Consider the following 922,746-nt stretch of genomic DNA (forward strand, 5'->3'; position numbering starts at 1 on the left):
AAGCCAATACACACGGTCACACTGCCGCTGATCACAATATTCTTTCACTTTCGCGATCAGCGCCTTGCCAATACCCTGCCCGCGATATTCTTCAAGCGTATATAAATCTTGCAAATAGGCATAAGGCTGCAATGTCCAGCAGCTCTCATGTTCTATGACATGCACGATCCCAACCACTTGATGTTCAATTACGGCTGCAAAGCCATACATATGTTCGCAGTCAGCAGCATTTAACCTGTGCCACGTTCGCTCGGTCACTGCATCCGCCACCTGACTTTTATAAAATTCTAAATACAGCTCCCAGAGCGGCTGCCATTGGCTTTTTGAAATTTCAGTTAAATTTTTAATTTGTATTTGCACGTTCAATGGCTTTTTTAAATGATCACTGGATTTTTATAACTGAAATAAAGCTTTTTGTGTTGAAAACACTGTATTTTATGCGCTCTTTTTAAACATGATGAGTCTTGAAAGAACATTTTCTTATCTGTTTTATAAATACGATAGGCAAATAAAAAGCCCGAAGATTCGGACTTTTTAACCATTCAGCTTATAGCTTTTCAACCAAGATCCGATCTACCTGCTTTAAACCTGTATGCTTTTCATGGTTCTTACGGCGAATCTTAATCACTTTGTCTTCTTGCAAGTCTTGCAACATCAACTCTACTGCAACCATTGCTTCAAGCTCTAAGTCTGTGCCAATCCATTTCTGTTCACCAGCATCCATCAGTACAATTTCATCATTTATCTGATCGTAAAGGCTCATCGTTTCCTCACTTGGGGCAACATTGCACCCGTGGCTGAATACTGCATGAATGAATTAATTTTAAACCAATGCTTTAATTCATTCGTTACAAATCGTTATTTCACAATTAAAAAATATATTTAATCTCTGCAATAAAAAACGCCCCTTCTCTGGGGCGTCTTTTTTACGGTTAATCTTTATGAATTAAGCGGTAATTTCTTTCACTGCAGCAACAACAGCATCAGCTGTGATACCGAAGTGTTGGTACAAGTCTTTTGCTGGAGCTGATTCACCGTAAGTCGTCATACCGATTACACGACCATCAAGACCAACAAATTTCCACCAGTAGTCCACATGCGCAGCTTCAACAGCAACACGCGCACGGATCGCAGCAGGAAGAACCGCTTCACGGTAAGCAGCGTCTTGTTTTACGAATTCTTCAGCACATGGCATAGAAACAACACGTACACCTTCAAGCTGTGCATAAGCATCCATTGCCAATGAAACTTCTGAACCAGTCGCAATGATGATTGCTTTCAATTCGCCTTTTTCTTTTGCAAGTACATAACCGCCTTTCGCAACATCAGCAATTTGATCTGCTGTACGTGTTTGGAATGGCAAGTTTTGACGAGAGAAGATTAACGCTGTAGGGCCTTCTGAACGAAGTAGCGCAGATTTCCAAGAAATAGACGCTTCTACAGTGTCACATGGACGCCAAGTATTTAGGTTTGGTGTACCACGTAAAGATGCAATTTGCTCTACAGGTTGGTGTGTAGGACCATCTTCACCTAGACCAATTGAGTCATGGGTATACACATGAATTACACGCTGTTTCATCAATGCAGACATACGTACTGCATTACGCGCATATTCCATAAACATCAGGAATGTTGCTACATAAGGAACGAAACCGCCATGAAGTGCAACACCGTTAGCAATCGCAGTCATACCGAATTCACGTACGCCGTAATGAACGTAGTTACCCGCTGGGTTAGATTCAACGCCTTCTGCGCCTTTCCATAAAGTCAGGTTAGAGCCTGCAAGGTCAGCAGAACCACCTAGAATTTCTGGAAGCTGTGGTGCAAAAGCTTGAATGGCATTTTGGCTAGCTTTACGAGTAGCGATTGTTTCAGCTTTAGCATTTACTTCAGCAATATAAGCATCCGCTTTTGCTGTGAAGTCAGCAGGAAGGTCACCAGAAAGACGACGTTTTAGTTCAGCTGCTTCTGCTGGATATTTAGCAGCATAAGCAGTAAATGTGTCGTTCCAAGCAGATTCAGAAGCAGTACCTTTGGCTTTTGCATCCCAAGCTGCATAAACATCAGCAGGAATTTCAAATGGACCTTCTGTCCAGCCCAAAGCTTCACGAGTTAAAGCGATTTCATCATTACCAAGCGGCGCACCGTGGCAATCTTCTTTACCTTGTTTGTTTGGTGAACCTAAACCAATAATGGTTTTACAGATAATTAATGTCGGTTTTGCAGTTTCAGCTTTTGCTTCAACAGTTGCCGCACGGATTGCATCTGCATCATGGCCGTCAACTTTAAGTACTTGCCAGCCGTATGCAAGGAAACGCTGTTCTGTATCATCAGAGAACCAGCCTTCTACTTCACCGTCAATCGAGATGCCGTTGTCATCGTAGTAAACAACTAATTTACCTAGACCCAAAGTACCAGCCAATGAACATGCTTCGTGAGAAACACCTTCCATTAAACAGCCATCACCTAAGAAACAGTAAGTGTTGTGATCTACAACTGTGATGTCTTCTTTGTTGAATTGAGCCGCTAAAGTTTTTTCAGCAAGTGCAAAACCTACAGCGTTTGCAATACCTTGACCCAATGGACCAGTCGTTGTTTCGATACCCGGTGCATAGCCCAATTCTGGGTGACCAGGAGTTTTAGAATGCAATTGACGGAAAGATTTCAAATCTTCAATAGACAGGTCATAACCTGTTAAATGCAATAACGCATATTGCAACATAGAGCCATGGCCGTTTGACAATACGAAACGGTCACGGTTTGCCCATTGTGGGTTTGCAGGGTTGTGGTTGAGGAATTCACGCCATACCACATCAGCAATATCTGCCATCCCCATTGGAGCACCTGGATGTCCTGAATTTGCTTTTTGCACAGCATCCATTGCCAATACACGAATTGCGTTTGCAATACGACGTTCGTTAAGCGGGGTTGTCATAGGTCAGAGTCCAAACAAATGGTTTAAAAGAGTAAGATGAATAAGAATTCAAAGATGCGCATATTGTCTTAAAAAAAGCGGAATGGGTAAAGCCTCAGGGGCAAATTTTCGCTAATTATTCCTGCACCACCTGTATTTTGGGCGCTTATTGCTCAATTTCAAGCCTATGCATGTCGTTTATTTTGTATACAGTGACGCTTTTATATGGCGAATCAATGACAGCGCAATGCATATTTAGAGTTTAGTGGCGAAAGCAAACGCTTCGTAATTGATAAAAGTCCAATACATCGAATGGAAATTGTGAATATAAATAGCAGCCAAAGCCGATCCAGATAAATGGCCATTAGAAATATGAAATATGAAATATGAAATATATTCAATAAAAAAACCTATGAATATTTATGAAACTCTAAGAGCATACTCATCCCTGTGAAATCAACACTGATCCAATATCTTCGAGACCCTAGATACAGAACTTTAGATACCACGACATGTAGCAGGTAAATTTCGCTGCGAAATATCATCCGATTGACAATTCCAAGCACCATTTAAATCATCTGGAATATTAAAATAGATCTGCTTTGAGCGAAGAGCAAAATTGACATCTGTTGATTTAAACGTAAAAACCACTGAACACGTTCCTGCCACATCAATAATGTCACTACTCGCAATATATTTGGTACTGATACTTTCATTCAGCGCTGTATTCAAATCTACACAGCTTTGTTCCTCTGAATAATTTTCAATCAGTTTCAATTTATAGGATGAAATCATTGTTAATACTTCAGCTACTTGCGCCCGAGCGACATAGCCATTGTAAGATACAGTAGCAATTGCAGCCAAAATACCGATGATTGCCACCACGATCATAATTTCAATGAGTGTAAAACCAGACTGTTTCATTACGTTTCCCCATTCAACGTAATGACAAATAGGCAATTTGCGTACCAAGCCTCAAAAGCCCGCACTTATTGTGTTTTATTTTTCAAATTAAACGAATAATTGTCGTTTACAGTCATATTCTGGCAGTTCATGATATTCATTATTGATAAATCTCAGGATATTGATTTGATTTTTTCTTATAATTGATTCACTTAAAATGCCACTTTAGGCATTTTAACGCCTAATCACATTGTTGCTTGTGCCAAAACAAAATATCTCAGTTTTATCTCATCATAAAAAATTAAATTGAGAAATCCATTGCTCATATCAATTTTTTAGATGCCTATATCAATTAAAAAGTCATTGAAATGAATTAATTTCATCCAATTTGGTCATGTTAAGCTAGTCCTAAACGCTTTCTCGATGTAACATATTGCGTCTTTAAATTTAACTGTGATAGGACTTATGCGCGAGTACGCTGTATTTACCTCGGAATCTGTAAGCGAAGGCCATCCGGATAAAATGGCTGACCAAATCAGTGATGCTATTTTGGATGCAATCTTAAAAGAAGACCCATATGCACGGGTTGCTTGTGAAACGCTTGTAAAAACGGGTGCGGTTGTACTTGCCGGTGAAATCACAACAACTGCAAATGTTGACTTTGAAGCGATTGTTCGTAATACCGTAAATGGTATCGGATATCATCATTCAGATCTTGGCTTTGATGGCTCAACATGTGCCGTGATCAACATGATCGGTAAACAATCACCTGAAATTGCTCAAGGTGTAGACCGTCAAAAACCTGAAGATCAAGGTGCAGGCGACCAAGGTTTAATGTTTGGTTATGCAAGTCGTGAAACTGATGTGCTTATGCCGGCACCTATTTCATATGCACATCGCTTAATGGAAAAACAAGCTGAACTACGTAAACAAGGCAAACTTGCTTGGTTACGTCCTGATGCAAAAAGCCAAGTAACATTTGCTTATGAAAATGGCATGCCAGTTCGCTTAGACGCAGTTGTACTTTCAACTCAGCACGATCCAAAAATTACCCAAGCTCAATTAAAAGAAGCGGTAATTGAAGAAATCGTGAAAAAAGTGATTCCTGCTGAAATGTTCCATGCAGACACTAAATTCCACATCAACCCAACAGGTATGTTCGTCATTGGCGGCCCTGTAGGTGACTGTGGTTTAACAGGCCGTAAAATCATTGTAGATACTTATGGTGGTATGGCTCGTCACGGTGGTGGTGCGTTCTCTGGTAAAGATCCATCAAAAGTGGACCGTTCTGCTGCTTATGCAGGCCGTTATGTTGCTAAAAACATTGTGGCTGCTGGTCTAGCTGACAAATGTGAAATTCAAGTGTCATATGCGATTGGTGTTGCAGAACCAACATCTATCTCGATCAACACATTCAATACTGCAAAAGTATCTGAAGATTTGATTATTGCACTTGTACGTGAACACTTTGACTTACGTCCATACGGTATTACTCGTATGTTGAACTTGATCCAACCGATGTACCAACAAACTGCTGCGTATGGTCACTTCGGTCGTGAAGGTTCTGATACCGCATTTACATGGGAAAAAACTGACAAAGTGGAAGCGCTTAAAGCATCTGCTGGTCTTTAATCTTAATAGATTAATTTCTCAAAAAAGCCTGCATTGATTGCAGGCTTTTTTATGGCCCGTATGTCCATAACTAAAACATCTAGGATAAAAATAACGAGTGTAAAAAATATTGACTAAAATTTACGCCTAGCTTATTCATAAAACACCAAAATCATTTAAGAACAATATGATGCCCTTTCCATTAGACTTAAAATTTATTACTGCAACTGAAGAACAATTAGGATTTAAGTTTCCAGAAAAATATAAAGCCAAAATGCAAATTGAAAATGGTGGCGAATTCGGCATTAGTTTTTCTAGCGCGGATGAATTTAAAGATGGTGATGACATCGAAGCATGGTGGCTTTTTCCCTTCCAAGACACCAGCGATGTGAAAAGAATAAAGCGTACAATGAATCATCTAGCCGCAGAACATCAATCCATCAGTGAAATTGAAGACTTCCCTGAAAACAGCATTGCTATTGCACATAACGGCGATGGCGATTATTTATTGATGCGTACGATAGACGATACACAATTGGGGGAAGAAATATATTTATGGCGCCATGAAGACAGTGAATTTATCTATCTACTTGTGACTTCAATTGAAGAATTATTTACTCAAAACCCTTAACGCCATAAGCAGATATAAAGCCTTTCAAACTACAAAATAAGCTGGATAAAATTACACTAAATCAACAATTTTTGATCAAATATCGAATATTTTTTCAGCTAATATAAATTCAGCCCATGCTACGGGCATAACAAAAAAAGGAAAGATCAAAATGAATAAATTACTTGTTGCTTTAGGTTTGGCTGCAACTGTTGCACTTGTTGGCTGTAATAAAGACAAAGCGCCAGAAACAGGTGCAACAACTGGTGAACACTTAGAAAACGCTGCTGACCAAGCAGGCCATGACATCGCTGATGCAACTTCAGATGCGGCAACTGCGACAGCTACTGCTGTTGATAATGCTGCAACTGCAACTGCGACAGCAGCCGAAAATGCTGCAGAAAATGCTGAAGCTGCTGCACACAATGCCAAAGAAGCAGCTAAAGACGCAACTGCTGCAACAGCAGGTGCTGTTGAACAAGGTGCAGCAAACGTGAAAGAAAAAGCGCAGCAATAAGCATTTTATAAAAAAAGCACCTTCGGGTGCTTTTTTTACATCTGTATTTTATTCAATTTACTGTTTCAATCTATTTTTAACTTGAAATTTAACTGATGTCAGGTCAATCTTATGAGGTCATATAAATAACAAACTTAGAGAAAATAATGTCTTACTCACATCATGCCGAAAAACATTTTATGGAACGTACAGGTTGGCTACGTGCATCTGTACTCGGTGCAAATGATGGCATTATTTCCGTTACTAGTTTAATTATGGGCATGGCTGCAAGTGGTGCTTCTAGCCATACCTTACTCATTACCTGCATTGCAGGACTCATCTCTGGTGCAACCTCTATGGCGGCGGGCGAATATATCTCTGTGAAATCTCAAGAAGACGTCGAAAAAGCAGATCTTCACATGGAGCATAAAGAACTACAAAAGAACCCTGAGCTAGAACTTAAAGAACTTACCCAAATTTATATTCAACGTGGTTTAGAGCCTACACTGGCCCATGAAGTCGCAGTCCAATTAACTGCACATGATGCACTTGAAGCCCACGCCCGAGATGAAATTGGAATCCATGACAATACAGCAGCAAAACCCGTTCAAGCAGCGCTATCATCGGCTTTAGCCTTTTCAATTGGTGCAATATTTCCGATGGTTGCGATCTTGATCAGTGCTGACATGCATATTGAAAAAACCGTTATGGCCGTTGGCGTGATTTCTCTAGCACTACTCGGTGCCTTAGCCAGTTATGCAGCAGGTACTTCTATGTTGAAAGGCAGTCTACGTGTTGCACTCTGGGGCATTGCAGCCATGTTATTTTCAAGTTGGATTGGTTCTTTATTTAATGTAAATCCAGTTTAATGTTTCTTTTATCAGTTTTACAAATATTGAAAATCGATTATTCACAGCAATGATTGTGTGAATTCTAAACAATATTAATTTTTACAATATATAAAAACCGTAAAATAGAAATACATTTTTTAAGCTTTTTTCTCCATGTCTGTTATTGCTGCGCCAGCCAATCGATCCAATGTATCGATTTGGGTGGCTTTTGTTTTATTAATTTTAGGCACCATTGGTGCTTATCTGGTTGTAGGCGTTAACCAAGCATTGCTATTTTTAATTGGCAGTGCTTTGGGTATGACGCTTTATCATGCGTCTTTTGGTTTCACCTCGAGTTGGCGTGCCTTTATTAAAGAGCGTCGTGGTCGTGGCTTGCGTGCACAAATGATCATGTTGGCTTTGGCTGTATTGCTCTTCTTCCCTGCTTTAGGTGCGGGTGAATTATTTGGCAACCCAGTCAAAGGTAACGTTAATCCTGTTTCAATGTCCGTGATGATCGGTGCCTTTATTTTTGGTATTGGTATGCAACTTGGCGGCGGCTGTGCATCAGGGACCCTGTACACTGTGGGCGCAGGTAGCGCACGTATGATTGTAACGCTGATCTTCTTCTGTATAGGTTCATTGATTGCAACTTCGCATATTCAATGGTGGTTTGACCTTCCCCACTTTGAGCCGATTTCTTTAGTCAAAAGCTTTGGTGTAGTCCCTGCACTGGCATTAAACTTTGTGCTCTTTATATTGATTGCCGCAGCAACAGTTTACTTTGAAAAGAAACGCCATGGTCAGCTTGAGGTTGAGCCGCAAGCAATGCAACACGGCTTGAAACGTTTTCTACGTGGACCATGGCCATTGGTTTGGGGCGGAATTATCCTAACTTTACTGAACTTTGCCACACTCGCACTTGCAGGCCGTCCTTGGGGCGTGACCTCTGCCTTAGCCGTTTGGGCCGCAAAATCAGCAAGTATCATGGGGATCGATGTTGCATCTTGGGCATATTGGCAGCAACCTGCAAATGCCAAAGCACTGACCGAATCATTATGGTTTGATATCACGTCGATGATGAATTTCGGCATCATGCTCGGTGCATTACTTGCAGCGAGCCTAGCAGGCAAATTTGCACCGAACTTTAATATTCCAAAACGTTCACTGCTAGCAGCTGTGATCGGTGGTTTGATGTTAGGTTATGGCGCACGTTTAGCATACGGCTGTAACATTGGAGCGTATTTCAGCGGTATTGCTTCAGGTAGTTTGCATGGTTGGTTATGGTTAGTATTTGCCTTCATTGGGAACGGTATCGGCGTCAAACTACGTCCAATCTTCTTCCCTGGCGAACGTCCACAACCTGAAAAACTTACAGGCTGCTAATTTCTGTGAAATAAAAAGCCCCTCAAATGAGGGGCTTTTTTTAATCTTTCAGTGCGCCTTTTAGATTACAACCATATTGCATGGTTTCTTGTGCCTGTTTGTATGTGGTATAGCGGTTGATAATAAAATCATAAAATTGGTCAGCATTCGCAAACACCTGACTCAAATCTTCGTTTGCGGCATTTGGCAGTTTAACGTCTTTCACCAAGGCCAAGTTCACATGTCCGAGATGATACATTTCAGAAAAATAATGATTCATTACTTCGCAATAGGCAATTTTGGAGCTTTTTAAAGCGGTATTAGCAACAAAATGCTGATTTAAAGTTTTTAAGTTCTGAACATCTAAAGCGGATTGATCTGAAAAAGCCATACTTTCTACTTTTTTTAGTTGACTAAAATCGGCTGCTAGAGTCTGATTTAATTGTTCAAAGCGTTGTTGTAATCCCGCTGTATCGGCAACTTGATAACTTTGCGGATTGAATGTTTTCTTTTCTTGTTCATTTGCAGAACACGCCGTTAATGCCATTGTCGTCAGAATGGTCGTAACAAGAAATAATTTCATCAAAGTCTCACTTAAACAATCAAAAGCGCAATCATTATGCCCGAAAATTGCTAGATGATTCGCACCTAAATCGCTTTTTCATTCATATAACGCCAATAACGACGTGGCACATACTGCACATGTAATTTCATATTACGTCGGGCTTCAATATTGACACTTCTAAAATAATCTTTCCAAAGCTGATCATACAAAACCTCATCATCATCCAGTTCGATATTAAAGGATTGACTATGGCCTGATTGTATTTGCCTATCTATGGTTGTGGCATCCATATCCACTTGATGCACCAGTTTTAAATCATAATAAATGCCATAATTGCGTTTTTCATCGTAAATCAGCCAACGTTGATCTTGATAGCGTGATTTAAAATGCCGTTCGATCAAAGGCAATACATTAAAGTCAGGTGAGACTAAACTGATAAACAAGCCATCCTGACATTTTTTAAAGCGCACAAAAGCTTCCATTCGGTGCTTTTCACGCCCCACTTGCTTCGCCCACTGACTCATCCCTAATACATCAGCATGACCATAGTTTTTAGACACATCACGCTGTTGCTGGAACACATAAATCGCAAAATTAAAACAATGCTGAAAAGCCTGCTGCTGCTCGGATAAAAACGCATAATAAAACTGCTTCAAAGCACTTTCAGATGCTTTGAGCTTTAATCCTTGCCATACTCGCTGTGCTTGTTCATCATGACTAGCTACATCAATGACTTCGGCGAAAAGACCTGCCTGCACTTGCCCATCTGTACAAATCTGAATGTCAAATTGCTTAAATTGAAAGGCCCGAAAAACACAGCTTAACAATCCTGTCATCGTGCCATCAAAGACATAAATACTCACGACTGTATCCTAAAAACCGAAGTTCAATTGTGGAGAAATTTGCTGCGTATATTTCGACTGGCCACTTTGCAAAATCTGCTGTCTTATTTGATGAGGCTGTTGTTCACGAATAAATTTAGGTGAATCTTCACAGCGTATAAAATGTTGTGCTCTGTTGTAGGAAATACCCATACGTTTTAATTGGTCGATATGAATTTTACCAAAACGTCGTGCTTGAACAATTTTTTTAGCAGAACGCACACCGATGCCCGGCACACGTAAGATCATTTGATATTCAGCACGATTGATATCCACGGGAAATTGCTCGGGATGACGCAGTGCCCACGCTAACTTAGGGTCAATATCCAATTCTAAATTTGGATGCTCTTCATCGACCAACTCTGTCGCTTCAAATCCATAAAAACGCATTAACCAATCACTTTGATACAGCCGATTTTCTCGTAATAAAGGTGGCGCAGACCCCACAGCTGGCAGCGCACGCTCCTCTTCATTAATGGGAATATAACCTGAGTAATACACACGCTTGAGCTTAAACTCTTTGTAATGACGGTCTGCCATCAGTATTACATCACGGTCAGACTCTTGATGTGCGCCCACCACCATTTGCGTCGTTTGTCCTGCGGGTACAAATTTAGGGACTGTACGTATTATTTTTCGTTCATCTTTGAATTGAATCAAACGATCTCGCACAATACCTAAGTCTTTTTGGACTTCGACATGACTTTTTTCAGGTGCAAATTTTTTTAAACCATCTTCTGTCGGCATTTCTAAATTAATGCTCATACGGTCAACATATAAACCTGCTTCGGTAATGATTTCCTGAGATGCCCCCGGAATAGTCTTCAGATGAATATAACCATTAAAATTTTCTTCTAAACGCAGTTTTTTTACCACCTGCAACATACGTTCCATGGTGTAATCCGCCGATTTAAAAATCCCCGAACTTAAAAATAGCCCCTCAATATAGTTCCGACGATAAAAATTCATAGTCAAATCGACCACTTCCTGTACCGTAAATGCTGCGCGCTTTACGTCGTTACTTCGACGGGACACACAATATGCGCAGTCAAAAATACAGACATTGGAAAATAGAATTTTTAATAACGAAACGCAGCGGCCATCTTCTGTATAGCTATGGCAAATACCGTTTCCAGTATTACCCAGACCTTTGTCTTTATTTTGGCGCTTACTACCACTCGAAGAACATGAGACATCATATTTGGCAGCATCGGCTAAAATTTGCAGTTTTTCACGGATACGTTCAGACATGGGAGAATTATAAAATTTAAAGTGAACACAGCATTATTTTAAAAGGATCCACCTCAAAAGTCGGGTCATACATCATTACTACGACACGAGGTGTCGCTTAATTTCAAGTACAACTTTCGTGTAAGCATAAGACCATTTTGATATGAAATAACGAATATTATTTGCTTAATTTCACTCGCTTGGGCAAAGTATTTAGAGTGATTGGAGTATGCACATGACTTTATTAGAAAAACTTGGCATCAAACACCCTATATTTCTTGCCCCAATGGCAGGTGTTTCTACACCTGAACTTGCTGCAGAAGTGTCAAATCAAGGTGGACTTGGTTCACTGGGTTTAGGTGCAAGCAGTGTTGAGAATGCACGTCAACAAATATTACAAACTCAAGAACTCACTGAACAACCTTTTCAGGTCAATTTTTTTTGTCATGACACAGTAGAACTCGATGAACAAGTTGCTGCCAAATGGATCATGCAATTTAAATCACGCTTTGCTCAATATAATGCAGAAGCTCCAGAAGCACTGAACTGTATTTATCCAAGCTTTAAAGATAATGACCATTTTCTAAACCTCTTACTGGAAACGCGCCCTAAAGCGGTAAGCTTCCATTTTGGTATTCCACATCCACATCAAATCCAAGCCTTGAAACAAGCGGGTATTTTGACTCTAGTTTCTGCAACCAACTTAGCAGAAGCTAAACTGATCGAAGCTGCAGGCATTGATATCGTGATTGCTCAAGGTATTGAAGCTGGTGGTCACCGTGGCATTTTCAATGAAAACTTTGATAGCAGCGTTAAGACACGTGACTTGGTTCAGCTCTTGAAACGCCATATTCAATGCCCCGTTGTTGCTGCTGGCGGCATTATGAATGGACATCAGGCCTATCAAATTATGGAGTTGGGTGCAGATGCTGTTCAATTGGGCACTGCTTTTGTGCAATGCAAAACATCAAATGCAAATGAAGCTTATCGCAAAGCATTATTTGATGCACCCATCACGCAGATTACATCAAGTATTTCAGGCCGCCCTGCTCGTGGCATTATCAATAACTGGCACACCGATATTGACACACCAACACGCCCGACCGTTCCGGCTTACCCATATAGCTATGATTTAGGCAAACAATTACATGCCGCTGCTAGCAAGCATGGTATACATGAATATGGTGCTTTTTGGGCGGGAACCAACGTCTCTCAAATACGTGAATTGGAAGCACCTGACTTGATCAATCAATTGGTTTTAGAAATGCGCTTTAACTAATACTTAGCTCAACGCGTCATTCAAACATGAATGCCTAAAAAAGCCCTCTAAAACGAGGGCTTTTTATATGTAATTTAGGCCATCATCGATGCACAATTCAAGAATTGTTTCAGATCATGTGAATCAAGTTAGTTAAATCTATTTCAAATAAATCCAGCTAATTTAAGTCGACCTACTTTGTATCGAATTGGACATATCTATTTCGTTTGGCTTTCAGTTACTTGGTTTCAAGCAAATTAACCTGATCAACTTGAACATCACTCATGATCTGACCATGATCAAGTAAGTGATTAAAATAGTTCTCGACGACTTTATATTGATCTACTGTAGATTCAACTTTATACATATTTTGGCGGAACTCATTACTAGAGCGTAAACCCTTGGTGTACCAAGCAATATGTTTGCGTGAAATTCGACAACCTGAATATTCACCATAAAAACCATATAATTCAGACAAATGTCCAAGCAATACGTCACGAACCTCCATAATACTTGGCGCCGCCATATGCTCACCTGTCGTCAGGTAATGTCCTATTTCACGGAATATCCATGGGCGACCTTGAGCTGCACGACCAATCATGACTGCATCGGCACCGGTATAATCCAATACATATTTAGCTTTTTCAGGTGTATCAATATCACCATTGGCAATCACAGGAATATTGATCAACGATTTCACATCTTTAATTAAGCTATAACGCGCCGTATTCAGATACATATCTTCACGTGTACGACCATGAAGTGCCAATGCAGCAATGCCAGCTTCTTCGGCGCGTTTCGCAACGCGCATAATGTTTTCATGACCATTGAGATAGCCCAAACGGGTTTTTAAGGTCACGGGCACATCAACTGCATCAACCACAGCATCTAAAATGCGAGCCACCAAGTCTTCATCTTTGAGCAGCGCGGAACCTGCCAATTTATTACAGACTTTCTTCGCCGGACATCCCATATTAATGTCGACAATTTGCGCACCATTTGCTACCTGATAGCGCGCAGCTTCAGCCAGCTCAGCTGGATCTGACCCTGCAATTTGAGCAGAAATAGGCGCTATTTCACCATCAAAATTGGCACGATAAAGACTCTTTTTACTCATGCGTAACGTCTTATCTGCCGTCATCATTTCACTGACAGCATGACCTGCGCCAAAATATTTGCAAAGTGTACGAAATGGGCGATCTGTAACCCCTGCCATAGGTGCCACCCACAGTTTTCTCTCGATGGGACGATCGAATAATTCTTGAATGACAGGATGTTGACTCAATGTTTTAACCTCTAGCTATATTTAGCAAATGATGCCTGAACCACATTCGAAATCTTCCAAGCCACTTTTACAATGCTAAATTCAAATCTATGTTCGCAAAATCAGTTGAGCGTAAAAACGTTTCATGGCAATGATTATGCAATTGAATGATGACAATGAATATCAACATTGCTCAACGATTGAATTGAGGAATTTGAAGCTTCGGAATTGGACGGCAAATTTGCAATGCGATAGTTTAGTAATTCCAAACAAAAATTTCTACGCTTTTGCTTAAGAGTCGTTGAAAGTTATGCATCTGCCATGTAGCTAACGTACTATCGATTCAACATCAGACTTTCTGCGTATCTGCCGATACTGGTGTTACTATACAGGGATACTGTTAAAATCATCGAAAACTTAAACCCTATAAATTCACATCAGTGAGTTGAACTTTATGAAAAAATTGAAAATTCTCTCTTTTATATTTTTCGCTACTTTTCTGACTGCCTGCCAACAACCGAATGACGAGGTGGCTGCAGCTGAAAGCCAAAACGCTGATTTAACAACGGAACAAGCGACTCAACAATTTGAGCAGTCAGATGCGCAAATCAGTCAATACCTTGATGTTTTAGATGCTCCAAGCACATCAATCAAGGAAAAAACCCAAGTCTTATGTCATGACTACCCTCATGAATATAAAACTAACTACATGCCTGCCATGCTCAAACTCGCAGCCAAAGACTATACTCAAGATAAAATGTTAAATGATTTGAAGATTGCACAGGACTATTACAAAGAAAAACTCAAAATTGCATGCCCTGCTGAATAACCTCCGTTTCATCATGGCGTCATAATTGTGCGATAAATTGTTATTAAGCGAAAAGTGTGTAAGTTTCGCTGTAATAACAACGTAAAATACACTTCCCGATTTATTCGGGTTTTTCTTTTTTTAAAGTCTTTAAAATATTAAACGATATTTGAATGACACATATTATTTTGTGATGGATTTCAAAATATTGATTTATTGTGATAAATTTTTTGTAAAAGTTCACAATCTAGACACATAACAACCTATTTTAATTACACTTTTATCATGATTAATACATTAAGTTGTTTTTTCAAAAAAAATAGACTGAAGATTGAATCATGAAAACTTTAAACAAAGTACTTTTCGCTACACTTATCTCTGCTGCTGCTGCAACTACATTTGCTGCTGAAGAACAAAAAGTTGAAGCTGCTGCATCTGAAGCTCAAACAACTGAAGTTGCTCAAGACGCAACTGAAGCGGCACCTGCTTCTGAAGCTGTTGCAAAATAATTGAGCAAAAATTTAAAAGCCCACAGATTGTGGGTTTTTAAATTCACAGACATTTTAAGTCTTTAGCAGCTTTCAATGAATTTGACTTCAATTATTTAAAATATAAACGTTGAATTTGACGTGCCCGCCGGTTTAAACCTAATACTTCTTTTCTTTGTAAAATGTCTTCTTCACTAAATCCCAAGCGCTGGATTAATTCAGACATAGCTAAATCTGCATGTTCGATCAACACGGCATCTTGTTCCGTTGACCAAATCACGTTTGAAACCGTTAATTTGTGCTGGCGTTTTAAATTTCTCATTTTCACAGTATAAAAGACTTTGGACACATCGACAAAAAAGCCCACACGATGTGAGCTTTTTGCAAAGACTGTGTATTCATCATCTATTGGATTGAAAAATAGATTTACTGAACGATGATGTTAAAGATTTTCATCCTTCGTGATCATCACTGAGGTTAAAATTGGAATGGCAAAACAAGGTAGTAAGAGTAAGATCCAATATTCCACCATCGGTTTAGCCACAACAAAGTTAATAAAGATTGCCCCCAATACCATAACGAACGCAATCAAACCCAAGAATCGACTGAAAAATTTAGCTGGCATAATAATCCCCTTAAAAAATTATGGATTTCAGCTAGTATATACCTTCATTTTTTATAATCTGTTGAAAATGATATTGGAATATTCATCTATTTAGCTCAAAAAGCATTCTTTTTCCAATCATCCTAACCAAACTGCTTGTTTTTACACGCGTAGATCTCCATAAATAGATTGACAGTCCCCTATGTGGCATATACATATTTATTCATTACTTATGTATTTTGCATAGTATACTGCTCCTGCTTTGTCGCCCCCATATGGCTGAGTTTATTGGAAAATATGAACAAAACTTTTTCGACCACATTATGCTTTAAATCCCTTTCTGTACTGGCTTTATCCATTGGCTTAGCTGCCTGTGGTAATGGTTCATGGTGGAGCAAAGATGAACCCACTATGGAAGCAGAACAGATTAAAAAAGCCATTCCACCTCGCGTGAATGAACGTCTTTCATGGGCCAATGATATCTATGACATTAGTGATCAGCTCGGTATTCCGACCACGAAAGAAAATGTCTGTACGATTGTTGCTGTGGTCGATCAAGAGTCCAATTTTGTTGCTGACCCACATGTGCCAGGACTCGGTGAAAAAGCCGTCAAAGAAGTTCAAGATCGTCTTGAAGAAAAGTTTAAAGATAAATTGGGTGATGGCATCGGTGGTACAGTCGCTGGCTATTTCCAAGATGTGTTAAAAAATCAGCCGAGTCCGGAAGATAACTATCTGAGCCAAATGCGCCGTGTTCAAACTGAACGTGAGCTAGACGAGCTGTATCGTGAAATTTTTGACTATATGTCTAAACATTATCACGTGAGTGCATTAACAGGCGCGGCGAAACTGGTCGGACAGGATATTGGTGAAAAGCTCAACCCAATTACCACTTTGGGGTCGATGCAAGTCCATATAGGCTATGCCAAAGACCACAAACGCCAAGGTGGAAATATTGCTGCACTACGCACAGACATGTATAGCCAATATGGCGGTTTGTATTATGGCATTCACCGTTTAATGATGTATCCAGCTGAATACAACAAACCGATTTATCGTTTTGCAGATTATAACTCGGGTCGTTATTCGAGTCGTAATGCGGCATTCCAAAGCATGTTAAATGACTTAACCCCTGCTGAGCTCGGCTTAGATGGTGACCTCTTACTTTATAATAAAGATGGTTCTCCACGTTCAGCAAAAAGCCAGTCTGAAACCGCGCTGATTGCCGTTTTTGCAGAAAACAATGTGATCGCGACGCCACGTCAAATTCGTTCAGATCTTAAAAAAGAAAAAGATCAGGACTTTGAAGATACTTTGACGTATAAAGCGGTCAAAAAGTTGTACCAAGAAAAGACCGGAAAAGAACCATTTTATGCCATGATGCCTGAAGTCGTAATTTCTGGGCCGAAATTAAGCCGTGATTACAATACCAATTGGTTTGCCACACGAGTCGATGGACGTTATCAAACATGCATGCGCCGCATCAAAAACCTAAAACTCTAGCCTTATTTGATTTTGACGGAACCCTGTGTAATAAAGACAGTTTTACAGGGTTCATCTTCTATTCTCTGCTTAAAAGGCATATCGTGCGCCAAGGGATTAAAATTCTCCCTTGGATTCAAGGCTATTATCTCAAGCTATATCCTGCACATGCAATGCGTCCTCGCCTATATGCCGCAATGTTTAGCCAAGCCAATCATGAGCAGGTTTTAAATCAAGCAGCGCAATATGCTGAACATTTGATGGCAGAACTCAATCCTTCACTGTATGAACAATTACAGCAACACCAAAAACGCGGTCATGAAGTCGTATTGGTTTCTGCATCCGTCGATTTATATCTTAAACCTGTGGCCAAAAAGCTTGGGGTCAAACTGATTTGTACCGAAACAGCAGCCAATGACCAAATACTGACTGGTTTGTATCAAACCTTAGACTGTAGTGGCGAGCAAAAGAAAATTCGCGTTTTGGAGCAATTTAACCTTCAAGACTATGAGCATGTTTATGCCTATGGAAATAGCGATGAAGACCTCGCTATGTTTGAATTGGCCACCCACCATTTCATGAATGGAAAGGATAAACGCCTACCTGAACTCGACTAAAGTCGAGTGATTTAGTTTGTTTTATTAATCAAAGTTAACAATCACAATCTTAAATTTAAGTCGCTCTAATATATGACTAAATTTTGAAAATTCTGCTTTTATTTTGACTTTATAGTGTGCTATTTTTCTCATTAATTATAAATAATGCGGTCAAATATTAAAAGCGGGAAAAGAATATGAATCAATTCAATCCACCGAAATATGTCAAAGGCCTCCATATTAAATTTGGCGAAAATCCATTTGTACTCCTTGCTCAATTTGCCTTCTCAGCCACTCGCCAGATGTGGACGAAAGAAGAAATTGAATTGGTCATTCGTATGGCTAAAAAAGGAAATTATATGAATTTGATTAAGATCCTCAAATTACATATCAAAAAGTAAAATAGATATTTCCCCAAAGTTAATATAAAAAAGCCATGCAATTGCATGGCTTTTTTGATCCAGTAACTCAAGCGTAGCTTTTATTACTTTTTAAATGGAAACGCATATTTCACAATACGTTTTAGTACACTGCCGTACTGTTTCACTAAGCTTGCGTTGTTATAGTTCAAACCATATTTTTCACATACGGCCTGTACTTTTGGCGCCATTTTACGATAACGACGCGCAGGAACATCTGGGTATAAATGGTGTTCGATCTGATGGCTTAAATGCCCTGTCAAAATGTGAAATGCTTCTGAACCAGTAAGGTTTGAAGAACCACGGATTTGACGCATGTACCAATGTCCACGGCTTTCATTTTCAAGTACTTTTTTCGGGAAAACTTCAACATCTTTGGTAAAGTGACCACAGAAAATAATACTAAATGTCCAAATATTACGAAGACCATTCGCAACGAGGTTCCCTGTGAACACAGGTAATGCTGCCGGCCCTGCAATAAGCGGGAAGAACACATAGTCTTTAAATAATTGCTTGCCGATTTTGGCTTGCATTGGCTTCCATTCTTCTTTGGTCTGCTGTTTTGTTTTGCGACCTTTAAAGTATTTACCCAATTCAAGGTTTTGAATGGCAACCCCCCATTGGAACAATAAGCAAAATGGAATGCTATAAATCGGTTGTAATAGATAGCCCGGCTTCCAACGCTGTTCTGGGAATAAACGAACGAGACCATAACCAATATCATCATCCATACCTTTAATGTTGGTATAGGTATGATGTTTAAAATTGTGAGTTTGGCGCCAGTTATCTGCAGTACCCACGATATCCCATTCATAAGTCTGACCATTGAATTTAGGATCATTCATCCAGTCATATTGACCATGCATGACATTATGACCTAATTCCATGTTTTCCATGATTTTGGCAAAACCTAAAAGACCTGTGCCTAAAATCCACGCTGGCGGAAACCAACCTGCAAACAATAATGCACGACCTGCCATAGATGAATATCGAATAGTCGAATACACACGACGAATGTATTTCGCATCCTTTTCACCTAAGTCATCTAAAACTTCTTGCTTAATCGCGTCAAGCTCACGCGCAAGTTCATCTAATTGCGATTGGGTTAACTCACGGTTTTTAGGATTTTTAAAATATTCAATTTTTACAGGCATGTTCATATTTTTTCTACCTTATAAATCAATAACGAGATCTGACTGTGCTGAGTTCACACAAATTTTGAGTAAATTACCCGGTTCTGTATTTTGGCTACCATTGACCATATTTTTAGTCGAACCTTCAACTTTGTTGCAGGCACATTTATTACAAATGCCCATACGGCAACCGTGGTTTGGTTTGATATTTTGCTGTTCAAGACTGGCTAGAATTGATTGGCCTTTTGGAATACTGACGGTTTTATTGGATTGCGTAAGCGTGACATTCACAAAACCAATGTCATCCGTTGCAATTGGACTCATGCTAAATGCTTCACTCATAAAGCATTGTGCATGATCAAATAACGCTTCGGCCTGAGTGACGAAACCCGATGGACCACATGCAAACACAGTACTGTGCTCAATGTTGTCAAATTGAGCAGCGTGAGCGGCATTTAATCGTGGATCGGGAACATCTTCTTGGGTAAAGAAAATTTGAAATTTAAAGTTTGGATATTGATTTGCCAAAGCTTCGAAGCGTAATTTGAATGCGGCATCATCGTGATACTTAACCCAATACATTAACTGAATTGGTTGCTCCGCAATTTGCTTGGTTTTGCTCATCGCTTTCAACAAACTCAACATTGGCGTAATACCACTACCCGCAGCCAATAGTAGCAACGGCGCAGAATTTGACACCAAAGTCATATCACCAAAAGGCTGACCAAATTCTAAGATGTTACCCACTTGTGCTTGTTCTACGAGCCAAGTACTCACGATACCCGTATTCACTTTTTTTACGCTAAGCAATACGTGTTGATCATCCAACTGAGTCAAACTATAAGTACGTTCGTAACGGATACCATTTACGCAAGCAAAAACAGGATGATGCTGACCAGCTTCGCCAATTTTAAATAAACGGTTCACCTGTATGGTTAGGCTGACCATCTCATTTGCTGCATTTTCTTTTTGTACAATTTTGCCGAGAGCCTGATTACCAGACCATAACGGATTAAATTTCTGCAACCAGAAATTTACCGCATTGACGTCTACAACACTGTCTTTGAGTGCGTTTAAAGGCTTTTTCGCTTTTTCGAGTACATGCATAATCAAATACAACTCATGGGAGGTTTTTAATTATTATACACATGTATATATATTTGTATATACGATTGTACATTTAATCGACATTTTCACAAAAGCTATTAGCAGACGCTATAATATGTTAATGTTTTTAATCTATTAAAAAATATGACTCAGTCTGCACAGACGAATATGGTTAACATGTACCAGGAAGAATTACATTCTGAAGCTGAAACTCCACTTGCAGTTCGCACTGTAGGTCGTAAAGCAACAATTACCAAGGAAGAACTGTTTCAGGCAGCGCTTAATTTAATTGGTCCACAAAAAAGTATTTCATCACTGAGTTTGCGTGAAGTTGCACGTGAAGCTGGCATTGCTCCAAATAGTTTTTATCGTCACTTCAAAGATATTGATGAATTAGCCATTGAGTTGATTGATCGAGCTGGTGGTGTGTTACGTCAAATTTTGCATGAAGCACGCCTTCAGGCATCACGCCAAAGCAGTATTATTCGTAGTTCAGTTGAAGTATTTATTCAGCAGCTAGATGCCGATGAAGGCAACTTAAGCCTTTTACTTCGTGAAGGCTATACTGGTTCGCATTCCTATAAAAATGCAGTTGAGCGTCAACTTAACTATTTCCAACAAGAATTAAGAGAAGATTTAATCGTCCTAGAACGTTTAAATCAAAGCAAGTTGGCTCATCCTGACATCGTGGCACGTGGTATTACCCAATTGGTGTTTAACATGGGTGCAAAAGTCATTGATCTACCGACAGAACAACGCAAAGAAGTTGCCGAACAAACCATGATTATGATTCGTATGATCCTGGAAGGCGCTCGCCATTTAGACGAAGCACAGATTCGCTAAAAGTTAACGGTCAAAAAAAGGAGACGTTCAGGTCTCCTTTTTTATGAGCAAAATTTATTTTTCTAATGCTGTAAGTACTGCATGACGTGTAGCGCTGTCTGTTTCGGCTGCTCAAGTGGAAACATGTGCCCACCTTCAACTACACTATAATCTATACCATAGGTTTTCTTCATTCCGTCAGGCAAACCTTGTTTATAAAAATGGCTGTTATCTGCGGTGATAAGGTGTACAGGCATTTGAGGGGCTTTTCGTGGAGTACGCCACCACCATGCAGGTACTGTACGGAAAATTTGCGCTTCCACGGCTTTTGGAATGCTGAGGGTCACGCCACCGCGTTTTTCATCAGTGCGAACACCTTGTGCAAAATAATCCTCAAAACATTGCGGATCAAAACTTTTAAATAAACGATTATTCCGTAGTGCCGTATAGGCTTCATCCAAATTTGGCCAATGGTCATTACGCTTCAATGTAATTGCCGCTGGGGTAATTTTATCCACAGCTTTGAGCTTTAATTTTTGCATACCTTCAAAAATGGCAGACTTAGGACCGATTACGAAAGGTGGATCCATAATAATCAGTTGTGAAAACAAATCTGGACGTTTATAAGCCGCCATAAGAGTGACTAAAGAACCAAAAGAATGTCCAAGCCCAATCACTTTTTGTTTTGGAAATTGGTGCTCGATATCTGCGATGACTTGTTCGACCAAATATCGCCAATCTTTGGTGATCGGATAGCGCTCATCCATACCAATAAGCGGAATCGCCTTCACATCAAATTGCGGTGCAAAGTAGGATAAAAACTTTCGATAACTTGCAGCAGGAATACCATTGGCATGGGTAAAATGGATCGCGCTTTTCATCTAAAACTCATCCAATCAACTGATGATGCCACATCATAAAGAGATCTATACGATTTAAACAGGACTCAATGAGTTTATCTATATGACCCCAAAGTCAGTTTGCAGATTATTTTTGTGAACCGACCATTGATTGATTCGGTAAAAATGTTGCGCCACAAGTGGTTTTATCTCCAGCAACCACAACACCTCGCCCCTTTACCGTTGTACTTTGATCTGCCGCGATCGCAGCCACAGTCGAATTACATTTCGGGCAATAATGTTTCATGCCGTTTAAATGCACCGCAATACCATTAATCACAAATGAAGGTTCACATTCTGAAACCACACCACCGTGTGACGTTTTACTACCTAAGGTAATTAAGGATTTCATATTTTTATTTTCTTCTAACGAACTGCTGAAATTTGAAGCATTTTAACGGAACTACCCACAACTCGCTAGCATCGACGTATAAATTTAACCAAGCCAAAACTTTACTTAACTAAATCATCAAAAAACGACATTAAGGCAGTTCGTGATCAATCATTTGAACATGATGTTATCGCTATATGTCCAAATACATTTAATCATTTCACTTTCATAATTCAATCGACATCAATCACGACAGCTTATGTCGCGATGCCGATTCTTTTACTAATCAAAGCATGTATATTGAGTCTAGCAATGACCATGAAGCAAAGCGCCCCATTTTACAATTTCAGTATTTAACTGAGCTTCGAATCAGAAAATGGTGCTTTTCTACGCCATGATTAACTTAAGAACATTCTTAGACTAAACACATTATTCAAAACTATTTTTATAAATTTTAGATTCCAAACGTAGCACCATTTCATTTTATAACGCAGATAAATAAAGCATAACCATTCTATTTTCAGGAGGTTTTATGATTTTAATAAATGACTTTGATTTAACCCAACCACAAAAAGTCATCGTGTTAGACCATACACTAGATGAAACAACCCTATTAACAGAAATACTGGCCTTGTGTAAGACTGCAGACCCAGAGCTCATCGTGGCGGAAAGCAAAGAGGCTGATTTAGTTCTACGCTTATTACCTGAAATACATGATTATTGTGGTGCCATTGCCTTAAAACAGCCGCTATGTAATGACATCGACTTTGATTTACTTAGTGTTCATTATGTAACACGCAGCCAAGCAGACCGCTGTACGATCCAAATTCAGTTAGCAAAAAATCATCCAAAGTGTACAAAGCTCGATGGCATATTTTATATGTTGGATGAACATGAAGATTTTAATCAAGCTGTAGAATTGCTGAAAAATAGTTACTTTTTTTATGCCGATGTCGACAATTTATATTAAAAATAAACAATACAAAACCTAGACTTAGCTTAGATCTGTAGTAAGTGATTTTGCAGCTATAAATATAGCCATAAAAAAGCACCCGAAGGTGCTTTTTTGAAAATTTAAAATTATGGCTTAACCACTACCATAATTTGAATCGCTTCTGGTGTAACCGCCAGACCATCAAGCAGTGTTAAACCTTCTTTTTGCAGTTTTTGTAAACGTGCAATTTCATCTTCACGAATACTTGGGTTGAACTGCTTCAAATAAGTCAAGCGGTCAATTTCATATTGCCATTTGCTACCATAGATTTCTTTGGCTTGTTGTTTAAAGCCCGGTAATGCACCACGAGCAATTTCAAGCGCTTGCGTATAACGCTGTTCAATGACATCACGACGCGCCTTAACCACTTGGCGGCAACTGTTACCATCAAGATGATGTAAATAAGGACGTAAAATTTCAGGTGCAATTTTTTGCGATAAATCCTGACCTTTTTCACTCAGTAATACACGAACCAACTGTTGTGGCAAACTTGACGGCAAATTCAATGCTTTTGGTGCAACCACATCGACTTTAAACCACACTTCCATTAACACAGAACCTTGTGGTAAAGCTGCTGATTTCAATACAGCAACGTTGGTACTACCAAAGCTTTGTGTATTAATCATTTCCATCACACTTTCAGTGAATGGATGCTCAAGTGTTAAATACTGAGCATCTTCACGAATCTGTGCTTGGTCACGATAGAACGTCGCCGTCATGCCTTCTTCGTCCAAAGTTAGACCTTGAACTTGCATTTGATCCGTTGGCTTGATGATCACAGTACCATTACTTTGCTCATCAAAATCAATGTTTGTAGACGCCATGAAGCGCTTCATAAACATTGGCAAGGTTGTATTGTCGTCGTAGTCTTCAAGTGCAGTCACAATTTCTTGCGCTACAATTGGACGGCAAGAGTTGTACTCAAGTAAACGGTCACGACCTTCTTGAAGTTCAGCTTCAAGTGCTTCACGTTGTACACTCACCGCTTCGAGCAAATCTTCAAACTCTTGGCCTTTATCTGCCAACAAACAATCTTTCAGATTGACGATAAAGTTTTCTTGTAAGGTTTGCGCAGTCGGCGAGATATTACAGAAAATATTTAATGCTTCGTTATACCAACGGAACATACGCTCTTGAGCAGTACCAACCAGATAAGGTACATGAATTTGAATACGATTTTCTTGACCAATACGGTCTAAACGACCAATACGTTGTTCAAGTACGTCTGGGTTAGCAGGTAAGTCGAATAACACTAGGTCAGATGCAAACTGGAAGTTACGACCTTCAGAACCAATTTCTGAACATAGTAAAATTTGCGCACCGTATGACTCTTCAGCAAAGTAAGCTGCTGCTTGGTCACGCTCTAATAAGCTCATGCCTTCATGGAACATCGCAGTGCGAATACCCGCATGCAAACGAAGTGCATTTTCTAAAGACTCAACCACTGGACCACTACGTGCAATCAATAACACTTTTTTGTGTTTCAGGTCTGTACGCAGACGTTCCATCAACCACATCACACGTGGGTCTGTTTCCATCCACGAGCCATCAATCTGCGCTTCTTCAGGCCACATTTGTTCACGTAGCTTGCCATCTTTAGACCAGTTTTCTGGTGCAGGTAATGGCGCAGGCTGACAGTCACGACCTGGGAAGCCTTGAATCGCTTCACGTGTATTACGGAATAAAATACGGCCTGTACCATGACGGTCTAATAATTCGTGAATGGCACGGAAGCGTTGTTCTGGCTCGTCAGTAATTCGATGACCTAATAGGCTTTCAATCGCTGCCAAATGCCCTTCTTCGAGTGGTAGATCAGACATGAGTACTTCAGCAATTTTAGCTGTTTGGTGATACTGCTCTTCTTCATCCAAGAAACGATCTAGCGAACTAAAACGCTGTGGATCGAGCAGACGCAAACGCGCAAAGTGACTTTCCACACCTAATTGTTCAGGCGTTGCGGTTAATAACAAGACACCCGGCGTTTTTTCAGCAAGTTCTTCAACAAGGTCATAACGGTCATTGCCGCCTTCTTCTTCTGACCACATTAAATGATGAGCTTCATCGACTACGAGCAAATCAAACCCAGCTTCAAGGGCTTGTTCACGCAAGTCATCATGGTCGATCATCAAATCGACACTCGCAATGATGCATTGTTCTGTTAAGAATGGGTTGAGATCTGGATCGTGTTCTTTAATTGATGCTGTACGTGTCAGATCAAATAATGAGAACTCAAGATTGAAACGACGACGCATTTCAATCATCCATTGATATTGCAATGAATCAGGTACTAAGACCAAGATACGTTCTGAACGACCCGTTTTGAGTTGCTGATGAATAATCAGACCTGCTTCGATGGTTTTACCAAGACCCACTTCATCAGCAAGTAATACACGAGGAGCAAAACGTTTACCCACTTCATGCGCAATATACAGTTGGTGTGGAATGAGACCCACACGTGAACCTACCAAGCCACGTAGAGGGCTAGACTTCATATTGGCTTGAAGAAGCAGTGCTTCGATACGCAGGTCATACCATTCTTTATAGTCCACTTGGCTTGCAAGCAAACGATCTAATGGTTTTGCTAACTGAATACTTGCACCAATACGTGTTTCATTCAGTGCTTTACGCTCTTCTGTGCCATCGGCAAGTTTACGTACCGCGTTATAACGAACCACACCACCACGGTCTTCAAGAGATTCAACAATCCAAATTTGACCTTCTTGATCTTGGACTTCGTCATTTACATTGAAAACAATACGAGATAAAGGTGCATTGTGACGGGCATAGACACGAGTTTCATCACTTTTCGGGAATAAAATGCTGACCGATCGCTCATCAACATCAATAAGAACACCTAAACCCAGTTCCGTTTCTGTATCTGATAACCAACGTTGACCAATAGCAAACTGCTGCAATTTTTCCACCTTTTTCTCAAGTTCGGTCTGAAAATATTATGCTCAAACTGTGAACGTTATTTGAGCAAAAATCTAGACCATAAAGCAATATATTTTGACATAAAGCCCACTAAATAGTGAGCAGAATTCTTAGGAATTTAAATGATTTTCCTAAAATGGTACAGGACAGTGAAATTCCACTGTTTGCTCTGTTTCAGGATGGTTAAAGCTCAAACGCTCAGCATGTAAACATAAGCGCGGCATCAGCTGTTGTTGTTCAAGTGTTGCATACAAAGTATCTCCAACAATAGGATGACCTAAATATTGCATATGAACGCGAAGCTGATGTGATCGACCGGTAATAGGAGTTAAAACTACACGTGTTACGGCTTGCCCCTGAATCTCAAAATGTTCAGTGGCTTTCCAATGCGTAAGCGCAGGCTTATTGTGTGCAGGATCGGCAATATGCAGTGGCGGATGTTCTGGGTCATATATGACCGGTACATCGACAGTACCTTCACCTTCGAGCGTACCCGCAACCAATGCCTGATATGTTTTTGAAGTTTGACGTTCTTGGAACTGGCGTGAAATTCGATTTTGCCCTTGACGGGTTAATGCAAAAACCAAAATACCTGAGGTATCACGATCCAAACGATGGATGAGCAAAGTATTCGGCTCAATTTGTAATAATCGATTGATAACACAGTCTTGTAAATCTGCTGTTTTTCCCGGAACTGTGAGTAAACCTGCTGGTTTATGGATCACCATAAAGTCAGTGTCACGATGTATCAGGTGTTCGGTTAGAAAATTACTCAAAGTTCAATCCAGTTCTGATCTCGAAAAACAAGGCGGCAATAATAAAAAGCTTAGCCAACAATTACAATGCACAAAGGCATATTTCCCGACGTATTTTCCGATTTAGAACAAAAATAATTCCAATTGGCTTTGTTTAGTCTGTACTGAGCAATTTTTCTAACAATGCTTTTAAACTCGCATCAACTAAAAAGTCTTCATAACGAATGTTTGCACCATTGGCACGCCACAACCCAATTAAGCTGACCATGGCAACGGAATCGAGTCCATAACTACGTAAATCGATTAAGGGATCTATTTCCAATGCATCCATATCTAACTGCTCTGCGATAGCCAATAATATGCCTTTGGCTGACAAAACGAATTCCGTTGGCGCTGACAGATTCCAAAGCCGCATCAAATTATAACTACTCATATGATGAATCCCTTGGCCTGACATGGAGTCCACCCACTGAATATGCTGTTCCTGATTATTCAGCACAATTGCGTCATCAACAATACAGATTTGCTCTGTTACGCTGTATAGATGCGGCAAGATCTGTTTCAGCATAGGCGTGATTTGCCCTGCAAAGATGAGCTGAGGGTGTATGGTTGCATATTCCCCGAGCTGCTGCATGCCTTGAAGTAAATCATCCCCATATAAATCGACAATGGGAATCTCTAAAGCTTTGGCTTTATTGGTCAGTTGGATCAAATTTTCCATCAACTGCGTATCTTGTATGCCCTGCTGCATGCGTAGATTTTGTAAACCATCCAGCACCAATACCGACTGTGTTGATGACAGCTGCCATTTCGCTTGAGATGGTGCAAATTGGATTTTTTTGGGCATTGGGTACAGCATGGGAGATGAGTCAACTAATTATTAATAAATTAAATTTATGCTAGCGTAGATACACAAAAGTAATAAGTTCTTTGCTATTTACCTATGTAAACATAAACATTTCGTACAATCTTCATTATATTAAATGGATTTAATTTTGCTAAGCCTTATATTCTTTAAATGCTTGAAGCATTTCCTCTTTCTTTTCTTTAGAGGCATCTAGATATGAGTAAAATCTTTCATAATCTGTTCCAAATTGGCTACTTTCAATTCTTTTTGCCAAGCCATCAATAAAACTTTTTCCTTGAGTCTGATACTGCTGAATCGCTTGTTCATCTAGGCAGATAGTTTTCTCCCAAGAAATTGCACTTATATTTATAAAAACATTGAGATATATATTTTCGCTATCCTCATATAGTTCCCAAAAATAAGGTTCTATTTCTATTAGCTGCATTCTACTAGTATTCCTAAACTTTTAATTATTTTTACAATTAACATAATAAACGTTATACGAAACTCTTAAAATTTTAATATAAGTATCAACAACTTAACTAAATCCACTCCAATAAACAGTGCACTGGAACGGTTTTTTTGTGATTATTCATGTTCGACGCATCATTGGCTATGAAACTATGAATTTTCAATATAGCTAAACTTAAAAATCTCTAAGTAAGTTTTATACTTGCGCCAAAAACTTCTCAATCGCCTGCTGTGCAATTTCTGCATCCTGAAAAGACTTTACGCCAGACACGCCCATCGCACCCACCAACTGCCCTTCGTACAAAATCGGCTCACCGCCTTCCAACATACCATTAAACGTCTGCATGGTTAAGAAACCCATCTGCCCGCCTTTTATCAAGTCTTCAAATAATTTAGATGGGCGCTTACTGATGGCTGAACATTTGGCTTTTTCTAAGCATAGATTTGCTGTCATTGGCGATGCGCCATCCATACGTTTCATTGCCAACAAATTACCTGTCTCATCCGTAACCGCAATGCTGACATAAAAACCATTTTCTACTGCATAAGTATGTGCTGTGTTTAGTAAAAATTCTGCATCTGCCAAAGTTAAATAATGCTTGGTTTTCATTTAAAAATCCTTTTCTTAAAAAACTGAACTTAAAACAACAAAAAAAGCCCACAGCAGGCTGCGGGCTTTATTCTAAAGCAGAAATTACCAATTTAAATGAAAATTACTTCATTTCAGCAAAAACTTCTTTCGCCATTTCAATGGTAAATGCAATATCTTCATCGCTATGTGCGCTTGAGAAGAAACCGGCTTCAAATGCAGACGGTGCAAGGTTAACACCACGTGTCAGCATGCCATGGAAGAAAGTGCGAAACGCATCTACATCACATTTCAAAATTGAATCAAAACCAGTGATTTCAGTTTGATCTGTAAAGTAAATACCAAACATACCGCCCACTTGCTGAGTAAAGAACGGAATGCCCGCTTCGTCTGCAGCAGCTTGTAAACCAGCAAGCAAACCTGCCAATTTTTCAGTCAAAGTTTCATAGAAGCCCGGCTTACGCAGATGTTTAAACATCTCAATACCGGCACGCATAGCCAATGGGTTACCAGACAATGTACCTGCTTGATACACCTTGCCCAGTGGTGCGATGCATTCCATCACTTCGCGTTTACCGCCAAATGCACCAACTGGCAGGCCTGCACCAATGATCTTGCCTAATGTGGTCAAGTCAGGCGTAACGCCATAATGCGCTTGCGCACCGCCAAGACCGACACGGAAACCTGTCATTACTTCATCAATGATAAAGACCGAACCATGCTCATCGCATACATCGCGAATTGTTTGCAAGAAACCATCAATCGGTTTCACCAAGTTCATGTTGCCTGCTACAGGTTCTACAATCACACCTGCAATTTCTGAACCGAATTTTGCAAAGCATTCTTTCAGCATCGCAATATCGTTATACGGCAGTGTTAAAGTGTGTTTTGCAAAATCAGCCGGAACACCTGCAGAAGTCGCTTCACCTTCACCCTTGGTCAATAAGCCAGAACCTGCTTTCACTAAAAGCGAATCTGAATGGCCATGGTAGCAGCCTTCGAATTTTACAATCTTGTCACGGCCGGTGTAGCCACGAGCAAGACGGATGGCGGTCATAGTCGCTTCAGTCCCTGAGTTGGTCATACGAACCAATTCAATAGACGGCATAATTTCGCAAATAATATCCGCCAAAGTCGTTTCATGAACGGTTGGCGCACCAAAACTCAAACCATCAACAGCCGCTTCTTGAACCGCTTTAATAATGTCGGGCTGCGCATGACCTAAAATCATTGGCCCCCAAGAGCCGACATAGTCGACATAGCGTTTTCCGTCTACGTCATAGAGATATGCGCCTTGCGCTTTTTCGATAAATACCGGTGTACCGCCTACACCATTAAATGCGCGTACAGGAGAGTTTACGCCGCCAGGAATATGCTTGCTGGCTTGTTTAAATAATTGTTCTTGCTTAGCAGATAAGCTCATAAAAATTCTCTACTTATTCAATCTAAAAAAAATTAAGCTTGTTCAGCAAAAAGCTCAGACCATTCATAAACACGACTGCTAACAGCAGACATTGAACGACCTAATACATCACTAATCACAGCACAAAGATCAGCACCTGCTTCAATGACTTCTGCTGAATTTTCTACAGTTAAACCACCAATTGCACAAATAGGTACATTTAGTTTCGCTTTGGCTTGTTTTAGCGTTTCTAAGCCAATATTGCCTGCTTCAGGCTTAGTTTCAGTTGCAAAAATGGCACCAAAAGCCACATAGTTTGCACCGTCTGCAATTGCCTGCTCAGCCAGTTCTAAAGAGTTATTGCAGCTTCGACCGATCAAAACATTTTTAGGTAAGCGTGCTACAGCTTCAGCAATTGAACCGTCATCTTGCCCTAAATGGACACCCACACCATATTGAACTGCAGTTTCGAGATCATCATTAATGACAAAAGGCACTTTGTACTGATTACACATATTTTTCATGTACTCAATTTCATAAGCCTGATCTTCCTTTGCCACTTTTTTACGACGATATTGCAAAACAGCAACTTCATAAGTTGCCATCGCGCCTTCAAGCTTGGCTAAAAGCAATTCGATAGGATCATCATTGGTAATGAGGTATAAACCACGCATAGTTCAATCACAACTTAAAACTTTTGAATATTATAACGATTAGGTCTGTGAAATGTTGCTTGGGGCATAAAATTTTAATGCTTTGCTGCTGAGAAAGTTATATTCCTTTTCACAGGACTACTTATATAAATGTTTAATTAAATTTTCTGTAGAAAATGGCAAAAAATACCTATTTTCAGGTATAGAACAAAACTGATACAAATTATTTAATAGTGCACCAGAAGAACTCAAAACTCAGCGCATAAAAACACAACACTTTTATAAAAATAAAAATGTGTAACCTATTAGACTTTTTGGTGCTTGGTAAGAAGCGTTTTGGGGAGCGTTCAGAGCATCAAAAAGTCTAACCTATTTTATAAAAGTTTTTATTGTTATATATTTCAAACAATAGACTTTTCTAAGGCCATAAAAAAAGCCTAGAGAAGGTCACTCTAGGCTCGGAAAACTGGGGTTTATAGACTATTCATGTTTTAGATAAGAATTAAATAAACAATATGAACATTATTAGACTAATCACTCTAATTTTGCAAGTCATTTACTCAAAAAAATCACACCCATATCCATAAAAATTAAGCGTTTGATTAATAAACAATTAACTATCAATCTTATCTAAATTACGGTGTTTTAAGCTTAAGTTCCCCTTCACAATATCAGACAGCATGCGCCAATCGGAAATAAAACTGTACAAAGGTTGCTTGAAACTAGCTGGCTTATTTTTTTCAAAGAAAAAATGTCCGACCCATGCACAGGCATAGCCTGAAACTAGACCATAAGCAAAATACTTCGGTTGTCTTTTTAGAATTGCTTTTGCGAAGAAATAGAGGCCTATACTGCTGCCGGTGGCATGTAAACGTCGACTCATGATATTTCGATGTTCAGTCAAATAAAACCGATAAAATTGCGAATAGTCACGAATAGGTAACTGAAATTCGGGCTTTAAATCTCGATTAAACTCGGGTTGTACTTGTGAATTCATGTTGTGCTCATCCTGAACTTATTTTAATCAACATAGCTCAAAACTCACCCACTTTAAAGGCGTAAAATTTTATTTTGTTCCAATGAAAATTGAACTATTGTGAATTATACAATGGATGGAATATCCATCTTTTAAAACTTTTCTTTGGGCAAAATCAGCGCTTTCAAATCAGTCAAGTCTTACTTCTCAACTGTTTTTCGCTACAATCGAAACGCGTTTAGCTCATAGAAAATTTACGTACGATTTAGTTTTTCATTTTTATAAAAATTTAGAGATCGCTTCATGCCAGATTATGAAGTTGTAACATCAGGACAGAAAACCATGGTTGAAGTTGAATTAAAGTTCCAGATTCCAGAAGCACGTCGAACTGCATTATTAAAGGCACTCGATCCAAAAAAATCGGAACAAATTCAACTTAAAGCTAAATATTTTGATACCCCAGATCGAAAAATGGCACAGCAGCATGCAGCTTTGCGTCAACGTTTAGAAGGAACGCGCTGGATTCAAACCTTGAAAGCTGCAGGTAAAAGTCACATTGAACGGTTTGAACATAACTTAGATTTGGGCGAGCATGAACAAGCCCCTGCCCTAGATTTATCGGTCTATGCCAATGAAGCTGAAGTTCAGTTAGTTTTAAAAACCACTTTAGGTGATCAGCAAGATTCGCTACAACTTCAGTTTGAAACTGACATTCTGAGAACTTATCGTGTCATAGAGTTTGAAGATGCCAAGATCGAAGTTAGCTTAGATATCGGCTGTATCCGTAGCAACAATACAGAAACAGAGGTTCACGAAGTAGAATTTGAGCTTAAAACTGGCTCTATTCAATCACTCCTTGCCTTTAGTTTTGAATGGGTTAAAAAGTACCATTTGTGGTTAGACGTTCGCAGTAAAGCGGAAATCGGTAACTTGCTGGCATTGAATCAAACTGTGAGTCCAGCAGTTGAGGCTAAAGAATTTCAACTCAGTAAAAAAGACACTGCCGCAAAAAACTTACGACTTTTAATTGCACAGGAAATGCAGCATCTTCTGCCTAATATTGCCGCAATTTCTGCAGGTGTGGCTCAGGCTGAGCACATTATACAAGCTCAGAAAGCACTCCATCATTTACAATTAACCATTTCGCTGTTTAAAGATTGGAACAGTGATATCGTTGAAAAATGGGCATTGCAATTAGGCGCATTTAAACAGCAGTTTGAACAATTACATCATTTTGAGCACATGCAAAATACTTTGGGAGGCTTTTTACAAAACCCAACGACTTCAGAAAATTTAACCAAAGATATTTTGTATGCCAAAGAGAAGTTAGGCAATTTAGTTAAATCGACTCAAAATGTGCATCATTATCTTGAGCTTTTAATGTTTAGTTTGAAAGTGGAGGATGCACCGCAGCAACACGATTTTAAATGGTATGCTCAAACAACCCTGCAAAACCAATATAAAGCCCTCCAAGAGGCTTTAAATGATGCCGACATTAACAATTTTGAAAGCTTAGACGTGCTTTCTCAACGCATACAAGAGCTTAAATTTAGCTTCCCAGTTTTGACGTCGATTTACGATGTAAAAAATTTGCAGAAATACAGTAAAGCACTCAATGATGCACAAGTTGCGGCACAGGAATACCAAGTCCTTTCCTCTTCTGCACAGTATATTCAGCAAACAGAGCTGGAAGCTAGCGATTGGTTTGTTCTCGGTTGGTTGACTGCAAAGCAAGAGGTTTATGCAGATAAACTTTTAGAAGCGACAGAGCAATTCCTTGTCAGCCGAAAACTCATTAAATAAAACCTAAGGGAGATTGAATGAGTCTCCCTTTTTATTTGCATCCCACATTGTCATATAGATATTCATTTGTTGAACATTCAGATTCAAAGTCGGTTAATTTCAATTCATCATTTCTTTAGTTTGACTCAGTTACATTGAAATATTTTGAGAAGCTATTATTTTTGTTTTTTGAGTAAAAACTTTTAAAATAAGCTATCTGAAAAATTAGATTCAGGGTGGTTTTATGTTGAATAGTCACATACCTATAATTCATCCCCTATTTTCATTTTCACTTATATTTATCCTTTTCCCATTACTAAGTGCTTGTAGTGAACAACATAAGCCTGTGCAAAGCACCGAATTAAGGCGCACGGCATCCTTACAAGTAGAAAAGCCGCTTTCTCCAACTCAAAACTTTGATCAGACACGACGAACCTTTAAAGTCCTGCGCAATAATAATGAGGACTATGGTGATGAGTCTTACCAAATCAAAACCGATGCTGGCACACTGAGTATTTATAGTATGAACTTGAATCCGCAGCAAGGTCAGCTACTATCCAGCGTCAAGTCTGGAGAATGTCTAACTCTATCGAGTCAAAGTGATAATTTAATTGCGGTTGATGGTTATATCAGTGTGATGGAATTAGGCGACATCAAAATTCACCCCTGCAAATAAACTTCAGCATAGTATTTGCATATTAGTCATTCAAAAAAACTAAGAAAATTGCCTTAAGGCTACGCTGCTATTGGGGGTTTAATTCATAATCCATACTGATTTGACCTTGTGCTAATAATCCCCATGATTTCATCGCATTACTCACCATACGCTGTAATTGCGTCAAGGCCATACCATCACGTGCTTGTATGGTCATCCCTTGCAATAAGGTCATATAAAAATCAGTCAATTGCTCTGCATGAGCCAAACTTTCAATTTCCGAATTTTGCACGCCTATAGCGAGCCGATCCATAATTTTTGTTTTGGTATAGGCACGACGTTGTTTGAGCTGTTCTTGTACGGTTTGGTTTTGCTGTGAACAATTCATTGTTGCCACCACCACCATACAACCTTTAGGTTTATTGGCTTGTACCAAATGCTGAATACTGTCATATAGGTACAATTCCATCGCAATTTTAGCCGTTTGACCTGCTTGTAGAATTTTTTCTGCAGGCTGAACTTCGTGTTCACTGTAGTATTCAATACATTTTTCAAAAAGCGCCGTTTTGTCGCCAAATGTGCCATATAGGCTAGGTGCGGTGATATTCAAAGCTTGAGTTAAATCACTGATGGACGTTCCTTCATAGCCAAATTGCCAAAACAATATCATCGCCTTTTCCAAGGCTTGCTGTTCATTAAAACATTTAGGTCGTCCACGCTTCTTGACCGAATCGGCTGGATTAGCGTGCTGATTTTCTTGCTTTGAATCATTCATCATAAGCTAATATTTATATTTTATAACGTTCACTAATAAAATAATTGACGCTCACAATTTAATCAAATAATTTATTTTTATAACAGTCACTATTAAATTAAATAATTAAGGTGTAACGCTATGAATCCGCATGCTACAGCTTTAAAACCAGATGAACAGTTAACGCAGCAGCCTGATGAATCTCCCCCCAATCAAGGGAATTGGTTTGCAATCCTCACAGTTGCCATTACAGCTTTCGCCCTTGTCACCAGTGAGTTTTTACCCATTGGCGTCTTAAATGCCATCGCTCAGGATTTAAAGATTAGTGTAGGTACCGCAGGTTGGGTGATTACCCTCCCTGGCATTATGGGTGCGGTCGCAGCGCCGCTGCTTTCTGTTGCAGTGAAGCAACTTGACCGTCGTATCTTACTGATTGCTTTAACCGTGATTATGGTCATTTCTAATTTTATAACTGGCTTCGCAGAAAGCTTTGCGCTGTTGTTGTTTAGCCGTTTTCTACTGGGTATTGCTATCGGTGGATTCTGGGCAACAGCCATAGCCTTAAGCGGACGTGTCGCACCCAGTCATCTCGCCATTGCCAAAGCCACTGCGATCGTCATGGCAGGAGTTACCTTAGCGACGGTTTTAGGTGTTCCATTAGGTACATGGTTGAGTGACTGGTTAGGTTGGCGTAGTGCGTTTCAAATCATTGCAGCGATTGGCATCGTCATTTTAGTTTTAGAAATCAAATTTCTCCCAAAACTTCCACCCACTTCGGCTATTCGATTTAGTGATTTACCTGCACTGATTCAACATGATAAAGCACGTAAAGGACTGATTATTATTTTATTAATTGGTTTTGCTCATTTTTCTTCTTATAGCTATCTCGCCCCATTTTTTAAAAATCATGCAGGCTTTGATGCGACCACCATCAGTTCATTATTATTGATCTACGGCATCGCAGGTTTCTTTGGTAATTTATTTGCGGGTTATAGCAGTAACATCAATGTCCGCTATACCCTTGTTTTTGTCGCCTTCAGTTTTATCGTGGTATTTTTTAGCTTTCCACACTTTGCAGTTCACTTATTCGGTGCATATCTTTTAACCGCATTATGGGGTTTCGCCTTTGGTGCATTTCCTACAACGGCCAATATCTGGATGTTTGTACATGCCCCTGAAGCTGTTGAAAAAGGCATGCCGCTGTTTATTGGTATTTTCCAACTCATGATTGCGTGTGGCTCTCTATTTGGCGGCTATATTGTCGATCATTTTAATGCCAATACCTTATTGTATTCGGTGATGATCTTTGTCGCCTTCGCCATAGTGGCTATATTCACTTTAGGGCGTGGATTAAATAACCCGAAGCTTCCTTGTACAGCGAACTAAGTCCACGCTCTAAGTGATATCGTCAATACATTTGATTAACGATATTTCCCAAAGATTTTCCACGTATTGTTATCGGCTAAAGGGTCGCTATAGCTATCACTACGGGCTTTACGTGGTTTGTCACGGGCATCCACCAATTTAAAGTCGTTTTCGACACTGAGTACAATGCCATTCACATAAAAACGGGTACGGGTGTAATCACTTTGCCCATGTTGAAATACATAGGTTCTGAGGTCGATAAATTCACGGTGTGCGACCAAAGCTGCCGTGTCATCGCTGTCCAGCCATAGTCGCATCGCTTGAATTTGATCAGCTTCAAACTGCCCACATTTTTCAACTAAGCTGGCAATACCCCGAAAGGTTTTAGATTCTTTCGCACGTGTTTTGTTGATTCGAATACGATCCACGTGAAAATAAAAAAGCGGCAGATTCAAATGACTCGGCAAATGGACTGCATCGAGGACTTCATCTTCCATAAAGGGCTGAAATAAGTCCTGAGCACGTTCAATTAAGCCAGTCCACTGCGCATAATATTCGGCTACTTCAGATTGTGTACCATAATAAATGGGCAGCCCTTCTACATTGGCTAAGGTTGAGGGCGGCCAAACATTTTGTCGAAGTAATGCAATATCACTTTTCAGACTTTGCACTGCGATTGCATCTTGCATGGGGTATTTCACTTTACTTAGGCTATTTTTTTAGATTAAGTCAAAGGTTTAGTTTCTGCAAGGCTTTGCCTATAATACTGCATTAGATTTTTATGCTAGGACACATTCATGGTTCAAAAGATTGAAGCTACTGATGTAACCGAAGAAGAAGCGTTGAATGCAGCTTTCTTTGAACGTGCGGATGAATTTATTAAACAAGCCAATGAATTTTGTCGTGTTGAAAAGGGTTCTCAAGTCAAACCGGCAGAAATGCGCGGTCAAGTGAGCGCTGCCATGTTATTTGGTACCGCTCGTTTTAATACTTGGGTTGCTGCAAATGGCTTCAAAGATGGCAAAGAAATGCGTGATGCCAAAGATCAAGTGATGTCTTATATTCTTCAACAATTTCAAATGATGCTTGAAGATAATTATGATGAATATTGCGAACAGTTTGAAAACTATCTTCGCTTCCGTCATAACGAAGAATTCCATGCAAATAAGCATGATCACGACCACGATCATCAGCATTAATCAAAAGCCCTTCGGGGCTTTTTTTATACAACTTCTCTTTCACAAAGCTTTGATTTAATATTTAGTCATAACGTTGTATTTTCATCATTCATGCTATTTTCAGTGCCTCGCGTATTCGAAAATACAATGAAATACGCAAGAAATGGACATGGTTTTAAGGACAAGGATAGCAATGCAGACGCTCGATTTTGCCATCGTGGATTCACATATACATCAATGGGATCCATACAATACCCCACATGCCGCTTCACTTGCCGTGAAATTATTGGGTAAACATCCCTACTTGCTCGACAAAATGATGCGCTTGGTTAAGCCGCAAGAATTAATTGACACGGTTGGCTTAACCAAACATGTGACGACACCGTATTTGCCTAAAAATTATAAGCAAGATGCAGGACATTATTTGGTTGATCAAATCGTACATGTAGAAGCAAGCTGGCATGACCATAAAGGCAAAGGGGTGGTTGGTGAAACCAAGTTTATTGAATCTTTAGACTTTAACGCTCAAAAAATTAAACTTGGCGCCATAGTCGGCACTGCAGACCCATGTGACAGTAGTTTTAAGAAAATTCTTAAAATGCATAAACAAGCCTCCCCACATTTTCGTGGCATACGAAAAATGGCAGCTGTACATGAAGACCCAAAAGTTCATGCATGGACCAATGAACCCCATCTCTATACCAATAAAAAATTTATGAAAGGTTTTGAAGCCCTTGCTCAAATGAATTTAAGTTTTGATGCATGGGTTTATTCAGACCAAATTCGTGATTTAACCGCTTTAGCACGTGCTTTCCCTGAAACATCTATCGTGCTGGACCATTTTGGGACACCTGTCGGTGCCTTTGGACCTGTCGGCTCACATACAGGCTTAACCCAAACTTCACGTGACAATATCTTGTTTCGTTGGAAAGATGATTTAGCTGAACTGGCAAGTTGCCCAAATGTTTATACCAAAATGTCTGGATTATTCATGCCTGTGCTGGGTCATCAATTTCATAAAGAACAACGCCTTGCATCTAAACAAGAGATTTTCGATTGCGCCTTTCCGCTTATTTCTCATGCTCTACAATGCTTTGGGAAATACCGTGTGATGTTTGGCTCTAACTTCCCGATGGATAGTGTGAGTGCATCCTTGGTGAATATTATTGACGCCTTTTCAGATGCGGTCGCGAGTTATGATCCTGATGCATTGACTTTAGTCTTCCAACAAAATGCCCGTCAGTTCTACCGCCTATAAGTTCGTTAAGATAATCTTGCAATCAAGTCATACAATGTAGCTCAAAAAAAATCCTCCAGATGGAGGATTTTTTTATTAAGTTTATATTTGAGTAGATTTTACAGCTTGACCATATTGGTCAGCCATCACCTCAACCAAATGCTCAGGTTGAATATATTTTTTGATGACAGCATTAACATCCGCTTTGGTCAAACTAGCAATGCGTTGATCACGCTTTTCACGATAGTTTAAATCACGACCTTTTTCTAACTGTGGAATCAACATACTATGAATGCGACGGTCATCTTCAAGTGCAGTTAAACGCTTTTTCAAAATACTGGCTTTGGCTGCTTCTACTTCCTGTTCCGTCACGCCATTTTTCAATAAGTTTTGCAACACTTTATGAACAGACTGAGAAACTTGTGCTGATTTACCCGCAGTGTAGTTTGCATCAATACTCAGTACACCTGAATTCACCCATTCATCAAAATTAATGTCTGCACTAAAACCATAAACCAGTGCATTCTTTTCACGTAACTCTTGAGCTAAACGTGAAGACAACTGTGAATCACCGAGTATGTGGCGTAATACTTGTAACGCAGGAGAATCGGTATGCTCTACACCTACAGGTAGAGTCATAATGGCTTGGTAACTACCAAACTCACGCTGTTCAGACAATGCATGCACTTTCTGTGCAGGATACGCTGTAAATGTAGACTCTAAGCGTTGATATGGCTCGCTGGTTTTCCAATCTGCAAATTCTTTTTTCAGAATTTTTTCTATTTGCTTAGTATCAAAATCACCTGTTACCGCAATTTGTGCGTGATGTGTTTTAAAGAATTTCTGATGTAACTGCTGCACTTGATCACGTGTAGCCGATTCAATTTGTTTTTTCGCAAGTTCAGGTTCGAAGTGATAACGAATATCCCCCGGCTGATAGATCTCGACAATACGCGACAGCGTCATTGCAGCAACGGTATCCGGCTCTGTATAAGGTCGATCTAAACTCGATAAACTTTGCGCTTTGATTAAATCAAATTGTGATTGTTCAAATGCTGGCGCTTTAATAACATCAATGACATATTGCAAAAATTCAGCAAATTTTTCTTTACGAGCAACCACTTGAATCATGAGGCCATTATCATTTGCACTGACCGCTGCACCACCACCGACATCAATAATTTTATCGGCAATTTGCTGCAAGCTTTGATCTTTAGATGCACGGAACATAAGGTAAGCTGTCAAATCTAGCAACTCCCCTTTGTTCATTAAGCTTTGTGCTGTACCAAAATCCAATGCTATCGTGGCATAGGTCTTGTCATCACGGGTTTTAGTTGGAAACAACGCATACTGAATGCCGTTTTTAAATTTAGCGCGCTGAATCTGCTTTTCTTTCTGATTTAAATATTGCTTAGACTCTGCAACATATTGCTTCACTTCAGCACGATAAACACTCGCATCTTTCAATGGCTCTTCTGCAGGCGCTTGCTGATCTAAAGTTTCAGCAGGTTTTGACGCAGCCTGTTGCTGTGCTTTCTTCTGGTCTTCAGGTGTCGGTAGAATATTTCCTGTGACACGGTATTCGGGCTTTAGAAAGTCCTTATACACCTGATTCACGTCGCTTACATTTAGCTTTTGTACTTTATCTAAGTCTCGGAAATATTGAGACCAGTCCCCGTTATAAGCCACAGTATAAGAACTAAGACGCTCGCCAAGTGCTGTTGCGCTATTTTTGACATTGTCAGCCATATTTCGAGTCAGGCTTTTAACACGGTTTAGCTCGACGTCATTAAAGGCTTTGTTCTGCTCCACACCTTGTGCAAGACTAGTTGCCACTTTGTTTGCATCATGACTTGGGCCATATATCGCCCCCATAAACACCAAATTAAAATCTTTATCTAACCATGTGGTCGATTGAACTACGGTTGCTGTCCCTGTTTCCACCATGCTTTGATACAAATGCCCACTTGGCTGTAAGGTATACAAAGTTGGAGATACCGCCAAAGCAGTTTTAATCGGTTCGACTGCACCATTTAAATAAATATTAAATTTGCCAAAGTCACTACCCTTATGAACAGTAAATTCACGTTGCTTTAATTTCGTTCCATCTAATTTAGGGACTTTGGCCTGTTCAGGAATTTGACGTGCGGCAATTGGGCTAAATTGTTGATCAATTTGTTTTAATACAGCCGCTTTATCAAACTTACCAGAAATCACCATCACTGCATTATTTGGCGCATACCAACGGCGATAGAACTGGTTTAATTCGTTCATATTGATCGATTGAAGTTCTTTCAAATCACCAATCGGTAAGCGGCCTAAAGATTGATTGCCATAGGCTTCTTTTAAAACTTGGTCGATTAACACTGAAAATGGCTGATCTAAACGAATTTCACGTTCACGCTTAACGATATCAATTTCTGTTGGTACAAATTTTTCCTGAAGTACTAATTTATCCATCCGTTCTGCTTCCAAATGCAAAACTTGGTCAATCGAACTTTGATCAGGACGAATCACATTGGTGTATTTCGTTGAATAATAATCCGTACTAGCATTGGTCATCAGCGTGAATTGGTCTAAGCGACGCTGAAATTCATCACCTTTGATATTTTCAGTGCCTTTAAAGGCCAAATGTTCGAGCAAATGTGCCAAACCACCTTTGCCCGCAGGGTCATTTAATGAACCCGTGAAATACACCGTATTCATAAACACTTTGCTTTCTTTATCGTTTTGCGCCAAAACCACACGAAAACCGTTATCTAATTTATATTCTTCAATGGCTTGTTCAGTTTTAACCAATACAGGTTGAGCAAAGAGGCTTGTACTTAAACCTGCAAAAAAAAGTGAAAGCGTTAAATGTTTAATACGCATGTAATTCAAGTGTCCTTTATATTTAGCATCGATCAGCGTAGTGCTGTCGATCAGATTGGTTTTGATTTTATGCTGAGCTTTTCTGGATTAATAGTTACTTTTTATTATATACATGCTGCAGAATGAGACAGCATGTATTTGATTTATGTTCAGATATAAATGTCCGACTGCATATATAAACACGCATAGCCTGAGATTTCTATACGGTCATTTTCGAGCATTTGACAATGTAACTCACCACCACGGCTTGATGCTTGATACGCTAAGATCTGACCTCTTTGTAGACGTTCTGCCCAAATTGGCACGATTCCGGTATGAATAGAACCCGTAACAGGATCTTCATTGATGCCATTACCCGGTGCAAAATTGCGTGAAATACAGTCATATTGCTGGGCTGCCGCAGTGATTGCAACATCAGTGATCGTACCCGGCGCTGTGATGGCGGTGCGGATTTTGCCAAGACGTTTTAAAATTTCAAAATTCGGTTGTTCGTCCAAAACTTGTTGAGCCGTTTCGTATTCCACGATATACGCCTGCGCATTCTGATAAACCTGCTTAAAAGGTTGACTCAACCCTAGACGTAGCTCTTCAGGATATTCGCTCACGACCTGTGCCCGACGCACAGGGAAATTCATCAGAATTTTTCCATCTTCAGCTTTATTTACGCTAAAAATACCGAGATTTTTGACATGAAATTGGATATTTTTTTCTGCAGTATAAAACTCAAAAAGCACATAACTGCTGGCCAATGTCGCATGTCCACAAAAGTCCACTTCAGTGGTCGGTGTAAACCAACGAATTTCATAATTACTGCTGTCAATTTTTTTCACAAATGCAGTTTCAGACAGATTATTTTCCAAAGCAATCTGTTGCATCAAGTGTTCATCTAACCATTCATCCAACACCAAAACCGCCGCTGGGTTGCCTTTAAATAACACTTGGGTAAATGCGTCCACTTGATACATTTTCATTGATAGAACTCCTGATTTAGTGATTTATATTAAAGGCTTTTGAAAATATTTCATGCGTTATATGCTATGTAGCAACACTTTTTAATAAAACATCTAAGTTTTAGATGAACTTAAATATAGGTACAATTTTGAAAACGCATATTCACCCTGTTCCTTTAGAAAAATCATACCGACTTTTAAATCATGGGCCGACTGTGCTCGTCTCTGCTCAGGATCAAACCCATACTGGTGTGATGACTGCAGCATGGGCATGCGCCTTAGAGTTCAGCCCAGCAAAAGTGACGGTAGTAATGGATAAATCAACTAAAACACGTGAGATTATTGAGAATTCAGGCTATTTCGCCTTACAAGTACCGACACTGAAACAACTCAAACTGGTCTATGCACTTGGTATGATGAGCCAACGTGATGCGCCAGAAAAATTACGCCAATGTGGCGTGGAATTGTTTCAATTTAATACCTCAGATATTCCTGTGGTTGAAGGTTGTGCTGCTTGGCTACTGTGCAAACTTATTCCTGAGCCGCACAATCAACAAGCGCACGATCTGTTTATTGGCGAAGTCATTGCTGCCTATGCAGACGACCGCGTCTTCCGTAACGGACATTGGTATTATCATGAAGTAGAAGATGAATGGAAAAGCCTACATCATGTTGCTGGCGGGCACTTTTATACCATTGGTAATCCTGTATCTGTAGACGAGACACCAGACTAAAATAGCGCTGTGAGATCTGTCGTTTATCTAGGGCTAAAAATGGATAATCATCCGTTTTGAGCATTTTCATGCTAACTTTAACTTAATTTTAAATATTGAATGAATGGATATGGCGTTTAAAATACATACATTGGATGTCAAAAATTCACTGCAAAATTATATTTGGCTGCTTGAACACACCGAAAGCCATGATGTCATTGCGGTAGATCCTACTGAAGCTGCCTTGGTCGAGCGCTATTGTCAGGAACATCAACTCAATCTCACACAAATTTGGTTAACTCATTGGCATAAAGATCACGTCGGTGGCGTACCGGAACTTATTCAGGATAAAAACATTGCCGTTTACGGTCCCCGTGCAGAATTGAGTCGTATTCCATGGGTGAATTATCCTCTCGATCATAATGACCGTTTTGAATTTCATGGTCTTGAAATTGAAATAACAGCAACCCCCGGCCACACCCTCGGTCATATCGTATATTTTATCGATGACATTCATACGCTTTTCTGTGGCGATGTATTATTTGCTATGGGCTGTGGACGTGTTTTTGAAGGCACCTTTCAACAAATGTACGATTCATTGAACCGTATAGCCGCATTCCCTGCTGAAACTCAAGTGTATTGTACTCACGAATACACCCTATCGAATGCGCAGTTTGCGCGGCATGTTGAACCTGACAACCTTGCCATACAACAGCGGTTTGATGAGGTTGAATCCCTACGCATGCTCGGACAATGTACTTTGCCAAGCAGCATTGAATTAGAACTAGAAACCAATCCATTTTTACGCGCAGAAAGTGTTGAAGCATTTCAACGCTTAAGAGAACTCAAAGACAATTTTTAATTGGATTGCGAGTTATAAGCATTTTAGATTTCATCACAAATAAACTTTTTTATTTGTGATGAATATTTCGGGCCAATTCATCATTTTATATTTATAAAATTTGATTGGTGGCAGCAAACTCATCCAATTCAGCTTGAGTCACAACTCGTACGGCTTGCATTTCATCGATACGTACCATCAATAAACCACCTAATGCCGGCTGATAACGTCGTGCACTACCAAATGGTGTATATGCCACTTTGGATTGCTCCGAAAAGACCAACCAATCTTCATGTCCAAGCATCACCGCAACAGGCGTCTGTCCCGCTTGTTGCATCTGTTCAATTTTTGCTTTGACATCGTGCTCAATGTTCTGCATGCGTTCAATCTACTTATACCAATAGAACATAGTATAAAAGCATTTCGATAAATCTTGATGAGAAATAGCATTGCAAGCTCACCTATCCAGCGAATTAGGCTTTGAACAAGCTGTTATTTGCAATCCACAACTGCATACCCAAACAGCTGTGCATTCTAAGCCAAGCAATCGTTTATTTTGCGCACAGCTTCTCTATGCACATAGGATATATTTTAATCCAACTGCCAAAAACCTAATTTTTAAAATACGTTATATTTACTTACATTAAGTTTAGCTTTTTATAAAACAGCAAGTTAAATGAGTTTATACCGTTTACAAGCCAATAATCTGTTTATTTATCCATCAAAATTTCATATTTTAAATAAAAGTTTTTCATTTCCCCTTTAAAAAATATTTTGACACCCCTATTTAATATTTTAATGATTGATAAGGAGTTCGCTCGTGAAAAAAGTGGTTAAAGCAAAAAATTTAGTTGCCTTCCGTCTTTGGTTAGAAAAGTTAGGATATTCTGTTCGTACACTGGCAGATAATCGTGGATTTACATTCAGTTTTAAAAAAGAATATGGTCTAGTGACTGTAGACTTGTCTGGTAATGCTTTGGCCATGCAGCTCGGTGAAGAGTTTGAAGATCATTTAAAGGCATAATCTTCTTTATAATTTATTCGAACGATTAGAAATAAATGATTTAATTCGATTGATTCGAATCCGCATTTCAAAATTTGCCCGTATTTTCGGGCTTTTTTTCACCTTTGTTTTACTGACTCATTTTAACGAGAGAAATTTTAGACAATCAAAAAGCAAGATTAGACATCTTGCTGTATCTCTTCGTTCATCATTCTTTCATTAGATTTTTTTATTAGAATTAGTCTTCAAAAAAGACCATGTTTAAGACACTGATTTTTTCGAATTTCAAAAACAAAAAAGCAAGGTATAAAACCTTGCTTAATCTAATGGTGGGGACGGAGAGACTCGAACTCTCACACCTCGCGGCGCTGGAACCTAAATCCAGTGCGTCTACCAATTTCGCCACGTCCCCAACTCGGGTGCTGACAATGTCAGACTTTAATTTGTTTTAAAAACCTGTTTATTTAGCAACTTAATAAATTAAGTGGTGGGGACGGAGAGACTCGAACTCTCACACCTCGCGGCGCTGGAACCTAAATCCAGTGCGTCTACCAATTTCGCCACGTCCCCAACAGGGTTGCTGACATTGTCAGACTTTTTAAAACTTGGCAGAGGATCAAGGATTCGAACCTTGACGAACGGTTTTGGAGACCGTCATGCTACCATTACACCAATCCTCTGTGACCTTCATTACCAAACTCATGTTTAGTAATTCAGTGGTGGGGACGGAGAGACTCGAACTCTCACACCTCGCGGCGCTGGAACCTAAATCCAGTGCGTCTACCAATTTCGCCACGTCCCCGATGGCTGTGTATATTATAGAGATCACCCCTACATGACAAGCCTTTTTTATAAAAAAGCATCTTGTTTGTTTAAATAAAAAACAATAGTGCTTTTTTTGTATTTTTCTTAAGCAAATTCAGCAACTAAGTCGCTTTTTAAGCGATAAAAATCCACCAATCTGTCATTTTTTTGCTTCATCAACATGTGTTGCAATAGCTGATTAAACCCTTGATATTGTATCGGCAGATCAAGCTTTAAGCGTTGGCAATGTAAATAGGCCCAATCTTGATAGTTTTTCGCCTCTAAACGCTGTGATGTCAGCCATTCCAAGAAAATTATCCCCAATGCGTAGATATCACTGTGCAAAGATTTTGCTTGTCCATGGAAAAGTTCTGGAGCCATATAACGTGGTGTCGCAGTTAAGGCATCTAACTGATCAAATTCTAAAGGTAGCGCTTGCTCAAAGTCGATGAGTCTGCACTGCCCTTGCCAATTCACAAAATGCTCTTGTTTTAAATCTGCATGTATCCAACCGTGCAAGCTTAATCGTTCAACCACATCGAGTGCTTGCCATAGCACTTGCCTCACCTGTTCGATTCTCAAACTTGATGCAGGCTGTACGAACCAAGGCTCAGCATTCGGCAGTATTAATAGGCGATCAATAGGCTCTTGCTGAATACTGAGATGCGACTGTTTTATCATTTGAAAAGGTAGCGTGATACTGTTTTGTGTAGACGCTTGATTGAATAGCTGGTACAGCTCAATTTCTCGACCAAAACTAGCTACATGTTCAGGGCTGCTGTCACTGACTTGCGCCTTGAGCCAATAACGTTGTTGATTGAATTGAAATTGATATAGACGACGGCCAAAAACCAAACTTTTGGTTTTGGTTTTTGGCTCGCAAATGGTTTGCGCTAAATCTGTGGATTTAAACCGCAATAAATTCTGCATGTCGTTGACTGGGTTCATTTTGATAATTTAATAATTCCAAACAATGCTGAATGGTCTTACCAATGCGGGCTTGCGTTTCGATTAATGAAATCTTCGGCCAAGTGGCTCTTTCACCTTCACGCTGCAATACTTTAAACAGGTAGGGTCGAGGATTTTGCAACATATAACTATAGTGTCTTAAGCCATATTTCCCCACAATATTGACATCACCATAGTAACGCTGATCCACCACGCCATAACCATGATCAAGCAAACGTCTTACAGGTGGGATACTTCCTGCACGCTCACGGGCAAAATCCATCACCCCTTTACTAATCACCTTACCTTGACGACGAACGATCCGCTCAGGCCAACTCAACATGCTTTTACGAAAGCGTGAAGCATCATCCTGCATAAACGGCACAATATGCGGATTGACCTGACTGGCGATACTGTAATTAATATTATACAAACGCGCCATTTTCTCCTGTGGGAAATCACTGCGCACACTGCCATCCACCCAACGCGTTGCCGACATATATGGCGTAAATTGCCCGTCATAACGCTTACTGGTCAGTCGTACTGGTGGAAATAGAATGGGCACTGCACATGATGCCAACACTGCACTCCACACCAACAAATCGGGTGATGTATACGCATTCATAATTCGTGCATCTTGTGATGCATCATAAGGCGCAACTGCCACATTGATATGCAGACCTGATTGCTTATATGCTTCGGCAAAAGTTAAGTCACCTAAGTTTTCAACCAAAAACTTTTTCAGATATTTTACATCTGCCAAACCGCCATTACCCTGCACTAACTCAGTCAATTTACGAAAGTGAAATGCCTCACTAAAGAAGTTTTGTCCATTTAATAAATTGGTAAATTCTGACGGTTTAGATACACCCAACATCCCGGTCATAATGGCGCCAGCACTGGAACCAGACAGAACTTTTGGCATCAAATCTTGTTCCATCAGTGCTTTACACACACCGGTATGAAACAAACCTAAAGTTGAACCGCCTGAAAACATCAAAACAGGTTGACCATAGGCTTTTTGGCTTTGTTCAAAGAATTCAATTTTTTGTGCAGCATTGAGACAAACGCATTCCTCAGATGCGATAAAAGCCAAACTTTGACTCACCTCATCAACATAGTCTTCAATAATTTTTTTGGTGCCGACGTAGGCTTCTGTAAACAGTAAAGGATGGGCAATATTACCCACATCATAAGTTAAACCTTCACTTAAAATGTACATCAAATCTCGAGTACGTTTCTGAGCACGATATCGTCTCAGTAACCCTAAACGATGAGTAATAATTTCTGCATCAAAATACGGTGAACTATTATCGAATTTCCATTCTTGCGCACCCGATTCTTCATCTATTTTAAGTGCGATATCTTTCCATTCTTCATAACACTCAGCACGGTCAAGCTGACGCTTTAATTTTTTTATCCGATATGCCTGATGTGGATTAATACTTTTTGAAAACCCTGTAAACAACATGACTATCCCTCAGCACATTTTAAACTGTTCACTCGGCTAGATTTATAACAACTTTTTGGTTGTTCGAATAGCGCTGATCTGCCAGAACAATCATTTAACTTTGACATATTTAGGCGATTATAACTGCATTATTGATGTACACTGCTGTCATATACTAACCAACAACAAGACACGACAAGCTGACTTATCATGGCTACAATTGATTTACCTGACAACATCCTTCAATCACTATCTACTGTACTCTTACAACTACAGCACAGTTTGCCTGAGCTTAAACAAGCACCCGATTTTTCGAGTATCGCTTTTAAATGGCAAGATAAACAGCTTAAAGCCATTCAACAGCCCAAAGTCATGTATTTAGAAGATTTAAAAGGAATTGAGCGTCAAAAAGAAAAAGTGATTCAAAACACTTTACAGTTTTTAAAAGGCTTACCTGCCAACGATGTTTTACTCACTGGCTCTCGTGGTACAGGTAAATCATCCATCGTCCGTGCTCTGCTCACCCATTATGCAGACCAAGGTTTACGTTTAATTGAAATTGAGCGTGATGATCTATCTGATTTGCCAGAAATTCAAAAGTTAATTGAACATCGCCCTGAAAAATTTATCGTATATTGTGATGATTTGGCATTCAATGCTGAAGATGAAAACTATCGCAGCTTAAAAAGTGTTTTGGATGGTTCATTACAATCAGGTTCAAGTAATTTTATTATTTATGCTACCAGTAACCGTCGTCATTTATTGCCTGAATTCATGCATGAAAACACACCTGTAACCAAGATAGATGTGCCTCAATATACTGAGCTCCATCCACAAGAAGCGATTGAAGAAAAAATATCTCTTTCTGACCGCTTTGGGATGTGGCTGTCTTTTTATCCAATGGATCAAAATTTATATTTAGAAATTGTTGAACATTATTTGGCTAAAGCCGAGATGCCATGGACAGATGAAGCGCATGCTGAGGCACTACGTTGGTGTCAAGGTCGTGGGCAACGTTCAGGGCGTGCTGCTTATCAATTTTCAAAGCATTGGATTGGGTCAGAACAACTTAAACAAGCCTAGAGCCAAAAAACTAAATAAAAAAAGAACCGCTATAGCGGTTCTTTATAATTGAATATGACAAATGATTCTTTAATTCTGACAAATAGGTGGAAGGACAGAACGAATACCTAAACCATTGGCAATTTTCTGCACTGTGTTTACCACATTAACATCATTAGCTTGATATGAAACCAACTGAATACCCATCGGCAGTCCACTTTCACTTTGAGTCATTGGAAAAGCATAACTTGGTGCATCTAAATAGTTAAATGGACGCGTGTATTCACCCACATGACTAAACTCGGTATCCGTTGAGCTTGACACAGCTGCAAGGAATGGGCTCACTGGAAACAGCAAACATTGACCATTTAAAGAAGCTTTAAATGTCTGCTGAAACTCAGTTCGCTCTGCAATCAATGACTCGTATTTTTCCTGTGAAATACTCTTACCGCGTAGCACACGCTGACGAACTAATTCCCACATCTGTGTTTCAGCATTTTCAGCTGTATCGCCATGATATAAATAACTTTCATAAGCAATAATGTCAGACGTCCGGTCCGATAAATTATGAAAATCGAAATGTGCAGGTGGTTGCCAGTTTTTAATTTCGATTCCCAATGATTCAATGCATTTTAGCCCTTCGCGCCAAAGGGTTAATACCTCAGGCTCAAGCGTATATGGAAATGCAGATTCATCTAAAGCATAAATTACATTTTGACTTGATGCCGCTCCAACATCTACATCCGTCAATAATTTCACTAATGCACTAATGTCGTCTGCAAATCTTGCAAAAGGTCCAAGAGTATCTAAAGTTTTAGATAAAGGTACTGCACCCGTGTCGGCAATTTTATGGGCTGAAGGTTTAAAACCAAATATGCCATTTAATGCTGCTGGTGTGCGAATTGAACCACCTGTATCACCGCCAAAGGCCATAGGACTAAGACCACTAGCCACAGCAACCGCTGAACCTGAAGATGATCCACCCGGTGCAAATTGCTGCTCTGCCCACGGGTTTTTAGGTGTGCCTTGCATTGGATTTTGACCAGACAAACCAAAAGCCAACTCGGTCATTTTAGTTTTACCTAAAATCACAAAACCTAAATCTTGCAATTGATCAACCAGTTTACAGTTCGCTTGCGCTTTTTGATCTAAATAAACCGTACCTGCATAGGTGATATGACCCGCTACATCCAGATTATCCTTTAGTAAAATTGGCACACCATGAAATGGACTCAATCGTTTGCCTTGCTGAAGCAACTCATCTAAATGTTGTGCCTGTTGCAAAGCCTCGATTTCGAATAATTCCGAAATACAATCTAGATGTTTAAATGTTTGGTTTCGATCAATATAAAATTGAACTGTCTCTACTGAAGTTATCTTTTTGCAGGCAATCTGGCGACCAAGCTCAAGTGCAGATAAATTCACAATATTCATTTTATATCTTCCAAACCTTTTCCTGCCGTTTCAGGCATTTTCATAAATGTGATTAATGTTAATAATGCGCCAACCAATACCATAAAGTAGAAATAATCTTGTTTACCAATACTTTGTAGCCAAGTTAGCACATACGGTGTTGTGCCGCCGAGTAAAGCCACCATCAAGTTGTAGGGTGCGCCAATGCCAACTGCACGAACTTCTGTCGGAAACTGTTCAGACATGACAGCTGGGCCAATGGCGGTATATAAAGCATATAAAACCAAGCCGAAAAGCTCGACCAATAAAATTGATGCAAACGTGCCATCCATCCATTTAATGATTGGATAAAAGAACACTAAATATCCCACAGCAAACACGATCAACTGCGGTTTACGACCAATTTTGTCTGATAGCCAGCCAAATACAGGCTGACACAGCATAAAGATAATTAAGCCAACAGTATTTGCAGCAAAGGCTGTTTGTGGCTCTGCGCCTAAAACTTTAATGGCATAGGTCGGGACATAGACCACAAAAATATAGAATGCAAATGTTGTTAAGATAGAAATACCCACAATACGAAGCGTTTCTTTCGGATGACGTTTAATCAGTACAACCAAAGGATTTTTTACTGATTCTTTTTTATGGGTCATTTCGCTATCAGGTACTGATTTACGAATCCACATACCCACCAAGCCGCCAATCGCACCCAAAATAAACGGAATACGCCATCCGTATTCGCTCATTTGCGTTTCAGTTAAAGCACTTGTTAAAGCCCAAGCAAGACCTGAGGCCATCAAAATACCAATCGCTGAACTGAAAAACATAAAGCTTGAATAGAATCCGCGTTTATTTTTTGGTGCCATCTCTGAAAGATAAGTTGCCGCTGAAGCGAACTCACCACCCAAAGATAAACCCTGAAGTAATCGCGCTAATACCAAAATAATCGGCGCAAAAATACCAATTGATTCATAGGTTGGTGAAAGACCTATCATCAAAGAACCACCTGCCATCATTATGATGGTTGCGGCCAAAGCTGCTTTTCGACCATAGCGGTCAGAAAAGATCCCCAATACGATTCCACCTAATGGACGCATGAAAAAACCTACAGCAAAAATTGCGAAGGTCGCAAGCAAGGATGCAGTTGGATCATCTGATGGGAAAAATTGTTTCGCGAAAAATACTGCAAAAGTTGCATAAATCGTCCAATCGAACCATTCAATAGCATTTCCTACAGTTCCTGCAAGAATAACTTTCTTTTGTGATACATTTCCTTGTGTGGAAATTGAGTTTTGCATTTTTGACTCATCCATAAGCGTCTCATTTAATATTTAGACATAAATACAGGTTGTATTTTATTTTCTAGACTTAAATTTAGATTATAATTAGTTTTTAGACAAGTCAATCATCATGAGTGAATCTTTTAGTTTCGACGAAATCGATACTGCATGCATCAAAGCTCTTATCTCCAATCCGAGAGGATCATGGCGAGAACTGAGCCAGATTAGTGATGTCCCTGAAAAAAAGCTGTCTCGACGTCTAGGTAGATTGCTAGATGACCAAGTTATACGAACTGCAATTGAATTAAATCCTGTGGTTGCCAATAAGGGTTACACCGTTCATGTCTGGATCAGTGTGAAATTTGGGAAGGAAAAAGAAGTTGCGCAATTTTTTGCAAACCGTCCAGAAGTACGCATTGTTTTTCTAACCACAGGACTTGCCGATATTTTCCTTGAAATTGGATTAGAAAAGGCCGCCGATCTCTCTGTTTGGATGCATGATTTTGTTACGCATATTCCGGATATTAAAACCGTAGAAACCCAAGCCGTATTAAAACCATTTACTTGGGCAAGCAAACCCAAAGCTTTAGAAGGTACAAGCGATAAAAACATCAATTTTAGAAGTTTGACTGAAATAGAGTTAAAACTGATTCATGCTCTGTCTATTGATGGGCGTTCATCTATTAAAAGTTTGGCAGAGCAAATCGAACTCAGTGAACATAAAACTCAGAAATTATTGAATGATTTATTGGAAGAAGGCATTTTCAACATTCGTGTCGATGTAGAACCCAGTTTGATGGGCTATAAGTCCGAAGCGATTATTTTGATTAAAGCTCGTCCAGATGCAGCAAATCAAATTGCCAAAACCTTGTCTGAACTTAAAAACACACGCTGCCTATTTGGCATTAGTGGAGATTCACAATTTTTCTGGCATGTCCTATGTAATGATTTAAGTGATTTATGGAAACTCATTACAGAAGATCTTGGTAATTTTGAAGGCATTCAATCTTGCAATACTAACATGGTGACATTGGCATTAAAACGTGCAGGATTTATGCGAAAAATCAGCAGCGCGCAGTTATTTTCAAATTTAGATTAAAAAAAAGAACCGCAAATGCGGTTCTTTTTTTAACGATTTTTACGCTTCGTTTGGATTACTCAATTCCGTCATCGGCCAACGCGGTGTAGTTGTAACAGACAAACCATCATGCTGACCCGCCTTAAGACGCTGATAACCTGCAAACGCAATCATTGCACCATTATCTGTACACAGCGCAGGTTCTGCATAAAACACATTTGCACGGATTTTTGCCAAGTCAGCTTCTAAGCGCTCACGTAAACGCTTGTTTGCACTTACACCACCGGCAATAACTAAACGTTTTAAACCCGTTTGTTTTAAGGCCTTCACTGATTTTTTCACCAATGTATCAACCAACGCTTCTTGGAATGATGCAGCGATATCCGCCTCACGACCTTCGCCTTCAACTTTTTTTAGTTGAACTGAAACGGCAGTTTTTAAACCACTAAATGAAAAATCTAAACCTTGGTGTAGCATTGGACGTGGAAATTCAAAGGCATTGATGTCACCATTGATCGCCAATTTCGAAATATTTGGACCACCTGGGTATGGTAGACCCATCATTTTAGCGACTTTATCGAATGCCTCACCTGCTGCATCATCAATCGACTCACCCAATAATTCATATTGACCAATTCCATAAGCAGCCATCAATTGAGTATGTCCGCCAGAGACTAAAAGTGCCACAAATGGAAATTCTGGTGGAGTTTTAGACAACAGCGGCGCCAACATATGACCTTCCATATGATGTACACCAATTGCAGGTTTATTCAGTGCAAATGCCAACGTACGACCAAACAATGCGCCTGTCATTAATGCACCCATCAAGCCCGGCCCGCGAGTATATGCAATGGCATCAATTTCAGATTTATCCATCTGACTTTCTTCAAGCAATTGTTTTAATAACGGAATTAACTTACGCACATGGTCACGTGAAGCTAATTCAGGTACCACACCACCATATTCTGCATGCAGTTTGATTTGGCTATACAATACTTGTCCGCGTAATCCTTGCTCACTATCGTAGAGTGCGAGTCCTGTTTCATCACACGAAGTTTCCAAGCCTAAAACGATCATTAAACTGCCTTTTGCCCATTTCAAAATATTGCGAAACCTATTATAGACTTGTGATATGAGATGTAAATGAGTAAAATACTGACCTTCACTTGTGATCAAGGGTAATTCGACCCGAGATCTTATCCATAACTTAATGAGGATTCTTCATGCCACAAGTTAAATTGAAAGAAGGCGAACCAGTAGACGTAGCTATCCGTCGTTTCAAACGTTCATGCGAAAAAGCGGGTGTTCTTGCTGACGTTCGTAAACGTGAATTCTACGAAAAACCAACTCAAGAACGTAAACGTAAAAAAGCTGCTGCTGTTAAACGCTACCAAAAGAAATTGGCTCGCGAATCAGTACGTACTACTCGCCTTTACTAAGATTAATTTGTGATTGATTGACTAACCTGGACAAGATAAATGACTACTTTAAAAAACCAAATAACTGAAGTTTTAAAAGCCGCTATGCGTGCTAAAGAAATGGATAAGTTAACGGTAATACGTAGTCTACAGGCAGCAATCAAGCAAATCGAAGTCGATGAGCGCATAGAGCTTGACGATAAGCAAGTTCTTGCGGTCATTGAAAAGCAAATCAAACAACGCAAAGAATCGGTTAAAGCCTTTTTAGGTGCAAACCGAGATGATTTAGCTAGTAAGGAACAAGCCGAGATTGAGGTGTTATCTCAATTTCTACCAGAAGCTATGACTGAGGAAGAACTTGATTCCATCATTGCGCAAACGATTACTGCGCAAGAAGCTACTAGCATGAAAGATATGGGTAAGGTGATGAACTCTCTACGTCCGCTCATAGCCGGACGTGCCGATCCTGCACAAGTTTCAGCTAAAATTAAAGCGAAACTCTCTTAATCTTTCATCTATATTGTTTGATTTGGTCTATTTAAGTACGCTGATGACTTAAATAGCCAAATTATCCAAATTCAAATTTATTCATCATTTATAATTTTCTTTCTTATCTAACGATTTCATACTTACAAATATCTCGCCAACTTCCATCTACTGGATTTTGAATTGCAGCTTGTTCGATTTCAATCAATTTAAAATTTGCTCGTTCACATAGACGTCGTGCTTGCTTGTTTTCTACATCTACAAAAGCGTTTAATTGCTGAAATCCTAGATCATTCAATAATTGATCCACAAATAACTGCAAAGCTTCTGTCATCAAACCCTGCCCTTTAAATTCAACACTTCCCCAAAACCCAACGTTAGCTTGGTTTTCCATCCAATTGATTTGATGAATATCCATGACACCTAGAAAGTTATGCGACTGTTGCTCACGAATCACATAAACAAAATTTTCCTGATTTAACGCAGCCAACACTCTCGAATCACAAAATGCCAATGAAGCATCTAAATTAGGTTCTTGTAAGGACCAAGCCAAACTTGCAGGAAACATTCGTAAGGTCTCTATACTTTGACAGATCGCTTCATAAAGTGCTTTTGCATCGTGACGCTGAATCAACTGAAGCGTGATTCTGCCATGACTTATATCAAAATCATCGAGTTTCATTTTTTTCAGTTTCTCGCAATGATTTAAAATGTTTGTAAAACCAATTTTAATTTAGGGCACACTGCACATTATATTTTTTTAATAATTGCATCTCTTTTGATGCGATCACCTGCTGAATCACATCCTGCTTATTCATATTACGGTACTCACGATCTAAAAATGCACGATTTTCGTCTGCAGCACGATAAAGATCATTCACATAAGTCTGAACAATACCGCAGTATTTCACTTGCTGGTCTGCTTTAAATCCCTGTTGCTGCGGGTCTAACTGACTAAAAAATTGGCGTACATCAGTTTTATATTTTTCGTTAATATCATTCACAGCAATCACATATTGTTCTGCGCTAGCTGCTGCAATATTCGTTGCTAAGCCCAACAGACAGGCCGCCAAAATCATATTTTTCATTTGTAAGTTCTTAATCATAAACATTTTACATCCAGCTAGTTTACACTGATTAATCTAAGCCACTAAAACTACAATTTGCACTTTATAATCGACATAGATAAGTGCATCACAGTTGAAATCTTTATATTTTTAATTTCCGTTCATTTTGCATTTCGTCTACACGCTGCTTGATTTTTGCAGAAAGACTTTTCGAGTCTTTGGTGATGCGCTGCGCCTGTAGCAAAGATTTAATCGCACGTTCTTCATCCCCGCCCCAATACTCTACTTCAGCTCGATAGCGCAGCACATTAATAGAACGGAAGCTTGCGTCTTTGTCTGCATCAGCCATTTGCAACATCAGTCGCCAACCACTCAAGTCACGTGGGTTCGCTTGTAAAAATCGCTGTAGAATCAGTTGTGCTTGCGCATATTCTTTGTTTCGAATCAAAGCCTCTGCATATTTATAATTTAATGCACGATTTTCAGGCATGATGATTGCCGAACTTTTCACAGCGTTCACGGCATCGGCTGCTTTATTTTGGCCCAACAGCACATCGGTCTGCAAAATAGTAAAAAGTGCATGCGATGCATTTTGTTTTGCTGCTTCATTTAATAACTTTTGAGCAGCACTAAAGTCACCTTGTTTAATATGCAAGCTCACCAAAGCCAACTCAGCTGCATAATTCTTTTGTGCCACCATTGTATTTAATTGCAATTCAGTTGCCTGACCTGAGAGTACTCGACTATACCAGCGCAGAATTTCAAAATCTTGATCAACCAAACTAGTTTTAACTTGAGGCAACTGATTGGCACGTAAGCGCGCCTCGCTCATACGTTCCGTGGTTAAAGGATGTGTCAACCAAAAATCAGGCAGAAAGCTCACTCGACTCGTAGAGCGATGCATCACTTCAAAAAAGTCAGCCATGCTTTGCGGATTGTATCCTGCACGGTACATATACTGCATCCCGATGCGGTCTGCTTCACGTTCTTGATTGCGGCTATAGGTTAGCTGTTTATCCATCAAAGCGGCTTGTGAACCCATCATTACAGCCGCACCGACATCACCATCTGCCTGTGAGGCCACCAAGGCTCCGACCAAAATACCGGCTAGTGACAATAAACCTTGCCCTTTAAAAGCTTCTTGTGAACGACTGTAATGACGTTGTGAGACATGTGCAATTTCATGCGCCATCACCCCTGCCACTTCATCCATGTTGCGAGCTGAATTAATTAATCCAGCATTTAATGCAAATAAACCTCCCGGCACAGCAAAAGCGTTAATTTGTGGATCATTAATTAATAACAAACCGACCGGTTGGTTGAGTTGGGTTTGGCTCAAAATATGCGTAAAGACAGATAAAAGACGATCTTCCATCCACGGATTTTCAGTCACAGGAAGTTGACGATGCACCTCACGATACACCTTCTCGCCAATGGCACGCTCTTTTTGTTGATCCAACAAGCCGACGCCACTACCTATTTCAGGCACAGAAAATTGTGGGGATGAACTAAAATCTACGGACTGCGTCTGCGCCAATGTCGAACAAAGCCCGAGACCACATGCCAGTAAAATCTTTTTCAAAGTTTATTCTCTAAATTTCATATTCGTACTTCATCGAATATAGCATTGAATTTTGGTGAATTATGGAGAAAACTGTTGTGATTGTTTATTCAAATTTTGGATTGACCACATAGCGTGGCGCGCGCTCATGTACCAAAACATCCACTAGATTTTGATAAGCCAATTCCGCCATACGTTTACGAGTTGCCGCTGTTGCTGAACCCACATGGGGTAATGTCACGACATTGGCTAATGTAAATAATGGCGATTCTTGAAGTGGCTCTTGCTCATAAACATCTAAGCCTGCTGCAAAAATTTGACCACGACTTAATGCATCGATTAAAGCGGCTTCATCAATCACTGAACCGCGTGAAATATTGACCAATACCGCATGCGATTGCATCAAGGCCAACTCACGTTCACCAATTAAAGCTTTCGATTCTGCATTTAAATCCACTGCAACGACCACAAAGTCAGCACGTTGCAACAAATCATCCAAATCACAATATTGCGCTGATAACGATTCAGCCAATTCAATTTTTTCTCGGCGATTATGATAGAGTACATTCATATTAAAGCCGTAGCGAGCACGACGCCCAATCGCTGCGCCAATATGTCCTAAGCCAATAATACCAATAGTTTTAGCAAAGACATCCATACCAAATTGCTCAGGACCCACTGTACGCTTCCACTGCCCTTGTTTGGTCCATTGATCCAATACAGGCACTTTACGTGCTGCACTCATCAACAAAGTAAATGCTAAATCTGCTGTAGTTTCCGTCAATACATGCGGAGTATGGCTCAACCAAATATTTTTTTGATTAAAAAATGCTAAATCATAGTTGTCATAACCGACACTTACACTTGAGATGACTTTTAATTGTGACGTATGCGCTAAATTCGAAGCATTCAACAAACGTCCCGCACCGATCATGGCGTCAGCATCTTTTGAATGCTCAAGAATTTGCTGATTCACATCGCCCAATTTAGGGCTAATTTGGAAAACTTTAAAATGCTGTTCTAAACGTTGAATTATTTCTTGATCTATTTGACTAAAAACCACTACTTTTTTTTGCATAAATTTTCCATTTACGTAATTTAAGTATTTTGTCCTGCCTTATTTTGCATAAATTGCCATAGGCGTTTTTTTAATAAAGGCTGTTCAATCATTTGCTGTAAAGATGCCAATGGATACACCTTCGCATGCTCTAAATGCGGAATATCGCCTAGACAAATGACATTTTTATCCAAGCTCATCGCATCGATAAAACCCTGTACATAAGAGGCTGCACCACGACCATCTTGCAAATTCACCCAGCCAAAAGGCCACTGTAAAGCAAAGAAATCGGCACTGACTGCGCGCTGAATATTGCTCCACAAAACTTGCTGCTCTGCAGTTAATTCGGTGGCATCAATGACAATGACACAGTGCATTAAACAGATGGCTTCTAAGTTAAACGAAGGGATTTGAACAATCGGACGAACTTCAACAGGCTCAACAACCTTTGGTTCATCTTTAGGTGCTTCTACAGGTTGATTTACAACAACATCAACGTTGTTTTTAAGCTCAGTCTGTGATGAAACAGGCGTTGGCTGAGGCTCATTTTTGAGTAGAATTTCAGAGACTATTTCAGGAGCCGCCTGATCTCGCCAAATATTTGAGCTAAATTGCTGACACGGAGCCGCCTGAGGAATCCATACATCAATTCCCATTGCCGCCATTATGCTTCGCTGATGCCCAATCATGCTTTCATTTTCACCTATTCAAGGCTTGATATTCTAACGGGATTCATTGGTTTTTGCTGAACTTTTATAAATCAATTAGACCACTCTATTTCTCTAATGATTATGTAGACTTGCTCAGATTACTTTTCATTGACACTTTTAATCTATTCATAAATCAAGCCGCTATAAATAATTATACGATCATTAAACTATTTTTCTTTTGCATTAGTTCAACTATCTCAGCTGATTCAAATCCAATACGCCAATATAGTAGCTGCAAAACATCCAACTCATCTTGCGTGATAATTCGATCATTCCATAAACATATTTCAGCAACCCCAAGAATGCTTAGACGCTCACGCAGCAGCAGCCCAGAAATATCATTTAGGATTTCAGCCAAATCAATTGGCTCATCAGATATATCGCGATAGAACTCTAGTTCTTCTTTCGTTAAGATTCGATTGAGGATTTTTTCACGCACTTCGAGTTGGTTATCACTGTTAATTTGTTGCACATGCAACAAGGCATCAATCAAACGCACAATACTCGGTTTTACATCTTCTAAAGATGTAGGTGTATGTGCAGGCAACAGATTTAACTCATATTTGACTGTTTCAAGTAGTAAGGCGTCGAGTAATCCAATTTCACCATCTTCTTGAATAATCTTGGCAAGCTTGGTTAAGAACTGCCGTGAAATCGTCGCAGGCATAGTGCCAATATTTTTACATGCCTCATGAAAAATGGAGATATGCACACGACCATCAAGATTCAATAAGGCATCCACAATCGCACGACTCACTTCAGCTTCAGTCGGAATAAACTCTCGATACTGACGAATCATTAAAATCGCAACCATCACCTCACGCGAACCCGTTGCTGTTTGCAAGGCACGTTGGATCAATTCAGGCCGCTGCCAATTTTCACGAATCTCAGGGTTCAACGGTTTAATTGCATCTCGTATCGCAAAACTAATCGGTGACAAGCGCAGTAAAGGTAATGGTTGTGGCGAGTTCCATGGTGTTGCAACATCTGGACTAGCTTCTTCTAGTGAACGGAATAAATAAAATAGCGGCTGGTTTCGCAGTTTTTTTAAATTTTCTAGTTGCAGGTCATGAATGAGCGCTGGATTTAATTCAAAAATGCGCTGTTCAATACTCGGATGAATATTCATCCAGTTTTGCGGACTGAGTGAGTTTGCAAAACACATATGAGAAATCGATTCCGCATATTCACTATGAATTTGCGAACCTGAATGATGCACATAAATCCTTAATAAGGTTTGAATATTGGCATCATTTTGAATCAGACGTTTGGTTTTCTGATCATTACGATAGGTTCGAGAACCCAAAGAGATATATTTAATAAAGCGGGAAATCAAAACACCTAAACTACCGATCAACCAAATAACTGCGCCAATCGCTACAAAGAGCGTTTCAAACTTATTGTCCCGTGCTTGTCCATTTTTATAGAAACCACGTTTTGCAATTTTACTGCCCCACTGACTAAAGGTCGTCAAACCGCTATATAAGATTTTCAAACGGGTATTTTCAGCAGCTTCCCCCGACAAGATCTTATTAAATTCATGGCTCAGCAAACCATACATTTCCATCTCATCTAGGGTTTGTAAGGCACCCCAGGTTAAAATGATCGATGTATCTCGAGGGCTAAAACCAGCGGTGAGCGCATTCACACCCACTTCATCAGGTAGGACATAAAGTGCAGGAGTATCGATTAAAAAAGTATCTGCCAGCTGCTCAGTCATACGCAGTGCAACACTTTCTTCAGGAATACTTTCTATCAGACTGAGACGACGCGCACCTAATTGTTTGGCAAGTGAATAACCACCTAAACGAAAGGTGTAAAAATCATAGAGAACTGAAACCAACATAATCAGCAGCACAGCCGCCACTAAAAATGGGCTAAGGACATGCCAATAGATAGACTGAGTGGAATCATAATAATCCACAATTAAACCGACAATTACATTAATAATTGCGACGGTCAAAAACACTGCCGCCATACACATGGTGACAGGCCAAAACATATTTTTGTTTTTTATAAAATCATAACCCACACGTCTCAATGTAATACCCTTAAGCTACATTGTCTTTTGTTTGCTCATCATAAATGAAAAAAGCGGGAAATTCCCGCTTTTTCAGTGTGTTTTCAGCAGATTATTCTTCGCGAACACCTGTTAAATCCACAGAAGCTGCATCAATGTTAACATCGATATAAGCTGGCTTTTCATTTTTTGCAGAGTCATTACGCTTACGCTCTAAAGCTGCCAAATATTCAGCATCAATACCGCCTGCCACATATTTACCATCAAATACCGAGCAATCAAAGTCTTGTAACTCAGGGACTTTCTTGGTGCGTACTGCAGATTTCAGATCTTCCAAGTCTTGGAAAATCAAGCGATCAGCACCAATAATTTCACGGATTTCTTCAACGCTACGTTCTGACGCAATCAGTTCAGATTTGGCTGGCATATCGATACCGTACACGTTTGGATATTTCACCATCGGTGCAGCAGACGCAAAGAATACTTTTTTCGCACCCGCATCACGCGCCATTTGAATGATTTCGTTACAAGTTGTACCACGAACAATCGAGTCATCAACCAATAGTACGTTTTTGCCTTGGAACTCTAACTCTACAGGGTTGAGCTTTTGACGCACAGATTTCTTACGAAGTTGCTGACCCGGCATAATGAAGGTACGACCGATATAACGATTCTTCATGAAGCCTTCACGGAATTTCACACCTAAGGTATTTGCAAGCTCTAGCGCTGAAGTACGTGAAGTATCAGGAATTGGGATCACGACATCGATATCGTGCTCATCACCCCATTCACGTAGAATTTTCTGAGCAAGTTTTTCGCCCATTTTCAAACGTGCTTTGTAAACTGAAATACCATCAATAGTCGCATCTGGACGCGCAAAATATACGTATTCAAAGATACAAGGACGATATTCAGGGGCTACTGCACACTGCTTGGTCGACATCACGCCATCAGCAGTAATATAAATTGCTTCACCCGGTGCAATATCACGTTCAACTTTAAAGCCGAGCGCGGTAATTGCGACAGATTCAGACGCAATGATATATTCCATACCATTTTCAGTTTCACGAGAACCGTAAATCAATGGACGAATACCATTTGGATCACGGAAACCCACAAGGCCTTGACCTGTGATCATAGCAACAACCGCATAACCACCTTTGCAACGTTCATGCACACGTGAAACCACGTGGAATACATCTTCAGCGCTTGGTGTAAGTTTTGCGCGTTTTTGCAATTCGTGAGCAAATACGTTTAATAATACTTCTGAGTCTGAATCGGTGTTCATATGACGTAAGTCAGTCTTGAACAAGTCATCATGAATTTCAGCAGCATTAGTTAAGTTACCATTATGTGCAAGCGTGATGCCATAAGGTGAGTTTACATAGAATGGCTGAGCTTCAGCACTGCTTGAAGAACCAGCAGTTGGGTAACGAACATGGCCAATACCATAATTACCATGTAATGCACGCATATGACGTGTGTGGAACACATCACGCACCATACCCGTATCTTTACGCAGGAATAAACGACCATCCTGACAAGTTACGATCCCGGCTGCATCCTGTCCACGATGTTGTAACATCGTTAACGCATCAAACAACATTTGGTTAACAGGTGATTTACCAGCTATACCAACTACTCCACACATAGCAACCTCGCAGACAAGCTAGGGTTAATAAAAAGGATTATTTGTTGACTCACCCGATCCAGAACGTCCGTGCTTGTTCTGCGACTCAGATGGGAGGTCTGAAGATTTCTGAGCATCTTCAGACTGAATATGATGAAGTGCTTGATTTGCAGCATCTTTGGACAATTCGGTTGCCCAAGGCGCATATGGCAATAATGACTGAACCATTTTAGATTGTTTCCAATGTGGTGAACTTTCTACCCAAGGACCTAGCCCCTGCATAGTGATCAGCACCACCAACAATCCTTTTAAGCTTCCAAAAACACCACCTGCCAGTCGATTTAACGGACCGAGCTTTAATGTTTTCAAAATACTGTTCAATAACCATGTCGCGACCCAAGTCATGACTACAATCAACAATACAATAAATGCGAACGCGGCAATCTTCTGTACCACTGGATCTGTACTTAAAGATGTCATCGAAGGTGCAAGGACGGTTGCATACTTTGCCGCAATGACAAGTGCAAGAATCCATCCAATGAAGTTCGCAAAGGCTTTTACAAATCCTTGACGCAAACCGTTAAGCCCTCCAATGAGCAAAATAATCAGTATAAAGATATCAATGGTATTCATGATATTTACAATGCGTCTACGCAGTCTTTTACAAGTGTCGGACCTGTATATATGAGGCCACTATACACTTGTACAAGGCTTGCTCCTGCTTTTTGTTTCGCAACAGCATCCGCGCCCGACAAAATACCACCTACACCGATCAATGGAATTTGACCGTTTAATACTTTAGCAAAAGCCGCCAAACATGCCGTACTTTTTTCAAAGACTGGTGCACCGGATAGACCACCAGCTTCATCACCAAATGGAAGGCCTTCAACACCTTCCCGTGACAAAGTCGTATTGGTGACAATCAGACCATCAATTTTAAATTTTAACAATTGTTGGGCAATAAAATTAATGTCTTCAGGTTCTAGATCTGGTGCAACTTTAAGTACTAAGGGTACATAATGTTGATTTTCATCCGCCAACTCGAGTTGACGTTTCTTGAGCGTCTCTAACAGTTCAGTCAAAGCATCACCGCTTTGTAAGCTGCGAAGATTTTTTGTGTTAGGAGATGAAATATTAACGGTAATATAAGAAGCGTAGTTATAAACTTTTTCTAGACAAATCAGATAATCGTCAACTGCTTTTTCAACAGGTGTGACTGCATTTTTACCGATATTGATCCCAAGTACACCCTTAAATTTTGCAGCTTTGACATTTTCGATCAACTGATCCACGCCATCGTTGTTAAAACCCATGCGGTTAATAATGGCTTTTGCTTTCGGTAAACGAAATAAACGAGGTTCAGGGTTCCCTGATTGTGGAAGTGGTGTAATTGTACCAATTTCAATAAAGCCGAAGCCCTGGCTCGCCAGCGCATCGATATAAGCACCGTTTTTATCAAGACCGGCTGCTAAACCAACTGGATTCGGAAATTCGATTCCCATACATGTCACTGGTTTAGACGCCACGTTTTGACGCATCATTCCCATCTTGTGAGAAGATTTCAACAGCGATAATGTCAGCTCATGTGCACGCTCTGGTGCTAAAGTAAACAACAAAGGGCGGGCTAGAGAATACAACATATCTATAAAAGTCTACTGCTTTTTAAGTCGGCATATTATAGGCACAGCACAAATAAAACGCCATGCTTAGCAGATCTTTATTTTTACCGATTATTGTACACTCGCTGTTAATTTGACCTGTCCTGCTTCAGAACTTAATTCCATCTTTTCAATACTTAAGCCAATTTGAACCAATTGTGTCAAAAAATTGGCCAGAATTGCATAATTTTCATGCATCACAGCAATCTGTATTTGCTCGCCGACTTGTTGCGATGCCACTGACAAGCCCTGTTGTTGCGACACACGCTGAACTTTTTCCAACGCACTCAGTTGTGTATCACCTGCTGGTTTCATCGTGACGGCATTACTTTGCATCCAAACAACAGTATCTTTAAGTTCATTCACGCGCTTTTGTTGAAAATTTGCAGCTTTGTTCATATAAAATAGTGCCGAACCAATCGCTGCCACTACAACAAAAATCGTGGTAAAGATCACCATGACTCGTTCACGAGTAGAAAGTTGGTCTAAATAATCAGTGATGCGCTCAATTTGCCCATCTATACGTTGCTGTAGGTTTTCCATTTTTGTCATTATTGTATTTTCACCAATCCAATCGCGCCGTTGGCACTTGGTTGAATATTCCCTAATTCAACTTTAAAACCTTGTTGTTTTAATTGATTGGTTAGGGTTTGTAGTACTTCTGCCGAATTGGCTTTTAGCTCCATATTTAACATCGAGGCTTCATAGCTCACACGATTTGCAGAAATTTGGTTTTGCATCAAAACTGGCCCGACACGGCTCAGCAAGGACAGCGCCTGCGCATTGCCCGTTTGACTCTGACGCAATTGTGATTCGAACTGGCTTTTCAGCGTTTGTTCAGTCACAGGATAGCTTTGCCCAAACCAATATTTAAACTGATCAATCGCTTGTGCCGCAGTGATATTGGCCACTTTTTTGTATTGATACCAGCGAACTGCATCATAACTAAACTGAGTAATTAGAGCCGCAACCAAAACAGCTGCACATGCTTTCCAATAGCCACTCACACCAGTATTGGTTTTGGCTTTCGGCAAAACATTGAGTGGATGTTGTTTCGGTTTTTTTATATTGGGTAATTCATAATGAAAAGATTCAATGTGATCATGCGTTACAGCGGCTTCAAGACTATGCGTCTGATCTGAACTTAGATTTGAAATCTTATAGTTCGGCTGACCAATTTGATAATCTAAGTACAAAGCCAAATCATCAACGGATTGCCCGACATATTCACCATTTCGGACCAATAAATGACCGCTGACATTTGCCAAAACATGTTGCCCAGCTTCTGGGCTTGGCAAGACCAAAAAGTCAGGTAATAACGAAATGACTTTCACAGGGATTAGTGTCAAAGCATGCTGCATCGTTTCGACTGCACTATGCGCAACCCCCATGACCGTTAATTCATCTGGACTTTGAAAATGATGCAATACTTTCATTGCATCCAAAGGCAAAATGACATATTCCTCAAGTAAATATTTTACGCCGTCTGGGCCAAGTTTTTTATATTGGTTTTTTGGAAAATTTTGCTGAATGATTTGTACATCACGACTTGGAAAGAAAACAACCGCTTCCTTTCCCGCATATGGCTGAATTTCCTGAATCAATTGTTCAAGTGTCGATGACTGCTTCCAGAAATCCCCTTCTGACCATTGCCAAACCCCATTGGCTTCGGGCATCCATAAATACAACATTAATTTTTCTGCCGTTTTAATTGGTTTTTATGTTGATGGTATAAACGTTTTAATTTGAGTCGATAACCCTGGAGCAATGACCGCTTGTTCATAAATACGCGCTTCTGCCAAAGCATAGGGATTAAAATATTCTGAGACTAAAACACTGGCCATATGTGCCACAACGTTCATATGGCACACCACCACAATAGACTCATACGGTAAATGTGACAACCATTCCACTGCAACTTTGGCATCATCTTCCGGTTTGATGGCATTACAAATAACCACAGGCACATGTGGAAAATGTTTTTGCAAAGATGAAAGTGTTTGCTGCGCCCGCAGTAGCGGACTCACCACAAAAACGTCTGGTTGTATTATATCTTTCAAATATGCTGCAGTTTCTGCCGCTTGAGTTTGTCCGCGCGCTGTTAAAGGACGCTTTTCATCATTCCCTATTACTGGCGGAGCAGCTTCGCCATGCCTAACCAATGTCAGTTGCATAAAATTTCCTTATTCTATTCCGCACATTATATACAGCCAGTATGACAAAGCTATGTGTATTGGATATTAATCAGCAAACTTAAACTTGCTGATGTGGCAAAACAAATTCAACGTCACTGCGATGTCCATTTTTCATCAATGACAATGCAATATTCAGGGCCGGCGCACCTTCAAAAATCACTTCGTACAAGGCACTGGTAATTGGCATATACACACCGAGCTCTTCAGAGCGTGCGCGTACTTGCACAATGGTATTAATCCCTTCCGCAGTTTGTCCCAGTTCTTTGGTGGCTTGTTCTAAGCTTTTACCACTGCCGAGTGCAAAGCCGACTTGGTAATTACGGCTGAGCGGACTACTGCAAGTTGCAAATAAATCACCGACACCAGATAAACCTAGGAATGTTAATGGGTTTGCGCCTAATTTTACAGCAAAGCGGCTCATTTCGGCCAAAGCACGTGTCAAAATCATACTCTTGGTATTTTCACCGACACCATAAGCTGCAGCTAGACCCATCGCGACTGCATAGATATTTTTCAGTGCACCGCCCAATTCCACGCCATGCACATCATCACTGGCAAATACACGGAATAATGCACTGTGCAGCGCTTGTTGAACTGCATAACGGACCAGCTCAGATTGGCTTGCAATCACAGTCCCCGCAGGTTGTCCAGCAACAATTTCCTTCGCCAAGTTTGGCCCTGAAAGCACACCATAAGGGACTTCAGGAAGTTCTTCACGAATAATATCGCTCATAAAGCTAAAGGTATTGGCTTCAATACCTTTGGTTAAAGACACCACTGCATGTGACGTGATAAAAGGCTTGATCTGCTGTAAAACACTACGGAAAGAATGGCTCGGAATGGCCACCAAAATAATGTCACGATTACATACTGCTTTTTCTAAATCTGAAACAGCAAGCAAACCTGCTTCTAATTGAAAATCTGGCAAGTAACGCTTATTGATATGTGTTGCATTGATGTCCGCAGCTACCACCTTATCACGAATCCATATCATGGTGTCACAGCCATTACGTACTGCAGTATTAGCCATCGCAGTACCAAAACTCCCACCACCCAGCACCGTAACACGCAGTGCAGTTTTTTGATCAACTGACACAGGGCTAACAAGACTTGCAAAATCAAGTTCTGACATTGTTCTTTTATCCTAATTTCTTTACTGATCGATCTTGTTCAATCGACCTATTTTTCACTTTTATTGCTTTGCTTTATGCCAATGGCTTACAAAGTAAGCAGATTGTATTTCAGCACGCGGTGGAATGGCTTTCACAGCTGTACCGATATAAATAATGCCTGAAATCAAATCATTTTCCGTTAAGCCTAAGGCTTGTTTAAACAATTTAGATTCAACCACCGCCCCACTACGCCACATGGTTGAAAAGCCCTGTGCTTGTAAAGAGAGCAAAAAGTTTTGTACTGCTGCGCCTGAACTTAAAATTTGTTCGAAATGCGGAACTTTGGGATGATCTTGTAATTGAGTTAAAGCCAAAACCAATAGTGGCGCACGAAATGGATGGTGTTTCACACGTTCCAACTGCGCTTCTTCTGTTTGTCCAGTATCGGCTAAAGCATGTGAAAGCAACTCACCAAATGCTTCACGTTCAGTTTCAGGAATAATCACGAAACGCGTAGGCTTAAGACGATGATGATCTGGCGCCGTTAAAGCGGCTTGAAACGCATTTTCCAATTGCTCAGCATTCGGCGCAGGTTCAATTAAATGACCAATCGACTGACGCTGATGAATATTTTGATGAACTGTATCAACTGCTGATTTTAGAATTGACATCTATACACTGTACTTTAAAACGTTTGCTCAAGATTAGCATATTCTCAATAACTTACTCTAGAATGTTTACATCAGACTCGGTGCTTATTTGTTAAGTCAGCTTTATTCACAGATTTACTATAAAAAAACCGCATAACTTGTACAGCACTTCCCTGTTCTATAAGAAATTTTATGTTCAAATAAATCAAATTGTTTCTAACTCGGGGCACCGCATGAAAAAATTCAACAAAACTGTTGCCATTGTTAGCACGTTAAGCGCAACTGTGTTTTTAGCTGCATGTACATCTACACCAACAAAATCCTTAGCGATTCAAAAACCAAATAATCAATATGAAGTGACTGCCGTAGGTAAAACCAGTTTAGCGGCAAAAAATAATGCAATTGCAGCTGCAAATAGTACCTGTGGTAAAAATGCGACCCCTGTCGTCGTGGATGAAAAGCAAGAATACAACGGTGTGTTAAAAGGCGTGGTCGATGAAAAGACAGGTCAAATGATTCAGGCGGCGGCTGGCGTACTTGGCACCATTACTGGAAATAGCGGTAGCATCAGCAAAGATGATGATTACCAAACCGTACTAACCTTTAGTTGCCGTGCAAACTAAAACGCTAGTCTGTGATTTTGTTTTGTCATTAACTCAAAATGAAATAGTCGACATGAAATAAAAAAGCCTGCAAATCTGCAGGCTTTTTAGAAGCAAAATTAGCAATAACCGTCTAAACGGGTTAAAGGTAATTTTTGACCAATGGCTTTTTCAATTTCAGGCAGTGAAAAAGCATCATCTTCAGACAAGAAACTAATACTCACACCACGAGTACCTGCACGACCTGTACGACCGATACGGTGTACATAATCATCAGACTGTTCAGGAAGTGTGAAGTTCACTACATGAGAAACACCATCGACATGGATACCACGACCCGCAACGTCTGTTGCAATCATGATGTTATGTTGACCATTTTTGAACTGATCAAGCATTTTCAAACGCTTATCTTGAGCGATTTCACCTGACAACATCACCACTTTATAACCGTCTTTTTTGAGATGATCATAAAGTTTACGCACTTGATCACGACGATTGGCAAAGATCATAACTTTTTCAATTGGTTCATCACGTAAGATGTCTTCCAGCAATTTATATTTATCAGACTTCGCCACCATGTAGACACGTTGCTCTACATCTGCATTAGTTTTTTTCTCAGGTTCAATTTCAACAGTTACTGGTTCAAACAACCATTGCTGTGCCAAATTTAAAACATCATAACTAAATGTTGCAGAGAACATCAAAGTTTGTCGTTGTTCTTTACGTGGTGAAAAGCGCACGATACGTTTTACAGATGGGATAAAGCCCATATCTAATAAACGGTCAGCTTCATCAATCACTAAAAATTCAATTTGATCGAGCCAAACTTCTTTTTGTTCCACAAAGTCAATTAAGCGACCTGGGGTTGCAACCATAATGTCGACAAAATTACGATTTAATAGATTTTTTTGCTTATCAAAATCTACCCCACCGAGCAAAGTCATGACATTGAGATCAGTGTATTTCACTAATTCTTTTGCATCACTTTCAATTTGCAAAGCAAGTTCGCGCGTTGGTGCAAGAATCAATGCACGCGGTTCACCACGATAACGCTGTTCCTTAATTGGATTATTCAACAAGTCATTGATCACACTGACCAAGAAAGCCGCAGTTTTCCCAGTACCAGTTTGAGCACGACCAATAGCGTCATGTCCAGCCAATGTAAATTTTAAAACCTTTTGCTGAATAGGCGTCATATCCTTAAAACCTAAAGCATCAATGGCTTTTTTAAGGTTCGGATGTAAATTTAAGGTTTCAAAACCTGATGACATATAGATGTGCCCTAATTGAATAATCACAAAATTGCTGAAGCATTATAAACAAAAAACGCCCCAATTTACATTGGAGCGTTTTTGAGTACATTCAGACGATTAGTCTAAAGGTTGTACTTCTTCAGCTTGGAAGCCTTTTTGACCTTTAACAACGCTGAATTCTACGCGTTGGCCGTCACGAAGTGAACGGTGGCCTTCGCCCATAATTGCGCGGAAATGAACGAATACGTCGTCGCCGCCGTTACGTTGAATAAAGCCAAAGCCTTTAGTGTCGTTGAACCATTTAACAACGCCTTGTTCACGAGCTGTCATAAGTTAATCCTTATCGTATTTAAAAAAGAAGGACCACCCGGTGTTGCAAACAGCAGACCAAACAAGGTTAAAAAAAATATTTTTATTTCTAAGCTTGTAATCATTCTGTAAAACTATCAACAAAATCCCGGTTACATCCAAATATATCAAGAGTTAAGAGGCTTCACAGCCAACAAAAATCTTAACAACGCAACGAGCTTAACACGGGTTTACCGCAATTAATAGATTTTTTTGATCTATTTTCCTTTTGAATATTCTTATTTTTTCACATCGTTTGAGTTATAAATCACAAAGGATTTTTACCTATTTTAGGTTGGGATTTGGCACTGTATTTGCTAATATTTCCATTGAAATGTAAACATGTTGGATCTGCTTCGTGAGTGACAGCCAAAATTCGCTTTTAACTGTAGATGCAATGGGTAAACCCTGCCCGATGCCACTATTGATGCTCAAAAAAGCTTTAAAGAAAAGTCCAGACCAATCTTTATTGTTAAAGTCATCCGATCCGCACAGCCAACAAGATGTATCACGATACTGTCAAATACATCAGTTAAACTGTGAAATGCGCAAAATTTCCGATTCTGAGTTTCATTACTTGATTGAATCTTAAAAAGATTCAGTTAAACTAAATTGCTTCATAATTGAATAAAAGTTTACATTTCTATACCCAATTTTCCATAATTTACGGAAATATTGGATTAAGATGAATCTTAGTTATTGGGCTTACCCATTTTAATTCTCAAGGAGAAAACATGAGTGACAGCAGCAATCAATTGATGCCCCTGTCATTATCGGCACCTGGGGTGAATCTTGGTGCTTATATTAGTACTGTTAATCAGATTCCAATTTTATCGGCCGAACAAGAAAAAGAGCTGGCCGAACGTTATTATTATGACCAAGATTTAGACGCAGCTAAAATGCTGGTGATGTCACATCTTCGTTTTGTTGTGCATATCGCACGTAGCTATGCAGGCTACGGCTTGCCACAAGGTGACCTGATTCAAGAAGGTAACTTGGGCTTAATGAAAGCGGTAAAACGTTTTGACCCAAACATGGGCGTACGTCTCGTATCTTTTGCTGTACATTGGATTAAAGCAGAAATTCATGAATATGTGATTCGTAACTGGCGTATTGTCAAAATTGCGACCACTAAAGCGCAGCGTAAATTATTCTTTAATTTACGTAGCTTAAAAAAGTCCTCTAAAAAATTAACTTTGGCTGAAGCACAGTCGATTGCCAATGACTTAAATGTAACACCCGAACAAGTCTTAGAAATGGAAGGCCGTTTAACAGCTTATGATGCTGCGTTTGAAGCTCAAGGTGATGATGACGATGAAGGTTCGACCCATGTCGCTCCTGCCCTTTATCTCGAAGATAACCGTTACGACCCTGCGCGTTTAGCGGAAGATGAAGATTACGAAGAACAAAGCACTTCAGCTTTACATGAAGCCATGGATCAGTTGGATGACCGTTCACGGAATATCTTACAACGTCGCTGGTTAGATGACGAAAAGTCGACGCTGCATGAATTGGCGGCGGAATATAATGTATCTGCTGAACGTATTCGTCAGTTGGAAAAAAATGCGATGGAAAAAATTAAAGTCGCAATGTCCTCAAACTAAGTTGAAGGCTTTTCCAGTCATTCTTAAAAAGAGCATTTCGATGCTCTTTTTTATGTCTGAATAGTATTGAATGACAAGCTACAACACAAAAACTTTGGGCATTTTTGCTTTAAACCTGCGTGCTAAATATGCTATGGTTATGCGCAAATTTTGTTAAGGTGAATGCACATGTGGATTGCCATTTCCGCACTTAACTTAGCTTTTGCTGTAATGCTTGGTGCCTTTGGTGCACACGGATTAAAAGCTCGCGCGACTGAAGCCCAATTGGCTTGGTGGCAAACTGCAACGGACTATTTCTTTTATCATGCACTGGGCTTACTTGCCCTCGCGATCTTATCCAAAGTCATTCCCCAACTTCCAATAAAAGCCAGTTTCCTACTTATACAAATTGGTATTTTCTTCTTCTGTGGTTCTTTATATGTGATGGCTCTAGGTTTACCACGCAGTCTCGGTGCCATTACTCCAATTGGTGGAGCGTTGATGATTGCTGGATGGCTCATATTGGCCTGGAATGCATTTAAATACGCAAAATAATCAACAGCAGATATTGGTCTTACTCAACAGGTAAGACAGCAAGAACGGAATCCACAAATGCAAATTTATTTAAACGGCGAAGCTACACAAACCGAATGTGTCAACCTCTTGCAATTGGTTCAACAATTACAACTGGAAGGCAAACGCTTCGCTGTTGAAAAAAATGAAATGATCATCTCGAAAAGTAAATTGGAACAAACCCCAATTGCAGAGCAAGATCATATTGAAATTATTCATGCCGTAGGTGGCGGCTAAAATGGAGCTCCCATGGAAGATACACCCCTAATCATTGGTTCACGTACATTTAATTCACGACTTTTAGTTGGTACAGGTAAGTACAAGGACTTAACGGAAACTGACCAGGCCATTCAAGCCAGTGGTGCTGAAATTGTGACCGTTGCCATTCGCCGTGTGAATATTGGTCAGCATCCAGACCAGCCGAACTTGCTTTCTGTAGTTCCACCTGAAAAATATACGATTTTGCCAAATACAGCAGGTTGTTTCGATGCGAACAGCGCGGTCCGTACTTGTATGTTGGCGCGTGAACTCTTAGATGGTCACAATCTGGTTAAACTTGAGGTTTTAGGGGATGAGAAAACCCTATATCCAAATGTTACCGAGACTTTAAAAGCTGCACGAACGTTGATTGACGATGGCTTTGAAATCATGGTTTATACCTCGGATGACCCAATTGTGGCACAAGAACTGGAAAGCATGGGCTGTGTAGCCATTATGCCTTTAGGTAGTCTTATTGGCTCAGGTTTAGGCATTCTCAACCCACATACTATTTCGATCATTAAAGACAATGCCAAAGTGCCTGTCTTGGTCGATGCCGGTGTGGGTACTGCAAGTGATGCAGCGATAGCAATGGAATTGGGCTGTGATGGCGTATTAATGAATACGGCAATTGCAGCTGCTCAAAACCCTGTTCTGATGGCTTCAGCGATGAAAAAAGCAGTTGAAGCTGGTCGTGAAGCTTTCCTAGCAGGACGTATGCCTCGTAAACGCATGGCAAATGCCAGTTCACCTGAAACAGGATACTTCTTTAAATAAGAACTCATTCACGGTATAAAAGAGGACTCCATTGAGTCCTCTTTTTAATTTTGAAAACCTGATAATAATGAAAATATCCCATATATTTTGTACTTTGAGTCTTTGTGTCGCATCTAGTTGGCTGTCTGCCCAAGTGCCGAGCACAGCCAAATCACTTGCACCGCATGGTTGGAACATTTTGATGGCTACGACTGGCGACCTAAACAAAGATCAAATGCCAGATATTGCGATGATCTTGGAAAAACAAAAAGTTGATGTGATGACCTATGATGACGATGGCAAAGTCGTTCATAACCATCCACGAAAACTCATTGTGTTTTTTAAAACCGCAAAGGGATATCAACGTATCGTTGAAAACAATAGCATCCCTGTCGCTCAGCAGCCGAATTCATGTTTACTTGACCCACTTGCTGAAGCAGAAGACATCCAAATCAGTAAAGGCAATTTACTCGTTCATTTTAGTTATTTTATGGCTTGTGGTGGCTGGGAATGGCCCCGACATAGTTATACCTTCCGTTGGCAAAATCAACGCTTTGATCTGATTGGTTTTGACTACAATAGCTTTCACCGCGCTTCTGGTGAAGAAACATCGAAAAGCTATAATTTTTCGACCTTAAAACGTAAGGAAATTGTAGGCGGCAATATGTTTGAAAATGCCAAAACTCAAACCAAATGGTCAACCTTCAAAGCACCACAACAACTGACGCTTAAAAATATTAACTTTGATGATTTCTATACACAGTTCGAATACTAAGTTGAACCTGAGCAATGCCAATCTAGCAATAAAAAACCGCCAATTTCGGCGGTCTTTTTATAATTCAATTTGAATACACAACTTAAGGAATTAAACCTTCATCACGCATCGCAATTTGAACTGATTGACGTTCTGCAACTTTGTTACGTAATGCAATGATATTTTTATATGGCGTTAAATCATGTCCGATGCCATTTGACCAATTTGTCAGTACAAAGAGATAAGCATCTGCTGGGCCAAAGTTATCATCGACCAAATAGTCGTTATCCGATTCACCAATCGCTTTATCGATGTATGTCAATAAACGATCAATTTCTGCATAAGCTTTTTCTTTAGCGTCTGCATCTAGTGGTGCACCAAAGAATACGGCATAAGCATCATGTAATTCTGAGTTCAAATAGCCAAGCCATTCTAAAACTTTGGCACGACCTAAACCTGATGGTGGAATTAAGTCTTGTTTTGGATCATGCTGTGCAAGGAACGGTAAAATGGCCACGTTCTCGGTCAGGATCAAACCTGGGTTAATTTCTAAAGCAGGTACATAACCTTTTGGGTTGATCTCGTAATAATCTACACCTTTTTCTGTTTTATGGTTTTTTAGGTCAACACGGACCAAATCAAAATCGACATTAATTTCATTTAAAATTATATGTGATGCTAATGAACATGCACCTGGAGAATAATAAAGCTTCATATCTGATCCTTGTTATGTACTATTCAATGTTTTAAATCTCTTCTGTCAAACTTTCAAGTGATCAAACCTGTAAATTGCAAAAAAGCGTAAATGCTGAAACATATATACTCATTGACTATTATCCATATTTAAGAAGATTTCAAGTCACTGTGTTATGCATTTTTATACTCAGTTGTTTTAACATAGCCGCGTTTAAGATTTGATGAAAAGTTACCGTGTTACAACTTAAAAAAGAACAATGGTTTTCCAATATTCGTACTGATGTACTCGCTGGCTTGGTGGTTGGACTGGCGTTGATTCCAGAATCCATCGCCTTTTCAGCTATTGCTGGGGTTGACCCTCAGGTTGGTTTGTACGCTTCGTTTTGTATTGCCGTCACCATTGCCTTTTTTGGTGGTCGTACAGCAATGATTTCAGCTGCTACGGGTGCGATGGCCTTACTTATGATCACGTTGGTCAAAGATCATGGTTTGCAATACCTTTTGGCTGCCACGGTTTTAACTGGTGTGATTCAGATCATTGCTGGCTATTTTAAAGTATCAAAACTTATGCGCTTCGTCTCGCAGTCAGTGGTGTATGGTTTTTTAAATGCACTCGCGATTTTGATTTTTGTCGCACAGCTACCTGAAATGACAAAGATGGATAGTTTGGGCTATGTCTTTATGCTTTTAGGGCTTGCGATTATTTATCTTTTTCCATATCTACCTAAAATTGGCAAAGCCATTCCATCACCGCTGATTTGCATTATTGTCCTCAGTGGCTTGGCATTATTTTTAGGTGCAGACCTGCGTACTGTGAGCGATTTGGGTAAGTTTCCAGAGACTCTACCTATTTTCTTGATTCCTGAAATTCCTTTCAATCTTGAAACCTTCACGATTATTTTCCCTTATTCCATCACCCTAGCAACAGTTGGCCTATTAGAAACCATGATGACCACGACAGTGATCAATGAAGTCACTGGAACTGAAGGTGATCGTCATCAGGAATGTTGTGGTCAAGGGATTGCTAATATAGTCAGTGGCTTTATGGGCGGCATGGCAGGTTGCGCCATGATTGGGCAGTCGATTATTAATGTCAGCTCAGGTGCGCGAACTCGCCTCTCCACTTTGGTTGCAGGTATATTTTTGTTATGTTTGGTGGTGTTCTTAAAAGACTGGCTGGCTTATGTCCCAATGGCTGCCTTAGTCGCGATTATGGTCATGGTGTCGTTTACCACTTTCCAATGGAATTCAGTCAAGCAATTTTCAAAGCATCCAATGTCTTTTAATGTCGTGATGATTGCTGTGGTGATCGTGGTGCTTGCAACACATAACTTGGCGTTTGGCGTATTGGTTGGTGTGCTCCTCTCTGCGTTGTTTATTATCAATCAATTAGAAAGTTCGGTAAAAGTCACATCAGAACTTAAAGACAACGTCCGTAGTTACACGGTCTATGGACAAATTTTCTTTAGTAGCTCTGAGAGTTTTTATCAATTTTTTGATTTTCAGGAGACGGTTAGTCAAGTGCGAATTGATCTGAATCATGCACATATTTGGGATATTACTTCCGTTAATATTTTGAAGAATGTCGTGCAAAAATTTGAGTCAAAACAGATTCAAGTAGAGGTTTTTGGCTTAAATGAAGCAAGTAGCACCTTACTTGACCGTGTCAGTGACTAATGGATTTTTGAATATTCACTTTGAATCCAATCAATTTTCAATAAAGTGTGACCTATTGAAACCCTATGCAGGATGAATATAGCAAAGGGTTTCAATAATCAAAGTCTCATTTGTAATGACATTACATAAAATACTAAGGCTATAAAAAAGAGAAAAATTCACCATTCATTCGATTTAACTGTATAATTCATCTCATAAAATTATAACTATCAAAAATAAAACAAAGATTTGATGTGACTTTCTATTTATTTTTTTAAATTGTGGATACACAAAATTGGGGGAATTTTGATGGTATGGTTTTGGTCACGACACTGCATTCAAGCAAATCGGCTGCTGGTCTTAGCGAGTCTATTTTGCCTGCTATGTTGTATCGCTATACCCAGTTTTGCCAATGCCACCCCACAGATCTCAAGCAGTCATTGTCCTATTGAAATTACCCATATTGCCACAGCTAAAAGCGCTGTCGAGCAAGAGCGCCCACGTACAGGTTGGCAAAATCTGCAAAAGCTGCCAGACACTTGGAATAAACGTTGGCCGGATTATCATGGTATCGCTTGGTACAAAATCCAATTTAAGTTGAACTGTGACCTCCATCAGTTAAATCAACCCATTGCTATCGCTATACAAGGCATCACCCAAAGTGGACGGGTTTATATCAACGATGCCCTACTTTGGCAAGATTACATTTCAGCAGAACATTTTTCCCGAAGCCAACATCAACCTAGACTGTTTAACTTGCCTAGCTCGAGTTTAAAGCAAGGTGTAAATACCATTTGGGTGCAAGTGTATGGATCAGTGACCCAAAAATCAGGACTCAGTTCAGTTCAAATTGGGGAATACCCGCAAGTCTACGGCACCTTTAAGATTTGGCTACTCGAACAACGACAATTAGTCGAACTCAATACGATGATTAATTTCGTCGTTGCTGTGTTCTTTTTTTTAGCATGGCTTGCCAATCGTAATGAAAGAGCGTACTTATGGTTAACCATCACAGGCATGGCTTGGGTATTTTATAGCCTGTGTATTATTTTTAATGGGCCAATTGCATTTCTAACCACCGTACAGGTCGACCGCCTACAAAATATTATTTTCTGTTTTTATACGGTTTTTGGCTGTATTGGTGCGTGGTATTTTGCAAACCATCCCTTCCCGAAAATTCAAAAACTATTATTAAGCCTTGCCACTATCGCAGCGCTCAGTATCGGTTTTGCGCCAGAGGCTTATTTAAAAACCGTCATCCAAATTTGTTTTAGCTTCTTTGTTTTAGTCTTTGTGGCCAAATGTATTAGCTACCCGTACTTGGCGTATAAAGCCAAAATGGCCGAAACCTATTTGCTTGCAACGCTGTATCTGATTTATTTACCGATTGCAGTACATGATGCGCACTTTATGATGACTATGGAAGGCCATGCGCTCTCACCATATACTGGCCCACTAACCACCCTCGTTTTGGGCGGCGTACTGGCTTTGCGTTTAGCTCGACACACCCGTCAAATTGAACGTTTTAATAAGACCTTAACTGAAAATGTACAACGAGCTGAACTGAAACTGGCTACGTCACTTGGTCAACAACATCAACTCGCGCTTGAAAATGCACGACTTCAAGAACGAATTCATTTATCTCATGACTTACATGATGGTTTAGGTGGATCAATTGTCCGTTCAATTTTACTGTTAGAACAAAATGACAAAATTGAAAAACCACAAATCATGTCAATGCTTAAACTATTCCGTAATGATTTAAGACAAGTTATCGATTCGGGTTCAAGTATAGGAACGAAAGTTCCAGACACCCCGATCGAATGGGCGGCACCGATTCGCCATCGCTTTGTACAGCTCTTTGAAGAATTAGACATAAGCTCGAGCTGGAAAATTGCTGCCGAATGGATTCACTCACCTTCTGCGACCCAATGTCTCAATTTGACACGTGTCACAGAAGAAACCCTCACCAATATTTTAAAACACAGTCAAGCCAGCAAAGTTCATTTCAGTTTGTGCCAAACAGAAACTCAGTTGGTATTACGTATTGAAGATAACGGTATAGGCTTCAACCCTAACGATGTTGAACAAGGTCTACATGTTGGTCTACATAGTATGCAAACACGAATCCATCGTATCGGTGGTGAATTTAAAATACAGTCACAGCCGGGTTCTACCGTTCTTGAGGCCATTTTGCCATTTAAATCTGATGGTGCTGACAGTGAAGATCTTGATGAAAAAACAGCCTAGATTAATGTTAATTCATGACTTTTGAGCTGAGTAATTCACTGTACATGGCAAATGCTCAGCACGGCTCCAATCAGTAAGATTGAGCAAAAAGCGGATTTATTCACGGTAAAAATTTGACTTGTGTATCTCAAGACTTAAAATACGGCATTCGAATTTTTTACATTTGCCAAAGTTATGTCGAACGATCAATTAGACCAGCACGCAGTAGATCTGGATAACCTGAACGAACACCGTGAAATCGTGACGTTTATGCGCCGCTCTGCGCCACTTAATACTTCGCAACGTACTGCGCTGGAACAATATGGTCATCTAATTTTGGAATATCCTGTTGGGGATTTGCGTCAGCATTTTGAACACCCTGAACGCCCATTAACTGTAGAGATCGGTTTTGGTATGGGCCGCTCTTTGGTACTAATGGCAAAAGCAAACCCAGAGCGAAACTTTGTCGGCATTGAAGTGCATGTTCCGGGTATCGCTCAATGTGTGTATGAAGCCGGTCTTGCAGGTTTAACTAACCTTCGAGTATTGGATGCTGATGCCATCCAAGTGCTACGTGAAATGCCAGACAACAGTATTAACACTGTGCAATTATACTTCCCAGATCCATGGCAGAAGAAACGTCATTTCAAACGTCGTTTTGTATCTCATGACCGTATGCCATTGGTTGAAGAAAAATTAGAAATCGGCGGCACATTCCACTCAGCGACTGACTGGGAACCGTATGCTGAATGGATGATCGAAGTTCTTGAAGAACGCCCACGTCTTGAAAACCTTGCGGGTAAAGGCAATAGCTACCCTCGACCAGACTGGCGTCCACAAACTAAGTTTGAACGTCGCGGAATTGAAGCAGGCCATAAAATTAATGACTTCATCTTCAAAAAAGTATATTAATTTTTGAATGAAGCAAAAAACCACCGTTAGCGGTGGTTTTTTATTGCTGTTTTTGATCTAAGATTTATCTGTGTTGTATCAAATCAAATAAAATGAATAACCATTAAGCTACTTGCGCTTGGAGCTGACTTTGTCGAATCATATCCACGGCTTTTTCAGCAATCATCACTGTCGGCGCGTTGGTATTGCCATTCACCACAGAAGGCATGATAGATGCATCGACGACACGAAGGTTTTGAATCCCGTAGACTTTCAATTCAGGGTCAACCACAGACATTTCATCTACGCCCATCTTACAACTACCGACAGGGTGATAAACCGTATCCACACGCTGACGTAAGATTGCACGTATGTCATCATCGGTTTTGACCAGTGAGGTAAACAAATCTTGCTGATAATGGTTCGATAGAGACGGTGACATCATTAATTGCTGCGTCAACTTAAAGCCTTGTACCAAATCTTCTAAATCCTGTTCATCCCCTAAAAAGTTTGGATCAATCAATAATGGATCATTGACACTAGAACCACTTAGTTTGATCGTGCCGCGGCTTCTTGGATTGAGCAGACACACATGACATGATAAACCATGGCTTGCATGAAATTTCCGTGCATGGTCATCTACTAACGCCACGACAAAGTGTAATTGCAAATTTGGAATGGCTAAATCGGGTGAAGACTTTAGAAAACCACCGCATTCTGCAAAATTTGAAGCAATCATGCCCCGCCGTTCCTTACGATAGCGACTGATCTGCTTGAACATATCAATTGAGCCGGGTAAGGACACCCCAAATGTGCCCTGGTATTCTTTGACTTTATAACCAAAAATGAAATCGGGATGGTCGTGGAAGTTCTTTCCTACACCCGGTAAATGGTGTTTCACTTCAATGCCATGCGCTTGGAGTTCGCTCTGGTCGCCTACTCCAGACAACATTAAAATCTGCGGTGACTGCATCGCTCCGGCACTGAGTAAAACCTCCCGTCTGGCTTTTAGGTGTTTCATTTGCCCTGCATGTTGTACTTCTACGCCAGTCGCAACTTGATGTTCTATGGTAATTTTATGCGTTGTTGCTTTGGTCAATACCGTTAAATTTGGCCGATCTAAATGTGGAAATAAGTACGCACGCGCTACACTACAACGCTCTCCATTGATATGCGTTACCTGATAAACCCCTAAGCCTTCTTGTTCTGCGCCATTAAAATCATCGAGAACTTTATGGCCTTGTGCACGAGCCGCTTCGGTATAGCGTTGATGGAAAATATTATCGCTTTGTACATCTGTGACGTAAAGAGGGCCGTCATTACCGTGAAATTCATTGTGTATTCGGTTGTTATTTTCCGAGCGAATAAAATAGGGCAAGACCTCGTCGTATGACCAGCCAGTATTGCCCTGTGCCGCCCATTGATCATAGTCATTTTTATGTCCACGAATATAAATCATGGCATTAATACTCGATGAACCACCAAGGCATTTTCCACGTGGTTGATAGCCTTTACGACCATTCAAGCCAGCTTGAGGCACAGTTTCAAAGGCCCAATTATTGATCTTAGTCGGTAAACTCACCACGCATGCAGCTGGAATATTGACCGTCCACTGATCACCTTGCCCACCTGCTTCTAATAAGCACACAGATATATGTGGATCTTCACTGAGGCGTGCAGCCAGTACGCACCCCGCACTTCCACCACCAATCACAATGTAATCATATTCCATTTTTGACATTATTTTCATCCAATTGATTATTTTTATAAATGCACAATAATGGATTTAACGCTGACAGAAAAGTTTCTTTCTTAAAATAATGAGCGCCATACCGAGCAAGAAAAATGAGACTATTGATCAAAATTTTGATGCAAGTTTCACTCATGCAACGTAGTAACTATATCGGTGAAAATGATCGATAAACTTAATACACTCAAACTTGGTCTTTATTCTTTTAATCCATAGCCGTTTTAAATGCACTGTAAGCTGCATAGCTAAAGATTTGACTGAAACAATAAATTTGATCAAAGCCTATTTCCGTCAGTAAGCTTTGATAGTGCTGCTGGCTAATCAGTTCAAAATCATCTTCTAAACGCTGCATCATTTTTGTCGCTTGCGCAGCAGATAAACCTTGCATTTGGCAAAATTCAGGCAGGACACCCTGCTCAAAATTCGAATGAGTTTGCATCAAGTCAAAACTTAAAAAAATGCCATGCGGTTTAAGTAATTCAAAAGCTTTAGTTAAAAATTCATTTTTTTCGGACAATGGAATGAAATGCGTCACCAAGATACTCAGCACCGCATCAAAACAACTCGCCTGCTCAAAAGTAGTGTGACTGCCCAAAACAAATTTGACGCGATGCAACTGTCCAGCAGCTTCAACACGTTGGCGTGTTTGATTCAGCATATTTTCAGATAATTCTGTAACGGTAAATGACCATGTTGGATTCAAGGCCATGAGATAACCCAATTCATAGCCCGTCCCACATCCAATAATCAGTACATTGGCATCTTCAGCGACATGGCAATTCAACACCGCCTGAATTTGTTGATGGACAAGTTCATAGCCGGGAATTAATTTTCGAATATGCGCATCATAACTTGCGACCACTTGCGGACTATTAAAATCTTTTGCCATGTAACATCCTGTTTGACATGTATGTCTAAGCTAATAAATATTCATTGTTCTATACGGATTATTTATTTCTGATGATGCCCAAGAATCTGCTGACTCAACATTTCATAGACCACTTTCAGATCGACTTGATCAGCTTGCTCAAGCATATGGGCATGCATCAACATGATATTTTGATCCCCACGCATGGCAGGACCTGTTTGCATGTTACGTGGTTCAGCCTGAGTAGCTTTATTAGCTGTCTCTAAAATCAAAGGATAAAGTAAGCTAAATTCGACTTGTTTTGCATCAACAATCTGCTTTGCCATGTCATAACAATAATTACTAAAATTACAGGCAAACACCGCAGCAAGATGCAGACTCAAGCGCTGTGCCGAATCATATTGATAAACCCTTTGGCTAATGCTGTTTGCTAAACCTGTAAGTGTCGTCAAATCTGTAGGATCTGCCGCTTCTACAAAGATCGGTGTCGACGTCCAGTCCACATCTCGATCTAAACTAAAAGTTTGTAAAGGATAAAACACCCCTGCTCGCGAATGCTGCTGGGTCAGTACTGTGATATTGGTGCTACCTGACGTATGCACAATCAGAACTTGTGGCAGATAGGCTTTGACCTGCTGAATAACGGTTGCAATCGACTGGTCGCTCACCGCTATGATCAATAGATCAATCTCAGCATTCAACTCACTTGGGCTATGAATGGCTTCTGCACCTACACTTGCTGCAAGTTTTTCTGCCTTTTCAAGATTTCGTGCATAAACTTGCACAATGTGATGTTGTGGATGAAGCACATTGAGCAAATGATGTGCAACACGACCTGCACCCACAATACTGATTCTCATATAAATTTAACTCATTTTGGATGGCTACAGCATGTCAGGAAAATATCCGACGTGCAAATCGAGTCGTATCGATAGAATGATTTATTTTCAATTCTTTACATCAGTTTCGCTCAGATAAGACAAAAAAGGGATGCGCTTCATCCCTTTTGCTAGACGTCAATCTGAGTCTGATTCGTATCTTGCCCATTTCAATCTAGACAATATCCACGATATACACTTTAGCTTTTACGATTTACCAATGATTTGATTCAGAGTCTGTAGGTATTGTTCTGCATCGCGGCGCGCATTGAATTTCTTTTCAAATACACCTGTGTTTTGCACACTATTGGGCGTGTATTCTACCGAAACAACAAAGGTATCAAGCAAATCTCTATTAATCCGAATTGCAATAATATGATGTGAGTTTAAATAAAAACCTTCATCAACCTTAACTAACATGACCCGCCTCAAAAATCCCACATAATAAAATAGATAAAAAATCTAAACATTCATAAACTTGGATGCATTACCGCATACAGTCATTCATGTGTTAGATCTATTTTATTGTAACGCTATTATGTGATTTATGTTGCAATTATTATGCAATTTAAATAAATGCTCAGAGAAAATTTTTGAGTTTCAGCCATCTAAACATGATTGATTTTCAATTCTAGCTAAAGATTGGATAAAAAGACTGGATATAAAAAAAGCCTGCTGCCATAGCCATGGCAACAGGCTCATTTCAGTACGACTGATTTAACTCAAATCAATCGTACAGAGAGGTTGAATGATTAAACACTTAACATGCTATTTAAGGTTTCTGATACATTCTTCGATTTCACGACAGGTTTAAGCGCTTCAAGTTCGGCTTTAACTTCACTACGCTGCGGCTCTGCCAACGTGTACCAACGGGACAAAATTTGCAGTAACCGTGAACCGACAATTGGATTTTTCTCATCGAGGAATTTTGCTAATTCAACAATATGCTGCACACCAAAGCTCCAAGTGTTGACAGGATTGCTATTTAAGCCACCAGTAACCGCACGAATACGGTTCGGCACTTTCAAATCATAATCAGGATGAGCAGTCAGTGCCTTAATGGTTTCCGCAGTTGCTTTCGGATGTGCCGCTTGCAACATAAACCATTGGTCCATCGACAAAGCTTCATTTTTAAAGCGTGTATAGAAGGTTTCTAAAGCTTGCTGTGCTTGTGGTGCATCATTCCAAACCAATACTTTTAAAGCACCAAGACGTTCAGACATATTGCCTGTTGAGCTGAATTGTTCATAAGCCAATTCAAATACAGATGCATCGCCTTGACGTGCCATCATGCTCAACATAATGTTTTTCAATGCACGAACACCCATAGCTTGTGAAAACTCTTTCTGCGCATCTGGGTCTAAAGTTGCATAAGTCTCTTTAAAGAATGCACCTAACTCACGTGCCACACGACTTAACAGTGCTTCACGCTGTTCTTGCACTTGGGCAGGACTGTAGTCTGTATCAATACGACTACCTAAATAACCCTCTGTCGGTACATCGAATAAACGTGAAGCAAGTAATGGATCACGCTCAACCAATGCTGGTAATGTATTTTGTATAGCTTGGACATAGATGTCGGCATCATGGCCATTTAACAAAATACGTTCTAACAAAGTTTGGCTGGCTTGCCATTGGTTAAAACCATTCGGCTCGTACTGCATCAGGAAAGCAAGCTCTTCATCTGAATAGTTAAATTCAAGATTAACAGGTGCAGAGAAATTACGCAGTAAAGACACAACAGGCTGGGTTTTTACACCGCTAAATGTAATGGTTGCAGTATCGGTATCAAATAAATACACGCCATCTTTGATGCCATTTTCAACCAATGCATCTGAGCTGAGAACTAACTGTTCACCACTCGTCGCATCAAACAATGCCAAAGCCACAGGAATAGGCACAGCTGTTAAATTTGGATATTTCGGATGAGCTTTTAAGCTTTGTTTCAAGCTTAAAGTATAGGTTTGATTTGCAGCATCGTACTCACCTTTTGCTTCAAGTTTTGGTGTGCCCGGTTGGTTATACCAAATCAAGAAACTCGATAAATCTACACCTGATCCCGCTGTTAGTGCTGCTACCCAATCTTCAACAGTCACGGCTTGACCATCATGGCGTTTGAAATATTCGTCTGTACCTGCACGGAATTTTTCTTTGCCCAACAATGTCGCCATCATGCGGTTAATTTCCGCACCTTTTTCGTACACTGTTGCGGTATAGAAGTTATTAATTTCAACAAAATGATCTGGACGCGGTGGATGTGAAAGCGGGCCTGAATCTTCTGGGAACTGATGTGCTTTTAACACAGCAACATCATCGATTCGTTGTACCGCAGCAGATTGTAAATCTTCTGAGAACGACTGATCACGGAATACCGTCAAACCTTCTTTTAAGCATAGTTGGAACCAATCACGACAGGTAATACGGTTACCTGTCCAGTTATGGAAGTATTCATGTGCAATCACAGACTGAACGCGCATGATCGCAGCATCAGTCGTGTATTCTTCATCAGCAAGCACACAAGAGGTGTTGAAAATATTCAAACCTTTGTTTTCCATTGCACCCATGTTAAATGCACTGGTTGCCACGATCATATAATTGTCTAAATCATAAGGACGACCATAATGTTCTTCGTCCCAACGCATCGAATGTTTTAAAGCTTCCATGGCAATATGACATTTTGGAATGTCTTTTTCTTCTGCATAGATTTCTAAAGCAACATTACGACCTTCAGACGTCACATAAGTGTCTTTAAGTACTGCCAAATCACCAATCACACAAGCAAATAGATACGATGGTTTTTTGGTTGGATCTTGCCAAACGGTATAATGACGACCTTCACCGGTTTCACCCGCTTCAATCAAATTACCATTGGCAAGTAATACAGGGAATTTTTTATCCGCTTCAACACGTGTGGTAAATACCGATAGCACATCAGGACGGTCAGGATAATAGGTAATTTTACGGAAGCCTTCAGGCTCGTTTTGGGTAACGAATAAATCGCCTGCCGCTTGGTATAAACCTTCGAGTTGAGTATTGCTTTCAGGATGAATCACGACTTCGGTTTCAATGACAGCTTGGTCAGGTGCATTTGAAATCACCAGTTGTTCTGCATCTACAACATAGGCATCTGCTGGCAAAACTTGACCATTTAAGCGAATTGATTTGAGTTCCAAATCACGACCCAATAACACCAAATCCCCAGCCGTTTGACGCTGCATCACTAATTTTGCATTTACATTGGTATGCTCATCAAAGACTTGAATATCTAGATCGATACTATCTACGACAAATGATGGTTTTTGATAATCTTTTAAATAAACAGTTTGGTCTGCTTCGACCACTGGATTTGCCGCAATATTCATATCTCGTCCTATTCCTTAGTTATTGCTTCATCAGCTTTTTGAACACATTGTGAATGACTTGATCATACGACAAGATGCATAAGCTGTCTTCGCATTTACAATGATTTATATATGGGCTCAGCGCATGTTGTTTTCAATCATCTTTATAGAATAATTTAAAGGCTGGCACATATTTTCGCCATGTTTAAGCAAAATAAATGCCTGAGTTGAGTACAGCTATAACAATGTGCAAATTTTTTATCTACCTAAAATAAATAAAGCGCCTATATACTAGAAAGAGAAAGTACAGGTGCTTAATCCATCTGTACGTTCAAATTATTGCGCTCAAACTTACCTGTTTAAGACTTATACGATTATTGATTTGCAAAAATTAAATCGAGTGCGCTTTCATAGTCTGCAGCAAAGTAAAATTGAAATGCCGTGACTTTTGAAGTGAGGAATTGCTGAATTTCTTCCGTCGCACCCGCCACATAAATTTTAGATACTTGATGTTGCTGCGCCAGGCCCAATAACTCGATCGTCTTTTCCAGTGTTTGATCATGCCCAATAATCAGCGCACCAACCATACCCTGTGGCTGCTTATATAATTGCATACGGGTGATATTGCTGTTTTTAAGTGCGTCTGACATATGTATTCCATACAAAGAAAGGATAAAAAAAGATTAAAACCTTAAGAAATCAAGCCGAATCTTACTGTGTATCAGGTTCATTAGATTCCGCTTGGTTTCAATCCTAGAAGCCCAGATCATTAGAATTATAAGCTTAATATATACAAATATACTTTTAAAATCCAATCGCTTAGGTGATTCCTTCCAAAAAGTACCTTAACTCTCGAATCATATCAATATTCTGATTTAGATTTGATTGCATACTTCTGTTTAAACGATGCACCAAGATGTTTCTTTTTCAACAGTTTAAGAATTTTGAGAATTCATTAGACATAGCCATACGCATCAATATTATTTTGTTACTTTTAAATTAATATTTTATTTTCAATATCTTAGCAAATAAATATACAGTTTATCTGCTTTAAAATCTCTACTCAAAACATTTGAGCATGCGTTTTGCATCTACTTAATTGCCAAAAGCAAAATCATCAGGCTAAAACAAAAAGAGGTGCATTATGTTTATTAAAGAACACATCATCCGTATTGAAAATATGAAGACCCTGCAAGCGCTTGATGCTGCAAATATCGACCATCAAGTAATTGCAATGTTTATGACTTGCGAAGGGATTCCACTCAAAGCCTTTGAGGTCAGTTCATTACTTAACTCATATAGTGCATTAGGCACTAAAAAAGTCGCGTCTAAAAAAGTGCAAGCCTTAATACAAGCCAAACAAGTTGGAGAGGAGGACGAATCGATCCCATGCCCAGCCGCCTATTAATAATCCATTCTGACTAAAAGCTGCATCATCACTATGCAGTTTTTTTATTTGTCGACATATCGCCTGAGCTGCCGCAACTGAAATTGCAAACCCGTCTTCAAACAGAGATGTGTATAATCAATTTAACCTTTCAAGAAACGCTGGCAACATGTTCAATATTCTACGCAAACAAATGGATGAAAGTACGCAATGCCCGTTGTGTCGTGCATCTATGTATTGGGTAGATGCTGAAAAATTAGATGAGCAAGAATTTAATTTTTATCAGTGTAGCCACTGTCATCATCAAATATTTCCAGAACAGCAATACAACTGTCATTGTGAAAACTGTCAGGCTGCGCGAAAAAAACTCCTGAAAGAAACCCGTTTACAAGAACAGCGTAAACTTAAAAATAAAGATATCGTTGAGCGTGAATTAAGTGAACTGAGTTTTTTACAGAAACTCTTTTTGCTGGCTTTATTGGATAATCACGTCCAAGAACATACAGCGCATCAAGAATTTATCGACTGGGACGCTATTAAGTATCATAACATCAGCCCGAATTATCTCTTCCAACAATCACTCAAAAAGCATCTCGTGCATGAGCAAATTTTGATTGTGAAAGATGATGCACTACAAGCTGAACAGTATTATATCAATGTCCGTTTGGATGGATATTCAGAGCCCAGCCTTTTTAGCGTAGCACAGCAACTGCGCCATTGGTTTTATGAAAATTTAGCTCTGGGTGTTCCTTTTAAAAGCGCTGACGAAGTGAAAGAGTGCTTGTATCTCCTACTGTTTCAAGAAATTGTCCAATTCATGCAGTTTTACTGTAAGACATGGGGCATTCAAATTGCAGGGAATAAAAGCTTTCAAGTGTTCTGTTATCGCCTACTCGACCATCTAGCGGTTGGGCAGATTTACTATATGATTCAGTCAGCACTCGAATACCTACATAAACAAAAAGCTCTGCAAGTACGTAATGAAAACTTCATTAATACTAATCTGTTAAAAAAGACCTTACAGCAATACCGTGAACGTGGCTTACAAGAAAAATGGGAAACCTTTACCCTCCCTCGTCCACCACAACTCCCCTTTAGTAAAATGAGTGAAATTTTACTCTTTAACTTTTTAGGACTCGATGAAAGTATCTTTGTGCAACCGATACACCATGCTTGGAAAAAAATCGAACCTCGCTTAAATTTTTATTCCACAAAGCGCTGTATGTACTGTGGTTCACAAGAGCTCTCTGTCGATTATGATGCCGCAGATTATGTGACCCTGTTCTGCCGTAATTGTAAACATCAAGACCATTACTTCACCCGCTAAGGGAGAAAACAATGAATCAATCTGAAAATTTTGAAACGACCATGAACAGTGAATTGACTGACTTAAATAGCCCGCTTTTACAAAGCGTCATCAATGCGTGGATTGAACTTCAATCCAAACAACCTTTGGTGCATATCATCACCAATACGGTCGCGAGCAATTATGTCGCCAATGTCCTTTTGGCTGCGGGTGCTTCTCCTGCAATGATTGACAATCCCTTTGAAGCCGAAAGCTTTGCCTCTATTGCCAGTGCATTAAATATCAATTTAGGTACGCCAACGTCTGAACAAATGCAGGCCATGCAAATTGCTGCACAAACAGCACAAAATTTAAATAAACCTTGGGTGCTTGATCCTGTCGGTTATGGCCCCGTTTTGCCGTGGCGATCTGAAATGGTTGACCAATTACTCCAGTACAAGCCAAGCATAATCCGTGGCAATGCATCAGAAATCAGTGGTCTTGCAGGTAATCAAGGTGAGTCACGCGGTGTCGATAGCACGCTCAATAGTGCAGAAATTTACTTAAATGCTGCACCCTTATTAGAACACTGTGAATGTGTGGCAATTTCAGGCGAATCGGATTTCATCTTATCGAAAGAAATGAATGCGGTGATACAGATTAATGGTGGATCTTACTTACAACCCAAAGTGACGGCTTCTGGCTGCGCTTTAGGTGCGTTAACAGCGGCGTATTGCGCCGTGAGTGAAACGCTAACTGCTGGCACGGTCGCAGCACATTTGCACTTTGCGATTGCGGGTCAAAAAGCCTATGAAATTAGCTCAAGTGTCGGCAGTTTTAATGTTGCATTTTTAGATGAAATTTATAATCTCAATGAAGATGATTTCAATCAACTTGCCAACATGCAAATTTATGCACTATGAAGCTATGATAGCTTGAGAAAACAAAAACAGCTTGAGTAAAAGACTCAAGCTGTTCAGGGTTTCACGCTATTTTTATAATTAGAAGGCGTCAAAAGCTTACTGTCCCGTACTGTCACTTGCAGCATTGGCATCAAACATTTCTGAATCTTCGATCGTTTCTGTTGGATTACTCAAAATCATGTCTAGGTCATAGTCCCCCGCATAGACAATATTTTTTATTTTTGAACAGTCGCCATCACTCATTTCATAATTTAAGACTTTGGCTTCATCACCAATTTTAAACTCAGCACGAACAACGTTTTTATTTTCATCAAAACTCAGTTTAGGCTGTACGCCCTTTTTGGAATTTTGCTGCGGATCTTGGCTGTCCGTGAAAATATCAAAATCCACATTACACTCTTGTTGCGACTGCTTACAGTTAATTTCTGCTTGCATACGTTCCACTAACGATGGCTCAAAATAGGCAGCAAGTTGATCTTTACTCAAAGCGTGCAATTTCAACTCTTGGTCATAAATTTGTTTGACCAATTTTTCAGGAGTAACACATTTCTGCGATTGCTCCTGTACTTTTTGCTCTGTTGGCTGACAAGCCGTTAAAAAGATTGCCGCACCAAAACCTAATAATCGATATATCGTCATTTGTCTCATAACACATCCATGTCCGTCATTAAACTGCTCGCCCAACTGCCAGATTCATACTTGCTTCGAAAATGGTTGAAACATTTAATTTACAAATACACATTAAACCCATGCCATCAAAATAATCTGGCACGTGCTGCATAAAAAATTGAACATGTTCATCAGATTTGTTCCGTAGCCGAACCAACTGCTCAGGCGTCACCTTCGGTAAATCACAACGATGAACAAAAATATCCTCAGCCCGATGCTGCACATCATGCTGACGGATTTTATAACTATTTAAAACATCCACATACTTGGTGGGCATCGGGAGACCATGCCGTGGATAAAACTTAACAGAGCGCGAGGCAAATAATGTATATACCTTTGGTTGTGCCAATGTAGCCACAAACCACATTGGAATCGCTGGAAATCGAATCTGATGCTGCATCGCCACTTTAATCGCCGAATTTAAGGTCATATTTTTCCGACGATAATCAACCAATACCCCTGCCCGTGAATTAAAAATAAAAATCGGCCGATTGTTATGCATAATTTTTAATATACGCACAATATTTTGCCCGATCAGTTTATCGTACTCAAAATACTGAATGATTGGTAATGCAACAATATCGGGGTCATGCATGTATTGATAGAGTTGCTCAATCCTAGAAGTTGGAAAAATACATTGATCAAACTCCCAGAGCCGTTGAAATAACTCATGTTTTTCTTCAATCGTGAGTTTGCAAAAATCAATGATATTCTCAGTGATCGCCATACCAACACCCATTTTCTTAATGGATTAACTTTGATGTTTTTTCAAAGTCCCTAGTTATAAAGTTTTCCGAAGCGGTATTTAAATGAAATAAAATTATTCATAGATCATCAATGATGATTAAAACCCCAAGTTAAAAATGAATCGCTATTTACCCTCATGCTTTTTTAAAATCAACCCTATCAATATTTTTTACTTTTGAACCGCTTTAACCCTCTAAAAGCTCAAAAGTTGCAGCGTTTTTTGACTGTTACATCATGTAAATATAATACGTTTTAACATCGTGAATTGCAGCCCTCGTTATATAGGATTTCTTATACTTTCTAGTCATAAAAAAGACAGCTTCGAAAAGCTGTCTTAGGGTCATTTTTAATATTTGAGCATTAGGCCTGGTAATAGATATCAACCGTTTTAATGCGGTTTTCATCCATTGCCGTGACTTTAAATTGAATGCCTTTAAAATCAACCACAGTACCGACTTCTACATTGCCGTGGGTCTGATCTAAAATAAGACCTGAAACACTGATATAACCATCATCTTCTTCGATCAAATCCATCATTTCCAATTCAAGTTCTAACTGATACAGATCGAGCATGCCTGAAGCTTTCCAATGTTCATCATCGATTTTAATCAAATCTAATTGTTCATCTGCATCAGGGAATTCACCAGCAATCGCCTCAAACACATCGAGTGGTGAAATCAGACCTTGTACCGCCCCAAACTCATCCGTAACCAGCACCAATGAGCCTTTAGAGGTACGCAAGGTATTAATTGCATCAATCACCTTCATCTTTTGGAAAATAAAGATTGGACGATGACGTTTAATCAATGCTTTTAGATCATCTTCACTGTCTAGAACATCAATAAGTTCTTTCGCGCGGACAATACTAATCACTTTATCCAAGCTACCACGACACACAGGGAATAAACTGTGCGGCACTGAAAGGACTTGCTCACGAATTTGTTCAGGTGTGTCATTTAAATCCACCCAAGAAATTTGATTACGGGGAGTCATGATCGACGCAACTGAACGCTCTGCAAGCGTCAATACACCACCAATCATGTAACGCTCTTCGTCTGCAAAGGTTTCTTGCGCCTGATTACCGACTTGATCAGCTTCTAAACGCCCACCCATCAGTTTTAAAATACTGTCTGCAGTACGATGGCGTAATGGAATTTTCGCTTCGTGTTTTTGAGCATTGCGTTGACTAAACTGGTTAAAGGCTTCGATGACAATCGCAACACCAATACCTGAGTAGATATAGCCTTTCGGAATATGGAAACCAAAACCTTCTGCTATCAAACTAATACCGATCAGTAATAAGAAGCTTAAACATAGGATCACGACGGTCGGATGTCGGTTTACAAAAGCCGTTAGCGGTTTAGATGCAAGTAACATCACTGCCATTGCCACAATCATTGCTGCCATCATGACATAAATGTTGTCGACCATACCGATCGCTGTAATGACAGAGTCTAAAGAGAAAACCGCATCTAAGACAACAATTTGCGCAACTACTGCTGTAAAGCTGGCATATGCCACTTTTGTTGTCACTTGAACTTCTGGTTTACCTTCTAATTTCTCATGCAGCTCTGTGACTGCCTTATAAACTAAGAACAATCCACCGAACAATAATATGAGATCTCGACCAGAGAATGTCCAATCAAAAACGGTAATCAGGGGCTTTGTTAATGTGACCAACCAAGAGATTGCAAATAACAATCCTAATCGCATTAATAATGCGAGTGAAAGACCAAGTACACGGGCTTTGTCACGTTGTTCTGGAGGGAGTTTTTCTGCCAAAATGGCAATAAAGACTAGGTTATCAATACCTAGTACAATTTCTAAAATAATTAATGTAAGTAAACCAACCCAGATTCCGGGATCTAACAAAAATTCCATTAGCTCTCTTCCTCATTCTGGATTATAAGAATATCTTCAATCAGACCAACGCACGGCGACGGATCCATAAATTTAACCTATGTAACTAGAGACCATTCCATTATGCACAATCTTGCGCATTTGTAATGTATTCAAGCATATTTTTTCGCATCAACAATATGACAAAATGTTAAAAACGCTGAATGTATTACAAATCGAATGGGCAATATAAAATACACATCTAGATGTTAAAACCTACTTTTTGAGATCTCCTCTTCCACTTTAAAAAAAGTATGAATTCACCTGACTTTTAATTAAATGTAATTAAGGACGCTTGTAATAGATTGTATGACAAATCTAATGAATTATTTATTTCTACCTTTTGGTAAAAAATATTAATATTCAATTCAAATTAAAAACTTATTTATTTTCACTACACTATCTCTATACCTGACCTTAGTTTTAATTTCTGTTAAGCATTTAGACAGAATATCAATATAATCTATTTAGATAATCTAAAAATGAGATATCTTCTACTTTCTATTTTTTTATTGTGAACTCTTGCTATTACCCTCTATTTTTCAATAGAATGTTAAAACATTAAATAAAATTAAAACAAATATTCAGGGGACTCCTTTATGACAAAAAAGTATTCAAAATTTTTACCATCCACCGATGACTTTAGTTTAGAAAATTTTCCTTTCTACTGGGTTACTCAGGTGCATTCACAATATGTTTTAAACGTCGACCATGCATTAAAAAAGTATGGCGTTGATAATTCACGTCGTCGTATCCTGCTCGCACTCAAGTCTAAACCTCATGCGAGTGTTTCGGATTTATCTGAAATGGTCGTATCTAAAATGTCGACGACAACCAAGATCGTTTATCGTTTAAAAGATGAAGGCTTAGTAGATACCTATTCTTGTGAAGATGATGCGCGTATTACCCGGGTTGTATTAACTGATAAAGGCACTGCAATGACGCAGAAGATTAACGATCTAACGAATGTCGTTCTAGAGCAATCTTTTGAAGGCTTAACACCCCTACAAATTGAAAAAACCATGGAAAGCTTAAAGCATATCTTTAAAAACTTAGCTCGCTAAGCATTTGCATCACCGAAATATCAATCGAAAATATTCAGTTGGGGACTGATTTTTTCGATTTTTATTTTGGGTGCGTGCGCACATTCAAACTCATCAACAGGAAAACCTTGTACAAAACTTTGGATGTTGGGTGATTTCCAACTTAGCCATTCCTCTAAGCGCGCATGCGGAATCACAATGACCGAGCGCTTTACATTGCCCGGCTCATGAAAGTGTTTCATCATCTCATGCTGAATAGCGTCCATCGTAATCATTGTACTTGAACGTACAATCTCATCACCTTGTCTACAAATGTCATATAAGGCAGCAATATAAAACGCTTCTCCATCTCTGCGTTTGACACTCCAACGCTGCGGCTTATTATCGATATACATTGACTCATAAAATTCAGACACGGGTATCACGCCAAACTTACATTTTGAGATCGCATTAATAAACGTAGGCTTTTGATACAAAGTTTCATTTCGAGCATTATAGGTTTTAAGTGCGATTGATTTGTCTGCGGCCCATTTAGGCACCATGCCAAAATTCACTTTTCGCCACTCTAACCCTTGTTCAGACTTAAAGAGTAACGGCAAATCATAATTTGGATAGACTTCCTCAGGATATTCAAAGCTGATTTCAGGCAAGTTTTGAGACTTTAATTGCGATAAGGTAATCGGTTTGAAATTAGCACACATATTTGCCATAATCCGCAAAAAATCAATCTTTATAATAAATGAAAAATCTAAACCGAAGTTGCTTTATCGTTTTAATTCTAATTTCAAGCCTCTATTCAACCCTACATGCCGCAAAAGTCTCTGTACATACCGTTTCATTTCTACCTTTTAGTCTCGACGCGCTCTATCTCAACGAATATCCATTTAAACAAGACCTAATCAATGAGACTGAGATTCCTGCAGGCAAGTACCGCATTCAGTACAAGCATTTACGCAATCAGCAAATGATCAGTACACATCATTGGGTGACGGTCAAAAATCTTCCCAACACCCAAGAACAACAATTTTCATTGGTCATATTGCCTGATGGTGAAGTAATCAATGTCTCTGATTTTAAAATTACATCTCCAGAGATGTTTCCTGAAATCCGTTTTGCAAAACGTGCTCAAAATAGTTATCGCTTGATGCAAAATCAGCAAAGACAAAGAGATCAGTTTGGCGTGATTTTTCCTGACGTAGATGAAGCCCATACGACGGAATTGGAAGATCAATTTGGCTGGTTTACGGTGAACGAAGATGAAGGGCGTGTCAGGACTAATTGTACAGGCACGTTTAAAATCAATCCTCAAGATGCACTCCCCTATTTCACTACTGCAAATTCAGCTCTTCAGTTTAATTATCAACAAGGAAACAAAATACATAACGCATATTTAGCGTTTAGTGATAACAATCCGCTTATTCCAATCGAAGATCGAACAATTCATGAGGCAACAGATTACAAAAATGGCTTGAAGTTTGATGTGTATATTCACAATATCCAAAAAATGAAAACCGAGAGTATTTCTTCTAATTATTCAATCTACAATTACAAGGTTCAGGTCAAGCTGTATATGACGGTCTTGCAGCGTAAACCTATGCTGTTGATGAATCACAAAATGTACTATCAGGATAATTGTTCAAGCCAAGATATTGGCTCTTTTCTGTATTACAAAACACGCTGGAGTCGTTTTTGGGACTATATACTTCCTGATATTTCATGGAAATAAACTAGAAATGTCCTGCATAACAGAACCTGCAGTGAAGTCTATTGCACAAGATAAAATAGACTTCAATTTGTGTATTTTAAGCAGGGAACGTTTGCCAATGGGTGCGGGTAAATTCCTCAAATATCCACTCACCATTAAAACGACCAAGGCCTGAATTACGTTCACCACCAAAGGGTGCATTAGAATGATCCGCCACACTGATGCCATTGATATGCGTCATGCCTATATCGAGTTTGGCAGCAAACTCTCCGCCGCGTGCTAGGTTTGAGGTACATACTGCACTCGACAAACCAAATCGGGTTGAATTTGCCAATTCTAGTGCATGCGCTTCATCTCGCGCTTTTAAAATCGGCAAGATTGGCCCAAAACTTTCTTCTAATGCAATATCAGCGTGCGCATCGACATGAGTAAAAATATGCGGTGCAACCAATTGATCTTCAATACCGCCTGCATAGGCTAAAATTGCATCTTGCTGAATGGCGTTTTGAATAATGGTTTTTATTTTATCGACTTGTGCCTTGTTGATGATAGGCCCTATCAGGGTTTCAGTATCATTCGGATTACCGACCACAATGCTTTTTACCCGTTTAATTAATTTTTCAACATAAGCATCGTGCAAGGATTCATCCACAATCACTCGATTGGTACTCATGCAGATTTGTCCTTGATGCAAAAAACGCCCCATCACGGTCAGTTCAACGGCTAAATTTAAATCTGCATCATCTAAAATCACTAAAGGCGCATTGCCGCCAAGTTCCAGCGCTAAACGCTTAATCCGTGAACTTGCCAAAGCTTTCACCCCCACCTGTTGACCCACTTCAGTTGAACCTGTAAATGAAATCATTTTAGGCACAGGATGCTCTACAAAATAGTCGCCAATTTCATTGCCGCTGCCTGCAACAACATTTAATACACCATGCGGCAAACCCGCTTCTTCAAATAATTTCCCGAGTAACGTTCCACCTGTCACTGGCGTGTCACTTGCAGGCTTCAGTACCACACTATTGCCGCAAGCAATCGCAGTCACCACAGAACGCATCGACAAATGAAATGGAAAATTCCAAGGGCTAATCACTGCTATGACTCCCAAGGGTTTGCGCAGTACAAAACTCTTTCGACTCGGATCTTTACTCTCTAGCTCCACGGTGTGCATTTTTTCAGGAAAACTCAGCGATTCTTGGATAATGCCGAGCGCCGCATCAACTTCAATATTGGCTTTTAAACGTGTACTCCCAGATTCATCTATCAGCCATTGAATAATTTCTTCTCTGCGCTGCTGAATGGTTTGAGCTAATTTGTTGATAACTTGCTGACGTACTTTAATAGACTTGGTCTTTTCTGATTTAAATGCTGCTGCTGCCGCACTATAAGCACTGTCTACATCGACACTGCTGGCAGCCTGCAATTCAAAAATTTCTGCTTGGCTAAAGGGATTGATATTCTTGATGTGACGCGTTGAAGTCCCTGCTCGCCATTGCCCACCAATATATTGCAAATCTAATGCGGTATAAGCTGACATCGTTTCCATCCTATTTTTATCATTCATCCCAATGTAAAGGCTTCAGCATTGAAAAGCTATGAGAAAAACAGGATAAAACTTTATAATTAATTTCTTTTACAACCTTATACTTTAAACAGGCTGATGAATCTGCCGCATCGCTTTATAGATTCGCCAATAAATATAACAGCTAATGATGACTTCAAAACTTAGATCTTTAACTGTGGTGAGTTGCTCAAGCACAGCCTCCTCCATGTTTAGGGTCAACATGGGTAACAGCCCTTCGACAACAACAGCGATCAAGATAAAGAGGACTAAACTCTGAATCGTTACGGGCAAATACAATGCAATAAAGCGCTTTAAAAAATCTCGGCCTTGCTCGCCGCCATTGGCTTTAAATATGGCATTCACCCAGCTAATCAGCAGACCAACTTGTAAAACAAACGAAGCCCAAGCTTCTGTAGGTTTGGATTCTGGGGTTAACGTCAGTGCTAAGTAGCTAAAGAAAATCAATATTGAGCTGGCAATATAGTAGTTTTTATAATGGGTTTCAGAGACTTTATTCAGTCTTATATCCTCCACCAACCGACTTACATTCCATAAATACATGGAGATTCCTTTTCATTTTTTATGTCGACATTCTAACTTTCTCAAGCAATAAAAAAAGCCTCCGAAGAGGCTTTTTTTGATTTACAGATTAGTCACCTGTATAACCTTTTAATTTTAAACGGTAAGCATGTAATAGAGGCTCTGTATAACCAGATGGCTGCTCGCCGCCTTTGAATACTAAGTCATAAGCAGCTTTGTATGCATAACCATCAAAGCTTGGTGCCATTGGCGTGTAAAGTGGATCGTTGGCATTTTGCTCATCCACAACTTTCGCCATGCGCTTAAATACTTCTTCAACTTGTTCAGCAGTTACGATACCGTGACGTAACCAGTTTGCAACGTGTTGAGAAGAAATACGTAAAGTTGCACGGTCTTCCATCAAACCAACGTTGTTGATGTCTAGAACTTTTGAACAACCTACACCCAAATCAACCCAACGAACCACATAACCCAAGATACCTTGAAGGTTGTTTTCGAGTTCTTTGGTTTTCTCTTCTTCAGACCAGTTTGTATCTGTCGCTAAAGGCGGTGTTAACAAATCATCTAAAGATAGTGGCTGAGTATTCAACAACTCTTTTTGACGCTCAGAAACATTGCACTGATGGTAGTGAATCGCGTGAATTACAGCGCCAGATGGAGACGGAACCCATGCACAGCTTGCGCCAGCTTCTGGATGCTCAATTTTTGTTTTGTACATATCAAGCAACATATCTGGTTTTGGCCACATGCCTTTACCGATTTGCGCTTTACCACGTAAGCCGGCTTGAAGACCGATCATCACGTTACGGTTTTCATATGCAGGGAACCAGATTTGAGACTTCACTTCGCCTTTACGAACGAATGGACCTGCTTCCATGAAAGTATGGATTTCATCACCCGTACGGTCCATGAAACCTGTATTAATAAAGATCGTACGATCTTTCGCTTGCGCGATACAGTTTTTCAAGTTCACAGAAGTACGACGTTCTTCGTCCATGATACCGATTTTCAAAGTCTTCGCAGGTAGACCAAGCGCTTGTTCAGCACGCTCAAATAATTCAACTGCAAATGCAACTTCTTCTGGACCGTGCATTTTTGGCTTAACGATATACATAGAACCTTTACGAGAGTTCTTGTTTTCGTTTTCACCTTTAATATCTGCAAACGTCAATAACGGTGTGATCAATGCATCCATGATGCCTTCGTAGATTTCAGCACCATCTACAAGGATCGCAGGGTTTGTCATCAAATGACCTACGTTACGAAGCAACATCAATGAACGACCGTGAAGCGTAGTTTCACCACCGATTAAATTTTTGTGCGTACGATCTTTATTTAATGTACGCGTGATGGTCTTACCATTTTTCTCGATTGACTCAGAAAGCGTACCTTTCATTAAGCCTAACCAGTTACGGTAGCCTTCAACTTTCTCTTCAGCATCAACTGCTGCAATTGAGTCTTCTAAGTCTTGAATTGTGGTTACCGCAGCTTCAAGAACTAAGTCTTTAACACCCGCAGCATCAGTTGAACCAATTGGGCTCGTCGCATCAATTTCAATGATTACATGCAAACCATTGTTTAAAAGTACAATTTCAGTTGGCGCAGCTTCGTCACCATTAAAACCAACAAACTGAGCTTCTTTCGCTAAAGTTGCAGTTGAGCCATCTTTTAGGCTTACAACTAACTTTTTGCCTTCTACCGCATATTTAGTTGCATCTGCATGCGAACCATTAGCTAGCGGGAAAGTTTCATTTAAGAAGTTTTTAGCAAATTCGATAACTTTTGCGCCACGAGCTGGGTTATAGCCCTTACCTTTTTCCGCGCCGTCTTCTTCTGAGATCACGTCAAAACCGTAAAGCGCATCGTAGAGTGAACCCCAACGTGCGTTCGCAGCGTTTAAGCAGTAACGTGCATTACGTACAGGCACTACTAATTGCGCACCAGCCAATAATGCGATTTCTTCGTCTACATTTTCTGTGCTGATTTGGAAATCTTCTACTTCTGGTAATAAGTAGCCAATTTCAGTAAGGAAAGCTTTGTAAGCTTCGAGTTCAAATTTGTTGTTGCGGTGCCATTCATCAATTTTAGCTTGAATGTCGTCACGCTTAGCCAATAGTGCTTTGTTCTTTGGGCTAAGATCGACAACGACTTGTTCAAAGTTTTTCCAGTAAGTTTCACTGTCTAAACCTGAACCCGGTAGTGCTTCATTTTCGATGAAATCGTAAAGTTCTTTAGCAATCGCTAACTTGCCTTTTTGAATACGTGCAGTCATTGTCTTTCCTGATATTGCTATTTTTTATAACAAGAGATTCTAGTATACCCATTTATACTTTGCTGAATAGTACTATCACATTCCTAAATAATGATCATTTTCTATGTAATGAAATACCCTCATCATTCAACATAATAAAGATCAGAAATACGACGTCATCATCAGCCTGAATACCTTTTTACAGTGTATAAAGTTTTTGAAATGTCGAAATTAGACTTAAGTGCAGAATTTTGTTCTAAAACTGAACAAATAGACCCAAGCGTCAAACAAACTCACTCGATTAAGCCATGAAATGCTGCCAATGTCGATGCTACAACTTCAACCAATCAGTTTAAATTTAACGCTTTTATCGATGAATTATTAAACAACCCTTCTTCTTATTAAATGATGCTTTTATCTTCCGACCTCGCTTTTAAAGTCGATTGTTCGATCTATACTTTTTCTTATCTATGCATGTAATCTAAAACTAAAAATCAAAAAAAAGAACGCCATCAAGACGTTCTTTTTTCATTCCAACAGAAAAGCTTAATTTTCTGCTGTAGATTCTGGTGCATTGATTTGACGGTGAGATGTATGTAGATAATCATCAGACTGCATTTCCAATAAGCGCGAACGTGTACGCTCAATTTCAAATGCCAATTTTTCACCTTGATATAATTCAATAATCGTATCTTCTGAAGTAAGCAACAACTTCACACCACGGTCATAAAATTCATCGACTAGATAGATAAAACGACGAGTCCCTTCAGACAAATAATCCGTCATGTGCGGCACATTACTCACCAAGACCGTATTATAAATATTGGCAATTTCAATAAAGTCCGCTGGACTACGTGGTTTTAGGCAAAGCTCAGAATATTCACACCACAGCACATCTTCCGTATGACCAATGGTTTCTACAATACGCTGATTAATAATAATTGGCTCTTGTGAAACCGTTTGGGTTTGCGTTAATGCTGTAAAACGCTGTGCCATCCACAACTTATGTTCATGTGTTAAAGGCGACTTAAACAACTGCGCTTGTTTCAATACACGTAAACGATAGTCTACGCCTGAGTCTACATTTAAAATCACACAGTTCTTTTTCACCATTTCGATGGTTGGGATAAAACGGTCACGATGGATCCCGTTTTTATACAAACCATCTGGTGCGATGTTAGAGGTTGCAACAAGGGTGATCCCACGCGTAAATAATTTTTGGAATAGATCACTCAAAATCATAGCATCCGTGACATTGGATACAAAGAATTCATCAAAGCAGATCACGACTGCTTCTTTATAAATTTGGTCGGCAACAAGGTCTAGTGGATTACGCTGACCTGAAAGTTTATTTAATTCACGGTGTACGTACTGCATAAAGTGATGGAAATGCATACGTGTTTTGCGTCGAAATGGCACAGAATCATAAAACTGATCCATCAGCCACGTTTTACCACGTCCTACACCGCCCCACATATACACCCCTTTCGGTGCAGTTTGACGACGGAAACGACGAAACGCTTTTTTAGAAGCCTTAAAACGTTGGATTAATTCTTGCCAAACTCGATCCAACTCATGCACCGCTTGCGCCTGTTCCTGATCTGGTAAAAACTGACCAGATGCTAAGGCTTGAGCATAACGCTCAGCCGGTGAAATCGGAGTAAATGCGGTGTTGTGTGGTGACTGAAAATCTGACATATCATTAAATACTTTTTTGGGCTAAATGAATTATAACGAAGAATAAACTCGAAGATATAACACTTTGGCAGTAAAGCGCATTGGCTATTTATTATATTGTCTCGGACTATGCCCAAACCAACGTTTAAACGCATGATTAAACGCCGCAGGTTCTGAATAGCCCAGCAATTCTGCAATCATTTCAATTGAATATTCATTATATTCAATCATACGGAGTGCTTTATCTTTAATAATATCTTCACGAATTTGCTTATAACTGGTATTTAACTGTTGCAGTTGATGACGCAAAGTTCTTTCAGGCAAGTTCAACGCTTGAGCAGTTGCTGCCATACTTGGCATCGCACCACTTTGTAATTCCAAATAATCTTGCACACGTTGAACCAATGATGGCGCATCTTCATCGGCGCTTAAACGTTCTAACTCCGCAATACATTTCGACTCATATAATCGAAAAGTAATAATATCTGCGGAAGGGATCCGAATATCTAAAACATCTTCATCGAACCAAAATGCCGCAAATGGCGCACCAAATCGAACTTGAGAGCCATAATAATCAGTAAACATTTTTAATTTTTCAGGATCTTTGGGTTCAGCAAACGGCAAATCAATTTGAACTTGTGGTGTCGATAACCCCATCATTTTGTAAAGATCGCGGATGAATTTATAAGTTCCTGAAATCTCTGACTGCGCCAATAATGCACCCAGTGGCGCATACACATCTTGCGGTTGGTAGCATAAAGCCACTTTATGCTGACTGATTTGCAAACTCAAACGCCCAGTTAGATGTGTCAACTGTTGAAAGCGAATCCCCTGATTTAAAGCTTGGCGTAAAGTATCACTGGTGACCAATAACATCAGCAACGGGCCATAACCCGCCAACGTATAATGCTGACCAATAAATAACCCTTGCTCAGGTTCTACATCTTTACCAATGACTTTCAGTACATCCCACTCTAAACTCGGATGAATCACTGAAGTAGGATCGAGCGCGTCGACACGCAGCCCAATAGTTTGCAAACGTTGATCGACATCTACGCCTGCTTTACGCATTCCTTGTACTAAATACATCAGGCTTAGAATGGATCGTTTCATAAATCGTAAAATGACATTAAATTTCTTCTTTTTTACTACAAATTTGCAATTATGAACATTGCCGTTTCGATCAATTTTTCTGTCACCTCAATCATATTGTTCTGATCATGAACTCAAGTATGCTTAACTTGTAATCTCGCTTGGAATTAAAAAAATGATGCAGGAAGCGCAAACAAAAACAGTGCAAACCCCAAAAGCCAATTCTGAAATACATACACAAATCGCCATCATCGGCGGTGGTTTTGGTGGTATTGCTATGGCGATACGCCTTTTACAACAAGGTAATCAAGATTTTTTGATCCTCGAAAAAGCCAATGATTTTGGTGGAACCTGGCGTGAAAACCGCTACCCTGGCGCTGCGTGTGATGTGCAATCACATATGTATTCGCTTTCTTTTGCACCCAAAACAGATTGGTCAAAACGTTATGCTGAAGCGCCGGAAATATTTGACTATATCCAACAGGTCACCCGTGAATATAATTTAAAACAATTCTGTCGCTTTAACAGTGAAGTACTTTCAAGCCAATACAATGAATCAACCTGCGACTGGCATTTAGAACTCAAAGATGGCGTTAAAATTACCGCTCAATACGTGATTTTTGCATCTGGCCCGCTACATGTCCCGCAAATTCCACACATTCCGGGCATTGAAAAATTTAAAGGCAAAGTGTTTCATTCTTCTCAATGGGATCATCAATATCCATTAGAAGGTAAAAAAGTCGCATCGATTGGTACAGGCGGCAGTGCCATCCAATACATTCCTGAAATCGCACCACAAACAAAACAACTGTATGTTTTTCAACGTACCGCGGCTTGGGTCATTCCACGAGATGAACGCAGTTATCATGGTTTAGAAAAATCATTATTTAAAAAATATGATTGGTTTCGAAAAATTCACCGCGCTCGCCTGTATTGGACCAACGAATCACGTGTCGTGCCAATTGTTAAACCAACTACCATGAAATATGCGCAAAAACTGGCAGAACTGTATATTAAGTATCAAGTGAAAGATGCTGAACTTGCCAAGAAACTAACGCCAAACTACATCATGGGTTGTAAACGCATTTTAATTTCTAATAAATACTTTCCAACCTTTAATCGACCTAATGTGGAATTGGTCAGTGATGCAATACAAGAAATCACTGAAAATGCCATTATTACCAAAGATGGAAAATCCCGTGAAATCGATTGTCTGATCTATGGTACAGGCTTTATTACCGATCCAAGAATTTATTTAAAATCATTTGAATGTATTGGTGAAAATGCTCAAGAACTCAAACAAGTTTGGCAAGCTGGCGCAGAAAGTTTTTATGGCATTTGCACCAAAGGCTTTCCAAATCTATTCCAATTATTAGGCCCCAATACTGTGCTTGCCCATAATTCAGTGGTATTTATGATTGAGGCACAAGTCGATTACATCTTACAAATGATGCAATTGGTTTCAAAATCTAATGTTCAAGCCATCGCTGTCAAAGATCAGGTGCAAGATCAATTTAACACTCATGTACAAGACATGCTTGATGGTACGGTATGGCAATCAGGCTGCGTGAGTTGGTATCAGCAAAATGGCGGTAAAAATTTTGCACTGTGGCCAACTTATACATGGAAATATTGGCTGGCTACTCGAAAAATAAATCCAGCCGATTTTCGACTCCTCAGTAAAACAAAATCTAGTCATGCAGCTTAAGCAATAACAGGTCATAATAGGCAGGTATTCATTATCTGCCTATTTTTGTATGCAATCTTTCTGGTTGATTTTCCAGCTCTTAGCCTGTTTAGGGCTTGGTTTTATTCTTGCACGTCGCCTACCCACTTGGCTTGAAAAAATCGCCTTTAAACTCCTGCCGTACTTTACTTATATTTTGTTATTTGCGATTGCGATCGAATTTTCTGAAACATTACACACTATTCCAGCACCTCTGCAAATCCTCTCTTCATCAGTACTTATTGCACTATTGACCTCAATGGGTGCTTTTATTTGCTGCTATATTTTGTTTAAGCTTTTAGGCTATAAACCCAGTCATGGCAAAGTGTCCATGCAGTTAGTAATAAGCTCACTCATCAATATTAGCTATGCTTTTATTGCATTAGGTTTAGGTTATGCTTTTGCCGAAATTGCAGCACATTTTAGTCTTCAGCCACATATGAGTACTTGGGATCTACTTTTAGTCTTCATGTTTCTGATTGGTCTAGATCTCGCCTACTCACCGCTCGATCGTTCTTGGTTAAATTGGAAAATTCTACTTGTTCCTCTGGGCTGTATCGTCGGTTCACTTTTGGGCGCTTTTGCTGCAGCCTATCTATTGCCACAAATCAGCCTGAAAGATTTGATTATGCTGTCACAAGGCTATGGTTTCTATTCGATGACAGGCATCGTCGTGACTGAATTAAAAAATGCGCATCTAGGCAGTATCGCGCTGATGAATGATTTATTCAGAGAAATCTTTGCGATTGTGTTTATGTATATTATTGGCTGGCGTTACCCACGCTCTGCAATTTCATCTGCGGGTGCAACAGCTATGGATGTCACCCTACCTATGGTCAAACAAGCCTGTGGTAATGATTTTATTCCACATGCCATGGTCAGCGGCTTTATCCTTTCTGTACTTGCACCTATATTGGTGAGTATATTGGCGGCTATCTAACCCTCACCTAAGTCCTCTCCCAGAGAGGGAGAGGACTTCCTCTCTCCCTTTGGGAGAGAGTTAGAGAGAGGGTAAATATTAAAGTGTCGCCAAAATATCTTTTAAAGTTTGACGCATATTGTCCGATTTAGTAATTGGACGGCCAATCACCAAATGTGTAGAACCATCAAGCATAGCTTGTTTAGGTGTCACAATTCGTTTTTGATCATCAGCTGCAGAACCCTCAGGACGGATACCCGGTGTTACCAATGCAAAGTCAGCACCCAAAGTTTCACGTAACATTTTCGCTTCTTGTGCCGAACAAACTACACCATCCAAACCACTTTCTTTCGTTAAAGTCGCAAGACGCTTCACATGTTCAAAAGGTTCCACATCTAAGCCTAATTCCGCAAGATCTTCACGACCCATTGATGTCAAAACCGTAACAGCAATTAACTGAGTATTGTAATTGCCCGCCTTTAGGCGCTCTACACAGGTTTCCATCATTTTACGGCCACCTGATGCATGGACATTGACCATCCACACACCCATATCCGCAGCTGCACAAACTGCTTGTGCTGTGGTGTTTGGAATATCATGGAATTTAAGATCTAGAAATACTTCAAAACCTTTATCGTGCAATGCTTTAACGATACTTGAACCCTCATGGGTAAATAACTCTTTACCAACCTTAACTCGACATAATGCAGGATCTAACTGCTCTGCAATTGTAAGTGCGTCATATTGGCTTTTAGCATCTAGTGCAACGATGATACTCAAGAGACTTACCCTTCATTTTGACAAAATTAGTGCATTATAGATGGATTCAACTTGATCAGAAAGTCATAAAACTCATGTTAATTGAAATGATTAATTTGAATTGAGCTATCTCATTATTTTATTTAAGATATATGGCTTATTTTTTCAGCCCATAAAAAAAACACCCCGATGATCCACCAGAGTGTTTAATATAAAATTTAACTATACTCATAAAAGTAGTTAATTTACTTCATAAACCCAATTATAACGGGTTAGAAGGACGCTCATTTGCATCAATATCTAAAACTGTTTTTTCATGACGTGTATGTGCAGCCGCTTCAGCAGCAGCCAGTTGAGCAGTTTGAATTTGCTCTTTACGTAGGCGCTCAATATCTTTACGTAGACGTTTAATTTCCCAGTTATTTTGAAATACTCGGAATACTTGCACTGCCAATAAAAGACCTAAAACCAAACCTAATGACAATGTTAATAGCAATAAAAGCCCTAAACGCATTGCAGGCACTTGTGTAAACAACAAATCGACTGAAAGTTCAGTTCCGTTTTGCAGTACCAAAGCCAATGAGTATCCAAATAGGACTAATAGAATTACGACCAATACGTAACGCATAAACACCCCTAACTATGTTTTAAATTAGTTTGCAGATTCGTTTACCGCATCACGTAAAGCTTTACCAGGTTTAAAGTGCGGAACAGCTTTTGCTGCAACTTCAACAGATTTGCCGGTTTTTGGGTTACGACCCACACGTGGCTCACGGTGATGTAATGCAAAACTACCAAAACCACGGATTTCAATTCGGTTGTCTGTAGACAAAGCTTCGATCATTTGATCGATCATTATCTTAACGGCCTCTTCCACTAAGGGTTCAGCTAAGTGTGGGTTTTTAAGAGAAATACGCTCTATTAAGTCAGACTTATTAAGTGCTTCAGTAGTCATCTGCGACCTCTTTAATTATCAAGCTACCTAGGATCAGTTTCCCGATAATAACCTGTTTAAATACAAAACGGTAGCGTAATAATCACTTACTACGCTACCGTTACAGTAATTGTGTAAAATATATTAATTAATTTACATTAACAATACAATTCAAACACTTACTTAGTGGTTCATTTGAGCTTTGATCAAATCACCAATAGTCTTAGGACCATTGTCTGAAGTTGCTGTAGCTGTCTTGTTCAAGTTAGCTACTGCTTCTTTTTCTTCAGCTTCGTCTTTCGCTTTGATAGACAAATTGATAGAACGTGATTTGCGGTCTACGTTGATGATTTTAGCTTCAACTTCTTGACCAACTTCAAGGAACTTAGTTGCATCTTCAACGCGGTCGCGGTTGATTTCAGATGCTTTAAGAGTCGCTTCAACTTCGTCAGCTAACTTAACAGTAGCGCCTTTAGCGTCAACTGCAGTTACAGTACCTTTAACAAGCGCACCGCGTTCGTTAGCAGCTAAGAAATCGTTGAACGGATCGCTGTTCATTTGTTTGATGCCAAGGCTGATACGGTTGCCTTCAGCGTCTACTGAAAGGATAACCGCTTCAACTGTGTCACCTTTCTTGTAACGACGGATAGCTTCTTCGCCTTGTTCGTTCCAAGAAATGTCAGACAAGTGAACTAGACCATCGATACCGCCTGGTAAACCGATGAAGATACCGAAGTCAGTGATTGACTTGATAGTACCTGAAACTTTTTCACCTTTGTCGTGTTCTTTAGCAAACTCTTCCCATGGGTTAGCACGAGTTTGTTTGATACCAAGAGAAATACGACGACGCTCTTCATCAACTTCAAGAACCATAACGTCAACTTCGTCACCGATCTGAACAACTTTAGATGGGTGGATGTTTTTGTTAGTATGGTCCATTTCTGAAACGTGTACTAAGCCTTCAACGCCTTCAGCGATTTCAGCGAAGCAACCGTAGTCAGTTAAGTTAGTTACACGAGCTTTAACGATAGAACCTTTAGGGTAACGGTTCATGATCGCTAACCATGGATCTTCGCCTAATTGTTTAAGGCCTAAAGATACGCGGTTACGTTCGCGGTCGAATTTAAGTACTTTAACAGTAACTTCTTGACCAACTTCAACAACTTCTGAAGGATGCTTGATACGTTTCCAAGCCATATCAGTGATGTGAAGAAGACCATCAATACCACCAAGGTCAACGAACGCGCCGTAGTCAGTAAGATTTTTGATAGTACCAGTAACTGTTTGACCTTCTTCAAGCTGAGCAAGAAGAGCTTCACGGTCAGCTGAAGATTCAGCTTCCATAACAGCACGACGAGATACAACAACGTTGTTACGTTTAGCATCTAGTTTGATTACTTTAAATTCTAACTCTTTACCTTCTAAGTGAGTAGTATCACGAATAGGACGAGTATCAACTAAAGAACCTGGAAGGAACGCACGAACTGGACCGATGTCAACAGTGAAACCGCCTTTAACCTTACCAGAGATAACACCAGTAACGATTTCGCCGTCTTCAAAGATTTTTTCAAGTTTAGTCCAAGTTTCAGCACGTTTAGCTTTTTCACGTGATAAAACTGTTTGACCCATACCGTTGTCAAGAGCTTCAACAACTACATCAACAGTGTCGCCAACTTGAACTTCAAGTTCACGTTGTTCATTTAAGAATTCAGCGCGGTCAACAATACCTTCTGATTTAAGGCCAGTGTCAACTGTTACCCAGTCAGAGTCGATGCTTACTACAACGCCTTGGATGACAGCACCCTTTTCAACGTTGAGGTTTAATTCGCTTTCTTCAAAGAGGGCTGCAAAAGATTCGGTCATGATATACCTAGTAAAGTCAGCGGTCTTGGATCAGACAAGGCCGGTTTAATTAAGCGTCTACATAGTCCGTATAAGACTGATCAAGCTATGCTTCTGCTGAAAATTCTTTAGTTTGCTAATTGCTGATCGATGTAATTCGTCATCAGCGTGAATACTTCATCAATACTTAAAGTTGAACTATCAATGAAGTAAGCATCTGGCGCAGGCTTGAGTGGAGCGACTGCGCGTTCCATATCTCGCTTATCACGCGCTTCGATATTAGCTAAAATGTCGTTTATTTTAACATCCACGCCCATAGCCTGCAACTGATTTACACGGCGCTCCGCACGGGACTGAGCAGAAGCCGTTAAATAAATCTTGGCTTGAGCATTTGGAAAAATCGTAGTTGCCATATCACGGCCGTCTGCAACCAAACCAGGTTCTTGAGCAAAGGCATGCTGACGTTCTAAAAGCGCAGTTCTAAGTGCAGGAATTGCAGCAACTTTTGAGGCAAACTCTCCGACTCTCTCAGTACGGATAACTTTTGAGACATCTTCACCATCTAAAAGCACCGAAACACCTGCTTCATTTGTCACAAATTGTATGTCTAAATTTGTTGCAATTTTTACGCATTCATCAAGCTTTGAGTCTAATGCATCAATTAAGTCTTGCTTATGCAATGACAATCCCAACAGACGATATAACGCACCTGAGTCGAGTAAGTGGAACTGATAATGTGCCGCAATTTTTGCTGCCAATGTTCCTTTACCTGAGCCACTTGGGCCATCAATTGTAATGATTTGAACTGTCATTGCTCTTCCACTTTTGTTTATACGGTTTTTGCAAGTTTTGAAAAACCAATTTTAATCGCTGACTTCAGTTGCGCAAGGATTAATTGACTAACGAATGGCGCACGCGCCTGTAATTCAATCGTATAAGTGACTAAAGTACGCGCAGCATCAATCGCTTCGAATTGAATCACACCCAAATGATGTTTCACCAGTGGGTTTTTAATAATCTTATATTCAATGCGTTGGTTTGGCTCAAGCAAGGTAATTTGCTCTTGTAACGGCTTCACTGGCCCAAAGCCCATACGACGTACAGAACCCACACCATCAGGACGTTCAGGATCTGCAGAATCTTTGACGCGCACCACTTGAATCGGTGCAAAAGCCACGTTATAGGTCGAATGTTTTGAAAGTAAGTCAAAAACTTGCTCGACCGGTGCATTAAATTCTTTTTTTACTTGAATGGATTTCATGGTGTACCCTATTTTATTTGACAATATTAATTGTCAGTAGAGTTTACTTGATTTTTTAAATTAAGTTCAGTCAAAGTGGCTTTTTCCTGTAACTTCATCAGTCGTTTTTGTTCACGACGCATTTTAAAAAAATCACTCAATTGTTGGGAGCATTGCTCTTGTAGGCAACCATGCTCAAACTCAAAGATATGGTTATAGTAGCCTGAATTTAATAATTGACGCGAACTGACCAAAGAACCTGCTTTAGGCTCAGTCGTCGCAAATACCACACGCTTAATTCTCGAATGAACCAAAGCGCCCACACACATTGTGCATGGCTCCAAAGTTACATATAAAGTTGCATCGTCAGGTAAACGGTAATTATCGATATTTAAACAAGCTTGACGCAAAGCTTGTACTTCCGCATGTGCGGTGGGATCTTTCAGAGAAATCGGCGCATTAAACCCTGCACCTATGACTTGATTTTGACTCACAATGACTGCGCCTACAGGAATTTCTTGCAATTCGGCAGCTTGTGCAGCCTGCTCGAAAGCAAGCTGCATCCAATGTTCATCACTATATAAGTTTGGTTCAGACATCAATTAATAAATTACACCATACTGTCTTAACAGTGCATTCCAACTGTCAATATTGGTTACAGGAGGCTCATCAGCCAGAATTCCTTTGAGGGAAAGATCTGTACCTTTTTTCCATTCTGGAGACAGGTCTTTATCGACTAGACGTGCGCGCACACCTTCCACAAAGTCTGCATGACTAATTTTCCAATCCGAAATTTGGGTTTCTAGTTCAAACACTTCATTCCAAGAATGCACTTGCTTGCCCCACTGCCACAACAACCATGTTAATGCGGCGGTTGCAGGTGAACCTTTTTGTAGATTTTCACTGGCTTGACGTAACCAATCACTACGCGCATCACTTAAACCTATAATTGATTCATAGTCATGTTCAAAATTATGCCCACGGCACACACTTTGAATCACATCTAACGAGTTTTGTAATGGCCCCGGCCCCACAGGACGATGCATACTATTTAAAGTGTCATCAATGGCACGAAAATCGCCTGCTGGATAATGATCCCAATCAATATTGATGACAGTTTCAAGTACGTTATCACGCTGTGCATCACAAATATGCGTTGCCCAGCCGATACCATAAGCACCTGCTGCAGTCATAATCGAGCCTGTAAGTCCCGTAAATAAACCAATGGCACCACGGTCAGCAAGGAAACGCGTCGCACCCACATCTGGATACAAACCGATATTAATTTCAGGCATTGCTAAACGTGAATAAGGTGTTACCAAACGGAAAGGTGCGGCCATAAATAGACCTAGGCCACCACCCATCACATAACCTTCGCCCCAAACCAAAATCGGCTTTGCATAATTATGCAGCAGCAAATCTAGAGCATATTCTTGTTCAAAAAATTTATTCGCCGTTTCAACTTCATCATTGACCACCAATTGGCGCAATTTGCGTACATCGCCACCTGCACAAAAAGCTTTCGGCGTAGTGGAATCTAACCAAATCGCTTTTACAGCATCATCGTGTTGAAAGTCCTGAAAGACTTCAAGCAACGCTGTGCAGATTGATTCATCTAATGCATGAAGCGATTTTGGGCGATTCAGGCGAACAATGCGCCAGCCGTTTTTCGCTTCTTCAACAATCAGATCTGGGTGATAATTTTTTGAAACGGGAGAATAAGTCATGCGTCCAGCTGCCAGTCTATTGGCTCAATGCCATTTTGTTTAAGATAATTATTACTTTTTGAAAACACCTTACAACCAAAAAATCCACCGCGGTTTGCAGCCAAAGGTGATGGATGCGCGGCTTTTAGCACCAAGTGCTTATTTTGGTCAATGCGTTGTCCCTTACGCTGTGCATATGCCCCCCATAAAATAAAGACAATATGCTCACGTTGTTCATTTAAAACATCAATCACATGGTCTGTAAAATCTTCCCAGCCACGTTTTTGATGTGAAGTTGGTTGCCCAGCCTCAACAGTCAGTACCGCATTTAAAAGCAAAACACCTTGTTCTGCCCAGCGTGTTAAGTCCCCATGTTTTGACACAGGCACCCCAAGGTCGGTATTTAACTCATGGAAAATATTACGTAAAGAAGGTGGTAATGCAACCCCCTTTTGTACTGAAAAACTCAAGCCATGTGCCTGATTTGGCCCATGATACGGGTCTTGACCTAAAATCACCACCTTTACATTCGCCATAGGCGTCGTGTTTAGGGCATTAAAGATCAGCGGATTCGGTGGATAAATCACTTTATCCTGTTTGATTTGTTGTAGCAGAAAGTCTTTTAACTCATCCATGCGAGGGCTAAGCAAAAACTCACTTAGGGCATATTTCCAGCTAGGCTCAAGCTGCACTTTAGCGAGTTTTGCTTGTTGCTCTTCTGTTAAAGACATCACTGTTAACCAATCCTAATAAAACCAAATATTTACTTAAATTCTAACTTGTAAATCAACTGCAGGGTTTAAAAATTTTTGACCCTGTTTTAATTTTTCATACATCTGGGTATCGTTCCATTCCGACTGAACCTGTTCGGAGAAGATAATTTGATCTAACTGCAACAACCCCATTTGTGCGTTGTCGATATCTTCTAAGAAGCTTTGCGCATAGCCTGTGTCTGTCTCATGCACAATCACAGAATACACCTCAACATCACCCTCACCATTTTGAGTTTCTGTTGATTTTAGAACTTGTTGTGCCAAGTAAAAGAAGATTCGTGAAAACTGCTCTGCTGAAGGCGATACAGGTAGTTCAACCCAACGTGCGCTGAACTGTTTGCAGGCACGAATGTACTCGGCATCATCGTGTTGCCAAAAACAAATCGCGTGATCAAAACTGTCAAATAAGTCTTTAATTACCCCTTTGAGCAAACCGAAATCGTAAACCATTTGCCCATGGTCAAGTTTCGACGCTTTAAGTAATAGTTCGACTTTATAACTGTGTCCATGAATGGAACGCTTGCAACGGTCTGACGTGCAATTACGCACGATATGCGCGTTTTCAAACTTAAATAACTTACGAATTAACATATGTCGTAATGCAATCAAATAATCTATGGGTTCTGAGAGATTATAATGCAAAAGTCTAGCAAGAGGCATTAATTTTGCTGTTCAGCACAATTGGGAAAAGGCATCATGAAAATTTAGCAATATTTAATACCTAAAATGGTGCCATACTGCGAAAAGCCACATACACATCTTTATCTTTTCGCACTAACTCACTGGTAAATTGACGCTTTCTTTCATTTAAAATAATTTCAATTTGCGCTTTAAAATAGTTCGACTGCACACCCAATTGTGAATTTAAAACTTCCCTATTTTCTGTGCTCACCTGTGCAAATGGCTCCATTGCCCATAAATCATTGATATTTTCGAAATGTTCAAATTTGGCAGCTTTTTGTTGCAAAGCTTGCTCAACTGCATTGACATCTAAACGATCATCCATAGTCGCTAACAAAAATGCAGGAGCGGTATTAATGTTTACCGTTGTTTCATGCGAGGGCAAGCTACTCACATAGGGCGCAATCAGTTTATATTGAGCACCTTCAAAACCACGGACTGATTTCAGTTCTTCCACACTATGAAATTTTGCATTTGGCGGTAATGCCGCATTATTTAAACCACGATAGTACGCCAGCTCTGCGCCCATCGGGCCAGAAGTCTCATCATCTTCATCTTGCCAGTCAATCACGGCTTGACTTAATTCTGCGGGTAAACCAACACGCTGCAATATTTTTTCAAACCATAATTTTGCTTTGTCATTTACCACACCCTCTTCTGAAACCAAACTATTAAGGTTAAATTTTCCAGATTCGTCTTGGAGCACACCTGCAACAGTTCCACCTTCCACTGGAAAGGCGGGCATAGGCTGAGCCCAATTTTCTTGGAGGTGATCCACCTGCCCTGCATTTTCGGTATCATTTACTAAAAGTTCAGCAAAAAATGCTTCGGCACTTTTCGCATATAACAACGACTGATTTTGGCGCATCACATAAGCGGTATTTTCAGAAGTATGGGCTTGTTGTTTTGCGATGCCTGCTGCAACTATGGTTGCCAAAGCTACCATCATCAGGATAGTTAACAAAGCGATGCCACGTTGCTGTTTCATACGCAACTCCCAACTTCAAATGACTCTACTACCTGACCGCTAACCATTCTTATTTTTATCCAATAAAAAATCAGTATTTAACAAACTGAATAACCATTCGTAGTTTGTCCCATCAACTGTGAGCTGCATCCTGATACCCCGCGGTAACAGTTGAATGGTTTTTTCATTATTCAAATCAGCGGCAGCATCTGGCCAATTCTCTAACTCATTTGGATTGAGTACCGTGATTTTATATTGTTCAACATTATCCAGTAAAACACTCGAATCTGGCTGATCATGCCCCGTTTGGTTGAGATTTTTAAATTTTAGCCGATACAATTTTTTTTCATCAGCTTTGTATTGATATTCCACTCGCTCGTCAGGTGCAATGCCCTGATTTAATGGATCAGTGACACCTGTCTTACTGAAATTAAATCGGCCATTTTGCAATACTAACGCTGGTTGAATATCTCCATTAATATTGGCAGTTAAGGGCACAGCTTGTACTGTGTCTCTGAGAATTTGCTGATGGGCATCTTGCAACTGACTCAGCCTTACCTCATGGGTTGCGTTTCGTTCCTTCACTTTCGAGACATAATTAAAGACCTTCCAGCCCAAAGCAGACAGCACTGCAAAAATGGCAATCGCAACCAAAAGCTCAACTAAGGTAAATCCTGCTTGATTCTTCATTCCTTGCTGTACAAGCACAGGCATATCTTGAGATGTACGTTTTTTTCTAGTTATTATTTTCATCCAACGGAACCTTATAGTTAAAGAACACCAAACTGCTAATCCCTGCTTCAACATCGCCTGTTTCAGCATTCATCAAACTCACTTGGATATCAATCCGTTGTACATTTGGACTAATGGTGGCTTGGGCTTTTTTGTCAATTTGCCATTGTTCGCCTTGTTCAGTGACTTGTTTAGATGCAGTACCCGTCATCCATTCACGATTGATTTCCATCTTAGCGATTTCATTCAGCGCAACGAATTGTGCTTTATTTCTTAAAATTGCGTGTGCTGTCGACTGTGTATATTGCATCACAACATTAGACAAAGCCATTGCCGCAGTCGCAAAAATCGCCAATGCCACCATGACTTCAAGTAGCGTAAATCCTTTAGCCCCCATTAACTTTCCCTAAATGATCAATTTCGATTTCATTGCCAATGGGACGTTCTTCAAAATAAAACTGTATACGCACAGGCTTCACTTCCCCATTACCTAACCAAATCAACTTGGGTGCATTGGTATTTAACAAATCATCATTATTGGCATTTTCATACTGCTGGTCTAAAGGCTGAATCGTAAAAGAGACATTTTCAGGTAATACTCGGGTTTCAAAGTTTTTATAGTTTTGCCATTTATTGTTCTGATTTAAAATACTATTTTCTACACGTTTTTGTTCTGGTAAATATTCTTGTACCGCATAGCTTTGCGTGTTGACATCCGTTCCAGCTTTTTGCTGTAAAGCCAATATCAAAGCTTGATCATTTGCATCACGTAAAATTCGTTTCAGATCCATCACAAACACTTCGCGTGCTTGCATGGCTTTGCGTTGATCTGTCCCACCAATATTTAAAAGTACCAATGAGGCCATGATGCCCATAATCACAATCACCACCATCAATTCTACGAGGGTGAAGCCACGAACCGATGATGGTGATGCACTTTTCATAAGCAGCCTTTAAGCGAATTGAGCAACCGCATGCACTTGTTTTGGTAAGGCCAAGGCTTGATCAATATAAGCAACCCGCAAGGTGTCTCTTGAACCCAAATAACGCTGATAAAAACTAGAGTTCAAAATTGCTGCAGCGCCATGTGTAAGTGACCAAATTGAAGCAAGATAATCACGTACTGGCATGCTACTTTGAATCGACTCCAAATAATGCTCAGTCATACGAATGATCAATCGTAGGCGTTGTTTGCGCACTTGATATAGTTCACTAAACAAGTGCTGAATACCCACACCCGTTGTCGATAAACGCTCTTCAATTTGATGAAACAACACTGTACGTTCTGGGTGATGTAAGTGATGCAACATAAAGAAAGCAAGGTGTTCAGGAAAAGCTTTATCGGTGTCTTTAATCATTTCCAATAACATGCGTTCATTACGAATAATGAGCAACATATATAGTTCATCTTTACTTTGAAAATGTTTATATAACGTCCCTTTTGCCAAGTCGAGTTCTGCCGCTAGCGCATCTAGTGTCATCCCTGCTTCGCCATTTTCCAATAGCAGCTGCTCTGCCACTTGGAAAATTAATGCCTCTCTTGCTCTAAACTGAGCTTGACGATCCATCTTCACCCTATACTCTCTTACTCTTATATCAATTCAAATTATTTACTTAAGATTGAGGAGATTTTCAAAGTTTTGCATTGTAATGAAAGCCATCTCTTCAATTGACTTATCATATACATCACTTAAGGCTTTGGCTACATAAGGAACGTATTTTGGTTCATTAGACTTTCCTCTATAGGGCATCGGTGCAAGGTATGGGCTATCTGTTTCAATCAGCACGCGATCCAGTGGTACTTGCTTAGCCACATCACGCAAATCTTGTGCATTTTTAAAAGAAACAATGCCTGAAAATGACACGTAATAACCACAATCTAAGACCGCTTTTGCTGTTTCCCAATCTTCAGTAAAACAATGCAAAATCCCGTGAGTGGATTTCTCTGCACGGATAATATCCACCGTATCATGCTTTGCAGAACGAGTATGTACAACCACCGGTTTTTTCACGGCTTGCGATGCGCGAATATGGCGGGCAAAACATTCTTTTTGCTCTGCAACAAAGTCGGTACTATGAAAATAGTCCAGCCCTGTTTCACCAATCGCCCAAACCTTTTCAGGTTGTGCTAATTCAATGAGATATTCTTCTGTTGCCCGAGCCATCGTTGCAGGATCTTCACATGGGTGTACCCCAACGGAATAACCCACATCGGCATGACGTGCAGCAATTTTTGAAAGTTCGATATGGTCATCTAGATCAACCGAGATACTCATAAATTTTGAGACCCCGGCTTGACGAGCCTGATCCAATGCAAGATCTAAATTACCCTCATAAGGGCTTAGGTCGAGCATGGTTAAATGGCAATGGGTATCTACAAACACAATATGTACCTACAAGTCTTCACTGTTGTAACTACATAGTGTAACTTCTACGCCCCTCAGATTTAAGCCCTGCAAGTAAACGTTCTGCTTCTGTTTTGAAATAAACGCCTTTTTCGCCGCTTAATTGAATTCCAAAGCCTTGTGGTTTAATGCCATTTTGCTTTTGCGAAATCCAAATCACTTTCCCTGTCAAAGGAATTTTTATACTTTGTTCAGGCAGCGTAGCCAATAAGAAAACTTCATCACCCATTTTCACAGCTTGCTTTGATGGTACAAATAAACCGCCACCAACGACATAAGGCATGTAGCTCGCAAAAAGTGTTTCCACATCTGGAATATTAGCGTGAACAATCCCGCCCATACGTGGTTGCATGATGTTTCCCCTTAATTAAACATTCATCAGTTTGATGCAAAGCTCATCTACGACCAGATTCCCCTGTACGTTCTGCTCGATGAACCGCTTAGACTGCTGTAATTCTGTATAAATCCCAAAGAGTGTTTCGAGCGAATATTGCTCTGCCAACACCCCAAAATCCAAATCTATATTTTTTATGGATTGATTTAGCTTGACACAAATTATATCGGACAACAAGTATTCAAACATTTGACTAAAATCACTAAAACTCAGAGCTTTATTCCACTTGGTCGCAATTGCCATCGGCATGTTTTTTTGTGTCACAAGTTTTTGCCAATCTTGTAGAAACTCTTGGCGCATATTTAACCATTCGCTACTTGCCAATGAAATCGCTTGTAATGGCATTTGACTGGCTAAGTTCATGAGAACTTTGCGCTGGGTTTCACCACTATCAGGCAAATGCTGCTGTAAATATTGCTGTGATTGTTCGGGTTCAATACGATCCAATGCATAGTGCTGCATTCGACTGCGAATGGTTGCCGGCAATTTCAAATAATGCTCTGCCAATAACATAATCACAATCCGCTCGCCCGGCTCTTCCAGTGTTTTCAGCAATGCATTTGATGATGCAATGTTTAATGCTTCAGCAGGCTCAATCAACACAACTCGCCAACCGTCTACGGTTTGCTGTACAAAAGGCAATAAATCACGAATTTTTTCGATTTTAATTTTGGCATTTTGCTTTTTATTGTCTTCATCTGTACTGATGTGGACAAAATTTGGATGTGTATCTGACTTTAACCACTGGCAACTCCCACACTCACCACATGGCTCAGTTCGCTCATCACGTTTTTGACACAGCACCCAAGCAAGAAATTGTTTTGCAAATGCCTCTTTACCACAGCCTTTTTTGCCATACAAAAGCACGCCATGTCCCAGTTGTGGAAAACGGCTGGTTAATGTATTCCATGTATTTTGCTGCCAAGGGTACACTTGCGCCACAATTTCATTTTGCATAAATCGTTTAACCTTATTCGAAGTTTGAAACATCCATTTGGTTCAAACGATCAAGGTCAGCTTGAGTGTCTACGCCCGGTGGTAGGTTCGCTTCTGCCACAGCTATGGCAATACGATGACCATTTTCCAAAACGCGTAATTGTTCAAGGCTTTCTAATTTTTCGAGTACACCCATATCCCAAGTGACATATTCTTGAAGGAGTTTTACGCGGTATGCATAAAGTCCTAAATGACGAAAAGCTTGATCATGCAAGGTTTTTTCAGCTTGCTTTGCACCGTCTCGGTCATACGGAATAGTCGCACGGCTGAAATACAGCGCTTGATTGTGCTTTGACATCACCACTTTGACGATGCTGTCACGTTGAAACTCATCCAGACTATGAATCGGCTCGCAGAGCGTCGACATTGAACATGTTGGCTGATCAACGAGTAATTGTGCAACTTGTTTTACCAATTGAGCGGGAAGTAAAGGTTCATCGCCCTGCACATTGACAATAATGTCATCACTTGCCCAACCTTTGATACGTGCAACTTCACTTAAACGATCTGTCCCAGATGGATGCTCTGTAGAAGTCAATACCACATCAACCCCTTCCGCACGACACACTGCGACAATACGTTCATCATCTGTAGCAACACAAAGGTCATCGAATCCTGCAACTTTTTTGGCTTGATCAACCACACGTAAAATCATCGGACGGCCATGAATTTCAAGCAATGGCTTACCTGGTAAACGTGAACTTGAAAAACGTGCAGGAATAACAATATGTTTCATAAATTAAATGCCTTCGGGAAGTTTCAGACCCAGTTGTTTCAACTGTGCATGCAAAGTTTCATAACACGCAGGTGACAACACTGCATCTACAGGAACAACCCATATTTCTCTTTTAAAATCTGGATTATTTTTGAGGATCGCTAAAATTTTAACTGCATCTTTTTCAGTGGTAATGATGGGATTGGCATCTTCAAACTGCAAATCACTCAGTTCATATTCATAATGATCTGGAAATTCATGACATTGAAATTGATGAATCCCCATATTTTCTAAGGTTTTATAAAATCGTTGCGGAAAGCCGATACCCACCACAGCATAAAAATCTTTGTTTGCATCAAATGTCGTCACAAGATCTTTATTAAGCAAATAAGGCTGCGCCGCTTCTAGGTGCATATTCAGTGGAGAACTTGGATCTGCTGAATGCTCAATGACCGTTCCACTGGCAAGACGCTTTTTCGGTTCACGCAAATAACCTTCGGGTAATAATTTTTCATTGCCTAAACCACGGTTATTATCCAGCACGATCCACTCCAACTGACGTTGAAGCGCCCAATGCTGCAAACCATCATCGCAGATAATCAAATCCAATTCATGCTTGGATAGTAGCAACTCAATACTTTGCTGGCGGTTTGGACCGACTGCCATCGGTACACCTGTAGACTGAACAATTAAGCTCGGTTCATCACCCACGATTTCAGCCGTCGAGTCTAAATCCACATAAGCCGGAAATGGTCCTTGACCACCATAGCCACGACTGATCACACCAACACGCAGCTTTAAGCTATTCAAATAACTGACCAAATGAATGAGCAATGGGGTTTTACCACTTCCACCTACTGTGATGTTTCCAATGACCATGACTGGAATAGGCGCTTTATAGCTTTGCTTAATACCTGATTGATAGAGCTTTTTATTGAGTAAAAAGCCGCCACGATAAAGCCATGACAAAGGTCTAAACACAACGAGCCACTTTGCCTGTTCATTCCAAGCATCCTGAATCAATTGTGCAAAAGACATGACTTAATTTTCCTCAAAATTACGCTGATGAAGTTGGTAATATGCACCACGCTGTGCTATCAATTCCGTATGCGAACCTTGTTCAATAATACGCCCTTTATCCATCACCACAATACAGTCTGCATTTTCAATGGTCGATAAACGATGCGCAATCACGATCGTGGTACGATCTTGCATCGCAGCGTCAAATGCTTGCTGAATGAAAAATTCAGATTCGTTATCTAGCGCACTGGTCGCTTCATCTAAAATTAAAATCGGTGCATTTTTCAAAATGGCACGCGCAATCGCAATACGTTGACGTTGACCACCAGATAGGTTTAAACCTTGCGCACCCAAAGGCGTGTCATAACCTTGCGGCAAATCTATAATAAAATCATGTGCAAATGCAGCTTTAGCAGCAGCAATGACTTGTTCATCTGTTGCATGCTCGAGCTGACCATAAGCAATATTTTCACGCACAGTACGGTTAAACAAAACCACTTGCTGATTAACCATCGAAATCTGAGTACGCAAGCTATTGAGTTCTATGTCGTGAATATCATGCTGATCAAGCAACAACTGTCCTGACGACACCTCTTGGTAACGAACCAACAGATTGACCAGTGAGGTTTTACCTGCACCTGAACGCCCAACCAATGCAACGGTTTGCCCTGCATTGATTTTTAAATTGAAGTCATGAATCGCATGGTGACCATCAGCATAGATCAAATTGACATTTTTAAATTCGACATCACCTTTCAAAGCAGGCTTCAGCGTGCCGTTATTTACTTCTTCAGGCATATCTAGCAATTCAAAAACTGAATAAGCTGCTGCCATGCCTCGTTGTAGTTTTTCGTTGACATCCGTCAAGGTTTTAATTGGCTTACTCAGCATACCTGCGGCAGTGATATACGCTACAAACTCACCCGCTGTTGTATCTTGTAAAATCTCAGGGCGTAGCGCGATATACATCACGATACTGAGCGCGATCGACATAATCAGCTGAACAATTGGGCTATTGAGTTGCTGCACCACAACCATTTTTAAGCCGCGGCGTAAGTTCTCCATTGAGCTTTCATAAAAACGTTTTTGTTCATAATCTTGCCCTGCAAAGCCCTTCACTACCAAGTTGCCTTGTACTGTCTCTTGCACCACATGGTTAACGTCACCCATGGTACTTTGTACTTGCATGGATAATTTACGCATGCGTTTCGACGCTTTACGGATGATCAGCCCAATAATTGGGCCAAAAATCAAAATACACAGGGTTAAACGCCAATTGGTATAGAGCAAATAACCCAATAATGCGATGGTAATCAGACCCTGTTGTACAATCGTTTTCAGTGACTCAGACGATGCCGCCGTCAACTGTTCAACGTTATACATAATTTTTGCAGTGATATGACCGCTCGAATTATCCAAATAATATTGCGAAGGCAAACGCATGAGTTTTGCGAACACTTGCTGACGAATATTAAAAATTAAGTTTCGAGAAATCACTGCGGTAAAATATCCCCCCATGAACAAACCGAGTCCACGGAAGAACATCAATAAAACCACCAAGAGTGGAAATAAGGTTGTAAAGCTTTGATCTTTGTTTTGAATGGCTTCAATAATGCGTTCCAATAATTTTGCGACAGAAACTTCTGTCGCAGCATTAATACCGAAACCAAGCAAAACCAGCAGGCCGATTCCCCAAAAAGGTTTTAAATAACTTAATAGGCGTAAATAGACCTTAAAATCGTGCTTCACTAATAACCTCGAGTTGGAACTTTGGTACTGATGTTGATATTCACAAATCCAAGTTGACCTGCAACATCCATCACCCGAATCACATCTTGATGTGTTGCTTTTGCATCTGCTGCAATCACAAACATTAAATCACGACGATCATTGGCTGTCTGTTTAATTGCAGTATTCAAATCAGAGACTTCTTTACTCGCCAATGACTGACCATTGACAGAATAATGTCCTGTTGAATCCACCACAACTTCAATCTTTTGATCATAGTTTTTAGGTGGAACACCTTGTGCATCTGGCAAAGTCAGGTTCATTCGACTCATCTGGTTAAAGGTAGTCGAGAGCAACAAGAACACCAAAATGAACATCAAACAGTCAATCATCGGTGTGAGGTTGATATGAATATCTTCAACCTGACGACGTTTAAATTTCATGCGCAGTCTCCACTCAGCTGGCTTTCTGAATGTCCTGACTTTCTACTTCAGGTGTTTTTTTATAAAACAAAGCGGCATGAAATAACGTCGACTGCTGTTCTAACTCAGCCACATATTCCTGAACCAAACGTTGGAAATAGCGATGTGCAAATAATGCAGGTACCGCAATTAACATACCGGCAGCAGTGGTAATCAAGGCTTTAGAAATACCCGGCATCATCAACACTGGATCACTATTGGTGCCTATATCAATCATTAAGAATGCTTCAATAATACCGATCACCGTACCCAACAAACCTAGTAAAGGTGCAACAGCGCTTAAAGTGCCCAAAAAGTTGATATTTTTTTCTAAATAACCAATTTCTTGTGACGCTGTGACTTCCATTTGCGCACGTGCATATTGCTCGTTTTGATCTTTACTAGCGTAACCTGCGCCCAATACACGACCCAATGTACTTTGTTGTAAAGTTGGACTTTGCTTTAGCTGCTGCACCACATCTTTCACCGATGTGTTTACATTCATCATCAAGTCTTTTGGTAACACCATTGATTTCTTTAAACGAATAAAGCGCTCAATGGTAATGGCTACCGTAAAGATCGAACAAATGACGAGCGGGATCATTAACCACCCGCCCGCTTTGACTAATTCCCACATTTGATTTTCCCCAATAAATCGAATTTAAAAATTATTCAGCTAGACAAATATTTAAAATACCATCTAGCTCTTCAAGAGTATGGTAGCTAATCACCAGCTTGCCTTTCCCTTGTTTATTATGATCAATTTTCACGTCTGCACTGAAACGATCAGAGAGACGTTGTGTCAGTTGTTGAATGTCTGATGAAACAATTGGTTTAGCTTTTTGTTGTTTTGGTGCATTCAAATCACGAACAAATTGTTCGGTTTGACGTACAGACATACTTTTTTCAATCACCATTTCAGCAACTTTAAGCTGATCTTTGGCTTTTAGCGTCAAGATCGCACGTGCATGCCCCATATCGAGCAAACCTTGCTGCATAAAGTCTTTGACTTGATCCGCTAAAGACAAGAGGCGTAGCAAGTTACTAATCGTGGTACGTGCTTTACCGACCGTATCGGCAATCTCTTGATGACTTAAACCAAATTCGTCATGGAAGCGTTGTAAAGCCATGGCTTGATCGATTGGGTTCAAATCTTGACGTTGAATGTTTTCAATCAATGCCAAGGCAATTGCCACTTGGTCACTCAACTCACGAACAATGGCTGGAACTTCGGTTAAACCTGCAAGCTGAGCCGCACGCCAACGACGCTCACCTGCAATAATTTCGTAGGGATGCTTTTCATCTTCGACAGGACGAATCACGATTGGCTGCATGACGCCATGCTTTTCAATCGATGCAGCAAGTTCTTGTAAATCTTGTTCTTTAATGAAACGACGCGGTTGATACTCACCGCGTTTCAATAAATGCACATCAATTTGTTTTAACTGTCCATGATCTAAAGCTTTTGCTTCGAGCTGTAGTTTTTCTTTTTGGATTGAGCCGAGTAAGGCATCCAGACCACGACCTTTAGCCAGTCCGCGTTTTTTTACGGTCATGCTTTAGTTCCTTTTTTTACTTTGGTTTTTTTTAACATCTCAGCTGCCAAGTTCAAATAAGCAACTGCACCCTTCGAGCTTTTTTCAAAATAAATCACTGGCAAACCGTGCGCAGGCGCTTCAGCCAAACGAATATTACGCGGAATGACCGTGTCATAAAGTTTCTGACCGAAGTATTGTTCAAGCTCAGCAGACACATCACGTGTTAAGGCATTACGCGCATCGTACATGGTACGAAGCACACCCACGATCTCTAGATCTGGGTTTAAAGCTTGCTGAATACGGTCAATGGTTTGGGTTAGGTCAGCCAAACCTTCTAGGGCATAATATTCACACTGCATTGGAATAAGCACAGCACGTACCGCTGCAAGTGCATTGACAGTGATCAAACTTAAACTTGGTGCACAATCGACAATAATATAGTCGAAGTCTTTTTCAACGCTTGCCAACGCTTCACGCAAAATAAACTCACGACCGTCTTGATCCGCAATCGCCAGTTCAACACCGGCTAAGTCACGGTTTGCACCTAAAACTTTATAGCCCACTTCCGCTTTATAAATGGCGGTTTCGATCGGCACTTCACCAAGTAAGACATCCGTGACTGAATACAACAAATCATTTTTTTGAATGCCAGAACCCATCGTGGCATTGCCTTGTGAATCCATGTCCACAAGTAAAACTCGTTTTTTTAATATGGCTAAAGATGCAGCCAAGTTCACAGCCGTTGTGGTTTTACCTACGCCACCCTTTTGGTTTGCAATCGCAATAATTTGAGCCATGGTAACCCCAGTCCTTTGAAAATTTTAAATACGTTTAAGAAAAATTAAATGACGCTGCTCATCAAGTCGTGGAACTTTTAATGCAACGATATCAATCTTGAAATCACTTTTCAGTGTTTCAACTTCTTCTTCAGGAATTAAGCCTTTCATCGACGCAATAATACTTTGCGCATGCATATACGGTTTAGACGCGTCCACAAAATCCGTTAACGATGCAAAAGCACGACTGGTAATCACATCAAACTGCCCCAGTTCATTAATGCTGTCTTCATTTTCGACACGTGTTTGTACCGCAATGACATTTTTTAGTTTTAAGTCAGCAATAAATTGTTTTAAGAATCGAATTTTTTTACCGTTGGCATCTAAAAGCACACATTCACGTTCAGGCTGACACAGTGCAATGATCATCCCCGGCATGCCACCACCCGTACCGATATCCAATAACCGACCTGCAGGCAAATCATTTAGGATACTTAAGCTATCCAATAAATGCTTAACCAACATTTCTTTAGGATCACGAATAGCAGTCAAGTTATACGCTTTGTTCCACAGCACTAGGGCATCTTGGTATTTCAGCAATAGATTTAATGCTTCTTCACTCAAATCTAAGCCAAGCTTTTGACTACCTTGCTTTAAGTCTTGAAAAAAAGGATGCATAAAGAAGACATCTCAATAAAAATTAACTGAAGTATACCGATTTCTAAGCCGTGGAACAGTAGCTAACGCTTAGCGAATATGCACTTAATCGTACATGCCTTGGCGAATCTGTAGATCTAGATCACTTAAACGCTCAGGTGTGCCAACATCAACCCACGCAGTTTGCATTTTCTCTGCAGAAATTTTTCCATCCAACATAGCTTGTTTCAATAAAGGTGCGAGCGGACGCTTGCCAGCTTCCAATCCATTAAACATGTTAGGATGTATAACTGCGATTCCGCTATAGGTGAGTGCCTCGCCTGCATGTTCTTGCTCAAAGGTATAACTACGCCCAGCATCCAAGATAAAATCACCCTTTGGATGTTGCGCTGGATTAGTCACATAGACCAAGTGTGCCAAGTCATCTTTTAGCTCAATATTGAGCAAGGCTGAAAAATCGTAGGTCGTCCAAACGTCACCATTGACTAAAATAAACGGTTCTGTCCCAAGCAAAGGTAAAGCATTAATAATGCCACCGGCTGTTTCCAGACCTTCCGCTTCACGTGTCCAGCGAATATTCACACCAAACTGCGAACCATCACCCAAAGTACCAATCAGGATATCTGCAAGCCATGCAGAATTGATGATGATTTCAGTTACGCCAATTTTTTTTAGCTTTTCTATATGCCAAACAATCAGTGGTTTTCCACCCACTTCAAGCAAAGGCTTTGGCTTATACAATGTTAAAGGGCGCATCCGATTTCCGAGACCCGCCGCTAAAATCATGGCTTTCATTATGCAACAACCTCATAAGTGCCGTATTTGGCTTCAAATTTCGGCAATACTTTAGCGCGAATAAATTGCATAAAAGGTTGTAATTCTGCATATGGTTTACTTTCTTCAAGTAAATACCACATCACACGCGGCAAATCTTTGAGATAACCCGACTTACCATCACGCTCAAATAAGCGCACAAAAATACCTAAAATTTTGATATGACGTTGAATCGCCATCAGGTCGGCGTCTTGTTTGAATTGCTCAAAGCTACGACCATCTTTAGCCGATGCAGGCAACAAATCATAGAACGTCTTAAACCATGCATAAACACGATCTGCATTCCACTGCACATAAGCATCACGTGTGATTGAGATCAAATCATAAGTATCCGCACCAATCACTGCATCTTGGAAATCAATCACGCCCTGATCTTGCTCACCATCAAGCACCATCAAATTACGGCTATGAAAATCACGATGCACAATCACTTGAGGCTGAGCCAATGCAGCATTGGCTAAGATAGCAAAGGTTCGTTTAATCAGTGCCGATTCTTCTTCAGTAGGCTGCACTTGTAGAGATGGCAATAACCAATCGGTTAACAGCTCCATTTCAGAAATCAGCTTTTCATAGGCATATGCAGGAAAATGAGCAGTTCCATCAATTGACTGCAATTGAATCAACTGTTTAAAACTTTGAGCATAATGTGCGTCTACGGTTTGATCATTCAACAACGTAGACAATAAAACATCACCAAAATCTTCTAACAATAAGAAGCCTTGATCGAGGTCTTTGGCCACGATATGTGGTACACGCACGCCATGTGCATCAAAAAATTCATCAATCGACACAAAAGGACCACAATCTTCTTTTTCTGGTGGTGCATCCATGAGCATAAATGTTTTATTATTCAATTTGATTCGTGCATAACGACGGAAGCTTGCATCGCCTGCTAAGAAGTTAATTTCAAATTGATCTGAACCGAGTACAGATGAAATCCATGTTTGTATCAATTGTTCACGTTGTGTATTCATTTGCGATAAATTCTAATACAGGCTGAGTTTTTAAAGTGCTAAGTGTAGCTACTTATCAACTTTTTCTCTATGATGCGACAATAATTAATTGCGATTAAGCATACCTGGTTAATGAGACAAATGAAGCATCAGTTTAAATTTAATCCTTTAGCGACTGCGATCTTAACCCTTCTATGTGGTAGCTCGTTACCAAGCTATGCAGCACCTGTTTCAAACCCGTCCACGGATGACGATACAGAACAACTCAAACAAAGCATTTCAGAAGCTTATCCGGGGCAGCAGTTCTTCGAACAATATTATGTCGATAAATCTGCACCTGAAGCACAGATTCGCAACACCAATCAATTAAGTTCTGCGTTTTGTACAGGCACTTGGATTACCCCAGTTGCTCCAACAACAAAAGCGGTCGCACCTGAAGACGCAACCTCTACCATTACCGCAGACTATGGTCATTTTGACCCGAATGGCGATTCCATTCTTGAAGGTAATGTTCTGATTGACCAAGAAGGTCGTCAAATTCGTGCCGATCAAATCAAAATTGATAAAACCCAAACCTATGCCAATGCTTCTGGCCGCGTGCAAATGGCACAGTCTGGGCTGATTTCGCAAAGTGATTCGATTGATTACAATTTAAAAACCCAACAGGGTGATTTAAATAACAGTTTCTTTATTGCTGAACAGCAGCATGCACACGGTCGCGCTGAGAAAATTTCACGTACTTCAACCGAAACACTCGAATTAGAAAACGCTGTTTATACCACTTGTCCACCCGATGAAAAACCAACGTGGAAAATTCAAGCAGACAAAATTAAGCTGAATCAAGAAACTGGTCGTGGTGAAACCAAAGGTACAACATTATATGTAAAAAACGTACCTGTGATGGCTGTACCCTATTTCAACTTCCCGATTGATGACCGTCGTACCACAGGTATTTTGACCCCAAGCTTTGGTTTTACCAATGATGGTGGTGTTGAACTTGCCGTTCCCGTCTATCTCAACCTTGCACCAAACTATGATGCAACGGTCACACCACGTTACATTGCAGACCGCGGTCCAATGATGGAAGGCGAATTCCGCTATCTCACTGAAAACTTTGGTTCAGGGATGGTGTGGGGTGGTTATTTACCATCCGACCAAAAGTATGATGATCAGGATCGTAAAGACTTACATTTCCTCCACAACTGGAAAATTAACGATCAATTTACAACCAATTTAGAATACAATTATGCATCTGATAAAGACTATTTCTCAGATCTCAATAATAATCCAAACTCAAAAACTGACCTGAACTTACGCCGTGCATGGGAACTCAATTATAAAAATGGTATCCCTGGCCTAAAAGCACAGCTTAAAGTGGAAGACTTCCAAACACTGGATAAAACTGTCAGTGATGAAGACCGTCCATATGCGCGCTTGCCGCAATTCCTACTGAACTACAAGACTGGTAATCCGCTCGGCTTACAGTACGAATTTAACAACGATACGGCTTACTTCAAAAAGAACTTACGTAGTAATAATATTCCAAGCAATACTGGCGATTCGCCAATGTATGAGCCAAGCGGCGCACGTATTTATAACGACTTTAGTGTACGTTATAACTATCGTAACCCATGGTCTTTTGTAATACCAGAAGTGTCTATTCGCAACGTCAACACGATTTACGATCAAGACACCGTTAATGCACAAAACATTAGTTCATCAAATGAAAGTAAATCGGTCGTTGTACCGCAATTCACTTTAGATGCGGGTCTTGTGATGGAGCGCGAAGGTCGTTATCTTCAAACCTTAACGCCACGCTTCTTCTATGCGTATTCTCCATACAAAAACCAAGACACTAATCCGAACTTTGACTCAACTACAGCGTCAATTAATTATGACCAGTTATTTAGTCCGCGTCGGTTCTATGGTAATGACCGTTTAGAAGACAACAACTTCGCATCTCTAGGCTTGAGCTATAGTTTATTTGATGATGTTGGTCTTGAGCGTTTAAAAGCCAGCGTTGGTCAAAGTTTCTATTTTGAAGACCGTCGTGTCACACTGAACAACGTCTCTGATAAATTTGATACCGAACGCCATACCGGCCCTGTCGTGAGCATTTCTAGCCAACTATCTGACAGCATCAGTGTGAATGCCAATTCAGCATGGATGGCGAATGGTGATAATGCTCAGCGCGATATTCAAATGTATTACACAGGAAATAAAGGCAATTTATACAATGTCGGTTATTTCTATCGTAAAGACATTCCTAACCGCCAAGACAGTTATGACCAAGCAGTAGCATCGTTTATTCAACCTATACACAATAACTGGCGTATTATTGGTCATGCACAATATGACCTCGACAACAGTATTGCGCGTGAATATTTACTGGGTGTGAACTACGAGTCATGCTGCTGGGGTGTTTCAGTTTATGGTCGTTCGTACTATAACGATTTAGATGATGTAACATCTTCGGATGTTAAACCAAAACGTGCCATTATGGCGGAGTTCACCCTAAAAGGTTTAGGTGGCTTCAACAATAAATTAACCTCTTTGCTTGAAAACAGAGTGTTGGGTTTTAACAATATTAATCAATCTTGGACAGAACGTTAATGAAGACAAAACAGTTAAAACAAATTTTTAAAGCGTCAGCCTTGGCACTTTGCCTATCAACTTCTGTATCTGTATTTGCTGCTGCGCAACCTAAAGATGAAATTGTAGCTGTCGTTGACAATAGCGTGATTCTACGTAGTGATCTTGATCAAAGCATTGCCGAGATCACTCACCAATTTCAAGCAAAAAAACAAACCGTCCCACCGACTGAATATTTGCAGCAACAAGCTTTAGAACAGCTGATTTCGCGCCAAGCACAGCTTGAACAAGTTAAACGATACAATGTCAAAGCGGATGAAAAATCGCTCAATGAAGCCGTACTTAAAGTTGCAAAAGATGCCGGCTCTCCAAGCTTAGAAGCGTTTCAGCAAAAATTAGATGCTGTTGCGCCAAATACCTATGCAGGTTTACGTGCACGCATCGCTGAAGACATTGCTTTACAACGCCTACGTCAACAGTTGGTCACTTCACGTATTCAAATTAGTGACCAAGATGTGAAAAACTTCTTAAGCTCACCACAAGGTCAAGCTGCGCTAGGTAATCAAGTTCATGTTTTACATGTACGCGTAGCTAGCAGTGATAATGCTGTTAAGATCGCTGAAGACATTCGCAAAGAACTTGCAGTAAGCAACGATGTAAAAGCGATTACTAGCAAATACAGTACCAAAGACATTAAAGTTGACGGTGCCGATATGGGCTTCCGCAACTTATCTGATATTCCAGATGAACTTGCTGCACGTGTAGCACCTTTGCAAGTTGGTCAAACCACTGAACTAATTTCAGTACGTGATGGCGTTCATGTTTTAAAATTGGTCGACCGTAAAAGTGGCGAACAAAAAGCCATTGTTCCTCAATACCAAACTCGCCATATCCTGATTCAACCATCTGAGGTCGTGAGCCCTGAAAATGCCAAGCAAATGATCGACAACTTGTATAATCGCCTGCAAAAGGGTGAAGATTTTGCAGTCTTGGCTTCAACGTTCTCGAATGACACTGGTTCCGCTGCCAATGGTGGTAGTTTAGGTTGGGTTAGCCCAGGTGTTATGGTTCCAGAATTTGAAGCAATGATGAAATCAACAGCGAAAGGTGAAATCAGCAAGCCTTTTCAGTCACAGTTTGGTTGGCACATCCTTCAAGTGACCGATACACGTCAACAAGATATGACACATGAAGTACAAGAACGTATGGCCCGTCAGATTTTAGGTGAGCGTCAATTTGACACCGAACTGGACAGCTGGTTACGTGAAATTCGCAACAATGCCTATGTTGAAATTAAAGATCCTACTCTAGATCGTAAAAAGAAATAAGTGAATAAACAAAAAACCAGCTTCGGCTGGTTTTTTTTATGTCGATTCTTATCATCATTCAGCACTTTAGTAATTATTACATACCCGTTATGAAAATAATCTACTCTTTTATAGGCAAAAAAAACCTCCCATTTGGGAGGTTTTTTTAACTCAATTAACGATTGTTGTTTTCGTCGTCTTGAGCATCTTCAAATTTAGTTTCGCCATCAAAACCAGCATTTTGACCGCCGAACCCACTTTGACCACCGAAGCCACCTTGACCACCGAAGCCACCTTGAGAGCCAAAACCACCTTGACCACCGAAGCCACCTTGGCCACCGAAGCCACCTTGACCACCGAAGCCACCTTGACCACCAAAGCCACCTTGGCCACCAAAGCCACCTTGTTGACCGCCGAAGCCGCCTTGTTGACCACCGAAGCCGGCAGCGCCTTGAGCACCAGCAGGAGCACCAGCAGGACGTGGGTTACGTGCTGGAACAACAGTTGAAATAGCGTGTTTGTAAACCATTTGGCTTACAGTATTTTTTAATAAAACAACGTATTGGTCGAAAGATTCAATATGACCTTGTAATTTAATACCGTTGACAAGGAAGATCGACACAGGAATACGTTCTTTACGGAGAGAATTTAAGAACGGATCTTGTAAAGTTTGACCTTTAGACATGTTATAACTCCAAAAAATAATAAAAATCAGCGCAAAAGCTACCTTTACTTTTCAATTAAAAATTATCAAAAAGGTAGTCTGTAAATTTTGCTTTATCCGTAGCACTTTCGCAAGTCTTCTTGAGCCTGCTGCGCAGTTAAATATGTAGTAAATTTATGCGTTTCTTGCAAAGATCTTAACCAAGTATATTGACGTTTTGCAAGTTGTCGTGTTGCAAAAAGCGCCTTATCCTCCATTTCACGCTGTTTTTCGCTACTTTGATCTCTATTTTTCAAAAAATCTAAAGCTTGACGATATCCAACTGAGCGCATAGAGGGTAAATTTTCATCTAAATCGTATTTTTCAATGAGAGCTTTCACTTCATTCAAAAATCCAATTTCCCACATTATTTTTAGACGTTGAGCTATACGCTCATGTAATTCTAATCGGTCGGGCAATAATGCGTAATTATGAAAATTGTAACGGTATGGTACGTTTTTAGGTTGCTCAGCTTGTAACTGCGTAATGGGTTTACCTGTTAATTTAAAAACTTCGAGCGCACGGATAATTCGTTGCTTATCACTCGGTTTAAATTTTTCACCTGCCAATGGGTCTACATTGCACAGTTCTGCATATACAGCATCCCAACCTTGCGACTCAGCTTTGGCTTCAATTTCAGTACGTACAGCATAGTCTGCACTTGGTAAATTTGAAGACAACCCTTCCAATAAAGCCTTGTAATACAACATTGTACCACCAACTAAAATCGGTGTTTTACCTCGTGCATGCAGATCATCAATCAGCACACACGCATCTTCCACAAAGTTCGCTGCCGAATACACTTCTAGCGGACTGATAATATCAATCAAATGATGTGGATATTTCTCCAACTCAGCTTTACTTGGCTTGGCCGTACCAATATCCATATCCTGAAAAACCAAAGCAGAATCGACAGAAATTAATTCGAATCCACCTTGCTCGTATAACTCACATGCCAAGGCGGTTTTACCGCTTGCAGTTGGTCCCATTAAGTTGATGACCGGCAATTGATTTGACATGTAAAACTACTCTCCCCGAGCAAAAAGTTTATCTAGCTGTGCCAATGGAAACGCACGCCACGTCGGACGTCCATGGTTACATTGGCTGGCAAATTCAGTTTGTTCCATCTGACGCAGTAATGCATTCATTTCAGATAGACTTAAAATACGGTGTGCGCGTACAGCGCCATGACAAGCCATGCCTGCCAATATTTGATCACGCTTTTGTAGTAACCCTGCAACCTGATCACTTGGGTCTAAATCATTTAATAAATCTGGAATCAGCGCATCAAAGTCTGCTTTATGCAAAATGGCAGGAACACCTCGGACAATAACTTGCTCATCGCCATATTGGTCTATTTCTAAACCTAATCGTGCCAATTGTTCTTTGAGCTCATCGACGCGCATAGCTTGCATCCGACTGATACTGACGACTTTAGGAATCAGCAATTGCTGTGATGTCCAAAACTCAGGTTTATCCCAAGCCGTTTTCATTTGTTGTAAAACAATGCGCTCATGCGCAGCATGCATATCAACAATGATTAAACCTTCGGTGTTTTGGGCCAAAATATAAATACCATGCAATTGCGCAATGGCAATCCCCAAAGGATGCTCATCGACTTTCTGCTGAATATGTTCAGCCAAAGAAGTATCAGGATCATTTGTAGACTCAGTTTGACGTAAAGGCGCTAAATAACTTTGCAATGCATTATTGAGCTGTCTGGAACCCGCTAAATTTGATTGATATCCAGTGCTATTGTTCGACGCATTTGAATATTGCTGTGTATAAGCTTCCTGACCTGTTGGCGCATGATTTGAACCATATTGCACCGTTGCTGGCGAACTAAAGTCAGTAAGTCCACCTGCGGTCTCTGGACTGACAAAATTTGTGCCTTGTTCTACAACTGGCTGAGGTTGATGTAAAGAAAATTGTTCCTGATGACGCGGCTGCGGAATAATATTTTCGTGTGCCTGCCCATCAAGTTTCATTGCAGAGGACAATTCGGCGCTCGCGGTTTGAAATTGCGCTAATGTCGATTTGGCAAAATGGCGGACAAACTCATGTACTTCACGTTGATTTAGAAAACGTATTTCATGCTTCGTCGGATGCACATTCACATCGATATTTTCAGGATCGACTTCCATAAACAACAAATAAGCCGCATGTTGATGTCCATGCAAAATACCGTCATAAGCCATGCGAAGTGCATGTGAAACTGTCTTGTCTTTTACGATACGTCCATTCACATAGACGTATTGCATATCGGCCTGCGCACGTGCATCTGAAGGATGGCCTAACCAACCACTGAGACGCATATTGACGCTATCAGCATCTATCCAGTACGCATTTTCAGTAAATTGACGGCCTAATAATTGTTGTACCCGCTGAAAACGGAGCGCGCCACTGTCTGCAATAGGCAAGTTCAGCTTAATACTATTGTTATGCTCAAGGACAAAACGTATATCAAAATGGGTCAGTGCCAAACGACGGACAATTTCTTCGATATGTCCAAACTCAGTCCCCGGTTTTTTGAGGAACTTACGCCGTGCAGGCACATTAAAAAATAAATCTTGCACACGGATGGTGGTGCCTTGCGTCGCTGCCACAGGCTGAATTTCTTGCGAATCAAATGCGGTGCCATTTACTTCGACCTGATAGCCTACACCGTCATCATTTTGGCTACTGGTCAATGTCAAACGAGACACCGCAGCGATCGAAGCCAAGGCTTCCCCACGAAAACCTAGACTTACAATGGCATGCAAATCTTCAGCAGTTTGGATTTTACTTGTGGCATGGCGCATGACCGCCAAAGGTAGATCTTCAGGGTGAATACCCCGACCATTGTCTATTATTTCAATCAGTGTACTGCCGCCTTGTTCAATACGAACAATCAGCTCAGTCGCCCCTGCATCAATGGCATTTTCCAGTAATTCTTTGACCACAGAAGCAGGACGTTCAATCACTTCCCCTGCGGCAATTTGGTTGGCTAAGGCAGGATCAAGCGTTCGAATGCGGCGGGCACTGATTTCATTCAGCATGGTTAAATTTTTGCTCCAAAGCGTTTTGCAAAGTTTCTGAAGAAGAGCTTAAAGTCGCTGTACGGGTGCTTTCATCCGCAGACTTTTCAATATTAATAATTAAATCAGCCTCAGGGATTTCGTCGCCCCCTTTAGATGGCCATTCAAATAAAAATAGGGCGTTCGGCGTTTCTAAATAATCACGGATACCCATAAGTTCAAGCTCATAAGGGTCATTCAGACGATATAAATCAAAATGAAAAATATCTTGTCCTTGAATATTGTAAGGTTCAACCAATGTATAGGTTGGACTTTTTACCGCACCTTGATGACCCAAGTGTTGTAAAAAATAACGTGTTAACGTGGTCTTTCCTGCACCCAAGTCACCAATTAAATACGCCACACCCGTCGTAAAATGCGTCGCCAGTACGGTAGCTAAGTTTTGGGTATCGACTTCACTATTAAGTTCCAGACTGAATGAATACTGCATATTACTCACAACATGTACATAAGAATTAAATATGATAGCATCGCACTGGCTAAAATGGATATGTTCACACTATAGATTGAGCATTTTTCATAATGTGTTCTCTGCTTTATTTGCTCAGTTTTTAGATCTTTCTTCATGCACAGTTTTGAATTTACTCCCCCAATGATCAATGGTGTTAGTGCCAGTAAAGTCTTCCTTGACGGTCAACACACACAAGCCACAACGGTCTATGCATATTTGTGTGAGCAATTTCCTCATATCCAAGCAGCAGAGTGGCAACAACGATTTAAGGATGGTCTAGTCTATGCTGCAGATGGTGACGTTTTAACGATAGACAGTCCTTTTGAAGCAAATCGTCATGTTTATTATTATCGATTCTTAGCGCATGAAATCCATGTTCCCTTTGAGCATCAGATTTTATTTGAAAATGATCATTTCATCGTGGTCGATAAACCGCATTTTCTCACCATGAGTCCGACCGGTCAGTATGTACAAGAAACCTTGTTGGTTCGACTCAAAAAACAAACGCAGCTTGAACACCTGACACCGATTCATCGTTTAGATCGTGAAACTGCCGGTGTGGTTCTCTTCTCCAAATGTGTCGAAAGCCGTGGGCTATATCAACAGATGTTTGCCAAGCGGCAAGTTCAAAAAACCTATCATGCCATTGCAGCTTATCGAGATGACTTAAATTTCCCAATCACAACTCGCTATTGCATGGAAAGAGGTCAGCCATTTTATACAATGCAACTGGTAGATGGTGAGCCTAATAGTGAAACATACATTAAGCTCCTCCAGCAGCATGGAAACCATGCAAAGTATGAATTAAATCCCCATACCGGCAAGCAACACCAACTTCGTGTACATTTAAATGCTTTGGGCATTCCAATTCAAAATGACCCCTTTTATCCAGTAGTACAACATAAGGCAGATGACGATTTCAGCCAACCTTTACAACTACTTGCGAAACAGCTTGAGTTTATCGATCCTGTGACAGAGCAGGCTTTTCAATTCAGTTCTGCCTATGAATTGACACTGTAAATCTATTGTCATTACATTAAATTGATAAAATACTGCCAAACTTTCTTGAATTTATAACAGTTTTGATTAGAATAAATGCGAAAAGTTAAGTATTTAAAAGCTTTCTAAGAATATGAGAAAAACTGAAGTCTACCAAATCCGTCTCGATTCACAGGAAAAGAAACAGGCCTTTGCCGTTTTTAAACAATTAGGCATTACACCTGCACAGGCTGTACGTCTATTCTTTAAACAAGTTGTTTTAACCAAATCGATCCCCTTCTCTATTGAAAACCAAAATATCAATATTGAACAATTGATTAAGTTACGCAAATTAAAACAACAAGAAGCCCAAGCTATTTCAACCATTGAAATTAGCCCTGCTGAATTAGAAATTTTAAATAATGATCCATTATTAGATGATGATCATCTCGACTTGTTTGAAGAACTCAATGCAATTTTGGGTGAAGGTGACAAAACTTAACACTGTCGCATTTATAAACAATTTATAAATCAACCAATTTCGAAATTTCGATATGCTTCATGCAAGACTGATAAAAATAGCATGGAGTATAGAAAAAAATGATCGTTCGACGCGCAACAGAAGCAGACCTTCATCCACTTGCTGTTTTATTTGATGAATATCGCCAATTTTATGGCACCTCTTCTAATCTTGATATCTCATATAAATTTCTAAGACAACGTTTTGAAAATAATGAAAGCGTAATTTTTATTTGCTTAAAAGATGATGTGATTACTGGGTTTATCTTACTGTATTTAGGCTTTTCATCTGTAGCTTGTTCAACCTACTATATTTTAGATGATGTCTATGTCAGCCCTGTATATCGTCGTCAAGGTTCAGCCAAACAATTGATCGATACCGCTGTTCTCTTTGCACAACATGAAGGTGCGCTTCGAATCAGCCTCGAAACTCAAAAAAATAACTATCACTCACATCAACTCTATGAATCGATGGGCTTCATTAAAGATGATGAATTTCAAACCTATCATTACTTTATTCGCTAATGCTCTGCTAGGCATTAAATACATCATCAACGCATATTAGAAACGAATCTTTCGATCAGTAGATTGCAGACATATTAAGGGGCTTTAATACCGCACATTCATCCTTCAAATGATGACCTATCAAAGCCCAGTACCCATTACTGTGGATTTAGATTTTCACGAAATTTCGATTGTTCAATTTGCGCTGCATTCAAATAAATCCATTCACCTTCATTCAGATCATCAAGCTTTAATTGGCCTATTTGAGCACGATGTAAAGTTTCAACTTTATTGCCGACAGCCGCCAACATCCGCTTCACTTGATGATATACCCCTTGATGGACAGTCATTTGCAATTGATGTGAAGCCAATAGCTGTACATCGGTTGCAGCGAAGATGCCTTTTTCGTTTCGAAGCTCCACGCCTTGTTCTAATTGTTGTATTTGCTCAGGTGTCACAGGATCTGCGGTATGCATCGAATACACTTTGGCAACATGCTTTTTAGGGTGTGTAAGCGCTTGTAGATATTGACCATCATCCGTGAGCAGCAACAGTCCAGTGGTGTCTTGATCCAGTCGCCCGACGCATTGCAGACCACGATTTAACAGCACATCATCAAATAATTCAAAAACACTGAAATGATGGGTTGCCTGATGCGAACATTCATAACCTTGAGGTTTATTTAACGCGATATAAACATGCTCACGATAGGTATAGTCCTGTCCATGCACACTGTAAGTTAAATCATTCAAGTCCAGCTTTTGCTTTGGATTATCTACAATCTCACCGTGTATTTCGACCGCACCATTTTTAATCAACTGTTGGCAATATTTACGCGAACCAAAACCTTGTGATTGCAGCATTTTTTCCAAAAACATAGAACAACCTAATAAACACCATATATTGCTATTTTATACTGAACACCGAGCCAACTTGCAGGAAAAATAGTAGAAATAATCTTGAACGCCAGTTTTTAATGTTTCTGCGCTACACTATTGATTATTTATTGAAGTTTCTCACGAATATCCTATGTCTCAGTTGGATTTAAATCTGATCGTGTTATTGGTGTTATTGGCTTGTGGCATCTTTAGCCACAATACAGCGATCACCATAGCTGCAGGTGTCTTGATTGTTTTCCGCATCACGCCTTTAAGTGAATTTTTCCCCTATCTGCAACAATATGGCTTAAACATTGGCATTATTATTTTAACCATTGGCGTACTCACGCCGATCGCTAGCGGAAAAATTCCTGGTGATTCGATTTTAAAATCCTTTTTAAGTTGGAAATCCCTCGTCGCAATCGCTATTGGCATCTTTGTCGCATGGCTAGGCGGACGTGGTGTCAAACTGATGTCGAATCAGCCAGATGTTGTTGCCGGACTACTGATTGGGACAGTCGCAGGTGTTGCGATGCTGCGTGGTGTACCCGTCGGCCCACTCATTGCAGCAGGCATCTTGTCGCTACTGATTGGGATTAAGCAATAAGGCTGTTACTTACATAAAATAAAATTTTAAATTGAGCCATGCTGCATTTGAAATAAACGTCGACTAAGCATGATTCCAACGAATGACAACGCTGACATCAAGATACCCGCCCAAAACCACGCTCCAGTCTGTGAAACTACGGTGGCAATCAACGGAGGCAGAACAAATTGGGAAATGGCAGAACATTGTAAAATCATGCCGATCGTCGTACTAATTGCCGCGGGATAAGGTGCAAAATGCAGTGCTTGTGCAAAGACCGTCGCAGCAACTAAGCCACCAAAAAGCGAAAAACTAAACACCGTTAAATATTGCAATAAAAACGGTAACGCATCTTTAAAGAGATAAAATTCTAAGGAGCAAATGATCAAGACGGCAAAACCCAGTTGGACTAAAGTTTTAGCTTGAAAACCACGCTGTAATAACAGTCCACACCCCCATGTACCCACCGCATTGGCAACGGCAACGCTGGCTGTTAAAGCACCCGCCAGTTCTGCTGAAATTTGGTTTTGGGCATAAATCATCGGTAAGAAGCCTACCAATGCAAACCACTGCCCTGCATATGTCCCAAAAATGAGCGCCAAAAGCCATGCTGCAGGATGTTTCAAAGTATCTCTAATGAGACCAATAATAGGTGTTGTATTCAGCGCCACATTAGGCTGAGGAATAAACATGGCGATACAGAGTAGTAATGCTGCAGTAATCATAGCGAAACTGAGCCAAACCACACTCCAACCATATTGAGCAATTAGAAATGGCGCAACCAATAATGCTATCCCCATACCTCCGCCCATATAAGCACTCCACAGTCCCATCTTTGCGCTGATGTGCTGTAGCGGTACAAGCTGACGGATAAATGCAGGCCCTGTGAGTGTCACCAATAAGAATCCAAATCCTTCTATGACACGCAGTAGCAACAAGACATCAAAGCTTTGTGCAAAGCTCCCCCATGCACTTGCTATCGTCAATAGACTTAAGCCCAATAAGATACACAGTTTAAATCCAATTTTTTGGATATAACTACCAATCAACAATGCAAAGCACATTCCTGCACCCTGTACTAGTGAGAGCAATAAACCAGACTGAATAAAGCTAATGCCGAGTTGCTGTTGTAATACAGGTATTGCGGGCGGTAGTTTCCCGATATGCATTGCAGCAATAAAACCTGCCGCAATAATGAATAAATCTTTTGACATCCCTTTCATTGAATTGTCATGCTCTTTTCGCCATGCAATAGTGCACAGCTTAACAATTCAAAATATTATTTTGAGTCAAAAAACAAATGACCTTAGATGATTTTTCAATTATTTAATCATCTTGCACCGTCACATGCTAAGCGCACTTTGATTTAAATTAAACAACGATACTTAGTCATTTCATCTGCATTTGTTTGAGACAGGACAAGTTTTCATCAAAACGTTTTGCGATACTTTAGATAATATGAAGGTAGTGAACGAATTTACCTGCATAACTATGAGTGAATTATTTAAGCAGTGAGATATTTAGGCAGTGAGTTATTCAGGATTGATTTGTTTCCGTTCACGCTTATTGGCGTACATTTTTAAATCAGCCATTTCGACCAATTGATCGATGGATTCGGCATCCTCTGGAAATAAAGCCATGCCAATACTAGCACCAATTTTCAAGCTCATTTGCTCGAATGCAAATGGCAGTCCGCAACTTTCTGCGATTCGATTCATCGCCTTTTGCGCACGCTCTAAGTTGGCAATATTGGTTAAAATCACAGCAAATTCATCACCGCCCAAGCGTGCAACCAAGTCATCTTGACGCGTTTCACGCAAAATGCGCTGCGCGATTTCTTTCAGTGCAGCATCCCCAATGCGATGTCCAAACTGATCATTAATCGGCTTCAGACCATCCATATCAATCATCAAGATACCCAACACTTTTTTCTGCGCACGTGCTTTTTCTATCCCTTGACGTAAAAAGTCGACAAACAAAGCCCGATTAGCTAAGCCGGTTAAGCTATCTTGCGTCGCCAATTTATATAGCTCTGTCGCACCGAAACGTGTCGCATGGTACATCGCCGCAGCGATCAACTCCGACATCAAACTCAATATATGTAAATCGGCTTCCTGAAAAGCATCGACTTGGTCAGAGTAAATCTTTAAAACACCAACACCTTCATCACAGTGAATCAATGGCACCACAGCCATCGAACGCAATCCGACACGTCGACATGCCACGCGATCTACCCGTGCATCTGTTTCCGAATCTTGGCAATACAGTGTTTGTTTTTGCGCTATACATAGACCCGATAAACTATTTTCAATATGAAGTCTTAAACCCAGTAAATGGCTCGCCCCGCCAGACACTGCACGATAGACCATATCACCATCTTCAGCCAACTCTACAACTGCACCTTTAGCGTGTGTAATCTGCTGCGCCTGTTCTGCGACCACGGTCATCACTGCATTTAGATCTAAACCCAGTTTGGCAATAGCTGTCTGCGTTTGAATCACAGACATGAGTTGAGTTGGTGATGGTTCTATAGAATTGGGCATGATTGAGTTCAAACAGGGTTCAATGTGAGATACAGCTCAATTCTAAAAATTATTCATCCACTTGTATAGCAATCTTAAAGTGATTTCTGTGCATTCAAGCACTTTAGATACAACTCTTTTAGATACGGCTCTTTAAAAAATTGCACTCAAGGAAACAACAGAGCAAGCAGAATCATCGATACACATATCGAAGGTTGGGGAAAGTCATGATGTATGGCCCACGTATTTTACGACTCTCCCTCACGATATTATTTCAACGCGTAAATTTCACTCTGCATCCATTCTCCGCCTTCCAATTGCACATCTACAGCCACACGTTGGTATTCAGCCCCTTCAAATTCATCTAAAGCCGCCCAATGTGCCGCTAAATTTTCAGAGATAAAAACATAGCCTTCAATGGCTTGACCTGCCTTCGATAAACGAATACCCGGACTGCCCATCGCCGCACCCCAGCCTTTATGTTCTAATTCACCCCAAACTACACCTTTCTTCCACTCGTCACCAATACGCTCCATCACGTGTGCATTGGGCTGACCTAGACGTCATGTCCCGTATACAAAAAGACTCTGAGTCATAGATCCTCCTTAGTTGGCATAATATTGATTGCGTTTTTGTGAGAATTTGGCCAACTGTTTTAGGAAGCCTTCAAAATAGCTTTTTTCAGCCTCTTCGGTACGATAGCCGGCGTACAAAGTTCGTCTTAAACCTTCAGGTGAAACACAATCTAAGCGCCGAGAGGTCACCCAACCTTTTTGCTCATATTCATTTACCACCCAATCAGGTAATGCCGCGATACCACGACCGCTTGCAACCAACTGAATCAACATCTGGGTCAAATCTGTGGTACGGACCTGTTTAGGCTGAATATTGGCCGGTAAAAATAATTTCGCCATGATATCTAAACGATGTTTATCGACCGGATAGGTAATCAGCGTTTCTTCTGCTAATTCTTGAACAGTCACATTTGTCGCACGAACCAATGGATGTGTATTGGACAATACCAAACGAGACTCATATTCAAAGATTGGGAAATATTCCACACCTTTTAAATTAATCGGATCTGCCGTAATCAGAAGATCAAACTCGCCTGTTTGTAATAGTTCATGCGGATTGGCTTCAAAGCCAGAGGCAAAGTCCAAATCTACATCGGGGTATTGCTGACGGTAGACATTCAATAACGGCATCAGCCAGTCAAAGCAACTATGACATTCTGAAGAAAAAATAATTCGGCCGGTTTGACCATGCACAATACGTGTAATGTCCGATTGCGCAATTTGAACTTGCGGCAAAATATCATCAGCAAGGCGTAGTAAACGTTGCCCAACATTCGAAAAAGTAACAGGACGTGTGCGTCGGTTCACCACCTCTACCCCATACCAATGATCTAGCTCTTTCAACTGGTGTGAAAGTGCAGAAGGCGTTAAACACAGATCATTAGATGCAGCGACCAAAGAGCCGTGTTCTCTGAGTGCCAATAAGGTTTTGAGATGGCGTAATTCCAACATGATTGTTCTCAACTAAACTTGGGAGCAACTTTGCAATCGAATAGTTTTCGCAAAGCATTAATGAATTATACTCACCTTATCATTATTTTATTAAGTTATATTCATTTAAAGTTTTATTTGGAACTTTAATCACCAATTCATCGTTTTTAAGCAGATGCAAAGGATGAAAATAAACACGATGCCCCTTATTAAAAAAGCCAGATTGATCAATCTGGCTTTAAATGTATGTAATCCAAAGAATGTGTTATTCCACAAATAATAAAGCCAAACGAACTTGGTCATAACCCATGCGTGGACTGGTCAACTCCACAATTGGGCGCAGCTTAACCGTGCCGTCATCATTATAATGTGCTGGGTCTTGTCGTTTCGCCAAACGTTTATAAATTTTACGCACCTGCTCAACCACGTCTTCTCCCGGATGTGCCACCGATATATCTAAACCTTGCTCTTTTTGCAGACGAGCCAAATGATTAATAATCGTAGCAGGTGTTAAACCACGCTCCACTGCAATATCTTGAATTTCATAACCTTCCTCAAACAATTCACGAGTTTGATCTAAAGTCGCTGTGGCAAAGCTTTGTTTCGCACCAGTTTTGGCAATTTTCTTTTCATTGCGCTCGATTTCCACTTCATTCAGTGTTCCGCCACAATGGCGAATAAAGGCTTTGTGTTGAACGGTTAAATCAGCCTCTGCAAAATTGGTTTCCGCTTCATCAGAGAGTTCCTGAAAGCGTCGATCGGCTTTAATGGCCAAACTGTCGAGTTCTAAGGCTTGTTCATTAAAACCAAGTAAGCGCAAACCATCTAATGTTTTTAAACGCGACAATGCCACATAACCCTGACCTTTCTCAAAAGTATGGGTCAAGTTAATTTCAGCCGCTGCAAGGGTCATCCCTTGAGATTTGTGAATGGTAATCGCCCAAGCCAAACGCAGTGGAATTTGTTGGAAACTGGCAATGGTTTTACCATCATCATTATCGACAGACCATGTTTCAGGTTCTACCACCAAGGTCGTGCCATCAGTGAGTTTTACTTTAGGCAAGATGCCATATTCATCATCTTCTTCAAAACCTATCACTTCACCGAGGCTGCCATTGATATAGCCCACGTCAAAGTTGTTTTTTACAAACATCACTTTGGCATTTTTCTTTAAGGTCAAAGTTTCCGGCGCACGCACTGAAGATTTTAAGGTTTCGATCAGTTTATCATTACCATCACATTGGGCATCAAACTGGCGAGATTCTTGCTCAATTTCATTTAGATGTTTATAGTTAATACTATCTACATCCATATTATGGGTATACAAGCGCGTAAAGGTTTCACCTATATTTTGTGAACTTGTCTGCCTTAAAGCATGCAAATGATCGCCAGTAATTTGTTGAGCACGAATCGCATTTAGAATATCATTGAGATAGTCATTACCCTGACGATGTTGTTCGGTCAAATAACACACGCGAAACTTCGCTTCTACCCATGCCTCAGACATAAAGCAAAACTTGTCACGGTTTAATTCACCTTTGCGTCCCACAGGGGGTAACTGGAAGAAGTCACCTGCAACAATGACTTGAATCCCCCCAAAAGCATCTTCACTGTCTTTAAAAAATTTTAAAACTTTATTCACCAAGTTTAATTGCTTGGCATGCAACATCGAAATTTCATCGATGATTAAAACTTGGGCATTTTCCAAATGCTCTTTTAAATATTTACGTTCTTTTAAGCGCTTTAACTCATCTTCGGAAATCGCATCTTTAATCCCAATCCCTGCCCATGTATGAATTGTCATGCCATTCATATGGGTTGCAGCAATCCCTGTAGAAGCCGTAATTGCCACCGGCACTTTGCGCGCTTTTAGATAATTGATGTACTGATTTAAAGTATAAGTTTTACCTGCACCAGCCGAACCTGTTAAAAACACATTTTCGCCTGCTTTGAGCAGCTTGAGTGCAGTTTCTTGTTTCATAAGACCTATACCGTAAAAGAACGGCTATAGCCTAACGATTTTTGACTCAAAAGTTAAGCGCACAACACAGTTTACTAAATCCGTATTTTGCCAATCTTACTTTAAGCTATTGAACCTATTTAAAAATTCTTTGGCGATATTTACTTTTTCTATTTCTGCTTGCGTATTATTTGAATACTCGAGTTGATCAAAAACCAAAATGTGGTTTTGCACATGACAGCCCAAAGTCATCGATACATGCAAAATGGGATGGTACATATGAAAAGCTACATATACTCTTGCAATGATACTGGCGCTATAACTTGATGCCAAACAATGTTTAAATTGAATAGATTCATCAATAATTCGATCGATGGTTTTTAATTCTTCAAAGACCCACTCTTGAAAATAGATTTTGTCTTCTGTTGTAAATGGCTGCCAAACCGTTGTCGCAAATTGACGCTTTAATTGAGTTAACACTTCCTGCTTTTGTTGCTTTGCATGCCAATGTACCGCCTGATGAAAGACCCCATTCCACGTGATATTTTTAGGCACTGCATGACCTGTAGAATAAGTCGCACTGACATAATCACGCACATAGGCATCAAATACAGATACTCTTAAATTAGCATGCTTTAAATAAAATAAATTTCGAAAATCCTGCAGTTGAATTTTATGCTGTCGTAACATACTTAAAAACTGGCGATTTTCTTGGGTTTCTGGACGGATATAATCCATCAAAGCCTGCGGTAAATGCTGCGTACAACGTAATAAATGCTGCAGATAGGCCTGCATAATACGGCTCAAAGGCAAATAGACTTTTTTTATGGCCTGATCCTCCGCGCCTAATACCTGTCGCATTAAGATCAACCACTCATCTAAATACAAAATCGATGGGCTGATCACTACACGATGGTCATCATGCTGCTGATATTTTCGCTGTAAAACAAACTGTAGATTTTTTTCATGATTAAACCAATCATGTTCATGCGCAATCGTATGGCAATTTTGAATAAATAAGCGCGCTGCAACAAATTGGAAATGTTGTAGTGTTGCAAGAATCAATGCGGGATGCATTTGCTGTGTATCGACAAAACTTAATGCCGTCACAGTCACTCGTACATTACTGTGTTGAAAATTACGACTCAGCCAATCCAATACTTCGGCTGACTGCTTGAACATCCATCGCACTGCACGATTGTTATCGAGTAAAGGGAGTTTTCCACATTTTTTTTGCCAAATAGCTGTGGCTTGCACAAAATTGCTATGGCTTAATATGTCCTGCTCTGCCCAAACATCCCGATGCATTAAACGAATAAAACCCAGCAAATTGGGACGCTCATATGCATGGTCGAGCAACAAAATAATATCTTCTATATGTTCATTTAATTCTTGTAAATTGAACCGATCTTCATAGCTCAAACTCATGATCCTGTAAATCGTTGGATCTAAAAATTGTGCTGTAGCAAAACAAATCTCGTCCAAACTATCCATCAAGACCTGTATCGGCAATATTTCAGCTTCTGTAAGTGAGTTGAGTGCGAACATCTGCTCAATCTTTTGCATCAACCAATGTGGTAGACAGATTTGGCATTCGATATAGGTTTGTAATAGCGGTGTCTGATAAATCTGCTGCTCTTGCATCAACTGATCAAAAATTTGCGCTTCAACTGCTGTCATCTGTACTAAAAACTGTTGAACACGCGCTGGCCCATTTAGATGTTGAAAAATCGACTGTAAGATCAATTGTCTAAATTGCTGTGCTTTTTCTCTGAGCAAGAGTGAATGTTGCGGCTTTAGGTCGCCAGTAAAAAAATACAATTCATGAAATAAGAAATCTTCTATTGCTTCAATACAAGGCACTGTCGAATGCAATTCAGCAATTTTGATGGGTCTAAATGGACTTCTAGGAAACTGATAGCCAATCGATTCACGGCTTTGTAGCTGTAAGGTCCACAGCCCATTACACAGTTGAATACGGTGCTGCTCTTGCTCAATTTTAAAGATATTTTGTGAATTGAGTGCTGTAGCAAGTTCCATTTGCTCTTGATACAACTGCTTTAAACTTGGAGATATTCGAATAAGTTGCCGAGCAATATGCTCAAGCTGCGGGGTCAAGCTTTTCTTTTCCATCTTCCGCCCTAACGATCGTTGATTATTTTTCAACCTTCACTATAGTCAAAGTTTAATGCTCCGACTACTGCCATTAATCAGCCAAATAGCTGTACAAAAGGTCAATACAAAGGCGTTCAATAAAAAAATCTAAAAGCTATTGTTGTGACAAAATTCACCATGATTTTGAGCTGTGACGGACAAAAAATGAATGAAGTTTAAGAGTAGTCACTATTATTGATCTGTAGAATGTTGTTCTGAACGGATTTTCTTAAGCTGTTCTATCGCAGTGTAAATATCTTGTTGTAGTGCCTCTCGATAGAGCTTTAAATCCTCCACACTCTGAATATGACTCAAACTTTGACGGGGTAAAAATTGAAAATAGAATGGAATGCGCTTGGGGATAATCCGTTTGGGTAAAGACGGAATCACATCACCATGACGTAATAATTTATCGAGTTTTTGTATTTTTAATAGTTGTTTAAACCAACGATGTTCAACAATCACACTGGCATCAAAACCCAGTTCAAAGACTTCATCTCCACCTAAAGCGGCAAAAGGCACGATATCATAATTAAATTCTTGCGCCAGTTTTAAAAAGCCATAACGTTGCTTCCAAATCAGTTGATAGGCTTCGCCTTTTCGCTTCAAAACCTCTCGACCACCACCGGGAAAAACTAAAATGGAATAACCTTGTTGCATCACTGTTCTGACATAGTCCTGAATACCTTGGACTGCACCGAACTTTTTGACCATGCCACGCCAACCAGGCAAATAAAAATGGCTATGATCAGCAATACTGACCACAGCCACTTTATGTTCATTGTAGAGATAATCAATAATCAACGGTGAATCGAGTACACCGTAAATTGTATGATTCCCTACATACATTGCAGGTTTAGATGCATCGATGTATTCAGCGCCTAAAAATGTTGGCGTGAAATACATGCGGGATAAAGCGCTTAAACGCTTTATCCATTTTGCATCATGTTCAACCTGCAAATGTGCTGACCTTAGGCAGCATCATGTTTTTGAACAAGTACAGAACCTACTGAGTAGCCTGCACCAAATGAGCAAAGCACACCGTATTCGCCATGGTTTACTTCATTTGCTGTACGGTGCAAAGCAATAATAACACCTGCTGATGAAGTATTGGCAAATTCATCAAGAATGATTGGCACAAGGTCTGGCTGAGCATGTTCTTTACCCACAACCAGTTTCAGAATCAATTCATTCATGCTGGCATTCGCTTGGTGTAACCAGAAGCGTTTTACATCTGTTGCCGCAATTTTATTGTCATCCAATTGCTTAGTGATCATTTTCGCCACTAATGGACACACTTCTTTAAATACTTTACGACCGTCTTGACGGAAACGGTTGTTGTCGATGTCAGCATCGACTTCACTCATATTTAAGTAACCGAAGTTGTTACGAATGTTGTTTGAGAACTGGGTAAACAGGTCAATATCCAACACTTCAAAACCAGCTTTGGTTTCAGTTTCTTCAATGATCGAAGCCGTTGCAACGTCACCAAAGATGAAGTGGCAGTCACGCATGCGGAAATCCGTATGACCAGATGTGATCTCAACGTTCACCAATAACACGCGACGAGCGCCTGATTTGATCGCGTCATAGGCTTGTTTGATACCAAAAGTTGCAGCTGAACATGCAACGTTCATGTCATATGCATAGCCCTGAATACCCAATGCAGTTTGGATCTCAATCGCTACAGCAGGATAAGCACGTTGAATATTTGAACAAGACAAAATCACTACATCGATGTCTTCTGCAGTCACTCCTGCATTTTCCATCGCTTGTTTAGCCGCAGCAACACCCCATTCCGCTTGTAGCGAAATTTCATCATTTGGACGTTCATGTAGCACTGGGCGTAAACGTTTTGGATCTAAAATACCGCTTTTTTCAGCAACATAACGTGCTTTCACGCCAGATGCTTTTTCGATAAATTCTGCACTTGAACCACGGCGTGCTTCTAGTTCACCGGCTTCAATTTTTTCAGCATTATCACTGTTGTACTGTTCCACATAAGCATTTAAAGCTTCAACTAACTCTTCGTTAGTAATTACGTCTTCTGGATGATAAAGACCTGTACCCGTAATGCGGATGCCCATGTAAAACTCCTTTTAGAAATTACCTATATCTTAACTGATTCCGAGCTTATCCCATACTTTTTGCAAGCGGGATGGAGAAATTGGCATCTTGGTCTTCATTGGTTGAGAGAAAATAGAGATGCGTAACTCCTCAACCATGAAATACAATTCTTTAAGGCGAGTGTCATTTTTAAACTTAAATAATTTTTCCATCCATGGGTCAACTTGATCAATGGCAGAATTGTCCCTTTGTAGGTTATTTGGCAAGCGGTCTAAACGCAAGACTAATGCCTTCAAATATCTTGGAAATTCGAGCCACACATCGGAAGTTTTGCCATAAACGAAATCTGAAAGTTGCATCAAATCGAGTTGATCTTCAATGTCATCAATGTTCTTTCCAAACACAGAATCATCTAAAACCAACAATTTCCGACGTATATCCTGCCATTGAATATAGGTTTCAGTTAAAACGGCTAATGCTTGTTGCCCATGGGTTAAGAAAGATTTCTTTACATTTAAAATCAGGTTTTGGTACTCCTGCACATTGACAGGTAGCTCATTTATTGCAAGCTGAAGTGTGGCATAAACTAACATTTGCTCTAGTTTGGCTTTGTCACCTAGCGGTGAATAAGCCAATGCCAAGGGTTTAGAAATCTGTTTTTTCAACTGACGAACTAAATCCCCCAACTGCATATGAACCAAACGAATGATCCCTTCGCGGTGTTGTTTGACTGCTTCAAATTGGTCATTGAAGGTCTGAATCACCACACCCGATTCATCTTTGGCATCCAAATCTGCAAAGCCTTTGACTGGAACAAGCGCTTGATATTGTTTCACCACCACACCCGTGACTTTTTGTGATGCTTCGAACACAAAATTATCAGGGAAGGTTTTAAACTCACCTTTTAACTGTTTGACTGGGCTATGAGTTTCCGTACGACAGCGTGCTTTGAGTTCATCTAGATCACGACCTTGCTCAATCACACGGCCTTTTTCATCAATGACTTTGATTAAAGGCAGCAGATATTGCTCAACGCGTTCCCAAGAAAAGTCTTTGTCTGTGATTTGCTCACCACGCAGTTGGTATGCCAAGAAACTAAAAATATGCTCGCGCAAATGCATGGCATCGACACGATCCATTAATTTACGAGCCGTATCAGGTATTGGCACCAAGTGACGGCGTTTATCCTTAGGCAGTGCTTTAAGCAAGGCTTCAATCAGGTCTTGTCGCCAACCGGGTATGCCCCATGACCAAATATTTTCATCCACTTGCGGCAAAGCTGGAACTGGAATTTTGACCGTTGCACCATCTTCATCATGACTTGGGTCAAAACGATAACTTGCAGCCAAACGCAGTTCACCATTGCGTAGGTAGTCTGGAAATTGCTGGGTCGTTGGACGGTCATTCATCCAAAGCGAATCATCATCGATAAATAAATGCCGTGGATTTTGCGGTTCTACCGTTGCACGCCAGTCTTCAAAACTACGACGACTTGCCACCTCTTCAGGCACTTTAGCAGCATAGAACTGGTAGATGGTTTCCTCATCCACCACCAAATCACGACGACGCAGTTTATCTTCAACACGCTCAACTTCTTCGAGTTTTAATAAATTGTGTTTTAAGAACGGCGGCGTAATACCCAAATGTCCCGTCGTCAACGCATCGCGTAGAAAAATTTCATGCGCCGCAGGATGATCCACTTTTTCATAATTAATCTGACGGCGTGGCTCAATAATTAAACCAAACAAAGAAATTTGATCATAAGCATTCACCACACCAGATTTTTTGGACCAATGAGGTTCAAAATAATGATGCTTCAATAAATCGCCTGCAGCCAATAGAATCCATTCAGGTTCAATTTTCGCCAACGTACGAAGATATACCTGAGAGGTTTCAACCATCTCAAAAGCCATCACCCATGGTGTATTGGTTTTATGCAAGGTTGATGCAGGGAAAATACGTGCCTTTTGCTGACGTACTGCCATAAACACGTTGCGTTCATCGGTTTTGTTGGCAATAAATGAAAGTAAACCCGTTAATAACGCACGGTGCAGATTTTCATAATTGGCCTTCTTTTCATTAAAGGACAGTTTTAAGCCCTGAGCCAAATCCACCAATTGCTCATGGGTTTTTTTCCACTCACGGAGGCGTAACCAACTGAGGAAATGATTGCGTGCAAATGTACGACGCTTATTTTCACTCATGTCACGGTTAGCAACCAAAGCTTCCCATAACTTGATATAAAACAAGAAATCTGAGTCAGCTTCACGGAACAAAGCATGTTTCTGATCGGCCTGCATTTGTTTATCCGCAGGACGTTCACGTGGATCTTGTACCGCTAAAGCAGCGACAATAATCAAGACTTCATTTAATACGCCAAAATGCGCTCCACCCAAAATCATCCGTGCAAGACGTGGGTCGATCGGCATTTTCGCCATTTGCTGACCAATTTTGGTTAAAGCACCATTTTTATTATTCGCATGTTTTGTGCCTTGTTTTGCTAGGTTTTCCGAAGCAACTTGCGGTGCATACGCCGATTTTTCTTTTAAAGCACCTAATTCAATTAACAGCTTACGACCATCATTCACCAAACGATGATCTGGCGGCTCAATAAAATCGAAGTCTTCTAATTCACCAAAGCCCAAACTTTGCATTTGCAAAATAACCGAGGCCAAGTTGGTTCGTTTAATCTCCGGTTCTGTAAATTCAGGACGACTCATAAAGTCTTCTTCTGAATACAGTCGAATACACACACCCGGTGCAATACGACCACAACGACCTTTACGCTGATTTGCTGCCGCCTGTGATACAGCCTCAATTGGTAGACGCTGTACACGTGAGCGATAGTTATAACGGGATATCCGTGCAAAGCCACTATCAATTACATAGCGAATATTTGGCACAGTTAAGGCAGTTTCTGCCACGTTGGTGGCAATAATAATCCGTCGCCCACCGCCTGATGGATTAAAGATCTTTTGCTGTTCTGACAAAGCTAATCGAGCATAGAGAGGCAAAACTTCGGTATGTTTTGGCCCAAACTTTTGCAGTGTTTCTTGTAATTCTCTAATTTCTTGTTCAGTGCTGGCAAAAATCAAAATGTCGGCATGTTCAGGATGACCTTTTTTCTGTGCATCTTGAAAACATTCTTCTACAGCTGAAACCACGGCACGAGGTAAATTTTCTTCAAAATCGTCAAATTCATCATCATCACTACCGACAATGCTCAGCTCTGAAATTGGACGATAACGCAATTCTACAGGGAAGCTTCGACCTTCCACTTCAAAAATAGGTGCCCCATTAAAGTAATTCGAGAAGCGATTTACGTCTAATGTCGCGGAAGTAATAATAACTTTGAGATCTTTACGACGTGGCAAGAGCTGTTTGAGATAGCCCATAATGAAGTCGATATTCAGCGAACGTTCATGCGCTTCATCGATAATAATCGTGTCATATTTATTTAAGAATCGGTCATTGGCCAGTTCAGCCAATAAAATACCATCGGTCATTAACCGAACGATGGAATCTTGTGAACCTTGTTCATTGAAACGAACTTTAAAGGAGATCGACTCCCCCAGCTTTTCGCCCACTTCTTCTGCAATACGTTGCGAAACACTACGCGCTGCTAGTCGACGGGGTTGAGTATGGCCAATCAAACCCGTTAAACCACGACCTGCAAGCATGGCAATTTGAGGCAACTGTGTGGTTTTACCCGAACCCGTTTCACCTGCCACAATAATCACTTGATGCTTTTGAATAGCTTCAATTAGTTTGTCCGCATACTGCGTAACAGGTAAGTCTTGATTTAATTTAATATTGGGAATGCAGGCAATCCGTTCGCGCACTTTCGCATTCGACTTTTCAAACAAATCTTGAAATTTTTCAGGATTGGCTTCTTTGCCTTTTTTCAGCCGACTTAAGCGATGGCGATCACGAACCATGACCAATTGATCGACATTTAACTGACTTGGCACAGATGCATTATCCTAATAATTAAAATAGAACCGAATATTTTACGCTGTATGTAAAAATAGTGAAAGATGAATCTATTTTTTGCGTGCCTGAAACCAATAGATGAAGCCGAACAGAATAAAATGATAAAAAACTAAAATTGCGGCCAATAACCGATAATTGCCACATGCTTCTATACTGTCATGTAATAGCTGATAAAATGACACTGTATAGAATATACTCAATGGCACAATTAAAAACATCAATAAAGTGAAAGTGATGATCAAGAAATGATGAACAGATTTTGCTAAGCACAAAAAAATTGAAAATAAAATGCAAATCAACGCAATAAAAATAAATAAAAGAGGTTCATCCGATGAAGAACTATTCATTTCAGCATAATAATTAATTTGATTCGGGCTAGCACCTTGAAATGAAAGCACATTCTTGATTCATCCAGTACAGAATAATAAAGCCACATGCTGACTAGAATAGGCAACTCAAGCCAATCCATTTGAAAGCTTTATACATTAGTTTCAGTGCCATAGAAAATGTAAACGAAACTAAAAACAATAAATATGCTCTGCCCGATCACCCATGCGAACAACCAACCATTATGACAATAAACAATACTGTCATAGATAATTTTTGAAATTGAAGCAGTTTCTATCATTAAAATGATGATGAATTGAAAAATCGCATATAGCCATAATATAACCACATACCAAGCACGTCTAAATGATAGCAACAGTGGGAAAAAAAAGAAGATTCCAACGATTCCCATGGTACTCAATAGCATAGGATCATCTGATGAAGTTCCTAATAGTTCATTAAAATAGGTCGCTTTTTGAGGTTGCAAGTATTCATAGATACATAAATTTGTACCTGTGTCTTCAACTTTAAGAATACATAGTGATGCAAATGCAAGACTAAGAATGGCAATGATACGAAAAATTGACTGAGCACCTGATCAAATCTGGAATCATTTTTTGTTCATGCCATCTTATATGAACAAATTCTATAATTTGAAATATTTTTTATAACTTTTTTAGAGATCACCCTTGAAATCTTATGCCACAAGCACCATGTTGGTTACAGACTTTAAAAAGATGATTTTGTCATTTTACTTTCAACTTTATATGGCATTGATATGGCTTATATCGAATGAAATAATGATAAATAATCGTTATTGCTGAAATAGTTCTGGAGTGTACTAATTCGGATTTTCCGATATTAGTTATGTAAAAATACTATTTCAGCAATAAGCAAAATTTCTGTACCCTATTGGAAATCAAAAACAAACCTCAATCATGGAGACAATGATGAGCTTAATTAATACTGAAGTTAAACCGTTTAAAGCACAAGCATTCCAAAATGGTCAATTCATCGAAGTAACTGAAGCTGATCTTAAAGGTAAATGGTCTGTTGTATTCTTCTACCCAGCTGACTTCACTTTCGTTTGCCCAACTGAACTTGGTGACCTTGCTGACAACTATGCAGAATTCCAAAAACTAGGTGTTGAAATCTACTCAGTTTCTACTGACACTCATTTCACTCACAAAGCTTGGCACGATTCTTCAGAAGAAATCAAAAAAATCCAATACGTAATGGTTGGTGATGCGAACTGGACTCTTGCTAAAAACTTTGACGTATTAATCGAAGCTGACGGTCTTGCTGATCGTGGTACTTTCGTTATCGATCCAGAAGGTAAAATCCAAATCGTTGAAATCAACGCTGGTGGTATCGGTCGTGATGCTCAAGAACTTCTTCGTAAAGTTAAAGCAGCTCAATACGTACACGCTCACCCAGGCGAAGTTTGCCCAGCTAAATGGAAAGAAGGCGACGCAACTCTTGCTCCTTCAATCGACCTAGTTGGTAAAATCTAATCTGTATTAGATTGAACTGATTCAAAAACCACGCTTTTAGCGTGGTTTTTTATGCCTATTATCTGCGAGTATATACCTCTATACACCCTACGCAGTTCACACTTTATTCATACAACTTTAACGTACTAGCACTTTCTACATATCTGTAGATATTCATCAAGTTAGAGCTTACACAAATATAATAAAAATGCGCCGCAAACCCGATTGTCTAGGCTTACATCTTTGCCAGTATTTCAGTATTTTTAACATGAATTTTAGGTCAATTGCTTATTTCAGGAAGATGTAAGCCCATGAAAAAATATTTCGTCTCAATCAGTTTAATTTTATGTTCGTTTACAACTTTTGCTGCCATGAACTGCGAAGGTGAAATTAAAAACCAAAGTATTCGTGAAGATATTAAAGTCAAAAAAAATTGTCAGCTTGAAGGTTTAATTGTTCATGGCAATGTTATTTTAGAAAATGGTGCAAGTGTTGAACTGCATGACAACCACATCAAAGGCAATATTGAATCGAATAAAAACTTTACCAAGATCATTGCCAATCATAACAATATCAGTGGCAATGTCGATTTTACAACTGGGAAAAACATCCAACTCATCAATAACCAAATTTCAGGCGACCTCAAATTAAAGAAAAATAATGGCAATATTGTTCTAAATAATAATGAAATCGCAGGTAATTTGATTTGTCTTGAAAATGCTTTTTCAATTAATGGCAGCAACAACCAAGTCAAAGGCAATAAATCAGAACAATGCCGTAGTTTTTAACTCCCCCGACATCAAAAAGTGAGAATGACGCTTATGGCATTTCTCTGAACTGGCATTATTTTTATCAAATTAGTTGATAACGAAATGAAAAAAATATGAGATAAAACATTATTTTTTAACAATTCTGCAATACTCCACGCCCCGAATTTATCTTAATTTCAAAAGAGATAAACCTTTAACTGCAGTATGACTATAACAACGCAATAAGGGGGTGGCTTATGACAACAACTGTGGTAACTTCTTGGAAATACAGTTCTTCTTCACGTTACTTAAAAATATTTTATGCGAATGGCTCTGGGGACCTATTTTATCCAGTTTCACCTTTTATTTATGATAATTTACTTCGATGTAGTGATAAAACGGCATTTGTCCACAAATATTTAGAATATGATCTACATTTTTCACGCGTAAGCTTACAGGGTTAAACCGCTACGAGCTTGGTGCTATAGCAACAATATTTTTATTAATTAAAAAACATTTTCAATCAAATCAGGGCTGAATGCCCTGATTTCTAGTTGCGCCAAGTCACCATAAAGAGCCCTGCGCCCACATTTAATATCGTATTGATAAAACGGTCATCCGCTTCAACACGTTGGATAAATTCAGCGACCTCATTGGCATGTGACAGCACATTATCCACGATTAACACGCCACTTTGAACTTGTATCAATTCAGCTAAATATGGCCAATACGCGATATACGCATCACGTTCTGCATCCAATAAAATGAAGTCATAACGCTGATTTAACTGCTGTAAAAAATGCAGCGCATCGCCATGATGAAATTCAATGTATTCGGATAAAGCTAAATTTTCCGCATGCTGTTTAGCTTGTTCGATACGCGCTGCATCAATTTCAATGGTTTCGACTCGCCCTTGTGTAGACTGGGCAGCATCTGCCAACCACAGCGTGGAATAGCCTGTAGATGTTCCAATTTCCAAGATCTGTTTGGCTTGTTTTAAGCGAATTTGCATAGCCAAAAACTGTGCAGACTCAGGCTCAATATTTCGGTAACGCGCAAGTCGGTGATTTTGCGCAGCATCGTGAGCACTAAAGTCTGCATAGAGTTGTTGCATATAGTTTTTAAAATTTGCATCCATGCTCATGATTCTGTCCTTTTGTTATTTCTTTCATATTTAAAGATTAAAGTACTAAATATCTGCTCAGTGGGTTTCTTGGATCAGTTTAAAACGTGGAATTACTTCACCATCAATTTCAACGGTTTCCATAAACATCTCTAAGGGTCTGACCCACATTGAATAGTCGTCATACAAGCACTGATAGACCACAACTTTTTCACGCGTTTCACTATGTGTTGCAACATGAAAAACTTGATACAACTGACCTTTATAATGCTGATAAATTCCCTGTTTAATCTGCATGCCATTTCCCTAAAAAGTTCTCAATACAATAGCGTTGACTCTAACATTCTCTCGCTCAAAGCGCGATGAATTCGTTTATTTTTCCACTATTTAACTTGTATTTCTCGATAATGGCCCAATATTGACTGCATTCACATCGGTATATTCTTATGATTTAGAAAGAAATTTAATCAATTGATTTGTAAAACCGATTAATTTTATAAAAACAAACCGTTTCACCTATTTAATGGTTTGTTCTATCATTCTCCCATCAAATAAATTTACTCCTCTGGAGACGTTAGCAATGTTAGATCAAAATACTTCTGCTCAATTAAAAACCTTACTTGAACGCCTTGAAGGCCCGATTGAAATCGTCGCGACTTTAAACGGCACGGACAAATCAGACAAAATTAAAGAATTGGTGACTGAAGTTGCCGCTTTATCTGATTTAGTGACTGCACGTTTTGACGGTAACAACAGCCGTGCGCCAAGCTTTGGTATTGCAAAAGCAGGTGAAACTCCACGCGTATTCTTCGCAGGTCTACCAATGGGCCACGAGTTCACGTCTTTGATCTTGGCATTGTTACAAACCTCTGGTTATGCACCGAAAGTCTCTGACGAAGTACTGAACACCATCAAAGGTCTAGGTCTTAAAACTGACTTTGATGTGTTTGTTTCTCTAAGCTGCCATAACTGTCCTGACGTGGTTCAAGCCTTGAACCTGATTGCGATCTACAACCCAGGCACAACTGCAACCATGATTGATGGTGCTTTCTTCCAAGACGAAGTGGAAGAACGCAAAATCATGGCTGTACCGATGGTATTCCAAGACGGCAATCACATCGGTCAAGGTCGTATGACTTTGGAAGAAATCATTGCCAAATTAGACACCAACTCTGCCGCAAAAGATGCTGAAAAGCTAAATGCCAAAGACGCCTTTGATGTCCTTGTGATTGGTGGTGGCCCTGCGGGTAATACCTCAGCAATCTATGCTGCACGTAAAGGCATTAAAACCGGTATCGTGGCTGAACGCATGGGCGGTCAGGTCATGGATACCATGGACATCGAAAACTTCACGTCGATTCAAAAGACTCAAGGTCCTAAGTTTGCTGCTGAAATGGAAGCACATGTACGTGAGTACGGTGTGGACATCATGAACTTGCAACGTGTATCTGACATCAAAGGTGCAGATGAAACAGCCAATGGCTTGGTTGAAGTGACTTTAGAGAATGGTGCAAAACTTGAATCTAAAACAGTGATTCTTTCAACAGGTGCACGCTGGAGAGAAATGAACGTTCCGGGTGAACAAGAATACCGTACTCGTGGTGTTGCATACTGTCCACACTGTGACGGTCCATTGTTTAAAGGTAAACGTGTTGCAGTGATCGGTGGTGGTAACTCAGGTGTCGAAGCGGCGATTGACCTTGCAGGTATTGTGGAACATGTAACGCTAGTTGAGTTTGATACTAAGCTTCGTGCTGACCAAGTCCTTCAAGACAAGTTAAACAGCTTACCGAATACCACTGTGATCATGAATGCATTGTCTACAGAAGTGGTCGGTGATGGTTCACAAGTGACTGCATTGAACTACAAAGACCGTGCAACTGATGAAATCAAAACGATTGAATTGGCTGGTATCTTTGTACAAATCGGTTTGTTACCAAACACTGATTTCTTAAAAGAAACAGCAGTTGAACTTTCAAACCGTGGTGAGATCGTAATTAACGAGCGTAACGAAACCAATGTAAAAGGTGTATTTGCTGCAGGTGACTGTACAACAGTACCGTACAAACAAATCATCATTGCGACAGGTGAAGGCGCGAAAGCATCATTGTCTGCTTTTGATTACATCATCCGTTCTGGTCAATAATTCAGTTTAAACAGAACAGCAAAAGCCAGTTTTCGAACTGGCTTTTTTTATGACTGAAAATTCATCTCTTGTTTCATTTATAAATTATTAATAAAACAAATATTTAACTCTCTGACGCTTTTCACTTACACAATAATGAGCAAAACAAACCGTTTAAAACTTGTACAGCAGCTTATTTGCACATTAAGATAAAACAATCATCACGGATTGATGGTTGACAATAACAACAAGAATGTTGGTCAAATTCGACTAAATGGAGAATAGCAATGCACTATCAATATCACTGTGCTTGTTGCAATAAAGTATTGGCTTCAAGCGATAAAGAATGTTCCGAATGTGGCTCGCATAATATCCGTAGCCCATATGGCTTTTGGATATTTTGCATACTCAGTTGTTTGGCTGTTGCCATTCTATTTAAGAGTGTTCAAGTGTATTTGCAACAGCACGATACTGAAGCGACAACCCAACTCAACATCTTTGAAGTACTCAAGCAAGATGGTAAAAATTAAGCTTTTTTTACAACAGCCAAATACAGCCCTATGAACAAGCTGGCAATGTGTAAAATTTTAGCTAAGCTGAATTTAAGCACCGTTATCGGGTCGCGTTAAAGTCATTCAAAGAGATAAGTTAAAATGATGAAAGCCTGAATGATTTCAGGCTTTTTTATGCGCTAGCATCGCCCTGCTCACTTATCTTCACGAGGAAAATTCTTTAAACTATGGCAATAGCAATGAGGTTCTATAGACGATGGTGCAGTTAATCAAAAAAGGCGGTTTGCGTGAACGCGCCAATCGTAGCCGATCATACAAAGGCTCTGAAAATACCGAAACTACCCTCAAGCCGAACCGTTATCGTGATCATGCTGAAACTACCGATGTTGCACAAGATCCATCAAATACAGCACCATCCAAAGACCAAGATCAAACCAATCCAGAGCAATAAAATTAGCACATAAAAAAGCCAAGTTCTAATACTTGGCTTTTGCTTTACTGACAGCAATTTATTCGCTGCTCTTATAGATTGAACATTCTAATTGCGTCGAACCACAGCCAAATCGCAAAAATTAAAAATAACGCCCCTGAGACCAGATCAATATAACTACCCGAACGTTGGTAGAGTGCTTTAATTTTAGGCAAAGACATAATCATCATAAACAGACTAAACACAATAAAAGTTTGAATCGGAATGATGACAGCAAGCTGTGCTTTTAGGTTACTACTGGCTGATGAACTCAACGCCAGTGAGAACACACTACTAAAATAGATCAGTGTTTTCGGATTGGCTAAATTCGTAAATAAACCTAATAAGAAATAATTTTCAGTATTCTGCTGACTTAAGGCCTGCCCATCTTCTAAATTGGCTGTTTGATTTAAACTTTTTAGCCCGCCACTAAACATCGCCCAACCCATTTTCGCCAAGAAAAATCCACCAACAGCCATTAAAACTTGTTGTATCCATGGAAATTGCTCAACCAGAACCGTAAAGCCCAATAAGGTTAAAACGACCCACACCACAATCCCGACAGAGATCCCCGCAATAATTTTTAAGGTATTTGCACGCGTTGTTGATGCTGCACTTTTAGCAATTAATAATACATCTGGACCGGGACTCAACTGCGCAACAAAATGAAGCGCACAGATGGTGAATAACAGTGACATGCAAGCTGATTCATTTGAATTAAAACGTGAAGATTATATCGCTTGTTCAATTTTTTTGTTGGCAACACAAGGTTTATTTTTAGGCCGTATCAAAATTTACGCAAAAAAAAGCCGAATACACATTCGGCCTTTCATACTGAGTTAATTATTTTTTATTGACATCTTTCAGTTCAATTTGTTTCGCATCTGGCGTCACTTCACGAGCTTCACCATCAATAACGGATGAATCACGACCTGATTGCTGATTTTGCATATCTTGCATTTGACGCATCATATCTGCAAATGGGTTCTGACCTTGAGCACCGCCCATGCCTCCCATATCGCCCATCATGCCACCCATCATTTTTTCCATCATGGCTTGCTGACGCTTCATCATTGTTTTCATCATGACTGCTTTCATGGCATTTTGTACAGGTGGAATCAAAATAAGTAATGCCATAATATCTGAGATTAGACCCGGTAACAGCAATAAGAAACCAGCCAAAATTTTTGGTAAATTTCCAGTTAAAGCTGGATCATTACTCATTTGACCTGCTTGCATTTGCTGCATTTGAGGCATCAGACCTGATGAATATTTACGGATAATATTCATCCCTATAAAGAAGGCCGCCACGAACCAGAAAAAGACATACCACATGCTGCCGACGAGGTCGCCCACACCGATCCAGACAAACACTTCCAGGATCAAGCCTGCTAAAATCAGAAGAAATAATTTCATGAAAATTAAACAAATCTCAGTAAATTAATTTAAGGTGTTGCGTTCAACTGCTCAATCACTATCAAGCTTTTTTGAAACGCTTATGTAACAATATGGGCATATTTTTATTTTTAAAGGGCAAATAGGGCAAACATGTCATTAATTATCGGTATTGACCCTGGGTCGCGCTTAACTGGTTACGGCATCATCGAAAAGGATGGTTCTAAACTACGTTTTGTCGATGCTGGCACCATTCGTACCGAAACGACAGAAATGCCTGAACGCTTAAAACGTATTTTTGCTGGTATTGATCGCATCGTAAAGTTTCACGGGCCTACTGAAGCTGCGGTTGAACAAGTCTTTATGGCTCAAAACCCTGACTCAGCCCTAAAACTAGGTCAAGCACGTGGCGCTGCTATTGCTGCTTTAACCAATTTAGATTTACAAGTCGCTGAATATACTGCGCGGCAAATCAAACAATCTGTAGTCGGCTATGGTGCTGCAGATAAAGAACAAGTCCAAATGATGGTTATGCGCATTCTGAACCTAAGCATCAAACCCCAGCAGGATGCAGCCGATGCTTTGGCTGCCGCAATTTGTCATGCGCATGCGTCTGGTAGTATGAGTAAAATGGCTGTACTGAATGCCTTAGGTGGTATGGCTCGTGGCCGAAGCCGTGTAAGCACTCGACGTCGGTAAATAAATCGTCAATTCATATAGATCAGTAGTTCAGACAGTTTTCAAAAGCCCACTCAATCTAGTGATCAAATTTAGCGAATCATTTTAAAACCGCTATAGTCTAATTCATGCATTGGAATTTCTTGCTGATCGATTTTAGTCACGTCTGCTCGTAAAGGCCCCACCAGACTGTGTTTCAGTATTTTATGAATGGCATCTTCAGTTCCAATAATAAGCGCTTCAACTTCGCCCGTCGCTAGATTTTTCACATAGCCATTTAAACCAAGTGCAACCGCTTGCTGTTCAAACCAACGACGATAACCAACACCCTGAACTTTACCTTGAATTCGCAATTTAACCGCATGCATTTTAGTCTTCAACTCCTGAATGATTGACCACATGATAAACCGCTTGGGCCATATCCTGCGCTTGCAAACCACGCATCCCCGGCTTCGCCAATACATCACCTGCTAAAGCATGCAGACTTACGATTTCGTGCAGATGAATTTGCTGATGGAATTGTGCTTTTAAACTTGCAATCATCCCTGCAAGCACATCTCCCATACCGCCTGTACCCATTCCTGCATTACCTGCGGCGCAAATCCAAAGTTGATCTTCGAGTATTAAGCTGCCTGCCCCTTTAAGCACCCATTGACCTTGAAATTTTTCTTTTAAATACTGAATTGCTTGTATACGATCTGCTTCAACTTCAGCAGTAGTAATACCCAGTAATTTCGCAGCTTCGCCCGGATGTGGCGTTGCGTAGGTTTGTGCATTCAATTTTTCAGGTGTTTCAGCTAGAAACCACAAGGCATCGGCATCCAAAACAATTTCCAAGGTTGACTGTTGAATCAATGGAAACCATGACTGAAACTGCTGTTGTGCCCAATCGTCACGACCAAGCCCCATGCCAAAGCTAATCGCATCAACATGATCGATCAGTTGCTGAATCGCTTCTGTATTTAAAGCATTGATATCGCGTAGCATAATATTCGGTGCGCGCGCCAAAATAGCGGTGTGATGTCGTGCATCACAAACAACCGTAACCTTACCTGCACCTGCATGGAATGCAGCCTCAGCAGCCATAATCACCGCCCCACCCATTTCAGCATGGCCACCAACAACCAAAACATGGCCATAACTGCCTTTATGACCAAAAGCTTGACGTGCAGGTAAAGTGATTTTCTGTGGCGACAAATACGCAAGTGGCGCTAGTTCTGCATCAGTCGGTATACATGCCATCACCACAACTTCACCTGCATATTCCTTTGCTTGGCCTGTAAATAGCCCTGCTTTTAGACCCAATGCAGTAAAGGTATAATCGGCTTGAAATGCGATGGGTAAAGGCTGCCCTGTATTGGCATGTAAACCGCTTGGAATATCAATCGCAACTTTGAGTCCCGTGCATGCATTTAATCGTTGAATAATGGCTTGCCATTCGCTAGAAAGTTCACGATTGAGCCCTATACCAAATAATGCATCGATATAAACGTCATAGTCACGCTGAAAATCAAAATGTGTATAGATCTTGAGCTTGTGATCTATCGCTTCTTGTACAGCAGAATGTAAATCTTTCGATGCTCCAATTTCAGCGGCGTAAATATCGACTTGAAAGCCTGCTTGCTGTAGGTATTGCGCTGTAAGATATCCATCACCTGCGTTGTTGCCCTGCCCACAACATACTGCAATATTATTTAAATTTTGCTGCTTTAACATTGGAATGAGTTGCTGAGCAATCGACCATGCGACCTGCTGCATCAGACCATAACTGCTATTGTGCTGAGCAAACCAACGCTGCTCCCAAGCTTGAATACTTTGGCTAAGATAAACAGGGCTATGGTAAACTTGCAGACGCATTGTTTTTCCTTGTTATGATTATGGCCGCTTCAACTCCTGCACAAAAAATTCCTGTCGATCAATATGATCCAGAAACCCTAAAAGCATGGATTAAAGCACAAGCCTTAAATTTAGGTTTTTCTGATTGTGTCATCGCAAAGCCAGATGCTCAAGAGGAACTCCCTCGTTTTAAAGAATATTTAGAACGTGGTTATCATGGCGATATGAAATTCCTAGAGGAAAACCTTGAAAAACGTGCCAATCCTGCACTTTTAGTCCCCGGCACCCGCAGTATCATTTGTGTCCGCATGGATTATTTGGTCGAAACCCCAAAACCACGTTATGTTCCTGATGAGCCAAACTCAGCCATCATTGCACGCTATGCACGAGGTCGTGACTACCACAAAGTCATGCGTGGTCGTTTAAAAACCTTGTCGAATATCATCCGTGAAAAAATCGGAGATTTTGAATCTAGACCCTTTGCCGACTCTGCACCAGTGTTTGAAAAATCCTTAGCTGAAAATGCAGGCATGGGCTGGACAGGCAAACACACCTTACTGATCCATAAAAAATCAGGCTCATTTTTTGTATTAGGTGAGCTGTTTACATCACTCGATTTGCCTTTTGATTCGCCGGCAACCAAACATTGTGGTTCATGCACAGCCTGTATTGATATCTGTCCAACTCAGGCCATCGTTGAGCCCTATATGTTAGATGCACGTAAATGCATTGCCTACTTAACCATCGAATACAAAGGCATCATTCCTGAAGAATTACGCCGTGGCATTGGTAACCGTGTGTTTGGCTGTGATGACTGTCAACTTATCTGTCCATGGAATAGCTTTGCGCATAAAACTCAAATTGAGGACTTTTATCCACGTCATGGCCTCGACCAAGTGAGTTTATTAGATCTTTGGCAATGGGATGAAGCCACTTTTTTAAGCTGTACTGAAGGCAGTCCTATCCGACGAACAGGCTATCAAAGCTTTATGCGAAATATCGCGATAGGCTTAGGCAATGCACCATACAGTTCAAATATTGTTCAATCATTAAAAAATTCTCGCGAAAAACATGACGCGATTGTGCAAGTTCATATTGATTGGGCAATTGCAGAACAAAACTCAAAAATGCTTTAAAGACTTTTATTCTCTATTTTCCAGATCCTTACTAAGTTTTCATTTAAGCTAAAACTTAGTGACGTAATCCAAGAAAATTAATTTTTTAGCTCAAAATAAACATTGCAGCGATTGTGCTGTCATTTAGCATAACTTTGTAAGTATCTTAAATATCAAAAGTTCTTTGAAAAAGTCATTTCAATGTATTTTAGCTAAATTTCAATGTTACAAAATAGTCTTGGAAGTCTGCAAATTTTACGTATGATGATCTGCATTAGGCAGAAAATATGGATCATTTATGAGCTACCGAAATGACTGGACACATCCAGAAATACAAGAGTTGTATCAACAACCATTGATGGATTTATTATTCCAAGCACAGACCATTCACCGTGAATATTTCCAAGCCAATCATATTCAAGTCAGCACCTTACTTTCGATTAAAACCGGTAAGTGCCCTGAAGACTGTAAATATTGCTCACAGTCCGCACATTATGACTCTGGATTAGAGGCTGAAAAACGTCTGGCTGTGGAAAAAGTCATCAATGAAGCGAAAGCTGCGCTTGCCTCGGGTTCTTCGCGTTTTTGTATGGGCGCTGCATGGCGCAATCCACATGAACGGGACATGCCCTATGTGTTAGAAATGGTGCGTGAAGTCAAAGCGCTCGGACTTGAAACTTGTATGACCCTTGGCATGCTGAATCAGTCTCAAGCAGAGCGCCTACATGAGGCAGGCTTAGATTATTACAACCATAACCTCGATACCTCTCGTGAGTATTATCCCAATGTCATTAGCACGCGTAGCTATGATGCCCGTTTAACGACGCTAGACTATGTTCGCCAATCTGGAATGAAAATCTGTAGCGGCGGAATTGTGGGCTTAGGTGAAAGCCGTGATGACCGTATCGCCTTTTTGATGGAGTTGGCAACGCTGCCGATTCATCCTGAATCCGTGCCGATCAATCTCCTTGTCCCTATTCAAGGTACCCCACTTGCAGAGGTTGAGAAACTTGATGTGATCGAATGGATTCGCACCATTGCAGTTGCACGGATCATTATGCCAAAAAGCTATATTCGACTCTCTGCAGGTCGTGAATCCCTGAGTGATTCAGAACAAGCTTTGGCATTTATGGCAGGTGCAAATTCACTCTTTTCTGGTGAAAAACTACTGACCACGCCAAATGCAGGCGAAGGCAAAGATCAGCTTTTATTTAGCAAACTCGGTTTAGTGGCTGAACAGCCCAAACCAAATGCTGCACAGCTTTCAACTGATGCCATGCAAATGACTTAAAACCCAAGCCCCGAACATCGGGGCTTAGTTTTATTGAATGATCAGTGGTAGGTTTCAATATGTAATGCAAGAGATGGTGCGAATAAATGAAATGGCTAAATCACCATGAGTATGGAAAATATATCGATTACTTCGCAAAGTTATGTGCTGTTATTAAAATTCCATAGCCTGCATTTAAATAATCCCCTTCACGAATAATGTCTTGACCATTAGCATGTTGAACCACCAATTGCTGCTGAATCACATCATAATGAAAAGATTCAAAGCAATCCTGATGTTGTAATAACCATGCAATGGTATCTGCTATATTGGCATCGACGGTATAACGCTCGGCTTGAAAATCTTTACTCATATCTGCATGAAAACTGTGGATGTGATTCTATTTTAATGATTTCAATATTGACCGGCATTAAAAAAGTGAGCTTTCGCTCACTTTTTTTTCGGCTTAGACTCTGCATTACTTTGTCACACCGCACTTACGACATTCCTTGTGCGAACCGATTTCTTCCATTTGCTCGTATTCGTAAATATGCATGCAAAATAGTTTTCTGAATAATTGAAGCATGTTGTTAAAACTCCCGTTTATTTATTAATGTGCTTCTAAATATTTCGTCCTGAAATATTATGACCATGCCTAAACACGCCATAGCTAATTTATTATCATATTTTTCCAATGAGTCAAATATCTTTACTTTAAAATGACACAATTTCGGATAATCGGTTATTCTTAAGCCTTCCTTATATTCACCTGAGTTATAAGGATTTTTATTAATATCAACATCACAGATATAGATTAATTTTCAGCAAATTTCGCACAAAAAAACTCCCCCTTAGGAGAGTTCTTTCAAATAGATGATCACACGAGTAACGTTATTCACAAGCCCAGATTTAAACGTTCTGACTGGCAAACTTCGCACGTGCAGCATGCAATTTTTTATAGCTATCAATCAGACGTAAATGACGATCTAAACCTTCAAGTTGCATATTGGTTTCAGTTAAACCGTAGAAGCGAAGACTGCCATCCATTGAACCAATCACTGCATCCATACGTTCGTCACCAAACATACGACGGAAATTATGTTCATAGTCATTGAGATCTAAGTCATCGTCCAATTCAACTTCTAAAACCACATTCATACATTGATAGAACAAACCACGTTCGACCGTATTGGTGTTGTATTGAAGGAAAGTTTCAACCAACTCTTTTGCTTCTTCAAACTCTTGTAAGGCAATATAGATCAGTAGTTTGAGCTCAAGTACTGTTAATTGGCCCCATACGGTATTGTCATCAAACTCAATCCCGATGAGCGTCACAATATCCGTGTAATCATCCACCTCAAGCTCTTCTAAGCGCTCAACCAATGACACTAACTCGTCTTCATCTAAACGATGAATGTTTAAAATATCTTCACGGAAGTCCAAAGCTTTGTTGGTGTTATCCCAAACCAAGTCTTCAACCAAATACACTTCAGAATAACCCGGAACCAAAATACGACATGCCGTAGCACCTAGATGCTGGTAGACCGCCATATACGCTTCTTTGCCCATGTCTTCTAGAATCGCAAACATCGCTGCAGCTTCTTCCGCATTGGCATTTTCACCTTCTGCAGTGAAATCCCACTCTACAAAATCATAGTCTGATTGTGCGCTAAAGAATTTCCAAGACACCAAACCACTTGAGTCAATAAAGTGTTCTACAAAGTTATTTGGCTCAGTAACTGCATTCGAGCTAAACGTTGGTTTTGGTAGATCGTTTAGACCTTCAAAGCTTCGGCCTTGTAGAAGCTCGGTTAAGCTACGCTCTAAAGCCACTTCGAGTTTAGGGTGCGCACCAAAAGATGCAAAAACCCCACCAGTACGTGGGTTCATTAAGGTTACGCACATCACAGGGTACTGACCACCAAGTGAAGCATCTTTTACCAATACAGGAAAACCTTGTTCTCCTAAGCCTTGAATACCCGCAACAATACTTGGATATTTGGCTAAAACCTCTTCAGGGACATCTGGTAGAGCCAATTCGCCTTCCAAAATCTCACGTTTTACTGCACGCTCAAAGATTTCAGATAAGCATTGGACCTGCGCTTCTGCCAAGGTATTGCCTGCACTCATCCCGTTTGACAAGTATAAATTTTCAATCAAGTTTGATGGGAAATACACTGTTTCACCGTCGGACTGACGGACAAATGGCAGAGAACAAATACCACGTGCTGTATTTCCTGAATTGGTGTCATATAGATGTGTGCCTAACAACTCATCTTCTGGGTTATAAATTACACGTGTGTAGTCATCCAAAATTTCGACAGGTAACTCGCCTTCTGGGCCGGGTTGGAACCATTTTTCATCTGGATAGTGCACAAAGTCCGCATTGGCAATCTCTTCACCCCAGAACTGGTCGTTATAGAAGAAGTTGCAATTGAGACGTTCAATAAATTCACCCAAAGCCGAGGCTAAGGCACTTTCTTTGGTTGAACCCTTACCATTGGTAAAACACATTGGCGATTGTGCATCACGAATATGTAGTGACCAAACATTCGGTACGATATTACGCCATGATGCAATTTCAATCTTCATGCCTAAACCAGCCAAAATACCTGACATATTGGCAATGGTTTCTTCTAAAGGCAGATCTTTACCCGGAATAAACGTGGTACTGTCTGACGCTAAATTTGGCATAAGTAAAGCTTGTGCATCTGCATCAATGCTTTCTACTTCTTCAATGACAAACTCAGGACCAGTTTGAATCACTTTTTTAACCGTGCAGCGGTCAATTGAACGCAAAATGCCTTGACGGTCCTTTTCAGAAATATCCGCAGGTAGTTCAACTTGAATTTTGAAAATTTGCTTATAGCGGTTTTCAGGATCAACAATATTATTTTGTGATAAGCGAATATTATCTGTCGGAATGTCTCGCGCTGCACAATACACTTTTACAAAATAAGCTGCACATAATGCTGATGACGCTAAGAAGTAGTCGAATGGTCCGGGAGCAGAGCCATCGCCTTTATAGCGAATAGGTTGATCGGCAATTACCGTGAAGTCATCAAATTTGGCTTCTTGTCGAAGGTTATCGAGATAATTAACCTTAATTTCCATGTGGGCACCTAAATATTCTTATGTGTCAGTGCAACACATAAAAATGAAAACATAAGCCGAATAACTGTAGGACATTGACTTAAAAATGTGAGGCCAGTACCAATCTAAGCGCTGTTGGGCACGGTACTGACAAGAATGGGCATTATTATAAGGTTATTTTGACTGTTTGATAACTTTTGTCGTGATTTACATCACTATAGGATTCGACACTTTGTGCATTTTGGTCGAATCCAAGCTCAACTGTTGCAACTACAGCCAATTTGTTGTGTTAGTGTGCAGCCGTGAAGAAAAAGGCTTGTCTTTTAAAAAAATCTTCGCTAGTATGCTTTGCGTCTGAACTTGTTGATAAATAACACATTCAGAATATAGGGCCTATAGCTCAGTTGGTTAGAGCAGCGGACTCATAATCCGTTGGTCCACAGTTCAAGTCTGTGTGGGCCCACCATATAAAACAACCCCTTACGTGTACTAATCGTAAGGGGTTTTTTAATGTTAAAAACTAAATAAAGTCAGTCTAAGCCTTTAAAAGATATGGCAGATAACCTATAGATAAGTACAAAACTTCAAGCCAGCTTGAGTAAGCCACGATTGCTTAATACGAGAAGTAGGTTATAAAAAAATACATTCAAGAAAAATGTAAAAGCTTAAGTTCTAAATACCCGTAAATTAAGTCACGATTTGTTATACTTAAAAGATATTATTTTATTCATTATAAGCAAATGTTTTTTGATTCATGACTTTTAGAAATACTACATATTTCGCATTTTAAAAGCGCAAAAATTAAGACTCAACCTGTTCAGGCTTTCTTAAGTCCAAATAAAACTCAATAATTGACCAAATAACAATCAAAGCAAACATAGCAACAGCGAATAACACAGCAGTTAAATAAATCATGCTTGAGTTCTCCGTTAGAAAACGAGTTAAGACCAACAGGTTAAAAGTTTTAACCTACGACAAAAGTCTAATAAGAATTTCTGACGGTGCCTAGCCATATTTAGCAAATTTTTAAGAGTATTTTTATCTATGATGATAGCTTTGCTATATAAAATTTAACCGATTTATTGCTAAAAAGTATAATTCTTCAATCCCCCCTTCTTATTCCGATTTGAAATATATGCATAATTCAGATCAAAGCTCACTTAAATCCTCTTGACTGATGATCCAAACAAGCAGAAATTACACCTTTTTAAAATCACCGTACCACCGACTATGTTGAAAAAGTTTATTGGCGAATCTGCATTTAAATTGGCAGGCTGGAAATACCACGTAGAGCCTGATGTTTTAGAAAATAAACAAGTGATCGTCGGCTTTGAACACACCTCAATGATGGATGCTGTTCTTTCACTGGCCCTTTGCCAAATTTACGACATTAAAATTCACACGCTGATTAAAAAAGAACTCTTTAAAGGTCCATTTAAACCTGTTCTTGAAGCGATTGGCGGTATTCCTGTAGACCGTAAAGCCAATAAAGACATCGTGACTCAAATGGTTGAGCATTTTGAAGCCAATGAAAAATTTAATTTAGTCATTGCTCCAGAAGCGACACGAGCAGAACGTGGTGAAGCACGAAAACCGATTCGCACAGGCTTTTGGTATATCGCTAAAGCTGCAGGTGTGCCAATTGTATTAATGTATGCCAACTCAAAAACCAAACAAGGCGGTATTTTCGGTAAGATTTACCCAACTGACCTCGATCACGATTTAGCTTTAATTAAGCAGCTCTATAAAGATAAAGTAGGTTTAGACATCGTGATCCTAGAACCTAAAAATAAAGACTAAGTGCCATTCACGTTTTTTTAAGATATACGTACTTAAAGATATAAATGTATCGTGCTCCATGCATTGTACATTTATATCTTCCTTTTATAACAAGATCACCTCGCTCCTTTCAGCCCAATTCTCATCATAAGAAAAATTACAGTACGAGCGTTTAGACATTTCGCATTATTTTCTCAAATTTGGATATTTTTTTTTCAACTACTCAATTCCTGAAATCCAGTACTTTCACACAAAAAAGCCATTATGGTAGAATTTGCTCAATTTGATAGGCATAAGGCCAATCTACAAGGAGCATATTTCGCATGGCGGGTCATTCCAAGTGGGCTAATACTAAGCATCGTAAAGCAAAACAAGATGCGAGCCGCGCTAAAGTATTCACAAAATTTATCCGTGAAATCGTGACAGCTGCACGTTTAGGCGGCGGTGATGTAGCGTCTAACCCACGTTTACGTGCTGTTGTTGAAAAAGCATTAGTTGCAAACATGACACGTGACACCATTAACCGTGCAATCCAACGTGGTGTAGGCGGTGAAGAAAATGCTGATCTAAAAGAAGTCACTTACGAAGGTTATGGCGTTGGTGGTGTTGCTGTCATCATTGAAACAATGACTGACAACTTGAACCGTACTGTTCCTGACGTTCGTCACTGTTTCTCTAAAACTGATGGTAATTTAGGTACTGCAGGTTCAGTGGCTTATATGTTTACCAAACGTGGTGAGATTACTTTTGAAGATGTTTCTTTAGAAGATCAAATCATGGACATCGCTTTAGAAGCGGGTGCTGAAGACATCGAAGTGGACGAAGAAGAAATTTTAGTTATCACTACACCGGAAACTTTCGGTGAAGTTCAGGATGCGCTAGCAGCAGCAGGTTTAAAATCTGATAACGCCGAAGTGGTGATGAACCCTTCAACTAAAGCGTTAATTTCAGATATCGAACAAGCGAAAAAAATCATCAAAATGATTGATATGTTTGAAGATCTTGACGACGTTCAAAACGTATATACCAACGTTGAATTCACCGATGAAGTAATGGCTGAGTTAGAAGCTCTATAATTCAATCGAGTGAAGTATAAAACGCACCCTTCGGTGCGTTTTTTATTGCCTAGCTTTCAACTGTTTGAGTTTATATATGAGGGCTGCATTTAAACCTTATTTAATAAGCCATTACAGTTAAAAACATTATATTGTTTAATTACAAAGCTCGAATGTAATGCAACTACGTGTTCAATTTTACCAATGCGCTTGAGTAAAATTTCACTATAGTTTTCCATATCCCGTGCAACGACTTCCACAATAAAATCGGCAGACTGCCCTGTCACCAAAAATGCATTAATGACTTCTGGAATACTTTCTAATGCTTCTAAAAATTTAGCAAAAGTATCTGTATCATGTTTGCTTAAGGACACCTGTAGCAGCACATGCAAACTAAAGCCCAATTTTTGATAATTAATTTCACGTTTTAGACCACTGATAATATTGTGATCAATCAATTGTTTGATCCGACGATGAACTGAACTGACCGATAAATTTACCCGCTCTGACAGTTCATTTAAATTGACATCTTCATGGGTCAAAATTTCTAAAATTTGTTTATCAAAACGGTCTAGTTCCATCAGTCTACTCCAGCCATTTTTGAAAACAGTGCTGATGATCCCAATTCATCAAACGCCTGTTGTCATTTTCAATGTTATTTTAAGTTTTAAAATCAGCATTTATGTGCAAGTTTTCTCATGTATAGCATGATTTATTAAAAATAATAAAGCTCATACACATTATGAACATAATAATTTGCATAAATATCGTGTTTAAATGAATGTTTTTTCATCAAAGTTTAGTTTTTATATTCTAAATAACGTCTTTAGACAACCTACCAATAAAGCTTCAAAATGCATTCCATTGATCTGAATAAATCAATTTCAGATAAAAGGGAAAGATATTTTATTTATATTTTTCAATTTTTTATTTTTACTTTATTTTTCAATGTGCGTTCTATGTCACATTTCTTTTTTTTCACTTATTTACTTGGTTTGGTAATTACATTAAAAAATAGCGGCGGTTCATAAATATACAAAAAAATAAAAACGGAAGAATAAACATGGCAATTAAATCACTGAGTTCACTCAGCTCAAAATTAAGTTCTGTACTAAGTCCTTCCCTACAGCTCAGTACAATTAGCAGCACGGTCAGTAACCTACTTAGCCCGCTTAAACCTACAACCAATATCACGGATACGCTGACAGGATTATTGGGTAATTTAGGTGGCACAAAATCTTTTGATTTTAGCCCACTGACTAAATCGCTTCCGCAAGTGATTAGCACGATTCAAAGTCTTATATCCAATAACGGTTCAAATTCGGATGCACTCAAGACTTTGATGACAACACTGCAACCGCTCCTACAAAATTTAGGTGGCAACGCTGGCTCAACAGAGATGAATCAGTTGGTTCAATCCTTACCTACCATTGTCAACAGCTTGCAAAGTTTACTGAGTAGCACCAATAATCAAGCCAATCTTCCTGACAATATTAGCAGTGCTGTAAATGCCATCAAACCATTGCTTGCTATGCTTGGAAGCGCAACTGGGTCAACGGATTCAACGCAAATTATCAATACACTCAGCCAAGTTTTAGAATATGCGCAACCCATTATTCAGATGATTGGGAGCTCGTCTTCTGGAAACATCGACTTTGGGCAAATTGCACAAGGTGCAACGACTGCCCTCCTACCTTTATTAGCTTCAATCAATAAAGACAACTCAACTATTGATATGGAACAGTTGAGTCATGCTTTACCGACAGTGATTGGAAGTGTGACCAATCTAGTGACCGCCATTTCATCAGCCAACCAAGGGAATGTCCCTGAGACCATTTCAGGGGTGATCAAAGGACTTAATCCGCTGTTAGATTTACTGGCAAAAAGCGATGTCATCGATACGGATCAGGCTCAAACCGTCAAAGCGATTTATGATGTATTAAATAGCGTGAGCACCATTTTGGATGTGGTCAACAATCCATCCTTACTGACGCTTTCAACTGATTTAAATCAAGTGATTAATTCGTTGAAACCAGTCATTGCTCTGATGGACAGTAATGGTGAAGCGACTCAGTTCCTCGATCAACTGACCATTCCAGATCTTGGCGATTTACTTGGCAATCTTGCTCCTGAAAAAATTGATCTGGGTTCTATCACGGATCAGTTCAACCAATTGACTGAAAACCTCACGGGCCAATTACCGAATATTAATGACCTATTGGAAAATTTAGGTTCTGCTCAAGGTGATTCTGATATCTCCACCATCATCCCAAGTATTAAGGATGCGCTAGGCAATATCTTCTACCCAGTTATGCCGCTCAATACTTTACAAGCCGATAGTATCAGTCCAGTGTTGAATATTATGGATATTCAACAACAAAGCTATATTTAAGGATTGAAAGTCTAATAAAAAAAGTGCGCCATTAGGCGCGCTTTTTTAAAGCAGTATGACGCAAAGTTTTCATTTAAAGGGCTTATACACCACGCCAATCTACCCGTGCATTACGTTCTGTTTGGTATATGCGTTGAACATATTGACCTAAAGGCAAATCGCTCAAATAGGCTTTGTAAGCTTTAAACTCTTCTGACAAGGTTTCGCCATGCTCTTTTTCCCACGGCGTTCCGACAATCTCTAATATCGGCGCCAACATTGAACACACCGCAATATCAGCCAAACCTAATCGGTCGCCTACAAAATAACGCCCACCTTGTTCGATCAGACGTTGATTTAAATCAATCACAATTTCATCCAATCGTTCACGAGATGCCGCAACCTTATCCGTATCTAATTGATAACCTTTAGAAACCAGTGCTTTTATAATGGGCTTTGAATATTTCTCAAACTGACGTAAATAGCCCTTTTCACCAATTAAAATATCAAGTGATTCTTCACTTTCATTTAATACATGTGCCAACCCCCAACGGCGCACATGTTGGCCTAACTCAATGGAGAGTTCATTAATTTCTAAAGCGTCTTCACGCAGTTTGACATCTGGACGGATCAGACTATGTTCGGGGTAGGTCGCATCCAAGTAAAAGGCGATTTGAGTTGAATCTGCAACCCAATGATCTTGATCACGTAAAATCGGTAATTTGTTTTGCCCTGTTTTAAGCTGTGCAAATGCACGATGTACACCCGGCATTAAATTATGAGCCACATAATCCAACTCTTTATGATCGAGTAACCAGCGCGCCTTTTCACAAAAATGTGAGAGTGGAAACTGGTAGAGAGTTCGCATAAATGCTCCAAGTTTTTGTTGTAACTGTAGTTTATAAAACCCAGTAATTTTATAGGGATACTTTAGTCACTGTGTTATTGAAACACAATGTCATTTTTGCACCTATTCTGCATCTGTAGTGCAACTCAAGCATTATTCAGACGTGAATTCATCTCTATCTCTGCGCGATTCAATAAGATATACATTCTCCTGCCCATATCACCTGACTTTATTATGGCTTTCATGTAAAATCATCCACAATTTTTTTATAATACTTTGTGAGTTATTTCATGGGTTTTAACTGTGGTATTGTCGGCCTGCCGAACGTTGGTAAATCAACGCTTTTCAACGCATTAACCAAAGCTGCGATTGCTGCTGAAAACTTCCCATTCTGTACAATTGAGCCAAATACTGGGATTGTACCTGTACCTGACCCACGTATGGATAAACTTGCTGAAATTGTAAACCCACAACGTGTTGTCCCAACCACGATGGAATTTGTGGATATCGCAGGTCTCGTTGCTGGTGCATCTAAAGGTGAAGGCCTTGGTAACCAATTCTTAGCCAACATTCGTGAAACGGATGCTATTGCACATGTTGTACGTTGTTTTGAAGACGAGAATGTCATTCACGTAAATGGCAAAATTGACCCACTTGACGATATCGCAACAATCAACACTGAACTTGCACTTGCTGACTTAGAAGCTGTTTCTAAAGCAATTACACGTCTAGCAAAATCTGCAAAAGGTGGCGATAAAGAAGCGATTGCGACCAAAGCTGTTTTAGACAAAATCTTACCTTTACTGGATGAAGGTAAACCTGCGCGTGCAGCTGACCTTGATGAAGATGAACGTAAATTGGTGCGTGGTTATGGCTTCTTAACCCTTAAACCAACCATGTATATTGCCAACGTTGCAGAAGATGGTTTCGAAAATAACCCTCACTTAGAAGCAGTACAAAAATTAGCTGCTGAAGAAAATGCGATTGTGGTTCCACTTTGCAACCAAATCGAAGCAGAAATTTCATTACTTGAAGACGAAGACCGTGCGGAATTCCTTGAAGCTTTAGGCATGGAAGAACCTGGTCTAAACGTAGTTATTCGTGCAGGTTATGGCTTACTCGGCCTTCAAACATACTTCACAGCTGGTGTACAAGAAGTTCGTGCTTGGACAGTAAAAATTGGTGCAACTGCACCTCAAGCTGCAGGTGTGATTCACACTGACTTCGAAAAAGGCTTTATTCGTGCTGAATGTGTTGCCTACAACGACTTCGTTCAATACAATGGTGAAGCTGGCGCTAAAGAAGCAGGTAAATGGCGTTTAGAAGGTAAAACATACATCGTTCAAGATGGCGATGTTTTACACTTCCGTTTTAACGTATAAAACAGCACCCATAAGAAGCCAGCAATTTGCTGGCTTCTTTAATTTTAGGCAAATGATGAAGCCAAAAAATAAGCATATTTAAAAACTTAAAACCTGCTTAAAAACAAAATTATATCGACACGAATACATGATTTGGTTGCTGAGTCACCACAGTGCAACGACTTAAATCTCTACCGTTCTGCTATAAATTTACCCATAGGCACTAATGCCTATTTTCATAGAACAATAGCAATGAAAAAAATCAGCACAATTCTAACAGCAGGTATCTTTACAATGCTTAGTGCAACTGCGTTTGCATGTCCACAAGGCACCACACTTACAGGTGGTACAGGTGCAAACCATAAAGGTGGTACTTGTGTTTCCATTGCTAAAGATGCAAAACATCAGGAACGTACTGCTACACATGCAGCACAAGCTGCGCAGCATGATGCAAAAGTCGCTCGACACGATGCAAAACAAGCCAGCCAATTGGCTCAGAGCAAAGTGAAACATAATCAAAAATTAGCAAAACATGATGCAGCTCAAGCACAGCATCTTGCAACACAAGCAAAATCAGAAGCTAAAACTTCAGCCCATGCTGCCAAAGCTGCAAATACTGACGCAAAAGCAAAAATCGCTGCACAAAAGGTCGCAGCGGAACAACATAAAGTTGCTGTGAAATCCTAAACAGTTGAGAATCAACACATCGCAAAAAAAGCCGGAATTATCCGGCTTTTTTATTCAACTCATTTATGGTTGAGCAATATGTAATGCTTTTGCATCCATCTCTGCACGCTGTCTTCTTGCTTCTGTCAACATGCGTTGTTCAAGCTCTTTACGAAAGCCGAGTAGAAACACAAATTCTGCTAGGACAAATAAAGGCCCTATTGCCAAGCCAATAACATCATCCATAAACGCAGGCTTTTTCTTTTCATAATAATGACCGATAAATTGGATGATCCAACCCACAACAAAGATCCCCACACTCCAGATCAACCATGACATGAGGCTCATCTTTGCGATCATCAAGGCTAAGGGATACGTAACCGCAAACACCAAAAGCATAATCAAACCGAAAATTTTATCTAAACTCAGGTAATAAATGACACTGGCAATAATCAACAACAATGCAAGGGTCAGTTCAAAACCTGAAATCATTAGCCCTACTCGTGCTGTTAGGCACATAATCGAAAACACAATAAGCGGAATACCCACAAAATGCGTCAGCACATTTTTTCGATCTAAATGATATGCTGCATACTGGCTTAGCAGTCTTTCAAGTTTGCTCATTAACTTACTCCTTGTTCATTTACTCATTTCACTATATAAAAAATGCATCAATAAAGTTGTCAGCTAATAGACAAGTTGGACCAAAAAATAAGGATATGCTGTGCTGGACGCTCAATATGTGCATCAACTCAATAAAAATGTATGGTATTCAGGCTTAAATCTTTCCTTCCAAGACTTTATCTGCCGCCATGCCCTGACCTTAGCTTTCGAAAAAGACGCACGTGTTTTTTTATCAGGACAGCGTTTTAATGGTATGTATGCGGTCTTAGAAGGCGCAGTTCGCTTAGGCTATATTGATATTCATGGCAAAGAAGCGATTGCCGCCATTGCTGAGCCGATTATGTGGTTTGGCGAAATATCCTTGGTTGACCAATTACCACGTTCTCACGATGCCATCTGTACCAAAAAGTCCACCTTATTACACTTACCGGCTCAAGCAATTCAGCAATTATTACAACAACACCCTGAGTTTTGGTTTCATATTGCCCAGCTCACCAGTCAAAAACTTCGCTATGCCTTTATGGAACTCATAGCCTTACAAACGCAAAGTTTAAGTCAACGTCTCGCACAGCGTCTGCTGTTTATTTTAAATGGATATGGAAATCATTTGGAAATTGAGCAACACACCATACATATCTCGCAGGAACAACTTGCGCAACTGATGAATTGCTCAAGACAATCAGTCAATCAGGAGCTTCAGCAATTGGAAAAAATGCAGGTCCTTCGTGTTGCGTTTAAACAAATTGAAATTTTAGATCTAGCGGAGTTACATCAGATTGCTCATGCACTTCCTGTGCATGATGTCTGACATTTGTGATTTAAATAAGTGCATTTAATTGCACCAGAATGATTCTTTATAGTTATTTTGCTTTTATTTGTAGCACTTCGCTTTATTGAGTTTTGATCAAGACAATAATTTGCAAACATTTACACTGTCAAAACCATTTGTACATGCTGCAACTTCTTGAGTTGATGCTTCTGATTTGTCTTCAGTCGCTGCTTGTGCATTGAGCGCTGTAGTCAAAACAGCCAAAACCGATAACATCATTAATGTTTTTTTCATTTTAATCACCTATTCAACGTCTTTAATTTAATTTACATACTTCATCTTATACGCAGTTATTTTTACACAATTTATCAAATAATGATAATTTTAATTTTTTATTACATTATTCATACTTTGTATTATTAATATTTTAAAGATATTAATTAAAGAGAAAGTCAGACGACTAGCGTTCTATAATGGGGAGTTTTTAACAATAAATTTTTCTCAAAAGATATTTTTACAATTCATTATCAATGCTTTATCTATTTAAATTCAAAAAATAAACATGTAAATTTGAAACTAAGCTCAACACAAAGACAGCAGTCTGATTTATTTTTTATATGAAATAGCAATGTTTTTAGGAGAATTTTCCAATCCTCTATTATAGATTTATTCTTGTTTTTTGATATTTTCCAAAAAAAAGCAGTGAAAATTCACTGCTTTGATCGAGTTAAACGCCTACTTTTTTCGGATCGGTATTTCCGAGTTCAGGGTTTTCAATCGCACCTTTGCATTGATTTTTATCACGCTCATAATCTGCTTGCTTTTGTGCAACAGTCGAACTCTGATCAATACTTTCACGTGCCCAAATTTCCAGACTTGTCAAAGCCTTACGACACAGTGCATATTTACCTTCAGTCACAGAATCGGTCATTTTGACATTGATACGCCATTCGGTACTCAATTTACGTGCTGGAACACGAACTTTCTCTTCCATCTGATCGACTTGCTTTGCATAAACAATCGGATCCGCTTCATTGATAAACGCCCAAGCTTTGGCAGCATACTCCGTTGCATCATTGGTTAATTTGGGTGCTGCTTTAATTTCGACTTGAGCTTGTTCAGCTCCATCATTACCACAGGCCTGCAACAACACCGTGCTGCTCAATAATGAAACAATCAGTATCCCACGCATCTTTAACCTCTGCATATCCGGCTCATTTCAGCAAACATATTCGGCAATATGCTAGTGAATTCGCGTACAATACTCAATCATCATTTGACCTGTTGTTCAACTCTTTCAAAGGTGTGTCGTGTCTGAGCACAAACTTCCTACAGTTCAGCCTGCGGGTTTTTGGCAAGGTGCTAAAGATAGTCAAGCCATTATCTTTACCTATCTTCCTGTTTCTTTTGCATTTGGGGTTTCTGCAACTCAATTTGGTTTCACTGCTTGGGAAGCCTTATTTTTATCTTGCTCTATGTATGCAGGTGCCAGTCAGTTTCTCGTCGTTGCGTTACTGGGAAGTGGAACATCTATTTGGATGACTGCTCTTACTGTAATTGCCCTCGATATCCGCCATTTACTCTATGGCCCTGCCTTACAAAACCTGATTCAAGACCGACTCAATTTAAAGAAAACTGCAGTTTGGGCTTGGGGTTTAACTGACGAAGTTTTCGCATCAGGTATGATCAAACTGTCGCAACGTCGTCAAGAATGGTCAGAATCTTGGATGTTAGGACTCAGCTTATTTAGTTGGCTGTCTTGGGCAACAGGATCATTTTTAGGCGGTTTATTTGCCGATCAAGTCAGCAACCTTCCACAATTTTTACAAGCCGCACTCGATTTCCTACTGCCTGCATTGTTTTTAAGCTTTTTACTTGCAGCATTTGAGAAAAAACATACATTTGTGGTCACGGTTACAATTATTGTTTCTGCGATTGCTTGCTACTTTATCGACTTGTCTGCCGCGATTTTTATCGGTATTTCTTCTGGTATTTTTGCCGGTTTATTCAAACATTATGTCTTAAAGAAACCTAATCCTGAACATATGGGTGAAGCATCATGAATCTAGAAATCATCTTGGTCGGGATCTTGGTCGGGATTGCGAATTTTGCATCACGGTTTGGGCCATTTTTTGTAATTCAGAAATTTCAGCAAGGTTCACAGCAGCGTGGTTCTTTATGGCTCAAAATCGCTTTGGGCTCGATTGGCATTGCCGCAATTAGTTCAATGTTGGTGGTTGCAACCTTACCACCTTTGCTTGAGACACCAAATAAAAGCTTTGCCATGTTGGTTGGTTTTGCTGTGCTTTCAGGCTTGTATTTCAAGTTTAAAAAAATTGTCCCTGCTACACTGACTGCGGCACTGACTTACGGCTTAGTCTATACCTATATACCTTTTCACCTCTAAAGCTAAGTCAGCGACAATCCAAATCTCCCTCAAGCACAAGCTTCCTCAGCCTGTGCTTTTTAATTAGCAATATTTATGAGATAGTCAACACATAACACAAAAAATCTTGAGAAAACCAATAGATGGCAAAGCACCATTTTATTCAAGGCAAAATTTATATTCATTCTAGACAACCATCTGAATTAAGCTGGGGACTGCAAAAACCCATCGAAAGTACATATTTTCAATGCTTCATTCAAAGCCAGCTGTTCAGTGATAATTTCTGCGCTGTACATTACCAACCTGCAGATTAGATCCGCGCCATTTATATAGAGAAAAATCAGCAACAAAAGATTGTGGGCTTATACAACTGCACACAGCAGATTCTGCACTTACATCAACGTCGCCTGATGTTTTCACACATCTCAATGCCCCGCCTGTTCAACAATTTTCTGCAGCTATCCGGTTTTTTATTGATTTTTCTACTGTGTATTTTCAGCCTCAGTTCATGGCTCAATTCATCATTTCACCTTCTATCGGGGGCTGCAGACGCGCTCTATTTCACTGCCATTTTAATTAGCTTAATATTGATTTTATGCATATGCGCCGTACCACTGCTCGGATTGCTGTACTGGCCCAACTTCCGTCAAACATCTGTGCAGCTTCGTGCGCTGCGATGTGCAAATTTGGATATTGAGCCATTCCGTGCATGTGTAAAAAATGCTGGCATATTTAAAGTGAATTTAACTAAAAACAACTAATTACCACTTTTTAAAGATTTTAACAGATAAATAATTACACGAACGCTCCCCCATAAAGATATAAAAAAAATTGTTGGACAATATCATTTATTTATGTGAACACTCGCTTATCTCTCGAACAAGTTCTGCTATGCTTAAATTCCCATAAAATCAAGCATGGATGATTTACATGAGCGTCACTATTGGTACTCCACTTCAGTCTTCAGCGTATAAAGTCTTACTGTTAGGTTCTGGTGAACTCGGTAAAGAAGTTGTGATTTCATTGCAACGTTTGGGTGTAGAAGTTCATGCTGCCGATCGTTATGACCATGCTCCTGCCATGCAAGTTGCACATTTTTCTCATACTTTAAATATGGCAGATCCTCAGGCACTTAAAGCCTTAATTGCTCAAGTTAAGCCTCATTTGATTGTCCCTGAAATTGAAGCCATTGCGACTCAAGTTTTGGTCGAGATTGAAGAACAAAATATTGCCACTGTCATTCCTTCTGCAAAAGCTGTCAATCTGACGATGAACCGTGAAGGGATTCGCCGTCTAGCTGCCGAAGAGCTTGGACTACCGACTTCAGCCTACCGATTTGCCAACACACTTGAAGCTTTCCGTGCTGCATGCGATGACATTGGCTATCCAAACTTTGTTAAGCCTGTCATGTCGTCTTCGGGTAAAGGACAGTCACGTGTAAAAAGCTTTGATGAAGTCGATGCCGCATGGGAATATGCACAAACAGGTGGACGTGTAAATCAAGGTACTGTGATCGTGGAATCACAAATTGACTTTGACTTTGAAATCACCCTGCTGACTGTTCGAGCTAAAAATGCAGAAACAGGTGAAATTGAAACATCATTTTGCGACCCGATTGGCCACCGCCAAGATGCTGGCGACTATGTAGAAAGTTGGCAGCCACAACTCATGACTGCTCTTGCATTAGAAGAAGCCAAACGTATTGCCAATAAAGTAACCATTGCATTAGGTGGATGTGGCATTTTTGGCGTGGAACTGTTTGTCAAAGGCGATAAAGTATGGTTTAGTGAGGTATCACCTCGTCCACACGATACAGGCCTTGTCACTCTTGCATCGCAATTCCAAAGCGAATTCGAACTGCATGCACGTGCCATTCTTGGTCTGCCTGTGAATACTGCTCGACACAGTACTGCTGCAAGCGCAGTCATCTATGCAGGCGTGGATGATACCAATTTATCATTTACTGGCTTAAATCTTGCTTTGGCTAATCCAAACACCGATTTACGCCTCTTTGGTAAACCAGAAGGCTTTAAACGTCGCCGTATGGGCGTAGTAACAGCACGTGCTGAAACCACAGATCACGCGCGTGAACTTGCTCAACATGCTGCACAACAAGTCAGTGTTCAATAAAACTAAGTTTGTAACACCTTAACGGACCACTGTTCATGATCAATACGCTTCCTCTGCTGAATTACATTAAAAGTAACCACGACATTCAGGCGATTAACCAATGGCGCTCAGATGTTGAAAATCAGCTACAAGAATGCTTTGAAAATGGACAGTCGATTCGTGATGTAATTTTGGCTCGATCAAACCTGATCGATGAAGCTTTAAAGTTCTTATGGACACATGCTGAACTCGACCAAACCGATCTCGGTTTGTTTGCCGTCGGCGGCTATGGTCGCCGTGAAATGCTGCCTTACTCCGACGTCGATATCATGATTTTGTCTGAAGATGAAATCAGCCCAGAACAAGAAAAACTCATCTCGAGCTTTATTTCAACACTTTGGGATGTTGGTAATTTCAAACCGGGCATCAGTGTACGTACCATTAATGATTGTGTTGCTCAAGCCACCAATGATTTAACCGTGGCAACAGCGCTGATCGAAGCACGTTTGATTGTGGGCAATGAACACCTAGCCAAATGGCCACGCCGTATCGTGTCACAGACATGGACGGATAAAACCTTCTATGATGCCAAAATGCAAGAGCAAGCCAAACGCTATGCTCAACATAACAATACCGAAAGCAACTTAGAACCCGATATTAAAAATGCGCCCGGCGGTATCCGTGATATCAACCAAATCGGATGGATTGCTAAGCGTCATTTCCGTGTCAATCGCATCTATGACCTTGTACATTTAGGTTTTATTTCAGAGTTTGAACTAGGTGTTCTTGAAGAAACAGAAAGCTTTCTTTGGGAAATCCGCCATCATTTACATCGCTTAACCAAGCGCGACGAAAACCGATTATTGTTTGATTATCAACGTGACATTGCTGCTAAATTTGGCTATCAGCGCGAAGAAGGTAAATCACCGAATTATCCAATCGAACAGTTCATGAAACGTTACTATCGTAGCGCTCAGCAAGTGACGACGTTAAATGAAATGCTCTTGGCTTATTTTAATGAATCTGTCATTACGCCACGCTTACCTGACTATGAACGTAAGATTGAAGAGATCAATGCCAATTTCAAATTAGTTGATGGTAAATTGGCTGTGCAGCATCATAAAATTTTCTCTGAAAATCCAAGTGCTATTTTAGAAATTTTCTACCTCTTGGCGAATCGTCCAGAAATTGAAGGCATTCGTGCCCGAACTTTACGTTTATTGTCGCTTGCGGCAAAACGTATTGATCAAAACTTCCGTGACAATCCTGCACATCAAGCCTTATTTATGGCGATCATTCGCTCACCCTACCGTTTATACGACACCATGGTGGCGATGAAACGTTATGGCGTGCTCGGCAACTATATTCCTGCCTTTGGGCAAATCATGGGACTCATGCAGTACGACTTATTCCATATTTATACAGTCGATGCCCACACCCTATTATTACTACGTAATTTAAACCGTTTTAAAGAACCTGAATTTGCTAAGGACTTCCCTGTCGTTAGCTCAGTGTTCCAACGACTAGCTCGCCGTGACATTGTGTATTTAGCAGCAATTTTTCATGATATCGCCAAAGGTCGTGGTGGTGACCACAGTGAACTTGGTGCAGCGGATGCAATTGATTTCTGCCGTACCCATGGGTTTACCGAACGCGAATGTAACCTTGTCGCATGGTTGATTCAAAACCATCTCCTGATGTCTGTCACTTCTCAGAAAAAGGACATTTCCGATCCAGATGTGGTGAAAGAATTTGCTGAGAAAATGGGCGATATGGAGCATCTCGACTATCTCTACACCTTAACAGTTGCCGATATCAACGCAACCAATCCGACGCTTTGGAATACATGGCGTGCATCACTCATGCGTCAACTGTATACACAAGCACGTGATGTGATTCGTTCAGGTTTGGGGCGTCCTGTAGACTACCCAATGCTGATCGAAGACACTAAATTTGCAGCCAGTGAACTGTTAGTCAACGATTTTTCGCTCTACGATGTAGAAACTGTTTGGCAAGAACTCGGTGATGAATATTTCCTAAAAGAATCTGCCGATGAAATCGCATGGCATACGCGCGCAATTTTAAAACATGGCAATAATGCAGAACCATTGGTACTGATGCGAGCACATCGCAAATTTGCACAAGATGCGGTACAGATCTTTATTTACACCCAAGATCAGCCTAACTTGTTTGCAACAACAGTGGCAATTTTGGACAGAATGAACTTAGACGTTCAGGATGCTCGGATTATTACTGCATCCACTGCATTTAGTTTGGACACCTATGTTGTACTTGACCGTTTTGGCACCTTATTAACAGATCCTGAACGTGAGCAAACCGTTATTGAAGCGCTCAAAAAAGCCTTGAGCCAATCCGACAAGTACCCAGGTCTGATGCAACGTCGTATTCCCCGTCAACTGCGTCATTTTGATATTGAAAATACCGTGAGTATTTCCTTTAATGAGGCACTTCAACAAAATATGGTTGAAATTGCGACACTTGACCATCCGGGCTTACTTGCTAAAGTCGGTGGTTTATTTATGATGCAAGGCTTAGATATTCACTCTGCGAAAATTGCAACGCTCGGTGAACGTGCTGAAGATATTTTCTATGTCACTAAAAAAGATGGCTCACCTATGAGCGATTCAGAAGCAGAAACGTTTGCTGCACAATTAAAGTCAGCACTCGATGAAGCTTCGAATCAGGTTTGTAGTCATCATTAACTTAAATTGATCGGTATCCATTCCATGAACTCCAGTTTGTCATTATTGCACCCTTATCCATTTGAAAAGCTAAATAAGCTATTTCAGGATGTGAAACCCGCAGATTTGCCTTTGATTCCCCTATCGATTGGTGAGCCAAAGCATCCTGCACCGGAGTTTGTGAAACAGGCCATTATTGATAATTTTCAGCATTTATCCACTTACCCAAACAGCAAGGGTTTACCTGAGCTTCGCACAAGTATTGCAAATTGGTTAACCCGTCGCTTTAAACTCAATAGCATCAGTGCGGATACCAACGTACTGCCTGTGTCAGGTACGCGTGAAGCGATCTTTTCGTTTGTACAAGCTTTGGTTAAACGTGAAGATGCCCCTTATGTGGTGATGCCAAATCCGTTCTACCAAATCTATGAAGGCGCAACTTTACTTGCGGGTGCAGAACCTTACTTCATCAACTGTACAGAAGAAAATAACTACCTTGGCGACTTTGACGCTGTGCCAGCTGAAGTTTGGGAAAAAACCGCTTTACTGTTTGTCTGCACACCGGGTAATCCTACAGGTGCGGTACTTTCTAAAGAACAGTTTAAAAAACTGATTGCACTGTCTGACCAATATAATTTTGTGATTGCATCTGATGAATGCTACTCAGAACTTTGGTTTGATGAAGCACCTATTGGTCTGCTTGAAGTCTGTGCTGAAATGGGCCGTGATGACTATAAAAACTGCGTGGTATTCCACTCATTGTCTAAGCGCTCTAACTTACCGGGTATGCGTTCTGGCTTTGTGGCAGGTGACGAGGCACTTTTAAAACCTTATTTACAATACCGTACTTATCATGGCGCTGCGATGCCTGTTCAACACCAGTTGGCTTCAATTGCAGCTTGGGATGACGAAGCACACGTCGAAGAAAACCGCGTCCAGTACCGTGCAAAATTTGAATTATTCCAACGCGAACTGTGTCACCTACTACCATTACAAAAACCTGATGCAGGGTTCTACTACTGGTTAAAAGTGGATAATGATGAAACTTTTGCCAAAATGCTGATGGAAAAAGCACACGTTAAAGTGCTTCCAGGCCGTTATTTATCACGTGATACGGCACAAGGTAATCCGGGTGAAAACCATGTCCGTTTAGCCCTTGTTGCTGATATTGCCCAATGTGAAGAAGTGATTCGTCGCTTAAAAGCAGTACTTTAATTGATTTAAAGTGTTTTGCTTAAAACAAAAAATGCCCCAGATTTGGGGCATTTTTATTTGAGTCATTTCTTAACATTCGTTCAGAGCTAATCATCTAGCAATAATTATTTATAAACAATCATTAAGAAATCATTGAACACTATTAGAAATCAAATGTAGCACTCAATTTAAATGTTCGAGGTTCGCTCAGTGTTAAACACTGTATGAAAAATAAGTATGGTCATAACGAATTGTTGTAAAGCGAAAAGATAAACAGCCACCTGAATGGTTTTAGCTAGTTGCAAAGTAATATCTTTCATTATCAATTAGATGCACCAGTAATAACAGATCATTTATGGAACTTAAAATTTGCCTTATGCTATAAGCTTATTGAGGTGGATGAAGAGTAAATTCATGTTCAACGGTATAACTGAGATTTTTATCAACCATCGGAATAGGTTCAAGTCGTGCAACTAATAAGGATTTTTGTACTTTTTGATCAAAGTTTTTAGAGCCTGAACTTGCAATGAGTTTTGAGCTACCAATATAGCCTGTTGCAGCAATCACAGTGAGCTGTAGTTTGACAGGTTGCTTATATGTTTTCATCTCAGACGCAGACAGCACATATTGCGGTGCATTTACCCAAGAAACTTCATACATTTTCGGTTTTACATGTGGATCAATTACATCTGCAACACGCGTAGGTTGGTATTCTTCTATGGGTGTTTTTAACAATTGCAATAATGCGTTGACCCGAGCATCTGTAGTACAGTCTAGATTGCTTGCAACAACAGACATTTTTGTAGGTTCAGATGCACTTGGAGTGCTATCTGCCCAAGCTAACCCCACACATACGAGTAAAAAAAACGTTAAAACACAAATTCGACGTTTAACCATCTGCTTAAACAATGTTATGACCTTCAAATAAAGACACTTCAGTATAAAACATCCAAAAAATAAAGACGCTTCCGCGCCTTTATATCAACCTCAGTTCGGCCAATGATTCACTTCATTTTGACTGAGCCAAAGCTTTTTCAATATCTTCATTCAATGTTTCAGGCTTGGTCGTGGGTGCATAGCGGTTTAAGACCTGACCATTTTTTCCGATTAAAAACTTCGTAAAATTCCACTTAATGCCATTTCCCAATACGCCTTTCGAGTTATTGGTTAAATAACGGAAAATCACATGCGCTTCTGGGCCTTTTACATTCACTTTGGCAAACATTGGAAAAGATACGCCATAGTTTTTTTGACAAAATGCGCCAATTTGATCATTTGAACCCGGATCTTGTCCGCCAAATTGGTTGCATGGAAAACCTAAAACCTCAAAACCTTGATCTTTATACTGTTCGTAAATTTTCTCCAAACCAGCAAATTGAGGAGTAAACCCACATTTACTAGCGGTATTTACAATTAATAAAACCTTACCTTCATAATCTGCAAAGGATTTATTACTTCCGTCCAGTAATTCTGCTTCAAACTGGTGAATGGTGGTCATGGATAAGTTTCCTCATCATTTTTTTGTTTTGTTTCTAATTCTAAGGATGCTGAATTAATACAATAACGCAATCCAGTCGGCTGTGGTCCATCAGGGAAAACATGCCCTAAATGTGCGTCACAATGATGACAAACAATTTCTGTTCTGACCATACCGTGTGTCATATCTACATTTTCTTCTACTGCAGCAGGTTCAATCGGCTTATAAAAGCTCGGCCAACCACAACCGCTATCGTATTTTGTTTCAGAAGAAAAAAGCGGTTCCCCGCAACAACGACATACATACGTGCCAGCTTGTTTCGTATTCCAATATTTTCCAGTGAAAGCTTGCTCCGTGCCTTTCTGACGCGTTATGCGAAACTCTTCTGGCGACAATTCTCTTTGCCATTCTCTTTCTGTTTTATTGAGTTTTCCCATGATGACGTCCCTTTATATCGTGGTATTTAAAATAGGATAATCCTATATTTACGTCATTCAATCTTAAATTTCTAGTCTTTATTCAACAATTTACAAAATCTATATAATGACCCAAAAAGCAAAAAGTAAGCAAATATAAAATCGTGGTGAGCAAAATACAAAATTAAATGCTTTTTTGTGAGCACCTTTAGTGATAATCTTAGCGCTACTCTTGCTCAGGATTAAAAAATGTCGCAGAAAAAGAGCGTAATTTTTAAAAATCTGCTGCCCGTGATCAAACAATATCAACAGGCAGGGTTTACGCATGAAAAAATAGTTGCTTTACTCAGAGACGAACATCATCTCGATTTAGTAACGACCGAGACATTTAAAAGCTATTTATACCGTTATGCAAAAGTGACCTCCACTCTTTCCGAGAATATAAAAATGCCGAATACGTTTAACACCCCCCGCGAAATTAAGAAATCGTCTAAGCTCGAGCATGTTTGCTACGACATTCGCGGACCTGTGTTACGAGCGGCCAATGAGATGGAAGAGGCTGGCCATAAAATTATTAAATTAAATATCGGCAACCCTGCACCTTTTGGTTTTGAAGCGCCTCAAGAAATTATTAACGATGTGGCACTCAACCTGCCAAATGCAATTGGTTATACCGACTCAAAAGGCATCTTCCCTGCCCGTAAAGCGATTTGTCAGTATTATCAACAAAAAGGCATCTTAAACATGCACGTCAATGATGTGTATGTCGGTAATGGCGTATCTGAACTGATCGTGATGGCAATGCAAGGCTTGCTCGACGATGGCGACGAAATGCTAGTGCCTATGCCAGATTATCCGCTTTGGACAGCAGCAGTTAACCTTTCTGGCGGTACAGCTATTCACTATAAATGTGATGAAGAAAATTTCTGGTATCCAGATATTGCCGACATGGAAAGTAAAATCACCCCGAATACCCGCGGTATCGTGGTGATTAACCCAAACAACCCAACAGGTGCGGTTTACCCACGTCATGTGCTTGAGCAAATTGTAGCTCTTGCGAAGAAATACGACTTAATTTTGTTTGCTGATGAAATTTACGACAAGATCGTTTATGACGGTATTGAACATGTCTCTGTTGCGTCATTGGCAGGTGATCAGCTGTGTATTTCTTTCAATGGCTTATCTAAAGCATATCGAATTGCCGGTTACCGTTCAGGCTGGATGGCAATTACAGGCGATAAATCACGTGCGCTAGACTACATTGAAGGTTTAGACATGCTGGCGTCGATGCGTCTCTGTGCCAACCACCAAGCGCAATATGCGATTCAAACAGCTTTAGGCGGTTATCAATCGATTAATGATCTCATCCGTCCGGGCGGTCGTTTATATGAACAACGCAACATTGCTTGGGAAATGTTGAATGATATTCCGGGTGTATCTTGTGTGAAACCAGAGGGTGCTATGTACTGCTTCCCTAAATTGGATCCTGAAATTTACCCAATCCAAGACGATGAGAAATTCATGTTAGATTTCCTCCGTGCTGAAAAAGTGCTTTTGGTTCAAGGTACAGGTTTTAACTGGCCGACACCTGATCATTTCCGTGTGGTGTTCTTGCCTGCTGAAAATGAACTACGTGAAGCACTCACACGTTTAGATCGTTTCTTGGCGAAAATGCGTTAATTCATAAGTGCTTTAAAAATAAAAAACCGTACGCCCTGTACGGTTTTTTATTACTGTATCTTTAAATTTGATTTCTTACTGTACGCACACCACAGCTATTTTTTTGAATAGTTAAATTTTTAAGAATTAATTTTTAGCTTAGACCTTAGTCAAAACTTTAAGATCTGTTGATTTTTCTATAGCCTATTCATGTTATTTTTTAACCAATCATAAAAATACATGAGTACAGGATGTTCTCTAACAAAATTAAACTGAGCCTATTTCTCTGTCTAAGCATGTGCCTAGGCATCGGGATATTACGTTTTTCCTATACCGCACTCCTCCCTTCAACCCGTGAAGCATTTGGTTGGAGCCCAAGTTTTGCCAGCATCTTAGGCAGTGCCAATTTGCTCGGCTACTTGATCGGTGCATTTTGGGCCATGAAATTACCCCAAAATAAAAGCATGGTGAATTATATCCAACTCGCAGCTATTGCAGGGACACTCAGTTTACTCAGTTGTGCATTTTCAGGTTTTTCAGAACTTTGGTATAGCACTTGGCGCGTTATTTCAGGGATCAGCGGCGGCTTACTAATGATCCTCTCCCCAAGTGTCGTGGCCCAATGTTCACAGCTTCAAGACCGCTTTAAAATCAACTTTATTGGTTTCAGTGGTATTGGCTTAGGGGTGTTAATGGCAACGCTATTTTTGCCTTACATCCAAGATATTTCGACAATGTGGGCTTGGTTGATTTTGTTTTCTTTTTCAAGCCTGATTTGTATGTTACTCAGCGTGCTTTTGAAGAGTTTTAAATTACAGCTCACAACACTCACCGCGATTCCTGCAGTAGAACATAAAGTCGATGGAATTTTCTATTGTCTCTTAATTGTGTATAGCACCAGTGCATTTGCTTACGTGCCCCATTCATTATTTTGGATTGACTATTTAACTCACACCCTACACCTGAGCCCGATCGGGATCAATTTCAATTGGATTTTATATGGTCTAGGAAGTGCTTTAGGAGCCTTTGCTGCTTACTGCTTGGCACAAAAACTGGGAAATATTAGTGCTCTTAAAATATTATATAGCAGCTATGTCTTGGCGATTTTTATAGCAATTATTAATATCCATCCACTTTTTACTTTTTTATCTTCTTTTGCTACAGGCCTGCTCAATCCAGCAGTGGTTTTTCTCACCTCTTATACCATTCTGCAAATCTATGGTAGCGCCTATAAAAAGCTCTGGAGTATTGCAACCCTGTGCTTTGCATCTATTCAATTAATCGGTGGTATAAGCTTTAGTTTTTTACAGCGAATTGGTATTGATTATTCACAGCAATTTATTTTGGCCGCATGCGTACTCTGCATTGGAACAATGCAACTCTTTTGGTTCACTCGAACAGCAAAATTAAGTAAGCATCTCGTCTAGGTAGATCACAAGACATTCAACTGCATCATCATTCACACATACAAAAGTCATGCATACAAAGAAAAGACCTATTTAAATAGGTCTTTTCATTTTGATAAATAGTGAATGGGCTAAGCTTTTTTCAGCTTTTTCTTTAATTTTTTCAGAGCAGAATTATGCTTTGAAATTTTGTTCAACCTCGCTTTAATTCCCTTTTTAAGTGATTTGGTTTTCTTAGACAAATTCATCTCCTTCTCGTCTACGTATAAAACTTAAATTTAGTTCAATTAGAAAATCGTTTGACCAAATGAACTTTGACTCACAAAGTCTTTAGCCTATTAATGATGTTGTTGACGCTGATTTCGTTGATGTGGCTGTTGTTTCTGTTTCTTTTGGTCTTGTTGCTGTTGCTGTTGCTGTTGCTGTTGGTGATCATTTTGCTGCTGTTGATCAGTTTGTTGGTTTTGTTGATGCTGTTTACGAGACATTTCATTTCTCCTTTTCATCACAAATATCGCAATGTACTACTACTAGATGTACTTCTACTAAAGGACAACAACCAATGTACCGCTAATTTTTAAGGATCCAAGCCGATAAATGTTTCGAATTACGTCATTGTAAAATCACTGGCGAATAATTAATTTGAAATCAATCCCCCTCTTTTTTTTGCATTACCTAAGTTCACGCTAATAGTGCGGTTTTAAACTTTTGGTAACATGACAAGCATGCCAGACCATCTGATTGATTGCGTGAAGTCACCTTTTGATTGCTGTTTTTTGAATGGTATTGAGAAGCTATGATTCTGTGTTTTTAATGTTTAGTCCTAAAAAAGGACTGAATGATTCAATCCTTTTTACCTAGCCTTTTATGCATCTAGCTTTTTTACACCTAGATTAGCAAATAAAGTTAGTCCATATGCTCAATGATGGCTTGTCCAAACTCCGAACAACGCAAGAGTTTTGCACCTTGCATGAGTCGTTCAAAATCATAGGTCACTGTTTTGGCTTCAATCGCCCCCGCAATACCTTTAATAATTAGATCTGCCGCTTCAGTCCAGCCCATATTTCGCAGCATCATTTCTGCAGACAGAATAATAGACCCAGGGTTTACTTTGTCTTGACCCGCATATTTAGGCGCAGTGCCATGTGTCGCTTCATATACTTGCACAGCGCCACCAATATTGGCACCCGGTGCAATACCAATACCGCCAACTTCGGCCGCCAAAGCATCTGAAATATAATCACCGTTTAAATTTAGAGTAGCAATGACTGAATAATCGGTCGGACGCATGAGAATTTGTTGTAAAAAAGCGTCTGCAATCGCATCTTTAATCACGATCTCTTTGCCAGTTTTCGGATTTTTTATTTTGACCCAAGGACCTCCATCTAGCAATTCACCACCAAAGCGCTCAAGTGCGACTTCATAACCCCACTCTTTAAACGCACCTTCGGTATATTTCATGATATTGCCTTTATGCACCAAGGTGACATTCGGCTTATCATTATCAATGGCGAATTGAATAGCTTTCCGAACCAAACGCTGAGAACCTTCTTTAGATACAGGCTTAATACCGATACCGCAATTTTCCTCAAAACGAATCTTAGTAACACCCATTTCCTCTTTAAGAAATTTGATCATTTTCTTGGCTTCAGGCGAATCTGCTTTCCATTCAATCCCTGCGTAGATATCTTCTGAATTCTCTCTGAAGATCACCATGTCTGTACGTTCAGGATGCTGAACGGGTGAAGGAACGCCCTTAAACCAACGTACAGGACGCACACAGACGTAGAGGTCTAATTCTTGACGTAATGCAACATTAAGCGAACGAATACCGCCACCGACAGGCGTCGTTAACGGCCCTTTAATTGAAACCACAAATTCGCGTAAAGCCTCAAAGGTTTCTTCGGGCATATAGGTGCCATAAATTTTATTGGCTTTTTCACCACAATAGACTTCCATCCATTCTATGGCACGTTTTCCACCATAAGCTTTTTGTACTGCGGCATTTACCACGGTTTTCATCACTGGAGTGATATCAACACCAATACCATCGCCTTCAATAAATGGAATAATTGGATTATTGGGAACATTGAATGATAAGTCTGAATTTACTGTAATTTTTGTCCCATCCACTGGAACGACGATCTTCTGATAACCCATTTTTATGATCCTCCCTGAGAAGCGAGTGAAAAATAATTGCTGTTTGATAAGACTTTTAATTGCGCTTCACGCATAATACTCTAAAGCAAATCTACCTTTTTTGAGATTTAGATGGGAAATAGCTGCATTTCCCTATTGAATAAATCTTAACCAATTTGAATTATTGTATTTAATAGAAGTTATTTCCTATGAAAATCGTCATCTTAAACAAGCCATATGACGTGCTCTCCCAATTCCGTAAAGACGAAGCGCATATGACCATATCTGACTTCGTGGACGATCCTAGTCTACGTATTGCAGGTCGTTTAGATATGGACTCCGAAGGTTTGGTATTTTTAACCGATCATGGTGGTTTAAATCAGTACATCACCAATCCTGAAAATAAAAAGTTCAAAACCTACTTAGTGCAAGTCGATGGCGACATCACAGAAGAAGCGCTTGAACAATTACGTAAAGGCGTTGAGCTAAAAGATGGTATGACTTTGCCAGCCAAAGCCATTAAAGTGCAACAGCCAGAATGGTTATGGGATCGTGATCCTCCTGTACGTTTCCGTGCAAACATTCCAACCTCTTGGGTTGAAATCCAAATTTGCGAAGGCCGTAACCGTCAAGTTCGTCGTATGACTTCAGCAGTAGGTTTCCCGACTTTACGTTTAATTCGTACACGTATTGGTGCCATCGATTTAGTTCAATTGGGTTTAGAACCAGGTGAAACCAAAGAAATTGAGCCTTTACTGTACCCTGACTTTCAAAATGTACCTGCAGAAGAACCTTACCGTTCGCGCTCTTATGTGAAAAAACCAGGCGGTACAGGTGGTAAGCCAATGGTTCGTAAGAATAAAGATGGCTCAGTGAAAAAGTCAGGTACAAAACGTATCTGGCAAATGGATGAGAGCGAAAAACCCAAACGCCGTACCAATGGCACAACTCGTCCGAATACTAAAGCCCCTCGTGGCCGCGGTCGTAACGGACGTTGATAAAAAGCTTCAAAAATGGCCTACAATCTACGTAGGCCTTTACATTTTTTTATAAACCTAACAATTATTTAAGATTATTTTCATATTTCGACACTATAATAAGTTATAACAATATAAACGTTGATTATTTGAACTTCAAAAATGAGCAGCACATCTACACACAATAGAAGCAAAGTATTAATTATTCATGACAACCGAATTGGACATTTAAATCCTGCTCTCGCTGTGAGTGAAATGATTGAGAAGCGCTTTTATCTACAATCTGAGCAGTTTGCAATTCCTACTTTACCTAAGCGTACAGTGAGCGTTTTTAAGAAACTGTCTAATTTCCCGAATTTGTTTCGCACGCTTGGGCGTTTATACTTTAAATTCTTACCAAGAAATTTAGAGCATACCGACGTTATCGTCTGTTCAGGTATGCCTAATTTAATTTATGCCGCTTATTTATCTCAACGTTTCAATATCCCACTTATTTATGCAGGCGGTACACGTAAATTTAATTGGCGACTTATTGATTGGACGATTACGACGATTCCAGAAGATCATTCTGGTAGACAAATCATTATTCCTACAGGTGCTGTACCTTCTAAAATTACTCGCTTAGCGCATATTCCGTCGAATCATGAAGCATGCCTGTTAATTGGTGGACCGACAAAAGAGTACCCTTTTACCCATCAAGACTTTGAAGAGATGATTCAGCAATTTGTTCAATTCGCAGATCACCATCAAATTCAGGCGTCAGTCGTATGTTCTCGTAGAACACCTGCGTTATCAGAACATGTGATTCAAATGTTAAAAGATAAAAATATTGAGCTTGTGAATACTTGTTCTAAAACTTCTATTTGCGATGTGTTAAAGCGAAGTGAATATATTTTTGTTACTGAAGATAGTGCAACGATGTTATCCGAATCAATCCAAACCGGTCGCATTGTTATTTCAGTTTGTCGTGAATATTCTGAAAAAGATGAAATTATTCAAAATTATTTAGATCTCGAATTAATACAACGTAAAACTATTGGGCAGATTACTGAAGCTGCATATATCAAGCCAAAATTAAATGCTCAACATATTGAACAAATCGTGACTCAACAACTTGCAGAAGATTTGAGGGCAAAATCTCAAGAACTGAGTTTTTATAAATGTCATGCAAAAAAAGCTGTTATCTATTAATTAAAAATTTTATTCGATAGAAATTAAAGCTCAAATTTTTAAAGTAATTTAATACGTTCAGTACATGAATGTTTTAATGACTATGGGCAAGAATAAATGCCGACAAGATACTAATCAATTAGAATTTCAACAATAAAACCCATACGAGTGTATGGGTTTTATCTAACAAGTTAATTAGATTTGCATTAAGCCTTCAACCACTTCTCAGCTTTAGCCTGATCTTCAACTTTAAGTTCAACTTCCGTCAATTCTGAACCTGCCGCTTCTACTTCAAAGCTCATCAACTCATCACGGCGGAATGCCAGTACGGTATAAGTTCCATCTTGCTTGGCATATTTTTCTGCCAATTTAACGGTTGCTTTTAGACCATCAATTGCAATAATCACATCATTTGCAGACAAGCCAGTTTTTGCCGCCGCACCGTCACGGCGAGCAGACTGAACCAACACACCTTCAGGCTTATCAGCCAGTTTTAAACCAAATGGCAATGATTTGTCATTTTTGAGTGTATAGCTTAGGCCAAACTCAGGGAACAACTGATCTAACGGCAATTCATCTGTAGTATTAATCAAGTGATTGATTTGTTCTAACCAATCATCACCCGTTAATTCATTACATAAATTGAAAATAGTCCGTTCATTCACTTGAATGCCATTTTGCGCATTTGCATATAATTTACGCATTAGGGCATCAAGACTTGAACCACGTAGACGTAAGCCAAGATCTAAACATAGCGCCACGAGGCAGCCTTTGTTGTAGTAACTTGTACCTGCATTATTTGAGTTTTCATCCTGACGGTAGAATTTCACCCATGCATCAAAGCTTGACTCAGCAACGGTTTGAATTTCACGACCTGGATTTTGTAAATAGCGATCAATTTGTGCTTTTAAAAGCTTGATATAAGAATCCTGATTGATCACACCGCTACGCAGTAAAATCAAATCATCATAATACGATGTAAAACCTTCAAAAATCCAAAGCAAAGAAGTGTAGCCTTCTTTGTTCAAATCATAATTCACAAAGTTTTCTGGACGGATAAATTTTACCAACCATGAGTGGAAATATTCATGGCTGCATAACCCTAAGAAACGTTGATAATCTGCCGAAGGCTCTACAGGTTCATTGGCTTTTGGTAAATCATCACGTGGGCTAATTAAACTTGTACTATTTGGATGCTCTAAACCACCATAGCTATTAGCCGTTGCCATGGTCATAAAGGTATAGTCCTTAAAGGGCGCCGAACCAAACATTGAAATTTCAGTTGAACAAATTTTTTCAATGTCTTGCCGCATACGCTGCGCGTTCATGGCATGTTTGCCCGACACCACAAATTCATGTGGAATGCCGTTGGCTTCAAAACTGAAACGGGTTTGTTCCGCCAATTCAAACGGTGCATCAATTAACTGAGCATAGTTATCAGCATACAAGGTATAACGACCTTTCACTAAACTTTTTGACTTTAATCCAGTCGCAAGTTGGAAATGCTTTAACTCTGGTGGCAAGAATACTTCAACCTCAATAGCTGTATCTTCTTGGTCAACTAAACCTAAACATGCACAAGCTGGATTGACATATAAACGGCTTTGATCGACATAAGCACCACGGACCGACAAGTCAAAGGCATAAACATCATATTCAACGGTGATCAACTCATGATCAGTATTAAATAAACGCCATTTATTTTTTTCAAATTTCTCTATTTGTAACAAACGCCCATCTTCATCATAAGCTCGAACAGCTTCGATATGCTTCGAAAATTCTCGGATTAAGTAACTTCCGGGAATCCAAGTTGGTAAAGAAAGCACCTGTGTTGGATTTGCCAAGAAACGTGCAGTGACATGGACTAGATGCTGACGATAATCGTCAAATTCGATTTGATAATGCAACATAATGGGCGATATAAAATTAGTAAAAGATAACTTATCAATTAGATTAACATTTTTTACAACTGAATGCGGAACTGTCGTAATTGTCTACAATTATGACTAGTCAGCAGAAAAAAAAAGGCATAGCATGCCTAAAAATTTTTTCGTTTTACCACCAACGGAATGGTTGGTTAAGGAACCTCATTGAAACACGTGATCTACCTCATCGCGCTGCTTAGTTTTCTATGCTCCACGATAGCAAATGCTGCCCTTTTAAATATTGTCCCTGAAACCGTTGAAGCTGAAGCTTGGACCATTTTAGACCCTCAGTCGGGTCAGGTGATTGCAGAACATAATAGCCATGTTCAGCGTGCCCCTGCTTCACTTACCAAAATGATGGTGGCTTATATTGCTCTAAAGGAAATTAAAGCAGGTCATTTAAAGAAAAATGAAATCCTAACCGCAACCCCAGTTGTACAAGTGGTTCAATGGGATGAATCACAAATGTATCTCAAAGCAGGCGAACAAATTTCAGTTGATCAGCTTTTAGCAGGTCTTGTGGTCATGTCTGCCAATGATGCCGCTGTGACTTTAGCTGAACGCATTTCTGGTGATATTCCAAAATTTATTGAACGCATGAACAAAGAAGCTAAAGCTTTGGGCATGAATGATACCAATTTTCAAAATCCAGCCGGTATTACCATGCCAGAACATTATTCATCGGCGGCTGACCTTGCACGTTTAGGGCAAGCACTGGTGACTGAAACACCTGACTATTTGAATTATTCTAAACAACAAAGTTTTAGTTATAATCACCGTTTCCACCATGCAACTAATATTTTACTCAAACAAGATCCCACCGTTGATGGCTTAAAAACAGGTTTTACTAAAGCTGCAGGTTATAATTTAGCTTTAACAGCTAACCGTTTGATCGCGAATCCCGACGCGCCAGAACGTCGTTTGATTGTTGTGGTATTAGGGGCAAAAAGTGGATTAAAACGTGCTGAAGTGGCTCACAACCTCATGAACTTGGCTTATACCTATACACGTAATGAAGTTGCAATCAAAGATAAGCAATTAATTGCTGAATTACCTGTGGTTAAATCAACCTTGAAAATGTTTAAGGTGGAAACTCAACAACCTAAACTGATTACAACTTCACTTTATGATCAAGCTTATGCCATCGATTTAAAAGCTTTTGACCCTACACAGCAACGTATTCTTTTAAATACTGGCAATGGTCAAATTCAAGCCATTGAACCACTTCATGAAACACAGACTAAACTGAGTGTTGAAGTAAATGAAAAAGAACTCACTGCGCCATTGGCTGAAGTGATGAAATTAGCCACCGTTACGGTTTATCAAAATAATCAGCTGATCAATACCTTTGATATCGAAGATGACGTGCAAATTGAAGAAGCCAATATTTTTGAGCGTTTCATGATGTGGATTAAAGGTCTTTTTAGCATCTTTAATACTGATTCAGCAGAAGTTAAAACCTACCCTTTAGGTCAATGATGTGATTATGTAACTTGTAAGACAATTCGTTATTCGTGAAAAAAAGAAGATGGCATACTCGTGCCATCTTCTTTTTTTCAACAATAATAAAATAGGGAATTCAATGAATAACGCTGATGACTCCAAGTTACACCATATTGTCATTGTCGGTGGTGGTGCCGGTGGTTTAGAACTGGTCACTCAACTCGGTGATTTACTCGGGAAAAAAAAGAAAGCACGCATTACCCTCGTAGATATGAAACTCACGCATGTCTGGAAACCCCTTTTACATGAAATTGCCGCAGGGACTATGTCGGTTAGTGAAGAAGAAATTAACTACTATGCACATGCTGCGAAGCATCATTATGAGTTTGTCTTGGCTAAGTTTGAAGATGTCAATCCTGCTGAAAAAACTATTCAGCTTAGCAAAGTCCAACAAGGTAAATATGAATCTACTCAAGAACAACTGCAACTGAGTTATGATACCCTTGTTCTTGCTTTAGGCTCAGTTTCCAACGATTTTAATACACCGGGCGTGTATGAACATTGTCACTATTTGGACAGCCTGCAACAAGCTGAAATCTTCCAACAAGATCTCTTACAGTTGTATTTGGATGCGCAAAATAGCAATACAGCACGTGAGTTGAAAATTGCCATTATTGGCGCAGGTGCAACGGGGGTTGAACTTTCAGCAGAATTGGTTGAAGCCAAAAATAATTTTTATAAATATGGTTTAAATAAAATTCATCCTCAAAGCGTACAGATCAATTTGATTGAAGGTGCTGATCGGATTCTGCCTGCACTCCCTGAAAAAATGGCCGAGCATGCTCAGCAGCAATTAAAACGCATGAAAATTGAAGTCTTAACCTCTAAACGTGTGGAAAAAGTCGATGCTGAACATGTTTATTTTAATGATGGCAGTAAAATTAAAGCTGAACTGAAGGTTTGGGCAGCAGGCATTAAAACACCAGAAGTAATTTCGAAGCTTGAAGGCTTTGAAAAAGACCGCATGGGGCGTTTGAGTGTATATGCAACACTACAAACTAAGGCACACCCAGATATTTTCGCGTTTGGTGATTGTGCACATTGCCAACCGCGTGCAGATGAGCCTGTCCTCGGCCCACGCGCTCAAGTTGCTAGCCAACAAGCGTCATTTCTCGTGGATTGCTTAAAGGCGCGTATCCGTGGTCAGCAACTCCCGATGTTCGTATTTTCAGACAAAGGTTCCTTAGTCTCATTAAGCAAGCATAAAGCGGTTGGTGAACTTTTAGGTCAGGTCAATGTTCAAGGCTTTGTTGCCAAATCAATGTACGTTTCACTTTATCGAATGCATCAAGCCACAATTTACGGCTACGCACATGCAGGACTATTAACGGCTAAAGATTTTGTTACACGAAAAATTGCGCCTAAAATTAAATTGCATTGAAATTTACAGATTTGCCCCGATTAATGAAAAAAGCATCATAAGCATTTAAAAATTGCATTTTTTTGATAAATTTAGTCTACAAAAGTGCAATTTCACTTTATGATGTAACCCTTAAAAAATTGAATGGATCAATAACATGACTGCTATTGCAAATAACTCTGTGGTTTCTTTCCACTACACATTGACTAATGCAGAGGGTGAAACTCTCGACCAATCTCAAGGTGAGCCACTAGCATATTTGCACGGCGCTGGTAACATCATTCCAGGTCTTGAAAAAGCTCTTTTAGGCAAAACAGTTGGTGAAAAATTCACTGTAACTGTACCTGCTGCTGAAGGTTATGGCGAATACAATCCTGATCTCGTTCAAGAAGTTCCTGCTCAAATGTTCCAAGGCGTGGATAACATCCAACCAGGTATGCAATTCCAAGCTCAAACTGATGACGGCGTTCAAATCGTGACAGTTAAAGCGGTTGAAGGCGACAACGTTGTTGTTGATGCGAACTTTCCACTTGCTGGTCAAGATTTAACTTTCGAAGTTGAAATCGTTGAAATCCGTGAGGCTTCTGCTGAAGAACTTGAACACGGTCACGTACACGGTGCAGGCGGTCATCACCACTAAGATCTTCCAATCTCTAGTGCAAGAAGGCAAAGTTTTTACTTTGCCTTTTTTATTGCGCCTGATATAGGTATGCCATATAAGAACTTTTCAAACTATTAAATACAAAAAAGCAGGCCACGGCCTGCTTTTTTAAAACGGATAATTAATTCTTATGAATTAACGACGTTGGTTATAAATCCGCTGCGCTGCAGGTAGATTTTTACGCATCGCTTCAATACGTTGTGAGTTTGATGGATGCGTTGATAAGAATGATGAACCTCCCGCACCTTCAAGCTTATTCATTTTTTCCCAAAGCGTAATCGCCGCTTGTGGGTTATAACCTGCACGTGCCATTAACATTAAGCCACCTTGGTCTGCACGGCTTTCCAAAGAACGTGAATAAGGCAGACCTATACCAATTTGACTACCCAACTGCGCGGCCGCAGTACCCAATTGACCGACATTATTACCTGCCGCACTTAAACCAATATTCAATGCAAGATCAGTTAAGGCTTGCGCTCCCAATTTACTTTTTGCATGCTCTTCAAGAGCATGGACCATTTCATGTCCCATAACTGCTGCAATTTCTGCATCGGTTAAATTCAGTTTATTGACGATACCTGTATAAAATACAACTTTACCGCCTGGAGCGACAAAGGCATTGACTTGATCAGATTTCATGACCGCCAATTGCCATTGGAACGCTTGACCCGTTTGGTTCATTTGGTCTGCATAAGGACGCAGTTTTTGGAATACAGTATTAATGCGCTTATATGTACTCGAAGAGGTATCGAGCTGATTTTTAGAACGCGCATCTGTCACCATTTTGTTATAACTTTGTGTTGCTTGCGCGTTCAATGTAGCAGTATCCGCTCCTGCCATATCTGCCACTGTCGCACAGCCTGAAATCGTCATTACACCGGCCATACACAGGCTCGTTAGAATAATTTTTTTCATTAAGGATACTCCAGACCATTAAAATATAAGTGAATTTATGGATATTATATTCTTATGGTTCGGAGCTTAAAACGAAGTTATAGCGACTTATAATAGTAATTATGTAATTTTTTTAAGCTGAAAATTGAAGAACCAACCAATAGATTAAACAAACCACATTCAAGCCTAAATACACATGCATTAATGGCTTGATTTTTTCTTCTAACTGCACATTTTTTCGCTTAAAAAATAGGACAGCATTTTGTATCAAAACTATAGGTACAAGAATACATGCAATAATCACCGACAAACCAATTAGAGCTTGATAAATCAATTGAGGGTCTTGAGTTTGGGCACGAATAATCATCATGGCAATGGTAGGTGCTCCCCCCATCGCAAATAATAAAGAATAAAAAATGGTGGTCGAAATATTCTTTTGCATCCTGCACTTCTCTTCCTAATTCAAATTGCATTTTAGCAACTCAACACAATGTGTATAGCGTACTAAAATGCAACTTTAGTCTTGAAAACAGCCGAAATTAACGACGCACACTCGAAGGTGTCGCATTTTTATAATATTGCTGTGCTTCTGGCATCATTTTTTGCATAGCAGCAATACGGTCATTATTGCTTGGGTGTGTAGACATAAATTTGCTCAGTGCATCATTGCCACTGTTGTCATTTGCATTCATTTTTTTCCACAACGAGATCGCTGCTTCTGGGTTGTATCCAGCTTTTGCCATCATCACTAGGCCACCTTTATCCGCGCGGCTTTCCAAATTACGTGAATACGGTAAGCCCACACCGAACTGACTACCCAAATCAAGCAAGGTTGCACCATAGCCGCCTGCAGCATTGCCTACATATTGTGAACCGATACTCACCGCAAGATTGGTCAGTGCTGAAGCGCCAATTTTATTTTTTGCATGTTCTTCTAAGGCATGCACCATTTCGTGGCCCATGATTGCTGCGACTTCATCATCCGTCAGTTTGAGGGTTTCGACGATTCCTGTATAGAAAACAACTTTCCCGCCGGGTGCAACATAGGCATTGATTTCTTTAGACTTGATCACGGCAACTTTCCAATCAAAAGCCTGACCCGTTTGATTCATCTGATCTGCAAATGGTTTCATTTTCCAGAAAACACGGTTTACTTTTTGATAAGTCGCAGACTTGGTATCGAGCACTTGTTTGGTCTGAGCGTCTTTCAGCATTGCGTTATAAGACTGTGTTGCCTGTAAGTTCAAAGATGCAGAATCAGCACCTGCAAGATCAGCAATCGTGGTACAACCTGATAAAGAAGCTGCTACGGCAAAGCATGCCAAAGATTTTTTATAATTCATCATGATCTCTAGTTATTTATAAAGAGTGTCAAATATATACAAAAAATTGACTGACTCAATATTTTTATGCTTATTTTTTCAAAATCTTTATTTTTCCATTATTTAAATTTAATATCTGATGTTACTCCGTAAAAATAATTTCACATTTTTTTAAATACTTTTAAGTATATTCGACGGAGTCTTACATCTAGAGCTTAAATAAAGGGATTAGCCTTCGGCTGGAGGTACACACATGAAACAATGTTTCTCATTAGGCAAAATGAGAAGCGTGCTTCGCAAGGAAACCATCTTGCGGTGCAATGCACCTCACCGACAAAACTCGTTCACTAGTGTCAAATTATTCACAGTATTGCAATAACATTTTTAATTAAAAGTTGTCCTGTCTCAAACACTTGCGGATGACCTTACCGCGTATCATTCTTTTATTTGAATCAAATGGCACTTCGGATGTTACTGCGTTTATCAGTTAATAATACCTGTCATTTTTTGAATTTTTATTCTTCGCCCTATAAAAAAAGCCCCGCTATCGCGAGGCTTTTGACATCTTAATTCAACAGCACATTATGCGTCGAATGGATGACGTAATACGATTGTTTCATCACGGTCTGGACCAGTTGAAATGATGTCGATTGGACATTCAATCAATTGCTCTAAACGTTTCACGTAGTTAATTGCATTTTGTGGCAATTGATCTAGTGATTTCGCACCAAAAGTAGACTCAGACCAACCTGGCATAGTTTCGTAGATTGGTTTTAAAGTTTCAAATGCAAGCGCATCAGAAGAACCTACACAACCAGAATCAGCTGCTTCGTAACCTACACAGATTTTCACTTCTTCTAAACCATCTAGAACGTCTAGTTTAGTTAAGCAAATACCAGAAAGTGAGTTTACTTCTACTGAACGACGTAGAATTTCAGCATCGAACCAACCACAACGACGTTGACGGCCAGTAGACGCACCAAATTCAGAACCTACAGTACCCAAGTGTTTACCGATTGCATCACCAACATCGTTAGCAGCATCATAAACAAGTTCAGTTGGGAACGGACCAGCACCTACACGAGTTGTGTACGCTTTAGTGATACCCAATACATAGTCAAGGTGCAATGGACCAAGACCTGAACCAGAGCTTACGCCACCAGCAGTTGTGTTTGAAGAAGTAACATACGGGTATGTACCGTGATCAACGTCAAGAAGTGAACCTTGCGCGCCTTCAAACATGATTTTCTTACCCGCTTTACGGTAAGCATGAAGTTCGCCAGTCACGTCCATCACCATAGGTTCGATGACTTTACGCCATTCGTCACATAGAGCGATTACATCTTCAACTTTAACGGCTTCAACACCGAAGAATTGAGTCAATTGGAAGTTATGGTATTCAAGAAGCTCTTCTAGTTGAGCTTTAAGATGAGCACCACCACGAACCAAGTCAGCAACACGGATTGCACGACGAGCCACTTTGTCTTCGTATGCAGGACCGATACCACGACCTGTTGTACCAATTTTCGCATTGCCACGTTTTTTCTCACGTGCTTGGTCAAGGGCGATATGGTGTGGAAGGATCAATGGGCAGTTTGGAGAAATACGTAGACGTTCACGTACAGGCACGCCTTCTTTTTCTAAAACTTCCATTTCGTGGATTAAAGCTTCAGGTGATAGAACAACACCATTACCAATTAAGCACAATACGTTGTCACGTAAAATACCAGATGGAATGAGGTGTAAAACAGTTTTCTTACCACCAACCACAAGTGTATGACCTGCGTTGTGTCCGCCTTGATAGCGAACTACCGCAGCCGCTTGATCTGTGAGCAGGTCGACGATCTTACCTTTACCTTCGTCGCCCCATTGGGTACCAAGTACCACAACATTCTTGCCCATAATAGCCTCATTGCATCATGCTGTTAAAATTGGAAAAAACGTGTGTGCCCGCAGGCACATCCGAGATTAAATTTGTTTGATTGTCCACTCGCCATTTGCATTCACCAACTGGTGCGTTGCATACGGTGCTGAGCTTAAATCATCATTACCTAACAATTGAACAACACTGAATCCTTCGGTACGTGCTGCCTCAATTGCCTTTAATAAATCTGCTTCGATGCCTTTTGGTGCAACCAAAACTTGGCTTTTCTGAACTTGACCTGCAGTTAATGCATATAGATCACAAGAGAAACCTGTCGCTGGACGCGCGCGACCGAAGTGTTCACCAATACCGTCATAGCGACCGCCTTGAGCCAATGGCGCAGCACGGTTTGGTGCATATACGGCATACATTAAACCAGTGTGATAATGGTATGAACGAAGTTCTACAACATCGATACCAATATGTAGTTCTGGCCAACGCACCTGAATTGCGGCTTGTGTCGATTTCACTGCATCAAATGCAAGTTTAAATGCTTCGTTATTTAAAACTTCAGCACTTAAATTTGCTTGTAACGCATCTAAATCACTTGCAAAACGACCTAATGTATAGAAGTCATCACCATTCGGAATGCTTTGTGTGAATTCAGCAAGTTCAGGTAGTGCTTTACGTTGATACAAGTCAGATAACTGACGTTCAACTGCTTTGCTCAAGCCAGCTTGTTTCACCATGCTGCGGAATAAACCGACATGCCCTAAATCAAGATGGATACCATCTGCATGACCTGCTTTAGCAAGCAAGTTGATCATGACATCAATCAGTTCAACGTCAGCATCAATGCTGTCTGAACCAAATAATTCTGCACCTAACTGTAAAGGTGCACGTGTGGTATTAAAACCCTGTGGCTTAGTATGTAGTACTGTACCAGCGTAGCAATAACGAGCTACACCTTCGACAGGATGTACATGCGCATCAATACGAGCCACTTGTGGTGTCATATCGGCACGCACACCAAGCAAACGACCTGAAAGTTGATCGATCACTTTAAAAGTGGCTAAGTCTAAATCTTGATTCGATTCTGAAAGAGAAGATAGAGATTCGATGTATTCAATGAATGGCGTGTACACCAACTGATAACCTCGAGATGCGAGGAAATCTAATGCTTCACGACGCAAAGATTCAATCACTTGCGCCTGTTCTGGCAGTACATCAGCTACACCATCAGGTAATAACCATGTCTCTGAAATGGGCATGTTGTAAACCTAAATTCTTGTCAGCGCGGAACAAATCCGCATAAAAAAATCGGGAGCACACCCGATTTCTCCTAGTTTAGCACGATAGTTTTACGCTTGCACACGACTTTTTCATAAAAGATGCTTCAGCATTCATTACTTCATAAACAGCTTTAATTTTTACAACTAAATCCATGTTTATGCTTAGATTTTAAAATCCTGTAAACGTTATTTTTTTAACCATTTGATAAAAAATAATAAGCATCCTACTTTCTATAGATGAAGTTTTAAACAAAGTTATAAATATGATCAGGCTCAATAACTTAATTTAAGACACGAACATCAATCCAATGGAAGCGCTGTAGTTTGTTTAACGGCCTGTAACGGTATCTCTGTTTTTACATTTTGCACACTGGCGATCTGCGTTAAATGATGAATCTGAAACTTACGATAAGCTTCTAAATCTGCCACGACGATACGTAAGAAAAAGTCACAATCCCCTGCCATGAGTTGACATTCAACCACCTCAGGCATCGTTTGAATCGCTGCGACAAAATCATTCACGGTTTTTGCATCTTGACCTTTTAGCCAAATCCGCGCAAATACCGTTAAACTTAAATTCAATTTTGACTGATTCAGTAAAGCCACATATTTCTCAATATAGCCTTCATCTTCTAGTTGCTTAACCCGTCTCAAACACGGCGAAGGTGATAAACCAACTAGTTGGGCCAATTCATTATTTTGTAGTTTTCCATTTTGCTGTAATGCTTGCAAAATGCGTTTATCTATCTGATCCATCAATAAAGGCACTAAATTTCACAATAATCTTTATTTTAGCAATTTCATTGCACAATAAAAGCAACCTTTCCTAAAATAGCTGCCAAATGCTGCTCAGATATTCATAAAATATTGCTTTCGATCTCGCTTCATGGAAAACGTCATGTTGATGTTTAGACAAAGTACACTCAATCACACCCATTCACAGCATTCTATTGAGTTTAAACGAGGTCTAAAAACATCTATTCCAATGCTGCTGGGCATTATTCCTTTTGCATTAGTTTTGGGTGCTCAGGCAACACATAAAGGCTTTTCTAGTTTAGAAGTTCCGTTTTTGACTGGTCTTAACTTTGCTGGTGGTTCTGAATTTGCCATTTTAGAAGTTTGGACCAATCCCCCTAATATTCTCATGCTGATGTTTATTACGTTTTTAGTGAATAGTCGGCACCTATTAATGGGGGCGAGCCTTGTCCCGTATTTAAGACATCTACCGAATCGTAAGGTTTATACCGCTTTATTTTTTATGTGCGATGAAAGTTGGGCCGTAGGTTTGGCCGATGCGCAAAAAAAATCCAATGTTTTGGGAATTCAGCGTGCCTTTAGTTTAATGTTCTATGCAGGCTTATGCTGTGCTCTATATTTGATGTGGGTTGGCTTTACCACGCTAGGGGCAATGATCGGACCGATACTTGGCGATATTAGTCGACTTGGTTTTGATATGGCCTTCCCTGCAGTATTTCTTGTTTTACTGCGTGGCATGTGGAAAGGCTTTAAAGCGGCGCGTCCATGGCTGGTCAGTTTGATTGCCGCATCTCTGGCTTATTTGTATCTCCCTGCGGGCTGGTATGTTCCGATTGGCGCAGTTACGGGTATTGCTTCTGCATTTTTCCTAATTGGAGATGATGCATGATTCACACCAGCACCCTGATCGCCATCTTATTTATTGCTTTAACCACCTACCTGACCCGTATCTTGGGTTATGTGTTACTGAAAAACCGTAGCCTCACCAACAAACAACGTCAAATTATGGAAGTTGTTCCCGGCTGTGTATTGATCTCAGTGATTGCGCCCTATTTTGTCAAAGATCATCCTGCTGATTTAATCGCGATGGCCATTACGCTATTTGCAGCATCACGTTTTTCGTTATTGCCTACCGTTGTGATTAGCATGCTTTCAGCAGCAGTATTAAGACAAATTTTGATTTAACTAAGTAATACGCGATCATGTTTTGAATAACGAAAGAACTACGATTTAAACCCAATGATGGTGAATATTAGGAATCATCTTATTGGATAAAAAATACCCATACTTTGAGATCACATGCTTCATGCAGATATTGAGGTGTGGGCAGTCTTTTGTATTTTTTTGATTAGCTTTGGTCTGTCTTGACCACTTTTGCCAAAAGGTTCACCAACTCTGCATTTTGCAATTCAACTTGCTGTAATTTGTGAGTGGTTTGATCTAATACTTCTTGCTGGATATGCATTTTCTTTGCAAGATCTTGCATAATTTCCAAGGTCTTTTTCAGGTTGGCTTCTAAGTGCACCACTTTTTCTTCAAGTGGCAAGGTTTCATGCGCGGTAGATTGCGATACGTCACGATTAAACTGTAGCCAAATTAAAAATATAATCGCCAGCGCCAATAATAAAATAAATCCCCAAAGTAACATCAACATCATGCTCAATACTCTTTATATATTTCTTTGACTTTCATCTTAAACAATAAATTGGCTGTGCTTGAATATTTTTTAAAGTTTTTCAATATTTTCGAGCCATATGTAGGTCATTAAGCATGATTTTTCATCTAATTTTAGAAAATAAAAAACACCTACAGGCTAGTAGATGTTTTTACATTGGATATGTTTGAATTTTTATAGAGAATGAAAACTTTCACATAAATCGAGCAAGCGGTTCGCATAACCCCATTCATTGTCATACCATGCGAAAACTTTTGCTTGTTTTCCTACCACCATGGTTTGATTCAAATCGACAATCAATGAATAAGGTGAATGATTAAAATCACTTGAGACCAAAGGTTCATCGGTTACTGACATAATTTCATGATAATCAAAACGTGCAGCTTTGCTTAACACTGCATTTAACTCATGCTTGGTGATAAGCGATTGGGACACAAAACTTAAATCGATTGCAGCGACATTGATCGTCGGTACACGAATCGAATAGCCATCGATTCGATCTTCCATTTTCGGCATGACCCGTTTCAATGCCCCTAGAGCTGAAGACGTCGTTGGAATAATATTTTGACCCGAAGCTCGGGCACGACGTAAGTCACGATGTGCATGATCCAATACAGATTGATCCGCAGTCACAGCATGAATTTCTGTCATAAGTGCGGTGTCTATACCAAAGGCATCATCAATAATTTTGACTAAAGGTACCAAAGCCTGCGTGGTACAAGACACACTCGAAATAATTTGATCCGTCGCTTTGACTTCATGATGATTAACACCATAGACAATCGCAGCATCAACACTATCAAACGGCGCCGCACCAATTATCACACGTTTGGCACCTGCACCAATATGTTGTGTGGCTGCCTCTCGCGATCTAAATAAACCTGTGCATTCGAGTACCACATCGACATTCAGTTGCTGCCAAGGCAAAAGACTCGGCTGTGCTTCATTTAAAACTTGCACTTTGAGATGCGCTTGAGCACAAGAGATATCTAGAAAAATAACGCCATCTTGTTCAAGAATTTCGACTTGGCCTGCAAAACGACCATGCGTGGTGTCATATTTAAACAAATGCACCATGGTTTCCACATCAGCGACATCATTTATGGCAACAATTTCATAATGAAATTCTTTTGGATTTTCAAACCAAGCGCGTAATACATTGCGTCCGATTCGACCAAATCCATTAATTGCCACTCGCTGCATGACCAATCCTTCGTTTTGAAACAAAAATAAAGCATCTATATGTTAATGGATTTCAACATGAAAACGTTATCATTTATTCGTTTAATGCTTATTGGGCTTTATTTTTATAAAACTTTAGCACCTGTATAGATCCAAATATTAGCTTCACTAGAAATGTACAGCACTAAGATCAAGTCCAAACACTATGATTAAATTGGGTATAAACATGCAATTTTCCCAATGAACTGAAAAATATAAAAGCAAAGCACCTTCACGTAGACTATTTATCAACATGTTGAATTTGAATTTTTAAAGCTTTTCAAGACATATAAATAACTGATGTTATGCACGAAAAAGTAATTAAGCATTTTTAAAATGCTTTTTAAGTTTATTCGACGGAGTCTTACATTTTTGAATTGATAAAGGGATTAGCCTTCGGCTGGAGGTACTGTTACGAAACATTGTTTCTCATTCGGCAAAATGAGAAGCGCGCTTTGCAAGGAAACCAACTTGCCGTGCAATGCACCTCACCGACAAAACTCTTTCACTAGCGTCAAATTATTGAAAATATCGCAAAAACATTTTTGATTAAAAGTAGCCCTATCTCAAACACTTGCGGATGACGTTACCGCGTATCGTTCTTTTATTTGAATCAAATTGCGCTTCTGATGTTACTGCGCAACATCAGTAAATAAAATGCAGCAACAGTGCGCTCACAAGATTAATCAATGAATACTTTCAGCGTTCCAAAGGTTTAAAAATCTAAAAATATAGGTGCTAAATTTAAAACATATAAAAAGTCATAGAGATAGCCGAAAATCATTGGTCACTACACCTTTTTCCGTTATAATTTAGCGTTTTTAAATTTTATGTCAGCATCTCAAGCCAGCTTTAAAATTTTGTAAGACTTGCTTGATAGGCTATTACCAAATCGAAATTAGGAGAGACTTGGTTGTGAGTACTCGTTTTATGACATCAGCTGAAATTCGCGAAGCTTTTTTAAGCTACTTTGAATCGCAAGGGCATACACGTGTCGCGTCGAGTTCTCTGGTACCTGCCAACGACCCAACACTATTATTCACAAATGCTGGTATGAACCAGTTTAAAGACTGCTTCCTCGGTCTTGAAAAACGTGACTACGTTCGTGCAACTTCTTCACAAAAATGTGTCCGTGCCGGCGGTAAACACAACGACTTAGACAACGTTGGTTATACAGCACGTCACCACACGTTCTTTGAAATGTTGGGTAACTTCTCATTTGGTGACTACTTCAAACGTGATGCCATCACATTTGCTTGGGATTTCTTAACCAATGAAAAATGGTTAGGTCTGCCAAAAGATAAACTTTATGCCACTGTTTACCATACAGATGACGAAGCATTTGATATCTGGAACAAAGAAATTGGTCTAGACGCTTCACGAATTATCCGTATAGGTGACAACAAAGGCGAAAAATACGCTTCAGATAACTTTTGGGCAATGGGCGATACAGGTCCTTGCGGTCCATGTTCTGAAATCTTCTTTGACCATGGTGACCACATTTGGGGTGGCCTACCAGGTACTCCGGAAGAAGATGGCGACCGTTTCATCGAAATCTGGAACAACGTATTCATGCAGTTTAACCGTACTGCTGATGGCGTACTACACCCTCTTCCAGCGCCTTCTGTAGATACAGGTATGGGCTTAGAGCGTATTTCTGCAGTTTTACAGCATGTAAACTCAAACTACGAAATCGACCTATTCCAAAACCTACTTAAAGCTGCTGCAGAAATCATTGGTTTAGATACCACTGAACTTGAAGCAAAAGCGCAAGCAGAAAACAAACCTGTTGAATACCCTGCTTCACTTAAAGTTGTGGCTGACCATGCACGTTCTTGCTGCTTCTTGATTGCTGATGGCGTTAACCCTTCTAACGAAGGCCGTGGCTATGTACTTCGCCGTATTATCCGCCGCGCAGTACGTCATGGTAACAAATTGGGCGCAACTGGCTCATTCTTCCATAAAATGTTACAGCCGCTGATCGACGTGATGGGCGCTGCTTATCCTGAGCTTGCTGCACAGCAAGCACGTATCGAAGCACAGCTTTTGAAAGAAGAAGAACAATTCGCAAAAACTTTAGAGCAAGGTTTGAAATTGCTTGAAGGCGAATTGGCTCAACTTAAAGGTTCAGTGATTCCAGGCGAAACTGTATTTAAACTTTACGATACTTACGGCTTCCCGACTGACTTAACAGCAGACATTGCACGTGAACGTGATTTAACCATTGACGAAGCTGGTTTCGAAGTCGAAATGGCGGCTCAACGTCAACGTGCGCGTGATGCTGGTAAATTTGCTGTCGACTACAACTCAATTGTCAAAGTTGAAGGCGAGACTCAATTTGACGGCTATGACGCAACTCAAGGCCAAGGTCAAATTGTTGCAATCTACAAAGACGGCGAACAAGTTGATGAAGTTTTTGAAGGTGACGAAGCACTAATCGTTCTAAACCAAACTCCTTTCTATGCAGAAAGTGGCGGTCAAGTTGGCGATACAGGTATCTTCAAAAACGAAACTGGTATTTTTGAAGTTCAAGACACCAAAAAATCAGGCGGCGCTTTTGTACACCAAGGCATCGTGACCATGGGTAACTTAAAAGCAGCTCAAGCAGTTGAGGCTATTGTTAAAGCGGAGATCCGTGAAGCAACTTCACGCAACCACTCTGCAACTCACCTATTACATGCAGCACTTCGCCAAGTTTTAGGTACGCACGTACAGCAAAAAGGTTCATTGGTTGCAAGCGAACTTTTACGTTTTGACTTTGCTAATGACCAACCTGTTTCATTTGAACAGCTTCAAGAAATTGAACGCATTGTCAATGCCGAAGTGATTGCCAATACTGCTGTTTCAACTGAACTTTTAGACATCGAGGCGGCCAAAGAAAAAGGCGCAATGATGTTGTTCGGTGAGAAATACGGTGACGAAGTACGTGTACTTTCAATGGGTACAACCAAAGATGAGAAAAACTTCTCTATCGAACTTTGTGGCGGTATTCATGTAAAACGCACCGGTGATATTGGTCTATTCAAAATCACTTCTGAAGGCGGTGTTGCTGCAGGCGTACGTCGTATTGAAGCCGTTACGGGTACTAAAGCTGTTGAAGCTGCGCAAAAAGCAGATCGTGACATTCATGCAATCAACGATTTGCTGAAAGCGCAAAAAGATCAAACTTTAGAAAAAGTTGAAGCTTTGTCTCACACAGCATCTAGCTTGCAAAAACAAATTGAACAATTGAACCAAAAACTCGCGAGCTTCCAAGCCGCTGAGTTATTGAGTCAAGTTCAAGAGATTGCTGGCCGCAAAACATTAATCACCACGGTTCAAGGTGTAGATGCGAAATCACTTCGCAACTTGCACGACGGTGTGAAATCTAAGTTAGACAATGCTGTGATCGTGATCGCAGCGGTTGATGCCGACAAAGTGAGCCTGATTGCTTCGGTTGCTAAAGAATACACTGCTGCTGTAAAAGCAGGTGACATCATCAAACACCTTGGTCAAGAACTTGGCGGTAAAGGTGGTGGTAAACCTGATATGGCTCAAGGTGGTGCGCCTTATAGCGACAAACTTGAAGCGGTAATGACTGACCTCGTTGCATGGTTAGCTGCAAAATAAGACCAAAAGTCCTATAGCTCAAAGTGACTCACCTCCTTTGAGCAAATCAACGGGTTTAAGCAGTGTGTTTTTTTAATGCTGGATCCTGCTTAAACATTGTTGATGCGTGAAAGCGCAAACTCAATCATCATGTTGAAACCAATATTCAACCTCTGGCTAAATGATGAAAATGGAGTCTAAAAGGCTGGGTTCATGTGAATCCCCTGCAGACACAAAGTATCTATTTGAACTCCTCCTACCTTGGAGTTCATAAGCTACGTGGTATATTAAAATCGCGCCGAAGTGCGGTCTTAAAATATGTGTAAGTGCTTTAAGTCTTTAGACTTATTTACTTGGTAAGGATAGTTATGGCATTAATCGTTCAAAAATATGGCGGTACCTCAATGGGTACTCCAGAGCGCATTTTAAATGTTGCTCGTCGTGTAAAGCGTTGGCATGATCACGGTCACAAAGTTGTGGTTGTTGTATCTGCAATGAGTGGCGAAACCAATCGTCTACTTGCTTTAGCGAAAGCCATTACCGAAACCCCTGATCCACGCGAATTAGACCAAATGGTGTCTACGGGTGAACAGGTAACGATTTCTATGTTAGCAATGGCACTTAACTCTATTGGTGTTGAAGCTAAATCACTTACAGGCCGTCAAGTCGGTATTAAAACCGACAGCGCATTTACCAAGGCGCGTATTGAAGCGATTGATACGGATGTATTGACTTCAAACCTTGACGCTGGACGTGTCATTGTAGTGGCAGGTTTCCAAGGCTTTGATGCCGAAGGTAACACTACGACTCTAGGTCGTGGTGGTTCTGACACTTCGGGTGTTGCATTGGCCGCCGCACTTAAAGCTGATGAATGTCAGATTTACACAGACGTTGATGGTGTTTACACCACTGACCCTCGTGTCGCTCCAAAAGCGAAAAAAGTTGATCGTATTTCTTTTGAAGAAATGCTTGAAATGGCATCACTTGGTTCTAAAGTCCTTCAAATTCGTTCTGTAGAATTTGCCGGTAAATACCAAGTGCCTTTACGCGTATTATCAAGTTTTGATAATGACGATGATGGCGCATTCGACGAAAACTTTAAACAAAACGTCGGGACACTAATCACCACTGAAGCGGAAGACAACATGGAACAACCAATCATCTCAGGTATCGCGTTCAACCGTGATGAAGCTAAATTAACTATTCTTGGTGTACCGGATAAACCAGGTATCGCTTCAAACATCCTTTCACCAATTGGTGATGCCAATGTTGAAGTGGATATGATTATCCAAAACGTTGAAGAAGACGGCACAACTGATTTCACATTTACAGTTAACCGTAGTGAATTATCAAAAGCGAAAGCCATTCTTGAAGCGACTGCACAAGAAATTGGTGCACGTGAAGTTGCAACTCGCGCAGACATCGTAAAAGTATCGATTGTTGGTGTTGGTATGCGCTCACACGCAGGTGTTGCAAGCAAAATGTTTACTGCTCTTGCAAAAGAAGGCATTAATATTTTGATGATTTCGACTTCTGAAATCAAAATTTCAGTGATTATTGATGAGAAATACTTAGAGCTTGCTGTACGTGCTCTACACACTGCATTCGGTCTAGACCGTGAAACAGGTGAATCAAGCGCACGTGCTTAATTAACCTTGCTGTGTGTCAAAATTTGTCATTGTTAGACAGATTTTGAAAAACATCGTAAAAATTCAGAGCCACTATAGTTTTTTTTATAGTGGCTCTGTTATATTAAACCTGAGGATTTTAAAATTTACTCAGTTTGCGACTGTCACAATGATTGTTTCAGATGCACTGCTAAATTTTTTGCTTTTACAAGTTATGAATTTTACATAACAGATCATTTGCAGGTTTTGCATTTTGCAAGGAGAGAAACATGCTGATTCTGACTCGTCGTGTCGGAGAAACATTAATGATTGGAGACCAAGTTAGCGTGACTGTACTTGGTGTTAAAGGTAATCAGGTTCGTATTGGCGTGAATGCTCCAAAAGAAGTATCTGTTCATCGTGAAGAAATTTACCAACGAATTCAACATGAACGCGCAATGCACGAACATCTCCAAAACATTGATCAAGAATATCAGCCATCTTTTGAAGAAACTGATTATTCCCAAAATAACTATAATCGCTAAGATTTAAGTTGTTTAAATGATAAAGCGGCTCATTAGGCCGCTTTAAATTTATCTAGAACATGCTTTTACTATAGACGTTCAACTAAGCTTTATTACTGCCCTTCTAGAACTTTACGTACGGGACCAAAACTGCGGCGATGTTCATCAATCACCCCATACTGCGCAATTGCTTCAAAGTGTGCTTTGGTTGGATAGCCCTTGTGTTTTGCAAAACCATACTGTGGATATTTTGCATCTAGCTCAACCATTTCGTGGTCTCGAGTCACTTTTGCCAAAATACTCGCAGCCGAAATCTCTGGATGAATCGCATCACCACCTACGACAGCATCACAGCTCATCGCTAAACCGGTTGGGACTTTATTACCATCGACCAACACGTGTTCTGGCTGCACACTGAGTTTTTCGACTGCACGACGCATTGCAAGTAATGATGCTTGCAAAATATTGATCTCATCAATTTCTTGTGCAGAACTTTCAGCAATCGCCCAAGCCAAGGCTTTTTCTTGAATCTCAATAAATAACTTTTCACGTTTTTTTTCAGTGAGTTTCTTAGAATCGTTTAAACCTTCAATCGGGTTATTTGGATCTAAAATGACAGCTGCCGCAACAACCGAACCCACCAATGGACCGCGACCCGCTTCATCTGCACCAGCAATTTTCATATATCTCTCACTCAAAATAAAATACGACCCTTAATTTGGATTTGCTAATACTCAGCAATACCAATGTCTGGGTCGTATAAATTGTTCTAAATCTCAGTTTTTAAATGTTTCGATCACGCAAACATTTAAAGTATTTGTCACAATTTTAGCCGCAAGATTTGCTTGTGAAGTTTTATCCATTGCTGCTACAACCAAATCCGTTGCAGTCACGCTAGTTGTCGCTTTCTCGCCTACACATGAACACACTTCAGTTTGTAGTTCAGATTTTTGAGTTTCTGTTAATAGTTTTGAACCTGTTTTCCAGTAGCTGTTGTTATTTAGCTCAGTCACGCATTTCGCTTGAACACCCACTTTAACAGCCATCATTGCCAAGCTGTTTGCTGAAGTTGTACCTGTAGATGTACTTGTACCTGTTGTACCAGTCGCAGCACATGCAGAAAGTACAAGCGCTAATGGCGCTAGAACAGCAACTATTTTTTTCACGAATATTTCCTTTGTTCTGTTAATTAACGCGCATATTGTGCCCCAAATCACACACCATCTGATATGACTATTTAAAATAAATTCGGTAGTTGTGTAGTTAATCATCAAAGCCTGTGTTGCATATTCACAACACAGTGTCCCGATTTTAAACGACGCATATTTTTGTGGTCTGTATTAGAATCTGCATAAGATTGGACGCTTAAATAATCAACATGAGCAATAACACACAATACTACACTCGAACAGCTCAGGTCTTACATTGGCTGATGGCGATCATATTCATCGTGGCATGGTTAATTGGCTTTTATAGTGGCAATTTTCTGAGTTATGACGTCGATGGCAGCTTTAAAGGGCAAGTCATTACCCTCCATAAAAATATTGCTACTACGATTATTTTTCTGGTGGTGATACGAATCTTTTGGCGCTATACCCACCCCGCTCCAGATTTACCTGACAACATGTCCTCCGGCATGAAAACCTTGGCACATTTGGGTCATTTAGCACTTTATTTTGTACTACTGGCTTTACCGATTACAGGTTGCTTATTTAGTTGGAGCGCAGGTCACCCGGCCCCTGTCCTGTATTTGTTTGAAATACCACGCTTGGTCCAAGATAATCCTGAATTATTAGCCATCGTGAAACCGCTACATATTTGGATTTCTTGGGCAGCAGGCTTGCTCTTAGTCGGTCATATTTTGGCAGCACTGAAACATCATTTTATTGATAAAGACCATGTGCTCAAAAGCATGACACGACAACCAAAACCCTAACAAAGACAAAATAAAAGCCACATTATGTGGCTTTTATTGTGAGCATCATCTTTTAATTCAGCACTTGCTGAGCACAGCCACGCATACTATTCAAAACCGCTTTAGAAATCAGTTTATTCTTTTCAGTTTCATTCACTGCAGCAGTCATCAGATCTTTTGCACCGATATCATCCATAGCATGCTCACTCACGCACTGACAAATCGCAGCTTGATTGTCTTTTTTCTGTTGAGCACTCATAAACAACGCAGCACCTTTCCAAATTTTAGAACTATTTAACTCTTGCGAGCATTGATATTCAATCACGGGCTTTAGCATACGCTGACTTAAACTTGATTTATCTGCAATAGCAGCCGATGAAATCAATACTACGGCTAAAAATGTAATCGATGAGGCAAATATAGAGCGATTTGAATGAGAGAAAAGCATGATTTAAACATAAAAAAGGCAGTGAATATTCACTGCCTGAGATTATACGCTGATTATTAATTCAACGCTTCAATCTTTTTAATCCAAGTTTGTTTTTCCGCATCTGAAATAAATGATGCTTCAAAAGAGTTAATTGCCAGTTGCTTTAACTCTGCATTGCTTAGATCAAGAGCTTCGGTGATCGCAATAAAGTTATCATTCATATAGCCACCAAAATAAGATGGATCATCTGAATTGACGGTCACATGCACACCTTGTTGCAATAGTCGGCGAATATTATGATCAGCCATATCATTCACCACACAAAGTTTTAAATTACTCAGCGGGCAAACTGTTAATGGCATTTTCTCTGCAATTAAACGCTGCATTAAGACAGGATCTTCTTCTGAACGTACACCATGGTCAACACGATTTACTTTCAGTAGATCCAAGGCTTCCCATACGTATTCTGCTGGACCTTCTTCCCCTGCATGCGCAACAATAAGAAAACCTGCTTCACGTGCTTTGGCAAAAACACGTTCGAATTTTGATGGCGGATGCCCCACTTCACTCGAATCTAAACCGACACCAATAATTTGATCTTTATATGGCAAAGCCTGTTCTAGAGTTGAAAATGCTGCATCTTCAGATAAATGACGTAAGAAACACATAATCAGATGTGAGCTAATGCCCAGTTTTACTTTGGCATCATTACAAGCGCGTTGTAAGCCATTCAAAACAGTTTCAAAAGCAACGCCACGATCTGTATGAGTTTGTGGGTCGAAGAACATTTCAGTATGAACCACATGATCTTCTGCACATTTTTCTAAATATGCCCATGCTAAATCATAAAAATCTTGCTCATGAATCAGTACATTTGCACCTGCATAATAAATGTCTAAAAAAGACTGTAAATTATGAAAGTTATACGCTTCTTTTAATTCTTCGACTGACTGATAAGGAATTGCAATATTGTTGCGTTGGGCAATTGCAAACATGAGTTCAGGCTCAAATGTCCCTTCAATATGCACATGTAGCTCTGCTTTTGGCAAAGCGCGAATCAGCTCAAGTTGATCCATCTTTTATCCTCATAAAAATAAAAAAGGGTGCAAACGGAGTTTACACCCTTTCGCTATTTGACAGTATTAACCGCCAAATGCAGCAAATTTTAATGCCCAAAGTGCAGCAATAATCCAGACCATATATGGTACAGTTTTCGCCTTACCTGTAAGCAATTTAACCAATGCATAGCTAATGAAGCCCATTGCAATACCGTCTGCAATTGAATACGTAAACGGCATAAATACAATTGTTAAAAATGCTGGGACTGCTTCAGTAATATCATCCCATTCAATATGAACGATACCTTGAATCATCAACACACCAACAAACAACAATGCTGGCGCAGTTGCAAAACCTGGTACTGACTGAGCAAGTGGTGCTAAGAACAATGCCAAAATAAACAATACAGCAACTACAACTGCAGTTAAACCTGTACGACCACCGGCAGCAACACCTGCTGATGATTCAATATAAGGCGTAGTTGATGACGTACCCAATGCCGCACCCGCAACAATTGCAGATGAGTCAGCAAATAATGCTTTCTTCAAACGTGGTAATTTACCGTCTTTTAATAAACCTGCACGGTGTGATACACCGACCAATGTACCTGTAGAATCAAATAAATCGACCAAGAAGAATACAAAGATCACGCCAATCAAACTTGCGGTGAATAGACCTTCGAAGTTCATTTGCATGAATGTTGGAGCGATTGAAGGAATAGCACCTACAACACCTTTAAATTCGTTGAAGCCCAGCAGGGTTGAAATTGCAGTAATCACCAAAATACTGATGATGATTGCACCACGTACTTTAAAGTGATGCATAACCACAACCATCAAGAAGCCAAGTAAAGCTAACAAGACAGACGGCTGTTTTAAATCACCCAGACTAACCAATGTTGCAGGGTTATCAACAATAATGCCGGCATTTTTCAAAGAAACCAGCGCAAGGAATAAACCAATACCGCCACCGATCGCCAGTTTAAGCGACATTGGAATCGCATTGACAATCGCTTCACGGATTTTGAACATGCTGATAGCGATAAAAACAAGGCCAGAGACAAATACAGCTGCTAAAGCAGTTTGCCATTCCACGCCCATACCCAAACATACAGAATAGGTAAAGTAAGCGTTTAAACCCATACCCGGTGCTAAGGCAATTGGATAGTTAGCAACAAGACCCATTACTAAACAGCCAATGGCTGCTGCTAGACACGTTGCGACAAAAACAGCTCCATGATCCATACCCGTTTCGGACAAAATCATTGGATTGACAATAATGATGTAACACATTGTCAAGAAAGTAGTTACACCTGCAATGACCTCTGTTTTGAAACTGGTTTTGTTTTCGCTCAGTTTAAACAGACGTTCAAGCATGTTCTCGGAAGATGGATTAGGAGTCGTCATGACCTAGCCCCTATGAAGTAAACTTTATGCATATAAGCATCCCACAAAATTAATCATGTGATGTATTCATCATTAATTTTGTATATGCCTAAGCAACGAATATGCCAATTCGGCAGATTGTAGGCTTTAAAAAATCCTATTTTCAACAGCATACAACAAGGTATAAGTGTTGAAATTTGCAAACAAAAAAGCTGCATAAACCTATGCAGCTCCTCTATTTATGTCATTTAATTCGTATTTAATATCAATAAATACTGATCAAATTAATTTCGGCAAATTATAACACATTGATTTTTTAATGTTTCCACATTTTCATCGCCTTTCAATTTAGTAAATTTAAGACATTGTTTTATTTATAAAGTTTCAAATTATTATATGTAAAAATAAAATATCAATATTTAGACGAACTCTTCAAGATCATGCTTGAGCTCAATTCAAAAGCAGCAAGATTGATTTTTTTTTAGCGCATATAAGGTGATGCGTTCAAATCATCATTGAACACCTGATTAATTTCTTGCTGTTGCTTTAACTCAGCATTTTTATAAACACTAAATCCTAAAAATAAAATGCTGAGTATAAAAATTGGTATCAGTATTTTTTTCATAACAAAATTTTATTCATGTTTAAATATTTGGCTATAATAACAAAAAACTTAAACAGAAAAGTGACGTATTTCACAATTTTATATCTTATTAAGTCATTTAATAAGCTATTTGTTCGATAAATGTTAACTTTGTAATATATTTTAGACTGATAGACAAGATAATCGCTGAATGATTTTTCGAATCCTTTTCCGTAAAAAGCCTCAAATTGTAGATCATTTCATATACGAAATTTAAAGCACGATCAATTTCACAGGCCTACCGTTACATCCCGAGTGAAGAAGATAAAAAAGCCGCTGACTTAAAAACAGCGGCTATACATATTCTTTTCAGTCTAAGCTTTTCAATTTCGAAATTAAGCGGCTTGTTGTTCGTCTCGTTTAAAGACCAATTCACCCTTTAAACTACTCTCGGCATCGTAATAATAACCATCTGTATTGAACGACTTGATATCTTCAACACGTTCAATTTTATTTTCCAATAAATAACGCGCCATTAGGCCACGTGCTTTTTTGGCATAGAAGCTGATGACTTTATATTTGCCGTTCTTTTGATCGAGAAAAACTGGCTTGATGATTTCGGCTTTAATTTTTGATTCTTTGACCGACTTATAATATTCATCTGAAGCGATGTTGACCAAAAGTTCAGAGCCCGCTTTTTCCAAATCGTCATTGATGAGATTGGTGATGGTATTGTCCCAAAACTCGTATAGGTTATGTCCACGTGGATTTTGCAGCTTGGTCCCCATCTCTAAACGATATGGCATCATTAAATCAAGCGGACGCAATAAACCATAGAGACCCGAGAGCATACGCAAATGGGTTTGTGCATATTCAAGGTCTGAGTTTGTAAGTTTATAAGCATCTAAACCGGTATATACATCACCTTTAAAGGCAAAGATTGCTTGGCGTGCATTGGCAAAATCAAAATCAGGCTGCCAATCTCGGAAGCGCTCAACATTTAAAGTCGCAATTTTCTCACTGACACTCATCAAGCTTGAAATTTCACTTACCGACAATTTACGTGCGACTGAGATTAATTCTTCAGAATGATCTAATAGCCGTGGTTGAGTGAATTTTTCAGTCGGTAAAGCGGTTTCGTAATCTAAGGTTTTTGCTGGAGAAATTAAAGCGAGCATAAACATCCTGATTAATTTTTAATTAAACAAACTATAACAGTAGAGTATTTTCAAATCCAATCTGTGTTTTAGATAATATTAATCTGTAAACTATGCGACTCTCCCGCTTTCACATTTTAGTCATTATGTCAGAACAACTGTTCATTCAAGGGCCTGTTGGTCAGCTTGAAATTTTTGTTGATTATCCACAGGGTGAAGTGAAAGGATTCGCGGTAGTTACACACCCTCACCCATTGCAAGGTGGCACACCACAGCACAAAGTACCTGTGCTTTTAGCGCAAATGTTCTTAGAACGTGGCTATGTTGTCTATCGCCCAAGTTTCCGCGGCTCTGGCCAAAGTGCAGGAATACATGACGAAGGCAATGGTGAAACCAAAGATACCATGCAAGTCATTGAATTTGCTCGTAGCCAACACCCAAACTTGCCATTTTATGCAGGCGGTTTTAGTTTTGGTGCAAATGTCATGACTAAATGCTATGCCCTATTGCCAGTGGAGTTACAGCCTGTACAAACTATTTTATGTGGCCTACCAACCACAACAGTTGCAGGTGTGCGTCACTATGTGACTCCGCATATTAAGGGTGATATTTTATTTATTCATGGTGAAGAAGATAATGTCACACTGTTATCTGACTTGATTCAGTGGGCCAAACCACAGCGCCATTTAATCACGGTTTTACCAGGTGCAAACCACTTCTTTACAGGTTATCTCAAACAGCTTCGTATCGCGATTTCACGTTTTTTAGTATAAAAAATACAAAAAAATGAGTCAGCTTAACTGGCTCATTTTTTTTGCCTAGCGAACGCTCTATTCCCCCAATATTCCAGATAAATTCAACTTCTCGCTTTTCGATTTATCCATTTTTTTTGCATTAGTGATCATAATTCGTTCAATATGTAATGACTTAAGCCGATGCTCGTTTAATTTTGATTACGCCTCAATTTTTTATCTAAAAACCAATTATTTACTTGTTTAAATAATCAACTACAGAAATAATACCCAGAAAAATTAAGATAAAATTTAGAGGGAAAAATGAAATTTATTGTTGCTGTGATTTTAAGTCTAAGCATTGCAGCTTTGGTCTATTATTTTAATTCAACCCCATCCACAACGACAAATTTGCCAGCGTCTACGGTTGCTGCGAATGATGGTCCCAAAGCCTATTTGACTGCGTCATACAAGATGAATGTCGATGGTCGTGATTTTAGCTTAAAAATGGTCTACGACTTTCCCAACAGCCAAGTGTGTGAAGCCCAACTCAACAGCACTGACACCATGAATATGATTTCAACCTTTAAGCAACGCTGTTCGAGTGACTCGGTGTGTAAAGAAGCTGAAATTTCGTCTTGTTCATCTTTTACCGATCAAAAATATAAAGATATGCTCGATAAAAACTATCATGACACCCATTATATTTATTTAAGCGATAGCAAATTGACTGATCAACGTGGTGTGATCGTGTTTTGGGGACTCAATGAACAAGAGTCAGAAAAAATGTGTGACTATGTGAAAAAGAGCAATCGAACTATTAATCCAATCAATATTGAATGTCTATAACGTTGTTCGATACATTCCGTTAAAAATAAAAAAGCAGCGCTATGCTGCTTTTTTATGGATGATTTTTAATTCAATTTTTCAAATCATTTTGTCATTTGTTTCCATTGAAACTCACTATATGACTCTTCTTCTTTTAAACTGTTTTCGACCGCTTGAGCCAATTGGTTCAATAGACTTTGCTCAGTAATACGATCTAACCAATCTTGGTCTTCATCTGGATAAGAGGTAATTTCACAGACTAGACGACCTGATTCATCCTGCCCCTGACATGTCACTGAAAGTGGCAATTCATGTTGATCGACACTGACTGCAATCTGATCACCACTTTGCGATAACGTTTGAAAGCCATATTTCTCAAGCTTACTTGCTAAAAACTCAGCCACTTGAGTTTGAGTATCAGTACTGCTTTCAACTCGATTTGAATCGCTATGGGCGGTGAATTGTAGTTTTCTCATGTATCTATCCAAAGACATTCTTGTTGTATAGTTTTAGCATAAGCAATTAAAACCAAACAGCCAAGCATTTGCTTGGCTGTTGTTGAATAAATATACAAATTTAGTGAATTATTTATTCACTTACCGCAATCGTTAAACCGGCTTGAGTCGCTAGCTCTGTAAATGTTGGGAAACTTGTTGCAACAGTTTCTGTACCCACGATATTAATTTCACCCGAAGTACGTAAACCTGCCATTGAGAAGCTCATTGCAATACGGTGGTCATGATGTGATTCGATTTGACCACCTGTGAAGATTGCACCCCACTCACCCGCTTTGCCTTGACCTTCAATGATGATACCATCCTCGGTTGGCGTACAATCGATACCCATAATTTTTAGGCCATCTGCCATCACTTGAATACGATCCGACTCTTTCACTCGAAGTTCAGCTGCACCAGTCAAAATGGTTTGACCCTCTGCACATGCAGCAGCAATAAATAACGCTGGGAATTCATCAATCGCCAATGGCACTTGATCTTCTGGCATATGAATGCCTTTGAGTGTACGTGAACCACGAATACGAATATCTGCAATCGGCTCACCGCCAGCGATACGTTCATTTTCAACAGTCAGGTCAGCACCCATCTGTTTTAAAATTTCGATCACACCTGTACGTGTTGGATTAATGCCGACCGCTTCAAGTGTGACATCTGAACCTTCAGTAATCGCTGCACCCACCATAAAGAATGCTGCAGATGAAATGTCAGAGGGTACTTGGATATCCGTACCGACTAACTTGCCGCCACCTTGAAGTGAAATGCGGTTATCTTCTGTTTTCACGTCATAACCAAATGCACGAAGCATACGTTCCGAATGGTCACGTGTCGGTTCTGGCTCAGTGACAACAGTTTCACCTTCTGCCCAAAGACCGGCCAACAAAATACCAGATTTTACTTGTGCAGATGCCATGGGTAAGTCGTAATGAATACCTTTCAGGTTTTGACTTCCGGAAATAGACACGGGCGGCGTACCACGCTCACCTGTAGTTTGAATTTGCGCACCCATTTCACGTAATGGTTTTGCAATACGTTCCATTGGACGTTTTGATAATGACGCATCACCAGTCATCACCGAATCAAACTTCTGTGCCGACAACATGCCTGAAAGCAAACGCATTGAAGTGCCTGAGTTACCCATATACAAAGCGCCTGCAGGTGCTTTTAAACCATGCATGCCTACACCATGAATGGTGACTTCGCCATTTTTAGGGCCTTCAATACTCACTCCCATATCACGGAATGCTTGGAGGGTTGCCAAGGCATCTTCACCTTCAAGGAAACCCGTGACATGCGTTGTGCCTTCTGCAATAGCACCAAACATGATAGAGCGATGTGACACAGATTTATCACCTGGCACAGTAAATTTACCTTGGAATTGCTTTGGACCCGGTAAAATTTTGAATTGCTGTGTCGTCACTTTATTTTTCTCCATCAGTGGTTTCTTTGCGAGCATGTGATTGAAATGTTGGCGTGCCGCTTGTGCATGCCCCAACAGTCCCATCAACGCTTGTGAGTTTTCATCTTCAATCAGTTTGCGAAGAATAGCCAATTGTTTTTCAAAGCCATCTACCGCATTTAAAATTGCCTTTTTATTGGCAAAAAAGATGTCATGCCACATATGTGGGTCGCTTGCAGCAATACGTGAAAAATCACGAAAACCGCCAGCGGCATAACGGAAAATATCTAAATTGTCTTCTCGGTTCGCAAGTTGCTCAACCAAGTTAAATGCCATCAAATGCGGAAGGTGACTGGTATGGGCCAACACTTCATCGTGTTTTTCCACATCCATGCAAATTACTTCCGCTTTGGCAGCTTGCCACAATTGAATTAGTTTCTCTACAGCCCAATCTGCACTGCTTGGTAAAGGTGTCAAAATCACTTTGTGATTAGCAAATAAATCTACCTTACCTGCATGCACACCTGTTAGTTCAGCCCCAGCAATCGGATGCCCCGGTACAAAACCAGCAGGTAATTGCTCACCATAGACTGCTTTCGCTGCATCAACGACATTGCCTTTGGTACTCCCAACATCGGTAATAATCGTCTGTTCGGATAGATAAGGCTTGATCGCTTCAAGGACTTTTTGTGTCGCACGTACAGGCAAAGCCAAGACAACGAGATCTGCACCTCTGACCGCTTCAGCAGGATCGCTATAACCCTGCTGAATAAGCCCTAAAGCTTTTGCATCTTCTAAAGTTTTTTGTGAACGCGTAGACGCTACAATTTCCTTAGTTAAACCTTCAGCAATCATGACGCGAGCTAGGCTTGAGCCAATCAACCCAAGCCCAATAAAAGCAACTTTTTCAAATAGTGGCACAGACATGACTTAAGCTTTAACCTCTAAGCCCAAAACTTTAGCCAATGCCGCTAAGAATTTAGCATTTTCAGCTTCAGTCCCAATTGATACACGTAAATGCTCAGGGATACCAACTGGACGAACAATCACACCTTCTTTTAATAAAGCATTGAAAGTCTGTGCAGGATCTGCTTTTACATTTACTAAAATGAAGTTGGCACGTGAAGGCACATACGCTAAACCTAAAGCATCAAAGCCTGACTCAAGTTGAGCCATACCCGCTTTGTTCACTACGCGTGATTTTTCAATAAATGCTTCATCTTTAAGTGCAGCAACTGCAGCCACCATCGCAAGATGGTTCACGTTAAATGGTTGACGAATACGATTAAGGAAATCCGTCACTTCAACTGAAGCCAAGGCAAAACCAACACGTAACGCAGCCAAGCCATAGCATTTTGACATGGTACGGCTAACGATTAAGTTTGCGTATTGATCTAAGAATTTCAAGCTATTGAAGTTTTCTGGGAAATATTCCACATAAGCTTCATCTAAAACCACGATCACATTTGCAGGTACTTTTTGCATGAACGCTTCAAATTCAGCTTCTTCAAACCATGTACCTGTTGGATTATTTGGGTTCGCAATAAAAATCAATTTAGTATTGTCTTTAATTGCCGCAGCCATTGCATCTAGGTCATGTGAAAAACCTTTTGCAGGCACTTCAATCGCTTCAGCATTAATTGCTTGTGTCACCAGACCATACACAGCAAATGCGTGTTGGCTATACACTACAGAGTCTTGTTCTGAAACAAAAGCACGAGCAAAAATTTCTAGAAGATCGTTTGAACCATTACCCAACGTAATGCGGTCATGTGCAATACCAAATTGTTTTTCAACTTGGTCTTTCAAAATAAAACCGCCACCATCCGGATATCGACCAATTTCTGCAAGTTCAGCAGCAACCGCTTCTTTCACTTTGTCAGAACAACCCAATGGGTTTTCATTTGATGCGAGTTTTACGATATCTGTAATACCTAACTCACGCTCAAGTTCACTAATTGGTTTACCTGGTTGGTAAGGCTTTAGCTTTGCAATGCCTTCATTGGCTGGGACAAACGTCATTTTACACTTCCAGTTTTTTCAAATGATGAAGGTGATCAACTCCTGATGGAATTGATCACAGTTGTGATCTTAAAGAACAGCAATCGGATATGAACCCAATACACGAATTTCTTTTACTAACGGACGAATTTCTTCAATTGCCGCTTTCACGTTTTCTTGCTCAACATGACCTTCCAAGTCCACAAAGAATACATAAGCCCATTTTTCGGGTAATGCAGGACGTGTTTCGATACTTGTTAAGCTAATATTATGCTTGGCAAACGGTGCAAGAATTTCAAGTAAGGCCCCCGCACGGTCATGCGCAGAAATCAACAATGAAGTTTTGTCATTACCAGATTGTGGCACTTTCTCACGACCAATCACCAAGAAACGAGTAGTATTTTCAGGATTGTCTTCAATATTGCTATGCAAAATTTCAAGGTTGTAAATGTTCGCAGCGACTTCAGAAGCAATTGCTGCTGAGTGCCATTCATTGCGAATACGGCGTGCAGCTTCTGCATTTGAACTGAGTGCAACACGTTCTACACCTGGATAATGAGCATCTAACCAACCACGGCATTGCGCCAAAGTTTGTTGATGAGCATAAATTTGTTTAATGCTGTCTTTACGTGTGTTTTCAGACACTAGGAACTGGTGATGAATACGCAGCTCCACTTCACCAATAACATTCAGATGTGAAGATTTGAAGCAATCTAGGGTGTGGTTCACTACACCTTCAGATGAGTTCTCTACAGGCACAAGACCATAGTGCGCACTGCCTGCTTCTACTTCGCGGAATACTTCATCAATCGTTGGAAGAGGGCGAACAACAGCGTCTTGACCAAAGTGTTTCAACACCGCCGAATGTGTATATGTCCCAACTGGACCTAAGAACGCAATACTTTGCGGTGCTTCAAGAGCTAAACAAGCCGACATGATCTCACGGAATAAACGTGCCATTGTCACATCAGACAATGGGCCTTCGTTACGATCCATAACTTTACGTAAAACTTGCGCTTCACGTTCAGGACGATAAAACAATGGATTCTCTTCTGCAGCAAATTTTGCTTTTGCCACAGCTTCAGCTAGTTTCGCACGACGATTGATAAGTTGTTGAATCTGCATATCAACAGAGTCGATATCTTCACGAATTTGAGCTAAGTCCAGAGAAGTCGGAGTGTTTTGATCATCGTTGATCATTGTTATGTCGCCCTTCAAAAAAATTTTGCAAACAGTATAACAATAGTTAGCTTTCAAATGTTGCGCAATACGACTTTGATGGTTTCAGCCTTAAAAACATACAGTTGATTAAAGCTTCATCAGCTTAACTTAAGAGCCAAAACAGCCAAACTGATAGGTAAAACCATAATTGAGGCAAATCTTACCTTTTGACGGCTTTATTGATCATTCATCTTGAGCAGCACAATAAATAGGCCTTCTCTTTTCCTCCAAATTTGCATCAGATCCATCCTCTTATAAGCCCATCAATCAATTTGTTTCATTGGTCATTTCATTTTTATATTTTGCTCTCAATACCCGCAGCAAAATAAAAATTTCAAAACTTGGTTTTCATGGCATAGAAATAATTTGAAACTTAAAGATGATCTATATAAACACTTGGTCATTGATCGTTTTTTCAGTGACTTAATAGGCACTTTCATCTAGTGTTTACAGTCATTGACGCATTTATTACAAAAGACACAGGTAATTCTTATCATTGCTTTGTAGTCTAAATATCAGAAAAAAAATAACAGCCCCATAGGTACAAGTATGCACAAGAAAATTGCAGTGTTAGTGACCTACGATTTTGAAGATATTGAGTATCTTGAGCCTGTGGAGGCCTTTCGAGCCGCTCGGCACAGCATTATCAATATCGAAGATCAGGTTGGAAAAATCGTTTACGGCATTAAACGCCGTTCCCAGATCACCATTGACCAAAGTATCGACGATGCCTCTGTGCATGATTTTGATGCCTTATTTATTCCCGGCGGTTATTCCCCAGAGAAACTCGCTTTAGATGACCGTTTTATCTATTTTGTACGTAATTTTGCAGATAGCCAAAAGCCGATCTTGAGCAGTTGCCATGGTCCACAGTTGTTATTAGAAGCTGGTGTCATACAAGGTCGCCATTTCGCCCAATCTGAAACACTTAAATCCGCTTTGTTAAACGCAGGTGTGGTGGTGTCGGATCAATCGGTTGTGAATGATAATAACCTATATATATCGTCTCGCAGTACTTTAGATACACCTGAATTTATTGAAGTCTGTTTGCAAGTTTTGGGGCAACCGTCATTATCATAGGTTTCAAAATATTCACGCAAAATTAAACACACAATCTAATTCAAATAAGCAAATCTATAGAAATACATCGTCTCTATAGAAATACATCCTAAAAAAAATAGCGAAGTCTTCACTTCGCTATTTTAATTTCAGCCTGATAAATTGTTTATCGACCTAAAATACTTCGTGCCACGATTTCTTTCATAATTTCATTGGTGCCACCGTAGATTTGCTGAATACGTGCATCGACAAAGAAACGTGAAATTGGATATTCGGTCATATAACCATAGCCACCAAATAATTGAAGTAGATTATGGGCCACTTTCATTTGCATATCGGTAGAAAAGCTCTTGAGTGCTGCTGCAGTTTCAACATCAAGTTTGCCTTGCATATAAAGTTCAACATTTTGATTATAAAATGCCGCTGTAGCCAATTCGTCAATCTTAGCCTGTGCCAAGACAAAACGAGTATTTTGGAACTGTCCGATCGCCTGTCCGAACGCTTGTCGCTCTTTAACATACTGCGTTGCCACATCAATGGAACCACGAATCGCACCAATTGCCGTCGAAGCAATTGCGGTACGCTCACGCGGTAACTCTTGCATCAAGTAAGCAAAGCCTTGTCCAGCCTGTCCCAAAAGTTGCTCTTTTGGCACTTTAACATTGTCATAAAACAATTCAGAAGTGTCTTGCGCATGCAGTCCAATTTTGTCGAGGTTAGTGCCCTTCTTAAATCCATCCAAATGTGTATCGACTAAAAGTAATGACACGCCCTTGGCACGTGCTTGCGGATCGGTTTTCGCAGCCAATACCACAAGGTCTGCATGTTGACCATTTGAGATAAAGGTTTTCGAACCGTTGAGCAGATAATGATCACCCTGCAAAATTGCACTACTGCGCATAGACTGTAAGTCCGAACCTGCGCCCGGCTCTGTCATACCAATGGCACCGACCACTTCACCCGTGACCATTTTCGGTAACCAATATTGTTTTTGTTCTTCTGAACCAATGTGCAAAATATAAGGTGCTGCAATTTCAGAATGGCATGAAATACCTGTCGATAATGCACTAAAACCTGCTCGCGCAGATTCTTCAACTAGCATCAGTGAATAATGCGTTGGGACGCCATAGCCGCCATATTCTTCAGGCACATCCACACATAAAAAGCCATTTTCACCCAAAGCATTCCATACTGAACGCGGCATAATGCCTTCACGTTCCCATTGCTCATAATGTGGTGCGACATGCTCTGCCATAAAGCGGCGAAAGTTATCTCGAAATAATTCTAAGTCTGCATCATAAGCTAGCATGTGTTTCTTCCTTGGTTGAGTTTGTTATTTTGTTGAGTTCCATCCTATTGCAGTTTAGAACAGCCGTCATGCCTAAAAACTAAAGCGTTCAAATTTGGCTTTGGGCTTACATAAAAAAAGGAAGCCGAAGCTTCCTTTTTAAATGACATCTTTTACATCACAGCATCTGCCTTAGGCATGATGTGCATTGCCTTCTTCTTGCATCTGACGGTCAATTTCTTCAGGGTTTGCCAAAGCAAAATCCAGTTTTTCTTTGTCTAATTGACCCACCCATTTTGCAACCACAATCGTTGCCAATGAGTTACCGACAAGGTTCGTTAATGCACGTGCTTCTGACATGAAACGGTCAATACCAAGAATCAATGCCAAACCAGCAACAGGAATATGCCCCACAGCAGAAAGTGTTGCAGCCATAACAATAAAGCCTGAACCCGTCACACCCGCAGCACCCTTAGATGAAATCAGTAGAACCAATAACAAAGTGATCTGATGCGAAATATCAAGCGGCGTATTGGTCGCTTGTGCAATAAAGATCGCCGCCATAGTCAGGTAAATAGACGTACCATCTAGGTTAAATGAATAGCCTGTTGGAATAACCAGACCCACTACAGATTTTTCTGCACCTGCAAGTTCAAGTTTTTTCAACATACGTGGCAGTACAGACTCTGAAGATGACGTACCCAGTACGATCAGTAACTCTTCGCGAATCATACGAATCATTTTCAAAATACTGAAACCGCAAATACGTGCAATTGAGCCAAGTATAATGAAAATAAACAGCAAACATGTGATATAGAAGCAGATGATCAATTGACCCAATTGCGCCAAACTACCAATACCATATTTACCAATGGTATAAGCCATCGCACCGAAAGCACCAATTGGTGCAAGCTTCATGATCATGTTTACAATGTTAAAGAATACATGTGCAATTTGATCAATAAACTTCAATACAGGCTTACCTGCATCACCAAGTTTATGCAAAGCAAAACCAAATAATAAGGCAAATAATAGAACTTGAAGAATTTCACCCTCAGCAAACGCACCAACAACGGTGTTTGGGATGATATTCATAAAGAATTCTTGTGTAGATTGTGCTGCACCAGATTCAACATATTTAGAAATACCTGCAGTATCTAAAGATGCTGGATCTACGTTCATGCCTACACCTGGTTTTGCAATATTAATCACTGCAAGACCAATAATGAGTGCGATGGTCGAAACGATTTCGAAGTATAGTAAAGCGACCCCACCTGTTTTACCCACAGATTTCATGCTTTCCATGCCTGCAATACCACTCACTACGGTACAGAAGATCACAGGTGCAATAATCATTTTAATTAGCTTAATGAAACCTTGTCCTAGTGGATAGAACAATTCACCCCAGCCTTTTACGTATTGCTCGGTACCATTGATGATTTGCGTACCACTTGGTGAGAAATGACCCACCAATACACCCGCAATAATGGCAACGATCACTTGAAAATATAGTGACTTATAAATTGGTTTTTTAGCCATGACATTACTTCACGATATATTTCTGCTTCAAAGAAATATTCAGTTTTTGTCTATTTTCAAAAAATAAACAGCCCAAAACCCCTTTGTCTTCGACAAAAGAGCACCAAAGGTATTTGACTTAGCCAAATACAGAAAAACGAAATATGTATGGTGATTAAATAATCACATCAGGACCTGATATAGAATCAGTGCATTGATCAGGAGATGAAACACATACTAAAGTAGGTTAAATTTTACCTGTTTTTTAATGGCTTGTTCTGCCACAAATGTTAATTTCGGTTAAATAATAGACCGAGATCATTAGACTATAGTCTAAAGACTGCATTTTTTACGCCCATTATCAGGCTGAAAAATACCAACTATAGAAGTAAACTATCCTTAAGTCCTAATTTTAAGCCCAGTATTTGCATGAAAAATAAACGAAATATTTACAAAGATTTTGAACATCCTTTTGCGCAATTTGTCCGTATCGTGGGTAAAGGCAAAAATGGTGCACGTTCGCTCACTTATGATGAAGCCTACCAAGCGTTCAGCATGATCTTAAAAGATGAGGTTTTAGACGTTCAATTGGGCGCTTTCTTGATGTTATTGCGTGTAAAAGAAGAATCAGTTGATGAACTCACTGGCTTTGTCCAAGCCACACGTGATCAGCTCAAGTTTAAAAAACTTGATGTTGATTTAGATTGGTCATCTTATGCAGGTAAACGCAAACATTATCCTTGGTTTTTATTGGCCGCATTAACGCTAGCAAAACACGGCTACAATGTCGTAATGCATGGCGCTTCAGGTCATACCATTAACCGCCTTTATACAGAACAAGTATTAGAGTATTTGGGTTTTCCTATTTGCCAAAATGATACAGATGTGGAACAGCAACTAATACAACGTCATTTTGCTTATATTCCGCTCGACGTCATTTCACCAATACTTAGTGATTTAATTTCACTGCGCAATGTGATGGGTTTACGTTCCCCAATTCACACCCTTGCCCGCCTAATAAATCCGTTTAATGCCAAAGCCACCATGCAAGCTATTTTCCATCCAGCCTATCGTGGATCACACCAACGTGCGGCATTTCAATTGGGTTATCAAAATAGTGCTGTCATTAAGGGTGAAGGTGGTGAATTCGAACGTAACCCCGATGCAAAAACATTAATTTGTGGTATCAAGGATGGTGAAATGTATGAACATGAATTGCCTAAACTGACGGACAACCGCAGTCCAGTCGAAGAAGAACTTGATTTGGCCATTTTTAAAGCCGTGTGGGACGGTCAGCAGGCACATGAATATGGTGAAATCGCGGTCACCGAAACCATGGGAATCGCACTGTATACCATGGGTGCCATCGCAAGTTTTGATGAAGCAATGCAAACTGCCAAAACCATGTGGGCAAATCGTCACGCTTAAATAAGCAGATATGAAGCAACAAATTTAGGTATGCATCAGCTAATAAAAAAGCCAGCATTAAGCTGGCTTTTTCAATCAGAAAGAAAAAGGATTAAACGAAACGAATCGGCTTGAACTCAGGTTCTTCCACATGTGAGTCGCAATGCTCATCTTCTTCTTTGGTCCCGCGGTCGATATAACCACTACGCTCATCTTCTGGCAAATGTTTAATTTCCCATGCATACACCGCTTGCATACAAATTTGACGTTGTTCTTGAGTCAGCGCTACGCCATTTGGCCATTTACCAATTTCAATTGCCGTTTTTAATCGACCAACAATTTCAGGATCGAGTACGGCAAGCATCTGTTCAATATTCATAATTAATCCTGCTTTAATGAGTCAAAATCTTGGTTCCAGCCTAGCTTGGTACGACATGCCATATAGAAGTCATAACCAGGTGGATGTAATAAGTTGAGCTTAAATGGATGTTTGCGGATATGTAAACTATCGCCTACACCCAATGATACACTGTGTTGACCATCGGCACTGACCATTGGTAAAACACGGTTTTCACGAATCAAAATTTTAATTTCACTTTGTCCGCCCACGACAATCGGACGTGACGACAAAGTATGAGGATGCATTGGCACTAAGGCAATCGCATCCATACTTGGGTGGACAATCGGACCACCACCAGATAATGCATAAGCTGTAGAGCCAGTTGGTGTCGAAACAATTAAACCATCACTGTGTTGGCGGTATACATATTGCCCATCAATATTCAGTTCAAAGTCGATCATATGTACCGATTTACCTGAATGCAGCACAATATCATTTAAAGCCACGGCATCATAAATCGACTCACCTTTCGAGCGAATTTCCATTTCCAGCAAGAAACGTCGATCCAACTGAAACTCGCCTTTGAGCACTTGATCTAACTTGAAAATCACTTCTGTCGGTTTGATATCGGTCAGGAAGCCCAAACGACCACGGTTCACCCCAATCACAGGAGTATTATATTTCACCAAGGCACGTGCAGCATGAAGCAATGAACCATCACCGCCGACTACGATCACCAAATCGACGACTTCACCCAATAAATTACGGCTAACCGTCTGAGTATTATTATAGGGAACCAGCTGCGCTGTTTGCGTATCAAATACAGGATGTAATCCCAAACTCAAAATATGATCGTGGATCAAACATAGGGTTTCGATCACTGATGATTTGTCTGGACGACCAATCAACCCAATGTTTCGAAATGATTTATGTGAAATTTGCACCTGCGCTTTTGCTCCGCTTCGCCTCATTGGTATCATATCACTAACAGAAATGATTTAAAAAAACTTTAAAGTTTCGACTTTAGTGAAGTAGCTTCCAATATTTTGCATACATATAACAGTTTAAATATTGCAAAATACTGAAAAGCTTCGCATGATTAGCAAAATTTCTCAGGGTCTTATCACTATTTATGAAGTCTGAACGTGGCATAGGCATAATTGCACTGATTTTTTCGCTGTTGATTATCGGCGGATTTCTCGTGTTCAGCATTTATCTTATTCGTCTTGATAATATTGTACGGGATAAATTCGAAGGTCAACGTTGGGACATTCCAGCCAAGGTATTTGCTCGTCCTTTAGAAATTTATACCAATGCGCCTGTAAGCCAAGCAGACCTCAACCAAGAACTGAAACTTTTGGGCTATAACGCTCAAGACAGCTATGCGAAAACGGGAAGTTACGTTACTTCTGGCAATGTGACCTATATCCATACGCGTGGTTTTGACTTTGGTGATAGTGTCGACCCTGAACAAGTCCTTAAAGTGACCTTTGGTGAAGATCAAATCACTGAGGTAAGTGCGACCAAGCCTTCAAGCAGTGGTATTGCCCGCTTAGAGCCGATGTTAATTGGTGGTATTTATCCTCAGCACAATGAAGACCGTGTGCTGATCAAACTTGATAAAGTACCTAAGCCTTTAATCCAAGCTTTAATTGCTACCGAAGACCGTAATTTCTATCAGCATCATGGTATTTCCATTCGCGGTACAGCACGTGCCATCGTAAGTAATGTCACCGGTGGTAAACGTCAAGGTGGTTCGACCCTCACTCAGCAATTGGTGAAAAATTTCTATTTATCGCCTGAAAAAACCATTAAACGTAAGGCCAACGAAGCCTTAATGGCGATGCTGATTGAACTTCACTATGACAAAGATGAAATTCTTGAAGCTTATTTAAATGAAGTGAACTTAGGTCAAAACGGTAATTATTCAATCAATGGTTATGGTTTAGCCTCACAATTCTATTTTGGTTTACCGCTGCGTGAACTAAATATTGCTCAGCAGGCGTATTTAGTCGGTTTGGTTCAAGGTCCGACCCTATATAATCCGTGGAAAAACCCTGAAGGTGCGATTAAACGCCGTAATATTGTGTTAAACAATATGGTAGTGATGGGCTATTTAACTCAGGAACAATATGAAACTGAGTCAGCGCGTCCATTAAATGTCATTACTAAACCAACATTGGGCCCTTCTCGCTTCCCTGACTATATGGATATCGTGCGTCGTCAATTGCGTACCGAATACCAAGAAAGCGATTTGACCAATCAAGGTCTGCGTATTTTCACCGCGATGGACCCGATTGCTCAAACTCGTGTACAAACTGCATTTAAAGAATCTGTGGCACGTTTAAGTAATGCCAATCCAGCACGCTTGAAAGAATTACAAGGCGCGGTACTGGTGTCTCATCCTGAAAATGGTGAATTGGTTTCAGCAGTCGGTTCAACGCAGGACTTTACTGGCTTTAACCGTACAATGGATGCTAAACGTCAAGTCGGTTCATTGCTAAAACCTGTGATTTACCTCAGTGCGATAGAATCAAACCGTTATAACTGGGCGAGTCAAATCGAAGACAGTCCTATCAGCATTCAAAGTGATGGCAAAGCTTGGACACCGAAAAACTATAGTGGTGGTGCACATGGTGTCGTACCAATGGTCGATGCCCTATCAAACTCTTATAACCTCTCTGCGGTACGCTTAGGTCAAGAGTTCGGTATGTCGACTTTTATTAACCATCTGAAAAAGTTTGGTGTGACTTCTAATATTCCAAGCTACCCTTCGATTTACCTTGGTGCTATCGATATGTCACCGATGGAAGTGATGAGTGTGTATGGCAACTTTGCAACCGGTGGCTTCAAATATCCAGTGAAAGCTATTCGTTCAGTGGTCGATGCCAATGGTCGTTTATTAGATCGTTATAGCTTAACGGTACAACCGACTATTGCACCTGATGCAGCCTTTATCTTGAACTATGGTTTACAACAAGTCATGAGTTCAGGGACAGGCCGTTCTGCTTATGCATCATTACCAGCTTCACTCAAACTTGCAGGTAAATCAGGGACAACCAATGATACGCGTGACTCATGGTTTGCAGGTTATTCAGGTAATTATTTAAGTGTGGTTTGGTTAGGTTTAGACAACAACAAAGTTACAGGCTTAACGGGTTCGTCAGGAGCACTTCCTGTTTGGACCAATGTGATGAAGCAGTTACGTCAAAAACCAGTTAATTTACGTCAACCAGACAGCGTACAGTGGCATTGGTTAGACCGTTATTCAGGTAATTTATCTGCGCAGCATTGTACAGGTGCGATGTATATTCCTCTTTCGCGCAACTCCATTCCAAATCAAGCTACGGCATGTGGTTCGACACAATATGAAGTAGAACCTTACACAGTTGATACTGAAGAGACGCAGCCAACTCAGGAGCAAAATGATAGTTTAGGTGACTACATTCGTGAAAGTGATGTCGATAATGATCAGGGTTCATCTGATCAACCTCGCATCATCTCAAGTGGAGAGTATTCAAATTAAACTGCACAACATTAAAGTTTTAAAAACGTTCAGTATTCTGAGCGTTTTGACGATTATTTTGGCAGGTTGCCAAACCATGATCGAACCTGAGCAAAAGCCGCCTGCTGCACCTGAAAAAAAGGCAGATATCCATGACCCTTCTAGGGTCATTATTACTCCATATGACCATCCAGAAATTAAGCGTCAACGTATCGTTATTCCTGAGCAGAAAACCCAAATTCAAAAGTTTGATGATGGCCGCGACTTACCTGCATTCAAAAAATTGATGCAAACTACGCAAACCGCTTATGCCAATGGAAAATGGAATGAAGCTGAAAGTGCGGCAACTCAAGCACAGCGTTTGGCACCACAATCTGCGGAAACTTTTTTATATTTGGCAATGATCGCCAATCGAAAAAATCAACCTGCGAATGCAGAATCGTTGGCACTGCGTGGATTAAGCTATGCTCAAACCAAGCCGATGAAACAACAGCTTTGGAATGTTGTTTTAAAAGCCGGTCAAATGCAAAAGAAAAGCAGCACCATTCAAAAAGCACAACAAGCAATTAAAGCTCTTTAAGCACCCCGTAAAAAAGCTTGATCTTAATTGAGATCAAGCTTTTTTATTTAAAACATACTAAAAGTAAGCTTATTTCCAATAGTTACTTTAAGTCTAAAATATCGACTTTAAATACAAATTTAATTCAATACACACTTTAATTTAAAAATTGCGAATACCTGCCACCCCATAAGCATGATGCTGCTGTGCAATAGGTAGCAATTCAGGACGCATGCCACCTAAAGCAAAAACAGGGATTTCTATGCCTCGTGCAATCTCAGAAAAATGCGCCCATCCCATACCTTGCGCCTCAGGATGACTTTGTGTCGCGAGAACTGGGCTCATAAGAATAGCATCACAGCCAATTTTTTGTGCATGCAGTGCAGAAACTTGATCATGACAAGCTGCGATATAGCGCTTCCCAAGCTGTAAATCACCTTTATTTTTTTGCAGCAATTGGTGCTGTTTAAGATGTAATGCTGAAATATGTGCGTGCACCTCTGTAGAGAGCAATGACCATAGATCTTCATTAATTATCAGTTGTTTTAAAATCACGGTAGGTAATTGATTTAATGCCGCTGCATTTTCTGCGCTGGCATCGACTCGCCAATAATACAACAGCGTCTCTTGAAGCGTTTCAAGTGTTGGTAGATCGGCGGTGATTTTGATCTGTTGCTGCCAATATAAACGCTGCAAAATAGCTTGATTGGCCTTTGGAAAATTCAAGCTCATGAGTTGTTGACGCGAATACCAGGCCCATGGCTTTTGGATTTCATTCAGCAACGCATGCGGGACGGTGGCATGAAATAAATGCAATTTCACAATAACATCATCGTATTCATGTTGAATAAAATCAAAAGCATGCCAGTCATGTAAACCAATTCCAACTTCTTCAAAAATTTCACGACGACACGCTTGTTCAGGACTTTCACCCTGCTCAACTTTACCACCCGGAAACTCATGTTTATTGCCCTGATGTTGTTTTGCTTCACGCCAACCCACCAGTACTTTGTCTTGATGCAATAAAATCGCAATGGCGACATCGATTTGCGGTTTCGACATAGTTCCCTGCTCTCTACTCTGTTCCAATTGATATCCAAGTGTAAGCAAATTTATCTTTTTTATAAAATCCTAAAATTACCGTTGACAGGCCTATTCGATAATGATTATCATTTAAACCATTCAGAAATACACCACGGAGTCGACGGAATGAACGCACCATTTAGCCTTTTTACTCGTAGCAATGAAGCACACCACTCGCTGCCAATGCTACATTCAAACAACCTTTTTGCTTTAGGACGTGAAATTCGCATTATGCATGCAGGTGAAGAATATCGACTACGTTTAACACGAAATAATCGCCTTATTTTGACCAAATAATTTCTGATAAAAATAATAATTATCAGCGCAATAAAAATAATCGTGGACACAAGCAGTAAGCCATTCGCTTACTGCTTTTTAAGTTTTGTACTTAGTTAAATTAAGTTTTATAGCTACTCAAACTTAATTTAAATCGCGACATTCATCTTCCTCTCACAACACTCTTTCGCTCAAATTCCATAGGGCAAATCATGTTTTTAGCGGAATGGAAAAATGAGTTGTACCTTTAAGCCGCCCAGTTCAGATGCATCCACATTTAAATGGCATTGATGTAACTGTACAATTTTTTGGGCAATTGAAATACCTAAACCTGAACCTTGTGTCTTTGTTCCCAATACGCGGTAAAATCGCTCGCCAATGCGTTGCAATTCTGCAGCTGTCAGTCCTGCACCTTGATTTTCGATCGTCCAAACCGCCTGCTGTGCTGTTACCGTTAAATCAATCTTGACCTGTCCTTGCTCAGGACTATAGCGAATAGCGTTATCGACTAAATTGCGTAGACAGCTAAACATCAACTCTGCGTTCATCTCAAACTGTACAGACTGGGTCTGTAGCTTCAATTCGATCTGCTTTTCTTCAATAAAAGGCTGTAAAACGTCAAGGACTTGTAAACTCAGCTGTTCTAAGTCGTCTTGTTTTTTATCTAATTGCTCCGATTGCGTCGGGTCGAGCCGTGCCAAAATTAGTAGATTTTCCAACACGCGTGTTCCTCGATTAACATCGTGCTGTATGCTCAATAAATCCTGCTGAATGTCGGGATATTTTCGTTTTAATACCTGAAGTCGCATTTGAATCGCAGACAGCGGTGAGCGTAATTCATGTGAGGCATCGGAGGTAAAGCGTTGTTCCGCCTCTAAGGCCTGATCTAATCGGTTTAATAAAAAATTCAGCTGTGTTTGGATCGGTTCTAGTTCCTGTAATACAGGTTCAGCTAAGACAATGGCTTGTAAGTCATCTACATTTTTTTCAGCGATTTGTTTTGAAAAAAGCTGTAAAACTTTCAATTGACGTTTAATCAAAATATGCAGTAATAGCCATTGGATCAACCAGACAATCAACAGAATCCCTGCATAGCCTAGTACGCTTTGCAGCGTTTCCCTCAGCCGTGTTTTCATCGGTTGAATGATTTGTACGGTTAATCCATCGTCCTGAAGTGCATAGCTACGCCAAAGCGCGCCTTCTCTCCATTGATAATGCAACCCTTGTTTTAAATTGGGCTGATGTTCAAATGCTGTGTGTTGTTCCGATGTGGTTAAGACTTGCGACCCTTGCATGAGTTGATATTGCATATCAAACTCTTCACTCAGTTCATCTATTTGTTCGTCTTGCTTCAGCGTTAGATCAGTAGCAGTAAGCATATCTGCCACTTCGTCCATCAGGGCATCGTGTACATTCATGATGTGATAAAGACCAAATCCCAACATCAGACACAGGGAGATTGCTCCCGCCCAAATTGCACTGAGCAGTGAGGTTTTAATCAGTTGCGACTGTAAGGAAATGCTTTTTTTATCACTCATAGACTTAACTTTGTTGCGGAAGATTCATGCGATAACCCAAACCCCTTAAGGTTTTAATGTAATCACTGCCAATCTTCTTACGCAATTGGTAAATAAAAACTTCGATCGCATTACTTTCAACTTCATCGCCCCAAGCATAGAGTGATTCTTCGAGTTGGCTACGCGTCATAATATGCTCTGGATTCAACATCATCTTATGCAAAATTTGATATTCACGCGATGTCAGCGTAATCAATTCCGTATTTTTACGCAGCATTTTGGCTTGTACATCTAAACATAAATCACCAAAAGTCAAACAATTATCACGCTGCTGATGATGCAAGCGTAATTGGGCACGCACCCTTGCTGACAACTCTTCCAAGCTAAAGGGTTTCACCAAATAATCATGGGCTCCCAGATCTAAACCTTCAACACGATCTGCAATACTGTCCCGAGCAGTAATGAATAAAACTGGTGTAAGCGGATGCAACTGTACGATACGTTTTAAAATTTCATCACCAGTTACTTTTGGTAAGCCACGATCTAAAAGTATGCATTCATATTGATGTTGTTCTAAAGCCAAAATAGCGTGATCGCCTCGCTCAACCCAATCGACACTATAGCCATCCATTTCAAGCCATGTTTTTATACTGTCTGCTTGGGATGTATCATCTTCTGCCAATAAAATTCGCATCTTACCTACCCTATTTCTATGGTTCCGACTTCAGTGTATCGAACTTTTGCTCATATCTACTCAAATCATAAAAAAACCACAGCAAGCCGTGGTTTTTTTATGGAGCAGCACTGAAATGAATAACAGGCTAAATTAAAATTTTACTTGATCGACATCAACTTCAACGCGTTTCGTCGGTTTGTAATCAATGTCGATTTCTCCAATGAGCGTTACCGGTGTTTTAGCTGAAATCGCTTTGCCTTGCCAAAGTTCATCATCAATATCCACCGTAATGCTGCCTGTGCTATCGCGGAACTGATATTTTTCATCGCCCATCGATTTCACAACATAACCTTTCAATTGAACTTTACTATCATCTTTTAAGCCTAAAGCATGTTTCACCGATGTGGTTTTCACTGGCGCAACTGCTGTTTGATTGACTGCTGTATTCGCAACTGCAACCGATGCCACACCTGCAAATGCTAAACCACATACCAATTGAGTGAATGTTTTCATCTTCGATCTCTCTTACTTTGTCTATTTCGATAGCGCTATTTAAACAAAGCAAGATGAGTCGAATCTTAAGATGCAAAGACGTTTTTATTTATTTGATCAAACCATTAGTTGAGCGGTACGACACGCAGAACTTCCTCTAAAGTCGTCACCCCTGCAAGTACTTTACGCGCACCTGCAATTCGTAATGGCTCGACATGCTCTTTACGTGCCTGTGTACGTAGTTGGGTTAGATCTGCATTGGCACCAATCAATTGCTTGGTTTCAATACTGAGTGGCATAAATTCATAAATCCCCACACGGCCTTTATATCCCGTTTGACGGCATTCATCACAGCCCACCGCCTCGTAGACAAAATCAGGCATTTGTATCGCATATTCAAAGGTCAAATGTTTCCACTCTTGTTCATTGATAAAAGTCTCACGCTTACAATGTGGACAGAGTTGACGAACCAAACGTTGTGCCAAAACCCCTAAAATGGTCGCTGCCGTTAAAAAAGGCTGAATCCCCAGATCATGTAATCGCGTCAAACTCGATGGTGCATCATTGGTATGTAAAGTTGAAAGCACCAAATGACCTGTTAATGCAGCTTGGATCGCCATATTTGCCGTATCATGATCTCGGATCTCCCCGACCATGATAATGTCAGGGTCTTGACGCATTAACGCCCGTACACCATCGGCAAAGCCTAGATCAATCCCTGTATTCACCTGCATTTGGTTAAAGCTTGGCTCTAACATCTCAATCGGGTCTTCAATGGTGCAGACATTCACTTCTTCGGTTGCCAATTGTTTGAGTGATGAATAAAGCGTGGTGGTTTTACCCGAACCCGTCGGACCAGTCACTAAAATAATACCGTGACTATGACTGGTTAAGGCCTTCCAATCATCTAACAGACGCCCTTCAAAACCGAGCTGTTGGAAACTACGTACCAAGACTTCAGGGTCAAAAATACGCATGACTAACTTTTCACCAAAGGCCGTTGGCAACGTCGATAAACGTAGCTCTGTTTCTTGGCCTTTGGGGGTACGGGTTTTTAAACGTCCATCTTGCGGCTTACGTTTTTCAGCCACATTCATCCGACCTAAGATCTTAATTCGTGAAACCACAGCTGTCAGTGTATTTGCTGGCATGTTGTAGATGGTATGCAATACGCCATCGATACGAAAACGCACCTTTCCTGTATCTTTACGCGGCTCGAGGTGAATATCACTTGCACCTTGTTCGAAGGCAAACTGTAAGACCCAATCCACAAGCTTCACAATATGCTGATCATTGGCATCTGGATTTTGTGTATCACCTAATTGTAATAGTGCTTCAACGCCTTTATTTTCACGGTCATAACTCGATGATTTTTGCGAATTACTGACTGCGCGACTCACTTGGTAATATTCAACCAAATAACGCTGTAGTTGATCTGGACTGAGCAATACACGCTGAATCTTCCGTGGTAAAACTGTTCTCTCTAAATTGGCAATCCATTCATTTTTATAAGGTTGATCCGTTGCAATCAGCACATGTTCATTTTGTAATTCCACCGCTAAAATGCGATTTCGTACTGCAAATTCTTGCGACATAATAGCTGTCAAAGCAGGCACATCAGCTTTTAGAGGATCGATAATATAAAACGGTACACCAGACTTTTCTGCTAACCATTGACAGAGTCTATTCAATGTTAAGGTAGACTGTGGATGACTCTGATCGACTAAATTAAAATTGGCAATCCATTGTAAAGGATGCCATTTCAACTGCTCACGCTGACGGTGCGTGGTTTGTATCAGTATTTTGTCCCGTTCAGTAATACGTCCATCTTTTTGTAATTGGTCTAAACACCAAGAAGTGTCAATTTCAAAATTAAAAGTCATTGTTCTATGTTCCCCAAACATAAAACTACTATAGCAAAAAATTCTAAAGGCACGCTTGTGTCATTTGTGTTTTGCACATAGGTTTTCTGAAAGCATACTATTTTTTTATTAATGAAATCATTCATAAATTTAAGCTATAATAGAGTTGCCTATAAGGGCTTTATAATTACGATATAAGAAGATTTATGATGAAAATAAAAATATTAGCAATTTGTACCATGACTATTCTTAGCTTAACTGCCTGCGGCGGTGGCGGTGGAAACTCAACCTCTAATAATGACTCCAGCGAAAATCCACCAGTACCAAATGCTGCTTTCCAACAGTGGTCAACTTTTGAACTCGACAGTGAAAGTGATGTGCTGTCATACGAAAGTGATACTGCAACTATCGATAATGGTAAACTATATACTTCAGAAAGTAGCGATTCATTTATGGTCACAGCGAATGGCTTGTATGATGAAGGATCTCTACACAGTTCGTATGGCTATCTGAATGGCAATATATCCATTGCAAATAATGTGTGGACGCTAAGTCCTCATTCCTCTATTAATTCATCAGGTCTAAAAATTACGACAACAATGAAGTCCTTCAATCTTGAAGGTGAAATCCTAGCATCTCAAGTTGATGCCTATAATTATTGGATCATAAAAAATAATATTACTGATTCAAGCAACTATATTTCTAACGATGCTCTCAAATACTTAACAGCTATTTCAAATATTAAGTTTCCCGCTGGTTCTCGCTGTTTACAATTAAATAAAGTATCAAATAGTGAACAGTATTTAGATTTAACAGATTCCTCAGATAGTGATAGTCAAAGTTTTTTAGCTGACTGGTGGGCTGATCTTAGTACAGATATTACTGCGAAAAAATACATCATGAAAGATACTGTAGCCTATACCGTAGCTGATGATGAGAGTGAATATGGCGTAGCTCAATATAAAAATCGTTTTTATGACGCTTACCTATCTCCTAAAGGAGTGGAATACAATATGCAGGATTTAATTAAGGTTATTGATAATTGGATAAATACTTCAACTAATCCTACTCAAAAAACTCAATTTTTAGAGTTTAAACAATTAGCTGAGAACTCTTGCAGCATGTATAACGATGTTGCTCTTAACGCGATCAAACAAAGTTTTGCGGCAAATAAATAATTTACATATTTAATAAAAAAGGAGCTAAAAGCTCCTTTTTTATTGAGATATATCAATAATCAGAATTTGTAGATCACAGACCTGAAATTTTACATTCAATCCACCAAATAACATGCCATACACACGCTCATCATCATGCTGATAGGCAGGACGTGGATCTAAACTCAATACTTGTTCCAGTTCTGCTGTTAATTGTTCGGTTAAATTGCCATTATTCAAAAATACCTGTTTTTGTTGCTCAGCGTGCTCTGACCAAATCACAGATTTTCTTTCTGGCTCATCCTGCGCATAACCACTTTGCGCATCCATAACTGCATCTGAATATTGAATATAGGGTTTGATATCTAAAATTGGTGTTCCATCCAACAAATCACTACCGACAACATAGACACGTACCGATTTACCGACTTTTTTCACCCCTTTGAGCTGCACAACCGACAAGCCCATAGGTGACGGCCGGTACATACTTCGTGTCGCAAATACCCCGATTTTTTGATTACCACCTAAACGCGGAGGACGAACTTGCGGACGAAATTTTGTCGAATCTGCATTTTTATTTTCATGAAACTGCCAAATCAACCAAAGATGACTAAAATCTTCAATCCCCTCAAAAGCCAATAAATCGTTATAAGGTTCTACCATTTCAATATAAGATTCGACTTGCACCAAATTTGGCTGACGTGGAATACCAAACTTTTCTCGGTAGGGAGATTTCATATACCCGATAATTGGCATTTTAAGCTCAGACATAATCACTTTTTCTGATAAGTTCAATTAAATATATTCAGTTTATCGAGAATGATTTTAGATTAGAATAGTAAGCTGTTCTAATTTGATAATTTTATTGAGACCTTTAATGGCTGCTTTTAACGTCGAAAAGATTACTCACGTCCACCATTGGAATGACACTTTATTCTCTTTTAAAACCACTCGCGATACTGCGTTACGTTTTAAAAACGGTCAATTTGTGATGATCGGCCTTGAAGTAAATGGTAAGCCTTTAATGCGCGCTTATTCTATTGCAAGCGCAAACTATGAAGAAGAATTAGAGTTTTTCTCTATTAAAGTTCCAGATGGTCCTTTAACGTCTATTTTACAAAAAGTAAAAGTTGGCGATGAAATTTTAGTGTCTAAAAAACCTACAGGTACTTTAGTTCTAGATGACTTAAACCCTGGTAAAAACTTATACCTACTTTCTTCAGGTACAGGTCTTGCACCGTTCCTTTCTGTAATTCGTGACCCTGAAACTTACGAACGTTTTGAAAAAATCATCGTTGTACATGGTACTCGTTTCATTTCGGAATTGGCTTATCAAGATTTAATCTTAGATGAAATTCCTAACCACGAATTCTTTGGTGAATTAGGCGCGAAAGAAAAATTGGTTTATTACCCTACAGTAACCCGTGAAGAATTCCATACTCAAGGCCGTGTAACTACTGCCATTGAAACTGGTCAACTTTTCGAAAAAATTGGTCTTCCACGTTTCAACCCTGAAACTGACCGCGCAATGCTTTGTGGTTCACCTGCATTCCTAGACGACGTTGCTGCACTACTTGACCAGCACGGTCTGAAAGAATCTCCTAAGATGGGCGTTCTAGGCGACTACGTGATCGAGCGTGCATTCGTTGAAAAATAATTAGTTTGAATCAGATAAAACGAGGCTTTTGCCTCGTTTTTTATTACTGCTAATTCATCCCACTTGGTATTTTAAATTTGGCATATAGAATCGCTTTCTAAGGGTTTCTCTTCAGGTTCATTTTGTATCTGTTCATATATAGGTCCAAGTTTTTTATCAGTTCTACGTCCTTTCCAACTACGATTAGACTCATATACAGTTCTCTGTCTAAAATAACTAAACGGCTCTACATTTGCCACAAACCCATATTTAGAGTCATGTATATAATTTGAATAAAAATCTACAGCTTCTTGAGAGACGTCTTTTTCCCAACTTTCCAACTCCCACTCATCAATATGCACAAGCATTTCATACAGTTTAAATGCAGGATAAAAAATTCTAAAAAGGTGTTTTACACCCGTAATATTTGACTGATTAAATGTAGTATAGTTCTTTGTCCACTTAATACGTTCAACTTCAGTTGCCATATCAGCAGGTCCGGTTGGAAACTCAAAACCATCCTCCTCCCTAGAAATTTGGCTAACTGAACGCGAAGCATTTGCTTGCTCAATATCACCATTAATTAAATGTTTTTGTCTTCTTCGGTGTAACGTTCCATAAGAACCATAATATAATTTCATGTAATTTTGGATATCATGTTCTGTAACACCAGTAGAAGCACCTACTTCTTTTTTAACTGAATTAAATAATTGTTGTGTTTCTTCATTAATCTTGAATTCTTTTTCAAATAGTTCTTTATGTTCGCTTTCTAATTTTAAATAGTCAAAAATTTTTACATTCGCTGATACTGCAGCATCCATCATATGTTTTAAAGGTATTCTTGCGAAATTATTATCTACATTTTGTGAATTTGGCTGATAACCTCCTCCAACATCTGAGTGCATACCAGGATAAACTATTTCTTTCCACGTTTTTGGATTGGCTAATTTGCCATCTTTACGTATTAAATCAACAGGAAAAGAAAATCTTAATTCATTACCAGCAACCAAATGCAAGCAATTTTTAACCCTAGGATCAACTACCATATCGCGCCCTCTAAAGCTCAACTTATTCGGCATATTCGTAGCTGGTAAACCAAATGAAGCTACAGTATCAAACAATCCAAGAAATTGAATATCCAAAGGTATTTTTTCAGATTGTCCTGCTAGACTGTAGTTTAAACTTAAATCTTTACTTTCGTTATTCCAAATCATTTCATTAGAGAACACTCGTGCCAATGCAGCACCGCGGGAAAAACCAAAAATTGATAGATTGATTTTTTTAATTAATCGATGCTGGTTTAAATTAGCTTCGATTTTTGCTTCAGCTTCAATTTTACGTTCCTCAACTTGTGGCTTAAGAATCGCTTCAACTTGTTCAATTTTAAGTTTTAAAACGTTGGTTAACGTTTCACTAATCTGGTCTTCACCATATTCTAAGCGCCTAGATCCGCCAACTCCAGTAGCGCCACCAGTAGGAAATGTATCTTGAGAATTTGCTATTTGTTTGTCAATCCAATTATTAATCTCTCCATTAAATGGAGTTCCAACACCTGAAATGTAAATTGGATGACTTAACTGTATAGGCGTTTTTAGAGAACGCATTTCAAAGTTACTATAAGAAATAGCATTACGCCATAGTTTTGCAGGATTAGCTAACTTGGCAATTTTTTCATCATTCTCTAAATTATTTCCAGTTCCATCAAAAAAAACTGAAATATTAACTACATCAGAACAATCCTGTTTAGCATTAGGACCCTGATTAGAAACATCTTGATTACTATTCTTTATTTTCTGTAATTCATTAAACATAGTCTTCTCTTATTTTTTTTCTTTTGCATTCAATTCATCAATTATTTTTGCTCTCCACTCTAAACCTTTTTTAGTAGCACGAGGCAATTCATTTGATAAGGTAATCTCTACACTATCATCTGGATATAAATGTACTGCTAAGTATTTTTTACCTTTTATTTCTTCAGAAGTTAATATAGGAACATTGATTGCTGTATGTTTGCGGGAACTATTTGTTTCACCCCATTTAACAAATTGTGACCCAGTTAAAACTGCTGACCTTTTCGTTCCACTACCAAACCCACCGCCTAATTCTTCTTGATTTAATTCAACGATATAGGGGATATAATTAGCATCATAACCATAAGATGTTGTAGTCAAAACATATGTTTTTGTGGATCCTGTACTACACCCAACTAGACCCATCATTATAGTAATCGGCAGCATTACAATTTTTTTTAAAACATTCATTAACTTACCCTTAATTTTAAATATACAATTTTTAAATTAGTAATTTATTACTATTCATAGTATTTAAATCACTATAAATGCACTAGCTCAGTTGCATCAAATCTTCAGCTTCTTCCATTGCCTGATCCATATTGATGATTTTATTTTTTACTTTTAAAAGAACACTTTGCAAAAACATATCACTTTCAAACTTATCTTTATAAATCAATGTCAAACATATAAAATTTAAAATATCTCTAGTGCCATTTAGCGAATATTCTCTAGCCTTTTTAAGCATTTCAATAACATATAAATACAAGTCCCAATTATTGAATGACTTTATCAAAAAAGGATTATTTAATTTTAAATAATAAATTAGATGATCAGGAAAAGTAGCTTCGACCATTAGTTCTTCTTGTTCAATTGTAAATTCAAAGGGCTGGCGCCAGTCATAAAATATTTGTAATTCACAATTATTATAACCAATAATTGTATGTAGTTGACCTATACGATCCCAATACCACCAACTATAAATTGGCTTTAAAAGAATCTTCTTTTGTTCTTCCAATAATACTTGTTGTTGTACATATAAAGTTTTATCAGTTTTTTGCCCTACTAATGTACCAAGTATCGCAGGATCCCAAAATGCCAAATACATTTCAAGTCCCCCCTCAAACTTAACATCTATAAATTGTCTTAAGTGCGCATATAAGTCATCGAAAGTTAGCCTTGTGACAATTAAAGTCATTCGTGATGTACCAACAATCCGATGATTAATATATTCCCACTCAGAACTATTTATATTATGACTCAATTGAATTAAATGTGGTGATAACTCCGATGCTTTATCACCGGCTGCCTCAACCAATATATTACGTGATTGCAAAATGTCCTTACGTTTTAAAAAGCTACTATCTTGTGCAGCATCAATCACCCCATATATAAAATAGTTTTCTCTAGGGAATTGCTCAAAGAAACGACTTAAATCATTTTTTATTATTTTCGACATCTATTGACCATCCCCTTTATTCACAAATGCACCTCGTTGACTCGCTCTTCTTGCCAAGCATTCCCAACATACACTTTGAGGAAAAAAAGGAAGACTTATATTGACTTTCGAGCCATTTAAAAATAAATGTTGCCCGGCCTTCACCTCAAACTTTCCAGCCGTAGTAGGCAATACACCCGCACTGCTGATTTCGATTTGACTACCGCCTGCTGTCAGTACTATTTTCTTACTCGCTTTAATTTCAACTGTATCTTCCGTGGAAATAATTTGAATACCTTTTCGGGCAATCAAATCTGCCCCATCACCTTGAGCTTGGATTTCAACTTTGCCTTTGCCTGCATAAGCTCGTAATCCTTCTTGTGCCGCAAATAGACTGATCTTGCTTTGTGCATGGGCAATTAAGGATTTTTGACTGCTAAGGTTGATGCTATCGCCTGCACTTTGGCTGATCTGTCCATCTGCTGAAAGATGAACATCTTCCTGACTACTCACAGCAATTGAGTTTGGTGCAGATAAAATCATTAAGGCTTGTTTAAAGGCATCAGCTTTTTCTTTACTGCCTTTTTCGATTTGTCCAAGGAAGTTTTTTAGGTTATCTAAGACTTCAAGTGGGTCAGTTTGTTGATTTTTCGCCACTTCACTTAAGGCTTTACTGCTGTTTAAATTGGCTTCGATTTGTTCTTTCGCCGCTTGTGCGTCGAGGTGCATTGCTGCTGCTTGTTGTTGTGGGTGTGTGCTGACAAGTAGCCCTTGTCCTGCACGCACTGCACCCCATTGGTCGGTTCTCAGTTCAAAGCCTTCGCCTCTTCCCTCACTTTCTGCGGTTTCTTTGGGATGACTGAGGTTCCCGAGGTTGAGCTGAGTGGCACCATGGGTGCTTTGTAATTGTGTCGATATTTGTCCAGTCGTGTCATCAAAGCGCAGTTGTCCAAAGCCTTCACCTTGGACTTCCTTACTTTTTATTCCAGCTAGTTTTTTGGTGTCTGGCAGTTTTCCTTTACCATCAAATTGGGTCGGACTGCGCTGTGCCTCATGTATACGCCCCACCACAAATGGTCGGTCGATGTTACCGTCAAAGAAATCGATGACCACGATTTCATTAATGCGTGGCAAGAAGCGTGCGCCATAACCTTCACCTGCCCATGGTGTAAGCACATCGACCCATGCAGAATCTGTGTCATTGTCATTGCTGCCTGCACCACCATCATGGCTGTGGTCATCTCCACGGGTAAATAAGAAGCGGACTTTGATACGCCCCCATTCATCGACATGTATTTCTTCACCACTTGGCCCGACAACTTTAGCCCGTTGCGGATGAGTACTTGGACGGTGTTCGAGTGGGTTATATTCAGGAACCGTCGCAATATTGCGGCGTTGTAATGTGAGCTGATTGGCCTGACGCTCGGCCTGTTCATGGATGGGTTTAATGTTCCACTGACTTTGTTCAATCAGTTGATTGACTTGTTCAGAGAGGTCTTTAGGTAAGTTATTTTGGTTATAGAATTTTTTTTCTGTGATTAAAAATTGTTTGTCTGCACCACTGTGTTGATCAATTTCAGGGTGTTCATTCAGTTCAAACCAATAACCGACTTGTGTATCACGCACAGTCGATTGTGCACTGAATTTTTTAGATTGTAGCTCGTGATAGCGCGTTAGGTTTTGATTCAATTTTTCAATTTGGCTGTTGGATGAAGCCGTAGCTTGGTCTTCGCCTTTTAAGTCTTGCATCCATGCAGGGCTGACATGCCAAGCTTGCTCTAGACTTAAGCTGGCATTGTCTTGGCTTTGGCTATGCTGATGTTTGCTTTGAACTGAACCTGCGCCTTCTTCTTGGCTGAGTCCATCGGCTTGCCAGCGCTGTACATGGACCGCAGTCGGTTGAATGCTACGTTCACCGATCAAACTGGTGATGCTGTCTTGTTTTTCTGTGGCACTAGAACGATGAAAGCGGATACTACGACGGCTGAGTGCTTGATATTGGCTATTGTCATCAATCAGGCGGAGTTTTTGTTTTTCAATTTGGGCTGAGGAATGCGGCACTTTCAACTGTGCTTCATCGATGAGCCAGTTGATACCCTCACTGCGCCAAAGTCGCGTTAAAAAGTCATAATCGCTTTCATTCGACTGCATGATGAAAGGTCGGACATCATAGTTTTGGCTTAAACCGCTTAGATCTAGCGTTAGACTGGCAGCAAAGAGCGGACTTTTGCTTTGCCATTCTTTAAAAAGAGTCTCACTGACATCACGCACCGATTTGTTCATAAACACACGGCTGTTGCGGCGCTTATGCCACAGCGATGTTGCATCTTCTAAAGTGAGTTTATATAGCGTGAGTGAACCGTCACTCTGCCCTTGGGTGGCTTCGGTAATAATACCCGTGGTACGGAAGAGTTCGCCCTGATCGGTCACTTGATCAACGGCAACTTGTGCGCCAATAAATTGTTTTAGTGGAATAAGTGCATTAGTAGATAGGCAAATCAAAGTCGCTTGCAGGCCTTGGTTTAAGACATGCTCCCCATCAATACGTTGAATAAAAAGCTCATCATTCAACGCAGGGTTGGAAAATTGCACATGAATGGCACGTTTTTGGGCGGATAGACCCAATTGTTCTAATACAGCAAATATTTTGCCTAACATAATAAAAATTCTAAATTGTAATCATGGAAATAATTTTGCTGCTAGTTTAGTCAAATTCATCAATAAACTTAATGCTTAAAACCATAGAAGATGTTTCGTTATGTAAAATCCACGATTCAAAAATTCACTTAAAAATAAAAAGCTGAGAACCCACGCACTAAATACTTATTGCATATAAAATATTCAAAAAATGGTCTTAGACCATGCACTTGCATCCAACACGTAGCGTCACTCACATAAATGTAAAAATAGTTTTATCATCTAATTTACATCGAGCTTAATGATCAATTTTTTAATATTATCTTTAAAAATAGTGGATTAATTTAAACTTAAGCTAGATTAAAAAACACACAAACCTTTTTTTCCTGTCTTGTAATTCACCTAAGATCCCCTATAATTCAAAAAAACAGACAAGTCTGTCTATTTTGCTGCAAAACCGAATGAATTTAGCATTCAGAGGGTAAAAATATAAATGAGAGAAAACGTATAAAACGTTCGAAAATCAAATCATTGACTTAAGCTAACAAAGTGAATGATTTGAACGCACAATTGTCAGCAAAGCGCGATTACCCCAAATAATCGCGCTTTTTATTTTCTTAGAATCTTAAAGCATGTGAAAAAAATTGATGGTTAATCAATACAAATAAGTCATCGCTAGATTTAAAACCCCGATGCCTACAAGCAAATTTTAAGCAGCCAATTCCAAACGAATTAAGGTTTCAACTCGCTTCCAATAATCTGCTAAATGCACTTGGTTGGGGTCAATTTGGGCTTGGATAGTCATGCCATCCAAAATACTACTCAAAAATGCAGCGAGTTGTTCAGTTTGCTGAATGCCCAGATTTTGCAAGGCAGTACTTAGTTTTGATTTAAGCCACTCTTTATAGTCGATCGCAGGTTGCAATGAAGACGGATAAACTTTAGATATTTCTTCTACTGCTTTTTGAAACATACAACCATTAAAATCTGCAGTATGAAACCAAGCATCGTACCAAGCAAAAATGGTTTTAATATGCGAAAGATGGTCTTCTGGATCACATTCTGCAATAGCAGCTTCAAGTGATTCCTGTAAATTAAGATTTCGAATCACGAGACATTCTTCAATTAATTTGGCTTTAGAGGGGAAATATTTATAAAACGTCATTTTAGCAACGCCCGATTCCCCAATAATTCGATCTATACCAATCGAGTTATAGCTATAAGAATTGAAGAGTTGGAGCGCAACGTTAATGATGTCTTGCTTTTTCGACATTTAATTTACCTGATGCACCAATGGGGCCTAAACATAAAGCTTTTAAGGTAGAAAACCTAATTTTTAAACATGATTTTCGCGCGCTATTGTAAAGCATAACTTAATTGGAGTCTGTAGATAAAACTTCAGCATCCCATTAAATACAGTCTGATTTCAGAAGATTTATCAAATTAGCAGTCAGGGAATTTTAGTATAAAACTGACTGCTAATTTTATTTCAACTACCGACTTAACGACCACTTATCTGCGTTTAAAACCTTGCTGAAATGAATGCCATTAACGGTGGATTTAAGAGTAAGTATTTAAGAGCAAGGGGTACTCAGAATATTTTTTTGCTTACGCTCTTGCAGTGCTTTTCGAATCACCTGATAACCGCCTGTTAAACCTAAAATTGCCATGATTGCGGCCACAATCAAATCTGGCCATAGACTGCCTGTACCAAATACCCCAACAGCCGCCAAGATCACCGCGACGTTACCAATCGCATCATTACGGCTACATAGCCAAACGGATTGCATATTGGAGTCACCTTCACGGAAGGCATATAAGACGTATGCACAGATGACATTAGCGGCTAAAGCCAAGATACCAATCACCCCCATGGTGATCGGTTCAGGTGCGATCCCATTTGCATAGGCATAGAGCACTTTGGCAATGACCACGATCCCAAACGCTGCCATGACAAAACCTTTAACCAAGGCAACTGTTGCACGCCAATATAAACTGGCGCCTAGCACGGCTAATGAAACTCCATAATTAACAGCATCACCAAAGAAATCTAACGAGTCCGCCCAAAGCGCAGAAGAATGTGCATAAGCCCCGCCAATCAGTTCCACCAAAAACATCATGGCGTTAATGATTAAGGCGATCCAAAGCGCGATACGAAATTTACTGTTGGGTTTGCTTGGTGCTGGCTCATGACTACATGTACATGCCATAAATGTGCTCCAATTTAAAAATCAATGGATTTGTATTATTCTTATTCAAAACTATGGACTCACTCCAAGGTCAAGCATGAGCGTACAAAAACATTATTTGATTAAAGAATTGTCCACCAAATCTGGGGTAAGCGTTGACAGTATTCGCTTTTATGAAAAGAAAAAACTGCTGAAACCTAGCTTCCGCGCAGACAACAATTATCGCTATTATGATGAAGAAATGTACAAACGTTTGGTTTTTATTAAGCGCTGTCGAAACCTCGATATTTCTCTCACCGAGATTCAAACCCTGCTTGAACTTGAGCAATCACCTACACAAAGCTGTCATGCCGTGAATGAATTAATTGATAATCACATTCGTCAAGTTTCTGAAAAAATTAAAGAATTAGAAAATTTTAAAATACAGTTAAGTAAGCTCCGTGCCAGTTGTAATGAAACCAGTCAAATTAATGATTGCCAAATTTTAAAACATTTGGAAAACGGAATATCTTGAAAACCCAACTAAAATACTTGGTTGAATCCTTTTTTTAGATCACTACAATAAAGCCATAAATTTTTTATGCCTTTATTGACATGACGATTCAACACGTAACCGAACTCCTCTCACCTGCTGGCTCATTGAAAAACATGCGCTACGCTTTTGCTTATGGCGCAGATGCCGTGTATGCAGGTCAGCCGCGATATAGCTTACGTGTGCGCAATAATGCTTTCGACCATGACAATTTAAAAATTGGCATTGAAGAAGCTCATGCCTTAGGTAAAAAGTTTTATGTGGTGGTAAACATCCAACCGCATAACTCAAAACTGAAAAATTTCATCCGTGACCTTGAACCTGTGGTTGCCATGAATCCTGATGCACTGATCATGTCTGACCCTGGTCTGATCATGATGGTGCGTGAACATTTTCCAGAAGTGTCCATTCATTTGTCTGTACAAGCCAATGCGGTGAACTGGGCAACGGTTAAATTTTGGAAAAATATGGGACTGACTCGTGTCATTTTGTCACGTGAATTATCAATCGAAGAAATTGAAGAAATTAAACACAATGTACCTGATATGGAAATTGAAGTTTTCGTACATGGTGCATTATGTATGGCTTACTCCGGTCGTTGCTTACTTTCTGGCTACATGAATAAACGTGATGCAAACCAAGGTGCATGTACCAATGCATGCCGTTGGGATTATAAAATTCACGATGCAGTTGAAGATGAAACTGGTGATGTTATTCCAGTCACACAAATTGAAGAATCATCATGCTGCAATAATAAAAATGCCGATGAGCAACACGCCCTAGAACAACACCAATTCGGCGAGCCGGTTTTATTACAACGCAATGAAGAAGACATGTTTGCTGCCGAAGAAGATGAACATGGCACTTATTTCATGAACTCGAAAGACTTGCGTGCTGTACAGCATGTAGACCGTTTAACCAAAATGGGCATTCATTCTTTAAAAATTGAAGGCCGTACCAAGTCTTACTTTTACTGTGCGCGTACCGCTCAAATTTATCGTAAAGCCATCGATGATGCCCTTTCTGGTAAACCGTTTGACCCTGCTCTCATGTCTCAGCTTGAAGGTCTTGCGAACCGTGGTTATACCGAAGGTTTTCTACGCCGCCATGTTCATAGTGAATATCAAAACTATGAAACCGGCTCATCACGTTTCGATCATCAACAGTTTGTAGGTGAAGTTTTAGAACGCGATGGTGATTCTCTTAAAATTGAAGTGAAAAACCGTTTTGTTGTGGGTGATTCTTTAGAACTGATGACCACTTCAGGCAATATCACCTTCGTTTTAACTGAAATGAAAGATAAAAAAGGTAATCTGATTGACGATGCCAAAGGCTCAGGGCATATCGTGGATATTCCTGTGCCTGCCGATGTCGATATGCGCTACGCCTTACTGATTCGTAATTTACCTAATTCGACCGTAGATATTTCGGCTTCGTCTTTAGCGTATCAGACTTGAGTTCACTTTATGGCTTTGTTGATTACAGATAAATGCATCAATTGTGACATGTGTCTACCTGAATGTCCCAATGATGCCATTTATGAAGGCTCAAAGATTTATGAAATCGATGTCGCACGTTGTACTGAATGTGTCGGTTTCTATGCGCACCAAACTTGTGTTTCAGTTTGTCCGATTGAGTGCATTGTGCCTCATCCTGAACATGTGGAGACAGATGAGCAGTTAATGGAGAAGTTTAAAGGCTTGAATTTATTTTAAATCTTAAATTCGTGATGTGATTGGTATATTAATTGCTTACTCCGCTTTATATTTTATAGAGAAACAACCTTGGGGAAAGTATAAAAATAAGGTTGTAAAACAAAAATAGCTGGGCAACGAATAGGGTTCAAAATGTGTGGGGACATTTTTGAATCCTAATTTTGCAGACAAAAAAAAAAAGGAACTCCGGTGTTAGCATCCAAAGTTCCTGTAAAACGAGAATATTAAGAAAAATAATATTCTAATGACAACATTCAGCGCGGCCAGCGTGTTTCTCGAAACACACTGGCCTTTCTTTTATTGACCCGAACGGATGATGTAATCAAAAGCAGACAATGATGCTTTCGCGCCTTCACCTGTCGCAATGATGATTTGTTTGTAAGGTACTGTTGTACAGTCACCTGCAGCAAATACACCTTTTACATTGGTTTCGTTGCGCTCGTTAATTACGATCTCACCACGGTTTGAAAGTTCAACCGCTGTTTCTTTTAAGAAATCAGTGTTTGGTAACAAACCGATTTGTACAAAGATACCAGCCAATTCAATCGTTTTGATTTCATCTGTTGCACGGTCTTTGTAGTTTAGTGCAGTCACTTGTGAACCATCACCGACCACTTCTGTAGACAATGCATTCATGATCACAGTCGTATTCGGCAAGCTGTTTAACTTGTCTTGAAGGACTTGGTCAGCACGAAGCTTAGTATCAAACTCAACTAGCGTTACATGTTCCACAATACCTGCAAGGTCAATCGCCGCTTCGACACCTGAGTTACCACCACCGATCACCGCAACACGTTTACCTTTAAACAATGGACCGTCACAGTGTGGGCAGTATGCAACACCACGTGTACGGTATTCTTGTTCACCCGGAACGTTCATTTCTCTCCAACGTGCACCTGTTGAAAGAATCACTGTTTTAGATTCAAGTTTTGCACCATTCTCTAAAGTCACTTCAACCAAGCCATTGGCTGTTTCATCTGCACCTTTAATGTCAGACACACGTTGCAAGTTCATGATGTCCACACCGTACTCACGTACATGTGCTTCCATTTCAGCAGCAAACTTAGGACCTTGAGTCTTTTGAATCGACGTGAAGTTTTCAATGTCCATGGTATCCATGACCTGACCGCCCATGCGTTCAGCTACGATACCGGTTTTAATGCCTTTACGTGCAGCATAGATTGCAGAGGTATTACCCGCAGGGCCACCACCAATCACAAGGACATCAAATGCTTCTTTGGCATTTAGCTTTTCAGCATCTTTTGCGGCAGAGTTCGTATCCAATTTCGCAATGATTTCTTCCAAGGTCATACGACCTTGACCGATGTGGTTGCCGTCTTGGAATACCATCGGTACAGCCATGATTTTGCGTTCTTCAACTTCGTCTTGGAAGAATGCACCATCAATCATGGTTGCAGTTGTACCTGGGTTGTAAATTGCGATCAAGTTAAGTGCTTGAACCACGTCAGGACAGTTATGGCAGCTTAGAGATACAAACACATCAAAGTCAGTTTTAAGACCTAGACCTTTGATGGTATTCAGTACTTCGTCAGATACTTTTGGTGCATAACCAGAGGTTTGTAACAATGCCAAGATCAAAGACGTGAATTCGTGGCCCATCGGCAAACCTGCGAAGAATACGCGTGGAGTTTCACCTGCTTTTGCAATACCAAAGCTTGGCGCGCGGCTGTTGTTACCGTCAAAACGTGCAGTCACTAAATCAGATAAAGCGGCAACTTCAGTCACCAATTCTTTAATTTTGTCTGATTTGTCCGTGCCGTTTAAAGTCGCGACGATTTCAATCGGGCCTTCAAGGCGTTCAAGTAAGGTTTTTAATTGAGCAGAAGTATTTTGATCTAACATTGCTAACGTCTCCAGAGGAGTAAATTTATTTGATGAGAGAATGATAGAACAAACCATTAAATAGGTGAAACGGTTTGTTTTTATAAAATTAATCGATTTTACAAATCAAATAGTTAAATTTCTTTCTAAATCATAAATATATGGTCGCATATTAACATTAAAATGATTTATTCATACACATAGATCATGACAAATTCCTCATTTTTTTCTTTTTTATTGAAATTACACCAAGCCTATGCAAGACATACGCACGACCTGATCAATTACAAAACCTTTATAAAGCTTTAAGTTTCATTTCAGCAAGTCGGCTTTAAATCAAATGAAATATCAGATGATTTGACTGCTTATGAGTTCTATCAATAAAGCCGCAATCAATCCCTTGTATCAATCAGCCATCGATCTACAAGTATAAAATCAACAGTGAGCAGAATAATGAAAATTGAATTTGTCTTTGATATTGTTTATCCCATGAGTTATGTCGCATTTCAAAAGTTAAAACAAAACTGGAATGAACATACAGCAACCCGTGTAGAGCTATTGCCGATTCAACGCGTTCCTGAAATTCCTGAACAAGGCTTAGATGTGCTGCAGTATTTAACCGATAAGTATGGTGCGAGTACAGCAAAGCGAAAACTCGAAATGACGAAGTTCGCCGCCTATAGCGAAGATGTGATTGTCAATATTGAGTACATGAAACGTATGCCAAACAGTCAACTGGCTCATCAAGCTATATTGGCCTTGGACAATATTCTGGATCAATATGCCCTGACCCAAGCCCTATTCCATGCATTATTTGCACACGGTCAAGATATTGCTGATATTCAGGTTTTAAAAAGCATCATTGAAGGCATTGGTTTAGATGGCTCAAAAGTACTGCGCTCAATTCAACATAAAGATATTGCGGACCGTCAGCACGAAATTACACAGTATGTAAAATCAAAGGGACAGCACCCCATTCCTTTTTACCTTGTGGATGGCGAAGTAAATGATCAGACTTTTTCTACACAGGAACTTCGACAACTGTTTCATCGCGCAAGTTAATCTACCCAATATCAAAAATCCCCATACAATGTGATGGGGATTTTTATTCTGAGCAATGCAATGATCTAAAAAGTGAATAGGCCTGTTAATGAAGTCCCTGCTCAATTCGAATAATCCGTGATTTGAACTGCTGAGAAAGCAAATACAAAATTAAGCTCAAAATCAGCGTGAGTACTATCACGACGATCAACACCCAACGTACAACAACTTCTACTACATTGGCTTGCTGAACTTGTTTTTCCACGCTTTGCGCCATCGGTGTCATGGTTTTATCAAATAGCTGATTTTGCATCGCCCAGAGCTGTTCAGGCTGAAAACCGTATTCACGGAATTTTGCTGGATTTTGTTGCTCGGTATTGATTAAGGATTGCACCAAAGGAATGGCTGTCGCACGATCTACAGGCTTATGCATCAAAGCAGCTTGTGCAAGTAAATAGGCTTGCACGGGTTTTGCCAATTGTGCATCTTCCATTTCGAAAGCCAGCTGGCTTTCCTGAATATTTTTTTCATAATGTACCAATTTTTGATCTGCTGCACGATCATCATGATTAAGGTCATATTGCACATAGGTTAAGCCTGACCAAAGCACAATAAACGATAAAATCCAGCCGACAAATTTCAATACAAAAGATTGGAATCGAATTCTAAAAAATTGAAATTTTTTGAGAAAACCAACCAAGAAAAATGCGCCAATAAATGAAACGATGAGTTTTAGAAATAACCAACCAATAAAGGATAAAAAGTTTAAAAAATAGTCGGAAGACTCACCGAGTTGATATGTCAAATCACCTGCACTAACGGGAATATGCAGTTGCTGTACGCTAGAACTTAGGCCAAAAAAGCTATAAACCATATCATGCTGAATAAACAGCATCACAGCCGAAACGATCAGCACAGAAACACTGGTTAAGGTCAATAACGTTAAATTACGTTGACGCTTCTTAATGGTTTGAAGCCCTGTTTCCAGTTGCTGCGGATTTAGCGCATATTCATCAATGGGAGGCAAAGACATACTCCTTCAGATTATATTTTCACCTCCCTCACCGTTTATGAAGAAGGGTTTGAACCACTCGATTCAATCACTAAATGATTCAAATTGTTTTGTAAGGCACGAATACGTGTCGTCGCTTCTTCACGCTTTTGTACACCTTCTTTCTGAATTTGAATCACATCATTAACGGTTTTAATGAGGGTATTTTGCACATGTTCAAGTGTTTCGATATCAATCACTGAACGCTGATTGGCTTTCGCAGTATCGACAGAGTTTTGATGCAACAAATCTGCATTGCGTTTTAATAGGTCATTGGTCGCATCATCAATGCTATTTGCCAATTGCACGCTGTTCTTTTGTTCTTGCAATGAAATCGCCAAGCTAATTTGGTTTTTCCAAGCCGGTAAGGTGATATTTTTAATAGCATAAAATTTATCAACCAACATCAAATTGTTGGATTGAATAATGCGAATCATCGGCAAGGTCTGCATCGCAGACTGTTGCAAGATCTGTAAATCACTCACACGTTTTTCAAGATTATTTGACAAATGATTGAGGTCATAGATTTTTTGCGTAGTGGTTTGATCTTGAACTTGAGTGGTTAAGCTTGCAATTTCCTGTTGAATTTCTTGCTCTTTCAACTTACCTGCGGCGATATACACCCCTAATTGTTTATATTCGTCTTGCACGCTTTCAAACATTTTATCTAAGGTATTTACACGCGTTTTTAAGCCATTTTGCGAAGTTTCAATTTCTTTAACCAACGCATCAATTTGCTCTTTGGTGGTATTAAAGTGCTGATCAAAACTTTGCTTGGCACCTTTAAATTTACTCAGTAAACCACCAAAAAATCCTGAGCTTTTAGATTTATTTAAAATGCTCGTGGTATTCAATTGCTGTGCGACTTGTACCACCTGATTGAGCTTTTGACCTGTCGCATCTAGATCTTTATTTTGCACCAAATTTAATAATTCATCGGTATAGGTCGACGTCTTGGTGGCAATGTTTTTACCGTATTCGGCAACACTATTATGACTTAAATCTGCCAATTCCTTACGTGCAGCTTCGACTTCGTGAAAATCGGAAGTTTGTAAGCCAATTTCCTGCAAATTGAGTTGCTGAAACTTTTCTTCAGTCAACTCTTTGCTTACTTCAACGGGTAAATTTTTGGCATCTAAATCGGTCATAACTCACCTTATATTTCTAAGACTTAGAGGAATTCTCTAATGATTTTTTTAAAGTTTTAATCAAATTTTCACGGCTATTATCAAGCTTTTCCAATGAACTTGTCGAGTTACTTTGACGACTTTGTTTCACATGATATTGCCATGCTGGAATCAACACCTGCTGAGCTTCCTTATATCGATCTAATAATTCAAAAGAAAGCTGCTGAGAAAGCTGCATTTGCGTAATCGCAATATCATTACTGGCTTGTAAGGTTTGCAACGTATTCACCTTTTTCGATAAACGTTCTGCAAAGTTGTCAAGCGGATGCTGATTTTTCACAAACTGTGGGTATTCCACCAAGAACTCTTCAGCCGCGACGATATAGCGCGCCATTTGCTCACGTAAGCCTTGTAGTTGATTAAAACGTGCTTGGGACTTTTGAATTTCTAACTGTAGTTTTTGGCTCAGATGATTTGCCCGATCAAGCAATTGATCCAGATTTTTATAATATTCAATTTGTCCTGAACCATACTCCAAATCAATGCCTAACCATTTTTGCAGGGCATTAAATTTGCGTGTTTTTAAATATTTTTTTGAATTGGCTAAGGCTTGAATCAACTGCTCAATGGTTTGACTAAGTTGTTTCGTCAACTGAGGGTCAACACCATCTAGCAGCACCGACTGTGCTTGAATTAATTGATCTGCATAATGATTTAGACGATATTGATCGGTCAGTAATGGCACAAGGTCATTCCGCTTAATCGAAAGCACTTCAGCCCGATCTACCGTAATATCCTTTAACGGCACCAATACATCAATTTGTGACATAGCCAATTAAACTCAATAAAATCATTTTTATACTACAAGTTTTGCCATAAAAGTCTTGTAGTATTTTGCAAAAAATACATCTATTTCATCAGTCAAATTTCGCCATCAAATTCAACCGTTGCCTATAGATCCGCCAAAGCAGCCAACAGCATCATTTGAATGGATATGATGACCTACACAGATGAATTCAAGCTTAAGACACCCAAAGATTTAATCTAGATTTAAATTAAACAACTGACTCTACATGAATTATTATCAAAATTATCGTAAAATTTAATCCATATACTTTAGAACCAAATATTAGATCAATAATTTTAGAGGCTTAAATGGAACGTTTTTTCCATAACACAATGTATGCAGCACGTTGGATTCTGGCTCCCGTGTACTTTGGTTTATCCTTTGCACTGCTACTGCTCGCGATTAAATTTTTCCAAGAAGTCATTCATGTCCTTCCGCATATTTTAGAATATTCAGAAGCTGACCTGATTTTAGTCATTCTCTCTTTGGTCGATATGACTATGGTCGGCGGACTGATTGTAATGGTGATGTTTTCAGGCTATGAAAACTTTGTTTCGCAATTAAAAATTAATGAATCGACCAATCGCTTGAACTGGCTCGGCACCATGGATGCCAATTCATTAAAACTCAAAGTTGCAGCATCAATCGTGGCAATTTCTTCGATTCATTTATTGCGTATTTTTATGGATGCGAAAAACATCCCCAATGACAAAATCATGTGGTACATCATCATGCATTTAACCTTTGTTTTTTCTGCTTTTATGATGGGATATTTGGATAAAATCAGTAAGCACTAATCTAGATAAGGTTAATGAAGCCATTTGCGATAATGGCTTCTCGTCAAATTTTAAATCTAGTTATTCATCAAGTTCGCTCATTTGCCTTAAACGCCCAAGATCCAAGATCACGATTTGTCCATAATTCCACGCGATCACCTGTGTTTGAACAAATTGCTGTAGATGTTTATTCAAGGTTTGGCGTGAAATATTAAAAGACTCTGCAAATTCCTGCTGACTGAGTTTCAGGGGAATTTCCTGCCGACAGCCATATTGTTCATAGAGTCGAATCAAATGTCTTGCGATACGCTGCTCTAGCGTTGCTGTTCTCAAATAACGATTATGCTCAAACATCAAATACATGCGTCGACTGAGAGATTGCACGACATTCCAAAGCGCCTGTGGATCGCGCTGTAAAACCGCTAAAAACCTTGTTCCAGAAATGATCGCCACCTCGACGTGTGTCGCAGCAAAATAATCATAATTCAAAGGCTTTTGTTGTAAGAGTGCGACAAAATTAAATACCGACTGACGACGAATATAGTCATTGACAATCAATTCACCATTATTTTGCAACCAACCAATTTGTAGCGTACCTGAAAGTAAAATATAAATATCATGCACGATTTGTTGTTGTTTTAAGATGTGTTGCTGTGCATGAAACCGTGAATATTTCACCTGCTGCACAAGCTGTTCTAAAGTCTGATCGCTAAAGCCCTGAAAGATGTCTTCATTACGCAAAATTTGCAACAAATGCTGTTGGGTGGTGTTCTTTTGATCGCTCACGTCTATAAAAAAATGCCTAAGATCTCATTGATCTTAGGCAAGTGCTGAAAAATGTAAAACCATTGTTTTTCGCATTATTTATCTGTTTTTATGCTGTTTTAAATGACGCTCTAATACTTAAGATGCTTTCTCATAAATACGGCCTGCTTCAGAACGCAAGTTTGAAATGTCGGTGTGTTGAATATTTTTCAGTACGGTACTTGGTTGACCATTTACATCGACAGGCACATCGCCCTCAATAGTGACACGTGATGCGATACGAAGCGCGTCCCCATAGTCATTAATGGCACGGTGCTGCGTCGCACGATTATCCCAAATCGCAACATCACCAACCGCCCAGCGCCAACGCACAATATTTTCCCATTGCACAATTTGCTCTTGAAAGAGTTCAAATAGACGTCGTGACTGTGCCGGACTATATCCACTGAAGCGTTTAAAGAAGTGACCCAACACCAAACTTTTTTCACCTGTTTCAGGATGTACACGCACCAAAGGATGCTCAGTTTCCACTTCTACTGCAGTACGGAATAAATGGCGACCTTCTTCATTGTACTGACCTTTCGGCGCCGCATAGTCATAACTGTTGCTATGCACCGCGCGTAATTGTTCCGCCAACTTTTGCAGCTCAGGACTTAAATCTTCATAAGCGGTCACGGTATTGGCCCAAACCGTATCGCCACCATGTTCAGGTGCAACTATATTTCTTAAAATTGTGGCTTTAGGATAATTGGGCAAAAACGTAATATCGGTATGCCACGAATCTGCGCGCCCACCACGTGAGTCAATTGACAAAGTATGTGCTGTACCATCTTTGAGTGGCACACTTGGGTGATTCAACGGATTTCCTAAAAGTCGTGCAAAGGCTTCTTGTTCTAAATCTGTGAGAGCTTGCTGTCCACGCACAAATACAACTTTATATTTTAATATTGCATGATTAAATTCATCGACCACGCTTTTGTCTAAATTTCCAGACAACTGAATGCCAGAAATTTCAGCACCAATACGACCGGTTACAGGTTTTACTTCAATATGCTGATATTGATAGTCTGGATTGTAATGATTCGATTCTAATTGTGTCATAGGGCTCTACCTTATTCTTCAAATTATTAAGCAACGATGGTGTTGTTGAAATACAGTGTGCCGACTTCGTGCCCATGACTCTGTCAATTCTTTGACAGTTTTCCCAAGTTAAACTGCTATGGTTGTAATGAAATCTGCTTAACAACATTTGCCCATTTCATATCTAAAAATGCAATAAAGAAAAAATAAAAAAGCCATCGGTATCGATGGCTTTGTGTGCGGATTATATCTGTATATCACAGCGGAATTATAGATAATTCCCTTCACGCTCAGGTTGATAGAGCACTTTAATGATTTTGACTTTCATGGTGTGACCATCAGGCTGCGGCCATTCTATTTCCTGCCCTTCAGCCAAACCTAAAATGGCAGCGCCCACTGGAGCCAAAACATTGACTTGACCTTTATCGCCACGAAAATCATGTGGATAAACCAGTGTAATTTCGGTTGCTTCTGTCGCAGGTGCAATGTTAATGAGAACTTTGGCATTCATACTCACCACATTGGCAGGGACATCTTGTGGAGCAACCACTTCAGCGCGCGCCATCTCATCTTCCAAATGCTCCATCGTCGGCGTCAACTTAGACTGATGCTCCAACATGGTTTCTAAGCGATGTAAATCTTGTTCTGAAAGAATAATATTGGGTTTTTTCATATAAAGTTCCTTTGCGACCTTGCCAACAGATCTATAGCGATGGGCAAATTTTTGTTATCTCTTATTCCGTTATATCAGAAATATAAATGTTTAGATAACTTTTGAATTTTTCTGATGACATAAAAAAAGCCCCCTTGAGGGGGCTTTCTCAAGTCAGACTTATTTTGCGTAAACTGGGAATTTAGCGCAAACAGCAGCAACTTTTTCTTTCACTGCAGCAATCACAGCTTCGTCACCTTTGCTGTCTAGAACGTCAGCGATCCAGCCTGCAAGGTCACGTACTTCAGCTTCGCCAAAACCACGTGTTGTTACAGCAGGAGTACCGATACGGATACCAGAAGTCACGAATGGAGAACGTGGATCGTTTGGTACTGAGTTTTTGTTCACAGTAATGTGAGCAGCACCTAACCAAGCATCGGCATCTTTACCAGTAATGTCTTGTTTAATTAAAGATAATAAGAACAAATGGTTCTTAGTACCGCCAGAAACAACATCATAACCACGTTCGATTAGAACTTCAGCCATTGCTTGCGCATTCTTAACAACTTGTTGTTGGTAAGCTTTATATTCAGGCGCCATTGCTTCTTTGAAGCAGATCGCTTTAGCCGCTACAGCGTGAACTAAAGGACCACCTTGATTACCAGGGAATACAGCTGATTGTAATTTTTTCTCGATTTCTTCATTTGCTTTCGCAAGAATTAAACCAGAACGTGGACCACGAAGTGTTTTATGTGTAGTCGTTGTAGTAACGTCAGCAATTTGTACTGGGCTTGGGTAAACACCAGCAGCAACAAGACCAGCTACGTGAGCCATATCTACGAATAAGTAAGCACCAACTTTGTCCGCGATATCTCGGAAACGTTGCCAATCAACAACTTGGCTATACGCAGAGAAACCAGCCACGATCATTTTTGGCTTGTGTTCTTCAGCTAAACGTTCAACTTCTTCATAGTCGATTTCGCCAGTTTCTGGGTTCAAACCGTATTGAATTGCGTTGTAAGTTTTACCAGAGAAACTAACTTTAGCACCGTGAGTCAAGTGACCACCGTGAGCCAGGCTCATACCTAAAACTGTATCGCCTGGGTTAAGTAGCGCAAGGTAAACTGCAGAGTTTGCTTGTGAACCAGCGTGTGGTTGAACGTTTGCATAATCCGCACCAAACAATTCTTTAGCACGGTCAATGGCCAATTGTTCGATCACGTCTACATACTCGCAACCGCCGTAGTAGCGTTTACCAGGGTAGCCTTCTGCATATTTGTTAGTAAGTTTTGAACCTTGAGCTTCCATTACTGCAGGTGAACAGTAGTTTTCTGAAGCGATTAACTCAATGTGCGCTTCTTGGCGAGCATCTTCATTCGAGATCGCTTGAGCTAATTCAGGGTCAAATTGAGCAATAGAGGTGTTGGCAAACATTAGCGAGGTCCTATTAAATTAGGGCTTTTAAGCCGTGCTAAGATTGGCGCGTATTGTAGCATGAAGTTTTAGAAATGAGAGAGGGAAGTTTGTGCTGTTTTTAAATAAATAATGCCCGTGTTGAATCTGCCCGAGCACTATTTAAGTCAAATCAACTTATTGATTTGGCATGAGAGTCTCTACATCTTGCACAAAATTTGCCAGATTATCGGTATAAATACTAATATGATCTGCTGTCGCTTGCTCACGATATACTATCGTTGTCTCTGGCTTAGCAAGGCTAATCATAAATTTAGTCGCATCTGCTGGAATGGTCTGATCGGCTTTACCTTGATAAATGATGATCGGTGTTTTCACGACTTTAGTTAGAGGCTGCGAACCATCATTCATAAAAGTTTGAATTTGTTTTAAAGTTAAGAAATCAGACTGCGTGCGGCCATAGTTATCCAAAGTCGTGTTCTGACTCGCATAACTGAGCATGTCATCTTGAATTAACTTGGTTAACTCGCCTGAACACACTGTTTCAGCCTGAGGTGCAATCGCAGCCAGATGTCCACTAAATACTTTTGAATAATCCACACTGTTTTTATGCCCTTGCATACCCGCAATGATCTGCGCAGTAAAACTGTCTAAAGGTGCATAAATCATACTTTGCACGGTTGCAGGTTTACCTACAGCTAACTTCTCGCCTGCGTCAAGAATGAGCGCAAGATTATTTGCAGGTGCTATGGCAATCGTTCCCTTATAATTTAAGTCAGCACGCGATGCGAATTCAGCTGCACCTAATACGGCTTGACCACCTTGAGAATGTCCGATCGAAAGCCAATCCTTCGACGCCGTTTTACCTTGACTGGTTAAGTAACTTCGAGCAGCGACAACGGCATCGGTAATCGAAAAGGCTTCACTTTTTAGATTCAGATAAGGATGGTTTTCACGTCCACTAGGTTCCCCTAATCCTTCATAATCGGGTGCCACAACGACATAACCCTTTGCCAATAACATTTGCAATAAATATTCAGTGCCTTGCAAACCTTGTCGGCTCGGAGCGCATTTATCAGCCACACCGGTCGTTCCATGTGCCCAAGCCACAATTTTCCAACCACCTGCCGGAGCAACTGTTTTTGGGGTAAAGACTAAGGCTGTGGCTTGAACAATTTTGCCATCTACTCCTAGCATTTTATAGGTCATCAATCGGCTGTCTGCACTCACAGCAGGCATATTGTCTTGACTATAGGCTGTTGTAGTTACCACCGGATTTTTGATCTGATTGAGATCAGCATTTGTTTCAGGATTACTAAATTGTTGGTCATTACTATCATTACCGCAGGCTGCTAAAAATAGCATACTGCTGACTAAAACCGTTAAACGCAGCATTTTCATTCCATGATCCTTTTGTTTGTTGTTTTAAAGTCAATTTTTCATTGAATATGAATCATTAAATACATGGAACAAACTTTTGTACAAGCCTAATTTTTAAGCAACTACTCTTATTTTAATTGATCAAATTAATATAGAACTAAAACTTTGTTTTAGCTCGATATGGATTAACAACATTCAAATACATCAGCCACCCCGATCTCAGAAAAATGGCTGAACTTATATTTCTGATCATTGGATACAGATTGGGCTATTTTTCGGAGGTTAAAGCAAAATGTAAAATCAACAAAAATGCTGTACCCCCTGCCAACTACACAAACATATGCACAAAAGTAAAGCCGAAAAACCACCATGCCATTGATCGTGAACATACTCTAGTGCTTAATCCACTTAGCGACATTTTTGGATATCACGATGGACAAAAGCCTTTAAAATAAGTCGATTTAGAAGATGGTTTAGCTTTATCCCGCTGTAAAGTTTTATTTCGGCAGATGCGATAAAAGCAGATTATTTAAACACTGCGCAGCCATCTTCATAATATTCCTACAAATAATCACAGCATGGGTTTGTCAGTGTGGATGTGATCATGTACATTCATAAACATTATTCAACATGCTGGAACTGGACATGCAAGCCATCATTCTCGACACAGAAACCCATACACTAAATGGACAACCCATCGAGATTGCCTATGCTCCAATTCAGGTGGCAGATGCCAAAATTACCCTAGATAAATCTAAAATTTTTGATCAACTTTATCGTTGTGATGAAGCAATTTCTTTTGCAGCAATGGCTGTACATCATATTTTAGAATCAGATCTTGAAGGTCAGCCCCACTACAGCAGTTTTGAACTCCCATCAGAGACGACATATATCATTGGGCATAATATCGACTACGATATTCGAGCGCTCGAAAAATGCGGTGTAGATGGTTCAAAAATTAAAGCCATTTGTACCCTTGCCCTTGCTCGTCGAGTTTGGCCTGATGCAGAAGCGCATAATATTTCTGCCTTGATATATATGATCACCAAAGGCAGTGAAAAAGCACGTGAAATGATCCGTAAAGCTCACCGCGCAGATATGGATATCATTTTAACTGCCAATATTTTGATGCATATCGTCCATCACTTAAAAATCAATAGCATCGAAGAATTATACGAAGCTTCGGAAGATGCTCGCATTCCTCGCAGTATTAATTTTGGTAAACATCGTGGTACCGCAATTGCAGAATTACCTGCGGACTATGTGCAATGGCTATTACGTCAAGATGACTTAGACCCGTACTTGCGTAAAGCTTTAGAAAACTCTGCTGTCATTACTCTATAAATCATTGATTGTTTAATATTTTCTTAATATTACTGTCATTATCACTGCATAGGATTGCCTTAATTCTTTTGAGCTATGGAATTAAGGCATGTTCAACTATCAAAAAACTGAGCTGGGTTTTCAAACTTTAAAAGACCGACAGCTCGCATTAAATGCAAGACAACGTCGTCTGCTACTCTTAATTGGTAGTGATGACTTTAACCAAATGCCAGTGCATTATCAGCAGCGGATTGCTGAAGCGACATTGCTCGAGCAACTGATGGATCTTGGGCTGATTCAGCCAATTACAGCACATGATCATCAACGCCTTCAAAACTCCGATTTTTCTGCTTTTAATACACCTAAAATAGCGTCAACAAAGACATCCGATCGCATAGCGCAAGAAAATGTCACACTTGATAAAATTTCAATGCCAACGATGGAAGTTCCTCATACTCATTCACAGCACGAAATAACTGACTCCCTGCCAATGGATGCAATTGGCTTTATACCCCATCAATTTAATCTAGCCATACCTGAAAACATAACATCAAACAACCCTGTATTAGCAGAACAAATCATTGATTTCATCGAGCATGATTTTGATGAGTTACAGAGTTTTATGTGCAGTTACTTACAGCTTTATTGTGGGCTTATGGCAAAAAAATTAATTCTTAATATTCAACAGGCCACGGATATTGCAGACTTAAAAGCCTGTCAGATGCAATGGATCACCTGTCTAAATGAATCCAATATTCAACCTAAACTCTTACAACATGCATTACAGCAAATTAATTACAGTCTAAAAAATCTGCAACAACTGATTTAACTTAGAGACTTTTCCTCACTTCTCATTCAAAAAACAACTTAATGAGGTGAGTTATTCTTCACACATATCAATATAAGAAATTGAATTTTATTAACTTTATCGATTCACTTATTTCTTTTATGGTTTTAACTGCTGTTTTATACGACCTTCCCCTAATGTCAATTAACAGTAAAAAATCGCAAGAATAAAACCGACCTCCTAGCGTTTGAGCATGTCAATGTCACAACAGTTTTGTTTAGAATTTGATTCTTTCGATAATCCTATGCAACTCAGCAAAATTGGCAATTGGGTATTTACCTTCTTAACCTCACAAGACGAATTGCCTAATGTTCAATTGGCCATTACCTATGTCATGCCACGAAAAATTAGTGATGAATTACAGCCTAGACGTGTGGTCATTCAAAATACAGCCATTGAAACAATTTGGCGTATAGAACAAGTTGAATGCTTCAACAGCCAAACGAACCAAGAACTCACCTTTACAGCAGCGGAACCTCAAGCTCAATTGGTTTTAAACAGTATCATTGAAGAATTTGCCCGTTATGATGTCCCATTGCTATTCAAGCCGCTTTAATTTAAAGCGAATTCCAACTTATTTTTCATAAAGATTTAAGCTGTCTCAATGATTTAACCAAAGTTAGCTAGATAGACATTAAATGAAAAATAATCCATACAGATTATTGTTGCTCAATTCATATACACTATTCCTGCTCAATAATTTTTGACCATGGATAATAAAAATGAATTTAGCCAATTATTCTAATGATCAGGCACTCATCCTTTTCAACCTATATAGCAGCCTTGAACAATGTCTAGATGCGATTGGACATCTGCACCTTGGACCAAAACTAGTGCTGACCGACCATGATGTATCAAAAGATCATATGATCGTGCAACGTTTTCAAGCTGGAGTTTTAACTCAAGAAATTCAAGTGCGTAAACAAGACGTTGAACTGTCTTCTAGCAATCCAATGACGCGATATCAGTTACTCTCTTATATTTTGAATCAATTTAAAGTAGATCAAACAACTTAAATTTTTAACTCTAAAATAAAAAAACTCACCATAAGGTGAGTTTTTTTTATTCATTCAATTTAAGCTTCTAAAAGCTTGTAAATACTGTCCGATTTTTGACTTTCAAAAAGTAGTTCGATACTGGGTAGGATGATTTCACCTGCAATAATGATATGTTCAATGCGATGAAACAGCCCTCTTGAATCTTCTTCTGAAGGATTACGCACCAAAGCTTGTGCTTCATAAACCTGACTAAATTGGTCCTTTACCTTTATGTCAATCATCTGTGTCATGGTAACGTCTCTACTTGTTTTAATAATTGCATTTTTTATATCACACCTTTACACATTAACTTACTTTGTAAATGTTAGATTTCATGGCAATGTAAACTTATTTTACTTTAGTAATTATATATCAACAACATAGGTTGACTATTTAATTATTGTTTGACAAAAGCACTATATTCTCAAATCTAAAATGGCATTAAAAAGCCCGCATCGCTGCGGGCTCTATGTTGGAAGGCTAGTGCTGATTTATTGTCTGCAATATCTTAAGACTAAAATATTACGAAACTCAACGAGCTGTCATTGATCCGTCCAACTTATTGGTAGCGTCGTTTTATGACCTACCGTGATTTAAATATAGCACTTTCAATTCTCTTGCCAAGCCTTGCTAACACTTCAAAACAATTGATCAAATAAAATACAATTGATATTTTTTCAAAATAAGCAATCATAGCTATGCCCAATGCTTGTGAAAGATTTAAATAAATAGGCCATTAAAAATAAATTCTACACTATCAATCTATAAACATTCTTTTCTCTTACTTTTAATTCTACCTTTGACAACCCTTGTATTAATTTCTGACTTGAATTTTAAGTCTGATATCCATTTTTAGCATTGCTTAAAAATACTAATGAATAAGATTGCCGTCTCAAATTAAAATCTAAGACAAAAAAAAGCCCCTGTATCACTACAGGGGCTTTTTTGAATTTGGCGGAAGCGGTGAGATTCGAACTCACGGAGGACTCGCGCCCTCGTCGGTTTTCAAGTTATTGGGACTTACACTTTACTGGGCTTTATTAACATTTAGTAAGCCATACATTCCTTTACAAAACAATGCCTTGAAGCTATATTTTGTTTTATGTAGCTTGTTTATGCTTTCCCTGTATCGCTTACAAATTGCTTACGAGTTACAGTGCAAAAAAGGCAAGCGACTACGCCAATAGCCCTTGCCTGTGGTTATATCCCTACTAGGAAACAACAAATGAATCATACTACATTTATCACCAACTACAATGTCGGTGAGGAGTTCTATCATGCCTAAGTTGACTAAGAGCTTCATCGACAAATACCCTGCACCAATCAGCAAAGATAAATTTGAATGGGATACTGAATTAAAAGGTTTCGGTATTCGAGTTACCCCTAAAGGTCGTGTTAGCTTTATTGTGCAAAACCGTGTTAATGGTCGCTCGGAACGTATTACTATCGGGCAGTATGGTGTCTTTGCCCCTGACCAAGCACGTGACATTGCCCGCGAGCATTTACGCACAATGCGCATGGGTACAAGCCCAACAGCGCAGGCAAAAGCACATGCGTTAATGTCTATTACGTTGCGCGAAGTTTGCGACTCTTACATTAAAGACAGATCGCTTAAAGAAAGTTCACAAAGTGAAATTCGCAGACATGTGACCACAAGTTTTGAAGCATGGCAGGATACTCCTATTGCAGCAATTAACCGTGAGGATGTGAATAAACGCTACAACCAACTTAAAGAACATGGTTTACGTGGTAATGCCCCTGCACCTGCCCAAGCTAATCAAGCATTCAGCGTATTACGAGCATTAATTAATTACGCAATGGATGAATATAGAAAGGAAGATGGCACACCATTAATTCAGGAAAACCCTGTAAATATTCTTAAAAAGAAAATGGTGAAATTAAAACCTCGTACCAGTCGTATTCCTGATTCTAAGGTAAATGATGTTTGGAATTACCTGTGGTCAACAAGGGAAACTGCTTTTAACCGTGAAACTCTAGCAAGCATTGATTTAATCATTTTCTTAATGCTCACAGGCGCACGATTAGGCGAAGCTCGTTCTTTAACTTGGGATAGGGTCAATTTGGAGGAAGCATGGTGGCATATACCCGACCCTAAAAACCACAATCCTGTTTATTTACCCTTATCAACTCAAGCAATAGAGCTGCTCAAAGCTAGACCTAGAACAGACGGCTCACCTTTTGTTTTTGCTTCATGGTCAAAGTCAGGGCACATTATTGACCCTAGAGATTCATTGAAACGTATGAGTGAAGTTGCTGGAACACCAATTACAGCACATGACCTTAGACGGACGTTTACCACAATAGGAGTGGCGCATTGTGGTATTGATTTAAACAAGGTTGAATTGCTGACAAACCATGTGCCTAAAGGGGTTACAGCAATTCATTATTTAGAAACTACACACTTGCAATATTTACGTCCCGAAGTTCAGCAAGTGGCTGATTGGATTGATAAAAGTAAATCATAAAAAATCATTTGTGTATTAACATAAAACATAATATAGTTGTTTTTAACTGCAAACACCTCGCTTAATATTCACGTAACATGGGTTACATTATTAAGCTTGTATCTATCATGGGATAGAGGCTTCAAGGTTAATTTAAACTTGAGCTATCTGTCCCTTTTTTATTGCATGTCAGATAGCTCATTACTAAAGGAACTTTTGACATGACTATTTCAGCAAACAATCATAAAGATTTACTGACGACTAAAGAAGCCGCTTCATTACTTGGCTTTAAAAAGAATACCCTTGAAATATGGCGTACTAAAGGTAAAGGACCACAATTTATTAAAGTGGGATCAGATACCCAGTCACGTGTCCGCTATTTACGGTCAACCTTAATGGCATGGCTTGAAGCACAAGCGCATTCGAGTACGTCTTCGTATTCAGTTCAAACCTCCGACAAATAATTAATTTTCTGTTCTAAACCTTAAACGTATTGCGCTTATTGAAACCTGTGTCCAACACCTCTCCCGACCTAAGCCTATCGTAAACATACAATCAAAAAAAAGACTGCCGTAGCAGTCTTTTTGATAGGAATAAACTGGCATGAATAGCTTAAACCATACCCCCATTTTACCACAGCAAACTACACAAGGCAGCCAAGCCCAACAGCAATCCTCTGCCATTATTAATAATTCAAATCAATGGGTTAACCTTCCCGACGAGCTAAAAGAGCGTGCTCAATGGGTTGTAGCAGACAAGAATAAAACTCCATATCAATGTAATGGACGTAAAGCAAGCCCAACAGACCCATCTACATGGACAGATTTCCATACTGCCTGCACATACGCAAAACAGCATGACTTTAATATTGGGTATGTCTTATCCGCACATGACCCATTCACATGTATTGACCTAGATATTAAAGCAGATACCCCGCAAGAACAGCTTGATCGTGCAAGCAGTATTATAAAAACTTTTAATAGCTATACTGAGTATTCTCAAAGTGGAAAAGGCTTCCATATATGGGTTTATGGTAATATTGGAAAAGGACGCAGACGTGATAATGTAGAAATATATTCTCAAGAACGATTTATTATTTGTACTGGTAATACTTTAAAAAGTGAACCCATTAAGTATAAGAAAGACATATTAGATAATATCGTTTCACAGCTACATGATGACAAAGGACAGTTCGAACCATTGCCTGACCAACCTCAAATTGAATCGGATGAATCAATTATAGAAAGAGCTTGGAATGCGGGAAATAAAGAAAAATTTCAAGCATTATGGAATGCTGAATTAGATACAGATTTACAAGTTATTGGTCGTGACCACAGTCAAGACGATTTATCTTTGATCCAAATGCTTGCATTCTATACCAACAATAACGCACAACTTATTCGCCTGTGGCATCTGTCAAATCTTGGGCAACGCGAAAAAGCAAAGATTAATTCTTATATTGAATCAACAATTAGAAAAGCACGACAATTTCAAGCGCATGATGAGTATGAGGCACAGATTGGTAAAAAAATAGCTGACAACCTACTCGCAAGATATAACTCTCAAAAGCCTATCCGTACAAATAAATTTGTCCCAACTAATCTGTCAGATGTAATGAAACGACCTCCTATGGAATGGTTCGTTCATGGGGTATTACCTAAAAAGGGTCTAGCCACAATATATGGCTTACCTGCTACTGGAAAATCATTTCTAATGCTTGATTTACTTTTTGCAATTTGCAAAGGTGAAGAATGGTTTGGAATGAAAACAAAGCAGTCTAAAGTTGCCTATATTAATCTTGAAGATATACATGGTATGGGAAATCGCTTACATGCTTATCAGGAAAGAAAAGGTTTAATCCCTGATGATGACTTTTTAAACTATGAAATTTCTTTAAACTTTAAAGAGAAAGACCATGTAGAAGAATTAATTAATTCTATTAAAGAATATGCACCAAATTGTGGTTTAGTTTGTATAGATACCCTAGCTCAATCAGCAAATGGAATAGATGAAAATTCATCTACTGACATGGGTATGGTTATCGGTAAACTTAAGAAATTATCATCTGAATTAAATTGTTTAGTCCTTATCGTACACCATTCAGGCAAAATCCAAGGAAGTGGAATGCGTGGTCATTCCAGTTTACTTGGTGCTGTAGACTGTGCAATTGAAATATCATCTAACGGTTCTACAAAAAAATGGAATATTGCAAAATCCAAGAATGGTGCAAATGATATTGAACGACAATTTCATTTAGAGCCTGTTCCTTTGGGTATGGATGAAGATGGAAACCCCATTTCTTCGGCAGTTGTCACGCCAGTAATTAATATTCAAGCAATGAATAACCACAATAAAGATTCAAAAGGTGATGCAAATAAGGACAAGCGTATTTTGCAAGTGATACATGATAATCCTGCTAGTCCTCAAAAACACTGGGCGGAATTATTAGGTTTTAATCCTGATACAATGACAAAGCAGAAAATTAGACTTATTAAAAATGGCTTTTTAACTGAAAACGGTAAAACAGTTACTTTGACACTAAAAGGACTGGATTTACTTAAAATATAATTATAAAACAATGAGTTGCAGAGTTGCATTATATCTGCAACTTTCCCCTTAAAAGTTGCACATGAAAGCAACCGAGTTGCACATGCAACTCGTACTTGCAACTTTACCATTAACCCATTGTTTTTAAATAAGTTGCATATGCAACTTAATGTGCAATTTAAACAACAAAAGTTGCACAGTTGCACATATACCCCCCCCCTTTAGGGGGGGTTATGCTAATGCAACTCACGCTAACCACAGCAACAGCTCTTTATATTCACATTCTTCTTTTTATATAACTTCGTTCATTTATAACTATTTCTTAATTCAATAGATTACATGCTTAAAAGCAATAATTATTAATACTGTGGTTAAAAATACGATTACTTGCTGCTAATTAAATTTATTAAAACCCTTTACCCCAAATACAGGTTTAAACATAGCGAAATTAGCACGACTTTCAGGGGTAAATAACCTCTTTGCGCACTCGGTTGGTACAAGGGTACTGGCTACCCTAAAAACTCGCTTAAAACGGCTATTTTTCGCACTATAAAAATGCTTGTTTGTACCCCCATATAATTTGTTATTTGCTGTAAATAATTTGTATCTATTTGATTTCGTCGCCATTTTAATTTGTTTTTCGTATGTTGTAAGCAATAAGTAATTATGCAACCAATATGCGAGTTCAAAATGTCTATATATCCTCTAATTACTCCATCACTACATCCTGACAATATCAAGCACCTTCAAGGCTATGATGAAGAAACTGCTTCTTATGTTCACATTGCTGCACAAGCATTGAGTGAAGCCTACGAAGGTATCAATGATATTCATAAAGCACGTGAAGCAAGTAAGCGAAATCCTGTTTGGAATGAAGCAGCTCAATTAATCCAAACTGATGATTTTGCAAATAAGAAACTTCTTAAAATTACTAAATCTATTGATTCTGCAAATGCAAATCTAAGTAAAAGCATTGCACATATTGAAAAGGAGCTAACCACACCTTTGACAGCAGGTGCTAATGACCCTGTGGCTAATGAAATACGTTCGCATGTTAAAAATATGAATAACAGCAAGCGTCGCAAATTTATTGAAGAAGCACAGCAGAAAAAAGACTTGCAAACACTTCAAGCCCTTTTAGGTGCTCCATCATACCTTTCAGGCTTAACTGATATTGAAGTTCAACATTACACACGTCAGCTCCATGAAATTCAAAATCCTGCTTTAGCTAAGCGTTTAAAAGTTATGAAGAATGCAGCAACGTTACTGGGTGAACGTGGTGGCTTGGTATTTAGAGAAGTAGAAAAAGCAGTGGGTAAACCATCACATGTTATTCAAAAACTTCGTAAAGCAAAAAATGAAGCAGAACAAGCGTTCATTTTAAAAGACCAACGTGTCGATCTTTGAAATTGATAATTAATAGTTTAGATCAAGGAATTGTAATGACCACAAATTCAAAGACTAAAACAGCAGGAAATCCAAATTGGCGTAAGGGGATGAACTCCCCTAACCCACAAGGTCGTCCAAAAGGGATTATTGATAAACGAATGAAAGTAAATCAATCCCTACTAGCTGATGCTGATGATATTGCCAAAGTAGTGATTCAATCTGCTCTTTCAGGCGATATGCAAGCGGCTAGCTTAGTCCTTTCCCGTATTGCACCAACACTTAAAGCTCAGACTGAAACAGTCCAGTTTGAATTAGATGCCACAGCAAGTGTTACCGAACAAGCCCAGTCTGTTTTACAAGCTATTGCTGACGGCAATGTTGCGCCTGATGTGGGTAAACAAATCATTGAAGCGATTAATGCTTTAAATGGTATTCGTCAGATTGACGAGTTAGAACAACGTATTAATGCATTGGAGAAACACTAATGAACCTGCCAACACGAGAAGAATATGAATTTTTACGTTTTAAATTTACACAGGATATTGCACATGGTTCACCAAGTGAACGTTTGGTTGCAATGCATAATCTAATATACATCATGGGCTTATATGCTTCTAGCGATGAACTTGAAGAAGTATTTATTAAACCGCTATTTGCAAAGCTTGAAGAAAAGCTAAATAGCCCATTACACCCATTTAGCGACTATGTACCCCCTACAGTACCAGTAACGGTTAAAACCATGCTACAGGGGCAACCGTGGGCACAATACCCTAACCCTAATTGTGGTCATACCGATAATGGCTAAGGTATTAAAAGACTTTCAAAGGCGTTTAGCTAAAGTCGAAACCAACAGAAAGAATAAAGCGACTACTATTAAATTAGTAGCCGCTTTTCCACCTATTTTGTCTTATGATGAATGGGAAGCTATTGCTGTACCACATCAACAACAATTAGTTGACGATACTAGAACTTAGTCACCAATATCAGGAATAAAAACCTGCTTTAAAGGGATTAAAGCTCTATATTGTGGTTTAAAATCTTCATAATAACGATAAATTAACTCTACAATCTCTTTACCATCAATAAGTCTTAACCGTGATTTATTCGTAGCTTTACTCTTTGCTTGATTACTATAACTTCCAAGATTAACAAATAAAGCATATTCGCCATCTTCAAGAGTACCTAAAAGTTGATTTATTTCAGGTAAGCCATTAGATGTTAAAGTTTTTTTACATTGAACCTTAATAATAGGGGGTTCGAAGCCAAGTGTATCCTTGTGAGCAATAACATCAACACCGCCATCACCCGACCTCTGAGTAACCCTAGCAACATACCCCATGCATTCAAGCAAATGAGCGACAAATTCTTCAAACTGATAACCGTTTAAATGTTGATGTAATCTGCGAATAATAAAATCTTCAGTTGAATATTTTGCTGTTTCATTAATTACTTTAGTTACTGTTTCATCATCGGGTATTTCTTCTTGTTCTAATTCTTGCTCTTGTAACTCAACTATTGGGTCTTTATTTATTGTAGCTTGGTATTCAATACCTACAGCATTTAAAAAATCACCTGCTGTTTTCTTAATTTCAAACAACGTAATGTAAGCACCAATTTCATATAACGCTACTTGAGAAAAATTGTTACGTGGGACTCCATTAGGTGTTAGCCATGTTACAGGACGACGATTTAAATAAGCATCTTCGTCTTCAGAATTAGCTCTCTCATAATCTCCACTAATAATACCAATATAGACCAATCTATCCGATTTGCATGGGTATACCACATAATCTCCTGTTTTTACCACATGCATAAATCTGTAAATTGTGGCTACCTGAGTTCGGATAGAAGGCATTGAAGAATCAGGTTGCTTTGCTTGCAAAGCAAATTTAAAGGCTTCCCTATCAGCATCAATCTGACTTAAATCACCTAACTCTGACCAGCCAATTCCAATGTAATTTTTTTCAACTGGCTCAGTTCCAACATGTACGCCCATGTGTACACCCCAAACAGTCGGAGTATCAGACATTTATTAACCTTAAATACTTGTAATTTATGCCGTTCAGCATATCTTAAATAAGGATTAATTTGAATATGAGTATTATTGTGGGTATCGTTTCTGAGTTTAAAAAATTTGATGCTGATCTTAAAAATCCGAACTGGTCAGTATCTTCAATTAGCTCTAATAATGAGCTAATTGTTAGTTTATGGGGTCATAAACCTTTATTATCTAAACATCCAACTGAAAGAAAACAGGTTTATCGTGACCGTATTGATAGATGGTCTGGTAATGGACGTAATGAATTTAAGAAAAACCTTGATCTTGCATTAGAAGAAAAATTAAAAATTAGACCTATTATAGCTATGCTCGATAAAAGCTCGGATTTTCAAAATATTTTAGATGGCAAAGATGGCAGCCAATACCCTAAAAGATTTAATGCAAAAACCAATTGGATCGGTGAATTAACTATTTGGGATGGTATCCAATTTGAGATTGTATTTAGTCTTGAACAATAATTTAAACTCAAACCAAGTTTTTATTATGCTTACTACAGGCTTACCTTGCATAAACCCCAAATACAACAAAGCCCTGAGTATGTCAGGGCTAAGTCATTGATATTTGGCGGAAGCGGTGAGATTCGAACTCACGGAGGACTCACACCCTCGTCGGTTTTCAAGACCGGTGCATTAAACCGCTCTGCCACGCTTCCATGTGCGCCATAATACGGAGGTTTTATTCATCTGACAAGTAAAAATTACAACTAAACCATTCAAATGAATATTGTTTCGCCAAATCCTTAAAGTTTAGCCGCAAGCTCCGCACCTTCACGTATTGCGCGTTTCGCATCTAACTCTGCTGCTAGTTTTGCACCACCAATAATATGGTAATTGGCAAGGGTTTTCTCACCCTGTTCTGGCATCAAATGCTTTACCGATTCCTGACCTGCACAAACGACAATCGTATCTACACGTAATAATTGATCATGCCCTGCATATTCAACCCAAAGACCTTCATCAGTAATGGCTTTGTATTGAACACCACGCAGCATACGAACCGCATTTTTCTTTAATTGTGCACGATGTACCCAGCCTGATGTTTTACCTAACCCAGCACCAATTGCAGTTGTTTTACGTTGTAATAAGTAGATTTCACGAACAGGAGGTTCGAGCTCAGCAGCCTGCATACCACCTTCTGTTATGTAGTTTGGATTTGGATCAACACCCCACTCCCGCTGCCAATCCGCTAAAGGCATTGGTTGTGGCTGATGTGGTGGTTTGAGTAAAAATTCAGATACATCAAAGCCAATGCCGCCTGCACCAATCACAGCAACTTTATTGCCCACAGCTGCGCCTTTCAGCACTTCTGCATAAGACAAGACATTCGGTGCATCACTACCTTCAATTTTTAAGCTGCGAGGAACCACTCCTGTTGCAATAACGACTTCTTCAAACCCTTCACGTTCAAGTTGTTCACGGTTTACACGTGTATTTAAACGCAAATCAACCCCTGTTTTTTCGATTTGAACTTTAAAGTAGCGAATCGTTTCGTGAAATTCTTCTTTGCCGGGAACGACTTTCGCCAAATTAAATTGACCACCCACCTCTGCACCAGCTTCAAATAATGTCACCGCATGGCCTCGGCTTGCCGCAACCGTAGCTGCAGACATGCCTGCCACGCCACCACCGACGACTGCAATACGCTTCGGTTTTTTGGTCTTTAAATAAACCAATTCAGTTTCATATGCCGCTCGTGGGTTAACCAAACACGTCGCACGCTGATTTTTAAAAGTATGATCTAAGCAGGCTTGGTTACAGGCAATACAGGTATTAATTTCATCGACACGGTTGGTCGCCGTTTTATTTACCCAAAATGGATCTGCCAAGAATGGACGCGCCATTTGCACCATATCTGCCTTGCCTGAAGCTAAAATTTCTTCAGCTGTATCTGGCATATTGATACGGTTGGACGCAATGACAGGGATCGCAACATGTTTTTTGACTTCAGCGGTATAGTCCACAAACGCTGCGCGAGGCACTGAGGTCACAATTGTCGGAATACGTGCTTCATGCCAACCAACCCCCGTGTTCAGCAACGTCACACCTGCTGCTTCCAAAGCTTTGGCAACAGTAATAACTTCTGCCATGGTGTTCCCATCATGGACCAAATCGAGCAATGACAAACGGAAGCAGATAATAAATTTCTCACCCACTTCAGCACGTATTGATTTCACAATATCAACCGCAAGGCGCATACGATTTTCAATTTCACCACCCCAACGGTCTGTCCTTTGGTTGACATGACGGCTTAAAAACTGATTCAACAAGTAGCCTTCTGAACCCATGATTTCAACACCATCATAGCCGGCCTTATGTGCAAGACTTGCCGTTTTGACATAATCATCAATGGTTGAAAGAATTTGTTTGTCCGTTAATTGACGTGGTTTAAAAGGTGAAATCGGAGATTTAATCGGACTTGCTGACACTGCAAAAGGCTGATAGCCATAACGCCCAGCATGCAAGATTTGCATTAAAATTTTGGCACCATGTTTATGTACTGCATGGGTCACCAAGCGATGCGGAGCAATATCACCTAAAGTATTCATGGTTCCGCCAGCAGGTAACAGCCAACCTTGACGGTTTGGCGAAATACCGCCTGTAATAATCAGGCCGACACCACCTTTCGCACGCTCACCAAAATAAGCCGCAAGCTTAGGATAATTATAAAAACGATCTTCCAGCCCACTATGCATGGACCCCATCACGACACGGTTTTTAATCGTGGTAAAGCCCAAATGTAAAGGCTTTAAAATATTTGCATAGCTAGTCGTTGTCATGCTGAATCCTTATTTTGGCTTTGCAACTTGTTGCATAATACTTTAGCGGTTTTTTTATATTTTGGGATGACAATTTAGAAAATATTCTTCGCCTTTATGGTCAATACCTCCGGATATATTAATCCTTTAACCATAAAAAAAGCCGTGAACTTTCATATCACGGCATGTTGTTTTTAAAGCATTATTTCCAGTTTTTCAGCTTGCTGGTTTGTCCAATCCCGACATTAAAACTATTAGTCGGATCCAGTTTTTGATAATGATTTTTTAATGCAGGCTTCGCCACATACAAATGCCCAACATTGTGTTCTGCAGGATATTCAGCCCCACGGTCATCGAGTAAATGCCACATTGCATGTTCCATTGCCAAAGGATCTACACCTTTTTTCACAATATAATCTTGATGAAAAACATGACAGAGAAAATGTCCATAATAGAGTTTATGGATAATTTGCTCATCCATGGCTTTCGGTAAAGTTTCCACCCATTCTCGATCATTGCGACGTAATGCAATATCCAGTGCAACAATTTCTTCCACTTCTGAACGATGCGTATCACGATATCGAATGGCAGCACCTGCCACCGCAAAGCGATGTAAAAATGCCTTACGACCTTCTTCATCCGTACATTTAAAATAATTGCCTGAGGTTTTATCTAAAAAATACGTTTTCAAATACGCATCAACTTGATCAACATCCTGATTTTCAATACGAATCATCAAATGATGTTCATATAAATCACGAAATTCATTCATACGTTTTGGCAGATGATTCGGCATAAATTTAGTGACAAGTTGTAAAACTTTATCCGACAAACCTCGCAAGCCCAGTTTTTCTAAATAGCCATCGACTTTATCTTTCATGGCAAAAGCAGCAGGAACTTTTGCAGTGCCAAATTTTTCAATAAATACAAAAGAGTCTTTGCCGTACTCAGCCCCAATATCGTATGCCTTGCGATGAATGTACTCACCTGCAATCGGGAGGCGTGCAAGATCTTTTAATAGAAAACGACGAATTTCTGTTAAGTCATCTTGCGAATTGGTTCCCACATAAAACACCTGACTAGGAATTTTTTCAAAGGTATCTAAGCGTACTGCAAAGACACAGACCTTACCTGCTGAACCCGATGCTTCAAATAAACGACTTGGATCGGCATTAAAACGTGCAGGCGTATTTTCATCGACTTGTTTAACGTCATGTGAGTAGCGTTGATCTGATGCACAGCAACTTGAATTATTCACAATATCATTGATTTGATAATTTTTATTTTCCAGCGCTGTGAGGATTTCTTCAGGCGTATTGCCAAGATTGACACCTAGATGATTGACCAACTCTAACTCACCTGACTCATTCACTTGTGCATACAGTGCAAGCTCTGTATAGGCAGGACCGCGGCGCACCAAAGCACCCCCTGAGTTATTGCACACGCCGCCCAAAACCGATGCCCCAATACATGAAGAACCAATCACCGAATGTGGTTCACGATTATATGGCAGCAAATCTTTTTCAAGTTTGTCTAATGTGGCACCCGGTAGACAAATCACTTGCTTGCCTTCATTAATCACTTGGATGCCAACCAAACGACGTGTACTTATCAGCACCACAGGACGGTCATAGTCATCACCAAACGGCGTTGAACCACCTGTCAGACCTGTATTGGCGGCTTGCATAATCACAATACAATTTGCATCCACAGCCGCTTGCAGCACTTGCCATTGCTCAAGCAAAGAGCCCGGTGTAACCACAGCCAATACTTTTCCTGCACCGTAACGGCGACCTTGGCGGTATAAACGTGTGTCTTTATCTTCAGTTAAAACGTGTTGCTTACCGACGATGTTAATGAGGTTTTGAATGGTTTGTAATGATTGAGTTTGCATGCTCGTAGAATTTTCCATTTTCATTATTTTCTCTCCTCGCTAAAGAGGAATTGCATTGTTATGCAATAAAAAAATATTGATTTACATATTTTAAACAACGTAGGTTTATTTGCACATATCAAAAGTTTTTAGTCATTGTTATTAAAATCTATAATGAATATCCCTTCTCCCTTTGGGATGAGTAGCAATGCTACACAAGAGGGTTAGGAGAATTATTCAATAAATAACTCTCCCTAACCCTCTCCTTCAAGGAGAGGGAACTTTCATTGTTAATTTTTTTGATGACGAATAACTTTCCCAAGAGATCTATTCAAAAAATCACCCAGCCAACTCTTTCTCTAACTTCACCAAACAATCAGATGTAATATCCGCAATGGTTTTTGCACCTGTTAACGTCATCGCAACACGCATTTCTTTATCAATCAGTTCTAGAAGATTAGAAACACCTTCACCACCTGCTGCACCGAGCGCATAAACAAAGGCACGACCGAGCATACAGGTATCCGCACCCAAAGCCAGCATACGCACCACATCTAAACCATTTCGAATACCAGAGTCCGCAAGGATTTTAATATCGCCTTTTACTGCATCTGCAATTGGCGGTAATGCACGCGCTGATGATAAAACCCCATCGAGCTGACGGCCACCATGGTTTGACACCACGATGCCATCTGCACCAAAACGCACAGCATCTTTGGCATCTTCAGGATCAAGTATGCCTTTAATGACCATTGGGCCATCCCAAAATTCACGAATCCACTCAAGGTCTTTCCATGAAATCGATGGGTCAAAGTTATTCCCCAACCAGCCGATATAATCTTCTAGACCTGTTGGTTTGCCCAAGTATTTAGAAATATTCCCTAAGTCATGCGGACGACCTAATAAACCCACATTCCACGCCCAATGTGGGTGGAAACACGACTGCATATAACGACGCATGGCTGCATTTGGGCCACTCATCCCTGAGTGCGCATCACGGTAACGCGCGCCCGGAACAGGCATATCCACGGTAAACACCAAAGTTGAACAGCCAGCTGCTTTGGCACGTTCTAAGGCATTTTTCATAAAGCCACGGTCACGTAGCACATACAACTGAAACCACATGGGACGCTGAATCGCTGGCGCCACTTCTTCAATTGGACAAACTGAAACGGTAGACAGCGTAAATGGAATGCCCTTTTTATCTGCGGCAACGGCTGCTTGAACTTCACCACGACGTGCATACATCCCGGTTAAACCCACAGGTGATAAAGCCACAGGCATCGATAAGGTTTCATTAAACAGTTGGGTTTCTAGACTCAGCTGTGACATGTCATTCAGCACACGTTGACGCAACGCTATTTTTGATAAATCTTCTACATTACGCTTTAAGGTATATTCGGCATACGCCCCGCCATCGATGTAATGAAATAAAAATGGCGGTAAACGACGACGTGCCGCTTCACGGTAGTCATTGGCAGAAGAAATAATCATGCTTATATCCTGTTTAATCGACTGGCACGCTGACGTCGAGCTTCTTCTTCATCAATCATACGCACCTGTTGTACTACAAACTCAATGTGTCCACAGACTGCTTTACGTGCAGCTTCAGGATCACGACGTTCAATTGCATTCATGACTTGAAAGTGCTGATCATGCAATTGATCAAATCGGTGTGCTTCGCTATAAACTTTTCGACGACCTAAAACGACATTAAATTGCAACAGATCAAATAGACCACGCATCATCTGAATCAACACTAAATTATGTGATGCTTCAGCAATTGCTAAATGAAATTTGGCATCTGCACGCGCTGCTTCATCGTTATTGCCTAAAGCCTGAAAATGATTGATCTGATCATAATAATGTCGGATATGTGCCAAGTCCTCTGCTGTAGCACGTTGTGCCGCATACCATGCGGTACCACCTTCCAAAATAATGCGCGCCTCTTGCACATCAAAACGGTAGGCAGGGTCTTCACTAATCAAACTGCTGATGGGCTGCACAATTTGATAACTCGACCAAGTCGCAGGTAATTGCTTTAAAAAAGTCCCCGCACCGACTTTACTGACCAACACGCCCATGCTGGTCAATTGAGAAATCGCTTCGCGTAAAGAGGTGCGTGAGACGCCTAGTTGTTCACACAGTTTCCGTTCAGCAGGCAGACGATCTCCAACTTGCATATTGCTTTCTTCAATCAATACACGAAGACTTTGAACAGTTTTATCAGAGACTTTCATCTGCTTTCCTTAACGTTGTTACACAATGCGTGTTATGGAATCATCCAAGGGAACACATAAGCTTGTAGGGTGATTAAAATCCCCATCATGATTGTGAACGTTATACTGTGTTTTACGGTAAAACGGAATAAATCCGACTCTTTACCTACCAATCCAACTGCCGCACATGCAATTGCAATGGACTGCGGAGAAATCATTTTTCCAGTCACACCACCACTGGTATTGGCAGCAACGAGTAATACTTCTGGCACACCGATTTGTTGTGCAGTAGTTGCCTGTAATGCAGCAAATAGTGCATTGGCTGACGTATCTGAACCCGTAAGGAAGACACCAAGCCATCCTAAAAATGGCGAGAAGAAGGTAAAGGCTTGGCCTGTATGCGCAAGTGCCAATGCCAATGTTGCCGACATCCCTGAATAGTTGGCGATAAAAGCAAAAGACAACACCATCCCAATCGAATAAATTGGAATTTTTAATTCATTAATAGTTTCACCAAAGGTCACAATTGCTTCTTTAGGCTTCATTTTTAAGAAAATAATGGTAATGATCGCAGCAATGACAATTGCCGTACCTGTTGCCGAAAACCAATCAAATTTATAGATAGCATCGTAGTCCTTCATTTCAGGTACAACTGGCGGCATCTTTTGAACCAATTGATGTAAAAATGGCACTTTGATTGAAATAACTAAATCATGTAAGGCACCGTCTTTAGTAAATAAATCTTTAAACGGTTTAATACTCCAGATCGTGACCATCACCGTTAAGATCGCAAATGGCGACCACGCTTTTGCAATTTGACCTAAGCTATATTTTTGCTGTTTTTGCGCAGCAACATCTTCACTCATCGTCGCATCTTGATCTGCAAAGCGGAAAATATGTTTAGGCTGCCAATATTTAAATAAAATCGTTAATGACACTAAAGAGGCAATCGCCGCAGTAATATCGGGTAATTCAGGACCGACAAAGTTCGACGTTAGATACTGTGCAATCGCAAAACTACTCGCGCCAACAACCACAGCAGGCCAAGTTTCCTTCACACCGCGCCAGCCATCCATAATCGCCATAATCCAAAACAGTACAATAGGCACCATAAATGGCAGCTGTCGACCAACCATCTGACTGATTTCCATCGTATCAACACCAGACACTTGTCCAGCAACGATAATTGGAATACCCATCGCACCAAAAGCCACTGGCGCAGTATTGACGATCAGACAAAGACCTGCCGCATATAAAGGCTTAAAGCCTAAACCTACCAATAGTGCTGCGGTAATCGCCACAGGGGCACCAAAGCCCGCCGCACCTTCTAGGAAAGTACCGAAAGCAAAGCCAACTAACAGCATCTGTAATCGTTGATCTTCAGTAATGGAAAGAATCGAAGAACGGATGATGTCAAACTGCCCTGTTTTGACTGAGATTTTATACAGGAACACCGCACCAATAATGATCCATGCAATCGGCCATAAACCGTAGAAGAAACCGTAGACCATCGAAGCCAATGCCATAAGCGCAGGCATGTCATAGGCAAATAAAGACACCAACAGTGCCAGTACAACCGTGATCGTACCTGCCACACTGCCTTTTAAACGAAATACAGCAAGCGCCAAGAAAAAAAAGATAATCGGAATGAGCGCAATTAAACTTGATATCCATATATTCCCCATTGGGTCATATATTTGCTGCCATTGAAGCATTGTCATCTCCTTGAAATGCTTACTAAGATTTAATTATTGAGCAATATCAGCATGTGGTCTTTTCTCATTGGTATGACCAATATAAAAATCAAAGACATAAAAACTCATACTATTGCTGAAATACTCCGCAATTTTTAAATATTTCAACTCAATCATTCAAGCTTTTCTTGTTTTTGGTATGACCAATATAAAATACAAAAACATTATTTTTCCGTTTAAAAATCTCCATATCAACTTTTAAATATCTGTTTTGTATTTATTATTTACAACTAAACTTTATAAAATATACTTTAGTCTAATAACCACGCTTTGTTTGACCTCAGTCTCATTTCAATGAAAAGCATAAAAACCAAATTAACCCAATAATGGTATGACCATTAATTTAAATCAAATAGATTTCTTTATATTTACATCCTATTCCATTCAGAAAACGCATTTTCCGCCCGCAAAAACTGGATGAAGTATTCACCAATAGATTTCAACGATCATTTTTTTCCACCTCATCGCTTGTATCTCATGATTTTTTAGAAAAACCCCGCAGAAAAGTGCTACAATCATGCACATATATGTATTCTTTCAGGCCACCCATTCTCGGTGCCTATATTTATATCGTTAGGATTAACAATGACTGATAATGCAACTATCTTGCAGAATGTCCCAGTTGGCAAAAAAGTTGGTATTGCCTTCTCTGGTGGTCTAGATACTTCAGCTGCGCTTTTGTGGATGAAACAAAAAGGTGCAGAACCTTATGCTTACACAGCAAACTTAGGTCAACCTGATGAAGACGACTACGATGCGATTCCAAAAAAAGCGGAAGCGTATGGCGCAGTTAAAGCTCGCTTAGTTGATTGTCGTTTACAACTTGCTTTAGAAGGTATTGCGGCTATTCAATGTGGCGCTTTCCACATTTCAACTGGTGGTATGCCTTATTTCAACACGACTCCTCTTGGTCGTGCAGTTACAGGTACGATGCTTGTAACCGCAATGAAAGAAGATGACGTAAACATCTGGGGTGACGGTTCGACTTATAAAGGTAACGACATTGAACGTTTCTATCGTTATGGTCTGTTGACTAACCCATCGCTAAAAATTTACAAACCTTGGTTAGACCAAACCTTTATTGACGAATTAGGCGGCCGTGCAGAAATGTCACAGTTCCTGATCGACAATGGTTTTGACTACAAAATGTCAAAAGAGAAAGCGTACTCAACTGACTCAAACATGTTAGGTGCGACTCACGAAGCAAAAGATCTTGAATACCTTAATGCGGGTATCAAAATCGTAGACCCAATCATGGGCGTTGCGTTCTGGAAAGATGACGTAGAAGTAAAAGCTGAAGAAGTTTCTGTAACTTTCGAAGAAGGCTTCCCTGTTGCATTAAATGGCAAACGCATCGAAAACCCAGTTGAGTTCATTCTTGAAGCTAACCGTATCGGTGGTCGTCATGGTCTAGGTATGTCAGACCAAATCGAAAACCGTATCATTGAAGCAAAATCTCGTGGTATCTACGAAGCTCCGGGTATGGCGCTTCTTCACATCGCTTATGAGCGTCTTGTGACTGGTATTCATAACGAAGACACCATCGAACAATACCGCATTAACGGTCTTCGTTTAGGTCGTCTTCTTTACCAAGGTCGTTGGTTCGATTCTCAATCTTTAATGCTTCGTGAAACTGCGCAGCGTTGGGTTGCTAAAGCAATCACTGGTACTGTGACTTTAGAACTTCGTCGTGGTAATGACTACACTATTCTAAACACTGAATCTCCTAACCTCACTTATGAAGCTGAGCGTTTAACTATGGAGAAAGGTGATTCTATGTTTAGTCCTGCTGACCGTATCGGTCAATTGACTATGCGTAACCTGGATATCACAGATACTCGCGCTAAATTAGGTATCTACACAAACTCTGGCTTACTTGCAGTAGGTACAGGTTCTGCAGTGCCTCAATTAAAAGACAAAAACAAATAAGATTTGTTGAGTCATAAAAAACCGCGCATTTTGCGCGGTTTTTTATTGCCGATTTCAGAGAAGTTCTCAATTTTATTAAATATTAAGCCACATGTGCTGAACGAATCGACTGATAGTAAATTTGATTCCGGCCTAATTGTTTCGCACGATACAACGCCTGATCGGCAATATTTAACAGTTCATCCTTCGTCATATTTTCAGCACGATATACCGTAATACCCAAACTAATAGTGACGTGATTTGAAACCTGTGATTTGGCATGTGGAATTTCTAAACGATCGATTGCTTTATAAATATTTGACGCTACCGCATAAGCACCATGCGCATCGGTTTCAGGCAATAAAACCACAAATTCTTCACCACCATATCGCGCTACAAAATCCATATGTCGAATGGCGTTTTTAATGGTTTTGGCAATGGTTGAAATTACATCATCGCCTTTTTGATGACCGTAGAAATCGTTATAGTTTTTAAAATGATCGACATCGATAAATAGCACAGCAAGCGAGGTGTTATTACGCCGAGATTGCTCATAAAAGGTATCGAGCATTTCATCAAAAGTACGTCGATTTGAAATCTTGGTTAATTCATCATGCTGACTTAAATGTAAAAGCTCTGTGGTATGAATACGATGGATTTTTTCACTAATATCCGCACGGAGCATATTCAAAAATATCATCCGTTCACGCGCACATAACATCTTACTGATTGCAAAACCCAATACACAGCTTCCAATTAGTACACGCCCCAACACCATCACATCAAATTTCACTTCTAATGAAAAAAGCATCAACATGGTGACCACAGCAGCCAACAATCCAGACATCAACATTTGGACCGGTTTTACCCCCGTCAAAATATAGCTCAAGATGTAAATCATACAAAGGATCATCATGGCCTGATGTTTAAGTGCTTCGGTATACACGGTCATGGTGAGCCAAGACATTGAAATAACAGCCCAAAACACTACAAACATACTGGCATGTGAAAAATAAGGCTTCAGACGGTCGTAACGAGCAAAGGCATATAAAGTCAGAAGACACAGCGCACCATTGAGCTGACCAAGCAAACAACGAATAAAATCATGCACAAAATGCTGTTGATTAATTATCCAGTAATCTCCGGGAATGATCAGCATCGTGAGCACAAAGTAGATCAACACTCCCATCCAAAAAAAATGACGTATGTTGGTTTGCGCACGATCGAGGCTTAAAGTCCAAAATTGAGTTTCCAGTTTTTTAGGAAACATTTCCCCTACACGGCGAGTTTGCCGTGTAATCAGTTCCTCTATTTTTTCTTTATCGTATTGCAACTTTGCAAGGTTATACTTGTATTCCATTTCCAAGCATTTATCTAATTCTTTTAGTCATTTAAAAATACCACAGTTTTATTCTTTATTTATATCTGTTCAGTCATTTGTACATAAATCTCGTTACCATTTTCACATTATTTGCATTATCATTTGTTTTATTTCCAAGCTTGGAATCGCTGTGAATACGATTACTCTTCTTCAGCCAGATGATTGGCATGCACATTTACGTGACGGTCTAGCCCTAAAGCGTACAGTTCCTGATTTAGCACAACAATTCTCTCGCGCGATTTGTATGCCAAATACCGTACCACCGGTAAAAACCGTTGAAGAAGCAAATGCGTACCGTGAACGTATCATGGCACATGTTCCTGAAGGCGTTCATTTTGACCCGCGCATGGTGCTCTATTTCACAGACAACACACCTGCAAGTGAAGTTAAAAAAATTAAAGAATCTGAGCATGTTAATGCCATTAAGCTCTATCCAGCAGGTGCAACCACGAACTCAGACAGTGGTGTCAGCGACATTAGTAAAGTCTATGGTGTGATTGAGCAACTCGAAGAGCACCAAGTGCCATTACTCTTACATGGTGAAGTGACACATAACCATGTCGATATTTTTGACCGTGAAAAACGTTTCCTTGATGAAGTACTTTCTCCACTGTTAAAACAGTTCCCTAAATTAAAATTGGTGCTAGAACACATCACTACTAGTGAAGCTGCGCATTTTGTATTAGAACAAGACCGTAATGTCGCTGCGACAATCACACCGCAACATTTATTGTTTAACCGTAATGATATGTTGGTGGGTGGTATTAAACCGCATTTCTATTGCCTACCGATTTTAAAACGCCAAACCCATCAGCAAACATTGCTCGAAGTTGCGACCAGTGCAAACCCTAAATTTTTCTTAGGTACAGACAGTGCGCCTCACTCAAAAAATGCTAAAGAAAATGCATGTGGCTGTGCAGGGTGTTATAGTGCACCAACAGCAATTGAGCTATACGCTCAAGCATTTGATCAAGTCGGTAAAATCGACCGTTTAGAAGGTTTTGCAAGCCACTTTGGTGCAGACTTCTACGGACTCCCTCGAAATACCAATACCATTACTTTGGTAAAAGAAGATCAAGTGATCCCTGAAAGTTTAGACTATTTGGATGGCGAAAAAATTATTCCGTTGTATGCGGGTAAGACCATCCAATGGAGAAAAGTGTGACAGATGAAACTCGACCAGTCATTGGTCAACGTTTCCGTGGATTCCTACCTGTTGTTGTCGATGTCGAAACAGCAGGTTTTAATTCACAGACCGATGCCTTACTGGAAATTGCAGCGATTCCTATTGTGTATGATGCAGAAGGTAATTTTGTACCGGGTGAAGCCCACCATGCACATATCAATCCGTTTGAAGGTGCCAACCTTGACCGTCGTTCACTGGATTTTATTGGTGTAGATCCATTTAATCCGATGCGTATGGCCATGGCTGAAGATGAAAAATCAGCATTGAAACGTATTTTCAAAGCAGTAAATGAAGTACGTCGCCAACAGAACTGCACACACGCGGTTTTAGTTGGTCATAATGCCCATTTTGACTTAGGTTTTGTACAGGCAGCGATTGCACGTACTGGGACAAAAAATCAAAATCCTTTCCATAGTTTTTCCGTATTCGATACAGTGACTTTGAGCGCTGTAATGTTTGGACAAACTGTGCTGGCAAAATCATGTATTCAAGCAGGTATTGAGTTTGATGGTAAAGAAGCACACTCTGCACTTTACGATACTCAGAAGACCGCTGAACTGTTCTGCTATATTTTGAACAAACTCGGCCCTCACCTACTTGACACTATGATGGCGGATCAATAAGATACCGCCATCTTCTAAACGTCCCTATCGTCTAGAGGCCTAGGACATCGCCCTTTCACGGCGGTAACCGGGGTTCGAATCCCCGTAGGGACGCCAATTCTTATTCAGACTTTCTCCAAGCTGAATATTCAAGTCTATTGAATACACATCTCCACCTCAACTGATTAGTCAATTTTATACTCACTGAATTCGCTGTGTATTAAAAAAACACCTATTGCAAATAATTCTCATTTCTATTGATTATTTTTTGTAAAGTTAATGATAATCGCTATCGTTTTTATCTGCATAATTGTTGACAGCCATGCGCTTTGCCTATTCTCCCCTTAATATCGCAATTTTGACTGCTTTAGCATCTCAAACGTATGCAAATGAAAGCCAGATCTCCGAAGAAATCAAAACCAATACGGTGTCGATGACACCTATTGAGGTTGAAGTCAAAGCCAAGCAAGAAGTAGGTAAAACCGTCTACACCAAAGAAGATTTAGAAAAAACGCCGAATAGCTCAAAAAATATCACAGACTTTTTAAAAGTTAATCCAAATGTGCAGTTTAGCCGTGAACAACGTTCTGCAGATTCACAGGCTGAGCTACGACCATCCGAGATATCTATTAATGGCGCGCAAACTTACCGAAATAAATTTGTAATTAACGGCGTCAATACCACCAATAACCTTGACCCTCTGGCAAGCGGCAACTCCTATTCAGGCAAGCTTGATGGTGGCTCACAAGGGATGGCCCTAAATACCGATTTAATTTGTAAATTAGAATTGATCGATAGTAATGTTTCTGCAGCATACGGCGAATTTACAGGTGGTGTAGTTAATGCTGAAACTTGTACCCCAAATACTGAAATTGGCAAAATCCACGGCTCCGTTACTTACGACTACACGGAAAGTGATTGGTCACGTTATCATTTTACCGATGAAGAAGAAGCTGCAGAGTTTGAAGATCCAACATCATCAAATAATAAAGAATATAAAAAACACGGCTTAAGCCTGAATCTATACAGCAAACTCTCTGAACAATGGGGCATCAATAGTTATGCCTCTAAACGTGAATCCATCGTTCCAGTAATGAGTGGTTTAGAAGATCGCAGTAAAGTCAAAAGCGAGCGTAATAATATCAACTTAGGGACTACCCTTTTTTACACACCTTCGGACACAACCAAAGCGAAGTTTGGCTTTGATTTAGGGGATTTGGACAGTCTAAATTTCGTTGATAAGCGAATAAATTCAAAAAGTATTAGCAATACAGAAACGTTGACATTTTTTGGTGAATTAGAAAGTAAACTCAATAATTCAACATTAAAACAAAATATTAGCTATCAAACGCTAAGCCAAGCACGTGAAAATGATTCAACTACCGGCATTCTTTGGAAGCAAACACCAACTAAAAACTGGAGTTCCAATCCTGGTGAAGGTGCCACAAGTAGTGATATTGAATTACACCAAGATACATTTTCGTATAGTCTAAAAAATGCGTTTGATACCATTCAGATTGGCAACAGCATGCAACAATTAAGCTTTGGTATGGGCTATGACTATTCTAAAGTTGCATGGGAACGGCCTAACGATGCCTATATGTATAATCAGCCTAAGACTTTTACATCTAGTTCAGGCATTAGCTGTACGGCAGGTGATATTCTTTGTGATGAAGCAACGGATGAAAATAACTATCAAGGCCAATATCAAACAAATGGCAAGTATTATCAAAAAGGTAAAGTTAATATTGACCAACAACGTGTGCATACCTTCATTGAAAACACATCGACTTGGGATAATTTTTCAGCGCGTTTAGGTTTACGTGCAGATTATGATAGCTTATCGAAAAATTTAAATATTGCACCTCGTACTGCCTTTAACTATAAACCGCTAAAAAATGATCTTCTGTCCTTCACTACGGGATGGAATCGATATTATGCAAACTATACCTTAGCCACTGAACTGCAAGATCAACTTGCATTTTTGGAATACAATTTAAAACGCACAAAAAATCAAACTGAAGACTATTGGACTCAAACTGGGTTATCAGATTTAATATTAGCTAATTCCAATATTCAACGTGCCAATTTAAAGACCCCTTATGCTGACGAAATTGTGTTTGCCATTAATAGCCAAGTTAAAAACTGGAACCTTGGTCTGAAATGGGTGAATCGCGATAGCAAAGATGAGATCACAAAAAATCGGTTTATTGATCCAACAACCAGCAACACCATCGATCATTTTGAATATAGCAATAGTGGTAAAGCAAAAGCTGACATTTACACACTCACACTCAGAAATACGCTGCCAGTCGTTTATAAAAACTCTCTGCACGGGTTTAACTTTGGCTTTGATTACACTGAATCGGAAAAAAATTATTTAGACTATTCCGAGTCATATAACGTTAACAGTAATACCGCTGCTGAAGATCGCGATATTATTTTTAACGGCAGCCTCATCCAATTTAATGAACGTCCTGTTGAAAATTTCAATCAGCCTTGGACAGCTCGTTTTGGTTGGGACATTGAGTTTTCAAATTTACCATTAAAGATTAATAACTTCTTAAGCTACAAATCTGAATATAAAGATACGTATAAACTAAAAAACAAAGTTGAGCATGATGGTGTCCTGTTGGAAGCCTATGCCACAGATACAATTAGACCTCGATTTAGTTGGGATATGCGTACCACTTATGATTTGAATTTCTCTAAAGACTACAAAGCAATATTCGGTTTAACCATTAACAATATTACCAATCGACATAATATCTATACCACCCCAGGTATTAGTGAGTCGACCAACAGACTTAGATCTGAAATTGGGCGACAGTTCATTGCTGATGTCACATTTAAATTTTAATCTTCCTTATCAAGAGCGCCTAAAAACGCTCTTGATTCATTTTCAAATAGAATAAAACATGAAAAAAATAATCTTACTCTTTGGCCTGTGCATAGTATGTCTCAGTATCTTCATCTACATTTTTAGACCCGAAGCCAGCCTACCGACAAATCCTTCAAATACTGTTGAGCACGATGCCAATCAGACAAATCAAACAGCATTGAATGATGACCAAGAATCTTTTATTCCCAAAACCAACGATCGTGACACTCAAATACAAGCGAAAAAACCAAAAAAATTGAGCGAAGAAGCAATACAGTATTATCGAACAGCAAGCAAATACGGTTGGGAGTCAATCGTTCGTGATTTTGAAAATGGAACCATCCTAAAAAGCAAAATGCCTAAAGAGGAAAAGGAAAAACTTTGCGAAATTGCACTGAGTCAAAGCACTGCCGATCAAACCAAACGCTTATTTAAAGCAAATTGCAAACCACTCAATGGCCGTTCATCCTCTATGATTATTAATGGCGCATTAACCAATGCAGAAGGCAAAATAGATCAAAACGAAATCATTGAAAAATTAAATCTCTATAAGTCGGAAAATGTTTTACAAACACACGTTACGTATAAATTTGGCCCGTATGAAGAAAAAAGCTCTTTGCAATCTAAAGCAATTGGTTGGGGGCTTGAAGAGGTTTCTGATTATTTGCTGAGTATTGGTGTCGATTACACGGGCGTGGATGGTAATTTAATTTTAGACAATATCAAAGGCCGGAATCCTTCTGTGAGTCTGGTTCAAAAACTACTGAATGCAGGAATCGAACCCAATAGTAGCGTCTATAAGCAAATGGAACAGAATGACTTTTCCACCAAACATCCTGACGTTTACAATTTATTAAAAGCACATACACCATGAAAAACATCGTTATTACCAGCTGCCTGCTAATGAGTATGCATTGCTTTGCAAATGCTCCATTACCACAAAATCTCTCTACCAATGCACCATCAGTGAAAAGCATTCACGACTTTCAAAAGATCAAAGGGATGACAAATGATGCTTCTCGTTATTATAAATTTATAAACATATATGGTTGGTCAGCCATAGTGCAGGAATTTGAAAATAAAAATATTCAAAGCAGTAAAATGAAAAATAAAGAAGTTAAAAAAATGTGTGACACAGCACATCTTATACTTCCACTTCAAGATGGCTTTGTTGCACAAACCTATCTGTAAAGGCTTTTTCAGCGATATAATTTTCAAATGAAGAAGCTTACACACAAAATCTACCGCACAACCAATTGGCCCGCATATAACCGAGCACTCATGAGTCGCGGAAATATTGCCCTTTGGTTTGATTCTGCTACGCAATGGTATGCACCATCAAAAGGCAAACAAGGGCGAAATCAAACCTACTCCGACGCAGCCATCCAATGCTGCTTAATGATTAAATCCTTATTTCGTCTGTCTTTACGTATGGTTACTGGCTTTGTGCAAAGTCTGATTAAACTTTGCGGATTAAATTGGATAGCTCCAGATTACACCACGCTTTGTAGAAGACAAAAGCATATTGATATTGTAATCAGCTACCAAAAAAGTAGCGATGGGCTGCATCTACTCATAGACTCTACAGGCATGAAGTTTCTAGGTGAGGGCGAATGGAAGCGCAAGAAACATGGACCTGAATATCGTCGCCAATGGCGTAAACTTCATATTGGTATAGATGCTGAAACCCTTCAAATACGCGCCATTCAACTCACTACAAATAATGTGAGTGATTCACAAGTGCTTGGTGATTTACTCGATCAGATTCCACAAGATGAGCAGATTGACTCTGTTTATACCGATGGAGCTTATGACACCAAGCAATGCCGTCAGGTCATTGCAGATCGGCAAGCGCATGCGGTGATTCCACCTAGAAAAAATGCGAAACCATGGAAAGATATAAAGAGTAGCTCGCTAGAGCGAAATGAATTACTTCGAACAGTTACACGTTTAGGCAGGACACTATGGAAAAAATGGTCAGGCTATCATCGGCGAAGTTTGGTTGAAACTAAGATGTACTACATTAAATTATTAGGAGATAAACTCAATACAAGGAGTTTTGATAGCCAAGTGAATGAGATACATACACGTGTAGCAGTCCTCAACAGATTTACGGAATTAGGTCGACCACTTACCCAAGTTACGCCTTAAATTTGGCTCAATTAGGGGCGTTTTGCATTTCCAATCTTTGTGCAACAAAGCCCTTCAAGATATCAAGCGACTGATTGCTGCTGATTGCAAACCCAGCTCAAACGATGTGACTTTTAACACCATCAATAGGATTTTAAAAAATGGCGATGATTCTATTAATGAACAAGAAATTATTGCTAAATTAGAATTTTATAATGCATTAGGATTATTAAAAACACATCAAACATACGGCCGTGGCTATCGTGCAGAAACATATAATTTACTCTACAAAGCTGCCGGTTTTGGTTTGCCTGATGTTTTTGATTATCTCCTGAATATCGGACTCACAGTAAAATATACCGATGGTAACTTACTAAATACACATTTTGATGGTCGCTCCCCTCAACTCGCTTTAACCCAAAAAATTTTAAAACTGGGTGTCGAGCCAAATGCTTCAACCATCACAATCATGCAACAACGGAACTTTAAACAACACTACCCTGACATCTACCAAGTCATCCTGTCCAATCTAGAACAGAAAAACCGTAAACTTTAATTAATTACAGCCTGACTGGTTTTGTTTATACTTCAGCTTGATCTATTTTGATGTAAGAACACCCTATGTTTAAAAAGTTGCTCTTGGTTTTAGCCATCTTATTTCCATCTGCACTCTATCTGTATATTGTGAGCCGCGATGACACCAAAGCCCCTGTAGCTGAACAAACTCAAGTACCTGCAACTTCTGAAGCTGAGTATCAAACTCCTGACCATTAATCCAATGGTCAGTGCTAAAGATTTAAATTTTAGATCAGTATTATCATATTATAAGAAAAATTCGATTTATCAATCATTTCACTGCATTCAATCATAAAATATACCTTTCGTTTAATTTTCTTTTCACTATGCAATCTCCCTCTGAACCTTCGCAACACTCGTCTGCTGAAGGTAAAAGTCCATCGCTTAAACGTACGATGACGACTCGACACCTTGTGATGCTCTCACTTGGTGGTGCAATTGGTACTGGTTTGTTTATGGGTTCAGGTGAAGTTATTTCACAAGCTGGGCCTTTGGGCGCTGTACTTGCCTACATTATTGGCGGTTTGATTGCCTACATGGTCATGCTCTGTTTGGGTGAACTTGCCGTACATTTACCTGTTTCTGGCTCTTTTGGTGCTTTTGCGACAAATTATATTGGCCCGGGTACCGGTTATATGGTGTCTTGGATGTACTGGTTGGGCTGGTCTGCCACCTTAGGTACAGAATTTACTGCGGCGGCTATTTTGATGCAGGAATGGTTTCCACAAACCTCTATTTGGTTATGGACACTGATCTTTGCAGCTGGCGTACTGATCTCTAATTTAAGCTCTACACGTGCATTCGCAGAGTCAGAATTTTGGTTATCCATGGTGAAAGTTGCAACAGTGTTGATTTTCATTATCCTTGGTTTTACCTGCATCTTTGGTTTCGTGCCTTTCCAAGGCTATGAATCAGCTCCAATGTTCCACAATTTGACTGAACATGGTTGGCTGCCAAATGGTTTGTTCCCACTGTTTGCCACGCTATTGATCGTAAACTTTGCCTTTAATGGTACGGAGATGATTGGTATCGCTGCAGGTGAAACTGAAAACCCTGAAAAGAATGTGCCTAAAGCCATTCATGCTGCGGTATGGCGCTTAATCATTTTCTTTGTCGGCACTATTATCGTCATCAGTTCACTGTTGACCTATACCGATGCAGGTTTAAATGTCGGCGGACATGGCGGCTTAAGTAGTAGCCCATTCGTTTCCGTATTTAACCTGATGGGCATTCCCTATGCAGAAGACTTAATTCGTTTCGTCATTATTACGGCTTTACTGTCTACAGCTAACTCTGGTTTATATGCTGCATCACGTATGATGTGGGCGCTGTCCGCACAAAAACAATTACCACGTGCTTTCGGCAAATTAAGCAAAACTGGTGTGCCTTATATTGCTGTATTGGTCACTATGATCGGTGGTTTACCGGGTCTATTGTCAGAACAATTTGGGGCAGATGTGATCTTCAAGAACTTGATGGGGGTTGCTGCCTTCACCATGGTGATCGTGTGGATGAGTATTTGCGGGAGTCAATTTAACTTCCGTCGCCAATGGCTGAAACAAGGTCATAGCGTTTCAGAGCTTAAATTCCGTACACCATGGTTCCCGCTGGTTCCAATTCTTGGCTTTGTCTGCTGTACCGCAACAGGTTTAAGTATGGCTGCAGATCCTGAAATGCTTTCAGGCTTTATTGGCTGTCTGATCTTTATGGCAGCATGTTATGCAGGTTATTATTGGTTATATCACGATAAATAAAATAGTTAAGGTGGCTCATTAGCCACCTTTTTTTTATGAAACTATTTCTCTTCCCTATGAGAGAAAAATTAGGGTTCCCATATAAATTCAAAAATGATTTGTGGGAGCAGTTTAATCCACAAAAACCACTGTACAAATTATAATTTAAGGAAATAGTTCAACTGCTTTTCGTCAATAAGTTTTTATTCTCGCTCAACACCAAGATATAATCCCATACTTTCAACTCTAATGAGTCCTTTTCGGATTTTGCCCCCTTAGAAACATTAGCTAAAAGACACGCAGCTACTATTGCTAGAAATATTTGGATAGATACTCTCAAACTTGTATTAGATATTAATTCAACAAAAGTAAAGTTAAAAACTATTAATGAAAGTGGCAAAAGCACCCGACTTGAATTCATCTGTTTTTTAAATTCAGGAAAATCACGATTAATAACCAATAAATTTTGTTTGTCTTTACTCCACAACATTGGCTCAAAACATACATCCAATTTTTTTTCTAATTTTTCAAGTTCTACATCATCACTAGACAACTGATATCTTCGAACCTTTAAGATTAAATATAATTTAAAAAAGCTCTGGATATCTAAAAAATAATGAGAATCATCTAAAGATTTGAGGTGATTATACGTAATTCTACTTTCCCCATCTAAATCCCTAAATAAAAGTTCATCAATAATTCTTTCAAACTCTGATTTACTAATATACGAAAAAAAATTATTTGTATAAATTTCAAACCAATGCAAATAATTCAATAAAACTATATAGAATCTTTCATGGACTTTGCCCACATTAAATTGATTGATTTCAAATAAAATTCCAGAAATAAACTCATTAAAATTATTTTTCATTAAAAAAATTCTGTTTTTGTTTCATTTATATACATTTAGAATATAACAATGAAACTCTATTTTGACAAATATAGATGGGCTATGTACTATAACACCCACCTCAAAACGTCCCTATCGTCTAGAGGCCTAGGACATCGCCCTTTCACGGCGGTAACCGGGGTTCGAATCCCCGTAGGGACGCCAATTCTTCTGTCAGCTCTGACAAACTTAAAGTTTATTTATCTATAATTTATATTAATTGATTGCATCATCATTGCATTCTTCTCTACAATTACTCGCTTCATTATTTGATTCTCCTTTTTCTCTATGCAGTCATCACATTCTCCGAATGATGCTTCGCATCAGGGCAATTCTGCGCCGTTAAAACGCGCTATGAGTACTCGACATCTGGTGATGATTTCGCTTGGCGGCGCAATCGGTACTGGTTTATTTCTTGGTTCGGGTGAAGTCATTGCACAAACGGGGCCTGTAGGTGCCATTATTTCGTATTTTTTAGGCGGTATTATCGCCTATATGGTGATGCTTTGCTTAGGCGAGCTCGCTGTACATATGCCAGAATCTGGTTCATTTGGCGCTTATGCTAAACGCTATATCGGACCGGGTACGGGTTATACCATCACTTGGCTGTATTGGCTGACATGGTCAGTAACGCTAGGAACTGAATTTACTGCTGCTGCACTTTTAATGCAGGAATGGTTCCCAGACAGCTCTATGTGGATGTGGACTTTAATCTTTGGTGCTTTTGTATTCTGCCTGAATATGATTTCAACCAAATGGTTTGCTGAATCTGAATTTTGGCTAGCCTTAGTCAAAGTGATTACCGTTGTTGCCTTTATTATTTTAGGTCTATTGGCCATTTTTGGTGTTTTAGGCTATCGAGGCTATGAAGCTGCACCGCTGTTTAGCAACCTCACTGCACAAGGTTGGTTCCCTGAAGGCTTATTCCCAATCTTCGCTACTATGTTGATTGTTAACTTTGCATTCTCAGGTACTGAACTGATTGGTGTTGCTGCGGGTGAAACCAAAGATCCAGCGAAAAATGTACCTAAAGCCATTAACACGGCGATTTTCCGCTTATTGATTTTCTTTGTGGGTACCATTGTTGTTATTACTGCATTATTGCCACACCAAGAAGCCGGCTTATCTGCCGAAGGTGTAAGTAGTTCACCTTTCGTAACGGTATTCCAGCACATTGGTATTCCTTATGCAGAAGACATTATCCGCTTTGTCATTATCACAGCCCTACTTTCTGCTGCAAACTCAGGTTTATTTGCTGCATCTCGAATGATGTGGTCATTGTCCTATAGTAAGCAATTACCTGCAGTGTTCTCTAAAGTGAACTCGCGGGGTATTCCTTATGTTGCCGTGATTGTGACCATGATCGGTGGTATGCCGGGCTTACTTTCTGAGCAATTTGCACCAGAAACCATCTTCAAAAACTTGTTAGGTGTCGCGGCATTTACCATGGTGGTGGTATGGATGAGTATTTGTTTAAGCCAATTCAACTTCCGCCGTCAGTGGTATAAAGAAGGCAAAACTGCAAAAGATTTAGCTTTTGCTGCACCACTCTTCCCAATCGTGCCGATACTCGGTTTTGTATTCTGTCTTATTACCTGTATTAGTATGGTATTTGACCCAGAAATGTTAACTGGCTTTATCTGCTGTATGATCTTCATTGTGGCGTGTTATATCAGCTACTACACCTTGTATCACAACAAAGATTGATCTGCGTTGTCATACCAAACACGATAAAAGAGTAACTTCGGTTGCTCTTTTTTTATGGCTATATTTTAATAAAAGTAGAATAAAAACTGGTCCGTCGATGAGGTGCAATATGCAGATCATCTTTATCCATGGCATGAATCAACAGCAACAAACTGCACGTACGCTCGAACAGCATTGGCTTGCACTGTTGTCTCAAGGCTTAAAGCAAAGCCATCAAGAGACTTTTTTATCGTATATACAGCACCATATGCGCATGCCTTTTTATGGAGACTTACTCACGCGTTATCATTTGCAGAATATGCTTCAAGCCAGCACCTTGACACCTCAAACGTGGCCACATTTTCCGTTTATCCATCGCACTGAACTCCCAGAAAAATCACCAAAAGTACTTGAGCATCATGCTGTACAAAATAATCTACCTGACATCACCCTCAATGATGCTATTGGATTAAGCCAATCATTCAAATCGATCACTGCACTTGGCAAAGATCTTGTCCTATGCGATTTTGCAGTTTTAATGAATTATTTCCCAAAATTACATGCCACACTTTTGCATAAATTTTTGGTCGAAACTTATCTCTATTTATCCAATCCACACTTTATTCAGGCAGTTCATACTCGTCTGCATGAGCAATTACATCAAACGAAACCCACCCTGTTGATTGCACATTCGCTAGGTAGCGTGATTGCGTATCATTTTTTACTGTTACATCCTGAACTCAACATACAGCGCTTTATCACCTTGGGCTCACCTTTGGCTTTTCGTGTCATCCAAGCCCACTTACCTCAGCCTTTACAGCGACCTGATGCAATTTCAGGCGATTGGTTAAACTTTTATTCACATGATGATTTTCTCAGCGCTTTTCCACTGAGTCAGGCACCATTTGATTTTCAACCCGCCATTATCAACCAGCAAATTCAGACATCGATTGAACACCCACACGATATTGCTGGATATTTAACGCATCCAGAAGTTATTGCTACAATCTTACAAGTGTTGAAAAAACCGACATAAATAATGTATTTTTCAAACATTTTTAGCAAATTGTTTTAATTTTATGCACTCAACAACAAAAACTGAATTTATTTATAGAAAAGCGTTTGACACCCCCCGATTTTCACCCTAATATACGCCCACCTCTGAAACGTCCCTATCGTCTAGAGGCCTAGGACATCGCCCTTTCACGGCGGTAACCGGGGTTCGAATCCCCGTAGGGACGCCAATTTTCAGAAGTACATTTTATTAAGTCCCTATCGTCTAGAGGCCTAGGACATCGCCCTTTCACGGCGGTAACCGGGGTTCGAATCCCCGTAGGGACGCCATTATTTAGTCTAAAAACTTAGACTGAAATAAACGGTTTTAAAATTTGCTTTCTGTACTGTCCCTATCGTCTAGAGGCCTAGGACATCGCCCTTTCACGGCGGTAACCGGGGTTCGAATCCCCGTAGGGACGCCATATTCGAGTTGGTTTTAATCACTCATTAAAAAGCTCAAGCATTGCGACTTGGGCTTTTTTATTGCCTTAATTTCTAAATATTTCTTTTAAAAGTTTTGAATCATAAATGGACTTAGGGGCAATCACCTGCTCATTCAGCGGAATATTTTGACCATAGCGCTGCCGCATTAGACGCTGGACTTCATTTTGTTTTAAATCAAATTGTTTCAGTTGTTGTAATGGAGAAAGTTCGATTCCTAAAGCATGCTGATAAGCTTTCCAAACAATTTCAGAACAGTAAATTGCACGGTCATCCCATTCAAAATATATATCATAGGGTTTGCCCAAGTACTTTTCCGCATGTTGCACCAGCTTCGTTTTCTGCTGCACATTTAAGGGTTGTTTGAGCCTTTTCACCACATAGTGAGCATTCTCCCCACGTGCGATCCATTGATTTAAAGCGGTATATTGCACAGGTTGAATAGCTTCAAGCACCCAGGTTTGGTTATTTTTATTTACGATCATGCCCATGTGACTATAGGGCGAATGTGTGGCCTTTTGAATGCTTAAACTTTGTTGTGACTTTGAGATATGAAAAATAATATCTCCCGTCTGAAATACGGACTGGGCATAGAGGGCAGAACTGAGCCCCGAAAGAATGACTATTAATATTAAAATTTTAGACATTTTTATTGTAAGCAATATTGATATGAATGAAGGCAACCATAACATGAATATATGTCGGTTGCCCTGATTCTAAAAATTCAATGATTGATTAAGCCGACTTACGTGAATTGACTTGCCCTTTAATGACCGCGGTTAAATTACCTTTGAGATATTTAAAAAACACTTTTAAGGGCGAAAGTTTAGGATTTGGCAGTTTTCCTTCACCAATCGATTTAAACTGTGCGGCATACCAAATAATTTCCATAATCGCCATTTTATCTATCATCGGTATGCCAGTTTTAATTTTATCTACGCCGTAACGAACATCCTGCCCCGCCAATAAACGATCAGCCAAATCGACTTCAACAGCAAATGGACGTGCAATACCAATAAAATCACAAGCTCCACTGTCTAGTGCAGCATTCATGCCTTGCACGGTTCTAAACCCGCCGGTAACCATTAACGCGCATTTCACTTCTTTACGGATATTGTCCGCAAAATCGAGGAAATAAGCTTCACGAGCAATGGTACTGGCTTTACGTTTTTCTTCTTTAGCACCCGCCATCGCTGGCGCTTCATAGGAACCGCCCGAGATTTCAATCATATCAATCCCTGCGGAATCGATTGCCTTAAAGACCTCGATCACATCTGCTTCGCTAATCCCGCCGCGTTGGAAATCAGCAGAATTCAGTTTGACCGAAATGATAAAATCATCGGTCGTCGCTGCACGAACTGCCTTATAGATTTCAAGCAAAAAGCGCATGCGATTTTCATTTGAACCACCCCACTGATCTTGACGTTTATTGGTCAGTGGCGACAAGAACTGACTAATTAAATAACCATGCGCACCATGCAATTGCACGCCTTCGAAGCCTGCCTTTTCACAAATGTGTGCGGCACTTGCAAAACGCTGAATGATATCCAAAATTTCATCTTCACGAAGTTCGCGCGGTGTTCCAAACGTTGTGGCTAGCATCGGACTAAATGGTACAGCGGACGGCGCAACCGTTTCCTTATTCAAACCTTTTGGACATTGGCGGCCCGGATGTGAAAGTTGAACCAATTGCACCATGCCGTGCTTCTTGCCTAGCTCAGCCCATTGTGTTAACTGTGCTAAATCTCGCTCAGTTTCAGCGACAACAACACCAGGCTCATTTTTAGCACGAAAATCCACCATGACATTACCCGTAATGGCACAGCCTAAACCACCCTTCGCCCAAGCTTCATATAACCCAAAATGTAAGTGATTGGGTTGGCCTGCGGTATTGGCCAATGCTTCGCTCATTGCACCTTTAATGATGCGATTTTTAAATGTGGTATTACGAATTTTAAAGCTTTCAGCTAAATGGCTCATGGCAATGTCCAAAATGAAATAATAAGTCCTGAGTATTTACTCTAATTATTATTTTCTAAAGGTCAAGGATATTTTGACAATGACACATGTCAAAATATCCATAGCTTTGATTTTAGTATTGGCTGGCTGCAATTAATTTACGGGTATAGTCCGTTTGTGGTCGTGCAAATAGATCTTCAGTGTCTTGAAACTCCATGACTTTGGCATGTCGCAGTACCAACACTTTTTGACACAGGGCTTTGACCACGTGTAAATCATGACTGATAAATAAATAACTCATATTAAATTCTTGCTGCAAACGCCGTAATAGCTTCACGATGGCTTTTTGTGTCGTCCGATCAAGCGCCGATGTGGGTTCATCGAGAATCAGCAGTTTAGGACGTAAAACCAGCGCACGTGCCAAGGCAACTCGCTGTCGTTGCCCACCCGATAACTCATGTGGATAACGCTGCTTAAATGAGCTGGCTAATTCGACTTTCTGCAATGCTTCATCTATACGCTGTGCAATTTCATTTGCAGATAAATGCTGTAAGGCCAGACCTTCGCCAATGGTTTGCTCTACATTGAGCCGTGGATTTAAACTACTGAATGGATCTTGAAAGACAATTTGAAATTCACGACGTAAAGGTCTGAGCTGTTTTTCTGAAAGTTGATTGATGGCGTGTTGATTTAACATAATTTCACCATCACTTTCTATGAGCCGAGCAATAGCCAGTGCTAAAGAGCTTTTGCCTGAACCACTCTCTCCAACAATACCAATCGACTCACCTTCAGCCACTGTTAAATCCAAAGCTTCTACCGCAACGACATAATTTTTAATGCGGTTCAATAAGCCTTGTTTGACTGGGAACTTCACTCCTAACTGGCGTAATTCTAAAAGTGTCTGCGTTTGCGAAACCTGTATTGCTGAACCAAAATCATGGTCTAATAAATTTTTGGTATACGCCTGCTTCGGCTGCTCAAAAATTTCCTGAACACCACCTTGCTCCACCACTTGCCCACGATTCATCACAATCACATATTCGGCATAGCGCTTGACCAAATTCAGGTCATGGCTAATTAATATCATCGCCATATTACGCTGCTGTTGTAGCGACTTTAATAAATTTAAGATTTGCGCTTGTAAGGTGACATCTAAAGCCGTAGTTGGCTCATCAGCGATTAAAATATCAGGATCTAAGGCCAATGCCATGGCAATCATGACACGTTGTCGCTGCCCGCCTGATAACTCATGTGGATAGCGCCTTAACTTATCTTCAGCATCAGGAATACCCACATCATTTAATAATTCTATAACGCGCTGCCGTGTTTTTGCCTTCGACCATCCCTGTAACAACAATGACTCACCAACAATCTTTTCCACACGATGTAAGGGATTTAAGGCCGTCATCGGCTCTTGAAAAATCATGGCAATTTTCTGTCCACGAATGTTTCGGTGCTGCTCAGGACTCAGTCCAAGAATATTTTGTCCATTCAGGCTGACGCTGCCTGTGACCTGCAGATCACTTGGCAACAAACCGAGTATAGCTAGGCTGCTAATCGATTTACCTGAACCGCTTTCTCCAACAATGGCTAACGTTTCACCTGCATGCAATTTAAAATTCAGGTCTTCAACCAAGACCTGTGCTGCATGTGAAATATGTAAATGTTCAACCGCTAATACGATGGGAGGTACATTAACTTGATGATTATTGACGTCTTGGATCGAATGCATTACGTGTCGCCTCCCCAATGTAAATCAATAAAGACAGCACGATCGCTAATGTAAAGAACCCCGATAAGGCTAGCCATGGTGCATTCAGATTGTTTTTCCCTTGAAGCAATAACTCACCTAAAGATGCTGCATCAGGCGGTAAGCCATACCCTAAGAAATCTAAGGCTGTCAGTGCTGTAATATTTGCCGTAAGCATGAAAGGTAGCTGTGAAAGACTGGAACTCATCGCATTTGGTAAGATATGCCGAAAAATAATGGTGCTATCTGTAACACCAAGACTCCGTGCTGCACGTACATAGTCAAAATTACGCGCCCGCAAAAACTCCGCACGAACCAAGCCAACTAAAGTGGGCCAGCCAAACAACAGCATAATGACAAAGAGCCAATACACACTCGGCGTAAACATGCTGACCAAAATCATCACCATGAATAGCATCGGTAGTCCACCCCAGACTTCCAAAATTCGTTGACCAATGAGGTCCAGCCAGCCACCATAATAGCCCTGTATCGCCCCAACGATGATGCCCAATATGGCTGAAGCGAAGGTTAATGCAAAGCCAAACAGGAGCGACACACGTAATCCATATAAAATACGTGCGAGCACATCACGTCCTTGGTCATCGGTACCGAGCCAATTTTGTGCAGTCGGTGCAGATGGCACAGGCACAGCCAACTCTAAGTTCGGTGTTTGATAGGAAAATTTAATCAGTGGCCATACAGCCCATCCTTTATCATCAATCAGTTGCTGTACCACAGGATCTTTATAATCTGCCTCAGTTTCAAAAACGCCACCGAAAGCAGTTTCTGGATAACTTTTTAATACGGGAACGTATAAAGAATCATCGTATTTGACCAAGAGCGGTTTATCATTGGCAATAAACTCAACAGCTAATGACAACATAAAAATCAAGGCAAAGCTGATAAAGCATGTAAAGCCTAATTTATTTTCTTTAAAACGTTGAAAACGCGCTTGCATGATCGGAGACATTATTTTGCCCCCTGCGAATCAAAATTAATTCGTGGATCAATCATTTGATACATGACATCGCTGATTAATCTTAAGATCAGCCCCATCAAGGTAAAAATAAACAAGGTGCCAAAAATGACTGGATAATCGCGCTGTACGATGGCTTCAAACCCCAACAATCCCAGACCATCTAAATTGAAAATAATTTCAATAAATAGATTTCCCACAAAGTAGATGCCGATCAAGGCTTCTGGCAGACCAGCAATGACAATGAGCATTGCATTACGAAATACATGCCCATACAGCACACGTGATTCGGTCAAACCTTTAGAACGAGCAGCAAGAACATATTGCTTATTTAATTCTTCCATAAAAGAGTATTTGGTCAGATAAGTTAAGCCAGCGAAACCACCAATTACCATAGCAAACAAAGGCAACACCATATGCCAAAAATAATCTGCAATTTTGCCAAATACACTTAACTCAGCAAAATTCTCTGAAACTAAACCTTGTAGAGGAAACCACTGAAAATATGAACCACCTGCAAAAAATACAATAAGTAAAATGGCAAAGGCAAAAGCAGGAATGGCGTAGCCGATAGCCAATAAAATAGACGTACTTTTATCAAATAACAGACCATGTTGACGGGCTTTTTTAATGCCTAATGGAATAGACACCATATAGATCAGCAAGGTACTCCATAAGCCAAGGGATAAGGATACAGGCAGCTTTTCCCAAAGCAGCTGAGTCACAGGCTTATCTTTAAAAAAACTGGTACCAAAATCTAGCGTTACATAGCCCTTTAACATGAGCCAAAAACGTTCGAATAATGGTTTATCGAAACCATATTGCGCTTCGATTTTTGCCACCATTTCTTCACTTAAGCCTTTGGCACCTTGATATTTGATGCTAGACGTTGCCGTTTCGCCACCGCTCGTTGTCCCAATACCCTGAAAAGCTTCGGCTTGCTGAATTGCTTGCTCAACTGGCCCACCCGGAGCAAGCTGAATTACCACAAAGTTAATCAATAAAATGAAAAACAACGTCGGAATAATCAGGAGCAAACGCTTTAATATATATGTGCCCATGTTGCTTTCACATTCCTTGTCCTTCAGGTGTATTCATTGCTGCCGTAGATATTGTGTTATGTGCTTGGTTTGAGCTGCATCACTCCACCAATAGTCAATCCCAACAGAAAGTTTAGGTTTGACATAAGGCTGCTTATACATATGCCAATAGGCAAACCAGTTTTCACTTTGCCCAAACATTGGGATTTGATAATAACCCGCTCTGAGCAGGCGGTCTAAAACACGCGTACGAATAATCAATTCTTCCCGATTTGGAGCATTGATCACCTGTTGAATGAGCTGATCTATTACAGGATTTTTAATCCCTGCGTAATTATAATTACCCACTTGGTCAGCTGCTTGACTGCCCCAAAGTTGAGCTTGCTCACCCGCTGGAGTGAGCGATTGAGGCATTTCATCCACGATCATATCAAAGTCAATATTTCGCATACGCTCGGTGTATTGCGGCCCATCTACTTGTCGCAATAGCACCTGAATACCTAAACGTTTCAAATTTCGTATAAATGGCATTAAGGTTCGCTGCAAATCTTGTTGCTGAATCAAAAGTTCAAATTTCACAGGCTGAGATTTTGCATCCACCAATCTGCCGTCTTGATAACGATAACCCGCATTCAATAACAGTTGGCGTGCATGCAGCAGATTTTTTCGATTAAATCCACTGCCATCAGAAACGGGATATTGCCAATTGGATAAAACCCCCTGTCGTTGAATAGGATCAAGTTGCGATAACATCGGTTTTAAAATATCCAACTCTTGGATAGAGGGTTTCCCCTTCGCTTCTAGCACACTATTACTAAAATAACTCTGCAAACGCTGATACTGCCCATAAAATAATGCTTTATTTTGCCATTCAAAATCATAAGCATAGGTTAACGCTTGTCGAAAACGAATATCACTAAATGGCGCACGACGGGTATTAAATACGAGACTTTTTGTGGGAATCGGTCGTTCATGTTTAAAGCGATATTTGACAATTTTACCGTCTTTAAAAGCAGGAAAATTGTACGCTCCCACCCAATTACGTGCGGTCTTTTCCTCATATAACGTAAATTGACCTGCTTTAAAGCCTTCAAAGGCTATGTCTGGGCTGCGATAATATACATATTTCAGATGGTTAAAATTATAGCGACCACGATTGACGGCTAAGTTCTGCCCCCAATAGTCAGGATTTCGCTTGTAGCGAATACTCCTACCTGCATCGATCGTCTCAATCGTGTAAGGGCCTGAGCCTAATATGGGCTGCAATGTAATTTGAGTAAAATCTTTTTTTGCCCAATCTTTTTTGGAATAAATCGGCATTTGCGCCAAAATCATGGGCATATCAGTATTATGACCAGATTTAAAACTCATCCTCACCTGATATTTAGATAAAACATCTGTTTTGTCCAAATCCGCTAAGTACATTTGTAGACCGGGATTTGATTTAGTTTGAAAGGTATCAAAACTAAATTTAACGTCTTCAGCAGTGAGTTCAGAACCATCACTAAACCGTGCTTTTGGGTTTAAATGAAAAATAACAAAATTAGTTTTTTTCGGGTCAAATGTCACCTTTTCGGCAAGCAATGGATACATCACACCCGGTTCATCTAAAGATGAACTCATCAAGCTATCAAAAAGATAATTGATACCTTCAACAGAACGCCCTTTTCCATTCATGCTGTTTAAATTATCAAAACTCCCAATACTCGAGGTCGTGATATATCCCCCTTTATTGGCAAGAGGATTGGCATAGGGCATTGCCTGTAATTGATGATATTGAGGGCTACTATGTATGGCAAGAAAAGGCGTGGTCTGCAACGCAGCCCACGCCCCTGTTGAAAGTATGCTCAAAGTCACACCAAACACGTAACGCGAAGTTGAAGCAGAATACATTCAACTTAACTCCTTAATGTTTGGACTCAGTTTGGTACTTTAATGACTTCACCAATACGTAACTGAGCAGACGGTTGTATATCATTCATTTCAGCAAGTTTTGATGTATCAAGTCCATAACGGCTTGCTAAACCAATCAGCGTATCGCCGCGTTTAATACGGTATTCACTGATAGTTTTAGGGACTTGTAAATTTTGACCGACACGCAGTCCTGCACGGGGGTTCAAGTTATTTAATTCAGCCAATGCCGCTACAGTTAAACCTGTCCGACTAGCAATCGAATTTAAAGACTCGCCTGATTTCACAGTATAGCTTTCAGTATTTGTTGGTTTCACATTGCTCGTAGAGGATTTAGCTTCCGTTTTTTTGGTTTCAGTTGCTTTACTAGCTACATCAGCAGGTAGTTCACCATCTACTTTTAAACGCTGCCCTACACGAATCGCACTATTGGTATTTAGGCCATTTAATTCAGCTAAATAACGTAATTGAAGATGATATTTCTTCGCAATCACACCCAACGTTTCACCTGATTTCACCACATGAATATCGGTCGCATCAACGGAATTCGTTCGTGTATTGGTTTTGCTTTCAATTTTGGTCGCCTCAGCTTTGGTTTCTACTTTAACCGGTGCGACATCACCTGTTAATTTTAATTTCTGCCCAACTCGTAGACCAGAACTACGCTCTATACCATTTAAATTTGCGACATAGTCCATGCCTAAATCATAGCGACTAGCAATGCCTGTTAGTGTATCGCCAGACTGCACCACATATGTATCCGGAACAGTTGAACTTGCAGGAACTTTAATGCTTTGCCCAGCCATCAGCCCACTATTTACCGACATATCATTTAGACTCGCCAATTCTGACAAACTGATTTTTGACTGCGTCGCAATGCTGTAAAGCGTATCACCACGCTGCACTTTATAGCTTTCAACTTTATACGCAGGATCAACTTTGACATTTTCAATGCGATTCACGACTTTGCTTTCGAGCTTCTCAACTTTGCTCTCTGCATCTGCTATAGATTGTAATGGCACATTAATTTTTTGCCCAACCATCAAACTACTGCCAGCCGTTAAACCAGTTGTTAAATCTGCCAACTCCTGATTTGACAGCGCATAACGATCTGCAATGAGTTTTAGATATTCACCACGTTTTACCGTGTAGGATTTGGTTTGAACTTTTGCAGGTTTTTCGACAACTTGAGCTGCTTTCTTGTCAGCTTCCAATTTTGCTTTAGATGCAGGCGTTTCTTTTAAGGATAATTTCTGCCCAACATATAAACCACTCGTGGTGGTTAAACCATTGTAGTCTGCGAGTTGCTTCGTACTTAAACCAAATTGACTCGCAACAGCTGTAAGACTGTCATTTGCTTTCACCACATAGCTATCTGCAATAGGCTTGGCTTTCGATTCTTCATTATTTTGCACAATCGGTTTCGCATCATATAAATAGATGGTCGTACCGACATACAAGGTCGAATCTGGCGAAATTTGGTTCCAAGCTGCAATATCACGCCAATTCACGCCATTTTTCATCGCGATCAACGCTAATGTGTCGCCCGCCAAAACTGTATAAGTACTGCGTTTACCTTTAGGTGGTACAACTACAATTTCAGAATCTGTACGAATGACATTTTTACCTTGGTTGCGTTTGGCTTCTTCGGAATCTGCACCTGTATTTTCAGCCACGCTTTTCGGGTAAGAGAACCCTTTGGTCAGTTCTTTACCTTGTTGATCTGCAATCGACTGACTGGTCTGAATCGCAGTCAACTTAATCTTGCCATCGTAAGGATCGACTATTTCAGTGCCTTTCGGTGCAATAGCTTTAATTTCCTGAACGACTTCTTCTTGTTCTGCTTTGGTCGCTACTGGTTTTAATACCTCATCGACTGTTTTGGTCTCACCTTCAGCTTTAATAGCCGCCATGATTTGCTCACGCTCATTTGCGCTGAGTGGTGGCTCGACAGATACGGCTTTCACAGGCGTCGAAGGTGTTACAGCAACTGGAATACGCGGCGCACTTGGAATATCACTATTCGATGCAAATGCAGCCAAAGCAGATGATCCTATTGGCGTTTTGCCTTTCGTTCCTGATGGAACACTCGGCGTTACCGTTGCAGCGACTACAGGTGATTTGGCAGAAGCTGTCACTGTCGGCTGTGTTTTAAGCGTAGGTGGCGTCACTTTAGCGGGCTGAATAGTTTTACTATTTAATTCCGGCGGAGTAACACGTGACGGTGTTATTTCAACATTATTTTTTGGTAAGTTATAAGTTGAATTACTTGCCCAATAACCTGATGAACCACCTGATTGTAATTTTTTCAAACGTGCATCGACTGATGGACTCACATCCGCAGGAATTAAAATCCGCATTGGGCTACTGCTGTCAATCACATCGCCACGATGCCCGGGATTTAGTGCATAGAGTTCTGCACGGCTTAAACCGGTAATAGATGCAATTTCATTTAAATTTGCAGGCCCTACAGCCACTTCACGAAAGTGTGGACGGTTGGCAATTGGTGGCAAACTTACGCCATAGGCACTTGGATTTTTAATAATTTGAGCAACAGCCAAGAAACGTGGGACATAGTTCATGGTTTCTTGGGGCAGTTTTAGCGACCAATAATCCGTTGGCAAACCTGCCGCACGGTTACGGTTAATCGCCTGTTGAATGCGGCCCGGCCCTGCATTATATGCAGCCAAAGCCAATTCCCACGAACCGAACTGGTTATGTAGCGCACCTAAAAACTCATAAGCTGCACGCGTTGATTCCACTACGTCACGACGACCATCATACATTGAGGTTTGTTTTAAGCCGTAAATACGTCCAGTACTTGGAATAAATTGCCATAAGCCCGCTGCGGCTGCACTTGAGGTTGCTGCTGGGTCATAAGAACTTTCAATCACTGGTAATAACGCCAACTCAGTCGGCAAACCACGACGTTCTGCTTCTTTAACCGTGTGATATAAATAACGGGACGCACGCGCACTTAAACGATCAATATATGGTTGACGTGAAATAAACCAACCACGCTGCGCTTCAATTCGCGTATCCCAGTGGTTCAAATCCATTTTGAAACCGACGGTCATACGCTTCCAGACATCACCATGCTTCAGTACTAAAAGGCGATCGCCTTCTACGGCACGCATGTCTGTTGCAGAAAGTAAATCTTCGAGTGAATCTAAACTATTGGCATCGAGAAAGTTTGAGCCAACTTGTTTACTTGCTGAGTTCTGCTTAGTCGTTTGCGATGAAGAACAGCCCGTCAGACCAAGAGCTGCGAGCGCAGAACCCAAGACTGTAAATTTAAAAATTTGTGGTAACGTAGGCTGCCAGACAGTCGCAGTTGATTTATACATAAAAAAATCCAGACAACTCATATAAAATTTATTTTTTAGATATGCCATTGTAGTGAAGCAGAACACAGACACAAGGCGTTAATTTAACGCTATTTCAGTATAAATGTTACAAGAAATTAAAAAAATCGCCAGAAATGGATTTCTCTCTGTCATTTGCGTTATACAATATACGGTTCTGAATGCTCGTTTTTCTCCGGATTTGATTTATGTCTCAAACAATCACGCTTTATGTTGATGGTGCATGTAAAGGCAACCCTGGCTTAGGGGGTTGGGGGGCGTATATCATCCGTGAAACTGGAGAAGAAAAACTCTGCGGCGGCAAAGCTGAAACCACCAATAACCGTATGGAATTGACTGCTGCAATTGAAGGCATTCAACACTGTCCGTCCGATGCAAAACTGATTATTTGGACAGACTCTAACTATGTCAAACAAGGCATTACCGAGTGGATACATGGTTGGAAAAAGAAAAACTGGAAAGATGTTAAAAATCCTGATCTGTGGAAATTACTGGATGCAACTTGTCAGGGTCGGGAAATTGAATGGAACTGGATTAAAGGGCATGCAGGCCATCCGGGAAATGAAATGGCTGATCAATTGGCCAATCTAGGCGCAGAAAAAACCCTCGAACAGATCAAACTAGCGGCATCAACTACAGCTGAAGCACCTAAAAAAAAAGCTGAACCCGACTGGCTATTAAATGATCCGTTTGGACTTGAATTTGCTGATAGCGAGGATGAAGCAGAAGAAATCTCTGCTGAGACAGCTATTGACGCAGAGCAGATTGATGACATTGCGATAGAACAACAAGCAACTGACACTGCTTCAATGTTGAGTGCAGGTGCTCCTACACAGTCTAAGCAAGCTGCTGAAATCCATCCAATGATTGTCATTACACCAGCAACCGTCGATGTATCTGGCCCACGACAATTAATTTTGGATACGGAAACCACAGGTTTCTATTTCCAAGATGGCGACCGTATTATTGAAGTCGGTGCGGTGGAAATGATTAACCGTAAACTGACCGGTAGCTCAATTCATATTTATATCAACCCGCAAAAACCTGTCGGTGAATCTGAAAATATTCACGGAATCAGTGATGACTTTCTAAAAGACAAACCACTGTATGCTGAAATTGCTGATGTCTTATTTGACTATCTAAAAGGCGCAGAAATCATTGCGCATAACGCAACCTTCGATATGAACTTCCTTGATATGGAGTTCAAACGTGCCGGTTTTGTGGCCTTATCTGAAGTTTGCGAAGTTACCGATACCTTGGCTATGGCCAAAGCCAAGCATCCAGGCCAGAAAAACTCACTCGATGCATTAGTACGTCGTTACGAAATTCCACAACGTGACCGTACTTTCCATGGTGCGTTACTCGATGCGGAAATTCTGTCTGACGTATACCTAGCAATGACGGGCGGTCAGGTTTCCTTTGATATCGATGCCCTGACCCACTCGCAAAATGAAGATGGTTCGCAAACCCGCGCCGCTGTTGAAATAGAATTACCTGTGATTTTACCTTCAGCAGATGAACTTGAAGCCCATGAGACATGGGTCAAACAATTTGAAGAAAAACATGGTACACCTTGCCTTTTTGCGAAATAAAATCTAAATTTCGTGTTACTTTTTGTATATAAACAATTCTTACATACGCTATAGTAAAACCATAAACATGGACCGCCTTAAGGGGCGGTTAATAAACAAGATAAAACATCTAGGAAAGGTGCAGATACATGTCTTACCAAACCTCTATCCATTTTGATCCAACGGCTTTGCTGATAATAAAAAATGAGGTTGATAACTCAATCAAGTTAGTCGAATCAGCAGTCAGCACCTTAGTTGAAGATCAAACTTTACCTTTCGGGATTGATGATGCACTGATTCAATTTGAACAATGTGCTCAAGTACTAGCTTTAGTTGATATGCCAAGTTTGGCAAAAATCGCTCAATATTCAGCAGAGTTAATGCGCAAGATCATGGGGAATCCTGCGCAAATTAACACTCAAGAGGTCATCGCACTGAGCGAAGGCACGACCATGCTGAAACGCTATATCGAATTTATCTGCCTACGTGAAGTTAAAATTCCACAGTTTCTGCTGGACAGTCTTAATCGTCTAGAACTGTCTTTGGGTAAACCTCTAACGTCGGAAGGCCAACACATTGAGTCCCTACTCGATTGTATTACTCCTGACTTTGACTTACCTCAAGCTCCTGCACTTGAAAAATCAAAATACGTTCACCGTCTGTATAAGTTGGCGTTGAATAAATTGATTAAACAAGAAGAAACTGAGCTGGATCTGCAAGCGATTAAATTGGTCGGTGCGTATTTAGCAGGTCTTTCAGACAAACATCCAAGCAAACAATATTGGAACTTGGTTTTTGTTGCGTTTAATCAAATTGATCAAATCTTAATTACCGATGCTCGCTTACGTACCTTGGTGAGCATTGAGCGCAATATGGCTCAATATTTTGCAGGAACTGAGCGCTTTAAAGCATCCATTTCTGATTTAGCCAATGTCTTAAGTCTAAACATTAGCCAAGAAGATGACATTTCTCATCATATTCGTGGCAAATTAAATATTGGTGAAGACCTTCTTACCGACACTCAATTGCAAGTTTTCAGTCGTCATTTATATGGTCCTGACTTTGACACCATGCATACCATTGGTGAATTGGTTACGACTGAAATGACGCAAATTCGTAATGATATTGAATTTAACTATCAAAATATGACGCCTGAAAAAACCCAAGAACTTCAAGCAAAATTGAACGAATTGGCAAATATTTTCAAAGTCTTGAACTTAAATGAAGCGTATAACGACTTGTCGCGTCAAGCCGCGTCATTAGGTAATGCTGAGATTTTACAAGATGAAAACTTTGCCCAGCAGTTGATGAACAATATCTTGTCTGCCATGAACTCGATTGGTGTGCTTGAGCGTCATCACACTTCTAGCCGCTTACAACTTCGTGTGAATAATATGAATATTTCACTCGACCGTTTAGATGAAGCACATGCTGCCCTGTTAAATGAGACCAAGGTTTTAATTGATGCTGCTAGCCAATCTTTGGTTCAGTATTTACAAAACCAAGATCTGACACAACTTGAAGCGACTGCAACTCAATTCCGTGAAATTGGTGGTGCGATGTTGTTCCTCAATGCAGATGCGGCTCAAAATGCACTGAACTCAACAGCTCAATTCATTTTGAAACGTGTTGAGTCTTCAACTGCGATTGAAGCAAATGAAGTGAATCAAGCATTAGATTCATTGGCAAGCGCAGATATGTTGATTGACAATTTAAAGAACAAACAACCTGTTTTACAGGGCATGTTTAAGGTAGCATTGGACAGTAGCGAAAAACTGAAATCAGCAGCAGCCTAATGTCTAAATTATCACTTGCGTATATCTTCAAACAACAGCAATTGCTGGTCGATGAAAACTTTCAACTTCCCGAAGTTGAACAACTCGCAAGTGATTTAAATATTGGCACGGGTGATCAAGTGATTGCCCGTGATCTACTTGAAAATGAGCCAATTCCTGAAGGCTTACAGCTCATTCCTATTCGCCAGCTTCTACAACTTTGGAATGTACAGCAATTTGAACAAGCCAGCCGTGCTATTCAACTCTTAGAATGGCGCCGTAATCATAAATTTTGTAGCCACTGCGGTACAGCAACTCAAGTCCACGCCACAGAATATGCCATGGTTTGCCCTGCTTGCGGTTATCACCAATACCCTCGTGTAAACCCCTGTGTCATTACCATCATTACCCGTGGTGAAGATGAAATCTTATTGGCTAAAAATGCAAAAAATGTCCGTGCTATGTATGGACTGATCGCAGGTTTTGTTGAAGTGGGTGAAACTCTAGAAGAAGCAGTTCGTCGTGAAACTGAAGAAGAAGTTGGGCTGAAGGTCAAAAATATTCAATATTTGGCAAGCCAACCTTGGCCTTTCCCAAGTAATTTAATGATCGCCTTTAAAGCAGAATATGCTTCAGGTGAGCTTCAATTACAAGAAGAAGAAATAAGTGATGCGGCTTTCTTTAAATTTGATGCATTACCTGAAATTCCGTTCAAAGGAAGTATCGCCCATTCGATGATTATGCATGTCATCCATGGGTCTGCTGTTGCAGATGACACCGAAGCATGGTTATAAGTAGCTATTTTTAGTAAATAAATCATGCAATAAAAAAACCGCCATACTTGGCGGTTTTTTATTTTCAATCATTTAACTAAAGACATTAAGGTGGACTAATTTCATCGAGTACACGCATGATTTCAGCTTTGGTTTTAAAGAAGCGACTAAATAGACTCGAAACTGAACCAATCATCGTGATGTGCCCAACACGAGGGATTTGAATCAATTGACTATGGTTGCCTGAGGCTTTTAATCGACGATCAAAATCTTCACTATTGCTATGGCCAACGATATTGTCTTTATCCGCAGTGAATAGATAATGCTTCACTTGATTGTGCTCAACAAAATAATACGGCATCACTTGTTGATACGGTACATTTTGATCAAAGGCATCTGCACAAATCGGATCACCTTTATAATCAAAATGATATGGCCCTGCCAATCCCACAATTGCACGAATATTCTCTTTCACTTGTAGCTGATAAGGCGTCGGATGATACAGTGCAGACATGACATTAAATGCCCCTGCCGAATGTCCCATTAACACCACATTTTCCACTTCAATCTGCAACTTATGCTGAGACTGCGTCAAATAGTTTAATGCAAGGCTAAGATCATCAATTGAAGCCGGAAAAATATATTCAGGTGCGAGATGGTAATTGATGACCGCAACATCGAAGCCTTCTTTTGCAAAAGCTTCACCAATGAATCCATAATCCTTTTTGTCACCATGCATCCACGCTCCACCATGTACAAACACGATGAGTGGACGTTGCTGACGAGGTGCTGACGTGCGATACAAATCTAGGCGATGGCGCGCTTTTAGACCATAAGGAATATTATTTTGAACATGATATCCTTGTTTGGGTGTCAGTCGATTTAATGCATAACTGCCAAAATCATATAACCGAAAATTGCGGTATAAAGATTTAGCCAAATCCATTTTTTGCTGAAGCCGCAGAGACCATTGATTCATATTTTACAGCATCATTTCCGACATTTTATTGAGCATTTGGATCGACAGCATCCGGATCTATCGCTACAGGCGTTTGTACTTCAGGTTGCACATTGCCTACAGCAGGTGTGGTGTAACTAGAGTTAATTGAACGTGCCTGTGGATTTGGGTTCTGATCAATATTATCGATTAAAGTGACAATTCGCGTTACATTACCCACTTGTTGCAAGATTTGATTTAAGTCTGTGATTTCCGCACTGTTTAAACGGCCCATCACATAAAGAACAGCATCTTCAGTATGAATGTGTACTTTGCTGTCAGATACCACAGGCGCTTTCATAATCAAACCACGGGTATTCGCAGTGACCGCAGTATCTTGCATGATGGTGCTATAGCTGATCTGATTACCCACTGTAATATAGTTATGTACAGTTTTGACATCACTCATTGAACGGACATTTTCTTCTGCCAATTCTTTTAAATGATTATCCGGCACTTGCCCAGTCAATAAGACATTGCCATGAAAACTTTCAATATTGACACGTGACTGTTTAAAACGAGTATCTAATTTATATAAGTTAATTTTTGCTGTTCGAACAATGGAAGAGTCAATAAAAACTTGTCCCAATGAGCGTGCGCCGCTTTCAGTTCCTACAGGTGCTGATCCTGTTCCATTCGAAATAAAACTCGCACAGCCAGATAAACTTGCGACACAAAGCATCGTTATTGCAATACGCTTAACCACTCAGCACGACTCCTCAAATTTCCACACGTATTTTTCTATGCGTTTACACAGTTTGTTTTATCAAAGATTAATCAACTCTTGATCAAAAGTAAAAGCATTTTCAATCCATTGCTGATGATACGGGTATTTAGAAAAGTCTTGCTGTAGTGTTTTTGCAAAGTGTTGATAAAAATCAAAACAAATTGCATCAAAGCGACAATAATAATTTTGAAAATGGGACTGTTCATTTAAAAAATGCAACGCAGTCTTCATCATCTTACGTTGTTTATGAATAGAGATACTTTCGATGGCTTGGGCATAACGGGTATGCGAACGAGCTTTAACTTCGATAAACACCAATTCTTGACCACGTGTGACGATCAAATCAATTTCACCATAACGACTATGATAATTCTGTTGCACCTGTACATAGCCTTGCTGCTCAACCAAACGTAGCGCTTGCTGTTCTGCCCACTGTCCCAGATTCATCTGTCCTATATTCATCTGCTCTAAGTTTAGCTGCATCGTTTCATCCCTATAGTGAGATCGCTACGATGCCTTTTTTACTTCGCTCATAGCAGTGAGGAACACGCTGAATATTGTTTTGACTAATTTTGATTAGTCCTGTTCGCCCCTGAAATTCAATGCTTTTTAATTTCGGTTCTTGCAAATATTGTTTTGCAATATGCCATGTGTCCCCACCAAAAGCTAAAAGACGTTGATATGGCATATCTACTGGATTTTCCTCATAAGCTCGGATCAGGTCAGGCCAACGCGCGTCATGCAATGCAGGTGCATCACAAAATTTCAGCCCTACAGGAATGGGCTTAGTGGCTTCAATCGCATTGGCGACGCTATATAGTTTTGCTTTAGGTAGTTTTTTTTGACTGTTTAACCATTCATTATTGCCCAGCAACAGCACCCCTTGATTTTTGTCCAGCTTCGTTGGGAGTTGTTCAACCACTTGTATCGGCACTGAACTTTGACTAATTAAGGACATGAGTAGTAATTCATGCTCTGCCTCTGTTGCGGGCTGACGTAACACTAACACTTGCGCTAATTTGTCTTTTTCGAAGACTTTTTGGAGTGCTAGGGCATCATCCCGTTTCGATAAACTGTACTGCCAGACGTTTGGAATTTGGCTCGTCGTTTCATTTAAAGCCAACACGCGGACTTTAGGCTTTGCTTTTACAAGTGCTTCAACATCTTGGCGTGCTAAAGGGCCAATCACCAATTGAGTTTTTTTATTGACCTGTTGCTTCAATATCGCAGCAATTTGCTTTTGATTTGAATCTACAAACTTAATGGGTACTTTGTAGTCTGATGATTGATATGCACTATTGAAACCTTGCTTAATACTGGATGCGGCTCGCGCCATAGGGCCAGATTCAGGTAGAATGACCAAGACGTCTGCCTGTGCAGCAGTAAACAGACTGCTTAAAAGGCAAAGACCCAAAATTTTGTTCTTATTATCCAACATGGAGAAACCTATGAGTGCTCAGTTATTTGTTGTTGCAACTCCAATCGGGCACTTAGATGATATTAGTTATCGTGCAATTGAGGTATTGAAGTCGGTTAAAATTATTGCCGCCGAGGATACACGAACTTCCGCACAATTACTTAAACATTTTAGTATCAATACGCCTTTAACTGCATGCCACGACCATAACGAAAGCAACAAAATTGACCAGCTGATTGAACGCCTAGAAAAGGGTGAAAATATGGCGCTGATCAGTGATGCAGGCACACCATTAATCAGTGACCCTGGCTTTAAACTGGTTCGTGCTGCACAAGAAAAAAATATTCGTGTCATTCCTGTGCCGGGTGCCTGTGCTGCCATTGCAGCTCTCAGTGCTGTCGGCCTACCCAGTGACCGTTTTAGTTTCGAAGGCTTTTTACCTTCTAAACAGTCACAACGTCTTTTAGCACTGGAAAAACTGAAAGACGAGACTCAAACCATGATTATTTATGAAGCGCCGCACCGTATTGTGGACTGCCTAAAAGATATGTCGAATGTCTTTGGTGCAGATCGTCCTGTGGGCTTTGCACGTGAAATTACCAAAACATTTGAAACCATTAAAAAAATGTCGTTGGGTGAATTGGTTCATTTTGTCGAATCTGATCACAATCAGCAAAAAGGCGAAATCGTATTGGTGATTGGTGGTGCGACCGAAGAAAAAAACCTAGAGCAAGAAAAGTTAGACAAATTGTTGACCCGTTTACTTCAAGACTTGTCCGTTAAAGCTGCCTCTCAGTTGGCGGCAGATTTAACTGGAATTAAAAAGAAAGTAGCCTATCAACGTGCTTTAGAATTAACCCAAGCGAACGATTAAGCTTAATTTTTTTTATTTTTAATTTGAACCGCTTATGGGACCTACGGGTTCCATAAGCTATCCCATACAATAATTTAAATAGAATGAAAAAAGTTGCTTATAACATGTCCATAAATCTGTCTGTCAAAAAACCGCTGATGTTCATTCTCTTTAATCTGGTTTGGCTCACGGCCCTTGCACATATTGTTTATACGGGCATTCAACCCTATCCGCACTATATTAGTGGCGAGCAAATGACGGCCGATCATAGCGTGATTGCGATGGTCTGTGGATATTGTTCCCTCTATTTTGTAGTCGGTAATTTACTGAAACTGAGCCAATTTTGGGATAGGCATCGCTATTGGGCTTATGTCGTTTTGAGTGCGGTATTACTTTTTCAATCTTTTGTCGCTGCTGTGGCGGCCATGCATGCACCGCCGTATATTGCTGCATTCATTATCAATTGTATGTTTTTGCTTTTACTGCATTTTGTGTTTTATCCTATTTTCGCGATCAGTCGTAAATATATGAAGCCAAAGACGGCTTGAAGCGACTTCACATCTTATTAACGTCTTAACTTCTTGAGCAAACATGCTACAGAGTTAAAAAATGAATGACGTTCATCATCGCACAAGCGAATGAAGCAAAAAAAAACACCACATGACGTGGTGTTTTTTCATTTTAATCTTTTGCCGATTCGTCTGGAGGGACTTCGGTAATACGACCACCACGCGCTAAGAACGCAGCAACTTCATCTTCAAGCGCCTGACGTTGTTTTAGTTTTGCAGTCACTGTTAATGTTTCAGCTTCAGAGGTGTCACTATCAGAGGCAGAATCAGCTGCGTCACCTGCACCTTTTTCAGCTGCTTGTGCTTCATCTTCATCAACTACTGAATCTTCTGGATCATCATAATCGTTCATATCAGTCATTGTGTTCTCCCCGCGAATGACTTCTGTTTGCCAGCGAATGGCTGGTTTTAAATTAACAGAAATTTAGCAATCTCTGAGCATTTCGACTAGTACCCACAATCAAAAAATCGTATCTTTTTTAATCAAAATCGTAACCTTGTTTATACGACTGTCTAAAAAATATCTGACTTTGACCTAAGCTGCGTAGATTGTATCTTTTAAAATACTCAGACCATTGGCTTGAGCCATAAACGCATCTTTTAGAACAGTCTGATTTTCCACTTGTTTTAAACCAAAGTTTCGCGCCCACACCACAGGTGAAAAAGTGGTGGTTTCTAACCAACCAATCGCGGACATACTATGCATCATGGCATCGTTTTGCCCTTTACGGCGGTGCTCATAGCGCTTCAAACTTTGTTCATGTGCCCACACACCTCGTTTTTTATCGGTCAAAAGCACATCGCAAAGCACCGCTGCATCTAAACAGCCAATATTCACGCCTTGTCCTGCAAGCGGATGAATCACATGAGCCGCATCACCAATCAACGCTAGACCATCATGGACATATTGCTGCGCAGCTCGTGCCTTCAATGGAAATTTAGCACGTGGCGTTGCTTCTAAGACTTCACCGAGCATGTGATGACTTTCTCGAGTGAGCAACGCAGTAAATTCCACATCGGATAAAGCCACATATTCATCGGCATAATCATCTGGTAAGGTCCACACAATCGATTGCCAATAACCGCTTTCTTCTTTTTTCAGACTCGCCATCGGCAAAAATGCCAAAGGCCCAGTTTCTAAGAAAATTTGACGCGCTACATGCTGATGCGGTTGGGCGGTTTTAATTGCACAGCTCACACCGGCTTGTTTATAGTCCAGCACATCTAGATCGATGAAAGCTTGCTCACGAACAAATGAGTTTGCACCATCTGCACCTATCACCAGTTTTGTTTTGAGCTGGGTACCATCTGCGAGGTGAATGATCCACACACCAACGCCGCGCTCAACTCGACTGACCTTAACCTGGGTTCGGTAGTCTTCGAGTTGTTCTAGCATTTTTTCTTGAATGGCTAAATTCAATACGCTTGGTTCAACCATTGAACCTAAAGCTTGCTCAACTGATGGTGTTTGCTCTGCAACATGACCAAAATTGATTTCTCCATAGCCATTTTTATTCCACACCTGCATGCCTGTATAAGGCTGCTGACGGGCAAGTTTTTCCCAAACGCCCACAGTCTTGAGTAAATGAATGGTGGCTTGACTGAGCGCCAAAACCCGAGGATTCGCAACACTTTTGGTTTTTTCTACATCCAAAATAGGTGCCGCATCCAATACCGTAGCCTGCACACCGCCTTGCGCCAACAGCAATGCCGTTAAGCCACCGACCAAGCCACCGCCGACAATCACGGCATCCAGTACATCTGTATGATTTAAACTCATGCTTTTAGCCCCATTGCATAATTCGCGACCAAAGGCTTGATCCCCGGAATGGTGTCAAAGGCAACTAATCCAGTATTGCGAATCAATTTTAAAAATGGATTCTGGTTACTAAAACCACGAACAACTGAATCACAGAATTTAATCACCCGCTGCTGATCGGTCAGGCGCGATTTTTCATAATCAAGCAACATAGCTGCATCACCCAGATCTGCATTTTTTTCAACTTGCTCTTTTAAATAGCGGCGTAGTACATAGGCATCGCGCATACACAAGTTAAAGCCCTGACCTGCCACTGGATGAATGGTATGTGCTGCATTACCCATCAACACTACACGTCCAACTGCTTGTTTCTCTGCAAGTACTTGCGACAATGGGAAGCTGAAACGTTTACCAGTTTTTTGGAATTTACCGGCACGGTCACCATAGGTTTCTTGTAAAGCATCTAAGAAGTGCTGATCATTTTCATCACCCATCCACTCGCCTTCAGTTCCTTTAGGCACTGGCCAAACCACTGAGCGACGGTATTCACCTGGAAGTGGCAGCAGCGCTAGCGGACCAAGCGGACTAAAACGCTCGAAACCGACATGACCATGCGGTTTAGAGGTTTGTACTGTAGTGACAATCGCCACTTGGTCATAATCATGCACCGATGCGCCAATACCTAAGGCTTTACGGCAGAATGAATCACGGCCATCTGCTGCAATCACAATTTTAGATTGTAGTTTGAGCTGTTCTTCAGCACGCTGAGCATCTATATATGCAATGTCTGCATCTTGCGTCAGTGAAGTCACTTGCACACCATCAATTAATTCTATCAGCGGTTCTTTTTTGACTTCTGTGAGCAACACACGACCTAACCATGCATTTTCAATCACCTGTCCAAAGCTTTCGACTTTTTCTTGTTCTGCTTTGAGTCTTGCCTTACCAAAACTTCCTTGCTCGGTAATATTCACTTCTAAAATAGGTGTAGCGTGTTCCTGCAAAGAATCCCAGAGGCCTAGTTCTTGATAAATCTGCACCGTACGGCGTGACAATGCACTGTTTCGCGCATCGAAACTTGAGTGATATGGGGCAAGGTTTGCATCATCATAATTGGGGTATTTAATGGCTTCTAAAAGTTTTACGCCAATTTTGTCTTTGGCCAACATGAGTGCCAGACTTAAACCGACCATACCACCACCAACTATGATGACTTCTTGCTGCATGCTTGTTTCCTTTTTTATCAAGTATTCGAATTTAGGACATTCACTCGAAATACATATAATCTGTAATGAATTTTATCTTACATCAAGGGCATGATTTTTTATAATGAAATACAAATTAGTTGCAGGTATTTGCACTGATTAAATACAAAATTAATCATCTCTTACCGTAAATATTGATCTTTAAAAAAGAGAAAATCACAATAAAAATGGCTAAGTCCATCAGAATCAACCATCATTTGCGTAAATCAGCGTCATTTGAACATGTCATGTTTTGATGCATTCAAAAGGATGATATCAAGCTAACAACCTGATGATTAGCCTTTAGCCATTGCTCAATTAGTTGAATAAGTGATTGCAGCTGCAGAAACCACTTATGTTACACCATTCGGTTTAATGAGCTTTTCATTACACAACATTTTCTGGATATATTCCGCAGCAGAATATATCCAGAAAATGTAATTTTTGTTGTGTTATTGGCGCCTTATCCTAAAGTTGATGCACGTACCAAGCTTTAATTTGAGTTAGGTACAGAGCAACTCTAAAGCGATGTCGAGCACTATTATTCAAACAGGTTTTAGCGCCAACTTTACCTTGGCATGGTGTGAAAATACTATGGCGCAAACCTTAGAAAATACGCTGCAAACCAATAATTGAGAAAGATTTACCCACCAAGCTGAGTTGTAGATTCATACCGATATGACTGAGACAGCGAAAAAAAAATCAACAAACAAACATTAGTGAATGGCTGTAATTATGATTATATGCACCCGAGTGTATGGTCAAATATGCTATAGATCTGATTTCACATGCTGAACCGGCAACCGGACATTTGGCCGTATATGAAAAACCGGAAGAGTTTTTAAAATTAGCGACAGAATTTTTACAAAAGTCTTAATCGCAAAGTGAAGCTAAAAAGCCGATCAATAGATCGGCTTTTTTTATATTTATTTAATATTTTCCATGATTTGGTCAAAATATTGCGCTCATGTATTCAATTTATTTTCATAGCAATAGATAAAGATATAGAACACAAAAGACAGAAATGATCTCCTTAATACGGAATAATTTAAATGAATGGCTTAAGTATTAAAATGCTGGATTAATTTCTTCAATCGAATTTCTGCATCTTGATTAAAAGCATTCGCCGCTTGGTGATACCAGCGTTTCGCCATCTTTAAATCTTGAGCTGCGCCATTGCCTAGCTCATACATTAAGCCAATTTTATAGGGAGCAATTGCACAGCCTTGTTTTGCCGATTGCTTGTACAAGCTCATTGCTACATTATAATCTTGATCAAGAATTTCGCCCTTTTCATATATTTCAGCAAGAGTCGTTCTTGCGTTTATATTTCCCTTTTCCACTGACTGATTCAGTAGATCTAAAGCGATATGAATATGTGTTTTAAATGGCTTTTTGAACAACAGCACGGCTAACTTCAGCATCGCTGCATCATCACCCTGATCAGCCGCTTTTTGATACCATCCTTGTGCTGTAACATCATTTTTTTCGACGCCGCATCCCGTTTCATACATTTCACCCAATTTAATTTGGGCTGCAATATCCCCTCTTGAGGCTAAACTCAAATAATCATCATAAGTACGCTGATTGTTATACTTAAACTTTATTTTCTTTACTGGATTATAATCACTATCAAAGATTTCAAAACCGACATAGTTTTTAAAGAGTTCAATCAATAACTGCCGAACCAATTGAGTATGATAAATTAAATGATCCTTTTCGCTAAAATAATAATACTGATAATAGCTTTCCAAATCTTGATTGATTTCTTCTTTTAAACTGTTTAAATCAGTCGTCCATTTTTTTTGAACTTTGCCATTTTCAACATATTCGTATAAATACCTTGTTGAAAAGTTTAACCATTCCTTTTCAAAATCTTGTCTTTCTCCATCCATGTAAAGTTCCTCTTCTTCCGCTTGAATGACACATCTGATTTCTACACCCTCTTTATAAAGCGCATAGCTATAGCTTGAATTTGTGTCTGCAAAATCAAAGAAGATCATCCATTTCATCGGCAACTGACTGCTTAGCAAACTGCTCCATTTTTCAGGTTCAGTAAAAGCAAAATGTGCTAATCCGGCACTATTGATACAAACAATATGATCCGTCAGCCACTCTATATCTAATGCAGATTTTGAGTTTTCTTCAAAATAAACCAGCCAATCATTTACCAGTATTTCAATATCCTGTTGATTGCCATTAAAGGGAATAACCACCCCAGCTTTTCTAACGCCCATAATTATGATTAAAATAAAAAATTTATACGATTAATTTAAAAAGACTTATATCTAATTTTTGTAAAAACTTAACATAATAAAATCAACTACATTGCTAATTAACCTTGTTTATATGACTAGTATTTATATGACTGCTTATAGATAAAAAAAGCCGATCATCTGACCGGCTTTTTTAATTACTATATTAACTTAAGCGGCTTTCGCTTTCGCCATCAGCGCTTCAATGTCTTCTACAGATTTCACCACTGCAGCTGTTAAAACACGTGGACCTGCTTTAGTTACAGCCACATCATCTTCAATACGAATACCGATACCACGCCATTTTACATCCACTGTTTCATCATCTGGCGCAATATAAAGACCTGGCTCAACAGTCACAACCATACCTTCCTCATAAGCACGCCATTCACCCTCTTGTTTGTATGAACCGACGTCATGCACATCCATACCAAGCCAATGACCCGTACCATGCATATAAAACTGACGGTAACTTTCTTTTGCGATGATTTCGTCAATATCTCCTTGCATAATGCCAAGATCCAATAAACCTTGAACTAAAATACGCACTGCAACGTTATGTGGTTCTTTATAAGAATTGCCGATACGCACCGCATCAATCGCCGCAATTTGCGCATCGAGTACGATATTATAAAGTGCTTTTTGTTCAGGGCTGAATTTACCGTTGACTGGGAAAGTACGGGTAATGTCTGAGGCATACAGCTGATATTCACATGCTGCATCAATCAGTACCAAATCACCATCTTTGAGTTCTTTGTCATTTTCCACATAGTGCAAAATACAGCCATTTTCACCGCCGCCGACAATGCTGTTATAGGAAGGCACACAGCCATTTTTACCAAAGACATAATTCAGTTCTGCTTCTAGTGCATATTCCATCATGCCTGGTTTAACCGTTTGCATGGCACGAGTATGCGCTTCTGCTGAAATATCCGAAGCAATTTGCATCAATTCAAGTTCATCATCAGATTTGTGCAGACGCATTTCATCAATGATGCGATCTAGTTGAATGACTTGAGCAGGCGCACTTGCACCCTTACGTGATTCACCACTTGCTGCCGAAATCCACTGCGCCACACGAGCATCAAAATCTGGTTGCTGCCCAATACGGTAGAATAATTTATCTTTATTTTGTAATTTTTCTAAAATTTCTTCATCAAGCAAATCAATTGCATAAGCTTCATCGGCTTCATAATCATCTACTGCCCCATCTACACCCGCACGGTAGCCATTCCAAATTTCCATTTCACGGTCACGTTCACGGCAGAACAAACTATAGCTATAACCTTCTTCTTCGCTATCAAAGGTTTCAATCACTGCAACCGCTTCAGGTTCAGCAAAACCTGTTAAATAAAAGAAACTACTATCAGCTCGAAATTTATAATCTGCGTCGCGATTACGCATGGCTTCTTTGCTCGTGGCAATAATTGCAATACTACGTAGTCCCATTTCACCCGCAAGGATGTCTCGACGTTCTTGAAAATCCGCTTGAGTTAATTTCTTCATTTAAATACTTTTTATACCTGCTGGCTGATATTGTTTAAATTTTGATTCAATTGAATATGAATCTCTCAATCTATGTGAGGCATGTATAAAAACACGTAATACCTCACATAGATATAAGCAAAATTAATGCCTTAGCTCGGACGATGTGGGGTGAACATTTCAACCACATTACCCACTTGAGCCGATGAATTTTTAGCGCTCAGTTGTAGCAACGGTGTTTCTGAAACATCAACTTTGGTACGTCCCATAGACAGGCTCACTGGGATTAAACGAACAAATTCGTATAATTCCTGATAGCTTTCTTCACCTTCTTCATCATCATCTGAATCTTCAAATTCTACAGAAGCGACATCCTGTAAATGCTCAATCAATTCTTGTTCATTGGTGCGCAGATGACCTGCCGCCAAACCAAAACCAAGAACAACACCTGCACACCAATCTGCCAAGGCTTGCACACGCTCACCTAGCAAGTGATCATCATCTGGTAATAAAGGAAGATAGTCGAGTTCATCATCTGAAAGTGAATGAGCTACATCTTCTGCTTCTCCAGTCAACAATGCCACCGCATCTTCGTCTAATTCAGCTACATCAAGCGTTGCTAAAATTTGTTGCCACTCTTCACGACTCGGCGGTTGTGACACACAAACTATACCAGTGAGTAGACCGTGTAACTCACTTGGGCTTGAAATTTCTTCAATTTTAGAAAAATTCTGGGACCAATCTGACCAACCTGAAATATCGTCTTGCATTCGCTTATCCAATCTCTATACTTCGTATATATTACCTTTGTTTGCAAGACTGTGCGACTACGTTATGTTAGAAGAATTACAGCGTCTCCAAGCGCATATTAGCGTTTTAAAAAAGCGACTGGCGCAATTTGAAAGCGAAAATAATGCCCTACAAGATGAGAAAAACTCGTCTGATGAGCACCATCACGCTCAAATTGTACATAAGAACGGTATTATCACCTCCAAACAAGAAGAAATTGATACGCTGAATGAGCAATTAACTGATTCACGTGCTCAACTTCAACAGCTGAATACTGATGCAACTGCTTTGGCTGACCGATATAGCCGTCTTGAAAAAAGCTGTACTGATCTAAAAAATCGTTTTCAAGAAATTTTGGCAGAACGTAATGAGCTACGTATCGTTAAAGAAAAGATGCAAAATGAACAGCGTCATGCTCAACAAGAAATTCAAGGTTTGCAGCAAGAACGTGAACGTTTATTACAAAAAAATGAACATGCTAAAGCAAAAGTTGAAGCGATTATTCAACGTTTAGCTATTTTAGGTACAGCTCAAGATCAACATGCGCAAGAAATTCAACAATTGGCACATCCGACTGAAAGTAATGAGGAAGTTTGATCATGAGTGAACAAATTGCAGTTGATTTAAAAGTTCTAGGTCATAGTTTCCGTTTAGCAACTACTTCTGACCAACAAGCCGATTTAGAACGCGCAGCACAATTACTGAATGACAAATACGATGAATTCCGTCGTAAAGCGCCACGTATGGAACCGAGTAAGCTGATCATTATGGTCGCACTTGAGTTAATGCAAGAAGTCCTGTCGATGAATAAGAGTTTGCAAGAATATGCAAACTGCGAACTTTTGTTGCAAAATATTTTGGAACAAGTGGAAGAATTGACTGATTAATCGGTGGTTTAGTGATTATACTTTGCCCGATTGCTTCATTTTAAACACTTTGTCAGCGTTTGGTGATTTGCCAATAACGCTGAATTCGTTATACTGAGCACATCTCTGAGGTGTTCGCCAGCTAGGTCTAATCCCCTGCCGATACTTAAACTTATGGATGTGTTCTGTATATTCTGAGCGTATGCCCTCCTTGTGTGGGAAACCCAGCGAGTGTACGTCGCGTCCACCTTGAACTCATCGGGTTCAGGGTCACGACATTTGCAGCGGCATCTTCGGAGTGTTTATTTTCCAAATCATTATTAAAATTTTCAGCATTCAACTCTAACCTTTATTCTAAAAACTATTATTTTGTTTTAGCTCTATTCTACTTCTGTTCCTCGCTTAAATATTTCATTCAAGTTTGTTAATTTTCAAAAGCTTATTTAATCCGCCTTATTCAATCTTTGAGTTGTTCCAGTTTGGCTTGCTGCCCATCTAAAAATCGATCCATTTCAGGGAGTATTTGTCGTAAATATTGAATAGATGAAATGGCTTCATCCACGTTCACGACGCCTTTTTCAACCAATCTGTATTGTTGCTCGAGTAAAGCGAGTACTTGATTTTGATTCGGCTGCTGCCCCTGACTCATTTGCGTATTTATTTGCTGAAATTGTTGAAATACTTGTTCACGTTGTTGTAATAACTGGGTGTGCATTTCCTTATCTTGTCTTTCTTGTTTTTGTTTTTGTTTTGAACTTTGATCATTTAAAGCATTATTAGTGGTTTGCACTGTAAGCGGGCTAAGAACTTTTTGTGTATCCAGTTGAGTCTGTTCCTGCTCTACGTGCTGTTGCCGTGGTTTTAAAAACTGAATCATCAACAATAAAATTAAGCCAACTATTAAGCTTAGAACAATCCATTTCTTATACATGATCCAATCTCTAAATGTTCTTCAATTAAAAAATTCAGAGCCGATTTGACTCTGAATTTTCCATTTTCATTTGAATTAAACTGTTTTACTGACTGCCCCATCCTGCTGGTGCATAACCTAAACGAACGCGCTGTGGGTGATTGCCAACTGGAACTGTGATGACTTTTTCACCTGTCGCGAAATCAATCACGGTTACTGCATCTGTCGCACTTTCAGAAATTACACAGCGTTTACCATCTGGGCTTTGCGTTGCCCAATACGGTTTACCTGCAGCAATCAATTTTGCTGCGGTCAAAGTTTTACGATCTACGATAGTGGCATAATCATCCATGGTTCCTGCGACACATAGTTTTTCACCATCTCCACTGATGGAAAGCCCATGATGGCGTGAGTCATTCACCCATTTGGTGCGATCTGAGAGAATCGTTGTACTTCCTGGAAGCTGTGCAATGCGCGTGACTTTGTCTTGATTGAGATCATATTCGACCAGACCATTAAAAAATGAGGCTTGCGCATAGATTTTGGATTCATCTTTACTAAATACAATTGGTCGAACTGAGTTAGACAGGTCTTTACGTCCTACCGCATCTAAAGCAGGTCTAAAATCGATTTTTTTGAGGACTTTATAGCTTTGAGCATCTGCAATCGTGATATAGCGTTTGCCTTTAGTAAAATCTTGCCAAGATGCATCCATGGCTGTTTCGACATTTCCAATAGCTGAATTTAGAATTTTAGTACCGTTGGCAAAATAGATATTTTCATGTGGTTTATCGCCCGTCGCAAAACGTCCTAATTCTTTGCCCGTGTTGATATCGAGTACATGTACAACATTCCCTGAAGATGCTGAAACAGCAACTTGTTGCCCATCGGGTGAAACCGCCATATGGTCTGCTCGAAATCCTTCAACGGGTGTGCGCCAATTGATTTTCCCCGTTGCAATGTTAATCGAGACGACATCTGCATAACTTGGGCGTGATGCAACCACCGATTTGCCATCTGGTGTGGAATACATGTCATCGACCAATTGATCATTTCCCTCTCCTGCCGTGTTACGAATATAGCTATAGGCGATTAATTTTACTGGATTGAGGTAAATTTCAGTGAGCCGTTCTTTTTTGTCGGGCACCATATTAATGACACCAACTTTTTGATAGTTTTTTGCAGGATTAATCACTGTTACCGTACCATCCCAGTTATTACCGACAAAAAAAACTTGCTGGCTATTGGGTGGAATGGGTGCAGTGCTGGTCGCTGCGAAAGTCAGTGGCGACACCGCAACCGTCATCGAAAGAAGTGTCCTGATCAAGAGATTCTTTTTCATTTTTATTGTCCATTGATTTGTTTTTATGCATACCTTTTGAGCTAAGTCATCAGATATGTGTCGCTTTTTAGCGCCAAGAAAGCTTATTAAATATACAAGTGTAGATATAGCGTATTTATTTTAATTCCGATGAGTTGTTGATTAAATCGAGGTCTTCAATCTGCATTCACTTTTTTCGAAGCATAAAAAAAGCACCCGAAGGTGCTTTTTTAGTTCATCAAATGATTAGTAAATAATTTGATTATTGTTGATTAAGTCATCTAGTTCGACTTTGCTCGTTTGATTGAGCAAGACCACGAGATCTTGTGATTCATATTCCGTACCTGATGTGCCATCACGGTCAATTGAAATTACAGCTGAATCAGTTTCTTCGTCATATTCTACTGTTACAAACTCTGCGAGATTCGCTTCAGTTGCATCGTCAGAAAGTAATGACGAGATGTCGATTTGGTCAGCAATAGAAAAATCATTTACTGTTGTTAATGTATTACCACCCAAATTGTCGTCTGCAAGAAGGTCAAAAACAATATCATCACCAATAAGTAAACTTTCACTTTCTAATGAGAACATCGCAAACGATGCTGTCGCAGTCACTGTTTCCTGAATAGGAAGCACATTGTTACTGTTTCCTAACTCTGTTTCGAGCTGGGTTGTAAGTACATTTACATCTTGAATTGAGGTTTCAGGGACTGTAACTTTCACTACAAAATCTTCAACTTGACTACTTGAAGTGCCTTGATAAGTATAATACCCATCTGAATCTTTGCTTACTGATATACCATTTACCGAAACTTTGGCATCAACTAAAGCATCAAGAGCAGCAGATTTAAATTTCACACCATTTACATTCACATTTGCCTCTGCATCATTTAGAACTTCTGCATGTAAAGTAAATTGTAAAACTTTCTCTGGAACGCCTGCTTCCGGAGCTATTACACCAAGTTGATCCTGTTTATTTTGATTTTTCTCACCTGTCTTAGCAATTTGAGTTCCATCAGCAAATAGCACACCTTCCAACATATTAATTTGGAAACCACTTACATTTTGGACACCCGTAACACTCAAGTTAAAACCATCAATATAGTTGGTTGTATCAGAGTTGTTTAAAATCATTGAATTGACAGGATATTTTTCACCTGAATACGCTTCATCAAATACAATCCAGTCACTCGGAGTACCTTTTTCACCTCCAAAGTCTTTAGGGAAACTATTTGAGAAATTAAGCCCAAGCTCATTCTGAGTCAGAACTTTGTTAATTTTCTCCCAATTGATAATAATAATTTCAGAAACGTTAATTTCACTTTTCAAATTAGTAAAGATTCTTAGCGCTTCGTTAATTTTATTGAAATCATTACCATACTCTGGATCATTGATAATAGCTTGCATCTGTGCAGCAATATCTACAATTTTCGCACCCGCAACTAGATCATTAGAAACATAATTACCTTGTGCATCTTTATAAATCGTACCTAGGTTTGGAACGTTAATCACTGAACTTGACGCACCACCACCAGTTCCACCTGATGTTGACCCTGATACCGAAATTTCACTTGTTAATGTTGCTTTTAACTCAATGAGTTCAGCATTGCCAGTTACAGGAGTTGTAACTTTACCATCAGTAACTTGAAGACTTATCGAAGGCAATACAGCACCTGAATTTAGCTGATCCGCACCTTTCTGAGTTAAGGTTACAGATTGATCAGCCAATGATAATTGATAGAAACCGTCGGCACTAACTGTCGAGCCATTAGCAAATGTCACGGTCAGACTATCATTATCTGCATCCGATGCAGCATATGTAGCAATTTTTTGACCCGAAACAGCTGCACCAACAGTGACTACTTCTGGTTCAATTTCAATTTCAGGTGCTACGTTTATTACAGAAGCAGGATATAAAATTACACCGAACTCTAGTTCTGAACTTGCAGTTGAACCATTCGATTTTTCAGTTGCAACAGATTCAAGCTTCACATTCAACTGTAAAGAATTACCTGTAACAACCAAACTTGGTGGTGCAATCGCCACTAAGCTTGAACCTTCGGTACTCATGCCATCAGCGACAAAACTTAAATTGCCATTTGTATCCGCAGTTCCAAGCAATACTCGAGTTCCGTTCTCTGTAATAGCATAAATTTTCATACCTTCAACCAAACCAGAGAAATTCAGTGTTAAGCTTTCAGAACTATCGAGATCATTCAAACTAGTATTAAGTAGACCAAGAGAAATATCCTGTCCAACTTCACCACTTAGGTTGAAATATGGTCTATGGAAACCATTTTGATCTTTATCGGTACTACTTCCTTGAATCAAGTCAGATACTTGCCATTCCACAGAAGAATTAGTCTGTTGATAAAAATTATTCAGATCTGATACAGCAGCATCAAGACTAGGATAATAACTTATCTTATCACCATGTGACTGATCGATTAATTGGAAATCATAGTTACCCTGACCTGCTTGGTTATGCATGTAGAAATCAAAGGTATAGAACCCTGACTCTTTAGCGGTAAAGCTAAGGTCTACCGATTGGCTCAAGCCTCCCCAACTCACAAATACAGGATCTTGGTTTCCAATAATCAACATACCACTATCATCTGCTTTACCTTTATAGCTATAAGTATGCCCAGCTTCCAAATACACATAACCTGTAATTGCAACGCCTTCATAGGTTGCTACACTTGAATCAACCAAACTTGTAGTTTCACTAGTGCTTGCAGGTGGAAGAGTTGTATTTTTCGAACTGGTTAAGTATTCAAAAACCGTTCTCAAGGTATCTGCTGGCATGCCATTACCATTACCTTGCAATAAATTATAAGATTTTCCATCAACAGTAACAGTTTTAAGATTATTCCAAGTTTGAATATTTAAATTAACAGCCGTTGGGCTCCAATCTAATAAATCTAATGTTAAAGAAGGCTTATCTGCAACTGCATCAACAACAATTTCCAATTCACCTGAAGTCACATGTTTACCATCAGAAACATTAAATTCTAGGCCTGCATATACTCCGCCGTCAGTTGCTGAAGCTTCGTTAGCATCTGGTGCAAATACAACTTTTCCGGCATTAATATCAGCATAAGATAGTGTTTGACCCGCGATGATTGGTGTTTTATTCCCAGCAGTATCTACGATTGTCAATACACCGTCTTTTGGCAGATTTGTTACCGTAATAACAAGCTGATCATTTGCTGTATTTGCATCTGAAATACCAAAATGCGCCCATGTTAATGTCACACTTTGATCTTCTCTCGTAACCACTTGGATTGTCTCAACTTCAGGAGCGATATTGTCCACTGGGACAGTTTTATCTACTTCCTCACCCGGATTACCTGATTCATCTTCATAGCTATCTGTAGGGACAGTTACTGTAACCTTACCATCAACACCCGGACGGACTTCACCAGTCACCACATATGAGCCATCTGGTTGTTTCACTGGCGGCGTAAATGGTACTTCGATTGGGCCATTTGGACCTTCAACAACAATTTTACCTTCTTCAATCGTGTCAGGGTTCACATCATCCGGATAAATCACAGTGATCTTACCGTCTGGTGTAATCGTCACTTCTGCTACAGGCGGAACCATATTGATGTTTTCGTTGCCTGTACCTGGTAGACCCAGGTTACCCGAAGTGTCTTCATATGAACCTTCTGGTACATTAACCGTAACTTTGCCTTCAACGTCCTCTGGCACTTTACCCGTTACCGTGATTGAACCGTCTGGTTGAGTCTCAGGTGTACCAAACTCAACCACGATGTCTTTGCCATTTGGATCTTTAACCGTAATTTGGTCAGGCGTAATTGTGGATGGATCGGTGTCATCAGGGTAAGTCTGTACGATGTCACCATTCGGTGTCACAGTCACTTCAACTTGTGGACGCTCAGTTGTCGCATGTTCAACTTTTCCTGGCGTAAACAAGTATGCAAAACCGGATAATTTGTTGTTTCAAAACAATACGATTGATGCATATAAAATACATGTTCAACGTGATGAAAAATTATGCGCAGATGATCAAGCTAAAGACCAAAAATGTGCAACTAAACTCTATATAGATGACTTTAAAGCCGGTGATTTTTATATTAATAATTCAGCTGATTTTTATTTAAAAGAAGGCGAATACCAATTTAAAGTGAAAAATTGTACAACTAATTGTGAAAACTATTCAGTTAGCTATTGTGTAAACGAAAAGTCAATTTCGAATAACTTACTACTTACAGTTGATAATAACGGCAAACCCATTATATTAAATAATGATGGCACTATAATTAATAACTGCCCGATTAGAGATAATGCTCTAAAAAATGTGACAAACCCGATTGAACCGAGTTTAGATAATATAAATTTAGCTGCCGATTCTTTATTTAAATTTAATGGTGGTAAATTAACCGATTTACTTCCTGCTGGTAAATCAAGCTTGAATGAACTAGCAACTAAACTAAATAATCAATATGCACGTATTGATATGATTTAGCTTACCGGCCATACCGACCGTTTAGGCAGTGAACAATATAATCAGCAACTTGCATTGCAGCGTGCACAGACTGTCAAAAATTACTTAATGAACCAAGGGATTGCTGCTGACAAATTAAGTTTCGCTTCAGCAGGTGAAACTCAGCCTGTAACCAATGGTTGTTTTGATGTGCAAGATCGAAATGCCTTAAAAGCTTGCTTACAAGCAGACCGTCGTGTTGATGTGCAAATTCTTGGTATTAAAAAACCTTAAATAAGTATGCGTTCCTTAAGCTAATTAGTGTTTAAGGAACGCTTTATATAAAAAAGATAAAACCTATTTTTTCGGACTTTTAAGCTTGAACGCGTTAAAATGCCTTGAGAATTTTGTGCTACTTTGAAATGAATCATGACTTTCAGCACCACCAGCCTTCGTAAACAACTCCGCAAGCAGCGTCGTAGCCTAAACCTATGGACCCAACGACAAGCTGAACAACAAGTCCTACAGCGTTTAGTCAGACTCAGTCATTTTCAGAGCAGTCAGCATATAGGCGTGTATTTACATGCATTCGGTGAAATTCACACTCAAAAGATCATCCACTACTGTTTTGCACATCAAAAACACGTGTATTTACCCATGATTTGCAACATGAATCAGCAACTGGTTTGGGTTGAAATCTCACGTCATCAATATATTAGTAAACGTTTTTCTCATCACCCGCTCGGTATGAAAGAACCGATGGCAAGCCGCGGGAAGCATGTTTCTCACCTTGACCTTTTAATAATGCCCTTGCTGGCTTGCGATAAGTACGGCACACGTATTGGTATGGGGGGTGGCTTCTACGATAAAACATTAGCGACTGCCCACTCTACCCCATACCGTTTAGGACTTGGCCATGATTTTCAACTCATTCAAGATCCCTTGGTCCGAGAAGCATGGGATCAACCGCTAGATGGCTTTATTAGCCCATCTCAAACTTTAAGTTTCAAACGTTAATTTGATATTTTTGACACTGAGTTACACTTATAAATCACATATTTAGTCATTTTTTATACATTTTAATTAGCATGACCCTTGTAATTTAAAAAATACACATCACTATAAAAAACATGGCAACACCGTTGTCACTCATTAGGAGTGCCCATGTCTGAGATTATTATGAATGAAGAAAGCTTGGAAACTACAATTCCGAGCGTATTACCGCTCTTAGCGCTACGAGATGTGGTTGTATATCCTCACATGCAAATTGCACTGTTTGTGGGTCGTGAAAAGTCGATCAATGCAGTCAATGTCGCACGTGACAGTGACAATCTTGTATTCGTAGTTGCACAAAAAGATTCGCTTACAGAAGAAATTGATCACGACAATTTATATCAATACGGTACTGTCGCGAAGATTGTGCAAGTTGTGAATCATGAGAATGATGAGAACTGTATAAAAGTACTGATTGAAGGCTTATATCGTGCCAAGTTAGAAAAAATTATCGATACCGATGATTACCTGACTGCCGAGCATTCATTAAGCCCAATGACGGTTTCTGTTGACTCAGAAACTCAGAATAATCGTGTGGAAGAATTACGCACCTTATTTGCTCAATATGCAGAAGCAAAATTGCGTAACGCACGTGAATTGATTGCAGCAGCCAATAAAATTGATGATTTGCTGCAATTATTATTCTTTGTAGCAACACGCGTGCCTTTGAATATTGATGTAAAACAAAAATTCTTAGAGCATGATGAATTTGAAGCACATTTAGCTGAGCTGATGACGTATTTATTACAACAGTCAGAAGAACAGCAAATTGAGCAAACCTTACATGATTCTGTAAAACGCCAAATGGAAAAGAATCAGCGTGAATACTTCTTAAATGAAAAAATGAAGGTCATTCAACGCGAACTTTCTGACATGAATGGCGGTGGTGAGGATGACGTTGCAGAAATTGAAAAACGTCTAGCTGAAGCCGATTTACCTGAACATGTACGCAAGAAAGCTGAAAATGAGTTCCGTAAGCTAAAAGCAATGCAACCTGCTTCGAGCGAAGCTGCTGTCGTGCGTAACTATCTAGAAGTTATTTTAGATACGCCTTGGAACAAAGCCAGCAAAGTCAGCATTAACCTTGCGAAAGCTCAAGATATTCTTGATGCCGATCACTATGGTTTAGACGACGTGAAAGACCGCATTGTGGAATACCTTGCTGTTCAATCACGTGTAAAAAAACTTCGTGGCCCAATCCTGTGCTTAGTTGGTCCTCCAGGTGTAGGTAAAACTTCACTCGGTGAATCTGTTGCCAAAGCAACTGGTCGTGAATTTGTCCGTATGGCGCTTGGCGGCGTGCGTGATGAAGCTGAAATCCGTGGTCACCGTCGTACTTATATTGGTGCTATGCCAGGTAAAATTGTGCAATCTTTGTCTAAGGTTGGCGTAAAGAACCCTCTGTTCTTACTCGATGAAATTGACAAAATGGCGCAAGACTACCGTGGAGACCCTGCTTCAGCATTGCTTGAAGTCCTAGATCCATCACAAAACAGCAAGTTCAATGATCACTACTTAGATCTTGATCTAGACCTTTCTGAAGTGATGTTCATCTGTACTGCAAACAGCATGAATATTCCAGAAGCTTTGCTTGACCGTATGGAAGTGATTCGTCTACCGGGTTACACCGAAGATGAAAAAGTGAATATTGCTGAACGTTACCTTGTTCCAAAAGCCATCAAGAACAACGGTCTACGTGCGAAAGAATTAACCGTTCACGAAGAAGCCATCCGCGATATCGTACAACGTTATACACGTGAAGCCGGTGTCCGTAGCTTAGAACGTGAAGTGTCTAAAATTGCACGTAAAGTGGTAAAAGAAGCAGTGAGCAAGAAAGCGAAAAATCTTCAAATTGAAGTGAATTCGAAAAATCTTCCTGACTACTTAGGTCCACACAAATTCGACTTCGGTATGGCCGAAGAAGAAGCTGAAGTGGGTCGTGTAAATGGCTTGGCTTGGACATCTGTTGGTGGTGAACTACTGACGATTGAAGTTGCAGCAGTGAAAGGTAAAGGCAAGTTCATTACCACCGGTTCTCTTGGCGATGTGATGAAAGAATCGATCACAGCAGCGATGACTGTTGTACGTACCCGTGCAGATGAACTAGGTATTGAAGCGATTCGCTTTGAAGAAACAGATGTACACGTGCATTTACCAGAAGGTGCAACACCGAAAGATGGTCCATCTGCTGGTTTAGCCCTAACTACCGCACTTGTTTCAGCGTTTACAGGCATTGCGATTCGTCCAGATATTGCGATGACCGGTGAAACCAGTCTTGGTGGCCGTGCAATGCGCATTGGTGGTTTAAAAGAGAAACTTCTCGCTGCTCACCGTGGTGGCATCAAGCTTGTCTTTATCCCACAAGACAACGTTCGTGACTTGGCTGAGATTCCAGACAATGTCAAAGAAGGTCTAGAAATTAAACCAGTGAAATCGATTGATGAGATTTTACCACTAGCCTTGGTTGATATGCCTAAACCTCTTGCAAAGACACCGATTGTCAAAGCAACTGAAGGTGGCAAAGCTGCACGTCACTAAGCGCTAGCAACTCGCAATAAAAGAAAAAAGCCCTGTTTCGACAGGGCTTTTTTATATCCATTATTTCATACTGTATATTCGAAACTTTTCATTCAAATTCTTCACAACCACTAGATTCAAGCCAACAGCTACAACTATGGATTGGATAACTATTTCAAATTCGACATCAAGATCAATAATAGCCAATAAGAAAGTCTTACAAAATTTGAATGCTATTACTTGAAATATCGCCCTCTATCCCACATATATAGTAGAGAGATATACGCGCTGTATGTTTCTTTATTGGTTCCAATCACGTGTAAAAGCGTGATGATCATTGGAACAAGATGGTCATCTACATCTCCAGGTAGATGACCTTTTATCGCAGTCCACAGGCTTTCGGGGCTGCGTTTTTTATGTCATGTTTTTAAAGACATGCTATTTCAAATTTAAGATGGTTTTCACCAAACCATCGATCACTTGAGCCATTTTATCCAAGTTCAATTTATCCAGGGTATCTTGCTCAGTGTGATAGTGCTTATTACGATAAAATGCCGTATCAGTAATCATTATCGCCGGCATATCAAATTGCCAATAATTCATATGATCTGAAAAATCAACACCCTGAATAAATGACGGTGAAATCAAGCGTTCACATTGCAACTGCTTCAAAGACTCCATCGCCGCACAATACGATGAGGTTAAGTCACGAGACTGAATGTTCCCTACCGATGCAATAAAATTCGTATGCGATGGATAAATCCATTTCAACCCAACTGGATATTCTTGGGTAACTTTCGGATCAAAATAACCAATCATTTCCAGAATATACACACCTGAAATTTTATCCTTTTCCTTTGCTACCGATTTTGCATGGATAAAACTGCCCATCGACTCTGTTCTAAAATACGGCGGTTCTTCGAGGGTATAAAATACAAATTCAATATTTTGTTTTAAACGCGCTTTTTCAGCCGAAAGAATCCGAGCAGCTTCGAGTACACCTGCAACGCCAGAAGCATTATCATCAGCGCCATGCTGCTCCTCAAATACATCGTAATGCGCGCCAATGATCACTCGGTTGCTATGCCCTGCATTTAAGGGACAAACCACATTACGGTATGGTTGGCTGTTTACGGTATAGGTTTGAAAACGACAATTAACACCAAACAAACGCATCTGCTCACGAATCCAAGCAGACACCCGATTTAACTCTTGAATGTTCTTATAGTTACGATATTCAGCTTCATTACCAATAATTTGCTCTAAATAGACTTTTAAATTATCCGGTTCAGCGGTTCTAATATTGTTGGCATACGCCGCAAATGAACACCATGCAAAAATTGAAAGCATTGCTGCTTGCTTGAGCAAAAATAATTTACCGTCCTGCCATGTTTTTTTCATTGTTATTATTCCAATTTTCATCTTCGATCTAATCTGCTTATGCTGCGTATTTAAACAGCAAGCAGAACACGATTTCAATTGCAAATTGTGTCTGAACATACAAAGCGCAAGCGAACCGTTATAATGCTCTTTTGTATACTTTCAGGCGCTGTATGAAAATTCGTATTCTGACAATCGGTCAAAAAATGCCAGCATGGGTTCTGACGGGTTTTGAAGATTATTTCAAACGTATTCAGCCATTTGTTCAAACGCAGATCATTGAACTGCCTATGGCCAAACGTGGCAAGAACGACTCAGAAGCCGACATTTTAAAATACCGTCAAATTGAAGGTGACAGCATTTTAAATGCCATGAAATCGAATGAAGTACTGATCGCCTTAGAAGTTGGTGGTCGTGAGTTCAGTACGGAAAAACTGGCTGAAACCATGAAAGGTTGGATGCTTGAAGGCAATGATGTGGTTTTAGCCATTGGTGGGCCAGATGGACATTCTGAGGCGGTACGTAAAGCAGCAGCATGGCATTGGTCTTTGTCTAAACTAACTTTGCCACACCCAATGGTTCGTGTCATGCTCATCGAACAGCTATACCGTGCAATGAGTATTAATCATAATCACCCTTACCATCGTGCGGGTTAATCCGAACTAACATCCAGCGTATACAGCAGTTACAGCGTTGCAACAATGAAACAAACCGTTGAAATTATCCGAATTGTTACGCTGAATAATATAGTGCATGATCATCATATTCCTTTAAACAACCAACGGCGACCGCGATGAATTTACAAACACTTCCAGGTTTATTTATTTCCCATGGCTCACCTATGCTTGCCATCAATCCTGAGCAAGTCGGTCCTGCGTTGGAACGTTTAAGCCTGAATCTTCCCAAACCGGAAGCCATTATTATCATGTCCGCGCATTGGGAAAGTAACGCACTAGAAGTAAGTACCAGTGCCCGCCCTGAAACTTGGCATGACTTCCGTGGCTTCCCTGCGGAACTTTATGATATTCGCTATCCAGCACCGGGTAACCCAGAGCTTGCTGAAGAAATCCTTCATTTGCTTGCCAATGCAGGATTATCGGCACATGCCAACAGCACTCGTCCACGTGATCATGGCGTTTGGATGCCGTTGTTGCATATGTATCCTGATGCAGACATTCCTGTGATTGAAATATCGCTGCCGATGACTATGTCTGCGCAAGAGATCTATAAAATTGGACAAACGCTCGCACTTTTACGTGACAAGCAAATCCTGTTGATTGGATCGGGCAGTATTACTCATAACTTACGTGAATTGGCTTGGGATGGTCGTGCCGCAGCCGTGCCTGAATGGGCGTCTACATTCCGTAATTTTGTGGTCAATAAGCTCACTCATCAAGATTTTGATGCAGTTCTCGATTGGCAAAATATCCCGTTTGTACAACGCAACCATCCGACCATTGAACATTTTGCACCCATCTTCTTTGCGATGGGTGCAGGCCCCCGCTTCTCTATTGTTCACAGTAGCTTTAGTATGGGTTCGCTGGGTATGGATATTTATCGTTTTGATTAAACGTGAATAAAACGAGATAGCTTGACTTATTCATAATTTATATTAATAAGTTAACAAATTATTATTTATGGATACATTTTGCTACTTATTTGAGCTGAATGTATTCATATTTTTTTAAAATGAATGGGTTATGCTACAGGCTGAAATTCACTTAGAACAGTTAGCGTAATGAAATTAAAATATTTAGCAATTGCCCTCTTCCCTTTAGCCCTTGCAGCATGTCAATCAAGCGATATCCAAAAAGCTGGAGATTTAGCCGTGAGCGTATTACAACAACAAAATGCTGATAAAACTTTAGCTTCATATCAATGGAGCACCACCACTGAAAATGCACCAAAACCTTTAGTTTTAAATTTTCTAGAAAATGGCACTTTGGGTATTTCAACCAGCTGTAACAGCATGTCAACCCAATGGAAAGTTGAACACAATACACTTGTAACAGGCAACATTGCATCTACCATGATGGCGTGTCCTGATAATGCGATGAAACAAGAAGGACTTGCATCTTCACTCTTTAGTGACCGTAAAGCACCTTTTGTTTTAAATACCACAGATCCACAAAATCCAACGTTAACCATTATCTCTGCAACAGGTGAGAAACTGGTGTTCACTGGAAAATTAACACCTGAAACCCAATATAACTCACAAGGCGAAACGATTTTCCTTGAAGTCAGCCCTGAAACGAAACAATGTACAGGCGTTGCTCCACAAACTTGTTTGCAAGTACGTGAAGTGAAGTACGATGAAAAAGGCCTAAAAACACAAGTTGATAAAGACTGGACCTTATTTTACGATCAAATTGAAGGCTTTAAGCACACTCCTGCAGAACACCAAATTATTCGCGTAAAACGTTTTGAACGTAAAAACCCTGCTGCTGACCAATCAAAATATGCCTATATTTTTGATATGTCAGTCGAACGTGAAGCCGTAAAAGGTACGTTGTAAGTTACAGCCGATAAAAAACCGAGGTCATCGCCTCGGTTTTTTTATATCTACACAACCGCAAACGCTGATTGGATATGCATAGTATTGAAATCACGATGTACTGTTCAGCCAACGCTTTAGCGATGTTAATCTAAAGCTCCTTCTTGCAAATTACTGAATTCATCCTGACGAATCGCAATCAACAGACAGATATTTTTAAGCATACAGCGAATTACCCATTGATGCGATTTTGAAGCAAAACAATTAACTCAAAAGACGTGGGTTCTCGTAGAAAATAAGGCTTTACCCGCCCAAATAACTCTCAAATTAACGATGGCAGTATGACATTCTTAGTGGCTGTAATTACATTGGCCACAATTATGATGTAGAAAAGCATACTTTGCGTTTTATAGGAGATGTAGGGAGTACTCTGAAGTTCTGCACACAGTTACATCAGCTAGGGCTTCATATTAAACGTTTGCTCGACCAACCCTTAAATTTTCACTTCAGTGTTATGGATAGCGAAATCCAACTTACCCTGATGAGCACTAATTAACAATCCAATATATTCCACACCATTCAGCCATAAAAAAACCGAGGCAGAAGCCTCGGTTTTCAGTTCAACTTACGGAGAACTTAGTAAACGCCTTGAGCAAGCATTGCGTCAGCAACTTTTACGAAGCCTGCAATGTTCGCACCGTTTACATAGTTCACAGTACCATCTTCTTCAGTACCGTATTTCACGCAGTTGCGGTGAATTTCTTTCATGATCGCGTGTAGACGCTCGTCAACTTCTTCGAAAGTCCAACCCAAACGAATTGCGTTTTGAGACATTTCAAGACCAGAAGTTGCAACACCACCTGCATTTGAAGCTTTACCTGGTGCATAAAGAATTTTCGCTTCAACGAATTTCTCAACTGCAGCCAAAGTAGATGGCATGTTTGCGCCTTCAGCAACACAGATTACGCCATTAGCAAGAAGAGCTTCAGCATCAGCTTCAGCTAATTCATTTTGAGTTGCACATGGCAGCGCGATATCACATTTGATTGACCAAGGGCGTTGACCTTCTAAATATTCAAAACCGTGCTTAGATGCAAATTCAGAAATACGGCCACGCTTAACGTTTTTCAATTCCATTACTTCAGCAAGAAGTTCAGTTGTGAAACCGTCTTTTACGTATACAGTACCTGCTGAGTCTGAAAGTGAAACCACTTTCGCACCCAAGTACATTGCTTTTTCAGCAGCGTATTGTGCAACGTTACCAGAACCCGAAATCGTTACAACTTTATCTTTAAAGCTGTCGCCACGAGTTTTTAGCATTTCCTCAGCGAAATACACAGTACCGTAACCAGTTGCTTCAGGACGTGCAAGTGAACCACCGAAAGTTAAACCTTTACCAGTGAACACACATGCTGTGTCGTTGCTTAATTTTTTCATCATACCAGCCATGTAGCCAACTTCACGGCCACCTACCCCGATGTCACCCGCAGGGATGTCAGTGTTAGAACCAAGATGACGGTATAATTCGATCATTAATGCTTGGCAGAAACGCATGATTTCGCCTTCAGATTTACCTTTAGGGTCAAAATCTGAACCACCTTTACCACCACCCATAGGAAGTGTAGTTAAAGCATTTTTGAAAGTTTGTTCAAAACCTAAGAATTTAAGAATTGAAAGGTTCACTGATGGGTGGAAACGCATACCACCTTTGAATGGACCAATTGCTGAGTTGTATTGAACACGGAAAGCACGGTTAACTTGAGTTTGACCTTTGTCATCTACCCATGAAACACGGAACTGAATTGCACGCTCAGGCTCAACAAGACGTTCTAGCAAACCGTAGTCAGCATATTGTGGGTTCTTTTCGATGAATGGCCAAAGGCTCGTCATCACTTCTTCAACAGCTTGAAGAAATTCAGGTTGATGTTCATCACGTGTTTTAACGTAGTCTAGGAAGTCGTTAAGGCTGTTATATTTCAACACTTAATCCTCAGCAGATGTATGGATCAAAATTGATCACAATTTTGATCAAAGATATATTTTGGCGCAAAATATTAAATATCTTTTGTAACTAATCAGCAATAGTTTTTTTAAAAAATCTTTAAATTCTTTAAAGAACAGCGATTTAAATTGATTACTCAGATATTTTAGTTATAAATATTATTACTTTTAGGAATATTTTAATGAATTATTTTGCTCATTTATGATGCATCTATAGACCCATTTTTGCGCACAGCAATTCATACTGAAACATGCTAGAATTCAACGTCCTCTTTGGTTTTTCTCTACCTTCATTTGTACTCGCGACTACCCATGACTTCTGAAATTTCCCTCATCCAACAAATTGATGCCCTATTGCCACAAACTCAATGTGGACTTTGTGGACACCGAGACGGCTGCTTACCCTATGCCCAAGCCATCAGTGAAGGAGAAGAAGCCAATAAATGTATACCCGGTGGTCAACTTGTGGCAGATTCACTAGCAGCGTTATTAAATCGTCCACACTTAACAGCAGAAGCCAGCGTTTGGCCAATCCAAAGTGATGGACGCCCGCAACGGGTTAAAGCTGTGATTCGTGAGGATGAATGTATTGGTTGTACCAAATGTATTAGTGCCTGCCCTGTTGATGCCATTATTGGCTCAGGCAAATTGATGCATACCGTCTTGACGGATTTATGTACGGGCTGCGAACTCTGCATTCCACCTTGTCCAGTGGATTGTATCGACCTTGTCGAAGAGCTTGATCAAGTGCCATCTGAAGCCGCTCGAATCGCAGAACAGAATGATTTACGTCGCCGCTACTATGCACATATTCAACGTGAGGAAAAGCGCAGAATTCATCGTAAAGGCCCAGTCGTACGTGCTGAAATTGACACGGAACTTTTTGCCCAATTTTCGACCCAGACAGACTCGGTACCGGTCATTGAAGTCGTGGAAAAACCTGCTACGCCAGTCGTTCAACTCGATGCAAAAACCACCATTGAACTTGCTAAAATTCGAACACAAATTAAGAAATTAGAAAAACAACTGAGTGTTCGAGACGATGCAAAAAAACGTGAGTTACTCCATACGCTCACGCAACAATTAACACAACTGCAAGGGGCTTAATCATGGCGGTTAAAAACATGACTAAGAAGCAAATTCAAACTTTTTTTGAACGCTTACGTGAGCAACGCCCCAACCCGAAAACTGAACTCAATTATAGTAGTCCATTTGAACTTTTAGTGGCTGTTACCCTATCTGCTCAGGCCACAGATGTCAGTGTCAACAAAGCCACAGATAAACTTTTTCCAGTAGCAAATACTCCTGAAGCTATTTATGCGTTAGGTGTTGACGGACTGAAGGAATATATCAAGACCATTGGCCTGTATAACTCAAAAGCGGAAAATGTCATTAAAGCCTGCAAGATGCTCATTGAGAAGCACAACAGCATCGTTCCGAATAATCGTGCAGATTTGGAAGCCTTACCCGGTGTCGGTCGTAAAACTGCAAATGTGGTGCTGAATACTGCTTTTGGACAACCGACCATGGCCGTTGATACGCATATTTTTCGTTTAGGTAATCGTACAGGATTGGCTGTCGGCAAAAATGTTTTGGAAGTCGAACACCGACTCGTCAAAGTCATCCCCAAAGAGTTTATTGTTGATTCACATCATTGGCTGATTTTACATGGACGCTATTGCTGCATTGCCCGCAAACCCAAATGTGATGAATGTATCGTGTCTGATGTATGTAATTGGCCTGACCGTTTTGACTTTGGCGCATTAAGACCGATTAAAACCACCCAAATTGAGGATTAATCTCTTCAATTTGGGAGTTGATGAAATTTGTAAGAATTAATTTATCGAGTCGATGCTTAATTTTTATCTTGTTTTTTGTGTTTTTTATTAAGCTCTTGCTGCAGCTTTGGATGTAAGCGATATTGCTTCGGGCTCAGTTTAGCTTGCTCTGCTTCTTCCACTTGCACCTTACGCAACATTTTAAAGCTGACAAATAATAAGCCCAATAACACCGCTACAGCGATGATGACCATTATAACCAAAGCAAATTTCATAACAGATTCGCCCTAAAAGCCACATAAAAAAAGAGCCCCACTATGCAGTAGGACTCTTTGATTGTCAAAAATTCAAAAAAGTTGAATTATTTAGACTGATCTAAAATCGCGAACAAATCAGTTTGAACTTGATCGATTGGACGAAGACCATTTAATTTGTCATAAGTTGGTGCGTTTTCGCCAGAAGCTGCACGACCTTGGTAGAAACCAACCAATTGCTCAGTTTCAGCGTGGTAAGAACCTAAACGCTTACGAATTGTTGCTTCTTGGTCATCAGGACGTTGAACAAGGTCTTCACCAGTTTCGTCATCTTTACCTTCCACTTTTGGTGGGTTGTAAACGGTGTGATATACACGACCAGATGCTGGATGTTGACGACGACCAGATAAACGTTGAACGATTTCTTCGTCAGGTACATCGATTTCAATTACGTGATCGATGCTGATACCTTCGTTTTCAAGCGCTTCAGCTTGTGGAATCGTACGCGGGAAACCGTCGAAAATGCAGCCGTTGACACAGTCAGGTTGAGCAATGCGTTCTTTTACAAGACCAATAATAAGCTCATCAGATACAAGGCCGCCATTATCCATGACGCTTTTAGCTTGTAGACCTAATTCAGTACCTTCACGAATCGCAGCACGGAGCATATCACCGGTTGAAATTTGTGGGATATCGTAGCGCTTACAGATCAACTGAGCTTGTGTCCCTTTACCTGCTCCAGGTGGTCCGAGTAATATAATGCGCATAAAAAAACATCCTCATTTTAAACATTGTATATGACGCTATATAGTGATCTGAACCGAAGATTCAGATCATCTTCCAGCATCTAATTATAAGAAAGCCACAAACAAATGTATTGTACCCGCGATAAAACCGGTTACACCACCCAAGACAATTAAAATCCATTCGTCTTCCTGAAATGCAGGACGTAATAGATTTTGAAATTCTTTCGGTGTTAGCTCACGAATACGGTCTCTAAACATTTGAAAGATTTTCTGTGCACGGCTCGCATTAAACGCAGGGTCGCATACAGGCACCATCGTAATTTCAATTGAGCGATCGATCAAGTCTGTCTTGAGTTTTGCGTACTCTTTTGGACCTAAAGACAACTGTAATGAGGTACGAACCAGTGGAGATTCCATAATTTCATTAATATGACGTTTCACAATGCGACGGGTCTTATCTTTCTTCCCGCCATACATCATTTCGGTCATGATGGATTTTAACGTAATTAGGTCTTCTGTGACTACACTTGCGAATACATCCGAAACTTCTTCTTGGCGTTTCATAAACGCCCCTTGAACATTGTACGTTCCAATACGTGGAAGCACAGGTTTAATCCAAGGGAATTTACGATCTTTAGTTAATTCAAACAATTGCAAATACTTTACGGGGTGCGGCTCAATGGGATTAAATACCATCCAGATGGCAATCCAGTTGGTCAAAAAGCCCCAGATTGCTGCCCAAAATGGAACCGTCCAATGCCAAGGCACCACAAACCAAACGATCATTTGGAAGATACCAAAGAACATCCCAATCAAGGCACTGATATGCCAAATAAAGTTGATTTCTTTTTGGCCAACTTTAAGAAACATCCGCACCATCAAGAGACGATCCGCTTCCATTTGACTCACCACCATTTCACGCATGTCAACAAGTGACTCTACGTTCATGGTCAGTTCGGTCACGAGTTCTTTTAAGGTATTTGGCAGCTGTTTATGTGCTTGGGCATAAATACGGCGTTTAATCGAATACGGTAAGTTTTCCCAAAGCACCGCATTTCGGTCTAACATGACTTCATCAATCAAATGTTCAAGCTCAAAGCCAACTTGTTCACCAATGATGCGCGCCATGTCCTCAGGATCCATTGCATCCAAAAACTCACGCAAGGAACCCAATTTAGACAATGTATTATCCGTAATAATGCCAGAAATACGTCCAGCTTTTCTTGGCACAATCCCCTGCCATCCCACGGGTAATGGACCTAAATGGAATCCCCAGAAAGTAATCGGGTAAAACACCATTTTCAGTGCCATCCAAACGTGTGCCCAGGTAACGAATGCGGTAACGGGGATAATACTCAGCACAGCCCAAAAATCGGGACGTTGCAAAAAGGTTTGCCACAATTCGTTAACGTACTCAAGCATGCATAACTTCCATATTTAATTTTATTCAGTGAGTGCGGTTATAAAATAAAGTTGATTATTTTCACTACAAACCAAAACTTAAAGTATATGAGATTTGTAGTCTCGGTTCGGTTTCCACAATCACATTACCTGATTTGTCTTCTAATTTTTCACCCGCACCCAAGCCTACACTAAACGTACTAATACGCTCGGCACTCAACATCACATAAGCAAGATCGATACCACCACCTAAACGCGCTTCATCTTCCCCATCTACTTTTTTGGAGTCGATGTGGCCCGCATAAGCTCCGATATAATAACCATTTTTATCTTTGCCAGTGAAATGAACTGGGTAACGAAAGCCGACTTGCCCACCAGGTGTTTTATCATCATTCAAGAAAACACCAGCTTTTGCATAGGCAATACCATATGGGTTTACCCACTCACCATTCACGTGAATAATTTTTTGAGTAAAACCGGCTCCAACATTCCATGGTTGATAACCCTCACCTGTTAATTTTGCCTCAGGTAAAAATGAATTGTCATTGGCATGTGCGATGCTTCCAAGCATCATAAATGCAAGCAATGGATATAATTTATTCATTGTTTTCACAAACTTCCTTAGTATTATTTTTTGGAATATTCCTTTTTTATACGTTTCGACTTTAGCAGAATAATATGAACTGTTATACACAAAGCCCCATATTTTTCATGTCTGCAAAGTCAAAATATAGACTGCAATCACAGCAGAGTCGTTTTTATTTATCAAAAAAATGTCAGTTGCGCTAGAATATGCCTCTTCCGTTATTTTAGCTCTCAGTCTTTAAGTCGATCGCGTATGAAGCAGCATTATCCTTTAAAAAATGTCCAGCAAGAAAAGCGGATTTATCGTAATCGCGTAGTGATTTCGATAGGGATTGTCTCCTTCTTTATGCTGTTGCTTGTGGCACGTTATGCATATTTGCAAATCAAGAGTTATGAGACCTTTTCGACTGCTGCAGATCAAAACCGAATTCGACTGCAACCGCTTGCACCCTCACGTGGTTATATCTATGACCGTAATGGTGTGTTATTAGCGGATAATTATCCGGTTTTCTCAGCAACCATGAGTCGTGCGGATGTTGAAGACATTGATGATACGGTAGAGCGCCTAACGCCTCTGTTAGAACTGACTGATGAAGACATCGAACGTTTCAAAAGTCGGATTAAAACCTCTAAAAAGACTGAACGCGTTTCGATTAAACTGAATTTAAATGAAAATGATATCGCCCGTTTTAGTGAGGTGAAATATCAATTCCCGGGTGTCAATATAGAGACCCAAATGACTCGCTACTATCCACATGGTGAACTGTTTGCCCATGTGATTGGCTACGTAGGTCGTATTAATGACAAAGAACTAAAAACGATTGATAAAGATTTATACGCTGGCTCAAACCTGATCGGTAAAATTGGCGTTGAAAAATCATATGAAGAACTTTTACATGGAATGCCGGGCAATGAGTCGGTTGAAGCTGATGCCTTTGGTAATGTGTTACGCCATTTAGGTCGTAAAGATCCGATTCGTGGTAATGACTTATATTTATCCTTAGATTATGGACTGCAAATGGTCGCTTCAGAGCAGCTTGCAGACCGACGTGGTGCGATTGTTGCGATTGACCCACGTACTGGAGAAATTCTTGCTCTCGTTTCTAGTCCAAGTTTTAACCCTAACTTATTTGTTACCGGGATTAGCAGCAAAGATTATTCTGAACTACGTGATAGCCTCGATCAGCCATTATATAACCGTGCTGTGCAAGGGGCTTATCCACCGGGTTCAACGATTAAGCCAATGTTTGGTCTAGGTGGTATTCATTATGGTCTAGTGGATTGGAGTACAGCCATTTCAGATCCGGGCTATTTCACGCTTCCGGGTGACAGCCATCGTTTCCGTGACCACAAAAAAACTGGTCATGGCTCAGTTAATTTACACAAAGCTCAAGTCATTTCCTGCGATACCTACTTCTATGTCTTGTCCTATCGTATGGGCATTGAAAAAATGAATACTTGGATGCGTCAGTTTGGTTTCGGTGAAAAAACCGGTGTAGATTTACCAAGTGAAAGCACAGGGCTATATCCAAATCCTGAATGGAAGCTCCGCACACGGAAGTCCAACTGGCTTAAAGGTGAAACCATTTCTGTCAGTATTGGTCAAGGTGCATTTACAGCAACACCATTACAACTGGCGATGGCAACTGCCATTACCGCTAATCAAGGCTCTCATGTTACACCTCACGTTTTGCGTGAAAGTAAAGGCGCTAAAGTCCACAAAGTACATAACGCCCCGAATGGTCGCATTCAATTTAATGGTAAGCCAGATGATTGGATTAAAATGCGTGATGCCATGATTGATGTGGTTCAAACAGGGACCGGTCGTGGTATTCGTACCCCAATGTATCAAATCGCAGGTAAAACAGGGACTGCACAGGTTAAAAGTATTGCCCAAGGTAAACGCTATAACGAGTCCTTATTGACAGAGCGTCAACTTGACCATGGTTTATTTGTTGGTTTTGCCCCTGCGGAAAAACCTGAAATTGCGATTGCCGTCGTTTGGGAAAATGGTCGTCACGGTGGTTCTGCTGCTCAAATTGCGAAACCGATGTTTGACTACTGGTTATTAACACGTAAAAAGAATCCAATTCGTCCTGCAAGCCATCAAATTAGTGGTGGTCTCATGACTGCGGGTCTAAAACCGAGTGAGTTACCAAGCGGCTCTAATATTTTATCAGCCGATCCAAATGCGAGCCCAACAGCTCAGCAGAACAACACAACTCAACAATCGAATACTGCAAATACCCCACCTCGTGCTGCCAGTGCAGCACATGCAACCGATGAGGAATAATTCATGAAAAATCAATTAAGAATCATTGGGGGTGAATGGAAACGCCGTCAACTGCCTTTTGCCAGTATTGATGGTTTACGCCCTACACCTGACCGTGTGCGCGAGACATTATTTAACTGGCTCATGTGGGATGTTCAAAATGCCAAAGTTCTCGACCTTTGTACAGGTTCAGGTGCTTTGTCATTTGAAGCACTCTCACGTGGTGCAGCAGAAGCTGTTTTAATTGAACCTGATCGCACCCAAGCGAAATTTCTCATGGACAATTTAGAACTTTTAAGAGTTAGCAAACAACGTGTGCAACTCAAAAACATGACGGCACAACAAGCCATTCCTAACTTGAAAGACCAATTTGATCTGATTTTCTTAGATCCCCCTTATAGTCTTGATTTATGGCAAGAACTTGCTGAGTTGGTCGATCCGTACATTTCAGACAATGGTTTAATTTATATCGAAGCTGATCGTGATCTTGCTCAGTTAATACTCCCGAGCAGTTGGCAGCAAATTAAACAAACCAAAGCTGGAACGGTGCGTGCAGGCTTATATAAAAAGGCTTAATGTAGATGCACATAAAAAAGGACGCCAATGCGTCCTTTTTTATTACTTGAAAATCATTAAACCTGTGGTCGAAGTGGACGCTGGCTGTTAAATCCACCTGTGGTTTTAGCTTTATCCACGAGCGTCACTTTTGGACGTTGTTGCTGTGGTTTTTGCTGCTGGGGCTTACTTCTATTGGGTTTAGCTGGCGTCTGAGGCTTTGCGCTTGGACGATGCACATTTGACGGATGCTGAGATGAAGGTTTCTGTACATTCGGTTTATGAGTATCGTCTGGACGGCTATTCGAATTCGGTCGTGGTGAGTTTGGTCGATGTTGCGGGCTATTCACTCGACCATATGAACGGTCATAACGCTGTCCGTATGAACCACCATATTGACCTGAATAACCATATTGATTTGCATAGCCATATTGATTCGAATGGTATCGGCCATCATCAAATGGCGCCACGACACACCCTGTAAATGTAACTGCAACCACAGATAGCAAAGCAACTTGTTTAAGCATGTGTAGCACTCCTCTTTGATGAAGAGCATTTTCACCTCTTTGATGAAGAGCATTTTCACTTATCGAAATGAATTTAATTGGAAGTCTGTGTACATCTGCTGTATTTAAACATTCATGTTTTATTCATCATTTAACATCCAATTTTTCTTCATTTACTCAGTCAGCCACATTTATATAGAAAAATTCACTACAATAGCGCCACGTATTTCAAAGCTGTAATTTAATGACTTGGCTGATTTTTATTCTTGGTGCCATCTTTGCGGGATTCGTACAAGGATTAACAGGGTTTGCATTCGCCCTTATCGCAATGTCATTTTGGGTTTGGATACTTCCCCCGCAAATAGCAGCACCCTTGGTCGTCTGCGCTTCAGTTTATAGCCACTTCATCTCATTATCATCAGAACGCAAAAGCATTCCGATCAATAAAAATATCATTTATCCCTATTTAATTGCAGGAATTTTAGGTGTACCGCTCGGTACGTATTTATTAGACAGCATTAATCCAGATACATTTAAATTGGTTTTGGGCGCTTTTTTAATGTTTTGGTGCCCAATTTTATTTTTTAATCCTAAATTTTCATTCATCCAAAAATCAGGGAAATGGGCGGATTCTAGTATTGGATATATTGCTGGAATCTTGGGTGGTCTTGGAGGCTTTTGTGGTGCATTACCCTCTGCATGGCTCATGCTGAAAAATACACCCAAAGCAGAACAACGCTATATTTTGCGACATTTCAATTTAGCCATTCAGCTCGTTACACTCATCAGCTATCTGCTACAAGGGATCATCCATCGTGAACATCTGCCCTATTTAGCCGTGCTGTTGGTGATTATGGCTTTTCCAGTGATTTTTGGTGCCAAACTTTTTTATCGCATTTCAGAACGCCAATTTAAGCATATCGTGTTAGGGCTATTATTTTCTTCAGGCTGCTTTTTGGTAACGATGAGTATCTTAACCTGATGACTCAAAACCTAAAGATATTTGTCCAAATCATTCTAGAAAAACCCCTTCTCAGTTAGATATTCACATCTTGTAACAATGACACAGTTCACATTTAAATAAAAATTAGCCAAATGGTAAAAAAGTAATTAATTTTTCTGACGAAAATTAATAGAATATTGCACCTCATAATTTTGCTTAAAATAAAACCATGAAAAAGTTCATCCTGCTTGCAGGTGTAACTCTGCTTAGCGGCTGTATGTTTGGCACGTCCAGCGAAATTAAAAAAGCTGAAAAACTACTCTCACATTTTCAATGCAATAATATTGAAAGTTCACATATGACTCATAGCTCGATTACAAGTTTTCATGAAGAAAAACTGGCATCAAGTAAACAAAAGGTCGTGTCATATATCGACAGCTATAAAGAAGGCGAAAAATTATTTCGTATCCCGCTCATCGATGTGGTTGACCAGCAATACATTATTTATAAGGCGGCATGTCAAAATCTGGGCGGTATCCATCCCGATTTTCATGATTAAATTCAATATAAAAGTCTAAACAAAATCATCTAAACGTAAAAAGGACAGCCGATGCTGTCCTTTTTTATTGGTTTGTTAGATTAATGATAGCGTGTATCGACACTGAATTTTTCAGGAAATTTGGCATGAATTTGCGCGTAAAAATCCATGATTTCAGCCATATCTTTTTCATAATCGCCTGTAGGATAAACAATTTTACCCACACCCGTTTTTTTCTGCGCATAGTCCATATAGGCTAAAGCAATCGGCACACCTGCTTGCATAGCAACATGATAAAAACCGGTTTTCCACTTCTCTTGTTTGGCGCGTGTTCCTTCAGGCGTCACTAACATGACTAATTTCGGATGATGCTTAAATAAGTCAGCCATGAGCTCAACCATACTTTGACGTGCTTCACCATCTTGTTTTGGACGACGATTAATACCAATTCCACCCATAGCACGTACAAAAGGCCCAAACGGAAATTTCATATAACTGTCTTTAATCGTGATACGAACATTTACCCCTAAAGCTTTCAGGGCAAGGCGTGCATAAAGTGCATCCCAATTACTGGTATGTGGCGCTGCAATCATGACACATTGGTCAATATTTAAATCCCAATGGTTATCAATTTGCCACCCCATTAAGTTCAGACTTTTTTCCGCTGTTTTTTCAAACACAATTTGCACCGACAGTTTTTTCTATGCCGCAGAGTTTAACAACGCAAAATAATTATAAAAGCCTATATTGTTCAGTTATTCACCAATTAATATATAAATGTCCTTCAGCGTTCACTTTTAGGTAAATCACCAATATTTCACTATTTACGAATTTTTAAAAATCAAATGTCTGTTTTGATGTATTAACCAAACACACAATTGTTAACAACAATAGGCTATTTTTCTTGAGCAATAAAAGCCACGCTTAGCATTATATTGGGTACGTACGGCGTATAAATCTCATGAAAAAACTAATCCTCGCTCTCTGTATGGTCAGTGCAACCTTAACAGCATGTTCAAAAACCAGCAATGAATCTGAAACTGCGACACCATCAGATAATAATGTCATTGCCAATACAGACGCAGCCTCAGAAAGTCCGATTGCCACAGGTGATAACACCGAAAATGCACTTGATTGGGCAGGTGAATATAAAGGGATTCTGCCCTGTCATGATTGCAAAGGGATTGAAACTGAGCTTGAACTCAAACTCGATAAAAGCTATGAGCTTAGCCAAGAGTTTTTAGGTAAGCCTGCAAACACTGAAAATAAAGTGAATGGCCGTTTTAAGTTTTTGCCAGATCAACCCGGGATGATTCAACTTGATGCCCAAGGCGACAATCGGATTTACTTTGTAGGTGAAAACTTTATTGAGCTTCGTGGTGATAAAGGTGAAAAATTGGAAATGCCTGAATTAAATTTACAGCTCTCTAAAAAGCTTGATTAGCGTTTTATTTAACATTTGTAGTCATATATTAGTCATAAAAAATCCCCGCAAAAGCGGGGATTTTTTGTTTAATCCAAATGTATCAACGGGTTAATTATTTTCCGCCAAATACATAAGAAAGACCTACACGACCACCAACTTCGCTACCACCTGCAACACCGATTGCAGCGCTAAGTGAAGTACGGCCATCAGCAAATACGCTTGCAACACCTAGAGCACCAGCAGATTCACCTTCGTAGTGACCAACACCACCAAATACTGCAAATTGACCTGCACCAATGTTAGGAATTTGTTGTTGAGCAGCTAAAGCAATTGCAACACCACGGTAAGCTGTTTTCTCTACGTCATCAACACGTGAATTCAACTGATCTACACGTGAATTTAAGTTAGCTGCAGTAGTGTTGAACTGAGTTAAACGAGCGTCAACTTCAACAATTTTAGTGTCTACTTCAGCAACTTTTGCATCGATTGCTTCTGTAGCACCAGCAACAGCTGTATCAACTGATGATTTGATACCTTCAACAATACTTACACCACCGATTTGATAATCTGCAGCATTGATTACGCCAGTTGTATTAATACCACCTGCTGTAATTTCAGTTTTTTGTGTACCAGTAGCATCAGTTTTTACAACTTCAGTACCATATTTGTTAGAACCGTCGGCATTTTTACCAATTACACCTGAAGCAACATACTGTTCAGTACGAGTACCTTCAATTTCCGCACGATCGCTATAAACTGCATCGATATCCGTGGTATTTGCACCAGCAGTAGTAATACCTGCTTGGATATTTGTTTGTTGCTCTTTATAATTTGATTCGCTATAACGAACTTGCTGACTTGTTACAGTATTATGTACTTTAGAGATGATAAATTCACCAGAAGTATCTTGTGCTGTACCAGTTTTGCTATGAGTACCTGCTGTTGGAGCAGCACCAGTATAAGCGATTAAATCACCTGAAGCTGTTAGCTCATAGAAAGATGATTCTACACCTTTATCATCATTATAAACTTCAACAACAGTTTTACCATTTGTTAAGTCATATTGACGTGTTTTTTGAACAGCTGATTGTGTTGGATTAACAGCAACCTGACTAACAATACTGCCATCAGTCATTAACACACCTTTATTAGCAAGATCTGCCAATGCAATACCATTACCAGTTAACATCGTAACTTTATTGTTATCACGCGCACTAACACCATAGATGTTTTTAGAAGGATCTAATTCACCAGATGCATTTACACCACCAGTATTTGCTAAAATACCTGTTTGTACATAACGCACGTCATTAACCACACCACTATTAGCAGGGAAGCGGCCTTCTACATCCTGAATTGTACCATCTGGTGCAATAATTGTACCATCAACACCACCAGCATTTTCTAAAGTAGCACCTTGATAACCATAAAGAACATGCTCACCATTCAAAACTTTATTTTCAAAGCCAACTACATCTGTAGATGCTGTAGTACCGGCAATTTTACCACCTTTTTCAAGGGTATCTACATCAACAGTACCTTTGTATTCTTTTAGAGTACCATCTGCTTCAACTGTATAGTAACCAGTATAAGCACCCGTTACAGGGTTTTGGAAGCGGTAGATTTCAGTTGTCCCACTTGTATATTTGAACACATCATATTCTACTGGGGTGCCAGGATTAGTTGTGTTTGTTAATTCTTTAGAGCCTAAATCAAAACCAATTAATTCACCATCAAAGTTTGCAATAAAATTAACTTCAGGCAAAAACATATTCGCTTCGTGAACATTCGTACCCGATGCAACGTTCATAGCAGTAGCAATTTCGCCATATACAGGTGCTTGAACTAAACCAGATATTGGTAAATTATCATAATCGTTATCATAAATTGGATTGCCGTTTACTAAATTCTCAGTTACTTGAACTGGGTTAGCTGGTACTACTGCTGCGTTTGCTGTTACTGCTGCGACTGCTAAGCTTGCTGCTAGAAGTGTTTTCTGAAATTTCATACAAATTCCTTCAATTTTTATAAAAAGACTGGTAGACCCTAGGATGATGTTTACCAGCGAAACTTTTACGAATGCGTACTTATCGTCTGGAGAATCCGCAATTCATAGCCAACCGCCCCTGCGGTGCTGTGGCAATAATATACAAAATGAAACATTAATATCAATCAAAATTTGATTTATTTTTAAATAAAAAATACTTAAATTCCTTGTTTTTTCACAAAAATACTATAATTTATTGTTTTTTTTATATTTTTATATAATGCAATTAATACTAAAGAATTATATTTCCTTTAACTTTTACTCTTTAATCAAGCAATATTTGATTTCTCGTAAACACATATCGTTTATCCTTCCTTACAAAAAATTACTCTTATTTATCAATAATTAGACGAAAAATGATTGTTATTCATTTGGCTATTTCCTACAATCAACAATTAAAATTTACCGAACTCTTATCAACATTCTGTTACACTTAAGAGTCCTTAATTATTGTAAGCAGAATCAATGAAATATGAGTAATCTACAAGAAAAGTTAGCTTTTAGTGAACGCTTGAAACAGGCACTAATAGATTCAAATCACCCTATTAGCCCAACTTATTTATCAAAAGAGTTTAATCATAGATATGATGGCACTCCTGTTTCAGTGCAATCGGCAAATAATTGGTTATTAGGTAAAGCGATTCCAAATCAAGATAAACTGGCTATTCTTTCTATTTGGCTCAATGTCACTAGCCAATGGTTACGCTTTGGCGACAATACATTAGGATCATCCAATCTTGAGTCAAATGATCAATCAGAACTTGATTATTTTTTAAAATTTCGGACATTGAATGCAAGTCAAAAACAAATCATTAAAGATCTAATTGACCAATTCATTCAGAGATAGAAGTATCTTTATTCAATAATTTTAAATATTTTTTATTTTCAACTTCGTAATAATTAATTCTCTCTTCATAGTCACGTATTGTCTTATAAAGCATCTGTAACTCTTTTTTACTCACGAGAATTTTTTCACAATTGGGATCGAATACTTTTGAATGTTTATTCATACATTTTATTCGCTTACCGTCTTGATTTATCATTGCTATTCTTATAAAGAACATATTGATAAAATCATAAATTAAAATTTTAAATATTCCAATATATAAATCATACAAATCAATAACAATTTCTTATTCTCAATATAAAAAATAAAAATGATCATATGTTTTACATTAATTTGCTTCATGTTATTCAGATTAACACAAAATTACAACATACATCACAAAAAAAAACCCTGCAAAATGCAGGGTTTTTTATTTGGCAGTAATTAGCTTACATCATACCGCCCATGCCACCCATACCGCCCATATCAGGCATAGCAGGTTTATCTTCTGGGATTTCAGTAATCATACATTCAGTTGTAAGCATTAAGCCCGCAACAGATGCAGCATGCTCAAGCGCAGAACGTGTTACTTTAGCTGGGTCAAGAATACCCATTTCTAACATATCGCCATACTCTGAAGTCGCAGCGTTATAACCGAAGTTACCTTCACCGTTTTTCACAGCATTGATTACAACTGATGGCTCATCACCAGAGTTTGCAACGATTTGACGAAGCGGTGCTTCAATTGCACGACGTAAAATGTTGATACCAACATTTTGGTCATCATTAGCACCAGACACACCTTCAAGTGCTTTTGCAGCACGTACAAGTGCAACACCACCACCTGCTACAACACCTTCTTCAACTGCAGCACGAGTTGCATGAAGTGCATCGTCAACGCGATCTTTCTTCTCTTTCATTTCAACTTCAGTTGCAGCGCCGATTTTGATTACAGCAACACCACCTGCCAATTTAGCAACGCGTTCTTGAAGTTTTTCTTTGTCGTATTCTGAAGTTGATTCTTCAATTTGAGCACGAATTTGAGTTACACGTTCAGCAATTTGCTCTGCAACACCTGCACCATCAACAATTACTGTGTTTTCTTTAGAAACAGTAACTTTATGCGCTGTACCTAAGTGCTCAAGTGTAGTTTGGTCTAAAGACATACCAACCTCTTCAGAAACTACAGTCGCGCCAGTTAAAATCGCGATGTCTTGAAGCATCGCTTTACGACGATCACCAAAACCAGGTGCTTTAACAGCACAAACTTTGATAATGCCACGCATGTTGTTTACAACAAGAGTTGCAAGTGCTTCACCTTCAACATCTTCAGCAATGATAAGAAGCGGTTTACCTGTTTTAGCAACAGCTTCAAGTACAGCAATTAATTCGCGGATGTTGCTGATTTTTTTATCAACAAGAAGAATGTATGGGTTTTCAAGTTCAGCTGTTAGTGTATCTTGCTTGTTTGCAAAGTACGGGCTGATGTAACCACGGTCAAACTGCATACCCTCTACAACATCTAGAGAATCTTCAAAGCCTGAACCCTCTTCAACTGTAATTACACCCTCTTTACCAACTTTTTCCATTGCTTGAGCAATAAGTTTACCAACAGTGGTGTCAGAGTTCGCAGAAATAGAACCTACTTGTTCAATCGCTTTAGAGTCAGATGCAGGTTTTGCAGTCGCTTTAATTTCAGCAACTACAGCTTTAACCGCGATGTCGATACCGCGTTTAAGATCCATTGGGTTCATACCCGCAGTTACTGATTTAATCCCTTCATTAAGGATTGCTTGTGCAAGAACAGTTGCAGTTGTTGTACCGTCACCCGCGATGTCGTTGGTTTTTGAAGACACTTCACGAACTAGCTGAGCGCCCATGTTTTCAAACTTGTCTTTTAACATGATTTCTTTAGCAACAGAAACACCATCTTTAGTGATGTGCGGTGCACCGAAAGAACGGTCGATGACAACGTTACGGCCTTTAGGACCTAAAGTCACTTTTACAGCATCTGCAAGTACATTTACACCCGCGATCATTTTTGAACGCGCTGAATCACCAAATTTTACGTCTTTAGCTGACATGTCTAACTCCGAATCTTTTTAAAATTTTTAACAATTTATGATGAATAAAAGGGTCTAAATGCGTGTACGAAACTTAAGCTTCAAGTACCGCTAAGATGTCAGACTCTTTCATAATAAGAAGCTCTTCGCCTGCTACTTTTACTTTTGTACCGGCATAAGTGCCAAACAATACGTTGTCACCAACTTTAACGTCTAATGCACGTACGCCATTGTCAGTTACTTTGCCATTACCTACAGCGATTACTTCGCCTTGAGCAGGTTGTTCAGCTGCTGAAGTACTTAAAATAAGACCACCAGCAGTTTTAGTTTCCTTTTCAACACGGCGAATCACAACGTTGTCATGCAAAGGACGAATATTGCTCATAGTTAACTCCAGACTAAGTCTATTTACTAGATAAAAGACGATGACATTTTGATTTCCATAAGCCATCGACAAAAAATAATTTAGATGACACTTTTGTGGGGATGGAAAAAAACCCTTCAAGGGCAAAATTTAATTTTTTTCATTTTTTTGTATTTTTTTTCTTCAAAATTTAAATTTAAAGGATTAAAGCTCATCCAAAATATGAGTACTAAGATTTTCTTCGAATATTTTTAACTTTGAATTATAAAAATAATGCTGCACATTCATCTGCTCATCAATGACATTAAAACTGTTGGCAAGGTTATCGTGTAGGCGATATGACGTTGCAGTTCCAGCATGAATATCCCAAACTGGATGCGCAGCACCTAAAGCATAAATCTGATTGAGGTCATAGCTGGCTGGAACATGTAAATGTCCATGCAATAAACCATTTAAACCGTGTTGACTCCACTGTTCGAGTGCTAAACGCCCTTGAACAGGACAATCTTTCACACCATGCGGGTCATTGGGCGGCGTATAAAAAGGTTGATGCGCTATGATTAATTTTACTTTATTGGGCGGCGCATGTTTAAGTAATTCATCGACATGATGTATTTGCTCGAGCGATACATGCCCTCGCGTATGGTAACGACGGCGAATACTATTGATCCCAATTAAATAAAAATGCTCGGTTTCCAGTACATTTTCCATGGCACCAAAAAAAAGTTGATAACGTGCAAAAGGGCTAAAAATACGGTTCCATAAATGATATAGCGGAATATCATGATTCCCCGGCACAACGATATAAGGCAGCTTTAAGCTTTCTAAAAATTGCTTACATGCATAAAACTGACGATAACGCGCACGTTGGGTCAAGTCTCCACTGGCAACCACGGCCTCGATACGCTGTTCACGACAAAATTGCTGAATAGCGCGCATACACTCTGGCTTTTCAGTGCCGAAATGCAGATCAGACAGATGCAGTATCATGTGGCACCCGTATCTTTAAGGCTTGTTTTTGCACTCGAATTTTAAGCGGCGGTTTCATTTCTACAATCTCACCATCCACAGCAACGGTCATTTTTTTTCGTTGGGTATGTATGGTGACTTCATCAGCGGCAAAACTATACACATCTGGTGCATTGTCGATATTGCCACGGATCAATTGCCATAAAATTTTAAATAACGTTTTCTTATCACTTTTTGCGACCACCACACCTGCAACTTTACCTGCCTCTGCATCCTTAGCAATTTGCAAGTTTAAATCGGCCAATTGCAATTGATTATTGCCAAAAAAGATCAAGGGCGTTTTGACTGGATAAATATGATGATCCACTTCTATTTCCAATTTCAGCTCTTTACGATCTCGAATCAGCACATCCAAACCTGAGGTATAAGCATGCAATGGGAAACGCCCAAACTTTTGATTATAAAATTCTCTTTTTTGTATAAATAAAGGATACAAGCCCAAACTGGCATTGTTTAAATAGATATGTTCATTGATTTGCGCCACGTGCACCTGTCGATTATTGCCTGTCGCAATCACCTGTGCCGCTTGAATTAAATCGAGAGGAATATTGAGTACCCGCGCCACATAATTAAATGTGCCCAAAGGTAAGACCCCCATAGGAATATCGGTATGCATCAACTGATGAGCAACAGCATTTAAGGTTCCATCACCACCTGCAGCAACCACAACACCCAAATTATCAGGGTCTTTATGGCGTGCAAATACCTTGCTCATTAAAGTATCAAAACTGGCTTCCTGCCCAAGCTCAAATGACTGTATTTCGAAATTATGATCGGATAATATCCGCACAAGTTCCTCGTAGACTTCATCTTTGTTTGCAGCATGAAATCCTGATTTTTTATTATAGATAATAGATAAAGGCTTGGCTTGTTTAATCACTTTTTATACATCTTGGCCGCTTAGTATTGTATTTTGTCGAATTTAACAGCAAATAATAGCGCCTTTATGTAAAAATCGAATTACCACCATTTATTTAATCAATAATAATTCTCAAATGTCAATTACATGCAACTTTTTGTTTTTATTAAAAATAACTATATAAAATATTGTCCATCACGTTAATAAATAAAGTTAAAATTCACCACATTATATGTTAAGTTATTGTATTTTATCTATATTTAGTATAAATAGCATTAACTACCAAAAAAAATCTACCACTTCTTTAGTCTTATTTTTTTTATGATTTTATGCTTTAATACAGCCACTTTTTTTTCATCTTTTATCTGCATGATGTATCCCATGATGCAGATTATACTTTGTACGGTTAGTACATTTTTGAGATAGGCCTCACCATGACCCAAGTGAACGCACCAGAATTCGTTCGTCACCCTAAGCTCATTGCTTGGGTGGAAGAAATTGCCAAATTAACCAAACCAGCAAAAATCGAATGGTGTGACGGTAGCGCAGAAGAATATCAACGTTATATCGACTTGATGATCGCTAACGGCACTATGCAAGAACTTAACCAAGAAAAACATCCTGGTTCTTACCTTGCTAATTCTGATCCTTCTGACGTTGCTCGTGTTGAAGGTCGTACTTACATCTGTTCTGAAAAACAAGAAGATGCAGGCGCAACAAACAACTGGGAAGCTCCAGCTGAAATGCGTGCTCGTCTGAATGGTTTATTTGACGGTTCAATGAAAGGCCGTACTTTATACGTAGTTCCTTTCTCTATGGGTCCTTTAGGTTCTCATATTGCTCACATCGGTATCGAACTTACTGATTCTCCTTACGTTGCTGTAAGCATGTCTAAAATGGCTCGTATGGGTAAAGCTGTTTATGACGTACTTGGTACTGACGGTGACTTCATTCCTTGCGTACACACTGTTGGTGCTCCGCTTGAAGAAGGTCAAAAAGACGTTGCTTGGCCTTGCAACCCTGAAAAATACATCGTTCATTATCCAGAAACTCGTGAAATCTGGTCTTACGGTTCTGGTTACGGCGGTAACGCATTGTTGGGTAAAAAATGCCTAGCTTTACGTATTGCATCTTCTATGGGTCGTCAACAAGGCTGGTTAGCTGAACATATGCTCATCCTTGGCGTGACTAACCCACAAGGCGAAAAACACTACATCGCAGCTGCATTCCCTTCTGCTTGTGGTAAAACAAACTTCGCGATGTTGATTCCACCAGCGGGTTACGAAGGTTGGAAAATTGAAACTGTAGGTGACGATATTGCTTGGATCAAACCAGGTGAAGATGGTCGTTTATATGCAATCAACCCTGAAGCTGGTTTCTTCGGTGTAGCACCTGGTACAAATACCAAGACTAACCCGAACTGTATGGCGACTCTTCATAAAGACGTAATCTATACCAACGTTGCTGTAACTGACGAAGGTGAAGTATGGTGGGAAGGTCTGACTAAAGAAGCGCCTGCTAACTTGACTAACTGGAAAGGTCAACCACACACCGGCGAAGAAAAAGCAGCTCATCCAAATGCTCGTTTCACTGTTTCAGCTGGTCAATGTCCTTCTATTGATGCTGACTGGGAAAATCCAGCAGGTGTTCCAATTTCTGCGTTCATCTTCGGTGGTCGTCGTGCAGACACAGTGCCTCTAATTTCAGAAGCATTTGACTGGGTTGACGGTGTTTACAAAGCTGCAACTATGGGCTCTGAAACAACTGCTGCTGCTGTTGGTCAACAAGGTATCGTTCGTCGTGACCCATTCGCAATGCTTCCATTTGCGGGTTACAACATGGCTGACTACTTCTCTCACTGGTTAGAACTTGGTGAAGAAGTTGCTGCTAAAGCTAAAGCTGCTGGCAATAAACTTCCTGGTATCTACAACGTGAACTGGTTCCGTCGTGATGCTGAAGGTAACTTTGTATGGCCTGGTTTCGGTCAAAACATGCGTGTTCTTGAGTGGATCATTGACCGTTGTGAAGGTCGTGCAGACGCTGTTGAAACACCTATCGGCCTTGTTCCAACATACGAACAATTGAACTGGACTGGTTCAGACTTCACTAAAGAGCAATTCGAGCTTGTAACTTCTCAAGATAAAGATCAATGGATCAAAGAACTTGAAAGCCACACTGAATTGTTCAACAAACTTGGTGATCGCTTACCAAAAGCACTTAAAGTACGTCAAGACGAACTTTTAGAAGCTGTAAAAAAATCTGCTTAATCGGCCTTTAATTTCCCTCCTTTAAAAGAGGGATTAAGAAAGATTTAAAAGACCGCCTTGCGCGGTCTTTTTTATATCAACTAAGCCACATCTTGAGCTTTTTGCTTTATACGTATTGCCATTAAGTACTCGTCCAAAACATCAACTTCAGATGCACTGAATTGCAAATATAAGTTTGTGCGTCTTTGCAAAATATCTTCAGAGCTTCTCGCCCACTCATTCTCAACCAAATAATCTACTTCTTGAGCATACAAGCCATGCCCGAAGTTTTGCCCAAGCTCATCAATCGAAGTTAAATGATTCAGCAAAATCCAGACACGTGTTCCATAAGCATGCGCCCAACGACTTGCTAGACTGCTTGAAACCCCTCGCACTTTTTGTTGGATTTCAACTATCAACTGCTCTATGGATTCTAAATTTTCCGCACCGGGCAATGTTGCATCAGCAGTCCACGGTTTGGATCGATGATGAAAAACCGTTTTAAGCTGATCTAATGCCGCTTCTGCAAGTTTTCGGTAAGTGGTGAGCTTGCCACCAAAGATTGAAAGTAATGCTGCACCTTCTACATCGGTCAATGCTAAGGTGTAATCTCGCGTGACTGCAGCTGGATTATCTGACTCATCATCACACAGCGGACGCACACCTGAATAAGTTGAAATGATGTCCGTTTGCGTCAATTGAGTTTTAAAGTGATCATTTGACACATCAAGCAAGTAATCGATTTCTTCTTGGCTTATCTTTACTCGATTTGGGTCTGCTTGATATTCACGATCTGTCGTGCCGATCAGGGTATATTGTTCTAAATAAGGAATCGCAAAGACAATGCGGTGATCATCATTTTGCATAATAAAAGCTTTATCACCTTCAAAGAGCTTTGCAACGATGATATGGCTACCTTGTATTAAGCGTATACCATAAGGTGACTCTTGCTTTAACCCCTGTTTTATAAAGTCAGCGACCCAAGGACCTGCCGCATTCACCAATACTTTAGCCTGCACATTTTGCAAACCCTTGGCATTTTTTAAACACACTTGCCAAATGCCAGCTTTACTGTATGCATTTAAACATTCTGTTCGAGTCAGAACCTGTGCACCATATTCCCGTGCTTGTATCGCATTGAGTACAACCAAGCGTGCATCATCCACAGCGCAGTCGGAATATTCAAACCCTCGAGTAAATCTGGGTGCTAAAGGACTAACTTCCACATCAAATTCAATTCCATTGGAGCCAGCAAGCTGTTCACGTTTACCCAAATAATCATAAAAGAATAATCCAGTCCGAATTAGCCAAGCCGGACGTAAGTGCGGTTCATGTGGCATGATAAAACGCATCGGTCGAATAATATGAGGGGCTTTTTTAAGCAGAACTTCGCGTTCTGCCAGTGCTTCACGTACCAAACGAAATTCTTTATGTTCCAAATAGCGCAGACCACCATGAATTAATTTGCTACTTGCAGATGAAGTATGGCTCGCGAGATCGTCTTTTTCACAGAGCAAAACACTTAAACCCCGCCCCGCTGCATCACAGGCAATACCAACACCATTGATTCCACCACCAATGACCACCATGTCATATATTAATTGTTGTTGTGTATTCATCGCTCCCTCCCGCTATGTCTTTTTATTCAACAATGCTTCGTTTTCTTTGCTTTATTATTTTTCTCATTGATCATGCTTTTTTGATCAAGTACCTATTTTGATCAAGATATCTGTACGCTGAGTTTTTTATATCCTTCAATAAATGAGAAGTTATATTTTAAATGTACGTTTAAAAGCTTGCTGGCTCAAGCATGAAATCAATCATTTTAAAGTCAGAACCTATATTCAAAGCAAACATAATTACAAGCAGTTGATTTGTATTTTTTTTTCAACCTAATCTTTTTTAAAATTTTATTTCAAGCTTTTATATATTGCATGTTCAGCTGCAGAAGCCTTCAGTTTTGATGTACCCCGTTTATGCACTTACAGATACCATCTTTGGTGGTACTGCAGAATTTTTTGCCCTAAGTTTCAAAGAAGCTGGCTATGAGACATGGTTCTTCATCTATGTAACCATCATGATTTTTATTTCATTATTGGTCTACGTCTTTATGAAAGACACCAAACACCATTCCAAAATTCAAGAGCATTAATTCTACCCAATTAAGCCTCGGAGTTATTAATCATACTGATTAATAACAGAATATATTTCAAAGCAAAGCCTCAATTGATGAGGCTTTGCTGTTTTCACTTAGTCGTGAAAAATCTATCTGGTCAAAAAATTCGCATCTTATAGACTAAAGTCGCATGATTTTCTGCGACAACAGGAGTATAAATTAAATAAATATAGTTCCATCTCCCATTTCGACAAAATATATTGATTTAAACTTTTCCCAAAGAGTTTAAATGGATATGTTTTGCATTCATTCCTTGGAGAATGATGTGTCAAACTCATCTGAGCCAGTTGTTCCTGAACAATTGGATAGAAAAACTCGTGTCAAATCTATCCTCGGCGGATCTGCCGGCAACCTCGTTGAATGGTACGACTGGTATGTCTACGCTGCCTTTACCCTTTACTTTGCACCGCAATTTTTCCCTGACGGTGACAATACTGTAAAACTCTTACAAGCAGCTGCAGTCTTTGCACTCGGTTTCTTAATGCGTCCAATCGGCGCATGGGTCATGGGTATTTATGCGGACCGTAAAGGTCGTAAAGCAGGTTTGACGCTGTCTGTATCGTTGATGTGTGTCGGCTCACTGATGATCGCATGTGCACCAACCTACGATTCTGTAGGGATGCTCGCACCCGCTATTCTACTTTTAGCGCGTTTACTCCAAGGCTTAAGTGTCGGCGGTGAATATGGCTCTAGTGCGACCTATTTGACTGAAATGGCAGGTAAAAACCATCGTGGTTTCTTCTCAAGTTTCCAATATGTCACACTGATTTCAGGTCAGCTATTGGCACTTTGCGTTTTAATTATCTTGCAACGCAATTTCTCAGAACAAGCTTTAACTGAATGGGGCTGGCGTGTTCCCTTCTTTATCGGTGCTTTGCTCGCTATTGTGGTGTTCTGGATTCGTCGCGGTTTAGTTGAAACTCAATCCTCTAAAGAAGCTCAAGAACAAGCTAAAAATGGTGGTCCAAAATCAGGTGCTTTAGCGTTATTTACCAAATACCCTAAACAAGCCTTCACGGTGATCATGTTGACTGCCGGTGGTACTTTAGCGTTCAACACTTTTACCACATATTTACAAAAATATTTGGTCAACACGTCTGGCTTTGAAAAAACCACAGCAACTGAAATTACCACTGCTGCAATTTTCATTTTCATGCTTTTACAACCTGCTGTCGGTGCGCTTTCAGACAAAATTGGTCGTAAGCCAATTATGATCGCCTTTGGTGTGCTTGGTGTGCTGTTTACCATTCCTATTTTCAATGGTATCGGTTCAACTACCAGCCCAACCACAGCATTTATGCTTTGCATGAGCGGTATGGTAATTGTAACTGGTTATACTGCGATTAATGCCGTAGTAAAAGCAGAGTTGTTCCCTGCACACATCCGTGCCCTAGGTGTTGCATTGCCTTATGCCATTGCAAATACACTCTTTGGTGGTACCGCAGAACTTGTAGCTTTGAGCTTCAAAAATGCAGGCCATGAAAACTACTTCTTCTACTACATTACATTCATGATTGGTTTATCTTTAATTACCTATGTCTTCATGAAAGATACTAAAAAACATAGCATGATCACTGACGATTAATTCGCTCAGCCCTGCTATTCCACTTAAGCTCATCAAAGCCTATTTTGATGAGCTTTTTTTATATCAATTTCCATCTACTCATCGTTTCGGCTGCATCAAAGATTTAATCAAACTTCTTTGGCTTTCTTTGTTTTCGCCATCGAGTCGACAGACGGACTATGGCATACTGAGCATACAAATACACACGGCGAATGAATGATGAAAAATATTTACAAAGTTTTAAGTTTGGGTATTGTTGCAATGTCGATGGCTGCTTGCCAAAGCACTCCACGTGCTTTTAATGGTCAAACGGGCTTTCAAATAGAGTCCAAATCTGCAGATAGCGCAACACTTGCATATACTTTAGCGGGTCGCCAAAACCAACAACTGGATGCCAATAAATTACAACGTGCTTGCCAAAAAGTATTAAATACGCAAAAGACCTATAAATTACAAATCTTAAGCGTGAACGAAATTGCAAATCCTGCTTTGGAAAATACCCAGTACGGCCGTCAAATTGGTAATACACGTGCGAACTTCGGTCTATCAAATACTCCTGATCTACGTAACTCTGAAAACTTAGGTGCACGTGATGCACTCGATGCTCGCCCTGCAACCTTACGTGTGGTTCGCTATACCTGTTCTTAATAAAATATGTTATTCAAAAGACAAAAAAAGACGCTTTGAGCGTCTTTTTTTATGAGTTCAATAATTATAGCGTTTTATAAAAACTCACATTTCGAAACTCAGGTGATTCATCCAAATCAGGCCATGTCGTCGCGCTTCGTTCATCGAGTTTTTCATATTTAGGATGACTAAAGTTTTTCACACGACTGTCTGCCACCCACACTTCTGGAGCAAACTTTAAAAATTCATCCAAAAAGAAACGGTTGCATTGGTCATATAGCACGTCGGCAGCCAATAAAATATCGACTTGTTCGGCTTTATACAGATCGTCCAAATATTCGAGCTCGACATTATTCAGCTCTGCATTGGCACGGCAGGCATCTAGGCTCACTTGGTCGATGTCACAGCAGATCACGCGTTTCGCCCCTGCCATTTTCGCGGCAATCGCCACCACGCCTGAACCTGCACCAAAGTCCAACACCACTTTATCTTTGACATGATGCGGCTCTGCCAACAACCACTGCGCCATTGCAAGCCCTGAAGCCCAACAAAAGATCCAATACGGCGTATCATTCCATATACGACGAATGACTTCATCATCCAATTTATCGGTTGGAAATACCGGTGGGATCAACCATAAAGAAATGGGGGTTTCAGGCAACTGTTGTGCATGTAATTCACAATGCGGAATGACTTCATGCAGTGCTTTCAGTAAATGTTCAGGGGCTTTGGGGAATTGGAAAGTACAGCTCATATTAAGCCTTGGAGATGATTTTATTTGAATTTATAAACGTATTAGATATGCGACATCGTCATCTGCTGCTGTGCGAGACAGACCTTAATCGAATGAACACTGTTTCTGCGATACCATTAATCAAAAGACTGATTCTGTCGAGTTCAGCAGATGACAAATGGTTTTGGTTACTTTTGCCGAAACAAAAGTAACATACGAGCTTCTTACATTTTAGTCACAACGGTAAGACTCCGTTGTGACTTTAATATCTTTTTATTAAAAGATTAACCCAACGCTTTTTCAGCAGCTTCAACAGTTTGACGAATCAACGTTGTAATGGTCATAGGACCTACACCACCGGGTACTGGTGTATAAGCAGAAGCAATTTCTTCGATACCCACCAATTGGATATCACCTACACCGCCGCCATCACGTGGATGAAAGCCAGCATCAACAACCACTGCACCTGGTTTGATCCAATCTTTTTGAATCAATTCAGCTTTACCTACCGCACCTACAATAATGTCAGCTTGTTTAACAAAGTCAGCTAAGTTTTGAGTACGTGAGTGGCAAGTGGTCACTGTTGCATTCGCTTCAAGTAGCATCGCAGACATTGGTTTACCCAAAATTGCAGAACGACCCACAACAACCGCGTGTTTCCCTGCGATTTCAATATTGTTTTCTTTTAGAATGGTCATGATACCTGCAGGAGTCGCAGAACCATATGCTGCTTCACCCATTGCCATACGACCAAAACCTAAGCAAGTTACGCCATCTACGTCTTTTTCAAGAGAGATCGCATCGAAACATGCACGCTCATCAATTTGAGCAGGTACTGGGTGTTGTAACAAAATACCGTGAACATCTGGGTTTGCATTTAATTTTTCAATTTCAGCAAGTAATTGTTCAGTTGTGGTTTCTTTAGGAAGCTCAACTTTTAATGAATCCATACCAACACGGCGGCAAGCATTCCCTTTCATACGTACATAAGTTGCAGATGCACCATCGTCACCTACCAAAATAGTCGCAAGAATTGGGGTACGACCAGTTTTCTCTTTTAGCGCTTCTACGCGAGTCAACAAGTCAGCTTCAATTTTCTTCGCCAATGCACGACCATCTAAAACTAATGCCACGGCACTTCTCCAAGTGATGATATGAATCAATTTTGCACATAATACATGATTATTTTAAATTTTTTACCTTGTGTGCTGCTTTTATGCTCATACAGATGAATCTGCTATTGTTTTTTTTTCAGAGCTTGCTAATATACGCATCAACAAGACATGGCGGGGTGGCAGAGTGGTCATGCAGCGGACTGCAACTCCGTGTACGCCGGTTCGATTCCGACCTCCGCCTCCAATCTTGTTAAGCCCGAGTGGTGAAATCGGTAGACACAGGGGATTTAAAATCCCCCGCCCACAAAGCGTGCCAGTTCGAGTCTGGCCTCGGGCACCATTCTTCTACTACTGAAGATGGTGTAATAAAGAACCCAGCGATAAGCTGGTTTTTTATGCCTAAAATTTAACACACCAATAAAAAAAGAGGGACATTGCCCTCTTTAATTATTTTAAAACACCCTGCAAATACATCGCGTTTTAAAAATAATCCTTTAGATCACTTCAACCACAATCTTGCCCACATGCTCGCCTGTATCCATGGCTGCATGTGCTTCTTGAATTTGATCAAACTTAAATGTTTTGTAAATCATTGGCAGGCATTCACCTTTAGACCATAACGGAACAACATTTTCCCGAATGCCTTTGGCAATCTCTGCCTTTTCTTCAGTATTACGCGCACGCATGGTTGAGCCTGTAATCGTCAAACGCTTCATCATGATTTGACCCAGTTTTACTTCTTTGGCTTTTGCACCGCCTAAAAATGCGATATAGACCAAACGACCATCACGACGTAATAGATTGAGGTTCTGCGCCAAATACGGTGCGCCAACGATATCTAAAATAACATCTACACCTTGCTCATTGGTCGCTTCATTAATCACTTGCTCAAAGTCTTGAGTCTTGTAGTTAATCGCATGCGTGATATCAGAGATCGCTGCCACTTTTTCATCTGAACCGACTGTTGCAAAGGTTTTCATGCCTAAGGCATTACACAGCATGATTGCCGTGGTTCCAATACCACTGGTTCCACCATGTATCAGCACCGTTTCACCTGCTTTGGCTTTGCCCATTTGGAATACATTGGCCCATACGGTAAAGAATGTTTCAGGAATCGCTGCTGCTTGAGTAAAGCTTACACCTTCAGGAATACGAATGGTTTGGCTTTCAGGCACCACGCAATATTCTGCATAACCGCCGCCATTGGTCAGACCGCAGACTTTATCACCCACCTTAAACAAAGTGACATCAGTACCTACAGCAACCACTTCGCCTGCAACCTCTAAACCCGGTACTGGCGTCACCCCTTTCGGCATTGGGTATAAGCCTTGACGCTGCAAAATATCCGGACGGTTGATGCCAAAGGCATGCACTTTTACCAACACTTCATCCGCTTTCGCTTCTGGGATGGCAACACTTTCATAGGCCAGTTTATCGACACCGCCCGGTTCAGTAATAATGACCTGCTGCATGCTTTGCTGTGACATTGTTTTTCCTTTTCAATTATTGACTATTCATCTATCTCTGCACTATTTGAACATAGAAATGCCGCTGAATGAATAAACATGGACTTATGTATAATCTGTACTGTATTTCGTAAATGAATAATAGGCCGAGCATGTCTCAGATCGTTGAATACAATGAAGATAACGCCAGCGACTATGAATGGTTTGATGGTTTTGCCGTGATTCGTTTCTATGCAGACTGGTGCGCGCCCTGTATGCAGAACTTCCCTGTATTTGAGCAGTGCGCAAAGCAAATGTCCGCGCAGCATACACAGCTCAAATTTGGCAAGGTAAATATTGATTCCTCACCGATACTAACCTTGCGTTATAAGGTTTATGGACTGCCTTCAACCTTGCTGTTTTATCGCGGACAAGTGATTCAACGTATTGCAGGTGTCAAATTACTCTCTGAATTAACAACCATCATTCAAAGCGCTATGCGGACACACTCAGACAATGACTAAGCAAATTTCCTAACTGTTATTTGGAAGTCGGTTCATTCGGTAGGCGTACAAACTTCATTAATGTATTACGCACCAAAGGCAAGACCACCAAAATGAGCGGAAAGGCCATCATCCACGATAGGCTCCATGCGCGCAGCCAAATGCCAAGAAAGCCTTCAACTAAGCCTTTATTCATCAGCATATTAAAGCAGGAAATTGAACCGCTCATAATGCCGGACAAGATTAAGGGCATCAGCCAAGTCATGTGTTTGGGATGAAATTTTGGGAGTTGATTCATCTGTAAATACCTATTATTCGTCGCGGGCTGCGTTCTGGGCTTTTACGGTTTGTTTCAGTGTTTTCATAAACTGGCCGAAATGCGGCATGAAATCTTTAAATAAAGGATGGTCTTTATTTTCCAACAAGGTTTCACCAAACAGTTTCAGACCCACAGCAAAGGCTTTGGTTTTTTCATCATCTAACAATTGCGCTTTGGTCAAATGCTCTAGCACCTTAAACATGTCATCATGGTTGTAAGCATTAAACTGCAAGGCTTCTGTATAGGTCGATGGATTGCCCTGCGCATCGGCAATGTGTTTGAGCGTTATTTCATATTGATGCTGTTTCATTGTGTCACCTCCATACGGCTGATTTCGACGGCCGCCTGATCGATTTTTTCTGCAATGGCATACACCTGTTCAGGTGTCAGTTCACAGTGCTGAATTTTGATGCGCAGTGATGCTTTTAAGTTTTCCATCGCACGTTTGATGTCGACGTATTGTTCATTGTTATGAATCTGCTTACGGGTATCAAAACGACACAGAATTTTCTCTACTGTGGCTTTTTCTGCCTCTAAATGCACTAAGCCTGACTGTGTGACGCTGTATTGTTTACGGTCTTCGGCATTTAGTTCTGCATGGATGTATTGCTGTTCTTCTAGGTAATTCAGCGTTGGGTAAATTGTCCCTGTGCTTGGACTGTAACCGCCGCCTACGATTGCGCCGACATCTTTAATAATATCGTAGCTGAACTTAGGCGCTTGGGAGATGAGATGCAGTACCAATAGTTTCATGTGCCCTGCTTCAAACAGGCGTTTGCGGGTTTTGACTGGACTATCGCTACTGTCGAGAAGGTCTGAATTTGACATCGCAAAGATACACCTTAAGATTAATTAAGATATATCTTATCAGTTTGAGATTTTAAGTTCAATATTACGAAACTACTGGCTCTCTTTCTACATACTGTGCTTTTATCAAATGAATGAATCCTAAAAATGTTAAAAAGTTCCTAGAATCCGCAAAATAGTTTGGATATGCCTGCTTTATACCATCCACAGCATTACTCGATACCAACGCAACAATCCAATTACTTCCTTCCTGTATTGTGGATTCTAATAATGTGTAATACTCAGAAGCTTTTTCTGCTTCCTCCTTTTTAAAGTAATCACATTGAATACTTTTAGTATTTGTATTTAATCTAACTAATATATATCCATCAGGACAATTTTCTAACCGTTCTGATTGGTCCATAATATTGATAGATCTAGCAAAAGAATTAAGGAGTTGTGGTACCTGTAGTTTTTTTGATATGTATTTAATTTCTGCAACTTCTCGCAATAGTTTTTCATCTTTAAAAACATATAAAATATATTCCCTCATTAAATCTTTTTCATTTTTGATTCCATATCCTGGTAAGGACTCAATAATTGCTAACTGATTTGAAACTAACATAAAAAATCTTTGCCAGGACATACGCCCTTGATTAGTTTTCAGGTTTTGCTTAGTAAATAAATCAACAATTTCTAATGTCGTTGCCCAAGTATGTTGCATCTGCGTTCTGAGTTGTAATTCTATATTTCTATTTTCTTTTTCGTCATTTAAAAACTTTCCAACTAAATGAACACCCCTATAACCGTCAGGCTTAGGATTTTTTAAATAATCTTTTTTCCTTAACTTATTTTCATTGTTATAAAATCTCTTATCACTTTGAATTTGCTTCAATATTTTTTGCAATTTTTTAGAACTAGAAACAACTACACGAACTCCCCCAATGTCCTGCATATTTTTAAGCATCATATTATCAAAACGAGATAATTTTTTGATTATGGAATTACTACGCTTCAACCTTTTTGCCAAGAATGCAGATTTATCAAATTTTACTGTCGCCTCTTTCAATAAAACTTCCGCACTATTCATTGAACTTTCGTGGCTATACCGCCAATATGTCAAAACATCCATCGTTGCCCTAAATAGTATCGGGTTTTCTTTAAGCAATGGATTCTGTAGATCATTTCCCGCCTGAGTAATTCTTTTACCTGTATATTTCATATTAATTAGTGATCAATTTTTTAGCATGTTATCAAAAAATCTGTAACTCATTAATATTTTTTATTTTTGCTATCCTCTACCTTTATATTCTCTCACCATCCGATCACTCACATCTTCAGGATAACAAAGTGGCGCATATCCACCTGCGCGATTATATGCACTGCGCTTACCACACCGACTACCATTACTTGCAGTATTGTAAGGACAAGGACAATTACCAGGATAATTCTCAATTGATTGCTGAATAATCTTCTGCTTAATTTTTTCAGTACTTTGACTACTCTGTTTTGCATCAACACTAAAAGTTAATACACATAACCCCATTAAAAATAATATTTTTTTCATAAACACCCCTCTATAAGAGCATTTTATAGAGAAAACATTTATGTGAATCATCACACATAATCCAAGTGTTTTATTTATCAGCAATTAAATTCAAGACAATAAAAAAACCCGCCATTAGGCGGATCTTTTTTAAATCAACTCAATCTATTACAGACGAACCAACTCAACAATTTTCTCAGCAACTTCTTCAGCAGTCTCAACTGTGTAAGTTACGTCAGTGCCTTCAGCAGCATCAGTAATCACAACCACACCAGTTTCACGAACTAGAGCAACTTGCTCCGCGCTTAAACCAGTTTTCGCAATCGCAACCACACCTTGTTGAATCAACAAGCTTTCAATCGCTTGCGCATTTTCAAGGGCTTTTGCAGTCACAGTTACCGCAGCAGGTTTTTGACCTAAACGTGCAGCACGCGCTTCAGCAGTTAAAGGCTCGTTGTGTGCAGTCCATTCAACCGCAGATTCAACCATACCCGCACCAACAGTCACGTTGCTTAAACGGTCAATAAAGATGAATGAACCTGTGTAACGACTGTCTTGGTAACGGTCAAATACCACTGGCGCATCAAACTCAATCGTTACATCTGCAATCGCATTCAATTCAAGCTGTTCAACTTCCGTTTTTTCCAGTGTGTTCACATTGGTACGATAGTTAATTTTCGCAACTTTCGCAGGAATAGTTTGTGTACCAAACTTCACGTTATACAGCTTGCCAACTACTAAAGGCGCATCTGTCATCCATACCACAGAGGCACGTGCAGAACGTGAAATTAACGGCTGTTCGCCCGCTTTTACCAACACGTTACCACGTGAAATATCAATTTCATCGTTCAGTGTTAAAGTTACCGCTTGACCTGCAACAGCATGGTCTAAGTTACCGTCAAAAGTCACGATTTCTTTAACAGTCGAAGACTTACCAGATGGTAATGCAGTAATGGTATCGCCAACTTTTACTTCACCAAGTGCAATCGTACCGCAGAAGCCACGGAAATCGAGGTTCGGACGGTTGACATATTGAACAGGAAAACGGAATTCGTGCTTGCTCGTATCATGCGAAATTTCAACAGTTTCCAAAGTCTCCATTAAAGTCTGACCTTTGTACCACGGCGTATTTGGCGATTTGTTTACAACGTTATCACCATTCAACGCAGAAATAGGCGTGAAGATAATGTTCGCAGGTTTACGGTCGCCCAATTGGTTTACGAACTCGTTGTACTCCGCTTGAATTTCATTGAAGCGCGCTTCAGAGAATTCAACCAAGTCCATTTTGTTCACTGCAACCACGATATTACGAATACCCAAAAGACTCGCAATAAATGAGTGACGACGAGTCTGGGTTTGAACGCCATAACGCGCATCAATCAAGATGATCGCTAAATCCGCAGTAGACGCACCCGTTGCCATGTTACGTGTGTACTGCTCATGCCCCGGGGTGTCAGCAATAATGAACTTACGTTTTTCAGTAGAGAAATAACGGTAAGCCACGTCAATGGTAATACCTTGTTCACGCTCTGCTTGTAGACCATCGACAAGTAAAGCCAAGTCAGGCGCATCACCCGTTGTACCTACTTTTTTAGAGTCACGAGTCACCGCTTGCAATTGATCTTCATAAATCAATTTTGAATCGTAAAGCAAACGGCCGATTAAAGTCGATTTACCGTCATCTACGTTACCGCAAGTCAGGAAACGTAGAAGGTCTTTATTTTCGTGTTGTTTTAAATACGCCAAGATGTCTTGGCTAATTAAATCTGATTGATGAGACATTGCTCAAAGCTCCACATATTCTTTTGAAATCGGTTTCTGAATCTTTTTAATCCCTCTAAATCTCCCTTTAAGAAAGGGAGACTTTGCTCCGTTCTTTCTCGGGAGTTCCCCCTCTTTAGTAAAGAGGGGGAGCAGCACTGCTGCGCAAGGGGAGAGATTTTTAGAAGTAACCTTCCTGCTTTTTCTTTTCCATCGAACCTGCTTCGTCATGGTCGATCATACGACCTTGACGTTCAGATGTGGTGGCTAAAAGCATCTCTTGGATAATTTCCGGTAAAGTTGTTGCAGTTGATTCAACCGCACCTGTAAGTGGGTAACAACCTAAAGTACGGAAACGCACCGATTTCATTTGTGGCACTTCACCTTCGTTCAAACGCATACGCTCATCATCAACCATGATCAGAGTACCGTTACGCTCAACCACTGGACGTTCAGCAGCCAAATACAAAGGAACCAATTTAATATTTTCAAGGTAGATGTATTGCCAAATATCCAACTCAGTCCAGTTAGACAATGGGAACACACGAATACTTTCACCTTTGTTCACTTTACCGTTGTAAAGATTCCAAAGTTCAGGACGTTGGTTTTTAGGGTCCCAACGGTGTTTAGTATCACGGAATGAGTAAACACGCTCTTTAGCACGAGATTTCTCTTCGTCACGGCGCGCACCACCGAAAGCCGCATCAAACTGATATTTATCAAGTGCTTGTTTTAAGCCTTGAGTTTTCATGATATCAGTATATTTTGAGCTCCCGTAATCGAACGGATTCACGCCTGCATCTTTACCTTCTTTGTTTTGATGCACGATCAAATCAAAGCCATGCTCTTTTGCCATGTTGTCACGGAAAGTAATCATGTCTTTAAATTTCCAACCCGTGTCTACATGCAGTAGTGGGAATGGAAGTTTGGCAGGATAGAATGCTTTTAAAGCAAGATGCAGCATGACCGCTGAATCTTTACCGATTGAATACAGCATGACTGGGTTTTCGAACTCAGCAGCAACTTCACGGATAATATGAATACTCTCAGCTTCAAGCTGTTTAAGATGAGTAAGTCTTTCCTCATTTAATGACATGGACAACACCAGCTTAGAATATGTGTACTTATTACACTTTTAAAGATATATATACATTATAGTGATTAAGCTTTCATAACGATTGCTTGTTTTGTGATATTGATATTCTTATTCGTCATATACAAATTGTCTGATACTGCTTATCAATTTTAATTAATTTAATACGATAGACTTATCAATTTCATTATTATTCTAGTCCGAGATCCCTAAGTTTACGCAATTTTTTATCAATTAACTAATCGCTAAATCCTCTAAACAATCGGTATTCAAACTCGCTCAAATTACCTAAAGTAGCTATATCACTCTCCAATAGTTATTGATATGCCATATAGTCACTATACGCTTGAAACCTTAAAGTCGCTGATTGAAGCAGCAGGTCTTGCTGGCTATATTTATCAGCATTCTTCACACATGCTTGTGCTCCAAGAAGCCTTAAATGATGACGGCAGCCCGCTGAATAACTTTATCCAACATGAGCTGAGTGCTGACCAAATTGGCCTTCAGTTCGGCCTACGACTTTTGGACAATAAACTCGAATTTTTGATTGGGGTGACTCACAGTAACCAAGATCGCGGCTACGAAATTGGCGCTGGCAATTTAAAGGCCGATCAACGCGCATTTAATCTGCTCTATGCTTTTTATAATTTTCCCAAAGCATTTCACTTAATCCATTTCCCGCTCGCAGCCAATAGCACCCAGTTAGAAGAAGAGATCGAAAAGCAATTGTTTCAACTTGAAAGCATGGACTTTTTAGACACTGCGATTAAAACCAATCCGATGGGCGAACAAGTGAAATGGATGAAAACCTTTATTGTTCAAGCGGCTTTAGATATGAAAGTACGCATTCAAACTTCATTGTTATAAAAACGGTTAAAGCCACCTTAAAATAGCTCTATTGAACACCAGTTCAAATCTCCATATGACATCGAAAGTCACGGTAAAACTCTCAGCACTGCCGTGACGGTTATAAATTTACATTTCCTAACATTGTTTTCTGTGCCTTTTAACAAGCCATTTCTCTCCGTTAAGCACGACCACTTATATATCTGCAATTAGACTGAAAATTTGATTGATCCCAATGACTTAAATCTTAAATGGGTAAAGCAGAAATACTATTAACTTTAGATTTAGATAATCCTGACTTAATTGATCACCTATTTTTAAAGAAAAACTTAGTAATAGCTCACATAAAAGCCGACTTTTTGTTAATCTGATCTGTAATTTTTTTACACAATTTCGACAGATAATGTTATTTTATTTACTGAAAAAAATTCGGCCAGAATTATTTTTTTTTGATTTTTTATAAGCATAAATATAGAGATAAATATAATGTGGGAATTGTTTACTCACCCGTCTAATATCGTGTTTAGCATCAGTCTCTGCTTAATGTTCTTGTTTGGACTTTTTGAGATTGTGTTAACAATTTTAGGGGGTGGTTCTCAAGGCTTCTTAGATCAATTCCTACCTGAGGATGTTGGTCATAATGCAGAGCTAGGTGTAGATGCCGATGCAGGTATCGTGACACGTGTGCTCGATTGGTTGTATTTAGGTCGTATTCCGCTGTTTGTATGGCTCATCATTTTCTTATGTGTCTATAGTTTATTGGGCTTTACTATTCAAGCCGTCGTTAACCAAATGACCAGTATGATGTTCAGTGCATGGATTATTGCACCTGCATGTATTTTTCTGTGCATGCCCTTCGTACGTTTTAGCGCAATGCTTATTGCCCGTATTTTACCGCAAGATGAAACAACCGCTATTTATAGTGATGAATTGATCGGTAGAACGGCCACGATCATTTTGGGTAATGCACGACCGCAGTCCCCTGCTCAAGCCAAAGTCAAAGATCAACACGGATTGACCCATTATATTTTGGTTGAACCAGAACAAGATGAAATTTTCAGCCAAGGTCAATCAGTGGTTTTAACCCAAAAAACAAATGTAGGCTTTCAAGCCACCATGCTCTAAATTTTTAATGAATTGATGCTCGATCAGTTCTTTTAACACCATATAAATACATTTAACGCGTCATACGTTCAGCAAATCTCGAAGTCATGATGAGTCAACAAAATACTGATTTTTAAACCAAACTTGTTAGCACTTTAGAGGGTTAACTTGAACTACAACAAAAGAGATAAACGTCCATGTTAGACATTATTCCAAGCGGTATCCTTGTTTCAGTCGGGATAATTTTTGCCGCACTTATTTTTATTGGTTTTATTATTGCTCGACTTTATCGTCGCTCAAGTAAAGAGATTTCATTTGTGCGTACAGGCTTCGGCGGTGAAAAAGTGATTTTAGGTGGCGGTGCCATTGTGCTTCCGGTGCTGCATGAAATTATTCCAGTCAATATGAACACCCTACGTCTTGAAGTACGCCGTGCAGATGACCAAGCGCTGATTACACGTGACCGTATGCGTGTCGACGTGATGGCGGAGTTCTATGTCCGTGTGAAACCAACCGCAGATTCGATTGCTACTGCAGCACAAACATTAGGTCAAAAGACCATGTCACCAAATGAGCTTAAAAATTTGGTTGAAGGTAAATTTGTTGACTCTCTACGTGCAGTTGCCGCAGAAATGGCGATGGAAGAGTTGCATGAAAAACGTGTCGACTTCGTTCAAAAAGTTCAGCAAGTGGTGTCTGAAGATTTACATAAAAACGGTTTGGAACTTGAAACCGTTTCATTAACTGGTTTAGACCAAACAGGCTTTAAATACTTTAACCCACAAAATGCGTTCGATGCTGAAGGTTTAACTAAACTGACAGAAACCATTGAAGACCGTCGTCGTAAACGTAATGCGATTGAACAAGATGCAGATCTTGCAATTAAGACCAAGAACTTAGAAGCAGAACAAGCACGTCTACAAATTTTGCGTGAAGAAGAATATGCAAAACTGCAACAAGAACGTGAAATTTCAATCCGTCGTGCAGAACAGCTTGCAGAAATTGCATCACAAGAAGCTGCTAAAAAACGTGAAGCCGAAGAAGCGCGTATTGCTGCTGAACGTGAAGTTGACTTAAAGCGTATTACTGCTGCACGTGACGTTGAAAATCAAAATATTCAAAAGTCACAAATTATTCAGCAAGCCCAAGTGGAACAAAAGAAAACCATTGAACTTGCTGAGCAAGACCGTGCCATTGCCATTGCTGAAAAATCTCGTGCCGAATCTGAAGCTAAAGCACATGCCGATCAAGCACGTGCTCAAGCGGTAAAAGCCGAAGAAGAAGTAATTACCGTTCGTCAGATCCAACAAGCTGAACGTCAAAAAGCTGTCGAATTAGTCTCTGCGAAAGAAAAAGCGGAGAAAGATGCGATTGCCATTACTGTCGCGGCTGAAGCGGGTAAACAAGCAGCCGCAGATGATGCAGAAGCGATTCGTATTGCAGCTGAAGCCGAAGCTGAAAAAGTTCGCTTAAAAGCCAAAGGTGAAGCTGACGCAAAAGTTCTGTTGGCTCAAGCGATGGAAAAACAATACCAAGTTGATGCTGAAGGTACACGTGCAGTGAACGAAGCAAACAACGTATTGTCATCTGAACAGGTTGAAATGCAAATTCGTTTAGCGATGCTGAAATACTTACCAGAAATCATTCGCGAAAGTGTTAAACCAATGGAAAACATTGATGACATTAAGATTTTGCAAGTAAATGGTCTAAATGGTGGTCATGCAGGTTCTTGCCAAGGTGATGCTCACCACGAAGGTAGTGGTAATGTTGCCTTATCAGACCAAGTGGTGAATAGCGCCTTACGCTACCGCAGCCAGGCCCCACTAATTGATAGCTTGATGAGTGAGCTTGGTATCCAAGGTGGCGATATTAACGGTTTAACTCAGAGCTTAAACAAAAAAGCTGGTTAATTCGTTATACTCGCTAAGAAAAACCGCAGTTTAATCCTGCGGTTTTTTTTATTGAGATCATCGACAAGGAAGACTTACGAGAGCTTAAAAAAATTCGTTCAGTACCAAATCATGACTTTAAAATGACGGAATACTGGATCACAACAAAGTGCAAACCGAATCACACTTTTAAGAATAACCCTTCCCCTGCAATCTTGCTACAATCTTCAAATTCATCATATTCTGCTTAGCTATACCTGCCAAAACGTGCAGCAAAATATTCGATGAACACATACACGAATGATAATACGCTCAGTGCAAATATAAATATGACTTCTTCCTTAAATGCCGTTACTTCCATACGCCCCTTTAAAAAATTAATAGGTCTAATGACCTGCTTCGGTTTGGTCTTTTCAGGCTGTAGCAGTGCTGAAACGGTACGTATTACCCACCACCCTATACAAGACTTGGTCAAGCAATATGCATCAGCCAATTCTATACATCAAACTTCGACCAACAATACACAAAAGCTAAGTACTCCTGAACGTATGCGCATCATGCATATCGACTTAGATTATGTATATGATGCCAATCAGGCTCAACAAGAAAAAAATATCCGCGCTTTGATCGAACGTATCCGTCGCATTGAAGCCAATACGATTTTTCTACAAGCTTTTGCAGACCCTGATGCCAATGGTTCGGCTGATGCGGTGTATTTTAAAAATCGCTATATCCCAATGCGCTCAGATTTATTTCAACGTGTTTTGCACGAAATACGACAGCAGACTCAAGTAAAAACTGTATATGCATGGCTGCCTTTAATTGCGTGGGAGTTCCCGAAACAGTACCCGTTGCAATATGTAAAAAGCCAAAGTGAAAAGAAAGGTTATATTCGGATATCGCCCTTTGACCCGAGAAACCAACAATACACAGCAGAAATTTTTCTAGACTTTATTCAGCAAAATAAAGTAGATGGCATTCTTTATCATGACGATATCACTCTCAATGATTTTGAGGATAATAGTGCCGCAGCACTTCAGACATACAAAACGTGGGGCTTCGATCGACAATTGATTGGACAGCCAAAGCATGCGCAGCAGCTTGAATTTTCACGCTACAAAACCGCCTATTTAGACCAATTTGCTGAAGGCATCAGTCAGATTTTAAAACAGCAACAACCCGACTTACATTTTGCTCGTAATATGTATGCTGAAGCCGTGCTGAACCCGAACAGTGAAAAATGGTTTAGCCAGTCTAATGCCAGTACATATCAACATTATGATTACAACGCCATCATGGCCATGCCCTATATGGAAAAAGCAGATGACCATCGTCAGTTTTATTTAAACTTGATCGAACGTGCCAAAAAATATGACCCCAATTTGAACCGTACCATTTTTGAACTCCAAGTGACCGATTGGAATCATCAAAAACCCATTTCCAATCAGGAGCTCACTGACACCATCCGTTTACTAGAACAACATGGTGTGCAACATATTGGGTATTATCCAGATGATTTCGTGCAAAATCATCCAGATGCACAGCAAATAAAAAAGGCATTTGCACCCGCCCTAGCTAAGGACTGATACCAATGCCTACATCATCAGATCTAGGATTCTAGATCTGATGAAGAACGCTGATTAGCTGTTGATTTTATAGTGTTCTAATTGACCTTTATCCGTATAGTGCAAGGTGATATTTTTTGATTCTCGCATCGTGGCTATATCACTGGCTTTTACATGAAAGCTTTTCGCCAAATCTTCATCTTGAGCATTCTCAGGCGCCTTTCGTCGGTCTTCACCGTGAAAACGCAGCCAGTTATAACTTGCCCAAACAAATAGACAGCAAATAAAGATTCCGATTGAGAAAATCAATTTCATGATCGTTAGACTGGTCATCGGTTGGGACTGATCCATAACCTGTGAATACACCACCGTGCCTTCAAACCACCAAAACACAAGTGTTAATAGCGGTAAAAACAACCACATCCAAAGCATCCACCCGACTGCCATCAGACCATAGCCTGCTGACTTGCGTTTGACGTATTCAGGTTTATCAATATATTCAGGTAATTCAAGCAATGATTCATCTTGAATAATTTTAAAATCTGAATCCGCAACCGGCTTCTGATTTTGTAAATTAACTTGGTTCATTGTTTTCCTCCCCTCTAAATCCACGGTCTGGACTGACCCAACGCGCACGCTTTTGGGTTTTGAAAATAGTCTTTGGCAAAGCAACGACCGTTGTCAGCATGGCTAAGATCCAGAAAAATAAGGGATACCAAATCACCCAAAAATAATTTCGCAGTAAGCGTTTTTTGTCGTAAGCGCGATCGATCCATAAACTCACGAGGAACTGGAATAAACAGGTCACGCCTAAAATCACCCCATACCATTGAGGTAATAGTGATTGGATCGCCCACTCACCCGGTAATGAGAAAAATAGACCATAAAAATACAAGACAAAAATACTGAACATGACATATGCCCAGATCACGCTAATGATAGATTCGAAGGCAATCGGCCACATCCGACGTAAATGCCATTTAAATATTTTAGGTAAATAAGCAAATAACACTTCGATGCCGCCTTGAGCCCAACGTAAACGTTGTTTCCATAGTCCGTTGAAGGTTTCTGGCATATAGATATAGCAAAGGGCTTGCGGTACATAGTGCAAATCCCAATGATCGAACTGCAAACGCCATGACACATCAATATCTTCTGTGATCATGTCATCACGCCAATAACCAATGCGGTCTAGTGCAGTTTTTCTGAAACCTGCAATTGCACCCGACACTGTAAAAATACGACCATAAGTTCTTTGAGAGCGCTTGATTAAGCCAATAATCGAAGAAAATTCACCAACTTGAATTTTACCCAAGATGCTTGAACGGTTCACAATACGTGGATTACCCGTTACAGCGCCGACTCGTGGGAAACTGGTCAGATGATGCATCATCCAAAGTGCTGAATGCGGGTGCAATAATGCATCACCATCAATACAGATTAAATATTCAAATTGGCTGACCATCGCACCTGCACGTAATGCATACGCTTTGCCCTGATTCTCAGCCAAATGCACTACACGTAATTTAGAATACTCAAGTGCCAATTGATCTAAAATTTCAGCGGTTCGATCTTTACTTCCATCATTCACCGCTATCACTTCGAAATTTGGATATTGGCTCTGCATCGCATAACGTATAGTGTCTCGTACCTGTGCTTCTTCATTAAAGCAAGGAACAATAATGCTACAGCCTTGCTCAGTTGGCACGGGAAGTTCAGGTTGTTTCCATTCACGCTTTAAATAGAACCACACGCCTCCAGCAATCCAAATCCACGCCATAAACAAGGGGTATAGGAAAGCAAAGCCAAAAAACAGATCGTTAAAACTCAATTCCCATTCGTGCATTACTGACCTCCTTGTATATACGGATCACGGTAAGTCAGTGGACTGCCATTCAAGCTGATGCTTTGATATAGGTGATGTTGAACGCGTTCGCCATCCTGAAGCTGATAATTATTCAGTCCGATTTTTTGTACCGACGCTGCGCGTAAAGCCTGATAGTTTTGCTGATACTGCGCCCAATCTTTCTCGCTCATATTTGGATTGATATCCAAACTGACAATCAAGCGTTGCTTTTGCTCTGTATTCAAAGTCTTCAATGCGGACATAAAAGCTTTAAAACTTTGCGGATGCTGACCCGGGTTAATACTTAAATACAGAAAGTCCGATGCTGTTAAGGCACGAGTCACTAAAGGTTTTAATCCAGAAAATTGATGTCCAGTTAAATTCACCTTGAGCGCGGTTTGGTTGTCATTACTAATATTGGAATAAAAATGTGCTTGCGCCTTACTACGCTCTTTAATCGCAATAATTTTTTGCACTTGCTCGGTACATGCGGTTGACCACTGTGCTGAATGAATTGCACAGTCCAAGCTGTTACCGGTGTTAATAATTAAACCTTCAAGCGAACTATTGTTTTTCAATAGATCTGCCGTTAGGTCTGCCAAATTAATCCCCTGCTGTAGCTCCAAACTGATTGGAAGCTGTGCATAGACTCGATTACCAATTCGTGTACGAGCTTGCCATACGGTACGATTCAGTAAATCTTGCTGCATCGGCAGTTTTGAATTTGGGAAAAATAAGGCATCAATTTTACCGTCACCATCATGATCAACTGCGGCATTTAAAAGCAATGTATTGGTTTTTAACGCATTGACCTGGTCTAATAATGTCCCCAATTTCTGATCTGATTGCTCAGCCGTTGGTGCTTGTAATTCAGCCAAATTAAAATTCAGGAATGTTTTACGTTGTTTATAAGGCGCACGAGCTTCAACGATAAAGTCTTCCATATTTTGGTGGATAAACTCTGGTGTTGGGTTATCCATAATCAAGGCACGCTGATAGGTATGCACTGAATCTGCCTGACTGACCACATTACCTAAGCTAAAGGACATGGGCAGTCCTGCTTTACGTGCATATCCCTCAATTTCTGGTGTAACTGCACCGTATGGCCAGAAGATCGCCATACTATGAATACCCAGTTGACGATCGAGTTCTTGTTTAGATTTCTTCAAATCTTGCACAATACGCTGCTCGAACTCAGCATCGGTTTCATAACGATTTTGAGCTGGAAAATACTGGCGCGTAATCGCAGCAGGTTCCATATTTTTTTGTGGGTTTGCCAAAATACCATGATGCAGATCATCCGAATGCGATACAAATTCGGCATATCCCGACTTTTGCATTTCCCGCATTTGATCCCAATTCATCAAATTACCCACACCATAAGCTTCATAAGCATCTTTGGTATTTCCATTAATCCAACTGGTTGGAATAGCAAAAACTGCAGGAAATTGATATTGCTTTAACAATGGAAATACTTTGCTATAACTACTTAGCGCACCATCATCAAAGGTTAATAACAGCGCCTTTTCAGGTAGCTTTTTCTTTTGTAAACGCGCCTGCATGACATCTTCTAAACGTATGGGCTGCCAACCTTCTCGTTTAATCCACGCAAAATATTGCCCAAGATTTTGCGTACTAATCGCATAGACATCTCGGTCACCACGTTTGGCAACATCATCGCGAACATCATGAAAGGTCAACGTTACAAATTGGTTATGTGCGGTACTTTCATCAAGTTCAGGCATCGCCAAATTTGCAGTTTTTGGCACATTATTGTCAGCAAAAAGATATGTCGTACTGATGGGCAAAGTCACAGCTAGAACTAAGCTTTGCTTCAACATGCGGTGTATTAATGTATTTTTCATTAGAAGCGCCCCTCAAAACCAACAACTGCATAACTACGATCTTCATCTTTTCCGTCATACGGATGTGAACCCCAACCTATGCCGTAGTTCAGTTTCCACGTGCGCGAGAGCTGCCAATCATGTTGATAAAACAAATTATAAATCGGACGACTTGAGTAGCCTTTTTGTCCGAATGTACCGATAGTTGCTGCAAAGTGCTGGTTAAAATGACGTTCATAATCACGCCATGTCATCCAATCATGTTCCAATGTCACTTCAGCGCTATAGCTATGTTCGGGGTTAAAATAAGGCACATCAACCGGATCATTTTTTCCGTAATAACCACGCAGTGTTGCCGCAGAAATATGATGCGGAGATTGTTGGAATTGCTGTTTAAAATACCCTGACAGTTCTTGGCGTAGATTGCCATCATCAATATCGGTCAATTGATAACTTGCACCTGCTTTACGTGATTCATTTTGTTGCCAGTTCAGTGCAAAACGATATGCCTGCCCTTCATGATCCTGTGCCAAAGATTGCAATGGAATATCCGCTTGGCTGTCATAACCCAATGCATAGTTCCAATGATCATTCAGCCAATGTGACCAATCCAATTGCACACCAAAACGGTCGCCATCGGTGCTTTGAGAGAATAATGCAGATGCAGCTTTACGATCCGAAGCCCACTCCAAACCCATGCCAATCCTTTGGTCTTTTAATTTGCCAGACTCATACTTCGACCAACGGTTGCTATGGTCTGCAAAGAGTCGGTAATTATCGTAAAACCATGGGCTATTGATACGTGTCCAGTTTTCCTGTTCACGTGAACCTTTCAGGCGATTTTGTACACGAGGATCATCAGACTCACTTTTTGCAAAGGTACTTTGATGTTGAATTGACGCACGATTCCGATCATCTAATTCTTTTTTACTTTGTTTTACGCCCGTATCATCACCGACATGACTGACCATATATTGATTGAGTTCACGCCAAGCTTGAATTTGACTCAAGGCTTGGAAATTCTGCATGCGGTTAATTTGCGTTCCTTGTGAAATTGGCTCTAAGCTATTCTGCTGCGCCAAAGTGTGCTGGGATTGCTCTGGTTTTTCACGCCAACGTTGAATTAATGCCAAATTATTTTGATACCCAATATTGCCAGGAGCCTTTGCTGTTAAGTCATTAAAGTAACGTTCCGCTTTTTCATGCTCGTTGCGATAAGCATAGTTCAATCCCTTCAACGCAATAAATTCAGTACGATCATCGTGTGGCGCCTTATCAACACCTTTTGCATTACTATAAACAAAGGTCGGCAACTGTTTGTCCATGGTGTCGATTAACTGATTGGCTTGTTTAAATTTTTCTTGTTCAATCAAGCTATAGTACAAACCAGCATAGACGTTATAGTCCGCATAATTTTTTTCAGCAAATAAACTCTGATATAAAGGCTCAGCTTTTTCAGGTTGACGTAATTTTAAATAACTGTCTGCCAAAGCATGTCGTACATAAGCAGGCATTTCTTTAGCTGTTTGACCTGTTTTTTCTACTTGTGCTAGTGCCTGCTTTGAAGCATTACGTGCATTTAAGGCATAGATATATTCATAATAAAATTTACGTTTACTGGCTTCATCTGCAGGAAGTGAGTCTTCATAAGCACTCATTTCAGCCAGAACACGATCTAGTGGATCAAATGCGGTTGCCCCACGCTTCATATCAAACGCATTTTTTGAGGCTTGAATGCCTTGTTGGATACGCTGTGAGAACTCATTCATCTTGAGCAAATGTTGCAACACTGGCTTAGAACTATTGAGCCCATTGGCCTGAATATAGCTTTGCGCAGTGGCAAAATCGCTATTTTGCAATAGAGCCAATACATACTGTTCTTGGGTATCAGCATTTGGTTGTTTTTCTAGCGCATATTTCGCTGCATTGAGAGATTCAGCCGGCATATCCAATAATCGATAGGCATAGGCCAATTGTGAAAGATAATCCGCACCAAGCAACTGTAAGTTTAGATTTACCAGTTTTTGTTTTGCTTGATCTTTTTGACCTGATTCTGCAAGCAGCACACCCTGCCAAATCAACCACTGTTCCGATTGATCCTGCTGATAAAATTTTTGTGCCCACTGTAAGGCTTGATCAAATTGTTTAAGATCACGTAAAGCTTTGATGACACTGACTTTGCCATAGTCTGGAAACGTCACTGGACTAATCTTCGCCAAGTAGGCCACATCTGTAGAGCTAAAGGTTGCATTTGCATAACGCAGGAGCGTGTAATCTGCAATGAGCTTCTGATTTTCAGGATGTTGCGCTAATAAAACTTGTAATTGGTTAAATCCCTGATCCAATTTACCGACACGGATATCTGCAACACTTTGTTCTCTTTGCTGATCAATATTATCAACTGCAAATACAACCGTAGGAAGGCTCGAAAAAATCGACAAGAAACATAGACGAGATAAATAAGATTTATAAATCATGATTATTCACGTTAGAAGAGTAATTATTCATCAAATTGAATTAATGTGACGTGTTTCACATTATATCATATTTTGACCAATTAAATTTGGTTAATTATTCATACTAAAGTGTTAATAATGAATGAGAATATGCTGATTTTATAAATTTTCTTTACTATTCAACCACTATTATTAAATAAAAATAAAAAAACCCCTCATTTGAGGGGTTTTTATTAACAGAAACTTACCGTACTTAAGCAAGACCTTTAGACTTTAAAACTTCGTACATAGTCGAGCCTAATTCAGCAGGACTACGGGTATAGGCCATACCGGCTTTTTCAAAGGCAGCGAATTTCTCTTCTGCTGTGCCTTTACCACCCGAAATGATTGCCCCTGCATGTCCCATGCGTTTACCTTTTGGTGCAGTCACACCCGCGATATAACCGACAACAGGCTTAGTTACATTCGACTGGATATATTCAGCCGCTTCTTCTTCTGCTGTACCACCAATCTCACCAATCATGATGATCGCTTCAGTTTGCGGGTCGTCTTGGAACAGCTTTAAGCAATCAATTTGATTCATGCCCGGAATTGGATCTCCCCCAATACCGATACACGTCGACTGACCTAGACCCAGCTTCGTGGTTTGCGCTACAGCTTCATAGGTCAGAGTCCCTGAACGCGAGATAATGCCGATTTTACCTGGTTGATGAATATGCCCCGGCATAATACCGATCTTACATTCACCCGGAGTAATAATCCCTGGACAGTTCGGACCAATTAGACGTGCATTGTTACCATAGGTTTCTAGGTAACGTTTCGCTTTTAGCATATCAAGTGTCGGTACACCTTCCGTAATCACAACGATCAGCTCTACACCTGCATCTATAGACTCAATAATTGAATCTAGGACAAATGGTGCAGGTACATAAATCGAGGTTGCCGTTGCACCCGTTTCACGCACCGCTTCTTTCATGGTATTAAATACGGGTAGATTCAAATGTTGTGTGCCGCCTTTACCCGGAGTCACCCCACCGACCACTTTTGTGCCGTAAGCAATTGACTGTTCAGAATGGAATGTACCGTTTTTACCGGTAAAACCTTGTACCAATACTTTGGTGTCTTTATTAACTAATACGCTCATGATCTCTACTCCCTTAGCCTTTTACCGCAGCAACAATTTTTTCTGCAGCATCAGCCAAGCCATTTGCAGAAATCAATTTCAAACCTGATTCATCAAGTAATTTTGCACCCAACTCTGCATTGTTCCCTTCTAAACGAACAACCACAGGTACAGTCACATTTACTTCTTGAACCGCTGCAATAATTGCTTCAGCAATCATGTCACAACGTACAATCCCACCAAAAATATTAATTAATACACCTTGCACAGAACTATCCGCCAAAATGATTTTAAAGGCTTCAATTACGCGTTCTTTGGTCGCGCCACCGCCTACATCTAGGAAGTTTGCAGGTTGACCACCATAGAGTTTAATAATGTCCATGGTTGCCATCGCTAGGCCAGCACCATTGACCATACAGCCAATATTGCCTTCTAAGGCAACATAGTTCAGATCAAATTCTGATGCTTTCAGCTCACGCTCATTTTCTTGCGTTTTATCGCGTAGTGCTGCGATTTCTGGTAAGCGATATAAAGCATTTGAGTCGATACCAATTTTTGCATCCACACATAAAATCTCGCCATTTTCACGTACGGATAACGGGTTAATTTCAAATAAAGCAAAATCATTTTCAATAAATGCTTGATAAGCCGCAGACATGATTTTGACAAATTGATTCACTTGACCATCTTTTAGGTTTAAAGCAAACGCCACTTCACGTGCTTGGAATGGTAACAATCCAACCAGAGGATCAACTTCAACTTTAATAATTTTTTCAGGCGTTTCTTCTGCAACTTTCTCAATTTCAACACCGCCTTCAGTCGATGCCATAAAGGTCACACGACGGCTAGAACGGTCAACTACAGCACCTAGGTACAATTCACGCTCTACAGGATAAACATCTTCGGATACCAAAATACCGCTGACGGGTTGACCTAATGCATCTGTTTGATAAGTGACTAAGCGTGAGCCGACCATTTGGTTCACATAATCAGTGGCTTCTTGTGCAGATTTTACGACTTTAACGCCGCCTGCTTTACCACGACCACCTGCATGCACTTGGGCTTTGAGTACCGCAAACTTACCACCCAGTTGCTCAAAAGCTTTGACTGCTTCTTCTGCGGTAGTTACAAATACGCCTTCTTGGACTGGCATACCATATTTTTTTAATAACGCTTTAGCTTGATATTCGTGTAGATTCATTGAACAACCTTTTACTCTTTCTTCGCTTTGTTATGACCCATTAAAGCCCAGACATCCGTCAAAGCAGCTTTAACCTTTTTAAATCTTAAAATATTTCTTATCTTTATTTTTAGATGATTATTCAAATTAAAACAACCATCTGAAACAAAAAAGAGCGGCCTAAGCCGCTCTTTTTACATCTTATTTACGTTTACGCTGAATCGCGTGAATTGCACGTCCATCGACTGCAAGTGCAGCTTCGTGAACGACTTCAGAGAATGTCGGGTGACCGAAAGTCATTAACTGTAGGTCTTCAACACTTGATACGAACTCAAGTGCGATCATACCTTGGTGTACGATGTCAGACGCAGCAGGTCCAATCACGTGCATACCGAGTAGACGATCTGTCTTCGCATCAGCAACAAACTTAACAAAGCCTGCGTTTTCACCAGCAGCCATTGCACGACCATTTGCAGCGAAACCAAATTGACCTGTTTTCACTTCGTGGCCTTTTTCTTTCGCTTGCTCTTCTGTTAAACCAACCCACGCCGCTTCTGGGTGTGTGTAAATTACAGAGATGATAGTGTCATAGTTCACTTGAGCTGCATGACCGTGGATACGCTCAACAGCCATTACGCCTTCTTCCATTGCTTTATGTGCAAGCATTGGACCACGTACCAAGTCACCAATTGCGTATACACCTTCAACTGAAGTTGCACACCAATCGTTTACTTCAACTAGACCGCGCTCAGTGAGTTTAATGCCTGAATCTTCAGCCAATAAACCTTCTGCATATGCTTTACGGCCCACACAAACGATCAATTTATCGAAAGTTTGAGTTTTGTCTTCGCCGCCTTGAGTGTACTTAACAGTAACTTCACGGCCATTGACTTCTGTACCAGCAACTTTAGCGCCAACACGGATATCAAGACCTTGTTTAGTCAATACTTTTTGGTAATCTTTTGCCAAAGCTTTATCAGCCATTGGTAAGAATGCATCCATTGCTTCAAATACAACAACTTCAGCACCTAGACGACGCCATACTGAACCAAGTTCAAGACCAATGACACCCGCGCCGATTACGCCAAGACGTTTAGGCACTTCTGGGAACTCAAGCGCGCCAGTAGAGTCAACAATAATGTCTTGATCTACAGGAGCAACTGGAATATTGACTGGCACAGAACCCGATGCAAGGATTACATATTTAGGTTCTAAAATTTGAGTTTCACCTTCGTGAGATACAAACTCAACTTTCTTACCTGCAAGTAATTTACCTGTACCTTTTAACCATTCGATACCATTGCCTTTAAGTAGGCCATCAATACCCATCGTCAATTGGTTAACAATTTTGTCTTTACGATCAAGTAATTTTGCAAGATCAAATTTCACCTCACCAGTCGTAATACCGTGGTCAGCTAAGTGATGAACGGTATCTTCATAACGGTGAGATGAATCAAGTAATGCTTTAGATGGGATACAACCCACGTTTAAGCAAGTACCACCTAAAGATGGTTTACCTTTATGAATACGTTTTTCAATACAAGCTACTTTAAAGCCTAATTGAGCAGCGCGGATAGCAGCTTCATAACCACCAGGACCGCCACCAATAACAACTAAATCAAATTGAGACATGTGTATCTCCAAAAATGGGCTTAGAGGATCGCTCTAAGCCCATTGCATTATTCTGAAGTATTAAAGATCAAGGATTAGCTTAGCTGGTTCTTCTAACAATTCTTTGATTGTTACAAGGAAGCCTACTGCTTCTTTACCATCGATTAGACGGTGGTCATAAGAAAGCGCTAAGTACATCATTGGCAAGATTTCAACTTGACCATTTACAGCCATAGGACGTTCTTGGATTTTATGCATACCCAAAATCGCAGTTTGTGGCGTATTTAAGATAGGTGTAGAAAGCAAAGAACCGAAAGTACCACCATTAGTAATAGTGAATGTACCGCCAGTCATATCTTCGATACCCAATTTACCATCACGCGCTTTACCAGCGTATGCACGGATACCGTTTTCAACTTCAGCATAGTTCATGCGGTCAGTATCACGAAGAACTGGAACTACTAGACCACGGTCACTTGATACAGCAACACCGATGTCGTAGAAACCGTGGTAAACGATGTCATTGCCATCAATCGAAGCGTTTACAGCTGGGTAGCGTTTAAGTGCTTCAGTTGCCGCTTTAACGAAGAATGACATGAAGCCAAGACGTGCACCATGACGCTTTTCAAAAGCATCTTTGTATTGCGCACGCATTTCCATGATTGGTTTCATGTTTACTTCGTTGAACGTAGTCAACATTGCAGTTTCTTGAGTTGCAGCAAGTAAACGTTCAGCAACACGCTTACGAAGACGAGTCATAGGAACACGTTTTTCGATACGTTCACCAACAGCAACGCTTAATGGCGCAGCAGCAGGAGCAGCTGGTTTAGCTTGATGGTTTGCAACATCTTCTTTAGTGATGCGACCGCCACGGCCAGTGCCAGCAACGTCAGCAGCAGCAATACCAGACTCAGTCAATGCTTTACGCACTGCAGGAGCTTGATCAGCAACAGGTTGAGCACGTTCAACAACAGGAGCAGCGCCCGCTTGAGTTTGCGCAGCAGCTTGTTCTACTTTCTCTTCTGATTGAACAGCTTGAGTTTGAGCAGCGCCAGAAGCAGCACCTTCTTCAAAAGTCGCAATCACTTCAGCAGAAAGAACTGTATCGCCTTCGTTTTTAACGATTGCAGAAATCGTACCGTCAGCAGGAGCTACAACTTCTAAAACAACTTTATCTGTTTCAATATCACAAATCACTTCGTCACGTGATACTGCTTCACCTGGTTGTTTGTGCCAAGTTGCAACTGTACCGTCAGCAACTGACTCTGGGAATACCGGTGCTTTAATTTCGGTTGCCATTATTAAGAATCTCCTGTTATTCAGCTACGATAGCTAAAGCATCATTTACGAGCTGAGCTTGTTGTTTTGCGTGCAAATATGGTGAACCACAAGCCGGTGCAGCAGAAGCTTCACGACCTGCATAACTAATACGAACTTGTTTGCCCGCTTTCATCACGTCGTCATAAAGACGCGGAGCGATGAATAACCATGCACCTTGGTTCTTCGGTTCTTCTTGAGCCCAAACCAATTCTTTAACGTTTGGATATTGTGCCAGAACTTCAGCAAGACGTGCTTCTGGATACGGATACAATTGTTCAATACGAACGATTGCTGTGTTGTTCAATTCTTTTTCACGACGTTTTTCAAGTAAGTCGTAGTAAACCTTACCACCACAAAGCACTAGACGAGTTACGTCTGACTTGTTGATATTGTCGATTTCATCGATCACAGTTTGGAATGAACCATTTGCAAGTTCTTCTAATGTAGACGTTGCGAGTTTGTGACGAAGAAGAGACTTCGGTGAAGTCACGATCATTGGTTTACGGATTGGACGAAGTGCTTGACGACGCATCGCATGATAAATCTGCGCTGGTGTAGTTGGTGTGATCACTTGCATGTTTTCTTCAGCACATAGCTGTAAGAAACGCTCTAAACGAGCTGATGAATGCTCAGGACCTTGACCTTCAAAGCCATGTGGAAGAAGCATAGTCAGACCGCATACACGTTCCCACTTAGTTTCGCCAGACGCGATGAACTGATCGATTACAACCTGTGCACAGTTTGCGAAGTCACCAAATTGCGCTTCCCAAATGACAAGGCTCTTTGGAAGAGTCGTTGCATAACCGTATTCGAATGCAAGAACCGCCATTTCTGACAATAATGAGTCATAAATAGCTGTACGCGGTTGGTTTTCTTTCAAGTTACATAATGGAATGTAAGTTGAACCATCTACTTGGTTATGAAGTTTTGCATGACGGTGTGAGAATGTACCACGACCAACGTCTTCACCTGTTAAACGAACAAGGAAACCTTCATCTAGAAGAGACGCGTAAGCTAATGTTTCAGCAGCACCCCAGTTCAATGGCATTTCACCAGTCTGCATTTTCAGACGGTCATCAATCACTTTAGCAACCTGACGTTGCATCACGAAGCCTTCTGGAAGCTCGCGCATTTTCGCACCAAGCTCTTTTAGACGTTCGATTGGGAAAGTGGTATCCCATTTATCTGTGTATTCGTGGCCTAAGTAAGGTTTCCAGTCCACAAACATTTTTGTGTTTGGCTCAAGTACCAACGCATTTGCAACGTGTTTACCTGCTTCAAGGTCAGAACGATACTGTTCAACCATTGCATCAGCAGAAGCGCGATCAAGAACACCTTCTTGTACAAGCTTGTCAGCATAAAGCGTACGTGTAGTCGCTTTTTTATTGATGATTTGATACATCATTGGCTGAGTTGCAGCTGGCTCGTCGGCTTCGTTATGACCACGACGACGGTAGCAGAACATATCGATTACAACGTCTTTACGGAATGTATGACGGAAATCGTGTGCCAATTGAGAAACAAATAATACAGATTCAGGATCATCACCGTTCACATGGAAGATCGGTGCTTGGATCATTTTCGCGATGTCAGTACAGTATTCTGTAGAACGCGCATCACGTGGGTCAGACGTTGTGAAACCAACTTGGTTGTTCACGACGATATGAACTGTACCACCCACGGTATAACCGCGAGTTTGTGACATTTGGAAGGTTTCTTGGTTTACACCTTGACCTGCAAATGCAGCATCACCGTGAACGATGATTGGTAATACATCATCACCACCGATATCTTTACGACGTACTTGACGTGCTCGTACAGAACCTTCAACTACAGGTCCAACGATTTCTAAGTGTGATGGGTTAAACGCTAATGCCAAGTGAACTTCGCCACCCGGAGTCATTACGTTTGAAGAGAAACCTTGGTGGTATTTAACGTCACCAGAGCCTTTTTTATGAAGTGATTTACCTTCGAACTCACCAAATAGATCAGCTGGGTTTTTACCCATGATGTTTACAAGAAGGTTTAAACGGCCACGGTGAGGCATACCGATAACCACTTCTTTACAACCTACTGAACCCGCGCGTTGAATAAGTTCATTCACCATAGGAATGAAAGATTCACCACCTTCAACACCGAAACGTTTCGCACCAACGAATTTGTTACCAAGGTATTTTTCTAGGCCTTCAGCTGCAGTTAGACGTTCAAGGACGTGTTTCTTTTGGTCTGCAGTGTAGCCGAATTGACCACGAGTACCTTCAAGGCGTTGTTGAATCCAACGTTTTTCTTTGGTATCAACAATGTGCATGTATTCAACACCAATCGAAGCAGTATAAGTTGCTTCCATTGCTTGAACCATTTCACCAAGAGTTGCTTCAGATTTACCGATTGCAAGGTTACCTGTATTAAATACAGTGTCTAAGTCAGACTGAGTTAAACCGTGCGCAGCAAGATCTAGATCAGGTACGATTTCACGTTTTGCAAGACCTAGTGGATCTAATTTTGCGTTTTGATGACCACGGTTACGGTATGCAGCGATCAACTGTAATACACCGATTTGACGGCGTTCATGCTCAGAACTTACTGCACTTTGCACTACTGGCTGAACACGGCTTGAATTACGGCCTAATAATAGGAATTGCTCACGTACATTGCTGTGTGGTTGATCACCTTTCGGGAATTTATCGAAGTATTCACGCCAATCAGCCTCTACTGAGTCTGGAGCCGTTAGATACTGCTCATAAAGTTCTTCAATATACGCTGCACTGTCAGCGCTAAGTTCAGTGTCAAGACGCAGTGCGTCAGCAACTTCTTGCATTTGTGGACCCATTTCCTATTGCAAAACATTTCAGGATGCTTTTTAAGCGAACCCATGATTAGTAATGTCAAATTGGTAATATGACATTAGTCCCCATTAGGCTTAAGCCTTGAGGCGTTATCACTACATTAGGATTACCCAATGTGATTAATGAACAATAACGCCCTCAGCGGCATCATTACTCATTGAGAAATACCCGACATAAATCGGGCAATTTTTGCAAATCGTCTTAGAAAAAATAAAATTTGCACCATTATCTTTTCTAAAGCGACTTTATTAACATTTATATACCGTCTACAGCGCTTAAATTGTAGAAAAAATGTACCTAATTCAAAGTCATTTTTTACATATAGTGATGCTTTAAATGCTAACACGTTCGAGCATTTTCAATTGATTTTTTTGACACATACCTCTCATAAATTAGCGAAATACACTGTTTGTATTTTCATCTATGATATGGTGCTACATATAAAATGATCTTTCAATTAAGACAAAAGTCTACGTTCGATTTTTACCTCATCTCATATACAAAAACAAAAGAGAGCTGACATTCCTATCCTCTCTCTTTTTACTACGTTACATAATAACATCTTCTAATCCTTTTGACAGACTTGAACGAGCGTTTCATCAATAAATAACCATTTATCTATCGCTTTATACCCTTAATTCACTGCGTTTTTATAAAATCCATTTAAAGCAGTCAGCAATGACAGTGAATAACTTTCACTATCATCACTTTTATATATGACAAAAAAAAGCGCACCCAATGGTGCGCTTCTTTTTACTGCTAAATCTATTAACCTAGATCTAAAAGCATATTACGGATGTGACCGATTGCTTTAGTTGGGTTAAGACCCTTAGGACATACAGATACACAGTTCATGATACCTTTACAACGGAACAATGAGAATGGGTCGTCAAGACGAGCCAAACGTTCTTGAGTTGCTGTATCACGAGAGTCAATGATGAAGCGATATGCGTTCAACAATGCTGATGGACCCAAGAACTTGTCTGGGTTCCACCAGAATGATGGACATGAAGTTGAACAACATGCACAAAGAATACATTCGTACAAACCATCTAAATGTTCACGTTCTTCAGGAGACTGCAAACGCTCTTTTGGAGGCGCAGGCTGATTGTTGATTAGGAACGGATGGATTTTATTGTACTGATCGTAGAACTGATTCATATCTACAACCAAATCTTTAATTACTGGAAGACCTGGAAGTGGACGAATTGTGATCACTTCTGGTAAGTCGTTTAGGTTCCAAAGACACGCCAAACCATTTTTACCATTAATGTTTACACCATCAGAACCACAAATACCTTCACGACATGAACGACGGAATGTTAATGATTCGTCTTGAACTTTTAATGCTAGAAGTGCATCAAGCAACATACGATGCTTATCAGTCAACTCTAGTTTAAAAGTTTGCATGTACGGAGCTGCATCCTTATCAGGATCGTAGCGGTAGATATTAAATGTACGAGTACCTCTACTCATCTTACTTCTCCCAATTAGAATGTACGTGGTTTAGGCGGAATAGCATCTACAGATAAAGGCTTGTAACGTACTGGTTTGTACTCAAGACGGTTATCTACAGAGAACCATAAAGTGTGTTTCATCCACTCATCATCACGACGACCGTATGGGTAGTCAGCATGATCAGGTGGTAATTCAAAATCTACCACTGTATGCGCACCACGACATTCTTTACGTGCAGCTGCAGAAATCAGTGTCGCTTTCGCAACTTCATACAGGTTTTCAACTTCTAGAGCTTCAACACGCGCTGTGTTAAATACTTTAGATTTGTCTTTCAAGTGAATGTTACGTACACGTGGTTCGAGCGCAAGAATCTGTTTCACACCCTCTTCAAGAAGTGCAGATGTACGGAATACACCAGCATGATCTTGAACGATGTCACGGATTGCATCTGCAACTTCTTGAGCATTTTCACCAGAAGTTGATTCATCAAGATGACGAACACGATTCAAAGTTTTTTCAAGAACAGTTGTAGGAAGCGGTGCATATTCATCACCATGGTGTTTAGTTACATAGTCAACAATATGTTCACCAGCAGCTTTACCAAATACAACCAAGTCAAGTAATGAGTTTGTACCTAGACGGTTAGCGCCGTGTACAGATACACATGAACATTCACCAATTGCATAGAAACCTTTCACTGGTTTAGTGAAATCACGGTCACCCGCATTGTGTGAGTACACACCAGTTTCTTTATTGTAGTTCGCAACCAAAGCTTCAGTTTCACGAGATACAGGAACAACCACTTGACCATGAATATTTGTAGGAATACCACCCATTTGGTAGTGGATTGTAGGTACTACAGGAATTGGCTCTTTAGTGATGTCAACGTTCGCGAATTTCTTACCAATCTCAAATACAGATGGAAGACGTTTCATGATTGTTTCAGCACCAAGATGCGTCATATCAAGCAAGATGTAGTCTTTCTTAGGACCACAGCCACGACCTTCTTTAATTTCTTGGTCCATTGAACGTGATACAAAGTCACGAGGTGCCAAGTCTTTCAGTGTCGGAGCATAACGTTCCATGAACGGCTCACCAGCATCGTTACGAAGGATCGCACCTTCACCACGACAACCTTCTGTCAACAATACGCCTGCGCCCGCAACACCTGTTGGGTGGAATTGCCAGAATTCCATATCTTGTAATGGAATACCTGCACGAGCTGCCATACCAAGACCGTCACCAGTATTAATATAAGCGTTAGTAGATGCACGGTAAACACGACCAGCACCACCAGTAGCGAACAATGTTGCTTTACCTTGGAATACTGCAATTTTACCTGTTTCTTGGTCAATTGCTGTCACACCAAGCACATCACCCTCTTCATTACGGATCAAATCAAGTGCGATCCATTCAACGAAGAATTGAGTACCCATTTTCACGTTGCTTTGATAAAGCGTATGAAGAAGAGCGTGACCTGTACGGTCGGCAGCAGCACATGCACGTGGAACTGGTTTTTCACCATAGTTCGCAGCATGACCACCAAACGGACGTTGGTAAATTGTACCGTCAGCGTTACGGTCAAATGGCATACCTAGGTGTTCAAGCTCATATACAACTTGAGGCGCTTCACGAGTCATAAACTCAATTGCGTCTTGGTCACCTAACCAGTCAGAACCTTTAACTGTATCGTAGAAGTGGTAGTGCCAGTTATCTTCTTGCATGTTACCAAGAGATGCACCAATACCACCCTGCGCTGCAACAGTGTGTGAACGAGTTGGGAATACTTTAGTCAGTACAGCAACTTTCAAACCAGCTTGAGCAAGTTGGTAAGAAGCACGCATACCTGAACCACCACCACCAACGATGACTGCATCGAAAGTTAGGTGTGGAATATTTGTGTAATCTTCTTTAGGGGTTATAGCGCCCATGATATTTTCCTATCAATTTGCCCAAAAAATCTGGATCGCCCAGATCGCGTATGCAAATACTGCAACAATCACTGCAGAAGTCAGCACTAAACGCAGACCGTTTGCTGAAGGACCCATTTGACGAGTAGTCACATAGTCAGTGAATACTTGCCACATACCAATCCAAGCATGCGCAACAAGAGATAAGACAGACAATAAAGATAAAATCTTCATTGGTGTTGTCATCATAAAGCCATACCATTGCTCAAAAGTGAATCCGCTATTGCAAAGGATCCAGCCCAGCACAACAATAGTATAAACAGCCAATACAACGGCACTTACACGTTGGATAAACCAATCGCGCGAACCTGATCCTGTTAAACCTGTAGCACTTTTCATTAGAGAACAATCCATACAAATGCTGCAACAATACCGATTGCAGACAAGATCAATGAAATAGTAGCTGCGATACGACCACTTTGAAGTTCTTCAGCAACGCCAAGATCTGCAAATAGATGCTTGATACCACCGATAAGGTGATAAATTAAGCCGGCTACAAATACCCATACGACAAAACGCACAATAAAGCTATCAAATACAGCTTGAACTTGCGCAAAACCTTCAGGTGAAGATAAAGATTTGTCTAAAATCCAAAGAAGGACCGGTACGAGTAAAAATACGATAACACCTGATAGACGGTGTAAAATTGATGCAATAGCCACAGGGGATTTTAAGTTTACGTCTAAAACTTGACCCATGGACAAATTGACAGGTCTGTTGCTTTTCACAGCGGGCATCCTGTAAGTAAAAACTCCATCCGGAGTTTGTTGGAATTAATTCGTAGGAAAGCTAGCATAGTCAGACATTACAATATAATAAACTCTGCAGCTGTCTGATCTTATAAACGACAGGGAATTATAAAACGTGAACTTTCAAAACACAAACGAAGACAATTAGGAATTTTGCAAAATATCCTTAAATAAGAATCATTAACAATAACTTTTCTAAAAACAAATACCTTATTTATCTAAGAAAATCATACTATGTTGTTGGTTTTTATCAGTTAAATGTAAATCTCACTTATTGTTTTTGTGTGTATATGGCGATTTAAACTTTTAGACTAAAGATGAACAAATCTAAATCTTTCTTTTCCCACTACATTTTAAAATCTTCCAACACATTCGCCAAGCCATAATCATAAAAATAAATGTGCATCATTTTCTCAAATAATAAAACTCAAAGATCATGAAACGAAATAAGTACTTAGTCTGTGCATAAAAATCTTAGCAACAGCAAATCTGTTTAATAAAACGCCATTTTTTACCTTTCCAATGACAAAAATGATCATTTACTAAGCTTTTAAAGGCGTTTAATTAACTATTTTTTAACCAAACGAACTTTTTTTTAAGTACGATTAAGTCGTTTTAATTATGAATAAGAAAAAAGCAATTTAGAGCCACAGATGTGTGTAAGTTACGAAAATTATAATAATTTAATGAAATAGCGGTCTTGTAATTCATATTTGTTTCAGAGTTTTTAAGAATTAAAAATTGCTTACAATTAAGGCAATAGGCTTTTTTTAATCTGCACCTCCCCTGCAATTTGACTTATTATACTGCGTCGGCACTGTGATTTTACTCATTTTTTAAGCGGATGAATTGTGCTTCATTTCAAGGAATGATCCTCAATTTATATCCATAAGTATAATTGACAAAATTTCAGTTCCCTCTAATCTTAGAGCAAATTTTTGATCTGTCTGATTCTCGCATTAAAAGATTAGTACTGAGTCAGATAAAACATTCACCAGGACAGGAGATCTATTGAATGTCTGAAGCAACTGGCAAAAAAGCCGTTTTACAGCTTGATGGCAAAGAAATTGACTTACCAATTTACAGTGGCACTCTAGGCCCAGATGTAATTGACGTTAAAGATGTATTGGCCGCAGGTCACTTTACTTTTGATCCTGGTTTTGTCTCAACGGCTGCTTGTGAATCTAAAATCACTTTCATTGACGGCGGTAAAGGTGTTCTTCTACACCGTGGCTACCCAATCGACCAGCTTGCTACTAAAGCAGACTACTTAGAAACTTGCTACCTTCTTTTGAACGGCGAGCTTCCTACTGCTGAACAAAAACAAGAATTCGATGCTAAAGTTCGTAACCACACTATGGTTCACGATCAAGTTGGCCGTTTCTTCAATGGTTTCCGTCGTGACGCTCACCCTATGGCGATCATGTGTGGTGTTGTTGGTGCGCTTTCTGCGTTCTATCACAACGGTTTCGATGTTGAAAACATTGACCACCGCGAAATCACTGCTATTCGCTTAATCGCTAAAGTTCCTACTTTAGCTGCTTGGACTTACAAATACACAGTAGGCCAACCATTCGTTTACCCACGTAACGACTTAAGCTACGCAGAAAACTTCTTGTACATGATGTTTGCTACTCCTGCAGACCGTGATTACAAAGTTGACCCTATTCTTGCTAAAGCAATGGACCGTATCTTCACGCTTCATGCTGACCACGAACAAAACGCGTCTACTTCTACAGTACGTCTTGCTGGTTCTACTGGCGCTAACCCATACGCATGTATCGCTGCGGGTATCGCGGCTCTATGGGGACCTGCTCACGGCGGCGCGAACGAAGCTGTTCTTAAGATGCTTGACGAAATCGGCACTGTAGAAAACGTTGCTCCGTTCATGGAAAAAGTGAAAACTAAAGAAGTTAAACTTATGGGCTTCGGTCACCGAGTTTACAAAAACTTCGATCCACGTGCGAAAGTAATGAAAGAAACTTGTGACGAAGTGTTAACTGCACTTGGTATCAACGATCCACAACTTGCTTTGGCTATGGAACTTGAACGTATTGCGCTTTCTGACGAATACTTCATCAAACGTAACCTATACCCTAACGTAGACTTCTACTCAGGTATCATCCTTAAAGCGATTGGTATCCCAACAGAAATGTTTACCGTAATCTTCGCTCTTGCACGTACTGTTGGTTGGATTAGCCACTGGTTAGAAATGCACAGCGCACCTTACAAAATCGGTCGTCCTCGTCAACTTTACACTGGCGAAACTCAACGCGATATCCAAGGTCGTTAATTCGAAAGAATTGTGCGAATCTAAAAACCGTCCCTTTGGGGCGGTTTTTTTATGCAGCTAGATTTATTTTGCACTTTAAAAAAGACCCATCTGACTGATTTTTAAACTCAATCATTAGATAAAACGATGCATCACAAACTATAAAGTATGCTGTTTATTGCTGAGTGTATTTTAAATCGCCATTTTCTAGAAAGTCTCACACTGTTTCATCAGATAGCGTCATAAAAAAAGCCTAATTCCACGTAGAAATTAGGCTGTAAACAAAAGGCTTAAATATTGATGATGCTTTATTTTAGCTTATTAAGTTAAGTAACTTTTATTAAGCAACCTTCTCTAAGCAACCGTCTCATAGTCTGTCAAGTCCACCTGTTTTAGACGCTGCTTTAACTGTTTCAGTGACCACGGCCAAGCTGCAAAATTACGTCCATTGGCATCTAAGTAATAGCTCTTACAGCCGCCACTATTAAAGACTGTGGTCTGTAAATGCGTCTGTACTTTTGCATTGTGATAGGCCAATACATTTGGCTTAATTTCAAGCCGTTGTATCTTCTCTTGTTTCATTTTTACCAAAGCATCGACGATATACCCAACCTGTGCTTCTGCAATCCCAATGAATGAGTCATAAACCAAAATATTTGGCCCGAGCACCAAGAAGGCATTAGGTACTTGCGCGATACTGGTACCCAAAAACGCTTCAGGAGAGCTGTTTTTCCAAAGTTCTGACAATAACTCCCCTTTGGCATTTTTTACACGTTGTCCAATCGGCGGATGAGAAACTTCAAAACCCGTACCCCAAATAATGACATCGACTTCATGACGTTCACCATTTGCAGCAATAACAGTATTACCTTCTATTTCAACTAAACCATGTGGTACAAGTTCGACATTGGCTTGCTGCAAAGCAGGATAATAGTTATTGGCAAATAAAAGACGCTTACAACCAATAGAAAAGTTTGGTGTAACTTTTTCACGTAATTCAGCATCTTGAATTTGTGTTTTTAACAACTGACGACCCAAATAATTCACAGGCTCTAAAAGCGAAGGATTACGTAGTCCTAAATTTATACCATTTAATATACCGGCCACACTTTTGCGCCAAGTTTCTTGTACTGTTGGAAAGCGGGTAATGATGCCTTTCGCACGGTCATTCAGTGGCAAATCTGCTTTTGGCAATACCCATGGTGCGGTACGTTGAAACACCACCACATTTTTGGCAATAGGTTGAATCTGAGGAATAAACTGAATCGCAGATGCCCCCGTACCAATCACCGCAATACGTTTATCTTTTAAGTCATAGGCATGGTTCCATCGCGCAGAATGGAACATTTCACCTTCAAAGCTTTCAATACCTTTAATTTTTGGAATTTGAGGTTCAGTAATCGGCCCAGTGGAAAAAATTACCGTTCTCGCCGCATACTTACCTTTGCTCGTCTCCAATTGCCATTGCTTTAATTCCTCATTCCATTCCGCTGCAATCAATTCACAGTTGAACTGAATGTTATGATAAAGCCCATGCTGCTCTGCCACATCCTCTAAGTAGTTCAGAATCTCAGGTTGCTTGGCAAATAAATGACTCCATTTATGACTCGGCGCAAATGAAAAAGAATACAACGCCGAAGGAACATCACATCCACAACCTGGATAGGTGTTGTCGCGCCATGTTCCTCCCACGCGATTGGCTTTTTCTAAAACCACATAATCGGTATAACCCCGTCCATTCATTTGATGAGCAGCAGCTAAACCTGATATCCCCGCACCAATCACGATGGTATCGTAGACACGCACTTGATTTTCTACGCTTGGTTTTTCTAGGCTAGGCTCTAGCTCTGATTGGTCTTGTACTGCTTTTTTTGCTTTGGCAGAAGACGTTACAGGACGACGTGCATTAGTTTGCGTTGTTGCCTTTTTAGTTTGAGTTTTCTCTTGATCTAATGCTTTTACATCTTCGTCATGTAATTGTGTCGGCATATTCATGCTTTTGCTCCCGACTTTTTAATATAGTTGTTAAATAAGGGATAACCCACCCCCAATAAGCGGGTATAGGTTTGCGGGGATAGACGCTTTAACCACCAAAATAATTTGGCATCAGGTTGCGGAATGGTATACAACTTCCCTGCATCTAAATTATTCAATGTCAAATCGACGACATCGTGGCTCGTCGTAAATGCATGATTCATCAGCAGTTGATCAGCTAAGCCTGAATATCGATTGGGCAAGCGTCCATTTTTCATGATATTGGTCGGCACCAAAGTTGGGCATAGTACATTCACACGGATATTTGCCGATCTGAGCTCTGCCGATAAAGTTTCAGACAATGCCAACACACTCGACTTCGTCACGTTATATGCTGTCATTTCTGGTGCTGCGGTATATGCCGCAGCAGAAGCAACATTAATAATCGCGCCCCCCTGCTTATTTTGTTTCAACTTGGGTACAAAATAATGGCAGCCATGCACCACACCCCACAAATTGACATGCATGCACCACTGCCAGTCGTCTAAACTCAGCTCATCAAATTTACCACCCAACCCGACACCTGCATTGTTGATCACTAAGGTCACAGCATGTCCCATCAACTGCTCGGCTTGCTCTGACAGTGCTTTTACTTCTTCAGCTTTACCTACATCACACTGCACTGCATAAGCATTTGATGAGGTCATGGATTGAATTTGATCAACCGTTTCTTGCGCTGCTTCTAGATGAATATCGGCACAGACCACTGTCCCACCACGACGTGCCAACTCCAAAGCAAAGCTTCTTCCTATACCACTGCCTGCACCAGTAACCACCGCGTAGGCGTTTTCACTTGGCTTATTCTTTTTTCCAAATAGACCCATGGTTGTGTCCTTTTATCGTTTTAATGCTGGGGTAAATTCTTTGACAAAATAAGGTGTCAACACACCATCAACGGGGTTCAGCAAACGCTTTTTGTAATATTCAAGAAATGCAGAAGTGTCATGATCATTTGGGTGAAAACTTGGTCGTAAATAATCAAAAATATGCCCGAGGCTGCTGCCATAAACACCATCTTTTAAGCCAAAAATCAGTTGGAAACTGCGCGGAACATCTTTCCAGTAGCTTAGGCTAATCAAATTTGATGGCTTTCTGTAGAAAGGGACAATCGATGCACCAATTGAAATCAAACCCAAAATGGTAATTAATGCAGGGAAAAAGCCAGCAATACGTAAAGCATAATTACCTGATAATTCTTGATAAACATCATAGGCAATGTCTTTGTGTTCAGACTCTTCCAACATATGCCACATCCAAATAGCGCGCTGCTTTTCATCTATTGAATCAAAAAAGATTTCTTCATGATTCATCATGTATTCCGCAAGCACTGCGGTGAAATGCTCAATTGCTGCCATTAAGGATAACTTCATTGGCTGTGGCATACGTTCAAAACCATAGGCAAAGACGTAGTGTTCTAACTTTCTAAAAAATTGCACAGGCAGATTTCTTGCGCGATACGCTTCATTCATTTCTTCATGCATACGTGAATGAATAGCCTCTTGCCCAATCAACGACGTGACACGTTGTCTTAATACAGGATCTTGAATAAAGTCGCGATGATATCGAGCAGTATCAATCACCAAATCTTCGCCACGGGTTAAGAAAATAGATAAAGATGCAAAATAGGCACTGGCCAATTCTGCATTCATATAAAATTTTGGATCAATTTTTTCTGGTTCGAAATCAAATTTCATATGACGAATAGGTACAACGGCAGACTGTTTTGTTGGGTCAAAGACAGGGCCTGCAAATACGCGTGCTAAAGTTTTTTTTATCGGTTGAAAAGCGCTCATGATTTTGCTCTCAATTTGGGTGTTTACCGTTCATTGACTTCATGTCGATTAAAGTAAAAACACATAGATTGAGGATCAAATTAAGTGAGATAGATCACTAGGCCATTAGCAAAACCGACCTCTAGATTTGCAAAAATGCTCAAATATTTTCTTTGTCAGACAATCTTTAAAACATCAATGCTGCATGGCTCAAAAGCTTGTCATTAAAGGTCATGGCGTATTTTTTTGTGAGGGACGATTATTAGATTTTTTGCACTTCGCCAGTCACAGATTGATAGACCCATTGATGATCAAACAGGCTGTCATCTAAATGATCTAGTTTAAAATTACCGATAGCCACAGCATAGAATCCATTGCCCTGCTGCTTAAAATGTGTGATCTCTTGCATGAGTTCTTCAGTCAGTTGACCCATAATAAAGTCGGAAATCACTACCACATCGGCATGTACAAAATTCGGTTGTTTCAGCATGTCCACGGCATGATTCATCGCAGGGATAATATCTGTTCCCCCATGAAATGACTGCCCTAAAAAGTGAATGACATCATCCAAAGCGCTGTTACAGTGTAAATTCAGCGCGGTTAAATTGGTCGAGAAATTTACCAAATACATCGCTCGCTTTTCTTTTAGCGCTCGAATCGATAAATATAGACAAATCGCTTTGGAAATCAGTTCAGGTTGTCCATTCATTGAGCCACTGGTATCTAAGCAGACAATCATCGGGCCTTTTTGTCCGACTCGACGCTGTGTATGGCGTGGGTCTTCGATCACCCGTCCCTGTTGCTGACCTTGTCGATTAAAACTCATCAAGTTAGATTCTAAATATTTCAAATCAAATAAAACCTGCAAGTCTGGATCGGCTAATAGCGCCAACTCGCTAGGTAAAGCCATACTGAGTTCTTGTGCCAATTTAATTCCTGTAATTTCCTCTTGCGCCATCGGGGTGTGAATAAGCTGCTGTGGTTCTTGTTCTAACTGAGCAGAAATCCGCTTACGTGGCATACTCGGCTGTGCGCTTCCAATCATTTGACATAGGCGTTTAAGCGCCCGATCTTGCTCGAGATAATTCGCCCATTGCTCAAAGTTCTGTACATCATGCTCAGTTAATTGCCCTTTGGAATAGTCCAGAAAAATCCCAGTTTCAAACCCGACACTGTCATGGTGCTTGACCATTTTCGACAATGTCGCAAGAAAATCTTTGATTTCATCTAAAAAGGCATCTCGTTGTAAACGGAGTTGCTCAAACTCCCAATACGCAATAGCTTCAGTCAATTTGCGCTGCCATTTACCTTTGAATAGCTCAATGTGTAATTGACGCTGTTGCTCGGTCAGCAACGACTGTTGGCTCTGTTGCCACATTTCAGTGAATTCTGGAATCCCCAAGGTTTGCATGAAGGCGGCATATTCAGTGTGGAATTGAACAAAATCGCCCTGTTCCCAATGCTTTATCGCAAGCCAATGTTCCAATTGCTGCTGCGCCACCCCATAGGGATGCTGCTGATCTAAACTCGACTTTGCCTGAAAGGCCCATTCCTGAATTTTTTGATCGAGCTTTTTTGCAACTTTATGATCATCCAACCAATGTTTTAAACTGGATTGTTTTAATTCATCATAAAGTTGTGAACTTAATTCATCGAGTGCCGATTGGGTTTGTTGTCGTGTCGGTTTTAATTGCGACATAACTGTTCCAGACGCTCACAATCTTGCAATTGCAACTGATATCGTGCCAATTGCTGCTCAATAGATTGAATTAATTGTTGAATATCCAGTTCAGCGACAAAGACCGATTTAAACTGATGCTTTTGGCCGTTAAAGCGTTCCATTAACAGATCCAATTCTGTTTGAAAATGTGCTTTGATCTGTTGAACTTCGTGTAATAGCTCATATTGGCTTTGTGCTGAAAGTGCGCTACGTGGACTGCCTTTGGTATGTTTTATATACGGCGTCACCACTTCTTCTAAGCCGTAATAGCCACCTTTTAAAGTACACACTCTTGAACCATTAAAATTACACACGATTCCACGCACTTCTTCACCCGTATCATCTAAGGCAAAGAAGTCCTTTTTCGTATCCATTTTATCTAGTTCGAGATACAACACTTTATCTTTATAGTGTCGATCTAGATTGGTCACTGCACGCAAGTAGTCAATGCCATGAATTAAATAACTCTCATACACATCATCGGTATAATAAAAATGATTGAGCACCCGCTGTTCAAGTGCATCCTTCTCTGCCACATGCTGTTCAAACTGCAACCCGTAATTTAAGCCATTTTCAGCTAATACTTCATCTATCTGCTGCGAAACAAAGGCAATGTCTTCAGGCTGATTCCATAAGCAATGTTTTAAAATTAATAGATCACTCAAAATCACCGATGGACGATCATTTAAAAATGCACAGGCTTTGACTAAATAAGCCACACGCTGCCAACGACGGTCAGAGACATAGACCACATGATCTTCAAAGTTATGATTGAGTCGATTTTTAAGTTGATCAAACAGATTTAAAATCGATTCGGGTAAATCCACCTGATAAATCTGTTCCCGCCAATCTTGCAACTCCGCTTTTTTTATTTTTAAGGTCGTATCAAACTCAACACTGACTTGACTCGGCTTGGCCTGTAATAGTGCATGAAAGTTTTCTGCAACAGCAATCGGCGGCACTTCTAAGCGCAAAATAAAACGATCATACAAGGCATCTAAACCTTGATTCGGTTCGGGAATTTCATTCGATGCACTAACCAAAACATTCAATGGAACTTTTTGGACAATGTCACCATTTTTAAAACTCCGCTCATTCACCAAGGTCAGTAAAGTATTTAAAATCGCTGGACTGGCTTTCCAAATTTCATCTAAAAAAGCAAAATCTGCCCGTGGTAAATAATGTTCTGTTTTACGAATATATTGATCTTCTTTTAAAGCTTTGATCGATACCGGTCCAAAAATTTCTTCCGGTGTACTGAAACGATTCATCAAGTATTCAAAATAGTCATGGACTTCAAAAGCAGACGCGATTCGACGCGAAATCAAACTTTTTGCTGTGCCGGGCAAACCATATAAAAAGGTATTCATGCCCGCAACACCAGCCAGCAAACTCAATGCAATAATCTGCTCACGTTCATACATATTTTTGCTGATTTCAGAAATTAAAGTATTGATCCTTGCTTGCATCTGATTATCTGTTTGACCGAAAACTAAATTGTAACGCCCTAACCGATTTTTCGCTGTAGCAGATGCAAAAATATCGCTTTTTAAATACAGCGCAACAGCGTGATATTGTATTTTCAGGTTATAGTAAAACTACACATCCCTTTGGAACTCTAGAAACTTTTCATCATGTTGCCCTTCTTTCCTACACTCATCCGACTGTTAAAACTTGAAGGTTTTAAATATCGATCCCTCACGGCAGGTGAAATATCCATGTGTCGCAGTGTGTTTGGGGATTTGATTCAATATGAGCAAGTGAAAGTGATGAATCACCCTTTTTTTCCTTGGCAATCTGCGCATGTGGTCATGGCGCCTCAGGGGTATATCCATGCACGAAATTTACTGTTTAAAGCGGACTATGCCAAAGCGTCCTTAGGATATCGCGCCCTGTTTATTCATGAGATGGCCCATGTTTATCAATACCAGCAGCAGATCAATGTTTTGGGTCGGGGTGCTGTTTTACAGATGGCGTATTTCTTTAGTTTTAAAAAATATAATCCTTACCGCTATACCCTCAAACCACACAAGGCATTTTTTGACTACAACATTGAGCAACAAGGTGACATTGCTCGTGACATCTATTTAATGCGAATTAAAAATATTATTTTATATCCAGAACTTGTTCATCAAATTGAGCTGTAAAGCATCAATGCTCTTTGACGAATATTTATAGATAAATTGAATATCGCCAGATCATTCTATTTCACGCTATTGCTCGACCATTGACGCTATTTTAAGTACAAAAAAACAGCATTAATATTTACTTTATGGCACATAAGCTCAGCTAGGCTTTTAAAAGCTATGAATACCTCTAGTATCTCGCTTAAATTCAGATAAAATAGGTTCACCTTATTTTTTTGCTTTGCATCAAAACAAGTGAATTATCATACGATGATGGTGTTTTGTTTTCGCCTTTCGGCAGTATTTTTCGTATCTAAATACACTCGCTGAATAATCACAATAATACAAATCAGTGTGTTAAGTGTATTCACCTATAGGAATAGGATTTAGTTGGAATGAATAGTTTTAAAATTGCACTTGCTCAGTTCTCTCCGCATATTGGTAATCTAGAATCAAACGCAGCAAAAATGCTTCAACAAGCCAATGCTGCAAAAGAACAGAACGCAGATATTATTGTTTTTCCTGAACTTTCTACAGTTGGTTATCCTGCTGAAGATTTATTATTACGTCCAAGTTTAAATAAACGTACACAGCAAGCTTTTGAACAATTGGCGAACGTTAAGGACATCGTTTTAGTCTTTGGTTTTGTAAATCAAACTGAAGATGGTCAGCGCTATAACTCTGCTGCTGTCATGAAAAATGGTCAAGTTCTCGGGATTTACAACAAACAAAATCTTCCAAACTATAGCGTTTTTGATGAAAAACGTTATTTCAGTGAGGGTCATCAACACCTTGTCTTTGAATATTTAGGTCATAAGTTTGGTGTGTTGATTTGCGAAGATGTTTGGGCTTTACCAACGGTTCAACAGCTTGCTCAGTTAAATGTTGAAACCGCTTTGGTGTTGAATGCTTCACCTTATGAAGTTGGTAAACCACAGCATCGCATTGAAACAATGGCTGCATTGACCAAACAATTGAACATCAATTTGGTTTACTGTAACCAAGTCGGCGGTCAAGATGACCTTGTCTTTGATGGCACAAGCTTTGTGATGAACAATTCAGGTGAAGTTGCATTGCAAGCACCGAGTTTTGTTGAAGATCTATATATCGCAGAATACGATGCTGAACAAAAAGCCTTTAAAACAGGTGCAATCACGCCTGTATTAAATACCATGGCTGAAATCTACCAAAGCCTTGTGATCGCAACACGTGACTACGTACAACGTTCAGGCTTCCCAGGTGTGATTTTAGGTCTATCTGGTGGTATTGACTCAGCATTAACTTTAGCGATTGCTGCCGATGCGATTGGCGCCGATAAAGTTCAAGCGGTCATGATGCCATATACTTATACTGCACAAATCAGTGTTGAAGATGCGGCTGAACAAGCCAAGAATATGGGCATAACTTTTGGTATTGCCGAAATCAATCCAATTGTGAATGGCTTTATGCAAACCTTATTCCCTTTCTTTGGCGCTGCACCGACTGATGCGACTGAAGAAAACCTACAAGCGCGTTCTCGCGGTACATTGTTAATGGCCTTATCGAACAAGTTCGGCAATTTAGTCCTTTCTACGGGGAACAAGTCTGAATTATCTGTTGGTTACTGCACATTGTACGGTGATATGGTCGGTGGCTTTGCGGTTCTTAAAGACGTTTATAAAACGATTGTATTTGAACTTGCAAAATACCGTAACAGCATTTCAGAAACACCGGTGATTCCTGAACGTGTAATTACTCGTCCACCTTCTGCGGAACTTCGCCCAGATCAGAAAGACCAAGACTCATTACCTGAATATGAAGTATTGGATGCCATCTTGTATGCGTATATCGAAGAAGATATGAGCCAAGATGACATCATTGCTAAAGGTTTTGATGCTGAAGTGGTGAAAAAAGTCATCCGTTTGGTTGATCTAAACGAATACAAACGTCGCCAAGGCGCGATCGGTCCACGTATCAGCTCACGTGCATTTAGCCGTGAACGTCGCTACCCGATCGTGAATGGTTGGAAACCGGGTATCTAATTACTCGATCAAATTAAAAAGCCCAGTTCTATAACTGGGCTTTTTTACAGGCGCAAAATATGCAGTAGTAAAAGTTAAAAATAATAGACTTCTTTCATAATTCATTTTTTGCTCAGCTCTAAATTATAGATTCCCGCAATTAAATTGAATCTTAAGCCCAGTCTTTTTCCTCGATTACGATATCGCTCGGCAAGGATTTTGAAAGTTTTTAAACTACCAAATACATGCTCAACCCCAATTCTTCTTTTGTTGATTTCTTGATTATAGATTTTTAGTTCAGGATCCAATTTACAGCGCTTTTTTGCTTTTAATGGCAACAAGCTATTTGGATACACTGCGTAAATCCCTTGATAGCCTTTATCTGCAAAGATAAAGGCACCTGCCGGAATCTGATGTAAGTTTCGTTTGAAGAGTTCGAAATCATGTACAGCACCACGATCAGTGCATAAACTCAGAATTTGCTGAGTTCTATAATGAATGATGGCCTGGACTTTGAAAGTATGTGCCTTCTTTTTGCCACTATAGCTTTTCTTCTGTTTTTTTAGGTCTTTGTATTGGAATTTCTGTGGCATCAACAATCACCACGTTCCAGTCGATGCCTTCGCCCTCAGGCAAATGCTTCGGTAAATTAAATAAATTGGACTTGATCAGGCAGTCCTCTACATGACGGACAATTCTTGAAGCAGTCGGCTCTGACACACCATAACTTGTTGCAACATGGAACAAGGTTCGGTATTCGCGCCAATAACTTAAGCACAGAAGGATTTGATCTTCTATGCTCAATTTAGTTGGTCTACCTTTAGCAGGAACATGCATTTTCAGTTGTTCAATCATTAAATCAAAGGTTGACCATGATATGCCGGTGTATCGCTTAAACTGTGTTTCAGAAAGCTTCTTTGAATCGATATATTTCATCCGCAGATTATGCATGAATATTTAAAATTCTTCGGTACAAATAATCAGCAAGAGACTGTTCGTTTTTTGATTTATGAAAGAGGCTTAATTGAGATGTGTATTTCAAAAGTTAGGCCATCAAATAATACAGTTAAAGATTTGAGTTCACTTTTAATTTTAAATAAACATCGTAAATAGATCATTTTATTAGTGCTGTAATTATTTCAATCTATTTGACTTTTTCTAGGCACAAAAAAAGAGACCAAGCTGAGAGCTTGGTCTATAAAAATGGTGGCTATGACGAGACTTGAACTTGTGACCCCCGCATTATGAGTGCGGTGCTCTAACCAACTGAGCTACATAGCCGTAAACTGTGGTGGCATTATCTAGATTTCACACATTATCGTCAAGCATTTTTGTATGCAATTGTTCAGAGTTTAAACAAGCAAAGTTCAAGATGTTACTATTTAAGCAAATCATGCTATTTTTAGCCCTAATTACTATATTTTTTGATTAAAAATTAGAGTTTTATCATGCAATTCAATTCGATAAAAAAAGCCTGTCTGACCCTCAGCCTAGCTGTCATGACCTTCAATGGCTGCCAAATCGTTTCGCCTTTTTTTGTTGACTATAATGGTGTGCGACGTGATGTGGCGACTTGGATTAATAAACAGCCTTTATTGAGCATGCAACAAAAGCGCAGCATGGCTCAACTTAGCCGAGCACAGCAGCCTATCATTCGTCTCGACTTCAATGATCAGGAGAAATTAGTCAGTGTTGCTCGCGCCAATGAAGCTGCGATGTATTGTGCCAATCAGCATTTATCAGCGCGACAAATTCAACGCCTGCAAAAACAGATCTTCCCTGAAGATGCGTTGCATAAATTAAGCTTGCTTGAGCAACAAGCGTTGCATATTACCCTGACAGAGCAAGAGAAACAGTGTGATTAAAACCATGTCTGCTGTTGGATGAATTCATCTAGGCTCAATTTTTTCAGCACCAAATTGTCTTACAACCTAGACATAGCTGCTTACATTATTGAGCATTTTTGCTATCGCTAAGCGAGGTGAAAACAAGTCTATATTTTTGCAATATTTTTATTGCGAATTTCGCAATATCCTTATGAATTTACTTGGTTTTATTCCCAAATAAAAAAGCGTATGATGAAACTATGATCAATGTAAGTAGCGCTTTTTTTCAGGTTTTTCCATCCAAATTCAATTGATCAGATAAGGAGAAATAAGATGGCTTTAAATAATATTTTAGTTCCAGTGGACGGTTCAGAAACTTCTTATGCTGCGGTGGCTAAAGCTGTCGAGTTTGCAAAAACTTTTGGCAGTAAAATTACTGTGGTTCAAGTACTGACGCTCGATCCATATATTGCTGCAGAGTATATTTCAGCAGCGCAAACCAATGATTTAATTGAACGTGCTCGTGCATCGATTTTAAATACACTTGAAGAAGCAAAAGCGAAATTTTCAACTGAAGGTGTCACTGTTGAAACTCGCTTACTTGAAGGTCAAGTAGTGCATACTGAACTGGTTAAAGCTGCAGAAGAAACACATGCGGACTTGATTATTATTGGTTCACATGGCCGTACTGGGATCAAAAAATTCTTCTTGGGCAGCGTAGCTCAAAGCGTACTGGGTGCTTCAGACATTCCTGTTTTGGTTGTACGCAAATAAGCCATTAGATTTATAGCTTAAAAAAGCCTTCTGATCCTAGAGGGCTTTTTATTGACTACTTCATCAATAATAAAATTAAAACGCTAAGTTTAAGGCAAGGATTTTTTAAGGTATCCATTGATATTGTTTCAATGAGATGCGTCCATTCACTACAAAGACATTTTCAGCTGCCAATTTCAATTGCTGAATATTTTCGCCTTTTTCATTACAGCGCTGCGTGCTGATTTTTCCCTGCGCATTGACCACCCGATGCCATGGGATCGTTGATGTTGCATCTAGATGCTTAAGCACATAGCCAACTAGCCGTGCATGCTTCGGTAAACCCGCTAATTTGGCAATTTGTCCATAAGTGGCAATCTTCGCTTGCGGTATCAATTGAATAACCGACAAAATCTGCGTTGCCAATTCATCACTCTGCTTCACATGAGCTCCTTTGAGTCGCATCAAAAAAGAGAACCCTAAGGTTCTCTTTGATTAATACTTAATTTTTACAGATTAGTACAGTAATTGGTTGTGATCGAGTAAATCTTTCAAGGTCACATCAGTATTTTTCAATGTGAGAAATTCAACTTTATCGACACATTTGGGCTATGACAACCATTTGTATAAATATCGCCCCTTGGTAGAGAGCGCATTTATGCAATTAAAAACATGGCGAGATATCGTATTTCTTATGCAAAAAGACAGCGTCATTTAAAGCAGAACTTCAAATAAACTTTATCATGATGTGACTAAAAGCTTCATGACGGCACACCTTACACGTCGGACTGTCTTTAAGAATTCATTTCTTCCCAAAGCCACAGTTTTTTGTCTTTTCATGGTTTCGCATTTTTTCTTTGAGGAATGACTAGAGTGCTTATAAATCTGAAATGATATGCCTACAGCATTTTGTGTCATATGCGCCATCGGTATAGCTAGAATTCATTGGCTCACTAGGTGAAATTTATGCAAGTAAGTTTTCTAGTACTTATGAACTGCTGACATTGTTGTCATGAGCTGAATTGTCCATGTTTGCAATGTTTTCAGCATCTATACCAATACGAAGTTTACGCCATTGTCGTCGACCTTCAGACTGATGTTTATTAGGTTTCGATTCACCTTCAGCTAATAACTTCAAACCTATAGAGTCAACAAGTAGATGTAGTCCATCAGAACTTTTTTGATAGCTAATCGCAATATCAATATGTTTTTATCTCCTGCTGAATGACCAGTCATAATTTCCCACATTTTGCTGTTTCATGATGGAACACAGCTAGAAATAAAAAAAAGGAAATGCTCAAGCATTTCCTTTTTTTAAATCGAACAAAGCAATTTAGAAGTTTTCGGGGTTTTCTAATCGACGAACTTCTTGCACTTTCTCTGGATTATGTACAGCAGCAACACCATCATCCGCTTTGGTATCTATTAATGCTTCTGGGTTATATACCGTGATGGTTTCATTACCATGTATATCTTCGCCCACGATATATTGGAAACCCTTTTTATTCATTTTATGGCACATTCTTTGATACCAACCTTTGAAACCTTTGGTTTCTTCATTCGGGTTGTAATAAAAAGCATTCATCACAGCGGGTAAACCTAGGCCACACACGAGGCCCGACATTAAGACTGCAATAAATGTATATCCAATCAAAATACTGCTGTATTCACTGAGTTCAGGAATATTGGCAACAGCAAGGATTAAGGCCAATGAAATACCGCCACGAACCCCACCCCACGATAAGATGGCAAGGCTACCGTTGTAACTTTTTTTGCGGAAACTTGGGAAGAATGCAAAAGATAAATAGTTTGCTGCAAAGCGCGATGCATGCAAAATGATAAACGCCACCATACCACCTAAAATCAAACTGATACTTAAATCTAAGATAAATAACTCAAGTCCGATCAGGGTAAATAAGAAGGAGTTGATGATCCCTTCCACCGTATGCCAAAAATGATTGACTTCACGAATTTCACGATCTTGTAAAATTTCTTTCCATTTATTCCCAACAATCAAACCGCCAATGACACATGCAATAGGTGCAGATGCATGTGCGAAGAGTGCCACGAGATAAGATCCACATGCCAATAATGCTGTCGTTAAAATCAAGGATTCCATTTCATGTTTACCGCGGAGTAAACGTAAAATCCCTAAACCGAATGCCCAGCCAATAATGACTGCAACAACAATTTCATATAACAGTGTTTCAAGCGTACCAATGACGGTAAAATGTTCACCTTGCAAAACATTGAGTAAAGTCATAAACACAGCAATACACATGGCATCATTAAAGAGGGATTCGCCTTCTAGTTTGACTATTAAGTGATGTGGCGCACGCACCGAACTTAGTACACCTTTCACCCCAATCGGGTCGGTTGCGCCCAAAGCCGCACCTAATAACAACAACACCAATAAATCAACATGATGACCAATTAAGAACTGATAACCATATAAGGCAACACCAAAAAACACCGCACAAAGTACCAAGGCAATACTGGCCAAAATACTGATCGGCTTCCAATGCAGACGTAAATCGGAAACTTTAAATTTCAAGGCTGATGAAGTCAAAATGAAACAAATCACGCCATTAATTAAAAAGTCATAAAAGTCGATATGACGAACGGCCTCTTCAATATTGTGTAAATTAATCGTCACAAATTGATTGCCATTGAGTAGACTTGCGCCCCATTGCAAAATAAAGACAAAAATTGCAGAAACAATGGGAACACCTATGGCTTGTGGAAAGCCCAAGATACGTTTATTAAAAATCGTGGTTGCAATCGAAAGTGCAAAAATAACGGTAAAAACCTGTAGAAAAAAATAATTTCCCATTTCGTTCCCAATTTTGGTGCTGTGTCGCCTACAGAGTGAGATATAGGTATTTTTAAAATAAATACTAAATTTTTTAGTATTTGGAAATAAAATATTCTAACGAATTTTATCTAAATTCCGTGTATCAATTCAGTTTTTTTCACATCTTTTATCAAGATCATTTAACATAGCAAGCCTGCATAGATTTTATGCATTCTCATCATCTACATGATTTCTCCTATGCATCAGACTATTAAAACTGTTTTTCGACTCTTTTTTGCGGCTGTGATCTTTATCATTACGGCGGCCCTGATCCTCACTTGCTATAGCAAGACACAGGAAATTTTACGTGCTAAGCACTATTTTAGTCAGGCAAAAACGATCTCACTGGATTCAACGCCCAAAGAACAATTGGTTTTGGTCTCCAATAATGAATCACCCGATCGTGCGATTTTTATCATGCTGGCGAATAATGGTTATCTTGCCAAACTGAATTGTGAAAACTATGCACAAGATATTTGTCTCGATGAATTCAATCAGCAACACACCAGACAAATTCAACACCTCGATTTACTCAAAATTGGACAATTTCAATATATCCAAAATGTGAGTTTCACCAATAGCCGCACTGGACAAAAACAACAATTACGCTATAGCGATGCCCAATTAAAACAGTTCTATCAAAACGATATTTCGGGCCTTAAATATACTGTTTTTGGCGTGGCTTTATTCGCATTTGCCGCATTGTATGTCAGCTATCGTATTGTTCGAAACTTTAAATCATTTCTTAATAAATAAGTTTCAATCTATTTTTCAATGAAAAAAAGAGGATGTTTGCATCCTCCTTTTTTTGTTTTAAATGGCTTGGTTAAAGGTATCACAGCTATTGATATTGCCTGATTTCAACCCTGTCTGGAACCATTTCATACGTTGTTCACTGGTGCCGTGCGTGAAGCTATCTGGGACCACTTGCCCAGTTGCACTTTTCTGTAAATAGTCATCACCAATCTTATGTGCAGCGTCCATCGCTTCTTCTACATCACCCTGCTCTAAAAATTGGGTACGCTGTTGATTATGATGCGCCCAAATACCCGCAAAGCAGTCTGCTTGTAGTTCTTGCATGACCGAATAACGATTACCTTCAGCTTTAGACGCTTGCGCACGCGCCTGCTGAACTTGCTCAGAAATACCTAAAATCGTTTGGATATGATGTCCAACTTCATGGGCAACCACATAGGCTTGCGCAAAATCACCCGCCTGATCTTGACGACTCAATTCAGTTTGATTTTGTTCACCCGTGATGCCCATTTGCGTACGCATATCTTTAAAGAATGCAGTATCAATATAGACCTTCTGATCTGCTGGGCAATAAAACGGCCCCATTGCAGCTTGTGCTGTACCACAACCCGAGTTGACCACACCATTAAACATGACCAATTTAGGCGCTTTATACTGGGCATTTAACTGTTCTTGGAAGACTTTAGTCCATGTATCTTCCGTATCGGCCAAAACCGTTCCAACAAAATCCATCGCTTCTTGTTGTTCAGGTGTTGGATTATCCAAACCTTTGACTTCAGCCGTTTGACCCTGTGAAGTCACTTGTTTAGTCGCCTGATAAGCTTGCTGCGGATCTACACCAAAAAACTTCCACGCAACAAATGCTACAACCAAACCGAGAATACTGATACCACCCGCTTTTGCACCGCCACCACCGCGACGGTCTTCTACGTTTGAACTAACTCTTCGACCTTTCCAGCGCATAGTGATCTTCCTTATATAAAATAGTTGATATCCGTGCGTTTACAGATTAATCCTTTTGCGACTTTGGCCATACTTTTTGAACTAAAGACACGACGCACAGCACGATTAAACCTGCAATAAAACCTGTCACTAAATTGATTAAAGTCGGTGTTAATGCACCCACAATACTGCCAACTGTAGGAATATGTTCTGCATAATCCACAGAGCCTTCAATAAAATGGTGTAGCAGAGGCACACCATGGGTAATGATGCCACCACCCACTAAAAACATGGCAATCGTACCTACAATGGTTAATGTCTTCATCAACTTAGGTGCAAATGCTAACAAACCTTGTCCAACGGTCTTTTTAAATTGTGATGCTTGTTGCGTGAGATAAAGTCCTAAGTCATCAATTTTGACAATCATCGCGACAAAACCATAAACACCAACGGTCATTATAATTGCAATCACCGAAAGCACCATGACCTTAGTCCCAAATGCCGCAGTTGCAACCGTACCCAATGAAATCACCACAATTTCAGCAGATAAAATAAAATCGGTCCGGATGGCACCTTTGACTTTTTCTTTTTCAAAAGTCACCAAATCCGTTTCAATATGGGTCATCTCTTCACGAGCAACTTCTTCTGTTTTGGCTTTTTTATGATGCAAACTATGCAGGACTTTTTCCACACCCTCATAGCACAAAAACAAACCACCAATCATCAAAAGCGGTGTAATCAGCCAAGGTGCAACCACACTGATCAATAAAGCAGCCGGAACCAAAATTAATTTATTAACAAAAGATCCTTTGGCGACAGACCAAACGACAGGAAGTTCACGATCGGAACGGACACCACTGACTTGTTGTGCATTCAGTGCTAAATCATCTCCAAGGACACCCGCTGTTTTTTTGGCTGCCATCTTACTCATCACAGCAACGTCATCCAACACAGTTGCAATATCATCAAGTAAGATTAATAAGCTACTCGCCATTATTTTTATCCTTTAGGCATTTTTTAATATTCTAATTCTATTTAACGCTAAAATTGTATTTAGTTTTTTAATAATTAACAAAATATTCACCCATTTTTCAGTCAATTGTGCTGTGTCAGTAACAATCAAAAATAGAATGCCGTACAATGGGGACATTCTTTGAAAATCAGCCGTAGCTTTGACTACCACTTTGGAACAGATAATGAGTACTCAAGATAATCGTCCAGTGATTTTGACTGGCGACCGTCCGACTGGACAATTACATTTAGGTCATTTTGTAGGTTCTTTACGTTCACGTGTAGGTTTACAAGATTCGCATCATCAACATCTCCTTTTAGCTGATGCTCAAGCCTTAACTGATAATGCCGATAACTTCGAAAAAGTTCGTCGCAATATTATTGAAGTCGCAACCGATTATCTTGCTGTAGGAATTGACCCAACCAAAACCACGATTTGCGTTCAATCATGCTTACCAGCATTGAATGAATTGACCATGTTATATTTGAACTTTGTGACGGTTTCTCGCTTAGAGCGTAATCCAACCATCAAATCTGAGATTCAAATGCGTGGATTTGAGCGTGACATTCCTGCAGGTTTCTTATGCTATCCAGTGGCTCAAGCTGCCGATATTACAGCATTTAAAGCATCTGTCGTTCCAGTGGGCGAAGATCAAATTCCAATGATTGAACAAACCAATGAAATTGTTCGTCGTTTAAACCGTCAAATTGGTCGTGACGTACTTCCTGAATGTAAAGCTTTACTCTCTAATGTCGGCCGCTTGCCAGGTTTTGATGGTAAAGCAAAAATGTCTAAATCTTTGGGCAATACTATTGTGCTTGACGCGACTGATAAAGATATCAAGAAAGCCGTTAATGCAATGTATACCGATCCAAATCATTTACGCATTGAAGATCCAGGTCAAGTTGAAGGTAACGTCGTATTTACTTACCTCGATGCATTCGACCCTGATAAAGATGCTGTTGCAGAATTAAAAGAACACTATCGTCGTGGCGGTCTAGGCGATGGTACTGTGAAAAAGCGTCTTGAGGGTGTGCTAAAAGAGCTCATCGGCCCGATCCGTGAACGCCGTTTAGAATTGCAAAAAGATCCTGACTACATCATGGATATTTTAAAAACCGGTACCGATAAATGCCGTGATATTACCCAACAAACGTTAGATGAAATTAAATCTGGACTGGGTGTATTCCACTTCTAAATTTAAAAATTCTATAAAATTAAGCCTTTCCAATGTGAAAGGCTTTTTTATAGGCACTTTTTTGTGAAGGTATTCACAAAATCTCCTTAGTTTTAACGTTAGGTAACATCACTTAACGTGAACACCAATGAAATGACTGACCGTTCACTCTATTATCTATTTATGTTTTAGGAATACCTAAATTCATAACATTTCTCCTTTACCGAACCTGTGAAAACAGATTCGTTGTTATACGCAATGAACACCCCAATCATTGCGTATTTTTTTGTCTAAAAATTGACAATTACCAATAGAAAAAAGTCCGCTATAAGCGGACTTTTCAATTAATACATCATTTTAAAAATGAATATAAATTAGTAATGAAATAAACGTTTATCTAATGGTAGTTCAATTCCAATTGACGCTCCACCATCATTACCATTTAAATCCGAGTCACTCACCCAACCATTAATTTTTAAAGGCATATCTGGACGTAAATAATGTGTCCAAGTCAAGTCTAGAGCTTTCAATTCATCTTTTTCAGGAAATGCTGCGTTATTCAAAGCTGCACGCTCTGTTTCAGAAACTTTTGCAAAAAGTACACGACCATTTAGACGGTTTAGTGGATCAATACGTATATTCCCACCCACTGAAACCATTTGAGCATCACCACCTAAGGCATGACCAAGTGGATAGCCATGTTGATAGTATCCATCTGTGTAAATAGAGTGATTGTATGAAATGCCTTTGGCATCACCATTAGTTCGAGTATCAACCCATTCAGTATACAGTTGATAAGGCATATTATTTACACTTGAAGAATAATCAACACCTGCAAGATACATGCTTTTTGCTGGTAAACCACCTGCTTCATCCTCACCAATATATTGGCCGTAAAGACTAACTGGAACTTGCACAAGGGGTTGTAAATTCAAACGCGCATCAAAACCCGCGACTTGATTTGATGGATCAGCCTTACCTGTTCCACCATTATCTTTATTACCAATAAAGGCATCCCAAAGTGAACTAAAACTTTCGGGACGACCTTCGCCACCCCATTGTATAGAACGTGATGCTCCCAATTCCAAATATGGAGTAGGTTGTGCAGTTAGTCGAAGTCCAATGAGTTTTGCATCTGGGATAGCAGAATAATCATCTAACTGTCCAGCAAAAGCTTGATACTGCCAAGGGCCGATCCATGATAGCCATGGTGTTTCAAAAGCATTCTGTTGTGCACGCTGTGCAGTAACACCGTACACAGGACGACTCGCATCACCACGGATTAAACTACCGTCATGACCAGGCCCCCAATAAGTCGGAATCTGACCTGCAATTAACCATTGGTTCCAAAGCTTCCCGGCAATGTATGAGCCTTCCACATTTACATCTTGATCATTATTAATTTGCTGTTTATCTTCAGCATTTACACGTAAACGACCATCCCAATTTTCACCACCAACGTTGAGTTCAAGTGCACCTTGATATTGCGCTTTTTGATGATCACCAAAATTTTGCGGTAAATTATTTTTATCTGACTCTGCAAACAATTCTGCTTTTAATAATGCATTTTCGGCAGTCAATTTATTTTGAATACTTTGTAATACTTTTTGTTGTGTAGGTGTCATCACTTTTGCAGAAGTTAACGCTCGCTGTATTTCATCACCACTCATTGGCCATGTTGAGGTACTAATTTGAATAACGCCTTGCTGATTCAACCAATTCAAATCTGCGCGTAACTCTTCATTATTTAAAACAATCCCCTGAGCAAAAACAGGAACTGATAATCCAAACAGTACAGCAGCATAAAGTGACTTTCTTAAATACATGCTCTTTTTCTCAAGTTTAATTCACAGCCCACCTTAGATTTTTCAACTCATTTATTCAAGGGTGAAACTGTATCTCCTTTTATTTTTTTCATCATTTAGGTAAAGATGTTCAATAAAAATACAAAATAAAAAACCCGCATTAAGCGGGATTTTTATTTCAAAAACTAAATTAGTTTTTATGACGCATATGTGGGAATAAGATCACTTCACGAATACTTGCAGCATTCGCAAATAACATCACCAAACGGTCAATACCAATACCCTCACCCGCTGTAGGAGGTAAGCCGTATTCCAATGCTTCAATGAAGTCTGCATCGTAATGCATTGCTTCATCATCACCTGCATCTTTTTCGGCAACTTGGGCTTGGAAACGTTCAGCTTGGTCAATCGGATCATTTAACTCTGAGAAACCATTTGCCAACTCACGACCACCGATGAAGAATTCAAAACGGTCCGTAATATGTGGATTTTCATCATTACGACGTGCCAATGGTGAAGTTTCCGCTGGGTATTCTGTGATGAATGTCGGTTGACGAAGTTCTGTTTCAACAGTTTCTTCAAATACGATGGTTTGAAGTTTACCTAAACCAAAACCAGGTTTTACTTGCTCTTTCAGTTCATTTTTAACAAAGTTTGCAAGGAACTCACGATCAGATACATTTTCAGCAGTGAACGTTGGGTTGTGTTCAAGAATCGCATCAAACATCGAAATTTTCTTGAATGGACCTTTGAAGCTATACACTTCATCACCATAAGGCACATCAGTCGAACCTAATATGTCAATGGCCAATTTTTCAAGCATATTTTCTGTCAAAGCCATCAGGTCTTTGTAGTCTGCATATGCTTGGTAGAATTCAATCATGGTGAATTCTGGATTATGACGTGTTGATACACCCTCGTTACGGAAGTTACGGTTAATTTCGAACACGCGCTCAAAACCACCAACGACCAAACGTTTTAAGTAAAGCTCAGGCGCAATACGCAAGAATAAAGGCATATCCAATGCGTTGTGGTGAGTTTCGAATGGACGCGCAGATGCACCACCCGGAATCACATGCATCATTGGTGTTTCAACTTCCATGAAACGCTCATTGCTCAAATATGAACGAATACCTGACACCACTTTTGCACGAATTTCAAAAGTTTTACGTGTTTCTTCGTTCATGATGAGGTCTAAATAACGCTTACGGTATTTAACTTCAGTATCAGTCAAACCATGGAATTTGTCTGGAAGTGGACGGAGTGATTTGGTTAAAAGCTCAAAATGTTCAATATGAACATAAAGGTCACCTTTACCAGAACGACCAATATAACCTTCAATGGCAATAATATCGCCCAAATCGAGTGCTTTAATAGTTGCAAGAACATCAGCATCCAACTCTTTACGTGGTACATAAAGTTGGATACGACCAGTCATATCTTGGATTACGATGAATGAACCGCGGTTCAACATCACACGACCAGCAACTTTTACATAAACCTTTTCGCCTGCTTCAATTTCTTCTTTTGATTTTTCAGCGAATTGATCTTGTAGGTCTTGTGCATAGTGTTCACGCTTAAATGTGTTAGGCCACGGGCTAACACCTGTTTCCTTGGCGTGCTCTTTGATGTGCTCTAACTTGGCATGACGCTGTGCAATTAAATCGTTTTCGGAAATGGCTTGTTCAGAAGTCGATTGAGCGTTATGTTGCGTCATCTCTGTCTCAAATAGTTAAAAAACGGAAGTTGCATAGCATAGCAGATTTCCTTTGAATTGAGCAGTAAGCAATGCGCGCATTTTTTTAATAAGTAGAAATTTATCGAAGTAAGATGTTTTAATCGTTATACCTTCAGGTAGACATAGAACCTACCTTACAGATGTGCAGTAGATAAAAATTAAATACTCAAGCTCGAAAACCTACATTTTAATGATATCAGATGATAACCAAAAGCTTTAAAAATACTTATAATTATCAATATATTAAAATATATATCAATAACTTAATTCAACCTTTTAATCTATTTTCTTTAAGACTAAAGTCTTTTAAATGCCTATAAATTAGACCAAAAGCTAAATTCTCTTTTCGACAATTCTCTCTACAATGAAGTCATAAAATTGTTGAAAAATAAAATATTCAACACATCCAAAAAAGTTTGAAAACAGTGTGTAGAAAAACAATGACTTCCTGCTTATCGAAAATTCTGTTTTTACATGGATTGGATTCTTCCCGTGAATCTACGAAGTTCCATGCCATCAATGCAAAACAAAAATTCTGCATTGAAGTGGACTATCGCAACTTAAATTTTCAAACTGTTGCGGATTTTTACCACGAGAGTATTGAAACCATTAAGCCCGATATCATCGTCGGGCATAGTCTCGGGGCATATTGGGCATTAAAAATGTCGCTGTTTCATCGTATTCCGTGTGTAATTGCCAACCCGAGTCTGCATCCAGACTTTCGCGACGACTACCCTGCAATTAATGAAATGGATTTGGATCACGATATTCCACAAATTGCATATATCGAACGTGGCGATGAAATCTTAGATATGTATGAAGCAGAACAACAACTCGAAGACTATATGCAAGTTCAAGTGATGGATGGCGGACACCATCGTCTACAATGCCCTGAAAATATTAATGATTTAATCCAACATCTCGAATTAAACTATTTAAAAAAATAAATCATAAGATTAATCATAAGTAGCAACGTCTTTTTTATCAGACATAAAAAAGCCCTGTCATAGACAAGGCTTTTTACATTTTAAAACTGACGCTTAGGCAGCATCTACTTCAGGACGTGTTTTATCATCTAAAACAGACCAAATATTTAGTCCTAAATCTTTATGCAAGTCAGGCAAATCTAAGAAAATGCTTGCGCCTAAAACTTGGTGTTTACATTTTTCAGCCAATTGTTTCACAGCACGAAGCGTACCGCCCGTCGCCAATACGTCATCCACAATAATTACTTTTTGTGATTCGATTTCAGCTGACATTTCAAGACGATCTAAACCGTATTCAAGGCTATAACCAACACCGACAACAGGTGGTGGTAATTTTCCGGCTTTACGTACCAACACCAAACCTTTGCCTGTACGCTGAGCAAGTAAGCTTGCCAAAACAAAACCACGCGCTTCAACTGCAATAAAGCTATCTACTTCTGCCAATTGCTCAGCTGGAATACTTGCAATTAGGGCATCAGTTAACGATTCGATGTTATTCATAAATAACGGCGTAAGGTCAAAGAAGCAAATTCCTGGTTTTGGGAAATCTTGGACAGTACGAATGTTAGACCACAATGCCGCAGCAGTAGAATTACTCATAATAGGAGAAAATAAATTAAGGAAAGAATGTGTGAATTTTAACGCGATTTGAGAGAAAAGAACAGCTAACCCCCGACTAAAATGCATATTTAAGATACAGCAAATTTACATAAGTTATTGATTATTAATATTGTATTTATTTAAAAAATATCAAATATATATTTTCCTAATCATAAAATAAAAGATTTTAGAGATTTTTTCTGCAAGACTTTAGTCTATGTAGATAGAAAAAGCGGTATTTAGAACCCAATTCACGGAAATGAATTCAAATATACTTTTCAATAGGCATAAATATTGTCAGACAATTTTTCCCAGATCTGGGGTTTTGATGATATTTATTGTCCCTCACTGCCATTCTGCTTTTAATTTCACTCATTAAACTCTTAGCCACTTTACTTTATCGTTAGAACTGCGTAAAAATTTAACATAAGAGTCTACTGTATAAGGCTAATTAACCTTAAGGTATAAACTTATACAGTTATGAAGTATTTACTGACTTAATTTTGTGTCAGTTTTTGGAGAATGGAATGAAAAAGTATCAGTGCATCGTTTGTGGATGGATTTATGACGAAGCAGAAGGCTGGCCACAAGACGGTATCGTGGCAGGAACAAAATGGGAAGATATCCCGGATGATTGGACTTGCCCAGACTGTGGCGTCTCAAAAGTAGATTTTGAAATGGTTGAAATCTAATAAATAGAATCTAAGGCCATCATCGTTATGGTCTTTTTTTTGTCTTTAAAAAATATGAAATGTGTTTGGAGTTGAGTATGCACCCTATTGTCATTATTGGTTCTGGTATGGCGGGATATGCAGTTGCACGTGAATTTCGAAAGTTAAATACTGAACTAGAACTTATTATGATCTGTGCGGATGATGCCATTAACTACGCTAAACCGACATTATCCAATGCGCTCGTTGGTAATAAAGCTCCTGAGCAAATCCCTCTAGGGGATGCCGAAAAAATGTCGGCTCAACTCAATATGCAAATCATCAATAAGAGTTGGGTTAAATCCATTGATGCAGCAAAACATGAGCTTACTATTGAAAGCCAAAATGGAACTCAAACACAACTATATTCAAAACTTGTTTTAGCAGTCGGCGCAAATCCAATTCGCTTAGCTATTTCGGGTGATGGCAGTGAAGACATTCATGTCGTCAACAATTTAGATCACTACAAAGCATTCCGCAAACAACTTGCAGCACGTGAAGATAAACGTGTGGTGATATTAGGTGCAGGTTTGATTGGCTGTGAATTTGCCAATGACCTCCAAAATACTGGGGCGAAAGTATCGGTAGTTGATTTAGCTCCGCAACCTTTAGGTCGCCTCCTGCCATCTCATGTTGCCGCTAAATTCCAAAGTAATTTAGAAGAAACGGGTATTCAATTCGTTTTAGGTACGACAGTCGACAAAGTGTCACGTATTGAAAATGGTGACTATCAAGTGAGCCTTGCCAATGGTCAAAGCTTAGTGGCAGATGTTGTGTTGTCTGCGATTGGTCTACAGCCTGAAATTAACTTGGCAAAACAAGCCGGCATTCACACCAGTCGTGGCGTATTAACCAATAAAGGCTTAGAAACCAACTTGGCAGATATCTATGCTGTCGGTGACTGTGCTGAAGTCAATGGTACCCTTCTTCCATACGTCATGCCGATCATGCAACAAGCACGTGCTTTGGCAAAAACCCTCAATGGTGAACATACCGCTGTGCATTATCCAGCTATGCCTGTAGCCGTTAAAACACCTGCAGCACCTTTAACTGTTCTTCCTGCACCTATTGATGTTGAAACTCAATGGGAAACAGAAGAACTTGAAGATGGCATGATTGCCCGTGCGATCGATCAAGATGGCGTATTACGTGGATTTGTACTGCTCGGTGCAACTGCTGGGAAGCAACGCTTAACTTTGACTAAGCAGGTTCCGGACTTGATTCCTGCTTCAGTTTAAGGTTTAAATACAAGGACGTCCTGATAATAATAGACGTCCTTTTTAAAGGAAAATAACAATGAATAGTGCCCTTCAGTTTAATATTTCACCTTATGCCTCTTTTATGCATGAAACTCGCGTAGAGTTAGGCAATGGCATTGAACTTCATGTCGAAGTGGGTGGTCATCCTGAAGATCCTGCAATCTTATTGATTATGGGACTCGGCGCACAAATGTTGTATTGGCCCGATTTCTTTTGTAAGTCCCTAATAGATCAAGGTTACCGAGTTATTCGCTTTGATAATCGTGATATTGGTCTGTCGAGTAAAATTCGTAACCCAGGCCCACGTCTTAACACCTTTAAACTGATGGGACGTTTTGCCTTAGGTCTAGAGAATCAAGGTGCGCCTTATGATCTATATGATATGGCAGACGATGTTGCACTGTTAATTGATCGTATGGGACTTGATAAAGTCCATATTTTAGGCGCTTCGATGGGCGGCATGATTGCTCAAATCGTGGCAGCACGCTATCCAGACAAAGTGCACAACTTAAGCTTACTTTTTACCAGTAACATCCAACCCTTACTTCCACCGCCATTTCCAAAGCAATTATTTAGTCTAATTGAAAAACCTGAATATAACGATGAAGATGGCATTATTAACCATAGCCTGAAAGTTTTTAATATTATAGGCTCTCCAGGCTATATTAATCAGCTTGAAGTGATACAAACTGCACGTAAACTCTATAAGCGGAGTTATTACCCAGCGGGTGTACTTCAACAGTTTTTAGCAATATTATGTACAGGTTCCCTGCTGCAGTTAGATAAACAAATTCAGCATAAAACCATTGTGGTTCATGGAGCTCGTGACCGTTTGCTGCCGCCAAGCCATGGTAAGGCCGTTGCAAAGGCTATTTCAGGTGCTAAATTTGAATTAATTGATGGAATGGGGCATGATATCCCACCGCATTTTATTCCATATCTTAGCGGTTTGTTTGCTGATCACTTTAAATCATAAATTAGGACACTATGGCTGCATTACCATCCTTAAGACAGCTGTCATATCTAGTAACACTGTCAGAAACGCTACACTTTACTGAAGCTGCGCGTCGTTCTTTTGTCACCCAGTCTACTTTGTCTGGCGGGATCATGGAACTTGAGCGTTTACTAGGTGGCGTATTGGTAGAACGCGACCGTCAAAACGTGCGTTTAACTCCTCTTGGTGAACAAGTTGTCGGAAGAGCTCGAGTTCTATTGGCAGATGCGCAAGACCTAATGCGTTTAAGTCGTGAAATGAGCGAACCTCTAACGGGTGATTTACATCTAGGGGTCATTCCTACTATTGCGCCATTTTTACTTGCACCATTATTAGAAGAAGTGCATAAGCAACTACCAAAAATTCAATTGCATTTACATGAAGCACAAAGTGAAAAAATTGTTGAGAAACTCGAGCACGGTAATCTAGATATCGTATTACTTGCTCTTCCTTTCGATACACGTAGCTTGAAAGTTGCAGAAGTAAACAAAGAAAAATTGTTCTTGGTGTACAACAAAGCTGACCAAAATGCAGCTCAAGCGAAATCTTTAGACGACCTAGATTTATCTCGTTTAATGTTGCTTGAAGAAGGCCATTGCTTACGTGATCATGCTTTGAGTGCTTGCCCGATTGGTGAACGTAAAAACGACCATCGTTTAAAAGCAAGCTCATTGCCAACTTTGGTTGAAATGGTTTCCGCAGATTTAGGCTTTACCTTATTGCCTGAAATTGCAGTTCATACCAATATGATCAAAGCCAATGAAGATTTGGCTGTGAAAGAAATTGAAGCAAGCCCTACACGCACATTAGCATTGGTGACGCGTAAAAGTACGCCGCTTCAAAGTGAATTTGATGTATTGCTTCAAATCTTGCAGAAAATCACTAACAATCTGCACTAACTAATCAGTGTGAAAATTAAAGAGAGCCCTGTGCTCTCTTTTTTATTTTGCAGAAATGAATAATCCAGAAGTAATAATATTGAGATGAGTATAAAATTTAAAATAAAAATATAGTATCTAGAAAAAAGAAAAGGCTAACCCAAATAGGTAGCCTGATAAGGTAATATATGACTTGATGTATATCTCAATTCATCGCCTCGATAATATCTTCACACTAGCCAGATAAGTAAGAAGATAAATACATCTTAGTAAAATATAACTTTCGTTAAAATCACTAGTTTCAGGTATTTTAGATAAAGTACGTCTGATTCATTTTCAAAGGGCTTTTTTCATAATTATGTTTTGTGCTATAAAATAACAATAATGAGAAATAAATCACATTATTTTAAATAGTCACTAATATTCATGTTTAAAATAACTAAGCAATAGGTGAATATTAACTCACATCAGAAACAGTTCAATTTATTAGTTGTCAAAATACTGCTTTCACATTTCATTTATTATTTTCAATTCGAATCGAAATCTGATGATTATTTAATCAATATTCTAAAAATAAAAACGAAAAAACTATAAATCTTTGCATTCAACATAATGAAAAACACAAAAAACCATACATTAATTAAATTCTATTATATCACAATAACTTAATTATACTTTGATGTATAAATCACTACTTCTAGGTATATTTTTCTAATTCACTTCCATGCACATTATGGAAATGCAATTTGATTAAAAATAATAAATGAGCGAAATGTATGATGAGTGAATTTTTATTACCAGTACCCGTTTTGATCATTGATCATCAATCAATGACTTCAAAAACAGTGCTGTTTAACATCTTAGGAGACCTCGGTTATCCTGAAGACCTCATTACATTTTCAGAAAATTTAGCAGATGCAGAACAACAAATTTTCAATCAATTGCCAAATTTAATCTTTTTAGTGGTCACGCAACAGTCTGATATCTCATTCATACATAAAATTAAGAAAATCTATCCTTCAAGTAATCTCATCATTTTAGTCAATGAACAATCTGCTGATTTAACCTTACATGCGATTCAGATCGGTGCAACCGCCTATATGCTGATTCAACAACCGATTGAAGACACTTATAACCAACTGAAAACCATTTTAAGAGGTGGGGCTGCCCTTCATCCTAGTTTTGCTAAATTTTTATTGAGTGAAACTTTTAGTCCGCAAAATGCAGCGCCGAAGCAGCTCAGTCTAAATCCAGCTGAATATCAAATTTTAGATATGGTCAGCCATAGTGCGACTCAAGAGCAGATGGTCAATGAATTAAAACTTTCTACTTATCAAATTGATGGTTTTGTCAAAAATATCTACCGCAAAATTTGTAGCTACAGCTAAATTTAGCTGAGATAAAGGATTCAAAAACAATTTATAAATTTAAAAAAATAAAGGGAGCAGATGCTCCCTTTTACTTTGTTTAGCATATTTATTTAAATGCATCTAAAAGTACATGCTGTGAATTATGTGCTTCTTCGCCCTCTTGAACATGGGTACGAATCCAACGTCCATCACTTTGGAGTAACCAAGCTTGCTGATTATCTTTTAGATAATTCACTAAACCTAATTGATAAATACGCTTTTTCAAGGCTGGATCTTCAATTGGGAAACAGGCTTCCACACGATTAAATAAATTACGATCCATCCAGTCTGCACTTGAACAGTAAATCCGTGCATCGCCATTATTACTGAAATAATATACTCGGGTATGTTCTAAGAAACGGCCAACAATAGAACGTACGCGAATATTTTCAGACAGCCCCGGTAATCCCGGACGCAAACAACAAATAGAACGAATAATTAAATCAATCTGTACACCCGCTTGTGACGCTTCATACAGTTTATTGATCAACTGAACTTCAGTTAATGCATTAACCTTGACAATGATTTGCGCAGGCTTACCTGCTTTTGCATTGGCAATTTCATTATCAATATAATTGATCAGTTGAGCATGTAAGGTAAATGGCGCATGCAGCAGTTTTTTCAACTTCGCCATTTTGCCCATACCAGTCAGCTCTTGGAAAATGCGATGTACATCCTCACAGAGTTCTTTATCAGTGGTTAACAGGCCATAATCGGTGTAGATGCGCGCATTGCCCGCATGATAGTTACCCGTACCTAAATGCACATAACGCACCAATTTATTATTTTCACGGCGTACCACCAAAATCATTTTGGCATGGGTCTTATAACCCACGATGCCATACACCACCACTGCGCCCGCTTCTTGTAATACATTGGCTACAGCAATATTTGATTCTTCATCAAATCGTGCACGAAGCTCAATTACTGCGGTAACCTCTTTGCCATTACGTGCTGCTTCCGCTAAAACTTGCACAATTTCAGAGTCTACACCACTTCGATAAAGCGTTTGTTTAATGGCCAAAACTTGTGGATCACGTGCAGCTTCACGCAGTAGGTTAATTACAGGTGCGAATGATTCAAAAGGATGGTGTAGCAAAATATCTTGCTTTTGCATCGCACTAAAAATGTTTTCAGATTTTTTGAGTACTTTCGGTATAACAGGAATATGCGCGTCATAACGTAGATGTGGACGTTTAAAGTTTGACAGTAAACGTGCAAGGTTAACTGGTCCATCTACTTTATAGAGTTGCTCTTCTTCTAAATCGAACTCATCAAGCAAATATTCATAAATATGCTGCGGACAATTTTCTGTCACTTCCAAACGAACGGCGCGACCAAAACGACGTGAATTCAACTCACCTTTCAGAGCTTTAGCCAAATCTTCAACATCTTCATTCAAAGCCAAATCGGCATTACGCGTCACGCGGAATTGGTAGCAACCCGTCGCCGTCATACCGGGGAACAAGTCAGAGACATGTTCATGAATAATTGCCGATAGCATCACATGATGCTCTTTACCACCGGTTAATTCATCAGGAATCCGAACGACACGTGGCAGCGAACGCGGTGCAGGTACAACGGCTAAGTCAATCTGACGACCAAACGCATCCTTCCCTTCTAAAGTCACAATAAAGTTCAGCGACTTATTCACCAAGCGAGGGAATGGATGTGCAGGATCTAAACTAATTGGGGTTAAAACTGGTGCAACTTGTTCTTGGAAATACTTTTTTACCCAAGCCGATTGTGCAGGGGTTAACTCACCACGGCGTAAGAAGCAAATATCTTCCTCACGCAGTTTAGGTAAAATTTCTTGATTTAAAATACGATACTGGCGCTCAATTGCCGCATGCGCTGTCGCAGAAATTTCATCTAATACTTGTTTTGGTGTCAAACCATCTGGACTACGGCTTTCATTGCCTAAGTCTAGCTGTTCCATCATTCCCGCAACACGAATTTCAAAAAATTCGTCTAAGTTACGTGAAAAGATCAGCAAGAAATTCATGCGTTCAAGTAATGGATGTATCGGATCAACCGCTTGTTCGAGCACACGCAGATGAAAGTCGAGAATCGATAACTCTCGATTGATATAACGATCATTATAAGTATATTCAGTAGGTACTTGCGCGACTTCAGCTGCGGTATTCATCTCAAACCCATATAAAAAATGTGTGCTGTACTCAGTTTAGTATGCTTCAAATTTATGACAATTTCATAAAAAAAGCCCATTAATATGAGCTTTTTGTTGTAATTCAAATCACTGCCATGCCATTTGACGAGTGTTTAGATCGTTCTTAATCTGGGATATGGCTATAACGCATATATTTTTGGATCATGCGCTTACGATAATTTAGCTTACGATCTTGTCGATTTTCATCATAATATTTTGGATTGGGTAAAATAGCCGCAATAAACGCTGCTTGCTCTCGACTCAAACTCCTTGAACTTTTACCAAAGTAGTGCTGTGTTGCAGCTTCTACGCCGTAAATGTTATCCCCAAACTCAACCGAGTTGAGATATACCTCTAAAATGCGTTGCTTCGTCCACATACGCTCCATCATCCATGTTGCAACGGCTTCCTGCCCTTTTCGAATAAATGAACGCTTGTTATACAAAAATAAGTTTTTTGCCAATTGCTGAGAAATGGTAGACCCACCTGCGACTACTTTGCCTTTATCTTTATTGCGTTCTAAGGCATTTTGCATGCCTTCCCAATCAAAACCTTTGTGTTGTAAAAACTTGCCATCTTCCGCGGCAACAACAGCATGTTTGACATAATCACTGATTTGGTCGTAATCACGCCATTCATGCTTAATCGGTTTAGACGGCTCTGACCAATAATCTAATCGCATCATCATCGTGGATTCCACAGGATGTGTACGCCACCACACCAGACTACCAAAGATCCAAAGCTGCACCAAAAGCACAAGACTGACAAAAATTAACAATGTACGAACAATAAAGGCTTTCATGTCAGTGTGTTACTCCAGAAATTCTGTTTTTTCATGTTAAGCTTATTTTTAAATTTTTTGACACAGTACAAGAATAGCATGTCTGAACTCAGCCCTCCTGCTGTATCAACCCGTAACCTGCAAATCCAACTGTGGTGGATCACGGCACTCTTAATTACCATCAATGTTGGACTCTTTGGCTGGCAAGTGTTGCATGGAATGAACGTAAGCCAACCCGACACACTGGATGCTTTGCGTTGGGGTGCTGATTATGCACCTTTAACCTTTTTAGAGGAACCCATCCGCTTATTCAGCAGTATGTTTTTTCATTTTGGCCTGATTCACTTGATGTTGAATATGTGGGCTTTGTATATTTTTGGCAGTGTTGCCGAGCAAATGTTAGGTCGTTTCTACTTCCTCGGCCTGTATGTTTTAGCCGGACTGATGGGAAGTTTATTGAGTGGTTATTTAACCATTCAAGACAGCTATGCATTATTGGCCGAAGGTGCAGCCAATCAGCAGCTTTTTCCGAGTATTGGTGCAGGCGCATCGGGTGCAGTGATGGGTCTCGGTGCAGCGCTGACGATTATTTCGCTGCTCCCCATTTTACCTAAACAGCAATTTTATCTGGATAAAAAAACTTTATTAATGGTGATGGGCATTAACCTCGCGATGGGCTTTATGATCAGTGGAATTAATAATGCCGCGCATATTGGCGGCATGTTGATGGGGGCTGCGTTGGCTTTTATTTGGTATGTGGGACAAAAATTACATCAATCCCTAATCATTCAAATGATCGGTCTAATCGCCGCAGCTGTCGGATGCTACCTGTTTTATCTGCATTGCCAACAATTAATCCAACCGATTTTACCGCTTTGGGAACACTTTATCCTGCTGATGAAGCAATCTTTCGCAGCACGTTAAACAGTGGAATGAACCCTGTGGCTATAACACAGACATGTTGAAAACACGTCAAATCTTGTCTAAATCCAAACTACGCACTTGGTTCTTGCTCCACTCTTAACTTGCTCGGCTGTTAACCATCTCCACCCTTAACTATTCAGTTCACGCAAACTTTCTAAGGGTGGAATATCGCAAAGATAACTTAAGCGATAACGTCCGATCAATGTACAGACTAAGGTCATTACCAGTGGGAGGATCAACCAAATCTCGGCATGTAGCTGGATGACCAATTCCATTTTATAACTGACAATCGCGCTGATCACTTCAGCAAAAATACATGCCACAACACCCGAAATTAGACCCATCAAACCGACTTCCAAACTGAGCATCGACTTTAATTTTTGCTTGGAACTGCCGAAGGAACGCAGTAATGCCACTTCTTTTTTGCGTTCATCCATAAATAAGTTCAAACATGCGATCAAGACCAAAATGCCTGAAATACTGACCAATAGCGCCAAGATAGTAATAATCTGAACCAATACGCTGACGATGCGTTTGATCTCATCCAAAATCAGACTGACATCAATAAACACGGTATTCGAAAACTGCTGAATTAGACCAATTAACTGATTTTTATCTTGCGGTGGAACATAGAAACTCCCCAAATAGCTGCCGGCATTTTCATCCATGGTTTGGGGAGAGAAAATAAAGAAGAAATTTGGACTAAAGCTTTCCCACTCCACACTGCGAAGGTTGATCACCTTGGCTTGCAAAATCCCTTCAGGAAGGCTAAAACTCAGTCGATCTCCAATTTGAATACCGAGCTCTTGTGCGGTTTTCACCTCTACCGATACTTCATTGACTTGTTGAAACTGCTGACTACCCGCGATGATTTGATTATCTTTTGGAAAAGTTGCAGCCTGTGTGAGATTCAATTCACGGCGTAATGAATTATTGCTTTTAATTAAAGCATCCGAAAAAGGGAGATCATTTTTGGCAACTAATCGTCCACGAATATTCGGGTACATCGGCGTCCCTTGCCAACCATGCAGCCTGAGTTGTTGATTAAAATCCTGTAACTCAAATGGCGGTAATCCATAGACAAATTGGTTAGGTGTTCCTTGTGGTAATTGTTGTTGCCAACGTTCCAGCAAATCCGTGCGCAATACCGCTAAAACCGTGATCAGACTTAGCCCTAATGCCAATGCAGTAATTTGAAATGCCGTTTGATACGGTGTACGTATATATGCTGAGATTTTCCTCCCCCAACTTTTCAAGGCTTTCAAACTGAGCCAGACCATCATATATAGGCCTATACACAGGAAGATGATGGCGCAAATCAGCCATAAGGTGAGTTGTAAATTTTCAGTTAAAACCACACAAAACACCACCAAACTGAGTGTTCCGAAACTGAGCATCCAAAGCATGGAACGTACAGAACGCTCTTGTTGTCGTATCACCCGTGCTGGCGGCGTCCCTAATAATTGCCAAAGACTTGGAAGAACAAATCCTAATAGCACAATCGCACTGGTGAATATTGCAATTGGAAGTGGGCCAAGCAGCATAGACAGGGCTGAAAACTCTAATTGTAAATTTGGAATCAGCTGTAGCATCAGTTGCAATAAGCCATAACCCAATCCCAGACCAATCAAACTTCCAAACAGGATTGAAAGCCCGAGTACAACCAACAGTAAAGCCAGATAAGCACTTAATATTTGCTGTTTGGTCGATCCAATACAGCGCATCAGTGCAATGGCATCTTGATTTTGTTGGACATAGCGCTGACTGGTTAATGCGATGGCGATACCACAAAGTAAAATAGTTAAAATATTGGCCAGTTGTAAAAACGTTTCTAGGTTGGCAATCGGCTTCATCAAGCGAGTATTGCCTTCACTGGCATTTCTCAATTTCAAACTGCTTTGAGCTGCATCCTGAACCTGCGTATGATCTGAGTTAGCGGAACGGTCTTCACTTTGATCGCCAAATTTCTGCTTATACAGTTTTTCAAAGCGCTGGGTATTTTGTGCATCTCCTGCCATTAACAGGCGATATTCAATCCGACTCCCGACTTGGATGGCATTGGTTCTCTCCACCTCAGACTGCGCAATCATAACTGTCGGTGAAAAACCACTGAAACCGAGTTCCTGATTGGTGTCATGGATGATTTTGGCACTGACTTGAAAAGCAGCATCAGCAATATTGATCTGATCTCCAACCTTTACACCCAATAAATCCATGGCACGAGGACTTAACCAGACCTCACTAGCTTGTATAGAACGGTTTAGTTTCGGTTCTGTTTCGAGTTCACCTCGTAATGGAAATGCAGCATCAACGGCTTTGACATTGACCATGACAAATTGCTGATCAGTGTGCGCCATGCTGCTAAATAGCGTGACATTCGATTGTTTTAATTGCTGTGCTTTGGCTTGTTGTTGCCACTCTTGTGGAATTGGTTCATTGGCTGTCAGCACCAAGTCTGCTGCCAACATTTCAGCAGCTTGTAGCGCTACTGCATTTTGAATTTGTACATTGCTAAACTTTAAAGCAGTGGTGGCACTGATCGCCAAGGTCAGTGCGATCAATAATAAATACACACCCGTGGTTTTAAAACTCAGCTGTAAGAGTGGTCGAAACAATGCCAAAAGATTCATGCAGCATCTCCTGTTCGATGCTCAATCAATTGACCATTGACCAATTCAAAGTGGCGCTGACATTGACGGGCCAAATCGGCATCATGCGTCACCAATACCAAAGTGGTTCCCATTTCACGATTTAACTGAAATAACAGTTGTTCAATTTCCTGTGCCGTTGCACTGTCTAAATTACCTGTCGGTTCATCTGCAAAGATCAGATCGGGTTCACTCACCAAAGCACGGGCAATCGCAACCCGTTGCTGCTCACCACCCGATAAAACTTTAGGGGCTTGATGCGCTTGGCGTTCTAGTCCGACCTTTGCTAACAGTTTTAATGCTTTTTCTTCGGCAGCTTTGACCTGAAAATTTGCTTGTAACCGTAGCGGCAGCATGACATTTTCCAGAGCCGTTAAATGTGGCAACAACTGGAAAGACTGAAAGACAAAACCAATATGGGCCAAACGAACTTGAGCACGCTGTTCTTCATTTAATAGATGAATGTCTTGACCACAGACCCGTAACAGTCCAGAACTGGCTTGATCTAAGGTCGCCAAAATCCCCAACAAGGTGGATTTACCTGAACCAGAACGACCAGTGATCGCAACTTGTTCCCCGGCAAAGATTTCAAGATCGAGGTGTTCAAAGATCGATAACTGTTTTTGTGGAAGTTGTATCTTTTGTGTCAATTGCTGTGCAGAAATAATCGCCTGTGGCATGATGTCAGCATCTGTCGTGAGTTGGGTCATATCTTCCCTATATGCAAAATCGCATTCAAAATAATCGTCTATTGAGTTACTTGCTGGCTATTGCACTGATGTTCTGCCCGATGCTGCTCTCTGCCAAAACCATTATGATTTTGGGCGATAGCTTAAGTGCAGGTTATGGTGTTTCAGTGCATCAAGGTTGGGTCCACTTATTACAAAAACGTCTAGACCAACAGTATCCGAAACAACATAAAGTGGTCAATGCAAGTGTCAGCGGTGAAACCACCAGTGGAACTTTGGCACGACTGCCTAAACTGTTGCAAACTCATCGTCCAGACCTTGTGGTGATTGAATTAGGTGGTAATGATGGTTTACGCGGACAGCCCCCTGCACAAATTCAAAAGAATTTAGCGCAGCTGATTCAAAAAAGCCAACAGGCCAAATCGAAAGTGATTTTATTTGGAATGAAAATTCCACCGAATTATGGCAAGGCATATAGCCAAGCTTTTGAAAATAACTATCAAGTGTTGAGCCAACAGTACAAAGTCAAATTATTACCTTTCTTTATGCAAGGGGTGGCGGGACATAAAAATTTGATGCAACAAGATCAGATTCACCCGAATGCCAAAGCGCAACCGATTTTGCTGAACAATGTATATCCATTGATCAAAGCAAGCTTATAAATTTAGTTGGTGAAAATCGGTTCATAAAAAAAAAGGCGCTTCATGAGCGCCTTTTTTAATATCTTGTCTTTACTGTAATTTGCTTAGAAATCGTAGAAGCTTACTTCACCCGTTTCGAGTGAATACTCAGCGCCCACCACTTTTAATTTGCCTTGCGCAATTAAGTTTTCGAGGACTGCTGAACCATGACGAAGTTGATTTACTGATGCAAAAACGTTTGAACGTACTGCATGCATTGAAAGTTTTTCGAGGTCATCTTTCAATTCAGTTTGCATGAGTATTTCTACAGATGGACGAACGCGGTTCACAATCGACATCAAGTTCGCTGATGGCGGTGTCGCAGGGTTAGTTAAAGCTTCAATCGTAGAATGAATCGCGCCACAGTGTGTATGGCCCAATACAATTACAACAGGACAACCGAAGCTTTCTGCTGCAAATTCCACGCTACCGACTTGAGACGGTGCCACAATATTACCTGCAACACGAATCACGAATAAATCGCCTAAGCCTTGGTCAAATACCATTTCAGCAGGAACACGTGAGTCTGAACACCCTAAAATAATCGCAAAAGGTTCTTGGCTTTCGGCCATTTCAGCACGTTGTTGATGCGTCAAAAGCTTTGGGTGATTCGTTTCACCGTTTACAAAACGTTGATTCCCTTTTTTTAAACGATCTAAAGCTTCTGCTGCTGCTAGCATGTTCTAATTACCCTTATCCGAAGTTGCAATATTTTAATCCCAGTCGAATCGATTGTCACTTGCAAAAACAATTGCTGTGAATTTTTTCTACGACGATGCAACTTGATAGAAAATGCTACTCTACATTCATCAAAAAAAATTATTTTTTCTGTAATGGTTCACATTATTAAAACGCAAGTTTAACCACGTCAAAAAAGCAATGGATGACAAAGGTCATTTTTAATTTACAATATATTTCATAAATATACGCTTTTGCTATTTCAGCCCATTCTGATAATAGTCATATAAATGATCTAAAAAATATATCGATTCGATTTAACTGGGGTAAACGTCAATGAAAGGACATCATTCACGCATTTTTGGCTTTTTCAAGCTAGCAACAATTTGCTGTATGACGTTTACTGCCAACAACACTTTGGCTGCAAATCCGTCTCCCATCAGCAAAAACTTTGCCGTACCCTCTATCGTGCAAAATTATTTGAGCCAAGAGCGTAAAGCGGCAGGTTTAGTCACACATAGTGTTCAAGTCGGCAATGTGAATTGGAGTTATAGCGAAGGCGGTCAACGCTCTAAACCGACCATCTTGCTGATTCATGGTTTAGGCGGCACACGTGATAATTGGAATCGTGTTGCGCATTATTTAACACCGAACTATCACGTGATCATCCCCGACCTTCCGGCCAATGGCGATACACATGTGCCGGTCGATTTTGATGTCTCAGTGCCGAATGTCACGGAACAACTACGCCAGTTTGTCCTTAAAATAGATATTGAAGATAAACTAAATGTTGCAGGTCACTCATTGGGTGGTTCCATTGCCACGGTATATGCCTCTCAATATCCTTTTGACACCCAAAGCTTATTTTTACTCAACAGCGCGGGCATTTATAAACAAGCCAATACCAGTTATACCCGTGACCCGTATAAACTTAAAAATTTAATTGTTTCAAAACCGGGTGATTTAGATGATGTTATGCATAAACTCATGCAAAATCCGCCCAATGTTCCGACACAGCTTAAAGAAGCGCAGGAGAATATCTTAATTGCGCGTGCGCCCTTCACTAGTAAAATGATCGATCAAGTCGTCACCCTCAATCGAATCTATACCCCTGAAACTTTTGCTCGATTAACACGAACGGTGGAAGCACCGACCCTGATCCTTTGGGGCAAACAAGATAAAATCTTTAATGTTGAAGTGGCTGGCGAACTCAAGTCTTTACTGAAACGTGCAGAAACCCCAGTGATTTTAAATAACGTCGGTCATATGCCAATCTTAGAAGCCGAACAACAAGTTGCAGACCATTACTTACCTTTCCTTGCGAAAAGTCAAAAGTTTAAAAATCCTTTGGTAGATAAACTGATTCAGTTAAACTGAGCATTCGCCATTTTTAGATACCCATTACTGGGACTTCAGGGAAAGTATGCAGAAAAACCCGATGATTGAGCAGTTGATTGACGCTCAACTGAACTTTTTAGATCAGAGCTTTTCACACAATGATACCGTAGCCACTGAATTCACCCATTTTTATCAATGGTTTCGTAAACAAACTTTGCAGCAGATTTGGAGTTTTGATCAAATCAATGCCTTGTTGCAGAAACAAATTTTAAATACCCCTGCAAGTCAATTTCTGATTGAGCAAATTGCTGAACATATCAAATTTGCACTGATTCACCCTGCAAATGACAGCACTACGATTGCCGAAATCATTCCTGTGTTGACCATCGATAAAATTGCACAATATGTGGCAAGTAAACAGGGACATCGTCAGCGTTTAATTCATACCATGGTCAACAATCCTGCATTTTCAGCCATGATCAGTCAGTTGATTCAACATGCGATACAAGATTATTTAGATAATTCGGTGATTGCAAAATCGGTACCCGGTGTTTCACGATTTATGAAAATGGGGAAATCGGTACTGGAAAATGTCACAGATACCAATTTAGATAATGCGGTCAGCAAATACTTACAAAAGAATATTTTAAAGCTCAGTCAAATGAGTGAAACCGTGTTAAACCAGCACTTTGATGATCATAAGCTGTACCATTTCCAAGCCAATTTGTGGCATAAAATTAAAGCGCTGCCAGTTTCGGTATTAAAGAACTATGTTGAAGTTCAGGACTTGCCGCAAACGGTTGCCATGGGTCATGAAATTTGGGACTTTATGCGGCAGTCCGAGTATATGAAACAGCAAGTGCATGATGGCGTATACGCTTGGTACGTGCGCAATGCAGAACGCCCTTTTGATTTATTGCTACGTGATTTAAATATTGATGAAGCACTGATTCAGCATGAACTTCAAAACTTACTCAATCCTATCGTTCAACAAATGATTGAGTCGGGTTATTTGCGTGAGCGTTCACGTCTCTATTTAGAACAATTCTACTACTCAAGTGAAGCACTGAAAATTTTAAATATCCCAACATAAAAAAAGCCGCGTTAAGCGGCTTTTCTTTTGGAAATACTTAGAACTGGTATTTCAAACTTGCATAATAAGCTCGACCCGGCTCGTTATATGTTTGGTTGACCGTTTTATCACGCAGTTTTTGCTCATCAAATAGGTTATTCACACCGATACGAGCACTTAAAGCCGCATTAAATTTATAACCAAAGTTAATGCCTGCAATGCCATAACTTTTCACGCTATCCATCGCCAAGCCATTTTTGCTTTCAAGACTGGTTTCTGCATATTGACGTGGTTTTTGACGACCATATTGGGTATAGACAAAGTTACTGTCTAATCGATCCGTGATGTTGTAGTTCAAAATAGAGTTTATGGTGTAATTTGGAATCACTGAAAGTGGATTGCCAGTACGTTTATCTTCAGAGTTGATCATATAGGTGACGTTATTGGTCCACGTGATATCACCCCAGTCCAAAGAAATACTTCCTTCAATACCTTCCACCAAGGCTTCTGGCGTATTCATCCAACGCAGTACATTATATGTTGTTCCATTTACTTCTAGTTCTTCTAGACGTGTATCCCCAGCAACGATCTTATTTTTATAATCATTACGGAACCATGCAAAGCTTGCATTTACGATGTCTTTTTCAAACTGTACACCTAATTCTTTATTCACTGAAGTTTCAGGTTTGAGATCGCCATTACCTTGTAATAGACATTGGCTCAGCCCAATCGGACAGCCATTACCGCGAGTACTTAACAGATAACCTTCCGCATTTTGGTACATATTGGGTGCTTTATATGCCTTAGCCACACCACCTTTTAGTGTCCAATAGTCACCAAGTTTTTGCGTAATATTGAGACTTGGACTCCAGCTATCGCCCGATTTGCTATGATTATCATAGCGCAGTGCCAAAACAACATCGGTGCTTTCGCCCAAATTCATATTATTTTCAATATAGGCCGACACAATCCGTGAATCCATGTGTGAACGGTCACCTGAAGTCAGCGCATCACCAAAACCGCCTGCGCCAGCTTGTGTATTAACCGTATCGGTAAAGTCATCTTCGACCCACTCAGTGCCTAAAGTTAGTACCTGTGGAACATACCATTGGAACGGCAGATTGGCTTCTGCATTAAAGCGAATGGTTTCTAGATGTGACGTTTGTTTATTTTCAAGATTATTAATCTGTCCCTCTGTACTACCACCTGTACCTTCAGGTAAGCGCTTATTTTTGGTTTTGTCATATTGCGCTATGAGTTTACTATCACCCCACCCCCAAGTACCTTCATGAGTTAATGCAAAAGTATCACGATAAATGGTATTGGTTTCTTCACCAATTAAAGCGGATAAAATGGGCGCCTTGTTCGGATCGGCTGGATCAAATACACTGTTTTGACTGTCACCTGCAAAACGGTTGCCTTGGCGGCCAACACTTGCGTCAAACATCAAGACTTGTTGATCGTTCAACTGCCAAGCCAAGCGTCCAGCAATATCTTTATTTTCAACGCCTTCTCGACCCGCCATACGCGCACCATTGTCCATTAATGCATTAATATCCGCAGCATCTGAATCGGTTTTGTTATAACTACCGTATAAACGATATGAAAGGACATCTTTGAGAATTGGCCCGCTTAAGTTAAAGCTTTCACGGTGACTTGCACCCTCTTTAGCGTCTTCAGGCTGATTGGTAAAAACTTCCACAGAGCCATGCACTTCATTGGTCACTTTCTTGGTTTTAATATTGACCACACCACCCATCGCACCTGAACCATAACGCGCTGCTGCTGGACCACGCAGCACTTCAATCGATTCAATGGCATCTGCAGGTACCCAGTTCGAATCGCCACGTGTATCACGCTCACCGCGCCAGCCATAACGTACTGAGTTTCTCGAATTTACAGGCTTGCCATCAATTAAGATCAACGTGTTTTCAGGCCCCATACCACGGATATCAATTTGACGGTTATTACCACGTTGGCCTGTGGCACTGTTACCAGTCAAATTGACACCCGGCATACGGCGCACATACTCTGAAATATCATTCACAACCGGCATTTTTTCTAAATCTTCTGCCGTAATTTTTGAAGCACCTAATGATTGTTTAACTTGTTCTGCTGCAGTAACAACAATGGTTTCCATCTTCGTTACGGATTCATCTGGTGCTTCAGTGTGCACATCTTCTGCATGCGTCAAACTTACCAAGGCACAGAGTATTGAAAGTGTAAGCGTTGATTTTAATAGTTGTTTGGTCATTGAGTGCTTCCAAATAAACGTATTTATGGAGAAATCTAGAATAATGTGTTGCACATTGTAACCACCACAAACAATATTGCAATTAATTTTAATAATCATTCTCATTTATATTTGTGATATAGCTTATCATTTTGATGTAAAAACCCTAGAAATATCTAAAAATCTTCGTTTTTTTGATTTAGACAATAAAAAAGCCGCGAGGTTGCGGCTTTTTATAAAAATACTGAACTTATTTGAAATAAGCACCTTCAGTATTACTGTGATCCGTTTGGTCAACAACACGCATTAACTCAGGTACATGCTGCTTCAATGTTGTTTCAACACCTTGTTTCAAGGTTAAATCGATTGAAGAACAACCTTGACAACCACCACCGAATTTAAGCACTGCAGTTAAACCATGTTCTGCATCTTCAACCACTTCTACCAGTGCACAGTTACCACCATGACCTGCAAGGCCAGGGTTAATTTCTGACTGTAGAACATAAGTGATACGCTCTTCTACAGAGGCATCTGGACCCACACGTGGCACTTTTGAGTTTGGTGCACGGAATGTTAACTGACCACCAAAACGGTCTTTGTTATAGTCAATCACCGCATCCAAAAGATATGGAATAGACGGTGTGTCAATAAATGCAGGGAAATCTGGATAGTCTTGTTTATAGTCTGTAGGCACAACTTCTTCTGGTGCACTGTAAGCCATACAACATTCAGCACGTGGCGTACCCGGATTTTCCACAAAAACACGTACACCAATGCCCGGTGTATTTTGTTTATCCAAAAGATCTTTCAAATACTCTTGGGCATTTGGAGTGATCAATAGGTTTGGAATTTCTTCAGCAACTGCTGTGCTGTTGTTCTCAGTCGACATTACAATATTTCCTCAAGCTGAAGTCGCTATTTTAACTTAAGATGCGGGGCATTAGAAAAAAATCAACTAAAATTGTCGGATTTATTCTGAAAGTTCACGCTTTAGGCAGATTTAATGGCATTATTGAGCATAAATTTTAACAAGTAGAATAGTCATATATGTTGGGTCTACCCTTTAACCACACCGTGACCATTATCCTGATTACGGTGGTGATTTCACTGATTGCATTTTCAAATCAGAAAGTGATGAATCGATTGTTATTTTGGCCACCGGCCCTCAGTCGTGGCGAGTATGACCGATTTATTAGCCATGGCTTTATTCATGCAGATGGCGCGCACCTATTGTTCAACATGATTACCTTATTTTTCTTTGGTAGCGTGATTGAAAGTTTTTATCGCCAATATTTCTTCGACATGGGCTTTGTATTGTTTTATTTAGGCGGTTTGATCGCTGCGATTATTCCGAGTTATTTAAAACATAAGCATGATACCCATTGGGCAAGTTTAGGGGCTTCTGGGGCAGTATCTGCAGTACTCTTTGCTTATATCTTGTTTGAACCGTGGAAACTGATTTTTGTATTCTTTATTCCTGTTCCTGCGATTATTTTTGCCGTGCTGTATGTGGCTTATAGTATTTGGTCAGGTAAACGTGGCAACAGCAATATTAACCACAGCGCACACCTTTGGGGCGCAGCATATGGTGTAATCATGACGATTATTCTTGAACCGAAGCTCATTCCACATTTCTTAAGTCAGTTACTAAATGTTCCTTTCTAACGTTAAGTCTAAAAAATCAGTCTGATTTAACCAGTAAAATGACAGCCTAAACCGTTTCAGTTTAGGCTTTTTTATTGTGCTTCGTTAAACCGAAATGTCCTTTAATTTTTTCTTTAGCCAATTTCCCACATTTACAGCACCGTACTTTGAATATCGAGCTATACAATTTCACAGCAGATTGAAACGCTATCTACCCTTGCCCTGATTTAAACTGAAATGACACAGAATAAAAAGGGAAAATTCCAATGAAAATAGTCCTGATGTTCTCAAGTTTGCTGTTGACCTGCGTGTTGAGTGCTTGTGCCGTTCACACTCGTGAAGGCAGTATCGTGGTCGACCCAGATCGTAATCACTATCCTTATAATTACCCAGATCGCCATGGCGACTTTTGCCCGCCCGGACAGGCTAAAAAAGGCCGTTGTTGATTTTCCGTTGCTGATTTCATACCCTCTTCTTTTAAGCCTTCAAAACGAAGGCTTTTTCAATTCCGACAATAAAAATTGACGCTGTATATTCTACGAAAGTTCACAAAAGCACATGACAAATCATATAAATCTGGCACTTTATGCCACCCTATTTTTTAATTTGGCATAGATAATGTATACATCTGTATATTAATGACAAAATTAGCTGAGATATTTTGCATGTCGAGTTCAACTGAAGGTCTTCAATTTCCCATTTCGGCTTCAAACCAAAAGCCGAGTACATCTAAAACTGGTCGTGAAATTATTGCTGAAGCCTTAGCTGCAGTTGACCCTCACTCTTCTGTACGTGCAAAACAAGAAAAAAACTGGCGTAAAAAATATCCTGAATATTTTAAAGCCTTGGTTGAACAAGGGATTCAATCATCTGAAGCTGCGATCAACATTGCAGAGCAAGGTTTAAATAAAGCGCATCACGTCTTTGAGTTTTATCGTGATCAAGAAAAGCATACGCTCAAAGATGCCGTGGCTTTAACTGCGCATCCGTTGCATACCGTGAAATTAAAAGGTGAAAGTGACGCAGCGCCTGAGTGGTATGTGCCCTATCATGGCCAAAAACTGCAAGGTGAGGCTTTACTGGCTCAGATTCAAAAATGGCAAGATGCTGGCATCATTGAAGCCAGTCATGCCGATGCATTACGTGAAGCCATTGCACACCCAGAATGGTTCGATTTGTCAGATCGGACTATGGTGCTTTTTGGTGCTGCTTCCGAAGCTGGCCCTCTGACGTGGTTAGCAAAATGGAAAGCCAATATTGTGGCAATCGACCTCAATAATGAACGTGTTTGGGATCGAATCTTAAGCACGGTTCAGGCCGGTAATGCCACTTTATATGCACCAAGTCTCGACGCTGTGCATGAAGACACACCCATTCAAGAACTAAAACACAAATTGGGCGCCAATTTACTGACACACATTCCTGAGATTGCACAGTGGCTTGCACAAAGTGAACATCAGCTTGATCTGGCTGCAATTGCTTATTTAGATGGTGAAAAGCATGTTCGTGTTGCAATGGCAATGGACAGCATCATGGCCTATGTCAGCCAACAAAAAGCTGACACCAGCTTGATGTTTATGTGTACTCCAACCGATGTCTATGCGGTGCCAGAAGAGATTGTTACGGCAGCGCAAGCCAAATTCCAAAACCGTGCTTCTGCACAAAAGCTTTTGACGCAAAGCATTGCCAAAGTCACAGGTCAGCATTTCTTTAAGCAAAATAATGAGCAAACCACCACAGCAGACAATGGAAAATCCTATGGTATCGCTGACTGTTTGGTGGTGGAACAAGGTCCAAACTACGCACTCGCAAAACGTATCCAACAATGGCGCGCAACTGTCGCACGTCAAAATGGTCAGCGGGTTAGTATCAATATTGCGCCATCCACCACGACTCGCTCAGTGACGAAGAATCCATTATTAAAAGCCGCATTTAATGGTGCGAGTTTATTTGATGTTGAATCCTTTCAACCTGAAACCACCAATGCACTCATGGCGGCTTTATGGATTCATGACTTGAGAAATCCTCACTCAGTTGCAAACCCTGAAACAGCGCTAGACCATCCTTTAGAACTCATGATGCATGGTGCCAACCATGGTGGCTTATGGCGTGTAGCTTATTTGGCACGTACCGCCTTACCTTTTGCAGCGCTGTATGGTTTTGCTGAAGAGAAATTGCCCGTGAAAAAAGTATTGGGACTGTTTAAAAAAGCGTAACTGCATTGGTTCAAATAAGTGTTGAACTTTTCAAAGCTTCAACTTGTTAGTTTGACTATTCCATTTCAGCTCTCAGCCATCCCATTCAAATCGGTGATGTCTAAGATACAGCCATAAAAAAACGCTGCCGAAGCAGCGTTTTTTTATATCTGGAATTTGAGTTGCTTAGAACACTTTCAAGAATAACCAGTACAAGCAGCCTGATAGACAGATCGTTGCAGGTAAAGTGAAGACCCAAGCCGATAGAATGGTTTTCACTGTTGCAAAGTTCAGACCCGATTTATTCGCGACCATAGTACCTGCAACCGCAGAGTTAAGTACGTGTGTAGTCGATACTGGCATACCAAAACCATCCGCAGCAGCAATCGTTGACATAGCAACAAGCTCGGCAGACATACCCTGACCATAGGTCATGTGGTTTTTACCAATACGTTCACCTACAGTCACGACAATACGTTTCCAACCCACCATGGTTCCAAGACCCAGTGCCAATGCAACAGCGACTTTCACCCATGTTGGAATGTACTGTAAGAACGAGTCTAAGTGACTACGATATTCCTTCACAGTCTTTTGTTCAGCTTCTGCCATTGCTGGTAGTTGCTCAGCTTTATCTAGACGTTTAAAAGCAGTAGTACTTAAGTACATGTCATTACGAATCGAAGATACTTCTTGTTCAGGAATATCTTTTAAGTCGCCATACTGTGCAACACGCTCACCTAAATGATCGGTCAAACTTGCTAAAGCTGGCACAACTTCTGGGCTGACTTCTTTGGTTTGAATGTATTTGGTGAGTACATCACGCGCTTGTGCATCAGGAATATCCTTATGCTCTGCGTAGATCGCAGTCGCAGTTTGAGCAGATAACTGATGGAAAGATTGAATATGTTGATTATCTAAGTTCTTATTCAATGAATAAGCCAATGGCACACATCCGATCAAAATCAGCATGATCAGCCCCATACCTTTTTGACCATCATTTGAACCGTGCGCAAAACTTACACCTGTACAGGTAAAGATCAAAATTGCACGAATCAGTGGTGGTGGCGGCTTATTGCCTTCTGGTGGCTGAAACAATTCTAGCTGTTTGCGGAAAATACGCTTCACCAACAAGAAAACGAGAGCTGCAAATGCAAAACCAATCAGTGGAGAGAACAATAACGCCTTACCGACTTTAAGCACCTGCTCCATATCTACACCGCTCGCACCACCGCCTGCATTTAACAGGTAGTTCATGATGCCAACGCCAAGAATAGAACCAATCAAAGTATGCGAACTAGACGCTGGGATGCCTAAGAACCAAGTCCCTAAATTCCACAAAATCGCTGCGATCAACATAGCGAAAACCATGGCAAAGCCAGCACCTGAACCGACATTCATAATCAATTCAACAGGTAACAAGGCAATAATGCCGTAAGCGACTGCACCACTGGCAACCATTACGCCTAGGAAGTTACAGAAACCCGCCCACATTACCGCAACCGGTGCTGACAAGGCGTTGGTATAAATCACTGTTGCTACTGCATTTGCAGTGTCATGGAAACCATTTACAAATTCAAAGCCAAGTGCGATGAATAAGGCTGTGCCCAATAAAATCATTGAATAAAGACTTAAAGGCGGAACATGCGCTAAATCGGCAGTCACCTGAAAACCAATATAAATCAACGTTGAAATAATCACCGTTAAAAATACCGGCATAAAGAATTTCGGTGTAGGCACATGAACATTCGTGGACTTTTGAGGAGTCGACGTGTGCGCTGAATCTACGGGAGTTTGTTTAGAATTCATGCAGGCAGGAATAGAGGATTTTAAAATCCCCATATTGTTCAATTTAATTATGACAATTATATGACAAAGCGGTGTCATATAAAGCAATTTTTCATGCTTTATTTGTTTTTTTTAAGCGTTAAACACCGACTTCCATACTCTACTTTCATAAAGTAAATCAGTTATTTAATCTGCGTATTTAAACTTTATTTTCTTTAAAACCCAATGTTTCAACTTATATTTCATCTGTCATGTTTTTTTGTCATATTGCATAGCCCTGCTGGATGTTTTTTAATCTTGCCTGAGCAATATGACAAATTCATGAAGCTTTCCATACATTTATATGAAATTGGAATATGAAATTAGCAAGTTGCAATATTGCTCATTAATTCAACAAGCTAATAATTGCGCGCTGTGAAGATGATTGAATATCAATAAAACTGCAATGAATTCTGTTAATATATTTGCCGATTTTATATTCCATCGGATTGGGGTTATTTATGTCCACGCTTGCCACCCTAAAAGAGCTGCTCGCTCAACGGATTCTGATTATCGACGGTGCAATGGGCACCATGATTCAGCGTCATAAACTCGAAGAAGCTGACTACCGTGGTGAGCGTTTTGCAGATTGGGCATCTGACCTCAAAGGCAATAATGACCTATTGGTGTTGACTCAGCCGCAAATCATTCAAGGCATTCATGAAGCCTATCTCGATGCTGGTGCAGACATTATTGAAACCAACAGCTTTAACGGCACAAAAGTTTCAATGTCTGACTACCACATGGAAGATTTGGTATCAGAGATCAACCGTGAAGCAGCGCGTATTGCCAAAGCAGCTTGTGAAAAATACTCAACGCCTGAAAAACCGCGTTTTGTAGCAGGTGTGCTTGGGCCAACTTCACGTACTTGCTCAATCTCGCCAAATGTAAATGACCCAGCATTTCGTAACATTACTTTTGATGAGTTAAAAGAAAACTATATTCAAGCTGCGCATGCCCTGATTGAAGGCGGTGCGGATATTCTACTCATTGAAACTGTATTCGATACCTTAAACTGTAAAGCTGCCATTTTTGCAGTGAAAGAAGTCTTCAACCAAATTGGCTACGAATTGCCATTGATGATTTCTGGCACGATTACCGATGCCTCTGGCCGAACTTTAACTGGCCAAACTGCTGAAGCGTTCTGGAACTCTGTGCGTCATGGTGATTTATTGTCGATTGGCTTTAACTGTGCCCTAGGTGCAGATGCCATGCGTCCGCATGTAAAAACCATTGCTGACGTTGCCGATACTTTTGTTTCGGCGCATCCGAACGCTGGCTTACCAAATGCCTTCGGCGGTTATGATGAAACCCCTGAACAAACCGCTGCCTTTATTAAAGAATTTGCAGAAAGTGGCTTGATTAACATCACTGGCGGCTGCTGCGGTACAACGCCGGATCACATCCGTGCTATTGCCAATGCCGTAAAAGACATTGCGCCGCGCCAAGTACCAGAAACCAAACCCGCTTGCCGTTTAAGCGGTTTAGAGCCGTTCAACATTACAGAAGATTCGCTGTTTGTAAACGTCGGTGAACGTACCAACGTGACAGGTTCTAAAAAATTCCTACGTTTAATCCGTGAAGAAAACTTTGCCGAAGCTTTAGAAGTTGCACAGCAGCAAGTTGAAGCTGGCGCGCAAATCATCGACATCAACATGGATGAAGGCATGCTCGATTCAGAAGGTGCGATGGTGCACTTCCTGAATCTTGTAGCCTCTGAGCCTGAAATTTCACGTGTGCCGATCATGATTGACTCATCAAAATGGGACATCATTGAGGCAGGCTTAAAGTGTGTACAAGGTAAAGCGGTTGTAAACTCGATCTCCCTCAAAGAAGGCTATGACGAGTTTGTGCATAAAGCGCGTTTGTGCCGTCAGTATGGCGCTGCCGTGATTGTGATGGCCTTTGACGAAAATGGTCAGGCCGATACAGCTGCACGTAAAAAAGAAATCTGTAAACGCTCTTATGATGTATTGGTGAATGAAGTGGGCTTCCCTGCTGAAGACATCATTTTTGACCCGAACGTGTTTGCAGTGGCAACAGGTATCGAAGAACACAACAACTATGCTGTGGACTTTATTGAAGCAACAGGCTGGATCAAGCAAAACTTACCACATGCGATGATTTCAGGCGGTGTGTCTAACGTATCGTTCTCCTTCCGTGGTAACGAACCAGTCCGTGAAGCGATTCACTCTGTGTTCTTGTACCATGCCATCAAGCAAGGCATGACCATGGGTATTGTCAACGCTGGTCAAATGGCGATTTATGATGATATTGATGCGGAATTGAAAGCTGCGGTTGAAGATGTGATCTTGAACCAAAACCAAGGTGAAAGTCAGCATGACGCGACTGAGAAGTTGCTTGAAGTTGCTGAGAAATACCGTGGTCAAGGCGCTGCGCAAAAACAAGTTGAAAACTTGGAATGGCGTGAACTTCCAGTTGAAAAACGTCTGGAACACGCTTTGGTTAAAGGCATCACAACGTTCATCGATGAAGATACTGAAGAAGCACGTCTGAAAGCTAAACGTCCTTTAGATGTCATTGAAGGTCCGCTGATGGACGGCATGAATGTGGTAGGTGATTTGTTCGGTTCAGGCAAAATGTTCCTGCCGCAAGTCGTGAAATCTGCACGTGTCATGAAACAGGCTGTAGCTTGGCTGAATCCGTTCATTGAAGCGGAAAAAACAGCTGGCCAATCTAAGGGTAAAGTCCTAATGGCAACGGTGAAGGGCGACGTGCACGACATCGGTAAAAATATCGTGGGCGTGGTGTTGGGCTGTAACGGCTATGACATCATCGACCTTGGCGTGATGGTGCCTTGCGAGAAGATTCTGCAAACTGCCATTGATGAGAAAGTCGACATTATTGGTCTATCTGGCCTGATTACGCCGTCACTGGATGAAATGGTTTTTGTTGCGAAAGAAATGCAGCGCAAAGGCTTTAATGTTCCATTGATGATTGGCGGTGCAACCACTTCTAAAGCGCATACGGCAGTGAAAATTGATCCACAATATTCAAATGATGCGGTGATTTATGTTGCCGATGCATCGCGTGCGGTGGGTGTAGCAACAACTTTACTTTCTAAAGAAATGAAGCCTAAATTTGTTGAAGACACACGTGCTGAATATGAAAAAGTCCGTGAGCGTATTGCCAATAAACAGCCAAAAGCGGCCAAACTGACATATGCTGAATCTGTAGAAAATGGCTTAAAAATTGACTTTGCTGCCAATGCGCCTGTGAAGCCAAACTTTATTGGTACGCAAACGCTGACCAATTATCCATTGGAAACATTAGTTGAGTACTTTGACTGGACACCGTTCTTCATTTCTTGGAGTTTGGCAGGTAAATTCCCTGCTATCTTAACGGATGAAGTTGTAGGTGAAGCAGCAACTGACTTGTATGAACAAGCACAGACCATGCTAAAAGACATCATCGACAACAAACGTTTTGATGCTCGTGCTGTGTTTGGTATTTACCCTGCTAACCGTTCTGCAGCGGATTCGGTTGAAGTGTATAGCGAAGATGGTCAATCGGTTACGCATACCTTCCATCACATTCGTCAACAGTCTGATAAAGTGACAGGTAAACCAAACTTGTCATTAGCGGACTTTATTGCGCCTAAAGGTGTCGCAGAAGACTACTTGGGCGGTTTCACGGTATCCATCTTTGGTGCGGAAGAAATGGCAAATGAGTACAAAGCTAAAGGCGATGACTACTCTGCAATTCTTGCGCAATCTTTAGGTGACCGTTTTGCGGAAGCGTTTGCGGAGCATTTGCATGAGCGCATCCGTAAAGAGTTCTGGGGTAACCAAGCGTCTGAAACCTTAAGCAATGAAGAATTGATTAAAGAGAAGTATGTGGGCATCCGTCCTGCACCGGGCTACCCTGCTTGTCCTGAGCATTCTGAAAAAGCGCCATTGTTTGACTGGCTCGGTTCCACTGACAAGATTGGCACGCAATTGACCACCAGCTTTGCAATGTGGCCGCCTTCATCTGTCAGCGGTTTCTACTATGCAAACCCTGAAAGCCAATACTTTAACGTGGGTAAAATCGCAGGCGATCAGCTAGAAGATTATGCGAAGCGTAAAGGCTGGACGCTGGATGAAGCGAAACGCTGGTTAGCGCCGAATTTGGATGATTCAGTTCAATAATTTGCATTAATAAAAGCCCTCGCTGTGAGGGCTTTTATTTTTTAATCCCCCTAAATCCCCCTTTTACAAAGGGGGACTTTCGCGTATCAAATGTCTTACGTGACAGCTCCTCCCTGAACAAGTTTTAAAGCACTGCTTTAAAACGAAGTGCAAGAAAGGGAGGTTTGGAGGGATTAAATTTTAAGAAACTCAGTGACTTTGTCTAAAATTCACACTAAACTAACAAAAATATACAAATTAAAAAGCCAATGGATCAGAATCAAAAAAAGGAACAATTTAGCAAAGCATTTGTCTGTGCTATTTCTGCACAGTCTGGATTAAATACTGGAACATTCGAAGTTGATGATGACAGCGTTGCATATCTATTAAAGGTAAACGTTTCACTGGTATCTTTCGAAATCCACAAATTGATGTTCAACTAAAATGTACTGCTAGTGATCAAGGAAATGAAGAGTTTCTTAAATTTCCTTTGCCTTTAAAAAACTATAACGATTTACGTGACACTAATATCGTCAATCCTAGATATCTATTCGTATTAATTGTTCCAGATAATTGTAATGATTGGCTAATTCATCAAAATAACCAGACTATACTTCAGCACTGTTGCTATTATTATTCGCTCTATGACCAACCAATCGTTAATAATACAACTAGCGTGACTGTATCTATTCCCCGATCGCAGAAGCTCAACACCAAAAGCATGATAGAATTACTTGAATATGCAAGTAATGGAATGTCTTTAGAGAATAGGAGCTAGAAATGAAAATACATAATGATTTTAGCTCTTTAAATATTACTTTCCTAACCTCATATTTAGAATGTAAACAATGGATTTTGTCATCATCAAAAGAAAATCAATATAGTATTTGGCATAGACCCGAAGATGATTTTTATGATTTTGAAGTCGTCCAACCCCTAAATACTCACATAGCAAGTTATAGTCAACGCATTTATGAATTATTGAATATTTTATCTCAGTTTGAAAAAAGAGATATAAATACTATTTTTAATGATATTAATAACTTCAACTACGATATTTTAAAGATTAGAATTGTAGGAACAGAAGTTAATGCAGGTCATATTAATTTAAATGATGGTGTTTTGCTATTTGAAAAAGTTAAAAAATATGATCTTCTCAATTATTCACTCAACCGTATCTAAAAAAGGTTTTTACAAAAATCTTAGCTCTATCCCATCAAGCCTTCAAACTTATTGCCAATCGTTGAAATTTGGTCAAACCGAGCATGGTAGTTACATAGTCAATGTCCTAGCACCACATAATGATATTAGCGATATAAATAATCCTATACAACAAGATATAACAAGCACAGTGAGTGAAAATATTAACTACACTTTGATAGCTCTATCTAAAGCCATCGAATGCTATAAAGGAAAAAATTTAACCAAATATTTCCTAGAATCTATTAATTCAGGTGTAAGTGCTAATTTATGTGATTCCATAATTGGAATGTCTGTAAAAAATGAAAGTTATGATGTCGAGATAACAATTAGTTCAAAGATACTTCATCAATCATTAAAACATGAGTTCAAATCTGAAAATATAAAATATTTAAAAATTGCAACAGAATATCTTAAAGGACACACTGTCATTGAAAACTATTCTGTAGTGGGTAAGGTCATTACATTAAACAAGCAACCTGATGAGGAATCAGGATCTGTTACAATCAAATTCGAATATGACAAACACACCAAAAATATTAAACTTCTACTTCCTGATGCTGATTATTTAGAAGCTGTAAAGGCTCATGCAAATAAGAGTACTGTCTCTATCAATGGGGATCTAGTCATAGACAGCAAAAAAACTAATCTCATAAATTTTGGCAAATTAAATATAACAAATCAAACTCAATTGTTACTACAATAATAAATATGAAATACCCCCTTTTTTTTTAATAAAGATTTAGGGAGCTTCCTTCAAACAATACTGATAAACCATTTCCACCACTTCATCAATTCTCCCCATCACCTGCCCATTATCAAATCTCAGCACCTTTAGCCCAAGCTGGGTCAAAGCTTCTTCCCTCACCCGATCCGATTCTAACCCATCATCCATATAGTGCTGACTACCATCGCACTCAATGACTAAATTTGCAGCAGGACAGTAAAAATCAACAATGAAATTTAATAAAGGTTTCTGCCGATAAAACTGTAAACTTAAGATTTGCTTATTTCGAAGCCGTGACCATAACAGCTTTTCGGCATCGGTCATGTTAATGCGCAAATCACGAGAGGCTTGTTTTAAATTCTTATTATAAGGTTTCATTTTTATTCTACTTTTTTTAATATCTTAATCCCTCCTAGCCTCCCTTTAAAAAGGGAGGGACTGTCACGTAATTCAATTGCTTCGCGAAAGTCCCCCTTTGAAAAAGGGGGATTTAGGGGGGTTCTTTATCACAGCAATGATAAATGGCTTCCACCACATCATCAATCTGCCCCATCACTAGCCCATTCCTACATCAAAGCCCTCACCCCTTACGAAGCAGTGTTTCTCATCCCATAGGGATGAGATAAATCAATCATGCTAATACAGCAAACTGCACCTGATTCCGCCCATTTTCTTTCGATTTATATAGAGCCTGATCCGCCAAACGCGTCACTTCATCCATTCTCATACCTTCTTGCGCAGTCGCAATACCAAAACTCGCCGTCACTTTCAAAACACTTTGATCTGGCAGAGTAATCTCCAATGCTTCAATAGCCTGACGGCAGCGTTCCGCAATTTCTAAAGCCTTTGACAAGTCCTGATCAGCAAGTACCAAGGAAAATTCCTCCCCGCCAAAACGACCAACCTTATCTTGCTCACGGACTGCATGTCTGAGCACATGGGCAACTTGGCGCAATACCAAGTCGCCCGCTTCATGCCCATAACTATCATTAATTTTTTTAAAGTGATCTAAATCCAAAAGAATCATCGAATATTTTTGGAATTTTTTTTGATGTCTTTTATTCATAAATTCAGATAAATAACGACGGTTGTATACTCCCGTTAAACCATCAATTCGGCTCAAAATTTCAATTTTCTGATCTCGATTACGCCACTGACCCAGCAATAATTCAAAAAATAATGCCGAAGTAATTAATATCGGTGAGTAAAGGATCAACATACTTTTAAGCCAAAAACTATTGGTGTACAAATCACTTTGATTCAGCCGATCACTAAATAAAGGCGCATAAGCCAATGTACCAATGGCGGTGAAATAACACATCGCCCCAAAAACCAAAGTCACAATCACCATAATGCTATAAATGACTTTGGGTTTATAAAATACAAAACCAATCAGCAAAATATTCAAAATTCCGCCCATAGATGCAGGGCTATAAAGGCCAACACTTTTGGCTGAATACAGCAGCAGTAGCCCAAAAAATAGCGGAATAAACCAGCCCATAAAATGACGGAACTTCGCATTTCCCTTAAATGCTAAAGCAAGTAAAAGTACAAAGGCGGTTAAAAAAATCTGACACCATGTGGTAAAAATACGCTCATCATGATAGCTCTGACTAAACCAAATTTGGTTTGCAGACTCGTAATTCACCACATACCAACCCAAATGCCCAAGCAAGATCAGCAGCGCAAATACAAGTAAAAGTATGCCCTTATTAAAATCTGGCCAGTAAATGAATACATCGTCTGTCTCAAATAAATGAAATTTCAAAGACTTAAAATTTTCACTTATTTTATTTTTTATTCTTAGCATTTTGCCCATATATATTTATAAATCAAAAAATTAAATGGTTTTCACAACTGACATCCTTTTATTCAGAGTTAAGGATTCTTTTTCTTTATAGCACCATTAGCAATGTTGATCTGCAAAACTTTAGGCCTCTTTTTAACAAATTATTTAAGCCCCTTTTAACGTTGCAATTTTTTCCTATCTAAAATGAGTAATCTTCATTTTTTAGAATGTCATTCAATATAAAAACTCAACCTTTAATCAAAAAATTGCTTTTTTACACTTTTATGTCAGCAAACATTATGTTTTTCGATAATAATAAACTTTTTACATTCTCCCCTATAAATACAGATTGGTACATCCATGAAAAAACTCATGAACGGTGCAGAAAACATCGTAATTGAAATGTGCAAAGGCTTTGTTCTTGCGCATTCTGAACTCGCATTTAACGAGTCGCACAAAATCATTTCACGCAAAGAAAAACACAACAACGTGGCATTGATCAGTGGCGGTGGTAGCGGTCACGAACCTGCCCATGCAGGTTTTGTCGGTACAGGCATGCTCGATGCTGCCGTATGTGGTGATGTGTTTGCATCTCCATCGCAAATTCAGGTCTATAAAGCCTTACAGCAAGTTGCGACTGACAAAGGCGTGCTGATGATCATCAAAAACTATTCTGGCGATATGATGAATTTCCAGAATGGCGCAGCCCTTGCAACTGAAGACGGCATTAAAGTTGACTATGTAAAAGTGGCAGATGACATTGCGGTTAAAGACAGCCTATATACAGTCGGTCGTCGTGGTGTTGCAGGTACAGTGTTTGTACATAAGATTGCAGGTGCAGCAGCATCAAAAGGTTTAGAACTTGCAGACGTAAAAGCGATTGCTCAAAAAGCTGCGGACAATGTCATTAGCCTTGGTTTTGCCTACAGCTCATGCACCGTACCTGCCAAAGGTACACCAACCTTCTCTTTAGCTGAAGATGAAATGGAGTACGGTGTTGGTATTCACGGTGAACCCGGCATCCGTCGTGAAAAAATCTTGCCATCCAAAAAAATGGCACAGCGCATCGTGGATGACCTGTTCCTTGACCGCCCAGACATGAAAGAAGTTGCAGTCTTGGTCAATGGCTTTGGTAGCACACCGCTGCAAGAGTTGTATGTCTTTAACCATGATGTATGCGAACACCTTGCACGTAAAGGCATCAAAATTTACCGCACATTTGTCGGCAACTATATGACCAGTATCGACATGAATGGTGCATCTGTGTCCTTGCTTGCTGTCGATGATGAATTGAAAACCTACCTCGATGCAGCAGCCAATACCCCTGCATTTAAAATGGATGGTTCAGCAGCACAGCCTTTAACTTTTGTATCCAAAGATGCTTCAGCCGAAGCTGTAGTAAACACCCAAGTTGAAACACAGCCTGAACATGCGGTGATTAGCAATGAGCAATTCACCATCGAAAACATGCGCTATGTGGTGGATGTGATGTCTGCCTGTATCATTAGAAATGAAGTGCCATTCTGTGAGCTGGACGCGCATGCTGGTGACGGCGACTTCGGTATGAGCGTGGCGAAAGGCTTTAAGCAATTAAAACGTGAATGGCAAAGTCTGATTCAAGCGCAGCAGATGGATGAATTCATGCTGAACTGCTCAATGAGCATTATGGAACATTGTGGTGGCGCGTCTGGCCCAATCTGGGGTTCAGCATTCCGTGCGGCAGCGAAATCAATTCAAGGCAAATCAGTTTTAACTGTCGCTGATTTCGCAGAGATGCTGCAAGCAGCAGTCAAAGGCATTCAAACTACAGGTGAGCGTTCATTTGGACGCGGCGCAGTGGTGGGTGATAAAACCCTGATTGATGCACTTGTACCATGCGCAGATTCTTGGTCTGCCCATACCGATAAATCCTTTAAAGAAAACTTTGTACTTGGTGCAAAAGCGGCGGTTCAAGGCGCTGAAAATACCAAAGAGATCGTAGCGCGTATGGGACGTGCGGGAACTGTAGGCGACCGTAGTCTTGGCTATCCAGATGCTGGCGCACATGGTTTAGGTGTAATCTTTACGGATATTGCAGAACATATTAAATAACTGAGCATCTTTAAAAATTGCCAGACCACATCAAAAGCATCGATTCGTCGGTGCTTTTTTATGACTATTTTAAAGAACTTTTTTCATCAAATATCTCATGCATACAATACCGTTAGCATGAAATCCATTTTCAGATAATGCTTAAAAATTAACACAATTGAGCTGCTTTATCGCCTAGCGCTTTGCTAATTTAATACATATAACGATAAAAAAGGATGAGACATGGATTTCACTCAAATTTTCATCCATGACACCACATGGACTTTTGCTGCCGAAGTGATTTTGCGTAGCGTCATTATGTTCGTTTTAATCATCGTATTCTTACGCCTAACGGGCAAACGCGGGGTGCGACAGTTATCCATCTTTGAAGTTGCGATACTCCTTGCTTTGGGTTCTATTGCAGGCGACCCAATGTTTGATGAGGAACTCCCCCTCTTACAAGCGCTCATTGTGATGACGGTAGTGATTGGTTTATACCGCGTAATCACTTGGCTAATGATGAAATACCAGCCCTTTGAAGATTTAATTGAAGGTAAAGCCCTCTACATTGTGGAAGATGGTGAATTGGTTTTAGAAAAGATTAAACAAGGTAAAATGTCACATGATGAATTCTTCTCTGAAATGCGTCAGCAAAATGTGGAGCATCTTGGACAAGTTCGAGTTGGTTTATTAGAAAGTGATGGAAAATTTAGTATTTTGTTTTATCCACCTGAACAAGTGCGTTATGGACTGCCACTATTTCCGAAACCCTATAAAGCGGTTCGAGATATCAAAATGCATCAGCTGTATGCCTGTACGCACTGTGGCAAAACCATGTACATTCACGGTGCTCAGGATACCTGCCCGCGCTGCGGATGTTGTGACTGGGCTGAAGCGATTAATACACAGCGTTTAGCTTAAGCATTCAAGGCTAAAACTTTAAAATTCTGTGCCGCTTCAATTAAATACGTCATCAAAATACAGTCAGATCCAACGACCATCACCACAGACCCACCCTTGAATGTTTTATTCGCCATCTAAAAGTGCAGCAGCAGAGATTTCACTGGTTAATATCTGGGCATTATTTCAGTTCAGGTAAGACATCCAGCTTTCATCTTTTGAAGACCACAAGATGCTCAGACAGACTCCCAAAAATGTATCATTCGTCAATTTTCAGTTTCATTCTCGCACTAACATCTATCAATCAGATAAAAATACAAAATAATGAATTGCCCTGAATTAACTCAGAAATGGCGCTATTTGTTTTTCATTATTTAAACAGATTCAAAAAACATAGTTTTTCACTTAATAATCATTCATTTAATTTTGTCATTGCAAATCATCATTGCACTATTTTAGTGCATTATTATCATATTCAAGCAAGTCTTTGCTTTATATCGAGTCTTCTACATTTTTTAGTTTTTTTAATCAAAATTTCCCTCTCTCACTCCTCTTTTCGAAATTATTCCGCTCGATATACTGAACTTCTTTTCGTGAACTAGCGCACTAAACTGGAACACCTTATGCAAAATATAGATCTCCTCTTTCTCCTTCTTGGTGCAGTCTTGGTTCTTGCCATGCATGCTGGCTTTGCATTTTTAGAATTAGGTACAGTACGACATAAAAATCAGGTCAATGCGCTGAGTAAAATTTTGACTGACTTTTCTATTTCCGCAATTGCATACTTTTTTGTGGGTTATTACATCTCTTATGGTCAGCACTTTTTTCATATTGGGGACACTTTAGCAGCCGATCATGGCTACAACTTAATGCGTTGTTTCTTCCTGCTAACTTTTGCCGCAGCCATTCCAGCGATTATTTCAGGTGGTATTGCTGAACGTGCAAAAATGCGGACTCAAGCGATTGCCACATTATTATTGGTCGCTTTGGTCTATCCATTCTTTGAAGGCATGGCATGGAATGGTAATTTTGGGCTACAAGTATGGTTAGAACGCACATTTGGCGCAGCATTTCATGATTTTGCAGGTTCGGTCGTGGTACATGCCATGGGCGGTTGGATCGCTTTGGCTGCGGTGCTTTTACTTGGCGCACGTCATGGACGCTATAAAAAAGACGGTCGTATCAGCGCTCACCCCCCTTCAAGTATTCCATTCCTTGCCTTAGGTTCTTGGATTTTAATCGTCGGCTGGTTTGGCTTTAACGTGATGAGTGCTCAACGCCTTGATGCGATTTCAGGATTAGTCGCGATTAACTCTCTCATGGCGATGGTCGGTGGCACATTGGCGGCAAACTTCATGGGTAAAAATGACCCGGGCTTCCTTCACAACGGCCCATTAGCAGGTTTAGTCGCTATTTGTGCAGGTTCTGACGTGGTTCACCCTGTAGGCGCATTAATCATTGGAGCAATTGCTGGAGTTATTTTTGTAAAATTATTCACTTACACGCAGAACAAACTCAAAGTCGATGATGTACTTGGCGTATGGCCACTACATGGTGTATGTGGTGCTTTCGGTGGTATTGCAGTGGGTGTATTTGGACAAAAATGGTTGGGCGGTTTAGGCGGTATTTCAATGATCTCTCAATGTATCGGCACGCTACTCGCGATCGTGATTGCATTGGCAGGTGGATTCATCGTTTATGGTCTACTCAAAGTAACGATGGGCATTCGCCTAGATCAAGAAGAAGAATTCCGTGGTGCAGACTTAAGTATTCACCGTATTTCAGCCAACTCGGATGAAAACATGTTCTAAACAACACAATCTAAAGCGGCATTTATGCCGCTTTTTTTTACCCTGGACTTCGCTTAAAGCTTGAGTTTAAATCACCTTATTTTAGAAAATCTAAGACCTGATCCAAATGCTGAATTTTATTCGGAATGCTGTGCTGTTGTTCTGCACTTAAAGTATGAAAGCCTTCAAGCAATACGGCAGACATCCCTGCTTGGCTCGCACCATAAATATCATTGACAGGATGATCACCAATAAATAAACACTCGGTTTCCGTCACGCCCAACTCACGACAACTGTACTGAAATATTTCAACTTTGGGCTTACTGATGCGTGCACTTTCCGAGCTGATGATCTGATCAAAATACGATGCAAAACCCAGTCCATTTAAAATATTCAGGCGTGTGGCATGTCCACCATTCGACACCACCGCCAATTTATACTGCTGTTGTTTTAGTTGCTGCAGCAAGGTCAATGCTCCTGGCATCGCCACAGCAAACTGACCAAAGTGCTGAAACCAAAATTGTGTGAGTTCATCAAAATCAGGGCGTTGTATCCAATCCAGCTCCGTTTGTAGAGCATAAGCGACAGATGCCCCAATACTCGGATGTGTAAGGAGTTCTTTTTTCGGATATCCCCCATTATCTATACGGTTAATAATACGTTTAATCTGTACAAGGTCTACCTCCGCCAACGTCGACTGATAAGACTCGGCTAAATACTGCGTATAGGCCTGAACGCTGTGATCTCGGTGAGTCAAGGTATTATCTAAATCAAAAAGGACTGCACGTATGCTCATAAATCTTCATTACTGAGTTTTCAAAAACTTTAACACAATGCCCGTTTTGCTTTATGCACCTTCTTCACTATCGATATCAATACAGTTCAAATAGCCGATTAAGTCTGATTTAAGTTTTGTGGTTTCAAATAGCAGCATTCAAACAAAATAATTTCGGCACATCACACGACTTATGCTCTCGAACCGTACCTTTTTATTGCGACAAACCCTGCTGCTCACACTCAGTTTGGTTGGCCTCCTTTATGTTTTTCCCGTCGGTGGTTCGCTCGACCAAGCTTTTATTCAGCCTTGGGTCGACCTACATGGTAGTTTTCCTCATCGTAATGATTGGGCACTTGCTGTGCTGAACCATCGTTATATCAAGAATATCGTCATAGGCGTTTATGTCCTGTATATCGCAGCATGGATATGCAGTTTTAAATATCCGCATCTGAAAGCACGTAAGTTTGAATTCGGTTATTTTATCGTAGTGGCTCTACTCAGCACGGCAATCATTGGGTTGCTCAAATCACAATCTGCGCATGCCTGCCCTTGGAATATGACTGTCGCCACAGCCCAAGGCTTTTCTTGGGATTTTTCAGCACGCCAAGGACACTGCTTCCCGGGTGGCCATGCTGCGACTGGTTTTGCCCTAATCACCGGATATTTTGTTTATCGAATACATCGACCTGCCCGTGCCTATTTCTTTTTATGTGCAGGGCTGATTTTAGGCTTTGCTTTTGGCTGGGCGCAAATGATGCGGGGTGCGCATTTTCTGAGTCATAACCTTTGGACCGTATGGATCATTTGGGCATTTAATTGTGTCATGTATGTGCTGTTTTCTCGCCATTTCACTGCATCGACTACGCAGCAAAACAGCAAACCTTTTACATGGATCTAATTAAGTCCCTGAATTGAGCTTGATCTGAAAATGATTGAGTCACTCATGATTCACTAAATGGGATCTGTAAACTCACTTTCAGACCACCCAATGTTTCACTTTTAGAAAACTCCAATTCCGCACCGATATGTTTTGCGGCTTTATCCACGATTGCCAGCCCTAAACCACTTCCAATTTCTTCATGATTATAAATTCGATAAAAGCGTTTTCGAATTTGCTCATATAAAGCTGGGTCGATGCCAGGCCCACTATCTTCAACCTGTACAACCGCCTGCCCCGCATGTTCAAAGACGGAGACATTAATCATGCCCTGTGCAGGGGTATATTTAATGGCATTATCAATCAAATTAAAAATGATTGAATGTACCGTTGGCTCAAGACTATATAAGGCAATGCTTTGTTGTTGCTCCATGCCAAGGTCAATATCTTTTTGCATCGCCAAATGTACCAGTTGCTCCACGCAATTGGTTGCGACTTGCTTAAGATCAAAATGTTGTTTGCGCTCAAGTTCAAAGACCGAGGCGTCTTGTTTTGCCAAACTCAATAATTGACTGACCAAATGCTGAATACGAATTAAACCTTTACTCAAATTTTGTAGAGCGTCATCTTGTGGAAATTTTTGTAGCAAAATCTGCATTTGCAAATTCAGTGCGGTAATCGGGGTCCGTAACTCATGCGCTGCGTCAGCAATAAACTGGCGCTGTTCCTGCTGCGACAACGAAATTCGTTCAAACAACTGGTTCATTTCAATAATGGTTGGTGCAATTTCCTCTGGATACGGCATTTGAGAGATTGGAGAAAGTTCAAAGGCATCCCTTTTTGCCAGTTCTTTTTTAAATTTTTCCAGTGGGTTTAAGCTGCGTTGAATCAACCATCCCAAAGCGATTAATGCAAAAGGTATAAAAACCAAATAGGGAATAAACATACTACTGGCCAATTCTGCTGCAAGATGCTGCCGAACCGACTCTTGCTGACTGACCTGAATTTGCCGATCTGTGAGTGGCAAAATATAGGTATGCCACTCATCCTGTTGGGTACTGTGGGTATAAAAACCGGCTTTGGGCTGAGGCGCGACCAATAATTTTAATTGATGGGTTTGATGTGCATTGGATTGATAGGTCCACACATCAACAAATAAATCCTCTTCGTGATAATGCTTATGTTGATCAAATTCACTGCGAATGGGCTGCGGATCATGCTCTGCAACACGTTCCGCCAAATTTTGCATTTGCGCATCTAAAATTTCATTAATTTCTTCAAGCGCAATTCGATATGCTGAAAACACCAAAAGACAGCCCAAAAGCATACTGAAAACAGACACATAAATAATTAGTCTCTTTTTCAGAGAATAAGGCTGGTGCATGGTTGATAATTCCTTTGCCTTAACCGAGTCGATAACCTAAACCACGAATGGTGCGAATAAAATCTTTGTCTAATTTTGTTCTGAGATGATGCACATACACTTCAATAGTATTACTGCTGATATCACTATCAAAATCGTAAAGCTTATCTTCTAAATTGGCTTTAGAAAAAATCTTATTCGGATGTGTCACCAATGGAATCAATATGGCCCATTCACGGTTAGATAAATCGACATATTGACCCTTATAGCGTGCAAGATGCTGCTCAATATCTAAAATCAATTCACCATGTTTTAAAATTTTCTGTGGTGCTTCGACTGAACTCAGCCCTGTGCGTCGAAGAAGCGCATGAATCCGTGCAAGTAATTCATCAAACTCATAAGGTTTAATTAGATAGTCATCTGCCCCATGGTTTAATCCATCTACACGATTTTGTAATTGATCACGTGCCGAGATGATTAATACCGGCAATTTGGGCTGCATTTGACGAATTTGTTTCAGGACTTGCATACCATCCATCATCGGCAAACCAAGATCTAGCAAGACGATATCAATCCCCCCTTGCATTATGAGCTTTAAGCCATCGATACCATTATTCACCCACTCGACTTCAAACTGTTGATAGTTCAACAAGGTTTTAGTCGATTCGGCAATCATGAAATCATCTTCAATAATAAGGATTTTGTGCATGGGCTTAAGTCCTGCGCTGTACTGAAGTACATTGTTGCAACATATTGTTTTTTTCATCAATCACTTGAGTCTGCACATCGAGCAAACTCAATAGCGATGGAAATAAATTATCCTGACTTAATTTTTGGCTTTTTTGTGCAATTAAACAAGTATATTGCGCTGAATTATTTTTTTGCCAAGCCGGTGAAAACCACATCAACATCGGTACATGGGTTTGCTGTGACGGTGCAATTGCGTATGGAGAACCGTGTAAATATAAGCCATGCTCACCTGTCGACTCGCCATGATCGGACAAATACCACAGTCCTGTTTGATAGTGGTCAGTCACTTTTAAGGTGTTAATCAATTCACTCAGCACATGGTCGGTATAGATAATACTGTTGTCATAACTATTTATTAATTCTGTCGAGCTACATCCCTGTATGGCATTGCTATTACAGGTTGGCTTAAATTTTTGAAACGCTGCGGTACTTCGTTTGAAATAAGCAGGGCCATGACTGCCCATTTGGTGTAACACAACTAAACGGGGAGTTGGATCTGCTTTGGGGATCGAAGCCAAATATGCCTTCAAACCATCCACTAAGATTTCATCATGACATTCGCCATCGGCATCACACCACTTTTTCTTCAGCGCTTCAGGAAATTCATATTTTTCAACACGTGTGCATGTACCCTTACAGCCTGAATTATTATCTAGCCACGTCACCTTATAGCCTGCACGCTGTGCAATATCGAGTAAACCTTCGCGATGACTTGCAAGCTGTTCGTCATATTCGGTTCTCGGCATTCCCGAGAACATACAAGGAACAGACACAGCGGTTGCGGTGCCACATGAACTGACTTGGCTAAAATTGATAATATTTTGCTGACTGAGTTCAGGATTGGTATTTTTAGCATAGCCATTCAGTGAAAAACTTTCCGCGCGCGCAGTTTCACCAACCACTAAGACCATCAATTTTGGTAAGCTTTTGGCGCTTACGTTTTCAACCATATGTGCATCTTCACCATAGATCAACAATGGCAAATTCTGTTTCGGTGCTTTTTTGTGATAATAGGAAAATATAGAAGCGATAGTGTTTTGTGGTGAGAGCATGCCTTTTAAGTCACGATGCTCACGAAAGATCGCAGCATAATCGACAAAATAAACAAACAGCAAAGCACCCAAAAGGATGAGCGATAGCACTATATGTAGACCCTTTTTGGCTACGACCGTGCTTAGGGCTTCTTTATGCAGTGGCAAAAGCCAGATCAATAGCACTGGCAAAATAACCAGTCCAAAGACCCAGATAAAAAATTGTGGCGAGATTAAATCCTGCACTTCCTTTACATCTGTTTGCATCATGTTCTGCACTTGGTCAGATGTAATGGTCACGCCTAAACTATTGACGAAATAAGCACTCAAGCCACCAATGATCAGCAAAACACTCGCCAAAAGTTTTGAATTCCATCGCCATTGCAGGAGTTGCATCAGCACATTATAAAGTGCCACTACCACCAGTACGGTTGCCGCTAAAAATAGTCCGGCCTTCAGCCCCGTATAAGGTGTGAGCTGCTGGATTTGCTGATAAAACGCGAGGTTCAAAACCACCCCAAGCCATAAGGCAAGCACGAGGTTAAATTGACTTAAACTAAGTCTTGGAATTTTTTGCTGTATTTTAGCTATGACCTGAAGCATATTGGCATCAATTATTGATCTTTGATGCTCTAATCTAAAAATTCAAACTTAAAAATCACTTAAAACTAATTAAAAACCAATCCAGATAAAATAAAAAAGGCGATGTAAAACATCGCCTTTTAAACAACTTAAATCGAAACCCTAGAATTTAAATTCTAGACCTGTACCCAATACGGGTTGTTCGCTTTCATCTGGACCTTTTTCTAGTGTTAAGTAACCCGCATAACCATATGCTTTGACTTGTTTGCTAAATGCATAATCTGCACCTGCAATAAATTGCTGCGCATCAAAGTCATCACCATCTTTGTATGACGTTGTATTTTGACTATATTGTGCTTTTACTGTCCAAGCTTTTGCAGATGGAAGATTGTATTCTGCACCGACTAACCAACCTTGAGCATCATCGATATTCGCAGCTGCAGCTTCATTACCTGCTACAGATTCAACTTCTGAAGTTTGATATAAAGCTTTCAACGCTAAACCTGCATCAAGATTTATGCGACCAATCGCACGTAAAGTATTTGCTGCAGCAAAAGCTTTAGTCCCTGTAACTTCAGGCTGAGAAGCATTTAAAATCCCTACCCCCCCAAAGTTCGATGGAATCGCTTTGTCATAACCAATACCGACAACAACTGGTTTACTGTCATAGACAACAGAAGCTGACCATGCATCACCTAAACCACGACCAGCGACTTTAGCGCCACCTTTTGATTTAGAAATCCCTGAAGCCTCGCCTGAAGCCAATAATGCAGTTGCTTTAACCTTACCTTCACCTAATGCAAAAGCTGGTGATTCATAGACAACAACGTTATCAATACGGTTCTCACCCGTCAGAATACCGGTGATATCTGCTTTATTATCGACATAGTTATTAAATGTATCTACGACAGAAGAAAGCTGTTTAACAGGTGTATCGATCTTACCTAATTTGATTGCACCTAATTTTTCGTCTTTCAAACCAATGAGTAAGTTACGCGGTACAAACGTATCCGAGCCATTTTCACCATCATCGACATAGAAAGTGAATTCAGCTTGATACAGTGCGCTTAAACGATCTGTAAGCTTCTCGTCGCCTTTAAGACCAATGAATGAGTTGTTTGAATTAAGCTCAACGACATCTTTGTCTGAAAAACCTGTTTTATTATCTTCAGGTAAATAATCAACAGACGCATCAATTTCACCGTAGAAGGTTGGTGCTGCAAAGGTTGACCCAGCCAAAAGGCTCAATGCGATAGCCGCTGCTAACTTAGTTTTCATCAAAAATTTTCCTTAAATTATTTTGTAACAGATATTACACACGCGAAACATATTACAAAATTATTAAAATAATATTTGCATTGCTCTTTTAGTGCTTTAGCTGATAAAAAACAACCAAAATCATGATTTAGAAGTGATTTTGGTCATTTTTTGATGCTTTTACCCAAAATAGAATCGGGACTAAGCTCAATGCAGCCAAACCTGTGATCCAAAATAAATAAGTGCTATAACCCAACTGATCGGCCACTATGCCACTGATGCTATACAGCCCCCCACTCACCGTAGCCATAATTGCAACCTGAAATGTAAAGTCCGTTGCTGCAAATGCTTTACGACTATATTGCATCACCAAAGTCAGCATGATCACAAGCAGCATGGCTGAAATCATGTCTTCGGCAGCATTGATCCCATAGATCAGCCATTCATGGACGGGCCGTTTTGCCTCGAACTGCAAAGCCAGCCATGCATAGGCCAATAAACTGAATATTTTCAATACCGAATAGAAAACCAAGGCCTGTGCCCGAGAAATATACTTCAAGCTAAGACCTGCAAGCCCCGCCCCAATTAAAGCAGCCACCGCACCTAACATGGTGACATACAGACCAATTTGACTAAAACTCAATCCTAAATCGACCATCAGTGGCTTAAGTAAAGGACCTGCCAGACCATCTGCAAGCTTAAAACTCAATAAGATCATGAGCCACAGTGTAAGGGTTTTGGTTTGGGTAAAATAAGCCAAATACTGGCGAATAGCATAGAACAAGCCTGAAGTATGCTTATGGTTGTTATCATTCTCTTGAGAGGAAATTATGTTGAGCTGTGGCTTTAAAGGTTCTCGATATAGAAAAATAGGAATCGTATTGATGAATACCAATGCCGCTAAAAACAGAAATGTGGCTTGCCAATCCAACCAATCTAAAGCCCAAAGTACAGCGCCACCACCGACAATAAAGCCGAGTCTTGAACCAATCACCTGAAAAGAATTGCCCCAGTGCTGTTGGTTGGTTTTTAAAATATTGACAGCCAAGCCATCGGTTGCGACATCTTGAGTCGCACCAACCAAATTCATACTGAGTAAAGCCACAAAAAACAGCAGCAAATACATTGGTTCATTCAAGCTTTGGATCGGCAAAAAAGACAGGAAGACCAAGACCACCACGGACAACAACTGCATTGGAATAATCCAACTCCGATAGTGCCCTTTGGACCTTGAACCATGTCGATCAATCCACGGTGCCCAAAAAACTTTGATCGACCATGGCAGCATGAGTAATCCAAAGCCACCAATATGCGCCAAAGATACATCTTGCGCTCTTAAAATCACTGGTAAAGCATGCGTCATAAAACCGACAGGTAACCCTTGCGCCCAATATAAGGAAAACAGTAAAAGATAGAGCTGACGAAGCTGGATCATAAGTTCCTAAATGTTGAATGCGCTGAAGTTACATTTAGAGTAGTCAAAATACGGCTATTTTGCCAATGATCTAAAAAAATCATCGACCTAAGATAAAGGTCAATACTGATGCCGTATTTTTAAAGTGCATCACGTCGAAAATGGATTTCACTTATATAAGAATATGCAATGAATCAAAAGACTCAATTATTTCCGGGTTTGCCCGATCAAGTTCCATCACGCGGCTCCCCCCTGAGCCGCGCTATTTTTAAAAAACTTTTTTTGGCACAAGGATGGAAATTTGACGGCGAATTTCCCAACCTTGCCAAAGCTGTGGCAATCATTTCTCCGCATACTTCTAATATAGATGCATGGCATGGTTTTCTCGCCTTGCTTGGAATCGGGATAAAAATCACCATTTTTGGTAAAAACACCCTTTTTGATACTCCCTTAAAACCACTTTTGGATTGGGTCGGCGTGATCCCTGTGCAGCGTGAAAATCCACATGGACTGACACGTGAAATTGCTGAGATTGTCCAAGCGACAGATCAAATTTGGATTGGAATGGCACCTGAGGGAACACGAAAAAAAGCCGATAAAATCCGCAGTGGTTTTTACTATATTGCCTATGAAGCACAGATACCTATTGTGATGTTTAGCTTTGATTATGCAAAGAAAACCATTCATTGCTTGGGTGTTTTTGAACCCAGTGGAGATTTTGAAACTGATCTTGAAAAAATTTTGATGATTTATGATGGCAAATTTTCCCCGAAAAATCCCGAATGGTTGGCCTTGCCGTTACAAAAGCACTGGAAAAAGCCCTAGTCAAATGGCTACTTTTTTGATGTGATGTGCACTTTGTATATTTAACAATCAGATTTCACACATGAAACTTTTGCATTACCTGATTCCTAGCCTCTTTGTATTGGCACTCACTGGCTGTGATTCTGCAACCAAAACGCCTGCAACCACGACACCTACACCTGCCAAAGCACGTGAACCGGTGATCGCGATTGCGCTCGGTGGTGGCGGTGCCAAAGGTTTTGCTCATATTGGTGTGCTTAAAGTGCTTGAATCGCACGGTATTAAACCTAAAATTGTGACTGGGACCAGTGCGGGTAGTTTTGTTGGCAGCTTGTACGCCAGCGGTAAAACGCCTTATCAAATGCAGCAATTGGCCCTGAACTTTAAAGAGTCTGATATTCGTGACTTAACCTTAAATAGCCAAGGCATTATTCAAGGGCAAAAATTGCAAGACTTTGTCAATAAAAACGTCGGCAATAAATCGATTGAACAATTTCCAAAACGCTTTGCTGCTGTAGCCACCCGTTTGGATAATGGCAGTAAAACTGAATTTAACCGTGGTAATGCAGGCCAAGCGGTACGTGCATCGTGCAGCATTCCGAATGTATTTGTACCTGCGACTATTGCAGGGGTGAAATATGTCGATGGTGGCTTAGTCAGCCCAATTCCAGTGAAAACCGCACGTGATATGGGTGCAGATATCGTGATTGCGGTGGATATTTCTGCGCGTCCTGATGGTAGCAAAGCCGTAAGCATGTTTGGTTTGCTCGATCAAACCATTAACATCATGGGACAACAAAGTATTAATGAAGAACTAAAAAATGCCAATTTCGTGATTCAACCTAAAGTGGGACATATCGGCACACTCGATTTGAAGTCGAGCAATGCGACGATTTTAGAAGGTGAAAAAGCCGCACAGCTCAAAGTGAATAGCATTATTAAGGCGATCGATAACTTTAAACAGTCCCCTGCGGCCTTTAAACCAGCACCAAAAGCGAAAATATAATTCAACGATTTTTTTTATATTCATTGAGTTATACATCTGCTACATTGATATAGATACTGGTTCATCTATATCAATTCACCCTTATATAAGAGTAGATGTATGGAATTTATTTTAGAACCTTGGCACTGGTTTGTATTGGGCGTCGCTTTGATGCTTTTTGAACTAATTTTGCCGTCTTTTGCTGCGCTATGGTTTGGCGTTTCTGCAATTTTGGTTGGGATCTTATATTGGATCTTTCCATCCATGGACTTTAATGTCCAAATTGTGGTTTGGATTATTTTTGCCGTGCTCTGCACATTTTTGTGGTTCAAATTTATTAAGCCTTTATCCATTGATAAAACCAAAGCAGGTCTGTCCCGTGAAGCGACGATTGGCCAAGTGGGTATGGTGATTCAAACCCAGCTCAATCATGGCAGCGTTAAAGTTCGCTTCCCGATGCCTGTTTTAGGTTCAGACGAATGGCATTGCCGTACCCAAGATGCACTTCAAGTCGGCGACCGTGTTCGCGTGACCGATATTTTAGGCAATGATTTAGTCGTCCAACTGCACAGCAGCAGCAACCACCCCACTGACAATCCATAAATAAGTGAGAAATGACATGTCTGGTGTTTCTATTGTTTTTTTAGCGCTCTTAGTTTTTGTAGCCGTCACCATTTTTAAAGGTGTCCGTATTGTTCCCCAAGGTTATAAATGGATTGTTCAGCGTTTAGGTAAATACCATACAACGCTCAATCCGGGGCTGAACTTTGTGATTCCGTATGTCGATGAAGTGGCTTATAAAGTCACAACCAAAGATATCGTGTTAGATATTCCCTCTCAGGAAGTGATCACACGTGACAATGCGGTACTGCTGATGAATGCTGTGGCTTATATCAACTTAACCACGCCTGAAAAAGCAGTTTATGGTATTGAAAACTACACATGGGCGATTCAAAACTTAGTTCAAACCTCTTTGCGGTCTATTGTTGGTGAAATGGACCTCGATGATGCACTGTCATCGCGTGATCATATTAAGGCTAAACTTAAAGCTGCTATTTCTGATGATATCTCTGACTGGGGTATTACGCTTAAAACTGTAGAAATTCAAGATATTAAACCTTCTCATACCATGCAAGCTGCGATGGAAGAGCAAGCGGCCGCTGAACGTCAACGTCGTGCGACAGTGACCAAGGCAGACGGTGAAAAACAAGCGGCTATTTTGGAAGCGGATGGTCGTTTGGAAGCCTCTCGTCGTGATGCAGAAGCTCAAGTGGTACTAGCAGAGTCTTCTCAACGTGCAATTGAAATGGTGAGTTCAGCCGTCGGCGATAAAGAAATTCCAGTTGCGTACTTACTGGGTGAACAATACGTCAAAGCCATGCAAGATATGGCTAAATCTAATAATGCCAAAACTGTGGTATTACCTGCGGATGTACTGAATACGATTCGTGGTGTGATGGGACGTAATAACTAAATCTTCACATTAATAAAAATGGGTCGTGACATACGGCCCATTTTTATGCCCAAAACAAAAAAGAAGGCAAAGTTTGTCAATTTATGTTTAAATTTCACGTTATTTTTTTGACGTTTTAGGACTTATCGTTCGATTTCACCTACTTGGCTTAGGCAAATCCCATTGAGTCCCCTAATTAAACGCAATTGTCCAACGCCAAAGCGGATACCGTATGAGCTCCCTGAATCCCACCCTAATTACCTTTCTCTTTTATATTGTCGCCATGGTCGTGATCGGTTTACTTGCATACCGTGCGACCAGTAACTTTTCTGACTACATTTTAGGTGGCCGCCGATTAGGGAGCTTTGTCACTGCCCTTTCTGCAGGTGCATCAGATATGAGTGGTTGGTTGCTCATGGGTCTTCCGGGTGCGATTTACCTTTCAGGTTTATCTGAAATGTGGATTGCAATTGGTCTGATCATCGGTGCTTGGCTCAACTGGCTACTTGTTGCAGGTCGTCTCCGGGTACATACCGAAGTTCAAAATAATGCCTTGACCCTACCTGACTATTTCTCAAATCGTTTTAACGATCAAAAGAAAATCTTACGTATCGTGTCTGCTGTAATTATTTTGATTTTCTTCGCAATTTACTGTGCTTCAGGCATGGTTGCAGGCGCTCGATTATTTGAAAGTATGTTTGGTATGTCGTATAGCACTGCGCTTTGGATCAGTGCCATTGCAACGGTGAGCTATGTGTTTATTGGTGGCTTCCTTGCTGTCAGTTGGACCGATACCATTCAAGCGGGCTTTATGATTTTTGCCTTGCTACTTACCCCTATCGTGGTCATGTTGTCATTCTCTGATTTAAGCCAGTTCACTCTGGCACTAGAAGCAGCACGCCCTCAAGCGCTGAATGTATTTGCTGACTTAAGTTTTGTCGCAATCATGTCTTTATTGGCATGGGGCTTAGGCTATTTTGGTCAACCGCATATCTTAGTCCGCTTCATGGCAGCTGATTCAGTTAAATCGATTCCTAATGCACGCCGTATTGGTATGACATGGATGACGCTCTGCCTCGGTGGCGCAGTTGCAGCAGGCTTCTTCGGTATTGCTTATTTCCAACAGCATCCAGAACTAGCAGGTGTCGTTACAGCAAACCCTGAAACGGTCTTTATGGAATTGACTAAAATTCTATTTAACCCATGGGTGGCAGGTATCGTATTGGCTGCGATTTTAGCTGCGATCATGAGTACCTTAAGCTGTCAGCTTTTAGTCTGCTCAAGTACATTAACTGAAGACTTTTATAAATCATTCTTACGCAAAAATGCTTCACAAAAAGAATTGGTTTGGGTCGGCCGTATTATGGTGTTAATGATTGCGTTGCTTGCGATCTATATGGCGGGTAATCCTGACTCTAAAGTCCTTGGTCTCGTCGCATATGCATGGGCAGGCTTTGGTGCTGCATTTGGCCCACTGATTATCATGTCATTGTTCTGGAAACGCATGACACTCAATGGTGCTTTAGCAGGTATGGTGGTTGGTGCTGTTATGGTTATTCTATGGAAAAACCTCTGGGGCGATACAGGCGTTTATGAAATTATACCGGGCTTCATCTGCTCACTCATTGCAATCATCATTGTGAGCTTAATGGGCAAAGCACCATCTGCTGAAGTCACTGAAAAATTTGAAGAAGCAGATCGTATCTATAAAGAAAGTATTTAAGACCAATAGCACTTAAATTTAAGTTCTAAATTTTAATATCTGCAAAAAAGGACGCCTAGCGTCCTTTTTTGTTTTTTATCATGTCATCCATTTAGATATTACTTAGAGGTTTCTTGACTTCTGTTCCAAATGTACTTGATATAAAAAAAGCCCACAACATGTTAAATGTGTGGGCTAATGTCTTTACTACGTCATATTAACTTTGACGTTTTAATAAAAACTGCGTGATCTTGTGTAATTCTGCCGCATCTTCTGCAAAATAATCTAAAGCTTGAAGCGCTTGTGCATGTAATTCTTCTGCATAAGCTTGCGCTTGATCGAGACCCATTAACGCAGGATATGTCGATTTATCCACTTGTTGATCTTTACCTGCAGTTTTACCCAATGCTTCAGTGTCAGCAATAATATCTAAAATATCATCTTGCACCTGAAAGGCTAAACCAATCGCTAGACCAAATTCGCGGAGTTTAGGAATGGCTTGATCTGTGCCATTAAATATCGTCACTGCCGCCATCATGATTGCAGCAGAAATTAAAGCACCAGTTTTATTTCGATGAATGTTTTCTAGTTCATCCTGACTGACATGCTTGCCTTCCGCTTGTAAGTCTAGGACTTGTCCATTGACCATTTTTGAAGTTGCAGTCGCTAAAATTTGCATTTGCTTTAAGATGATTGGCGCTTCAACGGCTGGGCCTTGATCAAAAAGACGACTACCTAAAACTTCAAATGCCATCGATTGTAAAATATCGCCAGCAAGTAAGGCCGTATCTTCACCAAAAGCCACATGACAGGTTGGTTGACCGCGACGAAGTAAATCATTGTCCATACACGGCAAATCATCGTGTGCCAATGAATAACAATGAATAAATTCAATCGCCACAGCAGCACGGCGTACGGCTGCAAAATTGGTATTGGGTTTTAACGCTGCTGTTGCATAACAAAGTGCCGGTCGAACGCGTTTTCCACCCAACATCACAGCATGATACACCGCCCCTTTTAAGGGTTCTGGAATTGAAAATGCATCAAGCGCTGTCAGTAAATCCTGCTGAATACGCTGCTGCGCTTCTGTCAGGGCATGTGTGGAAACGTCTGTTAAAGAAGACACATTCACCTCAAATACTTTAAATATTTAACTGCTTTGTTCATTAGCAAATCGACTGCCAACGTTTTCTGTCAATTTTGACCTGTTGCATCATACTGCTTTCTCAAATCTTTCTCTATGTTACGGCCTAAATCTATGTGTTTTTCCCACAGTCTGATGATTTTTTAAATGTCGTTTCCTCAAATAGCGCCACATTTTGTCCATCATTAAAACAGGTACAATTTTTCGAGCCTTTCTTGGCTTGATATAAAGCCTGATCGGCACGTGCCAATGTTTCAAAAAATGACTCTGTTCCATCCCACAAGGCCACTCCGCATGAGATACTCAGTTGTAGAGCTTTATCTGCATAATTCATCGAAGAAGCATAGATTTGCTCACAACATTGTTGTGCAATCGAACATGCAGTCAATATAGCCGTGCGTGGCAAAATCATTGCAAACTCTTCCCCACCCATGCGATATATTTGTGCATCTGCGTGTTGACTAATTTGCACCCTTAAAAGCTGCGCACTTTTTCTTAAAACTTCATCGCCAAACGCATGACCGTAGATATCATTGATTTGCTTAAAATTGTCTAAGTCGAGCATCATCAAACAAATTTCATCGGCTTGTTCAACCGCGAAGTTTTTTTGCCACTGAGAAAGGTCTAAATCAAAACCTCGTCGATTTTTTATCCCTGTCAGATAATCAAAATAAACTTGTTGTTCGAGTTGTTGGTTATGTTTCAACAACGATAATTCGAATTGCTTTAAATTTGTAATGTCCGCACAGCACAACAACACATGTTCCAAATCACCACTTTGTTGAAACTTAGGTTTGAGCGTGAACCAATAATGCCGTTCATTTTCACTATACATAAAGGGTTCAATGCTGTCGTTCTCTAAACAGCGTAAATCAAACTCAGAACTTGTGGCTTTGGTTTTTTGCTGCATCACAGACACGTGATTTAATACGATCTCTTGTAAGTCTGACTGAAATCGATGTTTAAATATTTGATTGGCGCATATCAGCTCAGCTGTCGCAGAAAATAACGCAGCAGGCATTGGCAACGCTTCTAATACAGCCAATTGTTCAGTAGGTAGATCCGATTTTATTAAGTCTTTTTTAAGCATGGTTTCGCTACTTTTTTCAGGGTAAAGCTACGCGAAATGCTAACAAAATTAATCTGTCATAAATCACAGAAACTTTCTAATATTAAATGCAGTTCATATTATATAAAAATATATATCAATTCATGATTTGCTTATTCATATAAAAGATAAAGGCAAAAAAAAGCCCCTGCAAAGCAGAGGCTGATTTCTAATTCGATGTTAAACGCTTAATCGAAACTATCCACAGGTATGCGCACCCAGCCTTCCATTAAGACACGCGCACTTCGGCTCATCACGGCTTTTTTAACGACCCACTGACCATTTTCATAAATTGCTTGCGCACCTACACGTAGCGTCCCAGATGGATGTCCAAAACGCACAGCTTCTCGCTCCCCACCACCCGCGGCTAAGTTTACAAGCGTTCCCGGTATCGCCGCAGCTGTACAAATGGCAACTGCCGCTGTGCCCATCATGGCATGATGCAGTTTCCCCATCGATAAGGCACGAACCAATAAGTCCGTATCTTGTTCTGAAATATGTTTAGAACTCGAAGATGTATAGGCTTTCGGCTTTGAAACAAATGCAATCTTTGGGGTATGTTGACGCTGTTCTGCTTCAGCAATATCTGAAATCAAACCCATTTGCTGCGCACCATAAGCACGGATTTTTTCAAAACGGGCCAATGCCTTGGCATCACCATTGATCGCATCTTGCAGTTCAGTGCCGACATAACCAATATCTTCTGCATTTAAGAAAATGGTTGGAATGCCTGCATTAATAAATGTTGCAGGGAAACTGCCTTCATCGGGTACGGTTAAGGTATCGACCAAATTCCCTGTAGGGAACATAGCGCCGCCATCTTCACCATCATCTGCGGGGTCTAAAAATTCAATTTGAACTTCGGCTGCTGGGAAGGTCACACCATCTAGTTCAAAATCACCAGTTTCTTGTACTGCACCATCAGTAATAGGTACATGCGCAATAATGGTCTTTTGAATATTGGCTTGCCAAATACGAACCGTACACAAACCATTTTCAGGAATACGTGATGCCTCAACTAAACCATTTGAAATGGCAAATGCACCAACCGCTGCCGTTAAGTTTCCGCAGTTACCACTCCAGTCAACAAATGCTTTATCAATCGACACTTGTCCAAATAGATAGTCTACATCATGCTCAGGCTGTGAACTTTTTGCCAAAATCACGGTTTTACTGGTACTTGAAGTCGCTCCCCCCATCCCATCAATTTGTTTACCATAAGGATCTGGACTGCCAATCACACGTAATAAAAGTTGGTCGCGAACTTTTCCAGCTTGTTGTGCTGCAAGCGGCAAATCATCTAGCTTGAAAAATACACCTTTACTAGTACCACCACGCATATAAGTCGCTGGAATCTTAATTTGGGGAGCAAAACTCATTTTTATTGAATCCTTAATCTTTATCATTGTGTTTTGGCAGAGCGTTCTTTTCTGCGCTTTTGCATCATACAATGTTTAATTGAAGTTTTAACAATCACATGACTTAAGTATAAAAAAACAACATTCGATACCTTTTCCATATAAAGCCAAGTATAAGAATTTCAATTAAAATAAAATTAATCTATTGATTCATAAATTTTTAATTCAGCATTTAAAATGAAAAATAGGTTATTAAACCTATAAATATTTTTCATAAATTTTGAGCTACTAGGCTATTCATTCTCTATACATTACAATTACCAAAATTAAACCATTCTCGGGAAGAGTAACTTGACTACCAATTCCTCCGAACTCAAGCGTGGCTTAAAGAATCGTCATATTCAATTGATTGCCATGGGTGGTGCAATTGGTACAGGCTTATTCTTGGGCTCAGCGCATGTGATTCAATCTGCTGGACCATCCATTATTCTCGGCTACGCCATTGGCGGTCTGATCGCCTTTCTAATTATGCGTCAGTTGGGTGAAATGATCGTCCATGAACCTGTAGCAGGTTCATTTAGCCATTTTGCATATAAATATTGGGGGAAATTTCCAGGTTTCTTAACAGGTTGGAACTACTGGATTCTCTATATTTTAGTGGCAATGACAGAACTCACCGCTGTTGCGAAATACATCAACTACTGGTGGCCTCATATTCCAGCGTGGGCATCTGTACTATTCTTCTTCGTGATCATTACTTTAGTAAACTTAGGTAATGTGAAGTTTTATGGTGAATCTGAGTTTTGGCTGTCGATTATTAAAGTCACTGCGGTTATTTCGATGATCGTATTTGGTTTGTATTTGCTACTGACGGCAGATGCTAACTCAACAGCATCATTTACCAACTTATGGAGTCAGGGCGGCTTCTTCCCAAATGGTTTTGAAGGCTTATTCTTCATGCTGGCATTCTTGATGTTCGCCTTCGGTGGTATTGAACTGATTGGTATGGCGGCAGCGGAAGCTGAAAATCCCAAAGAAACTATTCCAAAAGCAATTAACCAAGTTGTATTTCGTATTTTGATTTTCTACGTGGGTTCTTTGACTATTCTATTGTCACTTGTGCCATGGAATCAGCTTGAACTAGGTGGTCTAGACAAAAGTCCATTTGTGATGATCTTTAGCCAACTAGGAATTGATTGGGCTGCACATTTACTGAACTTCATTATCTTAACTGCAGCACTGTCTGTTTATAACAGTGGTATGTATGCCAATAGCCGTATGCTTTACAGCTTGGCGAAGCAAGGTAATGCACCAAAAGTTTTCGCAAAAACCAACAAAAGTGGCGTGCCAATTCCAGCAGTATTACTTTCTGCAGTACTGATTTTCGGTTGTGTACTCTTAAACTACTTCGTACCCGAAGATGCACTTGGTCACTTAATGTATGTTGTTGTTGGTGCGCTTGTCCTGAACTGGGCGATGATTACCATGACTCACTTACAGTTCCGTCGTGCAAAACGTATTTTGAATTTTAAAACCTCATATCCTGCACTTTGGGCACCAGTCAGCAACTACATCGTTCTGATCTTTATTGCTTTAGTTCTATTTATTATGTGGACTCAGGGCTTTATGGAATCTGTTCTGATGATCCCTGTTTGGATTACAGTCATGTTATTAATGTTTAACTATCTTAATCCTAAAGATTTGAGCGACATTGACCCCAATGAAGTTCATAAAGACTAAGTAATTTAAAAAGTTATTGTTTCGGCAATAACTTTTTTTTTAGCTAAAATAGGAGTACATTAGCCTCCGTCTTGCGCTCTTAGCTTAACTGGATAGAGCAGTTGCCTCCTAAGCGACCGACGTGGGTTCAAGTCCCGCAGAGCGCACAATTTTTTGGACACCTCACCTCTCTGATTTTTTCAACTCACATTTATCAATAAAACTAAATTCAGAATTCTTAAATCTAAATTACAAATTCAAAATTCATCTCTGAATTTTTTAACTTAATCTTTGTTTTTACTGATATTACTCTTGAGAGTTTGTTTTTTAAGAAGAATTGAATAGCACTTTTAAATTCCCTAATCATCTATTTGTCAATGCAAAAAACGACACATGGCGTGGTCTATAAGGCCAAAAAAATCAATTTATGACTGCCCATATCAAAATATTTTCAATTATTTTTAGGTTTAGAAAATAATGCAGTAACTAAAAATATTAAATAATAATCAAAATGTTATATGTATTAATTAGTATATTTACTCTAAATAGTTCGTTTTTCAATCATATTTTTTAATCTAGAGCATTTACTCTTATTTTAATTGTGCTATTTTTGTCACATGGAGTAACAATTAAGCCCAAGAGTATTAAAAAGTTTTCCATAACGAATATATGCAGTAACCATAAAAATCAAATTCGTATCTCAAGGAATGACGAAGAATGAAATTAAAAACTTTAGCTACAGCCATGATTCTTGCTTCAGTTCCAATGACAGGTGCTTTTGCAGCAGCAATGGACCGTTCAGGCCAATCTATGTCTGCATTCTTACAACCAGGAAATTATTTTGAAGCAGGTATTTCAGTTCTAGACCCGACAGTATCTGGTAAAGAAGCTGGTGAAACAGCTACACGTCGTAATATTGAAGACATGGCTGATGATTATTACTTCCCTTCAGCCGCATTAAAACTACAATTAACTGATAAGTTTTCATTCGGTCTTCTATATGACCAACCATTTGGTGCCGCTGCTGAATATAAAGGTAACAATGCTTTTGTTTCACAAGCTTCTGACACGGTATTACCTCAACCACTATTAGACAGCATGGTTCGAAATGAAGTTACTCAAACTTTAAATCAACTTACAAGTACACAAATTGTAGGTTTAGCAGCGCAAGGCTTGCTTGCACAACAAGGTATGTCTCCAACTAACCCAGCTTATAATGCTACTTTACAAGCAACAGTGACAGGTATTATCACTCAAGCAGGTGGTAATGTTGATACAGCTGCTGCTGCAGTACGTCCACAAGTTGAAGCTGGGGCATTTATTCAAGGTCAACAGCAATTACAACAACGTTTAGATAATGCAGGTGTTGCTCTAGGCCAAGGAAATACAAAAGTTTCTGTAGACACTCAGAACTTAGCTTTTGTTTTTGGCTTCCAACCTACGCCAAATTGGAACATCTATGCTGGTCCTGTTTATCAAACAGTTAAAGGTAGCGTAAGCCTACGTGGTCAAGGCTATAGCATTTTTAATGGCTATGACTCAAACATTAAAGAAACTGGTGATCTTGGTTGGTTGGCAGGTGTTGCTTACCAAATTCCAGAAATTGCACTTAAAGCTTCTTTAACATATCGTTCTGAAATTGACCATGAAACGACAATTCGCGAAACAATTCCAACTGCTGGCGCGTTAACGCTACTTGGTCAAAACCCTGCAGATGTAGTTGGAGCTAAGGGCACTTCGACGATTACTACACCTCAGTCTGTAAACCTTGATTTCCAATCTGGTATCATGGCTGACACCGTTGCATTTGCAAACGTGCGTTGGGTTGAATGGTCAAATTTCGCAATTCGTCCATACCAATTTGGTTTAATGTCTGAAGCAGTTGGACAATTACCAGCAGTTAACCGTCCGAACGGCTTTAACTTAGTTGAATATTCTGAAGACCAAATTTCTGCAACAGTTGGTGTTGGTCGCAAACTTAGTGAACAATGGGCTGGTAACGTATCCGTAGGTTGGGACTCAGGCGCTGGTAACCCTGTATCAACACTTGGCCCTACTGAAGGTTACTGGAATGTCGGCTTAGGTTTACAATTTAGTCCAGCACCGAATTACTTCATTGCTGGTGGCGTGAAATACTTCATGCTCGGTGATGCAAAATCTCAAACAGCTGCTCAATTTGGTGAAGATAGCCGTATTGTTGGTGAATTTGAGGATAACGATGCTTGGGCATACGGTTTAAAAATCGGTTACCGCTTCTAATTCTCGGTATTAGTAGATTGGAAATATATCCAATCTACTATTGTAAAAATAATTTAATTCAAATGTTCATAGATTGAGCATTTGAATTTTTTAAGTTCAAAGATAAACATTAAGTTAAATACTCTATTTTTTTATTTATAAATCATAAACATAAATAACACCTTCTAGAATAATTACTCTAGCATTGCTTATTTTTTAACTTATACAGTTCATTTTTAGAGTAGCAACTCTTATTTACTGTTTTTCTATTTATGTTACTTTCCACACATTGAAATAACATCAAAAGTTACAAACAGGGATAATGTATGCAACTCAACAGTCTTACAAAAGCCATCATCATCAGTTTAATGCCTGCAACTACAGCGATTGCTGGTGGTTTAGACCGTTCAGGCCAATCAATTTCTGCATTCTTACAACCTGGTAACTATGCAGAAGCTGGTATTTCAATTCTAGATCCAAATGTATCAGGACAAGACACTGATAAAAACAGTGCTTCAGATATGGCGGGTGATTATTATTTTCCTCATGCAGCACTTAAAATCCAAGCCACAGATAAAATTTCAGTAGGTTTAATCTACGACCAACCCTTTGGTGCAGATGCAGAATATTCTGGCCAAAATAACTTTGTTGAAAACCGTCCATTGCCTTTTCAAGGAAATACATCTGTTGTTGTAGATACACAAAATCTAAGTTTATTGGTGGGCTATCAACCCAATGAGAACTGGAACGTATATGCAGGTGCTGTATATCAAACAGTAGATGGCACAGTACTTCTACGTGGTAAAACATATTCTGCTTTTAATGGATATGATTTTAGAACAGGTGAAGATGAATCCGTTGGTTGGTTAGCGGGTGTTGCATATCAAATTCCAGAAATTGCGCTTAAAGCCTCTGTAACTTATCGCTCTGAAATTGATCATGAAATGAATGCCTATGAGCGTTTTAATGCTGCAGGAATGACTGGAAATGACGCTTTAAATGGTGCAATGACTGTTATAAACTCTGCAAAAGGTGAAACTGAGCTAACGACTCCACAGTCTGTAAATATTGATTTCCAAACAGGTATTATGGAAAACACTGTTGCATTTGCAAATGTACGTTGGGTAGATTGGTCAAAATTTAAAGTACAACCTTACAAGTTTGGAAAACTTAGTGAAACACTCGGTCAATCTGGTATGGTTCCAACTAAGCCAAATGGTTTTAACTTAATTGATTATAAAGATGATCAAATTTCTGCAAACATTGGTGTTGGTCGTAAATTTACAGATCGTTGGGCTGCAAATGTATCTATCGGTTGGGACTCTGGAGCAGGCAACCCTGTGACAACATTAGGTCCAACTGAAGGTTATTGGAATATTGGTACAGGTGTACGCTTCTCTCCTGCTACAAATTACTTCATCGGTGCTGGTATAAAATATTTCTGGTTGGGTGATGCAGATGCTGTAACGGGCGCACACACCCCTGCAGGCACATTCACAGATAACCACGCAATTGCTTATGGTTTAAATGTCGGGTACAACTTCTAATACAAGTTATATTTTGTAATGTAAAAAGCCCCATTTTGGGGCTTTTTTACATTCAACATGTGATGTATTTCACAATTTATTATATTTATTAAGCAATAAATAGAGTGTTTTTTAGCCAAATAAATTATAAAAACTTTAATACTTAATTTAAAAGTATTTATTTGTATAACAGTAACTTAAATAAATGTTTTAAAGTTTTAACTCTAAAATAAATAAAAACAATGACTTTTTTATACTATTAGTTCAATTTTAGAGTCTTTACTCTTTTTTCATTTATGATATTTTTCGCACATGGATATGATTAAAAATAATTTACATATCTCATATTTTTATTAACGCATTGACGCGTTTTTTATACTAGGAAAGTAGAAAAATGAACTTAAAAGCATTAACAAGTGCCATTTTATTTGCCAGCGTACCAATGACAGGGGCTTTTGCAGCAGCAATGGATCGCTCTGGCAGTCAATTTCTGCATTTTTACAACCGGGTAATTATTTTGAAGCAGGGATTTCAGTTTTAGATCCAAACGTCTCAGGTGTAGATATTAAAGGCCAAGCTACAGGTGATATGGCTGAGGACTATTATTTCCCAGCTGCTGCATTAAAAATTCAACTGAATGAGCATTTCTCATTTGGTTTAATTTATGATCAGCCTTTTGGTGCAGAGGCTAAATATAATTCAAATAGCGTCTTTTCAGCAAAATCTACTGATTCTGTCCTAGGTGCACTAGACCACAAAACAGTCGCTCAATTTAACAGTAAGGCCACTGAAGTTACTGGTCAAACTGAAGTGGATGTAAAAACACAAAACCTTTCTCTTTTATTTGGTTTTCAACCTAATGAGAATTGGAATTTTTACGCAGGACCGGTATACCAAACTGTTGAAGGTAAAGTAAGTCTGCGTGGTGAAGCTTACAGCATGATGTCTGGATATGATGCAAATATCAAAGAAGAAGGTGATCTTGGATGGCTAGCGGGTTTTGCATATCAAATTCCTGAAATTGCCTTAAAGGCATCCCTAACATATCGATCTGAAATCGAACATGAAGTAAATGCAACTGAGTCATTCCAATCAATTGATAACTTCACTGGCTTAAGTGCACCAATCTTAAACATTATGCTTGGTCCATTGGGTGCCAAATTACCGAAAGAGCAACGTGATGCTGTAATTGCAGTAAGAAATGCATTAGTTGCATCTAATTCACTTCCAGAAGGTAAAACAAAAGTTACCACGCCACAATCGGTAAATTTAGATTTGCAATCTGGCATCATGGAAAACACTGTTGCCTTCGCAAATGTACGTTGGGTAGATTGGTCTAAATTTGCAATTAAACCTCATGAGTTTGGTATTAAAGCAGATATTTTAGGTTCTTTAGTTGCTGGTTCTAACGGTATCGTTGGCTACACAGATGGTTTTAACTTAGTCGACTATTCTAAGGATCAATGGTCTGTAAATGCAGGCGTTGGCCGTAAATTTAATGATCAATGGGCTGGTACAGTCATGGTCGGTTGGGACTCTGGTGCAGGTAACCCAGTGTCAACTTTAGGCCCAACCGAAGGTTACTGGAGCGCTGGCTTAGGTGGACAATTTAGTCCAACACCTCAATCTTTTATTCAAGCTGGTGTTAAATACTTCTGGTTGGGTGATGCGACTGCACAATCTGGTTCACACTCTGTCCCTGGTAATGAAACAGCTGCAAATGTTGCTAACTTTAAAGACAACGATGCAATCGGTTACAGCTTAAAAATCGGTTACCGTTTCTAAGTTGCTTTAAAAACTTTGGATTAAACAAGAAAGGGCGCTATAAGCGCCCTTTTCTATAACTTACTATTCAGAATTAAGCTGGAATATCCCGAATAGAAGCATTACGAATCGCTTCTTTTAGTGCTGCATAGCCATGAATTGGTGGAAACTGTGGAAATTCAGCAATCACATTGTCAGGCGCATCAAATAAGAAACCCGCATCTGCTTCACCAAGCATCGTCGTATCGTTATAAGAATCACCTGCTGCAATTACACGGAAGTTTAACCCATGTAATGCTTGAACGGCTTTACGCTTTTGATCAGGTTGACGAAGCTTATAAGCTGAGATCATACCATTTTCATCAGTTTCTAATTTGTGACAGAAAATCGTTGGCCAACCAAGTTGCTGCATTAATGGATGTGCAAACTCATAGAAAGTATCTGAAAGAATAATTAATTGAAAATGAGTACGTACCCACTCTACAAACTCTTTTGCACCTTCAAATGGCCCCATATCTGCAATTACGTCTTGAATATCGTTTAAACCCAAACCGTGTTGTTTTAGGATATTTAAACGTTGAGTCATCAACACATCGTAATCTGGAATGTCACGAGTCGTTGCTTCAAGTTCTTTAATGCCTGTTTTTTTCGCAAAATTAATCCAAATTTCAGGTACTAAAACCCCTTCTAGATCTAAACAAACGACTTCCATGCACTCTACCCTCTGTTAAGTGAAAAAATTTTTTCAATATCATAGCGGAAGAATAAAAAAATGCATTGTTCTTTTTTAAATCTATTTTTTTCATAAGTATCTATTTTTTAGTGATAAGTGTGTTTTAGCATTTCAATTAAAATAGTTCTGAAATAAATTAATATAGGTTTTAACGTTCCAAGCCTATAGCCAGGACATTCATGACTACCATCCCTACTATTGACCTTGTCGATGCACTTGCATCCGAATATGCAGATAAATCACCTTCTGAGATTATGAAACTTGCGCTAAGCCAGCAAGGTGAAGTTGCGATTTCCTTTTCTGGTGCAGAAGATGTTGTACTGATAGATCTTGCATCAAACTTAGGGATTCCATTTCGTGTATTTAGTTTAGATACCGGTCGCTTACACCCTGAAACTTACCAATTTTTAGATACTGTCCGTAAACATTATAAAATTGATATCGAAATCTGTTTCCCAGAAAGTGATGCGGTACAAAAACTAGTAACAGAAAAGGGCTTTTTTAGCTTCTATCAAGATGAACATAAAGAATGCTGTGGTATCCGCAAAGTACAACCTTTGCGTAAAAAACTAGCCACTTTAGATGGCTGGATCACTGGTCAACGTAAGGACCAAAGCCCAGGCACACGTAATGAAATTCCAGTAGTACAAGCTGACCCAGGTTTTTCAGGTCCGGGCAAGCAATTAATTAAATACAATCCTTTGGCAAACTGGTCTAGCGCTGATGTATGGAACTATATCCGTCTAATGGAAATTCCATATAATCCACTACATGAACGTGGCTTTATTTCGATAGGCTGTGAACCATGTACTCGACCTGTTTTACCGAATCAACACGAACGTGAAGGTCGCTGGTGGTGGGAAGATGCAACCCATAAAGAATGCGGCTTACACGCAGGCAACATGAAAAAATAAAGAGCACAAAACCACTGCACAGCAGTGGTTTTTTCAACGCATCGATACACATAATTCCGTATCATTTCAACGTAAAAACGCTATACTGCAAATGACAATTTAATAATTCTAACAATGCTACTCATACATGAGCAGCTGTAGAAATTGCAGTGAGGCAATCAACGCTATGCGTCCATTACATCCTATTGATTTCATATTCTTAAATTTAGAGAAACGGCAACAACCAATGCACGTAGGTGGTCTATTTTTATTTCAGATCCCTGACAATGCACCTGATACTTTTATTCAAGATTTAGTCGCAGATATTCGTAATTCAAAATCCATTCCTATTCCTCCTTTTAACAATAAACTCAATGGCTTCTTTTGGGATGAAGACGAAGAGTTTGATTTAGATCATCACTTCCGCCATATCGCACTGCCGCATCCCGGTCGTATTCGTGAACTTTTGACTTATATTTCACAGGAACACAGTGCGCTGATTGACCGTGCAAAACCGCTTTGGACTTGCCATATTATTGAAGGCATTGAAGGCAATCGTTTTGCCATGTACTTCAAAATCCACCACGCGATGGTCGATGGCATTGCAGGTATGCGTTTAGTTGAAAAATCACTTTCGCATGACCCAGATGCTAAAAGTATTGTACCGCCATGGTGTGTGGAAGGCCCTCGTGCAAAACGCCTCAAACAGCCTAAAGTCAGTCGTATGAAAAGTTTGTTATCAACCATTAAGGGACAACTTGACTCAACTCCACGAGTTTTGTATGAACTATCACAAACTGTAATGAAAGATATGGGGCGTAACCCAGATTATGTATCCAGCTTCCAAGCGCCGAGTTCAATATTAAACCAACGGGTCAGTTCTTCACGTCGTTTCGCTGCTCAGTCTTTTGAATTTTCACGTTTGTCACATATTGCCAAGTCACTTGGTGTAACAATTAACGATATTGTGCTCGCAATTTGTTCAGGTGCATTACGTGAGTATTTAATTACACAAAATGCTTTACCTAAAAAGCCATTGATTGCCATGGTGCCTGCATCGGTTCGTACAGACGATTCAGATATGTCAAACCGTATTACCATGATTTTGGCAAACCTTGGTACCCATAAAGAAGATCCGCTAGAACGGTTGAAGATTGTGCGTCGTAGTGTGCTCAATGCCAAAGAACGCTTTAAGCGCATGAACTCGAATCAAATTTTAAACTACAGTGCTTTTGTTTACAGTGCAGCAGGTTTAAATATTGCATCAGGCTTTATGCCAAAACGTCAGGCCTTTAACTTGGTCATTTCGAATGTTCCCGGCCCACAAGAGCCGTTATATTGGAATGGTGCACGTTTAGAAGCGCTCTACCCTGCGTCCATTGTTTTGGATGGTCAAGCGCTTAATATCACCATGACTAGCTATTTAGATAAGCTTGAAGTTGGTTTGACCGCATGTCGTAATGCACTTCCAAAAATGCAAAATTTACTAACGCATTTGGAAGAAGAAATTCAACGATTTGAAGCTATTGTGAATCAAGATTCCCCAAAGTTACAGGCGGTTAGCTAACCGCCTGCTTCACAACTTAGTATCAGTTCATCAGCAGATTGAACCATCAAAAATTAAAAACCCGTCTAAATTAAACAATCTAGACGGGTTTTTTAGTATTTGAACTTTGATTAATTTTTTGGAGTAATTTATGTGTATAAGCTAAAATTTAGGTGAACAAATCCGTTGTTATTGTTTAATTACGACTTGTAGATACACACTGATAATTAAATTTATTTTCCATTCTTTATAAAATTTTAGCGCATTAAAAAATTTAGAATCGTGCGTTAGCACTTTAACCCTCTGGATTACATTATTTATATTTCAATATTTAAGCTTTAATTGCTCGGCACTGTTTAAGTAACTGATGACAAGCAGAGCGAATCATAGACGCTGTGATTTGAACTTCATTACCACGCTCATCCACGATATAACCTGAATGGATCGCTTTTGCTTCAACAACAGTTTTAAGACCACTTTTCATTACTGTTTTACTAACACCCATAGTACACCTCTTTTTGCTAAGCCATTTTCAAGTCCAATGCAGGAAAATGGCTTTGGCTATTTGATGTGTCTAGTATTCAAAATAACAGTTCAAAAGTAAAATCTCAGTTGTAACAAGTGTTTAACGATATTCTGTTACAATTTCAGCTCAGAATGATATCGTATTGCTCTTGCGTATATAAATTTTCCACTTGGAACTTGATCACACGGCTAATAAAGTGCTCTAAATCAGCTACCGCAGGTGCTTCAGCAGTTAACAATCGGTCAATCACCGACGGATGTGCCACCACGGTAAAACCACTTTGTGACTCATAAGCACGTGCATATCTCAAGATTTCACGGAAAATTTCATAGCAAACTGTTTCAGCCGTTTTCACATAACCACGCCCCTGACAGGTCGGGCAAGAATCACAAAGGAGATGCTCTAAAGATTCACGGGTGCGTTTCCGAGTCATTTCCACCAAACCCAGCTCAGACACTTGAGTGATCTTGGTTTTAGCATGATCGCGCTCAAGCATTTTCTCAAACTGGCTCATCACTTCTTCACGATGATGTGCTTCTTGCATATCAATGAAGTCAATAATGATAATCCCGCCCAAGTTACGTAGTCGGAGCTGACGTGCAATGACCTGTGTGGCTTCCATATTGGTTTTAAACACAGTGTCTTCAAGCGAACGACCACCAACGTAGGAGCCAGTATTGACATCAATCGTGGTCATCGCTTCAGTTTGATCGATCATCAGGTAGCCGCCAGACTTAAGTGCTACACGTGTCTGTAAGGCTTTCTGAATATCCTCTTCGACATTGTACAAGTCAAAAATTGGACGCTCACCTGGATAATGCAGTAAGCGATTTTGCATACTCGGTACAAATTCTTGGACAAACTCTTGCAATTTGCCATGTACTTCGCGTGAGTCGACCTGAATTTTAGACGTTTCTTCGTTGGCCAAATCACGGATGACGCGTTGAGGTAAAGGTAGCTCTTCAAAAATCAAAGAAGGTACGACAATACTGCGTTGTTTACGTTGAATGTATTCCCACAGTTTTGCTAAATAGGCCATGTCCTGCGCAATTTCACATTCAGGAATACCTTCGGCAGCAGTACGAACGATGACTGAACCCGGTAAGTTGTGTTCCTTTTGAATGCGTTCAATCATGCTACGCAAGCGATCTCGTTCTTCTTCAGACTCAATGCGCTGAGAAACACCGGTATGACTGCCATATGGCATTAAAACAAGGTAACGAGAAGGAATAGAAAGATCAGTTGATAGTCGTGCACCTTTGGTACCCAACATATCTTTCATGACTTGTACGGTGAGTACTTGCCCTGGTTGTAACAGCTCAAAAACATTCGGGGTTGGTTGATTGCGCTGCCAGACCATATCATTGATATGTAAAAAAGCCGTTCTCGACAATCCAATATCAATAAAAGCAGCCTGCATACCCGGAAGCACGCGAACAACTTTCCCTTTATAAATATTGCCCACTAACCCACGCTTCACGGTGCGCTCAACAAATAATTCATTGACCGTACCGTTTTGAATCAACGCCACCCGACATTCCATCGGTGTGACGTTAATCAACAACTCGTCAGACATATCAAAACTCAAAACATTATAAAAATTCTTGTGTTGCAGCAGTTAATTTAATGCCTTAACTGTCTGTAATAACTGTACGGTTTCATGCAAAGGCAGCCCAACGACATTGCTGTAGCTCCCTTCAATACAAGGAATATAGCGCGCAGCAATTCCTTGAATAGCATAGGCTCCCGCCTTGCCGATTGGTTCACCTGTTGCCCAATAGCTTTCCATGTCAGCTAAACTCAGCGTTTGAAATTCAACCTGTGTACGCACTACTATACTGTATATTTGATCTTTTGTACTGACACAAACACCTGAAAACACATCATGTTTTCGTCCAGAGATCATTTCCCACATAGAAAAAGCATGTGCTTTCGATGCTGGTTTTCCTAAAATGTGCTCATCAACGCCTAAACTGGTGTCGGCGGCAATAACGATAGCATTAGGGAATTGTTGTTGTACTGCGCAAGCTTTGGCACGAGCTAAACGCTCTACATAATCCGCTACAGGTTCTCCTTCCAACACGGACTCATCAATATCTGGACTGAAAATTTCAAATTCCAGACCTAATTGTTGCAAAAGTTCGCGTCGTCGAGGAGAACTCGAAGCTAAAATTATATGCGCCATTTTCTCAGGAAGTAATACATGATTGGCCAAATGAGTAAGCTAGTAACAATTGGCTGCCAATGGCGAGCAAATGAAAACTGTGCCCCACCCATCACTTGAACAATCCACACAAACAGTAAATGCGCGAAAATTGCCATTGCAGCAATAATCCATAAATTACCAAATGTGAGGATACGACGTTCACGGGTTAAAAAGCGTGTCACAAATGCAATGACCACAAAACTCAGTGCGTTCATGCCAAAAGGCGCATCAGTTAATAAGTCGGTAAATAGACCTGTGGCAAATGCAAACCAAACACCGCACCATGTCGGCTGACAGAGTACCCAAAATAGCATGATCATCATCATGAATAATGGGCGCCAACCCGATAGGTCATAAGAAAGCGGATACACCATCAGCACGGATGCCAAAATGATGGAAAAGATAATCGGAAATAATGGGTCGCGCTCTGTATGACGACTAAGCTTAGCGAGTGACATGCGGTTGCTCCATCGCTAAAGAATCGGAAAATAGCACAACCACATGATGACCACCTGCCAATTGGGCAGCAGGATTGATATCAATTTGGGCAAATTCACCGCTATTGTGACGACTGACTTTCGACACTGTACCCACCAAATAACCCGCTGGGAAATGTGCTCCTAGCCCTGAGCTATAGACTTTTTCACCGACTTTGATATTCGCACTGGTTGGCACGTATTCCATCTTAAGTCGACCTAAGTCACCTGTACCCGTAACGATTGCGCGCATACCTGTATGCTCCATACGCACGGATAAAGAGTGCTCTTTGTCTGAGAGCAACATGACACGGCTACTATGCGGGTAAACATTGATAATTTGCCCCATAATGCCCTTGTCATCGAGTACAGTTTGTCCCACTTTAAGCTGACTGCTGGCTCCACGGTTAATCACAATAATATGACGTAAGGGATCAGCATCAGTACCAATGACTTCGGCAATCTCCATACGACCATCAATGATGAGTGGTGTATCGAGTAGTCCACGTAGTCGAGTATTTTCAGCAGAAAGTTCAGAAAGTTTCTGTAAACGGACTTGAGCCTGAATTAACTCTGCTTGCATCGCGGTATTTTCACGACGTAATTGAGCTTCAGACTTGGTTTGTTGATTCAGCCATTCTCGCGATAACACTGGATAGCTTGCAAGGGCATAAATTGGATTATATGCCGCATACAAGACGTCTCTGGCCGGTTGAATTACATGTGGCATGCGCCAATCAAAGAAAAGCACCACCAAGCATGTAATCACCGCAATGATAAATGAGCGAAAAGATGGCGGTTGTCTTGAAAACAGTTGCGTTTGCACCCGCCGAGTCCTTTTCTTAGCCTACAAATAACATATCATGATTTGGGTTATCGAAGAATTCGAGAACCTTACCGCCACCACGTGTAACACATGATAGTGGATCTTCTGCAACCACGACAGGAAGACCTGTTTCTTTTGCAAGAAGCTTATCAAGATTGCGAAGTAATGCACCACCACCAGTCAACACAATACCGCGTTCTGCGATGTCTGAAGACAACTCAGGTGGAGTTTGCTCTAGTGCAGATTTAACCGCAGCCACAATGTTTTGCAGTGGATCAGAAATCGCTTGAGTCACTTCATCAGAAGTTACGGTAATCGCACGAGGTACACCTTCAGCCAAGTTACGACCACGGACTTCGATTTCCAAAGGTTTTGCACCTTCTTCTGGAAGCGCCATACCAACTTCTTTTTTGATGTTTTCTGCAGTGGTTTCACCAATCACACAACCATGTGCTTTACGCACGTAGTTAATGATTTGTTCATCAAATACATCACCACCGATACGTAGTGAGTCTGCATAGACACAACCTTGAAGTGAAATGATCGCGATTTCAGTTGTACCACCACCAACATCGACAACCATCGAACCACAAGCTTGCTCAACAGGCATACCTGCACCAATTGCAGCAGCCATTGGCTCTTCAATTAAGCGAACTTCACGTGCACCTGCATTGTATACAGCTTCACGGATTGCACGGCGTTCCACCAACGTCGATTTACATGGCACACACACCACGACACGTGGTGCAGGTTGGAATAAACGCTTTTCATACCCTTTGGTAATAAAACGATTCAACATGGTTTCAGTGACTTCAAAGTCTGCAATCACCCCATCTTTCATCGGACGGATGGCAGAAATATTGGCTGGTGTACGGCCCAACATTTGTTTTGCATCAAGACCGACCGCAGCAACGATTTTTTCTGAGCCACTATGACGGATCGCCACAACCGTCGGCTCATTTAAAATGATGCCTCGTCCTGGCGCATAAATAAGTGTATTTGCAGTGCCTAAATCAATGGCAAGATCCGGCGAAAACAAGCCAATTAGTCGTTTTAGAATCACGGGGACGTTCTCAGTTAAACTTTTATATGGACGCAAGGTGGCAACTTTAACTAAATGTGATGATTTGAACAAGTCAATCGCTTATTATAAGCCACGATATTTTGAATTTTTTTAATACTGATTAGGTAATGTTATGTCTACATCGGATGCACAGCATTCTGCAGATCTAAATGCACAAACAGTTTCAGCGATTGCCCATCTGGCTCGATTGTCGCTAGATGAAGCGCAATCTGCCGACTATGCTCAAAGTTTAAATAAAATTTTAGGCATGATGGAAACCCTGAAAGGCATCGATACTGACGGTGTTGAACCACTAAAAAGTCCATTCGACAATCCACAGCCCTTACGTGAAGACGTGGTATCTGAGACCAATCATCGCGAAGCATATCAAGCAGTTGCTCCTGCCGTACAGGATGGCTTGTACCTTGTTCCGCGTGTGATTGAATAATTTTTATTCAGATCAACATTTTTTCAAATTAAACGTAAAGAAATATTTCTCATGACAGATTTACATCGCTTATCAATTCGTGAATTGTCTGAAGGTTTGGCTGGCGCTAAATTTTCTTCACGCGAATTGACTGAACACTATTTAAAACGCATTGAAAAAATCGATGCTCAAGTCAAGTCATACGTGACCGTGACAGCTGAACAAGCACTTGCGCAAGCAAATGCGGCTGATGCTGCAATTAAATCAGGCAATGCAAGTGCGTTGACTGGTGTACCAATTGCACATAAAGATATTTTCTGTACCCAAGGCATTAAAACCACGGCTGGTTCTAAAATGCTGGACAATTTTATCTCTCCTTACGACGCGACCGTTGTAGCGAAAGGTAAAGCTGCGGGCCTTGTCACTTTAGGTAAAGTGAACATGGATGAATTCGCCATGGGTTCAACCTCTGAAAATTCATTTTATGGCGCAACGGCTAACCCTTGGAACTTAAATCATGTTCCAGGTGGTTCTTCAGGCGGTTCTGCTGCTGCGGTAGCGGCTGATCTTGCGCCGTTCGCAACAGGTACAGATACAGGCGGTTCAATCCGTCAACCTGCATCTTTCTGTGGTTTGACTGGCCTTAAACCGACTTACGGTCGTGTTTCACGTTTCGGTATGATTGCGTATGCATCATCTTTAGACCAAGGCGGCCCGATGGCACGTTCGGCTGAAGACTGTGCTTACCTCATGAACGTGATGGCAGGTCATGATGCGAAAGATTCAACTTCGGTTGAAAAAGACGTCGATAACTATGTAGCGAACCTCAACAGCACTTCAGTAAAAGGCTTACGCATTGGTATTCCTAAACAGTACTTTAATGTTGCTGGTTTAGATGCAGACGTGAAAGCACGTGTTGAAGAATCGTTGAAAAAGCTTGAAGAAATGGGCGCAATCTTGGTTGAGATTGACCTGAACATGACTGAAAGCTACGTACCAACGTATTACTTGATCGCACCTGCTGAAGCATCGTCTAACTTATCTCGTTTCGACGGCGTACGTTATGGCTACCGTGCAGAAAACCCTGTGGATTTGATGGACTTGTACAAACGTTCACGTTCTGAAGGTTTTGGTAAAGAAGTTCAGCAACGTATTTTGATTGGTACTTACGCGCTTTCTGCCGGTTACTACGATGCTTATTATGTGAAAGCGCAAAAAGTACGTCGTTTAATTCAACAAGACTTCTTAAAAGCATTTGAATCTGTAGACGTGATTGCGGCTCCTGCTGCACCAACGACTGCATATAAGATTGGTGCAAACCTGTCTCCTGTAGAAATGTACTTAGGCGACATCTACACTATTGCAGTGAACTTGGCAGGTCTGCCTGCGATTAACGCGCCTGTTGGTTTTGACAAAGACAACTTGCCTGTTGGCTTACAGTTGATTGGTAACTACTGGTCAGAATCTCAATTGTTGTCTGTGGTGCATCAGTACCAACAAGCAACCGATTGGCATACACAACGCGCTGCAATTGCTGAGGAGAATGCATAATGGCTAAAAACGCTGCGAAACCAAAATCTAACCTGATTGATGGTTGGGAAGTGGTGATTGGTATCGAGATTCACACTCAGCTTGCAACCAATACCAAAATTTTCTCAGGTTCTTCTACCACATTTGGTCAAGACCCAAATACACAAGCGAGCCTAGTTGACCTTGCAATGCCGGGCGTATTGCCTGTACTCAACAAAGAAGTGGTTGATCTTGCAATTCGCTTTGGTTTGGGTATCGATGCTTACATCGACCAAGCTTCTGTATTTGCACGTAAAAACTATTTCTACCCTGACTCTCCAAAAGGCTACCAAATCAGCCAAATGGACAACCCGATTGTGGGCTTGGGTCATATCGACATTCAACTTGAAGATGGTACGGTTAAGCGCATTGGCGTAACCCGTGCTCACCTTGAGGAAGATGCAGGTAAATCGATCCATGACCAATTTGAAGGTCAATCTGGTATCGATTTAAACCGTGCAGGCACACCTTTACTTGAGATTGTCTCTGAACCTGATATGCGTTCGGTTGAAGAAGCAGTTGCCTACATTAAAGCGATTCACACTTTAGTGCGTTGGTTAGGCATTTCTGACGGTAACATGGCAGAAGGTTCGTTCCGTGCGGACTGTAACGTGTCACTACGTCGTCCGGGTCAACCATTTGGTACGCGCTGCGAGTTGAAAAACCTCAACTCTTTCCGCTTCATTGAACAAGCGATCAATGTAGAAATTGAACGTCAAATGGAAATCCTAGAATGGGATGGCACCATCGACCAAGAAACGCGTTTGTTCGACCCTGTGAAGATGGAAACGCGTTCAATGCGTTCAAAAGAAGAAGCGAACGATTACCGCTACTTCCCAGACCCTGACTTGTTACCTGTAATTATTGCAGATGCGCAAATTGAAGCGGCACGTGCTGCCCTTCCTGAGCTTCCTGCTGCACGCCGTGCGCGCTTTGTGGCTGACTTTGGTGTAACTGAGTACGATGCTCACGTGCTTACACTAACTCGTGAAATGTCAGAGTTTTATGAAGACGTGGTGAAAGCTGCGGGCGGCGCTGCTCAAGGTAAAGTGGCCGCGAACTGGGTGATGGGCGAATTCTCAGGCGCTTTAAACAAAGCGAACCTAGAACTTCATGATTCTCCTGTATCTGCGGAAAAACTTGGCGGCATGATTGCACGTATTGTGGATAACACCATTAATGGCAAAATTGCGAAACAAGTGTTCGGCTTTATGTGGGAAGAAGGCAAAACTGCGGACGAGATTATTGCGGAAAAAGGCTTGAAACAGGAAACTGATACAGGCGCAATTGAAGCGATTATTAAGGAAGTTCTTGCTGCGAACGAGAAGATGGTTGAAGAGTATAAATCTGGTAAAGAGAAAGCCTTTAACGGTCTTGTGGGTCAAGTGATGAAGGCTGCGAAAGGTAAAGCTAACCCTGCTCAAGTGAATGAATTGATGAAGAAATTGATTGGTTAATGCTGATTGATTTTGGAATAAATTGTATTAGTTCAGACTTGATCGTACATTCTTCTTGAAAAAGAGAAAGTTACCCGTTTTGATAAAGGTGTCGAAATCTTAATCAAACAAAGGTAACTTTCTTATGTTGCATACTAACAATCAAATCATTAAACACAAAGTAGGTCTGCTCAATTTAGCTGAAGAGCTTCAGAATGTATCCAGAGCATGCAAAGTGATGGGTGTTTCAAGAGATACATTTTATCGCTATCAAGAGTTAGTGAAGTCTGGTGACATTGACGCACTGATCAATAAATCCCGTCGAGTACCAAATTTTAAAAACCGAGTAGATGATGCTACTGAACAGGCTGTTATTGATTTCGCGATTCAATATCCTGCATATGGTCAGCACCGTACTAGTAATGAATTACGCAAGAAGGGGGTATTCGTTTCAGGGAGTGGCGTTCGCTCTATTTGGCTTCGTCATGATTTAGAAAACTTTAAGAAGCGTTTAAAAGCACTTGAGGCTAAAGTGGCACAGGATGGTATTGAATTAAATGATCACCAGATTGCGGCACTTGAACGTAAGCATGAGGATGACGTTGCTTGTGGTGAAATCGAAACAGCTCATCCAGGCTATTTAGGCACGCAAGACACCTTTTATGTCGGGAATCTCAAAGGTGTTGGACGAATCTACCAACAAACATTCATCGACACTTATAGCAAGGTCGTTCATTGCAAGCTTTATACAACAAAAACACCGATTACAGCGGCTGATTTACTCAATGATCGTGTGTTGCCATTCTATCAATCTCAGGACTTACCAATGCTTCGCATCCTCACAGACAGAGGTACTGAGTATTGCGGTAAGGTAGAACAACATGACTATGAGTTATATCTAGCAGTCAATGATATTGATCACACGAAGACAAAAGCAGCTTCCCCGCAAACAAATGGTATATGTGAGCGTTTCCATAAGACGATTTTGCAGGAGTTCTATCAAATTACGTTTAGGAAGAAGCTTTATAGCTTATTGGAAGAATTACAAGTTGATCTAGACGATTGGCTGAAATTCTATAATACTGAACGGACTCATCAAGGAAAAATGTGCTGTGGTCGTACACCACTTGAAACTTTACTTGATGGAAAACGGATTTGGGCTGAGAAGAATTTAGCTCAAATTTAACCTGACAGGCACAATAAAAAATGGGTAACTGTCAGATCAGGTTTGAGCTAGTACAAATAAATAAACCCGCTTGAGAGCGGGTTTTCTTATTAATCGGTTAAAGATGGAATCAGTGATTCATTCCCATCTACAAAGCCATCTAAACCTGTAAAATCATATGTTGGATCATTTTCTAATATTTTTTTAATAATTAATTTATGATCTCTTTTTGCACGCCCTCTATCATAACATTGTGAATTTTGATTAGCCTTACTAGCTAAATTTTTTAATTGTTGAAAACTAAAGTTTTGGAAATAAGGACGTATTAACTTATCAAATCTGTCATCAGCTGAATCAAATGATCTTGCAAAAGAGTATCCTTCAATACAGTAGTCATAGAATTTATCTTTACAACTATACTCCTCAGCTTCATCTTCGATAATATTAAAGTTTGATAATGAATAATTATTTGAGCTTCTAATTAAAAAATCAATATAATCAATAATACGCTTGAACTTAATTAACTGAAACTGACTATCACTTGTCTCAATAATTGTAGTTATAGTTTGAATAGAGTTTTCACTAAAATATTCAAAACACCATCTATTGTTCAATAAGAAATGAAGTAGATTTTCTTTTAAATTATCTTCTAATTGAATATCAGAAATAAAATCTTTTTCTTTATTTAAAAACTCTATAAAAATCTGCTCTTTTCTATTAATGATACTATTTAAAATATCCAAATTAATATCTTTATTGAGTATTGTTTCTGGATTATTAACTCTAAAAAGAAACTTCCATAATGTCTTTAAGAACTTGAGCAATACCGCATTAGGCATTTTTGAAAGGAATTTATGAGAAAAATAACGATCTCTTTGATCATAACTAACTAAAGTATCTCTAATAGTATTCAAATCTTTAAGCACAACATCAATAATTTTAGATGAAAACAAAGCTTCTTTAGTTAGTACGCTTTCTAGAGCATTTCTTATCAAGCTGTAAACTGTCTCTTTTGTAGGAGAGTGCAATAAGTCTGTTGACGTAATTACTGGGTGAGCTGATACATGTCTCATTTTCTGTAAATGCTCTAAATTAGCAACTTCAAAAGTTTCAAAAAAATTTATTTCTTTATAAAACTTATCAATAATCTCAGACTCCCATTTAGATGACTTAGGGTCTTTAGTCTGCTCAGCTTGAATGTACTGAAGAATTTGTTCTGCTTTAGGATCACTATAAACACTATCTAACTCCTTCAGTTTATGGACAAGGTCTGTCACAACAACCGACCAAAGCATCACACTAGCAGATCTATAATTCCCCATTGCATAAGAAGAGTAAACTTCTTTAAACAATTCTTTTGTATATGGATTTTTAATATTTTCAACGGACTCATCTATAGAAAAATAGCTCATTTATTCCCCCTAAATTTATGTTGTAATCTAACATAAAGAACCATTTGTTAAATAAGATGACCATCAAAAAAGTATCATCCATGGCTAAACACGAAGACTTAGAACATATCCAACTTTCAAAGTCTTTCTTTATGTGTGATTAGCACCCTCATCCCCCGCCTTCTCCCAATGGGAGAAGGAGCTTCCATTGCGAATTAAATACCGTCATTAATTTAGTATTGGATGTTCCCTCTCCTTTTAGGAGAGGGCTAGGGAGAGGTAAACCATTTAAATTTCAAAATTTTAAATATAAAATCCACCAAAACACTTCACACCAAAAACAACATGACCATCAAAAAAGCATCCTCAATTGGCAAACTTGAAGACTTAGGACGTATCCAACTTTCAAAGTCATTTTTTATGCGCGATTTCCTCTATAGCGAAATCGCAAATTGGTACGGTGTACCTAACTTCCCCGACCATCCTGACATTGCGATTCGTATGGGCTCAAAACTCTGCGAAGAACTACTTGAACCACTGCAAGAAAAGTTTGGACGTATTGCCATTCGTTCCGCGTACCGTTCACCAAGCGTGAACCAAATCGGCAATGAAAAAGGACACAACTGCGCGAGCAATGAGAAAAACTTTGCAAGCCATATTTGGGACTATCCTGACGCAAAAGGCTACGGTGCAACGGCATGTATCGTCATTCCATCATTTTTAAAACTTTATGAAAAAGACCAAAGCAATTGGCAACAACTCGCCTATTGGATTCATAACCATCTGAACTATAGCCATTTGCAATTTTTCCCAAAACTCTGTGCTTTTAACATTGGCTGGCATGAACAACCCGCACGGGAAATTTATAGTTATATCCAACCGAAAGGCTATTTGCTGCGAGGTAAAGCGGTGAATGAGGGATTTGAGAAATTTTATCCTGATCTGATTTAATTTTTTAAGTTTCCCTCTACCCCCCGCCTTCTCCCAGTGGGAGAAGGTGCTTCCATTGCTAATTTAATACCGTTATGGATTGTTACTTACCTCTCCATTTAGTAGATGAACAGCACTGCTGCACAAGGGAGAGGTAAATATTTAACTTTTTAAAGCTATGTGAAAAACACCAAAGTCATTAATAATTGATAACAGCTAGCCTATTAGACTCATCATAATTTGAACTATAACCATCCATAACTTTTTATAAATCTAAATAAAAATATACAACTAAAGAATTTACAGCCTGCTTAAAACTGTCATTCCAATATGCTAAGGTAAATGAAAAATTGATATAAATCATATTTCAACAGAGGGTTACATCATGTCAAAACAAATTCTTATGCTCGTGGGCGACTATGCTGAAGACTACGAAACAATGGTACCTTTTCAATTTTTAGTTGGTCTTGGTTATACCGTTCATGCCGTTTGTCCTGACAAAAAAGCTGGCGACAGCATTGCCACAGCCATTCATGATTTTGAAGGTGAACAAACTTATAGCGAAAAACGCGGTCATAACTTTGCGATTAACTATGACTTTGATGCAGTTAACTCAGAAAACTATGTCGGCTTAGTGATCCCGGGCGGTCGTGCGCCTGAATATTTACGTATGAATACACGTGTGATTGAAATCGTACGCGAATTTGACGCGGCGAAAAAACCTATTGCAGCGGTTTGTCATGGGGCGCAAATTCTAGCGGCAGCCGATGTGCTAAAAGGTCGTACCTGTTCGGCTTACCCAGCATGTGCAGCCGAAGTTAAACTGGCTGGCGGTCAGTATGCAGATATTGCAGTCACGGATGCAGTGACCGACGGTCATTTAGTTACTGCTCCTGCTTGGCCTGCTCACCCTGCGTGGATGGCGCAATTTGTTAAAGCATTAGGCGCGACGATTACCATTTAATGCTTGAGTCACGAAACTAAAACGCATTGGATCATCATCCATTTAGGGTGAATCCATAAAAAATGCTCCTTGTATAAAAGGAGCATTTTCAAATCCACTGAACAATAAAATTAACGAACCACGCCCAACTTGTTCCAAAGCTCTGGCGTTAAAAATGTGGTAACCAATTTATTTAAATCTACATAACGCAGTATGCCCTGTAACTGTTGTTTAATTTCAGGTTTTTTTAAAATTTCATCGCCTGTAATACTACCAAGTTCTTGAAAACTTTCGCCTACAGCCTGTAGACCGTCGGATTTAATTACAGCCTGCGTTTGTGTAGAACATTGCTCAACCAAGATTCGTTGCATGACCTGCGCCAAATTTTTATCGAGTTGCGTTTTTTGCGCATCGCTGACATTACTGTACTGTTTTAAATCTGGATGTGCTGCCAATGCAGAAAAGGTCCATTGTAAAACCGCCTTTTTATCCGCCGCAGTAGTCGATTTCACTAAACATTGACTGAGCTGATCGACCGTCGGACTCGCCAAACTCACCTGAGTCGTTCCGAGCATCATGAGCGTCAATAAAGCCAAACCTGTTGGTCGTGAAAAACGTAGATGTAATTTTTTAGATAAACCGTAAGCCATAGACCAAACTCCCAAAACTTGAGTCACCTTTGTATCATGAAGTGCTGTATTTGCTGTTTGGTCTATGTAACTCAACTATTCATTTTTGCTAGTAGCTGCATAGATGAGAGGATGAATCGTTGGCCTTCTATTCCAATACCAGTAAAAATGTCCATGGGTATCGAGCAAACTATGGGTGGTCAATGTCGATTTATTGCTATCCCCTCGCCAACATGCAAGTGCTGCATTACGGTTATTATGTAGGTCAATAAACTCAGGATTCGAATATTTGGGTTTCGCAGGAATATATAAAGCATCTCCGGGATTAACCCATAAATCTGCCAAGTAAATCTTGCCTAGATTTGGAAAATAGCGCCCTACTGAGATGACCAGTGGCAGTTGATCTTGATCGGTCGAGCAAAAAATATGCGGAAAGTCATGATGTTCTAAATCAGTAGCCACATAAGGAAATAAGGTTTTTCCACTACAGTCAGGCTTACCGCCATCTAGATAGGCAAAACAATGACCTGCCATCATGCCGTATTCATATTGAATCTCTGACAGTCGTTTTTGATTTGAATGAATCTGAATCGCTTCACCTGCCTGAACTAAGGTGATACCAAAAGCTGCAGCGGTTTCTCTGGTCGCAACCAATGGCATAAACTCGAAGTGTTGCCCTTCAAATTCAAGCTCCGTTTGCTCCTCCCAATTGGTAATTTTAGTCGAAATTTCGGAAGGCACATCGTAGGGATTTCCCATCGTCATTTTCGCATTGGTGGCTGACTCGGTAATTAAATGAATTCCTGCCCCAAGTGATGCTAAATATGTTGGATGCCCACGATCATTCAAAAAGAAGGGTGTTTGCTCGATATTGACTGTAATCTCTGTTAATTCTCGGTCAAATAATGGTGCATTAAAATAAGTTTCATTTACTGAACTCATGGTTTTTCCTTATTATTTTTTAAAATTTTATCTGAGTACATCATTGGATCAGGATAAAAGCTTATTTCCCCAAATGGCTTTTATCCTGTTGAAGTTTATTTCATACGATTCAACATATTTTTTGCCCCTGCGTGGTTATAGTTGGTCGCTAAGTTTTGTAGGATGCCTTTTGCTCTTGCATTGGCGTTTGGATAACTTTTGCTATATGCAGGCACTGAGGTTAAGCATTTTGCAACGAGCATACCTGATTCAGCATAGGCTCTATTGGCATTTGCACCATTTAATTTGCCATAGCTATAAGCGCGCTGTGCATTATTACAAGCGGTGACTTGGTTTTTTCCGGCATTCAGATCGCGTCGTGCATTCACATATAAGCGCATTTGTATCTGCTGAGATGTTTCAGCAACTGGTTTCACTATAGGTTTGTTTTCAGGCTCTTTGGCTTTGGTTTCTTTTTTAGTCTCTACTTCTTTTTTTGCTTCATCTTTCGCATTGCTTTTTGTTGTCGTTGCTTTTGCTTTTGCTTTGCTTGGTGTGGCTTTTTTAGCTACAGTTTCTTCTTGTTTATTATAGTTTTTGCGACGTTCTTCGGGTCCAATAATTGCTGTATACAAACTCACTAAGCGGGTTTCAGAACGGTCATTTGATTTACGCTCTGAAACGGGTTCAATTGCAACCATCCAGCGTTGTCCATCTGCCTGACTACACTGAAATACGCCTGTGCCCTGTTTTATACTGCTATAGGTCGCTAATAATTTACGACTCCATGCATTTTTGACTTGGTTCAAATTACTTTTATTCAGTTGAATAAATTTGCCATTTTTGGCTTGGCAGTAACTACTCATATTTTGCTTGGGTATCAGTGATTCTGCTTCAACATTTTTCTTTTGTGGTCCCCAATCATAGACGTATTCTTTCGCCTTCCCATTTGAACTATTTAGCCCTTTTTGATTGATCACATCTTGTGGTGTTGCATAATGATTAAATGAATTTGGGTTTAAACTCTGCATGGTTGTACAACCATGTAATGCAAATCCAATACTCCCCACCCATAACATTGCCTTTAAATTCACAGCAAAAATCTCAAAAATTTCACCCTTAAAAAATAGCGTAATTTAGTGCCTTTCACAATTTTATAATCTTGATTTTATTTATTATTTTTATAGCTTTAATCACTAAAATCGCATACGTATGAGATGTATACACATGTTGTTAATTTTAATTTGATGAATTTCACATTTTATTTAAGTGTATTTGTTTATCCTTGGTGAACGGTCATCATCGTTCCCTTTTAGGTTATTTCGCAAGCATTTATGTATCGCTATGTGCTTATCAAATCTGCCATCAGAACAAGCCTCTATTATTATTAATAATAATATAAAGCTGGGCCTATCCATGATTCGAGCGACAATATGGAATCGAGTAAAAAAACAGCTCATCTAAAAATATTAATCTATTGATTTTATTGAAATATATTAACTTAAAATTAAAGTCATAAAAAAACCTGCATTTTAGTGCAGGTCTATTTTAAACTTATAAAATCAATTATTAATTTTTTCTTCAAATGCTCTTAAACGCTTATAAATAGAAATCAGTTCGATAATGGTTGTCCATGAGGAAATCAGGTATTGGAAAGAATCACGTACACGCCCAAAGACATTTAATATTTGCATTAATATACCGAGCGTGATTGTTCCCGCTGCAATACTTGGGAACAATATAAAGAACCCATAAATATTATCAAGCTGCATATACCAAATACGAACCAGGTTGAAATAAGCATAGTGAAAATACAGTCTAAAATAATTAAATCGGACTTTAGTAAATAATTCTTTTAATGTGAGAGGGTCTGCTCGATCTGCATAATCTTCACCATAAACTAATTCTTTACGATATGCTGCTTCGACTTTTTGATTATTAAACTCCAAACCCGGTAGTTTATAACCCACCAACATTAAAATAACTGTCCCTAATACTGCCCAAAGAACTGCCGCCCAAACCAATGCATAGGCGATTTCCCCCACGACAGGTAATTTCTTTACATGTGTTGATAAAGTTAACAGCACAGGTAGAAATGCAATTAAGGTCATCACCGATTCAACTAAGCTAACCCCAAGTCCTTCTGTGGTTTTTGCAAAGCGCATCGTGTCTTCTTGAATACGCTGTGAGGCACCTTCGATGGTTCTCAGTTTTTCCCAATGCGCAGTATAAAAGTCATTCATTGCAGTACGCCAACGAAAAACATAATGACTGACGAAAAACAGGTTCAATACAGCCAGTGTGACATACACCATGGCCACATAGAGAAAAGTCAGTATCTCAGAATATAGCATCGTCACTTCGCCCCCACCACCTGAAAGCATTTTCTGGATCAGGTCATAGAATGGGTTATACCAAGCATTGATCACGACATTACATTCCACACTAAACCAAACATTAAATAGAATAAGTGCGGTTCCCCACACAGACCATCGCTGCCAAGGATTATCTGATTTAATCTTCCAAAAGGCTGCAAAAAGTGCCGTTGCTACAAAAAACCAAGCATAGAACCATAAAAATTTGGGGCTCCAAAATCGGCTAATACCAATAGGCAGCTCTGCTTGATGATAATTTGTAGCTAAACCAAACATCGTACCCCAACTATTGCCACCGCTATACCACAAGACAATATTGATCACGAACCATATAAGGAATGATCCAAAAAACCATTTTGGATTTGGAAAAAAAGATTTAAACATTGGTCCTACATTTCCCTGAATCTTTGTTTTTAGATTGAGTTGCTGATAATAAGTTTTATTTCATTAATTTTCTTGTTCAGATTGAAGATTTAATGCTGTTTAATCTGAAATTTAACAATCAAATACAAGACGACACATCTTTCGGTTAGCTTAAGGATGAAAACTGAAGTTCACCTTAAATTCATTATTGATCATGCCCTTTTGATGATCTGGTCATTGTTTGTGGAACAAAAAACACATCTTAGGACATATAATTACTGTTAAAAAGTTTGTCATATTTTAAAATTTTTTTTGATATCAACAGATTAAAAAACCATAATTTATTTAACCATTATTTAAACTTAAGTTATGGAAATCTCTAAAATATTTTCTGCGATGGAGCTCACGTCATTTACAAAACATGTTTCTTCACCAATAATATGCTAAGTTCAATTAACAACCTATGCTTGGGGAAGTAAAATGGAAAGTGCAATTGTTGAATTACTCAAACCAATTACATTAAATAAAGAAAATTGCAGTCCTTTGGTTTTTGAAACTGGTACCGTTCTGAAAGTGATTATGCAAACGCCAGAAGGCCTTTTGGTAAGTAATGATGATAAATTTAACTTTATGATTTCATTCAAAGATAAGAATGATGTTTGGCGCGAAATTTAATTTTGACGTTAAATCTTTAAATCTTTAAATCTTTAAATCTTCGAATTTTGCATAATAATGAAATTTAAAATTTACTGATCTAAAACGGCATTAAAATAATAAGGGACTGACGAGAGCAGTCCTGAATCAAATTGATCCCTCTTACTCATCTTCACTTTCAAACCATCATTTAAGACCCTTTTCTCAACTATCTTTCATTAATCTCATTTTTTTCTAACTTCTACTCCACTTTATTTCAAATGCAATCTATAGAAAGTGTTCTATTTAATTCATCTGAATCAAAGATCGAATTGAGTGGACGATTAAGGCTTATCTGTTGTTTTAAAAAATATTTTTTTGCTCAATTGATAGAAATAATTGGTGGTCAATATCACAAAAATCAGCCGTGATAGTTGAAACGCAACCACGATAGGCACAGCTAATCCAAGGGCTTTTGCCATTAAAGACATTTCTGCAATGCCGCCGGGAGATAAGCCTAAAACTAAAATCTTCCCATTAGCATGACTGATATACATCAAGAATAATGCAAACAGGATGGATAATCCTAATGCCAACAAATTCAAAATGGTCGTGATGGCGATGAATTTTTTATGGCTTTTTAAAAAGCCAAAAGGAAACTTTGTGCCTAATGACCAACCTATACATATTTGTCCAAAGGCCGTAAACCACGTCGGAAATTTTAATTCCAATGCTCCGAAAAATGAAAGAAATCCCACCATAACTAATGGTCCGAGAACCCACGCATTTAATACATTGAATTTTTGAAATATTTGCGCAATCAAGCAGGCTAGAGCAAATAAAAGAAGAATTTGCACAATTCCAAAGTGATCAATGATGTGTGGGTCTAGACTCACCCAATGAATATCAAATAATGCTGCTAAAACGATTGGTACAAGCACCACAAGTGCCACAATTCTTAAACTATGTGCAGCAACGACTTTATCTACTTGCGCATGGTGATGTTCTGCGATATTCACCATTTCACTGGCACTGCCGATTGCAGAAGAAAACCACGCCGTTGCCCAAACTAAACCATTGATACGATATTGTAATCCTGCGATAAGTGTTCCCAAAATCAATGACCATAAGATGCCGAGTACGATAAATATCCAATAGGCAGAAATAGCATGGACTAGCGCTGGGGTAAAATATAGTCCCAAAACCATACCAATAATGACTTGTCCCACTTTACGCCAATGCGGTGAACATGTGAGTGGTTGGCCTATACAACCAAACAATAAAGCCGCGAGTAATGGCCCGAGCAACCACGGTAAAGGGAGATGAAGTAAATTTGCGATGAGCGCACCGATCAGTGCGCATACCAATCCTTTGGCATTTAATTTTATGATTTCCATATGATCTAACAGCAATGGTCAGACTGACTGACCATTGCTTCTCCATTTAAGCTTTTTGCTTCTTAATGAATAGATATTTACGGACGATCGGTAGGATCAACAACAGTGCTGACATGACCCATAGTCCCATACTGATGTTACTGCTCCACAGAATACTGAGCTCACCTTGAGAAATGGAGAGTGCACGTCGTAGATTTGACTCCATCAATTCACCCAGTACAAAACCAAGAATCAGAGGTGCCAATGGAAAATCAAATTTTCGAAGGATATATCCAACAATACCGAGCCCCATACAAAGCACAAGATCGAAAACAGTGCTATGAATTGCAAATACCCCAACAAAGCTGACGGTTGCAATAATAGGAATCAAAATATAACTTGGAATCGAAAGTAAACGCGCAAAGAAGCCAACTAAGGGTAAGTTCAATACCAATAAGATAATATTCCCCACCATTAAGGATGCAATCAATGCCCAAACCAATACAGGCTGCTCTGTAAATAACTGCGGACCTGGGGTAATGTTATACATGGTCAAAGCACCCATCATGACTGCAGTTGTTCCAGAACCCGGCACACCTAAAGTCAACATTGGGACAAAAGAACCACATGCTGCTGCATTATTAGCACTTTCTGGCGCGGCCAAACCACGTAGATCACCTTTACCAAATTGACTACTATCCCCCGCCATTTTACGTTCAGTGGTATACGCCATGGCACTCGCCACACTGGCACCTGCGCCCGGTAAAATCCCTGAGAAAAACCCAATCAAGGATCCACGAATCATGGTGGCTAAAGCACTCAGAAACTCTTTGACATTAAATAATGAGCGTTTTCCTTGTTCTAAAACCACTTTGCCCATCGTGGTCCGTTCAAGCAGCAGTAGAATTTCACTGATACTAAATAAACCAATCACCACAGTTGTAAAGGCAATGCCGTCACTTAAACCCACACTATCAAATGTAAAACGATAAACACCAGTAATCGCATCCATACCCACGGTCGAAATTGCCAGACCGATCAGCGCCATGATTAACGTTTTAAATGGTTGCGTACTAACTAAACCAGTCAAGCAAACAATTGCAAAAACCATCAAGGCAAAGTATTCCGCTGGTCCAAAGGAAACTGCCCATCGTGCTAAAATCGGTGCAAATAAAACAATCCCGATAAAGGCAATCGTGCTACCAATAAATGAGCTAATAGATGAAAGGGATAAAGCAATACCTGCCTTACCTTGCTGAGCCAAAGGATAACCATCTAAAGTGGTCATAATTGCACCCGCATCGCCCGGCACATTCAGCAAAATTGCGGAAATTCGTCCACCATATTCACAACCGAGATAAACAGCTGCCAATAAAATTAAGGCACTATCAACGGGTAATCCTAAGGCATAGGCAAAAGGTAATAAGATGGCAACACCATTGATTGGACCCAATCCCGGCAACAGTCCGACAATCGTTCCAATAAATGCACCAATAAAAGCAATGAGTAAGTTTTGTGGTTGTAAGGCAACTTCAAAACCTGTCATTAAGAAATTAAATATGTCCATGTCGTTGTCATCCCTAACCCAAGAAGCCTAGTGGCAATGGCACATCCAAAACACGGTCAAACAGATAATAGGTACTTATACTTAGTACCAGACCAGTAATAATGACTGGCACTGTTTTACCGTTAAAAAGTTTCCCAACCGCGATGGTCATCAGTAGCGTTGCTGCGATAAATCCCAACCATTCGAAGCAAAGCGCATACAGTGACAATGCCAATGTACATAGAACAAGTTTGCCGATTAAATGCTTAGTCCAACCTAGTTCAACAGGTTCAAACATCATGGCTGGGCGCACAGTCAAATAAATGGCACTCACTGTAATTAAACCCATCAGTAAAATTGGAAAGGCTTTCGGTCCTACAGGATCGTAGGAAATAGGCGCTTCAAAATTGCATGCGTAAATTAATAAGAAAAAGCCGCAGACCGCAATGATGGCCGTAAGAATCCGTTCAGATTTCATCATCTATCCTCGAAAACAAAAAACTGAGTTGAAAAGGCGTTCAACTCAGCATCTTTGTTATTTTGATAATTTATATTCTTCTGATAATTGGCGCATTTCAGCCGTTTGCTTATAGACATAAGCACTGATTTCTTCACCCGTTAATTCAAATGGCAACAGATCCTGATTTTCTCGAACGGCATCAAATTTCTGATTGGTCATCATTTTATCAAAGGCATTTTTCCACCAAGCATATGCCTCATCACTGACCGTTGGTCCCATGTAGAAACCACGAATCACAGGCCATTCCAAGTCATAACCTTGTTCCTTCGCAGTTAATAACTTAGAAAATTTACCCGCTAAACGTTTATCTGAAAACACGGCTAAAACACGGATATTACCCGCTTCGAGATGCGAGCCAATTTCACTCACATTCCCCACACCCACTTGAATATGTTGACCTAACAAGGCTGTTAATACTTCGCCCCCGCCTTCAAGAGCCACAAAACTCATGTTGGCAGGATTTACCCCAGCCTTTTTAGCCAAAATTGCCGTTTGCATCCAATCTTGACCACCCACACTGCCAGCGCCACCAAAACTGATCCCTTTGGGATTTTCTTTTAGCGCCTTCATCAGATCATCCAGTGTTTTTAATGGCGAATCCTTATGCACTGCCACTAAACCGTAATCAACAGCTACACCCGAAAGCCACTTCACATCCTTTTCAGTAAAATTACCAAATTTACCTTGAGCCAAATTCAGTAAAGAACCAGTTGAAAATGCGATGACCGCATTGTTATTTGCTGGATCATTATTCACGATTTTATTGTAAGCTACGGCCCCAACGCCGCCTGGCATATACGTCACACGCATGGGGTCTTTTAATACTTCTGTTTCTTTAAAGCCGGATTGGATCAGCTTACAGGTCATATCAAAACCACCGCCCGGCTTTGCAGGTGCAATACATTCTGCACGTTTTGGATGACCAGGATCTTTTGAGGCATTGCCTGTGCCACAGCCAACGACTGCAATACTGGTGCAAGCGACGGCTAACCATTTTAATTTCTTCATTGTTAAAATATCCTTATAACGTTGTAGTCCATTTAAAAATTCAATTTTCTTACCTATAGCCATCATCGACCTCCATGGTCCGGTTGTGGTTTGGGTGCTTACTTGGTTTTTGAATTCGTTTTAAGTTTTGCGACACGTTCTTCGACGGCAAATTTTAGTAATGCGGCACTTCGGTAAAAGCCGTGCGCAAACTTACCAAAAGGGATCGTCAAGAAGAAAGTCATAACGGTTGCAAGATGAACAATCAGCAAGAGAGCCATTGCGGAACTATCGCGAAATACCAATAACGCCAGACCTGTAATGCTGATCAGCAATAAAAGGAAGATAAAACCACGGTCCATAGGTTTTTGTTTTGCATCACCATGCATCGGATGTCGTTTAATATTGAGATGAAGCAGCCCGATCGGTCCAATGATCAGACCAATACCGCCCAATGTACCTAAAATCACCGGTAAACTGGTGTAGGCATACGGTGCTTCTAAGCCTAAAAAGTAGTGATACATCGTCGCGACACTGGTTGCCATAAAGCAAAGTAAAAATCCATACATCGTAAAGTGATGGAAAACACGGCGGATTTGCGTATAACGATCATCTTCTTCATTACAGCCTTTACCATGTCCACCATCTAAATATTTTAAGGTCAGGACATTTTTTGACGCTTGTAAAATATCGGGTTGAGCAACGCCTTCTGGAATAATTTTTGAAGTTTGTTTCCAAAATTTTGCTATTCCCAAGCCCAAAAGCATAAAAGCTAAGATAAATACAGAACCAAATAACACGGCAAGAAAGTTATGCGGAAAAATTGCATAAAAATTCCCTTGATATTGACCAAAGATATTGGTGCCATTGAGCCAAACACCCAAGAGCATCAGTAATGCAAAAAATACCGACATCGCAGAAACTAGCGGAATTCCGGTCTTTTTATAAATCGCACCAAAAGATGCAGGAACTGCAAATTCTTGATAGGTTTCTAGGCGGACTTGTGCCATGGCTTGAGGAATATTGACGCCAAATTCATGCGGAGGCGCATACTGACAGGCATGTAAACATGCGCCACAGTTGTGACATAAATTTGCCATGTAATGAATATCGGCTTGAGTAAACTCAAGTCTTTTGGTCATTGCAGGGAAAACCGCGCAGAATGTTTCGCAGTAACGACATGCATTACAAATCTGTAAAGCCTGTTTTACTTGTTGTTCATGATCCGTGAGCTGCACAACTGGTATTAAGTTTTTAACATTTGCATTCATTCTTTAAACTCCCAGTTTAAACGCAGCTTGAGCCGCATTTTTTCCTGCAATCCGGCCAAATGTCGTTCCGATCGACATACCTACACCGGCCGTATAACCTTGCCCAAGTACATTGCCTGCCATCATTTCGCCTGCAACAAATAGATTTGGACTCGCGACATTTTCAAAGCGCACAGCGGCATCATCTTCGACTTTTAAGCCTAGATAGGTGAAAGTAATGCCCGGACGTAAAGCGTAGGCATAATATGGCGGTTGGTTTAAAGGAACAGCCCAATGTGTTTTTGCGGGCGTTAAATTTTCAGTATGGCAATTATCCAGTACCGTGTGATTAAACTCACCCGCCACACAGGCTTGGTTATAGTCCTTCACTGTTTGAACTAAAGTCGCAACATCTAGATTTAATTTTTCTGCCAACTCTTCGATCGTATCTGCCTTAGTACCTTCAAAGACTGGTGGCATAAAACGCCCAACCGATTTTGAATCAATAATTGAATACGCAATCTGACTTGGCTGTTTTGCAACTAAACGCCCCCAAATGGCATAACGTTTCGGCCAGAAATCTTCGCCTTCATCATAAAAACGTTGCGCATTTTTATTGACCACGATGCCGAGTGAAACACAGTCAATACGGGTGCAAATGCCACCATCGTAGAGAGGTGCGCGGGCATCAACTGCGACACAATGTGATTGAGATGGGTCGCCAATAATATCTGCACCCTGATCAATCATGAACTTTAATAAGTTGCCTTGGTTAAAACGTGTGCCTCGTATAATGAAATGATCTGCAGGCCATTCGCCATTTTCATTTTGTCCCCACGCTTCTTTTAACCATTCACGATTGGACTCAAATCCACCTGCAGCCAATACACATGAAGCGCCTTCGAAACGCGTGCCATCTTCAGCGATAGCCGCAATAAATGTCCCATCTTCAATAATCAGTTCATTGATTTTTGTGTTGTAGCGAATCTCGACCCCTAAATCTTTTGCACTTCTAAAATAGGCATTCACCAAAGCTTTACCGCCACCCATAAAAAAAGCATTGGTCCGTGCTACATGTAATGCACCAGATAATGGTGGTTGAAAATTTACCCCATGTTGACGCATCCAATTACGGCAAGTTGCCGTAGTTCGAATCACTAAACGCGCTAAATGCTCATTGGTTTTACCTGCAGTCACTTTGAGTAAGTCCTGCCAATATTCTTCTTCTGGATAGGCATCGACTAACACATCTTGAGGTTCATCATGCATACAACGCAGGTTACGGGTATGTTGTGAATTTCCACCGCGCCATTCCTTTGGTGCTGCTTCTAACAATAAAACTGAAGCGCCAGCCTCCCTTGCTGTCAATGCTGCACATAAAGCGGCATTCCCACCGCCAATTACAATTACATCATGCATTCGATGTCTTCCCTTTCGAATTTGATGTAATTTAAGACCAAAACTGCCTAGCGCTGTGATAGGCAACTTTTAAATAGGTGTTTAGTAAAATTAAATAGGCTAAAAGTCTAATAGTTCAGCGCTAGGCTATAAACCATTGTTGATCAACTCTTTAACACAACTTTTAATGGCTACTTTGGTTGCCAGACTGGCAGGTGATAGCTCTTCTTCAGCAATACTAATAAGATAATTAATTCGATCCAGCACTGGTTCGACTACTTTGAGTAAACAAATATCTGATTTGAGATAATCAAAATGTGCACTGACAGGTTGAATAGTCGCCATATTTAAGTTGCTGACACAGTTCATGAGTAAGTGTAAACCATCAACTTCATAATTTACGTCCAGCCCCTCAACCTTTTGATCTATGAATTTACGTAGACCATGTCGTTGGCTTGGTAGTACCAGAGGCAAACGATTCACATTTTCTAAATCAATTTTTCCATTTTCAATGCAGTGTTCAAAGCCATACCCTTTCAGTAAAGAACGATTTGCCATAAGAAACATTTGTTCTTTTAATAACGGTTGTACTGCCCAATTGGCATCGACATCTTGGGTAAAAATAATGGCAATGTCGAGCTGTCTTGAGTTGACTAAATTGGTTAAATTTCCCGAGAGACTTTCAACTAAATGAATTTTAATATCAGGATAACGCTCTGACATGAGCTGCATAAATGGTATGCCCAGAACTGACGCTATACTGGGTGAAAATCCAACGCTGACATGACCCGTCAGACGAGATGAGTGCGCCGCCTCAATGGCATATTGCACATGACGTAGAGAAAGTTGAGCTTGCTTAAAAAATGCTAAACCCGCTGGCGTGGGCGTCACACCTGTAGAATTTCGCTGTAATAAACGTGTACAAAGTTCATCTTCAAGTTTGGCAATCTGTTGACTGAGTGCCGATGTGCCAACCTCAAGTTTTTGTGCAGCTTTGCCTAAACTTCCAGACTCTACAATGGTGATGAAATATTTGAGCTGTTTAAGTTCCACTCACGCTCCTTAAGATTTTTTCAATGCTTCATGTTAGTTTTAACAATATAGAAGCAAAAAAAACAGAAAAATCATTCAAAAGAAGTATTGAATATAAAAAATATATTTTATGTATTTCGACACTTTAACTTGTCATATTCTACCTACTCAATTCACCTTTAGTCCCTCAAAAAAAATCCACTATCTTACCCGGCAAGATAGTGGATTCAGATTTAAGGAATAGGTTCTAGTAAGCCCACTGCACCAGCAGTCTAAAGAACCCTGCGACAAGCGCCAAACTCAAGACACCACCAAGCCATAGCACAATAAACCAGCCTGCTTGATTCAGTTTCATGATGATTCTCCTTAATGATAGCCATCATCGCCGACACGAACTTTGTCACGGAACACCCAATACGACAGTGCGGTATAGAACAAAATAATCGGTATCAGCACCAATGCTCCAATCAAGGCGAACAATTGACTGCTTTGCGGTGCTGCTGCCTGCCAAATGGTGACGGATGGTGGGATGATATTTGGCCATAGACTGATTAAGAACCCTGTATATGCCAGCACAACTAAGACAAGTGTATAAATAAATGGCGCAAATTCCTGACGTCTTTTACAGGCACGTAAAGCCAATAATGTGAAGATCAATACTAAAATCGGCACAGGACTAAAATAGTACAGTTGCGGCAAGCTAAACCAACGATTTGCAATCTCTGCATGTACCAATGGGGTGTAAATACTCACTGCAGCAAAAATCACAAATAAGGCGATAATCAGTTTTGGCATGAGGCTAAACATATGATTTTGAACACGTGCATCCGTTTTAAAAATCAGCCAACCACAGCCCAAGGTGGCATACAGCACCACTACAGCAATCCCAGTAAAAATTGAAAATGGGGTCAGCCAATCCAATCCGCCACCACTATAAATACCATTGGTGGTTTCAATCCCTTGGATATAAGCACCTAAAATCATACCTTGGAAGAATGATGCTAAGATCGAGCCCCAAATAAACGCTTGATCCCATAAATGTTTAGTGCGGTTCGCTTTAAAACGAAACTCAAAGGCGACACCACGGAAAATCAGTGAGATGACCATTAAGATAATCGGCATATACAGCGCAGAAAGCACAGTCGAATACACCAATGGAAATGCCGCAAATAAGCCTGCACCACCTAAAACCATCCATGTTTCATTGCCATCCCAAACTGGTGCAACGGTATTCATCATCACATCGCGTTCTTGGCGATCTTTTACTAAAGGAAAAAGGATACCAATCCCTAAATCAAAGCCATCGAGTACCACATAAATCAGCACACCTACAGCAATGATTACTACCCAAATTAAGGATAAATCAATCATGGTTTTTCTCCTGTGGTTGTACTTCAAGCGACTCATCAATGGTACTCATTGGACGATTTGATGCACGAATGACCTCACCATCGCTATGGGCTTGAGAATGAATGAACTGTGGTCCTTTAACCATCAATTTGAGCATGTAATAAATCCCAATACCAAATACGACGCAGTAGACAATCACAAAGATTATTAAGGTTAAACCGACTTGTTCTGCCGATACTGGTGACAAGGCATCTTTGGTACGCAGTACGCCATACACGACCCAAGGTTGACGACCGACTTCTGTGGTAAACCAACCAGCAAGCAAGGCAATAAAGCCTGAAGGTCCCATACATAAGGCAAATTTGTGGAGCCATTTTGACTCATAAAATTTCCCAGTTTTACGCAACCATGCACCCATCAGAGCAAGCAAAATCATCAAGACTCCCATACCGACCATAATGCGGAAGCTCCAAAATACTATGAGCGAGTTTGGTCGATCTTCAGGGGCAAATTCTTTTAAGCCTTTCACCTCTCCCTCTAAGGTGTGCGTCATGATCAGACTACCAAGGTTCGGAATGCCAATTGCATACTTGGTTTCTTCCGCCTCCATATCAGGAATACCGAACAAATATAACGGCATGCCATGATCTTTATTAGTTTCCCAATGTCCTTCAATTGCAGCAAGTTTCGCAGGTTGATGTTCTAATGTATTTAGACCATGCATATCCCCCACAAATACCTGTAAAGGTGCAAGTGCGAGAATCATCCACATCGCCATAGAAAATGATTTTTTTACTAAGGCATCACGGCGACCTTTGAGTAAGTGCCATGCTGCAGTAGCAGCGACCAATAAGCCAGATACAAGGAATGCTGCTAGAGCCATATGCGCTAAGCGATAAGGGAATGATGGGTTAAAAACGATAGCAAACCAATCTTGCGGCACTATAATGCCATTTTCAAAGCTAAAGCCTTGTGGAGTTTGCATCCAGCTATTGGAAGATAAAATCCAAAACATGGAAATACAGGTGCCAATTGCCACCATCAGTGTGGCAAAGAAATGGGTTTTAGGACCCACTCTTCCCCACCCAAACAGCATAATGCCTAGGAAACCCGCTTCTAAGAAGAAGGCACTCAAGACCTCATAACTGAGTAAGGGGCCAGTGACACTACCCGCAATACGAGAGAATTCACTCCAGTTGGTGCCAAATTGGTAGCTCATGACTACCCCTGAAACCACTCCCATTCCGAAAGACAATGCAAACACCTTGATCCAAAATTGGAACAGATCACGGTAAACGGGATCTTGTGTTTTAAGCCAACGCCATTCTAAGACCGCAAGAAAACTTGCTAGCCCAATGGAAATTGCAGGGAAAATAATATGAAAAGAAACTGTAAAAGCGAATTGAATTCGCGCCAATTCAAGTGCTGTCAAACCTAAATCCATGTCTATCACCTTATTGTGGAATTATGCGGTGAACCACTAACGGCCCATAATTTCGGGACTGCTTTAGGAAAGATAGATCAGTACGATGACGCAGACTGTTGTGAATCTGTTGGGATTTGATCAATTGTTTTAGCCTAATGATATAGGCGAACCGATTCTGTTCGCATCCGCTAAACGATGCAAAAATATAAAGTTTCATAAAATCACTCTTTAAATACCGAGGTAAATCAACAATTCAAATTGTTGGTCTGATTAGGATTTAAAGTGTGTGTGGAGGTGCCCTACCTTGTGGAAGTAAGTAAAGCCTTTGCAGCGAGAAATATACATGTCGGAAAGCATCTTTATAGAAACTAAGACGGACTTGAATCTTATCGATGATTTCAACTATCTCAAAATCAAAAGGTAGGACAACATCACCATAGACGGTACAGTATTGGCATTGATGGTTATGTCCATTGTGATCGTCGTGATTATGATCGTGGGTCAGATGATGAACAAGTTCGTTATACGTCTCATGTACGTGTTTGTGCTTTTCTGGGGACAGTAAATTATGTGTAATAGAGAGACATACCGGAGCAATTTGAAATTCTTCGGGTAATAGTGGTTGTAAATATACTGCGATTTGCAAAACTAAAGTTAAAATTGCAAAAAACAGTCCACTCTGTCTTAGCAACATATTCTCTCAACAGATGCCAACGAAAGCAAAAATACTTAAAAAGCAGTGATTCCTTGAAATCCGATCATACAAGTCAGCTTTATAGAATAAATATACCTAAAATACCAAGATCTTTAAAGTGAATATTCACTTTAAAGATCTAAATATGAATTTTTAAGATAAAGACATAAATAAGTCTTTAATAATTTGAAATACAATATTTTTAGGTTTTAAAAAAATTAAGCGGTAACTTTAAATACGACACCCCATTTTCTTCAGGTTCGGGAAATTGACCCGCTTTCATATTGATTTGAATCGATGGCAAAATCAGTTTAGGCATACTTAAAGTTGCATCCCGCTCATGACGCATCTGCACAAATTCAGATTTTGTAGTTCCCTCATGAATATGAATATTGTGCTCTTTTTGCGTTTGAATATCGGTTTGGCAGTGATATTCATCACGCGTTTTTGGCAAATAGTCATGGCACAAGAACACCCGGGTGGAGGCTGGCAATTGATACAGTTTTTGCACCGAATCAAATAAGGTATCTGCACTACCACGCGGAAAATCACAACGTGCTGTGCCATAATCTGGCATAAATAAAGTATCACCGACAAAAACTGCATCACCCACTACATAACTTAAACATGCAGGCGTATGACCTGGTGTCGGGATGTTATATGCCTCTAGCTCACCAATATGAAAATGCTCATGATCATCAAATAAATAATCAAATGGTTGTTGAGCATTAAACTGCTTGATATCTAAATTATAAATGGCACTAAAGGTTTCTTGCACCAAGGCAATATGATGACTCATGGCAATTTTGCCACCGAGTACAGATTTTAAATACTGTGCTGCAGTCAAATGATCGGCATGCACATGGGTTTCCAAAATCCAATCTACTTTTAAATCTTGTACTTTGACATATGCAATGATTGCATCAGCATGGGTGGTCGAGGTGGTTGCCGAAGCCGCATCATAGTCCAAAACACTGTCAATGATAGCGCAGCGCTTGGTTACCGGATCACTCACCACATAACTAAATGTATTGGTCGCTTGATCAAAAAAATCCTGAACAATCGGTTGTTGCATAATTAAGCTCCTGACCATTTACGGTGAATCAACACGCCTGCAAGCATCGCCCCTATAAAATATAAAACTTGATAATGTCCTAAGCCAATTAAGGTGAAACTTGGCGCTGGGCAAATGCCGGCAATCCCCCATCCTGCACCAAATATTAAGGCACCTATAATAAGCTTTGAATCAATTTTATTGTTACTTGGTAAATCAATCTGCTCATTAAATACTGTGGTTGGTGCACTGCTACGTACCGCTTTTTGGAATGGAATAAATGCCACAGCAATTGCCCCCATCATTACAAAGGCAAGGCTTGCATCCCAATTACCAAATATGTCTAAAAAATCGATCACTTTTTGCGGATTAGACATGCCAGAGAACATCAAACCCACTGAAAAAAGCGAACCAAATACAAAAGCTAAAAAGTTTTTCATTTTAGAATGCTCCAATCAAGTGACGAACGACATATACAGCAATAAAGCCTGCAAACATAAAGGTCATAGTTGCAATGATGGAACGTTTAGATAATCGGCTGATCCCACAAATACCGTGACCACTGGTACAACCAGAACCTAAGCGGGTACCAAAACCCACCAGTAAACCAGCAATAATCATCATTATTGGGCTAGCAGACACGATAATCTCTGGTTGTACAAAAAGACCATAAATAAATGGCGTGATGATCAAGCCTGAAAGAAACCACAGTGCAGGCGTTTTAAAAATCGTCTGTGGATTCAGTACCTGCGCAATCAAGCCACTGATGCCTGCAATACGCCCATGGACATACAAATAACCCACCACTGCTATACCCAACAGAGCACCACCAAGAAACGCTGTCACAAAATCATGCATAGTTAATGCGCCATAAAACAATATTTAAACTTATATTATATAATATTATATATTAATCAAGTCATTTTATGTTATTATCTCGATATACTTTGCTCCTTTTGCTTTTTATGATTCAGGTTAGACGTTATGAACATCGCATTCGATAACTTAAAAATTGAATTTACGCAGGTTGATACCGTTTCCAATTGTTTGAAAGTGTTATCAAATCCTGACCGTTTAAAAATTTTATGTGTGTTGATCAATGGCGAATTAAATGTTCAGCAAATTGAGGAATGTACCGATATTCATCAGCCGACCCTATCGCAACAATTGACCGTTTTACGGAACAATAAAATTGTTTCGACACGTCGCGAAGGCAAACAAATTTTTTATCAATTGGCAGACCCTAAAGTGCTGGGTATTATGCAAACGCTGTATCAATTGTACTGTCAGGAATAAACATTTTTGTGCATGCTTTTGTATGGAGGCTCAGCCAAGTTTAGTAAATCCAAAATGAGATGATCAGTAAAAATCCAGTCAGCATGGTCAATAAATTCAGCCACACGGGATGTTGGGTCTGATAATCCTCAATAAATTCCTGTTCGGTTAATGAGCTTAATCCTCGACGATATTGCAAAATTGAGGCAAAGTTCACCAATAAACCAAACACAATCACGGCAATGCCAAGCCATTGTCCATAGATAATTTTGTGCTGATATTGCTCAGGGTGCAGTAATTGTAGCAATACATTTGATTTTTCAATCACAAAACCAAAGGCAATCAGCGCTAAACCACTGCGGTTCCATGCCAATGCTGTACGTTCCAAAGCAAGCAATACGCGTGGATCTTGTAAATTTGACATCGAGTTTCCTGATTTCCTTATTTTAATGCTGAGCTTAACATGATCTCATAATAACTATTATGCTGGCTTGGTGACCCTCTCTCTGACTTATTTTTCAAAGACTTCTTTGAGATCACTCGGCATCCCTTGTGCTGATCGGAAATTCCCTGTGCTGTCACGCCAAGCAATGGATGGTGTGGAGAAGAAACCATATTTGCCCATTAAGCTTTGGTTAAAATCAATTTTTTCTGCAATCTCTAAAGGAATATTTTCAGCTGGTTTAAGACGATTTTTGCCACGATTGATATTAATGTCATTAAATACGGCTGTTGGATTTTTTGACATCAGTAAAGTTGCCACCTGAGCACGGCTTTCATCACGAATCACACCCACTTGAACATGACGCAATTGAACCTTGCCTGACTCTACCCAAGGACGTGCTTCTTGCCAAAATTTATGGCAATACGGGCAATTTGGATCAGAGAACACATAGACGATACGTGGTGCATCGCTTTTGCCATCTTGAATCCAAGTTGAACCTTCTAATGTTTTCCATACATCATCCAAAATGGCTTTTTTCATATGGGTTTCAATTTGGGTGTTTGAAAGATTATTGCCTTGGGTATCAAACAACTCACCTTTTATATAATATTTACCATCTTTAGAAATAAAAATGGTATTGGAATATTGATCTTCATGCCCTACCCAACCTGTTAAACCTTCGGGTGCAGGAATTTGTTTTACAAATTGAAAGCCTTCTTTTTCTAGTTGTTTTTTAATGGTATTCGGATTAGCACTGACACCACATGCCACCGTCAACAGTGTTCCGATGAATAAACTGGTTTTAAGTAAAGTATTCATGACGCATATCCTATGATTAATTTATGGATTCATTTTCTTTAAGTATTGTTGCAACATCGCTTGACTGATTTCGCCTTGATGACGCTCAATTAACTGACCTTGTGCATTAAAAAATAAGGTAGTGGGTAAACCTAAACTGTTCACTGCTTGTGGCATTTCAACCTGCATATCGAGCAAAATATTTTGAAAACTGAATTGATGTTTTGTGAGATAAGTACGGACTGTATCGACCTCTTCACCTTGATTGAGCATGACAAAATGCACCTCAGGATAATGATCCTGCGCACGCTGTAATACAGGCATTTCACGATGACAAGGCGGACACCAACTCGCCCATAAATTCACAACCGTCGGCTGACCTTGAAATTGTTCTAGCGCAATCATTTCTGACTGACCTTGATTGGCTAGGTTCAGACTTGGAAAACTCAAACTTGGATAATGGCTGTCTTGATGCGTGATTTTTTGTGCTGTCCATCCTGCCCCCACGAGCATGACAAAGATCAGCAATAATGTGGTCTTTGCTTTGTTCGCAATGGCTGAATTTCGCCACCAAAACCATGCACTTCCTATAATTATTCCGCCAATCAGATGAAACCCTTTGTCTTGAATTTTTAGCATATCAATGGGCGATGCGAGATAAGATTCCAGATTTAATCCAATAAAGACTAGGCGTGCACCTATTAATCCGATCCAAACACTGCTCCAAATCGAATCTTGAAAACGCTGTTGGATTTCGGTTGACCACTGTGCTTGTTGCCCGATTTTTCGTCCAACCATGGCAGTGATCAGCAAAGCCAACACCAAACATAACAATCCCCAAGGCAACATGAATGGTCCAAGATGCAAGGCTTCATTTGAAATCATCGCTGTGCTCCTACCTTAAGTCGGTTCAAGAGTTGCTCTGCACTAAAGGTACCCGTCAAACGTAGATTGCGCTGTTCCTGATGCTCTGTATCTAAGAAAATTAAGGTCGGTGGCCCTAAAATTTGCCATTGTTTTAGTATGACATCCTGACTTACTTCGTATTCTGTTAAGTCGAGTTTGATCCGAGCAACATGTGCTAAACCAGCTTGTACATCGGCACGAGGCATCACCTCTTTTTCAATCGGCTGACAAGCCACACACCAATCAGCATACACATCGATGAGTACTGCTTGTCCTTTGACTTTATTGAGTGCCTGTTCAAGCTCAGCTTGGGTACGTACTTTTTGCCATGCGACTAATGATGTGGCTTGTGTTGTACTCAGTTGTGACCATGCTTGCGTGATATACCATCCACCGGATATTGCAGTAGCTAAGCTCATAACAATAAACAGTAGTTGCGTCGGCATCTGCGAAATATGCGGACGTATCTTCCATAAAATGTAAACCGTGATATCGATGAATAAGAGTCCCATCAACGTCAAATAAACCACGCTCGGCAGTAAAGGACGTAGGAAATACACCGCCAACAACAGCATGACAAAACCAAAAGTGAATTTCAGACGATCCATCCATACGCCCGGTTTGGGTAAGTACTGTGCACCAAACACACAAGCAATCAACAATGGTAAGCCCACACCTAGACCTAGAATAAACAGGTAACTAGCCCCCATCCACGGTTCAGGCAATTGCGCAACAAACAGCAAAGCCCCTGCCAATGGCGCACTCATACAGGGTCCGACAATTAGCGCAGAGATCATGCCCATAATGAATGAACCCCATAAGGTTCCACCTTTTTGTCGTTGTTGCCATTGATCTAAACGCTGTAATACACCTTGTGGTAAAGACAACTGGAATACGCCAAATAAATTCAATGCAAATAGCACGAACATCACGGCAAATAACCCAATAAATATGGGACTTTGTAACCAACGTTGGAAGTTATAGCCGAGTCCTGCCACAGCTAAACCCATCAAGGCATAAATCAATGCCATTCCGACCACAAAGACACCTGCAATCATGCCGGCACGATAGCCACGATGACGTTGTACCAAAATACTGGATAAGATCGGAATCAGTGGTAAGGAACATGGTAAGAATGCGAGCAATACACCTAAACCTAAAAAAATGATCAGATTCAGTGCAATATTGTCTGTTGAAAGTAAATGAAAGAAGTACTGATCATTGTTCCAATCGGCCTGCTTCGTGCGCTGTTCAGCATTCCTTGTAGTCACAGATTCAGAACTTGCCTGCATCATCAAGGCATCATCTAGCTCTGGCGCACTGGCTTCGCTAGGTCCTGTTAATGCAGTCGGTTCAGAAGATGGATTTAAGCCATTTTCATCCTCTTTGACTTCTGCTGTATTTGCTGGCGTTACAACTGTTACAGTTTCAGTGTTTTTCGCCTGTAGTTCTACAGGTATTGCAGTATTGGGTAATGAGGTGGATGTGACTGCATCTAATAATTTCTTTTGCGTTGTGCTTTGCTGACTCAGCTTGCTTTCAGGCAATAATCCATCGGCATCGGTGTGAATGGTTGTACGCTGTACTGGATAACATAAGCCACTTTCGGCACAGCCTTGCCATTCAATTTTATAGCTTTGATTGGGTTGCATGGCGACAGTCGCTTGCACTTGACCATAATGTACGTCGGTCATGCCGAAATTGGGATCATCTTTTTGCTGTGGACGAGGCAGTTGCAGTGATAATGCTTTGCCATTTTCAATGACTTTAAGCTGATCATGATATAGATAATATCCATCAGCAATACGCCACGTGAAACTGGCTTTGTCTTGAGCTGTGGATACAGCCTGAAAAGCAAATGCTTGATCAGGAGGTAAAAAATCAGCCAATGCGCTTTGCATACTCAAAATACTGAATATTCCACACACCCCTGCTAACCCTATACGCATAGATGACTTTAATACCCGACATAAATCTATTTCAGTTGATTATGCAAAAGCATAAATTAAGGGAGCATTAACAAGATAAATCATTTATAAAATACAGGCAGGAAGTCAGGAAAACGCTATGTTTGTTGTTTTGGTTGAAGATGATCCATATATTGCCTCAAGTATTTGTGCCACATTGGATTTTTTAAATATTTCAGTAGAACATGTGAGTCATGCGCGTGATGCGGATTATTTTATCCGTCACAGTGCGGTCGATCTATGTATGCTGGATTTAGGCCTACCTGACCAAGATGGTTTAGACTTACTGCGATCATGGCGCAGAGATCAGATCCATATCCCTGTTTTGGTTTTAACCGCACGGTTACAGACCCAACAATGTGTTGAGGCATTAAATGTCGGTGCCGATGACTATTTAACCAAGCCTTTTGAACTGGATGAACTAATTGCACGGGTTCATGCACTCACCCGACGTCACCGCGGTTTTTCATCGAATGTCATTCAATTTGACCACTTAAAGCTCAATAAAGACACTCAAGAAGTCCATTATCAAGATCAAATGATTCAGCTTTCACGACGTGAATACAGTTTGCTTGAAACCTTGATGAGCCATCCAAATCAAGTGCTCAAAAATGAAGTGCTGTTAGATAAGTTATACGGCTTCCAAGACAGTATCGAAAGTAATGCCTTGAATGTCCATATTTATCATTTACGGCAAAAATTGCATGCGGACTATATTCAGACTATTCGTGGTGTCGGTTATATGTTTAAAATTCCTGAGTCAATCCCATGCAAAAATCACACAGCTTAAAATGGCGCTTGGTCAGTAGTCTTTTGGCTGTGATGATCGGCTTATGGAGTGTGGTGTTTGTTTGGCTGTATATCGACTTACAAAAGCGTCTTCAGGAGACTCTAGATCAACGTCTACATGCCTCCGCACAAATGGTGGCACGGCTGATTCAACAATTACCACTGCAAAGCTTGGATGAGTCTGCCTTAGCTCAACAACTTCATTCCACAGATCAAGAACCATTGATCGCTTGCGAAGTATCTTTATTTAGCTCTGACATCAGTGTAGGACAGCATGTGATTGCCAAAACACGCGGTGCACCTAAAGATTTAAGTCAGCAAGCAGTTGGTTTTAGTACTTGGCAACAAGGTGAGACGCAATGGCGCAGTTATGTGTTACGCCGTGGTGAGATTCAAGTGGTGGCTGCAGAGCGTATGTTTTTGCGGGAGTCTTTGCTAAAACAGATTTTGCAATCGGTCTTAATTCCGCTGATCTTGTCATTATTGTTGTGTATCGGCTTAATTGTTTTGATTATTCGTCGAGAATTTAAAGCCTTGGATCTGGTTGTAAGCGATTTAAGTCAGTCAAATTTATCGCTCAATGAGGCAAGCCAATATCTCACAAGCTTAGATGCCAATACCATGCCCTCAGAGGTCTACCCTTTTGTTCAAAATGCGAATCGCTTAGTCCATAAACTGCATCAAAGTCTTGAAAATGAAAAAGTCTTTAGTGCATACGCTGCGCATGAATTACGGAGTCCTTTAACCGCAATTAAAACCAATGTGCAATTGGCACAACTGATAGCGAAAACGGACGGCAATATGAAATTGCAATATAGCTTGGATCAAGCAAATCAAAGTGTCCGTCGCTATGCTGATTTACTTGAGCAATTACTGATGTTGTCGAATACTGATCAATCTATTGAACAGATCAAAGCAAGCATTCAGGTACAGCCCATTATTGCAAAAGTACTCGATGATTTAGCACTGATTTATCCTGAAGCAACAGCTAAAATTCAGGTCGATTGGCACAGTCTTGGTGATTTGGCATTACCTCAATTTGTCTTGTATTCTGTTCTTAAAAACCTGCTTGAAAATGCCTTATTGCATGCAAACGCTGATGTAATTGAGGTGAGAATGCAGGAAAATACGTTACGCATTCAAGATAACGGCCGACATTTAAATGCCGAAGACATTCGTTACTTAGGACAACGTTTTTGGCGTAAATCGGCTCAGCAGAAAGGTCATGGACTGGGCTTATCTTTGGTCAAAATAATGCTGCAACAATATGCTTATACCATCCAATTTGAACCGAATTTTCCTAAGGGATTAAAGATTACACTGTTGTCTCAAAAGAGTTGAATAAAGCAGATTATCATTTTTAGATCATGGCTATTTATTCTTTGATTCTTAAACCATGTCTCAACGACCAATTTAAAAAATTGCTTGATATGTTTGTATTAGACTGACCTGTAATACAAGTATTTCAGTTCAATGGCAAGCTCTCTTGCTTTCTTTAAATTCCCCCTCAGGATATAGACAGAATGAATCAGAATTGCGTTCACCTTGAACGGTATAGCATACGTTTCTTTCTTTTTGTCCAATGGGTGTGACTAATGGTGATAAGCCATTTTTATTTGAAAGGCGATAATGCTTATCTTGGGCCTATGTTTTTCTGCATCTCATATCTATGAGTTAATCTATATACCCATTATCTAGACTAAAAATTAAATGGAGAAATTGTTCAAATAATTACCCTTAAAAGGCAAAAATTGAGGTGCACTGCTTAAGAGAAAAGCAATACAGCCAATAAAAAAGCCCTTAAACATTGAATTTAAGGGCTTTTTTAGATTCCGATGGATTACTTCGGAAAGAATTTTGGTGGAGATGGCGTCAATTGAACTCAACTCCTAAGCTATTGATTTAGTGAACCATAAAGTCAATAGCGTTTTACCTGTACCCATTTTTTACCCAAATTAGATTTAGCGCATTGAATCACAAAATTTATTTTGTTCAAATTCATGAACAGGATTTGAAATGGTTACTGATTTTAACACGTATGCATTTAACATTAAAAGATATGTTATAACATTCCTTTTTTTATATTTGTTTTTTTCATGTATCATTCAAGAGTACAACTTCAGGGTGAAAGTTATGTTTGACAATATAGATGCCTTAAAAACAAAATTAGATCAGCATCGTCCTCTTTCTCCTGCAATTGTAAAAAATCTACAAGAAGATCTTATTGTTCGCTGGACATATCATTCAAATGCAATTGAAGGCAATACACTGACATTGCTAGAAACAAAAGTGGTTTTGGAAGGCATTACCGTTGGTGGAAAAGCATTACGAGAACATTTCGAGGCAATTAACCATAGAAATGCGATCTATTATGTTGAAGATATTATTCGTAAAGAAGAACCTTTTTCTGAATGGCAGATTCGTAATATCCATCAACTCATTCTAAAAAATATCGATGATGACAATGCAGGACGTTATCGCCAACAAAACGTGTTGATTTCAGGTGCTACGACTAACCCACCCGACTATACACTGTTGAATGATAAAATGGCTCAGCTTGTCGATTGGTACAATACTGAGGCACATAAGCTACATCCTATTGAACGTGCAGCTAAAGTACATGCAGACTTTGTAGGCATTCATCCATTTATTGATGGGAATGGTCGTACATCACGCTTATTGATGAATCTCGAATTACTTAAAGCTGGATATCCGCCTTGTGTGATTACAGTAGAAAATCGTTTGGCTTACTATGAAGCTTTAGATCAATGGATGGCTTATGGTAAAACTGAAGCATTTATCCAATTAGTTTCTGAGGCTGTGCTTGATGGATTTAAACCATATCAAGTTGTATTGGGGATTTAAATTTATTCTGATCCTAGACAGTATCATGGACAATCGATCCCTCTAAATTCTTAAAATAATTCTGTTCAAAAGCTTCAGGGCTTAACCAGCCATTTGCAGAATGCCGTCTAATTCGATTGGGCTTTATTGCACAAAGCTGTTCTTAAGGGCTTCTTCGGCAATATAATTTCCAAATGAAGAAGCCTACACACAAAATCTATCGCACAACCAATTGGCCCGCATATAACCGAGCTCTCATTAATCGTGGGAATATTGCCATTTGGTTCGATCCAAAAACACAATGGTATGTACAACCACAAGGCAAACATGGTCGAAATCAAACTTACTCTGACACCGCTATTCAATGCTGTTTAATGATGAAATCTCTATTCAGACTCTCTTTACGTATGGTCACAGGTTTTGTTCAGAGCCTGATTAAACTTTGCGGGTTAGATTGGGCAGCTCCAGATTACACCACGCTTTGTAGAAGACAAAAGCATATTGATATTTCGATTAATTATCAGAAAAGTAACGATGGACTTCACCTACTCGTGGACTCCACTGGTTTGAAGTTTTTAGGTGAAGGTGAATGGAAACGAAAGAAACATCAGCCTGAATATCGTCGCCAATGGAGAAAACTTCATATTGGGATAGATGCTGAAACTCTGCAAATACGTGCTATTCAGCTTACAATAAACAACGTAAGTGATTCACAGGTACTTGGTGACTTACTGGATCAAATTCCACAAGATGAGCAGATTGACTCTGTTTATACCGATGGAGCTTATGACACAAAGCACTGCCGACAAGTCATTTCAGATCTAGATGCACATGCGGTGATTCCACTTAGAAAAAATGCGAAGCCATGGAAAGATAAAAAGACCAGCTCGCTAGAGCGAAATGAATTACTTCGTACTGTTAAACATATAGGTAGGACGCTATGGAAAAAATGGACAGGATATCATCGTCGAAGTTTGGTTGAAACCAAGATGTATTGCATCAAATTATTAGGCGATTAATTAACAGCAAGGAGTTTTCCAAGTCAGGTGAATGAGATTCGTGCACGTGTGGCCGTCTTGAATAGATTCACAGAATTAGGTCGCCCTCATACCCAAGTTGTCTCTTAAATTTGGAATACTTGGGATAGTTTTATCTTCCTAATCTTTATGCAACAAAGCCTTTTACAACCTCCAATGGTACTATTATTTTTAAAGGAAGTTAATAATATTCATATCTGTTTCTAAAATTACAGTTTACAATATCATTAGATCGGCCACACATATTCATTCACTTCATTTTCTTCTAAAAACATGACAGTAAAATCATCTGAATCTCTCCACTTTGCTGTAGAAACAATATGAATTTTTATATCATTAAACTCGATTTTTTCTATACCATTTTTAACAATTTCACTTATGAAAAAGGTATCTTGTGCTGGATCAATATCTTTAATTTTAAAAATATTCTCATTTATACTTTCTAATATTTGAACTTTTTCTAAAATCAAAGCACCTTCACTAAACTCATATTTAGATTTATTTAAATCAATTACGTCAATGTAATTTACTAAATTATTAAATCTAAAAATAAAATATCCTTTTTCATCAATTGCTTCTAATTTTTCACTCACTACATTCACATTTAAAAAGTCAGCATTTATATAATTTTGTAAAATTTTTTTAAAATGTTCATTAACAACATAAATATTTTTATTAATATTTCGAAATGACATTTTAGTTTTTTTACTTTTCAGAACTAAAATTCCATTTTTAGGTAATTCACAATCTCCGCTAGTTTTATAACTATACCAAGGTAAAGAACCTGGCTCTATACTTGAATTAGCCTGTTCTTTATCCGAATATAAAATTGCATCCTCAACAAGAGAAATTGGGCAATTTTCACTTTGTGTAGCACTTAAAACGAAATAATTCATATTTATTCAATCCTAACTTAATCTAATTGGGTTACTTCCAGGTGCTGATAAAACAACTCTCATACTAGTTTGTACGTTTGCAACCTTTTCTCGTGCTTGTGCTGCAGTTATTTTTCCATCATTAAATTGATTTTCAATCCTAATCAGTTTTTGATTTATTAATGTAGAATATATCGGGTGGGACCCGCAATGATACAATTTACGTTTCATTTGTTTTGCCTTTGCTTCACTATCTGGCATTAATACTCCATTTTCAGCCTTATCCCTATTCCCACCAATACCGATATCATCAAGAAAGTCCTTACGTTTTGCCCAAATTTCCTCAGGAATTATATGATGTGCTTGTAAATGATCACCTGTGACTCCTCCTAGGTTTCTATTTAATGTAGTGCTACAAAGCCCTAATCTATCAATCCACCCCGTCGGATTTTTAACATACATATATGCATTATTTCCACCTAATAAACTAATTGGATCTTTACTTACAAACCTTCCCACATAAGGTGAATAATACCTATGACGGTTGTAATGTAATCCTGTTTCTTCATCGAAATACTGACCTTGGAAACGGATGTTGTTTGAAATAATTTCTGAATTTTCAAAGAAATTCGATTTAATTTTTTCAACCTTACACTCACCCCAAGCCCTATATTCTGCTTTCCAAATGATCGAACCAGTATGATCTGTCATTTCTTGTGGTGTGCCTAAATGGTCACAGTGGTAGAACCATACATCATCAAAGCCTTTGCTTTGTTTGGTAGTTTTCCATAATGGATCACGATGTACGCTATAAGGTTTATCTGACCAGTCAGGCGTTTGGTGTAATTCTATCGGGCTTTGATAGACCACTTGTAGCATCGGTACAAAGCTGTCTTTTTCGTAAATGTAATGTTTGGTGGCTTGTTCCGTTGACTCATAAGCCAGTGTGTCACCATCCCATCCATAAATGATGTTGTGTTCATCACCTGTATGATGGTGCTTACTACGCTTTTGTATTCTTCGCCCTAAAGCATCATAACGATATTCTGCGGTGTATTGGCTGTTACGGCTTTTAATCATGCGTCCATACACATCCCACTCAAGGTTTAAATCGCCTTGCGTAGATTTTTGTCGAACGAGTTGTCCGTAAGCATCATATTGGTATTGTTGGTCGAGATATTCTTTCACCACGTTATTGACTAGACGGTTGTAGCCAAAGCCTTTTTCTTCTGTTTGTTGTTGGTGGCTTTGGTCATGATTTTGCGCTTTATCATCATTGTAACGATCTATGATGTTACTAGCAGGGTCAAAGTTAAAGGTCTCTTTACCGAGTTTACTGCTTGCTTCAAGTAAACGTCCTACAGGATCGTATTTGTAGGCAATGTTACCACGTCGTGTATCCTTGATCGCAGTCAATTCACCTGTTTTATCGTATTGATACAGTCGTTGAATCAATTGACTGGTCTGTTGCAGCGCATTGTTCTGTTGGTTATTTTTTTCTTTGTACTGGCTTTGGTAGCCATTGTCATGTTCATTGAGCATGATTTGGCTGTGTAAGCGTCCTACAAGGTCAAACTGTTGTTCTTGGCTGATGCCATTGGCGTAGTGTCTTGTGATTTCTCGATGTAAATCATCTCGCTCAAAACTGACTAAATCCTGTCCATTGACAATCAGGCTTTGTACATGACCTGTACCGTAGGTGAGCCAATCAATGTTTTGTCCATCTGGTCGAATAGTTTTGATTCGATCATTGATTTCATCGTAGCTGTGTTTCCATACCGCTGTTGTGTTGCTCTTATAATCCTGTTGGTGTTCTTTGATCACATTACCCGCAGCATCGTAGAACCATTGTAGGTTACTTTCTGCATTCTTGGCATGCAGAATACGTCCCATGTAATCGTAAGCAAATTCTTCAGTCTGTTTCTCTTCTAGTTCTAAGCCATAGTGCCCATAGCCTGCGGTACGTTGTTCCAAACGTCCCATACTGTCAAAGATGAATTGTTGAATTCGGTCTTTCGGTGCTGCCCGATCTTTTAAATCTTGTCCATAAGCTGACGCAACCTCGATACTTGTGGTGAGTCGACCATTTAACTCATCATAATGATAAATTGTTTCTTTGTCATCGAAATCAATTTCCTTAATCAAACGACCGCCAGCATCGTAAACAAATTCGTAACTTGCACCATTTTCATTCGTCAATCGTTTTAGGCGTCCTAAACGATCCCATTGATATTTTAGCGTATGGTTTAATGCATCGATGCGTTTGGTTATTAAACCTGCTGCATCGTATTCATAGCGTGTCTGCTGTTGCTTTGGATCAATATGGACTAATAAACGTCCTTCAGCATCATGGACAAAATGTTCTTCAGTCCCATCAGCATGTTTGATTTTTTCAAGCTGACCGAAGGCATTTAAAGGTAAGCCTTTGATGATTGACTCACGCTTCTCAATACTAAATTCTGTATAGAAATATTCAACTTTTTGTTTTAGAGCATTTTCTACGGATTTAACACGCCCACGTTCATCATATTGCCATTTTGTTTCTTTGCCTGAACAGTCAGTATAGCTGAGTAAATTGCCCTGATCATCGTATTTCAGGGCTTTAGAGCCACCTTTGGCATCGGTGATTGATGTCACTAAACCCATCCCATTATAGGCATAAGCAGTTTCATGTTTCAGCGGATCAATTTCTTTTATTAAATTTCCTGAACCGTCGTACTCTTTAAACCAACGACCTTGTTCAGCATCGACCATACCAATGAGGTTGTCTTTGTCATCGTATTCAAAATAACTGGTAGCGCCATCAGCTTGGGTTGTCGTTAAAACATTACCGCGTTCATCATACGAGTATGTTGTTTCACTTCCATCTGTGGCTACATGAGAGGTAATGTTTTTAGCATCATCCCTAAAGAACCATTCTTGTAAATTATCAGGATAAATAATACGGTAGGTATAACCAGTGATACCGTAATAATGTTCAGTAACATTTCCCTCAACATCCGTTACTGAGGTGACACGTACATTTTCGTCCCACTCCAGTTTTCGAGCTGAACTATAATCATCTGCCCATTCTTCAATCGCTTTTGAGCTTGGTAATTTCCCATCCCATTTCAGATTCATACCACGTTGGGTTAAATCGGTATAACGAGTTAGAAGATGATGCTGATAAGTATATTGGTATGATGCGCCAAATTCATTGGTTGCTTGAATCAAATCGCGTTGATCATTATAAACATAGGCGGAGAGTTGTCGTTTAAGTTGTCCATCTTCGACTAACCATACCGCTTCTACCAAGCCATATTGATTTAATTGTAATGCGATATGTGCTAAAACTTTTTGGTCTTGTTTAAAAATGATGTCTGACAAATAACTTTGATCGTCAAATACATGGTCATAGCGTAATCCGACACTAAATCCATTTTGTCGCTCTATTGATGTAAGTCGATATTCATTGTTATATTTTTGATAATAACGTGATTCATTTGAACCAAAAGTAATTGCCCGAATTTCATTAGAGACGACCGTGTAAGTAAATGTCTCTACCTCATCATAAAAACTTTGCCCAACCTTTAATTCTTTCAACTTGATTGGACGTCCATCTACACCAATGTATTCCCATCCCTTTAAAACCGTATTCTCTTTAGGGTTCTTTTCATTATATTGGGTACAAGGCACAATTTTACTGCTAAATGGTGTAGTCCAACGTGCGCCAAAAATTGAATCATCGTATTGATATAAGTTAGAAACGTAAGAACGCATCAACATTTCAGGAATTAAAGAATGAATCTGAGCATCGGCATGCGTTAAAAATTCTGTACCCATTGCGAAGGTGATAGATTTTGCAGTACTGCCATTACAGTTCTTACATTGATTGGCATTATTTGTTGCCTGATGTTCATTCCTTGATTTTTCTAATTTAGCGTTATTTTTATCATTCTTTGCTTGTGTGGTCTGTGTTGCTTTGACTTGGGCTGACTTATTATTCTTTCTGAAACGTCCTGCACCTACTCTTAGGACTTCAAATAACCAGCCTATCGTTTGCGGTTCTGCTTTATTACCAAGCTTTCTGATTTTTTGATTGGCGGTTACGCCAACTTTACCAATTGTTGCACCTACATTTAAAACAGGTTGTTTTAAATTTTGGGGAACCAACATTGAAACTACTTTTGCATTATTATTTACATTGGATTTAAATAATGCTTTACCCCAATTTTCTGTCATATATACAAGGTTTTTTCCTGCACGAGTCAGGTCTCCGCTTTGCAAACCTTTTGCAATACCTACCGCCTGTTGCTGTGCTCGCGTTAGATTAGAACCTGCGTTGGTAAATACTTTACCTTGTGTTACAACGCGAGTAATACCACCATTAATTTCAGTGGTAGCTCCTTGTATGGTATCCCCACATTTCCCTAAAATTGTATTAAGTTGTGTCAATCCTGTTTTACAAAACTTCTCAATATTTCCTGCAACTTGATCATTAAGATGTTTACCAATGACTGTGATAACAGCTTCAGTTAGTGCAGATTTGCCAACTCTTTTAACTTCTTGGCGGACTAAGAATAAAGCTGGTCGAGCTGAAGTACGAATAGCTGTTGTACCAGGAACAGGAGCAACACCAATTAAATCAATACCCACGGTTGTCCAATCAAAGACATCCGCCTTTTGATAGCCCTTATCATAAATATGAAGAATGTCAGTCACCACATCAATTGCAGCCATGACATTGCCAATAATTGGAACTGTACCCAATACATTACTAACAAGGTCTAATCCCACAAGTTGATGGGTATGATCTTTTAACCACTTATCAATTTTTTGCTTAGAATTATTAATATCTGCAATTGCCACTTCATTAAGTGGTTTTACGACTTCTGTTTTAGCTTGAGCCATTCTATTTATTCTCTATCAATTTTTATCAAAAGGGCTTTTTAAATACTGAGGTAAGTTATTTTGAGCAATACCACTTATACTCGTCAGGTTTGACCCACTAGTTTGTGAAGCGATAAAGCCTCCCCCCATATCTGCCATCAAACCACCTTTTGATTGTGTAATCGGCAATAAACTTGAAATTGTTTCTGAAACTAGCCCTTGAGCTTGGCTATTGATCATCGGAAGCAGCGTTTTTGCACCATCTGATTTAATTTTTTTAGCTAATTCAATATTTTTCATCAAACTTTTAGGATCTTTGAGTTGCTTAGCAAAATCACCTAAAGCAGATTGTGCTTTTCTACTTACACTTTCTAAAATTGAAGCTGTTTCTGCTAAATCAGGATCATTTTTATTTGGCCACTCAACTTCACGTTTAAAATCACTCGCTACATCCCAAGGATCACGTTTATCATCTTCAAAGTTAATTTTAACTGCACCAGCAGCCAATCCAGATACACGGGCAAAACCTTTGTCATCAAGTTTACCCTTAACCACTTTACCTAAAGTATCTGTAACTGTGTATTCACCAGCTTTGACGAACTCGCCATGTGTATAGTCATGAATCAATTCTAAGATACCCTGAGCACGTTTCGGCGGTGGAGGTAAACTAGATTTAGCACTAACACTCGCCCCACCTTGGAAAACATGCTGTCCAGCCTTAACTTCAAACTTCCCACCTGTTTTCTGAAATATCCCTGAACCATTTAAAGTGATTTGAGAAGATCCACCTGTGATCTGAACTTCTTTCGGACTGCTAATCACCACTTTGTCATCTGTCGAAGAAATGGTAATTCCCATTTTAGCCAATACATTCAAAGCATCCGACTGCGCTTGTATTTCAACTTTACTTTGTGCAGCTACAGCTTTGATCCCACCTTGCGCAGCAAATAAGCTGAGCTTATTTTGTGCTTGTGCTATCCAGTTCTTTTGCGTACTGAAGTTGATACTATCGCCTGCAATCTGGTTGATCTGTGCATCCGCAGAGAGATGAATATCTTCAGGTGTGCTCAATGCAATACCATCAGGTGAACTGAGTAAAAGTACCGCTTTTTTAAATTTCGCGATCTTTTGTTCAAGCTGTTCAGCAAATTCTTTCAGTTGTTCAACTGATTCGATTTCATCGGTTTTTTGGTTTTTGGCAATGTCACTTAAAGCCTTGCTGTTGGTCTGACTGCCTTCCAGTTGTTTCTTGGCAATTTCAGCATCAAGATGTTCACCTTTGGCTTGGTCTTGTTTATAGGTACTTACAAGTAAACCTTGCCCTGCACGGACTGCACCCCATTGATCCGTACGCAGTTCAAAACCTTCACCACGATCTTCGCTTTCAGCTTTGTCTTTAGGATGACTCAACTTACCTAAATTAAGTTGTGTTGCACCGTGACTGCTTTGCAGTTGGGTGCTGATTTGTCCTGTAGTGTCATCAAAGCGTAGTTGCCCAAAGCCTTCACCTTTGACTTCTTTAGAACGAATACCTGCCAGTTTTTTGGTATCAGGTAGTTTGCCTTTGCTATCGAATTTGGTTGGACTACGTTGTGCTTCGTGAATACGTCCGATGACAAAAGGGCGGTCAATATTGCCATCAAAGAAGTCGATGACAACAATCTCATTCACACGAGGTAGGAATCTTGCTCCATAGCCTTCACCTGCCCATGGCGTCAGTACATCGACCCAAGCGGAATCGGTGTCATTGTCGTTTGAGCCTGCACCACCATCATGAGTATTATCTTCATTTCGGGTGAATAGAAATCGAACTTTGATGCGTCCCCATTCATCGACATGAATTTCTTCTCCACTTAAACCCACCACTTTGGCACGCATGGGATGTACTGTTGGTCTTTGGGTGAGAGGATTATACTCAGGAACGGTGGCAATATTACGTCGTTGCAATACGAGGTTGTTAGCTTGACGTTCATCTTGGTTATTGGTTTGAATATCAACTTGTTGCCAATTACTTTGTTTAAGCAAGGCTGTGACTTGATCGGTTAAGTCTTTGGGAAGATTATTCTGATTATAAAAGGACTTAGCAGTAATTAGGAATTCTTTATCCGCGCCATCATGTTCATCAATTTCTGGGTGTTCATTGAATTCAAACCAGTAACCTACCTGTGCATCACGCACGGTTGAGGTTGCAGTAAATTGTTTAGCTTGTGAGTCGTAGTAGTTGCTCAGGTTTTCATTAAACTTTTCAATCTGACTATTGCCTGATTTGGTTGCACCATCTTCACCTTTGAGGTCTTGTATCCATGCAGGGGAAAAGTGCCATGCCTGTTCTAAGCCAAGGCTTGCATTGTCTTGGTTTTCACTATGGCTGTGTTTGCTTTGTATTGAGCCTGCGCCTTCTTCGGTTTCGAGTGCATCAGCTTGCCAGCGTTGGATGTGAACCGCAGTCGGTTGAATACTACGCCGTCCAATAAAATTGGTGATCGAATCAGTTTGTTCTACTGCCGAGCTTCTATGGAAGCGAATATTACGTCGATCCAAAGCTTTGTACTGGGCATTATCATCAATCAAACGGAGTTTTTGGGGTTGAATTTGTTCACTTGAACTGGAGACTTTCAGTTGTGCTTCATCAATTAACCAGTTAATACCTTCAGATGCGAGAAGCCGTTGAACAAAGTCTATATCCCGTTCATTCATCTGCATGATGAATGGACGAATATCGTAGTCTTTAGTGAGTCCACTTTTATCCAATGTCAGACTTGAAGCAAATAATGGACTTTTTTGTTGCCACTCAGAGAAGATGGTTTGCACTACGTCAACCACAGATTTATTCATGAACACGCGTGAGTTTCGACGGTGTTTCCAGAGTGCTGTTGGGTCCTCTACGGTTAAGCGATAAATCGTGAGCGATCCATCACTTGCACCAATATCGGCTTTGGTCACAATACCAGAAATACGATTGAGTTCGGATTTGTCGTTGACAATATCAATTGCTGTTTGTGCACCAATGAACTGCTTTAAAGGTATATTCGCTGAGGTCGAAAGGCAGATGAGTTGTAAATGAATACCCTTATTTAATTCATGCGTGCCTTCAATACGCTGAAGGAAGACTTGGTCGTTGAGCGTGCCGTTACTCAACTGTACGTGTATCGCACGTTTTTGTGCGGTAAGTCCAAGTTGCTCTAATTCAGTATAAATATTATTGGGCATTCTATTTAGTTTTTGTAGGTTTAATCTGTGGCCAATTTTACTAAATTCGGTCTTGTTAAGTCTATATTGATTTATATTTAAGCGACACTTTGTGTCTCTTTTTGTTGCAGGCCTTAGTCTAAATTATCTTTAACACTTTTATTTCATAAAGGGGGGACACCGAATAATCTCATTAAGTTCTAAAAATAATAATGAAGGACAAATGTCTTATTCCAAAAGCATTGATCCACTCCAATTTGGAGGTGGTGGCAATTGAACTCACCCGAAATCTTTAATGAAATCTAACTATTAGAAAATTTGAAGTACTAGATTTTTACCCCAATTTACCCCATCATCTTTTCGAACAATAATTCTCTATTTATAAAAATGTTTAAAACAGAAAATTACTATCGTGTCGATTATTTAGGTGAAGAAGGCATGACAGAAACATGTCTATTAAGCCTGCACAATTTGATCCAAACTCATGCAGATCTAAGTTACGCTCTATTGCTGACAAGTAAACAATCTCATGCCTTTATCCTGCAAGATCTAACCGAAAATTATTACGTCATTCGCTCTGGCTTTACATCTGGTTATTCAGGTGAAGGACCAAAGGGCCTAGCGAAAGCATTAGCTCTTTTAAGCAAACATAGAATTGAAACTGAAGAAATTCTAATACCTACAAAGCTTCTCAATAGATTGAATAACTCATCATTAAATGATCAGGATATCGATTTTATTTATCAGCAAAAAATCATTCGTCCTATTCGTCTACATGATTATATCTATCCCTTCGAAAATGAAGTAGCTCAAAATACTAAGTCAAAGTGTTACTACCCTTTAGAATTACCCTACTCCATTATTGATGACAGAATTTTTGACTTAGCGTTACTGTTTAAGCAAGATCCCGACTCTGCTTTAACAAAAGCGTATAAACGTCTTGAAGATATTATTCGTACACGTACAGATATTCGTGAGCATAGCACCAAGCTATTTGCTCAAGTCTTTCAAGGTGAAAATGCCATTCTCACTTGGGATGTACCAGACAGTGCCGAGATCAAAGGTCGAATCAATTTATTTACGGGTGCATATATGGCATTCAGGAATGCTCGTGCCCATCGCGAGAAAGATAAAAACTTAATTCATCAGTACCGAGAGTTTTTATTGATCAATGAGTTATACCTACTAGAAGCTGAAGCAATAACAATAGAATCAAAATAAGACAAAGCCATATGGCCTTGTCTTATATCACTATGCTAAATCTTTACCGTTACTTAAGATGAATTTTCGCAACATTCCATCCACTCGAATATTCACTTTGAAGGGAGGAATGGTTGCTCCATCCTTAGCTTCTAAATACTGTTTTGCTTTGACTTTATCTACCGTAGCTAAAAGTTCATCAAAACGTCCAAACTCATTAATATTATTTACAGTGACCTGAGTATTCATGAGTTGTCTTAACTTCGTTTCATCGAGTCCTAGTGCTTCTGCAAGATCATGAATTCCATCTTCTTGTGCTTGGAATTGATACTCAGTAATGTAATCTCTAAATGACTTACCAGCGATTAGTTCTGCATCACCTCGCTGTACATCATGTAAGAAGATGTTAGCAAACTTCTGTTCTTCGGCACTGAGCATTGCAAAACTCTTATGCAATTCATTTAACGCATCTTCAACAGAAAGCTCTAAATCGCCGTTATGCAGTGCTTTTAGATATTTATCAAAACGACTGTTCATGTAATCTGAATCGATTTTATCCGTATCGATTTCTGTTAAATAGCCTTCCACTTCAAAAGGTATGTTACCGCCGCCTGATCCTCCACCATTGCCACCATTCGAGAACAGTTCTTTATAACGTAGTGCCAGAACTAAGAAGGTTTGCTCATCCAACTTTAATTGAATGGTAAATTTCTTTTTCTGCTCATCAGTAAATTCATAACTCAATTTATCCCATTTAAAGCCCTGTATTTTAGCCGCTTCAAGATATTCGTTGAGTTGTTTAAACAGTTTTGCAAATAAAGCACAGGACTGATCATCTTCTGGTAACTTCTCAAAATTAGACACATGGGCACTTTTAAATACGCTATCAATTTTTTCGAAGATGTCATTGATGTTTTTTAAATTGCTTGGCAATTTATCGACAAATAAAGCCAATGGCTTATCACCCGAATATAATTTTACCGCAGCGTCGATATTACGCTTCATGGTATGCGGACGACGATAATAACGAATAATGCCAAATGGCTTATCTTTGCCAAACAAGCGGTTGGTACGTGAGAAGGCTTGAATCAGATTCGCATATTCTAACACCTTATCCAAATACAGTGTATTGACCCATTTTGAGTCGAAACCTGTCAGCATTTGATCCACTACAATTAACAGATCAAGCTGTTTTTCCGGCGTATGTTCAATACGCTTATAAGTTTCTTTATGTGACAAACGATCCGCTATATCGGTTTTCATTTTGGCATGGTTGGCTAAAGTAAATTCCATACCATAAAGTGCATTATAATCCTCAATGATTTCGACCAGACCTTCCTCTTTAAAAGCAGCATTGCCTGTGTTATCGATATTTGGATCAAACAAGGCTGTGACTTTGAGCTTTGGCATCGCCTTTTTAACCAGTCGATAGTACTCAATTGCTTCAGGAATACTACTGGTCGCAAACATGGCATGGAATTTATTATTTTGGCTGTACTGCACCCAATTATCTTTGATATCTTCAACAACTTTATTGCGATGCTCTGTACGATGATACTGTGACGTTGGCAGATAATCCTCGATCCCTTTGATGTATTTACCCGTCTTATCCGTATGTCCTGCCATTGCTACTTGCTTGCTATCCATAAATCGCTGATAAACTGCTTTTTTCTCAGGATCATCTAAGGCTTCTTTTACCGTATTGGCTTTAGCCTCATCAAGTGCAACAGCTTCACGTAACTTAGAATCTTTATAGGTTGAAACTAAATAAGGGTCAAAACCTAAAACGTTTTTATCTCGAATACCATCTGCAATACTGTAACGGTGCAATTCATTCCCAAATACAGTTGCAGTGGTATTCATATTTTTTTCATTTTCTTCCTGAATAGGTGTACCTGTAAAACCAAAGAACACCGCTTGTGGGAAGGTGTCTTTAATGGCCATCAGCATTTCACCAAAGGTAGAGCGATGTGCTTCATCTACAATGATGACAATCCGTTTTTTATTGATCAGTTCAATATCATGTGCATTTAAACCACCATCTTCATCTTTGATATTACTCATTTTTTGAATTGAGCTTACAATCAAGATTTCATTAGTAGCCGTACTTTTGAGTTTACTGACCAAGGCATGTGTGTTTTCAGTCGCTTGCACAAAGTCTTCAATCTCAGAAAAGTTGTTATATTGCTCAAGTGACTGTACACCTAACTCAATACGATCCATCAAAAAGATGACTTTATCTGCATCTTTGGAGGTCGCAATTAAATGGGCAGCTTTAAAACTGGTCATGGTTTTACCAGATCCAGTGGTATGCCAAATATACCCACCTAAACGATCTCGACCATCCCACTCAATTCGAGCGACACGATCTGAAATGGCACGTACAGCAAAGTACTGATAACTGCGCATAACTTTTAAAATACCATCGGTTTTATCTGCAATGGTATAAAATCCAATCAGCTGATGTGCCATTGGAATAGACAGCAATGTGCCCGCAATTTCTTTCCATTGGTTAATTGGTTCGTTGTTGAAGTCTGCCCAATTAAAATAGAAATCTGAGTTAAAAGTGCCCTCAGGTCCCGGGTTGGCAAAGTACCATGTTTCTTCTGGGTTCATTGCTACGAAGATTTGTACCAGTGCAAACAAACCTGTGAAGATACCCGAACGTGCATAGTTTTCGATTTGATGCGCTGCCTGACTGACGGGTACACCTGAGCGTTTCATCTCGATATGAAAAACTGGCATACCGTTAATAAGGAGCATCAAGTCGCCACGACGGTCATTTAAAATTTTTGATTTGGTTGGGAATTTCGGTTGTTGCGCAATTTGGTAACGGCTTTTTCCTGCTGCGATCTCTTGACGGTCGTAAATGGTTAAGCTGACATCTTTACCCAAATGTAGTTCATCGTTTGGATTGTCACGTTTAATGGATACGGTTTTACCGTTAATAAATCCATTGAGTGCAAAAGGCGTACGTAGCGTATTGATCTGTTCAATAATCTGAGCCATTTCCCCATCGGTGAGTGGCTGATTATTGAGTCGATCAATTTCGCGGTTATTTTGGAAAAGAATCTCTGCCCAGTTATCAATCAGATCCTGTTCAGTTGGGTTTTTAATGACATCTTGCCAACCTTTTTGTAAAAGGAGGTTAATGAGTGCTTGTTCAAATTCTGTTTCGCTTTTAAAAGTCATATCAAATTTGGTTTTATAAAGTCAGTATTTAAATTTTAAAAATCCCCTTTAAATAAAGGGGGATATTGCAATGATTAAACAAACATTTTTTCTAAAAATGCTTGTTTTAGATTTTTTAAGGTTTGGAGCTGTTGCTGATGTAAATTGATTTTTTCATCAATTTTTTGGAAGAATTCACCTATTTTTTTCTGTTCAGTTGGCTCTGGAATTTTACAAGTAAATCCTAAAATTTTACTTGGAGAAGTATGTTTTACTGTCGTACCTGTTGCTGATAGTACGATATATTTATGGTAGGATTTGGTCTGCAATAGGTAGAATAGAAACTCTTTTTCTAACTCTAAATTTTCAAAAATAATGAATCCTAATCGCTGATTATGAAGTAAGGTTTTTCCTGCAATTGATGGTAATAATGCAGGTAAACCTAAAGTATCACTTTCTTTACTTAAGTCAGTCATAGTTACAATAAGATCATTTTCCTTAAGGATATAATTTTTAGGAACTTCACCCTTATAATAGATAAATTTTTCAGCTTTAAATCCACCACCAATCATAAAGTTACCCGGCGTTAATAAGCAATAATCGGTTTCTTTATCGCTAAAAAACTCACCATTAAATGCAAAACCATGCTTAATCGAAATATAATCTGATAATTTTGAGCTATGCCAATCCCTACTAAAACCTTTTAAACGAATTTCAGGACGCTTGCCTCCCTGTTTTGGAAACATTTTTTCCAACATCGCTTGTTTAAAGTTTTGCGTTTGAGCAAGTTTCTTTTCATGTAAAGCAATAGATTGGTCGAGGTTCTGGAAAAGTTCACCTATTTGAGCTTGTTCTTTTTCAGAAGCAGGATATTTAACAATCGTCTTAGCAATATTAGTCCGACTAACAGATAGTACTTTAATACCTTGCATCAATGACAAAAGTTGATGGTGATAAGCATTTGAATTGAGATAATGCCCCAAGTAATAAGGTGATAATTTTATTCTCGGACGATATGCCATAGTATGCAGACCAGATACAATATAATTATCGTCTACTCCATTTATTTCGATTGCTTTTCCAGCACTTTCATCCTCTGCCGTATCAGCAAAGATAACATCACCATCCCGTAAAAATTGGCTTTTAAAGTCGGAAATTTTTCCCTCTGTAATAAATGGTATCTTGTCTTTCTTGTAATCCAGCACAGCTGTATATTTTACAAGAATATCCCCATAATGAATGTTTTTGATATCTCCATTGTCATAATTCAAATCCGCTCTTGAAAGCGTATTATTTGGCAATGGAATAAATATTTCATTCAAAGCTTTTTCTTGCCAACCATCATCAAAACCTTCAAATCTTAATTCAGGGCATTTTTGCTTTTCCACATTACACCCCTTTTAACAATGTTTGAAACTGTGCCAAGCCTTGCATATCAAACTCATCACCTGTTAACTCATCAATCAAGTTCGCAAGGCTATGTTCTGCTTCGGTCAGTTTCTGCGTGGTTTCTGTATAGGTCACTGCATACTTATCTGCTAAAGCCTGTACCGTATCGGTCAAATGCTCAATCACCTCATTCGGCAACGCCAAAATCGCAGAAACAATCGGTTCAACCCACTTCGCTTCTAACAACGCTTTCACTTGAGCTTCTTCTAAAGCTTCAATGGTGGTTTTAGTTAAAAGATGCAGTACAGTTTCTTCTTTACTAATCTGCGCTTTTAACTCTTTCTCTTGTGCAAGTAATTCATCCACCTGTACCAAAGTTGCTTCTAGGCTTCCTACTTCAAAACTAAAGCCTGAACGTAATTGCTTTAAATACGCTTTAACTTTTGGTGCTGCATAAGTGCCATCTTTATTGGCTTCAATGTTTGACCATTTCACTTCTGCATGGTCTTTTACAAACTGCTCTTTTTGAGGCTTTTTCGGTTTAGGGTCTGTCCCTAAAAACTCAAGATATTCATTGAGTGCCACAATTTCAGGTGTTTCAATTTCGGCATAAGCTTGCTTTAAGGCTTTAGCAATTTCGGCAGGTACAAAGGCATCATTAGCCTCATTTAACAACTGCTCTTTATCTTCTTCAGATAAAGACTCCATCAAAGACTCAATCTCTGCACTGGCTTCTGCAAGTTCACGCTCTTTGGCTTTTAATGCGTCCAATTCCTCAGACAATAAGCGCTGCTGTACAAGATCAAATGGCAATACATAGCCTACCCAACCTTCTTGTACTTCATGCTCTTTACCATCTTTCTTTTTAATCACGATATTTGGATTAACAATTTTGCCAGCATCCAAACCTTCAGATTGAATAATCTCCAAATCACCTGCAATACCTTGCCATTGGTCATCTAAAGCTTGGTAAGCCTGATATTTATCCACCAGTGGAATATCAGCTAAACGCTTAAAGATATCCTTACTTAAAACATCCTCTTGCTGGGCAATATTCAAGCTTTGCATTTTTCCAATGAGTTCGCCTTTTAAGTAATCCTTAAAATCAGCAAATGCGGTATTAAACTGAGTTACAAAGCCCTTCACATCTTGATGGCTGTGAATCGCTTGGCTAATTTCTGTCGTCGCCAAATTCACATAAGGCGTATCGCTGTCGGTAAATAAGTCTTGGCGTAACTGTGGGAATGCCTTCCAATATGCAGCATGTGCATCAATTTCTTTTTTCGGAATACCACCAAACATCGTGGCATAGATATCCCATGTTTCAGCCGTTGCTGAAGAGTCCACATAACGAGGAATATTTAGGTTATAACCTTGATCATGAATTTCTTTTTGTGTCACCACACGTGAGAACTGCTCAACATTTTTACGCTCAATCACAGCATCGACAATTTTCTTAATATTCGATGCTTGAAGATGGTTGTTTTTACCGAGCTTCACAAAGCCTTTAGATGCATCAACAATCAACACGTCTGTAGTTGGACGTTGTTGTTTTAAAATAATAATGACCGTTGGAATACCTGTACCAAAGAAAATATTGGCAGGTAAACCAATAATCGCATCAATATGGTTCTTCTTAATCAAATTAGTACGGATACGCTCTTCTTCACCGCCACGGAACAACACGCCATGTGGCAACACAATGGCCATAATACCATTTGGTTTTAAATGGTATAAATCATGTAATAAGAATGCGTAATCTGCCTTAGTTTTAGGGGCTAAACCAAATTCTTTATATCGAGGATCTGCATCTTTATTTGCAGGATCCCAGGCTTGTGAATATGGTGGATTTGATACCACTGCATCTACATAAAGTGGTTCGTAAGTATTGATAGGATCATTGTCTTCAAAAAATGGCCAGTCATCTTCTAAAGTATCGGCATTTCTCGCCACAATATTGGCAGGCAAGATTCCGCGCATGACTAAGTTCATACGGGTTAAGTTATAGGTGTTTTCCTTTAACTCTTGTGCGTAGTATTTGATTTTATTGGCATCATTCACATGCTTCGCCACAGAACTACCAATATTAATCAGTAATGACCCCGAACCACTTGTTGGATCGTAAATTTTGATTTCAGGTTGATCTTTTAAATGCTGTGCAATAATTTCAGACATGAGAACTGAAACTTCATGCGGTGTATAGAACTCACCTGCTTTTTTACCTGCATTCGCAGCAAAAGAGCCAATTAAGTATTCATAAATGAAGCCAAGCACGTCATAGTCTTGCTTGTTGTTCATTGGAATCACTTTAATCAGTTGCAACAAATCACTGATCGCTTTGGTCTGGCTATTTGAGTTATCGCCAAGCTTGCTCAGACCTGTCTCTAATGTCTTAAAAATGCCATCAAACACTTTTTTGTGAGAGCTATGAATGTGACGTGAGAAAGCGGATAGAGCATCACGGACATCAGCAACGGTAAAGTCTAAGCCTTTATTGAGCCATGTTGAGAACAGGTCATCATAAGCAATGAAATAACCGATACCATTTTTAATAAATTCTACGGTTTCAGCATCTTCTTCTGTCAGTGCTTCAATATCTGATTGTGCAAAATCATTGGCTTCTAAAAAGCTTTGTTCTTTATCAGACAAGAATTTGTAGAACATGAACCCTAAGATATAGTCTTTGTATTCATTTGCCTCAATCTTTGAGCGCATTTTATTGGCTGATTCCCAGATTTTGGAAGCGAGTTGTTGCTTGTTCATAGGGTTGTCTACAGTTCTTAAATAAGGTTAAAGCCTTTAATGACCAGAAGGCTTATGATGCCTGTATTCTCGTTGATTTGGGGGGTATTCTCAATAAGAACCGTCAAATAAGAAATATTTAAAATTTTAAAGTGTTTTATCTTTCATCAAATTTAATATAATATTTTCATGCATTTAACTTAAATGATAATCACCATATGGCAACTTTAGAAAAAAACTTAGAAATAGCAAATTTAGTATGTAAATTTGGGGATCACAATTTATTAGACTTATATAAAGAAGTTGTGGAGCCTTCATTTTTCAAAAACAAAAATCGAAAAGCTGGCAAAAGTAATTTCTATTTTGATGAAGTTTCATTGGTAAATCTAGGAGATGATATCCTAGGAGAAAAGGATACGCTTGCTTTAGTTGGCCGATTTGTTAAACAGACCAAACTTGAACGTGAACAGTATCGTGATGCAGATGGAAAACTAGTAAAAGATAAGAAAAAACTTGATTCGGCACCTTCTGCGATTTTTGCTTTAATTTTAAACAACCATAGATTACTTTATGCTGCTGAAACGAAATATGCTCCAACTCCAGAAAATTTTAGAAGTACATTGTCATATTTTTTAAGAAATGAACAAATTAATTATAAAGATAGTTTACCGAAAGAAGAAAGAAATCCCTTTTTAAAAGAATTCCCAATTGTTGAGCTGACACTGACTCCGCTGACCAACCAAAAAACTTTAAATGAGAATATATACTTATTCAATAAGTTGAAAAAAGTTACATTTATTCTCAATGATCGTAATTCTGAAATTGATGGAGAGGATATGTTCCGTCAAATGCAAGAAACTTCAGATGAAGCCGGAGGTCAAGGAAAATTTGAAATTACTAATAACAAAGGTTTAAACCAAAAAGTTATTGCGAAAGAAGCTAATAAAGCAACTATACAAGGCAACCAAAATATTATACTTCTTGGTACTGACGCCACTGGAAAAAAATTAAAAATTGACAATGAAGATGTTAAAATTCAAACAACTATTGATGTCGTTCAAAATAATATTTTTGCTACCGTTGTACATATGTTTTCAGCCTTTACAAAACTTATTCAGTCCAAAGAAATTAAAGTCAAACAAACAGATGCGGAAACCCAAGAAATTCTAAATACTATTGATACAAATAAGGTTATGACAATCCATCAGAATGAGACCGAATGATGAACGGATTATTGGAAGAAAAAAATATTCGTGAGATCTATAAAAAATCCAAAGCTATACCTTTGTCAAATTTTAATAAGTTTTTCCCAATCCTACTCGGCCTATTCTTTTTCTTCATCCTTATAATTAATGATGTAAGCATTGAAACAAGTTACACTAAAATTAACGAGTTGGTTTCTTTCTTGTTTTCATCATTATTTGCAACATTAGGTTTTTTAGTAGCTGGATATACAATATTTTGTACAATAACTCCCTTAGATTTACAAAAAAAAATGATTGAATACACTGATAACAAATCTAAGCTAATTTTTTTTAAGAAAGTTCATTTTACATTTATTAGAGTATTCATTTATTTTATAATATTCAGCTTCTTATTGTTTATTATATATTTTCTTAAAGACCTAAATTTAAGTTTAGGAAGCGATACTTTTAAAATAGATACCCTAAGGGACATCTATAAATACACTAACTATTTAGTTCTTACATTCTTAGTAGCTGGTACTACTTTTCTATTTTGCGAACTTAGCTCATTTATTTTCAATATTTATAATTCAGTTGCTACAACTTTGCACTGGTTGATAAATATTAAATCTGATTCCAATAAAGACCATTAAATATATCCTGATAGGAGTAAGGGGTTACACCTTATGATTATCGACTATGCATATTAACTTCAATCAATTGATCCCCAAAACCACATCAAGTAATTATTTTCTTTTCCCTGTGCATAAGCCCACTCCGCCACTTTATGCGACCGCTCCTTATCTGTCAGAAAACCAAGCACTGAGATCCGATCAACAATGATCAGATCCTGTTCTTCATTCCGTTCCTGCCATTTATGCAAAAACTCATCTGACGCAAGCAAATTACTCTTCTTAGAATTACAGCTTGAATCAGCCAACACAAAGTTATGCCCTGTATCTGATGGATACATTGACCATGGAATAAAATGATCGACGGCATAACGACCTTTCCGCATCGATTTATTGCAGTAGAAACATTTGCAATCTTGTAACTCAACTAAGATATTTGCCACTGCATTTAATTGGTTACGACTTGGCTCAAACATGAATTGTTCAAGGTTAGGTAACTGATTCAAAATCGGTGCATTACTACTGTTCTTACGGATGTAGTCTATCTTTCCATATCAACGTTTAACGATGCTTGTGCAAACTCATCCGCATGTTGATTGTAATAATCTATTGTTTTCATTCTTAGTACTTAGGCTAAAACTAATCTTAGTCTACAAAAAAATAAAAAAATAAGGGAGCAAAGCATCCCTTATTCTCGACTCGCCAACTTATTTTCAATCCACTGATGGATCTCATAAGCTGACCAACCGATACGGTTTTGCGTAATTTTAACTTTCTTTGGAAAAGTCGGATCGTAATACGGTGAGTTTTCATCCATCATTTCATAGATAGTAGAACGTGCAACACCTACAATTTCTACAACCTGCTTAATACTGATGAGTTGATTCATTTGAAAAGTTTGACCAACAAACGCATTCATGAGTTTACTCCTAATCATTCATGCGAGCGGTTATTCGCTCAAATGATATGCAGCTCCGTAAAAATTTAATCTCCTTAAACCTAAACAATCATTCAATTCAAAGTTTGAACAGAACGCTGTAACTCCTTCTGTAAATTCAAGCTTGTGGTTTTCTTTTGTTGAGCATCATCGCTGCCTCCTTCAGATGGATAAAACTCTTCAATAACCTCTAATCCATCACCTGAATCCATTTCAAAAACTGCGTTAGCATAGCCCTGCCTCGCCTTATGATCTAAAGCTTCCTGATTAAAACCACTAGATTTACTCTGTTGATCAATTTCTTTAGCAGTCTGTATTGCTGACTTTAAATCAACGCCCTCACGTAAAGTTAAATCTACGTAATACACAGGCTGGCGGTAACTTTGGGTTGTAGATTTACCCCGAAGGGTGAGTTGCAGCGGTAAACATGAAAGTAATCCATTCGATGCTGCATGGTAGTAGCTCAGACGTGCAGCCAAGGTCCTTATACTGTTAAAACCAGTGGTTCTAAATATAAAAGTACCAAGCTCATCCGACTCATCTAAATTGACATGTAGTCGACCGTAAGGCTTGCAGTGTCCACCTTGAGCCATTGAACATAAATCAGGGGATGGACAAAGATGCTGCTCTACACCTTGACTAGTCAAGCGCTGGCAGGTTTCACCATTACCCACACAAACGGGTCGTCCTGTTTGACGATCAAATAAGCTGTACTCTGCACGCAGATTCAGCTCAGGATCATTGAAGATCATCCGTACAGGTATTGAGCGGAGTTTTTGATTGGATGCTTTAGCCCGCAGCTGTTCATCTAACGGATGTTTGATCCAACCACTATCTTTACTTTGGATTTGACTGGTAATGGTGAATTGGTCATCCTTTTCAGGCAGACGCTTGCCATTCTTTTCCACCATTCGGCCAATGCTGATTCGCCCTAAAATAGGCGGTGTGATTGCTAAGCCTTTAATCATGATATTCCTCTTTTTAACAATGAAATCGGCATAAAAAATCCCATGCTGTTTGGCATGGGATCGTTATGTCCTTAAATTGATTTGCTTGCGAATAGCAAAAGATTGATTTCATCTCATTCACCATCTGGATAAATATTGAAGCGTCTTGTGCCAGATTTACTTTGCGGAAATTGGTTCAGATATTCAGGGTGCTTTTTAAGTAGTGCTTTGCTATCTAAGCTAATCGAGTCTTTGGCCTTTTTCCACGTGACTGAACCTGCTTTGAAGGTTGCGCGCTCAGCCTCCTGCATCTTGGCCTGCAGCTGGTGCTTCAGTAGATCGAATTGCTCTTGGTGCTTTTCAATTTGATTGCGTGCTTGAATCAGCTGCTCAAACTGTTGGTTGGCTTGATCATCTAACGAGAGATCGGTCGTACTTAGCGGTACATGCTCTGGATACAGTAATTGCAAAGCTTTAGCGGCCGATTCACTAGCATCTGCATCAGGCGGTGTATCCTTTTCCACGCACTCCCAGAAGTAACGCTCAGCATTCACGATATGCTGAATCACCGATTCTGAACGGGTCACTTTAAATATGCGGGTTTCATGTCCGCAGATCAGCACACAGATATGTGCTGCCTTCTTCCCCGTCACAGCCAGTTGATGCTGGACCTGACACAGTACATATAGAGGCACACCATCCCGCCAAAGCTTAGCACCATATTCCCCTGCGGTTTTACATTCTAGAACCTGCACATCTGCGTCACCCACTACAGAGTAATCTAAGTTTGCTAACATGAAATGCTTGTCTGGATCAGGATGCTGCAGCACAGCATTGACGCGGCGGACTTTATAGTTGGTATGCATGCTGTAATACTCAGCCACTAAGGGCTCTAAACGCTTGCCCCAATACAGCGGAGCATGGCCTTCGCTTTCATCTTCAATCGATTGCTTGATCCTTCCAGTCTTGATCATCCACAATTCCAGCATCGACATATAAGGGTTGAGCCCACAGGCTGCTGCGCAGTCACTGCTGCCGATGCCTTGCCTTCGCACTTCCAGCCATTCGGCCTGAGTCATATTTTTAGTCGCCATAAAACGTTTTGCGGTAAAATTTTTAGGAGCACGGAATACTTTAGGCTGTGCAGATGCTGCAGGTAGATTTGATAAACGATTCATTGTTAATTCCTCTAATTTAAATTTTGGGCATAAAAAAGCCGTGCCTAAAGACACGGCTTTAAGAGCTTGGTATTTGATTCATAAGTGAAGAAAAATATTTGGCCTTGTTCTGTAATATTTAGGTTAATTTATAAAAAGGAGAACTATTGATCTTAAGCAAGCATTCGCAGCGCCTGTTCGAGCCCACGCTGCTTCAACCCAGCACCTGCGCCAAACCATGCTGAATCGAGTCGGTGATCTTGACTCATAGCCCGGCGTTCATGATCGGCAAATTCTGTAATACTGCATAGCAAACCATAAGCGGTATCTTTAGCTGAACTCAGTTCTGCCCCACGGCCATGACCATTAAACATGGTCATGACTTTCGACATGGCACGTCCATTCGGCTCAGTCTTGTTTTCAGCTTTAGGGGCTGAATTAGCTTGGGTAGCGACATTGCGGTAAAACTGAATAATACCTTCGTCCTGCTCATTCGGACTCAAGCTACTATTGTTAAACACGGCATCAAAATAAGCTGCTGCCTCACTTTGAGTGACTTTACGCTGGCTGAGCTGTTTCATTTCATACATATGTTCATCCCATGCCCGGACAGAAATTCCCAACTGCTGTTTAATCTTTTGGGCATCAAAACGAGTGCTGTGCGGGACTTTGACCACACCTGCACTGCTGTTCTGTCCTTTTAACGCAATCGCTAAGGTGTTATTGCACACCACACGGATTGAAGTGAACTGTGCAGTTGTCGCTAGTGTTCCATCACAGCCCGTAGCCAATAAGATATAGCCATTACTGACATCTTTACCTTTGAGTGCTGCTGTCTGCCCGGTTTTAGCCAAAGCCCAGAATTTTTTTCCGCCTTTGAGTACCCCAGCTGTTTCTAGCTCAAAACCTGATTGTTCAGTGAGATCTCGGTAGAACTCTAACACCTCTGCAGGCTGGACTTCCTGATAACGCTGACTGACCACGGATAATGGTGCATGGGTATCCGAGCGGTAAAGTACACGCTGTTCCTCGAAAGGCATGATGATGCTTTGCCCGCGTTCGTTTTGCGCCATGTAGCTGACATTGGATGATTCAATACGCCAATCCATGCCTGCCTGTTTCGCCCAGACTTCAATCGGCTGATTTTGCGACAGTTGATTGCCAAGACCGTGCCAAGGGGTTTCGCCGACATAAGCCATTTTTTCAATTAAATGTGCCATATACTTATTTCCTTTTAATTTTTACTGACTATTCAAATTAGGGGGATTAAAAACAACTACCGTCTAAATTCCATCAAATCTAGTTAAAGTAGTGTCCGCACTCCAAACAATGGTGATGTACTTGCGGCTGAGATTCATCTTTCATCAGGGTTTCGGAATGCTGCTCGTGGATGTGTTTCAAGATGCAGGCTGCACAGCCAACTGCCCCACCGATTAAAGCCCCAAATACATAAATCATCGTACGCTGCCCCTTAATCAGTCGAGCGCTAGATGCACCCATCGCGGCATAATTCACAACGTTCTGAATCAGATTTTGAATAGGCGGCTTTAAAGATCTTGGCTGCTGAAATTCAATGGATGTAGAAAGTTGAAGGCCGACCCTTTCAATTTGGTCACCGCCACATGCAGGACAAATAATTAAATTCATCTTTATTTCCTTAAAGTTTAGACATAAAAAAAGCCGAGTCCTTCATGGACTCGGCTTTTTGATTCGTTGATTTTACTGTCTTAACAAATGAGCTCGCTAGTTAAAGCTATAACTTACCGTTCCTTCAGTGGTTTCAATATCCACCTGTACCACATTGGCAAAGCTGCATTTAGTGATTCTTAATCTAGCAAGTTGCCCCATCTGAAAATGCAATGGAAAGTTAAATCTTCGATCATGACCGATAAAGCCGCACTGTCCGTTATTGACTATGACATTCGTCACCTCTATCGGTTCAGCTGTATTAGAACGAATGGAAATCACTGGAGTACTCCACGAGTACAAACCCGCTTCATTTAACTCTACTGAAAACATATCAGGATCAAGACTTGAACTGCAGCCTTGTAAAGTCAGTACAGATATACATGCCAATACAGCAAAGCTCAGATTTTTAAATAAGTTGTTCATTATAAATTTTTCCTAAATCGTGTATTCAAATGTAGATATATACTTTCCCGTCAATTGGCATTGAGAAGAGAAAGCCATTACATCTGGGTAATATGTATTTGAAATTTCTTTATTTTTAAAAAGCACTAAAATACAAATTTTTCATTTTCACCCATGACCCAAATACTGAAGCTCATCAGGTTCTTTAGGAATTTCTGGCTTAACGTATTTTTGTAATAATGATTCTGGAGATAAATAGTTTTCTAGGCCAAACTTAAATTTCCATATCGGTGATGTCAGCACGTCTTTAAAAGGTATTGTGTCAATTTCCTCAACAGCATCATTGTTTTTCCAGAATACATTGACCGCACTTTTTTGCTTAAATGTATTCGGCTTAATGATTGGGGAGAGATACAATCTAGAGGTATAGTTCTGCTGATCAGGATTGCCATAACGTACTAAATAAAAAAATATCCCATCCAAATTCAAGGTGTTATTTTTGGGTGTAAATACATAGCCGATGTTAAGTTGTCCAAAGTTTTCTGCGAGAGTCTTTGCTAAATCAGGCGGAACCTTGATGATTAGTTCTGATTTAACCACAGAGGAAACATATCGGCTTTTCTGTTTAAAGTTAATTGTCATTAACTCTTTATCAGCATTATATTGGTAAGCGCTTTCGCTTCCGATTGAAGTAATATCAGGAGCAATATAATTCAACACTCTTTCCAATAATTCAACATCATAGTCGATTACATTATTTAGGGAATTTTGCTGAGCTTGCTTAACTCGTTCCTCATAATGCTGTGTTTTTTCAAATTCCTGTTTGGGTTTAACCTTTGGTACTTGTAAGGCACGTATATAGTTTATGGCGAGATTGTTAGCATATTTGAAATATTCATCATTACTCAAATCGACTAACATATTGTTGTCTAAGTTATGCCCCGGCATTCCAATAACAAGAAGCTGACTCTTATCTAAATGTAATTGTTTCTTGATAAATTCATGATTGTCGGGGAAGAATCAATCATTCTCAAGCTTGCTCGGTTCTTTGTAATGGAGCACATTCATTTTTTCAGGGTAAAAGTAAATCAAATTACTTCGCAGTACATCACTGTCTATTTTCTCCCAACTTTGATCAGGACTGATTTCCGCTTTCGGTACAATCACGACTGATGTTTCAGTAACACTCTGCAAAGCTTCTTTGCTTTCTGTTGTTTGCTCTTCTACAGCAGGATCACTTTCAGGCTGATCTTTACTAGAGCAGGCGCCCAGTCCCATCAATAAAATACATAAAGACAGATACTTTAATTTTGTTGTCATCGTGCATCATTCTCTTTCTTTGTCCATAAGTGCCTCTCAGCAATCGCAAAGCTGGACTTATAGCGGTTTGATGTTCTTCTTGGAGTTCTGCCTTTTCTTCTGATGTAACTGTTGCGTAGAATGAGTTGATCTACAAATCAGCGATAAAATAATTCAGATGTGCAGGCCAATAAAGGAACAAGCGCCTTTACTGAGCGTCCCCCAATTGCTAAATTTTTAAAATGCGGTTCTATCTTGCGAAGACAACGCCACAGAGAGTACTGGGGTAAAAAAGAGAATGAGAATTTAATAATGTAGTACGCATGGCGGACTCCTTTGGGTATAAAGAAGTTTCACCACATTACTGTCAAATAATGGTGGCGAAACGAAAGAGGGTTGACAGACTGATACCCAAAAAGATCAGCACATCCGAAGATGTCCCCCTCCCGTTCCGCCGCAGAGGGGGCACGTAGGGATGCCCACAAAAAAGAGAGACTTTTTCGTGTGCTTTGGGTAAACGGTCTGTCAAAACCGACTGACCATATGGGCCAGCAGGTCAAGGATAATTGGCAGGATTTAAAGTGTCAACGTTGTATTTTTACTAGAATAATCAATTGAGTGTTTTCGCTATACTTCTGATTCAGAATGACTATTGAATAATCAATATCATCTAAACTTCAACTGAGGCTTCAATCTCAACATGAATTAGACAACATACTCAATTATAATGGTGTTTAGCTTTATTAAAGGAATCTGTATATGCAGAGTTTGACGTGTATTGGAGGTCCACTGTATGGGCTCGAATATTCACACTCGCAGGATTCATTTAGATACATTGATAAGCAAACAGGCAAAGAAACCCTTTACTGTAAGCTAATCTTAGACTTTACCCCACCTCAAGCATTCTTCATTGCAGAATCAATGTCTCCGGATTTTGCTTATGCGCTGGCATTACAACTGATGGGGCAAAAATCTCATTCATAGCTTTGTGTTTTATCTCAATTTGTGATCATGCTACGTTCACTGATCTTGTGACTAATCCTACATACTTCCCACCCGATCACCGGTTAACTTAATCAGCTAAGGAAAACTGGCATTCCATTACGTTAAATTAGGAATTATGGGAATAAATAGTGGTACATAAGCCTAAGTTCAATACTGTACGTATCGAAAGTCCCATCTATCCACTAGATTGAATACAGAGATCTATCTATTTTCATTGACTTGGATGAGCCCCAATCACCGTTTCTTGCCATTGAAGATTTTAAAACCACGTGTTGTGATACATATCTTATTCATCTGCTCATTTACGCTCGTCAGCGTATCAGGTAAGTCACTAAGATCATCCAATGGATTTTTAGGCTCAGGAAAGTTCAAAAGCCCATCTGGGTTATATCCAAAGGGATTACCCTGTGGTTTCTGTACTTCTTCATCTGGAATGTCAAATAAAATACCCATACCGTACGTAACATCTTGCCACAGTCTTAGAAGATCAATTGAATAGTCAATATCATCAGAATACAAGACTGTTTGAAAGGTGAGGTAGAATCTAATCACGTAACAGTTTCGAGTTGTGTCGCGAATTAAGTGATAATAACTAAATATCACTTGTGAGCGAAACCATGGCAGGAATGTTAACTTCTTTTCAAATTCTCTAAATGATTGAATTACCTGATCGACTGATAGCAACAGTTCAGTACCTGCTGGATAACTCAGATAAAATTTTAAATCAGGCGCATCTACGCTCAATTTGCTGACTTCACAATAAAGGTCACGTAAATGATTAACTCTCTTCTCGTATTGCTCATTAGTTTGATTTAAAGTCTCATGGAAACCAGTAGTTACAAATAACAGTTTCAATTTACTTAAAATATACTCAGCTAGCCATTTCGCAGTATGTTTGGCTGTTGGATTAAAATAATGCTGACGCGAATCGATTTGCTGTAAGACGGTAAAATAGGCGTTTCTGAATTGTGTCACCCAGAAACTGCAATCTGAATCTCGATGATGAAACATCAGCTCATTCCACTCTCGAAAGTACTCTAGTAATACTTGAGCCGTTTGTTCAATGATTTTCTGAATATGTTCATCATGAGTCATGGGCGGGATGGGTGAACCAAATCGCACTTGAGTAAAGAAGTTGTGTATATCTTGCTCTAAACGTGGTGCAGTCTGGTGTTCAATGTAGGTAATGTCCATGGAGAGTCCTATAAAGTGATATTTTTCATAGAACTGTCCACTCCATATTTTTTTACAGTTAAATGACGATTGGCTCATCCAATAAATCATCTACATCTTGTTCAGACCAAATTCCTACTTCTGCTGATATTGGATGATTGATCTTGTACTTACGACCATGCTCGCGGTAAATTCCTTTAAAGAAAGTTCTTTTATTCGATGGCTTAATCAACATCCTCTGCATGAACTTTTCAGGCTGAGTGAGATAACGGGCAACATTCAAAGCATTCCGCTCTTCTAAAGACTGATAACGATGAATCATGCCTATCCCTAATAAGCCTCGATCAGCGTATTGTTTTTTCTTTTCAGGGGTATTGTTATTTAGTCCGTAACCTAAGCCTTGAGTGATCTTTTGCCACTTTTGAATCACTTCATCAGCCAAGTACCAATCCTTACAACGCTCAGAACCGTTGTAGATCAGCATTAAATGTGCATGGTAGCCTTTTGTAACACCCTGCTCTAATGCCAGCCCATAACCCAAAAGATGCTTAAAACAGCCATTCTTATCTTTCAATAAATTACGCACTGACTCAATATGGTTATAGAAATCCTGCACCGTAATATTTGACATAGATACTTTTAAATATCCCAAATCAACACGCACAATCAAGACTTTATAATGATCTTTAAGAATCCTCTGCACATAAGCTAGAAAACTCTTTTGGTTATCAGTTTCCTGCCCTTCAAACATTCGAATTTCATCTAGGTATAGAGACCTATGACGTCTCAACTGATTTCGAAGATTAGATACTTCTCTATATCGTAACTGTGTCAGATATTCGTTAATCCCTAAATCACCTCGACTAGCGTCAACTAAGCGCACCATTTCTTTAAACGCGCCAATCAAAGTACAGTATTCAATATCCGCCTGGTCAAAAACCTTAAATGCAGGAATCAATTTGCACAGGTGATAAATGAACGATGTATCACATAGCTCAATATTCAATAAGTAATCAACAAAGTTAGTCACTGCATTCATTACAGCTGCTTGATGAGAGAGATCGTATTGCAACATCTGAAGATTCCTTAGTTATTTTTGATGCATAACTAAGGAGTTACAGTTATTTATTATGTATGTGTGATCTACACTGTTGATATCTATGATCTGTATAAGTAAATAAATTTATAATTAGTTTATTAATTAATAATATTATTTACCGACTTGGTCTACAAACCAACTGGAACAAAACTAATCTGTATATAAGGTAGTGTACTTTTCGCTCTCACAAAATTCTTGCAATTTTACTCAAATATCTATTTACGAGAGTTAAGGCAGAAATTAGCTTTTATTTTTTTAGGATTGAACAGTCCATACAGCTTCTGATCCGCTAAGCTTAGGTCCAACTCTTTGCTTTTAAGTGCATACTCAACAGGATCAACTGAAATTCGCTCTAACTCAAGTATATGAAAAGCATCTTGTTCAGTATTTTGCTTTAACTCTTCAGCACCATATCGACAAAAATAAACTCGGTCACAAAGGCTTGCTTTTTGTAATGGTAATCCCACAAGATCAAAATATACTTTTGAACTTACTAACTTGCACACATCTTTGATGATAAGCATCATTTCGCTACGTAATAGGGTTTGGCTTATGGCATATAAGATTTTTGCTCTTGATTCTTCAACTAGCTGCTTCAGTGGAATTTGTATAACCTGAGTGTTTTCTTCACAGGAAGTTAGCTGAGATTTAACTTCAGGTAATGTAATTTTAGTTAAATTCCTATCAAACCAATCTAGTAATGATCTTGGCATTGGTGAATTCCCCCACACTTGTGCTTGATCTAAATTTGAAATTTTTATCTGAAGTAAATAGTTAAGTAAGAAATCAATTCTAGTAACATTCGATTGATCAGTGTTCAATGATGATTTCCCCATGCGGAAGCTGGGTAAAATAAGTTGTATATACTGACCAAAATTCTTTTCGAATTTACTCACAAAATTAAACTCTTCTCGAATCTCATAGCTCAGTTTGCTTTGAATAATTTGATAATTAGTTTCATCGGATACTTTGGCAAGCTCTTTCACAACACTATCGCAAGGGTGTGATGCTTTGTTTGCTTGATCAAATGCAGCCAGATACTGTATAAAATTAAAAGCTTGCTCTACGACAGATGTATATTCATTGGGTAATTTCAAAAAGTAATAATGTCCAAATATCCTCTTTTTACTCCAAATGGAGGCTGAGAGATTTAAGCAATACACCGGAGCAACAGAATTAAGTAAATTATTATTCAATGTTCCATCTAGTTTGGAGCGAAGAATCCCCATGTCAAATAAATCAGCAATTGCTCTTTGCAATGCATTACGGCTCATTCCAGTCCATTTAGATAATTCATAAGTTCCGACATCAAAAATGATCCCATTAGAATCACTAGACAGCACCATGTTCACTAAAACAAGCCACTGCTTATAATTGAGTTCCAACAACTCATTAGCATTTTTTTGCTTATGGCTAATTTTGACATCAAACATTAAACCAAATAAAACTTCCAAAAAATCATGTCGTGGATGACTAGCTACAAGCTCAGAAGCAGTTTTTTTTAACCTCATTTTTTTTATACTTTGTTTACCCAATTTTTTCTCTTTTAACTCTAATGCAGATTGATCACTATCTTTTGCTTTATCTAAAGCAACAATCAACTGGTCAGATGGTTTTCCCCCCCATTGATAACCTACTTGTCTCGGTAGAAGTACTTTATTCAGTTTTATAACTTTTTCTTCTGCCCGTTCGCATAACCCTTTTTCAACCAATACATCCAATGTTTTTTTTAATGTTAACCAATTCACTTTCACGTCTTCAGCCAAAGCCTTCAGATCCGATATTAAAATTTTACGACCTCCATAACAGACCAATAATCTTAGATAAATTATCCGATCTATTGGAGATAAAGTAGTTTCCATCTGCCTTAGCATAAGTATTGAAATTGATCTTAGTTCCCCCTGTCTATTTAGCTTATTCTTGGATTTTTTCATAAAAACAACTATTAAAAATTAAATAACAATTAGTTTAATTTAATATATAATGTTTATTAACATAATTAATTAAATATCGTTTTAATCATTTACTTAATGATTAAAAATCGATTTATCGGATATAAAAATGGAGCCAATATGGGCCGTCCTCAAATTTATTTAAAAGATTGGTGTTTAGAAGATAGTCTACTTAAAGCAGAATTCTTGAAAAACGAATCGGAAAATCCGATAGGTCTAGTTATCAAAGATCCCCAGCAAGGCTACATTCCAAATTTCAATAACTACCCTCAATTTAAGACAGGAATTTTTAATCTTGGGATGCTGAGGAATGGCACACAAGTTCGAATCACGCAAAGCTGCTATGAAAAATTAAAAGCTAAATTCCGCACTTTTAAGAAAAAAGACAAAGACAAAGACAAAGTTAAGAAGCAATATTATCTAGACCGTAAAACTGCGAATTTTTTATCTAAATTTAAAGAAAAAAACCACTTTGATCGTGAAGAGATTGTCATTGAATATCTAGTCAGCAATAAACAGAACCAAGAACTACAAAATGAACACTTTAAAAAAATAGACCAATCAACTATTCGTGTTCAAAACTTAAAAAATGAATTGGAAAATAATAAAAACTTATGTGCACAAGCCCTAAAAGATACACAAAATTTACGTATTCGCATTGATGCATTAGACGACCTCTTAGCCAGAGCATATATTTTAAATGACTTCTTTAAAGAGACTTTACAAAAGAACGGAGTTAATTTTAACCGACCTATAATTGATGATGAGACTGTTGAAAAGTATAAATTTGAAATAAGAAATAATTTAAGAACCTACTTAGATTGAAAAGTAGTAGAAACTAGCGCTTTTATATATTCTTGTTAGTTACATTCTTATTTTAATGGGCACTAAATTACACTTAGCTGTATTAGCTCAAACCTAATCTGACAGTTACCCGTTTTTTATTGTGTCTGTCAGGTTAAATTTGATCTAGATTTTTCTCCTTGTGATTTATTTTAACCAAGCACTCACTTTTGTCCCATACCACTCCATAATCTTTACACGCTCATCCCAATACTGTGCTCGGTTATATGCAGAACGAATACGGTTCTGTGGCACATGCGCAAGCTGACGCTCAATTGCATCTGAATTAAACAAATTTGACTCATTCAGTACTGTACTAAATAGCGATCTAAAACCATGGGTTGTCATTCGACCTGTATAACCAGAACGCTTAATTACAGCTAAAATTGTTTCACTACGCATAGGTTCTTTATTGTTTAAACGATGTGGGAATAATAGATCTTGGTTGTGAGTCAAACGTAGTGCCTGAAGCTCATCAATCATCATATCTGTTAAGGGTACACGATGGGGTAAACCATTCTTCATACGCTCAGCAGGGATATCCCACTTACGTTCTTCAAGATCAAATTCTTCCCAACGTGCTTGCAACAACTCACTTACTCGAACGCCAGTCAACATAACCAGAATGATTGCATGGTGAGTCTGAGCATCTGCTGGATAGGCTTTAATCCTTCTAAGAAATTCAGGCATTTCACTTTCAGGTAATGACGCTAAATTCTTCACTTTTTTATTCTTAAGCGCATAAACCAAATCACTGGCTGGATTGTCATATCGGTAGCCGTGGGCTATGGCATATTTCATCACCATACCGCATCGAGATAGCGTGCGTTTAGCTACTTCAGTAGAACCTCTAGCTTCAATTTTTTTAATAACCTGCAAGATCTCAGGTGCCTGAATCTGATTGATTCGTTTATTTGCAAGTGTACCGTAAAGCTCGTCCAAAGAAGCTCGTACATTACTAATATGTTTAGATGACCAAGTCTCTCTTTGGTTATCAAACCAATCTTCTGCCACCTCTTTAAAAAATGGCTTGATGTCTTCGTATAAGACTGACTTGGAATGCTTGTATTTCAGCTCAAGGGCAAGCTCTCTTGCTTTCTTTAAGCTCATATCAGGATATGGACCCAGTGACTCTGACTTGCGCTTACCATGAACGGTATAGCGCACATTCCAATATTTTTGCCCTGCTGGTGTAACCAATAGAGATAAGCCATTTTCATCAGAAAGACGATAACGCTTATCTTGGGTCTGTGCTTTTCTGCATTCCGTATCTGTGAGTTTCATCTGTATATACCCTTTATCAAGACTAAAAATAATTGGGTAAATTTTCCCAATAATTACCCACAAAAGGCAAAAATTGGGTCACACAGCTTAGGATAGGATCGGACAATATAACCAATAAAAAAGCCCTTAAACATTGAATTTAAGGGCTTTTTCACATTCAGTCGAACATCTCTGAATTGAATTTTGGTGGAGATGGCGGGAGTTGAACCCGCGTCCGCCAGCACTACGCTCGAGAATACTACATGCTTAGATATCGTCTATTGATTTAGCTCTTTGTGACCCGACGAACAGGGTACAAATCGCGATCCTTTAAGATTTAGTATAAGACCCCAAGGCTTGATCTTATACGGACTTGTGTGCGTTCGCTTCAGTCGGGACCCCTAACCACAAGTATTCAGGGATGCGGACAAGCTGCCCTTAGGCAGCTAGAGCGTAAGTTTCGTCGTTTGCGACTAAAATATGCAAATTTGATTTACGAGAGAAAATGCGCTCTCGACATGCATCTATGAGTTTCATCACCAGCGTCGAAGCCAGAAACATCCCCAAAGTAGCGTCATCATAGCATAACTTCAAAAAATTGCGATGCAATTTCGAAACAATTACACATTGATCTGCGCTTAATTACATAATTGCGTTAATATTTTATTTTTCAAGACCGCAAAAGAAAAATATATGAGCTATTTATTGGCACTCGATCAAGGAACGACTTCAAGTCGTGCGATCATTTTTAACGAACATGGACAAGTTCAAGCTACAGCTCAACGGGAAACCCATATTCAAACCCCGCATTCGGGGTGGGTGGAGCAAGATGCTCAAGAAATTTGGAGTACACAAATTGCCGTCGTGCAACAAGCACTCGCTTCTGCTCGTATCCTCGCAAAAGATATTAAAGCCATTGGACTGACCAATCAGCGTGAAACCACTGTGGTTTGGGATAAACGCACAGGTCAACCGCTTGCTCCTGCAATTGTCTGGCAAGACCGCCGTGCCACAGAATGGTGTGGACGACTGACCCAGCAAAACCTTAATGACCTCATTCACAAAAAGACCGGTTTACGTATTGACCCCTATTTTAGTGCTGGGAAATTGGTCTGGTTATTAGAACACACTCAAGGTCTACGTGAACTCGCTGAGCAAGGTCATGCGGCTTTCGGTACGATTGACAGTTGGTTGGTGTGGAACCTGACACAAGGTGCAGAGCATGTGATTGAAGCCAGCAATGCCTCACGAACCATGCTGATGAACTTACAGCAACAAGCTTGGGATGAAGAACTCTTAGAATTATTCGATATTCCCCTGTCGGTCCTTCCTAAAATCATCAGTTCAGATGAATATATTGCGGATACCGCTACAGGTTTACTTGGCGCAAACATTCCCATTACCGGCATTTTAGGTGATCAGCAATCTGCGTTATTTGGACAGTCATGCTTTGACGCAGGAACAGCAAAAAATACCTATGGTACCGGCTGTTTCATGCTCTTTAACACCGGCACTGAAGTTCAATATAGCCACAATAAATTACTCTCAACCCTTGCATGGCAAGCTCAAAGTCAAGCCCATTATGCACTAGAAGGCAGTGTGTTTATGGCTGGCGCAATCGTGCAATGGCTAAGAGACGGTTTAGGGATTATTCAAAAAAGTAGTGATGTTGAGAAACTCGCGTGCCAAGTGGAGCATACCGATGGCGTGGTTTTGGTTCCTGCCTTTACTGGGCTAGGCGCTCCGCATTGGGATAGTGATGCCCGTGCCCTCCTCTGTGGAATGTCACGTGGTACAAATAAATCCCACATAGCTCGTGCCGCCTTAGAGGCCATTGCCTTTCAAGTGTCGGATGTATTGACCGCCATGCAGTCAGACCTGTCTAGTCCACTTAAAGAACTCCGGGTCGATGGAGGTGCCAGTAGCAATGATATGCTGATGCAATTTCAGGCCGATATTTTAAATGTGCCTGTACTGCGTCCTAAACTCTTAGAATCAACATCATGGGGCGCTGCCGCAATGGCCGGACTCAAAGCGGGTGTGTTTTCAAATCTTGATGAAATTGCCGCTTCATGGCAATTAGAACGTGCTTTTGAACCAAAAATGAATGCCGATCAACGTGAATTTCATTTGGCCCAGTGGCAATCTGCACTCAAACGGGCGCGCTCGGACCTTTAATTTTTTTCAATCTACACCGTGCGCAATAAAAATAACCGCTCATTCGAGCGGTTTTTTTATACTTGATAATATTTAATGTGCATGACCACCACCCACACCTGCTTTAGGCCGTGGGCAGAGCCAAATGATGAGTGCAGCGAATATAAAGACACCCGTCAAGACTAAAAACACATGATTGGATGAAAGCGTTAAGGCTTCTTTATCCACCAAACTGGAGATGTAACCCAATGCGGCTTCTGAACTCATTCCATGATTCACCAAGGTATTTTGTACCTCAGTAACATGTAAATTACTGACCATTTCACTGCGTGCAACTTTGGTGTGATCATCCCAAATGGTTACTGCAATCGACGCTCCAATTGCCCCAGCCATGGTTCTTAAGAAGTTCATCAAACCTGCCGCAGATGCCATGTCTTGTGGCAATACCGATGCCAAGGCCATATTGGACAAAGGAATAAAGAAAAATGGCACGGCAAAACCTTGTAATATTTGCGGTAAAGCCAAGGCCATAAAGTCTGCATCCGTAGTCCAAAAGGCGCGCATAAGGGTTACACCGCCCAAGATACTTAAACCAAAACTCGCCAAAGCACGTTGATCGTATTTGGTTGCAAGCTTCGCAACAATTGGCGACATGGTCAAACTACCGACGCCCATCGTTGCAGTGAGATAACCTGCCCATGTTGCGGTATAGCCCAAGTTGATTTGTAACCACTGCGGAATCAGGACAATACTGCCAAAGAAGGCACCAAAACCAAAGGCCAAAGCCAAGACCGAAATGGTAAAACTTCGGTACTTAAACAGCAGTATATTCACCACTGGATGCCGCTCAGTCAGCTCCCAAATCGTGAAAACGATCAGCCCAACAAATGCCGTCAGTGCCAGCACCACAATAAATGGATTATTAAACCAATCTCGTTCATGGCCCAAGTCCAACATCAACTGCAATGCACCGATCCACAACACCAACAGCAACAAACCTCCACGGTCTATTTTCAATTTTTGTGTAGGGGTTTCAGCCGTTTTCAGTAAGCGCATCGCTGCGATTGCACAGCCGATCCCAACTGGAATATTGATAAAGAAAATCCAATGCCAAGATAAATTATCACTGATCGTACCACCCAAAATTGGACCTAAAATAGGGCCAACTACAGTGGTCATTGCCCACATCCCCATGGCTTGGGATTGCTTTTCAGGAGGGAAAATGCGCATTAACAACGTTTGGCTCAGTGGCATAATCGGGCCACCAAATAAGCCTTGCCCAATTCGGCAAAACACCAACATTTCCAAACTGGTCGATAAACCACACAGTATCGAAAATACAGTAAAGCCAAATAGGCTAATCACAAAAACCCGTACAGAACCAAAGCGCCCAGCGAGCCAACCGGTTAATGGCACACAAATCGCTTCTGCCACGGCATAGGAAGTAATGACCCAAGTCCCTTGGGATGCCGATACTGCAAGGCTACCGGTAATATGTGGTACAGATACATTGGCAATGGTCATGTCGAGCACAACCATAAAGTTCGCCAAAGCCAAGACCAAGGCAGCGAGAATCAGACGACCACCTTTCAGGTCAGTCATTTGCATTTGCTGATTCATAGGCAATTACTTCGATTTCAGGTCAATCGTCGCTTCCATAGACAGCCCCACACGTAGTGGGTGTTCTGCCAACTCTTTTGGATCTAAATGAATCCTCACAGGTAAACGCTGTACTACTTTAATCCAGTTGCCCGTGGCATTTTGTGCTGGAATCAAGGCAAATGCTGAGCCTGTGCCACCAGAAAAACCGGTCACTGTGCCATTAAATTTAACTTTGTCACCATACAGATCAGACGTCAGTTCAACTTTTTGACCCGCTTGCACCCCTGCCAATTGACTTTCTTTAAAGTTGGCATCGACATATAACTGAGAGATAGGCACCACCATCATTAATGACGTTCCGGGTGCAATGCGTTGCCCAACTTGAATATTACGACGTGTCACCACACCATCAAAGGGTGCTTTGATTTGTGTACGTTCTAAGTCCAACTGGGCTTGTTGTAGACGTGCTTGTGCAACTAAAACATCTGGGGTTGAATTTTCATTGCTGTCTTGAATTAATGCATCATTCGCCGCTTTATTACTTTGTGCCGCTTTTTGACTAGATTTGGCTTGAGCAAGTCCTGCTTTTGCCACATCAAAACTGGCTTTAGCAGTATTCACAGCACTTTGCGCTGTGCTTAATTCTTCTTTAGAAATCGCACCCGAAGCAGCCAATTGTTGACGACGTTGTAATTCATCTTGTGCTTTATTCAGATCGGCTTGTGCCTTGGCGACTTGTGCGCTTGCACTATGAATTGCATCATCACTGACAAAGATTTGTGAGTTTAAAGAACTACTATTCGCCGCAGTTTGTTTGTATTGGCGTTTTGCTTTAAGTAATTCAGCCTGTGCCTGAGCTAAGGCAATTTCAGCATCACGAGCATCAATGCGGACGAGCACATCGCCTTTTTTTACTTGCTGCGTATCACTCACCAAAACATCTGCCACTTGCCCTGTAACCATCGAGGTAATCGATGCTGTTTCTGCTCCGACATAGGCATTATCGGTACTGACTGAATGATTCAGAAATATTGACCAAATCAAATACATCACCAAAGCAATCACGATCAATACAGCCACTATACCAAGGCCTTTTTTTCTGCGTGCTTTTAATTCCTGATCGGTGGGCTGCTCTGTAGATGGGGTTTCTGGCAGGTTACTAACGGTATCTGTCATAGATTTGTCCTAAATCTAGCAGACTTGGTCATGGCATCATGAGCTTTGCAAAGCATGTCAACTTTGCTGTCAGATAATGGTGTCGTGAGAAAGTCTATCTTCTTCAATTTTCCGGCATTTTAAAGCTAAAAAATCATATCCTGAGAATAGAAAATGTAACTCGTCAGTCTTTTTTTCGTCGGCAACAGGATAAAATCATGCCCTGCTGCCAATACTGGACTTTATTTTTTCATCATTTTGAATGTGTTAACTTAAAAATGGCTTAATAAGCATACGATGCAATCGCTGTTGCAATCGCTTTACCTTCATCATTGACCATGGTCATACGCATGGTGCAGCCCTTACGACCTAAACGTAAGGTTTCAGCTCGTGCAACAAAATACTGTCCACGTCCTGGCGCTAAATAATCCACACGCATATCGACGGTCGCTAAGCGAGATACCTTTTTACTCGTTTCTGCTAGATCTTCAGCTGTGGCCTTTTTATACAATTCTGCCATTGCAGAGATACCACCGATACTGTCGAGTAAGGTTGCCGCTACACCACCATGTAAAATTTGGAATGCGACATTTCCAATTAAATTACTGGCCATATCCACACGTGCTTCGATCTGACCATCGATCACCGTCATTTTCATGGCATTGTGTACAAAAAATGGGGAGCTGTTAAATGCTTGAGCAATGTTATTTAATAAAGTATCGATTTCATTCTTCGAGTTTAGGTCAATATTACCGGTCCAACTCTTATTTACATCTGTCATAGCCTACTCGAATCGCTGTCATTGAATAAAAAAATAATACGGGGTGCGCCAAACCCTCATTATGCGTCTACAATAGTCAAAGTTTAATACTGATCAATGAGATTGTTATGACCTATACGTTCAATCGTCCAGCTTTTCCTGCCACTCGCATGCGTCGCATTCGTAAAAATGACCAGCTTCGTGCCATGGTGCGTGAAACTCAACTGACGACTGATCATCTCATTTATCCAGTATTTGTGTTGCCAGGCCAGCAACAAACTCAAGATATTCCAAGCATGCCAAACGTACAGCGTCTATCTGCTGACTTGTTACTAAGAAAGGCAGAACGTTTACTCGAATTGGGTGTTTCAAAATTAGCTTTGTTCCCAGTTACACCACAGGAAGATAAAAGCTTAACTGCTGAAGCAGCTTGGCATGAAGATGGCTTAGTCCAAAGCACCATCCGTTTATTAAAAAAAGAACTACCAGAAATGGTTCTCATCACTGATGGTGCGCTCGACCCATACACCACACATGGTCAAGACGGTATCATTGATGATACCGGCTATGTACTGAATGATGAAACCGTTGAATGCTTAATTAAACAAGCGCTCAGCCATGCCGAAGCGGGTGCAGATGTGGTTGCACCAAGTGACATGATGGATGGTCGTATCGGTGCAATTCGCCAAGCCCTTGAAGCCAATGGCCATATCTATACCAACATCATGGCTTATTCTGCAAAATATGCGTCTAGCTTTTACGGGCCATTCCGTGATGCGGTAGGTTCTTCAAGCAACCTCAAAGGTGGCAATAAATATAACTATCAAATGGACATCGGTAACCGTGCAGAAGCTTTACATGAAATCGCACTGGATATCCAAGAAGGCGCCGACATGGTGATTGTAAAACCGGGTATGCCGTATTTAGATATCGTCCGTGAAGTCAAAGATAATTTCGGTGTTCCAACATTTGTCTATCAAGTGAGTGGCGAATACGCCATGTTGGCAGGTGCCATTCAAAATGGTTGGCTATCTGAAAACGTGATTATCGAATCGCTTATGAGCTGCCGCCGTGCAGGTGCAGATGGGATCTGGACTTACTTTGCTGAAGATGCAGCACTCATGTTGAAAGACATGAAATAACCTGCAAAGCCTTCCTGAAATGGTAACGTTCAGGAAGGCTTTTTTATATCTGTAAAATTTAAAAAACAGTCTTGGAAGAAAAACTTCGGCGTTGCTGAAGTTAAGATCAAACTCATACATTCATCGGTTAAAAGAACATGAATATTGCCATTATTGGGGCGGGTATTAGTGGTTTACTCAGCGCATTGGAACTCGTTGAACGCGGTTGTACGGTGACGATTTTTGACCAACAACGCACAGGTTCTGCCGCATCTTGGGCTGGTGGTGGCATCCTCTCCCCGATGTATCCTTGGCGATATCCCAATGAAGTCAATGCGCTCGCACGTTATGGCAAGCAGAGCTACCAAAAATGGAATGAAAAATTAAAACCGATCACTGGGATTGATTTTGAAATTCATGAAACTGGCATGTTGATTTTTGATGAAGATGATTTTGAAATTGGCTTAGATTATGCCCGTTTGCACCAAGACCCAATGCAACAGTCGGAATATTTACAATCCGAGCAAATTGAGCAGATTAATCCTCACATTTCAGCACGCTTTGCACATGGCATTTATTTTTCGCAATTAGCCAACATCCGTAATCCGCGACTTTTGCAGTCATTAACGGCTTATTTACAGCAGCATCCCAAAGTGATCATTCATGAACATTGCCCGATCCGCCAATTAAACCGTTCGGACAATCGTATCCAGTCCATCACCACCGCAGATGGCAAACAACATACAGCTGATCAATTCGTTATTGCCACGGGCGCTTGGTCAGCCGCATGGAGTGAACAACTAGACATTGAGATACCCGTACAACCCGTGCAGGGACAAATGCTTCTCTTTAAAACTCCGCAGAACTGGTTGCCGACCATGTGCATGAATAAAGTCATGTACTTGATTCCACGCCAAGACGGTCATGTGGTTTGCGGCTCAAGTATGCGCCAATGTGGCTTTGATACTCAGACAACAAATACAACCTTGCAGCATATTCAAGAATCATGCTTTGACATGGTGCCAGAGCTTGCCAACTTTCCGATTGTGAAGTCTTGGGCTGGCCTGCGTCCATCTTCCCCTGAAGGGATTCCGTATATTGGGCAGATGCCAAATTTCGACAATCTATGGGCAAACTTTGGGCATTTTAGAAATGGTTTATGCATGGGACCTGCTTCAGCTCAGTTATTGGCTGAACTGATGACTGGGGAAACGCCTTCATTCAATGCAGACCACTATAGTCCGAGTCGCCTGTTTCAAGATGCATTGTTAAGCGTCGAATAATGGTCGATCCGTCAAATTCAACTAAGCCAATAAATCCTGCAAGGCTTCTTTTAACGTCGGAAATTTAAACTCAAAGCCTTGCTGTAATAATGCGGCTGGCTGAACCAATTGACCATTTAAAATTAATTGCGATTGCTCACCCAATAAAATTTTAAAAACAATTGCAGGCACATTGAGCCATGGCTTTTTCGCTAATTGACGTGCTGCAATCTGCGCAAACTGAGCCTGCGTCGATTTTTCAGGCGCAACTAAATTAAAAATATGCGGATCGATTGGCGTGGGTTCAAGCAACGCATGTTTTTTCTCAGCTTGTTTCATTAAAAACAGCATACTTCGGATCACATCTTGTATGTGTATCCACACAAAAGGCTGCCGACCGGAACCTATTTTGTTGACCAAATTGAGCTGAATCGGTCGCAGCATTTGCGGTAAGATCCCGCCACCTTCAGCCAAGACCACACCTAGTCGTGTGATAATGGTATTTTGTTCAGGAAATTGGCGTGTGACTTGCTCCCAACTTTGGCATAGCTCTGACATAAAAATGGCTTGTGGTGCAGCATTTTCATCGCACACTTTTGTCCATTGTTCTTCAATATCAATACCATAATAGCCAACAGCTGAACCTGAAATAATGCATTTCGGAAAAATTTTACGTTTTCGTAAATATTGATACAGCGCTTCTGTGGTTTTGACTCGACTTTCTAATAATTGCTGTTTACGCGTTTCTGTCCAGCGACCTTTGCCGATACTTTCACCTGCAAGATTAATCACATAATCAATTCTGTCATGAGGAATTTGATCGAGCTGCTGTACCCAAGTTAAATGTGGTGATTTAGAAATACGCCCAGTCTTACGACTGAGCCCAATCACTTTATAATCCGCAGCTAAAAGTGCCTTGATGAGATGTGTGCCAATAAAACCGCTGCCACCCGTCATCAGTACTGTGGGCTGATGCATAATTTGTTCTTATCTATATGAAATAATACTATTATCTATAGAACAAGATCACCAAACGATCAAGCTTTATGCACCAAACTTTTGAGCAGCCATCCGCTGTGCTTGCGGACCATAAAACCAATAGGTGATTAAATACAAAGGGATAGCCATCAGTAACAACATGATCACCATTAAACTCATAAACTGAGGATGTTGAATATAGAGCATTAAATTTTGCCAAATTTCAGGATCTTTTCTTGAAAAAATTGCGATACCCAAAAGTACAAAAGCTAAATTATATAACCAAAAAATCATGCTAAAACCTAAGGTAAATTTTTTACGTTCTGCCTGTGTCGGTGCTCTATGATTTTTATTTAAAAACCGAAATAACACCACGATCATGGCAATCAGATAGGGTACGACCGTTAAAATACCACCCACACCCTGTGGCAATAATGCAGCGATCACACCGCAAATACAGGTCATGATTAAACAAATGAAAAAAAACAATAAAAAATAACGTGTTAAAGACACCATGACCCTAACCCAAGAAGAAGTTGACACCTAGTATAAAAAAAAATGCATTTTTTTTCATTTTCATGTCAACCAATCTGTAATCGACTACGTTATATAGGGTACAAGGTCTGTAGCAACCGATGATTTGGACGGCATCCACAATGTTTCGGTGGCCTTTTTAAAAGCAATAAGTTTCATTTTGAATTTAAGTATGAACAGCAGCCATCACTTAAATTTAAAATCGATTTTTTGACCGACGATTTCATCATCACTCGAATCGTCGGTCTTTTATTTTGTGCCTCATGCATTTAGCATCGAATTTAATTTTTATATTCTACACTCAAAAAAAATCAGCCGATAAAATATCGACTGACTGAAAAATCTATGCAACTTTAAAATAAGTCACAACTGTAAATCTATGTTATGCAGCACAGTAGCGATTACGCCCCTGTCTTTTGGCTATATAGAGGTTTTTATCAACTTGATCCAGAAATTGCATTGGATTATCCAGATCTGAAGGAATAATGGTTTTTACCCCCATGCTGAGTGTGACGAGTTCCGACACTGCTGAGGCTTTATGCGGTAATCGTGCAGCACGCACGGCATCCATAATTCTATCAGCCATCACTGCTGCTGCGGCTTCATTGGTCTCTGGTAAAATCCAAGCAAATTCCTCGCCACCAAAACGCGCAACTAAATCACGAGGTCGTGTACAACAAGATTCCAAACTTTTAGCAATTTGACGCAGACAGGTATCCCCAATCACATGACCATTCAAGTCATTGTATTGTTTAAAATAATCTAAATCGATCAAAATTAAACTCAGCGGCTTTTGCGTTCGGATTGCGTTTAACCATTCACGCTGGTAAAAGTCATCAAACAAACGTCGATTTGCAATACCAGTTAAGCCATCTTTATATGAATATTCTTCGAGCTGACGTTGCAATTTTTGTAGTTGTTCCTCTTGTTTTTTCCGCTCGGAAATATCAAACATAAAGCCGACAAGACAATCTACATCACCATTTGGTTTACGCACGACATGAACAACATCACGTATCCAAAGATATGAACCATCTTCTTTAAGTGCACGATAATCTGCTTCATGATCTATACCAGCCATCGACTGTGAAACACAATAATTCAGTACATAATTACGGTCTTCCTCGTGCATACGTGATGCCCAATCATCTACCGTTTTCCAACTACTTTGTTTCCAACCGAGTAACTTTTCAATTTGCGGTCCAATATAACTAAATGTTTTACTGTCCCAATCAATACACCAAGGAATGGCTAATGTAGACTCTAATAAAGTCTTATACACCATACTATTTGCAAGTTTTTCTTCATCAAAAGGATTATTTGGCATGTTGCATCTCCTGCTACCCCAAATGCAGGCAATATACCCGCTGTACAATAATTCACCTATATACAGGATTAGAACAACATTTTATATTCCTAGTTCTTGGTATTTTTTTAACCTAATTTCAGATCTCTACTATTTGAAATGTGTAATCCATCAAAGAAAATATAATTACAATGAACCAGCCTACTATTTTGAAATTCAAAGTTCTGATACCAAGCTTTAAGTTGTGTATTATTCTGCCGTTTTTGGTTGGTCATTTACACGAGTTACAGGATTCCCTAATCAGTAACCCCAGACTTCATGGTGACCTCTTAGAATGCTCTGTACAGCCTCCACCGATGCATTGCATTACCAATACATTTACTCGTAGTTTTGAAGTTAAAGATTTCGACCAAATCACTAAGAAAATTCTAGTACAAGATGGCCAAATTGCTATAGAAAAATTTGTGATACTTGGATAATACTAGCAAGGCTATTTCATAAATCCAGCCCATAATACTTTTTGCCTCCTGCAAGTAGATGCACATGCACATTAATACAGTTATGGCATAGTTTAGATTGGATACTTTGTAACTGTCGAAAACGACTTAGTTGGACTGATGAATGATTAATCTCCCTCGTAAACATAACCATCTGTGATACTTTATAGCCCAATCAATTTTTTGATTTTTTGGTGCTTGCATGACTGTTCGTTTTTTTCATACTTCTGATTGGCATTTAGGACAATTTTTCTATAACCACTCACGTGACTACGAACATGAACAGTTTCTCAATTGGCTGCTTGAACAAATAGCACAAAAACAGCCACATGCCCTGCTCATTGCAGGCGATGTTTTTGATGTGATCAACCCCGCTTCCAGAGCGCAAAAACAGTTGTATCAGTTTCTAGCAGATGCACATGAGCGGGCTCCGCACATGCAAACCCTGATGATCGCAGGCAACCATGACTCAGGCTACCGTATTGAACAAGTTGAGCCTTTATTAGAAAAATACCATGCCAAAGCTGTAGGCGTGGTCCATAAAAATACCGAAGGTCAGCTCGATTTAGACCGACTGCTGGTACCTATTTATGATGAACACAAAAATGTAGTGGCATGGTGCCTGACTTTACCTTTTCTACGTGCTGCCGAGATCACCGGTTTCAATGATCAAACCACCAATAGTCAAAATGCCATTGCCTATGTACATCAACAATTAATTGCTGAAGCCAATGCACGTAAAACTCCAGATCAAGCCTTAATTTTAATGTCCCATGCCCACATGCAAGGCGGTGAAACGTCAGACTCAGAGCGCCCGATTATTATGGGCAATGAAGAAGCAATTTCAACCGCCCTGTTTGATGATGTAATTGACTACGTGGCTCTTGGGCATTTGCATAAACCGCAAAAAGTTGGACAAACTCATATCCGTTATAGCGGCTCACCGATTCCCCTGTCATTTAGTGAAATCAATTATAAGCATCAAGTGCTTGATATCAGTATTGACCCGACTCAAAGCGATGAATCACGCTTTCAAATAGAGTCCTTAGCGATTCCGCGCAGCGTGCAATTGCATCGCATCAAAGGCACAATTCCAGAAGTTTTGGCACAATTATCCGCTTTGCCGAGCGGTGAAATTGAAGATATTGATCAGCGTGAATATGTCGAAATTGAATATCATACCGACACTCCGCCTGCACCGAATTTACGACAGCAATTTGAAGAAGCGCTAGCGCCAAACCGTTATCGTTTGGTGCGCATCAGCCGCCGTTATTTAAATTCAGATCAAAATAATCCGCAGCAAGCCGCAATCAACCTTGATCCGCCTACGCCTGAAAAATTATTCCAAAACCTTTGGGAAAAACAGGGCTACGGTGCTGATGACACCGTAATGAAAGATTTTTTAAGTTTGGTCGATGAAGCACAAAAATCACTTGAAGATGATGCGAACACTTAAGGAATTGCCATGAAAATTTTATCTATACGCATTAAAAACTTGGCATCTTTAGCGGGTGAGCATTTTATTGATTTTGAATCTGAACCCTTAGCAAGTGCAGGCTTAGTGGCAATTATTGGTAAAACAGGTGCTGGTAAATCGACTATTTTAGATGCCATGTGTTTGGCGCTGTTTAACCGTGTGCCGCGCTTAAAAGACAGCGATGGCAAACTCATCGATGTAGATGGTTCAGAGCTGCCGACCAACTCACCGCAAACAGTCTTGCGCCGTGGTACAGGCCAAGGCTTTGCCGAGCTCAGTTTTATTGCTCAAGACCAAAAAGTCTATTCTGCACGTTGGGAAATTAAACGTGCCCGTGAAAACCCAAACGGTAAATTGCAAAGCGTACAGCGCTCACTGAAATGCTTAACAGATGGCACTGTTGTTGCGGATAAAACCAAAGCGGTTGAGAGCCAAATTTTACGCATTACTCAACTCAGTTTTGAACAGTTCACCCGTGCCGTTTTACTGGCTCAGTCAGAAGTGACCGCTTTTTTAAAAGCGCGTGATAATGAACGTGGCGAGCTATTGGAGTATCTAACCAATTCCAGTATTTTCGGGAAAATTGGTCAATTGGCCTTTGAAAAAACCAAGCAAATTGCCAATCAGCGTAAGGCTTTGGAAGTTCGACTCGGTGATATTGAAATTTTATCGGATGAAGATCTTGCCTTATACACGGCGAATTTTCAAAGTCATACAGAGTCTTACCAAAAATTCGAAAGTGAAAAGCAGCAATTGCTCAAACAGCAGCAATGGTTTCAACACAAAGATAAACTGATTGCGGATATTCAGCAACGTGAGCAATATTTGGCTATTCAACAGCAGCAACTCGATGCACTGCAGCCGCAGAAGCAGCAATTGCAGCAACTGGAAAAATTCGCCTCAATCCGTCCAAGCATCATTCAACGCAAGAATTTAAGTACTGAAATAGCAACGCTGCAGCCTCAATTGGCTCAAGCACAGCAGCAGTTCAGCGCAATTGAAATTAAGTTTAATCATGAAAAAACTCAATTTAAACAACTTGATCTACAGCAAAAACAGCAGCACCAATTTGAAGTTGATCATCAAGATCAAATTGATTTAGTACGTGCGCGAATTGCCGACCGCCGAGTGCTAGGCGATCAGCTAATTGCTGTAAAAGATGAACTCAAAAAACTGCAAGATCAGCATGCCCCGCTGCTTCAAGCCGAACAGCAATTGTTACAAGTACAGCAGCAGTTAGAACAAAATATAGCGCAGCAAAATACCCTACTCTCGCAAACAGCACATTTTCAAATTTTGGATGAAGCACTGTCTGCACATCTCAGTCCTTTACAGCGTTTTATTCAAAGTTATGCGCAATTTGAGCAGCAATATGGTGATGTCGCTCAAGCCACGCAACAAGTGGCACAAAAACAACAGCAACTTGACCAGCTCATTCAGCAATTTGGGCAAGACCAAGCACTTAACTCGAAAATTACGGGCTTGCGTACAGCGCGTGAAGACTTATTAAATCGCATCAATCAATTAGATATCACCAAGAGTCATTGGCAGCATTACCACGCCATTCATGTTGAACATCAGCAAAAATTGCAAGACCAGCACCAACTGCAAAGTGATCTCACACAGAATCAGCAGCAATGCAGCATGGCTGAAACTGAATTTCATGCACAAAAAGCAGCTCGAGAGAATTTGCAAACTTTACTGCAGCAGCAGCGATTACTGCATGCAGAAAATATTGAACAGCTCAGAGCAAATCTGGTTGCAGGTGAAGCATGTTTGGTCTGTGGCAGCACCGAGCACCCTTATACATATAACCAAGATGTGCTTTCCCATGAACTATTGAAACTGCAAGTACAACAGGAACAGCAAGCACTAGCGCAGGAAAAAATAACGTTTGATCTGTGGCAGCAACTGCAAAAAAAATGCACACAGCAGTCCACTGCCTTTGAAGCCAATGCACAGCAACTCACCTCAATCAGCACGCAACAGAGCAATGCCCAAACCCAGCTTGAGCAATCACTTAATGCACTGAATATTCCATACGATTTGCACTCAGATTTGAGCTTGCTTGAAACGGCTATAACGCATCATATTGCACAAACACAGCAATCTTTGCAGCAAACAGAAGCTGATTTAAAAACCCATGAACAGGCGCAGCAAAACAGCCATACTTTGACTCAATACATTCAGCACACGACAAAGCAGCTGACAGAAATACAGCATGCGGAACAAAATATTCAACCTATTTTGTCTTTATTGGATGACACTGAAAAATACGCATGGCAGCAGTCAACCCGCACCGCTGCTGAAGAAATTTATATTCAATTACAGCAACGTCTTAACACCTTAAAACAACGTAATGAACTAAATGCTCAGCTGAATCAAATAACACATCAGCTGGAACAGGCAAAACAGCGCAGTAAATTCAGTCTAGAGAATATTGCTGCAACTGAAAAACGCATTTCGACACTGTTAGAAGAAGGTAAACAAAATAGCGATCTTGCAATCCAAGCTATTTTTACCATGACTCAAGTAACTGTTGAAAAACCGCATGAATGGTTATTACAGTTTGAGCAAAACCGACAACAGCTGCAGACTCAGTTTAATACGGTACGTCAACAATTTGAGCAGCGACGCCAAGCCTTTGATACGGCACAAGCAACACTGCAAAAATATCAGGCACAGCAACTACAGTTGCAAACTCAACAAAATGCAGCCGCGTTGAGTATTCAACAGTGGTTAGCGCTGCATATTGATTTTAATGACGCCTTGTTACAGCAGCTCAGTGAAATTACACATGAGCAAGAGCTGCAACTGAAACAGCAAATTAGCTCGGCTGAACGTGCATATAGCGATGCTCAGTCTGCTAAGAAAACATTGGATGAGCAACTACAGCAGCACTTAATGCTGCAGCCTGAAATCGAATTTGAAGCACTACTCTCACAATTACAAAGTTTGGTTGAACAAATAACCCAAGTGATGGAACAGCGTGATGAAGTGAAACTCAAACTCGAAGTACATCAACGCAATGTAGCAAAACAGCAGCAATTTACCGATCAGATTCAACAGATCCAATCTGAGGAACATCGTTGGAATAAGATTTCGAGCTTAATGGGCGATGCAACGGGCAAGAAATTCCGTGATTTGGCACAGCAATATAACCTCGATATTTTAATTGAATATGCCAATCAGCAATTGGCGATGCTTTCACAGCGCTATACCTTAAAGCGCCTTGAAAACTCATTAAGCCTAGCCATTGTCGATCATGATATGGATGGTGAAACCCGCTCGGTCTCTTCGCTTTCAGGCGGTGAGTCTTTCTTAACCGCGCTCGCTTTATCCTTAGCCATTGCGAGCATGGCATCAGGTACAACAAAAATTGAAAGCCTATTTATTGACGAAGGATTTGGTACGCTAGACGCTTCAAGTCTGCACATGGTGATGAATGCTCTGGATCAGCTACAAAACCAAGGGCGTAAAATCGTGCTAATTTCTCACATTCAAGAAATGCACGAACGAATCCCTGTGCAAATTCAAGTCAATCCTGTCGGAGCAGGTGCAAGCACCATCCAAATCGTATCTTAAAAAAAGCCTGCTTAAAGCAGGCTTTATAATTTTTGATTCTCTAGATCATTACGTCCCGAGTGGACGTAGCGTTAAAATCTGTTCACTACGCCCAAATGGGCCATGGACATCATGCAATACAGAACTACTCAAACCAACACCATCCGCTCCATACTGCTGCACGGTTTCCAGACCTAACCACTGTCCCTGTGGTAAACGGTGCAAATGGATTTGTAGATCCAGATTTGGAAAGCCCCAGCCAAATGGCCAATCCTGACGCGGAACAATACCATTGGCGGTATCAACCATGCCCATTAAACGGACAAAATCAGCAGTCGGCTCACCTTCAACCATGTCATGCTGTGTTCTCAGCCACACAATGCCTTGACCTGCACGGCGCCCATGGCTTCTTGCTTCAATCGACTGAATATATCCCCCCGGCCACTGACGGATACCGTCCCAAATCGGCGCAGTTTCTGGCCCAGTCACATCAGCATCCTCCAAACCTTTCACGGACTGGCTATTTTGCGTCATCATGCGCCAAGTGCGTGCCACAATGCAGGTTTTGCCCTGAGCCCGCATTTCAGATTCAATCAGTTCAATGGTTTTTCCCGGACGAATCACTTGCGTGATTATTTCAAACTCGCCAGCAGGAATTAAGCCCAAAATATCGAGGCTAATGCGCCCGATACGCATATCATGACGTGGTGAAAAACGGTCTAATTCAGCACAAATAATGCCTGTAGCTGGTGCCATGTGTTGCTCATGTGCATTCCATGCACCTTGTGCTAAATTGGTCGAATGGTAATGTGCCGTGACACAGCCTTGCGCATCTACGTCGCGTTGAATCAACTGATAATATGCCGTCATGAACTTCCCTATTTGTCCAAGTGTGAATTACTTCAATATCAAAAACATCCTGATTATTTTGTACTCAACTTTAATGGAAAGTTCAAATTAAAAGGCTCACTTTGAACCCATAGGTTTCATCTATTGTGAAAATTTATCTGCTGTGCTTACACTTTATAAGCCTAGTTTTTGAAAGCAGGCTGAATCTTCTGTCCTATTTTGAATAATCACGTGCGCCAAACAATGCTGTCCCCACGCGAACCATGGTGGATCCGGCAGCAATCGCATCTGTCATATCACCTGACATCCCCATGCTTAAGGTATCCCAATCCTCAGGTTTCGTATGCTGTGCCTTGACATGCTCAAAGAGCACTTTGGCATCAACAAAAGCTTGTGGATTGTTTGGAGCAGGAATTACCATCAGTCCACGTAAGCGTAAATTCGGTAGCGTAGAAATCTGTGCGACCAAATCTGCTACTTCATTCGGCTGACAGCCATCCTTTGTATCTTGCGCGTCAATATTGACTTGTAGGCAAATATTCAAAGGTGCTTGCGTCGCTTCTCGCTGGCTTGATAAACGCTCCGCAATAATCAAACGGTCTACCCCATGCACCCAAGCAAAGTTTGAAGCCAAATGTTTGGTTTTATTGCGCTGTACATGACCAATGAAATGCCAATCAATCTCTAAATCTGCCAAAGCCTCAATTTTTTCAAGCGCTTCTTGCAGATAATTTTCACCAAATGAGCGTTGCCCCGTTGCATACATTTCTCTTAGCATTTCAGCAGGATGCGTCTTAGATACAGCCAACAATTCAACCGATTGCTGTGGTCGACCCGCAAGTTGGCAAGCCTGCTCAATTTGCTGCAAGACTTGATTTCGTGCTTCTTGAAGTTTATTCATTGACGGGGTTCTCATTTCATTCATCTTTTTTTGCATTGCCCTGCAACTAAGTGTTGGTTAAGCTGTGGGAAAGCCTTATTATTCTATCAAAATAATTAAGATTTAATTTTTATCTCGGGGATTTTATGGACATTACAGAACTATTGGCCTTTGCTGCCAAAAATAACGCTTCGGATTTACATTTATCTTCTGGTATGCCACCAATGATTCGTGTGGATGGTGAAGTTCGTCGTATCAACCTTCCTGCTCTTGAACATAAAGAAGTGCACAAATTGGTTTACGACATCATGAACGATAAACAGCGTCGTGATTACGAAGAAAAATTAGAAACTGACTTTTCATTTGAAGTACCTGGTGTGGCTCGTTTCCGTGTGAACGCATTTAACCAAAACCGTGGTGCTGGTGCCGTATTCCGTACCATTCCTTCAAAAGTACTAACCATTGAAGATCTTGGCATGGGCCAAATCTTCAAAGATATTTGTGAATATCCACGTGGCATCGTATTGGTGACCGGTCCAACAGGTTCGGGTAAATCAACCACGCTTGCTGCGATGGTTGATTACATTAACGACAACCGTTATGACCATATTTTAACGGTCGAAGACCCGATCGAATTTGTACACGAATCAAAAAAATGCTTGGTCAACCAACGTGAAGTACACCGTGATACGCACGGCTTTAACGAAGCACTTCGTTCCGCACTGCGTGAAGACCCGGATATTATCTTAGTCGGTGAGATGCGTGACCTTGAAACCATTCGTTTGGCGCTGACAGCTGCTGAAACCGGTCACTTGGTCTTCGGTACACTCCATACAACCTCTGCCGCAAAAACCATTGACCGTGTGATTGACGTATTCCCTGCTGAAGAAAAAGACATGGTTCGTGCCATGTTATCTGAATCACTTCAAGCCGTAATTTCACAAACCCTACTCAAGAAAAATGGTGGCGGTCGTGTGGCTGCGCATGAAATCATGATCGGTATTCCTGCGATCCGTAACTTGATTCGTGAAAACAAAGTCGCACAAATGTATTCTGCGATTCAAACCGGTGCCAACTACGGTATGACCACACTCGATCAAAGCTTAAAAAACCTTGTCGCAAAAGGCATTATTAGTACGCAAACTGCACGGACTGCAGCGAAACAACCCGAATCTTTCTTGTAATTTTTTTATTTTTTTGGGGCGATCGTTATGGATTTTAACGGCTTACTTGATTATATGGTGGAGAAAAAAGCATCGGATTTGTTTATTACAGCCGATGTTGAACCCTCGATTAAGATCAATGGGCAAATTTTGCCAATTGGCTCGACTAAGTTACCGGGCCCGACTGTCGGTCAAATCTTACATTCGATTATGTCTGACAAACAGCGTAAGGAATTTGCCGATACGCGCGAATGTAACTTTGCCATTAGCAATACCAGTAAATCTGCTCGTTTTCGTGTCAGCGCCTTTCAACAACGTGACCAGCCAGGCATGGTGCTTCGTCGTATCGAAACCGTTATTCCAACGATGGATGAGTTGAAATTACCGCCGATTTTAAAAGAATTAGCGATGACCAAGCGTGGCATTATCATTTTCGTAGGTGCAACGGGTACAGGTAAATCAACCTCTTTGGCATCTTTGATTGGCTATCGTAATGAAAATAGCAAAGGTCATATCATTACGATTGAAGACCCGATTGAATTTGTACACCAACACCGAGGCTGTATCATTACCCAACGTGAAGTGGGTATTGATACCGACTCTTTCGAAGTTGCCTTAAAGAATACGCTACGTCAGGCACCTGACGTGATTCTGATTGGTGAGATTCGTTCACGTGAAACCATGGACTATGCGATTGCCTTTGCTGAAACCGGTCACTTGGTTTTTGCAACACTGCATGCCAACAACGCCAACCAGGCCATCGACCGTATCATTCACTTCTTTGAAGCGGATCGCCATAGTCAGCTGTTCATGGACTTGTCTTTGAATTTAAAAGCAATGGTTGCGCAGCAATTGATTCCAACCATTGATGGTAATTCACGTCGTGCTGCCATTGAGATTTTGATCAACTCACCTTTAATTTCAGATTTAATCCGTAAGGGTGAAGTACATGAAATTAAAGACCTGATGAAGCGTTCTCGTGAACTGGGTATGCAAACCTTTGACCAAGCTTTATATGATCTATATAAAGCCAAGCAAATTAGCTATAAAGATGCGCTCAAACATGCCGATTCACCGAACGACCTGCGTCTACAAATTAAATTGTCTGAAGAAGGCGGTGAGCATTTACTGCGTGCAAATTCAAATATTACCTTTGATGGTCAACATTAATTCTGCATGATGCTTTCGGAAATAAAAAAACAGACTTCATATGAAGTCTGTTTTTTTATTTATTCTCATCCGCATCGGATTATTTTTTACGATATGCTTCTTGGCATTCAGGCGCATCACAATAGCCATAAAGATTTAATGAGTGACCTGTAAGTTGGAAACCAAATTTTTCTGCCACTTGATGTTGCTCATGCTCAATCACATCATTAGTAAATTCCACCACTTTATTGCAGTTTTGACACACAATATGGTCATGGTGATCTTCTTGCATAATCTCAAAAACAGAATGATTGTTTTCGAAATGATGGCGTTGAATAATACCTGCAGCTTCAAACTGTGTTAACACGCGATACACAGTTGCTAAACCCACATCTTCACCCTGTTCAAGTAAAGTCTTATAAATATCTTCTGCGCTTAAGTGATGTTGTCTTGAATTTTCAAGCAATTCCAATATTTTAATTCGTGGAAGTGTAACTTTAAGTCCAGCTTTACGTAAATCTTGATTTGAAATAGGCATGAAAAAAGGTCTCTCAACAAAATTAAAGTTGGAATATGCAACAAAGTGTAGATGCAGTATGATCTATCCTTGGATCAAATGCATCATAATTAATTTGGGATAGTTTAGCAAAATGCAAAAAATCATGCTGACGTTATTCGTCACTTCATTGCTCGTAGGCTGTTCAACCTTGGGCGTTTATAAAGTTGATATTCCACAAGGTACACCTTTAACTCAAGCACAAGCGGCTAAAATTCAAGTGGGAATGAGCCACCAACAAGTTCGCTTTTTGCTAGGTAGTCCAACTGTTGCCGATCCAATGAATCCGTTACGTTGGGACTACATTTATAAGTATACCCCAGGAACATATGCTAAAAAAGCCAAGATTCCTGCTGCACATGGTCAACACTTAAAAATCTTCTTTGACCAAAACGGTATCGTTCAAAAAATTGAAGGCTTAGAAACCATTCCAGAGTCTCAACCTGGCTTACCAGGTTCTAAAGAAGCGATTTTAACTGCGCCACCACTATAGTCGCTTTCAGATAAAAATAAACCCCTAAATTTAGGGGTTTTTTTTATAAGTACAATTGTTTGAAACGATTGCCTCGACAATAACGGCCAACGGGATTTTTCTTGGCGCGATTACGACGAATATCTTTCGGATTAATGGTTAATGCACGATAGATTTCGACACGATCACCTGCTTCAAGTAACTGAGATGAATCGCTTACACGCGCCCCGAAGATTCCTAGTGTTAATTCTTCGGGTAAATCCACTTGTTTTCGAATGCCACTTTGCACAATAGCATCTTCAACCGTCATACCGGGATTAAAGCTCAGCGGAATTAATATCTGCTGTTCCACGCTCGCATAAGCGACCCATACTTGTAACTGAGCTGTCATTAGAATAACTGCCCAATCACAGCCACCAATGCCAATATTATTGACAAGGGCACTACGATACGTACGGCAATACGCCAAATATTATAAAAGGTTTCATGACTGAAGTTCATTGACTTACGTAGATGACTAATCTTCATAATCCACCCTGCGAAAATCGCATAAATCAGACAAATAATTAAGCCCCAAATCAACAAGGCAATATTAAATACTGGAACAACAGTGCTCAGTGCCCATACAAAAACCGCAACCAATAAAATCGCCCATTGCACCACTACGGCCAATTGGCGTTGTTGTAATTGTTCACGTGCCATTTGAATCAGCAATGCTGAAGCTGCGACTAAACCCACAACCAGTGCTAAAGCAGGTACTTGTGCTTTTGCTGCGAAAAAGGCAAAAGCAACCACTGCCAAAAGTTGAGCGATCCAAATTGGAAATACCGTTTTGCTTGCAATCTCTTGTTGCTTCACGGCTGGCAAACTTGACTGCCAGTACAAGCCCATCCCCAAACCACTTGCTACGAGCGCCAAAACAGTTGCATTGCCCCACTCACTAAATTCGAGCGCAGTCATTTTCCACTCTGGCAATGCCGTTCCCATAACATTCGCCAAGACCACTGCAGCAATCACACCAATAGCGGTCAAAATCACTAAAAATTGGCGTGGTACAAACGACAATGCAAATGCAATGACCGCAAAGACAGCCAAAATAATGCTATAGGCAAAACCATTAGCTGTAAAAATTGCCACATATTGCGACGCGGCTGAAAGCATGGCACCTGCTAAAAATGGAATAAATACTACGGCAAGCCAACCGACTATACGCCATTTGGGTGAAGCATCCGCATCACGTGTTAGCGAAGACAGTGCTTGAACTGCTGTAATTTTTGAACGTTTTGCTAAAGCAATTTCCAAATAACATAGCGGTAAAGCTAAAATAAGCATTGTACCTAGCCACAACAGCCAGAAATCTAGCTGACGTTCAATTTGAATACCTGTTACCGGTGCTAAAGTTGCAATAATGATAAAAGATAAACAGAACGCCATCAGTGGCGATAACCATTTCGACATCGCATTGTCCTGCATGACAAATTCCTTTGAAAATTCTAGCGCTATTTTGCCTTGCTGTGCCTTGAAAATCAAAAACAAAAAGCAAATCACCTTAAAGGTGATTTGCTGCGCAAATAATATTATTAGATTTTAATTGTTTTTATTTCATTTTTTGAGGTTATGAAAAGAAACGTGCAAACCAATTTTTGCCTTTTTTCTTTTCTTTTTCTTTGATGATACCCATCATATTTTCTTTAACCGCACCGACATAATCAGCATCATCGTGCTGAATATGGTTAATCAGCCATTTTGAAAGCACTTCATGTAATTCATTTTCAATCGCATGCCCCATTTCAAAACGGTCGCGGTAAGATTCAATTTTTTTAATAAATAAATCATGTACGCGTTTATGTGGCACACGATATTTATAACCCGCTTCTTCTTGTAAAGATTCTTCGAAGGTAAAATGTGATTGCGTGTAATCAATAATGTTTTCCAGAATTTGTTTTACACGATCACGATCTGTATTTGCGTCAATGCCATCAATTTCATTGATGTAGTCAAGAATCCGTTTGTGTTGATCGTCAATCACATCGATACCAGTATTGTATTCTGGAACCCATTTCATTTTCATTACGACCACCTATAAATATGAAGGACTTATCACGTAAATTTCATCATATAATTAAAGAACTTAAATAAAAATGAAGTAAAAAGGTTGGTTTTAATTGAAATACTGCCATTTATATTGTAATCAATTGTTTTTATTATGTTAATTTATTTAATCCCGAGTATAAAGCTAAGATATTTTTTAATCAATTCAATATCTTAGAAAACACCCTTAATTCAATAAAGTGTAAGATATTCATTTTTATAATGAATATCTTTCATTCAAAATTAATACTGATCTGCACGTGTGACACGTTTTAAAGATGGGTCCAGCCGCTCACGTTCTAAACGTTCAACAACCGTCTTTGCAGCACGTATTGGACGACCATGTTGAAATAAAATCATTTCACCCGGCTCAAATGCTGTCCAAACTTCATTTTGCGTTAAGGGTTCAGTGGTAATCACGGCAACACGGTCTTCAGGCGTAGTGACTTCACTAAAATCGACTTCAACATCAATATCAATCAACTGTGCAGGCTGAAATGGATACTCTCGAACCAGCCAATGCAGCTTGGTAATCGCATAACTAAATAGCGCCTGCCCATTCGACAAACAAAAATTAAAGGTGCCATGTTCTGCAATTTTCGGAGAAATTTCTAATAACAGATCAAACACCTGATCGAGTGTTGGTTCGGTATAACCAAAACGTTTCACCATTTGCTCGAGCAAATAGCAAAAGGCCAATTCACTGTCGGTATTGCCGACGGGAGTGAAGCGCCCCGTGAGCTCGGGCTGAAAGCCATGCAGGTCGCCATTATGCGCAAAAATCCACTGTCTGCCCCACAATTCACGACTAAATGGATGTGAGTTTTCAAGATTAATTTTGCCTTGTGTCGCTTTACGAATGTGTGCAATCACATTGCGAGATTTAATCGGGTAGTTTCGGATCAGCTCGGCAATCGGAGACTCTACAGCAGATTGATTGTCGACAAATAAACGACATGCTTTATCTTCAAAAAAAGCGATACCAAAGCCATCACAATGATCTGAGGTAATTCCTGCTCGCTGCGAAAATCCCCGAAACGAAAATGTAATATCGGTGGGAGTCGCACAATTCATTCCGAGCAGCTGGCACATATTGATCATTTCAGCAGTAAATCTATGATTTCTCTATTGTGCATGACAGTTTTAGTTGTTGTAAATCTAAAATCGGCGCCATTATAAGAGTTTTTATAATCCAACAGGGTAAATACATTATTTGATCTTTTCAAATCTCACTTAGCCAACTGATAAATAATAAAAAAGCCTCAAAAGAGGCTTTTTTATATCAAAAAATGCTAAGTATCTTAAGCTTTTTTCACATTGGTTCGATTGGTGATTAATGTACCCACACCATGATCCGTAAAGATTTCAAGTAATGTTGCATGAGGTACACGACCATCAACAATATGCGCGCTGATTACGCCACCTTTGACTGCATCTAATGCACAGCCAACTTTCGGAATCATGCCGCCATAAATCACGCCAGTTTCAATCAAACGATCAACTTCTTGGGTGGTTAACCCAGTCAGCAGATTTTTATTTTCATCTAAAACACCCGTGATATTGGTCAATAGAATTAGCTTTTCCGCACCCAATGCTTCAGCCACTTTACCTGCAACCAAGTCAGCATTGATGTTATAGGTATTGCCGTCTTCGTCTACACCTAATGGTGCAATCACAGGAATAAAATCGCTTTGGGTAAACATTTCAAGTACGTCAGTTTTCACACCAACCACTTCGCCAACGAGACCTAAATCAATCTGTTTTACTGAACCATCTTCGGTAGTTTTTTCCATCAATAATTTTTGCGCACGGATCAAATTACCATCTTTACCCGTTAAACCAATTGCACGGCCACCGTGTTTATTGATTAAGTTCACAATCGATTTGTTCACACTGCCGCCCAAGACCATCTCGACAACTTCCATCGTTGCAGGATCAGTCACGCGCATACCGTCGATACGATCAGACTCACGACCTAATTGTTTGAGGAATGAATCCACTTGTGGACCACCGCCATGCACCACAATCGGGTTTAGACCAACCGTTTTTAGCAGCACAATATCACGTGCAAATGAGCTCTCAAGCTCAGGATCGGTCATGGCATTACCACCATACTTCACTACCAGCGTCTTACCCGCAAAACGTTGAATATACGGCAAAGCTTCCGTCAGGATTTGTGCTTTGTCGATGCCAGTATGTTGATGTGGCATTTGCCTCTCCTTATTGAGCATCTGGAATGTCATGAGCAATGTCTGGATAGTGCTCAACTAACATGGAAACAAACAGATCTCGTATTTCTTTTAAGCGTGCTGATGAGTTGGCATCAAAGCGTAAAGTGAAATACTCACCTGTATTCGATGCTCGAATGATGCCAAATCCATCATCAAAATCAAGGCGTATTCCATCAATTTTACTGATTTGTGCCGGAATTCGCGCAGAATTAGCTTCAACCTGCTTTAAAACTTCCGCTGGATCATGCTGATGCGTACTGACATATAAATCTTCGGTACTAAAGCGCTCCGGATATTTTGCCAAAGCTTCTGACAATGTCAGCCCCTGAGTTTGAATATATTCTAAGACCCTTAAGGCAGCATATAGACCATCGTCATAGCCACCACCACGACCGTCATTAAAAACATAATGCCCTGCGTATTCACCACCAAAAACCGCTTTGCCTTTAGATTGGGAAATATACTTTCGCAAGAAACTACTACCTGTTCGAATCATCACAGGCTGCGCATCTAAATCGCACACGGTATCTCGAATCATTGTTGAACATTTCACATCAAATACCACTTCTACATGTGGTTTTTGAGTCAAACAAATTTCAGCAAATAAACACAATAATCGATCTGCAGAAACCACTTTGCTAGTTTCATCAATCAGTACTAAACGATCACCATCACCATCTAAAGCAATACCAATATCAGCCTTTTTCAACTGTATGGCTTGGCGAAGGTGAGTTAAATGTTTTAGCTGTGATGGATCTGGAGCATGATCAGGGAAATGTCCATCAGCTTGGCAACGTAATGCCAAAACTTCACAGCCTAATTTATTTAATAATAAGGCTGCACAATGCCCAGCTGAACCATGCATGCCATCGATCACAACTTTAAGTGGTTGCTGTAAATGAATGTCATCTAAAATAAATTTCTGATAGGCCAAACAATATTCAGGCTTGATTTCGTGTGGCTCAAGTTCAGTCATCAAATGCACACGTTCCGATGAAAAACAATTTCGTGCTTCGACTGCAACGTGTTGAATCATCTCCGGACAAGGTGGCTCACCTTTGATAATCCACTTGATACCATTATCTGATTTAGGATTATGGCTCGCCGTCACCATAATGCCATTGCCTTGAAATTGTCCCGCAATAAAATACAACATCGGGCTTGAGCAGCAGCCAATAATTTCCGCTTCAAGACCAGCCTCATGGCAGACTTTTTGAATTATTTTTGCATAGGTTGGACTGGTTAAACGCGCATCATAGCCAATAGCAAGTCTCTTTTGCCCTACATCTAAATATTGTTTGACTAAGCCACAAGCAATTGACTGAACTAAATCAGCATTTAAGAGCGATATTTTCCCGCGAATGTCATATGTACGAAAAATATGTTGCGGAAAGTGACTAAACAGTGAACCCATACTATGTTCTTCTAATTACATCTTTATTAATTAAAAAATCTAAAATTCTATTGAGAATTTAAGCTTTTAATTAAAGGATAAAATCCTGAAAAAAAGTGTAGCTTTTTTTATAACAAATTTAGTTAACAATCAATTAATAATATTTAAATACTGATCTAAAAATTACACTCACATTTATCCAATAATTTATTTTTAAAATAAAATCAATATTTTACATTAATAAAAAATATCAAATTATCATTCAGTCTTAAATATTTTACTTTTCAAATATTTTTGATTATTTATTCAAATGTGTATAAATATAGTAAATCGATCAAATTTAAACCAATACACAAAATTCTAATTATTCTTTACCCTCACCCCTAAAATATAAACCAAGTAAACTCATCAGAATTAAAAATCCTGATAAGATCCAAAATACTCTAAATATAGATTTGAATTTGAATAAATTAAAATTTAAATAAAATGATATAAATAAAAACCATCACGAGGATGGTTTTTTATTCGCTACGTGATTTTAGGCATTTACTTGTCAACACACTGGAGCAAAAGTCTTGCGCTGATTAGTTTTTACCTGTATGACCAAAACCGCCTGCTCCTCGTTCAGTGGCTTCAAACTCATCCACAATATAAAACTGAACTTGTACAACTGGCACTAAAACATATTGTGCTAAACGCTCACCCGGCTCTAGGCTAAATGCCGTTTGGCTACGGTTCCAAACAGATACCATCAATTCACCTTGGTAGTCTGAATCAATCAAACCGACCAAGTTACCCAACACGATTCCGTGTTTATGACCTAAGCCTGAACGTGGCAGAATTAAACCTGCAAAGTTAGTGTCTTCGATATAAATCGATAGGCCTGTTTTTACCAGAACAGTTTGACCCGGTTCAATTACGGTGGTTTCTTCTACACATGCACGGAGATCAAGACCTGCCGAACCTGTTGTGGCATAAGTTGGCATTGGCCATTCCGTACCTAAACGTGTGTCGAGAACTTTAACTTGAACTTTCATGGTTCATTCCTGTTTCAATAAAACGAATTTCAAAAAATAAATAAAATATTCTACGCATTCAGCTTTAACGCTTAATCAGCGCGCGTAAATTTTCTAAATAATGCTGTGCTTGCTGTTTAGGATCGATATCCCCTGCCAGCTTTTTCTTGCGGCCTAACCACTCCAATTCATCTTGTGGCAGTTCGTCCAAGAAACGGCTTGGTGTCATTTGTCGCATTTGACCACCGGCTTTACGTTGCTCTGCTAGAGTCATAGTTAAGCCTTGACGTGCACGAGTAATCCCCACGTACATCAAACGTCGTTCTTCCTCGACCGTGTCAGCAGCAATGGAGTTTTTATGCGGTAGAATTTCTTCTTCCAGACCAATCAAATAAACGAATGGAAATTCCAGACCTTTCGACGCATGAAGTGTTAACAAATTGACTTTATCGGTGTCTTCTTCTTCTTGTTGCTGTTCTAACATATCGAGCAGCACCATTTTACGAATCACACTTTCAATGTTCTTTTCATCTACATCTTCAGCGCGGTTTATCAAACTTTGAATACTGCTATATAGCACTTCAATATTATCCAGTTTGGTTTTTTCCTGCGCAGGTGTAGCTGCAGATTCTTTAACATAGTCGATATAACCTGCTTCAATCATCATGCGACGAATGATCGGAACAGGTTCATCATCTTCTAATAATTCACGAGTAAAGGTCGAAATAAAGTCCGCAAATTCGGCCAATTGGGTTGTGGCTTTTTTCGGAATCGCCATGCTTAAGCGCTGGTCACCTGCTGCACTGAGTAAGGATAAATTACTTTCCTGCGCAAATAAGCCAAGCTTTTCCAAAGTCACAGGACCAATCGCACGTTTTGGCGTATTGATAATTCGTAAAAATGCACTGTCATCTTCAGGGTTGATGATCAAACGTAAGTAGCTCATCAAGTCCTTAATTTCAGCACGAGCAAAGAAAGACTGACCACCCGATAATTTATACGGGATCTGCATTTGGCGTAGCTGTGTCTCTAGAGCACGCGCTTGGAAATTACCACGGTATAAAATGGCGTAGTCTTTCCAATTTTTACCGTTCATCAGCTTGTGCGTAATCAAGTCTTTTACGACGCGTTCTGATTCATCATCGTCATTACGACAAGTAATCACGCGGATCACTTCACCATGGCCTTTATCTGACCAAAGCTTTTTATCGAAAATATGTGGGTTATTGCCAATAACTGTATTGGCAGCTTTTAAAATACGACTGGTCGAGCGATAGTTTTGCTCAAGCTTAATCACTTTCAGATTACGGAAATCTTCCTTCAATAAAGCCATGTTCTCAGGCTTAGCACCACGCCATGCATAAATCGATTGGTCATCATCACCTACCGCGGTGAACTGTCCCATGACACCCACGAGTAATTTCACCAAAATATATTGCGCGGTGTTGGTATCTTGATATTCGTCGACCAATAAATAGCGGATTCGATTCTGCCAACGATCACGCACTTCTGCATTTTCTTGTAATAAGCGCGTCGGCATGACAATCAAATCATCAAAATCCACAGCATTGTAGGCACGTAAATTACGCTCATACAGTTGATACAGATGTGCAAACTGAACGTCTTCTGCTGTTTCACAGGTGGTATGCGCTTGCTCAGGTGGAATCAGATCGTTTTTCCAATCTGAAATCATTTTCATGGCTTTGGCAATCAGCTCTTTACTTTCTGCACCGGATAAATTGTCGCGATGCATTAAGTCCATCAAAATGCGTTTGCAGTCATCTGCATCTAAAATTGAAAAGTTATTTTTCAGTGGTGTATTTTTTAATTCCAAACGGAGCATGTTTAGCCCGAAGTTATGGAATGTAGAAACCGACAGCCCTTTTGCCTCTTCACGGCTCATCAGCTTTGTCACACGCTCTTTCATTTCACGCGCAGCTTTGTTGGTAAAGGTCATCGCGGTGATACGGTGCGCAGGAATACCACAATGCTTCACCAAATAGGCAATTTTACGGGTAATCACCGATGTTTTGCCTGAACCTGCCCCTGCAAGTACTAACAAGGGTCCTTGAGTGTATTTCATTGCTTCAAGTTGCTTGTCGTTCAACTGACTTGCCAGTGACATAGTCTTTCCTCTTATTAATTCGAGGATGATTATAGTCATCTGAAACGATCTTGCCTAATGCAAAATGTATTTTATCGGTCATTAAAAATGCCATAAAAAAAGCCACCCGAGGGTGGCCTTTCGTTTCGAACTAAAACTTATTTAGTTTCGTAAACTGAGATTTCTACGCGACGGTTTTGTTCACGACCTGCAGCAGTTGAGTTATCCGCTACTGGAGAAGTTGACCCGTAACCACGTGCAGTAATACGAGTTGAAGAAATACCTTGAGACGCTAGGTAGTTTTTCACTGAGTTTGCACGGTTTTGAGAAAGTGGGTTATTGATCGCATCAGTACCAGTGTTGTCTGTGTGACCATGTACAACGATTGCAAGTTTGTTTGCAGTACCGTCTTCACGCAATACTTTAGCAACGTCATTCAACGCAGATTGGAACTGAGATTGAATAGTTGAAGAGTTAGTTGCGAAAGTTACTGATGGCATAACAAGGTTGATCGAACCATCTGGATTACGACCTACGTCAACACCAGTACCAGCCAATTCTTGTTTAAGACGTTTTTCTTTCTTATCAAGAAGAAGACCTGCACCACCACCAACTACAGCACCAATTGCAGCTGCTTGACCCATTTTGTCTTTATCAGCATTAGAATAAGCAATACCAGCGCCTAAAAGAGCACCTAGACCAGTACCGATTGCTGCTTTGTCATATTCCATGTTTTGACAACCAGTAAGTGCCATTGCCCCAACTACTGCCGAAATTACTAGTGCACGCATTGCATGCCTCCTTCTTTGTGTTTTGTTGTATGGTTGAAATGATGAAGTAAAACAAATGGCTGAACCATTGATTTTTTGTTAATAATAAAACGTTTAGTTACAATTTGTAATATGAATACGAGATTTACTTGTTAATTCCATCACAATTTCTTCACAGTTCTGCGGATGCCCTTTTTTATTTAATCAACTCGAACTATATTTACTAGAATCAATCATTATTTGGACAATTTCCGCTAGGACTTTTTATATGTCATCTCAAACAAATAAGCAACCGACACTAAAAAAAATTAGCAAAGGACTTACCGTCGGTTCAGTTATAACAGGCAGTACTTTTTTCCATGGCCCTCCTGTACTAGCCCTTGGTCTAACCAAACTCTTTAAAAAATCAAAAAAGGTTGATGAAACCAACATAAAAATTACCAACAGTTGGCTCATGGTTAATAACTGGTTAATTGATCACGTTTTACCCAACACAAAATGGGATATCACCATCGATGAAGGCCTCGACTTAAATTTGCAGGGTCGCTATCTCATGACCTGTAACCATCAGAGTTGGGTCGATACGACAGTCAACCAATATTTTGGTTTAACTCGTATGCCACTGACGCGTTTCTTTACCAAATGGGAACTCATTTTCATTCCATTTGTTGGACAAGCTTTTAAAATTTTAGGCTTCCCAATGATGAAACGACATAGCAAAGAACAAATCGCGAAAAATCCTGAACTTAAATATCGAGATATGGAAGAAGCGCGTAAATCTTGTGAACAGTTATTGAGCCAGCCTTTTACCCTGCTGAACTATTTGGAAGGCACTCGCTTTACCCCTGAAAAACATGCGCAGCAGCAATCACCGTATCAAAACCTTCTTAAGCCGAAAGCGGGTGGTTTAGCACTGGCACTCAATATTTTAGGGGATCAAGTTGATGCTCTCGTAGATATGACCATCGTCTATCCAAATGGTGCACCAGGTTATGGCGAATTTTGGCTCGGTGAAGTTCCGCGTATCGCCGTGGATTTACGTAAAATTGAAATTCCAACGTGGGTGCATGGCGGCAACTATGAAGATGATGCAGAATTCCGTGAAAAATTTCAGCATTGGGTAGATGAGCTGTGGACGGAGAAAGACCAACTCATTACTCGTATGAAAGCTAAATACTCAGTTACTGAATAATTAAGAAGAAGTTTTATGTCGCAGAACAGCATGCCGCAAAACAAGAAATCTAAATATCATCATGTCAATCCAAACAGTTGGTCATTCAAACTGTTTTTGATTTATGACATATTCATGGTGTTTATTATTGTTTTTAACTTGTTCTGCCTGTGCATGAACTTTTTCCTCATGAGCAATCTTGGCAGTTGGTTCTTTAACAGTATCTACCTGCCCGATGTGCTGAGTTTTTACCGTGAACATTTACATCCATGGGTGATTACTACCGAAGCGTGGTTCATTATCTTTTTGATTGTAGAATTGTTGGTGCGCTGGGCGATTGCCATCATCAACAAGCACCATCAGCGCTGGTTCTTCTTCCCGTTTATACATTGGTACGAAATTTTAGCCATTGTGCCGCATTTACGTTTCCTGCGTTTATTTCGCGCGGGCGTGATTGCCTATCGACTTTATGAAATGGGTTATCAGATTGTGCCATCGGCATGGCAAAAGAAAGCTTTGTTTTATTATCGTGTGGTGATGGAAGAACTGTCTGATCGAGTAGTACTTACCGTGTTAGATGGTGTTAAGCATGAGCTCAATACCAGTACAACCCATAAAGACCTAATTAGTAATCTTGTGCAGCATCACCGTGAGATGTTCACCCAAGTTTTAGCTGAGATTTTTCAAGAAAATTTAAGCAAAGAGCTACGTACTGAACGTGAATTGATCGCCAAAAATGTCGGACAAATCGTCAGTCAGGCCATCGAAGACACTCCAGAACTCACGCAGCTATTGCGCTTAGTGCCAATCGTTGGCAGCCGCATTGAACAGCAGATTCAAAGTATCGGGCAACGTTTAGGTGAAAATATTACCCAAGGTTTAATTTCCCCATTGGCTTATCCCAATACATCGACGGCTCAAAAACCCAATCTATATTTAGACATTTCACAGCGTGTTAGCCGTATTGAAATCGAAAATAATGCCCAGCTGGATGAGTTGGTTCGCTCTGCGGTTTTTGAAAGTCTAGAAGCTATTCGTAAGCAAGTGAAAGTAAAACAGTGGCAGCAGATTATGCAGGAGCAGGACCAAGCTACAGAATAAACACTTAGTCAAAAATAATTGCGAACTCCGCTAGAGTATTCATGCAAATTGTTCTAGGATTTGCTCTATTTACAACATAACTACTTCGGCACAAAAGTAATAGTTAGAAGTCTCAAGGATTCAATATGGCTGATATACGGATAAAAGGCAAAATGGTCAATGCGATTCGCATTCACCTCGATACCAATGATCATGATGCGATCCGCCAGCAACTTACTCCAATGTTCCAAAAGGCTTTTCCACCCGGAACATTAGCCGTGATTGAAAGTACGGTTGATCAAGAACTAATTGCATTGATTCAACTGCTTATTAGTATTGAAATCCAACCAATTGGTGTCACTGAAGGTCCGCTATCGGACCAAGCACGTGCTATCCAATTTCCCGTAGTTCCTGCGGATCGCAAACTACAACAAGTTAAACCGACACGCGAACAAGTGGTTGAAGAGCCCGCGCCTGCAGAAGAAAAAACCGAAGATAAAATTGCTGCAGTCGAAGTACCGACCATTCGTCATGCTACGTCGTATCACAATGAAATCTTGCGTACAGGTCAATGTTTAGTCCAAGACCATGGCGATATCATTATTAATGCTGGTATTAATAGCGGTTCAGAAGTAATTGCTTCAGGAAATATACATATTTATGGTAGTGCTCGTGGTAGAGTCATTGCCGGAGCTGGTGGGAACACGGCTGCACGTATTTTCTGTCATTCATTAGAAGCTGAATTAGTTTCAATTGCAGGGACTTACTGTGTCGCTGATGATATTCCACCTCATGTGGTCAAACAGCCCGTACATATTTATTTGAATGACCAGCAAGAGCTAGTATTTGAAGCTTTGCAATTTTAATGTATAAATAATCACCAAACCCCTAATTAAAAAAGGGGATTTAAACCATAACAGGAGTGGATTCGGTGGCGAAAATTGTTGTCGTAACATCAGGTAAAGGTGGCGTAGGTAAAACAACTACAAGCGCATCTTTTGCAACAGGTTTAGCCCTTCGCGGCCACAAAACTGTTGTGATCGACTTTGATGTGGGTTTACGTAACCTTGACTTGATCATGGGCTGTGAACGCCGCGTTGTATATGACTTTGTAAACGTATTGAATAACGAAGCTCGATTACAACAAGCGCTTATTCGCGATAAAGATATTGAAAATCTCTACATTTTACCAGCATCTCAAACACGTGATAAAGACGCGTTAACAGATGAAGGTGTAGCACGTGTAATGGACGAACTTTCTCAAGAGTTCGATTACATTATTTGTGATTCACCTGCGGGTATCGAACGTGGTGCAATTTTAGCAATGTATCATGCTGATGAAGCGATCATTGTGACGAACCCAGAAATTTCTTCAGTACGTGACTCTGACCGTATTATTGGTATGCTCGACAGCAAAACCAAAAAAGTAGAACAAAACGAAGGTCGTATCCGTAAGCATCTCTGTATTACACGTTTCAATCCAGAACGTGCGGATAAACAAGAGATGTTGACGATTGATGACATTTCAAAAGATATTTTACGCGTACCGACTTTAGGTGTTATTCCTGAATGTAAAAGCGTTCTACAAGCATCGAACGAAGGTAAACCAGTGATTCTGTTTACAGAAGAAGCGGCTGGCCAAGCGTATGATGACCTTGTTGCACGTTTCCTTGGTGAAGAGCGCCCTTACCGTCACATTACGGTAAAACCTAAGGGTTGGTTAGCACGTCTATTTGGAGCGTAATCATGGCAGGATTTTGGAGCAAACTTTTTAGCAGCGACGAGAAACCGTCAAGCGCACAAACGGCAAAAGACCGTTTAAAAGTCATCGTGGCATCTGAAAATGGTTTAGGTAAACGCCTCAGCCAAGACAAAATAGACATGATGAAAAAAGAAATCATGCAAGTGGTAAACCGCTATGTTCGTGGTGTAGATGAGCAACATATTCAAATGTCTGTTCGTTCTGAAGCGAATATTGAAATGCTTGAAATGAATATCAATTTGCCTGAAGAACGTTAATCTGAATTCTGATTAGCCAAGTAAATTGAATCAAGGCAAAATGTGAGGCTGGATCAGTAAAGCGCTGCTTTACCCAGCCGCAAGACGAGAAGCTTTGCTTCGAGTGGGCTGGATTAGTTTTATTCCTGTGTTAGATCAAAAGCTTTGCTTCGAGTAAACGGGATAAAAAATAACTTTTGATCCAACCATAAAATGAGTCGCTTAACTTAGAGATGGCGAATAAAACCATTTTACTTGCGTACTCATTTTTGCCTTTTTGTATTTTAAACCAGCAAGGAGATTGCGATGGCATTATCTCAGCCAGCAACGTTCAACGAAGAATGGTCAGATGAGCGTGTATTTGCCTACCTTACTCAGCTTCCTCCTGAAGGAGTGAATGGCGACTTTCACGTGCTTTACCACGCTTTCAAACATATGCGTCCAAATGACTATGAGCGTCTTTTGACTCAATTCGTTGCCGATGGCCGTGATGTGAACGCAACTAATCCTGAAGGTCAGCGTATTCATGACGTGATTGCTCAATATCCACGTCAAAGCGCAGGTTTCCTCGAAGTATTGGCAAAATTTGCTTAATTTCGAGTAACAAAAAAAAAGCCCGCATCATGCGGGCTTTTTTTATCTGATTTAAAATTAGCATTATTGAATATCATCATGATCAATGCACGATCAACATGAGCAATGGAAACATCAAACCAAAACCAATGGTTTGTACACTAATAATCGCTGCCATCAGTTGTGAATCGCCCCGATAATAGCGGGTCAAAATATAAGACGATGATGCAGTTGGCAAAGCAAAAAAGACCACTAAAATCATTCGCTCAAAATCAGTCAGACCCATCCAAGTACTCAATAGATAAGCAATACATGGCATTAACATGAGACGCCCTATCGTATTAAAACTTAAACGACGCAGATCGGCGCGCATTTGCTGAAACTGTAATGCTGCCCCAACAGAAAGTAGTCCGAGCGGTAAACTCATGGCTGCCAAGATTTTTAATAGTTCAGGTAAGCCTTCAAACAGACTCAAGCCTGATAAATTAAACAATACCCCTGCAACACAGCCTAAAATTAAGGGATTTTTTGCGATGGACTGACAGGTCTGCCCCAATTGCTTCACACTTAAATTTGAAAACGCCAATACTGAAATGATATTCACTAAGGGGACGGCAACGGCAATTAACATGGCAAACATCTGCATGCCTGTGGAGCCAAATAAAGCACCCATGAGCGACAAACCAATATAGGTATTAAAACGAATATGACTTTGGATATACACGCCAAAACGCTGCACGGGCATATGCATAAACTGCTTGATCCCCCACAACACAATGCTGATCAAACAGGTGCCCGCAACCAGTACTGTCAACATTCGTGAAACAGTGTTCATATCCAATTGCACGGCTGATACATTCAAAAATAGCAGCACAGGAAATAAAACGTAGTAATTGAGTTTTTCTGAATTTGCCCAAAATTCATTCTGAACAAACTGTGTATATTTAAGCACATATCCCATCGCGATTAATGCAACGAGGGGAAACAATGCGACGACGATATTCATGCTGTACGCCTTGAAATAAAGTAGCTACTTCATCTTTAACCATTTATGTAGCACAATATAATCCTCATCTAGACTCATAACAAAATGAGTAATTACTCATGGCAATGACATTTTCTCAGCTTGAAATTTTTATTAAAGTCGCAGAACAACAAAGCTTTACTCTCGCTGCTCGACAGCTGGGAATTACTCAGTCAGCTGTCTCTCACGCCTTAAAGTGTTTAGAGCAGCATTGGAATGTCAGCTTATTTAGCCGTGAGCAAGGCGAAATTAGCCTGACCCACATTGGTCAGCAGTTATTGCTGCATGCCAAAGAAGTCATCAATACCGCACAAATCATGCAGCAAGAAGTGCATGCCGCACATGGTATTCAACAAGGAACGCTGAGAATTGGCTCTTTTGGTTCTTCTAGTTCGATTCATCTGCTTCCAGAGCTATTAAAGGCGTATCGAGAACGTTATCCGCATATTGAGATCTATGTCGAGGAAGGCACCGATGCAGAAGTGTCTCGTTGGATTTCTGAACGTCAGATTGATGTTGGTTTTGCCGTACTCCCTAAGCCGCAGCTGTTCACTTTCCCCCTAATTCAAGACATTTTCATTGCCTTGATTCCAGATAGTTATTCAGTTTCCAAACACAGTCATTTAAATATCCAAGACCTGCAAAACTACCCCTTTATTATGACCCGTGCAGGCAGCCAGTCCCATGTGGAAAAACTGCTTAAACAACACCACATACAACCTAAAATCACCTATCAAATGTCGCAACTGCTAACCATTTTAAACATGGTGAATTTACAGGAAGGGATTGCTATCGTTGCGGATATGGCTATGCCTGCTGAGCTGTTGGCGCTACATCCACATGTGGTTAAACGTCCACTCTTTCCAAATACCCAACGGCAGATTGGACTCGCCGTAAAAAATCAAAAACTCATGAGCCCGGCCTGCAAAGCTTTTATCGAACTGGCCCAGTCCATGTTCTACCAAGAAGAGTTCACAATCTAAAAATAAAAAAACCTGCCGAAGCAGGTTTTTTGTTTTAGGACTTAGACCAAAATATCTCGTTTACCATTTGGCCCCATCCCACTGACGATACCATTTTCTTCCATCTGATCAATAATCCGTGCAGCACGGTTATAGCCGAGACTGAATTTACGCTGTAAAGATGACGTCGATGCTTTACGTGTTTCCAAAACGAAACTAACACATTGATCATACAGCGCATCACGGTCTGATCCACCATCACCATCTTCAAAACCGCGAGATGTCGGCTCTTCATCATAAGGCGTGAGGATTTCATCGACATAATTCGGTTCACCGCGCTCACGCCATGCATCACAAATACGGTTCACTTCATCGTCTGAAATAAACGCGCCATGTACCCGTTCAGGTTCAATTTTCCCCGGTCCGAGGAATAACATATCACCATGGCCCAGTAAGTCTTCCGCACCACCAGCGTCTAAGATAGTACGTGAATCCAGTTTACTGTTGACACGTAGCGCAGCACGCGTTGGAATATTGGCTTTGATCAAACCTGTCACTACATCTACGGTTGGACGCTGCGTCGCCAACAGCAAATGAATCCCTGCTGCACGTGATTTTTGTGCAAGACGGGTAATCATTTCTTCAGCTTTTTTACCCACTTGCATGATCATGTCGGCAAATTCGTCGGCAACAATTACGATCAACGGCATAGGCTGTAAACGTGGCGCACGACTTTGGGTTGCAGAGTCATCTGGCTTCCAAGTTGGATCGATGAGATCTTCCCCGTTGGCCATTGCTTCTTCAATTTTGCGGTTAAAGTCAGTCAGCTTACGCACTTTCATCAAAGACATCAGCTTATAACGACGCTCCATTTCATTCACACACCAGTTCAATGCACTCACCGCATCTTTCATGTCGGTTACAACAGGCGTTAATAAATGTGGAATATCGTTATAGTTGGCAAGTTCCAACTGTTTCGGGTCAATCATGATGAGTCGCAGTTGCTCAGGTGTATATTTCAACAACATCGACAACAACATGGCATTAACTGCGACTGACTTACCAGAACCCGTGGTACCTGCCACCAACATATGCGGTGCTTTCGCCAAATCTGCCAAGACAGGATTACCCGAAATATCTTTACCCATCGCCATACTAAGTAAGGCATTTGGATCACGGTATGCCGGCGTTTCTAACAGCTCAATAAGACGAACCATTTCACGTGAACTATTTGGGACTTCAATCCCGATATACGGTTTACCCGGAATAACTTCCACCACACGTACAGAAGCCATAGACATTGAGCGTGCCAAGTCACGTGAAATATTGGTCACTTTCGATGCTTTTACACCGGGTGCCAAATCTAGTTCAAAACGTGTCACGACAGGGCCCGGCTGTGCTTCTACAACTTTAGCTTTGACATTAAACTCTTGCAGCTTAATTTCTAAAAGTTCAGACAAGCGAGACAATTGCTCTGCGGTAAAATTAACTTTCTTATTCGGATCTACAGGATCTAATATTTCCAATCCCGGCAAAGTCGGTAAATCCAAACGTTTTTGTGCCACTTGCATCGCACGAGACATTGGACGACCAGAGGCATCGGTTAAAGGCGCATCAAAGTCAAAATCATCTTCGAGATCTAAATCGATGTCTTCAGGCTTACCTGCTGTTTCTTGCCATACTTCACGGAAAGCATCTTTATTCGAGCTGATTAACGCTTTTTCATCGTCAGATATAAAAGTCTGTGGCTGCGTATTGATTTCAGCACGAACCAAAGGCGTAGATTGCGCATAACTACTGGTTGTACGAACCGGTTGCGCCTGTTCTATCGCTCGCTCTGCTTCTTCAACCAGCAAATCATCGAGATCATTAAATTCAGTTTCAGCACTGATATTTTTCGGTGTGGTCAGCGGTGTAATCTGTGCAGCTGCTACACCTAAACCTGCAACTGTGGCAGCAGCACCTGTAGCAAATTCATTTGAATGCGTTGCTGGACTTTCATTTTGCGCTGTATTAAATGGACTATGCACATCCGTCGCTGTTTTACTATTTGGGACAGCCGCTAACAGCTCATCGAAGATTTCATCATCATCCCAATCCACTGATTTTTTAGCCGCTGGCGCCGCTTCTGTCGGAGAAGTCGAATGCACATCTGCTGTTTTGTTGAAATATTCAGTTTGATTGGCAGGCTGCTCTTCTTCTGCAGCTTTCAGTAAAGCATCAATATCTTGTTTGTGCCGTTGGTCATCATTTGAATGCAAGGCACGCCAAACCTCTCCCGTCGCAACAACACGTTGTTGATCTTGCTCAAGCTGACGCACTTTCGCCAAAGTATGTTCAAAATCTTCATCGGATGGTGTAGCAGTCTCCGGCGAATTTACCGTAGATAAATGCTGTGCATTGCCTTCTTTGTCTGCACATTCTTTATCAGCAATATCATCAAATAAACGCTCAGCAACACGATCACGTACTACAGGGTCAACCTCTACAGCATGATGCTCATGGGCGGGTGTGACTGGTGCAATCACTTTTGATACATTAGTAATCACACTGCCTTTTTTAGTCGTTGGTACGGTACGGTCAAAAGCAGTATCTCCTTCTGGGACATTGCGATAGAACAAATCTTGGAGATAAGCCGGTGTGGACTTCATGGTTGCCCATGTCTTATTCCACTTGATACCAAAGGCCAAAGTGAACAACATGATCCAAAATGCAATGAGAAATACTGCTGCACCATAGACCGTTAAAATTTGTTCAAGACTTTGACCCAGTTCATAGCCAATGATCCCGCCCGATGCATTTTCTAAGGTATCTTCAGGGACGTTCCAAAATAGGAAAAGTAAACTTGAAGTTGCCAGTAAAATAAAGAACTGAGCGGCATAGCGAAATGGACGGTTTAGAAAACTACGTGGCCACCATACTTGAATTGCTTCGAGAAATAAATAGACAGGTATCAGCAGACTTGCCCAACCTAAAAATCCATAGAGTAAGTCAGCTATCCATGCACCTGCGACGCCGCTGGCATTTGAAACTTGCTGAGTATCACTGGATAAATGCATCCATCCCGGATCAAATGGCGTATATGTGACTGTTGCAAGGAACAGATATATCCCAAATGAAACAAGGAATAATGTCATTATTAAGCGCTGTGCATATGCACCCGACACCGCTGTCATATACGTTCCTGTAACCAATTCTTCATGAATGTTTTTGTCATTACCCACAACAAAATGGGCTGAATCTAAACCTGTTATTATGCACCTGTTCAATAAAAAAGATGCAAGATAATTTAAGTATAGTTGTTAACTTTATTGTATATAGCTCAAAACGATTTCGATGATCAATAATATCGACTTTAATCTCACACAATCGTTTCAAACTTTGACGTATAATTCCACAAATTATCATATAAAAAAAGGATTCTACGGATGAGCGCTCGTCACTCACGTCTAATTATTTTAGGTTCTGGTCCTGCAGGTTATAGCGCTGCGGTATACGCTGCCCGTGCGAACCTGAAACCGACACTCATCGCAGGTATTCAATTAGGCGGTCAATTGACTACAACGACAGAAGTAGACAACTGGCCAGGTGGTGCAGAAGGTTTAACAGGCCCTGCCCTAATGGAACAAATGCAAGCTCATGCTGAACGTTTTGGTACAGAAATTGTGTATGACCATATCAACGAAGTGGACCTCAATGTTCGTCCGTTCGTGCTTAAAGGCGATATGGAAGAGTTTACTTGTGATGCATTGATTATTTGTACAGGTGCAACTGCGCAATACTTAGGTCTTGAATCTGAAGCTGCATTTATGGGTCAAGGTGTAAGTGCTTGCGCAACTTGTGATGGTTTCTTCTACAAAAACCAAAAAGTAATGGTTGTCGGCGGCGGTAATACTGCTGTGGAAGAAGCGCTGTATCTTTCAAACATTGCTTCTCATGTCACTCTAGTACACCGTCGTGACACTTTACGTTCAGAAAAAATCCTTCAAGATCATCTTTTTGCAAAAGAAAAAGAAGGTAAAATCAGTATTATCTGGAATCACCAAGTGGATGAAGTCATTGGCGATAACACCGGTGTGACTTCTGTACGTATTAAATCTACGCAAGATGATTCAACTCAAAACGTTGATGTCACTGGTATGTTCGTGGCGATTGGTCACAAACCAAATAGCGGTATTTTTGAAGGTCAATTGAACTTACGTGATGGCTACATCCAAGTTCAAAGTGGCACCGCAGGCAACGCAACACAAACGTCTATTCCAGGCGTATTTGCTGCGGGTGATATTGCCGATAGTATCTACCGTCAAGCGATTACTTCTGCAGGTTCAGGCTGTATGGCTGCACTCGATGCTGAAAAATACCTTGATGCACTCGGCGAATAATCTTTTGCTTAAGTCATTTGCTTAGCTAAATAGTTTTAAAAAATTAGCCGACCTAATGGTCGGCTTTTTTATGTATGATAAATATCCGTGTACCTCAATAAGAAGCTTGGCATGCCGATACTCCCTCCTTCTGAATTTACTTTCCCCGATCCAGTTGAATGCGATCCCGAAGGTGAAGGCTTAATTTGCATCGGTGCTGACCTCTCCCCTTCCACACTGTTTGAAGCCTATAGTCACGGTCTTTTCCCATGGTTCAGTGAAGGTGATCCGATTTGTTGGTGGTGTCCTGAACCCCGCTGCATTATTCGACCGCAGGACTATCATCCGAGCAAATCGTTATTACGCAGCATGAAAAAAATGGACTATAAGATCACCATTAATCATGCGTTTGAAACTGTGATTCGCTCATGTTCACTGCCGCGTAGTTATGCCAATGAAACATGGATTTCAGAAGATATTATTCAGGGATATTCTGCGCTGTTTGACGCAGGCTATGCTTATAGCATTGAAGTTTGGGAAAACGAGATCGTTGTCGGTGGCCTCTATGGCGTTAATATTGGTCATGGCTGCTTTGGCGAGTCTATGTTTAGTACACGAACAGATGTCTCTAAAATGGCGTTTTACACCTTAATGCTTATTGGGGAAGAGAATCAACTACCATGGATTGATTGCCAATTAGTCAACGATCACCTCTTAAGCTTAGGTGCGAGTACACTTTCTCGCCAACAATACCTTAATTCGTTACAAGATGTTGTGAAACAACCCTCTATCGATTGGAAAAAGTATCAGGACAGTGTATTTTCAAGTAAAACAATAGCGCAATGGGCAAGTCTCAGCGCATGACAATAAAAGAGGGATATTACGATGAATTCCTATCAACCGAAGTCCCTGTTGAACGAATTACAGTACTACATCACGCCTCCGCATGATTGTAGCTACTTAGAAAATAAATCTGCCCGGATGGTCTTTCTTGATCCTGTCCATCGTATTGATGTGGTCACGTTATCTGAACTTTCCCGCATGGGTTTTCGTCGTAGTGGGGATTTTGTCTACCGCCCTGAATGTCATCTTTGTCGTCAATGTCTATCCTCTCGCGTTCCTGTTCATGAATTTCAAATGAACAGCGTGCAAAAAAAAGCGTGGAAACGGAATCAAGATTTAACGGTGAAAATTTGCCGTCCTCAAGATGCCGATGCAATGCATTATGCCTTGTATGAACGCTACATCAATGAACGACATGCTGATGGTGATATGTACCCACCTAGCCAAGATCAATTTGAAAAATTTTTAATTAATAGCTGCACTGACAGTTTCTTTTTAGAGCTATGGTTGGATGAGCAACTGATCAGTGTATCTACCTGTGATCCACTTGATGATGGTATTTCAGCGGTATATACCTTTTTTGATCCTGATGAAAGCCGTCGCTCACTAGGTACTTTTGCCATTCTGAAACAAATTGAGCATGCACAAAAGCTTGGACTGCAATATGTCTACTTGGGCTATTGGGTGCCCGATTCGCAAAAAATGAATTATAAATCTCAGTACATTCCACTGGAACTTCTGCTTGATGGACAATGGCGTCGACTCAACCGACCACTGACCCAAGAAGAAATTAGCCAACTGGGGGATTCCCTGATGACCACCTTACCTTCCGGCTGGAACAATCCTATTATTAAATAAAAGGGATCAAACAAAAGATATTCAATAAAAAAGCATTCGTTTATTCACGAATGCTTTCTTTAAATTTGATCACTCTTCACCGCTTTTATTTAAATAAAGCTGCAAAATCATCACCACAAGTCTTCACCATAATAATGGCGTGCTCACGAGTTCCATCGGCATTTGGATAATAATTCTTTCGCAAATCGATTTGATGAAAATCCGCTTTTTCATATAAACGGATCGCTGGTTGATTACCTTCTCGCACTTCTAAGAAGATTTGAATGGGTTTATTTTTGAGTAAGGCAATAGATTCATCGAGTAATTGAAAACCTAATCCTTTGCCTTGCTGGCTCGGATCGATCGCCATTAACAATAAATTTGCTTCATCTAAAACGGGTTGTAAAATGCAAAAACCTACAACTTTTCCTTGTCGCTCAATCACCGTACTTTGATAGGCAGCAATCGATTCTTGAAATTGTTTTATGGTCCAAGGATGGCTTTGTACGCGGCGCTCGATATCGTAAACCTGCTGGACATCAGCGTCTTGCATCAAACGAATCATCTTCGTTTATCTTTCTATAGCTAGGGTATGCGCATTATAAAAAGTTTGTCTATAAAGTTGAATAAAAAAAAGAGCGATTTACATCGCCCTTCTGAAAAAGTCACCACAGCGCTGTGATTAGAGACCCAAATATGCTTTCCACGTTTTTAACAAACCAGAAGTATCTAAATCATTCGGGTGAAAACCTGGTTTAAAATACATCAGCATTTCTTTACCCATACCAGTGATGATGCCTTTTGAAGGGCTATAACCATAGGTATAAATATCTTTTAATGCTTCAAAATTAAGCTTGTTATCTTCTTTTAATAAACGAGCGACAAAATAACTTTGTACGAAGAATAAAGTCACCATTGCGCCAATCAATGAACCTGTACGGAGTGCGTAGGCCTTTATTCCCTGACCAAAGACACCTTCAAATACATCATAAGCTACGGCTTTATGCTCATTTTCTTCAATCGCATGCCATAACCACATATTTTTCATGGTTTCATCAGTCATCAAGGCTTGAATATGTGGGTTTACCAATAACTGTGAAGCAATTGTTGCAGTGAAATGCTCAAGTGCCGTAGTTGCAGTAAGATCCACCATTTCTTGAGTAATACCAACAGGTTTACCAATACGTGCAAAGACTTTACGCACACCTTGGATAACACGACCCGTTGCCTTATCAAGTGTTTCGACATCATGACCGTATTTTTGTGCAGAAGCATTAAAACCCTCATGCTCTTGCGTATGCATTGCTTCTTGACCAATGAAAGCACTAATTTCTTTTTGTAGGGCTTCATTATTTGCGATCGCGGGGTGTTTACGTACTGCACGCACACTATCAATAAAGAACATTTCACCCGCGGGAAATAAAGCAGACAATGCGGTCATAAAATGTGTCAAACCTGCTGAGCCATTCATCCAGTACTCTGGTACCGCATCAAAATCAAAATTCATGCGACGTACAGGGAAACTTGCACCTGCTCGATTAGTAATCTTTACTTTAGCGTTCATGCCTAACTCCTTTTTGAGTTATGAAATACTCAAACTTTTATTGGTTTTCTTGAGTTCATATTACGGTTTTATTGACACGTAATTATTTCAGTTAAGGACAGTGAATTATCACTAAAGGACAGCTTTAAAAAATATTGTCAGACAATTTCCCTATCACATTGAATAAGCATAAAAAAAAGCGCCTCAAAGAGGCGCTTTTTTACACACATTTAGTGATTATGCAGTTACTTTAGAAACTACACCCGCACCAACTGTACGACCACCTTCACGGATCGCAAAGCGTAAGCCAGCGTCCATTGCGATTGGGTGGATTAATTCTACTGACATTTCTACGTTGTCACCAGGCATAACCATTTCAACGCCTTCTTTAAGCGAGATCGCACCAGTTACGTCAGTTGTACGGAAGTAGAACTGTGGACGGTAACCGTTAAGGAATGGAGTATGACGGCCACCTTCGTCTTTAGAAAGTACGTATACTTCTGCGTCGAATTTAGTATGCGGTTTGATTGTACCTGGTTTAGCAAGTACTTGACCACGTTGAACGTCTTCACGTTTAGTACCACGTAGAAGAACACCACAGTTCTCGCCCGCACGACCTTCGTCAAGAAGTTTACGGAACATTTCTACGCCAGTTACAGTTGTTTTAACTGTATCTTTAATACCAACGATTTCAACTTCTTCGCCTACTTTCACGATACCAGTTTCAACACGGCCAGTTACTACTGTACCACGACCTGAAATTGAGAATACGTCTTCGATTGGCATAAGGAATGCTTGGTCGATAGCACGTTCTGGTTCAGGGATGTAAGAGTCAAGAGCTTCAACAAGAGCAACTACAGCATCTTCGCCGTATTGACCAGCTTCACCATTAAGCGCTGCAAGAGCAGAACCACGGATTACTGGAGTGTCGTCGCCTGGGAAGTCATAAGTAGAAAGAAGTTCACGAACTTCCATTTCTACTAGTTCAATTAGCTCTTCATCATCAACGATGTCACATTTGTTCAAGAACACAACAATGTAAGGTACACCTACTTGACGAGAAAGCAGGATGTGTTCACGAGTTTGTGGCATAGGACCATCAGTCGCCGAACAAACAAGGATCGCACCATCCATTTGCGCAGCACCAGTAATCATGTTTTTAACATAATCGGCGTGACCTGGGCAGTCTACGTGAGCGTAGTGACGGATTGGAGAATCGTATTCTACGTGTGAAGTATTAATTGTAATACCACGTGCTTTTTCTTCTGGTGCAGAGTCGATTGCAGCGTAATCTTTCGCTTCACCACCGAATTTTTTTGCACATACAGTTGCAATTGCAGCTGTTAAAGTAGTTTTACCGTGGTCGACGTGACCAATTGTACCCACGTTAACGTGTGGCTTATTACGTTCGAACTTAGCCTTAGCCATGAGATCTTCCTTTTTAAACTACTCATGCAGGGATACTGCATGAGCATTTGGTTTTTAACTATGAATTAGTTTGGGCTTATAGTAATCGAAAGATTACTCGTCGTCACCTTTTTTACCGCCAGATTGGAACTTAGCGATGATGCCTTCAGCCACGTTACGTGGTGTTTCAGCGTATTTAGCGAATTCCATAGAATAAGTCGCACGACCTTGAGACATAGAACGCATATGAGTTGCGTAACCAAACATCTCAGAAAGTGGAACTTCTGCACGGATAGCTTTAGTACCACCAGGTAAATCGTCCATACCTTGAACAAGACCACGACGACGGTTTAAGTCACCCATGATATCGCCCATGTAGTCTTCTGGAGTTTCTACTTCAACTTTCATGATTGGTTCAAGCAAGATAGGATCTGCTTTCATGAAACCGTCACGGAATGCGTAAGAACCAGCCATTTTGAACGATAATTCGTCAGAGTCGACGTCATGGTAAGAACCATCGAACAATGTCGCTTTGATGCCAACAACTGGATAACCAGCTAGGACACCATTCTTCATACGTTCTTGGATACCTTTGTCAACCGCACCGAAGAATTCTTTAGGTACTACACCACCAACAACTTCTTCAGCGAACTCGTAATCTTTGCCAGCATCTTCAGCAAGTGGTTCTAAACGTACGTATACGTGACCAAACTTACCTTTACCACCAGTTTGACGTACGAACTTACCTTCTTGTTCAACTGACTTTTTAATAGTTTCACGATACGCAACCATTGGTTTACCAATGTTCGCTTCAACGTTGAATTCACGCTTCATACGGTCAACAATAATGTCAAGGTGAAGCTCACCCATACCAGCAATAATTGTTTGACCAGATTCTTCGTCAGTACGTACGCGGAATGAAGGGTCTTCTTTCGCCAAACGACCTAAAGCAACTGACATTTTTTCTTGGTCTGCTTTAGTTTTAGGCTCAACCGCAAGCGCAATTACTGGCTCTGGGAATTCCATACGCTCTAGTGTAATTACATTATTTTCATCACATAATGTATCACCAGTCGTAGTATCTTTAAGACCTACACATGCTGCGATATCACCCGCACGAATTTCTTCAATATCGTGACGGTCATTTGCGTGCATCTGTACGATACGGCCAACACGTTCGCGCTTCATTTTAACTGGGTTATAGCAAGGGCTACCTGCTTTAAGCACACCAGAGTAAACACGTACGAATGTTAAGTTACCTACAAATTTGTCGTTCATGATTTTGAACGCAAGCGCAGAGAACGGAGCATCATCAGACGCTTCACGAGAACCTTCAGTTTCGTCTTTGTCGTCAAGGATACCTTTAATCGCCTCGACATCAGTCGGCGCAGGTAAGAATTCAATTACAGCATCCAACATACGTTGAACACCTTTGTTTTTGAACGCTGAACCACAAAGCATTGGTTGAATTTCATTCAACAATGTACGTGCACGTAAACCTGAAACGATTTCTTCTTTAGTTAACTCACCTTCTTCAAGGTACTTGTCCATGAGTTCTTCTGATGCTTCCGCAGCAGCTTCAACCATGTTAGTACGCCATTCGTTAGCAGTATCAACTAATTCAGCAGGGATTTCGCCATATTCAAACTTCATACCTTGAGACGCTTCGTCCCAGATAATCGCTTTCATTTCGATTAGGTCAACAACACCCTGGAAGTTTTCTTCTGCACCGATTGGAACAACGATTGGCACTGGATTACCACCAAGACGTGTTTTAACTTGTTCAACAGCACGGAAGAAGTTCGCACCAGTACGGTCCATTTTGTTCACGAATGCAATACGTGGAACTTTATATTTATTTGCTTGACGCCATACAGTTTCAGACTGAGGTTGTACACCACCTACAGCACAGTAAACCATGCATGCACCGTCAAGAACACGCATAGAACGTTCAACTTCAATCGTGAAGTCTACGTGTCCTGGGGTATCAATTACGTTAATACGGTGCTGTTCGAATTGGTTACCCATCCCTTTCCAGAAGCATGTTACTGCCGCTGAGGTAATAGTAATACCACGTTCTTGCTCTTGTTCCATCCAGTCTGTAGTTGCAGAACCTTCGTGAGTTTCACCAAGTTTGTGACTCTCACCTGTGTAGAACAAAATACGTTCTGAAGTGGTAGTTTTACCAGCATCAATGTGCGCAGAGATACCAATGTTACGATAACGAGAAATTGGGGTTTGACGAGCCATGATTTCTAGCATTCCTAAATTTTGTTGTTTAAAACAGGACGCTTTAAGCTGCATAGCAACTTAAAGCGATTCGATGACAAAACAGTGACAACTGATTTATCACCCTCCTGAATAGGGGCTGTTTTATCCGCTTAGAAACGGTAATGAGAGAAGGCTTTGTTGGCTTCAGCCATACGATGCACATCTTCACGTTTTTTGATCGCTGCGCCTTTACCTTCAGCTGCATCAAGCAACTCACCAGCAAGACGTAAAGCCATAGTTTTTTCAGAACGCTTAGCAGCAGCATCTACTAACCAACGCATAGCCAAGGCAGTACGACGGGATGGGCGTACTTCCATAGGCACTTGGTATGTAGCACCACCAACACGGCGTGCTTTTACTTCGACCATAGGACGAACTTTTTCAAGAGTAGTCTCGAAAAATTCAACTGGGTCTACTTTAGATTTTTCTTGAACGCGGTCTAAAGCACCGTAAACGATACTTTCAGCAATAGATTTTTTACCATCTTGCATTACGTGGTTCATGAATTTAGCGATTGTTTGGCTGCTGAACTTAGGATCCGGAAGGATTTCACGGGCAGCAACTACGCGACGTCTTGGCATTTTAATACACCTAATAAATATGACACTTCAGGTTACTCCAGCAGGTGCACAAAGTGTCATGTGCTTTCGCTGGCCTTACTATACGTCGCTTGGAATTTTCACAAAAAATGCAGAAATCAGACAAGCGAGACGATAAAGGATTGCAGTTCTAAGGAACTAAGAAGCCAATCTTTTCAGATTATTTCTTAGGACGTTTAGCACCGTATTTAGAACGAGACTGGTTACGATCTTTAACACCAGCACAGTCTAAAGAACCACGAACGGTATGGTAACGTACACCTGGTAAATCTTTAACACGACCACCACGGATAAGAACAACACTGTGCTCTTGTAGGTTATGGCCTTCACCACCGATGTAGCTAGAAACTTCAAAACCTGAAGTTAAGCGAACACGGCAAACTTTACGCATTGCTGAGTTAGGTTTTTTAGGTGTAGTTGTGTAAACACGTGTACAAACACCACGACGTTGTGGACAAGCCTTCAACGCAGGAACTTTAGATTTTTCAACTAAAGTTGTACGACCCTTACGGATCAACTGATTTGTTGTTGCCATTTGGCAATTCTCCCGTTAATAAAAAGCCCCAAAAAATACTACTTTTTGAGGGCATGCAATTGTAAGCGAAGACTTAAAATTGGTCAACAATATACGATCATCGAAAACATTTATTCATCATGAGTTGCGCAATTTTTCACCCACAAATAAATAGTTTATTTTTCAGAAGAATCTGCTGATTTTTTTGTAACTTTATCTACGGCTGCTGTTTTGGCTTTACGCGGCTTAGTTTTGGGTGCAGCTTTTTCCACTGGGACATCCTCCTGCTGTACAGATTCCAACACCTCAAACTCATCTTTTTCAGCTAAAGCAGGTTTTTGCGCAGCCCCGAGTACATGAGGCTCAACAACTTTCTCCGCAAGTGCCTCCAAACCTTCTGAGACTTTTTGTTCCTGCTCTACTTCCACTTCGGCTGCATCAGAGTTTTTAACTTGTGCTTTTTTGATGACTTTTACTGCGCGGATACTCTCATGACCTGTAACATCTATGGTCTGATCTAGTACCGGCTCAGCCAAATCAATATCTTTCGCCTTAATACCTTCTAGTAATTTAGGTGTTGCTTGAGCAAGCAACTCAAGAGATCGCTCATAGGCATGTAAAGGTGACAAGCTAATATCCTGATGCTGCAAAATATATTGGCGCGCATTAGAAAAGACTTGCTGTGCCTTCTGATTCACTTCATCCACTAAACGGCGACTATACACCACACTTACACCAACACTCGCCACAGGAGATAATCGTGATAGCTGATTTAACAATGAAACTTTTGGCATTTGATTGAGCCATGCCCACTTAAACTGACCATTTTCATCTAGTACATATTTTTTCAATGCTGCTGCATCAGTATCTGAACCCACCAATTGCTGCAATTGATGTAAATCACTATTTTGTAGCGTACTACTCAGAGCTTTTATTGCCATAAGCAAAGTTTGTTTTTCTGCAATTAAACTCAAGTCGACCTGTTTAAAAATAAACTGAACAATATCTTGGTCACTTTCTTTGCTTAAGTCGAAACCATAAGAACGTCCAACTTGATAAATCACTCGCAGAGTCATAATCAGTGAAGCAGGGATATCAATACTTGAACCAATGACACCTGTCGCACCTGTTAAAGCCCCTTGAATCGAAGCAATCCATTTATTTTGCTCACCCAGAGCCTGACTAATACGACGCGAACGATCGACATCTTGTGTCAACTCTTCTAAATCACGTACCCCAGCTTCATCCAGTACAGCATCTACAGATGAAATATCCGAACTAAAATGATTAAGTCGATCAAATAAATAATCAGAAATTTTGTCACTAAACTGAGGAGCAACAAAATTAGCCACATTATTTACAGTATTAAAATGTCGACCGAATAATTGTCTAGAAACATTTGGAACGTGTTCACGTAAGATTTGCTGAGGATTATCATATTTTTTTACATCAAATACGCCCGCTTGCCTTGACTGCCCCTCCAAGGTTTGACCATTTTTTTGAGGTTGAATGACCTTAGTTACGGATTCGGGTGCGACATGATTAATGATGGACACCCCAGTAGAACTGAGCTTTTTAGCCACTCCAAAGGCGTTTGAGAGTAGACCTGCCGTTGGTTTATTATTCGTTTTCGCCATTCCCTACCTCATTAAAACTATTCTTGAAATTATTGATAAATACTAGGTGTAGTCAAACTTTATCACAACTTGAATATGTATCTTTAAGTTAAGTTTTTTGCTGTAAAGTTGCAAATTAGCTCAGTCAACAATAGGCATAGGATTTGCCATAAGAATTCAAAAAGCTTTCTGCTATCATTATTCCAATCAAATTATATGAGTTCGCCTATTTAGAAAGTTTCCTTCGTATACTTTCTATAGCTTGCTCATACACTACCTATAAAGGATCTGTAGATGAAACGTGTTGTAATCACTGGTATGGGCATCAACTCATGCATTGGTAATACATTAGAAGATGTCACTCATTCTTTGCAAAACGGGATTTCTGGAACACGTTTCAACCCAAGTTATGCTGAACTTAATTTTAAAAGTCATGTCAGTGCGGCTGCAGAACAAAACTTTGACGGTATTGACCGCCGTTTAAAACGCTTTATGGGCGTATGCGCAATGTATGCATACAACTCAGCTTTGGCTGCGGTAGAAAATGCAGGCTTAACAGCAGAACAAATTGGCGGTAATCCACGTTACGGTATTGCGGGTGGGTCAGGTGGTGGTTCAACTGCATCTGTTGTTGAAATGAAAGAACTTCTAGACACCAAAGGTGCACGTAAAGTTGGTCCATTCTTTGTACCACGTAACATGACCAACACCATTACTGCAAACGTGGGTGTTGCATTTAAAATGCAAGGTATTGCACACACCATTACTAGCGCATGTGCAACATCTGCAGATGCCATTGGTTATGCATACAACCTGATTCAATTAGGCAAACAAGACTTAATGCTTGCCGGTGGTGGTGAAGAAGACCATTGGTCACAAAGTCTTTTATTTGATGCAATGGGCGCACTTTGTTCAAAATACAATGACACCCCTGAAACTGCTTCCCGACCTTACTCTGCTGACCGTGACGGTTTCGTGATCGCTGGCGGCGGTGGCTTTGTTGTACTAGAATCTCTTGAGCATGCTCAAGCACGTGGCGCAAACATTTTGGCTGAAGTTGTCGGCTATGCAGCAAACTCTGATGGTGCTGACATGGTTGCACCATCTGGCGAAGGTGCGACGCGTTGTATCCTTATGGCTTTAGAAGAAGCTAAACAACATGGTGTAGATACCATCGACTATGTTAATACACACGGCACATCTACTCCGGCAGGTGATGTTACTGAACTTAAAGCAATGGAGCGTGCTTTCGGTGAAGGACAAGTTCCTCCACTCAGCTCGACCAAGTCGATGACTGGTCACAGCCTGGGTGCTGCAGGTGTACAAGAAGCGATTTACTCTATTCTGATGATGCAAAATGACTTTATTGCACCAAACATCAACGTGACTGAACTTGACGAAGGTGCAAAACCTTTTGATATCGTACTTGAAAAACGTGACGCAAAATTGAATACTGTGATGAGTAACAGTTTTGGTTTTGGCGGTGTAAACGCTTGCCTCGTTTTCAAAAAATGGGAAGCTTAATATAAAGTTTGCTGCTTTGGTACTTCGGTGCCAAAGCACACACCCACCGCCCTTTTAAGGGTCAATATATGGATGCTCCATCAGATGCTTTCCTCTGGGTCAAAGCATTACATATCATCGCAGTTGTTTGCTGGTTCGCAGCGCTATTCTATCTCCCTCGCCTTTATGTCTACCACGCTATGAGTGATGATGCTACGAGTCATCAGCGCTTTCAAATCATGGAACGCAAGCTATACCGTGGCATTATGTGGCCTGCGATGATCGCAACACTTATTACTGCACACTTTTTAGTAGATTGGGGCGATGCAACACGCCATTACCATGAAGCACTGTGGTTTTACCTCAAAGTAGGTTTAGTTGGCCTTTTAGTTGTTTATCACTTGGTTTGTGGTTATTACCGTAAAAAGCTTATCGAAAATGCACATTATAAGTCGCATAAATTCTGGCGTTATTTTAATGAAATGCCAACTTTGATTTTATTTGCGGTGGTTATTTTAGTTGTGGTGAAGCCAAGCTTCTAAGCCAAATACACAAAGCCTCGAAAATTCGGGGCTTTTATTTATTTGTTACTATCCATTATTGCTTCTCGAGAAATAAAATCCTCTCGCTTACCCAATCAATCTCACATTGCATTGCATCAAAATGACTTTCTCGACCATACTGCTCCTCATCTGCAATACACGCCTGCTCTTTTAAATGCAGCCAATGACACTATGACTCTCGCAAAGCTTTTGCCTTAATCGCAGATAATGAATGGATTTTTACCTGATAAATCTGATTCAGTTTTTGATCCACCTGCTCAAATTCTTCCATATAACAAGCCAATCTCGTTATGCTGAGTACTATCTGAAATACATTTAGTTTGATATTCACCCGCATAAACAAAACCGCAAGATAAAATACCCAAAACAGAAAAACATCCGAAAATACCTTTTAATAATCGCATAAACCCCTGCTTAATTTAGTTTTCATTATTCTATTCAACAGCCTTGCATCTTATGCCACTCACACCATGACAAAGCAAATTTATTCACCCCAAAGCTCAAAATAAATACCAAAACAACACCTTACCGTAATATTCTCTTTGTATAATTTCAATATTTCCCAGTCTCTTATATCTTTAAATTTCATGCTCAATAAAGTGTTATCCAATCTTAGCCTGCAAGGCATTAAAATTGACACCCATCTCTACACATCACGGCTTTACCCCGGTCAAAGCCTGTAAGGCCAAATTAATTTCCAAGGCGCATCCAGCAATAAAAATATTAATGGCATTTACCTGCAGCTGATGACGCAAGCAGAAGTCGAATCTGGTGACCATGAACATAAGCAAGAGCTTTGTATTGCACAATGGCATATAAGCGGCGCATTTCAATTCCTAGCAAACCAGTCACATCAATTGCCATTCAACATCCAGCTACCCTTTGAACCCCAGTGACACAGTTACAGTGCGCACGAAACAGCACACATGTTTGGCTGCATACACACTTAGATGTCGATTGGGGCTTAGATGCCAGTGATCGTGATTATATCCAAACCTATCTAACACCTCTCATGCAAGGCATTATTCAAGCAATGCGGTTATATCCTCTGCTCAGCAGATGTTGAACGCGGACAATTTAATGGCGGGCATTTTCGCTCTACTCTAAGTTACTACCAAGAGTTAGAGTTCCGCCAACAGCAATGAGGGGGGGCTGGAATTAATAAAGTTTAGATTTCTTTTGTCACAGAAGCACAGCAAACACACATTCTGTTTGAAATAGACCGCAAAATGCGTAAAGACGGTTACCGCACACTAAGCTTACCGCACCAGCAAATTAACCCTGCATGTTTACTTAGTGAAATACAACGTTTACTGCGTTAACTTTAAAAAAGCAAAACAAAAAAAAAGCCATCGAAAGATGGCTTTTTTACTGTAAACACAAATATTTATGCAGGAATACGCAGCACTTGCCCCGGGAAAATGTCATCAGCATTTTTTAACAAAGGACGGTTTGCTTCAAAAATTTTATTGTATTGATTTGCATCACCATAAAATTCTTTAGAAATCTTAGAAAGATTATCGCCTGATTTAACAGTGTAGAATTTACTTTCAGGCTCAGGACTCGTCACTGTTAACTGATCATCCACTTGCGCCACATGATCAATATTTCCTACTGCTAAGATAATCTTTTCACGATCTGCTTGGCTTTGTACCTGACCTTTCACTGTTGCTAGATCTGAAGTCCCGTTATAACTCACAGACAAGCCTGTTACAGGTAAGCCCAGTGCTTTGATATGACCCAATAACTTATTGGCAATTTCTTGTGCAGATGGTTCAGAAGGTGTTGCTGGCGCTGCCTGAGGTTCTGCAGGCGCTGTATTTTTTTTACCAATACCTTTTACAAAATCAAAAAGACCCATGTTTTTCTCCGTTGTTTTTACTGTTTTAAATCATTTAACTATTGTTCAAACTCTATTTTTATAGCTAAAAAATAACCGCTTTTGAGTTGTTGTTGGTGACAGAAACGTAAGCTAATGTAAAAACAAAATATTCGGCATAAAAAAAGCCACCGAATGGTGGCTTTTTAAATCAGCATCGCTGAAATCTAAAATTAACCTAGTTTCTTAGAAACGTAGTCAATTGCAGATTGTACAGTAGTGATTTCGTTTGAATCTTCATCAGGAATAGTGATGTCGAAATCGTTTTCGAAAGACATAACTAATTCAACTAGGTCTAGAGAGTCTGCACCTAAGTCATCCATGAAAGAAGCTTCGTTTTTGATCTCGTCTGCTTTAAGACCAAGTTGTTCAGCTACTGCTTGTTTTACGCGTTGTTCGATATCGCTCACAGGAATTCTCCTCATTGCTTGTGGCGTTTTTAATGCCGTTAGTTTAATTGAATCTAAATCGTTTTGAAAGTTTATACTTGAGCGCTTAGCTCATGTATAAACCACCATTTACATGTAATACAGTTCCGGTAATGTAACTTGCCTTTTCAGAAGCAAGAAAACTTACGGCATTTGCGATATCTTGTGGCTCACCTAAACGGTTTAAAGCCACTTGATCACTCATCTTTTTACGAATTTCTTCGCTTAACTGTTCTGTCATTTCTGTTGCAATAAAGCCCGGAGCCACTGCATTTACAGTGATTTGGCGGCTTCCCATCTCTTTTGCAAGGCTGCGACCAAAGGCCTCAATCCCTGCTTTTGCAGCAGAATAGTTTGCTTGTCCTGGGTTAGCAAAATGTGCAACCACAGAACTAATATTAATAATTCGGCCAAAACGTGCTTTGGTCATACCCTTTAAAACACGTTTAGAAAGTCGATAAACGGCTTTCAAATGAATGTTGAGAATGTCATCCCAATCATCTTCTGACATACGAAGTAACAAATTATCTTTGGTAATACCAGCATTGTTCACCAAAACCAATACAGAACCAAAGTTTTGCTCAATGTCTGATACCAATGCATCAATTGCAGTTGCATCACGTACATCTAGAACTTTACCCGCACCATTTTCAGCAAAAGCAGCAGATAATTTTTCTGCACCCGCTTCTGATGTTGCCGTACCTACAACAAAATAACCGTCTTGAATCAATTGCTGAGCAATTGCTGCTCCAATCCCTCGGCTCGCACCTGTTACTAAAGCAACTTTGCGTTCTTGTGTCATGCAATTTTCCCTTCTGCCACTAAAATGGCATTCAGTGCATCTTCCATACGACCTTTCGTGTCGAGTGGGAATGCTTTTTCAATATTTGGCAAACGTTTTGCGAGATTCGCAAGGACATTACCCGGACCACATTCAGCAATGTACTGAATACCTTGGTCTTGCAAATACTGCATGGTCTTTGTCCACTGTACAGATTGGTATAACTGTGCAGTTAACGCCTGACGTAATTGCGCTACATCAGTCGCGATTTCAGCGCCTACATTTTGTATTACAGGTATAGTAGGCAGCTCAATGGCAGTTTGTTCCAATGCTGTCGCAAACTGTTCAGCAGCAGGTTTCATCAATGCACAATGCGATGGCACAGAAACCGGAAGTGCGATTGCCTTACCGCCATTATCTTTAGCAGCAGCCATAACCGCTTCAACCATGGCTTTATCGCCCGCAATGACAACTTGACCTTGTGCATTGTAGTTTGCAGCATCTACTGAACCTGGGCCTTCTGCTTGAGCACAAAGTTCAACGACTTTTGCATCATCTAGACCCAAAATTGCCGCCATTGCACCTTGACCTTCAGGTACAGCACTTTGCATTAACTGACCACGTAGGTTCACCAATTTAACGGCATCACCTAGGCTCATCGCTCCCGCAGCAACCAAGGCGCTGTATTCACCTAAAGAGTGACCCGCAAGGTATTTCGGTGCAACACCACCTAACTCTAACCACACACGCCATAAAGCAATACTGGCAGTCAGTAGCACAGGTTGAGTAAATTCTGTTTGGTTTAACCCTTCACCACTTTGAGCAATTTGCCAAAGATCAAAGCCAGCCGCTTCTGATGCTTCTGCAAATGTTGCTTGCACACTACTAAACTGTTCTGCAAGTTCAGCGAGCATGCCGACTTTCTGTGACCCTTGACCCGGGAACACGAATGCAGTTTTAGTAGCTTGAGCTGCTTGCTCGAGTTGTTTAGCAGACATAAAAAAATCCTTTATCAAGACTGGTGAATTTATGCTATTTGGACATTTATTCAACACAATCCCATGTAAGCTTGTTTCAAGGACGGAAATTTAACACTTAATTTTTGTCTTGGTAATTGCCAAATGCAACAAAAAATCGGTACAAAAAAAGGGAGCTTAACGCTCCCATTTTTTCTACTAAGCTTGACGCTTAATACATCACCAATTATTCAGCAGATGCTTTAGCGAATAATTGACGACCACGGTAGATACCATCTTTAGATACGTGGTGACGACGGTGAGTCTCGCCAGTAGCTTGGTCTACAGTTAATGCATTCTCGGTTAAAGCGTCATGTGAACGGCGCATGTCACGGCGAGAGCGACTTTTACGGTTTTGCTGAACGGCCATGATGGCTCCTTACAAAGATCGAAAAAATGGATCAGAACAAATTCGATTGTCTTATACTCAAGAGTATAACACAAAAATTAGTTAAGTTTACCCTTCAAACCTGCCAAAACATCAAACGGGTTGTCCCGTTTTTCTTCAACAAGCTCTTCAGCGGCAGGTTGATGCTTATGTTCACAAGCGTCATGCTTAGGTGACAAAGGCATCAACAATAACAATTCATCCTCTATCAGTGAGAGTAAATCAGCAGTCGCAGGCGCATCATATGAACCTTTGGTTGTTGCTTCACTTTCACCTAAAACGATGAAATCAGCATCCTCATCCAAGCGCTCTATCAGTGACTCGTCATCTACAAGAGCTAGATGAAAACTTAAAACAAGTGGAATCTCAACAGTATCCAGACAACGCTGGCATTCCATTGGAACATTTGTTTCAACATGACCATCTAGCCATACAATGCGATGATAAGCATCCATTGATAGCTTACAGTCTATGTTAATCAATTGATCATCAATTGATCCAACAGCTTCACGAGCAATACGAACAAAGCGAGATAATGGCAGTGTTCCTGACCATTTAAAGCCCTGTTCAGCCCATTTAAACGGCTCAATCTGTGCCGGAAAGGTATTTGCTGACATAATTAAGGCGGCAATTCTACAAATTCATCAGTACTCTGTCAAAGATTAAGATACAATTTTGTACTTATTTAGACAGACCATTTGGGTAACTTAAGTTATGCATCTGTTGCAGCCGCAAACAGAAGTGAATGTTTCATCACTTATGAGCACAATTTCAACGCTTGATTCTGACATTTCAACTGACCAAGTGCAACTCTCGGCTTGGGAGAAACTTTCCACAGAAACAGAACACGTCGATTGGCTCATCTTACACTTTAATCATTGGTTTTCCCACCTGAATGTGAGCTTAGTGAAAGGTGACTTTGAGCCCGAGTACTTTCCTGCCGATTCAAACGGCCCTGCCCGTATTCAATTTGCCCATGGTTATTTCAATAGCGCCCTGCATGAAATTAGCCATTGGACTATTGCTGGCGATCAACGTCGTTTACTTCCCGATTTAGGCTATTGGTATGCACCAGATGGTCGCAGCAAAGAGCAACAAGCCCTCTTTGAACAGGTAGAAATTAAGCCCCAAGCGATCGAATGGTTATTTGCCAAAGCCTTTGGACGTAAGTTTCGTGTATCACTCGATAACCTCACTGGTGAAGGAGGAGATGGCAGCAGCTTTAAAGATAATGTCTATGCACAATTACAGGCTTATTTTAAAGGTGAAGCCAAACTTCCACGCGATGCTTGGCGCTTTATCCAATGCATTTGCCACTGTACACGTGCTGGCAAAATGTTACAGGCGAATGAATTTCAACGTGAAATGCTTGATTAAATTATACAATTTGACTGCATTTCACGTTGCACAAAGCGAATGGACCGCGACATAATGTCTAGAGCTTTTAATAATAAGAGGAAAACGACATGTTGCATTTAAGAATACATCCGGAAAATCCTCAGCCCCGTTTAATTACGCAGGCCGTTGAACGGATTCGTGCCGGCGATGTGGTGGTTTATCCTACAGATGCCGCCTATGCCATCGGTTGCCAGATTGGGAACAAAAATGCCATGGAACGCATTGCCCAAATTCGTCAGCTCGATGCTAAACATCAATATGCGATTATTTGTGCAGATTTATCTGACATTGCCACTTATGCCAAAGTCGACAATGCCATGTATCGTTTATTGAAAAATAACACCCCTGCTGTCACTACCTTTATTTTACCTGCGACCAGTGAAGTTCCTCGCCGTTTAATGCATCCTAAAAAGAAAACCATTGGACTGCGTATTCCGAGCAACCCGATTTGCCAATTATTACTCAAAGAGCTCGGTGAGCCTTTATTAACATCGACCTTAATTTTACCAGGCCAAAAAGAACCGATTGATGATCCTTACGAAATTGAACTGCAAATCGGCAAACGCATAGATGTATTGATTGATGGCGGTTTAGGTACTTTAAATACCACTAGCGTTGTAAACCTTGCAGGTGAATACCCTGAAGTGATTCGCCGTGGTGTCGGTGATGTCAGTGCATTTGAATAGCATGTACTATTAAATACATGCTGTCGATTAGAAGCACAGCATGTAAAATACATCGGCTCAAAACGCGGTTAAAGCACCTTTCGATAAAGGAATCGACCTGATGACTTTATTTCAGATTTTACTCAAGCTCCAAAATGCGACAGACCTCAGTGTCTCCGAGCAAAGCAGTCTCAATCATCTTGCTATATATGCCACTGAGCCTTGGACTTTAGAATCCACGGCTCAACTAAGGGCAATAGATAAAAATTTAATTTCACCAATAGCGACAACACAGCCGCAGGCTTTTTCTTACTTTCTACATGCATCAACGGTCAAATCGCTGTTTAAACGTAGAGCTAGTCAAAATCTCTGCTCGCAAGCACAGTGCCAACACATTATCGAATTTGCACTTGAACAAAGGGTCTTACTAACAGGCTTAAAACCTTGATAGTGTGCTTTTGCTCAAGCGCAATAAAGCTGCATAAATTCTTTTAAGTGAATTTTTTGTTGTCCCTGCTCATCAAAATTATTTGTATTGAGCCAAGCTTCATATGCTTGAGACAACATTGGCCAATCCTGATCCAACATCGCAAACCAAGCAGTATCACGATTACGACCTTTCACTATCACATGTTGACGAAACAACCCTTCAAATTGAAAGCCAAAACGCAAAGCAGCGTTTTTCGAAGGCGTGTTCAAGTCATCACACTTCCACTCCACCCGTCGATATCCCGCTGCAAAGCATGCTTTTAACAATAGATAAATGGTTTCTGTTGCTGCGGTTGATTGCTTCATTAAACTTGAAAAATAGACATTGCCAATTTCAATGACAGCATGTGCTGGGCGTACATTAAGCAAACCAACCCATCCTACAATGGCATCACCAACTTCAATGACATAATGTATCGAACCGGCAAAATGAAAGGAATGCTGAAAATAATCAAGCAATTGCTGCATGCTTAGAATTTGAGAATAAGGCAAATACGTCCAACAGCGTTCATCAGGTTCTAGTTGTACTGTCTGCCATAGCCGCTGTAAAAGACTATCATCAAGCTGATCGGGCAACATCGGAATAAGTCGAACAGATTGCCCCTCTTCGGTTTTACACCTGAACTGGCAAGGTTCAAACTGCGCCAACGTCATCCCTACGGCCTGACCCCATTGATTATATTGTTGTGGCATAGCAAATATTCTTTTAGTCAATTCATTCAAATCATTTCATGCTGGACGCCCATCATCCAGATATCACAGCTTAAATGAGTTCATTGAGTGATGAGTGTATTTTTTACAATTAACACAAGATGTGATCGATATCACAGCTTTAAAATTTTACATGTGTATAAATAAAGCCTATTCCCTATAAATTTTAAGTTTTTTACCCAATTCAACCGTTCAGTAATTTCTTTAAACGCATTTTTCCATTACACTATTCCCCATAACTTTTGTGCTTTTACTTTCGATGTGAGATCGAAGCGAAAGCTGTCTGCATGCCTTTGAAAATTCGCGTGGCCTATAATTGCAATGAACCAAACTGTCCATAATTCTATGGAAGATGCTCCACACATTCGCGTTTTGGATGAGTGGCAAGAAGCTATTCCAGAAGATTTGTACATTCCACCCGCTGCATTTGAAATTCTATTAGAGCATTTCGAAGGACCACTCGACTTTCTGATTTACCTGATTCAAAAAAATGGCTTCGACTTATTACAAGTCGATATTGCCCCGATTGCATCCCAATATTTGTCTTATATGGATGCAATGAAATCCCTAGATATTGAATTAACCGCAGACTATATGGTGATGGCAGCCCTATTGGCCGATTTAAAATCGCGTCTATTATTGCCAAAACCTAAATCGACCGCGGCACATGAACAAGATCCTAAACAAGAATTGATTGACCGTTTAGAAACGTATTTGCGCATCAAACAAGCTGCGGAAAGATTAGGTCAAATGTCAGTGTTGGATCGAGATACTTTCGATACCAATGTCAGTTTAGGAACAATAGTCGAAACCAATGATGGCTATGACATTCAATTACTTCGTGATGCCATACTCTGTGTTTTTAATCGACCAGAACCGGTTACCCACCAAATTTTACAAGAGCCTGTTTTACTCGAAGAACGCATTGCTTATATCGAAACTAAGCTTGAGTCAGGTAAAGTATTAGATTTTGCGGACTTACTCAAGCCAAGCCAAGGCCGCATGGGTGTTGTCGTGACATTTATGGCCGTGTTGGAACTGACACGCCAACAAAAAGTTCAAATTGTCGCATCAGGTGTAGAAGCACCGCTTGCAATTCAGGGAGCACGTGCATGAACACTGAACTTAAACAAATGACTGCAGTGTCTTCAGAAGATAATCTGCATGAAATTTTGATGCAGCTTGAAGCCATTATTTTTGCCAGTGAAGCGGCGGTGAGTATTGCCCGTTTAAAAGAGGCTTTCCAAGACCGTTTCAGTAAAACCGAATTACGCCAATATTTGCAGCAACTTTCAATGCTGCAACACGGCAGATCAATTGAACTTGTTGAAACCGCTCAAGGTTTCCGTTTTCAAGTACGTGCAAAATATCGTAATATTATTGCACAGACCTGGCCTGAACGACCAACTCGTTTATCGCCATCCTTGCTCGAAACTCTTTCTGTCATTGCTTACCATCAACCGGTAACCCGCGCAGATATTGAGCAAATCCGTGGGGTGACCAACAATAGTCAAATTTTACGTACGTTATTTGACTGGAACTGGATTAAAGAATCTGGTTTTCGTGAACTCCCAGGACGACCCGCGTTGTTAGTTACAACGCCTCAATTTTTAAATGCTTTTGGTCTAACCTCTTTGGGCCAATTGCCTCCCCTGCAGGATGCCAAGGAAGCTTTTATGGCCCTCGATGCAAATGCACCGAAGTCATAAATAGGTGAACTGTTGATGATAATTTCTAAGGTTATGCTGTCATGAGTGAAAAATTGCAAAAGGTGCTCGCACGCGTTGGTTTGGGTTCTCGCCGTTATATGGAAGAAGTCATTGCCGCTGGTCGTGTGAGCGTAAATGGGCAAGTTGCCCAAGTGGGTGAACGTATTGAACCGGGTGATGAGCTTCGCATCGATGGTCGTAAAGTTCAGTTCCAAATTGAAGACGAGATTCGTCGCCGTGTGTTGATTTACTACAAACCAGAAGGCGAAATTTGCTCACGCAATGACCCTGAAAACCGTCCAACGGTATTTGAACAATTACCTCAAATTACAGGTGATCGTTGGGTGATGGTGGGTCGTCTAGATATCAACTCTACAGGTCTATTGCTGTTCACGAATGACGGTGAACTGGCGAACCGTTTAATGCACCCTTCTAGCGAAATCGAACGTGAATATGCCGTTCGTGTCATGGGTGAAGTCACTCCTCAGTTAAAAAACAACATGTTACAAGGCGTTGTTTTAGATGATGGCCCTGCAAAATTTGAGTCATTCTCTGAAATTGGTGGTGACGGTATTAACCGTTGGTATCAAGTGGTTGTAAAAGAAGGTCGTAACCGCGAAGTTCGTCGTATTTTCGAATCTCAAGGCTTAAAAGTGAGCCGTCTTTTACGTACACGTTATGGTTCAGTAATTCTGCCACGCGAACTACGTACTGGTCGTTGGATCGAGCTAGATAAACAAGATATTGACAACTTAACCAAGTCAGTTGAGCTTAAACCACGTCAAGGTACTGGCCTGTTTGGTATGGCGAAACGTCGTACTGAACGTATGCAAGACAAACCAATGGCAGCACGTCGTGGTGGTTACTTACGCCAACAACGTCGTGACAGTGACGAAAACCAGCCACAACAAAGCAATGGTTATCAAGACAATCGTGGCGAACGTCGTACTGGTCGTACTGAAGGTGGTTTCCAAGGCAATGGATTTAATCGTTCAGAGCGTCGCAACGACGGTTTCAACAATAACCGTAATGATCGCAACAGTGAAAACTTCGGTAACCGTGAACGTCGTAACGACAATTTTGGCAATCGTGAGCGTCGTAATGACTCTGTGCCAAGTCGTGCATTTAGCGGAAACAACAAAGGCTTTAAGAAATTTTAATTTCTTAAGTATAAAAAAACCGCTCATTTGAGCGGTTTTTTTATACCAACACTAAATAAATTGTTCAGTGGTTTGTGGAATCGCACTCAGCAAACGCTTGGTATATTCATGCTGTGGTGATCGATACAGCTCATCCGAGTTTGCAATTTCAACGATATCACCATGGTTCATCACCATGATTTGGTCAGAAATATATTTCACCACAGATAAATCATGTGAAATAAAGATATAGCTCAAACCAAATTCATCTTGTAAATCTTGCAATAAATTCAGAACTTGGGCTTGAACCGAAACATCTAGGGCAGAGACAGACTCATCACAGATCAAAATTTCTGGCTTTAAGGTCAAGCATCGTGCAATGGCAATACGTTGACGCTGACCACCAGAAAACTCATGTGGATAGCGATAAAATGCTTGGGCAGGCAAACTGACACGTTCAAGCAAATCAAACGCCATTTGCTCGCGTTCAGCATCATCCTTCCCTATCTGATGCACTTGCATCGGCTCCATCAAAATTTGACCCACAGTAAATCGTGGATTGAGCGAAGCATATGGGTTTTGGAAAATGATCTGTATTTTGCGCTGATATTGAGTAAATTCTTTGTCACTCATCGCCAAAATATCATGACCTTCAAACAGCGCCTGACCACCTGTCGCTTCCTGTAGACGCATCAGTAAAAGGCCAATTGTGGTTTTACCTGAGCCAGACTCTCCAACCAACCCGAGCGTTTTACCTTTCGCCAGTTGAAACGAGACACCTTTGACCGCCTGATACTCATCCTTACCAAATAAACCCTTGCGGCTATAGAACGATTTTTTCAGGTCTTTGACATCTAAAATAATCTGTTCATTACCCGTAAGACCACGCGTTCGTTGTCTACGGGTTTCCTCAGATAAATGCACATCCTCAATCAGCTCATCACCATTTTGACGCATAAAATCACTGATCATCGGTAATTTATAAGGACGCTCTGACATCTGTGGACGACACTTAAGCAAAGCTCGAGTGTAGATATCTTTAGGATGATCCAGCACTTCATTGACCAAGCCTTGTTCACGGATTTCTCCATGACGCATGACAATCACCTGATCGGCAATTTCGCTTACCAATGCTAAATCATGCGTAATGAACAGCATCGACATCTCACGTTTCTTTTGCAAGGCTTCAAGTAAATCTAAAATTTGCTTTTGAATTGTCACATCAAGTGCCGTGGTTGGCTCATCAGCAATTAACAACTTTGGCTCACATGCAATCGCCATAGCAATCATGACACGTTGCTGTTGGCCACCTGACATTTGGCTAGGATAAGCATCAATTTTCGTTTCAGGAGAAGGAATACCCACTTCCTTCAATAATTCCAAAGTCCTTGCTCTTGCCTGCTTACGCCCCATACCTAGATGAAGTCGTAATACTTCGGCAATTTGATCGCCCACCGTAAAGACAGGATTGAGTGACGACATCGGTTCCTGAAAAATCATCGCAATATCTTTACCGCAGATATTACGCATTTCTCTTGGTGACAGACTCAGTAAATCCTGCCCTTCAAAAACAATTTTACTACTTGCATCTATACGGCTTTGATCACGTGGCAACAGCCCCATAGTTGCCAACGAGGTCACCGACTTGCCACTGCCAGATTCTCCCACAAGTGCCACAGTTGTATTGGCAGGAATGTCAAAAGATATTCCTTTGACCGTTTCGATATAGCTTTTATCTTCGGCTTTAAAGCTCACTTTCAGGTTTTGAACACTGAGGAGCGTTGGTTTAACAGTTTGATTTTTTTCCGTCATCCTTTACTCCTCCTTATTTCAATTTTGGATCTAATGCATCACGCAGTGCATCAGTAAACATCGAAAATGCCGTAACTAAAACCGCCATTGCTACAGATGCTGCTATAAGCTGCCACCATTTACCTAAAATCAATTCACTTTGTGCTTCATTAAGCATGCTACCCCATGACACAACCCCAACAGGAACACCAAATCCCAAGAAGCTCAAAATCACTTCTGACTTAATAAAGGCCACCACTAAAATCGAGATTTGCACCAATGCAATATGACTGACGTTCGGAAAGATATGCACAAAGATGCGTCGGAAATGACTCACCCCTATCGCTTTGGCAGCGAGCACATATTCACGCGACGTATGTTTCATATACTCTGCACGAATCAGACGATACACCCCCGTCCACCCAGTAAGTCCTAGAATGAGGACAATTGACAAGATCCCCTTTTGCTGTAGTACAGCAGCAATCGCAAGAACCAAGAGCAAATACGGAATCGAGGTAAAAATGTTATAAAACCAGTTTAAAATATCATCGACCCAACCACCGAAGTAGCCAGAAATAGCCCCTAAAATTGTCCCAATCACGACAGCAAGTAATGCTGCTACTACGCCAACAATAATAGATGTTTCAGCACCCTTAATGGTTTTTTGCAGGACATCCTGCCCCCATTTATCCGCACCAAACGGTAAAGTTTGTTTTAGCTCACTCTGTTGATCTAACAAATGACCACCCAATTGCTGATCAATCGCCTTCATATCTTCTGCTAATGGATCTACAACGCCATAGTAGTCAATTGCATTGGCAACACCTTGCTCAGTCGCAATCTCTGCATTCAGTTCAGCAATTACATCTTTTAAAGGATCAACAGGATTTTCAGGCAATGCCATATCTTCTGCTGATGCTTTGGTTTTGGCTGTTTCATTGAGTTCCGCCCCAATAAAACTTGGAGGTGCATAACTAACAGCCACTTCTTTATTCCAATTGGATGCAACCAAGCCTGTCATCGACAATAGCAACACCACGAAATAGCACAGTACAACGAACAACGACACCATCGCTAATTTATCGGCCTTTAGGCGTCGCATCGCCAACTTCCACAAGCCAGTCGATGCAGGTGTTGATGCCGTTGCTTTGGTCTTATTGAATATTCCTAGCATAGGCCACCTACTTCAACTGAACGCGTGGATCGACAAGTTTATAAATCAAATCCGCGATTAAGTTAAAAATCATTGTAGCCGCTGCAACGTAGACCGTAATCGCCTTAATGACAGGGAAGTCACTGCGTTCAACAGCAATAATGACTTCACGACCAATACCCGGAATACCAAAGAATCTTTCAATCAGGAAAGCGCCTATCAGCAGTGCCGGTAGACTCGACATGACATCGGTAATAATTGGAATTGAGGCGTTACGCAGTACATGTACACCTAAAATACGGCTTTCACCCACCCCTTTCGCACGCGCAGTTCGAACATAGTCTTGATTGACTTCATCCAATACAAAACTACGGTACAAGCGCAAAGTTGGTGCAATACTCACCACCAACATAATTAAGATAGGCAATAACCCGTATTTAAATAAGTTTTCGCTAAAGTGATCACTCCAGCCTTGAACCGGAAACCAGCTTAACTGATATGCAAAAACGTATTGGAAAACAATAATGTAAACCAAAATACTAATCGACATACCAATCGTACATAGCATCATAATCATACGATCGGTTAATGTGCCACGAACTGAAGCCACAGCAAGTGCCAAACCAATTGAAATGATCGTTTGCAAAATGGTTAAAGGAATTAAAATCGTCAGTGATGGTCCTAGACGGGTCAAAATAATATCTGACACCGACTCACCTGTACTCCAACTCATTCCATAATCAAAAGTTAAAATCTGCTTAATGAAAATCCACAATTGGACATAGTAGGGTTGATCAACCCCCAACTGTTGACGGATGTTTTCAATTTGCTCTGGGTTCGACATTTTGCCTGCTAGAATATATGCAGGGTCCCCACCTACCCAGTTAAATAAGAAGAATATGAGCAGAACAACCCCCAACATCGTTGGGATCATCTGCCATATACGCCGTATGATATATGCCAGCATAAAGTTGTCCTTACTTCACTCGTTGTCCAGTAATTTCATCAAAGAAAGCTTTGTTATCAGGTTTACGACCTAAGAAATCATGCACCAATTTTTCTGCTTCATATTGACCACCTTGCGACAAGATCGTTTTGCGGTAGCGTTGTCCCACTTCAGGGTTATTTAGGTTATCTCCGAAAGCAGACAACATATCGAGTGCCATCACTTCAGACCACATATAGCCATAATAGCCAACTTGATAACCGCCCATGATATGGTTGAATTGTCCTGGGAATTCAGTACTTGAGACATAGCCTAAAGCTGTCTCGCCTTCCATTTTCTTCCAAACATCTAAAGGTTTAACACTCAAAGCATCTGATGAGTGAAGTGCCATATCATATTTTGCATACAAGGCTTGACGTGCATAATGTAAACCACGTCCATAGCTATGAACTGCTTTTAATTTATTAATCAGGGCATCATCTACAGGTGGACACGCTGGATTACAGTAATTTGCAAGCGTAGATAAAGTTTCTTTACGACGTGCCCACTCTTCATACATTTGTGAAGGCGCTTCTACAAAGTCGCGCTCTACTGAAGTCCCCGATTGAGATGCATAGCGTGTATTGGACAAAATACCGTGCAAAGCATGACCAAACTCATGAACAAAGGTTTCAAGTTCATCACTATTTAGACCTTTACGGTTAAAATTAGTCACCAAAGCAGAAATCGGTTTACGCTTAGTCAAGGTACTACCACCTTTTACGCCCCAAACAGCCGCATGACCATACTTCCCTTCACGTGGGTATTTATCGATATATAAACCACCAAGCAACTCACCGGTCTTTTTATCTTTTACATCGTAATATTCAACTTCTGACTGCCAAACATCGACTTTCGCAGGCTTAAATTCAATACCATAAAGGTCAGATGAAATGGCAAAAATCCATTCTTGAGATGCTTGGGTTGGGAAATAGTCACGCAATTTTTCTTGATCGATTTGGTACTTTTCTTTGCGAAGTTTTTCACTCCAGTAACTCTCACTCCAGCGATTGATTTCAGCTTTTTCGAATGGAATTTTCAGGCTTTTCGCTTTGAACTCACGTAAAGTCTCAACTTCTTTTTTCTCTAAAGGTGCCACCGTTTGATGAACATCGGCTAAGAACTTATTCACTGTTTCAGGGTCTTTTGCCATACGGTGTTGCAACACCCATTCGGCATAGCTTTTTTTGCCAAAGAGCTGCGCAATTTCATAACGTAAATCCATTGCTTGCTTTAACAATACTAAGTTTTTCTCAGTACCGCGACGCGTGAATGCAGTTTGGTAACGCTTACGCGCATCATCGCTTTCTGCTAGTTCCATAAATGGACGGTATTCTGGGTATTCAAAACCGAGCAAATAATTGCCCTTTTCATTTTTCTTTAAGCCCGAAATATAGCTGTCTGGCAAGCCTTTCAACTCCGCCGGTGTAAACTCCAGTTTTTCTTTATTATCTCGTACATTACGCGCATATTCTTGTTCAATTTTTGCTAATTCATCAAAGATAGCTTTCAAACGAGCACGTTTTTCAGGTGTAAATTGTACCCCTGTATTTTCAAAACCATCCAAGATGTCTTGACGCATTTTTTTATCAATTTCGTCATTGGTTTTGAGTTTTTTAATTTGCTCATAAAGTTTTGGATTTTGATAAACCGAAGTTTGAAACTCCATAATTTTAATTTCACAATCTTCCGCAGCCTTACGTAAAACCTCATCAGGATCGACGTTGCTATATAGTCCGATTGGTCCATAAAAATCTTCAAATTTGGCAAAAATTTGATCCCACTCCGCCAAAACAGGTGCTGCTTTTGCATTATTTTTTATCTTTTTTTGCTCAAATGCCGCTAAATCTGTTTTCACTTGCTGAATTTTGGCATCACACAGCGCAGGTATTTCTTTGGCTTGGAACTTTGGCAAAGTACTCCGTATTGAATCTTCGGCTTGAACGAATTGGCTAGCGCCGATCATCAACATACTGAGGGTGGTGAGTTTCAAAGCTTTATTTTTCATAATTTCTCCAGTTTTGTTCCATTTTATTTTTTCGGGTCAATATCGATGTACATCCATTCTGTTGCCAAAATTGGATGCTTTTTATAACCAATCACGCGTGGTTGCGACAACACACTACGGTAACGTGCATAATTAATTTGGACAGGCATGTACACTTCTAATATGCGTGACATTTTCCGATAGATTGCATCACGCTCCGGTCCCGGTTTCATACGCTGCGTCTGTTCATATAAACGGTCGTATTCAGGAATTTTTGAACAGCCGTTGTTGGTGACATTGATATTTTTGCCATAGAACAATTGCATAAAATTGTCTGCATCTGGATAGTCTGCGATCCATGCAGATGCTTTAAACATGGTTTTACACTGTTTTTCGGCTTTTAAAGCTTCTGCAAATGGCATCGACTTTGTTGTCATTTTAATTTTGATGCTATCTAAAGTTTTCTTCCAAAATTCACCCAACTGCTGACTACGGCTACTATTGCCCGATATCGTCATTTCAATCGTTAGCGGTTTACCATTCGGTTGAGTACGCCAGCCATCTGCGCCGACTTTATAGTTATAACGATCGAGCAATAAATTTGCCGCTTTAACTGAGTATGGAATACTCGACTTATAATTCGGGTCATAGCCGACAACGCCGAGTGGAATTGGGCTTTGTAATTTTTGTGCATCACCATTCATCAAAATTTTGATTTGATTATCTGCTGAATAAGCCATCGCCATTGCACGACGTAATGCAATTTTTTCTTTACTAAAACCTCCAACCACAGGGTTTTGCATATTCCAATAGTGATAGTCGATAGAGGGGTCAGAAATCCGCGACATTTGGATGCCTTTTTTAGCCAACTCAGGCTTTAGCTCTCCATCTTTTAAGGCTTGTACCGACAAATCTCCATCTAGTACCAACAAATCCGCTTCATTTTTTGCAAAGGTCAACCAACGTGATTGTGATTCTTCCATCACCTGAATATCAATCACGCCAATTTGCGGCATTTTTTTACCTTGCATGGCTTTTACAATCTTTTCATCTTTGGCATCTGATGCTTTAAAGTCCCAGACAAAGCCACGAAAGTTTGGATTGGCCTTTAAAATAATTCGTGAACCAGGTGTCCAGCGTGTCAAAATATATGGCCCTGTGCCCACAGGTTTACCCATCACAAAACCCGCTTTGTCTCGATATTTTTCGACCACTTCACGTGCCATGGCCGATGCAGGTTGATGAGCCAATAACATTGGAAAGTTTTGATCTGGAGAATTTAAACGAATGACAAGGGTATACCGATCAGGGGTTTGTATGCCTTCAATGGGCGCATCATAATCAAACTTACCTGTTTTTTTCGCCTTTTCTAGAACCTTCTCCATGCCTAAAATGCGACCATCGAGTAGCCAACTGTTTGGTGAACGAAGTTGTGGATCGACTAAACGTCTAAAGGTATATGCATAATCAGCCGAGGTTAATTCTCTTTTTTTGCCTTTAAATACAGGATCATCAGCAAAAAAAATGCCTTTTTGCAGGCGAATGGTATAAGTCAAACCATCAGCACTGATTTCTGGCATCGCAGCAGCCGTTTTAGGAACCAACTTTGCCGGCGATGCTAAATAGTCATAGGTATATAAGGTTTCAAAGATTGATGTATTCACATGTGCAGAATACAGATCATGCACGCCAACTGGGTCAAAACCTGTTTCTGCGACAGGGAAAATATGACGTAAAACTTTATTTGGATCTGCTGGATTCTTTGCCAATGCTAATGTCGGCATCGCACTGAACAACACTCCCCCCATCAAACACGCTGTAGCAAATTTGGTGAGCGTAAAATTCGAATTTCGCTTCATTGTAATCCTGACTCAATTATTTTTTACTAGGCTGAATATCGAGATATTGCCAACTGGTGTTCATCATTGGATGTGTTTTATACCCCTGAATTTCAGGGTGAATTAACCAATTACGAATCCGTGTAGAATGGATAATCCAAGGGTTATCCGCTTCAATTTGACGGTTCATTTTTTCATAAAAAGGTTCACGATCTTTAGGTTTCAACACAATAGCTTGCTTATATAATGCGTCATAAGCTTTAGATTGATAACAACTTAAATTCCCTTGTCCTGAATTTGGCCCATATAGTAATTGAGCAAAGTTCTCCCCTTCAGGATAATCTGCAATCCACGCTCCAGACCACATCATATATTTACATTGCATTGCTTCTTTTAAATTGTCAGCAAAGTTACTGACCTTAAACTGTACCCGTATCCCAATGGCATCGAGATTTTTTTTCCACAACTCAGATTGAATCACCGATTTAGAGCTATTTTCAGTATTTATTTTTAAGGTCAACGCTTTACCATCGGGCAAAGTTCGATAACCATCAGCACCTTTCTTATACCCAAATCGATCCAGTAATTTATTAGCCAGCAATGGGTTATATCCCAAACTACTGCGATATTTTGGATTAAAGCCACTCACGCCTTCTGGTAAAAACATTTCAGCCTTTACGGCCTGCCCTTGATATAACTGTTTAATCGATTCAGCTTGATTGTATGACATGCTGATGGCACGGCGTAAAGCGATCTTTTCAAGGCTTTGACCACCGACAAGCGGGTCTTGCATATTGAACATGCTGTAGGTGATTTCAGCGTCTTTATTTGGATAATGCTTAATGCCGAGCTTTTGCATATCAGGCTTAAGTTTATTTTGCGAATCTAAGGCTTGTGGGACAGCATTTGAGGTCAATTTATCAAAATTTAGCTGCCCTGTTTTAAATGCTAACCACCGTGACTGTTCTTCTTCAATAATACTGACGGAAACCTTGCCGATTTGTGGCATTTTCTTCCCGTTCATTTCTTTAACTAACTGATTGTCCCAAGCGGTGCCTGTCGATTTAAAATTCCAGACAAAACCACGATAATTCGGGTTTGCAACCAATTCTATCTTGCTACGTGGAACATATTTACTGAGCTGATACGGTCCTGTTCCCACAGGATGCTGTGCAATTTTATTGCCATAAAATTCAACAACTTCTTTTGAAATTGCACCAAACGTAACATAGGCCAAAATATATTGAAAATTATAGTCAGGGCGCGTCAAAGTAATTTGCAAAGTATAAGGATCTATCGCTTTTAGGCCGGCAATAGCCGCATTGTAATTAAATTTTCCTGACTTCTTTGCATCCGCAACGACCGCATCCCCTCCTAAGATTTTGCCATCAATAAATGAATAGGTCGGAGAACGGTTAGCTGGATCTAAAATTCGTTGAATCGCGTAAATGTAATCTTGCGCAACTAGCTCGCGTTTTTTTCCCTTAAAGGCTGGATCATCTGAAAAATGGATGCCTCGTTTGATTTTGAAGGTATAGACTTTTCCTTCTTGTTCAATCTTTGGCATCGTTTCAATAGTATTTGGAACAAGAACAACAGGACGTGCTAGATAGTCATATTTCAATAAGGGTTCAAAAATGGCTTCCGCAATATTGCCACTATAATAATTATAGGTTTTGACCATATCAAAACCATCATCCGGTGCTTCAAATGCAATATTTAAAACTTTATTCGATTGTGCAGAAGCTTGAACCTCGGCCATCATCCCTGTTGAAATTAATAATGCAAGGAGCGCTATTTTAAATTTTCTAGTTTCCAAACCTTTTCCTTTCTGATGATTTTTTAATAATACAAAGCCGCAAGCAGACTTTAAATAAAGCCACTTTACTAAAATAAAATGAACCAGTTTAAATTAAGTTTTAAACGTAGAACTTAATACAGTAATTAATATAAAGCGAAATTCATGCCACCACTCCTTGGTTGAAAGTTATCTGAATTAAATATCCTTTTAAATTCATTTTTTAAGATAAATTTATACTAATAGCGACTTTCTGAGTAAAGCTCGTTTTTATCAAAAATTCAACTCTTGTTGTTGAACGCATCCAAGCATATTTTGCACAAATATAATACATTCCTGATTCATAATGGATCACCTTCAGATGAAATGACAAGTCATCAGCATATAAACCAATGAATTATATGTTTTTATTTTTTATTTATTTCTCTTATTAACCTTATAAATCAAACACATAAATATGAATTAATTCACACTTTTTAAGGTTTAATTTGCACCTAATCATATTTTTAAAAAAACTTTTGATCAAAAGTTAAATTCCTGATAAAACCTAATTAAAAGGATAACTTTAAAAAAAATATACTTACCGTTCATCTTAAAGTTCTCCACTTTAAACTCAATAATGTAGATATTTATCAGTATTTTATATTTGAAAATAAAATTTAAATATAAATTTGGCACTTGAATTGCTTAAAAAGAATCAAGCAATATCGCTAACTACAACAAAAAGGAATACTTTTACTATGAAAGAGAAAAAAAATGCTAAATCTGTGGGGGGCACACCATTTAGCAAAACAATACTTAAATTAAGTACTCTTAGTTTAAGTATGCTGTGTTTATCTTTAGCGCATGCAGCAGAAACAAATGAAGAAGAAACAGTAAAGCCAACGAAAGTAGCCAAAGTAACTGTGACTGGTTCATCCATTAAAGGGGTTTCTGCTCAAAGTTCTTCACCTATTACGGTGATTAAAGTTGAAGAATTAACTAAACAAGGGGTTACAACGACTGAAGAAGCCTTAACTAAAATTAGTGCGAACCAAGCGGGCTACAGTACAGCGCAAAACGTTGGTGCAAGTAATACGTCAGGCTCAACAGCGAACTTACGTGGCTTAGGATCAGATAAAACCCTCGTCTTACTTAATGGACGTCGTTTGGCTTATAGCCCATTTAGTACATCTGAGACCAACTTAAATACTATTCCGCTTGCAATGGTTGAACGTATTGAGGTTTTACGTGATGGTGCCTCTGCAATTTATGGTGCAGATGCAATCGCAGGTGTAATTAACTTTATTACAAAAAAACAATACACTGGCTTAGGTATTAGCGGTGGTTTACTCAAACCAGAAGATAAAGGCGGCGAAGAATACGATGTTTCGATTTTTGGTGGCTATGGCGACTTAGATGAACAAGGTTTTAACGTTTATGGCGCAATTGACTACCGTAAAGCCAAAGAAATTATGGCAAAAGACCGTAAAGTCAGCCGTCGTGGTGGCCTTCTACCTGAGTTAGGTATCGATGCTGGTTCAGCAAATGGCTTCCCTGCTAACTTTCTTGATCCAAACGGCGGGCCTTTAGATGCTGACGGAAATCCTGAAGGTGTATTAGCGAACCCGTATGGTGGTGCAGCCAATTGTAATAATTTAACCAATGTCACTGAAGATGGCGGACTCTGCTTCCTTAATACGCAAGCTTTAATTGGTATTCAGCCAGAAACTGAGGACTTGTCTGCAATTGGTCGTGCAACCATCAAACTTAGCGATAACTTCAACGCTATTGGTGAATATGTCTATGCAAAAAGCAAAGTGACGACATCTATTGCTCCAGACGTCTACAGCCGCTCTGTCACGATTCCTAAAAGCAGTCAATATTATCCAGGCGAGGGTATTACCCCTGGTGTTGATGGTTTAAGTGGTGATCCATTACAACTTTACTTACGCTCTCAAGCGGGCAACCGTGTTTCACAATCTATCAATGAATCTCATCGTATTTTTGCTGGACTTGAAGGTGAAGCATACGGTTGGGATATCAACGGTGGCGTAACTTACGCAAAAGGCGAAGCATCGGATAGCTTTGTTAGTGGATACTTAAATCGTAACAAACTACAAGAAGGATTAAATGACGGCACAATCAACCCATTTGGTCCATCTGCAGATGCTAACGTTTGGAACTCTTTAAATGTGAGTGGTACAACAAACGAAGCAACACTTGATTCCACAACATTTGACTTTACCGTGAGCCGCCCGATTTACACCTTACCAGCTGGTGATGTTGGTTTTGCATTTGGTGGAAGTTTTACAACTCAAGATTGGGAAGCAAAAGTTAACTCTGAGTTAGTACGCCTTGTACCGGGTAGTGGTATTGACCCTGACAAACCTCTGAGTAAAGGTGACCGAGATATTACTGCCGCTTTTGCTGAGCTTCAAATTCCAATTACCAAAACGATTGAAGCTCAACTTGCAGCACGTTATGACGACTACAGCGATTTTGGCGACACTTTCAATCCAAAAGTCGGTATTCGTTGGGAACCAATGAAGCAACTTATGTTCCGTAGTACATACAGTACTGGTTTCCGTGCTCCAAGCCTTTGGGAAATTAATGCGCAACAAAGCAAAACCTACACTGGCGCAAAATATAACGACCCTGTCCTTTGTCCAGGCGGTAATCCAACTTCACCTCAATATCAAACCGAATGTAATACTCAGTTCTACCGTATGCAAGGTGGTAACCCAGATCTTCAGCCAGAAGAATCTAAAACATTTACCGCTGGTTTTGTTTACGAACCAATTAAAAACTTAGTTTTAGCTGTTGATTATTACAACATTGAAATTGAAGAATTAGTTGGCCAAGTGGGTGAAACTTCAATTTTTGAAGATCCTGAGAAATATGCTTCATTATTCGTGCGTGGTGCCGATGGTCGTATTGAATACATCAATACCATTCTAATGAATACAGGGGGTATTAAAACTCAAGGTATCGACATTAGCTTAGATTATCTTTCACCATTAACCGCGACAGGTCGTTTCGGCTTTGGCATTAATGGTACCTATGTCATCAAAAATGACTATCAAGAAGAAAAAGATGGTGCTTGGGAAGGCTTAGTTGGCGTGTATGACGATCCAGCTGTTTTACGTTGGAAACACACAGCAAATCTAAACTGGAGTTATGAAAACTGGAAAATGATTTTTGAACAACAGTTCTTCCGTGGTTATGACGACCAAAACCAAACTGGGAAAGCACAGTTCGACAAACATCGTGTTCCTGACTACACCCTTTATAACATTGCAACAACTTACAGTGGATTTAAAAACTTAGAGCTCACTGGTGGTATCAAAAATATCTTTGCTGAAGAACCTGCAGCATCGAACGTTTTAGATAACTTCCAATATGGCTATGACCCACGTTATAGCGATCCTACTGGTCGTACATTCTATGTCCGCGGTACTTACAAGTTCTAAAAGCTAAATTTGCAAGTACGATTCCAATAGGAATCGTACTTGCACTATTTATTTAATTAATTAGTCAAACATAAAAAATGCAAAAAACACTTATATCTCAAGTGCCAATTTCACTATTGATTGTTTGTCTCACATTTCAGGAGTAGTAATGGGCAAAAGCTTTTCCGAATTAGAAAATAATTCCGGCAAACGCCTGATCGGAATTGGGGCAGTCATTCTTCTGCATCTCATTGTACTCTACGGATTAATTACTGGCCTGTCCAAAAAAGGTGAGAAAACTGTAGAAGAACCTGTTGAATTAATCATTATTCAAGATAAAAAACCTGAGCCAGAAAAACCGAAACCAATTGAAAAACCACCTGAATTACCAAAACTCGTTAAGGAAGTGCTCAAAACACCAGACCCTCAACCTGAACAAAAGGTCGTTGAAAAAGCTGCACCAACTCAAACAGTTAAAGCCGTTTCAACACCTACGCCTACAGCTTCCCCATCTCCTAGTCCTGTGGCAGCACCAGCACCAGCACCTGTAGCTGCAGCAGCTCCAGCACCTGCCCCTGCTCCAAAACCAGCTGGAGAAACACGTGGTGCTTCTGAAGGAAGTGTTGGATGTAAAGAACCACCATATCCACGTGAGGCCGAAATGGCTGGAGAAATAGGCACAGTCCATATTTCTGTTCTTGTTGGTACAGATGGAAGTGCAAAGCAAGTGAAGGTTAAAAAATCGAGTGGTACTAAATCTTTAGATAAATCCGCAAGTAAAGCATTCAGCTTATGTACTTTTAAACCTGCACTCAAAAATGGTGAGCCAGTTGAAGATTGGTATGAACTTGAATACGAATTTAAACTTGATTAATAAATCTACAAAAATTTGGAGAATATGAATGAATAAAATGATGAAATCTGCACGTATTTTTGCATCTGCTACAGTTTTAGTAACAAGTACATTACTCCCACTGCAAGCTGCATTTGCTGAAGAATCTGCAAATACTGCAACAACACAAGTAGAAACTACGACTACAACAAATACACCTGCACCGCCACCAATGCCTACAGCAACCAAAGAAGTCTATAACCCGTATGGCTTAGAAGCACTATGGCGTGAAGGTGACATCGTTGCTAAATCGACACTCTTTATCTTGGTCCTGATGTCGATTGGAACTTGGTACATCATGGTCACTAAATTTATTCAACAAGCTAAAATTAAACGTCAAGGCAAAGAAGCCGAAGCTAAATTTTGGGATGCTGCTTCAATTGATAGCGCTGCTGAAACGCTTGATGAGTCTAGCGCCTACCGCTTCATTGCAGAAAAAGGCATCAATTCAACTAAAAAACATGGTGGCAACCTGTTAGAACGTATCGACTTCAACACATGGGTGACTATTTCAATCCAGCGTGCTATCGATAAAATTCAAAGCCATTTAAGTGGTGGATTAGCTTTCCTCGCAACTGTAGGTTCGACTGCACCATTTGTGGGTTTGTTCGGTACAGTTTGGGGTATTTACCATGCTTTAACGGCAATTGGTATTTCAGGCCAAGCATCTATTGATAAAGTTGCAGGCCCGGTCGGTGAAGCCCTAATTATGACGGCAATTGGTTTGGCTGTAGCAGTACCTGCAGTTCTTGGCTATAACTGGTTAACGCGTCGTAATAAAGCAGTTCTAGATAATGTTCGTACCTTTGGTTCAGATCTACACACCGTACTTTTAAGCGGTGAGATCAAAAACAATAATAACGACACAAAATAAGAGAGGCATCAGCCATGGGAATGATGGTCAATTCAGATGGTGACGAAGATGATGTAATTTCAGCCATTAATACAACACCTTTGGTTGATATTATGTTGGTGCTGCTCATTATTTTCTTAATTACAGTACCTGTTGCAATCCATACAGTTCCGGTGAAGTTGCCTGAGGAAAAGAACACGCCTTATGAAACCAAACCGATCAATATTCAGATTGCTGTCAATAAAAATGGCGATATCTTCTGGAATGAAAAATACATTGCAGATAAAGATACGCTGATCAGTCGACTACAAGCGGAAGCTAAAAAGCGTCCGCAACCTGAAGTTCATATCCGTGGCGATCAGGTGACAAAATATGAAGCGATTGATGAAGTCATTAGTGCAACACAAGCAGCAGGAATTGGCAAAATTGCTTTTGTCACCACCCCTGTTGCCGCACCATAATCGGATGAGGGACAAGGTATGGGAATGAATGTCGGTTCCGATAAAGACGATGATGTTATGTTGGACGTCAACATGACGCCATTGATCGATGTGATGTTGGTTTTGCTCATTATGTTTATTATCACAATTCCAATTCCAAATAATTCGATCAATATTGATTTGCCAAACGGTACGCCACCGCCAACCAATGAAAAGCCGCCTGAGCCAGTCACTTTACGGATTGATGCGCAGGGTAAATTATTTTGGAATGGTCAACCCGTTGCCAATAAGCAAGCTTTAGAAACACTTTTTGCTGGTGTTGCACAACAAGCAGATCAAGATACGATCAAAGTGCAACCTGACAAAATGACAGAATATAAAGATGTCGCTATGGTGATGGCAGCAGCACAACGTTTGAATGTCAAAAAAATTGGGGTCTCAGCAAATCAATAATTGCTCCCCAACAAAAAAAGCCAACTGATCACCTCAGTTGGCTTTTTTAATTCTTCACAGAAATCTATCCAGTTAGTGACTCAGAAATAAACACATAGTATTTATTAAGTATTTTTCTGCTTCCAAAAATCATATAGCTCATGATCACAGTTTGGCTTTAACTGACTAAAACTTAACCCTTGCTGTTCATGTGGTTCAAGTCTTAATTTTTCGGCAATCTCTGCTGTAGATAAACCATAGGCTTCTGCATCAGCATTTGAATAAGCATATACAATTTTTTCAACTCCAGCCATTCGCAGAGCCGCCAAACACATTGGACATGGTTGTCCGCTCGCATAAACGACACAGTCCTTCAAAGACGTCGTATTTAAATTTTGTGCGGCTTGTCTTAATGCATTTAACTCGGCATGAGATGTCGGATCGCCCGAGATTAATATTTCATTCACCCCTGTACTCACCACAGCACCATGCTTAACGATCACAGCACCAAATGGTCGCCCACCTTGCTCAATATTTTCTTTCGCAAGTTGAATCGCAAGTTCTATAAACGCATGATCCGTCATAATTACACCCCATCATTGTCAATATATAGAGTTAGCCCATTATGCCAATACAGGAACATCAATCCATAACGCCTCTGGAAAGTGTTTGGCTAAATATGCTTTTAAATATTCAGCAGTATCTTTAGAAATCAATGCATCTTGAGATTCATCATTTAAATTATAAGCCAGTGCATAAAGTGCTAAGCCCCGACTTTTTAGTGCTTCCAAACTTAAAATCGTATGGTTAATGCTGCCCAAACGACCAGATGTCACCAAAATAACGGGATATTGTTTCTCTACAACATAATCGATGGTTAAAAGGTCCGTAGTCAATGGCACCATCAAACCACCCGCACCTTCGAGTAAAACGTTGTCATATTTTTCAGTTAAACGTTTTGTCGCATATTCAATTTTAGCAAAATCAATGTCACGTCCATCGAGTTTGGTGGCGAGATGTGGCGACGCAGGATAACTAAATATTTCAGGCATCGTGAGTTTGGTTTCATCTTCGACCAACAACCCCGTACCCATAATTTGACGATGTTGTTCTATATCCTCAGAAATATCGACATTGCCTGTTTGGATCAACTTTTGCGTGATCGTTCGCGCCCCTTGTTCATTCCATATTTTAGCCAAATAGCCCGTGGTATATGTTTTACCGATGCCTGTATCGATCCCACTAATGAAATAAACTTGCCCTGTCATGGCATTCTCCGTGCAATACAAAAAATCGGATGATAGGTCAGTGCATATTGCAGATGACCTGCTTCATCTTTTTCAGAAAACTGTTGATAATCTTGATAAAATTTTTGCAGACTTTGTTTTGTCCAGCGATAACCACTCGCTGTTGCCGTGACACCAGTGGCTTTTAAATGCTGTAACACCTGTTTGGGATGAGTGAAATCCAAGTGATACCGCTGTTCAGATAGATGCAAAATTTCAAATTGATTGCCGACTAAGATATCCACTATCTGTGCTGCGCTAAAGTAATTCAGGCCTTGCCCAGTCAAGTTTTTTATTTCAATCAAATTTTGTGGGCCAAAACTGGAAAAACAAAAATAGCCATCCTCACTAAGTGAATTATGCACTTTAGCCGTTAATGCATTGAAATCCGTTAACCATTGCAATGCCGAACACGATGCAACTAGATTTAAAGCCTTTGGCAACGCCACCTGTTCAATATCACCAATCAGCCAATCAATTTGAGTTGAGCTATTTGAAAGTGCTGAAAAATGCTGCTGAACTTCAACATACAGATCATTCAACAGCAATTTTTTTATACGAAACTGCTCTAATAATTGATCGGTTAAATTTCCTGAACCACAGCCAATTTCCAAAACTTCAGAGAATTCGTCTGACGGCAGATGTTTAGCCATTAAGCCTGCCAAATGTACTGCAATTTGCTTTTGCACAACGGCATGTTCAGCATAGCTCTGCCTTGCCTGAGCAAAGCGCAATGCCACTTGGGATTTATCAATTTCAATATTATTCACAATTCACTCACAACAATTGAGTCAACTGATCCAAATCAGTTTGTGTAATCTGAGCAGTGAGTGAAATGCGTAAGCGCGAACTATGCTGCGGCACAGTGGGTGGACGTACAGGCATGATATAAAAACCTGCCGCTTGCAAAGCTTGAGCCTTGGCAACAGTTTTATTCGACTCGCCAATAATGACGGGCACAATATGTGATGTAGATGGACAATCAAAACCTTTGTCTTGCACCGCTTGTTGCAAATTTTGACTGATTTGCTGTAAATGGTGACGCTCTGCTTTTAAATTTAAAACATTCTTGAAAATAAAATCTGTCCACGCCATACAGATCGGGGGCTGTGCAGTACTAAAAATCAACGGTCGCATCGAGTTAATCAAATAGTCACGAATAATCGCATGACAGATGAGATACCCCCCTATTGAAGCCAGTGCTTTACCAAATGTCCCGACTAAAAGATCAATATCATCCATCACCCGATATTGCTCAGCACAGCCTAAACCACGCTCACCGCGTACACCGATTGCATGCGCCTCATCGACATACAACATCACTTTAGGAAATTGTTTTTTGATCCGTACCAATTCAGCCAAATCGGTTTCATCACCATCCATACTAAAAATCGATTCAGTCACCACAATAATCCGCTCAAAAGCCTCATCTTCATGGTATTTACATAAAAGCTGAGAAAGATGCGCCAAATCATTATGGCGATAACGTACATATTTCGCAGTCGATAATCGGATGCCATCAATCAAACTGGCATGAATTAACTTATCCGCCAATATCAAGGTTTTACTGTCTGCCAGTGCAGGTAAAATCCCGATATTCATGTGATAGCCGCTGTTAAATAACAGTGCAGATCGACCATGAAAGGCATCACTTAATGTTGATTCAAGTTGTTCATATTCAGAAAAGTTTCCTGTCAATAAACGCGATGAGGATGAACTCATCCAACGCTGTGCGTTCGGGGTTTCATCAAAAAACTGTTCACGTAGACGAAGGTTTGAAGCCAAACCTAAATAGTCATTTGACGCTAAATTCAACATATTGTGATCGTGAATACTAATGTAACGATCGTGCTGATGATTTGAAGTGAACTGACGTAAGTTGCCTTGCTGTTTTAGTTGATCAAGTTGATCTGAAAAATGGTTGAGCAGATTCATGCTGGCTGCACCATGTTTTTTACCACCTCAACCATGTGTTCTAACAAATTTTTTAATTCATGCTCTGAAATAATATAGGGTGGCATAACATAAACCAGCTTACCGAATGGACGAATCCAAATACCACGACGGACAAACTCCTGTTGTAGGGTTTTCATATCTACATTAAAGGTCAATTCCACCACACCAATTGCACCAAGTATTCGCACATCTTTGACATGTTCAAGCGATGAAAGTGCTGGTAAATGAAACTTCAATTGTGTTTCGATACGTCGAATATTCGCTTGCCAATCTCGAGACAGCAGCAGTTCGGTACTTTTTACAGCCACAGCACATGCCAACGGATTTGCCATAAAGGTTGGGCCATGCATAAACACACCAGCTTCGCCTTGGCTGATCGTATTCGCAACTTTCTGCGTGGTTAGAGTTGCAGACAAGGTCATATAACCGCCTGTCAGTCCTTTACCAATACACATAATATCTGGCTCAACTGCGGCCCATTCCCAAGCAAAGAGTTTTCCTGTACGCCCGAAACCTGTCGCGATCTCATCGAAGATCAGCAAGATATTGTATTTTTCGCAGAGTAATTTAGCTTGACGCAAATATTCAGGATGGTAGAAACGCATGCCTCCTGCACCTTGCACAATAGGCTCTAGAATCAATCCCGCAACATTTTCATGCTGTTCAGAGAGAGTCTTTTCTAGTTCAGCAATATCCGCAGGATTCCACGCTTGGTCAAAGCCAACTTGCGGCGCAGGAACAAAAATTCGATTTGGCAAACTTGGGCCAAAAATTTGATGCATCCCTGTCACTGGATCACACACAGACATCGCATTCCAAGTGTCGCCATGATAGCCAGAACGTGGTGTGATAAAATTGGTTTTATTCGGTTGATGCAAAGACGCCCAATACTGCACTGCCATTTTCAAGGCTACTTCGACAGCAACCGAACCTGAATCAGCAAAGAAGATTTTATCTAAACTGGGCGGGGTGATTTTTAACAGTAATTTAGCCAGTTGAATCGCGGGATCATGTGTCAATCCACCAAACATGATATGAGACATCTGTTGCAGTTGATCGGTCACAGCTTGATTTAGCTCAGGATGGTTATAACCATGAATCGCACACCACCATGAAGACATACCATCAATCAATTGACGACCATCTTCAAGCTCAATCATCACCCCTTGCGCACGTTTCACTTTAAACGTTGGAAGGGGCTGAGTCATCGATGTATAGGGATGCCAAATATGCTGCTGATCAAATTGTAGATCGGTTAAATTGGCCATCCCTCACTCCATGTATCAGGCTTAAACATCAATGTGGCAAGATGTTAAACCCACGGCAAGGAAAAATAAATTGCCATAAAGCCCAGCTATTCAGAGATTTGTTCTATTTTCTTTAAATATTGGCAGATTTTGCAACTTATGACTTCAGATTGAAACAATGGAAAGCCATGTGAGCCAGAAACCAATTCAGTCTCCAAAAACTTTACAGCTAAATTACGCAGTAAGCGTTCAACTTTGTAACTAACTAAAAAATCTTGCTTAGCAAACAAATGGTATTGATGACCAGTGTAATTTTTCAAGATACTGACATTTTTAAGCTTCTCCAAACAGTTCAATCCTGCTCGAAGCACATCTAAATTTTGCGCTTGAATCAAACTTTGCAAGGTGATGAAATCTTGCTTGCTGCTATCAGTGCCCTGACAAACCATATAACCAAACTTTTTTAGGGTCGAAATTGCATCCTGCTCGAAAGATTGTTTGAAGCTTTGAAAACTGACTTGATCCATCGCAGCAGGCCACTGTTCATCAGCCACAAAACTTGGATTTGAGCCAAGTGTGATCAGCACTTTTTGTTGTTGATATTTTTTTTGAATTTCATCTACCAAAATCGTCGCCAATTGACCACCAAGAGACCAGCCAATAATCACATCAAATTGCTGCGCCGATTCAACTTTCTGTTCGAGCACTGCTAGATTTAAGGCATCAAAAATATTCCATAATTCGACCTGATAACCTTGCGCGATCAATGCCTGCTGTAAAGGAGCCAGTAATTTACGACCGCCGCCCCAACCAGTAATAAGTAAAATCTTTTGTTTCAATGCAAACTCTAAAATTAAACGATTCCAAATAGTATAAAAGCTCAAAGCAAGTTTGAAAGTGGCATTTCAGCACATCAACCGATTTGCCAAAAGACATTCGCAATCGACTTTGATAAATATAAAATCAGCTAGCCTACAGCACTTTAAAATTTGCTAAGATCAGATAAAGAACGATATAAACTGATGCTCTATGAAAGTTTCTTCATTGCTAAAAATCTGTTTAATGACATGTGCTTTAATAGCAACTACCCAAATCACAGTTGCCGAAACATCAATACTCAGCACCAGTCAAAACAAACAAAAACAATGGGTAGGCACACCCGCACCCAACTTTAAATTGCAAGATCAAAATGGAAAATGGCACGAACTGAAGCAATATCAAGGCAAATGGCTTGTTCTGTACTTTTATCCCAAAGACAACTCACCCGGTTGTACAGAAGAAGCCAATCAATTTAAAACCCTATATCCACAATTTTTAAAAAGTAATGCGGTTGTTTTGGGCGCAAGCTTAGATGATGTTGCATCACATCAAAAGTTCTCTAAAGCACTCGGACTTCCCTTTCCAATTCTTGCCGACCAACAGCACAAGCTGGCTACTCAGTTAGGTATTGTACGAAACTTAGGGATTTTGAAAGTTGCCAAACGTGAAACCTTTCTCATTGACCCGAAAGGTATTATTGTTTATCACTACACCAGTGTGATTACACAGACACATGCGGCGCAAGTCTTGGCAGATATCAAAAGACTACAACAATAGTTTTCATGCCCCAATAAAAAACCCAGCAGAAGCTGGGTTTTTTGGATATTTTTTAAATTACATTTGAGACTGAATATAATTTGGTAGGCCAATAAGTTCGATCAAACGCATTTGCTTTTCAAGCCAGTAAGTATGATCTTCTTCAGTATCTGACATTTGCTGACGCAGCATATCACGGGTCACATAGTCACCCTTTTCTTCACACAATTTTACGCCTTGTGCAAGTTTCTCACGAACATGATATTCAAGCGCCAAATCCGCTTTTAAACAAGTCACAACGTCTGTACCGACTTCAATATCATCACGATTCATATTCGGCGTTCCTTCAAGGAACAATACGCGCCGAATCAATGCATCTGCATGTGAGCCTTCTTCTTGGCTTTCATGATCGATACGTTCAAAGATTTTACTTAAGCCCCAATCTTCATACATACGGGAATGAATTAAGTATTGATCACGAGCAGCCAGTTCGCCACCGATCAGCATATTTAAGTAGTCTACGACTTCTGGATTGCCACGCATTTTCTTCACTCCATACCCTTTTCAAATATTATGGACAAGTTTCAAAATGAATGCAAAATATAATTTTTGTAAGTTTATGATTTATATAAAATTTAAATGATAAACATACGCATTTGCAGTTCAATTCCGCGCATTTTTCACATATAAAAGAAGCCCTTGCAGAAAATTTAAGGCATTTAGAACACGAAATAATCAAAAATCGCTGGATGCTGTTTTTTGTAACAATTAACAATGCGTCTTGTTTAGCAAAAATATCTCCTGATTGATTCAACACACTGAGCTTATCGCTATGGGAAACTTTATATTGATGCCCTATGCATTGCTGTCAAAGACAAGGCGAAAATCTCCAACGAAGACAGACTTAAGCTGAAGTCCAACGTGCATTCTTCCACGCTTGCTGTTGCCTTAAATCTAGAAAAGTCCAAGCGACAAAACGGCTTTCTTTTTGTCCCTGCGTCATTTTAATGGTTTTCACATCCACTGCACCGCTCTTCGCTAAGGCCTTTAAAAGCACTGGCAATGTTGTTTTCTTGGAAACCAGCGTACTAAACCAAAGACATTGTTCAGCAAACTGGATGCTCTCTTGTACCATTTGGCAGACAAATCGCTCTTCGCCGCCATCACACCAGAGTTCGTTCTTTTGACCGCCAAAGTTTAATACCACCTTGCTCCGATCAACTGGCTTGCCCAGTTTTCTTAATTTTTGCGTTGCTGTCGCGTTGGCTTCATCTTGTGAGGCATGAAATGGTGGATTACACATAGTCAAATCAAAACGATCTGAAGGTTTAATCACACCATTGAAAATATTGCTCGCTTTTTTCTGCAATCGAATCTGAATGCCTTTACGCAGATTCGGATTTGCCTCCACAATAAATTGAGCACTTTTAACCGATGCAGCATGTATGTCTGAGCCTACAAATTTCCAGCCATAGCTGCGATGACCAATAATCGGATAAATACAGTTCGCGCCAACCCCAATATCTAAAACTTGAACAGCGTGTCCAGTTGGAATCTGAGCTTTATTGTTGGCACTCAACAAGTCAGCCAAATAATGAATATAGTCAGCTCTGCCTGGAATAGGCGGGCAAAGAAAATCTTTGGGAATATCCCAATATTGAATGCCATAAAAATGCTTGAGCAATGCTTTATTGAGCATTTTCACTGCGTGTGGATCAGAAAAATCTACCGATAAATCATTATATTTATTTGGGCTGACAAAAGGTGCAAGTTCCGGACAGCTCTTGATTAACTGCGGAAAATCGTAACGACTGCGATGCAGATTTCGTGCATGTAATTCCGATTTTTGCTGCGGAAAAGATTTCTTTGCTTGCGCCATGTGTATGCCAATATTCAACGGGAGAACAGAATCATCTGATAAGGCAGGATCTATACCTGCAAATTAGTCAATATTGTACGTGAATTTGACCGTAATGACGCCCCCATCCTTTTATTTATCTATCTGCAAAATTAATAACGACTTACACATCTATGCTTATTTTATCTGAACATTTTTGTTTGCTATCTCATTAAACAAAACCGTGGAACATTGATTGAATAATAGTCGCAAAACATGAAGAATCAACAAAAAAAACCAATCAGTGTTGATTGGGCTTTTTATATAAGTATAAGATATTGATTTATATGAAATAAAAAATAGAATTTCGTGTAAGGTGTATTATGTTAATTTTAAGATGCAGAGGGTTTAGGGCGTAATTGTTTAACCCACTCATTCGGAACACCATTAAAATGATCTCTTAAACGATCTTCTACATGTTCAGGATCCCATACAGCAGCACGTTCCAAATCTTTTACTTCTTCATATGTTGCTGGAATATCGATACCCTCAGTTCCATCTTCATAATAAATAGAAATTGAATGATCAAACATATCTTGCTTAAAGAAGTAAACCTTCTGTTTTAAATCGTCATTTAATTCTACATTCCCAATAATATACCATTTCTCGGATTTAAATGCGTAATTCATGACAGGTACTTTAAACAAAATCGAATGTGATGTTATGAAATTAACATTCAATTCTAAATTTTTCGTCTGTAAATTGTAGAACCCTGCCAATGGAGATTTTAAAACTATGCCATAGCCATAGCTTAGATTCCCCAAATTAATTGCAATCACATCACCTTCTTTAATTCTCTTACGTTTTGTTCTTTGTTCCATAATTTCTGATCTACTTACCAAAATCTCAAATACATTCCTGCAAATAATAAGGTTCTGTCACATTAAGAAACTAGCTTAATTTACTATTGAGCTTTACAGAAGCTAATAGAAATAACCTATTTAACATAATGGCTGTTATACGAAATGAAGAAGCCTATAACTCTGATCTAAGCTTTAAATTAAAGCTCACAAGTTAGATATGACTCTTTGTCCATTTATTTGTGAGATTTTGCGTCCATAATCATAATAATATGCATCTATCCAACATTCATCCCATATTCACACTTTTTAAGATCATAAAAAAGTACTTTTACAGCATTCACATGCATTTTCTGCTGAATTTAGAGCGTATTAAACCCAATCATCAACATATATTTTTTCAAATCAATCAAAGACAAAACCAAATATTCTCAATATGATAAAAAAATGCGTCAATTAAAGTTGAAGAATATGAATAGCAAGACAACAAAACAGATACTCGTCACAGGTGCGACAGGCTATATTGCCAGTTGGGTCATTAAAAACTTACTTGAATTAGGGCACACGGTACATGCCACAGTTCGTGATCTGAATAAAACATCAGGATTTGCACATCTCGAAAAAATTGCAGCTGATACAACTGGCACTTTAAAACTGTTCCAAGCCAATTTATTAGATGAGGGTGCATTTGATTCAGCCATGCAAGGTTGTGACATTGTGATCCACATGGCATCCCCTTTTGTAGTGACCAACTATAAAGACGCAATAAAAGACATTATTGAGCCGGCTATTTTAGGCACTGAAAATGTACTCAACAGTGTCAATAAAACAGAATCTGTACAACGTGTTGTCGTGACTTCAAGCATCGCATCAACCTATGGTGATGCCATTGATATTCTACAGACCGAGCATAATGAATTTGATGAATCGCATTGGAATACCTCCAGTTCAGAAACTCATCAGCCTTATCCATATTCAAAAGTGATGGCTGAGCGCAAAGCGTGGGAAATGCAAAAAGCACAACAACGCTGGGATTTGGTTTGTGTAAATCCAGCCTTAGTGATGGGCCCTTCATTAACAGCATCGACTCAGTCTGGCAGTGTTGAGGTTTTACAGCAGTTTGCCAATGGTATGACTTTGGCCGGTGTTCCACCAATGTGGAATGGTATCGTCGATGTTCGCGATGTTGCCGATGCGCACGTACAAGCAGCTCTCAATCCCTCAGCGAGCGGACGTTATATAATTAGTGGTGGCACATTAAGCCTATTAGATATGGGCAAATTATTGCGCGCACATTTTGGGAATAAATTTCCATTTCCGCGCAATACCTTACCGAAGTTTGCCTTTAAAGCATTTGGCCCTCTTGCAGGTTTCCCACGAAAGTTTGTTGAACTGAATATGGGTTACCCAATTTACTTTAATGCTGAAAAAAGTAAAAAAGAATTGGGCATTGAGTACCGAGATATTCAACAAAGTGTGGTTGAACATTTCCAACAACTCCTCGATGACGGTGTGGTTAAGCAATATATTCCGTAAATCATTCATTTGCAAAAAAGCCACCTGACGGTGGCTTTTTATATAATATAACTAAACTAACTTAGAAATCAAAAGTCACGCCGACTTTATAGGTACGTGGACCACCCACTAAGGCATAACCTGAGTTGAATGTACCTTCCCAATATTTCTCATCAGTCACGTTAGCAATATTGGCTAAGAATGTAGTATTTACACCACCCAAATTGGTTTTATAACGCGCACCTAAATCTAAGATTGTATAGTCTGGTAATTTAAGACTATTAGTTTCATTTAAATATTGTTCACTCACATAATTTGCACGCGCATTCACATTTAAACCATCTACATAAGGTACCGCATAATCTAAGCCAAGCGTTGCGGTAAAGTCAGGAATACCATATACCGTATTGCCTTGATTAGTTACACCATTTTTCACCGCTGCTTTGGTATATTCAGCATCGATATAAGCCAAACTACCCATCAAATTTAGTCCAGTATAAATCTCTCCAGAAAATACCCACTCGACGCCACGCGACCTTGTTTCTGCATCATCTGTTGTGATTTGATTGACACTACTACCTGTAATTCCATCAGAATAATCAGAAGACATCGTCGATGGTTTTTCAATTTGATACAGTGCAAATGTATTTAACCAACTACCTGTTTGATATTTAGCACCCAATTCATATTGTTTGGTTTGGAATGGCGCAAAGGTGACATTATTGTTGGCATCTGCAACATTATTCACCGTTACACCTTCAGAAAGACCTTCAACATAGTTTGCATAAATAGAAAGATTCTCACCAAATGGTTTAACCACAACACCTAAGCTTGGGGATATTTTATCGTCTTGATAGCCTGTTTTTTTCTGTAAATTCTTGGTATCGATATCCTGATAGCGTGCACCAACAATCAGCTGCAATTTATCATTTAACATTGAAATCTGATCAGATACCGTATAGCTGGTATATTTATTATCTAAATTCGGTTTAACCATTGGGTACGCTGAAGGCATCCCTACAGTCGTGTTGGGATCATACAAATTAGTTGAATCAATATTCTCTTGCGTCGCTTTCACATGCTGATCTGTTTCTTTGGTCAAATAATCAGCTCGGACATTTATAGCATGTTTTATAGCACCCGTATTAAACTTATAATGAATATCTGTATTTGCTGATGTAATCGACTCAGATGACCCCGTACGATAGTACTGAGATGTGGCATGACCATCTGCTTGGCCGACGACAAGTCGCGTACCAAAAATATGACCACTATACGCCTTTTCAATATGCCCTACACCTGCATAAACATTTAAGTCAGGTGTAAATGCATATTCACCACTTAAGCCTACAAACTCACTATCAGTATGGCCTTCCAAATTTTTAAAATAATTGGTATCACCTTTAGGTGCAGCAAGCACACCATTATAGGTATGGCCATGTGCATCTTTGACACCAAATGCTACCATCGCAGGCGAACCGCCATTACGATCATCACGTACCGCATAGGCATCAAAATTCAGTTTCAATTTATCCGTTGTATAGTCTGCAGCAATTGCACCTGATGCATGTTTATCTTCCATGCCTTCAATAATGTGCTCACCTTGACCATAAGCACCATTCACACGTAAGCCAAACTCTTTTTCAACACCAAAACGACGAGATACATCAAAGCCCGATTGGTAAAACCCACCTTCTTCCATTGAAGCTGAAACTTGAGTTTTTTCTTTATCTGCACGCTTAGTTTTAGCGATGACCACACCACCGACGCCACCAGCAGGCGACATACCTGCAACCAAGGTATTCGGACCTTTTAAAACCGTTACCGAATCTAGAAATTCAGTCGGTACGCGTCCATAAGGCGCCATACCGTACATACCATTGAGTGCAATGTCATCGTGATTGATGTCAAAGCCACGAATATTAAAGTTTTCGTTTAAATGACCTTGGTTGGTTGTTATACGAACACTCGCATCATTTCTCAGCACTTCACCCACGGTGATCGCTTGCTGTTCTTCAATTAACTTTTCGCTATATGCCGTCACGCTAAATGGCGTATCAACAATTTTTTGATTTCCCAATGCACCAAGGTCTGTATTTGCTTTTAACTTGCCATTCGCAATTTGTTTTTCTGCAGGTACCTCAACCTCAATTTTCTCAAGCACCGTTGTATCCGCTGCAAGCGCAGAAGTAGCCCCTCCAACACCGAGTAGCACCATAGTTATTGAACGTACTAAGTGTGTTTTTGCAAAATTATTCATCATTTCAAGATTAGTTTTATTTGAATAAGAATCATTATTATATTTAGAATAATTCTTAACTGCATCATGAATCCCGATGAATATATTTTTTTAATGAAAAATATAAATATTCATTTTCTATAAATTGTAGATAAAATAAATGTAACTATTTGTTTTTAATTAATATTATAAAAAATTAAATCAAAAACTGTGCATGTTAAATTAAAGCTCTTAGGCAAACAAATGATTAATTAATATACAAATAATTTGAATTTTTACATGCTTTATAACCTTTGAATAGATGTATCCATTTACATCCTACGATTATTCAAAAGTTAATAAGGCATTTTGGTTAGTGCCTTTTAGCCAAATTTAAGTCTCTTTTTTAATTTTTTAACAAAAAAAAGCGACTCAAAAGAGCCGCTTTTTTCTAACCGAAGTTAAACTCAAATTATTGAGCTTGACCAGGTTGAGCCACTACAGTACGGCTACCAGAAATCGTAGCGAATACGCGACGGTTCATAGCACGGCCTTCTTTAGTGTTGTTGTCAGCGATCGGTTGATCCCACGCGAAACCTTGAGTAGATAAACGAGCTGGGTCAACGTTGTATTCGTTAACAAGTGAAGATTTAACAGAGTTAGCACGAGCTAGGGATAAACGTTCGTTTAGAGCACGTGGACCAGTGTTATCTGTGTGACCTTCGATGTTAGCTGTAGCATTAGGGTATTCACCTAATTTTTCAGCAACTTTAGCGATTTCAGGTTTGTATTGATCTTTGATGTTAGATTTGTTTGTATCAAAGAACACACGAAGTTCCATGTTAAGATCTTCAGTCAACTCTTGAGGAGCTGGAGCAACTGGAGCAACTGGAGTTACAGGAGCAACTTCAACTACAGGAGCAGCAGGTTTCAAGTGACCGCCAAGAACTACGTTAAGACCAGCTAAAGCTGTGTAGTTCCAGAAATCTTCATCGATGTTGTAAGTAGCACGAGCTTCAGTACGTAGAGATAAAGCATCGTTTAAGCGCCAGAAAGCACCTAGACCAGCATTACCCAAAGTACCTTCTTCAGTAGTACCACGGTCAGCACCTAAACCACGAGCAGCAGCTTCGTCAAATTTGTATTTGTAGTGACCAGCACCTAACAATACATATGGCTTAACTTTGCTGTCATAGTTTTTAGTGATCAAATCAGAAGTAGCATAGAAGTTACCGTTGATTTGAGTTTGTTTGTACTCACCCCAATCAGTATCCACATCGCCTTTAACTTGGTTGTATTCAGCTTCGAAACCTAACCATGGAGTTAATTCAACACCAAGTGCTGCACCAACAAACAAGTCGTCTTGTAGCTCTGGACCTTCAGTAAGGTTGCCACGGCTGTTGTTGTGTTCAGAATCTTGGAAAGTGTAACCAAGCATTAATGGAGTAACAGTTACGCCTGCGTTTGCAGCTGCTAAAGGAGCAGCTACGAGCATTGCTAATGCAATACGACTCATTTTCATGGATTTATCCTCCAGAGATAACAATTGTTGTTCAAGCTCAAGCCGAAAAATTGGCTATCCTGAGATAGGCTTTCTTATACCCCAGTTTTTTTTTTAAGCTATTCACGCTGAATCATACAAACACTTTTTTCTTTTTCCAAGTGCTTGATTAATCTAATCAAGTAAATTATTGACAAAATTACTTACAATTTCCGTTGTAATTCGGTAAATTTTTACTCAATTTTGAGCAGTGAATCGCCTATTGTCACTTGCTATTTTCATTTTAACAGCTTTATCTAAAATTGAGTAATAAAATTCTATACTCAAAATTAATATCGCCATTAAAAACACATATAACATTAGACATATAAAAATAATATTAATTTTTGGATTAAATCAATGCTTTACAATAAAGAAACCGGCTTTACGTTATTTGAACTTTTGGTCTCAATTGCGATTATGGTCATTATCGTGACGATAGCTTTACCACATTTCAACAATTTAATGGCGCAGCGAGAAGCAAATAACATCAAATTGACTATTCAGAATCACAATGCATTCGCACGGGCTCAGGCCACTATTTATCATTCCAATATTGTGATTTGTCCTAGTCTTAACTTTAAACTTTGCCAACCTAACAACTGGAACAGTGGTCTGATCATATTTATTGACAGTAATAAAAACCGTCAAGTCGACGCAAATGAAAAAATATTGCTGCAAGATAAACTCAATTTAAAATATGGCGATCTGTCTTGGCGTGGGACTCTACACATTCCAAGTCTCACCTTTCAGGCTAGCTCCGGTTTACCCAATGGTTCAAATGGTAGTTTCTACTACTGTTCGAAATCAACGCTTCAACCGATCCGAGCAGTCTTAAGTCGAATGGGACATATCCGATTTGAAAACCCAACCAGTTGCTAATTTGAGAACCGGTGAGTCCAAAGCAGCCTTTTAAATTTGCTTTATTCCTGTTCAATTTTACTTATACTGCTGACGTATTCAAAAATTAATGTATAAGAAAATGGAGACATGTAATGACTGATATCGTCATCGTGAATGGTGCCCGTACAGCAATGGGTGGTTTTCAAGGGAGTTTAGCCGCTGTCACTGCACCAGAATTAGGCGCAGTTACGATTAAAGCAGCCATCGAACGCGCGGGTTTACAACCGACAGATGTTGAAGAAGTCATTATGGGCTGTGTGCTTCCGGCTGGTCTGAAACAAGGTCCTGCCCGTCAAGCGATGCGTAAAGCCGGTCTTCCAGATTCAACTGGTGCCGTAACCATCAACAAGCTGTGTGGTTCAGGTATGAAGGCCGTGATGCAAGCGGCAGATATGATTAAGGCAGGTTCGGCTCAAGTCGTGGTTGCAGGTGGTATGGAGTCAATGACCAATGCCCCTTATGTTTTGACCAAAGCACGAGCTGGCTACCGTATGGGCCACGGTGACGTTAAAGATCATATGTTCTTAGATGGCCTAGAAGATGCAGAAACGGGCCGACTCATGGGTTCTTTTGCGCAAGATATGGCAAATACCAAAGGCTATACACGTGAACAAATGGATGACTTCGCCATTCGCTCGCTTAAACGTGCTCAAACTGCAATTACTGAGGGTTATTTTGCTGACGAAATCGTGCCTGTCACTGTTTCGAGTCGTAAAGGCGATGTGATTATCGATAAAGATGAACAGCCTTTTAACGCTAATATCGAAAAAATTCCAACGCTGCGCCCTGCTTTTGCTAAAGATGGAACGATTACCGCTGCCAATGCAAGTTCTATTTCTGATGGTGCATCTGCTTTAGTTTTAACTTCAGCAGATCAAGCTTCAGCAAAAGGTTTAAATCCGCTCGCAAAAATTGTGGCTTATGCATCAAATTCACAACATCCATCCGAGTTTACCATTGCACCTGTAGGCGCAATTCAAAAAGTTCTAGATAAATCGGGTTGGAATGTTGCTGATGTAGATTTATGGGAAATCAATGAAGCTTTTGCCATGGTCACGATGTGCCCTATTGATGAATTTAAATTAGATGCTGAAAAAGTAAATATCAATGGTGGTGCTTGTGCGCTTGGACATCCAGTTGGTTCTACAGGTTCACGCATTATATTAACGCTGATCCATGCATTAAAACGGACAGGTGGTAAACGCGGTATTGCAGCACTGTGTATTGGTGGCGGTGAAGCGACTGCTGTGGCGATTGAATTGCTTTAATGCTCTGTAAACTCCCTTCGCAAAGGGCGATTTAGAGGGAATATTCTTTAATCCTCCCCTAACCCCTCCTTTAATAAAGGAGGGAGACTGAAAAATCCCTCTGTAAGAGGGATTTTTTATGCTTACATTTTAGACATAAATTGTTCACATACAGGTCAGCAAAGGCTCTTAAAATAAATGTCGACATAATAAAAAATGGATGACCATTATGCAGCTCAATCACTACTTGAATTTTCAAGGCAATACCGAAGCAGCCTTTAATTTTTATCGCTCTGTACTTGGTGGAGAGTTCCTCAATGTGATGCGTTATGGTGATATGCATGCTGAGGAAGGCATTTCACTATCCGATGCAAATCAGCAAGATTATGCATATTTCCCTACCGATCAATGAATTTACCGTGCTGATGGCCTCAGATGTCAACGAACAATTCTGTGCGCAATCCAATCAACCCTTTACCTTAGGCAGCAATCACTATATTTCGATTAATTTAGAAAGCAGTGAACAAGCTGAAGCCAAACGATTGTTTGATGCATTGTCCAAAAGTGGCTCTATAGAAATGCCTCTCGAAAAGACCTTTTGGGGTGCACTCTATGGCGCATTTACCGATCACTTCGGTATTAAATGGATGGTCAATTGCCAGCTTAAAAATGAATAATCACTCATTAAAAGTATTTTGATCAATAAAAAAGCCTCCGAATGGAGGCTTTTTTATTGATCAAGGCACTTAAGCACCAGTTTGATAATGCGCTTGCGGCACTGCAGTTGAAGCTTGATATGGATTGGTAAAATCACCTAAGCCAGCAGCAGCTTCAGCAATATCTTTACCTTCTTTCACTACAAAAGTATCGAAACCTGAACGCTTCATGTAGTTCAACACATCTTTGAATACATCACCTGTTGCACGTAGCTCGCCTTGAAAACCTTGGCGACGTAACAACGCAGCAAATGAATAGCCACGACCATCGTTAAAACCAGCAAACTCGATAAAGATTGCATCTAACTGATCAAGCGGGAATTCATTGGTTTCAGGTGAAGCATCCACCGTTACGAAAAGTGCTTTTTTACCAGACACATTCGCAAGTTGATCTAACTGCTCAACTGTTAAAACCACGTCACCTTGTGGCAACACACCATCTTCACCAATGACTTGGTAAGTATTGTCTGCAATCGAGCCATCTTTAGAGAGGACTTGTAGTGCTGTATTAAGCATATGCACGCTCCTTAAATGGTTGGATGCCAACACGGCGGTAAGTATCAATAAACTCTTCGCCTTCTGCACGAAGGTCTAGATAAGTATTTAAGATTTCTTCAATGATGTCTGGTACAACTTCGGCTGCAAATGATGGGCCTAAGATGTCACCAATTGATGCATCATGGTCGGCATTACCACCCAAAGTGATTTGATAGAACTCAGCACCCTTTTTATCTACACCTAAAATACCGATATTACCGACATGGTGGTGACCACACGCATTCATACAACCAGAGATGTTCAGATCCAATTTACCTAAATTGTAAATGGTATCTAAGTCATCAAAACGACGAGAGATCGCTTCAGAAATTGGAATCGATTTCGCATTTGCCAATGAACAGAAATCACCACCTGGGCAGCAAATGATATCGGTTAAGAACCCAATATGCGCACGTGCAAGATTATGTTGATCAAGGATTTTCCACAGATCAAACAAATCTTTTTGCGGTACATCAACAAGCGCAATGTTTTGCTCATGTGTGGTACGGAACTCACCAAAGGTATATTTGTCAGCCAAGTCAGCAATCAGGTTCATTTCTTCAACAGTCATATCGCCCGGTGCAATACCCGCACGTTTCAAAGAAATCGTAACGATGCGGTAACCTTTGACTTTATGTGCATTGGTGTTGATGTTGAACCATTGTTTAAATTTCGGCTCTGCGGCAAATTGCTCTGCAAAATCTTCATCCGCATAATCTTGGTAATCAAATGGTGTGAAGTTCTCATCCATTTTCGCCAAGGTATCAGCATCAATTTTTAAAGTTTTGATGGTATGTGCAAATTCAGCTTCCACTTTCTCTGCAAATACTTCTGGTGTTAATGCTTTCACCAAAATTTTGATACGCGCTTTATATTTGTTATCACGACGACCGTGTAAGTTGTATACACGAAGTACCGCTTCTAAATAAGCAATCAAATCTTCACGTGGCAAGAAGTCACGAATAAAGCTACCAATCACTGGGGTACGGCCTAAACCACCACCAACTTTGATTTTATAGCCAATCTCGCCTGCTTCATTTTTCACGATATACACACCGATATCATGGAAAGACGTTGCCGCACGATCAGTTTCTTCCAGTGCTGAAACTGCAATTTTGAACTTACGTGGCAAGAAAGCGAATTCTGGGTGGAAAGTTGACCATTGACGAATCAATTCACACGTTGGGCGTGGGTCAGCAATTTCACCCGCAACCACACCTGCATATTGGTCAGTAGTTGTGTTACGAATACAGTTACCCGAAGTTTGAATCGCATGCATTTGAACAGATGCGAGCTCTTGTAACATATCAGGCACATTTTCTAGTGCAGGCCAGTTAAACTGAATGTTTTGACGAGTAGATACGTGCGCATAACCACGGTCATAGTCCTGAGCCAATGACGCAATTTTACGTAATTGTTTAGAATTCATCAGGCCATAAGGTACTGCAATACGTAGCATCGGTGCATAACGTTGTACATAAAGGCCGTTTTGAAGACGCAGTGGACGGTATTCATCTTCCGTCAATTTACCTGCTAAATAACGTTCCGTTTGATCACGGAACTGTGCAACACGTTCATTAACCAGTTGCTGGTCAAAATCAGTATATAAATACATGGCGTACAGCTAGTAATTTCTATTATAACAATGCACAGCATAACGAGATTTTATCTATCAAGAAAATGCGTTTTTTACATATTTAATAGCGATTTTATTGATAAGACTGTCGCAATTTCACTAATATAGCGGATTTCGGTCCTTTACTTTTTATTTATTAATATATTGAATTATTTTTCTATTACTTAGCATAAATTTACATAAAGAATTTAAGCCAATAAAAAGCCCGATAAATCGGGCTTTTTACTTAGCGATGTAAAATCACTTATTTTTTATCTGGCAAAGCATACGCAACAAGGTAATCACCAAGTTTTGTACCAAATGAACCATGACCACCAGCCATGATCACAACATATTGTTTACCATTTGCTTCATAAGTCATTGGAGTCGCTTGACCACCTGCTGGTAGACGACCTTCCCACAAAGTATCACCATTCGTTACATTAATTGCACGGATATAGTTATCTTGTGTTGCGCCTACAAACATGACATTACCAGCAGTCGAGATTGATCCACCAAGACCCGGTACACCAATTTTCACAGCAGGTAATTGGAACAATTTCGGTAAACTGTCACGAATTGTACCTATACGTTTTTTCCAGACTACTTCATGTGTATTTAAATCTACACCTGCAGTAAAGCCCCATGAAGGTTGTTTACAAGGTAAGCCAAGTGGTGACAAGAATGCTTTGATTTCCACACCATAAGGTACGCCATACATCGGTTGCACGCCTTGTTCAGTACCCGCACCTTTCGCAGTTTGCTCACGGTTTGGATCTGTAGGAATCAACTTAGTGACAAATGGCAAGCCAATTGGGTTCATCACAGCAACTTGACGGTCTTGGTTCACCGACATACCACCCCATTCAAATACCCCAAGGTTACCTGGGAATACTAATGTGCCATTTTCAGATGGTGGTGTATAAATACCGTCGTAGTTTAATGATTTGAAATACACACGACACATCAACTGGTCAAACATAGTGGCACCCCACATTTGTTTATCAGTCAATTTATCTTTTGGTGCTAAATCAAAATCAGAGAACGGTTGAGTTGCAGAATAATGCTCACCTTTAGTTTGTGGACCACGTTTTACAGTTTGTGGAACTGCTTTTTCGGTGATTGGCACAATCGCTTTACCGGTACGACGGTCAAGGACGAATGCATTACCTGTTTTGGTTAAGACATAGATCGCAGGAACAGTATTACCTGATTTATCTTTGATATCTGCCAATGAAGGTTGTGATGGTACATCCATATCCCACAAATCATGATGTGTGGTTTGGAAATTCCAAATTAATTTACCTGTTGATGCATTTAATGCCAACATTGAGTTTGCATAGCGTTCATCTAATGGCGTACGGTGACCACCAAAAATGTCTGGTGTGCCTACACCTGTTGGCACATAAACGATGTCAAGTTTTTCGTCATATGCTAAAGGTGCCCATGCATTCGGTGAGGCTACAGAGTATTTTTGACCTTCGCCTGGCATGGCATTTGGATCTTGCGCCCCTGTATCAAAGATCCACAATAATTCACCAGTATTAACATCATAACCACGGATGACACCAGATGGCTCTTTAGTCGAGAAGTTATCAGTTGTTGAACCGCCAATCACAATGGTTGTGCCAGTAACCACTGGAGGTGAAGTTGGGATATAACCGCCCGGATACGGATAAGGCATATCTTTTTGTAGATCGACTTCGCCATTATGACCAAAATCACTACATGCTTTACCTGTGTCAGCATTGACTGCAACCAATCGACCATCATTTACAGGCAAGATCACTTTGCGCGGACATTCAGTTGAAGTCGAGCGTTTGTTCTCTAAGCTTTTTGCAAACTGAGTGGTATTTGCTGCATCAAAATAAGACACACCACGACATGTTAAATGTTGATAGGTATTGTCCGCTTTAAGTTTAGGATCGAATGCCCATTTTTGTTTACCTGTCGCAGGATCAAGTGCAATTAAACGTTGGTGAGTTGTACACATAAACATGTCATTGCCGACTTTAATCGGAGTGACTTGGTTTGTGGTTTCACCTGAGTCATTTTCTGTTGGTAACTCACCTGTACGGAAAGTCCACGCTACTTCTAAATCTTTAACGTTGTCGCTATTGATTTGGGTGAGTGGAGAATAACGTACACCACCTTGTGTACGACCATAGGCAGGCCAATCTTCAGGAGCAATACCCTCAATCGCTTTGGCTGTTTGAGGTTGTGCATTTTTAATTTCACCGTGAATTTCTTGCGGATCATTAAAAATTGAATAGATCATCACGATAATCGCAATCACCAGTGTGCCTGATAATGCAATTTTCGCAGTTTTGCCATTTTCCATACCGCGTGTCACGGCAGGAATCAGTAACCAAAGGCCCAATAAGCCTAAAATATCAAAACGCGGTGCAAGTGCCCAAAAGTCAGAACCTGCCTCCCAAAGTCCCCAAATCACTGTACCCAGCATCAACGCTGCATAAATGTATAAAGAACTGTTTTGAATTTTTCTTAAGTATATTGCTGAAGCCAGCATTAACAGGCCGGCGATAATGTAGTACCAAGAACCGCCAAGGACTGCCAGCCAGATACCACCAATCAATAGAACTAAGGCGAAAATTGCCATCACAACGACGGTAAATGTTCGCATCCCAGTTCCAGTAGATGGGTTGCTCATGTTGACCACCTCTATTGTCGAATGTTGTATTTGGTGCGTGAAACACATTCAACACACCACCGTTTTTATGTCGCAAAGAGAAGTTGTTACAAAAACAATTCAAGGGGAAATATCGTAATTTTTCTCAGAATTACCGAATTGCTTTTATAAGAACTCTAATTGGACATCAATTAAAATGCTGTTTGAAATTTGATACCGCCGACCCACGCATTCTCACCATTTTTGTAAGCACCGACGTGACGGATATATTGAATATTAGGACGAATAGTTAGCCAGTTTGCCGCATGAATACCGTAGTAAATTTCTGCGTCATACTCTTCACTTTGTAGACCGCGTGCATCAACGCTGTTATTGGCAATATTGGCGTCATTCACATCATCATTAATGCTGATACGACCTAAGCCAATCGCGATTTCATCTTGAGGACGTGCATCGAATGCGCCTTTGTATACCAAGCCAATGTTTTGCATATCACTCACATTGTTGGTGTCTGAGTCATGCACAGTCACATTCACAAAACCGCTTAAGCCACGTGAGGCATCGTCTTTGTGTGCTGTCAGTTGTTGTTTCGCCACAATCCAACCACCTTGATGGTGATCTTTTTCATTTACTGCGCTATCAATGACATCGGCATCAGCGGTACTGTAGTAGTAACCTGCACGGTATTCACCCGGTAGCTTTTGTGTCCCCACTTTTGGAGTCCACACCACTTCAGCAGGAATAATCGCACCTTTAGAACCATCAGTACTCAAGTTCCAACCTTTACCACGTTTTAGATTTTCAGGGTTGTATTCATAAACCCCGACTTGTGCGTAGAGTTCAGGCTGAATGTTATATTTCACGCGAGCAGCCCATTGGCTGACTGGCCAGTTGTACCATTGGTCACCGACCCAGTTACCCACTTGTGAGCCACAAAGTGCTAAGTTTTGAAAGTCACAGTCAAAGCTGTTGAAATCTTCACCTTCACCGAAACGACCGACTTTAATATCTAATTTTTGGTCTAAGAATTTTTTCTTGATCCAAAAATCAGTCAAACGCCAAGTTTGACCACGACCCCACACTTCTTGTGTTGCACTTAAATGACCATTTAATGCATCTGAAGTTTGAGACAATGAACGACCATTACGTTCAGTGATATTGATTTGTGCTTCGGTATCTTTCCAACCCGCAATTTTTTCTAAATCGAGATGTGCACCAATCGCGAATTGGTCCGCATATTCAGTGCCATGACCAGAAGCATGCTTTGCATCTAACAAAGTGGCTAATTCGCCACCATAACTAAAACTAAAATCGTAACCTTTCTGTTGAAGCGCTGTTCGTTGACCGTTCCAATCACCGAACATCCATGGGCTTTCAGAACTGAAAGCATCTGCAGTAGTTGCCGCTTGGGTTGCTGAACCCGCAAGCATTATTACGAGGCTAAGATATAAAGATCCAAGTTTACTCACAGCTATTTTCATTTGGAGACCTATATACCAATTGTGTTAATAGTTCATATAATACTCTCACATTTGTATAATTTATTTATTTTTTTGTTAACAACTCTCAATATTTACATAGATGTTTATCTAATTAAGAGATTTTAAAGGCTTTATTGTTTAACTTATCACCTTTTTTTATACCATTCATAACCAATTATCCGCACCTAAAGTTTTACCCACATGGGTATAAATCAATGCTGATCTAGAAAATTTAATCGGACATGCCAGTTGAGTTTGTGTCATTGTGTCGCCTTCTTGTAGCGGAACTTCAACACACCAATGCCGCTCTTGGGCCAATTGTGAATTTAGAGCTTCGTCCAAACTTAAAACTGGTTCCACACAGACATCTTGAGAGGCAAAAATCTTTTTCCACTCAGCCCATGTTTTGGTTAGTATTTTTCGGGCAATTGCATGCTTAATTTCAGTCTGGTCTTGCGGATCAAATGACATGCCTTGCGTCGCTAAAGCGGGCAAATCTAGAATTTGCGCCAATCCATGTAAAAACTGTGGCTCCAAACCACCTATAGACAGATAACGACCATCTTGGGTTCGATAATAGTCATAGAAACTTCCGCCATTCAGATGTGCCGTCTCTGCCGCGGTTACCGCATTGGCAGCCAATACGCCAGCTGCAGCCATATTGTTCAATGCTACGGCACAATCGGTCATGGAAATATCAATATATTGTCCTAAACCGCTACGGTAACGCTCAATCACCGCAGCTAAGATGCCAGTAAGCGCATGCATTGATCCGCCTGCGATATCGGCGATTTGAATCCCCATCGGTGGCGGGCCACTATCTTGGCGTCCGCTATGACCTGAAATGCCTGATAAAGCCAAGTAATTGATGTCATGCCCTGCGCGGTCTTTGTAATGTCCGGTTTGACCATAACCCGTAATCGAGCAGTAAATAAGTCGCGGATTAATTTCGGCCAAATCTGCATAATCCAAACCCAAGCGTTGCATAACACCTGGACGAAATTGTTCTACCACAATATCAAAATCTGAAATTTTGGCTTTGATCAATTCAATACTTTTCGGATCTTTTAAATCTAATGCGATGGATTGTTTATTGCGATTTAAATAACTATACGCTGTGGCTTGCCCATTGGCATAAGGTGGCATCAAACGAACCAGATCGGGACGCGTCGGTGACTCAATATGCACAACTTCCGCACCCATGTCAGCCAAATACAAGGTCGCAAATGGCCCTGGGAGTAATGTCGAAAAGTCGAGTACTTTCAATCCTTTTAAAGCAGCTTCCATGGATATTTTTCTCTAATTGTGTAGATTTTTTATCCATGGTAGAAATATAAAATGATTAAAACAATGTCATGTTCAGCCATTTACCTTGATAGTTTCGGCAATTTACCATGTAAAAATGGCAAAACCGCTGTTGTAAATTGCCATGATTTCTTTTTTTAGCGTCATTTAGGTCAAACATTTGTGAACATTAAAGAGACTGAAGGATTAAACATGAGTCGTGATACGATCAGTATCCATTTCGTCAACGCAGCCTTAACTGGTGTGAAACGTCTCGGCATGGATGTCGAAACTTTATTGTCTCATGTTGGCATTGAGGCTGAACTTCTACGCCAACCCAAAGCGCGTATTTCACCTGAACAATACACACGTTTTATTAAAATGTTGTGGATGGTGACTCAAGACGAACATGTCGGTTTTGATATTCAACCGCGCCGCTTGGGTACTTTTGCCATTATGTGCCAATTGATTATTCATGCAAAAACCCTCGGTGATGCACTCGAATTGTCTTCGCAGTTCTACAAACTGTTTGGTGATGAATGGTCGGTGACACTAGAACGTGATAAGCACGAAGCACGTTTAGTTCCTCAAATTCCGAAATCTATGGACCCAGACCATTTCATTACAGAAAGTATGCTGATGATTTGGCATGGTCTCGCTTCTTGGTTGATTGAACGTCGTCTGCCTTTAGAGCGTGTTCACTTCGGTTATGAACGTCCTGAACATGCTGACGAATATGATGCCTTGTTTTTTGCACCTGTCATGCAGTTTGATACACCACGAACTGAAATTACATTTGCAGCGGATTATTTAGATTTACCCATTCGTCAAAACGAAGAAACGCTTGAAGAATTCTTAAAAGCGGCTCCTGCACAGTTATTGGTTAAATTTAAAAATACCAATTCATTAACATCTCGTATCCGTGATGTGCTGAAGAGTCAAATTGGCGAAGAAATGCCAACATTGAACGATGTTGCTTCAATGCTGTATCTATCTCCGCAAACACTACGTCGTCGTTTAGCCGCTGAAGGTAAGAGCTACCAAGGTGTAAAAGATGCTTTACGTCGAGATGCTGCAATTCACTTATTGCTTAATCCAGACTTAACGCTTGAAGATGTTGCACAGCAAGTCGGCTTTAGTGAAACCAGTACTTTCCACCGTGCATTTAAAAAGTGGACCGGTGTAACACCAGGCCTATATCGCCAATTACATGGTTATCATTAAGCAATATTCAAAAATAGCATTCTCTAAAACCTGATCTCGATCAGGTTTTTTTATTTCGGAAAATCTGCACGTTGTTTTTGACAAAGCAATGGATCGACGGGCGTGATCACGCGTTTGCCATCCTGTATCCGATACATTTCTGCCTTGGTCACATGATCATTTCGATCATACTCACAGGCTAAACCGCCCGTCCCCTCATCTGCGGGATGAATGCCATAAATCATACAAATATAAAAACCGATCATGCATACAAAACCTAAGCAGCCTACTAGTACTAGCCAAGCCAGACCTTTCAACACTCGCTTCACATTTTTATGCATAAGCTGATCTTCAATTTGTACTGAATCGATAGCAACTGATCTTAGCCGATCCTCGCTTTCAATATGCAGGTTGATTTTTATCTTATTCAGCAGCAAGCGTTGACCAAAAATATCAAACGACTCACCCGTTCTCATCATTGCACTGGCTTGATTAATCCGTACACTCAAAAAACCAATAAAAATTTATAGATCATAGGGACAGGATTATGAGCGAGGCTTACATCATTGATGCCATTCGCACACCGCGCGGCAAAGGAAAAAAAGACGGTTCACTACATGCCGTTAAACCGATTAGCCTACTGACCGGTTTATTGAACGAATTACAAAACCGACATCAATTTGACACCGCTGCAGTAGACGACATTGTACTGGGCTGCGTGACCCCCATTGGTGACCAAGGTGCGGACATTGCCAAAACCGCAGCCATTGCAGCCGGTTGGGATAATGATGTTGCAGGCGTTCAGATCAACCGTTTTTGCGCCTCAGGTTTAGAAGCAGTCAATATGGCTGCGCAAAAGGTCCGCTCTGGCTGGGAAGATCTGGTGGTGGCTGGCGGTGTAGAGTCGATGTCTCGTGTGCCGATGGGCTCAGATGGCGGTCCTTGGGCGCTTGACCCTGAAACCAATATGGCCTGTGACTTTATTCCACAAGGCATTGGAGCCGATTTAATTGCCACCATTGACGGTTACAGCCGAGCAGATGTGGATGCCTTTGCAGCCAACTCTCAGCAAAAAGCCGCCGCAGCGCAAGCCAATGGTTATTTTGACCAATCTGTCGTTCCTGTTAAAGACAAAGCAGGCGTGACAGTTTTAGCCAAAGATGAATTTATTAAACCAACGACCACAGCAGAAGGCTTAGGCAAGCTCAACCCAAGTTTTGCCATGATGGGGCAAATGGGCTTTGATGCCATTGCCTTGCAAAAATATCCTGAAGTCGGCGCAGTCAACCATGTACACCATGCAGGGAACTCATCGGGCATTGTTGATGGTGCTGCCGTAGTATTGCTTGCCTCTGAAAAAGCGATCAAAGAACAAGGCCTAAAACCGCGTGCCAAAGTGCTTGCCACTGCATTGGTGGGTGCAGACCCAACCATTATGCTGACTGGCCCTGCACCTGCTGCACGTAAAGCCTTAGCTAAAGCTGGCTTAACCATTGATGATATTGACCTATTTGAAGTGAACGAAGCTTTTGCAGCAGTCGTGATGCGTTTTATTACCGAACTCAAGGTTGACCCTGCCAAAGTCAATGTGAATGGCGGTGCAATTGCATTAGGACATCCGCTGGGTGCAACAGGCGCCATGATTTTAGGCACCCTGATGGATGAACTGGAACGCCAAGGTAAAAAACGCGGTTTAGCAACACTTTGCGTGGGTGGCGGTATGGGCATCGCAACGATTATTGAGTTGGTATAAGGAGAATAAAAATGAGCGCAATTCAATTTGAAAAAAATGCCGACAATATCGTCATTTTAACTTTAGATTCTCCAAACCAATCCGCAAACACAATGAATGCAGACTTCCGCACGGCACTGGCTGAAACGGTAGACAAACTGCAAGCAGATGAAAATATTGCAGGGATTATTTTCCGTTCCGCAAAAAAAACCTTCTTTGCCGGCGGCAACTTAGACGAACTGATTCAAGCTACACCTGAGCATGCAACTGAATTCTTCAATATGATTGAAGAGATGAAAGCCAAACTGCGTTATATCGAAACCCGTGGCATTCCTGTTGTTGCAGCTTTAAATGGCACGGCGCTTGGCGGTGGTTGGGAGTTAGCTCTTGGCTGTCATTATCGAATCGCACTGAATGATGCTAAGGCAAAATTTGGCTTACCTGAAGTAACTTTAGGCTTACTGCCAGGCGGTGGCGGTATTGTACGTATGGTCCGTTTATTGGGTCTGCAAAATGCATTTCCACTCTTGATGGAAGGCAAACAAATTGGTGTCGAAAAAGCCAAATCATTGGGGCTGATTCAAGACACTGCAGATAGCCTTGAAGAATTGATGGACAAAGCCATTGCGTGGGTCAAAGCCAATCCAAAATCACAGCAGCCCTATGATGTAAAAGGCTATAAAATTCCGGGCGGCACACCATCGACTCCAGCGGTGGCGCAAATGCTCGCCATTGCCCCTGCTATGCTGCGTGACAAAACCAAGGGCTGTTACCCTGCGCCTGAAGCCATTATGTCAGCTGCGGTTGAAGGCGCTCAAGTGGATGTCGATACGGCGCTCACGATTGAATCACGTTACTTTACTTACCTTGCAACTGGTCAAATTTCTAAAAATATGATCGGCACCTTTTGGCATGGTCTCAATGCCATTAAGTCAGGTGCAAGCCGTCCAAAAGACGTCGCGAAATGGCAAGCCACCAAAGTTGGTATTTTGGGTGCAGGCATGATGGGTGCAGGCATTGCTTATGCCACAGCATCGAAAGGCATTGCAGTTGTACTCAAAGATGTTTCTGTAGAAGCTGCTGAAAAAGGCAAAGCCTATAGCCAAAAACTGCTGGATAAAAAAGTATCTCAAGGCCGTCTAAGCGCAGAAAAACGTGATCAAGTCTTAGGCCTGATACATGCCACTGCAGATGCTGCCGACTTAAAAGGCTGCGACTTGATCATTGAAGCGGTATTTGAAAATGTCGAACTCAAAACCAAAGTGACACAAGAAGCAGAAGCCTATTTGGCAGATGGCGGTATTTTTGCATCCAACACCTCAACCTTGCCGATTTCAGGCTTGGCCAATGCATCTCAAGATCAAGCTAAATTTATCGGTCTACATTTCTTTAGTCCTGTCGACAAAATGCAATTGGTGGAAATTATTAAAGGTAAAAACACGTCGGCTGAAACTTTGGCTAAAGCCTTTGACTTTGTGCAGCAAATTGGCAAAACGCCAATTGTAGTCAATGACAGCCGTGGCTTCTTTACCAGCCGTGTCTTTGGCACCTTTGTGCAAGAAGGTTTACGTCTATTGGCTGAAGGCGTGCACCCTGCCCGCGTTGAAATGGCTGCGCTGAAAGCCGGCATGCCTGTAGGTCCATTGGCCATACAAGATGAAGTGTCTTTAACACTCTCTGAGCATGTTGCGGCCGAGACACGTAAAGCCTTGCAAGCCGAAGGCAAAGACCTACCACGTTCAGGTGCGGATGAGGTGATTCAGACAATGATTCATGAGTTCGGACGTAAAGGTAAAGCTGCCGGCGCAGGTTTTTATGAATATCCTGAAGGCGGTAAAAAGCACCTTTGGGATGGCTTGAGCAAATGGCAGAAAGATAATGCTATTTCTGAACAGGAAATGATTGACCGCTTCCTGTTTGTACAGTCGCTCGATACGCTGCGCTGCCTAGAAGAAGGTGTTTTGGAATCGACTGTCGATGGCAATGTCGGTTCAATCTTCGGGATTGGTTTTGCCCCTTGGACAGGTGGTGCACTTCAATTTTTAAACCAATATGGTTTGGAAAAAGCGTTACTTCGTGCCAATACACTAGAAGCAAAATATGGCGAACGCTTCAAAGCACCGCAATTGCTGAAAGACAAAGTGGCGAAAGCTGAGCAGATTTAATAATTCATTTTGAGCATGCAAATTTTGCTGTTCAATCACATCAAAAGGAGCTTCGGCTCCTTTTTATTTTCCTTCGCAGTCGCGTGTTTGCAAACAAGTCTAGAATTTACGCGAACTCTCATCTGTTTTATGTTATAAAGTAACAAGTTTTTTGATTTCTTTTTATCCGATTGAGTAGCTTGTTATGACTGATCATACTTCTCCTGAAAAATCACCGTGGGGCTGGAAGGCACTGATTATCTTCTGTATTTTAGGTGCGCTATTCATGGGTATTTTCTGGCTTGCTGTGACCAATGAACCAGACTATATGCCTAGCCAACAGAAAAAAGACAATACTCAACAGCATGCATTTAAAAATGCCCCTGTGATGTCAGAAGAAGCGTTGAAAAAGGCGCAAGCTGATCAAGCAGCTCGTGAAGCTTCTGCGCCGACTGCAGCAGATATGCATATGACTGAAGAACAACATGCACATATGGATGACATGAGCCCTGAACCTACTGCATCGAATGATCATGGTCACTAAGCTTTGACCTCATCTATATAAAAAAACGCTTAAAATATTAAGCGTTTTTTTATTTATAGATGTCCAATTTTACGTATTTAAGCCAAAGCCATGTACATATCTTGATGCGGAATACCACAATCTAAATATTCATCACCTTCAACAACAAAACCTAAAGCTGCATAAAACGGTATAGCATGCACTTGTGATGATAGTTTTAAATATTCACGTTGCCCTAATTTCGCTTGTTCGATGATAGCTTGCATCAAGATTTTACCAATACCCTGAACGCGATGAGCCTTTAAAACAGCAACACGACCTATACTGTTATTTTTCAACAAACGTGCAGTTGCAATAGCTTTCATCCCATCATGAACAATAAAATGCAGTGAAATCGCATCTTCTGCATCCCATTCATCTTCGGGCGATATCTGCTGTTCTAAAATAAAGACCTGTTCACGTATCGGCCGAGCTGCAGATGCCAGTTGCTCCCACGGACCAAATTGAATATTTAACTGCTGCATCCCTTCATCCTTTAGCATTTACAGCCAATATCTTGCTGGTCCCATTGATCATTCAATAATAATTCTAACGAATGCTTTTGAATGCCATACATGTCTTTTAAAGCTTGGATCTGCGCCAATACCGCTTGATCAGGTTCGACATAGTCTGCACGTTTGGTTGCCAAGATCATTTTATTTTTACTGGTATGTTCAAGTGCCACAAATTCAAAGACTTTGGTTTCATAACCATATGCTTTCAATAAAAGTGCACGAATCGTGTCAGTAAGCATCTCTGCTTGCTGGCCTGCATGAATACCAAATTGCAACATCGGTGCAAGTACTTGCGGCGCTTTCAATTGCGGACGCAGTTCTTTATGACAACACGGCGCGCACATGATCATTTGCGCATTTAATCGAATACCGGTATGAATCGCAAAGTCCGTTGCCACATCACAGGCGTGCAGCGCAATCATGACATCTAAGCGCTCAGGCGCATAGGTACGAACATCGCCTTGGAAAAAATCAAGTTGGCTGAAATCTGACTGCTGCGCAACGCTTTGGCAAAATTCCACCATTTTCGGATTCAACTCAACCCCTGTCACTTTAGGCACTTGCTGGTGTTTTGCTAAATAATCATATAATGCAAAAGTCAGATAGCCTTTACCTGAACCAAAATCTACAACATGTAGAGATTGATCGGTCTCTTTGATCTGGCTTAAAGCGCCTGAAAAAATTTCTACAAATTTATTAATTTGCAAAACAATTTTAAATCTTCTTACCCCAAAAGCAAAATTGAATTACTATACATGTGTATATTTAAATTATTATAAAAGATACGTTATGAATACTCCCCATCTTTTAGCTTATGACCCAGCTGAAGAAAGACTGAATTTCTATACCCATGCTTTCGGTGCAGCGTTGTCTGCCATCGCAGGTATCCTACTGATTTTAAAAGGATCATACCTTCCAAATGGACAATGGCTTGCACTTTGGGTGTATGCATTCAGTATGCTGTTATTGTTTTCAGCCTCGAGTCTATATCACTTCGCAGAGTCTCCTGAGCGCCGTGGTTGGTACAAAAAGCTCGACCATACCGCAATCTATTATTTAATTGCAGGTACTTACACCCCGTTTCTGGCAATCGCATTGCCTACCGCAAAAGCGCATTATTTACTCATTGCACTGTGGGTCATTGCTGCAATTGGAACACTATTCAAATTAATTTTCATTCATCGTTTTCAAAAGATTTCGTTGATTGCCTATTTGGTGATGGGATGGCTTGCAGTACTGGTAATTGATGATATGCAACGCTTTTTATCTGATCAAGCTTTAACCTACCTGATCATTGGTGGGTTATCTTATACAATCGGTGCATTGTTTTATGCCTTAAAAAAGGTAAGATATACACACGCTATCTGGCATATTTTTGTATTGATAGGTGCAGGATCACATTTCCTGTCGATTTATCTCTACGTGATATAACCCACTGACACTGCATTCTTTAGTGACCCTAATTCCGCAGTTCGTAAGTTGGTATTTCGTATTTTTTTAAGAAATTACGCCTTTTTTAAAAAGATTACGCTTTTAAAACTAAGTTCAATTATTTTTAGTAAGTGTAAGGTCCACCATGGCGTCTTCAAGTGCTGCTGCCACTGAACAGCAACCAACAAATTCAAAATTCCGCGTACTTACAGCAAGTCTTGTAGGTACCACAATCGAGTTCTTCGATTTCTACATCTATGCAACTGCGGCTGTAATTATCTTCCCGCATCTGTTCTTCCCTGCAAGTACAGATCCAACAACCGCAACAATTCAATCTTTAGCAACGTTTGCGATTGCCTTTATTGCTCGCCCGATTGGTGCAACATTCTTTGGCCATTTAGGTGACCGTATCGGTCGTAAAGCCACATTAGTTGCCGCTCTCCTCACCATGGGGATTTCAACGGTATGTATCGGCTTGCTTCCAACCTATGCTCAAATTGGTATCGCTGCTCCGCTCATGCTTGCACTTTGTCGCTTAGGTCAAGGTCTTGGTTTAGGTGGTGAATGGTCAGGTGCCGTGCTGCTTGCAACTGAAAATGCGCCAGAAGGCAAACGTGCTTGGTATGGTATGTTCCCTCAATTGGGCGCGCCAATCGGCTTTATTCTTGCAACAGGCTCATTCTTGACCTTAGGTCACTTCATGTCTGAAGCTGAGTTTATGCAATGGGGTTGGCGTATTCCATTCATTGCAAGTGCGCTATTGGTTATTGTCGGTCTGTGGATTCGTTTAAAATTACATGAAACACCAGCGTTCCAAAAAGTTTTGGATAAGCAAAAAGAAGTAAATATTCCGTTCAAAGAAGTGATCACTAAGCACTGGGGGATGTTAATTCTCGGTACGATTGCCGCGATTTGTACATTCGTTGTGTTCTACTTAACCACAGTATTCGCTTTACAATGGGGTACAACCCAGCTTGGTTACACACGTGAAGAATTTTTAAAACTTCAACTGGTTGCCACACTTTGTTTCGCTGCCTTCATTCCACTTTCTGCTGTATTTGCTGAAAAATTTGGTCGTAAAACGACTTCGATTGCGGTATGTGTTGTATCTGCATTGTTTGGCTTAGTCTTCTCAAGCATGCTTGAGTCTGGCAGTACTGCGATGGTGTTCTTATTCCTATGTATCGGTCTTGCGATCATGGGTTTAACCTATGGTCCAATTGGTACGGTATTGTCTGAAATCTTCCCAACGTCTGTACGTTACACAGGTTCAGCTTTAACCTTTAACATGGCTGGTATTTTTGGTGCATCTTTCGCGCCACTGATCGCAACTAAACTTGCAACTGGCTATGGTTTATATGCAGTAGGTTACTACCTAACTGCAGCATCAATCCTTTCATTGATCGCATTCTTAATGATTCGCGAAACTAAAAATGATGATGTGAATAATCAGGTTTAATCTGCACATAATAAAAAAGCCAGCACCTATTGCTGGCTTTTTTATATCTCAAATTGAGTCAATGACCTGATTAGCTACTCTATAGTTGACATCATTTCGATTTTATTCATGAAAGCAACTTAGATCCAACTAAGCAATACACCTTATCTGTTCCAAGACACGGTCATTCACTTAATTTCAAACAGCAAATGAATGGCACGATTGAATTTTATTAACAAAACAAGGTTTGTAGCTCTACATCAAGAGGTACAGTCACCAAACGGTTAGTGATAATGAACGGTAGTTTTTGATTAAACCAACTCGATAATATCAATGGTCGGTGGCACAAGAAAACGAAAAGGCACCCCAACCATGCCCGTACCAACAGTGACAAAGACATCTGCATTGTCATGCTGATATAGCCCTTTTTTATGGCCTAAAATGGACACTTTTTTCATTACATAATCAGTCAACCATGGCAGTTGTACCTGCCCGCCATGCGTATGACCCGACAACATCAATGGTCGTCCGGGAAGTTTAGGCACCATATCGACTGTATCTGGATTATGCGACAAAATGATCCAAGGCTTATCCTGTGGCAATTCTGGCAAATAGCGCATATCGGCTTTACCAGCCCACAAATCCCCAACACCTAATAAGCGAAACTCATTAAACTCCACCACTTGCCCTTCGATATCCACCACATGGTTACTTTCTAATGCATGCTTTAACAACGCTTGAATAGGCGGACCGGGATATTGCTCATCATGATTTCCATTCACCGAATAAATCGGAGCAATAATTTTTTTCAGTACAGCCAGTTCTTCAGCTAACTTATTTTCTGGCTCATAAGTCCAATCCCCTGCAACCACGACCAAATCAGGATTTTGTGCATTGATTTTATCGACGATCATTTTTAACTGACGTTCATGGCCCGAAAATAAACCAATGTGTAAATCACCAATTAAAGCAATGCGTACAGGCTTTAATAATTGTCGTGTTTCATGCAATTGATATTGACATTTTTTCACCTGAATCATGTGCGGCTCGATAAATCGGGCATAGCATAAAAGCCCCGTAACAGCACCGACAAAAATCGCTTCATGTAATGAATAATAGCCACTCCAACCCGCATAAAAGCTAAAGAAGAATAAAGGGATAAGTAAATAAGAAAGATAAAATGCCAACAAATGTACGAAGGCTTTAAAAGGATGAATCGTTTCCGTACGCGACTGACTTAACCAAGCTTGGGATATTGCCCAAACGCCCAGCACAGCCAACCCGATATAAAAATACATCACTACGGAATCTAATTCCCACATACATTTGCTCTACAATTTGCCTAACGAGAAAACTCGGTCACTATATTTATCTTTTCACAGCTGACACTTATACTCAAATCAAATTTTTTAGTATGTCTAACAGTATGAACTCAGCTACACCGAAACAGCAAAATTTGCCCTTCATACACAACCACACTAAGGCGGTTTTGCTGAGTTGTAGCCTTGTTTTGACTTTATCTGCATGTAGTACCTTGCCTAAACAGCAAACTCAACCTGTGGAATATGCCTTTAATACTCCCACTGACGATACTAGCCTTGCGAAAATTGTGCTGCCGCTACGTGAACAAAATCCTAATTTAACTGGTTATCATGTTCTATATGACCCATTAGAAGCCTTAGCGGCTCGAATCGAACTGATCAATAAGGCCGAAAAAAGTTTAGATCTACAATACTATATTTGGGATAACGACAAAATTGGTGCTTTGGCCCTGCATGCCATGATCAAAGCTGCAGATCGTGGGGTCAAAATTCGTTTATTGGTCGATGACAACAATGCCAAAAAAATGGAAGGTATTTATATGGCACTCGACCAACATGCCAATATTGATGTCAAACTGTATAACCCGTACCGCTTCCGACATTTCCGCCCTGTCGATATGGTACTGGATCTAAAACGCATCAATCGCCGTATGCACAACAAAAGCTTTATTGCAGACAATCAAATTGCTCTGATTGGTGGTCGCAATATGAGTAACCAATACTATAACGTCAGTGATAATTATCAATTTTCCGATGTCGACGTCATGTTGGTCGGTGCGGCATCCGATGAAATCATTCATTCTTTTGATGAATATTGGAATGATGATTATGCCTTTCCAGTACGTCAATTGGTCAATCCACGCCACTATAGTTTGCGCTTCGACAGTCTCAAACAACAACTCGATGACTATAACCAAGAAGCCACTGTGGTCAATTATTTGGACTTAGCTAACCGTTCACATGCCTTTGATGACTGGCTCAATAATAAAATCCAATTTGACTGGGTCAAAGCCGAAGTGGTCAAAGACTCCCCGAGCAAAATCAAATCAAAGGCTAAAAAAGAAGAGCATCTCAACTTTCAGCTCCTCAACCGTTTAGATAAACCGGAACAAAGTGTCGATATCGTTTCAGCCTACTTTGTCCCAGAAAAAAAAGGGGCTGAACGCCTAAAAAACCTTCGTGCAGATGGCGTAAAAATCAGAGTCTTGACCAACTCATTCCAGGCCAATGACGTGCCATTGGTTCATGCTTTTTATAGCAAATATCGTCAAGACCTCTTGGAACACGATGTTCAACTCTATGAGTTCCTCTCTAGACCTGATGCAGAAAACCTCAACACCAATACCAAAGAGTTGGCGGAAAAATCTAAAGTTAGTCTAAAAGGTTTAAGCCGTTCAAGCCTGCATGCCAAACTGATGGCAATTGATGAAAAACAAGTCTTTATCGGCTCATTTAACTTTGACCCTCGCTCAGCATATTTAAATACTGAAATTGGGGTATTACTGAATAGCCCACGCTTAGCCAAAGCCGTCCACTACACCATGGATGAAAATTTGAGTAAATATGCCTATAAGTTAGTGCTCAATGCAGACCAACAGATCAATTGGAAAATTAAGCTGTCAAATGGTCAAACGCGTATTTATCCACGTGAACCGAAAATCAAGTGGTGGCAAAAAGCAGGGGTGAAATTTATCTCTTGGTTGCCGCTCGAAGGCTTTATGTAAGGATTATGCTGCAAAGGCATCCCCTTGCAGCCTGAATCATTAATTCATTAAGCTTCAACTGGAACTGGCGCTTTAAGGACTTTGGCTTGAAGTTCTGCCAATCCTTGATTCATTTTTTGCTGCACTTCTTGTGTCAGACTGTCAACAGTATGACCTGCCGAATCAATTGCGGGCAATGTCATCAGATGCGCTGTGACTTTCGGCATTTCTAAGACATTTTTGACATGTCGATCAAAGCTAATGTCTCCGACATAGGGCGCAATATTATCGAGTTCACCGTCCTGATTCACATAGCAAATTAAGCAAATTTGGACTGGACGTTCGGCTTCAATTGCCGCACCTAAAATACGACCATGAATTTTTTTAATTTTGCTGCCATCTGAAGTGGTGGCTTCTGGGAAAAAGAGTACCGGCGTATCTTGTTTTAAGAAGCCCGTAATTTGTTCTTTAATTTTAATTGAGTCGCCAGAACCACGCTTAATAAATAAGGTGCCACCGCCTTTCGCCAAATTACCCAGTACCGGCCATTTTTCAATCTCAGCTTTCGCCAAAAAGAAAACACGTGCGCCAGAACCCAAAACTGCCACATCTAACCATGAAATATGATTACTTACCCAAAGGGCTGGTTGACGTGGAATTTCGCCATGCACTTTGACTTCAAGATTAAATACTTTGCATAACTTGCGACAAAAATACTGCACATAGCGGGTATTTTGCGGGTTATTCGGGTCTTTATACAATTGATGACGATAAACCAAATAAAAACCCTGCGTCACGGCAACAGCTGCTGCACCGACTTTTTTACAATACAAATAAAATTTTGAAAACACATTAATTTGCGGTGTATTGACGATTTGAGGTTGATTCATAAACGGTTCACTAAAAGGACACGGTGCCACAATTTGGCGTAAATTTTCATCATCATATACCGAAGACAGTTTTTTTGCATTGATCATAAAAACCGAAGTCGAAGATAATATTTCCCTATTTTAATCGTTTTTAAAAATCAAATATTATTTTTATATCGGTTTTAAAGGTTAAAATTATGAATCATTCATATTCAGACAATCCCCCTATTTCTTCATGGCAAGCGTTAAAAGCCATTGCTGGTTTTTCATTGATATATGTTTGTGTGCTTTTCTTATTGGCGCTGAGCTTTCGAAGCTTTCTCTAATTGAATAGCACGACATACAGAACTTAGCCATTAATCCCTCACTTAGATTAACCCTCGTACTGCATTTTCGCCTAAAATGAATCTTTAAACAGGAGTGTGTGCTGAGTGGAAAATTTAAATCAACATCAAGCGAGCGGTGAACGCGTAATTTTAGTCAGTGTGGCAGTACAAATGCTTGCAGACCTTGATGCCGAAGAATTCCACTTACTTGCTCAATCTGCAGGTGCCAATATTTTGCAACATGTGCATGCTCAGCGTATTAAGCCTGATGCCAAATTATTTATCGGCTCAGGGAAAGCTGAAGAAATTGCAGAAGTAGTCGCAGAATATGAAGCCGAATTGGTCATCTTTGACCATGCTCTCACCCCTGCCCAAGCACGTAATCTTGAACGCATCATGCGTTGTCGTGTGGTCGATCGTACAGAATTAATTTTAGATATTTTTGCCCAACGCGCACGTACCTATGAAGGTAAATTGCAAGTTGAGTTGGCTCAATTACAACATATGGCTTCACGACTGATTCGTAGTCGTGGCGATCTCGATAGCCAAAAAGGTGGGATCGGCCTACGTGGACCGGGTGAAACCCTGCTGGAAACTGACCGTCGTCTACTCAAGCTCCGTATGGGACAACTTAAAGCGAAACTTGAGAAAGTCCGCCAAACACGTATGCAAGGTCGTGTTGCACGTCAAAAAGCTGCTGTTCCAACCGTGTCATTGGTGGGTTATACCAATGCTGGTAAATCGACCTTATTTAATAATTTAGCAAAAAGTGATGTTTATGCAGCAGACCAACTTTTTGCGACACTTGACCCAACTTTACGCCGTCTACATTGGGATGGTATCGGCAACTTAGTTCTCGCAGATACTGTAGGTTTTGTGCGTAATTTATCGCACTCACTGGTCGAGTCGTTTAAAGCGACCTTAGAAGAAACGTTGGAGGCGACCTTATTGTTACATGTCATTGACTCCAGCAGTCCTGACATGATGGAACAAATCGAGGCTGTCGAAAAAGTATTGAAAGAAATTGGTGTCGATGTTCCGATTCTGCGCGTTTATAACAAAATTGATGTCAGTGGCGAAGATCCTAAAATCATCTATGGCAAGCCACATCAGCCGGAACGTGTCTATGTCTCAGCACATAGTGGTAAAGGTCTTCCCTTATTACGCCAAGCGGTTCAAGAATGCTTGATGGGCCAAATTCAAAGCTTTGAAGTCCGTCTAAAACCGGCTTATGGCAAATTAAGAACACAACTGTATGCGCTCAATGTGATCCAAAATGAAAGTTATGATGAACAAGGCAACTTAATTTTGCACGTCATCATTGCCCCGCATAAGTTAGAACAACTGATTAAACAGGCGCATTTACCCATCAAAGAAATTTTGGGAACGCGTGCGCAACAATTCCAACGTCCACTTGAAGAATTTGAAATTAAAGACTAAATCGGTTAAAACTTGATTAGTATAATTTTAACGAAAGACAAAAATGGACTGGATCAAGCGTATCGACTGGAAAGCCTGGATAGGCACTATTGCATTAATTATTATTTTCCGTGAAGGCGCGGTCTGGGTCATGAAGCAATTCAATCACCCAGAATTAGGCAATCTAGTCGGTTTGATTGCCCTCTTGATCGTGCTTTCATTTTGGAGAAAATTCAACAAAATTCCAGCCAGCTTGGTCGATACCAATAATAAAATCATGAAAGAAAGTGCCTTTGCCTTCTTACCCATTAGTGCAGGCTCATTGCTGATGATGATGCATTTAGGCGATGAAATTCCGATATTTTTGATTGTTCTCTTTGTCAGCACCCTCATACCGCTGTGGGTCTACGCAAAAATGTCTAAGAAATGGCTATAAGGAGAATCAACATGCTTTCAATCCTCTCTGGATTCATCATTACCCTGATCGCCTATCTTGTAGCAAAACCCATTAATAAAAAATTACCGCAAATCCCCGTGATTGTGATTGGGATGTTTTTCGTCATTGGTATGCTCTATCTGTTTGGCATTTCCTATGAAAGTTATATGACACAGGTGAATCCACTATTCAATAACTTACTCGGCTATGTCACGGTGGCTCTAGCCATTCCTTTAGCAGCGATGCGTTACGATGACTTACCATTAAAAGCCGTAGGCGGGATTTTAGTCTTTGCCAGTATCAGTGCCGTTGCCCTCCCTATGGGGCTGGCTTATTTACTGCATCTGTCTGATCCAACCATTATGGCTTTCGCTACACGAGCTGTGACGACCCCTATTGCCATCAACATTGCCACGCTGCTGCATTCCCCGATTCCTTTGGTAATTTTGATTGTGATTTTATCAGGGGTGATTGGCGCAGCATTTTCACCCATCATACTCAAAAATATTCATGATGAACGTGCATCAGGACTCGCCTTAGGACTTGCTGCACATGCGATTGGCACAGCTCAAGCTTGGCAGCGCGGCAGCATTGCTGGGCGCTATGCGGCATTTGGCATGGCGGTAAATGCAGTATTCACAGCAATCTGGTTGCCAACTTTCATACTCTATCTACAAAATATGTGACTGAGCAATCACTTTTAAATGATTGTTTTGTATAAAAAATAAACTTAATATAAATTCTAGGGTACACCACAACACATTGAACGATGTGCTGTGGATGTTACATTTTTGGTAAAGGCACTTTTGTGCAACATGTCAACTTTCCCGAATAAAATGTAAATATTTATGCTTAGAGTAGTTGCTCTAAGTTCAGATATTACCTAGTATGATCAATAAACCCTCACAAAGTGTATTGATAAAGGATTATTAATATGATCGAAAAAAGTTTGAAATGGGCTGCATTATTCGGTGCTGTAGTCACAAGCTCTGCACTTTATGCTCAAGATCTTACAGGGACTTGGCAACAAATTGACGATAAAACCGGTTCGCCTAAAGCACTGATCGAAATTCGAAAAGATGCCAAAGACACCTATACCGGCAAAATTGTCAAAGTGACGCCACGTCCGGGTTATACACCAAAGGAAAAATGTGTGAATTGCCCTGCACCTTATACCAACCAGCCTATTTTAGGGATGGATGTATTTAAGGGGCTGAAACTTGAAAGTGAAAATACCTACTCTCAAGGAAAAATTATTGATCCTTTAGCAGGCAAAATTTACAGCTTAAAAGGCAAAATTTCTGCCAATGGTAAGCGCTTACATTTACGTGGATATCTGGGGATTTCCGCGATTGGTCGTACACAGACATGGATTCGCGCTGAATAAATTTTGAATTTATTCAGTTAATTGATTTGATATAGGTGAACCACCTACAGGGAATATCTGATGAAAAAATTAAAAGTGAGCCTCTTATTCTTAGCTGCTGTAATGAGTGGTTCAGCTTTTGCTCAAGACCTTTCAGGGACTTGGCAACAAATTGATGATAAAACAGGTTCACAAAAAGCCATTATTGAAATCCGTAAAGAAAGTAATGGCACATTCGTGGGTAAAATCATCAAAGTAACGCCGCGTCCGGGCTATACACCGCGTGACACCTGCGTAAATTGCCCTGCACCTTATAAAAACAAACCGATTTTAGGCCTTGATGTGTTAACTGGTTTAAAACATGTTGAAGGGACCAATAATTACGACAAAGGCCGTATTATTGACCCACTTTCTGGCAAAATTTACGACACAAAAGTTCGCTTAAATGCCAGCGGAAAACGTCTCACGCTGCGTGGCTATATGGGTGTATCAGCACTCGGTCGTAGCCAAACTTGGATTCGCCAAGAATAAGTTCAATGTTATAAAAACCGCCGCCATGGCGGTTTTTTTATGCCTAAGATAATCAAATTATTTTAAAAATAAAGTTGACTATTCTCGTAAACTTTCTAACATACGTGCTCATAAATCACGCTTCTAGGGGAAAAGCGATTATGTTTAAAAAAATATTATTCAGCCTTTGCACATTCGGATTGATGAATGTCGCATTTGCAAATGACATTACTGGCACGTGGCAACAAATTGACGATAAAACAGGAGCGGCCAAAGCGATTATTTCGATTCACAAAGAATCCAATAATACCTATACCGGTAAAATTATTAAAATTACACCACGTCCTGGCTATACACCGCAAAAAAACTGTAATAAGTGCCCTGCGCCTTATACCAACCAACCGATTCTCGGCATGGAAATTGTTAAAGGTTTAAAGCAAATTAATAATACAAATAATTATGAAAAAGGTCGTATTATCGACCCTCTTTCTGGCAAGGTTTATGATGCTAAAGTGCGCTTAAACAGCACAGGAAAACGTATTTCGATCCGTGCAAGTATTGGCGTTTCAGTCTTGGGCCGTAACCAAACTTGGATTCGTTTAGACTAATCCTCACACCAATAAAAAAGCCGCATCAATGCGGCTTTTTTATTTTTAAATACTTACATCACAGGATTATCGACAGCAAACATGTGCTGATCTTCTAAACGATAAGCCATCAACTGATTGCCCCAGACACATCCGCCATCCACATTTTGGATTTTTGCTGAAATGCTTTTTCCTTGCAAAGCCGCCCAATGACCAAAAAGAATTTGATGGGTCTGCGCTGCTTGTGACTCAAACTCAAACCATGGCTTAAAACCCTTCGGCATAGGGTCATCGAGTGAGTCTTTAAAACTAAACTCTAAACGGCCTTCAGCATCGGTTAAGCGCATGCGGGTCAGATAGTTGGTAATACAGCGTAAGCGCGCATGACCCGACAAATCATCCGACCATAGGTTTGGCTCTTTACCGTACATCACTTGAAGAAACGCATCAACCACATCAAAGTCGTCATGACCAATCACCGCTTCCACCTCTTTTGCCAAGTCTGCGGTTTGCTGCGCAGTCCAATTCAAAGGAATACCCGCATGAGTCAAAATGGTTTGCTCATTCGGAAATAGACACAGCGGCTGCTTGCGTAACCAATCAATCAAATCATCACTTTCTAAAGCGTGAATCACATCATCGATATTGTCTTTAGGATTGATATCCTTAATACCACGAGCGCATGCCAGCAAAGTCAGATCATGATTGCCCAGTACCGTCGCCGCAACTTCACTATCCACTAATTTTTTGATGAACCGCAAAGCGCCTACCGAGTTTTCACCCCGTGCGACGAGATCACCGGCAAACCATATAAAATCTTGGTCTGCATCAAACTTGATCTCTTTCAGTAAAGCTTTTAATGCTTCAAAACAGCCTTGAACATCACCAATGACATAGTTATAGCGAATAGAGCGAGTCATAATTATTTAAGCCACCATTTGATCTGCTAATGCGACAAATTCTGCAAGTGTTAGGGTTTCAGGACGCGCCATTGGATCAACCCCTGCATTTTCAAAACCATCTTCAACCAACATGCCTTTTAAGCTGTTACGCAAGGTCTTGCGGCGCTGAGTAAAGACATGTGAAACCAAACGCGCAAGCGCTTTTTCATCTTTCGCCACAATCGGTTTAACGGCATAAGGCTCTAAACGGAATACCGCAGAGGTGACTTTTGGCGGCGGATTAAACGAACCCGGCGGCACTTCAAATAAAAACGTCGGTTTGCAGAAGTATTGAATCATCACCGATAAACGGCCGTATTCTTTGGTATTCGGTGAAGCGGTAATACGGTCCACGACTTCTTTTTGCAACATGAAGTGCATGTCTTTGACTTTGTCGCCAAACTCCAAGAGATGAAACAGCAGCGGTGTCGAGATGTTATACGGCAAGTTGCCAACCACACGCAGTGGACGGCCTTCGGCAAACAGCTCGGTAAAGTCATATTTCAGCGCGTCGGTTTCAACAATGGTCAAGCGCTCGGGATGCGGCACACGGCCCGGCAAACCTGCGGCTAAGTCACGGTCCAGCTCAACCACAGTTAAAGCATCGCATTCCCCAATTAAAGGCGATGTAAGCGCAGCAAGACCGGGACCAATTTCGACAATATTGTCACCAGTACGCGGATTTACCGAACGTACAATTTTGGCAATAACACGTTGATCATGTAAGAAATTCTGTCCAAACCGCTTACGCGTGTGATGCCCTTCATCTTTTGGGTTTAGGGCATTAATTTGATACATAAAATTCTCCGCATAGGTTTATTACAACGATTACTGACTTGATTCAAATTCACTCAAGCGAGCAAAAATTTCTTCGGACTTGGTCACATTGTCCCGAGCCGCTTTAATTACACTGAGCAATGGCTCTCTTTGTTGTAACAAAGCCATTGTTTCAGATTTCATCATTTCTTCAGTTTCAGCCTGAATGGAGAGCAAACTTTCACGCATTTCAGCATTGTTTACGCGCTCTACACCCAGTTCGGGATTACCATTCAGTTGAGCCTTCAAATAAATATTGAAAGTTTCAAAATCTGCTAAAAAGTCATCTAAATCGTCTGGATGAATAGAATTCACATCAGTTAAATTCAGCAAAGAATCCAACACCCGTCCCGCAATAAAGACTTGATTTTTAGCAATCATTGCTTGAATTGCTGAATTGTTTGCTCTAGCCATCATATCAGCCAGAATGTTATATTCAGCTTGAATACCTGGAATGGTTTCACTTACAAGAATTTGATATTCATATAGCGCATTCAGGCTATTTTGATGCTGTACAAGCAGATCAATATTAGCATTGATTGCCTGTCCATCTTGAAGCATTTTATCAGCACCGCCACGATTCGCATATTTTTTATGCACCGCAGTCAGCGCTTGATTAAATTTTTGCTGATTATGTTTAAAGCCATCCACGGCAGCCGGTGATGCAAAACGTATAAATCCTTCCGTCTGTTTTGGAATTTGCAGCGATAATACTTTTAATTCACAAGAATGATGATCTGTAGCGAGCGTTGAGCATGCTGACAGCATCAACGCTAACGCAATCCCAAAAAATGGGCGAATGATCGATTTCGCCCTAAGCATCTTGTTATTTTCCTGTTTTATTTTTGATAATTTTTTACTATTATTCATATAAAATTCAAACCTTTATTATTAAGTTTCGTTATTTTTCGCACGTGCTAATTCTAAAGCCAAATCAACCGCCACCTGTAAACTCGAACTTTTAGCAAGACCAGTTCCAGCCAGTGACAGTGCTGTGCCGTGATCCACTGAAGTCCGAATAAACGGTAAGCCCAAAGTGATATTGATGGCTTCGCCAAAGCCCTGCGACTTTAACACAGGTAAGCCCTGATCGTGATACATCGCCAAAACCGCATCGGCATCTTTTAAATTTTCAGGGGTAAATAAGGTATCAGCAGGTAAGCTCAGGCTCATATTCACCCCTTGAGCGCGATAACGCTCTAGCACCGGATTGATCACTTCAATCTCCTCCATGCCCAAATAGCCATCTTCACCCGCATGCGGATTTAAACCGCAGACTAAAATATGCGGATGATCTTTTTTAAATTTGGTTTTTAAATCATGAATTACAATATCAATGACTTGATGCAAACGTTCTTGAGTAATGGCATCGGCTACATCACGAAGCGGTAAATGTGTAGTTGCCAATGCGACACGGAGCGTTTTGGTCGCAAGCATCATCACGACACGATCAACGCCTGCAAATTCTTGATAAAACTCCGTATGTCCGCTGAAATGGATACCGGCATCATTAATAATCGACTTTTGCACAGGTGCAGTTGCAACACCTACACTTTTGCCAGACATCGCATAATCTGCAGAACGACGTAATTGTTCCAACACATAGGCTGCATTATTCACATCTAACTGACCTGCAATAACAGGTGTAGTTACAGGTACATGTTCCACATAAAGCTGACCTAGAGCTGCCGAACCCTCCTGCCCAACATAGTCAATCAGTTCAACTTCGAGCTTTAACTGTTGAGCACGCTTGAGCAGCAAATCTTTATCAATAAGAACCACAAGTGGCCTTTCATCTATTCGATTGGCTAAGCTCAAACAAATATCAGGTCCGATACCTGCGGGTTCACCGCTCGTGATATATAAAGGCAGCATGGGTCTATCCTGTGTGTGCAATAGCATTATTATACTGTGTGATGCACATGACAGACCTAATTTTATTGATTAAAAATATCGGACTAAAACTCAAAAATAAGCGCGTTGTGCGACATTGTATGGAATGAAATCGAAAGCAAAACCTGAAATGCCAATGATCCAAATCAATGCAATAAGAATGACAATGCCGCGCTGAACGGCTGACACATGTTGCGGGTACTTCGTTATCAGCCAAAAAGACATACCACCCAGAAGCAATAATCCAATCAACAGATAAACCAATAAATAACTAAGGAAAAATAAAGTGAGCATCATTAACAAAACGATGATCGCACCATCCGCCCCGTGCAAATACACCAAATACAAAAAAGTTGGGCTTAAAACCAAGGCGCTATATAAGCCCATTAATTGCAACCATTGCCGCCAGAATGAGGGTTCAGATGTGTTTTTTAACAGATTAGAATTCGACATGATTTACTTTCATCCGCTTTTTTTATAATTTCTGGATTATCTGCTGTTTATTGCTGAAGAAATATACTACAATACAGCGCTTGAAATTTTATATTTTCATTTGTGATTCTTCACGTATTCGTATAGAATCGCGTCTCCTTTTGTTTGGACAGCTTCCATAGTCCAAACCAACTATAATAGGTAGTGGTTTAATGAAAACTCTCAGCGCTAAGCCAGCTGAAGTTCAACACGACTGGTACGTTGTTGATGCTTCTGGCAAAACTTTAGGTCGCCTTGCGACTGAAATCGCTCGTCGTTTACGCGGTAAGCACAAAACTTCTTATACTCCTCACGTTGACACTGGTGACTACATCGTTGTTATCAATGCTGAGCAAGTTCAAGTGACTGGTAAAAAATCACTTGATAAGAAATATTATCGCCACACTGGTTTCCCTGGTGGTATTCGTGAAACTAATTTCGAAAAATTAGTTGCTCACAAACCAGAAGAAATCTTCGAACGTGCTGTAAAAGGCATGTTACCAAAAGGTCCTCTTGGTTATGCAATGATCAAGAAAATGAAAGTGTACGCTGGTACTGAGCATCCACATACTGCTCAACAGCCACAAGTTTTGGACATCTAAGGGATACAGCACATGGCTACTAACTATGGTACAGGTCGCCGTAAGACCGCAACTGCACGTGTTTTCCTATCAGCTGGTACTGGTAAACTCGTAATCAACAACCGTTCTTTAGAACAATATTTCGGTCGTGAAACTGCTCGTATGGTTGTTAACCAACCACTTGAGCTTTTAGAAGCTACTGAGAAATATGACCTTTACATCACTGTTGCTGGTGGTGGTATCGGTGGTCAAGCAGGCGCTATCCGTCACGGTATTACTCGTGCATTGATTGCTTCTGACGAAACTCTTAAACCTGCTCTTCGTCAAGCTGGTTTCGTTACTCGTGATGCTCGTGAAGTTGAACGTAAGAAACTTGGTTTACGTAAAGCTCGTAAACGTCCTCAATTCTCTAAACGTTAATTCGTTTACCGAATCGGACAAAAAACCTTGGCTTATGCCAAGGTTTTTTTATGTTTAATTTTTATGAAGATGATGCAAATAGAATAACGATCCGATAAACAAAGAGACTCAAACTCGCAATTAAGCATATAACCGACAATGTTAGTGTAATTGTAGAGATGGTCATTTTGCTTTTTTGTTCTGGGCTATCATCCTCTGCTCCATAATCAGAGGCATAACCTCCAGCGAGTGCCGTATAAAAGCCAATGCCCATAAAAATAACTGCAGCGAAAAATAATATTTTTTTTACAAGTGCAATGATCATCATGCGGTGACGATCAGGTAAATGAATGACATGAAAAGCTATCAGATAAAATCAAATAAAACAAAACTGTAATTTTCACTGTAGCTGCATTGATATTGCTAAAGTCTCCGTGATTTTACTGTCTAATTTTAGTATCCTATCTTATTCATTTCTCATCGTCTCGGATTATGTCAGTCGAAAATGCACCTCTCCAAGGGATTACGCTTTACAGTCATGCGGATGACTTTCGCTCACACTGGATACGCTATGTACTTGCAGAGAAGCAAATCAAACATAATTTAATTATTGCTGATGATGAAGACGAAGATCTTGCAAGTTTAAATCCCTACAATCAACTTCCGATGATGATTGAAAATGGCCTAAAACTCTATAACAGCAGTATTATCGCCGAATATCTGGATGACCGATATCGTCAAAATAAACTGTATGCAGATGCACCCATGCCTCGTGCAGAGCAACGTCAATATGTATGGCGCTTCGAACAAGATTGGTTAAGACTTGCCGATATTATGCTTCGTCATCCCGATACCCTCGATGAAAAAGCCAAGCAAAAAGCACAAAAACAATTACGTGATACACTCATTTCACTAACCCCCTTGTTTCAGCATTATCCTTATTTTATGTCTGAACAATTTAGCATGTTAGACTGTATGCTCGCACCTGTATTTCTGCGCCTAAAAGCCATGGGGATTGAGCTTCCCAAACAGCAATGCCGCCCTATATTTCTCTATTGCCAACGCATCTTTAGCCGTCCTGCATTTATCAAATCGATGACATTGCAGGAAAAAAATCGCTATAGCGAGCTTTTAGCAAAAAATTAATTTCCCATTAATATTCGAGTAAGCATTATGTCTGAACAAGAACTACAACTCACTCCAACGCGTCCATACTTAACACGGGCACTTTATGAATGGATTTGTGACAATCAACTTACACCGTACCTACTTGTCGATGCGACACAGAATGGTACGATGGTGCCAGTTCAATATATCCAAGATGGCCAAATTGTCCTGAATATTGCACCCCATGCAACTCATGCACTGCATATGAGCAATGAGACGATTACTTTCTCTGCACGCTTTGGTGGCGTTTCGCAAAACCTCTATATCCCCTTTTCTGCTGTTCTAGGTATCTATGCACGTGAAAATGGTCAAGGCATGTTCTTCGATCCTCAAGAATATGAAGGTATTCAGAATGATCAAAATGCTTTAAAATCAAACGACCAAGAACAACAAGAGCAGCCGAAGAAAAAACCAGGTTTAAGGTTGCTCGATTAAAGAATAAGGAAGCGAATAATGGCTTTTGATTTAGTACAATATTTTGTCGAACAAATAGAATCTCAAAAGCCTACGCTTTTAAGTCATTTAAATCGTGAAGAAAAACGTCAACATATACGTGAAATTAATGCATTAACTTTTGGTGAATTGATTCATCAGCTCCGCAATAATGCTCAAAAGGTTTATCAAGAAATTACTCATCCTGATGAACTCTATATTCAAGAAGTTTCACGCCATCTGACCACCAATCCATCGAATGCATCAATATTAGAGCGCTCTGAACTTGAACACCTAACAACTGAAATTTTTCATTTACAATTAAATGAATTAAAGCAACTTCATGATACCGGCTCACACTCACCACAAAGCATTCAAGAATTACTCAATGGACAAATTGAGCACCTTTCTGGTCAAGCGGATGATTGGGTTTGGTCAACAAACAACCTAACAGAGCTTCTTGGTTCTAAACCAAATCTGCAAGAAGAGATATCATTAGAAACATCAATGAAGGAGTTCAATCAAATGGTTAATCAACAACATACTCAAGAAGATGTGACAACAGAAGTACAAGTTCCAACTTGGTCAAAAATTGTAGAGCCTATTGTTGCAGTGGTGATTTTATGGATTTTGGCATCTGCAGCTTGTAATATTTTTGCTTAAGTAGCTTCATTTGTCTAAATCAATGACCTGCTTTTTAAGCAGGTTTTTTTTTAAATCGAATTTTCTAAATTACACGCCTTTAGATCACTTTTTGTTTATATTTTGTAAATTACTTAACTTTATTTTGCAAAAATAGAGTTTTGTCACACCATTTACAAAATATTACATTTGAATTTTTGGTAAAATTTATATCAAAAATGAAGTCCGAAAACACATAAAAAAATATATACAGTAAATTAAATCACATTTTTTAAATCCAAAAACTTAACGCTATATTTAGAAAATATTATCCTTTTAAAGCAAAAAATTAATTTTATTGCAATGCCCCTTACGCTTCCTATAATTAAATTATGTAGTTAAAAACGCTAGTTTAATTACCTAAATATCTACAAATAATAATCATGTATAACCTAAAAGAGGGGCATAAAAATGGCTAAAGTTTCATTAGAATCACTCACAACAATCGACGGTTTTTATGCAGCGGCACTGGTAGACGGTGAAAGTGGCCTAGCTATGGCGACACAAGGCGGTTGAGATATTGATTTAGAATTAGCAGCTGCCGGAAATACTGAAGTGGTTCGCTCCAAAAGACGTGTTGCTCAGTCACTCAATTTAGATGATCACATTGTCGATATTTTAATTACCTTAGGAAAGCAGTATCACTTAATTCGTCCACTGGAAAATAATGAATCCGTATTCTTATATTTAGTACTTGATCGTGCCAAAGCAAACCTAGCCATGGCTCGACACGAATTAAAAACTTATGAAAAAAGTTTAGATTTTGCTTAATTTCACCCAACCCTCCTATACCAATAAGAGGGTTTTTTATTCCCAAAATGTTTTACAGATTTGAATAAAATTAGTCGAGGAACACCATGAATAAGCAATATATCAATATCGGCATTGCTGGATTAAGTATTCATGATTCAGATCAACTCAAACATCAGCTTTACGCAATTTTTCCACAGCACTTTAATATCCAATGGAAAAGTGCATCTGATATGAATCTCGATTGCTTATTTATTCATGAGCGTTTTTTTGACACCGAAGGAATTCAAAAAATATTAACGCGCCGCGCTTTACCTTGGCTCAAGATCTCGAAAGACAACCAACAATCAGGGCGTGTCAGAAACAATACGCTGTTCCTACCCATGGATGACAATCAAGAGCTCAATCAATGGATTGATAAACATCTCGTCAGCCATAATGACCTTAACGAATCCATTGAGCATGCTCAACATGATCAAATCCAGAGCTTTAGCGATTTTAATTTGGAGGATGATTACTTCAAAAAAATGTATGCAGAAGATAATCATGAAAAATTACACCTATATGATGATCTAGGCACAATAGCGGTAATCGATACCGCGCAAAATATAGCTTGGCTCAACCTCGAGCGTCAACTTCAACACACAGATGCTAGTTTTAAATATGATTTCGCATCAATTGAAGATATGACCCATGTAAGTCGAAAGCACCCCGTCATCCTTCAAGACTGGATATGGAATCTATTTTGGCAAACTCCGAATTTTTACCAAACAGTTCCTGAAGATGGTCATTTTCGAATTTTAAGCTGGCCAAAACCTGCTGAACATTTATCTCATAAACAAATTTTTCAACTTTCTGCATGTTTTATCCAGGGTGCAAAGATATCAACCATTGCAGAACAGTATGATATTCCCCTCAGCACTGTTCGACAGTTCATTGCTGCGAATATGGCATCACTGAATATAAAAAAAATAAATCTTTGGGATAAACATTACACACCACCCGAAAAGCATGAACCAACAGAAGAAAAGAACTTTGTACAAAACTTCTTTAGTAAGTTACGCCGTAAATTTGGATTTTAGAATAGGACATCAAACATGATTCTTCAGCAATATAAAATTGTCTTTGCTGGTTCTATGGGTGCTGGAAAAACTGAAGCGATCCGTTCACTTTCTGATATCCCAGTTTTACTGACCGAGGCGTTTAATACAGATCAAACCAGCCATCAAAAACTTGAAACCACAGTAGGTATCGACTACGGAGAAGTGACCTTAGAAGATGGTTTAAAAATAGGTTTATATGGTACCCCTGGACAAAGTCGTTTTGATTTTATTTGGCCAGTGATTTGTCAAGGCGCAATCGGGACGATTATTCTGATTGATCATAATGTTAATGACCCCTTAAGTGAACTCGAAAGCTACTTAGAAACCTTCCAAAACTATACAGATAACATAGCCATTGGAATTACCCATACAGACGAAATCACAAGTTCAACGAATACTGCTATCTACAAAGATTGGCTGATTAGTCAGGACTTATATTCGCCCCTATTCTTTATTGACTGTCGCAAAAAATCTGACGTTTTACTGCTACTTGAAGCTTTAATTACCTCAATCGAAGTAAATCACTACATTACCGCATAAGGAGCTATTAATGTTTAATGTCACAAAACGCACCGCTTCGAATGAGTTAATACAACATGCCCGTGAACAAATAAATAATATTATTAACAATGCACGAGGCGTTCATTTCATCATGGTGTGTTCAACAGATGGATTTGAGCTAACGAGTGTTTACAAACGTGGGCAATATAACAATAGCAAGTTAGCTGCGGTTAGCAGCTCTATCCTTGCAATGGTGTCAGCATTTATTAAAGAAATTCATTTGGTCGGTTGTCAAAATATAACCTTAGATGCCGAAAATGGAAAAGCGATACTTGCATCTGTTGCTGCACAAAATCATCCCATGATTATTGTGGCATTGACTGATAAGGACATTTTATTAGGCCAAGTCTTATATATGCTTAAAGCTGCAACGCAATCAATTATTTCAGCGGATCAATAAACTTTATAGAAATATTGAAGACTATTAACTTTATATTTGAGTCAGAAATCTTCATTTATTCTTCACTTTAACTTATTCATTTTCCTATTCTATTCTTCTGCTTTTCTTCTTCCCTCTTTTCTCCGCACATAAAAAACCACCCCCTGCACTAGTCAGGGGGTGTTTCGAATAATGAGCTGGCGATGACTTACTCTCACATGGGTAACCCCACACTACCATCAGCGCTAAGAGGTTTCACTTCTGAGTTCGGGAAGGGATCAGGTGGTTCACTCTTGCTATTGTCGCCAGCACAACTGTTATGGATACTTGCTTAGTCTAATCTCAGAGCAGTGCTCTTCGTGCTAAGTTTTCTACCAAATGAGTTATTAACAGAAGTACTTGAGTTAATTTAAGGTGTTCATTTTATCTAGCTTTTCAACTAAATCAAGTTTGATTGATTATATGTGAATCAATTGATGCTTTACATACAACTGTTTGGGTGTTGTATAGTCAAGCCTCACGAGCAATTAGTATTGGTCAGCTTCATGCGTCACCGCACTTCCACATCCAACCTATCAACGTCGTAGTCTTCAACGGCTCTTTAGTGGACATAAAGTCCAAGGGAAATCTTATCTTGAGGTAGGCTTCCCGCTTAGATGCTTTCAGCGGTTATCCCTTCCGAACATAGCTACCCGGCGATGCGACTGGCGTCACAACCGGTACACCAGAGGTTCGTCCACTCTGGTCCTCTCGTACTAGGAGCAGATCCTCTCAAATTTCCAGCGCCCACGGTAGATAGGGACCGAACTGTCTCACGACGTTCTAAACCCAGCTCGCGTACCTCTTTAAATGGCGAACAGCCATACCCTTGGGACCTGCTTCAGCCCCAGGATGAGATGAGCCGACATCGAGGTGCCAAACACCGCCGTCGATATGAACTCTTGGGCGGTATCAGCCTGTTATCCCCAGAGTACCTTTTATCCGTTGAGCGATGGCCCTTCCATACAGAACCACCGGATCACTAAGACCTACTTTCGTACCTGCTCGACTTGTGGGTCTCGCAGTTAAGCGCGCTTTTGCCTTTATACTCTACGCGTGATTTCCGACCACGCTGAGCGCACCTTCGTACTCCTCCGTTACTCTTTAGGAGGAGACCGCCCCAGTCAAACTACCCACCAGACATGGTCCTCGCTCCAGATCATGGAGCAGAGTTAGAACCTCAATATTACCAGGGTGGTATTTCAAGATTGGCTCCACCGAAACTAGCGTCTCGGTTTCAAAGCCTCCCACCTATCCTACACAAGTAAGATCAAAGTTCAATGTCAAGCTGCAGTAAAGGTTCACGGGGTCTTTCCGTCTAGCCGCGGGTACACCGCATCTTCACGGCGATTTCGATTTCACTGAGCCTCTGCTGGAGACAGCGCCCCCATCATTATGCCATTCGTGCAGGTCGGAACTTACCCGACAAGGAATTTCGCTACCTTAGGACCGTTATAGTTACGGCCGCCGTTTACTGGGGCTTCGATCAAGAGCTTCGCTTACGCTAACCCCATCAATTAACCTTCCAGCACCGGGCAGGCATCACACCCTATACGTCCACTTTCGTGTTTGCAGAGTGCTATGTTTTTAATAAACAGTTGCAGGGGCCTGGTTTCTGTGGCTGCTCTCAGCTCAGGAAGCAAGTTCCATCACCAAAAGCAGCGTACCTTCTCCCGAAGTTACGGTACCATTTTGCCTAGTTCCTTCAGCAGAGTTCTCTCAAGCGCTTTGGTCTACTCGACCTGACCACCTGTGTCGGTTTCGGGTACGATTCCAGTGTAACTGAAGCTTAGAGACTTTTCCTGGAAGTATGGTATCAGCCACTTCACTGTACAAGTACAGCTTGCTGTCAGATCTCAGCATAGAGTACCCCGGATTTGCCTAAGATACATGCCTACTTCCTTTCACCTGGACAACCAACGCCAGGCTGACTTAACCTTCTCCGTCCTCTCATCGCATTACACTGAAGTATTGGAATATTAACCAATTTCCCATCGACTACGCCTCTCGGCCTCGCCTTAGGGGTCGACTCACCCAGCCCCGATTAACGTTGGACTGGAACCCTTGGTCTTTCAGCGAACGGGTTTTTCACCCGTTTTGTCGTTACTCACGTCAGCATTCGCACTTCTGATACCTCCAGCAGACTTCTCAATCCACCTTCATCGGCTTACAGAACGCTCCCCTACCACTTACACTTATGTGTAAATCCGCAGCTTCGGCATATAGTTTTAGCCCCGTTACATCTTCCGCGCAGGCCGACTCGACTAGTGAGCTATTACGCTTTCTTTAAAGGGTGGCTGCTTCTAAGCCAACCTCCTAGCTGTCTATGCCTTCCCACATCGTTTCCCACTTAACTATAATTTTGGGGCCTTAGCTGGCGGTCTGGATTGTTTTCCTCTTGACTACGGACGTTAGCACCCGCAGTCTGTCTCCCGGATAGTACTCATTGGTATTCGGAGTTTGCATCGGTTTGGTAAGTCGGGATGACCCCCTAGCCGAAACAGTGCTCTACCCCCAATGGTATTCGTCCGAGGCGCTACCTAAATAGCTTTCGGGGAGAACCAGCTATCACCGAGTTTGATTAGCCTTTCACCCCTATCCACAAGTCATCCCCTGGCTTTTCAACGACAGTGGGTTCGGTCCTCCAGTTAGTGTTACCCAACCTTCAACCTGCTCATGGATAGATCACCCGGTTTCGGGTCTACACCCAGCAACTAAACGCCCTATTAAGACTCGATTTCTCTACGGCTCCCCTAATCGGTTAACCTTGCTACTGAATGTAAGTCGCTGACCCATTATACAAAAGGTACGCAGTCACCAAACAAGTTGGCTCCCACTGCTTGTATGCATGCGGTTTCAGGATCTATTTCACTCCCCTCACAGGGGTTCTTTTCGCCTTTCCCTCACGGTACTGGTTCACTATCGGTCAGTCAGGAGTATTTAGCCTTGGAGGATGGTCCCCCCATATTCAGACAAGGTTTCACGTGCCTCGCCCTACTCGACATCATTATCTAAGCCCTTTCGTGTACAGGACTATCACCTACTATGGTCGCACTTCCCAGAGCGTTCCACTAAAGCTTAGATAACTTAATGGGCTTTTCCCCGTTCGCTCGCCGCTACTGAGGGAATCTCAATTGATTTCTTTTCCTAAGGGTACTGAGATGTTTCACTTCCCCTCGTTCGCCTCATAAACCTATGTATTCAGTTTATGATACCCGCCTTATAGCGGGTGGGTTTCCCCATTCAGAAATCTCCGGATCACAGGATATTTGCCGCCTCCCCGGAGCTTATCGCAGGCTATTACGTCTTTCATCGCCTCTGACTGCCAAGGCATCCACCACATGCACTTAATTACTTGACTATACAACCCCAAACAGTCGTTTGATCCTACAAGTAGATCAACCAACATTACAGTTTAGAGCTTCGTGAATTTAATCACTGTACAGCTTCAATTAGATTCATATACCAAAACGCTTGATTCAGTTAATTTCGCTAGTAACTCATTTCATTCAACTTTCACAATTGCTTGTTAGGTTAAATCAAACGAGTATGAACAAATTATTTCAACTCAAATATATTCTGTTAATGATTTTTCCAGCCTTCGTCAGGTCAGGAAACTGTGATAAATCACAGAGCTTAATAACAATGAAGCGAATCATACGCTACTTTGTTGCTAAGCTCTATAACCTAAACACTTGATCGCTTAAGGACTAAGCTAACAATCATTTGATTGTTTATTTTAGCTTCGTTCTTTATACATTCCGAAGGAATGTATGGTGGAGACTAGGAGAGTCGAACTCCTGACCTCCTGCGTGCAAAGCAGGCGCTCTACCAACTAAGCTAAGTCCCCAGCTTATCAATAAGTCAATGTTTCTGATTCTCTGTTTGCTTCCGTATTTTATTCAAATACTTCGTTAGTCAGAATGGTGGGTCTGACAAGACTTGAACTTGTGACCCCACGCTTATCAAGCGTGTGCTCTAACCAACTGAGCTACAGACCCTCAGATACATCGTCATGAAGAACAACTTGTTGTGGATTCTTACCAATCATCAATCTTTCGTTAAGGAGGTGATCCAGCCGCAGGTTCCCCTACGGCTACCTTGTTACGACTTCACCCCAGTCATCGGCCACACCGTGGTAAGCGTCCTCCTTACGGTTAGACTACCTACTTCTGGTGCAACAAACTCCCATGGTGTGACGGGCGGTGTGTACAAGGCCCGGGAACGTATTCACCGCGGCATTCTGATCCGCGATTACTAGCGATTCCGACTTCATGGAGTCGAGTTGCAGACTCCAATCCGGACTACGATCGGCTTTTTGAGATTAGCATCTCCTCGCGGAGTAGCAACCCTTTGTACCGACCATTGTAGCACGTGTGTAGCCCTGGTCGTAAGGGCCATGATGACTTGACGTCGTCCCCGCCTTCCTCCAGTTTGTCACTGGCAGTATCCTTAAAGTTCCCGGCTTAACCCGCTGGCAAATAAGGAAAAGGGTTGCGCTCGTTGCGGGACTTAACCCAACATCTCACGACACGAGCTGACGACAGCCATGCAGCACCTGTATGTAAGTTCCCGAAGGCACCAATCCATCTCTGGAAAGTTCTTACTATGTCAAGACCAGGTAAGGTTCTTCGCGTTGCATCGAATTAAACCACATGCTCCACCGCTTGTGCGGGCCCCCGTCAATTCATTTGAGTTTTAGTCTTGCGACCGTACTCCCCAGGCGGTCTACTTATCGCGTTAGCTGCGCCACTAAAGCCTCAAAGGCCCCAACGGCTAGTAGACATCGTTTACGGCATGGACTACCAGGGTATCTAATCCTGTTTGCTCCCCATGCTTTCGTGCCTCAGCGTCAGTATTAGGCCAGATGGCTGCCTTCGCCATCGGTATTCCTCCAGATCTCTACGCATTTCACCGCTACACCTGGAATTCTACCATCCTCTCCCATACTCTAGCTTCCCAGTATCGAATGCAATTCCCAAGTTAAGCTCGGGGATTTCACATCCGACTTAAAAAGCCGCCTACGCACGCTTTACGCCCAGTAAATCCGATTAACGCTCGCACCCTCTGTATTACCGCGGCTGCTGGCACAGAGTTAGCCGGTGCTTATTCTGCGAGTAACGTCCACTATCTCTGGGTATTAACCAAAGTAGCCTCCTCCTCGCTTAAAGTGCTTTACAACCAAAAGGCCTTCTTCACACACGCGGCATGGCTGGATCAGGGTTCCCCCCATTGTCCAATATTCCCCACTGCTGCCTCCCGTAGGAGTCTGGGCCGTGTCTCAGTCCCAGTGTGGCGGATCATCCTCTCAGACCCGCTACAGATCGTCGCCTTGGTAGGCCTTTACCCCACCAACTAGCTAATCCGACTTAGGCTCATCTATTAGCGCAAGGTCCGAAGATCCCCTGCTTTCTCCCGTAGGACGTATGCGGTATTAGCATCCCTTTCGAAATGTTGTCCCCCACTAATAGGCAGATTCCTAAGCATTACTCACCCGTCCGCCGCTAGAAATCGGTAGCAAGCTACCTATTCCCGCTCGACTTGCATGTGTTAAGCCTGCCGCCAGCGTTCAATCTGAGCCATGATCAAACTCTTCAGTTTAAAATCAATAGTACATATAGTGTACCAATCTTGGCTCATCAATTACTGACAAAAATTTGCTCAAATAAACTTCGAGTAATTTCTACCATCAATCAATGAAAATAATTTCGATCGATCAATCAGTAAAAATCCACACAAGTTGTTCTTCATAATCTCTTAATGATCTTCTTGTTGGTTCGTCACCAGCAAGCTAGGTCGGCTATATTACTCTTTATTTCTAAAGAGTCAACCAGTAATTCAAATTATTTTTAAACTTTCTTTCTAAAACCCAACTTAATCAATTCAACCAAGTCATTGTTTTATCAGAAGTTTTAATCTTCATCACCGCCGATGGATGTGCATTCTACAGCATTTCTGATCCAACGCAACACCTTTTTTTAAATAATTATTTTGAGCGCACATTTTTCACTCAAATTACATTTTTTCATTCATATTTTGATCAAATTTGGTTTAATAGTAATAAATCAGGATTATTTGAACGTTTTTACTTATTATACGGCAAACATTTTGCCGCGCTAAAAGCGTCAGGACTATATATGCGCCAAACTTCTTTTTTATATGCAGGATTATTGTCACTTGTCGTAACAACACCTGTATTTGCAAATGACGAGGCTTCAGCACCTGTTGCTCAAGACTCAGAAGCTGCCAATAAATCAAAAACACAACAACTTGCGCATGCTGCGATGGTCAAGTCATCTGAAGTTGCAAAAAAATTATCTGTAAATGCCAATGCAGCACAATCAGAAGAAGATAAAGACCCTTTCCAACCGATCAACCGGAAAGTTTACGCATTTAATGATTATTTAGATGTCCATATTGCCCGCCCTGCTGCTGTGCAATATGTAGCAAAAACTCCAAAGGATATTCGTGAATCTTATCGTTTATTCCGTAAAAATTTGGGCGAACCTTGGAATGCATTTAACCAACTCATTCAAGGACGACCGACACGTGCCGCAAAAAGTCTGGGGCGTTTTACTGTTAATACACTGACAACTTTAGGCTTTGCTGACCCTGCAAGCCGTCTAGGTCTAGAAACCGAAGATGAAAACTTTGGCGCGACTTTAGGTTATTACGGTATTCCTTCTGGTCCTTATATTGTTCTACCAGTGCTTGGTCCAAGCACATTGCGCCAAACCGTCGGTCTAGCAGTAGATAGTCAAGGACGTCCACAGAAATATATGCTTGATGGTCATGATGTGGCGTATTGGTCTGAGCAAACTTTACGTGGAATCGATACTCGCGCTCAATTACTGGATATTGAAGGTGTATTACAAGGCGATAAATACGCTCAAATTCGTGATATTTATTTGCAACGCCTGAACTATTCTATTGCTGAGAAAAAAGGTATTGCTGAAGAAAACTTATTTATTGATGAAGAAGATGACGATATTGATGAATCTGAAGATAATTCAACAGACGTTTCATCTGATGATTCTACCGATTTCATTGATGATAGCAGTTCAGATGATACTGACACGGTAACAACTGAATAAATAAAATTTTTCAATTGGCTGGTGTGGTTTTTCCCTCCAGCCATCATTAGCTTGCTATAGTACACTTATTGTCTATCGAAGGATTCATCTAATTCTTTATGTATTTCATTCAACCTACTCGTGATATTCCATATTTAGATCAGGTACTTGATGCGCTTCCTAGCGTACAAATGATTAACATTGAAGATCTAGACTTGTATGATCCAACGATCATTGCAATTGCTGATGTTGCTGACTTTTTAAATCACCAATGGACACTTCCTACCATTGTGCTCGCTTTTGAGCATGAAGGTGCTGCATTAGCTCAAGCTTGGCAACAAGGTGCTTTAGCAGGATGGGTTTGGGATCATATTCCAACCAACCTTCAAGTGGCACTCACTAAAATTGATGCGCAATACAAACGTAATCAAGACAGCCGTGATCTCCCTTCTGCTGCAGATTTGCAAAAACGTTTACTGCCAAATCCAATCGAACTCCACAACTATAAAGTTGAAACATTCTTCCAACCATCTGCTTATTTATCGGGTGATTGGTACGATTACTGGAAAATCAGTGATAAAGAAATCATGTTTTATCTCGCAGATGTGTCTGGTCATGGGGTAACGAGTAGTTTACTAACCTCTTGGATGGCTGCTTTCCACGGTCGTTCAAAAACCCCGAGAGAACTCATCAAAAAGCTCAATGGCATGTTGGTTCAAGAAAATATTGAAAAGCACATTACCATGATTGCGGGGATACTTAATCTCGATACGCATGTCTTGAAATGGTCTAGTGCAGGCCATTATCCGCCGGCCATTTTATTTGAACCCGGTCTTCCCGCGCGAATTTTAAATACCAGTAGCTTTCCACTTGGCTTAACTGAAGACCTAGAAGTTGAAGAGTTTGAATTTACCTTAAATCGTTATTCACGCTTTGTAATTTGCTCGGATGGCGCACTTGAACCTTTTGACGGTGGATTGAATGAACAGCTAGGTCAATTGGTCTATCACTTGCAAAATCAATCATTTCAAGCACCAGACCATGTTGCTGATGATATTGCCATCCTAAGTTTACGTCGAATCAATTAATCACGAAATCAATCACTTAAACCGAATACGACTTTCTGATCATAGTCGGCTACTTGAGTAAGCTGTGCCCCTATGGGATAATTTACTATCCTTCTCTGCAAATGGCATTTATATGTCAACAGGTCATGTTGAATATGCAAGCTTGAACGGAACGCATATTTTTAAGCTTATTGGCGAAGTGCGTGCCCAATCTTGTATTAGTCTAGACAAGTTATTAAACAAAATTGAACAGCAACAAAATGTCGTCGGTGCAATCGTTGATTTAACCCAAACGACATTTATCGATAGTACTGTCCTTGGCATTTTGGCTAAACTGGGTTTGAAGCTCAAACAAGTTCACCATATCCAAGCGGTAATGTTGTCTACAAACTCTGATATCACAACGCTTGCCAATAGCATGGGTTTAGGTCAGGTGTTTGTTATTTTGAATTATTGTGGTGATCCAAGTGTATGCACTCGCGCACTTATGGAAGAACACATTACCCATAGCAATATGCTGAATACGGTTTTAGATGCACACAAAACGCTGATGAAACTAAATGATAGCAACCAAAATATGTTTGAGCCTTTGGTCAAACAACTGCAAAAAGAGCAGGACAATCTAGAGCAACCCAAGCAGCAAAATGTCTAATTTAGGTTAATCACAGCAGAGACCCTCTTCGCATGACTTTACTTTCCGTTGCACAAATGAATTCTCAAAATGACATTGAAGATAACTTCAAAGTGATCGAATCATTGATGCAACAAAGTCAGGCTCAAGGTGCGAGTCTCATTGTATTTCCTGAAAATTTTGTCTGCTTTGCCGCAGGTAAACAACGCGAAACCGCGGCGCAATTTGAAAGTATTCAGCAGCGACTAGAACAACTCGCACATCGTTATCAACTTTGGATTGTTGCGGGCACACTCCCATGCCCTTATCGTCCAGATGGTTCAATCATTCAAGATGGCCGTGTCCGTACGGTCAGCCTGTGTATCAGCCCTGAACGTACCGAAGCACGTTATGACAAAATTCATTTATTTGATGTGCAAGTTGGTGACGCTGTCGGTGGCTATCAAGAATCAAAATTCTTTGAACCTGGTACTGAAACCGTAGTTGCAACAACACCTTTTGGCAATATTGGCCTGATGGTGTGCTACGACTTGCGCTTTCCTGAACTGGCTTTGAAACTTCGTAGCCAAGGTGCAAACATTTTAACGGCGCCTGCAGCTTTTACTTATACCACAGGTGAAATGCACTGGCAGTTGTTACTGCAAGCTCGTGCCATGGATAGTCAATGTGCTGTACTGGGTGCCGCACAACAAGGCTGGCATGGTGAAAAGCGTCAAACTTGGGGTCATGCTGGAGCAAGCAACAGCCGTGGTCAAATTTTAGCAATCACCGCAGAAGAAGGCGCTCAACTACTCACATTTCCTTTTGACTTAGACGAACAGCAGCAGATTCGTGCATCAATGCCACTGATGCAGCACCGTGTTTTGGTTCAATATTGATTTTCACTCTGTATAAAATTACAAAAAAACTGAATATTATTTAAACAAAATCCCCCACGATATGATTTTGAACCATCATCTGAGGGATTAGAAAAATGACTTTAGAAAAAGCAGTTTATACAGCCCATGCAAAAGCCACTGGTGGTCGTGATGGTCGTGCAACGACGTCCGATGGTCATTTAGATGTTCAATTGGCGGTGCCGAAAATTATGGGGGGTACAGGTAATGGTACGAATCCTGAACAACTCTTCGCCGCTGGTTATTCAGCCTGTTTTTTAGGTGCAATGAAATTTGTGTCTAACCGAGATAAAATTTCGATTGCCCCTGCTGCCTATGTTGAAGGTGATGTTGGTATCGGCCCTATTCCGACAGGATTTGGTATTGAAGTGACGCTTAATATTCATCTTGAGGGTATGGATGCAAGCGAGGCACAGAAATTGGTCGATGCTGCACATATTGTTTGCCCCTATTCAAATGCGACCCGAAACAATATTAATGTCACTTTAAATGTTTTGACTTAAATCCATTTGTACCTATCTATACAAAGCACTGTTTTAATTCCTTATAAAATAGTGCTTTGAACTTTTTTGACTTCTACAAATCTACAGCTGAGCTCAAAATAAAGCCTTATCCATTTCCAATGCATTTAAATATTCTTATTCAGCTACCAAAACCTTGCTAAAATATATAACGATTATTATTTACATTCATTTGTTGATCTATGATGCTTAAACCTCTCCTTATCAGTACATTGCTAATCAGCGCATCCACACTAAGTTTTGCCGAATTAACCCTATCTGAAAAAGTCCGTCCTCAGATTAAATCCTTGGTCAATCCAGATATTCAACGTCTTGCGCTACCGCCAACACCGAACAACATGTCTTTACCTGCCTATGGTCAAGGCATCATTGGTTGGGGTACAGGCCCAGAAGGTGCTGCAGCGCGCTTAGCCAACATCACCAAAGCCGACGTTGAAAAGCTTAAAACTCAAGATGTCACTTTAGAGATGGTTCAAACTTGGCAAAAGTTTTATGAAAATGAAACGCAGCGCAATGCAGGTAACCCAACCGCGCCCATTCGTGCTGAATTGATGAAGAAAGTTGTCAGTTTGTGGTAAGTGAAAGACCGTACAGCCCATATTTTTGGGCTGTTTTTGTTCAAATTAAAATAAAAAATTATGAGACATTCGATAGAAAGAATAATGAATAAAATTTAAAAAATGTTTAATATTCAAACTATAATTAACTATACATCCATAAAAAATTAAAATCATTTTCAGGACTTTACAATGAAAACATACTTTTCGATGCTTTTTCTAAGCTTGGCCTTAGCCGCATGTAGCCAAACACCTGCGCCTGATTTTTCAGGGGAATGGAAACAAACACCTGACACGGAGAGCCTACGCAAACTTTCCATTAGCAAACAAGGCGATGACTACCAAATTAAAGACGAATTTTGGCTCGATAAAAATAATACTGAGCGCACTTCTAGTGCTTCATCCGGTATGGCCGAAGTGAATAATGATGTTTTGAAATATAAAGAGAGCAATAGCATTGAAATGAAACTCAGTGATGCAACTCACCTCACTCTGACAGATAAAGCATACGATGCTGTTATTCATTTTGAAAAGATTAACTAAAGCAAAGCCCCGAGTCCTTGCACAGGCTTGGGGGCTTTTTTTATAATTCACACCGACTATTCAGCCGCTTCATTGGTTACACGTAAAACCTCTTCTATCGTGGTTTTACCTGCCAAAACTTTACGCAATCCATCATCACGAATTGAACCCGCATTTGCACGTACATGATTTTCTAACTCAAACTCAGCAGCATTACCATGGATGAGGCGACGTGTTTGCTCATCAATCGGGACGATTTCATAAATTGCGGTACGCCCTGTAAATCCAGTATGCGAGCATTGTTCACAGCCTTTAGGTTGTGGCAATTTTAATTCGGTCGAGGCATCGAGATGCTTAAATAAGTCTTTTTCAAAATCATCGGCATCATGCCAAGTCGCACAGTGACGGCACAAGGTTCGAACCAAACGCTGCGCCACAACACCGATCAGAGAGCTTGAAAGTAGAAAGGGTTCAATCCCCATGTCTTTAAGACGGGTCACAGCACCGATTGCTGTATTGGTATGCAGCGTGGAAAGTACCAAGTGGCCTGTTAATGACGCTTGTACTGCAATTTCAGCAGTTTCTAAATCACGAATCTCCCCGACCATCACCACATCTGGGTCTTGGCGGAGCATGGCTTTTAATGCACGAGCAAAGGTCATATCCACTTTGGTATTGACCTGCGTCTGCCCGATCCCTTCAAGTTGATACTCAATTGGATCTTCCGCAGTCAATATATTTTTTGAACCATCATTTAGATCAGACAATGCCGCATATAAGGTGGTGGTTTTACCCGAACCCGTTGGTCCCGTAACCAAAATAATGCCATGCGGACGATGTACCAGTTGTTTCAATCGATCATAGTCATGCTGCATCAAGCCCAAATGGGTCATGTTTAAACGCCCAGCTTGTTTATCGAGTAAACGCATCACCACACGTTCACCATAGGAAGATGGTAAGGTTGATACACGAACATCAACTTCTCGGCCCGCCAAACGTAGTGAAATACGACCATCTTGTGGAATTCGCTTTTCTGCAATATCGAGTTTGGCCATGACTTTGATCCGTGACACCAACAGTGGTGCTAGTTCACGACGTGGCTGCACAATTTCACGTAACTGACCATCGACACGTAAGCGGACAGACAGCTTTTTTTCAAAAGATTCGATATGAATATCTGAAGCACCGACACGGATCGCTTCAGACAATAAGGCATTGATTAAGCGTACAATCGGTGCATCATCTTCCTGATCCATCAGATCTTCAGCTTCTGGTACAGAGTCCGCAAGGCTAAGTAAATCAGGATGATCTTCCAGACCCGCTGCCACTTGTTGAGACTCACCGGTGTCTCCGGCAAAGCTTGCACTGAGTAATTGATTAAATTCTTGCTCGCTACATAATTGATATTGTGCAGGATGCCCTAAATAGCGACGTGCTTCTTGTAAAGCCAACAGTGGCGTGCTGTCACGACGCACAATAAAAGCTTGATCACCCTCATATCGAAGCAATACGCCATGACGTTTGGCAAAACTATATGGTATTTGTAATTGTTTAAGTACTTGCATCACGCATTATAATGATGAAAAAAGTTGTTTTGAGTGTACTCTAAGCATCTGACAGCGTGAAGTCTGTTTTTAGGATTTATCAGGACAAGGGATATACGCATTGCCATTAGAAAATGATTTGACTGAAAAGGAATCCCCAAAACGTAAATGGTGGGGGGAATATCAATTTGAACTGAATCACCCGCGCAGTTGGCAGTTTGGGTCTTTATTGTTTCGTGTGACGCGCGGCATGCAAGAGTGGCGTATGGAATATCATCGCCCGACCTTTCAGTTTGACTATGAGCAGCAATGGCATCCGATTCAAGACCCTGAATTTGGTTTTCCACAACCCATTAAAATGGAACGTTATATGTTCCGCCAGACGCATGACAAAATTCAAATCATGCCACGTTTGGCAGATCGGTCTGTGGTGATTAAACCGGTCGATCCGATTTATATTCCAGCCGGACAGCGCGGAACGCTATATATCAGCACACCGCTTTGGATTGCTGGTTTTGTCGAAGGTCTTAGAGAACCTTTGTTTGATATACCTGTGATTCTACCAAAAGATACCTGGTTTGGTCCGAACCATCGAATGGGTGAAATTTGCTATGCCACAGCAGTTGATGGTCGTACCGAACTTAAACAACTCAAACCTCGTGCTTTTCGTGCAGTAACCCCTATTGAGTTTCATAACGTGAGTAATCAACAGATTCGTTTTGACCGTATGAATGTCCCTGTACCGGCTTTGCCATTATTTTATAGTGAAAGTACAGGACGTTTATGGACTTCACAAATTCGAGTCGTGCATGAAGGTCATGACAAACCGCCGCGGGTCAAAATTGAAAACCGTACACCGCCACAAGCCGGTGACGTAATTTATCTGCATCCGCCACGCGAGTCAGCCAACGTGCTGTTCAATATGTTTGATTCATTTTTCTAACGGTGAGCCATGGCAGATTTAAATATTTCGACAGAAATCACAAGCAGCCTAAAAGGAATGGTCGCCAATCTCAATACCGATCGGCTGACGGAATTATTGGTGGCTGTTTTACTGGCAGTCATCGGCTTTCTGATTGCCCGTTTTATCTCGAATACCTTTATTCGTACTGTAGGTATGCGTTTCAATGCCCATCAGCAGTTGGTTTGGCGTCGCGGGATTTTCTATTTCATCTTTTTAATCTTTGTGATGGCCAGTTTAAAAGAAGCCGGCTTTAAACTCAGCGTGTTCTTGGGTGCAGCGGGTATTTTAACGGTCGCACTGGGTTTTGCATCGCAAACGTCCGCATCCAACCTGATCAGCGGGATGTTCTTGATCGGTGAAGGTTCTTTTGAAGTTGGTGATACCATTCAATTGACACTGATTCGCGGGCATACCATTGAAGGTGAAGTGATCTCGATTGATTTGTTGTCGGTCAAATTACTCACGCAAGACAATGTCTATGTCCGTTTGCCGAATGAACAACTGATTCGGGCACCTGTGCATAACTTGTCTAAGTTTCCAATACGGCGAATTCCAATTACCCTTGCGATTAACTTTCATGAAGACATCATCAAAGTCCGTGAAGTTTTATTAGATGCCGTTAGTAAATATCCATTGGTCTTGGCCGATCCTAAACCTGCCGTAACCGTCACTGCCTTTCGAGAGTCATCCATTGAATTGCTTTTTGCCATTTGGTGCCAAAGAGAGAATTTCCTGAAAGTCCGTGATGAAATGCAGGAACGGATTCGAAATGCCTTTGTAGAAAATAAAATTGAAATCCCTGTCCCGAAAATGGGTTTTGTTGACCACCCACTTTCTACACAAGCAAGCGATGCTAACGTCGATCAATATGCCAATGCGCAAGAAATTCAACGAGAGCCTCAACTCAAATAATGGTCTATCGACTTGATATGAAAAGCCCTGCATATCTTCAAATGTGCAGGGCTTTTTTATCATCCACTTTTTATAGCCATCGACCTATACGGCTTAGTGATCTCGTACCTTTATTTAAGAACTTCATCATGGTTCAATCTTGTCATTCGGCATGGGCGCAATATAGGCGATCAAAAGCATGGCAAAACCTGCCGCCATAAATGAAATCACTCGCATGAGGGTGCCAACATGAGATAAATCCAGCAAGACCAATTTCAAAGTGACCAAGACCAAAATACTGCCACCGAGCAGCCAAACTGAACGTAATTGGCGCTGAGTGGCAAAGCGCATACTCACCAAAGCCAATAATACCCACAGCACAGTAAAACTCAGTTGAACGGTCGCATCACTCCAAATGTCTAAACTGTTATAAGGCGTATCCAGATACCTATGTAAGGCACGAAGCACAACATAGCTACTTAACCAAAGTAGCCCAAGAACACTCAACACGGCAGCCAAGCTACGATCTAAACCAGCATTTAACTGTTGATTCAACATCCATAAAAAAGCCGCTAACAACAGCAAACTCACAGCATCAAAAGGATTCAGTATCGGCAAGATATATCCCACAAAGGCCTGCTGACTAAATAATTGCGAACTAATGATCCAACTTAAAGCCAAAAACAAGCTGCTACGTGCTTGCCAAAACATTTTCCAGGCCGGTTGCTGCGCTTGCCAATAACACCATGCACAAAATAATAGCGGCAAAATCACCACACTGATATATGGCATACTAGGTATCAGCGTCAGACTGATCCACGCCAAGCTGCTCAAAATTCCGAGACTGACCCATTCTTTTTCTTCACGCACACCAAGTAATGGTCGTAGCCAAAGCAGCGTCAAGCACAGCCCAGCGAATGCAAAATAAATCTGCTCCATCGTTGAATGCCAAAGTAACTGACCGTTCTCACTCACTGAAATGACTTGGTACAGCCCCATCACATAAACAGGCACTAGCCCCGTCCATTTAATGATGGACCAACTCCACGAAGCTTTTTGTTTTAACAAGCCTTCATTCACCACCAGATAGGCAAGACTGACGATCAATAGACTCAAGGCCAATTGATGGCTAGTCTGCAGCCAATCTAAGAGCAACATGATGAACATGGTGGTTGCTGAGAGCATTTGCACACATTGAAAGGCAATACTCGAACTTGAAAGCTGTTTATGAAATGCAGGAACAGCATGCGTCACGATAATGGCCGCCAAATAGCTCAAACACACGCCCCAATACATCTGTGCAGGGAAATGTGGCAGTTGAACCAAATAATACAGACTTGAACAACCCGCCATCACCAAGAGCGCCATGCCTAAATAACGGCTGATATTGGACTGCTTGTATAGGGCATATATAAATATCAATGCACCTTCAACTGCCCAACCGACCACACTCCACTGCTCTTTCAATACTATCGGTGGAATCAATGCCAAGAAAATTAAGGTCAAACTCAAATAACTTTGTGCAATCAGTGGGATCACAGCACTACGTTTACTGATGCTATACAGTGCGGCAAAAAGCGCTGCAAATAGCAAGCTATACCCCGCCTGCCATACGGTTTCCTCAAAATACATCAAATACAATGCCAGATAAGCAAGCACTGGTGCAGCAAAAATCAGTGCAATATCCAAGGCAGGTTTAAGCTGAAAATGCGCAAGATCTTGTTTCGCCAATAACTGACTAAAACGAAAACCTAACCAGATAAAAATCGCGGCATGGGCTAAAACCAGCACGCTCATCATCTGACGTTCGGTGGTGTATCCGTGGTAAAAAGCATATCCACCACCCATGATTACCGTCATCAAAAAAGCGATTTGATTCAGATATTTCCACGGTCTTAATGTACTCATGACTGCAATAGCAATATTAATTACAAGATAATAGGCAATAAATTCCGTTGCAGTTGCATCACGAACAGGCAAGGTAAATGGCGCAAGATAGGCGATCAGCATTGCCATAATTGCCAGTTCAACTGACTGTTGTTTCAGACTGAGCCAAATCGTCAATGCCATAAGCACTGCATACAGTACACAGACCACGCCAAAACCCGCAATCACGGCATTGTAATAGGCAAAAAATAAGGTCAAAAACAGCGCTGCAAGACCTAGACCTTCTAGCGCTAAGGCAAAACTTCGATTTTTGGTTTGTAGCCAAAAACCCAGTCCGACAACACCAGCACTGATCAAACTCACGATCAGCAGTTTCATGGCCAAGCTAAGTTGCCAATGCTCTGTGGCAAATCTGAGTAATAGCACCACGCCAATCACCAAGACCAGTACCGCCACTTTTAACACGGGATTACCTTGGAAAAGCCATTGCTGAATTTGACTGGATAAATTTGGTGCAGACTTGGATGATGTATTAGAAGGCGTTGAATTGAATGTTGCCTGATGTCTAGCTGTACCAATTGCAGTCGCGGGATGTACAGATGGTGTATCGTCAGAATCAAAATTTTCAGGACGGTCTATTGTCGATGCTGACATTGAAGTAGCCACATGACACGATTGCGACTGAAGCGCACGTCCTTGCAATAGATGCAGCTGACGTTCTAATCGTTTCAGCCAACGCAGAAAAAAATAAACCCACAGGCTAATCCCGATCGCAACCAAGTATCCCAATTCTGTTAACAGTCCAACGACCGTTAATAACGATGCAATATATAACGGAACCTTTGATGTCACTTGGAATGGTTGTTTTGATGAACTCAGTGCATCAGCGCCGTGCTGTAAATCATCGACATAATTCATCAAACTGAGCATAAAACCAATGCCGCTGATATAACTCAAGATACGGATGTCTAAGTACCATGCCCCGATCCCTACCATAATCAGCGACATCAACCAAATCATCTTGAGTTCATTATTCTGTTTCAGCATACCTGCTTCGTCATTTTCCTGAATGTTTTGATGATACATGAGCCCGACGGATGGATTAAAACTATTCATCAGTGATTCGGTAAGTTACATATACAATCTAGACTCTGCGTGCGGGCAAAAAATCACGTACAATAAAACCGTTTTTAGGATTAGGAAATTATCAATGCCACCATTTGTCTTGGTCGATGGCTCATACTTTTTATTTCGTGCCTACCATGCACTGCCACCATTAACCACTTCAACCGGTTTGCATACCAATGCAATCCGAGGTGCCATTTCTGCCATCCAAAAATTAATGCGTCGTATCCAACCGACGCACATGGCCGTTATTTTCGATACACCTGAACCAACCTTCCGTCATGAATTGTCCCCGATTTATAAAGGTGACCGTCCAAGCATGCCTGAAGAATTATCACAACAAATTCCATATCTTCATGCATTAATTCGTGCTCTAGGGATTCCGCTGCATATGTTGCCAGGTGCTGAAGCCGATGACATTATCGGAACTTTAGCCAAACGCGCTGAAGCAGCCGGTCATCAAGTTTTGATCTCCACCGGTGACAAAGACATGGCGCAGCTCGTTACTGAGCGTGTCACTTTAGAAGACAGCTTCAAAGACAAACCGATGGACGTTCAAGGTGTTTTTGAAAAATTTGGGGTGTGGCCGAATCAAATTATTGACTACCTCACGCTGATGGGCGATGCCTCTGACGGCATCCGTGGTGTACCCGGTGTTGGCGCAAAAACGGCAGCGAAACTTTTAACCGAGTACGGCTCGATTGGCGGCATTTTAGAAAATGTCGACAGTATTAAAGGTAAAGTCGGTCAAAACATTAAAGACAATGTCGAAGGAATTGCTCTTGACCACCAACTGGCGAGCATTGTTTGTGATCTCGACATGGGCCTTAAATACGAAGATCTGAAACTTGCTGATCCAAATATTCCAGCACTGCGTGATTTATATACGGAACTAGAATTCCGTAACCAACTGCAGTCATTAGATCATCCGAACAACCCCAATGGTGCAACCTACAAACAAGCAGCCAAAGCCATCAACACCACGGCGACTGTAGCCAATGCACCTGAAGTGGAAGATCAAGCGGACAAAACCAGTGTTGATGATTTACTTGGTGAAGCACGTTATCACACGGTATTAACTCAAGAAGATTGGGATGTGTTATTCAAGCGTCTAAGTACTGAAAAGCGTTTTGCCTTTGATACCGAAACCACTAGCCTTGACTACCGCGTGGCGCAGATTGTAGGTTTCTCGGTGGCTTTAGATGCACATGATGCCTATTACGTGCCGCTTGCGCATGATTATGAAGGTGCGCCGCAACAACTTGATCGCGACACAATTCTGAATCAACTCAAACCTTTACTTGAAGATAATGACGTACAAAAAATTGGTCATCATCTCAAATATGATGCACATGTCTTAGAAAATCATGGTATTCATTTGGCAGGTTGGTATTTCGACACCATGTTAGCCTCTTATGTCCTCAACTCTGTGGCAACTCGTCATGGAATGGATGACGTCGCGCGTTTGTATTTAAGTCATCTCACAACGACGTTCGAACAAGTGGCAGGCAAAGGTGCAAAACAAAAGACCTTTAACCAAATTGAGCTCGAAACGGCAGCCCATTATGCCGCAGAAGATGTCCATGTGACCTATCGTCTATATGAAGTACTCGATAAGAAGTTACAAGCCCATCCGGAACTGATCAATATTTTGCACAATATTGAAATGCCGGTTGCCCGTGTTCTAACCTCTATGGAAGAAAACGGCATTGAGCTAGATATGAACTTCCTCGACCAACTCGGTGTGGAATTTGCCAATACCATTCAAAATTTAGAAACAGAAATTACCGATCTTGCGGGTCAAAGCTTCAATGTCAGCTCACCAAAACAAGTGGGTGAGATTCTGTTTGATAAATTAGGTTTAAAAGGCGGTAAGAAGACCTCTACAGGTCAGTACAGCACCAGTGAAAGTGTGTTAGAAAAAATCGATCATCCGATTACTGATTTAATTTTGGAATATCGTGGTCTCTCTAAACTGAAAAGCACCTATACCGACGGTCTATTAAAGCAAGTGAATAATGACACACATCGTGTGCATACCAGTTACCACCAAGCTTTAACGGCTACAGGTCGTTTGTCATCTACCGATCCAAACTTACAGAACATTCCTGTCCGTGAAGATATTGGACGTCAAATCCGTAAAGCCTTTATTGCACCTGAAGGTCGCATTTTATTGGCAGCCGATTATTCGCAAATAGAATTACGTTTAATGGCGCATTTCTCGCAAGATCATGCCTTGGTCGATGCCTTCAATCATGGGCAAGATGTACATAAACGTACTGCGGCAGAAGTTTTGGGCATTCCACTCGACGAAGTGACTAGCAACCAACGTCGTCAAGCCAAAGCGGTGAACTTCGGTCTGCTCTATGGTATGTCTGAATTTGGTTTGACTCGTCAGCTAGGTTTCACTCGTGAAGAATCACGTAACTATATTGGTAAATACTTCCAACGCTACCCTGGTGTTTTGGAATATATGGAACGTACTCGCCAAGTCGCACGTGAACAAGGTTTTGTGGAAACCATTTTAGGTCGTCGTCTGTATACACCGGACATTATGGCGAGCAACAAAATGGTGAAACAAGGCGCTGAACGTGCAGCGATCAATGCACCACTACAAGGTTCTGCGGCGGATATTATTAAATTGGCCATGATTGCCGTCGATAAAATCTTACCTAAAGATCAAGCCAAAATGTTACTGCAAGTACACGATGAATTGGTGTTTGAAGTTGATGCTGCAATTGCCGATGAACTCTCTGCACAACTGACTGAAGTGATGCAGTCTGTGTTGAAAATTTCCGTTCCACTGATTGTGGAAGTGGGTCAAGGCAATAACTGGGAAGAAGCGCACTAATTCATTCACGCCTTTCTCCCTCTAGGAGGAAGGTTGGGATGGAGGTGAGATATCTCCTCGTAGATATTTATTGTTTTACACCTCAATTTAAATCCACAAAAAAAGGACGCCTCGGCGTCCTTTTTAATTTAACTCGTCTTAGCTCAGATTAAAGACCAGTCAATAATGCAATTGCGACTTGCTTCATAATAGTTTCCGCAACCAACAATGCCAAAATCGCAAAAATTGGCGACAAGTCAATCATCCCCATATTTGGAAGAATACGACGGAATGGCGCAAGTAGCGGTTCTGCCAACTCTTGAACCACTTCAATATAAGGCGAACGTGACTGACTAAACATCACCACCCAACTCAAAATAATCGATGCAAAAATTAAGTAACGACAGAAACGGATTAAATCCTGAATCATGGTCACAAAGGTCATAATGATCAGATGGAATGGGCTATTCACTGCCACGCCGGACAAATACATCAAACCAAACATTTTTAACAAATACAGAATCACCACCAACACCAATGCTGCGGTATTCACTCGACCTTTGGCCAAAGTTGGGAAGATTCGGCTAAAGATATCGACAATTTTTGTTGCTTTTGCTGTTGCCAAAACCACAGGGTTATATGGACTCACGGCAGCAAGCTGCATTAAAAAACGGAAAAATACGAGCAAAATTGCAACGTTAATAATGATTCCAAAAATTTGAGCAGAGCCCATACTTGAACTTTCCTAAATCAAATCGAATTATTTGGTGCTTTCGCTTAACTCTTGTGCCAACTCTTGGCTACGCTTTTGCGCTGCGGCTAAAGCAGCCTGAATATTTTGTGAAATTTGAGCACGATCAAACACTTCAATCGCGGCTTGTGTTGTACCGTTTGGAGAGGTTACATTTTTACGTAACTCCGCAGGACTATTGGCACTGGTAATTGCCATTTGTGCGGCACCTAATGCAGTTTGCAAGGTTAGCGCTGTAGCTACCTTTTCATCCAGCCCCATGTTTTTACCTGCACGGATCATACTTTCCATCATATAGAAAAAGTATGCAGGACCTGAGCCAGAAACTGCTGTTACCGCATCAATTTGCGCTTCTGAGTTTACCCAAAGTGTTAAACCCGTTGAAGCCAAAACTTGACTTGCAAGATCACGATCTTCAGCTGAAACCGCTTCACCTGCATATAAGCCATGCGCACCGGTTTGAACTAAAGCCGGTGTATTTGGCATGACACGAACAATACGCTCTGTGCCTAATAGTTTTGAAATCGTTGCAATTTCTGCACCTGCAACAATTGAAATCACCAACTTCCCTTCTAGCAAACCTTGTAATGGTGCCAAAACTTTTGCCAACACCTGAGGTTTAACTGCAAAAAGAACAATGTCAGCATCTCGAATTGCCGCAACATTATCATCGGTCACATGCAAATCTTTTTCAGCCAAAAGCTCACGTACTTTTTCTACGGGATCTGAAACTGTAATACGTGTAGTCGGGACACCACGTGCAATCAGGCCACCAATTAAAGCCTGTGCCATGTTGCCGCCACCAATGAAACTGATATTACAATTTAGAATTGCGCTCATGATTGAAGATCCGATATTGCAGATTTAGCGTTAAGAGATAATGTCGGTTGCCAGCCAGCTTGAGTACAAAATTCAGACTGCGCCAACCAAAAGCCCTGAGGCGTAAAGACGCCTAGCATAACATTATCTCGGCTTAATATTTGAATAGTATGACGCTGCCATGGAAAAATTTGCGCCTGCTGAATGGCTTTTTTCAAAGGCCAACTTCCGACACGACCATATAAATGAATTTTTTCGCCGCCAAGGCGTGGGCGTATCTGCAGTTGCTGCCCCAATAATTCAGGTGATAAGCCAACCTCTGAGGGTTGAATCACGAAATGTCCTGCAGGCAACTTGAGGCACTGACCTGCAACACAAGTTACAACCTCAACCTCTTGAATGGATTCTGCTGGCAGATAATCCGCTTTGGCAATCCGATGAAGTTGCTGTTGAAAGCGCAGATAATAAAATCCATTCCAGTGTAGTGCCGCTTGCGAGTCTTCGCGTGAGTTAATCACTTCTGAAACTAAACGCTGTACCATTTCAAAGCTTGGACGATATTGCCCCTCACCTTTCATCCAGTGCGATAACAACTGACGCTGACGTGCCAGACTGAGCTGTTGTAAAGCCTCCAAAGATAACACTTGCGATGAGCCGCAGGCCGCTAAATCTTGTTGCAACACCTCAAGTAAAATTTCATCAGCATCTTGCATCAAGTAACTGGTTCGACTCAGAGCTTTCTGCATTTTAGGAAATCGCTCACTGAGTAGCGGCCACAAAATTTCACGACTCCACGCACGGTCATAGTCGGTATCAAAATTGGTGAGGTCTTGAATATTTTGCACATGCAGCTGTGCTGCCCATTGGCAAATTTGCTCACGTGAAAGATCTAATAGCGGACGCCATAAAGTAAAATCTTCACGTACATCGAATTTTTTCATGGCAGCAAGGCCATGGACACCAGCACCTGAAAGTAGCCGCAACATCAATGTCTCCGCCTGATCTTGCTGATGATGTGCGAGTACCAATATTTCATCTGCTTGTAAATGTTGGCGAAAGGCTTGATAGCGGGCCGAGCGTGCTTGATTTTCAAGGTTACCTTGCGCAACCTGAACTTTTTGTATGATGAATGGCAAATTCAGCGCTTTACATTGAGCACGTACAAATTCGCCCCAAGCATGACTACAATCTTGTAGTTGGTGATCAATATAAATTACCCGCATTTTTTCAGGGCACAAAAACGACATAAGATGCAGCAGCAACATGGAATCCATGCCACCACTACATCCTATTAAAAATCGGCTTTGTTCAGGCAGCGCCTGAATTTGACTTAAGCAGTCAGCCCTAAATTGTCGCTGCCAAACTTCATTAAACGCTGATAACGCGCTTCGCATCGTTCGTTTGCATCCATTGGTTGCAGTTCTTCTAGAGCTTGCTTCAAGACCACTTTCAAATCCTGCATGACTTTTTCAGGGTTTAAATGTGCGCCCTCTGCTTCGTCCACCACGTATTCCACAATGCCCATCTTCTGCAATTTATCTGCCGTCAATGCCAATGCTTCACTTGCTTGTTCTGCTTTTTCTGCAGTTTTCCACAAAATAGATGCACAGCCTTCAGGTGAAATTACTGAATAAATACTGTGAGATAGCATAATCACACGGTCAGCTACGCCAATACCCAGCGCACCACCCGAACCACCTTCACCCAATACCGTTGCTACTACAGGCACTTTAAGTGAAGAAAGCTGAGCTAAGCTGGTTGCAATCGCTTCAGCCTGACCACGTTCTTCTGCACCCACACCTGGGTACGCACCCATGGTATCAATAAAGGTAAAGACGGGCAGATTAAAACGCTCCGCCATATCCAATAAACGCTGCGCTTTACGATAACCTTCTGGGTTACTCATACCAAAATTATGCTGTAATTTTTCACGTGTACTACGACCACGGTGCTGACCTACGATCATCACAGGCTGACCATCTAAACGAGCCAAACCACCAATCATCGCACCGTCATCACCAAATAGGCGGTCACCGTGCAAAGCATCGAACTCTGTAAAAATTTCGCCAACATAATCCAAAAACTGCGGACGTTCAGGATGACGTGCGATCTGAACCGTAGTCCAGGCTTTAGATTGAGCTGCTTTATTTTTCATAGGTCGATCATTATCCCTAACTTAACTGGTCTGTTAATTGATAAATTGTTCCGACTGGATATTCAGTTCAATATCCCAATGCTTAAATTGCAGTTGCTCATCATGCAAGTCTGCAACCAACAAAGGCCACTGTTTGGCATCACCAGAAACACTAAGTTGCCATTGTTGCGCATTGTCCACGCTTAATTCAATGGCAGGAAGCATCTCATCGCTGCGACTATGATTTAATAAAACTGCTAAACGAAGCAATAGACATAAGTAAACAAGTTTGTTACCACCGACTTTCATCACATCAACACGTGCATCACTGCGTAACTTACGACGATGATGCGCCACTAAATGCGACAAATGATTTTGATCAATTTGTGAGAAACCCGGAATATCCGAATGTTGCAGTAAATAGGCACCATGACGATGGTAACCACTATGACTGATTGCTAAGCCAATTTCATGCAAATACGCTGCACGACGCAGTAAATCACTGTCATCACTGGTCAAATTCAGTGCGGTCGCCACACCATTAAACAGTTGTTGAGCGGTATTTACCACACGTTCAGCTTGTTTCATATCTGCGTTGTAGCGCCCCATCAACGCATGTACAGAACGGTCACGAACATCTTCATGTTGGAAACGTCCCAATAGGTCGTACATCACGCCTTCACGTAACGCGCCATCAGAATAAACCAATTTATCGATATTCAGCACATCAAAGACGGCATACAAAATGGCAATGCCGGCTGGCAAAACTGCTCGACGGTCTTCTTTTAGACCATCAAATTCCATTTCATTGACATGCTTATATTTAAGCAATTTATCTTTGAGTTTAAATAAACCGTCACGTGTCAGTTCTTCCTGATCGTTGCTCCAGCCCATATTGACACAAATCTGACGACATGCTTTGATCGTGCCACTTGAACCGACAACAGTATCCCAGCCCGCAGCTTTATAAGTGTTGGCAATGCCTGCGATTTCCTTGCGAGCAGCATTTACCGCTTTATCAAAATTTTTCAGGTTAATTTCACCATCAGCAAAAAACGCTTTGGTAAAAGCGACACAGCCCATTTGCACAGATTCTGTATGAATCGGTTCAAACTCTTCACCAATAATCAACTCTGTTGAACCCCCACCGATATCAATCACAAGGCGGCGACCACTATTTGCCATAGTATGTGAAACCCCTAAATAAATTAGACGCGCTTCTTCACGACCAGCAATGATTTCAATTGGTTTTGGTAAAATTTCAGCGGCTTTTTGAATAAATTCATGACCATTTTTTGCTTGACGCAAGGCATTAGTCGCCACAATACGTAAACGGTTAGCTTGTACAGGATTTAAACGCCCCACAAAACGTGCTAGGCAGGCTAAGCCTCGTTGCTGTGCGGCTTCAGTCAAATTTTTATTTTCGTCTAGACCTGCGGCAAGCTGTACTTTTTCTGACATTGATGCAACTTTTTTCACTTCACCATGGTCTACGCGTGCGATAGCCAAGTGGAAGCTGTTCGATCCCATATCGATAGCAGCAAGTAATTCTTCATCAATCAAAAAATCAGACATTATTCAAAAAAACCTGTTCAGAATTGTGCTTAGATTAATTCACATACATGCAATTTAAAAGCCATTTATGAGTAGTTCGGGCTGAACTTATCGATTTTTTATCTGAAGCAATGATAGTCATACACGATCATCGGCATCGTGATCATCCATTAGACAAACTCGCCATTCAGGTCGAAAATTTACATAACCCCCTACATTGTTATAGTTGGCTATGTAATACTTATAAACATAGAGTCAACTTAAAAATTAATTCCGGAGCAAAATCCATGTCTGGCAATATCGTAAATACAACTGATGAAAACTTCCAAGCCGATGTACTAGAGTCTGATACTCCTGTACTTGTAGATTTCTGGGCAGGTTGGTGTGCTCCTTGTAAAGCCATTGCACCTGTACTTGAAGTACTTTCAACTGAGTTTGAAGGCAAAGTTAAAATCGTTAAAGTAGACGTAACTTCTTGCGAACAAACAGCTGTAAACTACAACATCCGTAACATTCCTGCATTATTAATGTTTAAAAACGGCGAAGTTGTAGCAACCCAAGTCGGTGCCGCACCAAAATCTAAATTGACAGCTTTCATCGAAGAAAACATCTAATATTTTTTCGATAAAAACACTCGAAAATACGCTGTTTTACACAGCGTATTTTTTTGGTTGATAAATTGACAAATGCTGTGTTCTCTCTTATATTGTTTACTCAAGAAATTAAGGATCTCAAATCCTGTCATTTTCTTACAACACAACACATAAAATGCCGCTCGGCAACAGAATTGTTTTTCACATCTCTCTTCAAATAACGAATCAGATCTCTGAATTGTTTTGTGCAAACCAATTGCTATCGTTTCTTGCATGATCGCGGCACATTTGTTGCTCCCTTTTCCAACCTGTACCTCAGAATTTTAGATTCTATCTGACCACCTATGAACTTAACCGAACTCAAGAAAAAACCGATTGGCGAACTCATCAAGATTGCCGAGTTTATGGGCCTCGAAGGAATGGCTCGTAACCGTAAGCAAGATATTATTTTTGCCATCTTAAAGCGCCACGCAATGAACGGCGAAGAGATTTTTGGTGATGGCGTTCTAGAAATTCTGTCGGACGGCTTTGGTTTCTTACGCTCTGCAGCGGGTTCTTACCTAGCCGGCCCTGACGATATCTATGTGAGCCCATCACAAATCCGTCGCTTCAACCTTCGTACTGGTGACACTATTACAGGTACGATTCGTCCACCTAAAGAAGGCGAACGTTACTTTGCATTATTAAAAGTTAATCAAATTAACTACGACACACCCGAAAACTCACGTAATAAGATTCTTTTCGAAAACTTAACACCTTTATTTCCAACCGAACAATTGGTAATGGAATTAGGTAATGGTACAACAGAAGACTTAACTGCGCGTGTGGTTGACTTGGTTGCTCCGATTGGTAAAGGTCAACGTTCAATTATCGTTGCACCGCCAAAAGCGGGTAAAACCATGTTGTTACAAAACATCGCTCAGTCGATTGTTCGTAACAATCCTGAATGTTTCTTGATTGTCCTTCTGATTGACGAACGTCCTGAAGAAGTAACAGAAATGGAACGTACTGTTCGTGGTGAAGTGGTTGCTTCAACATTCGATGAATCACCAGCTCGTCACGTTCAAGTTGCAGAGATGGTGATTGAAAAAGCGAAACGTCTTGTTGAACACAAAAAAGATGTAGTGATTTTGCTTGACTCAATTACTCGTTTAGCACGTGCTTACAACACTGTAATCCCTTCATCTGGTAAAGTTCTTACTGGTGGTGTGGATGCCCATGCTTTAGAACGTCCAAAACGTTTCTTCGGTGCAGCACGTAATATCGAAGAAGGTGGTTCACTGACGATTATCTCAACTGCGTTGATTGAAACTGGCAGTAAGATGGATGAAGTGATCTACGAAGAATTCAAAGGTACAGGTAACCAAGAAATTACCCTAGACCGTCGTATTGCTGAAAAACGTGTGTTCCCTGCGATGAACATCAAAAAATCAGGTACACGTCGTGAAGAGCGCCTAATGTCTGAAGATAACCTCCGTAAAGTTTGGATTTTACGTAAATTGCTTCATACACAAGACGAACTTGCAGCGATGGAATTCTTGCTTGATCGTATGAAAGAAACCAAAACCAATGATGATTTCTTCGATCAAATGAAACGTAAAGCATCCAACTAAGTTGAATGTTTGACTGAAAAGGCCATCTATAACGATGGCCTTTTTATTTGGTTGACTTTAGTTACACAAAGAAACATTTGATGGATTTCCATGTAAACTTATTTTCAAGCTTCTGATTATAAAAAATATATTTTAAAAAACCCTATTCTTTTTAGTAGTTTATTTGCTATTTCGCCAATATAAAACTTTCTCTTAATTGTTATTTTCTGTTAAAAAATGGCCATTTTTCACCTATTTTTCACGGTTTTTTCAAAGTCACTAGTAGCATTTCAAAATACTCAGTGATAGCATACACGCAGACCAGTTAGACTGCTCTATGCATTTTTAATACCTATTTAAATTAGGCATAATAAAAAGCACACAACAGACTAACGCAGGTTATTTTTTAATCTCATATTTTAGAGAGTGATGCCATGTTATTCAAAAAAATCGCTATTGCTGCTGCAGTTGCTACTACTTTAGCTTTCGTTGGTTGTGCTAAAAAAACTGAAGAAGCTGCTCCTGCAGCTGCTTCTGAAGCTGCTGCTTCTGAAGTAGTTGCTGCGTCTGACGCTGCTGCTGTTGAAGCTTCTGCTGCAACTGTTGCTGCTTCTGAAGCTACTGCTGCTGCTTCTGAAGCTACTGCTGCTGCTTCTGAAGCTACTGCTGCTGCTTCTCAAGCTGCTGCTCAATAATCTAACCGATTATTCAGTACAAAAAGAGAGCCCTTTGGCTCTCTTTTTTATCGCCTCAAACTTTAGACCCTAGTTAATAATAATAGCTAAAATTCAAAATACTAAGCCCATGCTTATTGAAAAATAAAAACTGACAATTTAGCTCAAAGAAAGCCACAATCAATCTCTACGACAACTCAACTCAACTCAACTCAACTATATCGTCTCACTTTAAAACGAATATTCTTCAACATGAATTGTGCGAAAGATGATGAGCACTGCGCCTCCTAAATCAAAGGAAAAAAAAGCAGATCAATTGATCTGCTCATTTCCAACACGTTGACGGAATTTTTGTCCCGCACGGAAGGTCACTACACGACGGGCAGAAATCGGAATTTCTTCACCCGTTTTCGGGTTACGGCCTGGGCGTTGACGTTTATCACGCAACTCGAAGTTACCGAAACCTGAGAGTTTAACTTGTTCCCCAGAGATTAGCGCTTGGCTAATCTCATCGAAGAATAACTCGACCATTTGTTTTGCTTCACGACGGTTTAAACTCGTGAGCTCACTTAAATGATCAGCCATTTCTGCTTTTGTTAATGCTGTCATGAAGCCCTCAATGTCGCCTGGTAAGTGTTTTCCAACACCTGAAGTATGTTATCCATACCGGTTTTGATTTCAGCATCTTCTAATGTACGTGTTGGATGTTGCCATTGAATTGCAAATGCCAATGAGCGCTTGCCTTCTTCGACACCTTGACCAGTGTACACATCGAATAACCAAACTGCGTCTAAAAGCTCACCGCCGGTTTTTTCGATAAGTTGCTGAATTTCACTAACATTAATCTTATCACTAATTAAAAGCGCAATATCACGTCGAACCGACGGAAAACGTGATAATTCTGTAAAATTAGATACATAAGTTTGCAAAACAGCCGATTGATCTAATTCAGCGACCCAAGTAGTCGCCAAATCCAACTCATCTTCTAAAGATGGGTGTAAACGACCAAAGTAACCAATTGATTGACCATTGACTAAGATTTCAGCAGATTGACCTGGATGTAACCACGTACGCTCTGAACGTACATATTCAACATTTAAACGTGCAGAATTTAAAATCTCCTCTACATCGCCTTTAAAGTCAAAGAAATCCATAGGCTGTGCTTTACCATGCCAAGATTCAGTCGTACGTGAACCTGTTGCAACTAGTGCAAAGGTTGGTATCTGTTTGAGATCATGAATGCTGTTCGCACCTTGATAATCAAAACGTAGACCAAGCTCATAGAAACGAACACGATTTTGCTGACGGTTCACGTTGTATTGCACACATGGGATCAAACTTGATAATAAGGTTGAACGCATCACTGCAAGGTCGCTAGAAATCGGGTTTGCAAGCGCTAGTGGTTGAACCTGTGGATTCAATTGTTTCTCTAGTTTCGCATCTGCAAAGCTAAAGCTAATCGCTTCTTGATAACCCAAAGCCACTGCAGTTTGACGTAACTGAACCAATTCAAATTGGTCTTGGTATTTCGCCAGTTTGACATCAATCACCGGCAAGCTGATTTGAATATTGTCGTAACCGTGAATACGTGCCACTTCTTCGATGAGGTCTTGATAAATCGCCATGTCAAAACGGTGTGATGGCGGTACAACTGTCCACTCACCTTCTGCTTTCACAGTGACATTGCAACCCAAACGCGTTAAAGCATCGGTAATAAATGCAGATTCAACTTTATAACCGAGGAGTTGATCGACTTGCACTTGGTTCAGTTCAATGGCTTCACGTTTTGGTAATAGCTCTACTTTTTCAGCAACAGTAATTGGACCAAACTCACCACCAGCTAAATCAGCGATAAGTTGAGAAGCACGGTGCATTGCCGTCATCGGCAATTCAAAGTCTACACCGCGTTCATAACGCTGAGATGCATCAGTATGCAAACCAAAACTACGTGCACGACCTGCGATATAGAGTTGATCAAAGAACGCCGACTCAAGGAAAATTTCAGTGGTATCATCAGAAACCGCTGAACTTAGGCCACCCATGATTCCTGCAATCGCCAAAGCTTTTTGATCATCCGCAATCACCATCACGTTTTCAGATAATTCAACTTCTTGTTCATTCAACAACGTTAATTTTTCTGCTGCTGTTGCTTGGCGCACACGAACAGAACCTTCAACTTTACCGCCATCGAATGCATGTAAAGGTTGACCCAATTCCATTAAAACGTAGTTGGTAATATCGACCAAAATACTGTGCTGACGAATGCCTGCACGAGCTAATGCACGCTCCATCCACTCAGGAGTTGGTGCTTTGGTATTAACGTTTTTGATCACTCGACCTAAATAGCGTGGGCAACCATCAGTTTCAACAACAACTTTCTTCTCATCAGTAATTGTTGCAGCAACTTCTTTAATTTCAGGGGCAGTCACAGGGAGTTGATTAATCACACCAATTTCACGTGCAATACCACGAATACTGAAACAGTCACCACGGTTTGGCGTGATGCTAATATCAATTACATTGTCATCAAGATCTAAATATTCACGAATATTTGTGCCTACAGGAGCATCTGCAGGAAGCTCCAATAGACCGTCGATTTTATCTTCAAGATCAATTTCAGACGCACCGCACAGCATGCCTTGTGATTCAACACCACGAAGCTTGCCTTTTTTAATTTTGAAATCGCCCGGAAGTACTGCACCAATGGTTGCTACAGGAGCTTTCATGCCTACACGTACGTTTGGAGCTCCACAAACGATTTGTAACGGCTCGCCTGAACCGATGTTTACAGTAGTGACACGTAAACGGTCAGCATCAGGATGTTGAACCACTGTTAAAACTTCACCGACTACTACACCAGTAAATGGTTTTGCAGCAGGAGATAAATCATCAACTTCTAAACCTAACATGGTCAGTTGGTCAGAAAGTGTATCGCTATCAATGGCTGGGTTAACCCATGTACGCAACCAATTTTCGCTAATTTTCATTGTATAAAAACCTATTAATTCTAAATTTCTAATCCCCTCTAGCGCCCCTTTAAAGAAAGAGGACGAACCCTAAGTCATGATGGACACCCTCTCCTTTTAGGAGAGGTTAGGGAGAGGTATAAAACTGTTTAAGCAAATTGGCGTAAGAAACGCACATCATTTTGGTAGAACATACGCAGGTCATTAATGCCATAACGCAACATGGCAAAACGCTCTACACCTAAACCGAAGGCAAAGCCTTTGTATTTTTCTGGGTCGATGCCAGCGGCTTGTAAAACGTTTGGATGCACCATACCGCAGCCCAAAACTTCCAACCATTTACCACGTTCATCCATGATATCCACTTCTGCACTTGGCTCTGTAAATGGGAAATAAGATGGACGGAAACGTACTTTCAAATCTTTTTCAAAGAATTCATTTAACAAGTTCACCAACAAACCTTTAAGTTCTGCAAAGCTGGTGTTTTCAGCCACATACAAACCTTCGATTTGATGGAACATTGGCGAATGCGTTTGGTCCGAGTCACAGCGATAAACACGACCAGGACACACAATACGGATTGGAGGCTGCTGAGTTTCCATCGTACGAATTTGCACGCCTGAGGTATGCGTACGAAGTAAATGATTCGCATCAAAATAGAAAGTGTCGTGCATCGCACGTGCAGGGTGATGACCCGGAATGTTCAATGCTTCAAAGTTGTGATAATCATCTTCAACTTCTGGACCGGTCGCAACAGTAAAGCCAGCTTTGGTAAAGAATTGGCAAATACGTTCTTGAACTTGAGTCACAGGGTGAATACTACCCACCGTTTGACCACGTCCGGGTAAAGTAATATCAATCGTTTCGCTAGCAAGCTTTTGTTCTAATGCAGCTTTTTGTAATTCAGCTTGACGAGCAGTCAGTGCGCCAGTAATCGATTCACGAACGGCATGAATTTGAGCACCAAAAACTTTACGTTCTTCTGGGTCCATTTTACCGAGCGACTTCGATTGTTCCGCGAGCTGGCTTTTCTTCCCTGTAAATTGCACTCGCACTTGGTCGAGTGTAGCAAGGTCCTCTGCTGCTGCAATCGCAGCGAGCGCTTCAGTGGTCAGGGCTTCCAGTGACATAGTAACTCTCAAAAGCAACAATTTAAAAAAATAATATAAACCCCTTATTCTAACAGTTTTTAGCCGTTATGATGAAGCGCATTCACAAGTTAAAATTGCATTAGCATCAAGTTTTAAAAAAAGTATAAGATAAACACAATATCAATAGGATCCAATCTTTATGGCACTCGATCCAATCTGGAAACAACAGCTCACACTCGTCACTTATGGCAATGAATTTCTCAACCAAGGTTTGAGTTTTCAACGTTGGTTGAATCACCACATTTTTGATCAGCACAGTTTCCATTTTCGTGATTTGCTATCACAGCATTTATTGGCTCAACATTTCCAAATTTGGCTAGAAGGCTTAAAAAAACAAGGGGTACAACGCTTAAGTTTACATAGCTCCAGCTTGCTGAATGATGAACAAAATCCGAATGCTAACGTTGAACTTCTTCCCTTTGCCCATTTTATTGTAAGCCACGAAAAAAATAAAAAGCAGGCATGGATTTTTGGTAAAGAACTTGCCGAGTGGTATAACGCAGAAAATGACTATGAAGCACCGGCATCCCAACAACTGCAAATTCGTCGAGAAACCTTTTGGCGCTATGAGCTGAACCATAAACTCATTAAACGCATCGAAGCGGATATGCAGTTACCAAGATGGGATGATATTCATAACTTCACTGAAGCAGAATTATTTTTACAAAAACCTGCGGAAGGTTTTATTGAGCCGGAGGTGTTGGGCACACCTTATTATGGTACGCAGCCTGATCCGAGCAGCGAATCGAATGAATCTACAAAACTTGCACTCTTGCCAACGGATGCACAAGCAGATTTCGCACATGATAGCTTACATCGCTTAGATGCACTAAACCGCCACATTCAGTCTAAAATTCAACATCCCTATCACGCAGATGGCAGCATCTATACACCTGAAGAACAGTTAAATTTGCGCCATTTTGCTCAAAAAACTGAAGATTTAACGGCTAAATTTATCGTAAAAGTCGCCAATCACTATAAAACTGCACGTTTAACTCCTGTAGTCGAAAGCTCTCCTCTGGATGGATTTAAAACTGAGGATAGAAAATCAAATCCTCAGCATGCACACCCGGCTAACTCGCCTCATAAACCCGGTGCAGGAGGAGTGATTACCTTAGTTATTATTACGGTAGTGATTTGCTTATTGGCTTATTACTTCGGACTTTAACTGTATAAATGTGATCAACACTAAAAAGCCCTTCTCATGGAAGGGCTTTTTTATGACCATGCTTATGTATGAAAGACCTCAAAATTATGAGGTCGTTAAATAATTAAACGGACGAATTTCTAATCGAACGCGATGCTGATCGGCATGTTGATTAATATAATGACTGACAGAGACTACTTCCCCCTCAAGCTCTGCGTCTGCACCATACATGATTTTGACCGCCTCACCTTTGCGGGGAATCATTTCGAGCTCTACAGTAATGCTACCTTGACCCATACCAACTATTTCAGCCAACATTTTATTTTCCTTTTGTTCTTTTCTATCCATACATTAGGCATGTCGCAAAGCGCGGTATAAAGATTATTTCTGTAACTTAACTGCACTTTTTATTGATAAAACATCAAAACTTAAACATCAAAAACATAAGAGTCCAATTGTTCTAAAAATACATCAACTGCATTTGCAGACTTTAAACGAATCCATTGAATATGTTGATATTCAGGTGCATTCATCATCTGTAGATATTTTTCACGATTCTTTTTATGGGTCTTAATCATCCACCAGACAATGGAATCTCGACCCAACATCCGCCACAAACTTTCCTGATTATTTGAATCTGGCCAAAGATCTTGTTTGGACTTAGCCCGAGAAATTGCGCGCTTTACAGAGCGGTATAAATTGACTGGAAACGGAAGGTCTAACCATATCACCGTATCTATTTCAGACCATTTAACAGGAATCGTTCGAGTATAGTTGCCATCAATAACATAACCATTTTTCGCTTTAGCAATTTCAGCTCCGATACGTGCAAAAAAGATTTCGTCAGGACACTCCTGCCAATCATCTAGCCAAAATAGATTATCCAGTTCTATATAATTTAGTCCTAATTTGTCCGCCAAAGCTCTGGAAAAGGTTGATTTTCCAGTGGCCGATGTACCGACTACATTTATTCTTTTCATTGTCATGATGATCTACTTGAGTCTGGTGAATCTACTTCAAGATAACAGCATTGGATCTGTAGGTTAACTTTTATTCTTCACGATAATCCAAAAGATCTGCATCGATATTGATAAAGTCAGGTTCAATTGCGGTATAAAAACACACTTTTCACAGCCTATATTGATCCAATAATTTTTCAGTTGGTATTTATCCATTCATTTATGGCCGTCCCCCTATCTGCACGCCTTATAAAAAAAACAGATTCTAGCTGTCCCCAGATGAATGAATTAATTCTGCCCGCAATTATGATGAACATGCGCAATATAAATACCTTCCCGTTCTGAGCGAAAAGCGCCGTGTGCATGTGCGGGCCTTCAACTGAGCATTAAACAAACCGGCCAGGCAACAAGATCGATGCTAAACATTGAAATCCCGACATAATACGCACAAACCGTGGCTCGGGGCGCAGCACCTACCTAGCCTATTCATTTTCAGATATAATTTAACGCTAAGCATCGATCAAATATTCAAAATTTAAATATAGTAACCAAACACTTAAATATAAAATTTCAACATAATTATTATGAGACTTTATGAAAACAGAATTTGACATTTATGCTAGAAAACCGCTGATTTCATGGCCAACAATTTTAATGCTTATTTTACTAGGCATTGCGATGGTCTTTATTATACCTTTTTTCAAATGGTTTAGAGATCAAGCTCAACCGCTTAACGTCAGCATAGTGATTGAATACCTGCAATTCACCCTAAAAAATTTCCCGATTTACAAGCTGCAAGCCGATCATGCCCAGCTGATCCTGCTCTACATCGTATCTATAATTGTCATTGATTACTTAAAAACGCAGATTAAACTGGTCATTACGCCTGATAAAATTTATTACCGCTTGTGGAAAATACCTCTCAGCACATTCATTCAGCGGCAGGAGGTAGAATACTGTCAATTTGCCATTCTTGGTATAAAACGCCCAAAACGAATCTCATGGCTGCAACGTCCCATTTATCAGACTGCCAACAAAGAAAATCCACAGCTTTTATTCTTCCCCCTTAAAAATGTTCAATCTCAATTGCACCTTGCATGCTTAAGTGAACATGAAAAAGGGCAGCTGATTCAAATACTCAAACAATATTATAATTTTCAGGATGAGATTGCGGCGCTGACGCTTTCTCAAGAAGATCTGCAAAATTTAATTCTGCAAACCAAGATCAGCCCGCGGATCGCCTACCTGCTTATCGGCAGCGTTCCTATTGGTATTTTGGGCTTATATTTAAACGCGCAAGCGCAGTTCTTTTATATTTCTAATTATCCGGTTTTGCTGTGTTTGGCCATTATTTTTCTGCTGATTTTCATTCCAAGCGTATTGTGGATACAAAAAGATATTCCCAAAATGGCGTTTACAGGAAGCGTGCTGTCCAGTACATTTTTAACGCTGAGCCTGAGCTTTTTTCTAATGCCGGTATTGCATAGTTATTATGCTTTGCATTTTGGCACTCATAAAATGACCGATGCGCAATTACTCTCAATGGATGCAGATGGTCAGAAATGGTTGTTATTAGACAACCAGCAAACTTTTCATATTTTACCCAAAACACCTTTCTACAACACGCACTTTAAAATAAATGCAATTTATGAATTTCCCATTTATTATCATTGGCATAACTATCATTTTCAGCACCTAGACCTTGCTTATGTCCAGCTTAAAACAAAAACCGATTAATATTGGTTAAGCTTACATAAGAATTTAAAGCCCAAAAAAAAGACCGCTAAAAGCGGTCCCTTTTTAAGTCATAAAGACTTATGCAGCTAATGCATCTTTAGCTTTAGAAGCTAAAGCAGCAAACGCAACTGCGTCATGCATAGCGATGTCAGCAAGTACGCGACGGTCGATAATCACTTGAGCTTTTTTCAAGCCAGCGATCATACGGCTGTACGACAAACCATTTTGACGAGCACCAGCATTAATACGCGCAATCCATAGAGCACGGAATTGACGTTTCTTTTGACGACGGTCACGGTAAGCATATTGACCTGCTTTGATTACTGCTTGGAACGCTACGCGATATACGCGTGAACGAGCGCCGTAGTAACCTTTAGCACGAGCAAGAATTTTTTTATGACGGCGATGAGCCTGTACACCACGTTTAACACGAGCCATTTATAATCTCCTTAGATGTATGGGCACATACGGCGAACTGAAGCAACGTCACTTACGTGAACCATTACACAGCCGCGTAATTGACGGATACGCTTAGCAGATTTTTTGGTCAAAATGTGTCGTTTGAACGCTTGGTGACGTTTAAAACCGTTTGCAGTTGGCTTGAAGCGTTTAGCTGCACCACGGCGAGTTTTCATCTTAGGCATAAGAACCTCTTTTGAACACCTGTTCGGCACGTCTGCACCATTGCAAAGACGCCCTGCAGGTAAGGGAGCGAGTATTCTAAAGCATCTTTGCTCAAAACAAAAGCGAATCTTTCTACCGAATATCGAACTTAATTAATTTTCTAATATAGATTTTCCGATGATTTTATAAGCGATACCCAATAAGGCTTATATAATGTCGGCACGCCAACTATTAATGTCCATTATGAAACCTGCACAGGATGCTTTTGCAGCCCTACGTTATCGGGATTTCTCGATTGTTACGCTTAATCAATTTTGTCTGACCTTAGCCATTTTGATTCAAGAAATTATTGTTGCTTACTCACTGTATCAAATCACTAAAGACCCGCTAACACTGGGCTTAATTGGTTTAGCCGAAGCAATTCCTTTTATTGCTCTCTCTTTGTGGGGAGGATACTTTGCAGATCGTTTCAATAAACAGACCATTATGAAAATTTGTCTGTTTTTTTCTGTACCGATGCCACTGATTCTTTGGGGGTTATTTCACCAATATGGTCTCGGCCAAATTGATGTCACCCAACTGTCTTGGGGTATTTATGCGGTCATTTTTGGGCTTGGAACGATCCGTGGTTTCTATAATCCCTCGGCAACGTCGCTTAAACCTTTTTTAATCCCGCGGGAGCTCTATGCCAATGGTGCAACATGGACAACGATTGGTTGGCAAAGTGGGGTGATTATTGGGCCAATGCTTGGCGGTTTTATGTTGGCATTTTTAGGCCGTGAAACCAGCTTACTCAGTGTTGCGGCGCTACTAACGGTCTGCTTCGTTCTCATTAACCTACTCAATAAACGCAGTTTTCCTAAAATTGAATCTGACAATTTAAAAGATAGTTTAAGTGAAGGTTTTCGATTTATCTGGAAGACCAAAATTGTCCTTTGGGCGATTTCACTCGATTTAGTTTCTGTGCTTTTTGGTGGCGTGATTGCCCTCTTACCGATTTTTGCCGAAGATATTTTAAAAGTGGGGCCTGAAGGTTTAGGCTACTTACGGGCAGCACCATCCATTGGCGCCCTGATCACCATGATTGCATTGACCAAATTCCCTCCAACTCATCATGCATGGCGTAATATGTTATTGGCTGTAGCGGGTTTTGGTGTATTTACCATTTTATTCGCATTTTCAAGCCATCTTTGGTTATCACTCTTTGCACTGGCAATGACTGGTGCATGTGACAGTGTTTCTGTCGTCGTGCGTCAAACGATTTTACAGCTCTACCCACCGGAAAATATGCGTGGGCGTGTTGCCGCGGTCAATGGCATGTTTGTTTCTAGCAGTAATGAACTTGGAGCTTTTGAATCGGGACTTGCAGCAAAATACATGGGCACGATCATGGCGACACTTTTTGGTGGTTGTATGACCATGGCTGTTGTTGCAATCAGCTGGGCAAAAACCCGTGACTTGTTTGGGATCGACATTACCCATCAGTCAAAAAAATAATGGCATATTTTCCATTTAAACCTTGCCAGTATTTCCAATACAGGAAATACTGCGCAGCAATATCGACGCATTCATCACTCACTTTGTGATCTTAGAATAGACTTATGAAACAATATCTGTGCTTAACCCTTTTGGCCTGCGCTCCATTTTCTACAGCGTTTAGTGCTTCAACCAAAACCCATCAACTTCCGGCACAGAATATTGAAGTTGCTCCTGCGCATTTAACCACGCGTTTAAATTGGTCGGTTTTTCCAAAACCGGTATATGCCAATGAAGACCTCAAGCAACGTGACCGCGCGGCCATTATTCGTGTTACAGCAAATGCAAAAGGCACCATTACCGATGCAAGTGTTGAAGAAAGTACAGGGGTCGATCAACTCGACCGAATCTTAATTGCTGCTGTCAAAAAAGCTAAAGTCAAACCACATTTAGAAAATGGTGAATCCAAAGCCATTATTGGCTATCAAGCGTTTAATTTGAGAGTTAAAGGCAATATGCCTGAATGTGATTTCAACTTTGATTCAAAAGTTTGGAATGCACAGAGTGCAGATAAGAAAACGCCATTCCAATATGTATCTCAACCAAAATTAGATCTCACTAGTCATGAGTTGAAACAGCACGATCGTAAAGTCAAATTTAACTTTAAAGTGGACAAACACGGACAAGTGAAAAAGGTGAAGATCAAGCAAGGCTCTGGCATTTATGCACTCGATCAGAAAGTCGTTGAAGCATTGAGAAATAGTCAGATCTCGGTTAAACGTACTGCGAGCACCCTTTGGATCTACAAAAAGTCGAACTTTAAAGATGAAATTCAGTTTCAAGTAAATGGCTGTAAATAAGTAATAGATTCAACATTTCAAACAGGGATTGAATGTTTCAATGCCCTGTTTTATCTCAGAAGAAACCTAAAAATATAAGATAAATACAGAGATAACGCCCGGTTTTCGCTACGGTCACCATGAACACAAAGCGCCAGAAGTTTTCTTTCATTAAACCCGCAATTAAAGTAATAGGGTCTCCAATAATCGGCAGCCAACTCAGTAGCAAAGACCAATAACCATATTTGTGATAAATACCCTGTGCCTGCTGCATTTTCAGCTCTGACACGGGAAACCATGTTTTATTTTTATAATGTTCTACTTTTAAACCGAGCCACCAATTCACACAAGAACCGAGAATATTACCAATACTGGCCACCACAATCAGCAGCCATGGATTATGTTGACTATAGCTCAACAAGCCGAGCAATACGGCTTCGGACTGTAAAGGAAGTAAGGTCGCAGCCCCAAATGCCGCGAAGAATAAAACTAAAAACGACCACATCGAAACGAATGCTTAGAGACCTAATTTTTTCTTCGACTTCAAATATTCAAAATTTGACCAAAGCACTGCTGCAACAATTACAACGATTCTCGACCATTTATATTGTGAAGAAATCGGTTCAATCGCAGCTCGCATCAAGTTTTGATCTTTGGTATGTAAATCTGCAAGAATATTTTGAACATGCACAATTTCAGCGACAAATAGCACTAAGCAGCCTGCAATACCAAAAATAATACTCCAATAGATTCTTGGGTTATTTTCAACAATACGGGTAAAATTTAAGAAAAAGTCTTTCATCGCAAAATCGTCCAACTAAGCCGTCAACAACGCGTTCTTTTCGGCAGCGCCGCATTCTAACACAGCGTTAGAATTTTCTTCCGTCCTATCTAAAATCTTAAGGTGAGTCTTTCCGCACTTTACTTTTATACATGAGACTTCTAATCTGCCACGCAAATATTGAATAATTTTAACTCACTTTATGAAAAAAATTCTTTGCTTAAGTTTTATCGTGTTATTACAAATTTTGACCGCTTTATATGCACAAAGTCCTTCTGAAGTTGCCAAACAACACGTGATTACACAAGATCAAATGATTTGGCAAAAGCGACCTATCTTTAACTTCAACAATGACGATCTGGGCAATCAAAATCGTGACCTTAGTTTTAAATTGTATGTTTTAGCCACCGGCGAAGTTCAAAAAGCTGAATTAATCAAAAGCTCTGGACTTACACACATTGATAAGCGGGTTGAGCAGTCACTTTTACGTGCCAAGTTCAAACCTTATATCGAAAATGGTGTAGCCTACCCCTTTGTTGCCCTACAGCCCTTCTCACTCAAGACCCTGAAAGAAAACCAAAGACCTTGGTGGAAAAAGCTTCTATTCATTTCATAAAAAAAAGAGCATGTTTCCATGCTCTTTTTTTAAACCTGTATTGCTAAGGCTTTTTGTACCGCTGGACGGGCCGTCAGTCGATCAATATAGTCTTTCACGTATGGATAATCTTCCAGCTGAATTTGCTGCCATTCATGACGCAGTGCCCAAGGCAGAATAGCCATATCTGCAATCGAATACTCTCCAGCCACAAATTTTTGACCAATCAACTGATGGTTCAAAACTTTATATAAGCGTTTAGATTCATTTACATAACGTTCAGTTGCATACGGAATACGTTCAGGTGCAAAACGACTAAAATGATGATTTTGTCCTAACATGGGCCCAAAACCACCCATTTGCCACATCAACCATTGTTCAACTTCAACGCGCTCAAACTCATCTTCTGGATAAAACAAACCTGTTTTACGTCCAAGATATTGCAGAATCGCACCAGACTCAAAAACTGAAATTGACTCTCCTCGTGGGCCATTCTGATCCACGATTGCAGGAATTTTATTGTTCGGAGAAATTCTCAAAAAGTCTGGCTGAAATTGATCATTTTCCAAGATATTAATCGGAAAAATTTGGTATTCCAAACCCATTTCTTCTAAAGCGATGGTAATTTTATGTCCATTGGGTGTACCCCAATAGTAGAGATCAATCATCTATATTCCTTTTTAATTTTCAGTAAGGCAATCTCATTTTGCTTTATGTATAACATGTTTAATCCAGTGAAAGCTTGTCAGTTTTTCTGAAAAGTAACGTTAAAATGTGAATTATCACTTTGCTTTTAAAATCACTTAAGGTACAAAAATTCAAAAAATATAATTTTTTTATAAAAATCCCTTGAAAAAAATCAGCACAGACCGATATTGATACATGTACAAGGATCAAACGATCTTGTTAGTGAACAGTGGATGCCAAGCATCACTGAACATTTCTTATTGTTACAACTTTGCTTATTAAAGAGAGTTCTAATTATGAGTAGTTTAAATCTTAACCCACTTTTCCGTCGTAGCATTGGTTTTGATCGTTTCAACGATTTATTTGATTATGCCATGCAAAGCGACACACCAAATTACCCGCCATACAATATTGAAAAAACGGCTGAAAATAGCTATCGCATTGTGGTGGCAACCGCAGGTTTTACAGAAGATGAACTTTCGCTAAACTTAGAAAATCAAGTGCTAAGCATTTCAGGTAAACCAACTGAAGCGCAAGATACAACTGTGGAATTCCTGCATAAAGGCATTGCTCGTCGTACATTTAAACTGTCTTTACGCTTAGATGAACATATAGAAGTGCAACAAGCCCTATATGAAAATGGTTTATTGACAGTGGACTTACAGCGTATTATTCCTGAAGAAAAACTACCACGCCAAATTCCAATTGGCAAAAAGGCATTGATAGAAAGTCCTGTCCAAGAAAATATCGCTGAGTAAACCCTCATAAAAAAAAGACCCTTCGGGGTCTTTTTTATATTAAGAAAATTAGTTAGATTCAAAACATGACAAACAAGAATAAAAAATCATGCCATCTCAAGAATATAGTGTCTTGATTCCAATTTATATGTTTCGTTTTTTATCTATTCTCAACTTAATCTTACCCATAGGTGCTTTAGTAATTCTTTGGTGGTCTGGGTCACAGACCGGTCATACCCTATTTTTCAATTTTAGCTTATCTTGCAAAAAATAATCCTACTTTGTATTACTATCTATTTCTATGAAATGTACTTTGTTCTGATTGCTTTTATGACATGGAATATACGACCTAATATAACCAAGATAAAGATCTATTGGAGGGTACTGAAAATCCCCATCTCACTGCCGGTGTTATGTAAATAGATCTCACATAGTTAGCTCAATAAAAAGCTTTGCTCACTTCATACCTACATTAAAACTAAATTAAAGCATTTCAAAACGTCTGAATCGAAACAACGATTGAATATCAATTAAAATATAATCAAATTTGTCTTTCTTAAAGAAACTTACTTAATACCCTCAGACATAAGTTCGCATTCATGAATTTTGCTCTATTTTCCAATCAATACGCAGCAAAAATTATTGGTGCCCTTGAACATCATTGAGATTAAAAAAGCAAAATATAGGCAAAAAAAAGCACTGCAAATGCAGTGCTTTTTTAATGGATACTTACTTTTTCTTTTTAGGACCAAGCAGCATACCCATTTGACGGCCTTCCATTTTTGGTGTTTGTTCAACAACACCATAGTCAACCACGTCAGCTTCAATTTTTTGCAATTGAGCCAAACCTAACTGTTGGTGTGCCATTTCACGACCACGGAAACGAAGCGTGATTTTTACCTTATTGCCTTCTTCAAGGAACTTGATAATGGCACGTAGTTTAACGTTGTAGTCACCAACATCAGTACCAGGGCGTAGCTTGATTTCTTTCACCTGTACTTGATGTTGTTTTTTCTTCGCTTCTTTTTGCTTTTGTTTTAGATCAAACAAATGCTTGTTAAAATCCATGATTTTGCAGACTGGTGGCTCAGCATTAGCAACAATCTCAACAAGGTCAAGATCTACTGCTTCTGCAGCACGCAAAGCGTCAGCAATAGATACAATCCCTTTTTGCTCGCCATTTTCGTCTACTAGACGGACTTCTTTTGCACGAATTTCATCATTCAAGGCAGGACGGTTTGATTTTCCGCCCTGTTGATTACGGTCAGGCTGTTTAATCGCTTTTACTCCACAATGTACCGGCCGCGTTCGGCTACGGCTGCTTTTACTAGGTCAACGAATGCATCAATTGACATAGTACCCAAATTTTTTCCAGAGCGAGTACGGACGTTTACAGTACCTTCCTCAACTTCACGGTCCCCAAGAACCAATAAGTAAGGAATACGCTCTAAAGTACGTTCACGAATCTTAAAGCCGATTTTCTCATTTCTCAAGTCTGAAATCGCGCGGATACCGCTTTCTTTAAGTTTAGCGACGACTGACTCACATGCTTCAGCTTGTGAATCGGTAATGTTCATCACACATGCTTGAATTGGAGACAACCAAGGTGGCATGAAACCAGCATAGTGTTCAATAAGTATACCAATAAAACGCTCAAAACTGCCAAGAATTGCACGGTGCAACATTACAGGCTGATCACGGTCGTTATCTTCAGTTACATAAGACGCATCAAGGCGCTCTGGTAAGTTGAAGTCACATTGGATTGTACCGCATTGCCATACACGACCTAAGCAGTCTTTCAATGAAAATTCAATTTTTGGACCGTAGAATGCACCTTCACCCGGTTGAAGCTCCCATTCAAGACCCGCAGCATCTAAAGCATCCGCCAAAGATTTTTCTGCCATGTCCCAAAGTTTATCATCGCCCACACGTTTTTCTGGACGTGTCGACAATTTCATTTGCACTTCCTCAAAGCCAAAGTCTTTATACACATCTAAAGTCAGTTTAATAAAGTCTGCAACTTCAGTTCCGATTTGTTCTTTGGTACAGAAAATGTGCGCATCATCTTGAGTAAAACCACGTACACGCATAATACCATGCAATGAACCTGATGGCTCGTTACGGTGACATGAACCAAATTCTGCAAGACGTACAGGAAGATCACGGTAAGATTTTAAACCTTGGTTGAAAACTTGCACATGACATGGGCAGTTCATTGGCTTCACCGCATAGTTACGGTTTTCTGAATGCGTCGTAAACATGTTGTCTGCATAGTTGGCAGCATGTCCAGATTTTTCCCAAAGCGTAAAATCCACTACTTGTGGAGTGCGGATTTCTTCATAACCATTGTCTTGCTGCACTTTACGCATGTACTGTTCAAGCACTTGGTAAATCGTCCAGCCATTTGGATGCCAGAACACCATACCTGGCGCTTCTTCTTGCATATGGAACAAGTCTAAAGCTTTACCGATTTTACGGTGATCGCGCTTTTCAGCTTCTTCAATACGTTTGATATACGCAGCCAGCTGTTTCTTGTCTGACCAAGCTGTACCGTAGATACGTTGTAACTGTTCGTTTTTCGCATCACCGCGCCAGTAAGCACCCGAGATTTTAGTCAACTTGAACGATTTTAAGAATTTGGTATTTGGAACGTGCGGACCACGGCACATATCCAAATAGTCTTGATGGTAGTACAAGCCCATTTCAGTTTCGTCAGGCATGTCTTCAATCAGACGTAGTTTGTATTCTTCGCCACGTGCAGTGAACTCTTTAATCACTTCATCACGTGGCGTCATTTTTTTGATGACGTCATAATCTTGGTCGATGAGCTTTTTCATACGCTCTTCGATCGCTGCCATGTCATCTAAAGTGAATGGACGTGGCATCCAGATGTCATAGTAGAAACCTTCTTCAATGACCGGACCAATTACCATTTTTGCTTCTGGGAACAATTGCTTAACTGCATGACCCACTAAGTGTGCGCAAGAGTGACGAATGATGTGAATACCATCTTCATCTTTCGGCGTGATAATTTGCAGGCTGGCATCTGCTGTAATTAAATCAGACGCATCAACTAAACGATCGTTTACACGACCCGCAACTGTATTTTTTGCAAGACCAGGACCGATGCTTTGAGCAACTTCCATCACAGATACGGCATGATCAAATTGTTTTTGATCGCCATTTGGCAAAGTGATAATTGGCATAAAAAATCCTTAAGGAGTGATGCCCCGTACAATAGAGCATGTCACCGCGAGATTATGATCGAGGGAAACCCTCAAAAGATAAAAACGGTGGATAAATAAAATTCGACCTAAATTTTACACGCCCTGCCAACTTTAATAAACCTCTAATCCCATGGAAGTTGATTTTTCTACCGCCTTTTACAAGACTCCTGATAATTCAAGCAGATTTCAGCCGAAATGCGTTTTATGCTGTCAACATAATAATCACGTTCTAATTCATAAAATTATTCCGAATTTCGAACACCAATACCCACTGAAATCTTTATGTAGGCAGGTATCATGCAAGCACACTCACTTATATCTTGGTCTAGTTTAAAACCGCTCCAACCCGCTTATGCCCTCGCAGCCAATGTCGATCTTGTGGTCTTAAGGCTCGAAGATGATGATGCAGAACAAGTCGTAGTCATGTATGGTCGCTGTCAGCATCGCGGCGCACTCATGGCCGATGCCCATATTCAAGGAGATAAAATCGTCTGTGGGCTGCATGGTTCTCACTATATTTATAAAACTGGCATCAATCCACGTTATCTGAATAAAAATCTGCAAAAATTTAAAGCGTGGGTGGAAGGCGATCAGGTGTATGTCGATCTTGAAGAAATTCAAGCGTGGGAGAAAAGAAATCCTCAACAATATAAGCGTAATCAATACCAAGGCCTATATGCTGATTCCGCGCCCGCGCCAGAAGAACCACATAATAAATTGATCTTAGAACTCGCACGAAATGGCTTAAGTAAATTTGGACATCATGGTCCGACAGCGGCGATGGGCGTGCCTTTCAATCAACTCCCGAAATGGGAGGACATTCAACTGATCACCGCACAACTGTGGAAAATTCCATTATTAGATGATGCACCCGTAGCAACCGAAGTAGTGATTGGCCCAAATGCTAAAAAACCCTTAAAACTCAAAATCCCCCTGTTTGTGTCAGATATGAGTTTTGGTGCGTTATCTCAAGAAGCCAAAGTTGCCCTTGCAATAGGTGCTGAACTTGCAGGTACAGGCATTTGTTCAGGTGAAGGTGGAATGCTTGCTGAGGAACAAGCGGCCAATTCACGTTATTTTTATGAACTTGCATCGGGTCGTTTTGGCTATGACATCGAAAAAGTTAAAAAGTGCCAGGCCTTTCATTTTAAAGGCGGTCAAGCGGCAAAAACAGGTACGGGAGGACATCTGCCAGGCCATAAAGTGGTTGGAAAAATTGCTGAAGTGCGCAAATTACCAGAAGGCACCGCAGCCATTTCTCCTGCAACTTTCCCCGACTGGACTCATCTTTCACAATATCGTGAATTTGCAGAATATGTCCGAGCAGAAACCGGCGGCATCCCGATCGGCTATAAACTCTCCGCACAGCATATTGAACGTGATATTGACGCAGCACTCAGCATCGGTGTGGACTATATTATTTTAGATGGTCGTGGCGGTGGAACAGGTGCAGCCCCAACCTTATTCCGTGACAATATCTCTGTACCGACCATTCCTGCACTTGCACGAGCACGTCGTCATTTAGACCGTTTAGGACGGTCAGATATTAGTTTAGTGATCACAGGTGGACTTCGTGTACCCGCTGACTTTATTAAGGCACTCGCTTTAGGTGCAGATGCCATCGCGATTTCAAACTCTGCCATGCAAGCCATTGGCTGTTTAGCTATGCGTGCCTGTCAAAGCAATGATTGTTCTGTTGGCATCGCCACGCAACAAGATCATTTACGTCGTCGTTTAGAGATAGACAAATCGGCACAGCAACTGGCGAATTTTCTAAATGCATCCGTTGAACTGATGCAAGTCATGGCTCGTGCCTGCGGACATCATCATCTGAATCAATTCTGCAAAGATGACCTGACCACATGGAAAAAAGAAATGTCGAACCTCACGGGTATTAACTATGGCGGTTTTGAGTAAGCTTCAAATCGTGAGTTTTTTTCAAAACCATTGAGCCTAAATAAAAGAGTCCAAACGGGCTCTTTTTTATTCTCTGAAGGTCTCAAAGGCCATGAATTGATCGGCTTGGTACAACCAAAGCTGTGCAAATTGAGGGATGATCATTTCACTTTGTGCAGGACGTAAAAAAATATAATCATCTACGTCTATGCTGCTTGTCTGTGGAATTTGCACAAGTTCCTGATTACTACTGCGACCATATAACGCATGGGGCTGACTGCCTTGAGGATAAACATAGTCCCCTCGCCAATAGCCTCCATAAATAAATACAGCCTGATATTTTGCCCAACGACTGAGCCATTCTAACTGTGGTAATTCAGTCCGCGGCAACACTTTTAACACAGGTGTGGCGATCCACAAGGCACTTTGGAAAGCTTGTAAATTTTTCAGTTCAAAATCTGCAGGTTTTAATAACATCGAGCCAAACGAGACTTCGTTACAGACACTCTGCTGACAATGAAAACTAAAACTAGGACTACCACCACCATTCCAACAGGTGTGTTCATCACATAAGGTTGGGTAGCGCTGTTGTACATAAGCTTTGAATTGTTGATAACTTTGCTGGGACTGTTGATAAGTCTGTTCAGCAGATTGGATCAGCCGTGGAATCTTCGCCACATGTGCATCATAGCCCATTAATCCTGAAAATTTTAAATGTTGGGGATGTTGAACGATTAGATCCAAAACAGCCTTTAGCTCATGGATCGTTTTCAGGCCACCACGGTGTAGCCCCACATCGATTTCGATATTGATGCGTAGACACAGTTGATGCTGCTCAGCAAATTTGAGGTATTGGGCTAAACGCTGTTCACTATCAATCAGCCATTGCACTTGCGATTGCGTTGCCTGCAAAAACGCCTTGTCTGCATGGTTCAAAGCCTGAATCGGCATCGGTTTTCCAAACAACACATCGGCTTGCGGTATCGATTCGAAAAGTGTTTTTAGATGTGCAAAATGAAATAGCATGAAACGCTGTGTCTTGAGCTGTGTAGCACAGTGTTGAAGCAGAGCCATGCACGCCAAGGATTTCACCACCAAGCGCGGATGCAGACGCTCTGGCATTTGCTGCTGAGTGATCACCAAGTTGTGATTTAATGCATCAACATCCACGATTAACTGGGGCATCCCCGTACCATTTTGTTTTAACAGCGAATTCAACTTTTGAAAATATGCATCCATGCCATCCCCTTGTTCATATCGTTCAATTGGTCTTCAACGTTTAACGTTCCACGATGCTTATTCAATCAGTATTTGCTGTAGCTCTGGACTGAGCCACTTTTGCTTCGGATCTAATTCTTGTCGAATATTTAAAAAATCCTGCCACTTGGGGTACACATTTTGAAGCTGCCGCGCATTTAGGCTATGCAATTTCCCCCAATGCGGACGCCCGCCATATTTTAAAAAAATCGGCTCCACGAGCTTAAAGATGACTTGATAATCTTGCTTATAGAACTGATGCACCGAAATTGAGGCCGAATCTTGCTGATAAAACGGACTGAGCCAAATATCATCCCCACGTACAAGTCGATATTCTAGCGGAAAAAACATCGGAACCTTATGTCGTCGAAGGGTATGCAAAATTTCTTCTAAACAATTCATCCCGTGTTGCAGCGGAATCTGGTATTCCATCTCATTAAATTTGGTATTTCGAGCAGAAGGAAAAATTCGACTTGACCAGTCTACGTTCATCGAAGGTTTGACAAAAACACCCAATAATTTTTGTAGCCATGGATTCAGTGGTGGAAAAATTCGCGTCAATTCTGCACAAAATTTGAGTAATACGTCATCATCTAACCACTGTTCTTTCCGCGGTTGAAGGTCATCTTCTGTCACATCTAAGGTTTTTAAAATAACCTGATCGGCATGACTAAATGCCCAGAACTCAATATGTCGATGTTCATATTGCCATTGCTGCATATTTTGCATGACGTCTTTCAGCGGACATAATCGCGTTTGTTCTTTGAGTTTATACATCGGCCGATTTTGCAGCTGTACATGCGTCAGCACGCCTAAACTCCCGAGTGAAACACGCCCTGCTTGGAAAATTTCGTTGTTCTGTTCAGCACTGCATTGTATTAATTCATCCTGCGCGGTTAATAACTCAAAACCCGTAACCAATGCCGATAAACATGGTAATTCGAGTCCGGTACCATGTGTTCCTGTTGCGATAGCCCCAGCCAAACTTTGACGATCAATATCACCTTGATTAATCAGTGCCTGATCAAAAGACGCGAGCTTCTCCCCCAAATCAAATAATCGTGTGCCAGCTTGGACGGTACTTTGGCAGCGTTCAGCATCGATATCTAGAATGCCTTTGAGATGATCTAAACTTACTAAGGTATCTGTGGTTTTTACCAAAGGGCTAAATGAGTGCCCTGCGCCAACCAAGCGAATCTTAGGATGGGATTGCACCACATCCATTAATTGCTCAAGATTTTGCGGTTGTATAAATGACTTCGGGATCGACTTCTGAGCACCTGACCAATTTTCCCATGCAATGTCGTGTTGAATTGTCATATTCATCCTTGTCGCCATACTTTTTATTGTATTTAGCCGTATTGTTTTATTTTTGATTTCCGCTTTTGCAATGTTAATGCAAAAGCCATCTTGATTTTTTACTTAGATTATACGAAGTTTCGCATCTTCTCAAATTTAAGTTTATTGTTAAAAAACAGCAAATAAGCCACGATCAATTAAAGAAAATATCATTCGTTTATATCCCCACAAAGACTATTCAAGGCGCTCTACATTATTCGTTAAGCATCATTCAAACCGAATCAACAAAGAGGATCACACACGGAAATATCTGCCAAATTAGTATAAAAAACCAACAAACCCTGTATGTTTTTCAACTAAATTATTTATGCTAAAAAATCAATTTTGAGAACCACAGGGTTCATTTTCGTCACCTTATTGTTTTTTATTATGTTAAATTTCAATCGCTTAAAAATTTAGTGTAAATACTCGACTAAAGCATAAATGCAGAGAAGCTACGGACTGAATTATTGTTAAGTCAGATTTAAAACAAATAGACATGGACTTGGAGTACCACGATGGTTAGCGCATACGATGAATTGCCACGGACCCCGGCAAATTTTGTGGCACTTTCGCCTCTACGTTATTTAGAGCGTGCAGCTTATATTTATCCTGATCAGGATGCCATTATCCATGGCAATCGTCATATTTCATGGCGCCAAACATATAACCGCTGTCGTCAATTTGCACATCAGTTGCAACAATTAGGCATTGGCAAAAACGACACCGTGTCTGTGTTATTACCGAACGTTCCGGCTATGGTTGAAGCACACTTTGCCGTACCGATGGCGGGTGCTGTACTAAATACGCTAAATACACGCCTTGATGCGAAAACCATTGCCTTCATGCTGGAACATGCAGAAACCAAAGTCCTGTTGGTTGACCCTGAATTTGCTCAAGTTGCCACCGAAGCTTTGGCTTTGATCGATCAAGACATTTATGTCATTGATGTTGCAGATGCTGAATTTGAAGGCACAGCACAACCGATTGGACAAATCGAATTTGAAGACTGGTTGGCGCAAGGCGATGCCAACTTTGAATGGCACTTACCTCAAGATGAATGGGATGCGATTAGTTTAAGCTATACCTCGGGTACCACAGGGAATCCAAAAGGCGTGGTGTATCATCACCGCGGCGCATATATCAATGCAGCGAGTAACATCATTGCTTGCGGCATGACGCCACGTGCAACGTATCTGTGGACGCTTCCTCTATTCCACTGTAATGGCTGGTGCTTTGCTTGGACAATGGCAGCCAATGGTGGAACCAATATTTGTCTACGTAAAATCGACCCTGAACTGATTTTCAAACTGATCGCAGAACACAAAGTAGATTATTTCTGCGGTGCGCCAATCGTACTTTCAATGATGATCAATACGCCTGAAGAGAAAAAAGCACAATTTGACCATCGCGTTGAAGTGATGGTTGCTGGTGCAGCGCCACCTGCAGCGATTATTGAAGGGATGCGTAATATTGGCATCAATGTCACACATGTTTATGGTTTGACTGAAACCTATGGTCCATCAGCACTTTGCGCATCGCAAGCAGGCTGGTCTGATCTTTCCATTCAAGAACAAGCACAGTTGCATTCTCGCCAAGGTGTGCCATACCCGCTTCAAGATGGCATGAAAGTCATTGATCCTGAAACCATGTTACCTGTTCCACATGATGGCCAGACCATGGGTGAAATCATGTTCCGTGGCAACATCGTAATGAAAGGTTATTTGAAAAACCCAGAAGCAACGGCTGAAGCCTTTGCCGGTGGCTGGTTCCATACCGGCGACTTAGCAGTCTGCCAACCTGACGGTTATGCCAAAATTACTGACCGCTCTAAAGATGTGATCATTTCAGGGGGTGAAAACATTTCATCGCTCGAAGTAGAAGAAATTCTATATCAACACCCTGCTGTACTGACAGCTGCAGTAGTTGCAAAACCTGACCCTCGTTGGCAAGAAGTGCCTTGTGCCTTTATTGAATTAAAAGCAGGTAAAGAAGCAACGCCTGAAGAACTAATCGAATTCTGTAAGCAGCACCTTGCACGTTTCAAAGTACCTAAAGATGTAGTGATTACCGAAATTCCAAAAACCTCGACAGGTAAACTTCAGAAGTTCGTTCTCCGTGAATGGGCTAAAGAGCGCGCTGTTGGTGAATTTGGTTAATGTTAAAACTCAAAAGCCAAGCATGATTTTTTCAATCATTTAAGCAAAAAAAGCGACCTAATCAGGTCGCTTTTTTGATGTGAAGTCTATAACTTCACGTTTTGCTTCAATGATCAGATCATGTTGAATTCTCTGATCATTGAGCTATCTAAGTACTTGGCTATCTAATCATGCATTAGTTATCAGATAATAAAGCCACTTGTTGAATGTAGTTAAACAATTTCAACTTTGACGCAGTCAGTTCTTCTTCGCTTACATTTTTTGCTATATCACGTTGAATACGCAAAATATGCTGACGAATAGGATGATGTTCAGCAGCATTATGTGCTTTCATGAACTCTTTAATGACGGGATCACCTTGGGCAATCATACGTTCAGTCCAGCGTTGAAGCTGTGCTGTTTTTTTCGCACCTTGCTGCGGGGTTAAGTAAGATAAAATCATGGTTTCATCTTCATTACGCAGTAATTTACCTACACGTTGAAACTGACGGCGTCGTGCTTCATGTGAAGTAATTGTTTGTGCATCTAGTAGTGCTTCGATCAGACGCTCTTCAACAGGAAGATTTTTAATCTGTTTAGGATTCAGTTTTGCAAGTTCCTCGCCCAAAGCAGCCATACGTTGTACAGCTTTCTTTTGCTCAGTTTTACTTGCACGTCCTTCTAAGGATTCAAAGTCTTCTTCGGTATAGCGGTTCGGTCGACGTGCCACGTTTAATCTGCCTCGTAAAATTTTGCCGCAAACAGTGCTTGAATTTCAGATAAAGCTTTTTCTTCATCTGCACCTTCAATCACTAAGCGTAAAGTTGTGCCCTTGCCTGCGCCAAGCATCAGCAAAGACATAATATTTTTGGCATCTACTAATTTTCCACCCTTACCAATTTGAATCGACGAGCGAAATTTGGTCGTGACTTCGATTAGCTTGCCAGATGCACGCGCATGTAAACCCAGTTTATTAATTACGTCAACAGTTGTGTCGATCATGACCAGTGCTTCATTTCTCTATGTAGAACCTGAATAGACCATTTTGCCTCAAGTGCTTTTTTTAGTCTATCTACGATATATACCGAACGGTGTTGCCCACCTGTACAACCGATCGACACCGTCATGTAATGACGATGCCCTTCGGCAAATGCCGGCAGCCATTTATCCAAGAAATGATAAATATCTTGGAACATTTCATTGGTTTGTTCACTTTGCTGTAAAAATTGACGAACTGGCTCATCTAATCCTGAATACTTACGTAATTCCATATCCCAGTGCGGATTGGGCAAATGACGGACGTCAAAAACATAATCTGCATCGAGTGGAATACCATGCTTATAGCCAAAAGACTGTAAGATCAAAATTAAATTATCTGCCTGTCCAAGTTTAGACAGCAAGGTATGTTTTAAATCATGTACGCTCTTATCTGTAGTATCAATATGTACTGTCGAGCGTAATTGAATCGGCAACAGTAAAGATTTTTCTTCCTGTATGCACTCATTTAAACTTTTGAAACGACTTGCCAACGGATGGGGACGTCGAGATGAACTGAATCGCGCAATCAATTCCTGATCACGCGTGGTCAAATAAATAATATCGACTGAGCCATGGCGTTGTAGCTGTTGAAAAACCAAATCGAACTCTTGTAAATCTGCACGTGTACTGCGGACATCCACACCCAGTGCCAATTGTTCAAGATTATTTTCTGAATCAAGTTTTTCAACAATTTCGGGGAGTAAGGCCAATGGCAAATTATCGATACAGTAATAGCCCAAATCCTCAAGTATCTGTAATGCAGATGACTTTCCAGATCCAGATTGTCCTGTAACAATTAAAATGCGCTTCATCGCTTGCTACCCCATAGCCGTTTTAAACTGCAGTATATTTAACCTGCATATTATCAATAAGACGTGTTGCGCCTAATTTAGCCGCAATAAACAACACCACGTCTTGATCAAATTCTTCAATTTTCTGTAATTCAGGTGTACGTGCTTCAACATAGTCCACAACAAAACCCGCCGCTGTCAATGTTGCTTTAATATTCGCTAACACATCTGCAAGCTGAGTTCCAGCATGTAATTCTGCCTCAGCCGTTTTCAAGCTTTGGTAAATCGTTGGTGCAATCGCACGATTTTCCGCACTTAAATAACCATTGCGTGAACTCAATGCCAAACCATCTTCAGCACGAGTAATCGGCACACCAATCACTTCTAGTGGAATATTTAAGTCACGTACAAACTGACGAATCACTGCAAGTTGCTGGTAATCTTTTTGCCCAAAGAATGCAAAATTCGGTTGAACAATATTAAAGAGTTTTGTCACAACAACAGCAACACCGTCAAAATGACCCGGACGCTGTTCGCCACACAAATCATTGGTAATGCCGCCCACGCTAATATTGGTTAAGCGCGGTTTGTTGCCATACATTTGTTCAACAGTCGGTGCAAACACGATGTCACAACCCACTTCAGCCAATAAGTGCTGATCTTGTTCCAAAGTACGTGGATAGTTGTCAAAGTCTTCATTTGGACCAAACTGAATTGGGTTAACGAAAATACTCACCACCACGACATCACACAGTTTACGTGCTTCACGAACTAAATTAAGGTGACCTTCATGCAAGTTCCCCATCGTTGGTACAAAACCAATGATTTTGCGCGCAGCACGTGCTGGATTTAGCGATGCACTTAAACCTTGAATCGTTGTTTCAGTTTTCATGTCTTACAGCTCAATTTGGAATGTATGTTCTTTGGCAGGGAAGCTACCATCTAGTACGGCAGTATGATACGCCTTAAACGCATCCACAATTGCTGTTTCCCCTGCTTGCTCTTTCATAAAGTTGCGAACAAATTTCGCCACGTGACTAAACGTCAGTCCCAACATATCTTGTTGAACCAAGACTTGAGCATCCGTATCTGCACCGGCACCGATCCCAATCACAGGTGTATTTGGGAATAATTCACTAATTTCTTTACCCACTTGGGCAGGAACACATTCCAAAAGTAAAAGTGCTGCACCTGCATCAACCACAGCTTTACAATCTGCAATGAGTTGATCCGCGGTTTCGCGTGTACGTGCTTGCACTTTATAACCGCCAAACACATGAACCGATTGCGGAGTTAACCCTAAATGCACACACACTGGAATACCATTACGGGTCAATACTTCAACTGTTTCTGACAACCATGCACCACCTTCCAATTTGACCATCTGTGCGCCTGCTTGCATCACGGTCTTTGAGTTCACCAAAGCGTCATTCAAAGTGGCATAGGTCATAAATGGCAAATCAGTCAAAATAAACGCATGTTTATTGCCACGACGCACTGCAGCAGTGTGATATACCATATCTTCAACAGTGACAGGCAAAGTTGAGTCATTCCCTTGAATGGTCATCCCCAATGAATCACCAATCAGAATACTATCGACTTCAGCAACTTCCATTGCTTTTGCCATGCTCGCATCATAGCAAGTCAGGCAGGAGAATTTGCGGCCTTCCGCTTTAAATTTTTTCAAGTCACTTAGACTAATCATTTCAATATTCCTCAGATGACGGCTTTCTCAAGTGGTCATACAAAAATTAAAGATGGGCCCAGTTTCCTGCATCCAATACAGTTAAATTTGGATTATTCAAAATAGGTAAATCTTTTAATGGTTGTCCTTTAATATGTAGATTCTCATCTAAATCCAACAAAGGCTTCAACACAAAATCACGTTCTAAAACACCAACATGAGGCACCGTCAAACGTTCATTTTGAATGTGCTGTTCACCATAAATCAGTAAATCTAAATCCAGTGTACGCTCCCCCCAATGACGTAGGCGTACACGCCCCGACTCTTGTTCAAAGCGTTGCAATTCATCCAACAAGGCCAAAGGTGCTAGATCAGTTTCTAATGCAACCGCTGCATTTAAATAATTCGGCTGATCTTGTGGCCCCATTGGCGGGCTTTGATACAGTTTTGAGACTTTCACTTTTCCGAGTGTTGCAAGTTTATGCACCGCTTCACTAAGGATCTGTAGAGAATCACCTAAATTACTGCCTAAACCAATATATGTCAGCGTCATTGTGTTGGCCCAAAAATAACCTGAGTCAAATCTCGTTTCACACGTTTACGTTTTAAAATCGGATGATCTGCACCGATTTCACCACTGGCTGACGCTGCAACGATTGACACTGTCTCTAGACTATTGGCATGTGATTTAAGCTTACGTTGACGGCGACTTCTGCTTTCTGGTTCATTCACCAGCGGTTCAATTTCAACTTGCTGATGAGTAGAAGTTTTGGCTTCCACATCTTCATGCGCCGCTTTACGACGACTCTTGGCACGCTGACGATTGTATTGGCTAATTGCTCGTTCTTTTTCGTCAGTGCTCATCTGCTGATAAGCATCCCACCACTGGCCCATACCTTGCGTGCTTGTATCGCCCGATTTTTCACGCAGAAGCAAGAAGTCAAAGCCTGCACGGAAACGCGCATGACCTGATAGTGCTTCAATTTGCTGTGGTTTTGGATTCAGCAAACGGGTTTGCATTTCCCAAACTTCACGAATAAATGTTTCGGCAAAGCGTGGAATAATGGTTCGTGTAGCCTGACGTTTCAATACATCTAAACCAGCTTGAGCACGTGCTTCAGCAGGAACTACACCTTTGTTTAGATAGAACGTACAACGTTCTTGGAACGGAATCCACAATAACACGGCATAGAAAAATGCAGGGTTAATGGTTTTCCCAATCGAAATACGTTGATCGGTATTTTTTGCAGCCAACTCAATAAATGGCGTTACAACCGGTTTGATATCTGCAAATAATTGATACCAAATACCAAAATCGATCAGCATCGGTAAGACGCGATTGAGATGCCCCATGGTAAAAAGCTTTTGTGACTCATCGTATAAACGATGTGGAGACACATCACGCAGCAATTGAGTAAGTTCTGGAGTAAAGACATCCAGAATTTTTTGATCAATATTAAAGTTTAATTTGGCTGCAAAACGTAAAGTCCGAAGCATCCGCACAGGATCTTCTTCAAAACGGAGTTGTGGATCACCCAATAAACGCAACGTTTTATGTTTTATGTCATCTACTGCATGACAAAAATCTAACACTTCGCCTTTGCGTGGTTGGTAATACATCGCATTGATCGAGAAGTCACGGCGTGCAAAGTCTTGCTCAATCGTACCCCAATTATTATCACGTAAAATCATGCCCGCAGCAGAAGTCACGGCTTTTTTAGGCGGCGCACGGAAGGTCGCAACTTCGATCAGTTCACGTCCTGAGTAGACATGCGCCAGCTCAAAACGACGACCAATAATTCGGCAACGTCGCCCGAAGACCTCTTTCACCTGAGCTGGTGTCGCATTAGTTACGGCATCAAAATCTTTAGGTGCATGACCCAACATTAGGTCGCGGACACTGCCACCCACGATATAAGCTTCATAGCCTGCCTTAGTTAAGGCATCAATCACATCTAAAATGGAAGAAGGTAATTGTGTGGTTGATAAACCACATTTGGACGCGCGCAAAGTTTGCAAAAGACGCTGTCTCCTACGTCTGAACGTAAAATTCTTAAGATGTCGCTAATGATATCTCTAACACAATCAAAGGGCAATTTGATTATCTCGATGCTCAAGCTGAGCTTAACCTAATTCTTTTTTTTACACTTCACTTAAAGTGCCAATTTTGCTTTATTTTTAGCAAACAGCGCAGGACCGATTCCCTTAACCTGTTGAATATCATCAATGCTTTTAAATAAGCCATTACTTTTGCGATATTGCACAATGGCTTCTGCTTTTTTCTGACCAATTCCATGCAATGTCTGCAGTTCATCGACTGAGGCTGTATTTAAACGTACCTGATCTGTTCGACTATTTTGTTGGGTGCTGGGTCGTGACAAATAATAGTTGGCATTGCTGGATGCAGTTGTCACATTAGACTTAGGAGCCTCAGATTGCTTTTTTAATTGTTGATCTTTGGCTTGCTGTAAAGCTTTCCATTCCGCGTAACCCGAAGGGTTTCGAGCATAAGTCAAATCTGCCATTAAACCCAAAACCAAGACAAGTAATTGTGTAGAGTATTTATTCTTTAGGATGTGGTACATATTCAGCCTGTTGTTTTAATTGTTGTTTTGCCTGTTCCCACAACTGATCCATCTCAGTTAAGGACAAGTCTTCTACATGTTTTTGTAGTAATGTGGCCTGTGCTTCAATATAAGCAAAGCGGCTTCTAAATTTATGAATGGTACTTAAAAGTGCCATCTCACTTGAGATGCCAATCTTACGTCCAACATTCACCAGAGAAAATAAGCAATCACCAAATTCATCAAATATTTCGTCGGATTTTTTGCCTGCCAAGGCCTCTTTTAACTCCCCTAGCTCTTCCTCAAGTTTGCCATAAGCCCCTTCAATATCTGGAAAATCAAAGCCAATTTTCGCCACATTTTTTTGGATTTCATCTGCTTGGCTTAATGCAGGTGCATGTTTAACTTCATCTAATCTTGATGCTGATTTCCCTGCTTTTTCTTGTTGTTTAATCTGTTTCCATAGTATTGCCACATCATCCGCATTGAGTGCTGAGAATTGCTCTGCCTGAAATACATGGGGATGACGGCGAATTAATTTATCTGTAATCGCTTGCACCACATCTTGAAAATCAAATGCGCCTTGTTCGCTATACATCTGCGACTGAAATACCACTTGCAGCAACAAATCCCCCAGTTCATCTCGTACATCATCACTCTGACCTGAACGAACTGCCGCTTCAACTTCATAGGCTTCTTCGATGGCATAACGAGTCAAACTTTCTGGGGTTTGCTTTTGATCCCATGGACATTTTTCACGTAATTCTTTCATCACTGCTAATAATTGTTCCATGTGAACTCCAGCTATTTACTCATCAGTACATTGTTTCGATTACAGAATTTGATATGCTCAAAATTCACTCAAGGAATGAGCAACTCAATTCAGGGAAGCATAACATGCAAAGTATTTTTATTAGCGGTGCAGGACAAGGGATTGGCGCAGCAATTGCACGACTGTTCATACAACAAGGATATAAAGTTGGGCTCTACGACATTAACCAATCTCAAGTTACCTCCTTAGCTGCCGAACTCGGTAGCCATGCCAAAGCTGGGCTTTTAGATGTGACACAACCAGAGCAATGGCAAAGCGCTTTAGCTGAATTTGTTGCTTGGGCAGGTCAGTTGAATATCTTAGTCAATAATGCCGGAATTCTGTATTCAGGCAGCTTTGAACATACGGAATTGTCTGCACACCACCGAACGATTGATATCAATGTCAAAGGGGTGGTAAACGGTTGCTATGCGGCATTCCCCTATTTACAACAAAGCAATTTTGCTCGTGTGATTAACCTCTCTTCGGCTTCAGCTATTTATGGACAAGCAGATTTAGCCAGCTATGCCACATCTAAATTTGCTGTACGTGGGCTCACTGAAAGCTTGGATATTGAATGGCAAAAATACAATATTCGCGTTTTAGATGTAATGCCTTTATTTGTTCAAACCGCGATGGTGCAAGACATGGATGCACAAAGTATTAAGAAAATGGGCATCAATCTTCAACCGAGCGATGTTGCTCAGCAAATTTATGCCTTGGTACAAAAAAAAGGATACCGTCTTAATGGCCACACATACACCTGTGGGAATGAAAGCTAAATTTTTATTTAATTTATCGAAGTTTAGCCCGCAATTTGTCAACCGCTTAAGTAATATTTGGATTGCACAAAAACCCAAATAGTAACGTGTTACTAATCATTTAATTTTGCAATCATATTTGTACGCAAATTACACAAAGTTACACAATTGTCACATTTTAACAGGACAAAATTCTTTTTTTTGAATAATATTCACCCGCCCATTACTTTCGGGCGTTTATTTTCTAACAATAAAAGTGAATTATTTCATGAAAAAATTACTTGTTCTTGCAACTGTTACTTCTATTTCAATTTCTGCTTTTGCTACAACTCAATTCGCATCTTCAGAATTAAAAGCGATGGATTGTGCAACTCTTGCTGTTGAAAAAGCGAATGCTAAGCGCTCTTTAGAAGCTGCTGACAAAAACATTGCAAACATCCAAGCATCTGCTCAAGCGCCAGGCAAATCATTGAGCAAATTTGCTGGTTTAGCGGGTGGCGCTCTTGCTGCTTTCGGTGGTAACTCTGAAAAAGCTGCTCGTGCAGGCAACATTGCAAACAGCTTGGCTGGTGAGCAAGATACTTCTGATGCAGGCAACCTTGAACTTCAACAAGCGAACAAATCAGCTGCTCAAGCAAACATCGACAACATTGGTATCTATCAAGGTTCTAAAAAATGCAAAATCTAATCTAAAGCCAGTTTAGATTGATTTAAAAAAAGCCCTGTTCAGCCAGAACAGGGCTTTTTTCATGGTGATTTATATGTCATACCGATTTATAAGACACTCAACTCAATTTTCGGTAAATGAAAGCCTCGGCAAGATTGTTCACTTTGCCATGCCACCGTCAACATGACATGCGGCAGTTGAATATTCTGATAAGCAAAAGTGCCAATTGCGGGATGGCTACACATCCCACCATTCTGCTCAGGATGACACTGTGTATTCAGTTCATTCAGGTTCACTCGAATCCCTAAACCTGACGCTTTAAGTACCGCCTCTTTGGTGGTCCAAACTTTAAACCAAAAATCAGGATCATGCTCAAAGTTCTCCCAATTGAGCAATTCTTCGGGATGAAAGCTATGTTGAGCCATCGCATCAAAACGAACTTTTCGATTTAAATCTTCAATATCCACACCAATATTGGTGATTTTTTCACTGCTGGCCAAAACATAATGCTGCTGGCTATGACTATGATTAAAATGAAAGTGTGGAAAATCAGGAAGAAAAGGCTTACCAAATGCAGACTTTGAAAAATCTGAATTTTCAACTGATCTATTAAGCCGCTGCGCAAGTAATTGATTGCGATATTGGTAAATGGCTTGTTTACGCACGGCAATTACCTCTTGACGACTCAAGCCATGCGGCTCCACAAAGAAGTCAGTAATTGCACTATATTCAAGCTGAATTTTCGCCATAAGTTATTGATCCAATATCTTTTACACTACGTCCATGACGCTATATTTTATGCGACACTCCGACACAAAATACACCACAATACAGATGAGCGCATCGGTCCTTTGACTCGTCGAGATTTTAAAACTCAGTTTAAAAATATTTCAAACCCCTTAAGAAATACTTAATATTATAAATATATTCAAATACTTAAGTATAATAAATATTTCAAATACATCTTTAATTAGATAAAATACTCTAGATTCTTATAACTTTAATTTAAAACTCGGGGTAAACCAGATGCTAAGAAAAATCACGTTAATCAGTTCACTTTGTGTCCTACCATGTTTCGCTCAAGCAGGCTTATTGGATGCAGCTGTTGCAGTAATGGGTGCCAAAAATGGCGCGATTATGGACCAAGCTGAAGCGCGTATGAATCAAAGCCGTCAAGAAGCTGCCAATGCTGTAGCTCAAGCAGACCGTGGCTATGCCTCAAATTTCAATCAAGCCAACCAAACCAACAATAGTGTTTATAGCACCAGTTATTTAAAAACCTTAGATTGCACTGATCTGAGCGTTGAGCGTAAGACCTTTGAACGTACATTGGAAGCATCTCAACTGGCATTAAGCCAAGCGTCAGCACAGCAAAATAATCAAGTTTCAAAATGGGCTGGTCTTGCTGGCAACGCGCTATCCGCATTTTCAGGTCAATCTGAAACAGCCGCGCGTATGGGACAATTTGCGACAGCTTTTTCTGGCAATAAAAATACACAAAAGGATAGCAGCAGCGCACAGCAAGCCATGGAAATTGCTCAAGCTAACCTGGATAATATTGATATTTACCGCCAAGCTAAAAAGTGTAAAAACTAATTTCTACATCTTTTTAGATAAATAAAGTGAAATAAAAAAGTCTGCATATCTGCAGGCTTTTTTTGTTCATCTAAACTTAGCGTTTGAATTTCTTTTCCGCCTTTTTGAACTTCTGAACATAACGACGTTTACGTGCCGCCGTACGCTCATCGATTTGCGACTTACGACCTTCAAATGGGTTATCAGAGGTTTTAAATTCAATTTTGACTGGCGTACCTTCAAGTTTATAAACTTTACGGAACACGTTTTCTAGGTAACGACGATAGTCATTTGGCGTTTTATCGACCTTGTTACCATGAATCACAATCGTCGGTGGATTTTGTCCGCCAATATGCGCATAACGCATTTTGATACGACGACCTTGAACCATTGGTGGTTGGTGCGCATCAGTTGCATCATTCAAGATCTGAGTGATTTTCGCAGGTGATACTTTCAAATGCGAAGAATCATAAGCACGGTGGATCGATGGATAAAGATCACCAACACCTGTACCGTGAAGTGCAGAAATTAAGTGAATTTTTGCCCATGGAATAAAGTCAAAACGACGTTCAACATCTAATTTACACTGTTTACGGTCATAGTCAGACATGTTGTCCCATTTGTTGATGGCAATCACCATCGCACGGCCTGCTTCAAGCGCATAACCGATCAAATGCAAGTCTTGCTCAACGATCCCTTCACGTGCATCGACAACAATAACCACAACATGCGCATCTTTCATCGCTTGTAAAGTTTTCACAATCGAGAATTTCTCGATCATTTCGTCCACTTTACCTTTACGACGTACACCCGCAGTATCGATTAATGTGTATTTACGACCGTCACGTTCAAATGGAATATAAATTGAGTCACGTGTAGTACCCGGCTGGTCAAATGCAACCACACGGTCTTCACCCAACAAACGGTTCACTAAAGTCGATTTACCCACGTTTGGACGACCAATAATCGCTAAACGTAAGCCTGTGTCTTTATCGTGTTGTTCTTCACTTTCATCTTCAGGCACTTCAGCTAACACTTCTTCAAGCATTTGCTGAACACCACGACCATGGCTGGCAGCCACTTGAAGTGGTTCACCCATACCCAATTTAAAGAATTCAACTAAAGCTGCTTCGGCATGTACACCATCAACTTTGTTGGCAACAAGATAAACTTTTTTACCCAGCGTACGTAAGTCACGTGCAATTTGCTCATCAGATGCCAATAAGCCTGCGCGCGCATCGACCACGAAGACAATAATATCTGCTTCATTGATGGCAGTTTTTGACTGTTCTGCCATGTACGAGTCGATACCGCCTTCAGTTTCGCCAATACCCCCAGTATCAACGACGATGAAGGATTTATTTTGATAAGTCGCGTCACCATACTTACGGTCACGAGTCAGACCGGCAAAGTCAGCAACGAGAGCATCACGGCTCTTGGTTATCTGGTTAAACAACGTTGATTTTCCGACGTTCGGACGACCAATGAGCGCAATTACGGGTTTCATAGATTAACCTTTATTCCAGATCAGCCAGTTTGGTCTGGTCTGAACATCAGAAAGCTTAGGAAGAATGGAAATAGGATAAATGCCTAAAATAAATAAAAACACGGGGCATTGATGATTCAATCCCCCGCGTTAAAAATACGGTTTGGCTTATTTTAACATAAGCCGCAGAAAAATTAACGGTTCTGCCAAATGCTTAATGCACCCTTACGTGTCGACACATATAATTGGTTGTCAATTACACGTAGTGAACGTACTTCACCACTGGTTTTAGAACGACCAACCAACTCGCCTGTCGCTGGGTTGATTAAGTGAAGTACACCATCCAGATCACCAACCACAAGGTCTTGACCTAACATCACTGGGTTACTCAAATTACGATTAAGCAATTGGTCATTTTCCCACAATGTTTGACCAGTGGTAATTTCATAAGCCACAATTTTACCATCAGTTTGTGTCACAAAGACACCATTGCCCGCAACTTCAGGACGCTGAATGCTGCTCGCATCATTGCTCCAGATCACTTGTTGTGAGGCAAGATCAAGCGCTGTCACTTGGCCTTGGTAACTGGTGGTAATTAAAAATTGACCTGCTACAGTCGGTTCACCGTCAATATCAATGAGACGTTGTACATCTGAACGACCGTCTGACACTGCAACACGACGCTGCATTTTCGGAATACCGCTCAATGCATCAATCACATAGATATAGGCATTTGAAGAAGCGATGAGAACATGACGCGCATCGAGTGATACCGGTGCTGCCATACCACGTAAACTAAACTGTACATTTGGCAAGTTATAGGTCCAAGTTTGTTGGCCCGTTGCCACATCGTTTGCGTATACCGTACCATCATTGGTAACTGAAATAACGCGACCTGCTTGAATCAACGACGGTGAAAGTAACGCGCCGGTTAATTGCGCTGTCCACTTTTGTTCACCTGTTGCCTGATCTAATGCAAATAATTGACCTTTTGCATTACCGACAACCACAATACCGTCAGCAGCTTCTACACCTGCAGTCAAACCTTGTTTAGAGATTTTCTTCTGCCATAAACGCTCTTTGCCTTTATAGGCTTGAACTTCACCGTTAGGATTTACGCTAAAAACAACGCCATTATCTGCATCCATACGTAAACGCAGTGGATCTGCTTCTTCAGTTGAAGCCACACTGTTTGAAAATACAGGTGCTAAAGTTTTTGCCTGTTCCAATTTTGGTAAAGGATTTGGTTTTACTTTTTCTACTTTTCCTTTATTTGCACAACCAGCCAAAGCAAGTGTTAAAACTGTCAGCGCACAGGTAATTTTGTATTTTCTATTCATTCAGTTGCTTCCACTTGTGTATCTATAATCGGACGTTCAATTTCAGGATCATCAACTAAAACGCCTACACTTTCGAGTTTAATTTGTAAAATTTGACGTTCTTCTTGTCGCTCAACCAAAGCATCCCATGCACTTTGATAAACTTTCTTTGCATTTTCGATATCATTTTTTGCAACATAGACATCGCCACGGGCTTCATCTGCAGTTGCTTGAAAAGCAGGTTCTTTAACCGCTTCTAAGGTTTTTAATGCTTCATCAAATTTCTTTTGTGCCAATTGTGCATACGCTAAACGTAATTTCACCAATTGAACTAAGCCTGCATCATCAACTTTTGAATTTTCAACTTTTTTCAAAGCTTTTTCAGCATTGGCATAATCCGCTTTATCATACGCCAATTTTGCCATAAGCAACTGCGTTTGGATGGCTTGTGGCGAATCTGGCGCTTCTTTTACAATTTTATCTGCAGTCGCAGAAAGTTGTGTAAACGCATCGCCAGTCGCCGACTGAGCATCATCCATTAACTGCTGTACTTTGGCTGTTTGCATTTGCGATTCAGCCAAAGTTTTCTTCTGCCAGTATTCCCATCCGAAAAAGGCAATCAACGCAATTAAAATGCCGCTAACAATGGCAGAGCCATATTTTTTAGCAAACGATTTTAAATTATCAAGTTGTTCTTCTTCACTCAATGCGCTCATGAAATTACCTTTTTCCTTATGTTATAGGGATTATTTTGAAGAAATTTTTTCGATAATGAAGGCAACAAAATCTGCCACATTCACTTCGTGTTGTTCTGCAATAGCTAGCTCTTTCACCAGCACTTGCCCTGCTGCTTGCTCACGTTCACCATAAATCACAGCAAATAAAGCGCCCGATTGGTCGGCTTTTTTCATTTGTGATTTCATTGAACCTTGTGAACCAACTTTTAAGCGAATGTTGCTACCCGCCGCTTCGAGTTGATCACGAATTTGTTCAGCAAGTACCAACGCTTTACCTTGAGTTGCTGGATCTGAAACCAAGAATAGTTCACAGTCACGCACAGGGGTATTGTCTTCCACTTGTTCAAGTAGAAGAAGCAAACGCTCCATACCCATTGCAAAACCAACAGCGGGCACTGACTGGTCTGCTTTACCTTTAAGCTGACCGACTAAACCGTCATAACGACCACCAGCACATACTGTTCCTTGAGAACCTAAATGCGTAGTTGTCCATTCAAAGACCGTTTTATTGTAGTAGTCGAGCCCACGAACCAATTTCTGATTGATCACAAAACCAATACCAGCATCAGTCAAATACTGCTGTAATTGAGCAAAGTGAGCCAACGTTTCTTCACCCATAAAGTCGTGAAGTTTTGGCGCATTTTCCAAAATGCTTTGTGTTTTTGCATCTTTAGAATCCAAAATACGCAGTGGATTCGTGGTTAGACGACGCTGTGAATCTTCATCTAAGTCATTTTTATGTGACTCTAAGAATTCAACCAATGCCGCACGATAAGCTGCACGTTCATCAGACTCACCTAAAGTATTGAGTTCTAATTGAACTTTATCTGCAACGCCCATGCGTTTCCACAAACGCGCAGTCATTAAAATCAATTCTGCATCTTGATCTGGTGTTGCAACACCAAAGGTTTCTACGCCAAATTGATGGAACTGACGGTAGCGACCTTTTTGTGGTTTTTCATAGCGGAACATTGGGCCGACATACCATACACGCGGTGTAGCACCACGAAGTAAGTTATGTTCAAGCATTGCACGCACACACCCTGCTGTTCCTTCTGGACGCAAAGTCAAAGACTCAGGCGGATTACCTTTGTCTAAGAATGTGTACATTTCTTTTTCAACGATATCCGTTGCATCACCAATAGAACGTTTGAACAGATGAGTCTGCTCCACAATCGGCAAGCGAATTTGCTGATAACCATAAGCATCCATCAGGCTAGATAGATGCTGTTCTAGACGTCTCCATGCAGGACTTTGCGTAGGGAGAATGTCATTAAAACCTTTGATTGCGACGATTGAACTCATGATCTACTCAGAAAAACTTGTGCGAATAATCTCTTTAGCTTTAGCGTCTTCAAGATCGCTAACACGTTGACGAACCATCGCTTCGATTTCGTCAACCAACTGATTTGTGTCAATTAAATGGCTCTTTTCGCCATTACGATACACCAGTGAACGCGGACTTGCACCTACTACACCAATATCGGCTTCTTTGGCTTCACCCGGACCATTCACTTTACAACCAATCACCGATACATCCATTGGGGTACGAATATCTTCTAAACGCTCTTCCAATGTTTGCATGACTTTGATGACATTAAACTCTTGGCGTGAACAACTTGGGCACGCAATAAAGTTAATGCCGTTTGAACGTAAGCCCAATGATTTTAAAATGTCAAAGCCAATTTTAATTTCTTCTTCAGGCTCTGCGGCCAATGAAATACGCATGGTGTCACCAATGCCTTCCATCAACAAACCGCCTAAAGCGATAGCAGACTTAACTGAACCCGTACGGTAGACACCTGCTTCGGTCACACCCAAGTGTAATGGGTTATCAATTTGTTTAGATAACAAACGGTACGCATCCATAGTCAGAAAGACATTCGATGCTTTAACTGACACTTTAAATTCATGGAAATTTAAGCGGTCTAAAATATCAATATGGCGCATTGCAGATTCAAGCAAGGCCTGACCTGTAGGCTCACCATATTTCTTTTGAATATCTTTTTCGAGCGAACCTGCATTCACCCCGATACGCATTGAAATATCGTTATGGCGCGCTGCCGCAACCACTTCGCGGATTTTAGCTTCCGAACCGATATTGCCCGGATTGATGCGCAGGCAGTCCGCGCCCAAGTCCGCAACCGCCAAAGCGATTTTATAATCAAAGTGAATATCGGCAACCAATGGCACTTGCACACGTTTGCGAATTTCACCAAAAGCTTCAGCGGCTTCCATACTTGGTACTGAAACACGCATGATGTCTGCGCCGACATCTACGCAGCGCTGAATCTGTGCCACGGTCGCTTCGACATCACAGGTTTCAGTATTGGTCATACTTTGGATGCTGATCGGCGCATCACCACCGACATACACCGAACCTACTTTAATTTTACGCGTTGGACGGCGCTTAATTGGATTTTCAATCATTGTTCAGTCTGCTCTGTTGTCCCTTAACGTGATAAACGGAAATCTGCTTTGCCGTTTACGGTATATGGTGACAATGAAATATTTTCATTATTTAAGCTTAATGACACTGCTGTTGCATCATCCAAACGAATTTGGAATGGTGTTTCACCGTTTAAGTTGAGCGTCGATGCTTGACGACCTGTCGCCAACACCTTACCCGTCGAATCAACAATATGTACTGAAGTCGGGCTACTAAAGGTCAATGTCAATTGATCGCCACTAACTGTTGCATTCCCGCCATTCATGTCGAGGACTTGAACTTCTGAAGCGACTTCACTGGTCACAGCGTCTTCATTATCGCTGCCCGAGGTCATGCCCTGAATCGCTGCCACGATCGCACCAATGACCACCAACACCGCCAATGCAATCAGACCACGTTTGATCCATTTACGATTACGGTCACGGTTAGAACCGGGTAATTTACCCATAATTTTAATCGGTGAATTGTTTAACGCGTGATTTGGCAACAAACCCGTATCGTTAGCATAAATATCATCAAAACGTTGAATGATATTGGTTGCATCAACTTTTAAATATTTGGCATAAGTGCGGTAGTAACCTTTAATAAAGGTCGCTTCAGGCAATGACTTATAATCATCTTGCTCAAGTGCAGTCAGTGTTTTTAATGGAATATTGAGTTCTGATGCGACAGCTTCAAGTTCCAGTTTTTGCGTAATACGTACTTGACGTAAATACTCACCTGGGCGTTGTACATTTCCTAATGCATTTGGAGCTACGCTCGAACCATTCGATTGCGGTGAATTAGGATTTACTTCCATACGGCCTCAGTACTGTACTGTAATTGCAAATAGCGTTGGTATTCAGGACTTTCTGGGAACAAAGCACGTAACTGGTTAACCAGTACTTGCATACCCAAATTGTCGCCATTGGCACGCGCTGTTCGAATGCCAATCCAGAGTGCACGCGCACCCTGATTTTTTTGCCCTACTGCACGTACAAATTGTTCATACATTTGTGTGGCAGCAGGGAACTGCTGATTCAAATAAAAGATTTCAGACAACTCTAACATTGAAACATAGGAATCACGATTAGCCTGCAAAGCTTGTTTGAATGATTTTTCAGCATTCGCCACATCACCCACTTTCAGGTAAATTCGACCTAAATTTTCCAATGCTTTGAAACGTTGATCATAACCTAAAGTTGAACCTGCGATGCTGAACTGTTCAATCGCATCATTATAACGCTCAACTTGGTATAAATACGTACCGTAGTTGTTACGTGCTTGAGAATTTTTTGAGTCTGCTGAAATTGCACGCTTAAAATAACTATCTGCTTTTTCTAAGTTGGCTGGACTGCCTTCTCGTTGTAGTAAGACACCCATCATCATATTGGCTTGGGAATCGCGAGAATCCACCTCTAAAGCCTGATCTAATGCACGTTTAGCAGAGTCCAAATCCCCTGCTTTCAGGTGTTCAACAGCCAATTGCGTTCTGATTTTTACGGCTTTCTCTGGGTCTTTTTTCCCAATCTCAGGCGTTTGACATGCTGTTAATGCCAAAACCGATGCACATAAAGCTGAAACGAAAGTGAACTTATACGTTAACTTTTTCAATTGGCTGCCTCTTTATTATCCTTGTGAGCGCAGTATCTCATTTTGCTGCGCAACTTTCTTTTTCCATTGCTCCGCACGACGAGTACGGTCAGCAACTTGCCCCACGAGTTGTCCACACGCAGCGTCGATATCATCACCACGTGTCTGACGAATCGTACACACAAAACCGGCATCAGACAAAGTTTTTTGGAAAGAAATAATACGGTTACGGCTTGAACGACCGTATGGCGCATGCGGGAACGGGTTAAACGGAATTAAATTAATTTTGCTTGGTAGGTTTTTCAACAGCTTTAACATTTGCTGTGCATGTTCAGGATGGTCATTTACACCATCTAACATCACGTATTCGATGGTCACGTGTTTACGTGAACTTTCATTACCATCTTTGGCGATATAACGCTGACACGCGGAAATCAACTGTTCCAACGGATACTTTTTATTGATCGGAACAAGTTCGTTACGTAGTTCATCATTTGGTGCATGAAGTGAAATTGCCAAGGCTACATCAATGTCTTGTGCCAATTGGTCAATTTTAGGCACTACACCTGAGGTTGATAAAGTCACACGACGCTTCGACATACCATACGCAAAGTCATCCAACATGATACGCATTGAATTCAATACGGCATCATAGTTCAACAGCGGCTCACCCATGCCCATCATCACCACGTTGGTCACTGAACGTTCACGATCCGCAACTGGCACATCTTCCATATAAGAGAAGTTCGCCATCCAAAGCTGTCCAATAATTTCAGCTTGACTCAAGTCACGTTGGAAGCCTTGTTTACCAGTTGAACAGAATGAACAGTCCAGAGCACAGCCCACTTGTGATGAAATACACAAGGTCTTACGTGCGCCGGTTTTATCTTCCGCAGGAATCAGCACAGTTTCAACCAATGAACCTGCACCTTCACCTACACGGAACACCCATTTACGAGTACCGTCTTTTGAGTAATTTTTATGCACCACTTCAGGCGCTTTAATTTCACAAATCTTTTCTAGTTTTTCACGCAATTTGCCAGAAATATTGGTCATTTCAGCAAAATCAGTCACGAAGAACTGATGAATCCATTTCATCACCTGCCCAGCACGAAATTTCTTCTCCCCCATATCTTCGAAGAATTTTTCCATTTGTGGACGTGACATGCCCAGTAAATTCACTTTCTCCACAGTGTTTTGCTGCGTCGGAGCGGATGGAGATTGTTGCTGTGCATCAGAAACAGCTGATGTAGCGACTACTTCAGTACTCATGTGTAATTACCTAAACCATGTCTAAAGATCAAAGGAGAAGCTCAGTTATTGAGCAAAGAATTATTCAGAGAATAAAAAAACCAGACAAGCAGTATACCACTTATCTGGTTTGAATACTTCGAATTAACGAGTACGTGGAGCGATCTCAGTTTGAGCGAAGAAGTAGTTAACTTCACGATCAGCAGATGCTACAGAGTCAGAACCGTGAGCAGCGTTTTCGTCGATGCTTACAGCGAAGTCTGCACGGATAGTACCAGGAGCAGCTTCTTTAGGGTTAGTTGCGCCAAGGATTTCACGGTGAGCAAGAACTGCGTTTTCGCCTTCAAGAACTGAAACTACAACTGGACCAGAAGTCATGAATGCAACTAGGTCACCAAAGAAACCACGTTCTTTGTGCTCAGCGTAGAAGCCTTCAGCTTCAGCTTGAGTCAAGTGTTTCATTTTAGTTGCAACGATTTGAAGACCAGCTTTTTCGAAACGAGCAAAGATGTCGCCGATGTGGTTTTTAGCAACTGCGTCTGGTTTAACGATAGATAAAGTACGTTCAATAGCCATGAGAGGCTCCTTAAGTCAATTTGACGTGAAAAATTTGCCGCATTATACCGAATAATGCGCTATTTTCTGCTTTTGCTATACAAAAAAATTGCTTTTTTCGATGTAGGGATTAACTTGCCTCATCAATCCAGGCCATCTGAATTCCCTCAAGCAGACCTTCAGTCGACTTTTCTGGGTCATCAGTGAAATTTGGCAATGCACATACCCATGCATGTAGGTCAGTAAAGCGAATCCATTGCGGATCAACATCAGGGTGAGCTTCATACAGCTCAATTGCGATATCAATGGTATCTGTCCAGCGTAAACCCATGGGTCTTCCTAACATCGTCTATAGAATGATGGCTTACTTTAACAAATTTCAGCAATTGGACGTGATAAACCCTTTTAATTTTTTTATTACCAGATTTTGCAATTGTGATGTCCACATCAAACTATAAAACCAAACCCAAAAGAGGTGCACAGAGAATAATCGCCGCACCCACTGCAGCACCTATAGCAGCACCGACAGCAACATCACTCGGGTAATGCAAACCTAAGATCATGCGAGATAATGCCACCAATAAGCTAAAGGGCAACATTAAGACCAACAACATGGGTTGAATATAGCCCAGCACTGTTGTTGCCATGACCGCATGTAGAGTATGCCCCGATGGAAAACTAAAATGATCTAGAGGGCGTTCACCTAAGCGAATCACTTGATGCACTTGGTACGGTCTTGGGCGCACAGTTTTCTTTTTGAGGAGTTTATAGATCGAGGTGCCGACTGAACCACCTAGTAATACATAAACGATTTGCAAACTGTAAGACATGCCCTGCACGATCCAGACCGTCGCCAACATGACATACCAAAACACACCATCACCAAGTCGACTCACCATTTTAAATATGTCAGCCACAACTTGTTGATGTGAAAAATGATTGAGATAAATACAGCCTTTTAAATCGAGGTGCAGCATTCTTGTTTTTGCATTTTTAAAATTCATCGCTAATCTCCTATCTACAGTCAAAGCCTGACTGTGTTGGGGTTGAGCTAGATTTGTGTTGTTATTTTTACAAGTTTAGTTCTGTATTTGACTCAGCTTAAGTTATCTTTTTGACAGTGCAATGATGCTTTGATGACAGTTCAATGAATATTGGTTATGAGGATGCTCAACTTTTCTATACAACTAATAGCGCTAGCTCCATTGGCTCATCATGGCTTGATCCACCACGCAATATAGCGCTTGCTCAAATTGTTGTACGGGATATTGCCAACCAATTTTAGCTGCGTCCTTTGCCGCCTCGATGCCCATGGTTTTTAATTTAGCGCGTTGCGGTAATTGCTGCATGAGGCGAATAAATTCATCGGTTCGAGATAAATGACATAACCATCCCGTTTGCTGATTTCTCACGTGCAGTTGGGCACATGCGGCATTATATGCAATCACAGGCAATCCGCTGGCCATTGCCTCCAAAACCACATTACCAAAGGTCTCAACCTGACTTGCGAAAACAAAAACATCCGCACTGGCATAGGCTTCCGATAAAGCCTGACCACTTAAACTTCCCATAAAAATAACATCTAGGGATTTTGCCAGTTGCATTAATCGTTCAAGATCTGGCCCATCCCCCACAATGACCAATTTCGTTCGTGCATCCATGGCCAACATCGAACGATAGGCTGAAATTAAAACATCCACCTCTTTTTCAGGAGATAGCCGACCGACATAGAGCATCACGCGGGTATGTTCATCTGCTTGCCACTGTTGTCTCAGTTCTGCTCGATAATGTGAGGGAGAAAATCGACTATGGTCCACACCTCGCCCCACCACCACCAATGGACAACTAAAACCTAATCGATGCAAGGCATCCGCAGTATCTTGGCTCGGGACACAGGTGAGTTGAGTATTGTTATGAAACCATCGTAAATAATGTTGTACAGGCTTCATTAAAAACGCTAAATCAAAGAAACGACTAAAGTCATGAAAGGCCGAGTGAAAACCACTAGACACAGGGATGTGTAAAGAACGCGCCAATTGAAGTATGGCAAAACCCAAAGGCCCTTCAGTGACTATATGCACAATGTCGACTTGGGCTTTTTTTAAAGCTTTACTGAGTTTGATCAATTGCGGCCAGCCAAATTGTAAACCTGAATATTTAGGAATCGACTGCGCTCGAACCAGACACTCTTGATCAGGTCTGAAATCATGACAACTTTCGGACTGTTCAGGACGTATTAAAAAAATTGAGTTGCCTTGTTGCTGCAAGCCTTTACACAACTGCAATAAAGAATGTGCAACACCATTAATTTCTGGCGCCCACGTATCTGTAACAATGGCGATTTTTAGACCTGGACGGATTAAAGTTGAGACCGTTTGCACATCCATTCGTGATTGCATATGCTTAAATTGGAATTGAAAGCGTGCAGGTTCATCCTGCATACACCCCAAATCGTTAGCCGATTCTGTCATGATCTTACATGCTTCTTATAAATGTTTATCCACAGTTTAAGCAGCAGTTTTTTGCATTTTGATGATTATTTGATGACAGTTTATTGAAAGAAATTATCTTATTTCATCTACAAAATCATGATTTATCCGTAATTTTTAATCACTTTTAAAATCGTCTGACCCGCACGAGAAGCTATTTGCATATCTGCGTTCATCCTTTCTAAAACCCACTCATACTACGAAGCCCCACACCCAAACCGGCTTGATTGACCAGATCCACATCAACCCCCACGCCATTGTCTTCAACTTCCATTATCAACGCCGAGTTTTCATAATAAATTCGTATCTGCACCACGGTCGCATGACTATGCTTCACAATATTGGTTAATGCTTCTTCGGCTATACGCTGTAAGCTTAAACATTCCAATGGGGTAACATCCACTTCACATTTTGCAGGAACTGACCATTTAGCGTGTATATCGAGCTCATCAAATAACTGAATAAAATGGTGCCTAAAGTTGTTATCGGGGAAGCATATGCTGAAATCAAATTTCCTTCATTTCTGACTTTATACGCATAGCAGAAAATTAAGCTACTTAGATTAGAGCCCAAGATTCACCTAAATATCTATCATCAAGCTTCAATCTAGCGGTATGAACGAAATCAGCACTCTACATTATTCACCTTAGCCATGAAGAAAATCGGTCGCTAAGCATCTCAAAACACCATATTTACAAAGACTGTATCGCGGTAGATTCCTGCAGGTGTCGTTGCATTCACTCGCTCTACCAAACGCACTGCAATCACATAGTTATTTTTGCCAGCGCCTTGCTCGGTAGAAACATTCCACAGATTTTCCATCGCACCTGAAACAGTCATCCGTGTTTTGAGCTTAATCGGGCCATTCGTCACAAAACTACTGCCCGAAGTATCCTGCAAATTACGGCTATTAAAGCGTATGCGGTATTTACCTGAACAATCGACACTAAATGAACTCGCCGCTTGACTATTATAGTAATTCGCCAAGCGCATATTGGTTTCACTGATTCGTCCCATTTCACAGCGACTCGGTGCTGCAAATGTTATTGAACTAAATAACGCTGCTGAGATGAGTAAAATACTTTTCATTGGAAATACTCCTTTATTTACACTGCAATGTAATTAATTCAGGAGTTTGGTTTTCTACCTTTTTCGGCACTGTTAACGCTGTTTGGCAAGATCGACCACCACTGGTCCTCACCGTCAACTTGTAGTAGCCTTCAACCAAACCATATAACATTACCGTGCCATCTGAACCCACTGGATAAACATCAGCTTCTGGGGTATCAATTGCAACTTCACTTCCTGCCACAAATTGATGACCTTGTTCATCCAATATTTTGACCAATATTTGTTGTGTATCAAATACTGAAAAATTAATGTTATAACCACGCTGTCTTAACGCAACTAAACGATGTGCAGCATTCGGAACTTTGCTTTCGATCGGCAATTGGTTTTCATCGAATGAAATATCGTAATTAATATAAGGAACGATATCGTGTACAAAGGCATAGCCTCTTTTATTGGTTTTTGCGACCGGAGACATTGATCGCATGACATCAATATCTTCACGACCACCAACATTCACTAAAGCAAAGGCATTATCTACAAAACTGGTCAATGCGTATTGACCGCCCAACCACACCATAGCACCACGGTAGCCAACCTGGGTTGTTGAATCATTTTCACTATAGAGATGACTTAGGGTTAAATCACCTACATCAGTGGACAAACCACCATAGGCATTTAATACCGTTTCATCATTACGATAATCCACACCGAGCGCATAATTTGCACCATATTCACCGAATGCATTTTGAATAAAACGTACACCGCCAGATTTATTGGTACCTGCATCAGCCTGAATACGTTTACCACCCCCAAAATTATAAGAAAATGTAATAAAAGCACCTGAGTCATCGCTATCACCAAATTCTTTAAAATAATTGGCGGTATACATTAAATTCTGTGTGATTTCGCGACTCACACCCACTGTGAGCATTTTGCGATCCTCTAATTCAAATAAAGGATCATTAGATTCATACTGGGTTTGTTCGATATAGTTCAGGTTTAAATTTTGAAAGAATGGAAAATTAGCAAAACTTAAATACGCCATATTTTCAAATTTTGGAAAAATATGATTATCTTCATAGCCCAACGCCCGATAATCATTTGTAGCGTAGCGTGAACTCACACCAAAATTGAGTTTCCCGAAATTACGACTGATAGCCAAACCTGCAGAATAACCATCGTCATTATCGGTTTTACTGCCTAAAAAAATACTGTCTAAAACAAACCATCGATTGACCGCTTGCGTCCATAGCAGTCCTGCATTTTTTACTTTGTCACTATAGGTAGCACTTGCACCCAAAGTGGTACGACTGGTAACACCTCTACGCCAATAGGCTGAACTAAAAAAATCGCGATAATCGCTATTTTCTTCGTCATAACTGAAGCGTAGTTTCCCTAATGATATGTTGTAATCATTTAAATCTTCTTTAAGCAATTTACTACTAATTAATACCGGGAAGCTTCTAACAGTAGTATTCCCCAATACATCTTGTACAACCATTTGCGCTGTACCGGCACTTTCAATATTGGCACCTGTTTGCAAGTTATAATCTCCAGGTGAAATCTTTTTCTGATAAATATTTACGCCATCAATATATAAATCAACAGTCGAAGGTAAAACCGCACTGCCTTTTAAACTTGGAATATTCCAATACACAAAATCTGGGCGTGACGTATAGTCTGTACCAAAACTCAAACCACCAAATCGTACACCATGAATTAATGCACTATATGCAGAGGTCGTATCACCAATAACCAGTTTGGTCGCACTTTTAGAAAAATCAAACTCAAGACTACTATTTAACCTGACGAATTTTTCTTCACGATAATCATCACCTTTATTATTTCGATAAAAGGCATTATTTCTTAAAATCCAATTGTCTTTAAACACGCCCAGCTCAGGTAGCACACCAAAATTATTATGTTGAGTATTATTTTCAAAATGCATTTCATAATTAAGAAATGCACCAAAATTTGCAGGCATCGGCTGGCTGATTAAGGTATCAGTTTCTAGCCCAAAGAAATATTTTGATGGAAGATTAATTTTGACGGCTTGCAATTGAGGATCAAATCCAGACTGAATATCTTGATCCGTTACCAAACAAAATGAATTTTTAGTTGCATGTCGTTTCAGAATTTCTACTTTAATTTGCAGCTTATCAAGATCTGCGCACTCTATATAAAACTTGTTATTTTCAGTCAGTAATAATACTTCGCTCTTGCGGTCTACTTCGTTTACCCAAATACTGGTTGGAAATAAATCATCAGGCATATCAACGGCTTCTGCATGAGCAGAATTAGCACATAAAATACAATATAGAAGCAATGTAATTCTGTTCATAGCCACTACTCAACTAAATTAAACTCCAAAGGAGTGTCACCTTTATCTGTTTCCACAACGACTTTATAATTACTAGCGCCTTGTAAAGAAACATTCCCGATGTCGTATTGGTTTTTACCTAATGCCAATAAATATTTCATATCGGAAGATTCAGCGACTGTTTTCTTGCTTTTATCGATGACATAAAGTTTTTGGATTTGAATGTGTGATTTTGCTAAATTTTCAACCTGAATAATGGTGCGACCATTCATTTTTTTGGCAATAAATTTTAAATAAGCGGGTTCTTGTTTGCCGACAAAAAATGGCACATTAATACTTAATAACAGTGCAATTTTCGATTCAGAGTTCGTCACTTGAGGTAGCTCAGTATAAATAATACGCCATGCTTCTTCTTGTTGTAGATTCATACTCTCTACAGATTGAGTAAAGCCCACACGAACCATTTGTTTTGAGTTTGGTTTTAAAATAAAGTTTTTTGGATTGATAATAATATTGGATTCAGGTGAAAGAATATCTTCGCCTGCAGCATTTTGAGTCCATTTAAATGCTTGAGCTTCAAAAATACGTGGTGTCTCATCATCTCCTTTCGATTCCAAAGTAAATGTCGCACTGCGTTGTTTAGATTTATCGGTTAAATATAACTGCACAGGGCTAATTGAAATACCTGCAAATATTTGAGGACTCAATAAGCAAGTCATTAAACTAAATGAAACGACTTTGAATAAACTTTTCATATACCCACCCCAGTACATTTAAATATTATTATCAATTCAAAATAAAAAGAAGTTGACCCTAACTGTGTAGAATCAACTCCCGAAATTTGGATTAGTAAGCTACTTTGATATATAAAGTATCTTTGTATGTACCAGCACGTTGAGTACCTGAAATTGTATTTTTTGGAGCAACAGATACTGTGAAGTTATCAACACTCATACCAGCTACAGGTGTAGAACCGATTGGATAATTCACACCACCTTTTGAAGTCGTGATTTTTGTAAATACTTTATCACTAGTGGTTTCATGTTTTACAAAAGTATCTGCACTTGAACCCGCGTTTAGCGTAGATAGATTTAATGTATATGGAGTGTTCGTTGTAACTGTAAAGCCACTAGCACCCGTATAACTGTCTTCAACGAGTTTGATGTCTTTACCTACCAAAAGCTCACATGCTTTAAGAATCTGTAACTCGATGTCGATTTCGCCTTCACACGGCGCACCGCCACATTGTTTAGATTCTTTTTTACCACCAGCGATTGCAGATGTTGCTGGAAGTGCTACGAACAATGTTGCAGATAGTACTGCGGTTAAAATTTTAGATGTAGACATTTCACTTCTCCATTCTCATATGAGATTTATTAGTATGTGCATCAAAGGATATTCTTAAGAAAAACTAATTAATCTTACTTTCCCTAGGTGCTGATTCATTCTTAATCATGTTGAGAAAAAAAAAACCTAATATGGAATATTCACACGAATATTCATGTAATATTGTTTTTTACAAATATTTAAATTATGTGACTGTAATATATTAAATATTTTTAGTTTTTATATTTTTATTTAATTTTCCTCTTTATCCCAAATTTTGGGGATTTTTTTCATATCCCTATTTTTTGGTATATTATATCTTATTGTTTTCATTAAATTTAGTAACATTAAAAATAATATAGGCTGTTACATATTTCACCAAATATTTGTGAAATAGTTCAAAATAATTTTCAAACAAAAAAATACTACGTGAATATTCAACTATATTAATAGTAAAGACCGATTAAATTTAAATTTTAAATAGAATCTCAAATGTATAATCACCACTTTCAGGTATGTCTTTTGAAACGCAATACAAGAATTACGTCACCAAATACTGAGCCTTTGTATTAAATTACAGGTTTTGAAACACGTCTTAGTTTCCAATGTTAAACTTTTGTAAATCATATTTTCTTTCTTGAAATTTCAGTTTTTGTTTTTCAAATTTTTAGAATCTCATTTATTACGTGAATTATCACATATATAGAAATTCCCCCCTCTCTTTCAACACTCATTTTACTTTGCTTTTTTATTCAAAATACGGACTACCTCTTTTAAAACTGCCTGAATTCTTCTTTAGAAAATTCTATAAATAAAAAAAGCCCCAAGTTATGGGGCTTTTTAAAAAATTTAACTTACTCACTGACTGGATAAAGCAATCCTTGATCGACTCGAAAGATTTGACCTGATCCAAAGTCGATCTGCTGCAGCTCTCCTTTTAATTTTGGGAAGCCAGCAATTTTCTCCAATTGCGGTGAACGTTGAAAATTCTTCGTTTTAGGATTGTACATCCAATAAATAAATCGCTTATCTTCTATTTTTCGACCATCAGAGGTATCTGAGAGTACAACATCATAGTATCCATCAAAGTTTACATCTAAGAATCCCATACTATTCCCAAAAGCATTAAAGCCTTGTAATGACTGTAGTACTTTGCCATTTGATTTATTAATCACATCTACGCGTTTTAGTGACTTCCCATAAGGTTGGTCTGCAGATTGCACCCCATAAAACTTAAACAGCAGGATAGGTTTATCTACTGCTTTAAATGCAGGTTCAAACTGTAGATAACTTGTAGATGGTGGTACCGTTTTTTCCATCAGTTCAGCTTTAAACGAGCCTGTATTTGCATTCAAGGTTCCTGCCAATCGATAAGCAGTTGCCGCACTTTGTTCAGTTCCAACATGGACTGAATTCAGATCTATAAAATCAGCTTTTTGAGTCCCTTTAAAGTTAATTTGTTTGGGCTCTTGCAGATCAGTCAAAGTCCCGTGCGGATTCCATATACCAGCATACAAATCTAAGAAATAGCGTCCTTCAGTCGAGCGAAGCATCCGCTGCATGGATATCCGAACCTCAGGTAAAGGCTTTAACTCAGGCAGTGTTATATCTGCCTCTTGTGCAAAACTCACCACAGGTAGACAAAGAGCGAGTAAAAGAGAGAGTTTTGATATTTTCATTGCAATTACACACTCCATGCAGCATGAATAATGCCTACTCTATCACAACCTAAATTCAACACAGATGACACAAATATAGGAGTTTTGAAACCACCTACAACTCAAATCATCAGATTAAATTGGAGTCGCTTTTAAAACCCAAGTTTCCAAATCTAATGAAATACATTTCAAACCAATATTAAATTGAATACATAGATCTTTCAGCAATTCAAACTGATCTACCTTATGATCAATTACTGGTTTCACAAGCTCTTACTTTCTTCTAAGATCAATATATGCATTTTTCCCAACATATACTTCAACAAAGGCTTCTTAAGGCAATTTTAACGTATAAATTGGACGCGTTTGCAATTGGACTCTTTGCCAAAGTTGGTCATTGATATATGCATGTGTTTTTGTAGAAAAGTGATACCCGAATTGCGCATCGCTAATATTTTTTTACAATACGTACTTCCTCTTCGTATGCCCATTCCTGCATTTTATAAAGCAAACCATACTTTATTAAAACTTCTTCATTATCCCAATTTAAAATATTTGAATTTCCTACCGACATTAATTTTTCAACACTTGCCACATTGGCCTGCTTCGGCGCTGTTTTTAAATATCTCAACTCTCCTTTTGTTGAAGGAATAATAAATTGATCACCATCTTCAAAACCTGCTTTGCATGTGTCAATTCCGATCACAACACCTTTGTAACTATCCCCATAATGTGACCACATGAGTGGATTTAAAGCGGTTCTAGTCAAACTTAAAATCACATACTTTCTAGAAAACTGATTACGGAATGCCCCTATTGCTACGGATGTCGGTACATCCAAATCATAAAAACCAAAACCAGTGCATTCAAATGGGTCGTTAAAATCTTCTAAATGTGAAAAACCTAGAGATTTTGTTTTCAAAATCGTTAAAGCAGCTTCAAAACTCACATATTTATATAAAATCATTATTCTAACCCACGCTAATATTGGGTTCCTTGTATCATAAAACTCAAAAGATAATTAAATAAATTCTTTTCTTTGCTTACGATTTTGTTCGATTGGATCCAAAGTATGAACGAGTACAAAACATTGTTTTGTACGAAGTACAACGAGGCAGCACACTGTTCTGAGTGACGCGTAAGGAATGAAAGCACTACTTTTCTATTTTTAAGGCACGTAACTTTAAATATTAAAAAACCCACTCAAAATGAGTGGGTCTTCGTATTCAAATCAATTGATTCAAGAAATTAGTTTTTCTCTTTATCAACGATTTTGTTTGCTTGGATCCAAGGTACGCAAAAATAGAAAAGTATGCTTTTCTATTTTTAAGGCACGTAACTTTAGATATTAAAAAACCCACTCAAAATGAGTGGGTCTTCATATTCAAATCAATTGATTCAAGAAATTAGTTTTTCTCTTTATCAACGATTTTGTTCGCTTGGATCCAAGGCATCATCGCACGTAACTTGTTACCAGTTACTTCGATACCATGCGCCGCGTTTTGACGACGACGAGCAGTCATAGAAGGATAGTTCAACGCACCTTCTTGGATGAACATCTTCGCGTATTCACCAGATTGAATACGTTTAAGCGCATTACGCATCGCTTCACGAGACTGTTCGTTGATTACTTCAACACCAGTTACGTATTCGCCATATTCAGCATTGTTTGATACTGAGTAGTTCATGTCCGCGATACCGCCTTCGAACATTAAGTCAACGATCAATTTAAGTTCGTGTAGACATTCGAAGTAAGCCATTTCTGGTGCATAACCAGCTTCAACAAGAGTTTCGAAGCCCATTTTAACCAATTCAACAGCACCACCACAAAGAACTGCTTGCTCACCGAAAAGGTCAGTTTCAGTTTCTTCACGGAATGAAGTTTCGATAATACCAGTACGGCCACCACCAACACCTGAAGCGTAAGAAAGCGCAACGTTACGTGCATTACCAGAAGCATCTTGGTGAACAGCGATAAGATCAGGTACACCTGAACCACGTTGGAATTCTGAACGTACAGTATGACCTGGCGCTTTTGGAGCAACCATGATTACGTCAAGGTCAGCACGTGGAACAACTTGGTTATAAAGAACAGAGAAACCATGAGCAAATGCTAGCGTTGCACCTTGCTTAATGTTTGGCTCAATTACGTCACGGTAAAGTTGTGATTGGAACTCATCTGGAGTCAAAATCATAACTAAGTCAGCTTGAGCTACAGCAGCAGGAACTTCTGAAACTTTAAGACCAGCATTTTCAGCTTTTTTCCAAGAAGTAGAACCAGCGCGTAGACCTACAGTTACGTCAACGCCTGAATCTTTAAGGTTAAGCGCATGAGCATGGCCTTGTGAACCATAACCAATGATTGCTACTTTTTTGCCTTGGATGATAGATAAGTCTGTGTCTTTATCGTAAAAAATTTGCATTGCTGTCTCCGCTAAAATGCTTTCGTTTCCTTTAACTTGATACCGTGATTCTGTTTGATTATTCACGTTTCAAGTACCTCACCCATAGGAGTGAGGTGAATATATAAAATTAGATAGTTAAAACTTTTTCGCCACGTGCGATACCTGAAACACCTGAACGTACAACTTCTAGAATTGTATTTTCAGCTAAGGCATCAATAAAACCATCTATCTTTTCAGTTGTACCTGCGATTTGAATGGTATATGTCGTTGGTGTTACGTCTACGATTTGTCCACGGAAAATATCCGCAGTACGTTTAATTTCTGCGCGCGCTGAACCAAGTGCTTTGACTTTAATTAACATCAATTCACGTTCAATATGAGCACCTTCAGACAAATCAACAACTTTAACAACTTCGACAAGCTTGTTGAGTTGTTTGGTGATTTGTTCAATTTTATGCTCATCGCCATACGTGGTTAAAGTCAAACGCGAAAGCGTCGGATCTTCTGTTGGCGCTACGTTTAATGTCTCAATGTTATAACCACGCTGCGAGAATAAACCTACCAAACGTGAAAGCGCACCTGCTTCGTTTTCTACAAGTACAGAGATAATATGTCTCATTGTGTGCGCTCTCCTTTGCCTAACCACATGTCTTTCATTGACTGGCCAGCAACCAACATTGGATATACATGCTCTGAACGGTCAACCATCACGTTAATAAACACGCACTTGTCATTGATCGCCATCGCTTCAGCAAGCTTCGACTCGAGTTCATCTGCATGGTCAATTTGAATACCTACATGACCATACGCCTCCATTAATTTAGGGAAGTCTGGAAGTGACTCAACATACGAGCTTGAGTGACGACCTTCGTAGTTCATGTCTTGCCATTGCTTAACCATACCTAATGCACGGTTATTCAAGCATAGAATTTTTACATTCAAGCCATATTGCTTACATGTAGATAGTTCTTGGATACACATCTGAATCGATGCTTCGCCAGTAATACACACTACTTGTTGATCTGGGAAGGCAAGTTTAGCTGCCATAGCATATGGCAAACCTACACCCATGGTTCCTAGACCACCTGAGTTGATCCATTGACGTGGACGTGTGTATTTGTAGTAAAGCGCACCAAACATTTGGTGTTGACCAACGTCTGAAGTAATGATGGCTTGACTATTGGTAATTTTATCCAATGCTTCAACAACTTGCTGTGGCTTCATCGAACCATCAGTTGGTTTGTCATAGTTCAAACCATGAACTTGGCGCCATTCATTGATTTGTTTCCACCAAGCCCCGATATCTTCAGGATTTGGTTTAGACACATTCAATTGTTTTAATTGCGCCAACATTTCAGTCAATACAGGCTCTACTGCACCCACAATTGGGATGTGCGCCATAATTGTTTTTGAAATCGTTGCTGGGTCAATATCAATATGAATGACTTTTGCATTTGGACAGAATTTCGCTGGATTATTGGTTACACGGTCATCGAAGCGCGCGCCTACACACAGAATCACATCTGCATTGTGCATGGTCATATTGGCTTCATAAGTACCATGCATACCCAACATACCGATGAACTGTTCATCATTGCCTGGATACGCACCAAGACCCATTAAGGTACTGGTTACTGGATAACCCAATAAATGTGCAAGTTCTGTCAACTGTGCAGAAGCGTTGCCTTGAACCACACCACCGCCTGAATAAATAATTGGGCGTTTAGCATGAATCAATTCATCAATTGCTTTACGAATTTGACCTGAGTGACCACGATGCGGCGGTTGATACGAACGCATTTTCACTTTTTCAGGATATTCGTAAGCAAATTTCTCTGCAGGATTCGTCGCATCCTTTGGAATATCAACAACAACAGGACCAGGACGGCCACTTGAAGCGATATAAAATGCCTTCTTAATAATCGAAGGGATTTCGCTTGCATGACGTACTTGGAAGCTGTGTTTTACGATTGGGCGCGAAATACCGACCATATCCGTTTCTTGGAACGCATCCTCACCGATAAGATGGCTTGCAACCTGACCTGACAAAATCACCATTGGGATTGAGTCCATATAGGCAGTTGCAATTGGAGTTACGGTATTTGTTGCACCAGGACCAGATGTCACCAATACGACACCTGTTTTACCTGTGACACGTGAGTAAGCATCAGCCATATGACCAGCAGCTTGCTCGTGGCGCACTAGGTAATGATTGATTTTTTCTTGTTGAAATAGCGCATCATAAATATGCAGTACTGCGCCGCCTGGGTATCCAAAAACATGTTCAACGCCTTCGTCCGCTAAAGCGCGAACAAGCATTTCACCACCAGATAAAAGTTCCAACGTGATTCACCCTAATCTTTTTTCACGCACAAATGGAGGGCATTTGTCGTGGTTAATTCATTAACTGTGTGCTCTGTTATAGCACACAAATTTCATAGTTTTCATAGCAATAAGAAAAAAATCTGACCTGCTTGCTGTTTGAGCAATATGGGGTCTAAAACATGTTGGGATAAACATATTTTGTTGGCTTTGTTCAACTTCTCGGCTAGAGAAGAAGTCCATTGCTAAAATGCACTCATTCGAAGGGTGATCGATCTAAGGCATATAAAACTAAAGACAGCATTTTTGTAGTTTCAACCATTAAAGTCAAGTTTAAAAATCGGCTTTTTTCTGATTACTTACAGACCGTTTGTTTTTTAAGCACACTCCCGTTCTTTGCATTCTTTGTAGTTTGTTTATTTATAACCAGTTAGCACGCATTTAATAAAATACTTTTATAAATCTAATAAATAAATTAAATGAATGGCTGTTAGTTTTTCATTCAATTGCCCCACTTTCAACTTAATGCATGGATTGAATGATAAGAACCCAATATTTTGATTGCTTATTAATTCCACAATTCATCATTCACAAAGTTACTCATCCCACGCGATGCCCCTTTTATCCTTTGTGCTAAAAAATGCATAGATTCTGCTGTCAAAAAAGCGCAAAATTTTCAGCATAATTTTGCATGATCACTATAACTTTGGGACTGAATTTATGATGAAGACGATGATTGCACGAACTGCATGTATTTTATCTAGCATGGCGTTTTGCCTGACCAGTTTGGACCTTTCAGCGAAAGAATATTACAAATGGGTGGATGCTAAAGGTTCAACGCATTACACCACCACGCCACCGCCAAAAAATGCGCAGCGTAAAGGTAAAGTAAATACCTATGGCGCAACAACGACTACGCAATCAACTCCAGCAAAAAACCAACAAGAGGTTTCACGTGAAGCCGAACAGTCGAATGAACAAAATGAGCAACAAGCAGAACAACAACGCGAAGCCAATGCAGCACTCCGCCAAGCTCAAGCGGTAGCTGCCGAAGCACAATAATTCACGTCAACATCTGCAATTTTGACTTAAATTATTTACATCTAGGCAGCATCGCAAAATTCACTCTAGGCGTATTTTGCGCTATGCTGTAGCACAAACTTTTTAACCGTTATTTCTATTTACGTTTATGACTACTCACATTGACCCTGAATATCAAGCCAGTGCGATTGAACCTACAGTCCAACAAGACTGGGAAAATCGCAAAGCCTTCAAAGTTGCCGACCAAGTAGAAGGACCACGTCGTTATATCCTCTCTATGTTCCCTTATCCAAGTGGCAAACTGCATATGGGTCATGTGCGTAACTATACAATTGGTGACGTGATCAGCCGTTTCCACCGCTTACAAGGTGAAACTGTGCTACAACCCATGGGTTGGGATGCTTTCGGTCTACCTGCTGAAAATGCTGCAATTGCCCATCAAGTCGCTCCTGCAAAATGGACTTTTGAAAACATTGATTACATGCGTAATCAGCTTAAAAAGTTAGGTCTTTCTGTAGATTGGGATCGTGAATTCGCGACTTGCACACCGGAATACTACCGCTGGGAACAATGGTTATTCGTTCAGCTTTATAAAAAAGGTTTAATTTACCGTAAGCTTTCAACAGTGAACTGGGACCCTGTAGACCAAACTGTTTTGGCAAACGAACAAGTTGAAAATGGTCGTGGCTGGCGTTCTGGTGCATTGGTCGAAAAACGTGATATTCCAATGTACTACTTCCGCATCACTGACTATGCGCAAGAATTACTTGACGATTTAGAAACATTAAAAGACGGCTGGCCACAGCAAGTTTTAACCATGCAACGTAACTGGATTGGTCGCTCACAGGGTATGGAAATCACCTTCCCTTCAGCGAATCCAGACGTTTATGCAGATGGCTTAACTGTATTTACCACTCGTGCTGACACACTCATGGGTGTGACTTATGTTGCGGTTGCAGCAGAACATCCGATGGCACTTAAAGCTGCGGAAAGCAATCCTGAGCTTGCTGCATTTATTGAAGAATGCCGTATGGGTTCTGTTGCAGAAGCTGATCTTGCGACTGCTGAAAAGAAAGGCATGGCAACTGGTCTTTCTGTGAAGCACCCTGTTACTGGCGAACAAATTCCTGTTTGGATCGCAAACTACGTCTTGATGTCTTACGGTTCAGGTGCGGTGATGGCAGTGCCTTCACACGATGAACGTGACTTCGAATTTGCCAACAAATATGGCTTAACCATCAAGCAAGTGATTGATGCCAAAGGTGCAGACGATGCAGACTTTGACGCAACCACTTGGCAAGAATGGTACGGTTCTAAAGAAGGCAAACTGGTGAATTCAGGCGAATTTGACGGTTTAGATTTCCAAGGCGCATTCGATGCATTCCTTGCAAAACTTGAGCCTCAAAAGCTTGCAAATGTAAAAGTTCAATTCCGTTTACGTGACTGGGGTGTTTCTCGTCAGCGTTATTGGGGTTGTCCAATTCCTATGATCAACTGTGAAAAATGTGGTCAGGTTCCAGTACCTGAAGAACAGCTTCCAGTTGTATTGCCAACGGACGTGGTTCCAGACGGTTCAGGCAATCCACTCAACAAAATGCCTGAGTTCTATGAAACCACTTGCCCATGCTGTGGTGGCGATGCTCGTCGTGAAACAGATACTTTGGATACCTTTGTAGAATCATCTTGGTACTATGCACGCTATGCATCTCCAGATTTCACTGACGGTATGGTGAAACCTGAAGCGGGTCAAACTTGGTTACCTGTGAACCAATACATCGGTGGTGTTGAACACGCGATTCTACATTTACTTTATGCACGTTTCTTCCACAAATTGATGCGTGATGAAGGTGTGGTACAAGGGAACGAGCCATTCACCAACTTGCTTACTCAAGGTATGGTTCTTGCGGATACTTACTACCGTGAATCTGAGTCAGGTAAGAAAACTTGGTTTAACCCTGCTGACATCGATTTAGAACGTGATGAAAAAGGCCGTATCATTTCTGCGAAATATCAAGGTGATGGTCAAGACGTCGTGGTTGGCGGTCAAGAAAAAATGTCGAAATCGAAAAATAACGGTATCGACCCGCAAGCGATTATTGATCAATACGGCGCAGATACTGCGCGTGTGTTCATGATGTTTGCTGCGCCACCAGATCAATCACTTGAATGGTCAGATGCAGGTGTTGAAGGTGCAAACCGTTTCTTAAAACGTGTATGGCGCCTAGCATCTGGTTTCCTTGAACAAGGCAACTCTGCTGCAAACATCGACAAAGCGACACTATCTACCGCTGCACAAGACTTGCGTCGTAAAACACACGAAACCATTCAAAAAGTGGGTGATGACATTGCACGTCGTCACGCCTTCAACACCGCAATTGCTGCGATGATGGAACTTTTGAATGCAAACAATAAGTTTGAAGCCAAAGATGACAATGACGTTGCCGTTGCACGTGAATCAATCATTACCCTTCTAACTTTACTTGCTCCGTTTGCACCACATTTAAGCCAAACCTTATTGGCTGAGTTTGGTATCGAATTAACATCAGCACGCTTCCCTGCGGTAGATGAATCTGCGCTGACTCGCAATACACAAACGATTGTAGTGCAAGTGAACGGTAAACTTCGTGGCAAATTAGAAGTGTCTGTCGATGCCTCTAAAGATGACATTTTGGCACAAGCAAAAGCATTACCTGAAGTTCAGCAATTCTTGACTGGTCCAACCAAGAAAGAAATTGTGGTGCCGAATAAATTAGTGAACTTGGTGGTTTAATTTAATCCCCCTAAATCCCCCTTTATAAAAAGGGGACTTCCCGCTCCCAACAAAAAATCGGATCTCCTCCCTTTTTTAAAGGGAGGTCGGGAGGGATTAAAAAACAATTCCCAAACAAAGCCCGTTGCGAGTCAACGGGCTTTGACTTTACAATCCACACAGGATTTCAACATTATCCCTTCGGGAAACAGAGGACACTTTATGCACTTGGTTCAACGTGTTGCTGCAATTGTATTAACTATGGGCCTGAGCGCAGGCATGGTCGGTTGTGGTTTTCATTTAAAAGGCACCAACCCTGCTGCTGTACCTGTAGCCTATTCCAATATGCGATTGGCACTTCCTGAAGATACGGATGACTTACATGAAAAGTTAGCGATTTATTTAGGTTCTGCAGGCGTGCAATTGAGCAATAATCAAAATGCCTATGTCTTACATGTGTTGGATTACACTCCACGACGTTTAGAACTCAATGGTAAATTGGTTGAAACTTTACTGCGCTTGAATGTGACGTTCCAAATTGAAGATGCTCAAGGTAACCCTGTGACAGAACCCCGTACATTGATGGCAACACGTAGCTACCAATACGACGTAGCAACCGTGAACACTGATGACCAAGAAGAAAAATATTTAAAACAAGTGATTATTGATGACATTGCACAACAGATCGTGCGCCAAATTTCATCAAACCGCTTACCAAAAGCGAATCCACTAACTGCACCGACCAAAGCTGAGTAAGAACCATCCATGAAACTTGACTATCTTCAGGCATTAAAACGTGTAGATGAAGCGCAAGGTGCCTGGGTGCTACATGGTCAAGAGCCATTACTTGAACAAAATCTCCTCGATGCATTTCGTAAGAGTTGGAACGCTAGAGAAATCGAGCGTCAACGGTATGACATTAGCTCTGCTGCTGATTGGAAAAATGTCTTTAATGCTTTAAATAGCTTGTCATTATTTTCCAGTCAACTGGCAATTGAGGCACATGGCAGCATTAAACCCGATGCCAATGGACTAAAACTGTTAAAAAGCTATTTACAGCAAAATGAAAGTAACTTGCTGCTCGTGGTCATGCCGAAGCAAGACAGTGCGAGTTTAAAGACCAGTTTTTTCCAAACCATTGATGCCAATGGAGTCAATGTTGCACTGACTGCAAACTACCCTAAAGATCGTCAGCAAATTTTGGCCGTTGAAGCACAAAAGCTTGGCATTCAACTCGCCAATGATGCTTGGCAATGGCTAGAACAGCATCATGAGCACAATTTACTGGCGGCAAAAAATAGTTTAATGCGTGTCGCAGATACTTTTCCTGAAGCAGAGATGATTCAGATTGATCATCTGTACTCTTGCTTACAAGATCAGTCACGCTACACCACCTATGATTTAAATGATGCCATGCTGCAAGGCAATTTGGCGCAATCAATTAAAATTTTTCAATACTTAATCGCTTCAGGCGAGCCGATGTCGCTGATTTTATGGAGTATCAGTAAGGAAATGCGTTTGCTGATGCAACTGTTTGAGCAGCCACAAAATGCCTTGCAAATTGGTATTTGGAAAACCAAAGTCGGGCTGTATCAACAAGCGTTACGCCGTTTAAATGCGAACGATTTTTTGACTTGGCCTGCCCTATTACTTCGTTTAGACGCGTCAATAAAAGGTTTAGGTCATGAAAATCCTGAGCACTTGGTACAACAAGCGATTGCCAGCTTGTGTGGGCGCAGACTCTTCTAGTCTAATAAAAGGCTGTAATAACTTGCATTGCAGTATAAAAGAATAATTATCATTACTGTTTGTTCAAAAAGTTCACAATTTATCCGTATTTAAATCTTATAATTCAATCATCTTTATAAACTTTTAACTGCCAATCATGCCAAAAATAAAACCAGCAAAATTGATCGTAGCCATCATCGTTGCTTTGGCAATCGCTGTCACTGCATGGCATTTCCTAAAACCTAAAGAAACTCAGCCGCAATATATTACTGCTGAAGTGAGTCGTGGTGACATTGAAAACTCTGTACTTGCAACAGGTGTACTTGAAGCAACCAAAATGGTGAGTGTTGGTGCACAGGTTTCTGGTCAGGTGAAAAAGATGTATGTGCAGCTCGGCGATGAAGTGAAACAAGGTCAGCTGATTGCCCGTATTGACTCGGTACGTCAGGAAAATGATTTAAAAACTGCAGAAGCCAGCATCAAAAACCAACAAGCGCAATTGGCAGTTAAACAAGCAAATCTTGCAAAAGTCCAAGCTGAATATAATCGTCAACAAGCAATGTACGCTCAAGACGCGACTAGTCGTGCAGAACTTGAATCTGCGCTAGCAAGTTATAAAACTGCGCAAGCTGATATTGCAGCCATTAATGCACAAATCGAACAATCACGTTTAACTTTAGCGACTGCAAAAGAAGACTTAGGCTATACACAAATTGTTGCACCTATGGATGGAACCATCGTGGCGATTGTGACTGAAGAAGGTCAAACCGTAAATGCCAACCAAAGTGCGCCAACCATTGTGAAATTGGCAAAACTCGACACCATGACCATTAAGGCGGAAATTTCTGAAGCCGATGTGATGAAAGTCCAAGAAGGTCAAAACGTCTATTTTACAACCTTGGGCGACAGTGAAACAAAACACTATGCTACCCTGCGCCAAGTTGAACCTGCGCCAAACTCAATTAACACCGAAAGTAACAACAACACCTCTTCGTCTTCAAGTACTGCGGTTTACTACAATGCGTTATTTGATGTCCCAAATGAAGACGGTAAATTGCGTATCGATATGACTGCTCAGGTGTATATCATTTTAGATGAAGCCAAGAATGTCTTGACTGTACCTGCCGCAGCCGTTCAAACCTCGAACCGCCCACAACGTAGCCGTAATAATGCATCTGCAAATGGTCAATCTGCTGATAAAAATGCCATCGCAGAAGCTAGATCGAACAAAGACAATCCAAACCGTCCTAAACGTTTAGAACTGACTGAAGCTGAAAAAGCATTGGTCAAACAAGGTAAAGCCAGCGTTGCGATGGTTCGTGTACTACAAGCCGATGGTTCAGCTCAACCACAACAGGTATTACTCGGTTTAAATAACCGTGTGACCGCACAAGTGATCCGTGGCTTAAAACAGGGTGACAAAGTCGTGATTGCCGACGGTTCTGATACTTCAAATGATTCAGCGAAACGCAGCAACCGCGGTGGTGCTGGCGGCCCAATGAGAATCTAATCATGAGTCAAAATCAGACGCCTCTACTTGAGGTCAATAATCTGACGCGTGAATTCCCTGCCGGTGAAAGCACAGTCCAAATTCTAAAAGGGGTTAATCTTGAGATTTACCCAGGTGAGCTGGTGGCGATTGTAGGTCAGTCCGGTTCTGGTAAATCTACCCTCATGAACATTTTAGGTTGCCTAGATAAACCCACAAATGGCAGCTACAAAGTCAAAGGGCGTGAAACTCGTGAACTTGAACCAGATGAACTGGCACAGTTACGCCGTGAATATTTTGGCTTTATTTTCCAGCGCTATCACTTACTCGGTGATTTGAATGCTGCAGGTAACGTTGAAGTTCCCGCAATCTATGCCGGTGCAGATGCAACCGAACGCAATGCACGCGCCAAGCAACTACTAACCGATCTTGGACTGGGTGAAAAAACCCAAAACCGTCCGAGCCAACTCTCGGGTGGTCAGCAACAACGTGTATCGATTGCGCGTGCCCTCATGAATGGTGGCGATGTTATTCTTGCCGATGAACCCACCGGTGCATTGGATAAGAATAGTGGTATTGAAGTGATGCGGATTTTGCGCGAACTCAATGCCAAAGATCATACCATTATTTTGGTCACGCACGACCATAATGTTGCAAAAAATGCGACTCGAATTATTGAAATTTCTGACGGTAATATCATCTCAGATCAGCCCAATGTACCTGAAACAGATGATGAACCTTTAGAAAAACAACAACTCGTTCCAAACACACAGAAAAAAACTTCAAGCTGGCGCTCTGCCGTTGACCGTTTAGGTGAAGCATTCCGTATGGCGATCCTTGCCATGAATGCACACCGGATGCGTACATTTTTAACCATGCTCGGGATCATTATTGGTATCGCTTCTGTGGTTTCTGTTGTGGCTCTTGGGAATGGTTCACAAAAGCAAATTTTAGAAAATATCAGCAGTTTAGGTACCAATACCATCACGGTGTATCAAGGTCGTGGATTTGGTGATAACTCAAGATCATCGCAAGTAAAAACATTGGTTCCAGCCGATGCGACGGCCCTTGCTGAGCAGCCTTATGTCGATGGCGTTAGTCCTTCGGTCAATTCATCTGTCACAGCACGTTTTAAAGACACAGAAGCGTCGACCACAGTGAATGGCGTGAGTGAAGATTTCTTCTATGTCAAAGGAATGAACTTCGCTTCGGGTCAACCTTTTGATAAAGAAAGTGTGACTGAGCAAGCGCAAGATGTGGTGATTGATAGTAATACTAAAAATACCTTCTTTGCAGATGGCACCAACCCTGTGGGGCAAGTGATTTTATTAGGCAGTGTGCCAAGCCGTATCATTGGCGTGATCGAAGAACAAAAAAGCATGATGGGTAACTCAGATAGCCTGAATGTGTATTTGCCCTATTCAACGGTCATGAGTCGTATGCTAGGTCAGTCGAATGTGCGCAGCATTATTGTTCGAGTGAAAGATGAATACCCAAGTGCTGCTGCTGAAAACGCCATATTAAACTTGTTAGTGCAACGTCATGGCGCGCAAGATGTCTTTACACAAAACTCTGATAGTATCCGTGAAACCATTCAACAAACCACTGCAACAATGACTTTATTGGTGTCTGCGATTGCGGTGATTTCATTGATCGTCGGTGGTATTGGGGTCATGAACATTATGTTGGTTTCGGTGACTGAGCGTACCCAAGAAATTGGTGTACGTATGGCCGTGGGTGCCCGTCAAAGTGACATTTTACAGCAGTTCCTGATTGAGGCGGTGTTGGTGTGTATCTTAGGCGGTGTGCTTGGGGTTTTATTATCTTTAGGTATTGGACAATTGATTAGTCATTTTGCCGGTGGAACATTCCAAATGGCCTATTCAACAACGTCTATCGTTGCTGCATTTGTCTGCTCAAGTATGATTGGTATTGTGTTTGGCTTTATTCCTGCACGTAATGCCGCACAGCTTAACCCTGTCGATGCGCTTTCTCGCGAATAAGGAAATAATGATGCAAATGACCTTAACTAAACTTGCAAGCGCCTTCATTCTCGTAAGTAGCTTAGTCGGCTGTGCCGCTGTGGTTAAGACGCCTTATGAAGCCCCTGCAACACAAATCCCGACGCAATTTCAAAATGCGAAAGCCATGAGTCAGCAAGTTCATGCAGATACTTATGCTGACCAATGGTGGACATTGTTTAATGATGCTCAATTAAACCAGTTGGTGAATCAAGTTTTAGCTGCCAATACAGACCTTGCTGTTGCAGGTATTAATTTACAGCAAGCTCGACTACAAGCAGGTTTAGCTGAAAATAAACAATGGCCACGCGTGAGTTCAAGTGTCTCTACTGGACATAACTTTGACCTTAACTCAGGTGATGACTCATCAAAAGGTGTATCACTCAGTGGTGGCGTTAGTTATGAAGTAGATTTATTTGGTCGCTTGGCTAGCCAGACTGAGGCCGCAAAATGGGAAGCTCTAGCAACTGAACAGGACCTACAAGCCACTGCCCAAAGCTTGATTGCAACAACAGCAAACCTATATTGGCAACTTGGCTATTTAAATGAGCGCTACAGTATTGCGCAGCAAAACTTAACCAGTACGCAAAAAACCTATGACTTGGTCAAGGTGCAATATAAAGCCGGCGCCGTGTCAGGTTTAGATCTAACGCAAGCAGAACAGTCGGTCCAAAGTCAAAAATCGACCTTAAGCCAAATTGCCCAACAAAAAGTGGAAACACTTACTGCATTGGCTGTGTTATTGCATGAACCTGTGCAACAACTGAATATTTCAGAGCCGCAGCGTTTACCTCGAATTGCATTACCGACGATTGCAGCGGGTTTACCAGCCGAGTTGTTGTCTCGCCGTCCAGATTTACAAGCGAGCGAATTAAGATTACGTAAAGCTTTGGCAAATAAAGATGCAACGAAAGCCAGTTACTATCCTTCAATCAGTTTAACTGGCAGTTTAGGCTCGAGTAGTACCTCTTTGAGTAATTTATTACAAAACCCAGCTTTGGCTTTGGGTGCAAGTTTGAGTTTACCTTTCTTGCAATATAATGATATGAAGAAAGACCTTGCGATTAGTGATTTAGATTATGAAAAATCTATTATTCAATATCGTCAGACCCTGTATCAGGCTTTTGCCGATGTGGAAAATGCGCTATCCAATCGTACTGAATTAAGTCAACAAGTTGCTTTGCAAGAGCGTAATGTACAGCTTGCAGAAAAGACTGAACGTTTAACTGAAGTACGTTATCGAAATGGTGCAATTGCGTTGAAAAACTTGCTTGATGCACAGGAGACCACACGTAATGCTCGACTGTCTTTGGTTCAAACCAAGCAAAGTCAATACAATGCTTATGTGACTTTGATGCAGGCGTTGGGTGGCAGTCCGATTAAGCAGTTGCCTTGATTAATATAAAAAAAGCCCGAAAGGGCTTTTTATTTATCCACCATTTTAAACATCGTAAATTCAAAATTATCTTTTGCGCTGATTTCCTCTGGGCGCTCTAAATCCATTTTGTTTTTTCGTACTACATCTTCATGCCAAACGGGCAATGGTTTGATATGCAGTAAAATTCTTCGTGCAACAAAGTTACACACATCAAATGGATAAGCAAATAAAGCTGGAACCCAATTATAATGATAAATGATTCGAAATGATTTCCATGTATCTCTCCAACTTTCTTTTGCACCCACGACCTTTTGACAATAGGTTAGTTGGGTAAACGGATCGATTGTCCCATACATAGGATGCGGTTTCGGATAAAGCTCTTCTGGTCCTTTCATCATAAAATGACAAATAAAAGTCCATAAACCTTGAGTACGAAATATTCCAATCATTGGAAAGCCAATCACAAAGGTATGTTTTAGGATGCCGTCTTCGATGATATGTGCCCGAAGCTCTCGTAATGGAATGCCAGACAACCCAAAACTACTGCCCATAATATAAACTACATCTGTCCATTTCTTTTCTATATATTCTTGATCATTAATATAGAAAAAAACTTTACCTGTTTTTCTATTAAAAAGAACAGGCTTACAAATAGGTTGTTTATGATCATATTTAAAGTAAAGACGTAGAAATGCAACACAAGGAAGTCCTATTACAAAAAGTACAGCTATAAGGAAAAAAAAAGCCTCTCCTACACTAGAATTATCAAGAAAAGAAAGAATACCAATGTAGTAAAATAAAAATAAAAATAATGGAAACACTGGAATTAATAAACTTATTCCTTTTCCTAACCTTGCATAAGATTGATCAATCAATTCGATATAATCATCATTCATGCTAATAAATGACCAATTATGATTACGTTTAGAATCATTTTCTGGTTTAAGTAGAACGTCTCCTTCATCTAACTGAGAAAAAGGAACATCCTGTTTAAATACATCATAACCAAAGTCATGATTTTTTATTTTACTTTTCATATTAACTATATACTAACTTAAGGCCTAACATTTGTTCTCCAATCGTTTGGAATCTTGGTATACTCTGATCCGTAGATAGTAAGCATTTACGAATCCATTTTTGAATCTCATTATCTTGAATAAAATATGCAAGTAATGAAAAAATAATACCTGCTAAAATAGCAATCCAACCTAAAGGGTTTAAAGCAAATATTAAAAAACTACCAAATATAATAGAACTACCACTGAGTATTAGTAAGCGACCATAACCTTTCTCTCCATTTTTTGCAGCTTGCCAACCATTATAAACATCAAACCCACCAAATATTAAACCTGAAAACAATCCAAAACCACGCCAAATCCAACCTTTGATAATGCTTCTATTATCCGTGGTCAACTCTAAAATAAACGTATTTAAAGACTTTAATACACTAGAGCTTGCCTTCACTTTACTTGAACTATTCAGTAGCGCACCAAATGCCTCAACGATAGACATAGACAAACCCACAGTGGCAGCACTACGTCTGGCATTTTTTTCTACTGGCGCACTATCAAGGCTTGGGTTATCGAAAGTTGTTTTATATGCCCAATATTGTAAACCTACAATACCTGCTTTCATCACAAAAAATCTTAAAAAATCAGCCGTCGGCTTTTCTTCAATCGTATCTGGAACAATAGCTGTAACACGTACTTCGTTATTTTTTGCATTTAATAATTCTCCATGCTTGGCGATAGCATTCCTTAGTCCTGCGGGTAACTTATTCAGCACGTCCTTATTCACTTCTAATTTTGGAATATCAATATATTTTTGTTTTTCAAGCAACTGATATAACTGTTTCCATTCACTATCTTTTATATAGGTTCCAATTTTATTATGTTGTCCTATCAGATTAAAATGTGAAGAATAATAAAGTCGCATTTTTGTATTAAATTCACTCAAACTTTTAAAATGTACACATTCATATTCAATATCAGATAGTATAAACATTGAGATCATCATTGGAGCGATTGAATGCACCTTTTGATTATTCGGTGGTTGTAATCCAGTGACATTTAAAAAACCTCTCGCAATATTACTCAATAAAGTATATTTACCGTCTTCAGCTTTTATTTTTGATAAATAACCATTAAATGCATTAATTAAATCTCCAAAAGGCTGGGTAGCTATTGCGCCATTTAGATTTTCTGACAAAAGCTTATTGATTTTTGCGTTAGTTTTTTGCCTAATTTGATCTGAATTAAGCGCTAAAAAGTTTAAAAAATAATTATTATTCTTCTTTCTTATCTAAATACCCCTTATATATTTATTCTTTGTTAGCACAACCAAAGTACCACTACTTAAATCCTCCAGTTCAGTTAAGGTTTTCACCATTACCATAGTCTTTTCATCATCATCACCACAGCAAATATTCTTTTCCATCATATTCATGAATAAAATTCCAATTATTTTTCAATAAGAAAGCAATAATTTTCATTTAAATACCCCCCCAAAATATAATAAAATAAAGATGTAGAGCACACTGAAGAAAACACCCCATTATGAATTATTTTACAATCAAAAAATATTATTATATGTCACATCCAATTGTTTTTTTACATTTCACATCCCAATAGTCATGCTCTTTTTTATTACCCAACTTTTCATAATACAATCTAATATTATAAACCGCATCTGCGTTACCTTCATCAGCCAATGGCTTAATTATATTAACAGCTTTATTTAAATCCAAATCAACACCATACCCTTTAGAATACATCGTTGCCAACTGCAATTTAGCCAATGAATATCCATTATCAGATGAAATATTATACCACTTTAAGGCTTCACCATAGTTTTTACTAACAACATCACCCTTAAAGTATAATTGCCCTATATTAAATTGAGCATCAGGATTATTAAGTTTTGCTGCCTCTTTATAATATTTCAATGAATTATCTATATCCACATCAACACCATACCCATAATTATAAATAATTCCAATCAAATTCAAAGCAGGAGGATATTTCCGAGTTTCAATACTTTTCAATATTGATAGCGCTTCAGAATACTGCCCAGATTCCATTTTAATCCGACCAACATTATAAACCGCAGGTATATAATTATTATTACCAGCATCACCATAATAGGTTAATGCTGTATCAATATTCTTTTCGACATAAAGTCCATTTTCAAAAAAATATCCGATTTCATTTTTTGCATAATCTGACAACTCATCATCTTCTTTGAGTAATTGTATTTTTTTATATGCACCTTCATAATTATTATTCTTTAAAAGCTCACGATATTCAGAAACCTTTTTATCATTTCTTTCAATTATATCTACAGAACCTGAAGAACCTGAAGAACCTGAAGAACCTGAAGAACCTGAAGAACCTGAAGAACATGCACACAACAAAATAATTAATACAAATGGAATAAATACTACTTTAGTCTTCATCATTAATCCTTGGGTGTTACTTCAATTTCAATTATTGGATCTTTATCAAGATACGCCTGAGAAAATCTCTTATAAGGATCTATTATAAATAAACCATATGTTTGGGATGCTGCATAGCTATTTGTTACATGTGGTGCATTCCGATTCGATTCAGATTTGCTTTTATTTACATCTGCTGATGCCCCATAGCCTGACCCATCAATTATACGGCCATCATTTGTTGTTGCTGTAGTATTAATTCTACTTAAATCACCAATGACAAGATTGACAGAGTTGCTCTTAGATATTCCTGACCCTTCCAAATCTTCTACATGCTGTGCATTTGTTCGCACAACTGAGTCACCTATTGTAAAAGACATACTTTTTAATTGTTTTTTTATTTCGCTAACACTCCACTTTCGTTTAGTAAGACCACCCTTTTTTTTATAACTTTCGATTACATCTTTAGCTGTACCTTTCCCAGCTTGTATATCGCTTATAATATTATTTATAATATTCGTAGATAAATTGACTTGTTCAATTGTAGAAACATAAAGCATTTTATTACCATTTACATCATATGCAAAACCTAATTCCACCGCCCCTACAAAATTAAAAAAATCAACTCCTAGACTCACAGAAGCTTGAGTTGCACCTTTCTTGATTGACAATTCTGTAGGAAATCCCTTATCACTACTATAAATAAGCTCACTTCTCATTTTTGTATCAATTCTTATTCGTTCAAAAGCATTATTAAAATACTTATGATTTATCAACTTAAGCTCCATACCAACTTTTAGTGTAGAGTCAACTTCAATATTGTTATCAATTGCGATTACAGATGGTGATATACCATATTCCTTACCAATTGAAGTCAATGTATCCCCTCGCCTTACTATATGTGATGATTTTATAAATGTTTTTTCATCAGCTAGAATTAATTTTGGTTTAGGAAACTTTATTGGTTCTTTTTTAATATAAAGCCTTTGACTAACATAAATTTTATATTCGTGAGCTAATCCATTATTTTTTAATAATACATCCTTTTCCACTCCAAACTTATTTGCTATTGATTCTACTGTATCTCCTTTTTTTACTTCATAAAATTCACTACGATGATTAGTTTTTATCGACGCTTCCCCACTAGTCGCTAGACAAATTTTATCTACTGGAACTTTAACTAAAATTTGTTCCGAGTATTCAATTGATCTTAATACATAGGCACCTGTATCAATTTTCAATCTTTTTACCAATGTCCATGTGTTATACTTAGTAGGATATCCTTTAATATAAATACTATAATAACCTTTAAATCCATCCGTTATAATTTCTCTAGATAAACCTTTATGGTTAGAAACATCTCCATCTTTACTTTTAACAGATGCTATCGTTGGATAAACCGTAGACTGAGCAACAATTTTATATTCTAATTTATTTATAACCTCTGTTTGAGAACTATAAGATACAAATTTAAATGTAAGTTTTAATTTCATTATATTTCATCCAATTTGATATCTAAAGTTTCTTCTTCAACATCCATATCAACATCAACAAATAATGTGAATTTTTCTTCCTTATTCGTAAAATATCTTTCAGTTCTTCCGCGAGAATCTAGTCCACCTGTAAAATACTGCCCAGTTTCTGTATATACACGATATTTTGTTTCAGAATAACTAGTGTTTAAAAAATAATCTGACAAATCAAATCTAATACTATAATTTTTATAATCTATAAGTTTTAAGTTTGGTATTTCAAAATTTACTTTTTTTCCTTTTTTAAATAAATGCTGCCCCGCTTTCGCCTCAAACTTCCCACCCGTAGTCGGAAATATCCCAGACCCGTTAAGTTTGATCTGTGAACCACCCGCAGTTAAGTTTATTTCTTTAGGGCTGGTGATATATACCGTATCTTCGGTTGAAATAATCTGAATGCCCTTACGTGCAATTAGATCGAGTCCATCACCTTGTGCCTGAATTTCAACTTTCCCTTTCCCAGCAAATGCTCTCAATCCTTCTTGCGCTGCAAATAAACTGATTTTTTTGCCTGCATGACCTATTAAAGATTTTTGCGTGGAAATGTTCATACTATCGCCTGCAGTTTGGCTAATCTGGCCATTTGCGGAAATATGTACATCTTCATTGGAACTCATCGCAATCGAATTTGGCGCAGCTAATACCATTACTGCCGACTTAAACTCAGCAGCTTTTTGCTGATCATCCTGACTTAACACCTCAATAAAAGCTTGAAGACTCTCCAATACTTCAAGAGGGTCGGTCTGTTGGTTTTTCGCTACATCACTCAGCCCTTTAGCATTATTCAATGCGCTTTCGATTTGAGTATGGGCTTCATTGCTCGCTAAATGCACCCCACCTGCCTGTGCTTGCTGATGTGTCGACACCAATAAGCCTTGTCCAGCTCGTACTGCCCCCCATTGATCGGTCCGCAGCTCAAAACCTTCACCCCGACTTTCACTCTCAGCCTTTTCTTTAGGATGACTTAAATGACCTAAATTCAGTTGTGTTGCACCATGGCTACTTTGCAACTGCGTACTAATTTGTCCCGTGGTGTCATCAAAGCGTAATTGACAAAATCCCTCTCCCGCCACTTCTTTGGAACGAATTCCCGCGAGTTTTTTGGTATCTGGTAATTGTCCTTTATTGTCAAATTTAGTAGGACTACGCTGCGCTTCATGAATACGCCCCACGACAAATGGTCGGTCAATATTGCCATCAAAGAAATCAACGACGACTATTTCACCAATGCGAGGTAAGAAGCGTGCGCCATAACCTTCGCCGGCCCAAGGCGTCAGTACATCAACCCAAGCCGAGTCTGTGTCATTATTATTCGCACCTGCACCGCCATCATGGCCATGATCATCAGAACGGGTAAACAGAAAACGAACTTTTATCCGCCCCCATTCATCAACATGGATTTCTTCACCAGCAGGACCCACAACTTTAGCACGCTGTGGATGTGTTACTGGTCGATGTGTGAGCGGATTAAATTCAGGGACGGTCGTTATATTTCGACGTTGCAAAGCCAAGGTATTGGCTTGGCGTTCATCCGCCTCGCTTTGTTTGACTTGCCACTGACTTTGATGGATCAGTTGTGTAACTTGATCGGTTAAGTCTTTGGGTAAATTATTTTGGTTATAAAAAGACTTGGATAAAATCAAAAATTCTTGATCGGCACCACGATGCTGGTCAATCTCTGGATGCTCATCCAATTTGAACCAGTAACCAACTTGTGTATCACGCACGGTACTTTTAGCAATAAATTGTTTGGCTTGAGCCGCATAATAATCACTAAAATTTTGATTGAGACGTTCAACTTGAGCACTATTAGAAGCTGTTGCAGCATCTTCACCATTCAGATCTTGTATCCAGGCAGGGCTCACATGCCATGCCTGCTCTAAACTTAAGCTCGCATTATCTTGATTTTGACTATGTAGATGCTTGCTTTGTACTGCACCACCACCCTCGTCCTGTTCAAGCACATCCGCTTGCCATCGTTGTACATGTACCGACGTTGGTTGCAGACTGCGCTGACCGATAAAACTGGTCATACTGTCATTTTTTTCAGTCGCACTACTGCGATGAAAACGAATATTACGTCGCTCCAAAGCTTGATATTGACTATTATTATCAATCAAACGTAGCTTTTGGGCTGCGATGGGTGCCGCAGACGATGTTACAAAAGATTGAGCTTCATCAACCAACCAATGAATGCCTTCACTGCGTAATAAGCGGGTAATAAAATCATAGTCGGTTTCATTACTTTGCATCATGAATGGTCGAACGTCATACTCTTTTTTTAAGCCACTTAAGTCCAAACTTAAGCTCGCTGCAAAAAGTGGGCTCTTTTTTTGCCATTCCTTAAAAATAATCTCGACCACATCTTTGACCGATTTATTCATAAACACACGGCTATTACGACGCTTATGCCATAGTGCTGTTGCATCTTCTAAGGTCAACTTATATAGCGTTAATGCACCATCACTTTGGCCTTGAAATGCTTCTGTAATGATCCCGGTAATACGAAAAAGTTGCCCCGCATCGGTCACCTGATCGATTGCGACTTGCGTGCCAATAAATTGTTTGAGTTCTAAGGTCGCAGAAGTCGATAGACAAATCAGTTGAACATTTAAACCCGTACTAAGCGCATGTTCCCCATCAATGCGTTGTAAAAATACCGCCTGATTTAATGTCGAATTTGAAAATTGAATGTGCAAAGCACGTTTTTGTGGACTAATGCCCAATTTTTCAATTGCAGAATATATATTGTTCAGCATCGTTATTATCTAAAATCAGATTTTTATAAAATATGCGGGGTATTTAATCAAAAAAACTCATATTTTTCTAGGCATAAACTGCCTGCTTTGTTGGGTTTTATGTAAGTAAAAATTCAAATTTCCACATTAATTCTTTATGTTATTTTTACTCTATTTATTTCTGCATTAAAAAAATATAGAGACCATCAAACTAAACTTCAGGTCTCTTAATACCACCTTACTGCTTTGCATCGCGATTAATTGGTATTTAAAAATGCGTGAATATTCTCCAATTGTTCTTGTGCTTCGACATAGCCTTGCAAGGCCGCTTTTTCCAAATATTGCTGTGCAATTTTAAGATCACGCTCTACGCCCATGCCATGAATATATAAATAGCCCAATCGCGTTAACGCCGCAGCATTCATCCCCTGAGCCGCTTGTGCATAATAGCTATGCGCTTGGGTTAAATCTTGCTGTACACCTAAACCATGTTCTGACATTTCACCAAGCTGGTACAAGGCAGTCACATTTCCCAATGCTGTCGCTTGCGAGAAATACTGCAACGCTTGTTGGAAATCTTGTGTTCCCCATTGTCCTTTTAAATTAACTAGACCTAGTTGCGTGAGTGCATCAGGATGACCTAATTTTGCCGCCTTCAACAATGCTCGCTGGGTTTGAGCTTCATCAAACTGTAGATCAGGCAAGATATTTTCCACAGCTAAACGGTAGAGATACCAAGCAGCATCCTGCGAACCTTGTTCTGCGGCTTTTTCCAGATAACTCAGACACTGATCACGGTGTGGTAAAGGATATTCTGGCAATGCATAAAAACGTCCAATCACATAATTCTGATCGGCGACACAAGTAATGGACATATCATTTAAGTGTCTTGCCGCTTCAACTAAAAGTTGCTGCGCTTGCTTGATATTTCGCTCAACACCGACCCCATGTAGATAGCATAGGGCCAAACCAACTTGGTTAATCAATAAGGGTTTGAATTGATACGCTGTTTGATATAACTCAAATGCTTTTTGCGGATCATCACGAACCAAATACTTTTCAAAATACAGTGCGGCAATAAGACTAATCGCTTCAGCATCTTTAAGTTGAGCAGCTTCGGTCAGAAAGCGAAAACCTAAAGTTTCCTGCTTCTCCAAGTACCAACCATGAAAATGTGCAATGCCTAATAATCGGCTGGCTGCTGCAACTTTGTGCTCTTTGGCCTGCTGCAAAAGATCATGATAAACCCGCTGACGCTGATCGACGTCGATTTTACCCATCAATACTGCTTGATAATATTCATACAACTGCTGCTGGTGCCCGAGTAGCAATCCTCGCTTTAAATATTGCAATGACTTTTCATCATTTTGTGCAAGATACTTTCCTTGAGCATAGAACTGCTGCAATTGCTGAATAGCCGCCATATGGTCTTGTTGAGCAGCTTTCAGTAAATATTCCACTCCCAAAGTAATATTTGGCGTGGCTTGGTTTAAATAGAACTGTGCCAATTGATACTGTGAATTGGCATGTCCATTGTCCGCATTTTTTTGCAACAAATCTAAATGTTGCTGCTCGGCATGTGTTTGATCTTCTGGGTTTAATTCGGCGAGTCGATATTGTGCATCCAAATGACCGCGTGAAATCGCATGTCGATACCAATATTGCGCCTTTTCAATATTGGGCATACCGCCATAGATACCTTCTTCAACTTGCCCCAACACATATGCAGCATCATCACTACCTAAACTATTGGCTTTTTCCAATAAAGCCAGCGCATTTTCCACACTGACTTCTCGGCCTAAGCCTTGTAAATGCATCTGCCCCATAGCGACATAGGCCTGCGGAATTTCATGCTGTTTGGCCAAATTTTGATACAACTCATAGGCACGCGCATAGTCGGTTGGTGCATCAAGCATTAAACGTTCTGCAAATTTCAGCTGTGCATCTAATTGGTCTATCCACAAGTCATGCCCAACCGCTTTAGCCTGATCGCGTTTCACTGGATCGGGTCTTTTCCACATCCAAAACGCAAGTGCTCCCATCCCCAAAATTAGTATCAGTAAAAACCACATACTCGCCCCAAAAAAATCAATATTTTAATTATTCCAACATTGTGTCTGATTTTAATTCTATATACAAAAAAAGCACCGAATTCGGTGCTTTATTTTTTTCAAAATGAGATAGCTGTCATGCTTTTGCTCGTTTTGCATCAAGTTTTTTGAGCACCTCTGACACAGCCACCATCGCAAAGCTGGACGTCACGACTACTGCTGAACCATATCCACCACAACGTAAGCCTGCACTTGGACAAACATCAGCACTGGAAAATGGATTATCAATCGAATAAACACAGGTAATCCCAAACTTTTCTTTCGGCTTTTTACAAATGCCTTTGCCGCGTAATTGTGTCCGCAATTTAGCTAACATCGGGTCTTGCTCTGTTCTTGATAAATCTGCGACTCGGATTTTCAGCGGATCAAGTTTACCCCCTGCTCCACCGGAAACGATCAACGGAATTTTATTAAAACGGCAATGTAGCATTAAGGCAAATTTGGCCTTCACATCATCAATACAATCTAAAATTAGGTCAGGAGCACCTGCCAAAATTTCTTTGACATTTTCGGGTGTGAGATAATCATCAATCAAATTTATTTTGATTCGGGGATTGATCGCACGGCAGCGCTCTGCCATCACTTCAATTTTTTCATGTCCCAATGTCGTGCTCATGGCAGGCAATTGTCGATTAATATTCGATGCAGCAACGACATCCATATCGACCAAGGTCAGCTCACCAATACCAGTACGCGCTAAAGCTTCGACCGCCCATGAGCCTACACCACCAATCCCTATCACCATGACATGACTTTTTTCATAATGATGAAAACTTTCATCACTATATATTTTGGCTACGCCAGCAAAACGGCGGTCATATTCATCATCTTGGAGCAGTTCAGTCATAGGTTTGGAGGCAGTGTTAAATCAGCCGCCATTTTAGCAAATTTGCTACTTATTTTCTTTGATAAAACGCAATTCAGCAGTCAGCGCAACAGAGCGGCATTCGCATCAGGTCTAAATCCATCAAAATAAACATTTACAGCAAACGGAGGTCTGCTTTAAAAAGTATAACCATAGATCTCAAACTCAAGTGTGTATTGCCATGGACATCCATCCTCTGCCAAATAATTTAAAAATTACCGATGACAAAAATGAAATGGATTTAGACACCGTGCATCGCTTTTTAAGCCATACCTATTGGTCAAAAGATATTCCAAAACATGTGGTGAAAAAAGCGATTGAAAACTCTTTGGCCGTAGCCTTACTTCTCGATGATGAACTCATCGGTTTTGGTCGTGCCATTACGGATTATGCAACTTTTGCTTATTTAGCCGATATTTATGTAGCCGACGAGCATCGAGACAAAGGCTATTCAAAATTAATTGTGAGTACTTTATTTGAAAAATGTGGCTCCGCAGATCTAAGACGCATGTTGCTTGCAACGGCGGATGCACATGGCCTATATCGCCAATTTGGCTTTACCGATTTGGCTCAGCCTGCAAATTTTCTCGAGATTCATCAAGCCAACATCTATCAACGATAGAGAAAATATCTCGGATAAAAAAAGAGGCTTTCGCCTCTTTTTCGATCTTACAACCTTAGTCTTTATTCATAATAAAGAAATATTCACGGTAGTATTTGAGCTCTGCAATCGAGTCACGGATATCATCCATCGCTAAATGTGAAGCATTCTTTTTCAAGCCACCCATGATCTCTGGGCGCCAGCGTTTCGCCAATTCTTTCACTGATGATACATCGAGATTACGGTAGTGGAAGTATTGTTCCATTTCAGGCATTAAACGATGCAAGAAACGACGATCTTGGCAAATTGAGTTACCACACATCGGTGATGATTTTGGATTCACCCATTTTTTCAAAAATTCTAAAGTTTGCTGTTCAGCATCTTGTGCTGTCAATTTACTACGACGTACACGTTCGATCAGACCTGATTGACCATGTTGGCGAGTGTTCCATTCATCCATCGCATTGAGCACACGGTCAGACTGATGTACCGCAAGCACAGGCCCTTCCGCCAGAATATTTAAATTATCATCCGTCACAATTGTTGCAACTTCAATAATCTGGTCGTTATCTGTATCTAGACCTGTCATTTCAAGGTCAATCCAAATCAGGCGTGTATCAGGTGTGCTGCTCATAAATGTGCAATCTTGTTAGGCTGTAAAAATGAACATAGTAGCAAATTTATTGGGCTTGCGCTGTAAATAGACCCTGCTTTCATGCTATTTTTGCCATCTAGTTTTCATGGTTTTTTAGGATATGAATGGCTTTAATTCGTAAGCGCCGACTGACTGAACAGCAGCAACGTCGCATTCAGAAGCAACATAAATCTCGTCAGGAAGAAATCGATACTTCTGCAGATTTGGAAGGCTTGGTCGTCCAACATTATGGTCGTCAACTTGAAGTTCAAGCGCTGTCTACACCCGACCAGCATCCTGAAAAACCCATTGTGCAAGCAGGTGAACCTGAACCACATTGGAAACCCATCGAATTAGGCAGTGTTTGGCGCTGCCATACCCGTACCAATCTCGAATTATTGGTGACGGGTGACCGTGTCAAATGGCAAGCTGACCCGATTACAGGTTTAGGGATTATTACCGCGATTCATCCACGCCAATCTTTACTGACACGCCCTGACCGTTATCACAAAGTGAAACCTGTCGCAGCCAATGTCAGCCTGATTGTGATTGTATTTGCACCGCTTCCTGAGCCAGCACCTGGCCTGATTGACCGCTATTTGGTGGCCTGTGCAGATGCTGATATTCCAGCCTTATTGGTCTTAAATAAATCAGACTTACTTAAAGACAACGATCCGATCTTAACGCTATTACAAGAATATCGTGACTTGGGCTATGAGGTCATGCAAACCCAATCTGATGGTGACTTAAGCGCACTTTCTGCTCGACTTTCTGGTGAAACTGTCGCATTTGTAGGTCAGTCTGGGGTTGGTAAGAGCACTTTAATTAATGCCATTGTTCCGGATGCTGCGCAAAAAACCAATATTATTTCGGAAAACTCCGCGCTCGGTCAGCACACCACCACCTCTACGCGCTTAATTGCGTTTGGTGAAGGTTCTGCATTGATTGATTCACCAGGAATTCGTGAATTTGGTTTATGGCACTTAGAACTTGAAAAAGTTCAACAAGGTTTCCCTGAGATCGAGTCACATTTGGGTTATTGTCAGTTCCGTAACTGTACGCATAAACATGAAAAGCAATGTGCGCTTAGAATGGCGGCTCAAAATGGAGAAATTTTACCGCGCCGATTAGACAGTTATTTACGTCTGATCGACGAAATCACGGAAGCGCAGCAAAAAAATTAATTTTTATTCTGTTCATGCCCTTGAAGGGGTGATTTTGATCACCATATTTATGGGCTATACTCTTGGCAATTTAAAATTGTAGTTAGGTGAATTGTGGAACGTTGGTTCGAATTTATGGGGAATCACCCCTTCTTATTTGGAACGCTGGCTGTATTGGTCGTGCTGTTCTTTATTCTTGAAGGCCAGCGTAATGGTCGCAAAATTTCACCTCAATCTTTAGGGATTTTAGTTAAAGCTAAAAATGCTCAATTGATTGACTTACGTGATGCGAAAGACTTCCGCGAAGGTCATATTAGCGGTAGCCGTAATATTCCATATAGCCAAATTACAAAACACATTGAAGAGTTAAAAACTTCTGATCGCCCGTTGGTTTTTGTATGTAACCTTGGTCAAGTGGCAGGTTCTGCATTGCAACAAGTCGGTCATGCAGATGCATACCGTTTAGACGGCGGCATTAGCAACTGGAAAGCTCAAGGCTTACCTCTAGTTAAAAGCAAATAAGCGCTTCTTAGGAGATTAACATGGCTGAAGTTACGATTTATTCAACAACTGTATGTCCTTACTGCATTCGTGCAAAACAGCTCCTAGAGCGTAAAGGCGTGGCTTATAAAGAAATTAATTTATCAAATGAAGCGCCTGAAGTACGTGTTGAATTGATGCAACGCACCAACCACCGTACCGTTCCTCAAATTTTTATTAATGATCAGTTTATTGGCGGTTTTGATCAACTTTATGCTTTAGAGCGTGAAGGCAAACTCGACAGCATGCTATCTTAATTTTAAACATAAATCGTCACCTCATATTAAGGAATAAACAATGAGTGAAGAACAACAAGCTCAACCACAATTGGCATTAGAGCGTATTTATACTAAAGATATTTCTTTCGAAGTACCTGGGGCTCAAGTATTTACTAAAGAATGGCAGCCTGAACTAAATATCAACCTTTCTTCTTCTGCAGAAAAAGTTGATCCAACACACTTCGAAGTTTCACTAAAAGTTGTCGTTCAAGCGAACAATGCGGGTGACACTGCATTTATCGTTGACGTTACTCAAGCAGGCATCTTCCTGATCGATAGCGTTGAAGAAGAACGTCTTCCGTACATTCTTGGTGCTTACTGCCCAAATATCTTGTTCCCATTCCTACGTGAAGCTGTGAACGATATGGTTACTAAAGGCAGCTTCCCACAATTATTGCTTACACCAATTAACTTCGATGCTGAATTCGAAGCGAATTTGCAACGTGCGCAAACTGCTGCTGAAGGCCAAGCTTAATCGCTTATCTTCAAATCTAAAAAAGACCGCTTTTGCGGTCTTTTTTATTGCCTTTTAGCTTCCCCCTTTACTAAAAGGGGGAATGAGGGGGATTTACTTCTACTTAACAAAATCCCTCCCACCCTCCCTTTTAAAAAGGGAGGAGCAAATTACTCAGCATCTGCCATTAGATCAGCGCTCATACCTACAGTATTAAAGCCTGCATCAACATACAGAATTTCACCTGTAATACCATTTGCCCAAGGCGAGCAAAGGAACAATGCTGCATTACCGACATCTTCAATAGTTACATTGCGTTTAAGCGGTGCAACTTTTTCATTTAGATCTAACATTTTACGGAAAGATTTAATCCCTGAAGCCGCTAAGGTACGAATCGGACCTGCTGAAATCGCATTTACACGAATACCTTCAGCACCAAGACTTGTTGCCAAATAACGTACGCCTGCTTCTAGTGACGCTTTTGCCATACCCATAACGTTATAGTTTGGCATTACACGTTCAGAACCTTGGTAAGTCAGTGTCAATAAACAACCTTGACGCGCAGCCAATAAAGGTTTTGCTGCACGAGCCATCGCAATAAAACTATATGCGCTGATGTCGTGAGCAATTTTAAAACCTTCACGGTCGGTAATATCAGTGAAATCGCCATCTAAAGTATGTGCCGGTGCAAAACCAATTGAATGCACAACACCATCTAGACCATCCCAATGTTTAGCAAGTTCAGCAAAAGCGGTATCAATTTCAGCGTCTACTGCGACATCACATGGGAAAACTAAAGTTGAACCAAATTGTTCAGCAAAATCATCTACACGTTTTTTTAATTTTTCGTTTGGATAAGTAAAAGCCAGTTCTGCACCTTCGCGATGTAAAGCTTGCGCAATACCAAATGCGATTGATAACTTACTTGCAATACCCGCGATTAAAAAGCGTTTGCCAGCCAATAGTCCTTGTGCCATGTGAAACTCACTCAAAATAATTTAACAGCATAATGCCAAGTCTAAAGCATTTTAGAAATTGCATAATGCACCTTTTTTTAGAAAACCATCATTGCATGCACGATGCGAATGAAACTAGATTCAATCAAGCGGCGTCATATTTATTGGCCCTTAAGCGTCCAGATGCAATGCTTGTAATGAATTACTCCATAAGATCTGTGCAATCTCAGATTCAGTACGGTTTAAGCTCTGAGCTAGCCCCTGCAAGACATAGGGCAAATTGACCGGCGTATTGCGGGTACGCCCTTCCGTCGAATGCTGACAACATAAGGGTGTCATATCGGGACAGTCGGTTTCTAAGACCAAATGATCTAAACCCAAAGTCTGAACCACTTGATGTAATTTTTTTGCATTGGGATTGGTGATTTGCCCTGTTACACCAATTTTAAAACCTAGCTTGGTAAATGCCTTCGCTTCTTCAACACCACCACTAAATGCATGTGCAATACCACCGAGCTTAAATTGATGCTTTTTCAACATCGAAAGCACCTCCGCATGGGATTTGCGAATATGCAGCAATATCGGTTTATCAAACTGCTGTGCTAATTCAAGTTGTGCGGAAAAATACTGCTGCTGCTTTTGAAAAAGTTCGGGCTGTTTATGCTGTTTCAAAAAGGTATCTAAACCTATTTCACCGACAGCAAGACAATCATGCTGCTTTAGCATCTGCTCCACATCGAGCAAATGTTCTGTACGATGTTGCTCAATATAAAACGGATGTAAGCCGGGAGCTAAATAGCTTGTTGGAACATTGGATAAACGATCTAAAAACTCTTGAGTATGCAGCAAATCTTGAAAACGTGACTGTACAAAACCAATTAATACCAAAGCATCGACACCCGCCTGTTTGGCAGCATACGCCAACTGTTCCCGATCAGCGTCAAAATCGGCAACATCAAAATGCGTATGCGTATCAAACAGTGAGTAAGTCATTGAACTAATTAATTTGCTTTTGCGGCTGAGGCTTCAACAGCTTCAACTGGAGGTAGATATTGCTTTTTCAATACACTTTGCAATTGATCATACGGAATGGTCAAACGTGGTAAACCCACCACATACGGCCCAATTTCATATTCGGCATATTGCAAAATTAAACCTTGCTGACTCAGATAAAAATTATCAGACAGTTTAAATTTCCAAATCTGTTCGTATTCTTGAATATTGTCTGCCAACTTGGCATCTTTCACCCAAGTTTTAAAGACTTCATAGCCCCGCTTTTCAAGCTCAGCACGTTGATTTGGCAATAATATGTCGTTGAGCTGCACCAATTTTTGAGTGCTTAAATCAAAGTTATAATATTGCTGTGCAGAAGAACCATGCGCTCCACCTAAATATGAACTGGTATTTAAAACCACTGTTGCCAAGGGTTTTTCAGCATTTAATATTTTAGGTTTAATCATCAAACTGATTTGCTGATTGGCACTTAAAGATTTCAATTCTTTATCTAAATTTAAGAACGCTTGCATGTAAGGCTGCGTGGCTTTTTCCAATTTTAATTTGGGCGTTTCAACCTTTGCCAAAGCAGATTTTGCTTCAGACGCTGCAGGAACTTCACTTGCAGCGGGAGCATCAGTACTCAGCGTTTTATCTTCTAAAGGCGATACAGATAGAATTTCACCTAACTGTTTTAGAATTTCCGCATCAATAAAGTCATCAATAAAGGCTTGATTACTGTTTAAGCGTTCAACTGAAATTTCAGGACAGACCCCGCCATCACATTCAGGTAAATTCAGTTGTAATTTTTCCGCATCACCAATCAGTTTTGCACTCAAATCTGGCTGTTCAGTTTTTGCTTGATCCGGCTTTTTTTCAGGTTCAGCTTGTTGTGGCTGACACGCCGTGAATGCAACAGAAACTGCCAATATTGAGCTTGCCCAAATTTTATTTTTTTGCACCATTGCTTCAACCTTTCATTTTGAATAATTGATATTTATTTTGGTAAATATCTTATCAAATTAAATACTTTCGTTGATTAGAACATATGCTGATAAACGTCAGCTTTCAATACTTGTTGTGTTTGCGCTTTGCTGAGATAAATATCCAGTTGTTTACTATCTTTGACAATTTCATCTGTACGATAATGCAAACCGATACCTTCTTGATCAAAGAACCAATCTGCTTGGCCCCAATAGAGTTTTTTCGGTGCCGATTTTTTGACATCTACCTCTTGTTCATCTAACCATTTGCTATAGGCTTGCTGCACAATAGCATCCATATTTTGCTGTTGCTTTGCTTCAATAATATCTAAAGGTTTAAGATTCTTTTTCGCACGACGGTCTGCCACAAAAAAATAATAACGCTCTTTGACCGTGATATTTTCCTGTTTGGTATCAACACCGATTTGCAGCAACACATATTGATTCCGTTGATAAGGAACTCGTGTGTACATGGCCAATTCATAGGCTTTATTGGTTTTAAACTCTGCCTGCCAAGCATCTGATTTTTTCACATACGCATCGACGGCTTGTTGGAGATTCATATTTTGCTTTAATGCAATCTGATCTTGTACGACGCTGGCCTGATTTTTTTCAATCCAACTATTCAACCACGTATCTACGGTCTGAATGGTTTGTATCTCTAAATCAATACAACTTTTATTTTCACAAAACGGTTTGGCAATTTTTGCTGCTTGCTCTCGAATATTTAAATAGGGCAAAACATCTGGATTGATCACGACCGCTTCAGAAGCGCCATCATCGGCCGGCTTTGTCGCTTTGTTTTCTTTTCCTGAATCACATGCACTGAGCAGCAAAACACTCCCCAAAAGTGCAAAAACTGTAGCATCCTTGAATATTTTCATGATGTCCTAAACGACCAAATGATTGCGTAATGTATGGATTTAAAAACTCTACCACAAAATAAAACAGCTTCACGAAGAAGCTGTTTTATTTCTGTAAAAGAACAACTTAGTGTTCACGTGTATTGCTGAACACGATATCCGGATAACGTTCTTGCATTAACTGTAAATTCACACGACTTGGTGCAAGATAAGTTAAATGACCACCGCCATCGACAGACAATTGGTCGTGTGCTTTTTTCTTAAATTCGTTGAATTTTTTCTCGTCATCACACGATACCCAACGTACGGTATTGATACTTACAGGCTCATAAATACAATCCACTTTGTATTCTTCTTTCAGACGATATGCCACCACTTCAAACTGAAGCACACCCACAGCACCCACGATTAAGTCATTACTGTTTTGCGGCATAAAGACCTGAGTCGCCCCTTCTTCTGAAAGTTCTTTTAAGCCTTTTTGTAGCTGTTTTGACTTCAAAGGATCTTTTAAACGCACGCGACGGAACATTTCAGGGGCGAAGTGAGGAATACCGGTAAAGTGTAAATCTTCACCCGAAGTGAAAGTATCACCGATTTGAATCGTACCATGGTTATGCAAACCGATAATGTCGCCCGGCCATGCTTCTTCAAGGTGCTGACGGTCACCAGCAAGGAACGTTAAAGCATCACTAATACGCACATCTTTACCTAGACGCACATGTTTCATTTTCAAGCCTTTTTCATACTTACCTGAACAGATACGCATGAATGCAATACGGTCACGGTGTTTTGGATCCATATTGGCTTGAATTTTAAAGACGAAACCTGTGAAGCCTTCTTCAGTCGCTTCAACTTTACGGTCTTGCGTCGGATGTGCTTTAGGTTCAGGTGCATATTGACTAAATGCATCCAACACATGGTCCACACCAAAGTTACCGAGTGCCGTACCAAACAAAACTGGCGTTTGGCGACCTGCCAAAAATTCATTACGGTCTAAAGGCTCGTTGGCCATTTGAACCAATTCCAATGATTCTTCAAATGCAGCCCAAGCGAGATCGCCAACTTTTTCACGCAAATCTGCATAGTCATAGCCATCACGGACTTCAATATCCGTAATGGTTGAACCGAAACCTGCCTTATAAACGTAGAATTTTTCTTCGAGTAGGTTAAATACACCGGCAAAATCACGACCTGTGCCCAGTGGCCAAGTAATCGGAACACATTTAATTTTTAAAACGTTTTCGATTTCATCAAGTAATTCTAATGGCTCACGAATTTCACGGTCCATTTTGTTGACGAATGAAATAATCGGCGTGTCGCGCATACGACACACTTCCATCAATTTGATCGTACGGTCTTCGACACCTTTTGCACCATCAATCACCATAAGCGCAGAGTCAACAGCGGTTAATGTACGGTAGGTATCTTCAGAAAAGTCTTCATGCCCTGGGGTGTCGAGCAAGTTAATCATCTTGTCTTTAAACGGGAACTGCATAACAGAAGTGGTGATCGAAATACCACGTTCTTTTTCCATTTCCATCCAGTCAGACGTTGCCGCACGATCAGATTTACGGCTTTTTACCATACCTGCAACCTGAATCGCCTGTCCCCATAACAACAGTTTTTCTGTCATTGTGGTTTTACCGGCATCGGGGTGGGAAATAATAGCGAAAGTACGTCGCTGAGCGACCTGTGTCGCTAATTCTTCTTTAAAACTCATGAAAGACACCTACTGCAAAACTCGCAGTGCAAAAGATCAGATCTGATCAATATGGGAAATTGGCGATATTGTATCAGATTGACCATTAAAAATAATCAACCACATCGGGTTGAGTCAAAATCTTAGCGTGGCGTGTCTTGATGTTTTACATTGGATGACGACCTGTTTTTATCGACGATATAAAGCATTTCTCTGTCTTTTTTTCTCACTCATTGGCAATGCGATCAGACTACGAGGACTTTATTCAACTTTCATTTTCATGCGTTCTTCAAGCTGTGCCACTGGCATCGGCATTCCTAACAAATATCCCTGCAACTGTTGGCAACCTAAACGTTTTAAAATTTCTGCTTGTTGTTCTGTCTCTACACCTTCTGCAGTGACCGTTAAACCCAGTCGAATTGCCAAGTGAATAATACTTTCTAAAATAATTTCTTCTTTAGAACCGACGCTCAAATTACGGATAAACTCACGGTCAATTTTCAGCTCATCTACAGGCAGTTCTTTTAAATACAAGAAACTTGAATGTCCCGTTCCAAAGTCATCAATCGCAACTTTAATCCCCATCTTTCTCAAATGTTCAAAAGTTACGATACTGGCATCGATATGATGCATCGCAGTTGACTCGGTAATTTCAATAATTAAATGTGACGGGTTAATTTCATACCGTGCAAAAAGCGACTCTAAGGTACTAAATAAATGTTTATGTTCAAACTGAATCGCTGATAAATTGACCGCAATCGAATACAGCGGCATATTCAGCTTTTCCCAGTGCTGAATTTGCTTACAGGCTTCTTCAAGCGCCCAATAGCCCATGGCAATAATCAGTCCAGTTTTTTCTGCACCATTGATAAACTTATTTGGCGTCAACATACCTAGAGTTGGATGATTCCAACGAATTAAGGCCTCAACCCCACAAATTTCACGATCAACGGCATTAAATTTTGGCTGATAAAATAAGATAAACTGTTGTTCTTCTACCGCTTTATATAAATCATTGATCAGTTTCGTCTGACTTTTTTCTTCAAATTGGTCGGCAGTATAATTAAAAAATGAATAGGTATTACGCCCCTGATACTTCGAACTCAGCATTGCAGTGTCTGCATTGATCAGCAGATCTTGTAAGTTCGCACCATGTTCTGGGTACATCGCAATACCAATACTGCCTGAAATATTGATTTCCTTACCTGCAATCAAAAAGCTTTCTTGCATCAATTCCAATATTTTTTCAGACATTGCTGTGGCAGAGTCATTGCTTGCCGACTCAAGTACAATCAGAAACTCATCCCCACCGATTCGTAGCAATTTGGCTTTATCATTAATTAAACGGTGAATACGCGTAGCAATTTGAATCAGTAGTTGATCACCCACATGGTGTCCAAACACATCATTGACCGCTTTAAAACGGTCGATATCAATATAAATAAAAGCAATTTTATCTTGTCTTAAGCGATGCTCTGTAAATAGAAAATGTGCATATTCAGCCAAAAATAGTCGATTAGGTAAACGGGTCAAATTGTCCTGTACCGCTTGATTGGCCAGTTCTCGATTTGCGCGCATCAACTGCAAACTGCGATGTTCTAAACGTTGCTCAAGTACTGCAACGCTAAAGGCCGCCATCAACAATAAACTGGTGACAAATAAGACAATAAATAGCAATAAATTATGGTTAATTTGAGCCGCAACCAATATATCCATCGAGTTTAGCGGTACAAAATCAACAGCCACCATACCAATATAATGCATAGCAACAATGCTAAAAGTCAGCATCACGGCAACAAAAGCATTCATGATGTTACGTTTTGGCGAGTATTTATTTTTAAACGTTAGCCAAAATGCCAAACACGAGCCACAGATCGCAACTAAAATTGAACAGATAACAATTAAAGGTTCGTATCGTTGCTCATAACCCTGAACGTCTAAACTCAGCATCCCCGTGTAATGCATTCCGGAAATGCCTAGCCCCATTAAAACTGAGCCTAAAATTAAACGAGGAAATGGTAGCGTCAGTCGTGTGGTTAACCACACGGCAAAAGTGGACGCGACAAAGGCAATAAAATAGGATGTCAGAGTAAGACTGGTATCAAAACTATGATTTGAAGGTAAATGGCTGGCCATCATACCTACAAAATGCATGCACCAAATCGCAGCACCTAAAATTGCACCGCTGAATAATAATATGACATTTTCATATCTTGGTCGTGTTCCACGAAACAACATTTGTTCGAGTGAAACCGCTAAGTAACAACTTAATAATGCAACTACGATTGAACCAACGACCAGATTGTAATCATAATGAATATGGGTCATATCAAGCGTTCCGCTTAGGTTATCGTGGCACTTTCTTTAACCGAATTACCCAATCTATCTCTTCCCTTTAACTTGTTACATTTTCAATTACTTACTTATTTTCTCTTAGAATCTATTAGTCTACGGTAATGGTCAAGTCTTTCTTTCAAGATTTTAAGCAACTGATTAATTTAAAAAAATAAAGCTTGATGAAGTTCACTAAAACTTAAACTTTTGATAAAAATTGCATCAGGTGTTTATTATTTTAGAACAGTTTCTAATCATAATAAAATGAATAAGTTAGAATCATTTCTAGATTGCTTTTTAGATTTAAATCTAACACCACTCTACACACAAAAAAAAATAGCGAGCTGTAGCTCGCTATTTTTCAATGGGTAAATTCATCTTTTCTGTCAAAACTCAAGCAATCATCTCAATGTTATTTATGGATGAATTACTTACTTTTTGGCTGTTGTTGTATGCGTTTTGCCTTGTAATTTGGCATAGTCCATTAGCACGTTTGCTGCTTCCGTCACAAAGACTTCTTCTTCAGGCAGTGCTGGACGTTGGTTTGCCTTCATTTTTGCACGTGCCTCCACCAATGCATCCATAGACGCTTGGTAGCTTTCCCAGTTGGCATAAGGTTTTTGACCCACCACTTTACGACGCTGATTTTCAGCATCCAAAGACTTTTGCTCTAGTGCCAACAGCTCGGCTTTACGCTTCGCTAAGTCAAGCACCACACGCTTTTGCTCTTCTGTCTTTTTCGCAATCGCAGTACGTTGCTCTAAATATTTAAATTGCGGATCAATGCTGACACGTTGCTGAGATGACTTAATCAAATCGGGAACATAGGCTTGGATCGAGCCTTCACGTTTAAACGGTGCTGTAGGAATGGTATCCCACTGTAAAGCATTTTTCGCTTTACGTTCACCAAACTCTTCATTGTAAATATCAACCAACTTAATATCAGGCACGACCCCTTTATTTTGGGTACTGCCGCCAGTCACGCGGTAAAATTTACGTTGCGTTAAGGTTGCTTGACCATAGGCTAAAGAGTCAAGTTGTACCTGCGCTGTTCCTTTACCCGTTGTGGTGCTACCAATCACCACACCACGTTCATAGTCTTGAATCGCAGCAGAATAAATTTCACTCGCAGACGCCGAAGCCAAGTTAATCAATACTGCCAATGGACCTGCATAAGTTTGCGCGCCCCCATCATCATCTTCAAACACGCTGACATTGCCATTGCCATCACGGATTTGCACCACTGGACCTGATTTAATCACTTGACCAAGCATACGTGCCACTTCTTCAAGTGAGCCACCAGGGTTGTTACGCAAGTCAATGATGATACCTTCAACATTTTGAGCATCTAAAGTTTTTAAGGCTTTATTGGTATCTTCTGACACAGAACGGTAGTCTGTACCTGCACGACGTGCACGATAGTTCAAGTAAAACGATGGAATTTCAATTACACCGAACTTATGCTTTTTGCCATCACGCTCAATTTCAACGGTACGTGAACGCACGCCTGCATCTTCTTCTTGAATCACATCACGTACAATTGTGACATTTCGCGCTTGATTCATGGACGCACCAGCACCCAATAAACGTAGAGTCACTTTGGTGCCACGTTTACCACGAATCAGTCCGACAATTTCATTGCTCGGCCAACCGATCACATCCACCATTTTGTCGCCATCTTGGGCAACACCAACAATGCGATCACCTGACTTGACTTGTCCTGATTTGCTGGCTGGACCACCTTCTACAATCGTTTCAATTTTAGTGTAGTCTTCGTTGCCACGTTCAGGACGAATCGACACCCCAATCCCTTCCAATTGCAGCGTGGTTTGACGGTTCAATTCCATCGCATCTACAGGTGGGAAATAGTTACTGTGCGGATCATACGTCAGCATCATGGCATTCAGAGTTTTATCAAGCACATCATCGCTTTTTAAACGACTAATCCGCTCTAACTGACGTGTATAACGCTTGGTTAAAGTCTGTTCAGGTGTTAAATCTTCAGGACCAGTTAAATCTTGACCATTTGCCAAAGCAGGATCATCTTTCAACGCTTTCTGTTTGGCTTTCTCTTCTTCTTTGCTGATGGTTAAATTGATCAGCTGAGAGACCAACATTTTATTCCAATGCGCACGCTGCTCTTCTGTCGATTTAAAGAATGGCGCTTTTTCACGATCAGTTTCGATGTAGTTATTCGGTTGATTTAAATTCTGTGGCTTTTTCAGCTCTTCCAACATATAGGTGTAGAACTGTTTTAAGCGCTCACGATATTGCGCATGAATCGCATACGGCCCTGTTAAATTGCCCGCTTTGAGATTTGCACCAAAAGTTGAACCATAACGTTTTTTATAATTTTCAATATCCGATGCCAAGAACAACGTATGTTCAGCGTCTAAACTATCAATATAAAAATCTAAAATACGGTTAGATGTATTGGCATCTAAACGCTGATTTAAATAGTGTTGACGGTCTACCAATGTTGCAAGCTGACGTGAGACCAAGGCTTGTTCTTGAGTGGGTTGAATAGCACCCGCGCTCACTGCTTCTGTATTATTGGCAGCAATTGCGTCATTCACCACATGAGTGAAAAAGAATCCACCTGTCGCAATCGCAACGGCACAAGCTAATGTTTGAAGTTTCATAAATAATTTGTACTTCCTTGGTATTAAGACCAATATTACCGTGTTGGTTTTCGACCTGAATTGAATAGATTCAAAATCTTAAACAACTTAATATGTTTATGTCGTGTAGTTTTATCATATTCTCTGCTGACAAAGTGTAGCAAATCATTGCAGAATTCAGGTATTGTTTTTCCTTAAAAATTCCAACACGGACACCGAATATGATTGGCGCATTAATGCTCGACATTGCTGGCACAGAACTCACCCAAGAAGATATTGAACTATTACAGGCACCACAAGTTGGCGGCATGATTTTATTTGGTCGTAACATTGAATCTCCTGAACAAGTTCGTGCCCTGACCGACCATATGCGTCAAATTCGTCCTGATATTTTAATTGCCGTCGATCAGGAAGGTGGTCGTGTACAACGCTTAAAACAAGGCTTCACACTCCTACCAGCTATGGGTAAGTTTGGAGAACTTTACTTAACTGAACCTGAAAAAGCTGTTGAACTGGCTGAACAATGTGGCTGGTTGATGGCAGCTGAAGTCCTTGCGGTCGGCATCGATTTTAGTTTTGCACCAGTGCTGGACCTAAATGATGTCAGTGATGTGATTGGTGACCGTGGTTTTGCCAAAAATATGCAAGACATCATTCCACTGGCAAGTGCTTTCTTAAAAGGTATGAAACGTGCGGGGATGGCATCTACAGGTAAGCATTTCCCAGGCCACGGTTCAGTGAAAGCAGACTCACACGTCGCTGCTGCTATTGACCATCGTAGTTATGAAGAGATCTACCAAAAAGACATGCAAAGCTTTATTCAACTGCAACCACAGCTTGATGCCTTAATGCCTGCGCATGTGATTTATGAAAATATTGATCCTAATCCTGCTGGATTTTCACCGTATTGGATTCAGAAAGTCTTACGTCAAGAGCTCCAATTTGATGGCGTTTTATTCTCCGATGATTTAAGCATGCAAGCCGCTTGTGTCGCTGGCGGCGCAGATGCTCGTATCCAAGCAGCATTAAATGCAGGTTGTGATATGGGCCTTGTATGTAATAACCGTGAATCTGCATGCATTGCGCTGGATGGCATTCAAAACTTGGCTCTCCCAAATCAAGAACGCCTAGAACGTATGCGCGGTAAAATCCCACAAATTGAGATTGGACAAAGCATTGAACTCGGGGCGGACTGGCAGAGCGTGCGTAACCGTATTGTGGATTTTAAAAATCAATATTGCTAATCCACGACTTTTAAAATCATAAAAAGGAGCACGACAAGGTGCTCCTTTTTGATTTATGATGAAGTCAAAATAAGTGCTTCGGCGCTATACAAAAATTGCCAATAAAAACAACATTAGGTCAGGACGACATGACACAAAGTTTATCGGAACATCGACACATTTCCTTTACTGCACATTACACCGGCTATATTTGGTACAGCATGGGGATTTCGCATCCCGTTTTTGCCACACGTAAAGGTAAATTTTTAGCACGTTTAGTCCATCCTTTAGAAAGCTGGGCAGAAAAGAATGTGGGCGGTAGCATGCGCTCGACGCTCAAACAGCGCCATGCCATGATCGATCAACATTTAGATCAACTCATTGCCCAACACCCTCAGCTACAAGTACTCGAAATTGCCTGTGGCCTCTCCCCGCGCGGTTGGAATTTTCGCACCAAGCATCCTGAAATTGACTATCGTGAACTCGACTTGCCAGATATGGCAAAAATCAAAACACAGGCACTCAAACAGATTGACCCGCATGCCCCTGAGGTCTTAACTGGGGACATTTTCACTCAAGATTTTGAACGTATTTTTCAGAGTTTTGACCCTGAACGTCCTTTGGTGGTGATTAGCGAGGGGCTAATTAATTACTTTGATCAAGCCCTGCTTAATAAATTATTGCAAGGGATCACCGAATATGGCGCCTCGTTTCAGGAATTGCATTATCTGACCGACATCTATCCAGAACCCGTTAAAAACCGTTTAGCACGCTTTATTTGGGCCAGTAGTAAATTACTCAAAGTTATGTCACGCAGCGCTTTTACTTTTCATTTTCAATCCCCTGCTGAATTACAGCAGTTTTTCACCCATACAGGATTTGAAGAAGTAAAAGTCGTTCAGCCGGCCTTATACTTTCCGCAACATCATCAAGAACAAGTGATCCCTTTTCACGATGCAGATCAGCATTGTGGGGATTTGGTTTGGATGGTCCATGCCAAAACAAAAAAACAGCGCTAAAGCGCTGTTTTTTCACTTTTTCATGTTTTAACTAACGGCTTCTAATAACAACACATCTTCTTTTTGGCGTTGTACAAAGCGCAATAAGCGTTCTGCCAACTCAAAACTACCATGCTTAAACAAAGCGCGAACCTGTGTATCCACAACGTCAAAGATGAGACATTCAATTTTAAACTCACCTTCTTCGTCTTCTAGATGTAATGCCAAATCCCGTGGATATGCGTGCATGCAGTCCAACATTTCAGCCTGTACATTCAGCAACACGCCGAAATAATTTAAATCCGTAATTTGAGTTTCAACCACGAGGTCTGAATGGCGATGAGATAAATGCGTGAATGGCTGTTGTACACTTACACGCGCTTCGCCACGGCGTTCAATATTTTGCATTTGCTCTCGGCTCATTGGAATGATTCCTTCCAACTGCTGAATAGACTCACCGCGTAGATAAGTTGCAAACAAATTCATGGTTTCCTTACGGCGTTGCAACTGCGGTAAATGATCCGCATTGGCAATCATGGCAAATTGCATATTCGGACATTGCAAGGCAAAGCCCGCATTTTCATGTGGCAAAGTAAAACTGTCGTACTGCCCGCAAGACACCAATACATCACACTGTGGAATCGGCACGTCTTGCAAACGCAGCAAACGGTTACAGTTAATGTCATAACGCTCTTGTTCGGTATTGGTGAATTCAGCCATTTGTCTAAAGAACAAACGCTTCGCTGTCGGTGACATCCGCGTCACATCCAGTTTGGCATGATTAACCAAATACAAAATCACCGCTTGACCAAATTCATCCATGCGCTGTTCTTTCATCAAATGCAAGGATTCTTCAAGCAACATGCGCCAGCTCTTGCGCGTTTTTTGCATTACGCCCATCAATATCATGCGGTCAATCAATTCAGGACGTTGATCCGCCAGTCCTGCAGCCACCACTGAACCTAGTGACATCCCCATCACGGATACTTTTTCTAGCCCGACGATATCCAACCAAACGCCTAACATCTGTGCCAGATCACCCAACTCTAAAGTCCCTGCCGACACCGAAGTATCGACATTGGTAATTTGCTGATTTGAGCCCATAGAGGGTAAATCAATTAAAATAATAGGTCCTGCCGCAAATAGTTGTTCGACACAATATTTGTAGGAATTAAAGTTTTGAAATGCCCCACCAATAATAACAATCGGGGTGCGATGAATGGTTTCAGGTTGTGCAATGGCCATATATTCGACCTTCCAGCCATCAATCCATGTCGTTCTGGCAGGCTGTTTAAAGCTTTGCTTGTCATATAGATCGAAAAAACTGTAATGCGTACTTTCCTGTACGGTGGGATCCATTTGGATAATGGAATTCATATTCCTTTCCTCCATTCCTGCCTTATTTTTATTGTCAGGAATTCATTTAGAGACTCTGCTCGACTTAGCGTCCTGCTCTTTAATCGTTATTTGTACGACTTCAATGTCGCTATTGTTTCATTCTATACAGAGGTTCATTTTACAAGCAACTGATATCCCCGCCGCTTATCTACTTTTGCTCTAAAAACAATTTCAAAATGTTAATTCTGCTCAGCAAGTACAGTCGAATATGCACTTAAGTGCTTCATTGTTCAGTCACAGGCTGTTAATATCGAGTTGAAATTTCTAAGTGATCAAACCGCTATGCAAGAGTCTATTGAACAATACATGCAAACGGTAGGACAGCAAGCACGCACAGCATCACGTGTGCTCGCAGGGGCTTCTACCCAGACTAAAAATAATGCCTTATCAGCAATTTATACTGCTTTGCAAAACAGTGAAACTGCAATTTTGGCAGCTAACCAAGTGGATATGACCAAAGCGCATAACAACAACTTGGATAGTGCTCTACTTGATCGCTTAGAACTTACCCCCACACGCTTTAAAGGCATGCTCCAAGGTCTAAAAGATGTAATCGCACTGACTGACCCGATTGGCGAAATTACCGATATGGCCTTTCGTCCGACAGGTATTCAGCTGGGCAAAATGCGCGTGCCGCTAGGTGTTGTCGGCATGATTTACGAATCTCGCCCAAATGTAACGCTTGAAGCCGCATCTTTAGCGCTTAAATCAGGTAACGCGATTATTTTACGTGGTGGTTCTGAAGCTTTGGAATCTAACCAAGCAATTGCGGCAGCGATTCAACATGGCTTAACTGCCGCAGGTGTACCTGAACATGCCGTTCAAGTGCTTAATACCCCAGACCGTGCTGCGGTTGGCCAATTAATTACCATGCCTGAATATGTCGATGTGATCGTACCTCGTGGTGGCAAAGGCCTAATTGAACGTATCACCAATGAAGCACGTGTGCCTGTTATCAAACATCTTGATGGTAACTGCCATGTTTTTGTGGAAGCTCAAGCTGATTTGCAAAAAGCATTACCTATTGCGCTCAATGCCAAAACACACCGTTATGGCGTATGTAATGCCATGGAAACCTTGCTCGTCGATGAAAATGTCGCTGAAGAGTTTTTACCACGCATTGCTGAACTTTATGCTGAGAAAAAAGTTGAACTGCGTGGCTGTGCTGAAACCCAGCGCATTTTGGGTGAATCGATTGTTCCTGCAACTGAAGAAGATTGGTACACCGAATACTTAGGCCCGATTTTGGCAGTGAAAGTCGTTACTGGCCTAGATGAAGCGATTGAGCACATCAACAAATATGGCTCACACCATACCGACTCGATCATTACCGAAAACTTTAGTTTGGCTCGTCAGTTCTTAGCGCGTGTAGATTCGAGTTCAGTGATGATCAATGCCTCAACGCGTTTTGCGGATGGGTTTGAATATGGTCTTGGTGCTGAGATTGGTATTTCAACCGATAAAATCCATGCACGCGGACCAGTCGGCCTAGAAGGTCTGACTTCTCAAAAATGGATTGTGTTTGGTGATGGTCAAATTCGCCAATAACACCCAATAAGACAATGAAAGCTGTGCTTTTCTGAGTAAAGGCACAGCTTTTTTTATGACGAATTAAAAAACTAGACCCAGGGTTCACATATTGAAATATAAGCCTGCAAACACACAGGATATAGAATCGAAAACAGATTTTTTGACAATTAAATGCTTAAGAAGAATAAGAAAAGTTCAAATCACCTGCTTTTTTGCAACAATTTTAGGATTACAGCGCAGCAACCGCATGTTATGTTCTATGTATACCCCTTAAATCGTATAAATTTTGAGGATTATTTTATTAATAAATGAAAACTATGAACTGATAAATTTTAATTATTATTGTGCTCAGGGTCGATAGTGCTTAAGTCTAATCTCCTAAAGTCTATCTAGGACGATAAAAAAACCCATGATAAAACATCATCACAGATCTAAATTGCATCAATCAATACAACTGCAATCAGATCAACATTATGGATAAGTATTTCAATTAGAATTCGGGTATTTAAACGTGTCTACATCAGTATTAGTAATTAACTGCGGATCTTCTTCTATCAAATATGCGTTAGTTTCTGAGCGCCGTGAAGATCGTATTTTTGGTCTAGCCGAGAACCTAGGTTCTGCTGATGCACGTATTAAAGGGGTCACTACAGGTGGTGATGCGCTTGAGCTGTCTATTCCACATGCTGACCATGAAAAAGCCCTCGAAACTATTTTAGAGCGTTTGGCTCACCATAATCCTCAAGCGATTGGTCACCGTGTTGTTCACGGCGGTACATTAACCAAAGCTGAGCTATTAACACCAGAAATTATTGAACGTATTCGTGAAGCAACACCGCTTGCTCCATTGCATAACCCTGCTCACTTGGTGGGTATCGAAGCAACCATGCGTTTGTTCCCTGAACTTCCGCAAGTAGCCGTATTTGATACAGCATTCCACCAAACCATGCCGTCTCATGCATACCGCTATGCTTTACCAAAATTCTTGTACACACAGCATAACGTGCGTCGTTATGGCTTCCACGGTACTAGCCATGCCTACGTATCTGAGCGTGGCTCAATGTTGGCAGGCAGCTTTAAACAAGGTGGTTGGTTAACTGCTCACTTAGGCAATGGTAGCTCGACTTGTGCGATTTGGAATGGTCAATCTGTAGATACGTCAATGGGTCTAACACCTCTTGAAGGTGTGGTGATGGGCACACGTAGTGGTGATGTCGACCCAAGTATTCACAGCTTCCTTGCAAGCAACTTAGGTTGGGATATCTACAAAATCGATAAGATGCTGAACAGCCAATCAGGCCTACTCGGTTTGTCTGATCTTTCAAATGACATGCGTACGTTGATCGAAGCATCGGAACAAGGCAACGAAGATGCCGCACTTGCCATTGAAGTATTCTGCTACCGTTTAGCAAAATCTTTGGCAGGTCTCAGCTGTGGTCTACCACGTATTGACGGTTTATTCTTTACCGGTGGTATTGGTGAAAATTCTGCCTACATTCGTGAAAAAACGGTTTCATACTTACCGCACTTTGGTTTCAACCTGAGTAAAGAATTAAATGACAACCTAAAACGCGGTACTGAGGGTCGTATTGACCACGGTACTGGCCCACAAATTTGGGTTGTTCCTACCGATGAAGAAGGCCGTATTGCCAAAGAAACTGAGCATGTTGTAGACGAGGTGACAGCGTCTGTTACAAAAAAGTCTGATGCTGAAGCTGCGATTGCATAAGCAATCGCATCAGCCCCTTCGCCTTCAATATTAATTTTTAGCTTTAATTTAGACACCGTATGAAAACAATTTTACTCGTGCCAACTGGGGAAGGTGTAGGTTTAACATCTGCATGCTTAGGTTTAATTTATGCTTTGGAATGCCAAGGGGTCAAAGCAGGTTTTCTGAAACCATTTTCACAGGAAAATGTCGCAGATACTGTAGACCGTACAACGGCTCTTTATCGTCATTTATTTAATAATGAAACGGTAGAACCCATTCATCATGCCACCATCGTGAAACAACTGAGTCATGATGAAAGTGATGAATTGCTCGAAGAAGCAGTTCGTTTGCACCGTGAAATTGCAAAAAAGCATGATCTGATTATTGTTGAAGGCTTGGTTCCAAACAGCCGAGATAACTTTGCCTCAGAACTGAACGCGACATTAGCAAAAGCTCTTGATGCTAAAGTAATTATTGTCAGCACAGCAGATATTCAAAATGCCACGAAAACTGCTGAGAAAATTGACAGTTCTCTACGCCAATTCGGTGGTGCAGCATCTGAACGTACTGCGGGCGTTTTGTTTATGCGCACACGTGGTTTGCCAGAAGAATCTGCGCAAATTCCTGTCACGCTTGATCCAAATCTGCGTTTAATCAGTGATACCAATAAATTTGTGCTCGAATTACAACAAAGTAATCCGCAAATTGGTTCTACACAGCTACCTGTCATTGGCCTCGTTCCATTTAGTAATACGCTCAGCGTACCGCGCATGTCTGACTTGGCGACGCATATTCAAGCGGAATGGATCAACCAAGGCGATGCTGCTCATCGTCGTGTACTACATAGCAGCTTAGTTGCGTCGAATATTGAACATGAACTTCACAAATTTGTGGCAGGTGAACTGATTATCAGCGCCTCTGACCGTATTGATGTGTTGTTGGCTTCTAGCCTTGCAAGTAGCAATGGTATTCCACTTGCCGGTTTGGTTTTGACTGAACATCATCAACCGAACCCGCAAGTTTTGGATTTCTGCCAAACCGCGATTAAGCAAGGCTTACCGATTTTACATACGCCTTTAAGCACTTTTGAAACGGCACAACAACTTTCAAATTTAGGCAATGAAATTCCTGTCGATGACGTAGAACGTGCAGAGCAAGTGACTCGCTTTGTTTCAAGCCACATTAATGCTGAGTGGATTACTGAAGTATTGAATGGTTCGTATCAACCCCGTTTGTCCCCTTCTGCATTCCGTCATGAATTAGTACAAAAATCTATTGCTGCGAAAAAACGAATTGTTCTACCTGAAGGTGATGAACCACGCACCATTCAGGCGGCTGCCATTTGTCAATCACGTGGCATTGCACACTGTATTTTATTGGCAAAACCTGAAGCCGTGATTGAAGTTGCAAAAGCACGTAATATCGAACTTCCACATGATTTGGAAATTATTGATCCAGATCTGATTCGTGAAAACTATGTGCCTAAAATGGTTGAGCTGCGTAAAGGTAAACTCAATGATCTACAAGCACGTGAACAGCTACAAGATACTGTGGTTTTAGGCACCATGATGCTTGCACTCGATCAGGTGGATGGCTTAGTCTCAGGCGCAGTACATACTACGGCAAATACTGTACGTCCTGCATTCCAATTGATTAAGACCGCACCTGAATATTCATTGGTTTCATCTGTGTTCTTTATGCTGTTACCGGATGAAGTCTATGTATATGGTGACTGTGCAATTAATCCAGATCCAAATGCAGAACAGCTTGCAGAGATTGCGATTCAATCTGCAGATTCAGCGAAAGCCTTTGGTATTGACCCACGCATTGCGATGATTTCGTATTCAACAGGTACTTCTGGTGCAGGTGCAGATGTCGAGAAAGTGGCTGAAGCAACACGCATTGCCAAAGAACGCCGTCCTGATTTACTGATTGATGGCCCGCTTCAATACGATGCTGCATCGGTGGAAAGTGTGGGACGTTCTAAAGCACCTGACTCTAAAGTGGCTGGTCGTGCCAATGTGTTTATTTTCCCTGACTTAAATACAGGTAATACAACCTATAAAGCAGTTCAACGTTCTGCAAATGTAGTCAGTGTTGGCCCAATGCTTCAAGGTTTAAACAAGCCTGTAAATGACTTGTCACGTGGGGCTTTGGTCGATGACATCGTGTTTACCATTGCATTAACGGCAATCCAATCCGAACAGCAAGAAGCTTAATTTTAGTTTCGAGTTCTAAACCACCCTTTCGAAAGATTGGGTGGTTTTTTTATTCATTCCGATTTTCCCACATTTCAATCTTATTTATATTGCGATAATTTTCATCTTATTAATTCTTGTCATCTTAGAGTCAATATTATTGCTTATGGTATGAGCGCTTTTTTAATTATTCAAAACTTAGCTATATCATGACAAACTTAAAATTTTATACTCCATGTGCCATCTCTACATTAATATGGGTTTGCTTAAGCGCACACTCCATGGCCGCAGATTCATATCTAACACCTGACTCAGCTCCAAATAGTCTTGAAATATTATCTACTCCTCCACAAGCCTATAGTGGAGATTTTATTCGTGATCAAAGTATTTTTAAACAATCTCAATATTTGAAAAATACGGCTCGCTGGCAGCAAGCACAAATTGATGCTGATGTTTCAAATGCACACTTAGGGCGACCTTTTTCATCTGCATTTGGCGTAGAAATTAATGAGAAAAATACACCTACTTTATTTGAAATTTTAAGAAAGATTAAACTTGATAGTAGATACTCTACTCAAACTGCAAAAAAGAAATATAGCCGTGAACGTCCATATGGCTATTTTAATGTCAGCACTTGTACCCCTGAAGAAGAAAATGAAAAAAATCAATATGTTTCCTATCCTTCTGGACATACAACTATCGGTTGGACATATGCATTAGTCTTAGCAGAGTTACGTCCTGAGCGTCAAAGTCAAATTTTTAAACGTGGTATTGAATTTGGTCAAAGCCGAGTCGTGTGCAATATGCATTGGCAAAGTGATGTCGATGCTGGCCGTATTATGGGAGCAGCGCAATTTTCACGCCTACAGGCAGATCCACAATTCCAAGCCGATATGATCAAAGCCAAAACTGAAATTAACCATCTCATTTCTGCCACACACAAAAAATCTGATTAAAAAAATCAGCATCTTGTCCCATTGCATAGATAGTAGATCACATGCGTGGGCAGTGGTTTTTAATAGATGTGCATGTCCAATATAAAAATAAAGCGCTTAGAACCATCTAAGCGCTTTATTTAATTTAGCAGGAGTAGTGATCCCTTTTTATTTTGATTTAATCTGCTTCAGTTCTGGCTTGCCGTAAGCCACTTCAAAACTTGCGACGGTCGTCATTTTTCCACCTGGTTTTTCAACAAAGTCTAGAACCTTCAAGTCTGTACGCATATAGTCTTTAAAAAAGTCTAAAGTCTGATAACCGCGTTGATCATTGATAAATTTGATGTGTGGATTTAACTTCAGCACATCTTCCTGCCCTGGACGGATTGGTTGACCATTGCCGGTAGAGGTTATCGATGTAGTTAAAAATTCGGTTGCAATCGATGGACTCTTAAAATCATTCAAATCACTTGGAATATTCGCTGCAAAATATTGATGCAAATCTCCTGATAAAATTACTGTATTACCATGAGGTGCATTTTTTTTGATAGATTCAATCAAGCGCTCGCGTGCGTATGGATAGCCATTCCACGTATCTTTCCCAAAATAAGCTTTGCCTGATTTGTTATAACGTACCCAAGGCATAACCTGAATTTGCTGTGCCAAGACATTCCAACGCTTATCATGGCGCATTTGCTTCGCCAACCATTGCTCTTGTGCTTTACCAAGAACCTGCTCATTTCGGCTATTCTCAGTACGGCAGTAATCTATTTTATCAAACCCATCTTCTAACTGAGCTTTGGTGCATAAAATTGGAGAACGGTACTGGCGTGTATCCAAAATATTCATCCGTAGCATTTTGCCATAATCTAAAGTGCGGTAAGCAAGGATATCTGGGCCGTTCGGCTTCTGTTTTAAACGCACAGGCATATATTCATACCATGCTTGAAACGCTGCTGCGCGACGCAGTAAAAATATGTCTTTCTTCTCGCCTTTTTCTTCAATATCTGCAGCCCAGTTGTTATCCACTTCATGATCATCAAAAGTCATCGCAAAAGGTGCAGATGCATGTGCAGCTTGTAAATCAGGATCTGCACGGTACTGTGCATAACGAATACGATATTGCAGTAAAGTTTGAATTTCAGGACCAATATGTTGACGTGCAGGAATTGAAACTCTTAGATCTCCAATTGCACGTCCCCCGCCTTTACCCTCTGGTCCTTCATAAATATAGTCACCATAGTGGAAAACTAAATCTATCTCTTTCTCTTTGCTCAAGTAATCATAAGCCGTGTAATAGCCTGTTTCATAATGCTGACAACCTACTACAGCAACACGAACTCGTTCTGGCATTTGATGTGCTGCTGGCGCCGATTTTGCTGTACCTACAGAACTTTCATAACCAGCCAATCTAAATCGATAATAATAGCGTGTCATCGGTGCTAAACCACTTATCTCTACATGTACTGTGTGATGTAAGTCAGGATGTGCCTGCGCCTTCCCAGTTTGCACAATTTTCTTAAATTCAATATCTGTAGCAATGTCCCAATCCACTTCAACAGCTTCTTTCGGCATCCCACCATCCACTGAAAGTGGATATGGTGCAACTCGGGTCCAAATCACAAAGCCATCTGGCCAAGGTTCGCCTGAGGCAACACCTAATTGAAATGGGCTAATCGGAAATTTGGCATTTGCCCACGTGCTTACTGGACTCAGTCCAGAAAATAACGCTAAAGACCCGACTCCCATCAAACCCTTTAAGAATTGACGACGATTCGAATTAATATGATTCATTTTTATTTCTCTATAAACTTATTAATAAATTAATCTGATCAGTTTTGGATTAGAAAATTGGCATGGTATAGGTCAAGTAGATACGGCTTTGTTCCTGCTTGGTTCCTGTACTTTTTTTGAATTTTCCGTATTGAGCGGTAAAACCTAAATTTTTGAATTTCCCTTCTGGAACTTTATAACGCAAGGTATAGTCAATTTCGGACTCAGTTGCACAACCACATTTACCAAAGTCACGACCTTGGACTTTCAGGAACGATACATTTAAGCCTTTTAAGTATTGATTATTGAAGTCATATCGATAGCCATACCATGTGGACTTTTCGCCTGCATTAGTAAAGTTCTGCAACAAACGGTTGGTTGGTAAGTAAATGAAAGTCCCATCTGCACCGTTGTCTAAACTGCCCTGATTCATATGCAGAAAATCGCCATCATCTCCAATTTTCTGCGCGCCGAATTGCAGCTGATGATTATTGAATTTGTATTTGAAATCCACACTGGCTGTCTGGTTATCTACTTTAGCGCCATAGCCTTTTTCACCACGCTCATTAGCTCCAGTCGCTTGAGTATCAAATAAACGTAAGTCCGTATTAAAACTCTGGTTTTCACTGAATGGAAATTTGTGTTTCACGCCGATAAATTGCTGTACATAAAAATCATCCAGCTCACCGGCATAGTACTGTAGCGTTAAATTTTTATTGGGCTTCCAGTCCGCACCGCCAAACATAAACCCATCACTGGTTTCGGTCGCGCCTTTAATAGAAAGCTTTGAAGCATCTCGTGATGCACGTGGAATTGCTTTAGTGACGTAACCACCCGTTAAAGTCAATCCCTTTACATCTTTAGAAGTGACTTGACCACCTAAATAGGCAGATTCGAGCAAGCGAGCAAAGCTTCGACTTAAAATGGGCAAATTAGGGCGTAACTCCCCGACTTTTACATCAGTTTTCTGATAGCGCGCTTTTAAAGTGGGATATGCACGTGTCCAATAATTTGTTGGACTACCATCACCCTCTAAAGGAAACATCAACGAATTTTTGGCTTTATCTTTACTGCCGTCTAAACGTATACCTGCTGCCGCAGTCGCATCTAAACCAAAACCGACTTGACCTTCGGTAAAGCCAGATTGATAACTCAATTCAATACCTTGTCCCCAAACTGTCGAATCTTTATCGTTAGGCTCTTGATCTTGATCAAAATAATAATTTTTAAAATCTATTTCTGCTTTACTATCTTTAATAAATTCTGCTTGTGCTGCCTGCATTGTCAGCATGGGGGTGAAAACCATACAGCAGATGAGTGCTTTGTAATTCAACGTCTAACCTCTTTGGTCCTTGAGAAATACTGCAATAACCTAAAGACTCTGTATGACAATACACTTGCAATCCCATGACAATTACATGAAAAAATAAAACAAATATTAAATATAAATATTTGATAATATAAAAATTAAAGTTATTTTTTATTTTTTTGTTTTTAATCACTTAAATACGAAAAAAGTTGACCATTAAAAGAACTGCAAGCACTCCATTTTTTGACTACTAAGCTCTAAGCCTGATTTTAAAGAAGATTGCTCAAGAACTTTTATAAAACCTTGTTTAGAATAAAATTGAGTAGCTCGTAAATTAGTTAATTCAACACGAAGTACAATTTTTGTATAACCTTGGTTTGCTGCATATTTTGTAGACTAGATATTAAAAGATCAGCAACACTGTTTCCCCGATAATTCTCATACAACCACATTGCAACTACAGTAAATTCATGCTGTTTATCAATAGTACCTCCAACCATGCCTACAGCTCTCATTCCGTCAAATGCCAATAGAAACTGGCATGGTCTTTTTTGCGCAACTCTATCACGCCATTCAGAATCACTATGAGTTTTAGTTTTTTCAAAAGTTGCTGTAAATGCATCGGGACTGTCTTGTAATGCTTCTAGCCGTAAATTTTTCAGTATCTCCCAATCTGATTCAACAGTTGGTCGTACAGTAACAGAGCTCATTTTTAATTTTACCTGTCATCTATTTGCTTCAAATCATAACGTTTAGAATTGAAGTCTTGTAAAAAATTTGAAAGCAACAAAGATCATCGATGATTATCACACACACTGACGCAAAGACTAAAAATTAGCTATTACTCATGATTAGATTTGAAGATTTGAAGATTTGAAGATTTGAAGATTTGAAGATTTGAAGATTTGAAGATTTGAAGATTTGAAGATTTGAAGATTTGAAGATTTGAAGATTTGAAGATTTGAAGATTTGAAGATTTGAAGATTTGAAGATTTGAAGATTTGAAGATTTGAAGATTTGAAGATTTGAAGATTTGAAGATTTGAAGATTTGAAGATTTGAAGAAGAATATTATTTTTTATAAAATTTAAAGCAAAAAAAAAGAAGATAAAGCTTTAGGCTTGATCTTCTTGTTGACCGTAGAACCAAGTTGCTGCGATAAACAGAGAAAAACCAATAACTGACAACACTGGAGTAACCATATATTTCACACTCTAACTTTGATGAGGTCATTATGTAAAAGTTTTATGACAGTTATATGACAAATATGAAATATTCAAAAATAATAAATATTATTTAATTTCAAAATCTTAGAAACAAAAACAAATTTTCTCCTCTAGTTATGTGACAAATATTTCATGAAATATGACAGTGAAAACGTCATTTTTAGGATATTGATGACAGCGAAACATGGCACTGTTAAACCCTATTAAACTTTCGGCCAAAGATTAAGCGAAATACCCACACAACTGTGTTTTTGTCTTATAATTTAGCCCGCTAGCTATCAGCCCGCTCAAGAGATATTTGTATGACAACTATTATCAAGCAAGATGACTTGATCACATCGGTAAAAGATGCGCTTCAGTTCATTTCTTACTATCACCCACAGGACTTCATCCAAGCGATGAGCCGTGCGTATGACCGTGAAGAAAACAAAGCCGCAAAAGACGCGATTGCACAAATTTTAATTAACTCTCGTATGTGTGCAGAAGGCCATCGTCCTATCTGTCAAGATACGGGTATTGTGAACGTATTTCTTGAAGTGGGCTTAGACGTTAAATTTGATTTAACCATGAGCCTAGACGATGCAATCAACGAAGGTGTACGTCAAGGTTATCTTGAAAACTCAAACATTCTTCGTGCATCAGTATTAGCTGATCCTGCTTTTGGTCGTAAAAATACCAAAGACAACACCCCTGCTGTAATTCACTACAAACTCGTTCCGGGTAATAAAGTTGATATTACTGTTGCTGCTAAAGGTGGTGGTTCAGAAAATAAATCTAAGCTTGCAATGCTTAATCCTTCTGACTCTATCGTAGATTGGGTACTTAAAACTGTTCCAACAATGGGTGCAGGTTGGTGTCCTCCTGGTATGCTCGGTATCGGTATTGGTGGTACTGCTGAAAAAGCCATGATGCTTGCAAAAGAAGCATTGATGGAAGAAATCAACATGGACGAACTCCTTCGTCGTGGCCCACAAAACCAAATCGAAGAACTTCGTATCGAAATCTTCGAAAAAGTAAATGCTTTAGGTATTGGTGCTCAAGGTCTTGGCGGTTTAACGACTGTTCTTGATATCAAAATCAAAGACTACCCATGTCACGCTGCGGGTAAACCAGTAGGTATGATTCCTAACTGTGCTGCAACTCGTCATGCGCATTTCCAATTAGACGGTTCAGGTGTAGCGCATATTCAAGCGCCTAGCCTTGAAGACTACCCTGCAGTGACTTGGGATTCATCAACGTCTAAACGTGTTGACTTAGACAACATCACTCAAGAAGAAATGAACTCTTGGCAACCAGGTGACACACTACTTCTTAACGGTACAATCTATACAGGTCGTGACGCTGCGCACAAACGTATGGTTGACATGTTAAACAAAGGTGAAGAACTTCCAGTTGACCTAAAAGGTAAATTTATTTACTACGTTGGCCCTGTTGATCCAGTCGGTGACGAAGTCGTCGGTCCTGCTGGCCCAACAACTGCAACACGTATGGATAAGTTCACACGTCAAGTGCTTGAAGCAACTGGCATGTTCGGTATGATTGGTAAAGCTGATCGTGGTCCTGCTGCTGTTGAAGCAATCAAAGACAACAAAGCGACTTACCTCATGGCTGTCGGCGGTGCTGCTTACTTAGTATCAAAAGCGATTCGTGAAGCTGAAGTTGTAGCATTTGCTGACTTAGGTATGGAAGCGATCTACAAATTTGTTGTAAAAGACATGCCTGTATCGGTAGCCGTTGACGTAAATGGTACTTCTGTTCACGCAACTGCACCAAAAATTTGGCAAGCAAAAATTGGTAAAATCCCAGTAGTTGATGCTGCTGCGAACTAATTTCGCCACGTTCAAGATCAAAAAAAGCACCCCATCGGGTGCTTTTTTATTGTCAATATTTAGACTGTCTGTCGAATGACATTCGCTATTTAATGCTTTCACACACTCAAAAACATGAGCTAATTACATTACCAAGTTAATGGATTCCACAGTTTAAAAAGCTTGGTCAACTGCACATCTTCCGCAGGATCATAATGAGGTGCCTTCAACTTCTGAGCACTTTTCCGTACTTTTCCAGAGTTTTGATCTTCTGCCACAAAGTTAAAACTGTTGGATTTCAACTCTGTAAATGCGATTTCATTTCGACCAATTTTTTCAGGCATGAGCAGCAATGGCCCTGAAACCGTTCTTTTACTGGATAAATTCTCTTCATCATATTTAATGAAGTAAGTTTGACCTGCTTCAACATCAAAGTCTAAATATTTAGGTTTTTGAAAATGATTCACCCCCAAAGGGCGACTCGATGATAAGCGGTAATTCCCCGCAGGTAACTCCACCCAGTAATAATGATTATTCAATAAACTTGGAATACGCTCACTGTTCAGAAATAAGCTGCTGGCCACAATTTCTTGACGATTCCATTTACTGTCTGGACGATATAAATACACAATCGCTGCTTGATCATGCTGAGCTTTCACTTCTTGAAAATGTCGGCCTTGTTTCTGATTGACCCAACCACCAATGGTAAACATACCCAATCGATATTGCTCAATATGACCCGGTGTACTTTCAGGATCCACAGGCTTTAATGTCGAAGCCAATGACGTTTGCTCAATGGCTGATTTTCCATGACAACCCAGCAGCGCTACACTGCTTAAAAGTAGAATTGCAACTCCACGCATGATTATCCCTCACTGCGTCTTTTTTTATTTTTACACTTTTGTTTTCAGTTTTTTACATTCAGGCATCCACGCCATCCTGCTGAGATTAACATTCTGCTTTTATTTTTGGAAATAAAAAACGTGTGCAAATCTTGGATTTACACACGTTTCAGACGAATAGCGCTTAAGCAGATTTAGAGTTCACAACTTTTAAATCTGATTTCGGTGCAGCTTCTTCAGTTTTCTTTGGTTGACGTTCTGATTTAAATTCAGGTTCCGCTTCACCATTAATCACCGCTTCATTGACGACAACCGTACCCACATCTGAACGACTTGGTAGATCATACATCGTTTCAAGCAATGAATTTTCTAAAATCGAACGTAGACCACGCGCACCCGTATTACGGTCAAGGGCTTTTTTAGCCACGGCACGTAATGCTGAGTCTTCAAATACAAGGTCAACATTTTCCATTTCAAATAAATATTGGTACTGACGTGTCAATGCATTTTTTGGTTCTGTCAGAATCTGCATCAATGCTTCTTCGTCGAGTTCTTCCAAGGTTGCAATGACTGGCAAACGACCAATAAATTCAGGAATCAGACCGAATTTAACCAAATCTGTCGCTTCAACTTGGCGGAATAAGTCAGATAATTTTTTAGTTTCATCTTTCTTACGCACTTCAGCTGTAAAGCCAATACCTCCTTTTTCCTGACGCTGCTGTACGATTTTCTCTAGACCAGAGAATGCGCCACCACAGATAAACAGGATATTTGAAGTATCAATTTGAATAAATTCTTGCTGCGGATGCTTACGACCACCTTGAGGCGGAATCGACGCAACCGTACCTTCGATCATTTTCAATAACGCTTGCTGAACACCTTCACCCGATACATCACGAGTAATAGATGGGTTTTCAGACTTACGGGTAATTTTGTCGATTTCATCGATATAGATAATGCCCTTTTGCGCTTTTTCTACATCGTAATCGGCTTTTTGAAGGAGTTTTTGAACAATGTTCTCAACGTCTTCACCCACATAACCGGCTTCAGTTAAAGTCGTTGCATCTGCCATCGCAAATGGCACATCTAAAAGACGCGCAAGTGTCTGAGCAAGCAGTGTTTTACCTGAACCTGTTGGTCCAACCAACATGATGTTACTTTTCGAAATCTCTACACCGTCTTCTGGTTTTTTACCACTGGTGCCAACTTTTAGGCGTTTATAGTGGTTGTATACCGCAACAGAGAGGGTCTTTTTCGCAACATCTTGACCAATCACATATTGGTCAAGCGCAGCACGGATTTCATGCGGTTTTGGTAAAGGACGAGTTGCCCAGTCATTTGATTCAACTTGCTGACTGGTCTGAACTAGGTCAAGACATACGTCCACACACTCATTACAGATGTACGCGTCCTCACCTGCAATCAGTTTCCCGACTTCAGACTGCGTTTTACCGCAAAATGAACAATGCTTTTGTCCTTGAGGATGTTCGGACATATTCACTCCAATAATTAATTCTTTAAAACTTATGGGCGTTTAGATAAAACTTCGTCCACAAGACCGTATTCTTTCGCAGCTTGCGCTGTCATAAAATTGTCACGGTCAGTATCTCGAGCAACAGTTTCGTAGTCTTGACCACTATGCTCTGCCATTAAACGATTTAAACGTTCTTTGATGAATAGAATTTCACGTGCATGAATTTCAATGTCAGATGCCTGACCACGGAAACCACCGAGTGGTTGGTGAATCATGACACGGGCATTTTCAAGACAGTAACGTTTGCCTTTAGCACCGGCATTAAGCAGGAATGCACCCATCGATGCTGCTTGCCCCATGCAGTAAGTCACAACATCAGGTTTAATAAATTGCATGGTATCGTAAATCGCCATACCTGCAGTAACCGAACCGCCTGGTGAGTTGATATATAAATGAATATCTTTATCTGGGTTTTCTGCTTCTAAGAACAACATTTGGGCAACAATCAAATTTGCCATGTTGTCTTCAACTTCACCGGTTAAAAAAATCACACGTTCACGCAAAAGGCGTGAATAAATATCAAAAGAACGCTCGCCACGAGATGACTGTTCTACCACCATTGGCACTAGTGCGTTTTCAATTGTTGGAACATACATACGTTATTTATTCCTAAATTTTTCTGACTCAACCCATAATTCACAATATGAGGGATATTTGTCGAAATTGCAAAAGATTCCCAATTAAATAACAGATATTTTTTTCATAAGCATTGTGAAATCAGGACAACTTATTTGGGGGCAAATTTCGATAAAAAAAGGCGCTTAATGCGCCTTTTTTTGAAAGCTAGAAATTAGCCTTGTTGACGAGCTTGTTGCTCTTTCAATAAGTCTTCATAGCTCACAGTTGTATCAGTTACTTTAGCAGAAGCTAAGATGTGATCGACAACTTGGTCTTCTAGAATAACAGCTTCGATTTGAGCACGTTGCTGTTTATCGTTGTTGAAGTATTCAATTACTTCTTTAGGATCTTCGTAAGAAGAAGCCATGTCTTCGATGTAAGCATCAACACGTGCAGCATCAACTTCAATTTTAGCATCAGCTAATACTTTGCTGACCAATACGCCAAGTTTAACTGATTTTTCAGCTTGCTCTTTGAATAGGTCATCTGGAAGCATGCTTGAATCAAACGCTTTAGCGCCTTGAGCACCAAACTGTTGAGTGAATTGTTGGATCATTTGTTGACGTTGACGGTCAATTTCTTGAGCAACCATTGCTTCTGGAAGTTCTACTTCGTTTGCAGCTACAAGCGCATCAAAAGTTGCACCTTTCACTTGGTTACGAAGACCGTTTTTCACTTCACGTTCCATGTTTTTACGCACGTCAGCTTTCAGCTTTTCAACGCCTTCTTCTTCAGTTAGACCGAAGATTTTTAAGAATTCAGCATCAACTTCTGGAAGTTTTTGTTTTTCAACAAGCTTAACAGTGATTTTGAATTGAGCAGCTTTACCAGCAAGGTTTTCAGCTTGGTAGTCTTCAGGGAAAGTTACATCGATAACTTTCTCTTCGCCTTTCTTCATACCAACGATGCCGTCTTCGAAGCCAGGGATCATACGACCAGAACCAAGAACGAGTTTAAAGTCTTCAGCAGCGCCGCCTTCAAACTTCTCGCCATCAACAGTACCTTCAAAGTCGAACGTTACTTGCATGTCTTTTTTAGCCATGCCTTTAGTTTCAACCCATGAAGCGCGTTGTTTTTGAAGATTTTCAATCATCTTCTCAACGTCTTTGTCGTCAACTGAAGTTGTTTTACGTTCAACTTCTAGACCTTCAAACTTAACTTCAACTTCTGGATAAACTTCTACAGTTGCTTCATAAACTAAAGCATCATCTTTCATTTCAGTTTTTTCAATGTTTGGCATACCAACAGCATTGATTTTTTCTTGTTGGATCGCTTCGAATACTGTGTCACGAATGATGTCGTTTACAACTTCTTGATAGATACCAGCACCGTATTCACGACGAACAACGTTTACAGGTACTTTACCTGGACGGAAGCCGTTGATCTTCACAGTTTTGGCAGTGCGTTTCAAGCGAGCTTCAAACTGCTCGTTAATACGGCTCGTCGGTACAGATACATTTAAACGACGGGCAACGCCCGAAACCGCTTCAGAAGTTACTTGCATGGCTTCCTCGATAATTTGTTAGTTAAAACAGTTTTAAAAAAAAGTGCCACATTATATGACAACAATTAAAGATATACAAAAATGGATTATAACACTATAAATTCAGGCATGGATGCCCTTCTTATTTTTAGAATTTTTCAGCTTTTTTCGAAGAAATATTGATTATTTTTTAATTCACCATTGAAAATGAGAAACTTTCTCACTATTATTCTTAATGATATTTTTTTTAATTTATTTTCATATATTTATCTTGTCCATATTTGGTATTCTTTTATGAGTAAATTTAATCTCAACCCTCTTTCCGCTGCTTTATTTGGGGCAATTGTAACTACTACGAGTTACGCACATGCTGAAACGACTGAATCTCAAGCTCAACAGATGGAAACCATTGTTGTTTCTGCAGCGGGCTTTGAACAAAAGATCAAGAATGCTCCTGCTTCGATTACCGTGATTACGGCTGAAGACTTAAAAAATAAACGAATTACATCCGTTGCAGATGCATTAAGTGATATAGAAGGTGTCGATATTAGCCCTACAGCAGGGAAAACCGGCGGATTAAATATTCGTATTCGTGGTATGGACGCCGAATATACCTTGGTTTTAATTGATGGCCGCCGACAAAATAGTACAGGTGACATTGCCCCTAATGGATTTGGTGAGTCGAATAATAGTTTTATCCCCCCTGTTTCGGCTATCCAACGCATCGAAGTCATCCGCGGACCAGCTTCTACTTTATATGGTTCTGATGCAATTGGTGGTGTAGTCAATATCATTACCAAAAAAGTTTCACCTGAATGGACTGGTTCGGTCACGTTAGAAGGGACAGTACTGCCAAATCACTCAGACTTTGGTAACCAACGCGCTGTCGATGCATTTTTAACAGGGCCAATCATTCAAGATTTATTGGGCTTACAAATCCGTGCACGTAAAGCGGAACGTGATCAATCAGATTTAATACGTAATGATGACGATGATACTGGTGCTGAACTTAGTGGCGGAAATAGCCCAACTAAATCAGATCTAGAAACTATCGGTGCTCGCTTAACCCTGACACCGCACAGCGACCATGATATTTCAGTTGAATATGAAAAAACTGAACAATGGTATGACAATAGCAAAGGTCAATTAGGCACTCTTGGCGCAAACGGTGGTTATGGTGATGCTCAAGAATATAATCGTGAGAAAATGATCCTCGCACATACTTGGAATAATGCTATTGGCAAACTTGAGTCAAGTATTATCAATACTCAAACAGAAACGGTTGGACGTTTAATTCCTGCACGTGCACAAGGAATGTCAACAGCCATCACTCCTCGTGTGTTAGAAAGTGAAGATACGATTTTTGATACTAAATTTACCACTCAACATTTTGAAGACCACCGTATTACTCTAGGCGGTCAATGGTGGGAAGCCAGTATTAGTGATGGTTTACGTGTAAAAAAAGAAGTTTCTTTTGAGCAATTGGGTCTATTCGCCGAAGATACTTGGTCGCTGAACGACAATCTTGCATTAACACTTGGTCTTCGTTATGACGACCACGATACGTTTGGTGACTTTTGGACACCACGTGCATATTTGGTATGGAATGCAAATGAAAACTGGACCTTCAAAGGCGGATATAGTGAAGGTTATAAAGCCCCACGTTTAGAACGTTTAACTAATGGTGTGGTCAATGTCAGTGGTCAGGGTCGTACACCAACTTTTGGCAACCCAAATCTAAAACCTGAAACCAGCAAGAACTTTGAGTTTGGTACATATTTCTCAACCAATCATAATTTTGACTTCAACGTTACGGCTTTCTTTAGTCAAATCGAAGATAAAATTATGACGGGTAACAAGGAAATTAGCTGTAATACTGATAACACAACGACTTCGGGTATTAATTGGTCTAAAGCTGACTGTGAAGCTTTCATGGCATCGGTTGGAACGCCGTGGGTGATGGATTATAACCGTGGCAAACCAGATTCATGGAATGTGACTCGTCCTGTGAATGCCGAAGAAGCTGAAGTTTATGGTATTGAAGCTGGTTTAAACTGGGCATTTGCCGACAATTGGAAATTTGGACTGAACTACACTTGGACTGAAACTGAAATTAAAGATAGCAGTTTAGGCAATCCTGTACTTAATGACACACCAGAACACATGGTCAATGCGTCGCTTAAATGGCAAGCTGCTGACTTTGTGAATTTATGGGCGCGTGGCGAGTATCGAAGTGAACGTGCACGTTTCACCTCAACCTATGACAATCTAACTGTAGCGAATCAACAGGTTTATGACGCCCTAGGTGACTACAAGGAATACGCATTATTACACGTCGGTTCAAACTTTAATGTAACGCCAAACTGGGATATAGGTGTTGCTCTGTACAATATATTTGATAAAAACTTTAACGATTACGAGAAAGTCGCAGATAGCTATTACAACCGTTATAGCAATACTCAGGAAGGCCGCCGTGTACAATTAAGTACAACCTTTAAATTCTAAATAACCGCATAATAAAAAACCTGCTTCGGCAGGTTTTTTTGCATAAATAATTTACGATTACTTCTTATTTAATTCACAATCATGTCTATATTTATAATCTCAATTAAACATAAAAAAACAATACATTTTATCAATATTTAAATAAAACATAGTCTTAATTAATACTTGTTATATCATTACATTAAATAGGACTATCACAATATGATTATTTATCGTGATTTACAATTACATAAAGATGTAAGAAAAAATAAGAATCATTATTATTCGCATACAAATTCACTATTCCAAATCGGGTTCGAAATGGCCTTCATTAAAACACGTAAGAAAATTGTTTCTTCAGCAATTGCTTCTTCACTTTCTGTTATTGCTGTTAATGCAATCGCACAAGAGCAAGTTACTCAACTTCCAACGATTAACCAAGAAGTTGCTGCTGAAAAAGCACCAAGCTTAAAAGTTGATAAATCTGCGAATGCTAAATTTGTTGCTCCCCTTCTTGATACACCAAAATCAGTATCAGTGATTTCTAAGCAACTGATTGAAGACACGCAAGTCACAACTTTAAGTGATGCTTTACGTACAGTACCTGGAATTACCCTCGGTGCTGGTGAAGGTGGCAATCCAAATGGCGACCGTCCATTTATTCGTGGTTATAACTCTGAAAGCTCAATGTATGTTGACGGTGTACGTAACTCAACTTCTCAAAACCGTGAGATGTTTGCTGTAGAACAAGTAGAAGTTACCAAAGGTTCAGCTTCTGCTATGGGTGGTGCAGGTACTTCTGGCGGCAGTATCAATATGATTTCGAAAGTTGCGAAAAAAGGTGACTTTTTAGAAGGTTCAGTTGCTGGTGGAACAGATGCTTATGCACGTGTGACGCTTGATGGCAACAAAGATTTTGGCAATGGGATTGCTGCACGTGTTGCCGTTATGGGCCACATGAATGAGAAAGCTGGTCAAGCTGATGGTGCTGAATACAAACGTGCTGGTATTGCCCCTAGTATTACTTTCGGCTTAGACACACCTACTCGTGCAACTGTTGGCTATTACTATCTAAAATCGGATGATACACCTGATTCTGGTGTGCCATATAACAATCCATTTGGCGCACCTAAAACTGGTGAAATGGACTACCGCCCATTAAACGGTAACGGTAAGCCAATAGATGTAAAACAAGGTATGTATTACGGCTGGAAAGATCGTGATTTCCAAAAACAAGAAAATCACATTGGTACTATCAAGCTAGAACATGACTTAACTGACGATTTGACATTGACCAATACTGCAGTTTATAGCAAATCAAAAAATGACTATCTATGGACAAACCCAGACGACTCAAAAGGTAATTTTTTTGATAAATCAACCGGTCAATTAACGGGAAATGTATGGGCACGTGCAAATTCACGAATTGCGGATACAGATGGCTTTACCGATCAACTTTCTTTAGCAGGTAAGTTCAACACTGGCTTTTTAAAACACCGTTTTAACTTAGGTGCTGAATATTCAGATCAAGAAACGGATCGTACTCAATATATTATTGATGGTAAAAATTCGACCGGCTCTGCACATCAATCTTGTCCGGCAGATTCGATCGCAAATGGTTGGTGTACATCAGTGCAAAACCCTGACCGTGGTAATTGGACAGGCTCTTTAAGTACTGCTGGCGCAGATCTTTATAATATCGAAACTAAAAATACTTCAGTATATTTCCTTGATAGCATTGAATTACACCCACAATGGATCTTAGATTTGGGTGTACGTTGGGATGATTACTCAACAGAGCAAACGATGACTTATGGTGCGCTCAACAGCAATGTGACCTCAAATCCTGCTAAAGCTCAAGCTGGCGATAAAGTATCAATCAAAAATGAAAAAGACTTTATTAACTGGCAAGCGGGTTTAACATTTAAACCAACTGAAAATAGCAGTATCTATGCAAGCTATGCGACATCCTCAAATCCAGTCGGTGTTGATGGTGGTGATGGCTCAGAAGGTATTACTGCAGCAATCGAAAACCTTAAACCCGAAGAGGTTAAAACTTACGAGTTAGGAACGAAATGGGATGTATTAAACGACCGTTTAAACTTAACTGCTGCAATTTTCCGTACAGAAAAAACCAATACACGTGCAACAACAACAGAGGGTACTACAAGCAACATTGGTGAAACACGTGTTGATGGTATCGAACTTGGTGTTACTGGTAATGTAACTGATAAATGGGCTGTAATGGCAGGTTATACCTACTTAGACAGCGAATTAGTTGACGGTGGTTTCACGAAAGTCGGTGACGACTATGTTGCAAATCCAAGCAATGGTAACCAAGTTCAAAACGTTGCGAAAAACTCAGCAACACTTTGGACAACTTACCAAGTCCTTCCACAGTTCACAATCGGTGGTGGCGCTACCTACATGGATAAAGTATTTGGTAATGCTACCAATACAAAATGGGTTCCAAGTTACGTACGCTACGATGCTATGGCGCGTTATACCGTTAACAAAAATGTGGATTTACAGTTGAATGTAAATAACCTTTCTGACAAACGCTACTTCACTAAAGCGTATGCCTCACACTATGCAACTGAAGCAGAAGGCCGCAGCGCAGTTCTGTCTGTAAACTTCAAATACTAAGAAAAAATAAATACCATAAATAATTTATGGTATTGACTCAAATAGCCTCGCTTCGAGGCTATTTTTGTATATGATCGAAACACAAACATTACATTTCAAAAGGTCAGACCGTGATTCACCATATTCCAAATGTATTGAGTAAAGAACAGGTCAACTACTTCCGCACAGAAATGCAAAAAGTAGAATGGACTAATGGTCAAAAAACTACGGGCTCACTGTCTAAAAATGTAAAAAATAATCAGCAACTCGATGTTGAACATCCGCTCACCCAGCATTTGGGCGATATCATTCTGCATGAATTGTCACAACACGCGCTTTTTACATCAGCGGCTCTCCCCCTCAATATTTTGCCGCCCTATTTTAACCGCTATGAAAATGGTGAAACGTTTGGTTTCCATGTCGACAATGCCATTCGCTGGATGCCTGACAGCAATCAAAAAATTCGTACCGATTTGTCCTGCACGATTTTTCTAAGTGAACCCGAAGAATATGAGGGTGGTGAACTTGTGGTAGAAGACACCTATGGCTACCACGAAGTGAAATTGCCTGCCGGAGATTTGATTTTGTATCCATCTACCAGTGTACATGAAGTTACTCCTGTGACTGCAGGCTGTCGTATTGCGTCATTTTTTTGGTTGCAAAGTATGATCCGTGAAGATGCTGAGCGTCACATGTTATTTAATCTCGATCAAAGCATTCAAAATTTGCGTATGCAATTGGGTGATGCACATAGTGAAGTCGTCAAATTGACCAGTCTGTATCACAACCTAATCCGCAAATGGGCCGAAATTTAAAGCTTAAGGTCAATAGACATGGACAAACTACCAATGACTGATCACAACATTTTAGCGCCACTGACACAAATACCAGCTCATTTGCAAACCATTGCAGATTATGAAGTCGAGGCTGAAAAACACCTTTCTCAAATGGTGTGGCAGTACTTGCAAGGCGGCTCGATGGATGAACACAGTGTCCGTGGCAATTTGTCTCAGTTTGAACAGATACAACTGCTACCACGTATGCTGAAAGATCTAACCCAAGGTCATACCCGAATCGAAATCTTAGGGCAACGTTTCCCGCATCCTATTTTTGTAGCACCCATTGGTCACCAACAACAATTTCATCCTGATGCTGAAGCTGCAACAGCCCTCGCTGCCGAAGTCCTTGGCAGCAATATGATCCTCAGTACGTTTACCAATACAGATATGCGTGAGTTAAAGCAGGACAATCCGTACAAATGGTTCCAATTGTATTGGCAAGGTGAGCGCGAAAAGTCATTATCACTGGTCAAGATGGCAGAAGAACATGCTTACACAGCGGTTGTAGTAACCATTGATTCCCCGCATACAGGGATTCGTGACCGTGAACGTCGAGTGTTTTTCCATTTGCCTGAAGGCATGCAACATCCGCATACCCCTGCACATATCCCATTGCCTGAGCTCAATGATGGCGACCATCCCGTATTTAACGGTCTGATGAAAATCGCACCAACATGGGCGGATATCCTTTGGCTCAGTCAAAACACCTCATTACCGATTATTTTAAAGGGCATTGTCAATCCACATGATGCTGAACTTGCCCTGCAACACGGTGTACAAGGCATTATTGTGTCGAATCATGGTGGGCGCATACTGGATGGTTGCATTCCCCCTCTCACCGCTTTAGAACTGATTAAAAAAGTTGTGCCTACGGATTTTCCAGTTTTATATGATGGTGGTATTCGTCGAGGTTCAGATGTGTTTAAAGCGATAGCCTTGGGTGCATCTGCCGTATTAGTTGGACGTCCTTGCATTTATGGTTTAGCGACTGCGGGGGCTTTAGGCGTTGCCCATGTACTCAAAATACTGAAAGAAGAATTTGAGATTACGATGGCATTGATGGGAACAGCCACCGTCGATGAGATCAATAAAGATTATATTTTTCAAAAAAGCTAATTTTATAGAAAAATATTTTCCAGTAATGGCATCTTGACGCAAAAATAGGAAATTATTTCCGGAATATATGGACTAATATTTAGTTATACATTTACGAGCTTACGGTAAAGCTAAGTCATGTGAATCTTTACAGATTTATTTCGACTTTCGACTAAAGACTCCGATATTAAACTTGTAAATTGCTAGAATAGACACAATCTATATAAGTAGTACCTTGCCGTTTATCCACGACATTTATCCACGGTGCTATAAGGAGTTTTCACATGATGTTGGCAGATCCAAGCAAAAAATACCGTCGCATGTACCAACGTGTAGACTTACCAGACCGTCAATGGCCAAATAACGAAATCAATAAAGCGCCGATCTGGATGAGTACCGACCTTCGTGACGGTAACCAAGCGATCTTCGAGCCAATGAACATTGAACAAAAGTTTAAAATGTTCCAAATGCTTGTGAAAATTGGTTTCAAACACATTGAAATCGGCTTCCCTTCTGCATCACAAATCGACTTTGATTTCACGCGTTTGTTGATCGAAGGCGGTCATATTCCTGATGATGTGTACATCGAAGTTTTGGTTCAAGCACGTGATCATTTGATTCAACGTACATTTGAATCTTTACAAGGTGCAAAACGTGCCATCGTGCATATCTACAACTCAAACTCTCCAACCTTCCGCAATAAAGTGTTGAATGTTGATGTTGCTGGTGCAAAACAATTAGCGATTAATGCCGCAACGAAAGTCAAAGAATACGCTGCAAAACAGCCTGAAACTGAATTTGTATTCCAATACAGTCCAGAGTGTTTTACTGCAACAGAACTAGAAGTTGCTAAAGATGTCTGTGATGCGGTCACTGAAATTTGGGAAGCATCGCCAGAGAACAAAGTGATTTTAAACTTGCCTGCAACGGTTGAAGTTTCAGGTCCGAACGTCTATGCCGACCAAGTGGAATGGATGCACCGTAATATTCAACGCCGTGACGGTGTGATTATTTCTGTGCACTGTCATAACGACCGTGGCTGTGGTATTGCCGCTTCTGAGTTGGCGATTATGGCTGGTGCTGACCGGGTCGAAGGTTGTGTGTTTGGTAACGGTGAACGTACAGGTAACGTCGACGTTGCAGCGATTGCATTGAACATGTATACCCAAGGTGTTGCGCCAAACTTAGATTTCTCAAACATTAACGAAATCATTTCAATCATTGAAGAATGCACAGGCTTGCCGGTACACCCTCGTCATCCGTATGCTGGTGATTTGGTCTTCACCGCGTTCTCTGGCTCACACCAAGATGCCATTAAAAAAGGTTTCGAGTTCCAAAAGAACGAAGAAATGTGGGATATGCCTTATTTGCCAATCGACCCGAAAGATTTGGGCCGCGACTATGATGCCGTGATTCGCGTCAACTCACAGTCTGGTAAAGGCGGTATTGCATACTTGTTAGAATCAAATTACAACGTGGTGTTGCCTCGTCGTATTCAAATTGAGTTCTCGCAAATCGTACAGCAAAAAACAGATGAAGACGGTACTGAGATTTCTGCACAAGCGATCTGGTCATTGTTTAAAGACACGTATGTGGCGGCCAAAGATACACATTATGCGGCGAAAAACTACCGCTTACATGATGAAAATGGCAAGCAAGTCATTGAACTCGATATCGAAGTGAACAGTGAGATCCAGCAATTACGTGGTGAAGGCAACGGCCCAATTTCTGCTATCTTAAATGCATTGCAGTTGCCGATTGATGTCTTGAACTATGAAGAACGTAGTATCAGTTCTGGTGCGCATGCCAAAGCATTAGCTTTAATTGAACTTCAAGTGAAAGGTACAGGTAAGTCTGCATTCGGCGCAGGTGTACATGACAACATCGTGACTGCATCTATTGAGGCGATTATTGCCAGCACTAACCGTTTAATTGAACAAGGTGTTTTGAGTACTGAACAAGTGATTGCTGCTGCAGTCTAATTCAATGCTATAAATATCAAATAGCAATAAAATGACTTTAGAAGGATACCCTCAAGTGGTATCCTTTTATTATTCATACTAAAGATTTAAGGCGAATTATTCCTGTGTCTTTTCCAGCTGACTCAGTGGGCTTAGTTACCCCACAAAAGTTTATTTTTGAAGAGCCGTTAGAGCTCGAATGCGATCGCATACTCCCACGTTTTGAGCTCATGGTTGAAACTTATGGCGAACTGAATGCGGACAAATCCAATGCCATTTTGATTTGTCATGCTCTGTCAGGCCATCACCATGCAGCAGGTTATCATCATGAAGATGACCGTAAGCCGGGTTGGTGGGACGCATGTATTGGACCAGGCAAAGCTATTGATACGTCAAAATTCTTTGTCGTAGCACTAAATAATATCGGCGGCTGTAGCGGTTCTACTGGACCGACCTCTCCAAATCCTGAAAATGACAATCGCCCTTATGGTCCTGATTTCCCATTAGTGACTGTCCGTGACTGGGTCAAAACCCAAGCCATGTTATCTGATCGTTTAGAGATTCAGCAGTGGTATGCGGTGATTGGCGGCTCTTTAGGGGGCATGCAAGCTCTACAATGGTCTGTGGACTATCCAGATCGTTTACAAAAGTGCGTGATTATTGCCAGTACACCAAAACTGTCTGCGCAAAACATTGCCTTTAACGAAGTGGCACGTCAGTCGATTTTGTCTGACCCAGATTTCCATGATGGTCGCTATTTAGAAAATGACAGTTATCCTAAGCGTGGTTTGATCTTGGCCCGTATGGTGGGTCATATCACTTACCTCTCTGAAGAAGCCATGAAACAAAAATTTGGCCGTGACTTAAAGTCAGGTAAATTTATGTATGGCTTTGACGTCGAATTCCAAGTCGAAAGTTATTTGCGTTATCAAGGTGAGCAATTTAGCCGTAACTTTGATGCCAATACCTATTTGATCATGACCAAGGCTTTAGATTATTTCGATCCATCACGTGAATATGAGCAATCATTAAAAACCGCGATGTCTAAAACCAAGTGTCAATTTTTAGTTGTTTCGTTTACAACGGACTGGCGTTTTTCCCCTGCTCGTTCGCAAGAAATTGTAGATGCATTAATTAGCAATCATAAGCCTGTGAGCTATGTGGATATTGATGCTGAACAAGGCCATGACTCTTTCTTGTTCCCGATTCCGTTATATGTGAAAAGCTTACGTGCATTCCTAGGCGGTGTAAAACACCTGCAAGAAACACCGAAGGAGACCAACTAATGCGTATTGATCATCAACTGGCTGAACGTTGGATTAAACCAGATTCAAGCGTACTCGATTTAGGGTGTGGTGACGGTGAACTGCTTGCACATATGAGCAAAAAGCACAATATTCGTGCATATGGCTTAGAAATTGATCAAGAAAAGATTGCAATTGCAGTCAGTCGCGGGTTAAATATCATCCAACAGGACTTGAACTTAGGTTTAAGTCGCTTTGCCGACCAGTCTTTTGACTATGTGGTTATGGCACAAGCCTTGCAAGCTGTAGATGCACCAGACGTTCTCTTAAGAGACATGGTGCGTGTGGGGAAACAGGCTATTATTACCTTTCCAAACTTTGCACATTGGAAGACTCGTTCTTTCCTTGCATTAAAAGGAATGATGCCCGTTTCAGACGCGTTACCCTATATGTGGTATAACACGCCCAATATTCATTTATGTACTTTCCGTGATTTTGAAGCGCTGTGTGCTGAAAATAACATCCGGATTATTAACCGACTTGCCGTGAATGGGGATCAACAAGACAGTTTACTCAGTAAACGTCTTCCAAATCTATTTGGTGAAGTCGCAATTTATCGAGTGAGCGCTCTATGAAAAAATTATTATTAAGCACGACGCTACTGATTGGACTTTTTAGCATACAAGCCCATGCGGATTATGTTGCTCCATCATCTTCAGTTTCTAGCCAAGCTGCTCAATATTCAATTATGGATATTCACAGCTTAAGTAAAGCTGCTAAAGCAGGTCAGCCCGGTGCTCAGTTTTACTTAGGCACTAAATATCAACAAGGTAAAGACGTTGCAAAAGATGAACGTCAAGCTTTTGCATGGTACAAGGCTGCTGCTGATCAAGGTTTATCTGCGGCACAGCTCAATGTAGGTCGTATGCTCGCAGATGGCATTGGGACTAAAAAAGATGAAGCGCTTGCTCGTCAATATTTCGAAAAAGCAGCCAGCCGTGGTGATAACCGTGCAAGCTTTAACTTAGCCATGATGGAAGAGCAAAAGAAAAACTATATGGGTGCATACCAATGGTATGAGCTTTCTACTCGTGATGGCATGCTCGACAACAAAGTGATCAGCTTGTCTGAAGGTAAGAAAACGGCATTGGCAGCCAACTTAAGCCAAGACCAAATTCGTCAAGCACGTGACCGTGCAGACAAATGGATTCAAGCACAATAAGTTTTTGAATCTTAAAAAGCACCTTCGGGTGCTTTTTTATTAAATATATACTTCTAAAACAACCCATATTTTTAAAATTATAAGGGCAATACATGAAAATAAATTTTGAAGTCATTCAATATTCAAGTGGATATTATTCTGGATTAAACATACAGATTATTCCTTTTAACCTTGATCAAAATCCAAACTTGCAAAACTCTATCGTTATTGATGAACTAGCTTTTTCACTTATCGAAAAATTCTTCTTTGAACATGAAAGCCCTTGGTCACACTGGGGACCAACTTATGTTTATCCTGAAAAAATCACTACAATTATTGAAAGGCTGAATCATTATAAAAACTATCTAAATGAAAAAAAATTTTTAACTTATAAAGATAATGTTCAGCTTCTCTTTAAAAAAGAAACAAAAAATTTTAGGAAGAAATTCCCTAAATATAAAACTAAAGTAATCACTATGATTAACCAAGTCATTGGATTTTTAAAAAACATTCAAATCAACAAAATTGATGGTATTACAGTAATAGGAGTCTAAAGCGCATTTAACTTCAACCAGATACGTTAAATCCGTTAAAATACTTTTCAATATTCAACATAAAGAGCGATTCTGCATGGCTTCATCTAATTGGTTATCTCAAGGCACTTTGGTTCTGGCGAGCAACAACAAAGGTAAAATTGCAGAATTTGAAAAAATGTTTGCCGAGCTTAATCTTCCTGTTGAAGTGATTCCACAAGGTCAGTTGAACATTGAAGATGCCATCGAAGACGGTCTAAGCTTTGTTGAAAATGCCATTATCAAAGCGCGCCACGCATCGAAAATTTCAGGCAAGCCAGCCATTGCAGATGATTCTGGCATTTGCGTTCCTGTACTCGGTGGCGCACCAGGGATTTACTCTGCGCGCTATGCAGGTGAACATGGCAATGATGCCGCTAACAATGCCAAGTTGCTTGCTGACCTCAAACCACTCCGTAAAGAGGGTGAAGCCATCGAAGGTATGTTTGTATGTGTCTTGGCTTTGGTCCAACATGCAGAAGACCCACTCCCACAAATTTTCCAAGGGGTTTGGCGCGGTGAAGTGATGGAAGCAGCACGTGGTGAAAATGGCTTTGGCTATGACCCACTGTTTTGGCTGCCTGAACTAAACGTTTCTAGCGCTGAATTATCAAAAGAAGAAAAAAATAAAATCAGCCATCGTGGTCAGGCGATGAAATTATTTAAAGCAAGTTTGAAATAATTTGAATTGGAGTTAATCTTAATGCCAAAGATTAACTCCAATCCCTGAATAAAAATAGAATAATTATGGCACTTCAACCGATACAGATCATATACAACACTTGCCATCACACTTCAACTGAAATCCCGACACGCTCTTTTCTTGGTTTTCAAAAACTAAACTGCCCTCATTGCCATGCGCAACTAACCTACCCGCTCACCTCAGGCTTTCGTACCACTTACGCTATTTTTGCAGTGTTGATCGTACTGTCGATCATGCTTAATCTGTCGCAAGGTCAGGTTGGATTTCCAGGCCTGATAGGTATCGCGATGATATATGCCCTCGTGCGTGATTGGCAGATTCGCAAACAGCTCAAGTAGTCACCCTTTGTGGGCATCTATAATTCACTTTCATTTTAAAGCGAAAAAAGATGCAAAATTAACCCATAAAAACTGACGACGATGCAGCTCATAATCGTGCCTGAAGCAATATAACGTGCCGAAGTGCCTGTTCCTTGATAATGCGTTTCTAAAGCCACAATATTGGCTGCAGGGGGTAAGCAGAACAGCATGAACATCACCCCAATATATTTCTCGATCTGAGGAATCGGAAGAAAGGCATAACTCAAACTACAGATCACCGCGCCAACGGTGAGTTTCATCGCATAAATACGACTACTGTTCATCAGATCACTCCACTGTACCTTAGTTTGGCGCAGCCACATGCCTAAGACGCACATCCCTGTGAAACTCATTCCAATTTTTGCAGCCTGATACAGCCAATCTAAGATCTGATGTTCTTCTAAATGTTGTAATCCAACTATTCGACAGACACCTGCAATCATCAAGGCAAATACAGGCGGTGACATCGCCACTTTTTGAATCACGCTCGACCATGGGAGTTGGGCTGAACTGACGGCTGTAACGGCCCACATATTGCCAAAGATAGAGCCACCGACATACAGAGCCACCATCGCTGCACTAATTTCAGGGCCGAACAGTGCTAAGGCAAAAGGAAAACCCAGCCAAGCCAAGTTCAAATAACTGACACACAAGGCACGTAAACTATCTTTTAACAGCCAGCGAAATAAATAAAACATCAGCACGGCAACACTAAAGCTAAAGAGCATGAGCGCTAAACTGCCTGCTTGATAGAACACCATGTTGTAGATGATTACGGCTGGAATAAAACAGCGTGCAAGTAAGCTCGAGAAAATCGATTTGAGCGATGCGGTTCCTGATAATGATGCCAATCCGAGGCCACTTAAAAAACCCAATATCGGAAGAAGAAACGCCACTACACCACCCTCACTGCTCAATCCATGCATAGTAACACTGAACATAAGCTTCGCGGCTGTCTTTAAACTGCAACATCTTGGTCACTTCACTGTCATCTACAACTGCTGAAATGTTGTGCAGACCAACAAGAGGATAACAAGATGGCTGGACTATCGATTTGGCATGTACTGATTTTTGCAATTGTGGTGATTTTACTCTTTGGTACCTCTAAGCTAAAAAACTTGGGCAAAGATGTCGGCGGCGCGGTCAAAGATTTCAAAAAATCGATGCGTGATGAAGACGCAGCAAATACACAGCTTAATGAGCCTCGCACGCTAGAGCATGAAGCTCAAAATAAAACCAATTCCTCAGTTCAAAGCTAAGGAGTTGTCATAATGCTTAATATTGGTATTAGCGAATTACTGGTGTTCAGCATTATTGCGCTGATCGTACTCGGCCCGGAAAAACTGCCTGAAGGTATCCGCTTTGCAGGCAAATGGTACGGGAAAGTTAAACGACTGATCAGTAACGTGCAAACAGATATTGACCGTGAACTTCGCATGTCCGAACTTCGTGAAGAAATGCAAAAAGAAATGCAACGTATTCAAAAGCTCGAAGCGCGTATGCAGGCGCAGATGAATGAATTGCAACAAACGCAACATCCCATAGAACAGACTGCGCAAAAACAACAAGAAGCAGTCCTACCTGACAATAAAAATTTATCCCCACGTTATCAATACATCGAACGTGGTCAGAGCACGATCTTTGCCATGGTTACACCCCAAATGAAAATAAAGCACGAAATTAAAACAGATCAATCTGCTGCATTAAGCTCGACCGATGCATTAGCAGAATATCAGGTGGCCGTATGACAGATCTTTCACTGAACAATTCCCAGAACACTGTGCCTGATTTGGAAGAAATGCCGATCACCAAACATTTGGTGATTTTGCGTCGGCATTTGATCAAAATTACAGGGCTCATTTTGATTCTGTTCTTTTGTTTATTGCCCTTTGCCAATCAAAGCTATCAATTGATGTCAGAGCCTCTGCGTGCGCAGTTGCCGATGACCTCATCCATGATCGCAACGGATGTGACCGCCACCTTTATGGCGCCGTTCAAGTTGAATTTCTTTGTCGCGCTTATGCTCGCGATGCCTTTCGTGATTTATCAACTTTGGGCCTTCATCAAACCTGCACTGTATGAAAAAGAGCGGCATTTGGCGATGCCCTTATTATTCGGCAGTATCGTCCTCTTCTATGTCGGAATTGCATTTGCCTATTGGGTTGCTCTGCCCTCCATCCTACATTTTTTTATGAGTGTTTCCCCTGAAACAGTCGCCCCGATGACGGATATCAATAGTTATTTAAGTTTCTGCTTAAAGCTTTTTTTGGTGTTTGGGCTGACCTTTGAAATTCCCATCATCACGCTAATTTTGATTTTGATCGGGGTGGTGTCTACTCAAACCTTAGTGGAGAAGCGTCGTTTTATTATCGTCGGCTGTTTTTTTGTCGCCATGTTTGCCACCCCACCCGATGCGCTTTCGATGATCATGTTGGCCATTCCCATGTGGATGCTGTTTGAGCTGGGTTTGTTCTTTGGCAAGCTGATTGAAAAACGACGTGCATCTGCAACTTAAATAGACATATGTTTCGACAATTTTGGTGAGTTTTACACCTAAGAGGCTGAGATAGCCTCTTTTTTTATGCGCCCATCTTAATGTTTTGCAATTTTCACGCCGTGAAAGCCAAACGCCTATTTCATCAGTTTGCAACATTAGCTTCAAAGCATTGTCATATTTTATCGATAGTTTTATGTGATCAACTTTTACCCAGCACACCTTTGCCAGGATTTAAATTCATGACAAACATGCCATATAACGAAGATCAAGAACTTGATAACAACACTTCGGATAACCTTCATTTTCGTGACATTTTAGAACAGCGCATCAGCCGTCGTAGCTTGATTACCAAGACTGCGAGTGGTGCAGTCGCACTTGCATTGGCATCTTCATTAACGGGGTGTAATGATGACAATGACTCAGATTCAAATAGCAATACCAAACCACCTGTAACCGATCCAAATCAAAAACCGACCAAGTTCAATTTCACACCGGTGAAAAAAAATTTAGACGATATTGTGACTGTTCCTGAAGGCTATCAAGCGCATGTGCTATATGCGATGGGTGACTCGATTAACCCTGCATACCCAGCGTGGGATGATAACAATGTTCCTTCTGGCCCGAGCTTCCAATTCCGCTCTGGTGACTGCCATGACGGTATGAGCTTCTTTGGTTTAAATACCACCTCTGGACGTTATGATGCCAAGCAGTCTGACCAAGGTTTGTTGGTAATGAATCATGAATACATCAACCCGACCTTCTTGCACCCGCAAGGCCCAACCAAAGTGGAAGGTCGTCGCCCTGAAGATGAAGTTATCCGTGAAGTCAATGCACACGGTGTTTCTGTGATTCAAATTGAAAAAGACAGTAAGACTCAAGCCGTTAAACTGGTACAAAACTCTCCATTTAACCGTCGTATTACCGCATCGACCGTAATGGACTTTAAAGGCCCTGTTGCAGGCTCAAGCTTAGTCAGTACAAAGTTTTCAGCCAATGGTCAACAAACCCGTGGTACACACAACAACTGCGGTAATGGCTATACCCCTTGGGGCACTTACCTGACAACAGAAGAAAACTTCATTGGTTACTTCGCTCGTGCAAAAGACGATGATGCCAAACGTAGTCCTGCTGAAATTGTGGCACTCAACCGTTATGGCCTAAAAGCGGGTGCGAACTCGCGCTATGGTTGGGAAACAGCGATTGGAAGTAATGAGTCTCAAGATTTATATGACCGTTGGTCGGCGAATGTTACCGGTACTCAGGCAGCAGAAGATTATCGTAATGGTCCAAACACCTTTGGTTGGATTGTCGAAATCGATCCATTTGACCGCCGTGAAAACCCAGTAAAACGTACTGCACTGGGTCGCTTTGCACATGAAGACTGCCGTGCAAGTCGCTTGCGTGAAGATGACAACCTTGCGTTTTACATGGGCGATGACTCGCGCGGTGAATACATCTATAAATTTGTATCCGACCAAAAATGGAATAAAAAAGATGTCAACGGTGGCTATGCCGCGGGCGACAAATACATGAACAACGGTAAGTTATACGTTGCCAAATTTAACAACGACGGCAAAGGTCAATGGATTGAATTGAGCTATAACGTCAATGGTTTAAACCAAAGCAACAGCGTTTATCCGTTTAGCTCACAAGCAGATGTGCTGACCTTCGCACGTCTTGCCGCAGATGCTGTCGGTGCTACCAAAATGGACCGCCCTGAATGGGTCGCTGTGCATCCAGACAATGGTGAAGTCTATGTGACCCTCACCAATAACTCTAACCGTGGTACGACGCATGCACTAGATGCTGCCAACCCTCGTAACTACATCGACCCTGAAGGTGGTAAAGGCAACGTCAACGGTCATATTATCCGTTTCCGTGAAGATGGGGATACAACCACAGCACTCAGCTTTACTTGGGATATTTACCTGTTTGGTGCTGAAGCAAAAATGGCGAGCAACATTAACTTATCTGGTCTAAATGACAACAATGACTTGTCATCACCTGATGGGATGTGGTTCGACCCACGTGGTGTGTTATGGATTCAAACCGATGACGGTGCTTATACTGATACCACCAACTGTATGATGCTTGCTGCGCTTCCGGGTCAAGTCGGTGATGGTACAAAAGCCACGACCTCATCGGGTCAAGAAACCATTGTGGGGGCAAAACTGAATGATGAAAACTTACGTCGCTTCCTGACCGGACCAAAAGAGTGTGAAATCACAGGTGTAACAATGACACCTGACTACAAAGCGATTTTTATCAATGTGCAACATCCCGGTGAAGATTCAGCATCCTATGCTGAACCGACCAGCCACTGGCCGGCATCACAAACCAATGCTGCAGCGACCTCACGTCCTCGCTCAGCGACCGTTGTCATCACCCGTAAAGATGGTGGTGTGATTGCTGGCGAAGCGGTAGAACAAGCTCAGCCAACGCAAAAAACCGCATAAGACACCTCTAAAAAATAAGCCGACGAATCGTCGGCTTTTTTTTATGGCTTTAAATGCACTTCTATCTGGGTGATCTGTCCTTGTTGCTCACCCTGCTGCTGTTTTTCTTGCCAATGCCACTGTGAATCCCGCATACACAATAAATTTGAACAGCGGGTGCCATACACCGGACTTTGAATAAAGGTTGAAGACAGCAAATGTTCCATCTCTGTCTGAATCCCAGTATTGGGTAGCAGCGCTGGAATGATTTTACGTTCATCTTCCAAAATATCCCACGCAGCGGCATCTATGTCCGCCTGTGGTTGCTGGCTTTGTAGCATCGGCAAAAATTCTTGCGTGAAACGTTTACGCAAATGTCGAGTCTTTTCCCAATGTTCAGTCATTAAACCATTGGATGTGACATACACCCCTTTGGCTAAGACTTGTGGCGCTTCACCGCGATTACTCATATAAACGGCTTGAGTGGCATCGCCAACGAATAAATTAAAGCCAGCATAATTACATTGGATTTGTTCAAGTGCTTGCGCAAAACGAATGGGCGTTTGCTCAGATTCTAAAAATTGCTGAATCAAAGCGCCACGTGAAGTGGGATATGTGGTCTGATCACGACCATCACGAAAATTGGTCACAATCGCCCAACGCCCTTGAGCGGTTATCCCCATCCATGTTCCACCAGACTGTAAGTCCTGCCCTGCAATAATCGGACTATCTACCCATTGCTTTAGGCCTGCCGTCGGTCGATGATAAAACTCATCACGATTCGAAATCAGGCAGAGTGGCATGTCATCCAAGACCTGCCAAGCAAAAGCCACAATGCACATATTCAACTCTCAATATCTTTACACATTGAATGTACAACATTTTTCAGCACATTAAGCTAAAATCTGTGCAAAACATAATGACAAGGAACAGCAATGCTGACATATCCAAATATCGACCCTGTGGCGATATCACTGGGGCCACTACAAGTTCACTGGTATGGTCTGATGTATTTATTGGCCTTTTTATTTGCATGGGGCTTGGCAAGCTACCGCGCAAAACAACGTGACGGCTGGAACGCAGAAATGGTCTCTGACCTGATTTTCTATGGTGCATTAGGTGTCGTGATTGGTGGACGCTTTGGCTATGTCTTCTTTTATGGTTTCGATCAGTTCCTTGCCAACCCACTGTGGCTATTCCAAGTTTGGACAGGCGGCATGAGCTTCCATGGCGGTTTCCTTGGGGTCATGATTGCCATGTTACTGTGGTGCAAGAAATATAAAATGACTTGGTTCCAGACCCTCGACTTTATTGCACCCTGCGTTCCGACAGGCTTAATGTTTGGTCGTATTGGGAACTTTATTGGTGGCGAACTATATGGTCGTGCAGTGACTGACCCAAATTTTGCTTTCGGCATGATCTTCCCGACCGATCCGCTTCAGTTGGTGCGCCATCCGTCGCAGCTCTATCAAGCCCTCTGTGAAGGTTTAATTCTGTTTATCGTGCTGTGGTGGTTTAGTTCAAAACCTCGTCCACGTTATGCCGTTTCAGCCTTGTTCCTCATCGGATATGGAATCGCACGCTTCACCGTTGAATTCTTCCGTGAGCCGGACAATGGTCAACTGTTCATCGGATGGATGAGTAAAGGTCAGTTCCTGACAGTTCCGATGATTCTGATTGGACTATGGATGATGTGGTATGCCTACCAGAAAAAAATCTATGACTGGGGTCCACAAAAAAATCATTAATATTTTATAATTGTCTTTAAGCAAGCGAGGTCTAAGCCTCGCTTTTTTATGCGCTGAAATTTATCCCTTCATACGTATTTACTGCACATGAAGTGACTGAATTAGACAACCGATCTGTGCTAAAGTTTATTCAGCTTAATTTTAAACTATCGATCCATGCTTGAATTTTGGTTTAACCCCAGCGTTTCTGTACTTAAAAAAATCTTGTTTTTTATTGCGATGGCCGTACTGACCGGTGTTTTGTATTGGATGGAACCCTTAACACTTCAAGCCATTCTAATGTTCATGGTTACAGGCGTGATTTTCCTGATTTGTCGTTATTGTAAGATTCATTTTGCAGCAAAAAACCCAACTGGTTTACTCTATCGTTTATTGACGTGGATACCGATTGCACTGCTGTTGGCTTTGGTTTTTATCAACATGAATAAGGGTGAAATTTTGATTCCGGGTGCTCAAGGCATTGGCTTTATGGCTTTGGCAATCTGCCTGCTCTCCCCGATTTCACTGCTGAATAAAAACGAGAAAACTTCGCCCGAAGGTAAGGTTTAAATGCTGACGTTTTGGTACTCTGAGCGCTGTAACAGACAAATCAAGCTCATCATTTGTATCAGTACCTGCGTGCTTATTTTTCTATGCGCTGAACAAAAACAACTTGATCCCCGCTTTGCGGGCATAAGTTTAGCGATTGGTTTGATGATTGATCTGCTTTATAAGCTCAGACAAGATAGATTGAAAACACTGTCTCCGTCATTAAAATGCGGTTTGGCTGGTTTGCCCATTTTATGTTTAATGTGCTTAATTTATTTTCTACCCAATGAGCAACGCTGGATTTTAGCGCTGCAATGTGTGGGCTTTACTGCAATTGGATTATTTATCGTCTCGATCTACAGTCAGCGTGCAAAAAGGTTTGAAGACTAACCTTTTATTCAGCCACGGGCTGTTAATCCGCTAAGCGATAATAGCTATATTTCACATTTGGAGTTCGATAGACCGCATAACCCGCTTGACGATAATCAGACACCCAATCCTTACCTGAATATGCTGCGATATGACCATAACGGCTACTTTGATTGCGGTCGATAATATAAATATCGCCTTTCTTAGGTCGATCAAACGCTAAATTAATTTTTTGATAACCAATTTTTTGTAATGTGCTGCCCCAATCTGCTGCGGCAACGGGGTGACCGTTAAAACGTGCCCCTGCGGACTCAAGTGCTAAACGAACACTGCGGGCACATTTCTGAGTACTGCTTTTGCGGGTAATGCCTTGTAAAAATCCAGTCAAACGATCGATATCGATACGCTGACCATTTCGGGATACCACATTTTTAGTCGCTGCTTTTTGAGTGGTATTGGACTTGCCCGTATTTTTACTCGCCTGAGAACGAATTATGATATTTGCCTGAACTGGAGCATGCACTTCACTCAAGTTTACATTGTGATCATAAGCCATTCTTTAACCCACACTCCCGCCTATATTTAGGCATTCAAAAATTTTAACGAGGGTGATAGTACCGCGTAAATCATGTTTTTTCATGTAAAAAATGTAAGATTTCTTAAACAAATCTTCACATTTAAATACAACCGTCTATTTTTAATTCAAATAGATTTATTTTTGATATCAAACTCTTATTCAGAAATAATAGCCCAAAATCATATCTTCATAATGAGAAAAATCACGTTTATTTTTTAATCAAACTTATCTGTATTTTTTTCAACGCTGCGAATGAAGCATCGCTCAATATACAAACAATAGAGCTTAAGTCTTCTAAGCTCATGCTTGATTTAACAGACATATTGTCTCGTTAACGCTTGATGTAGTTGTTATTAATAGACGTCTTCAACTCAGAAAATCCAGCGCTTGTTGCCTGCAAAATTTGGTCATCACCCAATAAACACCGTATGTTTTGGATTTTTTAAACCTGACCATATTCAAGCGCCCATCACAGTTCCTTCCACACGCAAAACAAGCTAATATATGCCACAAGAAATTTAGCAAATTATGAGAGAGACATGCGCCAGTATTTAGACCTTTTACAACACATTCTCGACAACGGCGGCGACAAGGGCGACCGTACGGGTACGGGAACACGTTCTGTATTTGGTCATCAAATGCGCTTCGATCTTTCTCAAGGTTTCCCTTTACTCACCACCAAGAAAGTTCATTTCCGCTCTATCGTGATTGAACTGTTGTGGTTCCTTAAAGGCGATACCAATGTTCAATATTTGCAAGACAATAAAGTCTCCATTTGGGATGAATGGTCTACAGCAGAACAAACTGCACGCTTCGGTCGTCCTGCCGGCGAATTAGGTCCTGTTTACGGTCATCAATGGCGTAATTTCGGTGCGACCAAAAAAGCCGATGGCCTATATGAACAAGATGGTTTTGACCAAATTAAATGGTTGGTCAATGAAATCAAAACCAATCCTAACTCACGTCGTCTAATCGTGTCTGGTTGGAACCCAAATGAGGCAGGTAATGTTGCATTGCCACCATGCCATACCTTGTTTCAATTTTTTGTTCAAAACGGAAAATTATCTTGCCAATTATATCAACGTAGTGCTGACGTTTTCCTGGGTGTGCCGTTTAACATTGCCAGCTATGCCCTGTTAACACACATGATTGCACAAGTTTGTGGTCTAGGTGTAGGTGACTTCGTTTGGACCGGTGGGGATACACATTTGTATGCCAACCATTTCGAACAAGCGCAGTTGCAATTGACACGTGAACCAATGGGTCTGTGCCAATTAAAACTCAATCCTGAAATTACCGATCTTTTCGATTTTAAATTTGAAGATATTGAAATTGTAGGTTATGAATCACATCCTGCGATTAAAGCCCCTGTTGCTGTTTAATTTTTAGAAATCCCAAGTGAAAAGCAAAATCCTGCTTTACCTCAAGCGGGATTTTGCATTCTAATAGACGGCAAATATTTCGGCTATTTGAGTTCAAACTATGGCATTTCAAAATTTAGAAATCGTGCACGTTGTCGCTATGGATCAGCAGCGCTGCATTGGTAAAGGGAATGATTTGCCGTGGCATATTTCTGCCGATTTACAGCACTTTAAAGCCATCACCCAAGGTGGTGTGGTGGTTATGGGACGCAAAACCTTAGAGTCTATGGGACGTACCCTACCGAAGCGTGTCAATTGGGTCATTACACGAGATAGCAATTGGTCATTTGAAGGCACCAAAGTTGCATATAGTATCGACGAGGCGTTAACGCAAGCTGTTGCTGATGTCGCAAGTTCAGAAAAACCAACGAGTCTTTTTATTATTGGTGGTGGTGAAATTTTTAAGCAAACCATCGGCATCGCAGACCGTTTAGAACTCACACATGTTGAACTCGATGTTCAAGGTGATGCGCATTATCCTGAAATTCCTGCGGACTTTCAAAAAGTGGCGTCAGAACAACACATCGACGACAAAACTGGGATTGCTTTTGAGTTCGCAACTTACCGAAAATAAAGAAAAATCTTAAGCTAAAAGAAAAATATGCAACAGAGAGACCAACAAGCAATGTTCAAAAAAATAGGGCGAAGTATTCTTCATGCTCTATTTAGTGTGTTTGTCCTCTGTTCTTCGATTTGGCTCTGTGCCGCCCTGTGGATACAGCAACCGGCAGGCTGGTTAGGCAGCCGCATTATCATTGGGATCTGGATCGCTTTTGCCCTGAGCATTTTAGGCATCTATATTACCCAACACTTTTTTAGCCGTCGTAAAGATGTCTTGATTTATATTGTGGGCTTTATCTGTGGTCTATTTTGGTATTTTGGCATGGAAGCACGCCAAGATCGTGAATGGAATCCTGAAGTAGCAGAAATTCTACATTATGAAAAGCAAGGCAATCTTGTCACCTTGCACAATGTGCGTAATTTCGACTGGCATGCCGATGGTAGCTATACCCCACATTGGGAAACCCGCCAATATGACCTAAGTCAAATCAATGGCGTCAACATCATTACCTCGTATTGGATGGGGCCGCAAATCGCCCATACCTTGGTCAGTTTTGATTTTGCTGACCGACCACCGCTGACATTTTCGATTGAAATTCGCAAAGAGAAAAATGAAGAATTCTCTGCGATTGGTGGTTTTTTCCGTAAATATGAACTGAGCCTTATTGCATCTGATGAAAAAGATATCATCTATACTCGTAGCAATACACGCGGAGAACAGGTCTATTTCTTCCCCGTAAACATGCCAAAATCTGAAATGCAGGCGCTGTTTATTGAATATCTCCATAAAGCTGATGAACTACAGACTCAACCTAAATGGTACAACACGCTCACCAGTAATTGTACAACACTGGTTTTTGACATGATTCAAGCGGTTTCCAAACATCAACTTCCAACCGATTACCGCTTATTTGCATCCGGTTATTTGCCGAATTATTTATATGACCTCCATGCCATAGACCAAAATTGGGATATGAAAACATGGTATCAAAAAGCCCATGTTAACCCTCGTGTCTCTCAAATCAAGCAACTGAGCAGTGAACAATATTCCAAATTAATTCGACAAGGTTTGCCGCATTCACAGTCCAATCCAAGCGCCAATCAATTGTAATTCTTAAATATTGATACAAATATGGCTAGCTTATCTGTGCGATATTTGCTTAGATAGTTGAAATGCTTCCGCGGGGAAATTCCGATGCTAAAACAAATATTTGTTGCTGCAACTTTGGTTTCAACTTTAGTGGTGACAGGCTGTGAAAGCATGCCTGCACAAGACAACACCATAACTGAAAATTTAAACCTATTACAGAATCGTACTTGGATTGCCACTCAGATTGGCAACACTCCAATCAAAACAGCACCCAATGCGCATAATATTCCAAGCATTCAATTCGATGCGGCTTCAAAACGTGTCTCAGGTGCAGACGGCTGTAATCGTATAATGGGTGGCTATAATGCTGGCAAAGACACCATAACGTTTGGCCCGATTGCTGCGACACAAATGGCTTGTCTCAATAACAATGGGCTAGAGCGACAGTACCATTCAGCACTCGAAAAGGTAACGCATTATCAAGTTTTTGGAAAAACCTTGAAATTGCTAGACCGTCACGGCAATTTATTAATTCAATATGAAAGCGCTGTTCAACCGCGTTAAATCATTTTAAAAGTCTGCTTCGGCAGACTTTTTTATTCACTGTTCAGTCATGCCAGAGACATTTAATGCACATAAACTTGTGATTAGTATACAGACGTACATTGCAGTTTTTAGCTATAACCCCATATTAAACATCAGGGAACAAGATAGGATTTCACTATGCAACAAGCGGTATTTGGTGGTGGGTGCTTTTGGTGTGTAGAAGCAGTTTTTCTACAACTAAAGGGCGTGCAAACAGTCGTCAGTGGTTATGCAGGGGGAGTTACTCAGCATCCGAGCTATGAGCAAATCTGTGAGGGAAACACCCAACATGCAGAAGTCATTCAGATCAATTTTGATGACAGCCAAATCAGTTTTAGCCAATTGCTAGATGTATTTTTCGCAACTCACGATCCAACCACGCTGAACCGTCAAGGCAATGATGTCGGTACACAGTATCGCTCAGTGATTTTCTATCAGGATGAATCACAAAAGCAGCTTGCTCAACAACGTATTGAAGAATTAAAAGCTGAAGGCATCAATATTGTGACTGAACTGAGTCCAATGCCGACCTTCTACCCTGCCGAAGAATATCATCAGAACTTCTTTGCACGTAACCCAAACCAAGGCTATTGTAATTTCTCAATACCACCTAAACTCATGAAATTACGTAGCAAATTTCAAGACCTACTCAAATCTGAGTGATCTATTTGTACGACGTCTTTTCAAAATAGAGACATAAAAAAAAGCGACATTTCAGTCGCTTTTTTTCTATCTTAGCTCAGTGCTTAGTTATCACTGGCAAAGGCGATATCGCTGAGTCCGGCTCCACTCGCACGCGACATCACTTGTGCAACTGTGTCATAACGTGATTCTTTATCGGCTTTTAATACCAATGCAGGCTTACGTTCTTGCTGACCAGCTGTATTTAGACGACTTTCTAAATCTTCGAGCGTGACAATATCACCATTCCAAGCAATATCACCCGCTGAGTTAATGCTGATGGTTACGCTTTCAGTTGGCAGATCAATCACTTCTGCAGTCGTTTGTGGCAAGGTTAATGGAATTGATGGGTTGGCAACAGTCGCAGTCACCAAGAAGATGATCATCAATACCAACATAATATCGATGAGCGGAATGAGGTTCATCTCATTCATGCCAGCATCGTTGTCTTCACCCAATTGAAAAGCCATTAAGCTTGACCTCCAGCTAAACTTTGCTGTGCAGTTTTCACGTTTTCTTTCTTCGCTGCAGATTCTTGTTGCAACATAGTATCAATCAATAAACCATGCGCTTGATCTTGCAATTCATTCGACAGTGTACGGTTAAAACGAACACAAATGTTATAAGCCAATACCGCAGGAATCGCCACAGCCAAACCAAGACCGGTCATGATCAAAGCTTCACCGACTGGAGTTGCCACTTGCGCTAAACCCGCTTGACCGCTTTTACCCACTGCTACAAGGGCATGGAAAATACCCCACACTGTACCGAACAAACCTACGAACGGTGCAATTGAAGCAATCGTACCCAATACAGATACGCCTTTTTCAGCATTAGCTTTTTCTACCGAAATTTGACGTAGTAACGCTTGTTCTGCCACAGCCTTACGTTGTTCAAAAGCTAAAGGAGCAAATTTCGCTTTCAGTTTGCTTAGTGCATCTGCAAGGTGGTTATATGCCACTTGCTTGAGCTGACGTGTGCCCATAATACGAAGAACGAAGATCGTCCAAGTCGCAATCGACATTGCAAGTAACACGAAATACAGTGTTTTGCTGACTGCATCTGCATGTTGCCAATAAACTGAAAAGTTCATATTCGAACTCCTAATGGGTTAGCCGGAATCTTAATTAAGTTTAAAGTTGAATGGTTGATCAACTCGCGTCGGAGTTGCCACACCATTATCAATATATTTGGATAAACGTGCACGCTTCACTGCAGCAGTCACTTTACGGTTTACAGCAGCGCCACAAGTCGAGTTTTTAATCGTTGCTGATTCGACTTTACCTTCAGCACTTGCTGCAATCGCAACTTCAACTGTACACGACGCTTTTAATTCACCATCTTCAAATTGAACATTCGGTTTCTTAATCCAACTGACACCATTACCAATGCTGACTGTTTTAGGTGTCGGTGGCGCAGGTGGTGCTGGAGGCGCAGGTGGTGGTACAACAGGTGCCGGAGGTGTTGGTTCAACACGAACGACTTTCGTTTCAGAAACCACAGTTGAAACAACAGGTGTTGGTGGTACGTTTTTGACCGCTTCAACAGTTGGTTTCGGCGCATCTTTCTTTTTCACCTGTTCCACTTTTTCCACTTTCTTCGGTGGAGGTGGTAAAGGCTTATCTACAATTTTAACTTCTTTTGGCTTTGGTGGCTCTTTCTTCGGTTCTGGTTTTGGCTTCGGAGGTTCTGGTTTTTTCTCTTCAACAATCTTCACAAAGCGAACTTTAATCGGATCTTTTTCGATCGGTTTAAGTTCTGGTGCTTTCATATTGCTGACCGCCCACAATACCCCCATATGCCCTACCACAACAGCGAGAAGCGCAGTAATGATTTTCTTTTTCATCGGGTTAGGTGATTGCATCATTGGAGCGGGAGATTGACTCATTAAACTCAGTTACCTTGAAGAAGCGATTGCATTTATTTTGTCAAAAATACAATCATGCTCATCGGTTAGCACAATTAAAGTACGGCAATAATAAATGAGAAGTGTTTTCATTTGCAACTATTAATTCGTCAGTTTTAATGACTTTTTTTAATCATAATATAAAAAAGGCATACCTAAAGTATGCCCTTTTATTCAAAAATTCATCTCGTTTTATTGAAATACAACAGTTTTATTACCATCGACAATAATACGATCTTCAAGATGCCATTTGACTGCACGTGCGAGTACATTACGCTCTACGTCCTGACCTAACTCACGCAATTGTTCAACGGTAAAGTCGTGACTGACACGCTCTACGTCTTGCTCAATAATCGGACCTTGGTCAAGATCAGCAGTCACATAGTGCGCTGTTGCACCAATCAGTTTCACGCCTTTTTCATGCGCTTGCTTATATGGGTTTGCACCAACAAAGGCTGGGAGGAATGAATGGTGAATATTGATCACTTTCATTTCCCATTTTTGAACAAATTCTTCGTCTAAAATTTGCATATAACGAGCAAGAACGAGCAAATCATTGCCTTGCATCAACTGATCAATTTGCTCATAAGCTTCACGTTTGTTTTCTTTATTCACAGGAACAACTTCAAACGGAATACCGAAATTTTCTACAGATTCACGTAAAGCCTCGTGATTAGACACGACTTTGGTGATTTCACATGGCAAACCACCACGTGCATGACGCCACAACAGTTCAAGCAATGCATGGTCAACTTTAGACACCAAGATACCGACTTTCTTCACATCACTGACTAAAGCTAAACGCCAGTGCATGTTGTAACGCTCAGCAACATTGCTCGCAAATGTTTGAGTTAGACTTTCTTTACGGCTTTGTAAATTGTCCAATTCGAACTCAACACGCATGAAGTATCGCCCCCCTTGAGCTTCAGTCGCGTATTGATCAAGTGCGGTAATATTTGCTCCCTGATGATACAAAAAGCTCGATACAGCTTGCACAATCCCTGGTTTATCTTCACAGGTAATGAGTAAGCGTGCTGTGTTAGCGGTCGACATATTCATGTTGGTTTATATCACTAATCAGTTAAATTGAAAAAAGAGCCGAGTATTCTAACGCTTTTTAAAGCCAGACTAAATAGTCTTATTCAGTAACCTGATGCTTTACGTTTGAAAGACTTGCAAATAAGTCCGACGGCCCTAAAGTTTCGAGCAGTCGCTCATAGGTTTCACGGCTTTCACCACGTAGATATGCGCCTTCTAAGAACACCATTTGTCGCAGTGCTTGCCACACCCACTTTTCTTCCAAAGTGTTGGAGTCAGTAATATGGCCCGACATATAAAGGAAGTTGGTCCAGTTGGTCAGCACGATCCACAAGTTAATGGTTAAGGCCTCAATTTCAGAATCGGTCATCTGCATTAAGCCTGCATCAACAAAGGCACGATAAATTTTCTGCCCTTGTTGCATGACTTGACCGGCAAAACGTGGATACATTTTACGGAAATCTTCATTATTTTCGACCAAGTGATAAACATCACGATGTAAAAAGCGATAAGCCCATAATTGGCTACTTAATACTTGAAAATAGCGAATTTTATCATTGGCATCTAATTGACGATCATCAGGAAGCGCTAACATTTCTAGCGTTTCTTGCTGATATTGCTCCATTAATTCCTTAATAATTTCACTTTTATTTCGGAAATGGTAATACAAGTTACCTGGGCTCATTCCCAGTTCAGCAGCAATATGATTGGTTGTCACTGAACGCTCGCCACGCTCATTAAACAACTGCAAACTCAGCTGCAAAATACGTTCTTTCGTTTTTAAGGTTTTGGTGTGAGACATCCTAAAACAACCATTTATTTCAAAGCATTAGAACACTAACACATAAAGTAACTTGACTATTTAGAGTATTTGCTCTAAAAATTAATTAATCGCTAATTTGGATATGGTCGTGCGACATGAATAGTCAAACAAAAACAACTTCAATGACACCACATTCTTTTGATCACCAGCATCTCAACAATATGTTGGAACAGCAGAAACAATCGTATTTACGTTACCCATTGCCTACAGCGAAGGAACGTATTGACCGTTTGGCTCGGCTTAAGCGTATCTTAGTTAAGTATCAAGATCAATTTGCTGATGCAATTAATCAAGATTATGGTAACCGTTCTATTGGTGAAACCAAGATTGGTGAGTTGCTCACATGTCTTGAACACATCAAATATTATAGCAAGCATTTGACAGACTGGATGAAACCATCCAAACGCCATGTCGGAATTATTCATCAACCTGCAAAAGCATGGGTGCAATATCAACCACTTGGTGTCGTCGGCATTATTACGCCATGGAACTACCCACTGCTTCTTTCTATAGGTCCACTGATTTGTGCTTTGGCTGCGGGCAACCATGCCATGATCAAAATCTCGAGTGCCTCTGCGGCATTCGGTGATGTATTAGAAAAAGCCCTCGCAGAAGCATTTCCTCAAGAATTGGTCGCAGTCGTCAACGGTGGTGGCCCAATTTCAGATGCGTTTAGTCACCTTGCCTTCGATAAAATGATTTTTACTGGCTCAACCAATGTCGGTAAAACCGTCATGGCGGCAGCGTCTGAAAACTTAGTTCCTGTGATTTTAGAATTAGGCGGAAAGTCACCTGTATTGGTTCATCCGTCTATTGACCTTGCGGATGTTGCACAGCGTCTTGCGGTTGGTAAACTTTGGAATGCAGGTCAAACTTGTGTTGCACCTGATTATGTGTTCTTACCTCGTGGTAAAACTGCTGAATTTTTAAATCACTATAAAGTGTGCGTTGAAGCTATGTACCCAAGTATTGCTCATAATCAGGACTACACCTCGATTATTAATGACAAGCAGTACAACCGCCTACAAGGTTATTTAGAAGATGCGCGTGATCAAGGCGCACAAATCATCAGTTTTAACCCACAAAATGAAGATGTGGACGCTGTACGTAAAATTGCACCGACTGTGTTAACAGGTGTCACTCCAGACATGCAAATTATGCAGCATGAAATATTCGGTCCGATCCTTCCGATCATGGAATATGATCAAATTGACGAGGTTATTGCTTTTATTAATAGCCGTCCTCGTCCACTTGCTTTATACTATTTCGACTTTGATCAGGCACGTGCCGACTATGTCGCAACACGTACCCATTCAGGACATTTCGGACAAAACACGGTATTAACCCATGTTGCTCAAGATGACCTGCCGTTTGGCGGTGTGGGGGCTTCGGGTATGGGGAAATATCATGGTCCAGAAGGTTTCTTCAGTTTGTCGCATGAACGCTCGGTGATGTCGAATCCAAAACTCTATAGTTTGAAATTCATTCTTCCACCGTTCAATAAGCCGATCCACAAACTGATTTCGAAGACACTTCTTCGATAAACGATCAAGGCATGAACGATCACACTAGGTGATCGTTCGTTTTATGCAAAATCGCTTGTCTTTTAAGCGCATTTTTGATATAAAACGCCCCTTGAATGAATTCAATGTTTTTTTTGACTGGCCATACAGATTTGCTGTTGGCTAAATCAATGGAGTTACACCATGTCTAAGGTTTGCCAAGTTACCGGCAAGCGTCCAGTCGTTGGTAACAACGTCTCACACGCCAACAACAAAACTAAACGCCGGTTCGAGCCGAACCTGCATCACCACCGTTTTTGGTTAGAAAGCGAAAAACGTTTCGTACGTCTTCGTCTAACTACTAAAGGTATGCGTATTATCGACAAATTGGGCATCGAAAAGGTTGTTGCTGACCTACGTGCTCAAGGTCAAAAGATCTAAGGAGCTACGAACATGCGTGATAAAATTCGCCTAGTTTCTTCTGCTGGTACAGGTTATTTCTACACTACCACTAAGAACAAACGTACTATGCCGGAAAAAATGGAAATCAAAAAATTTGATCCAAAAATCCGTCAACACGTAATTTTCAAAGAAGCTAAAATCAAATAATTTTAGTTTTTTGAAAAAAACGACCTGCTTAGGTCGTTTTTTTTTGCATTTTTTTTATTCGAATTGCTAAACTTTCAAAATGCTTTTGGCACTTTTTGTGCTTGTCTTTTTTACCCTTAACTTAGGCTTAAGGAGTTTTTAGTGCCTCATGATGTAGAACTCATAATATTACTTGCTGTTGGCTTTGGTTTTGCCTTAATTTTTGGCTATATAGCTGCGCGCCTGCGACTTCCTCCCCTCATCGGCTATCTGATTGCCGGTATTATTATTAGCCCAAATACGCCTGGAGTAGTTGGTGACATCCATCTCGCTAACCAGTTGGCCGAACTCGGTGTCATGTTCCTGATGTTTGGCGTGGGTATGCACTTTTCACTCAATGATTTGATGCAAGTCCGTCGTATTGCTTTGCCCGGTGCCATTTTACAAATTGCAGTGGCGACCTTACTGGGTATGGGAATTTCCATGCTTTGGGGCTGGAGCATGGGCTCAGCCTTAGTGTTTGGCTTAAGTTTGTCGTGTGCAAGTACTGTCGTTCTACTCAAAGCCTTAGGTGATCGCGGCTTACTCAACTCCGTCAATGGTAAAATTGCCGTGGGTTGGCTATTGGTTGAAGACTTGGTGATGGTTTTGGTCCTCGTCCTTCTGCCTGCTACTGCCGTACTGCTTGGCGGTCAACCGCTCACATCAAGCAGTGCTGATGAAAATATTTGGCTGACCTTAGGTCTAACTTTACTCAAAGTTGCTGGCTTTATTGCCTTCATGCTGATCATTGGTAAACGCTTAGTGCCAATGATTATGCAAGTGGTTGCACGCTTAGGCTCACGTGAATTATTCACGCTTACCGTGGTTGCAGCAGCCGTGTCTATTGCCTTTGGTGCCTACAAGGTATTTGGTGTATCCATGGCACTGGGCGCATTTTTTGCCGGCATGGTGGTCAAAGAGTCGGACTTTAGTCATCGTGCAGAAGAAGAAACTCTGCCGCTTCGTGAAATTTTTTCGATTTTGTTTTTCGTCTCCGTCGGCATGCTGTTTGATCCACGGATCTTGATTGAACAACCGCTTCACGTCTTAGCTGTGGTCGGCATTATCATGATTGGTAAGACCATCGCTGCAATGGCGTTGGTGTTGTTCTTCCGTTACCCCATCAATACCGCATTAACCGTTGGGGCGAGTTTGGCGCAGATTGGTGAGTTCTCGTTTATTTTGGCGACCTTAGGTGTATCTCTAAACCTCCTTTCCATGGAAGGACAAAACCTGATATTGGCAGGTGCATTAATCTCGATTACGCTAAATTCATTTGTATTTTCTGCCATCGAGCCTATGCAGCGACTCATCCGTGAGCGCTCGAATTTGGCCCGTTTACTGGAACGTAGTAGTGACCCATTAGCCATGTTGCCGGATGAGGTCTCACAGGATTATCTGCGTGATCAGGTGGTGCTGATTGGTCATGGTGAAGTCGGTCGCCGTATTACCCGCGAATTAATGAATGAAAACATTAAAGTGGTTATTGCTGAAGAAAACCGTGAAATCGTGGAAAACTTGCGGGAAAAAGGCATCGCTGCGGTATCCGGTGTAGCAACAGAACCTGGGGTTTTAATTCAAGCGCATATTCAACACGCACGCCTTTTGGTCATTTCACCTATGGATATTTTAGATATTCATAAAATTGTCGATATTGCCAAAATGCTGAATCCTTCTATCCAAGTATTGGTGTGTGCGGAAAGTAAAGAAGAAGCTGAAGTCATTCGTCGTGACAATGTCGGTGAGGTTTATTATGCCAAAGAGGAAATGGCGAAAAATATGAGCAATCATATTTTAAATCAAATCCAAATTGCCCATCACCAAACACCGACACACTAAGATGTCAAATTAAGCGCTTAAAGGTGATACCAAAAAGGCGATGCATTTAAGCATCGCCTTTTTTTTAATGGATATAATTCATTAATTTTAAAATTACAAATAATTGAATTTAAAAAATATATTGATAAAATAAGCATCAAACGAAGCATCATGTTAAATACTTCAAACAAGATACGAGATAAACATGTTCATTCTCTATTTAGGCTTTGCCATTATTTTAATTGGCGGTCTGGGCTTTCTCATCGCTGCATTTAAAACCAGTATTTTATGGGGACTGGGCTGTCTATTGTTTTATCCCATTTCCATCGTCTTTCTGATTCTGTATTGGCAAGATGCCAAAAATCCTTTTTTCTTACAGCTCATCGGGGTCTTTATTGTATTTTTAGGTTCGATACTGATCTCACCTACTGAACTGGGCACAGTCTAAGTGCCATTTTGGGTATAAAAAAACGCACCGAAAGGTGCGTTTTCATCATGATCTAAAAATCAGTGCCTATATGATTAGCTCATATATTTAGGCTTTTCATCGACCACTTCGGCATGCCATTCATCCACTTGTTTTTCTAACAAACCAAACAATGCAGCCTGAATCATTTGCTGAGCGATCACACTCATTTGATCGCCCAAAATATTGCGTAATTCTTCATTGAATTGGATAGTCACCAAAGGCTCTTTTTCTGAGCCTGCATTACGCAATGCCAACTCACCACCTTCCAATTGAACCAGCTCTAAAATTGCTTCCTGGTTCCCAAAGAGTTCTTTCAACTGTTCTATAGACATATATCCCTCCATGCGCAACATGGTGATAAAGGCATCTGCACTTTGTATTACTTAGATAATCTTATATCGGGTTAAATAAATTTATTTCAAGTAGCAATAGTCCGATTAGAACTCCACCATCTCGTTACGAAATCCATCAATTAATTGAGTTAGATCACGATGCCATTCACGCAAAATAGCGGTATCTGGCAACCATGCTTGCGGTGTTTGGGTAACTTTAATAATTAAATTTGAAGACGTTTCATCTTCTGGCTCTGGTGCAGACGGTTCAGGTGCATATTGACACATACGATGTGCGCGTTTCAGCTCTGCAATAAAGCCCTGCTTTGCCAATTGCTGCATAACAGTCACTTCAGGTGATACCTGACCTTTTTCAGCCATCAGCGTTTCAATCGACTTTAACGTGGGCGCAGGCTCATTTAAACGATAGTAACGCACCAACTCTTGTAAAAACGCAAGTACTGCACCATGCAAATGAAAAACTGCTGCTTCGCGATAAGCCTGAGCTTGTTGAACATGATCAGTCTGCTCGGCTTGCTGACATGCAAGACGGGTAAAATATAACTTTTGATTGGTACGATCAGCATGAAAGCGAGCAACACGAGACATGAACAATTTCCTAAATTTTGGCGTTTTTCTACAGGAACAAGCTTAAACGGATTTTTAGGAAATTCACAATAAATATTATGGATGATCGAATTCAATGAAATAAATGTCACGCTTGGCGGGAACAGGCATATCCCAATGGATCATCCTGATATTTTCCAGATGCCAAGCCCAGTACTATGCTGCCCAATATGTCGCCTGCGCTTGCTCTACCTCTGTTTCAGTCCATGCATGAACGTCATATACATCGACCATCGCCACTGCACGTCCAATATCTTCATCTCCGCTTTCATGTAAGTAGCGTTGATTTTCCACGATCACTAAATCTTTTAAAGGCAAATGTTCGGGCTGCCATGAGCGGACTTCAAGCGTTTTAAGACCGCACGCAATGTTCAAACCAGATGGCGCAACAATCGACAAAGCCGAGTAGCATTTTTTCATAGATCACCGATAAAAAAAGGAGCGTTACGCTCCTTTTTGAATTTATGCTTTAGGCTTATCTTCAGCCGCTTTTACGCGAATACCCGCACCTTTGACTTTCAAAGTATTCAGGCCTTTAATCGCTTTTACAGCTTCACGACCATTTGGCATTTCGACAAAACCAAACCCTTTCGATTTACCTGTGCTTGCATCCATAACAACAACAGCAGACTCTACTGCGCCAAATGGTTTAAACAGTTCAACCAATTCTGCTTCAGTAACTGAACGCTCTAAGTTACGTACTAAAATTTTCATTCAATCTTCCAAATAGACAGCATCATCAAAAAGCATTTGTCTATTTTGCTTTTTAACTTGCGTGTAAATCACGTCAAAAATCTATTTTAATCGAGATCGATACCAAAATCTAAATTAATCGATTTTCTTTCGATTAAGGCACTTTTTACGGTTTGCTGACGGGTTTTATAGTGTGTTTCCAAACTACATAAATTTCGAGTTAAATCATTCATAAAGTAACTTTCTACTTTACGGCCTTGCTCATCAACAGTTTCACGTGCCCAGTGGTTCAAGTTTTGCTTTGTCAAAATTAATTCATTTTGCGCACGTGTCAGCGCCACATATAACACGCGGCGCTCTTCTTCCACTTCATCGAAATTGCCTTGGGCACGTGCATGCGGGTATTGCCCTGGCGTGACATTCGCCACATAACAGACTTTTTGCTCCGTTCCTTTTGCCGAATGAATGGTAATTAACGTCACGACATCACTATCTGATTGCCGTTCAATTTCAGAAATGGACACAGGATCGAGCACATACTCTTCAAGAAATTCACTGAGCTGTGTATGCTTTGATGCCAGTTGTTTCACCAAATCAAAATCCCCGACACGGCGGTTCCAATCTTTTTTATAGTTTTCTTCTAGCTGCTCAGAAATCGCTTGAACAGCCAAGCTTACACATTCTTTGACCTGATCTTTCAACACCGACATTTGCTTCATCATCAGAATCGCTTGGTCAGGTACTTTGCCAAACTTTTCCAACTTGGTTGCAATGGCTTGCATTTCTGGCTCAAGTAAAATCTGCTGCGATAACTTACTCGCACCTACATCACCCACACCATTCCAGAGCGTCAGAAAACGCATCCATGCAATATCATCTAAGGGATTAGCCACTACACGCAGCACACTGAGCAAGTCTTTTACATGGGCTGTTTCAAGTAATTTCATTCCGCCGATAAAGCGATACGGCACGTTTGCGGCAATACAGGCCGCTTCAATATGACGAGCAGCAAAGCTTGAACGCACAAGCACCATATGATCCGACCATTTGCTGCCTTCGAGGTAATGACGCTCTTTAATATCAATGGCAATCCATTTGGCTTCATCAAACTCATTCGGGAAAATATGCATTTTCGGCTTAATCCCTTCACCACGATAGGCATCTAAGCGTTTGTCATATTTAATTTCGCTTTCATCCAACAACCAATTCGACAAGTCTAAAATTTCTTGGGTTGAACGATAATTTTTTTCGAGTTTGAAAATCTGTGCGTCTGGTACACGCTCTTTGAAATGATGAATGTTTTCAAAGTCCGCACCACGGAAGCCGTAAATCGACTGTGCATCATCGCCGACACAGAACAAACTGACACGTTCTTTTAGTGGCTCAAGTAACGCCCATTGCAGCGGATTGGTATCCTGCATTTCATCAACCAACATGTGGCGACAAATCGAAGCGACATAATCGACCAGTCCATCTGATTCCGCCAAGGCTTTCGCCACAATCGCCAAGATATCGTCATAATCGAGAAAACTACGCGCACGTTTACGAGCTTCGTATTCTTTCATGATATCCGCGATTTGATCTTTCAACGCAAAGTACTCAGGCATTTGCTTTTCCATGGCAATGCTAAGTTTTTGACGCGTATTCCGCGCAAAAGAATATAGATCACAGAGTTCTTTTGGCTTGGGCAAGTGATTGGGGTTTTTCTTATCATCACGGCCACGAATCAGGCGGAACATCATGAGTTGATCATCACGATCAATAATCGAAAACTGTTCTAGACCAAAGGCTTTTGGAATACGGCGCAAGAGGTACATACAAAAGGTATGAAAGGTTGATGCACGTAACCCTTTGGCTTGCTCACCCAGAGCCAGCTCCACACGAGCGACAATTTCACTCGCTGCACGGCGAGTAAAAGTCAAAATTTGAATTTGATTGGCAGGCACGCCTTGATCAATTAAATAAGCTGCACGCGCCACGATGGTTTTGGTTTTACCACAACCTGCTCCTGCCAAAACCAAGCTATGCTGTGCTTCTGTTGTTGCGGCTTGTTTTTGTTGAGGATTTAATTCATCAATCAGGTTGGCTAAACTCATGGTGTCTCATCGTGCTATGTGAATTGGTAGTTTAACAGAGCTACCCTAAATTCACAGCGTAGACGACTACAAAGTGACTCAACTTGACGCGGAAACACACCGTTTTAACCATGACTATTCATTTAAAATTTTCATTGTTTATACAGTAAAAAATCAGTAGATTTACAAATCAATATCATTAGAAAAACAAAGACCTATTTAAATCCATAGGCTTATAACTTTAGAAAATAACCGTCTCTAGGAATCATGACATGTTCAATAGATTTTCACAGCTTTCTCTGTTGGTACTGAGTAGTAGTTTTTTTCCATGTCCAAGTATTCAAGCTGCAGATAAACTTAGCCCCATGACACCTAGTGAGTGCCAAAAAGATTTTAACTTTAGCTCTGAATTTATACTCAAAAATGATGCGGGTATTCGAGCAAAAAACTGGGACAACTATCCAGAAAATATTCAAAAGGTCATAAATGAGCAAAACGCTAAAATTACACAAGTAAATTCGGTCGATGCCTGTAAAGAAATCACCAATCACTTTCTGAAATCTATCCGTAAAGGCCATCTGAGCTTAGGCCGAAAAACCATATCAGAAGCCATCACAGAGAGTTCAACAATACAATCAAGCAATCTCGTGACCACGCAAAAATTATCTGAGCAGACAACCTTAATTACCATCCCAACTTTTGCTCTGTCTGTTCAAGATCAACTTGAAAAGATCATTCAAGACAATCAAAACCAAGTGTTAGACGCACGTTATTTAATTCTTGATCTACGCAAAAACTCAGGCGGATTTGATACATCAGCACAACCCCTTTATCCACTTTTGGGAGCAGCTGAGTATTGGTTTGAAATACCCCAAATTTATGCATCTACAGAAAATATTCAATCATGGAAAGAAACAGCCAAAACCTTACCTGATGGGGAAATCAAGGTAGAATTTAATCGTATGATTGCTAAACTTGAAAGCAATAAAAATAGCTGGGTTGGGATGACGAAGCAGAAAGAGGAAAAATATGTGATCGCCCATTCAGACGTCAAAGCTACGCCCAAAAAAGTTGTTATTCTGTCAGATGAAGAATGCGGTAGTTCGTGTGAAATGTTTATTTTAACCGCACGTCAAAATCCGAATGTTTTAGTCATGGGGCGTAACACTTATGGTGCTTTAGATGCATCGAATATTCGAACCATCAAAACGCCATCTCAACAATTCACACTGTATTATGCAACCACATTTATCCACCGCCGTACGGGGCAGCAAATTGACGACATTGGTATTGCACCTAATATTCGCCTCCCTAAACCGCAAAATCCAACTGAGTACGATGCAGAAGTCACATTGGCACAGCACTATTTAGAAAATCGCTTATAGAAGTAACACTTTTCAGAACCGATCCATCTTAAGAGGAGTAGGTTCTGATCTTTTACATATAGAATTGATGAGATCTGTACAACTTTTTTCTAAGTATGTTTCGGCATTTTTTAATGCATCTTCCAACTTACAATCTGGTGGATTAATCCCAACAATCTGTGTGAAACCTAAATCATAAAGTTCTGTTATTTCCTCACCCACTAGACCAGCAAAGGCGATCACGGGTTTATTAAACTTTTTTGCAACCTGCGCCACACCAAATGGTGTTTTACCTAACTTGGTTTGATGATCAATTTTCCCTTCACCTGTCAGCACATAATCTGCCTGTGCTATTTTTTCCTTCAACTGAGTTTGTTCAATAACCAATTCCACACCTGATTGCATCGATGCACCTGCAAAAGCCATCAACCCAAAACCTAATCCACCTGCAGCGCCTGCACCTACTACATCACGTAAAGTACAACCCAGTGTCGCTTCAACGACATTAGCATAATGATTGAGGTTCTGATCTAACTGACGCACCATCTCCTGCGTTGCGCCTTTTTGCGGGCCAAAGATATGGGTTGCACCATTTTCACCACATAGTGGATTAATGACGTCGCTGGCAATGATAATTTCTGTATGCGCTAAACGTGAGTCGAGCTGCGTCAAATCAAGACTGTTAATTTGATCGAGACAACCACCACAAACTGCTATTTCCAAGCCATTTTCATCTAAAAATTGTGCCCCCAAGGCCTGCGCCATACCTGCACCGCCATCATTGGTCACACTCCCGCCCAAGCCAATGATAATTTTACTTACTCCGAAGTCTAGAGCAGCCTTGATCATTTCGCCCGTACCATAAGTTGACGTCAGTAAAGGATTTCGCTGAGCAATATCGACAAGATGAATACCATTGGCTTTTGCCATTTCAATCACTGCGGTTTTCCCACCGTCGAACAAACCGAAATACGTCGTCACACGTTGATTGGGCAAAGGACCTGTAAGCGCTATCGTCACTTTTTGGCCGTCGCAAGCACTGAGTAACGCATCTACAGTTCCCTCACCACCATCTGCCATTGGCACAGCGATGACATTTGCATCTGGTATGAGCTTTAAAATTGCACGCTGCATCGCGTCACAGGCTTGTTGAGCACTCATACTTTCTTTAAATGAATCGGGCGCAAGAACAAAAGTGGTCATCTAAATGCTCAAAATAAAATTTATCCTCAACCATAACGGTTTTAAAATAGCAGGTATATCTAAAAACATCTGAAAGGTTCGAAATGTCACGAATCAACCTAGGTCAGTCTGCACCTGAGCTATATAAAAAAGTTGCAGAACTTGATGCACTGGCAATGCAAAAAATAAATGAAGCTGGCCTAAGTGAAGGATTAGCTCATTTACTCAAATTACGTGCATCCCAAATCAACGAATGTGCCTTCTATATTCGTATGCATGCACACGATGCACTGAAAACTGGTGAAAGCATTGAACGTATTAGCCTACTCAATGCATGGCGTGAAACTGCGTACTACGATGAAAAAGAACGTGCAGCTTTGAGCTTGATCGAAGCGATCACGTTAATTGCTGAAGGCCAAGTTCCCGATGCAGTTTATGAAGATGCTTTGCCCTTTTTAACAGATGAGCAAATCAGTGCCGTGGAATGGCTGGCTATTGTGATCAACACATGGAACCGAATTGCAATTAGTAGCCGCTATAGCGTGAAACCTTAACGGGTTGTACACATTAAAAGTGAATAAAAAAAGAGTACCTCAGCACTCTTTTTTTATTTATCAGATCCGCAAGCAGTTTACTGCTCTGCTGAGCTTTTCGGCACTTCACGTCGAATATAAGAAGCCAAAGTAAGGTAGTTGACCCCTTGGAATAAAATATCAACCGCCAAGAATAATCCTAATACCCAAAATGGCGCATCAGGCGACATCAAAATGATCACACCCGTAATCAAGGTCAATAGACCTGAAAATAGCGTCCATCCCCAACCTTGAAATGCTCTAAATAGCACAGCATTAAAGATACGAATGACCCCTGCAATGATCAAGATAATCGCCAATAAATTGGTCAGGACAATGGCTGTTTTGACAGGCGTTGTAAATGCATAATAGCCTGCAACCAAATACAGCACACCAAATAGTGCCCAGAACCAGCGGTAACCGCCTTCAAAAATTTTAAATGCTGCGATGAAGTGAATTACGCCACCTAACATCATCAGCACACCAAAAATATAAATTACCGTAAGTGTCGCAAATGGCAAAGCTGCCAAAAGGACCAATCCGAAGACCACCAATAAAGCACCTAAACCGAGATACCACTTACGGTTTTCATGGAGCTGACTGCGAATTAAATCGTTGCCTACTGTTCTCATGTTTTTTCTCAAGTTATTCGTTATTCAATGGATTATGCAACTTCATGATGAAGAAAAATGAAAGAAAAGTCCAAATCTTATCCACACTACCAATTGAAACTGTGGATAAGATACGTTTTATCCACATTATTTTTTCCATCCTACTTCAATCGCTGTGACGTCATTCACCACAGTATCAGCTAAATCTTCAGGCATTTTACTTTGCGTCTGTGAGGTAGGAATATGCCCCGCCATTAATTCAGCTTTGCTTTGTGGAAACAAAGGCTGCCGCTGGGGTTCTGCATAACCGACAGGGAAGATTGGCTGACCTGTGGCCAAATCATATTTATCAGTTGCACCAAAAGCGTGTAATAACTCATGGGCTAAAACGATTTTATTCTGCGCTGTCTGTTTACTCGATGCAAATAAATTCACCGATCCAATTCGACCATTTTCCAAAGCTGTGGAATGTTTAAGTTCTTTGGTTTGGGTCGGATCGTAATAATTTAAAAATAGCGTGACACTCGAAACACCATCTACATTTTCATGCTGCTGCCAAGCATAGTAGCGGAATTTCAAACTCCATAAGATAACGTCCAACATACCGGCGTCATTGGGTACTTTGGGAGGTAAAACTTTCAGCTCACGACCTAACTTAAAATACACATAAGTCGGTTGCCCTCGGTATTTCTGTGCTGTCGCTTGTAAATATTGTTGAACATCATTTAAATCATTGACAGAGAGCTGCTGTATATAAGCTTGAGTGCTCTCTCGACCATCGGCATTAATTGGATGTAACAATACAAAGATCGGTTTACTCCAGTCTTGGTTTTTGTCTTTATAGGCATTGACTGCGACCACTAGTAGAATCAGCAGTAAACACAGTACCCGAATTTTTTTCCACATTCCCCAAGATCTCAATTAATTTTTAGCATTTATTTTCAGAATTAAAACAGAACATCCTTAGAATGTCTTGCTCAATTTAAAAGCTCAATCGATTACTTACTTTAAAAAATCCTTGATCAAAAGACATAAAAAATGCCGACCGAAGTCAGCATTTTATTGATTTTAAAGCTTAAGCCTCAACCCACTTACCATCTTGGTACACCAAAGACCATTTGGTTTGCTTGCCTTCAGCATTTTCAGAACCAATATATTGCGCTTGGTTTTTACGGCTGAATTTCACCAATGTTGGGTTTCCTTCAGGATCGACATCCGGCGCTTGTAAGATGAACTGATATTTTGCATCCAACTGATCTGCGACAGAACGTAGTTCAGCCACTTTCGGTGCACGAGTTTCACGTACTTTCGGGAACTTACTTGCAGCTAAGAATAAACCTGCTGCGCCATCACGAAGAACAAAGAAGTCATCATGTTTGGTTGAACGTAAGTGCTCCATTTTAATCGGATCTACACGTGGAGGTGCAGGCTGACCGCTCTTCAACACTTTACGTGTATTGTCACAGCTATTACATGCAAAATAAGGACCGAAACGGCCTGTCTTCAATTGCATTTCGCCATCACATTTGTCGCACGGAATGGTTGGACCATCATAACCTTTGATTTTGAACTCACCTTCTTCAAGCTCAAAACCAGCACAGTCTGGGTTATTACCACAGATATGTAACTTACGACCGCCATCAATCACATAGCTGTCCATGGCTGTTTCACAGATTGGACAACGTTTTTTCGACATTAAATCTGCTGTTTCTGCCGAGTCATCGTCAGACAATGCAGCCAATGATTCTACAGGTGTCAGGTTTAAAGTTCCCTTACAACGCTCTTTTGGCGGTAAGTTATAACCTGAACAACCCAAGAACACGCCTGTAGTCCCTGTACGAATCTGCATCGGACGGTCACATTCTTTACAGTGCACCGCATCCACTTCTACAGGTAAATTACGGCGCATGCCATTTTCACCCTGAGCTGTGGTTAAGCGTGTTTTAAAATCACCGTAGAAGCTATTGAGTAACTCTTTCCAGTTACGATCACCATCGGCGACTTTATCCAGCTGGCCTTCAAGGTCTGCCGTAAATGCATAGTTCATCAAGTTATTAAAGTTTTCATCGAGACGGTCTGTCACGATTTCACCCATTTTCTCGGCGAACAAACGACGGTTATCGAGCTTCACATAACCACGGTCTTGAATGGTTGAGATAATCGCAGCATACGTCGATGGACGACCAATCCCTTTTTTCTCAAGCTCTTTGACCAATGATGCTTCAGTGAAGCGCGCAGGTGGTTTAGTAAAGTGTTGCGATGGATCTAATTTTTCAAGCTTGAGTACTTCCCCAACTTTTACAGCAGGTAGCAGTACATCATCATCCGATTTGTTTTGGCCACGCACTTTAGTGAAACCATCAAAGACCAGTGTACGGCCTTTGGCTTTGAGTTCGACGCCATTGGCATTGACTAAAATCGTTGATGATAAATATTCTGCAGGGGTCATTTGACATGCAACGAACTGACGCCAGATCAGGTCATAAAGACGCTGCGCATCACGCTCTACACCCACCAAACTATCGCCTTTTAGCGCTACATTTGATGGACGAATCGCTTCATGGGCTTCTTGCGCACCAGCTTTATTACCATAACGGTTTGGTTTTGCCGGTAAATATTTTTCACCAAACTCAGTTTCAATATGACCACGAACCATATTCACAGCGTCATCACTCAAGAATGTGGAGTCTGTACGCATGTAAGTAATAAAGCCGGCTTCATATAGGCGCTGTGCCAACATCATGGTTTTTTTCACAGAAAAACCTAAACGTGTACTTGCTGCTTGTTGCAGTGTAGACGTGATGTAAGGCGCACTTGGATTAACCTTGGTTGGTTTGTCTTCACGTGCTGAAACTGTGTAGTCGGCATCTTTAATCAGGTTCAGTAAAGCATCCGTTTCAGCTTTATTGTGCAGTTTTAAAGTCTTGCCATTTTGCTTCACCGCTTCTAAGCGGATGTCGTCTTTCTTCGACTTGGTATCTGCAAAAACTTGCCAAAATTCTTCTGGAACGAAGGCACGAATTTCACGTTCACGCTCAACCACAAGTTTAACAGCCACAGATTGCACACGACCTGCCGATAAACCACGGGCGATTTTTTCCCATAAGAGTGGCGAGATCATAAAGCCCACAATACGGTCGAGGAAACGACGGGCTTGCTGAGCATTGACTTTATCTGTATCGAGGCGAGAAGGATGTTTAAACGCTTCTTGGATGGCATTTTTGGTAATTTCGTTGAACACCACACGTTGATAACGTGAGTCGTCACCGCCAATCACTTCTTTTAAATGCCAAGCAATTGCTTCTCCTTCCCTATCCATATCCGTTGCGAGATAGACCTCGTCAACTTGCGATGCAAGCTTTTTCAGTTCCGCAACAACATGTTCTTTACCCGGTAGGACTTCGTACTGTGCCTTCCAGTCATTTTCAGGGTCTACACCCATACGATTAACCAAAGCTTTTTGTGCTTTTTTGGCTTTTTCAGCTTCAGTTAATTTTGCACGAGTTACTGGCTTTTTCTCTGCTGTTTTACTCGAGCCGCCTGTAGGTAAATCACGGACATGACCCACCGATGATTTCACGATGTAATCAGAGCCCAAATATTTATTGATTGTTTTCGCTTTTGCAGGCGATTCCACAATCACTAACGCACGCTTTTTCCCAGCATCGGCAGATTTTGCTGTGGTACTTTTAGATGTGGACCGAGGAGCGTTCGCCATAGTTAACCATCATTCCTGTTTAATAGGTTTTTTAAAATTTAAAGTTCAGCCAATGAATGTAAAAATGCTTTCATATCATCAAGCTGTGTGGCTCTTAAGTCAGATTCTTCGTTCCAAAAGAGTCCTACACAGTTTGCCTGCATATCAATAGCATAAATGCCCTTTAATGTAATGGCTAAATCCTTGAACTTGTCATCACCATGCACCAGTTCAAGTTTGTCATCGACTACTAAAGCACGCATTAAAGGCAAACGCGCATCTGGAATCAGCACACTGTAATACGCCACCATACTGGCACGTTTTTCAGATGCCATTGGAATCTTGGTCCAAGCAGGTGCAGCCACTAAACGTGGGTGCAGCCCCATCTTACGCGCCTTCTCACGCATAATGCCCAGAGCTTTTTCTCTAGGATTTACTCGAAGTCCAAAAATCGACCCAAGTACAAAGACCACAATAAAAACGGTAACCCAGATTCCAGTATTTTCCATAGCACAACCTTTATATTCCTTTATTAGAGTTGCATAAGCGCAATATAAAACGCAAGTTCACTCGATAAAATTAATTCAGGAACATCTCGTGGCTATACAGCACTTCGTGACCATTCCAGTAGATATATCCTTTTTCGATCAACTCTTTAAGTAATAATCGAACGTCAGATTGTGGGAACATTTGCTCCAATAAATCACGTAAGGCATAGATATCTTTTGGTTTATTTGACTTTAATTCATGCAATTTTCGGATCACTTCCATTTGCACAGGATCAATCTTATTGAAATTTTTAAATAAGCCTTGCTGTGCAGCCTGAATCATCGACGCCGTATCATCAGTATTTGAGGTTTGTTCTTCGAGTGAAGCAGTAAATGCATTCAGGTCTGTTTTTATCGGCAATGCTGTTTCAGCCGTCGCATTTAAATCTAGCTGCACCCATTGTTTGAGTACTTTTTTTCGAATCGAAATTTGCTCATCAAAGCGTTTGACGATTTTTAGATTGATCAACATACCGACCAAATGCTGAGCTTTTTCGCTAGAGACTTGCAAAATATTCATCAGCGAATTTTTCAGTTTATCCAAACTGTTGGGCTTGCCACTGAGTTTTTCCAGACCATCACAATAGTGTTTAATCAGTAATAAATCAGGTTTATTCCGAATGGTTTCTAGGTCAGGAATTTTATACTTCACTTTATGTGAAACTTCTTGTTCTGACTGAATTTGAATGAGATGTGCGCTGAGTCCAGAGCCGTCCAATTGTTCTATCAATAAGCCAATATCCGGCATCGCTGAAATCACTTCAATATGCGCATCTGGATCCATCAAGGCCATCAGTTGCCCCACAATCACCGCATATTCAAATTCTTTTTGCGGCGTTTCTGGAATATCCAAAACCACCAATTGACCACTCGCGATCCACCCTGCAATTTCAGTTAAATCTTCAAGTGCATATTCAAATTTTCCACTGCAGCTAAACACATACAAAGTACTGTAATGTTCAATGATATTGCGCAATAGATTTGCTGTGGGCGGGTTATTTTCCAAATCTAGCAGGACAACTTTTTGACTCATGAGATGAAATAATGGGTTTCGATCAGCAGATGCGGTGCATTAGACCTGTCACACTGCAAAAGGTCAAATAAATTTACACCAATCCACAGCTTTGGCCCTGATTCGTCATCTGCCTGTCATTCAATAGTGACATTAATAATGCGGTGGGCGGTTGGTCATTGGGTCAAATGCCGCAATACCTTCAGATAAATCTGCCGATTCAATACGACGATACAACATCTGCATTTGTTTCTTTAAATCAGCGATTTCGGCGTTTTGACGCGCAACTTGATCATTCAGTTGGTCAACTAAATCATCTAAAAATGCAATTCGGACTTGCAAATCTTCAATGGGTGCGGAAAATGACGCCTGTTCATCAAGATTTTGTTGTGTAGTCAATTTACACTCCTCATATAAGATTTCAGGAAACATTATGGCCTATATTACTTTAAGGGACGTCCAGCTTGCATTTGGCGGACCTTCCCTACTCGACGGCGCGAACTTCAGTTTAGAACGTGGCGAGCGAGTGTGTCTAATCGGTCGTAATGGTGAAGGTAAGTCTACTTTACTTAAACTGATTGAGGGAACTTTATTGCCAGATGGCGGTGAAGTTTCATTGCAAAACGGCATTACGATTTCAATGCTTGCTCAAGATGTACCCATGGATTCGGGCAAAGTTGCTGATATTGTTGCCGATGGTGCAGGTGAAGCTGCAACTGTATTACGTGCTTATCATGAAGCCAGCGAAGCCTGCGTACTTGGTGATATGGACGCCTGTGAGCGCATGGGTAACCTACAACATCAGATGGATCAAATGGATGGCTGGTCACTTGAAACCAAGGTGAATGCTATCCTCAGTAAAATGGGCCTAGACCCAGAAGCTGACCTTGCAGATTTGTCTGGTGGTCGTAAGCGTCGTGTTCTATTGGCACGTGCTCTCTTAACGCAGCCCGATGTATTGCTACTCGACGAACCAACTAACCATTTGGACGTTGAAAGTATTGAATGGCTCGAAAAATTCCTGCTTGATCAAAACAACTTAACCCTGTTGTTTATTTCGCATGACCGTTCATTTGTCGACAGCATCGCAACCCGTATTGTGGAACTTGACCGCGGTATTTTGCGTAGCTATGAAGGTAACTATTCACGTTACCTCGAACTCAAAGCTCAGCAAATGGAAGCGGAAGAAAAGCAAAATGCGCTATTCGATAAAAAACTCGCTGAAGAAGAAGTGTGGATTCGTCAGGGCATTAAAGCGCGTCGTACCCGTAACGAAGGTCGTGTTCGTGCCCTAAAAGCATTGCGTGAAGAGTCTAAAGCACGCCGTTCACAACAAGGTAAAGTGAGCATGGCAACGCAAGATGCGCAGCGCTCAGGTAAAGTGGTCTTTGAAATTGAAAACTTAGCTGTACAATTTGGCAACAGCTCACCAATCATCAAAGATTTCTCGGCACTGGTATTACGTGGTGACCGTATCGGCTTAGTCGGTGACAACGGTGTAGGTAAAACCACTCTCATCAAAGCTATTTTGGGTGAGCAAGAACATACTGGTACTGTGAAAACAGGTACACAACTTGAAGTTGCTTACTTTGATCAGCTTCGAAATGCACTTGATCTTGAAAAATCAGTGAAAGATAACGTCTCTGAAGGCTCAGACCATGTCGATGTCAATGGTAGCCGTCGTCACATCTACAGTTATTTACAAGACTTCTTATTCTCTCCAGAACGCGCACGTACACCGGTTAAAGCACTGTCTGGTGGTGAGCGTAACCGTATTCTGTTGGCTAAGCTTCTACTAAAACCATCGAACCTTATCGTGATGGACGAACCGACCAACGACTTGGATATGGTGACGCTTGAACTGTTGGAAGAAATGCTCAGCGCTTACAAAGGCACACTGTTACTGATTTCGCATGACCGTGCCTTTATGGACAACGTGGTGACTTCGACTTGGGTATTTGATGGTAAAGGTCAAATCGATGAATACATCGGAGGTTACCAAGACTATTTGGAACAGCGTCCTGACCAAACTGTCGTGGATCAAAAAAGCGATGTGAAAAAAGCCATGGCTAAAGCCGAAGCAGCGGCTGCCGCTGCCGTGCCTAAAAAAGTCAAGCTCAGCTATAAAGACCAACGTGCTTTAGAACAACTGCCGACTGAAATTGAAGCATTGGAACAAGAGCAAGCTGAATTGTCTGAAAAATTAGCCGACGGTTCTTGGTTTATGACTGACGCCGATGCTGCCACCAAAGCATCACAGCGTCTTGCTGAAATTGATGACGAAATGTTGGAAAAAATGGAACGTTTAGATGAGCTAGAAACGCTCGCTAAAGGCTAAATCTACAAATATTCCACACAGAAAAAGCCGTATTTCGATACGGCTTTTTTTTGTCATATGACTCGGCTGAATTATTAGATCGGATAACTCAGTTTCAAATTGGAGCATACAGCGTCTGTAAAGATGATTCCGCTAATGCGAAAAGCTTGCTATGGTGACACTCAACATTAGATTGAGTCACGAGCATGCAAATTTCAGATCAAATTGTCTTGGTTACAGGAGGCGCACGTGGCCTCGGTTTGGCAATTAGCCAAACTTTAATAGCTGAAGGCGCACGCGTGGTCGTGAACTATCTATCCAGTCAAACTGCGGCAGAACAGTTGGCGACCGCATTTCCTCAGCAAGTGTTTGCCTATCAAGCAGATGTCACAGATAAAGCTCAAGTAGAACAGCTTTTTGCCGCAGCAGAAGCACATTTTGGTACCACGATCACCTCTGTCGTGAATAATGCCCTCATCCATTTTCAATTTAATGGCGATGCCCGTCCTAAAATGGAAGAACTGACCGCACAGCACTTACAGCAACAATTTGATGGAGCAGTCGTTGCTGCTCTCAACACCACTCAAGCGGCGCTTCCCAATATGAAAGCACAGGGTTTTGGTCGCATTGTCAATATTGGTACCAACCTAGTACAAAACCCCGTCGTGCCTTACCACGACTACACTGCAGCAAAAGCGGCACTTTTGGCCTTCACTCGCACAGCGGCGCATGAGCTAGGTGAGTTTGGGATTAACGTCAATATGCTTTCAGGCGGCTTATTACAAAGCACCGATGCCAGTAAAGCCACACCCGATGCCGTGTTTGATTTAATTGCGGCATCGACACCTTTACGCACAGTGACCACGCCTGAAGAATTTGCTGCAGCCATCATGATGTTCTTGTCCCCTTACTCACGTGCGGTCACAGGGCAGAATTTGATTGTCGATGGCGGTTTAGTCAAAGGTTAAGGCTAGCGCAGCATGAGGTTGAACTTTCTCTTTCAATTCAGCTTCATGCTAAACTGAACCCTATTTTTTAATCTTTGATTTAGCCCTATGAGTCAAAAGCCAACATATCAACCCGGAAAATTCCAATGGTCTTTCTTACTTCCTCAGTATTGGGGAATATGGATAGGGATTGTATTTCTTATGATTTTGGCGATTCTTCCATGGGCAGTTCAGTATCGACTTGGGCAATTCCTCGGTTCTGTTGCATTTAACAATCTTAAGTCACGTCGTAAAACCACGATTCGCAACATGGAAGTTTGCTTTCCTGAATGGACGGCAGAACAGATTGAAGCTAATGCAAGACAGGTTTTTATCGACCAAATGATTGGTATTTTTGAAACCTTAAATGCATGGTACAGCCCGCAATGGTTCAAAAATCGGGTGCAAATCGAAGGCTTAGAACATATTCAAAATGCACAAACTGAAGGCAAAGGTATATTGCTCCTCGGCACACATTCTACCCTGCTCGATGCTGGTGGCTATTTATGCGCACAGTTCTTTGAGCCGGATGTGGTTTATCGTCCGCAAAATAATCCGCTGTTGGATATGTTGATTGTGCGTTGCCGTGCCACCATCTATGCCAACCAAATCGACCATGATGATATGCGTGGCTTAATTCGTAATCTGAAAAATGGCCATGCCATTTGGTACAGTCCTGATCAGGACTTTGGTTTAAAACAAGGGGTCATGGCACCGTTTTTTGGTACTCCCGCAGCCACTGTTACTGCACATCGTCGCTTATTAAAAATTGCTAAAGCCGTGGCGATCCCGTTGTATTTTTATCGCGATGGCGACATCAGCAACCCTCAATATCATGTGCTGATTGAACCTGCTTTGGATAATTTTCCGAGTGAAGATGAAGTTTCGGATGCTGTTCGAACCAATAAAATTATTGAAAATCAGCTACGAATCGCACCGACACAATACATGTGGTTCCATCGCCGCTTTAAAACCCGCCCACAAGGCTATGACAAAATCTATTGAGTTCAACTCAGCACATAAAAAAGAGAAATGCTATGAAAGTAATGCAGCTTTTACCTGAATTGAACAGTGGTGGTGTCGAGCGAGGAACCTTAGAAATAGCTCGTGCTTTAGTGACCGCCGGTCATGAGTCCTTAGTGGTTTCAAATGGTGGTCGCATGGTAACTCAATTGGAAGCTGAAGGTTCAACTCACCTCACGCTCGCAATCCATAAAAAAGCCTTATCAAGCTTATGGCAAATTCGTCCTCTACGTAAACTGATTGAGCAACATCAACCAGATATCGTGCATGTGCGCTCACGTGTCCCCGCGTGGCTCACGCATTTTGCCCTCAAAGGGATTCCAGCTAACAAGCGACCTCACCTGATTTCAACTGTACATGGTTTTTATTCGATTAATCGCTACAGTCAAATCATGACGCAGGCTGAAAAAGTCATTGCGGTCTCGGATAGTGTTGTCAAATACATCACGGACAACTACAAAAACTGTCCTACCAAGGACATTGTGCGTATTTATCGTGGCATTGACCCCGCTGCTTTTCCACATGGCTATCAACCCTCAGCACACTGGCTCAATCAAACCCTAAAAGATTTCCCTGAACTAGAAAATAAGCGTCTGATTTGCTTACCAGGCCGTATCACCCGTTTGAAAGGTCATGAAACCCTGATCCATTTAATGGAACAGCTACAAACACAGTATCCCGACGTACATGCGGTGGTGGTCGGTGGTGCTGATCCGAAAAAAGCGGCTTATTTACAAGAAATGCAAGACAGTATTGCGGCTAAAGGGCTGAGTGATCGGATTACTTTTGTCGGTCATCGTTCAGATATCCGTGAATGGTTAGCTTTTAGCGATTTGGTTTTATCTTTGTCGAGCCAAGCGGAAACCTTTGGACGGACTGTACTCGAAGCACTGTCTGTAGGTACACCTGTGATTGGTTGGAACCGTGGTGGGGTAGCTGAAATTTTATCCAATGTCTATCCGCAAGGTTTAGTCACTGTCGATGATGAAACCCAATTACTCGAAACCTTAAAGTTGCATTTAGACCAACCACAACACGTGCAGCCTATCAGCATGTTTAGTTTAAAAGAGATGTGTGATCAGACTTTGGAGTTGTATACGCAAGTGGTCTCTCAGCATTCAGCTTAATTGACTACACACCATAGATCTTTGCTGTGCAGGATAGCGCTCGGAAAATTTTTTTAATTAAGCACCTAGATCAGCATCTAGAAAGGATATTGTGAATTTCACAATATCTTTTTTTCTATTAGGATTTTTTAACTGGCGATTTAATCCTTCCATTTAGCCCTTCCATACACGGTATCGGGACATCAACCAAAGAATTAGCGGCAACCACATGACATTTAGAATATGTTTCAAACTTTGCCCTATACGCCAAAAGCCTCTATCTAAAATATCATGGCGTGCATTAAACAATTCCAATCCCACTGCGACGACCACAACAGTCCAAATCGCATAAGGTGATTTCAATTGGCGGTGATGGCAAAAGGCCACAAAAAAGAACAGGATTAAGCCAAGATAAATGGAAAGTGCATCGGTGGATAAGTGTGTAATCTGCAATATTTTTTGGTGCCATTCGTACAGCATAGAACGTCTCATACCTATATTTTTATTGGAAATTCATCGTTTTTTTCTTGGCACACTGTATAAAGAAATTGATCAAAAGAAAAGCAAAAAATTCTATATCACAAAAGCAAAACCCGAGTTCTGCATCCTGCAAAACTCGGGTCTATGAGGTTGTGCTTTCACAAGTATTCTTTTTATTTTTTATTGGCTTTCCTTTCCTACATCCGTTCCGTGATGCTTCCATCGGCTTCGTCTTCCTTAGTGGGATGTTCCGTTCCCAGTTCCATGTGCCGATGAACAAAGAATAAGTCAATACACTTGACCTGACCATTCGTCAGAAGCCGAAAGCTGTGTAAGCTATTTCTTACACTTTTCTCTTAAATCAAACAAAATCAAGGTGCCTTCGTACCATCCTTATAATCACGGGCGATTTCATCAGTCACAATCTTCTCCTCTTCCTCAGCTTTTTCTATACCCTCCTGAATTGCCTCTTGCGCTTCTTGTTCATCTTCATCTGTTTGCTCTAATTCTTCTTGGATTTGCTCAAATACCCTGCCTGTTTGCAGCACCACATAGACTGGAAAATGGTCTGAACCGATATTGGGCAAGCGTTCCATATGTACCAATGCAAAATCTGTACTATGAAAAATATGGTCGAGCGACCAACGCAGCAGTGGATAATTGGCATGAAAGGTATTTACGAAATGACGTCCAACACGCGGGTCTAAAAGCCCACTGATTCGTTGAAAGAGTCGTGTAGTACGTGACCATGCCACATCATTCAGGTCCCCCATAACGATGCAACTTTCATCTAAATCTTTAATCTGATCGCCCACAATCAGCAATTCTGCATCGCGTAAAGTTGAATCTTTGGCTTCTGTTGGACTTGGCGGTTTGGGATGTAAACAATACAGTTGAACCTGATTTCCTGATGCTAAGGTGACTCGGGTATGGATCGAAGGAATTTCATCACTGAGAATAAATTTGACTTCAGTTTCACTAAGTTCTAACTTGCTATACAAATGCATCCCATACAAATTATCCAAAGGTACGGGTACGCGATAAGGATAATCAGCTTCAATCACTGCCAATTCATTTTGCCAAGTTTGATCGGTTTCTAGCGTGAGTACTAAGTCAGGTTGATGCTTTTGTATTTGTGCCAATAATAAGTGATATTGAGTATTCGGCGTAAGTACATTTGAGACAATGATTGAAATTTGTTTCTGTTTGTCTAACTGGTCTGAACGAACTTTTTTGACTTGTTTTTTCCAAAGAAAGGTATAAGGCAAAACCATTTTTAATTGATATGCCAAGGCAGCAATCAACCCAATTAAAATGATTTCACGTGCCAAGTCCCATTCGGCATTCCATAAAATTAAGCCTATGAAGGCAAATATGCCCAAAGCCAAGATTTGCAGACGCGGAAAATCTGCACCACGAAACCACCATTCATCTCGTGGTATGAGTGACCAAAATGTCAACCAAATGACGAAGCCAGCCAGTATTTCAATCCAAATCATTACGCCTCCCTTATATTCTTTATTTTTTATTGATTCATAAATTTATATCAGTTTTGCATGTAACATAAACAAGATATATTGCACAATATTATTGGTGTTTTCATTATGTAGCGCTTGCAGTTATGCGCCCTTTTGGTACACTCGAACCCCCTTTTTATTTTTTTAACGCACCGAGGCAAAGTGACATGAAAGTAGGTCTGGTCGGTTGGCGCGGGATGGTTGGTTCCGTCCTTATGCAACGTATGGTTGAAGAAAACGATTTCGCTCATTTCGAACCGTTTTACTTTTCTACCAGTAATGCAGGTGGTGAAGCCCCTGCGTTTGGTGGTAAGACTGCCCCAGCACTTATGGATGCAACGGACATTGATAGTCTGAAGCAAATGGATGTCATTATCACCTGCCAAGGTGGCGATTATACGACTGAAGTTTTCCCTAAGCTTAAAGCTGAAAACTGGAATGGTTACTGGATCGATGCTGCATCGACTTTACGTATGGATGATGAAGCGATCATCGTACTTGACCCAGTAAACATGAACGTAATCAAAGACGGCTTAGTGAAAGGTACAAAAACCTTCGTGGGCGGTAACTGTACCGTTTCATTAATGTTAATGGGTTTAGGCGGTCTATTCCAAAATAATTTAGTGGAATGGGCAACCTCAATGACATATCAAGCGGCATCTGGTGCAGGCGCGCAAAACATGCGTGAACTGATTTCAGGTATGGGCTACTTGTACAACAATACCAAAGATTTGCTAGATGACCCACGTTCTCCAATTCTAGATATCGACTCTAAAATTGCAGCCCTACAACGCGGTGAAGGTTTCCCATCTGCTAACTTCGGTGTGCCTTTAGCAGGTTCTCTCATTCCTTATATCGACAAACAGCTTGAAAGCGGTCAGTCGAAAGAAGAATGGAAAGGTCAAGTTGAAACCAACAAGATCTTAGGCAACCAGCAAATCGTGCCTATTGATGGTCACTGTGTCCGTATCGGTGCAATGCGTTGTCACTCACAAGCATTGACTTTAAAACTTCGTAAAGATGTTCCACTGGATGAAATCGAAGATATCATCGCAAGTGCCAACGATTGGTCTAAAGTGGTTCCAAATACCCGTGAAGCGTCAATGACTGATTTGACTCCTGTTGCTGTAACTGGCACCTTGTCTGTTCCAGTTGGTCGTCTCCGTAAGCTCAACATGGGTAAAGAATACCTAGGTGCATTCACTGTAGGTGACCAATTGCTTTGGGGTGCTGCTGAACCTTTACGTCGTATGCTAAGAATTCTCATTGATTATAAAAATGCTTAAGCATTTTTAAGTCTCTGAACAGGAAGCCGATCACAATTGATCGGCTTTTTTATGTAACTGTCGTGTAAATATTTTACAATTCTTTGACAACTCGCTAATCTATAATTTTCGCCATGCGACATATATTCGAGCTAAAGATTAAGATGACCGTATATAACAAATTAAAGATCGCCATTTTAGCCGTTATTGCATCTCAAAACATTCAAGCGATCAGCATTGATCCTGTACAAGTCCAGTCAGCACCCGGGGAATTGCTGTACGCTGAGATTCATTTTCGCCACTCAAATACATCTGTGCCGCTCAATGCAAGTTTAGCCACTGCAGAGGATTTGTTGAGTATGGGTACAGGGCATCAACCACCGGGGCATTTAAACTTCTTTACGCGTCGTGATGGTGCGGGCAATGGGGTAATTACCATTACCTCTTCGCGTCCAGTAACCGATGCAGAACTTAATTTTATTGTTAATATTAAAGAAGGGAATGCTTCACGCCTGCAACAAATTCGTACCCCATTAAAACGCAATCCAACCACATCGAATGCGAATCAAACCGCCAATGAGCGTGCTTTAACACCTGTCGTGATTGTAAATGAAAAAGAAATTGCCTTAAATTTACCTGTTAGCACCCTCTACACCGCAAAAGCACCTGTAGCTGTAGAACAACCCTTACTACTCAGCACCAAAACACCGCCGAAGTTAGCACAATTAGCAACGTCAACGCCTGTTGCGATTGAACCTGTCACGCATGTGCAAAATTATAGCGTTGCACCTGCGGAGCAAAATAGCGCAAGTACTTCATCAGGTGCTGAAACATCAATTTCGAAAGTTACAAAAACCAATTCGACCGGCTCTGTCAGTTCAGAAATGCAAGCCACACAAACTGCAACAGCATCAACTGCAAGATCTCAAGACCCATTGGCACAAAAATTTGCTGCGGAGCAGGCAGCACAAAAACGTGAAAATCCAACAACGACAACTCAAACAGCATCTACACCAAAACCAACAAGTACTGCAGCTGCATCAACAGCAACACCTGCGGCAAAATATGTGGTTCGCTCGAATGAAAGCCTTTGGGGGATTGCTTCACGTATTGCGACAGAACAAAACCGCCCTGTCTCTGAAGTCATGCAACAGATTAAAAACAGCAACGAACATGCATTCATTCAGGGCGACGTAAACCGTCTGCGCCGTGGTGCGGCATTAAATCTGCATGGTATGCAGCAAGCAAAACAGCCTGTAAAAGTCTCTGCGGCAGAACTTGCCAAAGTGCCTTCGAAGCAGTCAGGCAAAACCAAATACCGTTTGAATCAAGCTGAAATGAGTCTGGTTGCAGAGAAAGCGCAAGATTCGGCACAATCTTCTGCCAACAGTGCGGCAGAAAAGAATAAAACTTCGAAAGAGTTGTCATTAAAAGTTATGACATCTCGTGAAAAAACCGTTAAATTACAGAGAAACGTAACTCAATTAGAATTGGCGCTAAATCAAAAGGATCACAGAATTCAATTATTAAATGCTCGTCTTGCTCAACTGCAACAACAGTTGAAAGCTCAACAAGCAGATAAAAGAAGCCAATAAACTAAAACGTTACCAATCAAGATTTTATAGAGATGAGTGCAACTTTATATCGCTCTATCTCCAAGGGGTTAAAACATGCTGATTTATGTGATTCCATTAGTGATCTTAGTGATCGTATTGGTTTTTTTAAACAAACGCCAAAAAGGTCAAGAATCAGATAAAGCCAAACCAACATCCACTAAAACCAAGAAAACGGGTGTTTCAGCTAAAGCGACTCCGAAGAAAACTCAAGTGGTTGAAAACAGTGTCATTGAAAAAAAATCAATGACACCATTAACGACAGAAGCTCGTGGCAAAATTGAAAAATTAATTGCAGAACGTAATTTCTTTTCTGCTGAAGCGCAAATCAATCAATCGTTAAAACGTGACAACTCACAACATGAGTTATACCTATATCTATTAGATATTCACATTTTACAAAAAGACGAATTTGCCATCAGCCAATTGCTGAGCCATATTCGTTCACTTGAACTCGATGAAATTTTAGAACAAGCTGAAGCAAAAAAAGTAGAGTTTGACAATTCACATGTTGATGAAGATATTGCGATTCATCATTCTTCTACATCATCAACTCCTAAAATTACAAACAATACCTCAGATTTTGATGCGCTCATGAATTCAGCGCCAACTAAACCAATCTCTGAAGAACAAAAGCCTCTAGAGTTTAATTTCACCACTGAAACGCCTGCAAAAGCAGACATTTCTACCCCAGTTGAAAGTGCTCCTGCTGAAAACATACAGCCGCTTGAATTTGACACGCTTTCAATTTCACCAGAACCTGCACTTGAAGCAACACCGAAAACCGAAGAGATTGCTCAGCCATCTCCTACCGTTGAAGAAATCAAACCGATTGATTTTGCAATGGACTTTGCCCCAAGCACTGAAGCTGCGGCTGAAACCAAAACAGAAACTGTAAAAGAAAAAATCGAGCCTTTAGATTTTTCATTTACAACAGAAACATCGGTTGTAGAAGAAAACAAAGTTGAAGTTCCAACCTTAAACTTTGACTTAGGTGCTTTTGAAACAGCAAAAACCGAAGACGCGGTTGTCGCTCCTGCAACAGAGTTTAACTTAGAGTCTACGCCTGAAGTTAAACCTGCAGCCCCTGCTTCAAGTGGTGTGAGTTTTGACATTAGCGGTTTAGGAACACCGTCAACCCCATCTGCTACAGACCAAAACGATCCATTGGTTCAATCTTTCCCTGAACTGGTTGAAGTCAATGAAATTGAATTGAATCTTGAATTGGCAGCGCAATACATCAAACTAGGTGCTTATGACGCTGCACGTGAAATTTTGACTGAAAAAGAGGCTGAGTTTTCTTCAGCTCAACGTCAACAAGCAGATCAGTTACTGAATCAAATCGCATCTTAAACAAAAGCGATTTAAACTAAAGCAGTCTTTCAAGGCTGCTTTTTTTATGATGAAAAAAATTGCTCTTATTTATATGGGTGGTACTTTCGGTTGTATCGGTGAACCTTTAAGCCCCATGCCAGCGAATGTGTTTTTACCTAAATTACAGCATGTGCTGCCACTGCACCTTAACATTGAATGTTTTGTTGCACCTGTCATTCGTGACAGTAGTGCCTGTACGGCGCCTGACTGGCTGGCACTGATCCAACAAATTCAAAGTTTACAATTACAACAATTTCAGCATTTCGTAATTATTCATGGCACAGACACGCTAAGCTATGCCAGCGCCATGCTTGCACACTTTATGGGGCAGTCTGCTCATATCGTGCTTACAGGCAGCCAATATCCGTTGTTTAATGTGGCTGGTGACAACACCCGTGAATTTACCGATGCCATCGACAATTTAAATTTTGCATTGGAATCGGTACACCAATCGAGTGTTGGGGTTTATTTGGCCTTTCATCATCAACTGATGCATGCTCAATCCGCACTAAAAGTACATACAACCGATCTGAAAGCCTTTGATGGACTGCCAGCCACACAACCACTTTCAATGCTGACATCGCCTTATATTGTTCAAGTCAATGATTTAGACAAAGCGGCTCAGTTCAATTGCCTGAATTGGATGTGGCAACCGATAGCAACTGATCTACACAGTCAAAATTTAGCAGCCCTGCTTACACACACGCCAGATGTTTTAATTTTGCAAGGTTTTGGCACAGGCAATATTGCCGTTGATGCTGAGTTACTCAATGTATTAAAGGCTATACAACAAAAAAATTGCAAAATTATTTTAAGTACACAGGTTGTTCATGGCGGTATAGATCAACGCTATGCTGTGAGTGACTGGGTCAAAGACAGTGGAATATTACTAAGCAATTGTTTGGGTCATGCAGATCTTTATGCCAAATGTTTGAAAATGTATTTACAATACGGCAGTGCCGCAGACTGGACTGCGCATTGGAACGATTAAGTCATTTGAGGTAACTATGCAACGTTTTGCGATTGGGATTGAGTTTTGTGGCATGCAATACAAGGGCTGGCAAACTCAGCAACCGGGCGTACCAAGCGTGCAAGAAACCATTGAAACCGTCCTTAGTAAAGTGGCCAATGAGCCAATCATGTTGCACGGTGCTGGCCGAACAGATGCCGGCGTCCATGCAACCAATATGGTGGCACATTTCGATACTCAGGCGATTCGTCCCATTCGTGGATGGTTAATGGGCAGCAATAGCCAATTACCTCGTGACATCTCCATCCAATGGATTAAGGAAATGGATCAGGACTTCCATGCCCGCTTTAAAGCGCAAGCACGTCGTTATCGCTATGTGGTCTATAACAATCCACAGCGACCAGCTTTACTGCACAAGCAAGTGACCCATGTTTATGCAAAATTAGATGTGCTAAAAATGCAACGTGCCGCGGCCAAATTTGAAGGCACTCATAATTTCGAAAGCTTCCGTGCCGCAGCCTGTCAGTCCAATCAGCCTGTTCGTCATGTCAGCCATTGCCGTCTGATCCAACACGGATGCTACTTGGTCCTAGATATTCAGGCCGATGGTTTTTTACATCACATGGTGCGTAACATCATGGGCTGTTTGTTGGAAATTGGGCAAGGTATGTATGACGTTGACCATATTGACGATATTTTTGCTGCTGAAGACCGAAAAGCAGCAGGTGTCACCGCACCACCCGATGGACTATATTTTATCCATGCAGACTATCCAGCTCAGTTTGAACTTCCTCAAGTTCCGTTAGGACCACATTGGCTAAATATGCCTGAATAAACAATCCCTCCCAACCTCACTTTCACAGAGAGGGTGTTTCATTTCCGCCATTGCCAGATTCTAAAGATGAAAATCCCCCTTTGAAAAAGGGGGATTCTGTTTAGGGAAGGATTTTATCGAAGATCAACCTTAACGCTGCTTCCGCTTACGATATTCCACAGGCGTTTCATTGGTCCAGCGTTTAAATGCGCGATAGAACGTACTTGGCTCAGAAAAACCCGTTAAGTACACAATGCGCTCCACACTTTCATTGGTATTGGCCAATAATTTTTTAGCCAAACGACAGCGATAGTCTGACAAAATTTGCTGAAAACTGGTATTGGCTTCTGACAACTGAGTCCGTAAACGACGCGGAGTAATGTTGAGCTGCGCAGCGACCGTTTCGAGTGTGGTTTCACCGCTTTCAAGCGTTGAACCAATAGCACGGCGAACTTCACCGACCAAATCATAACGCGCCAACTCCTGAAGTTTTTCAATCGCCAACTGCTCATGCAATTGTAATAACTCAGGTTCTGCCTGCCACAATTGATACTCTAAAATAGCCGGATCAAAATACAATCGGGTTTCTTTCTGCCCTAAGCTCACAGGGCATTCATAAACACGGAAATACTCATCATCTGGCGCGCCCTGACTAAAGTTAAAGTCGATATAAATCGGCTGAAAACGCCCTTCAGTAATAAACTTAAAGAAACGCAAAACACCGGACATCGCGCATTCAGAAAAATGACGATTCACGATATTTTCTGCCCAAGGCTGATGACCATTGGTCAAATAGCAGCGGTCATCTTCAATCACCAATTGCGCATGAAAGGCATCGCTAATTAGGCGTTGATAGGCCAAAGCCCGCTTTAAACCTTCACCGAAATTCTCAGATGAAATAAATAAGTGTTCAATCACCTGCCCTCGATATAAAGGCAAATGCTCTCCCAGATGCAAACCAATATCAGGATCCTTACTGACTTCTTCTGCAGCCACCCAGAATGCAAATTGTGCATTCAATGGGGTACGGTCATTGGTTTCAACCTGATTTAATGCCACACCCGCTTTTGTTAAAATTTCTTCTGTTGGCAATCCGGCACGACGAATCGCTTGATACCCTAAACGCAACACAACAGATGCATCAGTTAGCTGACCCACTCCAGAACCTTCCTTGTATGTACTTCATTTATACCTAAAAAGATTGATTTTAGATTAACTGCGATTGACCAAACTGACAACAGTTACTGCACATTTTTTGTTGAAAATATTTAACTAAATTGTTCGCTTATTTTACTGACAGTCGATCAGTTCAAAGCCTTTTACGGCTTGTATTCTGAAAAAAAATTGACTATAATTTGCGCCTTGCTAATTTATTCATTCAGGTAGGCTATGGCCAATAAAGAGGAACTCATCGAGTTCGAAGGCGTTGTCACCGAGACGCTTCCTAATACTATGTTCCGTGTACGTTTAGAAAACGGTCATGAAGTGATTGCTCACATCTCTGGCAAAATGCGTAAACACTATATCCGTATTTTGACTGGCGACAGTGTTAAAGTAGAAATGACACCTTATGATTTGACTAAGGGTCGTATCACTTACCGTGCGCGCTAAGTTTTAGCGAAGCGAAAAAGCCACTTTATCAGTGGCTTTTTTTTGTATTTATTTCAATACAATGATAAAAATTGACTGCAAATTTGCTTTACAGTCTAAAAACATAAAAATTCGATTATAAAATTCAAAATATAAGGACATAAAATCATATGAAACATCTAGGATTAGTCAGTGCTATCTTTTGTGTGGCTTGCGCCACGACAGGCCAAAAGCAACTCAATCAATCCCTACAACACTATATTGGGCAGCCAGCTGATCAAGTTCGTAAAGAGCTCAACTTGAGTCAATTGGGCTATAAAGTGATGGGAGCACCCGTACAAAGCAATGAAAAACTCAGCTATACCATTTTACGCTCGATGCCAATCCCGATTGGTACACCAAATATCGGCACCAGTATAGCCATGGGCGCCCCTATCCCAACGCCGTCTAAAGGTGGTGTCACTGTCGATATGGAATGTAAAATCGAGTTCAAATTACGCAATCAAATAGTTGAATCCATTGACTATGTTGGCAGAGCTTGTTGATCCTGAATGAGAATCCTAGAGGCTAATCTTGCTCAGCTGACCGTGTATCAAATGACTACAGTGTTATACAGACCGATCTGACTAAACTGAATTTATTTCGTGAGGAACTGACCCATGGAATTTATTTTAGAACATCAGGTTTACAAAGATCAGCGTTTTATTCGCCCAATATTGAGCATGGGATGCGTTCTAAGCATTGTATGGTTGGCTGGTTGTACCACGACATCAACGATATCCTCCGTTGAACGTGAACGCTATTTAGCCTCATTTATTGGTCAATCGAGCCAAACGATTCAAGCAGAACTTAATCTCAGCAAACTCGGCTATCAAAGAACCTCTCCCGTAGAGGTCAATTCAGACTACCTTCGTTATCGTGTCGCACGCCCGATCAGTATTCCTTTACCGATGGCGGAAAATCCTGCGATGGGCATGGGCAGCGGCGCTGCTGTGCCGATTCCCAGTGGAAATACACTCTATGAGGTTGAGTTAAACTGCCTTATTCAATTTCGCATAAAGCATAATATTGCAACTGATGTCCGATTAACTGGTCGCACCTGTTAGCGCATCAATTCTAGGATTGATAATTTGTAGGCACAAAAAAACGCAGCATAAACGCTGCGTTTTTTAATTCGCCATTAGTTCAATGCAGAAACTACAGCTTGACCCATTTCAACAGTACCGACTTGAATACTGCCTTCTGACATGATGTCACCTGTACGTAAGCCTTGATCTAAGACATTACCTACAGCATCTTCAATTGCTTTTGCCGCCGCTTCTTCACGGAAGGTATAGCGCAGCATCATAGCAACAGACAGAATCGTTGCTAATGGGTTCGCAATGTTTTGACCTGCGATGTCTGGCGCTGAACCGTGGCAAGGCTCATACATACCTTTACCATTTTCATCTAAAGAAGCCGATGGCAACATGCCGATAGAACCGGTTAACATCGCCGCTTCATCAGACAAGATATCGCCAAACAAGTTACCAGTCACGATCACATCAAACTGTTTTGGCGCACGGACCAATTGCATTGCAGCATTGTCGACGTACATATGAGACAAGTTAATTTCAGGATACTGCTCTTCTTTTAACGCAGTTACAGTTTGTTTCCAAAGCTCAGTCACTTCTAGCACGTTGGCTTTATCCACTGAACACACTTTACCACCACGTAAGTTCGCCATTTCAAAAGCAACTTTGGCAATACGCTTGATTTCAGATTCTGCATATACGTCAGTATTGAAACCTTGTTTTTCGCCGTTTTCGAGTTCACGAATACCACGTGGTTGACCGAAATAGATACCGCCAGTTAACTCACGTACGATTAAGATATCCAAACCTGCTACGATTTCAGGTTTTAAGCTCGACGCATCTGCAAGCTGCGGATAAAGAATTGCTGGACGTAAATTGGCAAATAAATTTAATTCTGAACGAATTTTTAATAGGCCACGTTCTGGACGAATTGAACGCTCAATAGTATCCCACTTAGGACCACCCACTGCACCCAATAAAATCGCATCAGCAGTCTTCGCTTGTGCTGCTGTTACATCTGGATAAGGTGAACCGTGCGCGTCGATCGCTGCACCACCTAAAAGACCTTGTTCCCAAGTCAAACCTAAGTTGAATTTCTCGTTTACACGTGTCAGCACTTGTTCAGCCGCTTTCACGATTTCAGGACCAATACCATCACCTGGTAAAATCAAAATATGTTTTGACATGAGTCTTTCCATTTATACGCTGGCTTGATTACCAGTCAGATTTAAAGTTTCTTTTCTACAAACTCACCAAGTCCTGTGAGGACATTGTACGGTCGGCAGAAACGTCGAATCGTTTTTGCACCTTGCTTTAAGTCTACACAGAGCGGATCAGGCGCAGATTTATCCAGTAAACTGCCTCTGTTTTTTGAACGCTCTCGGTACATTTTAAAGGTGTACTCGTGTTTGGACCTAAAGTTGTGAATGACATGCAAGCGCTCTGCTTTTTCCTGAGAAATAGGATAATAGCGAATCACGACTTCATGCTGACCTGAAGGTACGGACAAATACAAAGGATTAGGCTCAGACAATGAACGACCATTCAACCGTACAATACCTGCTTTAATCGCAGCACGTTGTACATGTTGATTGTTTGGATCAACCACCTGTATTTGATCAAAACGCTCAAATTCACAGTGCGCTGTACCTGCACAGTAAATCAAAGCATTATTGTTTGTACTTTCAGTTTCTTTCACATTTTTAATGCGTGCCGTGTCAAAGCTTTGACACGCAGAGAGCGTTGCAAACAGCGCTCCCGTTACAACCAGCTGACCGAAGAACTTTTTCATTTTTCGAACCCAACCTGATAAATTCTGGCTAACGTATAAATTTTGTTTCGCCTGATATTAACAAGACTTAAGCCGACTGACTACTAAGAAGTTCTACAGTGACACTGACTTAAGCTTTAATTTCTGCAAATACCCAAGGGCGAGATGCTTTGGTTTTTTCTTCATAAGCACGGATCTCATCGGCTGCTTGTAAAGTTAAACCGATATCATCCAAGCCATTCAATAAGCAGTGTTTACGGAATGGATCGACTTCAAATGTGAATGCTTCACCACTCGGTGTACGTACTTCTTGCGCAGCCAAATCAATGGTTAATTGATAGCCTTCAGATGCAGCACATTCTTTAAATAACTGATCGACAATCTCTTCAGACAAGATCACTGGCAACATGCCATTTTTAAAACTGTTATTAAAGAAAATGTCCGCATAGCTTGGTGCAATGACGGTACGGAAACCATATTCTTCTAATGCCCAAGGCGCATGCTCACGGCTCGAACCACAACCAAAGTTTGCACGAGAGATCAAAATCGACGCACCTTGATAACGCGGTTTATTCAATTCGAAATCTGGGTTAATTGGACGTTTTGAAATGTCTTGACCTAAATAGCCTTCATCCAAATAGCGCAACTCATCAAATAAGTTGGCACCAAAGCCTGTACGCTTAATAGATTTCAAAAACTGTTTTGGAATAATTAAATCTGTATCCACATTGGCACGGTCTAATGGTGCAACGATACCTTGTTCAACGGTATATTTTTTCATGCGATTTGCTCCTATTAGCCCTGATTAGAAGGTACGAACGTCAACGAAGTGACCTGCAATTGCCGCAGCTGCTGCCATTGCTGGACTCACCAAGTGTGTACGACCGCCATTGCCTTGACGACCTTCAAAATTACGGTTAGACGTCGATGCACAGTGCTCACCCGGTTGCAACTTGTCAGCATTCATTGCCAAACACATTGAGCAACCCGGCTCACGCCATTCAAAGCCTGCTTCAATTAAGATTTTATCTAAGCCTTCTGCTTCTGCTTGTGCTTTAACTAAACCTGAACCCGGAACCACCATGGCTTGTTTAATCGATGCCGCCACTTTTTTGCCTTTGGCCACTTCAGCCGCTGCACGAATATCTTCGATGCGTGAGTTGGTACATGAACCAATGAATACACGGTCTAATTGGATATCTGCCAAAGCTTGACCCGCTTCTAAGCCCATATAGTTGTATGCACGTGTCCAGTCATTACGCTGTACGTCATCTTTGGCTTGTTCTAAAGTTGGCACTGCTTGAGATACAGGAATCACCATCTCAGGAGAAGTCCCCCAAGACACTTGTGGCTCAATATCTTCACCTTGCAATACCACAACAGTATCAAAATGCGCACCTTCATCAGACACTAAAGTATTCCAATACTCTACTGCAGCGTCCCACTGTTCGCCCTTCGGTGCATACGGACGGTCTTTCACATAGGCAATGGTTTTGTCATCGACAGCCACCATACCCACGCGCGCGCCACCTTCGATCGCCATGTTACATACCGTCATACGACCTTCGATCGACATATCACGGAACACTTGACCACCAAATTCAATCGCGTGACCTGTACCACCCGCCGTACCGATTTTTCCGATAATCGCTAAAACCACGTCTTTAGGAGTTACGCCTTGACCCAATTGACCATCAACACGCACCAACATATTCTTCATTTTCTTTTGAACTAAGCATTGAGTCGCCAATACGTGTTCAACTTCCGATGTGCCGATACCATGAGCCAAGCAACCAAATGCACCATGCGTTGCAGTATGTGAGTCACCACATACCACGGTCATACCGGGCAAGGTTAAACCTTGTTCAGGCCCCACCACGTGCGCAATACCTTGACGTACATCGTTGATGTCAAACTGGGCAACATCAAAAGTTTTACAGTTGTCATCTAAAGTTTGCACTTGGATACGTGAGGTATCATCTTCAATACCTGCAATACCTTCAGCACGCTCCTTAGTAGACGTAGGTACGTTATGGTCTGGCGTTGCAACATTAGCGCTTAAACGCCACGGTTTACGACCTGCAAGTTGTAGCCCTTCAAAGGCTTGTGGAGAAGTCACTTCATGCAATAAATGACGGTCGATATACAATAATGAAGAGCCATCATCTCGCTGTTTTACTAGATGGTCATCCCACAATTTGTCATACAAGGTTTTTTTTATTTGGGTTTCCGCTTTTTGGGTTTCGCCTGCCATGTCGATTTGCTCCACTGGACTGGGTAAATTCTTTCGTTAAATCGATTATAACCACGTATTCACATAAATCTAATTTATCATTTTTATTAGTTTAAAAACTTATAGGAATGATATTTAACTGCTGATTTCCGTTGCATTTTAATCACCATTGATGCGTTCAAAACACACTCACTTCAATACTTTCAGCAGATGAAACTTTAGATTTTTCTCCGAGTTTTTGATCACTTTCTGCCATTTTTAAATGGTGATTTAGAAATTCAATGATCATAAATTGAATTTTCTCTTTTACATTGCAAATAAGAATCATTATTATTAACTCATTGCCAAGATTTATCAATTTAACAAGGAGCATTCTCATGGCACACATTAACAAGTTCGTCGAAAATAATCAGCGCATGTTCAAAAAAACCTTGAGCTATTACATCATGCATATCACGGTTGCGATGTTGGTTGGTTATTACGTGACTGGCAGTATTGCAATGGCCATTACCTTAAGTTTACTTGAACCAACTGTTCAAGCGGTTGCCTTTTTCTTCCACGAAAAAGCATGGGAAAAGAAAGATAAAGCAGCAGAGGAAAATATCCCCGCTTAATCCAACCCTGCTCCTTGTAAAAAAACCACCATCACGGTGGTTTTTTTAATGACCTTAAAACGTTCTTTTACTCTATCCACTTTAACTTTCTATTTTTTTCATCCTATAGATTCAATTGCAGACGGATCATCAAAGCTTGTTTTTTTGCTGTAAGGCCAACTGATCATGCGCCTCAACCAATTGTTCTATCGCAAGAATCAGTTTGTTTTTTGCCGCATTACACTCGGCAGCTGCGCGGTTTTCGTCGTCTTCGTCATCTGCGATTTCATATATCGCACAGCGCTTTTCGACTGTCCCTTCAAAAATATCCAATAAATTTTTAATGTGTTTAATATCCATCGCCTTCTCCCTGTGAGGTACAACATTGCTAATCGATGCCGCCCTGACTGTACCTGTTGCTTTAATTATTCAATGAAAAGTTGTTCCCCAAGCCATCAAAACTTGAGTTCATTTTTTTTAGTTCAATGCTGAGTTAACAAGAAACGCCATCGCTCCTTTTCAAGTCAAACGGTTGAAGTACTTTCCAGCCCTGTATTTTTATATTATGCATAACTCTGGTTTCGGTTTAAAAAACAACTTTGTAACAACGCATTTGAGCTGAAAACGTCACAGTCCAACCTTAAATCATGCAGCGACCAAGTACTCGAATAACGCTATGGAACTAAGAAAATTCCCTCAGATTTAAAGCGTCATCTGGCTTGAACGCCTAGTTTTAAATCAAAAGATACAACTTTTCCTTTGATTTATTCTTAAAATATTATAACAATGAGACTACGCATAAAAATTCTTTATAGGAATGAAGATGAATCTCGCAGCCTTTGAAGCCTTTGTAAAAGTCATGGAAACTGGTTCGATCTCTTTGGCAGCAGATCAGCTCTTCATTACGCAACCTGCTGTGACCAAGCGTATTCACAGTTTAGAAGAATACTTCGGTGTCAAACTTTTTGAATCGGCGGGTCGTGGTGTTCAAGCGACGCATGCAGCAAACTCTCTCTTGCCAAAAGTAAAAAGCTGGCTGAATGAGTTGGGCGATATTCACCATACGCTCAGCCATGAGCAAGGTCAGGTTCAAGGTAAACTGAAAATTGGCACTAGCCATCATATCGGCTTACACCATTTACCGGCGCATTTGCGTCAATATGTACAACAGTTTCCAGAAGTGACCTTAGATGTACACTTTGTTGATTCTGAACAAGCCCATGAGCAAGTTTTGGCAGGTGACTTAGAGTTGGCATTTTTGACTTTACCGCCACAGGGTGACAGCCGTTTAAAATACATTACGACATGGAATGATCCACTGGTATTCGTGGTTGCGCCTTTCCATCCTTTGGCGCAAGTTGAACATTTAACCTTAGAGGATTTGATCCAATACCCAAGTCTATTGCCTGCGGCGCAAACCTATACCAGTCAAATTACCTTAGCTGAGTTTGAAAAGTATGGACTCAAGCCAAAAGTTACCATGAGCAATAACTCACTTGAGTCGATTCGTATGTTGGTTTCAATTGGTCTCGGTTGGTCAGTCCTTCCTAAAACCTTATTGAACCAAGATTTAAAACAACTGAATTTACCTTCAAACATGAATCGTCAATTGGGCATGGTATGGCACCCAGGCCGTACTCAGTCACTTGCTGCACAAAAGCTGGTTGAATTGATGAAACACATCTAATTCATTTTTTTGCCTACAAAATTCAATTATTAATCAAGCCACCGCTATGGTGGCTTTTTATATTCATCTGTTTAAGCATTTAGAAAAAGCGAATAATTTTCTATATATTGAATGGTCGCTTAAATTTCTTTTGCATTAAAAATGGGATCGCCTTTTTCAGCCGATCCCATTAAAAACTAAGGAAGACCTGTCAGTTTTACTTCGTCAATGAATCTTCATGTAATGATTCATTCAATTGATCGACAATAATCGCCCATTCACCATCTGACTTAATTTTTTCGGCCAAGAACTGGCGCTGAGCATCTGTCCAATAATCTGCTTCGGTAATTTTAGTTTGGGCACTGAGTTGATGTGTCACGATAAATAAAGCAATCGCGTCTTCACTCGAATCTAAACCCAGTTGTTCAAATAGATGAGTCATGCGTGGACGTACACTCATTGTCATTCTCCGTGTTAAAACTTATTGTTTATGGATACAAAATTTCTGTTTTAAGGATATAACACGGAACGAACACGCACTCAATTACAGAATTCTATAGCGGTGAAAATTGAATAAAAGGCAAACTGAGCATAATCATCACGACAGATTGAATAAATACCAACAATAAAGGCAGCCCCCAGTTCACTCCTCCTTCTTCAGCAAACACCTGTTCACTATATTTCGGCTGCTGCATATAGGCTTTGGTCTTTTGCACAGCAAAATCGCTATAAAGCCGCTTTCCGATCCCTGCGAGTATGAGGTTAGGAATCAAGGCTAGCCCCATCAAGACTTGTTCAGGCACACCGATGATGAGTGCCAACATGCTAATCAAAAAACCAACCGCAAAGAATAAGAAGAAATAGCGGTACATCTTTCGATAGAGTAACAAATAGGGTCCAAAAATTAGCCCTGCCCAACTCAGACCATTGTTCTGTCCAACTTGTTGTTCAATGAAATTTAAATAAGATTGAGCACGTGGCCCAATAAAGATTTGAATTAAATGTTTAAAAGAAGCTTCTGTCTGCATACGGAGCGATAGTTCAAATAAGTGAGTCGAGGGTTAATCAAAAGAACATCAAATAAAAAAGCATCTCAAGATGCTTTTTTTCCTATTCATCTTTAGGCTTGAATTGACCAGTCTTGAATGTCCCAACCTTGTTCTTTTGCTAGGACCTCTAAACGATCATCTGGATTGACTGCAATTGCATGATCCGCATATTCCAATAAGAATCGATCATTGATTGAATCTGAATAGGCCCACGACTCTGTAACATCACGACCTTCTAACCATTGATTCAAACGGACTAATTTGCCCTTTTGATAGCACGGAGTATTAATTACTTTACCTGTATATTTACCATTCACAATTTCGGCATTGGTCGCAATGATTTCAGTAATGCCGAATTCACGAAAAATCGGTGCGGTAATAAAATCAGACGTTGCGGTGATCCCGACCAATTGATGCCCTGCATCTTGATGGCGCTGAATGGCAGCATAGCCCTCTGGACGCATTTGCGCACGAATAACTTTTTTCATAAACAACTGATGTAACTCAGTTAAGTAGGCATTATCATGTTGGGTTAAAAACTCAAATACAAATTCGTTATAGGCAATCGGGTCAAGCTGGCCTTTTTTATAATCATCATAAAATTTGTCATTCATGGCACGATGACGAATTGGATCAACCAAGCCTTCATTGACCAAAAACTCCCCCCAAGAATGGTCTGAGTCAGTATTTAATAAGGTGTGATCAAGGTCAAACAGTGCCAATTTCATGAAAATACTCGTAAAAGCTGAAATTTAAGAAAAAAATTGTAAATCTATCTCCGCTAGTCGATAGAAATTCGTTAAGATCATAACAATTTTAACATTTTTACACTTTGCTTTTTCGAGATGGACACAGAAATAAACGTCCCCGTGAGCAAAGTCATAAATTACACAATATTTAGGTAGCCAAATGATCGATTCAGAAGGTTTCCGACCCAACGTCGGGATCATTTTGGCAAACGACATTGGACAAGTTTTATGGGCAAAGCGCATTGGTCACAATGCCTGGCAATTTCCACAAGGAGGTATCCAACATGGAGAAACCCCCGAACAGGCACTTTACCGTGAGCTGAGAGAAGAAGTTGGCTTACTGCCCGAACACGTCCAGGTGATAGCACAAACCCAAGGGTGGTTGCGCTATCGTTTGCCACATCGGTATATACGTACTGATTCAGCCCCCGTTTGTATTGGTCAAAAGCAAAAGTGGTTTTTATTGAAACTGACAGCTTCAGCACAGCATATTCAGCTTGATTTGTCAGATCCACCTGAGTTTGATCAATGGCAATGGGTCAGCTATTGGTATCCACTAGGACAAGTGGTGAATTTTAAACGCGATGTATATCGTAAAGCCATGGTGGAACTTTGCAGTCAGCTTCCACAAAAGCCGTAAAAATTTGCTGAATGGATGCAGATTTTTAGGATGAGTGTTGTTATAAATAAAGCAGAATAAATTTTGGAGCAGACACGATGTCGAACATGCAGCTGGATACATTAAGACGCATAGTCCAAGAGATTAATGCGTCAGCCAGTTTGCATGAATCTTTAGACATAATGGTCAATCAAGTGGCAGAAGCCATGCATGTGGATGTCTGCTCAATCTACTTGCTTGATGAACGAAACCATCGTTATTTACTGATGGCTTCTAAGGGTTTAAACCCTGAAGCCGTTGGGCATGTCTCTTTGCATACCAGTGAAGGTTTGGTTGGCTTAGTGGGACAACGTGAAGAAATCGTCAACTTAGACAATGCTCCCAAACACGAACGCTTTATGTATCTGCCAGAAACAGGGGAAGAAATTTACAATTCCTTCCTCGGTGTTCCGGTGATGTATCGCCGTAAAGTTATGGGCGTCTTGGTGGTTCAAAACAAAGAACCTCAAGACTTTAGCGAAGCTGCCGAATCCTTCCTCGTGACCCTATGCGCTCAGCTTTCAGGGGTGATTGCCCATGCACATGCCGTCGGCAATATCGAAGTCTTTCGTAAGCCGAATAATCTGCCAGCGTACAAAACCTTCCAAGGCATTTCAGGTTCAGGCGGTATTGCCCTAGGTCGGGCAGTTATCTTATATCCACCTGCTGACTTGGCTTCAGTCCCCGATCGTGAAGCCGATGACATTAGTGAGGAGCTCGAATTACTCGACAATGCCATAGACGCAGTTCGCCAAGAAATTCAGTCGCTTGATGAAAAAATGCAAGATGCCCTCATGGCTGAAGAACGGGCATTATTTAGCGTGTTCTTACGGATGCTCGATGCCAATGCCCTCCCCGCGGAAATCAAAAGTGAAATTCGCGACGGTAACTGGGCACAAGGTGCTGTTCGCATTGTCATTGATAAACACATTGCGCTCTTTGCACAGATGGAAGATGACTATCTCCGTGAGCGTGTTTCAGACTTAAAAGATCTGGGGCGTCGTATCCTGGCTTTTTTACAAGAAGCAGATGCCAGTCACCGTGAAATCACCGATGAAAGTATTTTAATTGGTGAGGAAATTTCTACAGCTGCTTTGGTTGAACTCCCTGTCGATAAAATCGCAGCGATTGTGACCACTGAAGGTGCCATGAACTCACACATGGTGATTGTAGCGCGTGCTCTCGGCATTCCAACTGTGGTTGGTGTGACTGAACTTCCGATTAACACCCTTGATGATGTCGAAATGATTGTCGATGCACATCAAGGTCGTGTATTCATCAATCCACCTCGTCGTTTACGCACACGTTATAAAGAGATTCAAAAAGAAGAAGAGCAAATTGCTAAAGATCTGAAGCAATACGAAACCAAAGATGCCATCACCCCTGATGGCGTCGCAGTTCGATTGTTTGTAAATACCGGCTTGATGATCGATGTAGTTCGCGGTGTACAACGTGGCGCCAAAGGTGTCGGTCTATACCGTTCTGAAATTCCATTTATGCTGCGTGATCGCTTCCCAGGTGAAGAAGAACAACGGGCGATTTACCGTCAACAGCTCAGTCATTTTGCCAATAAACCCGTAGTGATGCGTACCCTCGATATTGGTGCAGATAAAGACCTTCCTTATTTCTCGATTGAAGAAGAAAACTCTGCACTGGGTTGGCGTGGGATTCGCTTTACCCTTGATCATCCTGAGATTTTTTCAGCCCAAATTCGTGCAATGCTCAAAGCCAGTATTGGCCTGAACAACTTGCATATTTTGCTGCCGATGGTGACCAGTGTCAGCGAAGTCGAAGAAGCGTTGTATTTGCTCGATCGTGACTGGCAAGCGGTGCAAGAAGAAGAACAGGTGAAAATTACTAAACCCAAAATCGGCATCATGGTCGAAGTGCCGAGTGTGCTATTACAGATCGATGAATTTGCTGAATTGGTTGACTTCTTCTCAGTGGGATCAAACGATTTAACACAATACTTACTCGCAGTGGACCGTAATAACCCACGTGTTGCCAATGTCTATTCACACTCACACCCAGCCGTACTTCGTGCGCTGACTCGTTTGGTGCAAGAATGTCATAAATACGACAAGCCGATTAGTATTTGTGGGGAAATGGCTGGTGATCCACTCACCGCTATTTTATTGATGGCAATGGGCTTTAATACCCTATCGATGAGTTCGAGTAATATCCTGAAAGTCCGTAAAGCCATCTGCCACGTGCCGATGCCAGATGCAAAAGAGCTCTTGGATCGAGCCTTGAGCATGAATAATCCACTGATGGTGAAAAGCATGATGGAGTATTACTTCAAGACTCATGGTCTTGGTGATATGGTGAAATCTGCCACACGCATCGTGAGTGCTTAAGACCACTCATGTAAAATAATAAAACGAGGTGATGATGGATTTTTTATTTTTTCTGGCTTTTGTCGCAATTGCCTTTTATATGACAAAGATCCATCCACAACTCAAACAAAAAATGTTAGAGCTGCAACACGACACATTGATTGAAAAAGCATCCTCAACTCGACCTAGACCGTCCCAAGCACAACAAGTCAATACACGCCCAACCAAGCCAACAAAATCCAAAGCTCCGGTCAGCCGCTCTCGTATCCCCCCTTACTCGGTATAGAAATTACTACTTCACAGCAGCGCCACTTAGGGAAAAATGATCCATCGGTACTGGCTGCACAGCGCGTCAAACAGCTAAATCACATGCAACATACTGACTCCACTTGGTTTGAGCAATTGACCAGTCAAATGGAACACGTACTCCAACAACCTAATGACGCCTCAAAACATCAAAGCACAGCGTCTAGACCACAACAAAAATCCACATTCAACAAAATGTTTGAAGACTTATTTTCAAAATAAGCTCTGTTTTAAGGCTTTACATTTCAATTCAAATCCAATCCTTTAAATACCGCATGGAACTATCTGAATGAACGTCGGTATCTTATTATTCAACGAAGTTGAAGTCTTAGATGATGCGGGGATTTCTTCGGGGATCCATGCATCTCTTTATATTGTGGCCAAATTGCATGGCCTAGAGATTGCGAAGCGAACAGTAAAACGTATGGAATATGATGTGAACTTTGTTTAAGCAGATGCTGAAGCCGAATCGTTTAGTAGACTACAAACTGAGAAAACACACTGAAATAAAAAGGGAGATAATCATTCGAATATCCCCCTTTTTTGTGCTTTGCATAGCCACGTTTTGCATTTTTCTTTCGATCTACAAAAGTTTGGCTTTTGTTAAAATCATTCATGTGTTTTGCCACAAAGTTGCGAACTTCAACTTCAGGCAGGACTTTTTTCTTTGCC

General features: G+C 40.4%; 839 protein-coding genes, 17 tRNA genes, 3 rRNA genes, 2 other RNA genes and 14 pseudogenes (2 of these 875 cut by a window edge). 369 read left to right on the top strand and 506 right to left on the bottom strand.

Annotation, left to right across the window (positions count from 1 at the left end; all coding sequences use genetic code 11):
- The 5 genes and pseudogenes from LXF01_RS09980 to LXF01_RS17600 form a co-directional block, all read right to left on the bottom strand.
- Positions 1-360: the 5' portion of a GNAT family N-acetyltransferase gene (locus tag LXF01_RS09980; RefSeq protein WP_442781338.1), read on the bottom strand. Its footprint begins 84 nt before the window's first position; only the first 360 of its 444 coding nucleotides appear in the window; it begins with the start codon at positions 358-360; its stop codon lies off the left edge, out of view.
- A 187-nt stretch (positions 361-547) separates the two neighbouring features.
- Entirely contained in the window at positions 548-763 is a 216-nt protein-coding gene (locus LXF01_RS09985; RefSeq protein ID WP_078188774.1) for a hypothetical protein, read from the bottom strand.
- Between the two features lie 183 nt (positions 764-946).
- Positions 947-2,935: a transketolase gene (gene tkt / locus LXF01_RS09990; protein ID WP_233944254.1), complete on the bottom strand. Its 1,989-nt coding sequence runs from the start codon at positions 2,933-2,935 to the stop codon at positions 947-949.
- Between the two features lie 477 nt (positions 2,936-3,412).
- Positions 3,413-3,709, bottom strand: a complete 297-nt coding sequence (locus LXF01_RS09995) for a pilin (RefSeq protein WP_233945456.1) — start codon at positions 3,707-3,709, stop codon at positions 3,413-3,415.
- A gap of 32 nt (positions 3,710-3,741) precedes the next feature.
- A pseudogene (locus tag LXF01_RS17600) lies at positions 3,742-3,838 on the bottom strand (prepilin-type N-terminal cleavage/methylation domain-containing protein); the annotation flags it as partial.
- 444 nt (positions 3,839-4,282) lie between these two features.
- Here LXF01_RS17600 and metK point away from each other — a divergent pair.
- From metK to LXF01_RS10025, 5 genes are all read left to right on the top strand, one after another.
- Positions 4,283-5,449: a methionine adenosyltransferase gene (metK, locus tag LXF01_RS10005; RefSeq protein WP_078188779.1), complete on the top strand. Its 1,167-nt coding sequence runs from the start codon at positions 4,283-4,285 to the stop codon at positions 5,447-5,449.
- A 166-nt stretch (positions 5,450-5,615) separates the two neighbouring features.
- Positions 5,616-6,059 (top strand): SMI1/KNR4 family protein, encoded by a 444-nt coding sequence (locus LXF01_RS10010; protein ID WP_233944255.1) that lies wholly within the window; start codon positions 5,616-5,618, stop codon positions 6,057-6,059.
- Between the two features lie 151 nt (positions 6,060-6,210).
- The gene (locus LXF01_RS10015) at positions 6,211-6,555 is read left to right on the top strand and encodes a hypothetical protein (RefSeq protein WP_180094279.1); all 345 of its coding nucleotides are present in this window, start codon (positions 6,211-6,213) and stop codon (positions 6,553-6,555) included.
- Between the two features lie 146 nt (positions 6,556-6,701).
- Positions 6,702-7,403 (top strand): VIT1/CCC1 transporter family protein, encoded by a 702-nt coding sequence (locus tag LXF01_RS10020; RefSeq protein WP_180010154.1) that lies wholly within the window; start codon positions 6,702-6,704, stop codon positions 7,401-7,403.
- 135 nt (positions 7,404-7,538) lie between these two features.
- Positions 7,539-8,750 (top strand): YeeE/YedE family protein, encoded by a 1,212-nt coding sequence (locus tag LXF01_RS10025; RefSeq protein ID WP_233944256.1) that lies wholly within the window; start codon positions 7,539-7,541, stop codon positions 8,748-8,750.
- A 40-nt stretch (positions 8,751-8,790) separates the two neighbouring features.
- On the opposite strand, the gene LXF01_RS10030 is transcribed toward LXF01_RS10025, so the two are convergent.
- The 3 genes from LXF01_RS10030 to LXF01_RS10040 form a co-directional block, all read right to left on the bottom strand.
- Positions 8,791-9,312, bottom strand: coding sequence for a hypothetical protein (locus LXF01_RS10030; RefSeq protein WP_180155441.1), 522 nt, complete (start codon positions 9,310-9,312; stop codon positions 8,791-8,793).
- 65 nt (positions 9,313-9,377) lie between these two features.
- Positions 9,378-10,157 carry a TIGR03915 family putative DNA repair protein gene (locus LXF01_RS10035; protein ID WP_180003828.1) on the bottom strand — a complete coding sequence of 260 codons (780 nt, stop codon included), beginning with the start codon at positions 10,155-10,157 and terminating at the stop codon, positions 9,378-9,380.
- Between the two features lie 9 nt (positions 10,158-10,166).
- On the bottom strand, positions 10,167-11,426 hold the full coding sequence (locus LXF01_RS10040; protein WP_078193581.1) for a putative DNA modification/repair radical SAM protein: 1,260 nt from the start codon (positions 11,424-11,426) through the stop codon (positions 10,167-10,169).
- Between the two features lie 214 nt (positions 11,427-11,640).
- On the opposite strand from LXF01_RS10040, the gene LXF01_RS10045 reads away from it, so the two are divergent.
- A complete protein-coding gene (locus LXF01_RS10045) occupies positions 11,641-12,684 on the top strand; it encodes an NAD(P)H-dependent flavin oxidoreductase (protein ID WP_180127893.1) in 1,044 nt (347 codons plus the stop codon).
- A 217-nt stretch (positions 12,685-12,901) separates the two neighbouring features.
- On the opposite strand, the gene dusB is transcribed toward LXF01_RS10045, so the two are convergent.
- Positions 12,902-13,906, bottom strand: coding sequence for a tRNA dihydrouridine synthase DusB (gene dusB / locus LXF01_RS10050; RefSeq protein ID WP_267967535.1), 1,005 nt, complete (start codon positions 13,904-13,906; stop codon positions 12,902-12,904).
- A gap of 475 nt (positions 13,907-14,381) precedes the next feature.
- Here dusB and LXF01_RS10055 point away from each other — a divergent pair, with 475 nt between their 5' ends.
- On the top strand, positions 14,382-14,756 hold the full coding sequence (locus LXF01_RS10055; RefSeq protein ID WP_233944257.1) for a hypothetical protein: 375 nt from the start codon (positions 14,382-14,384) through the stop codon (positions 14,754-14,756).
- Positions 14,757-15,073: 317 nt separating this feature from the next.
- Positions 15,074-15,244 (top strand): hypothetical protein, encoded by a 171-nt coding sequence (locus LXF01_RS10060; protein WP_171262568.1) that lies wholly within the window; start codon positions 15,074-15,076, stop codon positions 15,242-15,244.
- A gap of 91 nt (positions 15,245-15,335) precedes the next feature.
- Here the strand turns inward: LXF01_RS10060 and LXF01_RS10065 are convergent, their stop codons facing one another.
- The gene (locus tag LXF01_RS10065; protein WP_233944258.1) at positions 15,336-15,545 is read right to left on the bottom strand and encodes an acyl-CoA thioesterase; all 210 of its coding nucleotides are present in this window, start codon (positions 15,543-15,545) and stop codon (positions 15,336-15,338) included.
- 120 nt (positions 15,546-15,665) lie between these two features.
- Positions 15,666-15,848: a hypothetical protein gene (locus LXF01_RS10070; protein ID WP_233944259.1), complete on the bottom strand. Its 183-nt coding sequence runs from the start codon at positions 15,846-15,848 to the stop codon at positions 15,666-15,668.
- Positions 15,849-16,124: 276 nt separating this feature from the next.
- On the opposite strand from LXF01_RS10070, the gene LXF01_RS10075 reads away from it, so the two are divergent.
- From LXF01_RS10075 to LXF01_RS10085, 3 genes are all read left to right on the top strand, one after another.
- Positions 16,125-17,330 (top strand): DUF1615 family protein, encoded by a 1,206-nt coding sequence (locus LXF01_RS10075; RefSeq protein ID WP_233944260.1) that lies wholly within the window; start codon positions 16,125-16,127, stop codon positions 17,328-17,330.
- Positions 17,297-17,926 (top strand): HAD-IB family hydrolase, encoded by a 630-nt coding sequence (locus tag LXF01_RS10080; RefSeq protein ID WP_233944261.1) that lies wholly within the window; start codon positions 17,297-17,299, stop codon positions 17,924-17,926. The genes LXF01_RS10075 and LXF01_RS10080 overlap by 34 nt, the downstream gene beginning before the upstream one ends.
- A 176-nt stretch (positions 17,927-18,102) precedes the next feature.
- On the top strand, positions 18,103-18,306 hold the full coding sequence (locus LXF01_RS10085) for a hypothetical protein (protein ID WP_078188800.1): 204 nt from the start codon (positions 18,103-18,105) through the stop codon (positions 18,304-18,306).
- A gap of 83 nt (positions 18,307-18,389) precedes the next feature.
- Here LXF01_RS10085 and LXF01_RS10090 read toward each other — a convergent pair whose 3' ends face one another.
- Together LXF01_RS10090 and LXF01_RS10095 are read right to left on the bottom strand one after the other, a co-directional pair.
- Complete coding sequence (locus LXF01_RS10090; RefSeq protein WP_180077741.1) at positions 18,390-19,484, bottom strand: fatty acid desaturase family protein; 1,095 nt, start codon at positions 19,482-19,484, stop codon at positions 18,390-18,392.
- 12 nt (positions 19,485-19,496) lie between these two features.
- Positions 19,497-20,564, bottom strand: coding sequence for a flavin reductase family protein (locus LXF01_RS10095; protein WP_233944262.1), 1,068 nt, complete (start codon positions 20,562-20,564; stop codon positions 19,497-19,499).
- A 168-nt stretch (positions 20,565-20,732) separates the two neighbouring features.
- Here LXF01_RS10095 and fabR point away from each other — a divergent pair, with 168 nt between their 5' ends.
- Positions 20,733-21,407, top strand: a complete 675-nt coding sequence (gene fabR, locus LXF01_RS10100; protein WP_372491111.1) for an HTH-type transcriptional repressor FabR — start codon at positions 20,733-20,735, stop codon at positions 21,405-21,407.
- A gap of 62 nt (positions 21,408-21,469) precedes the next feature.
- Here the strand turns inward: fabR and LXF01_RS10105 are convergent, their stop codons facing one another.
- Entirely contained in the window at positions 21,470-22,267 is a 798-nt protein-coding gene (locus tag LXF01_RS10105) for an alpha/beta fold hydrolase (RefSeq protein WP_233944263.1), read from the bottom strand.
- A gap of 106 nt (positions 22,268-22,373) precedes the next feature.
- The gene (locus LXF01_RS10110) at positions 22,374-22,637 is read right to left on the bottom strand and encodes a PAAR domain-containing protein (protein ID WP_078193592.1); all 264 of its coding nucleotides are present in this window, start codon (positions 22,635-22,637) and stop codon (positions 22,374-22,376) included.
- Between the two features lie 511 nt (positions 22,638-23,148).
- On the opposite strand from LXF01_RS10110, the gene LXF01_RS10115 reads away from it, so the two are divergent.
- Entirely contained in the window at positions 23,149-23,586 is a 438-nt protein-coding gene (locus tag LXF01_RS10115; protein ID WP_233944264.1) for a hypothetical protein, read from the top strand.
- 110 nt (positions 23,587-23,696) lie between these two features.
- Here LXF01_RS10115 and rapA read toward each other — a convergent pair whose 3' ends face one another.
- The 8 genes from rapA to LXF01_RS10155 form a co-directional block, all read right to left on the bottom strand.
- Positions 23,697-26,534, bottom strand: a complete 2,838-nt coding sequence (rapA, locus tag LXF01_RS10120) for an RNA polymerase-associated protein RapA (RefSeq protein ID WP_180129460.1) — start codon at positions 26,532-26,534, stop codon at positions 23,697-23,699.
- 141 nt (positions 26,535-26,675) lie between these two features.
- The gene (locus LXF01_RS10125; RefSeq protein ID WP_180127883.1) at positions 26,676-27,320 is read right to left on the bottom strand and encodes an RluA family pseudouridine synthase; all 645 of its coding nucleotides are present in this window, start codon (positions 27,318-27,320) and stop codon (positions 26,676-26,678) included.
- A 133-nt stretch (positions 27,321-27,453) separates the two neighbouring features.
- Positions 27,454-28,158: a phosphopantetheine-binding protein gene (locus tag LXF01_RS10130; protein ID WP_233944265.1), complete on the bottom strand. Its 705-nt coding sequence runs from the start codon at positions 28,156-28,158 to the stop codon at positions 27,454-27,456.
- Positions 28,159-28,297: 139 nt separating this feature from the next.
- The gene (locus LXF01_RS10135; protein WP_180155410.1) at positions 28,298-28,591 is read right to left on the bottom strand and encodes a hypothetical protein; all 294 of its coding nucleotides are present in this window, start codon (positions 28,589-28,591) and stop codon (positions 28,298-28,300) included.
- A 222-nt stretch (positions 28,592-28,813) separates the two neighbouring features.
- A complete protein-coding gene (locus LXF01_RS10140; RefSeq protein WP_180155408.1) occupies positions 28,814-29,227 on the bottom strand; it encodes a GlcG/HbpS family heme-binding protein in 414 nt (137 codons plus the stop codon).
- Positions 29,228-29,330: 103 nt separating this feature from the next.
- Complete coding sequence (gene hemL / locus LXF01_RS10145; RefSeq protein WP_180155407.1) at positions 29,331-30,629, bottom strand: glutamate-1-semialdehyde 2,1-aminomutase; 1,299 nt, start codon at positions 30,627-30,629, stop codon at positions 29,331-29,333.
- Between the two features lie 32 nt (positions 30,630-30,661).
- On the bottom strand, positions 30,662-31,282 hold the full coding sequence (gene thiE, locus LXF01_RS10150) for a thiamine phosphate synthase (RefSeq protein WP_078188828.1): 621 nt from the start codon (positions 31,280-31,282) through the stop codon (positions 30,662-30,664).
- 592 nt (positions 31,283-31,874) lie between these two features.
- Positions 31,875-32,258, bottom strand: a complete 384-nt coding sequence (locus tag LXF01_RS10155) for a DUF962 domain-containing protein (protein ID WP_180034739.1) — start codon at positions 32,256-32,258, stop codon at positions 31,875-31,877.
- Between the two features lie 321 nt (positions 32,259-32,579).
- Between LXF01_RS10155 and LXF01_RS10160 the strand changes: the two genes are divergently transcribed.
- Both LXF01_RS10160 and LXF01_RS10165 read left to right on the top strand, forming a co-directional pair.
- Entirely contained in the window at positions 32,580-34,040 is a 1,461-nt protein-coding gene (locus tag LXF01_RS10160) for a CYTH domain-containing protein (protein WP_233945458.1), read from the top strand.
- 325 nt (positions 34,041-34,365) lie between these two features.
- Positions 34,366-34,695: a hypothetical protein gene (locus tag LXF01_RS10165; RefSeq protein ID WP_180084258.1), complete on the top strand. Its 330-nt coding sequence runs from the start codon at positions 34,366-34,368 to the stop codon at positions 34,693-34,695.
- Between the two features lie 67 nt (positions 34,696-34,762).
- Here LXF01_RS10165 and LXF01_RS10170 read toward each other — a convergent pair whose 3' ends face one another.
- Entirely contained in the window at positions 34,763-35,452 is a 690-nt protein-coding gene (locus LXF01_RS10170; RefSeq protein WP_233944266.1) for a TetR/AcrR family transcriptional regulator, read from the bottom strand.
- A gap of 117 nt (positions 35,453-35,569) precedes the next feature.
- On the opposite strand from LXF01_RS10170, the gene LXF01_RS10175 reads away from it, so the two are divergent.
- Positions 35,570-36,814, top strand: coding sequence for an MFS transporter (locus LXF01_RS10175; RefSeq protein ID WP_233944267.1), 1,245 nt, complete (start codon positions 35,570-35,572; stop codon positions 36,812-36,814).
- 35 nt (positions 36,815-36,849) lie between these two features.
- On the opposite strand, the gene LXF01_RS10180 is transcribed toward LXF01_RS10175, so the two are convergent.
- Positions 36,850-37,482: a hypothetical protein gene (locus LXF01_RS10180; protein ID WP_233944268.1), complete on the bottom strand. Its 633-nt coding sequence runs from the start codon at positions 37,480-37,482 to the stop codon at positions 36,850-36,852.
- A 108-nt stretch (positions 37,483-37,590) separates the two neighbouring features.
- On the opposite strand from LXF01_RS10180, the gene LXF01_RS10185 reads away from it, so the two are divergent.
- Positions 37,591-37,992, top strand: coding sequence for a DUF3144 domain-containing protein (locus LXF01_RS10185; RefSeq protein ID WP_078188837.1), 402 nt, complete (start codon positions 37,591-37,593; stop codon positions 37,990-37,992).
- 172 nt (positions 37,993-38,164) lie between these two features.
- Positions 38,165-39,229: an amidohydrolase family protein gene (locus LXF01_RS10190; RefSeq protein WP_233944269.1), complete on the top strand. Its 1,065-nt coding sequence runs from the start codon at positions 38,165-38,167 to the stop codon at positions 39,227-39,229.
- A gap of 81 nt (positions 39,230-39,310) precedes the next feature.
- Here the strand turns inward: LXF01_RS10190 and LXF01_RS10195 are convergent, their stop codons facing one another.
- Both LXF01_RS10195 and LXF01_RS10200 read right to left on the bottom strand, forming a co-directional pair.
- Positions 39,311-42,079, bottom strand: coding sequence for a M16 family metallopeptidase (locus LXF01_RS10195; protein ID WP_233944270.1), 2,769 nt, complete (start codon positions 42,077-42,079; stop codon positions 39,311-39,313).
- A 149-nt stretch (positions 42,080-42,228) separates the two neighbouring features.
- A complete protein-coding gene (locus LXF01_RS10200) occupies positions 42,229-43,050 on the bottom strand; it encodes a PhzF family phenazine biosynthesis protein (RefSeq protein ID WP_233944271.1) in 822 nt (273 codons plus the stop codon).
- Between the two features lie 104 nt (positions 43,051-43,154).
- Between LXF01_RS10200 and LXF01_RS10205 the strand changes: the two genes are divergently transcribed.
- Positions 43,155-43,763 carry a flavin reductase family protein gene (locus LXF01_RS10205; protein WP_233944272.1) on the top strand — a complete coding sequence of 203 codons (609 nt, stop codon included), beginning with the start codon at positions 43,155-43,157 and terminating at the stop codon, positions 43,761-43,763.
- Between the two features lie 109 nt (positions 43,764-43,872).
- On the top strand, positions 43,873-44,604 hold the full coding sequence (gloB, locus tag LXF01_RS10210) for a hydroxyacylglutathione hydrolase (RefSeq protein WP_180023866.1): 732 nt from the start codon (positions 43,873-43,875) through the stop codon (positions 44,602-44,604).
- A gap of 91 nt (positions 44,605-44,695) precedes the next feature.
- On the opposite strand, the gene LXF01_RS10215 is transcribed toward gloB, so the two are convergent.
- Positions 44,696-44,962 (bottom strand): hypothetical protein, encoded by a 267-nt coding sequence (locus tag LXF01_RS10215; protein WP_078193609.1) that lies wholly within the window; start codon positions 44,960-44,962, stop codon positions 44,696-44,698.
- A gap of 441 nt (positions 44,963-45,403) precedes the next feature.
- On the opposite strand from LXF01_RS10215, the gene LXF01_RS10220 reads away from it, so the two are divergent.
- Entirely contained in the window at positions 45,404-45,607 is a 204-nt protein-coding gene (locus LXF01_RS10220) for a hypothetical protein (protein ID WP_078188846.1), read from the top strand.
- A gap of 306 nt (positions 45,608-45,913) precedes the next feature.
- Here the strand turns inward: LXF01_RS10220 and LXF01_RS10225 are convergent.
- The 6 genes from LXF01_RS10225 to LXF01_RS10250 form a co-directional block, all read right to left on the bottom strand.
- A tRNA-Leu gene (locus LXF01_RS10225) sits at positions 45,914-45,998 on the bottom strand.
- A 73-nt stretch (positions 45,999-46,071) separates the two neighbouring features.
- Positions 46,072-46,156 (bottom strand) — tRNA-Leu (locus LXF01_RS10230).
- Positions 46,157-46,192: 36 nt separating this feature from the next.
- Positions 46,193-46,266: transfer RNA gene (locus LXF01_RS10235), tRNA-Trp, on the bottom strand.
- 37 nt (positions 46,267-46,303) lie between these two features.
- Positions 46,304-46,388: transfer RNA gene (locus LXF01_RS10240), tRNA-Leu, on the bottom strand.
- A gap of 107 nt (positions 46,389-46,495) precedes the next feature.
- Positions 46,496-47,320 carry a protein kinase domain-containing protein gene (locus LXF01_RS10245; RefSeq protein ID WP_233944273.1) on the bottom strand — a complete coding sequence of 275 codons (825 nt, stop codon included), beginning with the start codon at positions 47,318-47,320 and terminating at the stop codon, positions 46,496-46,498.
- The gene (locus LXF01_RS10250; RefSeq protein ID WP_180102671.1) at positions 47,298-48,809 is read right to left on the bottom strand and encodes a DUF3336 domain-containing protein; all 1,512 of its coding nucleotides are present in this window, start codon (positions 48,807-48,809) and stop codon (positions 47,298-47,300) included. Before LXF01_RS10250 ends, LXF01_RS10245 begins: the two co-directional genes overlap by 23 nt.
- A gap of 189 nt (positions 48,810-48,998) precedes the next feature.
- On the opposite strand from LXF01_RS10250, the gene LXF01_RS10255 reads away from it, so the two are divergent.
- Positions 48,999-49,871, top strand: coding sequence for an ATP-binding protein (locus LXF01_RS10255; protein WP_233944274.1), 873 nt, complete (start codon positions 48,999-49,001; stop codon positions 49,869-49,871).
- Positions 49,872-49,940: 69 nt separating this feature from the next.
- On the opposite strand, the gene LXF01_RS10260 is transcribed toward LXF01_RS10255, so the two are convergent.
- Positions 49,941-51,284: an amidase gene (locus tag LXF01_RS10260; protein ID WP_233944275.1), complete on the bottom strand. Its 1,344-nt coding sequence runs from the start codon at positions 51,282-51,284 to the stop codon at positions 49,941-49,943.
- The gene (locus tag LXF01_RS10265) at positions 51,281-52,576 is read right to left on the bottom strand and encodes an MFS transporter (RefSeq protein WP_180077697.1); all 1,296 of its coding nucleotides are present in this window, start codon (positions 52,574-52,576) and stop codon (positions 51,281-51,283) included. Before LXF01_RS10265 ends, LXF01_RS10260 begins: the two co-directional genes overlap by 4 nt.
- Before the next feature lie 97 nt (positions 52,577-52,673).
- Here LXF01_RS10265 and LXF01_RS10270 point away from each other — a divergent pair, with 97 nt between their 5' ends.
- Entirely contained in the window at positions 52,674-53,642 is a 969-nt protein-coding gene (locus LXF01_RS10270) for an Lrp/AsnC family transcriptional regulator (protein WP_180171524.1), read from the top strand.
- 39 nt (positions 53,643-53,681) lie between these two features.
- Here the strand turns inward: LXF01_RS10270 and tsaD are convergent, their stop codons facing one another.
- Positions 53,682-54,698 carry a tRNA (adenosine(37)-N6)-threonylcarbamoyltransferase complex transferase subunit TsaD gene (tsaD, locus tag LXF01_RS10275; RefSeq protein ID WP_180023873.1) on the bottom strand — a complete coding sequence of 339 codons (1,017 nt, stop codon included), beginning with the start codon at positions 54,696-54,698 and terminating at the stop codon, positions 53,682-53,684.
- 146 nt (positions 54,699-54,844) lie between these two features.
- On the opposite strand from tsaD, the gene rpsU reads away from it, so the two are divergent.
- Together rpsU and LXF01_RS10285 are read left to right on the top strand one after the other, a co-directional pair.
- Positions 54,845-55,060: a 30S ribosomal protein S21 gene (gene rpsU / locus LXF01_RS10280; RefSeq protein WP_001136722.1), complete on the top strand. Its 216-nt coding sequence runs from the start codon at positions 54,845-54,847 to the stop codon at positions 55,058-55,060.
- A 39-nt stretch (positions 55,061-55,099) separates the two neighbouring features.
- Positions 55,100-55,546 (top strand): GatB/YqeY domain-containing protein, encoded by a 447-nt coding sequence (locus tag LXF01_RS10285; protein WP_078193617.1) that lies wholly within the window; start codon positions 55,100-55,102, stop codon positions 55,544-55,546.
- A gap of 103 nt (positions 55,547-55,649) precedes the next feature.
- Here the strand turns inward: LXF01_RS10285 and LXF01_RS10290 are convergent, their stop codons facing one another.
- The 14 genes from LXF01_RS10290 to LXF01_RS10355 all read right to left on the bottom strand — a co-directional run bounded on the left by LXF01_RS10290 (position 55,650) and on the right by LXF01_RS10355 (position 69,206).
- A complete protein-coding gene (locus LXF01_RS10290) occupies positions 55,650-56,207 on the bottom strand; it encodes a GNAT family N-acetyltransferase (protein ID WP_233944276.1) in 558 nt (185 codons plus the stop codon).
- Between the two features lie 46 nt (positions 56,208-56,253).
- Positions 56,254-56,613, bottom strand: a complete 360-nt coding sequence (locus LXF01_RS10295) for a hypothetical protein (RefSeq protein ID WP_111885700.1) — start codon at positions 56,611-56,613, stop codon at positions 56,254-56,256.
- Between the two features lie 121 nt (positions 56,614-56,734).
- Positions 56,735-58,174: a M48 family metalloprotease gene (locus tag LXF01_RS10300; RefSeq protein WP_180074025.1), complete on the bottom strand. Its 1,440-nt coding sequence runs from the start codon at positions 58,172-58,174 to the stop codon at positions 56,735-56,737.
- 85 nt (positions 58,175-58,259) lie between these two features.
- Entirely contained in the window at positions 58,260-59,231 is a 972-nt protein-coding gene (locus tag LXF01_RS10305) for a 2-hydroxyacid dehydrogenase (protein ID WP_233944277.1), read from the bottom strand.
- A 20-nt stretch (positions 59,232-59,251) separates the two neighbouring features.
- A complete protein-coding gene (locus tag LXF01_RS10310; RefSeq protein WP_180066792.1) occupies positions 59,252-59,899 on the bottom strand; it encodes a hypothetical protein in 648 nt (215 codons plus the stop codon).
- Between the two features lie 172 nt (positions 59,900-60,071).
- The gene (locus tag LXF01_RS10315) at positions 60,072-61,961 is read right to left on the bottom strand and encodes a M48 family metalloprotease (protein ID WP_180007308.1); all 1,890 of its coding nucleotides are present in this window, start codon (positions 61,959-61,961) and stop codon (positions 60,072-60,074) included.
- 91 nt (positions 61,962-62,052) lie between these two features.
- The gene (gene purF / locus LXF01_RS10320; RefSeq protein ID WP_233944278.1) at positions 62,053-63,591 is read right to left on the bottom strand and encodes an amidophosphoribosyltransferase; all 1,539 of its coding nucleotides are present in this window, start codon (positions 63,589-63,591) and stop codon (positions 62,053-62,055) included.
- A 24-nt stretch (positions 63,592-63,615) separates the two neighbouring features.
- Positions 63,616-64,203, bottom strand: a complete 588-nt coding sequence (locus LXF01_RS10325) for a CvpA family protein (RefSeq protein WP_078188866.1) — start codon at positions 64,201-64,203, stop codon at positions 63,616-63,618.
- A gap of 5 nt (positions 64,204-64,208) precedes the next feature.
- Entirely contained in the window at positions 64,209-65,210 is a 1,002-nt protein-coding gene (locus tag LXF01_RS10330; RefSeq protein WP_078188867.1) for a quinone-dependent dihydroorotate dehydrogenase, read from the bottom strand.
- Between the two features lie 90 nt (positions 65,211-65,300).
- Positions 65,301-65,780, bottom strand: a complete 480-nt coding sequence (gene gspM, locus LXF01_RS10335; RefSeq protein ID WP_180023880.1) for a type II secretion system protein GspM — start codon at positions 65,778-65,780, stop codon at positions 65,301-65,303.
- The gene (gspL, locus tag LXF01_RS10340) at positions 65,780-66,919 is read right to left on the bottom strand and encodes a type II secretion system protein GspL (protein ID WP_233944279.1); all 1,140 of its coding nucleotides are present in this window, start codon (positions 66,917-66,919) and stop codon (positions 65,780-65,782) included. Before gspL ends, gspM begins: the two co-directional genes overlap by 1 nt.
- Before the next feature lie 27 nt (positions 66,920-66,946).
- Positions 66,947-67,402 (bottom strand): SixA phosphatase family protein, encoded by a 456-nt coding sequence (locus LXF01_RS10345; protein WP_233944280.1) that lies wholly within the window; start codon positions 67,400-67,402, stop codon positions 66,947-66,949.
- A 79-nt stretch (positions 67,403-67,481) separates the two neighbouring features.
- Positions 67,482-68,555: an NAD(P)H-dependent glycerol-3-phosphate dehydrogenase gene (locus tag LXF01_RS10350; RefSeq protein WP_233944281.1), complete on the bottom strand. Its 1,074-nt coding sequence runs from the start codon at positions 68,553-68,555 to the stop codon at positions 67,482-67,484.
- A 60-nt stretch (positions 68,556-68,615) separates the two neighbouring features.
- A complete protein-coding gene (locus tag LXF01_RS10355) occupies positions 68,616-69,206 on the bottom strand; it encodes a nitroreductase family protein (RefSeq protein WP_442781339.1) in 591 nt (196 codons plus the stop codon).
- A 212-nt stretch (positions 69,207-69,418) separates the two neighbouring features.
- Between LXF01_RS10355 and LXF01_RS10360 the strand changes: the two genes are divergently transcribed.
- The gene (locus LXF01_RS10360) at positions 69,419-69,808 is read left to right on the top strand and encodes a hypothetical protein (protein ID WP_180106623.1); all 390 of its coding nucleotides are present in this window, start codon (positions 69,419-69,421) and stop codon (positions 69,806-69,808) included.
- Between the two features lie 98 nt (positions 69,809-69,906).
- Here the strand turns inward: LXF01_RS10360 and rhlB are convergent, their stop codons facing one another.
- Together rhlB and LXF01_RS10370 are read right to left on the bottom strand one after the other, a co-directional pair.
- Complete coding sequence (gene rhlB / locus LXF01_RS10365; RefSeq protein WP_180003018.1) at positions 69,907-71,058, bottom strand: ATP-dependent RNA helicase RhlB; 1,152 nt, start codon at positions 71,056-71,058, stop codon at positions 69,907-69,909.
- Between the two features lie 99 nt (positions 71,059-71,157).
- The gene (locus LXF01_RS10370) at positions 71,158-71,370 is read right to left on the bottom strand and encodes a cold-shock protein (protein ID WP_005014923.1); all 213 of its coding nucleotides are present in this window, start codon (positions 71,368-71,370) and stop codon (positions 71,158-71,160) included.
- 415 nt (positions 71,371-71,785) lie between these two features.
- Here LXF01_RS10370 and LXF01_RS10375 point away from each other — a divergent pair, with 415 nt between their 5' ends.
- From LXF01_RS10375 to LXF01_RS10400, 6 genes are all read left to right on the top strand, one after another.
- Positions 71,786-71,980, top strand: coding sequence for a sulfurtransferase TusA family protein (locus LXF01_RS10375; protein WP_078189214.1), 195 nt, complete (start codon positions 71,786-71,788; stop codon positions 71,978-71,980).
- Positions 71,981-72,122: 142 nt separating this feature from the next.
- The gene (gene rpoH, locus LXF01_RS10380; RefSeq protein ID WP_078188879.1) at positions 72,123-72,992 is read left to right on the top strand and encodes an RNA polymerase sigma factor RpoH; all 870 of its coding nucleotides are present in this window, start codon (positions 72,123-72,125) and stop codon (positions 72,990-72,992) included.
- A gap of 168 nt (positions 72,993-73,160) precedes the next feature.
- Entirely contained in the window at positions 73,161-73,526 is a 366-nt protein-coding gene (locus LXF01_RS10385; RefSeq protein WP_111885687.1) for a DUF423 domain-containing protein, read from the top strand.
- A gap of 57 nt (positions 73,527-73,583) precedes the next feature.
- Positions 73,584-73,781, top strand: coding sequence for a sulfur carrier protein ThiS (thiS, locus tag LXF01_RS10390; protein WP_111885686.1), 198 nt, complete (start codon positions 73,584-73,586; stop codon positions 73,779-73,781).
- 12 nt (positions 73,782-73,793) lie between these two features.
- The gene (locus tag LXF01_RS10395; RefSeq protein WP_180102680.1) at positions 73,794-74,579 is read left to right on the top strand and encodes a thiazole synthase; all 786 of its coding nucleotides are present in this window, start codon (positions 73,794-73,796) and stop codon (positions 74,577-74,579) included.
- A gap of 67 nt (positions 74,580-74,646) precedes the next feature.
- Entirely contained in the window at positions 74,647-75,333 is a 687-nt protein-coding gene (locus LXF01_RS10400) for a hypothetical protein (RefSeq protein ID WP_233944282.1), read from the top strand.
- Between the two features lie 82 nt (positions 75,334-75,415).
- Here LXF01_RS10400 and LXF01_RS10405 read toward each other — a convergent pair whose 3' ends face one another.
- Positions 75,416-76,027, bottom strand: a complete 612-nt coding sequence (locus LXF01_RS10405) for a glutathione binding-like protein (RefSeq protein ID WP_078188886.1) — start codon at positions 76,025-76,027, stop codon at positions 75,416-75,418.
- Between the two features lie 215 nt (positions 76,028-76,242).
- Between LXF01_RS10405 and LXF01_RS10410 the strand changes: the two genes are divergently transcribed.
- The 3 genes from LXF01_RS10410 (at position 76,243) to trmB (ending at position 80,805) form a co-directional block, all read left to right on the top strand.
- Positions 76,243-77,685, top strand: a complete 1,443-nt coding sequence (locus tag LXF01_RS10410) for a SulP family inorganic anion transporter (protein ID WP_233944283.1) — start codon at positions 76,243-76,245, stop codon at positions 77,683-77,685.
- 288 nt (positions 77,686-77,973) lie between these two features.
- The gene (locus LXF01_RS10415) at positions 77,974-79,914 is read left to right on the top strand and encodes a sensor histidine kinase (protein ID WP_233944284.1); all 1,941 of its coding nucleotides are present in this window, start codon (positions 77,974-77,976) and stop codon (positions 79,912-79,914) included.
- Between the two features lie 174 nt (positions 79,915-80,088).
- The gene (gene trmB, locus LXF01_RS10420; RefSeq protein ID WP_180023891.1) at positions 80,089-80,805 is read left to right on the top strand and encodes a tRNA (guanosine(46)-N7)-methyltransferase TrmB; all 717 of its coding nucleotides are present in this window, start codon (positions 80,089-80,091) and stop codon (positions 80,803-80,805) included.
- A gap of 103 nt (positions 80,806-80,908) precedes the next feature.
- On the opposite strand, the gene LXF01_RS10425 is transcribed toward trmB, so the two are convergent.
- From LXF01_RS10425 to LXF01_RS10450, 6 genes are all read right to left on the bottom strand, one after another.
- Entirely contained in the window at positions 80,909-82,525 is a 1,617-nt protein-coding gene (locus LXF01_RS10425; protein ID WP_233944285.1) for a GMC family oxidoreductase, read from the bottom strand.
- A 214-nt stretch (positions 82,526-82,739) separates the two neighbouring features.
- Positions 82,740-83,423, bottom strand: coding sequence for a class I SAM-dependent methyltransferase (locus tag LXF01_RS10430; RefSeq protein ID WP_233944286.1), 684 nt, complete (start codon positions 83,421-83,423; stop codon positions 82,740-82,742).
- A gap of 62 nt (positions 83,424-83,485) precedes the next feature.
- Positions 83,486-84,262, bottom strand: coding sequence for a Rossmann-like and DUF2520 domain-containing protein (locus tag LXF01_RS10435; RefSeq protein WP_233944287.1), 777 nt, complete (start codon positions 84,260-84,262; stop codon positions 83,486-83,488).
- A 225-nt stretch (positions 84,263-84,487) separates the two neighbouring features.
- Positions 84,488-84,700, bottom strand: coding sequence for a hypothetical protein (locus LXF01_RS10440; protein WP_078193638.1), 213 nt, complete (start codon positions 84,698-84,700; stop codon positions 84,488-84,490).
- Between the two features lie 332 nt (positions 84,701-85,032).
- The gene (gene pepN, locus LXF01_RS10445) at positions 85,033-87,642 is read right to left on the bottom strand and encodes an aminopeptidase N (RefSeq protein WP_233944288.1); all 2,610 of its coding nucleotides are present in this window, start codon (positions 87,640-87,642) and stop codon (positions 85,033-85,035) included.
- A 353-nt stretch (positions 87,643-87,995) separates the two neighbouring features.
- Positions 87,996-88,271, bottom strand: coding sequence for a hypothetical protein (locus LXF01_RS10450; RefSeq protein WP_180129506.1), 276 nt, complete (start codon positions 88,269-88,271; stop codon positions 87,996-87,998).
- A gap of 494 nt (positions 88,272-88,765) precedes the next feature.
- Between LXF01_RS10450 and LXF01_RS10455 the strand changes: the two genes are divergently transcribed.
- The 3 genes from LXF01_RS10455 to thiM all read left to right on the top strand — a co-directional run bounded on the left by LXF01_RS10455 (position 88,766) and on the right by thiM (position 91,216).
- A complete protein-coding gene (locus tag LXF01_RS10455; RefSeq protein WP_111885040.1) occupies positions 88,766-89,029 on the top strand; it encodes a hypothetical protein in 264 nt (87 codons plus the stop codon).
- Between the two features lie 148 nt (positions 89,030-89,177).
- Positions 89,178-90,335: a hypothetical protein gene (locus LXF01_RS10460; protein ID WP_233944289.1), complete on the top strand. Its 1,158-nt coding sequence runs from the start codon at positions 89,178-89,180 to the stop codon at positions 90,333-90,335.
- Positions 90,336-90,346: 11 nt separating this feature from the next.
- Entirely contained in the window at positions 90,347-91,216 is an 870-nt protein-coding gene (thiM, locus tag LXF01_RS10465) for a hydroxyethylthiazole kinase (protein ID WP_442781340.1), read from the top strand.
- 96 nt (positions 91,217-91,312) lie between these two features.
- Here the strand turns inward: thiM and LXF01_RS10470 are convergent, their stop codons facing one another.
- The 3 genes from LXF01_RS10470 to LXF01_RS10480 form a co-directional block, all read right to left on the bottom strand.
- Positions 91,313-91,864: a hypothetical protein gene (locus tag LXF01_RS10470; RefSeq protein WP_233944290.1), complete on the bottom strand. Its 552-nt coding sequence runs from the start codon at positions 91,862-91,864 to the stop codon at positions 91,313-91,315.
- 19 nt (positions 91,865-91,883) lie between these two features.
- Positions 91,884-92,612: a hypothetical protein gene (locus LXF01_RS10475; protein WP_233944291.1), complete on the bottom strand. Its 729-nt coding sequence runs from the start codon at positions 92,610-92,612 to the stop codon at positions 91,884-91,886.
- A 380-nt stretch (positions 92,613-92,992) separates the two neighbouring features.
- Complete coding sequence (locus tag LXF01_RS10480; RefSeq protein ID WP_233944292.1) at positions 92,993-94,513, bottom strand: TerC family protein; 1,521 nt, start codon at positions 94,511-94,513, stop codon at positions 92,993-92,995.
- 617 nt (positions 94,514-95,130) lie between these two features.
- Between LXF01_RS10480 and LXF01_RS10485 the strand changes: the two genes are divergently transcribed.
- Positions 95,131-95,595, top strand: coding sequence for a MarR family winged helix-turn-helix transcriptional regulator (locus LXF01_RS10485; protein ID WP_078193646.1), 465 nt, complete (start codon positions 95,131-95,133; stop codon positions 95,593-95,595).
- Positions 95,596-95,615: 20 nt separating this feature from the next.
- Here the strand turns inward: LXF01_RS10485 and LXF01_RS10490 are convergent, their stop codons facing one another.
- Complete coding sequence (locus LXF01_RS10490) at positions 95,616-96,275, bottom strand: SOS response-associated peptidase family protein (RefSeq protein ID WP_180094195.1); 660 nt, start codon at positions 96,273-96,275, stop codon at positions 95,616-95,618.
- A 38-nt stretch (positions 96,276-96,313) separates the two neighbouring features.
- Between LXF01_RS10490 and LXF01_RS10495 the strand changes: the two genes are divergently transcribed.
- A complete protein-coding gene (locus LXF01_RS10495) occupies positions 96,314-97,300 on the top strand; it encodes a hypothetical protein (RefSeq protein ID WP_233944293.1) in 987 nt (328 codons plus the stop codon).
- Positions 97,301-97,376: 76 nt separating this feature from the next.
- On the opposite strand, the gene LXF01_RS10500 is transcribed toward LXF01_RS10495, so the two are convergent.
- The 5 genes from LXF01_RS10500 to LXF01_RS10520 all read right to left on the bottom strand — a co-directional run bounded on the left by LXF01_RS10500 (position 97,377) and on the right by LXF01_RS10520 (position 104,427).
- On the bottom strand, positions 97,377-98,819 hold the full coding sequence (locus LXF01_RS10500; RefSeq protein WP_233944294.1) for an aldehyde dehydrogenase family protein: 1,443 nt from the start codon (positions 98,817-98,819) through the stop codon (positions 97,377-97,379).
- Positions 98,820-98,930: 111 nt separating this feature from the next.
- Entirely contained in the window at positions 98,931-99,407 is a 477-nt protein-coding gene (locus LXF01_RS10505; protein ID WP_180127812.1) for a hypothetical protein, read from the bottom strand.
- Between the two features lie 88 nt (positions 99,408-99,495).
- A complete protein-coding gene (locus LXF01_RS10510) occupies positions 99,496-101,658 on the bottom strand; it encodes a malate synthase G (RefSeq protein ID WP_180034698.1) in 2,163 nt (720 codons plus the stop codon).
- 525 nt (positions 101,659-102,183) lie between these two features.
- Positions 102,184-103,335 carry a cell division protein ZapE gene (gene zapE, locus LXF01_RS10515; RefSeq protein ID WP_111885050.1) on the bottom strand — a complete coding sequence of 384 codons (1,152 nt, stop codon included), beginning with the start codon at positions 103,333-103,335 and terminating at the stop codon, positions 102,184-102,186.
- 84 nt (positions 103,336-103,419) lie between these two features.
- Positions 103,420-104,427 (bottom strand): AraC family transcriptional regulator, encoded by a 1,008-nt coding sequence (locus LXF01_RS10520; protein ID WP_111885051.1) that lies wholly within the window; start codon positions 104,425-104,427, stop codon positions 103,420-103,422.
- Between the two features lie 157 nt (positions 104,428-104,584).
- On the opposite strand from LXF01_RS10520, the gene LXF01_RS10525 reads away from it, so the two are divergent.
- Together LXF01_RS10525 and LXF01_RS10530 are read left to right on the top strand one after the other, a co-directional pair.
- Positions 104,585-106,114, top strand: a complete 1,530-nt coding sequence (locus LXF01_RS10525) for a flavin-containing monooxygenase (protein WP_180024001.1) — start codon at positions 104,585-104,587, stop codon at positions 106,112-106,114.
- 49 nt (positions 106,115-106,163) lie between these two features.
- Positions 106,164-107,072, top strand: coding sequence for a lysine exporter LysO family protein (locus LXF01_RS10530; protein ID WP_233944295.1), 909 nt, complete (start codon positions 106,164-106,166; stop codon positions 107,070-107,072).
- A gap of 78 nt (positions 107,073-107,150) precedes the next feature.
- Here LXF01_RS10530 and pyrF read toward each other — a convergent pair whose 3' ends face one another.
- From pyrF to LXF01_RS10670, 28 genes are all read right to left on the bottom strand, one after another.
- Positions 107,151-107,831, bottom strand: a complete 681-nt coding sequence (gene pyrF / locus LXF01_RS10535) for an orotidine-5'-phosphate decarboxylase (protein WP_078193653.1) — start codon at positions 107,829-107,831, stop codon at positions 107,151-107,153.
- Positions 107,832-108,072: 241 nt separating this feature from the next.
- On the bottom strand, positions 108,073-108,438 hold the full coding sequence (locus tag LXF01_RS10540) for a lipopolysaccharide assembly protein LapA domain-containing protein (protein ID WP_180023907.1): 366 nt from the start codon (positions 108,436-108,438) through the stop codon (positions 108,073-108,075).
- 24 nt (positions 108,439-108,462) lie between these two features.
- Positions 108,463-108,765, bottom strand: a complete 303-nt coding sequence (locus LXF01_RS10545) for an integration host factor subunit beta (RefSeq protein ID WP_067767464.1) — start codon at positions 108,763-108,765, stop codon at positions 108,463-108,465.
- Positions 108,766-108,927: 162 nt separating this feature from the next.
- Entirely contained in the window at positions 108,928-110,607 is a 1,680-nt protein-coding gene (gene rpsA, locus LXF01_RS10550) for a 30S ribosomal protein S1 (protein ID WP_078193655.1), read from the bottom strand.
- Positions 110,608-110,714: 107 nt separating this feature from the next.
- The gene (cmk, locus tag LXF01_RS10555) at positions 110,715-111,398 is read right to left on the bottom strand and encodes a (d)CMP kinase (protein ID WP_233944296.1); all 684 of its coding nucleotides are present in this window, start codon (positions 111,396-111,398) and stop codon (positions 110,715-110,717) included.
- A 17-nt stretch (positions 111,399-111,415) separates the two neighbouring features.
- Entirely contained in the window at positions 111,416-111,847 is a 432-nt protein-coding gene (locus tag LXF01_RS10560) for an SRPBCC family protein (protein WP_078188937.1), read from the bottom strand.
- Positions 111,848-111,873: 26 nt separating this feature from the next.
- Positions 111,874-112,425: a tRNA adenosine(34) deaminase TadA gene (gene tadA, locus LXF01_RS10565; protein WP_078188939.1), complete on the bottom strand. Its 552-nt coding sequence runs from the start codon at positions 112,423-112,425 to the stop codon at positions 111,874-111,876.
- A gap of 3 nt (positions 112,426-112,428) precedes the next feature.
- A complete protein-coding gene (locus tag LXF01_RS10570; protein WP_233944297.1) occupies positions 112,429-113,553 on the bottom strand; it encodes an enoyl-CoA hydratase/isomerase family protein in 1,125 nt (374 codons plus the stop codon).
- On the bottom strand, positions 113,550-114,263 hold the full coding sequence (gene ung / locus LXF01_RS10575) for a uracil-DNA glycosylase (protein ID WP_078193660.1): 714 nt from the start codon (positions 114,261-114,263) through the stop codon (positions 113,550-113,552). Before ung ends, LXF01_RS10570 begins: the two co-directional genes overlap by 4 nt.
- 36 nt (positions 114,264-114,299) lie before the next feature.
- A complete protein-coding gene (locus LXF01_RS10580) occupies positions 114,300-114,896 on the bottom strand; it encodes a 6-pyruvoyl trahydropterin synthase family protein (RefSeq protein WP_180077646.1) in 597 nt (198 codons plus the stop codon).
- 130 nt (positions 114,897-115,026) lie between these two features.
- A complete protein-coding gene (gene gspK, locus LXF01_RS10585) occupies positions 115,027-115,974 on the bottom strand; it encodes a type II secretion system minor pseudopilin GspK (protein ID WP_180023912.1) in 948 nt (315 codons plus the stop codon).
- Between the two features lie 39 nt (positions 115,975-116,013).
- The gene (gene gspJ, locus LXF01_RS10590) at positions 116,014-116,643 is read right to left on the bottom strand and encodes a type II secretion system minor pseudopilin GspJ (RefSeq protein ID WP_233945461.1); all 630 of its coding nucleotides are present in this window, start codon (positions 116,641-116,643) and stop codon (positions 116,014-116,016) included.
- Positions 116,644-116,689: 46 nt separating this feature from the next.
- A complete protein-coding gene (gene gspI / locus LXF01_RS10595) occupies positions 116,690-117,082 on the bottom strand; it encodes a type II secretion system minor pseudopilin GspI (protein ID WP_233944298.1) in 393 nt (130 codons plus the stop codon).
- Positions 117,072-117,629 (bottom strand): type II secretion system protein, encoded by a 558-nt coding sequence (locus tag LXF01_RS10600; protein WP_180077640.1) that lies wholly within the window; start codon positions 117,627-117,629, stop codon positions 117,072-117,074. Before LXF01_RS10600 ends, gspI begins: the two co-directional genes overlap by 11 nt.
- Positions 117,630-117,638: 9 nt before the next feature.
- Positions 117,639-118,253, bottom strand: a complete 615-nt coding sequence (locus LXF01_RS10605; RefSeq protein WP_078193665.1) for a TetR/AcrR family transcriptional regulator — start codon at positions 118,251-118,253, stop codon at positions 117,639-117,641.
- Positions 118,254-118,295: 42 nt separating this feature from the next.
- A complete protein-coding gene (locus LXF01_RS10610; protein WP_233944299.1) occupies positions 118,296-119,069 on the bottom strand; it encodes a TatD family hydrolase in 774 nt (257 codons plus the stop codon).
- Positions 119,070-119,100: 31 nt separating this feature from the next.
- Complete coding sequence (locus LXF01_RS10615) at positions 119,101-119,442, bottom strand: PilZ domain-containing protein (protein WP_111885061.1); 342 nt, start codon at positions 119,440-119,442, stop codon at positions 119,101-119,103.
- 15 nt (positions 119,443-119,457) lie between these two features.
- Positions 119,458-120,441: a DNA polymerase III subunit delta' gene (locus tag LXF01_RS10620; RefSeq protein WP_180059027.1), complete on the bottom strand. Its 984-nt coding sequence runs from the start codon at positions 120,439-120,441 to the stop codon at positions 119,458-119,460.
- A 13-nt stretch (positions 120,442-120,454) separates the two neighbouring features.
- Positions 120,455-121,216, bottom strand: coding sequence for a 3-deoxy-manno-octulosonate cytidylyltransferase (gene kdsB, locus LXF01_RS10625; protein WP_233944300.1), 762 nt, complete (start codon positions 121,214-121,216; stop codon positions 120,455-120,457).
- A gap of 3 nt (positions 121,217-121,219) precedes the next feature.
- Complete coding sequence (gene lpxK, locus LXF01_RS10630) at positions 121,220-122,233, bottom strand: tetraacyldisaccharide 4'-kinase (protein WP_078188953.1); 1,014 nt, start codon at positions 122,231-122,233, stop codon at positions 121,220-121,222.
- A gap of 3 nt (positions 122,234-122,236) precedes the next feature.
- Positions 122,237-123,964: a lipid A export permease/ATP-binding protein MsbA gene (gene msbA / locus LXF01_RS10635; protein WP_233944301.1), complete on the bottom strand. Its 1,728-nt coding sequence runs from the start codon at positions 123,962-123,964 to the stop codon at positions 122,237-122,239.
- Entirely contained in the window at positions 123,964-124,386 is a 423-nt protein-coding gene (locus LXF01_RS10640; protein WP_078193671.1) for an ExbD/TolR family protein, read from the bottom strand. The genes msbA and LXF01_RS10640 overlap by 1 nt, the downstream gene beginning before the upstream one ends.
- A 13-nt stretch (positions 124,387-124,399) precedes the next feature.
- Positions 124,400-125,041, bottom strand: coding sequence for a MotA/TolQ/ExbB proton channel family protein (locus LXF01_RS10645; RefSeq protein WP_078188956.1), 642 nt, complete (start codon positions 125,039-125,041; stop codon positions 124,400-124,402).
- A gap of 31 nt (positions 125,042-125,072) precedes the next feature.
- Positions 125,073-125,960 carry a ParB/RepB/Spo0J family partition protein gene (locus LXF01_RS10650; protein WP_180084215.1) on the bottom strand — a complete coding sequence of 296 codons (888 nt, stop codon included), beginning with the start codon at positions 125,958-125,960 and terminating at the stop codon, positions 125,073-125,075.
- Positions 125,957-126,739 carry a ParA family protein gene (locus LXF01_RS10655; RefSeq protein WP_078188958.1) on the bottom strand — a complete coding sequence of 261 codons (783 nt, stop codon included), beginning with the start codon at positions 126,737-126,739 and terminating at the stop codon, positions 125,957-125,959. Before LXF01_RS10655 ends, LXF01_RS10650 begins: the two co-directional genes overlap by 4 nt.
- Positions 126,740-126,763: 24 nt before the next feature.
- Positions 126,764-127,396 (bottom strand): 16S rRNA (guanine(527)-N(7))-methyltransferase RsmG, encoded by a 633-nt coding sequence (gene rsmG / locus LXF01_RS10660; protein ID WP_180003083.1) that lies wholly within the window; start codon positions 127,394-127,396, stop codon positions 126,764-126,766.
- 84 nt (positions 127,397-127,480) lie between these two features.
- Entirely contained in the window at positions 127,481-128,170 is a 690-nt protein-coding gene (murU, locus tag LXF01_RS10665; protein ID WP_111885067.1) for an N-acetylmuramate alpha-1-phosphate uridylyltransferase MurU, read from the bottom strand.
- The gene (locus LXF01_RS10670; protein ID WP_111885068.1) at positions 128,170-129,183 is read right to left on the bottom strand and encodes an aminoglycoside phosphotransferase family protein; all 1,014 of its coding nucleotides are present in this window, start codon (positions 129,181-129,183) and stop codon (positions 128,170-128,172) included. The genes murU and LXF01_RS10670 overlap by 1 nt, the downstream gene beginning before the upstream one ends.
- 120 nt (positions 129,184-129,303) lie before the next feature.
- On the opposite strand from LXF01_RS10670, the gene LXF01_RS10675 reads away from it, so the two are divergent.
- Both LXF01_RS10675 and LXF01_RS10680 read left to right on the top strand, forming a co-directional pair.
- Positions 129,304-131,775, top strand: a complete 2,472-nt coding sequence (locus tag LXF01_RS10675) for an LPS-assembly protein LptD (protein WP_180094172.1) — start codon at positions 129,304-129,306, stop codon at positions 131,773-131,775.
- Positions 131,775-133,082: a peptidylprolyl isomerase gene (locus LXF01_RS10680; protein ID WP_233944302.1), complete on the top strand. Its 1,308-nt coding sequence runs from the start codon at positions 131,775-131,777 to the stop codon at positions 133,080-133,082. The genes LXF01_RS10675 and LXF01_RS10680 overlap by 1 nt, the downstream gene beginning before the upstream one ends.
- Positions 133,083-133,236: 154 nt before the next feature.
- Here LXF01_RS10680 and hfq read toward each other — a convergent pair whose 3' ends face one another.
- From hfq to tsaE, 4 genes are all read right to left on the bottom strand, one after another.
- Complete coding sequence (gene hfq / locus LXF01_RS10685) at positions 133,237-133,746, bottom strand: RNA chaperone Hfq (protein ID WP_168378882.1); 510 nt, start codon at positions 133,744-133,746, stop codon at positions 133,237-133,239.
- A 92-nt stretch (positions 133,747-133,838) separates the two neighbouring features.
- Positions 133,839-134,783: a tRNA (adenosine(37)-N6)-dimethylallyltransferase MiaA gene (gene miaA, locus LXF01_RS10690; protein ID WP_233944303.1), complete on the bottom strand. Its 945-nt coding sequence runs from the start codon at positions 134,781-134,783 to the stop codon at positions 133,839-133,841.
- 6 nt (positions 134,784-134,789) lie between these two features.
- Positions 134,790-136,802: a DNA mismatch repair endonuclease MutL gene (mutL, locus tag LXF01_RS10695; RefSeq protein WP_233944304.1), complete on the bottom strand. Its 2,013-nt coding sequence runs from the start codon at positions 136,800-136,802 to the stop codon at positions 134,790-134,792.
- The gene (tsaE, locus tag LXF01_RS10700) at positions 136,792-137,271 is read right to left on the bottom strand and encodes a tRNA (adenosine(37)-N6)-threonylcarbamoyltransferase complex ATPase subunit type 1 TsaE (protein WP_111885072.1); all 480 of its coding nucleotides are present in this window, start codon (positions 137,269-137,271) and stop codon (positions 136,792-136,794) included. The genes mutL and tsaE overlap by 11 nt, the downstream gene beginning before the upstream one ends.
- A gap of 135 nt (positions 137,272-137,406) precedes the next feature.
- Here tsaE and LXF01_RS10705 point away from each other — a divergent pair, with 135 nt between their 5' ends.
- The 3 genes from LXF01_RS10705 (at position 137,407) to LXF01_RS10715 (ending at position 139,314) form a co-directional block, all read left to right on the top strand.
- A complete protein-coding gene (locus LXF01_RS10705; protein WP_233944305.1) occupies positions 137,407-138,312 on the top strand; it encodes a pseudouridine synthase in 906 nt (301 codons plus the stop codon).
- Positions 138,313-138,424: 112 nt separating this feature from the next.
- Positions 138,425-138,772, top strand: a complete 348-nt coding sequence (locus LXF01_RS10710) for a type II toxin-antitoxin system RelB/DinJ family antitoxin (RefSeq protein WP_078193683.1) — start codon at positions 138,425-138,427, stop codon at positions 138,770-138,772.
- 98 nt (positions 138,773-138,870) lie between these two features.
- Positions 138,871-139,314, top strand: a complete 444-nt coding sequence (locus tag LXF01_RS10715; RefSeq protein ID WP_168378877.1) for a GNAT family N-acetyltransferase — start codon at positions 138,871-138,873, stop codon at positions 139,312-139,314.
- Between the two features lie 137 nt (positions 139,315-139,451).
- Here LXF01_RS10715 and LXF01_RS10720 read toward each other — a convergent pair whose 3' ends face one another.
- Complete coding sequence (locus tag LXF01_RS10720; RefSeq protein WP_233944306.1) at positions 139,452-140,171, bottom strand: pseudouridine synthase; 720 nt, start codon at positions 140,169-140,171, stop codon at positions 139,452-139,454.
- Between the two features lie 151 nt (positions 140,172-140,322).
- Here LXF01_RS10720 and LXF01_RS10725 point away from each other — a divergent pair, with 151 nt between their 5' ends.
- On the top strand, positions 140,323-140,778 hold the full coding sequence (locus LXF01_RS10725; RefSeq protein ID WP_111885075.1) for a DUF441 domain-containing protein: 456 nt from the start codon (positions 140,323-140,325) through the stop codon (positions 140,776-140,778).
- A 26-nt stretch (positions 140,779-140,804) separates the two neighbouring features.
- Here LXF01_RS10725 and LXF01_RS10730 read toward each other — a convergent pair whose 3' ends face one another.
- The 9 genes from LXF01_RS10730 to hrpA all read right to left on the bottom strand — a co-directional run bounded on the left by LXF01_RS10730 (position 140,805) and on the right by hrpA (position 154,903).
- Positions 140,805-141,971, bottom strand: coding sequence for an MFS transporter (locus tag LXF01_RS10730; protein WP_233944307.1), 1,167 nt, complete (start codon positions 141,969-141,971; stop codon positions 140,805-140,807).
- A gap of 318 nt (positions 141,972-142,289) precedes the next feature.
- Positions 142,290-143,300, bottom strand: a complete 1,011-nt coding sequence (locus LXF01_RS10735; RefSeq protein WP_233944308.1) for a sensor domain-containing diguanylate cyclase — start codon at positions 143,298-143,300, stop codon at positions 142,290-142,292.
- 248 nt (positions 143,301-143,548) lie between these two features.
- Positions 143,549-143,815: a gamma-glutamylcyclotransferase family protein gene (locus LXF01_RS10740; RefSeq protein ID WP_233944309.1), complete on the bottom strand. Its 267-nt coding sequence runs from the start codon at positions 143,813-143,815 to the stop codon at positions 143,549-143,551.
- Between the two features lie 69 nt (positions 143,816-143,884).
- Positions 143,885-144,805 (bottom strand): LysR family transcriptional regulator, encoded by a 921-nt coding sequence (locus tag LXF01_RS10745; RefSeq protein ID WP_180088534.1) that lies wholly within the window; start codon positions 144,803-144,805, stop codon positions 143,885-143,887.
- A gap of 244 nt (positions 144,806-145,049) precedes the next feature.
- Positions 145,050-146,765: an AAA family ATPase gene (locus LXF01_RS10750; RefSeq protein WP_180003112.1), complete on the bottom strand. Its 1,716-nt coding sequence runs from the start codon at positions 146,763-146,765 to the stop codon at positions 145,050-145,052.
- Positions 146,766-146,861: 96 nt separating this feature from the next.
- The gene (locus tag LXF01_RS10755) at positions 146,862-148,877 is read right to left on the bottom strand and encodes a hypothetical protein (protein WP_233944310.1); all 2,016 of its coding nucleotides are present in this window, start codon (positions 148,875-148,877) and stop codon (positions 146,862-146,864) included.
- Between the two features lie 213 nt (positions 148,878-149,090).
- A complete protein-coding gene (locus tag LXF01_RS10760) occupies positions 149,091-149,858 on the bottom strand; it encodes a 1-acyl-sn-glycerol-3-phosphate acyltransferase (protein WP_180023932.1) in 768 nt (255 codons plus the stop codon).
- A gap of 11 nt (positions 149,859-149,869) precedes the next feature.
- Positions 149,870-150,985: a beta-ketoacyl-ACP synthase III gene (locus LXF01_RS10765; protein WP_078189024.1), complete on the bottom strand. Its 1,116-nt coding sequence runs from the start codon at positions 150,983-150,985 to the stop codon at positions 149,870-149,872.
- A 30-nt stretch (positions 150,986-151,015) separates the two neighbouring features.
- On the bottom strand, positions 151,016-154,903 hold the full coding sequence (gene hrpA, locus LXF01_RS10770) for an ATP-dependent RNA helicase HrpA (RefSeq protein WP_442781370.1): 3,888 nt from the start codon (positions 154,901-154,903) through the stop codon (positions 151,016-151,018).
- A 1,332-nt stretch (positions 154,904-156,235) separates the two neighbouring features.
- Between hrpA and ahpC the strand changes: the two genes are divergently transcribed.
- From ahpC to LXF01_RS10785, 3 genes are all read left to right on the top strand, one after another.
- The gene (gene ahpC / locus LXF01_RS10775) at positions 156,236-156,799 is read left to right on the top strand and encodes an alkyl hydroperoxide reductase subunit C (protein ID WP_078193727.1); all 564 of its coding nucleotides are present in this window, start codon (positions 156,236-156,238) and stop codon (positions 156,797-156,799) included.
- Between the two features lie 290 nt (positions 156,800-157,089).
- A complete protein-coding gene (locus LXF01_RS10780) occupies positions 157,090-157,566 on the top strand; it encodes a hypothetical protein (protein ID WP_233944312.1) in 477 nt (158 codons plus the stop codon).
- Between the two features lie 218 nt (positions 157,567-157,784).
- A complete protein-coding gene (locus tag LXF01_RS10785) occupies positions 157,785-157,991 on the top strand; it encodes a KTSC domain-containing protein (protein ID WP_078189026.1) in 207 nt (68 codons plus the stop codon).
- Positions 157,992-158,077: 86 nt separating this feature from the next.
- Here LXF01_RS10785 and LXF01_RS10790 read toward each other — a convergent pair whose 3' ends face one another.
- A complete protein-coding gene (locus tag LXF01_RS10790) occupies positions 158,078-158,671 on the bottom strand; it encodes an O-methyltransferase (protein WP_233944313.1) in 594 nt (197 codons plus the stop codon).
- 57 nt (positions 158,672-158,728) lie between these two features.
- Entirely contained in the window at positions 158,729-158,947 is a 219-nt protein-coding gene (locus LXF01_RS10795) for a DUF1653 domain-containing protein (protein ID WP_233944314.1), read from the bottom strand.
- Between the two features lie 283 nt (positions 158,948-159,230).
- Between LXF01_RS10795 and ahpF (LXF01_RS10800) the strand changes: the two genes are divergently transcribed.
- The 3 genes from ahpF (LXF01_RS10800) to LXF01_RS10810 all read left to right on the top strand — a co-directional run bounded on the left by ahpF (LXF01_RS10800) (position 159,231) and on the right by LXF01_RS10810 (position 161,738).
- Positions 159,231-160,796: an alkyl hydroperoxide reductase subunit F gene (gene ahpF / locus LXF01_RS10800; RefSeq protein ID WP_233944315.1), complete on the top strand. Its 1,566-nt coding sequence runs from the start codon at positions 159,231-159,233 to the stop codon at positions 160,794-160,796.
- A gap of 266 nt (positions 160,797-161,062) precedes the next feature.
- Positions 161,063-161,305: a hypothetical protein gene (locus LXF01_RS10805; protein WP_078192893.1), complete on the top strand. Its 243-nt coding sequence runs from the start codon at positions 161,063-161,065 to the stop codon at positions 161,303-161,305.
- 238 nt (positions 161,306-161,543) lie between these two features.
- Entirely contained in the window at positions 161,544-161,738 is a 195-nt protein-coding gene (locus LXF01_RS10810) for a hypothetical protein (RefSeq protein ID WP_111885752.1), read from the top strand.
- A 71-nt stretch (positions 161,739-161,809) separates the two neighbouring features.
- Here LXF01_RS10810 and LXF01_RS10815 read toward each other — a convergent pair whose 3' ends face one another.
- Positions 161,810-162,454, bottom strand: coding sequence for a LysE family transporter (locus tag LXF01_RS10815; RefSeq protein ID WP_233944316.1), 645 nt, complete (start codon positions 162,452-162,454; stop codon positions 161,810-161,812).
- 145 nt (positions 162,455-162,599) lie between these two features.
- A complete protein-coding gene (locus LXF01_RS10820; RefSeq protein WP_078192890.1) occupies positions 162,600-163,172 on the bottom strand; it encodes an FxsA family protein in 573 nt (190 codons plus the stop codon).
- 132 nt (positions 163,173-163,304) lie between these two features.
- Here LXF01_RS10820 and ruvC point away from each other — a divergent pair, with 132 nt between their 5' ends.
- Positions 163,305-163,850 (top strand): crossover junction endodeoxyribonuclease RuvC, encoded by a 546-nt coding sequence (gene ruvC, locus LXF01_RS10825; RefSeq protein ID WP_078189034.1) that lies wholly within the window; start codon positions 163,305-163,307, stop codon positions 163,848-163,850.
- A gap of 71 nt (positions 163,851-163,921) precedes the next feature.
- Here ruvC and LXF01_RS10830 read toward each other — a convergent pair whose 3' ends face one another.
- Entirely contained in the window at positions 163,922-164,197 is a 276-nt protein-coding gene (locus tag LXF01_RS10830) for an acylphosphatase (RefSeq protein ID WP_180007390.1), read from the bottom strand.
- A gap of 1 nt (position 164,198) precedes the next feature.
- Positions 164,199-165,686, bottom strand: coding sequence for an NAD(P)H-hydrate dehydratase (locus LXF01_RS10835; protein WP_233944317.1), 1,488 nt, complete (start codon positions 165,684-165,686; stop codon positions 164,199-164,201).
- 20 nt (positions 165,687-165,706) lie between these two features.
- Here LXF01_RS10835 and queG point away from each other — a divergent pair, with 20 nt between their 5' ends.
- Positions 165,707-166,801, top strand: coding sequence for a tRNA epoxyqueuosine(34) reductase QueG (gene queG / locus LXF01_RS10840; RefSeq protein ID WP_078193286.1), 1,095 nt, complete (start codon positions 165,707-165,709; stop codon positions 166,799-166,801).
- 277 nt (positions 166,802-167,078) lie between these two features.
- On the top strand, positions 167,079-168,071 hold the full coding sequence (bioB, locus tag LXF01_RS10845) for a biotin synthase BioB (protein ID WP_233944318.1): 993 nt from the start codon (positions 167,079-167,081) through the stop codon (positions 168,069-168,071).
- Between the two features lie 127 nt (positions 168,072-168,198).
- Here the strand turns inward: bioB and LXF01_RS10850 are convergent, their stop codons facing one another.
- Both LXF01_RS10850 and LXF01_RS10855 read right to left on the bottom strand, forming a co-directional pair.
- Positions 168,199-168,423, bottom strand: coding sequence for a hypothetical protein (locus LXF01_RS10850; protein WP_233944319.1), 225 nt, complete (start codon positions 168,421-168,423; stop codon positions 168,199-168,201).
- 536 nt (positions 168,424-168,959) lie between these two features.
- Positions 168,960-171,164, bottom strand: coding sequence for an OsmC domain/YcaO domain-containing protein (locus LXF01_RS10855; protein WP_233944320.1), 2,205 nt, complete (start codon positions 171,162-171,164; stop codon positions 168,960-168,962).
- 368 nt (positions 171,165-171,532) lie between these two features.
- On the opposite strand from LXF01_RS10855, the gene LXF01_RS10860 reads away from it, so the two are divergent.
- The 3 genes from LXF01_RS10860 (at position 171,533) to LXF01_RS10870 (ending at position 173,998) form a co-directional block, all read left to right on the top strand.
- A tRNA-Ile gene (locus LXF01_RS10860) sits at positions 171,533-171,609 on the top strand.
- Positions 171,610-172,373: 764 nt separating this feature from the next.
- The gene (locus LXF01_RS10865) at positions 172,374-172,943 is read left to right on the top strand and encodes a 1-acyl-sn-glycerol-3-phosphate acyltransferase (RefSeq protein WP_233944321.1); all 570 of its coding nucleotides are present in this window, start codon (positions 172,374-172,376) and stop codon (positions 172,941-172,943) included.
- A 302-nt stretch (positions 172,944-173,245) separates the two neighbouring features.
- Positions 173,246-173,998 carry a YebC/PmpR family DNA-binding transcriptional regulator gene (locus LXF01_RS10870; protein ID WP_078189042.1) on the top strand — a complete coding sequence of 251 codons (753 nt, stop codon included), beginning with the start codon at positions 173,246-173,248 and terminating at the stop codon, positions 173,996-173,998.
- Positions 173,999-174,087: 89 nt separating this feature from the next.
- Here LXF01_RS10870 and LXF01_RS10875 read toward each other — a convergent pair whose 3' ends face one another.
- Positions 174,088-174,558, bottom strand: a complete 471-nt coding sequence (locus LXF01_RS10875; RefSeq protein WP_111885999.1) for an Lrp/AsnC family transcriptional regulator — start codon at positions 174,556-174,558, stop codon at positions 174,088-174,090.
- Positions 174,559-175,040: 482 nt separating this feature from the next.
- Between LXF01_RS10875 and LXF01_RS10880 the strand changes: the two genes are divergently transcribed.
- Entirely contained in the window at positions 175,041-176,369 is a 1,329-nt protein-coding gene (locus tag LXF01_RS10880; RefSeq protein WP_233944322.1) for a hypothetical protein, read from the top strand.
- A gap of 82 nt (positions 176,370-176,451) precedes the next feature.
- Here the strand turns inward: LXF01_RS10880 and LXF01_RS10885 are convergent, their stop codons facing one another.
- Positions 176,452-177,216 (bottom strand): glutathione S-transferase family protein, encoded by a 765-nt coding sequence (locus LXF01_RS10885; RefSeq protein WP_111885997.1) that lies wholly within the window; start codon positions 177,214-177,216, stop codon positions 176,452-176,454.
- A 269-nt stretch (positions 177,217-177,485) separates the two neighbouring features.
- Here LXF01_RS10885 and ychF point away from each other — a divergent pair, with 269 nt between their 5' ends.
- On the top strand, positions 177,486-178,577 hold the full coding sequence (gene ychF / locus LXF01_RS10890; RefSeq protein WP_078189045.1) for a redox-regulated ATPase YchF: 1,092 nt from the start codon (positions 177,486-177,488) through the stop codon (positions 178,575-178,577).
- Positions 178,578-178,808: 231 nt separating this feature from the next.
- Positions 178,809-179,243: a hypothetical protein gene (locus tag LXF01_RS10895; protein WP_233944323.1), complete on the top strand. Its 435-nt coding sequence runs from the start codon at positions 178,809-178,811 to the stop codon at positions 179,241-179,243.
- 63 nt (positions 179,244-179,306) lie between these two features.
- Here the strand turns inward: LXF01_RS10895 and LXF01_RS10900 are convergent, their stop codons facing one another.
- Positions 179,307-179,846, bottom strand: a complete 540-nt coding sequence (locus tag LXF01_RS10900; protein WP_180170763.1) for an Mpo1 family 2-hydroxy fatty acid dioxygenase — start codon at positions 179,844-179,846, stop codon at positions 179,307-179,309.
- 100 nt (positions 179,847-179,946) lie between these two features.
- Here LXF01_RS10900 and LXF01_RS10905 point away from each other — a divergent pair, with 100 nt between their 5' ends.
- Positions 179,947-180,654 (top strand): Crp/Fnr family transcriptional regulator, encoded by a 708-nt coding sequence (locus tag LXF01_RS10905; RefSeq protein ID WP_180056007.1) that lies wholly within the window; start codon positions 179,947-179,949, stop codon positions 180,652-180,654.
- A gap of 96 nt (positions 180,655-180,750) precedes the next feature.
- On the opposite strand, the gene LXF01_RS10910 is transcribed toward LXF01_RS10905, so the two are convergent.
- Both LXF01_RS10910 and LXF01_RS10915 read right to left on the bottom strand, forming a co-directional pair.
- Positions 180,751-180,909 (bottom strand): hypothetical protein, encoded by a 159-nt coding sequence (locus LXF01_RS10910; RefSeq protein WP_180009458.1) that lies wholly within the window; start codon positions 180,907-180,909, stop codon positions 180,751-180,753.
- 433 nt (positions 180,910-181,342) lie between these two features.
- The gene (locus tag LXF01_RS10915) at positions 181,343-181,822 is read right to left on the bottom strand and encodes a hypothetical protein (RefSeq protein ID WP_111885993.1); all 480 of its coding nucleotides are present in this window, start codon (positions 181,820-181,822) and stop codon (positions 181,343-181,345) included.
- Between the two features lie 103 nt (positions 181,823-181,925).
- Here LXF01_RS10915 and LXF01_RS10920 point away from each other — a divergent pair, with 103 nt between their 5' ends.
- From LXF01_RS10920 to dapC, 5 genes are all read left to right on the top strand, one after another.
- Positions 181,926-182,678 carry an AzlC family ABC transporter permease gene (locus LXF01_RS10920; protein WP_233944324.1) on the top strand — a complete coding sequence of 251 codons (753 nt, stop codon included), beginning with the start codon at positions 181,926-181,928 and terminating at the stop codon, positions 182,676-182,678.
- Positions 182,675-183,022 carry an L-valine transporter subunit YgaH gene (ygaH, locus tag LXF01_RS10925; RefSeq protein WP_233944325.1) on the top strand — a complete coding sequence of 116 codons (348 nt, stop codon included), beginning with the start codon at positions 182,675-182,677 and terminating at the stop codon, positions 183,020-183,022. Before LXF01_RS10920 ends, ygaH begins: the two co-directional genes overlap by 4 nt.
- A 900-nt stretch (positions 183,023-183,922) precedes the next feature.
- Positions 183,923-185,131 (top strand): formate-dependent phosphoribosylglycinamide formyltransferase, encoded by a 1,209-nt coding sequence (gene purT, locus LXF01_RS10930; RefSeq protein ID WP_233944326.1) that lies wholly within the window; start codon positions 183,923-183,925, stop codon positions 185,129-185,131.
- Positions 185,132-185,166: 35 nt separating this feature from the next.
- On the top strand, positions 185,167-187,833 hold the full coding sequence (gene glnD / locus LXF01_RS10935) for a [protein-PII] uridylyltransferase (protein WP_180119706.1): 2,667 nt from the start codon (positions 185,167-185,169) through the stop codon (positions 187,831-187,833).
- A 24-nt stretch (positions 187,834-187,857) separates the two neighbouring features.
- On the top strand, positions 187,858-189,027 hold the full coding sequence (dapC, locus tag LXF01_RS10940; protein WP_233944327.1) for a succinyldiaminopimelate transaminase: 1,170 nt from the start codon (positions 187,858-187,860) through the stop codon (positions 189,025-189,027).
- Positions 189,028-189,393: 366 nt separating this feature from the next.
- On the opposite strand, the gene LXF01_RS10945 is transcribed toward dapC, so the two are convergent.
- The 3 genes from LXF01_RS10945 to msrB all read right to left on the bottom strand — a co-directional run bounded on the left by LXF01_RS10945 (position 189,394) and on the right by msrB (position 190,920).
- Entirely contained in the window at positions 189,394-189,804 is a 411-nt protein-coding gene (locus LXF01_RS10945) for an energy transducer TonB (RefSeq protein WP_233944328.1), read from the bottom strand.
- Positions 189,805-190,015: 211 nt separating this feature from the next.
- A complete protein-coding gene (locus LXF01_RS10950) occupies positions 190,016-190,504 on the bottom strand; it encodes a glutathione peroxidase (protein ID WP_078194370.1) in 489 nt (162 codons plus the stop codon).
- Complete coding sequence (msrB, locus tag LXF01_RS10955; RefSeq protein WP_180077570.1) at positions 190,501-190,920, bottom strand: peptide-methionine (R)-S-oxide reductase MsrB; 420 nt, start codon at positions 190,918-190,920, stop codon at positions 190,501-190,503. The genes LXF01_RS10950 and msrB overlap by 4 nt, the downstream gene beginning before the upstream one ends.
- Before the next feature lie 228 nt (positions 190,921-191,148).
- Here msrB and LXF01_RS10960 point away from each other — a divergent pair, with 228 nt between their 5' ends.
- Both LXF01_RS10960 and LXF01_RS10965 read left to right on the top strand, forming a co-directional pair.
- On the top strand, positions 191,149-192,579 hold the full coding sequence (locus LXF01_RS10960; RefSeq protein ID WP_180023949.1) for a pyridoxal phosphate-dependent aminotransferase: 1,431 nt from the start codon (positions 191,149-191,151) through the stop codon (positions 192,577-192,579).
- A gap of 230 nt (positions 192,580-192,809) precedes the next feature.
- Positions 192,810-193,985, top strand: a complete 1,176-nt coding sequence (locus tag LXF01_RS10965; protein ID WP_180128760.1) for a YbfB/YjiJ family MFS transporter — start codon at positions 192,810-192,812, stop codon at positions 193,983-193,985.
- A 317-nt stretch (positions 193,986-194,302) separates the two neighbouring features.
- On the opposite strand, the gene LXF01_RS10970 is transcribed toward LXF01_RS10965, so the two are convergent.
- Together LXF01_RS10970 and icd are read right to left on the bottom strand one after the other, a co-directional pair.
- Positions 194,303-194,452 carry a hypothetical protein gene (locus LXF01_RS10970; protein WP_233944329.1) on the bottom strand — a complete coding sequence of 50 codons (150 nt, stop codon included), beginning with the start codon at positions 194,450-194,452 and terminating at the stop codon, positions 194,303-194,305.
- Between the two features lie 418 nt (positions 194,453-194,870).
- Entirely contained in the window at positions 194,871-196,124 is a 1,254-nt protein-coding gene (gene icd / locus LXF01_RS10975; RefSeq protein ID WP_180004095.1) for an NADP-dependent isocitrate dehydrogenase, read from the bottom strand.
- A 188-nt stretch (positions 196,125-196,312) separates the two neighbouring features.
- Between icd and LXF01_RS10980 the strand changes: the two genes are divergently transcribed.
- Positions 196,313-197,101 carry an rRNA large subunit pseudouridine synthase E gene (locus LXF01_RS10980; RefSeq protein ID WP_078194376.1) on the top strand — a complete coding sequence of 263 codons (789 nt, stop codon included), beginning with the start codon at positions 196,313-196,315 and terminating at the stop codon, positions 197,099-197,101.
- Positions 197,102-197,242: 141 nt separating this feature from the next.
- Entirely contained in the window at positions 197,243-198,271 is a 1,029-nt protein-coding gene (locus LXF01_RS10985; protein WP_078194377.1) for an ELM1/GtrOC1 family putative glycosyltransferase, read from the top strand.
- A 185-nt stretch (positions 198,272-198,456) separates the two neighbouring features.
- Here LXF01_RS10985 and LXF01_RS10990 read toward each other — a convergent pair whose 3' ends face one another.
- Entirely contained in the window at positions 198,457-200,160 is a 1,704-nt protein-coding gene (locus LXF01_RS10990; protein ID WP_233944330.1) for a M61 family metallopeptidase, read from the bottom strand.
- A 180-nt stretch (positions 200,161-200,340) separates the two neighbouring features.
- Here LXF01_RS10990 and LXF01_RS10995 point away from each other — a divergent pair, with 180 nt between their 5' ends.
- From LXF01_RS10995 to LXF01_RS11005, 3 genes are all read left to right on the top strand, one after another.
- Entirely contained in the window at positions 200,341-201,654 is a 1,314-nt protein-coding gene (locus tag LXF01_RS10995) for a D-alanyl-D-alanine carboxypeptidase PBP6B (RefSeq protein WP_168379355.1), read from the top strand.
- 103 nt (positions 201,655-201,757) lie between these two features.
- Positions 201,758-203,059 (top strand): NAD(P)/FAD-dependent oxidoreductase, encoded by a 1,302-nt coding sequence (locus LXF01_RS11000; RefSeq protein WP_233944331.1) that lies wholly within the window; start codon positions 201,758-201,760, stop codon positions 203,057-203,059.
- Positions 203,060-203,195: 136 nt separating this feature from the next.
- Positions 203,196-203,678: an FKBP-type peptidyl-prolyl cis-trans isomerase gene (locus LXF01_RS11005; RefSeq protein WP_078194383.1), complete on the top strand. Its 483-nt coding sequence runs from the start codon at positions 203,196-203,198 to the stop codon at positions 203,676-203,678.
- Between the two features lie 156 nt (positions 203,679-203,834).
- Here the strand turns inward: LXF01_RS11005 and LXF01_RS11010 are convergent, their stop codons facing one another.
- The 6 genes from LXF01_RS11010 to LXF01_RS11035 form a co-directional block, all read right to left on the bottom strand.
- Positions 203,835-204,614 carry a M48 family metallopeptidase gene (locus LXF01_RS11010; RefSeq protein WP_233944332.1) on the bottom strand — a complete coding sequence of 260 codons (780 nt, stop codon included), beginning with the start codon at positions 204,612-204,614 and terminating at the stop codon, positions 203,835-203,837.
- Positions 204,615-204,726: 112 nt separating this feature from the next.
- On the bottom strand, positions 204,727-205,035 hold the full coding sequence (locus LXF01_RS11015) for a hypothetical protein (RefSeq protein WP_078194385.1): 309 nt from the start codon (positions 205,033-205,035) through the stop codon (positions 204,727-204,729).
- Between the two features lie 97 nt (positions 205,036-205,132).
- Positions 205,133-205,936 (bottom strand): M48 family metallopeptidase, encoded by an 804-nt coding sequence (locus LXF01_RS11020; RefSeq protein WP_078194387.1) that lies wholly within the window; start codon positions 205,934-205,936, stop codon positions 205,133-205,135.
- A gap of 561 nt (positions 205,937-206,497) precedes the next feature.
- Complete coding sequence (locus LXF01_RS11025; RefSeq protein ID WP_078189071.1) at positions 206,498-207,817, bottom strand: adenylosuccinate synthase; 1,320 nt, start codon at positions 207,815-207,817, stop codon at positions 206,498-206,500.
- A 66-nt stretch (positions 207,818-207,883) separates the two neighbouring features.
- Complete coding sequence (locus LXF01_RS11030) at positions 207,884-209,050, bottom strand: ATP phosphoribosyltransferase regulatory subunit (protein ID WP_180115318.1); 1,167 nt, start codon at positions 209,048-209,050, stop codon at positions 207,884-207,886.
- Between the two features lie 321 nt (positions 209,051-209,371).
- Complete coding sequence (locus tag LXF01_RS11035; protein WP_078189073.1) at positions 209,372-209,827, bottom strand: Lrp/AsnC family transcriptional regulator; 456 nt, start codon at positions 209,825-209,827, stop codon at positions 209,372-209,374.
- Between the two features lie 142 nt (positions 209,828-209,969).
- Here LXF01_RS11035 and LXF01_RS11040 point away from each other — a divergent pair, with 142 nt between their 5' ends.
- Both LXF01_RS11040 and LXF01_RS11045 read left to right on the top strand, forming a co-directional pair.
- A complete protein-coding gene (locus LXF01_RS11040; RefSeq protein ID WP_233944333.1) occupies positions 209,970-210,716 on the top strand; it encodes an AzlC family ABC transporter permease in 747 nt (248 codons plus the stop codon).
- Positions 210,713-211,012 carry an AzlD family protein gene (locus LXF01_RS11045; protein ID WP_111885892.1) on the top strand — a complete coding sequence of 100 codons (300 nt, stop codon included), beginning with the start codon at positions 210,713-210,715 and terminating at the stop codon, positions 211,010-211,012. The genes LXF01_RS11040 and LXF01_RS11045 overlap by 4 nt, the downstream gene beginning before the upstream one ends.
- A gap of 163 nt (positions 211,013-211,175) precedes the next feature.
- Here LXF01_RS11045 and LXF01_RS11050 read toward each other — a convergent pair whose 3' ends face one another.
- On the bottom strand, positions 211,176-211,478 hold the full coding sequence (locus tag LXF01_RS11050; protein ID WP_233945462.1) for a hypothetical protein: 303 nt from the start codon (positions 211,476-211,478) through the stop codon (positions 211,176-211,178).
- 198 nt (positions 211,479-211,676) lie between these two features.
- Complete coding sequence (locus LXF01_RS11055; protein WP_233944334.1) at positions 211,677-212,705, bottom strand: type I glyceraldehyde-3-phosphate dehydrogenase; 1,029 nt, start codon at positions 212,703-212,705, stop codon at positions 211,677-211,679.
- 933 nt (positions 212,706-213,638) lie between these two features.
- Here LXF01_RS11055 and alaS point away from each other — a divergent pair.
- From alaS to csrA, 3 genes are all read left to right on the top strand, one after another.
- Positions 213,639-216,332 (top strand): alanine--tRNA ligase, encoded by a 2,694-nt coding sequence (alaS, locus tag LXF01_RS11060; protein ID WP_233944335.1) that lies wholly within the window; start codon positions 213,639-213,641, stop codon positions 216,330-216,332.
- Between the two features lie 347 nt (positions 216,333-216,679).
- Entirely contained in the window at positions 216,680-217,960 is a 1,281-nt protein-coding gene (locus LXF01_RS11065) for an aspartate kinase (protein ID WP_078194395.1), read from the top strand.
- Between the two features lie 248 nt (positions 217,961-218,208).
- Positions 218,209-218,463, top strand: coding sequence for a carbon storage regulator CsrA (gene csrA, locus LXF01_RS11070; RefSeq protein WP_078189080.1), 255 nt, complete (start codon positions 218,209-218,211; stop codon positions 218,461-218,463).
- Between the two features lie 92 nt (positions 218,464-218,555).
- Here the strand turns inward: csrA and rnhB are convergent, their stop codons facing one another.
- Positions 218,556-219,125 carry a ribonuclease HII gene (gene rnhB / locus LXF01_RS11075; RefSeq protein WP_111885320.1) on the bottom strand — a complete coding sequence of 190 codons (570 nt, stop codon included), beginning with the start codon at positions 219,123-219,125 and terminating at the stop codon, positions 218,556-218,558.
- 93 nt (positions 219,126-219,218) lie between these two features.
- Positions 219,219-219,608 carry a hypothetical protein gene (locus tag LXF01_RS11080; RefSeq protein ID WP_233944336.1) on the bottom strand — a complete coding sequence of 130 codons (390 nt, stop codon included), beginning with the start codon at positions 219,606-219,608 and terminating at the stop codon, positions 219,219-219,221.
- A gap of 212 nt (positions 219,609-219,820) precedes the next feature.
- On the opposite strand from LXF01_RS11080, the gene LXF01_RS11085 reads away from it, so the two are divergent.
- A complete protein-coding gene (locus tag LXF01_RS11085) occupies positions 219,821-220,378 on the top strand; it encodes a cytochrome b (protein ID WP_078189083.1) in 558 nt (185 codons plus the stop codon).
- 52 nt (positions 220,379-220,430) lie between these two features.
- Here LXF01_RS11085 and LXF01_RS11090 read toward each other — a convergent pair whose 3' ends face one another.
- From LXF01_RS11090 to yaaA, 4 genes are all read right to left on the bottom strand, one after another.
- Positions 220,431-220,805: a hypothetical protein gene (locus LXF01_RS11090; RefSeq protein WP_078194399.1), complete on the bottom strand. Its 375-nt coding sequence runs from the start codon at positions 220,803-220,805 to the stop codon at positions 220,431-220,433.
- Between the two features lie 56 nt (positions 220,806-220,861).
- Positions 220,862-221,863: an adenosine deaminase gene (locus LXF01_RS11095; RefSeq protein WP_233944337.1), complete on the bottom strand. Its 1,002-nt coding sequence runs from the start codon at positions 221,861-221,863 to the stop codon at positions 220,862-220,864.
- A gap of 66 nt (positions 221,864-221,929) precedes the next feature.
- Complete coding sequence (locus LXF01_RS11100; RefSeq protein WP_111885323.1) at positions 221,930-223,252, bottom strand: NCS2 family permease; 1,323 nt, start codon at positions 223,250-223,252, stop codon at positions 221,930-221,932.
- 957 nt (positions 223,253-224,209) lie between these two features.
- Positions 224,210-224,992 carry a peroxide stress protein YaaA gene (gene yaaA, locus LXF01_RS11105; RefSeq protein WP_233944338.1) on the bottom strand — a complete coding sequence of 261 codons (783 nt, stop codon included), beginning with the start codon at positions 224,990-224,992 and terminating at the stop codon, positions 224,210-224,212.
- A gap of 125 nt (positions 224,993-225,117) precedes the next feature.
- On the opposite strand from yaaA, the gene LXF01_RS11110 reads away from it, so the two are divergent.
- Together LXF01_RS11110 and LXF01_RS11115 are read left to right on the top strand one after the other, a co-directional pair.
- On the top strand, positions 225,118-225,744 hold the full coding sequence (locus tag LXF01_RS11110; protein WP_078194407.1) for an alpha/beta hydrolase: 627 nt from the start codon (positions 225,118-225,120) through the stop codon (positions 225,742-225,744).
- A 282-nt stretch (positions 225,745-226,026) separates the two neighbouring features.
- Entirely contained in the window at positions 226,027-226,551 is a 525-nt protein-coding gene (locus LXF01_RS11115; RefSeq protein WP_180085752.1) for a hypothetical protein, read from the top strand.
- 83 nt (positions 226,552-226,634) lie between these two features.
- Here the strand turns inward: LXF01_RS11115 and LXF01_RS11120 are convergent, their stop codons facing one another.
- The 4 genes from LXF01_RS11120 to pheA form a co-directional block, all read right to left on the bottom strand.
- Positions 226,635-227,006: a hypothetical protein gene (locus LXF01_RS11120; RefSeq protein ID WP_180009482.1), complete on the bottom strand. Its 372-nt coding sequence runs from the start codon at positions 227,004-227,006 to the stop codon at positions 226,635-226,637.
- Between the two features lie 112 nt (positions 227,007-227,118).
- Complete coding sequence (locus LXF01_RS11125) at positions 227,119-229,368, bottom strand: bifunctional prephenate dehydrogenase/3-phosphoshikimate 1-carboxyvinyltransferase (protein WP_233944339.1); 2,250 nt, start codon at positions 229,366-229,368, stop codon at positions 227,119-227,121.
- Between the two features lie 3 nt (positions 229,369-229,371).
- Positions 229,372-230,463 (bottom strand): histidinol-phosphate transaminase, encoded by a 1,092-nt coding sequence (hisC, locus tag LXF01_RS11130; RefSeq protein WP_180010858.1) that lies wholly within the window; start codon positions 230,461-230,463, stop codon positions 229,372-229,374.
- A 69-nt stretch (positions 230,464-230,532) separates the two neighbouring features.
- Complete coding sequence (pheA, locus tag LXF01_RS11135) at positions 230,533-231,642, bottom strand: prephenate dehydratase (RefSeq protein WP_078194414.1); 1,110 nt, start codon at positions 231,640-231,642, stop codon at positions 230,533-230,535.
- Between the two features lie 570 nt (positions 231,643-232,212).
- Between pheA and LXF01_RS11140 the strand changes: the two genes are divergently transcribed.
- A complete protein-coding gene (locus LXF01_RS11140; protein ID WP_078189095.1) occupies positions 232,213-232,743 on the top strand; it encodes a DJ-1/PfpI family protein in 531 nt (176 codons plus the stop codon).
- A gap of 145 nt (positions 232,744-232,888) precedes the next feature.
- Here LXF01_RS11140 and LXF01_RS11145 read toward each other — a convergent pair whose 3' ends face one another.
- Complete coding sequence (locus tag LXF01_RS11145; RefSeq protein WP_180020843.1) at positions 232,889-234,031, bottom strand: acyl-CoA dehydrogenase family protein; 1,143 nt, start codon at positions 234,029-234,031, stop codon at positions 232,889-232,891.
- A gap of 171 nt (positions 234,032-234,202) precedes the next feature.
- Positions 234,203-235,549, bottom strand: a complete 1,347-nt coding sequence (locus LXF01_RS11150) for a dicarboxylate/amino acid:cation symporter (protein ID WP_078194416.1) — start codon at positions 235,547-235,549, stop codon at positions 234,203-234,205.
- Between the two features lie 408 nt (positions 235,550-235,957).
- Between LXF01_RS11150 and LXF01_RS11155 the strand changes: the two genes are divergently transcribed.
- Complete coding sequence (locus LXF01_RS11155; RefSeq protein WP_233944340.1) at positions 235,958-236,956, top strand: glycosyl transferase family protein; 999 nt, start codon at positions 235,958-235,960, stop codon at positions 236,954-236,956.
- A 91-nt stretch (positions 236,957-237,047) separates the two neighbouring features.
- On the opposite strand, the gene LXF01_RS11160 is transcribed toward LXF01_RS11155, so the two are convergent.
- Together LXF01_RS11160 and LXF01_RS11165 are read right to left on the bottom strand one after the other, a co-directional pair.
- Entirely contained in the window at positions 237,048-237,314 is a 267-nt protein-coding gene (locus LXF01_RS11160; RefSeq protein ID WP_078189099.1) for a YeaC family protein, read from the bottom strand.
- A gap of 2 nt (positions 237,315-237,316) precedes the next feature.
- A complete protein-coding gene (locus LXF01_RS11165; protein ID WP_078189100.1) occupies positions 237,317-238,255 on the bottom strand; it encodes an NAD(+) kinase in 939 nt (312 codons plus the stop codon).
- Between the two features lie 152 nt (positions 238,256-238,407).
- On the opposite strand from LXF01_RS11165, the gene mrcB reads away from it, so the two are divergent.
- Both mrcB and LXF01_RS11175 read left to right on the top strand, forming a co-directional pair.
- Positions 238,408-240,801 (top strand): penicillin-binding protein 1B, encoded by a 2,394-nt coding sequence (gene mrcB / locus LXF01_RS11170; protein WP_233944341.1) that lies wholly within the window; start codon positions 238,408-238,410, stop codon positions 240,799-240,801.
- A gap of 76 nt (positions 240,802-240,877) precedes the next feature.
- Entirely contained in the window at positions 240,878-241,360 is a 483-nt protein-coding gene (locus LXF01_RS11175) for a tetratricopeptide repeat protein (protein WP_233945463.1), read from the top strand.
- 141 nt (positions 241,361-241,501) lie between these two features.
- On the opposite strand, the gene LXF01_RS11180 is transcribed toward LXF01_RS11175, so the two are convergent.
- Positions 241,502-242,401 carry an NUDIX domain-containing protein gene (locus LXF01_RS11180; protein WP_233944342.1) on the bottom strand — a complete coding sequence of 300 codons (900 nt, stop codon included), beginning with the start codon at positions 242,399-242,401 and terminating at the stop codon, positions 241,502-241,504.
- 147 nt (positions 242,402-242,548) lie between these two features.
- On the opposite strand from LXF01_RS11180, the gene hemP reads away from it, so the two are divergent.
- Positions 242,549-242,719 carry a hemin uptake protein HemP gene (gene hemP / locus LXF01_RS11185; protein ID WP_078189103.1) on the top strand — a complete coding sequence of 57 codons (171 nt, stop codon included), beginning with the start codon at positions 242,549-242,551 and terminating at the stop codon, positions 242,717-242,719.
- 197 nt (positions 242,720-242,916) lie between these two features.
- Here hemP and LXF01_RS11190 read toward each other — a convergent pair whose 3' ends face one another.
- From LXF01_RS11190 to LXF01_RS11205, 4 genes are all read right to left on the bottom strand, one after another.
- The gene (locus tag LXF01_RS11190) at positions 242,917-244,236 is read right to left on the bottom strand and encodes a sensor histidine kinase (protein WP_233944343.1); all 1,320 of its coding nucleotides are present in this window, start codon (positions 244,234-244,236) and stop codon (positions 242,917-242,919) included.
- Between the two features lie 4 nt (positions 244,237-244,240).
- Positions 244,241-244,909, bottom strand: coding sequence for a response regulator transcription factor (locus LXF01_RS11195; RefSeq protein ID WP_233944344.1), 669 nt, complete (start codon positions 244,907-244,909; stop codon positions 244,241-244,243).
- A 132-nt stretch (positions 244,910-245,041) separates the two neighbouring features.
- Positions 245,042-245,404 carry a NirD/YgiW/YdeI family stress tolerance protein gene (locus LXF01_RS11200; protein WP_233944345.1) on the bottom strand — a complete coding sequence of 121 codons (363 nt, stop codon included), beginning with the start codon at positions 245,402-245,404 and terminating at the stop codon, positions 245,042-245,044.
- A gap of 104 nt (positions 245,405-245,508) precedes the next feature.
- Positions 245,509-247,266, bottom strand: a complete 1,758-nt coding sequence (locus LXF01_RS11205; protein WP_180027311.1) for a GspE/PulE family protein — start codon at positions 247,264-247,266, stop codon at positions 245,509-245,511.
- A 185-nt stretch (positions 247,267-247,451) separates the two neighbouring features.
- Here LXF01_RS11205 and LXF01_RS11210 point away from each other — a divergent pair, with 185 nt between their 5' ends.
- Positions 247,452-248,423, top strand: a complete 972-nt coding sequence (locus LXF01_RS11210; RefSeq protein ID WP_180113963.1) for a hypothetical protein — start codon at positions 247,452-247,454, stop codon at positions 248,421-248,423.
- 39 nt (positions 248,424-248,462) lie between these two features.
- Here the strand turns inward: LXF01_RS11210 and tsaA are convergent, their stop codons facing one another.
- A complete protein-coding gene (gene tsaA, locus LXF01_RS11215) occupies positions 248,463-249,173 on the bottom strand; it encodes a tRNA (N6-threonylcarbamoyladenosine(37)-N6)-methyltransferase TrmO (protein WP_180115336.1) in 711 nt (236 codons plus the stop codon).
- A gap of 106 nt (positions 249,174-249,279) precedes the next feature.
- On the opposite strand from tsaA, the gene LXF01_RS11220 reads away from it, so the two are divergent.
- The gene (locus LXF01_RS11220; RefSeq protein WP_111885341.1) at positions 249,280-250,059 is read left to right on the top strand and encodes a ferredoxin--NADP reductase; all 780 of its coding nucleotides are present in this window, start codon (positions 249,280-249,282) and stop codon (positions 250,057-250,059) included.
- Between the two features lie 71 nt (positions 250,060-250,130).
- On the opposite strand, the gene LXF01_RS11225 is transcribed toward LXF01_RS11220, so the two are convergent.
- The 6 genes from LXF01_RS11225 to LXF01_RS11250 form a co-directional block, all read right to left on the bottom strand.
- Positions 250,131-251,849: a T6SS phospholipase effector Tle1-like catalytic domain-containing protein gene (locus tag LXF01_RS11225; RefSeq protein WP_078194428.1), complete on the bottom strand. Its 1,719-nt coding sequence runs from the start codon at positions 251,847-251,849 to the stop codon at positions 250,131-250,133.
- A gap of 9 nt (positions 251,850-251,858) precedes the next feature.
- Positions 251,859-252,299, bottom strand: a complete 441-nt coding sequence (locus LXF01_RS11230) for a hypothetical protein (protein ID WP_078194429.1) — start codon at positions 252,297-252,299, stop codon at positions 251,859-251,861.
- A gap of 82 nt (positions 252,300-252,381) precedes the next feature.
- A complete protein-coding gene (locus tag LXF01_RS11235) occupies positions 252,382-253,287 on the bottom strand; it encodes a DUF4123 domain-containing protein (RefSeq protein WP_078194430.1) in 906 nt (301 codons plus the stop codon).
- On the bottom strand, positions 253,288-255,924 hold the full coding sequence (locus tag LXF01_RS11240) for a type VI secretion system Vgr family protein (RefSeq protein WP_233944346.1): 2,637 nt from the start codon (positions 255,922-255,924) through the stop codon (positions 253,288-253,290). It abuts the gene before it with no gap.
- A gap of 688 nt (positions 255,925-256,612) precedes the next feature.
- Positions 256,613-257,176 (bottom strand): TetR/AcrR family transcriptional regulator, encoded by a 564-nt coding sequence (locus LXF01_RS11245; protein WP_180102989.1) that lies wholly within the window; start codon positions 257,174-257,176, stop codon positions 256,613-256,615.
- Between the two features lie 301 nt (positions 257,177-257,477).
- The gene (locus LXF01_RS11250) at positions 257,478-258,113 is read right to left on the bottom strand and encodes a cation transporter (RefSeq protein WP_233944347.1); all 636 of its coding nucleotides are present in this window, start codon (positions 258,111-258,113) and stop codon (positions 257,478-257,480) included.
- 76 nt (positions 258,114-258,189) lie between these two features.
- Here LXF01_RS11250 and LXF01_RS11255 point away from each other — a divergent pair, with 76 nt between their 5' ends.
- The 3 genes from LXF01_RS11255 (at position 258,190) to LXF01_RS11265 (ending at position 260,339) form a co-directional block, all read left to right on the top strand.
- Positions 258,190-258,606 (top strand): Cd(II)/Pb(II)-responsive transcriptional regulator, encoded by a 417-nt coding sequence (locus LXF01_RS11255; RefSeq protein ID WP_180077515.1) that lies wholly within the window; start codon positions 258,190-258,192, stop codon positions 258,604-258,606.
- A gap of 80 nt (positions 258,607-258,686) precedes the next feature.
- Positions 258,687-260,081, top strand: a complete 1,395-nt coding sequence (gene trhP, locus LXF01_RS11260; RefSeq protein ID WP_233944348.1) for a prephenate-dependent tRNA uridine(34) hydroxylase TrhP — start codon at positions 258,687-258,689, stop codon at positions 260,079-260,081.
- Positions 260,082-260,090: 9 nt separating this feature from the next.
- Positions 260,091-260,339 carry a YfhL family 4Fe-4S dicluster ferredoxin gene (locus tag LXF01_RS11265; protein ID WP_233944349.1) on the top strand — a complete coding sequence of 83 codons (249 nt, stop codon included), beginning with the start codon at positions 260,091-260,093 and terminating at the stop codon, positions 260,337-260,339.
- Between the two features lie 297 nt (positions 260,340-260,636).
- On the opposite strand, the gene ahpF (LXF01_RS11270) is transcribed toward LXF01_RS11265, so the two are convergent.
- Entirely contained in the window at positions 260,637-262,202 is a 1,566-nt protein-coding gene (gene ahpF / locus LXF01_RS11270; protein ID WP_180035992.1) for an alkyl hydroperoxide reductase subunit F, read from the bottom strand.
- Positions 262,203-262,634: 432 nt separating this feature from the next.
- Here ahpF (LXF01_RS11270) and LXF01_RS11275 point away from each other — a divergent pair, with 432 nt between their 5' ends.
- A complete protein-coding gene (locus LXF01_RS11275) occupies positions 262,635-263,243 on the top strand; it encodes a DsbA family protein (protein ID WP_233944350.1) in 609 nt (202 codons plus the stop codon).
- Between the two features lie 85 nt (positions 263,244-263,328).
- Here the strand turns inward: LXF01_RS11275 and LXF01_RS11280 are convergent, their stop codons facing one another.
- Genes LXF01_RS11280 through LXF01_RS11290 form a run of 3 tightly spaced genes read right to left on the bottom strand, consistent with a single transcriptional unit; the run spans position 263,329 to position 266,229 of the window.
- The gene (locus LXF01_RS11280; RefSeq protein WP_233945464.1) at positions 263,329-264,249 is read right to left on the bottom strand and encodes a hypothetical protein; all 921 of its coding nucleotides are present in this window, start codon (positions 264,247-264,249) and stop codon (positions 263,329-263,331) included.
- 41 nt (positions 264,250-264,290) lie between these two features.
- Entirely contained in the window at positions 264,291-265,421 is a 1,131-nt protein-coding gene (locus tag LXF01_RS11285; RefSeq protein WP_233944351.1) for a toxic anion resistance protein, read from the bottom strand.
- Between the two features lie 16 nt (positions 265,422-265,437).
- Positions 265,438-266,229, bottom strand: a complete 792-nt coding sequence (locus tag LXF01_RS11290; protein WP_180024192.1) for a tellurium resistance protein — start codon at positions 266,227-266,229, stop codon at positions 265,438-265,440.
- Between the two features lie 326 nt (positions 266,230-266,555).
- Between LXF01_RS11290 and LXF01_RS11295 the strand changes: the two genes are divergently transcribed.
- The gene (locus LXF01_RS11295) at positions 266,556-267,044 is read left to right on the top strand and encodes a TIGR00645 family protein (protein WP_078189122.1); all 489 of its coding nucleotides are present in this window, start codon (positions 266,556-266,558) and stop codon (positions 267,042-267,044) included.
- A gap of 60 nt (positions 267,045-267,104) precedes the next feature.
- Here the strand turns inward: LXF01_RS11295 and LXF01_RS11300 are convergent, their stop codons facing one another.
- The 5 genes from LXF01_RS11300 to LXF01_RS11320 form a co-directional block, all read right to left on the bottom strand.
- Positions 267,105-267,809 carry a Crp/Fnr family transcriptional regulator gene (locus LXF01_RS11300; protein ID WP_233944352.1) on the bottom strand — a complete coding sequence of 235 codons (705 nt, stop codon included), beginning with the start codon at positions 267,807-267,809 and terminating at the stop codon, positions 267,105-267,107.
- Positions 267,810-267,926: 117 nt separating this feature from the next.
- Positions 267,927-268,889, bottom strand: a complete 963-nt coding sequence (locus tag LXF01_RS11305; RefSeq protein WP_233944353.1) for a TauD/TfdA dioxygenase family protein — start codon at positions 268,887-268,889, stop codon at positions 267,927-267,929.
- A 247-nt stretch (positions 268,890-269,136) separates the two neighbouring features.
- The gene (rnk, locus tag LXF01_RS11310) at positions 269,137-269,541 is read right to left on the bottom strand and encodes a nucleoside diphosphate kinase regulator (RefSeq protein ID WP_078192900.1); all 405 of its coding nucleotides are present in this window, start codon (positions 269,539-269,541) and stop codon (positions 269,137-269,139) included.
- 159 nt (positions 269,542-269,700) lie between these two features.
- Positions 269,701-270,954 carry a serine hydroxymethyltransferase gene (gene glyA, locus LXF01_RS11315; RefSeq protein WP_111885761.1) on the bottom strand — a complete coding sequence of 418 codons (1,254 nt, stop codon included), beginning with the start codon at positions 270,952-270,954 and terminating at the stop codon, positions 269,701-269,703.
- A 156-nt stretch (positions 270,955-271,110) separates the two neighbouring features.
- Positions 271,111-272,334 (bottom strand): alpha/beta hydrolase, encoded by a 1,224-nt coding sequence (locus LXF01_RS11320; protein ID WP_233944354.1) that lies wholly within the window; start codon positions 272,332-272,334, stop codon positions 271,111-271,113.
- Positions 272,335-272,958: 624 nt separating this feature from the next.
- On the opposite strand from LXF01_RS11320, the gene LXF01_RS11325 reads away from it, so the two are divergent.
- From LXF01_RS11325 to LXF01_RS11340, 4 genes are all read left to right on the top strand, one after another.
- On the top strand, positions 272,959-273,657 hold the full coding sequence (locus tag LXF01_RS11325; protein WP_168379387.1) for a 3'-5' exonuclease: 699 nt from the start codon (positions 272,959-272,961) through the stop codon (positions 273,655-273,657).
- Positions 273,658-273,745: 88 nt separating this feature from the next.
- Positions 273,746-274,465, top strand: coding sequence for a hypothetical protein (locus LXF01_RS11330; protein WP_233944355.1), 720 nt, complete (start codon positions 273,746-273,748; stop codon positions 274,463-274,465).
- Positions 274,466-274,682: 217 nt separating this feature from the next.
- Positions 274,683-275,039 carry a hypothetical protein gene (locus LXF01_RS11335; RefSeq protein ID WP_180178036.1) on the top strand — a complete coding sequence of 119 codons (357 nt, stop codon included), beginning with the start codon at positions 274,683-274,685 and terminating at the stop codon, positions 275,037-275,039.
- Positions 275,040-275,205: 166 nt separating this feature from the next.
- Positions 275,206-275,499, top strand: a complete 294-nt coding sequence (locus tag LXF01_RS11340) for a hypothetical protein (protein ID WP_078192906.1) — start codon at positions 275,206-275,208, stop codon at positions 275,497-275,499.
- 59 nt (positions 275,500-275,558) lie between these two features.
- Here LXF01_RS11340 and LXF01_RS11345 read toward each other — a convergent pair whose 3' ends face one another.
- Complete coding sequence (locus tag LXF01_RS11345) at positions 275,559-275,771, bottom strand: hypothetical protein (RefSeq protein WP_111885766.1); 213 nt, start codon at positions 275,769-275,771, stop codon at positions 275,559-275,561.
- Positions 275,772-276,797: 1,026 nt separating this feature from the next.
- Between LXF01_RS11345 and LXF01_RS11350 the strand changes: the two genes are divergently transcribed.
- From LXF01_RS11350 to LXF01_RS11380, 7 genes are all read left to right on the top strand, one after another.
- Entirely contained in the window at positions 276,798-278,006 is a 1,209-nt protein-coding gene (locus tag LXF01_RS11350) for a tyrosine-type recombinase/integrase (protein ID WP_233944356.1), read from the top strand.
- A gap of 200 nt (positions 278,007-278,206) precedes the next feature.
- On the top strand, positions 278,207-278,449 hold the full coding sequence (locus LXF01_RS11355; RefSeq protein ID WP_000155629.1) for a helix-turn-helix transcriptional regulator: 243 nt from the start codon (positions 278,207-278,209) through the stop codon (positions 278,447-278,449).
- Between the two features lie 139 nt (positions 278,450-278,588).
- On the top strand, positions 278,589-280,553 hold the full coding sequence (locus LXF01_RS11360) for an AAA family ATPase (RefSeq protein ID WP_233944357.1): 1,965 nt from the start codon (positions 278,589-278,591) through the stop codon (positions 280,551-280,553).
- A gap of 669 nt (positions 280,554-281,222) precedes the next feature.
- Entirely contained in the window at positions 281,223-281,939 is a 717-nt protein-coding gene (locus tag LXF01_RS11365; RefSeq protein WP_004998932.1) for a hypothetical protein, read from the top strand.
- Between the two features lie 35 nt (positions 281,940-281,974).
- Positions 281,975-282,406, top strand: a complete 432-nt coding sequence (locus tag LXF01_RS11370) for a DUF5681 domain-containing protein (protein WP_004998933.1) — start codon at positions 281,975-281,977, stop codon at positions 282,404-282,406.
- Positions 282,406-282,726, top strand: a complete 321-nt coding sequence (locus LXF01_RS11375; protein WP_233944358.1) for a hypothetical protein — start codon at positions 282,406-282,408, stop codon at positions 282,724-282,726. The genes LXF01_RS11370 and LXF01_RS11375 overlap by 1 nt, the downstream gene beginning before the upstream one ends.
- Complete coding sequence (locus tag LXF01_RS11380; protein ID WP_233944359.1) at positions 282,719-282,895, top strand: hypothetical protein; 177 nt, start codon at positions 282,719-282,721, stop codon at positions 282,893-282,895. Before LXF01_RS11375 ends, LXF01_RS11380 begins: the two co-directional genes overlap by 8 nt.
- On the opposite strand, the gene LXF01_RS11385 is transcribed toward LXF01_RS11380, so the two are convergent.
- Positions 282,892-283,950 (bottom strand): restriction endonuclease, encoded by a 1,059-nt coding sequence (locus LXF01_RS11385; RefSeq protein ID WP_225530189.1) that lies wholly within the window; start codon positions 283,948-283,950, stop codon positions 282,892-282,894. The genes LXF01_RS11380 and LXF01_RS11385 overlap by 4 nt on opposite strands.
- A gap of 65 nt (positions 283,951-284,015) precedes the next feature.
- Here LXF01_RS11385 and LXF01_RS11390 point away from each other — a divergent pair, with 65 nt between their 5' ends.
- Positions 284,016-284,438 (top strand): hypothetical protein, encoded by a 423-nt coding sequence (locus tag LXF01_RS11390; RefSeq protein ID WP_179988560.1) that lies wholly within the window; start codon positions 284,016-284,018, stop codon positions 284,436-284,438.
- Positions 284,439-284,542: 104 nt separating this feature from the next.
- On the opposite strand, the gene LXF01_RS11395 is transcribed toward LXF01_RS11390, so the two are convergent.
- The 6 genes from LXF01_RS11395 to lldP form a co-directional block, all read right to left on the bottom strand.
- A tRNA-Ser gene (locus tag LXF01_RS11395) sits at positions 284,543-284,632 on the bottom strand.
- A gap of 87 nt (positions 284,633-284,719) precedes the next feature.
- Complete coding sequence (locus LXF01_RS11400; protein ID WP_233944360.1) at positions 284,720-286,756, bottom strand: NADPH-dependent 2,4-dienoyl-CoA reductase; 2,037 nt, start codon at positions 286,754-286,756, stop codon at positions 284,720-284,722.
- Between the two features lie 181 nt (positions 286,757-286,937).
- Positions 286,938-288,629 carry a D-lactate dehydrogenase gene (gene dld / locus LXF01_RS11405; protein WP_233945465.1) on the bottom strand — a complete coding sequence of 564 codons (1,692 nt, stop codon included), beginning with the start codon at positions 288,627-288,629 and terminating at the stop codon, positions 286,938-286,940.
- A gap of 318 nt (positions 288,630-288,947) precedes the next feature.
- Positions 288,948-290,102 carry an FMN-dependent L-lactate dehydrogenase LldD gene (lldD, locus tag LXF01_RS11410; RefSeq protein WP_078192909.1) on the bottom strand — a complete coding sequence of 385 codons (1,155 nt, stop codon included), beginning with the start codon at positions 290,100-290,102 and terminating at the stop codon, positions 288,948-288,950.
- A 2-nt stretch (positions 290,103-290,104) separates the two neighbouring features.
- The gene (gene lldR / locus LXF01_RS11415; RefSeq protein ID WP_180123769.1) at positions 290,105-290,848 is read right to left on the bottom strand and encodes a transcriptional regulator LldR; all 744 of its coding nucleotides are present in this window, start codon (positions 290,846-290,848) and stop codon (positions 290,105-290,107) included.
- Positions 290,849-290,880: 32 nt separating this feature from the next.
- A complete protein-coding gene (gene lldP / locus LXF01_RS11420; protein WP_233944361.1) occupies positions 290,881-292,548 on the bottom strand; it encodes an L-lactate permease in 1,668 nt (555 codons plus the stop codon).
- 618 nt (positions 292,549-293,166) lie between these two features.
- On the opposite strand from lldP, the gene argG reads away from it, so the two are divergent.
- Positions 293,167-294,510 (top strand): argininosuccinate synthase, encoded by a 1,344-nt coding sequence (gene argG / locus LXF01_RS11425; protein WP_078189146.1) that lies wholly within the window; start codon positions 293,167-293,169, stop codon positions 294,508-294,510.
- A gap of 82 nt (positions 294,511-294,592) precedes the next feature.
- On the opposite strand, the gene LXF01_RS11430 is transcribed toward argG, so the two are convergent.
- Entirely contained in the window at positions 294,593-295,849 is a 1,257-nt protein-coding gene (locus tag LXF01_RS11430; protein WP_180055963.1) for a GGDEF domain-containing protein, read from the bottom strand.
- Positions 295,850-296,000: 151 nt separating this feature from the next.
- On the opposite strand from LXF01_RS11430, the gene pyrC reads away from it, so the two are divergent.
- The 10 genes from pyrC to LXF01_RS11480 all read left to right on the top strand — a co-directional run bounded on the left by pyrC (position 296,001) and on the right by LXF01_RS11480 (position 304,999).
- Entirely contained in the window at positions 296,001-297,035 is a 1,035-nt protein-coding gene (pyrC, locus tag LXF01_RS11435) for a dihydroorotase (RefSeq protein ID WP_111885770.1), read from the top strand.
- Complete coding sequence (rnt, locus tag LXF01_RS11440) at positions 297,020-297,679, top strand: ribonuclease T (RefSeq protein ID WP_078189149.1); 660 nt, start codon at positions 297,020-297,022, stop codon at positions 297,677-297,679. The genes pyrC and rnt overlap by 16 nt, the downstream gene beginning before the upstream one ends.
- A 20-nt stretch (positions 297,680-297,699) precedes the next feature.
- A tRNA-Glu gene (locus LXF01_RS11445) sits at positions 297,700-297,775 on the top strand.
- A 205-nt stretch (positions 297,776-297,980) separates the two neighbouring features.
- Positions 297,981-300,518 carry a TonB-dependent receptor plug domain-containing protein gene (locus tag LXF01_RS11450; protein ID WP_233944362.1) on the top strand — a complete coding sequence of 846 codons (2,538 nt, stop codon included), beginning with the start codon at positions 297,981-297,983 and terminating at the stop codon, positions 300,516-300,518.
- Between the two features lie 58 nt (positions 300,519-300,576).
- The gene (locus LXF01_RS11455) at positions 300,577-301,413 is read left to right on the top strand and encodes a hypothetical protein (RefSeq protein WP_233944363.1); all 837 of its coding nucleotides are present in this window, start codon (positions 300,577-300,579) and stop codon (positions 301,411-301,413) included.
- Positions 301,410-301,730, top strand: a complete 321-nt coding sequence (locus LXF01_RS11460; RefSeq protein WP_233944364.1) for a hypothetical protein — start codon at positions 301,410-301,412, stop codon at positions 301,728-301,730. Before LXF01_RS11455 ends, LXF01_RS11460 begins: the two co-directional genes overlap by 4 nt.
- A gap of 27 nt (positions 301,731-301,757) precedes the next feature.
- Positions 301,758-302,690 (top strand): IS5 family transposase, encoded by a 933-nt coding sequence (locus tag LXF01_RS11465; RefSeq protein WP_233944365.1) that lies wholly within the window; start codon positions 301,758-301,760, stop codon positions 302,688-302,690.
- A gap of 22 nt (positions 302,691-302,712) precedes the next feature.
- Positions 302,713-303,225, top strand: a complete 513-nt coding sequence (locus LXF01_RS11470) for a hypothetical protein (RefSeq protein ID WP_233944366.1) — start codon at positions 302,713-302,715, stop codon at positions 303,223-303,225.
- 65 nt (positions 303,226-303,290) lie between these two features.
- Complete coding sequence (locus LXF01_RS11475; protein ID WP_180036011.1) at positions 303,291-303,443, top strand: hypothetical protein; 153 nt, start codon at positions 303,291-303,293, stop codon at positions 303,441-303,443.
- A gap of 128 nt (positions 303,444-303,571) precedes the next feature.
- Positions 303,572-304,999 (top strand): amino acid permease, encoded by a 1,428-nt coding sequence (locus tag LXF01_RS11480; protein ID WP_233944367.1) that lies wholly within the window; start codon positions 303,572-303,574, stop codon positions 304,997-304,999.
- 157 nt (positions 305,000-305,156) lie between these two features.
- Here LXF01_RS11480 and LXF01_RS11485 read toward each other — a convergent pair whose 3' ends face one another.
- Complete coding sequence (locus LXF01_RS11485; RefSeq protein ID WP_233944368.1) at positions 305,157-305,849, bottom strand: hypothetical protein; 693 nt, start codon at positions 305,847-305,849, stop codon at positions 305,157-305,159.
- Positions 305,850-305,956: 107 nt separating this feature from the next.
- Between LXF01_RS11485 and LXF01_RS11490 the strand changes: the two genes are divergently transcribed.
- From LXF01_RS11490 to LXF01_RS11515, 6 genes are all read left to right on the top strand, one after another.
- Positions 305,957-306,032: transfer RNA gene (locus tag LXF01_RS11490), tRNA-Glu, on the top strand.
- Between the two features lie 123 nt (positions 306,033-306,155).
- Positions 306,156-307,574, top strand: a complete 1,419-nt coding sequence (locus LXF01_RS11495; RefSeq protein WP_078189154.1) for an amino acid permease — start codon at positions 306,156-306,158, stop codon at positions 307,572-307,574.
- A 109-nt stretch (positions 307,575-307,683) separates the two neighbouring features.
- Positions 307,684-308,589 carry an alpha/beta fold hydrolase gene (locus LXF01_RS11500; RefSeq protein ID WP_233944369.1) on the top strand — a complete coding sequence of 302 codons (906 nt, stop codon included), beginning with the start codon at positions 307,684-307,686 and terminating at the stop codon, positions 308,587-308,589.
- A gap of 132 nt (positions 308,590-308,721) precedes the next feature.
- A tRNA-Glu gene (locus LXF01_RS11505) sits at positions 308,722-308,797 on the top strand.
- Positions 308,798-308,821: 24 nt separating this feature from the next.
- A tRNA-Glu gene (locus LXF01_RS11510) sits at positions 308,822-308,897 on the top strand.
- Positions 308,898-308,955: 58 nt separating this feature from the next.
- A tRNA-Glu gene (locus tag LXF01_RS11515) sits at positions 308,956-309,031 on the top strand.
- Between the two features lie 66 nt (positions 309,032-309,097).
- Here LXF01_RS11515 and LXF01_RS11520 read toward each other — a convergent pair.
- The 7 genes from LXF01_RS11520 to LXF01_RS11550 form a co-directional block, all read right to left on the bottom strand.
- On the bottom strand, positions 309,098-309,742 hold the full coding sequence (locus LXF01_RS11520) for a YiiX family permuted papain-like enzyme (RefSeq protein ID WP_326489492.1): 645 nt from the start codon (positions 309,740-309,742) through the stop codon (positions 309,098-309,100).
- Between the two features lie 43 nt (positions 309,743-309,785).
- Entirely contained in the window at positions 309,786-311,030 is a 1,245-nt protein-coding gene (locus tag LXF01_RS11525; RefSeq protein ID WP_233944371.1) for an NADH:flavin oxidoreductase/NADH oxidase family protein, read from the bottom strand.
- Positions 311,031-311,142: 112 nt separating this feature from the next.
- On the bottom strand, positions 311,143-312,744 hold the full coding sequence (locus LXF01_RS11530; protein WP_233944372.1) for an ABC transporter ATP-binding protein: 1,602 nt from the start codon (positions 312,742-312,744) through the stop codon (positions 311,143-311,145).
- Positions 312,719-313,732 carry an ABC transporter permease gene (locus tag LXF01_RS11535; RefSeq protein WP_233944373.1) on the bottom strand — a complete coding sequence of 338 codons (1,014 nt, stop codon included), beginning with the start codon at positions 313,730-313,732 and terminating at the stop codon, positions 312,719-312,721. The genes LXF01_RS11530 and LXF01_RS11535 overlap by 26 nt, the downstream gene beginning before the upstream one ends.
- Positions 313,732-314,799: a microcin C ABC transporter permease YejB gene (locus LXF01_RS11540; protein ID WP_233944374.1), complete on the bottom strand. Its 1,068-nt coding sequence runs from the start codon at positions 314,797-314,799 to the stop codon at positions 313,732-313,734. The genes LXF01_RS11535 and LXF01_RS11540 overlap by 1 nt, the downstream gene beginning before the upstream one ends.
- A 33-nt stretch (positions 314,800-314,832) precedes the next feature.
- Complete coding sequence (locus LXF01_RS11545; RefSeq protein ID WP_233944375.1) at positions 314,833-316,671, bottom strand: extracellular solute-binding protein; 1,839 nt, start codon at positions 316,669-316,671, stop codon at positions 314,833-314,835.
- 26 nt (positions 316,672-316,697) lie between these two features.
- Positions 316,698-320,036, bottom strand: a complete 3,339-nt coding sequence (locus tag LXF01_RS11550; protein WP_233944376.1) for a LysM peptidoglycan-binding domain-containing protein — start codon at positions 320,034-320,036, stop codon at positions 316,698-316,700.
- A gap of 206 nt (positions 320,037-320,242) precedes the next feature.
- On the opposite strand from LXF01_RS11550, the gene dnaQ reads away from it, so the two are divergent.
- The 3 genes from dnaQ (at position 320,243) to nudC (ending at position 324,194) form a co-directional block, all read left to right on the top strand.
- Entirely contained in the window at positions 320,243-321,646 is a 1,404-nt protein-coding gene (dnaQ, locus tag LXF01_RS11555) for a DNA polymerase III subunit epsilon (protein WP_233944377.1), read from the top strand.
- Between the two features lie 128 nt (positions 321,647-321,774).
- Positions 321,775-323,421, top strand: coding sequence for a chemotaxis protein (locus LXF01_RS11560; RefSeq protein WP_180157643.1), 1,647 nt, complete (start codon positions 321,775-321,777; stop codon positions 323,419-323,421).
- Positions 323,421-324,194 (top strand): NAD(+) diphosphatase, encoded by a 774-nt coding sequence (gene nudC, locus LXF01_RS11565; protein ID WP_180157645.1) that lies wholly within the window; start codon positions 323,421-323,423, stop codon positions 324,192-324,194. Before LXF01_RS11560 ends, nudC begins: the two co-directional genes overlap by 1 nt.
- Positions 324,195-324,279: 85 nt before the next feature.
- Here nudC and LXF01_RS11570 read toward each other — a convergent pair whose 3' ends face one another.
- From LXF01_RS11570 to LXF01_RS11585, 4 genes are read right to left on the bottom strand one after another with little or no spacing between them, the layout of a single operon-like run.
- On the bottom strand, positions 324,280-325,152 hold the full coding sequence (locus LXF01_RS11570) for an alpha/beta hydrolase (protein ID WP_180024161.1): 873 nt from the start codon (positions 325,150-325,152) through the stop codon (positions 324,280-324,282).
- Positions 325,153-325,177: 25 nt separating this feature from the next.
- Positions 325,178-325,876, bottom strand: coding sequence for a BON domain-containing protein (locus LXF01_RS11575; protein WP_078192932.1), 699 nt, complete (start codon positions 325,874-325,876; stop codon positions 325,178-325,180).
- 60 nt (positions 325,877-325,936) lie between these two features.
- On the bottom strand, positions 325,937-326,344 hold the full coding sequence (locus LXF01_RS11580) for a YraN family protein (protein ID WP_078193291.1): 408 nt from the start codon (positions 326,342-326,344) through the stop codon (positions 325,937-325,939).
- Between the two features lie 46 nt (positions 326,345-326,390).
- Positions 326,391-327,335: a penicillin-binding protein activator gene (locus tag LXF01_RS11585; protein ID WP_180189962.1), complete on the bottom strand. Its 945-nt coding sequence runs from the start codon at positions 327,333-327,335 to the stop codon at positions 326,391-326,393.
- 10 nt (positions 327,336-327,345) lie between these two features.
- Here LXF01_RS11585 and rsmI point away from each other — a divergent pair, with 10 nt between their 5' ends.
- On the top strand, positions 327,346-328,188 hold the full coding sequence (gene rsmI / locus LXF01_RS11590) for a 16S rRNA (cytidine(1402)-2'-O)-methyltransferase (protein WP_180021930.1): 843 nt from the start codon (positions 327,346-327,348) through the stop codon (positions 328,186-328,188).
- Between the two features lie 104 nt (positions 328,189-328,292).
- A complete protein-coding gene (locus LXF01_RS11595) occupies positions 328,293-328,715 on the top strand; it encodes a hypothetical protein (protein ID WP_233944378.1) in 423 nt (140 codons plus the stop codon).
- Positions 328,716-328,848: 133 nt separating this feature from the next.
- Here LXF01_RS11595 and LXF01_RS11600 read toward each other — a convergent pair whose 3' ends face one another.
- The 6 genes from LXF01_RS11600 to LXF01_RS11625 all read right to left on the bottom strand — a co-directional run bounded on the left by LXF01_RS11600 (position 328,849) and on the right by LXF01_RS11625 (position 336,249).
- Positions 328,849-329,097 carry a hypothetical protein gene (locus LXF01_RS11600; protein ID WP_233944379.1) on the bottom strand — a complete coding sequence of 83 codons (249 nt, stop codon included), beginning with the start codon at positions 329,095-329,097 and terminating at the stop codon, positions 328,849-328,851.
- Positions 329,098-329,271: 174 nt separating this feature from the next.
- Positions 329,272-330,516 carry an FAD-dependent monooxygenase gene (locus tag LXF01_RS11605; protein ID WP_233944380.1) on the bottom strand — a complete coding sequence of 415 codons (1,245 nt, stop codon included), beginning with the start codon at positions 330,514-330,516 and terminating at the stop codon, positions 329,272-329,274.
- The gene (locus LXF01_RS11610) at positions 330,513-331,721 is read right to left on the bottom strand and encodes an FAD-dependent oxidoreductase (RefSeq protein ID WP_233944381.1); all 1,209 of its coding nucleotides are present in this window, start codon (positions 331,719-331,721) and stop codon (positions 330,513-330,515) included. The genes LXF01_RS11605 and LXF01_RS11610 overlap by 4 nt, the downstream gene beginning before the upstream one ends.
- A 1,079-nt stretch (positions 331,722-332,800) precedes the next feature.
- A complete protein-coding gene (locus LXF01_RS11615; RefSeq protein WP_233944382.1) occupies positions 332,801-333,976 on the bottom strand; it encodes a tetratricopeptide repeat protein in 1,176 nt (391 codons plus the stop codon).
- A gap of 189 nt (positions 333,977-334,165) precedes the next feature.
- Positions 334,166-335,500 (bottom strand): Xaa-Pro aminopeptidase, encoded by a 1,335-nt coding sequence (gene pepP, locus LXF01_RS11620; protein WP_233944383.1) that lies wholly within the window; start codon positions 335,498-335,500, stop codon positions 334,166-334,168.
- 131 nt (positions 335,501-335,631) lie between these two features.
- A complete protein-coding gene (locus LXF01_RS11625) occupies positions 335,632-336,249 on the bottom strand; it encodes a UPF0149 family protein (protein WP_180157953.1) in 618 nt (205 codons plus the stop codon).
- 64 nt (positions 336,250-336,313) lie between these two features.
- On the opposite strand from LXF01_RS11625, the gene LXF01_RS11630 reads away from it, so the two are divergent.
- The 3 genes from LXF01_RS11630 to ssrS all read left to right on the top strand — a co-directional run bounded on the left by LXF01_RS11630 (position 336,314) and on the right by ssrS (position 337,437).
- Positions 336,314-336,865: a hypothetical protein gene (locus LXF01_RS11630; RefSeq protein WP_078192940.1), complete on the top strand. Its 552-nt coding sequence runs from the start codon at positions 336,314-336,316 to the stop codon at positions 336,863-336,865.
- Positions 336,866-336,867: 2 nt separating this feature from the next.
- On the top strand, positions 336,868-337,155 hold the full coding sequence (locus tag LXF01_RS11635) for a cell division protein ZapA (RefSeq protein WP_168378082.1): 288 nt from the start codon (positions 336,868-336,870) through the stop codon (positions 337,153-337,155).
- A 99-nt stretch (positions 337,156-337,254) separates the two neighbouring features.
- A non-coding RNA gene (gene ssrS, locus LXF01_RS11640) (6S RNA) lies at positions 337,255-337,437 on the top strand.
- 154 nt (positions 337,438-337,591) lie between these two features.
- Here the strand turns inward: ssrS and LXF01_RS11645 are convergent.
- The 3 genes from LXF01_RS11645 to LXF01_RS11655 form a co-directional block, all read right to left on the bottom strand.
- Complete coding sequence (locus tag LXF01_RS11645) at positions 337,592-338,065, bottom strand: hypothetical protein (protein WP_233944384.1); 474 nt, start codon at positions 338,063-338,065, stop codon at positions 337,592-337,594.
- Positions 338,066-338,150: 85 nt separating this feature from the next.
- Positions 338,151-339,350, bottom strand: coding sequence for a YncE family protein (locus LXF01_RS11650; protein ID WP_233945466.1), 1,200 nt, complete (start codon positions 339,348-339,350; stop codon positions 338,151-338,153).
- 261 nt (positions 339,351-339,611) lie between these two features.
- Positions 339,612-343,304, bottom strand: coding sequence for a cadherin-like domain-containing protein (locus tag LXF01_RS11655; protein ID WP_233944385.1), 3,693 nt, complete (start codon positions 343,302-343,304; stop codon positions 339,612-339,614).
- A 22-nt stretch (positions 343,305-343,326) separates the two neighbouring features.
- Between LXF01_RS11655 and LXF01_RS11660 the strand changes: the two genes are divergently transcribed.
- The 4 genes and pseudogenes from LXF01_RS11660 to lon all read left to right on the top strand — a co-directional run bounded on the left by LXF01_RS11660 (position 343,327) and on the right by lon (position 347,406).
- The gene (locus tag LXF01_RS11660; RefSeq protein ID WP_233944386.1) at positions 343,327-343,857 is read left to right on the top strand and encodes a hypothetical protein; all 531 of its coding nucleotides are present in this window, start codon (positions 343,327-343,329) and stop codon (positions 343,855-343,857) included.
- 15 nt (positions 343,858-343,872) lie between these two features.
- Positions 343,873-344,109 (top strand): annotated as a pseudogene (locus LXF01_RS11665) (OmpA family protein); the annotation flags it as partial.
- A gap of 135 nt (positions 344,110-344,244) precedes the next feature.
- A complete protein-coding gene (locus LXF01_RS11670) occupies positions 344,245-344,832 on the top strand; it encodes a 5-formyltetrahydrofolate cyclo-ligase (RefSeq protein ID WP_180079045.1) in 588 nt (195 codons plus the stop codon).
- A 147-nt stretch (positions 344,833-344,979) separates the two neighbouring features.
- Positions 344,980-347,406 (top strand): endopeptidase La, encoded by a 2,427-nt coding sequence (gene lon / locus LXF01_RS11675; RefSeq protein WP_233944388.1) that lies wholly within the window; start codon positions 344,980-344,982, stop codon positions 347,404-347,406.
- Positions 347,407-347,823: 417 nt separating this feature from the next.
- Here the strand turns inward: lon and LXF01_RS11680 are convergent, their stop codons facing one another.
- Entirely contained in the window at positions 347,824-348,786 is a 963-nt protein-coding gene (locus LXF01_RS11680; RefSeq protein ID WP_373684016.1) for a M20/M25/M40 family metallo-hydrolase, read from the bottom strand.
- Positions 348,787-348,938: 152 nt separating this feature from the next.
- Between LXF01_RS11680 and rlmH the strand changes: the two genes are divergently transcribed.
- From rlmH to LXF01_RS11695, 3 genes are all read left to right on the top strand, one after another.
- The gene (rlmH, locus tag LXF01_RS11685) at positions 348,939-349,421 is read left to right on the top strand and encodes a 23S rRNA (pseudouridine(1915)-N(3))-methyltransferase RlmH (protein WP_078189858.1); all 483 of its coding nucleotides are present in this window, start codon (positions 348,939-348,941) and stop codon (positions 349,419-349,421) included.
- A 137-nt stretch (positions 349,422-349,558) separates the two neighbouring features.
- Entirely contained in the window at positions 349,559-350,335 is a 777-nt protein-coding gene (locus tag LXF01_RS11690) for a dioxygenase family protein (protein WP_233944389.1), read from the top strand.
- Between the two features lie 168 nt (positions 350,336-350,503).
- Positions 350,504-351,280 (top strand): META and DUF4377 domain-containing protein, encoded by a 777-nt coding sequence (locus LXF01_RS11695; protein WP_233944390.1) that lies wholly within the window; start codon positions 350,504-350,506, stop codon positions 351,278-351,280.
- A gap of 615 nt (positions 351,281-351,895) precedes the next feature.
- Here the strand turns inward: LXF01_RS11695 and gdhA are convergent.
- A complete protein-coding gene (gdhA, locus tag LXF01_RS11700; RefSeq protein WP_233944391.1) occupies positions 351,896-353,242 on the bottom strand; it encodes an NADP-specific glutamate dehydrogenase in 1,347 nt (448 codons plus the stop codon).
- A gap of 330 nt (positions 353,243-353,572) precedes the next feature.
- Here gdhA and LXF01_RS11705 point away from each other — a divergent pair, with 330 nt between their 5' ends.
- Positions 353,573-354,367 carry an RnfABCDGE type electron transport complex subunit B gene (locus LXF01_RS11705; protein ID WP_233944392.1) on the top strand — a complete coding sequence of 265 codons (795 nt, stop codon included), beginning with the start codon at positions 353,573-353,575 and terminating at the stop codon, positions 354,365-354,367.
- A gap of 2 nt (positions 354,368-354,369) precedes the next feature.
- A complete protein-coding gene (gene nth, locus LXF01_RS11710) occupies positions 354,370-355,059 on the top strand; it encodes an endonuclease III (protein ID WP_233944393.1) in 690 nt (229 codons plus the stop codon).
- 56 nt (positions 355,060-355,115) lie between these two features.
- Here nth and LXF01_RS11715 read toward each other — a convergent pair whose 3' ends face one another.
- From LXF01_RS11715 to LXF01_RS11730, 4 genes are all read right to left on the bottom strand, one after another.
- Positions 355,116-355,313, bottom strand: coding sequence for a hypothetical protein (locus LXF01_RS11715; RefSeq protein ID WP_233944394.1), 198 nt, complete (start codon positions 355,311-355,313; stop codon positions 355,116-355,118).
- An 86-nt stretch (positions 355,314-355,399) separates the two neighbouring features.
- Positions 355,400-356,059, bottom strand: coding sequence for an adenylate kinase (adk, locus tag LXF01_RS11720; RefSeq protein ID WP_078189866.1), 660 nt, complete (start codon positions 356,057-356,059; stop codon positions 355,400-355,402).
- Positions 356,060-356,143: 84 nt separating this feature from the next.
- Positions 356,144-357,460, bottom strand: coding sequence for a hypothetical protein (locus LXF01_RS11725; RefSeq protein ID WP_233944395.1), 1,317 nt, complete (start codon positions 357,458-357,460; stop codon positions 356,144-356,146).
- A 64-nt stretch (positions 357,461-357,524) separates the two neighbouring features.
- Positions 357,525-358,043 carry a hypothetical protein gene (locus LXF01_RS11730; protein ID WP_233944396.1) on the bottom strand — a complete coding sequence of 173 codons (519 nt, stop codon included), beginning with the start codon at positions 358,041-358,043 and terminating at the stop codon, positions 357,525-357,527.
- A 234-nt stretch (positions 358,044-358,277) separates the two neighbouring features.
- Here LXF01_RS11730 and mrdA point away from each other — a divergent pair, with 234 nt between their 5' ends.
- Complete coding sequence (gene mrdA / locus LXF01_RS11735) at positions 358,278-360,317, top strand: penicillin-binding protein 2 (RefSeq protein WP_233944397.1); 2,040 nt, start codon at positions 358,278-358,280, stop codon at positions 360,315-360,317.
- Between the two features lie 3 nt (positions 360,318-360,320).
- On the top strand, positions 360,321-360,872 hold the full coding sequence (rsmD, locus tag LXF01_RS11740) for a 16S rRNA (guanine(966)-N(2))-methyltransferase RsmD (protein ID WP_233944398.1): 552 nt from the start codon (positions 360,321-360,323) through the stop codon (positions 360,870-360,872).
- A 56-nt stretch (positions 360,873-360,928) separates the two neighbouring features.
- Here rsmD and LXF01_RS11745 read toward each other — a convergent pair whose 3' ends face one another.
- Positions 360,929-361,378 carry a hypothetical protein gene (locus tag LXF01_RS11745; RefSeq protein WP_233944399.1) on the bottom strand — a complete coding sequence of 150 codons (450 nt, stop codon included), beginning with the start codon at positions 361,376-361,378 and terminating at the stop codon, positions 360,929-360,931.
- Between the two features lie 223 nt (positions 361,379-361,601).
- On the opposite strand from LXF01_RS11745, the gene LXF01_RS11750 reads away from it, so the two are divergent.
- Entirely contained in the window at positions 361,602-362,339 is a 738-nt protein-coding gene (locus LXF01_RS11750; RefSeq protein WP_180060050.1) for a sulfite exporter TauE/SafE family protein, read from the top strand.
- A gap of 190 nt (positions 362,340-362,529) precedes the next feature.
- Entirely contained in the window at positions 362,530-362,859 is a 330-nt protein-coding gene (locus LXF01_RS11755; RefSeq protein ID WP_180041659.1) for a hypothetical protein, read from the top strand.
- Between the two features lie 80 nt (positions 362,860-362,939).
- Here the strand turns inward: LXF01_RS11755 and LXF01_RS11760 are convergent, their stop codons facing one another.
- A complete protein-coding gene (locus tag LXF01_RS11760; protein ID WP_171262613.1) occupies positions 362,940-363,518 on the bottom strand; it encodes a 1-acyl-sn-glycerol-3-phosphate acyltransferase in 579 nt (192 codons plus the stop codon).
- 281 nt (positions 363,519-363,799) lie between these two features.
- Here LXF01_RS11760 and LXF01_RS11765 point away from each other — a divergent pair, with 281 nt between their 5' ends.
- The gene (locus LXF01_RS11765) at positions 363,800-364,282 is read left to right on the top strand and encodes a copper resistance protein NlpE (protein WP_233944400.1); all 483 of its coding nucleotides are present in this window, start codon (positions 363,800-363,802) and stop codon (positions 364,280-364,282) included.
- 94 nt (positions 364,283-364,376) lie between these two features.
- Here the strand turns inward: LXF01_RS11765 and LXF01_RS11770 are convergent, their stop codons facing one another.
- Positions 364,377-366,272, bottom strand: a complete 1,896-nt coding sequence (locus LXF01_RS11770; RefSeq protein WP_233944401.1) for a YadA-like family protein — start codon at positions 366,270-366,272, stop codon at positions 364,377-364,379.
- Positions 366,273-366,783: 511 nt separating this feature from the next.
- On the opposite strand from LXF01_RS11770, the gene LXF01_RS11775 reads away from it, so the two are divergent.
- The gene (locus tag LXF01_RS11775; RefSeq protein WP_111885656.1) at positions 366,784-367,158 is read left to right on the top strand and encodes a hypothetical protein; all 375 of its coding nucleotides are present in this window, start codon (positions 366,784-366,786) and stop codon (positions 367,156-367,158) included.
- A 428-nt stretch (positions 367,159-367,586) separates the two neighbouring features.
- Here LXF01_RS11775 and groL read toward each other — a convergent pair whose 3' ends face one another.
- From groL to LXF01_RS11795, 4 genes are all read right to left on the bottom strand, one after another.
- On the bottom strand, positions 367,587-369,221 hold the full coding sequence (gene groL / locus LXF01_RS11780; RefSeq protein WP_233944402.1) for a chaperonin GroEL: 1,635 nt from the start codon (positions 369,219-369,221) through the stop codon (positions 367,587-367,589).
- A gap of 73 nt (positions 369,222-369,294) precedes the next feature.
- Positions 369,295-369,585 carry a co-chaperone GroES gene (locus LXF01_RS11785; protein WP_078192966.1) on the bottom strand — a complete coding sequence of 97 codons (291 nt, stop codon included), beginning with the start codon at positions 369,583-369,585 and terminating at the stop codon, positions 369,295-369,297.
- Positions 369,586-369,768: 183 nt separating this feature from the next.
- A complete protein-coding gene (locus tag LXF01_RS11790) occupies positions 369,769-370,554 on the bottom strand; it encodes a metallophosphoesterase family protein (RefSeq protein ID WP_233944403.1) in 786 nt (261 codons plus the stop codon).
- Complete coding sequence (locus LXF01_RS11795) at positions 370,535-371,473, bottom strand: diacylglycerol/lipid kinase family protein (RefSeq protein ID WP_078192968.1); 939 nt, start codon at positions 371,471-371,473, stop codon at positions 370,535-370,537. Before LXF01_RS11795 ends, LXF01_RS11790 begins: the two co-directional genes overlap by 20 nt.
- A gap of 413 nt (positions 371,474-371,886) precedes the next feature.
- On the opposite strand from LXF01_RS11795, the gene LXF01_RS11800 reads away from it, so the two are divergent.
- Positions 371,887-373,719 (top strand): phosphoenolpyruvate carboxykinase (GTP), encoded by a 1,833-nt coding sequence (locus tag LXF01_RS11800; protein WP_180007483.1) that lies wholly within the window; start codon positions 371,887-371,889, stop codon positions 373,717-373,719.
- Positions 373,720-373,799: 80 nt separating this feature from the next.
- On the opposite strand, the gene glpD is transcribed toward LXF01_RS11800, so the two are convergent.
- On the bottom strand, positions 373,800-375,317 hold the full coding sequence (gene glpD, locus LXF01_RS11805; RefSeq protein WP_233944404.1) for a glycerol-3-phosphate dehydrogenase: 1,518 nt from the start codon (positions 375,315-375,317) through the stop codon (positions 373,800-373,802).
- Between the two features lie 356 nt (positions 375,318-375,673).
- On the opposite strand from glpD, the pseudogene LXF01_RS11810 reads away from it, so the two are divergent.
- The 3 genes and pseudogenes from LXF01_RS11810 to LXF01_RS11820 all read left to right on the top strand — a co-directional run.
- Positions 375,674-375,850 (top strand): annotated as a pseudogene (locus LXF01_RS11810) (alpha-ketoglutarate permease); the annotation flags it as partial.
- 289 nt (positions 375,851-376,139) lie between these two features.
- Positions 376,140-377,459 (top strand): MFS transporter, encoded by a 1,320-nt coding sequence (locus tag LXF01_RS11815; protein ID WP_078190125.1) that lies wholly within the window; start codon positions 376,140-376,142, stop codon positions 377,457-377,459.
- A gap of 198 nt (positions 377,460-377,657) precedes the next feature.
- Entirely contained in the window at positions 377,658-378,086 is a 429-nt protein-coding gene (locus LXF01_RS11820; protein ID WP_078193296.1) for a hypothetical protein, read from the top strand.
- Positions 378,087-378,150: 64 nt separating this feature from the next.
- On the opposite strand, the gene LXF01_RS11825 is transcribed toward LXF01_RS11820, so the two are convergent.
- The gene (locus LXF01_RS11825) at positions 378,151-378,819 is read right to left on the bottom strand and encodes a class I SAM-dependent methyltransferase (protein WP_078189884.1); all 669 of its coding nucleotides are present in this window, start codon (positions 378,817-378,819) and stop codon (positions 378,151-378,153) included.
- Positions 378,820-379,082: 263 nt separating this feature from the next.
- On the bottom strand, positions 379,083-379,931 hold the full coding sequence (folD, locus tag LXF01_RS11830; protein WP_078189885.1) for a bifunctional methylenetetrahydrofolate dehydrogenase/methenyltetrahydrofolate cyclohydrolase FolD: 849 nt from the start codon (positions 379,929-379,931) through the stop codon (positions 379,083-379,085).
- A 152-nt stretch (positions 379,932-380,083) separates the two neighbouring features.
- Between folD and LXF01_RS11835 the strand changes: the two genes are divergently transcribed.
- Both LXF01_RS11835 and LXF01_RS11840 read left to right on the top strand, forming a co-directional pair.
- A tRNA-Cys gene (locus LXF01_RS11835) sits at positions 380,084-380,157 on the top strand.
- 10 nt (positions 380,158-380,167) lie between these two features.
- A tRNA-Leu gene (locus tag LXF01_RS11840) sits at positions 380,168-380,253 on the top strand.
- Positions 380,254-380,407: 154 nt separating this feature from the next.
- Here the strand turns inward: LXF01_RS11840 and LXF01_RS11845 are convergent.
- A complete protein-coding gene (locus tag LXF01_RS11845) occupies positions 380,408-381,400 on the bottom strand; it encodes an NAD(P)H-quinone oxidoreductase (RefSeq protein ID WP_233944405.1) in 993 nt (330 codons plus the stop codon).
- Positions 381,401-381,531: 131 nt separating this feature from the next.
- Here LXF01_RS11845 and LXF01_RS11850 point away from each other — a divergent pair, with 131 nt between their 5' ends.
- Entirely contained in the window at positions 381,532-381,882 is a 351-nt protein-coding gene (locus tag LXF01_RS11850) for a thioredoxin family protein (RefSeq protein WP_233944406.1), read from the top strand.
- Positions 381,883-381,898: 16 nt separating this feature from the next.
- Here LXF01_RS11850 and LXF01_RS11855 read toward each other — a convergent pair whose 3' ends face one another.
- The 7 genes from LXF01_RS11855 to cysD all read right to left on the bottom strand — a co-directional run bounded on the left by LXF01_RS11855 (position 381,899) and on the right by cysD (position 387,369).
- Complete coding sequence (locus tag LXF01_RS11855; RefSeq protein ID WP_233944407.1) at positions 381,899-382,159, bottom strand: DUF2798 domain-containing protein; 261 nt, start codon at positions 382,157-382,159, stop codon at positions 381,899-381,901.
- 13 nt (positions 382,160-382,172) lie between these two features.
- Entirely contained in the window at positions 382,173-382,490 is a 318-nt protein-coding gene (locus LXF01_RS11860; RefSeq protein ID WP_233944408.1) for a DUF3861 domain-containing protein, read from the bottom strand.
- The gene (locus tag LXF01_RS11865) at positions 382,487-383,008 is read right to left on the bottom strand and encodes a PadR family transcriptional regulator (RefSeq protein WP_233944409.1); all 522 of its coding nucleotides are present in this window, start codon (positions 383,006-383,008) and stop codon (positions 382,487-382,489) included. The genes LXF01_RS11860 and LXF01_RS11865 overlap by 4 nt, the downstream gene beginning before the upstream one ends.
- A gap of 64 nt (positions 383,009-383,072) precedes the next feature.
- A complete protein-coding gene (locus LXF01_RS11870; protein ID WP_233944410.1) occupies positions 383,073-384,188 on the bottom strand; it encodes a RelA/SpoT domain-containing protein in 1,116 nt (371 codons plus the stop codon).
- A gap of 69 nt (positions 384,189-384,257) precedes the next feature.
- Positions 384,258-384,533: a hypothetical protein gene (locus LXF01_RS11875; protein WP_233944411.1), complete on the bottom strand. Its 276-nt coding sequence runs from the start codon at positions 384,531-384,533 to the stop codon at positions 384,258-384,260.
- 147 nt (positions 384,534-384,680) lie between these two features.
- Positions 384,681-386,294 (bottom strand): sulfate adenylyltransferase subunit CysN, encoded by a 1,614-nt coding sequence (gene cysN, locus LXF01_RS11880; protein ID WP_233944412.1) that lies wholly within the window; start codon positions 386,292-386,294, stop codon positions 384,681-384,683.
- 160 nt (positions 386,295-386,454) lie between these two features.
- Complete coding sequence (gene cysD, locus LXF01_RS11885) at positions 386,455-387,369, bottom strand: sulfate adenylyltransferase subunit CysD (protein ID WP_078189893.1); 915 nt, start codon at positions 387,367-387,369, stop codon at positions 386,455-386,457.
- 321 nt (positions 387,370-387,690) lie between these two features.
- Between cysD and LXF01_RS11890 the strand changes: the two genes are divergently transcribed.
- The 4 genes from LXF01_RS11890 to pgaB (LXF01_RS11905) all read left to right on the top strand — a co-directional run bounded on the left by LXF01_RS11890 (position 387,691) and on the right by pgaB (LXF01_RS11905) (position 392,791).
- Positions 387,691-388,233: a hypothetical protein gene (locus LXF01_RS11890; protein ID WP_180085130.1), complete on the top strand. Its 543-nt coding sequence runs from the start codon at positions 387,691-387,693 to the stop codon at positions 388,231-388,233.
- A 465-nt stretch (positions 388,234-388,698) separates the two neighbouring features.
- Positions 388,699-389,337: a YqiJ family protein gene (locus LXF01_RS11895; protein ID WP_180079067.1), complete on the top strand. Its 639-nt coding sequence runs from the start codon at positions 388,699-388,701 to the stop codon at positions 389,335-389,337.
- 176 nt (positions 389,338-389,513) lie between these two features.
- Positions 389,514-391,226: a flotillin family protein gene (locus tag LXF01_RS11900; protein ID WP_180024120.1), complete on the top strand. Its 1,713-nt coding sequence runs from the start codon at positions 389,514-389,516 to the stop codon at positions 391,224-391,226.
- Positions 391,227-391,534: 308 nt separating this feature from the next.
- Positions 391,535-392,791, top strand: a complete 1,257-nt coding sequence (gene pgaB / locus LXF01_RS11905) for a poly-beta-1,6-N-acetyl-D-glucosamine N-deacetylase PgaB (protein WP_233944413.1) — start codon at positions 391,535-391,537, stop codon at positions 392,789-392,791.
- 54 nt (positions 392,792-392,845) lie between these two features.
- Here the strand turns inward: pgaB (LXF01_RS11905) and pgaD are convergent, their stop codons facing one another.
- The 13 genes from pgaD to sdhC all read right to left on the bottom strand — a co-directional run bounded on the left by pgaD (position 392,846) and on the right by sdhC (position 411,161).
- The gene (gene pgaD, locus LXF01_RS11910) at positions 392,846-393,358 is read right to left on the bottom strand and encodes a poly-beta-1,6-N-acetyl-D-glucosamine biosynthesis protein PgaD (RefSeq protein WP_233944414.1); all 513 of its coding nucleotides are present in this window, start codon (positions 393,356-393,358) and stop codon (positions 392,846-392,848) included.
- The gene (pgaC, locus tag LXF01_RS11915) at positions 393,345-394,616 is read right to left on the bottom strand and encodes a poly-beta-1,6-N-acetyl-D-glucosamine synthase (protein WP_233944415.1); all 1,272 of its coding nucleotides are present in this window, start codon (positions 394,614-394,616) and stop codon (positions 393,345-393,347) included. The genes pgaD and pgaC overlap by 14 nt, the downstream gene beginning before the upstream one ends.
- A complete protein-coding gene (pgaB, locus tag LXF01_RS11920; protein ID WP_233944416.1) occupies positions 394,616-396,481 on the bottom strand; it encodes a poly-beta-1,6-N-acetyl-D-glucosamine N-deacetylase PgaB in 1,866 nt (621 codons plus the stop codon). Before pgaB (LXF01_RS11920) ends, pgaC begins: the two co-directional genes overlap by 1 nt.
- On the bottom strand, positions 396,481-398,937 hold the full coding sequence (gene pgaA, locus LXF01_RS11925) for a poly-beta-1,6 N-acetyl-D-glucosamine export porin PgaA (RefSeq protein ID WP_233944417.1): 2,457 nt from the start codon (positions 398,935-398,937) through the stop codon (positions 396,481-396,483). The genes pgaB (LXF01_RS11920) and pgaA overlap by 1 nt, the downstream gene beginning before the upstream one ends.
- Positions 398,938-399,169: 232 nt before the next feature.
- Complete coding sequence (gene sucD, locus LXF01_RS11930) at positions 399,170-400,060, bottom strand: succinate--CoA ligase subunit alpha (protein ID WP_180102605.1); 891 nt, start codon at positions 400,058-400,060, stop codon at positions 399,170-399,172.
- A gap of 13 nt (positions 400,061-400,073) precedes the next feature.
- Complete coding sequence (gene sucC / locus LXF01_RS11935) at positions 400,074-401,240, bottom strand: ADP-forming succinate--CoA ligase subunit beta (RefSeq protein WP_078192988.1); 1,167 nt, start codon at positions 401,238-401,240, stop codon at positions 400,074-400,076.
- A 180-nt stretch (positions 401,241-401,420) separates the two neighbouring features.
- Complete coding sequence (gene lpdA, locus LXF01_RS11940) at positions 401,421-402,851, bottom strand: dihydrolipoyl dehydrogenase (protein ID WP_233944418.1); 1,431 nt, start codon at positions 402,849-402,851, stop codon at positions 401,421-401,423.
- Positions 402,852-402,911: 60 nt separating this feature from the next.
- Entirely contained in the window at positions 402,912-404,129 is a 1,218-nt protein-coding gene (odhB, locus tag LXF01_RS11945; protein WP_111884404.1) for a 2-oxoglutarate dehydrogenase complex dihydrolipoyllysine-residue succinyltransferase, read from the bottom strand.
- A gap of 16 nt (positions 404,130-404,145) precedes the next feature.
- Positions 404,146-406,968 carry a 2-oxoglutarate dehydrogenase E1 component gene (locus LXF01_RS11950; protein WP_180089273.1) on the bottom strand — a complete coding sequence of 941 codons (2,823 nt, stop codon included), beginning with the start codon at positions 406,966-406,968 and terminating at the stop codon, positions 404,146-404,148.
- Between the two features lie 796 nt (positions 406,969-407,764).
- Positions 407,765-408,472: a succinate dehydrogenase iron-sulfur subunit gene (locus LXF01_RS11955; protein WP_078189905.1), complete on the bottom strand. Its 708-nt coding sequence runs from the start codon at positions 408,470-408,472 to the stop codon at positions 407,765-407,767.
- A gap of 14 nt (positions 408,473-408,486) precedes the next feature.
- Complete coding sequence (gene sdhA, locus LXF01_RS11960) at positions 408,487-410,385, bottom strand: succinate dehydrogenase flavoprotein subunit (RefSeq protein ID WP_078192991.1); 1,899 nt, start codon at positions 410,383-410,385, stop codon at positions 408,487-408,489.
- Between the two features lie 12 nt (positions 410,386-410,397).
- Positions 410,398-410,763, bottom strand: coding sequence for a succinate dehydrogenase, hydrophobic membrane anchor protein (sdhD, locus tag LXF01_RS11965; RefSeq protein ID WP_078189907.1), 366 nt, complete (start codon positions 410,761-410,763; stop codon positions 410,398-410,400).
- Positions 410,763-411,161, bottom strand: a complete 399-nt coding sequence (sdhC, locus tag LXF01_RS11970) for a succinate dehydrogenase, cytochrome b556 subunit (RefSeq protein ID WP_078192993.1) — start codon at positions 411,159-411,161, stop codon at positions 410,763-410,765. The genes sdhD and sdhC overlap by 1 nt, the downstream gene beginning before the upstream one ends.
- A gap of 1,027 nt (positions 411,162-412,188) precedes the next feature.
- On the opposite strand from sdhC, the gene gltA reads away from it, so the two are divergent.
- Positions 412,189-413,466, top strand: coding sequence for a citrate synthase (gltA, locus tag LXF01_RS11975; protein WP_078189909.1), 1,278 nt, complete (start codon positions 412,189-412,191; stop codon positions 413,464-413,466).
- A gap of 333 nt (positions 413,467-413,799) precedes the next feature.
- Here the strand turns inward: gltA and LXF01_RS11980 are convergent, their stop codons facing one another.
- The 5 genes from LXF01_RS11980 to LXF01_RS12000 form a co-directional block, all read right to left on the bottom strand.
- Positions 413,800-415,440 carry a flavin-containing monooxygenase gene (locus tag LXF01_RS11980; RefSeq protein ID WP_442781341.1) on the bottom strand — a complete coding sequence of 547 codons (1,641 nt, stop codon included), beginning with the start codon at positions 415,438-415,440 and terminating at the stop codon, positions 413,800-413,802.
- The gene (locus LXF01_RS11985) at positions 415,437-416,303 is read right to left on the bottom strand and encodes an SDR family NAD(P)-dependent oxidoreductase (protein ID WP_111884406.1); all 867 of its coding nucleotides are present in this window, start codon (positions 416,301-416,303) and stop codon (positions 415,437-415,439) included. Before LXF01_RS11985 ends, LXF01_RS11980 begins: the two co-directional genes overlap by 4 nt.
- A gap of 12 nt (positions 416,304-416,315) precedes the next feature.
- The gene (locus LXF01_RS11990; protein ID WP_233944419.1) at positions 416,316-417,272 is read right to left on the bottom strand and encodes a metal-dependent hydrolase; all 957 of its coding nucleotides are present in this window, start codon (positions 417,270-417,272) and stop codon (positions 416,316-416,318) included.
- A gap of 241 nt (positions 417,273-417,513) precedes the next feature.
- Positions 417,514-418,950 carry a VWA domain-containing protein gene (locus LXF01_RS11995; protein ID WP_233944420.1) on the bottom strand — a complete coding sequence of 479 codons (1,437 nt, stop codon included), beginning with the start codon at positions 418,948-418,950 and terminating at the stop codon, positions 417,514-417,516.
- Positions 418,938-420,440, bottom strand: coding sequence for an AAA family ATPase (locus LXF01_RS12000; protein WP_233944421.1), 1,503 nt, complete (start codon positions 420,438-420,440; stop codon positions 418,938-418,940). Before LXF01_RS12000 ends, LXF01_RS11995 begins: the two co-directional genes overlap by 13 nt.
- A 165-nt stretch (positions 420,441-420,605) precedes the next feature.
- Here LXF01_RS12000 and LXF01_RS12005 point away from each other — a divergent pair, with 165 nt between their 5' ends.
- Together LXF01_RS12005 and LXF01_RS12010 are read left to right on the top strand one after the other, a co-directional pair.
- Positions 420,606-421,118 (top strand): hypothetical protein, encoded by a 513-nt coding sequence (locus LXF01_RS12005; RefSeq protein ID WP_442781342.1) that lies wholly within the window; start codon positions 420,606-420,608, stop codon positions 421,116-421,118.
- Between the two features lie 374 nt (positions 421,119-421,492).
- Positions 421,493-423,118, top strand: a complete 1,626-nt coding sequence (locus tag LXF01_RS12010; protein WP_233944422.1) for an NAD+ synthase — start codon at positions 421,493-421,495, stop codon at positions 423,116-423,118.
- Positions 423,119-423,219: 101 nt separating this feature from the next.
- On the opposite strand, the gene LXF01_RS12015 is transcribed toward LXF01_RS12010, so the two are convergent.
- From LXF01_RS12015 to LXF01_RS12025, 3 genes are all read right to left on the bottom strand, one after another.
- Positions 423,220-423,690 carry a transposase family protein gene (locus tag LXF01_RS12015; protein WP_233944423.1) on the bottom strand — a complete coding sequence of 157 codons (471 nt, stop codon included), beginning with the start codon at positions 423,688-423,690 and terminating at the stop codon, positions 423,220-423,222.
- Positions 423,638-424,033, bottom strand: coding sequence for a transposase family protein (locus tag LXF01_RS12020; RefSeq protein ID WP_233944424.1), 396 nt, complete (start codon positions 424,031-424,033; stop codon positions 423,638-423,640). Before LXF01_RS12020 ends, LXF01_RS12015 begins: the two co-directional genes overlap by 53 nt.
- A 268-nt stretch (positions 424,034-424,301) precedes the next feature.
- Positions 424,302-424,378, bottom strand: a tRNA-Met gene (locus LXF01_RS12025).
- Positions 424,379-424,545: 167 nt separating this feature from the next.
- Between LXF01_RS12025 and LXF01_RS12030 the strand changes: the two genes are divergently transcribed.
- A complete protein-coding gene (locus tag LXF01_RS12030; protein WP_233944425.1) occupies positions 424,546-424,962 on the top strand; it encodes a hypothetical protein in 417 nt (138 codons plus the stop codon).
- Positions 424,963-425,256: 294 nt separating this feature from the next.
- Complete coding sequence (locus LXF01_RS12035) at positions 425,257-425,697, top strand: universal stress protein (protein ID WP_078189919.1); 441 nt, start codon at positions 425,257-425,259, stop codon at positions 425,695-425,697.
- A gap of 105 nt (positions 425,698-425,802) precedes the next feature.
- On the opposite strand, the gene LXF01_RS12040 is transcribed toward LXF01_RS12035, so the two are convergent.
- The 3 genes and pseudogenes from LXF01_RS12040 to LXF01_RS12050 form a co-directional block, all read right to left on the bottom strand.
- Complete coding sequence (locus LXF01_RS12040; RefSeq protein WP_180115395.1) at positions 425,803-426,120, bottom strand: MGMT family protein; 318 nt, start codon at positions 426,118-426,120, stop codon at positions 425,803-425,805.
- Between the two features lie 333 nt (positions 426,121-426,453).
- Positions 426,454-426,886 (bottom strand): annotated as a pseudogene (locus tag LXF01_RS12045) (transposase); the annotation flags it as partial.
- Positions 426,887-427,009: 123 nt separating this feature from the next.
- Positions 427,010-428,509, bottom strand: coding sequence for a cation:proton antiporter (locus LXF01_RS12050; protein ID WP_180020652.1), 1,500 nt, complete (start codon positions 428,507-428,509; stop codon positions 427,010-427,012).
- A 219-nt stretch (positions 428,510-428,728) separates the two neighbouring features.
- On the opposite strand from LXF01_RS12050, the gene LXF01_RS12055 reads away from it, so the two are divergent.
- Positions 428,729-429,286 (top strand): hypothetical protein, encoded by a 558-nt coding sequence (locus LXF01_RS12055; protein ID WP_168379229.1) that lies wholly within the window; start codon positions 428,729-428,731, stop codon positions 429,284-429,286.
- Positions 429,287-429,343: 57 nt separating this feature from the next.
- Here LXF01_RS12055 and ypfJ read toward each other — a convergent pair whose 3' ends face one another.
- Together ypfJ and LXF01_RS12065 are read right to left on the bottom strand one after the other, a co-directional pair.
- Positions 429,344-430,249: a KPN_02809 family neutral zinc metallopeptidase gene (ypfJ, locus tag LXF01_RS12060; protein WP_180007459.1), complete on the bottom strand. Its 906-nt coding sequence runs from the start codon at positions 430,247-430,249 to the stop codon at positions 429,344-429,346.
- A gap of 46 nt (positions 430,250-430,295) precedes the next feature.
- Entirely contained in the window at positions 430,296-431,222 is a 927-nt protein-coding gene (locus tag LXF01_RS12065; protein ID WP_180007458.1) for a DUF808 domain-containing protein, read from the bottom strand.
- 202 nt (positions 431,223-431,424) lie between these two features.
- Here LXF01_RS12065 and trpS point away from each other — a divergent pair, with 202 nt between their 5' ends.
- Positions 431,425-432,438: a tryptophan--tRNA ligase gene (gene trpS / locus LXF01_RS12070; protein ID WP_180007457.1), complete on the top strand. Its 1,014-nt coding sequence runs from the start codon at positions 431,425-431,427 to the stop codon at positions 432,436-432,438.
- A 353-nt stretch (positions 432,439-432,791) separates the two neighbouring features.
- Here the strand turns inward: trpS and LXF01_RS12075 are convergent, their stop codons facing one another.
- Entirely contained in the window at positions 432,792-434,243 is a 1,452-nt protein-coding gene (locus LXF01_RS12075) for a capsule assembly Wzi family protein (protein WP_180092194.1), read from the bottom strand.
- Between the two features lie 169 nt (positions 434,244-434,412).
- Positions 434,413-435,939, bottom strand: coding sequence for a lysine--tRNA ligase (lysS, locus tag LXF01_RS12080; RefSeq protein ID WP_078193012.1), 1,527 nt, complete (start codon positions 435,937-435,939; stop codon positions 434,413-434,415).
- Between the two features lie 461 nt (positions 435,940-436,400).
- Here lysS and LXF01_RS12085 point away from each other — a divergent pair, with 461 nt between their 5' ends.
- Positions 436,401-436,907, top strand: a complete 507-nt coding sequence (locus LXF01_RS12085; RefSeq protein WP_078193013.1) for a YqiA/YcfP family alpha/beta fold hydrolase — start codon at positions 436,401-436,403, stop codon at positions 436,905-436,907.
- Between the two features lie 93 nt (positions 436,908-437,000).
- Here LXF01_RS12085 and LXF01_RS12090 read toward each other — a convergent pair whose 3' ends face one another.
- Positions 437,001-437,546 (bottom strand): adenine phosphoribosyltransferase, encoded by a 546-nt coding sequence (locus LXF01_RS12090; protein WP_233944426.1) that lies wholly within the window; start codon positions 437,544-437,546, stop codon positions 437,001-437,003.
- A 527-nt stretch (positions 437,547-438,073) separates the two neighbouring features.
- Between LXF01_RS12090 and rubA the strand changes: the two genes are divergently transcribed.
- The 5 genes from rubA to LXF01_RS12115 all read left to right on the top strand — a co-directional run bounded on the left by rubA (position 438,074) and on the right by LXF01_RS12115 (position 442,775).
- Complete coding sequence (gene rubA, locus LXF01_RS12095; protein ID WP_005179369.1) at positions 438,074-438,238, top strand: rubredoxin RubA; 165 nt, start codon at positions 438,074-438,076, stop codon at positions 438,236-438,238.
- 77 nt (positions 438,239-438,315) lie between these two features.
- On the top strand, positions 438,316-439,494 hold the full coding sequence (locus LXF01_RS12100; protein WP_180092197.1) for an NAD(P)/FAD-dependent oxidoreductase: 1,179 nt from the start codon (positions 438,316-438,318) through the stop codon (positions 439,492-439,494).
- A gap of 58 nt (positions 439,495-439,552) precedes the next feature.
- Positions 439,553-440,491, top strand: a complete 939-nt coding sequence (locus LXF01_RS12105) for an alpha/beta fold hydrolase (protein WP_218945492.1) — start codon at positions 439,553-439,555, stop codon at positions 440,489-440,491.
- An 11-nt stretch (positions 440,492-440,502) separates the two neighbouring features.
- Positions 440,503-441,408, top strand: a complete 906-nt coding sequence (oxyR, locus tag LXF01_RS12110; protein WP_180007453.1) for a LysR family transcriptional regulator OxyR — start codon at positions 440,503-440,505, stop codon at positions 441,406-441,408.
- A gap of 755 nt (positions 441,409-442,163) precedes the next feature.
- Positions 442,164-442,775 (top strand): response regulator transcription factor, encoded by a 612-nt coding sequence (locus LXF01_RS12115; protein WP_180005275.1) that lies wholly within the window; start codon positions 442,164-442,166, stop codon positions 442,773-442,775.
- Positions 442,776-442,863: 88 nt separating this feature from the next.
- On the opposite strand, the gene ppk1 is transcribed toward LXF01_RS12115, so the two are convergent.
- Together ppk1 and mtgA are read right to left on the bottom strand one after the other, a co-directional pair.
- Entirely contained in the window at positions 442,864-444,945 is a 2,082-nt protein-coding gene (ppk1, locus tag LXF01_RS12120) for a polyphosphate kinase 1 (RefSeq protein WP_233944427.1), read from the bottom strand.
- A 145-nt stretch (positions 444,946-445,090) separates the two neighbouring features.
- Positions 445,091-445,768: a monofunctional biosynthetic peptidoglycan transglycosylase gene (gene mtgA / locus LXF01_RS12125; RefSeq protein ID WP_233944428.1), complete on the bottom strand. Its 678-nt coding sequence runs from the start codon at positions 445,766-445,768 to the stop codon at positions 445,091-445,093.
- Between the two features lie 78 nt (positions 445,769-445,846).
- Here mtgA and LXF01_RS12130 point away from each other — a divergent pair, with 78 nt between their 5' ends.
- Positions 445,847-446,671 carry a rhomboid family intramembrane serine protease gene (locus LXF01_RS12130; RefSeq protein WP_233944429.1) on the top strand — a complete coding sequence of 275 codons (825 nt, stop codon included), beginning with the start codon at positions 445,847-445,849 and terminating at the stop codon, positions 446,669-446,671.
- Positions 446,672-446,799: 128 nt separating this feature from the next.
- On the opposite strand, the gene LXF01_RS12135 is transcribed toward LXF01_RS12130, so the two are convergent.
- On the bottom strand, positions 446,800-449,301 hold the full coding sequence (locus LXF01_RS12135) for an ABC transporter permease (RefSeq protein ID WP_180063444.1): 2,502 nt from the start codon (positions 449,299-449,301) through the stop codon (positions 446,800-446,802).
- On the bottom strand, positions 449,298-450,029 hold the full coding sequence (locus LXF01_RS12140) for an ABC transporter ATP-binding protein (RefSeq protein ID WP_233944430.1): 732 nt from the start codon (positions 450,027-450,029) through the stop codon (positions 449,298-449,300). Before LXF01_RS12140 ends, LXF01_RS12135 begins: the two co-directional genes overlap by 4 nt.
- Before the next feature lie 11 nt (positions 450,030-450,040).
- On the opposite strand from LXF01_RS12140, the gene LXF01_RS12145 reads away from it, so the two are divergent.
- On the top strand, positions 450,041-450,670 hold the full coding sequence (locus tag LXF01_RS12145; RefSeq protein WP_233944431.1) for an arylesterase: 630 nt from the start codon (positions 450,041-450,043) through the stop codon (positions 450,668-450,670).
- Positions 450,671-450,753: 83 nt separating this feature from the next.
- Here LXF01_RS12145 and LXF01_RS12150 read toward each other — a convergent pair whose 3' ends face one another.
- Positions 450,754-451,368: a carbonic anhydrase gene (locus tag LXF01_RS12150; RefSeq protein ID WP_078189941.1), complete on the bottom strand. Its 615-nt coding sequence runs from the start codon at positions 451,366-451,368 to the stop codon at positions 450,754-450,756.
- A 334-nt stretch (positions 451,369-451,702) separates the two neighbouring features.
- On the opposite strand from LXF01_RS12150, the gene LXF01_RS12155 reads away from it, so the two are divergent.
- On the top strand, positions 451,703-452,743 hold the full coding sequence (locus LXF01_RS12155; protein WP_373686889.1) for an alpha/beta fold hydrolase: 1,041 nt from the start codon (positions 451,703-451,705) through the stop codon (positions 452,741-452,743).
- 46 nt (positions 452,744-452,789) lie between these two features.
- Positions 452,790-453,797 (top strand): hypothetical protein, encoded by a 1,008-nt coding sequence (locus LXF01_RS12160; RefSeq protein ID WP_180005270.1) that lies wholly within the window; start codon positions 452,790-452,792, stop codon positions 453,795-453,797.
- 37 nt (positions 453,798-453,834) lie between these two features.
- On the opposite strand, the gene LXF01_RS12165 is transcribed toward LXF01_RS12160, so the two are convergent.
- Both LXF01_RS12165 and nfuA read right to left on the bottom strand, forming a co-directional pair.
- On the bottom strand, positions 453,835-456,030 hold the full coding sequence (locus LXF01_RS12165) for a TonB-dependent siderophore receptor (protein WP_233944432.1): 2,196 nt from the start codon (positions 456,028-456,030) through the stop codon (positions 453,835-453,837).
- 229 nt (positions 456,031-456,259) lie between these two features.
- Positions 456,260-456,898 carry a Fe-S biogenesis protein NfuA gene (gene nfuA, locus LXF01_RS12170; protein WP_078189947.1) on the bottom strand — a complete coding sequence of 213 codons (639 nt, stop codon included), beginning with the start codon at positions 456,896-456,898 and terminating at the stop codon, positions 456,260-456,262.
- Positions 456,899-457,056: 158 nt separating this feature from the next.
- Here nfuA and LXF01_RS12175 point away from each other — a divergent pair, with 158 nt between their 5' ends.
- From LXF01_RS12175 to LXF01_RS12185, 3 genes are all read left to right on the top strand, one after another.
- Positions 457,057-457,674: a rhomboid family intramembrane serine protease gene (locus tag LXF01_RS12175; RefSeq protein WP_111884441.1), complete on the top strand. Its 618-nt coding sequence runs from the start codon at positions 457,057-457,059 to the stop codon at positions 457,672-457,674.
- Between the two features lie 245 nt (positions 457,675-457,919).
- Positions 457,920-458,099, top strand: a complete 180-nt coding sequence (locus LXF01_RS12180; protein ID WP_180005268.1) for a hypothetical protein — start codon at positions 457,920-457,922, stop codon at positions 458,097-458,099.
- 219 nt (positions 458,100-458,318) lie between these two features.
- On the top strand, positions 458,319-459,869 hold the full coding sequence (locus LXF01_RS12185; RefSeq protein ID WP_233944433.1) for a hypothetical protein: 1,551 nt from the start codon (positions 458,319-458,321) through the stop codon (positions 459,867-459,869).
- A 165-nt stretch (positions 459,870-460,034) separates the two neighbouring features.
- Here the strand turns inward: LXF01_RS12185 and LXF01_RS12190 are convergent, their stop codons facing one another.
- Complete coding sequence (locus LXF01_RS12190) at positions 460,035-461,654, bottom strand: inorganic phosphate transporter (protein WP_180035527.1); 1,620 nt, start codon at positions 461,652-461,654, stop codon at positions 460,035-460,037.
- Between the two features lie 479 nt (positions 461,655-462,133).
- Between LXF01_RS12190 and metH the strand changes: the two genes are divergently transcribed.
- From metH to LXF01_RS12210, 5 genes are all read left to right on the top strand, one after another.
- A complete protein-coding gene (gene metH / locus LXF01_RS12195; protein ID WP_233944434.1) occupies positions 462,134-465,823 on the top strand; it encodes a methionine synthase in 3,690 nt (1,229 codons plus the stop codon).
- Between the two features lie 248 nt (positions 465,824-466,071).
- Positions 466,072-466,245 carry a hypothetical protein gene (locus LXF01_RS12200; RefSeq protein ID WP_233944435.1) on the top strand — a complete coding sequence of 58 codons (174 nt, stop codon included), beginning with the start codon at positions 466,072-466,074 and terminating at the stop codon, positions 466,243-466,245.
- A complete protein-coding gene (locus tag LXF01_RS17605) occupies positions 466,230-466,580 on the top strand; it encodes a DUF4365 domain-containing protein (protein WP_442781372.1) in 351 nt (116 codons plus the stop codon). Before LXF01_RS12200 ends, LXF01_RS17605 begins: the two co-directional genes overlap by 16 nt.
- Before the next feature lie 2 nt (positions 466,581-466,582).
- On the top strand, positions 466,583-466,984 hold the full coding sequence (locus LXF01_RS12205; protein WP_233944436.1) for a hypothetical protein: 402 nt from the start codon (positions 466,583-466,585) through the stop codon (positions 466,982-466,984).
- Complete coding sequence (locus LXF01_RS12210; protein ID WP_233944437.1) at positions 466,932-467,708, top strand: hypothetical protein; 777 nt, start codon at positions 466,932-466,934, stop codon at positions 467,706-467,708. Before LXF01_RS12205 ends, LXF01_RS12210 begins: the two co-directional genes overlap by 53 nt.
- Positions 467,709-467,744: 36 nt before the next feature.
- Here LXF01_RS12210 and LXF01_RS12215 read toward each other — a convergent pair whose 3' ends face one another.
- Together LXF01_RS12215 and LXF01_RS12220 are read right to left on the bottom strand one after the other, a co-directional pair.
- Positions 467,745-468,107 carry an endonuclease domain-containing protein gene (locus LXF01_RS12215; RefSeq protein WP_233944438.1) on the bottom strand — a complete coding sequence of 121 codons (363 nt, stop codon included), beginning with the start codon at positions 468,105-468,107 and terminating at the stop codon, positions 467,745-467,747.
- Between the two features lie 253 nt (positions 468,108-468,360).
- The gene (locus LXF01_RS12220; RefSeq protein ID WP_233944439.1) at positions 468,361-469,497 is read right to left on the bottom strand and encodes a GGDEF domain-containing protein; all 1,137 of its coding nucleotides are present in this window, start codon (positions 469,495-469,497) and stop codon (positions 468,361-468,363) included.
- 381 nt (positions 469,498-469,878) lie between these two features.
- On the opposite strand from LXF01_RS12220, the gene dhaK reads away from it, so the two are divergent.
- The 3 genes from dhaK (at position 469,879) to LXF01_RS12235 (ending at position 474,299) form a co-directional block, all read left to right on the top strand.
- Complete coding sequence (gene dhaK, locus LXF01_RS12225) at positions 469,879-471,609, top strand: dihydroxyacetone kinase subunit DhaK (RefSeq protein ID WP_233944440.1); 1,731 nt, start codon at positions 469,879-469,881, stop codon at positions 471,607-471,609.
- A 222-nt stretch (positions 471,610-471,831) separates the two neighbouring features.
- A complete protein-coding gene (locus tag LXF01_RS12230) occupies positions 471,832-472,509 on the top strand; it encodes a DUF421 domain-containing protein (protein WP_233944441.1) in 678 nt (225 codons plus the stop codon).
- Between the two features lie 602 nt (positions 472,510-473,111).
- Positions 473,112-474,299, top strand: a complete 1,188-nt coding sequence (locus LXF01_RS12235) for an ammonium transporter (protein WP_233944442.1) — start codon at positions 473,112-473,114, stop codon at positions 474,297-474,299.
- A gap of 76 nt (positions 474,300-474,375) precedes the next feature.
- Here LXF01_RS12235 and LXF01_RS12240 read toward each other — a convergent pair whose 3' ends face one another.
- On the bottom strand, positions 474,376-475,074 hold the full coding sequence (locus LXF01_RS12240) for an HAD family hydrolase (protein ID WP_233944443.1): 699 nt from the start codon (positions 475,072-475,074) through the stop codon (positions 474,376-474,378).
- 172 nt (positions 475,075-475,246) lie between these two features.
- Here LXF01_RS12240 and LXF01_RS12245 point away from each other — a divergent pair, with 172 nt between their 5' ends.
- Positions 475,247-475,954 (top strand): phosphatase PAP2 family protein, encoded by a 708-nt coding sequence (locus tag LXF01_RS12245; RefSeq protein WP_233944444.1) that lies wholly within the window; start codon positions 475,247-475,249, stop codon positions 475,952-475,954.
- Positions 475,955-475,997: 43 nt separating this feature from the next.
- Here LXF01_RS12245 and LXF01_RS12250 read toward each other — a convergent pair whose 3' ends face one another.
- The 5 genes from LXF01_RS12250 to LXF01_RS12270 form a co-directional block, all read right to left on the bottom strand.
- Positions 475,998-477,317 (bottom strand): ATP-binding protein, encoded by a 1,320-nt coding sequence (locus tag LXF01_RS12250; protein ID WP_233944445.1) that lies wholly within the window; start codon positions 477,315-477,317, stop codon positions 475,998-476,000.
- A gap of 19 nt (positions 477,318-477,336) precedes the next feature.
- A complete protein-coding gene (locus LXF01_RS12255) occupies positions 477,337-478,005 on the bottom strand; it encodes a response regulator transcription factor (RefSeq protein ID WP_078189962.1) in 669 nt (222 codons plus the stop codon).
- 4 nt (positions 478,006-478,009) lie between these two features.
- Positions 478,010-479,680, bottom strand: a complete 1,671-nt coding sequence (locus tag LXF01_RS12260) for a phosphoethanolamine transferase (protein WP_233944446.1) — start codon at positions 479,678-479,680, stop codon at positions 478,010-478,012.
- Positions 479,681-479,821: 141 nt separating this feature from the next.
- Complete coding sequence (locus LXF01_RS12265; RefSeq protein ID WP_233944447.1) at positions 479,822-480,937, bottom strand: porin; 1,116 nt, start codon at positions 480,935-480,937, stop codon at positions 479,822-479,824.
- A gap of 127 nt (positions 480,938-481,064) precedes the next feature.
- Complete coding sequence (locus tag LXF01_RS12270) at positions 481,065-482,351, bottom strand: MFS transporter (RefSeq protein WP_233944448.1); 1,287 nt, start codon at positions 482,349-482,351, stop codon at positions 481,065-481,067.
- Positions 482,352-482,519: 168 nt separating this feature from the next.
- Here LXF01_RS12270 and LXF01_RS12275 point away from each other — a divergent pair, with 168 nt between their 5' ends.
- From LXF01_RS12275 to putP, 5 genes are all read left to right on the top strand, one after another.
- Positions 482,520-483,155: a 1-acyl-sn-glycerol-3-phosphate acyltransferase gene (locus tag LXF01_RS12275; RefSeq protein WP_233944449.1), complete on the top strand. Its 636-nt coding sequence runs from the start codon at positions 482,520-482,522 to the stop codon at positions 483,153-483,155.
- A gap of 61 nt (positions 483,156-483,216) precedes the next feature.
- A complete protein-coding gene (locus LXF01_RS12280; protein WP_078189967.1) occupies positions 483,217-484,140 on the top strand; it encodes a patatin-like phospholipase family protein in 924 nt (307 codons plus the stop codon).
- 99 nt (positions 484,141-484,239) lie between these two features.
- Complete coding sequence (locus LXF01_RS12285) at positions 484,240-484,722, top strand: NfeD family protein (protein WP_180024071.1); 483 nt, start codon at positions 484,240-484,242, stop codon at positions 484,720-484,722.
- Between the two features lie 16 nt (positions 484,723-484,738).
- Positions 484,739-485,593 (top strand): SPFH domain-containing protein, encoded by an 855-nt coding sequence (locus LXF01_RS12290; RefSeq protein WP_078189969.1) that lies wholly within the window; start codon positions 484,739-484,741, stop codon positions 485,591-485,593.
- Positions 485,594-485,804: 211 nt separating this feature from the next.
- A complete protein-coding gene (putP, locus tag LXF01_RS12295) occupies positions 485,805-487,295 on the top strand; it encodes a sodium/proline symporter PutP (RefSeq protein WP_233944450.1) in 1,491 nt (496 codons plus the stop codon).
- A gap of 196 nt (positions 487,296-487,491) precedes the next feature.
- On the opposite strand, the gene LXF01_RS12300 is transcribed toward putP, so the two are convergent.
- The 3 genes from LXF01_RS12300 to prpF form a co-directional block, all read right to left on the bottom strand.
- Positions 487,492-488,400, bottom strand: a complete 909-nt coding sequence (locus tag LXF01_RS12300) for a polyprenyl synthetase family protein (RefSeq protein WP_180004317.1) — start codon at positions 488,398-488,400, stop codon at positions 487,492-487,494.
- A gap of 130 nt (positions 488,401-488,530) precedes the next feature.
- On the bottom strand, positions 488,531-489,508 hold the full coding sequence (locus LXF01_RS12305) for a GGDEF domain-containing protein (RefSeq protein ID WP_233944451.1): 978 nt from the start codon (positions 489,506-489,508) through the stop codon (positions 488,531-488,533).
- A gap of 206 nt (positions 489,509-489,714) precedes the next feature.
- A complete protein-coding gene (gene prpF, locus LXF01_RS12310; RefSeq protein ID WP_233944452.1) occupies positions 489,715-490,905 on the bottom strand; it encodes a 2-methylaconitate cis-trans isomerase PrpF in 1,191 nt (396 codons plus the stop codon).
- Between the two features lie 330 nt (positions 490,906-491,235).
- On the opposite strand from prpF, the gene LXF01_RS12315 reads away from it, so the two are divergent.
- The 5 genes and pseudogenes from LXF01_RS12315 (at position 491,236) to LXF01_RS12335 (ending at position 498,152) form a co-directional block, all read left to right on the top strand.
- Entirely contained in the window at positions 491,236-492,624 is a 1,389-nt protein-coding gene (locus LXF01_RS12315; RefSeq protein ID WP_111885597.1) for an amino acid permease, read from the top strand.
- Between the two features lie 73 nt (positions 492,625-492,697).
- Positions 492,698-492,770 (top strand) — tRNA-Arg (locus tag LXF01_RS12320).
- Positions 492,771-493,320: 550 nt separating this feature from the next.
- Positions 493,321-494,862, top strand: a complete 1,542-nt coding sequence (locus tag LXF01_RS12325; RefSeq protein ID WP_180077302.1) for an outer membrane protein transport protein — start codon at positions 493,321-493,323, stop codon at positions 494,860-494,862.
- A 305-nt stretch (positions 494,863-495,167) separates the two neighbouring features.
- Positions 495,168-496,388: an OmpP1/FadL family transporter gene (locus LXF01_RS12330; RefSeq protein ID WP_233944453.1), complete on the top strand. Its 1,221-nt coding sequence runs from the start codon at positions 495,168-495,170 to the stop codon at positions 496,386-496,388.
- Positions 496,389-496,761: 373 nt separating this feature from the next.
- Positions 496,762-498,152: pseudogene (locus LXF01_RS12335) on the top strand (OmpP1/FadL family transporter).
- A gap of 73 nt (positions 498,153-498,225) precedes the next feature.
- Here the strand turns inward: LXF01_RS12335 and thrH are convergent.
- Positions 498,226-498,843 (bottom strand): bifunctional phosphoserine phosphatase/homoserine phosphotransferase ThrH, encoded by a 618-nt coding sequence (thrH, locus tag LXF01_RS12340; protein WP_180085216.1) that lies wholly within the window; start codon positions 498,841-498,843, stop codon positions 498,226-498,228.
- Positions 498,844-499,043: 200 nt separating this feature from the next.
- Between thrH and LXF01_RS12345 the strand changes: the two genes are divergently transcribed.
- Positions 499,044-499,778, top strand: a complete 735-nt coding sequence (locus tag LXF01_RS12345) for a phosphoadenylyl-sulfate reductase (protein WP_168379034.1) — start codon at positions 499,044-499,046, stop codon at positions 499,776-499,778.
- Between the two features lie 166 nt (positions 499,779-499,944).
- Positions 499,945-501,324 carry a WS/DGAT/MGAT family O-acyltransferase gene (locus LXF01_RS12350; protein ID WP_180035511.1) on the top strand — a complete coding sequence of 460 codons (1,380 nt, stop codon included), beginning with the start codon at positions 499,945-499,947 and terminating at the stop codon, positions 501,322-501,324.
- Between the two features lie 310 nt (positions 501,325-501,634).
- On the opposite strand, the gene LXF01_RS12355 is transcribed toward LXF01_RS12350, so the two are convergent.
- From LXF01_RS12355 to LXF01_RS12380, 6 genes are all read right to left on the bottom strand, one after another.
- Complete coding sequence (locus tag LXF01_RS12355; protein ID WP_168379036.1) at positions 501,635-501,808, bottom strand: PA1571 family protein; 174 nt, start codon at positions 501,806-501,808, stop codon at positions 501,635-501,637.
- 142 nt (positions 501,809-501,950) lie between these two features.
- A complete protein-coding gene (rng, locus tag LXF01_RS12360; RefSeq protein WP_111885603.1) occupies positions 501,951-503,405 on the bottom strand; it encodes a ribonuclease G in 1,455 nt (484 codons plus the stop codon).
- Positions 503,406-503,447: 42 nt separating this feature from the next.
- Positions 503,448-504,014, bottom strand: coding sequence for a Maf-like protein (locus LXF01_RS12365; RefSeq protein ID WP_233945469.1), 567 nt, complete (start codon positions 504,012-504,014; stop codon positions 503,448-503,450).
- The gene (gene mreD / locus LXF01_RS12370) at positions 504,002-504,493 is read right to left on the bottom strand and encodes a rod shape-determining protein MreD (protein WP_168379038.1); all 492 of its coding nucleotides are present in this window, start codon (positions 504,491-504,493) and stop codon (positions 504,002-504,004) included. Before mreD ends, LXF01_RS12365 begins: the two co-directional genes overlap by 13 nt.
- Positions 504,480-505,337 (bottom strand): rod shape-determining protein MreC, encoded by an 858-nt coding sequence (mreC, locus tag LXF01_RS12375; RefSeq protein ID WP_078189984.1) that lies wholly within the window; start codon positions 505,335-505,337, stop codon positions 504,480-504,482. Before mreC ends, mreD begins: the two co-directional genes overlap by 14 nt.
- 16 nt (positions 505,338-505,353) lie before the next feature.
- Complete coding sequence (locus LXF01_RS12380; RefSeq protein WP_180004320.1) at positions 505,354-506,400, bottom strand: rod shape-determining protein; 1,047 nt, start codon at positions 506,398-506,400, stop codon at positions 505,354-505,356.
- A 133-nt stretch (positions 506,401-506,533) separates the two neighbouring features.
- Here LXF01_RS12380 and gatC point away from each other — a divergent pair, with 133 nt between their 5' ends.
- The 4 genes from gatC to LXF01_RS12400 all read left to right on the top strand — a co-directional run bounded on the left by gatC (position 506,534) and on the right by LXF01_RS12400 (position 511,018).
- Positions 506,534-506,848, top strand: a complete 315-nt coding sequence (gatC, locus tag LXF01_RS12385) for an Asp-tRNA(Asn)/Glu-tRNA(Gln) amidotransferase subunit GatC (protein ID WP_078189985.1) — start codon at positions 506,534-506,536, stop codon at positions 506,846-506,848.
- A 51-nt stretch (positions 506,849-506,899) separates the two neighbouring features.
- Positions 506,900-508,378 (top strand): Asp-tRNA(Asn)/Glu-tRNA(Gln) amidotransferase subunit GatA, encoded by a 1,479-nt coding sequence (gene gatA / locus LXF01_RS12390; RefSeq protein ID WP_233944454.1) that lies wholly within the window; start codon positions 506,900-506,902, stop codon positions 508,376-508,378.
- Entirely contained in the window at positions 508,378-509,853 is a 1,476-nt protein-coding gene (gene gatB, locus LXF01_RS12395) for an Asp-tRNA(Asn)/Glu-tRNA(Gln) amidotransferase subunit GatB (protein WP_233944455.1), read from the top strand. The genes gatA and gatB overlap by 1 nt, the downstream gene beginning before the upstream one ends.
- 124 nt (positions 509,854-509,977) lie before the next feature.
- Entirely contained in the window at positions 509,978-511,018 is a 1,041-nt protein-coding gene (locus LXF01_RS12400; protein ID WP_233944456.1) for an IS481 family transposase, read from the top strand.
- An 89-nt stretch (positions 511,019-511,107) separates the two neighbouring features.
- Here LXF01_RS12400 and LXF01_RS12405 read toward each other — a convergent pair whose 3' ends face one another.
- Positions 511,108-512,409, bottom strand: coding sequence for a hypothetical protein (locus LXF01_RS12405; protein WP_233944457.1), 1,302 nt, complete (start codon positions 512,407-512,409; stop codon positions 511,108-511,110).
- A 324-nt stretch (positions 512,410-512,733) separates the two neighbouring features.
- Between LXF01_RS12405 and LXF01_RS12410 the strand changes: the two genes are divergently transcribed.
- Together LXF01_RS12410 and LXF01_RS12415 are read left to right on the top strand one after the other, a co-directional pair.
- Positions 512,734-513,339 (top strand): hypothetical protein, encoded by a 606-nt coding sequence (locus LXF01_RS12410; RefSeq protein ID WP_233944458.1) that lies wholly within the window; start codon positions 512,734-512,736, stop codon positions 513,337-513,339.
- A 364-nt stretch (positions 513,340-513,703) separates the two neighbouring features.
- Positions 513,704-514,282, top strand: a complete 579-nt coding sequence (locus LXF01_RS12415) for a DJ-1/PfpI family protein (protein WP_168379042.1) — start codon at positions 513,704-513,706, stop codon at positions 514,280-514,282.
- Positions 514,283-514,392: 110 nt separating this feature from the next.
- On the opposite strand, the gene LXF01_RS12420 is transcribed toward LXF01_RS12415, so the two are convergent.
- From LXF01_RS12420 to LXF01_RS12430, 3 genes are all read right to left on the bottom strand, one after another.
- Positions 514,393-514,839, bottom strand: a complete 447-nt coding sequence (locus tag LXF01_RS12420) for a hypothetical protein (RefSeq protein WP_233945471.1) — start codon at positions 514,837-514,839, stop codon at positions 514,393-514,395.
- 147 nt (positions 514,840-514,986) lie between these two features.
- Positions 514,987-515,832, bottom strand: coding sequence for a hypothetical protein (locus tag LXF01_RS12425; RefSeq protein ID WP_233944459.1), 846 nt, complete (start codon positions 515,830-515,832; stop codon positions 514,987-514,989).
- Positions 515,833-515,927: 95 nt separating this feature from the next.
- Entirely contained in the window at positions 515,928-516,905 is a 978-nt protein-coding gene (locus LXF01_RS12430) for a hypothetical protein (protein WP_233944460.1), read from the bottom strand.
- A 188-nt stretch (positions 516,906-517,093) separates the two neighbouring features.
- Between LXF01_RS12430 and LXF01_RS17610 the strand changes: the two are divergent.
- Positions 517,094-517,213 (top strand): annotated as a pseudogene (locus tag LXF01_RS17610) (IS982 family transposase); the annotation flags it as partial.
- Between the two features lie 160 nt (positions 517,214-517,373).
- Here the strand turns inward: LXF01_RS17610 and sbmA are convergent.
- Entirely contained in the window at positions 517,374-518,570 is a 1,197-nt protein-coding gene (gene sbmA, locus LXF01_RS12435) for a peptide antibiotic transporter SbmA (protein ID WP_233944461.1), read from the bottom strand.
- 459 nt (positions 518,571-519,029) lie between these two features.
- Between sbmA and LXF01_RS12440 the strand changes: the two genes are divergently transcribed.
- Positions 519,030-519,224: a hypothetical protein gene (locus LXF01_RS12440; protein WP_078193067.1), complete on the top strand. Its 195-nt coding sequence runs from the start codon at positions 519,030-519,032 to the stop codon at positions 519,222-519,224.
- A 302-nt stretch (positions 519,225-519,526) separates the two neighbouring features.
- Here LXF01_RS12440 and LXF01_RS12445 read toward each other — a convergent pair whose 3' ends face one another.
- The 14 genes from LXF01_RS12445 to LXF01_RS12510 form a co-directional block, all read right to left on the bottom strand.
- Positions 519,527-520,579: an AbrB family transcriptional regulator gene (locus LXF01_RS12445; RefSeq protein WP_233944462.1), complete on the bottom strand. Its 1,053-nt coding sequence runs from the start codon at positions 520,577-520,579 to the stop codon at positions 519,527-519,529.
- Positions 520,580-520,625: 46 nt separating this feature from the next.
- On the bottom strand, positions 520,626-522,125 hold the full coding sequence (locus LXF01_RS12450) for a tripartite tricarboxylate transporter permease (protein WP_233944463.1): 1,500 nt from the start codon (positions 522,123-522,125) through the stop codon (positions 520,626-520,628).
- 13 nt (positions 522,126-522,138) lie between these two features.
- Entirely contained in the window at positions 522,139-522,585 is a 447-nt protein-coding gene (locus LXF01_RS12455; protein ID WP_233944464.1) for a tripartite tricarboxylate transporter TctB family protein, read from the bottom strand.
- Between the two features lie 54 nt (positions 522,586-522,639).
- On the bottom strand, positions 522,640-523,695 hold the full coding sequence (locus LXF01_RS12460) for a Bug family tripartite tricarboxylate transporter substrate binding protein (protein WP_233945472.1): 1,056 nt from the start codon (positions 523,693-523,695) through the stop codon (positions 522,640-522,642).
- 35 nt (positions 523,696-523,730) lie between these two features.
- Entirely contained in the window at positions 523,731-524,882 is a 1,152-nt protein-coding gene (gene tcuB, locus LXF01_RS12465; protein ID WP_180129818.1) for a tricarballylate utilization 4Fe-4S protein TcuB, read from the bottom strand.
- 3 nt (positions 524,883-524,885) lie between these two features.
- A complete protein-coding gene (gene tcuA, locus LXF01_RS12470) occupies positions 524,886-526,280 on the bottom strand; it encodes an FAD-dependent tricarballylate dehydrogenase TcuA (protein ID WP_233944465.1) in 1,395 nt (464 codons plus the stop codon).
- A 126-nt stretch (positions 526,281-526,406) separates the two neighbouring features.
- Positions 526,407-527,312 carry a LysR family transcriptional regulator gene (locus LXF01_RS12475; RefSeq protein ID WP_233944466.1) on the bottom strand — a complete coding sequence of 302 codons (906 nt, stop codon included), beginning with the start codon at positions 527,310-527,312 and terminating at the stop codon, positions 526,407-526,409.
- Between the two features lie 226 nt (positions 527,313-527,538).
- On the bottom strand, positions 527,539-527,646 hold the full coding sequence (locus tag LXF01_RS12480; protein ID WP_111886050.1) for a DUF2474 family protein: 108 nt from the start codon (positions 527,644-527,646) through the stop codon (positions 527,539-527,541).
- 11 nt (positions 527,647-527,657) lie between these two features.
- A complete protein-coding gene (cydB, locus tag LXF01_RS12485) occupies positions 527,658-528,662 on the bottom strand; it encodes a cytochrome d ubiquinol oxidase subunit II (protein ID WP_078193076.1) in 1,005 nt (334 codons plus the stop codon).
- Positions 528,655-530,085, bottom strand: a complete 1,431-nt coding sequence (locus tag LXF01_RS12490) for a cytochrome ubiquinol oxidase subunit I (protein ID WP_180115464.1) — start codon at positions 530,083-530,085, stop codon at positions 528,655-528,657. The genes cydB and LXF01_RS12490 overlap by 8 nt, the downstream gene beginning before the upstream one ends.
- Positions 530,086-530,344: 259 nt before the next feature.
- Positions 530,345-530,758, bottom strand: a complete 414-nt coding sequence (locus LXF01_RS12495) for a DUF2946 domain-containing protein (protein WP_078193302.1) — start codon at positions 530,756-530,758, stop codon at positions 530,345-530,347.
- Between the two features lie 205 nt (positions 530,759-530,963).
- Positions 530,964-531,839 carry an MBL fold metallo-hydrolase gene (locus LXF01_RS12500; protein ID WP_233945473.1) on the bottom strand — a complete coding sequence of 292 codons (876 nt, stop codon included), beginning with the start codon at positions 531,837-531,839 and terminating at the stop codon, positions 530,964-530,966.
- On the bottom strand, positions 531,839-532,255 hold the full coding sequence (locus tag LXF01_RS12505) for a DUF6691 family protein (RefSeq protein WP_180092321.1): 417 nt from the start codon (positions 532,253-532,255) through the stop codon (positions 531,839-531,841). Before LXF01_RS12505 ends, LXF01_RS12500 begins: the two co-directional genes overlap by 1 nt.
- Position 532,256: 1 nt before the next feature.
- Positions 532,257-532,673 (bottom strand): YeeE/YedE family protein, encoded by a 417-nt coding sequence (locus LXF01_RS12510; protein WP_180129832.1) that lies wholly within the window; start codon positions 532,671-532,673, stop codon positions 532,257-532,259.
- A 126-nt stretch (positions 532,674-532,799) separates the two neighbouring features.
- On the opposite strand from LXF01_RS12510, the gene LXF01_RS12515 reads away from it, so the two are divergent.
- Complete coding sequence (locus LXF01_RS12515) at positions 532,800-533,111, top strand: ArsR/SmtB family transcription factor (protein WP_078193081.1); 312 nt, start codon at positions 532,800-532,802, stop codon at positions 533,109-533,111.
- A gap of 40 nt (positions 533,112-533,151) precedes the next feature.
- Here the strand turns inward: LXF01_RS12515 and LXF01_RS12520 are convergent, their stop codons facing one another.
- The 4 genes from LXF01_RS12520 to dsbD form a co-directional block, all read right to left on the bottom strand.
- Entirely contained in the window at positions 533,152-533,514 is a 363-nt protein-coding gene (locus tag LXF01_RS12520; RefSeq protein WP_233944467.1) for a YidH family protein, read from the bottom strand.
- An 87-nt stretch (positions 533,515-533,601) separates the two neighbouring features.
- The gene (gene dsbG / locus LXF01_RS12525; protein WP_233944468.1) at positions 533,602-534,354 is read right to left on the bottom strand and encodes a thiol:disulfide interchange protein DsbG; all 753 of its coding nucleotides are present in this window, start codon (positions 534,352-534,354) and stop codon (positions 533,602-533,604) included.
- A 21-nt stretch (positions 534,355-534,375) separates the two neighbouring features.
- Entirely contained in the window at positions 534,376-535,218 is an 843-nt protein-coding gene (locus LXF01_RS12530) for a TlpA disulfide reductase family protein (protein WP_233944469.1), read from the bottom strand.
- Positions 535,215-537,188 carry a protein-disulfide reductase DsbD gene (gene dsbD / locus LXF01_RS12535; RefSeq protein WP_233944470.1) on the bottom strand — a complete coding sequence of 658 codons (1,974 nt, stop codon included), beginning with the start codon at positions 537,186-537,188 and terminating at the stop codon, positions 535,215-535,217. Before dsbD ends, LXF01_RS12530 begins: the two co-directional genes overlap by 4 nt.
- A gap of 118 nt (positions 537,189-537,306) precedes the next feature.
- Here dsbD and LXF01_RS12540 point away from each other — a divergent pair, with 118 nt between their 5' ends.
- The 4 genes and pseudogenes from LXF01_RS12540 to LXF01_RS12555 all read left to right on the top strand — a co-directional run bounded on the left by LXF01_RS12540 (position 537,307) and on the right by LXF01_RS12555 (position 541,966).
- Complete coding sequence (locus tag LXF01_RS12540) at positions 537,307-537,996, top strand: response regulator (RefSeq protein ID WP_233944471.1); 690 nt, start codon at positions 537,307-537,309, stop codon at positions 537,994-537,996.
- Positions 537,975-539,336, top strand: a complete 1,362-nt coding sequence (locus LXF01_RS12545) for an ATP-binding protein (RefSeq protein ID WP_233944472.1) — start codon at positions 537,975-537,977, stop codon at positions 539,334-539,336. The genes LXF01_RS12540 and LXF01_RS12545 overlap by 22 nt, the downstream gene beginning before the upstream one ends.
- 792 nt (positions 539,337-540,128) lie before the next feature.
- Positions 540,129-540,860, top strand: a complete 732-nt coding sequence (locus LXF01_RS12550) for a Fic family protein (protein ID WP_120403233.1) — start codon at positions 540,129-540,131, stop codon at positions 540,858-540,860.
- A 173-nt stretch (positions 540,861-541,033) separates the two neighbouring features.
- Positions 541,034-541,966: pseudogene (locus LXF01_RS12555) on the top strand (IS5 family transposase).
- Positions 541,967-542,103: 137 nt separating this feature from the next.
- Here LXF01_RS12555 and LXF01_RS12560 read toward each other — a convergent pair.
- Genes LXF01_RS12560 through LXF01_RS12570 form a run of 3 tightly spaced genes read right to left on the bottom strand, consistent with a single transcriptional unit; the run spans position 542,104 to position 550,830 of the window.
- Positions 542,104-542,772, bottom strand: coding sequence for an Imm43 family immunity protein (locus LXF01_RS12560; RefSeq protein WP_180183971.1), 669 nt, complete (start codon positions 542,770-542,772; stop codon positions 542,104-542,106).
- 12 nt (positions 542,773-542,784) lie between these two features.
- On the bottom strand, positions 542,785-547,641 hold the full coding sequence (locus LXF01_RS12565) for an RHS repeat-associated core domain-containing protein (protein ID WP_180183972.1): 4,857 nt from the start codon (positions 547,639-547,641) through the stop codon (positions 542,785-542,787).
- A 15-nt stretch (positions 547,642-547,656) separates the two neighbouring features.
- Positions 547,657-550,830, bottom strand: coding sequence for a type VI secretion system Vgr family protein (locus LXF01_RS12570; RefSeq protein ID WP_180183973.1), 3,174 nt, complete (start codon positions 550,828-550,830; stop codon positions 547,657-547,659).
- A 366-nt stretch (positions 550,831-551,196) separates the two neighbouring features.
- Here LXF01_RS12570 and LXF01_RS12575 point away from each other — a divergent pair, with 366 nt between their 5' ends.
- A complete protein-coding gene (locus LXF01_RS12575; RefSeq protein WP_233944473.1) occupies positions 551,197-552,030 on the top strand; it encodes a TIGR02391 family protein in 834 nt (277 codons plus the stop codon).
- Positions 552,031-552,060: 30 nt separating this feature from the next.
- On the opposite strand, the gene LXF01_RS12580 is transcribed toward LXF01_RS12575, so the two are convergent.
- The 3 genes from LXF01_RS12580 to LXF01_RS12590 form a co-directional block, all read right to left on the bottom strand.
- On the bottom strand, positions 552,061-555,201 hold the full coding sequence (locus LXF01_RS12580; RefSeq protein WP_233944474.1) for a type I restriction endonuclease subunit R: 3,141 nt from the start codon (positions 555,199-555,201) through the stop codon (positions 552,061-552,063).
- A gap of 74 nt (positions 555,202-555,275) precedes the next feature.
- Positions 555,276-556,568, bottom strand: a complete 1,293-nt coding sequence (locus LXF01_RS12585; RefSeq protein ID WP_233944475.1) for a restriction endonuclease subunit S — start codon at positions 556,566-556,568, stop codon at positions 555,276-555,278.
- A gap of 1 nt (position 556,569) precedes the next feature.
- A complete protein-coding gene (locus LXF01_RS12590; protein WP_233944476.1) occupies positions 556,570-559,332 on the bottom strand; it encodes a type I restriction-modification system subunit M in 2,763 nt (920 codons plus the stop codon).
- Between the two features lie 197 nt (positions 559,333-559,529).
- Here LXF01_RS12590 and LXF01_RS12595 point away from each other — a divergent pair, with 197 nt between their 5' ends.
- Both LXF01_RS12595 and LXF01_RS12600 read left to right on the top strand, forming a co-directional pair.
- Positions 559,530-560,534, top strand: a complete 1,005-nt coding sequence (locus LXF01_RS12595) for a hypothetical protein (RefSeq protein ID WP_233944477.1) — start codon at positions 559,530-559,532, stop codon at positions 560,532-560,534.
- Positions 560,531-561,148 carry a hypothetical protein gene (locus LXF01_RS12600; protein WP_120374435.1) on the top strand — a complete coding sequence of 206 codons (618 nt, stop codon included), beginning with the start codon at positions 560,531-560,533 and terminating at the stop codon, positions 561,146-561,148. Before LXF01_RS12595 ends, LXF01_RS12600 begins: the two co-directional genes overlap by 4 nt.
- Before the next feature lie 59 nt (positions 561,149-561,207).
- Here the strand turns inward: LXF01_RS12600 and LXF01_RS12605 are convergent.
- The 9 genes and pseudogenes from LXF01_RS12605 to LXF01_RS12645 all read right to left on the bottom strand — a co-directional run.
- Positions 561,208-561,672, bottom strand: a pseudogene (locus tag LXF01_RS12605) (HNH endonuclease domain-containing protein); the annotation flags it as partial.
- A gap of 143 nt (positions 561,673-561,815) precedes the next feature.
- A complete protein-coding gene (locus tag LXF01_RS12610; RefSeq protein WP_086213506.1) occupies positions 561,816-562,046 on the bottom strand; it encodes a helix-turn-helix transcriptional regulator in 231 nt (76 codons plus the stop codon).
- 92 nt (positions 562,047-562,138) lie between these two features.
- On the bottom strand, positions 562,139-563,032 hold the full coding sequence (locus LXF01_RS12615; RefSeq protein WP_233944478.1) for a recombination directionality factor: 894 nt from the start codon (positions 563,030-563,032) through the stop codon (positions 562,139-562,141).
- A 113-nt stretch (positions 563,033-563,145) separates the two neighbouring features.
- Positions 563,146-564,189, bottom strand: coding sequence for a YqaJ viral recombinase family nuclease (locus LXF01_RS12620; RefSeq protein ID WP_233944479.1), 1,044 nt, complete (start codon positions 564,187-564,189; stop codon positions 563,146-563,148).
- Positions 564,190-564,341: 152 nt separating this feature from the next.
- Positions 564,342-565,388: a DUF932 domain-containing protein gene (locus tag LXF01_RS12625; protein ID WP_233944480.1), complete on the bottom strand. Its 1,047-nt coding sequence runs from the start codon at positions 565,386-565,388 to the stop codon at positions 564,342-564,344.
- Positions 565,389-565,467: 79 nt separating this feature from the next.
- Positions 565,468-565,815, bottom strand: coding sequence for a hypothetical protein (locus LXF01_RS12630; protein WP_233944481.1), 348 nt, complete (start codon positions 565,813-565,815; stop codon positions 565,468-565,470).
- A gap of 96 nt (positions 565,816-565,911) precedes the next feature.
- Positions 565,912-566,280, bottom strand: a complete 369-nt coding sequence (locus LXF01_RS12635; RefSeq protein ID WP_233944482.1) for a hypothetical protein — start codon at positions 566,278-566,280, stop codon at positions 565,912-565,914.
- Positions 566,281-566,427: 147 nt separating this feature from the next.
- A complete protein-coding gene (locus tag LXF01_RS12640) occupies positions 566,428-567,180 on the bottom strand; it encodes a hypothetical protein (RefSeq protein ID WP_233944483.1) in 753 nt (250 codons plus the stop codon).
- A 99-nt stretch (positions 567,181-567,279) separates the two neighbouring features.
- Positions 567,280-567,579 (bottom strand): hypothetical protein, encoded by a 300-nt coding sequence (locus tag LXF01_RS12645; protein ID WP_233944484.1) that lies wholly within the window; start codon positions 567,577-567,579, stop codon positions 567,280-567,282.
- Between the two features lie 738 nt (positions 567,580-568,317).
- On the opposite strand from LXF01_RS12645, the gene LXF01_RS12650 reads away from it, so the two are divergent.
- Positions 568,318-568,542: a hypothetical protein gene (locus LXF01_RS12650; RefSeq protein WP_233944485.1), complete on the top strand. Its 225-nt coding sequence runs from the start codon at positions 568,318-568,320 to the stop codon at positions 568,540-568,542.
- A 255-nt stretch (positions 568,543-568,797) separates the two neighbouring features.
- On the opposite strand, the gene LXF01_RS12655 is transcribed toward LXF01_RS12650, so the two are convergent.
- The 3 genes from LXF01_RS12655 to LXF01_RS12665 all read right to left on the bottom strand — a co-directional run bounded on the left by LXF01_RS12655 (position 568,798) and on the right by LXF01_RS12665 (position 572,697).
- A complete protein-coding gene (locus LXF01_RS12655; RefSeq protein ID WP_233944486.1) occupies positions 568,798-569,757 on the bottom strand; it encodes a hypothetical protein in 960 nt (319 codons plus the stop codon).
- Positions 569,758-569,815: 58 nt separating this feature from the next.
- On the bottom strand, positions 569,816-570,811 hold the full coding sequence (locus LXF01_RS12660) for an inovirus-type Gp2 protein (RefSeq protein ID WP_233944487.1): 996 nt from the start codon (positions 570,809-570,811) through the stop codon (positions 569,816-569,818).
- A 239-nt stretch (positions 570,812-571,050) separates the two neighbouring features.
- A complete protein-coding gene (locus LXF01_RS12665; RefSeq protein WP_180115497.1) occupies positions 571,051-572,697 on the bottom strand; it encodes a hypothetical protein in 1,647 nt (548 codons plus the stop codon).
- Between the two features lie 210 nt (positions 572,698-572,907).
- Here LXF01_RS12665 and LXF01_RS12670 point away from each other — a divergent pair, with 210 nt between their 5' ends.
- Complete coding sequence (locus tag LXF01_RS12670; RefSeq protein ID WP_180115498.1) at positions 572,908-573,612, top strand: hypothetical protein; 705 nt, start codon at positions 572,908-572,910, stop codon at positions 573,610-573,612.
- Between the two features lie 165 nt (positions 573,613-573,777).
- On the opposite strand, the gene LXF01_RS12675 is transcribed toward LXF01_RS12670, so the two are convergent.
- Together LXF01_RS12675 and ssrA are read right to left on the bottom strand one after the other, a co-directional pair.
- A complete protein-coding gene (locus tag LXF01_RS12675) occupies positions 573,778-574,914 on the bottom strand; it encodes a tyrosine-type recombinase/integrase (protein ID WP_180115499.1) in 1,137 nt (378 codons plus the stop codon).
- 184 nt (positions 574,915-575,098) lie between these two features.
- Positions 575,099-575,458, bottom strand: a transfer-messenger RNA (tmRNA) gene (gene ssrA / locus LXF01_RS12680).
- Positions 575,459-575,586: 128 nt separating this feature from the next.
- Between ssrA and glpK the strand changes: the two genes are divergently transcribed.
- Positions 575,587-577,071 carry a glycerol kinase GlpK gene (gene glpK, locus LXF01_RS12685; protein ID WP_233944488.1) on the top strand — a complete coding sequence of 495 codons (1,485 nt, stop codon included), beginning with the start codon at positions 575,587-575,589 and terminating at the stop codon, positions 577,069-577,071.
- A 72-nt stretch (positions 577,072-577,143) separates the two neighbouring features.
- Here glpK and LXF01_RS12690 read toward each other — a convergent pair whose 3' ends face one another.
- The 3 genes from LXF01_RS12690 to LXF01_RS12700 all read right to left on the bottom strand — a co-directional run bounded on the left by LXF01_RS12690 (position 577,144) and on the right by LXF01_RS12700 (position 580,588).
- Positions 577,144-578,670, bottom strand: coding sequence for a DHA2 family efflux MFS transporter permease subunit (locus LXF01_RS12690; RefSeq protein ID WP_233944489.1), 1,527 nt, complete (start codon positions 578,668-578,670; stop codon positions 577,144-577,146).
- 6 nt (positions 578,671-578,676) lie between these two features.
- On the bottom strand, positions 578,677-579,828 hold the full coding sequence (locus LXF01_RS12695; protein WP_233944490.1) for an efflux RND transporter periplasmic adaptor subunit: 1,152 nt from the start codon (positions 579,826-579,828) through the stop codon (positions 578,677-578,679).
- Between the two features lie 262 nt (positions 579,829-580,090).
- Positions 580,091-580,588 carry a thioesterase family protein gene (locus tag LXF01_RS12700; protein WP_180102395.1) on the bottom strand — a complete coding sequence of 166 codons (498 nt, stop codon included), beginning with the start codon at positions 580,586-580,588 and terminating at the stop codon, positions 580,091-580,093.
- A gap of 107 nt (positions 580,589-580,695) precedes the next feature.
- Between LXF01_RS12700 and hemB the strand changes: the two genes are divergently transcribed.
- Together hemB and thiO are read left to right on the top strand one after the other, a co-directional pair.
- Complete coding sequence (hemB, locus tag LXF01_RS12705) at positions 580,696-581,709, top strand: porphobilinogen synthase (protein WP_111885258.1); 1,014 nt, start codon at positions 580,696-580,698, stop codon at positions 581,707-581,709.
- Between the two features lie 137 nt (positions 581,710-581,846).
- Complete coding sequence (gene thiO, locus LXF01_RS12710; protein WP_233944491.1) at positions 581,847-582,971, top strand: glycine oxidase ThiO; 1,125 nt, start codon at positions 581,847-581,849, stop codon at positions 582,969-582,971.
- Between the two features lie 21 nt (positions 582,972-582,992).
- On the opposite strand, the gene LXF01_RS12715 is transcribed toward thiO, so the two are convergent.
- From LXF01_RS12715 to LXF01_RS12725, 3 genes are all read right to left on the bottom strand, one after another.
- Positions 582,993-583,928 carry a TIGR01777 family oxidoreductase gene (locus LXF01_RS12715; protein ID WP_233944492.1) on the bottom strand — a complete coding sequence of 312 codons (936 nt, stop codon included), beginning with the start codon at positions 583,926-583,928 and terminating at the stop codon, positions 582,993-582,995.
- Between the two features lie 66 nt (positions 583,929-583,994).
- Positions 583,995-584,444 (bottom strand): ABZJ_00895 family protein, encoded by a 450-nt coding sequence (locus LXF01_RS12720; protein WP_233944493.1) that lies wholly within the window; start codon positions 584,442-584,444, stop codon positions 583,995-583,997.
- 400 nt (positions 584,445-584,844) lie between these two features.
- Positions 584,845-585,789, bottom strand: coding sequence for a GGDEF domain-containing protein (locus LXF01_RS12725; protein WP_180035482.1), 945 nt, complete (start codon positions 585,787-585,789; stop codon positions 584,845-584,847).
- A 678-nt stretch (positions 585,790-586,467) separates the two neighbouring features.
- On the opposite strand from LXF01_RS12725, the gene LXF01_RS12730 reads away from it, so the two are divergent.
- A complete protein-coding gene (locus tag LXF01_RS12730) occupies positions 586,468-587,721 on the top strand; it encodes an exonuclease SbcCD subunit D (protein ID WP_078193096.1) in 1,254 nt (417 codons plus the stop codon).
- Positions 587,722-587,730: 9 nt separating this feature from the next.
- Complete coding sequence (locus tag LXF01_RS12735) at positions 587,731-591,327, top strand: AAA family ATPase (RefSeq protein ID WP_233944494.1); 3,597 nt, start codon at positions 587,731-587,733, stop codon at positions 591,325-591,327.
- Between the two features lie 48 nt (positions 591,328-591,375).
- Here the strand turns inward: LXF01_RS12735 and LXF01_RS12740 are convergent, their stop codons facing one another.
- Both LXF01_RS12740 and LXF01_RS12745 read right to left on the bottom strand, forming a co-directional pair.
- A complete protein-coding gene (locus LXF01_RS12740; protein ID WP_078193098.1) occupies positions 591,376-592,176 on the bottom strand; it encodes a thioesterase family protein in 801 nt (266 codons plus the stop codon).
- A 193-nt stretch (positions 592,177-592,369) separates the two neighbouring features.
- On the bottom strand, positions 592,370-593,056 hold the full coding sequence (locus LXF01_RS12745; RefSeq protein WP_180146212.1) for a YggS family pyridoxal phosphate-dependent enzyme: 687 nt from the start codon (positions 593,054-593,056) through the stop codon (positions 592,370-592,372).
- Between the two features lie 125 nt (positions 593,057-593,181).
- On the opposite strand from LXF01_RS12745, the gene LXF01_RS12750 reads away from it, so the two are divergent.
- Together LXF01_RS12750 and LXF01_RS12755 are read left to right on the top strand one after the other, a co-directional pair.
- Complete coding sequence (locus tag LXF01_RS12750; RefSeq protein WP_078190026.1) at positions 593,182-594,219, top strand: type IV pilus twitching motility protein PilT; 1,038 nt, start codon at positions 593,182-593,184, stop codon at positions 594,217-594,219.
- A gap of 27 nt (positions 594,220-594,246) precedes the next feature.
- Positions 594,247-595,368: a PilT/PilU family type 4a pilus ATPase gene (locus tag LXF01_RS12755; protein ID WP_168379063.1), complete on the top strand. Its 1,122-nt coding sequence runs from the start codon at positions 594,247-594,249 to the stop codon at positions 595,366-595,368.
- Positions 595,369-595,447: 79 nt separating this feature from the next.
- On the opposite strand, the gene fur is transcribed toward LXF01_RS12755, so the two are convergent.
- Positions 595,448-595,885 (bottom strand): ferric iron uptake transcriptional regulator, encoded by a 438-nt coding sequence (gene fur / locus LXF01_RS12760; RefSeq protein ID WP_078193101.1) that lies wholly within the window; start codon positions 595,883-595,885, stop codon positions 595,448-595,450.
- A gap of 112 nt (positions 595,886-595,997) precedes the next feature.
- On the opposite strand from fur, the gene LXF01_RS12765 reads away from it, so the two are divergent.
- Positions 595,998-596,396, top strand: coding sequence for an outer membrane protein assembly factor BamE (locus LXF01_RS12765; protein WP_078193102.1), 399 nt, complete (start codon positions 595,998-596,000; stop codon positions 596,394-596,396).
- A gap of 43 nt (positions 596,397-596,439) precedes the next feature.
- Here LXF01_RS12765 and LXF01_RS12770 read toward each other — a convergent pair whose 3' ends face one another.
- The 9 genes from LXF01_RS12770 to LXF01_RS12810 all read right to left on the bottom strand — a co-directional run bounded on the left by LXF01_RS12770 (position 596,440) and on the right by LXF01_RS12810 (position 606,001).
- Entirely contained in the window at positions 596,440-596,766 is a 327-nt protein-coding gene (locus tag LXF01_RS12770) for an RnfH family protein (RefSeq protein WP_111885267.1), read from the bottom strand.
- Positions 596,766-597,848: a hypothetical protein gene (locus LXF01_RS12775; protein WP_233944495.1), complete on the bottom strand. Its 1,083-nt coding sequence runs from the start codon at positions 597,846-597,848 to the stop codon at positions 596,766-596,768. Before LXF01_RS12775 ends, LXF01_RS12770 begins: the two co-directional genes overlap by 1 nt.
- Positions 597,849-597,990: 142 nt before the next feature.
- A complete protein-coding gene (locus LXF01_RS12780) occupies positions 597,991-598,446 on the bottom strand; it encodes a bacteriohemerythrin (RefSeq protein ID WP_078190032.1) in 456 nt (151 codons plus the stop codon).
- A gap of 263 nt (positions 598,447-598,709) precedes the next feature.
- Positions 598,710-599,558 (bottom strand): class II glutamine amidotransferase, encoded by an 849-nt coding sequence (locus tag LXF01_RS12785; RefSeq protein ID WP_233944496.1) that lies wholly within the window; start codon positions 599,556-599,558, stop codon positions 598,710-598,712.
- 209 nt (positions 599,559-599,767) lie between these two features.
- Entirely contained in the window at positions 599,768-600,676 is a 909-nt protein-coding gene (gene argB / locus LXF01_RS12790; RefSeq protein ID WP_180036151.1) for an acetylglutamate kinase, read from the bottom strand.
- Between the two features lie 10 nt (positions 600,677-600,686).
- A complete protein-coding gene (locus LXF01_RS12795; protein ID WP_233944497.1) occupies positions 600,687-602,111 on the bottom strand; it encodes a phosphomannomutase/phosphoglucomutase in 1,425 nt (474 codons plus the stop codon).
- A 563-nt stretch (positions 602,112-602,674) separates the two neighbouring features.
- Positions 602,675-603,127, bottom strand: coding sequence for a dUTP diphosphatase (dut, locus tag LXF01_RS12800; protein ID WP_233944498.1), 453 nt, complete (start codon positions 603,125-603,127; stop codon positions 602,675-602,677).
- 64 nt (positions 603,128-603,191) lie between these two features.
- Entirely contained in the window at positions 603,192-605,231 is a 2,040-nt protein-coding gene (locus LXF01_RS12805; protein ID WP_078193107.1) for a UvrD-helicase domain-containing protein, read from the bottom strand.
- 137 nt (positions 605,232-605,368) lie between these two features.
- Complete coding sequence (locus LXF01_RS12810) at positions 605,369-606,001, bottom strand: OmpA family protein (protein WP_078193108.1); 633 nt, start codon at positions 605,999-606,001, stop codon at positions 605,369-605,371.
- A 247-nt stretch (positions 606,002-606,248) separates the two neighbouring features.
- Between LXF01_RS12810 and LXF01_RS12815 the strand changes: the two genes are divergently transcribed.
- The 6 genes from LXF01_RS12815 (at position 606,249) to LXF01_RS12840 (ending at position 610,823) form a co-directional block, all read left to right on the top strand.
- Positions 606,249-607,172 carry an acyltransferase gene (locus LXF01_RS12815; RefSeq protein WP_233944499.1) on the top strand — a complete coding sequence of 308 codons (924 nt, stop codon included), beginning with the start codon at positions 606,249-606,251 and terminating at the stop codon, positions 607,170-607,172.
- Between the two features lie 15 nt (positions 607,173-607,187).
- Entirely contained in the window at positions 607,188-608,252 is a 1,065-nt protein-coding gene (locus tag LXF01_RS12820) for a preprotein translocase subunit SecA (protein WP_442781343.1), read from the top strand.
- A 125-nt stretch (positions 608,253-608,377) separates the two neighbouring features.
- On the top strand, positions 608,378-609,097 hold the full coding sequence (minC, locus tag LXF01_RS12825) for a septum site-determining protein MinC (protein ID WP_078193110.1): 720 nt from the start codon (positions 608,378-608,380) through the stop codon (positions 609,095-609,097).
- 65 nt (positions 609,098-609,162) lie between these two features.
- Positions 609,163-609,975 (top strand): septum site-determining protein MinD, encoded by an 813-nt coding sequence (minD, locus tag LXF01_RS12830; protein WP_067670152.1) that lies wholly within the window; start codon positions 609,163-609,165, stop codon positions 609,973-609,975.
- A gap of 2 nt (positions 609,976-609,977) precedes the next feature.
- Positions 609,978-610,250, top strand: a complete 273-nt coding sequence (gene minE, locus LXF01_RS12835; protein WP_078190039.1) for a cell division topological specificity factor MinE — start codon at positions 609,978-609,980, stop codon at positions 610,248-610,250.
- 285 nt (positions 610,251-610,535) lie between these two features.
- On the top strand, positions 610,536-610,823 hold the full coding sequence (locus tag LXF01_RS12840) for a PA4642 family protein (protein WP_067766167.1): 288 nt from the start codon (positions 610,536-610,538) through the stop codon (positions 610,821-610,823).
- A gap of 82 nt (positions 610,824-610,905) precedes the next feature.
- Here the strand turns inward: LXF01_RS12840 and LXF01_RS12845 are convergent, their stop codons facing one another.
- Positions 610,906-611,808, bottom strand: coding sequence for an AEC family transporter (locus LXF01_RS12845; RefSeq protein ID WP_233944500.1), 903 nt, complete (start codon positions 611,806-611,808; stop codon positions 610,906-610,908).
- A gap of 104 nt (positions 611,809-611,912) precedes the next feature.
- Here LXF01_RS12845 and LXF01_RS12850 point away from each other — a divergent pair, with 104 nt between their 5' ends.
- The gene (locus LXF01_RS12850) at positions 611,913-612,809 is read left to right on the top strand and encodes a LysR family transcriptional regulator (protein ID WP_233945475.1); all 897 of its coding nucleotides are present in this window, start codon (positions 611,913-611,915) and stop codon (positions 612,807-612,809) included.
- A 41-nt stretch (positions 612,810-612,850) separates the two neighbouring features.
- Here the strand turns inward: LXF01_RS12850 and LXF01_RS12855 are convergent, their stop codons facing one another.
- A complete protein-coding gene (locus LXF01_RS12855; RefSeq protein WP_233945476.1) occupies positions 612,851-615,964 on the bottom strand; it encodes a DNA translocase FtsK in 3,114 nt (1,037 codons plus the stop codon).
- 252 nt (positions 615,965-616,216) lie between these two features.
- On the opposite strand from LXF01_RS12855, the gene trxB reads away from it, so the two are divergent.
- The 3 genes from trxB to LXF01_RS12870 all read left to right on the top strand — a co-directional run bounded on the left by trxB (position 616,217) and on the right by LXF01_RS12870 (position 618,850).
- Positions 616,217-617,170 carry a thioredoxin-disulfide reductase gene (gene trxB, locus LXF01_RS12860; RefSeq protein ID WP_180024006.1) on the top strand — a complete coding sequence of 318 codons (954 nt, stop codon included), beginning with the start codon at positions 616,217-616,219 and terminating at the stop codon, positions 617,168-617,170.
- A gap of 111 nt (positions 617,171-617,281) precedes the next feature.
- Positions 617,282-618,013, top strand: coding sequence for a leucyl/phenylalanyl-tRNA--protein transferase (gene aat / locus LXF01_RS12865; protein WP_180133700.1), 732 nt, complete (start codon positions 617,282-617,284; stop codon positions 618,011-618,013).
- Between the two features lie 21 nt (positions 618,014-618,034).
- Positions 618,035-618,850 (top strand): arginyltransferase, encoded by an 816-nt coding sequence (locus LXF01_RS12870; RefSeq protein WP_111885276.1) that lies wholly within the window; start codon positions 618,035-618,037, stop codon positions 618,848-618,850.
- Positions 618,851-618,935: 85 nt separating this feature from the next.
- Here the strand turns inward: LXF01_RS12870 and rimI are convergent, their stop codons facing one another.
- The 7 genes from rimI to LXF01_RS12905 form a co-directional block, all read right to left on the bottom strand.
- Positions 618,936-619,394 (bottom strand): ribosomal protein S18-alanine N-acetyltransferase, encoded by a 459-nt coding sequence (gene rimI, locus LXF01_RS12875; protein WP_180102408.1) that lies wholly within the window; start codon positions 619,392-619,394, stop codon positions 618,936-618,938.
- A gap of 117 nt (positions 619,395-619,511) precedes the next feature.
- The gene (locus LXF01_RS12880; protein WP_078193116.1) at positions 619,512-620,393 is read right to left on the bottom strand and encodes a metal-dependent hydrolase; all 882 of its coding nucleotides are present in this window, start codon (positions 620,391-620,393) and stop codon (positions 619,512-619,514) included.
- 216 nt (positions 620,394-620,609) lie between these two features.
- Positions 620,610-621,800 carry an elongation factor Tu gene (gene tuf / locus LXF01_RS12885; protein WP_180077405.1) on the bottom strand — a complete coding sequence of 397 codons (1,191 nt, stop codon included), beginning with the start codon at positions 621,798-621,800 and terminating at the stop codon, positions 620,610-620,612.
- 93 nt (positions 621,801-621,893) lie between these two features.
- Entirely contained in the window at positions 621,894-624,029 is a 2,136-nt protein-coding gene (fusA, locus tag LXF01_RS12890) for an elongation factor G (protein ID WP_180114326.1), read from the bottom strand.
- 131 nt (positions 624,030-624,160) lie between these two features.
- Positions 624,161-624,631 (bottom strand): 30S ribosomal protein S7, encoded by a 471-nt coding sequence (gene rpsG / locus LXF01_RS12895; protein ID WP_005011815.1) that lies wholly within the window; start codon positions 624,629-624,631, stop codon positions 624,161-624,163.
- Between the two features lie 178 nt (positions 624,632-624,809).
- Positions 624,810-625,184, bottom strand: a complete 375-nt coding sequence (gene rpsL / locus LXF01_RS12900; protein WP_000246374.1) for a 30S ribosomal protein S12 — start codon at positions 625,182-625,184, stop codon at positions 624,810-624,812.
- 155 nt (positions 625,185-625,339) lie between these two features.
- Positions 625,340-626,800 (bottom strand): EcsC family protein, encoded by a 1,461-nt coding sequence (locus tag LXF01_RS12905; RefSeq protein ID WP_233944501.1) that lies wholly within the window; start codon positions 626,798-626,800, stop codon positions 625,340-625,342.
- A 273-nt stretch (positions 626,801-627,073) separates the two neighbouring features.
- On the opposite strand from LXF01_RS12905, the gene LXF01_RS12910 reads away from it, so the two are divergent.
- The 3 genes and pseudogenes from LXF01_RS12910 (at position 627,074) to LXF01_RS17615 (ending at position 629,911) form a co-directional block, all read left to right on the top strand.
- On the top strand, positions 627,074-628,303 hold the full coding sequence (locus LXF01_RS12910; protein WP_111885033.1) for a beta-ketoacyl synthase N-terminal-like domain-containing protein: 1,230 nt from the start codon (positions 627,074-627,076) through the stop codon (positions 628,301-628,303).
- A gap of 68 nt (positions 628,304-628,371) precedes the next feature.
- On the top strand, positions 628,372-628,824 hold the full coding sequence (gene hemJ, locus LXF01_RS12915) for a protoporphyrinogen oxidase HemJ (RefSeq protein ID WP_233944502.1): 453 nt from the start codon (positions 628,372-628,374) through the stop codon (positions 628,822-628,824).
- Between the two features lie 764 nt (positions 628,825-629,588).
- A pseudogene (locus LXF01_RS17615) lies at positions 629,589-629,911 on the top strand (sporulation protein).
- Positions 629,912-630,232: 321 nt separating this feature from the next.
- Here the strand turns inward: LXF01_RS17615 and lysM are convergent.
- From lysM to LXF01_RS12950, 6 genes are all read right to left on the bottom strand, one after another.
- Complete coding sequence (gene lysM, locus LXF01_RS12925; protein ID WP_078190053.1) at positions 630,233-630,706, bottom strand: peptidoglycan-binding protein LysM; 474 nt, start codon at positions 630,704-630,706, stop codon at positions 630,233-630,235.
- A 191-nt stretch (positions 630,707-630,897) separates the two neighbouring features.
- A complete protein-coding gene (gene acpP / locus LXF01_RS12930; RefSeq protein WP_078190054.1) occupies positions 630,898-631,134 on the bottom strand; it encodes an acyl carrier protein in 237 nt (78 codons plus the stop codon).
- An 85-nt stretch (positions 631,135-631,219) separates the two neighbouring features.
- Positions 631,220-631,954: a 3-oxoacyl-ACP reductase FabG gene (gene fabG / locus LXF01_RS12935; protein ID WP_078190055.1), complete on the bottom strand. Its 735-nt coding sequence runs from the start codon at positions 631,952-631,954 to the stop codon at positions 631,220-631,222.
- Positions 631,951-632,931 carry an ACP S-malonyltransferase gene (fabD, locus tag LXF01_RS12940; protein ID WP_233944503.1) on the bottom strand — a complete coding sequence of 327 codons (981 nt, stop codon included), beginning with the start codon at positions 632,929-632,931 and terminating at the stop codon, positions 631,951-631,953. The genes fabG and fabD overlap by 4 nt, the downstream gene beginning before the upstream one ends.
- 205 nt (positions 632,932-633,136) lie before the next feature.
- The gene (gene rpmF, locus LXF01_RS12945; RefSeq protein ID WP_004279227.1) at positions 633,137-633,319 is read right to left on the bottom strand and encodes a 50S ribosomal protein L32; all 183 of its coding nucleotides are present in this window, start codon (positions 633,317-633,319) and stop codon (positions 633,137-633,139) included.
- 77 nt (positions 633,320-633,396) lie between these two features.
- Positions 633,397-633,954: a YceD family protein gene (locus tag LXF01_RS12950; RefSeq protein WP_078190057.1), complete on the bottom strand. Its 558-nt coding sequence runs from the start codon at positions 633,952-633,954 to the stop codon at positions 633,397-633,399.
- A gap of 97 nt (positions 633,955-634,051) precedes the next feature.
- On the opposite strand from LXF01_RS12950, the gene LXF01_RS12955 reads away from it, so the two are divergent.
- The 3 genes from LXF01_RS12955 (at position 634,052) to LXF01_RS12965 (ending at position 635,848) form a co-directional block, all read left to right on the top strand.
- Positions 634,052-634,714 carry an elongation factor P hydroxylase gene (locus LXF01_RS12955; RefSeq protein ID WP_180005434.1) on the top strand — a complete coding sequence of 221 codons (663 nt, stop codon included), beginning with the start codon at positions 634,052-634,054 and terminating at the stop codon, positions 634,712-634,714.
- Positions 634,715-634,803: 89 nt separating this feature from the next.
- Positions 634,804-635,421 (top strand): L-threonylcarbamoyladenylate synthase, encoded by a 618-nt coding sequence (locus tag LXF01_RS12960; RefSeq protein ID WP_078190059.1) that lies wholly within the window; start codon positions 634,804-634,806, stop codon positions 635,419-635,421.
- A 100-nt stretch (positions 635,422-635,521) separates the two neighbouring features.
- A complete protein-coding gene (locus tag LXF01_RS12965) occupies positions 635,522-635,848 on the top strand; it encodes a hypothetical protein (RefSeq protein WP_233944504.1) in 327 nt (108 codons plus the stop codon).
- Between the two features lie 14 nt (positions 635,849-635,862).
- Here the strand turns inward: LXF01_RS12965 and LXF01_RS12970 are convergent, their stop codons facing one another.
- The gene (locus LXF01_RS12970; RefSeq protein WP_233944505.1) at positions 635,863-636,582 is read right to left on the bottom strand and encodes a GNAT family N-acetyltransferase; all 720 of its coding nucleotides are present in this window, start codon (positions 636,580-636,582) and stop codon (positions 635,863-635,865) included.
- Positions 636,583-636,921: 339 nt separating this feature from the next.
- Here LXF01_RS12970 and LXF01_RS12975 point away from each other — a divergent pair, with 339 nt between their 5' ends.
- The 3 genes from LXF01_RS12975 to rluB are packed head-to-tail and all read left to right on the top strand — an operon-like array spanning position 636,922 to position 639,469.
- Positions 636,922-637,716 (top strand): segregation and condensation protein A, encoded by a 795-nt coding sequence (locus tag LXF01_RS12975; protein WP_233944506.1) that lies wholly within the window; start codon positions 636,922-636,924, stop codon positions 637,714-637,716.
- Positions 637,713-638,309 carry an SMC-Scp complex subunit ScpB gene (gene scpB / locus LXF01_RS12980; RefSeq protein WP_078190063.1) on the top strand — a complete coding sequence of 199 codons (597 nt, stop codon included), beginning with the start codon at positions 637,713-637,715 and terminating at the stop codon, positions 638,307-638,309. Before LXF01_RS12975 ends, scpB begins: the two co-directional genes overlap by 4 nt.
- A 41-nt stretch (positions 638,310-638,350) precedes the next feature.
- Entirely contained in the window at positions 638,351-639,469 is a 1,119-nt protein-coding gene (gene rluB, locus LXF01_RS12985) for a 23S rRNA pseudouridine(2605) synthase RluB (RefSeq protein ID WP_078194228.1), read from the top strand.
- A 51-nt stretch (positions 639,470-639,520) separates the two neighbouring features.
- On the opposite strand, the gene LXF01_RS12990 is transcribed toward rluB, so the two are convergent.
- The 6 genes from LXF01_RS12990 to LXF01_RS13015 form a co-directional block, all read right to left on the bottom strand.
- Entirely contained in the window at positions 639,521-641,260 is a 1,740-nt protein-coding gene (locus LXF01_RS12990; protein WP_180025021.1) for an ABC transporter ATP-binding protein, read from the bottom strand.
- Between the two features lie 13 nt (positions 641,261-641,273).
- Positions 641,274-642,413 carry an ABC transporter permease gene (locus tag LXF01_RS12995; RefSeq protein WP_180025020.1) on the bottom strand — a complete coding sequence of 380 codons (1,140 nt, stop codon included), beginning with the start codon at positions 642,411-642,413 and terminating at the stop codon, positions 641,274-641,276.
- Positions 642,414-642,420: 7 nt separating this feature from the next.
- Entirely contained in the window at positions 642,421-643,359 is a 939-nt protein-coding gene (locus LXF01_RS13000) for an ABC transporter permease (RefSeq protein ID WP_078190067.1), read from the bottom strand.
- Between the two features lie 10 nt (positions 643,360-643,369).
- Positions 643,370-645,385: a M3 family metallopeptidase gene (locus tag LXF01_RS13005; RefSeq protein ID WP_233944507.1), complete on the bottom strand. Its 2,016-nt coding sequence runs from the start codon at positions 645,383-645,385 to the stop codon at positions 643,370-643,372.
- A 23-nt stretch (positions 645,386-645,408) separates the two neighbouring features.
- A complete protein-coding gene (locus LXF01_RS13010; RefSeq protein WP_442781373.1) occupies positions 645,409-647,172 on the bottom strand; it encodes an ABC transporter substrate-binding protein in 1,764 nt (587 codons plus the stop codon).
- A 67-nt stretch (positions 647,173-647,239) separates the two neighbouring features.
- Positions 647,240-648,967 (bottom strand): ABC transporter substrate-binding protein, encoded by a 1,728-nt coding sequence (locus LXF01_RS13015; protein WP_233945477.1) that lies wholly within the window; start codon positions 648,965-648,967, stop codon positions 647,240-647,242.
- A 773-nt stretch (positions 648,968-649,740) separates the two neighbouring features.
- Here LXF01_RS13015 and LXF01_RS13020 point away from each other — a divergent pair.
- The 5 genes from LXF01_RS13020 to LXF01_RS13040 all read left to right on the top strand — a co-directional run bounded on the left by LXF01_RS13020 (position 649,741) and on the right by LXF01_RS13040 (position 655,069).
- Complete coding sequence (locus tag LXF01_RS13020; RefSeq protein ID WP_233944509.1) at positions 649,741-652,452, top strand: TonB-dependent receptor; 2,712 nt, start codon at positions 649,741-649,743, stop codon at positions 652,450-652,452.
- A 148-nt stretch (positions 652,453-652,600) separates the two neighbouring features.
- On the top strand, positions 652,601-653,305 hold the full coding sequence (locus tag LXF01_RS13025; protein WP_180121264.1) for an energy transducer TonB: 705 nt from the start codon (positions 652,601-652,603) through the stop codon (positions 653,303-653,305).
- A gap of 28 nt (positions 653,306-653,333) precedes the next feature.
- On the top strand, positions 653,334-654,197 hold the full coding sequence (locus LXF01_RS13030) for a MotA/TolQ/ExbB proton channel family protein (RefSeq protein ID WP_233944510.1): 864 nt from the start codon (positions 653,334-653,336) through the stop codon (positions 654,195-654,197).
- A 14-nt stretch (positions 654,198-654,211) separates the two neighbouring features.
- Positions 654,212-654,637, top strand: coding sequence for an ExbD/TolR family protein (locus tag LXF01_RS13035; protein ID WP_078190074.1), 426 nt, complete (start codon positions 654,212-654,214; stop codon positions 654,635-654,637).
- 18 nt (positions 654,638-654,655) lie between these two features.
- Positions 654,656-655,069 (top strand): ExbD/TolR family protein, encoded by a 414-nt coding sequence (locus tag LXF01_RS13040; RefSeq protein WP_078190075.1) that lies wholly within the window; start codon positions 654,656-654,658, stop codon positions 655,067-655,069.
- A 104-nt stretch (positions 655,070-655,173) separates the two neighbouring features.
- On the opposite strand, the gene LXF01_RS13045 is transcribed toward LXF01_RS13040, so the two are convergent.
- The 6 genes from LXF01_RS13045 to LXF01_RS13070 form a co-directional block, all read right to left on the bottom strand.
- A complete protein-coding gene (locus tag LXF01_RS13045; RefSeq protein WP_180157197.1) occupies positions 655,174-655,632 on the bottom strand; it encodes a nucleoside deaminase in 459 nt (152 codons plus the stop codon).
- Positions 655,633-655,671: 39 nt separating this feature from the next.
- Positions 655,672-656,316: a dethiobiotin synthase gene (bioD, locus tag LXF01_RS13050; RefSeq protein ID WP_233944511.1), complete on the bottom strand. Its 645-nt coding sequence runs from the start codon at positions 656,314-656,316 to the stop codon at positions 655,672-655,674.
- The gene (bioC, locus tag LXF01_RS13055; RefSeq protein ID WP_233944512.1) at positions 656,313-657,104 is read right to left on the bottom strand and encodes a malonyl-ACP O-methyltransferase BioC; all 792 of its coding nucleotides are present in this window, start codon (positions 657,102-657,104) and stop codon (positions 656,313-656,315) included. The genes bioD and bioC overlap by 4 nt, the downstream gene beginning before the upstream one ends.
- A gap of 7 nt (positions 657,105-657,111) precedes the next feature.
- Positions 657,112-658,269: an 8-amino-7-oxononanoate synthase gene (locus LXF01_RS13060; RefSeq protein ID WP_233944513.1), complete on the bottom strand. Its 1,158-nt coding sequence runs from the start codon at positions 658,267-658,269 to the stop codon at positions 657,112-657,114.
- Positions 658,266-659,558, bottom strand: coding sequence for an adenosylmethionine--8-amino-7-oxononanoate transaminase (gene bioA, locus LXF01_RS13065; protein ID WP_233944514.1), 1,293 nt, complete (start codon positions 659,556-659,558; stop codon positions 658,266-658,268). Before bioA ends, LXF01_RS13060 begins: the two co-directional genes overlap by 4 nt.
- 86 nt (positions 659,559-659,644) lie before the next feature.
- The gene (locus tag LXF01_RS13070; protein WP_233944515.1) at positions 659,645-660,376 is read right to left on the bottom strand and encodes a YqiA/YcfP family alpha/beta fold hydrolase; all 732 of its coding nucleotides are present in this window, start codon (positions 660,374-660,376) and stop codon (positions 659,645-659,647) included.
- A gap of 190 nt (positions 660,377-660,566) precedes the next feature.
- On the opposite strand from LXF01_RS13070, the gene LXF01_RS13075 reads away from it, so the two are divergent.
- The gene (locus LXF01_RS13075; protein WP_180073181.1) at positions 660,567-661,133 is read left to right on the top strand and encodes a peroxiredoxin; all 567 of its coding nucleotides are present in this window, start codon (positions 660,567-660,569) and stop codon (positions 661,131-661,133) included.
- A gap of 57 nt (positions 661,134-661,190) precedes the next feature.
- Here LXF01_RS13075 and ftn read toward each other — a convergent pair whose 3' ends face one another.
- The 3 genes from ftn to LXF01_RS13090 all read right to left on the bottom strand — a co-directional run bounded on the left by ftn (position 661,191) and on the right by LXF01_RS13090 (position 663,830).
- Positions 661,191-661,655, bottom strand: coding sequence for a heteropolymeric bacterioferritin subunit Ftn (ftn, locus tag LXF01_RS13080; protein WP_067762676.1), 465 nt, complete (start codon positions 661,653-661,655; stop codon positions 661,191-661,193).
- A 361-nt stretch (positions 661,656-662,016) separates the two neighbouring features.
- The gene (gene rlmF, locus LXF01_RS13085) at positions 662,017-662,991 is read right to left on the bottom strand and encodes a 23S rRNA (adenine(1618)-N(6))-methyltransferase RlmF (RefSeq protein WP_180124382.1); all 975 of its coding nucleotides are present in this window, start codon (positions 662,989-662,991) and stop codon (positions 662,017-662,019) included.
- 350 nt (positions 662,992-663,341) lie between these two features.
- Complete coding sequence (locus LXF01_RS13090; RefSeq protein WP_233944516.1) at positions 663,342-663,830, bottom strand: immunity 26/phosphotriesterase HocA family protein; 489 nt, start codon at positions 663,828-663,830, stop codon at positions 663,342-663,344.
- A gap of 426 nt (positions 663,831-664,256) precedes the next feature.
- On the opposite strand from LXF01_RS13090, the gene LXF01_RS13095 reads away from it, so the two are divergent.
- On the top strand, positions 664,257-665,345 hold the full coding sequence (locus LXF01_RS13095; RefSeq protein WP_233944517.1) for an SDR family oxidoreductase: 1,089 nt from the start codon (positions 664,257-664,259) through the stop codon (positions 665,343-665,345).
- A 61-nt stretch (positions 665,346-665,406) separates the two neighbouring features.
- Here LXF01_RS13095 and LXF01_RS13100 read toward each other — a convergent pair whose 3' ends face one another.
- Positions 665,407-667,584 (bottom strand): TonB-dependent receptor, encoded by a 2,178-nt coding sequence (locus tag LXF01_RS13100; RefSeq protein WP_233945478.1) that lies wholly within the window; start codon positions 667,582-667,584, stop codon positions 665,407-665,409.
- 430 nt (positions 667,585-668,014) lie between these two features.
- Positions 668,015-669,064, bottom strand: coding sequence for an outer membrane protein Omp38 (omp38, locus tag LXF01_RS13105; protein WP_078190085.1), 1,050 nt, complete (start codon positions 669,062-669,064; stop codon positions 668,015-668,017).
- A 378-nt stretch (positions 669,065-669,442) separates the two neighbouring features.
- Here omp38 and LXF01_RS13110 point away from each other — a divergent pair, with 378 nt between their 5' ends.
- The 3 genes and pseudogenes from LXF01_RS13110 to LXF01_RS13120 all read left to right on the top strand — a co-directional run bounded on the left by LXF01_RS13110 (position 669,443) and on the right by LXF01_RS13120 (position 671,909).
- Positions 669,443-669,964, top strand: coding sequence for a GspH/FimT family pseudopilin (locus LXF01_RS13110; protein WP_180025009.1), 522 nt, complete (start codon positions 669,443-669,445; stop codon positions 669,962-669,964).
- A 113-nt stretch (positions 669,965-670,077) separates the two neighbouring features.
- Positions 670,078-671,253, top strand: coding sequence for a thiolase family protein (locus tag LXF01_RS13115; protein ID WP_180011606.1), 1,176 nt, complete (start codon positions 670,078-670,080; stop codon positions 671,251-671,253).
- A 208-nt stretch (positions 671,254-671,461) separates the two neighbouring features.
- Positions 671,462-671,909: pseudogene (locus LXF01_RS13120) on the top strand (VOC family protein).
- 69 nt (positions 671,910-671,978) lie between these two features.
- Here LXF01_RS13120 and LXF01_RS13125 read toward each other — a convergent pair.
- The 5 genes from LXF01_RS13125 to LXF01_RS13145 all read right to left on the bottom strand — a co-directional run bounded on the left by LXF01_RS13125 (position 671,979) and on the right by LXF01_RS13145 (position 679,518).
- Positions 671,979-672,464: a DUF934 domain-containing protein gene (locus LXF01_RS13125; RefSeq protein ID WP_168379542.1), complete on the bottom strand. Its 486-nt coding sequence runs from the start codon at positions 672,462-672,464 to the stop codon at positions 671,979-671,981.
- Positions 672,457-674,100: a nitrite/sulfite reductase gene (locus LXF01_RS13130; RefSeq protein ID WP_078190090.1), complete on the bottom strand. Its 1,644-nt coding sequence runs from the start codon at positions 674,098-674,100 to the stop codon at positions 672,457-672,459. The genes LXF01_RS13125 and LXF01_RS13130 overlap by 8 nt, the downstream gene beginning before the upstream one ends.
- A 265-nt stretch (positions 674,101-674,365) precedes the next feature.
- Positions 674,366-676,771, bottom strand: a complete 2,406-nt coding sequence (locus tag LXF01_RS13135; RefSeq protein ID WP_233944518.1) for a glucose/quinate/shikimate family membrane-bound PQQ-dependent dehydrogenase — start codon at positions 676,769-676,771, stop codon at positions 674,366-674,368.
- Positions 676,772-676,941: 170 nt separating this feature from the next.
- Positions 676,942-678,180, bottom strand: coding sequence for a carbohydrate porin (locus LXF01_RS13140; RefSeq protein ID WP_233945479.1), 1,239 nt, complete (start codon positions 678,178-678,180; stop codon positions 676,942-676,944).
- Between the two features lie 216 nt (positions 678,181-678,396).
- Positions 678,397-679,518, bottom strand: coding sequence for a CaiB/BaiF CoA transferase family protein (locus LXF01_RS13145; protein ID WP_233944519.1), 1,122 nt, complete (start codon positions 679,516-679,518; stop codon positions 678,397-678,399).
- Positions 679,519-679,728: 210 nt separating this feature from the next.
- Between LXF01_RS13145 and LXF01_RS13150 the strand changes: the two genes are divergently transcribed.
- On the top strand, positions 679,729-680,739 hold the full coding sequence (locus LXF01_RS13150; protein WP_078190094.1) for an AraC family transcriptional regulator: 1,011 nt from the start codon (positions 679,729-679,731) through the stop codon (positions 680,737-680,739).
- A 50-nt stretch (positions 680,740-680,789) separates the two neighbouring features.
- Here LXF01_RS13150 and LXF01_RS13155 read toward each other — a convergent pair whose 3' ends face one another.
- Entirely contained in the window at positions 680,790-681,197 is a 408-nt protein-coding gene (locus LXF01_RS13155; RefSeq protein WP_233944520.1) for a hypothetical protein, read from the bottom strand.
- 68 nt (positions 681,198-681,265) lie between these two features.
- Between LXF01_RS13155 and LXF01_RS13160 the strand changes: the two genes are divergently transcribed.
- The 3 genes from LXF01_RS13160 to LXF01_RS13170 all read left to right on the top strand — a co-directional run bounded on the left by LXF01_RS13160 (position 681,266) and on the right by LXF01_RS13170 (position 685,138).
- Positions 681,266-682,471, top strand: coding sequence for an acetyl-CoA C-acetyltransferase (locus LXF01_RS13160; RefSeq protein WP_111885008.1), 1,206 nt, complete (start codon positions 681,266-681,268; stop codon positions 682,469-682,471).
- A gap of 11 nt (positions 682,472-682,482) precedes the next feature.
- The gene (locus LXF01_RS13165; RefSeq protein ID WP_233944521.1) at positions 682,483-684,615 is read left to right on the top strand and encodes a 3-hydroxyacyl-CoA dehydrogenase NAD-binding domain-containing protein; all 2,133 of its coding nucleotides are present in this window, start codon (positions 682,483-682,485) and stop codon (positions 684,613-684,615) included.
- Between the two features lie 184 nt (positions 684,616-684,799).
- Positions 684,800-685,138, top strand: a complete 339-nt coding sequence (locus LXF01_RS13170; RefSeq protein ID WP_078190097.1) for a hypothetical protein — start codon at positions 684,800-684,802, stop codon at positions 685,136-685,138.
- 77 nt (positions 685,139-685,215) lie between these two features.
- On the opposite strand, the gene LXF01_RS13175 is transcribed toward LXF01_RS13170, so the two are convergent.
- Both LXF01_RS13175 and LXF01_RS13180 read right to left on the bottom strand, forming a co-directional pair.
- Positions 685,216-685,641: a GNAT family N-acetyltransferase gene (locus tag LXF01_RS13175; RefSeq protein ID WP_233944522.1), complete on the bottom strand. Its 426-nt coding sequence runs from the start codon at positions 685,639-685,641 to the stop codon at positions 685,216-685,218.
- An 11-nt stretch (positions 685,642-685,652) separates the two neighbouring features.
- Positions 685,653-686,375, bottom strand: a pseudogene (locus tag LXF01_RS13180) (class I SAM-dependent methyltransferase); the annotation flags it as partial.
- Between the two features lie 85 nt (positions 686,376-686,460).
- On the opposite strand from LXF01_RS13180, the gene trhA reads away from it, so the two are divergent.
- Together trhA and LXF01_RS13190 are read left to right on the top strand one after the other, a co-directional pair.
- Positions 686,461-687,102, top strand: a complete 642-nt coding sequence (trhA, locus tag LXF01_RS13185) for a PAQR family membrane homeostasis protein TrhA (RefSeq protein WP_233944523.1) — start codon at positions 686,461-686,463, stop codon at positions 687,100-687,102.
- 145 nt (positions 687,103-687,247) lie between these two features.
- Entirely contained in the window at positions 687,248-688,561 is a 1,314-nt protein-coding gene (locus LXF01_RS13190) for an MFS transporter (RefSeq protein WP_078194265.1), read from the top strand.
- Positions 688,562-688,851: 290 nt separating this feature from the next.
- On the opposite strand, the gene LXF01_RS13195 is transcribed toward LXF01_RS13190, so the two are convergent.
- Positions 688,852-689,862, bottom strand: a complete 1,011-nt coding sequence (locus LXF01_RS13195) for a metallophosphoesterase (RefSeq protein ID WP_180050311.1) — start codon at positions 689,860-689,862, stop codon at positions 688,852-688,854.
- A 104-nt stretch (positions 689,863-689,966) separates the two neighbouring features.
- Between LXF01_RS13195 and LXF01_RS13200 the strand changes: the two genes are divergently transcribed.
- Positions 689,967-691,586: a phospholipase D family protein gene (locus LXF01_RS13200; RefSeq protein WP_233944524.1), complete on the top strand. Its 1,620-nt coding sequence runs from the start codon at positions 689,967-689,969 to the stop codon at positions 691,584-691,586.
- A 47-nt stretch (positions 691,587-691,633) separates the two neighbouring features.
- Here LXF01_RS13200 and LXF01_RS13205 read toward each other — a convergent pair whose 3' ends face one another.
- The gene (locus tag LXF01_RS13205) at positions 691,634-692,455 is read right to left on the bottom strand and encodes a lysophospholipid acyltransferase family protein (RefSeq protein ID WP_180026730.1); all 822 of its coding nucleotides are present in this window, start codon (positions 692,453-692,455) and stop codon (positions 691,634-691,636) included.
- A gap of 410 nt (positions 692,456-692,865) precedes the next feature.
- Between LXF01_RS13205 and hflX the strand changes: the two genes are divergently transcribed.
- From hflX to LXF01_RS13235, 6 genes are all read left to right on the top strand, one after another.
- The gene (hflX, locus tag LXF01_RS13210) at positions 692,866-694,200 is read left to right on the top strand and encodes a ribosome rescue GTPase HflX (protein WP_180060232.1); all 1,335 of its coding nucleotides are present in this window, start codon (positions 692,866-692,868) and stop codon (positions 694,198-694,200) included.
- A gap of 43 nt (positions 694,201-694,243) precedes the next feature.
- The gene (locus tag LXF01_RS13215) at positions 694,244-694,615 is read left to right on the top strand and encodes a hypothetical protein (protein WP_233944525.1); all 372 of its coding nucleotides are present in this window, start codon (positions 694,244-694,246) and stop codon (positions 694,613-694,615) included.
- A gap of 11 nt (positions 694,616-694,626) precedes the next feature.
- The gene (locus LXF01_RS13220; protein WP_180050323.1) at positions 694,627-695,301 is read left to right on the top strand and encodes an LrgB family protein; all 675 of its coding nucleotides are present in this window, start codon (positions 694,627-694,629) and stop codon (positions 695,299-695,301) included.
- Positions 695,302-695,549: 248 nt separating this feature from the next.
- Positions 695,550-696,002, top strand: a complete 453-nt coding sequence (locus LXF01_RS13225; RefSeq protein ID WP_111884999.1) for a DUF2147 domain-containing protein — start codon at positions 695,550-695,552, stop codon at positions 696,000-696,002.
- 60 nt (positions 696,003-696,062) lie between these two features.
- A complete protein-coding gene (locus LXF01_RS13230) occupies positions 696,063-696,512 on the top strand; it encodes a DUF2147 domain-containing protein (RefSeq protein WP_078190108.1) in 450 nt (149 codons plus the stop codon).
- 140 nt (positions 696,513-696,652) lie between these two features.
- Complete coding sequence (locus LXF01_RS13235; RefSeq protein WP_180024993.1) at positions 696,653-697,099, top strand: DUF2147 domain-containing protein; 447 nt, start codon at positions 696,653-696,655, stop codon at positions 697,097-697,099.
- Positions 697,100-697,152: 53 nt separating this feature from the next.
- Here the strand turns inward: LXF01_RS13235 and LXF01_RS13240 are convergent, their stop codons facing one another.
- The 5 genes from LXF01_RS13240 to LXF01_RS13260 all read right to left on the bottom strand — a co-directional run bounded on the left by LXF01_RS13240 (position 697,153) and on the right by LXF01_RS13260 (position 701,181).
- Positions 697,153-697,998 carry a symmetrical bis(5'-nucleosyl)-tetraphosphatase gene (locus LXF01_RS13240; protein WP_180085435.1) on the bottom strand — a complete coding sequence of 282 codons (846 nt, stop codon included), beginning with the start codon at positions 697,996-697,998 and terminating at the stop codon, positions 697,153-697,155.
- Positions 697,999-698,004: 6 nt separating this feature from the next.
- Positions 698,005-698,817: a 16S rRNA (adenine(1518)-N(6)/adenine(1519)-N(6))-dimethyltransferase RsmA gene (gene rsmA, locus LXF01_RS13245; protein WP_078190111.1), complete on the bottom strand. Its 813-nt coding sequence runs from the start codon at positions 698,815-698,817 to the stop codon at positions 698,005-698,007.
- Between the two features lie 30 nt (positions 698,818-698,847).
- The gene (locus LXF01_RS13250; RefSeq protein WP_233944526.1) at positions 698,848-699,657 is read right to left on the bottom strand and encodes a pilus assembly protein PilJ; all 810 of its coding nucleotides are present in this window, start codon (positions 699,655-699,657) and stop codon (positions 698,848-698,850) included.
- A 69-nt stretch (positions 699,658-699,726) separates the two neighbouring features.
- Positions 699,727-700,710 carry a 4-hydroxythreonine-4-phosphate dehydrogenase PdxA gene (gene pdxA, locus LXF01_RS13255; protein ID WP_111884997.1) on the bottom strand — a complete coding sequence of 328 codons (984 nt, stop codon included), beginning with the start codon at positions 700,708-700,710 and terminating at the stop codon, positions 699,727-699,729.
- Between the two features lie 90 nt (positions 700,711-700,800).
- Positions 700,801-701,181 carry a hypothetical protein gene (locus tag LXF01_RS13260; RefSeq protein WP_180157875.1) on the bottom strand — a complete coding sequence of 127 codons (381 nt, stop codon included), beginning with the start codon at positions 701,179-701,181 and terminating at the stop codon, positions 700,801-700,803.
- A gap of 191 nt (positions 701,182-701,372) precedes the next feature.
- Here LXF01_RS13260 and rplM point away from each other — a divergent pair, with 191 nt between their 5' ends.
- Together rplM and rpsI are read left to right on the top strand one after the other, a co-directional pair.
- Positions 701,373-701,801, top strand: coding sequence for a 50S ribosomal protein L13 (rplM, locus tag LXF01_RS13265; protein ID WP_004722943.1), 429 nt, complete (start codon positions 701,373-701,375; stop codon positions 701,799-701,801).
- A gap of 12 nt (positions 701,802-701,813) precedes the next feature.
- Entirely contained in the window at positions 701,814-702,200 is a 387-nt protein-coding gene (rpsI, locus tag LXF01_RS13270) for a 30S ribosomal protein S9 (protein ID WP_078190115.1), read from the top strand.
- 61 nt (positions 702,201-702,261) lie between these two features.
- On the opposite strand, the gene LXF01_RS13275 is transcribed toward rpsI, so the two are convergent.
- Positions 702,262-702,507, bottom strand: a complete 246-nt coding sequence (locus LXF01_RS13275) for a hypothetical protein (RefSeq protein ID WP_233944527.1) — start codon at positions 702,505-702,507, stop codon at positions 702,262-702,264.
- Positions 702,508-702,671: 164 nt separating this feature from the next.
- Here LXF01_RS13275 and LXF01_RS13280 point away from each other — a divergent pair, with 164 nt between their 5' ends.
- From LXF01_RS13280 to LXF01_RS13310, 7 genes and pseudogenes are all read left to right on the top strand, one after another.
- Positions 702,672-703,325 carry a glutathione S-transferase N-terminal domain-containing protein gene (locus tag LXF01_RS13280; RefSeq protein ID WP_111884994.1) on the top strand — a complete coding sequence of 218 codons (654 nt, stop codon included), beginning with the start codon at positions 702,672-702,674 and terminating at the stop codon, positions 703,323-703,325.
- 27 nt (positions 703,326-703,352) lie between these two features.
- Positions 703,353-703,781 (top strand): ClpXP protease specificity-enhancing factor, encoded by a 429-nt coding sequence (locus tag LXF01_RS13285; RefSeq protein ID WP_078194278.1) that lies wholly within the window; start codon positions 703,353-703,355, stop codon positions 703,779-703,781.
- An 18-nt stretch (positions 703,782-703,799) separates the two neighbouring features.
- Positions 703,800-704,441, top strand: a complete 642-nt coding sequence (locus LXF01_RS13290) for a hypothetical protein (RefSeq protein ID WP_233944528.1) — start codon at positions 703,800-703,802, stop codon at positions 704,439-704,441.
- 429 nt (positions 704,442-704,870) lie between these two features.
- Positions 704,871-705,230 (top strand): annotated as a pseudogene (locus LXF01_RS13295) (roadblock/LC7 domain-containing protein).
- 86 nt (positions 705,231-705,316) lie between these two features.
- A complete protein-coding gene (locus LXF01_RS13300) occupies positions 705,317-706,291 on the top strand; it encodes a hypothetical protein (protein WP_233944529.1) in 975 nt (324 codons plus the stop codon).
- Positions 706,292-706,306: 15 nt separating this feature from the next.
- On the top strand, positions 706,307-706,852 hold the full coding sequence (locus LXF01_RS13305; protein ID WP_078194282.1) for a GTP-binding protein: 546 nt from the start codon (positions 706,307-706,309) through the stop codon (positions 706,850-706,852).
- A gap of 10 nt (positions 706,853-706,862) precedes the next feature.
- On the top strand, positions 706,863-707,273 hold the full coding sequence (locus LXF01_RS13310; protein ID WP_078194283.1) for a roadblock/LC7 domain-containing protein: 411 nt from the start codon (positions 706,863-706,865) through the stop codon (positions 707,271-707,273).
- Positions 707,274-707,447: 174 nt separating this feature from the next.
- Here LXF01_RS13310 and rrf read toward each other — a convergent pair.
- From rrf to LXF01_RS13335, 5 genes are all read right to left on the bottom strand, one after another.
- Positions 707,448-707,562, bottom strand: a 5S ribosomal RNA gene (gene rrf / locus LXF01_RS13315).
- Between the two features lie 196 nt (positions 707,563-707,758).
- Positions 707,759-710,652: ribosomal RNA gene (locus LXF01_RS13320) — 23S ribosomal RNA — on the bottom strand.
- Between the two features lie 413 nt (positions 710,653-711,065).
- Positions 711,066-711,141: transfer RNA gene (locus LXF01_RS13325), tRNA-Ala, on the bottom strand.
- 74 nt (positions 711,142-711,215) lie between these two features.
- Positions 711,216-711,292: transfer RNA gene (locus LXF01_RS13330), tRNA-Ile, on the bottom strand.
- A gap of 61 nt (positions 711,293-711,353) precedes the next feature.
- Positions 711,354-712,892: ribosomal RNA gene (locus LXF01_RS13335) — 16S ribosomal RNA — on the bottom strand.
- The 16S, 23S and 5S rRNA genes sit together here with 2 tRNA genes alongside, the layout of an rRNA operon.
- A gap of 536 nt (positions 712,893-713,428) precedes the next feature.
- Here LXF01_RS13335 and LXF01_RS13340 point away from each other — a divergent pair.
- The 7 genes from LXF01_RS13340 to LXF01_RS13370 all read left to right on the top strand — a co-directional run bounded on the left by LXF01_RS13340 (position 713,429) and on the right by LXF01_RS13370 (position 718,579).
- Positions 713,429-714,385 carry an MlaA family lipoprotein gene (locus LXF01_RS13340; protein WP_078189556.1) on the top strand — a complete coding sequence of 319 codons (957 nt, stop codon included), beginning with the start codon at positions 713,429-713,431 and terminating at the stop codon, positions 714,383-714,385.
- A 98-nt stretch (positions 714,386-714,483) separates the two neighbouring features.
- Entirely contained in the window at positions 714,484-715,452 is a 969-nt protein-coding gene (gene gigA / locus LXF01_RS13345; protein WP_078189557.1) for an RsbU family protein phosphatase GigA, read from the top strand.
- A 112-nt stretch (positions 715,453-715,564) separates the two neighbouring features.
- Positions 715,565-716,083, top strand: a complete 519-nt coding sequence (gene gigB / locus LXF01_RS13350) for an anti-anti-sigma factor GigB (RefSeq protein ID WP_078189558.1) — start codon at positions 715,565-715,567, stop codon at positions 716,081-716,083.
- Positions 716,084-716,115: 32 nt separating this feature from the next.
- Positions 716,116-716,940 (top strand): carbon-nitrogen hydrolase family protein, encoded by an 825-nt coding sequence (locus LXF01_RS13355; RefSeq protein ID WP_180090401.1) that lies wholly within the window; start codon positions 716,116-716,118, stop codon positions 716,938-716,940.
- Between the two features lie 95 nt (positions 716,941-717,035).
- Positions 717,036-717,461 carry an organic hydroperoxide resistance protein gene (locus LXF01_RS13360; protein ID WP_078189560.1) on the top strand — a complete coding sequence of 142 codons (426 nt, stop codon included), beginning with the start codon at positions 717,036-717,038 and terminating at the stop codon, positions 717,459-717,461.
- Positions 717,462-717,664: 203 nt separating this feature from the next.
- The gene (locus tag LXF01_RS13365; RefSeq protein WP_180042424.1) at positions 717,665-718,057 is read left to right on the top strand and encodes a DUF4951 domain-containing protein; all 393 of its coding nucleotides are present in this window, start codon (positions 717,665-717,667) and stop codon (positions 718,055-718,057) included.
- Positions 718,058-718,228: 171 nt separating this feature from the next.
- Positions 718,229-718,579 (top strand): hypothetical protein, encoded by a 351-nt coding sequence (locus LXF01_RS13370; RefSeq protein WP_180007244.1) that lies wholly within the window; start codon positions 718,229-718,231, stop codon positions 718,577-718,579.
- Between the two features lie 56 nt (positions 718,580-718,635).
- Here the strand turns inward: LXF01_RS13370 and gspE are convergent, their stop codons facing one another.
- Positions 718,636-720,123: a type II secretion system ATPase GspE gene (gspE, locus tag LXF01_RS13375; RefSeq protein ID WP_233944530.1), complete on the bottom strand. Its 1,488-nt coding sequence runs from the start codon at positions 720,121-720,123 to the stop codon at positions 718,636-718,638.
- A 100-nt stretch (positions 720,124-720,223) separates the two neighbouring features.
- Here gspE and LXF01_RS13380 point away from each other — a divergent pair, with 100 nt between their 5' ends.
- Complete coding sequence (locus tag LXF01_RS13380) at positions 720,224-721,045, top strand: hypothetical protein (protein ID WP_078192622.1); 822 nt, start codon at positions 720,224-720,226, stop codon at positions 721,043-721,045.
- A gap of 9 nt (positions 721,046-721,054) precedes the next feature.
- The gene (locus LXF01_RS13385; RefSeq protein WP_180007243.1) at positions 721,055-721,978 is read left to right on the top strand and encodes a mechanosensitive ion channel family protein; all 924 of its coding nucleotides are present in this window, start codon (positions 721,055-721,057) and stop codon (positions 721,976-721,978) included.
- Positions 721,979-722,104: 126 nt separating this feature from the next.
- Here the strand turns inward: LXF01_RS13385 and LXF01_RS13390 are convergent, their stop codons facing one another.
- Positions 722,105-724,891 (bottom strand): DUF2339 domain-containing protein, encoded by a 2,787-nt coding sequence (locus LXF01_RS13390; protein WP_233945480.1) that lies wholly within the window; start codon positions 724,889-724,891, stop codon positions 722,105-722,107.
- A gap of 163 nt (positions 724,892-725,054) precedes the next feature.
- Here LXF01_RS13390 and polA point away from each other — a divergent pair, with 163 nt between their 5' ends.
- Positions 725,055-727,820 carry a DNA polymerase I gene (gene polA / locus LXF01_RS13395; protein WP_233944531.1) on the top strand — a complete coding sequence of 922 codons (2,766 nt, stop codon included), beginning with the start codon at positions 725,055-725,057 and terminating at the stop codon, positions 727,818-727,820.
- 148 nt (positions 727,821-727,968) lie between these two features.
- On the opposite strand, the gene LXF01_RS13400 is transcribed toward polA, so the two are convergent.
- The 5 genes from LXF01_RS13400 to ppx are packed head-to-tail and all read right to left on the bottom strand — an operon-like array spanning position 727,969 to position 733,078.
- Positions 727,969-728,532 (bottom strand): YggT family protein, encoded by a 564-nt coding sequence (locus LXF01_RS13400; RefSeq protein ID WP_078189567.1) that lies wholly within the window; start codon positions 728,530-728,532, stop codon positions 727,969-727,971.
- A 27-nt stretch (positions 728,533-728,559) separates the two neighbouring features.
- Complete coding sequence (proC, locus tag LXF01_RS13405; RefSeq protein ID WP_168378486.1) at positions 728,560-729,390, bottom strand: pyrroline-5-carboxylate reductase; 831 nt, start codon at positions 729,388-729,390, stop codon at positions 728,560-728,562.
- Complete coding sequence (gene tilS, locus LXF01_RS13410; RefSeq protein WP_233944532.1) at positions 729,387-730,763, bottom strand: tRNA lysidine(34) synthetase TilS; 1,377 nt, start codon at positions 730,761-730,763, stop codon at positions 729,387-729,389. The genes proC and tilS overlap by 4 nt, the downstream gene beginning before the upstream one ends.
- Positions 730,700-731,524 carry an acetyl-CoA carboxylase carboxyltransferase subunit alpha gene (locus LXF01_RS13415; protein WP_078189570.1) on the bottom strand — a complete coding sequence of 275 codons (825 nt, stop codon included), beginning with the start codon at positions 731,522-731,524 and terminating at the stop codon, positions 730,700-730,702. Before LXF01_RS13415 ends, tilS begins: the two co-directional genes overlap by 64 nt.
- A 33-nt stretch (positions 731,525-731,557) precedes the next feature.
- Positions 731,558-733,078, bottom strand: coding sequence for an exopolyphosphatase (gene ppx / locus LXF01_RS13420; protein ID WP_233944533.1), 1,521 nt, complete (start codon positions 733,076-733,078; stop codon positions 731,558-731,560).
- 266 nt (positions 733,079-733,344) lie between these two features.
- Here ppx and trxA point away from each other — a divergent pair, with 266 nt between their 5' ends.
- From trxA to LXF01_RS13435, 3 genes are all read left to right on the top strand, one after another.
- Positions 733,345-733,671 carry a thioredoxin gene (trxA, locus tag LXF01_RS13425; RefSeq protein ID WP_078192629.1) on the top strand — a complete coding sequence of 109 codons (327 nt, stop codon included), beginning with the start codon at positions 733,345-733,347 and terminating at the stop codon, positions 733,669-733,671.
- A gap of 323 nt (positions 733,672-733,994) precedes the next feature.
- On the top strand, positions 733,995-735,263 hold the full coding sequence (rho, locus tag LXF01_RS13430; protein WP_067731074.1) for a transcription termination factor Rho: 1,269 nt from the start codon (positions 733,995-733,997) through the stop codon (positions 735,261-735,263).
- Between the two features lie 413 nt (positions 735,264-735,676).
- Positions 735,677-735,937 (top strand): hypothetical protein, encoded by a 261-nt coding sequence (locus tag LXF01_RS13435; RefSeq protein ID WP_180024388.1) that lies wholly within the window; start codon positions 735,677-735,679, stop codon positions 735,935-735,937.
- A 291-nt stretch (positions 735,938-736,228) separates the two neighbouring features.
- Here the strand turns inward: LXF01_RS13435 and LXF01_RS13440 are convergent, their stop codons facing one another.
- The 3 genes from LXF01_RS13440 to pheS form a co-directional block, all read right to left on the bottom strand.
- Positions 736,229-736,525, bottom strand: a complete 297-nt coding sequence (locus tag LXF01_RS13440; RefSeq protein WP_004783565.1) for an integration host factor subunit alpha — start codon at positions 736,523-736,525, stop codon at positions 736,229-736,231.
- Complete coding sequence (gene pheT / locus LXF01_RS13445; protein ID WP_233944534.1) at positions 736,522-738,903, bottom strand: phenylalanine--tRNA ligase subunit beta; 2,382 nt, start codon at positions 738,901-738,903, stop codon at positions 736,522-736,524. The genes LXF01_RS13440 and pheT overlap by 4 nt, the downstream gene beginning before the upstream one ends.
- A gap of 128 nt (positions 738,904-739,031) precedes the next feature.
- Positions 739,032-740,012 carry a phenylalanine--tRNA ligase subunit alpha gene (gene pheS, locus LXF01_RS13450; protein ID WP_180024390.1) on the bottom strand — a complete coding sequence of 327 codons (981 nt, stop codon included), beginning with the start codon at positions 740,010-740,012 and terminating at the stop codon, positions 739,032-739,034.
- A 160-nt stretch (positions 740,013-740,172) separates the two neighbouring features.
- Between pheS and LXF01_RS13455 the strand changes: the two genes are divergently transcribed.
- On the top strand, positions 740,173-741,201 hold the full coding sequence (locus LXF01_RS13455; RefSeq protein ID WP_233944535.1) for a hypothetical protein: 1,029 nt from the start codon (positions 740,173-740,175) through the stop codon (positions 741,199-741,201).
- Between the two features lie 84 nt (positions 741,202-741,285).
- On the opposite strand, the gene LXF01_RS13460 is transcribed toward LXF01_RS13455, so the two are convergent.
- Both LXF01_RS13460 and LXF01_RS13465 read right to left on the bottom strand, forming a co-directional pair.
- A complete protein-coding gene (locus LXF01_RS13460; protein ID WP_111884721.1) occupies positions 741,286-741,498 on the bottom strand; it encodes a hypothetical protein in 213 nt (70 codons plus the stop codon).
- Positions 741,499-741,608: 110 nt separating this feature from the next.
- A complete protein-coding gene (locus tag LXF01_RS13465) occupies positions 741,609-742,160 on the bottom strand; it encodes an adenylate kinase (RefSeq protein ID WP_233944536.1) in 552 nt (183 codons plus the stop codon).
- A gap of 573 nt (positions 742,161-742,733) precedes the next feature.
- Here LXF01_RS13465 and LXF01_RS13470 point away from each other — a divergent pair.
- Complete coding sequence (locus LXF01_RS13470) at positions 742,734-743,876, top strand: hypothetical protein (protein WP_233944537.1); 1,143 nt, start codon at positions 742,734-742,736, stop codon at positions 743,874-743,876.
- 78 nt (positions 743,877-743,954) lie between these two features.
- Here LXF01_RS13470 and rplT read toward each other — a convergent pair whose 3' ends face one another.
- Positions 743,955-744,314 carry a 50S ribosomal protein L20 gene (gene rplT, locus LXF01_RS13475; RefSeq protein WP_004647525.1) on the bottom strand — a complete coding sequence of 120 codons (360 nt, stop codon included), beginning with the start codon at positions 744,312-744,314 and terminating at the stop codon, positions 743,955-743,957.
- Between the two features lie 11 nt (positions 744,315-744,325).
- Positions 744,326-744,520 carry a 50S ribosomal protein L35 gene (gene rpmI, locus LXF01_RS13480; RefSeq protein ID WP_065994397.1) on the bottom strand — a complete coding sequence of 65 codons (195 nt, stop codon included), beginning with the start codon at positions 744,518-744,520 and terminating at the stop codon, positions 744,326-744,328.
- Positions 744,521-744,743: 223 nt separating this feature from the next.
- Between rpmI and LXF01_RS13485 the strand changes: the two genes are divergently transcribed.
- Together LXF01_RS13485 and LXF01_RS13490 are read left to right on the top strand one after the other, a co-directional pair.
- Positions 744,744-745,997 carry an MFS transporter gene (locus LXF01_RS13485; RefSeq protein ID WP_233945481.1) on the top strand — a complete coding sequence of 418 codons (1,254 nt, stop codon included), beginning with the start codon at positions 744,744-744,746 and terminating at the stop codon, positions 745,995-745,997.
- Positions 745,998-746,101: 104 nt separating this feature from the next.
- Complete coding sequence (locus tag LXF01_RS13490) at positions 746,102-746,836, top strand: energy transducer TonB (RefSeq protein WP_233944538.1); 735 nt, start codon at positions 746,102-746,104, stop codon at positions 746,834-746,836.
- A 55-nt stretch (positions 746,837-746,891) separates the two neighbouring features.
- Here the strand turns inward: LXF01_RS13490 and LXF01_RS13495 are convergent, their stop codons facing one another.
- Both LXF01_RS13495 and LXF01_RS13500 read right to left on the bottom strand, forming a co-directional pair.
- Positions 746,892-747,320 carry a YqaA family protein gene (locus LXF01_RS13495; RefSeq protein WP_180093399.1) on the bottom strand — a complete coding sequence of 143 codons (429 nt, stop codon included), beginning with the start codon at positions 747,318-747,320 and terminating at the stop codon, positions 746,892-746,894.
- A gap of 12 nt (positions 747,321-747,332) precedes the next feature.
- Positions 747,333-747,617: a hypothetical protein gene (locus LXF01_RS13500; protein ID WP_078192639.1), complete on the bottom strand. Its 285-nt coding sequence runs from the start codon at positions 747,615-747,617 to the stop codon at positions 747,333-747,335.
- Positions 747,618-747,798: 181 nt separating this feature from the next.
- On the opposite strand from LXF01_RS13500, the gene LXF01_RS13505 reads away from it, so the two are divergent.
- Positions 747,799-748,212 carry an energy transducer TonB gene (locus tag LXF01_RS13505; protein WP_180164420.1) on the top strand — a complete coding sequence of 138 codons (414 nt, stop codon included), beginning with the start codon at positions 747,799-747,801 and terminating at the stop codon, positions 748,210-748,212.
- Between the two features lie 29 nt (positions 748,213-748,241).
- On the opposite strand, the gene LXF01_RS13510 is transcribed toward LXF01_RS13505, so the two are convergent.
- Positions 748,242-748,859 carry a glutathione S-transferase N-terminal domain-containing protein gene (locus tag LXF01_RS13510; protein ID WP_078192641.1) on the bottom strand — a complete coding sequence of 206 codons (618 nt, stop codon included), beginning with the start codon at positions 748,857-748,859 and terminating at the stop codon, positions 748,242-748,244.
- A gap of 315 nt (positions 748,860-749,174) precedes the next feature.
- Between LXF01_RS13510 and LXF01_RS13515 the strand changes: the two genes are divergently transcribed.
- Positions 749,175-749,636: an Hsp20 family protein gene (locus tag LXF01_RS13515; protein ID WP_078192642.1), complete on the top strand. Its 462-nt coding sequence runs from the start codon at positions 749,175-749,177 to the stop codon at positions 749,634-749,636.
- A gap of 708 nt (positions 749,637-750,344) precedes the next feature.
- Here LXF01_RS13515 and infC read toward each other — a convergent pair.
- Positions 750,345-750,893 (bottom strand): translation initiation factor IF-3, encoded by a 549-nt coding sequence (infC, locus tag LXF01_RS13520; protein ID WP_233945482.1) that lies wholly within the window; start codon positions 750,891-750,893, stop codon positions 750,345-750,347.
- A 5-nt stretch (positions 750,894-750,898) separates the two neighbouring features.
- The gene (gene thrS, locus LXF01_RS13525) at positions 750,899-752,821 is read right to left on the bottom strand and encodes a threonine--tRNA ligase (protein ID WP_233944539.1); all 1,923 of its coding nucleotides are present in this window, start codon (positions 752,819-752,821) and stop codon (positions 750,899-750,901) included.
- Positions 752,822-753,139: 318 nt separating this feature from the next.
- On the opposite strand from thrS, the gene LXF01_RS13530 reads away from it, so the two are divergent.
- Positions 753,140-754,759 (top strand): glutamate synthase-related protein, encoded by a 1,620-nt coding sequence (locus LXF01_RS13530; RefSeq protein WP_233944540.1) that lies wholly within the window; start codon positions 753,140-753,142, stop codon positions 754,757-754,759.
- Positions 754,760-754,825: 66 nt separating this feature from the next.
- Here the strand turns inward: LXF01_RS13530 and LXF01_RS13535 are convergent, their stop codons facing one another.
- Positions 754,826-755,977, bottom strand: a complete 1,152-nt coding sequence (locus LXF01_RS13535) for an alanine racemase (protein ID WP_233944541.1) — start codon at positions 755,975-755,977, stop codon at positions 754,826-754,828.
- Between the two features lie 57 nt (positions 755,978-756,034).
- Positions 756,035-757,315: a D-arabinono-1,4-lactone oxidase gene (locus LXF01_RS13540; RefSeq protein ID WP_233945483.1), complete on the bottom strand. Its 1,281-nt coding sequence runs from the start codon at positions 757,313-757,315 to the stop codon at positions 756,035-756,037.
- 536 nt (positions 757,316-757,851) lie between these two features.
- Here LXF01_RS13540 and LXF01_RS13545 point away from each other — a divergent pair.
- On the top strand, positions 757,852-759,492 hold the full coding sequence (locus LXF01_RS13545) for an acyl-CoA synthetase (RefSeq protein WP_111884733.1): 1,641 nt from the start codon (positions 757,852-757,854) through the stop codon (positions 759,490-759,492).
- A 175-nt stretch (positions 759,493-759,667) separates the two neighbouring features.
- On the opposite strand, the gene yjgA is transcribed toward LXF01_RS13545, so the two are convergent.
- From yjgA to mazG, 9 genes are all read right to left on the bottom strand, one after another.
- On the bottom strand, positions 759,668-760,201 hold the full coding sequence (gene yjgA, locus LXF01_RS13550) for a ribosome biogenesis factor YjgA (RefSeq protein WP_078189593.1): 534 nt from the start codon (positions 760,199-760,201) through the stop codon (positions 759,668-759,670).
- Positions 760,202-760,203: 2 nt separating this feature from the next.
- Positions 760,204-760,473, bottom strand: coding sequence for an HPr family phosphocarrier protein (locus LXF01_RS13555; protein ID WP_067763492.1), 270 nt, complete (start codon positions 760,471-760,473; stop codon positions 760,204-760,206).
- Positions 760,470-761,321: an RNase adapter RapZ gene (rapZ, locus tag LXF01_RS13560; protein ID WP_180011688.1), complete on the bottom strand. Its 852-nt coding sequence runs from the start codon at positions 761,319-761,321 to the stop codon at positions 760,470-760,472. Before rapZ ends, LXF01_RS13555 begins: the two co-directional genes overlap by 4 nt.
- A gap of 22 nt (positions 761,322-761,343) precedes the next feature.
- Positions 761,344-762,192, bottom strand: coding sequence for a pantoate--beta-alanine ligase (gene panC / locus LXF01_RS13565; RefSeq protein ID WP_078192648.1), 849 nt, complete (start codon positions 762,190-762,192; stop codon positions 761,344-761,346).
- Between the two features lie 3 nt (positions 762,193-762,195).
- Positions 762,196-763,005, bottom strand: a complete 810-nt coding sequence (gene panB / locus LXF01_RS13570; RefSeq protein WP_233944542.1) for a 3-methyl-2-oxobutanoate hydroxymethyltransferase — start codon at positions 763,003-763,005, stop codon at positions 762,196-762,198.
- A gap of 46 nt (positions 763,006-763,051) precedes the next feature.
- The gene (folK, locus tag LXF01_RS13575; protein WP_180135349.1) at positions 763,052-763,537 is read right to left on the bottom strand and encodes a 2-amino-4-hydroxy-6-hydroxymethyldihydropteridine diphosphokinase; all 486 of its coding nucleotides are present in this window, start codon (positions 763,535-763,537) and stop codon (positions 763,052-763,054) included.
- Positions 763,534-765,003: a polynucleotide adenylyltransferase PcnB gene (pcnB, locus tag LXF01_RS13580; RefSeq protein WP_233944543.1), complete on the bottom strand. Its 1,470-nt coding sequence runs from the start codon at positions 765,001-765,003 to the stop codon at positions 763,534-763,536. The genes folK and pcnB overlap by 4 nt, the downstream gene beginning before the upstream one ends.
- Positions 765,004-765,137: 134 nt before the next feature.
- The gene (locus tag LXF01_RS13585) at positions 765,138-765,569 is read right to left on the bottom strand and encodes a ComEA family DNA-binding protein (RefSeq protein WP_442781344.1); all 432 of its coding nucleotides are present in this window, start codon (positions 765,567-765,569) and stop codon (positions 765,138-765,140) included.
- Positions 765,547-766,341 carry a nucleoside triphosphate pyrophosphohydrolase gene (gene mazG / locus LXF01_RS13590; RefSeq protein ID WP_233944545.1) on the bottom strand — a complete coding sequence of 265 codons (795 nt, stop codon included), beginning with the start codon at positions 766,339-766,341 and terminating at the stop codon, positions 765,547-765,549. Before mazG ends, LXF01_RS13585 begins: the two co-directional genes overlap by 23 nt.
- A 104-nt stretch (positions 766,342-766,445) precedes the next feature.
- On the opposite strand from mazG, the pseudogene LXF01_RS13595 reads away from it, so the two are divergent.
- Positions 766,446-767,223: pseudogene (locus tag LXF01_RS13595) on the top strand (SDR family oxidoreductase).
- A gap of 165 nt (positions 767,224-767,388) precedes the next feature.
- Positions 767,389-767,808: a hypothetical protein gene (locus LXF01_RS13600; RefSeq protein WP_078192655.1), complete on the top strand. Its 420-nt coding sequence runs from the start codon at positions 767,389-767,391 to the stop codon at positions 767,806-767,808.
- 86 nt (positions 767,809-767,894) lie between these two features.
- Here the strand turns inward: LXF01_RS13600 and LXF01_RS13605 are convergent, their stop codons facing one another.
- Positions 767,895-768,536 (bottom strand): 4'-phosphopantetheinyl transferase family protein, encoded by a 642-nt coding sequence (locus tag LXF01_RS13605; protein ID WP_233944546.1) that lies wholly within the window; start codon positions 768,534-768,536, stop codon positions 767,895-767,897.
- Positions 768,537-768,813: 277 nt separating this feature from the next.
- Between LXF01_RS13605 and LXF01_RS13610 the strand changes: the two genes are divergently transcribed.
- Positions 768,814-769,383 carry a hypothetical protein gene (locus LXF01_RS13610; RefSeq protein WP_233944547.1) on the top strand — a complete coding sequence of 190 codons (570 nt, stop codon included), beginning with the start codon at positions 768,814-768,816 and terminating at the stop codon, positions 769,381-769,383.
- 76 nt (positions 769,384-769,459) lie between these two features.
- On the opposite strand, the gene der is transcribed toward LXF01_RS13610, so the two are convergent.
- From der to LXF01_RS13720, 22 genes are all read right to left on the bottom strand, one after another.
- Positions 769,460-770,869: a ribosome biogenesis GTPase Der gene (der, locus tag LXF01_RS13615; protein WP_078192658.1), complete on the bottom strand. Its 1,410-nt coding sequence runs from the start codon at positions 770,867-770,869 to the stop codon at positions 769,460-769,462.
- A gap of 173 nt (positions 770,870-771,042) precedes the next feature.
- On the bottom strand, positions 771,043-772,188 hold the full coding sequence (gene bamB / locus LXF01_RS13620) for an outer membrane protein assembly factor BamB (RefSeq protein WP_078189607.1): 1,146 nt from the start codon (positions 772,186-772,188) through the stop codon (positions 771,043-771,045).
- Positions 772,185-772,883: a YfgM family protein gene (locus LXF01_RS13625; RefSeq protein WP_078189608.1), complete on the bottom strand. Its 699-nt coding sequence runs from the start codon at positions 772,881-772,883 to the stop codon at positions 772,185-772,187. The genes bamB and LXF01_RS13625 overlap by 4 nt, the downstream gene beginning before the upstream one ends.
- 30 nt (positions 772,884-772,913) lie before the next feature.
- Positions 772,914-774,209: a histidine--tRNA ligase gene (gene hisS / locus LXF01_RS13630; RefSeq protein ID WP_078189609.1), complete on the bottom strand. Its 1,296-nt coding sequence runs from the start codon at positions 774,207-774,209 to the stop codon at positions 772,914-772,916.
- Positions 774,210-774,212: 3 nt separating this feature from the next.
- A complete protein-coding gene (ispG, locus tag LXF01_RS13635; RefSeq protein ID WP_233944548.1) occupies positions 774,213-775,334 on the bottom strand; it encodes a flavodoxin-dependent (E)-4-hydroxy-3-methylbut-2-enyl-diphosphate synthase in 1,122 nt (373 codons plus the stop codon).
- 23 nt (positions 775,335-775,357) lie between these two features.
- Positions 775,358-776,152: a helix-turn-helix domain-containing protein gene (locus LXF01_RS13640; RefSeq protein ID WP_180124989.1), complete on the bottom strand. Its 795-nt coding sequence runs from the start codon at positions 776,150-776,152 to the stop codon at positions 775,358-775,360.
- Positions 776,143-776,946: a type IV pilus biogenesis/stability protein PilW gene (pilW, locus tag LXF01_RS13645; RefSeq protein ID WP_078189612.1), complete on the bottom strand. Its 804-nt coding sequence runs from the start codon at positions 776,944-776,946 to the stop codon at positions 776,143-776,145. Before pilW ends, LXF01_RS13640 begins: the two co-directional genes overlap by 10 nt.
- Before the next feature lie 15 nt (positions 776,947-776,961).
- The gene (rlmN, locus tag LXF01_RS13650; RefSeq protein WP_233944549.1) at positions 776,962-778,197 is read right to left on the bottom strand and encodes a 23S rRNA (adenine(2503)-C(2))-methyltransferase RlmN; all 1,236 of its coding nucleotides are present in this window, start codon (positions 778,195-778,197) and stop codon (positions 776,962-776,964) included.
- Between the two features lie 123 nt (positions 778,198-778,320).
- A complete protein-coding gene (gene ndk / locus LXF01_RS13655; RefSeq protein ID WP_078189614.1) occupies positions 778,321-778,752 on the bottom strand; it encodes a nucleoside-diphosphate kinase in 432 nt (143 codons plus the stop codon).
- Positions 778,753-778,861: 109 nt separating this feature from the next.
- Positions 778,862-779,062, bottom strand: coding sequence for a Fe-S cluster assembly protein IscX (gene iscX / locus LXF01_RS13660; RefSeq protein WP_078189615.1), 201 nt, complete (start codon positions 779,060-779,062; stop codon positions 778,862-778,864).
- 121 nt (positions 779,063-779,183) lie between these two features.
- The gene (locus LXF01_RS13665) at positions 779,184-779,735 is read right to left on the bottom strand and encodes a phosphatase PAP2 family protein (RefSeq protein ID WP_233944550.1); all 552 of its coding nucleotides are present in this window, start codon (positions 779,733-779,735) and stop codon (positions 779,184-779,186) included.
- Positions 779,736-779,927: 192 nt separating this feature from the next.
- The gene (locus LXF01_RS13670; protein WP_442781374.1) at positions 779,928-781,205 is read right to left on the bottom strand and encodes a glycosyltransferase family 4 protein; all 1,278 of its coding nucleotides are present in this window, start codon (positions 781,203-781,205) and stop codon (positions 779,928-779,930) included.
- Between the two features lie 196 nt (positions 781,206-781,401).
- Positions 781,402-781,623, bottom strand: a complete 222-nt coding sequence (locus LXF01_RS13675) for an ATP-binding protein (RefSeq protein WP_233944552.1) — start codon at positions 781,621-781,623, stop codon at positions 781,402-781,404.
- A gap of 275 nt (positions 781,624-781,898) precedes the next feature.
- The gene (locus LXF01_RS13680) at positions 781,899-782,309 is read right to left on the bottom strand and encodes a hypothetical protein (RefSeq protein ID WP_078189619.1); all 411 of its coding nucleotides are present in this window, start codon (positions 782,307-782,309) and stop codon (positions 781,899-781,901) included.
- Between the two features lie 13 nt (positions 782,310-782,322).
- Positions 782,323-784,632 (bottom strand): fimbria/pilus outer membrane usher protein, encoded by a 2,310-nt coding sequence (locus LXF01_RS13685; protein WP_233944553.1) that lies wholly within the window; start codon positions 784,630-784,632, stop codon positions 782,323-782,325.
- Positions 784,633-784,637: 5 nt separating this feature from the next.
- The gene (locus LXF01_RS13690) at positions 784,638-785,366 is read right to left on the bottom strand and encodes a fimbrial biogenesis chaperone (protein WP_233944554.1); all 729 of its coding nucleotides are present in this window, start codon (positions 785,364-785,366) and stop codon (positions 784,638-784,640) included.
- A 91-nt stretch (positions 785,367-785,457) separates the two neighbouring features.
- Positions 785,458-785,958 carry a hypothetical protein gene (locus LXF01_RS13695; RefSeq protein ID WP_233944555.1) on the bottom strand — a complete coding sequence of 167 codons (501 nt, stop codon included), beginning with the start codon at positions 785,956-785,958 and terminating at the stop codon, positions 785,458-785,460.
- A gap of 833 nt (positions 785,959-786,791) precedes the next feature.
- Positions 786,792-787,616 (bottom strand): XAC2610-related protein, encoded by an 825-nt coding sequence (locus tag LXF01_RS13700; protein ID WP_233944556.1) that lies wholly within the window; start codon positions 787,614-787,616, stop codon positions 786,792-786,794.
- A gap of 427 nt (positions 787,617-788,043) precedes the next feature.
- On the bottom strand, positions 788,044-788,562 hold the full coding sequence (locus LXF01_RS13705; RefSeq protein WP_233944557.1) for a DUF2971 domain-containing protein: 519 nt from the start codon (positions 788,560-788,562) through the stop codon (positions 788,044-788,046).
- A gap of 439 nt (positions 788,563-789,001) precedes the next feature.
- Positions 789,002-790,018: a ketol-acid reductoisomerase gene (ilvC, locus tag LXF01_RS13710; protein WP_078192867.1), complete on the bottom strand. Its 1,017-nt coding sequence runs from the start codon at positions 790,016-790,018 to the stop codon at positions 789,002-789,004.
- 109 nt (positions 790,019-790,127) lie between these two features.
- Positions 790,128-790,619 carry an acetolactate synthase small subunit gene (gene ilvN / locus LXF01_RS13715; RefSeq protein ID WP_078189625.1) on the bottom strand — a complete coding sequence of 164 codons (492 nt, stop codon included), beginning with the start codon at positions 790,617-790,619 and terminating at the stop codon, positions 790,128-790,130.
- Complete coding sequence (locus LXF01_RS13720; protein WP_078192673.1) at positions 790,616-792,343, bottom strand: acetolactate synthase 3 large subunit; 1,728 nt, start codon at positions 792,341-792,343, stop codon at positions 790,616-790,618. Before LXF01_RS13720 ends, ilvN begins: the two co-directional genes overlap by 4 nt.
- A gap of 744 nt (positions 792,344-793,087) precedes the next feature.
- Here LXF01_RS13720 and LXF01_RS13725 point away from each other — a divergent pair.
- The 7 genes from LXF01_RS13725 to LXF01_RS13755 all read left to right on the top strand — a co-directional run bounded on the left by LXF01_RS13725 (position 793,088) and on the right by LXF01_RS13755 (position 802,746).
- Complete coding sequence (locus LXF01_RS13725) at positions 793,088-793,384, top strand: DUF4124 domain-containing protein (protein ID WP_442781375.1); 297 nt, start codon at positions 793,088-793,090, stop codon at positions 793,382-793,384.
- Positions 793,385-793,511: 127 nt separating this feature from the next.
- Positions 793,512-796,133, top strand: a complete 2,622-nt coding sequence (gene leuS / locus LXF01_RS13730; RefSeq protein WP_180106335.1) for a leucine--tRNA ligase — start codon at positions 793,512-793,514, stop codon at positions 796,131-796,133.
- 201 nt (positions 796,134-796,334) lie between these two features.
- A complete protein-coding gene (locus tag LXF01_RS13735) occupies positions 796,335-796,868 on the top strand; it encodes an LPS-assembly lipoprotein LptE (protein ID WP_078192675.1) in 534 nt (177 codons plus the stop codon).
- Positions 796,869-796,877: 9 nt separating this feature from the next.
- Positions 796,878-797,861, top strand: a complete 984-nt coding sequence (holA, locus tag LXF01_RS13740) for a DNA polymerase III subunit delta (protein ID WP_180109003.1) — start codon at positions 796,878-796,880, stop codon at positions 797,859-797,861.
- 136 nt (positions 797,862-797,997) lie between these two features.
- Positions 797,998-799,350 (top strand): MacA family efflux pump subunit, encoded by a 1,353-nt coding sequence (locus LXF01_RS13745; protein WP_233944559.1) that lies wholly within the window; start codon positions 797,998-798,000, stop codon positions 799,348-799,350.
- Between the two features lie 2 nt (positions 799,351-799,352).
- Positions 799,353-801,332, top strand: coding sequence for a MacB family efflux pump subunit (locus LXF01_RS13750; RefSeq protein WP_233944560.1), 1,980 nt, complete (start codon positions 799,353-799,355; stop codon positions 801,330-801,332).
- A 10-nt stretch (positions 801,333-801,342) separates the two neighbouring features.
- Complete coding sequence (locus LXF01_RS13755) at positions 801,343-802,746, top strand: efflux transporter outer membrane subunit (RefSeq protein WP_233945484.1); 1,404 nt, start codon at positions 801,343-801,345, stop codon at positions 802,744-802,746.
- Between the two features lie 29 nt (positions 802,747-802,775).
- Here LXF01_RS13755 and LXF01_RS13760 read toward each other — a convergent pair whose 3' ends face one another.
- From LXF01_RS13760 to LXF01_RS13795, 8 genes are all read right to left on the bottom strand, one after another.
- The gene (locus tag LXF01_RS13760) at positions 802,776-803,765 is read right to left on the bottom strand and encodes a hypothetical protein (RefSeq protein ID WP_233944561.1); all 990 of its coding nucleotides are present in this window, start codon (positions 803,763-803,765) and stop codon (positions 802,776-802,778) included.
- A 1-nt stretch (position 803,766) separates the two neighbouring features.
- Positions 803,767-804,936 carry a hypothetical protein gene (locus LXF01_RS13765; protein WP_233944562.1) on the bottom strand — a complete coding sequence of 390 codons (1,170 nt, stop codon included), beginning with the start codon at positions 804,934-804,936 and terminating at the stop codon, positions 803,767-803,769.
- Between the two features lie 93 nt (positions 804,937-805,029).
- Entirely contained in the window at positions 805,030-805,173 is a 144-nt protein-coding gene (locus tag LXF01_RS13770; RefSeq protein WP_233944563.1) for a hypothetical protein, read from the bottom strand.
- Positions 805,174-805,312: 139 nt separating this feature from the next.
- Positions 805,313-806,182: a tetratricopeptide repeat protein gene (locus LXF01_RS13775; RefSeq protein WP_233944564.1), complete on the bottom strand. Its 870-nt coding sequence runs from the start codon at positions 806,180-806,182 to the stop codon at positions 805,313-805,315.
- A gap of 2 nt (positions 806,183-806,184) precedes the next feature.
- Complete coding sequence (locus LXF01_RS13780; protein ID WP_233944565.1) at positions 806,185-807,654, bottom strand: LysM peptidoglycan-binding domain-containing protein; 1,470 nt, start codon at positions 807,652-807,654, stop codon at positions 806,185-806,187.
- Positions 807,654-810,452, bottom strand: coding sequence for a type VI secretion system Vgr family protein (locus tag LXF01_RS13785; protein WP_233944566.1), 2,799 nt, complete (start codon positions 810,450-810,452; stop codon positions 807,654-807,656). Before LXF01_RS13785 ends, LXF01_RS13780 begins: the two co-directional genes overlap by 1 nt.
- 236 nt (positions 810,453-810,688) lie before the next feature.
- Complete coding sequence (locus tag LXF01_RS13790; protein WP_233944567.1) at positions 810,689-812,503, bottom strand: tetratricopeptide repeat protein; 1,815 nt, start codon at positions 812,501-812,503, stop codon at positions 810,689-810,691.
- A gap of 115 nt (positions 812,504-812,618) precedes the next feature.
- Positions 812,619-813,389, bottom strand: a complete 771-nt coding sequence (locus LXF01_RS13795) for a tRNA threonylcarbamoyladenosine dehydratase (RefSeq protein ID WP_180004537.1) — start codon at positions 813,387-813,389, stop codon at positions 812,619-812,621.
- Positions 813,390-813,588: 199 nt separating this feature from the next.
- On the opposite strand from LXF01_RS13795, the gene LXF01_RS13800 reads away from it, so the two are divergent.
- Positions 813,589-814,029 (top strand): GNAT family N-acetyltransferase, encoded by a 441-nt coding sequence (locus LXF01_RS13800; RefSeq protein ID WP_233944568.1) that lies wholly within the window; start codon positions 813,589-813,591, stop codon positions 814,027-814,029.
- A gap of 55 nt (positions 814,030-814,084) precedes the next feature.
- Here the strand turns inward: LXF01_RS13800 and orn are convergent, their stop codons facing one another.
- A complete protein-coding gene (gene orn, locus LXF01_RS13805; RefSeq protein WP_067763591.1) occupies positions 814,085-814,642 on the bottom strand; it encodes an oligoribonuclease in 558 nt (185 codons plus the stop codon).
- Between the two features lie 125 nt (positions 814,643-814,767).
- Between orn and rsgA the strand changes: the two genes are divergently transcribed.
- The 4 genes from rsgA to secB all read left to right on the top strand — a co-directional run bounded on the left by rsgA (position 814,768) and on the right by secB (position 817,098).
- Positions 814,768-815,826, top strand: coding sequence for a ribosome small subunit-dependent GTPase A (gene rsgA, locus LXF01_RS13810; protein ID WP_180004539.1), 1,059 nt, complete (start codon positions 814,768-814,770; stop codon positions 815,824-815,826).
- 93 nt (positions 815,827-815,919) lie between these two features.
- The gene (locus LXF01_RS13815; protein WP_078189639.1) at positions 815,920-816,327 is read left to right on the top strand and encodes a rhodanese-like domain-containing protein; all 408 of its coding nucleotides are present in this window, start codon (positions 815,920-815,922) and stop codon (positions 816,325-816,327) included.
- 20 nt (positions 816,328-816,347) lie between these two features.
- Entirely contained in the window at positions 816,348-816,602 is a 255-nt protein-coding gene (gene grxC, locus LXF01_RS13820) for a glutaredoxin 3 (RefSeq protein WP_078192689.1), read from the top strand.
- Positions 816,603-816,642: 40 nt separating this feature from the next.
- On the top strand, positions 816,643-817,098 hold the full coding sequence (gene secB, locus LXF01_RS13825; RefSeq protein WP_078189641.1) for a protein-export chaperone SecB: 456 nt from the start codon (positions 816,643-816,645) through the stop codon (positions 817,096-817,098).
- A 149-nt stretch (positions 817,099-817,247) separates the two neighbouring features.
- Here the strand turns inward: secB and LXF01_RS13830 are convergent, their stop codons facing one another.
- The 7 genes from LXF01_RS13830 to LXF01_RS13860 all read right to left on the bottom strand — a co-directional run bounded on the left by LXF01_RS13830 (position 817,248) and on the right by LXF01_RS13860 (position 827,547).
- Positions 817,248-818,054, bottom strand: coding sequence for an enoyl-ACP reductase FabI (locus tag LXF01_RS13830; RefSeq protein ID WP_078189642.1), 807 nt, complete (start codon positions 818,052-818,054; stop codon positions 817,248-817,250).
- A gap of 150 nt (positions 818,055-818,204) precedes the next feature.
- A complete protein-coding gene (locus LXF01_RS13835) occupies positions 818,205-819,026 on the bottom strand; it encodes a TatD family hydrolase (RefSeq protein WP_233944569.1) in 822 nt (273 codons plus the stop codon).
- 8 nt (positions 819,027-819,034) lie between these two features.
- Positions 819,035-819,991 (bottom strand): RsiV family protein, encoded by a 957-nt coding sequence (locus LXF01_RS13840; protein WP_180084685.1) that lies wholly within the window; start codon positions 819,989-819,991, stop codon positions 819,035-819,037.
- Positions 819,992-820,065: 74 nt separating this feature from the next.
- The gene (locus LXF01_RS13845) at positions 820,066-820,893 is read right to left on the bottom strand and encodes a hypothetical protein (RefSeq protein ID WP_233944570.1); all 828 of its coding nucleotides are present in this window, start codon (positions 820,891-820,893) and stop codon (positions 820,066-820,068) included.
- Positions 820,894-820,999: 106 nt separating this feature from the next.
- Positions 821,000-822,592, bottom strand: a complete 1,593-nt coding sequence (locus LXF01_RS13850) for a peptide chain release factor 3 (RefSeq protein WP_233944571.1) — start codon at positions 822,590-822,592, stop codon at positions 821,000-821,002.
- 240 nt (positions 822,593-822,832) lie between these two features.
- Positions 822,833-824,899, bottom strand: a complete 2,067-nt coding sequence (locus LXF01_RS13855) for a bifunctional diguanylate cyclase/phosphodiesterase (RefSeq protein ID WP_233944572.1) — start codon at positions 824,897-824,899, stop codon at positions 822,833-822,835.
- A gap of 437 nt (positions 824,900-825,336) precedes the next feature.
- Positions 825,337-827,547 (bottom strand): carboxy terminal-processing peptidase, encoded by a 2,211-nt coding sequence (locus LXF01_RS13860; RefSeq protein WP_180034908.1) that lies wholly within the window; start codon positions 827,545-827,547, stop codon positions 825,337-825,339.
- Positions 827,548-827,747: 200 nt separating this feature from the next.
- Here LXF01_RS13860 and nagZ point away from each other — a divergent pair, with 200 nt between their 5' ends.
- Both nagZ and LXF01_RS13870 read left to right on the top strand, forming a co-directional pair.
- Positions 827,748-828,770 (top strand): beta-N-acetylhexosaminidase, encoded by a 1,023-nt coding sequence (gene nagZ / locus LXF01_RS13865; protein ID WP_233944573.1) that lies wholly within the window; start codon positions 827,748-827,750, stop codon positions 828,768-828,770.
- A 128-nt stretch (positions 828,771-828,898) separates the two neighbouring features.
- Positions 828,899-829,768: a class I SAM-dependent methyltransferase gene (locus tag LXF01_RS13870; protein ID WP_078192697.1), complete on the top strand. Its 870-nt coding sequence runs from the start codon at positions 828,899-828,901 to the stop codon at positions 829,766-829,768.
- A gap of 27 nt (positions 829,769-829,795) precedes the next feature.
- Here the strand turns inward: LXF01_RS13870 and LXF01_RS13875 are convergent, their stop codons facing one another.
- Positions 829,796-831,124 carry an alpha/beta fold hydrolase gene (locus tag LXF01_RS13875; RefSeq protein ID WP_180113538.1) on the bottom strand — a complete coding sequence of 443 codons (1,329 nt, stop codon included), beginning with the start codon at positions 831,122-831,124 and terminating at the stop codon, positions 829,796-829,798.
- Positions 831,125-831,427: 303 nt separating this feature from the next.
- Between LXF01_RS13875 and LXF01_RS13880 the strand changes: the two genes are divergently transcribed.
- From LXF01_RS13880 to LXF01_RS13895, 4 genes are all read left to right on the top strand, one after another.
- A complete protein-coding gene (locus LXF01_RS13880) occupies positions 831,428-832,693 on the top strand; it encodes a glutamate-5-semialdehyde dehydrogenase (protein ID WP_078189652.1) in 1,266 nt (421 codons plus the stop codon).
- A 493-nt stretch (positions 832,694-833,186) separates the two neighbouring features.
- Positions 833,187-834,404 carry an acetate/propionate family kinase gene (locus LXF01_RS13885; protein ID WP_078192700.1) on the top strand — a complete coding sequence of 406 codons (1,218 nt, stop codon included), beginning with the start codon at positions 833,187-833,189 and terminating at the stop codon, positions 834,402-834,404.
- A gap of 59 nt (positions 834,405-834,463) precedes the next feature.
- A complete protein-coding gene (gene pta / locus LXF01_RS13890) occupies positions 834,464-836,605 on the top strand; it encodes a phosphate acetyltransferase (RefSeq protein ID WP_180077865.1) in 2,142 nt (713 codons plus the stop codon).
- A 260-nt stretch (positions 836,606-836,865) separates the two neighbouring features.
- Positions 836,866-837,540, top strand: a complete 675-nt coding sequence (locus LXF01_RS13895) for an acid phosphatase (protein WP_233944574.1) — start codon at positions 836,866-836,868, stop codon at positions 837,538-837,540.
- A 147-nt stretch (positions 837,541-837,687) separates the two neighbouring features.
- On the opposite strand, the gene LXF01_RS13900 is transcribed toward LXF01_RS13895, so the two are convergent.
- The 3 genes from LXF01_RS13900 to LXF01_RS13910 form a co-directional block, all read right to left on the bottom strand.
- Positions 837,688-839,313, bottom strand: coding sequence for an alkaline phosphatase D family protein (locus LXF01_RS13900; RefSeq protein ID WP_233944575.1), 1,626 nt, complete (start codon positions 839,311-839,313; stop codon positions 837,688-837,690).
- Positions 839,314-839,362: 49 nt separating this feature from the next.
- Positions 839,363-840,583 (bottom strand): OprD family outer membrane porin, encoded by a 1,221-nt coding sequence (locus tag LXF01_RS13905; protein WP_233944576.1) that lies wholly within the window; start codon positions 840,581-840,583, stop codon positions 839,363-839,365.
- A 356-nt stretch (positions 840,584-840,939) separates the two neighbouring features.
- A complete protein-coding gene (locus LXF01_RS13910; protein WP_233944577.1) occupies positions 840,940-841,311 on the bottom strand; it encodes a GNAT family N-acetyltransferase in 372 nt (123 codons plus the stop codon).
- Between the two features lie 817 nt (positions 841,312-842,128).
- Between LXF01_RS13910 and LXF01_RS13915 the strand changes: the two genes are divergently transcribed.
- Positions 842,129-843,655, top strand: coding sequence for a fumarate hydratase (locus LXF01_RS13915; RefSeq protein ID WP_078189659.1), 1,527 nt, complete (start codon positions 842,129-842,131; stop codon positions 843,653-843,655).
- Positions 843,656-843,783: 128 nt separating this feature from the next.
- On the opposite strand, the gene LXF01_RS13920 is transcribed toward LXF01_RS13915, so the two are convergent.
- The 4 genes from LXF01_RS13920 to tig all read right to left on the bottom strand — a co-directional run bounded on the left by LXF01_RS13920 (position 843,784) and on the right by tig (position 848,132).
- Positions 843,784-844,497 (bottom strand): DUF2846 domain-containing protein, encoded by a 714-nt coding sequence (locus LXF01_RS13920; RefSeq protein ID WP_233944578.1) that lies wholly within the window; start codon positions 844,495-844,497, stop codon positions 843,784-843,786.
- Between the two features lie 163 nt (positions 844,498-844,660).
- Complete coding sequence (clpX, locus tag LXF01_RS13925) at positions 844,661-845,971, bottom strand: ATP-dependent protease ATP-binding subunit ClpX (RefSeq protein WP_078189661.1); 1,311 nt, start codon at positions 845,969-845,971, stop codon at positions 844,661-844,663.
- A gap of 29 nt (positions 845,972-846,000) precedes the next feature.
- A complete protein-coding gene (gene clpP, locus LXF01_RS13930) occupies positions 846,001-846,606 on the bottom strand; it encodes an ATP-dependent Clp endopeptidase proteolytic subunit ClpP (RefSeq protein WP_078192707.1) in 606 nt (201 codons plus the stop codon).
- A 194-nt stretch (positions 846,607-846,800) separates the two neighbouring features.
- The gene (gene tig, locus LXF01_RS13935; RefSeq protein ID WP_078192708.1) at positions 846,801-848,132 is read right to left on the bottom strand and encodes a trigger factor; all 1,332 of its coding nucleotides are present in this window, start codon (positions 848,130-848,132) and stop codon (positions 846,801-846,803) included.
- 273 nt (positions 848,133-848,405) lie between these two features.
- Between tig and LXF01_RS13940 the strand changes: the two genes are divergently transcribed.
- The 11 genes from LXF01_RS13940 to LXF01_RS13990 all read left to right on the top strand — a co-directional run bounded on the left by LXF01_RS13940 (position 848,406) and on the right by LXF01_RS13990 (position 861,173).
- On the top strand, positions 848,406-850,616 hold the full coding sequence (locus LXF01_RS13940) for a TonB-dependent receptor domain-containing protein (protein WP_233944579.1): 2,211 nt from the start codon (positions 848,406-848,408) through the stop codon (positions 850,614-850,616).
- 300 nt (positions 850,617-850,916) lie between these two features.
- Positions 850,917-853,241, top strand: a complete 2,325-nt coding sequence (locus LXF01_RS13945; protein WP_233944580.1) for a TonB-dependent receptor — start codon at positions 850,917-850,919, stop codon at positions 853,239-853,241.
- A 110-nt stretch (positions 853,242-853,351) separates the two neighbouring features.
- Positions 853,352-854,035, top strand: coding sequence for a Fe2+-dependent dioxygenase (locus tag LXF01_RS13950; protein ID WP_180115876.1), 684 nt, complete (start codon positions 853,352-853,354; stop codon positions 854,033-854,035).
- A 33-nt stretch (positions 854,036-854,068) separates the two neighbouring features.
- The gene (locus LXF01_RS13955; RefSeq protein ID WP_233945485.1) at positions 854,069-855,175 is read left to right on the top strand and encodes an alpha-hydroxy acid oxidase; all 1,107 of its coding nucleotides are present in this window, start codon (positions 854,069-854,071) and stop codon (positions 855,173-855,175) included.
- A 263-nt stretch (positions 855,176-855,438) separates the two neighbouring features.
- Positions 855,439-857,136 carry a 2-isopropylmalate synthase gene (gene leuA / locus LXF01_RS13960; RefSeq protein ID WP_233944581.1) on the top strand — a complete coding sequence of 566 codons (1,698 nt, stop codon included), beginning with the start codon at positions 855,439-855,441 and terminating at the stop codon, positions 857,134-857,136.
- A gap of 104 nt (positions 857,137-857,240) precedes the next feature.
- Positions 857,241-858,401 carry a homoserine O-succinyltransferase MetX gene (metX, locus tag LXF01_RS13965; protein WP_180171769.1) on the top strand — a complete coding sequence of 387 codons (1,161 nt, stop codon included), beginning with the start codon at positions 857,241-857,243 and terminating at the stop codon, positions 858,399-858,401.
- Entirely contained in the window at positions 858,401-858,994 is a 594-nt protein-coding gene (gene metW / locus LXF01_RS13970; RefSeq protein ID WP_067763682.1) for a methionine biosynthesis protein MetW, read from the top strand. Before metX ends, metW begins: the two co-directional genes overlap by 1 nt.
- Positions 858,991-859,581: a tetratricopeptide repeat protein gene (locus tag LXF01_RS13975; RefSeq protein ID WP_078189669.1), complete on the top strand. Its 591-nt coding sequence runs from the start codon at positions 858,991-858,993 to the stop codon at positions 859,579-859,581. The genes metW and LXF01_RS13975 overlap by 4 nt, the downstream gene beginning before the upstream one ends.
- A 92-nt stretch (positions 859,582-859,673) precedes the next feature.
- A complete protein-coding gene (locus LXF01_RS13980; RefSeq protein ID WP_180144333.1) occupies positions 859,674-860,114 on the top strand; it encodes a hypothetical protein in 441 nt (146 codons plus the stop codon).
- Positions 860,115-860,190: 76 nt separating this feature from the next.
- Positions 860,191-860,814, top strand: coding sequence for an RdgB/HAM1 family non-canonical purine NTP pyrophosphatase (gene rdgB / locus LXF01_RS13985; protein WP_180156974.1), 624 nt, complete (start codon positions 860,191-860,193; stop codon positions 860,812-860,814).
- A gap of 65 nt (positions 860,815-860,879) precedes the next feature.
- Entirely contained in the window at positions 860,880-861,173 is a 294-nt protein-coding gene (locus LXF01_RS13990) for a hypothetical protein (protein WP_233944582.1), read from the top strand.
- Positions 861,174-861,208: 35 nt separating this feature from the next.
- Here LXF01_RS13990 and LXF01_RS13995 read toward each other — a convergent pair whose 3' ends face one another.
- Complete coding sequence (locus LXF01_RS13995; protein WP_233945486.1) at positions 861,209-862,090, bottom strand: permease; 882 nt, start codon at positions 862,088-862,090, stop codon at positions 861,209-861,211.
- Positions 862,091-862,231: 141 nt separating this feature from the next.
- On the opposite strand from LXF01_RS13995, the gene tatA reads away from it, so the two are divergent.
- The 4 genes from tatA (at position 862,232) to LXF01_RS14015 (ending at position 866,147) form a co-directional block, all read left to right on the top strand.
- Complete coding sequence (gene tatA, locus LXF01_RS14000) at positions 862,232-862,453, top strand: Sec-independent protein translocase subunit TatA (RefSeq protein WP_078189673.1); 222 nt, start codon at positions 862,232-862,234, stop codon at positions 862,451-862,453.
- A gap of 12 nt (positions 862,454-862,465) precedes the next feature.
- On the top strand, positions 862,466-862,942 hold the full coding sequence (gene tatB / locus LXF01_RS17575) for a Sec-independent protein translocase protein TatB (protein WP_326489493.1): 477 nt from the start codon (positions 862,466-862,468) through the stop codon (positions 862,940-862,942).
- Positions 862,939-863,709: a twin-arginine translocase subunit TatC gene (gene tatC, locus LXF01_RS14010; protein WP_233944583.1), complete on the top strand. Its 771-nt coding sequence runs from the start codon at positions 862,939-862,941 to the stop codon at positions 863,707-863,709. The genes tatB and tatC overlap by 4 nt, the downstream gene beginning before the upstream one ends.
- A gap of 221 nt (positions 863,710-863,930) precedes the next feature.
- Positions 863,931-866,147 carry a PhoX family protein gene (locus tag LXF01_RS14015; protein WP_180156968.1) on the top strand — a complete coding sequence of 739 codons (2,217 nt, stop codon included), beginning with the start codon at positions 863,931-863,933 and terminating at the stop codon, positions 866,145-866,147.
- A 41-nt stretch (positions 866,148-866,188) separates the two neighbouring features.
- Here the strand turns inward: LXF01_RS14015 and LXF01_RS14020 are convergent, their stop codons facing one another.
- Positions 866,189-866,968, bottom strand: coding sequence for an NRDE family protein (locus LXF01_RS14020; RefSeq protein ID WP_078192717.1), 780 nt, complete (start codon positions 866,966-866,968; stop codon positions 866,189-866,191).
- 93 nt (positions 866,969-867,061) lie between these two features.
- Here LXF01_RS14020 and lgt point away from each other — a divergent pair, with 93 nt between their 5' ends.
- The 3 genes from lgt to LXF01_RS14035 all read left to right on the top strand — a co-directional run bounded on the left by lgt (position 867,062) and on the right by LXF01_RS14035 (position 868,792).
- Positions 867,062-867,874: a prolipoprotein diacylglyceryl transferase gene (gene lgt, locus LXF01_RS14025; protein ID WP_180007176.1), complete on the top strand. Its 813-nt coding sequence runs from the start codon at positions 867,062-867,064 to the stop codon at positions 867,872-867,874.
- Positions 867,875-868,030: 156 nt separating this feature from the next.
- The gene (locus LXF01_RS14030; RefSeq protein WP_233944584.1) at positions 868,031-868,423 is read left to right on the top strand and encodes a hypothetical protein; all 393 of its coding nucleotides are present in this window, start codon (positions 868,031-868,033) and stop codon (positions 868,421-868,423) included.
- On the top strand, positions 868,424-868,792 hold the full coding sequence (locus LXF01_RS14035) for a hypothetical protein (RefSeq protein WP_233944585.1): 369 nt from the start codon (positions 868,424-868,426) through the stop codon (positions 868,790-868,792).
- A 22-nt stretch (positions 868,793-868,814) separates the two neighbouring features.
- On the opposite strand, the gene LXF01_RS14040 is transcribed toward LXF01_RS14035, so the two are convergent.
- Complete coding sequence (locus LXF01_RS14040; RefSeq protein ID WP_180093301.1) at positions 868,815-869,327, bottom strand: peptidoglycan amidohydrolase family protein; 513 nt, start codon at positions 869,325-869,327, stop codon at positions 868,815-868,817.
- Between the two features lie 560 nt (positions 869,328-869,887).
- On the opposite strand from LXF01_RS14040, the gene thyA reads away from it, so the two are divergent.
- From thyA to msrA, 5 genes are all read left to right on the top strand, one after another.
- Positions 869,888-870,730, top strand: coding sequence for a thymidylate synthase (gene thyA / locus LXF01_RS14045; protein ID WP_078189681.1), 843 nt, complete (start codon positions 869,888-869,890; stop codon positions 870,728-870,730).
- Positions 870,731-870,830: 100 nt separating this feature from the next.
- Positions 870,831-871,343, top strand: a complete 513-nt coding sequence (locus LXF01_RS14050; RefSeq protein WP_168377882.1) for a dihydrofolate reductase — start codon at positions 870,831-870,833, stop codon at positions 871,341-871,343.
- A 27-nt stretch (positions 871,344-871,370) separates the two neighbouring features.
- Positions 871,371-872,441 carry an Lnb N-terminal periplasmic domain-containing protein gene (locus LXF01_RS14055; protein ID WP_233944586.1) on the top strand — a complete coding sequence of 357 codons (1,071 nt, stop codon included), beginning with the start codon at positions 871,371-871,373 and terminating at the stop codon, positions 872,439-872,441.
- Positions 872,442-872,525: 84 nt separating this feature from the next.
- A complete protein-coding gene (locus LXF01_RS14060) occupies positions 872,526-872,984 on the top strand; it encodes an META domain-containing protein (protein WP_180062929.1) in 459 nt (152 codons plus the stop codon).
- Between the two features lie 159 nt (positions 872,985-873,143).
- The gene (gene msrA / locus LXF01_RS14065) at positions 873,144-873,668 is read left to right on the top strand and encodes a peptide-methionine (S)-S-oxide reductase MsrA (protein WP_180106278.1); all 525 of its coding nucleotides are present in this window, start codon (positions 873,144-873,146) and stop codon (positions 873,666-873,668) included.
- A gap of 83 nt (positions 873,669-873,751) precedes the next feature.
- On the opposite strand, the gene LXF01_RS14070 is transcribed toward msrA, so the two are convergent.
- The 5 genes from LXF01_RS14070 to LXF01_RS14090 all read right to left on the bottom strand — a co-directional run bounded on the left by LXF01_RS14070 (position 873,752) and on the right by LXF01_RS14090 (position 877,432).
- Positions 873,752-874,156: an ExbD/TolR family protein gene (locus LXF01_RS14070; RefSeq protein ID WP_078192724.1), complete on the bottom strand. Its 405-nt coding sequence runs from the start codon at positions 874,154-874,156 to the stop codon at positions 873,752-873,754.
- Positions 874,156-874,779 carry a MotA/TolQ/ExbB proton channel family protein gene (locus LXF01_RS14075; RefSeq protein ID WP_233944587.1) on the bottom strand — a complete coding sequence of 208 codons (624 nt, stop codon included), beginning with the start codon at positions 874,777-874,779 and terminating at the stop codon, positions 874,156-874,158. The genes LXF01_RS14070 and LXF01_RS14075 overlap by 1 nt, the downstream gene beginning before the upstream one ends.
- Before the next feature lie 30 nt (positions 874,780-874,809).
- The gene (locus tag LXF01_RS14080) at positions 874,810-875,574 is read right to left on the bottom strand and encodes a TonB family protein (protein ID WP_180084710.1); all 765 of its coding nucleotides are present in this window, start codon (positions 875,572-875,574) and stop codon (positions 874,810-874,812) included.
- 210 nt (positions 875,575-875,784) lie between these two features.
- The gene (gene purU, locus LXF01_RS14085; protein ID WP_078189689.1) at positions 875,785-876,651 is read right to left on the bottom strand and encodes a formyltetrahydrofolate deformylase; all 867 of its coding nucleotides are present in this window, start codon (positions 876,649-876,651) and stop codon (positions 875,785-875,787) included.
- Between the two features lie 79 nt (positions 876,652-876,730).
- On the bottom strand, positions 876,731-877,432 hold the full coding sequence (locus LXF01_RS14090; RefSeq protein WP_180034938.1) for a TetR/AcrR family transcriptional regulator: 702 nt from the start codon (positions 877,430-877,432) through the stop codon (positions 876,731-876,733).
- A 116-nt stretch (positions 877,433-877,548) separates the two neighbouring features.
- On the opposite strand from LXF01_RS14090, the gene LXF01_RS14095 reads away from it, so the two are divergent.
- The 5 genes from LXF01_RS14095 to LXF01_RS14115 all read left to right on the top strand — a co-directional run bounded on the left by LXF01_RS14095 (position 877,549) and on the right by LXF01_RS14115 (position 881,851).
- Positions 877,549-878,997 (top strand): coniferyl aldehyde dehydrogenase, encoded by a 1,449-nt coding sequence (locus LXF01_RS14095; RefSeq protein WP_233944588.1) that lies wholly within the window; start codon positions 877,549-877,551, stop codon positions 878,995-878,997.
- A gap of 162 nt (positions 878,998-879,159) precedes the next feature.
- Positions 879,160-879,396 (top strand): 50S ribosomal protein L28, encoded by a 237-nt coding sequence (gene rpmB, locus LXF01_RS14100; RefSeq protein ID WP_000048256.1) that lies wholly within the window; start codon positions 879,160-879,162, stop codon positions 879,394-879,396.
- Between the two features lie 12 nt (positions 879,397-879,408).
- On the top strand, positions 879,409-879,564 hold the full coding sequence (rpmG, locus tag LXF01_RS14105) for a 50S ribosomal protein L33 (protein ID WP_001205031.1): 156 nt from the start codon (positions 879,409-879,411) through the stop codon (positions 879,562-879,564).
- Positions 879,565-879,705: 141 nt separating this feature from the next.
- A complete protein-coding gene (locus LXF01_RS14110; protein ID WP_233944589.1) occupies positions 879,706-881,424 on the top strand; it encodes a cation:proton antiporter in 1,719 nt (572 codons plus the stop codon).
- A gap of 184 nt (positions 881,425-881,608) precedes the next feature.
- Positions 881,609-881,851: a hypothetical protein gene (locus LXF01_RS14115; RefSeq protein WP_233944590.1), complete on the top strand. Its 243-nt coding sequence runs from the start codon at positions 881,609-881,611 to the stop codon at positions 881,849-881,851.
- Positions 881,852-881,925: 74 nt separating this feature from the next.
- Here LXF01_RS14115 and LXF01_RS14120 read toward each other — a convergent pair whose 3' ends face one another.
- From LXF01_RS14120 to LXF01_RS14140, 5 genes and pseudogenes are all read right to left on the bottom strand, one after another.
- The gene (locus LXF01_RS14120) at positions 881,926-882,204 is read right to left on the bottom strand and encodes a hypothetical protein (RefSeq protein WP_078192732.1); all 279 of its coding nucleotides are present in this window, start codon (positions 882,202-882,204) and stop codon (positions 881,926-881,928) included.
- A 105-nt stretch (positions 882,205-882,309) separates the two neighbouring features.
- Positions 882,310-882,813 (bottom strand): DUF6586 family protein, encoded by a 504-nt coding sequence (locus LXF01_RS14125; RefSeq protein ID WP_180007168.1) that lies wholly within the window; start codon positions 882,811-882,813, stop codon positions 882,310-882,312.
- Positions 882,814-882,888: 75 nt separating this feature from the next.
- Positions 882,889-883,251 (bottom strand): annotated as a pseudogene (locus LXF01_RS14130) (ASCH domain-containing protein).
- 42 nt (positions 883,252-883,293) lie between these two features.
- Positions 883,294-883,545: an RNA recognition motif domain-containing protein gene (locus LXF01_RS14135; protein ID WP_078189697.1), complete on the bottom strand. Its 252-nt coding sequence runs from the start codon at positions 883,543-883,545 to the stop codon at positions 883,294-883,296.
- An 86-nt stretch (positions 883,546-883,631) separates the two neighbouring features.
- Positions 883,632-885,620, bottom strand: a complete 1,989-nt coding sequence (locus LXF01_RS14140; RefSeq protein ID WP_168377891.1) for an ATP-dependent helicase — start codon at positions 885,618-885,620, stop codon at positions 883,632-883,634.
- A 251-nt stretch (positions 885,621-885,871) separates the two neighbouring features.
- Between LXF01_RS14140 and LXF01_RS14145 the strand changes: the two genes are divergently transcribed.
- Positions 885,872-886,984: a S41 family peptidase gene (locus tag LXF01_RS14145; protein ID WP_180171784.1), complete on the top strand. Its 1,113-nt coding sequence runs from the start codon at positions 885,872-885,874 to the stop codon at positions 886,982-886,984.
- 12 nt (positions 886,985-886,996) lie between these two features.
- On the opposite strand, the gene LXF01_RS14150 is transcribed toward LXF01_RS14145, so the two are convergent.
- Positions 886,997-888,166: a glycerate kinase gene (locus LXF01_RS14150; protein WP_233944591.1), complete on the bottom strand. Its 1,170-nt coding sequence runs from the start codon at positions 888,164-888,166 to the stop codon at positions 886,997-886,999.
- Positions 888,167-888,249: 83 nt separating this feature from the next.
- Here LXF01_RS14150 and LXF01_RS14155 point away from each other — a divergent pair, with 83 nt between their 5' ends.
- The gene (locus LXF01_RS14155) at positions 888,250-888,699 is read left to right on the top strand and encodes a carboxymuconolactone decarboxylase family protein (protein ID WP_180077903.1); all 450 of its coding nucleotides are present in this window, start codon (positions 888,250-888,252) and stop codon (positions 888,697-888,699) included.
- Positions 888,700-888,776: 77 nt separating this feature from the next.
- On the opposite strand, the gene LXF01_RS14160 is transcribed toward LXF01_RS14155, so the two are convergent.
- The 6 genes from LXF01_RS14160 to LXF01_RS14185 form a co-directional block, all read right to left on the bottom strand.
- Positions 888,777-889,349, bottom strand: a complete 573-nt coding sequence (locus tag LXF01_RS14160) for an HdeD family acid-resistance protein (protein WP_078189701.1) — start codon at positions 889,347-889,349, stop codon at positions 888,777-888,779.
- A gap of 126 nt (positions 889,350-889,475) precedes the next feature.
- On the bottom strand, positions 889,476-890,234 hold the full coding sequence (locus LXF01_RS14165) for a hypothetical protein (protein ID WP_233944592.1): 759 nt from the start codon (positions 890,232-890,234) through the stop codon (positions 889,476-889,478).
- Between the two features lie 169 nt (positions 890,235-890,403).
- The gene (gene topA / locus LXF01_RS14170; RefSeq protein WP_233944593.1) at positions 890,404-893,046 is read right to left on the bottom strand and encodes a type I DNA topoisomerase; all 2,643 of its coding nucleotides are present in this window, start codon (positions 893,044-893,046) and stop codon (positions 890,404-890,406) included.
- A gap of 38 nt (positions 893,047-893,084) precedes the next feature.
- Entirely contained in the window at positions 893,085-893,534 is a 450-nt protein-coding gene (locus LXF01_RS14175; RefSeq protein ID WP_233944594.1) for an ammonium transporter, read from the bottom strand.
- Positions 893,535-893,604: 70 nt separating this feature from the next.
- Entirely contained in the window at positions 893,605-894,606 is a 1,002-nt protein-coding gene (locus LXF01_RS14180; protein ID WP_233944595.1) for a hypothetical protein, read from the bottom strand.
- Between the two features lie 132 nt (positions 894,607-894,738).
- Positions 894,739-894,984, bottom strand: a complete 246-nt coding sequence (locus LXF01_RS14185; RefSeq protein ID WP_078189840.1) for a SlyX family protein — start codon at positions 894,982-894,984, stop codon at positions 894,739-894,741.
- Positions 894,985-895,018: 34 nt separating this feature from the next.
- On the opposite strand from LXF01_RS14185, the gene LXF01_RS14190 reads away from it, so the two are divergent.
- The 4 genes from LXF01_RS14190 (at position 895,019) to LXF01_RS14205 (ending at position 900,038) form a co-directional block, all read left to right on the top strand.
- Complete coding sequence (locus LXF01_RS14190) at positions 895,019-896,923, top strand: ATP-binding cassette domain-containing protein (protein WP_180131686.1); 1,905 nt, start codon at positions 895,019-895,021, stop codon at positions 896,921-896,923.
- 185 nt (positions 896,924-897,108) lie between these two features.
- Positions 897,109-897,870 carry a 3-oxoacyl-ACP reductase gene (locus LXF01_RS14195; protein WP_180026612.1) on the top strand — a complete coding sequence of 254 codons (762 nt, stop codon included), beginning with the start codon at positions 897,109-897,111 and terminating at the stop codon, positions 897,868-897,870.
- Positions 897,871-897,957: 87 nt separating this feature from the next.
- Positions 897,958-898,893 carry an LpxL/LpxP family Kdo(2)-lipid IV(A) lauroyl/palmitoleoyl acyltransferase gene (lpxL, locus tag LXF01_RS14200; RefSeq protein ID WP_233944596.1) on the top strand — a complete coding sequence of 312 codons (936 nt, stop codon included), beginning with the start codon at positions 897,958-897,960 and terminating at the stop codon, positions 898,891-898,893.
- Positions 898,894-898,925: 32 nt separating this feature from the next.
- A complete protein-coding gene (locus LXF01_RS14205; protein WP_233944597.1) occupies positions 898,926-900,038 on the top strand; it encodes a glycosyltransferase family 4 protein in 1,113 nt (370 codons plus the stop codon).
- A 153-nt stretch (positions 900,039-900,191) separates the two neighbouring features.
- On the opposite strand, the gene LXF01_RS14210 is transcribed toward LXF01_RS14205, so the two are convergent.
- Together LXF01_RS14210 and LXF01_RS14215 are read right to left on the bottom strand one after the other, a co-directional pair.
- A complete protein-coding gene (locus LXF01_RS14210) occupies positions 900,192-900,497 on the bottom strand; it encodes a hypothetical protein (RefSeq protein WP_233944598.1) in 306 nt (101 codons plus the stop codon).
- Between the two features lie 371 nt (positions 900,498-900,868).
- Positions 900,869-901,996, bottom strand: coding sequence for an endonuclease/exonuclease/phosphatase family protein (locus tag LXF01_RS14215; protein ID WP_233944599.1), 1,128 nt, complete (start codon positions 901,994-901,996; stop codon positions 900,869-900,871).
- A gap of 185 nt (positions 901,997-902,181) precedes the next feature.
- Here LXF01_RS14215 and asd point away from each other — a divergent pair, with 185 nt between their 5' ends.
- The 5 genes from asd (at position 902,182) to truA (ending at position 908,071) form a co-directional block, all read left to right on the top strand.
- A complete protein-coding gene (gene asd / locus LXF01_RS14220; RefSeq protein WP_180101434.1) occupies positions 902,182-903,300 on the top strand; it encodes an aspartate-semialdehyde dehydrogenase in 1,119 nt (372 codons plus the stop codon).
- A gap of 143 nt (positions 903,301-903,443) precedes the next feature.
- Positions 903,444-904,874, top strand: coding sequence for a FimV/HubP-related protein (locus LXF01_RS14225; RefSeq protein WP_233944600.1), 1,431 nt, complete (start codon positions 903,444-903,446; stop codon positions 904,872-904,874).
- Positions 904,875-904,949: 75 nt separating this feature from the next.
- The gene (locus LXF01_RS14230) at positions 904,950-906,245 is read left to right on the top strand and encodes a fimbrial protein FimV (RefSeq protein WP_233944601.1); all 1,296 of its coding nucleotides are present in this window, start codon (positions 904,950-904,952) and stop codon (positions 906,243-906,245) included.
- 49 nt (positions 906,246-906,294) lie between these two features.
- Positions 906,295-907,257, top strand: coding sequence for an asparaginase domain-containing protein (locus LXF01_RS14235; RefSeq protein ID WP_233945487.1), 963 nt, complete (start codon positions 906,295-906,297; stop codon positions 907,255-907,257).
- Between the two features lie 16 nt (positions 907,258-907,273).
- A complete protein-coding gene (gene truA, locus LXF01_RS14240) occupies positions 907,274-908,071 on the top strand; it encodes a tRNA pseudouridine(38-40) synthase TruA (protein WP_078189716.1) in 798 nt (265 codons plus the stop codon).
- 129 nt (positions 908,072-908,200) lie between these two features.
- On the opposite strand, the gene LXF01_RS14245 is transcribed toward truA, so the two are convergent.
- Entirely contained in the window at positions 908,201-909,208 is a 1,008-nt protein-coding gene (locus tag LXF01_RS14245; protein ID WP_078189717.1) for an AraC family transcriptional regulator, read from the bottom strand.
- Between the two features lie 231 nt (positions 909,209-909,439).
- Between LXF01_RS14245 and infA the strand changes: the two genes are divergently transcribed.
- From infA to LXF01_RS14260, 3 genes are all read left to right on the top strand, one after another.
- Positions 909,440-909,661 carry a translation initiation factor IF-1 gene (gene infA, locus LXF01_RS14250; RefSeq protein ID WP_001284370.1) on the top strand — a complete coding sequence of 74 codons (222 nt, stop codon included), beginning with the start codon at positions 909,440-909,442 and terminating at the stop codon, positions 909,659-909,661.
- A gap of 149 nt (positions 909,662-909,810) precedes the next feature.
- Positions 909,811-910,185, top strand: a complete 375-nt coding sequence (locus tag LXF01_RS14255; protein WP_078192753.1) for a hypothetical protein — start codon at positions 909,811-909,813, stop codon at positions 910,183-910,185.
- A gap of 114 nt (positions 910,186-910,299) precedes the next feature.
- Complete coding sequence (locus LXF01_RS14260) at positions 910,300-910,746, top strand: hypothetical protein (RefSeq protein WP_233944602.1); 447 nt, start codon at positions 910,300-910,302, stop codon at positions 910,744-910,746.
- A 74-nt stretch (positions 910,747-910,820) separates the two neighbouring features.
- On the opposite strand, the gene leuB is transcribed toward LXF01_RS14260, so the two are convergent.
- The 4 genes from leuB to leuC all read right to left on the bottom strand — a co-directional run bounded on the left by leuB (position 910,821) and on the right by leuC (position 914,738).
- A complete protein-coding gene (gene leuB / locus LXF01_RS14265; protein WP_233944603.1) occupies positions 910,821-911,900 on the bottom strand; it encodes a 3-isopropylmalate dehydrogenase in 1,080 nt (359 codons plus the stop codon).
- Between the two features lie 41 nt (positions 911,901-911,941).
- A complete protein-coding gene (locus LXF01_RS14270; protein WP_180024475.1) occupies positions 911,942-912,505 on the bottom strand; it encodes a hypothetical protein in 564 nt (187 codons plus the stop codon).
- A 109-nt stretch (positions 912,506-912,614) separates the two neighbouring features.
- Positions 912,615-913,265 (bottom strand): 3-isopropylmalate dehydratase small subunit, encoded by a 651-nt coding sequence (gene leuD / locus LXF01_RS14275; protein ID WP_180042065.1) that lies wholly within the window; start codon positions 913,263-913,265, stop codon positions 912,615-912,617.
- A 24-nt stretch (positions 913,266-913,289) separates the two neighbouring features.
- Positions 913,290-914,738: a 3-isopropylmalate dehydratase large subunit gene (gene leuC, locus LXF01_RS14280; RefSeq protein ID WP_180010169.1), complete on the bottom strand. Its 1,449-nt coding sequence runs from the start codon at positions 914,736-914,738 to the stop codon at positions 913,290-913,292.
- A 356-nt stretch (positions 914,739-915,094) separates the two neighbouring features.
- Here leuC and LXF01_RS14285 point away from each other — a divergent pair, with 356 nt between their 5' ends.
- A complete protein-coding gene (locus LXF01_RS14285) occupies positions 915,095-915,331 on the top strand; it encodes a DUF2061 domain-containing protein (RefSeq protein WP_078189723.1) in 237 nt (78 codons plus the stop codon).
- A gap of 129 nt (positions 915,332-915,460) precedes the next feature.
- Here LXF01_RS14285 and LXF01_RS14290 read toward each other — a convergent pair whose 3' ends face one another.
- On the bottom strand, positions 915,461-915,670 hold the full coding sequence (locus LXF01_RS14290; protein ID WP_168377916.1) for a hypothetical protein: 210 nt from the start codon (positions 915,668-915,670) through the stop codon (positions 915,461-915,463).
- Positions 915,671-916,133: 463 nt separating this feature from the next.
- Between LXF01_RS14290 and LXF01_RS14295 the strand changes: the two genes are divergently transcribed.
- Complete coding sequence (locus LXF01_RS14295) at positions 916,134-916,997, top strand: LysR family transcriptional regulator (protein ID WP_078189725.1); 864 nt, start codon at positions 916,134-916,136, stop codon at positions 916,995-916,997.
- Between the two features lie 196 nt (positions 916,998-917,193).
- On the opposite strand, the gene LXF01_RS14300 is transcribed toward LXF01_RS14295, so the two are convergent.
- The 3 genes from LXF01_RS14300 to LXF01_RS14310 all read right to left on the bottom strand — a co-directional run bounded on the left by LXF01_RS14300 (position 917,194) and on the right by LXF01_RS14310 (position 918,753).
- Positions 917,194-917,436, bottom strand: a complete 243-nt coding sequence (locus LXF01_RS14300) for a DUF2789 family protein (RefSeq protein ID WP_078189726.1) — start codon at positions 917,434-917,436, stop codon at positions 917,194-917,196.
- A gap of 94 nt (positions 917,437-917,530) precedes the next feature.
- Positions 917,531-918,004: a DUF2628 domain-containing protein gene (locus tag LXF01_RS14305; protein WP_233944604.1), complete on the bottom strand. Its 474-nt coding sequence runs from the start codon at positions 918,002-918,004 to the stop codon at positions 917,531-917,533.
- 92 nt (positions 918,005-918,096) lie between these two features.
- Positions 918,097-918,753, bottom strand: coding sequence for an HAD family hydrolase (locus LXF01_RS14310; protein ID WP_078192760.1), 657 nt, complete (start codon positions 918,751-918,753; stop codon positions 918,097-918,099).
- Between the two features lie 181 nt (positions 918,754-918,934).
- Here LXF01_RS14310 and LXF01_RS14315 point away from each other — a divergent pair, with 181 nt between their 5' ends.
- From LXF01_RS14315 to LXF01_RS14335, 5 genes are all read left to right on the top strand, one after another.
- Complete coding sequence (locus LXF01_RS14315; RefSeq protein ID WP_078192761.1) at positions 918,935-919,414, top strand: RNA pyrophosphohydrolase; 480 nt, start codon at positions 918,935-918,937, stop codon at positions 919,412-919,414.
- A gap of 77 nt (positions 919,415-919,491) precedes the next feature.
- Positions 919,492-921,789 (top strand): phosphoenolpyruvate--protein phosphotransferase, encoded by a 2,298-nt coding sequence (gene ptsP / locus LXF01_RS14320; protein ID WP_180089012.1) that lies wholly within the window; start codon positions 919,492-919,494, stop codon positions 921,787-921,789.
- A 79-nt stretch (positions 921,790-921,868) separates the two neighbouring features.
- Positions 921,869-922,054, top strand: a complete 186-nt coding sequence (locus LXF01_RS14325; RefSeq protein WP_233944605.1) for a hypothetical protein — start codon at positions 921,869-921,871, stop codon at positions 922,052-922,054.
- 83 nt (positions 922,055-922,137) lie between these two features.
- Positions 922,138-922,296 (top strand): hypothetical protein, encoded by a 159-nt coding sequence (locus tag LXF01_RS14330; RefSeq protein WP_233944606.1) that lies wholly within the window; start codon positions 922,138-922,140, stop codon positions 922,294-922,296.
- A gap of 67 nt (positions 922,297-922,363) precedes the next feature.
- Positions 922,364-922,525, top strand: a complete 162-nt coding sequence (locus tag LXF01_RS14335) for a hypothetical protein (RefSeq protein WP_180110573.1) — start codon at positions 922,364-922,366, stop codon at positions 922,523-922,525.
- A gap of 22 nt (positions 922,526-922,547) precedes the next feature.
- Here LXF01_RS14335 and LXF01_RS14340 read toward each other — a convergent pair whose 3' ends face one another.
- A protein-coding gene (locus LXF01_RS14340) for a DUF7230 family protein (RefSeq protein WP_180042069.1) crosses the window boundary here: on the bottom strand, positions 922,548-922,746 show its 3' portion. The gene runs 2 nt beyond the window's last position; 199 of the gene's 201 nt are visible here — the last part of the coding sequence; only part of the start codon is in view: it crosses the right edge, with 1 base visible at position 922,746; it ends in the stop codon at positions 922,548-922,550.

It is taken from the genome of Acinetobacter sp. SH20PTE14, from assembly GCF_021391555.1.
GTDB lineage: Bacteria > Pseudomonadota > Gammaproteobacteria > Pseudomonadales > Moraxellaceae > Acinetobacter > Acinetobacter amyesii.

Excerpts from the sequence above, each read along its gene's own strand:
- LXF01_RS09985 (WP_078188774.1), bottom strand. The coding sequence starts at position 763 with ATGAGCCTTTACGATCAGATAAATGATGAAATTGTACTGATGGATGCT.
- tkt (WP_233944254.1), bottom strand. The coding sequence starts at position 2,935 with ATGACAACCCCGCTTAACGAACGTCGTATTGCAAACGCAATTCGTGTA.
- LXF01_RS09995 (WP_233945456.1), bottom strand. The coding sequence starts at position 3,709 with ATGATTTCATCCTATAAATTGAAACTGATTGAAAATTATTCAGAGGAA.
- metK (WP_078188779.1), top strand. The coding sequence starts at position 4,283 with ATGCGCGAGTACGCTGTATTTACCTCGGAATCTGTAAGCGAAGGCCAT.
- LXF01_RS10010 (WP_233944255.1), top strand. The coding sequence starts at position 5,616 with ATGATGCCCTTTCCATTAGACTTAAAATTTATTACTGCAACTGAAGAA.
- LXF01_RS10015 (WP_180094279.1), top strand. The coding sequence starts at position 6,211 with ATGAATAAATTACTTGTTGCTTTAGGTTTGGCTGCAACTGTTGCACTT.
- LXF01_RS10020 (WP_180010154.1), top strand. The coding sequence starts at position 6,702 with ATGTCTTACTCACATCATGCCGAAAAACATTTTATGGAACGTACAGGT.
- LXF01_RS10025 (WP_233944256.1), top strand. The coding sequence starts at position 7,539 with ATGTCTGTTATTGCTGCGCCAGCCAATCGATCCAATGTATCGATTTGG.
- LXF01_RS10030 (WP_180155441.1), bottom strand. The coding sequence starts at position 9,312 with ATGAAATTATTTCTTGTTACGACCATTCTGACGACAATGGCATTAACG.
- LXF01_RS10040 (WP_078193581.1), bottom strand. The coding sequence starts at position 11,426 with ATGTCTGAACGTATCCGTGAAAAACTGCAAATTTTAGCCGATGCTGCC.
- LXF01_RS10045 (WP_180127893.1), top strand. The coding sequence starts at position 11,641 with ATGACTTTATTAGAAAAACTTGGCATCAAACACCCTATATTTCTTGCC.
- LXF01_RS10055 (WP_233944257.1), top strand. The coding sequence starts at position 14,382 with ATGAAAAAATTGAAAATTCTCTCTTTTATATTTTTCGCTACTTTTCTG.
- LXF01_RS10060 (WP_171262568.1), top strand. The coding sequence starts at position 15,074 with ATGAAAACTTTAAACAAAGTACTTTTCGCTACACTTATCTCTGCTGCT.
- LXF01_RS10065 (WP_233944258.1), bottom strand. The coding sequence starts at position 15,545 with ATGAGAAATTTAAAACGCCAGCACAAATTAACGGTTTCAAACGTGATT.
- LXF01_RS10070 (WP_233944259.1), bottom strand. The coding sequence starts at position 15,848 with ATGCCAGCTAAATTTTTCAGTCGATTCTTGGGTTTGATTGCGTTCGTT.
- LXF01_RS10075 (WP_233944260.1), top strand. The coding sequence starts at position 16,125 with ATGAACAAAACTTTTTCGACCACATTATGCTTTAAATCCCTTTCTGTA.
- LXF01_RS10080 (WP_233944261.1), top strand. The coding sequence starts at position 17,297 with ATGCATGCGCCGCATCAAAAACCTAAAACTCTAGCCTTATTTGATTTT.
- LXF01_RS10085 (WP_078188800.1), top strand. The coding sequence starts at position 18,103 with ATGAATCAATTCAATCCACCGAAATATGTCAAAGGCCTCCATATTAAA.
- LXF01_RS10090 (WP_180077741.1), bottom strand. The coding sequence starts at position 19,484 with ATGAACATGCCTGTAAAAATTGAATATTTTAAAAATCCTAAAAACCGT.
- LXF01_RS10095 (WP_233944262.1), bottom strand. The coding sequence starts at position 20,564 with ATGCATGTACTCGAAAAAGCGAAAAAGCCTTTAAACGCACTCAAAGAC.
- fabR (WP_372491111.1), top strand. The coding sequence starts at position 20,733 with ATGGTTAACATGTACCAGGAAGAATTACATTCTGAAGCTGAAACTCCA.
- LXF01_RS10105 (WP_233944263.1), bottom strand. The coding sequence starts at position 22,267 with ATGAAAAGCGCGATCCATTTTACCCATGCCAATGGTATTCCTGCTGCA.
- LXF01_RS10110 (WP_078193592.1), bottom strand. The coding sequence starts at position 22,637 with ATGAAATCCTTAATTACCTTAGGTAGTAAAACGTCACACGGTGGTGTG.
- LXF01_RS10115 (WP_233944264.1), top strand. The coding sequence starts at position 23,149 with ATGATTTTAATAAATGACTTTGATTTAACCCAACCACAAAAAGTCATC.
- LXF01_RS10130 (WP_233944265.1), bottom strand. The coding sequence starts at position 28,158 with ATGCTGTACCCAATGCCCAAAAAAATCCAATTTGCACCATCTCAAGCG.
- LXF01_RS10135 (WP_180155410.1), bottom strand. The coding sequence starts at position 28,591 with ATGCAGCTAATAGAAATAGAACCTTATTTTTGGGAACTATATGAGGAT.
- LXF01_RS10140 (WP_180155408.1), bottom strand. The coding sequence starts at position 29,227 with ATGAAAACCAAGCATTATTTAACTTTGGCAGATGCAGAATTTTTACTA.
- hemL (WP_180155407.1), bottom strand. The coding sequence starts at position 30,629 with ATGAGCTTATCTGCTAAGCAAGAACAATTATTTAAACAAGCCAGCAAG.
- thiE (WP_078188828.1), bottom strand. The coding sequence starts at position 31,282 with ATGCGTGGTTTATACCTCATTACCAATGATGATCCTATCGAATTGCTT.
- LXF01_RS10155 (WP_180034739.1), bottom strand. The coding sequence starts at position 32,258 with ATGAATTCACAAGTACAACCCGAGTTTAATCGAGATTTAAAGCCCGAA.
- LXF01_RS10160 (WP_233945458.1), top strand. The coding sequence starts at position 32,580 with ATGGTTGAAGTTGAATTAAAGTTCCAGATTCCAGAAGCACGTCGAACT.
- LXF01_RS10170 (WP_233944266.1), bottom strand. The coding sequence starts at position 35,452 with ATGATGAATGATTCAAAGCAAGAAAATCAGCACGCTAATCCAGCCGAT.
- LXF01_RS10175 (WP_233944267.1), top strand. The coding sequence starts at position 35,570 with ATGAATCCGCATGCTACAGCTTTAAAACCAGATGAACAGTTAACGCAG.
- LXF01_RS10180 (WP_233944268.1), bottom strand. The coding sequence starts at position 37,482 with ATGCAAGATGCAATCGCAGTGCAAAGTCTGAAAAGTGATATTGCATTA.
- LXF01_RS10185 (WP_078188837.1), top strand. The coding sequence starts at position 37,591 with ATGGTTCAAAAGATTGAAGCTACTGATGTAACCGAAGAAGAAGCGTTG.
- LXF01_RS10190 (WP_233944269.1), top strand. The coding sequence starts at position 38,165 with ATGCAGACGCTCGATTTTGCCATCGTGGATTCACATATACATCAATGG.
- LXF01_RS10195 (WP_233944270.1), bottom strand. The coding sequence starts at position 42,079 with ATGCGTATTAAACATTTAACGCTTTCACTTTTTTTTGCAGGTTTAAGT.
- LXF01_RS10200 (WP_233944271.1), bottom strand. The coding sequence starts at position 43,050 with ATGAAAATGTATCAAGTGGACGCATTTACCCAAGTGTTATTTAAAGGC.
- LXF01_RS10205 (WP_233944272.1), top strand. The coding sequence starts at position 43,155 with ATGAACTTAAATATAGGTACAATTTTGAAAACGCATATTCACCCTGTT.
- gloB (WP_180023866.1), top strand. The coding sequence starts at position 43,873 with ATGGCGTTTAAAATACATACATTGGATGTCAAAAATTCACTGCAAAAT.
- LXF01_RS10215 (WP_078193609.1), bottom strand. The coding sequence starts at position 44,962 with ATGCAGAACATTGAGCACGATGTCAAAGCAAAAATTGAACAGATGCAA.
- LXF01_RS10245 (WP_233944273.1), bottom strand. The coding sequence starts at position 47,320 with ATGCAGAATTTATTGCGGTTTAAATCCACAGATTTAGCGCAAACCATT.
- LXF01_RS10250 (WP_180102671.1), bottom strand. The coding sequence starts at position 48,809 with ATGTTGTTTACAGGGTTTTCAAAAAGTATTAATCCACATCAGGCATAT.
- LXF01_RS10255 (WP_233944274.1), top strand. The coding sequence starts at position 48,999 with ATGGCTACAATTGATTTACCTGACAACATCCTTCAATCACTATCTACT.
- LXF01_RS10260 (WP_233944275.1), bottom strand. The coding sequence starts at position 51,284 with ATGAATATTGTGAATTTATCTGCACTTGAGCTTGGTCGCCAGATTGCC.
- LXF01_RS10265 (WP_180077697.1), bottom strand. The coding sequence starts at position 52,576 with ATGGATGAGTCAAAAATGCAAAACTCAATTTCCACACAAGGAAATGTA.
- LXF01_RS10270 (WP_180171524.1), top strand. The coding sequence starts at position 52,674 with ATGAGTGAATCTTTTAGTTTCGACGAAATCGATACTGCATGCATCAAA.
- tsaD (WP_180023873.1), bottom strand. The coding sequence starts at position 54,698 with ATGATCGTTTTAGGCTTGGAAACTTCGTGTGATGAAACAGGACTCGCA.
- rpsU (WP_001136722.1), top strand. The coding sequence starts at position 54,845 with ATGCCACAAGTTAAATTGAAAGAAGGCGAACCAGTAGACGTAGCTATC.
- LXF01_RS10285 (WP_078193617.1), top strand. The coding sequence starts at position 55,100 with ATGACTACTTTAAAAAACCAAATAACTGAAGTTTTAAAAGCCGCTATG.
- LXF01_RS10290 (WP_233944276.1), bottom strand. The coding sequence starts at position 56,207 with ATGAAACTCGATGATTTTGATATAAGTCATGGCAGAATCACGCTTCAG.
- LXF01_RS10295 (WP_111885700.1), bottom strand. The coding sequence starts at position 56,613 with ATGAAAAATATGATTTTGGCGGCCTGTCTGTTGGGCTTAGCAACGAAT.
- LXF01_RS10305 (WP_233944277.1), bottom strand. The coding sequence starts at position 59,231 with ATGCAAAAAAAAGTAGTGGTTTTTAGTCAAATAGATCAAGAAATAATT.
- LXF01_RS10310 (WP_180066792.1), bottom strand. The coding sequence starts at position 59,899 with ATGATTGGGCATCAGCGAAGCATAATGGCGGCAATGGGAATTGATGTA.
- purF (WP_233944278.1), bottom strand. The coding sequence starts at position 63,591 with ATGTGTGGAGTAGTTGGTATAGCTGGTAAATCACCTGTTAACCAAATG.
- LXF01_RS10325 (WP_078188866.1), bottom strand. The coding sequence starts at position 64,203 with ATGAATACCATTGATATCTTTATACTGATTATTTTGCTCATTGGAGGG.
- LXF01_RS10330 (WP_078188867.1), bottom strand. The coding sequence starts at position 65,210 with ATGTTGTATTCTCTAGCCCGCCCTTTGTTGTTTACTTTAGCACCAGAG.
- gspM (WP_180023880.1), bottom strand. The coding sequence starts at position 65,780 with ATGACAAAAATGGAAAACCTACAGCAACGTATAGATGGGCAAATTGAG.
- gspL (WP_233944279.1), bottom strand. The coding sequence starts at position 66,919 with ATGTTGTATTTATGGATGCCCGAAGCCAATGGGGTTTGGCAATGGTCA.
- LXF01_RS10345 (WP_233944280.1), bottom strand. The coding sequence starts at position 67,402 with ATGCAACTGACATTGGTTAGGCATGGCGAAGCTGCTCCGCCAGTAATA.
- LXF01_RS10350 (WP_233944281.1), bottom strand. The coding sequence starts at position 68,555 with ATGTCAGAACTTGATTTTGCAAGTCTTGTTAGCCCTGTGTCAGTTGAT.
- LXF01_RS10355 (WP_442781339.1), bottom strand. The coding sequence starts at position 69,206 with ATGTCAATTCTAAAATCAGCAGTTGATACAGTTCATCAAAATATTCAT.
- LXF01_RS10360 (WP_180106623.1), top strand. The coding sequence starts at position 69,419 with ATGAAAAAATTCAACAAAACTGTTGCCATTGTTAGCACGTTAAGCGCA.
- rhlB (WP_180003018.1), bottom strand. The coding sequence starts at position 71,058 with ATGTCATCAGGTTTTGAAACCTTAAATTTACATCCGAACCTTAAAAAA.
- LXF01_RS10370 (WP_005014923.1), bottom strand. The coding sequence starts at position 71,370 with ATGACAGCTCGTGAACAAGGCGTTGTTAAATGGTTCAACGACACTAAA.
- LXF01_RS10375 (WP_078189214.1), top strand. The coding sequence starts at position 71,786 with ATGGGTAAACCCTGCCCGATGCCACTATTGATGCTCAAAAAAGCTTTA.
- rpoH (WP_078188879.1), top strand. The coding sequence starts at position 72,123 with ATGAGTGACAGCAGCAATCAATTGATGCCCCTGTCATTATCGGCACCT.
- LXF01_RS10385 (WP_111885687.1), top strand. The coding sequence starts at position 73,161 with ATGTGGATTGCCATTTCCGCACTTAACTTAGCTTTTGCTGTAATGCTT.
- thiS (WP_111885686.1), top strand. The coding sequence starts at position 73,584 with ATGCAAATTTATTTAAACGGCGAAGCTACACAAACCGAATGTGTCAAC.
- LXF01_RS10395 (WP_180102680.1), top strand. The coding sequence starts at position 73,794 with ATGGAAGATACACCCCTAATCATTGGTTCACGTACATTTAATTCACGA.
- LXF01_RS10400 (WP_233944282.1), top strand. The coding sequence starts at position 74,647 with ATGAAAATATCCCATATATTTTGTACTTTGAGTCTTTGTGTCGCATCT.
- LXF01_RS10405 (WP_078188886.1), bottom strand. The coding sequence starts at position 76,027 with ATGAAGCTTTATTATTCTCCAGGTGCATGTTCATTAGCATCACATATA.
- LXF01_RS10415 (WP_233944284.1), top strand. The coding sequence starts at position 77,974 with ATGGTATGGTTTTGGTCACGACACTGCATTCAAGCAAATCGGCTGCTG.
- trmB (WP_180023891.1), top strand. The coding sequence starts at position 80,089 with ATGTCGAACGATCAATTAGACCAGCACGCAGTAGATCTGGATAACCTG.
- LXF01_RS10425 (WP_233944285.1), bottom strand. The coding sequence starts at position 82,525 with ATGTCAAAAATGGAATATGATTACATTGTGATTGGTGGTGGAAGTGCG.
- LXF01_RS10430 (WP_233944286.1), bottom strand. The coding sequence starts at position 83,423 with ATGGCAAAAGATTTTAATAGTCCGCAAGTGGTCGCAAGTTATGATGCG.
- LXF01_RS10435 (WP_233944287.1), bottom strand. The coding sequence starts at position 84,262 with ATGAGAATCAGTATTGTGGGTGCAGGTCGTGTTGCACATCATTTGCTC.
- LXF01_RS10440 (WP_078193638.1), bottom strand. The coding sequence starts at position 84,700 with ATGTTAGTTAAGGTTGATGAAGGTTTTTATTTAAACTCACATCATATT.
- pepN (WP_233944288.1), bottom strand. The coding sequence starts at position 87,642 with ATGAATATTGCGGCAAATCCAGTGGTCGAAGCAGACCAAACTGTTTAT.
- LXF01_RS10450 (WP_180129506.1), bottom strand. The coding sequence starts at position 88,271 with ATGTCAGACGCACTTAAAAACAGCAATATCACCCGTATGCAATTATAT.
- LXF01_RS10455 (WP_111885040.1), top strand. The coding sequence starts at position 88,766 with ATGTTTATTAAAGAACACATCATCCGTATTGAAAATATGAAGACCCTG.
- LXF01_RS10460 (WP_233944289.1), top strand. The coding sequence starts at position 89,178 with ATGTTCAATATTCTACGCAAACAAATGGATGAAAGTACGCAATGCCCG.
- thiM (WP_442781340.1), top strand. The coding sequence starts at position 90,347 with ATGAATCAATCTGAAAATTTTGAAACGACCATGAACAGTGAATTGACT.
- LXF01_RS10470 (WP_233944290.1), bottom strand. The coding sequence starts at position 91,864 with ATGAGACAAATGACGATATATCGATTATTAGGTTTTGGTGCGGCAATC.
- LXF01_RS10475 (WP_233944291.1), bottom strand. The coding sequence starts at position 92,612 with ATGGCGATCACTGAGAATATCATTGATTTTTGCAAACTCACGATTGAA.
- LXF01_RS10480 (WP_233944292.1), bottom strand. The coding sequence starts at position 94,513 with ATGGAATTTTTGTTAGATCCCGGAATCTGGGTTGGTTTACTTACATTA.
- LXF01_RS10485 (WP_078193646.1), top strand. The coding sequence starts at position 95,131 with ATGACAAAAAAGTATTCAAAATTTTTACCATCCACCGATGACTTTAGT.
- LXF01_RS10490 (WP_180094195.1), bottom strand. The coding sequence starts at position 96,275 with ATGTGTGCTAATTTCAAACCGATTACCTTATCGCAATTAAAGTCTCAA.
- LXF01_RS10495 (WP_233944293.1), top strand. The coding sequence starts at position 96,314 with ATGAAAAATCTAAACCGAAGTTGCTTTATCGTTTTAATTCTAATTTCA.
- LXF01_RS10500 (WP_233944294.1), bottom strand. The coding sequence starts at position 98,819 with ATGTCAGCTTATACCGCATTAGATTTGCAATATATTGGTGGGCAATGG.
- LXF01_RS10505 (WP_180127812.1), bottom strand. The coding sequence starts at position 99,407 with ATGTATTTATGGAATGTAAGTCGGTTGGTGGAGGATATAAGACTGAAT.
- LXF01_RS10510 (WP_180034698.1), bottom strand. The coding sequence starts at position 101,658 with ATGACTGCACGTATTCAAAAAGGCAAGTTAGCGATTGCTAAAGAACTT.
- zapE (WP_111885050.1), bottom strand. The coding sequence starts at position 103,335 with ATGTCAGATTTTCAGTCACCACACAACACCGCATTTACTCCGATTTCA.
- LXF01_RS10520 (WP_111885051.1), bottom strand. The coding sequence starts at position 104,427 with ATGAAACGATCCATTCTAAGCCTGATGTATTTAGTACAAGGAATGCGT.
- LXF01_RS10525 (WP_180024001.1), top strand. The coding sequence starts at position 104,585 with ATGCAGGAAGCGCAAACAAAAACAGTGCAAACCCCAAAAGCCAATTCT.
- LXF01_RS10530 (WP_233944295.1), top strand. The coding sequence starts at position 106,164 with ATGCAATCTTTCTGGTTGATTTTCCAGCTCTTAGCCTGTTTAGGGCTT.
- LXF01_RS10540 (WP_180023907.1), bottom strand. The coding sequence starts at position 108,438 with ATGCGTTACGTATTGGTCGTAATTCTATTAGTCCTATTTGGATACTCA.
- LXF01_RS10545 (WP_067767464.1), bottom strand. The coding sequence starts at position 108,765 with ATGACTACTGAAGCACTTAATAAGTCTGACTTAATAGAGCGTATTTCT.
- rpsA (WP_078193655.1), bottom strand. The coding sequence starts at position 110,607 with ATGACCGAATCTTTTGCAGCCCTCTTTGAAGAAAGCGAATTAAACCTC.
- cmk (WP_233944296.1), bottom strand. The coding sequence starts at position 111,398 with ATGACAGTTCAAATCATTACAATTGATGGCCCAAGTGGCTCAGGTAAA.
- LXF01_RS10560 (WP_078188937.1), bottom strand. The coding sequence starts at position 111,847 with ATGAAATCCATTCAAGTAAAAAAAGAATTTAATGCACCGGTCGAGCAA.
- tadA (WP_078188939.1), bottom strand. The coding sequence starts at position 112,425 with ATGTCTGAACCAAACTTATATAGTGATGAACATTGGATGCAGCTTGCT.
- LXF01_RS10570 (WP_233944297.1), bottom strand. The coding sequence starts at position 113,553 with ATGACTTATTCTCCCGTTTCAAAAAATTATCACCCAGATCTGATTGTT.
- ung (WP_078193660.1), bottom strand. The coding sequence starts at position 114,263 with ATGTCTTTAACAGAAGAGCAACAAGCAAAACTCGCTAAAGTGCAGCTT.
- LXF01_RS10580 (WP_180077646.1), bottom strand. The coding sequence starts at position 114,896 with ATGTTAATTCGTAAGTTATTTAAGTTTGAAAACGCGCATATCGTGCGT.
- gspK (WP_180023912.1), bottom strand. The coding sequence starts at position 115,974 with ATGAAACAGCAACGTGGCATCGCTTTGTTAACTATCCTGATGATGGTA.
- gspJ (WP_233945461.1), bottom strand. The coding sequence starts at position 116,643 with ATGAAGAATCAAGCAGGATTTACCTTAGTTGAGCTTTTGGTTGCGATT.
- gspI (WP_233944298.1), bottom strand. The coding sequence starts at position 117,082 with ATGGGGGCTAAAGGATTTACGCTACTTGAAGTCATGGTGGCATTGGCG.
- LXF01_RS10600 (WP_180077640.1), bottom strand. The coding sequence starts at position 117,629 with ATGAAAAGTGCATCACCATCATCGGTTCGTGGCTTCACCCTCGTAGAA.
- LXF01_RS10605 (WP_078193665.1), bottom strand. The coding sequence starts at position 118,253 with ATGGATCGTCAAGCTCAGTTTAGAGCAAGAGAGGCATTAATTTTCCAA.
- LXF01_RS10615 (WP_111885061.1), bottom strand. The coding sequence starts at position 119,442 with ATGCAACCACGTATGGGCGGGATTGTTCACGCTAATATTCCAGATGTG.
- LXF01_RS10620 (WP_180059027.1), bottom strand. The coding sequence starts at position 120,441 with ATGCAAAATGAAATTGTGGCGCAAGTGTACCCTTGGCAGCAAAATACA.
- kdsB (WP_233944300.1), bottom strand. The coding sequence starts at position 121,216 with ATGAAACATATTGTTATTCCTGCACGTTTTTCAAGTTCACGTTTACCA.
- lpxK (WP_078188953.1), bottom strand. The coding sequence starts at position 122,233 with ATGTCTTTTGCACAATTGATTCAGGATGCTTGGAATGAACAGGCAAAG.
- LXF01_RS10640 (WP_078193671.1), bottom strand. The coding sequence starts at position 124,386 with ATGAAATTTAAACGTCGTCAGGTTGAAGATATTCATATCAACCTCACA.
- LXF01_RS10645 (WP_078188956.1), bottom strand. The coding sequence starts at position 125,041 with ATGTGGGAATTAGTCAAAGCGGGCGGGTGGTTAATGATCCCGCTCGTC.
- LXF01_RS10650 (WP_180084215.1), bottom strand. The coding sequence starts at position 125,960 with ATGACCGTAAAAAAACGCGGACTGGCTAAAGGTCGTGGTCTGGATGCC.
- LXF01_RS10655 (WP_078188958.1), bottom strand. The coding sequence starts at position 126,739 with ATGGCTCAAATTATTGCGATTGCAAACCAAAAGGGTGGCGTAGGTAAA.
- rsmG (WP_180003083.1), bottom strand. The coding sequence starts at position 127,396 with ATGCATCCTTTTTTTCAAGACTTAAAGCAAGGTAGTCAAAAGCTTGGC.
- murU (WP_111885067.1), bottom strand. The coding sequence starts at position 128,170 with ATGAAAGCCATGATTTTAGCGGCGGGTCTCGGAAATCGGATGCGCCCT.
- LXF01_RS10670 (WP_111885068.1), bottom strand. The coding sequence starts at position 129,183 with ATGAATACACAACGTGAACAATTGATACAAACATGGATTTCATCTGTA.
- LXF01_RS10675 (WP_180094172.1), top strand. The coding sequence starts at position 129,304 with ATGAAGCATCAGTTTAAATTTAATCCTTTAGCGACTGCGATCTTAACC.
- LXF01_RS10680 (WP_233944302.1), top strand. The coding sequence starts at position 131,775 with ATGAAGACAAAACAGTTAAAACAAATTTTTAAAGCGTCAGCCTTGGCA.
- hfq (WP_168378882.1), bottom strand. The coding sequence starts at position 133,746 with ATGTCTAAAGGTCAAACTTTACAAGATCCGTTCTTAAATTCTCTCCGT.
- miaA (WP_233944303.1), bottom strand. The coding sequence starts at position 134,783 with ATGTCAAATCAATTGCCGGTCATCAACTTAATGGGACCAACTGCAAGC.
- mutL (WP_233944304.1), bottom strand. The coding sequence starts at position 136,802 with ATGCTGAATGAAATCAGTGCCCGCCGCATTCGAACGCTTGATCCTGCC.
- tsaE (WP_111885072.1), bottom strand. The coding sequence starts at position 137,271 with ATGCAGTATTCATTCAGTCTGGAACTTAATAGTGAAGTCGATACCCAA.
- LXF01_RS10705 (WP_233944305.1), top strand. The coding sequence starts at position 137,407 with ATGCACAGTTTTGAATTTACTCCCCCAATGATCAATGGTGTTAGTGCC.
- LXF01_RS10710 (WP_078193683.1), top strand. The coding sequence starts at position 138,425 with ATGAGAAAAACTGAAGTCTACCAAATCCGTCTCGATTCACAGGAAAAG.
- LXF01_RS10715 (WP_168378877.1), top strand. The coding sequence starts at position 138,871 with ATGATCGTTCGACGCGCAACAGAAGCAGACCTTCATCCACTTGCTGTT.
- LXF01_RS10720 (WP_233944306.1), bottom strand. The coding sequence starts at position 140,171 with ATGTTTTTGGAAAAAATGCTGCAATCACAAGGTTTTGGTTCGCGTAAA.
- LXF01_RS10725 (WP_111885075.1), top strand. The coding sequence starts at position 140,323 with ATGTCTCAGTTGGATTTAAATCTGATCGTGTTATTGGTGTTATTGGCT.
- LXF01_RS10730 (WP_233944307.1), bottom strand. The coding sequence starts at position 141,971 with ATGTCAAAAGATTTATTCATTATTGCGGCAGGTTTTATTGCTGCAATG.
- LXF01_RS10735 (WP_233944308.1), bottom strand. The coding sequence starts at position 143,300 with ATGCCCAATTCTATAGAACCATCACCAACTCAACTCATGTCTGTGATT.
- LXF01_RS10740 (WP_233944309.1), bottom strand. The coding sequence starts at position 143,815 with ATGGAGCGTATTGGTGACGAGTGGAAGAAAGGTGTAGTTTGGGGTGAA.
- LXF01_RS10745 (WP_180088534.1), bottom strand. The coding sequence starts at position 144,805 with ATGTTGGAATTACGCCATCTCAAAACCTTATTGGCACTCAGAGAACAC.
- LXF01_RS10750 (WP_180003112.1), bottom strand. The coding sequence starts at position 146,765 with ATGAAACAAGAAACTGCACTCAAGCTGCTCAAAGCAGGCGAAAATGTG.
- LXF01_RS10755 (WP_233944310.1), bottom strand. The coding sequence starts at position 148,877 with ATGGAAAAGAAAAGCTTGACCCCGCAGCTTGAGCATATTGCTCGGCAA.
- LXF01_RS10765 (WP_078189024.1), bottom strand. The coding sequence starts at position 150,985 with ATGGGCATCCGCATTACGGGTACAGGTCTTTATCATCCAGAAGACGTA.
- hrpA (WP_442781370.1), bottom strand. The coding sequence starts at position 154,903 with ATGGTTCGTGATCGCCATCGCTTAAGTCGGCTGAAAAAAGGCAAAGAA.
- ahpC (WP_078193727.1), top strand. The coding sequence starts at position 156,236 with ATGAGCTTAATTAATACTGAAGTTAAACCGTTTAAAGCACAAGCATTC.
- LXF01_RS10780 (WP_233944312.1), top strand. The coding sequence starts at position 157,090 with ATGAAAAAATATTTCGTCTCAATCAGTTTAATTTTATGTTCGTTTACA.
- LXF01_RS10785 (WP_078189026.1), top strand. The coding sequence starts at position 157,785 with ATGACAACAACTGTGGTAACTTCTTGGAAATACAGTTCTTCTTCACGT.
- LXF01_RS10790 (WP_233944313.1), bottom strand. The coding sequence starts at position 158,671 with ATGAGCATGGATGCAAATTTTAAAAACTATATGCAACAACTCTATGCA.
- LXF01_RS10795 (WP_233944314.1), bottom strand. The coding sequence starts at position 158,947 with ATGCAGATTAAACAGGGAATTTATCAGCATTATAAAGGTCAGTTGTAT.
- ahpF (WP_233944315.1), top strand. The coding sequence starts at position 159,231 with ATGTTAGATCAAAATACTTCTGCTCAATTAAAAACCTTACTTGAACGC.
- LXF01_RS10805 (WP_078192893.1), top strand. The coding sequence starts at position 161,063 with ATGCACTATCAATATCACTGTGCTTGTTGCAATAAAGTATTGGCTTCA.
- LXF01_RS10810 (WP_111885752.1), top strand. The coding sequence starts at position 161,544 with ATGGTGCAGTTAATCAAAAAAGGCGGTTTGCGTGAACGCGCCAATCGT.
- LXF01_RS10815 (WP_233944316.1), bottom strand. The coding sequence starts at position 162,454 with ATGTCACTGTTATTCACCATCTGTGCGCTTCATTTTGTTGCGCAGTTG.
- LXF01_RS10820 (WP_078192890.1), bottom strand. The coding sequence starts at position 163,172 with ATGAAATTATTTCTTCTGATTTTAGCAGGCTTGATCCTGGAAGTGTTT.
- ruvC (WP_078189034.1), top strand. The coding sequence starts at position 163,305 with ATGTCATTAATTATCGGTATTGACCCTGGGTCGCGCTTAACTGGTTAC.
- LXF01_RS10830 (WP_180007390.1), bottom strand. The coding sequence starts at position 164,197 with ATGCATGCGGTTAAATTGCGAATTCAAGGTAAAGTTCAGGGTGTTGGT.
- LXF01_RS10835 (WP_233944317.1), bottom strand. The coding sequence starts at position 165,686 with ATGCGTCTGCAAGTTTACCATAGCCCTGTTTATCTTAGCCAAAGTATT.
- queG (WP_078193286.1), top strand. The coding sequence starts at position 165,707 with ATGGCCGCTTCAACTCCTGCACAAAAAATTCCTGTCGATCAATATGAT.
- bioB (WP_233944318.1), top strand. The coding sequence starts at position 167,079 with ATGAGCTACCGAAATGACTGGACACATCCAGAAATACAAGAGTTGTAT.
- LXF01_RS10850 (WP_233944319.1), bottom strand. The coding sequence starts at position 168,423 with ATGAGTAAAGATTTTCAAGCCGAGCGTTATACCGTCGATGCCAATATA.
- LXF01_RS10855 (WP_233944320.1), bottom strand. The coding sequence starts at position 171,164 with ATGGAAATTAAGGTTAATTATCTCGATAACCTTCGACAAGAAGCCAAA.
- LXF01_RS10865 (WP_233944321.1), top strand. The coding sequence starts at position 172,374 with ATGTTGAAAAAGTTTATTGGCGAATCTGCATTTAAATTGGCAGGCTGG.
- LXF01_RS10870 (WP_078189042.1), top strand. The coding sequence starts at position 173,246 with ATGGCGGGTCATTCCAAGTGGGCTAATACTAAGCATCGTAAAGCAAAA.
- LXF01_RS10875 (WP_111885999.1), bottom strand. The coding sequence starts at position 174,558 with ATGGAACTAGACCGTTTTGATAAACAAATTTTAGAAATTTTGACCCAT.
- LXF01_RS10880 (WP_233944322.1), top strand. The coding sequence starts at position 175,041 with ATGGCAATTAAATCACTGAGTTCACTCAGCTCAAAATTAAGTTCTGTA.
- LXF01_RS10885 (WP_111885997.1), bottom strand. The coding sequence starts at position 177,216 with ATGCGAACTCTCTACCAGTTTCCACTCTCACATTTTTGTGAAAAGGCG.
- ychF (WP_078189045.1), top strand. The coding sequence starts at position 177,486 with ATGGGTTTTAACTGTGGTATTGTCGGCCTGCCGAACGTTGGTAAATCA.
- LXF01_RS10895 (WP_233944323.1), top strand. The coding sequence starts at position 178,809 with ATGAAAAAAATCAGCACAATTCTAACAGCAGGTATCTTTACAATGCTT.
- LXF01_RS10900 (WP_180170763.1), bottom strand. The coding sequence starts at position 179,846 with ATGAGCAAACTTGAAAGACTGCTAAGCCAGTATGCAGCATATCATTTA.
- LXF01_RS10910 (WP_180009458.1), bottom strand. The coding sequence starts at position 180,909 with ATGAAAAAAACATTAATGATGTTATCGGTTTTGGCTGTTTTGACTACA.
- LXF01_RS10915 (WP_111885993.1), bottom strand. The coding sequence starts at position 181,822 with ATGCAGAGGTTAAAGATGCGTGGGATACTGATTGTTTCATTATTGAGC.
- ygaH (WP_233944325.1), top strand. The coding sequence starts at position 182,675 with ATGAATCTAGAAATCATCTTGGTCGGGATCTTGGTCGGGATTGCGAAT.
- purT (WP_233944326.1), top strand. The coding sequence starts at position 183,923 with ATGATTTACATGAGCGTCACTATTGGTACTCCACTTCAGTCTTCAGCG.
- glnD (WP_180119706.1), top strand. The coding sequence starts at position 185,167 with ATGATCAATACGCTTCCTCTGCTGAATTACATTAAAAGTAACCACGAC.
- dapC (WP_233944327.1), top strand. The coding sequence starts at position 187,858 with ATGAACTCCAGTTTGTCATTATTGCACCCTTATCCATTTGAAAAGCTA.
- LXF01_RS10945 (WP_233944328.1), bottom strand. The coding sequence starts at position 189,804 with ATGTCTGTTGTTGCAAGCAATCTAGACTGTACTACAGATGCTCGGGTC.
- LXF01_RS10950 (WP_078194370.1), bottom strand. The coding sequence starts at position 190,504 with ATGACCACCATTCACCAGTTTGAAGCAGAATTACTGGACGGAAGTAAT.
- msrB (WP_180077570.1), bottom strand. The coding sequence starts at position 190,920 with ATGGGAAAACTCAATAAAACAGAAAGAGAATGGCAAAGAGAATTGTCG.
- LXF01_RS10960 (WP_180023949.1), top strand. The coding sequence starts at position 191,149 with ATGTCGCAGAAAAAGAGCGTAATTTTTAAAAATCTGCTGCCCGTGATC.
- LXF01_RS10965 (WP_180128760.1), top strand. The coding sequence starts at position 192,810 with ATGTTCTCTAACAAAATTAAACTGAGCCTATTTCTCTGTCTAAGCATG.
- LXF01_RS10970 (WP_233944329.1), bottom strand. The coding sequence starts at position 194,452 with ATGTCTCGTAAACAGCATCAACAAAACCAACAAACTGATCAACAGCAG.
- icd (WP_180004095.1), bottom strand. The coding sequence starts at position 196,124 with ATGGGTTATCAGAAGATCGTCGTTCCAGTGGATGGGACAAAAATTACA.
- LXF01_RS10980 (WP_078194376.1), top strand. The coding sequence starts at position 196,313 with ATGAAAATCGTCATCTTAAACAAGCCATATGACGTGCTCTCCCAATTC.
- LXF01_RS10985 (WP_078194377.1), top strand. The coding sequence starts at position 197,243 with ATGAGCAGCACATCTACACACAATAGAAGCAAAGTATTAATTATTCAT.
- LXF01_RS10990 (WP_233944330.1), bottom strand. The coding sequence starts at position 200,160 with ATGTTGCATTATCAAATCGAATTTGACGATTATCGTCAGCATCTAGTC.
- LXF01_RS11000 (WP_233944331.1), top strand. The coding sequence starts at position 201,758 with ATGAATAACGCTGATGACTCCAAGTTACACCATATTGTCATTGTCGGT.
- LXF01_RS11005 (WP_078194383.1), top strand. The coding sequence starts at position 203,196 with ATGACTGCTATTGCAAATAACTCTGTGGTTTCTTTCCACTACACATTG.
- LXF01_RS11010 (WP_233944332.1), bottom strand. The coding sequence starts at position 204,614 with ATGAAAAAAATTATTCTAACGAGCCTGTGTATGGCCGGTGTAATGACG.
- LXF01_RS11015 (WP_078194385.1), bottom strand. The coding sequence starts at position 205,035 with ATGCAAAAGAATATTTCGACCACCATTTTTTATTCTTTATTATTTGCG.
- LXF01_RS11020 (WP_078194387.1), bottom strand. The coding sequence starts at position 205,936 with ATGAATTATAAAAAATCTTTGGCATGCTTTGCCGTAGCAGCTTCTTTA.
- LXF01_RS11025 (WP_078189071.1), bottom strand. The coding sequence starts at position 207,817 with ATGGGCAAGAATGTTGTGGTACTTGGTACCCAATGGGGCGACGAAGGT.
- LXF01_RS11030 (WP_180115318.1), bottom strand. The coding sequence starts at position 209,050 with ATGCCCATTTCAGAGACATGGTTATTACCTGATGGTGTAGCTGATGTA.
- LXF01_RS11035 (WP_078189073.1), bottom strand. The coding sequence starts at position 209,827 with ATGGATCAGATAGATAAACGCATTTTGCAAGCATTACAGCAAAATGGA.
- LXF01_RS11040 (WP_233944333.1), top strand. The coding sequence starts at position 209,970 with ATGTTGATGTTTAGACAAAGTACACTCAATCACACCCATTCACAGCAT.
- LXF01_RS11045 (WP_111885892.1), top strand. The coding sequence starts at position 210,713 with ATGATTCACACCAGCACCCTGATCGCCATCTTATTTATTGCTTTAACC.
- LXF01_RS11055 (WP_233944334.1), bottom strand. The coding sequence starts at position 212,705 with ATGCAGCGAGTGGCAATTAATGGATTTGGTCGAATCGGACGCAATGTA.
- LXF01_RS11065 (WP_078194395.1), top strand. The coding sequence starts at position 216,680 with ATGGCATTAATCGTTCAAAAATATGGCGGTACCTCAATGGGTACTCCA.
- csrA (WP_078189080.1), top strand. The coding sequence starts at position 218,209 with ATGCTGATTCTGACTCGTCGTGTCGGAGAAACATTAATGATTGGAGAC.
- rnhB (WP_111885320.1), bottom strand. The coding sequence starts at position 219,125 with ATGAAAATTGCTGGTGCAGATGAAGCGGGTCGCGGTCCATTGGTGGGT.
- LXF01_RS11085 (WP_078189083.1), top strand. The coding sequence starts at position 219,821 with ATGAGCAATAACACACAATACTACACTCGAACAGCTCAGGTCTTACAT.
- LXF01_RS11090 (WP_078194399.1), bottom strand. The coding sequence starts at position 220,805 with ATGCTTTTCTCTCATTCAAATCGCTCTATATTTGCCTCATCGATTACA.
- LXF01_RS11095 (WP_233944337.1), bottom strand. The coding sequence starts at position 221,863 with ATGGATCAACTTGAGCTGATTCGCGCTTTGCCAAAAGCAGAGCTACAT.
- LXF01_RS11100 (WP_111885323.1), bottom strand. The coding sequence starts at position 223,252 with ATGACGACTCCTAATCCATCTTCCGAGAACATGCTTGAACGTCTGTTT.
- yaaA (WP_233944338.1), bottom strand. The coding sequence starts at position 224,992 with ATGCTCGCTTTAATTTCTCCAGCAAAAACCTTAGATTACGAAACCGCT.
- LXF01_RS11110 (WP_078194407.1), top strand. The coding sequence starts at position 225,118 with ATGTCAGAACAACTGTTCATTCAAGGGCCTGTTGGTCAGCTTGAAATT.
- LXF01_RS11115 (WP_180085752.1), top strand. The coding sequence starts at position 226,027 with ATGAAATTTATTGTTGCTGTGATTTTAAGTCTAAGCATTGCAGCTTTG.
- LXF01_RS11120 (WP_180009482.1), bottom strand. The coding sequence starts at position 227,006 with ATGAGAAAACTACAATTCACCGCCCATAGCGATTCAAATCGAGTTGAA.
- LXF01_RS11125 (WP_233944339.1), bottom strand. The coding sequence starts at position 229,368 with ATGTCTGTGCCACTATTTGAAAAAGTTGCTTTTATTGGGCTTGGGTTG.
- hisC (WP_180010858.1), bottom strand. The coding sequence starts at position 230,463 with ATGACGTTTGTCCCAGCCAATGAAGGCATTGCAAAGCTAAAGCCTTAC.
- pheA (WP_078194414.1), bottom strand. The coding sequence starts at position 231,642 with ATGATCAACGATGATCAAAACACTCCGACTTCTCTGGACTTAGCTCAA.
- LXF01_RS11140 (WP_078189095.1), top strand. The coding sequence starts at position 232,213 with ATGCACAAGAAAATTGCAGTGTTAGTGACCTACGATTTTGAAGATATT.
- LXF01_RS11145 (WP_180020843.1), bottom strand. The coding sequence starts at position 234,031 with ATGCTAGCTTATGATGCAGACTTAGAATTATTTCGAGATAACTTTCGC.
- LXF01_RS11150 (WP_078194416.1), bottom strand. The coding sequence starts at position 235,549 with ATGGCTAAAAAACCAATTTATAAGTCACTATATTTTCAAGTGATCGTT.
- LXF01_RS11155 (WP_233944340.1), top strand. The coding sequence starts at position 235,958 with ATGAAAAATAAACGAAATATTTACAAAGATTTTGAACATCCTTTTGCG.
- LXF01_RS11160 (WP_078189099.1), bottom strand. The coding sequence starts at position 237,314 with ATGAATATTGAACAGATGCTTGCCGTACTCGATCCTGAAATTGTTGGT.
- LXF01_RS11165 (WP_078189100.1), bottom strand. The coding sequence starts at position 238,255 with ATGATACCAATGAGGCGAAGCGGAGCAAAAGCGCAGGTGCAAATTTCA.
- mrcB (WP_233944341.1), top strand. The coding sequence starts at position 238,408 with ATGAAGTCTGAACGTGGCATAGGCATAATTGCACTGATTTTTTCGCTG.
- LXF01_RS11175 (WP_233945463.1), top strand. The coding sequence starts at position 240,878 with ATGATCGAACCTGAGCAAAAGCCGCCTGCTGCACCTGAAAAAAAGGCA.
- LXF01_RS11180 (WP_233944342.1), bottom strand. The coding sequence starts at position 242,401 with ATGTCGAAACCGCAAATCGATGTCGCCATTGCGATTTTATTGCATCAA.
- hemP (WP_078189103.1), top strand. The coding sequence starts at position 242,549 with ATGAACGCACCATTTAGCCTTTTTACTCGTAGCAATGAAGCACACCAC.
- LXF01_RS11190 (WP_233944343.1), bottom strand. The coding sequence starts at position 244,236 with ATGAGTGATAAAAAAAGCATTTCCTTACAGTCGCAACTGATTAAAACC.
- LXF01_RS11195 (WP_233944344.1), bottom strand. The coding sequence starts at position 244,909 with ATGCGAATTTTATTGGCAGAAGATGATACATCCCAAGCAGACAGTATA.
- LXF01_RS11200 (WP_233944345.1), bottom strand. The coding sequence starts at position 245,404 with ATGAAAACATTCACTCAATTGGTATGTGGTTTAGCATTTGCAGGTGTG.
- LXF01_RS11205 (WP_180027311.1), bottom strand. The coding sequence starts at position 247,266 with ATGACTTTTAATTTTGAAATTGACACTTCTTGGTGTTTAGACCAATTA.
- LXF01_RS11210 (WP_180113963.1), top strand. The coding sequence starts at position 247,452 with ATGATGAAAATAAAAATATTAGCAATTTGTACCATGACTATTCTTAGC.
- tsaA (WP_180115336.1), bottom strand. The coding sequence starts at position 249,173 with ATGTCTGAGCTTAAAATGCCAATTATCGGGTATATGAAATCTCCCTAC.
- LXF01_RS11220 (WP_111885341.1), top strand. The coding sequence starts at position 249,280 with ATGGCTGCTTTTAACGTCGAAAAGATTACTCACGTCCACCATTGGAAT.
- LXF01_RS11225 (WP_078194428.1), bottom strand. The coding sequence starts at position 251,849 with ATGTTTAATGAATTACAGAAAATAAAGAATAGTAATCAAGATGTTTCT.
- LXF01_RS11230 (WP_078194429.1), bottom strand. The coding sequence starts at position 252,299 with ATGAATGTTTTAAAAAAAATTGTAATGCTGCCGATTACTATAATGATG.
- LXF01_RS11235 (WP_078194430.1), bottom strand. The coding sequence starts at position 253,287 with ATGTCGAAAATAATAAAAAATGATTTAAGTCGTTTCTTTGAGCAATTC.
- LXF01_RS11240 (WP_233944346.1), bottom strand. The coding sequence starts at position 255,924 with ATGTTAGGCAAAATATTTGCTGTATTAGAACAATTGGGTCTATCCGCC.
- LXF01_RS11245 (WP_180102989.1), bottom strand. The coding sequence starts at position 257,176 with ATGTCGAAAAAGCAAGACATCATTAACGTTGCGCTCCAACTCTTCAAT.
- LXF01_RS11250 (WP_233944347.1), bottom strand. The coding sequence starts at position 258,113 with ATGGCATGTACATGTAGTCATGAGCCAGCACCAAGCAAACCCAACAGT.
- LXF01_RS11255 (WP_180077515.1), top strand. The coding sequence starts at position 258,190 with ATGAGCGTACAAAAACATTATTTGATTAAAGAATTGTCCACCAAATCT.
- trhP (WP_233944348.1), top strand. The coding sequence starts at position 258,687 with ATGACGATTCAACACGTAACCGAACTCCTCTCACCTGCTGGCTCATTG.
- LXF01_RS11265 (WP_233944349.1), top strand. The coding sequence starts at position 260,091 with ATGGCTTTGTTGATTACAGATAAATGCATCAATTGTGACATGTGTCTA.
- ahpF (WP_180035992.1), bottom strand. The coding sequence starts at position 262,202 with ATGTTAGATCAAAATACTTCTGCTCAATTAAAAACCTTACTTGAACGC.
- LXF01_RS11275 (WP_233944350.1), top strand. The coding sequence starts at position 262,635 with ATGAAAATTGAATTTGTCTTTGATATTGTTTATCCCATGAGTTATGTC.
- LXF01_RS11285 (WP_233944351.1), bottom strand. The coding sequence starts at position 265,421 with ATGACCGATTTAGATGCCAAAAATTTACCCGTTGAAGTAAGCAAAGAG.
- LXF01_RS11290 (WP_180024192.1), bottom strand. The coding sequence starts at position 266,229 with ATGTCACAAATTGATGTATTGGTGCCGTTAAAGGATATTACGGTAGAT.
- LXF01_RS11295 (WP_078189122.1), top strand. The coding sequence starts at position 266,556 with ATGGAACGTTTTTTCCATAACACAATGTATGCAGCACGTTGGATTCTG.
- LXF01_RS11305 (WP_233944353.1), bottom strand. The coding sequence starts at position 268,889 with ATGACACAATTAGAATCGAATCATTACAATCCAGACTATCAATATCAG.
- rnk (WP_078192900.1), bottom strand. The coding sequence starts at position 269,541 with ATGAAAAAACCCAATATTATTCTTTCAGAACAAGATTTACATCGCTTA.
- glyA (WP_111885761.1), bottom strand. The coding sequence starts at position 270,954 with ATGTTTGCCAACACCTCTATTGCTCAATTTGACCCTGAATTAGCTCAA.
- LXF01_RS11320 (WP_233944354.1), bottom strand. The coding sequence starts at position 272,334 with ATGAAAATGCTGCGTTTAACGGTTTTAGTCAGCAGTATGCTATTTTTA.
- LXF01_RS11325 (WP_168379387.1), top strand. The coding sequence starts at position 272,959 with ATGCAAGCCATCATTCTCGACACAGAAACCCATACACTAAATGGACAA.
- LXF01_RS11330 (WP_233944355.1), top strand. The coding sequence starts at position 273,746 with ATGTTCAACTATCAAAAAACTGAGCTGGGTTTTCAAACTTTAAAAGAC.
- LXF01_RS11335 (WP_180178036.1), top strand. The coding sequence starts at position 274,683 with ATGTCACAACAGTTTTGTTTAGAATTTGATTCTTTCGATAATCCTATG.
- LXF01_RS11340 (WP_078192906.1), top strand. The coding sequence starts at position 275,206 with ATGAATTTAGCCAATTATTCTAATGATCAGGCACTCATCCTTTTCAAC.
- LXF01_RS11345 (WP_111885766.1), bottom strand. The coding sequence starts at position 275,771 with ATGACACAGATGATTGACATAAAGGTAAAGGACCAATTTAGTCAGGTT.
- LXF01_RS11350 (WP_233944356.1), top strand. The coding sequence starts at position 276,798 with ATGCCTAAGTTGACTAAGAGCTTCATCGACAAATACCCTGCACCAATC.
- LXF01_RS11355 (WP_000155629.1), top strand. The coding sequence starts at position 278,207 with ATGACTATTTCAGCAAACAATCATAAAGATTTACTGACGACTAAAGAA.
- LXF01_RS11360 (WP_233944357.1), top strand. The coding sequence starts at position 278,589 with ATGAATAGCTTAAACCATACCCCCATTTTACCACAGCAAACTACACAA.
- LXF01_RS11365 (WP_004998932.1), top strand. The coding sequence starts at position 281,223 with ATGTCTATATATCCTCTAATTACTCCATCACTACATCCTGACAATATC.
- LXF01_RS11370 (WP_004998933.1), top strand. The coding sequence starts at position 281,975 with ATGACCACAAATTCAAAGACTAAAACAGCAGGAAATCCAAATTGGCGT.
- LXF01_RS11375 (WP_233944358.1), top strand. The coding sequence starts at position 282,406 with ATGAACCTGCCAACACGAGAAGAATATGAATTTTTACGTTTTAAATTT.
- LXF01_RS11380 (WP_233944359.1), top strand. The coding sequence starts at position 282,719 with ATGGCTAAGGTATTAAAAGACTTTCAAAGGCGTTTAGCTAAAGTCGAA.
- LXF01_RS11385 (WP_225530189.1), bottom strand. The coding sequence starts at position 283,950 with ATGTCTGATACTCCGACTGTTTGGGGTGTACACATGGGCGTACATGTT.
- LXF01_RS11390 (WP_179988560.1), top strand. The coding sequence starts at position 284,016 with ATGAGTATTATTGTGGGTATCGTTTCTGAGTTTAAAAAATTTGATGCT.
- LXF01_RS11400 (WP_233944360.1), bottom strand. The coding sequence starts at position 286,756 with ATGACAACGACTAGCTATGCAAATATTTTAAAGCCTTTACATTTGGGC.
- dld (WP_233945465.1), bottom strand. The coding sequence starts at position 288,629 with ATGCAAACTCAATCATTACAAACCATTCAAAACCTCATTAACATCGTC.
- lldD (WP_078192909.1), bottom strand. The coding sequence starts at position 290,102 with ATGATTATTTCTTCTGCCAATGACTACCGTGAAGCGGCACGTCGTCGT.
- lldR (WP_180123769.1), bottom strand. The coding sequence starts at position 290,848 with ATGAAAGTCTCTGATAAAACTGTTCAAAGTCTTCGTGTATTGATTGAA.
- lldP (WP_233944361.1), bottom strand. The coding sequence starts at position 292,548 with ATGACAATGCTTCAATGGCAGCAAATATATGACCCAATGGGGAATATA.
- argG (WP_078189146.1), top strand. The coding sequence starts at position 293,167 with ATGACTGATAATGCAACTATCTTGCAGAATGTCCCAGTTGGCAAAAAA.
- LXF01_RS11430 (WP_180055963.1), bottom strand. The coding sequence starts at position 295,849 with ATGGAATACAAGTATAACCTTGCAAAGTTGCAATACGATAAAGAAAAA.
- rnt (WP_078189149.1), top strand. The coding sequence starts at position 297,020 with ATGGAGAAAAGTGTGACAGATGAAACTCGACCAGTCATTGGTCAACGT.
- LXF01_RS11450 (WP_233944362.1), top strand. The coding sequence starts at position 297,981 with ATGCGCTTTGCCTATTCTCCCCTTAATATCGCAATTTTGACTGCTTTA.
- LXF01_RS11455 (WP_233944363.1), top strand. The coding sequence starts at position 300,577 with ATGAAAAAAATAATCTTACTCTTTGGCCTGTGCATAGTATGTCTCAGT.
- LXF01_RS11460 (WP_233944364.1), top strand. The coding sequence starts at position 301,410 with ATGAAAAACATCGTTATTACCAGCTGCCTGCTAATGAGTATGCATTGC.
- LXF01_RS11465 (WP_233944365.1), top strand. The coding sequence starts at position 301,758 with ATGAAGAAGCTTACACACAAAATCTACCGCACAACCAATTGGCCCGCA.
- LXF01_RS11475 (WP_180036011.1), top strand. The coding sequence starts at position 303,291 with ATGTTTAAAAAGTTGCTCTTGGTTTTAGCCATCTTATTTCCATCTGCA.
- LXF01_RS11480 (WP_233944367.1), top strand. The coding sequence starts at position 303,572 with ATGCAATCTCCCTCTGAACCTTCGCAACACTCGTCTGCTGAAGGTAAA.
- LXF01_RS11485 (WP_233944368.1), bottom strand. The coding sequence starts at position 305,849 with ATGAAAAATAATTTTAATGAGTTTATTTCTGGAATTTTATTTGAAATC.
- LXF01_RS11495 (WP_078189154.1), top strand. The coding sequence starts at position 306,156 with ATGCAGTCATCACATTCTCCGAATGATGCTTCGCATCAGGGCAATTCT.
- LXF01_RS11500 (WP_233944369.1), top strand. The coding sequence starts at position 307,684 with ATGCAGATCATCTTTATCCATGGCATGAATCAACAGCAACAAACTGCA.
- LXF01_RS11520 (WP_326489492.1), bottom strand. The coding sequence starts at position 309,742 with ATGTTATGGTTGCCTTCATTCATATCAATATTGCTTACAATAAAAATG.
- LXF01_RS11525 (WP_233944371.1), bottom strand. The coding sequence starts at position 311,030 with ATGAGCCATTTAGCTGAAAGCTTTAAAATTCGTAATACCACATTTAAA.
- LXF01_RS11530 (WP_233944372.1), bottom strand. The coding sequence starts at position 312,744 with ATGCATTCGATCCAAGACGTCAATAATCATCAAGTTAATGTACCTCCC.
- LXF01_RS11535 (WP_233944373.1), bottom strand. The coding sequence starts at position 313,732 with ATGTCTCCGATCATGCAAGCGCGTTTTCAACGTTTTAAAGAAAATAAA.
- LXF01_RS11540 (WP_233944374.1), bottom strand. The coding sequence starts at position 314,799 with ATGGGCACATATATATTAAAGCGTTTGCTCCTGATTATTCCGACGTTG.
- LXF01_RS11545 (WP_233944375.1), bottom strand. The coding sequence starts at position 316,671 with ATGTATTCTGCTTCAACTTCGCGTTACGTGTTTGGTGTGACTTTGAGC.
- LXF01_RS11550 (WP_233944376.1), bottom strand. The coding sequence starts at position 320,036 with ATGTATAAATCAACTGCGACTGTCTGGCAGCCTACGTTACCACAAATT.
- dnaQ (WP_233944377.1), top strand. The coding sequence starts at position 320,243 with ATGTCTCAAACAATCACGCTTTATGTTGATGGTGCATGTAAAGGCAAC.
- LXF01_RS11560 (WP_180157643.1), top strand. The coding sequence starts at position 321,775 with ATGTCTTACCAAACCTCTATCCATTTTGATCCAACGGCTTTGCTGATA.
- nudC (WP_180157645.1), top strand. The coding sequence starts at position 323,421 with ATGTCTAAATTATCACTTGCGTATATCTTCAAACAACAGCAATTGCTG.
- LXF01_RS11570 (WP_180024161.1), bottom strand. The coding sequence starts at position 325,152 with ATGAATCAATGGTCTCTGCGGCTTCAGCAAAAAATGGATTTGGCTAAA.
- LXF01_RS11580 (WP_078193291.1), bottom strand. The coding sequence starts at position 326,344 with ATGAATCTGGGACAGTGGGCAGAACAGCAAGCGCTACGTTTGGTTGAG.
- LXF01_RS11585 (WP_180189962.1), bottom strand. The coding sequence starts at position 327,335 with ATGTTGGATAATAAGAACAAAATTTTGGGTCTTTGCCTTTTAAGCAGT.
- rsmI (WP_180021930.1), top strand. The coding sequence starts at position 327,346 with ATGAGTGCTCAGTTATTTGTTGTTGCAACTCCAATCGGGCACTTAGAT.
- LXF01_RS11595 (WP_233944378.1), top strand. The coding sequence starts at position 328,293 with ATGTCCATAAATCTGTCTGTCAAAAAACCGCTGATGTTCATTCTCTTT.
- LXF01_RS11600 (WP_233944379.1), bottom strand. The coding sequence starts at position 329,097 with ATGACTGATATGAACGATTATGATGATCCAGAAGATTCAGTAGTTGAT.
- LXF01_RS11605 (WP_233944380.1), bottom strand. The coding sequence starts at position 330,516 with ATGAGTTTAAATCATACAGATGTACTGGATGCCGTGATTGTCGGCGGT.
- LXF01_RS11610 (WP_233944381.1), bottom strand. The coding sequence starts at position 331,721 with ATGCAGCAAGAAGTCATCATAGTTGGTGGTGGTATGGTCGGTTTAAGT.
- LXF01_RS11615 (WP_233944382.1), bottom strand. The coding sequence starts at position 333,976 with ATGGGCGTTAGAAAAGCTGGGGTGGTTATTCCCTTTAATGGCAATCAA.
- pepP (WP_233944383.1), bottom strand. The coding sequence starts at position 335,500 with ATGAAGAAATTAACTCAAGCGGATTTTCAAGAACGTCGAGACATCCTT.
- LXF01_RS11625 (WP_180157953.1), bottom strand. The coding sequence starts at position 336,249 with ATGCAAGACGATATTTCAGGTTGGTCAGATTGGTCCCAGAATTTTTCT.
- LXF01_RS11630 (WP_078192940.1), top strand. The coding sequence starts at position 336,314 with ATGTTAGAAGAATTACAGCGTCTCCAAGCGCATATTAGCGTTTTAAAA.
- LXF01_RS11635 (WP_168378082.1), top strand. The coding sequence starts at position 336,868 with ATGAGTGAACAAATTGCAGTTGATTTAAAAGTTCTAGGTCATAGTTTC.
- LXF01_RS11645 (WP_233944384.1), bottom strand. The coding sequence starts at position 338,065 with ATGTATAAGAAATGGATTGTTCTAAGCTTAATAGTTGGCTTAATTTTA.
- LXF01_RS11650 (WP_233945466.1), bottom strand. The coding sequence starts at position 339,350 with ATGACGGTTGCGGTGTCGCCACTGACTTTCGCAGCGACCAGCACTGCA.
- LXF01_RS11670 (WP_180079045.1), top strand. The coding sequence starts at position 344,245 with ATGACTTTCAGCACCACCAGCCTTCGTAAACAACTCCGCAAGCAGCGT.
- lon (WP_233944388.1), top strand. The coding sequence starts at position 344,980 with ATGTCTGAGATTATTATGAATGAAGAAAGCTTGGAAACTACAATTCCG.
- LXF01_RS11680 (WP_373684016.1), bottom strand. The coding sequence starts at position 348,786 with ATGAAAAAAACATGGCAGGACGGTAAATTATTTTTGCTCAAGCAAGCA.
- rlmH (WP_078189858.1), top strand. The coding sequence starts at position 348,939 with ATGAAAATTCGTATTCTGACAATCGGTCAAAAAATGCCAGCATGGGTT.
- LXF01_RS11690 (WP_233944389.1), top strand. The coding sequence starts at position 349,559 with ATGAATTTACAAACACTTCCAGGTTTATTTATTTCCCATGGCTCACCT.
- LXF01_RS11695 (WP_233944390.1), top strand. The coding sequence starts at position 350,504 with ATGAAATTAAAATATTTAGCAATTGCCCTCTTCCCTTTAGCCCTTGCA.
- LXF01_RS11705 (WP_233944392.1), top strand. The coding sequence starts at position 353,573 with ATGACTTCTGAAATTTCCCTCATCCAACAAATTGATGCCCTATTGCCA.
- nth (WP_233944393.1), top strand. The coding sequence starts at position 354,370 with ATGGCGGTTAAAAACATGACTAAGAAGCAAATTCAAACTTTTTTTGAA.
- LXF01_RS11715 (WP_233944394.1), bottom strand. The coding sequence starts at position 355,313 with ATGAAATTTGCTTTGGTTATAATGGTCATCATCGCTGTAGCGGTGTTA.
- adk (WP_078189866.1), bottom strand. The coding sequence starts at position 356,059 with ATGCGCATTATATTACTCGGACCACCTGGAGCAGGTAAAGGGACACAA.
- LXF01_RS11725 (WP_233944395.1), bottom strand. The coding sequence starts at position 357,460 with ATGCTTGAGTACGTTAACGAATTGTGGCAAACCTTTTTGCAACGTCCC.
- LXF01_RS11730 (WP_233944396.1), bottom strand. The coding sequence starts at position 358,043 with ATGAATAAATTATATCCATTGCTTGCATTTATGATGCTTGGAAGCATC.
- mrdA (WP_233944397.1), top strand. The coding sequence starts at position 358,278 with ATGAAGCAGCATTATCCTTTAAAAAATGTCCAGCAAGAAAAGCGGATT.
- rsmD (WP_233944398.1), top strand. The coding sequence starts at position 360,321 with ATGAAAAATCAATTAAGAATCATTGGGGGTGAATGGAAACGCCGTCAA.
- LXF01_RS11745 (WP_233944399.1), bottom strand. The coding sequence starts at position 361,378 with ATGCTTAAACAAGTTGCTTTGCTATCTGTGGTTGCAGTTACATTTACA.
- LXF01_RS11750 (WP_180060050.1), top strand. The coding sequence starts at position 361,602 with ATGACTTGGCTGATTTTTATTCTTGGTGCCATCTTTGCGGGATTCGTA.
- LXF01_RS11755 (WP_180041659.1), top strand. The coding sequence starts at position 362,530 with ATGAAAAAGTTCATCCTGCTTGCAGGTGTAACTCTGCTTAGCGGCTGT.
- LXF01_RS11765 (WP_233944400.1), top strand. The coding sequence starts at position 363,800 with ATGAAAAAACTAATCCTCGCTCTCTGTATGGTCAGTGCAACCTTAACA.
- LXF01_RS11770 (WP_233944401.1), bottom strand. The coding sequence starts at position 366,272 with ATGAAATTTCAGAAAACACTTCTAGCAGCAAGCTTAGCAGTCGCAGCA.
- LXF01_RS11775 (WP_111885656.1), top strand. The coding sequence starts at position 366,784 with ATGAGTAATCTACAAGAAAAGTTAGCTTTTAGTGAACGCTTGAAACAG.
- groL (WP_233944402.1), bottom strand. The coding sequence starts at position 369,221 with ATGTCAGCTAAAGACGTAAAATTTGGTGATTCAGCGCGTTCAAAAATG.
- LXF01_RS11785 (WP_078192966.1), bottom strand. The coding sequence starts at position 369,585 with ATGAGCAATATTCGTCCTTTGCATGACAACGTTGTGATTCGCCGTGTT.
- LXF01_RS11790 (WP_233944403.1), bottom strand. The coding sequence starts at position 370,554 with ATGATACTGCATCTGTCTGATCTGCATTTCGGCACTGAAAAGCCAGAG.
- LXF01_RS11800 (WP_180007483.1), top strand. The coding sequence starts at position 371,887 with ATGACCCAAGTGAACGCACCAGAATTCGTTCGTCACCCTAAGCTCATT.
- glpD (WP_233944404.1), bottom strand. The coding sequence starts at position 375,317 with ATGAATACACAACAACAATTAATATATGACATGGTGGTCATTGGTGGT.
- LXF01_RS11820 (WP_078193296.1), top strand. The coding sequence starts at position 377,658 with ATGAAAAATATTTACAAAGTTTTAAGTTTGGGTATTGTTGCAATGTCG.
- LXF01_RS11825 (WP_078189884.1), bottom strand. The coding sequence starts at position 378,819 with ATGAGCTGTACTTTCCAATTCCCCAAAGCCCCTGAACATTTACTGAAA.
- LXF01_RS11845 (WP_233944405.1), bottom strand. The coding sequence starts at position 381,400 with ATGTCACAGCAAAGCATGCAGCAGGTCATTATTACTGAACCGGGCGGT.
- LXF01_RS11850 (WP_233944406.1), top strand. The coding sequence starts at position 381,532 with ATGTCTCAGATCGTTGAATACAATGAAGATAACGCCAGCGACTATGAA.
- LXF01_RS11855 (WP_233944407.1), bottom strand. The coding sequence starts at position 382,159 with ATGAATCAACTCCCAAAATTTCATCCCAAACACATGACTTGGCTGATG.
- LXF01_RS11860 (WP_233944408.1), bottom strand. The coding sequence starts at position 382,490 with ATGAAACAGCATCAATATGAAATAACGCTCAAACACATTGCCGATGCG.
- LXF01_RS11865 (WP_233944409.1), bottom strand. The coding sequence starts at position 383,008 with ATGTCAAATTCAGACCTTCTCGACAGTAGCGATAGTCCAGTCAAAACC.
- LXF01_RS11870 (WP_233944410.1), bottom strand. The coding sequence starts at position 384,188 with ATGAAATATACAGGTAAAAGAATTACTCAGGCGGGAAATGATCTACAG.
- LXF01_RS11875 (WP_233944411.1), bottom strand. The coding sequence starts at position 384,533 with ATGAAAAAAATATTATTTTTAATGGGGTTATGTGTATTAACTTTTAGT.
- cysN (WP_233944412.1), bottom strand. The coding sequence starts at position 386,294 with ATGTCTCATCAATCAGATTTAATTAGCCAAGACATCTTGGCGTATTTA.
- cysD (WP_078189893.1), bottom strand. The coding sequence starts at position 387,369 with ATGTCATTAAATGAGGAAAGACTTACTCATCTTAAACAGCTTGAAGCT.
- LXF01_RS11890 (WP_180085130.1), top strand. The coding sequence starts at position 387,691 with ATGCCATATAGTCACTATACGCTTGAAACCTTAAAGTCGCTGATTGAA.
- LXF01_RS11895 (WP_180079067.1), top strand. The coding sequence starts at position 388,699 with ATGTGGGAATTGTTTACTCACCCGTCTAATATCGTGTTTAGCATCAGT.
- LXF01_RS11900 (WP_180024120.1), top strand. The coding sequence starts at position 389,514 with ATGTTAGACATTATTCCAAGCGGTATCCTTGTTTCAGTCGGGATAATT.
- pgaB (WP_233944413.1), top strand. The coding sequence starts at position 391,535 with ATGACTTCTTCCTTAAATGCCGTTACTTCCATACGCCCCTTTAAAAAA.
- pgaD (WP_233944414.1), bottom strand. The coding sequence starts at position 393,358 with ATGAACCAAGTTAATTTACAAAATCAGAAGCCGGTTGCGGATTCAGAT.
- pgaC (WP_233944415.1), bottom strand. The coding sequence starts at position 394,616 with ATGCACGAATGGGAATTGAGTTTTAACGATCTGTTTTTTGGCTTTGCT.
- pgaB (WP_233944416.1), bottom strand. The coding sequence starts at position 396,481 with ATGAAAAATACATTAATACACCGCATGTTGAAGCAAAGCTTAGTTCTA.
- pgaA (WP_233944417.1), bottom strand. The coding sequence starts at position 398,937 with ATGATTTATAAATCTTATTTATCTCGTCTATGTTTCTTGTCGATTTTT.
- sucD (WP_180102605.1), bottom strand. The coding sequence starts at position 400,060 with ATGAGCGTATTAGTTAATAAAGACACCAAAGTATTGGTACAAGGTTTT.
- sucC (WP_078192988.1), bottom strand. The coding sequence starts at position 401,240 with ATGAATCTACACGAATATCAAGCTAAAGCGTTATTAAAAAAATATGGT.
- lpdA (WP_233944418.1), bottom strand. The coding sequence starts at position 402,851 with ATGTCTCAATTTGATTTAGTTGTTATTGGTGGCGGTCCTGGTGGTTAT.
- odhB (WP_111884404.1), bottom strand. The coding sequence starts at position 404,129 with ATGGCAACCGAAATTAAAGCACCGGTATTCCCAGAGTCAGTTGCTGAC.
- LXF01_RS11950 (WP_180089273.1), bottom strand. The coding sequence starts at position 406,968 with ATGCAAGAAGTTGCTGACGCACTGCGTCTTGACACTGAACTTAGCGCT.
- LXF01_RS11955 (WP_078189905.1), bottom strand. The coding sequence starts at position 408,472 with ATGAGTAGAGGTACTCGTACATTTAATATCTACCGCTACGATCCTGAT.
- sdhA (WP_078192991.1), bottom strand. The coding sequence starts at position 410,385 with ATGGGCGCTATAACCCCTAAAGAAGATTACACAAATATTCCACACCTA.
- sdhD (WP_078189907.1), bottom strand. The coding sequence starts at position 410,763 with ATGAAAAGTGCTACAGGTTTAACAGGATCAGGTTCGCGCGATTGGTTT.
- sdhC (WP_078192993.1), bottom strand. The coding sequence starts at position 411,161 with ATGCCCGCTGTGAAAAGCAACAGACCTGTCAATTTGTCCATGGGTCAA.
- gltA (WP_078189909.1), top strand. The coding sequence starts at position 412,189 with ATGTCTGAAGCAACTGGCAAAAAAGCCGTTTTACAGCTTGATGGCAAA.
- LXF01_RS11980 (WP_442781341.1), bottom strand. The coding sequence starts at position 415,440 with ATGAATATGCCGACACAATTACATGACGAAGATGTAAAAGCATTAGAT.
- LXF01_RS11985 (WP_111884406.1), bottom strand. The coding sequence starts at position 416,303 with ATGGGTCTATTTGGAAAAAAGAATAAGCCAAGTGAAAACGCCTACGCG.
- LXF01_RS11990 (WP_233944419.1), bottom strand. The coding sequence starts at position 417,272 with ATGAGCGCTTTTCAACCGATAAAAAAAACTTTAGCACGCGTATTTGCA.
- LXF01_RS11995 (WP_233944420.1), bottom strand. The coding sequence starts at position 418,950 with ATGTCGCAATTAAAACCGACACGACAACAAACCCAATCGGCACTCGAT.
- LXF01_RS12000 (WP_233944421.1), bottom strand. The coding sequence starts at position 420,440 with ATGCAAGCAAGGATCAATACTTTAATTTCTGAAATCAGCAAAAATATG.
- LXF01_RS12005 (WP_442781342.1), top strand. The coding sequence starts at position 420,606 with ATGTTGCCCTTCTTTCCTACACTCATCCGACTGTTAAAACTTGAAGGT.
- LXF01_RS12010 (WP_233944422.1), top strand. The coding sequence starts at position 421,493 with ATGAATAGTTTTAAAATTGCACTTGCTCAGTTCTCTCCGCATATTGGT.
- LXF01_RS12015 (WP_233944423.1), bottom strand. The coding sequence starts at position 423,690 with ATGCCACAGAAATTCCAATACAAAGACCTAAAAAAACAGAAGAAAAGC.
- LXF01_RS12020 (WP_233944424.1), bottom strand. The coding sequence starts at position 424,033 with ATGAAATATATCGATTCAAAGAAGCTTTCTGAAACACAGTTTAAGCGA.
- LXF01_RS12030 (WP_233944425.1), top strand. The coding sequence starts at position 424,546 with ATGCAATTCAATTCGATAAAAAAAGCCTGTCTGACCCTCAGCCTAGCT.
- LXF01_RS12035 (WP_078189919.1), top strand. The coding sequence starts at position 425,257 with ATGGCTTTAAATAATATTTTAGTTCCAGTGGACGGTTCAGAAACTTCT.
- LXF01_RS12050 (WP_180020652.1), bottom strand. The coding sequence starts at position 428,509 with ATGGGAAATTATTTTTTTCTACAGGTTTTTACCGTTATTTTTGCACTT.
- LXF01_RS12055 (WP_168379229.1), top strand. The coding sequence starts at position 428,729 with ATGCATCAGACTATTAAAACTGTTTTTCGACTCTTTTTTGCGGCTGTG.
- ypfJ (WP_180007459.1), bottom strand. The coding sequence starts at position 430,249 with ATGCGCTGGAAAGGTCGAAGAGTTAGTTCAAACGTAGAAGACCGTCGC.
- LXF01_RS12065 (WP_180007458.1), bottom strand. The coding sequence starts at position 431,222 with ATGGCGAGTAGCTTATTAATCTTACTTGATGATATTGCAACTGTGTTG.
- trpS (WP_180007457.1), top strand. The coding sequence starts at position 431,425 with ATGAGTACTCAAGATAATCGTCCAGTGATTTTGACTGGCGACCGTCCG.
- LXF01_RS12075 (WP_180092194.1), bottom strand. The coding sequence starts at position 434,243 with ATGTATTTAAGAAAGTCACTTTATGCTGCTGTACTGTTTGGATTATCA.
- lysS (WP_078193012.1), bottom strand. The coding sequence starts at position 435,939 with ATGACGCAACATAACGCTCAATCGACTTCTGAACAAGCCATTTCCGAA.
- LXF01_RS12085 (WP_078193013.1), top strand. The coding sequence starts at position 436,401 with ATGACTTCCTGCTTATCGAAAATTCTGTTTTTACATGGATTGGATTCT.
- LXF01_RS12090 (WP_233944426.1), bottom strand. The coding sequence starts at position 437,546 with ATGAGTAATTCTACTGCTGCGGCATTGTGGTCTAACATTCGTACTGTC.
- rubA (WP_005179369.1), top strand. The coding sequence starts at position 438,074 with ATGAAAAAGTATCAGTGCATCGTTTGTGGATGGATTTATGACGAAGCA.
- LXF01_RS12100 (WP_180092197.1), top strand. The coding sequence starts at position 438,316 with ATGCACCCTATTGTCATTATTGGTTCTGGTATGGCGGGATATGCAGTT.
- LXF01_RS12105 (WP_218945492.1), top strand. The coding sequence starts at position 439,553 with ATGAATAGTGCCCTTCAGTTTAATATTTCACCTTATGCCTCTTTTATG.
- oxyR (WP_180007453.1), top strand. The coding sequence starts at position 440,503 with ATGGCTGCATTACCATCCTTAAGACAGCTGTCATATCTAGTAACACTG.
- LXF01_RS12115 (WP_180005275.1), top strand. The coding sequence starts at position 442,164 with ATGATGAGTGAATTTTTATTACCAGTACCCGTTTTGATCATTGATCAT.
- ppk1 (WP_233944427.1), bottom strand. The coding sequence starts at position 444,945 with ATGAATACCGCAGCTGAAGTCGCGCAAGTACCTACTGAATATACTTAT.
- mtgA (WP_233944428.1), bottom strand. The coding sequence starts at position 445,768 with ATGAAAGCCTTTATTGTTCGTACATTGTTAATTTTTGTCAGTCTTGTG.
- LXF01_RS12130 (WP_233944429.1), top strand. The coding sequence starts at position 445,847 with ATGTCTGAACTCAGCCCTCCTGCTGTATCAACCCGTAACCTGCAAATC.
- LXF01_RS12135 (WP_180063444.1), bottom strand. The coding sequence starts at position 449,301 with ATGAATCTTTTGGCATTGTTTCGACCACTCTTACAGCTGAGTTTTAAA.
- LXF01_RS12140 (WP_233944430.1), bottom strand. The coding sequence starts at position 450,029 with ATGACCCAACTCACGACAGATGCTGACATCATGCCACAGGCGATTATT.
- LXF01_RS12145 (WP_233944431.1), top strand. The coding sequence starts at position 450,041 with ATGCAAAATCGCATTCAAAATAATCGTCTATTGAGTTACTTGCTGGCT.
- LXF01_RS12150 (WP_078189941.1), bottom strand. The coding sequence starts at position 451,368 with ATGCTAGCAGCAGCAGAAGCTTTAGATCGTTTAAAAAAAGGGAATCAA.
- LXF01_RS12155 (WP_373686889.1), top strand. The coding sequence starts at position 451,703 with ATGAAAGGACATCATTCACGCATTTTTGGCTTTTTCAAGCTAGCAACA.
- LXF01_RS12160 (WP_180005270.1), top strand. The coding sequence starts at position 452,790 with ATGCAGAAAAACCCGATGATTGAGCAGTTGATTGACGCTCAACTGAAC.
- LXF01_RS12165 (WP_233944432.1), bottom strand. The coding sequence starts at position 456,030 with ATGACCAAACAACTATTAAAATCAACGCTTACACTTTCAATACTCTGT.
- nfuA (WP_078189947.1), bottom strand. The coding sequence starts at position 456,898 with ATGTCGACTGAGAACAACAGCACAGCAGTTGCTGAAGAAATTCCAAAC.
- LXF01_RS12175 (WP_111884441.1), top strand. The coding sequence starts at position 457,057 with ATGTTGGGTCTACCCTTTAACCACACCGTGACCATTATCCTGATTACG.
- LXF01_RS12180 (WP_180005268.1), top strand. The coding sequence starts at position 457,920 with ATGAAAATAGTCCTGATGTTCTCAAGTTTGCTGTTGACCTGCGTGTTG.
- LXF01_RS12185 (WP_233944433.1), top strand. The coding sequence starts at position 458,319 with ATGTCGAGTTCAACTGAAGGTCTTCAATTTCCCATTTCGGCTTCAAAC.
- LXF01_RS12190 (WP_180035527.1), bottom strand. The coding sequence starts at position 461,654 with ATGAATTCTAAACAAACTCCCGTAGATTCAGCGCACACGTCGACTCCT.
- metH (WP_233944434.1), top strand. The coding sequence starts at position 462,134 with ATGTCCACGCTTGCCACCCTAAAAGAGCTGCTCGCTCAACGGATTCTG.
- LXF01_RS12200 (WP_233944435.1), top strand. The coding sequence starts at position 466,072 with ATGGATCAGAATCAAAAAAAGGAACAATTTAGCAAAGCATTTGTCTGT.
- LXF01_RS12205 (WP_233944436.1), top strand. The coding sequence starts at position 466,583 with ATGAAAATACATAATGATTTTAGCTCTTTAAATATTACTTTCCTAACC.
- LXF01_RS12215 (WP_233944438.1), bottom strand. The coding sequence starts at position 468,107 with ATGAAACCTTATAATAAGAATTTAAAACAAGCCTCTCGTGATTTGCGC.
- dhaK (WP_233944440.1), top strand. The coding sequence starts at position 469,879 with ATGAAAAAACTCATGAACGGTGCAGAAAACATCGTAATTGAAATGTGC.
- LXF01_RS12230 (WP_233944441.1), top strand. The coding sequence starts at position 471,832 with ATGGATTTCACTCAAATTTTCATCCATGACACCACATGGACTTTTGCT.
- LXF01_RS12235 (WP_233944442.1), top strand. The coding sequence starts at position 473,112 with ATGCAAAATATAGATCTCCTCTTTCTCCTTCTTGGTGCAGTCTTGGTT.
- LXF01_RS12240 (WP_233944443.1), bottom strand. The coding sequence starts at position 475,074 with ATGAGCATACGTGCAGTCCTTTTTGATTTAGATAATACCTTGACTCAC.
- LXF01_RS12245 (WP_233944444.1), top strand. The coding sequence starts at position 475,247 with ATGCTCTCGAACCGTACCTTTTTATTGCGACAAACCCTGCTGCTCACA.
- LXF01_RS12250 (WP_233944445.1), bottom strand. The coding sequence starts at position 477,317 with ATGCACCAGCCTTATTCTCTGAAAAAGAGACTAATTATTTATGTGTCT.
- LXF01_RS12255 (WP_078189962.1), bottom strand. The coding sequence starts at position 478,005 with ATGCACAAAATCCTTATTATTGAAGATGATTTCATGATTGCCGAATCG.
- LXF01_RS12260 (WP_233944446.1), bottom strand. The coding sequence starts at position 479,680 with ATGCTTCAGGTCATAGCTAAAATACAGCAAAAAATTCCAAGACTTAGT.
- LXF01_RS12265 (WP_233944447.1), bottom strand. The coding sequence starts at position 480,937 with ATGAAAACTAAGTTAGCAGCGGCTATCGCATTGAGCCTTTTGGCTGGG.
- LXF01_RS12270 (WP_233944448.1), bottom strand. The coding sequence starts at position 482,351 with ATGATCCAGCTTCGTCAGCTCTATCTTTTACTGTTTTCCTTATATTGG.
- LXF01_RS12275 (WP_233944449.1), top strand. The coding sequence starts at position 482,520 with ATGAATCAAAAGACTCAATTATTTCCGGGTTTGCCCGATCAAGTTCCA.
- LXF01_RS12280 (WP_078189967.1), top strand. The coding sequence starts at position 483,217 with ATGAAACTTTTGCATTACCTGATTCCTAGCCTCTTTGTATTGGCACTC.
- LXF01_RS12285 (WP_180024071.1), top strand. The coding sequence starts at position 484,240 with ATGGAATTTATTTTAGAACCTTGGCACTGGTTTGTATTGGGCGTCGCT.
- LXF01_RS12290 (WP_078189969.1), top strand. The coding sequence starts at position 484,739 with ATGTCTGGTGTTTCTATTGTTTTTTTAGCGCTCTTAGTTTTTGTAGCC.
- putP (WP_233944450.1), top strand. The coding sequence starts at position 485,805 with ATGAGCTCCCTGAATCCCACCCTAATTACCTTTCTCTTTTATATTGTC.
- LXF01_RS12305 (WP_233944451.1), bottom strand. The coding sequence starts at position 489,508 with ATGCTTAAAAAAGACTTAATAAAATCGGATCTACCTACTGAACAATTG.
- prpF (WP_233944452.1), bottom strand. The coding sequence starts at position 490,905 with ATGAGTTTTGCTCCCCAAATTAAGATTCCAGCGACTTATATGCGTGGT.
- LXF01_RS12325 (WP_180077302.1), top strand. The coding sequence starts at position 493,321 with ATGAAATTAAAAACTTTAGCTACAGCCATGATTCTTGCTTCAGTTCCA.
- LXF01_RS12330 (WP_233944453.1), top strand. The coding sequence starts at position 495,168 with ATGCAACTCAACAGTCTTACAAAAGCCATCATCATCAGTTTAATGCCT.
- thrH (WP_180085216.1), bottom strand. The coding sequence starts at position 498,843 with ATGGAAGTCGTTTGTTTAGATCTAGAAGGGGTTTTAGTACCTGAAATT.
- LXF01_RS12345 (WP_168379034.1), top strand. The coding sequence starts at position 499,044 with ATGACTACCATCCCTACTATTGACCTTGTCGATGCACTTGCATCCGAA.
- LXF01_RS12350 (WP_180035511.1), top strand. The coding sequence starts at position 499,945 with ATGCGTCCATTACATCCTATTGATTTCATATTCTTAAATTTAGAGAAA.
- LXF01_RS12355 (WP_168379036.1), bottom strand. The coding sequence starts at position 501,808 with ATGGGTGTTAGTAAAACAGTAATGAAAAGTGGTCTTAAAACTGTTGTT.
- rng (WP_111885603.1), bottom strand. The coding sequence starts at position 503,405 with ATGTCTGACGAGTTGTTGATTAACGTCACACCGATGGAATGTCGGGTG.
- LXF01_RS12365 (WP_233945469.1), bottom strand. The coding sequence starts at position 504,014 with ATGGCGCATATAATTTTAGCTTCGAGTTCTCCTCGACGACGCGAACTT.
- mreD (WP_168379038.1), bottom strand. The coding sequence starts at position 504,493 with ATGTCACTCGCTAAGCTTAGTCGTCATACAGAGCGCGACCCATTATTT.
- gatC (WP_078189985.1), top strand. The coding sequence starts at position 506,534 with ATGTCTACATCGGATGCACAGCATTCTGCAGATCTAAATGCACAAACA.
- gatA (WP_233944454.1), top strand. The coding sequence starts at position 506,900 with ATGACAGATTTACATCGCTTATCAATTCGTGAATTGTCTGAAGGTTTG.
- gatB (WP_233944455.1), top strand. The coding sequence starts at position 508,378 with ATGGCTAAAAACGCTGCGAAACCAAAATCTAACCTGATTGATGGTTGG.
- LXF01_RS12400 (WP_233944456.1), top strand. The coding sequence starts at position 509,978 with ATGTTGCATACTAACAATCAAATCATTAAACACAAAGTAGGTCTGCTC.
- LXF01_RS12405 (WP_233944457.1), bottom strand. The coding sequence starts at position 512,409 with ATGAGCTATTTTTCTATAGATGAGTCCGTTGAAAATATTAAAAATCCA.
- LXF01_RS12410 (WP_233944458.1), top strand. The coding sequence starts at position 512,734 with ATGACCATCAAAAAAGCATCCTCAATTGGCAAACTTGAAGACTTAGGA.
- LXF01_RS12415 (WP_168379042.1), top strand. The coding sequence starts at position 513,704 with ATGTCAAAACAAATTCTTATGCTCGTGGGCGACTATGCTGAAGACTAC.
- LXF01_RS12420 (WP_233945471.1), bottom strand. The coding sequence starts at position 514,839 with ATGATGCTCGGAACGACTCAGGTGAGTTTGGCGAGTCCGACGGTCGAT.
- LXF01_RS12425 (WP_233944459.1), bottom strand. The coding sequence starts at position 515,832 with ATGAGTTCAGTAAATGAAACTTATTTTAATGCACCATTATTTGACCGA.
- sbmA (WP_233944461.1), bottom strand. The coding sequence starts at position 518,570 with ATGTTTAAATCTTTTTTTCCAAATCCAAAATGGTTTTTTGGATCATTC.
- LXF01_RS12440 (WP_078193067.1), top strand. The coding sequence starts at position 519,030 with ATGGAAAGTGCAATTGTTGAATTACTCAAACCAATTACATTAAATAAA.
- LXF01_RS12445 (WP_233944462.1), bottom strand. The coding sequence starts at position 520,579 with ATGGAAATCATAAAATTAAATGCCAAAGGATTGGTATGCGCACTGATC.
- LXF01_RS12450 (WP_233944463.1), bottom strand. The coding sequence starts at position 522,125 with ATGGACATATTTAATTTCTTAATGACAGGTTTTGAAGTTGCCTTACAA.
- LXF01_RS12455 (WP_233944464.1), bottom strand. The coding sequence starts at position 522,585 with ATGATGAAATCTGAACGGATTCTTACGGCCATCATTGCGGTCTGCGGC.
- LXF01_RS12460 (WP_233945472.1), bottom strand. The coding sequence starts at position 523,695 with ATGGCTATAGGTAAGAAAATTGAATTTTTAAATGGACTACAACGTTAT.
- tcuB (WP_180129818.1), bottom strand. The coding sequence starts at position 524,882 with ATGAATGCAAATGTTAAAAACTTAATACCAGTTGTGCAGCTCACGGAT.
- tcuA (WP_233944465.1), bottom strand. The coding sequence starts at position 526,280 with ATGCATGATGTAATTGTAATTGGCGGTGGGAATGCCGCTTTATGTGCA.
- LXF01_RS12480 (WP_111886050.1), bottom strand. The coding sequence starts at position 527,646 with ATGAAACTGAATCAAGCAGGCTGGTTTATTGTGCTATGGCTTGGTGGT.
- cydB (WP_078193076.1), bottom strand. The coding sequence starts at position 528,662 with ATGATTGATTTATCCTTAATTTGGGTAGTAATCATTGCTGTAGGTGTG.
- LXF01_RS12490 (WP_180115464.1), bottom strand. The coding sequence starts at position 530,085 with ATGGATTTAGGTTTGACAGCACTTGAATTGGCGCGAATTCAATTCGCT.
- LXF01_RS12505 (WP_180092321.1), bottom strand. The coding sequence starts at position 532,255 with ATGAAAAACTTTTTAGCTTTTGTATTTGGTTCGCTTTTTTCAGTGGGT.
- LXF01_RS12510 (WP_180129832.1), bottom strand. The coding sequence starts at position 532,673 with ATGCATGATTTTGTGACAGCGTTTCTTGGTGGTGCTCTGTTGGGTATA.
- LXF01_RS12515 (WP_078193081.1), top strand. The coding sequence starts at position 532,800 with ATGAACATCGCATTCGATAACTTAAAAATTGAATTTACGCAGGTTGAT.
- LXF01_RS12520 (WP_233944467.1), bottom strand. The coding sequence starts at position 533,514 with ATGTCAAATTTACAAGATCCACGCGTATTGCTTGCTTTGGAACGTACA.
- dsbG (WP_233944468.1), bottom strand. The coding sequence starts at position 534,354 with ATGAATACTTTACTTAAAACCAGTTTATTCATCGGAACACTGTTGACG.
- LXF01_RS12530 (WP_233944469.1), bottom strand. The coding sequence starts at position 535,218 with ATGATTTCAAATGAAGCCTTGCATCTTGGACCATTCATGTTGCCTTGG.
- dsbD (WP_233944470.1), bottom strand. The coding sequence starts at position 537,188 with ATGCGTATAGGGTTAGCAGGGGTGTGTGGAATATTCAGTATTTTGAGT.
- LXF01_RS12540 (WP_233944471.1), top strand. The coding sequence starts at position 537,307 with ATGTTTGTTGTTTTGGTTGAAGATGATCCATATATTGCCTCAAGTATT.
- LXF01_RS12545 (WP_233944472.1), top strand. The coding sequence starts at position 537,975 with ATGCAAAAATCACACAGCTTAAAATGGCGCTTGGTCAGTAGTCTTTTG.
- LXF01_RS12550 (WP_120403233.1), top strand. The coding sequence starts at position 540,129 with ATGTTTGACAATATAGATGCCTTAAAAACAAAATTAGATCAGCATCGT.
- LXF01_RS12560 (WP_180183971.1), bottom strand. The coding sequence starts at position 542,772 with ATGAATTATTTCGTTTTAAGTGCTACACAAAGTGAAAATTGCCCAATT.
- LXF01_RS12565 (WP_180183972.1), bottom strand. The coding sequence starts at position 547,641 with ATGGCTCAAGCTAAAACAGAAGTCGTAAAACCACTTAATGAAGTGGCA.
- LXF01_RS12570 (WP_180183973.1), bottom strand. The coding sequence starts at position 550,830 with ATGCCCAATAATATTTATACTGAATTAGAGCAACTTGGACTTACCGCA.
- LXF01_RS12575 (WP_233944473.1), top strand. The coding sequence starts at position 551,197 with ATGTTTAAAACAGAAAATTACTATCGTGTCGATTATTTAGGTGAAGAA.
- LXF01_RS12580 (WP_233944474.1), bottom strand. The coding sequence starts at position 555,201 with ATGACTTTTAAAAGCGAAACAGAATTTGAACAAGCACTCATTAACCTC.
- LXF01_RS12590 (WP_233944476.1), bottom strand. The coding sequence starts at position 559,332 with ATGAACAAGCAACAACTCGCTTCCAAAATCTGGGAATCAGCCAATAAA.
- LXF01_RS12595 (WP_233944477.1), top strand. The coding sequence starts at position 559,530 with ATGGCAACTTTAGAAAAAAACTTAGAAATAGCAAATTTAGTATGTAAA.
- LXF01_RS12600 (WP_120374435.1), top strand. The coding sequence starts at position 560,531 with ATGATGAACGGATTATTGGAAGAAAAAAATATTCGTGAGATCTATAAA.
- LXF01_RS12610 (WP_086213506.1), bottom strand. The coding sequence starts at position 562,046 with ATGAATGCGTTTGTTGGTCAAACTTTTCAAATGAATCAACTCATCAGT.
- LXF01_RS12615 (WP_233944478.1), bottom strand. The coding sequence starts at position 563,032 with ATGATTAAAGGCTTAGCAATCACACCGCCTATTTTAGGGCGAATCAGC.
- LXF01_RS12620 (WP_233944479.1), bottom strand. The coding sequence starts at position 564,189 with ATGAATCGTTTATCAAATCTACCTGCAGCATCTGCACAGCCTAAAGTA.
- LXF01_RS12625 (WP_233944480.1), bottom strand. The coding sequence starts at position 565,388 with ATGGCACATTTAATTGAAAAAATGGCTTATGTCGGCGAAACCCCTTGG.
- LXF01_RS12630 (WP_233944481.1), bottom strand. The coding sequence starts at position 565,815 with ATGAATTTAATTATTTGTCCTGCATGTGGCGGTGACCAAATTGAAAGG.
- LXF01_RS12635 (WP_233944482.1), bottom strand. The coding sequence starts at position 566,280 with ATGAACAACTTATTTAAAAATCTGAGCTTTGCTGTATTGGCATGTATA.
- LXF01_RS12640 (WP_233944483.1), bottom strand. The coding sequence starts at position 567,180 with ATGTTAGTCGATTTGAGTAATGATGAATATTTCAAATATGCTAACAAT.
- LXF01_RS12645 (WP_233944484.1), bottom strand. The coding sequence starts at position 567,579 with ATGACAACAAAATTAAAGTATCTGTCTTTATGTATTTTATTGATGGGA.
- LXF01_RS12650 (WP_233944485.1), top strand. The coding sequence starts at position 568,318 with ATGCAGAGTTTGACGTGTATTGGAGGTCCACTGTATGGGCTCGAATAT.
- LXF01_RS12655 (WP_233944486.1), bottom strand. The coding sequence starts at position 569,757 with ATGGACATTACCTACATTGAACACCAGACTGCACCACGTTTAGAGCAA.
- LXF01_RS12660 (WP_233944487.1), bottom strand. The coding sequence starts at position 570,811 with ATGTTGCAATACGATCTCTCTCATCAAGCAGCTGTAATGAATGCAGTG.
- LXF01_RS12665 (WP_180115497.1), bottom strand. The coding sequence starts at position 572,697 with ATGGAAACTACTTTATCTCCAATAGATCGGATAATTTATCTAAGATTA.
- LXF01_RS12670 (WP_180115498.1), top strand. The coding sequence starts at position 572,908 with ATGGGCCGTCCTCAAATTTATTTAAAAGATTGGTGTTTAGAAGATAGT.
- LXF01_RS12675 (WP_180115499.1), bottom strand. The coding sequence starts at position 574,914 with ATGAAACTCACAGATACGGAATGCAGAAAAGCACAGACCCAAGATAAG.
- glpK (WP_233944488.1), top strand. The coding sequence starts at position 575,587 with ATGAGCTATTTATTGGCACTCGATCAAGGAACGACTTCAAGTCGTGCG.
- LXF01_RS12690 (WP_233944489.1), bottom strand. The coding sequence starts at position 578,670 with ATGAATCAGCAAATGCAAATGACTGACCTGAAAGGTGGTCGTCTGATT.
- LXF01_RS12695 (WP_233944490.1), bottom strand. The coding sequence starts at position 579,828 with ATGACAGATACCGTTAGTAACCTGCCAGAAACCCCATCTACAGAGCAG.
- LXF01_RS12700 (WP_180102395.1), bottom strand. The coding sequence starts at position 580,588 with ATGACAGATGTAAATAAGAGTTGGACCGGTAATATTGACCTAAACTCG.
- hemB (WP_111885258.1), top strand. The coding sequence starts at position 580,696 with ATGACCTATACGTTCAATCGTCCAGCTTTTCCTGCCACTCGCATGCGT.
- thiO (WP_233944491.1), top strand. The coding sequence starts at position 581,847 with ATGAATATTGCCATTATTGGGGCGGGTATTAGTGGTTTACTCAGCGCA.
- LXF01_RS12715 (WP_233944492.1), bottom strand. The coding sequence starts at position 583,928 with ATGCATCAGCCCACAGTACTGATGACGGGTGGCAGCGGTTTTATTGGC.
- LXF01_RS12720 (WP_233944493.1), bottom strand. The coding sequence starts at position 584,444 with ATGGTGTCTTTAACACGTTATTTTTTATTGTTTTTTTTCATTTGTTTA.
- LXF01_RS12725 (WP_180035482.1), bottom strand. The coding sequence starts at position 585,789 with ATGCCAAATAATCCTTTTGATGAAGAAAAACTTGCAAATAGTATGGTG.
- LXF01_RS12730 (WP_078193096.1), top strand. The coding sequence starts at position 586,468 with ATGACTGTTCGTTTTTTTCATACTTCTGATTGGCATTTAGGACAATTT.
- LXF01_RS12735 (WP_233944494.1), top strand. The coding sequence starts at position 587,731 with ATGAAAATTTTATCTATACGCATTAAAAACTTGGCATCTTTAGCGGGT.
- LXF01_RS12740 (WP_078193098.1), bottom strand. The coding sequence starts at position 592,176 with ATGACGGCATATTATCAGTTGATTCAACGCGACGTAGATGCGCAAGGC.
- LXF01_RS12745 (WP_180146212.1), bottom strand. The coding sequence starts at position 593,056 with ATGAATAAACTTCAAGAAGCACGAAATCAAGTCTTGCAGCAAATTGAG.
- LXF01_RS12750 (WP_078190026.1), top strand. The coding sequence starts at position 593,182 with ATGGACATTACAGAACTATTGGCCTTTGCTGCCAAAAATAACGCTTCG.
- LXF01_RS12755 (WP_168379063.1), top strand. The coding sequence starts at position 594,247 with ATGGATTTTAACGGCTTACTTGATTATATGGTGGAGAAAAAAGCATCG.
- fur (WP_078193101.1), bottom strand. The coding sequence starts at position 595,885 with ATGCCTATTTCAAATCAAGATTTACGTAAAGCTGGACTTAAAGTTACA.
- LXF01_RS12765 (WP_078193102.1), top strand. The coding sequence starts at position 595,998 with ATGCAAAAAATCATGCTGACGTTATTCGTCACTTCATTGCTCGTAGGC.
- LXF01_RS12770 (WP_111885267.1), bottom strand. The coding sequence starts at position 596,766 with ATGACAGCTCAGTTACAAGTATGGGTCGCTTATGCGAGCGTGGAACAG.
- LXF01_RS12775 (WP_233944495.1), bottom strand. The coding sequence starts at position 597,848 with ATGCAGGACAATGCGATGTCGAAATGGTTATCGCCACTGATGGCGTTC.
- LXF01_RS12780 (WP_078190032.1), bottom strand. The coding sequence starts at position 598,446 with ATGAAAATGAAATGGGTTCCAGAATACAATACTGGTATCGATGTGATT.
- LXF01_RS12785 (WP_233944496.1), bottom strand. The coding sequence starts at position 599,558 with ATGTGCCAGCTGCTCGGAATGAATTGTGCGACTCCCACCGATATTACA.
- argB (WP_180036151.1), bottom strand. The coding sequence starts at position 600,676 with ATGCCACATCAACATACTGGCATCGACAAAGCACAAATCCTGACGGAA.
- LXF01_RS12795 (WP_233944497.1), bottom strand. The coding sequence starts at position 602,111 with ATGGGTTCACTGTTTAGTCACTTTCCGCAACATATTTTTCGTACATAT.
- dut (WP_233944498.1), bottom strand. The coding sequence starts at position 603,127 with ATGAAAGTTCAAGTTAAAGTTCTCGACACACGTTTAGGTACGGAATGG.
- LXF01_RS12805 (WP_078193107.1), bottom strand. The coding sequence starts at position 605,231 with ATGTCACTGGCAAGTCAGTTGAACGACAAGCAACTTGAAGCAATGAAA.
- LXF01_RS12810 (WP_078193108.1), bottom strand. The coding sequence starts at position 606,001 with ATGCGTGCACTAGTAATTTCGGCAGTAGTTGGGGCAATGGCACTTACT.
- LXF01_RS12815 (WP_233944499.1), top strand. The coding sequence starts at position 606,249 with ATGTCATCTCAAACAAATAAGCAACCGACACTAAAAAAAATTAGCAAA.
- LXF01_RS12820 (WP_442781343.1), top strand. The coding sequence starts at position 607,188 with ATGTCGCAGAACAGCATGCCGCAAAACAAGAAATCTAAATATCATCAT.
- minC (WP_078193110.1), top strand. The coding sequence starts at position 608,378 with ATGGCTGATATACGGATAAAAGGCAAAATGGTCAATGCGATTCGCATT.
- minE (WP_078190039.1), top strand. The coding sequence starts at position 609,978 with ATGGCAGGATTTTGGAGCAAACTTTTTAGCAGCGACGAGAAACCGTCA.
- LXF01_RS12840 (WP_067766167.1), top strand. The coding sequence starts at position 610,536 with ATGGCATTATCTCAGCCAGCAACGTTCAACGAAGAATGGTCAGATGAG.
- LXF01_RS12845 (WP_233944500.1), bottom strand. The coding sequence starts at position 611,808 with ATGAATATCGTCGTCGCATTGTTTCCCCTCGTTGCATTAATCGCGATG.
- LXF01_RS12850 (WP_233945475.1), top strand. The coding sequence starts at position 611,913 with ATGACATTTTCTCAGCTTGAAATTTTTATTAAAGTCGCAGAACAACAA.
- LXF01_RS12855 (WP_233945476.1), bottom strand. The coding sequence starts at position 615,964 with ATGACAGCGGTGTCGGGTGCATATGCACAGCGCTTAATAATGACATTA.
- trxB (WP_180024006.1), top strand. The coding sequence starts at position 616,217 with ATGAGCGCTCGTCACTCACGTCTAATTATTTTAGGTTCTGGTCCTGCA.
- aat (WP_180133700.1), top strand. The coding sequence starts at position 617,282 with ATGCCGATACTCCCTCCTTCTGAATTTACTTTCCCCGATCCAGTTGAA.
- LXF01_RS12870 (WP_111885276.1), top strand. The coding sequence starts at position 618,035 with ATGAATTCCTATCAACCGAAGTCCCTGTTGAACGAATTACAGTACTAC.
- rimI (WP_180102408.1), bottom strand. The coding sequence starts at position 619,394 with ATGATTCGTTTGATGCAAGACGCTGATGTCCAGCAGGTTTACGATATC.
- LXF01_RS12880 (WP_078193116.1), bottom strand. The coding sequence starts at position 620,393 with ATGAACGCTAAAGTAAAGATTACTAATCGAGCAGGTGCAAGTTTCCCT.
- tuf (WP_180077405.1), bottom strand. The coding sequence starts at position 621,800 with ATGGCTAAGGCTAAGTTCGAACGTAATAAGCCACACGTTAACGTGGGT.
- fusA (WP_180114326.1), bottom strand. The coding sequence starts at position 624,029 with ATGGCTCGTCAAACCCCAATTTCTCGTTATCGTAACATTGGTATCTCT.
- rpsG (WP_005011815.1), bottom strand. The coding sequence starts at position 624,631 with ATGCCAAGACGTCGCGTAGTTGCTGCCCGTGAAATCCTTCCGGATCCT.
- rpsL (WP_000246374.1), bottom strand. The coding sequence starts at position 625,184 with ATGGCAACAACAAATCAGTTGATCCGTAAGGGTCGTACAACTTTAGTT.
- LXF01_RS12905 (WP_233944501.1), bottom strand. The coding sequence starts at position 626,800 with ATGGCGAAAACGAATAATAAACCAACGGCAGGTCTACTCTCAAACGCC.
- LXF01_RS12910 (WP_111885033.1), top strand. The coding sequence starts at position 627,074 with ATGAAACGTGTTGTAATCACTGGTATGGGCATCAACTCATGCATTGGT.
- hemJ (WP_233944502.1), top strand. The coding sequence starts at position 628,372 with ATGGATGCTCCATCAGATGCTTTCCTCTGGGTCAAAGCATTACATATC.
- lysM (WP_078190053.1), bottom strand. The coding sequence starts at position 630,706 with ATGGGTCTTTTTGATTTTGTAAAAGGTATTGGTAAAAAAAATACAGCG.
- fabG (WP_078190055.1), bottom strand. The coding sequence starts at position 631,954 with ATGACACAAGAACGCAAAGTTGCTTTAGTAACAGGTGCGAGCCGAGGG.
- fabD (WP_233944503.1), bottom strand. The coding sequence starts at position 632,931 with ATGTCTGCTAAACAACTCGAGCAAGCAGCTCAAGCTACTAAAACTGCA.
- rpmF (WP_004279227.1), bottom strand. The coding sequence starts at position 633,319 with ATGGCCGTTCAGCAAAACCGTAAAAGTCGCTCTCGCCGTGACATGCGC.
- LXF01_RS12950 (WP_078190057.1), bottom strand. The coding sequence starts at position 633,954 with ATGTCAGCAAATACCTTTCCGGCACAGATTGAGCCGTTTAAATGGGCT.
- LXF01_RS12955 (WP_180005434.1), top strand. The coding sequence starts at position 634,052 with ATGCATCTGTTGCAGCCGCAAACAGAAGTGAATGTTTCATCACTTATG.
- LXF01_RS12960 (WP_078190059.1), top strand. The coding sequence starts at position 634,804 with ATGTTGCATTTAAGAATACATCCGGAAAATCCTCAGCCCCGTTTAATT.
- LXF01_RS12965 (WP_233944504.1), top strand. The coding sequence starts at position 635,522 with ATGACTTTATTTCAGATTTTACTCAAGCTCCAAAATGCGACAGACCTC.
- LXF01_RS12970 (WP_233944505.1), bottom strand. The coding sequence starts at position 636,582 with ATGCCACAACAATATAATCAATGGGGTCAGGCCGTAGGGATGACGTTG.
- LXF01_RS12975 (WP_233944506.1), top strand. The coding sequence starts at position 636,922 with ATGAACCAAACTGTCCATAATTCTATGGAAGATGCTCCACACATTCGC.
- scpB (WP_078190063.1), top strand. The coding sequence starts at position 637,713 with ATGAACACTGAACTTAAACAAATGACTGCAGTGTCTTCAGAAGATAAT.
- rluB (WP_078194228.1), top strand. The coding sequence starts at position 638,351 with ATGAGTGAAAAATTGCAAAAGGTGCTCGCACGCGTTGGTTTGGGTTCT.
- LXF01_RS12990 (WP_180025021.1), bottom strand. The coding sequence starts at position 641,260 with ATGACGGAAAAAAATCAAACTGTTAAACCAACGCTCCTCAGTGTTCAA.
- LXF01_RS12995 (WP_180025020.1), bottom strand. The coding sequence starts at position 642,413 with ATGCTAGGAATATTCAATAAGACCAAAGCAACGGCATCAACACCTGCA.
- LXF01_RS13000 (WP_078190067.1), bottom strand. The coding sequence starts at position 643,359 with ATGCTGGCATATATCATACGGCGTATATGGCAGATGATCCCAACGATG.
- LXF01_RS13005 (WP_233944507.1), bottom strand. The coding sequence starts at position 645,385 with ATGAAAAATAAAGCTTTGAAACTCACCACCCTCAGTATGTTGATGATC.
- LXF01_RS13010 (WP_442781373.1), bottom strand. The coding sequence starts at position 647,172 with ATGGGGGGAGTGTTGTTCAGTGCGATGCCGACATTAGCATTGGCAAAG.
- LXF01_RS13015 (WP_233945477.1), bottom strand. The coding sequence starts at position 648,967 with ATGATGGCCGAGGTTCAAGCTTCTGCACAATCGAATAAAGTTTTAAAT.
- LXF01_RS13020 (WP_233944509.1), top strand. The coding sequence starts at position 649,741 with ATGAAAGAGAAAAAAAATGCTAAATCTGTGGGGGGCACACCATTTAGC.
- LXF01_RS13025 (WP_180121264.1), top strand. The coding sequence starts at position 652,601 with ATGGGCAAAAGCTTTTCCGAATTAGAAAATAATTCCGGCAAACGCCTG.
- LXF01_RS13030 (WP_233944510.1), top strand. The coding sequence starts at position 653,334 with ATGAATAAAATGATGAAATCTGCACGTATTTTTGCATCTGCTACAGTT.
- LXF01_RS13035 (WP_078190074.1), top strand. The coding sequence starts at position 654,212 with ATGGGAATGATGGTCAATTCAGATGGTGACGAAGATGATGTAATTTCA.
- LXF01_RS13040 (WP_078190075.1), top strand. The coding sequence starts at position 654,656 with ATGGGAATGAATGTCGGTTCCGATAAAGACGATGATGTTATGTTGGAC.
- LXF01_RS13045 (WP_180157197.1), bottom strand. The coding sequence starts at position 655,632 with ATGACGGATCATGCGTTTATAGAACTTGCGATTCAACTTGCGAAAGAA.
- bioD (WP_233944511.1), bottom strand. The coding sequence starts at position 656,316 with ATGACAGGGCAAGTTTATTTCATTAGTGGGATCGATACAGGCATCGGT.
- LXF01_RS13060 (WP_233944513.1), bottom strand. The coding sequence starts at position 658,269 with ATGAATCTGCTCAACCATTTTTCAGATCAACTTGATCAACTAAAACAG.
- bioA (WP_233944514.1), bottom strand. The coding sequence starts at position 659,558 with ATGGCCAATTTAACCGATCTACAATTTGATCAGCAGCATATTTGGCAT.
- LXF01_RS13075 (WP_180073181.1), top strand. The coding sequence starts at position 660,567 with ATGAAAGTTTCTTCATTGCTAAAAATCTGTTTAATGACATGTGCTTTA.
- ftn (WP_067762676.1), bottom strand. The coding sequence starts at position 661,655 with ATGCGTGGCAATCCAGAAGTCGTAGACTACTTAAATATGCTGATCGGT.
- rlmF (WP_180124382.1), bottom strand. The coding sequence starts at position 662,991 with ATGGCGCAAGCAAAGAAATCTTTTCCGCAGCAAAAATCGGAATTACAT.
- LXF01_RS13090 (WP_233944516.1), bottom strand. The coding sequence starts at position 663,830 with ATGGAACAAAGAACAAAACGTAAGAGAATTAAAGAAGGTGATGTGATT.
- LXF01_RS13095 (WP_233944517.1), top strand. The coding sequence starts at position 664,257 with ATGCGTCAATTAAAGTTGAAGAATATGAATAGCAAGACAACAAAACAG.
- LXF01_RS13100 (WP_233945478.1), bottom strand. The coding sequence starts at position 667,584 with ATGAATAATTTTGCAAAAACACACTTAGTACGTTCAATAACTATGGTG.
- omp38 (WP_078190085.1), bottom strand. The coding sequence starts at position 669,064 with ATGAAAATGAGTCGTATTGCATTAGCAATGCTCGTAGCTGCTCCTTTA.
- LXF01_RS13110 (WP_180025009.1), top strand. The coding sequence starts at position 669,443 with ATGCTTTACAATAAAGAAACCGGCTTTACGTTATTTGAACTTTTGGTC.
- LXF01_RS13115 (WP_180011606.1), top strand. The coding sequence starts at position 670,078 with ATGACTGATATCGTCATCGTGAATGGTGCCCGTACAGCAATGGGTGGT.
- LXF01_RS13125 (WP_168379542.1), bottom strand. The coding sequence starts at position 672,464 with ATGCTTAATACAGCACTACAAGTCCTCTCTAAAGATGGCTCGATTGCA.
- LXF01_RS13130 (WP_078190090.1), bottom strand. The coding sequence starts at position 674,100 with ATGTATTTATATACTGATTTTGACCAGCAACTGGTTAATGAACGTGTT.
- LXF01_RS13135 (WP_233944518.1), bottom strand. The coding sequence starts at position 676,771 with ATGAGCAACCCATCTACTGGAACTGGGATGCGAACATTTACCGTCGTT.
- LXF01_RS13140 (WP_233945479.1), bottom strand. The coding sequence starts at position 678,180 with ATGCTTGCGGGTTCAGCAACCCAAGCGGCAACTACTGCAGATGCTTTC.
- LXF01_RS13145 (WP_233944519.1), bottom strand. The coding sequence starts at position 679,518 with ATGGAAGCTGCTTTAAAAGGATTGAAAGTACTCGACTTTTCGACATTA.
- LXF01_RS13150 (WP_078190094.1), top strand. The coding sequence starts at position 679,729 with ATGAGTCGTGATACGATCAGTATCCATTTCGTCAACGCAGCCTTAACT.
- LXF01_RS13155 (WP_233944520.1), bottom strand. The coding sequence starts at position 681,197 with ATGATGAGAACGGGTGAGTCGTTTGATATTTTTGGTCAACGCTTGCTG.
- LXF01_RS13160 (WP_111885008.1), top strand. The coding sequence starts at position 681,266 with ATGAGCGAGGCTTACATCATTGATGCCATTCGCACACCGCGCGGCAAA.
- LXF01_RS13165 (WP_233944521.1), top strand. The coding sequence starts at position 682,483 with ATGAGCGCAATTCAATTTGAAAAAAATGCCGACAATATCGTCATTTTA.
- LXF01_RS13170 (WP_078190097.1), top strand. The coding sequence starts at position 684,800 with ATGACTGATCATACTTCTCCTGAAAAATCACCGTGGGGCTGGAAGGCA.
- LXF01_RS13175 (WP_233944522.1), bottom strand. The coding sequence starts at position 685,641 with ATGCAGCAGTTAAATATTCAATTTGGTCCGTGGGAGCAACTGGCATCT.
- trhA (WP_233944523.1), top strand. The coding sequence starts at position 686,461 with ATGAATACTCCCCATCTTTTAGCTTATGACCCAGCTGAAGAAAGACTG.
- LXF01_RS13190 (WP_078194265.1), top strand. The coding sequence starts at position 687,248 with ATGGCGTCTTCAAGTGCTGCTGCCACTGAACAGCAACCAACAAATTCA.
- LXF01_RS13195 (WP_180050311.1), bottom strand. The coding sequence starts at position 689,862 with ATGTGGGAATTAGATTCCGTAGTGATGTATTTTTATATCGGGTTGGCT.
- LXF01_RS13200 (WP_233944524.1), top strand. The coding sequence starts at position 689,967 with ATGAACTCAGCTACACCGAAACAGCAAAATTTGCCCTTCATACACAAC.
- LXF01_RS13205 (WP_180026730.1), bottom strand. The coding sequence starts at position 692,455 with ATGAATCAACCTCAAATCGTCAATACACCGCAAATTAATGTGTTTTCA.
- LXF01_RS13215 (WP_233944525.1), top strand. The coding sequence starts at position 694,244 with ATGGACTGGATCAAGCGTATCGACTGGAAAGCCTGGATAGGCACTATT.
- LXF01_RS13220 (WP_180050323.1), top strand. The coding sequence starts at position 694,627 with ATGCTTTCAATCCTCTCTGGATTCATCATTACCCTGATCGCCTATCTT.
- LXF01_RS13225 (WP_111884999.1), top strand. The coding sequence starts at position 695,550 with ATGATCGAAAAAAGTTTGAAATGGGCTGCATTATTCGGTGCTGTAGTC.
- LXF01_RS13230 (WP_078190108.1), top strand. The coding sequence starts at position 696,063 with ATGAAAAAATTAAAAGTGAGCCTCTTATTCTTAGCTGCTGTAATGAGT.
- LXF01_RS13235 (WP_180024993.1), top strand. The coding sequence starts at position 696,653 with ATGTTTAAAAAAATATTATTCAGCCTTTGCACATTCGGATTGATGAAT.
- LXF01_RS13240 (WP_180085435.1), bottom strand. The coding sequence starts at position 697,998 with ATGACTCGCTCTATTCGCTATAACTATGTCATTGGTGATGTTCAAGGC.
- rsmA (WP_078190111.1), bottom strand. The coding sequence starts at position 698,817 with ATGTATCAAATTAATGCCCTAAACCCAAAAGATGAAGGGCATCACACG.
- LXF01_RS13250 (WP_233944526.1), bottom strand. The coding sequence starts at position 699,657 with ATGCTTAGGGCGAAATCGATCATTCGCCCATTTTTTGGGATTGCGTTA.
- pdxA (WP_111884997.1), bottom strand. The coding sequence starts at position 700,710 with ATGCTGCCTTTATATATCACGAGCGGTGAACCCGCAGGTATCGGACCT.
- LXF01_RS13260 (WP_180157875.1), bottom strand. The coding sequence starts at position 701,181 with ATGTCGAATTCTAATCTGTTAAAAAACACATCTGAACCCTCATTCTGG.
- rplM (WP_004722943.1), top strand. The coding sequence starts at position 701,373 with ATGAAAACTCTCAGCGCTAAGCCAGCTGAAGTTCAACACGACTGGTAC.
- rpsI (WP_078190115.1), top strand. The coding sequence starts at position 701,814 with ATGGCTACTAACTATGGTACAGGTCGCCGTAAGACCGCAACTGCACGT.
- LXF01_RS13275 (WP_233944527.1), bottom strand. The coding sequence starts at position 702,507 with ATGATGATCATTGCACTTGTAAAAAAAATATTATTTTTCGCTGCAGTT.
- LXF01_RS13280 (WP_111884994.1), top strand. The coding sequence starts at position 702,672 with ATGTCAGTCGAAAATGCACCTCTCCAAGGGATTACGCTTTACAGTCAT.
- LXF01_RS13285 (WP_078194278.1), top strand. The coding sequence starts at position 703,353 with ATGTCTGAACAAGAACTACAACTCACTCCAACGCGTCCATACTTAACA.
- LXF01_RS13290 (WP_233944528.1), top strand. The coding sequence starts at position 703,800 with ATGGCTTTTGATTTAGTACAATATTTTGTCGAACAAATAGAATCTCAA.
- LXF01_RS13300 (WP_233944529.1), top strand. The coding sequence starts at position 705,317 with ATGAATAAGCAATATATCAATATCGGCATTGCTGGATTAAGTATTCAT.
- LXF01_RS13305 (WP_078194282.1), top strand. The coding sequence starts at position 706,307 with ATGATTCTTCAGCAATATAAAATTGTCTTTGCTGGTTCTATGGGTGCT.
- LXF01_RS13310 (WP_078194283.1), top strand. The coding sequence starts at position 706,863 with ATGTTTAATGTCACAAAACGCACCGCTTCGAATGAGTTAATACAACAT.
- LXF01_RS13340 (WP_078189556.1), top strand. The coding sequence starts at position 713,429 with ATGCGCCAAACTTCTTTTTTATATGCAGGATTATTGTCACTTGTCGTA.
- gigA (WP_078189557.1), top strand. The coding sequence starts at position 714,484 with ATGTATTTCATTCAACCTACTCGTGATATTCCATATTTAGATCAGGTA.
- gigB (WP_078189558.1), top strand. The coding sequence starts at position 715,565 with ATGTCAACAGGTCATGTTGAATATGCAAGCTTGAACGGAACGCATATT.
- LXF01_RS13355 (WP_180090401.1), top strand. The coding sequence starts at position 716,116 with ATGACTTTACTTTCCGTTGCACAAATGAATTCTCAAAATGACATTGAA.
- LXF01_RS13360 (WP_078189560.1), top strand. The coding sequence starts at position 717,036 with ATGACTTTAGAAAAAGCAGTTTATACAGCCCATGCAAAAGCCACTGGT.
- LXF01_RS13365 (WP_180042424.1), top strand. The coding sequence starts at position 717,665 with ATGCTTAAACCTCTCCTTATCAGTACATTGCTAATCAGCGCATCCACA.
- LXF01_RS13370 (WP_180007244.1), top strand. The coding sequence starts at position 718,229 with ATGAAAACATACTTTTCGATGCTTTTTCTAAGCTTGGCCTTAGCCGCA.
- gspE (WP_233944530.1), bottom strand. The coding sequence starts at position 720,123 with ATGCAAGTACTTAAACAATTACAAATACCATATAGTTTTGCCAAACGT.
- LXF01_RS13385 (WP_180007243.1), top strand. The coding sequence starts at position 721,055 with ATGGCAGATTTAAATATTTCGACAGAAATCACAAGCAGCCTAAAAGGA.
- LXF01_RS13390 (WP_233945480.1), bottom strand. The coding sequence starts at position 724,891 with ATGCTGAAACAGAATAATGAACTCAAGATGATTTGGTTGATGTCGCTG.
- polA (WP_233944531.1), top strand. The coding sequence starts at position 725,055 with ATGCCACCATTTGTCTTGGTCGATGGCTCATACTTTTTATTTCGTGCC.
- LXF01_RS13400 (WP_078189567.1), bottom strand. The coding sequence starts at position 728,532 with ATGGGCTCTGCTCAAATTTTTGGAATCATTATTAACGTTGCAATTTTG.
- proC (WP_168378486.1), bottom strand. The coding sequence starts at position 729,390 with ATGAGCGCAATTCTAAATTGTAATATCAGTTTCATTGGTGGCGGCAAC.
- tilS (WP_233944532.1), bottom strand. The coding sequence starts at position 730,763 with ATGCGAAGCGCGTTATCAGCGTTTAATGAAGTTTGGCAGCGACAATTT.
- LXF01_RS13415 (WP_078189570.1), bottom strand. The coding sequence starts at position 731,524 with ATGAAAAATAAAGCAGCTCAATCTAAAGCCTGGACTACGGTTCAGATC.
- ppx (WP_233944533.1), bottom strand. The coding sequence starts at position 733,078 with ATGTCTGATTTTTTGATTGATGAAGAATTACTTGCTGCTATCGATATG.
- trxA (WP_078192629.1), top strand. The coding sequence starts at position 733,345 with ATGTCTGGCAATATCGTAAATACAACTGATGAAAACTTCCAAGCCGAT.
- rho (WP_067731074.1), top strand. The coding sequence starts at position 733,995 with ATGAACTTAACCGAACTCAAGAAAAAACCGATTGGCGAACTCATCAAG.
- LXF01_RS13435 (WP_180024388.1), top strand. The coding sequence starts at position 735,677 with ATGTTATTCAAAAAAATCGCTATTGCTGCTGCAGTTGCTACTACTTTA.
- LXF01_RS13440 (WP_004783565.1), bottom strand. The coding sequence starts at position 736,525 with ATGACAGCATTAACAAAAGCAGAAATGGCTGATCATTTAAGTGAGCTC.
- pheT (WP_233944534.1), bottom strand. The coding sequence starts at position 738,903 with ATGAAAATTAGCGAAAATTGGTTGCGTACATGGGTTAACCCAGCCATT.
- pheS (WP_180024390.1), bottom strand. The coding sequence starts at position 740,012 with ATGTCACTGGAAGCCCTGACCACTGAAGCGCTCGCTGCGATTGCAGCA.
- LXF01_RS13455 (WP_233944535.1), top strand. The coding sequence starts at position 740,173 with ATGGCACTCGATCCAATCTGGAAACAACAGCTCACACTCGTCACTTAT.
- LXF01_RS13460 (WP_111884721.1), bottom strand. The coding sequence starts at position 741,498 with ATGTTGGCTGAAATAGTTGGTATGGGTCAAGGTAGCATTACTGTAGAG.
- LXF01_RS13465 (WP_233944536.1), bottom strand. The coding sequence starts at position 742,160 with ATGAAAAGAATAAATGTAGTCGGTACATCGGCCACTGGAAAATCAACC.
- LXF01_RS13470 (WP_233944537.1), top strand. The coding sequence starts at position 742,734 with ATGAAAACAGAATTTGACATTTATGCTAGAAAACCGCTGATTTCATGG.
- rplT (WP_004647525.1), bottom strand. The coding sequence starts at position 744,314 with ATGGCTCGTGTTAAACGTGGTGTACAGGCTCATCGCCGTCATAAAAAA.
- rpmI (WP_065994397.1), bottom strand. The coding sequence starts at position 744,520 with ATGCCTAAGATGAAAACTCGCCGTGGTGCAGCTAAACGCTTCAAGCCA.
- LXF01_RS13485 (WP_233945481.1), top strand. The coding sequence starts at position 744,744 with ATGAAACCTGCACAGGATGCTTTTGCAGCCCTACGTTATCGGGATTTC.
- LXF01_RS13490 (WP_233944538.1), top strand. The coding sequence starts at position 746,102 with ATGAAACAATATCTGTGCTTAACCCTTTTGGCCTGCGCTCCATTTTCT.
- LXF01_RS13495 (WP_180093399.1), bottom strand. The coding sequence starts at position 747,320 with ATGTGGTCGTTTTTAGTTTTATTCTTCGCGGCATTTGGGGCTGCGACC.
- LXF01_RS13500 (WP_078192639.1), bottom strand. The coding sequence starts at position 747,617 with ATGAAAGACTTTTTCTTAAATTTTACCCGTATTGTTGAAAATAACCCA.
- LXF01_RS13505 (WP_180164420.1), top strand. The coding sequence starts at position 747,799 with ATGAAAAAAATTCTTTGCTTAAGTTTTATCGTGTTATTACAAATTTTG.
- LXF01_RS13510 (WP_078192641.1), bottom strand. The coding sequence starts at position 748,859 with ATGATTGATCTCTACTATTGGGGTACACCCAATGGACATAAAATTACC.
- LXF01_RS13515 (WP_078192642.1), top strand. The coding sequence starts at position 749,175 with ATGAGTAGTTTAAATCTTAACCCACTTTTCCGTCGTAGCATTGGTTTT.
- thrS (WP_233944539.1), bottom strand. The coding sequence starts at position 752,821 with ATGCCAATTATCACTTTGCCAAATGGCGATCAAAAACAATTTGATCAT.
- LXF01_RS13530 (WP_233944540.1), top strand. The coding sequence starts at position 753,140 with ATGCAAGCACACTCACTTATATCTTGGTCTAGTTTAAAACCGCTCCAA.
- LXF01_RS13535 (WP_233944541.1), bottom strand. The coding sequence starts at position 755,977 with ATGGATGCATATTTTCAAAAGTTGAATTCGCTGTTAAAACAAAATGGT.
- LXF01_RS13540 (WP_233945483.1), bottom strand. The coding sequence starts at position 757,315 with ATGACAATTCAACACGACATTGCATGGGAAAATTGGTCAGGTGCTCAG.
- LXF01_RS13545 (WP_111884733.1), top strand. The coding sequence starts at position 757,852 with ATGGTTAGCGCATACGATGAATTGCCACGGACCCCGGCAAATTTTGTG.
- LXF01_RS13555 (WP_067763492.1), bottom strand. The coding sequence starts at position 760,473 with ATGATCGACACAACTGTTGACGTAATTAATAAACTGGGTTTACATGCG.
- rapZ (WP_180011688.1), bottom strand. The coding sequence starts at position 761,321 with ATGAAGCGCATTTTAATTGTTACAGGACAATCTGGATCTGGAAAGTCA.
- panC (WP_078192648.1), bottom strand. The coding sequence starts at position 762,192 with ATGAAAACTGAAACAACGATTCAAGGTTTAAGTGCATCGCTAAATCCA.
- panB (WP_233944542.1), bottom strand. The coding sequence starts at position 763,005 with ATGATTAGTCTAAGTGACTTGAAAAAATTTAAAGCGGAAGGCCGCAAA.
- folK (WP_180135349.1), bottom strand. The coding sequence starts at position 763,537 with ATGACGCTGACATATATTGGTTTAGGCAGTAATTTAGGTGATTCTCTA.
- LXF01_RS13585 (WP_442781344.1), bottom strand. The coding sequence starts at position 765,569 with ATGTACCACATCCTAAAGAATAAATACTCTACACAATTACTTGTCTTG.
- mazG (WP_233944545.1), bottom strand. The coding sequence starts at position 766,341 with ATGGAACAATTATTAGCAGTGATGAAAGAATTACGTGAAAAATGTCCA.
- LXF01_RS13600 (WP_078192655.1), top strand. The coding sequence starts at position 767,389 with ATGAAAAAATTACTTGTTCTTGCAACTGTTACTTCTATTTCAATTTCT.
- LXF01_RS13605 (WP_233944546.1), bottom strand. The coding sequence starts at position 768,536 with ATGGCGAAAATTCAGCTTGAATATAGTGCAATTACTGACTTCTTTGTG.
- LXF01_RS13610 (WP_233944547.1), top strand. The coding sequence starts at position 768,814 with ATGCTAAGAAAAATCACGTTAATCAGTTCACTTTGTGTCCTACCATGT.
- der (WP_078192658.1), bottom strand. The coding sequence starts at position 770,869 with ATGAAACCCGTAATTGCGCTCATTGGTCGTCCGAACGTCGGAAAATCA.
- bamB (WP_078189607.1), bottom strand. The coding sequence starts at position 772,188 with ATGAATAGAAAATACAAAATTACCTGTGCGCTGACAGTTTTAACACTT.
- LXF01_RS13625 (WP_078189608.1), bottom strand. The coding sequence starts at position 772,883 with ATGAGCGCATTGAGTGAAGAAGAACAACTTGATAATTTAAAATCGTTT.
- hisS (WP_078189609.1), bottom strand. The coding sequence starts at position 774,209 with ATGAGTTCAATCGTCGCAATCAAAGGTTTTAATGACATTCTCCCTACG.
- ispG (WP_233944548.1), bottom strand. The coding sequence starts at position 775,334 with ATGATTGAAAATCCAATTAAGCGCCGTCCAACGCGTAAAATTAAAGTA.
- LXF01_RS13640 (WP_180124989.1), bottom strand. The coding sequence starts at position 776,152 with ATGGAAGTAAATCCTAATTCACCGCAATCGAATGGTTCGAGCGTAGCT.
- rlmN (WP_233944549.1), bottom strand. The coding sequence starts at position 778,197 with ATGAGTACTGAAGTAGTCGCTACATCAGCTGTTTCTGATGCACAGCAA.
- ndk (WP_078189614.1), bottom strand. The coding sequence starts at position 778,752 with ATGGCTATTGAACGTACTTTATCTATCGTTAAACCAGACGCAGTTGCT.
- iscX (WP_078189615.1), bottom strand. The coding sequence starts at position 779,062 with ATGGGTTTACGCTGGACAGATACCATTGATATCGCAATTGAGCTGTAT.
- LXF01_RS13665 (WP_233944550.1), bottom strand. The coding sequence starts at position 779,735 with ATGAATTTTAAAAATGCAAAAACAAGAATGCTGCACCTCGATTTAAAA.
- LXF01_RS13680 (WP_078189619.1), bottom strand. The coding sequence starts at position 782,309 with ATGAAAAGTATTTTACTCATCTCAGCAGCGTTATTTAGTTCAATAACA.
- LXF01_RS13685 (WP_233944553.1), bottom strand. The coding sequence starts at position 784,632 with ATGAACAGAATTACATTGCTTCTATATTGTATTTTATGTGCTAATTCT.
- LXF01_RS13690 (WP_233944554.1), bottom strand. The coding sequence starts at position 785,366 with ATGAAAAGTTTATTCAAAGTCGTTTCATTTAGTTTAATGACTTGCTTA.
- LXF01_RS13695 (WP_233944555.1), bottom strand. The coding sequence starts at position 785,958 with ATGTCTACATCTAAAATTTTAACCGCAGTACTATCTGCAACATTGTTC.
- LXF01_RS13700 (WP_233944556.1), bottom strand. The coding sequence starts at position 787,616 with ATGAAAATATCAAAACTCTCTCTTTTACTCGCTCTTTGTCTACCTGTG.
- LXF01_RS13705 (WP_233944557.1), bottom strand. The coding sequence starts at position 788,562 with ATGATTTTATATAAATATGTGAGTTTTGAAGCTGCTTTAACGATTTTG.
- ilvC (WP_078192867.1), bottom strand. The coding sequence starts at position 790,018 with ATGCAAATTTTTTACGATAAAGACACAGACTTATCTATCATCCAAGGC.
- ilvN (WP_078189625.1), bottom strand. The coding sequence starts at position 790,619 with ATGAGACATATTATCTCTGTACTTGTAGAAAACGAAGCAGGTGCGCTT.
- LXF01_RS13725 (WP_442781375.1), top strand. The coding sequence starts at position 793,088 with ATGGCGTTTTGCCTGACCAGTTTGGACCTTTCAGCGAAAGAATATTAC.
- leuS (WP_180106335.1), top strand. The coding sequence starts at position 793,512 with ATGACTACTCACATTGACCCTGAATATCAAGCCAGTGCGATTGAACCT.
- LXF01_RS13735 (WP_078192675.1), top strand. The coding sequence starts at position 796,335 with ATGCACTTGGTTCAACGTGTTGCTGCAATTGTATTAACTATGGGCCTG.
- holA (WP_180109003.1), top strand. The coding sequence starts at position 796,878 with ATGAAACTTGACTATCTTCAGGCATTAAAACGTGTAGATGAAGCGCAA.
- LXF01_RS13745 (WP_233944559.1), top strand. The coding sequence starts at position 797,998 with ATGCCAAAAATAAAACCAGCAAAATTGATCGTAGCCATCATCGTTGCT.
- LXF01_RS13750 (WP_233944560.1), top strand. The coding sequence starts at position 799,353 with ATGAGTCAAAATCAGACGCCTCTACTTGAGGTCAATAATCTGACGCGT.
- LXF01_RS13755 (WP_233945484.1), top strand. The coding sequence starts at position 801,343 with ATGCAAATGACCTTAACTAAACTTGCAAGCGCCTTCATTCTCGTAAGT.
- LXF01_RS13760 (WP_233944561.1), bottom strand. The coding sequence starts at position 803,765 with ATGAAAAGTAAAATAAAAAATCATGACTTTGGTTATGATGTATTTAAA.
- LXF01_RS13770 (WP_233944563.1), bottom strand. The coding sequence starts at position 805,173 with ATGAATATGATGGAAAAGAATATTTGCTGTGGTGATGATGATGAAAAG.
- LXF01_RS13775 (WP_233944564.1), bottom strand. The coding sequence starts at position 806,182 with ATGAAGACTAAAGTAGTATTTATTCCATTTGTATTAATTATTTTGTTG.
- LXF01_RS13780 (WP_233944565.1), bottom strand. The coding sequence starts at position 807,654 with ATGAAATTAAAACTTACATTTAAATTTGTATCTTATAGTTCTCAAACA.
- LXF01_RS13785 (WP_233944566.1), bottom strand. The coding sequence starts at position 810,452 with ATGCTGAACAATATATATTCTGCAATTGAAAAATTGGGCATTAGTCCA.
- LXF01_RS13790 (WP_233944567.1), bottom strand. The coding sequence starts at position 812,503 with ATGTGGTTTTTACTGATACTAATTTTGGGGATGGGAGCACTTGCGTTT.
- LXF01_RS13795 (WP_180004537.1), bottom strand. The coding sequence starts at position 813,389 with ATGACTGAACTGCTCCAAGATGATGAATATGACCGCCGTTTTGCTGGC.
- LXF01_RS13800 (WP_233944568.1), top strand. The coding sequence starts at position 813,589 with ATGGACATCCATCCTCTGCCAAATAATTTAAAAATTACCGATGACAAA.
- orn (WP_067763591.1), bottom strand. The coding sequence starts at position 814,642 with ATGAGCAGCACACCTGATACACGCCTGATTTGGATTGACCTTGAAATG.
- rsgA (WP_180004539.1), top strand. The coding sequence starts at position 814,768 with ATGGCTTTAATTCGTAAGCGCCGACTGACTGAACAGCAGCAACGTCGC.
- grxC (WP_078192689.1), top strand. The coding sequence starts at position 816,348 with ATGGCTGAAGTTACGATTTATTCAACAACTGTATGTCCTTACTGCATT.
- secB (WP_078189641.1), top strand. The coding sequence starts at position 816,643 with ATGAGTGAAGAACAACAAGCTCAACCACAATTGGCATTAGAGCGTATT.
- LXF01_RS13830 (WP_078189642.1), bottom strand. The coding sequence starts at position 818,054 with ATGGCACAAGGACTATTGGCTGGCAAACGCTTTTTAATCGCGGGTATT.
- LXF01_RS13835 (WP_233944569.1), bottom strand. The coding sequence starts at position 819,026 with ATGACTTACTCACTGTTTGATACGCATACGCATTTTGATGTTGCCGAT.
- LXF01_RS13840 (WP_180084685.1), bottom strand. The coding sequence starts at position 819,991 with ATGGTGCAAAAAAATAAAATTTGGGCAAGCTCAATATTGGCAGTTTCT.
- LXF01_RS13845 (WP_233944570.1), bottom strand. The coding sequence starts at position 820,893 with ATGAAAATATTCAAGGATGCTACAGTTTTTGCACTTTTGGGGAGTGTT.
- LXF01_RS13850 (WP_233944571.1), bottom strand. The coding sequence starts at position 822,592 with ATGAGTTTTAAAGAAGAATTAGCGACACAGGTCGCTCAGCGACGTACT.
- LXF01_RS13855 (WP_233944572.1), bottom strand. The coding sequence starts at position 824,899 with ATGACCCATATTCATTATGATTACAATCTGGTCGTTGGTTCAATCGTA.
- LXF01_RS13860 (WP_180034908.1), bottom strand. The coding sequence starts at position 827,547 with ATGAAACTTCAAACATTAGCTTGTGCCGTTGCGATTGCGACAGGTGGA.
- nagZ (WP_233944573.1), top strand. The coding sequence starts at position 827,748 with ATGATTGGCGCATTAATGCTCGACATTGCTGGCACAGAACTCACCCAA.
- LXF01_RS13870 (WP_078192697.1), top strand. The coding sequence starts at position 828,899 with ATGACACAAAGTTTATCGGAACATCGACACATTTCCTTTACTGCACAT.
- LXF01_RS13875 (WP_180113538.1), bottom strand. The coding sequence starts at position 831,124 with ATGAATTCCATTATCCAAATGGATCCCACCGTACAGGAAAGTACGCAT.
- LXF01_RS13880 (WP_078189652.1), top strand. The coding sequence starts at position 831,428 with ATGCAAGAGTCTATTGAACAATACATGCAAACGGTAGGACAGCAAGCA.
- pta (WP_180077865.1), top strand. The coding sequence starts at position 834,464 with ATGAAAACAATTTTACTCGTGCCAACTGGGGAAGGTGTAGGTTTAACA.
- LXF01_RS13895 (WP_233944574.1), top strand. The coding sequence starts at position 836,866 with ATGGCCGCAGATTCATATCTAACACCTGACTCAGCTCCAAATAGTCTT.
- LXF01_RS13900 (WP_233944575.1), bottom strand. The coding sequence starts at position 839,313 with ATGAATCATATTAATTCGAATCGTCGTCAATTCTTAAAGGGTTTGATG.
- LXF01_RS13905 (WP_233944576.1), bottom strand. The coding sequence starts at position 840,583 with ATGCTGACAATGCAGGCAGCACAAGCAGAATTTATTAAAGATAGTAAA.
- LXF01_RS13910 (WP_233944577.1), bottom strand. The coding sequence starts at position 841,311 with ATGAGCTCTGTTACTGTACGACCAACTGTTGAATCAGATTGGGAGATA.
- LXF01_RS13915 (WP_078189659.1), top strand. The coding sequence starts at position 842,129 with ATGACAACTATTATCAAGCAAGATGACTTGATCACATCGGTAAAAGAT.
- LXF01_RS13920 (WP_233944578.1), bottom strand. The coding sequence starts at position 844,497 with ATGCGTGGAGTTGCAATTCTACTTTTAAGCAGTGTAGCGCTGCTGGGT.
- clpX (WP_078189661.1), bottom strand. The coding sequence starts at position 845,971 with ATGTCCGAACATCCTCAAGGACAAAAGCATTGTTCATTTTGCGGTAAA.
- clpP (WP_078192707.1), bottom strand. The coding sequence starts at position 846,606 with ATGTATGTTCCAACAATTGAAAACGCACTAGTGCCAATGGTGGTAGAA.
- tig (WP_078192708.1), bottom strand. The coding sequence starts at position 848,132 with ATGCAAGTAACTTCTGAAGCGGTTTCGGGCGTTGCCCGTCGTTTAAAT.
- LXF01_RS13940 (WP_233944579.1), top strand. The coding sequence starts at position 848,406 with ATGAGTAAATTTAATCTCAACCCTCTTTCCGCTGCTTTATTTGGGGCA.
- LXF01_RS13945 (WP_233944580.1), top strand. The coding sequence starts at position 850,917 with ATGGCCTTCATTAAAACACGTAAGAAAATTGTTTCTTCAGCAATTGCT.
- LXF01_RS13955 (WP_233945485.1), top strand. The coding sequence starts at position 854,069 with ATGACTGATCACAACATTTTAGCGCCACTGACACAAATACCAGCTCAT.
- leuA (WP_233944581.1), top strand. The coding sequence starts at position 855,439 with ATGATGTTGGCAGATCCAAGCAAAAAATACCGTCGCATGTACCAACGT.
- metW (WP_067763682.1), top strand. The coding sequence starts at position 858,401 with ATGCGTATTGATCATCAACTGGCTGAACGTTGGATTAAACCAGATTCA.
- LXF01_RS13975 (WP_078189669.1), top strand. The coding sequence starts at position 858,991 with ATGAAAAAATTATTATTAAGCACGACGCTACTGATTGGACTTTTTAGC.
- LXF01_RS13980 (WP_180144333.1), top strand. The coding sequence starts at position 859,674 with ATGAAAATAAATTTTGAAGTCATTCAATATTCAAGTGGATATTATTCT.
- rdgB (WP_180156974.1), top strand. The coding sequence starts at position 860,191 with ATGGCTTCATCTAATTGGTTATCTCAAGGCACTTTGGTTCTGGCGAGC.
- LXF01_RS13990 (WP_233944582.1), top strand. The coding sequence starts at position 860,880 with ATGGCACTTCAACCGATACAGATCATATACAACACTTGCCATCACACT.
- tatA (WP_078189673.1), top strand. The coding sequence starts at position 862,232 with ATGGCTGGACTATCGATTTGGCATGTACTGATTTTTGCAATTGTGGTG.
- tatB (WP_326489493.1), top strand. The coding sequence starts at position 862,466 with ATGCTTAATATTGGTATTAGCGAATTACTGGTGTTCAGCATTATTGCG.
- tatC (WP_233944583.1), top strand. The coding sequence starts at position 862,939 with ATGACAGATCTTTCACTGAACAATTCCCAGAACACTGTGCCTGATTTG.
- LXF01_RS14015 (WP_180156968.1), top strand. The coding sequence starts at position 863,931 with ATGACAAACATGCCATATAACGAAGATCAAGAACTTGATAACAACACT.
- LXF01_RS14020 (WP_078192717.1), bottom strand. The coding sequence starts at position 866,968 with ATGTGCATTGTGGCTTTTGCTTGGCAGGTCTTGGATGACATGCCACTC.
- lgt (WP_180007176.1), top strand. The coding sequence starts at position 867,062 with ATGCTGACATATCCAAATATCGACCCTGTGGCGATATCACTGGGGCCA.
- LXF01_RS14030 (WP_233944584.1), top strand. The coding sequence starts at position 868,031 with ATGCTTGAATTTTGGTTTAACCCCAGCGTTTCTGTACTTAAAAAAATC.
- LXF01_RS14035 (WP_233944585.1), top strand. The coding sequence starts at position 868,424 with ATGCTGACGTTTTGGTACTCTGAGCGCTGTAACAGACAAATCAAGCTC.
- LXF01_RS14040 (WP_180093301.1), bottom strand. The coding sequence starts at position 869,327 with ATGGCTTATGATCACAATGTAAACTTGAGTGAAGTGCATGCTCCAGTT.
- thyA (WP_078189681.1), top strand. The coding sequence starts at position 869,888 with ATGCGCCAGTATTTAGACCTTTTACAACACATTCTCGACAACGGCGGC.
- LXF01_RS14050 (WP_168377882.1), top strand. The coding sequence starts at position 870,831 with ATGGCATTTCAAAATTTAGAAATCGTGCACGTTGTCGCTATGGATCAG.
- LXF01_RS14055 (WP_233944586.1), top strand. The coding sequence starts at position 871,371 with ATGCAACAGAGAGACCAACAAGCAATGTTCAAAAAAATAGGGCGAAGT.
- LXF01_RS14060 (WP_180062929.1), top strand. The coding sequence starts at position 872,526 with ATGCTAAAACAAATATTTGTTGCTGCAACTTTGGTTTCAACTTTAGTG.
- msrA (WP_180106278.1), top strand. The coding sequence starts at position 873,144 with ATGCAACAAGCGGTATTTGGTGGTGGGTGCTTTTGGTGTGTAGAAGCA.
- LXF01_RS14070 (WP_078192724.1), bottom strand. The coding sequence starts at position 874,156 with ATGGCTTTTCAATTGGGTGAAGACAACGATGCTGGCATGAATGAGATG.
- LXF01_RS14075 (WP_233944587.1), bottom strand. The coding sequence starts at position 874,779 with ATGAACTTTTCAGTTTATTGGCAACATGCAGATGCAGTCAGCAAAACA.
- LXF01_RS14080 (WP_180084710.1), bottom strand. The coding sequence starts at position 875,574 with ATGAGTCAATCTCCCGCTCCAATGATGCAATCACCTAACCCGATGAAA.
- purU (WP_078189689.1), bottom strand. The coding sequence starts at position 876,651 with ATGAATATGTCGACCGCTAACACAGCACGCTTACTCATTACCTGTGAA.
- LXF01_RS14090 (WP_180034938.1), bottom strand. The coding sequence starts at position 877,432 with ATGTCTCACACCAAAACCTTAAAAACGAAAGAACGTATTTTGCAGCTG.
- LXF01_RS14095 (WP_233944588.1), top strand. The coding sequence starts at position 877,549 with ATGAATAGTCAAACAAAAACAACTTCAATGACACCACATTCTTTTGAT.
- rpmB (WP_000048256.1), top strand. The coding sequence starts at position 879,160 with ATGTCTAAGGTTTGCCAAGTTACCGGCAAGCGTCCAGTCGTTGGTAAC.
- rpmG (WP_001205031.1), top strand. The coding sequence starts at position 879,409 with ATGCGTGATAAAATTCGCCTAGTTTCTTCTGCTGGTACAGGTTATTTC.
- LXF01_RS14115 (WP_233944590.1), top strand. The coding sequence starts at position 881,609 with ATGTTCATTCTCTATTTAGGCTTTGCCATTATTTTAATTGGCGGTCTG.
- LXF01_RS14120 (WP_078192732.1), bottom strand. The coding sequence starts at position 882,204 with ATGTCTATAGAACAGTTGAAAGAACTCTTTGGGAACCAGGAAGCAATT.
- LXF01_RS14125 (WP_180007168.1), bottom strand. The coding sequence starts at position 882,813 with ATGTCTCGTGTTGCTCGCTTTCATGCTGATCGTACCAATCAAAAGTTA.
- LXF01_RS14135 (WP_078189697.1), bottom strand. The coding sequence starts at position 883,545 with ATGAAAATTTTAGTACGTAACTTAGAGCGTTCAGTTACTGAAGCAGAA.
- LXF01_RS14140 (WP_168377891.1), bottom strand. The coding sequence starts at position 885,620 with ATGAGTTTAGCCAACCTGATTGATGAATTAAATCCTCAACAAAAACAA.
- LXF01_RS14145 (WP_180171784.1), top strand. The coding sequence starts at position 885,872 with ATGTTCAATAGATTTTCACAGCTTTCTCTGTTGGTACTGAGTAGTAGT.
- LXF01_RS14150 (WP_233944591.1), bottom strand. The coding sequence starts at position 888,166 with ATGACCACTTTTGTTCTTGCGCCCGATTCATTTAAAGAAAGTATGAGT.
- LXF01_RS14155 (WP_180077903.1), top strand. The coding sequence starts at position 888,250 with ATGTCACGAATCAACCTAGGTCAGTCTGCACCTGAGCTATATAAAAAA.
- LXF01_RS14160 (WP_078189701.1), bottom strand. The coding sequence starts at position 889,349 with ATGAGAACAGTAGGCAACGATTTAATTCGCAGTCAGCTCCATGAAAAC.
- LXF01_RS14165 (WP_233944592.1), bottom strand. The coding sequence starts at position 890,234 with ATGTGGAAAAAAATTCGGGTACTGTGTTTACTGCTGATTCTACTAGTG.
- topA (WP_233944593.1), bottom strand. The coding sequence starts at position 893,046 with ATGGCGAACGCTCCTCGGTCCACATCTAAAAGTACCACAGCAAAATCT.
- LXF01_RS14175 (WP_233944594.1), bottom strand. The coding sequence starts at position 893,534 with ATGGAAAATACTGGAATCTGGGTTACCGTTTTTATTGTGGTCTTTGTA.
- LXF01_RS14180 (WP_233944595.1), bottom strand. The coding sequence starts at position 894,606 with ATGAGTCAAAAAGTTGTCCTGCTAGATTTGGAAAATAACCCGCCCACA.
- LXF01_RS14190 (WP_180131686.1), top strand. The coding sequence starts at position 895,019 with ATGGCCTATATTACTTTAAGGGACGTCCAGCTTGCATTTGGCGGACCT.
- LXF01_RS14195 (WP_180026612.1), top strand. The coding sequence starts at position 897,109 with ATGCAAATTTCAGATCAAATTGTCTTGGTTACAGGAGGCGCACGTGGC.
- lpxL (WP_233944596.1), top strand. The coding sequence starts at position 897,958 with ATGAGTCAAAAGCCAACATATCAACCCGGAAAATTCCAATGGTCTTTC.
- LXF01_RS14205 (WP_233944597.1), top strand. The coding sequence starts at position 898,926 with ATGAAAGTAATGCAGCTTTTACCTGAATTGAACAGTGGTGGTGTCGAG.
- LXF01_RS14210 (WP_233944598.1), bottom strand. The coding sequence starts at position 900,497 with ATGCTGTACGAATGGCACCAAAAAATATTGCAGATTACACACTTATCC.
- LXF01_RS14215 (WP_233944599.1), bottom strand. The coding sequence starts at position 901,996 with ATGATTTGGATTGAAATACTGGCTGGCTTCGTCATTTGGTTGACATTT.
- asd (WP_180101434.1), top strand. The coding sequence starts at position 902,182 with ATGAAAGTAGGTCTGGTCGGTTGGCGCGGGATGGTTGGTTCCGTCCTT.
- LXF01_RS14225 (WP_233944600.1), top strand. The coding sequence starts at position 903,444 with ATGACCGTATATAACAAATTAAAGATCGCCATTTTAGCCGTTATTGCA.
- LXF01_RS14230 (WP_233944601.1), top strand. The coding sequence starts at position 904,950 with ATGCTGATTTATGTGATTCCATTAGTGATCTTAGTGATCGTATTGGTT.
- LXF01_RS14235 (WP_233945487.1), top strand. The coding sequence starts at position 906,295 with ATGAAAAAAATTGCTCTTATTTATATGGGTGGTACTTTCGGTTGTATC.
- truA (WP_078189716.1), top strand. The coding sequence starts at position 907,274 with ATGCAACGTTTTGCGATTGGGATTGAGTTTTGTGGCATGCAATACAAG.
- infA (WP_001284370.1), top strand. The coding sequence starts at position 909,440 with ATGGCCAATAAAGAGGAACTCATCGAGTTCGAAGGCGTTGTCACCGAG.
- LXF01_RS14255 (WP_078192753.1), top strand. The coding sequence starts at position 909,811 with ATGAAACATCTAGGATTAGTCAGTGCTATCTTTTGTGTGGCTTGCGCC.
- LXF01_RS14260 (WP_233944602.1), top strand. The coding sequence starts at position 910,300 with ATGGAATTTATTTTAGAACATCAGGTTTACAAAGATCAGCGTTTTATT.
- leuB (WP_233944603.1), bottom strand. The coding sequence starts at position 911,900 with ATGTCAAAACATATTTTGATTTTACCAGGTGATGGTATTGGTCCTGAA.
- LXF01_RS14270 (WP_180024475.1), bottom strand. The coding sequence starts at position 912,505 with ATGAAAAAGTTCTTCGGTCAGCTGGTTGTAACGGGAGCGCTGTTTGCA.
- leuD (WP_180042065.1), bottom strand. The coding sequence starts at position 913,265 with ATGAAAAAATATACCGTTGAACAAGGTATCGTTGCACCATTAGACCGT.
- leuC (WP_180010169.1), bottom strand. The coding sequence starts at position 914,738 with ATGGCAGGCGAAACCCAAAAAGCGGAAACCCAAATAAAAAAAACCTTG.
- LXF01_RS14285 (WP_078189723.1), top strand. The coding sequence starts at position 915,095 with ATGGCACACATTAACAAGTTCGTCGAAAATAATCAGCGCATGTTCAAA.
- LXF01_RS14290 (WP_168377916.1), bottom strand. The coding sequence starts at position 915,670 with ATGGATATTAAACACATTAAAAATTTATTGGATATTTTTGAAGGGACA.
- LXF01_RS14295 (WP_078189725.1), top strand. The coding sequence starts at position 916,134 with ATGAATCTCGCAGCCTTTGAAGCCTTTGTAAAAGTCATGGAAACTGGT.
- LXF01_RS14300 (WP_078189726.1), bottom strand. The coding sequence starts at position 917,436 with ATGAGTGTACGTCCACGCATGACTCATCTATTTGAACAACTGGGTTTA.
- LXF01_RS14305 (WP_233944604.1), bottom strand. The coding sequence starts at position 918,004 with ATGCAGACAGAAGCTTCTTTTAAACATTTAATTCAAATCTTTATTGGG.
- LXF01_RS14310 (WP_078192760.1), bottom strand. The coding sequence starts at position 918,753 with ATGAAATTGGCACTGTTTGACCTTGATCACACCTTATTAAATACTGAC.
- LXF01_RS14315 (WP_078192761.1), top strand. The coding sequence starts at position 918,935 with ATGATCGATTCAGAAGGTTTCCGACCCAACGTCGGGATCATTTTGGCA.
- ptsP (WP_180089012.1), top strand. The coding sequence starts at position 919,492 with ATGTCGAACATGCAGCTGGATACATTAAGACGCATAGTCCAAGAGATT.
- LXF01_RS14325 (WP_233944605.1), top strand. The coding sequence starts at position 921,869 with ATGACAAAGATCCATCCACAACTCAAACAAAAAATGTTAGAGCTGCAA.
- LXF01_RS14330 (WP_233944606.1), top strand. The coding sequence starts at position 922,138 with ATGCAACATACTGACTCCACTTGGTTTGAGCAATTGACCAGTCAAATG.
- LXF01_RS14335 (WP_180110573.1), top strand. The coding sequence starts at position 922,364 with ATGAACGTCGGTATCTTATTATTCAACGAAGTTGAAGTCTTAGATGAT.